Here is a 922746-nt window from a genome sequence, read left to right as displayed (position 1 = left end):
TTGTCCGACTCTTACATTGCCCTTCAATAAATCTCTCGAAATAATCAGTCTTTGGATCTCGTCAGTACCATCATAAATTCTCCACAGTCGTGCTTCACGGTACCATCTTTCAATCGGCAGTTCTCTTGTATACCCCATTCCGCCGTGGATTTGAAGAACTCTATCAACGACGCGGTTCCCCATATTGGCGCCGTACAGTTTCGCCATTGCCGCTAGATGACGGTTATCTTCTTCTTGATCGAGCGTAAACGCCGCATTCAGGACAAGCCATCTAGCTGCTTCAATCTCAACCGCTGAATCTGCAATTGGCCACTGGATCGCTTGTCTATCTGCGATTGGTTTTCCAAAAGTCTCTCTTTCTTTTGAATAATCTATTGCCATTTGAAGCAGTCGCTCTGCCATTCCGACAGCACGTGCACCGACTACCCATCTCGCAAAACCGATCCACTCTAGCCCCAGATTGTAACCACCGTGCAACTCACCTAAAATATTTTCTTCCGGAACACGGACATTATCGAATACTAAGCCAGCTGGTCCCCATTCGCCCATCGTATCGATAAATTCAGATTTCCATCCCATATCTCGATCGACGATGAAACAAGTGACACCTTTTCTACCTTTTGATTTGGCATGCATTTCTTTATCTGTGATCGCAATCGCCATGGTGAAATCCGCTTCATTACCGCCTGTGATAAATGTTTTCTCCCCATTTAAAACCCATTCATTGCCGTCTTTCACTGCAGTCATTCGAATATTTCTCGTGTCTGATCCTGCACCTGGTTCTGTAATCGCAAAGCAAGACTTCTTTTCTCCATTTATCGTTGGAATTAAGTATTTTTTCTTTTGTTCTTCATTTCCATAGTAGAGAATATTGTCTGCTGAACCGCCAAATGTGAAAGGGACAAACGTTTTAGATACTTCCATTAACACAATCGCCAACATCATTTGACCTAAGTCCGCTCCGCCGTATTTCTCTGGTGTATTTATCCCCCAGAATCCGAACTCTTTCGCTTTTAATTGCAGTTCTCTAAGTTTTTCAGGTGAAATGCCCGGCTTTCCTTCACGTTCATTTTTTAACACTTCAAATTCAAGTGGAATTAGCTCTTTTTCTACAAATCTTCTAATTGTTTGTTGAACCATTTTTTGTTCTTCTGATAAACGTAAATGCATATCGGTCACTCCATCTCTTATAATTATATTTATTTAGATTTCGAATTAACGGTTGTATATCGCTCTTGTAGTGTTCTTTTCAAGATTTTCCCTACAGCTGTTTTAGGAAGTTCATCTACGAAGATGACATCTTCAGGTATTTTATATGCCGATAAATTTGAACGACAGTGCTCAAGTAGTTCCTTTTCAGTTATTGTGTGATCATTCTTTAATGCAACAACTGCACGGATTGTTTCTCCTCTATATTTATCAGGTACGCCAAAAACAGCTGCTTCAAGGACCGCTGGATGTGTATAAATGACATTTTCCACCTCGATTGGATAGACATTGTATCCGCTTGCAATAATCATTTCTTTTTTCCTTCCGACAATATAAAAGAAACCGTCAGCATCCATCGTTGCAAGATCACCAGTGTACAACCAGCCATTGCGAATTGTATGTTCCGTTTCCTCTGGTTGATTCCAATAGCCCTTCATAATTTGTGGGCCTTTTATGATAAGTTCTCCAACTTCACCGTATGGAAGTGTTTGTTCCCCAGTAGCTACATCAACAATTTTGGAATCCGTATTTGGAATCGGAATGCCAATACTTCCTTCTTTTTGTAACCCCTTAACTGGATTTCGGTGAGTGACTGGTGAAGCTTCCGAAAGCCCATACCCTTCCGCAACAGTCGTACCACTTATTTCATTAAAACGATTGAGTATTTCAAGAGGCAAAGGTGCTGAACCACTTGAACATAAATTGAGACAGCTTAAATCGAATTTTTTTGTTTTATAATAATTAACGAGTGCGATATACATCGTAGGCACCCCAGGAAACGAAGTAGGTTTCGTCTTTTCAATGATTGAAACAAGTTGCTCTACTTCAAATTTAGGAACCAATATTAAGTTGCCTCCGATATGAAAAGTTACACACATTGCACTTGTCATGCCATAAACGTGAAATAACGGGATTGCTGTTAAAACACGTTCTTGACCGAAATTCGTTTTCGCAAAAGAGGTCGCTGCGCTTTGTAATGTGTTGGCGACGATATTAAAATGGGTTAACATCGCACCTTTTGGCGTACCTGTTGTTCCGCCTGTGTACTGTAGGACAGCAACATCTTCCGTAGGATTTATATCTACTTCCGGCATTACACTTTCTGCATTTGGGACGAGTTCATTCGGCATAGAACTGCTTTCAATAGAGACTGCAATCACCTTTTCAACCGGCGTTTGTTTTTGAATACTTTCAAATAAGGGTAGTAATTTATCCATAATGATCAAGACCTTTGTGCCCGAATCATTTAAAATATGAATGAGCTCAGATGCTTGATACATCGGATTCACTTGAACGATTGTAGCCCCGCAATGAAGTGCCCCGTAAAAGCTAATTGGATATTGGGGACAATTTGGAAGCATCAGTGCAACTCGATCCCCTTTTTCAACACCCATTTCATTCAGTGCACATGCCGTTTGCTTAATCCTTTCATCCAGATCGGTATAGGTATATGTGTTTTTAAAAAATGTCATCGCGGTATGCTTGGGATAAGTTGCGATGGCTTCGCCGAGCAATTGTGTCAGAGATAAGATTGGGATCTCGACGTGCTTCGGGTTTCCTTCTGCTACATGTTGCATCCACGGTCTGTCCATCTTGTTTCCCCCTTTGGATTCTATAGAGAACTTCCGCCGTCTACTGCAATTATTTGTCCAGTGATAAAACTACTTGCGTTACTGGCTAGAAAAAGCGCAATACCTTTCAATGAATCTGGGTCTCCTAATCTCTTCATAGGGTTATTGTTTCGGATTTTATCCCCACTTTTCTCAAGCACACCTCTTGTCATTTTTGTTTCGAAAAATCCTGGTGCAATTGCATTGACATTAATGTCGTGTTCTGCCCATTTCTTCGCCAAATCTCTCGTGAAGTGGTGGACAGCTGCTTTACTTGAGCTATAGCCGATTGCATTCAATACTTCGCCTGATTCTGCCTTCATCCCGGCAACAGAGCCGATATTAATGATTTTTCCAGAACCGTTCGAAATCATATTCTTTCCAACTTCTCTAGACATGAGGAAAGTGCCTGTTACGTTAACATCAAACACTTTGTTCCAAGCTGCTAATGGCATGTCCTCTACTTTTTCACCCCACGTCGCGCCACTGTTGTTAACAAGAATATCGATTTGACCAAAATCAGCAATGACTGATTCTACTATCCGTTTAACATGCTCTTCCTGACTTACATCACATTCGTATGCCATTGTTTTAACGCCATATTCATTTTCAATTTCAGTCGCAGTATCTTGACAGTTTTCTAATTTTCGTGAACAAATTGCGACGTTTGCTCCGTATTCAGCAAATACTTTTGCAATATCCCGCCCTAATCCACTACCGCCCCCTGTCACAATTGCTGTTTTTCCTTTTAAATCAAATAATGATGTTGTCATGTTAGCCCCCTCCTAAGAAATACTATTACAATGAATTTATGAATATACCAATCGGTTAGTATGTTTAGATGAATCAACTCTACTAACCGGATAGTATGTTACTAGTAAAAAAATCCTCTATGCTAAAAATATAATCTGTCACAGTTTATTCACAATTAAAGTCAGTATATATTATATTTTCCGTCAATTCAAGTTGTATTTGCAATAATTTTTATTGAACAAACACACCTTTAAATATTTAAATTGAAAGCCGTCACAAAGAACGGCTTTTGCAATGATCAACATCTTAAAAAAAACATCAAGGATGCAATACTAATTTACCCATCGTTTTTCTTCCTTGAAGTAAGCGATGAACTTCAGCCGCGTCTTCCAATTGATACGTACCGCCTATTGTTAATTGAAGCTTTCCCTCGTCAATAAACTTGAGTAATTCCTCAAAACTTCTTTGATACAGTTCCATGTTTTTCATAATTTGTGGAAGGAAAAAACCGATAACAGATTGATTTCGACGCATCAATTGCCCTGGGTTAAGCGCTGCATGCTCGCCACTTGCCGCCCCGAATATGACTAATCGTCCAAAAGGCGCTAAACATTTAAGGGTCTTGTTGAAAATATCTCCGCCAACCATTTCAAGTGCAACGTCGACACCTTTGCCACCTGTTAATTCTCTGATTTTTAATTCCCAGCCTTCCTCTGTGTAATTAATTAGGTGATCAGCGCCCATTTCTTTTGCGTGCGCTAGTTTTTCATCACTACTTGCCGTTGCGATAATTTTTCCAGCCCCGAAAATTTTAGCAAGTTGAACAGAAATCGCCCCTACACCACCCGCTGCAGCATGAACGAGCACAGTTTCGCCTTTTTCAAGTCGTCCCATCGTCTTTAAAATATGATACGCTGTTTGTCCCTGCAAAGGTAAAGCGACTGCATCCGTAAATGTTACGCCATCTGGAATAGGCGCAGGAACCATTTCATGAACTTTTGCATACTCTGCATATCCGCCTGATTCAATTAGGGATACAACTCGCGCCCCTGGCTTGAAACGAGTGACATCTTTTCCGACCGCCACAATTTCACCCGCAATTTCTGCACCAGGAATGAAAGGTAATTGAGTTGGCACGACATATTTTCCTTCCCGACGTGCTGTGTCCGCATAATTTACGCCGATTGCTTTTACTTTCACTAACACGTCATGGTGACCAATTTCTGGTTGCTCGACGTCTGTAAATTTCAATACTTCCGGACCACCATGTTTTTCAAACTGAATCGCTTTCATTGTTTTTACTTTTGTCGTTTCCACTTGTATGTCCCCCTTATTATTTCAAAGTCATTTCCCCATTTTCAAATTGCGGAACTACGTCAATTCGATCGATTTCACTCGCAAATCGAACATCCTTTACTAATCCCATCTGCACTAGCATTTGACCCGTTTCGGAATTCGTTAATATACGCTCACTCTCCGTTTCATTTCCACGGTAAAACAAAAGTGCCGTATTTGCAGAATCCGTTAATGCCCACGAAGGATTTTGATGCATTAATTTGTCGATAAAGCAGCCCGCACCATAAAAATCTTCCATTGCAAATCGCCGGTTCGATCCGCCTGCACAAACGAGGAGTACTTTTTTATCTGTATGGTTAGTAGCTATCTCCTTTGCGACAGCGGAAGCGTTTACAAGTGATGCCGCATAAATATTCTTCGCCTTTGTCACGTTTCGAATTGCAACGGTTCCATTCGTCGTAGACAATATCATTGTCTTTTCGGCCACTAAATCTCTGAGTATCGTCGGCAACGGCTCGATAAATCCCTCGATTGTCCTCCCGCCGTATTCACCGGTTAGTATCGTGGCTGTTTGTTGCAAACCTTCCGCAACCTTTAATCCTTCCCCTCCATTTACAACTGGAATGACTTCATTCGCACCGTACTGTAGGACTGCTGCTATCGTTGTCGTCGCCAGCAATACATCAAACACAACGACTACTGTTTCCGGGTCGATTTTTTCTGGATTAACTTCCTCTTTAGAAAGTAATACATGTAACTTATGCTTTCCCATTATGATTTCGACGTCTCCATTAGTGAATGGCAAACAAGACTGTATACAAATTTATCCATATTTTTAAAGCGCGGGTCATTTGTTTGCCCTTTTTTATAACGATAATAAATCTGTTGGCAAATAACAGCTAATTTAAAGTAAGCAAATGTTGTGTAATAATGAATGTCCGTCATATCACGACCACTTTTTTCTGCATAACTTGCGATAAATTCATCACGGGTATAGAATCCTTTTTTCGTTGTTAACGGTGGCTTTCCCAGGCCATTCAGTAACATTACAGGATCATCTGCTTGCATCCAATAACTCATCGCCGCCCCAACGTCTGCAAGCGGATCCCCAACCGTCGCCATTTCCCAGTCGAATAAACCATTCATAGACGTGTAGTCATGTGAAAACATTGCATTATTAAATTTATAATCATAATGAATAATCGTTGGTTCTGGCGATTTTGGAATGTGTTGAATCAGCCAAGTGGTCAGTTGCTCAACTTCTGCAATTTCGGATGTTTTCGCTTTTTCATATCGACCGATCCATCCATGTACTTGTCTTTCCAGAAATCCATCTGGCTTTACCATATCCGCTAATGCAGTTTGTTTATAATCAATGGCATGTAACTCAACTAGTTTGTCAACCATTTGTTCAGAAAGATGCTGCCCAAGCGCCTCTTGGTCCTCTGTTCCAACTGGAAATTCACTATCTAACACAATACCATGTCTTCGCTCCATAATGAAAAATGGACTTCCCGTAATCGATAAATCATCCGAAAATACGATTGGTTTAGGTGCAGTGGGAAACACAGGATTGAGTGCAGAGAGAATCGCAAATTCCCTTTTCATGTCATGTGTTTTCGGCGCAATTGGACCTAGCGGTGGACGTCTTAATACTGCTTCCCAACCGTCTATTTCAAGTGCATACGTCAAATTTGAATGCCCCGTGCCGAATTGACGGATGTTTAGTTCCCCTTCTGGTAATCCATCAACTTTATTGTGAAGAAAATGCGCCAATTTTTCCGGATTAAGCTCTTCACCTTTACGAATTGAGATTGTATCATTCAAGATATTTCACCCCTTGAATTTTATTTCAAATGCGTATAAAAACCTTGTTAAACGTGAATCCCGTGTAGTACAAAATCTGCAAACATCTCTGCAACTTCTTCAACTGTCACATCACCTGATGGATCCATCCATTGGTATGTCCAATTTGTTACACCTAAAATTGCAAGTGTAATCATTTTAGCGTTCAAATTATGCCGGAATTCGCCCGATTCCATTCCTTCGACAATGATTCGCTCAAGCTTTTCTCGAAATTCAGATCTTTTCGCTTTGATTATTTCCGCATTATCGGCTTTCAAGTTTCTCATTTCACGGAAATACACCCGTCCATTCGCTCTTTGTGATTTAATATCACCAATAATAAGCCCAACGATTTTTACAACCTTGTCTCTGCAGGTCTGCTCGTTTTCAATAATTTCCTTTTGAAAATCCAGTAATTCATCAATATAGCGTAAATGGATATCCATTAAAAGCTGTTCTTTACTTTTAAAGTAATAATAGAATGTCCCCTTTGTTACGCCAAGCGAGTCGACGATATCTTGGATGGACGTTTCACTAAAACCTTTCTCTTGGAAAAGTTTCACACTATGTTTTGTAATTTCTTGTTTCATCGACCCCACAACCTTTCCTTGTCTTTATTACGATTGTTTCACCATTTCTTTCGAAGCGTATTTTCGAAGTTCCAGACGTGCGATTTGATTGCGATGTACCTCATCCGGTCCATCCGCAAGTCGCAAAGTCCTTGAGCTTGCCCATTGTGCAGCAAGGTTAAAATCTTGGCTTACCCCTGCGCCGCCAAACGCTTGGATTGCTCTGTCAATCACACGTAGTGCCATACCCGGTGCCACTACTTTAATCATAGCAATTTCAGTTTTCGCTTCTTTATTCCCGACGGTATCCATCATGTAGGCGGCTTTTAATGTTAACAGTCTCGCTTGTTCAATGTCGATACGCGATTCCGCAATCCACTCTCTCACGACACCTTGATCTGCTAATACTTTCCCAAAAGTGGTTCGCTCTTGCGCCCGAATACACATTTGTTCAAGTGCACGTTCAGCTGCGCCAATTAATCGCATACAATGATGAATTCTTCCGGGCCCAAGACGACCTTGTGCTATGGCAAATCCTTTTCCTTCTCCCCAAATGATATTTTCCACCGGCACTCGGACATTTTCAAAAGTAATTTCTGCATGTCCGTGTGGTGCATGGTCAAAACCAAATACTGAGAGCATTCGCTCAATTTTAACGCCAGGCGTATCTAGCGGTACGAGAATCATAGACTGCTGTTCATATCGTGGCGCATTCGGATCATTCTTCCCCATAAATATGGCAATCTTACATCGAGGATCCCCTGCTCCTGACGTCCACCATTTCCGACCATTTAGTACATACTCGTCCCCGTCACGAACAATACTGGCTTCTATATTCGTCGCATCACTTGAAGCAACATCAGGCTCAGTCATTGCAAAACAGGACCTGATTTTTCCTTGTAAAAGAGGTTCGAGCCATTGTTTCTTCTGCTTTTCAGTTCCGTAACGAACGAGCACCTCCATATTTCCAGTATCTGGCGCATTGCAATTAAAAATTTCCGGACCAATGGGAGAACGCCCCATAATCTCGCAAAGTGGTGCATACTCCAAATTTGTCAACCCCGCTCCAAGTTCACTGTCGGGAAGAAACAAATTCCATAGCCCTTGTTCTTGGGCTTTTTCTTTTAATTCGTCAATAATTGGAGGAACTTCAGACCACCGATCTTTCTGGGCCGCCAATTGCTCTTCAAATACTTTTTCATTCGGATACACATACGCTTCCATAAACCCCGTAAGTTTTTCAATTAACGCCTTTGTTTTCTCTGAATATGAAAAGTTCATCAACATTCCCATCCCTTCAAATTCATGCACTAACCGGTCAGTATGTTTAGAATAAAAAGAATCAACACCATTTTACACGCATGAATTATATTTATCAAGTTTTCAGGCAATTTTAATAGTTAATTTACGCTTAGGAAGTAGTTTATATGAATACTAGTCATTAATGCCCGTAAAATTCAAATAGACCTTCGCAATAATTGCAAAGATCTACTCAAATCATTAAACACATCTATCTGATTTACCCGCCCTGTCCTAACATCGTTTCATAAACAACCAAATTTTGATATACAGCAAGAAGATAAGGGGTATCCAATTGATATTTTTTTGCTAACTGTAACAAAAATCCTTGCAAATGCTGCCCCTCAATGGATAATCCTTTCTCCATATCTCGCTGCATCGATGATTTCATATCATAATTAGCTAGGCGTATCATTTCAAGTTGCTTATCAACAATATCTTCACGTAATGGGCCACCATGTTTTTTGATAATCGATTCAACTTCTTTAAAAAGCTTTTTGATAAACACTTCGCCCCCAATACTTTCTCGAATGGGACCAATCGGCGCTCTCATTAACGAAGTGCAACCCGACATGACTGTGATAAATAAATACTTCTGCCAAATCTCCTGTTCAATATGAGCGCTTAATGAAAATGTTGCCTTCGTTCCAGAAAACACTTTTTCAATTTCACGAATTCTCTCTGTATCTTTTTGGTCAAATTCCCCGTACACTAAACGATCAATCGCGCTTGTTTGTTCAATAATCCCTTGATGATTTAATGTCGTTTCAATAAAACATAATCCACCAATGACTTTTTCAACACCAAACACCTCTTTGAGCCTGTTAAAGTGAGCTACCCCATTTAAAAGTGGCAAAATCACTGTATGTTCTCCGACATAAGGTTTTAAGTCATTCATCGCGTCTTCCAAATGATAAGCTTTTGTCGAAAACAAAACTAAGTCAAATGGCGCAGCCGCTTCATTAGACGTGATACATTTAGGCTGAAATGAAAAATCACCAAAATAACTTTGTATACGTAATCCATTTTTCTCTAAATGCTCTTTTCTCTTTGGACGAACGAGAAAAGTAACGTCCTCCCCTTTCTCAACTAATCGACCGCCGTAATACCCACCTATCGCTCCTGCTCCAAGCACTAGAATCCGCATTTCTCTCATCCTTTCGATTGAACTAATAAATCATACAATTAAATAGTACAAATTCTCTTAATCTAAAGGATAGATGAGTGCACAAGCTTAATCAAGTTTATTTTCTGAATACTCACTCAGTATACATAGAGTGCCTTTTGACCATTTTTATAGTCGAGGTGAGCTACAAATAGAGCCTTCTTTGTATGTATTTCGTTTTACATTATCCATTGACTTGTCGCGCCGCTTTTTCTTATTGCATAAGCTATAAAGTAAATGGATATAAGGGAGGGAAGGAAAAGATGGGTTTATTTATCAATCATGATAAACATAAAAGTATATATAAAAATCAAGAGGAACTAACAAATACAAATCAGAAACTTTTTAGGAGAGATCATTTATCGGAACTATTAAATGAGCAACAAAAGATCAATCATACATTGCACCAATCCATTTTAGAACTAAAAAAACTAACCCAACAACAAAATAATAAGCAAAAAGCACAAAGGTCTGAAATGAATCATCAATTTAATAAACTGTATGAATATCACGATAAACGAGAAAAACATTTTACACAAAAGCTACTAGATTTAGAGACAGCGAACCGAAAACTACAACAACAATTTACTCATAAAAAACTAATTGAACAAGAGCAAATGGATCAAATACATGCCCTTCAAAAAGCACAAAGCGAAATGATGGAACAACTCAAGCAATATGCACTCAGAAACAAACAAGTCGAAAATAAGGTCAATAAACAAATTTCAGCACACAAGCAAGTAAATGAACAAGTCGCGGAACGATTAGAAATCCAAGAGCAGCTTTCGGCAAAAACTCTAAAACAACTAGACAATATCCGCTCGATTGAAATAAAAAACCAGTTAAACCAACTAAAAGAATTACAAGAAAAGTATGACTCGATAGAGCGAAAGTTACTTGATGTAGACGCAGCCTATCAGGAGTTGCAACTACAATTTAAGCATAAACAGTTGTCTGAACAAGAATGGATGAATCATATAAATGCCCTTCAGAAAACAAAAAATGAACTCATGGAGAAGGTCAATCAATATGCGCTTATAAACGAACAAACAGGAGAAAAAGTAGATGAGCAAATGACAATGCACATGCAACTAAATGAACTAGTCCTAGAGCAAACAAAAAGTCAGGCAGAGTTTTTAACTCGGTTAGAAAATCAAGAAGCTATGTCAGAAAAGGTTTTAAGGCAAGTCAGGCATTTTCATTCTGTTTTATTTGGGCGCACAAGGTCAAATAAAGAAAAGAAAAATAACGTGCAACCTGGAAGTAAAAAACATTCGGAAAATCATTCGACAAAGACGAATAACTATCAACAAAATAGTTCTGAGCATAATGAGCATCAAAAAGCTGAAAGAAATCGAAAGCCTTTGACAAGAAAAAAGGATTTCGGTAAGAAAATCATCAAAGGGTCTGGACAGAAAAAGGTTAGACTCCAGAAACCCTTTAGGAATTACCAGAGGATTGATGAAGCGAAACCAAACGCACCTAGAAAGGATGATATGCGTGACGAAAAATGATAAAGATTTATTAAAAAATGAATTGAAGAAACATTTCCCGGATATGAAACAGTTTAACGAAATACTGGATCAGGTTGAGTTAAATGTTGTCGATAAAAAATCGAATTTTGAAGTAAAAGAAGTGAATATAGATGAATTAGAGGCCATTAAGAGAGCAGCCCTCAGCAAAGATGGAAGATTTGAAAGTGTTGAATCCAATGAGTCTAAAAAGTATATTGAGCTATTAAACGAAGTAAAGAACCAGTTAACCTCATTAGACATGAAACTGGATATAATTATCCAATATTTAGAGGTGAGAGGAAAATAGTTTACCATTAAAATTTTAAAAACAGGCTGTCATATAAAACGACAGCCTGTCTCAATACTGACCTTCATTATGCGTTTAAATCGAGGTCCGCCATAGGAGTTCCCGCTCCATTTTCACATGGTCCAGGTGCCTGGAGAAACTCACTTTCAACTGTTACAGTATCGTTTAATCTAAATGCTGGTGCTAGAATGAGAAGGTTTTCCTTTTTCCAAAGCTTATCGATAATAAAACCTCTTACAATAAGCTCTGTTCCATCATCTGAGACATCACAGTCAAGCCAGACTTGAACACAAGATCCGTCCGCAATTCTTAGAGCCTCAGAAGCAGGTACAAAGCTTCCAAAGTTTGGTTCCGATACACTCACGAAACCGAAACAAGAAAACGTGTGGGTGTCATTGATGACTACCGCACAAGTAGGATCTTCTGGATCACGCACAATTACTTGATAACCAATTGTAACATCCACTGCAGAACAATCTTCTCTTGGCACTTCATCAGCGCATGTTAGAATTACCTCACAGTCTGTTGGATCGATTGGAAGAACAACCCCACGACAATTACTTGCACCGGCAAAATCGCTTAATGGGTAGCTCTGTGAGAACAGGTCTACGCAAATATAACGATCCTGATTTGCACAAATTAATGTGAATGGATCAGCTCCGATGATAGAGCCAATTGAATTTTGAAGCTGTGGTGGAAACGCTCCTGTTTGTTCGTATAATGATTGTAAATCTCTTACCATATATATCACCTCCTTAACTCATTTTGTAAGGCCTTACATACATACTATATGTCCGGCCGTTCAAGGTGCATGGAGGTTTGTCCAAGTTAAATCGCCTGGTTTAGCAGAGAAGAGATCATTAAGAGGATACGCTTGCTATCTATATAAAATCCAAATGGCTGAAGTATAACGAAAATCTCTATTTATGCTAAAATAGTAGGACGAGGAGGGATTTGCTTGGAACAGTTGAAGACCCTAGCAAAAAACGTCACGCTTTTTAAAGATTTATCCGATGAAGAACTCAAACCCTTTCTAAATATCATGAGAAGAAGAGAGTTTCTTGATAAACAAATGATTTTTATGCACGATACACCGATTACCGACATTTATATCGTCGCTTCTGGGAATGTAAAAGTGTTTAGAAATGACCTGTCTGGGAAAGAACAAATTATTTGCGTTAAGCAACTAGGTGATTTGTTTCCAAACGTTGGATTTTTCCGTAAAGAAAATTATCCCGCTCACTCTCAAGCAATGGAAGAGACTGTTTTGTATGCGATTTCCCTTCGAGAGTTTGAAGAAGTACTTTTAGTCAATCCACATATTTCAATTAAATTATTTCGTTTACTGGGAGACTTAATTATTGATTCGCAACAAAGGCTTGAAGAAATGGCATTAAGAAATACGAATGACCGTATTCTGCTGCTTCTTTTGCGATTAAGCGAGTCACATGGCACCCGGCAACCGGATGGGTGGCTAAAACTAAATACGAAGTTTACAAATTCAGATTTGGCCAACATGATTGGTACGACGAGAGAATCGGTGAATCGAATGATTTCTCGTCTGCGTAAAGAAGATAAAGTAAAAATTGTGGAAGGCGATTATTATATTATTCCGGATAAAATTCAAAATGAAATCGCCGAAGCATGAAACCTTTCCAAGCTACCATTGGAAAGGTTTTTTTATGTTCAGTTAGATGTGTACCTTCATGAATTTTTTAAAGATTATACTTTTTTGTGATAAATATCACAGCAGTGAGAATCATTATCAATTATTATGAAAGTAACGAATTATACGGAGGTGCTTGGTCATGGAAAAGGCACAAAAAAACAGCAACGAAAAGCTTTCCCTCGAAGAAAATGAAAGAAAATCGTACAAAGGCACGATGTTTTTTCTAGGTGTTTTACTCGCTGTCATTGTCGCTACGTATCTCGTACTCATGTTCACATTTAACGCAAGAATTTAAGGAGGAAGAGCAATGAAAATTCATCGATATGAAAAGATTTGGCTCGCGCTAAGCTTCGGTATTATTCTAGCTTTCATGTTAATTATCGGCGTTCAAGCTTTCGCTTTTGAACATGCGCCGCCTAGTCACAAAGAAATTATCGATCCGCAAAAAGTTGATGTCACTGCACCATTCGACAATCCAGGTGTCTTTCAAACGGGTGACAATGAATATGAAGTCGTCATGACTTTACAAGCGTTTGGTTTTACGCCGCATGAAGTCGAAGTGCCAGCTGGTGCAAAAGTGACATTCACCTTAACTTCTAAAGACGTAATTCACGGTTTTCAAATTGCACAAACGAATGTGAATGCGATGGTTGTTCCAGGGCATATTCAAAAAGTCACCCAAACATTTAGAAACCCGGGAGAATATTTAGTTTTGTGTAATGAATATTGCGGAATTGGTCACGAAATGATGGGCATGACCATTACGGTTAAATAAAGGAGGGTTTTGATTGGAAACGGTTATGAATCAACCTAACATGAAACAACAAAAACAAGAAACAAAACGGACGTTGAAAGAAAAAGCAACGCAAGCTCTAGGCATTTCGGAAGCAGATGCGAAATTATCAAAATCGTATATGTCCGTTGCATTTCTAGCACTGCTGATAGGTGGTTTTCTAGGATTATTACAAGGCTTAGAGCGTGCAGGACTTGTCCAAATGCCCTCTTGGTTTACCTATTACCAGGTATTAACAGCGCACGGACTCTTATTAGTCCTCGTCTTAACGGCATTTTTTGCAATTGGCTATTTCTATGCGGGATTGTCCCATACGTTGGGCGGTGTTCTTCCCCACGTTAGAACAATGGCATGGATTGGTTTTTGGATGAAAATTGTTGGATTTGTTTTCGCTGTCATCCCAGTATTAATGAACGATGCAACGGTAATGTTTACTTTTTATCCACCAATGGCTGCATCCCCACTATTCTATATTGGTCTGGCATTAATTGTTATAGGCGTTTGGATCTGTGCATTCGGCGCATTTATCAACGTTGCGACTTGGAGAAAGCAAAATCCAGGAAAACACATTCCAATCTTAGCTTTCTTTGCGACTGGCGTTTTCGTTCTATTATTCTTTGGAAGTATTGGCGTTACAATCGAAGTGATCATGCTCATCTTTTGGTCAGCAGGCGTGATGGAAACGATTAACGTCATGCTAAGCCGTACGCTATTTTGGTCTTTCGGGCATACGCTCGTTAACATTTGGTACTTAACAGCGGTTTCAGCTTGGTATGTCATCGTACCAAAAATTATTGGCGGAAAACGATTTAGTGACACGTTAACGCGTGTCGTTGTAGCGATGCTTGTGATTACGAACATCCCAGGCGGTTTTCACCACCAAATCGTTGACCCAGCGATGGGACCAGCGCTGAAATATATGCATGTGTTTATGAGTCTATCCATCGCCTTCCCATCTTTAATGACTGCATTTGCAATGTTTTATGTATTCGAGCGTACTGGAAGAGCGAAAGGCGGAAAAGGTTTATTTGGCTGGCTTAAAAAATTACCATGGAAAGATGTTCGTTTCTTAGCGCCTTTCATCGCGATGGTTGCATTCATTCCAGCGGGTGCAGGCGGTATTGCGCAAACGACGAACCAACTAAACCAAGTCGTTCATAATACGATGTGGGTCGTCGGTCACTTCCACTTAACCGTCGGGACGTCAGTTATACTGACATTTTTCGGTATTAGTTATTGGTTAATCCCTTACTTATCCAAACGTGTGTTAACGCCAGCAATGAACAAAGTCGGGGTCATTCAGACGATTATTTGGACGGTCGGCATGTTCTTCATGGCTGGTTCCATGCACTATGTCGGATTACTAGGTTCACCACGTCGTACATCTTATACAACATACGGTGACCATGCCGTTGCATTAGGTTGGGACCCTTATATGATCCTACTTGCGATTGGCGGAACGCTCTTAATTATCGGCGTCCTCATCCAAGTATACGCGGTCTTCCATCTCATGTTCTTTGCGCCAAAAGGACAAACGGAATTCCCGATTGCTGAATCTGAAGAGCCACAAGAACAATCGCCGCTATGGACAGATCGTTGGGGCGTCATTATTGCACTCATGATTCTCGTCATTGCAATCGGTTATGTCGTACCTCTTACAGATTTAATCGTCAATGCACCTCCAGGTTCTCCGCCAATTCGAACTTGGTAAAAATTAAAAGCTAGAAGAGATCATTCTAACATCTCTTCTAGCTTTTTTATTCGAGAATAAAACCTTACCCCTATTCACGATCTTTCAATCTCTTCTCTACTCTCTTCAAACGTTCATGTACTTCTCTCAATTCATCCGTTAACTCTTGTTGTCTACGAAGAGATTCTCTTTGAAGTTGTTCGCTGTCCGCTAACTTTTGGTATAATAATTCGTTCGATTGTCCTGGATTATTTTTGGTTAATCTGATAATCAAGAGGACAATCAATATAATGATGACAAGCCAAAATAATAAAGGCCAAACTGAAAACATCCCCATACCATGACCATGCATTCTATCTCCCCACATCATCATGCTATTCTCCTCCATTTCTTTTTTCCGAATTACAATATTTGTTAACTCTATTTTATCACATGGCCTAATCCGTTGTGTGAATGTTTAGTGAAACAAAATAGGACTGTCCTCAATCAGTCAATCCTGATTCCTGGACAGCCCCCTTTAATTTACCTTTTGAGCCCTGGTACATCTTTTCTAACAACATCAAACAATCCTGCACCGATAATATCTAATGCCGTTTGCATACGTTCTGCCGAAATATTATCTTCAATTGTATCTTGCGGTGTATGATACACTTTTTCGATATGGTAAATTAATGGATCCCAGCTGTCAATGCCCATCCAAATGAACAATGCAGATGGAATGCCTGCATTATGGAATGGTACGTGGTCACTTGAACCAAATCTACCTGGTAAAATCGCAGAGTTTCCAAGGCGCGCACCTGCTGCTGTCGCAGATTTAGTTACGATATTTTCGTTACCGTCTACAGTCATTGCATAGAGATGCGTGGCAGCTTCGTAATTTGTCGCAACCATGTCTGGATTGAAGACCGCCTCAATCTTGTCACGCTCCGCCTGTGACAACTGGTCTACATAGTAACGCGAACCAAGCAGTCCTCGTTCTTCCGATCCGAATGCGATAAACTTCAAATCTTTATCTGTGTGATAGCCTTTAAAGACACGTGCCAACTCAAGCATTAGTCCCGTTCCAGAAGCATTATCATTCGCGCCTGGTGCGCCTACAACGCTATCCATATGTGCACTCAAAATAACTTCTTTACCGTCAGCGTTATTGCCTTTCGCTTTCTTCGTACCAATTACGTTTACCGATTCTAAATCTGTGTAATGTGTTGCTGTTAATTGAAGCTCAACAGGTCCTTCTTCCAACCGCTCTTGTAGCCATACACCTTGAATATAAGCAGCACCGTAGACTGGCACATCATATTCCTGGGTTAAGCTTGGGTTAAATGTAGATCCATAGTTTCCTCTACCACCTACAACGCTTTGTAAAATAACACCAGCCGCTCCAGCATTCACTGCGTGGTCCACTTGTAAACGATAGTCTGTTGTCGAATTTGCACGAGTTAATAAAACGATTTTTCCTTCAACGTCTTTAGAGAAATCTCCTGCATGGGTTCCTCCTTCTACGTAAACAACTTCTGCAGAAACTGCTTCGTCACTTATTTTCCCATTTGGTGCAGCGCCAAGTTGCCAAGACGTACCATCCGCAAATGTTACATCTGCAATATATTGATCCGCTACTGGAAAGTATTGGTACTCAACATCATACCCGTAACTTTTCAGCTGAGACGCTACGTAATCGGCAGCTTCCTTTTCTGACTCCAGTCCACCAACTCGCGGGCCGATTGTTTCTGATAAATATTTAATATGCTCAATCGCTCTTTCTGCTTCGACTCTTGCAACGACTTTCTGGTCATGGGCAGAATCAGATTTACCATTGTTGACAACAACTGGCGTTTTCGCGTCAACAGGCGTAAACGTTGCCGGTGATGCACTAAATACAAGTGCTCCCGCTAGTGCAATAGATATAAACTTTTTCTTCATCTAGTAAACACCCCTACTCTCTTATTTTCTAATTAATTGATAGACTGAAGCGCCTACCAAATCTCCCGCTTCTTTTAAACGTTCAGTACTAATATGTTCAATCGTATCGAGCGGCGTATGGTAGTAAGGCTCCAAATTCGCCGTTCCAGGTTCCCTGCGAATAAAGTTAACCGCCGGAATGCCTACTTCATGGAACGCAACATGATCCGATGAGCCTCTTTGGTAAAGCACTAATTCTGATGGTGTCCCAATTCTTTCCGCAGTCGCCAGTGCCGTTTCCGATACAATGTTTGCTTTGCCGTCGACTGTGTTCATATAAATTGCCGTTGCATTCTCCCAACTTGTCCCGACCATATCCATGTTAAAGTTACCAATGCTTCGTGAAATTTCATCTTCAGTCAATTGGCTCGCATAATATCTTGAACCTACCAAGCCGATTTCTTCAGCACCGGCAAAGACAAATCGAATTTCTTTATCAATCGGATAGCTCTTTAACACGCGTGCGAGTTCTAACGTAACCGCAGTTCCAGATGCGTTATCATTTGCGCCTGGTGCAAATGGTACGCTGTCAAAATGTGCAGAAACGTGCAAAATCTCATGGTTATTTCCTTTTTTTGGTGCACGTGTCGCGATAATGTTTTGCGATTTCACATCTGTTAATGCATCGACCTTTAAAGTAACTGTGCCATCGTTCCTAACTACATCCGCGATAAGCGCTTCTCCGCTCGCCTTTGAAATGCCTCCTACTGGAATTGATGCTTCACCAATAGATGGATTTAATGGGCCTGGCGATTCGATATTGTTATAAATCAGGACGCCAACCGCCCCTGCCGCGTATGCGTTTTCAACTTTTTCCTGGAACGTAAAGTCGCCTCGCGAAATTAACGCAATCTTACCAGCCGATTCTGCCGTGAAGTCATTTGCATAGCCTAACCCCGCATCATATAATTGCGCTGTTAACCCCTCACTGGCTGTTGAGGCGGATCCAGCAGGAATATTGATGAGTACTTCATCCCCCGCAGAAGTTTGCAAATGTCCAATCATCTTATCCGGAATTCTAAACTCCTGGACTTCAACTTCATATCCATAGGATTGAAGACGGTTTCTAATAAAACTTGCGGCCTCCCTCTCTTCCTCTGTCCCTGTTACACGAGGACCAATCGTTTCCGATAAATGATACACATCCGCGTACATCCGCTTCTCACTAATTGGTGCAATCACTTTCTGATCATGCGCCGCCTCGCTTTGTCCAGGTGCTGCCAATACAGTCGTCGGCTCTAATACTTGTCCTGGAATAATGAAAACCCCTGATGTGGCAATGACTGTCGACATCAGAACCACCTTCATCTTCTTTTTCACTAAAACTCCTCCCTTTCCATGAATTAGTAAATTGTATTAAAAGCTATTCCGGTCCTGTTATCGGAAACCCTTCTTTGTAGACTGAAAAGGGTTCATTCTATTCATGAATATTCAGTCTAATAAACCTTTTGAATTATGAACTTCCTAAACAAATATTAAATTCAACATGTCCCCTATCCCTATTTCACTAATACTATGAAGATATCTTTAAACTTTATTAAAATAGTTTGATAAAATATAGATTTACGTGTATATTTTATACTGGAAAATGTTTGGCGACCTTCAGATACTAACCCAAGGTTTCAATTACAGATTTCCTACAGAGGGTTCGAAACCATCCCCTCTAAAATAAAAACTATGGAGGAATTAACAATGGAAAAAGCAGTAGTTGTATTTAGTGGCGGACAAGATTCTACCACATGCTTATTATGGGCATTGGAAGAATTTGATGAAGTAGAAACCGTCACTTTTTTGTATGGGCAAAGGCATGAATTGGAGGTTGATTGCGCCAAAAAGATTGCGAATGATCTTGGTGTAAAACACAAAATGATTCAAATGGATCTTCTGAATCAATTAACTGAAAATGCCTTAACAAGGAAAGACATGGAGATTGAAGAAGGAAAAGTCCCAAATACATACGTAGAAGGTAGAAATCATATTTTCCTTTCTTTTGCAGCGATTTACGCAAAAACAATCGGGGCAAAAAACATTATAACCGGCGTAAGTGAAACAGAATTTAGCGGATATCCTGATTGTCGAGATGCGTTTATCCAATCATTAAACACCACAGTCAATTTAGCAATGGACGCCGAGTTAAAATTTATCACGCCTCTCATGTGGAAAGACAAAGCAGAAGTTTGGGAAATGGCAGATCAAATGGGACGGCTTGAGTACATTCGGGAAAACACCTTGACTTGCTATAATGGTGTTATCGGGGATGGTTGCGGAAAATGTCCATCTTGCAAGTTAAGAAATGAAGGTTTACAAACCTATTTACAAAAGCGTGCTGTCTTATGATTAGAATCTCAATTTATTTATTATCGATTGTATTAGCTAATGTCATTACTGCTAGATTTGCGCCACTAGATTTAGGGTTGTTTATTATCCCTTATGGTACATTATTTATTGGTTTAACCCTTGTGATGAGAGACATGGTTCAAAATAGATTTGGCAGATTTAACACGTACCTATTAATTGTTTTCGCCCTCATCTTATCGGCGATTTCAAGTTATTTGTTGGGCGATGCATTATGGGTCGTATTTGCAAGTACACTAAGCTTTATTGTTTCTGAAACGGCAGATACTGAAATCTACACACGATTTAAATTACCGTTTGTAAGAAGAGTTTTTTATTCAGGTGTCGTTGCAGGCTTTTTAGATTCAGCATTGTTTGTCATTATTGGAATCGGACCCCTTGGGCTAAATTTTGTTCCTTGGGAATTAGTCCCTTACGCCATACTAGGCCAATGGGTTGCTAAAGTGTTGATGCAGCTAATTGTTGCAGGTGGCATTAGACAAGTGGTTATTAAAATGAATATTTATGAACCGAACATTTCGGACGTAAAATAGGAGGAAAATGAACATGAGAAAAAGCGATACGAAAGACCTTACATTATTAGGCAATCAAGAAACTACTTACAATTACGAATATGATCCAGACATTTTAGAGACATTCAATAATCAACATACGGAAAATGATTATTTTGTTAAATTTAATATTCCAGAGTTTACAAGTCTTTGTCCAATGACGGGGCAACCTGATTTTGCTACGATTTATATCTCGTATATGCCAGATATTAAAATGGTTGAGAGTAAATCTTTAAAACTCTATATAGGAAGTTTTAGAAACCATGATGGGTTCCATGAAGATTGTGCAAATACAATTATGAAAGATTTAATTAAATTGATGGACCCTAAATATATAGAAGTATGGGCTAAATTTACACCACGTGGCGGTATTTCAATCGACCCGTATTGTAACTATGGAAAACCAGGGACGATTTATGAAGATATGGCTCGAGAAAGAATGTTCAAGCATGATATGTATCCAGAGACTGTAGATAATCGATAAATTTATTTACTGGGACAATTAAGAGATGATTTCTGTATTGCGCAGAAGTCATCTTTTTTTAGTGCTTTGCTTTCTTATTATAGTTTTCAGGTATAATTATCACCTAAAATTCCGCCTTCCAATTTCATATCAAAGATTGCTATTGTTAGGTGCTTGTAATTGAAGTAATGATTAGTTGCAGTAGAGGATTATTATCATTACAATAGTTATAAAAATACATGATTGCAATAGAACCATCCCTAATGAAGGCTTCCTATTGCTTGTTTTTATTTTAATAAATGTTTGGGGTTGATCGAATGTCTTTCTCAGAAAAGTTCCTACAGTTGCCCATAAATATTGGAATGGTCGCACTGCTAATTATATTGATCGTTTATTTGATTCGCAAATCCGTCAAGGTTTTCTTAGAAAATATGTTTATCTTCGATGAGAATCGGAAAGAAACTTTAATTCATTTCACTAACCAGGCGACGAAGGTATTAGGATTAGTATTTTTCATTTTTTATATGGTCAATCATTTCTTTCCACTGGAAAATTTTTTCACCGGTTCAGTGGTCGTCGTCGGTGCCCTGGCATTGATTTTCCAACACATCATCCGCGATTACCTAATGGGGATAGCCTACTTATTTGAACGCCAGATTTATCATGGGGATTATGTCATCATCAATGGTAAGCAACAGGGAAAAATTGAGGAAATTAGTATTCGCTATTTGAAGATCCGCCAGAACGATGGCTATCTCTATACGGTTTCCTATAGCAATATCACGGAACTTCAAAACGGAACTCGGGGGATGCGCCGGGTAACCGAAAGCCTTGTTCTCGACTATACACAAAAACCGGAAGAGGCTTTCAAAGTGCTAGAGGAAGTTGCACAAACCTGCAACGAGAAATACGGCGAATACTTGTTGAAAGATCAAAATGGTGTTCCTATGGAAAGTTTCAAATTCAATCAAATTACTGAGCTGAATGTGGATTTCAGAGGTCACCGGTATTCATTGACAGGGATTGTGAAGGAAGACGATTTCGTGGAAGCGGCCAAAAAAGTTAGATATGAACTAGCGAGGGCTGCCTACGAGAATAATTTAATCATGGCAGAAAATAATCACACAAGCCATTGATATTAAAGAGCTGCGTAATCAAATAATGACTTACGTAGTTCTTTTATATTTATACAACTCATTGAAGAGGCTCATAACCCTCATTTACTGCTACATATTTCAAAGATACATGTAAGTAAATCATCATGATTCAATCTCATTCTTTTTAAACCGATTCCCCGTGTTCGCATATATCACCAAAAATAATACAATCCCGAAAAACAAAACGAGGCCAACGATAAACAACCAATTGGCTTGTAATAAATCGCTCAATATCCAAAAAATCATACTAAATGATAGTGCAAACATCATTTTCCCCATAAATTTGCACAACGCAATTGTATCGTATTTACCTTTCTCCTCTTCAGACATCGTATTATAGCCAGCAATTAAAAAAGCGCCTTTTCCCATACTAAACATAATGCCTAACGAGATGAATGACAATAGAATGATTCCAGTAATTAGTACACCCGCCAACTATTTCACCTCATTTTATTCATTTCAATCATCTTTTATAAATTAACTAAACTTTACCACCCACATCCACGTCATACAACTCTTCTACCATGCGCGATTTAGTCAAGTTTTTGTGGGTACTGTTTTAAAGCAGAGGTTTTCTCTTCTTGGATAGTTAATTAATCCGTTTTTAAAAACACCAAATAACCATGTTGATTTCCGTTCCGAGCGGACGCGTTCCGTGGGGCGTGCGGTGAGCCTCCTCGTCGCGAAAACCGCGCTCCTGCGGGGTCTCACCTGTCACGCTAATCCCACTGGAGTCGCCGCTCTGCACTCCAATCAACAGAGATTCCTTATACATAAGTTTTTATAAACGCAAATAACTTATATAACTTTCTTTATTAATAAATTTGTTATTTCAAAATCCCTGTAATCCTTTAAATGCTTTATAAACAGGTTTTCCTGTTGTTTGATGTAAGTAAGACAGATTTTTTCAACTAACAGACTTAATCCCTTTACGCCTTCAAATTGTAAGTGTTAATCTATAAACTTACGTATTTCTCACTTTCCATGTCATAGTAATAATTTCAACTCACTTCGATTGAAGCGAATAAAGAATCCATCGTCATTTTTCGTATGTCCTTCAATTGAAAGCTTGCTTTATCACGGTTTTCGACAATAGATCTAGGCCTACCAAGAGCTGGGTGAACATGTCTGAATTAGTTTGTTGAGATGTTCTAATTAAATCTGTTTCAATTTCAATTAATGTTGGTAAATTCATGTCATTTATAATCATGTGGTTTCCCTCCTGTAGTGTTGTGTAAAAACCTCACTATAGAAGTAGAGAGCCTTTTTTCTGCCTCTAAACCCAAGTAATTTCACGTGGATACCAATTAATCGGAGTGGAAATCGGCGACTCCAGCGGGAACAGCGCGAGCTGAAAGCCCCGCAGGAGCGCAGCGACGAGGAGATTGAAGCCGTGCCCGCGGAAAGCGTCCGATTGGAACGGAGATTAATTGCGTTATGGATTTTTTATTTATCACCCACAAACATTTCACTCATACACTGCACACAACAAATTTCATCAATATTCGAGAGTATATGTCGAAAAAAATAGTTGCCCGGGAAATGTTTCGTATTTCCCTTAGAAAATAATTAATTTCGTTTGTGACGAATATGACAATGAAATGACAATTCAATTTTTTAGAGGGTTATCGGTTTTAATTTCTTTCAATATTCGTTATGATGCTCACTAAGCATATGGAAGGAGACTATCCAACATGAATTTAAAAAAGATATTTTTATCGTTTTTCGCCGGTGCACTTGCACTTAGTTTAGCGGCTTGTAACGGAGACGAGAAGGCCCAAAAAGAAGAGGTTTCTGAAGAACAAGTAAATGTTGAAGAAATCCAAGCAAAGTTAGCCGAACAGCAAGTAGACAAGAATGACATTGTCGCTGTTGTCAATGATGAGGAAATTAACGGCGAACAGTATAACGCTGTATTAATGTCGATTCAAACGCAAATGCAACAATCGGGACAAGATCCATCAAGCGAAGAAGCAGCAGAACAAATCAAAGATCAAACGCTCGATACACTTGTCAACCAAACCTTGCTCCTTCAACAAGCAAAAATTGAGGAGATTAAAGCTTCTCAAGATGAAATTGAAGAGGAATATAAAGCATTTGTCCAACAATTTGGGGATGAAAAGACATTAATTGAAGCATTGAAACAAGAAAATATGGACACAGAAAACTTAAAAGAACAAATTTCGGAATCCATTATTTTCCGTAAGTATCAAGAGCAGGTCACCCCTATCGAAGAGGTTTCAGATGAAACCGTTAAAGAATATTACGAACAAATCGCTGCGCAAACAGAGGATGGCGAACAAGAACTACCTCCACTGGAAGAATTAAGTGAGAATATCAAACAAATCATTCAACAAGAAGAACAACAGAAAAAACTAAGTGCCCATCTTGAAACGTTAAAAGAAGACGCAAAGATTGAATTGAAAATTTAAATGTTAAACTAGCCCCTCATTGTATTGAGGGGTTTTTTTATGCGATCAAAAAACAAAAAAAGAAGTGAACCGCAAGAACGCTGTCCAACTTCTTCATCCTAATTATGTCCCACAAAATGTTTGGTAAGGTTCTTCAAAATCTGGTACTGTCGCAAACGCATGTTGTGCTGATGTATGTGCATAAGGATCGGCTAATGCATCTAATAACTGTTTTACGACACTAAAATCCTCCTGTTCAACAGCGGCCTCAATTGCTTTTTCAACATAATAATTTCTTGGAATAATGGCTGGATTATGTTTTTTCATCAACTGATATCTATCCTCTTCAGATTGTGTCTCAAGGGTGATTCTTTCTTGCCAAGCGTCATGCCAGTGCTTAAATTCGTCTGTCTCAAAGATTTTGGCATCACATAGCTGATTAAAAGTCAAAGCCAGGAATGTATTTGTATAATCGGCTTCGTATTTCTCCATTAAGTCTAGTAGTTGATTAATTAACGATTCGTCATTCGTTTCTTCATTCAATAAACCTAGCTTTTTCCTCATACCTGAAAGCCAATGATTTTCATACAACTGCGGATAATTTGATATCGCATCTTGTGCGATTCGAATCGCTTCCGCCTCATCATCATGTAAAATAGGAATGAGCGACTCGGCAAACCGCGCTAAATTCCAACCACCAATGGGCGGCTGATTTTGGTAAGCATAGCGACCACGTCTATCAATTGAACTGAACACTGTTGCGGGATGGTACGTATCCATAAACGCACACGGTCCATAATCAATCGTCTCACCGCTAATTGTCATATTATCCGTATTCATCACACCGTGAATAAACCCAACAAGTTGCCACTTAGCAATTAACGATGCTTGCCGTTCAATCACTTTCTCAAGTAATGCTAAATAACAATTGTCTGCATCATTCGCCTCTGGATAATGGCGTTCAATTGCGTAATCCGCCAGTTTCTGAAGGTCTTCGTCCGTTCCCCAGTTAATTGCAAATTCAAACGTACCGACGCGTAAATGACTTTTTGCCACACGAGTTAAAATTGCCCCTGGTAGCACCGTTTCTCGCATAATGCCTTCTCCTGTGGTCACAACAGCTAAACTGCGTGTCGTTGGAATGCGAAGTGCATGCATCGCTTCACTAATAATATACTCGCGTAACATCGGTCCAAGTGCAGCCCGTCCATCTCCTCCTCGGGAATACGGCGTTCTTCCTGAACCTTTTAATTGTATATCCACTCTTTCATCTTTTGGCGTCAGTTGTTCACCAATTAACATCGCACGTCCATCGCCAAGCATCGTAAAATTACCAAATTGGTGACCTGCATATGCTTGAGCAAGCGGCATGGCACCTCGAGGCATTTCATTGCCCGCAAAAATAGCAGTCCCGCTGCTCCCTTTAAGCGCCTCAGCGTTTAAACCAAGTTCGTGCGCCAACGCGTCATTGAACAACATCTGCTTTGGTTCCTGTACAGGATTCGGCTCCATTAACGTGAAAAATTTTTCTGGCAGTCGCGCATAACTATGATCAAAACGCCATCCTGCGTCTACATGATTCGATTGATTGTCCATACTCTACTCCTTTTTTTCATCATAGAACTGAAATTAGTTTTTACTGTTCATAATCAAATATACACATTGTACTGCCTGACAGAGGGCGAACAGTTGCGTTCATTTTATGTAATCTTCGAATGATGGAAGTGACGAGCAATTTCTTCAACAACTGGGATGCTGTTTCTTGTTGACGTGTCAAACATTACAAATGTACAGATGGATTTTGTCATTACTTCATTATTCTCATTATAAATGACTTGTTTTAATGAAAAACTTTTCGTCCCCATTTTCATTGGCTTCGTTTTGATGGTTAAACGTTCTCCTAGCTGAGCTTCTTTTACATATTCAACTTCTAACTTCAAAATAACCGCTGCAATATTCCTTGCTACCATTGCAGAAAAAGGGATATTGATGCTGCGAAACCACTCCGCACGCTCGTTTTCCAAATGCTCAATATACCTTTTGTAGTTCATATGATTGAAAATATCAATATCTTCATTCATTACTTGAATTTCTGTAGAGATTTTCACCGGTGTTGTCCCTCCCAAAATCGTTCTAGGTCATAGATTATAAACAAAAAAGCAACGCTTACTCTATTCGTACGTTACTTTTTTTCTACGATATTAAAATGCTTTTTGATATATTCTCTTTCCTCTTCGACAGACATGATTCCATATGCCTTACCAATGGTTCCGTTTTGTAAATTCCAAATCGCATTATGATCAGAATCGACTTGAGAAAAATCATTCTTTTCCCATCTCTTTAGAATACTTAAATAAACATCAGCATGTATATAGTTGTTTTGATTCAATTCCACTACTTCGATTAAACGTAGCACGCGCTCTTGAGTCAGTGGAAGGAATCCCCATTTCTGATCAGCAAGAACTTTTTGATGCGACATATCATGAATCGCTTGTTGCACATTTTCTTCAGCTAGTCCATCTGGAAACTCTTCCTCGATAGGCATATCTCTTATGTCATCAATTTGAATGATTGTCTCCTCTAGTTCTTTACCATCTTGATTCTGCGCTACCGCTGTGTTCTCTGAGACAGTAACATTACTTTTATTCCATTTAATGAAAACGCTATGGCCAATCAAACTAAATAACACAATGCCCAATGTTATAAAGATAACTTTCTTATTTCTCAATGTCTTCACTCCCATACCAATAGTATTATACTAAAAGTTGGAAAGCAATCACCGTTTTATTCACTATCTTCCTAAATTTCAATCTCCAGGTTCTTTTCACCCATTTTCAAATATTCCTTCAAATACGCTTGACTCTTTCAAAAAAGAGAGATAAGCTTCTATCTAATGTTACATCATTAATGACAGGTAATATCATCGGTATTCCATAAATTAATTAAATATTGCTTCTTATCAAGAGAGGTGGAGGGACTGACCCTTTGAAACCTCAGCAACCAGCAAATTCATTGTATGGTGCTAATTTCAGTAGAATACATGCGTATTCTAGAAGATGAGATGGCTGAAACTACTAACCTTTTGGTATTTCACCCTCTTCTCATCTGTGAGAAGAGGGTTTTATTTTTACAAAAGATTTGCATGTCGAAAGAGGTGATATTTTTGACAATTGATGTTCATTTACCTGATCTTTTATTCGTCCGAAAAATTGAAGTATCTTTTCAAATTAACCGGGGCGTTTACAATACGATTGATGCATGGTTTTACGAAAATGGACACATCGATGTTTTGGAAAGACGTCAACATATTCTAACGTTTTTGCAATATATAAAAGCGAAATTGGAAAAAGAACAATCAGGCAAGCGCCTTCATTTCCCAGGCGGTTTAACAAATACGTTGGAAAATTATGTAGCCCTTCAAAAAATCGGATAAAACCATAACAGAAAAATCTTAGGAGGAATTCATAATGACTAAAAAGAGAATTTTATTAAACGCATTTGAAATGAACTGCCCAAGTAACCAATCCCCCGGACTTTGGTCACATCCAGACGGAGAAGCACATCGTTATACAGATATCAACTATTGGATTGAGTTTGCAAAATTATTGGAAGAAGCACAGTTTGACTCGATTTTTTTAGCAGATGTCCTCGGACCATATGATGTATACGAAGGGAAAAGAGATGCAAGTCTTAGGCAAGCAGTCCAGTCCCCCATCAATGACCCGCTACTCATCGTTCCGGCCATGGCAGCCGTAACAAAGAATTTATCCTTTGGAATTACTGCGTCCGTCACACATGAACATCCTTATACATTTGCCCGCCGTATGTCAACGTTAGATCATCTAACAAAAGGTCGGGTTGGTTGGAATGTTGTGACGTCTTATTTGAAAAGCGCAGCACTTAATATGGGACTTGATGAACAAATTGCACACGATGAGCGCTATTCAATCGCTGAAGAATATTTGGAGGTTTGTTATAAATTATGGGAACAAAGCTGGGATGAAGATGCTGTCGTTCGGGACACAAAAAGAATGATGTACGTTGACCCTGATAAAGTCCATGACATTCAACATAAAGGAAAGTATTTCACCGTTCCAGGGGCTCATTTATGTGAACCTTCCCCGCAACGTACACCCGTCATTTATCAAGCTGGTTTATCGCCAAGAGGCAGTGCATTTGCCGCACAACACGCTGAAGGAATTTATGTATCGATGCCAACAACTGATATTGCCCGTAAGTTTGTCGATAAAATACGCGGTCAAGCAGATGAATACGGAAGAAGTGGCAAGGACATTAAAGTATACAGCCTCTTTACACCCATCGTCGGCCGAACGCAAGAAGAGGCAGAGGCTAAGTATGAAGATTACAAACAGCATATTAGTATCGAAGGCGCTTTGAGCTTATTTAGCGGATGGACTGGAATCGATTTATCCGAGTACGATTTGGATGAGGAACTACAATTTATTGAGAATGATTCTATGCGTTCGCGTGTCGAGATTTTCACAAAAGTAGATCCAAACAAAAAGTGGACCATTCGCGAGATTGGTGAGTTTGTAGGCATTGGCGGTATCGGTCCTGTAGTGGTTGGAACCCCTGAAAAAATTGCAGATGAAATGGAACGTTGGGTAAATGAAGCCGATGTGGATGGATTCAATATCACCTATGCAATTAAACCAGGCTCCTTTAAAGACTTTGCAGAACTAGTCGTTCCAGCTTTACAAGCGCGCGGATTAGTTCGTGAAAAAGGCGAAGTCCAAGAAACAACAATGCGTGGAAACTTATTTGGAACGGATCGTTTACCAGAAAATCACCCGGGAAAGAAGTTTTCTAAAGTAACTGTTTAAAAGATATAGGAGGAAAGTAAAATGAGAAAAATCATATTGAATTTGGTAGTATTATCCACATTGCTCATCCTTGCTGCTTGTACGTCCAGTGAGGCGAGTGGCGACAAAAAAGAGTTGAAAATCGGCGCAACGTCAGGACCGTACGCGGATCAATTAAGAGAAAGTATCATTCCATTACTAGAAAAAGACGGTTATACCGTAAAACTCGTTGAATTCAATGACTATATCCAACCAAATCGTGCATTAGATGAAGGCAGTATCGATGCAAACGTCTTTCAAACATCCGTTTATTTAGAAGCTTTTAATAAAGAACATAACACGAATTTAGCAATTGGAGATGCTGTACCTACCGCACCAATCGGTCTTTATTCTGAAAAACATAAAGACGTTTCTGATGTGAAAGAAGGGATGAAGTTAATCTTATCAAACGATCCAGTTAGTATGGCAAGAGCTCTTCAAATGCTAGATCGATTTGGATGGATCACACTTGCTGGTGAAATTGACCAGTCCCGAGCCTCTGAAAACGACATCGTTGAGAACAAGTATAATTTAGAAATTATTGCGATGGATGGTGCACAGCTCCCCCGCTCTTTGGGAGATACTGACTTTGCATTCATTAACGGAAATTTCGCACTTGCTTCGGGCTTAAATTTAGAAGATGCCGTTCTGTTAGAAGATACACCGCCTGAATTTATGAATAACATTGCCTTCCGTGAGGATGATTTAGAGGAATCATTTGCAGAAGCAATTTTAAATGCCTATCACTCTGAGGCATTCTTACAATATACAAATGAACAGAATGCGGGATTTACAAAACCTGATTATCAGAAATAGGAGGTCTTTCTTTGATTGAACTCGTGAATGTTACGAAAACGTATGAAAATGTCACAGCCGTTGACAATGTCAACCTAACAATCCCCAAAGGAGAAATCTTTGGCATCATCGGTTATAGTGGCGCTGGAAAAAGCACGTTACTAAGATGTATTAATTTACTTGAAAAACCGACGGAAGGTCAAGTGCTTATAAATCACACAGATTTAACCGCTTTATCTAAATTAGAAGTACGGAAAGAGCGTTTGAAAATCGGAATGATTTTTCAACACTTTCATTTAATAAGTTCTGCGAAAGTGTATGACAACATTGCCTTTTCGATGTTGGCAGCTGGAAAGACGAAAGATGAAATCAAAGAGCGCGTTCCAGAGTTACTTGAAATGGTTGGTCTTTCCGATCGTGCAGACCATTTCCCCGCTCAATTATCTGGCGGACAGAAACAGCGTGTCGGCATTGCACGCGCACTGGCAAACGACCCAACTGTTCTACTCTGCGATGAAGCAACATCCGCACTGGACCCGAACACTACAGCTTCTATATTGAAACTATTAAAAGAAATCAATGAGAGGCTTGGCATTACCATCGTCCTCATTACACACGAAATGGAAGTTGTCCAACAAATTTGCCATCGAGTTGCTGTTATGGAGGATGGAAAAGTAATCGAAGTAAATGAGGCATACGAGTTGTTTGCTGACCCACAAACGCCACTTGCGAAACAATTTGTGCAAACCGTTCATTCACTAACATTGCCGGATCGTTTATTAGCAGCAAGGACTGGATCGATTGTTCAAATCACATTCCGTGGCCATTCTGCAGAAGATAGTATCATCTCGGAAACGATTAACCGTTTTAAAGTCATCGTCAATATCTTGCATGGCCAAATTAATTATATCCAAGATCGTCCGTTAGGGATTCTTATCGTTGAAATAAAAGGTGATGCGCCCGAAATCAAACGCGCAATTGAGTATATTATAAACAGGACGAATCATTTGGAGGTGATTGCCAATGTCTCCTGAATTATTCAATGAATTTGGGATTGCATTTTTGGAAACAGCCTGGATGCTAGCCATATCCGTCACTTTTTCTGTGCTCATCGGCGTCCCACTCGGCATTGGACTTTTTGTAACTAGTGAAGGAATGTTTTGGCAAAGTCAAGTGCTCCAAAATATATCCGGAACCATCATCAATATTATTCGTTCCATTCCTTTCGTCATACTACTTGTCGTACTGCTACCATTGACAAAACTAATTGTCGGTACGTCAATGGGCCCTACCGCAGCAAGCTTATCGCTAACTGTGGCTGGCATTCCATTTTACGCACGATTAGTGGAAAATTCATTACGAGAAATTGATAAAGGTGTCATTGAAGCAGCTGAATCTTGCGGCGCTTCCCCGTGGTTGATTATTCGAAAAGTATTGCTGCCTGAGTCGAAGTCAGGGCTTATCGGTGGTTTGACAGTAACGGTGATTAGTTTATTAAGTTATTCCGCGATGGCAGGAATGGTTGGTGGCGGCGGTATCGGGGACTTAGCGATACGCTTCGGCTATTATCGTTATCAAAATGAAGTCATGGCCATTACCGTTGTTTTCCTAATCTTCCTCGTTCAATTAATTCAATTTTTGGGTGACCGTGCAGCAAATGCCGCTGATAAAAGGTAAGTCAAAAACCGCCTCCGAAACATTTTTCTAGTTTCTGAAGCGGTTTTAGTTAAATGAAGACCGGCAGGACCAATCAATCTTTCCACTTATTTTCTTTTTCTTTCTCTCTTTCTTTCTTTTTCTCTTGTTTCTTCTTTTCTTTTTCGGCTTTCTTCTCTCGCTTTTCTCTTTCCTTTTTGTCTTTTTCTTCTCTCTTCCGCCTCTCATTCTCTCTTTTTTTCTGTTCTTTCAATTCTTCTTTCTCTTGTTTCTTCCTTTCTTTTTCTTGACGGCGCTCTTTCTTCCTCATTTTCTCTTTTTGTTTCTCTAGTTCTTTTTTAAATTTCCCCATTAATGGTAAGTCAAAATGCTTAGTAGGTAATTCACTAATAGACCTTGATAAAACTTCTTGAAAAATTGGCGGAGCTGTGACACTACTTGTTGATGTTAAGTAATGTTCGGTATCTGTTTTATCATAGCCCAACCAAACAGCACCCACTATATCTGGTGTATACCCAACAAACCAATGATCCTTTGATCCACTAATATCCGGGAATGGTAACTGTGTAGTGCCAGTTTTCCCAGCCACCTCCATCCCTGTAATTTGTGCTTTCTGAGCCGTGCCAACTTCTACAGCACCTTGTAACATATAGGTCATTTGCTGAGCCACTTTTGCATCTGTTACTTGTGTAGACTGTTCATGCCATTGTCCAATGACTACGCCTTCTGAATCTTTTATTTCTAAAATCGCATGGGCTTCCATCATCACCCCATCATTCGCAAATGCCGAGAAAGCTTGGGCCATTCGCAGGGGCGAAGTACCTTGGTCTAGGCCCCCTAGTGCTAAACTAAGATTAAGATCATTTGCTTCCAACGGAATTCCAAATCGTTCAACGGTACGCACACCATTTTCAATTCCTATTTTATCCAAGAGCCAGACAGGGGGAATATTATACGAATGAGCGACTGCATCGTACATTGTCACTTCTCCTCGGTATTGTTTATCAAAATTTTTAGGTGAATAGCCATTTATATTGATTGGTTCATCAACAAGCATATCCGAAATTTGATAATCTCGTTCTAATGCTGAAGTGTAGACGGCAATTGGTTTCAAAATTGATCCCGGTTGTCTAATCAGTTTGGTCGCATTATTAAATCTCCCATGCGTATATTCTCCTCTCCCCCCAACCAATGCACTAATTCCGCCCGTTTTAGGGTTGAGGAAAACTGAAGCGCTTTGAATGAGTTGATTGGGCTTACTCTCCGGAAAATAACGATCATCCTCATACACATCTTCAAGAGCATCTTGGATGACTGGATTTAATTCCGTATAAATATGTAATCCACCAGATAAAACCTCGTTTTTCGTTAACCCGTACTTGTCGACGGCCTCGTCAATGATCAGGTCGATATAATAAGGATATTTCCCTTTATAATCCATCGTTGTTTGATCGGCTAACACAATTTCTTGGCCGATTGCTTCATCAAACTCCGCTTGACTAATATACCCTTCACTTTTCATTAATGATAAAACAATGTTGCGTCGTTTAACCGATTTCTCTAAGTCTTTATAAGGAGATAAATAGGATGGTGCTTTAATTAATCCTGCTAATGTCGCGGACTCGTTTAACGTTAATTCACTTATATCTTTACCAAAATAGATTTGCGCGGCACGTTGAACACCCCATGCGCCTTCACCTAAATAAATTTGATTTAAGTAACGTTCCATAATGTCTCTTTTAGAATACGTTCTCTCAATTTTCTTCGTAAGAATCAACTCTTTAAATTTACGCGAGTACGTACGTTCATGTGTTAAAAACACATTTTTGGAAAGCTGTTGCGTAATTGTACTACCGCCAGCAACCACTTCCCCTTTTCGCAAGTTTTGTGTAAATGCCCGTGCAATCCCGATATAATTAATCCCATTATGTTTATAAAATCGTTGATCCTCAACAGAGATGACTGCTTCAATTAGCTCTTGTGGAATCTGTTCAAGCCGAACTCCCTCAATGTTTGAATTAGAAATCTTACTAGCGATTTCTCCGTTTTGATCGTAAATAAATGTCGGTCTCGGTTCAGGTTCATCTAGTATACTTACATCACTTGATGCAATTAATAGATTCACAACGATCAATCCACAAATGATTACACTTAGCATTCCGATAATTAATATTCGAGTATTTTTTTTATAGTTAGACCATTTCTTGCTTGCATTCAATTGTTTTTCTTGTTGCCTTCGTTCCATCCTTCTCATATAAATTCCACCTTCATCATTGCCTTTCGAACATTCAAATTTTAGCATATAGGAAAGAAGAAACCTAACTTAATTATAGGCTAAAAATAAAGATGTACTTACCTCAACATTGAGAAGGATTTGAATTTCCTTTAAATGCAAAAGCATACCCTAAACTTATGATGCCTTATCAGATTCCCCGGCCCTTATTTGGTGCCGATTTTCGCAACTTTCAACAAAGTTTTCGATGAAATACGGCCACTGAAAGCAATCACTTTATCACGGACGGAAATATTATTTCTTAAACAGTATCCGTTAATTTTATGAAGTGCGTTGTGTCGACCGATATCCATTCTTGCCAGCACAACGCCATTTTGATCACATAAGGCAGCATTATGGACACCCCCCCGTATTGTGAAGTGTCGCCGCCGTTTTCTCCATTTCTTCCATCAAATAAAAACATTCCTCGGGACTCAGCGTGATGTGTGTCTCGATCATTTGTTTTGCAGTTCCTTGTAATGCATTAATGGAAAAATCTATGCTCGGTAGAACTTGGCATTACTACAGTTGGATTTATCCGCGGGGAATCATATAATTTATATACCCATCCGGAAAGGATTGTTTTTTAACTAACAATTACAATCACTATGGGTTTATTTCTACGTTAATAAGTTCCCCAAAGTAAACGATAAAAAAACGTAATCTAATTATTATTTGTGGATTGCGTTTTATTATGACGCCCCAGAGAATTCCCAAATATCAATAACTGGACGGACACCATGAAAACACCCCATCGTATTGCGATAGGGTGTCGATTCCTTACGAAGGTCAGTCAATCCGATGAACACCAGTTTCCTTTGCTGCTTTACTGACTGCTGTCGCAACTGCTTTCGTAATGCGGCTGTCGAATGGTGCTGGGATGATATAATCTGCTGTCAATTCTTCTCTCTCTATTAAAGAAGCAAGCGCATAAGTGGCAGCCAACTTCATTTGTTCATTAATATCGCTTGCTCGAACATCAAGTGCACCGCGGAAAATGCCTGGAAACGCTAGCACGTTATTCACCTGGTTAGGGTAATCCGAACGACCGGTTGCAATGACGCGAGCACCGAATTTCTTAGCTCTTTCCGGTGAAATTTCCGGCACAGGATTGGCTAGCGCAAACAGAATTGATTCATCATTCATACTTTTAACCATCTCTTCCGTTATTAGATTGGCAACTGACACGCCCACGAAGATATCGGCTTCCTTCAAAGCATCTTGTATAGATCCTATTATCCGATTTTCATTTGTCAATTTAGCGATTTCCTCTTTTACTGAGTTCATTCCTTCGCGGCGCCCTTCATAAATAACCCCTTTGGAATCGCACACAACAATATGTTGAAAGCCCATTTCTATCAAATGCTTGATAATGGCAACACCTGCCGCACCAGCGCCGTTAACGACGATTTTGACTTCATCTATTCTTTTGTTTGTCAGTCTTAATGCATTCAGCAGGCCAGCGCCGACAACGATAGCGGTGCCATGTTGATCATCATGGAAAACTGGGATATCGCATTCTTCGCGAAGGCGTTTTTCAATTTCAAAACATCTAGGTGCTGAAATATCCTCTAAATTTATACCTCCGAATGTAGGACTCATCGCTTTCACAGTTCGGACAATCTCATCCGAATCTTTCGTGTCCAAGCAAATTGGAAACGCATCAATATTGGCAAACTTCTTTAGAAGTAAGGCTTTTCCTTCCATTACGGGAAGAGATGCTTCCGGACCGATATCTCCTAGCCCTAAAACCGCGGACCCGTCTGTGACAACGGCTACCAAATTTCCTTTGATGGTATATTCATATACCCTGGAAACATCTTTTGCAATCTCGAAACATGGATCTGCGACACCAGGTGAGTATGCCAAGCTTAGATCAATTGTGTTTTCCATAGGAACTTTAGATAAGATTTCCATTTTCCCGCTGTTGTTTCGGTGCAAATCCAAAGCTGTCTCTACTACTTTTGTCATTATTAAAACCCTCCCATCTTACTTCTAAATTGGCGACTGTCCTTTCAACTTATACTGAAATGAAGCTTTGCTTGTTCTAATATCTGCATCTCTTCTGCAGGCAGATCGTCTTCATGATAAATTGCTTCCGCCGGGCAAGATTCCACACAAGCGCCACACTCTATACAAGTGTCAGGATTAATAAAATACTGATTCTCGCCTTCTTCAATACAGTCCACTGGACAAACCATCACACAATCTGTCGCTTTCTCCGTCATACATGCTGTTGTAATTACATAGGCCATATTAGTTCCTCCTTCAAAACCAATTACATAAAAAGTCTGATTCCATTCAAATCATTTGAAATAAGCAATTATGAAATCGGCACTTTTCCCTATCAATCTTTACTTGGCTGCCAAGATGAAAAACGTCTTTCTAGCATTCCCAAGATTCCAGTCAACAAAATCCCTGTCAAAGTTATGACTAACACTCCTACAAACATTCGATCCGTCATCAGGTTTTGACCATCAGTCGTTAATTGGAAACCGATACCTGCTGAAGAAGCAAACAACTCCCCAACTACCACACCAATCAAACCTTGTCCAATGCCTAGTCGAATACCTGTTAAAAGAAATGGTACCGTTGAGGGAAGGGCTATCGTTTTAAAAATTTGCCATTCACTAGCTGTAAAGGTCCGCGCGGCTTTGATTAAATCTTGATCAAGTGTATTCATCGCTTTTTGAGCGCTCATTACAATTGGAAAGAATGCCATCAGAAATACAATTACAATCTTGGACTCAGGACCAATTCCAAAAGCAATAATGATGACCGGTAATAATGTTACTTTGGGTGTTACATAGAGACCCGATATAAAAGGATTAACAATTGCATTGAAAGTCTTGTTCCATCCTGATAGAACCCCCATTGGAATTCCAATCAGCATGGCCAATAAAAATCCAATCCCAAACTCATAGCCACTGACCCCTAGGTTGTTCCAGAAGCTAGGCTCTTGTACCATGACGCCCCCTGCCTTTATGATTGCCAGAGGGGAACTGATAAATAATGGATCAACCCACTCATATCTTGAAACAACTTCCCAACCAATAAAAAATAAAGCAACAGTTGTTACACTAAGCCAGAATCTAAAATCTACTTTTTGTTTTTTTTGTCGGTAACTTTTTATTAAATTCGGTTGAAGTTGAAAGGCTTCATTTTTTTGCACGTTATCCCCCCGTTATATCTTGTTGCAATCCTTGCTTGGATGACTCTTTTTCAATGATCCCCCAAATATAATCCATTAACTTTAAAAACTCTGGATCACGTTTAGTATGAAGATTTCTTGGACGTGGAATATTTACCTCTACAATCTCTACAACTCTTCCTGGTCTTGCGCCAAATACAAATACGCGGTCTGCCAAATAAATTGCCTCATCTATTTGGTGGGTTATAAAGATACTTGTTTTCTTAGTTTCCTCCCATATTCTTAAAATCTCTTCTTGCATAAACTCTCTTGTTTGTGCATCCAATGCTGATAATGGTTCATCCAACAATAAGAGTGATGGCTCTACTGTCAGTGCACGAGCTAAATTCACTCGTTGTTGCATTCCCCCAGAGAGCTCGTGTGGATAATGATTTTCATAACCTTTTAAACCGACCATTTCGATATACCCTTCGGCAAGCTTTCTGGTTTGATCGGTTATTCGCTTTTGAATTTCCAAACCATACAAGACATTATCGAGCACTGTCCGCCAAGGAAAAAGACTAGGACTTTGAAAAACAACTGACCGATCCCTGCCTGGTCCTAAAATTTCTTCTTCGTCTAACAATATCGACCCTCTACTTGGCTTAATAAGTCCTGCTACAGTGTTTAAAAATGTACTTTTTCCACATCCACTAGGCCCAACGATACAAATGAATTCCCCGTCTTCTATTTCCAAATTTATATCGCTTAGCGCCATCACTTCTGCCCCTGTTTTGCTATTCGTATAAGAGACATCTAAAGACCTAGTACGAAGTTTTAGATCAGTATCAACTTCGGTTTTATTCATCCTTCTCCCCCTTTGAAATACTATTTATTTTTCGGAGAACACCTTTTCAACATAGTCATTGGTCCAAATTGCTCCAGGTTTAGTATCATGTTCAATTCCAACACCTGACATTTCCGAAAACTCAATCAAAGGATCTTGGGCATTGCCCCAAGCTTCTTGGTTCATTTCTCCATACCCTTGGAAAGTATCTACCATACCAATCAAGGAATCTTCAAGGATCTGTACCTCAATTCCATCAAAGTAAGAAATAATAGATTTTGCTGTCTTTTTAGGTTCTTCCCTTGCAAACTCTATTCCTTTTCCAATTGCCCTCACTACTTTTTCCGTTAGCTCAGGGTTTTCCTCCATGTATTTCTTTTCTGCAAAAACTACTTCCCAAACCATATTTGCATATTTAGGTTCCTCACTAGCTTTTAACAAAAGGCTACCAACTTCTTGATCTTTTGCCTGTAAAGAAAATGGCGCAGAATTAATACCACCGTCTACAATTCCTTCTTTCATTCCTCCTATTTTGGGACCTACACCGGATAATTTAACTGTCTCAACCGATAATGGATCTTGACCGTGTAATTTCATTAGATAACGCATATAAACATCACCAGAATCCCCCACTAAATTGGTTCCAATTTTCGCCCCATTTAAAACCGCAACCCTATCCGCTAATGATGAATTAGCCGTGACTCCTTTGTCTTTCAAGTATTCATCTGCGACCGCTATTTCAAAAGTGAGGGCTGAATTCAACGATTGAATTGCCAATAATTCTTTATCTGCTTCTAGAGCTGAGAACATACTACGAGGACCAGATATTGCAAATTGCGCTTCACCGGATAGCAATGTAGCAATCACTTGTGCCCCTCCTCCGCCTGAAGCGATATTAGCTTCGATCCCTTCTTCTTCAAAGAATCCTTGTTCAATTGCCACATAAAAAGGGGCTAAAGATAAAATCCGGGACGGTTCCGTAAATGTTATCTTCGTTAACCCACCTGCTTCTGTTTCGTCATTATTACAACCAGCTAAAATTATGAATAAGCAACTTATCATTAGTGCAACAACTATTCTTTTATGCATGTCCATGAATCTCTCCCTTAACTTTAATTTGTAAAATCAATTACACCAACAGAACAAGGAAACTAAATCATATTCGGTTGTCCACCTAGAGAAGTTGAAAGTTTTCTGTAGCCAATGCTTAGTTTACGCTGCAATAAACATTACTGAAAGAAGATGCAGTGATTAAATCGTCTGTATCTCAGATTGATTTTGAAGTTCTTTCCTAGCTTCTTGAACTTCTTTGTTTTCTGTTTTTAGCGTAAACAAGTATGCAATGAATCCTAAAGCAGTAATTGCAATCAACATGATAAGTGAAGGACCGAAGTCTCCCCCGTTAACATCGCGCATCCAACCCATCACATAGCTGGAAAACCCGCCGAATATGTTCGTGAAGCCCATGAGGCCTGCTGCACGACCAGCCGTTTCTGGTGTCGAGAACTTTATAATAAACAAGTTACTTAAGTGAAAGATACCTCCCAATGTTCCCATCGCAAGGCCTAGTGCCAAAGCGGATATGATGGCGACTGAAGTTTGTGTGGAAACCGTCAACAGGATTGCGCAGGAAGCAAACAAGATTGTTGCTATGAAACTAGGACGCTTCGTTTTATCCGCTAAATAACCACAAATAAGAACGAAACTAAGTGCAAATAACCAAGACAAAGAAGTAATCCCTGTCATTGCATCTACATCAAAATTTCTCGCTTGAATCAAGTACGTCGGCAGCCAAATACTTATTCCAAAAAATAAGAAAGAAGTAACAACCATCCCAAACCAAACAATCCAGTAGCGAGAATCTTGAACATAACTTTTCTTCTCTTCTTTAACAGCTGAACTATCAGCTTGTCTTATGTATTCCAATTCTTGCTTACTGATGCCTGGGTGATTTTCTGGTTCATTTCTTGTCAAGAAGATAAACATTGGAATGACAAGAAGTAAATTCAATGCAGCCAATATAAAGAACGTTGCATGCCAGCTGAGGGTGGCAATGATTAATGAAATGAAAACTGCACCGATAGCAGGTCCTGCATAGTTCCCAGATATCCAGGAAGACTGCGCGCGACCCAACTCATTTTTATTGAACCAAGTGGCGATAAATTTTCCACAGACCGGAATCATCATCCCCTCTCCGATTCCTAAGACAATCCGTGTCACCATGAACATTCCATAAGTAGTGGAAAGTCCACCTAATAACATCGTCACTGTCCAGATTGAAACTCCAATGATTGCTGTTTTACGAGCTCCAAACTTGTCGATGAAGAACCCCCAAAAAAAGTTGGAAATCGCATATGCTACCATAAAGATAAAAGTTAAAAAGCCAATCTTCGCGTTCGCATTTGCCCCTGTCATACCAAGATCACTCAAAAATTGCGGATCTGTCTGGACAATTGAAATTCCTAATTTATCGATTTGCCCAAAAAACCAAAGAAAAAAAATGGGTGTCGCGATATAAAGCCACCGTTTGTTGTTTTTCATTTTCATCCCTCCCGTACTCCCTTTAGGAAAACTGCGCTACAGATCTACTAAGCTAAGAATACTTCCTTATCCGCAGCGCTCCCATTTCACCAATAAACATAGCGATTTCTTACAAATAATAATAATCGGTCTAGACCATATCCGAAGAGAGAAATAAAGATCACGACTGCCAAAACTTTGCTTTGGGATAATGAGGCCGATAAATAAATAAGGAAATAACCAATGCCATTATTTGAACTGATCATTTCTGTAAGCACTGCAATAACAACCCCTATTGGAAGCGCGATTCGAAAACCTGTGAAAATCGACGGCATCGTCCCTGGCAAAAACACTTTCCAGAAGAGCTTGCGATCATTCGCTCCCATATTTTGTCCTGACCAAATAAATAAAGGATTTACACTTTTGGCCCCGTAGTATGTGCTCACTACTATTGGAAAAATGCATTCAAGAAAAATAGTGAATATTTTCGAACCCGAACCTAACCCGAATAGAAGTACAAATATGGGATATAAAGCCACTCTTGGTATAGGATAACCAGCCGTAAAAATTGGTTGCATGAGGTCGTCAATGATTGATGACCGGCTCATTTGTATCCCGATTGGAATTCCAATAACCGCTGCCAAGAAAAAACCTGCTAAAATACGATAAAGTGTCACCCCCATATTCGTCCATAACTCACTTGTGACCAGCAGTTCACCGAATACAAGTGAGATTTCTCCAAGACCTGGGAATAATTGTTTCGGAAAAAGACCCGCCAACACGAGTCCCTGCCAGAATAGTGCCATAAGTATTAATGCCAAATACTTCATAATTAAATTTTTTATCGTTTTCATGTGCGTCCCCCCCCTACGTACTGATGTCTACAGTGCTACAATATTTCGAAATAGCAATCGTCATCTCCTATCGATTTTGCCACCATAAGACCCGCTGCCTCAGAGCGATTAACAATCTATCAAAGAGAAAACCTAAGGCTGCGATTACAGTAACCGCGGCGAGGACTATATCCGTTCGGCCATACGCATCAGCGTTCAAAATCATAAACCCCAATCCTTTACCAGTCGACGAGCCAATCATTTCCGATGAAAACATCATGACAAAAGTTAATGCAAGAGCAACACGCCAACCGTCGAATATTTTAGGAAGTGATGCAGGAAGTATAACTCTGTATAACATTTTAAACCTAGAGGCTCCCATATTTTCTGCTGACCACAGATAAAGTTTATTGATTCCTCTGACCCCATCCAAAGTCGCTATAAAACAAGGGAAGAAAGCACTTGTGAAAATAATCAGAATTCTCGTTGTGTCTGTCACACCAAACCAAACTAAGAACACAGGAAGCAGAGCAATCTTTGGGATTGGATTAAAAAATGACACAACTGGATCAAAAAACCTTCCAATCGGCTGAAAAAAACCAGCCAAAATCCCTAGACCAGTCCCAAACAAAACAACTAACAAAAACCCGATAATTGACCTATATAAACTGACTCCTATGTGAGGAAATACTTCGCCGGTCATAAACATTTCACCAATAATCCCAAAGACAACTGCTGGACTGGAGATGTAGGTAGGAAACCAATCTGTCATCGCCAATAGTTGCCATAACGATAAGAAAAGTAGTAGCTCAGCTAAAGAAAAAACTATAAATCGGCTTTTCTTCAAGCTATTTTGCATTGTATCGGCCTCCAATACTTTTCACGTTTTCCTCCTCATGCAAAAGATCCCATATATGATTCCGGTAATCTATAAACTCATAAGACTTCCGAATTGAGACATCACGCCTTCTAGGAAGATCGATTTCCACAATCTCTTTCACGACTGCAGGCCGTTTTGTCAAAACAACGACATAATCACTTAAATAGACCGCCTCTTCAATATCATGTGTCACAAAAATCACGCTTTTCTTCGATTCCGACCAAATTCTTCGAAGCTCCACTTGCATCGTCTCTCTTGTTTGTGAATCAAGTGCCCCGAATGGTTCGTCCATTAGTAGTACTTTAGGTTCGAAAGCGAGCACCCTTGCAAGTGACACCCTTTGCCTCATACCTCCTGATAATTCGGACGGCAGATTGTTTTTGAATTCCCATAGCCCTACAAGTTTCAAAAAGTATTTAACCCGCCTCTGGATTTCATCTTTCGGAAATTTTTGGACCTCCAAGCCCCACGCCACATTGTCATAAACTTTGCGCCAAGGGAAAAGTGTTGACTCTTGGAACATCATCCCACGATCCGGTGCAGGCTTTCCAACTTCTTCTCCGCGAACATTTATTGTTCCAGAAGTTTGTTCGATAAAACCTCCAACAATATGCAGGAACGTGCTTTTGCCACAACCGCTCGGACCGACTACACTTACGAACTCCCCTTCTTTTATATCCAAATTAATTCCTTTAATCGCTTCGACTTCTTCACCTTTACGTTCGAACACCTTACGCAAATTAGATATTTTAATAGCACTTTCTTTAAAGCTTTCTTCACTAGCCGGTCGCTCTTCCTTCATAGTTGCACTTAAGTTCATCTGCGGCACCCCCATAAGTATTTCAAATAACTGGATTCGTTACTTTATTTAATTTGCTAAAAAAGATTCGTCAATCAATGAATCCAAATCAACTTTTTCCTCAATCCATCCTTCTTCCAAAAGTAGATTCTGTACAAAATCCCAACCTTCCCGATCAAAGGAAACATCCGCTGCACGGTGGTAATCTGTCAAGTTGAGATATATTTCCGGTTCCGCTAGCACAAATTCTGCATCCAGTAATGTTTGACGAGCTTCAACTGTGTTTTCAAGATAATACTTTGTCATGAACTGTAAATCTTCTACAAGCGCTTGTACAGCTTCTTTGTTCTCTTCAATAAATGTAGGGTTTAAAAATAGATTAAGAAAATCCTCCTCTACCGGAACACCGTCCTTAGAATTGAATATCGAAGCTAAATCCCCTGAACTTTCCGCCATATCATAAAAAGGTTGCGGGAACATACCAACATCAATTTTCCCACTTCTTACAGCTTCCTCCATTGCAGGAATCGGTAGGACTGCATAGTCTGCATCTTTATCTGGGTTTAAACCGGCTGCCCTGACTCCTGAGCGGACCCACATGTCGCTTGGAGATTTAAAATCCGGAATTCCAATCGTTTTCCCTTTTAAATCTGCCGCTGATTTATATCCCGCTTCTTCTAATCCCATGAAAGTTGAATTAAACCCTTCTGCCATGCTTTCTTTAGCTATATTAGCAACAACTTGCATCTCAACGCCTTGCGCGACTGACATTATTGAAGCGCCCTGTCCCAAAGTTCCACCGTCTATTTGATTGGCACGATAAGCATTCAAACGATCCGTATTCGCCCGGAATTGTTGAAGATCCAGTGTATATTTCTCCCCATAATTCGGTGCTAGATCGGATGCCACTTTGATTAGCCATAAGTTTTCTTCCGTCGCATAGCCAACACCCAATTTTATTTCAACCGGACCGACTTCATTTTCTCCTTTAGCCGAAGCCGTTCCACTCCCTTGATCGTCAGAGCCACATGCCGCCAATAATCCAATCATCAAGACAAAGACAAGTACAGCAATAATTCTTTTCATTCTTATCCCTCCAATTTTCATAGTCAACCTGTGAAATAACTACAAGCATTTTCCTAACTTTTCATTCTCCGATGAATGTCCACTCCCTTGGAGATTAATAACTCAAATCATTTGATCTATCACTAAGACTAGTAATCTGCTAATCGGTTATTAAAATGAGGCGAGTCTTTCAGAAAAATAATCATGTAGAACGATTAACGAATTCCTTAACCATCGACAAAATAAAGTACAGTCTCCATTAGTTCGGCATCTTGAGCCGCACTTATTTATCAAGTACAAATTTTGTATTTTTTATCTTTATGTCATCGCCTATTTCAAAAGACATAAGATCTTCACCAATGATAACTTGGCCATCATATACTTTGCTCGTTCTAACAGCCAAATTGGCCTCTGTGTCAGTTAGACCATCCAGTAACACAATATGCGAATAGACAGCTAGCTTTGGACTTACTTTGCTAAACACCTGTCCAGCTTCTTCAGGCGTGGTATGGAGGTCAAGGATTTTTTGAATGGCCGGCGATTTATTATCCGGTCTGGCTGCCGCGACTTCATGTATGAGCAGGTCTGTCCCCTTGGCAAATTCAATTAGATTTTCGTTATATCGAGTATCGCCAGATATTACTACAGAGCGGCCTTGATAATTTATCCTGTATCCATAACTCGGTTCCATCGGTCCATGATCAACTAGAAATGCAACTACTTCCACCCCATTTGTCTCAAAGACTGTTCCTTGTTCAATATCATGTCCTACTGCATTCAGCCCATTTAGTGGTTTATTCTGATTCTTTTTACGGACTTCGATGTCGGCAATAAAAGCTTCTTCCATCTTTTCCATCATATCCTTAGTTCCTTTAGGCCCCCACACCTCAAATGACATTTCTCTTTTCCCAGCAGTAGGTAATGAACCAGTTAGCCAAACATCCGGAATTCCAATCGTATGGTCGGAATGCAGGTGGGTAACAAACAACTTGTTAACTTTTCCTGGCTGCGTACCTGTTTGACTTAGGCGCAAAGCTGCTCCTCTTCCTGCGTCAAACAACAATTTTTCCTCTCCGACTTCAACCAGCGTCGCCGGTCCAAACCGTTCCATACTCAAAAGAGGTGAGCCAGTTCCAAGAAGGGTAACTTTAAATTTATTCGTCTTTTTTTCCTCTTCCCGCGCTATCTGTTTCTCTTCAGTTAGGTAATTTGTATCGGGTTTCATTTTAGTAGAATCAGTGCCAGGGTCACCACATGCCCCTAACATCCCGATTATTAATCCTAAGAATAGGCCCCCAATAAGTCGCCTCATTTATTCCCCCCTTATATTCTTTTATTGGTTGGATTTATAAGATGCATGCCACTGTCGTGGTCTGAGTAACAATTAATTCCTTTTGTTGGATTTCACAACATTCATTTTCTTAAACTAAACACTCATTTGTAACCGTTTTCACCGCAGTTTATTTAGCTGTCAGAAGAAAGAATCACTCCCAATCCCGCTCTATGTTTTATATACAAAACAACATTTCATCTGTCTTCCTTAAGTAAACTTTACACTTTTCTGAATTTAAAGTCAACAGGGATTTATGAGATTGTAATATAGTATCCTCTATACAACTATCGTATGGATTATCTAATAATTAGCCGGTTTTATAGCCAGACAATGTATTTTTTTCCTAGATTAAGCCATGCACATTGGCCCATCTGGGAAAGTGTAGATAGAAAAAGACGTCATTCCGTTCGTTTTAAATCGAAATGTCGTCTTTTTACAATTGAATTCACTTAGATGTACGATGCCTTAGAACGTCATACCAGGCATCCCTCTCACGCCAAGACCTCCGTCACTTTCTATAACTGTCCCTGTAATCGCTTTAGCGTTATCAGATGCCAATAAGACGTAAGCACCGTTGTGGTCGCTTGCTTCTTGAGCAATTTGCAGTGGGTTTCTGCTCGCAATGTTTTTCTTTCTCGTTTCCGGGTCAATCTTTTTCACGCTATCTTGCAAACACGAGATTGCAGTGATTTCTGTAATCGTTCCTCCAGGTGATACGCCATTCACTCTAATTTCAGGAGCCAACTCATAAGCCAACTCACGTATAAGCCCCACAATCGCATGCTTACTTGCCGTGTAAATAGGTCCTCCGCCATTCGGATAAAACCCGGAATTAGAAACAGTGAAGATGATATTCCCTTTTGTTTTCTTCAGCTCTTCAGCAGCAGCTTTTGCCGCCATGAGGCCGCCTTTCACATTAATATCGAATATGGTTGAAAAAGCTTCATCCAGATGCTCTTCAGGCAGTCGTTCCAATGTAACAAAGCCATCGAACACACCTGCATTCGAAACTAATATATCCAGCTTGCCGAACCTTTTCAGCGTTTTTTGGACAGCTTCTTGATGGCTTGAATATTTTGTGACGTCACCTTTCACCGTTAATATATTGTCTTTAAATTCTTCTTGTAACGCATTCAACTTCTCCTCTGACCTTCCCAAAATACAAACTTTAGCGCCTTGCTGTATATACTCTCTGGCTACTGCTTCTCCAATCCCGTTCGTTCCGCCTGTCACAATTGCAACTTTTCCATCCAATGATTGCGCCACTTTCACACTTCCCTACTATATAAGTAATCTTTCATATAACAACTGAAGCTACCCTAATTTTACGGGTAGCTACATAATTGAATCGTCGTCAAACAAAAATCGCCAAGTTTCTCGTAGCTAAAGAAGTCTGATCCGCTAAGAACCAGCGTGACACTAACTTCCATTTACCGTTTTCATTACGAAGCACATCTTCACGCTCTCCTGAGATTAGGTCAGCAGTCGTATCCGTACTTCTACTTCTATACAACAGCAAATTACTACGTACAGTTACCTCATTTCCCGACACTTCTTTAATCTTCACATTCGACACATTTCTTCTTGTGCGTGACGGCGGCAATTCAGCCCACGCCATATCTGTTTTCAACCGGTCAATCCGGAGTCTCAAAGTTGTTGAATCATCGTCAAAGAGTAATGTCGCTTCTGAGTAATCAGGTTTTGACTCTTCCATTTGGTTAATTCTTAAAGGCATTATATACTTGATTTCTTCATCCAACAGTTCATACCAAGCATCAAAATTCAATTCATCCAAAAGCTCTGCTTCTTTATAGAGCCATTGTTCTATTTCATATTGCAGAATAATTTTTTCCTGCATCCTATTCACCTCTTATTCAGCCGTTATTTGGTCAAGCCAGTTTCTAAAAAATGCTCTTGAGTTCGCCTCATTAAACTTGTCTTTATAGACGATACCTGGACCAACGAAGTTTTCAACTGGCTCTTGGTGCATACCCATCGTATAGTTGTAGACAATGTTCTCTTGCAAGTGATACGGACTCTTACTATTTTGCGTAATATCCGTGAAATTCTCTGTATCATCTTGTTCGAAGATTCCAGAAGAGCCGAATGTTAATGTATTCGCTTGCTCAGACAATCTCTTCCATTCTTCTGGCGCATCTTTTTCAACGAGCACCCAAGCAGAAATCTCCATGGAGTCCGGACCTGTCGGCTTCCAAATCCGAAGGGATGTGTGGGAGACTTGCTGTCCTTTTAATTCCATCGAAGAAATGAGGATCATGATATTCGGGGAAACACACACAATCATGTTCTTCATCTGCTTCAAAATATCGTATTGGTCTTCATGGAGCCGTTCTTTATATTCGTTGATCAGGTTTTCCGGGAACGCAAAACCATCAGGGTTCGGCATACCTAAGTTCAGCCCATGCCCATTTCCTGTATAAATTTGATAACCATATTTCGAGTAATCTCCTGTTGGCACAAGGCCTAATTTTGCAATCGATCCATGAGACACCAATGTATGATAAGAGTCTGAAATTGTATTATCTGACCCCAGCTTCCATGTTCCATCCACATTCCATTTTTGCGGAAGTCCCACAACTTCCATTTCTGCACGGTTAAATGCAAGGTCGAGGTACCATTTAATATCTCCTAAAAACTCATCAAGGGAAACTGCATCATCGTCAAGCGTCGCAAAAATCAAATCAGCATAGACATCATGACGGATTTCCTTCAAGCCCATTGTACTTTTATCCATCGTATCGCCGTAAACAACTTTCTGGAACGGAATTCCAATTAGCTCGCCAGTGTTTTTAAAATTGAACCCATGATACGGACAAGTGAAGTTCTTTTGATTTCCGTTATCCATCCGGCAAAGTTTCATGCCGCGGTGTGTACAAACATTCAGTAACACACGAATTTCACCATCTGCACCATGTGTCACAATGACGCTTTGCCCGCCAAGTTCACGTGTTACAAAATCTCCTTTGTTCGGAATCTCCGACTTATGCGCGATAAATAACCAATCCTTTAAGAAGATTTTCTCCATTTCCAGCTCATAGACTTTTGGATGGGAGAAAATATAAGATGGAATGAGTCCTTCTTCTGGCTTCACTGTGTCTTTTAAGTATTGAATCAGTTCGCTTCTTGTCATTTCATCCAGTCGCGGAACTTGTTTAGTTCTCGTTGTAGTCATTTGAACGACCTCCTTATTTTTATAAGCCAATCTTTATATTCGTTTGTAATTTTTTCAAAGTGCCTAACACACTTAAAGCAGCTAACATACTCGTGTTTGCATTCGTAGGCATCGGCTCGTTTTCTATTTGAAACGTCATAGAGCCAAATGTCCCTTCCGCTTGAATTTGATGATGATTTTTCGTCACCGTTGAATCGGCAATAATGTCAACTTTTGTATTTTCCACTCCAATTCCAGCGAGCGATAGTATAATAGAAACATTAATGTTTTTAGGAAATTTTTCAATCGCTTCCGCAGCGGAACCTTGGAAAATCACTTTTTCCCCTACTATGTTCTCTCCAAATGAATGTGCGGGTTTCCTCGTTGTTAATAAGACACTTTTCAACTCTCCTAATCCATTTGCATTTTGGATAGCATCTATTCCGCCAATTGCACCAGATGGTAGATAAATTGAATGATTGTATTGCTTACCCACTTGTCGCACTTCTTCCAAAAATGCTTCATCAGCGAGTGCTCCGATACTAATGATGATGACTTCTTTTTTCTCAAGCACCTTCGGAACAAACTGCTGAGCTGCCGCTACATTGGCTGCTTCCACTACGATGTCGATACCGGAATCTAGAAATTGATCGATGTCATCAAATAACTCGACACCGTAATCAGCGGCGAGCTGCTCATATTTTTTTAAGTTTCGGACAAATAAGCTTTTCACTGTCAATTCGTCTTTCTGCTTTTGTTGCGTTTCTTCCATGATGAATGTCGCAATGGAACCTGCTCCAATAATACCTATCTTCATTCAGACAACTCCTTAATCAGCGAATCCATATGAGTCCGTGAAATGTTCAAAACCGCCAAATTCGGTCACGCTCGATAGACCACTTTCTTTGATTCCAGGGAAGTCGAGGCGTAAATCTTTGAATATCGTATGATTGTTAAAGAATATAGCACCGGCTTCAATACGATCGGCCAACCTTTTCGCTTCTTCGATATTGGTTGTCAAAATAGATGCCCGTAAACCATATTCGGAATCATTAGCGTAATTGATTACTTGGTCTACATCACTGAACGGCATTACCGGGATGACAGGACCAAATTGTTCTGCTTTCATGATTTCGCTATCCTGATTCACATTTGTAATGATGGCAGGAAGCATGAAGTACCCGTCATCCCATGTGTCTTCGTTCAACTTTCTGCCAAAATAATGTACTTTGGCCCCTTCTTTTTCCGCACGATCAATCAAACCTTGCACGAAACGGTATTGGGACTCATTATTCAATGGACCCATTTTGACATCCGGCTGGATTCCGTTTCCGACAATTGTTTTGTTGAATTCATCGCTTAGTTTATCTAGCAATTCTTCGTATCGTGATTCGTGGACATAAATGCGCTTGATTGCGGAACATACTTGCCCAGCGCCCTTCAATACGCCGTTTCTTATTTTGAGGATTGTTTCCTTATCCAATTTGGCATCGGCCAATATAATGGCGGGGTCATTACCACCCAGTTCCATATTCAGTTTCTTCAACGTAGACGAGGACTTCTCCATCAATACTTTTCCTGTATTCGTGCCACCTACAAACGCGATTGTCTTAATCCTTTCGTCTTTCGCGATGCAATCGCCGATGAGAGCACCTGAACCTGTGACAACGTTCAATACCCCCGGTGGCAGGCAGTTAGCCAACTCTTTCATAAACACCATAATTGTTAATGGACAATCTGTCGCAGGTTTGAAAACGACTGTGTTGCCTGTCAAGATAGCCGGTATGACGCGCTTGAACGTTAAGATCATCGGAGAATTCCATGGGGTGATGATTGCCGTTACACCTCTTGGACGTCGTCGGACTTCGACGTGTTGAGCCGGTCCTGACAAATCTTTCGGCTCATACCAGTTTTTTAAGTTTTCTGGCATCTCTTTTAAAATCTGCACACATCTTTGAATATCTAACTTGCCTTCTTGCAATGTTTTTCCATTTTCTCTCACAAATAAAGTTGTATATTCATTGACACGGTCCTTCACACGTTCCCATACTTGGTGAATACGCTCAATGCGCTTATCCAATGATGTTTGTGACCATGTTGAGTACGCATCCGCCGCAGCCGTAATGGCCTGATCTACATCTTCCTCGGATGCCATTCCGATAAAGCCGACGACATCGCTTTTGACGGCAGGGTTGATGACGTCTTTTTGCTCAGTTAACGTCCACCATTCCCCATTCACCAATATTTTTCCTGAAATCTGCAAAATCGCTTCCGTCTTAGAGACCAAATTTTCTCCCTCATTTCCATTGAACAATCTTATTTTATTTTCTTCGGTTTGAATGATGAAGCAACACCTGGTGGTCCACCGAACGGCTTAGCCATCGGCCCGACCGCTTCCATATCGATGACGATCATCGTCATCTCATCTGACTCTGTTGCCTTCTCTAGCGCTTTGTCAAATGCATCGGTGGAACCTACTCTTGAAGACTCTATCCCCATCGAATGTGCCAACTGTACGAAATCAGGACTGACCAAATCGACACCGATTTGCCGGCCATATGCTGCGTCTTGAATATTTCGAAGTACTCCGTAACCGCTGTCATCAAAGACAAGGATGATCATCGGAAGATTCTCTTGGACAGCTGTCGCAAGCTCACCAATATTGACCATGAAGCCTCCATCCCCCGCTAATACAACGATCCGTTTGTCAGGGTTCGCTTTTTGAGCACCAATTCCTGTCGGTAAAGCTTGGCCGATTCCACCGCCTGAAGCATGAATCGAATGGCGCGGTTTATAAATTTCGAACAGTCGGCTTCCCCAAACGTTTGCTGGAATGGTAACGTCTCTTACAAAAATCGTATCTTCATTCAGTCTGTTTCTCATACTGTCCAAAATATTTTCATAAGGTCCTAATGTTTCACGAAGTGTGGCCCTGAGTGTCTCGCGCAATTGTTGAACTTCTTCGCTATATTCACCGCTCGGCTTCATGTAATCGCTTCCTTCGATTTGGGAAGCAAGACTTTCCACGACTATTTTTATATCTCCGACCAATCCATACTTCGCATCATAATTTCGGCTGACAGCCAAATAATCGGCATCGATTGTAATATGGTTTTCCGGCACTTCCACTGACCAGCCAGAAGTTTCATTACTCCGGAATCGAACACCGACGCTAATGAGTAAGTCCGCATTTGCCATAAACTGTTTCGTTTCTGGGTATGCGCCGAAATGTCCGATGCACTGCGGATGATCTTCCGGGATAATCCCTTTTGCGGATTGACTCGTAATGACAGGTGCACCGGTCATTTCCGCCAACCGTTTGATTTGTTCGGAGGCACCCGACAAAATCGCTCCGTTTCCGACCCATAAAACCGGACGTTTTGCTTCTTTAATCGTCTTCACGACAGCTTCAGGAACATTGAACTCCCCTTGTGCTGACTGACCGAAAGCCGCTTCATCATAAATCAGTGTATCCGGAATGATGGCTGATTGATAATCAATCGGAATTTCAACACTTATTGGCCCTGATGGTGCTTGGAATGCTTCCTTGATCGCTTTGCGGATAAATCCTGTCGCCTGCTCCGGCACTTTTAATTGGAACGCTTTTTTACAAGCCCCCTCCATCATTTGGAGCTGATTTTTACACTCGTGGATATAACCTCTACCCGTCCCAATCTGCTCAGAAGAAACTTCACCGGTTATATGTAATAGTGGGACGCCGGCACTCCATGCTTCCACTAATGAACCTGCCGCATTTCCCGCTCCTGTGCCTGTGCTCGTAATCGCCACACCTAGCTTTCCGGTTGATCTTGCATGCCCATCAGCCATGTTCACTGCACCACTTTCTCCGCGGGCACAAACTAAGTCGATACTTCCTTCACGTAAAATTGCATCGTAAATTGGCATATTATGAATACTCACAATACCGTAAGCGGTTTCAACCCCTGCCTTGACTAATTCTTTTACGATTGCATCCGCTACCGTAAATTGCTCTTGTGTACTCCCCATCCCAAGTCCCCCTTGTCCTATAAGACTTTACTTAACCCACCCGATACTTCTATATTTGCACCTGTAACATAGCTGGCCCGTTCCGAGGCTAAGAATAGTACGACATTTCCGACTTCTCCAGGCATACCTACTCTGCCTAGCGGAATTTTCCGGCTTTCCGCTAATTCTTGATAGTAAACTTCCGGATTCTCATCAGGTGCCCGTTCCAATCTTCTTCGTTCCCATTGATCGGTTTTGATGACTCCTAGACTAATTGTATTGACTAGTATATTATCCTTTGCCAACTCTCGGGATAAATTTTTCGTCAGGTTCAGCAGGCCTGCACGGGTTGCAGCTGTTGCGACCATATGCGGTTCCGGCTCTTTCGAAAGTGTCGCATTCATATTAATGATTCTTCCTGCTCCCTGTGCTTTCATGAACGGGACGACCGCTTGGATTGCATAAATAATCGCAAAATATTTCAAGTTGATTTGTTCCTGCCATTGTTCGTCGGTAAGGTCGAAGAAGTGGGACATAATACTCCGGCCTGCATTATTAACTAGCACATCGATTCTGTCAAAATGTTCGCCCGTCGCCTTGATGAATGCTTCTACGTCTTCACGCTTGGATACATCGCATGTCATGCCAAATATATTCTTACGGGTCGAATCATCCGTCAACTTTTCGACTGCTTGATCTAAGCGATCTTGGCTGCGTCCGCAAATGGCGACTTTCGCCCCCTCTTCCAACAGTAATCTCGTTGTTTCAAACCCGATGCCTGCCGTGCCGCCCATGACGACGACGACTTTATCTTTTAAATGTAAATCCATCTTTCCAAGCCACCCCTTTTTTCCTTTACTTCGTATTCACTAAAGCCCAACCGGGATCTGGCTCTCCCGCCATCTTCGCTCTCGTCTCCGGTGTAGGTGGTCCTGCGATTCCCCATCTATCCGATAAATGCGGCACACGCTTCCATACTTGTGCACGCCACGTCTTTTTATCTTCAATCACATCTACATAGCATGTGTACTCCATGACAAATCCGCCTGGATCTTGGAAATAACAGAAAATGTTATTACCTGGTCCGTGTCTTCCCGGTCCCCAGATTTCTTTGTATCCTTTTTTCCGGACGTGGCTGATGCCGCGCATCACTTCATCCACACCTTCCACTTCATAGGCGATGTGGTTGACCGATGCATGTTCCGCCCGGTTGAATGAAATTTCATGGTGATTTTTACTACAACGCAGGAACACCATCTGATCCTCGCTCCAGTCAGAAACCATGAAACCAAGCACTTCGGTAAAGAAATCCGTGGACCGTTGAATATCAGTCGTATTCAAGACAACATGGTTTAAGTAAAGCGGGTTTGAATCAACTTTTCTTTGCCACGGTTCTGTATGGATGTCCACCCATGTGGAAAGTTCAAAGCAACGGTTTTCATAGTCTACGAAACGAAGACCATAACCGCCGCCTACTTCATCCAGATAGCCCGGCTGTTGGATGATCTCAATACCTTTTTCTTCCAATAAGACCGCAGCTTTGTCTACTGCTATCTTGTCCACCATCCCAAATGCGATATGATGAAGTCCCCTTCTCTCCCCTCGTAGCAAATGGAGAATATGATGTTCAGGGCTTGAACCACGGAAATAGACATTGTTGTCATCTTGAGAGACGACGTCCAATCCCCATACATCCCTGTAAAATTCAATTTGTTCTTCCAAGTTAGGCGTAATTAAGCTTATGTGACGTAAGTGTGTTATTTCAAGCATTGAGTTTCCCCACCTCTCTCATCTTCTTAACTAGATTCATAAATTTTTACTCTAGTGATTTTTACAACCCAGCATTGTTTTACATAAAAAACAATGTTTCTATTACTAGCCTTTAGATTATCTTACTCTTGCATCTTTGTCAACCGAATTTTCAGATTTGTCTATAATTAAATCGAACGCAAAAACACAGTCATAATTTGCGGAAGGACACAAGTGATTTCTATACTTTGTCATCAAAATACATATGAAGGCAATCTATAAGGATAAAGCGTACTATCGTTGCATCCTGTAATTTACTAGCTTGGACTAGCTTGGACTGTCTTCAGCCAAATCCATCGTCCTCTTTTACTGAGTTGAAAAACATAGTACTTGGGGTATCTAGACTTTTTAGGATTTATATTAAATAGTCAGTACCATAAATGAGGATATTTCTTTAGCTGTTTGACAAACGGCGGGGATAATCTTTTCTTTCATCAGCTTTTCATTGGCCATATGTTGGGTAGTCGCTATGTTTATGGCAGCAACTACTTTATTGTCTTTCCCGAAGACCGGGCAAGCGATAGACCAAACCCCAGTTTCAAACTCTCCTTTATGAAAGACGTAACCTTTCTCTTTAATGGATTGTAACTCATTACGCAATTCTTGAATGTCGATTTTCGGTGCTTCCGGATTCTGCGATGCTCTAAGCTCCGACAACAACTCCTCCTTCTTCTCTTCAGGTAAATGTGCCATGAGACATTTCCCCATCGCCGTAGCATGTACAGGCAGATGTGATCCGATATTAATTGTTATCGTAGCAACACTTCTCGCCGGATACCTAGCGATATAAACGATTTCGTTCCCGTCCAAGATTCCCATATGGGAAGACATGCCTGTTTCGTCTCTTAACCTCTCCAAATAAGGTGCTGCCAGTTCAGGTAGTTGAAGACTGTTCAAATAAGTGAAACCTAGTTCAAGCACTTTCGGCCTAAGTCCATAGCGCTTCGTATGGCTATCCTGATAAATATATCCGCACTCTTCCAGTGTATATAGAATGCGATAAGGTGTTGTTCGGCTGACACCTAAATTACTCGCTATTTCCGCCAAAGAATAAGTCTGATTTTCTACACTGAACATCTTTAAAACTTCTAATCCCCGTATAATGGAATTTGAAAGATATTTTTCGTTATCACTTTTTTTCTTTTCGGCTTTCTTTTTTGCGGTCACCACTATCTATTCCTCCTCATTTAAAAAGCCTAGTACATATTTATTGAACACTTCCGGTTTTTCCAAGTAACTGAGATGACCTGCATCCGCTATTGTCTTCAAACACCCGTCTTGAAGCTTTTCAACGATGATTTCCGACTCACTGACAGGCGTCACCCGGTCCTCTTCTCCGCATATGACAAGTGTAGGGACCGGAATTTTGGAATACTCGTCCATTTGATTCAAGTTATACAAACTGTTGGCAACTGATTTATATCCTGCCGGTCGGACTTCAGCCATAATTTTTTGCGCATATTCCAATATTCCAGGATCAACATTTGCGGCGAGCAGTGCCGGCGTTCTTTGTCTTGCCAATTCTTCCGGTGGAGTATTTTCCACTAGATCATGCCTTGCTTTTCTTTTCTTTATATTTTCTTCTACATTGAGCCCAGCTGCTCCCCGGGTTGGTGCAGCGATTATCAATTTTTCAACCATCTTGGGAAATCTTATCGCAAAATCAATCGCAATCGCGGAGCCCATCGAATGCCCTAACAAACAGACTTTCTCTAATGCAAGGCCATCAAGAAACTTCTTTAAATAATCCGCGAACTGAGAAAAATGTTGTAGTTCCGGGACAGGATCCAAGCTTTGACCGTAACCTGGGGCATCCCAAGCAATGACCGTATACTCTTTCTTTAGCCCTTTCAATTGATGAATCCATGACTTCGAGTTATTTCCTAAGCCATGCAATAAGACAAGCGGGGGTCCACTTCCTTCACTTAAATAATGAATAGACAAATCTTCCAACCCCATTTTCAACATATAACCCCTCCTCAAGCATTTTTATCATTTCTTCCATGTTTTAGAGGCGAAACAAAGTTCCCACACTTAATATCGATTGTACGTACTTATTCTTCGCAAAGTCAAGCAACTTCTAAATGTTATGCCTGACTATTCCCAATATACAAGGACTTCCAATTGCATTCCAAGACAATCAAAAAAGGAAATAAGAGCGATTACTTATTTCCCTCAGTTAAGGCGTTTAATTTGCATGCGTGTATCTGTTTCAAGTCACTTCAACTAAACTTTATCCAAAGATTGCCGTACTATGTTTCGGTTGTAAACGCACTTTCGGGTCAATGTACTGTTTTGCATTGCTTACTGCGACCGGTGCCTCACCGAATCCGGTAGCAATCAATTTTACTTTCCCTTCATACGTGGCGATGTCCCCGACAGCATAAATGCCAGAAATATTCGTTTCCATTTTATTGTTAACGACTATGGAATTTTTCTCGATCTCCAATCCCCAATCTTTAATCGGACCGAGTGCGGAAACGAATCCATAGTTGACGATAAAGTCATCGACATTTAGCACTTCCCGATTTTCAGTTTTAGGCTCTTCGATGACGATTTCTTTGATACCATTTCCATCCCCAATCAGTTCAGACGGTACATAAGGAGTTTTGATTGCCACACTGGATTTTTTCAAATTTTCCACACTATGTTCATGTGCACGGAATTTATCGCGGCGATGGATGATGGAAACTTTTTTCGCAATGGGTTCGAGCATCAATGCCCAATCGACCGCTGAGTCTCCTCCGCCACATACTGCCACTTCTTTATCCGCAAACCTATTCAAGTCGTCAATGAAATAATGAAGGTTTTTCCCTTCGAATTGCTCCGCACCTTCAATCCCTAACCGACGGGGTTCAAATGCTCCGTTCCCTGCCGTAATAATAATCGTTTTTGAAAAATGAATTTCTTGATTTGTTTGGAGTTTGAAAATACCGTCTTCCTGCTTATCCACTGTTTGCACAGCTTGCTCTAAACAGATTGTCGTCGGGAACACATTCACTTGTTCCTTTAAATTATCAATCAATTCTTGTGCACGAACTTTCGGTAAGCCGGCAATATCGTAAATATACTTTTCCGGATAGAGTGCAGACAACTGGCCACCTAACTGAGGTAAGCTTTCTATAATCTTAACACTGGCCTCCCGCATTCCTCCATAGAATGCAGTAAACAAACCAGCAGGACCTCCACCGATTATTGTGATGTCGTATACTTTCTCATCTATTTTCAATTTCAAATCCCTCACTTTTCTCCTGTTCATGCCAATGCACCTCTCCCGTTGAGTAAAATAGGAAACTATGTAATCTACTACGCCAAGGCGTAATTGCATCCAGATTAATTTCATGAGTGAACCTAAACGTCGCATCTTTGTGACAACGGTTAACGAACTGCGTCGTGTTAGTCGAAGTTCAAGCTAAAAAAGTGACCTTGCAACCTTTGCCAACAATACGTAAATAAGGCTGCCTCTCCTTATTTCTTCCAGCGGGAATTAAACGCATTAAAAACGAATAACTTCTGCCTAGATGTGGATGACACAAGTCAATCTACGACACAATTGCTTTGTCGCTTGGAATGACTTGTGATCCGAACATCTGGCATCTGAGTTTGGATGACCCGCTGAACAGGATAATTAATCCAGTTCACATCTTGCATATAGAGGTAAAAGTCTTCTACAGCCGACGTTTCCCCTGTAGCACAAAAAGATTTGCTGAATGAGAATTATTTACCCACAGAAACATTAGCGGTCTGCTTGCGCAACAATTGCATCCCTTTCTTTTGCACGCTCAATGCGTATCTTTTCAAGTTCGCTACCTTCTGGATAAGTCGGTAGTTGTGGCTTTGCCGCACCTAGCATAACAAGCATCATCGCATCTTCTTCTCCATCGTTGCGGATTCCACGTTGAATGCCCGGTGGTACGCTGACACAGTCACGCTTATTCATTTTTATCTCATACTCTTTTCCTTCATGCTCTAAAAGGACTGTCATTTCACCTTCCAAAATGAAGAACACTTCTTCAACGTCTGAATGTAAGTGCAATGGACCAACTGAACCCGCCGGTAAAACCATTGTACTTAATGTAAAGTTGTTTGCTTCAATTACATTTGAATCTTTGTTTGCAGTTGCACCACGGCCAATATAGCGCATTTGTGCACGGCGATATCTTGGATCTACTTCTTCTTGGAACTTTAGAACGTTCCAATCCAACTTTCTGTCTTCCAATCTCGCAATATATTTCTTTTCAAAATCTTCTACTGTCGTGAACTCCATGTTCTCTTCCTCCCTATTTTTTAGACCTCTTGACGAAAACGCAGCTCCGAAGAAGTCCGGTGTTTTATATAGAAAACACTGTTTCTATATGTAGTTGTATCATACTTCTAAACGAATTCATTGTCAACACAAAGTTTCAAATTTTCTAATAAATAATTCGCAGATTGACGAGAAGTTATGAAAGGATTAGACGGCCATGGAGCAAGTATGCCCAGATAGATATAAATCGAGTAGGGGGGCGCGATTAACTCCCGACCTCTCACACCACCGTACGTACCATTCGTTATACAGCGGTTCAATTAAGATAGCTGACGCTAAGTTTCGTAACGTGATAACAGACTTTTAAGCCTTAGGGAAATCCAGTAGGAGTTTCCTAGGGTTCTGAGTAGTATTGAGCTTTTGGAAATTCTCCAGTATCCCTTACGCGAGTTCCGGGCCGAATGGTCAATGCAGTATCCTTTTCGTGAATATTAGGAATGGCAAGCTGTAAATTTTGCGCACCACTTTTGGGTTCCTACATTCATGCTAGACGGCTTAGATGTGAGGCAGTATGGCTAATTGCTAGTCTTTTCAATGTTGAAACTACCTTTGCAAACGATAGATTAGAAAAATGGTTACAGAATAGGGCAGCGTGTTATTTGGCTGATTTTTATACAGTCTATTCGTGTTGTTAAAATGGATCAAAAAACCATGTCAGTCTTTAAAATGTTATTTGAAGAAACACCAGAAAATGATTGTATGAATGTGTATAATTTAGTGTAACGGTTCCGTTTCCAATCGTTTTCTAACGTATACTAAAAAATAAAAAAGCTCTACAAACACTGATATCACAACGTTTGTAGAACTTTTTAAACTTCTTAACCTCTTCAAAAAAGTCTTAAATACGTCCCAGAAGGACGTTGATAACGGTATTAAAAAGCCTTCCTATCAAGCTTTTTAAGAATCCTTATGTGAAATGTGTGAAAAAAAATTTATAACCCAACTTTCGCATAGAGTGAGGCAAATAAGCCTTGATATAACTGGGCAGAACAACCATCCATTGCTCCAGTTGACTGTGCATCATTCTCTTAAATAATCGGCTTTCCTTTTTATGACATCTTGAACAAGCTCGATACACACTTCATCGCATCCGTGCATCATTCCAAATGTCAAAAAATCAAACTATCTTGTTTATTTTCAATTTCAATATCCACCAAAATTCTATGGCTTTCTAATAATGTGCAAAAACAAACACATCCCCAATGACCGCGCTAGATTCCTCCAACGTTGGTGCAGAAAATGGTGCAATGCCTTGTCGAATCACCGGCCCTAATTTGGTACTACTAGAAAAGTTCTAATCATATTCTTAAAAAATAAAACAATTTAAGAAGGGGTGTAAAGTTAGTTGATAAAAGTTAAGGTTAGGTTACAACCCATTGTAAGTCAGATAAATTTGCCCACTGTATTGAAAACAACTATCCTTCCAGGTGACTCCATTGAAAGATTATTTATTGCAACGCAGGTAGGAGAAATCTTTTACATAGGAAACGGAGCTGTAAATACTTTTTTAGATATTCGCTCGCGTATCATAAACTAGGAGTTTCTAGTGGAGGATATGATGAACGAGGATTGCTTGGTCTAGCATTTCATCCTAACTTTTATTATAACGGCCTTTTTTATCTTCATTATTCAGTAGTTGGAACACAAGGTCCAGGTGCTCTTCCCGACTCTTTTAAGCCAAATCCGTGTGATTCCAGCACTTTAAACCTAAGGTGGATAAATAGAGAAACTCAATATATTCATATTGATACAGTTGAAGAGTGGAGTTTACAAACTAATGGTCAACCTCAAAGACGACGAACATTACTTAATCTACGAAGACCATTTGCCAATCATAATGGTGTCAATAGCTTAAATTTTTCACCTGAATCGGGAAAACTTGTTTTAACAATCGGAAATGGTGGATTAGGCTATGATCCATTTAATTTGAGTCAGGACGATATGGAAATCGCCGGTAAAATAATTGAGATTGATGTAGGTAAGAATACATTTATCAATAATCCGCCCGTAGTGACACGTTTTAATGAACTACCCGCACCTATTCAAGAAACGCTTACGGTAATTGCCAAAGGGGTTCATAATATACCAGGCATTTCATTTCAAAGGTTTTATAATCAATTTATCAAATATACCGGACAAGTCGGACAGGATTTGGCAGAGTTGTTGTCTATTTTTTCATTCGTTCATTATAAACCAATACCAGTGACTCAGCTTGTTCAAGCTTCTTTAATGAAAACTAAAACTGACCTATAAGGACTGATTAACTTTGGTTGATGAGAGTGGGAAGGCGATTTTCCTATTTCGATTATAAGAGGCTGCCTAGCAAATCCAACGTTAGAGGAGAAAACAGTTGCGTATTACAAAGAGGCAGTAGCAACTTCATCCGGGCATCTTCAGCCTTTAACTAGTTATTTTAATAAAGATTCCCGACCAGATAAGTTTGGAGGAACTGCACTTACAGGAGTCCAGCCATATACGGGGAATGATATCCCCGATTTAACGGGAAGCGTTGTGTTTACCGAACTTGTCCGGGATGAAGAATCTCAACCTCCCGGAAGAGGGAGGTTAGTTTGTACCAGGGTAAGAGCAGATGGTAAACCAAATAATTCTAGTGTTATTGAAACCGATTATAATTTTGAAACTCAATCAGCATATTACTTCACACGCTTAGAAGAGAGAGTTTTCTCTCGGTGAATTAATTAAAAAGACACCTAAATAATATTAGATGTCATTCCGATCGATATTAGGTAAGCTTGGAAGTGGCATTTCCACTAAGAATAAAGAATGTTTATTTTTGGTGTAGTTTCACTCTACTGATAAAACAGTAAGCAACCATTCATACTTCTCCGTTTTAATGTCCATGAACAGATACAAACTGCGTAATAAAATTGTTCACCGCTACAGCCGCCTTTGTAGGAAGCTGATGTTTTACGTCTCCTATAAGTATGCACTCGTTGACAGGGAGCTTTTCCTGCAATAAATAGGCATAGCGATGAAAAGCTTTATCCTTTTCCCCATACAGCAACAAAACCGGTAACTTAATTTGCTCTAAACGGTCTGTACAATTATAGGACAAACTATATCGATAATATTGTTCAACATTTTGTGTTTTTCCTCTTTTGGCATGGATATACAAGTCTTTAAACAATCGTCTCGTATTGGCGTTCGTAAAGGATACAGATAACGCAAGCGCTTTTAGGGCCTTCCATTCTGTTAATTTTACACCTAGAGTAATTTTAGTTTTTAATAATGGATCCATTACTTCAGACATGGCCCCTGTAAGAATGCCGCCTAAAGAACGCTTGGGGTATGTTAACAAAAAGTCAAGAGCAATTGATCCTCCTGTTGAATAGCCACATATGAAAGCTTTATCTATTTTTAAATGGTCCAATAGTTGCTTGATATCATGTGAAATTAATGGATAAGTCAATGCCTTTTCTGAGTAGGAGCTGTTTCCATGGCCGCGAACATCAAAGACAATCACTTTGAAGCGTTGTGATAATTCATTCACTTGGTAAATAAAATTCATACTCGTGAGTAAGGGTGGATGAATAAACACGATGGGTATTCCTTTACCTTGAACGTGATAATACACGTCTACCCCATCTATATTTATAACTGGCAAGCATGACACCTCCATTATCAAGCTTTATTTCTGAAGTTTTTCTAGTTCCAAATTCTCCTGACTTCATAGTCATCCTTTTTCACTTTCACTTCGTAGACATCCGGGTGCGAAAAGCCTGCCCATTCTTTGAGCCCCTGCATGCCATCAAGATGCAACAATAAAAGCCCCATCGTATTACGATGCGTGGCTAGCACGGTACCGTCGGTTGCTGCTTCAAGCACTTCCATTGCTCTTTTCGTTACTTCACGACTTGACTCTCCTTCTGCCATTTTCAACTCCTTGTCCCTAATGGAATCTTCGAGACGTTCTATCCAGTCATTTAAGTTTTTGGAAATCAGCCTGTGCTCAGAAAGCCTACTGTCAATCTCCACCTGCAGTCCTAGGCGATCAGCAGCTGGCAGAATGGATTGTTTTGCTCTCATGTAAGGACTGGAAATGATATGCTTGATATTCCGCTTCTCAAAAAAGTGCATCAGCTCTATCGCTTGTACTTCTCCCTTTTCAGTTAGTTCTGCTTCAAGCTCTTGTCCTTCAGCTTGACAATGCCTGACCAGATATACAGTTTTGACCATTTGATTCGCTCCTAGCTTCCTTGTTATACGAAAAACCCTTTGGTTTAAAGCATTTACTTTTGAAGTTCCTCTTAGACATTTTTGAAATCTATAAGCCATATAGGGATCCTACCGTACTCTCTCCATCATCAATTAAATCTATACCTTTCACTTTAGTCGCCTATCATATGCTATAGTAAGCAAGCCCAATTTTACGAAACAACATCCAAAAACCATGATGTTTTCCCTGTTTATTCCCACCCTCTTCCAGAAAAAACCATGGAAGGGTTTACAATTATGGAATAATTGTTTATAATGTGATTTGGATACATAAGATAATTACTTTTTCATTAAGGATTCAGCCATAACGTTTGGGAATAAATCCGCTAGTCAAAGTAAGACAAAAAAAGCCGAATTCCCTTACTCGAAGGAAATTCGGCTTTTAATTTAATGTAATTTATAATTGGAACAATTATGTAGTTCCTGGAGATTCTGCCTTAGGCTTCTTTTTACCAAATATACTCTTATGCAAGTTATTCTGGTAAGCAACTGCCGCAAGTACTAGAATCACACCTAGAATTTGGATAGTTGACGGAATTTCACCGAATAGAAGAACGGCAATAATCGCAACAGTAGAAATTGGACTTAATAACAAGAGTCCTGCAACAATCGTAGGGTTCAAACGAACAGCACCATACTGAACGAACGTCCATGCAATCGCTTGACCTAATGATGCTAAAACAATCATCCAAAACCAGTTCATAGCTGTGATAGGATCACCAACTGTAGTTTCTGGATTCATTGGTAGCTGACCATTTACAAGTACACCGTGCGTAAGGTCGAATCCGCGACCAGAGATAAACAAGAAAATGATTGGTGCCACTAACTGAGCAAGTGATGCCCATGCCATAGGCTGTACGATTTGCCCTGCATTTACGCGAGACGCCTTACGGCTAGTGTATAGATAGATACCGTAACAAACACCGGAAATAGAACCAGCAATCGTCCCTAGCACGGCAATGTTCATACCGTAAACAGTAAGGGGTCCTCCCGCTGTTTCATCAGCGCTGTCGAAAATACCACCTGTCATAAGAACACCTAGTATCATGATTGGCGCAACAATAAAGAAACTCTTTGGAATTCTTTCCTTATCAAAAAGGAAAGCAAGTGCCGGTAAAATGATAATCTGTAAGTTTAATAGAATTGAAGCAATACCTGAACCAACATAATAGATGGAATAATTCCAAGCCGTGAAGTCAATTCCAAGAAACAGACCCGCGAACAAGGATAGAGTTACACCAGTTTTATTAAGTTTACCAATTTTCTTTACTTCCCTAATTGCAAATGGAAGTAAGAACAATAATCCAATACCTACGCGAAGAATAACAGACGTTGCAGGTTCAAAGTTCGATTGTTTTACCCAAGGGGCAGTAAATGCGAGAGCAATGATACCGATAATTAGAATTATGTACGCCTTGCTATTTGATCCATTCGTAGTAGCACTATTATTAGCCATAACTTTCACTCCAAGCCATAGAAATTCTATGTTATTTTTTTAAAAACTTAAGAGATTTTTCTGCTGGTTATGGAAACATAAAAAAAGAATTGTGTACGCCAATTTAACTTGTACGAATTCACGCCGTAACGAGCAAATTCATCCCAGGAACTGTCCAATTACTTTTTAAAAAACACTAAATTTAATCTAAGCATATCTGTCTAGCATTGATGCCATTTATGTAATAAAGGTTTAGCTCTTCTGCAGACAGAAGGAAATGGAAGGGGGATATAGTAAACACTCCCCTTCCGTTAAGACTTAAAAAATTCGTTTTCTCAGTAGATGAGGCAATTAAGAAGATGCCCCTGGCGTCTTATCGCCTTTTGATTTTTTCCCTAAGAGAACTTTGTGCAAATTATTCTGGTAGGCAACGGCCAACAGAATCAGAATAACACCAGCAATCTGGATAGTTGACGGAATCTCACCGAATAGAATAACGGCAATAACCGCAACAGTTGAGATAGGGCTAAGTAATAATAGTCCAGCTACAATTGTAGGGTCTAAACGAATAGCACCGTACTGAATGAACGTCCATGCAACAGCTTGTCCGATTGACGCTAGAACAATCATCCAGAACCAGTTCATGCCAGTAATCGGGTCACCTAATGCAGTTTCCGGATTATGTGGAAGCATACCATTTACTAATACTCCGTGCGTAAGATCGAAGCCACGACCTGAGAACATCATTACAATTAGTGGAGCAATTAGCTGAGTTAATCCAGCGAAAAACATTGGTTGAACGATTTGAATTCCATTTACACGGGATGCTTTACGGCTCGTATAAAGGTAAGCACCGTAACAAACTCCCGAAATAGATCCAGCAATCGTTCCAAGAACGGCAAGGTTCATACCCCATGCAGTCGTTGGTCCTTCAGTCGCTTCAGCACTGTCGAAAATACCACCTGTCATGAGTACACCAAGAATCATGATTGGCGCAACGATGAAGAAACTTTTTGGAATACGCTCTCTATCGAATAGGAAAGCAAGTGCCGGTAAAATGATGATTTGTAGGTTCAGTAAGATTGATGCAATCCCTGATCCTACGAAATAGATTGAATAATTCCAAGCTGTAAAGTCAATTCCAAGAAACAAACCTGCAACAAGAGATAAAATAACACCGGTTTTGTTTATTTTACCGATTTTTTTAATTTCTCTTATAAAGAAAGGTAGCAAGAACAACAATCCAAAACCAACACGAAGAACAACAGAAGTTGCTGGTTCAAAGTTCGATTGCTTTACCCAAGGTGCTGAAAACGCAACTGCCATAATACCAATGATTAGGATTAGATACGCCTTGCCATTTGATCCACCTTGTTGTGCTGTTTGAGCATTATTAGACATATTTTTCACTCCAAGTATTTTAAAATTGTATAAATAATATTAAATCTTAAATATATTGCAAAAGGTTGTTGTAAATACTATAGATTTGTATGCTCATCGTTTTGGTTAATAATCATATCCGAACATCTCCCCAGATGAACGTTATTTCAATGTGAATACTTTCACAATGAAACACGATAATTTCGAACTCGATTGAACGGCAAACTATAGTTACACAATTTTCCATAACTTCTATAAACAACCTATCCCACTCAAGGAGAATTAGGTATGTAGGCTTTCTTTTAGTGTGAAGTATCATGTTTTGCGCATAAAATCATTCACTAACTAGCTGTTCATATGCGCATAACAAATTTTACAATTATCGTTTGAAAGCCAATGCCTCTCCGTGGATAGAGTGTTGTTTATAATTTGTATTTTACAATAGGTGCACCATTATAAAATCTCATCTCATTGTAAGACAGTGACCGTCCCCAATGAGACTCGTTATTTTATAATGGACATTTTCATCAAGTTTATACGGATTAATTAATAAATTAATAAATCAATTAACCGATTGAAAGGAATAGTGAATGCGCAACAAATTGCTTACATAATCTTAAACGATATAGTTAGCAAATTCATCCCAAATACGATTCATTTCCTTCTTCAAGTCAACTAAGTCTGATGCTAACCATCTGACATTCACAGCTTTTCCTTCGAGCATTGAAGCACTGGCTTTTGAATGTGGAGATTCTTGAAGTCGTTCATTCAGCTCCCTAATATCGAATTCCTCAATTGTAGGGGTAACGAACCACATGGATCCGATGAATAAATGATCTTCAAGCATACCCATTTTTTTAAGACCCATGTTGTCCTTAGAAATAAGAAGTGGATCGTATATCAAACACTCGTCGTCCATCCAGACTTGAAAATTTGTTCTGACATCAGTGTATTCAAACACTTCACCGCGTGCAACACGTCCTGGGGATAGGATATCTCCCCATAAAAAAGTGGAATCACTTGTCATTTGAATAACAGTTTTACTGTTAAATCTTGCCTGCTCAAATGGAATAACGGCTTCCGTTTTAAAGGAAAGACTCGCCTTTGGACCGATAGTTATGTCCATGTCTTGCGAACTCCATATCCCATTATAAGAAGGGTAGATTTTTGTTGCAGATTGCGGAATGAGACATACATCCGCTCCCTCTTTGATATCGATATCAAAGACGTTGTGGTCTCCTTCAACGATTCCGCCTGATGTTTCCACCAGATATACCGTCGCTTCAGATCGATTAGCGGGATTAATATACAATGGTCGGCTAGCTCTTAGCGGAGGGTTTTGGTAACAATTTGATAATACCGTTTTGTTCCCTCGATATTGAAATTCCATTGATAAACGGCCGTCATGCTTTGGTCGTTTATTTAGACTCGCTTGCAGACTCATTGGTTTTCCCTTCTAATAACAAATCAGATTTGATCCATGCAATGATCTCATCTAGACCTTTTTTCGTTTTAATATTAGCAAATGTAAACGGTCTTCCGTTTCTTGCTTTGATTGTATCATTCTTCATTGTATCTAGGTCTACGCCGACGTATGGAGCAAGTTCAGTTTTATTTACCATCAGGAAATCAGAGCGAGTAACGCCTGGACCACCTTTTCTAGGAATGTCGCCGCCTTCGGAAACATCAATTACATAAATAAATGCATCGACCAATTCAGGACTAAATGTTGCCGATAAATTGTCGCCACCGCTCTCTAGAAGAATGATTTCAAGATCATCAAAACGATTTTTTAGTTCTTCAATCGCTTCAAAGTTCATTGACGCATCTTCACGAATTGCTGTGTGAGGACAACCTCCTGTTTCAACACCGATAATACGGTCTTTTTCAAGAATGTTCTCATTAATCAGAAAGTTCGCATCTTCACGCGTGTAAATATCGTTTGTAATAACTGCAATGCTATATTCTTCTTTAAGTGCTTCTGAAAGTGTTTTAACAAGCGTAGTTTTACCGGAACCAACAGGTCCGCCAATGCCAAGGTGTATTGTTTTCATAATCACAATCTCCTAGTATATTATTATGGTTGAAATAGTTATTTACGCCTATAGATATCTCAAAAACGTCAAACAATTGATTGCTTTTAGATTACCTTATATGCGTGACCTCTACAAAAACTGTATTTCCAAACGTCCAACCCTCGTAAAATTTGCCAGCGTTCGAAGCAAGGAAATACTTATCCATAAACCCTTTTTCACGTCAATTTGTTATGAAATAAATAAGCGTGAATGAAGGAATTCATGTTTCATTGATGCAATTTCAAGGCCAATTGAATTGTTATCAAGATGTTCCAAGTCTAAAGTCATCACACGACTTGTTGTTTCTTGAATGACAGGCAACAAGGAAAAGATCGTTTGCACTCCGCTATTTTGACCAAGCGGAATTGCACGAACACCGTTTTGAACAAGAGATGTTATTGATGAATATAGGAATGTTTCAAGCGATGTTCTCAGATCTACACCTAACATTGCGGTATAGATACCATATACAACAGGATAATGGCTCTTAATTTCTTTGTTTTTTAATTTTTCACACCAAATCGTAAATAACTCGCTATTATTTAGCGGTTGTACAGTTTGCAAGAACTGACGTCCCATCATCATGCTTCCCTTTCTTGTTTCTGGGGATAGCTTGATGGCATGACATATATTTTCCAATCGAATCAAGCCTTGCAAATCATTTTCTTTTGCAAGCCGATAAGCTTCTTGTGCGATAATTGCATCTGTTGAAGCTAGATTTTGACGGAGATACATATCACAGAACGCCTTCAAATCATCTTCATTACTAATATCACTTTCCTGAATATACGTTTCCATTCCGAAAGAATGTGCAAAACTTCCAGTTGGGAACGCCGTATCATGAATTTGAATTAGATGTAGGAGCCAAGGATTAGTGTTGGTGGCCTCTATATTTGAATGGTTCTTTGAACCTTCTCTCTGATTGTTCATAAGAAACCCCCACTTCATCAATCAATTTCTCAAGCGTTTTATCATAACGGACGAGTATTTCATCATCTTCAATAATACACATCGTGTGACGATTACCGATTTCAAATGCCATTTTCCCCATTTCTTGCATCGTCTGTGGTTTAATGACATAAACTTTTTCCAGCTTTGTTCGAATGGCAATCAGCGTATCATCACTTTCATACAATACGTCTCCATAACGAAGGGTACCGCTGTTTTCTAATTTAATCGCGATATCCGTACCGTTTTCAGTTTCTTTACGCAAGATTCTTTTGTTTAAGTCTTCCCATTCTACTTCAAGCCAGTCAACTTTTTTATCTGATGACTCATAATCGTCGATATGTCCGACTATTTTCGTAATTAGCAAGTCCCGATCCTCCTTTTCATTTGTGAATCGTTGCACAAACCAATTGTGCAACAATTCACATAGAAACATTCTATTTTAGAACAAGAAATATCTTTGGGCCATAGGTAGTTCTTTTACTGGTTCACATGTAAGTACTTCACCGTCAACCTTAACTTCGTATGTCTCCGGATTAATATCGATATCCGTTGTCACGTCATTCCATTTCATGTCTTTCTTCCCGATGTTACGGCAGTTTTTCACTGTACCGATACGGCGCTTCAAGCCAAGTTTAGCAGGTACACCTTGCTGAATTGAGCTCTTAGACATAAATGTGATGTTTGTATCATGAATTAGGTCTCCAACTGTACCGTACATACGACGTCCCATAACTGGTTGTGGCGTCGGAATGGATGCACTTGGGTCACCAATTTGTGCATAAGCGATGATACCGCCTTTAATTACACGATCTGCTTTTACGCCAAAGAACTTCGGCTCCCATAGAACTAGGTCAGCAAATTTACCTTCTTCGATTGAACCTACTTCATGAGCGATACCTTGTGCAATCGCAGGGTTAATTGTGTATTTCGATACATAACGCTTAGCACGGAAGTTATCTGAACCGTTCTTTTCCTCAGCTAATGGACCGCGTTGTTTTTTCATTTTATCAGCAGTTTGCCATGTTCTGAGTACCATTTCTCCAGCACGTCCCATTGCAAGCGCATCTGTTGACATCATACTGATAATACCTAGGTCATGTAGAATGTCTTCTGCAGCGATTGTTTCAGGACGAATTCTTGAGTCTGCAAATGCAACGTCCTCAGGAATGTTTTGCTTTAAGTGGTGACAAACCATAAGCATATCAAGGTGCTCATCGATTGTATTTACCGTAAATGGTCTTGTCGGGTTCGTTGATGAAGGCAATACGTTTGGATGACCAGCCATTGCCATAATGTCAGGAGCGTGACCGCCACCTGCACCTTCAACGTGGAATGAGTGAATTACACGGCCGTTAATTGCACGAAGTGTATCTTCAAGGAATCCTGCTTCGTTCAATGTATCGGAGTGAATCGCAACTTGAACGTCAGCTTCGTCAGCCACTGTCAAGCTACGGTCGATGGATGCTGGTGTTGCACCCCAGTCTTCGTGAATTTTCAGACCAGCTGCACCTGCATCGATTTGTTCCATAATTGGAGCGATAGAAGAACCATGTCCTTTTCCTAGGATACCAACGTTGATTGGAAGTCCTTCTGTAGACTTAAGCATCTTCTCGATATTCCATGGTCCAGGTGTAACTGTTGTTGCTTTAGAACCTTCTGCTGGTCCAGTACCGCCACCGAATAAAGTTGTGATTCCGTTAGCTAGTGCTACATCAACTTGATCTGGGTTGATGAAGTGAACGTGTGTGTCAATTCCACCAGCTGTTACAATCTTACCTTCTGCAGCAATAACTTCTGTAGCTGTACCAACAATCATGTTTGGCGTAACGCCATCCATAATGTCTGGGTTACCGCCTTTACCGATACCTACGATGTAGCCATCTTTTACACCGATGTCTGCCTTGTAAATTCCTGTATAGTCAAGGATAAGTGCATTTGTAAGAAGAAGGTCAAGAACATTTTCAGTACGAGTGTATGTACCGTTTTCTCCCATACCTTCACGTAATACTTTACCGCCACCGAAGTTCGCTTCATCTCCGTAGGTAGTATAATCTTTCTCTACTTCAATCCAAAGATCCGTATCCGCGAGGCGAACTTGGTCACCAACAGTTGGACCGTAACTTTCAGCATACTGCTGTCTATTGATTTTCACTTATCATTCAACTCCTTTATAGCCTAATTCTTTTGCTCTCTGAAGAATTAACTCTTTATTATCAACAGAGCCGTTTGTTAGGTCTGAAATACCAAATACTTCACGATTTCCACCGAGTTCAGTTAATTCAACTTCCATCTCTTCACCTGGCTCAAAACGAGCTGCAGTACCTGATGGAATGTTCAATCTTCTACCGATACCTTCTGCACGGTCAAATAAAAGTTCTTTATTCACTTCAACAAAGTGAATGTGTGAGCCGACTTGGATTGGACGGTCTCCAGTATTAGATACGCGAATCGTTGTTTTCTCACGACCAGCGTTAATTTCGATTTCGCCTTCGGCTACTCGGTATTCACCGGGTACGATATAATTATTATTACTCACTTTTGCTTCCCTCCTATTATCAATGCCTTCTTAAATTCTTGTGATATTTATTTAAGAAATTGGATTGTGAACAGTTACGAGTTTAGTTCCATCCGGGAAAGTAGCCTCTGCTTGAATATCATCAATCATTTCTGGTACACCTTCCATAACATCGTCCCTCGTAAGAACGTGTTTTCCTTCTTCCATTAGCATCGCTACCGTCTTTCCGTCACGCGCACCCTCCATAATGAAACTTGTGATGATCGCAACTGCTTCCGGATAGTTCAACTTAAGACCTCTTGCTTTACGCTTAAGAGCTAATTCGCTCGCTAGAAAAATTTGTAATTTTTCTTTCTCTGCTGGATTTAAATGCAATGTTTTTTCCTCCTTTACACTTAACTCGAATGATGTCGTAAAAAGTCGAATGTCATCATTCCAAAACTGATTGTACTACATAAGTTTCATTTCATGCAATGATTTGCTTTTGACTTCACTATTTTGTCAAACTGTGCCCTTTTCACGCTGATAAACGACTAATTTCCACTCATCATTATTCTGTCAGAAACCTCTCTACCACCGTGTTTTAAACACGATTTAGATTTTTACATTTTCTGTCTCCTACGCTAAGAAGGCTTCGTTTTTTTCGCGGCACTTGCTACCCATCACCTTCCTTTTATTTCTCCTAACTTCTAAAGCGCTTTGAACATACCTTCCCCAAACCACCTTAAATCAAACCTATTTTCAATAAAATTAAGCGAGACTTTTTTAGTACGATGATCAATTTGAAAATAGGTAATCGTATATATCAAATTAAGGAATAGACGTTCCGAAATTCAGGCTAATTCACGATTTTTGACGGAATGATTTAAATTTAGGTTGCTATACTCATTATGGTTGCTTTATCAAAATTAGCCATAATGATAACAAATAAATTAAAATCACTTTATCGTCAGGCTAGAGAGTAATCATACGGATAACCATTTTGACATCATACATGATCAGTAAAATGGTTATTGGCGATTTAGATAGCATCCGAATTCATTTAATGAACTAGAAGCCAAACGAATGCACGATAGATTCATAAACATGAAAATGGGATCTTTTCTTGTCTAGTGGATTTGGTAAACTAAACACTATAGAAAAGACCCGGCGAATATATGTATAACATAAATCTAAATTCTTTAAAAGGATTCCACTAAAAAATGTTCAAAACAAAATTCTTCCGAATACTTTCACTAGACTGCCTTTCGAAAATTCCTAAACACACTCCATTAAAAACCTTAGAAAGTGAGTGATATTTATGATTTATAACCGAATTACAAAGGAAGTTTACGGGTTTGAAAAACCTGTAAAAAGAGAGCGCAAAGGTGTGAAGACCTAGTTTCGCTTCCGCATTTTGACTATAAACTGAACAAACTACACGAAAAAGTTTAGGCGTCACCTTCTATATAAACTTAATTGCATAGATTTCTTGCTAAATCAGTTTATTTATTATGCCCAAAAACTAAAAAAACATCAAGATTTTTGCCATAATCGGCTAAAACCTTGATGCCTCTCCATCTACACTGTTACAAAACAAGTGTTGCCTCATTTTTATGTATAAAATATGCGATTTTACACGCACTACCAACCTTGATTAACAAAAAAGATGAAGCCCGTACATATATACGAATGATTATTATGCTATCGGTGGAGTTCCTTCAGCGTTTGATACAATTGCATCGATTTGGATTAACGCATCTCCAGGTAAAGCAGATACGCCAACTGTACTTCGTGCAGGAATACCGCCAGGGAAGAATGTTGTGTAAATTTCGTCTACAGCATCAATATCTAGGATGTTTTTAACGAAGATATTTACTTTAACAACATCGGTCATAACGTGTTCGATACTTTCTATAATTGACTTAATATTTTTTAAGCACTGTCTAGCCTGCTCCTGTATATCACCAGCTACCATTTCTCCAGTTTTTGGATCAATCGGTAATTGAGCTGAAATGTGATTATAATGAGAAAACGCTACAGTCTGAGTAGATAGCGGACACTTAGGTGCATTTTTAGTATTGTTCGCCTCTATGATAATTCCATGCCTATCTTCAATAGCTTGCGGAGGTGTACCATCTCCGTGTGACACTACCGCTTCAATTTGTACCAAAGCATCTATAGGTAAAGCTAAAACTTCAACTGTTGTTCGTGCCGGGAAATAGGCTACGGCTCTCGCGATCGCCGAGTCCGGGAAAAATGTTGTGTACACTTCGTTTACAGCTTCAATATCCGAGAGGTTCTTAAGGTGAATATTAATTTTAACAATATCGTCAAAAGGAACGTCGATACTTTCTAAAATTGCCTTAATATTTTTTAAACACTGTCCTGTCTGTTCTTTTACACCACCAACTACCAATCTACCTGTCTTCGGATCAATCGGTAATTGAGCTGAAAGATTATTGTAATGAGAGAAAGACACAGTTTGTGTAGACAAGAGACTTGTTGGTGCATTTTCTGTGTTATTTGTCAGCTTGATAAGGTCGCCTGCTTGCGGTGCGTCCGGAATTGTACCTTCACCATTTGAAACAAGTGCTTCAATTTGCACTAAAGCATCCATTGGTAACGCTGCAACTGCGACTATCGTCCGTGCAGGAACATAAGTTGGGAAAAATGTTTTATAAACTTCGTCTACCTCATCGACATCTTTAATATCTTTAACAAATACAGTGATTTTAACAACATCGCTCATAACATGATCGATGCCATTTACAATCGCCTTAATATTCTTAAAACACTGATCAGCTTGCTCTTTTATGCCGCCACCTACCAATTTACCAGTTTCAGGTTCGATAGGTAATTGAGCTGATACATGATTGTAATGAGAGTAAGCCACAGTTTGTGAATATGAACCGATACTGTTTGGAGCATTTTCCGTATTTCTTGCTAATACTGCGTTATATTCGCACATGAATAGTAATCCCCTTTTAGATAAATAATTTAATAGATATTTTTATTAACTAAAGTTTCGCACCGAAAACCTGACTAACCATAGTTCCGTGATTGCATAGACTAAAAGCGGATGACTGTGCTCAGAACAGATACGCCCCTATCCGACGCCAAAATCATTAAAAATTATGGCATCGACTGAAGCTTGAAGATTATCTTCAACTCAACCATGTCGCTGCTTTACCTTGCAAAAGAGTTCCATCGCAATAGTTACATGCGCGCATTACCCATACACTCCATCAGCTTTCACGGCACTTGTTGATGGAGGTGGTAAGGCCACCTAATTTAGATTTATCAGATTTCCGCGGATTTACACCAGCAACCATGCACCGAGGTTAGTGTTGGATTTATTAACCGCATTGGCTCAATCTTTGGCACGCTTCATGCATGTAACTTCTCGAGTGGATACTCTGAATGCTATTATAGCAGTCTTTCTTAAAATTGCTCATATTAAGCTCCTTCAATAGCCCCACATATCTTCTTCGGAATAATCCCCAGTGTTTTCATTCGTTTTCATTCGCCATTAACATTATGATACCCGTCGTTTTTTCATTTATTTTCGATCCACTGTCCTGCATGTCAGTCGATGGAGGATTCGTTGAATGAATAGCAAAAGATTTCATAATTAAAGTAAATCTATTTTCACGACCGCCGATATTCTCCATTAATTTTTCAAATAGAAAAACTTTCGTGCAAGAGCTGAACAGATGGAAGATATAATACAGAAGATTATTTGGAATAAGTATGCTTATCATTGATTAAAATGAACTCAACCTCCCTAAGTTCCTACCTAGTTAATTATAATAAATTAGAAAAAAAGCCTATGAACATAATGTTCATAGGCTTTCGGTTAGCGTCCCAGAAGGGATTCGAACCCCTGACCCACAGCTTAGAAGGCTGTTGCTCTATCCAGCTGAGCTACTGGGACACGTTTATGTATCGCGTTCGTCATTTCGAATTAACTTCAATGACCTCAACGACAAATACTATTATACGATAATCATCTAGAGGATGTCAACACTTTTTTTATAAAAAATAAAAATGTTTTTTAGAATCATTTTTTGACTATAAAAAGCGCCTGTCTTTGCAGTAACTTCTGCCATCTATTTGATAACCATGAATAACTATAACATCTTTTCATCAAAATGGAAACAAAATGTAGCAATAAATTTAATTTCTTTGTATTTCAATTCATCTAAACAATCGAACACGCACCTGGAAGCTCTTTTTATTATATGATTTTAATTTCACGATGAGCGCTAGTCTTCCTAAAAACTCACTTCTACCATGTTGTATTTAGAAGGATTCCCCACTTCTATGGTTAATCCCTCACACACCTTCTTCTCACCGCTAGAACAGAACAAGCATACAAACCAGATTAGTAATAAGGTCTAATCAACAAATAAACTAACACTCCAGAAAGACTAACGTACAACCAAATTGGCATCGTCCAACGAGATAACTTCTTATGAAACGCATATTTCCGATTCCAAGCACTCGTCACACTCGTTAACATTAAAGGAATATTTGCGATGGCAAAAACAATATGGGTAACGAGTATGAAATAATAAAATATCTTCATAAATCCGTCTCCGCCAAAGGATGTTGCTGAAGCGATAAAGTGAAAGATTACGTATATGATTAAAAATAATAATGTTGAAAACAGCGCCGCATAAACAAATCGTTGATGTACTTTAATATTCCCTTTTAATATCGCAACCAATGCTGCAAGTAGAAAGATAAATGAACTTGCGTTAAGGATTGCATTCATTAAAGGTAAAATTGTCACATCGAAAGCATCGAAATCTTTAACACCGGGCATCCTCAGTAAAATGATGATAGCACTGATTAAAACAATCGTTAAAATAATGATGGCAGGTTTATAATTACGGGGTTTAAAATTTTCTTCAGTTATCGAATTCATATAACTTACCTCTATTTCTTATAATCATCTTTATTTAATTTTAACATATTTGAACACAACCCAACAAAACAATTCTGACAGTTTAATGAAGTATCATTAACTTTGTGACTGATTCGAAAACATTAGAATACTACTTGAATTGCTTTACATGCTCCCGCACTTTTAGCAAGACAACAGCTTAACACCTCGGAATAATTTAGTTAATTCCGCAAACACTATGTCCGCATTACCAGAAACAATACTAATGAGTCGACCTTTTAATAGAATCGCAATTGTAATATTGTGTATATCATCCGAAATGATTTCGACCGATAACTCGGCGCTCACCTTCTTGACCTCCCTAACATTTACTCTTAATAATTTATGTATAAATCAAGTAATTGAGCACCATACGTTAGTTAGGCTTTATACCGTTATATTTACTTATAAAAAAGGCCCTTCCCCGAAAAGTCGGGTTTGGACCTAATTTTTGTTATCACGATTACACTATGACACGACATCTTACTTTATGCTTTTTAGAATTCTACCGAATCCACAATTTCATGATTTAAATCCTTAAATGTCACAACTACTTTCTCGCCCAACTCGATTACCGCATAAGTGGCAGGATTTCCGCCTCTCGGAAGCATTGTACTGCCCGGATTGACAAATAAAATGCCGTCCTTCATCTCTGCACCATATATATGTGAATGTCCAAATAAGGCGATGTCTACTGCTTTCTCTTTCGCGCTATAATACATCCCCATCATGGAACCTTTCACATCATGACGGTGACCATGTACCATAAAAATTTTCTTTCCGCCTATCGTCGTTGTTACTTCATCTGGATATTCATCGTCTATATCACAGTTTCCAGCCACTTTGTACATAGATTGAAATACCGGATCATGATAGGCTATTTCGCTATCACCGCAGTGAAAGTAGGCATCCGCTTGTTGTGTCGCTACTTTTTCTATCGTTGTTTTATCTCCATGTGAATCACTCAGTACAATTATCTTCAATTTGTTCTCCTACCTTTTGAATCATTGTCGAAAGTTCAGCTTGCAGTTTTTTTAATGCCGCACCTCGATGAGATATCTTGCTCTTTTCCTCTGCAGTTAATTCAGCCATCGTTCGGTCTTTTGATGGCACATAAAAAACCGGGTCGTAGCCGAAGCCGTTTGTTCCTTTTCGTTCTTCGGTAATGAGCCCTTCACAACTTCCCGAGAACACTGTTGTTTCCATCTTCGGACCCGCGACAGCTAATACACATCGAAAGCGCGCAGTACGTTTATCACTTGGGACACCGCGGAGCTCCTCTAACGCTTTATCAATATTCTTTTCATCATCACATTCAATCCCGGCATAACGTGCTGAATAAACGCCAGGTGCGCCGTTTAGGGCATCTATTTCGAGCCCACTATCGTCAGCAATTACCGTTTTTCCAAGTAAGTTCGCAACAGTTTCAGCTTTTAAAATGGCATTTTCTTCAAAGGTCGCCCCTGTTTCCTCTACATCAATCGTTTTTTCAACATCCTGTAACGTTAACACATTGATGCCAAGCGGATGAAATAACGCTTCAAAATCTTTGCGCTTTCCTTTATTATTCGTCGCAATTAATACCTCTTTCACCCTTCTTCGCCTACCTCTTTACCGATACGCTCTGCAATGGATCCAAGCGCTTCTTTTTGGTGTAAAAATAATTGTTCGATGCCTGCCTCCGCAAGTGAAACGAGGCCATTCATTTCATCACGTGTAAACGTCGCCTCTTCCCCTGTACCTTGCAATTCTACAAAGGCACCTTGGCCAGTCATGACGACGTTCATATCAACAGCCGCAGCGGAGTCTTCAATATAGTTCAAGTCAAGTACAAGTTTATCTTCTTCAATTACACCTACACTCGTCGCAGCTAAGAAGTCTGTGATCGGAAACTTTTTCAAATCATGTTGCTGTACCATCTTGTCTGCAGCCATCGCCATCGCAACGAAAGCCCCAGTAATGGAGGCAGTACGTGTTCCCCCATCCGCTTGGATAACATCGCAGTCCACCCAAATCGTACGCTCACCGAGAGCTTCCAAGTCAGTTACCGCACGTAAGGCTCGTCCAATCAATCGTTGAATCTCCATCGTACGGCCGCCAAGCTTTCCTCTCGTCGCTTCACGCTGCGTACGCTGCCCCGTAGCACGTGGCAGCATCGAGTACTCAGCTGTCACCCATCCTTTCCCGCTTCCTCTTAAAAAAGGCGGGACACGGTCTTCAATCGTTGCCGTACAAATGACTTTCGTATTTCCAACTGAAATGAGTACAGAACCTTCTGGGTGAATTAAGTACTCTGTTTCAATCTTGACAGGTCTCAATTCATTTCCCAATCGGTTATCATGTCTTGTCATATAAATTCCTCCATTATTTTGATTTCCTTTTCGTTAGGGAAACTTTTAATTAAAAATGACTGGTAATATTTCTATAACGAACAACTACTATTCATTACACACTTTGTTCTATAGGGTACTACTTTATCATACAGTCTTTTACGAAAGCAAAAAACCGGCCGCCCACTAGTAGGCGTACCGGATTTTACGGTAAAGTAATCGTCCTGACATCAGGACTTTCTAACCGAAGCCAATCTGTCACGATTGACTTGAAATTTTCTCGAGGGCCTGTCGTATAAAATAAAACATTTCCTTCGGTAAACTTCTCACTTTTTATTCCTTTTTCGTCTAATTCTTTTTCGACGTCTCTAACGGTCTCCACTGCAGATGAAATAATTTGTACATGTTCTGGGAGACAACTTTTAATATGCCCTTCTAAAAGGGGATAATGCGTACACCCTAAAATTGCTACATCGAAATCTTTCTCCGCTAAATTTTGCAACGTTCGATCTATAGTAAACCTTGCATTTTCTGATTTGTATTGACCACTTTCAACAATCGGGACAAAATCAGGACAAGCAAGTGGATAAACGACCGCGTCAGGTAATTGACGTACGATTTCATCACTGTACGCACCACTTTTGATTGTACGAGTCGTGCCGAGCACTGCTATTTGTTTTGTCGTTGAATTTGTCACAGCTGCACGAGCGCCAGGAACTACGACGCCAATGACAGGAAAACTAAACAGTTGACGAATCGTATCTAACGCGACTGCAGTTGCTGTATTGCAGGCAATAACAAGCATTTTAATGTCCATCTCCGAAAGCCTTTCAACCATTTCAAGCGTAAACTTTCGAACCTCTTCAACTGAACGTGAACCATATGGACAGCGTTTGTCGTCCCCTAAATAAATAATCGATTCATTTGGCAAGATGTTTAGCATTTCTTTGACTACAGTAAGCCCTCCGACTCCCGAGTCAATAACTCCGATTGGTTTAACCATTATGAATCCCTCAATCCTCTTTCCAATCTTTCTTCATCTCTTGATGAAGTTTTGACAGCAATTGAGAGAGTTGTTGAACTTCTGCCTCGTCGAAATCGGACAACACCGAATTTAAATAATGGCGCCGCTTATCGATTACTTCTTCAATAACACGCTCTCCTTCTGCAAGGAGTTGAATTCTTACAACACGTCGATCTTTATTGTCGCGTACCCGCTTCACCAAATGATTATTCTCCATTCTGTCAACTAAATCTGTCGTTGTACTGAATGCGAGGAACATTTTATTAGATAAATCACCAATTGTCATATCCCCGTGTTCAAATAACCATTGCAGCGCAACGAATTGAGGAGGTGTGATGGTATAATTTTTTAAGATTTTTCGTCCATTATGTTTGATAATCGCAGCAACGTATCTTAACTCTTTTTCCATGCGTGCCACTTCTTTTTCATCATGATTTGCCGATGCTATCCGTTCCGTCAAGTTAACCAACTCCCTGAAAACCGATTACTGTAACTCTATTCTCTCTTTTTTTGCTCCTGAAGGCAACAAATTTCATCGCAAATGTAATTCTTCAAGCCGCAATAACTCAATTATTGCTTGCGCTCTACCTGAAACTCCAAGCTTTTGAATTGTATTTGAAATGTGATTTCGAACAGTTTTTTCACTGATACCTAGTTGACTTGCAATTTCTTTTGTTGTCTGGTCTTCAATAAGCAAGTTAAAAATTTCACGCTCTCTCCCCGTCAGCAACGATCGATGTTTCGGTCCATCTTTCAAGACACGCCCCTCCTATCCACTTTCACCTTAAAATATGTGAAAGCTTCACAGGTCGTGACGGCTTTCCCCTATTCAATTATCAAAAAGCAATCTCTCTTCTCTAGACCACGGGAAACCTTTACCGCTTCTCTTATCAATTTGAACCATTGTACTTCTTCCTGTAAAAACAACTTCCCCATTGTCATTTTTCCCAAGATAGTGAATATCGATAGAAGATGTACCGATTGTATCGACTTTAACATAAATAGCAAGATTTTCATCATATTGAATTGGCTTTACATAATCACATTGTATGTCAGCTACGACAGGAACGATCGTTGCTTCGGAATTCATCCAACTATCCATCAACCCGATCACCTTAAAATATTCAATTCTCGCATACTCTAAATAAGAGATGATTACTGCATTATTGACAATTCCATACATATCGACATCTGAAAATCGTACTGTTAATGGGATTGCATAGGTAAATTCTGAGGACCATATGTCAAAATCATTAATATAAGATGCTTTCATTTCTCAACCCTTCTTCCCTATCAGTTTAGTGAATACTCATTCATTATACTACAATGCCAGATTATTCTATATACCTTCAGGGAAAACAGAGATTTAAAAAAACTAAAAAAATCCTACCCCAACATTACGTTGAGATAGGATTTTATTTATTATTAATCTACCATATGGTCGCTTCCGAAGAAGTCTTTGAACATTTGGATAGACGTTGCACGGTTAAGTGCTGCGATTGATGTCGTCAGTGGAATCCCTTTTGGACAGGCAACTACACAGTTTTGTGAGTTCCCACACTCAGCAATCCCGCCATCCGTCATTAACGTACGTAGTCTTTCGTCTTTGTTCATTGCACCTGTTGGGTGTGTGTTAAACAGACGTACTTGCGATAAAATTGCTGGACCAACAAAGTCTGTTTTGTCGTTAACGTTTGGACATGCTTCCAAGCATACACCGCACGTCATACATTTTGACAATTCGTATGCCCATTGACGTTTACGCTCTGGCATTCGTGGTCCTTCACCTAAAGAGTATGTACCATCGATTGGTACCCATGCTTTAACTTTCTTCAATGAATCAAACATTACGTTACGGTCAACGACTAAGTCACGAACAACCGGGAACGTAGCCATTGGTTCTAGTTTAATTGGCTGTGTTAATTGGTCAATAAGCGCCGTACACGATTGACGTGGACGTCCGTTAATGACCATTGAACATGCACCACAAACTTCTTCAAGACATGACATTTCCCAAGTTACAGGTGACGTCTTTTTGCCAGCTGCGTTGACAGGGTTACGTTGGATTTCCATTAGTGCAGAAATTACGTTCATATTTGGTCTGTATTCTAATTCGAACTCTTCCCAATACGGAGTTGAGTTCGCTGTATCTTGACGACGAATTTCAAATTTAATTGTTTTTTGTGCTGTAGCAGTTTGCTCGCTCATTTACGTTAATCTCCTTTCTTTGTGGAGTAATCGCGTTTACGTGGCGGGATGAGTGACACATCGATGTCTTCGTAATGGAAAATCGGTGCAGATTGCCCGTCAAATTTCGCCATCGTCGTTTTCATAAAGTTCTCGTCATCACGCTCAGGGAAGTCTGGCTTGTAATGCGCCCCACGACTCTCGTCACGTTGAAGTGCACCGATTGTAATGACTCTCGCTAAGTACAACATATTTTTCAACTGACGTGTAAACGTTGCGCCTTGGTTAGACCATTGTTGCGTGTCCGTCATATTAATATTTTCATATCTTTCTAGAAGCTCTTGAATCTTTGCATCAGTTTGTTTTAGCTTATCATTGTAACGAACAACAGTTACGTTGTTTGTCATCCACTCACCAAGTTCTTTGTGGAGTAAGTAAGCGTTTTCCGTTCCGTCCATCTTAAGCGTCGCATCCCATTTCGCTTGCTCTTCTTTGACCGCGGAATCGAACACAGATGAAGAAATGTCTTCTGCTGTTTTCTTCAAGCCTTTCATATATTCAACAGCTTTCGGTCCTGCCACCATTCCGCCGTAAACAGCAGATAATAAGGAGTTAGCACCTAAACGGTTTGCACCGTGCTGTGAATAATCAACTTCACCCGCGGCAAATAAACCTGGGATATTTGTGTGCTGGTCGTAATCAACCCATAGACCACCCATTGAATAGTGAACCGCCGGGAAGATTTTCATCGGTACTTTACGTGGATCGTCACCCATGAACTTTTCATAGATTTCGATAATTCCACCTAGCTTAATATCAAGTTCTTTCGGGTCTTTATGAGAGAGGTCTAAGTAAACCATGTTCTCACCGTTAATGCCTAGCTTTTGGTTGACACACACATCAAAGATTTCACGTGTTGCAATATCACGTGGAACTAGGTTACCGTAATCTGGATACTTCTCTTCTAGGAAGTACCAAGGTTTCCCGTCTTTGTATGTCCATACTCGTCCACCTTCACCACGTGCTGACTCACTCATGAGACGTAGTTTATCATCTCCAGGAATCGCTGTTGGGTGAATTTGGATGAACTCCCCATTTGCATAATAAGCACCTTGTTGGTAAACGATAGACGCCGCTGAACCTGTGTTAATCACAGAGTTCGTGGATTTCCCGAAAATAATTCCAGGGCCACCTGTAGCCATAATGACTGCATCACCTTTAAAGGATTCGATTTCCATCGTGTACATATTTTGCGCTTTAATTCCACGACAAATTCCTTCGTCGTCAAGAATTGCACCTAGGAACTCCCAATGCTCGTACTTTTGTACAAGACCTTCTACTTCATAACGACGCACTTGCTCGTCTAGCGCGTATAGAAGTTGTTGTCCAGTTGTCGCACCAGCAAATGCAGTACGGTGATGAAGCGTTCCACCGAAACGTCTAAAATCTAGTAAGCCTTCTGGCGTACGGTTAAACATAACGCCCATACGATCAAATAAGTGAATAATTTCTGGAGCTGCTTCTGTCATTGCTTTTACTGGAGGTTGGTTCGCTAAAAAGTCTCCACCGTATACAGTATCGTCGAAATGGATCGCAGGCGAGTCGCCTTCCCCTTTCGTGTTTACCGCACCGTTAATACCGCCTTGGGCACATACGGAGTGGGAACGTTTAACCGGGACAATTGAGAACAGGTCAACCGGTACACCTTCCTCTGCTGCTTTGATGACCGCCATCAGTCCTGCGAGACCGCCGCCGACAACAATCATTCTGCTTTTTGTCATGAATGTTTCACTCCTCAAAAATTTAAGTAGACTAATAAATTCATAGTTTATACATCAATTAAGTAAATGCAAATAATGCTTGAACACCAATGATTGAAAGGATTACGAATGCTGCCATCGTGATATACGTAACGATTTGCTGTGAACGTGGTGACTGTGCAATTCCCCAAGTCACAAGAACACCCCATACTCCGTTAAACAAGTGGAACGCAGCTGCAACTACACCCGCAATATAAAATACAAGCATGAACGGATTCGCTAAAATATCCGCCATCATGTCGTAGTTCACTTCTGCTCCTAAAGCCTTTTGAATTCTTGTTTCCCAGATGTGCCATGCGATAAAGATTACTAGGAATACCCCTGTAATTCTTTGTAACATAAACATCCAGTTACGGAACGTACCGTAGCGCTTAACATTATTCTTTGCCGTGAAAGCTATGTATACACCATAAAACGCGTGGAACATTAATGGGATATAAATAATAAACCATTCTAAAAATAGAACGAATGGCAAATTCCCCATAAAGTCTGAAGCTTGATTGAATGCTTCTGGTCCTCGTGTCGCAAAATGGTTAATGACTAAGTGTTGAACTAGAAAAAGTCCAACTGGAATAATCCCTAGCAAAGAATGAAGGCGGCGCACAAAAAAATCAGATTCTCTCGTCAATTCTTTTACCCTCCCTTATTACTGAAGAAATCGGTTTCATAGTTCGTCATTGAAAAAACCTGAAGAAATATTGACCGAATCCCTCTTCATGGTACAATGTTATAGCATATACTATTGTACTCGTACGTTTTAAAGAGGTCAAGGTGCTGAATTGTTTAATAACACAAAAAAGTTAGTAGTTTACCATAATTCGACTATTTAAATTGCGGATTTCTTTAAAATTTACGATCTATTTATACGCTATTTTTAAAAACATTGTACAACCTCTTTATTTGAAAAATTAAAAGTCGATAACCATTCTACTGTGAAATTGATCATTAACCTCATAATGGAATGACAGATAGGACAATTTAGAAAGGTGCAATAAAACGTGGAGAATCATACATACGGGGAACCGACCCAATTCGGTTATGAATTAATACGAGACCATGTATTGCCAAGTATTCTTGGTAAACATGAAGGCGATATTCTTTACTGGGCCGGTAAAGAAATTGCTCGTAAGTTTCCAGTTTTCAGCATGGAAGAAATCCCTTCTTTTTTCCTTGAAGCTGGTTGGGGACAGCTTCAACTTGAAAAAAAGTCAAAAAAAGAAGCCTTTTACAAATTAATTAGCCCTGGTGAAAATCTAAAAGTAAGCGAGCGAAACTTCCAATTAGAAGCGGGATTTCTTGCAGAGCAATACCAAAAACTGAATGGCGTGCTTACAGAGTGTTATGCGGCCCCTGAGCGTAATGAACAATCAATTACTTTCCATATTGCGTGGGATAAAAAAGAAACCGTTTAAATTCCCCATATTAAAAATCGTTGAAAAAGGTGATATTTTGTACCTTTTTCAACGATTTATTTAATTACCCTACATGCCCAAGTTCAAATGTTTTATGTAACACGGCGACTGCCTCTTTCATATACATACTAGGAATAACGACTGAGACTTTAATTTCAGATGTGCTGACCATCTTAATGGGAATTGACGCATCGCGTAATGCATCAAACATGTGCGCCGCCACGCCAGGATTCGAAACCATTCCACTGCCTACGATAGAGACTTTAGCCAGTCCCACTTCGAAATCTGCTCGTTTATAGCCAAGTTCTTCTTTATTCATCTCTAGCACGTTCATCGCTTTTGCAAAGTCTTCATTTTTAATTGAAAATGAAACAGACGGTTGTTCTCCATCCATGATTGTTTGAACAATTATGTCTACGTTTACTTGCTGTTCAGCGAGCACAGTAAATATATTCGCAAGCGAACCATTGTAAGGGGTGTCGTACATAATTGTAATGCGTACGATGTCTTCTTCAAAAGCAACTCCACGTACGATAAGATTATTTTCCATTTCAATTTCCTCCTTAATCATCGTGCCTTCGCCGTTTATATGAGCTGGTCTTACACGAAGCGGCATTTGATGATTTTTAGCAAACTCAATTGCACGCGGGTGAAGTACGCCCGCACCTAAATTTGCCAATTCAAGCATTTCATCATAAGAGATTTCATTTAATTTTGCTGCCTCTTCTATCATTCTCGGATCTGTCGTAAAAACCCCTTCAACGTCCGTATAAATATCGCATGCGGAGGCATTAATTGCAATCGCAACCGCAACTGCACTCGTGTCCGAGCCACCCCGGCCAAGCGTCGTGACTTCAGCATCGTGATCAATACCTTGAAAACCTGCGATGACCGCCACCGCGCCTGATTCTAGTGTATCTACTACTCTTTTCGAATCGACGTCTTCAATGCGTGCGTTGCTGTGGATTGATTCCGTTCTAATGCCTGCTTGCCACCCGGTAAATGATTTCGATGGGATCCCTTTCGCGGAAATTGCCATTGCCAGTAAGGAAGCAGTCACTTGTTCACCCGTTGCAAGCAACATATCCAATTCACGTTTTTCCGCATCAGGATGAATATCTGCTGCAAGCGCTAGTAATTTATCTGTCGTTTTTCCCATTGCAGACACAACAACAGCCACTTGTTTCCCTGTATTTACTTCATCAATAATTAAAGAAGCTGCCCTTTCAATTCTTTCTTCATTGGCAACCGATGTTCCACCAAACTTCATTACAATCTTCTCCAAAATCTCCACCCACTTTCCCCTGAAACGCAAAAACAGCCCTCATTTAATAAATGAGAGCTGGTCCGATTAGAGTGTACACAAAAAACAGTGTCTCCTACGGGATAGCTCTCCAGGTAAAATATCCTGACAGACTCCCGCTTATTCAACGGAAATCCAGCAAGTACTCGATAACAGTTCGATTACTCGCTTCGGCAAATACCCCTTTCTTCTTCAATCGCTAGGCTGTTCCCTTCTTGAAGAATACTTTTAATATTTGCGCCTCTATCCTCACTAAGTATGATTATCTATCATATAGTGAAATAATTCAGTGTCTTCACTCTAACATATTACTTATTTTCTGGCAATTCTTTTTGGAAATATGCTTCCACAGACTCTGCTAGTTTTTCCGGCAATCCAGCTTTTTGAAGTTCTTCAGCTGTTGCTTCCCGAATCTTTTTCACAGAGCCGAAATGTTTAAGCAGGGCCGTTTTTCTTTTCGGTCCAATGCCTGGAATGTTGTCCAGAGAAGAAGTTATCGTATTTGCCCCTCTTCGTTGACGGTGGAATGTAATCGCAAATCTATGCACTTCGTCTTGAATTCGTTGCAACAAATAAAAGGCTTCACTTGTTCTCTTTAATGGAATTAGTTCGACTGGATCGCCGTAAAGAAGTTGTGACGTTTGGTGCTTCTCATCTTTTGCCAATCCAGCAATCGGAATCGATAAGCCTAATTCATCTTCAATGACTTCCCGTGCCACTTCCATTTGACCTTTTCCGCCATCAATTATTACCAAATCAGGCAACGGTAAATCTTCTTTTAAAACACGCACATATCGCCTTCTCACAACTTCACGCATCGCACCATAATCATCGTGCATCGCGGCGGTTTTCGTTTTATACTTACGGTAATCTTTACGATTCGGCTTACCGTCAATAAAAGAAACCATTGCCGAAACAGGATCCACACCGTGCGTATGAGAGTTGTCAAATGCCTCAATACGATGCGGAACAGCAATGTTCATCGCTTCGCCAAGTTCCTCACAAGCACCAACTGTTCGCTGTTCTTGCCGTTCGATTAGTTGGAACTTCTCAGACAATGAAATTCGTGCATTTTTCATCGCCAACTGTACGAGGTCTTTCTTTTTCCCTCTTTGTGGAATAAATACTTGTACGCTTAATAATTGCTTTACAACTTCTGCATCCACATCGGGAGGTAATAATATTTCTTTCGGAATTAAGTGGTCTGACTTACCATAAAACTGTCCGATAAACGTTAATAATTCTTCTTCTGGATCTTTATATAAAGGAAAAATTGAGACATCTCGCTCAATCAGCTTACCTTGACGGACAAAAAATACTTGGACACACATCCAGCCCTTATCGACCGCATAGCCAAAAATATCTCGGTCAGTAAAGTCATTCATCGTCATCGTTTGTTTTTCCATTACCATTTCGATATTCGTGATTTGGTCACGGTACTCTTTTGCCCGTTCGAACTCTAATGATTCCGCTGCCTCATTCATTTTTTCCGTCAATTCTTTTTTCACGCTTTTATACCCGCCGTTTAAAAAACGAGTGATGTTTGCAATCATTTCTTTGTACGTCTCTTCCTCTACCTCATGAATACAAGGTGCTAAACATTGTCCTAGGTGATAGTACAGACATGACCTGGTCGGTAATGTTTGGCATTTACGATATGGGTAAATTCGGTCCAATAACTTCTTCGTCTCACCCGCCGCATATGCGTTTGGATAAGGACCAAAGTATTTTCCTTTGTCATTTTTCACACGTCTCGTAATGATTAATCTTGGATGACGTTCAGCTGTAATCTTTAAGTAAGGATACGATTTATCATCCTTCAACATGACGTTATATTTCGGATCATATTGTTTAATTAAATTTAATTCTAAAATAAGCGCTTCAATATCTGAAGACGTAATAATCGTTTCAAAATCAACAATTTCACTTACGAGTCTTTGCGTTTTCCCATCATGGCTGCCTGTAAAGTAGCTGCGAACGCGCTGCCTCAACACTTTCGCTTTCCCGACGTAAATGACAGTCCCTTGACGGTCTTTCATTAAGTAGCATCCGGGATGATCGGGTAAAATCGCTAACTTCTCTTTTATTAAATCATTCATTTTTATCACCTACTCATTCAAGCATAGAGCACATGCTTCGATGTGACTAGCATAAGCCAATCAAACGAGAAAATCCATTTAAAAAGGCGACTTCCTAAGGAAAAGTGCGCCTTCGTTCATCTGATGCTCGAAACTAGATATAAAAAGCCGGGGTCCTTAAAATGGCCCCGGCGACTTGAAAAAACAGACATTTAATGTATCTTTATTGCTAGCAACGCATTCTCTTACCGCTGAAATTATGCGTGCTTTTCAATTAATTGTGCGAGTGCATCTTTAGGTTGGAAACCAACAACTTTTTCAACCATTTCGCCATCTTTGAAAAGAACAAGTGTAGGAATTGACATAATTCCGAATTTACCAGCAGTTTCTTGGTTATCGTCTACGTCAACTTTTACAATTTTCGCTTTCCCTTCGATTTCACCGTCAAGCTCCTCTAATACTGGAGCAATCATTTTACAAGGTCCGCACCAAGGTGCCCAAAAATCAACAAGTACAACACCTTCTGCAATGTGTTCTGCAAAGTCTTTGTCTGTCGCATTAATAATTGCCATTTCAAATCTTCCTCCTTTGATTTACAACTCTTCTGTATTGTAACATGCTCAAAAATAAGCCGCGAAAAATATGCCTATTCACTAATCCTGTCCCTACTATATTCGAATCATCATGCTTTACGTGACAAAAGCAGCTCTATCAATCCCCCAGTATGCCAAGTACACAGTTGAATCACACCTCCGCAATATGATAATAAAAAAGAAAGTCCTCTACATAGAAGACTCCCCTTTTCGATTAATGATTTATGCATGAACCTTTAATTTCTTAACTTCTTCAATCATCATTGGAATGACTTCGAATAAGTCCCCTACGATGCCGTAATCCGCAACTTTGAAGATTTCCGCTTCTGGGTCTTTGTTTATGGCGACAATCACTTTGGAGTTTGACATCCCTGCCATATGTTGGATAGCACCAGAAATTCCAGCACCGATGTAAAGATCTGGCGTAATAACTTTACCTGTTTGACCGATTTGTAGTGAATAGTCACAGTAATCTGCGTCACATGCACCACGTGATGCACCAATTGCACCACCTAATAGGTCCGCAAGTTCTTGTAGTGGCTTAAAGCCATCTGCACTTCGCACACCACGCCCACCAGCAACAACGACTTTCGCTTCTGACATGTCAACGCCTTCAGTGGCTTTACGAACAACTTCAGAAATAATTGTACGTAAATCTTTTACATCCACATCAACAGAAGTAACGTCACCGCTACGACTTTCATCTTTTTCCAAGGCCGCAATGTTATTCGGACGTACTGTTATGAACAGAAGCCCTTCTTTATGCTTTACTTTTTCAAATGCTTTCCCGGAATAAATTGGACGGATGAATAAAGCATCATCGTCTTCTCCTTCAATTTCAGTTACATCTGAAATGAGGCCAGCTGCTAGTTTACTAGCAATTTTAGGAGATAAATCTTTTCCTAATGCTGTATGACCAAAAACAATTGCTTCTGGATTCTCTTGTTCGCAAACCGCCATGAATCCTTGGCTGTAGCCATCTGAAGTATATTGTTTCAATTTTTCATGCTCAACCGTTACAACACGGTCTGCACCGTATTGAATCATTTCTGCCCCAAGTGATTGAACGGAATCGCCTAGTAGTACCCCAACAACTTCTCCGCCTGCTGAAACTTTTTTTGCAGCTGCAATTGCTTCAAATGAAACGTTACGTAAGACACCATCACGAGTTTCTCCAAGTACTAATACTTTTTTTGACATTCCCTGTCCCTCCTATATCCGATATAAAAGAAGAAGAACTTCTCGCTCTACCTCTTAATACTCGTCCAATTAAATATCAATATATACATCTAGTTTTCTATGATTAATAGCTAAATTCTTGAACAATCAAGTGAAAATTTAAATGACTTTCGCTTCATCTTTCAGTAACTGAACAAGTTCTTTCACTTGATCTGCTATTTCACCTTCAAGGATTCGTCCCGCTTCTTTTGCAGGTGGTAAGAACACATTAACCGTTTCAGTTTTTGCTTCTACGTCGTCCTCATCAAGATCCAGGTCATCGAGCTCCAACTCTTCTAGCGGCTTTCTTTTCGCTTTCATAATCCCAGGCAATGAAGGATAACGTGGCTCGTTTAACCCTTGTTGCGCCGTCACTAATAATGGCAGTGCTGTTTCGAGTACTTCAGAATCTCCTTCAACGTCACGAACAATCTTCACGTCTGTACCGTCAATTTCTAGCTTTGTAATCGTAGTTACATAGTTTATGCCAAGCATTTCTGCAACACGTGGGCCAACTTGACCTGAACCGCCGTCAATTGCAACGTTTCCTGCAAGGATCAAATCTGCATCTTTATCACTTAAGTACTCAGAAATAATCTTCGCAACTGTAAATTCATCCATTTCATCTAAATCATCTTCTGTATTAATTAAAACTGCTTTATCTGCACCCATTGCTAAAGCTGTGCGTAGCTGTTTTTCTGCTTCTTCATCCCCGATTGTAATAACAGTTACTTCTCCGCCATGTTCATCGCGAACTGTAATTGCTTCTTCAATTGCATATTCGTCATATGGATTAATGATGAATTCCGCCCCATCTTCAACAATTGCACCATTATTAACTGTAATTTTTTCCTCAGTATCAAAAGTACGTTTTACCAAAACATAAATATTCATTAATAACACCCTCCTCAGCTATTTTCGTCATTTCCCTTGAAATACAGGTTCTCGCTTTTCAATAAATGCTTGAATTCCTTCTTTAGCATCTTCAGAAACAAATACTTCACCAAAAGAATTCGCCTCGGCTTGAACGCCTTCATAATAAGTGGAAGTTTTAGTAAATTGCAACATTTCTAAAGCTGCTTTCACTGCAATCGGGCTCTTCTTAGCAATTTTCTGTGCGATTTCCGCAGTCTTATTGAACAGCTCTTCCTCTGAAAAAGCTTTATTCGCAAGCCCATAATCAACTGCTTCTTTACCAGAAATTGGGTCACTCGTTAACAGCATTTCAGCGGCTTTTGGCACCCCCACATAACGCGGCAGTCGCTGTGTTCCCGCGAAGCCAGGAATTAACCCTAGTTGTAATTCCGGCAGGCCAAGTTTTGCATTATCCGATACGAAACGCATATGACAGGCCATCGCCAGTTCTAATCCACCACCCAGCGCCGCTCCATGAATGGCTGCAATAACAGGTTTATGGAAAGATTCAAGTCGCTCAAAAACTTCTTGTCCATTCGACGCGAGTTTTGTAAACTCTTCGCCTGATGTAACGTCTGTGAATTCTTTAATGTCCGCGCCTGCTGAGAAAAACCTTCCTTCACCGCGAAGAACAACAACACGTACGTTATCATCCTCTTCAACCTGGTCGAGCAATGCGTTAATCTCAAGAATTAACGCACGCGCTAATGCGTTGGCAGGTGGTCTATTAATGGTTACTGTTGCAACACCTTGTTCTTGTTCGATTGACAAAAACTCCATTTCATCCCATCCCCTTTTCCAAATCTGTATCACCATTTCAACGAATCACGTACTAGTTAGTGAGTCATTCTGAAAGCGCTTTACACAGTTCGCAGAAAAACTCAAACACGATTAAGCTTTTATCGCATTCATGATAAGCTTATGTACATTTGGTGATAATTCTATTAAATCATACTTTTGCTCATTCATCACCCATGAAGTGATTGTTTCGTCAATTGTTCCGAAAATCATTTGACGCGCTAGACGGATATCCAGCGTTTGATCTAGGTCATTGCGTTCTATACCATCCTTTAAAATCACGTCTAATAAATCCAGATATTCTTTTAACACTTCATTAATCCGTAAACGTAGTTTCTTCCCGGATTGTCGCAATTCTAACTGAGTGACAATGGCAAGATGGCGGTCTTCATGAAGTACGCGAAAATGATTGTCGATCATTTTGAATAATCGTTTGGATGTATCTATATCTTCTTCCAGAATTACACGTAAATTGTGTGTAAAAATCGCCATTTTTTCTCTAAATACCGACACCAAAATATCTTCTTTATTTTTAAAGTAAAGATAGATTGTCCCATCGGCAACCCCTGCTTCTTTAGCGATTTTTGAAACTTGTGCTTGATGATAGCCATTTTGTGCAATAGCGATAACGGCTGCATCTATGATTTGTTTGTATTTCGGTTTATCGCGTTTCATTTTTCTTAATCACCACCATCAAAAAAAGAATATGAATGACTATTCATTCACATTCTAATAATAAGCTTTATTTTATTTCAAGTCAAGGAACAACTTTATGAATTTACTAAATCTTGATTCATTTTCTTCTTCTCTTCTTCAATAAGCGTTCTCCGTAAAATTTTGCCAACCGCAGTTTTCGGAAGTTCATCACGGAATTCATAGAAACGTGGTGCTTTGTAAGCAGCTAGTTGTTCTCTACAGTATTTATCTAACGCTTCTTCCGTAACTGAAGCGCCCTCTTTTAACACGATATACGCTTTTACGGTCTCGCCACGATATGCATCCGGGACACCTGCGACGACGCATTCTAAAATTGCGTCATGCTCATAAAGTACTTCCTCAACTTCCCGAGGATAAATATTAAAGCCACTGGCAATAATCATATCTTTTTTCCGATCAGCAATATAAAAACGTTCTTTTTCATCCATATAGCCTAAATCACCCGTTAACAGCCAGCCATCGCGAAATGTTGCTGCTGTCTCTTCAGGCATTTGCCAATACCCCTTCATTACTTGGGGACCTTTTACCGCAATTTCTCCAATTTCTCCAATTGCTAATGGTTTAGATGTTTCAGGACCAAGAATACAAGCCTCTGTACCCGGCCATGGAACGCCAACGGAACCTTTTTCATTATGTTCAGCGCCTGCCCAAACAAAATTCGCATGGGTCACTGGAGATGTTTCGGTTAACCCGTATCCTTCGACTAATTTTCCGCCTGTAACTTTCTCAAATTTATCTTTCACTTCAATGGGGAGTGTTGCGGAACCACTAATACATGCTGAGATAGATGATAAATCATATTTCCCGATCTTAGGATGATTCAAAAGACCGATATACATCGTTGGGGCGCCTGGAAATAACGTCGGTTTTTGTTTGTCAATCATTTTTAATGCTAAATCCATATCAGGTTTCGGCATCAGCACCATTTTATTATTCATCATCACCGTTAAAATTAGTACAGTCGTCATCCCATATACATGGAAAAACGGCAACATGCCTAGAACAACTCCTTCACCGCGTTTCGACTTATAAAGCCATTGTTCACACATCGCTGTGTTAGACACTAAGTTTTTATGGGTTAACATAACGCCTTTTGGCGGTCCTGTTGTGCCTCCTGTATATTGAAGCAATGCGATATCTTCTTCAAAATCAAACACTGTACGAATCGGTTCCTCCTTTGCGATTTTCATCATTTCAGTGTACAAATGGTTTATTCCGCGATGTTCTACTTTAATTGAAATGCCATGTTCCTTTTTTTGAATAAAAGGGTAGATCACGTTTTTAGGAAATGGCAAATAATCCTTAATACCAGTAATGATTACGTGCTCTAACGATGTTTCCTTCACAATATTCGTTACGCGCGGATACAATAAATCGAGTGCGATAATTGCTTTTGCACCCGAATTGACCATTTGATACTTTAATTCGCGTTCGGTATAGAGAGGGTTCGTCTGGACAACGATGGCACCGCTGTACAATATTCCAAAATATGCTATCGCACTTTGCGGACAGTTTGGCAACATGATTGCAACTCTATCACCTTTTTCGATCCCTAGTGAACGTAAATAGTTTGCGAACTTTAATGTAGATTGATAGAACTCTCGATACGTAATATTTTTCCCCATAAAATGAATTGCAATTTTGTCCGGTGAAGCTTTATACGCACGCGTTAAATACTCGTGAATCGGGATTTTCTCATAGCTCACCTTTGCAGATATTTCAGGTGGATACAAACTTAACCAAGGTTTATTTATCATAGCTCTGCTCCTTTCGCTTTCATATTGGCCAGAATATTCCTACATTTTATTATAAGACTAAATGATTACGCTTTCAATTACAATATTCTTAAAAACGTAAAAAAATACGTGAACACTCGTAAAAAAACACCTTCATCATCCGCTTATCGAACGATGAAGGTGTTACTTTATTTTTAATTAGATAGCCAATAAATGCCTACGACGATAAACACGACACATAAAATCATTAAGATTTTAGAAAGTCTTTCCATTTATCTCTCTCCTATGAAATACTTGCTCCAATGACAAATGACAAGCCTACTGAAATCGTAAGTGAAATAAAACCAACTGAACGATTATCTGCCTCTATTTCCTTATCCACATTAAATTTAGGCGTCATAAACTCAAACAAGATATATGCAAATACAAGTAATATAAAACCATAAAATCCCCAACCAATCATCTCAGGCAACGTATTATGCCTTTCAATTGAAAATCGGAAGATATTGGCGACGCCAAAAATTTTACCGCCTGTAGCCATTGCGACGGCGAAATTCCCTTTTTTTATTTGTTCCCAGTTTTGATATTTCGTCACAAGTTCAAATAATACCATTGATACGAGTAAACATAGGACAACAACACTAAAATACCCTGCTGTTTCTACTAATGGATGGGACCAAAAACCGGATTTTATCACAAAGAATTTGCCTCCTTTTGAAATACGTGATAACAATCCTTTACGAACGTTACACAATAAAGTTTCAATTCGTTTTACTACGTAATTATTTTAATTCCACGACAGTAACGCCGTGGCCCCCTTCACTTGCTTCACCAAATCGATAGCTCTTAACACGGGAATGAGTTTTTAAATATTGTTGTACCCCTTGTCGCAAAGCGCCTGTTCCTTTTCCGTGAATAATGGATACTTGATGATAGTTTGATAACAACGCATCGTCGATATATTTTTCTGTGCGTTGAATTGCATCCTCATAACGTTCTCCTCGGAGATCAAGGTCCAATTTCACATGGCTTGACCTGTTTCGAACAGAAGTTGTGACAACAGGCGCCTTTTCCTTTTTAGGCTTCACATATTCTAGTCCCGATTCTTTAATATTCATTTTTAAGATGCCAATTTGTACAATCCAATCGTCAGAAGAAGTTTTCTCAAGCAAAGTCCCTTTTTGTCCATATTGAAGGACCTGTACTTCATCTCCTACTTGGAGGGGTCTTGGTGCGGCTTTCGCTTGGACAGGAGCTGGTTTCTCCCCTGCTGGTGTGGCTTCATCTAAACGTTTCCGCGCATCAATCAGTTCATGTTCTTTTACATTCGCTCCGGCGTTTAACCGCATGGCTCGTAAATCAGAAATGACTGCTTCCGCTTCACGTTTTGCATCTTCTACAATTGTTTTTGCCTTTTCTTTTGCTTTTGTTTCTAATTTTTCTTTTTGTTGATTAAACTCTTGCCATTCCGCTTCTAGTTCACGTTTTAAGCGTTCTGTCTCAAGTAAAATAGCATGTGTTTCATCCGCATCTTTTTCAGAACGTAGACGGCTATCTTCAAGAGAAGCAATCATAGATTCAACTTCTCCGCGATCTGTTCCTGTAAATGATTTTGCACGGTCTATAATTTGGTTATCTAACCCTAAACGCTCAGAAATTTCAAAAGCATTACTCCGTCCAGGAACGCCGATAAGTAAGCGATACGTAGGACTTAATGTATCAATATCAAATTCTACACTTGCATTCGTCATGCCAGGACGATTGTAGCCGTATGCTTTGAGTTCTGGATAGTGAGTTGTGGCCAACACACGTGCACCTTTGCCGTGTACTTCATCCAAAATCGCAATCGCAAGTGCAGCACCTTCTTGCGGGTCAGTCCCTGAGCCAAGTTCGTCGAATAATAACAAGGAATGTTCATCGTACTTTTGTAATATGTCTACAATGTTTACCATTCTCGATGAAAATGTACTTAGACTTTGCTCAATGGATTGTTCATCGCCAATGTCTGCGTAAACCGCGTTAAATATTGCTAATTCTGAACCGTCTAACGCCGGGATTGGAATCCCTGATTGCGCCATTAATGTACAAAGTCCAACGGTTTTCAATGTAACCGTTTTTCCACCTGTATTCGGTCCGGTAATAACGATTGTCGTCACATCTTTTCCGAACTAAATATCATTTGCAATGGCCTCTTGAACTGGGATTAATGGGTGTGTAGCTTGCGAAAGACGAATATACCCTTTGTCGTTCACGTTCGGTTTCGTATATTTATGTGCCGTACCATATTTAGCCTTTGCAAGGATCGCATCGACTTCAGCTAATAAATTGACGAGTACAAATAAATCATGTGCAACGACTTGAACAGACTGCGACAACTCGATTAAAATTCGTTCAACTTCTTCCTGCTCTTTCACTTTTAAGTTCCGAATTTCATTGTTCGCTTGTACAACCGCATCAGGTTCAATAAACAAGGTTTGACCGGATGAAGACATATCATGAATCACACCCCCGTAATGGGAACGGTATTCGGCTTTCACCGGAATGACGTATCGATCGTTTCGAATGGTTACAATCGCATCTGACAACATCTTCGCAGCATTTCGCCCACGCGTGTAACTTTCTAACCTTTCACGCACGCGACTCTCTTGTGTACGAAGTCCTTGGCGAATAGAACGAAGCTTTTCAGATGCACCATCCATGACATGTCCATTTTCATCTATTGAATGATTAATTTCCCTTTCTAGATCCGTTAAAATCGGGAACGATTCTTTAATCGCGGTAAAATGAGGAATCGACACATCCTCATCCTCGATAACCCCTTCAATAAACTGACGTAAAATCCGACTTGCTCGAATTGTACTAGATATTTCCATTAACTCTACACTACTGAGCATCCCATCCATTTGTGCTCTTTTCGCATGTGGACGAATATCTTTCATCCCGCCCATTGGCACATTGCCACGTAATCGTAAAATGGCGAGCGCTTCATCCGTCTCTTCTAAGAGTCGAACAACGTCCGAGTAGTTACTCTCTGGTGTTAATTGTTCAATAAGTGTCTGTCCCGCAGAAAATGTACTATGTTCTGCGACAAGTTCTATAATTTTATTATATTCAAGTGTTTGTAAGACACGGGATTCCAATGTCTGTACACTTCCTTTCATTTTTTCACAACTTCAGCGATAAACTTTTCAAGCGACCATGTATTGACGATATTTTCCTTTTTCAACCATGCTTTTTTCGCGTAATTTACACCTGTTGGCATGAAGTCTAACTGATCTATCGCATGGGCATCTGTATTAATTGCAATTGGGATACCTGCATTTTGCGCTTCAATTAAATACTCTTTATTCAAATCAAGTCGACGCGGATTCGCGTTTAACTCTAGTATTTTCCCATATTTTTTCGCCCATTTAATGAGCTGAGAAACATCCACACTATATCCTTCACGTTGTCCAATAATACGGCCTGTTGGATGGGCAATCATATTCACGTAAGGATTTTCCATTGCTGCATGCAGCCTCTCCATAATTTGCGCCTGTGGTTGATTAAAACTTGAGTGAATTGCCGCGATGACAAAGTCGAGTTCTTGAAGTAATTCATTATCAAAATCGAGCGTCGCATCGGGTAATATATCCATTTCGGTGCCACAGAATATTTCAATATCATCATATTGGTCATTTAAGTCTCGGATTTCGGCGATTTGCTGACGTAGGCGATCTGGTGTTAAACCATTTGCCACGCGTAAAAACTGAGAATGGTCCGTAATCACAATATGTGAATACCCTTTCCCACGTGCTGCCTCTATCATTTCTCGTATCGAATAGCCACCATCCGACCAAGTTGTGTGCATGTGTAAATCCGCGCGTATGTCTTTTATATCTACAAGTGTTTCAATCTCATCGACTCGGTCTAATTCACGTCCATCTTGTCTTAATACTGGCGGAATAAACGGTAAATCGAAGTGATTGAAAAACGCTTTTTCCGATTCAAATGTATGGACTTCACCATGTTCATCTTCCACCCCGTATTCACTAATACTCCAGCCTTTTGACTTTGCAAGTTGACGCAATCGTACATTATGATTTTTCGAACCTGTAAAATGATGGATGGCTGTCGCAAATTGCTCATCTTTTACGAATCGAAAATCTGCATCAATTGGGTCGTCTATATCGAGTGTAATCGATAATTTTGCATCGCCAGCCGCAATCGTTTCAAGTACGGGTAACTGCGTCAATATTTTTTCTCGAACGGTAGCCGGATTTTCAGTGACCACGATAAAATCGACGTCGCTGCTCTCTTCTTCTGTTCTACGGTAACTACCTGCTACAGAAAAACGTGCCACTTCGGAAATATTTGTTAACGTATTCTCAATGATTGAAACGGTTGATTTGACTTTCCAAATTGGAAATTTTTCACTTCTCGTTTCAAATGCTTCGATTGCTGCTAGAATATTTTCTTCCGTCTTTTTACCAAACCCAGCCACTTTTCGAACTGCACCATCTGCACAAGCTTGTCGTAAAGTTTCAACTGAATCAATACCGAGTTCTTGACGTAATTTGGCAATACGTTTTCCGCCAAGACCAGGGATTTTCAGTAATGGAATGAGGCCTTTCGGAACAGTTTCTTCTAATTCTAAAACCAAATCAGACTCGCCTTTCTCCATTAAATCTGTAATCACAGCGCCTGTTCCTTTTCCGATGCCTTTTAAACTTAAAATATCATCCATTTCCGCTAAGCTACGCGGATCTAATTCGAGTACATTTGCTGCTCTTCTAAATGCCGCAACCTTAAAATGATTTTCCCCAAGTAACTCCATATATAATGCTATCTTTTCAAATGTCCGGATAATAGTTTTTTTATTCAATGAAAAACCTCCTACTTGACCTTTAAAAAACTTCCCTCCTTATGAAGGGGGAAGCTGTTAATTCTTATAAATGTACCACCAATTTTTCACTTTTTCGGATAATAGTGGTGTGTGTTCAAACATCGCACTTGCAATTATAGATTTCTGAATGATCGCTTGTATAAAATCGATTGGTAATAAATAGGCTACATAAAGAATCAGGAAAATGGCTATGTAAAATTCAACCAATCCTAAAACTGCTCCCGACAAACGGGCTAAGAAACCTAACACTGGTAAATACTTTAAAAAATCAAACATGGATGCAATCAGTTGTAAACCAAATTTCACCACAATAAATATTAATACAAATGCGAGTAAGCGATAAAATGTAATATCCAAGTCAAGTTCTCCTACAGAAAACGATAATTTCGAATCTGCAGTCACGCCTGGATAAGGAATCCAAAGGACAAATTTTTCCGAAAGATCCTTATAGTATAAGTAAGCTATAATTAACGCTATAATAAAACCTGTCATATGTATCGCTTGTACGATTAGTCCTCTTCTGAAACCGGTGATTAATCCGCCCAAGAAAAGGAGGAGAATGAGTAAATCTAGCATGTAAGACCGTCAACCCTTCAAATTTTTTAATTCTTCTTCCATTTGTTCAACTTGCTCTTTTAATTTAAGATAATCATGTACACTATTCACCGCAGCTAGAACTGCAATTTTCGCAGTGTCGAGACTTGGGTTACGTTCGCTAATCTCTCTCATTTTATCATCAACCATAGATGCAACTTGACGCATATAACTGCTTGTTTCTGTACCAACCATGTTATACGTTTGACCATATATTTCAACCGCTATACGTGTTTTCTGCTCATCTGCCAAGGACTAGACACCCCCTGTAAAACTCTGTGTCCTATCATACCATGAAAACGAGTCGTTTGTGAATAAAGTAGACGAAAGGAAGTTGTAATTGAATGTCCAACCAAGTGTTAAAATTAAATGATGAAAAAATCACTGAATTAATCACAGCTTATACAAATGTGAAAGTTGTCCGAAATGCACCTGGTGTAAGATTTGCTGCTAAAACTTCAGACACATCTATTACGGTGTATAACTCTGGAAAAGTATTATTTCAAGGAGGAGGGGCAAACCGCGAAGCAAGTCGTTGGGGAAATGTTGAAATTAAAAAATCAGCCGGAAAAACGAATACAAAAGGCGATACATTGCCGCCTAATTTAAGCATGCTTTCTGTTGTAGGATCCGATGAAACGGGTACAGGTGATTTTTTTGGCCCAGTGACAGTTGCAGCTTGTTATGTGCCGGCGGACAAAATTGAACTTGTTCGTGAGCTAGGCGTGAAAGATTCCAAGCAATTAACCGACGACCTGATGCGCCAAATTGCGCCTGACCTAGAAGCGACACTCACCCACAGCGTCCTAACCGTGTCCAATCCGAAATATAATGATATTCAACAACAAGGTAATTCTCAAGGAAAAATCAAAGCGCTCTTACATAACCAAGCATTAAAGCATGTGCTTCGGAAAATGGCAGTTGAAAAACCTGACTATATTTTAGTAGATCAATTTGCACAGCGCGGGGTTTACTACAATTATCTAAGGGATGAACCTGAAATCATTCGAGAAAATCTCATTCTCTCGACGAAAGCTGAAGGTCTTCATGTTTCCGTTGCAGCGGCCTCTATTTTAGCGCGTGTCGCCTTTCTAAAAGAGATGGATAGATTGAGCGAACTTTCCGGCTTTCAACTTCCAAAAGGAGCAGGTCCAAAAGTCGATCAAGTCGCTGCCAAAATTCTATTAAAACACGGAGAAGCCACTTTAAAAACAATGACAAAATGGCATTTTGCCAATCGAGAAAAAGCGATGAAACTTGTTTCAAGTAAAAAAAGATAAACGAATACACTGGTAAATTCATCCGCCTTTCGTAACAAAAAAGCACGGCTGTCTAGTTAAATTCTAGGCGGCCGTGCTATTCAATAAATGTTAGTGGAACACAATCGTTTTATTATCTTGAACAATAATCCGGTCCTCAAGATGCCATTTTACTGCTTTCACAAGAACACTTCGCTCAACTTGACTTCCGATTTTCTTCAAATCAGCCACATGGTCCCGATGATCTACACGTACTACATCCTGCTCAATAATTGGACCTTCATCAAGGTCATTCGTTACATAATGAGACGTAGCACCAATTAGTTTCACACCTCGGTCATACGCACGCTCGTATGGACCCGCTCCGATAAATGCCGGTAAGAAAGAGTGGTGAATATTAATAATCCGATTTGCAAAACGACTCACAAAATTAGGCGTTAGAATTTGCATATACCGGGCAAGAATTAATAAATCAACGTCATATTTTTCCATCAGTTGGATTTGTTCTGCCTCGACTTGTTGGCGGATATCTTTGTTTGCAGGAATGTAATGAAAAGGAATCCCTAAAGCTTCTACCATAGGTCGTGCTTCCTCGTGGTTACTAATGACAACAACAATATCCGTATCCAAGTCTCCGCTTTGCCATTCCCATAATAATTCCATCAAACAATGCGTTTCTCTAGAAACATAAATCGCCGAACGCTTTCGTTCACTCCCATAGGCAAGCCGAAAACCCATTCCATGAATCTTAGCAATTTCTTCAAAGTCTTTTTCAAGGCGTGCTGATTTTGTCACTAAATCCTCGCAGACAAACTCGATACGTATGAAAAACATCCCATTCTCTGGATCACTTGTGTACTGACTCGACTCAATAATATTCGCCCCTTGCTGATACAAAAATGTCGACAATACAGATACAATACCTGGTTTGTCTGGACAACTGACCAATAATCGGCCTTGATTTTCATTTCTTCTTTTTTGCCGGAATTTTATATGATCTATTTCTCGATTTAACATATATACTCTTCTCCTGTTTAACTATAATAGCCTCCTATTATCGGATATTCCGAGCACGTTCTCAAGGATTTACCTCTGTAAAGCGGATAACAGTTAATTTGCTATATTTCGGGATGAAAAACTTCTCACTCTCGGAAAAAAATCATTCGTTAGCGCAAAAATAACCTCTTTCTTTCGTTCTAAAGAAATCACTTTTCCGTATTGTATTCCATAAATCAGGACATACTTGAAGTAAGCAATTTTCCCCGGAGGTTTTACCATGTCTTTCTTTAAGAATAAACAAAATAAGAACGAAGAAAATGAATCTGAAGCAAATCAACAAACGAATGAAGAACCTTTATCAGATGAGGTTATGCTAAATCTTACTAAGCTACAAACCATTTTTTCCTATCCAACAAATAATGCTTTACAAATACGCAATCTTTTTCTTCCAATATACGACAAAAGCATCGTCGTCTTATCAATAGAAGGAACTGTTGATGTTAATCTTATCGATACGACAATCTTACAACCCTTATTAAGAAAATCGGATGGTTCACTTCCAAACATCGACTTTGTATCTTTGCTATTGACAACGATATTACCAACAGCAGATGCAAAACTAATTACAACAGTAAATGAAGTTCAACAGAGCTTAGTGAATGGTAGCACAGTTATCCTGGTAGACAATGAAGCTTGTGCCGTTTCAATTGACACCGTTAAATTTGAAAATCGTTCAGTTTCAGAACCAACAACTGAAACGACAATCATCGGACCAAAAGCTGCATTTAACGAATCAGCTGCGGTGAATCGTTCTTTATTACGTAAGCAGATTAGAAATCCAAATTTTTTTTGTGATCCAGTTACGATTGGGCAACATTCAGAACAAGAAGTTTCTGTGATGTATATAAAAAACATTGCGGATAATGGCATTGTTGAAGAAGTTATAAAAAGATTAAAAGCGATTGAAACAGATGCAATTTTGACTCTCTCTCAAGTTGAACAATATATAGAAGAACGGCCTTATTCCATTTTCCCAACAACCTTAATGACTGAACGGCCTGACCGTGCTGCATCCTTTATATTAGAAGGGCATGTCGTTTTAATAATGGAGAACTCACCGACTGCACTTATTGTACCGACCACGTTTTGGTCATTTATCCATACGGTAGAAGATCAATATTTACGTATGCCGTATGGAAATTTTCTCCGTACAATACGATTAATTGCACTCTTTATTGCTCTTTTAACACCAGCCTTATATATAGCGGTTACAACCTTTCATACTGGAATGATTCCGACCGATTTAATGCTTGCCATTGCAGCAACGAGGGAAAGAATTCCTTTTCCTGTTATCGCAGAGATTATTATTATGGAAGTAGCATTTGAAATTTTACGCGAAGCAGGCGTCCGTGTCCCAACTACGCTTGGTCCCACCATCGGAATAGTCGGTGCACTTATTCTCGGACAAGCCGCAGTAGAAGCGAATCTCATCAGTCCAATTCTTGTCGTGATTGTAGCAATTACCGGGCTGTCCTCTTTTACAATCCCTGACGTAAGCTTTAACATTTCTATAAGAATGTTACGTTTTGTTTTTCTATTTTCTGCTTACTTATTTGGTTTTTTCGGCATTGCAATTGTTGGCGCTTTTCTTTTAGCTTATCTCGTTTCAATGAAATCATTTGGCGTTTCTTTTTTCGAACCACTCTCGCCACATTATCCATCCTCAAAAGATTTACTGGCACGCCCACCTATTTGGAAGCAATGGATTAGGCCGATGTCCATGTCACCAAAACAAAAGGCAAGGGCGCCAAAACCGAAAGGCGATGGCAACAATGAATAAAAATGAAGATGGAAAAATAGGAACACGAGAGTTTTTTTCAATTGTTTTGCTTATTATTGGTGTTAAAGTCACGGACGAAACACCCGGCTATCTTTTTCAACTTGGCGGCAATGCTACTTGGCTGATTCCTTTTTTTCAGTTGGTCATAATTAGTATTCCCTTCATGTTATTGTTAGCCTTAATAAAAAAATATGAAAAGGGATTAATAGAACTGATTTTTCATCTTTCAGGAAAATTTTTGGGTTCAGTAATTTGTTTCACGCTATTTTTTATCATGTTCTTCTCAATAACAAATAGGAGCAAAAGTTCTGCATCGATTATAAGTACACTATTTTACCAAAAAACGTCGGTTTCATTGTTAACTTTGGCTCTATTACTCACCAGTTTCTTTATTGCAAAACGCGGATTAAAAGCGATTAGCAGCGGGACTTGGCTATTGATACCAGTTTTGGAAATTACATTGATTCTTTTGCTTTTCATTGTGTGGAAAGAGGTTAGTTGGTTAAGGTTATTTCCATTAGCAGGGCCTGGGTTAGGAACATTACTAACCCAAAGTTTTAATCACAGTTTTATACTTGGCGAAGTGATTCTACTTGCGGCTTTTTTTCCGTATACACGTACTTTTAAAAATTATCAACTTGCCTCCCTTTTAGGTTTAGGGGTTGCAGCATTCAAATTAATGCTGTTTCTGGCCATTTACGTGGCGGTCTTTGATTATCCTTCTACTAAACGCATGGCCTATCCACATCAAGAACTAACGAGAATAGCCGAGTTTGGTACAAGCATCTCCCACGTAGAAGGCTTCTTCCTCTATTTTTGGCTCTTTGCAATACTTTTCAGATTCGCCATTTGCTTATATTTATTGGCATTCTTTTTAGGCAGTGCTTTACGTTTGAAAAATTTCGAGAAGTTGCTTGTTCCTTTAGCCGGACTGATTGCGTTGAGCAGTTTACTTCCGGCAAACACCTATATTCTCATTCCTTATAGAGAAGTTATGTTTAAAATTGGTTCGTGGCTGCTAATCACTCTCCCTTTCTTCCTTTGGGCTTTAAGCAAGTTGAGAGGAGGCCGTCAAGACAATGAAACGAATAATTCTGCCGCTTAGTTTAGCATCTGTTCTCCTCCTATCTGCCTGTGGAGATAAACTTGAGTTGGAGCAAAATGCTTATGTAGTTGTTATAGGGATCGATTTAAATGAGGTTGACGAACACTTAATTGACGTCACCTTTCAAATTGCGAATCCGCAAGTTGGTTCATCTGCCGCAGGAGAAGCCCCCAACGAGTCTCCTAGTGATATTGTAACTTTTACAACAACAGATATATTTTCTGCGAAAGAGTTGGCAAACAGTGTAATTACAAGAGAATTAAGCTTTGACCATCTAAAAACGATTATCGTAGGCGAAGAGTTTGCAAAAAATGAACTGTTTCATCATACAATTGCTTCTGCGTTGATGGAGCCGCAAATGAGGCTGGAAAACACACTGATTGTAAGTAAAGAAAAGGCACGAGAATTTATCCAAAAAAATAAACCCGAGCTCGAAACTCGTCCCCACAAATATTATTTTTATATGGAACAAAGATGGAAGGACACTGGGCTAGTCCCTCATTCTGATTTAAATCGATATTTTCAACGAACGTCTGGTGAATTATTTTTGGCAAATTACGCAACAACAAAAAAAGAAGAGCAGATAAAGCCGAACGAAGATGATTACCGTGCAGGTGAGATTCCTCAAAAATCTGGAGATCCCGTACAAATGATGGGAGCAGCTGTTTTCAAAAATGGGAAGATGATCGGCACTTTAACTGGAGAAGAAACGCGAATGGCATTGTTGCTTAGAACAAAATCCCTGACTCACTATACCATTCAATCACTCCCTGACCCGATCAATGACGACTATCGAATCTCTATCCAACTTACAAATGGGAATACGAAAGTGAAAGTCGATGTTAAGACTGACACGCCCAAAGTGAATGTAACAGTTCCAGTTAATGTACAAGTTTTTTCAAATAATAGCTTAGCAAATTATACAACAAACTTATCAAATCACCAAAAGCTAAAACAATCCATTGAAGCGCATTTAGAACAAATGGCAATGAAACTTGTGAAAAAAACGCAAGAAGAATTTCGCAGTGAACCTTTTTGGTGGTATTTAAACGCACGTCAACAATTTTGGACGATTGACGAATACAACAAGTACGATTGGGAAGAAAAATATGCAAATGCAAACGTAGATGTGAAATTTAAAGTAACAATCGAGAGTCTAGGTCCTCAAATAAAACCTGAAGTAATCAATGACAAATGAAAGGACTGATTAGATTGAATTTAGTTCTGATCGGTATTGCCTTATATTTAATGTACTTCACTTTTGACCTAGCACACTCGACTTGGCAAGAGAAGAATAAATTCGCAAGTGTTTTCATTGCAATGATGGCGTTCTGTTTTCCAGTGTTGCTCGTTTTGTTATTAAGGTGACAGTCACTCAAACAAACATGAATACTTAATCATTCACGTTTGTTCCAATTAACATGAAAGTTTGAGTGACTGGCACGCCATAAGCATGCCATTTAGAACGCCATTAAAAAAACGAACCGCCCCTACTGGGACGGTTCGTTTTAATTTTATCCTCTTAATAAAGCGCCTGCTTCGGACGTTAATGCAGCGAGTACTTTATCATGTGCTTTCACAACTTCATCATCTGTTAGCGTGCGTTCAGGGTCTTGGTACGTTAAGGAGAATGCAATAGACTTCTTACCACTCTCTACATTATCCCCTTCATATAAATCAAACAGCTTCACGTTTTTCAGTAATTTACCACCTGCACGTTGAATGACTCTTTCAAGTGTACTTGCTGATGTTTCACTTGAAACGACTAATGCAATATCTCTCGTAATAGATGGGAAACGCGGAACTGGCGTATATAAAAGTTCCCCCACATCCAACGATAAAATCTTATCAAGATTCATTTCCATGACATACGTATCTTTTAAATCACGCTCGTTTTGCACGGTTGGGTGAATTTGACCGACAAAACCGATGCGTTTGTTATTCAAGTAAATATTCGCTGTTCGGCCAGGATGCATCCCATCAAGTACAGCTGCTTCAAATGATATGCCTGCTGTTAAGCCAAGCTTTTCCATCATGCCTTCGACAATTCCTTTTAGCACGAAGAAGTCCACTTTTTTCGTTTCAGCTTGCCAAGCATGGTCTACCCACTTACCAGTCACGACCGCTGCGACATGGGCAACTTCTTTCGGTAATCCGTCTTCCTCTTCATCAAGGAATACAGAACTAATTTCATATAGTGCTACAGAATCATTTCGGCGTGCGACATTGTATGTTGCAACTTCTAATAAATGTGGAATAATACTTTGTCGTAAAACACTACGCTCTTCACTAATTGGCATTAAAAGTTTAGTTGTCGGCGCAGTTTCCAGTGCGTATTTATGCGCAGACTTCTCTGATGTCAATGAATACGTCAGAGACTCATAAAGGCCAGCACCTTCTAGGAATGCTTTGACCGTTCTGCGTTTCTCTTGATAAGGCGTCAGTCCGCCCGGTTTAGATTCTGTTACCGGCAATGTCATCGGAATATGATCATAGCCATACATTCTTGCAATTTCTTCAATAATGTCTTCTTTAATACGGATATCTTGTCTTCGTGTCGGCGCATCAATCACAAGTTTTCCATTGATGGCTTCTACACCAAACTTTAGGCGATTCAAAATTGATAGCATCTCTTCAAGGGAAATTTTCATCCCAAGTCGGTTGTTAATATAGTCAGGTGATATCGTAATTTGAACTGGTGTTTTATCCAGTTCATCAATCACTACTGAACCTTCTAGTACGTCTCCACCAGCTAATTCAGCAATCAGTTGTGCAGCACGTTCTGCCGCCGCTTCTACACGTTCTGGGTCAACGCCCTTTTCAAATCGTGTACTTGCATCACTGTGTAAACCGTGTTCTTTCGAAGTACGACGGACAGTCGCCGGTTGGAAGTAAGCTGATTCAATGACTACTGTTGTCGTTCCGTCATGTACTTCTGAATTTGCGCCACCCATGACACCAGCAATTGCAACAGGTTCTTGTCCATTCGTAATGACAAGTTGATGAGATTTTAATGTACGTTCTGCTTCATCAAGCGTCGTAATTTTTTCTCCTTCATTTGCAAGTCGAACGACGATTTCTCCCGTCTCTAAACGGTCATAGTCAAACGCGTGAAGTGGTTGTCCATATTCTAATAAAATATAGTTCGTGACATCGACTACGTTATTATGTGGACGGATGCCTGACGCGATAAGACGATTTTGAAGCCATAATGGTGATTCAGCAATCTTGACATTCTTAATGACCTTTGCAACATACATTGGATTTTCTTCTTTTGCATCAATACGTAGCTTTAATAGCTCCTCTGCTTTTTCAGAAGAAGTTTCGTAATTAATTTCCGGAAGCTTCACTTCTTGAGATAAAATTGCTGCCACTTCATATGCAACACCTAGCATACTGAGTGCATCAGAACGATTTGGTGTTAAATCAAACTCAAGCACCGTATCATTTAGATCTAATAATTCTAACGCATTTGATCCAACAACCGCATCTTCAGGTAACACGTAAATTCCTTCCGCATACTCTTTAGGCACAAGTTTGCCTTCAATCGCTAGTTCTTGAAGTGAACAAATCATTCCGTTCGATTCTTCTCCGCGAAGTTTTGCTTTTTTAATCTTAAAATCACCTGGTAAGACAGCACCTGGACGAGCTACGATTACTTTTTGTCCTGCTGCAACGTTTGGTGCTCCACAAATAATTTGTGTTGTTTCTTCTCCTACATCCACTTGACAAATGCTTAATTTATCTGCTTCAGGATGTTTTGAACATTCTAACACATGGCCCACAACTACATTTGTCATGCCTTGTGAACGGTCTATTAGCCCATCTACTTCGATTCCTGAGCGCGTAATTGTTTCTGCCAGTTCTTCAACTGGAATTTCATCTATATTGACATACTCTTTTAGCCATTTTGTTGAAACTAACATTTAACTTCCTCCTTATGCTTCTGTCCGGTGAAATTGTGAAATAAACCTTACGTCATTCGTGTAGAAATGACGAATGTCTTCCACACCGTATTTCAACATCGCAATTCGTTCAGGTCCCATCCCAAATGCAAAGCCAGTCATGACTGAAGAATCATAGCCAGCCATTTCTAAAACATTCGGATGAACCATACCAGCACCTAAAATTTCAATCCAGCCTGTTTTCTTACAAACATTACATCCATCTCCACCACATTTAAAGCAAGATATATCCATTTCAACAGACGGTTCTGTGAACGGGAAGAAACTTGGACGAAGACGAATTTCACGGTCATTGCCAAACATTTCTTTAGCAAATAAAGAAAGGGTTCCTTTCAAATCACTCATGCGAATATTTTCACCAACAACGAGTCCTTCGATTTGCGTGAACTGGTGAGAGTGCGTCGCGTCATCACTATCCCGGCGATAGACTTTTCCTGGACAAATGACTTTAATCGGCTCTCCTTTTTTCTCTTCCATCGTGCGTGCTTGAACAGGTGATGTATGTGTACGCAAAAGAATCTCTTCAGAAATATAGAAGGAGTCTTGCATGTCGCGAGCTGGATGCCCTTTCGGTAAATTAAGTGCTTCAAAGTTATAATAATCTTTTTCAACTTCTGGTCCCTCTGCAATTTCATAACCCATGCTTAAAAAGAAATCTTCAATTTCTTCTACAACACGAGTAAGCGGGTGATGATTACCTGTTTTTATAGGACGCCCTGGTAGTGTCACATCAATGGACTCTTTTTCTAGCTGTGCATTAATTGCTTCTTCTTCGAGCTTAGCCATGCGCGCTTCTAAAACTTCTGTTACTGACTCACGAATGACATTCACAAGTGCGCCCATTTTTGGACGTTCTTCAGGTGGTAATTTCCCCATTCCCTTTAACAAGTCCGTAATCGGACCTTTACGCCCTAGATAAGCAACACGGACATCATTTAATGCTTTTATATTGCTAGCCTCTTGAATTTTGGCAAGTACTTCTTCTTTTAGTTCTTTTAATCGTTCTTCCATTTCTTATTCTCCTTTCGAATTTAACAATAGTAAGAGTGGTTGATTAATGAATCCGGACAAGGTTGATTTGCGTTCCGGGCGGACGCTTTTCCAGCTTCAGGAGGCAGATGCTCGAGGCATAAGCCAAATTAACTGCGTGACACAAAACGTCACTCCGTTAATGCGTCTTATGCTTGTCGCATCTAAGCGCCTCCTTTAGCTTTCATTATTTCCGTGGGGCGGGCGGTAAGCCAATCGCAAAGCGTAGATTGCGATTGGCCTTAATTTCTGCGTTTTTTGCAGAAATTAAGGCATCCTGTTGCTTATTCCCCCTCAGAACGCTTCGCTTTTGCTTATCCCACAGGAAGAGCCGTCACGAAGAACGGCTTTTGCGATCAAAAAGCGAAGCGTTTGAGAGCACGCACTCGCCGCCCTCCACTACAATCAACGAAAGCACTGACATTCGTGATTCCATCCATATAATCACTTCAGATAATAACTCATCAAAAAAGACCATAAAAAAATCGCCCCTATAAAAAAGGGACGAGGATATTTTCTTCGCGGTACCACCCTGATTATTACACAGACGACAATTCATTAGTCATACATCGTGTAATCACTCAAAACTCGGTATAACGGTCCGGTGCCGGCGCGCCTTTATAGAATTCATTCTAGTCCTGGCGGCAGCTCATGGGGTGAACATTAATAAACAAAATCGATTTGCACTTTCAGTCAAGGTGCAAACTTCCTGGCGACTTTTCTATCATCAACTTTTCCCAATCATTGCTTTTACATACAATATATCATTAGTATACCCGATAATGTTTTGTCCTTCAACATTCTGTCCATTTATTCTTCAGAATATGCATATAAAAGAACGCCTGTCGCGACCGCAACGTTTAATGATTCTGCTTTTCCGTAGATTGGAATTCTGACATTTGTATCTGTTTGTGCGAGCAGTTCTGGACTCATCCCACTGCCTTCATTTCCAACAATCAGTGCAAATTTTTCACTCGGTTGTACCTCTTTATATAAAACAGATTCTTCCAAGCTTGTGCCAATGACTTTAATATCACTGTCTTTTGCTTTTTGAATCCATTCCGTTAAATCGCCTCTCACTACCGGAATGTTAAAATGAGAACCTTGCGCTGAACGAACTGTCTTCGGATTAAATGGATCCGCTGAGCCTTTTCCAATAATCACAGCCGACATTCCAGCAGCATCAGCTGTTCGAATCATTGTACCTACATTTCCTGGATCTTGCACTGCATCGATAAACAGAAGCTTTTTCCAATTTCCGTAAGAGGCTTCTGTATATTCCGGTTGACGACAATGCGCATAAAAGCCTTGAGATTGCTCCGTTTCAGAAATCTCCTTCGCAACCGCCCTTGTGATTTCATTCACAACAATATTTTCGAGATTCCAGTTTTCCGGGAGTTCTACGTCTTCTCGTTTCATTAAAGTCAAGACAGCATTTTCAGCTTTTAACGCTTCTTCTACTAAATGAAAACCTTCCACGAGAAATTCCTTTGATTTATCACGTTCTTTTCGAGTCTGGACAAGTTTTTTCCAATGCTTCACAAGTGCATTTTGTATGGATTCAATTCGTTTCATGTATAGCGTACCGCCTTTTTCTTTTTAGTGTACCAAAAGGCGGTATAGTTGGCGATAAATCTGTCCAAAATGGTAGTAGGAGGATGATAAAAATGAATTTTCAAATACGAGACGCCATTACTGCAAATATGACAAATAACTCAGCAGATGATGTTCGTAATGTCGTCGAAGATGCAATTCAACGTGGAGAAGAACATTTACTTCCAGGATTAGGCGTGTTCTTTGAGAAACTTTGGAATTCAGCCGGAGAGCAGGAAAAAGCAAAAATGGCCAATGAATTAGCCCAAGTTTTTGCAGCAAGCTAAATATAGTCCAAAGAAGAATTCCTTGTAAATTAGTGAGCCCCATCACGATAAGGCCGCCCCATACAGGGCGGCTTTTATAATTCTAATCGCTTCTACTAATTTGGCACTTTTGCGTTAAATGTTCCTAACAACAAAGAAATCGAAACCCATGGCTGTGAGAATACCAAAGACTAGCGTCCAAAGCGCGATGCTGATGACCATCCAAAATGTAACGTTTGCTTTTTTTGCACCGAATAATAATCCGATAAACGCGGATATATGCGTTCCGATAACAAACGGGCCGAGAAGCGCTACGCCCGGCATTCCATACTTATTCCAAATTCGTTTGCCTCGCTCTGTTCTTTTAGACGGTTCTTTTTTACTTTTCTGTCTTCTATTCTCAACCCACTCTTTCACTTTTTGAAAACCGATAATGACCAGCAATACGGTCAGTAAATTCCCCGTAAAGGCGGTAACCATTACCCAAAATGGTGAAAGGCCGCTGACAATCCCCAAAGGAATCACAAGTGCAATTTCCAACCATGGAATCGCTGCTCCTAAAAAAACTAGTAAATATTCAATCATACTTCTTCCTCCGCACTCTTTAACATTTTCCTCATCGTTGAGTAATAAATCCAATATTGTCCCATTGCGATTAGCAAGATTCCAACTAATATGACTGTCCTTCCCAAAAATCCAACTAAGGAGAACCCGACAAGCAATGGCAATGTCCATGCATAATACGAATATACTTTCTTCGTTGCACGCTTCGTCATTTCTTCGAATAACTCATCATCTTCGATATATTCTTGAGGTTTAAGTGTAAATGCTTTTATTTTTTTATCAGGAAACCGTTTGTTATGTTTTCGAATGTTGATGATAAACAACGTCAAGAAAATAACGAAAGCGAACATTGCAATCAAGAAAATACCTGCGACATAATTTTCAAATGTCATTTCAAATTCGAAACCAGTGCTCGTAATGTTAGTCACTTTTGTTGCTAAACCGGTCACAATCGTTATAATTATCAACAAGAAAATAGCTCCCATTTGCCAAAGCGGCATTGTGACACGCATATCATTTTTCATCTTCTTCCTCCCCCTCTAACCAAAATAATTCATTTATATCGCACTCCAAAGCCCGGGCAAGTTTTAATGCTAATGTAACGGATGGTGAAAACTCCCCTTTTTCAATAAAACCAATCGTCTGCCGTGTAACCCCAACGATTTTTGCCAATTCGACTTGTGTGAAATGATGTCGTGCTCTTAATTCTCTCAATCGATTTCTTAGCACCTTGCCACCTCCTACTCTCAATGTACAATAAACTTAACTTCATGTATAGTATTCTTAACATTATGTTATGTTTAATAAACAAAAAAAGACTAGGCATTTTCCCAGTCCATTCGTATATATCAAAAAATCTACAAAGCTAAGCACACAAAAGTCCTCGATGCACTCACCTGCCCGAGGACTTTGTTTCACGACTATTTAAAAGCAATTGCAGCCTTCACTGCTTTTTGCCAACCTTCGTAAAGCTTTTCACGTTGTTCTGGCTCCATCTTAGGTGTAAATCTATGATCGAGATGCCAATGCTTTGTGATTTCATCCTTATCCTTCCAAAAACCAACTGCTAGTCCTGCTAAATATGCTGCGCCAAGTGCAGTTGTTTCATTCGTAAGCGGACGCTCGGCAGGTACATTTAATAAATCTGCCTGAAATTGCATTAAGAAATGATTCGCAACCGCACCACCATCAACACGTAACGTTTTCAATGCAATTTCTGAATCTGCTTCCATAGCATCCAATACATCTTTCGTTTGATAAGCAAGTGACTCTAGCGTTGCACGAATAAAATGTTCTTTTTTTGTTCCACGCGTTAAGCCGAATACGGCTCCTCGCACATCGCTATCCCAATAAGGCGCACCAAGTCCAACAAAAGCAGGAACAACGTATACACCTTCAGTAGATGCTACTTTTTTTGCGTATTTTTCGCTTTCAGCAGAGTTGCGGAACATTCGAAGACCGTCACGCAACCATTGGATAGATGCCCCCGCGACAAAAATACTCCCTTCCAGCGCATATTCAACTTTTCCATCTATGCCCCACGCAATTGTTGTCAGAAGTCCATTATCCGATTTCACGGCTTTTTCTCCTGTATTCATCAGCATAAAACAACCTGTACCATACGTGTTCTTCACCATGCCACTTTCGAAACAAGCTTGTCCGAATAAAGCTGCTTGCTGATCCCCTGCGATCCCTGCAATTGGCGTAGCTTCCCCAAAGAAGTGAACCTCATCTGTATATCCATAAATCTCTGATGATGATTTTACTTCTGGTAGCATGGATACTGGAACCCCTAAGGTATCAAGTAATTCCTCATCCCATTTCAATTCGTATATATTATACATAAGTGTTCTAGATGCGTTTGAATAATCCGTAACATGTTTTTTCCCGCCTGACAACTTCCAAATTAACCACGTATCAATTGTGCCGAATAAAAGTTCTCCACGTTCGGCCTTTTCTCTTGCACCTTCAACATGATCTAATATCCACTTGACTTTTGTCCCTGAAAAGTAAGCATCTATTAGTAAACCTGTTTTGTCACGAAACAACTCATTGTAACCGCTTTCTCTTAATTCATCACAAATTTCCGCTGTTTGACGAGATTGCCATACAATTGCGTTGTAAACGGGATTTCCTGTTGTTTTATCCCAAACGACAGTTGTCTCTCGCTGATTTGTAATTCCAATGCCTTTTATTTGATCAACAGTAAGATTTTTTTAGATAGTACACGTGCAAGCACCGCTAATACCGAGCTCCAAATCTCATGTGCGTTATGTTCTACCCAACCAGGTTTTGGGAAATACTGAGGAAACTCTTGCTGTGCTGTATGAAAAATTTTTCCTTCTTGATCAAATAAAATTGCCCGCGAACTAGTGGTTCCTTGATCTATCGATAAAATATATTTTTCAGTCATATTATCTCCTTCCTACTCCATGTTAGTTTCATTATAACTAAAACTTATCAAAGATAAATGCTAATGAACTTGAACCTCTCATGACTAAAGTCACGAGATTCTTGGGAAGTGAGCATACTTGATGGATAGCCATGACGCTATCATCAGCGGTTTCTCTTATTTACCAAGCTAACCCCGTAGTTCCTACGGTTATTAAGTTTAACCCTATACGGGAATCTGAATTCTAAGCCCTTCGTTCAAAATGTTTCGACTCGCATTGATATCACGGTCGTGTTCAGTTTCGCATCCTGAACACGTCCATTTTCGAATATTCAGTGGCTTCTTGCCATCTTGCACACCGCATTCTGAACAAATTTGACTGGATGGAAACCATCTATCCACTTTGATAATCTTTCGACCATACCAGTTAGCTTTATATACTAATTTAGTGATAAAGTTGGACCAGGAAACGTCAGAAATACTTTTAGCCAGTTTTTTATTGCGTAGCATGCCTTTTGTGTTTAAGTCTTCGATACAGATTACATCGTGGTTTTTGATGATTTCTGTACTTAACTTATTTAAAAAATCGGTACGCTGATTCATTACTTTTTCATGTAGTTTTGCGACTTTACGCTTTTGTTTTTGGTAGTTCTTTGCGTCCGCAAGTTTGATTCCATTTTGCTTGGCAACAAGTGCTCGTTTTGACAACTTCTGTCGTTCGCGCTTCAATTTCTTTTCCATTTTCGACGTGAACCGATTGTTGTCAATCCTGCGCTCGTCAGAAAGGATTGCAAAGTCAGTGATTCCTAAATCAATGCCAATAGCGGCATTCGTTTTTGACAGTTCGTAAATTTCCTCTTCACACAAAATAGAAACAAAATATTTCCCGCTGGCATATTTGCGAATCGTCGCATTGAGAATACGGCCTTTCGGTTCCCGGCTTTTTGCGAACTTAACCAACCCTAGTTTTGGAAGCTGAATGTTTTTTCCTTTTAACTCAATATTGTTGTTTACATTTTTCGTTGTATAGCTTTGGACAGGATTGACCTTACTTTTGAATTGAGGTTTTTTATTTTGCTTTTTGAAAAATCGAGAAAAAGCATCAGCAAGATTTTTAAGTGAGGATTGAAGCGCGATATTATCGACTTCTTGTAGCCAAATTGTTTCCTCTTCCTTTTTCATTTTAGGAAGCATGGCAGAACACGCTTGATACGATAACCCTTTGCCAGTTTCCGTGTAGGATTTGTTCCATAGATTCAAAAAATGATTGAATACAAATCTTGAACAGCCAATTGTTTTGACGATTAAAATTTCTTGTTTTTTATTCGGATAGAGACGAAACTGATAAGCTCTATGTCGAAGCATTCATCCTCACCTCCTAGACTTTTTTCTGGCTTTGTATATACTTTCGTATTTGTTCTTCAGTATTTTCACTCACGGTCGCTACAAAGTAACTGGGGTTCCACAGATGCCCACCCCACTATTGTTTTTTTAGTTCAGGGTGTTTCTTAAATCTGGCTGATCCCCCTTTAAATGCTTTAACAAAGTTCGGGATATAATGTTGCGGCTTACATTCAATGAGTAAATGGATATGATCTTTGTCGGATTCTATTTCAACGATTCTTATGTCATTGTCAAATGCGAATTTTTAAAGTACCTTTACGTCTGCATCTACTTGCCCGATTAAAATATCATGTCGGTATTTCACACACACTAAACGGGATGGTATTGAATGGAATAGACATATCCGTGTCCATAATGAATTTCAGGCATAGAAAGCCCCTCGTTATTTGATTTACATATGTATTGATGGATACCCTTTGGCAACGGATTTTAAACGCTTATACAATGCAATGTCGGTTGATTAACATAGCTAAAGCTATGCCTCAACCGAAGCCGATTCATCCCACGACTGAAGTCACGGGTGTTCTCGGCTTATCCATAAAATTACTTGAGGGAGCAACGCAACAAAAAAAGACCTCCTAGGATTATGCAACACACCTAAGGGGTCTCTAAATATTTCTATCCACTTATAATAAAGTCGCCAAAACAGCTTTTTGTGCATGCAGTCGATTCCCCGCTTGGTGGAAAACATAAGAGTTTGGACCATCAATTACAGACGTCGCAACTTCTTCTTCACGATTAGCAGGTAAACAATGTAAAAACATATAATCACTTTTCGCATGAGCGATAAGTGCATCGTTAATTTGAAAATCATTAAAGTCTTTCAGTCGCTTTGCAGTTTCTTCTTCCTGTCCCATACTTGTCCAGACGTCTGTATAAATCGCATCGGCATCGGTCACCGCTTTCACCGGATCATTCGTTAGCTCAAAAAGACTACCATTTTGTTCTGCAATTTTCTTTGCTTCTTGAATAATCGCATCGTCACATTCATACCCTTTCGGTGTAGCCACGACCACGTCTAACCCTACATGCGCCGCAGCAACAACTAGTGAGTGCGCAACATTATTTCCATCCCCTACATAAGCAAGCTTTTTACCTGCAAAAGTTCCCTTCACTTCAAATATAGTTAGTAAATCCGCCAACGCTTGACACGGATGATAAATATCTGTCAATCCATTAATAATTGGAATGGATGAATACTTCGCTAACTCTTTTACTTCTTCATGTGAATTGGCACGTATCATGACACCATCCACAAATTCAGAGAGCACTTTCGCTGTATCATGAATCGATTCCCCACGGCCAAGTTGTAAGTCTTTTGCATTCATATAAATTGCATGACCGCCTAGATGAATCATCCCCACTTCAAATGATATTCTAGTTCGCGTCGAATTTTTCTCGAAAATCATACCGAGTGTCTTCCCCGAGAGTGGAAGATTTGCCTTCCCTGCTTCCTTCGCTTTCTTCATTTCAACGGCTTTCTGAATGAAAAAAACGACTTCTTCACTCGTAAAATCTAGCAAACTTAATAAATCCCGACCTTTTAAATTCGCTTCAATATCATTCTCCAGTAAGTTTAATTGCACCATTATCGATCATCCTCTGCTCATTTTTTTGATTGTATAAACTAGTATATGTATGTATATTTATAAAGTCAAGTGAATTTTTATGATTTAACCGATAATTTTAAATCTTAGAAAACACAAAGAAAAAATGTCCAAACAATGACTGTTTGGACATTTTTATTAGGCAATCTATTCAAATGTAATGGAATTAACTGTGTCGCGGTCTAATTTTTTAATGACCTCAATGAGAAGCTTCACTGTATTTTCATAATCATCACGGTGTAAAATTCCGGCATGGCTGTGAATGTAACGTGTTGGAATACAAATTGCTAATGAAGGGACGCCGTTATTCGAAATATGGATTGCACCTGCATCTGTTCCGCCACCAGGCATTGAACCAAATTGGTAAGGTATGCCCTTTTCTTCAGCCGTATCAATGACTAAGTCGCGTAAACCTTTATGAGATACCATGGACGCGTCAACTAATAAAATTTGTGGACCGTCTCCCATATTTCCTGTCGCTTCTTTCTCTGATATTCCAGGTGTGTCACCAGCAACGCCAACGTCTACTGCAAAACCGATATCAGGTTGAATTTTCGTTGCGGCTGTTTTCGCACCGCGAAGTCCTACTTCTTCTTGTGCAGCACCTACGCTATATACAACGTTCGGATGTTTCTCCTCTTTCAAGCCTTTTAGTACGTCAATCGCAATTGCTACGCCAATTCGGTTATCCCATGCTTTCGCAAGAAGGTGCTTGTCATTATTCATCACTGTAAATTCAAAATAAGGAACAACCATATCGCCTGGTAAAATCCCCCATTCCATCGCCTCTTCTTTAGAAGTAGCACCGATGTCAATGAACATATCTTTAATGTCAACTGGCTTCTTGCGTGCTTCAGGCGATAAAATATGGGGTGGCTTTGAACCGATAACGCCTGTTACTGTGTCACCTTTACGCGTAACAATTGTTACACGTTGGGCAAGCATTACTTGAGACCACCAGCCGCCAACTGTTTGAAATGAAAGAAATCCTTTATCGTCTATTTTCGTGACCATAAAGCCAACTTCGTCAAGATGTCCTGTGACCATCACTTTCGGTCCGTTCTCTTCGCCTGTTTTCTTGGCGATTAATGAGCCGAGTCCATCTTGTTCAATTTCATCAGCAAATGGTGCGATATATTTTTTCATGACATCACGGGGTTCGCGCTCATTTCCCGGGATTCCTTTTGCATCTGTTAATTCTTTTAACATCATTAATGTTTCGTCTAGTTTCGTCAATTTTTCGACCCCCTAAATAGTTAACGTTATTTAGTATATTCTAATTGGAGTTCATTTTCAAAACATTTACTATTCACTTTCCCCTTATAGCAATTCCTTCCGTAGTGTTGCCGCACTTTTCGGTGATAGTAATCCAGGCGCCACGTCAAATACTGTTTTAGCGCCGTAGTCTCCATTTTGATTTAAACGGTACGCTGCTCTTGCATAAGCGACCAAGACGCTCGCTGTAAACTCTGGATTGCTCTCAAGTTTTAATGCATATTCAATCACTTGATTATTTCCATCTCCTGTTTTTCCACTACGAATCACAAATCCACCGTGTGGCATTGCAGCGTGGTCTCGCTTTAGTTCTTCTTCAGAAATAAAATGGACCGTTGTGTCGTGGTTGGTGAAGTAATTTGGCATCGTAACGATTGCTTGCTCAACTTCTTTAGCATCTGCACCTTCTTCAAGAACAACGTAACATTCCCGCGTATGTTGTTCACGCGTCGTTAATTCAGGCAAGGACCCACTTCGCACTTGTTCAACCGCTTCTGGGTTCGGGATTGTATACTGAACTGCTCCTTTAACACCCGGAACTCTTCTAACCGCATCAGAATGTCCTTGGCTTAACCCTTTACCCCAAAATGTATATGTAGTGCCATCCGCTAACACCGATTCCCCGAATAATCTGTTCATTGAAAATAAACCTGGGTCCCATCCAACTGAAATAATCGCTGTCTTTTCATTTGGCTTGGCGACTTGATCAACGGCATCAAAATATTTTGGGATGTCCGCATGTGTATCAAAGCTATCAATCGTTGTAAAATGCTTAGCTAACATTGGTCCTTGTTCTGGCAAATCATTTTTAGAACCACCACATAAAATTAGTACATCGATTTCCTCTTTAAAGTCTTCTACACGAGCTAGTGCATAAACAGGAACTGATTCGTTTAATAGGTTTACATCTTCTGGATTTCTTCTTGTAAATGCGCCAACCAGTTCCATATCTCCATTCTGATAAATTGCAGACTCAACGCCCCGACCTAAATTTCCGTATCCTGCAATACCAATTCGTATTTTCTTTGTCATGTCTCATTCTCCTTTTTACTTATTCATAATCAGTTGATCACGAATTCTTTTTCCTTCTAACTCAAGCATAAACAATATTTAAGTAAAAGTAATGTATTTCATATAAAAATTCTTAATATATTGCTCTATTAAGGTTACCCATTTATGAATCCATTCGCTGTTTCACTAAAGTTTCCCCACGTGGCAGCATTCCGGTTAAATACATTGGGAACTTCTAAAAGCGCATATCTTAAAATAAAAAAACCGTCAGCATCCAAATTCATAGAATGCAAACGGATTTTTATTATAGTCACTTCACTTTTTTCCTTCTATCAACTAGTTGACACAGTCTCTTTTTGATAGGCTTGAATTTCCTTCAAAAAGGGCTCACCGTATCTTTCCAATTTCGTAAGCCCCACACCATTCACTTCTAAAAATGCCTCTTCAGTCGTTGGCATACGGCTGACCATATCATGTAACGATTTATCTGAGAAGACAACAAATGGAGGAACCCCAGCATCTTGCGCTAATTGACGACGTAAATCACGGAGTTTTTCAAATAATGGGTTATCAACCGTAATTTGTTTCGTGACAACAGATACTTTGCGGAACACTTTTTGCTTCCCCATTAAAACATCTTTGCCAGCCTCCGCCACGTAAATAATCGGAAATTGTCCGTGCTCAACACCCAAATAGTTTTCCGAAATAATAAATTCAATAAAATCAGAGACGTCTTTTGCACTTCTACCTTTTAAAATGCCATACGTTGTTAATTTATCAAAACCGAAATCTTTCACTTTTTTATTCCGTGATCCTGTTAATACTTGTGCAATCATCGTTTTACCGAAGCGTTGGCCCATCCGAATTACGCAAGATAATACTTTCTGTACGTCTTCGGTTACATCTAAACTTTCTCGCGTATCTGTACAGTTAGCACATCTACCACAATCAGATACATTTTCTTCGCCAAAGTATTGAATGATAAACTTTTGTAAACAAGCTTCCGTATGACAATAATCGACCATTGACTGTAACTTCTGTAACTCCATCGGAATTCTCGTTTCATCTAATGATTGGTCGATTAAAAAGCGTTGCGTTTGTACGTCTTGTGATGAAAATAACAGTGTACAATCACTTTTTAACCCATCACGTCCAGCACGTCCAGCTTCTTGATAATAACTTTCCATATTACGTGGCATTTGGTAATGAATTACATACCGGATATTGGATTTATCGATTCCCATTCCAAACGCATTCGTCGCAATCATGACGGACGTTTCATCATTTAAAAACTGTTCTTGACCTTCCTGACGTGTTATATCAGATAGACCCGCATGATACTTTCCTACAGGTACACCACGTTTTGATAGCACATCATACAGATGATCGACTGCTTTTCTTGTTGCCGCATAGATAATTCCCGCTTCGCCTTCATTTTTCTTTACATAATCAATGACAAACTTTTCTCTGTCCTGACCTTTAATGACCGAAAAAGTTAAGTTTTCTCTCTCAAATCCTGTCACGACTGTATTTTCTTCGTTAATTTTCAGTTGTGTACAAATATCTTCTCGAACGGCTGGTGTTGCTGTTGCCGTTAATGCGAGAACAACCGGCTTTTCGTGAAAAAGAGAAACCATTTTACGGATATTTCGGTAGCTCGGCCTAAAATCATGGCCCCATTGAGAAATACAATGGGCTTCATCAATGGCCACAATTGGCACGTTCATAAGTTGCAAACGATTTGTAAAAGAAGGAGAATCAAGTCGCTCAGGCGCAATGTATAATAAACGATACTCTCCTCGAATCGTCGCTTCCATTGTCTCGTGGTATTCTTCTGAAGTCATTGTACTATTAATATAAGCCGCTGAAATCCCTGCTTCTTTCAGTGCATCTACTTGGTCTTTCATCAATGAAATCAGCGGTGAAATGACAAGTACAGTTCCTTCCATCACAAGTGCTGGTACTTGATAACAAAGTGATTTTCCACCGCCAGTCGGCATCACACATAGCGTGTCCTTCCCTTGCAATACACTTTCAATGACTTGCTCTTGTCCCGTTCTAAACGAGTCATACCCAAAATAATCCCGTAAAACCTCTGTTGCTTTAGTTAGCAAAGTCCACTTCTCCCCTTTCCTGTATAACATTTATCGCGATTTATCATTCTTTTTTTACGAAATTCATAACTTCAGTGTAGCATAAATCCCCACTTAATTTCTCAACCATCTTTATTCAACCAATTTAAAAAACGCCTACTCGTTGAACTAGGCGTTTTTCATACATTAACTATTCATTCTCATTGAATAAATAACGTTCTTCATCTCTACTGTGAATTTCATTCACAATTTGAAGCGCATAAAACTTTTGAAGAACTGCAGGACTTAATCCTTCCTTCTCGCGCAATTCTTCAATATCTTTCACAATTACACGTAGTAAATCGTGGTCACGCGTTAACTTTGTAATTGTCTCTTGCAGTTCTGGCTTTTTATTTGCAACTTCTAAGTAAAAACCTTCCTCTTCCGCATCTGCATGGCTAATAATTCTTGTTTGCCAATAGCTAAGTAAATCATCAGCCGCTAAGTCAGCAGCCTCTGTTTCCCCTTCGCGTAAATGTTTGATTAACTCTTCCGTTTTAGTTACTGCTCCAGAAAGCCCACCTTCATGAATTGCACGGTGCGCATGTAATTGACGTAATGCTGGTCCTGACATTTCAATCATCCTTTCCAGTAATTCTATAAGGCAATCAAATCTATTTTTTAAAATTATAGCGAAGATTTATTATCGAATGAGCTAAATAAACTTGCCACGAGTAAGCCAATAAAAAATGTAAGCAAACTCATCATTAAAAATGTGCCGTCCTCTGGTAATCCTGGGTAAATCACAAATACCGATCCAATGATAAGTCCTATCACGACTGCAAAAGTTACATACTTGAAACGATCCAGTAAATAACGTATCACTTTACTGCTGACAATAAATCCAACAACTACACCCGAACCAATCACTGCAATAATTGGTAGATTTAAATTCGATAACGCACTAATTGCAGTCGAATAGACACCGAGTAATAACAAGACAAATGAACCACTAATCCCCGGCAATAACATCGCCATACTGCCAGCCCAACCCGCTAGGAATAAACCAAGCGCATTAGAAGATGTGAGTTTCGTAATTGTTCCATAGTTTTGTGGACTTACAAACGCAAGTGATGCAAGCGCAGCCCCTACAATGAGGACAAGTAAAAAATGTCCAATCTTAAAATTCTTTTTGACATTGACTTGTTTTGAAATAAATGGCACTACACCAATGATAAGCCCAAGAAAGAAAAATTGTGTTTGTGCATGATAATTTTTCAATAAATATTCAATCAGCCGACTAAAAATCAACAGGGTGCCACCCATCCCAATGGCAAGGGGCAGTAAAAATCCGATATGCTTTTTCCAGTCCCGACTAAAGAAACCGCTAATTGCAGTTAATAATTGTTCATAAATTCCTAGGATGAATGCGATGGTTCCACCACTCACACCTGGAATGAGATCGCTTATTCCGATAAAGAAACCGCGATATATATTTCTCCATTGCATAAACAAAAATCCTCCATTTTTACATTTGAATGCAACTAGTATAACATTTTTGCACGACGATTGAGAATGAAAATATGACAACATAAGGAATTAAAAATAGCAATATATATGAATCTATTATATTTCGCCTTATGTTATTCAAAAAGAAATCGTTTAGACGGAATATATTCCATCCAAACGACCTTATCTATTTCTATCAAATTTACGAAGAATAAACACCGTCTTTGATAGAAGGATTGTTTTATTCCTCAGTTGAAATAAGTTCTTCTCCACGGCGTCGTTCAATTTCTGCAAGACGTGCATTAAATTCCTCTACAGTCATATTATGTTCTATGAAGTAGCGGTTACGAGAATGTTCGCGGCACGCATCTGAACAACTGCGCATGTATAAATGTTCATTTTCTTCTGAGCACAAAATCTGAGCATTACAAACAGGGTTTGCACAGTTTACATAACGCTCGCATGGCTCACCGTCGAAGTGGTCACGACCCACAATTACATGTTCTACTTGGTTAACTGGGACAGCGATTCGCTCATCAAATACATAGCATTGTCCATCCCAGAGTTGACCTTTTGCAACAGGATCTTTACCGTAAGAAACAATTCCACCTTCAAGTTGGCCAACATCTTCAAAACCTTCTCGTACGAGCCAACCTGAGAATTTCTCACATCGAATACCGCCCGTGCAATACGTTAAAATCTTCTTACCTTCAAATTTTTCTTTATTTTCTTTCACCCAGTCTGGAAGTTCTCTAAATGTGCGTATATCTGGGCGAATCGCTCCACGGAAATGGCCTAAGTCGTATTCATAATCATTTCGAGCATCGAGAATGATGGTATTCTCATCCTGCATTTTCTCTAAAAATTCTGCTGGGCTTAAATAATTCCCTGTTAATTTATTTGGATTTATATCGTCTTCTAAGCTTAGATTAACAATTTGTTCACGAACACGTACATGCATTTTTTTAAATGTGTGCCCATCTGCTTCATCAATTTTATATTCAATGCCTTGAAATCGCTCATCGGCATTCATCATGTTCATATACGCGTCTGTTTGCTCAATTGTTCCCGAACAAGTCCCGTTTATTCCTTCTGTTCCAATAAAGATACGGCCTTTTAACCCAATTTCCTTACATGCTTCTAAATGCTCAGCAACAACTGTTTCAGGATCTTCAATTGCTACATATTTATAAAATAAAAGAACCCGATATGTGCCTTTTTCCATTTTTCAAACCACCTTGTTATATTTGTCACAAATTTTTTTCATAAATTGAGATGTTGACATTATACCATAATTATTTTGTCAAAAAAAGTGTTACTTCATTAATATTCTCTACCAATAATGATTGGAATGATTATATTTATCTAGTATACTTCAGTAAGAGACAGGCGCTAAAATTCGACATAAACATAAACATAAACATAAACATAAACATAAACACTACTATTTTATCAGTCAAAAACACCCACCTGATAGAAAGGATAAAAAAAGGAGTTCATTATGAAAAGCAAAAAGTTCAGAGAGCGTTTTCCTTTGCTCGATATCATCCTCACTTGCACAACCATTTTGTTAGTCCTCGGCTACAGTTATTTATTATTTATTTTTCAAAATAACAGTACATCTGCAACATCTAAAAAGGACTTTGGTAACACGATGCCCTCAACAATCGATGAGATTGAATCAAATTTTTCCGGCATTAAAATCGTTACAGAAATATCAAATGACCTAAGTGCTCCTTTTGCCATCCAGTATCCACAAAGCAAACATATTCAATTCAATGACGAAGTAAAAAAATACATAAAAACGATAAAATACAATTACTTAACCGATATTGCAACATACAAAAAAAGTCAGAAAGAATTTACCAGTGAATTGAATATCTCATTTGAAACTTTTGAACATAATGGCATTTATTCTTTTGTCATGGTGAAAAATGAATACGTCGGCGACAACGAAGGCCAAATCAACATTCAAACTTTCCGGTTAAACCCCGAAACTGGGGAACGTATTACAATTGAAAATGTATTCGATTTTCGTTTACAGCATCTAAAGGAACTCTCTAAGCACATAGAAGAACGCCTCTATGAAGATGAAACACTTATCAATCATTTATTACCAGAACAAGTAGCTATTCACACAGAACCGGTTTGGGAGAACTTTCAAAACTTCGCATTAGCAGAAGATGAAATTATTTTTTATTTTGAATACAATAAAATCGCAAACAGGGATGCAGGGGTTCCAATTGTCTCCATTCCCTATCAAACGATCAATTCTTTACTAACAGAATCTCTTCAAGCTTCATTCGTAAATGAAATGACAGAAAAACCGGACACATCTCAGCCCGTTAATGGAGAACATGATGCTATTGAGAAAGAAGAGATTCCAACCGACAAAGAGAATGTGGAAAATAAAGATGTCCCCAAGCAGAAAAGAGTTGCTCTGACATTTGACGATGGTCCGGATCCGAAAGTAACAACACGGATCTTAGATACATTAGAAAAATATGATGCAAAAGCTACTTTCTTCATGCTGGGTAGCCGAGTTGAATATTATCCTGAAATTGCCAAAAGCGTTTACGAAGCCGGACACGAACTCGGTAATCACTCTTGGACGCATCCCGACTTAACAAAAGCTAAAAATGATAAAATTCAGAAAGAAATTGATAGAACTTCTACGATTATTGAAGAAGTAACAGGTCAAAAACCAGAAATTTTTCGCCCCCCATACGGCGCTTTTAATGACAACGTTTTAAATCTAACAGACTTATCAATGATTTTATGGGACGTTGATACACTTGATTGGAAACACAGAAATGCGAGTCAACTCCTTTCATACGTAAAACAAAACACGATAGATGGTAGCATTATTCTCATGCATGATATTCACACATCGACTGCGGATGGCCTTGATGCCGTTCTCGCTTATTTAGCGGAAAACGACTATCAATTCGTCACAATTTCCGAATTAAGCGAATAATAAGAGCGCCCTCATTTTTTGACTGATTATCAAAAATTGAGGGCGCTTTTCCAATAGAAAAAACTTCATACAGGTGTTATAATAAACATAGAACAGAGAGACGTATAGAAGACTAAACGAAAATGATTGCTTGTCGTCCGAAGGAGGTATTTAATGTTTATTGAAATAGATATGGATTCGGAAGTACCCATTTATATCCAATTAATGAATGGTTTAATCGAAGCAATTGCAAATGGCTCTCTCCAAACGGGTGATACTTTACCTTCCGTCCGTTCTCTTGCTTCTGATCTTGGGATAAATATGCATACGGTAAATAAAACATATCGTGAACTCGAAAAAAAAGGCCTTGTACAAATTATTCCAAAGTCAGGGACCATTGTTCAACAGCAAACTGTAGACGAAGCGAAACTACAACAATTTGCTCTTCTAATTCGTCCGATTATGGCGGAATTACTCGCAAATGGTTTAACAGAAAAACAAATTCAACAACTTTCTTCAAATATGATAACAAGCATCGAGGAGGGAGAACAATGACAATCGCGCTATTACTTGCAATGACTCTTTTTATAATCATCATCCAAGCCGCGATTCCTTTTTTACTAAAATCAACAGTCGTTTTTGGCGTCACCGTCCCAAATGGGGATACCAAAAATGAAAAACTTCTTTTTTATAAAAAAATGTACGCTTCCATCATTCTAGCTAGCGGTGCAGTTACTGTGACTGCTTTTATGACTTGGTTCACACGTACAAGCCCGATCGAAGATAAATTATTGATAGTTGGCATTGCTATTCAATTTGCAATTTTACTTTTAAGTATGGCCTTATACTTTGTCTTCCACGCAAAAACAACAAAGTTAAAGACGGAAAATCAATGGGGAGCAAAATTAAAACAAGTTCGATTAGTAGATTTAGCCGCAAGAACTGCAGATGAAATGTTACCTTTTACATTTTTTCTATTACCGATGGTCATCACAATCGGGCTTATCATTTACACAACTATACAGTATCCACAGTTACCGGAATTAATCCCAACGCATTGGGGAATCGATGGTCAGCCAGATGCATTTACTGAGAAAACGCCTTTTTCAGCCATTGCTCTCCTATTAATTTTGTTGATCATGCAAGGGATGATGGCTGGAATTAATGAATTTACCAAAAGATCCGGGATTAAAATCCAGGCGAATCGTAAAAAGAAATCACGTGCCCAGCAATTAGCATTTAGGAAGTATTCCAGTTGGCTATTATTTGCGACAGTCCTGCTCTTAACAATCTTATTTGCTTTTTTACAATTAATGACGATACATGAGCATATTGGCGGGACGGCAATCGCACTCGCTCTACCAATTGCATTTATCATCATTATTTTTGGGATGACTGCAGTGTATGCTTTTAAAGTAGGTCAAGGTGGTGCGCGTCTTGATGTACAAATTACAGATGAAGAAGTCGAAGGGATTACAAATTATGATGATGATCAGCATTGGAAGCTTGGTGTGATTTATGTGAACAAAGACGATCCTTCCATTTTTGTAGAAAAACGATTCGGCGTTGGATGGACAGTAAATTTTGGTAATCCAATCGGTTACTTAATTATCTTTGGGCCACTCTTATTAATAGTAGGTATTTCATTGTATCTGTAATTTTTTCATAAATCTTCCGAGACTCAGTCAATTTAATAAATAACCTTCCTACAAAAAATCCCGAAAAATGTTGATTTCCGTTCCAGGCGCACGCTTTCCGTGGGGCGGGCGGTGAGCCAATCGCAAAACGTAGATTGCGATTTGCCTTAATTTCTGCGATTTTCGCAGAAATTAAGGCATCCCGTTAGATATTCCTGCTCATAACGCTTCGCTTTTACTCGCAAAAGCCGTTCTTCGTTACGGCTTAAGACAAAGACGTGCTCCCAAACGCTTCGCTTTTCGGTCGCAAAAGCCGTTCTTCGTTACGGCTTTCGCTAATCCCACAGGAGTCGGCGCCTTCCACTTCAATCAACGGATCATCCCCATAACAATATCTCACGTTAAAAGGAGAAACGTTAATAATATTCGACTGTATTACGGAAATAAGCAATTATGAAATTGACACTATTAACTCATTTTTAAGATAGAGAATAAAAAAATTAGACCACCCATCTTTTATGGGTGGTCCTTTAAAGGTTGACTCATTCACATCATTACAAATGAGCATCACATATCATTAACTAAAAACGCTAGTGCTGTGTAATGGTTGTAGTCTTGCTTTTGGATCAATGTATGCTTTGGCATGGTTGACAGCAATTGGGGCTTCACCAAGTCCAACTGCAATTAACTTTACTTTACCGTCAAACGTTGTAACGTCTCCGGCAGCGTAAATTCCTTCCATATTTGTTTCCATTTTCGTATTGACCAAGATGGAGTTACGTTCCATTTCAAGGCCCCATTCTTTCAAAGGTCCTAATGAAGAAATATTACCGTAATTAACAATGACGTGATCTGTTGAAATTCTTTCTTCATTGCCGTCCCTAGATGCGACCAGAAGTTCGTTGACTTCACCATTTTCTCCAATGATTTCTTTAATTGAAAGTGAAGTTTTCACTTCTACTTTAGAGTCCATTAACTGGTTGACACTTGTTTCATGTGCAGTGAAACGTTCGCGGCGGTGAATTAATGTCACTGAAGATGCAATATCCTCAAGCATTAACGCCCAGTCTACTGCTGAATCTCCACCACCACAGACGACAATATTTTTATCTTTAAAAACTGTTAAATCCTTAATGCCGTAGTGTAATGTTTTCCCTTCAAATTGCGCCTCTTCTTTCAAACCAATTTTACGCGGTTGGAATGCACCAATCCCAACTGTGAGTAAAATCGTTCTCGTTAAATGGACACCTTTATCTGTCTTTAGCTCGTAGTAATCGTCGTGCTTTACAACCGATAGCGCTGTTTCTCCAAGTAAAATTTCTGGGTTGGCATAATGTGCTTGTGTGACAAGATTTGCAACAAAATCTTTCGCTAGTATTTTTGGAAAACCACCAACATCATATATATATTTATCTGGATAAAGCTCAATCAGTTGACCGCCCAATTGTGGAAGACTATCGATGATTTTAACCGACATTTCTCTCATTCCTGCATAAAATGATGCGAATAAGCCGGTCGGTCCTCCCCCGATAATTGTAATATCAACAATTTCTCTCTCCATATATAACACTCCAGTTATTATAAAATTTTCATCGTGTTCCGTAAAAGGGGTAAATAAAAAATAACCTTTCGAAACAATCATAAGTCTATTATCTACTAGTTGGACAAAAAAGACACTTATTCTGATTTGAAAAGGATTATTTTATTTTCTATTCTTCTAATTTGACGACAGACACTTTCGAATTTTTTTATTCTGCTTCATGATAATGCACTTTACAAAATGATTGGATTGTTGAAAGTTCTTCATCTTCTAACTCAAAATCAAACGCTTCATCTGTAGCCCTGTCAAAAAAATGAGCAACAACCAGTCGGTCTTCTCCTTCATCCACTGCTAAAATTGCCCTAACGCCAACTCCATTTTCAGAATAAAGCTCATCCTCTTCATTCAACATCACGAATAAACGAAATTCGTAACGCTCCCCACTAATAAGTCCCGTAGGATCCACAATCTTTTCCACTATATATTCTTTTATTTCCATAAATCTCACCTTTCGTTCCAATGTACAGTTTCAATTAAGCTATTGTATCATGAGTATCCTAAAAAGTATCATACCTTGTTTTAAATAAAATAATTGAGTTAACTTCAATTAGGACCAATTTCAAAAAATATTAATTGGAATTGCCGTTCCACAAGACTCACCCGAATGGATAATGGAAAACGGAAAGAAAATGTATAAAGAATTGTCTCCAGAAACCGATGTATTTATCCAATTTAGGATTGTACACTTATTGAAAACTGTGGATCCCCATTTGTTGGAATCATTTTAATTTGTGAATGATAAAGTGTTGTAATTAAAAAAGCGGAATTACTTTGTGAATCAACAAAGTAATTCCGCTTATTTTTCATCATTCACTCTACATTCCGTGCACTCTTAGTATCTCTCACATTTTTCTGGACTGTAATGGCCGCAAAAATGCTTAGCACAAATGCCATTGCAAAAAAACCTTTTTCACTGAACATTATACTCCCCGCATTGTATAACCCAATCGCCATTAAGACTATGGCAACCATCAATGCAAACCAGCTAATTCCATAGTAAATATACGTCACGGGGATTCCCTCTTCTTTATCTCTTACTGCCTTTTGCAGAGATACGGAAGCATAGAGTCCAAATAGGAGCACTGCAAAATAATACCCTTTTTCATTCAGTTCCATTGTCGCATTAAACAAACCTACTAAATAAGCTGATATCCCAATAATAAGTGCTGCTATAGCGGCCCCTTTGAAGGCTTGGGTCGGCTCTCCTTCTCTTCTTTCCATATTCGGTTCTTGTTGTTTCTCCCTATCAAAAATATCATCATGTTCCTTTTCCATCCCCATCCCCTTTCGTTTACGTACACATCCGATTACCCTATCCAACAATACCTTGCATCTCACATTATTCTATAAGTACTCCATACGTGTTGATTTCATTCTTTTATTATTTGATTTCTCTTCTACTATCCTAACTATTTTTGGGCGTGAAAAAACAAACTAACGATTTACACGCTAGTATGTATTCATATTCGTCACTTCCCCCTATTTTTTACAACATCCTTAGTTACCAATCACTAAGTCCTTTGCATAGATATTTTATTCCCATTGCCCCCGAACTTGAACATTTCTCTAAAAAACAGGTAGCATTTATCGCTACCTGCTTCTTTCAAGATTTATCCAACTGTTTCGTGAAATTAAATCAATCCAATTGCATTGCCTTTATGATCTACGTCCATATTCAATGCAGCAGGCTGTGCGGGTAAACCAGGCATTGTCATAATATCACCTGTTAAACATACTAGAAAACCTGCACCTAACTTCGGCATTATTTTTCTTATCGTAATTGTAAATGCCTCGGGTCTGCCCAATATTTTCGGGTCGTCGGAAAAAGAATATTGAGTTTTCGCCATACAAATCGGTAACATATCCCATCCGTTCTGTTCAATCATTTGTAAATCGCGCATGGCTTCATCAGTGAAAATGACATCTTTTCCGCCATATACTTGTTGAACGATTTTACCTATTTTTGTTCTGACAGATTCCTCTTCATCATATAAATAAGCAAAATTGTTTTCTTTCTCTACGACCTTTAGAACTTCCTTGGCTAGCGCTAAACCGCCCGCTCCACCGTTTTCCCATACATCCGTTACAGCGACTCGAACGTTATGTTGTTGACACCACGTTAAGATTGTTTCAATCTCCGCTTTCGTATCCGTAATAAATCGGTTTATGGAAACAACTGGTTCAACCCCAAATGTCCGTACAGTTTCAATATGCTTTGCTAAATTAACGAGTCCACTTAATACAGCTTCTTCATTTTCCGTTTTCAAGTCATCTCTTGAAATTCCACCATGCATTTTCAGTGCACGAACAGTCGCTACAACGACAACAGCTTCTGGTGAAAATGCCCCTTGTCTTGCTTTTATATTCATAAACTTTTCCGCACCTAAGTCAGAACCAAATCCTGCTTCCGTCACAACGTAGTCAGCTAAGTTACGTGCCATATTCGTTGCAACTAAGGAGTTACACCCGTGTGCAATATTCGCAAACGGTCCACCGTGAATTAGCGCTGGTGTGCCTTCAATCGTTTGCACTAAATTCGGTTTAAACGCTTCTTTCAATAACAACGTAAGTGCCCCTTCGACACCTAAATCGCGAACAGTCACTGGTTCTTTGTCATACGTATAACCGATAACAATACGTGATAACCGTTCTTTTAGATCTGACAAATCTTTCGCCAAACAGAATATCGCCATAATTTCTGAAGCAACTGTAATATCAAATCCATCTTCTCGGGGAACACCTTGTGCCGGACCACCTAATCCAACGGTAACTTGTCTCAAAGCGCGGTCATTCATATCTAACACACGTTTCCATGTAATTCTACGTGGATCGATACGAAGGTCATTGCCTCTATGAATATGATTATCAATAAATGCACTTAATGCGTTATTTGCGGTTGTAATCGCATGTATATCGCCAGTAAAGTGAAGGTTGATATCTTCCATTGGTACAACTTGTGCATATCCGCCCCCTGTTGCACCGCCTTTAATTCCCATAACTGGACCTAATGATGGCTCACGTAAAGCAATTATCGTATTTTTATTAAGTTGTGTCAGGGCATCTGCCAAACCGACAGTGACCGTCGACTTCCCTTCTCCAGCAGGCGTTGGACTAATGGCCGTAACGAGAATGACTTTTCCTAAATTTGTTTTTCCTTTAATTTTCGTTGGATCAATTTTTGCCTTATATTTACCGTAAGGTTCGATTGCATCTTCTGGAATATTCACCCGTTTTGCAATGTCCCAAATTGGTCTCATATCTACTTGCTTAGCAATTTCTAAATCTGTCAACGGTATTACCTTCTCAGTCACGAATATCGTCCCCTACCTTTTTACTTTTATTATACAGTATTTCATTGAGAATTCCGTGAACTTTATAAATTAATGCAAATAATCCTCTAGAAGTCAGACAAGTTAAATAAACACACTAACATATATATTAATAGAGACGGAACCATTATAAAAAAGGGGTTGAACGAATTGGTAAGAAGAACAGCTGAACCTTATAAGATTAAAAGCGTAGAAACACTTGCGATGTTATCTTACGACGAAAGAAAAGAAGCATTAATTAAGGCTGGCTATAACACTTTCCTCATTGACTCCGCTGATGTGTACATCGATTTATTAACCGATAGTGGAACGACTGCGATGAGTGATGCACAATGGGGAGCCCTCATGACCGGCGACGAGGCTTATGCTGGCAGTAAAAGTTGGAAGAAACTTGAGGAAACAGTCCGTGAAGTATATGGTTATCGTTACGTATTGCCAACCCATCAAGGTCGTGGGGCAGAGAACATTTTATCCCAATTGAAAATAAAAGATGGTGATTTTATTCCAGGCAATATGTATTTTACAACGACTCGCGCACATCAAGAAATGAACGGCGCAAAGTTTGTGGATGTCATTATTGATGAAGCGCATGATCCAAACGTAAATCATCCATTTAAAGGTAATATTGATTTAACAAAACTTCAAAAGGTAATCGATGATGTTGGTGCTGAAAATATTCCTTACGTTTGTTTAGCTGTGACTGTCAATCTTGCCGGCGGGCAGCCTGTCAGTATGGAAAATATGAAAGACGTCTATTCACTATGTAAATCTAATGGTATAGATGTTTTCCTAGATGCTACGCGTTGCGTCGAAAATGCTTATTTTATTAAGGAGCGGGAAGATGGATTTGCCGATAAAAAAATTGCAGCTATTTTAAAAGAAATGCTATCCTATTCCGATGGATGTACGATGAGCGGTAAGAAAGATTGTCTTGTAAATATCGGCGGTTTTCTTGCGATGAATGATGAAGAACTTTATATTCGCTCGCGTGAACTTGTTGTTGTGTATGAAGGAATGCCTTCCTATGGTGGGATGGCTGGGCGAGATATGGAAGCGATGGCCATCGGGATTCGAGAAGCAGTAGATGACCATTATATAGAACATCGGATCCAGCAAGTGCGTCATTTAGGTGATCAATTAATTGACGCAGGCATTCCAATCGTCTTGCCAATTGGCGGCCATGCAGTCTTTTTAGATGCTCGTAAATTTCTCCCACATTTGAAACAGGAAGACTTCCCTGCTCAAGCACTGGCAGCCGCATTATACCTCGATTCCGGCGTACGCAGTATGGAGCGTGGTATTATTTCTGCTGGCCGCAATATTGAAACAGGTGAAAACAATACACCAAAATTAGAACTAGTTAGATTAACGATTCCGCGGAGAGTGTATACAAATAACCATATGAATGTTGTCGTTGATTCGATTATTGATTTATTTAACAAACGCGATGAGATTTGTGGGTTACAAATGGATTATGAACCGCCGACATTACGTTTCTTTAATGCACGATTCTCACCACTTTCGAAGAGTGGTAAACTGATTAGTAAAGAAAACAAAACAATGAATTAGAGATAATTGAAAGGACTTCACAAAATGGAGAATCACAATACAGTTCTGCCTAATAAGCTACAAGGGTTAACAGTGGATGATGTTGCAATTACTCCACATGCAGTAGTAATCAAATTTACTGATGGTACATTTTTTGACATCTATCTTGACGCTGCGCAAATATTAAAAACGTCAACAAATAAACTGGACGTTTAAAGATTTTCGTACAAAATGAGGATAGGTTATGCAGTTAAACTGCTTACCTATCCTCTTTTTAGAGTCTATTTAATGTGTAGCGCCTGTAAACAATTCTATTAGTTTTAATTTCACGTTCAAGAGATTGTTTTGCTATTAATTTGCAACGCAATCTTCCCGAAATTCTTGCTCTCTTCTAAATCACGAAACGCTTCAGCCGCGTCTCGAAGATCGAATACTTTATCAAGGACTGGACGTGTTTCGTATTTTTCAATATGTGCAATCATCTCACGTAATTCCTCGCGGCTTCCCATTGTTGAACCGAGTAATTGAAACTGGCTATAAAAGAAATTGCGTAAATCTAAATCCACCGTATCTTCTGTCGTGGCACCAAAGACGACAATTCGTCCGCCTTTTTTCAAGATTTCTAAAGAACGGTTAAATGTTGCACGTCCCACACTATCGATTACGAGATCTACAGTTTCATCCGCTAACGCTAGTTCCCAATCTTCGTTCGTATCGAGCGCAATGTCGGCGCCTAATGCTAATGCTTGTTTACGCTTTTCCTCGCTACGCGACGTCACGATAACGCGTGCGCCAATATTTTTAGCGAATGAAATTAAGTATGTTGCAACACCGCTTCCTGCCCCCGGTATAAATACAGTTTCTCCCGCCTGTAAATTTCCTTTTGTAAATAGCGCACGGTACCCTGTCAAACCGGCAAGCGCCACTACACCCGCCTCTTCCCAAGTAAGATACGCTGGTTTTCTTTCAACTTGTTCTGCCGAAAGTACAATTTTCTCAGCAAATGTCCCATTATCAGGCATCCCTAAAATATCAAACTCTTTTGGCGGTGCTTCACTATTTTCATCCCAACGTAGGGCCGGATTGATCATCACTTCATCACCAACAGAAACGTTTGTAACACCTTCACCAACCGCCTCAATGACTCCTGCCCCATCAGAGCCTAAAACTAGGGCTTCTGCGTCATCTCCACGACGATTTGGGATATATAAGTCCCGACGATTTAAGCCAGCAGCCTTAAGTGCGACAACGACTTCTCCGTCACTTGCAGTCGGAACTTCCATTTCCTTAATTTTCAATTGACCAAACTCATGTACAAAAGCTTTCACTTGCCTCATCCTTCCTCAAAATAATGACTATAAAGCGTTAATTGCTCTCTACTCACAATATCTTTAGAAAATAATGGTACATACAGCAACTTTTGCTGAGAAAATGTTTCTTCTATTTTATCAATATATTGTTTCTCATGTTTTTTACGCTCTGTCATGAAGTTTCCATCCACATTTTCGGGTAGAACTTTATTCACGATGAGTGTAGACACATGTAAATCATAATTATTTAGTAGTTCAATTGCTTTTTTAGTTTCTATAATAGGTAAGCGCTCCGGATTGAGGACGAATATAAAACCAGTTTTCAATTCATCTAGCAATATTTCACGTGCTTTCGAAAAACGGGCTTGTCTCACGCGCAATACATCGTAAATGGGATCCTCCACAGGATCGCCGTCATTAATTAATCTCGAATAATTTTCATTCGTTGTTCTTCGTTTATCTAGCAGTCCTTTAATCCATACCCCCATTAATTCAGGTAAAGATAAGAGACGGATTGTGTGACCCGTGGGCGCTGTATCGAAGATCAGTTTATCAAATTGCGTACGTTCTTCTAAGATAATACTTATTAATCTATCGAATAACGCTGCTTCATCTGCTCCTGGCGATGCTTTTGCTGTATCCAACTGACGATGCACTTCTTCCATCATAGCAGATTTAACGACGCCTTTAATGTTTTCCTTCACACTTTTTATATAATTTTCAGTTTCTAATTCCGGATCAATTTCAAGTGCATATAAGTTCTTTGTGACTTCTGTCGTTTTACCACCGATTTTAGTCTCAAAAATATCTCCGACGTTATGGGCTGGATCTGTAGATATTAATAATGTTTTATAACCATCTTGGGCACTTTTTAATGCGATTGCTGCAGCTGAAGTTGATTTTCCAACGCCACCCTTTCCCCCGACAAACAGAATATCTTTCTTTAATATCTCCATTTAATCAGCTCCTTTATTAACAACAACGAAATCCTGACAACGGTGATTTCTCCATTCCCATTCGTAAATGCCAATCATGAAATTTTTCAATCATATATGGATACAGTTCTAATGTGTAGTAATATACCGGGTTTGGAATGCCGATCATCTCTGAATAAAGGAGAAGCATAAATAAATCATCTTCATCTCTAAGTTCACTCGCTACTTCACGCCGATGCGGCATGCTTAGCACTTCTTCATACCAATGAATCAGTGCTTTCATTTTATCGAGCATATGAATCCTCCCTTTCACAATATGTAAAGAAGGGATAAGACTATAGCGTCATCCCTTCAACCTTCGTTAATCTTCTTCTTGACTAGAAATTTTATGGTCGTACTTCCCTGACAGGGCCGAGATTGCGGTTAGCATAATCCAAACCGCAAAGACGAAGATAATTGCTCCGAAGATAAACAACAACATATTTGAACTCGTGCCAATGAATGACCACTCAAAAATGACTTGCTGGAACATCGCCCAAAGTGTCATAAACATAACAAAGGCCATCGGAATAATGGTGACCAAGTAGTTCCGGCCAAGCCGCTTCAACCATATGGAAATTAAGAGTAAACTAATTCCAGCTAACAGTTGGTTTGCGGTTCCAAATAGCGGCCATAGTAAATATCCACCAGAACCAAATCCTTGAGGACCCTTCGGTAATAGAACCAATGCTGCACTTGAAACGACGGCAACTGAAGTAGCTACATGCTTTTTTTCTAGCACTGGAATTTTATATTCAACACCAAGCTCTGAGATAATATATCGCATCAATCGTAAAGACGAGTCGAGTGTCGTCGCTGCAAAACTGACGACAATGATCGATACGATTGTCGTAGAGATACTTGTTGGAATCCCAAGGCCCATCGCAAGATTACTAGCCCCTTTGACAAAGTTCCCTAGTCCTCCAGAGCTAGCAGCAGCAAAACTTGAATAGGAAGCTGAAAACGCCTCTTTATTCGGGAAAAATGTAATGACTGCAATAATAGATATTAACGCTAAAACACCTTCTCCAACTGCCCCTAGATAACCAACAAACCGAGCGTCTGTTTCTTTATTCAATTGTTTTGATGAGGTTCCTGAAGAAACGAGCCCATGAAAACCGGAGATTGCTCCACACGCGATGGTGATGAAAAGTAAAGGAAACCAAGATACATCGCTTACTGCATTTGTCGCAGGTGCCGTAATTGTTGGGTTCACAAATAATAGGCCAATATACAAAATACCAAGGCCTACTACAAGTTGATGTGAGTTAATAAAGTCACGGGGTTGCAACAACTTCCATACTGGGAGAATTGAAGCGATATACACATAAATCATTAAAACAACAATCCATATGAAGAATGCAGTTGAAACAGCGCCTAGCCCAAACAAACCAGCCCCATTTTCACCGCCCATATACCTCACAAGATCGATTTGTAGAAAACTGAACTCACTGGAGAATACAGCTGTAATATACATGACTGCAAGTGCAATAAGCGACGGAACAAGCATTTTTTGTTTTCTTTTATAAACGGCATGCCCAATCCAAACCGCAAGCGGTATTTGAATAAACACCGGAAGTACACTCGCCGGAAACTGAATAAATAAATTTGAAATTACCCACGCAAATACGGCGTTTACCATTAAAACCAAAATAAGAATGATGAATAGGAATAATATTTTTGCACGTTGACCAATTAGCCGGTGCGCTAGTGTACCGACAGATTGTCCTTTATGACGCACAGAAAGTACAAGCGTTCCAAAGTCATGTACGCCTGCCGCAAAAACTGTTCCGAGAATGACCCATAAGAAGGCAGGCAACCATCCCCAGTAAACTGCAATTGCTGGTCCAACAATCGGTGCTGCACCTGCAACAGACGTAAAATGATGTCCCCATAAAACGAATTTGTTCGTAGGCACGAAATCGACATCGTCTTTATATCTATGAGCAGGTGTTACATAATTTGGATCGAGGCGAAATATTTTTTCTGCAACAATTTTTGAATAATAACGATAACCTAACGCCAAAATCAACATACCAATTAATGCTAATACGATTGCATTCATTCGTTCTACTCCCCCCTAGTTTCAGTATTCTGTCGAACAACCGTTACAATCGCCACCCCTCCGCACTTAATATTTTCCTGTATCTCACTCTATGATGAATGGTAGGAAATTAGTAGCTGATAATAAAGATATGCTTAAACATTTTGGGAACGCAAAAAAGAGAAAAGTTGATTTTCTTATTCTAGAAAATCAACTTTTCTCTTTATGTCTCTTTAATTATTTTCCTGAAGACCCGAATCCGCCTTGCCCTCTATCCGAATTGGTTAGTGTGTTTGTTTGTTCCAACGTCACTTGCAACACAGGAGCAATGACCATTTGTGCGATTCTCATATGTTTTTCCACTTTAAAGTCTTCTTTTCCATGGTTGATTAATATAATTTTCAACTCTCCTCTATAGCCTTCATCAATTGTTCCTGGGCTATTTAAAACCGTAACTGCGTGTTTTAATGCTAAACCACTTCTTGGCCTAATTTGCGCTTCCGTTCCTTTCGGCAATTCCATTTGAATCCCCGTACTGATTAAAGCTGTCTCTCCTGCTTTCACGATTTTCTCTTCAACAGAAAAGATATCGAGTCCTGCATCTCCTTCATTTGCTCGATTCGGCATTTTCGCATCTTCATGTATTAAATTAATTTTTAATGTAAATTCCAATGTTTATCCCTCATTATAGTTTATTTAGCATAGTGAATTGAACTTTTAAAAATAATCTTTAATTCATACTTTTTAATTGAAACCTTTTTGATTGCCATCCGTATAAGAGATGACTATATTTTTCTAAAAAGGGGGAACCTTTATGGGACTCTTAATTCGTATCGCCATCATCGTATTAATTATTTATTTGTTTTACCGTGGGATTCGTTATCTGACTGACCCTAAACGGAAACTAGATGATGCATATGAAGCTGAACGATATTATTTTTACGATGATGTAAAAAATGTACGCAAAAACTTTTTTATTACGTATAAAGGCGCCATGTTCGAAGGGGAAAAGTATTTGGGCACGACTGAAAATTCTTTTGATGTAGTCACCATCTTCGTTTGGGTTAAAAATGAAGCAAAATTACAAGGCTTTACTAAGGATGACTTCCTTTTTCTACAATCGGAAATCCAATCCAATTATCCGACCGCTGAAATTAATTGGAAAAATCCTATCGAAAAGCTTATGAAGAATTAATGTTATTTTATATTAATTTCGAGTCTATCCTAATCAGCCAAACTAAGACTGTTTGGCTGATTTTTCATCTTCTTATAGATATGTACATTTTATACGGTTGATTGAGTAGGTACCGCGACGCCAAGCAAATAAAGAATCAGTGCGCCATATGCAAGTGCTAACATTAAAAAGCCAACGCGGAATGAAGTATATCTTGATTTATGGCGAAATATTTGCATACCTAAATAAGCGCCAATGCCGCCACCGATAATTGCAAGTAACCAGAGATTTTTTTCTGGAATTCTTTTTGCCTTTTTCTTTGATTGCCGTTTATCGTAACCCATTGCCGAAAAAGCCCATAGTGACATAATCCCTATCCACATGAGAATGACTTCTTGCATACATCTCGCCCCTTTCTTTCCTAGTATAGTACAAAATCATTTCCACCTGTCAATTTAACGAAAATACTTTCGGTGTGAAAAGAAAAAGCCATCCCTTCTCAATTATCGAGAAAAGAACGGCTTTTACTAATCTAAATTATTTTGCAACTGCTTTTTTTGCAGTTTCCGCAAGTTGCGCGAATGCTTGTGCATCAGTTACTGCAAGGTCAGCAAGCATTTTACGGTTAATGTCGATACCTGCGACTTTAAGACCGTGCATCATTTGGCTATATGAAAGATCATTGATACGTGCTGCTGCATTAATACGTGTGATCCATAGTTTACGGAATTCACGTTTCTTTTGACGACGATCCCGGTATGCATAGTTAAATGATTTCATTACTTGTTGGTTTGCAACTTTATAAAGTCTATGTTTTGAGCCATAGTAACCTTTAGCTAATTTTAATACGCGATTACGACGTTTGCGTCTTTCTACTCCACTTTTTACACGTGGCATAGTAATTACCTCCTGCTATTCTATCCGAATATAAATTTTCTAATGAATTGTTGTTAATGAGTTGAAATGATATTGGTTTAAATAAACCAATATTATTTCATGTTAGTGATCATTTCGCGAATACGCTTGTAGTCGCCTGAAGAAACAAGTGAAGCTTTACGCAGGTGACGTTTTGCTTTAGTCGTTTTGTTTGCGAAAAGGTGACTTGTGTATGCACGGCCACGTTTTACTTTACCTGTACCTGTTTTTTTGAAACGCTTCGCTGATCCTTTATGAGTCTTCATCTTAGACATAAATGGTTCCTCCTAAATCTTCGTTGTAGATTATTTCTCAACAGTTGGCGCTAGGACTAAGAACATGCTGCGACCTTCCATTTTCGGTCGTTGTTCAATCGTAGCTAGCTCTTTACACTCTTCGGCGAAACGGTCTAAGACACGTTGTCCGATTTCTTTATGTGTAATTGCACGGCCTCTGAAACGAATTGACGCTTTTACTTTGTCACCGTTTTGCAAAAACCGAATTGCGTTACGAAGTTTTGTTTGAAAATCATGTTCATCAATAGTCGGGCTTAAACGCACTTCTTTTAAATTGATAACTTTTTGATTTCTACGTACTTCACGTTCTCTTTTCTGTTGCTCAAACTTGAACTTTCCATAGTCCATGACACGAGCAACTGGGGGTTTTGCTTTTGGTGCGACAAGAACAAGATCTAAATTAACACGAGATGCAATTTCAAGTGCTTCATTTCGGGATTTAATTCCCAACTGTTCACCGTTTTGATCAATTAAGCGAACCTCACGGGCACGGATCCCCTGATTTACGTTCATGTCTTTACTAATAGTAATCCACCTCCGGATAATGTCTCGAGAATACATGGTTTGGGTACGTCATCGTATGCTGACGACCTCCACGGGTCCATTCAATAAAAAACGGGTAGACATTTAAGAAAATGTCTACCCGCGTATGAATACGTACAAATGTACGATAAAGTCATTCATGTGTTGACCTGCCAACAACGTTTACGCGTCAATCAGGTGAGAAGCGGGTAGCTCCTTCTTATACCACAAACTGTATTCAGCTATTTCCTTAACCTTTATAATCATATCACGCTGTTTTCTATGTGTCAACAGGTTAATTCCAATTAATGTTGATTTCCGCTACAGGCGGACGCTTTCCGCGGGGCGCGGGAGTCGCCGCCTTACGCTCCAATCAACGGAGACACATAAATTTAAACGATCGATTAAATAGAATCAAACCTCAACAGTTAATACGAGCAATTATGAAATCCTCGTTTACTTATTTTTTCACTTCAGCATTCAACAGTTCAATAAACGATTCAAATGGAATGCTTTCTGACTTTTTCTCGCCATATTTACGGACGTTGACTTCGCCAGATTCGATTTCTTTATCGCCTAGAACAAGCATGTAAGGGATTTTTTGCATTTGTGCTTCACGGATTTTATAGCCAATTTTTTCGTCACGTTCGTCTAGTTCAACGCGGAATCCGGCTGCTACAAGTTTTTCACGCACATCATTCGCATAGTCGAAATGTACGTCTGGTGATACCGGAATTACTTGTACTTGGACTGGTGCTAACCATGTTGGGAATGCACCTTTATATTCTTCAATTAAGTATGCAACAAAGCGTTCCATCGTGCTGACAACACCACGGTGAATAACGACTGGACGATGGTGCTTACCATCTTCTCCTACATACGTTAAGTCGAAGCGCTCTGGTAATAAGAAGTCAAGTTGTACAGTTGATAATGTTTCTTCCACACCAAGTGCTGTTTTTACTTGAACGTCTAATTTAGGTCCGTAAAACGCTGCTTCGCCTTCTGCTTCAACATAATCTAAACCGAGATCATCCATCGCTTCTTTTAACATGCTTTGTGCGCGGTCCCACATCGCATCGTCGTCAAAGTACTTTTCTTTATCTTCTGGATCGCGATAAGAGACACGGAATGAGTAATCTGTAATATCAAAGTCTTTATAGACATCAATGATTAACTGAACGACACGTTTAAATTCCTCTTGAATTTGGTCTGGTCTTACAAAGATGTGCGCATCGTTTAATGTCATGCCACGAACACGTTGTAATCCTGATAATGCACCTGACATTTCATAACGATGCATTGTGCCTAGTTCCGCAATTCTTAACGGTAAATTTCTGTATGAGTGAATGCCATTTTTATAAATCATCATATGGTGTGGACAGTTCATTGGACGAAGCACTAGATCTTCATTGTCCATGCTCATCACTGGGAACATATCGTCTTGGTAATGGTCCCAATGGCCACTTGTCTTATATAACTCAGAGCTGCCAAGAACCGGTGTATATACGTGATGGTAGCCTAGTTTTTCTTCTTTATCAACAATATAACGCTCAACGATACGGCGAACTGTTGCCCCTTTTGGCAGCCACATTGGAAGTCCTTGTCCAACTTTTTGAGAGTTCATAAATAAGTCTAACTCACGCCCAATTTTACGGTGGTCACGCTCTTTCGCTTCTTCAAGCATTTTCAAATGTTTTTTCAGTTCATCTTTTTTGAAAAATGCCGTTCCATAGATACGCTGTAACATTTTATTGTTTGAATCTCCGCGCCAATACGCGCCCGCAACACTTAATAATTTAAATTCGCGTAATTTTGATGTGGATGGAACGTGAACGCCGCGACATAGGTCAACAAATTCACCTTGTTCATAAAGCGTTACTTGTTCTCCTTCAGGAATCGCATCGATTAACTCCAATTTGTATTCATCGCCAATTTCTTCAAAAAGCTTTTTCGCTTCTTCGCGTGATACTTCGATTCGTTTGATCTCAAAGTTTTCATTAATAATTTGTTTCATTTCTTTTTCGATCGCCGGTAAATCTTCAGCTGTAATTGGCTCAGACGAATCTACATCGTAGTAAAAACCGTTTTCAATGACTGGCCCAACGCCAAACTTCGCATCTTTGAATAGTCGCTTAACGGCTTGTGCAAGCACGTGTGCTGAACTATGACGTAAAATTTCAAGTGCTTCCGGTGAGTCTGGTGTGATAATGGAAATTTTTCCATCTGACTCAATCGGTGTTTTGAAATCAATTAATGTTTCATCTAGCTTTCCTGCAATTGCATTTCTTCTTAATCCAGGACTAATCGATGCTGCAACATCTTCAGTCGTCGTACCACTCGGAAATTCCTTTATCGTACCGTCTGGAAATTGTAATTTAATCATTTCAGCCATTTTTAAAACACTCCTTATTTTATGAAAATAAAAAAAGCCCCATCCCTGGAAAAGGGACGAAGCGTTAGCTCGTGGTTCCACCCTTCTTCTATTAACCCAACATAAATAAGATTAACGAAGCTTTACTTCGGCTAACGGGCCGGGACCGTCATTGGCTAATGAATAAATGTTCACCAATGCTGCTTAAAGGTGGTAAACTGATTGTTTAACCTACAGGGCTTCCAGCCGATGACCCTATTCTCTGGCGGTAAATCTAATCAATTGTTGTCCTTATCGATGCATTTCATCATGATATTAATGAAGATTATACAATGCTTATTTTACAATTGCAAGTTTTATTGAAAATTTCGGGGATTCTAATAATCTTATTTTAATCGCCTATTTTCACCACTCAATTCCACAGGCCGTGCAACAGTTTGAATACGCTCCATAATTCTGGCAGCTTTCACAACATCTTTTTCACCACGTTGCGTATAAGTTAAGTGATGTTCCAATTCTTTAAAACTTAGGTTTGACGTGAAAAATGTCGGCAATTGTTCTGCCATTCGATATTGTAATATTGCCCCAAGAATTTCATCTCTCGTCCAAGAAGTCATCGCTTCCGCACCAAAATCATCTAAAATTAACACTGGTGCTTTTTTTACATAGTCTACTTTTTCATTTAACGTTTGATCTTGAATAGATTGTTTGATTTCCCGTAAAAACTCCGGCACATACACAGCAACGGTTCTAATTCGACGCTGAGCAAGCTCATTCGCAAGCGCTCCGAGAATAAATGATTTCCCAATCCCGAAAGGACCATGAATATATAGACCACGTCTTGGCAACTTTCCAGTTTCATCTAATTCGTATAAAAACTTCTCCGCTTTCTCTATAACTGTTAAACGACTTTTGTGTGCATTGCCTTCAAAATCTATGTCTTCTAGCTTTGCCTCCATGACATCTTTTGGCATATACATACTTTCAATCATTTTAGAGATGTTACGGCGGTCCTCGTCAATGAGTTTTAATTGACATTTCACATATTCAATATCAATTAAGTTGCTCTTCAACACTAATTTGGGCTCAAAGCCTTTCATAATATTGGTACATTCTGTTAAAGAATTACATTTATCACAACCAATTGATGCCGTCGTGTACTCATATAGTTTACCTAAACTACGGTCAACAATATCTTTATTTAATTCATCCGCATGATCAGATAAAAACTTTTGGACGTTGGCATTTTCCAATATTTCCCGTCGCATTTCATCATAGCGTGTTGCAAAGCTTGGTGCATTCACAACTCTTTTTAATGTTTCTTTAATCGGCTCGATATTAGTTCACACCTTTACTTCTTCGGCTTAATCTTTCACGTAACTTTCTGCGGCGTTCTTCGATATCCGCATTATCTTCAGTAGATTCTTTTTGCTTTTTCTCTGTTTCAGGTGCTACATGTTCCTCTGATTTTTCCTGTTGCTCTTTTTTATAAAACCATTCAGGCACCATGCCTTCACGAACTGGTTTCCGATTATACGTAGCAGGCTTCTTCTCTTCATTTTTCCACTGCATATATTTATCATGTTCTTTACGCGAAAATTCCAATGCTTCTCTTGCATTGGAAACTTTTTTATTCATCCAATGAGAAGCAATTCGCTCGACATAATTATTCGTAATTTTGCCGTCGTTACGAATAAATACAAATTGCAACAGTACATTGACAACCCCAACTGGCAATTCATGCGTATTGACCAGTCTTTCCGCAAGTTGTACATCGACAGGCAACGGTTCTTTACCATTTAAATCCCGTAACATATCGATAGGGGCTGTATTTTCTAGATAATAAATCAATTCTTCTTCTCTCGTCATTTCCTTTTGTTCGACAGTCGGCGTCGGTGGTTGTGTGAATGTCTTTTGTAAAACTGGTGGCGTTTTTGATGTGTTCATTTTATAAAAATCAGCAGCCGCTTTTCGAAGTCTCGCTTCTGGTAGCTCTAATTTCTCATCAAGTGCCATCATCACAACTTTTTGCATATCTAAAGGGGTTAATGAATACAGAAATGCCAACTTTGAAATAAGCTCCTTCGATACAGAAGCTAATGCCGCTTGTGGAACCATTTGTTCAGACAAACCTGAACGTAATAAGTTAAAATCGAATTCATCTTGCTCAAAAGGAACCCCTTCCGCATTTCTACGCCCAATCACTGCATGCTTGTCCCCTTCATCTATATCAATTCGATGAGTGACCGGCTTGTACACGTCAAGAAAAGTTCTCGAAACCTCTTTAAATTCATCTAGTTCTGCATTCGCAATTGTGAATCGACTTCTTAAATTACGATAGGCCTGTTCACCAATTTTACTAAAAAGAAAAGTTGATAACAATGGATCTTCAAAAAAAGCTTTTGCATCGAGCGGTGGAGACAACTCATATAAAAACGTTCGCACATCTCCTTCAGTTTTCACATACGTACGCATTAAACCGATGGCTTCAAGTGAAATCCGTGCTTCAAAAATCGGTGCGAGCGGCATTGTCAATAAATTCATTAAATGATAATGATTATATTCGCGTTCCTCCACTTGTTCAGCATCCGCCCAAAGCGTCATAAACAAACTCATCGCCTCAGAACCGATAAGCGGTTGATAGAATAATGTGAGGAGTTGCCGATCGTAATTGGAAAATGGTTGCGACAATCTTATTCTGTATCCATCGATTGGCTGTAATTCCCTAAAAAGCGCGACCATTTATCCCACTCCATTCGTTAATCTCTTGCAGTCCGCGTTTGTAAATTTTTCAATTCTTCAATAAACACACTTACGTCTTGATACTCGCGATAAACGGAGGCAAACCTGACATATGCCACTTCATCTACATCTGCCAATTTCTCCATGACCATTTCGCCTAAATCTTTAGAATCAATTTCAACAACGCCAGAACTTCTCAACTCTTTTTCGATAATATAAACGATGTTCTCTAAATTCTCAAGCGAAATTGGTCGTTTTTCACAAGCTCGAATTAACCCACGTAAAATTTTTCTTCCAACAAACTCATCCCGTGAACCATCTTTTTTCACGACAATTAACGGGGTATCTTCTATTTTTTCGAATGTTGTAAAACGAAATCCGCATGACTCACATTCTCTACGTCTACGGATGGATTTATTTGCATCTGCTGGTCTAGAATCGACGACCTTAGAGCCGTTATATTGACAGGCTGGGCATTTCATAAAAAGTCCTCCACTTTATCTTTCATAATATATTATCATTATAGCAGAAAAAGCCAAAACTTAAAAAGAGTAGGGAATCTTGCCCCTACTCTTACCTCTTATTATGCATTAACTTTTTTCTTTAAAGACTTTCCAACTTTTTTGGCTAAACCTACAACACGTGCTGAGTAACCCCATTCGTTGTCATACCATGCAAGTACTTTTACTTTGCGGTCTCCCATCACAATCGTAGATAAACCGTCTATAATTGCTGATTCCGTTGATGTATTAAAATCTACAGAAACTAGCGGCTCCTTTGTGAAGCGTAAAATACCCGCCAGTTCTCCTTCAGCTTTATCAATAAATGCTTGATTGACCATGTCAACAGTTACATCTTGCTTTAAATCAACGACTAAATCAACGAGTGAAACATTCGGGGTTGGAACACGTAGTGCCATTCCATGAATTTTCCCTTCTAACTCTGGAAGGACTAGCGAAAGCGCTTTCGCAGCACCCGTTGAAGTAGGGATAATCGATTGTGCACATCCACGCGCACGTCGCATATCACTGTGCGGATTATCCAAATTGTTTTGGTCAGTTGTAAAGGCATGAACTGTTGTCATAAGCCCATTTTCAATGCCAAATGTATCATTTAAAACTTTTGCTACAGGAGCTAGACAATTCGTTGTACAACTCGCATTCGAAATTACTTCATGCTTATCTAAATCAAGTTTATCGTCGTTTACCCCAAGTACAACTGTAATATCTTCATTTGTACCAGGCGCTGTTAAGATAACTTTTTTTGCACCAGCCTCAAGATGATAGGCTGCTTTATCACGTGAATTAAATTTGCCTGTCGCTTCTATCACGATATCCACATCTAAATCTTTCCACGGTAGATTACGTGGGTCGCGATCTGATACGAGTTGAACGCGCTTACCATCTACAATTAAAGCATTTTCTTCGGCTACTACACTACCATCAAAAATTCCGTGATTTGTGTCATACTTAAGTAAATGTGCAAGAGTTTCTGATGAATAGGATGCATTCACCGCTACGACCTCTACATCATCTTCCTTAATCATTTGACGAAAAACCATTCGCCCTATTCGTCCAAAACCGTTAATCGCAATAGAAGTAGTCATTATAAATCCCCCTGTAACTATGTTATACTCATTTCGTTCTTTTCGTGTATTAGTATAACACAATCATTTTAGAAAAACATACTAAATTACAACTATTATATTTTTCTATTATTCCGAACTAGCAGAACGATTTACATTCCACTTTTTAAGGATAGCCTCTAGTTGTATTTCACTCTCTTCTATCGTGCCATTATTGTTAATAACAGCATCTGCCCCCGCCTCTTTTATTTCTAGTGAGAACTGAGCGTTTATGCGGTCATTCGCTTCTTTTTCAGTCAAACCGTTTCTAGCAATGAGCCGTTCTTTTTGAACTTCAGGTGTAACGGTCACGACAAGTATTTTGTCCACGAACGATTGAAGTTTACTTTCAAATAAGAGAGGGATATCCATAATAATTGTGTTTGCCCCATTCGATATATGTTTGTCTCTTTGACGCAACATTTCCGTACGAATCGCAGGGTGAATAATCGTGTTTAGTTTTTTACGATTTTTTCCATTCCCAAAAACTAATTGCCCTAATCTTTCACGATGAAGTGATCCATCTGCTCGGATCACCTCTTGCCCAAATGTTCTACGAATCTCCTCGATGACAGCCGTACCTGGTTCAACGACAAGTCTTGCGATTTCGTCGGCATCTACAATCGGGTATCCTTTTTTACGCAACAAGGAAGAAATTGTACTCTTTCCACTGGCAATACTACCTGTTAATCCGATTATCATTTTTATCTCCTTAATTTGATGGTATTTTATTATGTTCTACTAATCAACTTCGACATTTGGGAGCCCATCGCACAATGAAGGGTTCGATTTGTATAATTTCACAATATTATACAAAACCGTAACCCCACTTTGGATATCTCTACTGACTGAATTAATTATCGTTGACACTTTGGACAATACACAGATGTCCTTCCACCTATTTGCATACTTTTAGTTTCTGCCTCACATGTCGGACATTCTTTCTGACCGTACATTTTCAGCCTATCTTGCATGGATCCAGCTTCACCGTTTATATTTCGGTAATCTGAAATTGTACTCCCTCCGGCATCGATACTCTCTTGTAGTATATCCACAATCACTCGAAACAGCTCTTGCTTTCTTTTTAAGCTAATTCTCTCTGCTTTCCTAGCTGGATGAATATTCATTTTAAATAATGCTTCCGTTGCGTAAATATTTCCGCAACCTGAAATAACTTGTCCATCCATGATCACTTCTTTAATAGGTTTTCTAGCATATCTAGGGAGCAGTGTGCAATCGATAAAATGCGTACATGCATCGTTATCGAATGGTTCAGGCGCCATTTTCAATAAAGGTGGATGGTCTGCTTCAATATTTAATAAGCGCAATTCCCCAAATCTTCGAATGTCCGAGTAAACAAGGAGTCCCCCGTCTTTCATCGTAAAGATCACATGGATATGCCTCCGGAATTTTTCTTCTGTTACTTCTTCAATCGAATTGACGGTAAACCATGCCCCCGTCATGCCTAAATGGCTGACGAGGAGATAGGATTGACCGTTTCGTTCTAAATCCATATAAATATATTTACTGCGGCGTTTTACATTTACAATGGTCATGTCTTTCATATTTTGAATAAACTGTTCGGTTGATATCCCTTTAATAATCGCTTCTCTGCCGCGTTCTTTTGATTCAACAACAATTGGTGAAATAGAAACGTCTTGAATCACTCTGCCAACTGCTTCAGGAGCCAGTGCACGTACGAGACCTTCTACTTCTGGTAGTTCTGGCATCTATTTCCCTCACTTCATATCATACCAAGATTTTCCGTGTGAAGACTCCACTTTTAATGGAACATTTAACGCAATTGCTGCCTCCATCACTTCTGGTACAATTTTTTCTAGTATTTCAATTTCCTCTTCAGGCGTTTCAAAAATGAGTTCGTCATGAACTTGAAGAAGCATTCTTGCTTGCAATCCTTCTTTTTCAAGTCGAGCATCCATATCAATCATCGCCTGCTTAATGATATCCGCGGCACTTCCCTGGATAGGTGTATTCATCGCCGTACGCTCAGCGAAGCTTCGTAAATTAAAATTGGAACTCTTAATCTCCGGTAAGTAGCGTCTTCTATTCAATAAAGTCGTTACATACCCTTGTTCCTTCGCCGTTTGAACAATATCATCCATATACTTTTTTACACCTGGGAAGCTTGCTAAATAGGTCTCAATAAACTGCGCAGCTTCTTTTCTCGTAATATTTAAGTTTTGGGATAATCCATAATCGCTAATTCCATAAATAATCCCAAAGTTTACTGCTTTTGCAGCATCTCGCATTTCAGCGGTGACTTCGTCTACCTCTACACCAAACACATCTGCCGCTGTACTTCTATGAATGTCAGCATTGTCTTTAAACGCTTGTATTAACTTTTCGTCTTCCGACATATGCGCTAGTACGCGCAATTCGATTTGCGAGTAATCCGCAGCAAATAGCGACCAACTTTCCTCTGAAGGAACGAATGCCGCTCTAATTTTCCGACCTTCTTCCAAACGAACAGGGATATTTTGTAAGTTTGGGTTGATTGAACTGAGTCGACCAGTCGTTGTTAGGGCTTGTTGAAAACGTGTATGAATCTTACCGTCTTCATGAATTTCTTTTAATAACCCTTCAATATACGTTGAATTTAATTTTGTTAGTTGACGGTACAGTAAAATGTGAGAAATGATCTCATGTTCGCTTGCTAACTTTTCAAGCACATCAGCCGCAGTTGAATAACCGGTCTTCGTCTTTTTAATCGGTGTAAGCCCAATCTTTTCAAATAAAATGACACCTAATTGTTTCGGAGAATTAATATTAAATTTCTCGCCAGCAATTTCATAAATTAACGTTTCTAAGTCCGTAATTCTTGCTGAAAGTTCCGTCCCTATTTTCGCTAATGCTTCCTTATCAGTTGCTACCCCAGTAGACTCCATTTTTCCTAGGATGAGTGCAAGCGGCAATTCCAACTCATGATATAGATCAAATTGTTCGTTCTCTTTAAGCTGTTCTTCAATTGTCGAGCGAAGATTCCAAACCGCCAGTGCTTTTCGCCCAGCATGTTCTGCAAGTACGTCGCTTTCTGGTAATGCTTTTCGAGCACCTTTTCCATAAACCGTTTCGTCTTGTTGCACATTCGTATAGCCAAATTGTTTGGCAATCGATGCGACATCTGACGATGAAGTTGATGGGTTAACAATATAAGACCCTAGAAGTAAATCAAAATCAATCCCATTTACTTCTACTCCATGGCGAGCTAGCGAGGCACGTGCAGCTTTGGAATCCGTACATAGCTTCTTTTTCGTATCATCTTTTAACCAAGCCTGAAATGAGTCAGATTTTTGGACAACTTCAAACGGCAAATACAGCGTCTTCGTATCGTCTGTAAGTGACACACCTTCGATATTCGCCCGCAAATAGTTTTCATCCATCATTTCTATATGAAGTGCCATTTCATTTGAAAGTTGACTGACATCTATCTCTGATACAGTTGTCACTTCAACATCTTCCTGCTTCTCCTCAATTGGATTTCCACCAAGCTTTTCAAGTAATGTATTGAATTTCAACTCTTGATAAATGTTAATGAGCTCGTCCATATTTGGACCGCTATAAGATAAATCATCGATTGAAATCGTAATTGGAGCATCTACAACAATCGTTGCTAAATCGCGACTCATAAAAGCCGTTTCTTTATTTTGTGTTAAATTTTCATTTAATCTTTTAGCCGTAATTTTATCGAGTGAAGCATAGATTTCCTCAATGGATCCATATTCCTTCAATAGTTTTAAGGCTGTCTTCTCACCAACTCCTGGAACCCCCGGAATATTGTCTGAAGAATCACCCATCAATCCTTTCATATCAATAATTTGGTGGGGTTGTATCCCATACTTTTCCATCACATGTTCTGGCGTATATTTTTCAGTATCGGTAATCCCTCTTCTAGTGATGAATACTGTTGTATGCTCCGTCGTCAATTGTGTTAAGTCTTTATCGCCAGAAATCACAACGACTTCAGCATCTTTTTTGTCCCCTTGATGACTTAATGTTCCAATAATGTCATCTGCCTCATATTGGTCAAGTTCATATTGGGGTATATTATACGCCTTCAACATTTTTCTTAAATAAGGGAATTGCTCGGAAAGTTCGGATGGTGTCTTTTGTCTACCACCTTTATATTCATCAAATGTTTTATGACGAAACGTTGTTTTACCAGCGTCCCAAGCAACGAGCATATGCGTTGGCTTTTCTTCTTCTAAAATATTTTGCAGCATCATTGTAAAACCATAAACTGCATTTGTATGAATGCCTTGATCGTTTGTTAATAACGGTAAGGCAAAAAACGCCCTATACGCGAGACTGTTTCCATCAAGCAGTACGATTTTCTTTTTTGTCAAAAATATTCCACTCCTCATTATCAGTCAATACACCACTCTAAGTGAAAGTAAAAACCGTCATCTTCTCTCCATTCTACCATGTACGATAGTGGAAATGAAAATGACGGCCTTGCCTTCAAGTTATTCGATATAGCCTGTTAAAATTTTTGCATACGGTGAATCCGCCGGAAGGATAATCATAGTATCTTCACCAATCGTCTTACTATACGATTGTAACGTTCGATATAATTGATAAAATTCCGGGTCTATAGAAAAAGCTTCGTTATAAATTTTTGCCGCTTCTGCTTCGCCTTCCGCATGGATAAGTGCTGCTTCCTTCTCTGCAGTGGCAAGCATTTCTTGTACTTCTCGATCTGTTTCCGCTTCAATTCGACGCTTATCCGCGTCTCCTTCTGATAAATACTTCTGTGCAATTGATTGTCTTTCGGAAACCATTCTCGTATAAATTGATTGTTCGTTTTCCTCAGGTAAGTCAATACGCTTGATCCGAACGTCTACCAATTCAATTCCAAAATTCCCTCTTTCCAGTAATTCGTTGACTCGTTCCGTAACACGATCATTTAAACTACCACGAGAAGAGTTTTCATCATTGACAACGTCTACATAATCGAGTTGACCGAGTTCTGTTCGGACGACAGAATAAATAAATTCATTCATACGCCCTTCTGCATTGACAATATTTCTGGCATTCGAAATCATTTTAACTGGATCATTAATTTTCCATACTGCATAATTATCAATAATAATTCTCTTTTTATCTTTTGTATTAATTTCTGATTCTGAAACATTATACGTCATTTGACTTTTGGGCAAGGTCATGACACTTTGAATAAACGGTATTTTCATGTTAAGCCCCGGCTTATCAACAATCCGTGTAATTTCCCCGAACTGACGAACGACACGATACTCATTTTCTTTGACGACAAAAACATTCGCCATAAGAATAACGAGCACTGCAAATACGGCAGTAAGACCAATTGTTAGCTTCACATATTTTTTAATCTGAACAGGACCGTTAAATTTAACTGTGTTATCAGGGTCATTCGGACTCTTTCTCCTTTGTTTTGCCCGTTGTTTTTCCATAAATTTTTCTTCTATACTTTTAAATGGATTTTTATCTTTAGTCATTTTGATCCTCCTTCTCTTCACTTTTTTCTAGTGGTGGTGGAGTTTGTAATTGACTTTGAAGTTGTTGTAAGGGTAAATATTTCACGGTTTCACCATTATCATTCATAATATAAATTTTTGCATTCGGTAGCACTTTTTCTAGCGTTTCAAGAACGAGACGTTGACGGGTAATATCTTTGTTTTTTTCATACTCCGCATGTAAGTCTTTAAAAAGCGCTACGTCCCCATGTGCTTGTTCTATTCGAGCAGTTTTTTGTCCTATTGCCCTCGATTTGATCGCATCCCGTTCTCCTGCTGCTTCGTTTTGCTTTTGATTTTCATATTTTTTTGCTTCATTAATTTTTGTGTTTTTAGTTTCTCTTGCATCCGTTACTGAGGTAAATGCAGCTCGTACGTCCGCATTCGGTAGCTCTACATCTTGTAGATTCACACCTTGAATAATGACACCGATATCATACTTATCCATTAAAGTAGCAAGTAAATCTCTTGTTTTTGCTTCAATCTCAGCTTTTCCATCTGTTAAAGCCGCATCGATTGTTGAACTACCAATGACCGAGCGAATTGAGGCAGAAGTTGCATCATGTAAAATCTCTTCCGGACTTTCTGAATGAAATAAAAACTTTTCTGGCTCTGTGATTTTCCATTGTACGACTAGATCAGTAAGGACGATATACTCGTCACCGGTAATCATTTTCGTCTCTTTGTCATAAGAAACAAGATCGCCACTTTCATCTTGCTTATAACCAAACTTAAGACTATATGTCTCCTTTGATAAAACTTCTACATGTTGAATCGGCCATGGTAACTTAAAATGTAAACCTGAATCGGTAACAATCGAATTCGCCTGACCGAATGTAATAACAACTGCTTGTTCCGATTCATCTACAGTGTACCAAGTAGTAAAACCAATTACGATAAGAATGAGCCCTGTTAGCGCCATTCCAATAATCGTTAATATACGTTTAACACTCATTACGCTTCTCCCCCTTAATTAACACCCATTCTTATACGGTTCATCATTCCAAAAGTTTCATATTTTTCTATAACTTATTATATCTAACTGTTTTAAAAACTTTTCAACTTGAACGCAACGTAAATTTCACTCTTTAAACGAAATAGGTTAATCCTAAAAAAAGAAGAGAAGATTTTACTTTCCTTCTTCTCTCCTTTCGTAAGAATCACGACATTGTATTCACTTATTCTTGCTTAATGGGTAATTTCACGTAAAAGGCCGTACCGACGGAAGGTTTACTATATACTTCAACTGAACCGTTATGTGCTTCTATCAGATGCTTGACGATTGCAAGTCCTAAACCAGTTCCACCAGATTCTCTACTTCTGGCTTGGTCTACCCGGTAGAATCGTTCAAACAACCTTGGTAATTGTGATGGCTCAATCCCAATCCCTTCGTCTTCTACTATGATAATAACTTGTTCGCTAGTTTTTTCGATGTATACTTTAACTTCTTTACCATCTTGGGAATACGCGAGCGCATTTGACAATAAATTTACAAGTACTTGTATAAGGCGGCCGGCATCTCCCTCTACAACAATTTCTGAAGATGGTTGAAAGATAATCTTCATTTTCTTCTCTTTTACTTTTACTGAAACAAGTTGTATCGCTTCTTCAATCACTTTATTTACATGAACATCGGTAAATTCTAACTTAAACTCGGCTCTTTCAACACCAGATAGTATGAGTAAATCGTCAATCAATGAATGTAATCGTTCACTTTCTTTATGAATTATTTCAAGAAAGTTCTTTCGGACTTCCCGATCTTCCATCGCTCCACTTAGTAATGTTTCGGCAAACCCTTTAATGGATGTTACAGGCGTCCTTAATTCATGGGAAACGTTTGCAACAAAATCTTTTCTAATCTCCTCCAAACGGATGAGTTCCGTTATATCATGAATCACAACTACGATTCCAAGCCAGTTCCCATGATTCCCAATTACTGGAGCACCATATACACTATAGGTGGCTGATTTCCCCTCAATCTCTATCGAAAATCGAGTTTCTTGCCCTTGTTCCGTCATAAAGACTTCCTCAATTAACTTTTCAATTTCAGTAGGTAATCCGATTGAATAAACCGTTCGACCAATCACCTCTTTATCTTCAAAGCCAAAAGTTTTTCTGAACATACCATTCACGAGGCTAACAGTCCCACCTCTTCCAAACATGAGTAAACCGCTGCCCATACTCTCAATAAGCGTTTTTAATCGGTCTTTTTCTACGATACGTTTCGTAGACATTTTCTCCATAGTCTCAGAAATTTCTTTGACTGCAATTGAAAGTTCGTCTTCATAAAAATGTAGATACGGATGATTCGCCCAATCGACCGTCTGCCCTTTTGAAATTTTAGTCACAACCGATGTAATATCATCCACTGGTTTCGCATAATTTAATAATAGCCTCATTGAAATGATCATCGAAAGAATAAAAGCAATGAAAAGAATAATGATTAAATACAGCATGTATTGATTGAATGTTGGGTTCTCTAAATTCTTATAAAACAATGGAAAAAACTGGCCTAGTACAATGCCTAGACCAGTTAAAAGCATTCCAATAAGAATCGCATATGCACCTACAAGACGGCTATATAACCCTTTCACTAGAAGTCACTCCTCAAATTTATATCCAATTCCCCTTACCGTTTTTATATAGATCGGCTTTCTAGTATTTTCTTCTATTTTATCCCTCAAATGACTTACATGCACATCTACAATCCGTGTATCACCTGCAAAATCATAGTTCCAAACAGCGCTCAACAGTGTATCACGCGAAAGAACTCTATTTTTATTACGGATAAAGTAAACAAGCAATTCGAACTCTTTTGGTGTGAACTCTAGTTTTTCTTCAGATAAGTACGCTTCATATTGCTCTAAGTATACCGTTATGGGACCTGAGGTTAGAACTTCTTCATGATTAATCGAATCCGTAACGGTCGTCGTTCTCCGTAATACGGCTTTAACGCGAGCCATGACTTCTCTAGGACTAAATGGTTTTGTCATATAGTCGTCAGCCCCAATTTCTAACCCCAATACTTTATCTAATTCTTCACTTTTTGCTGTAAGCATGATAATCGGAATATTAATATGACGTTTTCGTAACGTTTTACAAACTTCTATCCCATCTACTTTAGGAAGCATTAAATCTAATAAAATAAGATCCGGCTTTTCATCCTCAGCTTTGCGTATTGCTTCCTCGCCCTCAGTAGCTACTAATGTTTCATAACCTGCTTGCGTTAAGTTATAATCGAGCAATGTACGAATTGATTGCTCGTCATCCACAATTAGTATTTTGAGTTTATCAACAGACACCCACTATCCCTACCTTCAATCAATTATCTTTTCTTATTTGTATGACGTTTTAAAAATTATCTAACGCATCTGCTGTTAATCGATTAATCACTTTTGGTGGAGTGACTTTTATGTAGCCTGTTATCACCACTTCGCCTTCTTCATTACAAGCCTCGATTTGTATGACAATAGTATTTTCATTTTTTTGCACTTCAGATACTTCCATTAGAAAGTCGATTGTTTCATAATGGTAAACTGGTATTGGAAATTTCAGATGTTCCTCTATGACATGAGAACCTGGTCCTGGTAAATATTTAGAGGCAGCAGACGTAACGATACCAGTTAACATAATTGTTGGCACAATAGGTTTTTCATAAGTTGTTTGTGAAGCAAAATCATGTTGAATATACAAAGGATTACTATCATTTGTTAATCCTAAGTACAACATCAAGTCTTTATCCTCTATCTTTTCCGTTAATTTTAATTTTTCTCCTACGGATATATCCTCAATTTTTCTACCTAGACGTCTTTTTTTGCCAAGTATCAACTGAATTCCTCCTCTAGAAACTTTTATGAATCCTAATGTTCTAATTTTATCAACTGTTTTATATAAGTATCGCCATTCAATTCTATACTTTTACTTATTATAACAAAAAATCGAGTAGCCTAGCTACCCGATTCCTGAAACATGTTCATGCTCAATGTTAAGCAAAAAACATATTATTGATTAAGCAAGAACGTTCATCACTGCTTTTACAGAATCTGCAGATTTTGACAAAGCTTCTTTTTCAGCTTCTGTCAGTTCAAGCTCAATGACTTTTTCAATTCCACCTGCTCCAAGCACTGTTGGAACACCTAAATAGATACCATTCATTCCATATTCGCCTTCTAAATATGCGATGGATGGTAACACTCGCTTTTGATCTTTTAGAATGGCTTCTGCCATCTCAACAAGGGATGCTGCAGGCGCATAATAAGCGGAACCATTTCCAAGCAAGTTCACAATTTCTGCTCCACCTTTACGTGTTCGGTCTACAATTTCTTCTAATCTTTCAGGCGCAATTAATGTTTCCAAAGGGATCCCACCTGCATAGGAATAGCGCACTAGAGGAACCATATCATCGCCATGTCCACCTAGTACGAACCCTGTGACATCTTTAACGGAAAGATTTAGTTCCTGGGCAACGAACGTACGGAAACGTGCTGTATCAAGTACGCCAGATTGACCAATCACGCGCTCTTTAGGGAATCCAGATTCCTTATATACCGTATATGTCATTGCGTCTACTGGGTTTGTTAATACAATGATTGTTGCATTAGGAGAATATTTTACAACTTCACCTGTTACAGCTTTCATGACTTTCTGGTTTGTCTGAACGAGGTCATCACGGCTCATGCCAGGTTTACGCGCAATTCCAGCAGTGATGATGACAATATCAGAATCCTTAGTATCCTCATAATTTGAAGTACCAATAATGTTTGCATCAAATCCTAGGACAGGACCTGCTTCAAGCATATCTAGTGCCTTTCCTTTAGTTGGATTCTCCATTTGCGGAATATCTACGAGTACAATATCGCCTAGCTCTTTTTGTGCCAGTAAAAACGCAGTCGTTGCACCTGTAAATCCAGAACCGATTACTGAGACTTTTTTACGTTTCATCGTCATGACGGATACTCTCCTTTTTTTCTTCATATGTAGGAAGACGTGAGGGGGTAAACCTCACGTCTTCTTTGTGTATAGCTTATCGTAAATGGCAATTTTTCGCCACTCTTTTATCGTATTAAGAAACTATTAAATCATGACCACATGGAAATTTTACTTGTTTACAAGTTTTCCATATAGGCCAAATCAACTGCGTGGCAAAGAGCGCCACTCCGTTGATTCGTCTTTTATAGATTTTCGATTAATGCATCTGCAAATTCAGAAGTTTTCACTTCAGTTGCACCATCCATTAAGCGTGCAAAGTCGTAGGTAACAACTTTAGATGCGATTGTTTTCTCGATGGAGTCTTCAATCATCTTCGCTGCTTCGTTCCAACCTAGGTGTTCAAGCATTAATACACCTGAAAGTAGAACTGAAGATGGGTTTACAACGTCAAGACCTGCATATTTTGGAGCTGTTCCATGTGTCGCTTCGAAAATTGCATGTCCAGTATCATAGTTAATGTTTGCTCCTGGTGCAATTCCAATTCCACCTACTTGAGCAGCAAGCGCGTCAGAGATATAGTCTCCATTCAGGTTCATTGTTGCAACAACATCATATTCTTTTGGACGCGTTAAAATTAACTGCAAGAAAATGTCTGCAATTGCTTCTTTGATAATTATTTTACCAGCTGCTTCAGCTTCCTCTTGCGCTTTGTTTGCAGCGTCAGTACCTTCTGCATCTTTAATTTTGTCGTACTGTCTCCAAGTAAATACTTTGTCCGCGAATTCTTCTTCAGCAACCTCATAGCCCCAAGTTGCGAAGGCACCTTCAGTAAATTTCATAATGTTTCCTTTATGAACAAGTGTAACTGATTTGCGGCCTTCTCTTAATGCATAGTTAATTGCTCCGCGAACTAGTCGTTTAGTTCCTTCTTCTGAAACTGGTTTAATCCCAATTCCTGAAGTTTCTGGGAAGCGGATGTTTTTAACGCCCATTTCATCTTGTAGGAAGTTTACTAGTTTTTCAACTTCATCTGTACCTTTTTCATATTCAATACCGGCATAAATGTCTTCTGTGTTTTCACGGAAAATAACCATGTCACAGTCTTCCGGACGTTTAACAGGTGAAGGTACACCATCAAAATAACGTACAGGACGTAGGCAAGTATATAAATCTAGCTCTTGACGAAGCGCAACGTTCAATGAACGGAATCCGCCACCAATTGGTGTTGTAAGAGGTCCTTTAATCGCAATTAAGTATTCCTCAATTGTGTCTAAAGTTTCCTGTGGAAGCCATTCGCCTGTCTCATTAAATGCCTTTTCCCCAGCAAGTACTTCTTTCCAAACTAGCTTCTTTTTTCCGTCGTATGCCTTTTCAACAGCCGCTTCTAAAACACGTGAAGCTGCATTCCAAATATCTGGTCCTGTACCATCACCAATGATATAAGGAATTGTTACGTGATCTGGAACATTTAAAACGCCATTATTTACTGTAACTTTTTCGCCGATAGTCATGAAGATTTCCTCCTAAATTCAAATCAGAGGGCTGTCCTATCTGGACTGCCCCTATTGTATAATAAATTAAATTAGCGGTCTTCGATTGGAATATATTTCTGCATTCCCGGTCCAGTGTATTCCGCACGTGGACGGATTAATCTGTTGTTCTCGTATTGCTCTAGAATGTGGGCAATCCAACCTGATACGCGGGAAACCGCAAAGATTGGTGTGAATAAATCATGTTCTATACCCAGTGAATGATAAACAGATGCCGAGTAGAAGTCTACGTTCGGCGGTAAGTTTTTCTGAGCCGTAAACGCCGCTTCAACTCTGATAGACATATTATACCACTTTTCTTCGCCACGCAGTTTTGTTAATTGCTTCGACATTTCGCGTAGATGTTTCGCACGCGGGTCTCCTTGACGGTAAACTCGGTGTCCGAAACCCATAATTTTCTCTTTATTGGCCAATTTTTCTTGAATGTAAGCTTCAGCGTTTTCTTCTGAACCTATTTCAGAAAGCATTTTCATTACCTGTTCGTTTGCACCGCCATGAAGTGGTCCTTTTAGTGCGCCGATGGCTGATGTTACACCTGAATACATATCTGATAGTGTTGCTACGCATACACGTGCAGTGAATGTTGATGCATTCAATTCGTGGTCAGCATGTAAAACAAGTGCTTTATCAAATGCCTCGATTTCGATTTCTTCTGGCTCTTTACCGGATAGCATATAAAGGAAGTTTGCTGCATACCCAAGATCCGCACGTGGCGCAACCGGCTCAAGACCTTTACGCACTCTAGCAAACGCAGTCACAATTGTGGCAATTTTCGCTTGCAAGTTGATTGCTTTTGCGTAATTTGCCTCGTCAGACATATCTTCCGATTTATCATCGTATAATCCAAGTAAAGATACAGCTGAACGTAATGCTGACATTGGATGTACTTTGTCGATTGGATACGTCTTAAAATGGTTAAGAAATTCTTGAGGGAGTGACATATTAGCTGTAAGCTGTTGTTTCAGCTCAGTAAGCTCGTCCATTTTCGGTAGTCGCTTATGCCAGAGTAGATAAATTACTTCTTCAAAACTAGCATTGTCTGCGAGTTCGTCAATGTTATAGCCGACATATGTAAGTGTATCGTCAATAATTGAACTGATTGACGACTGTGTCGCTACAACTCCCTCTAATCCACGGGTAGATGTCATGTAAATCGCTCCTTCTTTTTAGCTTGAACAACTATTTTCTACGAATATATGAAAATAGTTGATCAGCAACTTTTATGTTATACCGCCTTTAAAAACGCTTACATATTTCATTATAGTCAACTTTGGCATCTTTGTGAATGGAAACGCATGTTTTTGTTTAAAAAGTCTTAAAAAGGAGACTTAAATGTCTAATTTAAAAAAGAATGAAAAGCTGATAAAGACGGCATTCAGCAAATGGTTTCCGATAATTTTCACATTACTAATTATTTATTTATTTCCGCCTGTAGCGATAGCCGTTATTGCTGCTTTTTTTACTGCACCGCTCTTGCAAGCCGTACACGCTGTTACTAGATTACCACTTACACTTTCAACACTCTTTGTCATTAGTTCTATTTTTTTGGTCACAGGGTCATTTTTTTATATAGGTCTTCATGGGATGATTGAAATATTTCCTGTTGTAGAAAATCATTTAGCATCCCTTCAATTAGATACTGACATCTTAGGTCAAGGGTTAGCTTTTCTTGAGGAGAAGGTCGTTGAGTACGGACAGGCAGTATTAGATTATGCCATCACAATGATACAAATGTTATTTCAACAACTGATGAGTTTGTTTATTTTCTTAGTTGCTTATTTTTTTGCTTTACGCGAATCAGGAAAAGAACGCTTTTGGTTTTTAATTTATTTTCCTGTCCGTTTTCGGAAACAAGCGAAACATACATTGTCAAAAGCGAGTAAGTTAATTGGCACATTTATATTCGTAGAAGCAAGGCTGATTTTTATCACCTTTATTATTTTATCTATCGGTTTTGCATTATTACGCTTCACTTCGCCGATCGGAATTGCGCTTTTAATCTCACTCGCTGACAGTTTGCCATTCCTAGGAATTGGTATTTTCTTAATTCCTATGATTGTTTTTTTCTTTTACTCTGGTGATTTATTTATCGGGACCGCACTTGTTTTACTCTATTTAGTAACGATCACCACTCGACAATTTGCCGAATCTTATATGTGGGCGTCTACATTTCAATTAAAACCCATTCATGCATTTTTCATATTAGCTTGTGCAGTTTATACCTTTGGATTAGCAGGGATATTACTTTCACCATTTTTACTTTTCGCCGCACTTAAAATAAAACAACACCCTTTGTTTAACGAATAATAATTTGCTTGTTTTTCATTTTTTTATAGAGCCATTTGTGAATCGCCGGACGGATTAAATTTCTAGGTCCTTTAAAAAGGAGCAAAAAACCAATGATATCTGTCACAAATCCAGGCATGAGCAATAATAACCCGCCGATAAAAATACAGACACTGTCGATGAGCGCATCTCCAGGCGTTTCCATATTTTTTAGACGCTTGTTAAAATCCATCCAAGCTTTTGCTCCTTGTTTTTTTGCCAAAAAAGCCCCTAAAAAACCTGTTAAAATAATTAAACTTATTGTAGGGAATAACCCAAGTTGCTGCCCTGAATATATTAAGAGAGCAAGTTCGGCAGTTGGTATAAGAATAAACGCTAAGACTAACCATTTCATTTGAAGAACCTCCTAAAAAGACTACTTGCATCTCGGGGGCAAGTAGTCTTTTTGTTTTACAATCATATACTTTATAAATTGTTGTGCAATATTTGATTACACGTTTACCTGTCCATTATAAATTACGCCGGATTCAGCATCCATCGTAACTTTACTACCATGCTGAATCACCTTTGTTGCATTTTTAACGCCAACAATAACAGGGATTCCAAGACTTAATCCTACTACAGCCGCGTGACTTGTTAATCCGCCTTCTTCAGTAATGAGTCCTGCACATTTCTCGATAGCAGGCATCATGTCACGGTCAGAACCTTTTGTAACTAAGATGGCATCGGTCGTATTGTATGATAAAGCCTCATCCGCATTATTTGCAACAACTGCTTTTCCGATTGCTACTGTTTTACCAATTCCTTGGCCACGAACGAGCAAGTCTCCAACAACATGAATTTTCATTAAGTTCGTTGTGCCCACCTCACCTACTGGTACACCAGCTGTAATAATCACCGCATCGCCATGACTTACGTATTTATGTTTAACACTTTCTTCTACTGAATTTTGTATCAAATTGTCAATTGTTTTTACATTTTTACCAATTATCGGATATACGCCCCACACAAGAGATAACTTACGAGAAAACTTTTCAGATGCTGTCAGTGCAATAATTGGACATCCAGGACGATATTTTGCGATCATTTTAGCAGTTTGACCACTGCGGGTTGGTGCAAGAACTGCTTTAACCTTCAAGTTAAGTGCAGTATAAGCCGCTGATTGACCAATCGCTTCTGTCATATTCCCATGTTTTTCACGACGCCTTGTGGATACAAGTGAACGGTAATCAAAGGATTCTTCCGCACGTCTTGCAATTTTATCCATTGTTTCGACAGACTCTACTGGATATTGTCCGGCAGCTGTTTCTCCAGAGAGCATAATCGCATCTGAACCATCCAAGATTGCATTCGCAACGTCACTTGCTTCAGCACGAGTTGGACGAGGATTTTGTTGCATGGAGTCTAACATTTGCGTCGCGGTAATCACTGGCTTTCCAGCTTGATTACATTTCTCAATTAATTGCTTCTGAATATGCGGAACTTCTTCAGCTGGAATTTCAACACCTAAGTCGCCACGTGCAACCATCAATCCGTCTGATAAGGTTAAAATCTCATCGATGTTATCGACACCTTGTTCATTTTCGATTTTAGGAATAATTTGGATCTCTTCTCCGCCATTTCCTTCGAGTAAACTTCGGATTTCCATAACATCTGACGCTCTTTGGACAAATGACGCAGCAATGAAGTCTACATTTTCTTGAATTCCAAAAAGAATATCTTCTGCATCCTTCTCGGTCATACCTGGCAACTGAACCTGTACGCCTGGTACGTTAACACCTTTCCTATCTTTCAAGACACCTGAATTCACAGCAAGCGTATGTATTAAACCACGTGAATGATCAGTTCCAGTTATCTCTAATTGAATCAGTCCATCGTCTAATAAAATCATTGAACCTACATTTACGTCTTCAATCAGTTTATTATACGTAATTGAAAAAACATCTTCTGTACCTTCAACTTCATTCATGGAGACATCAATTTTTTGTCCAGCATGAATTTCGACTCGGCCATTTTTCATAGAATGTGTTCGTATTTCTGGACCTCGCGTATCGAGTAAAATACCAACCACTTTTCCTTTTTTACGTGCTACTTCATTAATTCGATCAATACGTACCTTATGTTCTGCATGGTTACCATGTGAAAAATTCAGTCGCGCCACGTTCATCCCTGCATCAATTAATTTTTCTAGCACTTCTACGGATTCACTTGCTGGTCCTATTGTACATACTATTTTTGTCTTTCTCATCAGTATATCCCCTCTTCGCTATGTAATAGCATTTCCATTTAAATTGACAGTTGTTTTGATAAATGATACATGCTAACGTCTAGTTTTTCGGAGCCCTCAAAAACACATTGTAAGTCGTAGTCTACTAGTTTGTGATTTTGTATACCAATCGCAACGCCTCCACGACCTTCCTTTAATACTTCTACGGCCCTTGCGCCAAATTGACTTGCAATGACACGGTCGCGTCCTGACGGTGATCCACCGCGCTGAATATGTCCTAGCACGGATACCCGTGTCTCGATATTCGCTTGTATTTCTAATACTGTCGCTAAGTCATTGGCAGACATGACTCCTTCGGCAACAATAATAATACTATGTTTTTTTCCACGAACCGCACCGCTTTCAAGTCGTTCGATGATATCCGGTATTTCAGATTTCTCTTCAGGAATTAAAATTGTTTCTGCTCCACCTGCTAACCCTGCCCAAAGCGCAAGATCTCCAGCGTCGCGTCCCATTACTTCAATGATAAATGTTCTTTCATGGGAACTCGCAGTATCTCTAATTTTGTCAATTGCATCGATGACTGTATTTAACGCCGTATCAAAGCCAATCGTGAAATCCGTTCCTTTAATATCATTATCAATTGTCGCCGGAACACAAACACATGGAATTCCAAGTTTAGTTAATTCATGGGCACCTCTAAATGATCCATCGCCGCCTATGACGACTATGCCTTCAATCTGATGCTTTTTTAATTGCTCTACTGCCTTCTTACGTCCTTCAGGTACGAGAAATTCAGGACATCGAGCAGAACGTAACATCGTCCCACCCCGATGAATAATATCACCGACTGTGCCGAGCTCCATTTTCTCGATTTTCCCATCAATTAACCCTTGGTAACCGTTATAAATCCCAGCTACCTCAAACCCTTCATAAATCGCTTTTCGGACAACTGCGCGCACCGCTGCATTCATTCCTGGTGCGTCGCCGCCACTTGTTAATACAGCTATCTTCACAATGATCTCTCCAATTCGCATATATTCAACCGCAAACTGAATTTCCGCAAAAACTATTCAGTAAACACACCAATTTTCCGAAATTTATCATATCGGTTTTGTACGATTTCTTCGTTGGATAATTTTCCAAGTTCGTCCAAAGAACGGCGAATAGTTTGACCGATTTTAACAGCTTGCGTTTTTGGATCGCGATGAGCTCCGCCGAGGATTTCTGGTATCATCTCATCAATAATCCCCATTTCCTTCAAATGTGGCGCAGTAATCCTCATCGCTTCTGCAGCTTGTTTTGATAAGCTTGCGTCTTTCCACAAAATAGAGGCCGCTCCTTCAGGAGATATGACGGAATAAGTAGAATGCTCTAGCATATGAATGTGGTTCGCAACACCTAATGCTAGTGCGCCGCCACTACCGCCTTCACCGATGACAATTGAAATTACAGGAACTGTTAATCCTGCCATCTCAATAAGGTTCCGTGCAATTGCTTCACTCTGCCCTCTTTCTTCAGCTGCTTTTCCTGGATAGGCTCCTTTTGTATCGATGAAACAAATAATAGGGCGGTTAAATTTCTCCGCCTGTTTCATAAGCCTTAACGCTTTACGATAACCTTCCGGATGAGGCATTCCAAAATTTCGTTTCACATTCTCTTTCGTATCTTTCCCTCTTTGGTGCCCAATAATCGTCACGGGTATAGAATTAAATGATGCAATTCCACCAACAATCGCTTCGTCATCACCAAAATTTCTATCACCATGGAGTTGAATAAAATCTGCAAATAGTTCTTCAATGTAATCTAACGTTGTTGGTCTTTGTTGGTGTCTTGCTACTTGAACGCGATCCCAAGTTTCCATATTGCCATAAATATCTTCTTCTAAGTTTTTCAAACGACTTTTTAACGTCTCGATTTCATCAGATAAATCTACAGATGATTCCGCAGTAAACTGTTCAAGTTCATTAATTTTTTCACGAAGCCTTACAATCGGCTCTTCAAATGACAGAGTTTTACTCATTTTACTTAGCCTCCTTTACATGAAGTCGAATAACCTTTGATAAAGTTTCCTTCATATCTTCACGATGAACTACCGCATCAAGTTGACCATGTTCAAGTAGAAACTCGGCCGTTTGAAAATCATCCGGCAGTTTCTCTCTAACCGTCTGTTCGATCACGCGTCTTCCGGCAAACCCAATAAGTGCTTTCGGTTCAGCAAGGTTAATATCCCCGACAGATGCAAAACTTGCCGATACCCCACCGGTCGTCGGGTATGTCATAATCGATACGAATAATAGTCCTTTTTCAGCATGCCGATTAAGTGCAACACTGGTTTTTGCCATTTGCATCAGTGATAAAACACCTTCTTGCATCCTTGCTCCACCACTAGCCGTAAAGATTAGGATTGGAACACCTAATTCAGTAGCCTTTTCTACAGCACGGGTAATTTTCTCACCGACAACTGAACCCATAGAACCCATTCTGAAATGTGAGTCCATAATCGCAACAGCCACTTGTTGTCCATCGATTTCACCAGTACCAGTTAATACCGCTTCATTTAGTCCCGTTTTCACAGCATCCTTTTCCACTTTTTCAGTATAACTTGGAAAGTCTAGTGGGTTTTCCGTTTTCAAATGATCATCCAGGGAATGAAAAGTCCCCTCATCAAATAACATTTGTGCACGCTCATTAGCTGTCATGCGCATATGATGATCACAAGTTGGACAAACTTTTAACATTTGTATTAAATCTTTAGTTAAAACTATATTTTTACACTCTGGACATTTCGTCATAATTCCTTCTGGTACATCATTCTTAGCCTGTTTGGAAGGTATTTTTGCTTCTTTTTGTTTACGATTTCTCTTAAAGATATCACGAATCATCTCATTACTCCCCTCTTTCATCCTCTACTAATTTTATCCAATTATTGTATTCTTTAAGCGTCTTTGCTTCATCCCCGTCTACTATCCCGACAAGTAACTCTTTCACGTATTGCTTCTCAACTGGTGTCATATCCATATCGTACGGCACTTGACTGAATTGTTTTAATAGCCTCCAGATTTTCAATGAGAGACGATTTCCTGTTGATACAATCATTTCCCGTATTAAATCTATTCTTTTCATACTTTCATCGTATTCAACTTTTGCTAACAAACTCTCCCAGACTGGAAGCTTACGTAATTCCACACGTTGACAAACAGTTTGAATCGCAGCAATCTCATGTATTCTTCTTGTTTCCTGCACATCTCGAATTGAAGTCGATTGCTGTAAAATAAAACCAGATAACACATCGACGAATTGATTTTTTTGAAGGTCAGCTAAAAACGTACCTTCCCCTCGTCTTGTTTCAATAACACCTAATAATTCAAGACTTCGTAATGCTTCTCGGACAGTTGAACGGCCTGCTTGCATACGTTCAGCCAATACACGTTCAGATGGAAGTTTCCCACCAGTCTTAATATTTTCTTCTTCAATTAGATTTCTTAACTCACGTACAATTTCTAGGTACATTTTTGAATGCTCTTTTTGACTTTCCATTGCTGAACTCCTCTGGAAGTAACGATTGTACTTAGTGGTCAGACCACTCTGTTACCCATCATACAGAAGCGATTGCATTACGTAAAGTAAAAATAAAAAACACTTAAATACATCGAGGATAATTTTAAATTAGTTCGTTCATTTTACAACCATGATTAAAAAATGAAATAAACAAATGAGATGATTCCTATCTTCGAGATGCCTATACTTTATACTGTTTCTACCACAACTTTCATATTTTGAACAATCACTTGTGGCGTTCCTCTTCTTCTCTCAACCGTACCCATTACATGTAAAATATTCATTTCTCTTAATTGCACACTGAATGCTGCATATTGTCTCGGAAAGAACGTACAGGAAATTACGCCTGTCTCATCTTGTACTTTGACAAATGCCATCGATTCACCTTTTTTTGTCCGAATCCTTTTGATTTCAGTAACTAATCCTATGATGGTTACATTGGAACGCTCACGCATTTCATCGATGGCGATTACATCAGCAAACGATTCATTCAACATTTTTTTCACTTCAACTGCAGGGTGTTCCGATAAATAAAAACCTAACGCCTCGCGTTCATATTCCAACATTTTCATCCGTGGTATGTCACTACTCGGTGAATACTTAGGGTTAGCAATCGATTGCATAACAGAGGATAATAAATCTTCTTCATTTGGACCGATAAACAAGGCATGTGATATCGCGGCGTCGATAGAGGCTAATAGAACCCCCCTCGACTGACCAAACTCATCAAAGGCCCCTGCTTTAATTAGTTGCGTTGCCGTTTTTTCAGTGAAATTTTCACTACCAAGTGCTGCTGCACAATCAAACATCGTCTTCCATTTCAGTGATGTTTCTCTTGCTTTTTTCACTTGTTCATAAAAACTTGCCGTAATCCCCTGAATGGTTCTTAGCCCAATTCGGACTGCCCCTTTTTCAACTGTGAAATTAAATTTACTCTTATTAATCGATGGTGCTAAAAATTTTATCCCGCGCGCTGTAGCCTCTCTCATCACTTCTATGATCTTCTCGTGATTACCTGCCAATGACGTGAGGAATGCTGCATAAAAATAAGCAGGCTCGTTCGCCTTTAAATAGGCAAGGCGATAGGAGATTAAAGAATAAGCGACAGCATGGCTTTTTGGAAATCCATAATCCGCAAACTTTACGATTAATTCATAAATGTCTAGGGCACTTTGTTTTGGGATACCATTCGCTATCGCCCGTTCCGTAAATTTTAATTGCTCATTATTTAACACGTCACGATTCTTCTTACTAATCGCTCGGCGTAGTAAATCCGCTTCTCCCATTGTATACCCAGCAACTTGTACTGCTATTTGCATAATTTGCTCCTGGTAGACTATAATCCCGTATGTTTCTCTCAATATAGGTTCCAAGGAAGGATGCAGGTATCTAATTTGTTCTTGGCCATTTTTACGTCTATGATAACTTGTGATATGATCCATCGGGCCAGGTCGATATAAGGCATTTATCGCGAATATATCTTCAAAGCGGTTTGGCTGAATTAATTTCAAGGTGTCTCTCATCCCTGGCGACTCAAATTGAAAAACGCCTATTGTATCGCCATTTTGAAAGATCTTATAGGTCAACTCATCGTCTAAAGGGATCTGTTCAAAATTCAAATAGATGCCTTTATCGAATCGAATCATTGCACGTATCCGATCAAGCAACGTTAAGTTTCGGAGTCCGAGAAAGTCCATTTTTAGTAGTCCACTTTCTTCTACATCTCCCATTGGCCATTGCGTTAAATACAACCCGTCCTCGCCGTCTTGTAAAGGCACCGTATTCACGAGAGGATGAGGTGCTAACACAACTCCTGCAGCATGTGTAGATGCGTTCCGCGGGAGACCTTCCAATGTCAAAGCTGTTTCAAACCATTTTCGACGAATCGGCTCCATTTGAATCCATTCACGTAACTCTGTAGATTCGTCATACGCTTTCTGTAACGTCATTCGAGAGCGGCTTGAGATCAGACCTGCTACATAATTCATTTCTTCTGTTGTAAATCCGAATACTCTTGCTACGTTTCTCGCAACTGCTCGAGTAGAAAGTGTACCGAATGTAATAATTTGTGCAACATGTGCTTTCCCATATTTTCCGGCTACATATTCAATCACTTCTAAACGCCGATTATCAGCGAAGTCTATATCAATATCAGGCATGGTCACACGCTCTGGATTTAGAAAGCGTTCAAATATGAGACCATATTTTATAGGATCTACATCTGTAATTCCTAACGCATAGGCGACAAGTGATCCCGCTGAAGAACCTCGACCTGGTCCTGTTAAGATGCCTGCATTCGTAGCAAAGCGTATAAAATCCTCAACAATTAGGAAGTAGTCTGTGAATTCCATCTGTTGAATCATCGTTAACTCGTAATCAAGTCTTTCTTTGTATATAGGATTAATTGTTTCTATACGCCCTAATAATCCTTCCGTACACTTTTTCATCAAATAAGAAGCGGCATCCTCACCTTCTGGCAACGGATACTTTGGCATTAGAAACCCATTTTTCTTCAATTCAACATGACAAGACAAGAGAATCGTTTGCATTGTTTCAAGCCATTGCGGACGGTCTTTAAACCATTCTTGTATTTCACCTAGTTCAGGAAGGTACGCAAATTGGTGAACGTCCAATTGGTCGTCCAGTTCATTTATCTTTTCTCCAGAACGAATCGCTTGAGCCGCTTTAAAAGCAAAAAAATCCTCCTTAAACACATAACGTGATTCATAAATAGCAGCAATTTGTAGAGAAGTTGCTTCTGCTAGTATTTCAATATGAGACTCCTCCGCATGACCTCCGCCACCCGGACGCGATATACCGATATACGTTTCTTGTCCCTGATGATGTCGGATAATTAGATTAAGCGTGTCTTCATCTCTGCACCCATCCCATGTAGCATCTGTCATTGGACAAAGAACAATACAACCTGTACTGTAGGCCTGCAGCCAGTGTAACGGCAAAGTTTCTTCAGTTGTAATTGAGATCGCACTGCTCATTTTTAGCAAATTGTGAAAGCCTTCATTCGTTTTTGCATAAACATAAACAAGTACAGCTTGTTCCTCTCCTACATCAAGCATGACAGATAAACCTATAATTGGTTTAATTCCATATTTATTCATCGTTTTGTAAAAGGACGGGACGCCATACATTTTTTTATTCATTATAGCGGCGGCAGTAGCCCCTCTCCTGGATAGAAGTGGGGCTACATAGTTAAGTTTATTAATTCCGCGCAAAAGATCTGCGCCGGTTACTATTTGCGGATAGATAAGCTCCATTAATCTCCCTCCGCTCTCGATTTATCGACATAATTGTTGTAGTTTAGAAATAAGCTCATCAGCTTCTTCCCAAGAATAAACGGAAGCACCTGCAGCGAGAGGATGTCCCCCACCCCCATATTCAGCAGCAAGTTCATTGATAACTGTTTCTTTAGAACGCAGTCGAACCCGAATCAGGTCTTCTTCTTCAATCAGAATTACCCAAGCACAGATTCCTTTCACGTCGCCTAATGAACTAACGAGCTGCGATGCCTCTGACGGACTTACATCAAATTGTTTTAATATTTCCCGATCAATCTTGATATATGCAGCTCCGTATTCATCCATTTTAAAGTTTTGATATAAATAACCTTGCAAGTTCAATACATTCCGATTTACTTCATACATACTATTAAAAAGCTTTGAGCGATCAAAGTTGTACTTTAGTAGTTCACTCGCACGTTGAAAAGTTTTTACTGTCGTACTTGGATACATAAATCGCCCCGTATCGCCAACGATACCAGCAAATAGAAGACGTGCTGCAGCATCTGGCATATGCCAATCATAATGTTTCTTTCCATATTCAAACAGATCTATAATCATTTCTGATGTAGAACTTGCACTCGTATCGACCCATTTCACATCACCGTATGGATCTGCGTCGGGATGATGATCGATTTTCATAAGTAAAGCGCCTTCTGTATAGTGTTTTCCATCTATTCTTTCGGTATTCCCAGTATCGGTTACAATAACAAGGGCGTCTTTATATTTCTCAAGGCCTATATCTTCTGGAATCGCTAAATAAGTTAAGGCATCATCATGTTCGCCGGCCGCATACACTTTTTTTTGCGGATAGTTCTTCAAAATAATTTCTTTCAACCCCATTTGTGAACCGTAAGCATCTGGATCCGGTCTCACATGTCGAAGGATAATAATCTTATCGTATTTTTCAATCGTATCTATAATTTGTTTTTTCATCAACAGCCCTCCAGCCGAGTATATTTCTTGTGCAATTTGGTGAAAGAACCGCTACAATAAAGGAAGTCTAGTAATTAATGGAGGGTTCTTATGCTTTTTTTAGTTTTTCTCATTATCGCTAGTATAGTATTTTACCTTTATTTTAAAATGAGACAATTTAGAACGACATACATGCTGCCTATCCGGAAAAAGTTATTCGCAAGTATGGCAGGTGCAGCTCTAGGTCTTTTCCTCATAACTTTTGGCTTGAATCAGATTTTATTATTCAATAAGCTTGTCATTTATATTGTCTCCGCTGTTTTCATTATACTTGGTTCATATGTACTCATTTATAATTTCCGTGCAGCGAAACATTACCGACAATTCATTGAGGAAGAGGCAGAAATTAATGAATACTGATGCAAATAAATGCATCAGTTTTTTCTTATTTAAAATTCATCTATAGTAGACATTTGTATTAGAATTCGTTTTTGCAATCAATCATTTTTCAAACAACTGGTACATCACCATTGCTTTTGCAACAAGTTCATTGCCCGCATGTAAATCAAAATCCACTTTCACGAAACGCCTGCTCATTTGCAAAATTCTTGGTTCTACTCGTACTACAGCACCAAGTTGGACGGGTTGTAACATATACATAGAAATGTTTTCAGCAACAGCCTCGCCACGTTTTCTCGTTTTTATAGCCCTGTTTCCAGACTCTGTTAACAACGTCGTCATAGCCCCATGCGATAAGGTTCCATATTGGTTTGTTAATTGAGGTGTCACTGTAAATTCAATCGCTTGGGAATCACTCGTAACAACATCCATTTGCTTTTTAATAATATCGTCAATTGTTTCCCCTTGATGTGGCTGTCGTTGTGCAGTTTGAAAAGCTCTTAGCACATCTTCCCTACTGACGACTCCAGTAAACTTACTCGAATCGGCGACAACTGGCAAGAGGTCAATCCCTTCCCAAATCATACTATGGGCTGCAGATGCAACACTTGTATTTTCAGTTACCGTTATCGGATTACGTGTCATCACTTTTTCTATTTTCTCATCTTCCGGTTTTCCTATGGTGTCTCGTGATGTAACAATTCCCACTAACCTTCCTGTAAGGTCCGTGACCGGGTAACCTAAATGCCCTGTTTTTTTATTATTCATATTAAAATCAGCAATTGTATCTTCTACGGTTAAGACGATTGTTTGATCTATTGGCGTTAAAATATCAGCCACTAATAAGATTTCTTTTTCAATCATTTGGTCATATATTGCCCGGTTTAACATCGTTGCAACCGTAAACGTATCATAACTCGTTGAAATAATCGGTAATTCTAATTCATCGGCTATTTTCTTCGCTTCGTCCGTTGCATCGAAACCTCCAGTAATTAATACGGCTGCATTCGCAAGTAACGCTGTTTCCTGCGCTTTCACCCTGTTCCCAACAATCAATAGGCTACCAGCGTCAACATAGCGCATCATATCTCCTAATTGCATTGCGCCAATGACGAATTTCGTTAATGTTTTATGCAAGCCTGTTCGACCACCTAGTACTTGACCGTCAACAATATTAAGTACTTCGGCGAACGTTAATCTTTCGATACTTTCTCTTTTCTTCTTTTCTATACGAATGGTGCCAACACGTTCTATCGTATTGACTAACTTTCGGTTTTCCGCTTCTTTAATTGCTCGATAAGCAGTTCCGTCACTTACCGAAAGTTCTTTAGCTACTTGTCGGACAGATATTTTTTCTCCGACCTGCAATCCTTTTATATAACGAATAATTTGTTCATGTTTAGTCGCCATCTCTTCACCTTCTCTATACACTTACCTAATGCTTATTCTACCACACATAGCGAGGATTTACGCTTTATTACATCCTATGTCAGGACACGACATTCACATTGGCAAGCGTTTTATGATTGCTTTCTCATAATCAGGCTCTCTACTCCATTTACTCGCTATCGATTTAAATTAAAAAAATATCCGGAATGGCATTCCTACCATTCCGGATATCGTTAACATTCAAATACTTCCCCAGCTTCCATTATTTTTACATCATGATTTTTCACAAGCGCTTTAAATTTTAACGGATCCTGTTCTATCGGCGGGAATGTATTGTAATGAACTGGAATCGTTAACTTCGGATTCAATAGTTCTACAGCATATGCGGCGTCTTCAGGTCCCATTGTAAAGTTATCGCCAATCGGCAAAAACGCTACATCAATCGGATGTCTATTTCCTATCATTTCCATATCTCCGAATAGAGATGTGTCCCCTGCATGATAGATTGTTTTTCCTTCTACTGTAAATAAAATTCCGGCTGGCATTCCGGTATAAATAAACTCATTCGTTTCTGTTTGATAAGAGGAACTATGGAATGCTTTCGTAAATTTGACAGTTCCAAAGTCAAACTCCTTCGCACCGCCAATATTCATCCCATGCGTTTTTAATCCTTGTAAACCTAAATATACTGCAAGTTCATTTGGAGCTACGACAAGCGAATCATTAGCTTTTGCAATTTCCATCGTGTCCCCAACGTGGTCATTATGACCGTGAGTTAATAAAATCACATCGGGCTTCTCGTTTTCAGCAATGAGGTCCGTTAATGGATTCCCAGTAATAAAAGGATCAATTAGTATTGTATGTTTGTCCGTTTGAATTTTAACAACTGAATGACCATGATAAGAAATTTCCAACTGTATCTCCTCCTATGTATTACTTTAATACACATTCGATAGATTGTCGAAAAACCCTCCTTTTGATATGATTAAACCATTCTTCAGGGAGGTTTTTATATTGAAAAAAGTAAATGAAATCCAACATTTTTTACAAGAGCAACAAGTCGATGCCGCTTTTATTACAACACCTGATAATGTATTTTATTTATCTGGTTTCGCAAGTGAACCTCACGAACGCTTACTTGGTGTCATGGTATTTAAAGAGGCAGAACCCTTTGTAATCTGTCCACTTATGGAAGTACCTGATGTAAAAGCAGTAGGATGGTCTTACGAAGTAGTTGGCCATGAAGATACAGAGGATGCTTGGGAAGTCGTATTAAGTACAGTGAAAAAGCGCGAAGTACCCCTTAACTCGATTGCAATTGAAAAATCTCATTTAACAGTAGAACGTTTAGAACGTATGGATGAAATTTTTGACAAGGTTCAATTTACGAACTTGGATGACCAATTAAATCGCATGAGAGTGATAAAAGATGAAGAAGAACTCAACAACTTACGTAAAGCAGCCGAGTTAGCTGACTATGCTGTTGAAGTCGGGTGCAGAGAAATCGCAGAAGGTAAAACTGAGCTTGAAATATTAATGGCGATTGAATTTGAAATGAAGAAAAAAGGCGTTCAAAAAATGGCGTTTGATACGATGGTTCTTTCAGGGCCTAAAACAGCCTCACCACATGGTATCCCTGGTGACCGCAAAGTCCAAAAAGGCGATTTCATTCTATTTGATCTCGGGGTTGTTTATAATGGCTACTGCTCTGACATTACAAGAACTGTCGCTTTCGGTGAACCATCAGATGAACAACGTAAAATTTATGAGACGGTGAAGCTTGCCGAACAAACAGCGGTTGACAAAGTTCGCCCAGGCATTCAAGCAAAAGAGCTAGACAAAGCTGCCCGTGATGTCATTTCAGATGCTGGTTACGGTGAGTACTTTACACATCGCCTAGGTCATGGCCTTGGAATTTCTGTTCATGAATACCCTTCTGTCACTGGAACAAATGACCTCGTTTTAGAAGAAGGAATGGTTTTCACTATCGAACCAGGTATTTATAACCCTGACGTTACAGGTGTTCGGATTGAAGACGATGTCGTTGTCACAGCAGATGGCGTCGAAGTCCTAACAAAATTCCCGAAAGAATTGAAGATCATCGAGGCGTAAACTCTATCTATATCGTAATACGATAAGCCTTGATTCACTCAGTTTTTAATCTAAAAATGGGCTATTCCACTAAAAAGTGAATAGCCCATGTTTTATTGTTCCAAAGCGATTGATGCGGCAATATACTCTAGGTTTTGTGCTTCCGCGACAGCTTCGTAAGTTACGTGCCCACCAAAAGTATTGAGTCCTTTTAGTAGTGCCTCATTTTTCATTAATGCTTCCTTCACACCTAACTGAGCAATTTGTATGGCATAAGGAACTGTATTATTTGTTAGACCATCCGTCGAAACACGCGGCACCGCTCCCGGCATATTCGCAACTGCATAATGGACTACGCCGTGCTTTGTAAATGTAGGATTATCATGTGTTGTAACACGATCAGATGTTTCAAATATGCCTCCTTGGTCAATTGCAATATCGACTAGAACAGAACCTGGATTCATCGATTTCACCATTTCTTCCGTTACTAGTTTGGGTGCTTTAGCGCCAGGGATAAGAACTGCTCCAACGACTAAATCAGCGTCTTTTACAGCCTTTGCAATATTAAATGGATTGGACATAACCGTTTGAACATCATTGCCAAATATCTCTTCCAATTGACGAAGGCGATCTGTTGATACGTCAATAATCGTCACTTGTGCTCCTAAACCAATCGCAATGCGCGCTGCATTCGTACCGGCCATGCCCCCGCCGATAATCGTCACTTTTCCACGTGCAACTCCAGGGATTCCCCCAAGTAAAATACCACGTCCACCATTCGTTTTTTGCAAAAATTGAGCACCGATTTGAATTGCCATTCGACCAGCGACTTCACTCATAGGTGCTAAAAGTGGTAATGAACCATTTGGTAATTGCACTGTTTCATAAGCAATCGCCGTCACTTTATTTTTCAATAAAGCTTGGGTTAAATTTGGTTCATGAGCAAGGTGGAAATAAGTAAATATAATTAAGCCTTTTCGAAAATAATCATATTCTGAGGCTTGTGGTTCTTTCACTTTCATAACCATTTCTGCTTCCCACGCTTCTCTGGCGGTTGGTACAATTTGTGCACCGGCTTCTTTATAAGCCTCATCCGTAAAGCTTGAACCTAATCCAGCTCCCGACTCAATGATGACTTGATGACCGGCATCTACTAACGTATACGCGCCTGCCGGTGTTATTGCAACACGATTTTCGTTGTTTAAAATTTCTTTTGGCACACCTATTCGCATTTTATTCCTCCTTATGTAAATTACTGTTTCGACAAAATAAATAAACTCCCTCTATTTATTTTAACAGATTACTTTTATAATTACTCATTTTACCCAAGGAATTGTAACACAATTGCCAAAGTTCCAAGAAAAAATTAAAAACTTTATGAAAAAAGGTTTCTATTTATCATATTAGAGGTATATTAAGAGTAAAGTAGATAGGAATGGAATGGAGGAATTATGATGACATTACAATATAATCAAATTCTTGTTGCTGTGGATGGATCTAAGGAATCAGAATGGGCTTTTAAAAAGGCGGTAGCCATAGCTGGTCGAAATGATGCAAATTTAAACTTAGTAAACATTATCGATACACGTTCTTATGCAGCGGTTGAAGCATATGACCGTTCAATTGCAGAACGTGCACACAATTTTGCAACTGAGCTTCTTGAGGAGTATAAACAAAAAGCGTTAGACAACGGCTTATCCAATGTAAACGTTCTCGTTGAATACGGTTCGGCAAAAACAATGATTTCTAAGGACCTAGCTCCTAAAATCGTTGCGGATTTAATCATTTGTGGTGCAACTGGTCTAAATGCAGTTGAACGCTTTTTAATTGGAAGCGTTTCAGAAAATATCGTTCGTTCAGCAAAATGTGATGTCCTAGTTGTAAGAACTCCGGAACTCGATAAATAAGCAAGCATGACGGATCGCCGCCATATTACACCAGCGGGTAATCATTTTCTTAACAATGTAAATAACCTTTCCTAGCGTAATTGATACACCGGAAAGGTTATTTGTATTTATTTAACGTCATTTTTATTCAATCTTACAATCCCGCAACCCGCACTGTATCACGGGCTAACATGACCTCTTCATTTGTTGGGATCACTAACACTTTTACAGGGGAATGAGGGAAGCTAATATACACTTCTTGTCCCCTAACATGGTTTAAATCCGGATCGAAATAAACGCCCATAAACTCCAAGCCTTCTAATACTTTTTCACGAATCGTATCAGAGTTTTCCCCGATACCTGCCGTGAAAATAATCGCATCAACGCCACCCATTCTCGCTGCATACGAACCGATATATTTATGAATACGGTCTGCGAATACATCGAGTGCAAGTTGCGCACGCTTATTTCCTTCTGATGCTCTAATTTCAATATCCCGTAAATCACTAGAGAAACCCGACATAGCAAGCATTCCTGATTGTTTATTTAATACATCGAGCACTTCTTCTACAGATTTCCCTGTTTGTTCCATGATATAAGGAATCAGTGCCGGATCAATATTCCCTGAACGCGTCCCCATCGTTACGCCAGCTAGCGGCGTAAAACCCATAGAAGTATCGATTGACTCCCCGCCTTGCACAGCAGCAATACTTGCACCGTTGCCTAGGTGGCATGAAATCAATTTTGTCGTCTCTAATGGTCTGTTTAATAGTTCTGCAGCACGTTCAGTTACATATTTATGGCTTGTTCCGTGGAACCCATATTTACGAATTCCATATTTTTCATAATACTCAATCGGCAATGGATAGAGGAATGAACTTTCAGGCATCGTTTGGTGAAATGCTGTGTCAAAAATCGCAACAGCTGGTGCGTTAGGCAAAGCTTTATTAAACTCTTTAATGCCAATAATATTTGCTGGATTATGCAGTGGAGCAAGACCTGATAGCTTTTCTAATTGTTGAAGTGTTTCATCTTCAATTAAGACAGAGTCGCTAAACACTTCTCCTCCGTGTACAACACGATGCCCTACGCCGTCAATTTCGTCATATGAGCTTACGGCACCTTCACGGATTAACATATCTAAAAGCAAATTAGCCGCTTCCGCATGATCTTTTATATCGCGCTTTTTCTCAGTCTTTCCATGTTTTGATTTAATTGTAAAGATCGAGTCGGCCAAACCAATCCGTTCAATTTGACCTTTTGCCGTTACTTTTTCACTTGGCATATCAAGAAGTTGAAATTTCAAAGATGAACTTCCTGCATTTATCGCTAGAATAATCGGCATATCAATCATCCCTTTCCCTGTACAGTATCCGTTACTTATTTTTTTACATTAATTTAACTTTCTTTTTCTGCCCACTCATCAATGTCTTGTAAAAAACGCGCCATTGCATGCTTATTTTTCATATCTGGGACTTTCGCAAGCAAAACCTCTGGTATTGCAATTATTTCTTCGGATGGTTTTTGTAAAATTAAGATACTTTTCTCGTGGACTTCACTTTTAAATAGAGTACTCGGCAACTGAATAACTGCACGGATGATTGCTTTATTTTTCAAGAATCCATGTAATTGCGAAGCCTGTTCAGATTCAAATAGATTTGAGGGAATAACGAACAATGCATAGCCGCCATCTTTTGTATGATTCAATGACTGTTCGATAAATAAATGATGGGCATACGCATGTCCTTCTGGTGGCATCAATTCATAGTTCAAACCATTTTCGTCGTCTGGATAATAACCTACTGGTAAATCACTAATGACCATATCGACAGGATCGATAAACAATGGTCGCAATGCATCTTGCACTAAAAATGTCACACGTTGTTCAAGAATTTCTGCAACCACCGCAGATAATCTCACAAGAACTTCATCTATTTCAACTGCATAAGCAGTTACGTTCCCATTCATCATATTCATGACCGTGTAAAGCAAGTTACCAGTTCCAACGGTTGGATCTAATAACGATGTTTCTCCATTCTCGCTGACTAATTTACTTGCAATATGCCCTAGCAACATTCCGATTGAGTCGGGTGTCATTTGATGATTAGGCTGGGCACTCTCTTTCATTCCTTTTAAAATGGCAAGTTGAATACCGCGCCTTATCTCCTCATGGGTGGCTGGGGTTGATAAATCAGGCGTACTACTACCAGTAAGCCACTCATTACATGCGTCAATAACCGCTTCTAGATAAAGAGCATTAGAAGACTGTGCATATGTATCAATAAACGAAAAAATCTTTTCAGTGTTTGTCATATTTTCATTCCTTTACTCACAAAACCCACCCGTCTCCAGGTGGGTATTTCTAAATTATTATTAAACCGCTTCTTTTACTGCTTCAATTGCTTTTTCATAATTTGGGTGGTCCGTGACTTCAGATACATATTCTACATATGCAACTTTGTCATTTTTATCTACTACAAAAATGGAACGTGCGAGTAATCTTAATTCTTCAATGACAACTCCGTATGCTTTTCCAAAAGAGAGCTCTTTATGATCGGATAATGTTTGTACCGCGTCAATTCCCTCGGCACCACACCAACGTGCTTGTGCAAATGGTAGGTCAACTGAAATCGTCAATACTTCTACATCATCACTTAGAGCCGTTGCTTCTTCATTAAATCTTCTCGTTTGCTCTGCACACACGCCCGTATCTAATGATGGAACGACACTGATAAGTCGAACTTTCCCTTTCGTATCAGCTAATGTAACTGGAGATAAATCATTCGCTAGAACTGTAAAGTCTGGTGCAACATTTCCTACTCTTACTTCTTCACCAACTAAGGTAACAGGATTGTTCTGAAATGTAACTTGTGACATAACTACACGCCTCCCTTTCTACCAACTATCTTACTAAAGATTCGGGCTTTCTTGCAACTTTTCATGCTTAACGTTTTTCAAGTATTCGAAACGGCTTCTTTTCTCATAAACATCTTCATGGATGACGTATGTGTCTGCAAAAATATCATGAAGCGCTTCTTTTTTAGGCATAAAGACAACCAGTAAATATGGGATGACTAACGTTTTTGAAATAAACCTTCCAATCACTTCACGAAAAAACAAAGTTCCCCATGTTAGGTTTTTTTCATTTTTGGCCGTTACTTTAATCCCTAAGATAATCTTTCCTACCGTCTGTTGCAAATACTTCGTCATGAATAGAAAGTACAGTAGTGTCACAATTAAAATTGTGATTTTATAAGGTGTGAAAAATAAAAACGACGGATTGGTCACTGGAATCTCTAGCACCCTAAATATCGGTTTAATAAACAGTCCGCTAATCGCAAATAATACGATTATGTCGATACAATACGCCCAAAATCGTGTCCAAAAACCCGCCAATTTAGGTGTAAAGCAATCCATTTCACCAGTCACATCTTGCTTATGCACAATCGTTTCATTTCTTGAAGAGGACATTTGAACATCCATCTCGTGACGATCTTGTTCTGTCATGATTTCCCCTCCTTAATGATTTCCATATAAGTACATCATTCTAGGTGCACTATAATCTGATAATAATTTCCCTAATAGTTCATTTTCAATTCTTTGGTTGGCGAACATCGAAGTTAATTTCATGCCAAAGAGAGAACTTAAACTCTCATTCATCGTATATTCAAATACCGTTGCATTTTGCAATTCATGATCTTCTTGTATCGCACTAATGACGTCTCCAACCTTGCCATAGTCATCCGCCAACCCAGCCTCAATAGCCTGACGACCGTTCATAATTCGACCATCCGCCACCTTTCTCACTGCTGCATCCGACATTCCTCTGCCCTCTACGATAATATCAACAAATCGTTCATAAGAATCATTGATCATTTCTTGAAGCATCTCACGCTCTTCAGCCGTCATTTCACGTGAACTACTCATAATATCTTTATAAGGTCCTGTTTTAATCGTATTAAAGTCTACACCATATTTTTCTGCTAACTTTGCAAAATTAATGCTTTCCATAATTACTCCGATTGAACCTGTAATCGTTTCATGATTTACAAATATCTTCTCAGCAGGTGCTGATACATAGTAACCGCCAGATGCAGCCATACCACCCATGGAAACATACACAGGAATTTCCTTGTCTTCTTGGATCATTCGAATCGCATCATAAATGTCCGCTGACTCGACAACTCCCCCACCTGGGGAATTCACTGACAGAACAACCCCTTTGACGAACGGGTCTTCATAAATTTCATGTAACTGATTCATAAAAAAGCCGTGGTTATAGCCTACTGGTAAAAAAGGAGATACATTTCCTAAATCTTGTATGACACCATCCAGTGTCAATACAGCAATTTTATCTTTTCCTCTTCCTGCTTCAATAATATTTTCACTATATCCGTCTGTTGCCGCCATTTCATCTAAAAATCCAGAGAAATCCCTTGTGAAAAAATAAGATAATGTGTTAACTCCAATCGATACAATTAATAATATCGATGCGGCAATGATGGCAATCCATCGTTTTGCAGTCATTTTAAATTTCCTCCCTTTTGTTTTACAATCAAGTATACGGTAAATAACCCAAAATGTTTCAGAACGTGCTAAAGTAATATTAATTAGTTTAAAGGAGTGCTATATATGGAAAAAAGAATGAATGTATATATTTATAGCAAACATGATGAAGAATCGCTGAGAAAAAAAGCAACTGTCGAAGAGGCTTTAACATCCGAAGGATTTACAACGTTAGAGAATCACGAAGACGCTAACATCATTATTAGCCTTGGAAGTGATGGCACATTTTTACAAGCAGTTCGCAAGACTGACTTTAGACAAGACTGTTTATATGCAGGGATATCCGTCACAGGTGATCATAGTTTATACTGCGATTTCCATTATAACAATCTTTCTGATATGGTGCAGATAATTCAACACGCTGAACTCGAAGTCAGACGCTATCCACTGATTGAAGTGACTATTGACGAACACAAACCATTTTATTGTTTAAACGAATTTAGTATTCGTTCTAATATTATTCGTACGTTCGTATTAGATGTTATGATTAATGATAAACATTTTGAAACGTTCCTCGGAGATGGTCTCATCGCATCAACACCAACAGGAAGTACCGCCTATAACAAATCTATGCATGGCGCAGTAGTCGATCCTTTATTAAATTGCTTTCAAGTTACTGAGTTAGCTTCAGTTAACAATAATCAGTATCGTACACTTGGTTCATCGTTCATATTAAGTGGTGAACGCTCATTAAAATTAAGGGTTCATCAAGACGGAAATGACTTCCCTATAATGGCCGCCGATAACGAGGCATTACCAGTTAGAAAAGTAGAAAATGTACATATAGTACTAAGCGACAAAATGATTAAAACAGTGAAATTAAAAAATAATTCGTTTTGGGAAAAGGTTCAACGGATGTTTTTATGAAAACTTGAAAAAGGGTGAATCTCTACTTATGTAGGGATTCACCTTTTTACTGTACTGACCATAGAAATTGCCCTTGCCCTCACCGTTTCAAATAACGTTGACACAGTAAATAAGAGCAATGCTAACCAAATGAAAGCAAAGGATAACAGTTCGATTTTACCGAACGTCTCACCGTATACGATTACACCTAGAAATAACATCATTGTCGGCGCTATATACTGCAAAAATCCTACCATATATAAAGGCATCCGCTGCGCACCTTTCGCAAATAATACGAGTGGCAATGCTGTTACAACGCCTGTCAAAATAAGCAATATACTCGTTTTGAAGTTTGTCTGTAGAAAGGCAGCCTCACCTTGGATAAATAACCAAATATAATAAGCAAGCGCAATTGGTGTAATAAAAAACGTTTCGATTGTTAATCCTCTTAAAGCATCAAGCTTTATTGTTTTCTTTACCAAGCCGTAAACCGCAAATGTAACAGCAAGCACAAAAGCGATCCACGGAAACGCTCCGTATGAAATTGTTAAAATCGTGACCCCTATCACCGCGAGTAAAAACGCAGTTTTCTGAGAAGCATTCAATCGCTCTTTTAAAAATACGACCCCAAGCAAAACCGATACAAGCGGGTTCATATAGTAACCTAAACTTGTTTGCACAAGATGATCATGATTGACCGCCCAAATATAAATAAACCAATTTGCGGAAATTAATACAGAGGCACTAAATAAAGACCAGAATTTTTTCTGCGATTGCCAGAGTGTCTTTAGGTCTTCGATTAACTTACGGCCACTTTTCATGAAGAGAACTAATAATAACGTTAGTAAAAATGCCCAGACGATTCGACTCGTTAAGATTTCAGCACTCGATACATGATGTAAAGTTTTCCAGTAAACCGGTAAGATTCCCCAAATTATATAGGCAGAAATCGCCCAGAGGACGCCACTTTTTTCGATATTCATGATTGATGTCCCCTTTCGGACGAGCGCGTCACCTTTGTTATCTCAAATACGAAAACTGCTTTTATACGCTTTATCCTCCAAACGTATAAAAGCAGAATAGATTTTGCAAATGTTTAAATCGACATCCTGCCTACTTAGACAGCGTTAATTCTTTAGCAAGTTTACATTTTCCTGTTTCCGTAGTTCAACGCGCATAATTTTACCTGAAATTGTTTTCGGCATGTCCTCAATAAATTCTATTTTTCTTGGGTACTTATATGGCGCCGTTAATGCTTTCACATGGTCTTGAATTTCCTTGACAAGACCTTCCTCATCTTTTCTTGATGGATCCCGAAGTACAATAAATGCCTTTACGACATTTCCACGAACTTGGTCTGGACTAGCTACAACCGCACATTCACGAACTGCCGGGTGTTGTAAAACCGCACTTTCAACTTCAAATGGTCCAATTGTATAGCCAGAACTAATAATAATATCGTCCCCACGGCCTTCAAACCAGAAATATCCATCTTCATCCATTCTAGCTAAATCGCCGGTCACATAATAATCCCCTCGGAACTGCATACTTGTTCGTTCAGGGTCATTTAAATACTCCTTAAATAAAGCAGGCGTTGAAACATGGACAGCAATATCTCCAGTCTCCCCTGCAGGTACTGGCTGACCACTTTCATCAATAATTTCAACTCGATTCCCCGGTGTGGGTTTCCCCATAGAACCAAGACGCGGTTCCATACCAAGCATTGTACCAACGAGTAAAGTATTCTCAGTCTGCCCGTAGCCATCCCGAACATCAAGGGAAAACACATCTTTAAAAGTTGTAATGACTTCCGAATTTAAAGGCTCTCCAGCAGATACAGCACTGCGGATTGAGGATAGATCGTTTTCCGCTAAGTTTTCTGATATTGCCATGAATCTATATTCTGTCGGCGTGCAACAAATTACATTCACAGCATTTTCTTCAATTAACTTAAAATACGTTTCGACATCAAATTTCCCATCATAGACTAACCCTGTAGCACCACTTCCCAATACAGATAAAAATGGTGTCCAAATCCATTTCTGCCACCCCGGTGCCGCAGTTGCCCAGACAATATCTCCCTCTTGAATACCGAGCCAGTTTGGTGCAGCTGTTCGTAAATGTGCATATCCCCAAGCATGCGTATGAACAACACCTTTAGGCGAACCGGTTGTACCTGATGTATAGGATAAAAATGCATGATCTGAGCTTTTTGTGTTGGTTATATCAAATTCTTTGGATGCTGTTTCCATTAAGTCTGTTAATGACTTTTGATTTCCCTTTGCTTTACCAACGATAAAGAGATCAATCGCCTCAATGTTTTTAACGTCATCAAATTGATCGGCAAATTCCTCATAAGATACGATAGCTTTTGCCCCGCTATGTTGTAAACGATATTCAATGTCTGAAGGTCTTAACATTTCTGAACTAGGGATCACAACGAGCCCAGCTTTTAACGCACCAATATATGTACTATATGATTCAATAAGGCGCGGCATCATAACTAAAATCACATCGCCTTTTTCTAAACCGCTCTCACGAAAAACATTTGCAGTCTGATTGGCCTTTTCAATCAGTGCATCATATGTCATTTCACGCTTTTCTCCCGCGGCATTTATATGAATAAGTGCTTTTTTGCCATTTCCTGTTGCATATTTTTCAAATTCACTAACGATATTATATCGTTCAGGTGCAATTAATTGTTCTCTATTCATAATCATTCCTCCTCAGTCCATACTTTCATTATACTGACAACAATCCGAAAATTCAAATTGATTTTACTGTTTTCACTATAATCAGAAAGCAATGAAACCTTTCTATTTAAAATAATTAAAACTTATTTTCGCATTAAAATAAACATTAATCAAATAAAAGATGTTTATGCAAATAGAAAAGCTGCCCCGGAATTAAGTCCGGAACAGCCTTTCATTGTTTACTTATTGTTGTTGGTTTCCATTCATTTGCTGTTGAGCCTGACGCACTAATCGCTTAGTAATTTCTCCGCCTACGGATCCGTTGGCACGCGATGAAGCATCTGGTCCCATTTGAACGCCAAACTCTTGAGCAATTTCATATTTCATTTGGTCAAGAGCTTGTCTGACACCCGGAACTAAAAGTTGGTTTGAATTGTTGCTGTTGTTGTTTGGCATCTGATTAACACCTCCTTGTGAAATATAGAATGCACCGTATTCAAAAAATCATGCCCCTAATTTAAAAAAGTTTTTTCATTTTTAAGGGATAAGAAAAGCTGTTCCGAATAACTTCGAAACAGCCTTTCATTAATTACTTATTGTTGTTGGTTTCCGTTCATTTGTTGTTGAGCCTGACGCACTAATCGCTTAGTAATTTCTCCGCCTACGGATCCGTTGGCACGCGATGAAGCATCTGGTCCCATTTGAACGCCAAATTCTTGAGCAATTTCATATTTCATTTGGTCAAGAGCTTGTCTTACTCCTGGAACTAACAGTTGGTTTGAGTTGTTGCTGTTATTGTTTTGCATCTCACTAACACCTCCTTGTGAAATTTAGAATGCACCGTATTCAAAAAATCATGCAGGAGGAATTAGTGGTAATTTCTTCATATTTTTTATAATAAATCAGTAAACATATCTTCTTCTATACGAGGCAACTTATAAATACGCCTTTCTTGAATCGCCTCTTCAATCATTGGTTCAAAATCGGTAAAGCTTTCAAAATGTTTTACCCTTTTAAGCTTCGGCTTCGTTTTAGGACGCGCCGGCGTAAATATTGTACAACAATCCTCATAAGGTCTGATTGAAATCTCATACGTATCAATTTGTTTAGCAATCTCGATAATTTCTATTTTATCTAATGCAATGAGCGGACGTAATACAGGCGTTGACGTTACTTCATTAATGGCAGTTAAACTTTGTAATGTCTGACTCGCTACTTGACCGAGACTTTCCCCAGAGACAATTCCAAGAGCGCCTATTTCCTCACGTACTCTGTCTGCAATTTGCATCATGAGTCTTCGAGTTGTCGTCATCGACTCTCCGTCAGGAATTTTATTTGCAATGACTTGCTGAATTTCCGTAAATGGAATAACATGCAAACGCACTGATGTGCCAAATGCACTTAGCTTTTCTGCTAAGTCCATCACTTTTTGTTTTGCAAGTTCACTTGTAAATGGTGGGCTTTCAAAATGAATGGCATGAATTTCTACGCCACGTTTCATCATCATATAGCCTGCAACTGGGCTGTCGATACCGCCAGATAACATAAGTAGCGATTTTCCACTCGAACCTACAGGCATTCCTCCTGCACCTGGATATACTTTAGATGTAAGCAACGCTACATGTCTTCTAATATCTACATGAAGTAAAATATCAGGTTTCTTCATTTTAACGTGTAATTCAGGATAATTTTTTAGCACATGCGCACCAATTTTTTGTTGCAATTCATTTGTAACATAAGGAAATGACTTATCCGTTCGTCTAATTTCAACTTTAAATGATTTTCCTTCTGTTTCTTCTAATCCGACTGCTTCTAACGCCGTTTCGTAAATCGCTTCAAGTGTTGGCTCACATTTTACGACTGGACTAAATGAATGTATCCCGAAAATTTTTGGTAAACGTTCCATCACTTCAGCCATGTCTTTCGGATTATCAGCCGTTAAAAACATTCTATCTCGCTCATCTTTTATGATCACTGAGTCAAGGCCGTGTAAGGCGCTCTTCATATTTTTTTTCAATCTGCGTATAAAAACGTTTCGATTTCGACCTTTTAACGATAACTCACCATATCTTATTAATAATTCATTCCACATCATGCGATCTTCCCCTTTTAAGCAAATTCACGAAATTAGTAAATACTTTTTCAAATCGAACAACTTCATCATTCGTATTATTTTCTGCAAAACTCACGCGAATTACACCATGTTTATATTTATCTTCTAATTGAATTGCCTCAATAACATGACTAACCTCTTCACTTTTCGATGAACATGCACTGGAAGTTGAGACTAAGATTCCATTTTTTTGAAAATAATTAATCGCTACTTCGCCTTTAATATGAGCAAAAGCGATGGACAATATATGCGGAGCTGCTGTTTCTTTCGCTAATACGAGCACGTCAGACGACTGCTCAATATGCTCAATTAAGCGCTGGCGCCACCTTTCAAAAATAACAGTTTTTCTATTTTCTGTCGCAAGTCTCACCGCACGTGCTAAAGCTACAGCATTTGGAACTGAGACTGTCCCATTTCTTAATCCTTGTTCTTGGCCACCACCATAATTAATGGATGAAGGATTCACCAGTTTTTTAGTAATTAATGCGCCAGAACCCTTTAGTCCGTGAATTTTATGTCCAGAAATTGTAATTGCATCCGGTCCATTTCCACTTAATATAAGCGGTAATTTCCCAAAACTTTGTACAGCGTCAACATGAAAAATTGCACGTGATTTTTTTCGAATCACTTTTCCACAATCCTCAATTGGCTGTATTGCACCAATTTCATTGTTTACATGCATAATACTTACAACGACAGTGTCTTCTCTAAGCTTTTCTTTCAATTCATCGATTGAAATAACGCCATCTTTATTAACTGATAAGTATTCGACTATAAATCCTTCTCGTTCCAATTGTTTAACTGCCTCTAAAACAGAAGGGTGTTCGATTTTAGTTGTTAAAATATGATTGCCGCGGTTTTGATATTTTCGAGCAAATCCAATCACCGCTAAATTATTCGCCTCAGTTCCACCTGATGTATAAATGACCGTGCCAACAGAAACCTGAGTTAAATTTAATATTTGTTCTCGTGATTTTTCAAGAAGCGTTTCCGCTTCTCTTCCAGCAACATGAAGGGAAGCGGGATTTGCAAAAAATCTTTTATTAACTTCTACAAAAGAATTTAGAACTTCTTCTTTTGGTGCAGTCGTTGCACTATTATCTAGATAAATCATTAATTTCATTCCATTCTTTATTTTGAATTCATTCAATTATAAGCGTGACAAAGCCACCTGCACGACTATGTGCGGGTGGCTCGAAATAATTAAAAGCGAAAGATTAACATAAATAAGCTCAATCTGCAGTATCGCTAACATTAAAAACAATTAAATCGTTAAATCGTCTTTTTCTTGCAACAATTCCTCAATCCGCTTCATTGCCCCTGGTTCAACTTCCTCTACTGCTGTTGCTGCTTCCTCCAAAGCCTTGGCATAGCGAAATTGCCTGAACGACTCCTCAGCTTCTTGCAATTGTGCATGGACGCGCTCATTAGATGCTCGATAACGATTTCCATATTGAATAATCCATTCGACTAGCATCACATTTTCGAGTAATTCTTCTGTCTTTCCTCTTACTTCCTGAACAGATTGTTTAGCATTTTCTAAGTAAGAATTAACAAGCGTCATATTTAAAGGAACTTCCTCCAAGCTCTGTCTAACAATATATAGTTGTTCTTCCGCTTCTTCTAGTCTGGCATCAATATCGTCAGGTATGCCCGGAATATTTCCTCTATGTAATGAACGATCAGCATCTTGTAATTCTTTTGAAAGTCCTTTAAGCTCAGCGCGCACTTTATTTTCATCGTTTCGTAATTTTTTTAAGCGCTCTGCAAAATCTTTTCGTTCTTCGTCTATATAGCCAACCTTCTCTGTAATCATTTGTATGGTTTCTTGCATACTAGAATAGGCAGAAGTATTATTTTCAATTTGCTCTACAATGACAGCAAATTGTTTATTTAATAATTCAATTTCCTCTGAGGCACTCTGCGGAATTTTCGCCTCATCCTCGTTTATTCTGTAACTTTGTTGGACGAATGTAATTTCTGTTAATGTTTCATTCACAAGTCCAGTCACCCTTAATAGTTCATCGTATACAGTTTGATAATTCTCTTCAACATAATGTTTTGCGACTACTTCTTTCTCTAGTGCATCATACAATCCATCTAATTGACTGTGTATCTCTTCAACTTCTTCTGGTATACCATCCATCTCTAACTGAGCTATTTCTTCCGCCATTCGCTCAAGCTTCTCTTCTATATCTACCAGTATTTTCTCGATTTCTAAGTGTTGTAAGTTATAAGCTTGCTCTTCCATTTCCCTTACACCATTACGCAATTCTCGTATAGAGGTTGGAATTGAATTTTGAATATCAGCTAACAGAGCAGGTATCTGTTCAATAATTTGAAACAAATAGTCACCTTTCTCAGTTAATGCGATGACAATTTCTCGGGCTTGTAAATAATTCCCGTTTTCTGTCAATGTCTCATACTCGGCAAATTTAGGTCTAAATGTTTCCAATTCCTTTTCAAGCGGGTTCACCGTTTCTCCAAACGCTGGTTGATGTGCTAAAATTTTCTTTCGAGCACTACGATGCCTTTCTTGTAACAATTCCATTTCGACTCGATTTTTCTCTTCACTTCCAACGAGTTCATCTAAACCACTAAGGATTTCAGTCATTTTCTGCTGACTAAATTGAATTTTCTCTTCGATTAGCATGACAGTCTCTTTTAGTTTTTTAAAACTAAAACGGTCGATGTACTCTTCAGCATCGAATAATAAATTATCAAGTTCAGGCATACGTACATCAATTACTTCCGTCCAAGTTGCACGCCAAGTTTCAAATTTTTCTTCTGTCTCGCCTGTCATATTTAGTTGCTTTATTTTCGTCATTTCTTCAAATATTGGCTTATGTTGTATTTGTAGTTTTCTATGCTCAAGTTTTTTTATTTGATTCGTATGTTTACGCCTATATGAAATGGCGAGAATGGTTAAAATGATAATGAGTACTATAATTGCAATGATTACAATCTTCATCGCGATCCTCCTGTCCCAATGACTATACACTACATATTATCCTATATCGTACCATGTTTAAATACTTTTGGTTGGAAAAATGAAAATTAATAAGGGAAAAGTTCATATTTTGTCGAATGAACAGACTTACTTTTGTAAAAACGTTCGAATAACTGTATACTAACATATTACAAATTACATATGAATGAGGTGTTCAAATGTCTACAACTGTTAATGTTAACGAAGACTTAGATAAGAAATATGAATTGCTTAGCAAACAACTTGATGCACTATTGTCGGGCGAACCAAATTTATACGCAAACTTAAGTAATGCTTCGGCATTGCTTAATCAATTTTTCGATCGGATCAATTGGGTTGGGTTTTATCTAATGGAAGATGGCGAATTGGTATTAGGCCCTTTCCAAGGCTTACCGGCATGCGTCCGCATCCAAGTTGGTAAAGGTGTTTGTGGAACTGCAGTAGAACGGAAGGAATCCATTATTGTCCCGGACGTTGAAGCATTCCCTGGTCATATCGTTTGTGATGCAGCTTCCCGCTCAGAAATTGTCGTACCAATCATTAAAAACGACGAGGTTATTGGTGTGCTTGATATCGATAGTCCTGAACTAGACCGTTTTTCGGAAACTGATCGTATCGGGCTTGAAAAAGTTGTTGAAACACTAATTCAACATCTATAAAACGACGTAAAAACCCCTTCATATCAACAATGAGTTGATATGAAGGGGTTTTTTATTTGGCATTTTCTTTACTCAATGATTGTTCAACTTTTTCAAAAGCACGATTCAAATCTGCGATTAAGTCATCTGTATGTTCGAGGCCTACTGAAAGTCGAAGTAATGAATCTATGATTCCCATGGAAATTCTTTCATCATAAGGGACTACAGAATGCGTCATCGTTGCTGGATGCTGGATAAGCGTTTCTGCATCCCCTAAACTGACAGCTATTTTAATGAGCGACAAACTATTTAAAAATTGTTGCGCGCCTTCCTTACCGCCTTTCATCGTAAATGAAATAAGTCCTCCGCCGGCACGCATTTGCTTTTTTGCAATTGCATACTGTGGATTATCCACATCAAAAGGATAATATATTTTTTCTACGAGCGGTTGTTTCTTTAGGAATGTAATAATTTTCTCGGCATTTGACGTATGTCGTTCCATACGAACTGGTAATGTTTTTATTCCCCGTAATAGTAACCATGCATCGAACGGAGAGATAATGCCGCCGTAATCTTTTTGAACCGACATGCGAATCTTTTCCATCTCGTCTTCATCATTTCCTACGAGTAGACCAGCAATAACATCTCCATGTCCGTTAATATATTTCGTTGCACTATGCAAAACGAAATCGACACCTAAGGTAATTGGTTTTTGCAGATAAGGAGAAGAGAACGTATTATCTACTACAACACGAAGGCCATGACGTTTTGCGACATTTACGACTGCTTGTAAGTCGACAAGCTCCATCGTTGGATTAATTGGCGTTTCTACATAAATACAAACTGTTTCTGGCTTAATCGCACGTTCAATCTGTTCTTCAGTGCCCATCTGTACTAAATCATGCGTAATGTTATATTTATCTTCTAACATGCCTAATAATCCAAATGTACAACCGTAGATTCCTCTAGAACACAGGATATGGTCACCTGTCTTCGTTAAATGAACAAGAATGGAACTCACTGCCGCCATTCCTGATCCAAATGCTAATGCACCTTTTCCTTCTTCCAAAGCGGTTATACGTTCTTCCAACAACTGCACTGTTGGGTTCCCAAGGCGCGAATAAATCAGACCTGCTTCGTCCCCAGCAAATCTACTTTCTCCCTGTTCCGCAGTCTCAAATGAAAAAGTAGATGTTTGATAAAGAGGTACACTTAAACTTCCATGATGCAGCTTTGCATCATAACCTGTATGCACGACAACTGTGTCTTCATGTAAAGATTCTTCTTTCATCGTCATAGCCTCCCGCTTCCCCATATTTCAACACATTTTTTAAATGTGGAAGTATGGTTCCTTCTTTTAACCTTATACTATACTTTATTCTACCGAAAGAAAAGAGTTAATAATCACATTATTCTACTCTTTCGACATATTTTTCGAGATGATATGTTTTTTCTTCTATTCGGCTAGGTAAATTGCAATTTGTATGGGCTCTACTTTTCCTCAGAAGCTTAGCTTGTATCAGCAGGAAGCTTGCATTTCCTCTGATTTTAATGTCTTTTGGCATCCATCCCACCATTTATTTAGGAGTGAGGAATTCTACTGATTCAAAGTTAATTGATTTACACTTGACTATCTCTTTAAAAGTTGGTATGATTACGAACGTGTAAAATATACGCAGCAGTTATGTGTTTCAGTCTGCTCAGTTTATTCCTTTTAATGAGGTGTAACGCGTAACCTTCTGGCTGCGAAGGCGAAGTTACAAGATAATAGAATGACTACTGAATTGAACATATCTGGTCTTATTTTACAACAAAGTTTTTCCAAAACGTACTTCGTTTTGGAAATAAGTTACCATAAAATAAAACCAATTTAGAGGAGGAGTCTATTATGGCTCGTTATACAGGTCCAGCATGGAAACTATCACGTCGTCTCGGAGTATCACTTTCCGGTACGGGAAAAGAAATTGAAAAGCGTCCTTACGCTCCAGGACAACATGGTCCAACTCAACGCGTAAAACTTTCTGAATACGGATTACAGTTACAAGAAAAACAAAAACTTCGTTTCATGTTCGGTGTAAACGAACGTCAATTCAGAACTTTATTTAATAAAGCAGGTAAAATGCCTGGTAAACACGGTGAAAACTTCATGATTCTTCTTGAAACTCGCCTAGACAACGTTGTTTACCGTATGGGTCTTGCACGTACTCGTCGTGCTGCTCGTCAATTAGTTAACCACGGTCACATTTTAGTCGATGGTAAACGTCTTGACATCCCATCATACAGCGTTAAACCAGGACAAGAAATTTCTCTTCGTGAGAAGTCTCAAAACCTTGACGTTATTAATGAAGCACTAGAAGTGAACAACTTCGTACCTGAATATGTTTCATTTAACACTGAAACAAAAACAGGTCAATTCGTTCGTTTCCCAGAGCGTAGCGAACTACCAGCAGAAATTAACGAAGCACTTATCGTTGAATTCTACTCACGTAAATAATAATAAAGCAATCTATAAAACCCTTGACGTTTGGAATTTCCAACTTCAGGGGTTTTTATTTCCCTATAGAAATTTACAATGAATTAATAATCTCAGGCACATCATTCTTAGGCGAATTTACCAAAGTAGATACTTGAAAGGCCGTCATCTCTTCTGGCTGATAGGGTTTCAAAAGTTTTTTTAGATAACTTGAATCCTGAACTGTTGAGTTTAACCAAATGTCTTGTTTTTCTTCCGGAAGTATCACGGGCATTCTATCATGGATACCGCTTACCACATCATTCGCTTCGGTTGTAATTATGGTGCATGAATGAATCGTTTCACCATCTTTTTGCCACCGATCCCATAAACCCGCAAACGTAAAGACGCGATCATCCTTCATTTTGATGCGAAATGGTTGTTTTTGGCCACCATCATTTTTCCACTCGTAAAAACCATCCGCAACAATTAGGCATCTTCTTCTTTTCAATAAATTTTTGAAGCTCGGTTTTGTGTCTACCGTTTCCGAACGTGCATTAATCATTTTATAACCAATTCTCGAGTCTTTCGCCCACGAAGGAACTAACCCCCATTTTAGGAAGCCGCCCCTTTTATTTTCTCCATCACTTACAATCGAAAATACTTGTTGACTCGGTGCTACGTTATATCTTGGTGTAATATTCAGTTCACTCATATTCGATAACTCAAAAGCAAGTTGAATTTGTTCGATTGGACTTGTCATACTAAAACGTCCACACATATATGTTCACATCCTTATTTTCTACTTAATCTTTTCCCCTTCATTTTCTCACATTCGATAACCGTTATTCAAATAGTATCTATCATCTATGTTACACTAATTATCTGACATTACTATAAAGGAGGGATAACTGTACATCGAGCGAATGTCGGTTACAGTACAACTATGAGAATTATTTCTATTTGCCCAAGTAACACAGAATTAGTAGCTTATCTTGGTTTATTAGATAATCTTGTTGCAATTGATGACTATTCTGACTGGCCAAGTGAGGTTCAATCACTTCCTAAATTAGGCCCTGATTTATCAATTGATATGGACAAACTCGAAACATTTAAGCCAGATCTAGTGTTAGCTTCATTAAGCGTGCCAGGTATGGAAAAAAATGTAGAAGAATTACAAAGACGTGAAATCCCCCACATTGTCCTCAATCCGCAAAGTTTAAACGACATTGCAGACGACCTGTTAACTGTAGGTATACAGTGCGGAATTGAGCATAAAGCACTTAAACGCCAACGACAATATTTAGCTTTTATTGATGAAATGAAAAGTCGTGCCGTAACTGCACATACCTTCCCTACACTTTATTGGGAATGGTGGCCAAAACCTATTTTTACACCCGGAAAGACAAATTGGCTCACCGAAATAAGTGCGATTGCTGGTGGATTGAACGAATTCCGGGATAAAACCGAAGCAAATGTACAGACGGATTGGAATGATTTATTGGATAGAAATCCCGATTACATTCTTCTCGCTTGGGTAGGCGTTCGAACTGAGAAGGTAAATAAAGAAGTTGTTTTAAAACGACCTGGTTGGAAAAATCTTTCCGCGATTCAAAACAATTATTTTACAATTATGGAAGAAGAACTTTATTGTCGCCCTTCTCCGCGTTTATTAGAAGGCGCTTTAAAACTTGGGAAATACATACATCCAGAAATATACGCAGATTTGGAGCTTCCAGCTTGGGTAACAACCGTTGAATGAAAAAACCAGAAAAAAAACGGAGGAGAATGCTTACGCACTCTCCTCCGTTTCGTGTTTATGAAAACTTCACCATCGTGTAATTTCTTCTACCACGACGAACAATTGTAAATTGGTCCTCTAGACGGTCCTCAGCACTAATTATATATTGAGTATCTTTAATACGCTCTCCATTCACTGAAATTGCACCGTTGTTTACATCTTCTCTTCCTTGACGTTTGGAAGAGGAAATTCCTGCTTCTACGATAAAATCAACAATGTTTTTATCTTCTTTCGGCATTTCAGCAGATGGAACGTCCTTAAATGCATCGCGCATTTCATTTACAGAAAGGGCTTTTAAATCCCCACTAAATAAGGCTTGTGAAATACGAATCGCTTGGTCTAATGCTTCCTGACCATGAATAAGTCGTGTCATTTCCTCGGCAAGCGTTCTTTGCGCTTTTCTTAAATGCGCTTCTTCTTGAACAGACACTTCCAATGCTTCGATTTCTGCACGTTCTATAAATGTAAATATTTTCAAGTATTTAATCACATCGGCATCCGCCGTGTTAACCCAGAACTGGTAAAACTCATATGGTGATGTTTTTTCAGCATCTAGCCACACTGCACCACCTGCTGTTTTCCCAAACTTCGTACCATCCGCTTTTGTCACGAGTGGAATTGTAATCCCGAATGCTTTTGCTTCGTCATCTTCTTGAACTTTACGAATCACTTCAAGGCCAGTTGTAATATTGCCCCACTGGTCAGATCCGCCAATTTGCACGCGACAACCGTAATTTGTATAAAGATGGTTAAAGTCTATTCCTTGAATAAGCATATACGAAAACTCAGTAAATGAAATACCGCTTTCTAAACGTGATGCTACATTATCTTTAGCAAGCATATAATTGACACCTAAAAGTTTGCCGTAATCACGTAAAAACTCAATCGTTGACATGCCGCCAATCCAATCATTGTTATTCACCATTAATGCGCCGTTTTCCGTTTCGAAATCAAATATTCTTTGCATTTGTTTTGTAATACCTTCAACGTTTTTCGCAATTTGCTCTGTTGTCTGCAATTGTCTTTCTTCAGAACGTCCTGAAGGGTCTCCAATCATACCTGTTGCACCACCAACTAATAAAATCGGACGGTGACCGTGATTTTGGAAACGACGTAATGTTAATAATGGAACGATATGTCCGATATGCATACTGTCTGCTGTCGGATCAACTCCACAGTATAAGGATATTTTTTCATCGTTCACTACCTTCGTTAGACCTTCTTCATCAGTTTGTTGGTATAACAAACCACGCCATTTTAAATCTCCCATTAATGAGTTACTCACATAAATCCCTCCTATTTTTTTAAAAAAACAAGTATCTGTTCGAATATTAATCGTAATAAGAAAAAATAAAAAGCCCCTACACGATTAATAAATCATGCAGGGGCGCTATGTATGTAATAACGCGGTACCACCCAGCTTGAGAGAATACTCTCCACTCAATACGCCTTAACGTTGCGCACACGTCACACTCCAGAACTGTAATTCATGTATAACATACCGAGCAACTTTCACCACCCGTTGCCTCTCTATACGGTTCTGTTACCACTACTTCGGCTCTCTCAACATGCGAATAAATGTTATACTTTTATATATTATCTTATTTGGTGAATATGTCAATGAAAAATGATTTCATTTTGTCGGAATGTGCTATAATAAAAAAGATTTAAGGAGGTAGAAATACTTGAGTGATAAAATTAAGAGTTATCTCAAATACATAGAAGACAAAATCAATAACTTTACCGAAAAAAGTTGGGCTAAAAAACTCAGAATTACTTCCGGCGTTGCTTGGAACCTATTTCTTCTTTTCATTGTAAGCTGTATTACCCTATTTGTTTTCGCAGCATCAGTTGGTGCAGGCTATTTCGCATCACTTGTAGCCGAAGAACCTTTGCGATCGAAAGAAGAAATGCGAGATGATATTTTAACATATGAGGAATCATCTGAAATTTTCTTGGCGAATAATGTTTATCTCGGAAAAGTAAACGCAGATATTGAACGTAAAGAAATAAAGCTTGAAGATGTCTCGCCTTACGTTATCGATGCAGTACTTGCTACAGAAGACGAGTATTTCGAGACACATCCAGGTATTGTGCCAAAAGCGGTTTTCCGAGGAATTTTCCAAGACGTTACGAACTCCGCGAGCCAAACTGGGGGTTCAACACTTACACAGCAGTTAATAAAACTTCAAATCTTAACAAATGAAGTTTCTTATGAAAGAAAAGCAAAAGAAATTTTGCTTGCATTACGCCTCGAAAAATTTATGGACAAGCATGAAATTTTAGAAGCTTATTTAAATGTCATACCCTATGGCAGAAATGCGAATGGAGATAACATTGCAGGAGTAGAGGCTGCTGCGGAAGGGATTTTCAACGTAAATGCGAAAGATTTAAATCTTCCACAGGCAGCATTTATCGCTGGAATTCCGCAGGCGCCCTACGCACATACACCATTTTATAATCAAGGTCGTGGACTTAAAGAACCAGATCATCTAAAACCTGGGATCGACCGGATGAAGACAGTTCTTTTCCGAATGAAAGAGACTGGGTATATTACCGAAAAGCAATATGAAGAAGCAATCGCTTATGACATCACGAGAGATTTTAGAGAAAAAGAGTTACGCGCGAACGAGCGATACCCTTATTTAACACAGGAAATTCAAAGACAAACAGTAGAAGTTCTATCAAAAATGCTTGCCGAAGAAGAAGGAATCGATCCAAATCGTTTAGACGTCGAGAGTAAGCTAAAAGACAAGTATAATATTTTAGCAAGACGTGCGATGACTACAAATGGTTATCGAATTCACTCGACTATAAATAAAGATATTTTTGATCGTATGAATGAGGCGGCCAAAAGCTTTGAACATTATGGATATACGTACACTTCTAAAAGTATAGATCCGGATACCGGAGAAGAAATTATTACTCAAGATCCAGTACAAGTAGGAAGTGTAATGATTGAAAATCGTACAGGGAAGATTTTATCCTTCGTTGGCGGTCGTGATTTTAATATTAGAAACTTTAACTTTGCGACACAGGGCTTTAGACAAAATGGTTCGGCTATGAAGCCGCTGCTTGTTTATGCACCAGCAATAGAATTAGGTTACATCGGGGCGGGTAGCCCAGTCGTAGACGTTAAGTTTTCAGCAGGTGGTTGGTCACCGAGTAACTTCCAAGCAACACAAGAACTCGGTATCATACCAGCTAGACAAGCACTTGCAACTTCTCAAAACCTTGCAACCGTAAGATTGTTTAACGCCATTAAGGAGCGGGATCCTGCACAGTTCTTGAAGTTAATGGGATTTTCAAGATTATCGGATGCTGAATCCCAAAATCTCTCCCTATCTCTTGGCGCAATGACAGATGGTACGAGTGTTGAGGAAATGGTAAATGCTTATGCAACATTCGCCAATGCGGGTCAATTTATTGATGCCTATATGATTGAAAAAATAGAAGATATGGAAGGCAATATCGTATATGAACATAAAGTTGAACCTGTAGAAGTCTTTAGTCCGGAAACAGCTTATATCATCTCAGATATGCTTAGAGACGTTGCAAAACATGGAACAGCAACAACAATGAGAAACAACTTAAATTTTAGTATGGATATTGCTGCGAAAACAGGAACTACTGATAAATATATAGACAATTGGCTTGTCGGCTATAACCCGAATGTTTCACTTGGCGTATGGCTCGGTTATCGGGATCACAAAAAAGGTTTATATCCAAATAGTCTCAGGAATTCCTACTTACCGCCAAGTAGACGGACTAACCTATTATTCGCTCGCTTAATGAATGCGGCGAATGCAGCTGCTCCAGATATTGTTGGCGCGAACAGTACATTTACGCGACCTGAAGGGGTTGTTTCTAGATCATTTTGCGGAATTTCTGGTCTAGCACCTTCGAAAATTTGTTCAGACGCTGGACTTGTTAAAACAGACTTGTTTAATGCTAAAGTATTTGTCCCAAGTAAGGCTGATGACAGCATCATTTCATCGTCGTATGTTTCTGTGAAAGGCAAAAAATATTTAGCGTTACCGAATACGCCAAGCGAGTTTATCGTTCAAGGCGGTACCGGAGTAAACGAAGAATTTATTAGTAGAATGTTCGGCTCATTGAAAGGTGATGCTTCAAAATTATTCCCAGCAAACTCACCTTTTGCCTCAAGTGTTGTATCTGGCGCTAAATTTAATGCTGACAGCGCTAATCCTGCAGCGGTTAATGCGAAAGTAGACGGAACATCCATGTCCTGGACAGAGTCTTCTTCTAATGATGTCATTGGCTATTATGTGTATCGAAACGACTCTAAAGTTGCGACAGTACGAGACGGTGAGAAAAAGTCATATACAATATCCGACGGCACATATACAGTTCGAGCTGTCGATATTACTGGTCGATTATCCGAACCTTCAAATGCAATTAAGATAAAAGAAGCCGAGGATAAAGAGAAGAAGGAAAAAGAGGAGAAAGAGAAAGAAAAAGTAAACGAGAAGGATAAGACTCCACCAAAAGAAGATAAGCCTAAAGATGAGGGGAAACCGGACAACGGAAATGCAGACAAAGACAGAGATGAAGGTAAAGATGAGGATAAAGGCAAGGATGACGACAAGGAAACACCGCCTGAAGAAGATCAAGATAATTAACCTCGATTAAATTTATAATAAAAGGCTTGTTGCAAATTTTAAATTGCAGCAAGCCCTTTTTGATTTAGCTTTCTATCGTTGATAAGTCTCCAGTGGGTAAATCTAATTCCCAAGACTTAAGGACACGACGCATTATTTTACCGCTTCTTGTTTTTGGTAGTTTATCTTTAAATTCAATTTCTCGTGGCGCAGCATGGGCTGCTAACTCTCTTTTAACAAATTGACGAATGCCCTCTTTTAACTCTTCTGATGGCTCATAGCCTTCATGTAATACAACAAATGCCTTAATCATTTCACCACGAACAGGGTCTGGTTTACCTATAACGCCTGCTTCAACAATGGCTTCATGTTCTAGCAACTTACTTTCTACTTCAAATGGTCCAACACGCTCTCCACTCGTCATAATGACGTCATCAATGCGTCCCTGAAACCAAAAATAACCATCTTCATCCATATATGCAGAATCTCCAGAGATATACCATTCATCATTCATAAAGTACGTATCATAAACTTCCTCGCGATTCCAAATCGCTCTCATCATGGATGGCCATCCTTTTTTAATTGCCAAGTTCCCCATTTCGTAAGGTCGCAATTTGTTTCCTTGATTATCAATTATGGCTGCTTCAATGCCTGGTATCGCTTTCCCCATAGAACCTAGCTTGATTGGCAAACACCTAAAATTAGAAATGGTATGTGCACCTGTTTCGGTCATCCACCACGTATCATGTATTCTTAAATTAAACGTATCCATCCCCCAACGAACAATTTCGGGATTAAGTGGCTCCCCTACAGACAAAATATGTCTCAGTGTCGATAAATCATATTTCTTAACTTCTTTTTCCCCTGCGCTCATCAGCATACGAAATGCTGTCGGTGCACTGTACCACACAGTAACACCGTATTCCTCTATCGCTCCGTACCAATTTTCAATTGAAAATCGGCCACCTAAAATAAGGGTCGTCGCACCTACAAGCATTGGACCAAAAACACCATACACTGTCCCTGTGACCCATCCTGGATCTGCAGTGCACCAGTAAATATCTTCGTCCGTTAAATCGAGTACCCAGCGAGTGGTTTGAAGTTGTTGTACCATCGCTTCTTGAACAAGTACAACTCCTTTTGGTTTTCCAGCTGAACCAGATGTATAGTGAATGAGTGTCGGATCATCTTTTTCCATCCACGCTATCTGAAAGTATTTGGATGCCTTATTTAACTGTGCATTGAAATCAATGAATGTATTCGTTTCTTCAATATCGTCTCCTACTAAAAAGACAGTTTCTAAATTTGGTAGTTTTTCGAGTGGAATACGCGTTAATAATTGAGGTGTTGTAACAATCGCTTTCGCTTCACTATCAAGTAGTCTTTCGTAAATCGCCTCTTCCATGAACGCTTCAAAAAGCGGTCCTACGATAACCCCTATTTTCAATGCGCCAAGCAAAGAAAAGTACAATTCTGGAGAGCGTGGCATAAAAACAAAAAGTCTATCTCCTTTTTCTAATGAGGAGTGATTTAGTAAAACATTTGCAGCTTTATTTGTCATGATTTTCATATCGTTATATGTGTATGCTTCTTTTCGATTCGCATCTTTATAAAATAATGCGACTTTATTTTTACGAAACGAATTTGCATGTCTATCAACAGCTTCATATGCAACATTCACTTTTCCACTTTCAAACCAACTAAACTCTTTCTCAGCATCTGTCCAATTAAATGTAGCTGCTTCTGTTTCATAGTTCTCTAGTTGATAATCCCCTTTTATTACTGGTAACGTTTCTACTTTCATCTCTCTCACCCTTTCAAAAACCATACACTTGTTATTCTACATGAATTTAAACGAAATGTATAAATAATTTATCTTTTCGAACAATACTATATTTTGTCCATAATTATTAACTTATTATGCGTTCTTTTATTGTATACTAGTAACTAGAGGTATTGAAAAATGAGGTGGAGTCAAAGTGAAGCATGAAAAAACATATAATGCGATGGAAATCAAACATAAAAATGGCGATATCATTATTGAAGGTCCTATTTCTGCCGAGGAACTTGCGAGCCTCGATTTTCATAAAGATTTAGTATCTTTTCGACCAGCGCCACAGCAACATAAAGCACTGATAGGGATTGCTGGCCTTCCCGAAGGCAGAATTATTATCGTTCGCGAATTAAATGAAGTTGTGGGCTATGCCACGTATGTTTATCCAGACCCGTTAGAACGATGGTCTGAAGGGAATATCGAAAGACTTATCGAACTCGGTGCAATTGAAGTGATTCCAAAGTTTCGCGGAGGTGGTGTCGGAAAAGCCTTATTAAAAGTATCCATGATGGACGATGCGATGGAGGATTATATTGTCATTACAACGGAATATTACTGGCATTGGGACTTGAAAGGCACAGGTCTAAATGTTTGGGAATACCGAAAAGTAATGGAAAAAATGATGCAAGCGGGGGGACTTGAATATTATGCTACAGATGACCCTGAAATCAGTTCACACCCTGCAAACTGTTTAATGGCCCGGATTGGTAAACGAGTAGACAAAGAAACAATCCAACGATTTGATAATTTACGTTTTCAAAATCGTTTTATGTATTAACTTTATGCTATTTAATTATGAATAGAGTAATAGAACTACACTATCCCAAAGAATCATCATAGTATTTAACCTAGACTTGCAAAATAGATCTTGAATTTTCTTACTCAAGATAAAAAGAAGGTGTAATCATGTTAATCGAAGAAATTATGGTTCGAGATGTGCAAACTTTATTAACGACAAACACGGTGAAAGAAGCCATCGATCTCATGCGCGAAAAAAAGATTCGTCATGTGCCAATCTTAGATGAATCGAACACACTTGTTGGAATTGTTACAGATCGCGATTTGAAAGAAGCTGTTCCTTCGTCTTTAACAAACGAAAAAGATACAGCGATTTATCAAACCCAATTGGCTAAAATTATGACACGAAATCCAATTACTGGCCATCCAATGGATTTCGTAGAAGAATCTGCACTCCTCTTTTACGACAAGCAAATTGGTTGTTTACCAATCGTCTCCAATCATGAAGTCGTAGGGATTATAACTGAAACCGATTTACTTTATAAGTATATCGAATTGACAGGTGCTAATCAGCCCGGGTCTCAAATTGAAGTACGTGTACCAAACGTTCCCGGGATTCTGTATGAAGTTTCGAAAGTCTTTTATGAACAAAAAACGAATGTTTTAAGCGTTCTCGTTTATCCTGATAAAGAAAATACTGAAACCAAAATTCTTGTTATCCGTGTCAAGACGATGAACCCTCTTACTATTATTGAAGGATTAAGAGCAGAAGGCTTTGAAGTATTGTGGCCTAATGTTCCTGGGATTAATCTATGAAGAAAAATGCTGTTTTCATTTTCTCAGAAGATCAACTCAGTTATTCATTTTCGGACGAGCATCCTTTTAATCAGAAGCGAATACTATTAACGCTTGATTTACTGAAAAATATCAACGCGATTCAAGCTGAGGATATTATTCCTCCTCGCATTGCGACTGACGAGGAAATCTTATTAGTCCATGATGAAAAGTTTGTTGAAATTGTAAAAAAAGCTGGGAAAGGTGAACTGTCTCCTGCAGCGGGAGAAATATATGGTATAGGAACGGAAGATACACCTATATTTCCAAATATGCATGAAGCAAGTGCACTACTTGTAGGTGGAACATTAACAGCTGTAGATGAAGTAATGGAGGGACGGTCAAGGCACGCACTAAATCTTGGCGGCGGATTACATCATGGATTCAAGGGGCGTGCATCAGGATTTTGTGTGTATAATGACAGTTCTGTCGCAATTAAGTATATGCAACAAAAATACGGTGCCAGAGTCCTTTATATCGATACAGATGCACATCACGGGGACGGCGTTCAATGGGCATTTTACGATGACCCTAATGTTTGTACATTATCTATTCATGAAACTGGACGCTATTTATTCCCTGGTACTGGGAAAATAACCGAGCGCGGGAATGGGCCTGGTTACGGCACTTCATTTAATTTTCCCATCGATGCCTTTACAGAGGATGATTCCTTTTTAGCCATTTATCGAGCAGCTATGATGGAAGTCACCGAATATTTTAAGCCCGATGTGATCCTTACTCAAAACGGTGCGGATGCCCATTATTTTGATCCTTTAACGCACTTATATGGAACCATGAATATTTATAAAGAAATCCCACGTATTGCCCAGGAAATTGCAGATGAATACTGCGATGGTCGCTGGATAGCAGTTGGTGGTGGTGGGTACGACATTTGGCGTGTAGTTCCCCGTGCTTGGGCACATTTATGGATTGCGATGAGTGGTCAGGAGCAACCGACTGGCCCATTACCGCAAAAATGGTTAGATAGATGGCAGAAAGAAGCGCCAATCACACTTATTCAGACTTGGGAAGACCCGGAACCATTATATAAACCGATTCCTAGAAAAAAAGAAATCGAAGAGAAAAATGCACATATGCTTGAACAAGCCCTTCATACAATACGTACGAATAACTAAAGTAGCTAAAAGCATTCTGAAAGACATTTTCATATATTTGAATAAAAAAAGACTCTCCCATGACCGATTGTTTTAGTACCGGTTATAGGGAAGTCTCTTTCATTTCAATGAATCGCGATCAACGAAATGATAAGGTAAGTTAATTTGTAGGTTTTCTACTTCTTCTTTGTCCATCAATTTCGTGAGTAATCGCATGGATACCGCTCCAATGTCGTATAATGGCACAACAACTGAAGTTAATTGAGGTCTTACAATTCGCGTCAGATTCGAATGCTCGTAACAAATAATTTCATAATCTTCCGGTACAGAGTAACCCGCATCTCGAATACCATTTAAAATACCTACCGCAAGCGTACTATTACTTGCGAAAAATGCAGTTGGCTGTTGCTCGAGCTTCTCAATCTCTTGCCATCTTTCATAAGAATCGTCATATGTACCATCTACTTCAAATACATACTCTTCTTTTAGTTCAATACCCGCCTCTTTTAATGCGCGTTCATAGCCGGCTTTTTTATGCACGCGATTAATATCCCTGCTTAATGGGCCAGTTACAAAAGCAATTTCTTTATGTCCATTGTCAATCAGCTTTACGACTGATTCATAGGCAGCTTGTTCATAATCAATGTTAACAGTTGGAAATTGTTCTTCAGTGTCTATCGTTCCCGCTAGCACGATTGGCACAGGGGACCTAGACATCTCTTGTCGCACTTCAGCAGAAACTGAGTCACTCATAAAAATGACTCCGTCTACTTGCTTACCAAGATGGTCAACCAGTAGTTCAAGTTCACGTTCAGAACGTTCATCCGAATTGGATAAGATAATATTGTATTCATACATCGTCGCAATATCAGCAATCCCTCGGGACACCTCTCCATAGAAACTCGTGGAAATATCCGGGATGATTACACCAACTGTTGTCGTCTTCTTACTCGCCAATCCTCTTGCAACTGCATTTGGCCGATATCCTAAGCGTTCTATACTTTCTAGGACTTTCCTTCTTGTTGAAGGTTTTACGTTTTGATTTCCGTTTACGACACGTGATACCGTTGCCATTGAGACATTAGCATCTCGCGCTACATCATATATTGTAATTGCCATCGACATGTCTCCTTTTTGAAGTAATTTTTAATTATTAGTCAGTTCATTGTTATTGAGTATAGACATCCTATCAGCTATTTAACATTTATAGACAACCGAGTTAGTTGGCTTATAGTATTTATTCCAATCAAACTTCAACGATTCATAGTCAGATAATGCTTACTGTCAATAATACCCTAATTTATCCTTCTACGTCATTAAAACATAATTTCGCCTTACTTTCCACTGTTAGTATGCGATTTAAAAATAAAAACGCCGAACCCAAAAGGTCCGGCATTAAATGATTATGCATGAATTTTTAAATAGTCCAGGATTGAATTGTAGAATTCATCAAACTGGGCAAGATCCATTTGTTGAGCCGAATCTGAAAGCGCAACTGCAGGATCTGGATGGACTTCCGCCATTACGCCATCTGCTCCTACAGCGATTGCTGCTTTAGCAGTTGGCAAGAGCAAATCACGCCTTCCAGTTGAATGTGTGACATCCACAAATACTGGTAAATGAGTCTCTTGTTTTAAAATTGGAACCGCTGAAATGTCAAGCGTATTTCGTGTAGCGCGCTCGTAAGTCCGAATTCCTCTCTCACAAAGAATAATTTGATCGTTTCCTTGGGAGATAATATATTCAGCCGCATTGATAAACTCGTCAAGCGTAGCAGATAGTCCTCGCTTAAGTAAAACAGGCTTATTAACAGATCCTGCTTCCTTTAACAATTCAAAGTTATGCATGTTTCTGGCACCGATTTGAATGACATCGATATAGTCCAAAGCTTCTTCAAGATGTGAAGGTGTAACAATTTCACTCACAACTGCGAGTCCGGTTTCATCAGCGACTCTCTTTAAAATTTTCAAGCCTTCTAGTCCTAGACCTTGGAAATCATATGGTGATGTACGTGGTTTGTAAGCACCACCCCTTAATAGTCTTTGACCTTTTGCTTTTAACGCTTGCGCAACCGTAGAAACTTGTTCATATGATTCTACTGCACACGGTCCGAAGATAAATGACGGTACGCCATTACCGACCTCTTCTCCGTTAATTGTCACGATTGTATCTTCAGCTTTCTTCTTACGAGAAACGAGCAGTGTATTGCGTTGCTCATCTTCTTGAATTTCAAGCGCAGACATGAAAATCCCTTTGAAAATATGTTCCATTACACCGTTTGGAAGCGGCCCCTTATTATATTCCTTCAGGAAATTTAACATTTCGCGTTCGCGGATTGGGTCATAACGATTGACACCTTGCTTTTCTTTTACTTTACCAATCTCTTGGACAATTTCAGTTCTCTCGTTAATTAAATCTAATATTTTTGTATTCAAGCCATCAACTTTATCTCTCAACTCGTCTAAATTATGGTGTCCCATCTCTGTCCTTCTCCCCCCTGCACATACCTTCTCTTTTTCGTCTAAAGAGGAATATGCTACATTTTTGATAATAGATTTATTATAGTCAATCATTTTAGAAAAGTCACGCTATACGCTATTATTTTTACGAAAATCGACATTATCTATAAAAATCATAAATGACATGTCATCAAATAGATTTTAAATCAATATTTACATCGATATATTATTAACTTCAACAAATTTTGTAGGGATCTGCCCAATTGAATGCTGATACAAAGAAGCACAAACCGTATTAGGTTTGTGCTTCTTTTTTATTTCTCAGATGTATTTTTTGCAACAGCCTCTTTTAACGCTTCAGCAGTTTGAGTTGTTTTTTCTTCAACAGTTTCGAGTGCTTCTTGCACTTTTTCATTTGTTTTATCAATAAAATCTATTGTCTCTTCCCCTTCGAATGATACGGTTCCATCATCCATTGGGATATTTGCATTATTTTTAACAGATTTTACTTTATCAACTAGTTGTCCAGATTGTTTTTGAATCGTTTTGGTAACGCCGTCAGTTTTCTCTTTTGCTGTCGATGCAAATTCCGTCGCTTTATCTTTTGCAATTGTACCGTATACAGTTGCCTTTTCTTTTGCAACTGAGCCATATTCAGACGCTTTGTCTTTTGCAATGGCACTTAGTTCAATACTTTTGTCTTTAAACTGGACCGCTTGCGTCGAAAATTCACTACGCATTTCTTTGCCTGTTTTCGGTGCCAGGAATAATGCGGTTGCTGCTCCTATTACACCACCGATGACAGCGCCTAATAAAAAGCTTCCTGCACCTGTCTCCTCATTCTCATCGTAAAAAGTGTCGGTATAGCCTCTTTGTGAATATTGACTTGGCAGATACGTCGGTTCACCTGTCACATTTTCATACTGATTGTTCTCCGAATCATATTCATGATTGAAACGATTTTCATTGTAACTTGGCTTTTTTGTATTAATTTCACTCATCGTCTAATCTCCTCACTTTTAGTTTTGTAATAAATGAATAGCTAAAAAGATACAGTTTCATATAACAGCTTTTCTTATTATATCCATAACATTGGTATTCCCTATTTAGAGGAAATTTAAACGTTACGTTTAATATTCAAATTCGACATTGAATTCAATAATCCTTCTTTTCAATACAAATTATTTCTCCGAATATTTAAAGGATAAAAAAGACGAGCGCTAAAATATAGCCACCCGTCTCATTCATTGCTTCTAAAGTCTGACAGTTTAGGAAGCAGTTTCATTTTTATGGATATGCAGCTTAAAATTATTTAAATATTTTTGAATATCCCCTGCACCCATAAACAAATATACCGACTTGCCATGCTTATCTAATTGTGCCGTATCTTCAAGTGCTAAATACTGTGCATCCGGAACTCTGGCAATCAATTCCTCGATTGTCAAACTACCTTCTTGTTCTCTGGCAGAACTAAAAATATCACATAAATAAACATGATCTGCTTCAGATAAACTTTTTGCAAATTCATCTAGTAATGCCGCTGTCCTAGTAAATGTATGCGGTTGGAATACCGCGATAATATCTTTGTCTGGATACTTTTGTTTCGCTGATTGTAATGTAGCCTTAATTTCAGTCGGATGATGTGCATAATCATCGATAATAATATGTCCTTTACATTCCGCAACAGAAAATCTTCGTTTTACCCCATGGAAACTAGATAACCTTTCTTGCACATGTGTCGCTGGAATTCCTTCGTAGTGACAAAGTGCAATGACTCCTAATGCATTTAAAATCGCATGATCGCCCGTTAGAGGAATCGTAAAGGTGAAATAATATTCATTTCTAACATAAACATCAAATGTTGACCCTGTTGATGTCTTATGAATGTTTTTTGCAGCAAAATCATTGGATTCTTCAAATCCGTAATATACAACTGGTACATTCGCTTGAATTTCTTGCAAATGAGGATCATCCCCACATGCAATTAACCCTTTTTTCACCCGCAATGCCATTTCACCAAATGCATTTAAAACATCATTTAAATCCTTGAAATAATCAGGATGATCGAAATCAATATTTGTCATAATCGCATAATCTGGTTCATATGCAAGAAAATGTCTCTTATATTCACAAGCCTCAAATGCGAAATATTGACTATCCTGAACACCTTTTCCAGTTCCATCTCCGATAAGATAGGAAGTCGGCGCATAGCCTGAAATCACATGAGCAAGAAGTCCTGTCGTTGATGTTTTCCCATGAGAACCTGTGACGCCAATGGAAATAAATCTTTCCATATAGTTCCCTAAAAATTCATGATAACGAACAACTTCTACACCCAATTCTTTTGCTTTTACAATTTCAGGATGATCGTCTGAAAAAGCATTTCCCGCAATGACGACCATTCCTTCTTTAATATTTTCCGCACTGAAAGGATAAATCAAAATTCCTCTTTCACGTAACGGATCTTCAGTAAAAAAATATTTCCCTACATCTGAACCTTGTACTTGGTAGTTGGAATCATGTAAAATCTGCGCAAGCGAACTCATCCCAGACCCTTTAATTCCTGTAAAATGAAACAATGTCATATTGCAACCTCCCGGGACCTTTTGGCATCCCTTATCCTCATCTATCTATTTCCAATTTTCTTTTCAATTATGCATTTTCTAATCTATAGAATTGTCTCTTTAAGTTCATTTAAATCACTTTCAGTTAAGTAAACATCACGTGCTCGACTACCTTGTTGTGGCGATATAAAATCTAGTTTTTCTAGCCGATCCATCAATTTAGCCGCGCGATTGTAACCGATGCTAAAATTTCTTTGTAACATTGAAGTCGATGCACTATCTTGTTCGTAAATAAACTGACAAGCTTCTAAAAACAGTGGATCTTCTTCTTCATCTACCGCACTTTTCAACAATTCTTCTTGCCCAAACAAGTAAGTCGGAGATGCTTCATTTTGAACATGCTCTATTATACGTTCAATTTCGTCATCCGTGACAAATGTCCCTTGCAGGCGCACAGGGGAAGACTCTCCATTCCCTACGTACAACATATCACCTCTTCCGAGTAATCTTTCAGCACCATTTGTGTCAATCATTGTACGTGAATCGACTTGTGAGGAAACTGAAAAAGCGATACGTGTTGGAATATTTGCTTTGATAATCCCCGTAATCACATCAACTGAAGGACGTTGTGTTGCAATAATTAAATGGATACCACAAGCGCGCGCTTTTTGTGCAATTCGACTAATTGAAACTTCAACATCGCTCGGTGCCATCATCATTAAATCAGCGAGCTCATCAATAACGATCAATAAATAAGGCATTTTCAATGAAAACTGTCGATTATCCAAAACTTGCTTATTATATCTTTCAATATCTCTTACGCCCGCATGCGCCAATAGTTCATAGCGACGTTCCATTTCAGTGACGGCCCATTTTAACGCAGCAGTTGCCGCTTTAACATCTGTAATGACTGGGCTAATTAAATGTGGAATCCCATTAAATGGCGCTAATTCAACCATTTTCGGATCGATTAACATCATTTTCAATTCAGCTGGAGATGCCTTGTAAAGCAAACTGATTAAAATCGAATTGATACAAACAGATTTACCAGAGCCTGTCGCTCCAGCAATCATCCCATGCGGCATTTTCCTAAGATCCAAAGTTACAGGTTCTCCTGTTAGTCCTAGGCCTAATACAGCCTCTAGTGGAGAATCAGAGTCTCTAAATGAGTCTGTTTGAATCACTTCTGAAATACGTACAGCACGTGCATTCCGATTTGGAATTTCAATGCCGATTGAACTTTTCCCCGGAATTGGTGCTTGGATTCGAATATCTCGCGCCGCCAGTGTTAGTTTTAAATCATCTGTTAAGTTTCGAACACGACTCACTTTCGTCCCTTGACCGACTGTTAATTCGAATCGTGTGACAGTAGGTCCTTGCACAGCATCAATGACATTTGCTTGCACGCCAAAATGCGACAAAGACTCTTCTAGTTTTTCGGATTGAGAAGTTAACCATTCCGTATCTTCAATTTGCGATTCTGGCGGAACTAGATACTCGATGGATGGAAATACATAATGTTCAAATTCCGGAGTTTCTTCCGCTTTGTCTTCGACGACCACTTCTGTTTTTTCGATTGTTTGATTGTCTTGCACACTCGGCTGCACTGGTATTACTCTTGGTGTTTCTTTTTCCTTTGATTTTAATTTCTCTTTATCTGATTTTAGCATTAAGACATTAAAAGGAACGATTCTCTCTCTTTTTTGCTCAGCTACTTGTTCTGTTTCAATTGTTGCGGCACCTTCGCTCTTGTGATCTTCGTTATTTTGAAGAAGGCTCTTTTCAGTTTCCGCTTGCTCTTCAAGACAAGTCATTGCGGGCTCTTCAATTCGTTCTTTTTTCTCCGGATGTACTTTATCATTTATTTGATGCGATGCCTGTTCTTCCACAACTGTTTCTGCTTCTACCATAGGTGAAACAGCATTCTCTAGGGAACTTACTGAACCGGCTTGATTGGAAACTGTCACATCTTGATGTTGCTCTTCAATCTGAGTTGATTGTTCTTCCATTTGAAGCATTTCATCTTCGTGATTTAGTTCTAACTCTTTTTGTTGGTTGATTAACTCATCTTGAATGGACTCTCCTGGATGCGATTGAATTTCATTTCTCGGTGAATCTTCGAGTTTTGGATACTGACTTAATTCCTCGTTCACCTGAGGTGCTTCACTCTCTTCAATAGCGAGATTTACATTTACTTGAGGATCTTCCGGTTCCTCTTCCACTACACCTAATCGTGTAGTTTCTTGAATAAAACCTCTTTCCTCTGTTTTATTATCCTGTAAAATTTCTTTTTTCGATTCTTTCTCCTGTGCACTTTGCTCTTGATGAAGTGTATATTGTTCCGTCTTTTTCTCATCTTCATCAACGCTGTGTTGCTCCTTAGGAGGTGAGAAACCGTATATCGGAGAAGGTACCTTCGTCGGCACGAAACGATCTGACGTTTTTCTTCTGCTAGCAGTATCAGTTGTATCGCTAGAAGGACTTTCTACTTGTTCCGGTACTACTTCTTCTTTTTCAATTACTTTTTCTCTTGGTGACTGACTAGCTCTATGTACGTTTACTTGGACATTCTGGGATGGCCATCTCTCATTTTTATATAGAGGAATAGGTTCATAATCATCTAGTTCCTGATTGGAAGAAGATGGGGCAACTTGTCGTGGATAATCATCCAGATCGTCCTCATCCCAACCATAAATTTCTGCATCCGTAATTATCGGGAAGCGGAATGCCGGCCTTGTCTTTTGTTCGCTTGGATTGTTCTCGTTTTTATATTGATCATCCATATTTTCTACATGTTGTTTTTCTTCAACTTCTTCGCCAAACAGGCGATTTGTCAACGTTTTAAACCATTTCAACATAATCACTCTTTCCATGTCGATTAGTCTATTTTAGCAGTTTATTCACATTGAAATCAAATTATATCTCAAAATAAGAGGAACGTACCAGCCAATCCATTTCTTTACTCACAAGAAAAGGAGGGCTACTAAAGTAATTTTATACTAGAGAAATAACGCTAGTATTCAACCTGTTCTTTTAAAAAACAAATTTGCTTTCAGTAAATCATCAAAAAGCAGGTGAAGAAGAAAACTTCTTTACCTGCTTCTTTGAGGCTCGACAACTCTTATGCACGAAACGCTTCGCCTACAATCGCATTATCGTCTAATACGAGAATTCCTACATTTTCCTCAGCATTCGGGATAGCTAACTCGGAAGCTGAGCAAATCATCCCCGTAGATGGAACACCACGTAATTCAGCATCACGAATAATCATTCCTGATGGCATGACCGCACCTACTTTTGCAACAACAACTTTTTGGTCTTCCGCAACGTTTGCTGCACCGCAAACAATTTGCAGTTCCTCATCCCCTACATCTACTGTACAAACACTTAATTTATCAGCATTTGGATGCTTCTCTTTTCGCATAACCTGTCCAATCACAAATTTAGGCGAAAGATCTACATCTAACACTAATTCAGCGCCATTTTTAGTTAAGGCAAGTTGTATTTTCTCAACAATCTCTTCTGTTAACTCAATCTGCCCATTACCTTCTATTTCTACGTAAGAAGTTGCTTTGAATAAATTGAAACCAACAACTTCATTTGTTTCTGCGTTTTGAATGAGGACAACATCATTGTGAGAAGTAATGTTTACGTTTTTTGGATTGTTTGTTGTTAATTGAACAAGTAGTACATCGCCTACACCGTTCGCATTATAAAATAAATTCATATCATTCTTTTCCTTTCTTCCGTGCAACACGATTTTTTGCCATAATAAATATTGGTTCTAATTGCTCGTCTTCATAAACGAAGGACAATGACGTGACTGGAACAATTCCATTCGTAAAGAACTGCAACGTCATTTGTGCTAACACATCATACCCTGTTTTATTACGAATGTCACCGATGATTAACACATCTTGGTGTGGAACCGAAACAGTCATATCCCCTTCTATTTTAGCTGCCATATCCGCTAGAAATGCCCGATTTAATATGCGGCTAGCGTCGTATCCATCATTATTATTTACAAAATAGAAAATGTTTCCGGCAACTTCATCTGTTTTCATTTTAGTCGACAAACTGCGTACATTGAACAAAGCAATTTCTATAATTTCTTCTCTCGATTTCCCTAATTCTTCAAGCATACTTTCGTCAATAAGGCGATACGTTTCACCTAAGTCTAATGCATAATATATCCGCGTTTCAGCTGTATGATCTTTCATAACAAAACGATGACCAGCGGAAGTCTGTTCTGCAAATGAAGTGGAACGAATGACTGGGTAAATTGTGCTCTGGTCTTTAAAACCCTTCACTTTTTCTATTTCCATCGCTCGAAATGTTGCGTTAATCGTATAAACCACTTCATCTATCGCTGCTTCTTTTTTTTGGTTATATTTGCGGATGATTTCAGGAAGTGATATTTCCATTCCTTTATTTAGACCGATATGATCTAATCTTAATTTATCTGCTTTTTGTTCATATTGCCATTCATAATGCTCGTTTGGTAATCTTTTCTTAAGTATTTCCACAAGTTCTTTAGATTTCACCATTCCAACTCCTTCATTCATAAAAATGAACGGCCACTACCCTGAATTCAAAGGCGACCGTTCGTTAAATTATTATTTCATCTCACACTTAGCGAATCGATCGAACAATTTGCATCATCGCTTCTAAATTTCGAACGACATTCTTCTCGTTTGTGAGCGTTGAGATTTTTGCGCCTCCAACACTGGCAATTAATTCAATCGTTCCATTCCCATGATTGACGATTGCGGCAAAACCAAAAGTATCTCCATCACTAAACTTCTCCTCAGCAACAATATGCGCCTCTTCATTGGCATGCAACAATTCATAAAATAGCTGACTGTCTTTCGTTTCATTTGGATTAACAAATAATATAAAGGTTTCTTTTCCTTTATTAAGTACGATATTTTGCGCATCCGATTCGTCACTTATATTGAATCCTACTGGTTTATAAAGTTTAGTTCCCTCAATTTCTTCATTTTGTTCTTTATTATTCGTATGAAAAGCTTCCCTTGCAGCTTTTATACCTTCACTAGCTTGGTCTTCCAGCGATTTACCACAACCCGTAAGTAAAAAAACCGCAACCGATACTAGGAATATATATTTCCACGTTTGGAACATTTGGTATTTCCTCCAATCATGATGTTCGCATGCAAGCATACAATGTTAATTCTAAATCTTTTGTATACCGCTTTTACACATTCAATTCCTCTATTTAAAACTCCTTCTCTATTTTAAAGATGTTCCCCAGTACTTGCAACCGTTGCGTACTTTTTTACTATGGCTCGCTTGGAATTTTTTAAAAATCATCAAAAGTCATGGTTCATCTTGTATTGAAGTTGTCCAATCAATAGGTGCATAATATGCGTGAACAATTCAACTCTGGAAACAGTACCAGCAGTGAACATACCCATTGCTCCCTCTTTTTGTCTTAGACCTTTTGCTTTAAAATATCTGTCAATTACAGGGCCTAATTCTTTGCCTAGATGGATTTCACTTGCAATTTCGTTAGGTAGCGGAATTTGTGCACCACCAGCTGTAATTACTTGTTCAGTAGGTAATACGAGTGCACCCCAATTACAAATATACATCGTTTCCCCTAACAAACGTACGCCGCCCTCCAACCCAATACCGATGACATTTTTCTCTTTCGAATACACTTGTTGCGCTCGGTTCATCGCTCCCATGATTGCTTCTTCATCCCCAAATGGCTGAGCAGCAACGCCAGAATTCGCTTCTATCGCTGTTACTTCCGCATTAGGAAAGTAGTGCCGGATCACATTTTTAACCGCCTGTACTTTTGCTTGATTCGTTGAACCTATTATAAATTCCATCTACTCACTCCTGATGTTAACAAATGCTAAATATACTATTTAAGACCTAAGGAAATAAGGAACGCGCCTATACTGTACCATTAACTCCTTAATGAACCCAAAAAACCGCCCTTCCCAAATTGCGAAAGGACGGCTTTACATTAGACGTTTCGTTTGATTGTTTCTACAGTTGTCTTATCACATGATTGCACAAGTTTCACGAGTAATTCTTTTGCGGCAGCATAATCATCTGTATGAATGATAGATGCAGCAGTGTGAATATAACGTGAACATATACCGATGACTGCGCTTGGCACTCCTTCATTGGCAGTATGCACTCGTCCCGCATCTGTCCCACCTTGTGACACAAAATATTGATATGGAATATCGTTTGTTTCGGCTGTGTCTAAAATAAATTCGCGCATGCCACGATGAGTCACCATCGAACGGTCGACAATACGCAGAAGCGTTCCCTTCCCAAGTTGTCCAAATTCGTTTTTATTCCCTGAAGCATCGTTTGCTGGACTTGCATCGAGTGCAAAAAACAAGTCCGGATCAATCATCGTTGCAGAAGCTTGTGCACCACGAAGCCCAACTTCTTCCATAACGTTGGCGCCTGAATACAAAGTGTTCGGGAGTGTTTGTCCATGTACTTCTTTTAATAGTTCAATCGCCAATCCACATCCATAACGATTGTCCCAAGCCTTCGCTAAAATCTTCTTATTATTTGCCATTGGCGTGAATGGGCATACCGGTACAATTTGCTGTCCTGGGCGAATGCCAATTCTCTTTGCATCTTCTCTATCATCTGCACCAATGTCAATCAACATATTTTTTATATCCATCGGTTTTCTCCTCACTTCATCACTCAATAGATGAGGTGGAATAGAACCGATAACACCAATGACTGGACCCTTATCTGTAATAATTTCTACACGTTGTGCTAATAAGACCTGGCTCCACCAGCCCCCTAATGGTTGAAAACGGATCATTCCATTTGCAGTGATGGAAGTTACCATAAATCCTACCTCGTCCATATGACCAGCAACTAAAATTCGTGGGCCGTCCTCTGGTCCTTTTCTAACACCAAAAATGCCACCCAGATTATCTTGAACCACTTCATCACTATACTTTTCTAATTCTCCGCGCATATAATTACGAACTGCGTGCTCATTGCCAGGTGCTCCTGGTAATTCTGTTAACGTTTTAAACATGTCCAAAGTATCTTTTTTCACGAATACGGCCTCCCAAATCATTCATATACGCCCTTTAGTGTAAACGATTATTCTGAAAGTTTCCATCTTATTTTGTAAATCGAAATACTTTTCGCCCATATGAGTAAAATGTTTGTGAGGGATAGGTGAAAATCCATAACACAATTAATCTCCGTTCCAATCGGACGCTTTCCGCGGGCACGGCTTCAATCTCCTCGTCGCTGCGCTCCTGCGGGGCTTTCAGCTCGCGCTGTTCCCGCAGGAGTCGCCGATTTCCACTCCGATTAATTGGTATATACATAGAATAATTTTGATTTTTAGGCATAAAAAAGGGTTCTCTTAGTGAAGTTTGCTGAAAAACACTACAGGGAGAACCCACATGATTAAAAACAACTAGAAACCACCAACATTGTAAGAGATTGAAACAGATTTATTTAGAACGCTTCAATAAACTTATTTAGACGCGTTAATCCAGCTTTTAAAAGCTAGATTAGTTAGCCGAGAACCGTAATCAAAGTGAGTCGAAATTATTACTGAACGAGGCATTCAGGCATTAATTCAGTTTATGGTTGCCTTAAATGATGGGTTAGTTATAAAAACATTAGTGGAACAATGAAAGTTAAACTTGAAACACAGATTGAAGGTAAACCGCCTAAATGTTACAAAGAAATGCTTGAAAATAGTGCTGAAAAAGCGATAAGAAATATATAAGTTATATGCGTTAGAAATTTATATTTAAGGTAATCTCTGTTGATTGGAGTGCAGAGCGGCGACTCCGGTGGGATTTAGCGGGACAGGTGAGACCCCGCAGGAGCGAAGCGACGAGGAGGCTCACCTCCCGCCCCACGGAACGCGTCCGCTCGGAACGGAAATCAACATAGTTTATTTGGCATTATTAAAACTGGAATACCTAACTATTCAAGAAGAGAAAGCCTCCGCTTAAAATAGTACCCACAAAAACATGACTCAATCTTTTCGTTCATTCAACTATCAGACGTTCTGATTTTTATGGTACACTATGGAAAAGACTACATAGGAGGTTTTGATTTTGAAACTGAAAGATTTCCTTGCCGGTATTCTCACAGGTGTAGCGGTTGGAGTTGTTGTAAAAGAAGCGATAGATCGTACGAATCCATACATTTCTGCAGATTCTGTATTAAACAATATTAAAGATGAGTTTAAAAAAGAAGGACCCATTGATGGATCTTGGATTGTTATGAAAACCGAACCTTTCGAAAATAAAATGATTACAATGGATGTTTATCGCGGCGGAATTTCTCGTATCCATAACGGCGACCTAGAACAATTTGAGTTTGCAGCAAATGCCAAGACTGGAACAGTTGTCGAGCTAACGAAATTATAAACCTTTTTAAGGCAACTATACTCAAACAAGTGAAGGAATGATTAACGATTCCCTCACTTGTCTATTTTTGTCAGCTTTTGTTATATAGCTTGATATATCCACAGGAATTCTTTTTACTCATCATACTCAAGGTCAAGATCAAACCTTTTCATGAGAATACTTGGAACGGTTCACTTTCTCTACAATATTCTTTCCTGACACATCCCACTTTACAAGGCGATAGATGGCATCATGGTAAAAGCTAAACCAATAATTACCTTCTAACCCTTCTTCCATTAACTTTTCTTTCGCTGCGATTGAGTCCATCGGATAATCGTCATAAGCAAGCACCCATAATGGGTTACTATGAGCATGGGTCGGCATTAAATCTCCCATATGTAAAATCGTTTCCCCATTTTGCGTTAATTTCACAACACAATGTCCATTACTATGACCACCTGTATGAATCATTTCGATACCCGGTATAATTGTCATTCGTTTTTGGAAAGGTTTCACTTGATGTTGAATTGGCGCCCAATTCTCTTTCCAATACGTATTCTTAGAACGGATATTAGGTGCGCGCATTTCATCCCACTCTACTTGCGATGCATATATTTCAGCATTTGGAAAAACAGAAACAAGCTGCTCTCCTTCCCATTTCGTGAGTCCCGCTGCATGATCATTATGCATATGTGTCATTAAAATGATATCAATATCCGCTGGTTGTAACTCGAGTTCATTTAATCCTTTAACCACACTTGACTCATTCGCAATGCCTAAATTCCGTTTCATTTTATCGCTAAGTTTGTCATTACCAAGACCCGTATCAATTAAAATATTTTTATTTTGATATTGAATCAAGATTGGATGAGCCGTTAATTCAATTAAATTATTTTCGTTAACATCATATTTTTTAGACCAAAGAATCTTCGGGACTGGCCCAAACATTGTCCCACCGTCTAAGTAGTTTAAGCCCCCATCCAACCAAGTTAATGTCATATCGTGAAATGTAAATTGATCCATTTACAAACTCCCCTTTTACTATTGTCATTCCGCTATATCATCATCTTCGATTAATAATCGATTAATTGCAGTTGTTTGCCCTACATCTAAAATGGCTTGAGCCGCTCGAAACTGAGCATATTTCAAAGGTGTGGAGAGCTTACCAATCGAATCGAACCACTCCCCATAATAGCGTCTATCAATGACCTCTAAATCAAAGCCGCCCATTGGATAATCAATATAACCATTCCTTGATATTAAATACCTTTTTATCGGAAAGTCTATCTCTTGCTCTTTAAACAGCTGAGCAATAATCTTCGTCATTCGATTTAACGAAAGAAGTGGATTTAATACTTTCACTTCTTCCGCCCCGTGTCTTTTGGTCCAAAAGCGACTGCCACTTCCACTGAATGCAGCCAAATCTTCCTCTTCTAACACTGTAATACACATGCATTCAACGGGCGTAATTAGGATAATATCTAATTCTACAGGTGCTTTTTGTAGTTTAATGATTGGTTCGTAAAACAATAAATAACTGTCTGGTAAACTTTGGAGAAATGAGCGTAATAACGAATCTCTCATATATTTTGGCGCCACACGCGACTGTTCCATTAACGTGGAACTCGCCCATTTTATTTGAAAATTAAAAAGTTGATCTAAATAATGCTGGCGTAGTTGCTCAATCGATCCGGGGTTATATATAACGTTGGGATTAAAATGTAAACTCTCGTCTTCTTCGATTATTTCATGACTATCCTTTTCACTCTCTTCTTTGCTTCCCTTAAAAAGCCTAAAAAGTGAAGCGAATAGATTTTGACGGTTTTCTTCTCCCTCATCCATCTCTCGTTCTTTTTCAGACCCAGACGACGTATGCTCTGCACCTGTTTCCCACTGAATCTTCATCCGGTTCCATTGATACTGTTTGAGTCGGAGAAATTGGGTTGGATAACGCGTTAAGTCATTTTCATATCTAGAAACATAATCGAGCAACTTGACGAGTTGTGCCATATTCATCTACTCCGATCTAATTGCATTCTTCGCATTCATTACTGTTTGCAAAGAGATGGGATTTTTGTCGCAAAAGCTTTTTGTAGCTTTTCTGTAACTTCCCCTCTTTGACCATCGCCAATTGTCTGTCCGTCTATCGTAATTACCGGCATCACTTCTGCTGTTGTTGATGTATAAAAAACTTCATCCATTTGAAAAGCTTCTGCTAATGTAAATGCTTTTTCTTCTACTGGGATATTTAATTCATCACAAAGCTGCAAGACAACTTGTCTAGTAATGCCTTCCAATATTAAATTCGAAACAGGATGTGTCCTGACGACGCCATCTTTTACCCCAAACATGTTCGTTGAAGAACCTTCTGTAACGATGCCATCACGATGAAGAATCGCTTCTTCACACCCAGCAGCTTTTGCCTCTTCTTTCGCCAATACACTGCCAAGTAAATTTAAACTTTTAATATCACATCGTAGCCAACGGATATCTTCGACGGATTTAACTGCCACACCGTTTTTCATATTTTCTTTTGGTCTACTACCTTCCATTGTATAAGCTGTCACAACCGCCGGAACAGCAGGTACTGGAAAATGATGTTGTCTTGCCGCAGCACCCCTCGTCACTTGCATATACACATGCCCATCAAGCAAATTATTTCTTTCAATTAATTCGCGTGCAACACCAATTAATTGTTCTTCAGAATAAGGCATCGCTAAGTTGATTTTAGCAGCACTTGTAAACAAACGACTAATATGTTCTTCCGCAGTAAATAATTCACCGCCGTACACTTTGATAACTTCATATACGCCGTCTCCAAAATAATACCCACGATCATCAATTGAAATTTTTATCTCGTCTTGCTTGGTAAATTGTCCATCAATAAAGTAATATGCCATTTCAATACTCCTCTCATTTATACCCCAAAGAATTGTTTTATGTTTTTTTAACATAAATATAGTTCGTATCCTTCCTTTATTCTCACACGTTTTTAACATAAAAGAAAGAGATACATAGATTTTTTTCTCTATGTATTGAATTTTCACTCAAAACTCACTATAATAAAATAGAGTCAAATTGTCAGTTGACTTTCGAAAGGATACTCGCTAATCATAGGAAGGATGTGCGGCTCTTAAAATTTTCAACATGTTTAACAGACCATTCACTAGTCTCATGCTTTTCGCTTTGGAAATATGATGATAAAGGAGTGATTTAACAGTTGAAAGAAGCTACAGAACGTATGCTTACCCGCATTAAAGACGTCTACATGTATATCCTTGACAATGGCACAGTAACGACACAAAATGTAGTCGACGAATTTGACATCACTCCTCGCACGGCACAACGGGATTTAAACGTTTTAGAATACAATGAACTAATTACCAGCCCCGTGCGCGGTAAATGGACAACGACATCAAAAAAAGTAATTTCATAGTTTATCTATAAAAACAAGGCTGAATCTACTTAGAGATTCAGCCTTGTTTCTACTCTTCTGCAATATCCTCAAGCAATTGAAGTTCCTCTGCTGTTAATTCACGGTAACCGCCTAGTGGGATCGTTTCATCTAAGTGTAAAGGACCCATAGATAGCCTTTTTAAATAAATGACCCTTTTACCGACTGCTTCAAACATCCGCTTCACTTGATGAAATTTACCTTCCGTAATCGTCAACTCAATTTCTGATACTGCATCTGATTTCAATATTTTTAATTTGCCTGGTTTAGTTTCATAACCATCATCCAATGTTACGCCTTCTGAAAAGGCTTGAATATCTTCTTCAGTTACAATACCTTGTACGTGCGCGTAATACGTTTTAGGTACATTTTTTCTCGGGGACAATAAATTATGTGCCAATTTACCGTTATTAGATAGTAATAAAAATCCTTCAGTATCTTTATCAAGGCGTCCAACCGGAAAGGGGTTGAAATGTCGATGTTCATCACTGAGTAAATCGATCACTGTTTTCTCTCTCAAGTCTTCCGTTGCTGAAAGTACGCCTGGCTTTTTATTCATCATTAAATAAATAAACTCCCGATAAATCACTCGTTCCCCGTAACAAGTGACGATATCTTCAGTTGTATCAATATGAACATTTGGCTTTTTTGCCACTAGGTCATTGACACGGACTGCACCATTTTTCAATAACTGCTTCACTTCTTTCCGTGACCCAAATCCCATATTTGCTAATAATTTATCTAACCGCAATGCAATCACCTCCTACAATCCGAGTTTATTTGTAATTCTCGTTAATCGCTCACCAAAGAGCTTTTGAGCTAAACCTGTTTTGAGTGATAAATATCCGTAAACGACGACGCCTACCCCCGCACAAATGAGGATGTACAACAACGCATGCATTTTTCCATCTACAGGGTTTACCGCATTTAATCCTTTTAACGTAAAGAAAACAGCGATAAACATGACGACATTCAAAATTCCGATGAGAATTAATCTTCTAAACACCAATTTTGAATGATAGTGAAGCGTCTTTGTAATAATAAGTATGTTTAGGCCAACTGCAGCTGAATAGCCAATCGCTGTCGCAATAATTGCTCCATTCGTTTCAAATAGTTTTATAAGAGGAATGTTTAACATTAATTTCAATAATAAGCCGAATAAAGAGGTAAATACAATCCACTTATGTCGGTCAATTCCTTGTAAAATAGCGGCAGTTACGGTATATAATCCGAAAAGCACTGCAACAGGTGCATAACTGGCAAGTATTGCGGCTCCGACATCACTTTTACTGTATAAAAACTGATACAATTCATCAGATAGTAGAACTAATCCAATCACCATAGGAACCGTTAAATACAACATAATTTGGTACGTTTGGTCAAGTGAACGAGTAATTCCAACTTGGTTTTTCTTCGTATAATCCCCTGTAATCACTGGGATTAATGTCATAGAAAACCCAGTCGCAACCATCACGGGTATCATCACAAACTTATGCGTCAACAAGTTCAACATCCCTAAGTATGTATCAGACACTGCTGCAAGTCCTATCGATTTCATCGCACTATTAAATGTAATCATATCTACAAATTGATAAAGCGGATTAATCACACCGACTAATATAAATGGAATAATATACGTAATAACTTCTGCATACATGTCTTTAATGGTAACGTCACTTGCCGGTGGACTTTTGGCCAATAGATAATCTAATTCCGGTTTATATTTTCTCCAATAATAATACAAAACCCCAAGACTAGCAACAGCACCAATCGCCGCAGCAAAAACTGCAAAATTCACAGCCACTTTAGGAGATTCATGTAAAAAATTCACAACGATAAATCCACCGATTAAGACAACCGCAATACGGACGATTTGCTCGACGAGTTGCGAGACAGCTGTCGGTTCCATTTTATTATAGCCTTGCAAAAATCCGCGAATAATGCTCATCATTGGAACAACTAGTAGTGCATAGCTGACCCAACGGATAACGCCGGCAATTTCTTCCACTGTAAAAATTTGTTCATCGTCTGTTCGAACAAGATGTGCGATTGGCTCGGCTAAAAAAAATAAAATTAAAAAAGATGCAATCCCCGAAAATACCATGATCCCCATACTGCCTCTTAATATTTTACGTCCCGTCGCATAATCGCCCAGCGCATTGTATTTTGACACGAATTTAGAAATCGCGAGCGGCGCACCGGAAATCGCAACAGACAATGCAATGTTATAAGGGATATAAGCATATTGGTACAACCCAATATTTTCTTCCCCTACGATGGCATAAAAAGGAATGAGGTAAAATAGACCGAGTGCTTTCGAAAGAAACAGCCCGATTGTTAAAATGGCGGTTCCTTTAAGAAGTTTTGACGACATAATTAATCCTTCCATTCTCTAAAATCTATATAATAGTTTACCCTTGACGACCACATTACACAATCATTAACATTGAATGATGTATAATAAGACATGCTGAAGGAAGCGCTTTGGTGCAACAACCGTTCGGAAAATATCCAACGCTTTCTAGCGACAACCTATTCTAGGTGATTGTTTATTAAAAATATGAAATCTACTCAAACTATAAATTATACAACATTCAACGAAAGTGTGGTTCTTTATTAATGTATGACGTAATTATTATTGGTGCGGGTCCATCTGGTTTGATGGCTTCCATTGCAGCTGCCGAAAACGGAAGCAAAGTCCTTCTTCTTGAAAAAGGAAAAAAGCCAGGAAATAAACTGGCGATTTCTGGTGGAGGCCGCTGTAACGTAACAAATCGTCTTCCACAAGAAGAAATCATTAAGAACATCCCGGGAAATGGTCGTTTTTTGTATGGACCGTTTTCCGTGTTTAACAACGAAGATATTATTCATTTCTTTGAAAACTTAGGCGTTCCCCTTAAAGAAGAGGACCATGGAAGAATGTTTCCGGTTTCGAATAAAGCAAAAGATGTTGTGAATGCATTATTAGATGAAATGAAAAGACTAGATGTAGACTTAAAATTAGAAACAAAAGTTGCAAAACTGTTAATGGATGACGAAAAGATTCTCGGTGTCCGTCTCGATAACGGAGAAGAAATTCGTGCGCATGCAGTTGTATTAGCGGTCGGTGGGAAAGCTGTTCCCCAAACCGGAAGCACTGGGGATGGTTATCCATGGGCAGAACGAGCGGGTCATACCATTACGACAATATATCCAACAGAAGTTCCTTTATTATCAAGCGAACCATTTATCGTTTCTAAAGAGCTACAAGGACTTGCACTTCGAGATGCTGCCGTATCCGTATTAAATGCGAAAGGAAAAACACTCGTTACGCATACGATGGACATGCTTTTCACGCACTTCGGTTTAAGTGGTCCCGCAATTTTACGGTGCAGTCAATTTGTCGTCAAAGAACGAATGAAAAACGGCAACAAGCCAGTCACCATGAAAATTGACACACTTCCTTTACAAAATGAAGAAGAAATCTTTCAACAAATTAACAAAATTGTTAAAGAGGATGCAAAAAAACAAGTCAATAATTCTTTAAAAGGCATTGCGCCTGAAAAATGGCTACATTTTTTACTAGAGCGCGCTACAATTGATCCAACTGAAATTGGGGCCGCCTTATCTTCTGAAAAATTACGGGCACTCGCTCGTTTACTTAAATCTTTTACTTTAGAAGTAAATGGTACGCAACCTATTGAAAGGGCCTTCGTGACAGGAGGCGGTGTTTCAACCAAAGAAATCGTTCCAAAAACGATGGCTTCCAAAAAGAAAGATGGCCTCTACTTTTGTGGTGAAATCTTAGATATCCACGGCTATACAGGCGGGTATAATATAACATCTGCACTTGTCACCGGGAGAATTGCAGGTATGAACGCAGGTCAATATGCTGCGCTTCTCTAACTACTTATCAATAAAAAACGCGTACCCTACTCAGGATACGCGTTTTTTGATTAGAGAATTATGGTGCGACGATATTCACAAGTCTTCCTGGAATACCGATAATTTTCTTCACTTCTTTACCAGCTATAAACTCTTTTACTTTCTCATCTTCTAACGCAATTTGTTCAAGCTCTTCTTTCGTGCTGTCTTTCGCAACTTCAATGCGTGCACGAACTTTCCCGTTAATTTGAACGGCAATTTCAACTGTATCATCTACTAATCTTGACTCGTCATACGTAGGCCATGCTTCATACGTAATTGTATCCGTATGACCGAGTTTCTCCCATAACTCTTCCGCAAGATGTGGTGTGATTGGAGAAATTAACTTCACAAACCCTTCCGCATATGCAGTCGGCACTTGATCAACTTTATAACATTCATTTATAAACACCATCATTTGGGAAATGGCAGTATTATTGTGCATCACTTCATAATCATCCGTTACTTTTTTCACCGTCTGATGATACACTTTTTCAAGTGCACCGCCCGGCTCACCGCTAATTTTTTCGCTAAGCGTACCGTCTTCATTCATAAATAGACGCCAAATACGGTCTAGGAAACGTCTTGCACCGTCAAGTCCATTTGTTGACCATGCTTTTGATGCGTCAAGCGGACCCATAAACATTTCGTACAGGCGAAGTGTATCCGCACCGTGTGAATGAACGATGTCATCCGGGTTAATCACATTTCCGATTGATTTAGACATTTTCTCGTTACCTTCACCTAAAATCATTCCTTGGTTAAATAATTTTTGGAAAGGTTCTTTCGTTTTCACTACGCCGATATCGTATAACACTTTATGCCAGAATCGTGCGTACAATAAGTGAAGTACAGCATGTTCTGCCCCACCGACATAAATGTCTACCGGCAACCAACGTTCAGCCAGTTCTGGGTCAATGATCATCTCATCATTATTTGGATCGATATAACGTAAGTAGTACCAGCAGCTACCTGCCCATTGTGGCATCGTATTCGTTTCACGACGGCCTTTCATGCCTGTTTCAGGATCTACAACATTTACCCAGTCGTCAATATTTGCAAGCGGTGATTCACCCGTTCCGCTCGGTTTGATATTTGACGTTTTCGGTAATTCTAATGGTAATTCAGACTCGTCCAATGCCGTCATTGTGCCATCTTCCCAATGAATAATTGGGATAGGTTCTCCCCAATATCGCTGTCTGGAAAATAGCCAGTCACGTAAACGATAAGAAATTTTCTTTTCGCCTTTACCTTGTTCAACAAACCAAGCAATTGCTTTTTCAATCGCTTCTTCTTTCTGAAGTCCGTTTAAGAAATCCGAATTGACATGCGGTCCATCTCCAACATACGCTTCTTTTGAAATATCTCCGCCTTCAACAACTTCAACAATCGGCAAATCGAACTTCGTTGCAAATTCAAAGTCACGCTCGTCATGTGCAGGAACTGCCATAATTGCGCCCGTCCCGTAAGACACAAGAACATAGTCAGCAATCCAAATTGGCATCCTTTCGCCACTTGCCGGATTGATCGCATAAGCGCCTGTAAATACACCTGTCTTTTCATCCGCTAAATCTGTACGTTCTAAGTCACTCTTTAGTTTCACTTCTTGCAAATAAGCTTCTACCGCTTCTTTTTGCATTTCTGTCGTAATTTCTTTGACCAATTTATGTTCAGGTGCTAATACCGCGTACGTTGCACCAAAGATTGTATCTGGACGCGTTGTAAATGCTTTGAAACTTTTATCCGTTCCCTCAATTTCAAATGTTAATTCAGCACCTTCTGAACGCCCAATCCAGTTACGCTGCATATCTTTCAAACTTTCAGGCCAATCTAGGTCATCTAGATCCTCAAGAAGTCTATCGGCATACTCTGTTATGCGAAGTACCCACTGACGCATTGGACGACGTTCTACTGGGTGTCCGCCACGTTCAGATAGTCCATCGATAATTTCTTCATTCGCAAGAACCGTACCTAATGCTGGGCACCAGTTTACATCGACTTCATCAACATATGCTAAACCTTTTTTATACAATTGAATAAAAATCCATTGTGTCCATTTATAATAAGACGGATCTGTTGTATTAATTTCACGATCCCAGTCATATGAAAAGCCAAGATCTTTCATTTGACGCTTAAACGTTGCAATGTTCTTCGCTGTAAATTCAGCAGGGTCATTACCGGTATCGAGTGCATATTGCTCGGCAGGCAAACCAAAAGCATCCCAGCCCATTGGATGGAGCACGTTATACCCTTGTTTCCGTTTGAATGAACTTAAAATATCTGTCGCAATATAACCAAGCGGATGACCAACATGAAGTCCAGCACCCGATGGATATGGGAACATATCAAGCGCATAAAACTTTGGTTTCGACGGATCGTTCGTCATTTTATACGTTTTATTTTCCTCCCAATACTGTTGCCACTTTTTCTCAATTTGACCGTGATTGTAACTCATGATTCATTAATTCCTCCTTAAAAATAAAAAATCCCGTCCCTAAAAAAAGAAGGGACGAGATTTTTTGCAAACTCCCGCGGTACCACCCAAATTGACGACGAATCGTCCAACTTGTCTCCTTAACGCGGATAACGGCATAAGTTACTAATTTTCACTCATGCATGCTCTAAGGCGAGTTCGTCTATTTGTCCACTACCGGCTTCCACCAACCGCCGACTCTCTGAAAGTGTTCGTTACAGATTACTATTCCTCTTCAAAGCAAACTTATACATTTGCTCCTATCTTACCCGAATTAACGAAATTTAACAACTACAACTGAACATTTTCGACAACATTTTCAATATTTAACTTTGCATCTGTCGAATCTATAATATCTTGTACGGTAAACCCTTCAAAAACTTCTTTTAAAACTAGTCCCTCAGAAGTGACTTCTATTAACGCCCGTTCCGTAATGATTTTATGAACGACTTCTTTTCCTGTTAACGGTAACGTACATTCTTTTTTTATCTTTGCTGAACCATCTTTAGCAACATGATCCATAATAACAATGATTTTTTTAGCCCCGTGCACAAGGTCCATTGCGCCGCCCATTCCTTTAATCATCTTTCCAGGAATCATCCAGTTCGCCAAGTCACCTTTTTCAGAAACTTCCATTCCACCTAAAATCGCCACGTCAATATGTCCGCCGCGAATCATACCAAATGATTCTGCACTTGTAAAATAAGCAGATCCTGGAATTGCAGTAACCGTTTCTTTTCCTGCATTAATTAAATCTGGATCAACAGTTTCTTCCGTTGGATAAGGTCCAATCCCTAACAGGCCGTTTTCAGATTGTAGAACGACTGTTTTATCCTCAGAAATAAAGTTGGCAACAAGCGTTGGCATACCGATTCCAAGGTTAACATAATCGCCATCTGCAATTTCTTTTTCTGCCCGCTTCGCAATACGCTCTCGATAATTCACTTTCCCCATACTTTCCAATCCCCTTCCCCTCACTTATTGTGTCGTAAGACGTTCGATACGTTTTTCTGCCTTTGCCTGTAAAAGCCCTTGTACATAAATGCTTGGCGTATGAATTGTTGCAGGGTCCAAATCACCCGTTTCAACAATTTCTTCTACTTCTGCAATTGTTACTTTCCCCGCAGCTGCCATCATCGGATTGAAGTTTTGCGCCGTTTTATTGTAAATTAAATTACCAAATTTATCGGCTATTTCCGCTTTCACTAGAGAGAAATCCGCATGTAGAGCTTCCTCTAACACATACTCTCTTCCGTCAAACTCTCGTACTTCTTTCCCTTCCGCAACCGTTGTCCCAACACCAGCTGGCGTGAAAAATGCAGGAATGCCCGCGCCACCCGCACGGATTTTCTCCGCGAGCGTTCCTTGCGGCGTCAACTCTACTTCGATTTCCCCAGAAAGCACTTGACGTTCAAATTCCTTATTTTCTCCAACGTATGAACCAATCATTTTTTTAATTTGTTTATTTTTAAGTAATAGACCAAGTCCCCACTCGTCAACACCACAGTTATTCGAAATAATGGTTAAGTCTTTTACCCCTTTTTCGACTAGCGCTAAGATTAGTTGTTCTGGGATTCCTACGAGTCCAAACCCACCAACCATAAGTGTCGCACCATCTTGTATATTAGCAACCGCTTCCTTAGCTGAACTATAAATAGGTTTCATGCTTCTTCCCCCTTTAAAAATTAACCCTCTCCCTTTCATTAAATCAAAATTATCTCAATCTTGCAATCAAACAATAGGAAATGACCAATAATTACAGAGGAATACTCATTCACTTTTCAATGAGTACCCCGCCTTCTTAATGGGCCTATCATATACAAGCGTTGTAATAATCGCCAAACTCATTAACGTTATAAGAATGAAAATCATTACCCGCATGTCGTATAGGTCGACTAAAATCCCACCAGCTACAGGTCCAATCATACGGCCAATTGTCGCGGTTGAGTTCACGATTCCTTGGTAAAAACCTTCCCTGCCCCGTGGTGCTAACTGATTTGCAATCGTTGGAATTGCAGGCCAGATTAACATTTCACCAAACGTAACAATCACCATCGCAGCCACAAACATTTTAAATGATCCAGCATATGCAACGACTGTAAATGAGATAATAAAGATAAAAATTCCGATTAACATCTGTGTTTTAATTTTGTGTTCCAATCGTTTAATAATTGGCCTAATCAGCGGTTGTCCTAGAACAATGAGTAATCCATTTATCGTCCAAATTAAACTATATTGTCTTAATGAGACGCCAAGATCTAAAGCAAATGTCGATATTGTTGTTGACCACTGCGAATAAATAATCCAAGTAAGTAAATATCCGCCTGTAATAATAAGCAACGCATAGAATGGTGCTTTGTCCGTAATTTTTTCCTGTTCTTTTAGTACATTCGTATGTAATTCCGGTGCTGTTTCCATATTTTTATAACCGAAGAAAGCAATAAAAAAGAAAATCGCGTAGAAAAACAAGTTCGCTGTAAAGATATAATGAATATTAATAGAAGCGACAAGCCCTGCCAAAGAAGGTCCGATGGCAACACCAACATTTTGTGATAAATACAATGTATTAAACGCTTTTCGCCCACCATCAGGCCATACGGAACCGATCATCGCATACATACTCGGAAAAATGATTCCGCCGCTAAATCCTAATACCATTAACAACCAAACATAAGTTGGCCAATCATTCCAAAAAACAAGACAAATTAAGGCTAGTATAGATAGACCAATGCCCCCTAAAATGGATTTATAGGCGCCAATACGGTCGAACAAAAAACCACCCAGTAAATTTCCAATAACTCCTGCTCCTTGGTTAGCCATAAGAACAAATCCGGCTACAGTGAGCGATTTCCCTAAATAATCATGAATATATATTGTGTTTAAAGGCCACAGAAATGAATTTCCCGTAACATTAACGAGCATTCCTATCACTAGAAGCCAAACTGCTCTTGGCATTTTCATCCCCCTTTTGCAATCATATAATATATAAATTTTAATCTTAACTTGCCAAATGAACAAGCACTATTTACATTGGTTCGCAATCGTAATTTAATCCTCAAACATGCTATACTTTGATGGTAGAGGAGTGAAGAAAGTGGATAATAATAATTTCCCTTTTCCGACAGAAGGAAAACGATACTATACATGGTCACGTCATTTAAAAGATCAATTTGGTTTTAAAGTATTTAAAGTCGCCCTGGATGCTGGGTTCGATTGCCCCAATCGTGATGGCACCATAGCGTACGGGGGCTGTACATTTTGCAGTGTAGCCGGCTCCGGGGATTTCGCTGGAGATCGGGTCGACCCAATTGACGTGCAATTTGCTGAGATTAAAGCGAAGATGCACCGTAAATGGAAAGATGGTAAACCAATGGCCTATTTCCAAGCTTATACAAATACTCATGCCCCGTTACATGTTTTAAAAGAAAAGTTCGAGGCCGCCCTAGCTCAAGAAGGCGTTATCGGACTTTCTATTGCAACGCGTCCAGATTGTTTGCCTGATGATGTTGTTGAGTATTTAGCCGAATTAAACGAGCGAACTTATTTATGGGTGGAGCTAGGTCTTCAAACAGTCCATGAAAAAACGGCCCAACTTGTTAATCGAGCCCATGATTATGCAACCTATGTAGAAGGTGTTAATAAACTTCGCAAGCACAATATTCGTGTCTGCACACACATTATTAACGGGATGCCCGGGGAAGATTATGACATGATGATGGAAACCGCACGTGAGGTTGCAAAGCTAGACGTACAAGGTATTAAAATCCATCTCCTACATTTACTAAAAGGTACACCAATGGTTAAACAATATGAAAAAGGAAAACTACGCTTTTTAGATAAGGATGAGTACATCAGCCTCGTCGTCGACCAACTAGAAATTTTGCCGCCTCATATGATTATCCACCGAATTACAGGAGATGGCCCAATCGAATTAATGATTGGCCCGATGTGGAGCGTTACAAAGTGGGAAGTATTGAACGGCATCGACAAAGAATTAAAACGCCGTAACAGTTGGCAAGGAAAGTATTACGAGAAAGTAGTTGAGACAACTTGAGTCAAATTATTCTTCCCCGTGTTCTACCGCTTTCAAAAAGGCTGATTGAACAAACTGTGTTGCAAGGCGAAGTCGTTGTCGATGCAACAGCAGGAAATGGAAACGACACTAAATTTTTAGCTGAGCATGTAGGCGAAGAAGGTCATGTATTTGCCTTTGACATTCAACAGCAAGCACTTGATTCGACAGCGGAACGTTTACAAGCGCTAACTGAACGCGTGACACTTGTTTTGGATAGTCATGCGCACGTTGATAAATATGTACAAGCCCCGATTGGTGGTGCGATGTTTAACTTAGGCTACTTGCCATATAGTGATGATTTATCTATCATCACAAAACCTGATACTACAATCGAAGCGATTCATAAATTACTCGGTCTTTTGAAAAAGGACGGGATGATTACAATTGCTGTTTACGATGGACACGAAGGTGGAAAAGAAGAACGAGAGGCACTCCTTCAATATGTCACAAAACTTCATCAGGTAGATGTTCACGTCGCAAAATACGAATTGCTTAATCAACTAAATAAGCCGCCGTTTTTATTGGCGATTGAAAAATTACGTGATTTTGATGAACCAAGAATGATTGAAGGATAACTGTTAATAAAAACGAGTCTTCCAGATTAAATATCGGAAAGACTCGTTTCTTCTCTTATAAATGTCGAATATCCGCTATTGGTCCAGCTGTCTTAAAATCAGCTGTTTCCAAAAAGCTGATTAAGTTATGCGCTGTTTCCTCCGCACTACTTAACAACCCATGCTCTTTATATTCAACAAACCTATTTAGTAACGGAAATGATGCCTCACTGCTATGTCGAATCGTCTCTTGCATACCTGTATCAATAATCCCCGGTGCGATAGACACGACTTCAACAGGATTAGACGCACGCTCTTGCTCGACAGCTATAATACGGGAAAAATGATCGAGCCCCGCCTTTGACGTACAATAAGATCCCCATCCTTCATACGGTTTCCGACCAGCACCCGAAGAAATATTCATGATCTTTTTGGATCCACTAAATGCTTCTAATTCTCGAATAAAGGTATTACATAAAATCATAGGTGCAGTTAAATTAATGGATAAAGCATTTGACACTTTTGCGCTTTCTACTGTTCCAATTAATCCAATTGGTTCTACAGTTCCAGCATTATTAATTAGCGTAAACGATGTGGCTTCCGCAATATGCTCATGAATAACCGCTGATAAAATCCCATCTAACTTTTCGGTTTCTGCAAGGTCGACCGTTACAAAATGCTTTGCTTCACTCGGCCTTGACCTCGCTAAGCCAATTACTTTCTTCTCTTTTTCCTGTAATTGTTTTAATAACGATAAACCGATTCCCTTCGATGCGCCTGTTACAATAACAATTTCTATTATTCTCACTCCTCTTCCGTATAGGCATCAAACCATGCTGAGAAGTCTTCATTCAACGGATTTTGTACCTTCTCTTTAAATACCTTAGGGTCCTTAAAATCTACTAAAGTAGTCCCGAACCACTTTTCCACACGGTCTCTTGAAACACTATACGTTTTATCTTTAAACTTCATATTGATTTGTTGAATGTTTTCAATAAGCGCAAACATTGCTGTAGAATTATATATCACACCTTGTTTTGCTTGGTGCTCAATTTCTGTTGAGTGAATATCATAATTCACTAGAAGAGATAATGTATCTGGATCTAGTTCTATCTTGCCTTTATATTGATTGAGTGGTAATTCATTCAATAAATTGATGACATTCGATGCATCCCCCATATACGGTGATTCATATTGGGTCACCTTTTCAAATTCATGTGTGGTAGAATCTTGCTGTAATTTCTCTTCCCCAATTTTCACTTTGCTTGGCACTTCAAAAAATTGAATCCAAATGAACAAAGGAATCCCGATAATTAAAAACGCTATCATAACTTTCCTTCGATTATCCATCTGTTCCCCCACTCTCATGTCAAATAACATCACTCTAGATTTCTAGCTTCTAATTATTGTAACATTTCGATTACGGGAATGAAATCATATTTTTGTTACATTTTTAATTTTAGTCCCTCTATTTTTTCAACATATACGGACTTTAGTCACTCCCCTTATACAACACCTCCCTTAAATCGATTCAAAAACGTAATAAAAAACCCGCCAATCATGAAGATTAGCAGGTAGTTTATACATTCAATCTAATACTTGTACTTTCACTTCTTTACGTCCCCACTCCAAAGCTTCTCTTCTCGTTGGGAAAAATACATCGATTGTATTTCCTTTTATTGCGCTCCCAATATCTCCAGCAACCGCATATCCATAACCTTCAACAAAGCCCTTCGTGCCAAGTGGAATCACTTTCGGATCAACCGCGATAACTTTTTGATTTGGATTTTTTCGCAGGTCAATTCCTGTTTTCGTAATGCCAATGCATCCATTACAATAAGCTGTATAGGCTGTTGATTTCATCGTAAATTCACTCTTCACTTGCTTGGAAGACTTTTCTTGGCTTCCAACGATTAGTTTTTGATTTGGAAAGATTAAATCACTTCTTAAATTGTTCCAAGTTTTTAAGTTTGATACACTAGTGTTATAGAGTAAGGAAATACGATATAAGTTATCTCCTGATTTCACATTATATGTCGGCGATGAAGCAAGGCTCTCCTTCATGCCAAATCCAAATACACAAAGACTAACTAAAAATGCAATACTAATTTTTTTCAACTTCTCATCCCCTTATTCTTTAGTGCGCTTGGCAATTTAGAGTACTTAGCATTAACAAACTTGGTCCTAGTCATTGTGCACTAGAGTTTTTATTGACGACCAATGTTAATCGTTTGCCTATGAGAACTGCGCTAAACTATCACTAGCTTATCTGTTGAACATTACAGATAAGTGACAAATAAAATTCGATTGGATAACAAATTGATGCCATATTATTACAAACGAGGTGCTTATTTTGGATGCTCTTGTCATTCGTCAAGCTACTAAAAAAGATATCCACAATGTACAAGACGTTCTTATTACAAGTCAGCAGTTTACATACAAAAATATATTTTCTGAATCGAATATCCAGACAATCATCCATCGATATTACAATTTGGATAGACTTTCCGAAGAGATTGCGTGCATTAACGCCAAATGGCACGGCTACATCGTCGCTGAAGAAAAAGGTAATATTATTGGTGTGATTGGCGGTGGGATGAGGGATGAAACAGATGGAGAGGTCTATGTGTTGTACTTACATCCTGAGGAGCGCGGTAAAGGGGTTGGCACGCGTCTGCTCAATCACTTTACCAAAATTCAAAAATATAACTATGGAGCTGAAGAACAATGGGTGGCGGTCGCAAAAGGGAATGAATACGGGATTCCTTTTTACGAAGCACGAGGATTTATACTTCAATACGAAAGCCAATCGTATGCGGCATTAGATAAGAATGATATCTCTTTATGGTATAAGAGAACAATTTAAAAAGGAGCATGAATTTTGATAGAAATTAAAGGTCGTTATAATGAAGCAATTGTATTTACAGATGTGATTGAGGATACTGCAAAACAGCAAGTATACGATTTATGTAATCTTGAATTTCTCCAAGACTCTAAAATTCGAATGATGCCTGATTTACATGCCGGTAAAGGGTGCACCGTTGGGACGACTATGACAATTACAGACAAAATAGTCCCTAACTTTGTCGGTGTTGATTTAGGCTGTGGAATGATATGCGTGAATATTGACGTTAAGAAAAAAGATATCGATTTTCATAAACTCGATCAAGTCATTCGCAGAAATGTGCCAAGCGGCATGAAGATTCGTAGAAAGGCTCATCGCAATGCTAACCAGATACCCTTCACTGAAATTCTTGCGCCTATTAATGAAGGAAGAGCGAGAAATAGTGTTGGTACGCTAGGCGGCGGAAACCACTTCATTGAGATAAATGAAGATTCTAAAGGCAAGATTTATCTCGTGATTCATTCAGGAAGTCGTAATCCTGGAAAACAAATTTCGGACCATTATCAAGAGTTAGCGATTCAGCAATTAGATTCGCGACCAGACCGTGAAAATTTGGATAGGAATACCGCCTATTTAGAAGGCGAGCAAATGCAAGATTATTTACACGATGTTGGAATTGCCCAGCAGTATGCTGCTGTTAATCGGCAAACGATGGCAGAAGTAATTATGAGGGGCATGGGATGGAATGATATCAATACATTTGACACGATTCACAACTACGTTGACTTGGACAATATGATTTTAAGAAAAGGTGCAATTTCTGCTCAGAAAGATGAAATCGTGATCATTCCGATGAATATGCGTGATGGTTCCCTCATTTGTCGCGGAAAAGGAAACCCTGATTGGAATTTCTCTGGTCCTCACGGTGCAGGTCGAACGATGAGCCGTACGCAAGCAAGAAGACATGTAAAGCTTGCGGAATTTGAAGATGCCATGCAAGATGTCTGGAGTACTTCTGTGACAAAATCAACCATCGATGAATCCCCTTTCGCTTATAAGAAGATGGAAGATATCATCCGTCACATTGGTGATTCTGTAGAAATTGTAGAAATTATTAAACCTTTATACAATTATAAAGCCTAACAGCGAGTTTTTTTCGTACTAGGAAATCGCCCCTCACTTTTCAACATAGTGAGGGGAATTCGATTTATCACACTAGAATTCAACCTGTTGGAAAGTATCTTTACAAGTAATTTAGGAATTTCATTAATAAAAACGACAACTGAAAGTTAAATAATTTATTGAAACGCAATATATTGTATACCGTTTAAATCATTCTTGTTGTATAATAGATAAAATGGTTCTGTGAGGAGGATTGGTCAGCAATGCCCATACCAACGAATTTCGAGAGGCCAAGACGCTTAACCGCGAAAGAAAATGCATTTCAGCAAATACAGGAGTGGATCATAGATGGAACATTAAAACCTTCTGAAAAGCTCAATGACGTTGAACTCGCAAAAGCGCTAGGTGTAAGCCGGACGCCGATTCGCGAATCTCTTCAACTATTAGAAGTTCAAGGATTCGTTGAAATGTTTCCCGGGAAAGCAACACAAGTGACAGAGGTCGAAGCAGATTCAATTATCGATTTACTTCCACCGCTCGCCGTTCTGCAAGCGCTATCAGCAGAACTCGCGATTCCTAATTTGACTGATGAAACGATACAGCTGCTAGAAGAAACAAATGAACAATTTGCTGAAGCAATTCATGATAAGCAGTTTTTCAAAGCATTAAAAATCGATGAAGCATTTCATCAAATTATTGGGGATACAGCGAATAATCCATATATCACTTCACTTGTATCCAACTTACAAGCTCATGTAAGAAGACTATTTTTCCATAACTCTATCGTCTTAACAGAAAGTTCCATTCAAGACCACACTGATATCATTAATCTTATGAAAAAACGCGAAGGTGAAACTGCCTCGAAAATTATGCGTGAAAACTGGTTACGCGCAATCGAAGAATTTCGCTCATTAAAAAACTGATTTCCAATATGGAAATCAGTTTTTTATTTAAATATTATTCTAATACTAGATTTTTAGCTGCAATTTCTTTGTGACGGATAATTTGTCTAACGTAAAGCAGGAATACGCCAAATGTTAAAGCTCCGCCAATGATTAGCGAAATCGTATAGTCTAAATTTAGGCCTTCCGGTGCAAATACGAAGTACGTCGTAACAACACCAGTCATAAATAAGGCAGGAATCCCTGCAATATAATGGGCGTGGGCTCTTCCTTCTTTTAATAAATAGGAAACAACAACCCACAACATAATTGTTGCAGTGATTTGGTTAGTCCCACCTACATATCTCCATAAAAATGTATAATCAATCATCGACAATAAAAATGCTGGTGTCCCTAATAAGACCGTTGCCATAATGACAGTACCCTTTTTATCGGGGTCAATCCATTTTGAAACAGCATCCATGACAATCATCCTTGAAGAACGGAGAGCTGTATCACCAGTGGTAATTGGTAGAATTATAATTGCAAGAATCGCTAAAACACCGCCGACCGTTCCTAACATTGTGGTAGACATTTCATTAATAACGCCTGCTGGACCGCCCGCTGCTAGTGCGGATTGTAACCCACCAGTTCCTCCGAAAAATGTCATTCCAGCTGCTGCCCAAATTAATGCAATAACACCTTCTCCAATCATTGCACCGTAAAAAATTTTACGTCCTTCCGATTCTTTTTTCATCGTTCTAGACACGATTGGACTTTGTGTCGAGTGAAACCCAGAAATGGCTCCGCAAGAAATTGTAACCATTAGAAGGGGCCAAACAGGTAACTCCCCCGGATGCATATTACTTAATGTTAAGTTAGGAATTGTATAATTGCCAAAAACAAGAACTGCTCCAATTGCGACCGCCATAATAATAATAACCGCTCCGAATATCGGGTAAATTCTGCCTATTATTTTATTAATCGGTAAGATTGCAGAGATAAAGAAATACGCGAAAACAACGAAAATCGCGCCGATAAAGGAAAGAGGTGTGACTTGTGCAAGTAACTGTGCCGGACCTGCAGTAAACGCTGCGGTAACTAAGATCATTAAGATAAGCGAAACACCAATAATCGATTTCTTTGCAAATGGACCTAAGTATTTTCCAACAATTTCTGGAAATTGTGCCCCCTTATGTTTTAATGACAGCATCCCAGAAAAATAATCATGAACACCGCCTGCAAAAATTGCTCCAACCACTATCCAAATAAAGGCGACCGGCCCATATAAAGCACCAGCAACCGCTCCGAAGATAGGTCCTAATCCAGCAATGTTTAATAACTGTATGAGCCAACCTTTCCACCAACTCATTGGTACATAGTCCATCCCATCATTGACTGTATATGCAGGCGTTTGACGTGAATCGTCTATACTAAATGCCTTTTCTACTACCTTCGAATAAATCATATACCCAACGATTAGCAATACGATTGACGCTATAAATGTAACCATTTCCACCCCTCCTAATAAGTAAGAATATATCGATGATTATAAATATTAACTCTTTTAAGTTAAGTACTAATTTCATTTCACGTAAAGATTTATATATATTAAAACTCCCCCCTCTATCATTTTCACCTGATAAAGAGAGGGAGATTTTATGCACGAACCGTTGCTAGTTGTTGCAATCGAACGATAATTCCTGTCACCACCATCGTTGTAACAACTGGAAGTAACCATCCGAGCCCGTCATTATAAAACGGCAATGACTGTTCGTAAAACTTAACGATTGGCGCTAACCATTCGAAGTATTCAATACCAATGATCTCACAGAACGTTTTGAAGCCATCGATTGTACTAATCATAAACGCAACAGTTGTTGCTGCTACATACACGATTCTAGAATGATTAAATAATGATGACGTAAATGTTAATAGGATCAATACAATCGCAAGTGGATATATAAACATTAATAGCGGAATTGAATAGGTAATAATATTCGATAATCCAAAGTTTGCAACAACAAAACAAAATGTTGTGAAAATTACTACGAACATTTTGTAACTAACTTTCGGCATTAATGTATGGAAATATTCTCCGCAAGCCGTCATAAGACCGATCGCCGTCGTTAAGCATGCAAGTATAATAACAACACCTAATAACACCAATCCAAACGTTCCAAAATAATAAGTAGAGGCTTGACTTAGTACTGGACCACCTGTATCAAATAGCCCAAACCTCTCTGTGCTTGTCGCGCCTAAATAGCCAATTCCTACATAAATGATGGCTAAGAACGCTGTTGCAACCACACCTGTTTTAGCAGTTGCAGCTAAAATACCTCGTTTACTTGTCACACCCATAGAACGGATTGCATTAATGACGATAATTCCAAAAACAAGTGATGCAAGTGCATCCATCGTGTTATACCCTTCTGTAAACCCTGTTACAAATGCCCCTGTACTATAGGAATCTTGTGGACTTTCAATAGCGCCCATCGGTTTGATTACGACCATCGCAAGTAAAGCGATTAGTAAGATGATTATCCCCGGCGATAATACTTTTCCAACCCGATCTACAATTTTCGCTGGATTTAAAGAAAGCCAAAGTGTAATTCCGAAGAAAACTAATGTGAAAATCAGTAATGCAATCTGTGCATTACCATCACCAACAAATGGCATAATCGCTATATCAAATGCAACGGCTCCCGTACGCGGCGCTGCAAAGAAAGGTCCAATTGTTAAATAAAGTAATGATGTAAAAATGACCGCGTATAGCGGATGAATACGGCTAGCAAGTTCTTGTAAGTTCCGGCTTCCTGAATACCCCATAGCAAGGATTCCTAAAAACGGTAGTCCGACTCCTGTAATTAAAAACCCAAAAATTGCTGGCCATAAATTTGTTCCCGCATTTTGTCCTAACTGTGCTGGAAAAATTAAATTTCCTGCCCCGAAAAATAACGCGAATAACATGACGCCAATGACTAGATACGACGAAGATGATAGTTTCTTTTCCATAAGCCCGTTCCCCCTAAGTTGCGACTCACTTATATGCGATATATCGCTGAAGTAAATCTATCATACAACGCCCTGTCGAATAATGCAATATATTACAGAAAAATTAAACTTCCATTTTTCAATTGTTTTTAGAAGATAGTAAATCTATCAAATCATCTAATGATGCCAAGCTTTCTGTCTAGCGTAAAAAACTCCACGTTAAAGTGGAGTTGTACTACTTATTTAATTAAAAATGACGTTTGACTATGCCCCTCTTTCGATTTCTTTACTTCTAGAATCGCTGGAAAGGCTGCTTTTAATTCTTCTACGTGTGAAATAACACCAATCATGCGCCCAGCTCTTTGTAAATCAATTAATGTATCAATCGCTTTTGTTAATGATTCCTCATCCAAAGTACCAAAGCCTTCATCAATAAACATCGTATCTATCGAAACAGCCCCTTGGAAACTTTGTATTATATCCGCCATGCCTAATGCCAATGAAAGGGATGCATTAAATTTCTCTCCGCCTGATAACGTTTTAACATCACGGGTTTGTCCCGTATAAGCATCATATACATCAAGTCCTAATCCACTTTGACGTCCTCGGACTTCTTGTCGATCGCTTCGTATCAATTCAAACTGGCCATTCGAGACATCTCGAAGACGTTCATTTGCAGATTGGATCATCTGCTCGAGATATTCTATCTGAATATAACGTTCAAAGGACAATTTCAAATGATTATGCCCTCTAATCACATCATATAAATCTTCAACTTGTCCGAACTTCTTTTCTAAAACTGATAACTGCTCAGTCACTCGTATCATTTGTTCTTTCAACTGCTCAACTGATTTGTAATAGGAACTTGATTGATTAAACGCCTGTAAAGCGAATTCGTATGCAGTTTTCAATTCAGTTAGTAGGACTTCTACTTTTTCTAAGTCTAGTTTTTGTTTCCCTTCTAGAAAAGATGATAATTCTTTAACAGCTTTTCGAACAGAATAAAACTGTTGTTTAAAGTCGTCAATTTTTGTTCGTAAAACTTGACGTGAATCTTCATCCATTTTTGCTTCTTGATAAGCTTGTTTTGTTGCAAATGTTGATTTTTCTAATGCTTCCTTGAATCTTTTCTCTGCCTGTTCTTTTTTCAGCTTTGTATCATCGCGTGATGCAATTGCATGTACTCGCGCTGCTGTAGTAGACGTGACAAGTTCCCGACTTTCTTCTAGTTGCTTTTGAATTTCTTTCCAAGCATGCTCTAACGTGTTTCTTTGCTTTGTAAGTTCACTAATTTTTTGCTCTAATACAGTGAGTTCTCTTAATTCTTCTGGGATTTCTCGTATAATTTGTTCAAAAAGAGCTTGCTCTTTTTCGATTGTAGCATTGCTTTCATACACTTTTCTTTCCATGGCTAGTTTACGGTCTGCAGCTTCGTCTGCCACTTTCCTTTGATTCGTTAACTGTTCTTTCAGTTGGACTAGTTCTTGTCTAATTGCCCGAAGCGCAGCCACTTCTTTTTCAACAAGGGATTTTTCTTCATGTAGCTTTTGACTTTCGTCATCGATTTGCTCAAGATGAACATCTATGTCTGCAAACCTTTGTGCTTTACTTTGTAACTGTTTAAATGAACTTTGGAAATCTGCATCCGCTATGCGATAGGCCCTTTCCACATTCACAAGTTGCTTCTTTCTCTCTTCAAGCTCTTCTTTTGATACGGTAGTATCAGTTTCATGAGCCTTCTGCGGATGGTCAGCGCTTCCGCAAACTGGGCAAGCTTCACCTTCATGCAGCTTTGCGGCTAGAGTAGCAGCTTCATTCATTAACCAGTCGCTCGTTAATTGATCATATGCCGATTGAGCATTTTCATAAAGTTGTGCTTGAGCATTTTTGGTTTGCTCATACATCTCTGTTTGCTTTCGTAGCGCGATGTATTCATCAACAAGGGTACATTTTTCATTGATACTCGTTAAAAGTTCAGCCTTCTCGTCTAATGAAATAATCGCTTCTTCCTTCTTGTTAATTCGTTCAGTAAGTTGGGTAACTTTCTCGCGCTCTTGAGCCGACTGTTCCGTTAACATTGTCAGGTTTTGGTCATTATTTTTCCGTTCAGTTTCGAGCATATAAAGTCGTTGTTGTTTAGATGCTAAATCCTTCACTTTGGGTAAGGCGTCTTGAAGTCGGACTAGTTGTTCTTTTACTTCTTCCAACTGTTGCTGCTTTTCCTCTTCTATTTTATATTGAACTTTCACTTTCTCTAGCTTTTCTTCAGCTACTTGAACGGCATGAATCGATTTCGTAACAGTCTCTTCTCTGGCAGCGAGTTCTTTTGTTAATTCTTCAAACTGATATTCAATTTGTTCGATTGCGACTGCACGTTCCGCGTTTTCAAGACGTTTAGCTTCCTGTTCGAATAAAGGAATTTGCTCTACTAATTGTTGGTACGTATTTTGTCTCTGTTCTAACTCAGTAAAACGCTCATTAATAGATTTGGCAGCATGATAACGGTCCACCATTTCCCCATGTTTTTTATAAGCCTTCTCATACGCTTCCTTGTCCTTACGAATTTTCTCTTCATAAAATAACTGCTCTTCATTCAAACCTTCAATAATTTGTTGCGCATTATAATGCTCACTGGCTAGTAAGTGAAATATTGCGGACTCCCTGTTTGGCAATGAAGCAGAAATCTGCTCAACTAGTGCTCTTTCTTGTTGCCTTTCTTGATCCAACTTAGCTTTTGCCTCATCCCTCTGTTTTTGTAGCCGTTTGACAATTTCACGATACTGATCTGTCTTAAATATTTTTCTCATGATGAGTTCTTTATTTTCAGTATCAGATGTCAAGAACTTACGAAATTCTCCTTGCGGCAACATGACAATCTGACTAAATTGCGCTTGTGTAAAGCCAATTAATGACTCTATTTTTTTATTAATCTCAGATACCATTTGTCTATCTACCACTGGAACTTCTCCGTCTGCTGTTAATTCATAAAGCTCACAGCGCGCAGATGTTTCAGTTTTATTACCAATTTTCGTATAAGGAACTTGACGCATAATTCGGTATGTACGACGATGAATTTCAAAAACAAGTTCGACTGAAGTTTGCACATCATTTTCCGCAAAATCACTTCGCAATGCTCGGATATCCGTTCTATCTTCGCCACTCGCTTCCCCGTAGAGCGCGAAACAAATCCCGTCAAATATGGTTGTCTTACCTGATCCTGTTGCCCCTGAAATGACGAATAAAAGGTGTTCTTGTAAATCCTGAAAATCAATAACTTCTGTTTCTTTATACGGACCAAATGCTGTCATTTTTAACTTTACTGGTTTCATTGTTCAGCTCCCTCCTCATTCATCACTTCGTGAAGAACTTCTGCAAACAGCTTTTTCGTTTCCTCGTCCAATTCTTCACCTTTCATTTCTTTATAAAAGGATTGGAATAACTCCATATCAGTTTGTTGGCTACTGTTCTTTCTTTCCGTACCGATCGTTTTTGATTCAGACGCGTAAATTTTACGTTCTACATGCATGGCATTCGGGTAAATCGCCCGCACTTTTTCCATTGGGTATAATACCGGTGTTTTATCTAGTAATTTTACAAACACATAATCTTCACTTACGGGATGGGTTTCTATTTCTTCAATTGTTCCCTCTACTGTACGCATATCTCTTCTAGGAATTAAATCTCTCTTTTCAATCGTCGTGTTACCTTCCCCGTCGAGGCTCACGATGAAAAATCCTTTATTATGATGTTCTTCTGAAATTGAATATTTTAGAGGCGAACCTGCATACCGAATGTTTTCATTCAACACATAATGCGCCTGATGTAAATGCCCTAATGCCGTATAATGAAATGGTTGAAATAAACGAGCAGAAACATATTCTGCCCCACCAATCGCAATTGGTCTTTCTGAATCACTCGTATTCTCTTCACTTTCACCATGCGGCGTCACAAAAGCATGTCCTACAAATACATGTCTTGCTTTATGATCTATTTTCGCGGAAATCGATTCCATTATTTTTGCCATGGCACTTTGATGATTCGTAATCTCGGCGTCATCATAAAGGTTCCGAACGACTGAAGGATCAGCAAAAGGCACAAGATGAAAATGAACTTCACCAAATTCATCGTTTAAAATCACCGGTTTAATTTCTTTCGTCATCTTTCCGGCAATGTAATACCCATTTTCTCGCATAAATTGGCTACCGAACTGAAGTCTACCAGGACTGTCATGGTTGCCAGCAACTGCGATCACTGGTACATCTAAGTCTACTACTATACTTTTAAGGACATTGTCAAACAAGGCTACCGCTTCTGTTGGCGGCACTGCCCGATCATATAAGTCACCTGCAATAATGACTGCATCAGGTTGCTCCTCTTCAATCGCTTCGATAAACTGCTCTAATATATATGATTGTTCTTCCGTCATATAAACACCTTGAACAAGTTTCCCTAAATGCCAATCCGCTGTATGAAAGATTTTCAAGTTGCTCTCTCCTTTTTTAATACACACTTACTCCTACTTTACAGCACTTTACAACTAAAGTGAAAGCACCACTAGATAAGTCAAAAAATGAATTCAACTTATAATTCCTGAGATAGAGTTACTGGTTAAAACATTGACTTCCGTTCCGAGCGGACGCTTTCCACTCCAGTCAATTAAGTGTCACTTTTTTTATTTAAACTTCTATACCTGCTATTCTAATATTTAGCATTTGTTGCTGGTCAACTCCCATACAACAATCCAATAGGAAAAGCGCAGAAATGTTCTGAGTCAACATTGCTACGCTTTTAAAGCTGAGGTAATCTATTTTATAGATTTTTTAAGTATAACTGAAGTTTACGCACTACCTTTTCAGTTCGTATATCTTCTTTTAAATTTGAAATCATACCTAATATAACAGGTTTTCGAACGGTCTCCGATAACAGTTCTTCTTCAATCACATCCAAACTGATTTGTATATCTTCCTCGAGACGTTCTTGTTTTAACGTTCGAATTTCTTCTATTATTTCTGAAGTTGACAGGAGTAGCTCATTCATATCGATTTCAAAACCAATTAATTGCTCCTGACGTAAAAGTGGTTCGGTTAATCCAGCCACGATTGAATCGGTTCTTGCTACTAAAAACTTTGCTAACGCCTCATAATTCAAAGAATCTTTATTAAAAATAATGATTTCAATATATCCTGTCAGTATTCCGTGTAATAGCACATGAAGATCAGGCAGATGACGCTCAACTTTTTCTCCATAGACATCAAGGAGTACATCCTCTTGTAACTGATAGGTTCTTCTTCTCATATTGTTCATAAGCTGTAACATTTCTTCATTAATTGGATTTGTTTGCTCTCTCATTTGCATTAAAATAAAATCCGAATAACGTGCGATTTCTTCGAATTGAACCTTAAAAAACAACTTCAGTCGTTCACGTGCTTCAATATTGATATCTTTTAGTTCGGCCATTCTTTTCATTAATTTATTTGTAAAGTATTCAAAGATCGAGAACAATAAATTATCTTTCGATTTGAATGAAAGGTAGAATGAACCTTTTGAGATCCCACAAGCATCTGTTATATCTTGCACGGACGTTGCATCAAAACCTTTTTCCGCAAATAATTCTGCTGCCTTTTCAATAATTAATATTTTTCTATCTGTCAAATTTACAACCCCTCAGCCTTTCAATGATTGTAAGTACCGTTATGCCTGACCTTTGACTGACCGGTCACTTCTAGTTTGCATTCACTTTCATTGTCAGTACTATTACTATCTCCATAGTTGTATAATGGTATTCGTTGACTTCTGACCAAGCAGTCATTAATATGAATCTATAGTCTAGCTCATTCTACTTAATAGAGGTAATTTACATTTACTTAGAGCTACATAAGTTCTATGACTGACTAGTTAGTTCTATCATAATGCACACGTTGCAAATGGTCAAAATTATTCCTTGGAGGTACTTATGAAATCAATTGTCAATTTTGTAATGAGAAATAAACTCGCGGTTTGGCTCCTGACAATTATTATTACAGTAGCCGGACTTTATTCAGGCACACGTATGAAACTGGAAACGATTCCTGATATTACGATCCCAGTCGTTAGCGTAACGACAATTTATCCAGGGGCTACCCCAGATCAAGTAGCTGATGAGATCTCGGATCCTTTAGAAAAGGCAGTCGCGAATGTAAGCGGTGTGTCTTCTGTTAATTCAACCTCTTATCAGAATGCTTCTTCCCTGCAAATCGAATTTAGCTTTGGGACAGATATGGAGAAAGCAGAAAGCGAAGTAGAAGAGGCATTAAAAAATATTCAGCTTCCTGAAAATGCGATGGAACCTGACGTTGGAAGGATTAGCATTAACGCCTTCCCTGTTTTAGCAGTAAGTGTTTCTGATAGTGATGCTAGTTTAGAAGAGTTAACGAGAAAAGTAGAAGACTCCTTAGTCCCTAGCCTAGAATCAATCGAAGGTGTTTCGAGTGCATCCATCTCAGGACAGCAAATCGAAGAAATCCGTCTAACATTTGATAAAGAAAAAATGGCTTCTCTTCATTTAGATGAAGAAACGGTTAAAATGATCATTAAAGGCTCCGATATCAAAATGCCATTAGGTTTATTCCAGTTCGGAGACGAGGAACAATCTGTGATTGTAGATGGAAAAGTAACGACAGTGGATGACTTTAAAGAAATTTTAATCCCTGTAATGCCAGCTGGAGTAGGCAACCAAGGTGATATGGAAGGAACAGTTCCACCCTCCGGACAGAAGACTGGATTGCCAACTGTTACATTAGGTGAAATCGCAAAAATTGAGCTTGTCGGAAAAGCTGAATCGATTTCCAGAACGAATGGTAAAGAAGCCATTGCCGTTCAAATTATCAAAGCACAACAATCGAATACTGTTGATGTTGTCAATAAAGTAAAAGACGAAATCAAGCAGTTCGAAAAAGAACATAAAGGTGTAACAATTGCCACAACGCTTGACCAAGGTGAACCAATTGAAGAATCCGTTGATACTATGCTCAATAAAGCATTATTTGGTGCACTTTTTGCGGTCCTAATTATCATGCTTTTCTTACGTAATTTCAGATCAACAATTATTTCAATCGTGTCCATTCCGATGTCACTCCTAATCGCGGTTATCTTCCTAAATTTAATGGATATTACCTTAAATATGATGACACTCGGTGCAATGACTGTAGCAATTGGCCGTGTCATAGATGACTCGATTGTCGTTGTAGAAAATATTTATCGAAGAATGCACTTACCGAATGAAAAATTAACAGGCAGAGCACTAGTCCGTGAAGCAACGCTACAAATGTTTAAACCCATTACTTCATCGACGCTTGTAACAGTGGCCGTTTTCCTTCCAATCGGTTTAGTTGGCGGGATGGTCGGAGAGTTATTTATGCCTTTTGCATTAACGATTGTCTTTGCGTTACTCGCTTCTTTGATTGTTGCAGTTACGATTGTCCCTATGCTCGCTCATTCTTTATTCAAGAAAGAGCTATATACAGATAGTGGCGTTCACAAAGAACATAAAGGTAAAATGGCAACTGCTTACGAGAAAATGTTGAACTGGACATTGAATCATAAAGTCATCACGTCCATTATTTCTATTGCATTGCTCGTCGGAAGTTTATTTTTAGTGCCCGTTATCGGCGTAAGTTTCCTCCCTGACGATGAACAAAAGATGATGTATATTACGTACACGCCTGAACCAGGGGAAACTTTAGAGACAGTCAACAAAAACGTCCAAAAAGCTGAAAAGTATTTAGCAGATTTAAAAGACGTTGAAACAATTCAAGTTTCTGTTGGCGGAGAAAATCCAATGTCACCCGGCGCATCAAACGGTGCATTGATGTTCGTTATATTTGATAATGACACGAAAAACTTTACGAAGGTCACCGAAGATACGATGGAAGAACTTCAATCTTTAGACACACAAGGCGAATTTAAACCACAAGACTTCGGTATGGGTGGTGCAAGTAATGCACTAAGCTATTACGTTTATGGCAATCACATTGATGATATTGAACCAGTTATTAAGGAGATTGAATCCATCTTAAATGACGAAGCTGATTTAGCAGACGTTAAAACAAGTTTGGCAAAATCCTATAAAGAATACAAACTCGTTGCCGATCAAGAAAAACTAACTCAATTTGGATTAACGACAGCCCAAATCGGGATGGAATTAAACCCAATGAAGCAACGTGAAGTATTAACGAAAATTACAAATGGGAACAATACCATAGATGTAGTTGTGGCCACGGAAGAAAAAGAACATCAAACAATTGATGATTTATTGAAAGAAACAGTCCAATCTCCTTTCGGAATGGAAATCCCAATTTCTGAATTTGTTGAAGTACAAGAAGGAACAACTTCAGATACGGTTTCTCGCCGAAACGGAAAGATATTCGCAAGCGTTTCAGCAACGATTACTGAAAAAGACATTGCTAAAGTTTCAATGAATGTGCAGAGCAAAATTGATGAATTATCACTACCTGATGGTGTAGAAATCAATACAGCCGGTGTGACGGAAGATATCGCGGAAGCATTTACACAGCTTGGCTTAGCCATTCTAGCGGCGATTGCCATTGTATATCTCATTTTAGTCATTACATTTGGTGGCGGACTTGCACCATTTGCCGTTCTCTTCTCCTTACCATTCACGGTTATTGGAGCACTCGTCGGATTATTAATTGCTGGTGAGACGATTAGTGTATCTTCCATGATTGGCGTATTGATGCTAATCGGAATCGTTGTTACAAACGCTATTGTTCTCATCGACCGCGTCATTAACATGGAACAACAAGGGTTGTCTACGCGTGAAGCGATTCTTGAGGCAGGAACAACCAGATTACGTCCTATCTTAATGACAGCCATCGCAACAATCGGTGCGCTCGTTCCACTTGCAATTGGTGCAGAAGGTAGCGGTCTAATTTCAAAAGGACTCGGAATTACTGTCATTGGCGGTCTCACAAGTTCAACACTTCTCACGTTGATTTTCGTACCACTTGTTTATGAACTGTTTAGCAGATTCCGTAAAAAGAAAAAAGCATATGAAAATGATTGATATAAATATTTAAGTATCAGCTTTAATATGGAATATGTGTCCAGGATATAAAATTCTGGACACGGCTTTTTATTTTGACTAACTTTTTTAGGATTCTAGTATCGTTTATTTGGATTTGTGCGGATTGATTAATCCCAGTGATATATTATTTTTGTTCAGTCTACTTCAGACTTAACGAAGTTTTTTGATTTATCTACTAAAAGGGTTGACTATTATTTCCTAATCGTGTAAATTATTAATAAATACTTACAGGCGTTGAAGAGAAAAGTAAAATGTTCGATTTTTTACCAGAAAGCTTCGGTAGCTGAGAAGAAGCAAAAAATCTTTCATTTGAAATATGGCCTCTGAGCTCTGGATTGAACGTGCATACTCATGCATCAGTAGCTACCAGCGGGAGTTGGTCCCCGTTACCAAAGCCACAGTCTAGAATTCATCGTCACAGAATTCTGTACTAGCTGAGGTTGCTTATGCGAATAAGCGACGAATTAAGGTGGTAACACGAGAGATAATTCTCGTCCTTTTCAATCGTAAGGTTGATTTGGGCGGGTTTTTTTATTCCATTTTTACTGTACATAGCTTGTTCATCGGTACTTTAGTAAATAACGATTAGGAGTGTTAGTCAATGACAAAAGGATTACTAGTTTTTCAATCGGATTTCGGGAATAGTGATGGTGCAGTCAGTGCCATGCATGGTGTTGCAAACTCAGTGAAATTAGGGATTCCAATTTTTGAAGTTACACATCAAATTCCTCAATATAATCTATGGGAAGCTTCTTATCGTCTTCTTCAAGCAATCGGTTATTGGCCAGAAGAAACTGTTTTCGTTTCAATTGTAGATCCTGGGGTTGGATCGGATCGTCGTGCGGTCGTTGCAAAAACCGTTAACAATCATTATATCGTTACACCTGATAACGGAACGTTAACGCATGTCAACGCATCCATTGGCATTACAGAAATTCGAGAAATTGACGAATCTATTAACCGCCTTCCGAATTCTGGAGAATCACATACTTTCCATGGTCGTGATATTTTTGCTTATACAGCAGCACGCCTTGCAGCAGATGTGATTCAATTTGAAGAAGTAGGGCCATCATTCAATACGGATGAGATTATTTCATTGCCGCTTAAAAATGCTACGATCGAAAATGAAATTATTTCGGGGAACATCGATATTATAGATCGACCATTCGGGAACTTATGGACGAATATCAGTCGTGAACTATTCAGGAAAATCGCAAAACAACATGGAGATTCATTTGAAGTTACTATTATTACGGACGGGAGAACGATTTACAATAATATTATGACCTATGGCCGTTCGTTTGCAGATTTGCATATTGGGGAACCGCTTGTTTATGTAAATTCATTAGACAATATCGGAATCGCCATTAACCAAGGTTCTTTCGCAGATGCTTATCGAATTGGGACAGGAACAAATTGGGAAGTTTTCATTCGCAAAGCACCACGTATTATATACGAATGATGTTTTCCATACAAAAAAGTAGAAGGTAGTTGATACTTCCCTTCTACTTTTATTAATTAAAAATCAACTATCCGAGGTTTCTCCAAAAATCGTAGTTAATTTTTCTTTCGCTTGATTTTTTATAGAATCATCAATATGAGAAAACACCTTATACACAGCTGCCGCAATGACGGCACTATCATCAGCAAGTCCTACAACGGGGATAAAGTCGGGGATGACGTCTACTGGAAATATTAAATAACTAAGCGCGCCGACAATAATCATTTTCGAAGACTTAGGTACTGATGGACTTTTCGCAGTATAATATAAAAGTAAGCTGTAATAAACTGTTTTCTCCCCTATTCGTTTTCCAAATTTCATTAATTTATCCCAAAACTGTTCATCTGTTGCCTGATCTTCTTTATGTTTAATCCACGAATCCTTTTTCATCGTATAACTCACTCCAATTTCTTATCAATAGCACTTTTCACTTTCCTAACATTTGATTATCCAACATAATTAAAAGACGACTTGAGATTCCATTCGTGCACCTATTCATTCGCCTAACATAGTATAAGGTGATACTTAGGTAGAAAGGAAGAGATGTATGGATTTTCCCGTTTCGATCCGCATCGAAAAATTGCCGAATACGCCCCCTCATGTTAATGTCTATTATCCACTTGTCCATAACTTAGAGAATCAACAGGCCCAACATGCAATTAATACAGCCATCGTCACTTTATTAAATAATTTGCTAGTAGAACAAAGTTATTATGCCCCAAATCTTGTGGAACTCATCGCAAATTTTGAAATCAAAAACAATCAAAGAGGGATTTTAAGCTTAAATTTAATCGTCTATTCTTTTACGGGCGGCGCGCATGGGATGACTATCGTAAAATCACTCACTTTTGATACGAAAACCGGTAAACAATACACACTAAAAGAACTGTTTAAATCAAATAGCGATTATGTAAAGAAATTATCCACGATCATAGACAAAGATATAAAAAAATGGCAGGTCGATTTATTAGAACCTTTTAAAAGCATCCGACCTGACCAAGATTTCTATATCGCAGATACTTCACTTGTTGTGTATTTTCAATTATATGAAATTACTCCTTATTATTGGGGATTCCCATACTTCCCAATCCCAATACTAGATGTACAAGATATTATCCAACCAAATGCACCATTAGATACAATGATGTCATTCACATAACCTTTACAGACGACGATCAACATCAGCTAATAATTGACCAATTTTTTTATCGTTTATCACAAGGTCTGCATGATGATCAAAATGAGTCGGTTCTAGATTCACAATCACTAATTTCGCGCCTGAATCTTTTGCAATTAATGGAAATTGGTTGGCAGGGGTTACAGTTAAAGATGACCCTAGTACGATAAACAAATCAGCTTTTTCACTTTCTTCGGCAGCTTTCATAAAAGGACCTTCTGGCAATGCTTCACCAAATAAAACGACGGAAGGTCTTAGCTTGCCACCGCAATCACAGTAAAAATCTTCCTTTTCATACATTGAACTATCATATTCTTTTTTACACGTTTGACAATGTACTTTTTGCAATGTTCCATGTAATTCCAGTACATTTTCTGATCCTGACTCTGTATGAAAGCCATCCACATTTTGAGTAATCACTGATTGGATTGTTCCATTTTTCTCCCATTTAGATAAAATGTCATAGCCAGCATGCGGTAGACAATCTTTAACGCCTATCACCCGCTGTCTGTAAAATTGAAAGAACTTCTCAACGTCTCGATTTAAAGCTTCTGTACTTGCAACACGAGCCGGATCTTCTTGTTCCCAAAGCCCTTTTTTGGCTGAACGAAAATCTGGTAAACCACTTTCCGTAGACATCCCTGCACCAGAATAAATAACCGTGTACGTTGATTCCTTCAATAAATTTGCTAACAATCTTATCCCTACTTTCTTAATTAGTAAAGAAATATCCTTTTTTTAACAAATGGTGCTTGTACCCTCACTATATTTCCTGGGAAATACAGTTTTTTCTCTGTCAATTGGTTTAATACAAGCGCCCTTTACCATATTCCTTTTTATGGAAACGATGCATCGACTGACTAATAAAATGTCCTTACATTCTATTTTAACAAAATCATACTGGAAATTCTTCCCCTAGCATTTACCTTCGATCATTGTAGTAGTCAATTGACCTCCATCTAAATCTGTAACAACTAATTTCCCTACTCTTTCCATCGAATAAATGTTACGATATATTCAACATAACTGTTTATTCTAAAACTAAACTGCTTACAACTACCCGAATTGAAAGTGTATGCGGTGGAGAAAAAAAGATAATACATAGTGGAGGTTTGAATTATTGACTAACAATAAGTACGAGGAACTTGTACCTGGAAGAATTTTCATAGGCGGCATTGAAGCTATCGATGATCTTTTACAAGATGAAAAAGTAGACGTAATATACGATTTACGCGCAGAAGTAAAAGGACCACTAGCAAGCGGCATAAGCGTTCATACACCAATTGTGGATGAAGCCGAGAATCAGGATGAATCTATTAAAGCAGCAGTTAAATCTGTGATGGATGCATACGAATCAGGACAAAATGTATACTTCCATTGCAATACGGGCCGCGGACGTGCAGGTACAGTTGCAGCAGCAACACTGCTTGAATTAAACCTCGCCCAATCCGTAGAAGAGGCCGAACAAAAAGCAACCGATATCCGTTCCCAAATTAAAATACGTCCACAATTTAAGGATGCTTTAAAACGTATTTATGAATAAAACACAAAAACGCTAAGTTCAGTTCAATGGAATCTTAGCGTTTTTGGCATCTAAAAAGATGAAATAACATATTAACTGAGACCTTTAGGATTGGTTGTTTGCTCTTCGATTCTTTTGTAGCCGAAAAAATAAAAAGTAAAGAAAAACTACAAAAACCAGAAGCGATGCCGATAAGTACATACTTTTATATCCAAAATAAATTGCAACAAGCCCCAATACGTATGAACCAACTGCAATGCCACCATCAAAAAATGTGAAGAATGTAGCGGTTGCATAACCGCTTCTTTTATGGCTAGTCGCTTGAACAGCTAGCGTTTGTAGACTCGGTACCAATGAGCCGTAGCCAAATCCAATTAATCCGCCTGAGATTAAAAACTGAATTGGCCCTGTCATATAACCTAATAAAAAAAGTCCAACAATAAATGAAATAAAACCGGGAATCAATACATACTGTGGACCTTTTTCGTCAAATAACTTACCTGTAAACGGACGAGTGACTAACATGACCACTGCAAAAACCATAAAAAACGTACTTGCTAACGGAAGAACATTCTTTTCCTGTGCATAAATTGATAAAAAAGCCAATACACTTGCATAAGAAAAGGCGATAAAAAGACCTATAAGTGCGACAGGTATCGCACCTTTCTCAAACAAATCCCCGACTGTAATGGTAAGCTTTACTTTACTATGTTGCGGATTCGTATCAGGCTGTACGGCAAGCGAGAACACACCACCTATTAGCATAAGCACACTTAAAATAATAAACAATATATCAAATGAATACGACTGAATAATTGATAAGGCTATGAGTGGACCTAGAACAACTGCTAAATTGGTTGACATATTAAAGTACCCAAGCCCTGCTCCTCTTCTAGTCATTGGAACAATATCTGCTGCAATAGCTACGGCGGCTGTCGTAATGACACTAAACCAAATCCCCTGTACAAAACGTAATGCCAATAAAACTCCAAATGGTTGCACAAAATAATAAAGTATCGTACAAACGAAATAAAATACCAAACTTATCCATAACATTTTCCGCTTTCCAACAACCTCTAATACTTTCCCAGTAAATGGACGAACGAAAATCGCAGATAATAAGAAACTACTCATCAGTAGCCCTGCATCTTCATCCGTCCGATTTAACACGCCTGTTGCATAGAGCGGTAATGCAGCAACAAGCCCGTAAAAAACGATAAATACGGCGATATTTGTTATAAATAAACTTAGAAAAGCTTTTGTCCAAATGCGTTCTTTATTCATCAAACTTCACTAATCCTTCCACATCAAACTTCATGTAACTAATTAAGGGTATCATATTTTTTTGAGTAGCAATGTGAATGATGCTTGAGAATAAATTATAAACTTATGTAAATTCCACTTCGATACTAAAGATGGCTTTTCATTTAAAAACAGGCTACCCAATTAAGGATAGCCTGTTAAAAGTATTTCAGTACAGTTACACTTTTTTGCGAATCTTATGATGCAACTATCTTCTGATCTCGCGGCAGCCATAAACCAACTAACCCAATAATTGGTAGTAGCGATATAACAATCATCGTCTGATAAATGCCGATAGAATCCATCAATATGCCAATGACTACGGAGCCAATTGCGCCCATGCCAAATGCAAGCCCAACCGTGAGACCTGCCATCGTGCCAATCTTACTCGGGACAAGTTCTTGTGCATAAACAACTGTTACCGAGAAACTCAGCATAATAATAAATCCAATCGCACCTAATAATACAATAACCGCCCAAAGGGGCACGTACGGTAATAAAGCACATAGCGGAATAGGTAATGCAATCGAAAGAACAATGACATTTTTCCTGCCAATTTTATCAGCCATTGGACCACCAAAAAACGTCCCTGTCGCTCCTAATGCTAAGAATAAAAAGATACATAATTGCCCTTTAGAAATGGATAACCCGTAAGATTCCATTAAATGAAAGATATAAAAGTTCGTAATACTAATTACGTAGAAGGAACGCGCAAAAATAATTACGAGCAAAAGGCCAAGTGCAACGCCGATTTGCTTTTTCGTTAAATTGCCAATCGATGATAAAAGTACTTTTTTGCGATTATTTTTCTTTTCTTGAATAAGCTGTTCTTTATACCAAGCCGAGATTTTCATTAAGATAAATATTGCCAAAGCCGCTACAAAAATAAAAAAAGCCGCACCTCTTTGTCCGAATGGAACTAATATGTATGCACTAATTAACGGAGCGAGTGCCTGCCCAGAATTACCACCGACTTGATAAATGGATTGCGACAATCCCCTTTTAGAACCGGCAGACATAAAAGATACCCGAGAGCCTTCGGGATGAAAAACAGCTGACCCAAAGCCTAAGCAAATAACAAATACTAAGATCATCCAATACTGCGGGGCAAATGCGAGTCCTGCGATGCCAACCAATGAAAAGGTCATTCCGATGGGCAATGCATAAGGCATCGGCTTGCGATCACTAAAATACCCAACAACAGGTTGCAAAACTGAAGCAACCATATTTAAAGCAAAAGCAATCAGTCCTAATTGCGTAAACGTCAGTCCCATACTATCTTCCAATATTGGAAACATTGCAGGAATAACCGCCTGTAAAGAATCATTTAATAAATGAACACCACCAATTGCAAACATAACTGGGTAGACTGGATTCCCTGTAAATGGTGAACTTTTTGTAGCCATTACAATTATTCACTCTCCTTTTATTTCTCATATCGCACTAGTATAGCCTATTTCCATGTTCTATTGTGTTATTTTGTTTCTAAAATCAGTTTACATGTTTTATTCTGAAATTATCGATATAATAGAATGGATAATTGATAGAAAGAGGTTATTTAATTGAACGTACATGAAGCAATTCAGACTAGAAGAAGTAAAGCGCTGATTGAAGATAAGGCTGTGCCGAAAGAATTAATCGAACAAATTATTGAAGCTGGCACTTATGCGCCAAACCATCATCGTACTGAACCTTGGCGCTTTTTTGTATTAACAGGTGAAGGCCGTAATCAACTGGGAGAAGTTTTTGGCGAGATTATAGCCGAGAGACAAGACGATCCAGATTCAGAAGAAAGTAAGAAAAAAATCGAACGCGTTAAAAACAATCCACTTCGCTCCCCTGTTATGATTGCAGTTGGTGTAGAACCAAGTGATCTAAAAAACGTTATTTTAAAAGAAGAATTTGCTGCGGTAAATGCGGCCGTTCAAAATATGTTATTAACCGCACATGCACTCGGGCTTGGCGCAATTTGGCGTACAGGTTCAATTTGTTATGATCCAAGAGTAACTAAGTTTTTCGGTCTATCTGAACAAGGTGAAATGACAGCATTCATTTATCTAGGCTATTCAGATATGGAGCCAGCACCACTACAAAAAACTGACGCAAAAGAACTGACTACGTGGATTAACAAATAACTTACTAAAACGAACCATCCATCGCAATAGGATGGTTTAATAGAAAAAAGATTGTCCATGTTCAAAATAGGACAATCTTTTTTCACTTATTCTTTATGATGCTTCATACAATTATACACACTACAATGATTGACTTCTTTTAAAGTCACAATACTGATAGATGTATTTTCAGGTTCTTCATCAAATTCATCGTACGGGACTAAGCGTTGAAGCATCTTTTTAATAAAGCTGCCATGAGTAATAACGAGTACATTCTCATTCGGATAGTTTTTCTTAATGGCTTCTATAAAGGAGATACCTCTAGCAATGACATCTATTTCATTTTCAGTTCCCAGTGCTAACGTGCTCCATGATTTCCCCCACTTCTTAATCCGCTCCTCTTCTGTTGTTCCTTCAAATTTGCCTTCATGAATCTCTCGTATGCGACTATCCTCAATGACATGAGTCAATTGTAATTCTGAAGCGATAATAGTTGCAGTCATTTTAGCACGCCTCATAGGGCTTGTATAAATGGCATGCCACTTTTTAAATCCTAGTCGTTTGCTAAGATCTTTAGACATCTGAATGCCCTCTTCACATAATGGAATATCGATACTTCCTTGTATCCTTCCTTCTTTATTCCATTCAGTAATCCCGTGTCGAATAAAACCAATCGTCGTCAATATGTCACGTCCTTAAGAGACATCAAGTTTCGAGTACTTCGAATTACGTGAATATCTCCCTTGTTTCTGTTTTCGTGTTAAGACTATTAAACTTGTTGTTACACCGATTGAAAAGACGGTTATAAATGATAATAGCAAATGTGCAGAATGAATAATAAAACTTCCAACCGTCACAATGACAATATCAAAACAAAAAATCACAATTCCTGAATTGACATTTAATTTCCGGGCTAACATTTGTGCTAATAAATCAGTACCGCCGATACTAATATCTGAACGCAACATGATGCCTGCCCCAATTCCAATCATAATTCCCCCATATGCTGCGCTCATTAGTGGATATGTTACCAATCGTCCTCCTAATATATCAGCAAATACATCGATAATGATAGATGACAATAGCATACCATGAAGGCCATTATAAAAAAATGAACGATAAAAAAACCAAGCTAATATAAAAATCGGAATGCTAATGAGTAAAAATGTAAGCCCCACTTTTACATTCATGACATAGTGAAAAATTAAACTAATGCCTAAAGCCCCACCCTCCAATAATCCAAATGGAACGAGAAATCCATTTATCCCAATCGCGATAAACGTACAGCCAATTAAGATAATAATTCCTTTTTTCAAGAACTCCATTTTAAACACCTATTTCTCCATTTTTTAAACTATATGATTGAACTCCACAATTCTTCACTATTTTAGTAAAAGGGTTGGCTTTCTCAGGGGACCGCCTTTCTCATATGACGAATATGAATGAAAATAGAGGTGTGAATTTTTTTGCACTAAGTTGACTATAGATGACGCTGACTTCAAAACGATCTGTATTACCTCCACGAAAAGATTAATGCCAGATTATGAATAAAAATCCAAAAAGAAACAGCTCATTCTATTGGTTAAATACCAATAAAATAAGCTGTTTACCTTACAGTCATTACAATCCTAAATTCTTCGCAATAATGACTTTCATAATTTCATTTGTGCCCGCATAAATCGAAGCAACTGGAATGTCACGGTACCGTCTCGCAATCTTATATTCTTCCATATAACCATAGCCGCCGTGCAACTGCATACATTCTATTGAAATTTCTCTCGCAGTCTCTGTCAGCCAAGATTTGGCCATGGACACTTTCGTAACAACATCTTTTCCAGCGATATGATCTTCAATCAGCGATTCTAAAAACGTTTTACCAAGTTCAACTTTCGTTGCCATTTCAGCAACTTTGAATTGCGTATTTTGGAAAGCAGAAATTGGTTTGCCAAACGCTCTACGTGACTTAATATAATCGATTGTCGTCTCTAACATATCTTCTGATGCAATTTGAGCTGCGATCGCAACGACTAATCTTTCTTGTTGGAGTTTATCCATCATATACAGGAAACCTTTTCCTTCATCGCCAATTAAATTTTCAACCGGCACTCTGCAGTCTTCAAAATAAAGTTCCGCTGTATCTTGCGCGTGAAGGCCAACTTTATTCAACTTCTGCCCTTTCGTAAAACCTTCTGTACCTTCTTCAATAATTAATAAGCTAACTCCTTTATGTTTCGGGTCCGCTTTAGGATCTGTTTTTACCGCAACAAGAAATACATTTCCATTAATCCCATTTGTAATGAATGTTTTTTGTCCGTTCACAATGTAATGGTCGCCATCCCGAATCGCTGTCGTTTTAATATTGGCAAGGTCAGAGCCGGCACCTGGTTCAGTCATCGCAATGGCTGTAATTGCGTCCCCGGTCACACAATTCGGAAGCCATTTTTTCTTTTGCTCATGCGTTCCATAAGATTCAATATATGGAACTACGATGTCATTATGCAGCCCTACTCCTACTAAGCTCGAGCCGACCCTTTCCAATTCCTCCGAAATGACAACGCCAAAACTGAAATCTAAGCCGAGTCCGCCGTATTGTTCTTCTACTTGCGGACATAGATACCCCATCTCCCCTAACTGTTTCCAAAATGATTTTGGTATTAATCGATTATTTTCCCACTGGTCATAATTAGGCACCGCTTCCTTTTCAAGATACTTCCGTAAAGAGTCACGGAAAATTTGATGTTCTTCCGTTTCAAATCTATATCTAGTCATGCATACACCCCGATTTTCTACCTACTTTTTTATATCAAATCTTGGAACATATCCCCCCTTTTTTATAATTTAGAAAAGGAGGGTGTTAATATTAATTTAAATCCTCTCTATAATCGTCGCATTCGCCATCCCCATACCTTCACAGATTGCGAGAAGCCCGTATTTTCCGCCTGTACGCTCTAAACGATTCATCATCGTAACGAGAAGTTTTGTTCCAGTTGCACCTAACGGGTGACCTAATGCGATAGCACCACCATCTGGATTTAGTTTTTCAGGGTCAGCACCGATGTCATTTAACCAAGCTAATGGAACTTGTGCGAATGCCTCGTTTACTTCATACGTATCAATATCTTCAATTTTTAAACCGGCTTTTTCCAACACGCTTCTCGTTGCCTCAATTGGACCTGTTAACATAAGTGTAGGGTCCGAACCTACAACGCTTCTCGCAACGATACGCGCTTTTGGTTTTAGTCCTAACTCATCTGCTTTTTCACGGGACATTAATAATACTGCCGATGCACCATCACTCATCTGGCTTGCATTTCCTGCTGTAATGACACCATTTTCATCAAATACCGTTTTTAATCCGCCTAATACTTCCGGAGTTGACCCTGCTCGAGGCCCTTCGTCTACTGAGAAGCTCTCTACAGTGCCGTCTTCTCTTTCCACTTGCACCGGAACGATTTCTTTTTCGAAATGACCATTCGAAATTGCAGAGATGGCTCTTTTATGACTTTCGGATGCATACTGATCAAGTTCCTCTCGCGTTAGCTCCCATTTTTTCACCATACGTTCAGAAGATAAACCTTGATTAATAATCTCATATTTCTCAGTTAGTTTTGGACTTGGCTTCACCTCGCCAACATTCGAAAACATTGGCTCCCTCGTCATACTCTCAACGCCTCCGGCAATCACGATATCCATGTCTCCTGAAGCGATTGCTTGTGATGCAAAATGGACCGCTTGTTGACTTGCCCCGCATTGTCTATCGATTGTGACACCCGGCACGTGAATTGGGAAACCAGCAATAAGCGCTGCTGTTCGAGCCACGTTGCCAGCCTGCTCACCTTTTTGAGTGACGCATCCAAGGATAACATCCTCCACATCTTCTTTATTTACGTTCGCACGCTTCACTAATTCATCGAGCACAACTGCCGCCAACTCGTCTGAACGCACATTAGATAGTGCTCCTTTTCTTCGTCCAACTGCCGTTCTAACCCCTTCAATTAATACAACTTCTGTCATTTTAAAATCCCCCATCATTTTATAATTAAGTCCCCTCTAAACCTTGCAATATCTCATTTTGGTAAGTTTCGCGGAGCTGATATTTTAAAATCTTCCCCGATGTATTACGTGGTAGTTGATCAATATAAACAAATTTCCTAGGAATCTTATAACCAGCTAGACGTTCTCTACAAAACGTAATTATTTCATCTTCATTTACCGTCTCGCCTTCTTTTAATACAAGGACTGCGCCGACAGCTTCTCCCCATCTTTCATCTGGAAATCCGATTGTTGCGGCTTCTAAAATTTTGGGATGGCTGTTCAGTACTTGTTCGACTTCAACTGAATATACATTTTCCCCGCCGGAAATAATCATATCCTTCTTCCGGTCAACAATCGTGATATATCCTTCAGCGTCAATCGTTGCGAGGTCCCCCGTGAACAACCAGCCGCCTTTTAATGCTTGGCTCGTTTCTTCAGGCTTTTTATAGTACTCTTTCATGACTGTTCCACCTCTAATGATGAACTCCCCAGTCTCTCCACTTTGTACGTCCTCCATATTGTCATTTACAACTCGGACGTTCGTTAAAAACATCGCTTTACCGCCAGCACCTAATTTTGTCTTATGTTCATCTGGATATAAGATGACGCCACCTGGTCCAGCTTCAGTTAAGCCGCATAAATTGTAAAATTGATCTGTACCAAATAATTCGATTGCTTGATCGATTAATCCCGGTGCCATTGGGGCTGCCCCGTACAAGCACTTCTGAACAGTAGACAAATTATATTTTTCCCTTTCAGGCACTTGCAACAATGCGTTGTACATCGCTGGCACACCAAAGAAGTAAGTAATCTTGTATTCCTCAATTGCTTTCAATACTTCAACTGGATTAAAATCTCGATGAATAATATTTGTCGTGCCAACCATGATTCCTGTTAGGAAAAACAAATTTAATTGAGCTGAATGAAATAACGGCGCAAGATGAATTAATCGGTCATGCTGATTAATTTCAGTACCCATAATAAATGCCGTGTTTACATTCACAATACGCTGATGATCAAAAAGTGCACCTTTCGGTTGTCCAGTTGTACCTGAAGTATATAAAATTTCAGCATCGTCAGTAGCTACTACTTCTACAGGTGGTTCTTGTACATTGTTGCTTCTCACTTCATCCCAGTTAAGGTTTTCTGACTCGCTAGCCTGTGGGTGAACAATTGTGTGCTTTACATCCGTTTCATTTTTAGACGCTTCTGAAATAATTTCTTCATATTCTGCATCACAAATGACCGCGATACAATCGGATTGAGCCAAAATATAACTTGTCTCAGTGGCGGTCAACCTAAAATTGACCGGAACAATAACCAGTCCAGCCTTTGCAAGTGCATAAAAGGTGATAATGAAATGATCGGAGTTTTTCATAAACATACCAACTTTATCGCCTTTTTTATACCCCAACTGCAAGAATCCATTAGCCATCCGATTCACTTCATCGTTTAATTCCTTGTACGTATAACTTCTTCCTTCACAAATGACTGCAATTTTATCCGGATGACGATTTGCATTTAATGTTAGTGATGTGCTGAGGTTCATACTAAAACACTCCTTGTAGTTTGCACTGACTTAAGAAAATGAGACAAATAAAAGCACCTTTCGTTGAAAAACGGGTATACCATACCTAAATACAACGTGGAGGTGCTTTTTGTATGGGAACAAGAGTGAGTTATCCTTATGAGGTGAAAATGAAGGCGATTGAAATGCGTTTAGCAGGAGTACCAGTAAAACAAGTATTAGAAGAGCTGAACATCAAAAATCATTCACAGTTAAAAGTTTGGATGAAATGGTATCGAGAGGGCGAAATTCACCGACTTTATCAACCAGTTGGCAAGCAATATAGTTTTGGAAAGGGACCAGAATATGGGTCAAACGAACAACGTTTAGCAGCCGAAAATCGTTATTTGAAGCAACAAATCGAAGTTTTAAAAAAGTACAAAGAGTTGGAGAGGAAGTGGTTGGACAAGCATTTGTAGAACTGGTTGAAGAACTTAAAGATAAGATGCCAATTAAGGAAATTTGTATACACATGGGAGTCGCTCGATCAACTTATTATCGTTGGAAAAAAGAGAGTAGAAAAGAAAATAGTAAGGCAAAGCGTGATGAAGAGATTGGAAAGCTATGCACGGAACATAAATTCAGATATGGATACAGAAAAATCGCTGCATTAATGCCTGGAATCAGCGAGAGAACCGTCCAGAAAGTGATGCAAAAATATGGTTGGTCATGTCGTGTTAAGGTGAAAAAACGTAAGGTTACAGGTCAGCCTGCTTATGTAGCGGATAATATACTACATCGGGATTTTCACGCCACAGCACCTTTACAGAAATTAGTGACTGACATTACTTACTTGCCTTTTGGACAATCGATGTTATATCTTTCAAGTATTATGGATTTATACAATGGAGAAATTATTGCTTATACGATTGATGGTAAACAGAATTTATCATGTGTTTTAGACACACTTAATCAACTTGATTCACTACCAGAAGATATTATATTACATAGTGATCAAGGAGCTGTTTATACTTCTTATGAGTATCAAAAACAGATAAAAGAAAAAGGAATTACCATGAGCATGTCCCGCAAAGGCACGCCTGTTGATAATTCCCCAATCGAAGCGTTTCATTCCACCCTAAAGTCTGAAACGTTCTATCTCGACGACATACATAGCACAACCAATGCCTGTGTTATTCAAATCGTCGAAGATTACATTAACTATTATAACAATATCCGAATTCAAACGAAACTAAACAACCAATCGCCGGTAGATTACCGACAATTGGTTGCCTAAAAAGGTGTTTTCTTTGTGTCTCATAAACGGTCCCCAGTGCCATGTCATCGTAGCTTTTTGATTTATCTACTTTCTAAGGCGGCCCGTTCTACTGCCGCTGCAACATTTTCATGGACAGATGGATCTAGCGGATGTGGCACGAGATCTCCTGATTTCGTACTATCAACAATCGCAAGGGCAGCTGCAATTAGCATAGGATATGTAATTTCCTTCGCTTGTGCATTGAGTGCACCGCGAAAAATTCCTGGAAAACCAAGGATGTTATTCACGAGTCGACCGTCTGCAGCAAATGCAGCGCCCGCTTTTAAAGCAACTGCTGGTTCAATTTCTGCATTGGGGTTTGAAAGAGCTAAAATCACTTGTCCTTTTCGCACCATTTCAGGCTTAATCAATCCAGCTACCCCAGTAGTTGCAACGATAATATCACATGTCTCCATAAGTTCTTCCAATGACTTTGCTGTCGTACCTCCGTGTTCCACAAGCCGTTGGCAAGCAGCTTCATCTCTGTCAATGCCAAGTACCCCCTTCACACCAAAGGCCATGAGCATTCGGCTAATCGCTAATCCTGCTGCCCCTAAACCTATTTGGCCAACGACTGAGTCCGATAATTTAACACCGGCTTGTCTACAGGCAGAAATGATAGATGCGAGCGTGACAACCGCTGTTCCATGTTGGTCATCATGCATGACTGGGATTGGCAGTTCTTTTTTCAATCGATCTTCAACTTCAAAACAGTGAGGAGATCCGATATCTTCCAATAAAATGCCACCGAAACCTTGATAAATATTTTTCACCGTTTCAACAATTTCATCTGGATCCGTCGTGCTTAATAAAATGGGTACACCGCTAATGTTTGCGAACTGATCAAATAATACGGACTTTCCTTCCATCACAGGCATTCCAGCAACAGGCCCAATATCACCAAGGCCTAAAATAGCCGTTCCATCTGTTACAATCGCAACTGAATTGGAGATACCAGTGAAATAATTCGCTTGTTCGGGATCTTTTTTAATCCGCTCACATACGTTCGCGACCCCCGGCGTATAGACTCGACGCAAATCGCCTAGAGAACGAATTTCCATACGACTCTTCATATGAACCTTTCCACCCTCGTGTGCTTGCAATACATCGTCTGTCACGGCATGGACAGAAATGCCATCTCCTATGTGATTGATCGCCTCCACGATAGAAAGTAGATGATCTTCATCCTTACAATGAATTGAAACATCACGGATTGTAGACACTGTTCCAATTTTTATTGTTTGAATGTCGCCAATATCACCTTCAAGTGAGCCGATCGCTAAAGCAACTTTAGCAAAATTACCGGGCGAAGAAGGCGTTTCGATGATAAGATTACGCATGAATTCCGCTGATTCCATTTTAATAACCCCCTATGAAAACGCTATTATTTATAGTTTACACTCCATATTGTCAACCGTAAATTAAAGCGCATTTCAGAATATTAGAAACCGTCTCCCGAGTGCTTTCTTGCAAAATTCGACATTTATTTAATTTATCTTCGTTTTTTGTCGAAAGTTTTGTTATACTAGTCATTGGTTTAAATTAAAAGATTCATAAATTCAAGGAGCTGCAAATATTGTGACACTTCGAAAGAACTTTATCATTGGGCTAATGCTTTTCGCTCTATTTTTAGGCGCTGGAAATATCATATTTCCACCGGCTCTTGGTCAAATGGCAGGGGATAACCTAGTTATCGCGATGCTCGGATTTTTAATTACAGGAGTTGGCCTACCGCTAGTAGCCGTACTAGCTATTGCGAATTCGAACACCGGAGAAAGTGGAGGACTTCAGTCAATTGCGAGTCGTGTACATCCAGCTTTTGGTGTCATTTTCACAATGATTATCTATATGGCAATTGGTCCGTTTTTTGGCATTCCGAGGACTGCAACGGTATCTTATGAAATTGGAATAGTTCCCTTTTTAACAAAAGAAGTAGCTCAGTCAAACTGGCCACTCCTAGTATTTACAATTGTATTCTTTACAATTACCGTTGTACTTGCGTTAAACCCTGCAAAATTAGTGGACAGAATTGGCAAAATCTTAACACCAATCTTATTTGTCATTATTGGTGCGCTAGTCATAAAAAGTTTAATCACTCCAATGGGGAACATCCAAGAAGCACATGGAGATTACGCTAGCCAACCATTCTTCCGAAGCTTTGTAGAAGGCTATTTGACAATGGATGTAATCGCGGCACTTGTTTTCGGAATAATTATAATAAATGCGCTGAAAGTAGAGGGCATAACAAAAAAAGAGCCTGCTTTTAAAGCAACCATTATTGCTGGGATTATCGCCGCAATTGGATTAACACTTGTTTATGTTTCCTTAGGATATATTGGCGCAACAAGCGTCGAAGCCATTGGATTACAAGATAATGGGGGAGCGATTTTAGCACTTGCTTCCAAATTCTTATACGGAGGCGCTGGCAGTACGATTCTAGCTTTAACAATTATATTCGCTTGTCTAACAACTTCAATTGGACTTGTATCAGCATGCGCTCAATTCTTTGAAGAAACATTTCCACAACTGCCATATAAAGTATATGTATTCCTGTTTGCTGGGTTCAGTACGATCATTGGAAATTTCGGTTTAACCCAACTGATTAAAATTTCTATCCCAGTCTTAATGATGGTCTATCCATTGGCGATTGTTTTAATGCTGATGTCATTCATCGACAAATCATTTGGCAGATAACCAATCGTCTACATATTAGCATTATTAGGTACAGCAGTGATTAGTGTTTTCGACGGATTGAAAGTAGCAAATATTGATGTGAAACCTGTAACATCTATACTTTCACACTTACCCCTTTATGAACAACAAATCGGTTGGTTAATTCCAGCGATTGTTGGTGCAATTATCGGGGTTATCATTAGTCGTGTCATTCCAGAACGACAACGTGGATGATCGTTGTAAGGGTTTTACAAGTGTCGTTAAAAATGATGCTCAACAATTTAAAGCGATATTGTCTACTAAGAAAGTAGCAATATCGTTTTTTGATTCCAAAATTCATTTTGCTAGACTTTATAAAGATAATCGTCTCAACAATACTAGATTACCCTTACAATTCCTTGCAGTGACAGCATTCTTTCGCTACACTTAATAATAGAGTGAATTTTTCATTTAAAATAACTTGAACGGAGTGAACTAAATTGTTCAAGGATAATCGCTTTCAGCATTACGATGCAGCAAGTTTTCGCAAAGATTTAATTGCGGGTATTACGGTCGGGATTGTGGCGATTCCACTCGGGATGGCTTTTGCCATTGCATCAGGCGTAAAACCTGAATATGGAATTTACACGACCATCATCGCAGGATTTCTCGTAGCCCTTCTTGGCGGTTCACGTTATCAAATTGCCGGACCAACAGGCGCATTTATCCCGATCTTACTTGCCATCGTACTACAATACGGATATGAAGAACTGTTAATTGCAGGATTTCTTGCCGGAATATTCCTTGTCATCATGAGTTTTGTCGGCGTTAGTAATTTAATCCACTTTGTTCCAAAGTCTGTGACCATTGGCTTTACAACTGGAATTGCTGTGATTATATTTACCGGACAGTTCGGAAACTTCTTTGGTTTAACAGGACTTGAGCAGAATGAATTTTTTCACGAAGATATGATTGGCATTGTTAAACAGTTCCACACTGTAAATGTGTATAGTATTTTAATTGCGCTCATTGGACTGGCGGTCATTTTTATTTTACCTAAAATTGCACCTCGAGTTCCCGTACTACTTGTTGCGCTTCTTATTCCAACGCTTGTATCTATCGCTATATTCCCCGGAAAAGTCGAAACGATTGGCACTACTTTTGGAGGTATTCCTAATTCCCTTCCTCCATTTCGCTTTCCAGAAATAACATTATCTAAAGTTGTTACATTATGGACACCAGCGCTTGTGATTGCAGCATTAGGGGCAATTGAATCCCTTTTATCTGCCGTTGTTGCGGACAGCATGAGAGCTGAGGGAACCGAAAACCATAGTTCTAAACGAGAACTCTTTGGGCAAGGTATCGCAAATATTGTCACACCATTATTTGGAGGTATTCCCGCTACGGGAGCAATCGCACGTACAGCAACGAATATTCGTTCAGGTGCAGTCAGCCCTATTTCCGGAGTTATACAAAGTCTTTTTGTACTTGCGTTTCTTCTTCTTTTCGCTCCTTACGCGTCTTATATTCCCCTTGCAGCAATGGCGCCTATTTTAATGTTCGTCGCCTGGAATATGAGCGCACGAAAGGCATTTTCACACATTCTTTCATTAAGAACTGGCGATACCATCGTCTTGTTAACTACTTTCCTATTAACGATTTTTGTGAATTTAACAGTCGCGGTTCAAGTAGGGATTTTAATTGCAGTGATTTCATTCATTCGAAAAATGATTAACAAGCTTCACATAAAAGTAGAAAAACTTTCCGATGTTGAAGTTGTCAAATACGGTCATGGCGATGCTGCATCTATTAAAAAATATAGCCTCGATGGGCCACTATTTTTCGGTACTGCAAAATCTTTCGAAGATGATTATCCAGTTATTTTGTCAGATGATATAAAAAGTATCATCATCGACATGGCGCACGTATCTGTTATTGACGCAACCGGAGAAGCTGTCCTTTCCGATTTAATCGATGATGCAAAAGATTCGGGCATTCGAATTATTATTAAACGCCTACCGAAAGATAAAATGATTTTATTCAAGAAAAGTGGACTTTACGAGAAGATTGGAAAAGACAATTTCTTTATGTAAATATACAAAGAAGCCGAACATGCCCAAAATACATGTCGGCTTCTTTTTTTATATAATTTTCCAGGACGATTAACGAAATAAAAGTTTGTTAGTTCATTTCATCCGTTAACTTTCGAATCGTGTGCGCCAATAATAGGGCTCGTTCTGTTAAGCTTGCAATTTCTAAATATTCATCTTCACTATGTGCATGCCCGCCGATTGGTCCAAGCCCATCAATTGTGGCAACCCCTTTGGCAGACGTAAATGAAGCATCAGAACCGCCGCCGGTTGCCATATCTTTCACTTCGATGCCGAGATCACGCCCTACTTCCTGAATTTTTTCTAGCAGTGCGATTGTTTGTTCATTTTTAACCATCGGTTGTCTTTCGATTCCACCTTTCAACTCGATTGTTGTGCCTTCAACATCTGGCGTTGCGCAAATAGATTCGATTTGGCGCTCAATCCAGTCGGCTTGTTCAATTTTATCAATGCGTACATCTACACGAGCAACTGCGGAAGGGGCAACCGTATTTACTGTAGTCCCACCTTCTATCACACCCACATTTACCGTAATGCCTTCGTCGTGGTTTGTGAGCTTATGTAATTTTATGGTTTTTTGGGCCAATTCCTCGATTGCACTGCTGCCTGCTTGTGGTTGCACACCTGAATGTGCGGCTTTCCCAGTAACATATAACGAATATTCACCGACTCCCCGACGAGCTGTAACAAGGGAACCATCTTGTCTCGCAGGCTCCATAATTAACGCATATTTTTTGTGCTCAGTTTGACTTTCAATCAGTTCTCTTGACGTATGCGAACCGATTTCTTCATCACTTGTTAAAATGACTTCTATATTTTCTAGGGCTTTACTGTTGTTTTCACGTAATGCTTTTAATGCAAATAACAGCACTACATGGCTTCCTTTCATATCAATCACCCCGGGACCATAAGCCCGTCCATCACGAATCGTAAAAGGTCGTTCCGCTACTGTGCCTTCCTTAAAGACAGTATCCATATGAGCTACTGCCATAATTTTAGGTGTTGTAGCATGTTGATGACGGATAACTAAGTGATTGCCTTGAATTTCTTGCGGAATGACATCAACTTGGAATCCCAATTTTTCAAATTCTTCAAATAAAACTTGGCCAACTTTATCGACGCCCGCCTTATTCATTGAGCCACTATCGATATTTACTAGTTTCTCAAGCAACGTCAACATTTCTTTTTCATGACATTCCAGATATTTTTTCATTCTCCACACTCCTAAATCAAATTCTAGCAATCTATTACTAGTATATCATGTAGGAATATAGTGAGGGTCCTCCCTTTCATTAAGGATTTGTTTCATCTTTCTTTATCCTGTTTTTTGCCCCCGGAGGAATATACATGAATAGATGATGTACCTTCCCAGGACTATCCTTCATCAATAATGGTGCAAATTTCAATGAAAAATAAACGACATCATTCTCTTCTTTTAAAATTGAAGATTGCTCCTTATCCAAAACAAATATTTCTTCCATACCATTCATTTTCAATAAATTGATCCTGTTTTTACTTAAGGAAGAATCTCCCCAGATAATGTGTGTTTTTTTCTCCATTTGCATTCCCTCTTTTCTGAATAAATAGTAACTCCTATTTGGATTCAAGACACCGATCATTCAGCGTTAAAAACTCTATTAGATAAATGGCAATACCGATTTTCTCCTTTATATATTTCAATCGACTCATTCATGTTTGTCGCGTCAAAAACCGTTAGTTTCTTTCAGTCACCCCCTATTCGGGCTTAACTACACCAATCAACCTCGTGATTAATTAGTAATTTCCTAATATTGTAACACACCCTTCTAAATAGTTCTACTTTCACATAAAACAAACTTCAACACCTAACAAACACCCCTTAAGACCCACATCACACAAAAAAATAAACTAAACTTCAAATCATTTTTACCGACAATTAAGTGACATAGGACAATCCTCGTATCCATATAGTAGATAAAAGCTTTTACAGATAGCTCTCAAAGGCTTAAATAGAAATTAATAGGGAGGAAATACACTATGGAATGTAGTCATTGTGGACATAAGCAAAATCACGGGTATTATTGCGGAATGTGCGGCGTGCAGCTTAATACGACGGGTTACGTTAATCACACACCTTCCTCAGTAACTGCCTCTAACGAACAAACTAATCATCTTCCTGCCACAATGGAGTCAAATGTACAATTTGATCAGTTAAAAGAGAAGGTAATTCATTTTCTACAATACTTTTTGAGTTATTTTAAAAACCCTACACATATCTTTAAGCATAAACATGAGGAATATAAAAACGGCATCATCAGTATTTTACTTTTTACAATGATCGTTGGGCTAAGTTTTTATAACCTTGCGTTAAACAACATGTACCTTACAAGCGAACCTTCCTTCACCTCCTATTTTGGTTCTTTTTTTGTAATTATCTTAGGTTTCATGATGATTGGTTTATTAGCGGTTATTATAATCAATCATATCTTCGGCCCTCAATTCTCATATAACTCAATTATCAGTATATACGGTGCTCACCTCCCCTTATTCACTTTACTTACTTTACTCTCATTCATCTTAAAGTCCTTTTCACTCGGAAGTACGCTACTCGTTATGTCTGTACTCTTTGCGATATTCGTTTTACCATTTTATATAATGATTTATTTACTTACTAATCAATCAGTGGGACTTGATTCTTTTTATGCGTGTATCATTTACCTCTTTACTTTCTCAATTTTACTACTTCTATTTCTATCATTTTTTGGAGATTCAACAAAACTTCAACTATTTATTCGAACGGTCATCACATACTAATACCAAGAATACTACAATCCTTATCTCAACAGCCATTTTCAATTGGCTGTTTTTTATTTATTAGGGATATTCTTCAAATTCACAAAAACCTTTCGACAAATTTCGCGTCGCTTTTCACCTGTGGATAACCTTGTACACACTAACCCCAAGTGGTATGAGCATGTTTACCACCTTTATGAACAAGTTAACCACAACTTATCCACTCTGAATGTGGATAAAGGAACAGTTGTTCCAAGATTATATATTTGGTAAGTTAAACATACAGCAAAGTTAGCTACATAATATAAAGGTCCAATTTAATAGACGAAGTATTATTTACAGAAAAGTTGGAGGTGAACTTTTAATGAAGAACATGTCAGATGAATTATTAATCGACACATACTTCAAAGCGATAGAATTAAATTTACACCCTTATTTTATTAATTTATTAAAAGCCGAAATTCATTTTCGATCATTAGTGCATAAAATAGATGGCTCACAGCCTTTAAAACAGACTGCCCTATAATAAATAAAAGGACGTTAGAGAGAATAACGTCCTTTTAAATAGTCATGTATAATTCCGCCAAAGAAAGGGTATACTAATTACCACAGAGACGCGGCACATCTTTGTCCCGCCCTGGGGCACTTTCGACGGAAAGTGGAAAAGAATACATCGCCTATCCAACTAGGGATTCTCCTAGTAGTGCCGCAAAAGCTCATTTCTATTATTCAAGAGGAATGAGCTTTTTACATGTTATGATTCAATTAAAGTAATCCGACCATTTCCAAACCATGTGCGATCCCATCGTCACCTACATCTTTCGTAACATATCTTGCAACCTGCTTCACTTGCTCTGGGGCATTCCCCATTGCCACGCCATGGCCGACAAATTGAAGCATTTCTACGTCGTTGAAATTATCTCCAAATGCATAGACATTTTCTTTTGAAAACCCTGTATGCTCCATAAACCTTTCAATCCCCATTGCCTTTGAACCGCCCATCGGAAGGACATCTACTGAATTTTGGTGCCAGCGGATAAAGTTCAAATCTTTCATAGACTTCCGATATGCCGCTTCTTCGTGTTCTTGACAAAACAACAGTGTTTGATAAATTTCTATTTCATTAAAATAGCTGCTATTCACATGGATATGGCTCGTGTCAATATTGATGGACGCAAAGGAACCTTCCATGACATGATTCATTTCTACAGTTGACTTCATTTTCTCAGCACTCATATAAACAAGTGGATGTTCTTTTTCAGATGAGAAATCAAAAAGTTCCTTTAAATATTCTTTTGAAGTTGGATTCTTGTAAATGACTTCATTATCTATTTCAACATATTGACCATTAAAACAAACAAAAGAATCGATTTCTAATAACGCTCTTAATTCGCTTATGAAATAAGGGGATCGCCCCGTCGCAATGGCTACTTCATGACCATTTTCTTTTAATAATTGTATCGCTTCCTTCGTTGACGCTGGCACTTTACTTTCATGGTCTAAAATGGTCCCATCAATATCAAACATAATTAATTTTCTAGTCATTTTATCTTCTCCTTTATGTATTCACTCTCAAACGAGAGTGTTTCTTTATATAAAAAAACAGCAACTCGAAACGACTCGACTCGTTCGAAGATGCTGCTCTTCAGATAAGTGTAGCGACACTTATTTACTGGGTGATGAATGATAGTTTTTCTTTCACTGCTTGAACGACTTCTTCGGCAGTTCCCATTTGGAGTGCTTCTTCGGCAAGTGCTGCCATATCACTCTTCTTCAACCCGCGAATTTGAGAACGCGCTTGCAAGATAGATGTTGCGCTCATTGAAAACTCGTCTAATCCCATTCCGAGAAGTAGTGGAATTGCGAGTTCATCGCCAGCCATCTCTCCGCACATGCCTGTCCATTTTCCTTCACGGTGTGAAGCGTCGATTACCATCTTCACAAGTCGTAAAATCGCTGGGTTATACGGTTGGTATAAATAAGAAACGCGCTCGTTCATTCGATCTGCTGCCATTGTGTATTGGATTAAATCATTCGTTCCAATACTGAAAAAGTCAACTTCTTTTGCGAACAGTTCAGCTTGAATTGCAGTTGAAGGAATTTCAACCATAATGCCTACTTCGATATCTTCAGAAACTTTTTCACCGGCTGATACTAGTGCTTCTTTTTCTTCTGCTAACATTGCTTTTGCTTGTCTGAATTCATCTAGCGTTGCAATCATCGGGAACATAATCTTCAAGTTTCCAAATATACTCGCGCGAAGAAGTGCACGTAATTGCGTACGGAAAATCTCTTGTTCTTCTAAACAAAGACGAATTGCACGGAATCCTAAGAATGGATTCATTTCTTCCGGAAGTTGTAAGTAAGGAAGTTCTTTATCGCCACCGATATCCAATGTTCTTACGACAACCGGCTTCCCTTCCATACCTTCTAATACTTTTTTATACGCTTCAAATTGCTCATCTTCAGTCGGCAATTGGTCGCGTCCCATGTATAAAAACTCTGTACGGTAAAGGCCAATGCCTTCTCCGCCATTATTCATAACGCCTACTAAGTCTTCAGGTGTACCAATGTTGGCAGCTAACTCAACATGTTCGCCGTCAACTGTCATTGTTTTTTCATTCACAAGCTTTGCCCACTCTGCTTTTTGTGCTTCAAACTTTTGTTGCTCCGCCTCGTACTCAGCGATCAATTCTTCAGTTGGGTTAATATGTAATTTTCCTGTTAATCCGTCAACAATCAAAATATCCCCGTCTTGAATTTGCCTTGTCGCCTCCTGTGTCCCAACGACAGCAGGAATCTCTAAAGAACGTGCCATAATTGCTGAGTGAGATGTACGTCCGCCGATATCTGTTGCAAAACCTTTAACGAAATTACGGTTTAGCTGTGCTGTATCAGACGGTGTTAAATCTTCAGCAATAATAATCACTTCTTCAGATATCGTACTAGGATTCACGATTTTCACACCGAGCAGATGTGACAAGATTCGCTTTGTGACGTCACGAATATCCGCTGCACGCTCCTGCATGTACTCATTCTCCATTGCTTCAAACATGGAAATAAACATGTCGGTTGTTTCTTGTAATGCGTGCTCTGCATTTACCTTCTCCGTGTTAATTTTGTCTTTAATTGGATTAATTAGTTCCGGATCATTTAATACTAAAATATGGGCTGTGAAGATTGCAGCTTCTTCGGCACCTAGCTCCCTTTCAGCAACTTTTTGAATTGCTTCCAATTCACTAATTGAAGTTGCCATAGCAGCTTCAAATCTTGCTGTTTCTGCGGCCACATCTTCAATCGTTTGTTTTGTAAAAGATAAATCTGGCTCTACTAGACGGTATGCTTTAGCAATCGCTATACCGCTTGAGGCAGCAATCCCTTGTAATAAGCTCATTATTTTGCCAATCCTTCATTTTGCAATGTTTTTTCAAGCTCAACTAATGCGTCTTCTGCGTCTGTCCCTTCCGCGCGAATTGCAAACTCTTCACCTGAACCAATTCCAAGTGACATAACGCCTAGGATAGATTTCAAGTTTACGTCTCTTCCTTTATGAATTAAAAAGATATCTGATTGGAATTTGTTAGCTGTGCTGACTAAAACAGATGCCGGTCTTGCGTGGATTCCTGCCTCATCGATTACTGTAAATTGTTTTTCTGCCATGATCATCATTCTCCTTTAAGATTTTCGAGTAATCGATTTTGGAATCTTTACTACCTTAACCTGTTCAAGGTAAAAATAGGACTTTCCAAAAGTCTAAACTCGATTACCGTTTACTTAAATGTATCTTGTCCACGTGACAATTGCAAACGATTGCAAAATAATAGCGTGCCTATTGATTTGGCCAGTGTTTATTCATGAACTGTAATTGTCCATTGCTTCGAAAAACGGCATAGCTCATGCACCTTCCTTTTGATAAAAATAACCTAGCTTTTATGTTAATTTTTTTCTATACAATCGACTTGGACCGTGGTACGATTTTTATATGAGAAAATTTATTATCTTACTTTTATTACTAACCGTTTTGTTTATTTCATCCGGTCAAACTTACGAACAACAATCCATTATCCCGAACCTTCAAAAATTACTTCCTGGAAAACCCTTTGAAACGGTGCTTTCTAAGTTAGAGATTCCCTATTGGGGCATCACCGTATCAGTTGAAGAAAGAGGCTATTACTACTTCATAGAATTTCTACTTAGAAAAAGTGCACATTTTTTCATCTTCGGTTTTATTGCCGCTTCAATTTACACATTGTTACCTAAAATGTCCTTTCGTTTCCTACTTGCAGCGCTATTTACGTTATTTATCGCAATTGGTGATGAATATCGCCAGTCACTTACTGGTGGGAGAACGCCGTCCATCCAAGACGTCATGCTTGATATGGCGGGTGCACTCACTACACTGATCATCGTACGTCTCATCATGAATATTATAAATCGTTTAAAAGGACGAAAGCGTCGTCGCAAAATTAGCACCTAATTGGGACAAAATGAAAAAGATCCGTCTTGCTTCATTTGCAATGACGGATCTTTATTCGTGTTGGACAAGCGTTTCGTTAACTTTCTTCACCATTTAATATTAGTTTGAATTCAACTTCAGCTTTTAATGAATCAGAAACAGAACAATACTTATCTTTTCCGAGACGAATGGCTCTCCAAACCTTCTTACTATCTATATCACCTTCTATATCGAAAGTGATCTCCATGGTAGTAAATCCTTTTGGCGGTTCTTCTTTTCTCGTGCCATCTGTAATAATTTCGATTTTATTAATCTTATCCAAATGTGGTCGCAATATCATCGTAATATCAATCCCGATACAGCCGGCTAAAGCGCCTAAAAGCATTTCAGTAGGGGTCGCTCCTTTTCCTAAACCGCCATACGCCTCCGTTGCATCCATATTGATTTCATAACCGGAGTCTCCTACTGCAGTAAAAGCACGTCCTCCAGTCCATACTGTCGTCACTCTCATTTTCCTTCACCCTTTCTAATAATTTAGGGTTGTTCCGGGTCCAACCGGAATCCCCAACACGTACCAAATAATAAAAAAGATTACCCAGCTAATTAAAATAATAATCGAATAAGGCAACATTAAGGATATAACTGTGCCTACGCCATTTTCTTTACCGTACCGCTGTGCAAAAGCTACGACTAACGGGAAAAAGGGCATTAATGGCGAAATAATATTGGTCGAGGAATCTCCTACACGATAAGCAACTTGTGTCACTTCAGGCGAAATTCCCATTTGCATAAACATCGGCACAAATACTGGCGCCATAATTGCCCATTTCGCAGAATCTGCAGCGATAAATAAATTAATCATGGCAGTAATGAAAATTAATGCGACAAGTAGTGGCGCACCGTCTAAATGAATCGCTTGTAAAAACTTTGCACCATTTACGGCAATAATTGTACCTAGGTTCGTATAATTAAATAATGCGACAAACTGTGCAGCAAAAAAGATTAAAACAATAAAACCAGACATTGTTTCTAATGAAGATGCCATTAGCCTCGCAATATCTTTATCATTTTTAATTGTTTTCGTAAAAAAACCAAAGACAATCCCGGGTACTAAAAAGACAAGCATCATAATAAAAATAATACTGCTCATAAACGGGGATTGAATAACACTTCCGCCTGCTCCACGTAACACACCATTTTCTGGAATGACGAGGAGTGCAATGAGGACAACTGTGAGCAAAATAGAGATATTCGCCCAGAAGAGTCCTTTTTTTTCACGTGCTGAAATTTTATTTACTTCATCGACTTGATCGACTTGTTTATAGGGGCCTAATTTTGGTTCGATAAGCTTATCCGTGACAAGCGTGCCTATAATGACAATAAGAAATGTTGAGACGAACATGAAAAACCAGTTATCAGTAGGATTCACAACATAATTAGCATTTAATATATTCGCTGCTTCTGTCGTAATTCCGCTTAATAAAGGGTCGTTTGTTCCTAACAAAAGGTTAGCTGAGTACCCACCTGCTACACCTGCAAACGCTGCAGATAACCCTGCGAGTGGATGCCGATTAAATCCTAAAAAAATAATCGCGCCAAGCGGCACCAAAACAACATACCCAACTGATGCAGCGACGTTTGATAACACACCCATTAATACGACGATTGGCGTTACAAACCTTCTCGGTGCTTTCGTAACTGTATTCGTCATGAGTGCGCTAATATAGCCGCTTTTCTCAGCCACGCCAACACCAAGCATGGCAACAAGTACAGGACCGAGTGCCACAAATGATGTAAAGTTCGAAACGACATTTGAAAACATATACGCGATCCCGTCCGGAACGAGCAAGCTGACCGCTTTCACAGTAAGCGTTTCAATTTTCCCCGTCTCATGATTAACCCCTTCAAAGCTGACACTGGTCCCCATAACATATAATAGATGGGACACCCCGATGACAAGCAAAGTAAAGGCAATGAAGATTGTAATTGGATCAGGTAATTTATTTCCTTTTTCCTCAATAAAGTTTAAAAAACGAATCGACTTGGATTGTTTTGGTTGATTCATCCTATTCATCCTCTGCGACCTATTTATTGACAAGTATACCCTTCGTTTAAAATCTGAATCATGAATGGATGTCATCTAATTGCTGTGCAAGTTAACATTTCTTTCAATTGACGATAAACACTTTCAAAATTTTGCTTTTCCCCTGCATCAAAAAAGTCCCCAAATGGATCACTTTGCCGTTTTATACGCTCTAAAACGGCCGGAATCGGAAATTGATCAGGCTTTAATGATGAATTTACTTCATTCCATAATAAAGGCGTAGCGACTAGTCCTCGTTCATTCCCCCTCGGTGAATAAGGCGCAATGATCGTTTTCCCTTCTTGATGTTGTACATAATCTAAATATAATTTATTGTTACGGTTTTTCTTCAAACGTTCTGTCGTAAACCAATTAGGTTCTTGCTCGCACAAAAAATCACAAACGAACTTTGTAAATAGACGGGTATCCTCGTAGGTATATCGATTAAAAGGTAAGGGGATATAAACTTGTAATCCCTTTCCCCCGGATGTTTTCACGAAGGATTCAAGTTCAAATTTGTCGAAAATCAATTTCATCCGTATCGCTGCTTCGACTGCTAAAGAGAACTCTTCCACTGAAGGTGGATCTAAATCAAAAACAATTTCAGTCGGCTTTTTCGTTTCTATCGTTTGAAAAGGGATATGAAATTCGAGGGCAAGTTGATTACCAAGCCATAACAATGCTTCAATGTCATTACACAAAATATAATTGATATCATCGACCCTTGAGGTTGAGATAAAATCAGGTGTATAATCCGGTGCGTTTTTTTGATAAAACATTTCACCTGGCACACCGTGAGGAAAGCGAATGACCGTCAAGTGGCGATTACGCAAAAATGGCAACATGAGAGATGCAACGTTTTGTAAGTAATACAAGTAACTCTCTTTTTGAATGTCCATTTCAGGCCAAACTGGCTTATCAGGATGTGTAATTGCTATGGATTTTGGAATCGGTAGCAACTGTCGAAGCATTTGATTCCAGTCACACTTATGGGCATTCATTTCTAAATCAAACTTATGAAATCTAGGTTCACGTAAATGTTTCCCATCAAAGCCAATACAAGCAATTTGGACGCAAATGGAAGGCGGTAATTGCCAGATATTACGTGATGTTTGCTGGCCATTTGATAGAAATAAATTTTGTAATGTCTGAACTTCATCTGCATCAAGTCCGTGAAGAAATGTGACAACTTCTTTTAGTGCATCTTCTTTGTACACTGCACCCGTGAAAAAGCCATTTTTCTTATCATATTTCGTTAACATCACATGAACGTAACGCCAATTTTTAACTTTTACCCACTGCTTTGACCGCGTATCTTCCACCCAGGTACTCGCTTTCTTTTTTGCAATCATGCCTTCACCATTATGTACAATCATTTTATGCCACAATAATTCGTTATCTGTAAAAGACTCAATTGCTTGGAGGCGAGTTTTACTTTTGTACTGAACCGCTGTTGAAATTCCTGCGGCTGTAAATAGTTTCAGTAACTCCTTTTTTCTATCTGTTAAAGGCATGTTGGTAAGATCTTCATTTTTTACTGACAATAAATCGAAGCAAATATAATGACAAGGAAATTGTTTAGCATGTTCTGCAATATTTGTTTCACTCCGCATCCGCCCTCGTGTCTGAACAATTGGAAATTCACTTTGAAAATCATTCCGTAAATAAACAAGTTCTCCGTCCAATGTTAATGGTAAATAGGGCTGAATCCGTTTATAAATAGTTGTGCAAAATTGAATGATTTCTGGAAACAAGTGCGTCAGTTCCTTATTGTTGCGACTTTTTAATGTAGGTGTTTCTCCATCCCATATCAATAGACATCGAAATCCATCATACTTCGTTTCATATATCCATTCTTTCCCTTGAGGTACCTTATTTGCATCCGTTAATCGCATTGGCTTCATTGTTAAAATGCGCTCCTTTTTCAAATTAGCCTTTGATTCCTTCCATCTTCTATACATAGAACCATGAAAAACTTCCATAATAAGAAAAAGATGAAGCAGGTGAGCGCAGTGCATACGGTTTGAAAAGGTAGTATTAGCTTTGGCCTCGTAAATATTCCGGTGAAACTTCATACCGCAACAGAAAATAAAGACATCAAATTACGCCAATTGCATAAAGAATGTCATTCCCCAATTAATTATCAAAAAACTTGTCCCGTTTGTGAGAAGGAAGTCCAAAACGAGGAAATTGTCAAAGCGTATGAATATACGAAAAATAAATTTGTTGTACTGGATGAAGAGGACTTAGAGAAGTTAAAAAAAGAAAATGAAGACAAATCGGTCGAAATTATCGACTTTGTAAAATTAGAAGAAATCGACCCGATTTATTTTGAACGCAGTTATTTTATGGCCCCCGATAGCGGTGGTGGAAAAGCATACACCCTATTAAGAAAAGCTTTAGAAGACTCCGGCAAAATTGGTGTGGCCAAAATCATTATCCGGTCAAAAGAACAGCTGGCGGTTATCCGGGTCTATCAAGATACATTATTAATGGAAACCATTCACTTTCCTGACGAAGTACGTCTCGTAAAAGACGTTCCAAATATCCCGAGTAATGAAAAAGTGGTCAAAAAAGAACTGGATACGGCACTCATGTTAATCGACCAACTTACGACGGCATTTGATCCAGAAAAATATAAGGATGATTATCGTACAGCCCTTATGGAATTAATTGAAGAGAAAAAATCAGAAAATGCAACAGTCATCGCAAATGACAAACAAGCTCCAGCACCGGCCAACGTGATGGATTTAATGACAGCACTGCAGGCATCACTGGATAAAACTACCCCGAAGAAAACTACAAAGAAAAAACCAGCTACACGAAAACGTACGACAAAGAAACATGCTTGACTTTTAGCACCGCTAATAAAAGAGAGACAGCTTGATTTCGCTGTCTCTCTTATTGTATTTAAATTTAAAGTTCTTCATTCATAGTTACTATTCCGAATTAAACTTATAATTGAAAGCGTTCGCATAACACGATGATTGATATATATTGAACTGTCACCAATTCATTACAAGTGTGTGTTTACACTTTTATTTTCAATCGTCACGACTGGTTCTTTCGCATTCTTACTGTTTTTCGGAATCGATAGGATTGATTCTTGTCTTTCAGCATTACTCATCTTATTGATTGGACCTTTGGGCTCCTCACTTGAAGTTAATGCGAGCTCATCTTTCAATCCTTTATATGTGGAATAACACATAACTAGCAATAATATGGCCAACGGAATGGATGTTGCCACGAGGATGGATTGTAAACCTGACAAACCGCCGGTCATAATTAATACAGCGGAAATAATCGCAATAATAATCCCCCAAACGATTTTAGTGAAATGAGACGGATTCGGTTCTCCGTTTTCACTAATCATTCCTAATACAAAAACCGCCGAGTTTGCTGAAGTGATAAAGAAAACGAGTACTAGAACCATTGCTAATACGCTCAAAAATGCACCCATTGGGAAGTAATCAAAAAACAAGAATAACGCAGAGGTAACATCCGCAGAAACAGCTGTTGCGAGCGCTGTATGACCTACATTCTGTATAAGATCGATTGCTGAACCACCCATAACCGCAAACCAAAAGAATGAACCAAGGACAGGTATAAAGATTGCACCTATCATAAACTCTTTAATCGTTCTCCCCTTTGAAATTCGAGCTACAAAACTTCCCACAAGTGGTGACCAGGCAATCCACCAGCCAAAATAGAACAATGTCCAACTTGCTATCCACGTCCCATCACTATACGGTTCTGTTCGAAAGGACATACTCACAAAGTTTTGTGTATAATCACTAATGCCTTGTAGAAATATTTTCATAATCATTTGGGTAGGACCCAGAAAGAACACAAACGCCAACAGTACAAAAGCCAACAACATATTTAGATTGGATAAATGTTTCATTGCTCCCTGAAGTCCCGAAACAGTAGATCCTATATAAATCAAACTAACGATGAGTATAATCATTGCTTGGGCAGAATAACTTATTGGAATTCCCCAAAGGTAATTCAGGCCACTATTTACTTGCAATGTTCCAAAGCCAAGGGATGTTGCAATTCCAATAACAATCGAAAGAATCACAATGACATCAATAAACTTTCCGAAAGATCCTCTAATTTTATCTCCCAGTATAGGATAAAAGACAGAACTCAAAGAAGTTGGAAGCTTTTTTCTGAATTGAAAAAACGCCAATGAAACGCCTACAACTGCATAGCAAGCCCAGGCAGACACTCCCCAATGTAGATAAACAAACTGCATGGCCAGTTTCGCTGAGTCTTCTGAGTATCCTTTGCCGTACGGAGGCGTAATATAGTAAGAGACTGGTTCTGCTACCCCCCAAAATACCAGGCTAATCCCAATAGATGCACTAAATAGCATTCCAATCCAAGTACCGGTTTTATATTCTGGACGATCATCATCGTCGCCTAATCGTATATGTCCAAACTTTGAAAGTCCGAGATATATACTAAAAGCAAAGAAAATAAAAACGCTCCCTAGAATAAACCACCCTAAATTATTATAGATAAAACTAAGAGAAGACTCAGAAAAATTCTCTAGTTGCTTTGGAGCAAAAACTCCAACACTTATTAAGGCTAAACTAACAGCCAGCGAGGAATAAAACACCGTTTTTTTTCCTTTCATGCAAACACTCCTTTAGTTAGAATATTGCTCTTGGCTGCCTCTCCCACGCTACGATAGCGATTTTTTCCAGCAAGTACGCTATAAAAATATAATCGGTGTTAGTATGAATAACACCGATTATATTTCCTTATACATTCACTGTTCGGGAGTTAGTCGTGATCATCTCAATCAGCCTATCCCCCACTTCAGATGTTGAAGCCGATCCTTTCATATCAGGTGTCAATGTTTGCCCTTCTATCAGAAGCTGCTCAATCGCATCAATAATTAATTTTCCATACTGCTCATAGCCAAAATGATCAAGCATTTGACTTGCTGACCAAATGGATGCAAGCGGATTCCCTATCCCTTGTCCAGCAATGTCAGGTGCAGAGCCGTGCACAGGCTCAAACATTGAAGGATACTTTCGTTCAGGGTTTACATTTGCGCCTGCAGCTAAGCCAATGCCCCCCGCAAGTGCTGCGCCTACGTCTGTTAATATATCTCCGAATAAATTAGACGTCACGACAACTTCAAAACGCTTGGGATCCGTAATCATTAGCATCGCAGCTGCGTCAACGAGATAAGAAGCTGTCTCCACTTCAGGATACTCTTCACTAACCTCTTCAAATACTTGATCCCAGAAAACCATCGAATAGTTTAATGCATTTGCTTTACTAATACTTGTTAAGCTACGTCCTTGCTTTTTCGCTGTTTCGAATGCATAACGGATAATTCTTTCCGTTCCTTTTCTAGAGAATACTCCATTCTGTAGCACGACTTCATTTTCTTTTCCTTTGAACAACCAGTCCCCTGCACCGGAATATTCTCCTTCTGTATTTTCCCGGATAAACAACATATCAATGTCTTCGCGCTTTACATCTGATAATGGACAATGGGCGCCTTCAAGTAACTTGACTGGACGGATATTGACATATTGGTCGAATTCTTTTCGGATAATTAATAATAAATCCCATAATGAGATATGGTCCGGAACACCTGGAAAACCTACAGCTCCTAAATAAATAGCGTCAAATTCTTTTAACTTTTCTATCCCGTCTTCTGCCATCATTTTTCCATGCTCGCTATAATATTCACACCCCCATGGAAAATACGTGAAATCAAATTCAAAATGCTGATCTAATTCGGCGATTTTATTTAGTACCTTAACTCCTTCATCAATCACTTCAGGCCCAATACCATCACCTGCGATAACCGCAACTTTATATGTTTTCATAATAATCCCCTTTACCCTTGATTCCAGACGACGAGCTTTAATTCTGTCATGTCTTCGACAGCATATTTTATACCTTCCCTGCCTGTTCCGCTGTCCTTAACACCGCCGTATGGCATTTGATCAACCCTGAATGTTGGAACATCATTAATAATCACGCCACCAACTTGGAGATTTTTTGCCGCATACAAAGCGTTTTTAACGTGATTTGTGTAAATACCAGCTTGAAGCCCAAATTGCGAGTCATTCACTTGCTCTATCGCTTCCTCAACCGATGTCACTTGGTTTACAGCAACTATTGGCGCGAAAACTTCTTGGCATGAAACTTTCAGCTCAGAATCCACATTTGTAATAATTGTAGGCTCCAGAATATTCCCCTGTACCTTACCGCCTGCTAGAATTTCTGCTTGGCCTCTCTTTGCTTCTTCAATCCAGCTAAGTGTTCTATCTAACTCTTCTTTAGTAATAAGGGAAGATACGTAGGTGTCTGGATTAAGTGGGTCACCTAACTTTAACTGTTTAGCCGCTTCTACAAATTTCTTGATAAACTCTTCATACACATCTTCATGGACATAGACCCGTTGCAAAGAAATACATACTTGTCCTTGGTTAGAAAATGCGCCCATTATACAACGTTCAATGATCTCATCAACGTCCACATCTTTGTCAATAATGAGCGCCGAATTCGACCCTAATTCTAATGTTGTCTTTTTCAATCCTGCTTTGTTGTTAATGCCAATCCCAACGCTCGGACTTCCTGTAAATGTAATCATGTTAACTCGGTCATCGGCTACAATCGTTTCCCCAACAATACGACCAGATCCTGTGACAATATTCAAAACACCTGCTGGAAGCCCCGCTTCCTCAAAAATCTCCGCAATAAAGAGAGCTGAAAGAGGTGTCTGAGATGCAGGCTTTAATACAATCGTATTCCCTGCCGCTATTGCAGGACCGACTTTATGTGCAACAAGGTTTAATGGAAAGTTAAATGGAGTAATGGCTCCAATAATGCCAATTGGTTCCCTTACTGTATATCCAATTCGACCGACACCACCAGTTGCGGCATCAAAAGGAATCATTTCACCGTGTATTCTCTTAGCCTCTTCAGCCGCAAACTTATACGTTTCAATTGTTCTTGCAACTTCCGCTTTCGCGAACATAAGAGGTTTAGCAGATTCAAGTGAAATAATCTTAGCTGCCTCATCCGCTTTCGCTTTTAACAATGCGACGACCTTTTCTAAAATCTCCGCTCGCTCATACGCTGGCATACTGGCAATTCGCTCCCTCGCTTCGTCGGCAGCCTGAATTGCTTGTTTCGTTAATTCTTCATCCGCCATTGCTATCTCTGCAATTTTCTCTTCCGAATACGGAGAGTACAGGGGGGCATAATGATTTGCCCCTACCCGTTCCCCATTAATGATTAAATACTTTTTTTCTACCTTTACTTCATCCGCTAATTTATTCATCGAGAGCCTCCAATACCATTTCATGAAATTGTACAATCGCCTGTTCTGAAGAAGCATAACGTCCTTTGTTAAATGCACGGGAACGGAACCCAATTTGCTCGAGTTCAACAAGTTCTATATCCTCCGCTCGAACTTCTTCTGCAAACGTCATTAAATCTTTTTCCTCTTGACTTAATTTCTCTAGACTATCCTCACGGAAATAGTAAGTATAAACAGCTAACGTCGTTTCGTGATCGATTGGAATCATTTCGATGGACGCCATATTCCCTGGCCCCGGATAAATCGTCAACATTAGATTCGGCCAGAGCCAAAAGAAGGTTCCACCTTGCATTTCCGCTTCATTTAAGTCTACTTCTCCATATTGTTTGTCAGGTTTAACAACTGTTCCTTGGATTGAATAATTTTCGCACATCGTAATTTGATAATCTTTCATATCAAGCGTATCTATAAAACTCGGATGTGCGATATGGCAATGGTCACATTCTAAATAGTTATCAATAAACGCTTTCCAGTTTGCCTTAATAATACGTGTCTTTCTGTGTGTTCGTTTCAATTCACTTAAAAACTCAAATTTGCTTAATTGGTCAAAGAAATCGCCATACGACTCAGCTAATGGTGTCGCATTATCATCCAAGTTAACGAAAATCAAGGATTCTAATACTTCCATTCGCACAGGTCTTAGACAAGCATCTTGTACGCAAGCTGCATCTTCACCACGAAAGTTTGGTGCTCTGTTCAAACTGCCATCTGTTTTAAATGTCCAACCATGATACATACATTGTAAAATCTTCTTTTTACCAGCTTCATTCTTTTCAAGCTTTGTTGCCCGGTGCGGACACACATTATAAAATGCACGAAGTACCTCATCCGTACCTCTAATTACAATAATTGGCTCGCCCATTACATCAGCTGTGAAGAAAGCACCTGCTTTTTCTACCTGACTTACATGACCTACGAGTTGCCAAGACTTCGAGAAAATTAAGTCCATTTCTTTTTCTAATACTTTTGGATCCGTGTACATGTCATACGTCATCGTTCTTTCAAATGTTCTCTGCGTTGCATTTATCACTTTATTATAAGCCATTTTTCATTCTCCTCCAAATTATCTTTATTTTTAGACCAATGAATACCCTATCTGATTTTGAATTCTAGTTAACTAGCAGCGGATTTCCCACAGCTAAATGGCTGATCTGCCACCTTAATTGATTCAGTTGGACAGCTTTCAAAGGCATCTTCCAAATCATCTATTAAATCTTCCGTAACCGCTGTAACACCTTCATTGTCATCAAGGATTGCAAAGGCTATTCCATCATCGTCATAATCAAACAGATCAGGTGCTGTCACTCCACAAGTGCCACAAGCGATACATGTCTCCTGATCAACCATCGTGTATTTTTCCATCTTGACTCCCCCTTTAAGTTTTATTTCGCTTTTTCTCAACTAAGTGAGTTATTTCGCACCTGCAGTTTCTTTTACTTTTGCTTTCTCCTGCTCTTTCTCCCTATCACCCATTACAGTTGTACTATGTGGAGCTTGCACTCTTGCAGTGGGATCGATATATACTTTCGCATTACTAACTGCGATCGGTGACTCGCCGAATCCAGTAGCAATTAACTTCACTTTCCCCTCATATGTGCAAATGTCTCCTGTTGCATAAATTCCTTTAATATTTGTTTCCATTTTAGAATTAACGACAATCGAATTTCTTTCAATCTCAAGTCCCCAATTATTAATAGGACCAAGGGAAGATACAAATCCATAATTGACAAGTACATCGTCTACTTCAAGTTCAAGTAATTCGTCACCCTTTGTTTCCTTAACAATGACTTTTTCAATTTTTTCATCCCCAACTAATTCAACGGGTACATACGGTGTTAACACCTCGACTGTTGACTGCTTTAACAGCTCAACACTATGCTCATGCGCACGGAATTTGTCCCTGCGATGAATGAGTGTTACTTTCTTTGCAATCGGCTCAAGCATTAACGCCCAATCAACTGCTGAATCACCGCCGCCAAATAACACTACATTTTTACCCGCAAATTCATGTAAATTTGTAACGAAATAATGAAGGTTTTTATCTGTATACTTTTCTTCTCCTTCAATATTCATTTTTCGTGGCTGGAAAGCTCCATTGCCTGCGGTAATAATGATTGTTTTTGTGTAGTGTACATCTTTATTTGTTGTTAATTTAAATATACCGTCTTCTCCTTTTTCAACAGTCTCTACTGACTCTCCAAGACAGATGGTGGATTCAAATTGATTCATTTGTTCCATTAAATTATCAACGAGCTCTTGTGCCCCAATTTTAGGAAAGCCAGCAATATCGTAAATATATTTTTCAGGATACAGCGCCGATAATTGCCCACCTAATTGAGGAAGGCTTTCGATGATTTTCACCGATGCCTGGCGCATACCGGCATAAAAAGCGGTAAATAATCCTACCGGTCCTCCACCAATAACCGTTATATCAAATATTTCAGTTGATTTATCCATATTCATTCCTCCTGAATACTTTTGTATGTACTACTTGATGCTACGAATTCACATGTGTTCAGAATGAATTATTCCTCTTCTCCCATTCTTACCACTACCAACGCTCACCTCCTTCTTTGTAATCAAAAGGACAGATGTCATAATTCAGTGGACTATCTGAATGCCCATCAAACCTGCTAGTCTTAGTTGAATAAGCGCTAGACGGTAGTCTCACTTTCCTCTCGTCACTTAAATACAATGCAAGACCCGTGCCAACTTTAAAAAACATTGAGTTATAGGCAATTTTCAAATAATTGATTATCCCACGAGGTAGTCCTGAGTCATAATTGCCTCGTAATAATAGTCACTCTATTCAAAATGCACTCACTACTCAAAAATCAAGGGTGATTCGTCGGAAACAATCTAAAGAAGAAAAGAGTGAAATAATCTAAGAATTGATGTTGAAGATTTTAGACTACATTTCTGATGAGCTTTATGTTTTTAACACTCAGCACTTTCTTAAGAATCAGGACAGATTTCTTGACCTTAGTGACCTTAGTGACCTTATAAAAACGGATAAGCTTGCTAGTCTAAATTTCCTTAGTCATGCCATTCATGCTAGAATAAGTACTAGACATATTTTTGTTTCCGCATCGTCACTGACTTATGTTGCAAGTCCCGTGCCAACATTAAAAACATTGATTTAAAAGCAAGTTTTTAATCACTCACTAAAAAACGAGATTGACCTGAATCATAATTGCATAAAACGAAGGTTGTTTTTATTCAAAATAAACTCACTACTCCGAATAGAAGGGAAGGTTGGTCATTGAGAAACAATTCAATGGAAAAGAAAGTGGATGTAACATTAGAATCGATGTTGAAGATTTTAGACTACTCTTCAGATGAAATCTTTGTTCTAAACAGCGAAAAGCAGATTGTTTATGTTAACCGAAATTGTGAAAAACATTACGGCTTGAAGCAAGATGAGATTTTGGGAAAATATAATCACGAGCTGTATGAGCAAGGATATTGGAAACCATCAATTGTTCCGGATGTGTTTGAACGGAAAGAACCCGTTCATTTAAAACAGCAAACTTATATCGGCGCTGAATTATTAACTACAGCCATCCCGATTCTCAACGACGATCATGAAATTGAATATGTATTCATTACTTCGACTGAACTCAATAATTTCAAGAGGCTCATCGAGAAAAAAAGCCTCATAGAAGAAATTACAGAGAAAGAGGAGTCGCACAGTAACTTCATTACGAATAGTCCGAAGGTTGGTAAAATCATAGAATTTAGCAATAAGGTAGCCCCTACTGATTCTACAATCCTTATTCAGGGAGAATCAGGAACCGGCAAAGGTGTACTCGCTTATTACTTACACCAGATTAGCCACAGAAAGAGTGGCCCTTTCTTAACTGTCAATTGCGCTGCAATTCCTGAAGACTTATTAGAATCAGAACTGTTTGGTTACACAGGTGGCGCATTTACAGGCGCAAATAAAGAAGGAAAAACAGGATTGTTCGAAGCCGCAAATAATGGAACAATTTTTCTAGATGAGATTGGAGAGTTGGCATTATCCCTACAAGCGAAAGTGTTAGGAGTTATTCAGGATAAGCAATTTATCCCGATTGGTAGCAGTGAAAGTAAAAAAGTAGACATCCGTATTATCGCAGCCACGAATCAGAATTTACTTGAAATGGTTAGAAATAAACGGTTCCGAGAGGATTTATTTTATCGATTAAACGTAATTGATGTCCATATGCCTCCACTGCGGGAGCGAAGTGAAGACATCATTCCGCTCACCTACAGCTTTTTAAATAAGTTTAATGAAAAATACAATACTAATAAAGTCATCTCCCCGAGTTGTTTAGATGTACTGTATTACTATTCTTGGCCCGGCAATATTCGTCAACTTGAAAACTTAATTGAACGGCTAGTCATCGTGGGCGGTTCCATTATTCAAATCGATGACTTACCTCAAGTAATCCAAGACCAAGTTAAAGATATTCCTCAATTGATTCATCCAAATTCCTTGGATTGCGCTTTAGAAGAAACCACCCGGACGCTGGTCAGAAGATCTTATGATAAAAACCAATCTTCCCGAGCAGTCGCAAAAGACCTTGACATTAGCCAATCCAGGGCATCTAGGTTGATTCGGGAGCATTGCCAAGATCTCCTTCCAGAAAAATAAGAGAACGAAGAATTACATAAAACGAAGAAAGTTCAGTCAAGAAATATTGGCTGAACTTTTTTAAGTTTATTTATGATTGGCGTGTTCGTATTAAATAACCTCACTCATCTATCTTTACTCGACAAGTTCGGTTTCAGAATCATACCTCCGTTGAACTTAAAGCTTTTCCTTCATAATAAGCTTACCTCTCCCCTATCGAATTAATTTTCACACTGTAACTTCCATGCCAAATTTGCACTTGAGCCTCAAACTTGCAACAATAGATATAGTAACTAATTAAACATATATGGAGGAGTTTCACCATGAGCACGATTTATGAACATAGAAGAACCGCTTTAGCCCAGTATCTTTCTGAACAAGAAATTGAAATTGCAATGATTACGGACCCGGCAAACGTCTTTTATTATTCTGGATTTAATTCAGAACCACACGAACGTTTTATGTCCTTAATGATTGATACAAGAGTAGAGCAAACAATTTTATTCGTGCCTGCTTTAGATAAAAGTGCTGCAGAAGCAGTTACGGATGTCACTACTATTATTCCTATTTCCGATGAACAAGTGCCATTTGAGGTTGTTTCGAATGCACTAAGTAACGATGCTAAACTTTTTGGTGTGGAAAAGAAATCATTAAATTTATTCCGCTATGACAGCTTGCGAGCATTTTTCCCACAAGCAGAAGTGGTTGATATTCAACCATTTACGGACGAATTAAGAATGAGGAAATCACGAGAAGAAATCGAACTAATGCAAAATGCGATCAATATTATTGAGAAAGTATTAGCTGAAGGAATTAAAAAAGTGAAAGTTGGTATGACTGAACTTGAACTGACTGCGGAATTCGAAACACTAATGAGAGAGCTCGGTGCAGACGGCCCTTCATTCTCAACAATTGTGTTATCTGGCGAGAAAGCTGCCCTTCCGCACGGAACACCTGGTGATCGCCAATTCCAAGAAGGGGATTTCTTATTGATCGATATGGGCGTTGTAAAAGATGGGTATTGCTCTGACACGACACGTACTTTCATTATCGGAGAACCAACTGAAAAGCAAAAAGAAATTTACGATATTGTCTTAAAATCCAACCAAGCTGGTATCAACGCAGTCAAAGCAGGGGTTGCTTTAAAAACATTCGACATTGCTGCTAGAGATGTTATTGCCAATGAAGGATATGATGAATACTTCAATAACCGTGTTGGACATGGGTTAGGTATCGAAGTTCATGAAGAACCGTCTGTCCATAAAAATAACGAAAATATCGCAAATGAAGGCCTTGTTTTTACTATTGAACCTGGAATTTATATTCCTGAATATGGCGGCGTAAGAATTGAAGACACCGTCTATATAAATGAAAAAGGCGAAGCAGAAGTCCTTACTTCATTCCCAAGAGAATTACAAACTTTATAATCATAATTGAGAGCCCTGAAACATTATTTAAATAATAATCGTTTTAGGGCTTCTCTTCTTTAAAAAGTGATTCGAATTTCACTTTTTTTCTATTTTCCCCTCGAAAATCAAAATAGGATATACTATAATGAATATAATGTATTTTTAGATGATTCATTCTATAACAGGTAAATTTGATTAACATAAAGAGGGGGGACAGGTATGCAAATTATACTTCAACCAAAACAAGTTCAAGAGTTAAATTTGGTCATGACGCCAGCGCTTAGACAAGCGATAGAGCTTTTACAATATTCAACGTATGGACTCTATGAATATATGAAAGAACAAGCTTTGGATAACCCTTTAATTGAACTAAAAGAAAAACAAGATATCACTTCGGAATATCGTCCGACGCGACGTATTCGCAGTTCATCAGATGCTTCTAATCTATCATTAGACTGGATACCTTGCGATGGGAACGATATGCGTAAAGAATTAGTTCAACAGGCTAAACTTGAATTTCGACAGATGCAAGACATCCGATTGCTAGAATACCTTATTAACAACCTAGACGATAACGGTTATTTACAATTACCTGGGAATTGTACTCACTATGATGAAAGCGTTATCACACATGGCGTTCAACTGTTACAACAAATTGGTCCTATCGGGATCGGTGCAAGAAACTTGCAGGAATGCTTACTCTTACAACTAACTTACAACTATCCAGACGAAAAGTTGGCATTTACTTTAATTGAAAGTTATTTTGATTTATTGGCCGAACGGAAATGGAATGTCATTGCTACACGAATGGAGATTACGTTAGCGGAAGTAAAAACGCTCCATGATTTCATTAAAACATTAAATCCAAAACCTTGTGCCAATATAACCGATTTTACGACTGAATATGTAACTCCAGACATTATTATTGAAGAAACTGATCATGGACTCTCTTACTTTTTAAATGATCGATACTTACCATCTATTCAAATAAATCGTGAGTATTTAACGATGCGCAATCAAAGTCAAGACATGTCAAAATATATTAATGAACAATATAATCAGGTTCAGTGGTTATTAAACAGTATCGAACAGCGCCGTGTCACAATCTCCAAAATAACTGAGGTTGTACTTCAAAAACAACAAGATTTTTTCAAAGAAGGCTTTCTCGCCCTTCAACCTTTAACCTTAAAAGATGTCGCTGATGAAATCGATATGCACGAATCAACTGTGAGTAGAGCCACCGCAAATAAAACGATTCAAACACCAAAAGGCACTTTCGATTTTCGGACGCTATTTACATCCAAATTAGAAACGAGTGATGGAGAGGCTATTTCTCAAACGAGAGTGAAAAAATTATTAGAAAGTTTTATCGCCGATGAGAATAAACAAAAACCTGCTTCCGATCAAAAAATTGCTAATTACTTTAACACCGAAAAAGGAATTTCAATTTCAAGGAGAACAATCAGTAAATATCGTGAAGAATTAAACATTCCTTCTTCTAGAATGAGGAAAGAAATTTCAACATAAAAAGAAGGCAGTCGATTTGACTGACCTCCTTTTCATGTGTAGGCCATATAATCAGGCTAATACCGTCATACTCCTACAAGAAAACCGCCAAAGTGTCTCCTTGGCGGTTTTACGATATTTATTTAATTCGCTCTTCCGTCTCCACATCAAAGAAGTGCGCTTTGCTTAAGTTGAAAGCTAATTTTATGGAGTCGCCCGCTTCAATATTGAAACGCGAGTCAACACGTGCAACAAAGTCTTGATCTGCTAGTTTAGAGTAAAGTACAATTTCAGCACCCATTAACTCAGCTACTTCAATTTCCGCCTCAATCGTTGAGTCTGGTGAAGCATCAATCACTAATGGCTCATCATGAATATCCTCAGGACGGATGCCTAAAATTACTTCTTTCCCTTCATAACCTTGGTCACGAAGCATTTTCATTTTGCCTTCTGGAACGTGTAATTTCACATTCCCTAAAACAATATGTTCTCCTTCAAGCTTACCCGTTAAAAAGTTCATTGCTGGAGAGCCAATAAACCCGCCAACGAAAACGTTATTTGGATAATCATAAACTTCTTTTGGTTCCCCTACTTGTTGGATAATACCATCTTTCATAACAACTAGGCGTGTCGCCATCGTCATTGCTTCCGTTTGGTCATGCGTGACATAAATTGTCGTCGTTTGTAGACGATTATGCAACTTTTGTATTTCTGCACGCATTTGAACGCGTAGCTTTGCATCTAAGTTAGATAGAGGCTCATCCATCAAGAATACTTCTGCATCTCGAACAATTGCACGACCTAATGCAACACGCTGACGCTGTCCACCTGAAAGTGCTTTCGGTTTACGATCCAACATCTCTCCTAATCCTAGGATTTGAGCAGCATTTTCAACACGCTGTTTGATTTCATCTTTTTTAAATTTACGAAGCTTTAAACCAAACGCCATATTGTCATATACGTTCATATGCGGATACAACGCATAGTTTTGGAATACCATTGCAATGTCACGGTCTTTTGGAGCAACATCATTTACTCGTTTATCACCAATATATAGGTCTCCCTCTGTAATTTCTTCTAGTCCAGCAATCATACGTAATGTCGTAGATTTACCGCATCCAGAAGGACCAACTAAAACTAAAAATTCTTTGTCTCTAATTTCCAAGTTGAAATCTTTTACGACGACAACATCTTTATCATAAACTTTTTTAATTCCCTTTAATGTTAAACCTGCCATTCCTATTCCCTCCAATATGTAAGTGCTTTCATCTATATCATTAGCTTACCTTTTTTCGATTTCTTACGTAATGGGGAATGTGCACAAAGTTTAGTCACTGTTTTGTGCACCATGTATATTTTTTGATAATGAACCTCCCACATTTAAAATCGTGAGTTTCAGGGTTAGTGCTACCGCACATTGACCACTCGTGGCTGGGAACACACAGCCGCTATGCCGTTCGCGAATGCATTCGGCACTACTTTTCTTAAAATATTTGCTGCCGCATTTATATCGGCATTAATACGCATTTTACTTTTTGTCTGGTAAAGCCCGCGCTTGATCCGTTTTCCGCTGAATTGATGGTGCGTCTGATTCCCCAATTTGTAGGTCGGAATAAGATCGCCATCTGGAAAACTGGCTTGAGACGTGTAGCTTTCTTCCGTTAAGATAACAGCTATTCCTTTTGCATTGGCTTTATAAGTAATCAATTCTATTAAAAGCGCATGCGGGATTTGAACAAAACGCTGGTTATTGCGTTTGCCGATATTACTCTTTTGCTTCCAATCTTTATTTTTCCCAATAATTATAGTGTCCACATTGGTTTCGATGGCTATTTTCACGATATTGTGACTTACTTTATGGAAAAAATCTTTCATTTTCCGATGCCTTTTAGCGTCTAACTTTATTAATATTTTGGAACGGAATTGCCCTTCTTTTGGTTTCTTCCCATTGCGAAGCGCCGCATAATAAAATCCACGCATTTTGTTATACCGTTGGTTGATTGATTTAATGACACCACCTTTGAATAGCATTGATGAATGTCCAGTATTAAAGGCAATTGCGGCAATGTTATCAATGCCTAAATCGATGCCCATACAACGTTCTTTTTGCGCAGGAATTTCTTTCTTTACTCCGACTAGAAAGATGACTTCAACTGTAAAACCATTATATTTCGGAATGATTCGAACCTGTTGAAATTCGCCTGGAAAGGTCGCTAATTTCCCAATATTTAACCTGCCTTTTGTTTTTGGAAAGCGCAGAAATTTTTTGTCTTGTATTTTACAAATCTGATTTGAAAAGATAGTTTCTTTTTTTCGGTCTCTTGACAAGTAGCCTGGAATAGAAGGTTTCCCTTTAAAGTTCTTAGGATTTGTTTTGTACGTTTTTATACTTTTGAAAAAGCCATTCCAGTTTTGAATGACATTTCGAATGACTTGTTGGTTGATTTGACCCGGGAGAGAATAGTAATCTTGTTGCTTGATGACCTTAAATAAGCAATCTAGAAAATTGTAACTTAAAAAAGATTTGTCTTTGGAAGGGAGTCCAAATAAGTTGGGTTTTAATTCTTTTCGTTCTGCCATAGGCTTTAATTTTTCTTTGGTAAGTCTTTTTTGGTGTGAATAGTATTGAATTTCATTCATCTTTTCAATATTATCTTGAAGCGTGTCCATTACTTCTTGTTGCAAGGGTTGAAGTTTTTTATCACTATGCAGCGCTGTGTACACTTGCCTAATGTAAAAATTGGTGACATTGTATAATTTACTGCTGTTTAAACAAAGTTCATTGAAATAATCGTATAATCGATGACCTTTCTTAATATTGATTTGATAGGTTCTATAGTCTTTTTTAAGATTTTGAACTTCCATTTAACTATTCACCTCCATTCAAGAATATTCTAACAAAAGAACATTCGTTTGTCTAGGGGAGTATTTCCCTAGTGGAATAAGCCGATTCATCCCACAACTGAAGTCACGAGTGTTCTCGGCTTATTAATAAAGCTAAATACGCCGTCATTGCATGATGAAATTGGCGGATATCCAAGTCCGTATTTTCATAAAAACGTTCTAAACGATATTGCAAACTATTTCGGTGCATGTGAAGTTTTTTTGCGGTTTCAGAAACGTTTAAATTACAAGACACAAATGCTTTAATCATCTTCGTTGTTTCTTCGTCATCTATATAATTTTGTAGAATAGATTCACTAATAGAGCGACTTTGTTCTTGTGATGTTTGGTGAACAAAAACATAGGGAATAGCATTAATATAGGTCAGCACATCTTTAGTAGCGTACTTAAAAACATTTTTAGCAGCGTATAATAAAGTATTATAATATTGATGAACATCTTGCCAATTATTTTTAAATGTACCCACAAGGAATTTAATCTTCACATATAAGTCGCTCATTAATACATCAATAATCTGCTCATAAGAAGTGATATCTTCATGGATTATTTTCTCTTCGATAATAATCCCTTCAAACTCATTTTCCCATAAAATTGGAACCTCTCTACCAAATAATTCACAGATCGCACTTTTAAATTGAATCGGACTGATTTGATTTCGATCAATGGAGAAATAAACAAAACGATAAGCATACTTATTTTCCTCATCCTTATATTCATTCTCATGGATAAGTGCTGCCCACTTCCTCTCCTCGTTCGTCATTAGAGGAAGTTGAATTTGGTACGGTGTTAAAAATGTTTCTAGCAATGAAATTTCTTTGGACGATAACTCCTCCTCATGTATGCCGATAATTTCATGATTTTCTGTTATAAACCATTTATAATCTGGGGGGAACGGTTCATTCGTATTTTTGTATAATAAAAAGGAAGAATACATCGTACGTAATTGATTAATCAAAAGAATCCCTCTTTCATTTGGGTACGTTTCTTTCATTATATTATAGAAGCTTTATTTGGTCATCTGCTAATTCTTTCTTGCATTGACTTTCACATTAACAACTACACAAAAAGCTGGACCTAATAAGTCCAGCTTTCTTGTTAAGACGAATATTCAGTTTCGACTTTTGCTTCCACACCATTTTCTAGATGAATCGATTGACCATGATGAGAAATTGTTAGCTCCTCACCTTCTACAATCGTATACGTTACGGCATCTCTTTCTAAATGTACATTTAGAATTCGCCCTTGGTAGCGTATGTTAAATGAAAGTGAATTCCATGCTTCCGGCAAGGTTGGCGCAAAATACAGGCCTGTTTCTTTCACCCGTAAGCCAGCGAATCCATAGACAAGTGCAAGCCATGTACCGCCCATATTCGCCATATGGAGTCCGTCTTTCGTATTGCCTTGTGTATTATCTAAATCCAGTCTCGCAGTTTCAATGAAATAGTTATACGCTTTCTCATCGTATCCTAACTTTGAAGCCATAATCCCGTAGATTGAACAAGATAATGATGAATCATGCGTTGTTAATTCTTCATAATAATCATATGAATTTTTGATCGTTTCCAAGTCTTGTTCATCTTCCAATAGAAAATGAGCAAGCACGGTATCTGCTTGTTTAATGACTTGATAGCGATAAAGTGTTAACGGATGATAATTTAAGAGAAGTGGAAACTTATCTTCCGGGGTATTTTCTAAATCCCAACGGTCTTTTTGTAAGAAACTATCATCTTGCGCATTAATCTTAAGTTCCTCATCATACGGCAAATACATATTTTCTGCGGCTGTCAGCCATTCTGATACTTCACCTTCTGATAAACTCAGTCTAGCCATTAGATCGTTTAGTTTATTTTGCTCTTTTTCCTTCAAGAGATGAAACACTTTTACAGCCCATGACAGATTATGTTTAGCCATTACGTTTGTATAATAGTTATTGTTTACAACACATGTATACTCGTCCGGTCCTGTGACACTGTCGATTCTAAATTCGCCATTTTGCATATGACCCGTGTCATTCCATAAACGAGCTGTTTCAAATAACATTTCAGCCATATACTCTTTCAAAAAGTCTTCATCTTGTGTCACTAAATAATATTGAATATAACTATAAGCAATATCTGCACTTATATGATATTGGGCAGTACCTGCTGGGAAAAATGCGGAGCTTTCCTGACCCGTAATCGTTCTCCATGGAAATAATGCGCCCTTTTTATGGCCCATTTCTTTCGCTCGTTTTCTTGCACTATCTAATAGTGAATAGCGATGGACTAATAGGTTTTTTGCAATTTCAGGATGCGTCATTAAAAACACCGGGAACATGTATATTTCTGTATCCCAGAAGTAATGTCCCTCATACCCTTCACCAGATAAGCCTTTTGCTGCGATATTACTCACTGGATCTTTCCCGACCGATTGCAACAGTTGATATAAATTAAAACGAATTCCCTCTTGCAACTGTTCATCTCCATCAATCTTCACGTCAGATTGACGCCAATAATTGTCTAAGTATTCTTGTTGCTCTTGTAAAAGAGTAGAAAACGATGTCTCGTTAAGTTTACGTTGAATTTCAAGCCCTTTTTCAATCACATTTTCACCGTGTCTTAACGTATCTGTGTACACGTTATATTTTGTAAAATGAACAGGCCCAGTTGCCTCAAATTCATATATTTCTTCGATATGGCTTTCAGTGACTTGACTGTCATAACCATAATTCTCTGCATGCATCGTAGACGACGTGACGCAAGCTACATCTAACTTCGTTTCGTATGTACGATTCTTTATGACACTATATTTTTCATTTTGTGAAACGTTTAAAATATGTAGGCGTTTCGCATTTCCAGCGGCAACACGAGGATCACTTGGATCAACAAAGTTTGTTACGTCACCGTTCACAGTGGATATAATTTTTACTTGTTGAACGCCACTGATTGGCTCAACTTCAACGTCTATTGCAAAAAGTTCTTTCGTTTTAAAAGAGACAAGTCTTTTAAATGTAAGTTTAACTTCTTTCCCCGTAGGTGATTTCCAATGAACGATTCTTTCAGCAAAACCTGAATCCATATGTAAAGTTCTTTCAAAATGAATCACTTCCCCTTCAAATAAAGAGAAGCGCTCATCGTCAAGATAAATTTGTATCCCTTGACTATCGATTACATTCAATAGTTTTTGCTGGATGTCAGGGAATGCATGTAATTTCTCGCCATATTTAATTTCAATTTCATCATGGTAAGCATTGATGTAAGTACCTCGGATTGAGTTAAATTCATCTTGATAACCTTCCTCAAAATTCCCTCTCACACCTAAATAGCCATTCCCCAAGGATAAAAGACTTTCATTTAATAATAAGTTCTCATTATCTAATTCTGATTTTGTTATTTTCCACGTCACTCAGCACACACTCCCTCTTCATATCGTCTTAAGTCGTCGTACTTTTCCCGGCTTCACGTTGCTTCTGATACTGTTTAATAATGTCTTCAAAAATTAATTCAGAAGTATCCTCTACAACATAGTCAGCATGATGTAAATGTTCAAAAGAACCTACACCGACTGAAAACATTTGCGCGCTATTCACTGCCTCTACCCCTGCAACCGCGTCTTCTAGTCCAATACAATCTGAATAGGGTACACCTAAGTAATCTGCTGCAGTCGTAAATGTTTCAGGATCTGGCTTTCCTTTTTCGACTTTACCCGCATCCACGATATAATCGAAGTACTCGATTAAGCCAAGCTTTTCTACGATGGTTTGCGCATTTTTACTAGCAGAACCGAGGGCAATTTTCACTTTCTGTTCAACACATTTCTTCAATAACTGTTCAATCCCAGGTAAAATGGCATCCGGCTGAAGTTGGTCAATTAACGTTAAATAGTACTCATTCTTCTCCGTAGCCAATCTTTCCTTTTCTTCATTCGACATAGCCGATAAGGATGGATCCAACGCTAAAATTTTCTCCAGCGATTCCATACGACTAATGCCTTTTAATTGTTCATTAAACTGCCGATCGATTGATAGTCCAAGCTCTTTAGCAAGTTTTTTCCATGCTAAATAATGAAATTCAGCTGTATCGGTAATGACACCGTCAAGGTCAAATATAAATGCTTTAGGAAAATGTGACATATTTTGATTCCCTTTCATTCGTTAATTTGAAGTTTTATTTAATGTTCCTACACTTTCTCGCTCAATTAATTCGTAGGCGACATCGACATGTTTTTCACATGTTTTATTTTCCATTAAACTTTGCAGTAATTGCGCTGCGACTTTCCCCATTTTCGTAAAGTCCTGACGAATTGTTGTCAGTTGCGGTTGGATATATCCGCTTAGGACTACATCATCAAACCCAGTCACAGACATATCTTCAGGAATTCGTAGTCCTGCTTCCTTCGCTGCTTTCATAACACCGAAGCCCATTAAATCACTAAAGCAAAGAAATGCAGAGGGGCTATTCGTCTTCAAATACGCCTTCGCTAATTGATAGGCTTTTTCTTCAGAAAAATCGGCGTACAGCACTTTATTTGGATCCACTTCTAAGCCATATTCATGAAAAGCTTGTTGAACGCCTTTAAGCCTTTCCGAATTGACATGCGTTTCTTTAATGCCTGCCATCACGACAATGTCACGATGATGCCGTTCTAGTAAGTGTTCCGCAATTTGTTTAGTCGCACCTACATTATCAATCGATACACTCCCAATTAGCTCATTGTTCTTTTCTGGAATGATATCGAAGAGCACACAGGGGATATTCGTGTTCATCAGTTCCTTAAAATAGGGATCATCCGTACGAATTCCTTGTAATATTGCACCACCAATATTGCGTTCCCGACAAAACTGTACGTAACTTTTCTGCTTTTGCTTCATTGAATCAATGAGAAAAATCGACAGTTCATATTCATTTTCCTCAACATTTGTATAAACGCCTTTGAATATATCAAATGCGTTATTATCTTTTTCATTTTGATTTAGCACACCAGAAGAGATTAAGCCAATCGTCATTTGCTTTTTGGATGATAAATTTTTGGCTACTATATTCGGTGAATAATTCAATTCTTTAGCGATGTCGAAAATTCTTTGCTTCGTTTTTTCATTCACATCTGCATAATTATTAAACGCTTTTGACACGACACTAATCGATACACCAGCTTTTTTAGCAACATCTCTTATAGTAGTCACAATAAATACACATCCCCTATTCATTTATAGTCACAAAAAGGCTACTCTTAGCAAGCTGCTTGAATGAAGACTTATTTAACAGCTCCGTCTCCAATTCCTTTAATGATATGTTTTTGAGCAAGTGCATAGAAAATAACAACAGGAATAATCGTTAACATTAAACCGGCCATCGCTAAATTCCATTGAATCGTAAACTCGCCGAAGAAATAGAATGTTGATAACGGAATCGTTCTAAGTCCTCTATCTGTTAACGTCAATGATGGTAATAAATAGTCATTCCAAATACTAATGACGTTTAATATCATAACCGTTACTGTAATTGGCTTTAACATTGGAAAAATTACTTTCCAAAACACACCAAACTTTGAAGCACCATCGATTGTTGCAGCTTCTTCTAACGTTCTAGGAATTGATTTCACAAAGCCATGATATAGAAATACCGAAAGACTTGAGTGAAATCCGATATGCATAAAAATTAATCCTTCACGCGTATTAAACATTGGAATTCCTAAATCATTCGTAATGGTCCCCATCAATTGCATTAAAGGCATCATGATCGTCTGAAAAGGAATTAACATCGTTGCAATGAAAGTCATAAAAATAATATTGCTCAGCCTATTATTCGTTCTAGCTAACATCCACGCTGTCATTGAAGATAAAATAACGATAAAAAAGACTGACACAATCGTTATATATAAGGAGTTGCCAATCGCACTCATAAAATTCATTTTTTGAATTGCTTCTGAATAATATTGAAAACTAAAACTTTCTGGTAGCGCTAATACATTTGTATATAGTTCTTGCCGATTTTTAAATGAGTTCGTAATGATAATATAAATGGGAGATAAAAAAAGTAACGCTACTAAAAAAAGTAAAATGTTTTTAATGATAGTAGTTGTTTTTTTCATTACATTTCGACCTCCCGTTTCTTCGTTAAATAAACTTGCGTTAAAGTGATTGCTGCTACAATTAAGAAGAAAACAATTGCTTTCGCTTGACCAAATCCATAGTTTCCATAGCCAAAGATTTCATTGTAAATATTCATCGCAAACAATTCAGTAGCGTTTGCCGGGCCTCCGCCTGTTAATGATAAGTTAACATCATACACTTTAAATGCTGAAGAAAGTGTTAAAAATAAACTGATTGTAAATGCAGGCATTAATAGTGGGAAGATAATTTTCCGCAATCTTTGCCAACCATTCGCACCGTCTATTTTTGATGCTTCTATCACGTCTTCTGGAATGCCTTGTATGCCTGCGATATAGATAATCATGACGTAACCCGCCATCTGCCAAGTAAAGACAAAAACCATTGCATACAATGCATATTGCGGATCCATCAGCCAGTTAAAAAACACATTGTCAAAACCAGTTAGTTCACCGAGTCTTTTAAATACGTCCGTAAAAATAAATTGCCAAATGTATCCTAAAATTAAACCACCGATTAAATAAGGCATAAAAATCATTGTACGAGCAGCATTCGCAGTTCGTAGTTTAGAAGTAACCAATAAAGCAAAGAATAACCCGACAATATTAACAGAAGCAACGGCTAAAATTGTAAACAATGTTGTTAACCATGCCGACTTGAAAAAGCGTGTATCCGTTAGTAAATGCTTGAAGTTATCGAAACCGACAAACACCTTAGGATTGGCTCCAATACCGTCCCATTGAAAAAATGCATAATAAATTCCCATTAAAAACGGGATCACGACGACTGTCGCAAATATTAACACTAGTGGCGCGACAAATAGGATATACCACAGCCTATTTTTACTATTTTTCATGTCAACCCCCTCTTTCTTTTCTAATCACTTTAGAATGAAGGAAATGCTGAACTTGCCATTGTAGACATGTTCAGCAAATCCTTTAGGTTAGAGATACAATCTCCTTTATTTCACAGCATTTTTCCAAGCTGCGTCTAGTTTCTCGATAAATTCCTGTCCAGTCATATCTTTTGATAAGAAGAACTCCTGTGCAGCAGGTGTGAAATCATTTGGTACGATACCTGCTGGGAAATAACTTTGAGACCATGCAATTGTTTCACCGCTATTCGATGCATCTAAAACATCTTGTGAAAGTGGGTCTAATTCGCCAGCTTCAATGTTCGTAAGTGCTGGAACGAAGCCAAACTCTTCAACAATGTACTTGTGGCCCGTTTCACTTGTATTCAACCAGTTTAAGAAATCTACAGCTGCTTGAACTTCAGCTTCATCTTTTTCACTGTTAATTGCCCAGTTGCTACCTACACCTACCGCTAACTTATCGTTGCCTTGTAATGGCAATGGCAACATACCAATTTCAAAGTCAACATCGAAATCAGAAATCATCCCGTATGCCCAGTTACCTTGGTGAATCATTGCAGACTTTCCTGCCGCAAAGTCACCGATTTCCTCATCGTATGAAACGTCTAGTGGACTTGGCGTATTTTCTTTAATTGCTTCCATGAATTTACCAAACTCTTGGAACGTCTCAGTTTCTGCCATTGTCACATCTCCAGCAGTTAACTGATCAATATACGAATAGAAATCATCTTGTAACGAGAATGGATGGTTAATAATATGACCAATTAAGAAATAAGCATCTTTCGCTAATCCCAAACCGTTAATATCTTCTGCTTTAAACTTTTCTAACGTTTTCACGAAAGATTCATAGTCTGCTACATCTTCAGGACTTACTAAATCTTTGTTATACACTAATCCAAATCCTTCAACACCGTAAGGAATTCCAACAACTTTCCCATCTAACTCTAAAGCCATACCAGGTGCAATATGCTCTACGTAATCTTCATCACTTAAATCATGTACATACGATTTTAGACGCTCAGCTTCTGTTACGTTTTGTAGACTAAAGATTGATGGTCCTTGATCACTATTCAGACGAATTTGTAACTGTTGGAAATAGTCATCACCCGTTGTACCCCAAACTTCAACTTCGACGCCCGTTTCTTCTTCATACTCTTTCGCAAGTGCTTCTAATTGATCAGAAATTTCTACTTTACTTTGGAAAATCGTGATTTTTTGGTCTGATGATTTTCCAGACTCTCCGTCGTTAGATTTTCCTCCTTCACCGCCGCTGTCACCACTACAAGCAGCTAAAATTAGCATTAAGACACCAATGAAAAGACTACTTAACAATCTTTTACGGAATTTCATTTGAACTCCTCCTATTACTTTTTAATATTTATAGTAAATAAAATGAAAAACATTTTACTAACTAACAATAAATCAGCTATTTTTTATAACATCCTCTGAAAGGTCGACCTCTATAAAGTCACCACATTCATACGTTTTGCCATAAGATTCAAATACAAATTTCTCTTTGTATACTGCTTCTACAGTTAGGGTAGTAGGTGTGATACAAAAGTTAATCGGTTGGCCTTGCCAATGAATCGTGAATTTAATTTCTTTCCAATGCTTCGGCAGTCTAGGCTGAATTGTTAGTTTGCCATTCACAAGTCTGATACCAGCAAATCCAAAAATTGCTGTTTTCCATATGCCGCCGATTGATGCTGCATGGATTCCTTCATCGGATGTGTGCATCATTGGACCAAGGTCCGTTTCGCATGATTTCTCGAACAAACGATAAGCCAATGCTTCTTCTCCAATGTCATTTGCGACAATTGCATATGTCACTAAACTTAAAGAAGAATCATGCAAGGTTCTTGGCTCGTAATAATGAAAATTAGCGCGTTTAACTGCTTCTGAAATTCTTTCATCGTCAGCTAAAAAAGTTTGTTCTAATAAATAAAATAAAATTAACGTATCGGCCTGTTTCGTCACTTGAATTTCGTTGATTTGTTCCGGATTATAATCTCTGTAGATTGTCCTAACCGTGTCTTGCTCTTTATATTTCGTCAAATCAATTTGCTTCAATTGTAAATAAGTATCATCTTGCGGAATGACTGAATCTTCTTCACGTGGATTTGGTAAATACAGTCGTTTTGCTTTCTTCTCCCAAAGTGAGTACATTTCATCTAAATCTAGTTTTCTACCTAAACTTTGAAGGAGTAATGGGTTTTCCTTTTTTAATTGATCATAGTAACGCATGGCTAGCTTCATATTGAAATAGGCCATATAATTCGTGAAAGCATTATTATGAATATGTTCTTTATACTCATCAGGACCAATGACATTGTTAATTTCATAACGATGTTTTTCCTCGTTCCACTCAAGACGACTTGCCCAAAACTTTGCTGTATCGAAAACAATTTCATAACCGTATTCATCCATAAACTGCTTGTCACCGGTTACATTTTCATATTGATAAACCCCAAATGCGATGTCGCTCGTAATATGTTGCTCAATGAAGCCAGTCCAGATTTTCGTTTGTTCACCCGTTACAATATCAATGTCTCCAAATTCTGGTGTCACTTCGCCATCTGTCGGCCAAGCCATCTCCCAAGGGTACATCGCACCTTCGTAACCGTTTTCAAGCGCTTTTCTCCTCGCGCCTTCCAATCCATGATAACGATACATTAATAATGATTTAGCTACTTCAGGATTCGAGAAAATAAAAAATGGTAAAATAAATATTTCTGTATCCCAAAACGAATGACCTTTATAACCTTCTCCACTTAATGCCTTCGCACCGATTCCCATTCTTTCATCATGCGCTGGCGTCATTACGGTTAAATGATAGAGCGAAAAGCGGAGTGCAAGTTCATCGAAATCGTTGTCGCTAACCAATTCAAAATTGTATTTGTCCCATATTTTTCGCTGCCACGCATCTTTATGGCGTTGGAAAAGTGTGTCGTATCCTTTCTCAACGTGACTTTGTAATGCTCGTAATGAATCATCACGTAGCTTTTGAAGGTCATAGCCTTCTTGCGGGATTTCTTTATCTCGACTTGTATGAACCGTAGTTAACTTCTCCATTTCCAATTTATCATTCGGCTTAAGGTTAAATTGATAAGTTTGCCATACCTTCCTGCGCGCCATATGCATCTCTGAATCGTTTGAAGCTTCCTTACCATTTACTTTCATTTTATGAGTCGTATTCAAGACCACATCGATATTCGATTCCGTTGTCGTTTGAATGAGCTGAATGAACTCGTTATTATAAATTCTTCTTTCACCTTCAAGAAAGTGTTGACAACCCGAATTGCTCATTTGTGCATTAATCCCCGTGTCTATTGAAATCTCAACGGGATCTGTTAAACTTTCAATCTCCATTTTCATACCGATTAAATGCAAGTTATCAAGCGAAACGAATCGGCTAAAAAGGAATCTTAATTCCTTTCCTTTCGGCGAGGTCCATTCAAAACTTCTTATCAATTCTGCGGTCTTTAGATTCAATTGACGTACATAATTGTTAGTTTGACCTAATTCAAGGCTAAACCGCTCCCCATCAATGCGAATATCAAGTCTTGTCACATCCGCTAAATTAGGTAACTCTGTTACTTCATTTTCCGCTGCTTTGTTAAATGTTCCACTGACAAATAAATTTCTCGTTTCATGTATATAGGGTTCCTCCGTCACTGAGCGCAATCCCATGTAACCGTTTCCGAGAGACATAATCGCTTCACATTTTCCTAATGCATTGGAGGAAAAATCAACTTCTGATATAATCCAGTTTTTAAATTCTCCCTTACCTTGAGAATAGTCGAGCAAAACTACACCTCCCTGGTAACGCTTTCAGTTTTACGAAAACGTTTTTGTAAATATTAAAATAGATACGTTTTCGCAGTGAGATAAATCAACTACCGAAAACGTTTTTGGTACATCGAGTATAGTATGCCATTTTTCGATTGTCAATGAATTACATCTGACTTTCATATGCCTTTCGCTCTATAATTAATCATCACACACAAACTTATTACCCAACTAAGTATTGAAAAGGCCCTCAAACAGGCATTTTGAACCTTTATCGTTGTGAACTTTACGAGATTCGTTAAGTTCTTTCGGTGAAACGTTGCATACTTTGATAGCGTTGTGAACTTTTTGGGAGACGTTGCGTTCTTTTTTGTATTCATGGATTTCTTTCGGTAAAACATTGCATACTTTATAAATAAAAAACTATGCCGATTAACTCTTCAGTTAATCAGACATAGTTTTTAATATAGCGATTTACTTTTCTTCAACGAACCCTGGCTTTTCTAACATTCTAAAGATGTTTTTCTTATACTCTTCTACACCTGGTTGGTCAAACGGGTTTACGCCTAATAAGTAAGCACTCATTGCACAAGCCATTTCAAAGAAGTAAATGATGTAGCCGATGTGATACGCATCTTTTTTACCGACTGTCAGGTGAATTAATGGAACACCGCCGTCTTGATGCGCTTGCATTGTTGCTTGTAATGTGACGTCGTTAATTTCATTCATCGTTTTATCGGATAGATAGTTTAATCCATCTAAATTATCCTCTGTTGTTGGAATCGCGCAATTTGCCGTTGTTTCTTTGAACTGGACGAACGTTTCAAAAATCTCGCGGCGGCCATCTTGAACGTATTGACCTAAAGAATGCAAGTCTGTTGGATAAGCGACAGAAGCTGGGTAAATTCCTTTTCCGTCTTTTCCTTCACTTTCGCCAAATAACTGTTTCCACCATTCGTGGAATGTCGCAAAGTTTGGTGTGAAGCTTGCTAAAATTTCTATATTGTACCCTTCATTTAACAGGTGATTTCTGAGCGCAGCGTATTGATAAGCACTGTTTGTACTTAATTCCGAGGAAGTGTATTCTTTGACTGCATCTTTGGCGCCTTCTAATAGCTGTAAAATATCGATGCCTGCAACAGCAATCGGTAGTAATCCTACAGGCGTTAAAACGGAGAATCTGCCACCAACATCGTCTGGAACGACAAAAGTTGTAAAACCAGAACGATTCGCCAATTCTCTTAGTGCGCCTTTCGATTTATCAGTGATTGCAACAACTCTGTCTTTCATAGCTGCACCGTATCGATTTTCCATATATTCAAGTAAAATACGGAAGGCAATCGCTGGTTCTGTTGTCGTACCCGATTTAGAGATCACGATAACGGCTACTTCTTTGCCGTCAATATGTTGAAGTAATTGCTTCATATACGTGCCACTTAAGTTTTGTCCTGCAAAAATAACCTCTGGATTGTCTTCATGCTTGCCGAAGTACGGTGATAGTGCGTCTTGAACTGCTTTCGCACCTAAATAAGATCCGCCTACGCCGATGACAACAACGACGTCTGCCGATTTCCGTAATTTCTCTGCAGTTGCTAATACTTGGTTTAATTCTTCTTGATCAATTTCATTCGGCAGTTGTTTCCAGCCAAGAAACTCTGCACCTACAGACGTACCTTCTATCATCTGCTTGTGAATGTGTTGAACTTTTTCCCCGAACTGCTTTTCAAGTTCTTCTTGTGCTATATGTGTTTGGTTGAATGTAATTGCATTTACCATAATTGTAACCTCTTTCCTTATATGTCATATAAAATAGTTGGCTTCTGTTTCACCATGAATTAAGGTTAAAACCATTTATACTATACTACACCCAGTTCTATCTAGCTAATATGATGCAGTTTAGATTGAATCAAGTTTTTGTCGGTGCTATTTGAAGTAGGAATTTTCTCTTCTTGAATAGTTAGGTATCCCATTTTTAATAATGTCAAATAAACTATGTTGATTTCCGTTCCGAGCGGACGCTTTCGGTGGGGCGTGCGGTGAGCCAATCGCAAACCGCAGATTGCGATTGGCCGTATTTCTGCGCTTTTTGCAGAAATTAAGGCATCCTCTTGTATATCCCTGCTCATAACGCTTCGCTTTTACTCGCAAAAAGCCGTTCTACGTAACGGCTTTCGCTCTGCACTCCAATCAACAGAGATTCCTTATATATAAATTAATAAGAGCATATAATTTACATAGATTTTGTTTATAAATAACTTCGCTAACTCAATATCCCTGAAGTCCTTTTAAGCTTGATAAACAGGTTTTTCAGTTGCTTGGTGTAAGTAAGAAACGTTGTCTTTGGCCGCCTCCGATACACCCATTGGACTCATATCGCTACTATCTATTATATGTTCAATAAGCCATTTCCTATATCCAAGTGCTTAAAGAGCCCTTTTTCTATGCCTGCAAATCCCAATAATTCAACTTGCACACCAATTAATCGGAGTGGAAATCGGCGACTCCAGCGGGAACAGCGCGAGCCGAAGACCCTGGACTGAGCGAAGCGAGGGAAGCGGCTGAGGCCGTGCCCGCGGAAAGCGTCCGATTGGAACGGAGATTAATTGCGCTATGGATTTATATTTATCACCCACAAACATTTTCTTTAGTTCATTTTCACTCCATTAATACATGTGAGTTGATATTCTAGTTAAACATTGATATTATCAGGTTCCAAGCTGAATGGAGGACTGAGTTTTTCATGATACGCCTTATTGCAATAGATATGGATGGGACGCTGTTAAGCCCCGATCACACGATCAGTGAAATGAATAAAAAAACGATTCGTGAAGCGCAAGCACAAGGGATTGAAGTCGTAATTGCTACAGGAAGAAGCTATTTAGAAGCTTATGAACCTGTTCACGAAGAAGGTCTCGACCTTTCCTATATTTGTATTAATGGTGCCGAAGTAAGAGACAATACTGGTAACCTCATTACAGGAACGCATTTATTAGATGAAGACATTCATAAAGTGATGGCTATTTTAGAGTCATATGAAATCGATTGCCAACTATTTATCGATAAAACCGTTTATGCTAAAAGTATCCAAGTACAAGTTGATACATTTATTCAACTTGCTGAAGCTGCAAATTTAACGCCAAACGTTGAAGATATTCGTAAAGAAATCGAAAGTCGTGTCGAACTAGGAATTGTTCAAATTGTAGACTCATTTGATCCGGTACTAAAAGATCATCAGAGTGAGATTTACAAAATACTAGGCACTTCGTTTAATCGTGATAATTTAGATGTTGCTCGCGCAGCACTAAACAATATCCCAAGCCTTGCGATTAGCTCATCTGGTGCAGGGAACCTTGAAATCACAAACGTGAACGCTCAAAAAGGGATTGCGTTAACAGCGTTAGCAAGAGCGCGAAACATCCCAATGGAACAAGTAATGGCGATTGGTGATAACTATAATGATTTATCAATGATGGAACGCGTTGGACGCTCAGTCGCGATGGGCAATGCGCCAGAAGCAATTCAAGAAGCATGTGATCATATTACTGAAACTAACAGCAATAATGGCGTTAGCGTTGCGATCCAAAAGGTATTGCAAGCACAAATGTCTCGTTGATTTTTCAAAATAAATACCGTCCACTTCCTTTATGAGAATGGACGGTTTTTTTTATGCTTATACCTCTCAATAGCACCTAAGGAAAAGTGTTATTGAGAGAATTATCGAACATATCAATATATATAAAACATATGAATAGAAGCGCTATATTATTTATAGCTTCTGGGAACGTATGTGTGATAGAATAAAAAAGTAATAGAATAGGTTTTCAAGGGTGGTCAGCATCCCGTTTTCAATCCTAGTCACGGTATATTCCATGACGGAAGGGGGTGCTGCAAGTGACCATATTCCAGACGCTTGTAATCATGATTAGCTTTTCTTGTCTAGTCGTGTCGATCATTGCGTTGGCGTATTTTAAAGGTACGCATCCTACAAGCGCCGCGTCCTGCGGCAACGGATGCATGACCGACATCCTGTCGGCCTCAAAATAAAATAATCCACCCTTGAGTTTCGCCGCTCTGGTGGATTATTTCGCCAAGTGATGCTGTCCCCTCAAAGGGAACCTGCTATTACATTGGTCGTTCGATGCACAAACATCGGGCGACCTTTTTTTATTCTATTCAATCTATATCTTTATTATACTTTTGAGTGGATTCTTTGACAACTATTTTATCTTAATTTCTTTTTTTACTGGATCTTAACGATAAAAACTTTATCGTCTAAAACAACAACCTAGCCATAAAAATCACAATCGAAACCGTCACCGCACTGATTAACGTTGAAAACAAAACGATTTGCGCAGCCAGGTCCGGATGATTATCGTATTCCTGCGCGATTACAGCACTATTCACTGAAGTTGGCATGGCTGATCCAATTAACAATGCTTGTGCGACGATGCCTTCTACTTGAAATATGTATATGATCGCTAATGCAATGAGTGGGCCAATTGCTAGCCTAATCGTCAAACTATAATACAATGTGGAAAGTGCAGAAGTGAATTTAATTTGAGCGACCTGTGCCCCTAATGTAAAGAGGGCTAACGCAATCATCGCATCTGCAACATAGTTTGCCGGTACCCAAATAAATGATGGAATCGCAACGTCGAAGTAATTTAGCGATACCCCTGCCAACATCGCATACAGTACAGGCATTTTAAAATAACCAAGTGCTGCTTGTAATTTCCCTACCCGGACGGACTGCAACGAAAAAATCCCATAGGAAAATAAGAAGATATTTTGCAATGTTAGTATAATCACTTGAATTGACATTGCAAATGGGTCACTTCTAAACACTAAATCATTGACCGGTACACCATAGTTTCCAGAATTGAAAAACATAACGCTATTCGAAAAGGTCGTTTTTTCACCTTTCTCCAACCGAATCATCTTGCCAATAAAATGCGAAATGATATATAAAATCACGACATAGAGAATGAAAAACAAGAATACCTGTCCAAATAAATTCACAGATATCTTTGTACTATATAATTTCACAAAAATAAATGCAGGTACAAGAAAATAAATATTTAATCGAGCCAATGTTTGTACATTTAACAGAAACTTTTTTTGCATCCAATAACCAATCAACATGATGACGAAAATCGGCAGTAGAATATCTTTTAATATAATCCCCAGTTCTAGCAAGTTCCCCCATCTCCCCTAGCCGTGAGCATTTATGAATAAACTCGGATAACCCATTTGTCGATATTGCAATTACAGGATTCAAAACAAGTCAGCTGTCTGCACCCGAAAGCGTATCTCCCATTCCTGCTACAGTAATCGACACCATTGCTTCATGAACTTTTTCAATATTATCAAGTTAGCAATGAATATCAGTTTCCCGGTGGAAAAATTCAATACTTTCTTCAATTTCAAGCGATTGCTTGAAAATACATATTCCTAAGCTATTTTACAACTAAGAGCTCACAAAAGGAAGTCGACAGATTGATAAATCGTCAACTTCCTTTATTAATCTCTGAGAAAAGATTTCCAAAAGGGGCTTCATTTATAGTTATCCTAGCACCTTCCGACAACGTTTCTGCCCCCATCGTCTTTAACGATTACTTCACTAAAAACTCTAATGGTACTAAAACAATAGATGGGAACAATATTAATATAATTACAAGGATTCCATATACGAGCAGGAATGGCCATGTACCTCTAACAAACTGGGTAATCGTAATTTTCCCCACTCCCGCAGCCACGTTCATAACTGTTCCAACCGGTGGCGTTATGAGACCAATCGTCGCCGTTAATACAAAGATAATACCGAAATATACTTCATTAATACCAGCCATCTTTACTAAAGGCATCAAAATTGGTACTAGAATTAAAATGGCCGGCGTAATATCCATCGCTGTACCGACAATAAATAAGATAATAACAATCACAAACATTAGCAAAGTTGGACTTCCAGCAAAAGGTCCTAAGAAATCACTAATCAGTGTTGGGATGTCCGATACTGTAATTAACCAAGCTGAGACCATTGCTGCAGCAATTAAAAACATTACCGTACTCGTGGTCTTAGCAGTTGAAATAAGCACTTGGTATAACGATGAAATTTTCATTTCACGATAAATTAATAGACTTACTAATAGCGCATAAAATGCAGCAACTGCCCCCGCTTCAGTTGGGGTAAATATGCCGCCACGTAAACCTACAATAATTATGACCGGTAATAATAGCGCCCAGAATGAACTAAGAAAGCCTTTCCAAACATCTTTGGCACCTTTTCTAGGAAGCGTTTGAATCATATCTTTACCCATCAGAATTCTCCAAACAATCACTAGACAAATCGCCATCAAAATCCCTGGAACAATTCCAGCCATGAATAAACTCGTAATTGAAACACCACTCGTCACACCGAAAACAATTAAGGGAATACTAGGTGGTAAAATTGGTGCAATGATACCACTTGAAGCAATTAAACCCGTTGATTTTTCCCTGCTATAACCCGCTTGTACCATCATAGGGATTAATATTGCTCCAAGTGCAGCCGTATCCGCAACCGCCGAACCGGATAACCCTGCAAATAGAAGCCCCGCAAATATTGCTACATAACCTAATCCACCGCGAATATGTCCGAAAAGTGACATGGCAAATTCAACGATTCGTTTTGACATGCCTCCCGCATTCATAATTTCCCCTGCAAGGATAAAAAACGGAATCGCCATGAGTGGGAAGTTATTGGCACCACTAATCAGGTTCGTTGCCATAATCTGCGTATCAAAAACATCTAGGTAAAACATGAGAGACACTGAGGTCGCTAAGAGGGCAAATGCAATCGGCATCCCAATTAGAATTAATCCAAAAAGTACAACTACGAAAATCAGTAAAGTCATAATTTGTTCCCCTCTTCCGCATTGACTAATTCTTCTACTTCCGATTTGGGCAACATATATTTATCGACATCATCTTTGAAAAATAAAACCGTGATTAAGCGAGTGATCACAATTATAGCCATTCCAACACTTAAAATAATGCCCATTCCATTCATAAATGAAAATGGGATACCTGTTGCAGGCGCTGGACTATTTATACTTAACTGTGTAATTTTTATACTTCCATCAAAAATCATATAAAGTAAAAATAATATTACTAAATTAATAAAAACAAATGAGATTTTTCTAACCACTTTAGGTAATTTCCCAACCAATAAATCTACAGCCATATGTTCATTACTTTTTAGGGCCTCAATCGCTCCAAAGAAGACTAACCACACAAAAAAGAATCGAGACATCTCATTCGCCCACGGAATACTTGAGTCAAATATGTATCTAGAAACAACATTTGAGAATACTAATAGACTCATAGCAACGACGCAAATAACCGCAAACAATTTCAATAGCTTATCGGAATATGTTGCAAACCGCTTCATATTATTCCCCCTACACTTTTATTTCTTTAAATAAGCACTCATTACCGTGGCATTCGTATCCAGTAAATGGTCTTCCAGCCATTTTTCAATTTTGTTCTGATCCTTCTCCACTAACGCATCTATAAGTATTCTATGTCGGAATATCAGGTTATCTAATTCCTCTTTAACTTCCTTAAATCGTTTCTCTGTAGCAACTACCAGTAAACAGAGGATAATATTTCGGATATTTCTCCAAAAATAAGAGACCCTTTTATGATTTGCACGCATGATTAATGTTTCATGAAAAAGTAAGTCCTGAAAGGCGAATTCCATGAAATCATTATGGTCAGCATGTAATTTCATAAGATCGACAATTTTATAAAATTCAGATGCCTCTTCCGAATCAAAACCCTCAAATATTTTCCGGATGGAAAAACCCTCCAATAAGAACCTAACATCATAGATTTCTTTAATATCCTCTTCATTTAAGCCTTGCACAGTAATACCCATTCGTCCCGGGGTCACAAGGCCTTCTAATTCTAACGTTTTAAATGCTTCCCTAACTGGAGATCTGCTCGTTTCAAATGATTTTGAAATCATATTTTCACTTAAAACAGCCCCATCTTCAATCTCTCCATTTATGATTTGAAATCTTAACTCACTCGAAATAAGCTCGCCCAAGGAGTCACTCGTTAACCAATTGGCAGGAAACTTCATTTTCATTCTCGTCCTTTACTATTCATACTTCTTACATAAGCACCTTCTGATTTGGCGGTTCTAAAAATCAAGGTGGTTTTTCAAGTCAATTATTCAAATGAAATAACCGCTTTTCTAACTTTATCAGGATTTTCCTTGATAAACTTAAACGCTTCCTTCACGTCGTCAACATGGAATTTATGTGTGACTAGACCATTATGTGTTAATTTCCTTTCATTAATTAGCTTTACTACCTTTTCAAATTGATTCGTTTGTAGTCTAGAACCCGCAATTGTTAATTCCTTTTTCGTAATGAGCATTTGAGCGATTGCAGATGGTGTTGCATTAAAACCTAGCGTCACAACATAACCTGCCGGAGAAGCTATCTGAACACTTAATTCAAATGTTTGTGGCGTCCCTACCGCGTCAATTACAACATTGGCCCCTTCACCATTTGTAATTTCATTTATTTTTTCCGTTGTGTCTATCTCAAATGGATTAATTGTATAGTCTGCGCCGTTTTCTTTCGCAAAAGCCAATCTTTCATTTGTTAAATCAGAAATAATGGTCGTTGCACCAAGAATCTTTGCCATTTTTAAAACCGTAATGCCAATTGGACCAGCCCCTTGAATGAAAACTGTTTGTTCATCTTGCACATTACCTCTCCATACGGCTTGTGCACCAATTGTATAAGGTTCTGCCATGACCGCTTCATCCCACTCAATATCTGAATCCATTTTATGCACTTGTTTTTCAGAAAGGATTATAAATTCTTGCATTCCGCCATCTTCGTGAACACCAAGTACTGCTACATCTTTGCATACATTGGGTCTACCAGATTTACATGCATAGCATTCCCCACAATAATGAATTGGTTCAATCACAACATGATCGCCAACGGATACTTTATTCACATCTCTACCTAACTCTACAATTACTCCGGTTATTTCATGCCCAATTATTCTCGGATAAGTTGCAAGTGGATTAGTGCCATGGTAAATATGCATATCTGATCCGCAAATACCGACCCTTTTCACCTTAACTTTTACCTGATTATCTTTTTCTATCACTGGTTCCTCAATATCTAATAGTTCAATTGTATGTGCTTTAGGTATTCGAATTGCTTTCATGTATATCCCCCTCTGTTCGTAAGGCAATGGGGCAGCACCCCCGTCCAATAAGGACGAGGTGTCCCCCCTATATATCCCACAACAACTTATTACATAGATTTAATTTTATTCCAGACTCCCTCATCGACAGGTATTCCCAGTTTCAAATTTTCCTCGCGCGTGTTCATCGTTCGCTCCCCAGGATAATATACTTCGCCTTCACTTGAGGCTGGAACAGAGTCTTTAATATATTGAATTGATTCGTTAATTTTCTCTTCCGTCTCCGACATATCCCCCAGTTTCTCCGGTGATATAGCCATAAACACTTGCGATAATGCGTATTCATCATCGCCTAATTTTCCAATACCATGTGTCGTATTTCCACCCGATAACATGGAAGCTAGGAGATCGAGTACGATGGATAAGCCCGAACCTTTCCAAAAGCCTACCGGCAATACGCGCCATGTTTCTTCTATTTCCTTCGGATTTTTTGATAAATTCCCCGCATTATCAAAACCTCCTGGTACTGGTAACTCTTTTCCTTCCAACCGATATTCTTCTATTTTACCGTAAGAAAATTGCGACATCGCCATATCTACAACTACCGGTCCTTCTTCTCTTGGCAATGCTAAAATGATAGGATTATTCCCAATCCTTCTATCTATAGCTCCCCAGGCAGGCATATTCGGCTGCGTGTTAGTCCACAGAATTCCAACATATCCCTTTTCCGCTGCTTGCCAGCCATACTCGCCACCCCTCATCCAATGATTTGTATTTTGTAGAGCAACACACCCAATACCAAATTCAGATGCTATTTCCATTGCCCGATCCATACAGTGTTTTGCTGTTAAGTTTCCTAATGCTAAGTTTCCGTTCCATCTTTCAATTGCACCAAAAGAACTGATTTTTTCCGGTACTGCATTTGGCTTTATGTAACCCTTCTCTATATATTCAATCACTCTTGGAAATCTATTCACACCGTGTGAATAAACCCCATCGCGGCTATTATTTGTAAAAGACGTGGCTGCTTCTTCAGCTGCTTGTTCAGTAAAACCTTTTTTAATAAATACTCTTCTAAATTCGTTTTTCATGTCTTCATATTTTATTCTCATATTCTCAACTCCATAAAAGTAATGTCATATGTGTTTATCAACACTTCATACAAAAAATTTATCCATCACCATATTAGTCCTGGCACCTGAAGTACCATTACTTTGACACACTCCACCCGTGCCGGTTAATTCTTCCACGATTGTTTCAACAAGAGGCTGATGGACATGCTCTGGCATTTCATAGGTAAATTCGGTTATTCCATCGGAGTTTGTTAACAAAACTGGCTCATTTCCTAGAGTGGAGAAGGTTAACTTTCCTTCACTTCCGATGATTTCATTTACATCTACATCTTCATAGGCAGAAAAACACCAATTTCCTGTACCATGGATTCCAGATTCAAATACATATGCACCTGTTACGATATCTTCCGCCCGATAATTCCCTGCTTGGTTGGCAGTAAAACCTTTCACTTCCCGAATAGGTCCGAGTAGAAAATCTAAAATATCTAACGTATGACTGCCCATATCAAAAAACAATCCGCCACCGGATATCTCAGGCTGAACCCTCCATGCATCCTGTAAGTCTTCCGAAGGTCTTTGATATTGCGTTGTTATAACAAAGCGAATTTCCCCAATTGCATTATTGTCCAGCAATTCTTTTATCTTCAAAAATCTAGGCATTGCCCGGCGGTAGTACGCAACATATAAAGGAACACCTGCCTCTTTACAGGCAACAATCATTTCGTTACATTCGTCAAAATTAAGCGCCATCGGCTTTTCAACATAAATGGGTTTCCCTGCTTTTGCAGCCTTTATTGCATACTCTTTATGGGAACTTGGCGGTGTTGCAATATAGATTGCATCGACTTCCGGATCATTTATTAAATTATCAGCATCATCGTACCATTTCGGCACACCATGTCTTTCTGCATAATCCTTAGCCAAATGACCAGTTCTACGCATTACTGCAACTAATTCTGAATTCTCGACTTTTTGGAATGCGGGGCCACTTTTCACTTCAGTCACATCACCGCACCCAATAATTCCCCAACGAACTTTTTTCATTTTCATTGGACGATTCCCCTCTCAACTACAACGATTTGTTATTCAAGCGTGAAATATATTTAAAAATCCAAACGAAATATTGGTTTAAATACAGGGGAATGCCTCTGTAGGACATTCCCCTTTGAGAATTATTTTAGATCTTTAATTTTCTGTAACATTTCTTCTGCCCAAGTATATTTTTCTTTACGCTCTGCAAAGAACGGCTCCATCGCATCAACCATATCCTGTCTGAACTCTTTACTAGGTTCAGTGACAGTTAAACCTTCTTCTTTTAAGAATGCAATATCATTTTCAACGCTTTCACCATATAACTGCCATTGGTATTCGGTAGAAGCTTGAGCTGCTTTTTCAATTGCATTTCTTTGTTCATCTGTTAATTTATTTTCCCACAAGTCTCCATTAATCACATATAGGTTAGGACTGAAAACATGGTTGGAAAGTAAAACGTTTTCTTGAACCTCATAGAAACCATTTGCCACTAAAGTAGATATTGGGTTATCCTGTCCATCCGCAACTTTTTGTTCCAATGCAGTAAATATTTCTGAAAACGGTAAAGAAATTACATTCGCGTTTAAACTTTCTCCAATAGCAATATATTCTGGTAAATCTGGCATTCTTAATCTATAAGTTTTAAAGTCCTCCATACTTTCAACTGGCTCATGGCTACTAAATGCACGGAAACCATTTGCGGCCCAACCTAATACTTTCACGCCTGTTTTCTCTTCTAATTCCTCAGCGACTTCCGCGCCAACTTCCCCAGTATAAGCTGCCTTGGCATGATCTAAATTTTCAAATAAGAAAGGCCAGTCACCAACCTTTAGTTTTTCCGGATTACCTGATACAGTTGTACCGGCGATAGCCATTTCAATTGTTCCATTTCTTACGCCATCAAATGTTTCTAATTCCGCGCCTAATTTATTATTTTCGAAAATTTGAATTTCTAATGTTCCATTAGATTCTTTCTCAGCAATCGGCTTAAACTTTTCTAGTATCGCAACATTATGTGGATGATCGATTCCAAAGTTATTTGCAACTTTAATAACAACTTTTTTTCCACCAGAATCAGATCCAGTATCTGAGTCCACATCTCCACAAGCAACAATTAATAAACTAGTTAAAATAAATAGTACAGCAATCCACAAATTTCTCTTCACTTCAAAATCCTCCCCTTTTCTATAATTTTCAAATACAAATATTTTTACTGAAAACTCCCTAAACGGAAAGCGCTTTCAATATACCTAACATACTAGTCGACAAGTATACGTTTGTCAATATGCTTTTAATATATATTACGTACAAAAAGCATTACGTATTGATAATAATATTCGCAACCTACCATTTTCAAAATTCATCAAATTGATTTTCAAATGGTAAGTAGCTATAATATTGGTGCAATCAATATGCATAACTACTTGTAACATTTTACATGACACATGAAAGACTTATAAAGGAGATCGATAGATATGATCAAAATCGAAACGTCCTCATTAACAAAACAAGTTTACGATATTCTTCGTAAAAGTATTATTAGCAGAGAGTATTTACCCGGTGATAAATTAGATATCCTAACTTTAGCAGATACTTTCGGAGTAAGCCGATCCCCTGTTAAAGATGCGATTAACCAATTGGTACATGAAGGGCTCATTGAAGTGATTCCACGCAAAGGAACATACGTCTCACAATTAAGTTTTAATGAATTTACTGACATTCTCGATGCACGTTTAATGATTGAAAAATGGGCAGCTGAGCAAATAATTGAAAGCGCTGCCAAAAGACAAATCGACGAATGCACTGAAATTGTAGTTAATATGGATAATTTGCTTGATTTAAGCCCATTTCCCTTTGAAGAGTATTTGGAATTAGATATTCGATTGCATAAAACATTAGTTGAATTAGCAAACAATGCAAATGTAAAACAGATTTACAATTCCTTAAATACGCATGTTTCCTTATCTCGTATTGTTTACTCAACATCGTTAGAAAGCACAATTGCCAGACATAAGGATCATTGGAATTTAATAAAAGCATTAAAAGACCGTAATTTAAACGCCTTTACAGATACGATAACCATGCATATTCATAGCTTGAAAAAAGAAGCAAAATCACGGTGGGACGAAGTGATGGACAGTAATTTTTAATGAGTCTTGCCTAAACAAAGACGGATAGATCGGTTGCCGCCCTATTTAATGGTCATCTATAAAACAGTGCAATGTCGTTGATTAATGTGAAAGCCGTTACGGAGAACGGCTTTTACGACTAAAAAGCGTATCGTTAATGATGAAATCACTCCGATAACTTTTTCCAAACTTCTTCATAAACATGTTTAAGTGGAACATGATTGGCTTCGGCAATTTCTTTGCATTCCTCAAATTCTGGAGAACTCTTAATCACTTGCCCATCCAATATCCCTTCTTTAACAGTAACCTCTCCCCATTTGGTCGAAACTTTTCGAAAGCTTCTTTCCATTCGATGGACTGTTAAAGGATAATACCGTACACCCAGGGTAGTCGTTTCCTGGAAGAGGATTTCCTTCATTTTATTCAATTTGGATTTTGAACAAAGAAGTTGTAACAATATCGCTGGCCGATTTTTTTTCATATAAATCGGTGTATAATAAACATCATTTGCCCCGGCATCGATTAATAAATCCATCACATACCCTAAAATCTCACCGGAAATATCATCTAAATTGACTTCAACTTTAAACATGGCATCATCAATATGCGCATGATTTGGCGGATGAATGACTGACATTATGACTGCCCCTCTTCTGTTGGTTGTGCCAATCGATGAATCAACGCAGCACTGTACGCTGCCCCGTATCCATTGTCGATATTTACAACGCTAATGCCTGATGCACAAGAATTAAGCATCGTGAGTAATGCCGATAAACCATTAAAATTCGCACCGTAACCCACACTTGTCGGGACGGCAATCACTGGATGTGAAACAAGTCCACCGACGACGCTCGGTAGTGCTCCTTCCATCCCTGCCACTGTTATTGAAACCGTCGCTTGCTGAATTTCTTCGATATTATCTAGTAATCGATGAATTCCAGCTACTCCAACATCATAAAATCGACGAACTTCACAACCAAATGCCTCAGCAGTAACAGCCGCTTCTTCAGCAACTCTTAAATCTGACGTGCCTGCACATAATACTGCAATAAAACCATTTGCAAAACGATTTTTCCGTTCATTACGTGTATATAAAATTTCAGCAATCTCATTGTAAATTAATTCAGGATGTGTACTTCTTACTTCTGTCGCTTTCTCGCCTGAAATCCTTGTGACTAATATGTCATCCCCATGCGCTTGAATTGCAGTGATGATGGTAGTAATTTGCTCAGCTGTCTTACCCTCACCGTATATCGTCTCTGGAAAGCCTTGACGTTTTTTACGATGATGGTCCACTTTTGCAAATCCTAAATTTTCATACGTTGCGAGCTTTCCTTTTGCTTCTTCTATACTTAAAGTACCTAATTGAACTTGCTTTAAAATTTCTTCCATTGATCTCACTCACCTTATTTATAAATGATGATAAAAAACGGGATAGCTGATGGTAAAGTAAAACAATATCAGCATCCCGTACGCTCGTACTAAATTAGTTTTTCATAAAAGTTAAGGGTATTCTCACGTAACAGTTACAATCATCATAACAAATAAGGGCCCAAGAAGAATCAAAAATACTTCTTTAAATCATTGGCAATGTTGATATATTTATCGAAGTTCTCTTTGTAGAATGTATGATTGTCCATATTCGGCTGAATGATTGCTTCAATCGGGATATTTTGCTTAATATCTTCTAAAGATGCAACTTTCCCAGTTGCGTATAATGCTGTCCACGCAGCACCCCAAGCGGCACTATGATGACTTTCCGATAAATAAACTTCTTTCCCAAAGACATCCGCCAGCATCTGTACCCAAAGAGGTGATCTTGCAAGTCCACCATTGACATAAATCTTCTTCGTTTCGCCCGCCTGCTTTTCTAACGCAATGCCGATGTGGAATAAATTATACGTAATGCCTTCCAACACTGCACGGACTAAATGTTCTTTTTTATGCGTAATGGACAGTCCGAAGAAATTTCCTTTCGCTTCTTGACGCCATACCGGTGCTCTTTCTCCGTTAATATAAGGTAGGAATAATACCCCTTCCGCCCCCGGTGCAACCTTTTCCGCTTCGGCAGTTAATTGCTCAAAACTGCCTTCATACTCAATCAATTCTTTTAACCATTGGAGTGCGATACCGCCGTTATTTGTTGGCCCACCAATAATCGATAATTCATCCGTAAATGCATAGCAAAATACTTCTTGGTCTTCGCTTACTTTAAAACCTTTCATCATTTGGCGAATTGCACCGCTCGTTCCTGCTGAAATCGCTACTTCACCAGGTGAAATAGCACCACTACCTAAGTTTGCTAACTGCCCATCAGCAGCGCCAATGACAAATGGAAGATCTGCTGGAATACCCATTTCCTTCGCAATTGCTTCATCGAGTCCTGTTAATTTTTCTGTTGGCGCTACAATTTTAGAAAGTTGTTCGGCATTTACGCCACTCAATGCTAGCGCTTGTTTGTCCCAATCGAATTCCTTCACATTAAACATGCCTGTTGCTGACGCCATAGAATAATCAATGACACGAACGCCAAACCATTTTTGGATGACATATTCCTTTGCAGACATAAAGTAAGCTGCCTGCTGGTAAGGTTCGAAATTCGTCTCCTTCATCCATAGCAATTTACTAAACGGGGACATCGGATGGTTCGGCAATCCTGTATTTGCGTAAACTTCATCTCCGACTGTTTCACGCAGTGCACGCGCTTGTTCACTGCTTCGACCATCCGCCCAAATCATTACTGGCGATAAAGGTTCAAATTGTTCATTGATGCAAATAAGAGAATGCATTGCCGCACATAGGCCAACCGAGACTAAATGATTTGCATCCACATTCCCTTTTTCCAAGACATCCTTAATAGCGCCCCTAGAGGCAGCTTCTATTTCCACCGGATCCTGTTCTACCCAATCCGGTTGCGGATAATGAGAAGTTATCATTCTTTCAGCTTCTGCAACAAGTTTACCATTTTGTTCAAATATAACTGCTTTCGCACTCGTCGTACCGATATCCAGTGCAAGTACAAGTTCTTTCGACATTACTTTTCACCTTACTCTCATTGTATTGAAAAGAAAAAGCTTTGGAATGTTCTCCAAAGCTTTTGATTAACGTTCCTGCGTCCAATTCATTTAAATTGTCATCGCACCGAAACCACCGTCTACACGGATTAGCGTTCCTGTAACGAAGCCAGATGCTTCGTCTGAAGCAAGCCAAACAGCTGTACCTGCAAGCTCCTCTGGTTTTCCAAAACGATCCATTGGCGTATGGCCCATGATTGATGCAATACGTTCTTCACTTAAAATTTTACGGTTTTGTTCCGCCGGGAAGAATCCTGGAATAATTGCGTTTACACGGATGCCGTGCGGTGCAAATTCACGCGCTAAAAACTGTGTCATATTGTTTACGCCAGCTTTAGATACGGAGTATGTAAAGACTCTTGATAATGGCGTTGTTGATGATACGGATGAAATATTAATAATGCTACCTTTTCTTTCTTGTTCAATCATTCTTTCAGCGAACACTTGCGTTGTCAACATAATGCCTTTTAAGTTCACGTCTAAAATATGGTCCCACTCGTCTTCTTCTATTTCAAAAAATGGTGTCGGACTATTTGTTCCAGGTGCGTTTAATAAAATATCCCAGCCGCCTGACCAAGCTTCAATTTCTTTTGCAACGTTCTTTAGAGATTCTTTTGAAATCACGTCAGCTTGGAACGCTTTCGCTTTACCGCCTTTTGCGATAATATCTTGTACAACTTCTTCTGCTGTTTCTAAATTCCGGCCAACGACAGCTACTTGTGCACCTTGGTCTGCTAACCCTTTAACCATTGCTGAACCTAATACACTATTTCCGCCAATCGCGACAGCTGTTTTTCCGGTCAAATCGAATAAATTGCTCATGTGAAAATCCTCCTAAAATGTTTACGCTAAATTTCCTTCATCATCAAATGACAGTTCATATAAATCCGTGATTTGTTCCATATATTGATGGGCCTTCACGTCTTCGAGATACGCTTCCGAAACTTCAATTTCACCAATTTCTAACGTATTTTTGATACGTACCATTCTAACTTGTGTAAAGTCTAAAATATTACATGTTTTAATCGCAGCCTTAATTGCAAGTTTATCGTTTGCCAATGTCGTCGCTGCTTTCGTAGGAGCTACAACCGTTGAAGTAAGGCCGTTTGCATACGTTGCATCCCAATCTGTTTTATCAACAAGGCGTCTTGTCGTAAAGTCAGCTGTTCCAACACCGTTCGCATTTCCTTCTGTTTCTGGTGTCAAATCAAGCACTACCATTTTATTAACTTCCGGTCCACCGTGCGCGTAAGGCGTTGGATAGCGTCCAGTAATATTCGGATCCATTCCGTCGCCGCTAATATTTTTACCAATTTCATCAATCACAAGTACATCAATTTTCTCGAAATTAATTTTAGGTAATAATTGTTTCGCCATTTTTTGAAGCTCTGTTTCACGCGTTTCGATTTCATCTGGTAATAAAACCTCAACATGCGCAACTTTATCAAAAGCATTTTCAACTGTCGCAACGCCAAATAATACAGGCATTTTTTCCAGGATCATCGAAGCCATTAAAATAATATGTTTGCCCATATGTTCGAAACCGAGCTGGTGGCATGTTTCTGCCCCTCTTTGTTTCCCTAAACCGATAGCAATCATTTTCATAATACCGCTTTCAACAGTTCCTCTAAATGCTGTGTGTGGTTTCACGCGGTTAATTACAACGATACCATCTGCCTGTGAAGCGAGTTTATCCACGTAAACTGGCAGTCCGTTCTCTAATTTTCCGATCTCCACAACTTCCATAGATGAACGAATCTCAGCACCAACCGACTCTTCCGTTACACCTAAATGTGCAAGAACTGCCGTTTGTCCTTCCGCAGTTGCACCGCCGTGACTTCCCATACTTGGAACGATAAAAGGCTTTGCCCCAAGTTCTTTTAAATATGTAATTGTTCTTCTGGTCACCTCGACGATTTGGTCCACGCCGCGGCTACCAACAGCTACTGCAATCTCCATGCCTGGTTTTACGGTCCTGCGAATTTCTTCTTTTTGTAATGCTTCATTCAACGCGCCATCTACATCGTCTAATTTTGTATCATCAAATGATTGACGTACTTTCAACATTTTAGGTACTGGTATATCTTTTAGTAGTTCGTTGAGAATGCTCATGTGAATTTCCTCCTTAATCATTGCATCTGTCTCGGCCTGCTGCATGTTTTATTCTTCTTATTATACGGTATTTGATTGCCAATACTCACAAAAAACAATTCGTTTATCCAGCAAACTAATTAACCAGATAAAGGTCCCATTCTCGATTTATTCGATTCAGAATGGGACCCAATAACAAACTAACTATTTGATGCTTTTTCTAAAATCGTTGCTGGCAATTCCTCGTTCATGCTTCCTGTACGATATCCAAGTAAATCAATCGAAACATATGCAAATCCAAGTGAAGTCAGTTTCATTTGAATTTGTTCACGCTTTTCAACCATAGACGGAATTTGTTCAGGTGTTACTTCGATTCGTGCTACATTTCCATGATGACGGACTCTCGTTTGAGGGAAGCCTAATTTATCTAAAAATATTTCAGCCTCATTTACTTGCTCGATTTTTTTCTTATCAAGTTGAACGCCATATGGAATTCTTGACGCTAAACTACATGATGCCGGCTTATCCCAGACTGGCAGCTCAAGCTGATTCGCAAGTTCTCTCACTTCATGTTTATAAATGTTAGCTTCCTGTAAAACGCTTCGTGCACCCGCCTCAGTTCTTGCTTTCAAGCCTGGACGGAAATCATCCAAGTCATCCATAATCATGCCGTCCAAAACATACGAATAACCTAATTCTTCCGCAATGTCATTCAAGTGGCTATACAACATTTTTTTACTGTGGTACCAGCTGTCTGGATTGTTTGCCACAATATGCGGATTCTCAAGTTCTTTAATTTCCGTCTTATAAACGTTCACACCCATTTTTTCAGCTAATTGTACCGCACCTTCAAATTCTTCTTTACGGAATAATTCAGATGCAACGACAACTGCTAACACTTGGTCGCCAAGTTCTTCTTGTGCGCGCTTTAGGACAAGCGTGCTATCCACACCGCCTGAAAATGCTACAAGGACACGTTCCATGCCTGACAGGATTTCTCCTAAGTGACGATTTTTTTCTTCCAAAGTTTTGTTCATCTTGAATCGCCTCACTTTTATTCATTTTCTAATGATTACTATGCCACCGATTTGTTCAAGTGTTAGTGATGCCCAAATCCCTTATTTTCTTGTATGGAAGTAAGCTTTAACCGCTTTCACAAATCATAAAACTTTAGTTTGTTTGTCAACTAAACCAATTTATTTCAATTAAAGATTATCATTTTCATAAGTAAGCGTCAAATACTATTAACTATTGATGAATCGTCTTGCACAGCTACTTACGCCCTCTGCAACATTCCTTATGTTCTATTTCGCCAGAAGCTGTGGCAGATACATGACAATACTTGGGACAAATGAAATTAATAACAACACGAATATTAATACGCCATAGAACGGTAACATGGACCTTGCAGCCCTTTCAATAGGTATTCGTCCGATTGCTGCTCCGACAAATAACACAGAACCTACTGGCGGTGTAACCAAACCAATTGCTAAGTTAAGGACTAATACAACTCCAAAATGAACTGGGTCCATTCCAATCTCTATCGCAATAGGCAATAAAACTGGTGTTGCAATTAATATAAGTGGGGCCATATCCATCACCATGCCCAGTAACAATAAGATTAAATTAATTAAAAGCAACGTCGTAATGTCGTTTGGTGAAATGGTTAAAATAAAGTCTGTTGCCATTGCTGGAACCTTTAATAACGCCAACATCCAACCAAAAGCTGAAGAAGCTGCAATTAAAAACATAACCATTGAAAGTGTTCTAAATGCACGATATAAGATTACTTTGAAACGGCTAAGCGGAATATCTTTATACACAAAGAACGTGATAATGAACGCGTAAAGTGCACCTATAGCCGCTGATTCAGTAGCCGTGAAAAAGCCGCTAATGATTCCGCCCATAATAATGACGGCTGTCAGTAGCCCTAATAAGCCTTCTCGTACAATTTTAGGAACTTCTTCTTTTTTAATTGGTTCGCCTTTAGGATAATTTCTTTTCACTGCAATGATATAAGTTAGCACTAATAATGCAAATCCAAGTAATAATCCCGGTATTAATCCACCCATAAACAAGGCCCCAACAGATACCCCACCCGCTGCGGTTGAGTAAATAATCATATTATGACTAGGGGGAATGATAACACCTTGTGTAGCGGATGCTGTAGTAACACTTACCGCATAATCATTATCGTACCCTTGCTTTCTCATCATTGGAATTAACACCGATCCCAAAGAGGATACGTCTGCCAAAGCAGAACCGGATATCCCGCCAAACAAGGTACTTGTAATAACGTTTACGAGCGCTAATCCACCTCTAATTCTTCCAATAATTACGTTCGCAAGATTAATTAAGCGGCGGGAGATTCCACCTTCATTCATAATTTCTCCGGCTAATATAAAGAACGGAATTGCAATTAATGAAAAAGAGTTAACGCCACTAACCATACGTTGCATAATCGCCGCTAAATCAATATGCAAATAAACGCCAGTTGCAATTGAAGATATAGCCAAAGTAAGCGCAATTGGAACCCTTAATAATAAGAGTAAAATAAAAACACCTAGTAGTATTAATATTGCCATTCTTTAAGCCCTCCTATCTTCGACTGCATCTAGTGCATCAACATCAATCTCATCGTTATATTCTTGGTGTAACCCTTTAGAAAACAGCAATTCAATTCCGTATAGTAACACGAATATGCCCGTAACAGGAATAGCCGCATATAAATAACTAGATTGAAGACCTGTTCCAGCAAGAGTTGAACCGCCCATTATAACTGTAAATTTCCATCCATAAACGACTAAAACAATACCGAAGATAATAATTAATATCTTTGCTAGAAAATCCATTGCATCCTGCAATTTAGTTGGAAACATATCAACTAAAAAACTGACCCCAATATGAAGTCTTGCTTTAAACCCATAAGCAATTCCTAAAAAGCTCGTCCACACAAAAAGAATAATGGAAAGTTCTTCTGCCCAAGACGGCGTATGTTGGAATAGTTGTCTTGAAAAAACTTGATATATAATGATTAAAATCATCGCCAGTAAAGCCGTCATAGATACGCCTACAAGCAGACGATCTAAAATATTTTTGATCCACTTAATCGCTTTCATAAGTATTTCCCCCTTTGTCCAAAAAAACTGTCATTTTCACCGAATTTAAAATAGACGAAAACATCATCATTCTTACTTACTACTTTGAATTTTATCAATCCATTTTTTATAGGGTCCGCCATATTTTTCATATACCGGCTCAACAGCTTCTCTCCAAGGTGTAAAGTCTTTTATTTCAATTACTTCATTTCCTCTTTCAATCACGGCTTCTCTAGATTTCTCAGTTAATTCAGCCCATGCCTCACGCTGTACAGCTACAGATTCTAATGCTGCTTCTCTAAATATTTCCCTATCTTCTTCACTTAACCGATCCCATAACTTTTGTGAACCTAGTAAAATTTCAGGCGGTCCAGAATAGTTATTTTCAGTAAAATATCCTGCCACTTCATAATGATTGGATGTGTAATAACTTGGCCAGTTATTCTCTCCGCCATCTATAACTCCTGTTTGAATGGCCGAATACACTTCACTGTATGCCATTGGTGTTGCTGAAGCGCCAAAAGATTTAAAGACATCAATCGCTAGTTCCGATGGTTGCACCCGAATTTTTAATCCTTTTAAATCTGCCGGCGTTTCAATTGGTTTTTTGGAATTATAAATACTTCGCTCACCCGAGTCATAAAAAGCAAGACCAATTAAATTCGTACCTTCAAAAGTATCAAGTAGCTCTCTTCCTAATTCTCCATTTAAATGTTCCCATTTCGAATCCTCGTCTTCAAAAAGATAAGGTAAAGATAAAACACCAACGTCTTTGGAGAATTCTGTCAGCGGCATTGTATTCACTCGCGTTAAATCGATTGCACCGAGTTGAAGTAATTCTACAATGCTTTTCTCACTTCCTAGCTGCCCTCCAGCATAAACGTCAATTTTATAACGACCTTCTGTTTTTTCTTCAACTAACTCAGCAAATTTCTTATCGCCAATCACTGTTGGATAGTCTTCGGGGTGATTGTCAGCCAAACGTAATACAATTGCTTTATCTGAAGATCCAGAAGCTCCACATGCTGCTAACATAATTGTTGCTATGAAAACGCTTAATAGCAATGAGATAAACTTTTTATTCACATGAACCTCTCCTTAACTAAATATTATGCACCGTAAATTCTCCTGATATGCTACCGCTTTCATAAAAATTTCACTCGAATTAATTTAGCCGATAAACAAACTAATTAAAATTTATTATAGATGCAGGCGCTTTTATTTTCAAGGTTTTTTTGTTCTTATTTTCTTCACAAAAAGGTTGTTTAAAAACTGAAGATTCCATTTTTAAACAACCTTTTATTTACTAACAGGGGCAATTTCATAATTGCCCAAACTATATATTGACCGTTATTGGATTACGAAATAATTGACTAAACCTTGTAATAAAGGCACTTAAAGTGGTCGTGAATATTTAATTTACTTTTTTACAACTTTTCACCAATCATTACCCTTAAAATATTCGGATGGCTTGAAAATGTTTTTGTCCCCGCCCCGTAACCAATTTGTTCGACCGTCATACTCGGCATCGTCCCAAAACTATTCGCTAATGCAGCAACAATCGCCGCGCCTGTTGGGGTTGCGAGCTCTCCTTTTACATCGCTCGCAGCAATGGGCACACCACGTAAGATTTCTAATGTTGCTGGTGCCGGAACTGGATAAATTCCATGTTCAATACGAATCTTGCCGGAACCGACTGGAACCGAAGATGATTGGATACTGTCGGGATTTAATAAGTCCAATAAAATCGCCGCGCCGACAATGTCAATGATTGAATCAACCGCGCCTACTTCATGAAAATGGACGTCCTCAAGTGGAACACCGTGAATCTTACCTTCAGCAACACCTATCTTCTCGAAAATTTTCAATGCAATTTTCTCTGCACGCTCCGAAAACTTAGCCTTTTGAATCATCTCGACAATATGCTTATAGGAACGATGATGATGGTCATGGTGATTTCCATCCGTTAATAAAACATCGAACTTTGTACTTGTGATGCCATTTTTTACAACTTTGGCAACCTTCAACTCATATTCATCTTCCATCTTTAGTTTCTTTAATTCATTTTCTAAATGAACGATGTCGCCACCGGCATCAATTAACGCTCCTATTACCATGTCACCGCTAATGCCTGAAAAACAGTCGAAATAGAGAACTTTCATTTTTAACGCGCCTTTCTTTGCTATACTAGAAATAAGTATACAGATTTAAATATCCTAAACCAACAAAGGTAAACTCAGTTTAACAAAGGTAAACTAAGTTTAACTAAGAGAGGCTATGTTCAACTAATTAATTGGTGCGATAAACAATTGATGTAGAATCAGGGGGATTTATATGATTACAGGCGACGGCGCATACATAAAAAAAATAAACAGAGGATTAATATTAAGAAAAATTATCGAAGAACAATCGGTTTCAAGGGCAGATCTCTCTAAAATAACTGGACTTAATAAAGCAACGGTTTCTGTCCAAGTTGCGGATTTATTAAATGAACATTTAATTTTTGAATCGCAGCAAGAGCACAACACTGTTGGTAGAAGACCCATTATGCTTTCTATCAACCGAAAAGCCGGGTACGTGTTAGGAGTCGACTTAGATTACAAGCAAATTCAATATATCGTTACCGATTTAGGCGGGCAACCTGTCCACTACAAATCCGTTAAGTTGGATACTGTCGATTATGATGAGATTGTTGCGATGCTCATTCAGGATATTCAACACTATCAATCCGAATGGGCTTCGAGTGAATACGGATTAATTAGCGCCATTATTGGTGTGCACGGAACTGTAAGTAATGACGAAAAGATTCACTTTGTACCTGCCTATCAATGGGAAAATAAATCGTTAAAAGAAGACTTAGAAAATGTACTGGAAATTGACATTTCGATTCAAAACAATGCCAATTTATCAGCCTATGCCGAGCGTGTGTATGCATACCACGATAGCGACAACTTACTTTGTATTATGCTTTCCTCAGGGATTGGCGTAGGTTTAATGGTAGACGGGAATTTGCAAACTGGCTTTCACGGATTTTCCGGTGAAATGGGCCATATGATTATTAAACAAAATGGTGAATTATGTAATTGCGGGAATCGTGGATGTTGGGAATTATATTCATCAGAAAAAAGTTTGTTTATTAAATTGATGAAGCACATGCAAGTAGATTATCTAACATATGATGAACTTGAACAATTAATTGAACAAAAAGATTCTGATACGATGGCAATCCTCGAGGAGTATATCGTTGACCTTTCCACAGGATTGAATAACATTATTAATTTGTACAATCCTGAAACAGTTGTATTAACGAGTCGTGTATTAAAAATGTACCCAAATGCAATCGAGAAGATTAAGCGCAATTTCCATTCAACGATGAGTCAATATGGCTCCCTTGTGCTTTCTGGACTTGGCTATAAGTCTTGTTCGCTGGGTGCTTGTGCACTTGGCATTCAACGTTTTCTAGAAGTGTCGGAAGTTGTGTTAACACTTGATGCTCCGCTAGTGGCAACGTCACATAAGAAGGATGGATTCGCAATTCATTGACATAAAGTAGAGAAAAAAAGGTCGTCCGGCGATGGACGACCTTTTTCGATTAGAACCAATTCGTATGGAATGTACCTTCTTTATCTTTACGCTCATATGTGTGCGCGCCGAAATAGTCGCGCTGTGCTTGAATAAGGTTTGCGGATAAGTTTTCAGAACGATAGCTGTCGTAATAAGCAATCGCACTTGAGAAACATGGCACTGCAATTCCTTGTTGTACCGCGACAGATACAACTTTACGTAATGCTGATTGGTACTCTCCAACAATATCCTTGAAATAAGGATCTAATAATAAGTTTTCAAGTTCTGGATTACGGTCATATGCATCTTTAATGTTTTGTAAGAATTGTGCACGGATAATACAGCCACCGCGCCAAATCATTGCGATTTCACCGTAATTTAAATTCCAGTTGTTTTCTTCTGAATGTGCACGCATTTGCGCAAATCCTTGTGCGTATGAACAAATTTTACTCATAAATAATGCTTTTCGAACAGCTTCAATCAGCTCTTCACGATCGCCTTCGTACTTTGGTACTTCAGGTGCAACTAATAATTTACTTGCACGGACACGCTCATCTTTCATCGATGAAATTGTACGAGCGAAGACAGATTCTGTAATAAGTGGAAGTGGAACACCGATATCTAATGCATTTTTACTTGTCCATGCACCCGTTCCTTTTTGACCTGCTTTATCTAAAATGACTTCAACTAATGGTTGGCCAGTTTCATCGTCTACTTTTGTGAATATTTCAGATGTAATTTCGATTAAGTAACTGTCTAATTCGCCTTTATTCCACTCAGTAAATACTTCATGGAGTTCTTGTGCATCTAGACCTAGTACGTGCTTTAGAATAAAGTATGACTCACCAATCAGTTGCATATCTCCGTATTCAATGCCGTTATGCACCATTTTCACATAATGCCCCGCACCTTCTGGACCGATATACGTACTGCATGAATCGCCGTCAACTTTTGCAGCAATCGCTTCAAAAATAGGCGCAACTAAGTCATACGCTTCTTTTTGTCCGCCAGGCATAAGTGAAGGACCATTCAGCGCACCCTCTTCTCCACCGGAAACGCCTGTCCCGATAAAGTGAATGCCTGTTTTTTCAAGTTCTTTATTACGACGGTTCGTATCTTCGAATAATGTGTTTCCACCGTCGATTAAAATATCGCCTTTTTCAAGGTATGGCTGTAGAGATGCAATCGTTGCATCAGTAGCAGGTCCAGCTTGAACCATTAACATAATTTTACGCGGAACTTCTAAAGAATTAACGAACTCCTCAATGCTTTTTGCACCAAAAAAGTTTTTCCCTTTTGCTTCATTCTCCAAAAATTCCTCGGTTCTGGATGTCGTACGGTTATATACTGAAACTGAATAACCTCTGCTTTCAATATTCATTGCCAAGTTTTTACCCATAACCGCTAAACCGATGACTCCGATTTGTTGTTTTGACATGTTGTTCCCTCGTTTCAAAGTAATTATTGTTTATTCATTCAAGCCGAAATAGCGCTTTGCATTGCCATAGCAAATATTGTATACATATTGTTTTAATAATGGTATATCTTTCGGCACTTTTCCTTCCTCAACCCAAGTACCGAGTAAATTACATAGGATTCTTCTAAAATACTCATGACGCGGGAATGAAAGGAAACTTCTTGAATCTGTCAACATTCCGATGAAGTTGCTAATTAAGCCAAAGTTGGCTAGCGTCTTCATCTGGTCTTCCATACCCTCGATTGTATCATTAAACCACCATGCCGTCCCGAATTGAACCTTGCCAGGAATCTCGGAATTTTGATAATTTCCTGCCATCGCGGCTAAAATATTATTGTCACTTGCATTTAGACTATACAAAATTGTTTTCGGCAGTTTATCATTTTTATCGAGCTCATCTAAAAATCCTGATAACTTATCAGCAATTAAATAATCACCCATTGAATCAAAGCCAGCGTCCGCCCCTAATCGTTTAAACATTCTCGTACTATTATTTCTTAACGGACTTAAGTGAAGTTGCATCGCCCAGCCCTTTTCCGCATACCATTCGCCCAATGTGACTAATGTATATGTTTTATACTTTTCAACTTCATCGGCAGTCAATGGTTGACCTTGCAGACGTTTTGAGAAAATCGCGTCCACTTCTTCTTTTGTTGCTTCCGCGTAAAACATTCTTTCAATCCCATGGTCCGAACTGCGACAACCGTGCGCGTCAAAGAAATCGATGCGCTCTTTTAATGCATCTAAAAGTGCACTGTAGTTCTCAATGGACGTATTTGTAACTTCTTCTAATTTATCTACCCATGCTAAATAATCGTTTCTTTCGATATTGAGCCCTTTGTCAGGTCGGAATGAAGGCGATACATTGATGTCAAAACCTTCCTTATGCAATTCAATATGGCTCGCCAAATCGTCTGTTGGATCATCCGTTGTCCCAACAAACTCTACCTTTTTATTTGTCAGTAACGTTCTAGCTGTCATATCAGCAGATTGTAACTTCGCATTTGCTTCTTCCCAAATTGCCGGCGCTGATTGTTCATTTAATAATTCATCGATATCGAAATATCTTAGCAGCTCGAGATGCGTCCAGTGATATAACGGATTTCCAAATGTATTCGGAACAGTTTTTGACCAAGCTAGAAACTTGTCATAATCACTTTTATCTCCTGTAATATAAGCCTCTTCAATGCCGTTTGCACGCATCGCACGCCATTTATAGTGATCTCCGCCTAACCATACTTCTGCTAAGTTGTTAAAACGTTTATTTTCTAAAATTTCGTGTTGATTTAAATGGTTATGATAATCAAGAATTGGTAGGTCTTTTGCTGTTTCGTGATAAAGAATTTTAGCTGTCTCATTGTATAAAAGAAAATCATCGGTAATAAAAGTCTTCAAAGTGAACCGCCCTCTCTTTTGTAAGTCGCCTTAATTAGTTTGCCCAGTAAACAAACTCCTTATGTAACATAATAGGTGTAAGCGTTTTTCTTTTCAAGTGTTACTTTGGGATAAAAGAAAATCATAGAAAGAACCTTAACAATCATCGTGAAGGTTCCCCAAAGTTATCCTTTTATTTTCTCACTCTTACCCGACGCAATCGACGCATAACACGCATCAATAACCGCCATATTATCCAACGTATTTTCAAAAGTATGATGAACCGTTTTCTCACCGTCTAAAATAGCTTGGGACAAATGTTCAACTTGTAAACAATATTGATCGCCTCGAACAATCTCTGTCGTTGTGACGTCCCCTTTTTCAATTTGAATAAGTCCTTCACCGCCGTAATTATCAGGTCTAAAAGCACGTGGAACTGTAATGCTCCCTTTCGTACCGTGTACTTTATACTCGTGTCGCATCGCTAAATTAAAACTGGAATCAAATGATGCACGTATTCCGTTCGGGAAATTCAAATACCCCACTGCATCCGTATCAATTCCGTAGTCTGGATCCATTACGGCATGAACATGCACCGATTCGGGCTCTGCTCGAAGAATATTTCTTATCGTGTGGATGGCATAGCTTCCAATATCATAAATACTGCCGCCGCCCTTCTCTTGACTCATGCGAATATTATTCCCCCTACGCTCTTCCGGCATATAAAATGAAAATCCGGCTTGCATAAACGTCACTTCACCGATTTCACCACGATCGATGATTTCTTTAACACGAGCATGCTGCGGATGGAAATAATACATAAATGCTTCCATAAATAAGACGTTATTCTCTTCGCATGCTGCCTTCATTTCTAGAACTTCTTCTCTTGCAATGGCAGCCGGCTTTTCGCATAAAATATGCTTCCCTTTTTTCGCTGCTTTGATGACCCACTGTTTATGTAAATGATTTGGTAAAGGAATATAAACCGCATCAATCGTTGGATCGTCTAGAAGCTTCTCATAACTATCATATACATGCTCAATCTCGAATTTGTTTGCGATTTCTTGCGCTTTTTCAACATCGCTCCCAGTTGCAATTGCTGTTACAACCGCGTTTTCGGCACGCATAAATGCCGGAAGCAATTGTTTTTGTGCGATGCCTGCAGTGCTTAGTACGCCCCAGTTTACTTTTTTCATTGGTATCCTCCTAGAGTTTTTATTTCATCTCTATTTTAACAATCATTCTATCAAATACTTCTAAAATGCCTTTTCATTGTTCAAACATTCAACTTTCAAGTAATTTACTCAACCAATTTTTCAGTTCAAAACAATCTTCACTGCCTATTCAAATGTATACGCAATGAATATTGTGACAGATACGACTCAATAACAGCTATTAGGCAAGTTTTGTTCCTCTCATCATCGTCCCCCTCCCCCTCCAAGGTATTCAGTTTATTGTTAAATTAAAAATACCATAAAAATATATTGAAAATTCTATTGTATTGGCGTAAACTTAACTTTATAAATTAATTTAATTAAGTTTTCATGACCCTATCGTTAATGATAAAAGGAGGATAATTAAATTGAACATAAACGACTTGCAAGAGAAATTTAAGGGGATTTTTCCAGATGCCGGACTGCCGGCAGTTTACTTTTCACCCGGCCGGATTAATTTAATTGGCGAACATACGGATTATAATGGGGGGTATGTTTTTCCCGCCGCGATTTCATTGGGGACGTATGCACTTGCTTTCAAGCGGCAAGACAGGAAATTGCGTTTTTATTCCTTAAACTTCCCTAGCAGTGGGATTATCGAGTGCAGTTTAGATAATTTGGCGTATAAAGCTGAAGACGACTGGGCGAATTATCCAAAAGGGATGATTCAATATATAATCGATACGAAATCCAACATTGAAGAAGGACTTGATATTTTATTTTACGGGGAGATTCCAAACGGGGCAGGTTTATCCTCTTCCGCCTCGATAGAGTTGGCAACAGGTGTGTTGCTGGATAATTTATTTGATTTGTCGTTAGAGCGTCTGCAAATTATTCAGCTAGGACAAAAAGTAGAAAATGAATACATTGGAGTAAATAGTGGGATTATGGATCAGTTTGCTGTTGGACAGGGCAAGAAAGACTATGCCCTTCTATTAAACTGCCAAACTTTGGAATACCAATATGCCCCGCTTCATTTGGAAGATTATACAATCGTTATTATGAACACGAACAAACGGCGCACATTGGCGACTTCCAAGTATAATGAACGCAGCCAAGAATGCCGGACAGCGCTAAGTGACTTGCAATTACACTTATCTATCCAGCATTTAGGAGATTTAACAACTGAAGAGTTTGATTTAAATGCTCACCTTATTGAGAATTCGACAGTCCGCAGAAGGGCAAAACATGTTGTTTATGAGAATAACCGCACATTGCAAGCTTATGAAGCACTGGAACAAAATGACTTAAAGCAATTCGGCTTATTAATGAATGAGTCACACCTTTCATTGCAATATGATTATGAAGTGACTGGAATTGAACTAGACACGCTCGTTGAAACGGCATGGGAACAACCTGGAGTAATCGGTGCAAGGATGACCGGAGCAGGTTTTGGCGGATGTGCAATTGCGATTGTTGAGAAAAACAGCATCTCTTCATTTACAGAAGCTGTCAATGATGTTTACCTTGATAAAATCGGCTATGATGCAAGCTTCTACATGCCGACAATTGTGGATGGCGCGAAAAAAATAACGAAGGAGGCCGCACAATGAGTATTTTAGTATTAGGAGGAGCCGGTTATATAGGCTCCCATGCTGTTTACCAATTAATTGAACAAAACAAAAAGGTAGTTGTTGTTGATAATTTACAAACCGGCCATAAAGATGCCATCCACCCGGATGCTGTTTTTTATGAAGGAGATATTCGGGATATCGATTTTTTACGAACTGTTTTCAAAGAGCAATCAATCGATGCAATCCTTCATTTTGCCGCAAATTCTTTAGTTGGCGAATCAATGGAAAAACCGATTCAATACTTCGATAACAATGTGTATGGCACGCAAGTTTTACTGCAAGCAATGGCTGAGCATAACGTGAATAAAATCATTTTCTCCTCTACAGCGGCAACGTACGGGGATGTTGAAAAGATGCCAATTACAGAGGATACGCCGACACAACCGCAAAATGCTTATGGCGAAACAAAGCTTGTTATGGAAAAGCTGATGAAATGGTGCGAACATGCTCATGATATCCGCTACGTATCTCTGCGTTATTTTAATGTAGCAGGCGCAAAGGAAACCGGAGTTATCGGCGAGGACCATCATCCGGAAACTCACTTAGTGCCGATTGTATTGCAAACTGCGCTCGGCCAGCGTGAATTCATTACGGTTTTTGGCGATGATTACGATACTGAAGACGGCACTTGCATTCGCGATTATATTCACGTTGAAGATTTGATTGAAGCGCACTTACTCGCTTTAGAATATTTAAACGAAGGCGGAGAATCCGATATTTTTAACCTCGGGAGCAGTCAAGGTTTTTCCGTAAAAGAGATTATTCAAGAGGCCCGAAAGGTAACCGGCAATGAAATTCCGACAGTCATCGGGGAACGCCGTGCGGGCGATCCAGCAAGACTTATTGCCAGTTCGCAAAAAGCAGAGAACATACTTGGATGGCAGCCTTCGCGGAATTCAATTGCAAAAATCATTGAAGATGCATGGAATTGGCATGTCGCACATCCAAATGGCTATGTAAAGGACGGGATTAAAAAATGATTGCTGAACGTCTAGAAGGGTTGATTAAGCAAGCCTTAAAAACTGAGCTGATAGAGCCGGCTGATGAAATTTATACCCGGAATCGCATCCTTGCCTTATTGAAATTTGATTCAATAGATTCAACCGGGTCATATACAGATGACTCAATTCCAAACTTACTTGAAAAAATCATTGAAGATGCGATTGAACGCCAAGTCATTGAGGATGTTTTTGATGATAAAGAAATTTTTAGCGCAGAAATAATGGATTGTTTTATTGCAAGACCGTCGGTAATTAACGCTAAATTTCAGCAAAAATATAAAGCGAATCCAAAAGATGCAACCGACTATTTTTATGAACTGAGCAAAAACAGCAACTATATTCAAATGAACCGCATTCGAAAAAACATCCAATTTAAAGCCGAAACAAAATACGGCGAAATGGATATTACGATAAATATGTCTAAACCCGAAAAAGACCCTAAACAAATTAAGCGAGAAAAGGTTGCCAAAAAGGATATTAATTATCCGGCATGTGTCCTTTGTATTGAAAACGAAGGATATGCTGGCAGAACTGCCTATCCGGCACGAGCAAACCACCGGGTTATTCAGATTCCACTTGAAGGTGAAAACTGGTATTTCCAGTATTCCCCGTATGTTTATTACAATGAACATAGCATTCTGTTGTCAGAAAAACATCGCGATATGAAAATTAATCCACATACTTTTCAAAGATTGCTTTCGTTCATTGAACAATTCCCGCATTATTTTATCGGTTCAAATGCCGACTTGCCTATCGTAGGCGGATCTATTTTAAGCCACGACCATTATCAAGCAGGAAATTATGCTTTTCCAATGACTAATGCGTCTACGAAATTTCAATTTTCATTGGAAAATTTTTCAAATGTTTCTATGCAGGCATTAGAATGGCCACTAGCTACTATTCGGCTGCGAAGTTCTGATAAAGAAGCGGTTTCAGAGGCCGCGGCTTATATTTTAAATGAATGGAAAAATTACTCAGACGTTGATGCAAATATCATCGCATTTACAGATGATACACCTCATAACACTGTGACGCCTATCGCAAGAATGAGAGGCAATGAATTTGAACTGGACATCGTGCTGCGCAATAACCGCACATCAAAGGAGCATCCGCTCGGTATTTTCCATCCGCATGCAGATGTGCATCATATTAAAAGAGAAAATATCGGACTCATAGAAGTTATGGGACTCGCTGTTTTACCGGCACGCCTGAATGAAGAACTGGAAGAAATCAGTCATTACTTAAGGAACAAGCAAAGCGGGATTGCTGACTACCACTTGGAGTGGGCTCAAGAGCTGCTGGAAAAACACGGGGAAATTAACAATAAAAATGAGGCAAATGAAATCCTTAAACGGGAACTTGGATATAAATTTGCTAGAGTTCTAGGCGATGCCGGAGTCTTTAAAAACAATGGGGCCTGGCAGCGATTTCTAGCGGCAATTTCTGCGAAAGTTAGTGATTAATATGAATATTACAAGTGAAAAACTGGATAATAGATGGACTTTATATACACTGAAAAATGACCAGAAAATGAGTGTCAGTATTTTAAATTTTGGCGGCATTATCACTGAAATCCTCGTACCTAACCGCGAAGGTATCGTTGAAAATGTCGTTCTTAAATATAATAATATTGCTGATTATGAGCAAAACCCTTCTTATTTCGGCTCGATTATCGGTCGTGTTGCCGGAAGAATTGCCAATGGGGTATTTTCACTGAATGACAAATTAATTAATCTGCCCGCCAATGATGGAAAACATCATTTACACGGCGGTCCTTCCGGATTTCATAACGTTATTTGGAATGCGGAGACGTTTGAATCAAATCACTCGGTCGGATTGCGACTTCAGCATACAAGTCCGCATATGTCTTCCGGCTATCCCGGCAATCTGGATGTATCTGTCATATATACACTAACGAATGATAACGAATTAATCATCGACTACGAAGGAATTTCAGATCAAGATACGATTTTAACGATGACCAATCATTCTTATTTTAATTTAAGCGGGAACGCAAAACAGACGATTCACCATCATGGAGTAACAATGGATGCCAGGGAAATCGCCGAACTTGATACCGAATTAATACCGACTGGGAAAAAGTTAGACGTTAGCAGTACCCCGTTTGATTTCAGAGAAGGATTGGAACTTCAACATGGCATCCAATCCGACTATAATCAAAACACAATAGCTTCTAATGGCTATGATCATTACTTTATATTCGAGAATCAAGAACCGATTTTTGTGAGGGAAAAAACCAGCGGAAGAAAAATGACGATTCAAACCAATCAGCCGGGTGTCGTCATGTACACAGCGAATACGATGACCGATGAAATTGCATTTGCCGAAGGAGACGCTGGCCCGTATAAAGGCGTTTGCTTTGAAACCCAAGGCTCGCCGGCTTCCCTCGAACATCCCGAATTTCCTTCTATTTTGTTAAAAGCCGGTGAAAAGTATATGAAACAAACTTCTTTTAAGTTTGATGTGGAAGAGGATTGAAATGACAGATAGTTGAATTTAAATGAATGAAGTTGCTTCCTGTTTACAAAAAATGAGAGTCAATCGCTTACTTGGATTGACTCTCTTTCTATTATGGCTGTTCAAAAAAACTATTACGCAGTTGGTTCAAAAATAGTTACTAACACTAACGCCACTGCTCCGATAATTGTCGCATCATCGCCTAATTTTGTAATCTCGACTTCAGTTTGCTTAGCTTCCGGCGTTAACGCATGTTTTTCGATAGCTTTCTGAATCGCAGGTAAAATAAATTTACCCGATTTCATAACACCGCCGCCGATTACTATTTTTGCAGGGTTTATTATATGAATTAAATTCATTAATCCCACGCCTATAATCGAGCCGGTCTCCTCCAAAATCTCCCGGCAGTCGTGGTCGCCGGAAAGTGCAAGCTCATATACTTTTTCAGCAGTAATAGCATTATTATGCTGCATACGTAAATTTGCCCGTTTCGCAATCGCCGCCCCTGTAGCAAACGTTTGCAAGCAACCTCTGTTTCCGCATTCACAGACTTCTCCATGAATGTCAATCGTCATATGGCCTATTTCCCCGGCAATATTATTAGCCCCATGGAAAAGCTTACCGCCTACAACTATTCCTGCTCCGACGCCGCGGCCAACGTTTACTGCCAGCATATTATCCATCACTTCATGATTGCCAAACCATGCTTCGCCCAACGCCATCACTCTTGCGTCATTTTCCACTTTCACCGGCAGTCTAAATTCCTCTTCCATTACTGCTTTAATGGGAATATTTGTTAACCCTAAATTCGGTGCAATTAAAGATGTTCCTGTTTCAACATCTACAACACCATGCATCGCTACGCCAATACCAATTAATTTATCTGTATCAATTGTTGCAGCCGCAATTAATTCGCGAATGCATTTAGTCAGTTTAATTAGAAATTCATCATTCGTAATAGGCACTGTCAAAGCAATAGAATTACGCGTATGTATATTCCCGGCTAAATCGGCGATGACACATTCAATTTTCGTAGGACCCGCATCTGTCCCGATTACGTAAAATGCCTCGTCATTAATGAGCAGCATCGTCGGCTTTCTTCCGCCTTGCGATTCGCCTAATTCACTTTCCACAACAACGCCTTCTTCGATTAACGATTTAACATTACTGCTGACAGTCGGTGGTGTAAGCTTCGTTTCCTTTGCGATTTGAGCTCGTGAAATCGGTGCATCTGTACGGATTTTATTTAATATGATTGAACGGTTTACTGATTTCATCCATTGGAAAGTACCTTCGCGCATAGTATTCCTCCTTTCTCAATAAGTAAAGCAATCTTTTTCTGATGTTTCCATTTTAACATAGATTATTTTTTCACCGAATTAAGTTGTTTTATTGCATTGGGACTGAATCTCTGCCTGAATTCTGAATTCTCCTCTTCATCACTTGAATTCCGCCCCCCGCCAGCTGAATTCCCGATTTCATAACCCAATCGCAAAGCGTAAAAAGTCCGCCCATGAAACCGCCTTGATTAGTCATTTAAAACACGCCACTTCTTGTTCACTTAACCGATAAATGCAGTGCCGCAGCACCAAGCAGTCCGGCTTTATTACCAAGCGATGCTTTCATAATTTGCACACCTTTGAAACTATCAATAATCAGTTCTTGTACTTTGTCGCGAACCATATTAATTAATTTTTTAATCTATCAGTTTACATGAAAAACAAGCCTTCGAATGAAGACTTGTTTTTTCATAAATTTATCCTGTTTCGACACTTACAGATTAAGCGATTCTATCCTAAACTCAAATTCCAGTTCTTCCTCAGCATTAATTCTATACTCCTCATGTACCGGCGCTCCCCAGCTATCATCTCCGCCAACCCCCATTTGTCTGCCAGCAACAGTTACAACGGTATGGTGAATCTGTGGCAATTCATAATGATGAGATGCGTTCTCCAATTCATGTGCTGTATACGGAGAAATATTACATTCAATCGGTTCATCAACGGATGAGATTCTTATCCCGAGTCCATCGCTGTTTGCTATATCAACGCTTCGAACGCCCGTCCTGTTTCCAGATTCTTGCGGAATTACATAAGCAGCGACATTGTCTTTCACCGTATTCTCAAAAATCCCCAGTCTTGCACCATGTGCCCGGTCAATGTAATTCTCTTTCGGCCCTTTTGCATACCATTTAAGCTCGTCATAATCAGCAGACAATTTAAATGTTATGCCAAAGATTGGCATTTCCGGCAGTCCGGCAACTCCTTTATAGTGTGAATGCACTTTAATGTTCCATTTGCATAGACAGTATAAGTGATTTGCAGCTTTACTTCAGGATGGATTGCCAAACAATAATCGAATGTAACAATCGCATGCGTTTTTTCATCCTGAATCGTAAAGCCGGTGCATTGATAACCTAAACTCGCCGCATACCACGCGCTCTTTTCAAACCCAGATTGATTTCCCCGGTCATTATCAGTGAGCGCTCTCCAAAACTGTGGTACAGGCGCTTTTTCCATCATTTCTTTCCCCGCATAATTTAATGAAATTAACGTACCGGATTCCAAAGAAAATAACGTACTGAATTTTTTACCGTGAACACCGACATTGAAATCACCTTTGACAACGTTAACGCTTCCCGCTGGTATAGCCCAGCTTTGCTTGCCTTCTTGGAAAATATACTCGCCAAAGGAAACTTCATAACCTTTATTCGCCCAAATCGCATCATCTTTTAATAGTAATGCAGTTTGAATAGCATATTCTCCTTTAGTAATTAATTCAGAAGGAATAGCTAAACTAACATATGCTTCGCTGCCCGCCTGAACATGAATTTCAGTTTGTCCAATATATACTGGCTCGCCTTCAGACAATAAGCGATACTCCAACACTACGTCATCAGTACCTTCAAACAACCGGTCATTCATGATTTTGACGCCGTTACGGTCTGGATACAATTTTATATCTTGATATAAAAAGCGAATATCCTGCATTTTAGGAGACAGTTTGCGGTCTGCGTAAATAATGCCGTTTATACAGAAGTTCGTATCATTTGGCCGATCGCCGAAATCTCCGCCATATGCTAGAAATTCATTGCCGTACCGGTCCTTTTTCATAAGTCCTTGGTCAATGTAATCCCAAATAAAGCCGCCTTGATACATAAGATATTTTCGTTCAAGGTCTGTATATTTCTTCATGCCTCCGACCGAATTCCCCATTGCATGCATATATTCACAAGCAATAAACGGCTTCTCTGGATCATTCTTTAAATACGCTTCAATGTCGGCTGGTTTCGTATACATTTGACTTTCCATATCGCTTGTATCATTGTAGTTTCTGTCATAAAACACACCTTCATAATGTACGAGACGGCTTGGATCCGCTTCTTTAAAATAACGCGATACATTTAATAAAACTTCACCAGCATGGGACTCGTTTCCGCATGACCAAATTAAAATTGATGGATGGTTTTTATCGCGTTCGAACATTGAATTTGCTCGATCCATAACAATATTTTCCCATTCCGGCAAGCTTCCCGGAATTGCCGTTGCAGCATCAACGGCCTCCCCCATCTTTTGCCAAGTACCGTGTGTTTCTAAGTTCATTTCATCCATTACGTAAATTCCATATTGATCGCAAAGATCATACCAATAACTTTGGTTAGGATAATGCGCTGTTCTGACTGCGTTAATGTTATTCTGTTTTAAAGTTTTAATATCCCACAGCATATCTTCTTTTGTAACCGCTCTGCCTCTGCGGCAATTAAAGTCATGCCGGTTGACGCCTTTAAAAACAATGCGTTTTCCGTTTAAATGCATCATTTTGTTTTTCATTTCAAAACGGCGGAAACCGACATTTTGCGGAACAACTTCTATTAACTTTCCTTCTTTGTTGTAAATCTTAATAAAAGCTTGATATAAATATGGGCTTTCTGCACTCCATAGTTCCGGCTTTGTCACAGTCAGCTTTAAGCTGTCTTCTGAATTGAATTGTTCTTCAGTAACCTCTCCAACCAGCTTGCCATCTCTATCTTCCAATATAAGAGATACTTTTACAGATTCGTCTGTATTCAATTTAAGTTGGACTTCTAAATCAGCATTTTCATATAAATCATCTAAATTGGTGTGTACATGTATATCTTCCGCATGGATAGCTGGTTTGCTATATAAATACACATCTCTAAAAATTCCTGAGAAACGCCAGAAGTCTTGATCCTCTAGCCAGCTTCCAGTACTTCTTTGATAAACTTCAACGGCTAATTTATTTTCGCCTTCCACCAGATAAGGTGTCAGTTCAAAGTCTGACGGGGTAAAACTATCCTCGCTGTAGCCAACAAACTTGCCGTTTAACCATACATAAAATGCTGTTTCCACGCCCTGAAAGGATATGTTTACAGGTTTATTCTCCATATTTTCAGGCACTGTAAATTCTTTAATATAACTGCCAACCGGATTATCATTCAAGGGGATTTCAGGTGGACGAATATCATCATGGCCATCCCATGGATACATTTTATTTACGTAATGAGGCTGCCCGAATCCTTGTAATTGAATATGACCGGGAACTTGAATTGTCTCCCATCCAGCAGCATCATAGTCAATCTCATAAAAATTTTCGATACGGCTCATAGCGTTTACCGAATAGCTGAATTTCCATGTGCCGTTTAAACTGTGGCGCAAATTCATTTCGCCCTTTTCTCTCGCTTCTTCGATTGTTTCATAATATAAATGATCTGAATAGGCAGGTAAACGATTCACAGCAAATACATCTGTATCTGTAAGCCAGTCTAAACTAGGCTGTTTCATTATTTCCCTCTCCTTATATAATAAATAGACGGCTATTTGTCATACGGGCCAAAATAGATAAACCTTTTTATAATTTCAGTACATTTCCAGTACTTTGGTTTTATCTTATTGTTTTCATTTAAATTCTGGCAACCAATCCCCATGTGCTTCGATTAGATCATCACATAATGAAACAATATCATCTATTGATAATTCCGCTGAGGTATGGGGGTCTAGCATTGCCGCGTGATATATATGCTCTTTTTTTCTTGTTACAGCAGCTTCAATTGTTAATAACTGTGTATTAATATTCGTTCTGTTTAAAGCCGCCAATTGCTCTGGTAAGTCACCTATATACGTTGGAGTCACACCACTCGCATCGACAAGACAAGGTACTTCTACACAAGCTTTTTTAGGTAAATTACTAATTAAACCACCAGTATTTAACACATTTCCACCAATTTTAATAGGGTTATCCGTTTCCATCGCTTCAATAATATAAGAACCATATTCATGTGAACGAGTATGTATTAAGCCTGGGTTATTTACTAAATCATCACGCATTTGCTTCCACTCTTCAATCTGAGTCACACAACGTCTTGGATATTCGTCTAGTGGAATATTAAAACGTTCAATTAACTCTGGATACTGGCTTTTAATAAAATATGGATGGTACTCTGCATTATGTTCAGACGACTCCGTCACATAGTAGCCAAAACGGTTCATTAATTCGTAACGAATCATATCATGATGCTTCGTCTTCTGCTTTTCTTGTGCTCTTCTTTTTATTTCTGGATATAAGTCTTCCCCGTTACGTGTAATCTCTAATAACCATGCTAAGTGGTTAATTCCTGCAATTTTCCATTGAACATTATCTGTCGGCATATCTAAATCTTTTAATAAATCATTTGCACATACTTGAACACTATGACACAATCCAACCGTTTTAATATTCGTGTATCTTTGCATATAACCTGTTAATGTCGCCATCGGGTTTGTATAATTCAAGAACCACGCATCTGGACAAACTTCTTCCATATCATTTGCAAATTCTTGCATGACAGGGATTGTTCTTAGTGTACGGAAAATCCCACCAATTCCTATCGTATCGGCAATCGTTTGACGAAGTCCGTATTTCTTCGGGATTTCAAAGTCAATGACTGTACTTGGCTCATAACCGCCTACTTGAATTGCGTTAATGACATATTTAGAATCTCTTAATGCTTCTTTACGATTTGTATAAGAGACAATTTTAACTGTAGAGCCGAGATTCTTTTTAATATTTTTCAACATTTGTTCAGAGTCTTTTAAACGCTCATGATCGATATCAAATAAAGCAAACTCAAAATCTTGTAGTGCATCGACTGTCATACAATCCCCGAGTACGTTTTTTGCAAAAACTGTACTTCCAGCACCTAGAAAAGTAATTTTCGACATGTAAAACCCTCCAACTCAAAATTCAAGTATATAAAGATGTGAAATTTTTATTCAATTTAATCTGTACGAAGATCTAGCCACTTCACTTCATCTTCTGTTAACTTAATCTCTGTTGCAGCTTTACACGAAAGCATTTCTTTTTCATTTCTTGGACCGATAATCGCAGCAGTAGGGAATGACTGGTTTAATACATAAGCCAAACTAATTTGGATTGTTTCTACACCTTTTTCATTCGCTAATTTCTCTGCTCGACGATAACGCTCCCAGTTTTCATCATTATAAAATACGCGGACTAAGTCCTTGTCCGATTTGTCTTCAGGTGTAAATCTGCCAGTAAAAAATCCACGTGCTTGCGCTGACCAAGAGAAAATCGGTAATTTTGTTTTTTCATGCCATGCAAGCGTCGAATCATCAACAGATACACAATCTGGCCAATAAGGTTCTTGTGCTTTAGCTAGACTCAAATTTGGACTGCTAAAAGAAAAACCAATTAGGTTATTTTTCTCGGCGTAGTCATTCGCTTCTTGAAGTCGTTGAAAAGACCAGTTTGACCCGCCAAATGCTCCAATTCTCCCTGCTTCAACATGCTCATTTAAGATTTCTAGTATTTCTCCTACCGGCACAGATGGATCATCTCGATGGAGCGCATAAAGTTCTACATAATCTGTTCGAAGTCTATCTAAACTAATTTTCAATTCTTCATCAATCGCCTGCTTATTAACTTGTGGCCCTTCTGTATTTGGATGTCCGCCTTTTGTCAGTAAGATTACGTCATTTCGACGGTTATTTTCTTCCATCCACATGCCAATTGCTTCTTCACTTTTCCCGCCTGCATAAACATAGGCAGTATCAAGTATATTGCCCCCAATTTTAATATAGTTTTCTAGTACATCCGAAACTTGATCAATGATTTCCGGAGCAAAATAGTCAGTTCCCATCATTAAGCTTGTTGCTTCTTTTTCTAAATTCGCTATTTTGATTTTATGCATGTTGATTCCCCCGAGTCTTATAAGATAATTCTTTCTTGTTTCTCAGCCGAAGTTAGTGCGCCTTTAATAGCTTTTATATTGTTAACCATATCGTCTGATGAGAATTTAACTGGTTTTCCATCTAATACACTTTCTGCAAAATGATCAGCTTGTAATTTATATGGGTTAATATTTTCATCATGTATTTCATTTGTTTTTCCATCTTTAATAATCCTATAAGACTGATCTCCGATAAAAGCAGACCCCATAATGATTCTTCCCTTAGTGCCCAGAATCTCTAGTTCGTTTCTAAATTCTGCCCACATTCCACAGTCAAATGTTAAAGCTACACCATTAGAAAACTCCATTATCCCTGATGCCATCATGTCCACATTTCCATGTTCTGGAGAGAAAAAGGCATGCGTAGTTACCGCAGTAGGCTCTTCATTTAACAAATATCTTGCAGCACTAATTGGATAACACCCCACATCATAAATCGAGCCGCCACCCCATTCTTTTGTAAAACGGATATTCCCTTTGTCTTCAGCGCCATCAAACGTGAATACCCCATGAATGCCGCGAACTTCTCCAATTTCTCCGTTATGAATCGCATGTTTAATCGCTTCATATCTTTGTTGATGAAGATACATATAGGCTTCTACGAAAATAACGCCTGCTTCTTCACAAGCTTCAATCATTTCGAGCGCTTCTTGTTCATTCAATGCCATCGGTTTTTCACATAAAACATGTTTTCCTGCTTTAGCAGCTTTTATTGTCCATTTTTTATGTAAATGATTTGGCAGTGGAATATAGACTGCATCAATGTCCGGATCTGCTAATAACTCCTCATAACTTCCATAAGCTTTTGGAATACCTAATTCATCTGCATATTTTTGTGCACTATCCAGATGCCTACTTGCAACCGCCTTTACGATGTTTCTATCTGATTCTTGTATGCCTGGAATTACTGAGCGTTTCCCAATACTAGCTGTTCCTATGATTCCCCAGCGTACTTTCTTTTCTGTCATGATTTTTGTCCTCCCTTTGTTTTTAAAAAACACTTTTTATAAATGTTAAAATAAACATCATTTAGGTTTTGGAATTGACTTAAATCTTTTCGTTATTTTTGGTAATAAAACTTTTTGAATCACTCGTAGTCTAGAAACCTATACAATCGAAATATGAAGATATCCTACCTCTTTTGTAAAAACGATAAACTTTCACTTCATTTAAAAGTTTATCGCTTTGCCTGTTTCAGCTGATTCATAAAGTGCATTAATAATCTTTTGAATAATAACCCCTTGTTCGGGTGTACTTGAAGGCAACTTTCCACCTAAACAACTCTCCACAAATTGACTAATTTCTCGCTCGTGCCCGTTTACTTCAGGTGCATACGCAGGGGTGATGTCGATTAATGTTCCATGTTTTTCTTGAAAAAACTTCAACGGAAAAATATCTGCACCGCCCTTTTCACCCATTAAGGAAACTTGCATTGTTTCGGCTTTTTCAACGTTTGCAGCAAATGCTGTTTCCACCGTAATTGAAGCGCCATTTTTAAATGTAATCATGCCAATAGCCATATCTTCAATTGTGTAATTTTCATAGTCCCAGTCGCCAAGCAGGCCTACACCTTTTTTATTGCCAATTCTTTGATGGATTTGTCCAAGAACGACAGCCGGCTCCGGATAATCCATTAAATATAAAGCAGTATCTAACATATGTATCCCTATATCAATTAACGGTCCTCCGCCTTGTAACTCCTTATTTGTAAAGACTCCCCAGCCTGGAATTCCTCTACGTCTAATTGCTTGCACACGTGCCGAGTAAATGTCGCCCATTTCTCCAGCTTTTATAAAAGACTTCGCAATTTCAACATCAGTTTGGTATCGATAATGGAATCCATATGTTAAAATTTTCCCCGTTTTCTCAGCCACTTCAGCCATCTGTTCAGCTTCTTCTACGGTCATAGCAGGCGGCTTTTCACATAGCACATGACAGCCTGCTTCAAGTGCTGCAATTGTTGCTTCTTTATGAAACTTGTTTGGAATACAAATACTGACCGCATCTAATTGAGATTGAATAAACATTTCTTGTAATTCACCAAATGCATAGGGAATACCAAATTCAGCAGCGACTGACTTCGCCCGCTTCTCGTCAATATCCATAATCGCAATAATTTCTACCCGATCTTTATTTGCTAAATAAAAAGGAATGTGAACATCTTTTGCAATTGCACCCGCACCAATTAGACCAACCCTTAGTTTATTCATTTGGAACACTCTTTTCTCTATGTAAATTAAATTTCGATTAACTTATTGAAATTTAACAAGTGATAGTTGTGATGAAGGTTACTTATTAGCTCCACCACAACTACTTTTAAAAAATTACACCCACCACATCTCCGTAGGTTGTTCATTAATTAACACAGACTGTAAATTCGTAACAGCACGTGAAAACCCTTCTTCAACAGACATGAGCGGATCTTCATGCTCAATACTCACAACGTAATCATAACCGTATGTCCGAAGTGCACTCATCATATCCGACCATTCTTGGATGCTGTGACCACAGCCGACCGAGCGGAATGTCCAAGCTCTCGTTTGTACGTCGCCATAAGGCTGCATATCTGTCAATCCATGCATATTGACGTTATCCTGATCAATATACGTATCTTTCGCATGGAAATGATGGATTGCATTTTCTTTCCCCAGAATTTTAATTGCCGCTACTGGATCAATACCTTGCCACCATAAATGGCTCGGGTCTAAGTTTGCGCCAATCGCAGGAGATGTTGCTTCACGTAGCTTCAGCAGTGTATAAGGTGAATGAACCGAAAAGCCCCCATGTAATTCAACGCCAATTTTCACGCCGTGATCTTCGGCAAACTTTGCCTGTTCTTTCCAATAAGGAATTAATTTCTTTTCCCATTGCCAATTATAAATATCCGTATATTCCGTTGGCCAAGGGGAAATCGGCCAGTTCGAATGTTTCGAGTCTTCGTTGGCACCTGGCGTCCCAGAAAATGTATTCACGACCGGAACATTCATCAGCTCTGCTAATTGAACAGTTTTCACGAACGTTTCATGTGCATTTTTAGCAATTATCGGGTTTGGTGAAACGGGATTATCATGACAGCTGAATGCGCTAATTGTTAAGCCGCGTGAGTGAATGGCTTCTAAATATGCTTTACGTTTTTCTTCACTAGCAAGTAATGCATCTACATCACAGTGGGCATTTCCTGGATTTCCACCTGTCCCAATTTCAACTGCTTGAAGTCCTGACTTTTGAACATAATCTAGCATTTCTTCAAATTTAATATGTGAAAATAATACTGTAAATACACCTAGTTTCATGGATACTTCCCCCTACTAAACAGTCATTCTAGTAAATTTCTTTGTTTTCATAGATTCTAAAGATGCCAAAATAATTTCTAATGATTTCTTACCTTCTTCACCGTCAATGAGTGGCTCTTTATTTTCTAGGACAGCCTCCACAAAATGGTCGATTGTATGGGAAGTTGTTTGCCCGCCTTCATCATTCGATTGAATTGCCCCTAGCCCATATTTAACGACTTCACCGTTTGCATACTGGACAATTAAGGAATAAATCGGGTCATCTTCTAGACGTAAAATGGCCTTCTCTCCGTAAATAATTGTTGAGTTATCTTCTTTCGCTGTATAAGCCCAGCTTGCTGTGAGTGTGCCGATGATTCCACTTTCTGACTTCAAAATACAAACCGCATTGTCATCTACTTCTGCAAAGTCTTTCGCACTTGTTTCAATCATACTTGCAACTTCTACAAATTCTTCGCCTAAAAGATAACGGAGTAAATCTGCTTTATGTACACCTAGATCTCCCATTGCCCCAATAAATGCCTCTTCTTTTCTAAAGAACCAGCTGTCTTTGCCGTCAGCACTCCAGCCTTCTGGACCGCCATGACCAAAAGTCGATCTAAAACTATGAATTTTTCCGATTTCACCACTTTCAATGATCGCTCTCGCTTTCTGGTGAGATGGGACAAAACGCTGATTATGCGCAATCATAAGCTTTTTATCATTTTTCTCCGCTGCCGCTATCATTTCTTCGGCTTCTTCTCTTGACGTTGCCATCGGCTTTTCACAAAGTACATGTTTTCCAGCATGTAACGCTGCAATAGAAACAGGTGCATGTAAATAGTTTGGTAAGCAAACGCTTACAGCATCCACGTTGGCTAGCATCAATACGTCTTCATAATTCGTATACGCTTCCACATTGTATTCATTGGCTATTTCTTTCACTCGCTCTTCCACAATGTCACAAACTGCGACAAGTTCTACATTTGGATTCTGGTTATATTCAATTAAATGTCTATGTTGCGCGATACTTCCACAACCGATTACAGCTACTTTTAACTTTTTCATCGCTTTAATGCCCCCATTATTGTCGTTTGTATCATAAAAGCCTACATAACTTTTTGGTCAATTTAGATTGCTTTTACTCAAAATTTAACGTTATGCACTACCGATTTTTTGCTAGCTTCTAGCTTCTTATACTTTAAAATTTGCTTTTAAATAATCAAGACTCATTTGAACGCTTTGTAACGGGTCAACTTTACTTTGATCCTGCTCTACAACCCACCACTCAACATTTGATGTACTCGCTTGTTCGATAACTCTTGAAAGATCAACCCCGCCGGTTCCTAGCTCCGCAAAAAACTGTTCTTCATCAGTCGTCATATCTTTTAAATGTACTAATGGCGTTCGATTATGGTAACGCTTTAACCATTCAACAGGATTTTCATTCGCTTTCGTTAACCAGTAGACGTCTAATTCTGTTTGCACCCACTCAGGATTTGTTTCATTTAAAAGTAATTCGAGTGGAATTTCTCCATTGTCTAATGCCACTAATTCAAAATCATGGTTATGATACGAAAAATTGATGCCTTCTTTAAAGCACTGTTCTCCCACTCTATTTAAAATCGGAATTAGATTATAATAATCTTCCTTCGACCTTCTTTCCGGTGGAAGATATGGGCATACGATATTATTACTACCAATTACATGTTGATAACGAATTATTTCAGCCAACTCATCGGCATTTTCTAATGAATTGATTGGGATATGACTGGAAGCAGCTTTTAATCCTAAATCATCTAACGCACTTTTTAACGCCTCCGCTGATAAACCACCATATCCAGCAAACTCAATCCCGTCATACCCCATTTCGGCAACCTTCGCCAAAGTTCCTAGAAAATCTTTTTCTGTTGCTTCTCTTAGTGAATACAATTGTAAAGCAATTGGTCTATTTTTCATTTTCTTCTCTCCTCAAAATCTACTTTTGTAATCGATTACATTCTTAATGAATGTTTATATGGACAATCCTCTCGAAGTGTAAATACTCGCAAACGCTAATAACGCTCAAATTTACTTTACCGATCCCATCATCCCTGCAACAAAATGTCTTTGCATTAAGAAAAACACAAGTGCAGTAGGAATAGTCGCAATTACAATCGCTAAAAAACTCACGCCGTAGTCTGGAGAATAACTGGATCCCAAATTTGAAATTAATAAAGGAATAGTCTGTTTTTCTGGTGATTGTAAAACAACTAATGGCCATAAATAGTTATTCCAACTATTCATAAATGTAATGATTGCCGCAGCTGCATAGGCTGTTTTCATAGATGGCATAAAAATTTTAAAAAAGATGCCAAGTTCTGATAAACCGTCTATTCGACCTGCTTCAATTAATTCCTTTGCAAACATTTTTGTATTTTGTCGAAAGAAAAAGATTAAAAATGCTGTCGTAATCGTTGGTAATAATGCTGCCGCCAATGTGTCTATTCCGATAATCGGTAATGTTTGTGAAATGCCACCAAACATCCGATATAACGGTACCATTAATGCAGCAAATGGAATCATCATGGATAATAAAAGAATATTAAATAGAATATCTTTTTTTCTACTACGATAAATCTCAAAACCGTATCCTGCTAAGGAAGCGATAATTAATGCTAAAACTGTTGTTGCAATCGCAATCATCGCTGAATTTAATAATGCCTGTCCCATATTCACTGTCTCGAACAGGTTTTTCATATTTTCAAATAAATGACTGCCAGGCAACAAACGTCCTTTTGTGACATCAACTGATTTGTTTGTCGAACTGACGACCATCCAAAAAAATGGGAATATGGAAAAAAACGCCGCAACCGATAGGAAAATATATGTAAATGCTCTTTTGAAAACCTTCATTTTCGATCACCCGCCACCCTAAACTGTATTAATGAAAATAACACGATGAGTATCACAATAACGAATGATACTGCAGCTGCATATCCAAAATCAGGGGTATATTTAAACGACAAATTATAAATATATTGTGATATGGAAACTGTCCCATTTCCTGGTCCGCCGTTTGTAATATTCATAGTTTCATCGAATATTTGTAAAGTTCCTATCGTCGATGTAATCGAAGTGAATAGAATAATAGGTTTCAACATTGGAATCGTTATTTTAGTAAAGATTTGAAACGCATTCGCGCCATCCATTCTTGCTGCTTCATAAATAGATGCATCGATATTTTGCAAACCAGATAAATAGAAAATCATATTATAGCCCGTCCAACGCCATGTAATCGCCATAATAATAACGATTTTCGCTAAGATTGGATTGGTCAGCCATTGAATCGGCTCTGATATTAGCGAGATATCGATTAAAAATTTGTTAATAATCCCATTTTGGGCAAATATATTTTTAAAAATCACCGAGTATGCGACCAATGAGGTTACAGCTGGTAAAAAGATTGCGATTCTAAAAAAACCTTTAAATCTTAATTTGGGATCATTTAACAACACCGAAAAAACCAAGGCCAATATAATCATAATTGGCACTTGAAAAATCAAATAAATAAATGTGTTTTTCAAGGCCGCGATAAAGGTCGGATCTCCGAATAAACGTTTATAGTTGCTAAACCCCACATTTTCCAGGTTATTTCCCATTCCCGACTTAAAGGATAAAAGTAACGCTTGGAACATTGGATAAAAATAAAATATCGTAATAAATACTGTCGATATTAATACAAACACCCAGCCAATTGTTTGGCTTTTTCTTTTATGATTCAATATGTATCACTCCCAACATGGCAGTTTGAACTAAAGTGAAACGAAAGCCTATGATTTTTCTTAACTAAAAGATAAAGAGGCTTTCGTTCTTGTTATTTTTTATCTCGACTCAACTTGCTTTTGTGCACTTTCCAATACTTTATCTACATCTTGTCCGTTAAAATAATTTTGCATTTCAACGATTAAAATATCTTCAATTGAATACGTATGAATCCCGTAATTAATCGGTGGCACTTGCTCCATCCAACTCGCTAAATCTGCATAGATTTTTTGTCCACTGAAAAACGCATCTTCTGTTTGATAGGCTTCACCTTCTGCTGCTGGTAAAAATGTTCCAACGGCGCCGACTTCTCTCATAAGGTCTTGATAGAATTCTACATTGGAACCAAATGTATTTTTGAGAAATTCAGCTGCTTTTTCTTTTCCATCAATATTCAATACGTAAAATGATGAGCCACCCAAGTTCGATGCACTAACACTTTCTTTAAGATTTAAACGTGGAATCGGAACGACTTCCCATTTACCCGACTGAGATTCTTCCGCTTTAATGCTCGGAATAATCCAACTACCTTGAACGGCCGAAACGACATCCCCGCTGTTAAAGCCTGCTAAAAGTTGACTCCAGTCTGTATGAATACCAGCTACGTCTTCGTCAATTAACGTTTTAAAAATACGGAACGATTCTTTTAACGCTTCATTATTTGCTAAATCTGGTGTGACGCCATCCTCTTCTAAATACCATTTACCAGCACTTTGTGCCATGACACGAATGATGCCTAAATCATTAAAATCGAGCGTTAACATATGCTTGCCAGTTTTTTCTCGAATATCTTTTCCCATTTCGATATACTCATCCCAAGTAATATCTTTAAAATCCTCCACCGTATAGCCAGCTTCTTCAAGAATATCTGTTCTTATAAACAATCCTGTTACCCCTGTATCAAAAGGTAATCCGTACATTTTTCCGTCTAAACTAGTTGGTTCAATTTTATAGTCTGCGAAATCTTCCGCATTCAAGTAGTCTGATAGGTCATAAAAGACATCCGGATAGGATTGTAAAAAACTTTGTGCACGATAATCCTCAATGAGCACGATATTAGGCATTCCTTTCATAGTTCCAGAGCCCAATCCCGTGTTTAACTTTGAGATAATGTCATCTTGTGCATTTTCAATGATTTTCAGTTCTACTTCTTCTTCACCGTCATACGATTTTTCAGCTAATTCAAGTGCTGCAATATTAAATTTTGGATCCCATGCCCAAGCTGTAATTTCATTACTGTCATTATTCCCCTTAGTATCCGATGTTTCAGAACAAGCGACCAATAATATACTAATTAACAGCAGTAAACCAATTCTTCTCATTCTCTTACCTCCTCAATTCAACTTAATGAAAACGCTTACTATAAATAATTTAACATCTTAATTAAGCGGATGTTAGGATATTTTCTACATGAAATTGGACTTCCTTTACCTTCTCTGAATAGTCTTATTATTCACTAGGATTTTATTTAGATAATAGAACTTTTTATCGTTAATAAAACAAAAAACATTCTGCGTGCGAAAGTAAACGAGCACACAAGAATGTTTTTTACTGTTTTTAATCACAAATTTGATTTAATTATCGGTAGACGTATTTTCACCTTTGTCCCTTCGCCTAATGAACTTGAAAATTCTACACCATACGCTTTACCATACATAATTTCAATCCGTTCATGTACGTTACGAACCCCTATCCCACTACGTAATTGTTCATTTCTTTGACGAGTAGGCAATCGTTTACCACTTGGAATAACCATTCCGTCCCCATTATCAACAATTTCACAAATTAATGTATCTCCTTGCGTTCCAATCATAATATGAATAAAACCTGAAGTCTTTTTATTAAACGCATGGAAAAATGCATTTTCAATAAATGGCTGAATCATCAATTTTGGCAGTTCATAAGTTAAACTTTCAGGCGTCACAAAAAAATTCACGCGAATTTGTGAACCATAACGGGCTTGGTTAATATAAACATAATCTTTCATATTACTAATTTCTTGTTCGACTGTATTCGTTTCACTCATATGACCAATCGTGTTTTGGAGTAATGAAATAAGCTTATTAATCAGTTTCGTCGCTTTCTCAATATCGCCTTGCGCCGCGATGATTTTTATTGACGCTAACGTATTGTATAAAAAATGTGGATTAATTTGTTGTTGCAATGCTGTTAATTCAGCATGACGCTGCTTTTCTTGTGTAATCATTAATTCATCCACGTATTCTCGGAGCTCATCTAACATCGTATTAAAAGCGGTTGCTACTTGTCTCGTCTCATAACTACCTGGCACATCGATATAATAATTAAAACGATCCTTCGCACTATTATTAATTTGAAAAACAAGGTGTGTTAATGATTTTGTTAAACGCCTTGAAATTAAATAAATAAACAAAGTTGCAATTGCGATTATGAGTAAACTAATCAGGACGATGGATTTTTTATTAATAATATTATCAACGACGATTTTTTGGTCAATTAAATTAACGACATATAAGTCCAAGGCCGATAAATACTCTGCCAGAACAATTTTTTCTCTGTCAAAAAAGCCTATCGATTTGTAACTTAAACCACGCGCTTCGATTTCCTTTGCAACTTTGAATAGTTCAAGTTCCTTCTGCCCGATCAATTCAGCTTGATTGCTAGATACTATGATGCCATCACCATTTATAAGCACAACATCATTTCCCTCACTCGTATAACTTGCATAAAATTGTTGAAATTGGGGTTCTTGCATCGTAATATACAGAACTCCATATACATCTTCATTTTTTCGATCGATGAGTGCTCTGGATGCGACGATTGCTGACTTCTCCATGTTATCCACTTGAAAAGTATCATAATGATAAATGAGCCTTTTAGGATTTTGAAGTGAGCTTTTCGTAATTGAATGCCTTTCCAAAAGATCTTCTGAAATCGGCCAATAAACTCGATTCGTCGAAAAGCTTTGAACGTTTTTGCCAGCCACTGTAATTCCAGTATCATAGCCATCCAAATGTCTACTAATATCCTCTATTTTAAAACGCATATCATAATACGAATTGATCATTTCTAAATGTGTTTTATCAGTTTTCATCAAATAGTTCATTACTGTTGGACTTTGCTCAAGATCATTAACTGCATTTACAATAGAATAATTAAATTCTTCAATCTGAGTTTTAATTTGCTTTAACACTTTAGCATTTGTAATACTAAAGGTTTCTATAAATAAATTCTCAGACATTTTATAAGTACTCAATGTAATTAGAGAGGTAATTGCACTAATACTAAAAAACATAACCAAAAATATTTTTGTCATTAAACCAATATCCTTGATACTTTTAAATGGGTTTCTCATATTTAAATCTACCTTTTGTGAACATGTTTTCTTCGATAACTGCTTGGTGAATACCCAGTGAAATTTTTAAACACTCTACAAAAATAACTATGATCAGAGTAGCCGACGCGCATACTAATTTTAGCAATCGGGTCCTTGCCTTCCCTCAATAATTCCATCGATTTTTTTATTCGCATCTGATTTAAATATTCGCTAAAACCTTGATGATGATTATCGCTAAAGTATTTTGATAAGTATGATGGATTATAATGAAATTTCTCACCCATTTCAGCTAAGGTCAATGGCTCTGCATAATATTGGTCAATATAATCTAATAACTTCTGCATATTGGATTGATTTGATTTTTCTTCTACATTTTCAACGATAAATATCACTTCTTGTAAGAATTGAGTCAATACCGCAACCGTTGTTGGAGCACTTTTTCCTTCTTCAATCAAAGCGATATAATGATATTTTTCTCTGTCTAGTCGTTTATTATCGTATCCCATATTGCCTAATAAAATCACAATATTAAACACAATATTTCCTAGTAACGATTTAAACGTGAATTCATCCTGCGTGTATTGTTGCATTAACTTCTCTGTAAAAGATTCAATATATGAAAATGCTTCTTCGAATTGGCGACGTTGAAAAAGCTCCGTGAATTTGGCTAGTTGGAAAGACGCTTCGACTGTTGGTAAGTTTGGTAATGCATCGTAAATGAAAATCTTCTCATCCACTAAATAAAAATGATAATTTAATAGCTTCATTAAATCGATTTGATAGGCTCGTTTTATTTGAAAGAAATCCTCAAATGGCTCTGCTAATCCCCATACAATTTTTTCATCTGTAAATGTTAAAGATGTAGCGGTCATCCTAATAGATTCTTTAATTGCTTGCGCTTGACCTTGCTCAAAATTAAATAGAAATGCAGATATATTTTGTTTTTTAGGAAGTCTTTTTATATAAATTTGTGTAAAACTTTTCTTCAACTGTTCTTCAATCTTTTTAATTAATGAATCATTTTCATTGTGAAAAGTGAGACCAAGTAGACAATAATATTTATGCGGGAAATAATCTTCAACAAATGACTGATTTTCTTCTATTTCTTCTCCTGCCATAACGCGATTTATTACATCATCTATTGAATTTACCGTTGCATTGTCAGCTTTTTCTTGCAATATAAGACCTGGAATTTTTTTGGCTGTTTTTTGAAGCGAGGTTAGGAGGCTAGTGCCCTCCAGTTGCGGTTTCAAAATATAATCAGAAACGCCCAGTTGGAAAGTATTACGTACATAATCAAACTCTCCAAAACTACTTAAAATAATGATTTCAATTTCTGGATACTTATCTTTGATTTCTTTCGTTAACATTTCCCCATCCATCACAGGCATAACCATATCTGTGATGACAATATGCGGTTGATTTTTGTCAATTGATGCTAATGCCTCTTCACCATTTGTCGCTTCATCAATGATTTGAAATCCTTCTTTTTCCCAGTCGATTGAATGTTTAATCCCCTGCCTGATAAGTAACTCGTCATCTACAATTAGCACTTTACAAAATTGATTATTTGCCATTGCTGTTCCTCCGACTTCATGATAATTTTGCGAGTCCTAATCTTCCTACTATTATAACAGGATTACTTACTAATAATATTAAAATAGAGCTTCTATTCGAAGTATATGGTTTTTCTTTACAATTAAAAATAAGCCTCTTCAGTGACTAGAGACTTACTTTTATTTTTAAAAAATAATCGCCTTTCCGGTCCCAGCTGACTCATAAAGTGCATTCACGATTTTTTGAATAATAACACCTTGTTCTGGTGTACTGTAAGGAAGTTTTCCGCCCAAACATCCTTCCACAAATTGACTGATTTCACGTTGGTGACCATTCACTTCGGGCGCATAAGCAGGTGTAATGTCAACTAATGTGCCATGCTTTTCCTGGTAAAACTTTAACGGAAATATATCTGCGCCACCCTCATCGCCCATTAATGACACTTGCATGGTTTCGTCTTTTTCAACATTTGCTGCAAACGCTGATTCTACGATAATCGAAGCACCATTTTTAAAAGTAATCATCCCAACCGCCATATCTTCAATTGAATAATTTTCGTAATCCCAATCCCCAAATAGGCCGACACCTTTTTTATTGCCAATTCTTTGATGCGTTTGTCCAAGTACAACAGCAGGCTCAGGATAATCCATTAAATACAATGCTGTATCCAACATATGAATCCCTATATCGATTAATGGACCGCCGCCTTGGAGTTCTTTATTAGTGAAAACGCCCCATCCGGGGATGCCTCTTCTACGTATTGCTTGGACTCGGGCTGCGTAAATCTCTCCCATTTCTCCAGCTTCAATAAACGATTTTGCGATTTCTACATCAGATTGATACCTGTAATGAAAGCCGTACGTTAAAATTTTTCCAGTCTTTTCCGCTGTGGCAGCCATTTGTTCTGATTCTTTCACTGTCATGGCAGGGGGCTTTTCACATAACACATGGCAGCCTGCTTCAAGTGCTGCGATTGTCGCTTCTTTATGAAATTTATTCGGTATACATATACTAACTGCATCTAGTTTGACGCGGGTAAACATTTCTTGATAAGAGCTATACGTTTGCGGAATCCCATAAATTTCTGCAACCTCTTCTGCCCGCGCCTCATTGACATCTGCAATCGCAACGACTTCTACCCGGTCACATAGTCCTAAATAGTGGGGAATATGTACTTCTTTTGCGATTAACCCGGCGCCAACAATTCCAACCCGTAACCTTTTCATTTGAAACACTCTTTTCTTTTATGTAGGTTCATTAAATTTCAACTTTCCCGTTAAATGGAAAAAAGTTGTGACGCAGGCATTCGCATTACTTACGTCACAACTATCATCTAACAGCTGCGTATAGCCGTCAAGCCCACCACATCTCCGCAGGTTTTTCATTAATTAACACCGACTTTAAATTCGTCACCGCACGCGTCAATCCTTCTTCTACGGACATGAGTGGATCTTCATGTTCAATACTGACTACATAATCATAGCCGTAAGTACGAAGCGCACTCATCATATCCGACCACTCTTGAATGCTATGGCCACAGCCTACAGAACGGAATGTCCAAGCACGCGATTGAACGTCTCCATATGGTTGCATATCCGTTAACCCATGCATATTGACATTGTCTTGGTCAATATAGGTGTCTTTTGCATGGAAATGGTGAATTGCATTTTCTTTCCCAAGAATTTTAATCGCAGCAACAGGATCAATGCCTTGCCACCATAAGTGACTCGGGTCAAAGTTCGCACCAATCGCCTCAGAAGTAGCTTCACGTAATTTCAACATCGTATACGGTGTATGCACTGAAAAACCGCCGTGTAATTCAATTCCAACCTTCACGCCGTGATCTTCAGCAAGCTTTCCCGCCTCTTTCCAGTAAGGAATTAACTTCTTCTCCCATTGCCAATTGTAAATATCGGAGTACTCTGTTGGCCATGGTGAAACTGGCCAGTTTGGAATCTGAGAGTGTTCACCTGACCCTGGCGTACCCGAAAATGTGTTGACAACGGGAACATCCATCAACTCTGCTAATTTCACTGTTTTAACAAATGTATCATGCGCTTCTTTTGCAACTGCTTCATTTGGTGATACTGGGTTGGCATGACAGCTAAATGCGCTAATTGTTAATCCTCTAGAATGCACTTGCTCTAAGTACTCTTTTCTTTTATCAGCGCTGGCAAGCAGCTCATCAACATTACAATGCGCATTGCCCGGATATCCACCAGTTCCAATTTCAACTGCTTGGATCCCTGCTTGTTGTACATAATCTAACATTTCTTCAAATGGTTTATGAGAAAACAATACTGTAAATACGCCTAGTTTCATGGGATACATCCTCCTGTTAATTTTATTTCACCCAAACATCCTAACATTTCGAAGAAGGTTGATTTCCGCTCCAGGCGGACGCTTTCCGCGGGCACGGCTTCAATCTCCTCGTCACTTCGTTCCTGCGGGGCTTTCAGCTCGCGCTGTTTCCGCCGGAGTCGCCGCCTTCCGCTCCAATCAACACGATTAGAACGCTTCATTGAAGTGTCTTATACTTCCTTTGTTATTAAATCAAATTAGTTAATCTGACTAAACTTCTTCGTTTCCATCGACTCTAATGCCGCTAAAATAACTTCTAACGATTTCTTTCCTTCTTCGCCGTCAATAAGCGGTTCCTTATTTTCAAGAATTGCCTCAACGAAATGGTCAATCGTATGAGACGTCGTTTGGCCGCCTTCCTCATTTGATTGAATCGCGCCTAATTCGTAATTCACAACTTCCCCATTTCTATATTGAACAATTAAGGAATAATTTGGGTCATCTTCAAGTCGTAATGTTGCATTTTCTCCGTAAATAATTGTTGAATTATCTTCCCCAGCCGTATACGCCCAGCTTGCCGCGAGTGTACCGATAATGCCGCTTTCCGATTTCAAAATACATACTGCATTATCATCTACATCTGCAAATTCTTTCGAGCTCGTCTCAATAAAACTAGCCACTTCAACAAATTCCTCGCCTAGTAAATAGCGAAGCAAATCCGTTTTATGTACGCCAAGGTCACCCATTGCGCCAATAAACGCCTCATCTTTTTTAAAGAACCAACTCTCTTTTCCATCTGCACTCCAATTTTCTGGACCGCCGTGGCCGAAAGCACTTCTAAAGCTAAAGATTTTCCCAACTTCACCGCTCTCAATTAACGCTCTTGCTTTCTGGTGAGATGTCACAAAGCGCTGGTTGTGTGCAATCATTAATTTTTTATCATTCTTTTTGGCTGCTTCAATCATTGCGTCCGCTTCCTCTATCGAAGTTGCCATTGGCTTTTCACATAGCACATGCTTCCCAGCTTCTAAAGCAGCAATTGAAACTGGTGCGTGGAGATAGTTTGGAAGACATACGCTTACAGCATCTATCTCTTCAATCTTCAATACATCTTCATAGTTTGTGAAAGCTTCCGTTCCATATTGTTCAGCAACTTCCTGTACTCTTTCTTCAACAATGTCACAAACTGCGACTATTTCTACGTTTGGATTGCTATTAAATTCTCCTAAATGACGGTTTTTCGCGATACTTCCGCAACCAATCACAGCTACTTTCAACGTTGTCAATGAACCCATCTCCTTAAATTTATTTGATTTCTTCTAAAGGTTGTGCATTTCCATAAACTGGCGTAGGCGTATTTGTATTTGCCGCCCATTTTACTCCGTTACGAATTACTTTTTGAATATCTTTGTTATAGTAAGTTGGATATGTTTCATGGCCTGGACGGAAATAAAAGATTTTCCCTCTGCCTCGTTTAAAAGTTGCTCCACTTCGGAACACTTCTCCGCCCTCAAACCAGCTTACAAAGACTAACTCATCCGGCGTTGGAATATCAAAGTGTTCTCCGTACATTTCCTCTTTTTCCAGCTCAATAAATTCGCCAATGCCTTCTGTAATTGGATGCGTTGGATCTACTACCCAAAGACGTTCTTTTTCATCGGCCTCACGCCATTTTAAATCGCAAGTTGTACCCATTAATGTCTTAAAAATTTTCGAGAAATGTCCAGAATGTAAAACGATTAGCCCCATCCCTTCAAGGACTCTTTGTTTTACCTTCTCAACAATTTCATCTTTCACTTCGTCATGTGCCATATGCCCCCACCAAACTAGGACATCTGTCTCTTTAAGTACCTCATCTGTTAAGCCATGCTCAGGTTCATCTAACGTAGCAGTTTTCACATGTTCAAATTCTTCACCAAGAAAATTTGCAATAGCCCCATGAATACCTTCTGGGTAAATCGCGGAAACCTCGGGATTCTCATTCTCATGGCGATTTTCATTCCAAACGACTATCTTCATAAATAATGCCTCCTATTTCAATCTGTTGCACGATTAATGCAACCGGTTGCAATTTTGTTTCAAAACAATCCATTACATTTGCTTACAGGATTGTCTTTCAATCATTAATGTTGGAACAATGATACTTTTATTGAATGTAGACGGTTCGTTAATTAATTCAATTAAACAACTTGCCGACTCATGACCTAACTGAAAAATATGTGTGTCCATTGTCGTTAATGGCGGATTAGATACTTGTGTAAGCACTGAATTATTAAAGCAAATGATACTCATATCATAAGGAACTCTAATATTTTTCTCACTTAATGCCGTTAACATAACGAGTGCATTTAAGTCATTCGCAACAACTAGTGCAGTCGGCGGTTCGACTAAATCGAGCAACTCTCCTGCAATCTTTCTTCCTTCCTCTGCATCGAATTTAAGATTTTTAATATATTCTTCTTTGATGGGGATGTTTTTTTCATTTAAAGCCGATAAGTAGCCATTTAACCTTGCTTCATCTACTTCAAACTGATTATCCTCACCAATAAAAGCAATGTCCTTATGCCCTAAATCAAATAAATAAGTCGTCGCCTCTTTAGCTGCCTGTACGTTGTCATTATCGACATACGTAATTTGACCTTGCGAATGAACCGGCTTTCCAATGACGACAAATGGAATGTTAGACTCAACTAAGTAAGGAACAACTTTGTCGTCTTCCTTTGAATAAAGCACAATCATGCCATCTACTTTTTTTCCTCGTACCATTTTCACTGTATCGTTATAAATCTCTTCCTCAGATTCTCCTGTCGTTAAGCTAATGCTGAAGTCGAACTTACTGCATAATGCACTAATTCCTGCAATAACTTCTGGAAAGAACGTATTATACATTGACGCTTGAGTAGAATGCTTCACGACGATACCAATTGTTTTGGTAGATTGCTGTGCTAAATTTCGAGCATTATAATTTAAATGATAACCTAGTTCTTCCATTACTTTTTGTACTTTTCTTTTTGTTTTATCGCTAATATGCGGGCTGTCAGAAATCACACGTGATACAGTAGAAGGTGCTACATTTGCGGCTTTCGCAACATCCCGAATCGTTACTGACATTTTCTTCACCTCATCTACTACTATTTGACAGCGCCTTCAGAAACACCTTCAATAATTTGCTTTTGGGCAAAGAAATAACCAACAATCACAGGAATAATTGCGATTGTTAATCCAGCTAGCGCTAAATGCCATTGCTTCGTGTACTGGCCAAAGAACAAAAACATTTTCAAAGGAATTGTGGCACTTGAATCAGGCAAGATTAATGATGGCAGTAAATAGTCATTCCAAATCCAAATGACATTTAATATGCCAACTGTCACTGAAATAGGTTTTAACAATGGAAATACGACATGCCAAAACACTTGAAACTTATTGGCGCCGTCAATTATTGCCGCTTCATCCAATGACTTTGATATTCCAGTCATCGCTCCGTGATATAAAAAGATCGATAAACTACAACCAAATCCTAAATACATAAAAATCAAACCTGTTTTATTTAACATATCTGCTTTTCCAAATAACGATACGAGTGGAATCATCACTGACTGGAACGGAATTAACATCGCAGCTACGAAAACTAAGAGCAGCATGCCGCTCAACCTACTTTTATTGCGGGCTAGCGCATATCCAGCCATGGCTGAGAAAAGTATTATTATGCCAACACTCAAAATCGTAATGAATAATGAGTTAAACAAGGACTTTGTGAAATCCAAATCTATATAAGCTTTGACGAAATTCTCTGTCACAAACTCGCTTGGGAATCCAAGTACATCAGTAAAAATATCTCGTTTGGATTTAAATGCATTCACAATCATTAAATAGAACGGAGAGAGCCATAACAAAGCTAGTAATAACCCGAAAATCTCGATTAAAAAGGACTTTCGTTTACGTTTCTTCATTACATGTCAACCTCCCGTTTTTTATTGTAGTAAACATTTGTAACGGCAACTGCTGCTACAATGATAAAGAAAATAACAGCTTGCGATTGTGCATAGGCCATTTTATTTTCAGTGAATGCCGTTTTAACAATACTCATAGCGACCATTTGCGTTGAATTATAAGGTCCGCCGTTTGTTAATGACAAGTTCTGATCATATATTTGAAATGAATTAGAGAGCGTTAAAAACATGCTCACTGTAAATGCGGGCGCAACTAATGGAAAGATAATATTCTTGAACTTTTGGAAACTAGATGCACCATCTATTTCCGCAGCTTCGAGCAAGTCCTTTGGTATATTTTCCAAATAAGCGATGTAAATGACCATGATATATCCTGCCATTTGCCAAGACGTTAAAATAACAAGTCCCCAAAATCCAGTTGCAGTTGTTGATAACCAACCCGTTAATGCTTCAATTCCCAACAATTCTCCTATGCTACCAAAAACACTAATAAAGATAAACTGCCAAATAAACCCTAAAATGAGTCCGCCAATTAAGTTTGGCATGAAAAAGATTGTTCTCATAAAGTTACTCGTACGCATTCTCTGTGTAACAAGTAACGCTAATCCTAAACCAAGGAAATTCAGCAAAATTACGGAAACAATTGCAAATTTCGTTGTGAACCAAATGGATGCTCTAAATTCCGCGTCTTTAAATAAGTTTATGTAATTTTTAAATCCCAGAAACTCAGTCGCGTTGATTCCATTCCAATTTGTAAAAGAATATACAAATCCGTAAAGAAAAGGAATCATAATTACAAGGCTTAAACTCAAAATAACAGGGGCCAAAAATAACCAAAATGAAATATCGCGATTACGCATGAAGCACCTCCATCTATTAATTTTGAAAAAAAGCAGCGAACAAATTGAATATGTATTTGTTCGCTGCAATGTTTAAGCACTACCCCTCAGTCATTTTTCAGATTAAATAATGTCAACGAGCTGGTAACGCTTTCAACTTTTCTTTAACATGGGCTCATACTTATTGTCTTTCCGCTTCCCACTTTTCGATTGACTTGGAAATCACTTCATCCCATTCCATATCGCCACTTAAATACTTTTGAATGTTTACCCCAAGTGTTTCTTGGTTCCATCCAGTTGGTGTTGCTTGGTAAACCCATCCTTCGATTGTTTTTCCAACCTCAGCAAACTCATAAATTTGCTTTGAAAGTGGATCAGAAATTTTTTCCGCATCGTAATCTTTGTAAGCTGGAATAAACTTAAAGTCTTCTAATACAGCATTTTTCCCTGTTTCAGATGTATACAACCAATCTAAGAAATCCTTACTTGCTTGAACTACTTTGTCATCTTTTTTATCATTTACTGCCCAAAACATTGGAACGCCCGCTGGAATATGTCCTTCAAATCCTTCAACTGGTACTGATAAAATTCCAATGCCATTTTCCGCAAAATCCGGATCCATATCATAAACTGAATTGTACACCCAGTTTCCTTGTTGGATCATTGCAACTTTTTCTAAAGAAAATAATTGCTCCACTTGTTGTGAGTAATCCAAACTTAAAATTGGTTGAACTGAATATTTATTTTGTAAGTCTAAATATCTTTTCAGCTCGTCGCCTTTTTCCAAAGCAATTGTTTCTGCATGATAAGCTTCTTGAATATCATTGTTAAACTCCGGTGCGATAAACATATTTGAAATATGGTCACCTAATACCCAAAGTTCTTTTGCCGGCAAAGCAAATACCGCATCTAGGCCTAGCTCTTCTTTCTGTTTATCTAATGTTTCTACAACATTTTGCAAATCTTCGAATGTAACGATGTCCTCTACGTTAATGCCTGCTTCTTCAAATACATTCTTGTTATAAATTAAACCATACCCTTCTTGGTTGAAAGGTAAGCCTAAAACTTTAGCGTCCTCTTGAACGGCTGTTAATGTTCCGTCTAGTGCAGCCTCCGCAGCGGCCGTATCAGCTAAATCCGCTAAGTACGCTCTGTATTCTTCAACATCGGAAGGACCGCCTACGTTAAAAATTGCCGGCTCATCGCCTGAAGCAAATGCTGCTTTCAAAGTACCACCATAATCATTTCCGCCGCCAACTGTTTTAACGTTGATTTTCACACCTGGATTTTCATCCTCGTACACTTTGACTAAGTCTTCAAATTGATCTTTAATTTCTACCTTGAATTGAAAGATATCGACTGTAACTTGATCCTCCGATGATTTTTCTTTGTCATTGCCACTGTCATTAGAAGATGAACAACCAACTAATGCAAGCACAGCAACTAACATTATCGAAACAATACGAAAAAATGATTTTCTGTTTTTCAAATTAACCTTCCCCTTTCTTATTAGTGCAAACGGTTGCACAAGACAGTATAGAGAGTTAGCATCCTAATAATTTAGGTATCTACCACTCTATGAAACCGCTTGCATGGTAATTCCTCTATAGAGTATCACGACTTTTTATTTTCTGCAACTATAGATTCATCTCAACTTCCAGAATCACTGCCTGCCTGTGTAATCTTCAAATACCGACTATAAAATGCAGCAAACGATAAAAATGCAATAAGGGAACCCGTAAAGAACGGCAGCAAAAATAAGAAAACATTGAAACTCATATAGATAATTATGCCACTACTTATCGCGATTGCTACAAATAAAATCGGACTACCTACAGTAATCAAGCATGCATTTTTTATCGATTCTCGAAATGTCATATCGTAGTGAACTGTGATGGAAAATAGATTAATCGTCAAGACAAACAACACAATGCCCATCGTTAAAAAGAAAATAAATAAGTAAAAATTATTTTCAAAGAAATAATAAACATCTACGACCCAAACCACCCAAATCGCGGTCATTACGAGACCATTCACGATACTTCTTTTATAATTTTCTTTGTAGTATTGCCAATAAGTTTTTATTAACGAACTGCCATCACGATCTTTAATGACCCAATCCCTTGCCATCCCAAACATTGCAGTCGTCGCGGGAAAAAATACAAATGGAAGTAGGGCAATCATCGGTACAAGGAACACCATCATTGTCTCTACCCTACCAAGTACAAGCATATTTAATCCTAAAAATACGATAGGGAAGCTAAAAAGCAACCATAATACATTGGCCGCTGAAAATCTCATAAACCATACACAAAGTGTAAATAGACCGCCCATCAACCCGCTTTGATTGGTCATCCAAAAACTCCTTTCCTCTTTACCAACTTACATGTGAAGCGCTGCCGCCCCAAGTAATCCCGCTTTATTGCCTAGTGAAGCTCTCATAATTTGTACGTCTTTAAAACTATCAATAATAAGTTCCAGCACTTTCTCTCTCACCATTTTAATAAGCACATCTTGTTCCATAATACCACCGCCAATAATAATCGCAGGTGGATTGAAAATATGTGTTAATGAAACTAATCCCGTTGCAATTTCAAGCACCCAATTTTCTAGTACAGTCTCTAATCGCTTGTCGCCTTCATCTAGCCCCTCAAAAATTTTACGGCCGTTCGTATATTTCGGATCAATCTTCATCGCCTGTTTCACTAAAGCTGTTGTAGAACCGTACATTTCATAACAACCATAACATCCGCAATTACACTTCACCCCTCCAGGATGCAAAACTAGATGGCCCACTTCTGCAGCGATACCATTCAGACCTTTATAAACGGTCGAATTCATAACGATTGCGCCACCAACTCCCGTACCATAGGTTAAACATAGAAAATCTTCGAAGTCTTTCCCCGCACCAAAGAACTTTTCCCCAAGCGCTGCCGCATTCACATCGTTTTCTACTTTTACCCGCACGTTGAAACGTTCTTCAAAAAGCGCTTTCAAATTCATCCCTTTGTAACCCGGAAAATTTTCGTTCGCATAAACGATTATCCCTTTATCACTATCGACCTGACTCGCTGTACTAATCCCAATCGCCTCAAAACCAGAATAATGCGCCTCGATTACTTTCATCAGATTTTCAACTAAATACGGGCCGCCTTTCATCGCTTCCGAATCAATCTCCCGAAAATTTGATGTAAGCCCTTTCTCATCTACAAGACAAATTTTAATAGAAGTCCCGCCAATATCGACTGCCAATATGTTCATAGAAGTCTCCCCCTGTATGTTTCTCACTTTTTGAATTAACTGTAGCATAGGATGGATATTCTGGCTACTTTCATTTCATCAACACAATGTTCGCTCACAATAACATGAATTTGTTAAATAGATTGTTAATCAAACATATTCCCTTTTCCATATCATCATTCATTCTCCCAAAAAAGCTTTGCTATGGAATAAATCAACCTACCATAGCAAAGCTTCCATTCATTTATTTAACTTCTTGCAACCGAGTCGTTTTCAAATCCCGCTCTTTCGACAATTTAATTGGTGCATAAATTAATGCAGCCATTAAGAACAGGCCTAGATAGCCAATTAAGTTGTAGAAGAAAGCAACTAACTCTGTGAATCCAACAAAACTTAATACGAACCCGACGATACATACAACAAAAACTGCAACATTCGATGTTTTTTTATTCATATCAAAAAATCTTGCTACGAACGCATAGAACATACTTACACCCGTATTAAAAATCATTCCGAATAAAATGAACGACATAAAGATTGCTAGTCCTGGTGAGATATCGTTCACAATTTTTAACATCGGCATTTGATAAGATGCAACAACATCGACTTTTGAGAAGATCGCAAGGTGACTCAAAATGATCAAAATTCCAAGCCCAAGTCCGCCGATTAATCCACCCAAAGCTGCTGTTCTTTCATCTTTCTCAGCGCCCCCCATGACAAGCGACATCGCAGCACCTACTGCAATATTAAAGGATACATAGTTTAGTGCTGAAATAAACCAGTTCGGTAAAGTTGTTTCATGTTTTAAAGCGATTGGATTTAGTTCACTGAATGATAAATCCATTGTTAACAAACAATAGACGCTAATCCCGATGACTGTTAACACGAGAAAAGGTGTAATACTTCCAATCACGCCAACTACTTTCTCAACATTCATCAACATTGTGAAAATTAGTAAGACAACAAGCAGTGCACTACCAAAATAGGCAGGTAGGCCAAACTGTTGATTTCCGATAGACCCCGCTCCTGCAATCATTACGACTCCTACTCCGAATAGTGTGAAAACTATTATCGCATCAACGAGCACCCCAAGGTATCTACCACTAATTTTATAAATTGCATCTTTATGATTTGTCGTTCGCATTCTACTTCCTAAACGTGTGAGCGTCATGCCCATATATGCAAATAACGCAGTACTTAAAATCGCTGCTAACGTCCCTAAATGTCCGAAACTCGTGAAATATTGCAAAATCTCTTGTCCTGAAGCAAAGCCCGCTCCTACGATAATACCAATAAAAGCGCTTCCAATTTTTAGTATTCTAAACATATTTTTCCCCCAATGTACTGTAGTTAATACCCTAACCCCTTTTAGAGATAAACGAAGTGCCTACTCCGTTATCGAATAAGGCACTTCATATTGATACTCATCAACTAACTTTTAACAACTTCTTTAAAACGCTCAAACTTTAAAGGATCCGTTGGGATAATTGTATCTACCCCGCGGATTAACTCATCTATTATTTTTCCAGTAACTGTTGCTAAACTAATTCCGTCACCCTCATGTCCTGCGGCAATATAATACCCAGGAATTTCTTCAACTTCTGAAACAATTGGTAAGTGGTCCGACGTCCAAGGTCTGAAACCTGTGTATGTACGGATGATGTTGAAATCGTTCATCTGCGGATAGAATCTAAGCACTCTTCTTGCCATCGTTTCAACAACGTTAATATCGATTCTTCCATCATAGCCAACAAATTGTCTACTACTTCCAATTAAGAAGTTTTGACTCTCGAGTGGTTCCAAAACGAGTGCAACACCGTGTTTTTCTGTACGCTCATCCGTAATTCTCTCACGGCCAAATTTGTTCATTAAGTAACCAAACTCCATTACATTTCGCATCATGACAGGCTCTTGACGTGAACCTACAAGAATATGTCCTTTTCTTGGAATAATAGGAATATCCAACTCTAGCATTTTTCCTAGGAACGGAGCCCAGACGCCCGCCGCATTCACTACTTTTTTCGCAGTAAACGTACCGTTTGTTGTTTCAATGATAAAGTCGTCCTTCTTCTTCATGCCCGTAACTTCCGTTTGTGTATGTAGTTTAAGTCCGTACTGCTTTGCTTTATCAATTAAGGAATAACAAAATAAATATGGGTTAATGAGCGAATCGGTTTCACATTCCAATCCACCTGGAATATCATCCGCAAAATAAGGAGATTCCTGTCGAAGATCTGAACGATCCAATAAGTTAAACTTTAATCCAGCCTTATTTTGGATATCTACCCACTCTTTTGCAGCTTCCATCTCAGTGTCATTATCACAAACGAGCAGGCTACCTAGTGGACGATACTCAAACGGCAAGTCAAGCTCTTCATGTAAATCAACAGTTAATTCCTGACTTTTCAACGACATAAGACTATCGAATCCAGGATCTTTATCAACAATTGTTACGTTGCCATCGCAGCGTGAAGATGTCCCACTCGCAATGTCGTTTTTCTCAATTAATACGCAATCGATTCCAGACTTGGCAACATAGTAAGCGATTGCACATCCGACAATCCCACCGCCAATAATCGCAACTTCTGCATGATTCGTTGACATATTTTTTCCTCCTTTGACATAGAAAGAGCATTTATACTACATTATAGTACAGATAGTATTATAAATATAGATAGTATTAAAAAAACCTTCAATTTTTATAGAAAGTTTATTCTATTCTACATATCTATGTTAAAATAGGAATAGACAACCTGTCAAATTTATTTTGCAATTATGTAAAAGGAGGAGTTGGCCCCGTGGATAAAACAATTATTTGTAGATGTGAGGAAGTTTCATTAGAAGACATCGAAAATACCGCCAACACATATAACTGCTCAGCTCGTGAAGTTAAATTACGTACGAGAGCAGGAATGGGCTATTGCGGTGGACGCACGTGCCGACCAGCAGTCGATGCTGTCTTAGAACATGTTACAGGAGAAAAAGCAGGACATGCGATACCGTTAAAAGTGCAACCTCCCGTCCGTCCTGTTACATTATCTGTTTTAGGAGGTAATCTAAATGACGACTAATCGTATTATGAATCATCCAGTTTTAGGTAAGTTAGAAAATAGAAAAACTGTCACTTTTACTTTTGACGGCCAAACATTTGAAGGCTTTGAAGGAGATACGATTGCTTCTGCCCTTCTTGCAAACGGGATTCGACAATTACGTGTGCATGAAGAAACAGGTGCGCCGCGTGCAATTTATTGTAACATCGGGCATTGCTTTGAATGTCGGGTAACAGTAAACGAAACAGACACTGTTCGTGCATGCATGACCCCAATTCAAAATGATTTGAAAGTTGAAAGCGGTAAAATGCAACCTGCACCTTTCAATACGTCTCCAGAAAATTGGCCACGTACATATGCAGAATATGAAGAAAGAAATAAAGCGAATAAGGACGGTGATTCGAATGTTTGATGTCGTAATCATCGGCGCTGGGCCAGCTGGTTTATCAGCCGCAATTGCTTGTCGGGAATCGAATTTAGATGTACTCGTTATTGATGAATTTACGCAACCTGGCGGAAGACTACTCGGCCAACTTCACCAAGAACCAACAGGTGAATGGTGGAACGGGATTAAAGAAACACAAATTTTACTCGATAAAGCAAACGCTCTCAATACAAATATTAAATGTGGCATTTCCTGTCACCATATTGAGAAAATTGATGAAGGTTATATTGTCCATACAAACGACGGCCTTCTAAAGACAAAAAAATTACTGATTGCATCAGGCGCTGCCGAAACTGCTGTTCCAATTCCTGGTTGGACACTTCCAGGCGTTATGTCGATTGGGGCTGCACAAGTGATGACAAACGTTCATCGCGTAGAAGTCGGAAAGAAAGGCATTGTGGTCGGTGTAAACGTTCTATCTGCAGCCATCGCACGTGAACTTCAAATTGCAGGTATCGATCTACATAGTATGGCATTACCAGTCAGTAATCCGGTGACGAAAGACCATGCACATCCAGGGAAAGTAATGGATGGCTTAGTTCGCATCGCACATTTAGCGCCTTCTGCATTTTTACGTTTCGGAAGTAAATTTGCACAGAACGCTAAAGTACGTGAACTAGCTGTTAAGTTTTATCCAAAAGGCGGCGTCAAAATGTGGGGCATGCCAATCCATATCCGCAAAGCGATTTCGCAAATTAACGGAACGGATAAAGTAGAATCCGTGACTATGGTTGACGTCACCCCTGAAGGCAAAATCATCCCAGGCACAGAAGAAATCATTAAAGTCGATTTCGTTTGTATCGCCGGCGGATTGTATCCATTAAGTGAACTAGCATCTGTTGTAGGTTGTCCATTCCGTTACATTGAAGAACTTGGTGGACATGTTCCGGTTCACAATGAACAAATGGAAACGCCATTAGATGGCTTATATGTTGCTGGAAATATTACGGGTATCGAAAGTGCAAAAGTAGCCCGTGCACAAGGAACTGTTGCCGGCTACGCAATTGCCGAGCAACAAGACAAAGTTGAAAAAGCGAAGGAAGAAGTAAAAGCAATTCGTGAAGCCGCTTCTATCCAATTCCACCCGCAAATTAAAGCAGGGCGCGCTAAGATCCATAGAGCATTTCAGGAGTATGCATAAGTTAGAAATCTAGAAGAGAAAGTGCTTTTACTTTCTCTTCTTTTATTTTGCTTTCTTGAACGTTGCTTACTTTTATGAAAACGTTGCGTTCTTTCGTAGATGCGTTGTATCCTTTTATCGAAACGTTGAGTACTTTCGTCAGCGTTGCTTACTTTTATCGAAACGTTGCGTACTTTTGGAGATGCGTTGTATCCTTTTATCGATACGTTGAGTACTTTCGTCAGCGTGGCATACTTTTATCAAAACGTTGCGTTCTTTTGGAGATGCGTTGTATCCTTTTATCGATACGTTGAGTACTTTCGTCAGCGTTGCATACTCTTATCAAAACGTTGCTTACTTTCGTAGATGCGTTGTATCCTTTTATCGAAACGTTGAGTACTTTCGTCAGCGTTGCTTACTTTTATCGAAACGTTGCGTTCTTTCGTCAGCGTTGCTTACTTTTATCGAAACGTTGCGTACTTTGCTCTTAGATGTAAAATAAAGTCATCTCCTATAATTTTGAATGACAATAGCCGCCCAATAAAATGGTCGGCTATCTTGTGTTACTTCCTATATAGTTGTTCTTTATCAGCATAAAAATAATAAGTTTTCGGCGGTTTTCCTTTCCTACTTAATTTTGAATGACGCAGAATAATGCTTGCTGCATATTTGGAATTTAAATTTAGAAATGCTCGACATTCAGCATTAGAAATCGTTGGCTTTATTAGTAAAAACCAATCTTCTAATGCTTTATAAAGTTCTTGAGTAGCATATTTCCCGCAATTGAGACAACGCCATTTTTGTCCTCTTTTCCTATTCATTAATCCATTACAATCTGAACATAATACCCCACTTTTCAATTCGGAAGGCTGAAAGTTAAACCTTTCGCAAGCTAACCGGTAATTTTCTTGTGAACTGTCCTCTATCTTTTGGGCAACTCTAGTAATCTCTTCGCACGATAAAATCGTTGGGATTTTTGGTAACCCTGATATATACCGCGGCAGCTGTTTTCGATATTTGACAGGTACAGTTTTTGGGATTTCACTGATAATTGTTTGTTGATTTGCCATCACAAGGATACTTTCTATTGGAATGGTAATATTCCGTTTGTCGAACCATCGACTCAGTGCTGCCTCTGTTCTAATAAGTTGATGAATGGCACAATCAAAATAATCCTTCTTGCCTGTCGGTGAAACTCTAATTGTCTTGCCTAATTCTTCATCAAAATAAACAGTACCATAATAATTTTTTACTTCTAATAGGATAATACGAGAAGGGGAAAGGATAAGTGTGTCAATTTCAAACAAGTAATGGGGATTTACCTGTAACTTAATATTTTTCAAGATTTTTGTGTTTGGGGGAAAAATAATTTCATGCATAACACGATCGACATTAAGTTCTCCTGAATAACCGGCTTCAATTCGATTCTTTCTGTCTAAAATTTCATCGTAACGCTGATGCTGGGTGGGTAGTCTAGTTAATAGACGATTGATTATTTTTAATTCAAATGGTGGTTGACGTGGTGGGCTTATTTGAACCCCTCCTATTCTGATTATTTAGTTTAAATGTTAACGCTTTTCATCATAAAACGCAAGCACTAATTAGTTACTTTTCAAAATTGCTCGATATTTCAACTGCGTGAATATCAATAACTTCTTATTGATAAGCCTTATTTTTCTTGCAATGGCGTTGCATACTTTTCTTGAAACGTTGAATACTTTAGCACCAACGTTGTATTCTTTTACAGATTCGTTGCTTACTTTCGCAAACGTTGCATACTTTTCTTGAAACGTTGAGTTCTTTGGCACCAGCGTTGTATTCTTTTACAGATTCGTTGCTTACTTCACCGACGTTGCATACTTTTCATGAAACGTTGAGTACTTTGGCATGAATGTTGTATTCTTTTACCTTTTCGTTGCGTACTCCCGAATTATACTGTTCATCAACGAGTAATGAAATTTCGAGAAATATTACACTGATAGAAATCTAAAAACTGTTCAATTCACATATTAATCGAATTGAACAGTTTTTAATAACTCATTTAATAATCATCTCGCTCATCAATAAATAATGAACCATCCGTTTGAATTTGTGCGTAAAAAACATCTTCAACATTCAATATGTTCTTCTTTCGCAATTTCTTCATGACCCACTCCTCTGTTAAGTTTAGTTCCTCCAGATTCTGATGAAGCAACTTTCCATCGGATATAATATCTGTCGGAAAATACTTCGGTTGCGTTGTTGCAGCTTTTACATCTTGTCTTGTCGCTTCAAGTTGTTCGGATTTTTTTAGCACACTAAGTTCTCCATTATTTTCTAAAATCGCCCAATCCACATCTTGAATCGAAAAAATACTTTGCTCCCGTAACAACATCATCACATCATCCATATGCAACCGCAATGACTTTAAAGAACGCTCCAATATCTTTCCTTCTCGAATAATCACTGTCGGTTCATCATCAAGAATTTTTCGAGCCTTTTTCCATTTTAATAGGATAAAACTCACTAAGATTGTTAAAACAAACCACCAGAAGAGTGCGATATAGCCGTTTATAAAATGTGTCTTCTCCTGCACACTAATCTCTCCAGCAATCGATCCAATCGTAATTCCGTTAATATAATGAAAATAAGAGAGCTGACTTAACTGCTTTTTCCCCATAATTCGTGTGAGTATAAGCAATGTAATAAAAGTAACGACAGCTCTGAACGTCATTTCCCAAAAAGCAATTTCTGAAATAGCTTTTGTAACATCCATCTACAATCGTCCCTTCTGATTTATCCATCTCAATATAGCTTGGTATAAACGGGAATGAATTATTCAAGAATGCTGGCGGAATGACAAAACCACTATATTTCAAGTTTCCGTTTAACACTAGGTGGAATTCCCACCTCCTTTTAGCATAATATGTAAATAATATCTCCTCACTTATTAAGAATGTAGGATTGTAGCCGATATATAAAATAGAAAACAGCAAATATGATTATAAATAAGAATTTTGCTCATAAATTAGTTGTCCTTGGAAAGAAAATTTCGATTACACCAGATCACTTCGATTTTGTATAGAGGAGGATTGCTAATTTTCGTGGATAAATTAACGAAAAACCAAAAGATTAGCCAAGCTATGAAAGGAAGGACCCTTTCAACAGAACACAAACAAAACATATCCAAAGCGAGAAAAGGTCAAGTTCATTCTGACAAGACGAAAGAAAAGATAAAGAATACATTATTGGGCGAAAATAGAAAAGATAAAAGCACGCATCGACTTGTCCCTAAATCGACAATGAGTCGTTCGCACTTAACCGCGGAAGACGTTAAAGAAATTCGGGATCGATATAGCAATGAAAAAGGCGCTTCTATTCGCCTATTAGCAAAAGATTATTCGGTTAGTAGACATACGATTCACAGCATTATAAACTACAAAATATGGAAATAATTTCTGTGCAGTTTGCAAGCGATTTACCGACTTGCAAACTTTTTTATAATTAATAATGCGTGTCCAACTGAAATCTTTAAAAACTGATTCTCACAAAATATTTCCCGAGAAATAAAAAATAGGTATATCTCTTAAAATTCTATTTTTTTCGACCCTATGATAGACTAAATGGAGATGACGAAAGAAAGGATGGAGTCAATGTATACGAAAACACTTAATAACGGAATTTCGATTCCGCAACTTGGATTCGGCGTTTGGAAAGTCCCAGACGAAGAGGCTGTAGGTACAGTCGACGAAGCAATCCAAGCCGGATACAGACTAATTGACACGGCTAAAATTTACGGTAATGAAGTAGGCGTTGGTAAAGCGATTGCAAATAGTTCCATTCCACGCGAAGATTTATTCATTACAACGAAACTTTGGAATGCCGACCAAGGTTATGAATCGACTTTAAAAGCGTTTGATGAAAGTTTGGAGAAACTTGGGTTAGATTATGTCGATTTATATTTAATTCATTGGCCAACACCGATGTATGACACATACGTAGAATCCTACAAAGCAATGGAAAAGATTTACAAAGAAGGCCGTGCAAAGGCAATTGGCGTGTGTAACTTCGATATTGAACATTTACAACGGATTATCGATGAATGTGAAATTATTCCAGCGATTAATCAAGTCGAATGCCATCCTTATTTACAGCAAACAGCACTAAAGGCTTTTTGCGAACAACACGGAATCCTGGTAGAAGCATATAGCCCTCTTATGAATGGCAAAAACGTCTTAGAGAATGCGACGATCCAAGAAATTGCAAAACAACACGGTAAAACACCAGCACAAATTATTTTACGCTGGCACTTGCAAAAGGATACAGTCGTCATACCGAAAACAATTACACCATCCCGAATGGTTGAAAACCTTGACGTATTCAATTTCGAATTAAGTGCGGCCGATATGGATGAAATCGCTACACTGGACCGTAATGAAAGAATCAATGCGGTACCAAGCGAAATGAATAGAAGATAGCGCTGATTTCCTTCCAAACTATGTTTGGGAGGATTTTTATTTTAACCATAAGCAACCCTCCAACAAAAGAAAAAAGTGACTACCCACACGGCAATCACTTCTCCACTACAATCCTTCCATTATCCGTTTGTAGTTTCATCAAATTTTTTCCTTCCCCGAAAGTAGCGGTTCTTTCTTTTGCACCGAAAATAGTGACAATGCCGTTATCGGTGTCCGCCTTAATTCTAGCATTCGCCGGTTCTTCACCTAATTTCACATAAATTGCACCATTATCTGTGCGTATGTCGACATCATGGGTCAACGTATCGGCTTCATAAGTAATTCGTCCATTATCTGTTCGGGCAACGACATTCGCACTGACGTCACGAATGGAAATTTGCCCGTTGTCAGTTTGAAGTTTCACAACGTCCCCCTCACTATTTCCCAGTTTTACGAAACCGTTATCCGTCTCCAACTCAATCAATTTCGCCTGTAAATGACTCGCTTCTATTAACCCATTATCCGTTACAACCTTAATCTCCTCATAGGTTCTTTCAGGCACATGTACTGTTAAAACCAACCCTTTCATGGAAAAACTCAAGACATTGAACCACTTTTCTTTCAATTGAATGGACAATGTGTCCCCTTTAACACTCGCTTTAAAATGAACACCGAACTTTTTCTTACCTCCATAAGTAATTGTTGTTTCTTCAGCTTTCGTTGGGATTAACTCTACTTTTGCATTCGTTGTCAATAAATCGATTTTTTCATAGGGTTGATTAATTATTATTTCATCTTCAATGTTTACCGATTGATTAAACGAAAAACCATTTACTTGATTTATAACATGGCGGGTTCCCAAAAACAGTAAAACCAATAGACCGATTATACCAATGACTACTACTTTATTGCGCATCTTCTAACGCCCCTCTCTCTTGTCTTTAGTATACGATACATGCTCTCCTTTCATCATAGGCGCGAGAATGAAATTGCCGTACAACTTTAGACTGAGTTCCGTAGCTGCACGGATTCTGTCAGTGATAATTGCCTTGACACTACCTGAAGGAGAAGGACATACAGTATAAAGAAGGAGGTGTATAGGATGAGCAAAATATATAGCAGCAGTGTTTCTCTTTATTTAGCTGGAATTTTGGCCGCAATTGTTCTACTGGGATTAATTTACTTTGTCCCTGGTTTAATTGCTGGAGTATCGACACTTCTATTAGTGGGAATTGTCGCGCTTGTTATTGTGATTGTTTTATTCGCAGTAGCAATTATTTTAAGAGGGCTTTCCCGCTTACTAGCCTCACTACGGCTTTAAGTACTCCAAACCCACTCCTCTCTTTTAACAAACAACTGTCAGGGATAGTCTCCCTGACAGTTGTTAATTTTTATTAGTTTTGCGGCTTGCTTCACTAAATTCATTCCACCCAATTTTCACAATAACTCTCTAAATAACCTTCTTGCTTCTCAATCTTCTTTTTCTTGCGCTGTATCCACTGCCTGGTCTTCGTAAATCGTACTTCAAAATCATTTAGGGAAGATTTCATCGTTCCCGGGGCAGGGCCTCCCTTAATTTTCCTCACTTGAATAAAATTTCGCGGACATATAGCCTGTTCAAATTGCTTTTGGCTCAATTCAAGAGGACGTTTCATGAATCGCATAAATTCTTCTTGAAGGATTTCGTATGTGAAGTTGGAAAGCTTTTGATTCGGAGATATTTTTTGAATGCATAGGCTTACAAGATGATGGGCTTGCCGGAAAGATAGTTTCTCCACCCGAACTAACGTATCCGCTAATTCTGTTACATTCGCAAAACTTTCTTTTGCACGTTTTTCTAGCACTGCTTGATTCACCTTCATTGTAGTAAATACGGCCGTTAACAATTCATAAATATCGGTCAGTTTATCAATCGATCGCCACAGATAAGGTTGTAAATCATCTTCTGTATCATTGACATCACCAAAAGGCGTATTATGAATCATTGTCAACACGGTATTCGTATCGCCTACAATTGCTGACAATAAAGCACGACTATGTTCGAGTGCAACCGGATTTCTCTTTTGCGGCATAATCGAACTCACTTGTACATAAGGGTCTGCGATTTCAATGGCATCGTATTCCTGTGTACCCCAAGTAAGAAAATCTTGAATGGACCGCCCTAAATTTAAACTGGCAACTTGGATTGCCGTTGCAACTTCCATTAAATAATCAGCGCCCGCCACACTATCCCACGCATTTTCAATGACATCGTCAAATGCTAATAATTCACACATTCTGTTTCGATTAATTGAAAAACCTGAAGTCGTCAACGCAGCCGCTCCCATACTACTTCGATTAACCGTCTCAAAAGCAGCGCGTAGCCTTTTAGTATCTCGCTCCAATTTATCCATTAATCCTTTTATATAATGTGCAAATGTTGTCGGTTGCGCTTGTTGGGTATGTGTATACCCAATCATGATCGTGTCTAGATGTTCATTTGCCAAAAGGTGTAAGGCACTTTGGAATGTTAAAAGTCGCTCCATCATCGTCAGTAATTTTTTCCGAATCGTCATCCGATAAATTGCAATCCCCATATCATTTCGGCTTCTCGCAATATGTAAATTCCCCCCAATATCCCCCGCCTTTTTAATTAATTCATTCTCTATCCTAAAAAACAAATCCTCATAGTAATCGTCATACGTGCTTGTTTTATAAAATTCTTTATCGATTTCAGCAATCGCTTTTCCGATTTTTTGCGCTTCTAATTGCGTCACCAAACCTTGCTCTTCTAACATCATCAAGTGCGCAATATTGATTTGCATCATATAATCGACAAAGTTCTCTTTCGCGCCGTCGTAAGCCGGTTCGAGAATAACTTTTTTATACGTAAAAGAAGGGAATTTTGTCCCTTCTTGCATGTCAACCAATTTTCTGAAGTGAGACATCGTCATGTTGTATGCTCCTTTTTCAGCATGATGAATTTCTTAATTGTTTCATTTAAATAGCTTATGCAAGCTAAATCTAGCAAGTGAATGAATCAGCAACTAGCACATAGTTTGAAAAATAATTTGTCAGAAAAGTAGGTTTATATTTTCCGAGGCGGGGAACATAAAAAAACACGTGCGAAATGACAAGAATGAAGGAGGATTTTGGTACCGCAAATAAAGCGCCTGACAATGAAAAAAACGATATTTAACCATACAATTTTTATTCAAGGAGGAGATAAGCGTGGCAGTTGATAAACGAAGTAAAAAGTATCATGCAAGAATGAGCGTACAGGAAGCAGGACGTTTAGGTGGAGAAGCTGTAATGGAAAAGTATGATCATGAAGAAATTGGTCGTAAAAGTGGAAAGGTCGACGCAAAACAAAGGAAATACAAAGGATAAAATACAGATTGAAAAGTTGTTTAGTGGGTTCTTCCTTTTATAACAGATTTTGTAATTGGTTCGATACACGGTGAATTTTTCTTTAATTGAACGTTCAGTTGATATTTTTCATCCATTTGGGAATAATAATTTCAATTCTAAATGGAGGTAAAAATATGCCAAAAAATTTTCCAAGACCTAATGACACGGATGCGAATCATGAAGAGCGAGTGGAAAAAACAATTCGTAATATGGAAGCCGCAGAATTTGCAGCTGAGTTTGCTGAAGGTAAAGAACTAAAGGCAATCAAAGCGAAAAATAAACGTCGTGAAAACGCCTTGCGTGGCACACATCCTGAGACAGACAGGAAATAACTTTAAAAAGGCAGTTTGATTGCCATCACTATTTAAGGATGGAGTCAAACTGCTTGTTTTCTCTAACTAAATCAATCAAACAAAGAGCACATACGGATTAAGAAAAGTTCGCTTATAAACGATAATCATAATAAACGTCCATCTACACTCATAGTAGATGGACGTTTTTATATTAATTCATAAAGAATACTAAATTTCTAGGCATTAATTGGATTAATCCGGCATATACCAATTTCTTGTACATATATATTATACAAACACGTTTTATTATATTCCTCATTTTGAAGACTTGTTACTAAAATGGTCGACGGTTTGTAAGGCACTTCTATTTGAAAGGAGGTGAATTCAAATGACAACGTACGAAACGCTTAGCTTGCTTCTGCAACTATCTGGCGGATGGATTGCTGCGACGTCGGTTTTGTTGTCAGTCATCTTTTTCTTATCTAGAAAGAAGTAACTGTCTTCCTTCGGCAAAAGTGTCGACAATTACTTCTTTTCCTAGGGTAAACGTTTTTCATTCACCTAAACGTATTACCGTCGTGTAAGGAACGAGTCAAAAGAGGAATAGGGACTGCTGTAGGACTGAATACTCAATGACAAACGCCCAATCCCTTCTTATTGTATGTTAACTTTTCTAGTATATGAACATTTTTTTAATAGATTTACAAATTTAAAACGCACCATTTATTTACAACGGCGCGGTCCAACCCTAGTTTTCATTTGGGCATCCGCCTAAAATGACTAGTTAACTAGACTTATGCAGAAACCATGACTTTTGGCACCCTTCCTACAGCAGTTTTAACGTGTTTTAACTCTAAACCTAAAGGAGGATGTATTTTGGAAAATTATGTTCACGTGATTCCTCATAAAGTGATTGTCAATGTAGCAGAGGCGAATGAAGTACCCACAGGTGTTGACCTGATACAGGCACCGAAAATTTGGCCGACAACTAAAGGAAAAGGGATTACCGTAGCCATTCTAGACACAGGTTGCGATAATCATCCAGAATTAACAGAACGAATTATCGGGGGGCGAAATTTTACCGATGACGATGGAGGCAATCCAGATATTTTCCTAGATTACAATGGGCACGGCACGCATGTCGCAGGCACAATCGCCGCCCAGGAGAATAAACAAGGGGTCGTCGGTGTCGCCCCCGAAGCAAACTTGCTCATTGTAAAGGTGTTAAATAAAAAAGGGGCCGGACAATATGATTGGATTATTCAAGGGATTCATTATGCAATCGAACAAAAAGTAGATATTATATCCATGTCTTTAGGCGGCCCCCAAGATGTTCCTGAACTACACGAAGCGATTAAAAAGGCAATTGCGCACCATATTCTAGTAGTATGCGCAGCTGGCAACGAAGGTGATGGCGATGAAAATACCGATGAATACGCCTATCCTGGCCATTACAATGAAGTCATTTGCGTAGGCGCAATTAATCACGAACGCAATCCGACTGACTTCACCAATTCGCATAATGAAATCGACTTAGTCGCGCCAGGCGAAGAGATTCTATCAACCCATTTAAACGGAAAATATGCAACATTAAGCGGTACTTCAATGGCCGCCCCCCATGTATCCGGTGCATTAGCGCTAATCAAAAATATAGTGAACGACCTTTTCGAACGCGAACTGACTGAACCTGAACTGTACGCACAACTGATTAAAAGAACCGTTCCTTTAGGCTTCTCACCAAAACTGGAAGGTAGCGGGCTCGTGTATTTAACGGTTCTTGACCATTTGCAAAATATATTTGAAGCGGAAAAGAAATCGCTCGTGTTAAACCCTCGCGTTCCGCTCTAAAGCTAGAAAAACTAAAAAAGGAAGCTGACAATTCTTTCTCGTCAGCTTCCTTCATGTCTTGATAAATTATTTCACCAACATCTTTTCTTTAATAAAGCTTTCTAAAACGCCCTTCAAATTAGGACTACTCACTTCATCCAATTCATAATGCACACGTGTATAAGGTTTATTAATCGAAATGACGCGAGATAAATCCATTGGCGTACCAATAATCACGGCATCGCAGTCGGCATTATTAATCGTTTCTTCAAGATCTTTCAGTTGTTCTTCCCCGTACCCCATCGCTGGAAGGACGTTGCCAATATGGCCGAATTTATTAAACGTATCAACTAAAGATCCTGCCGCAAAAGGACGTGGGTCAATAATTTCCTTTACACCTAGACGTTCAGCAGCAACTGAACCCGCGCCGATTTGCATTTCACCATGCGTTAGCGTCGGACCGTCTTCAACAATTAAGACACGCTTGCCAACAATACTTTCTGGCGCATCCACTGTAATGGTTGACTCAGCTTTAATGATCGTACTCTCAGGACTTGCAAATTTAATATTATTCTCTACAATTTCCACCGCTTCAGCGGATGCACTGTCTACTTTATTAATTATCGCAACATCTGTCGTTCTTAAACAAACTTCCCCTGGATAGTATTTTAATTCATGACCTGGGCGATGCGGATCCAACACAGTGATGGCTAGGTCAGGCTCGTAGAATGAAAAATCATTGTTGCCGCCGTCCCATAAAATCACATCACATCCATCAGGATCATTTTCCGCTGCCTCTAAAATTTCCGCATAATCCACACCGGCGTAAATAATATTTCCGCGCGCTACATGCGGCTCATACTCTTCCATTTCTTCAATCGTACAATTGTGTTCTTTCAAATCCTCAACCGTCGCAAAACGTTGAACACGTTGCGCATTTAAATCTCCATAAGGCATCGGATGTCTCACGGCGACAACTTTTAAATCATGCTCAAGTAGCGTTTCGATAACTTTTCTTGCCGTTTGACTCTTCCCCGTCCCCGTTCGCACGGCACAAACAGAAATGACTGGTTTATTACTTTTTAACATCGTACTTTTTGGTCCAAGCAATGTGAAGTTTGCTCCTGCAGCATTCACAACTGCACTCACACCCATGACCTCGTCATAACTAACATCACTATAAGCAAATACACACTCGTCTACTGCTAGTTTTTGAATTAATGCAGGCAACTCATCTTGTGAATAAATTGGAATCCCCTCTGGATACAATTCCCCCGCTAATTCACTCGGATATTTACGCCCATCTATATCAGGTATTTGAGCTGCCGTAAAAGCAACAACCTCATATTCCTTGTTATTACGATAATATGTATTAAAATTATGGAAATCTCTTCCTGCCGCGCCGATGATAATCACTTTTTTACGATTCATAGCATTCCCTCCCGAAACTGTAACAACTAATTATAATTATAACTGTTTATGCATAATAATACAACCAATTATTTTATAAATATTTCAGTATCTACCAGTTCTTCATGTCACATTAATAGAATATTCCTAAACATCTGGTAAGATAGAGTATACTAGTTTATTAATGTATTGTATAGGAGCGATAGTAATGGATCTTGGATTAACAAATAAAAATGTAATTGTCATGGCATCGAGTAAAGGACTTGGAAGAGCGACGGCTTTAGAATTTGCCAAAGCAGGGGCAAATGTATTCCTGACAAGTCGAAGTGAAGCATCATTGGATGAAACAGCCGATGAGCTCAAACAACTTACGGGAAATGAAAAAATCTACTACCAACCATGTGATATGTCATCCGCTGACGATATTGAAAACCTTTTTCAAGAAGTCAATCAGAAACTAGGTTCAGTTGATATTCTTATTAACAATACAGGTGGCCCTAAAGCGGGTGGGTTTGAAGCAGTCACTGACGAAGACTGGTATGAATCCTTCGAGAAAAACTTGCTTAGTTATATCCGGACAACTCGGGCTGTGATTCCACATATGAAAGAGAAACAATTCGGACGAATTATCAACGTCTCCTCTTCTTCTACCAAAGAAGTGATTGATCACTTAATTCTTTCAAACACATTCCGTTCTGGCATGGTGGGACTTACAAAATCACTTGCCCGTGAATTGGCACCATACAATATACTCGTCAATACTGTAGGACCTGGGCGCATCGAGACAGACCGAATTATTGAACTTGATACGATTACAGCGGATAAAGAAGGGATTTCTATGGAGGAAGTCATCGACAAGAACAATCAACATATTCCGTTAGGCCGCTACGGTAAGCCGGAGGAATTCGCCAAAATAGTCGTGTTTCTTGCATCCAGTGCGAATACTTACCTTACTGGACAATCGCTTGTTGTTGATGGTGGGATGTTGAAGGCGTTGTAATCGTTTGATACACCTGCGAATAGAAAAACGTAAGCCCGTCAAATCAGCATTTGACGGGCTCTTATCGTTGGGTCGTTCTAAATTTATAAAAAATCCACTAACCAAATGTCGATTAGTGGATTACTGTACATTACTCAATAATGATCATATTCACTTTAAGATTCAAATCTTTGCGAACTGCTTCTTTAAATGTTGCTAACCACTTGATTATTAACGGAGAGATAAGTGATTCATTTACATTAAAAGTAAATCCTTCTTCTTTTAATGTAGCAATTAAATCCCCAACGGACACACGCCAAGTAATCTCTTTAAACCTTTCATTCATCCAAGAAAGTATTGTCCTTTTCCACTCGGAGGCAGGTCCATTAATATATTCTTCATTTTGAATGAAAACAGTCAACATTTTTTCTTCAAATTTTCCGTATTCTTCAAACGAAATCATTGAATCCAATGGTTTAATCGATTTACCTGTTTTAGAATCAAGTCCATATTTCTCGATTTGATCCTCTATTTTTATGAAGAATGAATTCATGTGCACTTCTTCATTTTTAATGTATCCAGAAGTTTTATTTTCGCATTCTGCCATTTTCATTTTCCTGTCAGCCCCCAGTTCCAATTAATCACATCAGCAACAATTAGCCACTCTATTTTGACTCCTATACTAGGATATATCTATCTTTTTTTATTTTAATAGCATTTCACCTATTCAGTAGTTCATTATACCAATCCTTGTCAATTCAATCAACAGCAAAGTTTGTTACGATAAGAGATAATACTCACAAACAACTCCACTCAACTAAGCACCACTATAATTACATAAGCCAAAAGAACTACTTCAATCTCGACAGGACTTCTATTTCCCCATCACATACGTTTTGTATAAATATCCCTACAAAAAAAGCCGACAACTTAACAATTGTCGACTTTCTCCACTTCAATATTCATTTTTATTCTCCAACGTATTTCCAAACAACATGTGCAACAGACTTCGCTGCGACGAGCAATGCATCCTCGTCGATATCAAATTTAGGATGATGATTAAAGTAGGCGTTTTCAACACCCTTAGGCTTACAGCCGATATAATAGAAGGTGCCTGGTACTTTTTCTAAGTAATAAGAAAAATCTTCTGAGCCTGATAACATTGGGTACTCAGCTACTTTCGTAATTGCTGGGTCGTTGGCGTTTTCTAGAATAGACGCGACTTCCGAAGTAATTTCAGGGTCATTATATAACGGCGGATAATCCGGGATGTATGTTAATTCACATGTAACCCCAAATTCCTCTTGTATCCCGTTCGTAATTCGGTGCATTTGTTGATCGATGATTTGTGCTGTTTTGTCGTTCATATAGCGGACATCACCTTCAATTTCAATGCTGTCTTTAATGACATTAAATGTTCCTTTTCCGTCAAATGAACCAATTGTGACAACACCCATCTCAAACGGATTTATCCGTCGACTGACAATCGTTTGCACGGCGGTTACAAAATGCGCACCTGCAACGATTGGGTCATTCGCATTTTGCGGCGAGGAACCATGTCCACCTACCCCTTGAATCACCAACTTAAAATACGCCCTTCCAGACATCGCATAACCACTGCGATAACCGATTTCGCCAGCTGGGTTTGTTGGGAATAAATGTGTGCCAAAAACAGCATCTAAATCGTCTAAAATACCCGATTCTACAATACTTTTTGCACCGCCCGGAGGTGTTTCTTCCGCATGTTGGTGAATAATTTTAATGGTACCTGCAATTGATGATTTAAATTGAATCAAACAATCCGCAAGAATCATCATATAGGCCGTATGCCCGTCATGACCACACGCGTGCATCACGCCTTCGTTTTTCGATTTGTACGGGGCATCCGTTTCTTCTTGAATCGGCAATGCATCGAAATCTGCACGTAAGCCAATGACTTTTCCAGGTTTATCCCCTTTAATTGTGACGATAATTCCGTAACCGTTCCCGACATTCGTTTGAACCTCTACATCTTTCCCTTTATAAAAATCCGCAATATATTGTGCAGTTTTTTCTTCTTTAAAAGAAAGTTCAGGGTATTGATGTAGGTGACGCCGGATTTGAATCATTTCATCTTTTCGACTTTCAAGCATGTCTAATAATTTTTGTTTCATTACGCGTTCCTCCCTCTATGTAAGCATAACCTAGTCGGTCCACTTTATTGATTCATTTAATAAAAACTTAATCTATATCGCTTCTTTGACAGAACCGAGTGTAACGGATAGCTGTTTGCGATCAGGCAGCATCGATAAATCTTCCTTAAGAATGCATCAACATCAGATATGCTTCATCTTAGACTTCATCCCGAATTCCGATTCTTCTTTAATTAAAACCATTTCTAATAATCAAGTCTACTATAAAAAAAGACGCGTCATTTACTTATTGATCCTCGAAGGCTTTGAACACTCTTTATACAAGGATTTCAGCCCTTTTGCGTAGTATGTCCTCACAAATCGGGATGTCCGCTGAATCCGACAGAATGTACGAGCAATCTTGAAGTATGTACGTTCTCTATACAGGGATGTCAGCCCTTTTGCATAGCATGTCCTCCCTATTAGGGATGTCACGAGTTATTCCCTCAAAAAAAAACGAAAGATCAATTGACCTTTCGTTTTAACATGCTATTCAATTAAATAAACATCCCCGCAATCGCCGCACTCAGTAACGATGCAAGCATTCCCCCTGCAACCGCACGAATCCCTAATCGTGCAATATCCGGACGTCTACTTGGCGCCATTTCGCCCAAGCCGCCTAACAGAATGGCGAGTGAACTTAAGTTGGCAAATCCACAAAGCGCAAAACTGACGACAATAACCGTCTTAGGAGAAAGCGCTGGAATTTCAGGCGCAAATGCCGCATACGCAACAAATTCGTTTAAGACGAGTTTTTGGCCAATGAAACTACCTGCAGTCACCGCTTCAGCCCACGGAACACCAATTGCGAAAGCTAGCGGTGAGAATATAACGCCTAAAATGCCTTCAAGTGTGAGGTTTTCAAACCCAAACCATGCACCAATGCCGCCTAGCATGCCGTTGATTAAAGCAATTAATGCAATAAATGCAAGTAACATTGCCCCAACATTTAAAGCGAGCTTCAAACCATCGCCCGCCCCGCGCGCAGCAGCGTCGATAACGTTAACCGAACTACCATCTTTCTCCATATCAAATTCAGTAACAGCCGATTCGTCACGTTCAGGGATCATAATTTTCGCCATAATCAATCCCGCCGGCGCTGCCATAAAACTTGCGGCAAGTAAGTATTCAAGTGGAACACCTAATAAGGCATAGCCTGCAAGAACTGAACCTGCAATTGAAGCAAGACCACCTGTCATCACCGCGAACAATTCAGATCTCGTCATATTTGCTAAAAATGGTCTAATGACTAACGGCGCTTCCGTTTGACCAACGAATATATTGGCAGCTGCAGACATCGACTCAGGACGACTTGTTCCAAGAAGTTTCGACAGTCCTCCGCCAATTAGCTTAATCATCCATTGCATGATTCCGAGATAGTACAATACTGAAATTAATGATGAAAAGAAAATAATAATCGTTAATACTTGAAACGCAAACACAAAACCAAACTCATTCGTATCAGCAGCAGGTCCAAAGACAAACCCAATTCCCTCTCCCGCATAATCAATAACATTTTGCACTTTCCCGGAAAGCCATTCTAGCCCAGCTCTCCCTGTTTTCCACTTCAAAACAATAAATGCAAAAAGGATTTGGATCGCCAATCCAATTGAAATCGTTCTTAAATTAATCGATTTCTTTCCATCCGACAATAAAAAGGCAATACAAAGTACAACAAGTATGCCGAAAATACCCCATAATAAATTCACAAATTCCACCTCTATTTAATTCATTATTTCCATACGGTAAATCATTCTGAAAATGCATAACACTGCGTCATTATCAGCCATATCCCAGTTTGGACATCCGAAATTTTATCAAATTATTTCATCAAAGTAAAAGGACTGAATACTACCAATAATGGATGGAATTAATAATAATGCCAACAATAAAAAGAAGTAAATCCATGATAATGACTAGGATAAACTTCTTTTCCTTTTTAATACTGTCTATAAACATAATTTAAGGAATTAAAATATAGAGGACATGCGATGAATTAACATGACAAAACAAAAAAGACAATCAAATCGTTCATCTTATTGTCTTCTTTGCAGTACAATGGACAGTTTTTTCCTACCCATCTAATTTACAGCCAAATACGCTACCATCTGCTCAGCTGCACGTTTACCTTGCCCAACACAGTCCGGAATCCCAACACCTTCATATCCCGCACCGCAGAGGAATAGGCCAGGTTTTTGTGCTTTAAGATTCTCCCTAACTTTCTTCAATTGTTCAAGATGATGAAGTGGATACTGAGGCATCGAGTGCATCGCCCGAGTGATTGTATAGGAATTTGGTGTGGCGGTAATTCCCATAATATCTTTAAGGTCTTTTTGAACTTTTGCCAATATCTCTTCATCTGACCACTTCACCCATTGTTGGTCCTTTTCACGTCCTACATAACATCGTAGTAAATACTTGTTTTCTGGAGCCGCATGTAGCCATTTAGACGATGACCATGTACACGCAGTGAGGATAGTTCCTTCATTCGCAGGAATTAAGAAGCCTGTTCCATTCATTGGATAAGAAATATCTTCTTTATCGAATGTTAAAGAGACGTTGGCAACGGAAACGTAATTGACTTTTTCCAACAAATGAATAGATTCCACGTCTGACAACAACGACGCTGCATGGTGATTGGGCAATGCAAAGACAATTCCATCTGCGTGAAGTTTAGTTTGATCATCCAAATGGACTTGATAGCCGTTATCCCTTTGGTCGACTTTAGTTACACCTTTCCCTTTGATGATTCGAATCGATTTCAACGCTTCTTTCAACGCTTCTATTAATGTTGACATGCCGTTTTTATAAGTCAAAAACATACTTTTCTTTGCAGCATCAGGTAAGTCCCCTGAAGTAGGGCGATTTTTCATTCCAGCAGCCATCCCTAAAATTAGGCTGCGATATTTTTGTTCCATTTCAACTAAATTCGGGAACGTCGCTTGAAGACTAAGCGTATCGGTATCCCCAGCATAAATCCCGCCAAGAAGAGGTTCTGTGATATTTTCCAAAACTTCTTTTCCTAATCGACGTTGGATGAAGTGCCCAAGCGATTCGTCTTCTAAATTTTTCTTCTTAGGAAGCAATAAATCAAGAGATGCCCGTAACTTTCCTATAGGAGAGATTAATCCCGTTTTCATGAACGGTGTTAATTTTGTCGGAATGCCTAGCACAAGTCCAAGCGGCATTTGATGTAATTTATTTTTATGATATATATAATTCGTCCTTGCATTTGGATTCGTACCGATCAATTCATCCTCAAGCCCAAGCTCTTTTGTCAACGTTATGATCGGTAATTTACGAGCAAGAAATGCATCAGGTCCTCTTTCAATGAGAAATCCATCCTTACGAAGCGTTTGAATTTTTCCGCCCAATTCCTCACTTTTTTCAATTAACGTAATGTCGACCGGAATCTGCTGCTCATCAAATTGTTTTTTCGTATAAAATGCAGCACTTAACCCTGTGATGCCTCCACCAATGATGATTACTTTCTTACAAGGTTTCCCCAAAACTACTACTTCCTTTCTACTATCGAATTGTCAATTATACTCTCAATGCTTTTGGAATATAGGCGCAATATGGATCGCTTTCAAGGTAGTCGCCCGTCACCGCGTAAGCACGTGATCTGGAACCGCCACATATATTTTTAAACTCACAAACACCGCATTTCCCTTTCAATTTGGACTTGTCACGTAAGTCCTTCATAACAGGAGAATTTTGATAAATATCTGCAAGGGATTGTTCGCGTATATTCCCACACGCGATTGGTAAAAATCCACTTGGGTAGACCGCACCTGTATGGCTAATAAAAACAAACCCATCACCATCATTTACTGGCTGTGGTGCACGGCCTAGAATATCTGGACGCTTCAATATTTCTTCCTCACCTAATCGTTTTCTTTCTTGCAAATAAACCCTTCGATAATGAGGTGCTTCGGTCGTTTTCACACCATAAGGCATTCTTTGTTGAACTTGATAGAGCCACTTCATCACTTCTTCATGTTCCTCGGCACTTACCATGTCCTTTTGCATCCCTCTACCTGTTGGGACAAGGAAGAATGTGCTCCATAACACCGCACCCATTTCTTTCACTTTTTCAGCAATCGCTTCAAGATCATGAAGATTATATTTGGAAATCGTTGTGTTCACTTGAATCGGAATGCCGGCCTCTTTCAAATACTCGATACCTTTCATTGTCCGATCAAATGACCCTCTTGTGCCACGGAAATGATCATGAATTTCTGCACAAGAACCATCCAGACTGAATGCCCAGCGTGACAATCCAACTTCTTTCGCTTTTAGAATTGCGTTACGCGTAACCTTTGGCGTAGCGCTTGGCGTCATCGAGACAGGAAGACCTTTCTCTTCAATGGAATACTTGGCAAGCTCGAACAAATCCGGACGCATTAAAGGATCTCCACCTGTAAAGACAAAAAGAGGGTTATCCATTTCCGCAATTTGATCAATTAGATGCTTGCCTTCCTCAAAAGATAGCTGATACGGATCGGCTTCATATTGCGCCTCTGCTCGACAGTGCAAACATTTCAACGCACATGCGCGGGTTACTTCCCAGATCACAATAAATGGATGCACATTAAAATCTCTTTCCTTATTCAAATTAAACATGGTTTACACTCCTTTAATTTTGCGGCAACAGTAATAACGAATTGTTTAATTAAGAATAAAGAATTTTCGTTTTTGTATATGTGATTTAAATCACAATATACATTAACATTGTGTCGAAAATACGAATTTTCTTTCAAATAAGGCTGTGCGTTGTTCAATTAGACTACTTCTCTTGTATTTGCCTCTCTATGAAAATAGTCTATAGATCATAACCGACCTTAATGATCAAATACTCGACGCTATTGACAATTTTCTGAACAGTCATTATAATTAGTCGCATTATCATCTAGAATGGAGCTTGGTAGAATGAAGGATTTTTTCAGTAAGTTATTAACGGGAATGAGTATTGGCATTGTTGTTGCTTTAATTCCAAACGCGTTATTGGGAGAGATTTTGAAACTACTAATTCCACATTTTCCAGCATTACAGCACTTATTTGATATTACTTTTTTTGTAATGAGCTTGCTGCCAATCCTTATCGGTGTCATGGTTGGGGTTTCATTTAAACTGTCACCGATTCAAATTGCGAGTGTCGGCATTGCATCAATGGTTGGAAGTGGGGCTGTTGAAAAAACGGCAGAAGGATTATTTGTATTAAATGGCATTGGCATTGTTGTGAACACTGGCCTAACAGCTGCTTTGGCTGTATTGTTCGTCCAATTTCTTGGCAATCGTTTGAAAGCCTATTCCATCTTACTGATGCCTACATTGGGGATTTTAATCCCTGGAATGATTGGTTATTCCATACTTCCTTATGTGAAAAGTTCTACTGGCATCATTGGCACTGGCATCGAACATGTCACAACCTTACAACCGGTTTTGATGGGCGCCATTATCGCAGTTATTTTCTGTCTCATTATCTTATCGCCAATTTCGACAGTAGGTGTGGCGACAGTAATTATGCTATCTGGAATTGGATCTGGCGCAGCGAACTTAGGGATTGTCGCAACTGGGGTAGGATTTGCCATTGCCAGTTATAAAGCAAATAACCTGGGAACCGCACTCGCTCACGTATTAGGTTCGCCAAAAATTCAAATGAAAAACTTTTTAATGAAACCGAAAATCGCTTTACCAATGCTCATCACTGCTGCCATTCTAGGTGCACTAGCAGGCGTATTAAATATTCAAGGAACACCTTACAGTGCTGGATTTGGTTTATCTGGTTTAGTCGGACCATTAAATTACATAACTTTTGCAGAAGGTGGATGGACGCTGCAAAACATTACCATTATGCTCACCACTTTCTTCATTCTGCCACTCTTGTTGAATCTTGGTCTCATCTATGTATTTTCTAGGCAATTAAAGATGATTCAAGCTGGGGACTACAAACTGGATTTTGATTGATGATAAAAAAGAAGTCGACCATTAACCGACTTCCTCATAAGTATTTCAGCAACTAGTTTAAAAAAGCGCGTGCCACACAACTGTGACACGCGCTTTTTATTAAACTAAAACAGGCTGCTTTCTATACTGATTCGCCGTATGATGTTCTGGTAAGCGGTCATTGCCGAATAGTTTCTTTCGGAACGTCCCCTCTTCGTATTCTTTCTGTACGAGACCACGTTCTTGTAAAACGGGTACGACATGGTCAACAAACTCTTCAAATGTTCCAGGAGAAATGACGTAAGAAATATTAAAGCCGTCAATTCCGATAGCGACCAATGCTTCCATCGCGTCCGCAATGCTTTCTGGCGTTCCTACTTCAACGTGACCTAGTCCGCCAATGCCCACAAATTCCGCCGCCTCCCGAACTGTCCATTCTTTCGTTGGGTCTGCATTGGTGAAGTTTTCCACAACGGATTGAATGGCTTCGCTTTTTACGTATTCAAGTTTATCGTCTGGGTCGTACCCGGAAAAGTCGATTCCCGTCCACCCGCCGAATAATGCCAAGGCACCTTCATAACTAATATGTTTTTTATATTCTTCAAACTTCCGATCCGCAGCTTCTTGTGTTTCACCAATAATGGGTGTGAAGGACGCAATAATTTTTACATCCTCAGGATTTCGTCCCGCTGCCTCGGCTTCTTGTCGCAAGGATTGGATTGTTTGCTTTGTCGTTTGTGGCGTTGGGGTACTTATAAAGACAAGTTCCGCATGTTTCGCCGCAAATTTCTGTCCTGTATTGGAAGCACCGGCTTGGAAAATGACAGGCGTTCGTTGTGGGGAAGGTTCACTTAAATGTGCACCTGGCACTTTGAAATATTTCCCTTCATGCTCGATATCATGAACTTTATCTGGATCCGCATAGATGCCTTTTTCTTTATCGACCACAACGGCGTCCTCTTCCCAGCTGCCTTCCCACAGTTTATAAACGACTTCCATATATTCATCCGCAACTGCATAACGTTCCGAGTGACCGATTTGATTTTCTTTTCCAATATTTTTAGAGGCACTCTTCAAATAAGAGGTTACGACATTCCAGCCAATTCGGCCTTTCGTTAAATGATCCAACGTTGACATGCGCCTCGCAAAAATATAGGGATGCTCGTGACTTGTGGAAGCTGTTAATCCAAAACCTAAATGCTTTGTTGCTTGCGCCATAATCGGAACGACGAACGCTGGATCGTTTAGTGGCGCTTGAACGCCATGCCGAATCGCTGCATCACGCGATCCTTCATATACGTCATACACCCCTAATACATCCGCTATAAAAATCGCATCAAAACGACCTCTTTCCAATACTTGCGCCACATGCGTCCAATATTCTGCATCCTTATAAGTGGAAGCTTGATCGTCCGGATGTGTCCATAATCCCGCCGAATAATGTCCTGCACAATTCATGTCAAATGCGTTTAAATAAATTCTCTTTTTTGTCATGTGAATAAACTCCTGTCCATTTATTTTATTAAACTATATTTAACCAATAAACAAACTAGGTTTAATGGTTGATAACGACCTGATAACATCTTGAACCATACAAAAAAACCTCTTCTACAAAGGAAGAGGTTTATCTATTACACGCTCTTCCTCATCTCTCAAATGTTGAACATTTGCTGGAATTAGCACCTTTTCGCATTTGTTTATCACAAATAGGATGGTTGCCGCAGGATCGTAGGACCAGTTCCTCCCCTGACTCTTGATAAGGAATAATATTAAGTTTATTAAGAATATTTACATCATACCTAACTTCTAGTAAACTGTCAAGGTCGGAATTGTTTCATGTTTTTATGGTCAGCAGAGACTGATAGAAATGGATTCCTTTATTTATCGACCAAAACTGACAAACTCTCACTTTATTTCACAAAAGTAAGATTTGTGGTAAAATTATGGTAATCACATCATAGTAGATCACTGGGGGCGCCTTTTGGCTGAGAAGAGTTACTCTGACCCTTAGAACCTGATCCGGTTGATACCGGCGGAGGGAAGTGAATTTTTTCTGTATGCAGATCACTCCTCCAGTGGTCTTTTTTTGTGGCTATACAAAACAATGAAGGCTGAAGGAGGCGGGTAGATGCGACAAGCATAAGACGAATTAACGGAGTAGCGTTTTTTGCTACGCAGTTAATTTGGCTTATGACTCGAGCATCTGCCTCCTGAAGCTAGAATGGAGCTGTAGAAAGTGGAGCTAAAAGATCAAGTAGTACTCGTAACAGGAAGTAGCCGTGGACTTGGAGCGGCCGTTGCTAAAGCATTCGGAAGGGTTGGCGCGAAAGTAGTTGTCAATTATGTTTCACGAGAAGCGCAAGCAAATGCGGTTGTGGATGAAATCGGACGCGAGCAGGCCATTGCGATTCAAGCGGACGTTAGAAATCGCGAAGAAGTAAAGGCAATGTTTGAGGAAGCAAAAGCACATTTTGGTCAATCCATTACAACAATCGTCAACAATGCACTGATCGATTTTTCATTCAATGGCGACGCAAGAAAACAATTAGATACGATTGAATGGGAAGATTATAATCAACAGTTTGAAGGCAGTGTCAAAGCAACACTCAACACATTGCAGGCAGGTAGGCCAGATATGGCGGCAGCAAAGTTTGGACGCATTATCACAATCGGAACCAATTTGGTCCAACACCCTGTCGTTCCTTACCACGACTACAATACTAGTAAAGCCGCGCTACTCGGGATGACGCGCAATATCGCAAAAGAGCTCGGTCCAGATGGCATCACGGCGAATATGGTATCAGGTGGGCTGTTACTTAAAACGGATGCAAGTGCCGCTACGCCAGATGTGGTGTTTGATATCATTAAAGAAAACACCCCGATTGGAAGCGTAACCACACCAGAAGAAATGGCAGATGCCATTCTATTCTTCGCATCACCGTGGAGCCGGGCTGTGACGGGGCAGAATCTAATTGTAGACGGCGGGCTTGTGATGAATTAATCGCGACAATTAATTCGTAAATCAACATAAAAAAAGAAGCATGCTTTCATGTAGCGTGCTTCTTGTTTTCTCAATGAATCATCCCAAAACAATCCTCAATAAATTCCCAATATCGCAAGCCCAATTGCTGGGATCAAAGAAAGCATTGGGAAGACAATCGCAATTACAGCCATTTCTTTATAAGATTGTTTATGCGTCATCCCAGTCACGAGTAAAATCGTCAAGATGGCTCCGTTATGCGGTAACGAATCCAAACCACCAGATGCAATCGAGGCAATTCTATGGAAAGCTTCTGGAGACGGACCGACCGTCGTAGCGATTTCATAATAATGGCTCCCTAAAGCTTCAAGCGTAATTCCCAATCCGCCAGATGCTGAACCCGTTGCCCCAGCTAACACGTTGACAGCAATCGCCTCAGATATTAATGGGTTTGCCTTAATGCCTAAAATCATCTCACTCAACTTTTCGAACCCAGGAACTGACCTAACAACCGTCCCGAATCCAACAGCGGCACTTGTGTTAATCATCGCCATAACGGAGTCACCCGCCCCGCCATTGATCGCTTTCGTAAAGCCTTTAAACTCTTTAATAGAAATGAGTAAAATGAGTAATATACCTGCGCCAAGTGCGACAACGATATTCCACTTCAACAAATTTAACGTAATTACGACCACAGCTAATGGCAGTAAAGATAGAAGAATAGGTGGATAGTTTTTTCTTTCTTCTTGCTTATGTTTTGTATCCGGTTCGATAAATACCTCGCCCGCTGCTCTCAACACTTTTTCACGGTGTTTTAAATAAAGGATTGATCCAACTGCCATCACCGCAGATGCAACCAAGCCGATAATCGGTGCTGCCGCTGGCGTTGTATTAAAGTACGCCGTCGGAATTAAGTTTTGTATTTGCGGCGTTCCAGGCATGGCCGTCATCGCAAATGTCATCATCCCCGCAACAATCGTTCCAGGTAACAACCTTCTTGAAATATTCGCTTCTCTAAACATATTCAGCGCGAGCGGATAGACAGCAAAAACAACAACGAAAACGCTTACACCGCCATACGCAAGCACACTAGATGCGATAATCACACCAAGAATGGCACGCTTTTCACCAAATACTCGCGCAATTCCAAGCGCAACGGAATGCGCCATCCCACTGAACTCCATTAATTTCCCGAAAATCGCACCAAGCATAAAAATCGGGAACCAATCTTTTGCGAAATTAACAAAACCACTCATATATGTATTCGTATACGCATCCAATAAGTCAAGACCGCCAGACCAAGCGACAATTCCTGCACAAATCGGTGCAATCCAAATGATAGACCAACCAAAATACGCCAAGACCATTAACAGGACTAATCCTATAAAAATCCCTAGCATATTCCCACCCCCTGTGGTATTTTTTCATAAAAACAGGATCGCAGTTAAGCGATCCTGTCATTCATGACTTAACTGCTTGGGAAATTAAAGTCTGTTTTACTTTCATTGTACGCAGTGTCAAACCATCTCTCAGAAACTGTCTTTCTCTTCGTAAAGAAACGAACTAAGTCTGGCCCAAACATCTGGCCTTCACCGAAGCTTGAACGTTTCCATCCGCCAAAGTTATGGTAGCCAACTGGAATTGGAATTGGAACGTTTACGCCGACCATTCCTACTTCAATGTTTTCTGTGAACTTCCTTGCCGCGCTTCCGCTATCCGTAAAGATTGTGACACCATTTCCAAATTCGTGTTCGTTAATTAAGTCAATCGCCTCTTCCAGCGTATTAACACGAACAACAATACGTGCTGGTCCAAATACTTCTTCTTTATAAATTTTCATATCCGGCGTCACATGGTCTAGCAATGTCGCGCCTAAGTAAAAACCTTCTTCATGTGGAACTTCAGGATGACGGCCGTCTGCTGCAAGGACCGCACCTTCTTCGATGGCTTCTTCAATTGCATTCAGCACATTCGCTTTCGCTTCCGCACTAATTAATGCACCAAAGTCCGCACTTTCATCGTCATACGTTCCTACTTTTAGTTCGTTAATTTTTTCTTTTAATCTCGCTACAAACGCATCAGCTGTTTTTTCGCCAATTGGCATTGCCGTTGAAATCGCCATACAACGCTGGGACGTTCCACCGTATGCCGCGCCGATAAAGGAATTAACAGCTGTATCAATATCCGCATCTGGCATAATAATCATATTGTTCTTTCCGCCACCAAACGCTTGAACACGCTTATGATGCTTCGTTCCTTTTTCATAAATCGCTTCCGCAATTGGTGTCGAACCAACGAAACTAACAGCCTTTACGTCCTTATGTTCAAGCAGTGCATCTACTGCCTCTTTATCACCATTCACAACGTTCCACACACCTGCAGGTAATCCCGCTTCAGCCCATAGTTCTGCAACGAATAGTGCTGAGAATGGAACTTTTTCTGAAGGCTTCAAAATCATCGCATTTCCAACTGCAACGGCCATGACGCTCATCGCAACTGGCACCATGACTGGGAAGTTAAACGGTGCAATACTCGTCACAACACCTAGCGGTTTCTTCATATAATAAGCATTGATTTCTCCGCCAACGTTTACTGAATGATCCCCTTTCAATAAATGCGGCGCACCCAATGCAAAGTCTACAGATTCGAGGCCTCTTGAAATTTCACCTTTTGCATCATCAATTGTTTTACCATTTTCTTTACCAATTAACGCTGCCAATTTATCCGTATTCTCAACGAGCAAAGCACGGAAATTATGGAAGACTTCCATTCTTCTTGCAACAGAAAGCTTCGACCATTTTTCAAATCCCTTTTGCGCCAAAGCGACAACTTCGTTTACTTCTTCAGCAGAAGCTAATGGCACTTCAGCAATCTTCACGCCAAGGGATGGGTTGTACACATCGCCGTATCGTCCACTCTTTCCTTCTACTGTTTCACCGTTAATATAATGACCTAACTTTACGATTTGTTCTGTTTTCATTGATCCTTCTCCTCCTTATGATGGTGCCAGTCACTCATACATTCACGTTTGTTTAAACAAACGTGTTTATTGAAACATTCATGTTTGTTTGGGTGACTGATACTTAAGCTTCTTGAAGTTGTTTGTTGATTTCTTCTTGAATCATGACATACACAGAAGACATATCTTTATCTGCATAGCCCTCTTCAACAGCCGACTCATAAAATTCGATTAGTTTCTCTGAAAGAGGGAGCTTTCCATGAACCGAATCTGCATAGTCCTTTGCAAGCTTTAAATCTTTTAACAGTAAAGCAGTTGCAAAAGCGCCATCTATATACTCATCTTGCGAGATGAAAGTTTTGTAGTTTCGTGTGAATAAAGTACTTTGACCAGAACTCACATTGACGATATCATAAACAATATCCTTATCGAGTCCAGCTCTTTCTGCAATTGTCAGTGCTTCTGCTACAGCTTGGTTATGGAAACCTGCCATTAAGTTATTAATTAACTTTACGATTGTCCCCGCTCCTGGGTCATCCCCAACATGGAAAACATTCGCCCCTAGCACTTCTAAATAAGGAAGCACTGCATCGTAAGTTGTTTTGTTTCCACCAACCATGATCGCGAGTGTAGCATTGACTGCCCCACTTACACTGCCACTGACGGGTGCGCCGAGATAGTCAAGATTATTCTCTTCAGCCGCTTTCGCAACTTTCCTATTTACATCAGGTGAAATTGTACTTAAATCTACTAAAGTAGTAGGCTTTTTACAGTGCTGAATAATGCCATCTTCCCCTAAAAATACAGCTTCTGCAATTTGCGGTGTTGGCAAACTAGTAAAGATTAAGTCTACTTCGTTGACGAGTGAAGCAGTCGTCAAACCTGTTTTGCCCCCCAACGCTGCCAATCTGTGTTCGCTATCTTTATTCAAATCTAGCCCATAAACTGTATAGCCTTTAGCAAGTAGGTTTTTCGCCATCGGAAAACCCATATTTCCAAGACCAATAAAACCAATCTTCTTTTCGTTAGTCATACTAATTCCTCCCTATGTATGGAAATTAACGCACACTGCTGAAAGCGCTTTCTCTTCGGTGCCAGTCACTAATACATTCATGTTTGTTTGAGTAACTGGCACTCGATTGAATTCACATACCCTAGTCACATACTAGAGTCACATACCATGGTATTTACATAATAACCTTTAATTTCTGACATGTCAAATTAATTTTAATAAACTATTTTTATGGTATTATCAGTTGTAAGGGAGGACAAAGCATGTCAAAACTTACACCAAGGCAAGTAAAAGCACAAGAAACGAAAGAAAAACTATTAGAAACTGGCTTAAAACTCTTTCATGAAAAAGGCTTTGATCATGTAACCGTTGATAGCATCGCCAAAGCCTGCAACGTATCTAAAGGTGCATTTTATACACATTTCGACTCTAAATACGACATCTTTCTAGAAAAATTTAAAGACATCGATAACTTTTATCTATCATTCGTCCCTTCGATTCCGAAAGATATAACTGCAAGTGAAAAAATACTACTTTTTTATGAAGGCCAATTAACTTACTTAAGAGATGAGTTAGGAAAAGACTTAATCCGGACCGTTTACGCAAGCCCCCTCTCGCTAACCATTACGGAAGATCACTATTTAGCCAGTCCACAGCGAAATCTTTACAAAATTATTCACGCATTTGTGGAAGAGGGAGTGGAGTCAGGCGAGTTTAAAAAAGACTTCCCCGCGGAGTACATCTCCATGCTCGTCACACGTTGCATGAGAGGAACGATTTATGACTGGATTATTTTTGGAGACAAATTGGACCCGGTGGAAGAGATTGAGCGGTTTACTTCGACGTTTTTGGATGGGGTGCGGAAATAAAAGAACCAGGTTCCAACACGATTCAGAATCGTGTTGGAACCTGGTACATTACAATGTTATTGCCAGAACCTGTCACCCATTATGTTTTTCTTCAAAAATAACTTCCTGTTCTCTTAAACTCGCTATTTTCTCCACGCTGTATTGCAATAACTCTTTTAACACTTCGTCATTATGAAAACCTAGCTGCGGTCCGACCCAGTCCATGTCTCCCGGAGTTTCACTTAATTTGGGCACAATTCCCGGAAATTTTACTGTACCTAAATCTTCTATTTCCATCGTTTTGATAAGATTTCGACTCTGTACATGTTCATCTTCAATAATATCTTTAACGTTATATATCGGACCAGCCGGCACTCTCGCTTGATCCAGAATAGTGATTGCCTCTTTCAACTCATGTTGGCTCGTCCAAAGCTCAATCACTTCATCCAAATAATCAGCTTCTGCCACTCGCCCATCATTCGTTTCAAATTTAGGGTCTTCTGCGAGGTTCGGCTTTCCGATGGCGTACATGAGTCGCTTGAAAATCGCATCCCCATTCGCGCCAATCACAATATATTTTTCATCCTTGCATCGGTATGTATTCGATGGTGCAATGCCTGGTAAAGTACTGCCTGATCTTTCGCGAATATAATTAAATACATCGTACTCTGGCACCATACTCTCCATCAAACTAAATACGGCTTCGTACAAGGCAACATCAATGTATTGACCTTCTCCGGTACCTTTCACATCACGATGATATACAGCAAACATTGCCCCGATGACACCGTATAAGGCCGCAATAGAATCACCAATACTAATGCCGATACGGGTTGTTGGACGATCAGGATAACCCGTCAAATAGCGAAGTCCACCCATTGCCTCTGCGATACTTCCAAATCCAGCCTTGTCACGATATGGGCCATCCTGTCCATAACCAGAAATACGAACCATAATAATGCCCGGATTAATCTTCTTTAGATCCTCATAACCAAGCCCCCACTTCTCCATGACACCCGGTCTAAAATTTTCTACAACAATATCTACTTCTCTTACTAAGTCTTGAATAATTTCGATGCCTTCTTCTATTTTCAAGTTTACGGAAACGGACTTTTTATTCCTTGATTGAATATACCACCACAAAGAAGTTCCATTATGAAGCTTACGCCATTTTCGAAGCGGATCACCATTTCCCGGCGACTCAATTTTAATCACTTCAGCGCCAAATTCAGCAAACAACTTCCCCGCAAACGGACCGGCGATTAAACTTCCCATCTCGAGAACTTTCAACCCTTCCAGTGGCTTCTTTTTCAGTTGCATTTTAATACCCCTTCCCAAAACCTTAATGTCTTCTAACAATAAGTGGGGATTTCTGTGAGATTAATAATCCTTCAATTTTGATAACGCTTGTGAATGAAGAGACCTATACTGTTCTCACAGTCCCCCTCAACATTTCAATTAGTATTCAAACTTGTTTTTACTTAACATTGTCAACCAGCACAGTCGCGATTTGCGGAAAGAACGATAAGATAACCATGAATACTAGCATAATAACGGCGTAAGGAACGACACCTTTTACAATTTCACTAATTGTATTCTCCTTATTCAGTCCTTTCAAAACGAATAAGTTCAGCCCAACCGGAGGAGAAATTAATGCCAATTCCATATTAATCACCATAATAATTGCAAACCAAATTGGATCAAAGCCGAGTGCAATAATAATTGGGTATAAGATTGGTAATGTAATGACAAGAATAGAAACTGTCTCCAAAAACATCCCCAAAATGAGCAGGACGATGTTAATCAAAATGAAAATCACCCACGGAGAAATATCTTGTGTTGTTGCTACATTTACAATCGTTTGCGGGATCTGAAGAATTGTTAAAATAAACCCTAACAACATCGCACCAATAATAATGAATAAAATCATTGTATTTGTTTTCACAGTTTGAAAAATGATGTTCTTTAAGTTAGGCAATGTTAAGTTCCGATATACGAATGCCGCTATCGCAAAACTGAGCACGACCCCGATCGCAGCCGCTTCGGTCGGTGTAAAAATACCTGTATAAATTCCACCAATAATGATGATGGGTAATAACAAACCCCATATGGCTTGCCTCGATGCTTCAACTCGCTCTTTCCATGTTGCCGGGATATCTTTAATATGTCGAGTTTGATAAGCTGAAAAAATCATAAACGACAGTGTCAACACAATTCCAGGAATAATTCCCGCAACAAAAAGTTTACCAACTGATTCTCCTGTAACCGAACCATAAATAATCATTGGAATACTTGGTGGGATTAAAATCCCTAGTGTACCGCCTGCCGCAAGTAATCCCAGTACATGCCGTCTATTGTATCCCCGTTTCACCATTTCCGGAAGCGCAACAGCACCGACTGTGACAGCTGTCGCTACACTGGAACCTGAAATTGCTGAAAAGATTGTACAACAAAAAATCGTAGCGATTGCCAATCCCCCCGGAAAGTGGCGGAACCATCTGCTTGCCATCTCATACAAATCCCGTCCAACGCCACTAACCACTAGTACTTGGCTCATCAATACATACATTGGGAGAGCAGTCAATGAAAAGTCATCTAATGATTTATAAGAAATGATGGGGATTTGCATAAATGCAGTCGTGCCGCCGTTAAAAAAATACATACCAGCAATGGCTAGCAAACCTAAAGTGAATGCGACAGGAAGCCCGAGCAGTAAAAGGGCACCCATTCCCCCTGCAAAAAAGATGTTCAAATGTGCTCCCCCCCTTCATGTATGCCGCCGTCTATCAACTGCATGATAAATGCGATACATAATAATCCTCCGCCAATCGGGAGGAATGACTCCGGAATATACATTGGAATTCTCAATAAAGAGGACGATGTTACACCTAAAGCAAATGTCTTCATGACATGTAAATAACTGTAAACCGTTAAAATGATACTAAATAGTAAACCGAGCGAATTCGTCAAATAAGCTAGTATTGTTTTCACCCGATCATTTACAGCATTAATTAATAAATCAACAGTAATATGTGAATAAGTTCTGACCGCATAAGCACTTCCTAAAAAACAACTACCAATAACCGCGTAGATTGATAACTCTGTCGCCCATGAAGTCGGCTTATGAAAAAAAGAACGCGAAACAACTTCATAGAAAACCATCAATGTTGTAAGCATGATTAAAGAACCTGCAACATATGCACCTAATTTAATCAATAAATCAAAAAAATGATATACTTTTTTCATTAGCACTTTCCTCCATCCACTGCACTTTCGCATATTTTCGTACTTTGTATGTAGGTTGAAAGATTGACCGAGAAATTAATAGATATTAGCCTTCAGTCCCTCTTTCATAAGCTTTGATTACCAATCGATTAGAAAATAGTCCGCCTTCAAATAAAAAACATAGAAGTGGCGGACTACTCTCCAATATAATTCAACTGCTAATATGAATGAATGACGTTTTACATTTACAACGTCTTAAAATACTGCCCCTACTGATTGCATGTGCTAGAACATTATGAATATTAAAGATTCACATTACTCATTATCAATAATATCAAGTAGCTCTTGTCCTAGGTCGCCAGCCGTTTTCAAGTATGCTTCTCGAACAGGCGCCGCTGCTTCAACCCACTCTGGTAAATCTTCTTCCGGAACCACATATACATCCATTCCATTCTCTTCTAATGCTTTAGCAGACTCGCTATCTTCCTTTTCTGCTTGTTCACGAATCCATTCCTCTGTTTCTTTAGCCGTCTCTTCAATTAATGCTTGTGTTTTCTCTGGCAAGCCATCCCAGAAGTCCTTATTGACTGCTAATAAAAACTCAAGATATGCGTAGTTATTAATCGTCAAATATTTTGTCACTTCATCATATTTTCGTTGAAGCATCGCTGTCGTACCAGATGTTGCGCCGTCTACTGTATCTCTTTGCAATGCCATGTATACTTCGCCCCCTCCCATAAATACTGGAGAAGCGCCATACGCTTGTATAAGTTCAGATGGTAAATCACCAATACTTCTTATCTTTAAACCTTTAAAGTCTTCAGGGGATTTTAATTGACGTTTATTGTTCGCAAATTGCACGTAACCATAATCGGCAAAAAGGAGTACCTTTGCCCCTTTTTCTTCCATAGCACCGCGTAACTTGTCACCAAATTCACCATTTACTGCTTTCCCTACTGCGGAATAGTCATTGAAGATATAAGGAACATCAAATATTCCCATGGCTGGAACTGTCGATGCCCATAACGTCGAAGAGTTTACGCCCATTTCTACGCCGCCCGTCAATATAGATTGGTTCATATCTTTATCACTCAGCAATTGGCCAGCTGGGTACACTTGCATATCCACTTTCCCACCAGACTTTTCTTTAATATCTTCAGCAAACTGTTCAATTCCAACTGATATGTGGTGGTCTTGAGGTAAATTGTAGGCAAGCCTAATTGTTGTAGCTTCGTATTCCTCAGTACTTCCTCCAGCGTCACCTGAATCACCTTTTGATTCAGTCGTTTCTCCCTCCGCGTCACTACATGCCGCCAACACTAAGATGGCCATCATAGAAACAACCAGTCCTAACAACCATTTTCTCATTTAATAATCCCCTCTCTTTTCTCTACATGCCGAATACGTCCCAACGGGTTATTCGTTGATAAGCTAGCGGCATAGTCGGCAACATCCAATATCTTCTCGAAATGTATACCAGTATCAATGTCCATTTGTTCAAATAGATAGACTAAGTCTTCAGTAGCTAAATTTCCTGCTGCACCTGGTGCGAATGGGCATCCACCAATTCCACTCACTGCGGTTTCAAATATTCGAATCCCCGCCTTGTAAGCTGAATAAGCATTCGCCAAGCCAAGCCCTCTCGTATCATGCAAATGAATGGCTACCGGTATCTCTTGTGCAATTTCTAAAACTTTCGGCATTAGTCGTTCTACTTGGAGTGGCGTCGCAATACCGATTGTATCCGCAATTCCAATTCGGTCAGCACCTGCTTCTATGGCTTTTCCCACGATCTCTACTACTCGTTCTTCTGGTACATCACCTTCATAGGGACATCCAAAACTAACTGCAATGGCGAAACAAGTTGAGATACCGTCTGCTTTTGCTTGTGTCGTAACCTTATTAAATTGGACCAGGTTTTCTTCAATCGATAGGCCGATATTGTTCTGATTGAACAATTCAGATGCCGCACTTACCCAAGTAATTTCGTCGGGTTTATAGATCTTGGCTCGATCATATCCTTTCAGATTAGGAACGAGTGCAATCCCTTCTAACTTCGGTATTTGAACGGCAGCCGAAAGAACTTCATCCGCATCTGCCATCTGCGGAACCCTATCTGGTCGAACAAAAGAGGTGACCTCGACTTTAGAAACACCCGCTGCAACTAACTGTTCGACAAGCTTCAGTTTTTGCTTCGTAGCAATCAATCTAGCGTCATTTTGCAAACCATCCCGCGGGCTAACATCAATAATTGAGACCGATGCCATTCATACGACCCCTTTTTCTTTCAATTTTCGGAAATCTTCAAACGTGAAATCCAAGTACTCTGAATATAATTCCTCATTGTGTTCACCTAGTGTTGGCCCATTAGATTCAATCTTTCCTGGTGTCTCAGATAACTTCGGAACGATTCCCGGAACTAATATCTTTTTGCCATCCGGTAACACAACTTCTTGCAACATGCCTCGCGCTTTATAATGAGGGTCTTTCACAATGTCTTGAATATTGTAAATCGGACCTACTGGAACAGAGGCTTGGTCTAAAACTTGTTGAACTTCTGCTAATGTATGTTTCTTTGTCCATGCTTCAATTGCTGCATCAATGATATTTACATCATCCGCTCTGCCCTGATTGTCTGCGTACTTCGGTTCATCGGCCAGATCCTCTCGATTAATCGCCCTCATCAGTCTTTGGAAAATTTGATCGCCATTTCCACCAATGACAACGTGTTTTCCGTCTGCACATTCGTATGTATTAGATGGTGCAACCCCCGGAAGTGTACTCCCCGTCCGTTCTCTTATCTGACCAGACAAATCATATTCTGGCAACACCCCTTCAAGCAGACTAAAAACAGCTTCATAGAGTGCAACATCAATCACTTGCCCTTTCTTTTCGGGGTGCTCATCTCGAACCCGAAGCGCCATAAGCGTCCCAATGACAGCATACAAACCCGCTACCATATCACCAATGGCAATTCCCATCCGTACTGGCGGTAAATCTGGATAACCCGTTAAATAACGCAAGCCCCCAATCGCTTCTGCTACACTACCGAATCCCGGTTTTTCTTTGTATGGACCAGTTTGGCCATAACCTGAAATGCGGGTCAAAATAATGGAAGGATTTATTTTTTTCAGCTCTTCATACCCAAGTTTCCATTTTTCTAAAGTGCCCGGCTTGAAGTTCTCCAGAACAACATCGACTTTACTTACAAGTTTTTTGACAATCTCTTGTCCATGCGGTTCTCGTAAATTAGCTGTAACGGACTTCTTATTCCTACTTTGTACGGACCACCATACAGATGTCCCATTATGCATGACGCGCCATTGCCGCAGTGGGTCACCACTGGTCGGTTCCTCAACTTTAATCACCTCTGCGCCAAACTCCGCAAGTATTTTTCCAGCGAATGGGGCAGCGACGATATTCCCTAACTCCAAAACTTTGATACCTTCTAACGGCCTCTTCATAACCTCCCCCCTTTCTAATTAAACTAGTTTTCAGAATGATTAACTTATTTTCTGAAAGGACTTAATTGAAAGAATATAACAATAATACTAATTAGTCAATGTCACATATTTGAAATATATTTTTAAACTTTTTTATTTTATTCATTTCTATAGAGTTATGCGTAATTAAACCTAACAAATGGATATAAACAAAACTTTTCCTAAAAGACATTTCTGAAACTTCATTATCCACTCCAAATAACAGCAACAAAAAACACAGCAATAAATGTTTAGTTAATACTGTGGTATATCAACAACTCTTCATAATTCACTTTTAAAATCTGCTAATTAATATGAGAAATAGTGAGTTTCCCAGAATTTTTTGACACTCCAACTTATTCACCCCACCTACGATTTAAACAAATAAAAACTCTCTAAACATAAATTTCAAACTTCATCTTGAAAACCAACAAAATAAAGTTTATACTTTATTCCAACTATTAAGTTTGGTTTTACTTTATTGCCTATTCTAAAAAATAATTAGACTTAATATTGAATAACTAATAAATAGAAGTAAATACGAGGTGATAAGATATTTTCGACAAAAAAATAGAGTAGACCGGGTAGGTGCATATGCCACTCACTATAAGAAGCTTGGATTCTCAAATTCATAAATTAAAGCGGATTCACGCAGAAAACATTTACTAACTAGTTTCATAGACAATGTATTATTTTCAAAATATTTAATCAGTAAAAGGAGGATATTGTAAATGAACACAACAACAAAAAAGAAATTTAAATTTTCGATGCCCGATGCATTCATCATTATTTTCAGCATTGTTGCTTTGGCGTCAATTGCAACATACATTATTCCATCAGGAGCTTATGATCGTGAAACAATTGACGGTGTTACGAGAGTTGTTCCTGATAGTTATGCGAAAACTGAAGCGAACCCTACAAATTTATTAGATTTATTTACATCTATTCAAATTGGGATGGTTCAATCCGCGAATATTATCTTTTTAATATTTATTATTGGTGGGATTGTAAGAGTAATTGAATCGACAGGCGCGATTGACTCTGGGATTAATTCGCTCATCCAAAAGACAAAAGGTCGTTATATGCTGCTTATTACTTCAGTAGCAGGGATTTTTGGTTTACTGGCTTCGATGGGATTGGCAGCAAATGCTGTAATTGCCTTCATACCGATAGGAATTGCATTAGCAAGGTCATTAAAGCTCGATGCAATTGTAGGAATCTCAACAATTTATCTTGGGTATTATGCGGGGATGATTGCAGGTATTTTTGATCCGACGATTCTAGGACTTGCTCAAACGATTGCAGAATTACCACTGTTTTCGGGTATGCCGTTACGTATCGTTATTTTTATTGCGTTAATTACGATTACGATTACATATACAAACCTTTACGCTAAAAAGATTAAACATAATCCAGAAAGATCGATTATGGGGAATAAACCATTCGGAGATCACGAAGAAGTGGAAGTTTCAACTCAAGAAAACGTTCAAAATACAACTTTTTCAGCCGTCCAAAAATCAGTTTTACTAACTTTTATTGGTGCTATCGGTATTTTTATTTTCGGTGCGTTTACACGTGGTTGGGGACTAAATGAATTAGTTGGAATTTTCTTAATTATGGGTGTCGTGATTGCAATTATCGCACGCATTACCCCAAATAACTTTGTTAAAACGTTTATCGAAGGTGCGCAAGCCATTACGTACGGCGCACTTGTCGTCGGTCTGGCCCGTGCAGTCATCGTCGTTTTAGAGGATGGAAAAATTATCGATACAATTGTAAATGCTGCGTTAGGGCCTTTACAATCAATGCCTGTATTATTAGGCGGACAACTCTTATTTATTTTCAACCTGCTATTTAATTTACTCGTTACATCAGGAACAGGTCAAGCTGCAATCGTTATGCCGATCATGGTTCCACTCGTTGATATGTTAGGGATTACAAGACAAACTGGAACACTAGCCTTTATGCTCGGCGACGGGATTACAAATATTATTACACCGACTTCTGGTGTGTTAATGGCCGTACTCGCAGTGGGCGGCGTTAAATGGACACAATGGGTTCGTTTTGCGTTTCCAATCATGCTCATGTGGGTAATTGTAGGGATCATTTCTATCACATATGCCATTTACACGGGATATGGACCGTTTTAATGAATCATCAAAAAAGATTCTAATGAGCATATCATTAGAATCTTTTTTCTTACTTATTTATTCATCTCATACGTTTGAATCACTGCCTCATGTAAAATATCGACACCATTCATCAGTGCTTCCGTATTAAATCTCATGTTCGGATGATGAAGTCCTGGTGCCAAATCGCATCCGAGTCCTAGCATCGTCGCTTTTAAGCTCGGCTTCTTAATGGTATAAAAGTGGAAGTCATCTCCGCCAGGCGTGACCAATGGCTTGTCTACTTGATCGACACCTAAAACATTTTCAATCGCTTTACTCATAATCGAGATGGCTTCATCGTTTGTTTTAGCTGCCGCAATTCCACTCTCTTTTGTCACTTCCAATTGGATATTATACAAGTTACGTACCGCATCAAATATTGCGTGAACCTTTTCTACAAGTTCCTTCATAACTTCATTGTTTTGAGCACGTAAGTCAAAAGAAAACGATGCACTGCCTGGAATAATATTGGCGCTTTTCCCACCCGCTTCGAATTTTGTCATTTTTGCAGAATGAGGAATTCGCGGATCTAGGTGAATTTTACTCAATAAATTTACAATTTCCGTCCCGACCTCGATTGCATTCGTATTTAAATGCGGTCTTGCGCCATGTGCATCTGTACCAGTTACTTGTACTTGAATTGTCTTCGTCGCACCATGAACAATGACTGGTGCGGCACTTCCCATAGGAGTTTCTTCAATTGGTCTCAAATGAACGCCGTATAAATAATCTACATCTTCAACAGCGCCTTTCTCTACCATTTTAAGCGCCCCTTCTCCAACTTCTTCGGCAGGTTGGAAAATGAATTTAATCGCTACATGATCTTTTAGTTCAGGCGTTTCTTTTAATTTCCATAAAACACCAAATACCATCGACATATGTGCATCATGGCCGCAAGAATGGTTCGGTTGGAATTTCCCGTCTACTTCTTGCCAAAGTGCGTCAATGTCAGCTCGAATGGCAACGACTGGCAATCCCTTTGAAAAGTTACCGTATTTCCCAACCACACCCGTTGCATCCACATATGTAATCGTTTCACAACCGTACTTCTCTAAAGTTTCCTTTATATACTTAGTCGTATTTACTTCTTCCCAGCTGATTTCCGCATTTTCATGTAAATAATGAAATGTACTCAGTACTTTTTCCTCGATTGTATTCCCCATTTTTATTTCCCCTCATTTATATAATATTTATAATCCTGTCCCGAAATAGACTTCCTTTTCCCTTCTCTTTCCAGAACATTCATCACTTCAAATAAAAGAACATTTAAGAAAGACATTGTAATTGGCGATTTATGAATCAACACGCGATTTCTAGTAAAAACTAATGGAATTACAACATCAGCAAACTCAACAATCGGTGAAGCATTCGTATCCGTAATCGCAATTACTTTTAATCCTCTATTCTTTGCTTTTTCTGCTAATCTTAATGTATCCGTCGCGTACCTAAAGAAAGAAAAGGCAATGACAATCGACTCTTCAGGTAACTGCTCAACCAACTGAAAATCTTCTTCGGCTCGATATAAAATGGTATCCCCTACAAGGTACTGCAAATTAATTGATAACCAATGTGCGAAAGTGAAAGATTGATAGTGTCCGACAATGAGTCTTTTTTTACTAGACATAATCATATTGACGGCTTGTTCAATAAGATTCACATCGAGTTGCTCTATATTTCTATTTAAATGCGCAATATCTGTCAACATACTATCAAATAGTGGATGATCATTTTTCACCGAAGTCGTTTCTTGCATATGATTTAATAAATATTCTCTTACATCAAACTGAAAATCTTTAAATCCTTTGTAACCAATTTCATGACAGAATCGAATAATCATTGTCTCAGAAACACCAATGATTTCACCCGACTTCTTCGCCGGATGAATCGCAAATGTCATTGGGTCCGCAAATAAATTATCCGCTACTTTCTTTAATCCTTTTGTTAGCGAATCATATTTCTTCTTCGACTCAACTAAATATTTAGGCTCCATAAAAGTACCTCATCTTATTTAATTTTGAACCAAAAACTTTATTTCCGCTTGAAACAAAGTATATACGCTAATATAACCGTTTTCAAGTTATAATATTTTGTCAATTCGTACTTTTTTTTGGTGGTGCCCACTCTTTTGGATGGTGCCAGTCACTCATACTTTCATGTTTATTATGTTTATCTAAACAAACGTGTTTATTGAAACTTTCGTGTTTGTTTAAGTGACTGGCACGAGATACACCCACCACTAGTCACACCCATAATTTAATATTTCACCCTTGTTTTAATATACAGAATAAATTACACTATATTAAAACCTATCTAGAATCAAAGGAGGGATAGATTTGAAAGTGTTCGATATCCATTCAGATCTTTTAACGGATATTGCTTGGAGGCGGAGTCGAGGAGAAACGAATGTATTTGATCGCATTCATTACCCTAGATTAAAACAAGGCGGCATCGATTCAATGATTTGCGTGATTTGGGTTGAACCGGCATTTCGCAACAATCCACTTGCACGATTCCAGGAAGTACTACAACATGCAATAGATGACTTACGCACTTCCAAACATGCAAACATTTGTCTGACGACCAAAGATATGAATCTAACGAACTCAGATACCATCAACCTATTTTTAGGGATTGAAGGAATGACTTTTATCGAAGAGTGGCTAAAAGACTTTTCAGACGACAACGTTGGAAGCGCCTTCAAACATCTACATCAACAACAATTTAGACACGCCATCTTTGTTTGGAATGAATGGAATGCATTCGCAAGTGGTACAGGAGCAATTGATACACCTCCAAAGAGAGGCATTACACATTTTGGAGAATTAGCAGTTCAGCAGTTAAATGCTATGAATTGGATTCTAGATGTTTCCCATTTGGATGAAGCTTCCTTTTGGGATATGTATCGCCTAACTGAACAGCCATTGATGGCCTCCCACAGTAATGCATATACACTCTGTACGCATGAACGAAATTTAAAGGATGAACAAATTAAAGCGATTGCTGCACGTGACGGACTCATCGGATTGAATGCATTCAATGGGTTTATCGATAAAAGTAATCCTACACTAGAAAGTTTTATCGACCACGCGGTATATATCGCAGAACTTGTAGGTCCTGAATACATAGCTTTCGGTTTTGACTTTATCGATTACTTAGCCCCATATGATATAGGGGCTTCTTTCACTGGCAGTACTTTGGGACTTGAAAACGTAACAAAAGTTCCAACTTTATTAGACGCCATGGAAAAAAGAGGATTTACTCCCAAAGAAATCAAAGGGATCCGTTTTCATAATGCGTTTCAATTCATGAAAAAACATATAAAAAATTAGGGGGAGTCAAATGGAAACTTCACTTATCAAATCAGATGACATGATCACCCTTTGGGGAATTATTGTCATATGGGCAGCGGCTAGTATTTATTTAGAACAAAAATATAAGTGGGCAGGAAAAATATCCGGAGCGATTATCGCGTTAATTGGCGCCATCGTCTTATCCAATACTGGCATCATTCCACTTGAATCACCTGTCTATGATGCAGTTTGGACGTTCATTATTCCACTTGCCATACCACTTCTATTATTCCACGTGAACTTTAAAAAGATCTGGCAAGAAAGTGGTAAGTTATTAATTATTTTCTTACTTAGCTCTATCGGTACAGTTGCAGGTACCATCCTCAGTTTCTTCTTATTGAAAGAGCATATCCCATACCTCGACACAATTGGAGCGATGATGAGTGCTTCGTATGTTGGTGGGGGTGTGAATTTTGCGGCGATGGCGGCTAAATTTGAAACGCCTGGGGAAATGGTATCTTCAACGATTGTCGCGGATAATTTAATGATGGCTCTTTATTTTATTGTTTTAATGATCATTCCAACAATGAATTTTTTCAGAAAGCGTTATTCTCACCCGCACGTTTTGGAAGTTGAACTTGCTAATAAAAATGGGCAAGGAGAAACGCAAGCTGAAAACTTTTGGAAACGTAAAGATATCTCATTAAAAGATATTGCCTTATCTGTTGGAACTGCATTTTTCTTAGTGGTGATTTCTTTTAAGTTAGCTGAACTATTTGGAAGTTGGATTCCAAGCGGTGATGGTGCTTCATTTGGGATCAATTTATTAGCTGGACTTTTTGGTGATAAATACTTAGTGTTAACAACCATTACATTTTTGTCACTTGCTATTTTCCCAAATTATTTCGCAAGCATCAACGGAAGCCAAGAGATTGGTACATTTTTAATCTACTTATTTTTTGTCGTCATTGGGATACCTGCTTCTATTCCACTTATCATTCAAAATGCACCGCTACTACTTATCTTTGTAGCAATTATCGTCTCAATCAATATGCTTATTTCACTCACGGCCGGAAGACTATTCAAGTTCGACCTAGAGGAAATCTTGCTTGTGAGTAACGCTAATATCGGTGGCCCAACAACAGCAGCAGCCATGGCAATTGCGAAAGGCTGGACAAACTTAATCGGGCCCATATTGGTCGTCGGAACAATTGGTTATATTATCGGTAACTATATTGGAACGACATTAGGTCTCTGGTTTGGAACGATGATGTAATGCTAAACAACCTGGCAGTCTCTGGACTTCCAGGTTTTATTTATTGAGAGGAGATATGCACATGTTCGATGGACGTAAAATTCGACAACTGCGCGCAGAACTGAAACTTTCATTAAAAGAGCTATCCGAAAAGTCCGATGTCAGTGTTAGTATGATTAGCCAAATTGAACGTCGAAATGCAGACCCGACACTCACAACTTTGTATAAAATATGTAAAGGATTGGATGTTTCGATTTCTACGCTGTTAGGAACGGATAAAGAGACGACCCAGATTGTTCGAAAAAATGAACGCAAAACCGATAACTTTCCCAAATTCACACGCAAAATATGAATTACTGACGCCTATTAATGAAGGAACCATCGAAATGATTATGATTCACCTAGAACCTGGACAAGAAGATCAACAACTTGTCGAGCATTCAGGTGAAGAATCTGGCCTTGTTTTGAAAGGCGAAATGACGATTATCCTAGAAGACGAAGAATTTCTTTTAAAAGAAGGCGATAGCATTCGTTTCAAAAGTTCAATACCACACCGTTTTTTTAATCATACCAACGAAACCGCGATCTCTGTCTGGGGCATGACTGGGCGAGTTTTATAATTGATAATGGTGCTAGTCGCTCATACATTCCATGGTAGGAACATAAACACGCAAAAAAAGTACCAGCTCCAACGTTGGAACTCCTACCCCTCCCCCTAAGGAGTTTCCGGCAATGGAATCTATTTTACCGAATTTCTTTTCCATATCATTTAAGTATTCTTCACCCGCTTCTAATTGAGGAGGAGCTGTAGTATTCACCAAATGTAAATCGGTAATTATATCTTCCTTACTCTTGGGGTTTGTACCTGTATAGACAACAGTATAACCACCATTGGCTGTATTTTGAACTGTGAATGCATTGAGTCCAGTTTCTGGGTCAGCTATGACATCGACTACTTTGACTTTTTTATCGTTTACAGTGATATATTTATTTTCTCTGACCGTTTTATAGGCGTGAAATCCTGCAAGCTCGACAAGATCTAAATCATTTAGTTGTCGAGAATTTATTCTGCCATCCTGTTTAATAGAGACCAAACTAGCTCACACCTTAATAATTTGTTCAGGAAAGCCACGACTAAGTGAATTCTTCTTATTTCCCACTCCAGAAGTTTTATCAACGTAGTTGTCATGTAAATCGATTGCATACTCTGCACGGGGTAATCCTTCCATACGAATAATATCGTTCGAAACTAGGTCTATTATTTCATCATCGGGTTCACTATTTTGATCATCCATAAATAATTCAATTGCTATAATCAAATCTTCAGGTTTATAAGATAATTTATCTCCGAATGACTTCCATTCTTCCTTTGAACGATTCGAATTTTCCAAGTAAGCGTTTATCAGTTCTTCAAAATAATGTGTATTTACGCTCAAGCGATAATAAGGCGTAGAGAAGTTGTTTGCACCGACATTTGCTAATGCTTCTACTTTTTGTCCAGTAACAGGATGTTTATTTATAAATTCCGTAAAATACTTGTCTAACTTCTCGAATTCTTTATCATAAATCATTGCAAGCAATCCTGTGACGATACCCTGTTCCACTTCGTCTTCTAATGACCAAACATCTTCAAATTTCACTTTATTATTTTTCACATCTACTGGAATAATTGCTGAGGTGTAGAAGTGTGGTTCGCCAATTGATTCTACAAAAATCGATGCAGCGCCTGTTGTTCCAACGATGTTATGCACTTTTACTTCCGTTTTATATTTATCTTGAAAAAAATTTTTTACAGCTTGTTCAACTTCATCTTTATGTTTCTCTGCCAACGCGTCAGTTCCTTCATCCGGCTCTAACATGTATCCTTCACCGATATACTCCTGAACTGGTACATAGTTCTCTTTCCTGTACTCTTCTCCCTTTTTCTCCAATCGTTCTCTTTCTTCATCTGTCAATTTAATTCTTTTAGATCCATTTTTCCCATCAACCAATTCATAACCTTTTTCCTCTTCAGCAGAATTCAACATTGAACAACCTCCCCCGATTAATGAAGCACAAATTACCAACGCGGCTAATCGCTTTAAACGGTTCATAATACACCTCCGAAAAATAAAAAGCCCTCGATTTTATATGATTATGGTTAATTATAACAAAGCCGTTAGTAGTTTAATGGTACTAATAATGTTCCTTGTAAAAATAAACCAATTAACCCATTCAAAAAGATCAAATTTTATGAAAATAGATTATTTAGGTGGGCTCAAATGCCCTAAATTTGAGAATAAAAAAACTCATTAATGATTTATCATTTTAATGAGGTTTATTTTTAAGAGGTTGGACAAATTGCAGCCCCCTTTAGTATGTCATGTAATATTCTAGGAAACTAGGTTGAGTTTGTGTTATGAAGTGGCCATTGGGCTGTTTGGGGTGAATCTGTTACCAAGTTAAACAACCTTCCATAATAAAGGTACCAGTTCCCAACACGATTCAGAGTTGTGTCGGAACCTGGTACCTTATGCATAAACGTTGGTACTCCTCACTTATAGTGTAATTTCTTTTGGCTCTTCACCTTTTTTATTCATCAGACGCATTGCATCGGGTGAAATTTTCAAAATGACGAGGTTTGGATCCTCTGGCCCACTAAACCATGGTTTCATATGTTTATTCCATACCTTCTCCTTTATACTTTCATCGTCAGAGATGGAGACTGTCCCTTCGATTTCAAGGTATTCGTCACCCATCCCTTTTCCTTCGTACCCGATTAAGATATGCGTATGTGGATTGGCATTTAGTTCATCCACCTTTTCGGTTTGTTTCGATGTTGCTGTGTACAGCGTAAACTCATCATTAAAAAAGGTCATATAACGAGTGTGTGGCTTGTTTTGTCGAACAGTCGCCATCGTTCCAACATAGCTCTCTTTCAGGATCTTCAGTGCTTCTTTTTTCGAATTCATCACGATCTACTCCTTTTTTATCCTGGTTGAAGTTTGCCACGAGAAATAAGGAACTATACATTCTTTACTTCCACCAAAAAAGAGTTTGAAACATGATGATCTCACACGAACAAACGAAAGATAGAACTTAGAAGGATGACTGGCAGTAGCCCTTTGATTAAAAACTCAATCAGCAACGGCTTCTGTTCATCGTTCATTTGAACGCGTACCATCCCTGCCCCTTTTGTTACATTTGTGTCGTAGAGCACGATTTGCGATGCATGTTTATGGCAATGAGGGCAAGTGAACCGATAAGCCGTGCTTTGACTTCTAGGTGTCCTTTTTTCAACGCGGGGTGCCCAACGTAATTTCTTTGCTTCTGGTCCTGTTATCGTATGAATTTCCTCACATTTGCTACACTGAAGCCGATGTACGGCGTTTTCATTATATATTTGGCGGGTCATACTCCTAAACATGCGAATTCCATGATAGAAAAAGTTAAGTGCAACGATTAACATTAGCAATTGACCGATTATTAGCATACCATCACCTCTCCATTTACTTATTTAGCTAAATAGACAGCTCTTTTAAAGCGATTCCCGTGCCTAACTTTTTCTAATGTTTTATTTCACTTCTTCAAATGTGAAGTTATCTATTGCCATCACTTTATTCTTTCCATTTAGCGTTTTTAATAATTCTTCTTGCTCGGGTGTTAGTGATAAGATAACCGGAACTGCGCTGTTCGGTTGTAAAACACCCGTTTCTTCTTCGGGCATTGACACACGTTGTTTCTCCCAAACGAATTCATTGTCTTTATTTCCTAATGTGTAATCAAACGAAAAGTTTTTAATCGCCACTGGCAATTTGTTGATGCCAAAAAGGACTATTTTTGGATTTCCTTCATGATCATGAACGATATTCACAACATAAATACTAAAATCTTTCTCTATACCAATGTCCGGATTTTCTTGAATGATTTTGTTTAAGCCTATGTATAAATCATTATTGTCTACAGTCGCACCTGCTTCTGCGTCACCTTTTAAAACCTGTAATTTTAGGCTTTGTTCGCTACTATCTGTTTTACTGCTACCTTCTTCAACTGGTTGGTTCGTCTCGTTACTATCTGTTTCCTCTGTTTGGTTCGTCATGCTATCAACAGTTTTTTCAGTATTTCCGACTGTTTTACCGCATGCGGCTAATGCAAGGACCATTACGATTATTAATAAAAATAAATACTTTCTCATTTTAAATGCTCCTAACTTTGTATAATCGGAACTTCTGCATAGAATGACCATGTTAAGGTTAAGTAAATCTAAGCTAATTAATGAATAAATAGACATATCTCTTTTCAAGCGACTCCTCAGGCCCCGTATTATCCGCTATATAAAAATAACCACGCCAACGAATTTGGTAGCGTGGTTATTTTATCCGTCGTTAATAATTTATTTTACTTCATCATATACGAAGCCATCTATTGACATCACTGTATTGCCTGCTTCTAAATTTCTTAATGTTTCTACCTGCTCTTCAGTTATCGGCAATACGATAGGAAGTGCACTGTTCGGTTGTAAAATTCCTGCCGTTTCCTCTTTCATTTCAACTGGTTGTCTTTCCCAGACATATTCATGATCTTTGCTACCTAACGTATAAGTAAATGTAATGTTTTTAATCGCTACTGGTAAACGGTTGATCCCTAGGAGAACTAATTTTGAATTCCCTTCATCGTCTCCGTATGTATCCACAACATAAACACTGAAATCATTGTCTGCACCAATATCCGGGTTTTCTTGAATAACTTTTTCTAGCTCGTTGTAAAGCGGACTATTTTCTAAAGTGACGCCGGCCTCTTTATCGCCTTTTAAAACTTGTAATTTCAAGCTTTGTTCGCCCCCGTTTGTCTTATTACTATTTTCCTCAACCCCCGCATTGTCTACAACAGGTTTCTCTGTAGGATTATCTGTCTTCCCACATGCTGCCAATGCAAGTATAGATAAAATCGTTAATAATGCCAAATACTTTCTCATTTAGATATCTCCTAACTTAAACAATAATTATTTTTGATAAGCGAGTTCAATATTTCTTAATTCGCCTGAAAGTTCAGTTGCCTGGAAGATTTCTTTTTCCTTTGTCAACCCTTTCGTCATAACTTTTATATGCAGGACGAATCCCTCGTTCGGTTTTAATTCCCCTAAAAAGGATTCTGGCAGGTCTAATCTTACGCCACTTAACTTCGCTTCAGGATTATCATTCACGCGAAATGCAAGTTCTGTTTTTAAACCGTTAATTGTTTTTTCCGTTTTGTTTACGAATACACCTACAACAGTGAGCATCCGATCAACATGCGCGTATAGCCCTCTCAATATTACAAAGTTAAGCGAATTTAATTCGAAATCGAATTCTTTTTCAACAAAAAATGTTTGAATATCTGATAATTCTCTTTGTACCTCTGGATTATTTTTTTGGTTTTCATGTGCTTTTGCTAATACGATTTTTATGACCACAAATTAAATCTCCCTTAATTTACTAGATTATCCAACTTTGTCGCAATCCAATTCAATGATGATTTGATTTTTCCAATCAGACCTTCTGTACTGTAAACTTCATTCTGCAATCTCATTAATTCATTATTTAAATCGTCTAAATTACGATCAACGTTTTTTATATACGTCGATAAACTACCATTGACTAACGAGCTTTTAAATAAGTCATTGTGATCTTGTAGTAGCTGACCTTTCCAATACTTATGACTTTCTCTAGACTCTTCGTTTAACTTGCTTTTCAAATCTAGTAAATCATTTTTCAGGTCAATAAATTTACCCTTTAATATTTTGATAGATTCAATCTTATCATTCAGAGAAACAAGTTGCCAACTGCATTGATTTAACTGAGTTTGCTGTGAATTGTATTGATTTTGAAGTGCGATTCTTTCGTTCACATCATTCACCACCTATTGTCTTCTACCATGGCCGCTTCAAATGAATTGTTGGAAGTTGTACTGCTAAATCAAGTCCAGCAAGTAACTTTAATTTGACGTCAAGCTCATTTGCTCGAATATAAAAATAGTCCGTTGAATAAATCGTTTCACTTTGAAACAATAGTCCTCCACCAGCTTGAAATCCAATACTCACTTCTGCATCAAGTCCTAAAGGAGATTTTACACTTTCACCTTGTATCCCAGATTCCTCCATCCCAAATAGAGTTATGCCCACCTGTCCTTTTGCAGTTGCTCCACTTGCCTCCCCAAATGCCCCTACTTCAATTGGGGCCTCCGGATCTAATGGTACTATAAAGGCAGTATGCCCATCCGCTGTTAATACTTCCCCTTTAGCAGATGCATAGCCATGGAAATTCTCACTACCGAGCATGACTTTCGCATCTCCTTTAGCGTAAGCAACATTTCCTTTAGCTGACTCCCCATCTGAAGTGCGCTTTATGCTTCCAGCTGCCGATAAAACTTCTGCACTTAATTGGCCCCTAACTAACTCATGAAATGTTTGAGCTTCAATGGATCCTTTGGCCATAGCTGCTTCTCCTTCAGCTATCACATCTTCTCCGTCTTGGGTATATTGCCCGGATGCGCCTGCTAAATAGCCGGTTCCTGTCGCATAATTTGTATCACTCGTACCAAAAACCCATTGCCCTTCATCACCTCTCACAGCACCTGCATGATGTATAAACGGATCGGCTTCCGCCTTGGACGCAAAAGCCCCATTATTTTCAGTCGAATACCAAGGCTGCTCAGGAATTTTATTCAGTTGGCTATAATGAATACCATTTTTATCACGAAAATTTTCGGACAGCTCAAAAATCTGCGTTTGTAAATGTGACACACGTGTGATTAAATTACTTAAATTACTGGAGACACTAGCATCGATTTCGGAAAGTTCTTCACGTCTTCTATTTAAGTTTTTCACAACTTCATCAAAGGAATGAAAAACATCATCCCCTGACAATTTTGTCGTTACAATAAATTGAGATGCCTGCTGAAGCAATTGGTTGGCATTCCCGTCGATTGCTAAAAACTGTCCGCTTTTCCCATTAATGCGATTCTTAACGCCTTCCATCGTTGTTGAACCGACGATCCCGCGACCGCTTTGTTCATACTTCAAAAATTCGGTTTGAACTTTTTTCGCTTCTTCCAATAGTTCAGCTGCAATATTAATAATCTTTTGGGATAAATTAATATGGGAAACGTTCATATACTGTTTAAATGCGTCCCCAGCTTTCCCGCGAAAGTGATTCGTTTTTGAGAGAATAACGGCGTTCTTGTATTGCTCATATAATTTTGTTGAAACATCTTCCCCATATTTGCTTAATTTATCAACAATATCATTAAGTTCCTCATTCACTAGTCTAGGCATAGCATTCAGTTCCCATCCATTTCATTCGCAAGTTGCAGGTCCTTCTGTACCCATTTCTCTTTTAAAGATTCCATTTCAGCAACATCCTTATTTGACAATGCCATATATTGTTCAACGCATTCACTAAAAAGGTTCACAATTGCAATTAACTCACTTACTGAATCTAGAATTGTTTCTTGATTCGCATCTACGGTATTTTTCGCCGAAAGACCTGCTAACTCGCTAGTTGTCCTTTTAAAGCTATCAACCTCTCCTTTAAAGCCATTTGGATTTAAATAAACCTCCATATTTTACCCCTCCCGATAATAGCGTAAATGCCCTTCTCTAATTTTATAATCTCTCTCTTTTATAAATTTCATGATGTCATCATAGTTAATTTTCTCCAAAATAGACATTGCTTCAAAATAATTAATGCCATTGAAGTGGAGTCTGCCAACCTTTTCAACCAACTGAAAAGGATAAAGAACTAATTCTTGATAGAGTGATTGATAGATATTTTTCTTGGCCTGTTCTACTTGTTCATCCGTCAGGGCTTCGTAAATATCATGCTTATATTGTTCTAATTTATCGCTATAAGTGAGACTCGCATCTAATGGGTCTACTTCAATTAAATAAGCGCCTTTAAATAGGATTTGACCAATGAGCATAAGCGTAACGTATTCATACGCCAAATCAGATAATGTGGGACTCCGATCGAATTTAATACTTCCACATGTATAGTTTCCATGCGTTGATTTCACTTCATATTTTTCGTCATGCAGATTATAAATATCAACCGGCTCATAAAGTTGTATGACCTTTTTTTTAACCGACTTTTCTACCCGTAAATCCTTCACAGAATCTACATCTACATTCCCGTGAATAAAAAGAAAACAATTTTTAGGGTAAACAAGAGATTCCCTCATCGTATGTACATCATTTGGTTTTACTACTAATAGATCCTTTGTTAGTTCTTCAAATTGGAATGATTTATTCGCATGCGTGAACTCCAACATTCTCATACGACCACGGAAATTTAAGTCTATAAAATGTTCTTTAAATCGGTTCAGCGTATTCTCCTTTTCAACGAGCCATTTTCCGTCATCAATCTCAATTGTGAATAGATTATCTAAAACTGTTTGTACGTCTTTATAAAAATTTGTTTTGGATGTTTTTAAAAGAAGGCTAGATGATGTCATTGAAACAATGGGCTTTGTTTCTATAGAATGATTCGTTTTGATTGATTCACTTAAATAATTAAGGAACATCTTTGCAGAAGCTGTTCCAATAAAGTTCGTTTTCTCGTTAGATGATATTCGTCTCGGTAAAAAGCCAATACCGATTGATAATGACACGTATACATCATCTTTTAATTCAGCGGGATTTAAACATATTTTCAACTCATTTATGTCAAACAAATGCATCGATAAGGCTCCTTTCATTTATTTACAGATAAGTAAAATTAAGGGTTCCAAACAGATTGATTCTAGTTTCAATCAACAACACCTTTTAACTTATGAACTAGAAAAAAATTCTTTCCTAACTAGTAATTAAATATGATATTTGATTCATTTACTATAAAATATCGAACGTTATCCTCAAGAACTTGACTTAAAATGGCCAATATAATTGAATTATTATGGTTAATTATAACAAAGCGCATTATCCATTACTCGCTCTAACGAATTTACTTGTAAAATAAACCAATCAGCCCATAACTAAAGTTTTAAATTAACAGAATTACTTATATACAGGTAGTTTCAAATACCCCAACTGGAGATAAAGCCCTCCTTCGGGATCTCGTCATAGAATGAACACTATCATAAAACCTCATAACGTTTCCAACAACTAAAAAACCACTTCGGAATTCGCTCCCGAAGTGGTTCTCACCTTATTACCTATTAATCACTTGTTGAAGTTTGCTCGATAGATCAGGAACTATACATGCTTTACTTCGACCTATGAAAAGAGTTTCACTGTAAAATTAGCATACTCAAGGCTTAGCGCAATGATAAAAAAAGAAGGCCCAAGTGTCTTTTGACTTTAGGACCTTCCATCTTTTTGACAACATTCTATAAAACTAGGCGATTCTTCAATGGCGTGTCTCGATAAACTGAGCATCATTCTTTGTCGCAATAAAAGAATGAGACACGATTCGTCCATCGCTAAGCCTTTCAACGCCTTTTAAAAGTGGACCGTTCGTAATACCAGTTCCAACAAAGAAGCAATTGTCTGTTTTGACCAGATCATCTATCGATAACTTTGCAGTTGGATGAGTAATTCCCATTTGATGACAACGCGTTACTTCTTCAGCATTTGCGGGGAGTAGACGACCTTGAAAATCTCCCCCTAAACATTTCAAGGCAACAGCTGCAATGACACCTTCAGGGGCTCCTCCTGTTCCAACTAGCATATCAATGTCCAGCTCATCAATTGCCGTTGCGATGGCGCCCGTAATGTCGACATCCGAAAACATTTGCACCTTTGCGCCGGCAGCAAAGACTTGCTTGAATAAATGATTGTGTCGCGGTCTATCTTGAATCATCACTGTCAATTCAGAAACGTCTTTTCCAAGTGCTTGGGCGACTGCTTTCATATTTTCAGATAACGGTAGGTTTAAATCAATACATCCTTTTGCCTTTGGACCTACAGCAATTTTTTCCATATACATATCTGGTGCATGCAGAAGAGTCCCACGCTCAGCAACTGCAATCACAGCTAATGAATGATCCATTCCTTTAGCAACTAGGTTCGTTCCCTCCACTGGATCGACTGCAATATCAACAGGAGCCCCGTCTCCAGTTCCAAGCTTCTCCCCTATATATAACATCGGCGCTTCATCCATTTCTCCTTCACCGATTACGATTCGTGCATCCATAGTTAGGTGATTCATATGCGCTCTCATTGCTTTTGTTGCCGCTCCGTCTGCCATCTCTTTATTTCCTCTGCCAATCCAAGGATACACAGCAGTCGCAGCTTTTTGCGCAACAGTGACAAACTCCCTTGATAATGCCTGAATATCTGATGTTTTACACTCCACTATTGACAATCCATTCACCCTTTTCTGATTTCTCCGGATTAAAAGTATCCATATATAAAAATCACTTGACCACCAAACTTTTGTTAACTTTGGATGATCAAGTGATTTTACGCTGTTACGCAGTTTGGACAGACTCTATGGTCTTTAAAAATGTTTCTAAAATCATGAAAGAGGATGCAGCGCCTGGATCGATTGTTCCGAGAGAACGTTCGCCTAGGCGGCTAGATCTTCCGCGTTTAGACAAGATATCTTTTGTAGATTCCATGCCTTCATTTGCAGCAGCAACCGCTTCTTTAAAAGACTCACCGAAGTTTTCGGTTTTCTCAAAATTAGCTTGTAAGCTTTCTAACGCTGGTTGAAGTGTGTCTACCATTGTTTTGTCTCCAACTTCAGCTTGTCCTCGTTCTTTAATGCCTTCTACAAATGCAACCCAAAAGTCTTTCAATTCTTCGTCGTTGACCTCTGACTTTCCTTGGAAAGATTTTGCACCTCTCATGAAGCCTGTTGCATAAAGCGGACCAACGGATGATCCAACTGCACTTAAAAATGTTCGTCCTGCCATAATGGCAATTTTTCCGCAGTCTTCTTCATCTTTCAGTTCGCCGTTCAGTTTCTCATTCACTGCTTGCCAGCCGATTGACATTGTAACGCCGTGATCTCCATCACCAAGTTTACGATCTAACTCACATAAATAGTCTTTTTGTTCTTCAATCATCGTTACGACATTGTGTAAAAAGTTTTTGAATTGATCTGCTGTCATGGTCATTTGTTGCTCCCCCTTATTTCTGCACGTACATTGGGCAGTCTGCCGGGTAATCAACCAACTCTGCCAACTCTTCGTCCAAGTTCATAATTGATACAGATGCCCCGCCCATTTCAAGTGAAGTACTGTAATCTCCCACGTATGAACGGTGAATCTCGATGCCTTTTTCAGTCAATAGTTGCTCGACACGTCTATACATAATATATAGTTCCATTCTTGTCGTTGAACCTAGGCCGTTCACAAGAACCGCTACCTTTGCTCCTGATTCAATCGGCATATCTTCTAAAATATCGTTTACAAGGCGATCTACAACTTGGTCAGCAGGTTGTAATTCTCCTTTTTCAATTCCCGGTTCACCATGATGACCTAGACCGATTTCCATTTCATTTTCCTCAAGTTCAAAACTTGGCTTTCCTGTTTGAGGAAGTGAACATGGAGAAAGACCTACACCCATTGTTCGCGTATAATCATTCGCTTTTTGCGCGATGCGAACAACATCATCAAAACTAAATCCTTTATCAGCTGCTGCACCCGCTGCTTTCGTGACAAAAAATTCACCAGCGATGCCGCGACGCTTTTCTTTTTCTTCTTTCGGTGCAGATGCAACATCATCCGTTACAATAACAGATCCGACCTTAATACCGCTTTCAAGATCTGCAAGTTCCGCAGCCATCCCGAAATTCATAAGATCTCCTGCATAGTTTCCGTAAATATAGACGACACCTTCACCTTTATCAATTGCTTTTGTCGCTTCCAAAATTGGATCTGGTGGCGGAGAAGCAAAAATGTTTCCAACAGCTACGCCATCTGCCATTCCTTCTCCTACATAGCCCATGAATGCCGGCTCATGTCCTGAACCGCCTCCAATTAAAACACCAACTTTTCCATCACGCGTCACTTTAGCCGTAACAATTGAACGAGCATTTTCAGCCAATAATTTTACGTGGTGCGGATGCGCTTTTACATAACCTTCAATCATTTCCTCAACAACATACGTCGGATTATTTATTAGTTTTTTCACGCGTTACTCCCCGTTCCTTGTAAGTACTCTAGTTCTTTATCCATAATTTGTTGCACTTTTCTTGCTGAATTTCCTCCCGGGAAGTCCGACTGCAAATACATTTCCACAACCTTCATCGCAGCTTCAATCCCAATGACTTTGGCGCCCATCGTCAACACTTGCGCATTGTTACTTTTCCGTGCACGTTCTGCAGAATATGTATCATGTGCTGTAACTGCACGAATTCCTGGAACCTTACATGCAGCGATTGCCATACCAAGTCCCGTTCCGCATACTAGAATTGCACGGTCTAATGTTCCACGATTAATTCCATCAGAAACCTCAAACGCAACTTCAGGATAATCCACTTCTGTACAGTTATCTTGTGAACCGTAATCTACTACCTCATGTCCTAGATCTTCTATATATCTCTTCAAATCTTCTTTCATTTCATAAGCATTATGGTCAGAACCTAAACCTATTTTCATACATGTATCGCCCTTTCACTCTATTCAATAAACTTTATCTTCAGACGTATCTTTTCACTTATTAGCGATAATGTCAACTATCGGCTATCGATTACTTTCGCTTTCTTTCGTTTAATTAAAACACTATAACTATTGAACCGCTGGTATTTTTACAGCTTTCACCTTTTCCTTGCTCTCTTTTGGCAAAGTAACAAAAACCATTAAGATCGCACTAACAACATAGAGACTTGAATAAATCCAAAGAATACCGACTGTTCCAACTGTACCGATAAACAACCCAACAATTGCCGGACCAACAAACGTACTTAGACCTGCACCTAAATTCAAGACGGACATAGCCGCTCCTCTGTTTTCCGGAGCAAGTGACGGCATTAGCGCGGACAGCGGGACGAATGCTGCAACACATGCACCAAAAATAATTGCCATGATCGTCGTTGCAATATAATTTGGTCCTAGGAAGAACGGAACATAGTAAAGCCCCAAGATTGTGACGGCACAACCAACTCCACCAAACCACATAACGGTATTTCGCCAACCAAATCGATCGCCAACCATTCCCCAAATTAAGTTAAAAACAACATTACTTGTCCACAGTGCACCATAGATTTGGAGCCATTCTGTTCGCGTGAAGCCAACATCCATCATAAATGCAGGTAAGAATACAACTAAGCCATATGCACCTGCAGTATTAATCGTTCGCACAATTCCACCCAAGCCTACTTTAGGTCGCTCAAATGCAATCGTAATTCCTTTAGAAATGTATTTGAACATGTCCAATTTCGATTCAAATGTTCTTCTATTGCTACCATCGTCTTTATTTAAATAAATCGCCAAGAAAGCACCAATTGCTACAAAAATCAATGCACTCCAAAGTGTTTTCATCTCACCTAAATATGGGAGAGCAAAACTTGAATAGTAAGCACCTAGTACATTTAATCCAGCCGCAAACGAAACCCAAAACCATCCGACAGCTGTTCCAAGTCTTTCCTGCGGTGCATAGTAAGACAGCCAAACAAGGAACGAATAAGCAAATAAAGGATAGCCTAGTCCACGTAAAGAATATGTTGGAATCATGATCGCAAGGTTCATTGTTGGTATCCCGACAAGTAGAAAAATCAACGTGCCGACCACAAATAAAATCAGTCCAATTGTCATAACCTTTTTGGGCCCCATCACTTCTGCGAGTACACCTGAAAACCATGCCGCAATTGCAACGGCAAAACCGTAAACACTAAACAACAGCGCTGACTGTTGCATCGATAAGCCATTATCAATCAGATAGGAGGACAGCCAACCTAACTCTAGTCCATCACCCATCATAAAGAGCAAAACACCTAAAAATCCAACTGCCATTTTGGTATCCAAACCGAGTTTTCCTAATAAACCCTGATTCATCTTACTTTCCCCCTGCCTTTTTTAAGGAAAGGAGCTCCCACATAATCATCGGAACTCCTTTTGTATTTTTGTTTACATGTTCGGGTTTAGGATTACTTTCAATGAATCCGCGCCGCTTCTTACTAAATCGAATCCTTTTTTGAAATCTTCTAGTGGAAATTCATGTGTAACGACGCCTTCAGTTGGCAAGTCTCCATTAGAAATTCCTTTAATCACCGGCTCATAACAATAAGGGCCAAGGTGAGAACCGAGTACATCTAATTCTTTCCGGTCACTAATAATGCTCCAGTCAACTGTTACAGGGTCCTTAAATACACTGAACTCTACAAATATTCCTAATTTACGAATCATGTTTAAACCTTGTTCTACTGACTTTTGTGCACCAGTTGCTTCAATATAAACGTCGCAACCGTACCCATCCGTCAATTCTTTTACAATCGCGTCAACATCATCACGTAATGGGTTTAACACCATATCCGCACCGAATTCCTTCGCTTTTTCGAGACGATCATCAAATAAATCAAGGACAATCAGTTTCTCAGGACCTGATTTTTTAATCGCACCAATCATACCGAGGCCAAGCGTCCCAGCTCCAGCAAGCACTACTACATCACCAAGTTTAATTTGTGCACGTTCTACTGCATGATAAGAACATGCATAAGGCTCGATTAAAATCGCCTTTTCAATTGGAAGATCCTCAGGAACTTTATAGTTAATCGCTTCTTTTGTAAATTTCATATACTCGGCCATCGCACCGTTTACGTTACTTTGGAATCCATAAAGGTCATGTTTTTGACACATCCAGTATTCGCCGCGTTTACAAAAACGGCAATCCCAGCAAGGTACAATCTGTTCAGAAATGACGCGATCGCCAATTTCAAAATCACCTTTAACTCCTTCTCCAAGTGCAACAACATGTCCAATGAATTCATGTCCTGGAATCATTGGTGCTTTTATGTATGCGGGTTGCGTTTCGTCTCCCCAAAAACTTGGTGCGCCGTCAAAAGCTTTCAAGTCTCCAGCACAAATTCCACAAGCTTCTACTTTAACTAAAATTTCTCCTTCGCCGATTTCAGGGACTGCGACTTCTTCAAGACGATAATCGCCTGGCTCATACGCAACAACCGCCTTCATCGTTTTAGGAATGTTCAATTCTGCTTCTTTTATTTTTGTCGCTTGATTTGTTGTACACATTTGACATTCTCCTTTTCTACTCCGGTAGATTTTTATTGTAAGTCCTCTATTTTCGATTCAAAAACTCATCGAATTCTCATTATTTTTCCACTTAACCTTGTAATCGTTTTCATTATAATGTTTTTTCTGTTGTTTAGTCAACATATTTTTTCATTTTCTTTTGTTTGCTTTCTATTTCTTCTTTTCAAAGCTATACTTTTCAAGTGTACGCTCATATAATAATCGCTTAAAACAATACAACCGCACACTTTCACGTAATATTTATCACCTATATTCAACAAATCGATTTCACAATTGATGGGTTTTAAGATAAGATTGGGTAAAGTGAAGGACCGTGACAAGTGAAACAACGGAACTAACGGTAAATAATAAAAAGTCGACGACTATTGAAATTTAACGTTACTTCCGATAGACTTTTCATTAATAAGCTATTATTATGTTTTTCTTTTTTTTATTTTTTTATTTCCTTGCACTTGTAAATGTCTTCATGAATAAAAAATTGGATATGCAGGTGATTTTATGCAAAAGATGTTTGCTCCAGAAAGACGGAATATCATTTTAGATAAACTGACAGAACAAAAACGTGTCACCATTAAAGAACTGTCAAAACTTATCAAAGTATCTGAAGCAACTTTACGGACAGATTTAACGAAGATGGAAGAAGAAGGTCTCTTAAAAAGAACTCACGGTGGCGCAATTTTAGAAGAACAATTGGATAACGACACAAGCTTCTCTATTCGCCAACAAAAAAATCGTACAGAAAAATCCGCCATTGCGAAAGAAGCATTGTCGCTTCTATCTAGCGGTCAATGCATTATGCTTGACGCAAGTTCAACAGCTTTGGAGTTGGCCAGATTATTAAATGGCGAGAACTTACGCTTAACCGTTGTAACAAACGGAATTAATACCGCACTTGAATTGAACAATCATCCCAATATTACAGTAATTCTACTAGGCGGCATTGTTAAGAAAGGTTCCTATGCATTGGAAGGAAATCTTGGACTCAGTATTCTTAATCAAATCCATATTGATATCATGTTTACTTCCGCGAGTGGATTTTCGATTGAATCAGGTCTTACCGACTTCAGTATGTATGAAGTTGAACTAAAAAAATCAGTCGTAGAAGCTTCCAATAAAATTGTCGCTTTACTGGATCATACAAAGTTAGATAAGAATTCCATTGCTTCATTTGCGACAACAGATGAAATCGATATGATTATTACAGACGCAGAAATGTCAGCAGAATACGTGGAAACACTAACTAATCGACAAATTGAAATTATGACCACTAATATTCAAAGCGTATAAAAAAAGTAGCTGGCAACAGCTACTTTTTTTATTTTCTACCAAATTGTATAACCGCCATCAACAACAAAAGACGATCCTGTAACGAAAGAAGACGCTTCGGAAGCGAGATAAATTGCCAATCCGCCAAGTTCATGCGGTTCCCCTAATCGTTTCATCGGAACCATATCAAGTACATGTGCAAGCTCGCCCCCTGGTGCAAATATTGGTTTTGTCATATCGGTTTTCATATAACCTGGCGCAATGGCATTTACACGAATATTGTCATTGACCCATTCGGAAGCCATGCATTTCGTCATCATTGCAACCGCTGCTTTCGACGCATTATATGCACATTGCGCTTCTGTATTCGCAATAAAACTGGACATGGAAGCAATGTTGATGATTGATCCACCGCCCTGCACTTTCATTTGTTTCCCTGCGTATTTGGAGATTAGAAAAACACCATTCACGTTCACATCCATTGTTTTCTTCCAGTCTTCCAAACTTTGATCTTCTATGCTGATTTTTTGGCAAATCCCCGCATTGTTGATTACGATATTCAGTTCATTGAAATCGCTTACTACTCGATCAATCGCTTTATGTACTTGCAATTCATTTGTAACATCTACTTCAAGGCCAAGCGTTTTCGTACCGAAAGATGCCAATTCTTTCGCTGCTTTTTCTGCGCTTGCAGCTTCCATATCCACAATCACAATATTCGCGCCAGCTTGCGCTAATGCCTCGGCCATTGCTTTCCCTAGCCCTCTAGCACCGCCAGTTATGAGTGCTGTTTTTCCTTCTAAACTAAATAATTTCTGATAATCCATTTTCATCCCTCCATTTTTCTGTATTCAATGGTTATACTATCAATTACTTTCACTTTGTCAATTTTATTTTTACTTTCTTTCAATTACCTTCATTTTAAATGCATAGACCTTCCTCCTTTATAAATAAAAAGAATCCCACCAATAGTAATATGGCAGGATTCTCACTTTCATTTTATAAAATTGTAGCGAAGTGCACAGGGTGCATCTTAATTGACTGCAACAAATACACCTGGTCCATCAGCCTTGAACGTTGCTACGCCATCTTTATATTCCAATTTGTACGTGCGATTATTCTCAAGGTCTAGGACTGTCAGTTTGTTTGTTTTCTCAACATTTGAAACGTCGACTGGGATGCTTACATCAATCTTTTCTTTGCCGATGTCAATAACAGAACCTTCACCAGTGACAAAGTTGAATGCGTAAACATCGGAAATTGCTCCTTCTTCCGTCGCATCTTCTTTTGTAAGCGCAATTGTTAATGTACCATCTGTTCCTTTCAACAGTTTCTCAATCACTTTTTTATCAAGGTCGAATGAGAATCCATTACCGCTTTCAACGACTAGATCCGCTTTTGATTTCACAATCGTATCGACAATTGCTTCGTTGATTTCAATGTTCAGCGCATCGTCAAATGCTGGAACAGCAATTACGATTTCTTCTGTATCATTTCCAATTTGACTTTCGATTTCATCTGGGGAAACAACGTATTTGTTATACGCAACGACAAAGCTAGCTTCAGCACTGTTGCCTGCCGCGTCGTCAACGAAAATTGTCACTGTGTTATCACCGTTAACAAGTCCAGTTACGTCGAAAGCGAATGAACCATCTTGTGCAAGATTCACAGGTCCGCTTGAGATGACGTTACCTGCAGCATCTTTTGCTTCGAATGTTGTCGATAGTTTTGTATTGACATCATAGCCAAATCCATCGCGTGAGTATTTGATATAGTTGTCAATGACTGTTCCTGTAAATGCGTAAGTTGATTCTTCCGCAATATGTGCTTCGGCTGATTCAATCTTAGATTGGGTACTCTTTACAAAGAACGGTCCATCCCAATCAAAAATTATCTCATCTCCATGCTCGTCAATATTTAGCCCAGTAAAGTCTACTGTGTATGCACCGTCTGGAATCGTTTCTAAACCATTACCTCCCCAAGGCGCATATTGACCATCAATATCCAAGTAATAACTACCAGCTGCTAAGAAATCGCCGGCATGTAGATACCCGATATACCCATCGCCATAGTAACCGCCGGATGGATCAAAGAAATCCCATAGCTCAATGTAGTTGAATAAAACATTATTGTGCAAATCGAATGATAATCGAACTGGGTCTCCTTTGCTATCTGGATGGAAGGATACATCGTAACCCGAAAGTTCGAAGTTTTCGATGCCAGATTTCGCTTCCGCGACCGGTGAAAAATCAGCTGCAAATGGCAATGATAAATTCGTTTCGCCGTCAGTAATGTGAATATACCCAAGAAGTTCACTTCCTGCTGGCGCCTCCGATTTTGGCGCATCAAGCGTGACGTTTAGCAGCTGTTCACCGTTTAGCGTAAATGTTGATTGATCAACCGTAACTTTCGCATCGCCAAATGCTTTCGTTACTTCTACAGATACCTCGTAATCACTTGCGTTACCGGATAGTTTTTTCACATGAATTTGTTTCGTTACTGAAACATCCTCTTCCGACACTTGAGGAAGATGTCCAAATGTGACTGTTCCTTTTGTGTTGTCCACTTCTTCGCCGTCAGATACGACCGTATCTAGCGCATAAGCAAGCGCATTCGGGAATGCCGCCTCATATGGCTGAACACGTCCAGGTCCTTGTGCGAATACATCATATTTATCAGTATCTAATACTTTTGCTGTATTAGATAGCGCGACTTTTACATCAAATGCATTCCAGTCTGGATTTGCATTTAAAATTAGTGCTGCAACCCCTGCAACATGTGGTGTTGCCATCGACGTTCCTGTTTTACGCGTAAAGGCTTTAGCATAATCTGCATCTGGATTTTCTTTTCCATACATCGGAATGGTCGACATAATGTTTGTCCCTGGTGCAGATACGTCAGGTTTAATATCAAAATGTGGTGTTGTGGGACCACGTGAACTTGAATTATTTACTTCATCGCCCGTTGTATAATCTACGTTAAAATCTGAAAATGTAACTGTTCCTCTGTTTGATGCAAGTGCTTCACGTAATGCATCCCCTTCTGTTTGAGACATATCGAAGGATGGGATAAATTCGAAATCATCCCCTAGGAAAACATCAGATGGTCCAGGTGCGCCCGTACCACCGCCGAAGTTGTGGATAAACGTTGCCACAGCGCCCGCTTCTTTTGCTGCAGCAATCTTATCAACAAATGGAATTTCTCCACGGGAAATAAGTGCTACTTTTCCATCTACGTCAAGCCCCTCAAAATCAGAAGGCTGTCCAACTCCTGGAACTGCAACGACTTCAAACTCTCCCGCAAGTTGTTTTTCAAGATCAACGCCGTACGTAGTTCCCATTAAGCTAATGTTAGATATGTTTGTATAATCACCTGCTGTAATAGATACATTTGCATCGTACATGGCTTCAGGATTTGTTGTGTTTCCAACAGCAATCCCAAGCGCCGCCGCTGCTGGCGTTCCAATTGTACCGCGGTTCGGACCAGAGTTTCCTGTTGCGGAAATTGCTACAGTTCCTGCTAGCATCGCGTTGTTAATCGCAATCGTATCTGCAGTCGTAGAAGAGTTATTTCCACCGCCTAAAGATAAGTTAATGACGTCCATTCCATCTTCTACTGATTTATTAATTCCTGCAATGACGCCGGCATTCGTACCACTGCCGTAAGCACCAAGTACACGGTATGCGTATAGTTCAACTGCTGGTGCTAGTCCCGAAATACCGTATTCATTGTTCCCAAGGGCCGCAATCGTACCCGCTACGTGCGTTCCGTGAGATGTGTAAAACGAGCTGCCATTTGCGTTAAATTCAGACCTATCACTTGGACGCTCAGATGGCGTTGTTTCATAAGGATCGTCATCAGCACGTGGTTTTGCATAACCCGAATCATGGGGAATAAAGTTCCATCCCCCTTTGTAGATGCCTTCAAACTCAGGGTGATGATAGTCGATTCCTGTATCTAGAACCCCTACTTTAATGCCTTCCCCTTTAAATCCTTTGTTCCAAATTTTTTCAATCCCTAAGAATGATTGACTTGTATCCATTGCCGGACTTACTTGTCCATTTTCATTTACGGAAGTGCCTTCGAAAGCATGAACTTCCACAACCGGCTCGACAAGGGTTACCCCTTTAATGTCTAACAGTTTCTTAAGGTCGTCTGCTTTGACGGTTGCGGAAAAACCATTTAGAACCGTTTCAAAAGTATATCCTTCTTTAATAAGCAGTTTCTTTAATTTCATTTCTTGCTTAACTTGCTTTTGTTGCGCATTTACTTTTTGTTGCGCTTTTGCCCGTTCGGATGCAGTAAACGGAAGATCCTTCACTTTCTTTTTCCCTTCCGATAAAGCAATCGATTCTTCCGAAAGTTGAATGATGACTTCTACATCATGCTGCCCCTTTTCCTTTTCTAAATCACGATGTAGTCTAGGCTCCTGTTGCAGTAATTGATCTTGCTCAACAATCGCCTGTTTCATCTGCATAATACTTTCATTCGGTACAGATGACTTTTTCAGCGTAGTTTCTGTTTTTGCTGAAGCAAATCCTGGCGTTAGAAGCGTAAACACCATGAAGAAAGCTAATAAACTACTAAAGAACCTGATCGATTTGTCTCTCCCCAATGTCATTCCTCCCCAAGTTAGTAGTTGTCCGAATTGCTCGACAATACCAACTTACCACAAGTTGAATAGCGGAGAATGTTGGATTTTGTCACTCATCAAAAATCGTGCGAAAGTATGAGCATATTTTATGATTCATTAGTCGTTTAAATCCATTATATTTAAATAATTAAAGGTGTGAATAGGTTGGGGGTACTAGGTAACGGTGCCAATCACTCAAAATAATAATATTCCTACCACCAAATACATAGATTAGTGACATCAAAGGGGGTTTACTATGCATTGTACGAATTGCTCTGAGGCTATTTCAGATTTAGCCGAAGTCTGTCCGAAGTGTGGCGTAAGACAGTATTCTGTAAAGAAATATTGCTACGGCTGCGGAGAACCTGTTAAAGAAATTCAAGAAATGTGTACGTCGTGCGGCGTAAGTATTAAGAAGACAAACAAGTCGTCTGGCACGGGAGAAGCGATGCATCCAGCGATTCCAGCATTATTGTCATTCTTAATAGCAGGTTTAGGCCAACTTGTGAACGGACAAGTGGCAAAGGGGATTGTATGTTTTATCGGTTCTATTATTTTAGCTTTTATTACAGTAGGTCTTTCAGCGATTATCACAATGCCAATGTTGATTATTGATGCATATTTAATTGGTAAAAAACGACAAGAGGGTAAGCAAGTAGGGGATTGGGAATTTTTCTAACCTACCCCGTTTAATAAAATGATGTATGAATAAAAATACCAGGTTCCAACACGATTCAAAATTGTGTCGGAATCCTGGTACTTTATTAGACTAGTAGACTTTTGTTTCCCTCTTCAACATCCCAACCAACAACGCCGTCACAATCGCCCCGGCAACAATCGCCAAAGCATAGAGTAAAACTTTTCCAATGCCGCCTTCAACAAGGCCCATTACAAAGATTCCGCCATGTGGGGCACGTAGACCGATATCAAATAACATCGTCAATCCACCCGTTACTGCCGCCCCCGCTACGGAAGCTGGGATAATCCGTGCTGGATCCGCTGCTGCAAATGGAATCACACCCTCTGTAATAAAGCATGCACCGAGCACATACGCTGTTTTTCCTGCTTCTCTTTCCTGCTTCGAAAAACGTTTCTTAAATAATGTAGTTGCAAGTGCAACACCAAGTGGCGGAACCATTCCTGCCGCCATCACTGTTGCGATAAATGTAAAGTTTTGCGCATCAAGCATCGCAATTCCGAATGTGTAGGCCGCTTTATTAATTGGGCCCCCCATATCAATTGCCATCATTGCACCTAAAACAATACCAACTAACACAACATTCGTGCCGCCTAACCCTTCCAAAAACGCTGTAATGCCTGTATAAATCTTCGTTAATGGCGGATTTATGACCATCATCGCAATCCCTGTAATCGCAATACTAAACACTGGGAAAAACAACACCGGCTTTAATCCTTCAAGTGCTTCTGGTAATCTAGTAAAAGCCTTTTTAACTAATAACGTTACGTATCCTGCCAAGAATCCTGCAATTAATCCGCCCAGAAAACCAGATCCTCCGGCAGCCCCTTCAACACCCGTCACAGTGATTGCAATTAATCCGCCAACCATACCCGGCGCAAATCCTGGACGATCTGCAATGCTCGATGCGATAAAACCAGCAAGCACTGGCACCATTAGGAAGAACGCTTTTCCACCGCCAATTGTCCCTAACATCGCGGCAAAGGCATTGTACTCCGGACTATCTGGATTCCCCGATTCGATTCCCCAGAAAAATGACAGCGCAATTAAAATTCCGCCCCCAACAACAAATGGAAGCATATTGGAAACACCATTCATTAAATGCTTATAAAATCCGCTGCGTGATTCTGTTTGTACCGCATCCTCTTTGGACACGTCATGCGAATAAATCGGAGCTTCTTTCTTAATCGCACGATTGAGGATCGCCTCTGTTTCATAAATCGCTTTTCCGACAGGAATTTGAATGACCGGTTTCCCGTTAAAACGCGCCATTTCTACTTTTGTATCCGCCGCAACGATAATCGCATCTGCTTCTGCAATGTCTGCATCCGTTAGGCGATTTTTCACACCACTTGAACCGTTCGTCTCAACTTTAATAGAAACGCCCATTTCTTTTGCAGTTTCATTTAATTTCTCCGCGGCCATAAATGTATGGGCAATGCCTGTTGGACAAGCTGTCACCGCTACTATTTTTCTCGAAACTGTTTCCGGTGCCATCTCTTCCTCATTCGGTCCATCCAACTCGGCTTCTTTCGCGTTAACTGCTTCAATAACCGCTTCTTTTGTTTTAGCATTGAATACTGCATTTCTAAATTTCTCATCCATTAAAAATGTTGCAAGTCTCGACAACGCTTCCAAATGGGCATCATTTGCACCATCTGTTGCCGCAATCATGAAAAATAAATTCGCCGGTTGACCGTCAAGCGACGCATAGTCAATCCCTTCTACTGAACGCCCAAATACAATCGCCGGTTCTTTTACAGCCGCCGATTTCGCATGCGGAATCGCAATCCCATCGCCAATGCCCGTCGTACTTTGCTCCTCACGCGCTAAAATAGCTTGCATAAAAGCTTCTTTATCATCCAATTTCCCCGCGTCATTCAGTTGTTCAATTAACTCCGATAAAACAGCTTGTTTATTAGTAGCTTCCACATCCAAAATAATCGTCTCTTCTGTTAACAGTTCTACAATTTTCATAGTTTCACATCCGTTTCATCCACGATTTTCACTTCGTCAATTAATTCCAGAACCCCTGACTTTTCACATAAATCCGACTGAAAAGCCGTCGCACTTCCACTTGCAACTGCGTAACGGAACGCATCATGTACAATTTCCGACGCAACATACGCCGCGATAAACCCTGCAACAAGCGAATCCCCCGCACCTACTGTATTGACAACTTTTCCTTTCGGCGCTTTTGCTGATAGAGCGAGATTTTTTGTCACGAGTAAAGCACCTTCGCCGCCCATCGACACGACAACATGCTGAACGCCTTGCGCGACAAGCTTTTTCGCATAATAAAATGCTTCCTCTTTCGTTGTAATCGTCGTATTAAATAACTCGCCAAGCTCATCAGCATTCGGCTTCACTAAAAAAGGTTTCGTCTGAATTAATGTTTTCAATGCTGGACCAGATGTATCGAGTACAAAGTGGACCCCGTTTCTTTCACAAGTCTCAGCAATTTCTTTGAAAAATGACAGGGGAATCGATGTTGGTAAACGTCCAGCTAAAACGAACCAATCTTCCTCTTTCATTGCTTGCACTTTATTGAATAAAATCTGCTGTTGGTCCTTAGTAATCGTAGGACCCGGTCCATTCAATTCCGAAGCTTCCTCAGCTTTGATCTTCACATTAATACGCGTGATTTCCGTTGTTTCAATAAAATCAGTTTGAATCCCTTCATCTCGCAAAAATGCTTGGATGTAATCGCCTACAAATCCACCCGCATAACCAATGGCCACACTGTCAACATCTAAACGTTTTAAAACGCGCGACACATTGATCCCTTTTCCGCCCGGATAATAGTGAACATCTTTCGCGCGGTTTAATTCCCCTGTTTTAAAGGAAGATAAATACGTTGTATAGTCTAAACTTGGGGTAATTGTGCAAGTATAAATCATGTAGACACCACCTCTACAGTCGTGTGTTCTCTTAATAATCGAAGCGTTTCTTCCGGAAGTTTACTTGTAATTAAAGTCGCTTTACTTAACGCATCGATGCTAGAAAAACTGACTTCTCCATATTTTGTATGGTCTGTGACAACATACGTATGTTTCGCGCATGCACTCGCTTGGCGTTTCACAGCCGCCTCTTCTGGGTCAGGTGTCGTGTAACCGAATGTAACGTCAAAACCATTTACTCCCAAAAAGCATTGATCAAAACGATAATTTTGCAATGACTGAATCGTTTGCGGTCCGACAAGCGCTCGCGTTTTCCCCTTTACATAACCGCCCACCAAATAAGTCGTCACACCATGCTCAATTAACGCCTCAACATGCGTCAGTCCATTAGTTACTACAACGACCTTTTTATTGCGCAAGTGTGGAATCATTTGAAAAGTCGTCGTGCCCGCATCCAAAAATAGACAATCACCTTCTTGGATCAATGAAGCCGCAAACTCCGCAATTCGCTTTTTCTCTTGAAGGTTTTTGGCTGTTTTGTCAAGCATGCTCGGTTCATGTAATTTACGTCCACGAATCGTCGCACCGCCATGAATTCTTGCTAATTTATGTTCATGCTCTAATTCAGTTAAATCTCGTCGAATGGTTGATTCTGAAGCATTTGTCAACTCAATAATCTCTTGTATTTTAATTGTTTGCTTTTCCGCTAATAAATCTAGTATCACTTGTTGCCTTTCATTCGTTAACATCCAAGCACCTCCTAGTTACTCAACTTACTTTTATCTTAAATGAAAACGCATTCAAAATCAATCACATTCAGTCAAAAACACTCACAAGCAACCATAATGGTGCCAGTTACTCAAACAAACGCGTTATTTTAAACTTTCGTGTTTGTTTGAGTGACTGGTACCCGAAGGAATCTGGAGCACACAAGCCTCAACTTCCTCATAATATTTTCAAATATACATATAGTGATAGCGTCACTCCAACTAGTAGACAAGCAGTACTTCTGTTGCATTAAAATCAGCAGACATTAATTTGCTTAAACGGACGAGCAATCCCTGCATCAGACAAAATATACAAGTTAATTAGGAGGAAAAATAATGAAAACACTAGCAGCAGTGATCAACGGCATAAATGAAGAGTATGAGTTTGAACAACTAACACTTGGCGAACTTCAGCCTGATGAAGTCGTTGTAAGAATAGTTGCAACGGGGATTTGCCATTCAGATGAAGCGCTTCGGATTGGGGATGCCCCGTTTCCGATGCCTGTCGTTCTTGGACATGAAGGCGCGGGCATTATTGAGAAGATTGGCAGTGCGGTGAAAGATTTCAATGTGGGCGATCAAGTTGTCATGGCCTACAACTATTGCGGTATGTGTCCGAGTTGCCGAACGGGACATCCTTCCTCGTGTAACAATTGGGCTCCTTTAAATATGGGGGGTGGTCGTCCAGACGGCAGTTATACTTTCTTTAAAGAAGATGGAACACCTGTATCGAACTTCTTTTCACAGAGTTCTTTTGCAACGCATACAATCACAAACGTCAATAACTTAATTAAAGTTGATGCAGAAGAAGATTTACGTTTAATTGGTCCCCTTGGTTGCGGATTGTTAACTGGTTTTGGGACTGTTGTGAATGGTTTAAAAGCAAAGAGCGGTTCATCGATTGCTGTATTTGGGACAGGTGCAGTTGGGCTTGGTGCACTGATGACGGCAAATATTGTAGGGTGCTCAACGATTATCGCGATTGATATTCATGACTCCCGTTTGGAAACAGCAAAAGAACTTGGTGCAACCCATACAATTAATAGTAATACGGAGAATTTGGCAGAACGTATCGCTGAAATCACTGATGAACTTGGCGTAGACTATTCGATCGATACAACAGGCCTTCCTGCTGTTATGAAGGCTTCTATTAAAGTACTTGGAATCGGCGGCATTAGCGCTCCAGTTGCGGTAACACCACACTCGGTAGAATTTAATACTTTTCTAGACTTAGTACTCGCAAACCGAAAACTTGCCGGGGTCTTAATGGGCGATGTAGTCCCTCAACTTGCAATTCCCGAGCTGATCAAGTTTCATAAAGAGGGTAAATTCCCGTTTGAGAGATTACTAAAGTTTTATAAGTTTAGTGAGATTAATCAAGCTGTTGCTGATTCTAATAGTGGGGAGACGATTAAGCCGATCTTGATTGTTGATGAGGAATATCGGAGAGACGAGCCGTTAGCATAATGGTGCCAGTCACTCATACATTCATGTTTATTTAAACAAACACGTTTATTAAAACTTTCGTGTTTGTTTGAGTGACTGGCACCTAAAGCGAAAAAGTCATCCAAAATTCTGGATGACTTTCGCATTTAGATAATTGTAATGTATTTTTATCTTATCCAGTACCTACTAACTCTGAACTCTCCCCATCACATCAACCATCATCTCTTCCAACGCCTGCCTACTTCCCTCCAACGTCTCTTCCTTCACGCCAAAGTAAAACTTAATTTTCGGCTCCGTCCCTGAAGGCCTTAAGCAGAACCAAGCGCCGTTTTCTAGTTTATACTTCAAAACATTGGATTTAGGTAAATGGATTTCCTCTTGTTCGCCAGACTCAACGTACACTCGCGTACTACTGTCATAATCTTCAATAACAACAATAGCCTGCCCAGCAATTTCCTTAGGCGGGTTCGCACGGAATTCGCTAAGAATGGCTTGGATTTTAGCCGCGCCGTCTTTCCCTTTTAACGTTAATGACTCAATATCTTCCAGATAATAACCGTATTCTTCATAAAGTGCCATTAACCCTTCATATAACGACATTTGCTTCGTTTTATAATAAGCCGCTACTTCTGCGATCAGTAGGCATGTTTGAACCGCATCCTTATCACGCGCAAAGTCCTTGATTAGATATCCATAACTTTCTTCGTATCCGAATAAAAAGCTTCTGTCTCCTTTTTGTTCAAATGTTTCAATCCACTCGCTTATGTATTTAAAACCGGTGAGTGTGTCGATTGTTTCTAAGTTATGAGTAGCCGCAATATCTCGTCCCATTTCCGATGTGACGATTGTTTTTAAAACGGTTGCGTTCTCTGGTAGTTCGTTTTGCTTTTTCTTTTGGGTAATTAAGTAGTGTAATAATAATGCGCCGGTTTGATTACCAGTTAATACTTGGTATTTCCCTTCTTCATTTCTAACAGCAACACCGACCCTATCTGCATCAGGATCTGTTGCGAGCAAGATGTCTGCATTCGATTGCTCACCGTACTTCATTGCGAGTGAGAATGCAGCGGCTTCCTCTGGATTTGGCGAATCAACTGTTGAGAAGTTGGCATCCGGCAATTCTTGCTCTTTTACCACTTCTACATGTTTAAAGCCAACTGCATCTAGCCCCTTACGTACAGGCATATTTCCTGTTCCATGTAACGGCGTGTAAACAATTCTAAAATCATCAGCGACCTCATCAATTACATCTTGATTGACAACAATTGTTTCTAATTGCTTTAAATAAGCTTGATCAACAGTTTCGCCAATTATCGTTAGTAATCCAGCAGCTTTTAATCCTTCCTCTGTGCCAACTGCTACCGCTAATTCATCTTCTACACTGTTTACTTTTGCGATAATTTGTTCAGCTGCCTCTGAAGAAAGCTGCCCACCATCTGGCCCATAAACTTTAAAACCGTTATACTCCGGTGGATTATGACTTGCCGTAATGACAACGCCACTGAATGCATGCAAATACCTCACTGCAAAGGATAGTTCCGGTGTAGTTCTTAAGGAATCAAATACATAAGTCTGAATACCATGATTTCCAAGTGTTTTTGCAGTTTCCATCGCAAATTCCGGTGATTTAAAACGCGAATCATAAGCAATCACCACACCGCGTACTTTTGCTTCCTCGCCGTGATGTTCAATATAACGCGCCAATCCTTCAGCCGTTTTACGAATCATGTAGATGTTCATACGATTTGTCCCAGGTCCAAGCACACCACGCATACCGCCAGTCCCAAATTCAAGGTTTTTATAAAAGCAATCTTCCAATTGCATTGGTTGATTTTTTAATTCGTGTAATTGACCTGCCAATTCCTCATCCAAATCTGTATAACTGGTCCATTTCGCATAACTCGTTTCCCAATTCATGTAGATAACTCACTTCTTTACTGTTATTTTAAATACGAATCCTTATCCCTATTTTACAATTGGGGTTGAGCGCTTTGCAATGGAAAGGTTCGACAAGGTGCCAGTCACTCAAACTTTCCTGTTAAATGAAATATTCATGAATAATGTAATAATCATGTTTGTTTGAGTGACTGGCACCGCCGCAGCACCACCACACCAAACACATAAATCCACTTCCAAGTGGAAGACTAGGTTTATGTGGAGGTGTATCAATGGGGAAAAAAACATCGGGTGACAAGGAGAAAGCAAATCTTACTTGGTGGCAATTATCTCTCATTGGGATAGGTAGCATTATTGGTACAGGTTTTTTCCTAGCATCCAGTATTGCGATCCAAATGACAGGTCCTTCAGTCGTACTGGCTTTTATCATGGCTGGAATTGCTACGTATATCGTATTTGAAGCACTCGCAAAAATGTCTGCAAAAGATCCGCAGAAAGGAACTTTTCGTACCTACGCCAAAAAAGCGTATGGGCGTTGGGCTGGTTTTAGTAGTGGTTGGGTCTACTGGTGTTCAGAAATCTTAATCATCGGTAGCCAACTTACCGCCATTTCGCTCCTATCTAGATTTTGGTTCCCTAACATTAAATTATGGATATTCGCATGTATTTATGCGGTTTGCGGCCTCATTGTTCTCTTTATTGGTGCGAAAGCATTTGGGAAATTAGAAAGCGTTTTTGCTGTGATGAAAATTGCCGCGATTTTTATGTTTATTGTCATTGCCGTCTTAGCACTTACAGGGGTACTTGAAGGAAATCCAAACGAAGGTATTCCTCAATCTGTCGGTGAATTTTTCCCTAAAGGGCTCTTTGGGTTTTGGAGCGCCCTCGCCTTTGCCTTTTATGCACATGGTGGAATCGAAGTAATGGGCGTAATGGCCATCTATCTTAAAAATAAAGAGGATGCGCCTAAGTCTGGAAAAGTCATGTTAGGGCTGCTTGGTGTCATTTACGTTGCTGCCCTTTCGTTAGCACTATTACTGCTGCCATACAATAAGTTTAAGGAAAATAAAAGTCCTTTTGTTGAAGCATTGTCAGGTGTGAGTCACATCGAGTTTTTCCCGCATGTGTTTACGGCTGCCATTATTATTGCAGGGTTTTCAGCGATGTCAGCATCCCTATTCGCGGTAACAACGATCCTTCAAACAATATCAGAAGATGGAGATGCCCCAAAAATATTCAGCAAACAAACGAAAATGAAATTAGAAATGCCGCTGCCTGCGATTGCTTTAACATCTTCCGGGCTTGTTCTTTCAATCGTTACCTCTTTATTGTTGCCGGATAAAGTGTATGAATATATCACGACCGCAGCAGCATTATTGCTGCTTTATAATTGGCTTTTTATTTTAGTGATGTATCACAAATTAATTGAGCCGACTAAAATGGATAAAGTAAAGAGAGTGATTGGCATGATTTTAGTCGCTTCGGCCGTTAGTGGTACACTCTTTCATCAAACAAGTCGACCTGGTTTCTTTATCAGTTTAGTATTCCTTACAGTGATTGGAGTAATCGTCTTGTTTTTACGTAAAAAATGGAAAAAAGAAGAGGCTCAAAATAACGCATGATAAGCTTGAAACCCAAAGTATATGCCAAATCCAATCATGAATAAGGAAGATATAATGGAGATCACCTTCAATAGTCGAGTCGATAATAATCTGCGGGCCCCACTAGAGAGCGTGGCCATGAATGTATCCCATAAGAGGACACCCGCGATAATGGCCACGCTATTGATGATTAATTGATGGCCTGCAAAATTCCCAGCATTCTCTGCTAGAATTGAACCGTATATCCCTAGCCAAAAAAGAATGGTTAGCGGATTTAACAAGGACATAAAAAAACCTGATAATATAGAACGTCTAAGACGAACTTTCTTACCGAATTTTAGCGACACATCAATTTTATGTAGCGAAAGTAAACTCTCTATCCCCGTATAGGTAAGAACAAAGCAACCAAACGACCAAAGTATGATTTTCACAAGCGGAAACTCAATGATTTGACCAATCCCGAAATAAACCATAATCATATATAGAACGTCGGCCGTTAAAGCGCCAATACCAAAAATCCAAGCATGAAAAAATCCGTTTTTAATCCCTGTATCCAGCAGCCCGGCATTGACAGGACCGACTGGCGCAGCTAAAGATACACCTAAAATGATATAGGCAGCGATAGAGTTCAATGAATAGGCCTCCCTAAAAATGATTTCTATGCATCTTATTCATAGGGAGGAACTTGTACAACTTGAAAAAACAAAATATTTTTTATACCAGTCGCATAGAGTAGGCATGAATACTACTGGGGGATGTGAGGACTGTTATAGAAAGAGCGCTTCTTTTCATCATTCTATTAAGACTTCTTTCTGGAAGTATAGAAATTACAGCTGCCGCACTCATGTTCAAGTTCAATGATTTAGAGAAAGCCTTTTACATTAATACGCTGCTTGCCTTAGTAGGCCCTGTTATTTTAATTGTTACAACAGCACTCGCGTTAATCGGCCTGGCAGATCGAATCTCATTGACTCGGATCATCTGTCTTTTCTGCGGTATTTTTCTAATTCTTTTTAGTTTGAAAGCTGATTAATCCTATAGACAAGTGTTTTACATACTTCCAGAATAAAAAGGACCCATTAGGGTCCTTGTTTTCATGCTTTTTCAGTTTGGTTTCCAATTTCATTCTCTTTGATAAATTTAAAAACAATAAACAATAAAATGACGCCCAGTACTCCTGCAACAATATAACTGCCATTTAAAAAGTTTTTCATGACGATTGACATGATGGGTGGCCCCGCCGCAACACCGATAAATCTTGCTGAACTATAAAAAGAAGTGACTGTTCCTCTCAGCTCTTTTTCGATATTCTCCGTAATAATGGCGTCAAGTGCAGGCAACAATGCACCAATTGCGATCCCCACGATACTCGTCACGGCTAACAGAAGGATGATTTTTTTGTTGGTAAACCCAACGAATGCGACAGCAATAGACATGACAGCTAAACAACTGAGCATGACTAATCGTATCGTTTTAATATCCCCTTTAATTTTTCTGCCTGAAATAAACGAGGCTGTACATAATAATAGAAGAGGGATTGCCAGTACAAAACCTTTCTTAATGCCCTTAATATCATGAACCTTTTCAAGGTTTTCCGATAGAAAAAATAACATACTAAATAATATCAACATAACAAGGACGCCATTTAGAAATACTGTGTACAACCATTTTCCTTCTGCCTTGAATACCTTCTTCGTGTTATTGAAAAACTCCTTGAACTTTACTGGTTCATCTTTTTCTTTCGGAACCTTTACGAAGAAAAAAATGAGGACGATGGAAATTAAACTGAGCGCTGAAATGGAGAAGAATGGCAAAAACCATAAAAAAGCAGCAAAAATTGAACCTAGGATGGGACTTAACACTTTGCCAAACGTATTTGACGTTTCAATAATTCCTAAACAGGAACTTGCCTTTTCTTCGTCATCTTGGTAAAGGTCTCCCACGAGTGGCAAAACAATTGGCATAGCTCCAGCTGCCCCGATTCCTTGTATGACTCTACCAATAATAATCATTGTAAAAGGGTCGTCCATTTTCCATGAAGCAAATCCAGCAATCAGACCCCCGATTAAAGCGAGAATTAAACTTGGTAATATAACCTTTTTCCTGCCAAAACGGTCTGATAAGTACCCTGCTACTGGAATTAAAAAAATGGCGGCAACTGAATAACTTGTGATAATCATGCTCGATTGAAATGATGAAATCCCTACCTTGTCTTCCAGTATCGGGAGGACTGGAATCAGCATAGAGTTTCCCAGTGTCATGACCAAAGGAATTGAGGCCATGCTGACAATACACCATACACTTACCTGATCCGCTTTTTTCTCCATCACCACACCTCAACTCTTCCTATTGTGTTAAAGGTATGGTTGCCTACCGCGTTCTTTTTATGCGTGCACCGCGTTTTATCGAAATGAACGAAATATGTAACTCATTGAAATGTTGCTTGGGGAACGTCTTAAAATAAAGCGTGAAAAGCCTGAATGCCAAAATAAATCCCAAATCCAATCATAGATAAAGACGTAAATATCGAAACAATCGTTAACAGTCTGACGGATAACAATCTACGTGCGCCGCTGGATAAAAAAGACATAGAGATATCCACTATGGCAATCCCTGCCAAAATCGCGAAACTATTAAGTACGATTTGTAATTCTGAAGTGGTTCCAGCTGCCTTCGCAAGAATCGAACCGTAGATTCCCAACCAAAAAAGAATTGTAAGCGGATTCAATAAAGCCATTAGAAAACCGGCAAGCATGGACTTTCTAAGACGAACATAACGACCCGACTTTAAATTTTGCTCAATTTTGTGTACCGAGAGTAAATTTTCAATACCTGTATACAATAGGACAAAACAGCCAAATGACCAGAGAATTGTTTTGACTAAAGGCGAATCAATAAATTGACCTACTCCAAAATAAACAATCGTCATATACATCAGATCGGTTGCCAAAGTGCCTAAAGCAAAAAGCCAGGCATGGAAAAAGCCATGTCTAATACCCATATTTAATAAGACAGTCTTAACAGGGCCAATTGGCGCAGCTAAAGACGCTCCTAAAAAGAAAAAAGTAAATATTGAATTCATATAAATCCCCCCTGTTAAAAGATGTCGTTGTATTTTATTCATCTGCAACGACGTTTACGACCTTTTTAAGGAGAATTTAATTTGCCTGATTTTCGAATGTTCAATGGTGCCAGTCACTCATACATTCATGTTTATTCAAACTTTCGCGTTTTGAGTGACTGGCACCACAAATAAAAATATGCACGAATGATTTGTTCGGTACTTTTCTCTAATAATCGATTTGCATTTGCCATAGACGCTTGCAGTGTCATTGGCTGATCTACAATACTGTGTACACTGACAATTCCATAATCATACAACACCTCGATGCCCTCACCGACTGCACCTGCTAAAATAATTGTAGGAACTTGGCGCTTTTGCGCAGCTTGCGCAACCCCGAGCGGCGTCTTTCCAGAAGCCGTTTGAAAATCCACTTGCCCTTCTCCCGTAATGACTAAATCAGCATCTTTTACATAATCATCGAAGTTCACATATTTCAGAACGACATCCACCCCACGTTCCATCTTCGCCGGGAAGAAGGCGAGAAATGCGCCACCTATCCCTCCAGCAGCACCCGCACCTGGCTGATTATGAAGAGAAATACCGGTTACTTTCTCAATCTGATTCGCCCAATGGACCATATTTTCATCCAATAATTTCACATCTTCCGGCGTTGCTCCTTTTTGCGGACCAAACACGTGTGAAGCACCATTCAAACCGACTAAAGGATTTTGTACATCTGATGCAATTAAAAATGAGCTTTCTTTTATTCGTGAATCGAATTGAGTTATGTCAATGTCTGCAATATTTGCCAGATTTCCGCCCCCGAAACTGACCTCATTTCCCTCACGGTCAAGTAACTTTGCACCTAAAGCTTGCAGCATGCCAGCGCCGCCGTCATTTGTTGCCGAACCTCCTAAAGCAATAATAAAAGATGAAAATCCATCATCTAAAGCTTGCTTAATTAATTGACCCATCCCATACGTAGTTGCCTGTAATGGCGCAAGTTTTCCTTCAGGCACACGGGCTAAACCGGAAGCGCTTGCAATTTCGATAACACATGTTTTTCCATTACCTAAAATGCCATAAGCCGCCTCCACCTTACCGCCTAACGGGCCGGTAACGAATACCGCTTTCATCTTGCCATCTGTTGCAGAAACTAATGTTTCCATCGTTCCCTCCCCGCCATCTGCAACGGGAAGTAAGTGCGTTTTTGCATGCGGATATGCTTTTTGAACGCCTTGATTAATGGCATTCGCTACTTCAACAGCACTTAAACTACCTTTAAATGAATCTGGTGCAATGACTATTTTCATAATAACCTCCTAAGGAAATGCTCTCAGTACTTTGATTTAATTATACGAGCTTTTGTGATGCCGGTCACTCATTCGATTTTAAAACTATTCAGACAACCGAGGATGCTAGTTACCTCCACCATGTGAATAGGAGACAACAAAAAGCTCCTTGCGTCGTATAGAACGTAAGGAGCTTTTGGTTTTCGGGTGCCAGTCACCCATTCAATTCGAAAACTATTCCGACAACCAAAGCAAGCATGGTAAAGAGGGTGCTAGTTACCTAACCCCCTCTGAAATCGCGGACAACAAAAGCTCCTTGCGATTAAAATAACTGGAGGGGCTTTTGAGTGCAAGTATTTGCCGTTTCAATGACTGGTACAGATATCAATTTCAATCCAAAATCACCAATTCACGTATATCCTTCAAATTCGTCACACCCGATAAAGAAAGGGTAACCGACATTTCCTGATAAAGGTTTTCCAACACCTGTTCAACGCCTTTTTGGCCGCCTGCTGCTAAACCATACACGAAAGGTCTACCGATGCACACAGCATCTGCCCCAAGCGCAATTGCTTTCACAATATCAGAGCCGCGACGAATCCCACTGTCAAATAGAATTGGAATTGCCCCGTCGACCGCTTCCGCAATAACTGGAAGTGCGTCAATACTCGAAATGACGCCATCCAATTGACGTCCACCATGATTCGACACGATAATGCCGTCGATGCCATTCGCAACGGCCAGTTTCGCGTCTTCTGGATGTAAAATACCTTTTAACAAGACTGGCAGCGATGTTCTTTTCTTCAGCTCCGCCACTTTCGCCCAATCAAGCTGAGGATGATAGACGTTATCCACAATCGCTTGAATTACGCTATCAAAATCATTAGCCGGGAGCGTTGACTGAAAAACCGGGTCCGTTTCATAGTTTGCTTTTCCAAAACCTTGCATTAAAGGTGAATATTGATTGCGCACGTCTTCTTCGCGCCATCCAAGCATGACGGTGTCAACCGTTAACACAATCGCCTCGTATCCGGCATCTTCCGCCCTCTTCACCATGCTGAATGAAATTTCGTCATTTTGACTTGTCCAGTACACTTGAAACCATTTCGGACTATCGCCTGTTGCTTCCGCAATTTCTTCAATAGAATAACTAGACACTGTACTTTGAATGAAAGGCATCCCAAACTTCGCCGCCGCTTTTGCAGTCGCAATGTCCCCGTCTTCATGTGCAATTTTCTGCATCCCGACTGGCGCAATCATGAGTGGCGTTTTGTATGTACGACCGAATAACCTGATGGACGTATCAAGTGCTGACACATCATTTAAAAAGCGTGGTACAATGGCATACTTTGAAAACGAAGATTCATTTTTAACCAATGTCTCTTCTCCGCCAGCCCCCGATTGAACATATCCGAATGCACCCGTGGACATTTTCTCCTTCGCGACCGCTTCCAGTTCTTGATAGGAAGTTGGAAAAGTTTCGTCCGGGTCAATGTTTTGCAGTAATAAATCATTATTTTTGATAGACGTCAATTTCACCAAAACCTTTCTTTTAATCGTGCCTTTCGCAAGCACCCGTTCTAAAACCTGAATGAAGTCCGCGCTAAGCGCTCTAAATCCCCCACCCCGACGATTGAACTCCGCAGAATCAACCACGAATTCCGCGCAACGTCCTGCATAGGCACTTATTCGTACGCCTTGCAGTTAATCAATCCTTCTTCAACCGTGCCGCAAGTCGGTTTCCAATCGTTTGGATACTTTGAATAAGAATAATTAAAATAAAGATCGTCACATACATGACGTCCACTTCATATCGTAAATGTCCGAAACGATAAGCTAAATCACCAAGACCCCCGGCACCAACAAGCCCCGCCATCGCAGTTGCCCCTACTAACGAGACAGTCGCAATCGTCAAGCCTAGCACTATCGAAGAACGCGCCTCTCGCAACATGACATGCCAAATAATATGGCGTGTTTTAATGCCCATCGCGGTATACGCTTCGATGACGCCACTTTCCACTTCTAATAAAGCCGTTTCCATCAAACGCGATATGTACGGGGCCGTATAAAGGACAAGCGGAACGATAACCCCTTTAACCCCGATCGTCGTTCCAACGAGAAACTTTGTAAAAGGCAATATGAAAAACAATAAAATAATGAACGGGACAGACCTGACAATGTTCACGACTAAATTTAAAATTTGATGTAACCATTTATTTTCCAATGATTGTCCAGGTCGAGAAAGGACTAATAAAATCCCTAATGGAATCCCGATAAGGACTGAATAGAATAGCGAGATGCCAACCATTTGAAACGTTTCAATCGTTGCTTGTTGGTATTGCGGTAACCACTTTTCAATAAAATCTCCAAATCCGTTCAATTGTCATCCCTCAATTCTTCTACGCCGACACCGTGTTCTTTCAAGTACCGTAAGGCGTGATCGACTTCACTAGGCTTACCTGTAAAATGAACGACTAGATTTCCAATCACACCATTTTTCAACTCCATGATATTTGCGGCTAATATATTAGATTTGATCGTATATTTTTGATTGACTTCGGCTAGCATTGGCTCGCCTGTCACATCACCAGTGAACGTTAAACGGATCACAGGACCCGATAAATGTAACTGTTCAATCAATGAAGCAGACAAGTTACGTTGAGCAATCGCGCTCAAAAACTTCTTCGTTGTTTCATGTTTCGGACTTGTAAATAAGTCAATTGCTGTACCATCCTCTACGATTTTCCCACTTTCAAGCACGTACACATAATCACATATTTTTTGGATCACATCCATTTCATGTGTAATGAGTAAAATCGTAATGCCGAACTCTTCATTGATTTTCAATAATAATTCAAGAATCGATTCCGTCGTTTCAGGATCAAGCGCACTTGTCGCTTCATCACTCAGCAATATTTCAGGTTCTAGCGATAATGCCCTTGCAATGGCGACACGTTGTTTTTGACCACCTGATAATTGCGAAGGATAATGATGATGTTTATCCGCCAAACCAACGATTTCCAAATACTTAACTGTTCGTACCTTCACTTCTTCTTTACTGACGCCATGAAGTTTCAAAGGAATCGCGATATTGTCATACACCGTCGCAGTTTTCAATAAGTTGAACCCTTGAAAGATGATGCCGACTTTTTGACGGGCTTCTCGTAGTTTGTTTTTGGAGAGCGTTGTAATATCATCCCCATCAATGACCACTTTTCCACCTGAGGGTCTTTCCAACAGATTCACACAACGGATTAATGTACTTTTTCCCGCACCACTATAGCCAATGACCCCGTGAATTTCACCTTTTTTCACGTGCATATTTGCTTGATCAACAGCTTTGACTTCTTTATTTTTTATCTTAAATACTTTCGAGACGTTTTCTAATACAATCACGAACTTCACTCCTTCCTAAAGAGAAAAAAGGTGCCCTTGCATCATATCGATGCAAACACCCTTCCCCTCACATTCCAATTGTTTATACACCCACATATCGCGCGCTCTAAGCATGTATTTTTCACGCCCAAAGCGCCCTAACCGACATGTTTATGTGCTTTATATCAATTACGCCTCGGCGTAATTGCGTCGGGATTTTGAATTGCGCTTGCGCAATTAACTCCTTTCAAAATCCCTGACATCCGCCGGAGGCTTAACTTGAATCAGCAAATTCATTTGTACCGAAAGCGAAGCGACAGGTACAGGGCGTTGGAACTCCCTCTGATTTGAAATACTTTTTAACATCCAAACCGCCACTGATAGAGTTTGGCGACTTCTGCTGAATCAAGTTTTTTACCAAGAAGGAATGATCGAGCCATCGAAATTTTCTTCGATAAACTTTTTCACTTCTTCTGAACGGTAGATATCGATAAATTGTTGAACGACCTCATCATCTTTTGATTCAGCACGAACCGCAATTAAGTTCACATATGGCGAATCAGATGTCTCGCTGAAAATAGAATCTTCAGATGGCGATAGGCCATATTCGATTGCAAAGTTTGTATTAATTGCCGCCGCATCTAGCTCGTCCAATTGACGTGCAATTTGTGCAGAGTCCAGTTCTATGAAATCATAGTTCTTCGGGTTTTCCACAATGTCGTGGATTGTCCCATTCATCCCCATGCCTTCTTCCAATTTAAGTAAACCTGCTGCCTCAAAGAGCATTAATGCACGCGCACTGTTTGTCGGGTCACCAGGCAATCCGATTTTCGCGCCTTCTTCCAAATCAGCAAGATCCGTCACTTTTGACGAATAAATCCCCATTGGGAATGTCACTGTATCTGCTACTTTTAGAAGATCCAAATTACGGTCTTCTTTCATCGCTTCGAAAAACGGTTCAGTTTGGAAACTATTAATGTCAATTTCTTTTTCCGCAAGCGCAACGTTCGGCATTACATAATCCGTAAATGGCCTAACTTCAATCTCCAATCCTTCTTCAGCTGCAAGCTCTTTTACTTTTCCAAGAATTTCTTCATGTGGCCCCGCTGTAACACCAACTACTAATTTACCATCACTCAACAAGCCTTCTCCTGCATCGCCGGACTTTTCTTTGCCACCGCAAGCAGCTAACACGCCGATAACTAACACGAGGACACTTGCTAACAACCACTTTTTCATATTATTTCTCCTATTCTATGTATGTATTAATTTATTATCCTTCTGAAGCACTTCAACTTTTCGCATGGCAGACAGTACCGCTTCTTCTGTCACTTTTTGATTCATAAAATGAATCGTTTCATTAGGAAGTGTTGCTTTTTCAACAACTCTTTTTAATAGCTGTTCATTCTCAGAATTAACTCCCATATCTCCCAAACTTATCGGCAATCCCCACTCACGGTAATAATCCATTAGCTTCACAACTTCATCATCTTTTTCCTCTAAAGCTAATTGAACGAGGATTCCATAAGCAACGAGTTTGCCGTGCAGAACATCCTTCACTTCTTCAGCCTCAGTAAGTCCATTATGGATGGAATGTGCACCTGCGCTTCTGCCTAATTTCCCGCCAAATCCACCGACCATTCCGCCTGTCATGATAACGGCCTCAATGACATTCACTAGTTCTTGTGTCACAGTTCCTGTCGTCACAGCTGCAATGGCATCTTGTCCATTCTCCAACAAAATATCTTTACAAATCTTCGCGGATAACTGGGAAACTTGTAGCCAAACTGGGATTGCACGATCTTTGTAAAATGAATCGACGAGTGCATCTGCCTCATAAAACTTTGCGAGCGTATCTCCAATTCCGGCTCTTAAATACTGTACCGGGGATTCCGCGATTATCTTAGGCTCAATCAGCACAAGCGTATTCGCCAATGGAAACTCGGTAAAATGCGTAAACGTGCCATTTTCATCATAAAAAACACTGATTGGCGTCCATGCAGCACAAGTGGCAGCAATCGTCGGGATTAAGACCGATTTAACGTCCGCTTTGATTGCCGCAGCCTTCGCAATATCAAGAACAGTCCCACCGCCGATTCCGATAACCGCATCTGTACTCGACAACTTGCTCGCAATCTCATCAACGGTTTGCAACGTACAGAACCCTTCTATATATGTAAATCCAAGATTGCTATTTTCTATTAGTTGATTAGGCAAGTAAGGCCGTGCCGCATGCCAAGCACGTTTCCCAGTAACAATATGAATCTTTTCAACACCCAACTCAGCGAGCAACTCTTCCATGTCATCAAGAACGCCTTCCGCCATCCGGTAGTGTCCAGGTGCCCCTTTCACAATAGAAATCGTCATATGCATCTCTCCTTTCCATTTATAATCAACAAAGACTCCCCTTCACATCGATATCTTTCGACAAAAAATTATTATTTACGACATTCATAATTGTATTATTATTCTACCTAAAGGTCAATCGAATATTCACAAAATACTAGAAGATTTAGTCGCTCGTTTCTAAAGAAATTAAAAACTTTACGATTTTTGTATCCTTTTCCCCTCGTTTCTTCTATATAGAGGGTGAAAGGTGGTGATAACATGGCAGCAACAATCGATTTTAAAGATGCAGTTGGAAAGGTTTATTTCAACGCCGGGATGACGGAAGACGGAAAATTAATCCGTAAGGCAAAGACCTACCGCAACATTGCAAAAGACGCCAGCGCGGATAACTTGTACAGCGCACTAGAGCAACTCGCACAGCTTTCGGAGTACCCATTCATCGGTGCAGAGAAAGTGGAAACATCTTTTGTATGGAATTAACAAAATAGGATCTGAAAATTAAGGGGGATAAAAAATGGCAAAGACACTCCAATTGAACTTTACTACAGAAAACGGCAAAAACGTTACGCTGACAGTGGACGAGCCGCGTGCTGATTTGACAGCACCGGCTGTGGAAGCAGCGATGCAAGCAATCATCGCTTCAGGCATATTCGAAGTGGATGACTATCCACTAGAAGCAATAAAAAGCGCCCGCATTATCGAGCGCGATGTCACTGAACTACTCATCATGGAATAACAAAGTCTAACCGGTTCACCAGTTTTCGGTGAACCGGTTTTTATGAATGCGAAGGAAGGAGGAAACGAGATGGAACAATGGTTGCAATTAATACAGGATATCGGTTTTCCGATTTTCGTATCGTTCTACCTATTACACCGGATCGAAACCAAACTTGGCGCGATTCATGATGCGTTGATTGGGTTGAAAAGTGAGTAGGGGTGTGGAAGTTCAAGGAATTCCGTAAGTACGGGGTTCCTTTTTTATTACATACGATTGTAATGCATAGTCAAACTACGGTATCGTCCTCCCTTTCAATGTCTTTGCCACAGGGGGGGCGGAGTTCGGGAACATTTGCGGGGAGTTCAAAATCAAATGCGCGGAATTCACAAGGCAATAAGAGGGATTCGCGCACTAACGCGGGGTTCAGGTTCAATTACGCGGACTTTAAACTTAAATGCGGGGAGTTCAATAGTCAAAGAGAGGAATTCGAGCCCCCCCTAAACTCCCCCTCCACATTCTCACCCATCTATGCTATTATGAACAACAATCTACTGAAATTTCAAAAGAATGAAGGCGAGTTTGAATGAGATCAACTTTGTATTTATTATTTCTTAGTTTACTATGGGGCTCTTCATTTCTATGGACGAAGCAACTCCTAGATTATTTCCAGCCAACAACCATTGTATTTTTACGTTGTCTGTTTGGCATGATTGCTCTTTTACCATTTTTATTCTTTTCAAAAGTAAAAATCGATTTTAAAGTTCAACCAAAATTTCTGCTCGTCGTCGCCTTGGCCGCAGCAATTCCGTGGAACTTTATGGGTTTCGCATTACAAGGGATTGATTCAGGACTAAGTGGGATTTTAAACGCAACCACCCCCTTATTCGCTGTTTTATTTTCTATCGTTCTACTGAAAATAAAACCATTGCGCAATCAAATTTTCAGCCTACTCATCGGTTTTTTCGCAGTCGTCGTGCTGATGTTTTTTTCCGGACAAGCGATCGGTAGTCAATTTTCAATCGTCCATGCGTTGCTCATGTTCGGCGTTACATCTTGTTATGCACTCAACTCTATTTTTGTGAATAAATACTACACGACAGTTCCGCCCATGCATCTAAGTTTTTGGACGCTAGCAATCGCAATCCTAATCAATGGTCCCATCAGTTTATTAATGGAACCAAAAGCAATGCTAACAGTCGGCACACCAAGCGTTTTCTTATCATTACTCGTTTTAGGCAGTTTAAGCTCGGGCCTCGGCTATGTGATTTTCTATATCATCAACTCAGCCAGCGGTCCAATTTTCGCAGTGATGGTAACTTTTATCGTGCCTTTTGTATCGATCCTACTTGGTATCATTTTTCTAAATGAACCATTTCATATCGGCATCGCAATTGGGCTACCTTTAATGGTAATAAGTCTATTCTTAATGAACTTCCATTCAATAAAGTTCCGAAAAGTAATGGAAAGTGCCCCTGATAAAAACGCTTAATTCAAATTAAAAGAATCCCGCCAATATTAATATGGTGGGATTCTTGCTTGATTGAAATCAACGATTAAATAATTCCCTGCATTCTAAGAATAATCTCAGCAATGACAGCAGAACCGAGATAAGTACCTAACAGGACGAGCGACCCGACAACTAGGCTTCTCCAACCTAACTTTGCGAAATCTGCCCACGAGCGGCCAATGGCAATGCCCGCATAGGCTAAAATAGGTGTCGTAATGGCCAATAAATTAACCTCTGACGTCCATTTTACAACAGTTTCCGAACCCGGTACTCCTGGGATGGAAAGAACAATTGCGATAAGCGAGATGTAGGCGATTGCTGGGATATTGAAAGGAAGTAGCTTATCAAGCGCTAATCCTGCGATGCTAATCACGATAAGCAAAATCATACCTGGTAGCGCTTGAGTGGGCATGACATTATAGCCAATCCAGTTTCCAACGAGCGTGATGAGCCCGATAATTGCGAGTACCATCGTCCATTCTTGAATATTTCGTAACATGCGTCAGCCCTCCGCCTTCGTCTTTTTATTTCGTAACTTCATAAAAAATGCATACATTTTCTCCGTTAAAGGGAGTGCAACAAAAATACTTACATATAAACCGGTCGCCGCTGAAATCAAGTTACTTGCACCGGCTAAAGCAATAATGTCCTGTTCAAGATGTGGGAATGCGGATACCAATGACCCACTCGCCGCAGCCATCATACTGCCGCTTCCTACACCTGAAGCCATCGCAAAGGATAACGGGTGAATCGGTAACATCGTTGCGAGGACTCCAGAAATCAACCCTAAAAACACAGCCCCAAAAATCGTACCAAAAATATAAATCGACATGACGCCTCGCCCTTCAGGAGAGTTGAGTCCAAACTTGTCCATAATTAAAGCGACGTTTGGCTCTCTTCCAACAGAGTGCGTCATTCCAATACTTTCCCGCTTCATTCCGAGCAATATCGCTACTGGTAAAGCGATTAAAAGTGTCGCTAAGTGACCCAGTTCTTGTAAAATCAATGCTGGCCCAACTTCTAAAATTGTGTTAATAGAAGGTCCAATTGTGACCCCGAATTTCGCAATTAACAAACTAACCGCTAAGAAAACCAGATTCTCAGCATTTTTCGATTGTTTTTCCTTCACGAGTGGCGTGAAATAAAGGCCTAGACCAACGATGATTGCATATAACATCGGTAACAATAAAACAACCCCGCCACCAATGGATATCTTGTGTGTACCTATTAATTCAGTGACCATAACAATTCCTAAAATGATGGCATGCAAGCGCCAATCTTTCCACAAGTTCATTTGTATTCATCTCCCAATTGCCAGATTAGTTATTCTAGGTGTTGTTCAATGCATATGTTCCGAGAACGTATGCCGCAGTTCGTCATGCTTTTTACTGGATGATGATACAGTTACAAATTGAAAATCGTAAGTAAAGTTTTCTCCATCCATTTTCGATTCATACCAACAGAATATTCCGACGTTTCTATTAAAAAACAGATTCAATTGGCACTAATTCAGATGAGAATTGTACTACAACATTGGTCAACTGTTTTTTATAATACGAATATATTATCTAATAAATAGTAATTTGTCTATCTTTTTTTGCATATTTTTCAATTTCTTAATTAACCTTACTACATAATATCACGAACAATGTACATTTCCGTTTCGGGTGGTCGAATTCTTAAGTTTGAAGATAAGGCATATAAAGTCATACCCTCTACTCAAACCGCCGAAAACAAACACGAACATTTAACCATAAATTAATTATAACATCCGCATAAGTAAAAATCACCTGTACAATAACAGGTTTATAATAATTTGTATTAATGTATAAAAACACAAAAGGAAATTCAGCCAAATGTTATCTTGGACGAATTTCTTTATTTGTTCATGCAATTGTAGTGTATTGACTGAATCGTTTCTTGCACAAGTTCTATTCAAATTTCCTCTTTCTTAGCTTCTTCCTGCTCTTCCACTGCTTTGGAGCGAAGGTATTGGCGATAGCCGTATGTACTTTTACGGACTTCTTCTTGGTCTTCCAAACCTGCGCCAATTGCCCCCGCAACTGTGGCAGCAGAAGAAACAAGCCAAGCCAGCTTTAGATAATCAACGAGGTCAACTGAATGCCCAATGACCTCTTCAAAAAGATTTGCAGGCACAAATATAGCGACCGCAAAAAGGAACAGAATGAACATCGCGATATAGAAAATAACAACAGAAATCCCTAAAGTCGTGACGGTTGTCATATTATACAATCCCCGTAAACGCATGGAGTTGAAATTTGTTCTTTTTTCCCAGAGATTATGAGCAAGAATAATCCAAGCAACCATCCCAATCATCGCCAGTGACGTCAACGCGATAAATCTGGGGATTTCATAAATATTGCTCAGTTTCCAAAGTGTATTGAAAATTAGCATGTACGAACCTGTCGCAAATGCCAAACCAACTACCTTTTTAAATGAAGGCAAGATTGACCAGGGACGATTGGCAATTGTCATGCCTAAAATCACTTTTAAACGGCCTTTCACTTTGGGATTCGTAAAAAAACGGACGGTTCTCTCATTATTTTCACCCTGCTCTTCACATCTTTCCACTTCTGTGAATTTGAAAATGCGTGGCACTCTGTTCATTAATCGGCTTTTCTTATCATTCGCTAAAAAACCAGGCCCTTTTTTATTGAGAGGAACACTAAGTTCTCTATTGAAACCGCGGTAATAAAGTTCTTTCACAATTTGAATCATTGTTTTCTCAATCTTTTTTGGCGTAGAAAATAGTCCGAAGGCAGGTAAAGATACTTGGGCAATACATGCGTCAACATCCGCATCTGACAGAACGATGAGACCATCAACAAAAATCGGTAAATCCGTTAAAGAAATGACATAATCCCAATCATTCGCTTCTTTTCGGCTACCCGCTTGCTTCATAATCTCCTCCACTTTATCTACTGCCCCGGTCAGCCGATCAACTTCGACCTCCACTTCCCATTCTTTTTCACTTTCGATTTCTTTAGAAAGGATGTCTCCTAATTCCTCGCTAATTTTATGACAAATGGTCGCCGGTAAGCCGGGGGCTGAAACTAGACCAAGACGCAGCCTGTTCGGTTCTTTCCGATTTTCTATCAAAGAACCCCCTCCTTTGTTGTCATCTATCCCCCTTTTACTTTCAAATAAACTAATGGAATTCGCCTTTTGAACGGCACCTGCGTAATAACCTATAAACTCCATATTCATTTAATCCATTATCTGAATAGTGTCCGAATTGCATGGGTGACTGGCACCATATATTTTCTCCCACATATCACTCGTGAAGAATAGTAATTTCCTATAGAATAGGAGAGTCTAGTGATCAAAAAATATATTTAAAATTTGTAGGTGAAGGTTTTTTGAACGATATTGTAATTACAGGTTACGGGATAAAAGCCCCTGGTGTGCATGACAAATCAAGTTTTTTACAGGTATTAAAAAAAGGAATTTGTACACAGGGCATTGTAAAAAGTGATACGCCGCCTCATACGAATGTGGTTGCGGGAGTCATAGAAGACGAATTTCTAGAAATCAATGGGAGAAATTTCAAACGGTATCCACGGTTTGTTAGATTGGCAATCGCCGCTGCAATAGATGCTGCTAAGATGGCAAATTTGGAGGATATCAAACCACACCGTATTGCTGTTATTCTAGGAACTGCTGCGGGTGCAATTCTTGAAATTGAACAATATGCTCCCCAGTTTCACGATTTGAAAACAACTCCGATTCAAGGTGTTTCCTATGCCGATTCGCACACGGCGTCAGGTTCTGTCGCAGAAGTGATTGGTGCTTGCGGGCCTGCCTTCACATTATCGACTGGATGCACCGCTAGTTTGGATGCGGTAGCTATGGGCAAGCTTCTCCTTGAGAATGGCAGTGTCGACGCTTGCATTGTGGGAGGAACAGATGCCCCTTTAGGCCAATGGACACTCAATGGCTTTAAGAAAGTTAGAATACTCTCCACTGAAACGGCTATTCATCATGCGGGCGTCCCCTTTTCGAAAAAACATCAGGGGTTTGTTTTATCCGAAGGCGCTGGATTAATTGTGTTAGAGCGCAAACAATCCGCCGAGGTACGTGGTCAAAAGATATATGGGAAGGTTGAACGCGTTATCTCAAGAAATGAAGGACAAAAATTATTACGTTCGGATCATACAGGGAAGCATATGCTGGATGTCTTTCAAGAAACTGTCGGCAATACGACGCCGACTTATGTAAACAGTCAGGCCCTTGGTGTCGACACAAATGATCAGATCGAACGATACATCCTTTTGAAAACATTTGAATCGAAGGTACCGATTACTTCTATAAAAGGAATGATTGGACATAGCTTTGGTGCGATGGGGGCAATGCAAATCATAGCATCCCTTCTATCAATGGAATACGGGTTTATCCGACCTACAACAAAGACAAAAGGGGATGGATTTCAAGACGTACCGATTGTTTTTGAAACGAGGCCTCAAGCTGTTCATTCCGTAGCCATCACAACTCACGGGAGCAGTGGGAATTACGCTTGTCTATTATTGACACATACTTAGGAGGTGGCCTCTATGTTTTATATTTTTCTAATTTTATTATCTTGTATTCCCATCGGTGTGGGAATTACGCTATTGGTTTTATTTGAGAAAAACAGACTCTCAAAAATTATATTTCTGCTACTTATCATGGTTACGCTCTGGCAATTGGACATTGCTTTTTTGTATGCTCATCGTTCACTAGAAAAAGAGACCATTCTTTTTTTATTTAATCTCTTTCGCTTTGGTTCCATCATGATTACACCAACGTTTTTTTATTTAGGCTATACAATTGTGCAAGAAATGTTGCCAAAAGATTTAGCTAAGAAGTGGCAGTTGTTCATCAATCGATCGACCGTACTTTTATTCTACGGAATTGCCTTCTTCGTTTACATCATTAGTTGGAGCGATAAGGCAATTCAACGAATTGAACTAATGAACATTGGTTCTAGTATCTTTTACTTTCCTGTTTACGGAGAATTGTCATGGATTTATATTTTCAATATTATGCTTTCTATTGTGAACATGACGATTTGTTTGTTCATTAGTCTACATGTACCAAATAAGAGTATACAATCATTTTTAGTTTATTTTATGATTTTTTCTGCCTTTGGATTTGCAATTGGCTCTTTAAATATGTTCCCATCGGCAAGATTGTACCCAAGTTCGATTGCATTACTCGTTTATGCATTATCAATTTTAATTCTCACGAGTCGAATGCATCTTGATATCGTAAATAATATGAATAGGAAACTTTCAGAACAAAAGAAGTTTCTATTCCAAGTGATTGATTTAAACCCAAACTACATTTATGCCAAAGATGAGTTTGACCGTTATACACTTGTCAATCAATCCTATGCCCAGTTAATGGGAAAAGACACTCAAGAAATGATCGGAAAAACGTATGATGAATTGCAAAAAGACAACGATACAGAGCCTCACTCCATGCAAAAGAGTGATGAATTCAAGCAAACTGACCAACTGTTGGTTAAAGAAGAATCCATTAAAGCTGCCTCTGGTGAAGAGAGATGGGTTCAAACCGTCAAAATCCCAATTCATATACATGACAGCTCAGCGCTACTTGCTGTATCCACTGACATTACAGAGCGAAAGCAATTTGAAGATGAAATTCAATTCCAAGCTAATCATGATACATTAACAGGATTGCCGAATCGAAGAAAGTTCAATAAGGATTTGTCGAGCCTTCTAGAAAAAGCCAAATCCGAAGACAGTCAAAATGCAATTGTGTTTCTTGATTTGGACCGATTTAAATACATCAATGACACACTCGGACATGATGCTGGTGACCTCTTATTAAAAGAGGTGTCAAGTCGGATTAAAAACTTACTCAAGAGAAAGTATCCGAGTGCCGAAATTTATCGGATCGGTGGGGATGAATTCACCATCTTACTTCCACACGCCACTGCAACAGATAGTGAAGGATTCGCCAAAGATGTATTAAACGAATTTAAAGAGAGCTTTGTACTAGAGGGCAGCAATTACTTTATTTCACTCAGTATTGGCATTAGCCTCTTTCCAAATGACGGGTATGACGTGAATACATTAATAAAACATGCAGATATCGCAATGTACTATGTAAAAGGAAGAGGAAAAAATGACTTCCAACTGTTCACTCCACAAATGCAGCAAGAATTCGAAAGAAAAGTAATGATTGAAAAACAATTACAAACAGCACTTGTGAATGAAGAAATTGAACTGTTTTATCAGCCGATTATGGATTTGAAAACAAATGAAATTGTAGGAATGGAATCTCTTATACGTTGGAATAATAAAGTGCTTGGTCAAGTACCACCAGATGAGTTTATTTCAATTGCGGAAGAAACTGGCGTGATTATTCCAATCGGCCACTGGGTATTAAATACAGCTATCGAACAACATGCACGTTGGCAAAAAACAACCAATCAACCGATATATGTAAGCATTAATGTATCAGTGAGACAGTTACTCGATCCAACTTTTTTAGAGAAGTTGAAAAATGCGATAGAGAACAATTTGCTAGATCCATCCCAGATTGTATTAGAAATTACGGAGAGTATTGCGATGTATGCAGAGTCGATGAGTGAAAAGCTAGCTGAATTAAAAAAACTAGGGATTTCGCTCTCCATGGATGACTTTGGAACTGGTTACTCATCACTTAGCTATTTAACTAAATACCCACTCGATTCATTGAAAATCGATAAATCATTTGTGATTAACATGCATCGAAACGATGAAAACAAAGCCATTATTCAAACGATTACCGCAATCGCTAAAGAATTCGATTTAAAAGTCATCGCTGAAGGTGTAGAAGGACAAGAAGCTCATCATTTCTTAAAGGAGATTGGCTGTGATTACGCACAAGGCTATCATTTCAGCCCTCCAGTGCCTGCAAGTGAATTTCAAGAAAGATGGCTTTGAGGTTGAATCTTTGAAAGGTACCTATATAGGGTGCAATTAAGGTAATTTAAAGTGATTGAATAAATATAAATAGGAACCCCGTCGAAGGTACCGCCCCCCGAAAGTTAGATTTATTACTCTAACTTTCGGGGGGCGGTACCACGAACCTTCATTCGGCAGCGTTCCTTTTTATATTTAATACCATGATCTGAATAGTGTCCGAATTGAGTGAGTGACTGGCACCACTAAAACTATCGAGTAGTCCCTCGCTCAATAATCGTCGCAGGCATTTCATATAAGTACTTTTCCGGTTTTTCACCTTGAATGATTTTGATTAATAATCGAGTAGCGACTGCGCCCATGTCATAGATCGGCTGAGATACAGTTGTTAATTCTGGATAAATAAACTCGCCAAAAAACGAGCCATCGAATCCAATAATTTGAAGCTCCTCAGGCACTTTAATCCCTCTTTTTAAAGCTACTTTTAAAAAACCAGCTGCAATTGTATCATTACTACAAAAAATGCCATCAATCCCTGTATGTATGTCAAAGAATTGTTCGGCTTGTCTTTCAGCATCTTCTAGCTGAAATTCTGCCTCACCGATCGTATAGTTCACTCGCTGTTCTTCCACAGCATCGATAAAGCCATGATATCGCGCATCTGATGGAGCGATATTTTTGGGACCTCTAATGTGCGCAATATTTTTTACCCCTTTTGCCATTAATAATTCAGTCGCTTTCTTAGCGCCATGATAATTATTTGAAACGACAGAAGGAAAGGATGCATCTCCAATACGGTCCAGCGCAACGATAGGTACATTTAAATCTGAATAAACTTTTGATTCCTGGGATTGCGTGGTCAAAATAATGCCATCTACATATCTTTCTTTAAACAAATCCAGATAATTCATTTCTTTTTCTGGATCTTTGTCAGAATTACAAAGCACAACTTTGTATCCACACTTCATGGCAATATCTTCAACTGCCCTTGCTAATTCCGGAAAAAAAGGGTTCGTAATGTCCGGAATAATTAAACCGATCATATTTGATGTTTTATGATAAAGAGATCTTGCAATCGAATTCGGCGTATAATTTAACTCTTTAATTACACTTTTTACTTTTTTCAACGTTCCTTCACTCACATAACCATTTTGATTAATCACGCGGGAAACAGTTGCTACCGAAACCCCTGCTTCTTCTGCCACTTTTTTTATAGTAACCATCTACCCCTCCACCCCCACCTAGTTAGGCCCTATGTAAAACTACAAATGATAGGATTATCATTTATTCTATATGATATGTGAAATTTTGTCATAAAACAGTATGGCAATAAATGATATCTCCCTATCACTTAAATCGTGATAGGGAGTTGTCACCACCGTATAACGAATCACAATGACGATTGCCTAGAAAAGAAACATTCCTGCAATCGCACCGTTTAAACAAGTTGCTAAACTACCTGCGATCATCGCTCTCAAACCTAGCATCGAAGCATCTTTTCTACGTTCCTTAGCAAGTCCGCCAATCGTTCCAATCTGTATAGCGATCGATCCAAAGTTACCGTAACCAGCAATTGCGAAACTTAGAATCATGCCAGTTTTGAGTGACAGCTCATCAAACATTGGACCTAATCCAGCAAATGCAACAAATTCATTAATCACGATTTTTTGCCCAATAAATTGTCCCGCTTGAAATGCTTCATCCCACGGCACACCTAATAGAAAAGCAAAAGGAGCAAGAATAAACCCTAAAATATAATCCATCGTTAAATCTTCAAAACCGAATAAACCTCCAACAAATCCAAATCCTGCATTTACTAAAGCAATGAGGGAGATAAACGCTAACAACATGGCTGTAACAGAGATAATAATATTCATTCCTGTCGCAGCACCATTCGCAGCAGCATCAATAATGTTGGATGGTTTTTCATCTCCAAATAGCTCGTCCCCTGCTTTTACATCTTTAGCATCTGATCCATTTAAGATTTCTTCCATCTTTTCTTTTGTATGTGGAAACATGATTTTTGACATGACCAATCCAGAAGGAGCTGCCATAAAACTTGCCGCTAATAAGTATTCGAGTGGAATACCTAATAAGGAATAGCCAACTAACACTGCACCTGAAGTAGATGCCATACCCCCGACCATGACCGCAAATATTTCTGAGTTACTCATCTTATTAATAAATGGTCTGATCAATAACGGTGCTTCCGTATGCCCAATAAAGATATTCCCTGCAGCTGAGATCGACTCTGGCTTCGATGTATGTAAAAGCTTTGATAAAAAGCCACCAATTACATTAATTATCCACTGCATAATTCCTAAATAATACAAAATAGAAATTAAGGAAGAGAAGAATACAATAACTGTTAATACTTCCAGAACAAAAATCATACCCGAAGCATCTCGAACGAGTGGACCAAATAAGAAATCAATTCCTTCATTTACAAACGAAATAATCCCTTGAACACCTAATGATAATTCAACTAAAATCGTCCGACCAAGCGTTGACTTCAATACAATGTAAGCGAATACAAATTGTATAATAAGACCGACTACAATCGTCCTTGTATGAATGTTTTTTCTATCTTTACTTAAAATAAACCCTAGACCTAAAATGCTAATTACACCAAGTAAACCCCATAGTATATTTATCATTTTTTCACCTCTATTTTCTTATTTTTATCAATCAAATTCACCTAAAAATTACTAGGTTTCTATTACTACTTCTTCATCTCAATCGACAGTTAAAAGTCGCTTCAATATAGGTAACCGCTTACATGATGTGTAAAAAAGGTTGTACGCAATCTTACTAAATGATCGCCTTGAGAAACGCTAGAATGATAAGTCTTATGTATACACCACAATGAACTAGTCAATCTTTAATCGTTTGTGAGAGGTCTTAAAGCCCATGGTTCAGAGACCTCTCACGCCGATACGCGCTAACTTATAAAGTGCTTAAATTACTTGGCATCCGCCACATACTTAAGGATATTAATCCATAAGTCTTGATAATGTTCCCAGTTTAACGATTGTTTTGGCCACCAATGAGGCGCACAATCACTTGCAAAACAAGCAGTTTTACCGCCCTTATATTCGCCTAAAACTAAAAACGGATCCCGCTCTGTTTCCACTAAGACTGTTGCGTCTGGCTTTGCCTTAAATCGGTTGTAACCTAGGTAAGCTGGCCACTGGTCGATATTTTCCGTGATAAAATGTTTCGTTTCTGTATTACGAGGACGGACTCCCTCTGGTGCTTCAAAGCGGTCGTCTCCCTCTTTCATAATGACAGGTAGAACGTCTGCGATGACCGTGTTGCTATAGTTGGCTTTCCCTTCGATTCCACTAAAAGATAGATAGCCTCCAACCATCAACAGGCCGCCACCATTTTCAACATACTCTTTGATCATGGACAGCGCATTTGGAACGGACTCCATGTCATAAAACGTCGCATTTTGAAGTAAAAATGTATTCGCGCCAATATCACTAATCACAATCGCATCGTAAATTTCTAACTCACTAACACTTTTTGGGAAGCGTACTTGGACTTCATGCGCAGGCATGTAGTCAACATCAACGCCACCTTCGCGTAAACAATTCAGCAGGTGTGTCGCGCCCTCCTCATATTTTGTGCTCTCGAAACTGTCAAATCCCTTCGTATGAATCATATGAATTGTCCAGGAATCTCCAATAAAAAGTACTCTCAATGATTTCAGCTCCATTTCTATTTGTGTAACCCGTTCCACATCTATCATAAATTACTGTTAAATTATCAAACACTCAATATCTTCAGTATGTAAAGGGTTACATAATTCAAGTTAATTTATTCTCCCAAATATATCAAATGGGGATACTATGTTTTTATTTGTAAAATGTCATGTTCTCATGTTCCAATCTTGCTAGCTCTGTGTCAATCTTGCGGAAGAAGATCGACGATTACTTCATCTTTACGGAATGAATAATATTGAACTTCTTTGTGATTAACATCTTGTAGATTAAATTCTAACTTTTGTAAGTTCGTATTTTCATACAATCTAATATAAAGCGTCATTTTATTGACATCATAATAAGATGTATATTGCGTATAAGGCAATACGAATTTATTTTCTTTTATCAAACGTAAAGAACCTTTAGGGTTTGTGACGGCGCCAAGCAAATGTATCAGTTGATGAAGCGCATCCTCACGTGTTACATCGACAGATAATAGCTTATGATAAGCTGCCCTTAAAAACCTTGCGTCAGGGCTCAAGCCAGATGGAATCCCTGCCAAACCTGTATTAAACTCATCGATTTCAAACGGTTCGATCGGCTCCTCCATCGCATAAGTATATTTTCTACGTGTACTTCGCTCTAAATGTGTTTTTAAATTGGTTACATGCCAATCAAAATTAGGTTCATTGGTAAAGACGCCAATCTTGTTTTCGTAGATATCAAAACCATTTTCACGAGTCGGCTCAACTACGATCGAGCGTCCAGACTTATCTTGAAAGACAGCGTGTTGGGGAACTGACTTCCCCATCATTGGCCCCGCCTCAGAAACAACGCCAATGTCTTTATTCAAGTTTTCTTTAATCTCGTCTAGGTCTTTATAGTTCGTTAAAATCCAAGTGACAACTTCTTCGCCTCGTAAACCGATCTTTCCGGATGCTTCTACTTCGGCTGCTGGAACATACTTATAAAAATGGTCGAAATAGAAGGAACCTCCACATAAACCATGTTCATTCATTCCATCTAAAACGACAGGGTTTTCCTCCACATCATGCTCTGCCCATACGATGCCCATTACCGCATATTTCGTTCTAAAAGGCGTAAAGGTAGAATGATAATCCCAATTCCTAGGGATTGTTATCCCAGCATAATCAAAGTCCTGATCAAAGTCTTGTGTTCTTCCCCAGAAAACTTCATTTTCATCTGTCATCAACTTTATTCCCGTGCACATTTTTATCCCTCCAATTCGACTAATCCTAACAAAGGATTCTGTTTTTAAAGTAATCTACCTTTATGTAAACGGTTACCTAAATTTGAAATTCTATGTAAGCGATTACTTGTTTCACAGTTTAGCAAGCCTTTTTATGTATGTCAATGATTAATTTTATTATATAAATAATAATATTTAAGAGGCCTGTGTGCGGTACAATTATGACAATTCGGCATTTCGAATAAATAAAGAAATAGAATCCTACCAACTGTTGATGTGGTAGGATTCTTACTTTTCTTTTATACAATTGTCGTGTATTGTCGGAATTTTGCCTTGCACAGATGTCCTATTTTATTTCGGCAACACCGTTTTTGCAATCTGCTCATCCAACGCCTCATAGTCATGCAACCCAATCTCATCATAAAGCTCTTGTCTTGTCTGCATCATATGCAACACATCTTTCTGTGTTCCCTTTTCAAATATCTCTTTGAAAACAATTTCATATGCTTTCGCAGCAACACGTAGAGAAGTAACTGGATAAATCACCATCGAGTAGCCGAAAGTTTCGAATTCATCTGCTGTGAAATAATCCGTTCTTCCAAATTCCGTCATATTTGCAAGTAACGGAACGTCGAACGTTTCACTCGCCTGTCTAAATTCATCTTCTGTTGTGAAGGCTTCTGGGAATAAAGCATCCGCACCAGCTTCCACATACATTTTCATTCGATCGATTGCAGCATCCATCCCTTCAACAGATAGTGCATCTGTACGTGCAACAATCACTAAGGAAGGTGCGACTTCTTTAATGATTTTAATCTTTTGTGCCATTTCTTCAGCAGAAATTAATTTTTTCCCATTCAGATGGCCGCACTTTTTCGGTAAGTCTTGGTCTTCTATTTGAATCGCAGCAACATTCGCTTCAACCATTTCTTTCGCTGTTCTTGCGACATTCAAAATCCCCCCAAAACCTGTATCGATATCTACAAGCATCGGCAAATCAGTCGCACGAATAATTTCTCTCGCACGCTCTGCCACTTCTTGTGAATGAAGGATGCCCAAGTCTGGGAGTCCCTTGCTTGCAGTAAACGCGCCGCCCGATAAATATAGTGATTTGAAACCGGTAGACTTTGCAACAAGACCTGCCATGCCATCGTGTGCGCCAATAATTTTTAATATTGGCCCATCTGTCATCAGACGTCTAAACTCATCAGCCAACTCAATTTGTGTTCGCTGCTTCTCAATTAACCATGTCATTTCAAAAACCTCCTGCCTTTATTGCCCCATACTTCTTTCTAGTTTTCTCTTTTTCAACCATGATGTTAAGAGTGGATAGCCTAGAGAAATAATTGTCAGAATCACAAGGCCAATTGTGATTGGCGATGCTGTCATCAATCCCCAAGCACTGTCATGTGTAACCAAGCTCTTTCTTAAGTTTTGTTCCATCTCGGAACCGACAATAACTGCCAAAATCAACGGCGCTACTGGGAACTGAAGGATTTTCATGACAAGGCCAATCAAACCGAAAACAATCAAAATAACAAAATCCGTCATACTGAAATTCAACGTGTATGTACCCATAAATGCTAGTAATAGAATGATTGGATACAATGTTTTCGGCGGTGTATCTAGAATTCTAACAAGCAATGCAACGAGTGCGATGTTCAGAATGACTAGGAAAATATTCCCGATAAACATACTGTTAATGAACGTCCAAACCATATCCGGATTATTTTCAAATAACAGCGGCCCTGGCTTCAAACCGAGCATCACAATCGCACCAAGAATAACTGCTGTCGTTCCTGATCCTGGAATACCCATTGTTAACATTGGAATAAATGCCCCGACAGAAGCGGCGTTGTTAGACGATTCTGGTGCTGCTAATCCTTCAATTGCACCTTCTCCGAATTCTTCTGGTTTTTTGGAAACTTGTTTTTCAAGAGAATAACTGATCATCGATGCAATCGCACCGCCCGCACCCGGTAAAACACCTACAAGGAAACCGATTGGACCGTTACGAAGCATCGGCCATTTTGTACGATTCCATTGTTCTTTCGTAATCCAAATTTTCCCGATATTTTTCTTTTCACCAAGAGGACGGTCAATGGTTAAGTAGTTATACATCACTTCACCAACGGCATAAATACCGATTATGACAACTAGAAAATCGACGCCATCTGCAAGGTGAACGTTTCCTCCTGTAAAACGATAAACGCCGGTCTGTAAATCAATTCCTATCGTACTAAGTAAAAGCCCTACGCCCATTGCGATGAATCCCTTCACCATCGCCCCTTGTGCCAATGCAACAATGGCTGAAAGTGTGAAAATCATCAGCATAAAATATTCAGCCGGACCAAACTTTAATGCGAATTGAGCGAGTGGCTGTGATAATAAAATAAAACCGACGACTGCAACGAGTCCGCCAATTAGTGAAGCAATTGCTGAAATGGCCAACGCTTGACCTGCTTGTCCTTTTTGTGCCATCGGATATCCATCGAATGTCGCTGCAATGGCTGATCCATCTCCCGGTACATTCAATAATATTGAACTTCGGGACCCGCCGTACATGGCTCCATAGTAAATTGCCGCCATAAGGATTAATGCACTAGTTGGATCCATTCCAAAAGTGATTGGGATAAGTAAAGCGATTGCCGTTGCAGGTCCAAGACCCGGAAGCATTCCAACAATCGTTCCTAAGAATCCTCCTAAAGCGATCCAAAATAAGTTTTGAGGCTGTATTGCAACCATAAAACCTTCAATAACGTATTGCATATCGATTCCCATTTTCGAGACTCCTTTCCTACGGTAAACTTACTTGCAATAATTCTGCGAATGCATACCATGTAATAAACGAAAATGCCACAGCAATGATGATGTTGTAAATCCATCTCTTTCTTCCATTTAAGAGAAACATTAATCCGCCAAGGAATAGCATTGTAGCGTATAAGAATCCTATTCTTTCAAATAGGAACGTGTAAATAAGCATTAATACAATCGTGGCAATTAAGTAAAGCGGCGCTCTGCCCTCTTTTATTAATTGGAACTCCTTAAATTCTTCCTTTCGAAGCTTCCATTCTTGAAAGAAATAGACCGCACTGGACACGATGATCAGCACAGCGATAATAATTGGGAAATACATAGGACCGTTCGGGTCGCCAAGTCTTGCCTTTGGTAGATTCAAAGTCGCAATTAAATAGATAAAACCGACAATCATGAAAAATATCGGCGTTGCAAACCTTAACATATGCTTTCTCCTTTCCCACTAGGTCTCAAATTCTAGCAACAATTAAAAAGGAGGGGTCCAAGAACGAACCCGACCTTTGAAATTTCTCAATATTAATCAATTAACCCAGAGTCTTTAATAAGCACTTCATACTTCTCTTGCTGCTCTTTCAAGAACTCAATCGTTTCTTTGCTATCTTTATAGTACGGCTCCCACTCGTTGTTCTTTAAAAGTGTCTGCCATGCTTCTGTTTCTACTAACTTACTGATTACGTCATCCCAATAAGCAATTTCTTCATCTGACATATCTGCTGGACCAACAATCCCTCTCCAGTGAGGGAATACCATGTCAACGCCTTGCTCTTTCCATGTGCCAACATCCTCTAAGCCTTCAATACGCTCTTCGGAAGAAACTGCAACAATTCTAAATTTCTCAGCTTCATGCTGATCTTTAAACTCTGATAATGAAGAGATACCAAAATCAACGTGACCGCCAAGTAATGCCGTCACAACGTCTCCGCCCCCATCATAAACAAGGAAGTTTAGTTTCGTAACATCCACTCCGTATGTTTTTGCAGCCTCTACAAATGATAGATGGTCATTGTTACCCAGTCCTGGTGCGACCGCAATTTTCAAGGACGCAGGATCTTCTTTTAATTGCTCCATAAATTCTTGTGCATCTTTAAATGGCGAATCAGGTGGAACTGCATAGGAAATCCACTCAGTCGTTAACGTTGCAAGCGGTGTGACATCTTCAAATGTCATGTCGCTCGTGCCTAAGATGTTATTCGTTACAATCAGACTTGAATCGATTGCGATGCTATGTCCATCTTTCGGCTGTAAGTACTTCCAGCCAACTTCTCCATTACCGCCCGGTTTATTCACAACCGTAATGTTTTGTTCGACCAGTTTTTCATCCGTCATGATTTTCTGAATCGCTCTTGATGTCGCATCATATCCACCGCCTGGTGATGCTGGTGCAACAATTTCAATTGTTTTGGATGGGAATTCACCATCGCCTGCACCTTCAGAAGAACATGCAGCTAATACGAGCACTATGGATAAAGCTAGAAATAACAGTAATCTTCTCATTTTCCTATTCACTCCTAAAATGGTAATATCATTTCTTAAGATTAATAATACATGAAGTTTTCAGTTTGTAACCGTTTTCAATTTTAAGGTTTTTAAAAAACTTAATTGCATTTTGTTCATTAAGTTCAAAAAAGAGTATTCCATAATAGAATACTCACCGGTTAAAATATTTTCTTTCGGGTCTACCTACAATTCCATACTCTAGCTCTGCTTTCATCTTGCCAGTAGATACGAGATGCTCCATATATCTTCGCGCAGTTGTTCGGGAAGCACCTAGCCTTTCTCCCATTTCTTCAGCGGTCACCCCATCGGGTAAACTTTTCATAATTTCAAGTACTTTAGATAGGGTAAGTTCGTTGATTCCCTTTGGAAGGGAAACATTAGGTCTATTTTCTGGCGACGGCATTCTAAAAATACGATCCAGCATTGCTTGGTCGACAACATCGGTCGATGCAAGAATCTCTTTTTTATCTTTATAAACCTCAATCACTTTTTTCAACTTTTCAAATTGAACAGGCTTGATTAGATAATAAAAAATACCGGCATTGATACTTTTTTTAAGTAAATGGGTATCTCTTGCAGCGGTAATCATGATGACATCCAAATGAGGATACTTCTGCTTTAACTCAATGACTAAATCGATGCCTAATTGATCTGGCATGTATACGTCGACTAGCAGAAGATCCACCCTGTTGGTTTCAATAAACTGCCAGCTTCCTTCCGCTCGCAACGCCTTTCCCACCACATTAATGCCATCAATACCTGCCAAAATACTTTCATGAATATCTGCAATCCTAAAATCATCTTCTACAATTAAAACATTAATCATCAAAATCCCCTTCCGACTTTTCCTCTTTCGGAATATAAACAGAAAAAGTAGTGCCTGTCCCGTCACTCGTCACTTGTATATCTCCACCTAGACCTCGGACAATCTTCTGAACATTCGCCAAACCAAATCCATGACCTGATTCTTCTTTCGTCGTAAATCCTTGGTTAAATACTTCATATAATGCATCGGACGGTATTCCCGGCCCATTGTCCGTCACCTCGATGATGATATCGTCGCCTATATCCAGCGCAAAAAAATTAACTTCTCCTTGATTTTGAGCAGAAACTGCATCAAGCGCGTTATCGATGAGATTGCCAATAATAATCGTTAAATCTCCGGTGCGGATAAAAGAAGGTAATTTCTGTAAACTGCTATTTTCATCCACAATAAAGGATACTTTCATTTCCGATGCCATGCCCATTTTACCTAGTAGAATGGCTTGAACATTCGCATCTTTTATCTGTTCAAATATAAGGCGGTTTGTATATTCATTAACATCGATTTCTTCTTGAATCATGTGGATGGCTTGGTCATAATTCCCTAATTGAAGAAGACCCGAGATCCTATACAACTTATTCGTGAATTCATGCGTTTGAGCCCGCAGACTTTCCGAGTACTTGCTCACTTCAAACAATCGATTCACCATCTCGACCATTTCCGTCCGGTCTTTAAAAGTGATGACAGCGCCTTTTGGATTCATCCCATTGCGTAATGGGACGGTTGTCACAATTAAAATTTTATCTTTTACGTTCAACTCAAACGAGGGACGGATTTCTTGATGCATCAATTGTTCAGTCAGCTCGAAGCTTGGAATAACTGATTGAATCGGCTCGGAAATATGTCTATGTGCCAATCCTAATATATCTCTCGCTGCTGTATTCATTAGCGTAATATGCCCCGTAGCGTCAATCGCAATAATGCCTTCACTAATAGAAGAAAGAATTGCTTTCCGCTCACTATAAAAAGAAGCAATTTGTTGCGGCTCTAAGCCGAGTGTATCTTTACGGATAATTCTCGCAAGCCAAACACTTGAAAGAATCGCAACAAGAAAAATGACGAGGGAAAATTGAAACAATCTTTTAGCTCTCTCCATAATTCCTTCAGTTAACTTTTCAGTTAAAAACCCGACTTTCACTGTACCGACTAATTGATTGTCATCATTATAAACAGGGGATACCCCAATAATTGCGTTTCCCATTGTCACCGCCGAGACTTCTGAATAATAACCGCCAAACACAATCGCAGTGTATTCATCTTTAAAATCAGTTACTTCACCGATTCTCTCCGGATTCGGGTGCGCTAAAATCTGACCGCTCTTATCTTTCACCACAATAAAAGACGCGCCCGACTGGGATTGATAATAATCAACAAATGGCGTTAAGTCCGTGTGATTTTGCATCGTAATCGACTCCTGCACTGGATCCATATAAGACAGCATCTTGGCAGTTTGTAAACTGTTATCTCTCGTCCTGTCAAAAGTACGGCTGTAGTCTAAATAAATAAAGAGTCCTAACATAAGCATCATCACAAGCGTGATGAGAGAAACGACGACGACAAGTATTTTTCGTTGAAGTGTCCCTGTAAACATGTCATCACCATTTTTTCATTTTTTATCGTATTCCTTCATTCTAACATCCTTCAAAACCAGTAAAGAGGTGAAACCTTTTACGTTTTCACCGGTTCTTTATGAATCGTCTTAAAAATTTTAATAAATAGCGGCAACGCAAGAAATAACAATATGACGCGAACAATATGTAAACTTGCCACGACTGATGGGCTTAAATCTAATGCGATGGCTGTCGCTGACATTTCAGCAGCTCCCGCGGGAACAATTCCAATTAAACTAGTGGAAAATGAGAGCTTCGTCATATAATGGAACAACACACTTGTTAAAAGACTGACACCAAAGAAAATACTCATGATCCCAACTGTTATTTTCCCTACTTTTAATAATTGATAGAGTACGAGTCTATCAAATCGGATGCCGACCAGCCCACCAATAAATGCTTGTCCTATTCCGGATAGATACGCGGGAGGATCTGGGATTTCTAGGACAAATGAAGAAAGTATAAAACCAATGATAATCGAAAATAGCAGGGTACCGCCTGGTATACGCAGTTTTTTATCTAGGAACAATGTCAGCACAGCTACGATTGGGAAAAATAATAAATGCGATAAGGCGAGTTGTTTCGTTTCAAGCACTGCCCCAGCAGTAGATCCGGCATTTAAAGTGACCACAATCAACGGAATGACGAGGACAAAAAAGGTCATACGCACTGTATGGAATGCGGCAACAATCCGGTCATCCGCACCGAAATCTCTACTGATTCCAATAATCTCAGAAGCGCCCCCTGGAATACAACAAAAAAACGCTGTCATCGGATCTAAATTGGATTTTTTATACAACAAGACGCTTAAAAAATAGCCTGCCATAAGCGTTAAAGAAATAGTAAAAAACAACGGAAGAAGTAAAGACTTCATGTGAATAAGAATATTCGGATCTAGCCTTAATCCAATGCTCGCAGCGACAAAAGCTAACGCAATTTTAAATAGCTTTCGATCAAACTGTATGCCGCCAATCAATACCCCCCATAAAATCCCTGTCACAATTGAACCAAGCAACCATCCTGCCGGAATACCAAGCCATGATGCCGTAAACCCTACAAGGATACAAACAGATAAGTACGTGATTTTTTTAATAAGTCATCCCACCCTGTTGTCTGATCAGTTGAACAAGAGGTCTCCTAGTACAAAGAATAGAGATGTCGTTTAATCCAACGCCCCTTCATCCAACTCTAATGTTTTCTTTGCAATCTCTAAACTTCGCTTAATATGCCTTCTCATTTCTACTTCAACTTTTTCAGGGTCGCCTTCTTTGATAAGACGTAATATTTCCTTATGCTCTTGGACAGGAACTGTGTGGATATAGGCCGGATTTTTATAACTACTAATTCTTCGATACCGTTCGATTTGGGCATTTAACTGACCTACAAACCGTTTTGCCAACTCATTTGTGCTTAGTGAATAAAGGACATTATGAAATTGGCGGCCATACCGCACCGTATGTTCATTTCGATTTTGTTCTGCCGACAACTTCATTAAGTGAAGTAAATCCTCCAGCTCTTGTAGCTTTTCATCGGTCATATTTATTGTCGCTTCTTTTGCTAAAAGCCCTTCCATCACTTCCCGAACCTTATAGGTTTCTTCTACTTCTTTTAACGTGATGGGCGCAACATAGATTCTGCCGTTCGGCTTTTTTACAATCAGCCCCTCTAACGTAAGCCGATACAGCGCTTGCCTCAATGGCGTCCGACTTACTTCAATTTCTTCTGCTAACTGCTCTTCTCTAAGTTGTGCATCCGGCTCATAGTCCAACTCGATAATTCTTTTCTTTATTTCGTAATAAGCAACATCACTCGTTGATATTCTTTTTTGGTTTGATAAGCTTTCCATGTAAGTTCCTTTCGAATCAGGTTATTGGGTAAATTGCTTCATGACAGAAGGCAAGATGCCCCCATTCATGTACTGTTCCACTTCAACAATACTATCTAGCCGCAAGACTGCCTGAAATGTTTTCTTTACGCCTTTGCATTCAGTTACTTCAATGGTCACTTGTTGCCCAGGGGAAGGCGTTCCATCTAGCCCAATGACATCATACTGTTCTGTCCCAACCAACTTATGGGTCTCGGCACTTTCTCCTTCTAAAAACTGAAGAGGCAGCACCCCCATACCGACAAGATTACTTCTATGAATTCTTTCAAAACTTTCCGCAAGGACAGCTTTGACACCAAGTAATGCTGTTCCTTTTGCCGCCCAATCCCGAGAACTTCCAGTCCCATAATCAGCGCCCGCAAGGACAAGTAAATTTCTATTCATTTTTTGATAGTTCATCGCAGCATCGAATACCGTCAGAATTTCGCCAGTTGGCAAGAATTTTGTAAAGCCACCTTCTTTGCCATCCGCCAACTCATTTCGCAGACGAATATTCGCGAAAGTACCTCTCATCATGACGTGATGATTGCCGCGCCGTGAACCGTAGGAGTTAAACTGTCTCGGAGTAACGCCCTGTTCAGTTAAATAAATACCAGCCGGAGAAGTAAGTGCAATATGGCCTACTGGAGAAATATGATCAGTCGTAATCGAATCGCCCAGCTTCAGCAACACATTCATTGCCTGCAAGTTTTCCTCAATACTCTCTGTCTTCACCGTGCTTTTAAAGAAGGGCGCTTCCTGGATATAGGTTGATTTTTCATCCCACTCAAATAAGGGACCTGTCGGCGCAGGTATTGCGTCCCAACGCTCATTTTCAAAGATACTTCCATATTGCTTTTCAAAAAGTGCAGCTTGTACAGTTGATGCAGTAATCTCTTCGACTTCTGTTGAAGTTGGCCAAATAGCTTTTAAATAGACAGGCTCTCCGTTACGGCCTTCTCCTAACGGTTCATTCAGCAAGTCTTTTCGAACAGTTCCTGCCAAGGCATAAGCGACGACTAATGGAGGGGATGCTAAATAATTCGCCTTGATAAGCGGATGAACTCTGCCTTCGAAGTTCCGGTTCCCACTTAAAACAGATGACACGATTAAATCATGCGCTTGAATGCCTTCCTCAATTTCTAGATTGAGGGGTCCTGTATTTCCGCAGCATGCACCACATCCATAGCCATCAACATAAAATCCAAGTTGTTCCAAATAGCTAAGAAGGCCAGAGTGTTCCAAGTATTTCGTGACAACAGTAGAACCTGGCGTTAAGCTTGTTTTGACATGCGTCGCTGTGACAAGCCCTTTTTCCACTGCTTTTTTAGCAAGCAATCCAGCCGCAATCATGACTGTTGGATTCGATGTATTTGTACAGCTCGTGATTGCTGCAAGTACAACATCTCCTGTCTGCAGTGCAGTTTGCGATTGGTCTAACATCACCTTTTTGTTAACTTCTTCAGGCAGCAGTCCGTAGCCTAATTCCGCAACTGGTTTAGAAAGTGACTGGATAAATTCATCTCGCATCTCATCTAGCACAACTTTATCTTGCGGTCTTTTCGGTCCAGCCAGACTTGGAACGATTTGAGAAAGGTCCAGTTCAATGACCTCTGTAAAGATTGGATCTTTCGTTGTTTTTTTACGGAATAATCCTTGGGCTTTATGATACGCTTTGGCTATTTCTACAAATTCTCCTCTTCCAGTTAACTTCAAATAATCCATCGTCACATCATCTGTCGGGAAGAAAGACATCGTTGCCCCATATTCTGGTGCCATATTAGCGATAGTCGCTCGGTCTGCAAGGGAGATCTGTTCAAGTGACGAACCAAAAAACTCGACAATCTTTCCTACGACACCCTTTGCCCGCAGCAAACTTGTAATCGTTAAGGCTAAATCAGTTGCAGTTGACCCTTCCGGCATTTCCCCCACGATTTTCACCCCAACAACTTCCGGGATGACGAAATAAAGGGGCTGTCCTAACATCGCCGCCTCCGCTTCAATGCCACCAACACCCCACCCAATTGTTCCGAGTCCATTAATCATTGGCGTGTGAGAATCCGTGCCAACAAGCGTATCCAAATAAATTTCGGTTCTCCCGTTCCTTTCTGCGGTTTGCACTGATGTGGCAAGATGCTCTAAATTCACTTGATGTACGATACCAGATGCAGGCGGCACAACTCTGAAATTATCAAAAGCTTGCTGTGCCCATTTAATAAACCTGTACCGTTCTGCGTTTCGTTCATATTCTAATTCTAGATTGTAATCAAATGCTTCCCTGTTCCCTGATGCATCCACAATGACCGAATGATCAACAACTAAATCTACGGGAATTCGTGGATTAATCTGTTCACTGTTCGCAACTGCATTTCTCATGGCCGCCAAATCGACCATTGCAGGAACACCCGTGAAATCCTGTAAAATAATTCGTGCGGGTTTAAAAGGAACTTCTTTATTATTTTTTTGCGCCGTGTGCCAATTCGCTAACAGCGAAATGTGGTCCGCTGTAATATATTTCCCGTCAAATTGCCTAAGTGCACTCTCCAGCAAAGCTTTAATAGAAAATGGCAACGAAGAGATTTCTCCAGTACCTTGATTTTCTAATTTCTCTAAACTGTAGTAGTGATAGGTATTTCCATTTACGTCAAGATTGGTTAAAACTTCGCTATGTACGTTCATTTTCACCTTATTCATGGGGGATATAAAGCTCTCCTTTCATGACTCTTCTTGCAGTACGATCGAGCCCCACATAATCAACATCACGCTGATTTTTAGTTAGCCCGACTCTTACCTCAGCGATGCCATCTGGATGTCCTATTCTGACAATGCTTTTATCGTCAACCAGCTCCCTATTCGTACAGCGGTTTGGAATGGTTCCGGGTAATAAAGCAGCTGCGGCTAAGTTATATAAACCGCTTCCTGCGAATGTGCGGTGAAATCTTCCCATCGACACCATTTTGGCAACGATATCCACTTCTTCTTTCTTGATGGCGGTTCCTGACGTCGTGATATAATCTATCGGTTCGGAGACAATCGCAATTTTAGGGATTGCCGGTGCGGCCGCTGCTTCTTCAATAGAATTCGTCAATCCCATATGCACGGACATTTCGCATCTGATGGATTCCAATTGATTGAGCAAAGCTTCATCACTCGACAAATCTGTAAATAAATCACTTTCCGATAATCCAAGTGATTCAGCCGATAAGTAAACAAATGGATTCACAATGTCTACGACTGAAACCGGTATTTGTTTCTCTTTGAGGCTTAATTCAAATTTAGGTCCTAATGGGAAAGTGCTTCCTAACTTCCCACCGCCTGGAGATAAAATATCCACTGCGTACTTCGCCCCTGGTAATTGGAGGCCAGCCATTTGATAGGTACCCGAAACTTTTGCTTTCCCGTCAACAGTAGGGACAATTAATCGAATCATCTTTTGAATGTTTGTATTGAATGCATAAACAATCATCGATTCCTCTACTGTATCGGATGAAACGAATCCTTCATCAACTGCATAAGCCCCTACCGCAGCCATCAGATTCCCACATGTTCCTTTCGCGTCGACAACCTTCTCACCAATCCCGATTTGATAAAACGTATAATCGACATCTGCCCCCTCAACTGAAGGAGGACCAATGACAACAACTTTACTCGTATGAGAAGTTCCACTTCCCAAACCATTGACTTGAGATAGATTATAAGCATCTATCCCGTCCAAAAATATTTTCTCTCTACATGTCGATTCCTTCGGTAAATCACTTTCATTAAAAAATAATCCTCTACTCGTTCCCCCTCGGTACACAACACAAGGTACTGAAAACTGACTCATCGGCTAAGCCACCTCCACTTTGAATAATTGTATACAATTATTCTTTTTCTTTCAACTTAGTTTTCTAAACCTAATGAATCGTTAGACTAATTCTTCATCAAAACAACACATTTGTAGGCCATTGTCAGAACAGTGTCCGAATTGAGTGGGTGACTGGCACCAGCACGTTCATTTCTACTAACCGCTTCTGAATATCTGCATTTATCCATTCATATATGAATATGATGGCGTTTATCTAGGCTTGTTCCTCTAATGCAATGAAAGGAGGATTTATTCGGGCCGTTTCATACAAAATGAAAGGGGTTTTAAATTTGAAGAGAAGTTTCACGTTATTGATTGCTGTCCTGCTTATTTTAACACCGGTATCCTTTTCTGGATTCGCCCAGAAAGAGACCGAACATGATGTGGATTTATGGAATGTCGTTAAACCGCTAAGTACGACAGTGACCTTTTTAAATACGGGTGCACATCCCGATGACGAACGCAGTGATTTTCTAGCGTACTTATCGAGAGGACTTGGTGTAAAAACCTCAAGCTTGATTGCGAACCGTGGCGAAGGCGGTCAAAATGAAATTGGTACGGAACTTGGCAATCCGCTTGGCATTATCCGTTCTAATGAAATGATAGAAGCTGCAGAAATCACAGGTGTGAAAGCTTATCATTTAAGTGAAACTACATCTGATTCTATTTATGACTTCGGCTTTTCAAAATCTCCTGAAGAAACATTGGAAAAATGGGATGAAGAACTCACTTATGAACGTCTCATCCGCTTTATCCGGACATATCAGCCGGATATTGTCATGCCCTCTTTTAGAGATGTTGTCAGTCAGCATGGCCATCACCGTGCAATGACCATTTTAAGTGAAAGAGCTTATGCTGATGCTGCCGATCCTGACGTATTTCCCAATCAGCTTGAAGAAGGATTAGAGGTTTGGCAGACGAAAAAACTCTACTTGCCCGCAGCTTCAAAAGAATCAGCCACATTATCAATTGAAATCGGCGATTATGATCCCGTATACGAGATGACTTACCCGCAACTGGGAGAAGCATCGAGATACCTGCATAAAAGCCAAGGGATGGGAAGAGATATTCCAGCTGAACCAAGACAAACGCATTTAGAATTGGTTAACAGCACTGTGCCTACTGAAGAAAATGATTTATTTGAAGGGATTCCTTATGATTTGAATGAATGGGCTGATATTGTTGCACAGCCTGGACTGAGCAATCAATTAAGAAAATTACAAGGCAGTTTGGATGAAATTATCGACCTATACCCAAACCGCACAGCAATCTTTCCGGAGTCCCAACAGGCTTTAAAAGAAACACATCAGTTAATTCAAAAAATAAAAAAGGCTAAGCTTTCCCAGGACGTAAAGAATGATTTACTTCATAAACTCGAGTTGAAAGTTGATCAACTCACACAAGTTAGCTTTGTCTCGTCAAATCTACAGGTCGAAACAGATATTAGTTCTCATGTGTTAACACAAGGACAAGAAGTGAAATTAACGATGACAATCGCTAACGATGGTGGTCATAAAATCAACCACGTGCAGGCAGCATTAGATATACCTGAAAACTGGGAATCTAATGGCCCTATCAATCTAAAACATTTAAAACCAGGCGAAGCGAAGACAGCTGAATTTCATCTGAAAGTTCCTGAAGATGCAGCGTATTACCATCCATATGATGAACCTGCTATTCAGCCAATCGTATCGTACAAAGAAAAAGGTACAGAGACAACGACTACCGTAGCACTCGACAATACAGTAGCTGTTCTTCCAGAACTTGGTGTAAGCATTGACCCGGAAAATGTCATGGTAAACACTTCGGATGTGCAAGAAAATATACCGCTCACAGTCAAAGTTAAAAACTATGCGGCAAACAATCAAGATGCAAAAGTGTCATTAAAGCTGCCAAAAGGATGGAGCAGTGAACCGGAAATAACAGAACTTACCTTTACAGAACGCTTTGTAGAAAAGGAAGTAGCCTTTACTGTGACGCCACCTGCAGATATTGAGGAAGGTAATTTCGAAATAGGCGCCATCGTAGAATCTAACGGTAAGAAATTTAATACAACCGTCCAAGAGATCCAATATGACCATATAAATGATGAATACTTCCTTTATTCATCTGTTGCAAACGGAATAGCCTTTGAATTACTCATTCCGGACAATCTCAACATAGGCTATATCGAAAGCGGATTTGACAATACAGCAAATCACTTAATGAATGCTGGTTTTAAGATTACAAAACTAACGGAAGCAGACATCGAATCGAGTGATTTATCTCAATACGATTCAATCGTAACTGGAATTCGAGCAAACTTGTCTCGACCAGATTTAGTTAAAAATAACGATAGACTGCTTCAATATGTTGAAGACGGCGGACATCTCGTTGTTCAATACCATAAACCTAATGATAATTGGGATCCACATACCTCAGCTCCTTATCATCTGCAAATTGGCTCTCCATCGATTCAATGGCGAGTAACAGATGAGGAAGCAGAAGTGACGATGACGCAGCCTAATCACAAATTATTCAATTACCCGAACCAAATCACAAGTAACGACTGGGACAACTGGGTACAAGAACGCGGTCTATACTTCCCGATGAACTGGGATAACCGTTACGAAACATTCGTAGAAATGGCAGACCCGGATGAAGAACCATTTGACGGCGGCATTTTATTGGCGGAGTATGGCGAAGGAACCTATCTGTATTCCAACTTGGTCTTCTATCGTCAAATAGATGGCCAGGTGCCGGGTGGGTATCGAATTTTTACGAATTTGATTAGTTATGGTGTGGAGGAATAGCTGTGCACGGTTCAATGATTACAATTTATGGCTTTAAATGAATAATAAAAAGGAATCTCATCGACTGTTGATCTGGTGAGATTCCTCTTTTTCTATGCAATTGTATTGGTTAGTCTGAATAGCGCCTTGCGCAGGTAACCTATTTTATTTCGGCAACACCGTTTTAGCTATCTGTTCATCTACTCCTCATAGGCATGCAACCCAATCTCATCATAAAGCTCTTGCCTCGTCTGCATCATATGCAACATATCTTTCTGTGTTCCCTTTTCAAATATCCCTTTGAAACAATTTCATATGCTTTCGCAGCAACACGTAGAGAAGTAACTGGATAAATCAACAATGAATAGCCGAAGGATTCGAATTCATCTGCTGCGAAATAATCCGTTCTCCCAAATTCGGTCATATTCGCAAGTTGTGCTTGGGACGTTCCCCCCTCGAAAACCTGTATCGATATCTACAAGCATCGGTAAATCAGTCGCACGAATTTCTCTTGCACGCTCCGCAACTTCTTGTAAATTGGTCGAATTCATAAGGCTCCCTACATTTTTTTAAACGTCAAGCATGATAATGATTCATATACATAAATAAATAGCATACATTAAAATATCACTGCTAATATTTAATTCACCAAACATTATCTGGATTTATTGAGGAGGTATCACCTTTAATGTAAATAAAAAATCATAAGCATCTGTAAATTCAATACAGAACCCCCTACTTATATGCCTTTACTTCTATTGGACAAGCATTACAAATATTTCTTCAAAAATATCTACATTAATTAAAGGAGGAAACTAATATGACAAAAAAATATGAACCTATTGATTCACAAAAATCTCCACGCTTTGGTGGAATAAAAACATTTATGCGCCTTCCATATATTAAAACGGAAGAAGGTATAGACTTCGCAATTATCGGGGTACCATTCGATACTGGCGGAAGCTTTGCCGTTGGGACTCGATTTGGACCTGAAGCGGTTCGATCAATGTCCTCTCTTCTCCGTCCGTATAATCCAGGTCTTAAGGTTGATATATTTAACTATTGTTCAGGTATCGACTACGGTGACATCGACGTTAATCCGGGCTATATAGAAGAATCCTATCAGTTAATTGAAGAACAACTGGAACCCCTGCTTAGAAATAGGGTTGTTCCAATTTTAATTGGCGGAGATCACTCAGTTTCTTTGCCTCATTTAAGGGCTGTGGCCAAACAATATGGAAAGATAAGCTTAATTCATTTCGATTCACATGGAGATACTTGGGACTCTTATTTCGGGAAGAAATATAACCATGGAACTGTTTTCCGTCGCGCTGCTGAAGAAGGAATTGTCGATCCACAACGTTCTATTCAGATAGGTATGAGAGGCAGTCTGTACAGTCCTAAAGATATACAAGATGGAGAAGATTTAGGCTATCAAGTAATTACGACAGATAAATTAAAAAATTTAACCCCTGATAATTTACGCGAGATTATCGATAACCGTGTTGGTAATGGACCAATTTTCCTTTCTTTTGATATTGATTTTCTTGATCCTGTTTATGCTCCTGGAACAGGCACACCCGAAATTGGCGGGTTTACCACTTACGAAGCCCTACAGTTTATTAGAGCACTAAAAGGCTTAAACTTTGTTGGATTTGATCTTGTCGAAGTACTTCCTGACAGAGACCCAACACGGGTGACAAGCCTCGCAGCCGCTAACATTGCATATGAATTCATTTCCCTTGTTGCATGGAAAAAGAGCACAAGAGGCGATATAGAAATCCCACAATTTTCTATCTAAAAGGAGGGAAAATGATGGTAACAACAGTAGATGTTTTAGTCATGATCTTATATTTGATCACACTAATCTCAATAGGCGCTATAACTGTACGGAAGATAAAAAGCCAAAAAGATTTCCTCGTTGCCGGTAGTCGATTAGGGTATGGATTGTATGTGCCTGCAATGGCTGCAGTTGTGTTAGGTGGGGCATCGACACTAGGAGGTTCAAGTCTAGGTTATAAATACGGTATATCAGGCATGTGGTTAGTTGTGATGATTGGGCTTGGTATTCTAGGCATGGGTTTCTTATTTTCAAAGGTACTAAGTAAATTAGATGTATTTAGTGTTAGCGAACTACTAGGTAAAAGATTTGATAAAAATAGTCGTGTTCTCAGCGCAATCATAATGACTGTTTATGATCTAATGGTAGCAGTTACAGGAGTTATAGCAATGGGTGTTATACTGTCAGCCTTGCTCGGATGGAATTCAACAATAGCTATTATTGTTGGGGGCGCTATTGTTCTTTTATATACAACTTTAGGAGGAATGTGGGCAGTAACCTTAACAGATGTTATACAATTTTGGATCATGACAATTGGTTTCATTTTTATACTCTTACCAGCTGGACTTTATAAAGTTGGAGGTGTTAGTAGTCTTGTTTCACAAGTAGACCCCTCTTTCTTAAGTTTAAGTCATATTGGGATGACTCAAATTTTTTCTTATTTTTTATTATATTTCTTCGGTATGATGATCGGTCAGGATATTTGGCAACGGGCATTTACTGCAAAAAACGAAAAAACTTTAAGAAGAGGTACACTTTTCGCTGGATTTTATTGTATTATATATGCGATTGTCGGAGCCACAATTGGAATGATAGCCAGTGTTTTATTACCTGGACTTGCAGATCCACAACAAGCGATTCCTCAATTAGCGACAGCTATTTTACCTATTGGTCTTGTAGGTCTCATTTTGGCAGCAGTCGCTTCAGCAATCATGTCAACTGCCTCTGGAACGATTATGGCTTCTGCAACCATTCTTGTTAATGATTTAATATTGCCTTTCTATAAAGAGGAACGTACTGAAAAATTTAAACTTAGATTAACACGTTTTGTTATAATGTTAGTCGGGATTGCCGCAATTATGATTAGTGCTTGGTTAAAAAATATAATAGTAGCTTTAGATATAGCTTACGCTTTACTATCTGGTTGTATATTCTTCCCTGTTGTAGCCGCATTTTTTTGGAAAAGAGTTTCAGCAAAAGTTGTATTAATCTCAATAATAATAAGTTCTATTGTTGTTATTTCAGATTTATTAATTGAAGGCATCGACTCCTTAAACGCGATAATCTATGGAATCATCGCGAGCGGGCTAACTCTCTTAATTGGAACTGTATTTTTCACTCCAAAAGCTACAAAGCTTGAAACGTCTTAATAACCGGCAATTTACCTGAGGCATTCTAGGCAGATGCTGTATCTACCTAAAGTTCAAATGAAAACCGCTTGCTATCCTTTCTCTGAAAGATTAGTAAGCGATTTTTTCATTTCAATCTTATACGTTGACCCACGCTGCTTTTCCAATCTCTTGCGCAAGGTCTGAAGTGCTCTCCTCTATCGGGCTACTCCTCCAAGGGTTGAAGGCACCAAAACCGAACCTATATTTTTATTAAACTAATATCTTTGTGTTTATAATACTTATTCATGTATTACCTTCACCACTTCCACGAAAATGTATGTGTTTATTTTTCATGAAAGCGTCTAACACAGGTAACTGTTCCTTCCCTCCCTCCACCAACAAACCAAATACGCCAAACCAACCCCAATCATATCAATCCCCACATCATACAGCCTGCCATTACGTCCAAAATAGAGTTGTATAATTTCCGTACTTAACGCAAACAGAGTGCAAATCACAAAGGCTTTATTGGGCTTACGAATCCATAGATATAGTAAAAAATAGAGGAATCCGAAGGCAGATATATGCCCAAGCTTTTGGGTTAAATAAAATTTGCTATTCAAATGGATATCGCTAGTAATTAGTAGATCCGAAAATATAGGCGATGCATTCAATTTAAAACTAACTTTTTGATAATACAAAAAAGCATGCGCATCGGATGTAAGTGCCGCTACTAGAATGAATGCTGCGCATAGTAACGTGAAGTAGGGAGTGGATTTCAAATTGCTGCACCCTTTCCATGACCTTAAACTTTAACCCTTCTCTTCCGCATGATTCTCCACCTTAATAAATAACCATACATTAAACAGGCGTCAAAGACATAGTAATAAAAAGTAATCCCATAGCCCCAGGTTCATTTGAATTCTGTTTTACTACTTCTACAAAGTCATGAATTTGTCTTAATCAAGCCAAGCAAAGATACCCTTTTTTTGACTTAACTAGTCTAAATGAACTACAATACAGTTAATAGTAAATAAATACCAGAAAACAGCGATATATGCGGAGGAAGGAGTCTATTGATCACTGCTATGGATAAAAAGCTATCTAAAAACGAAAAAATAAGCCGTGCAATGACCGGCAGGAAACTTTCGCCTGAGCACAGAGAGAGGTTATCATTAGTTAAGATTGGGACCGTACGAACGATTGAGACAAGGGCCAAAATTAAAGAGACTTTATTGGGGGAAAATAAAAAGCACCTCAAAAAAGTGCACCCGCTAATTCCTAAAACTTCTAAAAGTCGCTCACATTTAACAGCGATAGACGTGAAAAATATTCGAAATCGCTATAGTAATGAAAAAGGAGCTTCTATTAGAAAGCTTGCAGAAGATTATAATGTCAGCAGGCATACCATTCATTCCATTGTTACCTATAAAACATGGAAATAGATACCCGATTTTCTATTTATCAATACTCATTCTATCCGCTCTCCTTGAATGAGCAGTCTTTGGTAATTATGACGATATGGATGACAAGTTAATAAAGTCGCCAAATCTTTCCCTTGCTCAATCTCAAGGGAATCCGTTTCATAAGGATAAATCACCTTTTGTTTATACACCTTATACGTTAATGTTTCCTTCATTGTATGAACATAAAAAACATCCCCACTGAATAACTGATCAATATCGCGAAACATCGCCTTCGTCCCCATCCCACGATGACCTGCTAAAACAGTGTGTGTATTTTGTCCACCAACGGGTATCGAAGAACCTTCTACCTGACCCACACCCTTATTTAATATCTCCTGTGTTGCACCTAAATATAGGGGAATAACCAACTTTAACTTAGGAATCTCAATCGCCGCAAACATATCCCCCTCCGGTAACTCTAAACATTGTTGAAGATGCTTAAGTTTCCCTTCATCGTCCAAAAAAGGGTCATAAAATTCACTACTGGCATCGTAGAGCTCTTCGTTACATCTATTTGCCTCTTCTATAATCCCATCAACTTTTACTTTTTCATTCGAAACTTCAAGGTGTCGAAAATCACCTAAAAAAGTTTCTACTTGTTTTTTTTGCTTCTGTGAATTGATGAACTGTGCAACATGCGGATAAAGTAAAATCGCAGCCCCTAGTAAAAACACAATTAAAATTGTTGAGTTTTTTTTCATTGGATTTCACCTGATTTTCTTCTTAAATCGTAAAAAGTAAAGAACGAGCAGTACCAATAGTGTTACCATTGCACCTAATATATATAGTTTTTTATTATCCCTACTTTGCTGCTCTTGTTCCATTTCATCGAGCACGTACGGAATCTGATGGCCTGTCACTAACATTCGATGGGTGTTGATCATATATGGATCACAGGTTAACAGAGTCATTTTATTTTGATCCTCGTCCATCGTTAGCCAATCTGTTTCATGAGGCAATACGATATCAACACTTTCAATTTCATAAGCAAGTGTTTCATCTAAAACTTGTACAAAAAACTGATCCCCTACTTCTAACTGATCTAAATTACGAAATAATTTTGAGCTAGGCAGCCCCCGATGTGCCGTAATCACACTATGCGTACCTAGTTGACTTGATGGTAGGGAGGAATTTTCCAAATGGCCTGCGCCTTTTGATAAAACATCGTCTGAAGTCCCATGATAGATTGGGATTTCAACATTAATTTTTGGGATCATCACACTACCAATTGAAGTACCCACATTAAGTGCGTCGTAATAACTTGTCGCACCTTGTTCACTTGGACGATTTTCAGCAAATGGATCGACAAACTCCAAGCCCGATTGTACCAGCATTTCGTTATGCGTATCCCTTTTCTCTTTTTCTATTTGTATATCTTCTTTCTCCATCTCCCTGATTGTTTGATTGTAGTCATGAATAACCGAACGATGTACTTTGGTTGTCGCCATATTGCTTATTATTGGATAGAAAAAGATACCAAGTCCTATAATAAATACAATCAAAAACAAAGCCTTTTTCACCTTAGATCATCCTACTCTTTGCGCTGATAATGAAAATATGGAAGGGAATCCCCTTCCATATTTCTTAGAACTGAATGATTACTCTGCTACTTTATTACGTCGGAAATAGGCAATTGTCGCACTTGACATTAACACTAGCCCAACAGTTGTAAATAGAATTGTACCTATTCCTCCAGTTGTCGGAAGTTCCCAACCAGATTTTGAGTTATCTACAGTTAATGTCACAAACTGATTTTCAGCATCAATTTTGACGTCAATTGGTCTTGTTAATTTACGATAATCCCCCGGAGCCTTCGTTTCATATAACTCATAGTCTCCGAAGTCTAATTCAGTAAAAATAAGCTCACCATTCTCGTCTGTTGTCATTCCTTCTCTAACTACATTGCCATGCAAATCACGAAGCTCAAATTCTGCTCCTGCTAACCTTTCCCGAGTTGTTTGATCTTGCTTAATCACTGTCAATGATCCAGCTGTGGCCGTTACAGGTACATCATCTGTTTCTTTTTCCCCAGTTGCATCGTGTTTATTTGTATAATTAATGATTGCTTTGTTGTTAATCACTTCATTCGCCCCTGCATCTTCAGAAACTTTTGCTTGGAATGTAAATTCAACGGTTCCTTTTTTTAACGCAGCAGGCTCTCCCGTCCAAGTTAATGTACGGCTATCCGTATCATAATTAAATGTAAATCCAGTTGGACTATTTGCACTATCATCGACATATGCCAAGTTTTTATGTAACGCATCCGTTACAATAAAGTTTTTGTACTCACCAATATCTCCTGGTAAGTCTACTGAAATCTTATAAGTAACGATTTCACCACGGTTTACCGCCCCAAAATCTATTTCTTTTTCAACGTCTGGATGGATATAGTTTAGAACATCTACTTCAACAGTTGTCCCACTTTCTACAATTGAAAACTCAATCCTTTGATCTCCTAATAAATAACCATCGATTGTTTTAACTTCTTTAAAATAGTAATCACCATATGCTAGATTCGAAACAGTGATTTTTCCGTTTTCATCCGTCGCATAGACTGTCGGCCCGTCAGCTTTTATACCGTCTTCATGGTAAAGTTCAAATTGAACCCCTGCTAAAACTTTATCTTTATCGTCGCCATCTCTTTTCGTTAACTCAACATCTCCACGAATTGTTTCGTTTTTCGGGTAAATATGAACGTCATAATTTAGTGTTGAACCGTCCTTACTTGTCATTGGAATGTCTACAGAGAATTTCTCTTTATTTAAATTCACATGTTTTGGGCCATCAATTTCTTCAACTGAATAACTTCCCAATGGTAAAATTTCCGAAGCCTGTCCCTTGTCATCCGTTGTTAATGTATACTCTTTCCCATCAGTTACTTCTGTCCAATTCTGTCCATCATATTTATGCGTTTGTATTACTTTATACGTAACACCCTCTAACGGAGTTCCTTCAACTCTATCCTTTTGCTCTTCTGTTCCATCTCCATCTTCACCTCCATCTTTATATTTCTCTGGTTCTTGCTCATATTTATGAATGGTTAATGTTCCAGTTGTCGCTTCTTCCGCACTTGTTGTAACAGGTAGAATAAAACTTAATAACAAGACGGAAATAACAATCCTATAAAGTAAAGTTTTCAACATCTCTATTGCTCCCCTTTTACAATCTTAAATTAAGTTTATTTTTTCTAACAATCGCCCATAAACCAAACACCATCAACATGAAGCCCACTACATAAAACCCAATGGTCCCGACCCCTCCAGTACTTGGAAGAATCCACCCAGTTGTTGTATTCACAACCTCCTGTGTGACATGTAAATTTTCTCCATCTATCGTAATCTCAATCGGTTTTGCTAGTTTGTTATATCCTTCAGGTGCTTTCGTTTCAATTAACGAATAAATGCCCCACTCAAGATCCTCAAACTTAATCTTTCTGTTCTCATCGGTCGTAAGTGTATCAACGACATTGCCATCTGAATCTCTCAATTCAAACGTCGCGCCAGCCAATGGTTTACCTGCTGCATCTACTTTTTCTACCGTTAGTGAGCCGTAACGCGCTTGATTCGTGACGATGAATTTCCCGTCTTCCTTAGTGATAGAAACATCGTAATTTTGCGGGCCATTAATCTCTTTCACGCTATAAGAAATTTCTTCACCAGTCTCCGCATCGTACTTTCTTAAGTCATTAAAAGCGCCTGTCCAATCGTTGCTTTCACTTAAGATAAGTTCGTTTTGCGTTTCTTCACCATTCACAAGCAGTATAATTTGAACGGATTCTGCTGCCGGACCAATCCACCTTTTCTCCACGCCGACATTTATTGTTTCATCGTTTCGGTTCGTAAAGACAAAACCTTCCGCAGCTGACCCGGTCAGTTGACTTGTATAACCTTCAACTTCAAGTTCTGCCACCATATAATGAATTGAGTCGCCCGTTTTATCATGTAACTTATTTAATCCCGTAAATGAACCAACCCATCCACTATCTTCGTCTAATTTGATGGATTTACCTGTATGCACGCCATCCGCATATAGTTGTACAGTTACTGATTCAGCGGCAGGTCCAATCCACCTTTTCTCTACATCAATATCCATTTTCTCGGGTTTGTACGTGTTTGTTACTGTTAGTCCATCAATACTTTTCTCATAATTTGCTGGTACATTTTTCTCGTCTGCGGTAAAACTATACTTTCTTCCGTAAGGGTCATATGCCGGTACATCCTTCCATTCGTACGTCCATTCAGGTGTTTCAGCACCAGTCACTTCTCCTGTTCGTAATGCTCTTTTCTCCTCATCACCCACTTGGGCCATTAACTTTAAAGTAATCGCTGGTCGCTCTGTTCCGTCTACCCATACTTTTTTTGCTGTGACATCTGTTTTTGGAAGGAAAAATCCAATTGTTCCACCAACATCGTGTCCACCACCGATTCCTTTGACAAAGAACGGATATGTCTCGTCATCCTTAAGGTTTAAATCTGACAACTTAAATGTAAATACAGTCCAGCGCGCATCTTTTGTATTCCCTTGCAAGCCGTCGTCAGGAGCGTATATAACATCATCCACATGGATAGCGATAGGCTTATGTATTGCATGCTCTTCAATACTAATGGATACTTCTTGATTAAGTGTCATATACTGTAATTTATGGGTAGACTTTACAGCCACCAGAATCTTCTCGCCTTTTGCCCATAACATGTGTGGCTTTGTATGACTATTTGTTGATTGTCCATGCAATTGGGTCGTTACGACAATGGCGTTTGGATCCATCTCATAATAAGCAGGTGTTCCGGTTACAGTTGGTTCGACAGTCATGTCTACCACGTGCATTTCTTTCTGTTCATCTTCTTGGGGTAATTCCTCTGTAACTGCATGGTCCAACTCATTTTGTTCTAAGTTTGAGTCTTCGAGATGCCCCCCCACTTCAAGCTCAGTGGATTTCTCAGATTCGGAAGCACCGTTTACATATTCCACTTCTTCTGGTTTCCCGTCGACACCTTGCCCTTCCGTTAATGCGTTCATTTTTAATGAGCTAAAGGGAATAGAAATTAGTAACGTAATCAGTAATAAGACAAGTAATCTCTTCATGATTGTTTGTTTCCTCCTTTCTAATTAGACCATGATTAAAATCTTCATAAAACGGAAGGTAAAATCATCTACGGTTCCAAAAGCAAAGCATACAATAGTCTCCATCCAGCTAAGGAGCCCCTAACCGTTACAATCAACCAACTTACCTATCACCTCCATGCTAAAGAACCTTTAAATATTTCACTTTATTCAATTGAATAAAGGTAGAACTGATAGAAATCATTAAAATAGCTTCTAAAACGCCTTACATAAAATCCTGACCATCATTTTCTCTAACCGTCATACCAAAGATAATTAGTTCTATTCTCACACACTTAATATTACGAACTTTAATATTGGGTTATGATTATGTAGTAATGCCTATAACTAAACGAAAAAACACTTAGAATTATTATGACCGTTAGAATATACCTATACCATACATCTTTGCACTTGTTTCCACAACACCACCTTAATGCTTTTGACCCTTTACCTCATTTCATTTATTCTAGTGTTTTTATTAGAATAATAATAAAGACCTAATATTGAGAGGGTTTTCATTTCAAAACTTAACTGTGAGTAATAAAAAAAACTTCCAACCAAATTGGTTAGAAGTCTTTAAACATTATACTATTAATGTTTTTAGGATCTGCGCAAGAAAATGTTCCACAAGGAAACAATCGTTAGACGCACTTTCAAACAGAAATCATGTATTTTAAAAAACGTTATTCTTTTCATAATGAATAAATTCACAATTCAGACACAATTAATCCGCTCTTTCCAAGAGCCATTCACTATTTGTTTCATCAAAAATTATGTACGATGATTATTCCGTTCAATTATCGTCTTATCAAGTCTGTGAGGTCAACTAAACTAGTACATGCTTATAAGCACTACAATTGAATTTCTTTCTAGCTCACCCACTACTTATCACCTATCACAATAGTACCATACACTATTAAATAATGATAGCATTTATGTGGGATTATTGACAGAAGTAAGAAGATTTTGTCTGATTAGCTTAATTAAAAAGTTATCATGTAAAGGCCTGCTAAAAATTAGTTTCTCTCACAGGTTCTCCCCTCCAATTCCCCCTACTATGACCGCCCGGACATGTCCACCCGCCCCCTCTCAATCAACCCTACTCCCTCAAGGCTTGAAGCCATCAAATCCAATCCCGAACCTATCTTTTTATTAAACTACTATCTTTGTATTTATAATACGTATTCAGCATCTATTAAAAATTTAAAATTTATTTTTCAAAAAATGTATCCCTTTTCCTGATTTCAATCTATATAGAGGGTGACAGGAACATAAAGGGGCCGATCATCCATGAACTATTTAACGGAGTACCAATCATTCGCAAATAAATATGAACTCAATGAGGCAATCGCATCGCATTTAAATGACCACAGACACCAATTGAACGATACGGATCACAACGTACTGACAATGTTAAGCCGTTATGCAGTAAAATTTCCAGGCGTTGCGCACTTAAAAGTAGGCACGATTGCGAAGGCACTTAATAAATCAGACCGCACTGTTCGCCGCTCCGTCGAGAAATTGGAGCAATTACAGATGCTTAAAAGACAGGCATTTTCACGCGAGAAAACAGGTGGACAAGGGGCCAATCTTTATATTTTTTTACCTTACAAACAAACAGGTCTTCCTGATACGAAGGTAGAGCAAGCGGAAATAACCGAACAGAATCATGAAGAAAATCATACTTTCGTTGAAGAGCCAATGATTCCAATTACACTTTACACAAGGTTCAAGAATTTGATAAAATCCTACGCGGGAGAAAATAATGAAGGCCTTGCCAGCAAACTTTACGGCATTTATCGTGTACACACCTCAAGACTAATGAAATTTGAGATTCACGCGAATAAAGGTGAACTTTTAAAAACAATTGCGATCCAAGCAATTCGTGTCTTGTTCCAAGCGACCAAGAGAAAAAATATCCATAACTTAATTGGCTATTACGATGGCATCTTCCGTGAATTAACCGACAAAGCTTTATTTGCGGAGGCTTTTATGGATTATGAGGAGCCGATGGAAGTGAAAATCCCATAAGGTGCCTGTCCCCCAAACAAACACGAAAGCTTAAACAATCATGTTTGTTCGAATTAACATGAAAGTTTGAGTGACTGGTACTCGTAAAGCAAATCGCTCTCATCATTTTCTAATAATCCTCACAGGATACTCACATAATGAAATCCTATGATAATAGTGAACCAACCAAATGGCTGTTAAAAATAGATAGAGGTGATGACGTGGCCATTGAAATTTTCAGTCGCCGGGAACAGAAATATTTAATTACAAGGTGGCAGTATGAACAACTCGTTGAAAGAATGATGCCGCATATGCGGTATGACAAATATGGGATAAACGGAAAATATACCGTAACGAGTTTGTATTTCGAAAATGATGAACGGGACATCTACTTTGAAACGAAGAACAAATTGAAATATCGTCAAAAACTGAGGCTTCGTGTCTACGATGAGACAGATATTAACGGAACTGCGTTTTTTGAAGTGAAGCAAAAGCATAACAACGTCGTCAATAAGAGACGGGTTGTCATGCCGTTAGCGGAAGCCTATCGATTCTTAGAGAATGGATTGGATGAAGAACTAGCTTCCTATCAATCAACAAATGAACAAGTGCTACGAGAGATTGAATATTTTAAGCAGTTTTATCAGTTACACCCCGAAATGATCGTCAGCTATTATCGACAAGCATTTCACGGCGTGACCGACCCCGAACTACGTGTCACTTTCGACATGGATTTAAAGTGTAGGAATGGTGATTTGGCCGTTGAACATGGTGCATATGGGGAACGATTTATTGATGAAGACCTTGTCGTACTTGAAGTTAAAGTAAATGACAGTGTTCCATTATGGCTTACCCGCCATTTACAAGACTTAAATTGCGAACAAAGAAGTGCTTCAAAGTTTTGCACGAGTACGGAATTATTAAGCGGACATCACTTACCACAAAATGAGTGGATGGAAACAACAACAATTGGAGGCAGGAAAAGTGGAAATGATCAACAACTTATTTCAATTTAATGGATTAGAGGGGCAACCCACAATTTGGATGAGCGTAGGCGCGATGGCGCTTGCAGCATTGCTTAGCTTAATTATTACGAAGGTGTACCAAATCACATTTACTGGAGAACGGTATTCACAAGCTTTTGTACATACAATTATGATGATGAGTATCATTGTATCTGTCGTCATGAACGTCGTCAGCGGGAATGCAGGTGTTGCGTTCGGTTTATTCGCAGTCTTCTCCCTTATTCGCTTTAGAAGTGCAGTGACGAATGCCAAAGATATTGCGTATATTTTCTTTGGGCTATGTGTGGGAATGACAGCTGGTTTATTTCAATTTGAACTCGCAATCGTTCTAACTTTATTCGCGAGTCTTATCTTCTATATTTTGTATAAAGTCGATTACGGTGTAGGAAAAGATACACAAATCTTAAGAATTACGGTTCCAGAAAACTTAAACGACGAAAATTTATTTGACGATATTCTTGCTGATAAAACAGAGAGCTATCAACTTCGCCAAGTTGAAACAACAAATCTTGGAACAATGACCTTATACACATTCGCAATCCGCAGCAAAGTTGACACGAAAGACCGTGAGCTGCTCAACGTCATTCGTGAGCGTAACGCCAATTTGAAAGTATCTCTATCTTATTTGGAAACGAGAGATTGACCTTTCACTGCTATACATATAGATGAATAATAGTAATTCGGGTAGTTGACATCATGAGATGCTCGACTTCCCTTTTTACTTATTACGAAAGAAAAATAAAAAACTTTTCAATAAATGTATCCTTTTGTCCTGTATTTCTCTATATAAAGGGTGAGAGGGAGGTGAGGAACATGGCTACAATCGACTTTAAAGATGCAGTTGGTAAGGTGTATTTTAACGCCGGGATGACGGAGGATGGCAAGCTGATCCGTAAATCAAAGACATACCGCAACATTGCGAAAGATGCCAGCGCAGATAACTTGTACAACGCGCTTGAGCAACTTGCACAGCTTTCGGAATTACCGTTTATCGGTGCAGAGAAAGTAGAAACATCATTTGTGTGGAATTAACAGCAACAGGTACGGAAATTGGACAAATAAGGGGGGGATAAAAAATGGCAAAGACTCTTCAATTGATTTTTAACACGGAAAACGGCAAGAGCGTCACACTGACTGTGGACGAGCCGCGTGCAGATTTGACGGCACCTGAAGTAGAGGCTGCGATGCAGGCAATCATTGCTTCTAGCGTGTTTGAAGTGAATGATTATCCGCTTGAATCTATTAAAAGCGCGCGTGTTGTTGAGCGTGATGTGACTGATTTGTTGAGTGAGTAATGGGAATGTAAGATAGCCGGTTCTCCAGTTTTTTGCTGAGGAACCGGTTTTTTGGATGCTACCCCAGAAGGATATGAAATAGAACACGGAGATAGGTTACTTTTTTCTATTGATGACAATCGCGATAATTGCCACTAATGCCGTTAAGCTTGTGGCTAAATACCAAAAAGCATATCCATTGCATCGTATGTCATTATATGAATGTAAAGAAATCGTATCAAAAAGTACAGGTTTCCAGTATTTCCCGGAAAACGTCCGCCTCCTCTAATTCTTCCCTCTTCAATACACAACATTTCCTACCCGGATTATCTCCACAAACACCATTATCAAAGTTGTTACACAACCTGGCACCCTAGACTTATATGCTCAAAATCTTGGTCAATGTATCTTTTCCTGCCTCAGTAATTTCATAATACGGTCTGTTATTATTTGTTTCGTCTTCCTTTCTTATTACTAACTCGGTAACAATAAGGCCTCTCGCTATCCTTGAAACAAGTTGATACGAAATATCCAATTCCTGCCCAATTTCCAATGGATAAGCTTTTAAATTCGTAGTGGTATTCGTGTACATTTCTAAAACCTGTAGAATATCTAGTTCTTCCTTGGTGAATTGTGCTTTACTCAAATTTTCTTTTACTAATTCGGTTATACTCTCATCATAATCAACTTCACAAGTCTTCTGAAAACAACGTCTACACATCATATCAAACTGTTCAATCATAGGTAACTCATTTATATCATATTGCGTCTCACAATCAGGATTTTTGCAAACAATTTTTTTATTACTAGATAATGTATTAATCAATGTCTCACTTAAATCAAACCTTCTTTGTTGGTAGTACTTTGAATATTTTGAGGTTCTCTCAGGTCTCCCGTACAAAATCTTATTAAACTGACATAATCCATAATCAAAGGCGTAAACAAATACGTCTACATTAGCTTTTTTATTTTTCGTTGATTTTGGTGCTATTGTACTTACCTTATGAACTAGACCATTAAATTCTAGAGATTCGAGGAAAGACACCAACTCAGGTTTAATCTGAAAATGACTTGAATGGGCATACTCCAAATTACTAAAATGCTGATTATTTGTTTTCGGTAATTCAACCTTCAAATCTAATGCTTTTTCACAAAGGGCTTCAATTAAATTATGCTGGGTAAATATGTCTAATTTCTCCTTATAAACTCCATAACTTTTATGTTCTTTGTCGAAATATGTTTTAGTTATTTTTCTGTAAACCATTTCCACTGCATTAAGAATATCAGATTTGGTGATTTTTTTATCATAGGATACTACATTATCATAACAGTGACTAAGTATATGTCCCAAGGTCCTCGGAATATTCATAGAGGCTTCAAATAACAACAAATAATATTCTTCAATAGTTTGTTCACTTGTATCAAAAAATGTTTCTGGGGTTGTCTTACAATAAAAACTTATTCTATTCTCAATTAACCTTCTTATGAAATCACTCGATTTCCTTTCCAGTTCAGCAATATTCAGACCATATAATTCGAATGCATCAATTTGGATAGAATCATATTTACCTGCTTCTAGATCTCCATAAGTTATTCTCCCTGGGTAAGCTGCTATTTTCAAAACAACTTCATCTCTGGCAGAATTATAAATTGGATTTAGTAATGTTTGATAGAACAGCTCCATATCACCTTCTGTAAGTTCAGAAAAGTCATCAATGAAAATAAATAGTTTTTCTCGATTAGCAATGATCAATAATCTTTTAATATCATTTATAATATCTCCAACATTAAAAAGCTTAGCAAAAATATTTAATGAATCGTTTTCTACTTCACTGGCTACTTCTTTCTTGTACCCAACCTTTGCATATATTTTTACCAATGCTTCTTTAATACTATTTATATTAGATGTCCCTGACACTCCCATCTCACCTGTGCTAGTCCTATTAGTGGTCTCAGTTTCCCTAGTCTGTTTAGACACCACACTGTTTATATTAAGAATATCAGGGTTATCAATTTTATCCTTAATATTTTTTATTAGCGAGTCCATTCTAGTATCCCTAAACCTATTATTTATTCTCTCAAAAAGATTTTGTTCTTCTCTTTTTAATTCAACTACAATACTATCAAATAGGTCGTTTAAAAATTTCTTTACCAGTAATAACCTTCCAATTTGTTCGGATTCTAAAACACCCTCTAAATCAGGTATATTCAAACTGCTATTCTGAAACTTCATATCATCTACAACAGATTTTGCATTTACATATGCTGACAGTTTCTTCTTACGAGTTATAATATCATATTGGGCTCGTGCAAAAAGTGTAGATTTCCCGGTTCCTTTTCGTCCTAATAATATAAAAGTTTCATCAGACAATAATTTTCTAATGATACCGTTATTAGGCAATAAATCTACGTATAAATCCTTGATAATATTTTGTTTATCAATTGTCTCTTCTCCGTTAAGCTTCTTAGGCGTAATTCGTTTATACAGTCTTAAAGTTTCATATACTCTTATAAAACCATCTCTTTGTTCTTCCGTATACATTGTCATCCCCCTAAATTAAATAGGTTTAATAAAATTCCCGAAATTCTTGCTTGTCCCTCTATCATAGTGCAAATGATAATTTAAGTAAATGAGCTAATATACAACGGATTCCAAACAATTTGATCGGACTCTTAATTTTTCTTATGCAATTGATAGCAATAGGTAAGGCTTTGAAATTATCTCTACCTTTTCCCCTGCTCCACACCGTACGTGAGACTTTCACCTCATACGGCGTTCCATCTTAATCTGATTAGATAATTTCAGTTAAATTACACTTCTTACGATATTTATTTAGTTTCTCAAGCTGTTTTCCGTTCAACTTCAGTATTTGCATATATCGTTCAATCGTTTTATCGGTTACCGCATGAATCAACTTGTGAACCGTTCGGTTCACTATTACTAGGTTTCTATATTCATCCGTCCCGCCTAATGACTTTGGCAGTATATGGTGGCAGTGCACATCATAGCTATAAATGAATTCTCCAGTGATTGCACAGATTCCCTTCTGCATTGAATACCTTGAAAGCCTATTATCTGTATATTCTACAGTTTGTCCTTCATGTGTATTCATAAGCATTAGTTGCAGTTCCAGAGCTATACTACCTTTAATTATTTGTTTATCATTTCGACCTTCTGATGTGTAATTACAGATACTTTGCTTAAAGTTTCTATTATCCAAAGTTCTGACATCCGCAATAGGATGCAGATGTACACCCAGTACTTCAAAGGTTTTATAGTTGTTTTTGTTAAATAATTTATAAGTTTCTGATGGTTTTCTTGGAACACCATACTTACCAATAGATTTCAAACGATTGTACAAGGTGCGGAATAGGCGATAGGCAATTTTAGCGAAGTCAATGCTAACATGCGTTGCTGATTTATAATAATTCTTAATCCCCATTACGTAGCTGTTATAATGGTTAACCGATTTTACGCTAGTGTCTTTCTGTATGTTCTTGATTAGCTCCCTAGCCTTATTCACTATTTCGTTTTTCTTGTTGGGGGCTACGTGCGTTATTGCTACATACTTTTTCGTCTTTCTTTTCGCTTCTAGCGTGAAACCAAGAAATTCAGATTTATTTTTCCTAAGGTTTGTAATCTTAGATTTCTCAGGCGAAATTTCCAGGTCTAAATTGTTTTTCAGATACTTTTTGACTCCATGATAAATTTTATAAGCTGATTTGTGATTCCTTGCGAATATCTTAAAGTCGTCTGCATAACGGACAATGAACATTTCTTTTAGATTCGTTTTCTTGAGCGACCTATATTTACATCCATTGTCACTATACTTGTGATTCGTGTTCAATGATTCCCATTGGTTTGATATCCAGTGGTCCAAATCATTCAGTACCACGTTCGATAAAAGGGGCGACAATATCCCACCTTGCGGTGTGCCTTTTGTTGGAACCCCTGTTATTTCAATAGGTGCTTTCAACATTTTATTTATTACCGCTAACACTCTTCTATCCTTTATCCCCATATTGTATAATTGTTTCACCAGCTTATTGTGATTGACATTATCAAAAAATCCTTTTATATCTATATCTACAACATAGTGCAGACCATTCCTGTTGATTAAATGTTGGCAACGAGCCATTGCATGTTTTGTAGCTCTATTTGGTCTAAAGCCATAAGAATGATTGTAGAATTTCGCTTCGCAGATAGGCTCTAGGATTTGCTTAAACATTTGTTGTATCAGCCTGTCGCGCATCGTCGGAATTCCCAGAGGTCTTGTTTTACCATTCGGTTTTGGTATCTCGACTCTCCTCACACCATTTGGTTCATAGTTGTCTAGGCAGTTCACGATTTCGTTGACTAAACTATCTTCAGACTCTATCTTGAAATCAGCTATCGTTTTTCCGTCAACACCAGCAGTTTTGGAACCGGTATTGCTTTTAATGTTCCTATACGCAAGTAAGATGTTATGTTTTTCAGTAATTTTTCCATATAAGTCGTATCCCTCTAGCCCGTTATTCTTACTTCTTTCATAGAGTTCATCCAACTTGGTTTGCATATTGTAGTATTCATTATGACGTAATTGTGTACTCACCGATGGATTGCTTCCCTTTCCTTTCGAAAAGTCCCATCATCCTACACGACCTTGTGAGTTGCATTTAAGTTGTAATTATTTTCGAGAATTAAGACTTGGGGCTATCTCTCCGCAGTTTATTATCACTGTTTCATAAATACTGTGCCCCTACTCTCACAAGAATAAAGTCATTTCGGTTGGTTTTTAACCTTATAAACATCGACCCGATTATAGTCGTTTTTGTGGTCGTTTCTTGCTTTCCACGTTCCAATTAACCTAGCTGTGCATATATCTTTAGGTGGTTGCTCTGAGCCTGTGAAGTTATAGATTCATCGTTACCTATTCCGAATTTCATAACGCCAGTCTTACTTTTCGGTACTTCACCCCACGGAGTGGGCTACATCTTTCGCGTGTAGTGACAATCTAGACCCTTTAATCCACAACTTTGTCAGTTCTTATAGAACATTCTCACCATTGATATTTTATAGCATCCCGACCTATCTATATCCTTGTCATTATAGTGGCTTGATTTAGGTTATATTCAGTCGACTTCACCTGGCTTCGTACGATTCAGAACTATATTTCTTAGTCGCACGCAGGAGTATTAGACAGTTCGTTTCGGCTCAACATGACGGCTTTCATTCCGAACTACAGTTAATTAGTTATATTTCTTTTGGTTCAAGAAATCTCGCATTTCATGCCGTAGGCATTTATAGCGAAACGTGTCGCGCTAGCGTACTGTCTGAATAGTGTCTGACAATAAATGTGTTCTACTGCACGAATTGATTGTTATTGAGATGAAGGATGAACCGGTACTGATCCAGTTTTTTCTTTTAGTTTCGAAATGAATGTAGTCTATTTCCAAAACCTTCTGGTAATATGGTATAATTATCCTACTGACTCCCTGATTACTTTATTCTTGTGGTGCTTGAAAATCGTTTCATAAAAATATAAGTGCATGCCATAGAAGAAAGTAAATTAGGATGTGGAGGTGGTTAAGGATATAATCCGAAGTATAAAATTTAGATTCATCATTAGATTACACTAACTAAACAATAAAATTAGTGAATTAACTAAGTAAAGGAGTAGCTCTATGAAGCCCAAAGAATTTATAGAAACATATTCTGATGATATCCTGTATTTATATGACATGAGAGAGGCGATGTTGACTCATCCTTTCAAGGAGACAACCCACCACCTATTCTCTGCATCTTTTAGTAGAATTTACTGTGTGTTCATTATAGGTAATATTGAATCTATGATTAAGCAATGGTCTAAATACATTGACAATAACATTCTAAGTGGATTCTTTGACAAGAATAAAAGTAACTTTTCAAAGATTAATAATCTTTACGAAGCCTTTATAAAAAATGGCATAAATGCGGATAAAGAAATATTAAATGATTATCTTGCAATAAAATATTTAAGGAACACAATTATTCACAGTGATTGGAAGGAAAATCACAAAAGCTTTATACTAGAACGCGGTTTTCCCCTAGACTCTAGAGACTTAAATGATACTCACTTGCAAAAAATGAAAAATGTAAATGAAAATATGATGTTTTATATTGCTATGCTATCTTTTTTTGATAGTAAAAGTAAGTCTTTTTCAAACAATGACAGTATTATACGTACTAATGTTGCTTTACCTGAAGCAGATGGAATTATTCGCAAGGAGCAGTTGCCGCAATTAATTTGGAACAATCTTAAAAGAATCATAGATCGTTTCGACATATTATTTGAAGATATACAAAATCCAACAAATGATGAATTATTGTATCTTGCAGAAGAATCACTATTCTTCTGGGAGGAATATAAAAGATACAGAACGATTGGGGAAAGCATTTCAAAAAAATCAATAATATCAAGCTTAGATATACTAAAAGACTTACTTCAATCTCAATGCTTTATGAAGTTCCCAATCGGAACCATTAACCTTGAGACATTGCATGATAACTGTGTGGAGAAGAATATATCGGATGAAGAATTTTTTACATTGTTCAATGCTGCTGTTAAATATTCAGCAAAAGACGTCCTTAAAGCAATAATAAACGGTAAGAACATCTACAATAATTTACCTAGTCTATCTATTTTTAAATTATTTGTCCATTACTTACCACGAATAGTACCAGAAAGAAACGACTACTTTATTAAAGAAGCAAAAGAGATACTAACCCTATTTGAAATTTCTAGGTACTACTATCATTATATTGAACAAGATACTAATATACTAAATCTAAATAAAACTATTGAATCTTACAAGGACAAAATAAAAATAATAGAGACTCCTTACGTCAGTAATGAGTAATAAATGAATAGATATAAAAACATTGTAAATAAAGTTTTTAGCGAAGATTGAATTATTTAATTACACAAATTGGTATAATAATATTCTAATTCATGGGTCGCCGGATTATCTTACTTCAACATCCAAGTGAGTATAAGCGCAAGAACCAAATAGCAATGAACAATTTGCAGTAGTAAACCAGATTTTCATCCAAATATTAACCTAGATGAATTCTATATTTGTTCATGCAATTTTAGTGTATTGTCTGAATGGTGTCTAGTACAGGTACCCTACACTTATTTAATGACTATATAACCATTGATTTCAGCTCCTCTTTTATAGTGGTGAGGGTTTGGAAGTTCTATGATTGTTACTTCTCTATACCCTGAAAACAATGGTTATTTGCGTTATTCTCTATCTACTTTTCATAATAGGTACCCAATTTTTAACGTACTCCAACCTTAACAACTAACTCTGAGCATTATATGATATACAAGATACGACTACCCTCATCACAAAAAAGGCACAGACAAAAAATATCCATGCCTTCGAAAAACACCCCCACTATTAACCTTCCACTCTTCAACCTCAATAAATCCCCACCGCATCAAACCCTGCATGAACTGCAGCCTCTTCCGCGCTACCCTCACCATAAATATCAATTGCAGACTGCACGATTGCCTGACGCGCATCACTAAACTCAGAATATGGTGTTAAGTAAACCGTTAATGCGCGGTAATAAATTTGTCCTAATTTCTCTCTTCCAATTTCTTGCCCGATCAGGTATGCAGCATGGTTCGGGATAGAAGAGTTCACATGGACACCGCCGTTATCTACGTTACGTGGCATATGATAATATTCATCCATATGGGCTGGATAAACCCCACTACCATAAGCTGCTCTTTGTGGATTAGTCACGACAACACTATTTGGATCGCTCAAACTGCGTAGTCTCCAGTTACCTTCCGCAATTGCTGCTGGTGCCATAATGTCCTCGCCGATTTCCCAATCTTTCTCATCAATGATTGCGCCAAAGACGTCAGCGAATGATTCATTTAATGCACCAGGCTGGTCCCGGTATACTAAATTGGCTGTGTGGGAGATAATCCCATGCGTCATTTCATGAGCCGTAACGTCAAGCGCAGCTGAAAGTGAAATAAAGAACTCTCCGTCACCATCACCATACGTCATCCAACGTCCATTCCAGAAGGCATTATTATAATTGTTACCATAGTGGACGTAGGAAGTAATTTCCATCCCCTCATCATCAAGTGAATTTCGGCCATGTTCATTTAGAAAGTATTCATATACTTTTTCAGAATTATAGTGTGCATCGACAGCAGCTCGGTCATAATCACTTTTGAATGAAGCGGAATTCCCCATATAGAGCGTATCATTCCGGGTATCCGTATCGTTTTTGGAATCATATGTGAATATCCCTTTAAGATCCTCATGCGCATAATCTGCTAAGGCAAACTGAGTGCCAGATTTCGGTTCCTTCACTTGGCTAATATGCAATTTCCGTTGATCGCCATGTACGCCTATTCCAACCCCATTTTGTGTTTTCATTTCATCTGCATGCATGATGCCATTATACTGATCAATCACTTCTCCACTTTTTGCATCGACAAAGACAAACCAGTTACCAGGCTCGTCCCCCATAAAGTTCACATTCACCTTATAAGCCGTATGGTTTTCATCTTCAAAAGGGTAAACAACTAGCTCAGTCGTCGGCTCATAAGTCAGCTCTTGCGGGGCGTTAACAGATGACAGCGCTTTCTTAACTGCAGCATCACTGCTTATCGCGGCAGTTGTATCCACGGCCTCATCGTCAATGGTCTCATTCACTCTTCCGTTGACAGCTACGACTTCATGATCCTCATTGAAATGAACAATGACTTCGGATCCTTCCACGTTTACGCCATTAATTGACTGATTAAAACGTACGTGCGTCATACCCAGATCATCTTTTTCCGTCTTTTTTACTTTTAGCTTTTTATCTGGATTTTTAATTCCAGTTTTCCCCTGGTTCTTCTTTAAATAATTAAGTGCATTAGAAGAGTTGCTAGAAGAGAATTTCTCCGCATGTCGCTCCTTCACAAAAACAGGAACGCTTGCCCGCTCGTTCCACTTCTTAGAAGCTTGTACACTACTAAGTTCAGTAGAATCAACCGGCTGTGCAAATACACTACTTACTGAGGTAGAACCGACCAATAACGCAGACGATAAAACCAATGGAACGATAAACCTTTTCTTTTTCACCAATGTTTCATGCCCCCTATTCATCTTTATCATCTTTAGTATAGATGATTGAAGATTGATTTGCATGAATAATTAGAATCATTACGGTATTGTCTAAAGATTCATTCATAGCCTGCATAATAGGTGTAACTAACCATTGAAAAAAGAGTGAAGGAGCACCAAGGTGCTAGTCAACAATACAGATTTTAAACCCTCATATTAAATTCCATACGCTTACCTAGATTCACAGAATTCATTTCAAATGCATATTCTCTTCTCTTTTCATTCAAATAAAGAAGCTGTTGCTGATCAACAGTTAGGTATTCTAACGCTTTCGTTCTGCTTTCAATTTTCCCTTTTAACTCATACGCTCGCTGCACTCTTTGATTGAATGAATAAATACTTATGTCAAAAACAATTGAACGGCCATTGGTAAATACCACCATCGTCTTCCCTTTTTCCAATCCTGTATATTCTTTAACATGATGTAAGGCAATCCATACGCAGTCTTCCTTGTTAGGCGACTTAGTGGGGAACCAATAGATTCCGAGTGTTTCGTTTACGACAATTGGACATCTTTTGATTTTTCCTAGAACCGCTTTAGCGCCAGCATTAGCCCCTTCTAAGCTAGAACCATAGTAGTTCAAATTATAATTAATTAACTTTGAAGGTGGCATGTCTACCAAAAGTGGCTCCTGATTTCCGATAACCACTGTCATTAAATTTCCAAACTCATCGTACTGAGGATGAAATAAAATCGTTTCGTACCTCAATACAAATTCACTCAAAATCTCCACATTGTTTCCCCCTTTTGTATGTATCCTTACTATCTTTTATCAACAGAAGTACACTAAGTCTATGTTGGAATACTCCTACTTGGTTGTGTCCCCCACTATCTGTCCCAAATCCAAGTAGATTTGAATCGCAACTGAATAATCGGAAAGATCATCTATGTATGATTGCACTTGTCATGCATCATGATCTATTAGAAACTTCATACGCTTCCTTCTCTGATTTCAAATGACTCATGGCTGATGAAAGTGCGGCACTTCCATCCAATATGTATAGCTTATTTCCCGACTCTCGTTCGAATCCGTCGGACACCTTGCGACTTAAAATCCCCCCCTTATTTCAGCACTGCATCCCATTTCTAGATGCCTTTGTCAGGACCTCTTCCCCGAATTGTCCATAGGTTATTTCTCGAAAAGTAGCCAATAAGTCACTGTTTGATAAAACCCCCTCCCTCCTTGTACCTCTTATTATACCTGTTTATTCCGATAAGTCTAACACTTTCGAACTAATATCTACTTAAATTAAGTGATTTAGTTTCGAGTTTCATGTTTATCTCATTAAATATACTCATTCTTAACGTATCCCCCTGCCATTTATCACTTATGGCGTTACCATTCATCACTTACCGCCCGTGGATAGTTCAAAAATAGTCGTTCGCTCCTTCAAGTTAATTCTCCTACGATAAGTGTACCCGGGAATAAAACGTATCGTGCACGATCAGAAGGGCCATGAATTGACAGATTTTGAAAAAGTATTAACGCAATTTGAACCGATGATTTACGCTACAATTCGCAAGTTAAATATTTACCGTAATCAAGAACATTTTATACAAGTTGGACGAGTTGCTTTATGGCAAGCCTGGACACGCTTTGAAGAAGGTAAAGGAAACTTTGCGGGTTATGCAGCAAGAAGTATACGCGGCGCAATGCTTGATTTGTTAACACGAGAAAACCAGTTTGAAGAAAATATGATGCAAGCAGAGGATGCTTTTTTAGTTGGATTAATTGATCAAGAAGTAGGACTTACTCTATTCAATGGAAGGTCAGACAAACTTGGCGAGGCACTTGAACAATTAAAGAAAAATGAGAAAGAGATTATCCAGTGGATTTTTGTCGAGAGACTGACGCAAGCAGAATGCGCGGAACGAGCAAACGTTACCGTGGCGGCAATTAAAAAAAGAAGAGAGCGCGTGATTGTTAAATTGAGGAAGTTAATGGGGGGATATGGTTTAGATTTATCAGAATAGCGTCCAAATTGTGTGGGTGACTGGCACCAAGTTCCACATGTTTCAGAATAGTGTCCGAATTGAGTGAGTGACTGGCACCATAAAAATACCAGGTTCCAACACGATTTAAAAATTGTGTCGGAACCTGGTACCCTAGTCACCCATTGTAATTGTTTACCGCTTATTGTTCACCGCTTAATTTCACAAGTATTTTTGCTTGCGACTTATCGCTTGTTAACGCTTTAAACCCTTTTTCAATAATGTCTTCCAATTCGATTCGGCTTGTTATAATTTCTTTTACATCTATATCGCCAGAAGCCATTAGGTCAATCGTTTTCTGAAACACTTCACGTTCATACGCCAGCGTCGATGTAATTTTAACTCCGGTAGTGGTTAAGTCCATAGGATCGAAAGAAACCGTCTTCGGAAAAATCGATACGATAACGACTGTTCCGCGTGATTTTGTAATTTTAATTGCTTGATTTAACGTGATTTCTACCCCTGCTACTTCAAATGCAACGTCATAGCCTTCAGGTTCGATCTCTTTTGCAGCTTCTAACGGATCTACTTTTCCTGAATTAATAATATGAGTTGCACCGATTGCTTTTGCTTTTTCTAGGCGCTCTTCTGACAAATCAAATACAACGATTTTCGAAGCTCCTTGCGCCTTCGCAGCAGCAATTGTAACGAGTCCAATTGGTCCTGCGCCAAAAATCGCCACTGTTTGTCCCGATTGCAAGCCGCCTTCTTTTATTGCTTGAACTGCTACAGCCGTTGGTTCAACAAGTGCACCTTCTTCCAGCGACATACCTTCCGGCAGCTTGTAAACATTCTTTTCATTTACGACTGCGTAGTCCGCAAACCCACCGTCTGAACCGAGGCCTACAAATGTAAATCCATCGTAAATGTCATATGCGGATGGTTTTTTACCGTATGTGATTAATGGGTTGATTGCAACCCGATCCCCTGCTTTAACCCCAGTCACATCTGAACCAACTGCTTCAACTACACCTGAAAACTCATGTCCAAGCGTTAAGGGTGCTTCTTGATTCGTCAAAGGATCAGGACCATTTGAAGGGATGAGGACCGGTCCTTCTTCATATTCATGCAAGTCGCTTCCACAAATACCGGTCCACGCAACCCGCACCAATACATCACTCACGCCAACGTCTTTCACTTCTTTTTCTTCAACTCGTATATCATTTGCATGATGCCAAACTGCTGCTCTCATCAATTATTCACTCTCCTAAAATCTTTAATTATTTCAACCTAAAAACAAGACTACCCCCATGGGTATATTAGTAGTCAAAAAAAGAGAGGTCAACCCCTTTTAATATCCTTCCTACTCTGCTTGTTTCACACAAACTATTTCCTTACGCAACCAATTATATACCTGTGGGGGTATAATGTCAAATATGCAAAACCAACTATGGCAATCAGCTTTACGAATACATACACAAAACAAATTCATCCAGGATGAATTTCTATTTTAGCGCATGCAATTGTATCGTATTGTTTATAGTGTCTTACGTATAAACAAGTGGTTGAGGAGGAATAACTGTGGTGGGTTAATTTTTAAAGAGAATATCCGCTAGTTCTCCTTCGTGATTTACACTAAACCATGCTACAATTACAAAATGTACACTATGTACAATAGAACCTATACATAAATGAGGAGGAATATTTTCTATGATAAATTCTGAAATATTTTCAAAGAAATTAATGGAAGATGACATTTTAATGGAACGAACTCAAGATGAGGATGGCGTGTACTTTCGTGTTCGACAAACACTCGATTATGGAAATGACGTAGTCGTTGCAGTTTTTTTCACAAACAGCGAATCCATCGTTGACATCAATATCTTTAACATCGTTCAAATCAACAATCCAGCAAAAAAAGCAGAACTTCACAGCCTGCTCAATGAATTCAACGAGAAGTTCAGATATATTAAATTTATTGATTTTGATGGACATGTTGCAGCTCAATACTCATACAATATAGAGGATCATTTTAATCCTCAAGCTGTCATAAACTACATCGGCCTGTTTTTAAACGCAGCTGAAAAAGTTTATCCTGCATTAATTGAGTTAAAAAAAGCATAGACAACAAATGAAAAGAGCTATCGAGTGCATTCCTTGCATTCTCGATAGCTCTTGTTCTAACCAAATTCAATCAACATCATCCGTCATATCATACATCTTCAGCTTAAACTGAAAACCTTCATACGTCATCAGCATCTTACCAACTTCTTCCCACGTATATGGCTTTCCATCGATTATAACAAGTGGTAGCCCATCAGAAGCTTCATCAAATTCAACACGACCGACTACTTGATCATGAATCATCGAATGGAATACTTGTCCATTCTGAAAAGTACCCGTTTCTATCTGCTTCTCCTGGATGCCGTTTCTCACCTTTTCTATAAGCCGCTTCAACAGGTCACTTTGGCTATCATCTAGTTCACCATGAATCGCAAATTGATAGCCAAGACCTTTATTTTCCTTGGCTTCTAGGCAGATCCCAATCGGCTGGATTCGCATTTCCACATGGAAGGTTCGGAGATTGCCCTCATCATCCTTCATCGTAAAAGATTCCATCAACTGCTCAACCTCTATGCCTAATTCCTCCGACATCAGAGCATTGTAACAATGATTACAAACGTTACTGCTTGTCTCGCCAGTTAAATGAATTTTCGCCTCACCAGTCCCGCACCACTCACATTGGTTCATATTTCTCACCTAAATTCAGTTTTCTTCTATTTTACCATAATGTGGGTGTATTACGAAAAAGGTCCCTATGCGTGAACCAACTACGATAATTCAACTGTACGAATAAATACACAAAAGAAATTCATCCAAACCTAAATGAATTTTAATATTTGAGTCAATCCAATTCCACTAATGGATTCTTCGTTACACAATCGATATGCACATTTGTTTTGATCATGCCACCAAATGTGTGATTAGAACCGAACGCTACATGAATCGTATTATAGGCTTTTTCATCCTCCAGTATATTACCTGTTAAACGGGCAGCGTGATTTGTACCAATTCCAAGTTCGCACAGGAATCTTCCGTCGCCTTCACCTAGGAGTCCTAGCAACTTCTCCCCGTCTTTTCCACTAGCTGTCACTAACCGACCGTTTTCAATCGTTAACATGACTGGTTCCTCTAACAAACCAATTCCCGCAATGGAACCGTTTATTTCAATTGTTCCTTCAGCTGCTCCTTCAACTGGTGCAATATATGCTTCACCTGACGGCAAGTTTCCAGATGCCGCCTTTGTCCGGAATACACCCGTACTTGGAACACCATCCCTACCTTCGACGGGAATAATCAATTCATGCCTACCGCCTGTGTGGACCGTAATTTCTTTCGCCTCCGTAAGTTTGGCAGTCATTTTATGCGTTTCTTTTTCCACAATGCTATAATCGGCAGCCATCGCACCGTTTAGGAACATATCCTCGGTAATCCCTGGCATGGTAATTACGCTGATCCCTTTAGCGTTGGCACTTTTTCGCGCGACAGTATGTGTCAGCGAGTGTTTCGTCAAACAAAATACGAGGTCATAATTCAACATTTCCCCCGCCGTTTCTGCCGGTGGTTCTTCACCCGATTTCGCTCTATCTTCCATTATGTGTGTACTTACTCGCCATCCGTTTTGCGCCAACGCATCTCCGAATTTCCTGCCTAGTTTTTCAGTGCTGACATCTGCGACAACGAGGATATTGACGGTTTTATCGACAGAAAAGTTATTCACCATTAATGATGCTACTATTTGTTGAAAGTCTTTCAATTTTTCTCCACCCTTTCCTTTCGATAAATAAACACTTAGTAATACAAAACTAATGCAATGATTGTACCAATCTCTAAAGAATCATCAAGCAGCGGAATTTGCTGTTAAATGTGGTACCTTTTTCGATATTAGTTGACCTATTTCCCCAAAAATTAAAAGTCGAACCCTGTAATAAGCTTAAACTAAATAAAGCAACAATCGGCATTAAACTACCCTCAATTCAAAAACAGACCCGGTTTCCCGGATCTATGAAGAAATATATTCAGATATAATACGGGCAACTAGCGTCCGAGGTAGTAAAACAGGCAATCCACTCACCCTTACCGCTTCCGTTTTATGACGTTCATCGTATCCCATACAATCCAAAACAATTATATCGGCACCTTGTTCTTTTAAGGCATGTGCAGCCCCCGCAACGTCACTTTTCTCGTATGGCGAAGCAACTTCAACCAAAAGTTGCAAATTCGATTGTTCCCACTTTTTCTCAAGTTGTTCCCGTTGCTCCACCAGAGGAATAATAAGCCCTAGTGATCCCGATGCAAGGATTGCACTCACTGTATGATTTAAAACCCTATCAGGATAAATAATTGGCTTCGTCGTTTCCAGCATAGGAAAGTCCCCCGTGCAAAGCATTAGTACAATATCCGTCTCCTTTTCAAGCTGAGACAACTCGTTTTGCAAATATGGAAGAAGCTTTTTCTTGCCAATCCTTACCGACTTTCCATTTCTTAACCTCGATATATACGTCGTATCTGATGCATCCGGGGCAATCAACTGAAGATTTTCCTCCGTCAAACTGTCCAATCCCCCACGTTCTACGATGGTTACATCAGGTCCAACTATTGCGGAAATCGACGGTGTAACATCCGTACGTGGAGACTGTCCGATCGTCAATACACCAACTATACCAGCTGGCATTACTGCTCATTTCCCAATGTTTGTAAGTGCTTCATTGAGCCATACAATTTTTCCAAACGCTTAAATTCTGCTACATCGTAAAATTCGAATTGATTTTGCGTGTATTCTTTTGCTACTTCAATACAGAAGCGAACCGCTTGTGCTATGTCAACCTCATGACTTGCTCCAGTCCCACATCCTGGCACTGCCGTTTTTGCCGTAATCGCAACACCAACAACAGGTGCATCTGTCGCGACAGCTGGCTGAAGAATACTGTTAATATGATAAATATCATTACCATATGGTGTTATATCTTGTGTCGTAACTGCAAATGTAACCGGCAAGTCACCTGTCGTCATTTCCATAATACGCAGTAGATCATCACAGAATTTTAGAACATAACCAGATTTAACTGTCGGAGAGAGAGCAATTCCACGATGATTGATTACACGATTTCCTTTTGTCGTGTCTATTGAAAGTACAGCATCCATTTCCTGAACGACTTCGTATTGATTCATCGTTAAAATATCAACGGGTGACCCCATAAAATCAACGGGCTCATGTGGCTGCGTTGGCGCAGATGGACATATATGGGTTGTCACATAAACATCTCCCGGTAACCTGTCACCTTTTATCGACATATTCGCCATTTTCAAGGCAATTGTCACTGCAGCTGCAGCACCATCACCATCTGAAACAAATCCGATTCGATTCGGGCGTGCGCCCAAACCGCCCAATCTGCCAACAATTCCAAGCGAAGGAGCATTGCCTCCGCTTAGTTTCCCATTTGTTCCCTTAATAATAATTTTTACGAAATCCGTTGATCCACTATGTCCTTCTACCGTTTCATAAGTTGCTTCACAATGCTCGAACCCTTCGAACAATTGAATAACCATTTCACCATTTGCATTTGCATCATCTAGTAGTTCCATTATCTCCATCGTGTATTTTAAAGACAATTTTTCGACATTCCCTTCAGACAATAGTTTTTTGTATAATAGGTTCAATTGCACGTAATAACTTTTCATTAAACATTGTAGAACTTAGTTTCAAATTTTCTTTCGGTACAGAAATCACCGCAATCTTTATACCCTCTTTGATTTCCGCACTAACAAGCGGCATACCTGTTTCAGCATCAAAAGTCATAATTAGATCAGGAAACGTTCCTTTTCTTTCTCCATTCATTTCAGCGGTCATGTATTCATTCCAAAAGGTAAGTTCCAAATCGTCCACTTGTACGATTCCTACGTCAAATCCGCCTGTTTCCTCCAATTTAAAATTGCTAACTGTTCCGGAATGGATAACCCTTCCCTTTAAATAAGAAGCAACAGCTTCAATACGTTCGGGGCCTTCCGGTACAGAAAAGAACACTTCTCCTAACTCAATCGCTTGTGTAATTCCGCCGACAGCCGCATGTTCTTTCACATAACCGATATCCACAGGGTTTCTGCAAACACCAACCATGCCTCCCGCTTGAATTGAAACCGCACGGACGGCGCTTGAAGAAAGATCAAGAGTAGAAGACACAACGCCTTCAACTTTTTTCAATCCTTTCCCCCCGGCAAAAGCTTGAATAGATACATAATCCTCAACTTCCGATAAATTCAAAGAGCCCATGGAGCCAGTCGGATGGGCTCTTCCATTACATGGTGCATCCAAGAACGGGAGTCCCGTAGCAGCTGCTTGAAGCCACCCATTGATTGTTGTGGCCGCACCATTTTCATTCGTCATCAAGGCCTTAATCGGTTTTTCAAATTCCTTTTGCATCCTTTCCACAGTCGCAATAAGCTGCTCGGAATCAATATATAATTCCTTTGCGGAAGGAGCTCCTACCAAAGATACGCATGCTACATAATCAGAGTCTTGCAATTCATCAACTGTAATTAGTTCGGGCGAACCTATTTTAAACGCAAGCTTAGTTTTTTCGAGCCCGTCGTTAATCCAACCTCCACCCCCACCGCCTAATATACAGCCTCCATAAACTGCATTTTTCGCATCTCTTCTAGTCAATATTTTCCTAGTCATGTAATACCCTCCGTTACTTTACTTTGCTTTCCATAATGAAGTGAAAAAGCTATAGATTGCATCCCCAGCTATAAATCCAGCGGCGGTTGTATACATAGCGCCTTCCGCTTCTGGTCCTTTTACTTTCAGGATGATAATCCGTATTAAAATACCCGCAACTACCGCCCAACCGGCAATTGGATTGATAATTAACAAACCGGTTGCGAATAAAATCCCCATCTGCCGTGATGGTCCACCTATTAATTGGATGATCGCACCAGGAATCGCCCACAAGAAGAGAAGCATTCCTACATTTCCAGCGAGTCCTGACTCAATTGTCGTTGCGTATACACGGTCAACTGGAGGTACAAGATCTTGGGCAAAGAAAGTGTCATGGAAAAGGGACACCATCACAATCGCGACACCGAAACCAATCAATGAGCTTTTAAGTTGTTGCCTACGACCAAACAGTTCCTGTGCCGTATTCTGACCTTTTCGTAAGATTACGCCTGTCTTAAAGTCGTAACCTAAATCTGCAAACGCAGGTCCCGTCGCGGCAGTGAATCCTGTCAGTAACGCAAGAGCAATCGGCGGAAATCCAAGCATCATTCCTATTAAAAGCGCAATTAAGGTAACTGCAAATGCAGGAAACCAGCCCGAGTGCATCGCTGCAATCCCGACAATAATTTCACTCGCAAGTGCTGCAAAACCCGCAAAAACTACAAATAGGATAAGCATCGGCACAGACATCTCTCCGATAATTCCACCTAAAACAGCCAGTAGCATCGCCGCCCCGATATAAAGAACGAATCCTAAGCCGAATCCTTTCTTAACGTCACGATCCGTCCGAGTATACTCATGTCCTTCAACCTGTAGTTCTTTGGATTTCTCTTTTTTTGCCTTCAGTAGTGTAAAGACAAACTGCAGTAACGCTACAGACCCTGCCCCAATCATCATGCCGTGCGGAATATAGTATTCGTTTAAGTCGACACCGAACAATTGAACAGAATAGCCCCGCAGTAGTAATCCAATACCAAACATCGAAAGTGCCCAAATATTTCCGATAAATGCTACTCCGAAAGCAGACATCGCGATTCCGAAATGAGAACCAATTATCCCACCAAAAATTCCGAGACCTAAGTACTTAGCCTTCGAGCCCCCTTCGTCACCGGCTTTTAACGCTTCAGCCGTCGCTACTCCAGGCGGCCACGTCTCATTTGAGCCGAACAACTTTGAATCAAAAACTTTATAAAGAATGAAAACATCAATTAACAATGCAAGACCTGAACCAATTAGCATAGGAATTATCAGCTCAGGCATCCCCATTACAAATGGAAGTCCGATTGGAATAAGCAAACTATTAGCAGCACCGAATGTTGCAGCTGAAATTGTCGTTTGTATCAGATTTTGATTTTCTAAAGATCGATATTTGTAAAACATTTGCATTGGAATCCGTGCGATTAGCATTGCAATTAACGCACCAATAATGGATGTATTCGGTGTAATTCCAAGCGATGTGATAAGTTGCATCCCAATAATGGCACCGAATACCGCAACAAAAATCGAAAATACTATAAATGGTATGTCAAACGTCTTTTTCTTCATCCTAATTTCTCCCCATTGATTAATTGGTAAGCAATAGCTTGGGCTTCGACTAAGTCAATCACTGGAACATCTATATGTTGCACTAAGTAATCTTTTAGACGAATTGTCGAAAAACCTGTACATGCAAACAAAATAACATCTGCGCCTGATTGGATTACATTGTTTACGACATTCAATAACTCTTCCTTCGCATCAGTTGAAAACAAATCTGTGGTCTTTCGAATTTTCGGTGAGTAAGAAAACGAATGAAATTTCTCACTTAACTCTTCCTTCATCCTAATCGGTGGCTCTTCCGTAATTCCAATGATCCCCACTCGTTGTCCGACCATACTTGCAGCGTGTGCACCGCATACTCCGGCACCCAATACGGGAAGTGACACGGCAACTCTCGATTCTTCCAAAGCGGGATCAGCTGCACAACTAATCGTAATTGCATCTACACCGTCTTCCTCTGCCATTTGTTTTGCAAGAGCAACAATTTTCGGTATAGCGATTTCTTCCGTCTCCTTGTTGTAAATACCGTGAGGCTGATCTTGTATACATTTTGTTAGTGAGTCGACTTGAAAAATAGACTTCATTCTGTTCCCATGTTCTTGCAATACTTCGTGATTATCTGTCGTTAACACTCGAATGATTCCCAACATTACACTCACCTCTTTTTTATGATTATAAATACTTTGACTATTTACCGTAATGTAAAAAATGAGAAATAATTATCGTGAATAATTTCTCACTTTTCCCAATAAAAAAAGACGGTGTATACCGCCTACTTGGATAACCCTCTGATATTCATGCAAAACCTTAAGATAAACCGGCTTTCAGCATCGTCTACATTCATATTTAATAATTCTTGTATTCTTTGAATTCGATAGGTCAGTGTTCTTCTATGAATGAATAATTTCTCTGAAGCCTTCGAAACATTTCCGTTCTCATGCAAATAAACTTCTAGGGTTACCAACAATTCTTTGTTCTGACTCTTTAGCAATGGACCCAGTACATCTTGGATATATGTCTGAACAAGCGTATCCGATGTTAAATTGATGAGAATCTCGTAGATACCTAATTTATCATACGTATATAAACTTTCTTCCGGCCTAATTTTCCGTCCAATTTCCATCGTTTTATCAACGGAACGTATGCAATCATCAAAATGACTAATGTCTTTTATAGCAGGACCCACAGCAACCCACATCGGATTAATACCAGCTTCGACCTCAATGTTTTCCTTTATCTGCTTTAATATATCTGAATGGCTGTCTTTTTCATATATTAAAAGCACATAAAAGTTATGATATTTTTCAAAAATAATAGCTGTACAACCTGAAATCTCACCAACAAGTCCATGGAGTCTTTTTCGAATTAAACAGGATTGATCAATTAAATAAAATGATGGAAAGTGAGGTTTTCCAATCCAATCCGCTTGAATGTTGATTACTAAAAATTCTCTTTTAGTTGATCCCCTATTTCCATTGTTTAAATAACCTTCTAGTAGCTCTATGTCCTCAATTCTTTTTTTCTGCAAGAATAGTTGTTCGTTCATAAATAATTCGCTTATTTTAACACTTAATTTTTTCATATCTAGTGCAGAAATTAAATTTCTCTCCATTTTTTCAGAGTAAAGTATATGAAGAAATGCGAATGCATTCTTATTTGAAAGGAGCGGAACAACGATACGATTACGGTAACCTTGCATTTTGAATACTTGATACGTTTGTAAAGTAAATGTAGAATGCCAATCTTCAAGTACTTCTTGGTAATCACTATATTCCGGCTCTGAAAACAATGTACTCGACTTTCTCCATCCATCTGGAAGGAACTCTTCGGATACATATAATAAACTGCCTTGGGTATCTTCGATATAGACTGGGCTTTTCACAATTTCATAAATAATCTCGATAGCATCTGACAGCGACTTGAATTTCATTGTCTCAAATTCAAAAAATGGATTTTGGACACTTTCCACTTCCAGCTGTTTTTCTTCGTACAACGCCTCGTATAGAGGGGTTAGAACATTAATATAGGAAATGTCTTTGGGTATTGTAATAATAGGAAATGCATTTTCATCTGCTATTTTTAGCATGTTTTTTGGAATTTCTTCGATAAAACGTCCCAGCTTAATAACAATTCCAGCAGCTTTTTTATCTATCAAGGATTGAACAATTTCTACTTGCCTCTCCGGATCGTCTTTGATTGAATAAAAAGTGGTCATTACTAATAGCCCCGATGTCACCCAACTAATAACCTCGGGAACCTCCATTACTTCTATAGAGGTAATTTCTCGATTAATCCCTGTATGCCCTCCTACAAGTTGTCCCTTCGTCAAATCACCTATTTGTAAAGCTCCTTTGACATCCATAAAATCGCCCCACCTTCCTGTAGTGAAAAACTTATTTCTACTAATTTAGTATTAAATTTAACTTTCGCTGTACTGACCATTTCGTTTTAGAGAAAACATTTAAAAACCAACTTGTTTAAAAAACGTTTACAACGCAACTATTCTTTTATTTTTAACTATACTATCATATCTTACCCGGTAATTTAATCCGATAGTTCAGAATGTTAATGAACCTCTCTTTTTTTGACGAAAAAGGAAGGCACAAAAGATATCACTCGTGGTACATTTCATTGGCGGTAATCATTTTTCACTGTCTATTTAACATAATAGATACTTGAAATTTAATTTTATACGTCTTTTGTATTGTCTGAGTACCGTCTTGCATAGGTACCCGACACTAAATCAAATGATATTCCCCACAAAATATAGTATAGTAAAATAGTATGATTTTTATGGAGAAGCGTATGGACCCTGCTCCATTTAGGCGTGAAATTGAAATAACATTAATACTACATAAGGAGTAAGTTAATTGATCATTAATAAGACTAATAAAGATTCTGCTATCATTCGTCCTTTCCTAATTCTATTTTTATCTTTAAGTTTTATATTAACAGGGTGCGCTGGTGATGTAAGCGACAGCATGCAAAATGATGAACTTGCTATTGAGAATGAAAATCCATCACAGAAAGAAGAACAGCTGCATAAAGAAGAGTTCTCACCTGAATTAACAGTGAATCATAAGATTGAAAACAATTCATTGCTAATTACAGGAAAAACGAATCTGCCTGATGAAACAATTTTATTAGTTACCCTTTTAAATAATAAATCTGCAGAAATCGAAAAAAATCTCACAGTGAAAAACGGTGAGTTTTCTGCGGATGCAATTCCAATTGAAGAATTAAAATCAGGCGAGCAATCAATTAAAGTATCGTTGGCTGACAATCAACCGGAAGCAGTCGTAGGAATTATCGGGGATTCTCGTGAATTGTTAGTTGGTGATTATGTTGATGCAAACAAACAATTAACCACGTCAGCCAAGATTGATGTTCCAAGCGAACGCGCACCTCCGAGTGATGTACAAGGCATAAAAACTAAAGTTACGAGGGTTGTCGACGGGGATACATTCATTGTTCATCTAGATGGTAAAGAAGAAAGAGTAAGACTTATTTTAGTTGATACCCCGGAAACAAAGCATCCTCAAATGGGGGTCCAACCTTTCGGACCAGAAGCATCCGCATTCACAACTGAACAACTTGAAGGAAAAGAAATTACATTGGAAGTCGGGGTCCAAGAGCGCGATAGATATGGTAGAATACTTGCCTATGCGTGGATCGGTGATAAGCTTTTTAACCAAACGTTACTAGAGAAAGGTCTTGCACGAGTTGCTGTCTACCCGCCTAATACAAAGTATTTGGATGATTTTAATGCCGCACAGAATACTGCGAAGAAAAAGGCGATCGGGATTTGGTCGATTGAAGATTATGTTTCGGATAAAGGGTTTAACGGCCAACCAGTTACAACTACCTCTACGACTAAGAAAAACACAGATAATCATATAGTTGCTGCACCAAAAACCAATCACGAAACTACAAACAAACCAAAGGTAGAAAGTAAGCCTATAACGGAAACTCAGCAAGTAAAGAAAGTAGATACGCAACCAAAACAAGTACAAAAGGCTGAACCAGAAAAAACAGGTGAATGTAACATCAAAGGAAGTAGTAGCGGCATTTACCATGTTCCAGGGAGTACTTATTATGAACGAACAACAAACCCCGCTAGATGGTTCTGTTCGGTTGAGGAAGCACAGAACGCAGGATTTAGAGCACCCAAACGGTAATTAGATAGACGCCTCTGCATGTTCCACTTACGCAATTTAAGTTTCTGAAAACGAAAAAGTCGACTTAATGTCGACTTTCTCTTTTATACATAGATCCCCCATTATTATTTTGGAGTTCTGATTTCCACTTGCTTCTTACGATAAAAAATCTTACCAACCATCAGTGAAGAATAATACCAATCCAACACAATAAACCCACTTCTCACTCAATATAACGATTTAGCAACTTTTAAATTTTAATCAAACCATCTCCAAATAAATATCCACCACGTCTTCCAACTTACAATCTTTACATTGAATATTCCCTTCAATTGGATTTCCAAATTTGATACTTAGTAAGTCAACTTTTCTAGATTCACAACTTCCACAGACCCCTTTAGTCGGTACAACCTTCTTCAAATAATCAAGCAAGTCATTTTCTCCATCGTATTTTACATGGATTTCTACTGTAGCCACTGCACAATCATCACAAATCGGAGTATCGCTATCCCTTATTATCATTTCAGTATCATCCGCGCTAAAAGGTGTGTCACAAACCATGCAATTCATTTTTTCTTCCCCCTTTAGAATATTGTTAACATTACTTATTAACTAAATAAAGTATACATCCTTTGGACCTAATCCGATAGCTATTTTTTCTCAATAATAAGGTTTATTTGAAATTGATAGGATATAATGGAATAAATCCAGCTAGTAATCAATCTATTTTATAAAAAAAGTCATTTAGAAAGAAGAAATTCTCTCTAAATGACTTTTTAATTGCTATATTATTATATCAGTAATGACAGTAACATCTTCATGACCAATCAATGCAGTTACCGGATAACCAGTAGTTACTTTACCTTCTATTAGCTTTTCAAGCGCAAAACTTATATGTTCACTAAATGCAAGGTGAATAATTTTTCTTCTGTTCGATTGATATTTCTACTTAAACCTTTTGGACCTAGGGCGAGAATATCAGAAGGGTGTGGATAATGCACCCGAAATTACATTTCTTCATTATAACTTTTTTCGAATCGCCATGCATCCCGACACATTGCAATAATATCACGTTTAACTGACCAATTCAATTCTCTTTTTGCTTTTGTAACGTCAGCATAGCAAGAAGAAATATCACCTGGTCTTCGGGCTACTATTTCATACGGTACTTCAATACCATTTGCCTTTTCAAAAGCTTTGACTAATTCTAGTACACTAGTACCTCGACCTGTACCAAGATTATAGATATGAACGCCTTCTGTTTGATTGTCAAGCGCTGCAACATGCCCTTCAGCGAGATCCATTACATGAATGTAATCCCTGACACCCGTACCATCTACTGTTTGATAGTCATTACCAAAAACTCTTAATTTATCAAGTTTACCCTTGGCAACTTGCGTTATATAAGGCATTAGATTATTTGGGACTCCATTAGGAACTTCTCCAATTAGTCCGCTATCATGCGCTCCTACAGGATTGAAATAACGAAGAAGAGAAATTGATAATGTTGGATTCGCTTTTGCTATATCACTTAATAACCTTTCACTCATAGCTTTCGATTCGCCATATGGATTAGTTGTTGGCAAAAGGTCCATAGTTTCTACAAATGGAACCTCGTTAGCCCCATATACCGTTGCAGATGAACTAAAGACAAGCCGTTTCACATTATATTTCAAACAAGCCTTTGCTAGAACCATAGTACTAACTAAATTGTTAAAATAGTAGACCAGTGGATTTTCTACTGACTCGCTGACCGATTTCAGCCCAGCAAAATGAATAACACCATCTATACTATTTTTACGAAAAATAGTATCCACCGATTCCTCATCACTTATATCTATTTGATAAAACTTAATATCTTTATTTGTTAGTTTCTTTAATTTACCTAAGATTGCATATCGACTATTACATAAATTATCTGCGATAATCACTGTATGACCAGCTTCTAATAAGGCTATACAGGTATGTGAGCCTATGTATCCAGTGCCACCTGTCACTAGTATGTTCATTTTTCGCGGTCACCTCATTTTAATAAAAACCAATCTATTATTTAAATGATTTCTTGTTTTTACTTTCACGTAATTTATAGTGTCCCTTTTTTAATAATATTCTCCATTAACTCCAAGTTGGGATACTCATTTTCATATAGCTGCTTTATCACTTTTTCAACATCATATTTGACCCTTTGAATGCTTATATTGAAATTATCCCCTTCTCCCTCGACGATTATATAGGAGGACTGGTTAATTCCATCAAACGGAAGTCCTACACTCCCTAAATTGGCTATACATTTACCATTAATAAAACGTACAAATGGTAAATGGATATGCCCGTAGAGGAAAATATCCGCTGACTGATGACACATTAACTTTGTTATAAGTGTCTCGTCAGAGTCACTTGGTTTCACAACTTCAAAAAGGCTATCCGGGGTGGCGTGAAAAGCATGGATTTTCAACTTATTTGTTAAATCAGTAGTTATTTGTTTTGGAAGTGCACCAAGATACTCAACATCATCAATTGTTAATTGCTTTAAAGCCCATTTTTTCTCTAGTCGCATGATATCCAATGCCTTATCAGGAACTTCTCCAGGCTTAATCCCACGATAAATCCACTCATCTGCATTCCCTTTAATTACATAAGTGTCCAATGATCGTACTAGATCCAGTGATCGTTTAGGTTCTGGTCCCCGAAAACATATATCGCCTAAAACAATAATTCTATCAACATTTTTTTTGTCTATGTCCTCAAGAACCGACTCTAGAGCTACTGCGTTACCATGAATGTCAGAGATAAATGCTATCTTCAAAATAATAACCTCCTAATATTTTTATATTGGTTGTTTTATTTTATTTAATACATCTGTTAACTGTGTTGATGAGGTTCCTTTGGTATATGGGAAATAGACAATATCCACACCAAACTTTGCAAATTCCTGTTCAATTTCATTATATTTTAATGATCCCTTCCAATCATCTCCATGAAACATTACATCAAAACTTAATTTTTTTAGAGCATCCATTTTATCCATTCTTACTTGTGGAACAACACGATCAGTGTATTTAATAGATTCCACAATTTTCATTCGTTCTTCAAAAGGAATAACTGGTGTTTTATTTTTATAACTTTCAACCAGTTCATCCGTACTAACACCAACAATTAAGTATTCACATTGTTCCTTTGCCTTTTCCAAAATATTCAAATGACCAATGTGAAAAAGATCAAATACCCCTGTAGTATAGCCAACCTTGTATTTTTTTTTCATAATTTATTCATTACCTCCGCTACGCCCTAATCTAAATATAAAGAATTAAATTTAGGCGAATTTGTATTTAAATAGTATTAGAAGTCTGCCCAATGTTTGTTTCCAAGAATTGAAATTAATAAAGCTAAAAAAGTCAAGAATTTAAAAAATGAATATATTAGCAATCCCAATGCGGCGCCAATTAACCCATATGCAGTTATAAAATAAAATGAAATTATTATAGAACTAACAAGCCATAACAATCCAATGAATGGTTGTATTTTAAATTTCCTTGCGGCGTTTATTCCGGAATCCAAAATTAGTGTTCCATATATAAATCCACTTGCCAAAATCATGATAATAAACATATCATTAAATTCAGCGTAATCGGCTGAATATGCAATTGTTAGTAATGTTTCTCCAAAAATATATGCCGTGATTAATCCTATAAAGGATATTATAAAACAAAGGAGTAATACTCCTGCAATTATTTTAATGAAATTTTTTCTGTTTTTATTTCTGTAATTCCTAACCAAGATTGGGATTATTGGTTGTCTTAATGAATCTATTAAGATATTCCCCGCAAAGATTAAGTGTAGAAGTGCGGAGAAATAACCTAAACTCGACAAATCTAACCGCATCTCTATTATATACCTTGGTACGTTTGTAGCCAACGAATTAAGTAAAGTCATAATACTTAAGGGTAAACTAAGAAGTAAAATATCCTTAATTGTAATAAAGTTTATCTTAAATCTTATACCAACGAACCTTTTCGCAAATTTCAAATCATATATTAAAAGTATTAATAGAGAAACGATAACAATTGATAAAACTGCCAGAATTAAGCTGTTACTATAATAAAGAGTAATTGTAAATAACACTATCATCATTAAAGCTTTAATAATTTTTGAAATACCAATAAACTTCATTTTTAGTTGTTTTTGAAAAACGCCATATAATAATTCACTTATATCTTGATGAATCTTAAACAAACCTATCAATAAAATTATCATTACAACAGAATAATTATAAGATGTAAATCCTACAATTATAATTATTAATAGGATAGCGAGTAAACTTGATAAATATTTATAATTTAAATAGTCAGCAAAACTGAATTCCGAGTGGTCTGTTACATAGATTAACCTTAATTTCCCACCGAGAAACATCGTAATAGGCGCTGTTATCGCAAGTGCAAGAGAATATTCTCCTACCATTTCCGGGGTACCAATCTTAGCAATTACAACTATTATTAACCATTGTGATAATGCATAGGTTAGACTTCCCGTTGTATTCCATATTGCATTATTTTTAAAAGTGTCAGTTTGCATCAAATTTAACCTCATTTAATGAAATTTCTGTATTGATTTCCCGGCCCTCAATTATTTTAAACTTTCTTAAACCCCTCTTTTACTGGCGTCATATAATCTCCATACATATTAGTTAAGTATTCATCCCAATATTTGGGGATTGGCAACATTAGGTTTTCGAAAGGAAATTTTTCAGTTTCCATAATGATTTCCTTTTGCATACTACCTTTAAAACCGTATCCGGTTCCAATTGTGTAGTAGTACTTAGCTTTTTTAAAATCAAAAAGGTTGCTAAGTATATAAAAAGTGTTTTTGAAAATAAAACCGGGGATAAATCTCAATATCTTTTTTAATCTAAGAATACTGCCTATATTTTTAGGATTTGCATATTTTATATCTACGTATTTACAATGATTAGCCTTATAAGTTAAAAAGCAAATCTTTGTAAAAATCTTCCTAACAACCTTATTTGTGGGAGCCCCTATAATAGGAAAAATATCCATATGTAATTTTTGATGTGGGATTTCCTTATAACCCAATCTATCGAAGGGAAGTGAATATCCTTCCTCTTTATCCCATTCTATATAATTATAATATTGTGGAAGCTCTTCTTTCAATATAGATCTTATTTTTTTTAAATCCTTATTTTTAACAAACACATCTATATCCGGATCCCATGGTATAAAGCCTTCATGACGCACGGCTCCTAAAACACTTCCTCCAACTAACATATACCAAATATTGTGTTTTGAACAAATTTTGTCAAAGTCATTAATTATTTTTAATAATTCTTTTTGAGTATTTTCAATATCCATATAGATTACTCCTTTTTTAAAAACTCCAATAATATCATTTAGTATGATATATCTTTTTAGATTCGCCAGTAGCATATCGCAGCGATTTCAGATCCTTTTCACCTATATTACTACAACTTAACGCTCCAATAAAAAACCAAAACATCCTTGCATTATTAAGTGATAAAGATATAGATCCTATTAAAAGAATTAATAAAATATCCCTGACAACAACGCTTTCCACTTGGTATTTATTATTTAAGATAAGATGCTTTATCACCAGATGCAATAAAAATAAAAATAATATTAGTGATAGTGGAACCCCCCATTCTGAAATAATCTGTAAATAGGTATTATGGGCAAGTCCACCACCACCGTGTAAGCTAGTTCTTACATTTAAATAAGATCCTATTCCAACGCCAAAAGGCGACTCTTTAATTATGTCAATTGCGCTGGACCAAGTTCTATCTCTCCCCGATCCATCTCCCGATACAGCCGCACCAAAATCATAAAACAATACTAAAACCCTTTTGAAAATAGGATGTTGGGTTTCAATTCCCTGTATTATTTTCATAAAATAATTTGATAACAGTGGTAGTGAGCCTACAAACAATAAAAGTATTGTAATGTTTTTTATTAATTGCCCCTTTGTTTTAGTTGAAATTGTAGCTTGAAATAAAATAACCATTGTATAGGTTATGAATATAATCATACCTGTCTTTGATCCGGATATTGCAACCGATAAAAATATAATTACATAACAGATAGCCTTTAAAATTTTATTTATATTTCTTTTTCTTAAAAAATATACCAAAGATGTACACATTATTACAGCATAATAATTAGGATCACTCATTAACCCTATATATCTAGGTCCTTCAAAAAAATAATCTCTACTGAAAATGTTAACATTAAAAAAAACGATTATTATACCTATAAAGCCTATCATAACTGCTCCGTACGAGTACCATTTATACGCTATAGTAATATCTTGATTTTTAAACAGGTTATAGCCCAAAATAAAATATAGAAACGATGAAATAAGCTTAATGTAGCTATTAAATATTTCATTCGGCTCTGGAATATAATTAAATTTATATGGGGAAATAAAAAAAGCAGTAATTAATGTAGCTACTGATAACAATATAAAAAAGGCTAAAATATTTTTAGGTATTACTATTTTTTCTTTATAAGTAAAAAGTATTATTAATAATACTGCTGCAAAATCTGAAATCGATAAATTAAAACCGAACATAGGCTTTTGTTGATTTAAAAATACTGATAGAATAATTATTAAAAATATCAATATATATTCTGATTTATTTTTTTGGTTATTAGAGTTTATTTTTTCAACCAAATTGAACCCTCCGTTGAAAATGTAACCTTATTCGACTTATTTTATATCACTTAAAACCTCGCTGTAAGTGTCTAAAATACATTTTTTTACATTCTCAATATTAAATGCTTCAACTTTTCTCATGTTATTAGCACTCATTCTTTCTCTCAATTCATTATTTGTCACAAGAATATCTATGGCCTTAGCAAAACAATCAATATCATCAGGTTCACACAGGTAGCCATTCTCATGCTCTTCAACCAAATCCACATTACCTCTGATATTTGAAACTATACAAGGAAGCCCCGCACTCATGGCTTCCATAATTGAGCGTGATAGTCCTTCTCTATATGATGGCATTACAAAGATATCGCTTGAATTGAGTAATTGGTAAACGTCTGTACGATAACCGAGAAAATGAATATTCTGTTCTATATTATATTTCTTTGCAATATTATATAATTCATCTTTTTTTTCACCTTCACCACACAAAATATAATGAAGGTTTGGGTTCTGTAACTTTCCTAAAGCCTTAATTATAACTTTATTATTTTTGTTATCGTTCAATTCTCCAACTGAAATTATTAATACTGTATCAGAATTTATCCCAATCTCATTTGAGATTTCTTGTCTATTTGACTTTGCTTCCTTTATTAATAAATTATCTATTCCTACTCCTGGTATATAATACACATTACCATTGTCACGTAACTTGAATTCTTGAGCGGCTTTAAAATCTTCTTGGTTAATCGTGATTATCGCATCTGTATAATGAGCTAACCACATTTCAGCAGTCTTATATAGTATATTTTTTAATAATGGTGCTCCTTTATAAAAATGGAAACCATGTGCAGTATATATAATTTTGGGTACACCTTGTTTCTTACCACACAGTCGCCCCAGAAGCCCACCAATTGGAGTATTACAATGAATAAAATCGAAATTTTCCTCTTTTAGTAGGGCTAGCATTTGTTTATATGCCTTAACATTTTTTAGACTAAAAGGGTTTCTGACAAGATCTATATGGTGAATTTTCACATTGTACATTGATGTATCGTCAGTGAAACCTGAGCAATTCGCAGCTAAATGAAATTCATAACCTAACGTTTGACTAGCTTCTATAGATGGAAGTGAAAAATTTGTTATCCTATTGGTGATATTACTTATAAACAACATTTTTTTCATAATAAACTCCTATGATTTATATTACTTTTGGTTAATGTCTTTACTAATACCATCATTAGTATAAAGTCCCTTTCGCTTCAATACAGTTAGTATTGTCATAAATAAAATTTTCACATCTAACCATAAGGAAACGTTATTTGCATACCAAGCATCCTTGAGACGTTTCTCTCTATTAGTTATATCGTTTCTATAATAAGCCTGGGTATAACCTGTAATACCAGGTCTAACTCTTAATTTGGAAATTTCATCTTGACTATAACTACTAAGCAGGTCTGGTAGCCCTGGTCTTGGACCTATTAAACTCATATCACCTTTCAGCATGTTTATTATTTGTGGAACTTCGTCTATACTAGTTTCCCTTAATATTCTACCAACCCTAGTAACTCTAGTATCAATGCTTGAATTATAGGTACTTCCGTCTTCATTTCTAATATCCGGAGCATTAACGGTCATCGATCTGAACTTATACATAATGAATTCTTTACCATCTTTCCCCACTCTTGTACCTCCATAAAATATTGGGCCTCTGTCTTCTATTTTGATTGCAATAGATATCGGGATTAAGAGTAAAAGAAAAAATGGCATTAGTAGGAATGAACAAACTAAATCTAAACATCTTTTTATGCGTAACCTATACACTTGCAAACCACCTTTGTACAAAGTCTAATTATTAATTCTATTATAGGTTCAAGCAATATTATGGTGAAAGGTGAAAAGTGAAATACGAATGAATTGGTTTTAAACCACATTTATAAAATGTTCTTTGTGAAGCCATATTATATACTTGCGTACCAACCTCGTAATAATCAGCTTGTCTAGATGCTATTTTCAATCGTTTCATCAGCATTTGGGTATTTATTCCCTGGCCCCTAAATACATTTGATACACCCGATAACTGTCCTTCGGCAATAGTTAGTCTTTCGTTATATATTAGGGGTTTATATTTAACTGTAGAAAAGCCATTAATTTTCTTATCTTTTTCAGAAACAATTGTTATATCCGCGAAACCTTTTAATGAATTCTTAGTCCATTCTATATACATTTCACTACATTCTTCATTGGTAAAATGTCCATCATTAAGAAACCTATTTGGATAATAATTAAAAACACTACTTGCGAGTTCTACTACCTCATGATAATCTCCTGTCTTATATTCTCTGATTATAATATCGTCTTCTATAAATTCATTTTTATTTAATGAATTTCCATCTAATTCTGTACCGAACCTTATTATTGAATCAACAATCATGAATCCTAATTTTTCCAATACAGAAGTACTATTATAGTCATTTGAATCTACTTGACATGATATATGTTCGATGTCATATTTAGAGCAATCTTCAAGGAATACAGATTTAATATGATCTATATCCTCTAACATACTGGTATTAACTACTAATCCAAGCCTCCACATATTTCTATTAAATAATTGTGAATCCCAATCTAACTTTTCTAGTTTATAGTACCCTTTCAATTCATCCTCTTTAATAAAATATCTAATGACCCCGCCCTTATTACAGTTCTGACTTTCTATTTGAGACAGAATGAATTTTTCTTTATCTGTTACATTATTATAATGTGTTTTTAGTAAAAAATTATTTTCATTAAGAAGTTTGTATAATTTATCTTCATCAATAATATTATTCATCTTAAAGCCCATTTTATTTCAACCTTCTTTTATGTTAATTTAACTTAATAATATTCTTAAAAGATTCTATAACATATTCTACGTCGTCATTACTTAACAAAGTATGCAGAGGTAGAGTAATTAAATTTTCATATTGATTAAATGCATTAGGAAAATCTTTGATATCGAATCCTAAATTCTTATAAGCTGTAAACATTGGTAATGGCATATAATGGACATTACACGCTATCCCTACATCTGCCATCTTTAGAATAATTTCATTTCTTTTTTCTTCGCTTGTGTTGGGAATCCTCACCAGGTATAGATGAGCAGTAGATGAAAAATCTTCACCGAAATGCTGTAAACTTTGAATACCCAAAGGCAGCAAGGCTTTGTCATACGTATTAACAATCTCTTTACGTTTTTTCAATAGTTCCTCATATCTTTCTAACTGAACCAATCCAATACTAGCCATGATATCCGTCATATTACACTTATAGCCTGGATATACAATATCATACTCCCAAGCACCTTTTTGATTTTTAGCTAGAGCATCCTTTGACTGACCATGAAGGCTATACAGCATGAATTGATTATAAACCCACTCATCATCTAAGCCTCGGTCATTACGCCATACAACAGCACCACCTTCTGCCGTTGTCAAATTTTTCACTGCATGAAAAGAGAAGCAGGTAAAGTCTGCAACTTGTCCACATCGCTTCCCTTTTCTTTCAGCACCAAAAGCATGTGCGGCATCAGCCATAATTATCACTCTATTGAATAAACTTTGGATTTCACTATTAGGTTTAAATAAGCTCTTTTTACTATCTACTATTTTATAAATAGCATCATAATCACACATTTTCCCAGCGATATCTACAGGTATAATTGCCTTTGTCTTATCTGTAATTGCGTCTGCTAGTTTTGAATAATCCATTTCAAAAGAATTTGGAGCTGTATCAACGAGTATAATTTTTGCTCCAACATGCTCAATAATTGATGCAGACGCCGTGTAGGTGTAGGCTGAAGTGATAACCTCGTCACCAGGACCAATTCCTAAAATTCGTAGTGTAAGTTCCATTGATGCAGTTGCAGAGTTTAAGCAAGCAGCCTTATTTACACCTATATATTTGGCAATTTTTCTTTCCAATTCTTTTGTTCGTGGCCCAGTTGTAATCCAACCAGACTTCATAGTTCTAATCACTTCTTCAATCTCCGGATCTGTAATATCCGGAGGAGAAAATGGTATATTTCTTAATTCTATAGTCATTATAATTGCCCTCACTTTAATTTAATAATCTGACCTGTACTAATGATTTGTTTTTTTATTGCGGCTATCAAATTTAGTAAACATATTTATCAAATTGCAGTAACTTTCTTCTGACCTTCAATAACCTTCCGATTAGCCAACCCAACCAATGTTTCCTTCACTTCCACACTGCTCATCTCCGGAAGCCTCTCAATCACATACTCCATCTCAGTCTCACTAATCGGCGCTGCCTTCCCAATATGTATCTTCGGAAATACATCCTCACTCTGAATCTCATCTTCATTCAACAGTTCCTCAAACAACTTCTCCCCAGGACGAATCCCCGAGTACCTAATCCCAATCTCATCCACATCATAACCTGATAGTTTAATAAGATTTTTCGCAAGGTCAACAATCCTTACAGGTTCGCCCATATCCAACACGAATACTTCTCCACCTGCCGCAAGTGTTCCTGCTTGGATCACAAGTCTTGAAGCTTCTGGGATCGTCATGAAATATCTCGTCATCTCAGGATCCGTCACCGTAACTGGTCCGCCTTTAGCAATTTGCTCCTTAAACAAAGGCACCACACTACCACGCGATCCAAGCACATTCCCAAAACGTACCGCAGCAAATTTTGTCGTGCTTTCTTTCGCCAGGTTTTGCACAATCATTTCCGCAAAACGTTTCGTTGCACCCATTACATTCGGTGGATTGACTGCTTTATCTGTTGAAACTAGTACAAAATAAGGAACACCAAACATATCCGCAGCTTCCGCAACATTTTTCGTTCCAAAAATATTATTTTTAACAGCTTCCATCGGATTTGCTTCCATTAAAGGTACATGTTTATGCGCAGCCGCATGATAAATTACATCTGGTTTTTCCGCACTGACAATGTCAAAGATTCGATTTCGATCTTTAATGTCTGCGATGATCGGAAGTATTTCTATATCTCGTGCAACCTTTTGCCGCAATTCCATGTCTATACTGTAGATAGAACTTTCACCATGTCCTAATAGAATGAGTCTCTTTGGTCGGAACTCACTCACTTGTCGACAGATTTCAGAACCAATCGAACCGCCAGCACCTGTGACAAGAATCGTTTTATTCGTCAATTTATCAGCGATTGCTTTTAAGTCTAGTTGGACTTCATCACGTCCCAATAAGTCTTCGATTCGCACATCTTGCATATCGTTGACGGATACTTTCCCCGTCATTAAATCTTCAATGCGTGGAATGGTTTGCGTTCGAACTCCTGTTTCAAGACAAATTTCTGTTAAACTCGCCATCTCTTGTTTATCCAATGAAGGAATGGCGATGACAATTTTTTCGATGTCATTGTCTTTGACTAAGTCTGGGATGTTCTTCATCCCACCGAACACTTTAATGCCGAAAATTTCTAAGCCTGATTTCGTCTCATCGTCATCTACAAACAAGACTGGCTTCATAGTAGATTCATGGTTTCCAAGTAACTGACGAGCAACCATGGTCCCTGCAGCACCCGCTCCTACAATCATCGTCCTCGTCGCTCCTTTACCAGTACGTCGAAGGATTGTATCCCGTGTAATTCGCCACGACATCCGTGAACCGCCAATTAGTAGAATATGTAACATCCATGTGAGGAAAAGTGCACGCACATAGACATGTTGAACTACGATCGATTGAACAATCGCGACGACAAGTATCGTCAGTGTCACAGCTTTAAAGATAGACTTTAATTCGCCAATCGAAGCATAGGACCATGCTTTACGATACAACCCGTAATACCAAGCCAGAATATGATGCGCCACTTGAATCGTGATCGCACTCATGAGTACGGTTTTACTTGTCAATATATTCGTATCCGGATGCAAGATAAAGTACCCTAAGTATATAGAAAATAAGACGATCAAGGAGTCGACAATAAACAGCAGGGTCATTCTCTTTTTAATTGTCATCATAGGTCTCCTTTCACTTAAACTTATATTTATAGTATAACATTATAACTAGAACATCCAATTAAAGCATATTTAGTATTGATTTGCAACGGGACTTTTCACCTTCTATCCGATGAATTGCCACCATTTCTTCTTTTCGATCGCTTGCGGCTCCAATAAGATAAAATCTTCATTCGTCAGAATTCTTGCGTTATTTTCGAGTAAAATATCTGCAAAATCATGATGACCATGTTTATCTAACTGATCTAACCCTTCTTCAAAAAACGCTGGACGCGTTTCAAGATTATGTACGTCAGTTCCATACGCATGAACTAAATTCGCTTCCACGAGTTGCATCGATAAACGTTGAACGTTTTTTCCAAAATGCCCCACTAAACTGCCCGATGTAATTTGAGCAAGTGCCCCGTGCGTAATAAGTCGCCCTAATCGACTGGGCTTTTCTGCAATAGCCCGGTTTCTTTCTGGATGTGCGATGATCGGTACTTTATTTAAATTTAACATCCCTTGAATCACGGATACTGTGTAAGCCGGTATTCCAGAAGAAGGGAGTTCGATTAATACATACTTTGAATTCGCTAACGTCAATGCTTCTCCACTTTCAATACGCTCGACGACTTTGTCGTGAATGCGAATTTCTTGCCCCGTTTGGAGTTGAAGATTGAGCTTCTCTTTTTGCATTTCAGCCTTCAGTTGTTCAAGTCCTTGGAGCACTTGTTGTTTAGGAACATCGTAATGCGGACTATAGGCATGTGATGTTGCAATGATATCTGTAATTCCTTCTGATTCCGCCTTTTCAAGTAATGCCAACGACTCAGCTACTGTTTCTGGGCCATCGTCTACACCCGGAAGTATATGCGCGTGCATGTCAAGCATGAAACCAACACCTTTACTAATTATTCAACAACAGAAAAGAGTAAAACGGTCTCTCACCTCTTTACTCTTCTGTCCCATAATATTGATAGTAATAATGATCTTTATCCATAATATAGTTATTTAAAACAGCGCCAATCAATTTTCCTTGTGAGGCAACAAGTGCTTCTTTCGTGCGCACAATGCTTTCTTTCTCGGTTTGCCCCGCATATAACACAAGAATTGTCCCGTCTGCTTTATTCGCTAAAATTTGCGCATCCGTCACAGATAACACTGGCGGTGCATCAAAAATGACAATGTCATAAGTTTGTTTGACTTCCTGTAAAATCGTATCCATCGTTTTAGAACCCAAAAGTTCCGCAGGATTCGGCGGGATGGGTCCACATGTAATGACGTCTAAGTTATCGATATCACTCATTTTCGTGACATCGGCTAAGGATGCTTGGCGTGTTAATAAATTCGATAACCCAAGTGTGTTTGTCATATGAAACGTATAATGTACAGTCGGTTTACGCATATCTGCATCGATGAGTAATACTTTCTTTCCTTCTTGTGCAAAAACAACCGCAGTGTTCGCTGCGACCGTCGACTTTCCTTCACTTGGTGACGCGGAAGTAATCAGAAGGGATTGTAAGGATTCATCAGGCATAGAGAAATTTACATTCGTTCTCAGCGTACGAAATTGCTCTGAAATAACCGATTTCGGATTCGCTCTCGTAATGAGCTTTCTTGCAACTGCTTGCATCACTTGCTTCTTTTTCTTATTAAAAAACATCTTACTTCCCCCTCCTTCTTCTATTCTTAATATTCATCGTCGCATTTTTCAAATCTTCGTCAGGAATTGGACTGATTAATCCTAATACAGGTAGTCCTAGTACTTCTTCTATATCTTGCTCTGTTTTCATTGTCGTATCTAAGTATTCAAGTAAGAACGCAATCCCGACACCTAACATGAGTCCAATGACAGCTGCAATCGCCATGTTCAGTTTCGGGTTCGGTTTAATCGGTGACGGCTTTTCCGCCATCTCTGCAGGTGCCAACACATTCACGTTGTCTACATTCATCAGCGTGACAATTTCTGCTTGGAAGACCGATGCAGTTGCATTCGCAATGCGGACAGCTTGTGCCGGATCCTCGTCCTGTACACTGATCGTGACGACTTGTGAGTTTTGAGCACTATTCACTGTAATTTTTCCATTCAAACTTCCAACAGATTCATCAAGATCAAGTTCATCGATCACTTTTGTTAAGATTGCTGAACTTTTAATAATGACGTTATATGTATTAATTAATTGTAAGTTCGTTTGAATGTCTTGAGAATTTAATGATGAGTTTTCTTGGTTGGTTTGATTGACAAGGATTTGAGTAGACGCTTGATATATTGGAGTTAAAAATGAAAAACTAATAATGCCGGCTAACGCAACAGCGATGATTGTCATAAAAGAAATTAAAGATGCTCTTTTACGAAGCGTTTTAAACAAATCTTGTAAACTAATAGTTTCTTCCATAATCTATAAAGACCCCTTTTAATAGTCGATAATTTATATACTGAGACAGTATAACATATCCCGACACAATTAAACATATGAATTCAGTCCAATTTGTGAGATAATCTATTTACATACACGAAAAACTATTCATTATTGTAGCATAAAGGAGTAGAATATGACTAAAAAAACAATATTTGCTTACATAGTACTAATCGGCTGTATCGTATTATTAGCCGGCAGTTATTTACAATGGAAAGAGAAACTGTCTTCATTCCATGGAGACACTGCTAAGACGGCAGCATCGAATGACAATAAAAAGACTGCGTCAGATGATAGCGATAAATCGAAATCAATCGATGAACGTGAACGTCTTCTATCATTGATCAAGCATCAAGATGAAGCCGTACAAGCCGTTTTTCTAAATCGCTTCGATGATGGTGAACCGGTAAAGTTTTTACTCGTTGGATCGAATGTCATGGAAGATGGGAATCCAGGCTATGCGGAGCGCCTTGATAATGCCCTTAAGAAAATTTATGGCACTTCCATCGAAACGACAATTATTTCTTATAATGGAACATCAGACAAATTTATGAATGATGCAGAAATCGATTTCGCGGAAGGCTACGACGTAATTTTATTCGAACCGTTTACGTTAAAAAATAATGGCAACGTAACGATTGAAGATGAACGTGCCCACATTCTCCAGTTTCATGAACAACTCGTTTCAGCCGTAGAGGATGCGGTCCTAATCTTACATCCCCCGCAACCTGTTCATAACGCAAGGTATTACCCGACGCAAATCGATTCTTTACAAGCATTCGCGAAAGAAAATAACTTTCCTTACATTAACCACTGGGCAGATTGGCCGGACTTCGATTCTGACGAATTTCTAGACTATGTCAATGAAGACGGTGCCCCGAATAATGAAGGTGCCGATATTTGGGCAAATGCATTAATCGAGTACTTTATCGCTGAAAAGATGGAGGAAGAATAAATGGGTAGAATGAATCGTAAAAAGAAGAAAAAATGGCCGTGGATCGTCGGCATACCAGCCGTCCTACTACTTGCAATTGCCGCGTATGTATTGATGGTTTATCTGGACTTCACAAAAACAGTAAAAGATATTTACGAGCCGATTGATCGAGATGTATCCGGAAAGCGTGATGTACCAGTTGTTTTCGATAAAGCAGATCCGTTTTCCGTACTCGTCTTAGGGGTCGACGAACGCGAAGGCGACTCCGGACGATCCGATACGATGATCGTATTAACCGTGAACCCAGAAACAAACTCAACAAAAATGGTCAGCATCCCACGTGACACATACACCGAAATGGTCGGTCGCGGATTCAAAGACAAACTGAACCACGCATACGCATTCGGTGGCATCGAAATGGCAATGGAGTCAGTTGAGAATTTACTAGATATCCCGATTGACTACGTCGTACAAGTCAATATGGAAAGTTTTAAAGATATCGTTGATGCAGTTGGTGGTGTAAATATCAATAATTCGCTAGACTTTAAACAAGGAAAACACATATTTCCAAAAGGGAATATTCATCTAAATGGTGATGAAGCGTTAGCGTTTATACGCATGCGCTACGAAGACCCACGCGGTGACTTCGGCCGTCAAGACCGTCAAAAACAAATTATCGAAGCCGTTCTGCGTGAAGGTGCATCCGTAAGTAGTATTTTAAACTACAAGAGTATTTTCGGCGCAATCAGCAACAACATCCGGACAAACATGACCTTCGACGAAATGGTCGACGTCCAGAAAAACTACCGAAAAGCTGCTGGGAATGTGGAACAGCTATACATTAAAGATGGCCAAGGCCAGAAGATGAATGGCATTTGGTATTACATTATGAACGATAATGAATTGGATCAGATTCAAGGTGAATTGAGAACGCATTTAGGTCTTTGAGCTTGATAGGGAGTCCCTCATCCGGTTGGTTGACTGGATGGGGGATTTTTTTGTTTTTTTGAGGGATGTGTGGCTGGATTGGGCGGAGATAATGAGGGATTCGGGGGACATATGAAAATTGAGGGAACATAATGGGGCTTGGCGCGGACATAGCTTAGCCGCGGGCGGACAAAACTAGAGTTTCAAGAGGACATCCGGGGATTGCGGGGACATAACGTGGTAAGGGTCGGACATATGAAGCGATTCAGAGGACATAAAAGGATTGCACGGACATCTTGTGGAATTGCTCGGACATAACACTACGGATAGCGGACATACAAAGAGATTCGACGGACATAGAGAAATTGGGAGGACATACCTTGACATTGCTCGGACATAAGACCGCGAAGAACGGACATCCGCATAGGTCCGAAGGACCTTCCAAGCGCGAAGCAACATTTTGCATGATTGCACTGAGCATCCTTGCAAAATACAACGGAAATCGCGTAGTTCAAAGTAAATTGAGTTACCTGTCAAAGCCTCCCCTTCCACTTCACAAAAACCTATTGATTCCTCGAACTCCCCTCACTTCAAAATTAAAAGGGATGCCGCGGCACCCCTTCCCCATTCAATTATTTTATTATCTTAAAAGGCCTCCCTTTCGGCCAGTAGTATTTAGTTGCTACGGACTTCCCTACTTTATTGAGCTGCATAGATTTTATTGCATAATAAGCATCGTCTCTATTTTTTAATTGTAAAAAATATTTACATTGGCGATTTGAAAGTGAAGGACTAATGAGCATGAACCAATCTTGAATGGATTGGCGGTAATTATTTGGCTCTGACATGTTGCAGTGACGACAATAACGCTGCTTGTGACTTTGATAGTCCATCGAATTGTTGCAGCGTGAGCAGAGCTGACCTCTCTTCAGTATATTTGGATTGATTTTGAAATAATCGCATAGTGGATACGTTTGATAGTTTGATTGATTTCGCACAATTAATTCTTTCATTCTGCTTAATTCAACCGTAGTGAAAATAGGCGATTTCTCTGCTTGTTCGCGCAAATAAATTGAAAGTCTTTTCAAGTGAAGAATCGGTGCATTGGATGGTGCTACTTTAACGGCAGCTTTTCGATTTGCCAGTACGATTTGCCCGAAAATTTCATAATTAAAGCCTTTCTTGGCTAACCAGACCTTTAAACTTTCTATCGCGGCCAGTAGTTGTGTAATCGGACATTCCATAATTGCTTCATCACCATTTAATTTGATTTGTCTCAATTGGTGTGGGTCTGTTTCAAAATATAGTTCACCTGTGATGTTTTTAATTTCCAGTATTAATATAAATTGCTTTGCCAATATCAAAGTATCTATTTGAAATGAATGCCCGGGGGCTAGGGAAAGTTGAACATTTGTGAGTACTATCGACGATTCGGGGAGCTCGATTAATTCGAGGTATCGGTCGACTTTTGTTTCTCCTGAAAAACCTGCTTCAATGTTGTATAGCTGCTGCGTCAAACCTAACTCATCTTTTCGGGGATAATTTTCAGGCAGACGAGCAATTAACCTGGGTAATGCATCGATCAGTATTGGTTTTTCTCTAGTAATCTTTATTGACACTCTTCCCCTTTCTAAATTTCAGTTTATTCTAACTACAGAATACCAAATTCAACATACAGCGACAAGGGGGAAAATTATTGGTTCTAGTGGGAGATTGAGAGGACATCTTTCGACTTTGCTCGCACATACGACGGCGAGGAGCGGATATTCCCAGGCTTTAAGCAGACATTAAGAGATTGAGAGAACATCATTCGAATTTACTCGGACATACGACGGCGGAGAGCGGACATCACCAGGCTTTCGGTGGACATTAGATGATTGAGAGGACATCATTCGACTTTGCTCGGACATACGACCGCGGAGAGCGGACACCACCAGGCTTTTAGCGGACATTAGGAGATTGAGAGGACATCATTCGACATCGCTCGGACATTCGACGGCGGGGAGCGGAAATCCCCAGGCTTTTAGCGGACATTAGAAGATTAAGAGGACATCTTTCGACTTTGCTAGGACATTCGACGGCGAGAAGCGGATATTACGAATCTTTCAGAGGACATTCCAATCCCATTAAACCTTTCATACTTCTGCGTAATTAGACAGCCTTCCCCCCTTTGTAACACAACTGTAATATATCTGTAATCTAAACAACGTTGTGTTTTAGTTCTATTCCCATTAAAGTGATACATAGGTCAAATTTAACATTTTAGTATTTTAATATAAAAAAATCATTTTTAGGGGAGAATATTTTGAGGAAAATTATATTTTCAATTGTTGCTGCAGGTTCATTGCTATTATCTAGCGCTACGATGAATGTTAATGCAAGCACAATAAATGGACAAGCTAGTCAAAATGAAGTTTCTACAACAAATGATCGTACTGCTATTGTGAAAGTATCCGGTACTAAAGCTACAGCTAAAACAGGAACTTTCAAAATGAAATACAACACAAACGTCCGCAGAGATGCAGGTACTAAACACGGGATTATCATTACAGCCAAAAAAGGCGCTGTAGCAAAAGCGACTCACCAAAAGAAAGTCGGGAAACAAGTTTGGTATAAAGTAAACGTAAGTGGTAAATCTGGTTGGGTTTTAAGTACATTACTATCACCACATAATGTAAAAACGACAGCTAAGAAAACAACTACTAAAAAGAAAGCCGCTGCACCTAAAACAACTGCAGCAAGCGGAACATACAAAACAAAGTACAATTCAAACATTCGAGCAAACGCAGGAACAAACCATAAAATTGTAACACTTGCAAAAAAAGGCGCGACTGTGAAAGTGACTGCACAGAAAAAAGTCGGGAAAACAACTTGGTACAAAGTTAGCGCAAACGGCAAAACTGGATGGATTTCTGGTACATTATTAACAAAAGCAACTGCTCAAAAAGCACCGGCTAAAAAGACAACAGTTAAGAAGGTATCTAACAGCGTAGCTTCATCTTCATTAATTAACAATGCGAGAGCACTATTAGGAACACCTTACCGTTTCGGTGGAGCATCTTTGAGCGGTTTCGACTGCAGCGGATTTACACAATATGTATTTAGACAATCTGGTAAAAATATTTCTCGTACGACACTAGGTCAGTACGCAGAAACTAAAAAAGTAAGTAATCCGCAACCTGGAGATTTAGTATTCTTCGCTGGGACATACCGTGCAGGTATTTCTCATGTTGGGATTTACTTAGGCAACGGCCAATTTATTCACGCAGCTGGAAAAAATGTACGTATTAACAATGTAAATGAAGCTTACTGGAAAAAATATTTCCATAGTTATAGACGATAATTATAAAAAAGCACAGTCGACTTCAATGTCGGCTGTGCTTTTACTTTGTAACGATATTTGTAATTTGATAGTCTCCATACTCATCAATGATGACCGTATACATTGCTTCATGGGTAATTTCATATACTTCATCACTTACTTCATTATGATAAACAAATGTCGCATTCGCAATAATCTCCGCCTCATCATCACCAATTTCTACCGTTTCAACAGAGGCTTTCACTGCATCAAATACCCGTTCATCTGCTGCATATTCATTAATGAGTTTAATCCCTTCACCTTCCGCTTGACTGCCAGGTCGTAAATAACTACGATAATACGTTAACGTACGATCATTTAATGAGTACGGAAGCAATTCATAATAGTTCTCGATAAAGCTTGTTAATAATGCTTCATCAAAATACGCGGCATCCAAATGATTCCACTCTTCTTCCACGACTTCGATTTCAAGCTTCGCGTTCGCAGCCCATTCATTTAACTGATTCATGACTGTATAAATAGGAATTGCATAGCCAATTTTCGGATTATCTTCTAGAATAATTGAATTAATCCCCAAAATCCGTTCCGTTTCTGCATCAATCAATGGCCCACCACTTGATCCTCTTTTAATTAAGGCATCCATTTCATATAAGTCCGTATACGCATACTCATCGAAAAAACTTTTACCGACACTTAAAATTTTCCCTTCGGATGAAGTGTTCGCGATATTCTCCGGACTTCCTAAAGCAAATACACTTCTTCCCGATTCAACTTTTGACAGTTCCATCTCCATCGGCTCTTTCCCCGCCAGCTCAGGAACGCGAATTAACGCAATATCGACACGGTCAGAGATCCCAACGACATGTCCAGTAAATTGCTGTCCATCACTATTCGTCACAACGACATAAGTCGCATCTTTCGCAACATGGGCATTCGTGACAATATCCCCCTGATTGTTAAATAAAAAGCCAGACCCTTGCTCCAAGTCCGTATCGATTGTATACACATACATCTTCGCATTCGCGATCGCCATCGCAATGTCTTTTTCTGGCGCTATCGGGACTTCCGATTTCTCGACAATCTGGACTATCGTGCCAATCTCTTCCTCTTCGGCAGGAGGTTCTTCTACCTCGGTTTCCTCGACTTCTTCAACTTCTTTAACTTCTTTAACCTCTTCAGGTAAAACAATCGCCACTGACATATCATTAGAAGATTTTGTTGCAAATTGCACTCGGTTTAATTGCGCCTCAAATACACTAGGTTTCTTAAACTGAAAATAAAGAACGACAAAAATAATGACTACAGCGATAAGAAAAAAACTAGATAACAGTAAACGTTTACGGTTACTAGCCACATCCCCACCCCATTTACACTTAATTCAATTACTAGATATAACGGATTCCCAGCCCGATTTGTTTCACGATTATTGCTTTATTATAGCAGATTGTGAAGTTTTATTAGCTAATTTCTTGATTTAAATAAAGAAGTTTCGAGCGCGTTTTTACATTTCAGACAAATATTACTGTTTGATTACAAACCACTTGCTTTACAAAAGCTATCTACCCAATTTTGTGGTATAACTAACAATAGACGACACGTAATCAAGGAGCTTTGCAATGGTTGAAAAAATCAATATATTAAATATTCCAATTTCAAATATACGTAAAGAAAAGTTTCTACATAAAATTGAGGAACACTTTAAAGATTCAACAGGAAATTTATTTATCGTAACGGCAAATCCAGAAATCATTATGTTGACGAAGGAATCGAAGGACTATCAAGCCGCTGTATTAAATGCGGATTATGTCTTACCCGATGGCATTGGTGTCATCATTGCATCCAAGCTATTAAAACAGCCACTAGAGGAAAAAATACCGGGATATGAGCTATTACATGATTTATTAGCATATGCACGCGCTGCTGAGAAGCGTGTGTACTTCTACGGGGCTAAACCGGGAATTGCAGGGAAAGCTGCCGAAAAAGCTTTTTCACAGTACCCAGGCTTACAAATGGCCGGTACGATGGATGGGTATTCCTCGAAAGGACAGGAAGCTGCTGATAAGATTGCCGCCACTAATCCAGATTTTATATTCGTTGCAATGGGGGCCCCATTACAAGAGCAATGGATTGCTACTTATAGGGCTCAATTTCCAAATGCAGTTCTTGTAGGGGTGGGCGGGAGTTTTGACGTCCTTTCTGGGACCCTCAAACGTGCACCGAAGTTTTGGACGAACAATAACCTTGAATGGTTATACCGCCTTATTACGCAACCTACGCGGGCGAAGCGGATGATGAAGATTCCGGTGTTTTTGGTAGAGGTGTTAAAAACACGAGCTAGAAAGAAATAAAAAAGCAGGTTCGGAATTTTTCCGAACCTGCTTTTTTATTTAACATTTCTTCTATCCATCGCTTCATCACGATACTTCTTTTTCTCCGCTTTACTCATCTTCGAATATTTCTTCAAAAAATCATCGTAGTTTTTTAGAACTGTAGCGGCTTCACCAAATTCTTTTACTTCACCATACTCAAGCCATAAGACCTTATCACAAAACTGCTTCATTTGTGATAACGAGTGGCTGACGAAAAACATCGTCTTCCCACGCTCTTTAAACTCGTGCATTTTCGCCAAGCTTTTTTCAGCGAAAGCTTTATCCCCAACGGATAGCGCTTCGTCAATAATTAAAATATCTGGATCTACTCTAACCGAAATGGAAAATCCAAGTCTCGACCGCATTCCGCTTGAGTAGGACTTTACTGGCTGGTCGATAAACTTTTCAAGTTCCGCAAACTCAATAATTTCATCTTCCATTAATAAAATTTCTTTTTTAGAAAAGCCGAGCATTAATAGTTTAAGTTCAATATTTTCACGGCCTGTGAGCTTATTATCAAGCCCTGCGTTTACTGCAATTAACGCGACATCGCCATTGGTTTTTACTGAACCAGAAGTCGATGGAACGATACCAGCGATAATGTTTGCAAGCGTTGACTTTCCTGACCCGTTTACGCCTACAAAACCGACGATATCCCCTTCTTTAACTTCTATTGAAACATCTTTTAATGCGTAAAAAGCTTCTCCATACTCTTTATGCGGAAGAAGTAAGTCGAGAATGCGCTCCGACTTACCTTTGAATAATTTATATTTTTTATAAACATTTTGTACTTCAACTGAATTCGACATAAATTTTCACTTCCATACTTACAGAAAGTCGATAAACTGACTTCTGAACTTTACATGCAAATAAGCACCTATCATAAACAACACAATTACTAATCCACAGAAGTAAAGTGTGTACATTGGATTTTCAAGGAAATACCAGCCTTGTCCCAACAATGTGTTTCGATATCCTTCTACAATGTAATAGAAAGGATTTAACTTCAACCATGTTTGCCAACTTTCGGGCAACAATGTGGGCGGCCATAAAATCGGCGATAAATATAACAACATTCTCATCATCGCTTGCAGCATCATTTGCACGTCGCGCACAATCGTTGCGAGCGTTGAAGTTATTAGTGTAATGCTAAATAATAACGCAATTGTCGCTGCCATGTAAAGCGGCAATTGTAAATAATAAATCGAAACGGGATACCCCATAAATTGTAAGATAATAATTCCTATCCCCAACAAAATAAGGTGCGGGTAAAATTGTGAGATGACGACATAATTAGGAATGACGCTCATCGGGAAATTCATCTTCGCCAGCATTCTAATTTTTGTATAGATAGAGCGTGTCGCTTTCATGACACCTTGGTTAATAAAAAACCAGACAAGGATTCCAGCAAATAACCATTGGAAATATTCAACATCCCCAATCGGTGCACGTTGCCGGATTCCAAAGCCGAAAACGAACCAATAAATCATAATTTGGATAGCTGGATTTATGATTTCCCAAGCTGCCCCTAGATAGTTTCCACTCGTTTGACTTTTAATTTCATAAACAGAAAGTCTGCGAACGAGATGAAATTGTTTTATTTGTTCTTTCAATACAACGATTGAAGATCTCATATATGTTCCTCACTTGCTTTTTATTCTTTTAAAATTTTATTGATAAGCCTCTCAGTCGAATGGCCATCTTCAATATAACAGAAACGTTGATAAAAATCTTGAAACGCAGCGGTTGACCCATGCCCATTTCTTAAAGCTTGTTCAATTGCATTAAAAAGTGATGCCTCGTCCATTACAATTGGTCCCGGCGCCTCTTGCTCGATGTCAAAATAAAAACCTCTGAGTCGATCACGGTAATCTTCTAGGTCATACATATAGAAAATAATAGGACGTTCTAAATTTGCATAATCAAAAAAGACTGATGAATAATCCGTGATGAGCAGATCGCTTATTAAATAGAGTTCTGCGATATCCGGATATACGGATACATCTTTCACAAATCCTTCATACGCTGTGAAATCAAAACTTTCCGCAACTAAATAATGCATCCTTGTTAATAGAACGAATTCGTCGCCAAATTGTTCTTTCATTCTTTCCAAATCAAATTGAAAACTAAATTTATATTGCCCTTTCGCATAAAAATCATCGTCTCTCCATGTTGGTGCATATAAAACGACTTTTTTATCTAAAGGAATTTCTAATTTACTTTTAACCGCCTTCACTTTTTCAGGTGTTGCATTGTAAAGAATATCGTTTCTTGGATAGCCGCTTTCAACGATATCACCTTTATATCCGAAAGCACTTTTGAATATTTCTGTTGAGTATTGATTGGGAGAAACTAAATAAGACCAATTTGCGGATTCCGTTAAAATATTATTGCGATACGTATTTGTTTCCGTTCCCGGCATATGCACTTCTTCAATATCAAGTCCCAATTTTTTCAAAGGTGTGCCATGCCACGTTTGGACATAAACAGTGCCTCTTGGTTTAGGCATCCACCCGGGCGTTCTAACATTATTAATCCAATATTTCGCTCTCGGCTTCATTAAAAACCAAACAGGCGTAAATCGTTGGATATGAGGTACTTTGAAGTCTTGGAAAAGTGGGGTGCTTCTTTTGTCAATGCTCCAAAGCAACTCGTAATCGGGATAATGCTTTTTCATATACTCATAAATCGCCCGCGGACTGTCGCTATATTGCTTGCCGTGAAAGCTTTCAAAAATCATTAACTTTTTCTTTTTAGGCAGAAGGCCAATTACTGTGAATACTACTTTAAAAATCACTAAAAATAATTTATGTGATTTGATCTTCGCCAACATGCACGTCCCCTCGATTCAATCAAAATCTTACTTGACTCTTTCAAAGTATATCACATTCTACTTTATACAAAACAAATAGCCCGTACCTTTAACGGAATAGGTACGGGAATATACATGCTTTTTATTTAGCCAAAACTTCTTTTAAGTCTTCTTTGATTTTTGTAGTGGAGATCCCCACAGTTCTTGGCAGATAGACAACTTCACAGTAGTCTGATAAGAAATCAAATTTACCTTCCCAGTCATCGCCCATCACAAATACATCTACGTCATGATTTTGAACGTCTTGCACCTTTTGTTCCCAAGTATGCTCCGGAATCACTTCATCCACATATCGAATTGCTTCTAAAATCAACTTGCGTTGTTCGAAACTATAGTAAGCCTGCTTTCCTTTTAGCGCATTAAATTCGTCAGATGAAATTGCAACAATTAGATAATCTCCTAAATCCTTTGCACGTCTTAAAATATTTATATGTCCTGAGTGCAGCAAATCAAACGTACCGTACGTGATTACCTTTCTCATAAAGAATACCTCCAATAATAGTATATATTTTAATTTAATATTTATTTTATCCAGTGTTCAATAAGTTAACGTAATTGTTACCGAGTTTCATTATATACTATTTCGAGAGATTTTTAAACTGGTAATCATTTCGCGCATCCCTAAAAAGGTTAATGTTTCTTTTTTCTCTAGCCGATAACGTGATGCTCTCCTTTAATATTAATCACTAATAAACTATCAGTTTGTATAGATATCGTAAGTAAATAATAAGAAGCATACCATTTCCTCCGAGCGAGTAGGTATGCTTCTTGTCATATATTTATTAAGCATGATATATTTCAAGTATGATTTATGAATCCACACTGTTTTACCATTCAAAGTTCCACGATACCAAATATTATTTCCAACTTTTTCTGTTAAGTGAACATTAATGCTTGATTTTTTGGCTCCACCCCATGCACCAAACTCTGGCGGATGAATTTCAATAATTTGAGAATGATCTACAAATGCATGTACAAATGCGTTTGTGTGATTTCTTGACATATACGCAATTTCACCAGAAATATTCGAGTTATTATAAGCTGTCTCGTGTGCTACAACGCCCTCAACGTTTCCAAATCCACCACGGTAATTGAATTTCGTGAAAATATTTTCATGATTGTACTTCACGTTTACAACTGAAAATCCATTTGAGTGTATGTAATTATTTACATTAGGATAACTTCTTGGTGTTCCCATCAATGATTGGCGTGGTGTAATTTCTTTTATGTTCAGAGTGAATTCACCATTTCTCCAAGCTTCCAACTGCGTATGCCGATGTTGATAAAATTACAGAAAAAATAACTAAAGCCCCTAACTTAAATCACTTTCAACAATATTCGCTTTATACTTAATATAAACCATAGTTCACTAGATCTGTATTTTCCATCATACTATGTCAACCTATTTCTTAACGCCTGCAAATATTTTAAAAAGAAGAATCCTCTTCACTATTGTGAATACAAAAAAACCTTAGTTATATAGGAGTAATTCCTAAATAACTAAGGTATAAAAGTATGATTTTATTTATATACTGGTATGTCAAATACAATATTAGGGTTTGTTAATTGATCATACATTGTTTTTATTTGATATGTTTGCTTCGCAGCCCAACCAATATCAGTTGCATATTGTTTAGGTGGATAAATAACATTCCACCTCATTTTATATATGGTGTTTTGCCCCCATTGATTATGGATGTAATCTTCAGCGATGAATTTAGAACCGCCAATAATCGCTTTATCTACTGTATCCCATCCTTGATTATATGCATGGATAGCACCACATGATAGAGCACAAGAATCGTAAGCTCTAATGCCAAACATATTATATACTTTTTTAATATCTGTTAAACTAGCCCTGTTACTAGCTGTAACAAGCACTGGATTACCGCTGGAATTTTTACCAACTTCTACTCCTGTTGCCAATTGCGATTTTCCATGTCCTGTTTCCAGTAATGCGTGTGATATTAGGTAAACCTCATTCACTAAGTTTGCTTGCCCACCCTTAATAAATGCCTCACCTTTACCTTCCAATACGCCTTTGCCTACTAAAACTTTATTAAGCTCAGATGCCGAAACTCCTACATTAGATGATAATAATAAATGTTGAAACTGATTATTATTGTCAGGATTTAGGAACTCCGCAACATCTTCCCTCTTAGCATTTCTCCAAGCACCTAATCTTATTTCGTACCAACCATTACTAAGGTTTACTACATTTACCGAAGCCCCTCTAGCTAGAGTCGTATAAATATGGCTATTTGTATCGGCTTCTTCACGTACATTAACTGCTCCGATAGTTTTGTACGTAGTTGTATTTAAGTTTACTAAAGAAGAATGTACGTACAAAGTTGAATTATTATAAGTAACTTTATACCACTTTGTACTTCCAGCATATAAATCTCCGGTGACTTCTTCTGAAACAACTACCTTTGTCCCACTATTTACAGTAACTGAAATATTATCTGCGAAAAGTGGAGCAGTTCGCAATCTAACTCCATTACTTGTTATCGCTGCAGATTGTTCAGACGTCACATAGGTAGCATGGACATATCCATTCTTGTTTCGGTATCTATCAGTTTGAGGGGACCTAGTCATTTGTACATCTAACGCTGTGTTTAAAGTCATATCATAAACAGTATAGTAAGTATTTGTTACCGTAACAAAAGCTTCATGTATCCATGCACGTTTACCATTCAATACTCCACGGTACCAAGTATTATTACCAACCTTTTCAGTTAAGTCGATTTCGAATGGTTGGTTAGCGAATTGTGACAAGTTCTCATAGACTAAATCTTTAGATCCGCCCCATGCTCTACTATAAGCACTACCTGTTCCTTTAATGTAATAAGTTTCCGGTTTCTTGCTTACACCTACATGTGCATGGGTAGATAAATCAGATGCTTTCGCCCAACCTAATACACCATTTACACTACTTGGCAGGTCGCTTAATAAGTAATAAGTTTGTCCGTTAATAATTGCTTGCCTTTTAATATAATAGACCGCATTCGTATATTGTGTACCTGCAGAGAATGCTGTAGAACTATTACCAAGGGTTTTATAAATTTTTACAGATGAACTTCTTACATGGCCCAGTCTACTTGTAGAACTCTCTGTTATCGTCGTTACATAGCTTGAATGTAGCCACGCTGTTTTTCCATTTAGTGTTCCTCGATACCAAATGTTATTTCCAACACGTTCTGTAAGATTCACTTTAAATTCTTCGTTTTTCAGCTTGGACAAGTCATCATAAACGATATTTTTATTACCCCCCCAAGCCTTGTCATATGCAATACCCGTGCCTTTCACATAAAATGTTTTAGAAGTACGATCGACACCTGTATGTGCATGGGTACTTATATCGGCTGATTTCACCCATCCAATAACGCCTTGGGTGGCGCTGGGCATTCTACTAATTAAATAATAGGTTTCTCCATTGTACTTGGCTTCCCTCTTAATATAGTAGACTTCATGCGTGTAAGTTGTACCTGCTGTAACGTACTTTTCGGATGTCAAATAACTATCATAAATACGCGCATCTGTACTTCTTAAATGGCCTAATCGGCTTGTCGCACTTCCAATCGATTGGGTAAGGTATGCCTCATGAATCCATGCAGTTTTTCCATTCAAAATACCTCTATGCCAAATATTGTTTCCAACACGTTCGGTTAGATTGATTTTGAATTGTTGTCCTGCTAGATCAGATAGATTTTTGTATACTAAATCCTTACTACCTCCCCATGCCTTTGCATATGCACTGCCCGTACCTTTAATATAATACGTTTTTGCGGTTCGATCGACGCCGACATGAGCATGTGTGGACATGTCTTTAGCATTTACCCATCCAATCACGCCTACAGTGCTGCTTGGATTTAAGCTAATTAAATAATAGAGATTGCCATTATGATTAGCTTGTCTCTTAATATAATAGACTGTATTAGTATATGTAGAACCCGCTTGGAAATAGTTAGATTGATCTTCAAGGTTTTTATAGATTCGAGCAGTAGAACTTCTAAAATGTCCTAAACGACTTGTTGCGCTGCCCGATATTGTACTACTAACACTCATCAGTACATTTTCCGCCTCTAGTTCATCTTCGGATTGCTCTTCGACTTCGATTTCCTCTTTATCCTTATTCTCCACATCTTCATCGACTACTATTTCCTCATCGAATAGCTCCTCTTTCGGCTTTTCGGATTCGATATTATTTTCGTTATTCAACTGTTCTTCTATCGAATCGTCTATTACTTCTTTATCGAGAGGTTTGCTATCTTTTTCCACTTCTTCCTCAAGAAGTTCTTCGTTTTCTATCAGGTCATCTCCATTGGATTCTTCCATAATAGAATGTTCCGTCCCATCTTCACTCTCTAGTTCGACATTCTTTTCAATATCTATTTCATCAGATTTTATTTCATCCGCAAAAGTTACTGATGGTAAAATCATTGATACGAAAAGAAGTAAAGCAACAAACATTCGAATATTTTTCAAATATACACCCTCCTTTTTTCTGCAAATTCTATCATACTATATTTCTTGTAAGTTTAACAATACGAACAGAAAAAAACCTCATCAATATTGATGAGGGGGACAGATTTTCTTCTTTAAACCAATTAATTATTTAAAAAAACTACTAAAAAAACCCTTCTTTTCCCGACCCGATAATAAATTTACCCAACTATCAACAAAGTACTGATCACTGAACTTATTTGGTAATTGATCCACATTATAATTTACTTTAGTTACTTTAACCATTGCTCTTGCGAGTTCTTGGACATTGTTTCTTTCGACAATCAGGCCATTTTTCTCATGCTCAATTAAGTCACTTGGTCCATATTTCATATCATATGCAACTACAGGACATCCGTTATTTAAACTTTCCATAATCACTAAACCAAAACCTTCATATTTGCTTGTAATAAATGAGGCCTTTGCCGATGAAAATGCTTTTTCTGGATTATTAGTACGACCTTTGAGCGTCACCTTATTTTGTAAGTTATAACGATTAATAAGTTGACTTAAATTATCCTTTTCATTTCCGTCGCCGTAAATGTCCAAGGTATAGTCCCCTATGTCTCTTCTTGCAATATTATATGCTTCTATAAGATGGTCTATTTGTTTTTCAGGAGTTAGCCGTCCCATATAAACAAACTTATTTTCCCGATTTATTTCAAAGGATGTATTGATAGGCGTTGAATGAGGAATAACTTTTATTTTCCTGTCATCATTTATGATTTGTACAAGATCATTCTTCTGTTGTTCAGTTAATGTAACAATGGCGTCAAGGTTGTCATACTGATTAATTAAATACTTGTAAGATGGTTTCAACTCATTAATGTCTTCACCAGTTAAATGTGAGCTATGCAATACAAAAACCTTTTTTACATCTGCCTTCATTTCAATTAATGGTCGATCAAGTAGTCTAGCATCACAAATAACAGTAGAATTATTTTCTATCATCAATTCAAAACAATATTTAAACAACTCTTTTTCCGAAGTAAACTCAAGTATTTCATTTTCATTAAAATAATATATTCTTACCAATTTTTCTTCGGATGTCCCATTATAATTTTTATTTAGATATGCCTTCCCATGCTCATCATAAAAAATTTCTTCAATCTTATTTGTTGTCCCCTGTTTATAGATGATTTTTTTATGACACAACCCATTATAGTTGAATTCTTTTCTCACTTTACGCATTCGATTTGCTGGATCCATCTCATCTATAAACTTTATCCCATTATTCGGATGTGTAAAGTTCTTATATAGCACATATTCACCGTTGTCAAAAAAACGATAGACTTTCTCTTTTTCAACTTCAAAGGATTGTAAACCTTCCTCTTCGACTGGAAGGTTTTCTTTTTTAACTGTATATGATCTTTTAGCGAGGTAATCGTAGATATTTATCATCTTTACATCTTCCGGTAAATAACCCTCTTTATAATAACTTTTATATACACGGTTATAGTTGGGGTTGTAGTTTGTTGTAATGATTGTAAATGGCAGGTTCCCATCGATACATAAGTTTTTCGTTCTCCTTAGTAACGACTTCGTACGGCCCCCAAAACTTGATGATAAGATAGAAGTAATCACATAGTTCATATTTTCACCTTCAGTTCTTTAATAGTATTATTGCCTTGACAATGTTTTTCATGATTTATTTTCTACTTATAATATACAAGATAAACTAACGCTTTTCCTTCTTTAATTTACATTACGTTGTTTAATCGCTTTATAAATAAACGCCTCCCGGAATCAGACACGGAAGGCGCTTTGTTGTTTCTATTACTATTCAGGCGACGACAACATTGTTTCAACCACTTTTCTTGAGGCATGTCCATCTTCCCAATTCGTAAATTTCTCTTGAAATCTCCTAAAGTTTTTGGGGGTACTCCATGAAGGACTTATCGTTGCATCAATTGCAGCAAATAACTCATCCTCAGTTTCAGCGATAGGGCCTGGGGCATCTTTTTCAATATCAAAGTAGAACCCTCTTAACTGGTCCCTATACTTTTCCAAATCATACATATAAAAGATGATTGGACGATTTAATATACTATAATCAAAGAAAACCGATGAATAATCCGTAATTAATATATCGGAAATGCGGTATAAATCTTTTATATCCGGATAGCTCGATACATCAAATATGAATCCTTCATAACGCGAAAAATCAAAGTTCTCTGCTACGAGATAATGCATTCTCGTAAGCAGTACAAAGTCGTCTCCATATCTTTCTTTAAAGCGCCGTAAGTCAAATTGAAACTCAAACTTATATTTCCCTCTGCCGTAAAAATCATCATCTCGCCATGTAGGGGCATATAGAACGATTTTCTTACCTTCGGGAATTCCAATTGTTTGCCTGATTTTATTTATCGACTCTTCATCAGTGTTTTGTAAGGCATCGTTTCTCGGATAACCTGATTCAATCACTTTACCGCTGTAGCGGAATGCCCGTCTAAATATCTCCGTTGAATAGGCATTTGGAGATACTAGGTAGTCCCAGTTTTTTGCTTCATTCGCGAAGTTATTTTGATAAGTCATAGTATTCGTTCCTGGCATATAAACTTCCTCAATATCAAAACCCAATTTCTTCAAAGGCGTTCCATGCCAGGTTTGTAAATAAACAGTACCTTTTGGCTTTTTTATCCAGTTGGGTAAGCGAGCATTATTCACCCAATACTTGGCCCTAGGAAAAGTTAAAAGCCATTTAAATGAGCCGCGTTTAATGTAAGGAACATTAAATGATTTAAATAAGTTTTCACTGCTAGGATCAATACTCCATAATAAATTAAATTCCGGTTTTTCTACTTTCATGTACTCGTAGATGGCTCGAGGGCTATCACTATATTGTTTACCATGAAAACTTTCGAAGACGACGAGCTTCTTTTTGGGTAAACTACCTAGAAAATTAAACATCATTTTCTCAATTTCTAAACGGCAGCGTTTTTTAACTCCATCTAACTTAGACATTAACTTAGACGGAACGAGTTGTTCGACAATTAAACTAATCCTTTTAAATAAATTGAATTTACTTTGTTGTAGAGTAGTATCCACCACAAGATTTCTACGAGCATCAACCCCTAATGTGATAGCTTTTTCATCTGTATTTTTTACATCTAATGAGATGTTTTTCCGCCCGCTTCTTGTTTTTATTTTAACTGGATGAAGCGGGAAACTCCCACCTTGATGCAAATCGACAGTAGATTGCTTCGGCTCTACGATTTTATTAATAGGCACTTTAAAATAGCCAAAACGTCGGAAAAGCTTAATTTTTAGCGGTCTAACAAATGTACTAACTTGTTCATCTTCTAAAAATAAGTTTTCATATTTTTCATTTGCCTGAAAAGCATAATGTGTATTCCTGCCGACTAAATAGAGGTTTTTAAATCCGAAAAATCCAATCATAGACGATCTAAAGCCACTAACCCTAGTTGGATATCCTCTTGTTAAATATATTCCCGCTAATCGATTGTGTAGATGATATACTTCTCCATCGATATCAAAAATTGAATGAATGTGCTGATTTTTATCCATGAGTACTTTAATCGGATGAAAAACCCTAACTGCCCTTCCTGAAGGAAATCTTATCGTACTTTGAGAACTCGATTTTCCAGCGGCTTTAAATTTAATTGTTTCATATTCACTAAAATCCAAATCCACCTGTGAACTGTTATAAAGAACTTTAATCATTTTTTTAGTTAAAATAAATTCTTTTCTAAATAAATCATAGCTAATATATTGATGGTGGTTTTGATAGCGTACATGACCGACTTGTAAATATCGATATTCAACAGTTGTAAGTCCTAAATCATATGGCATGATAATTGGTTCCAAATCCTCGGAAATAAGTTCGTTAATCGTAAATGCTAATTCGCCGTCTTTGGTGTAGAAAGAATACCCTAGTGGCGATGTTTGTTTAATGGAAACAACCTTAGATTCCCTGTTTATTTCTAAAGGAAAACTTCCAGTTACAGACTGAGCATCAAATTCATTTGCTACACTAATATTCACACCATATATTCCAGTATCCTTAACATAAATATAAAATGTTTGGTCTTCATCAAGCTTTTTATATAATAGTTGATCTTCCAGATTAATATCGCCAAGATATATAGGCGAGTTTATTTGTGAAAGTTCTGTAGTTGCTGTGAAGACTTCTGGATGCCCTATGATATTAAATTCGATTTTATTATTATCAGTGTGCAGTATATTAAAATTTCCGTAATATACATCCATTTCTTTATCCCTCTTACATTCATTTGATTACAAAGTGTTACGGATTACTCCACAATACTTTGCTGATGATTTCTTGACGAAAAATGCTACAAACGAGAACTTATCTCGATTCATTTATTATAGAATAACTTTTCAACAAAGTAAAAAATAGTATCTTTAGAAACCCTCTGAAATACTTTTTCAAAAAAATATCCGAATGTCGGTATTATTCCTCAAGTATCGACATCCGGATATTGCAAAATATAGCAAAAGACTTATTTTTCTACAATGAAGTTATTTTTATTTTTTAACATAACTGCTATGGATCCATGTTTGTTTGCCATTCAACATGCCACGGTACCAAATGTTATTTCCAACTTTTTCGGTTAAATTCACATGGAAGATTGCATTCTTTAACGGTATCAGGTCAGCATAGACACTGTTATTACTGCCTCCCCATGCAGTGTCGAATCCAGCACCGCCGTTGCCTTTAACAATAAATGTCTTTTGTTTCCTGTCATGTCCTTTATGAACGTGACTGGATACATCCAATGCTTTCATCCAACCAATGGTTCCTGTTGTTGCACTTGGCCTTGTGCTTAATAAGTAGTACAACGTACCATTGAAATTCGCTTGTTTCTTAATGTAATACACACTATTTTTATAGCTTTCGGATGACTTTGCTGATTCCTGATTATAAGGTGTCGTAAAAAGGAATGATTCACCAGCTTTAATATGGCCTAAGCGGCTCGTTGACTGTTCCTTATAAATCTTATCAAGTTCTGTTACGTAGCTGTTGTGGATCCAAGTTTGTTTACCGTTTAACATGCCGCGGTACCAGATGTTATTTCCAACTTTTTCTGTTAGATTAACATTGAATTCGGCTCCTTTTAGCTGTTTCAAATCCGAATATACATGGTTTTCATTGCCACCCCAAGCACGCGTGAATCCAGCTCCGCCTGTCCCCTTAATATATAAAGTTCTCTGTTTCCTATCTACGCCAACGTGTGGATGACTGGATACGTCTGAAGCTTTCATCCAACCAATAGTACGGCTAGTTGAACTCGGATTATTACTTAGTAAATAATAAAGTTCTTTATTATAAGTTGCTTGTTTTTTAATGTAGTAAACACTATTTGTATAACTATCAGATGACTTCTTGTCCGCCGTATTAAATGGTGATGAGTAGATTGGTAAATTACCTGCTTTAATATGGCCAAGTCGGCTTGTTGAAAGTTCGACATAGGAATCAGTGAATTCTGATACAAAGCTGCTGTGGATCCAAGTTTGTTTTCCTTTTAACATTCCCCGATACCAAATATTGTTTCCTACTTTTTCAGTTAGGTTAACTGTAAATAGTTCATTTTTGTACGGTTTTAAATCAGGGTAAACATGGTTTTCGCTTCCGCCCCAAGCAGTATCAAATCCTGCTCCACCAGTACCTTTCACATAAAAGGTTTTTCTATGCCTATCAACACCAGCATGTACATGACTAGATACATCTGATGCTTTCATCCAACCTATTGTTCCATTCACAGCGCTTGGCAATGTGCTTAATAAGTAATAACGTTCGCCTTTATAAGTCGCTTCTTTTTTAATATAGTAAACAGCGTTCTTATATTCTTCTGATGATTTTTTATTCACTTCGCCTGGTGGATTTGGATAAATAAATGATTCACCTGCTTTAATATGACCGAGACGACTTGTGGATTTCTCTGTTATTGTACCGTCTATAACAGTTACTTTTGTAACTTCACTTATATTTCCCGCTTGATCAATAGCAGTAAGCGTTAAGACGGTGCCCGCTTTTTGTGCAGGGATATCAACTTCAAATGTTCCATCTTCTTTTACAGTTCCGCTACCAATTTCTTGCCCACCAACAGTAATTTTAATAATTGATTTTAAATCAGCTTTTCCTGTAACTATCGTAGTAGTATTTGTAACTTCATTGATAATTGGTTTTGATGGAGGAGTGCTGTTGTCTACGGTAATGATTGCTGCTACACTCTCGTTTCCAGATACACTGTCTTTTGCAGTAATGTATAAAATTGTACCCGGCAATTGTTTACCGACGAAAATCTCGAATCTACCATTTTCATCGGTAATTGTTGTATCAACAATTTCCTCATCCTTGTAAACAGTGATGATGCTCCCTGGCACTGCATATCCTCGAATTGTATCATCATTCTCAGTAAATGGGTCTAACTCTGGTGTCTCTGGAATATTTTCATCTGTCCCCTTCTGGTTGATTAAACGGAAACTGATTGATTCGCCCACATCTTTCGGTCTTTCAAATTGTTCGACATCCTCGAACGGCACAACTACCGAACCGCCACCACGTAACTGTATTGGCAACTTTCCAGAATATATCGGGGTTTGGAAAGCCGTTAAGCCTCTCTCCCCTTTAAATCCAAATAACCCCTCATCCTCATTAACTAGTAAGGCTTGTCTAAAATCAGAAAGAAATTCTTCTATACTTTTATTATTGTCAAAGTTTTCATTTAAAACGGCTTGCAACGCCTCTTTCGTAGGCATATCCTTTTTAAGAATCTCTTTAAATATTTTATCCCCCTGATTTAACTGAACACGTAAATATTGGCCAAATAAATAGGATAAAGAATAGTTTGCTAATACATCGCCGTGTTCATCCCAATATAACAAAGAGTGACCATTTGCAATGGAATTAGAGGTTTCATAATAATATACACGGTTTCTTATGGAATCAATTGAATACATTCTCTCTGCAGCAAGTGACATCGCTTCATCTAGCCATTCATCCATTGCTTTTCCTTGTTCTACTATTACATTTTGATTGTAATTGACCATATGTTGGAATTCGTGAGCTAACGTTGAAAATGCTTTGGAAACATCAAAATTCGACTTATCCATTCCCATTGTTGGGTATGTATCAATATAGAATATTTCGGCATTATTTGAGTGCTCTGTTTTATATAAATCACGATTGTAGAAATATCCGCTGACATATGTCCCAAAACCATTAAAATTATCTTGTATGTCGTAAGCAAGAATAGAGACCTTTCCGTTTCCATCGACATCTGATTCTTCTGCAAAATTTTGGGTGATGAGTGGGTAGATTTTATTATCAAACTCTTCACCCATTCGTTTTGCTTGTTCAGAAGATATTTCATTATTATGTACCCATACTTCAGATTTCTTGCCTCTATAAAGCAGTTCCGCTTCTATTGAAACGTTCTTGTTTGTTCTAAAGTCGACAACCCAAAAGTTTTTAGTTGAGCCTTCCACTGCTGCAATTCGCATTAAACTTTTAACCGGTTTATGAATTGTTGCTTTAGTTTCTTCCGGATCAAACTGTAAATTCATATCAATTTTATAGGTCTCTAGTGGAAGCTTCTCATCGTATGTAATATTTTCGTTTATTTTCCCTAAATCAAACCTACCTGATGATTCAGTTTTGTATGCATCATAGGATTCGTTGGTTATAATAACCCGATCGATTTCAGATTCTGGTAGATTTGCCTTCGTTTCAATTGCAAAAGGTATGACAAGACTCAGTACCCCCAAAAAAGATACTACAAGCCTAATATTTATCTTCATTACTATTCCTACTTTCTAGCGTTTATCTTTTCTCTATTAAATCTGATACATAAAACAAAAATTATTACTGAACCAATAGCACGTTACTTGCTAGTCTCTAATATCTCCATTTACTCGTAAAAATACATTAGGTGCGATATACAAGTCGCCTATTTAAAATCGCAGAAAATTCCATCTCTATTATACTATAAAAAACAAAAAACGCATCGAAAGCCACACAGAGGCTGATTATTTTATTATAGTGACAATTTCCATCAAAGATAACCCCAGAACTTCCACAGTCTTATAATAATTAGAAAAGGAACTTAAATAATACAGTTACAACGTTTAAAAGCTATGATATAATTATAAATTGGATATCAATATTATACAAAAACCGACAAATTTCTACATTTTTTTAAGGGGGGGTGGGGTCACAATTGAAGAAGCGTTATTTGTATGAAATCACTTTTGTACGTGCGATTGCTTGTTTATTGGTAGTAATGGTCCACGTAGGAGTCCGATTTTATTATGCATACGATGGAAATCATACAGTTTTGACTAACTTTCTAAACCAAATTTCGAGGGTTGGTACTCCACTTTTTGCTGTGCTCAGTGGGTTTTTATTATACAATCAAGCATTAAATAGAGGTTTTAACTTAAGTACATTTATTAAAAGTAGACTCGTTAAAATCCTTCTACCTTTTATTTTCTGGAGCTTTTTTTACTTAATTTATAAATCTTATTTTCGAAATTATAGCTTTCCTAACTTTTCTTCCAAAAAAGAACTGTTAGATTTCATGTATATGTTTTTAACAGGCGGATCACATTACCATCTGTACTTTATTGTTTTAGTGATTCAATTTTATTTATTATTTTTAGTCATTCGAAATGTAAGTAAATTAAAAACCATAATTATTATGATGATTTGCTCTCTATATCTAAATTACACATTTGTGACGAACAAATTCATACTAGGAAATAGTTATTTAACTAAATTCATTAACAGCAGGGCGTTTTTATTAGAATGGATTTACTATTTCATGCTTGGTATTTTATTTGTAAAACTTTGGCCCAAAATACATGAATACCTTATCAGAAATAATAATAGTAGATATATGATATTAGTAGGCGGAATTATTTTATTCCTTACTATATTTGATTATCAGACACACCAAATGATTATTAATTCAAACCAGAACCTCTTATATTTTATCAATGTACCAATTGTTTTTTTAGTTCTGGTAAGTCTGTACTATCAGTTGATACAAATTAATGTAGCCATCGTAAAAGCATTAATTTATGCTGGGAATTTTTCTATGGGAATATACTTCCTTCACCCATTCGTTATCTATTTATATCAAGATACATTACCTTTTGATGTAACGGCTCAATCTTGGTTAATATTTCCTTATTTTATAGCAGTAGTAGCGATTTGCATGTTCATTTTAAAAGCAATGTCCTATATTCCTTTTTATGAATATATCATTACAATTGTTAAGACTAGAAAAGAGCACCTCGATGCTTCTATGAGTAGTACTTATAGATTACTAAAAGATAATAATGCTCAGACTTCACAACCTCTTGTTAATAAGCATATAGAAAATATATATCGGTCAAAGTAGACACCTCTACTTTGACCTTTTTTATCTGTAAGAAAAATGATTTGATTGGACACCTTTATATAATATCAGGCGACTTCTGATATAATTAAGTACACTCTATTAGTATTGAGGATTAGTGATACTACCTATATTATTAGAAGTGCTGTATTCAGTTTTTTATTTTATTTAAGTAGGTGCACACCATTGATCAAAGAACTGCTAATCGCAATTTATTTAACCATAACCAAAATTCTTTTCAACATATCCAAACGCTTCCCCACCCAAAACAAATACGTCTTCGTATCCAGCTTCGGTGACAACATAGAACACGTTGCCCAGGAAATAATTCGTCAAAAAAAGGGGAAAGTTGTCATCTTGCAGTCGAATAAGAGAAGCTATGTATTCGACAAGTTGAAGTCAAGTGAGCGAACGATTATTCCTTACGATAGTTTGAATTTCATTCAATATATTCGGAGTATGTACCATCTAGCAACAGCGAAGGTTGTATTTGTTGATAACTACTTCGCGTTTTTAAGTGTGATGAATTTCAAACCAGGCGTTGAATGTATTCAGCTTTGGCATGCTGCTGGCGCCGTGAAGAAGTTTGGGCTAGAAGATCCGGCTGTTTCTGAGCGTTCGGCTGCTGCCCACAAGCGTTTTTTGAGTGTTTATCGTCGATTCGACAAAGTTGTTGTCGGTTCGGATGAGATGATTCCGATTTTTAAAGCTGCGTTTAATTTAACTGAACAGCGATTTCTAAAGACTGGCATTCCAAGAACTGATTTTTTCTTTGATCAAACTGCAGTTAAGGAAGCGAAGCAAGCTGTATTAGCCGAACATCCGGAAATTAAAGGGAGAAAAGTCATTTTATATGCGCCCACTTTCCGCCGAGATCAGTTGAATGGACAATCGATTGCACTTGATGTCGAAAAGTTAACAACTGCACTTGGCGATGAGTATGTTTTACTCGTCCGGATGCATCCTGCGGTAAAAATGAATAATCTTCCGTGTTCTGGGAAAAGGTTAATCAATGTATCAAGCTATCCAAATATCAATCATTTACTTGTTGTCACAGATTACTTAATATCGGACTACTCTTCCCTCCCGTATGAATTTGCTTTGCTGAATCGGCCACAAATCTTTTTTCCGTATGATCTTGAAGCATATGAAAAAGAGAGCGGGTTTTGGGATGAGTATGACAATGTCGTACCAGGACCAGTCGTTTATTCAACTGACGACATCATTAAGTTAATTCATGCTAACAACTTTAATTTACAAAACATCCGAGCTTTTTCCGATAAATGGAATATGTATTCTACTGGGCAAGCTGCACAAGCGCTCGTTCGCTATTTGGATAAATAGTTCACCCCTGAAAGGATTTAATCATCATGACAAGAAAATTCGGCCTCATCATGCTTGTTGCATTACTTGGCAGTTGTTCATTTGCACAAAATGAACAACGACATGTTCCTCCTAATTTCCAACAAAAGGATGCCTCATTCGACGATTTCAACTATCCGAAAGTTGAGATGACAATCGGAATGATTGGCGATATTTTATTACACCATCCGTTGTATACGTATGAGGATTACACTGATTCTTTTGCAGAAGTGAAAGATATCATGACAGATATTGATTTTTTATTGGCCAATCAGGAGTCAATGCCTGGTGGAAAGGATTTTGGTTATAGTGGGTACCCCGCTTTTAATAGCCCGGCACATATTATTGACGGGTTGAAAAATGTGGGTGTCGATATGGTGTCCATTGCCAACAACCATACGCTCGATTACGGAGAAAAAGGGATACGCGCTGCGATTCATAACATCAAAACATACGACATGCCCTATGTGGGTGCCTACTTGTCCGATGAAGACCAAAATGAAGCGAGGATTTTCACGATTAATCAAATCTCACTTGGCTTTTTGGCGTATACATACGGGACAAATGGCATTCCTACCCCAAAAGGAAAAGATTATTTAGTCGCAAGAATTGACCCGGATCGAATCGCGCGTGAGGTCGAGGAATTAAAGAAACGCGTAGACGTTGTCGTTGTTTCCATGCATTGGGGCAACGAATACGAACTTACGGCGAATGAAACCCAGGTCAAGCTCGCCCAAGTCATTGCGGATGCAGGTGGGGATATCATTTTCGGTCACCATCCGCATGTGTTGCAGCAAGTGGAGCGTCTACAAGGCGTCCATGGAAACGACACAATCGTCTATTATTCCCTGGGAAATTTTTATTCCGGACAAAAATTCAAGTATACCGACATTGGTGGAATTGCGCATTTGACCATTGTCAAAGACCGTAATCAAAGCAGTCCGATTACATTGGAGGCACCTACTTTTTATCCAACAGCGGTAACCAAAGACGAACGCGGTGTCTTTAAGGTAGTCCCACTAGAAATTGTCGAACAAGAAAAGAATGTGACGCATGATTGGGTACTTGAGCATATGCAAGTTAAAAATTAATTTTCAACCTAAAATATCCTAAGGGAGCGTCACTTTCTCTTAGGGTATTTTTTCATGCTTTTGGTTTTAATTCCAGCTCAAACTGTGGAATTATTTGAGAAGTCCTCCGCATTATGTCATATAAGGTAATTTGTAATCAATTTGTAATGTGATTCGGCTTGTTAATATTTTTTTATAAGCTAGAATAGTAGAAAGGTAGTTTTATCTAATTAAGGAGGCATTTACAAATTGAAAAAGACGGTCTTTTCGGTTTTAGCCACTACGACGTTAGCAACAATGATTGCTGTTGGCGATGCAGAAGCATCTTCAGATACATATAATGTAAAATCTGGTGATTCACTATGGAAGATTGCCACATCACATAATATTTCAGTTAGTAATTTAAAAGCATGGAATAACTTAAGTTCAGATTTAATCTTCCCTAACCAAAGGCTTGTAGTTTCTGCTGGTGGTTCAACAACTACAAACAATTCAACTGCTACAAGTCAACCAGCTACGACACCTTCACAATCAACTAGTACATACACTGTAAAACGTGGAGATACACTTGGCGGGATTGCCGCTGCTCATAGAACAACGGTTGCCAATTTAGCTTCGTTGAATGGAATTAGTAATGTGAACGTGATTAGTGTTGGACAAGTATTAAAAGTGAATGGAACAACAACTTCTAACTCAAACACTGGAACAAGTTCAAATACGACAACATCTCGTCCAAGCACACAGACAAACTCAAGTGCTTCGACATCAACTTACACAGTTGTACGTGGAGATACGCTCTCCCATATTGGTCGCAAATTTGGTTTGAGTGTAAATTCACTTATGAGTATGAACGGCCTTAATTCCCATATGATCTACGTCGGACAAAAGCTGAAAGTAAGTGGCACAGCAAGTTCAAATACGAGCTCAAATTCTAGCTCAGTCGTAGGCACATCAAACCCTAAACCTGCAGTTTCTGGAATCAGCGCGTATAGTTCTGTTATTAGTCAAGCACTTTCACATCGTGGTGTTCCATACGTATGGGGCGGTTCATCCCCACGCGGCTTTGATTGCAGTGGGTTTATTTACTACGTATTCAATCAGTCAGGGATTTCAGTTCCAAGAACAAATACGGAAGGCTTCTATAGCCGTTCATTTGAAATTAGCAATCCAATTCCTGGTGACCTTGTATTCTTCGACAATACATACAAAAGAGGACTTTCTCATATGGGAATTTACCTCGGTAACGGACAATTTGTTCACGCAGGTTCAAAAGGCATTGTCATTGCAAACGTGAACGACAGTTACTGGAAACCAAGATTTAATAGCTACAAACGTTTATATGAAGTAATCGATTGATTCATTGATAAGGTTCATGGGCATAAATTCCCCATGAACCTTTTTATTTGGCAAAATTTCATATAAGCGATGAATCCGGCACGATATGCCTTTCATTCTCACGCCAATTCTTGATCCACTTTTCTAGACGGTTCATCGCAATTTCAAGTTGGTCATCGGACGCGGCGTACGAAATACGGATATAGCCTTCGCCAAGCGGTGTGAAGGCACTCCCCGGAACGAAAGCAACATCAGCTTCTTGTAGTACAGTGAGGACAAATTGTTCGGACGTCATATTGAATTCTAGAATCGAAGGAAACATGTAGAATGCACCGCCGGGTTTGATGGTTGGTAAGCCCATTTCCGTAAGTCGATGATAGACAAGGTTGCGGCGCCGGATGTATTGCTCGTTCATTTCTTTTGGGATTTCCGTGCAATCGTTCAGTGCACAAATCGCTGCGTGTTGAGCGGGTTGATTGGCACAAAGCGTATTGTGTGCATGTGCTTTTAGGACATGTTTCGCCCACTTTTCGGCCGCGAATAAAAACCCGAGTCGCCAACCGGTCATCGCATGGGATTTAGAAAGGCCATGAATCAGAAAAAGTTTATCTCTTATTTCGGGATATTGGGCGAATGAACGATGTGTACCTTCAAAGGTATTCTCGCTGTATATTTCGTCTGAAATGATGAAGAGCTCGTGTTTCGTTAACACTTTGACGAGCCCATCCATCGTTTCGTTGGGGATGACAGCGCCAGTTGGATTGGACGGGTTATTGAAAACAACTGCTTTTGTTTTTGGTGTGATGAGTGCTTCAAGTTTTTGGGGATCTGGAATGAAGTTCGTTTTTGTTGTATCTAAGTGGATGGCTGTTGCCCCAGTTAATTTAATGAGTGCATCATAGCCTGTGTAAATCGGTGACGGGATAATAATTTCGTCCCCTTCTTCGAGGATTGTGCGAAACGTCGCATCCATTGCCCCGCTCGCCCCCGCCGTCACGATAATTTCAGTTTGAGGATTGTAAGTGAAGCCGTATTGATTCGCAAAAAAATCACTGGCAGCTTGTCGTAGTTCAAGTAACCCCGCGTTCGTCGTGTAACTCGTATGATTTGAATGAATCGCGTGAATGGCTGCTTCTTTAATTTTTGTCGGTGTCGGAAAATCGGGTTGACCGACTGTTAAGTTGATGGCATTTGGGTAATGATCGAGCAGATTGGAGATTTTTCGGATTCCAGAAAGTTCGGCAGCTTGCATGCGGGAGTTCAAGGAAAGTGCCATTTCAATAATTCCTCCTCTTGGTAGATGGTGAGACTGCTTTCTTTATTATAGTTTATTGAAATTTTTGTGTGAATATTTGTGGGCGTTGGTGTGGTTATTAATTCCATCTAAAAAAACCTCTCCAACTAAGAAGAGGTTTTACTACGACGCTGTTTCCACAATTCCTCCGCCGCCCCAGACCCCAGGACGACACCCGCAATAATCAGCACAAAGCCAATTAAGTGACGAGCGGTAAGCACTTCACCAAGAAACAGCACTGATCCTAGTAAAGCAAACATCGTATTAAAATTTATAAAGATGGCCGCTTTAGAAGGACCTACCTCGCCGACGGAATAGTTGTAAAGTAAATGGCCAACCGCTGTTCCGATAACTGCACTCGCGGCAAAGGCTAGCCAGAAATTAGTCGGCACCTCAAGAAATGTGCGAATTTCACCAGGTTCTTGGATTAGGCTGATCACGATTAATAGAAGACTCCCTATGACCATCATATAAGCTGTCATAAGGCGTGGGTCAAGGGTTTTCGCCGCTTTGGCGATAATTAAAAATGACAATACTTGTGTCGCAATCGAAATGAAAACAAACACATCGCCGACTGCTAGCCCTGCCATCCCGCCGCCAGCAAGAACGACTGAACTGACGCCGCCAAGCCCTAGGATAAAGCCAATCCACTGCATGTTGGATGGGTAATTTCTAAAAATCAGCGAAACGGAAATCGCCGTTAACACGGGGCCAGTACCAAGAATTAGACTGGCGTTCGAACCCGAAGTTCTTTCAAGCCCCATATTGAGGAAATAGTGATGACTTACGACGTTTAGGAGAGCTCCACCGAGTATGTATGGCCATTCTTTTTTCGTAGGAAGGCGAATTAATTTCAGTGCGGCTAGGATTATAAAAACGACTGCACCTGCAAGTAATAAACGAAAAGCCGTCATCGTAACGGGTCCAACGTAAAGTAATAAGTATTTGAGGAGCGGTAAGTTAAACCCCCATACGAACATCGCCAACGTCAAAGTTGCGTAGATTTTCCACATGAGCACCCCTCCTTTTTTAATCAAAAAGTAAAAGAGAGTCACCGTACTCCGATGACTTCTCTTTTTTCAAAACCGATAAACTTCTCTTTTCACCGTCAAACTAAAGACGACATAAGCAATGAACGACAATAGGATCGGAAATGTCACGGTATGCACACCGAATAAATTTCCGAATGCTTGGTTATAAAAATGTAAACCGATATACGAAAGCATGCCCGTAATCATCGAAGCGATGGCTCCGTATTTATTGCCGTATTTCCAGTAAAGTCCAAGGACGACTGGCCAAATGAAGGCAGCTTCAAGTCCTCCAAATGAGAATAAATTTAAAAATATGAGTAGCTCTGGTGGCTTGAGCGCAAGTAAAAAGACAATAATGCCCAAAATGGCTGTCACACCAAAACTAACGATTTTAATGCGTCTTTCTTCCGCATCAGGTCGAATAAAGTTTATGTAGACGTCTTTTACGATCGCCGAGCTAACGAGCAATAATAATGAATCAACCGTTGACATGATCGCCGCCATTGGAGCTGCGAGCACAATTCCAGCAAGCCATGCAGGTAACACTTCAAGCGCAACGAGCGGAATCACTTTGTCGCCGATTTCAATGCCTGGCATAACAGGTCTTGCGAAAATGCCGATTAAATGCATGTTCAGCATAATAAAACCCGTAACAATTGTACCAATCACAAGCGCGCGGTGCATCGAGCGTGAATTTTTATAACTCATTGCACGAACGGCCATTTGAGGCAACGCAACGACACCTACACCGACGAGTATCCAAAAGGACGATACGTATGCGGCAGATAAAGAACCATCTGCACCAAATGGTGTGACAAGGCGCGGGTTTTCATTCAGCAAATCTTGCATAATTGCCGGAACGCCGCCTCCTGCGATAATCACGCCGATTAGTAGAACGAGTGTGCCGATAACCATAATCGCCCCTTGTACCGCATCGGTTACCGCTACGGCACGGAATCCCCCAATCACGACGTACACAAGAACCGAAACTGCGAAAATAAAGAGTGCCGTCGTATATTGAAGTCCGGTGAGCGACTCGATTAGGCGAGCCCCCCCAACCCACTGTGCAGTCATCGCTGAGAATAAAAAGACAATAATGGCAATGGCAGATAAAATTGCGACTGCTGGGCTATTATACCGCGCCTTTAGAAAGTCAATCATCGTCACCGCATTGTATCTACGTGCCAAGATCGCGAACTTTTTCCCGAGAATGAGCAACACAAAATAGCCAGTAACGACTTGTGCCATCGCGAGCAATATCCAGCCAAATCCAACCGTGTAGGCTGTTCCAGGTCCCCCAAGGAAACTCGATGCACTGCCATAGGTCGCAACCATCGTCATCGCAAGAACAAATCCTCCGAGTTCACGCCCACCTAAAAAGTAGTCACTCAGAAAACTTTTTCCAGGGGCCATGCGCTTCGATGAAATTAACCCGATTGCGAAAATCAAAACGAGAAAAAAGACGAGTGGTAGGATTACATCAATATTCATCATTTTTCAACCTCCTCGTCAAATGACACTTCGGTTAAGAAATACTTCGTCACGACAATAACGAGTGCCGACATGAGGAGAAAACCGACGACGCAACTATAAAAAAACCAATCCGGCAAACCGAATATATATGTATAGTCTTCAACAGGTCTTGACCCAAGTCCATACGCAAAACCGAACCACCAAATAAAGTTAAAAATCGCAAGACCAACGCCAAGCCGTGCTTCTCTATGTGCAATCTTGAAACGAGGGTCCGTTTGAGATGTTTTCGTATTCATGTGGAGAATCGCTCCTTTAATTCCAAACTAATCAGTCCAGCTTCAACCGCCAGAGACTCGAGTCAGCTTTTTTAAACTATTTTACCATAAAGCAATGGCTCCGTCTGTCCTAGATTCTGTTCCACCTGATAGGACACCGGTTTTTGGGTCTCGCCAAATGATTTGACCACGGCCGAACGAGCCAGCATCGACGGTTGCTTGAATGTCATGTCCACGTCTAGCAAGGGCTTGTGCTAAATGATTTGGAAATTCCGGTTCCACGAGCACTTTATTCCCCTCCACCCATTGCCAACGCGGTGCATCGAGCGCTGCTTGTGGATTTAATTGGTAATCAATCGTATTGATTGCCAGTTGAAGATGCCCTTGTGGCTGCATAAATCCGCCCATGACACCGAATGGACCAACTGCTTGTCCCTCTTTCGTGATAAATCCAGGAATAATGGTATTGTACGATCTTTTCCCAGGTTTCAAAGCGTTCGGATGTGTCGCTTCTAAAATAAAGTCGGCGCCGCGGTTTTGTAGTGCAATGCCCGTTCCCGGTACAACAACACCCGAACCAAAGCCCATGTAATTGGATTGAATAAACGATACCATATTGCCTTCTCCGTCCGCAGCCGCTAAATAAATGGTACCGCCTGTTGGCAATTCCAGCGGTTCAGGAATTGTCGCATGTTCCCCGATTTTTTTAACGCGTTTTTCTGCATATGCTTTAGACAGCAATTCACGATAATCAATTGGCATATCTGCTTGTTCTGTAATAAACGCTTTTCCGTCGATAAATGCGAGTTTCATTGCTTCAATTTGATTGTGTAACGATTGTACGTCATGTGGGATTGGTGTTGGCAATTCGGATAAAATGTTTAGTCCCATTAACGTAATCATCCCTTGACCATTCGGCGGGATTTCCCAAATATCGTACCCTCTGTAATTCGTTGATATTGGCGTCACCCATTCAAGTTTGTAGCTTTCTAAATCTGATTTTCGTAAATAGCCGCCGTGCTTTTCCATGAACGCATCGATTTTATCAGCAAGTTCCCCGTGATAAAATGCTTCGGCGTTTGATTCGCCAATGAGACGCAATGTTTCTGCATGGTCCGGCGAGCGCCACATTTCTCCGATTTCCGGTGCCCTGCCGTTCGGTGCAAAAGTTTCAAACCATGCATGGAATTCTTCAGAAGTACCTATCTCTTTAAATCGATTGTATGCGATTTTCCAATACTTACCGAGAATTGGTGTAAGTGGATAGCCTTCTTCTGCGTAGCGAATGGCAGGTGCTAGCGATTTAATTAGCGGTAATTTACCGAATTTCTTGGCCAGTTCTGCCCATGCAGCTGGGACGCCAGGAACTGTGATGGGTGTTAATCCGTGAACCGGCATTTTTTCATGCCCCGCTGCTTTCACTTGTTCGATTGTCAAGGATTGCGGTGCAGGGCCAGATGCGTTTAAACCATGCAATTTATGATCCACCCAGACAAGTGCAAATGCATCTCCGCCGATTCCGTTCGATGTCGGTTCCACTACGGTTAAAGCCGCCGCAGTCGCAATTGCTGTATCGATGGCATTCCCGCCTTGTTGCATAATTTCAATCCCCGCTTGAGCAGCAAGTGGTTGCGAAGTCGCGACCATTCCGTTTTTCGCGAATGCTGTATGTCTTTTTGTAGCATATGGATTGTATAAATAGTCCATTGTCATAATCCCCTTTTATGTAAAATGATTTCTATGAACGTGAAAAATTAATTCCATCAACAAAGCCCCGATAATTCCAACAAGCATGCCATTTGAAAGAATCGGCCGTACCAGTTCTGGCAACGTTTGAAACGCAACTGGCGGCAGCGTCATAATCGACAATCCGAGTAACGAAGGCAGTGCGATTCGATAAACGGTTTTCGGTTCGAATGTGAGCCCTTCAATATTTCGAAGCGCTGACCTAAATAATTGTATATAAGCAACGAATAATACCGTATTGCCGACGCTATGTGGAATCGTTGAGAAAAAAGCACTGAATGTCGGCACCAGCCCAAGTAAAACAAATAAGAGTGAACCGAGAATAAATGGTGCGCGTTCACGGATTCCTGTTGATTGCAAAAAACCTAATGACGATGCATATGGCGCATTTGGCACGAGTCCGATTGCGCCCGTCACAGCCGATAAAGATCCAGTTATAAAAAAGGAAGCGCGATATTGTTTCGTGGTTGTTTCTTTTTCGAAAATATCCTCCGCACCTTTTAACGTCGCGATGGTATTCGTCGTATTTAATAAACCAGTAATGACAACCGTAATGATGATCCCCCACTCAAACGCTGGTTGCCCCCAAGGAAACCAAGTCAGAAGCGGCGTCGTTAAAATCGTTTCCGTTGCTTCTTGAGGAAATAATTGAACGGCTAAAATCCATCCGACCATCATACCGATTAATAAATTTAAGCTACTTATAACGCCTGTTCCTTTGACATGAATGAGAATCGTAAATGCCGCAAGTAGGAATGAAAATACCGCAAGCTTCCCATCGATGGTGTCGCCTGTATTTAAACCGACCATTCCTTTTAAGAAAATGGTAATGAGTTGATTCGCTAGTAATAATAAAAACACAAACATGACAACCGGCGTGAACCATTTTTTTAACAGCTCGCCCATCCCTAAAAGTCCGAACAGCGCAACAAGGACCCCGGAGATAATAACGCCCACCGCGATACTTCCGCCTACGGTCAATAAATCCAAATTCATTGCACTAGCCGTTCCCGCTAAACTTAAAATCACGCCCCACCATAAACCGGATTGCCCTTCCATCAAAGCTAAACGATGACCGAAAAATCCTTGCAATAAACAAGCAATCCCCGTAAATATAAACGATCGCTGAATCGCCGAAACGATTTCAACTTGCTCTAATTGAAAAGCGCCACCTATCGAAATCGGGATGACGACCGTGTTTGCAAACATAAAAAACAACCATTGAAAACCTGCCAGTACAGTGACCGATGCTGATAATCGCTTCATTTCCCCCCTCCATTCTTTGGTGCCTGGCCCCTAAACAAACATGTTTGTTTGAACATTCACGACTATTTCATTTAACGTGAATGTTTCGGTGACTGGCACCCATGCACCTATTCATTTCATTATACAGAATATTAAACTATTTAGGGAATCGAAGTGTTATCCTGCACAGAAAAAAGCGCCCTATTTTACTAGGACGCTTCCCATCATTCTTTTCATTTGGTTGTACAAAGTTGATAGATGTTATGAATGGCTTCGCAGTTACTAATCGTATCTTGCGCTTCGTATTCTAACTGTAAGTACGTTGTTAATTGCTCAAGTTTTTGATGCGTAAATCCCGAGAGGCTTTTTCTTGCCAATCGCGCTGTGTCAATCACCTTGAAAGCTGGAATTTCAACGCCCTCCATATGTTCAATCGCATATAAAAAATTCATATGCAGCGAAGCGTTATGAGTGACAATTGGTAACCCTTCTATAAAATCAATTAATTCATTTATTTTATCCTCGATAAATGGTGCATCTTCTACCAAGTAGTTTGTGATCGTCGTACGCTTTGTCACATCATGGGGGATATATCTACGAGGATTAATCAATGTATAATAAACTTCTGTCTTTTCGTTATTGATATATTTAATCGCACCGATTTGTATAATTCTATCCGCACCAGGTCTTGGCCCAGTCGTTTCAAAATCTAGTACAATATAATCTTCCGGAATTTGTCTAGCCATTTTATATTTTCGAATACCCATTGACGTACTTCTTACGCTTCGAGTCCGACGTCGGTTTTCCTTTAACAGCTGCTCTGCTGTAAATACCATGACAGCACCTCCTAGTTTAGTTGCAAGTCTAATAATTAGTTTACCCAATTTCATAGAGTTTAGTCCTAGTTTCAAGACTTTTTTCATAGGAATAAACATGTATATTAGGAATAAAGCGGATAGATTGGAACAAAGTCCCCATAATCCTTGGATGGCGTGGAAGGTTTACTTGAAATTTACGATTCTGGGCACTTGAACACCTCTTAATCACTAGCGAACTCCCTTCAATGAACGAACTACGCCACAGAGCACCCGAACCCCTCATAACCAATACTGAACTCCCCGCAATCAACGAATCACGCCGAATGCACTCTGAATTCCTCGCAAATGCTAATGAATTACGCGACAGAGCACTCCAATTCCTCTCAAACACAACCGAATTCCCCACAACCAAAAAAGCCACTCAAAATAGGCAGTCCGCTATTTCAAGCAGCTTGTATTCTCTAATTACAACTATTTAATCAACATCGCTTCCAAATAATTTCGCCAACCATATGCTTTCCATTCTTCTTTCTTCGGCTTATACGTCGGGAAAGTAAGAAATATTTTAGGAGCGTATTCAAATTGACGTAAAGTGGGTTCGTGCATAACGATATCCCCATAGTTTAATCCTTCTGTAATAATGGTACGCCCATTTAGATCAAAAGGTGTCGTTGCCGTAATGACTACCGGTTTACCATTATCTTCAAGTCTCGTTACTAGAACTTCACCTTCTTCAGATGGTCGAGTCCAATCTTTCTGTATCGCGACTGCATCCGTTGCGTCGTTTACAGTGACCGTCGCATTCAAATTCGCTGCAAATGGGATATTTTCTAGTGGTTCATCCGGTAACACACGAACTTCATAGTAAGCTAGTGGATTTCTTGCTTCAATACTATCTAATTCCTTGTATGCCTCAAATAGATTGTTCTCTTTTGCAGGGACTTTAGAAACGGCTAAAACATTTCCATCTAATACCTTTCCTAAAGAGCCACCTTGTATTTGAGCTTGCTGTCCCTCTTCTACTTTCTGCCACTCTTCGTCTTTTACATAAGTGACTAGCACCTGTTCTTGACTATAAATATCTACAGCCAATGAGGTACCGTGTCGCGTTACTTTAGAAACTGTTCCTGTTACAGGACTAATAAGTGCGGGTCTTGAGTCATCTTGTGCCAACTGTGCTTCGACTACAGCAAGTTGACGCGAAACATCCGTCAATTGTTGTTCAATCGCTGCAATCGCTTGGCTATATGCGCCTTCTTGGGTAACATCAACAACAAACCCTATATTTAAACCGAGTTCAATTGTTGTTCTCCCTTCAACTTCAGTTACATTTTCATTTCTGTCCACGTTGGAAGCATTATTCGAGGTCGCATTAGCACGCATTGAAGCAAGTTCATCTATCATGCCTTGCAACTCTCGTTCTTGTTGAAGTAGTACAGCACGCTCTGTTTCCCATAAATCTCGCTCCCCGTCCGCACGATCCGTGTTTAACAAGGCAAGTTCTTGTCCAACTGCAACACTGTCTCCCTCCATAACCAACCAAAGTTCAACAGCATCTTCATCATTCACATACACCGTATGGGTTTCCAACGGGGCTACTAAAGTTTCTTTAAATAATTTTTCTTCATAGTCTTTCGTTGTCATACGTTCATATTCTTTTACATAGAGTAATTTTGGTATGACACTTTTCTCGCTATAAAGTAAATAGAAGTTCGTCGCCAAAAAAGCACTCACCGCAAGCGCTATGGCGATATTTCTAAACTTAATCATGGACTACACCCCCTCCAATTAGATGATTAAACAAATCTTCAATGGGTATAAGTCCAATACTTGCCGTGAAAATCGCCATAAAGATATGGATGCCTATCAATACGAATAACAAACGCATCTTCTTCGCCATGTTCGCTGACGTTTGAATAAAATGATACTGGTATCCAATAATTATCACTGTAGTAAGCGTCAATTGATTAAAAAAGAAAATAGTAAAAGGTAATTCTAAAAATGTAGCTGCCAATGGACCAAATGATAGAAATGAAACATATGTAGCCGTCCCAGTCATATAAAAGACTAGCAAGATTAATCCTTTTTCAAGAAGCAATAAACTTGTCATTAAAAGTTGCATCGGTAAAAGCTTTCTGAACGATATGCCAAAAATAAAACTTAGCAGATAAGCTACACCAAATAAATGAAATGCTACGTACACGAATGACCAAAGCATTGAACCGAAAAGTGACGCATATCGGGCCAGCGTATAATCTGCTGTCGACATCGTTGTGAGTAAAGGCGTTAAACGTTCCGTGTTGACTCCCCATAAACTACGAAGGCTAAATAACAACACGCTTGCTAAAAAGACAACTAGAACTCGTTTCCAAAACCCTCTCATCGTTGAATGATCTAATTCAATCGCTAACTGGCGTGGGTTCGTTAAAAAGTGTCGAAATGTAAAATTAAAGAACATATCCGAAATCATTCCTATCATTCTATACTTTATTGATTTTACAACACCCATGTTTCTTAATTTTACCAAATATTTGACGTATTGTAACCTTCTATTAGAAATGGAGATACTTTAGCTGCTATCTATCTTTTTTAAGTTTAAACATTGCATATTTTGGTCATCCTACTACTAGAACTATATTCTTGGGACATATTCATCTTCATTTCCCGGGAAATCGACAAAGGGGCGAATTTTTATGAAAGACAACGAAACATACGAACTCAACTGGAAAGATGTAATTTTTGGATTAACAGGATCCACTATTTTCATTGTCTTTTTGCAATTTTTCATAAGTATGTAGCACCTATACAAGCAAACTCGCGGCAACAAAAAAACACCTATCGACTATATATTACGATAGGTGTTTTTATAATCCGCTATTCAAATTTCTTGCAGTCCTTCCGTGAGTTTATGAAATAATGATAAATCGTCCGTTTCTAGTGCGTAGTCAATCATCCGAATACGGTTCTCATTTTCTAAGGTGGCTATAATATGCTCTGACTCAATGATGACATCTTCCGACACATTCGTATCTTTGTTTGGATTCACATGCCCTTCTAATATCGTGTTTAAGTGTATGTGCAAATCTGAGATGAGTAACAACTGATACAGTGGTAAACGCAGGAATCGGCTTCCTCGTTGGAATACAAAAATTTCACCGAGATTTTCTACTTGTAAGCTTTTTAAATTAATCACAATTTCTTTACCTTCTGTCGGTACAAATTGAAATACTTCCCCTCCTTTAATAATAGAAAAGTACTGATAAGCAAACACTAACCGTAACCGAAAATCTTCTTGTTTAGTGAAAAATGGCGTCATCCTTTGAACTGAAAGCATTTAATCCCTCCTCAAGATGAAGATTCTGATTATTACTATCATTCTATCATATAAGTCTATAAAATGTGAATTATTTTTTACTATTTAGCAAATTCTATAGCTAAACTCCTGCATTAAGGTTACTTTTGCTAATCCCAATTAATGAACATGATGTACAAAAACTATTTACTATCACATCAATCATTGTGTGTAGAGATATTTTGGTTGATTGGAGTGGAGGGCGGCGACTCCTGTGGGATTAGCGGGACAGGTGAGACCCCGCAGTGGAGCAAAGCGACCGAGGAGGCTCACCGCCCGCCCCACGGAAAGCGTCCGCCCGGAACGGAAATCAACATCGTTCCCAGCAACTGGCTCACATACCATAGCAATCTTTCATATTCCTTCCTATGCATTCAAAAACTGAAATCGATTTAATTACTTACGTAATACCGCCAAAAGCGGTATACTAAAAGGAATGCTTTTTTAAGGAGTGTGAGCATGTGCACATGACCGTAGAACGAGTTTCTTATATGCATGAAAATGAACTAATGGAATTCATGAATGAAATCAAGCATTCATTGCGCCCGAACATAAAAGATGAAGCGCAAGTAGTTCAAATGGCCATCACCCTTGTTCGACGAGGAGCGGCTGATTCCTATTTATACGATTCCGCTAATCGAATGGTGATCGCAACGATACAGGGCGTTGATGAATTTACAGTGCGTTTATCATTCGATAAAAAAGATGTAAACTGTTCCTGTAATCAACCTGGATGGTGCGCCCACCGCGTAGCCGTTATTTTTCATTTATATTTACAATTTCATTCTTTAACAGATTGGACGGGTGAATGGAGACGTATGGAAACAGAGCAAATGGCATTAAAAGTGGCTGACCGCACGCCAAGCGCTTGGAATGACACGCTTGCACAACTGATGAATCCGATTCGTATTATCGGGTTAAATGAAAATCCAGCGGTCTTTATCCATAAATTTTCATTAATTGAACAAAAAGCTTCACCACTTTATCCTTTTGAATGGGAATGGAAACCACTTTTTGACATTTATTATAGATTACATGCCCTTGAAGCGGCATGGCCATATATTCACTATCACCTTGGTGAAAATGCGAATTCATTTTCTTACGGAAAGTGGTATGTTAAAAATTGGTTAACTGAACAGTTCGGGAAAATCGATGATGCTGTTACATCAATTTCCTCTAAACCGCGACTATTTGAAACGGATCCATTTTACGATGAACTTAAAAAAATGGTACGTACTTTAACACTTGAACAACCGGGACTGTATGAAGAACGTTTCCGGTTATATCGGACGTTTTGGCAACGTTTATTTTCGCAAAAATCGATGCGTGAAGAAGAACAAACAATCCTTGAAAAATCGGATGCACAAACCATTTATCCTTTACTTGCCTTCTTCTATATTATCGAAGGCCAGTATGACAAATTAGAAACAGTCAATGAGTTTGTTACACTCGATAATTTCTCAGAGTGGCTTCCTCTAGCGGATGTCGCTGATTACGAAGATGATGTCGATGCTTTAGCGATCATTATGCAAGCACTGTTACCATTTATTCACGATTATTTAATGCAATCCGTCACGCGTTCACAGCGTGCTCATTTCGTCAGAAGAATTGATGGATTGTTTGAAGCAGCTCACTTCCCTGAAGATGTACGTGAAAAAATGTTTTCTTATTACGGTGAAATTGGCGTTGACGTATACACTGATTTCCTCGTGGAACGAGAACGTTTTGAAGAGTGGGCAGCGTTAATGCACAGATACCGCGTTCCTTATGAAATAGCGGAGGCTGGCGGTTTAAACATTGCTTTAAAAAAGAACCCAGCAGCAATTCTTCCGCTTCTACACTTATATGCAATGAATTTTATTGAAGAACGTAATCGACAAAGTTATCGAAGAGCCGTCAATGTATTTAGAAAGATGAAAGCTGGTTCTAAAAAATCTGGTAAACACGACTTCTGGAATCAATATATCGACACAGTTCGAGAAAAGAATCGTCGTCTTCGTGCACTAATAGAAGAAATGGAGAAAGGGAACTTAAACTTATGACCGAACAATTTACATTGGAAAAGCATTTGCAACTATCCATTGAACAATCAGATACCGACACTTATATTGTTCGTGCGAATGAGGAGAATGGGAATTCAGTCTCTCCAAGTGAACTTGTGTCCTATCTTTTCTTCAACGATGAGCAAACATTTTTTGGACTTCTTACTGAAACAAATGAGGACCACCTTATTTTAAAAGCAGACCAACTGCTTCAGTCATTTCCTGAAAGCCATCCGTATGTAAAATTTACAGGTTTAACTGAAGAAGACACCAAACAATTACAGGCAGTACGGGAAGCAGCTGATGGATGGAGAAAACCAGAATTATGGAAGCATGCTCAAGCCGATGATAACGGCATTCACTTTGATACGGAAAAACTAGAAGTATCAACTGAAGCAGCCCAAGTTTTACAATCGGCCGTCTATAGTAAACTTGCGAATGCCATGATTCGTCCAGAACAATTAACCTTTCTCCTTCCCCATATTCAGAAGTACGGGTGGCCTGGAGAATCTCAAACGACAATTCCAGTTCGTACCGCTTTACGGTTAACTGAGCCAGAAGAAGAATCCGATTCGACTGAATGGCTACTTGAAACGGTTATCATTAATGAACGTGGTCGCCACTGGACGCCTGCGATTCGCAAAAAACATTTACCGATTGAAGAAGCATTAACCGAACGGTGGAAACCTTACGCCAAAGAGATTTTGAAACGTCAATCTGAAATGCTGTCATTTCTACATTCTTTACAACCTGAATGGCAAGACCAATTTCTTTCTATACCGATGGCTGACGCAGAAGTCCGTATTTTCCTTCAGGAAGACCTACCACTTCTTCAATCATTCGGCTTTCCGGTAATTTTACCAGCTTGGTTAAAATCAATTACTGAATCTAAAATGCGTGTGCGTACAAGTGCAAGTGTGCAATCTTACCAATCGGCCACAGGATTAGATGAAGTACTCGCCTTCGATTGGAGTTTTTCACTAGCTGGAAATGAAATTGATCAACAAAGCTTCCGACGACTTGTGGAAGAGAATCGTGAATATATTCGTTCGGGTGACGAGTGGTTCCATATTGACCCGGTTTGGTTACAAAAAATCCGTGACTTAATGGAACGGGCTGACGCGGGCGAATGGACTGTAAAAGACTTGTTATTTCAAGACGTCCCTGAAGAAATTGCACCGTTAGCGGACGATGAAGAGGAGTTTGAATCCGATCCACTTCTAGAGTTTTCCATGCAGAAATCACTACGTACCTATATGGAAACTTTAGCTGAGAAGAAAGGGCTCCCATCCGCTGGCATTCCTGCCGAGCTGAACGCAACATTACGTCCGTATCAAGAAGACGGTTATAACTGGCTTGTCTTTATGCGTGACAATCAATTCGGTGCTTGTTTAGCGGATGATATGGGGCTCGGAAAAACCGTACAACTCATCGCTTATTTATTAAATGTGCATAATAGGCCTGAAACGACTGGCCCGTCTTTAATCGTTTGTCCGACAAGTGTTCTTGGGAATTGGCAAAAAGAACTTGAACGATTTGCACCATCATTATCTGTCCATTTGCATTATGGACCCTCACGTGAAAAAGATGAAGACTTCAAGACGTTCGTACAAACTAAAAGACCAGATGTTATTTTAACAACATATGGGACAGCCTCACAAGATGGTGAGATGCTTGCTGAAACCGAATTTACAGCGATTACGTTAGATGAAGCGCAAAACATTAAAAATATGCAAACAAAACAGTCGCGCGCGATTCGTAAATTACATGGTCAGCATCATATCGCTTTAACAGGAACCCCTATCGAAAACCGTCTTTCAGAACTATGGGCGATCTTTGACTTTATTCATAGAGGTTATTTCGGTAATTTCCGTACCTTTACGGATCAGTTTATTATTCCGATCGAACGCGATGATTCAGAGAGAGACAAAAGAAAATTGCGTGCTAAAATTCGACCGTTTCTATTGAGACGTACGAAAAACGACCCTGATTTACTGCTCAATTTGCCGAAAAAACTTGAACAAAATGAGTATTGTCCACTCACTACAGAACAAGCCGCATTATACGAAAGCTTTTTGGATGAAACAAAATTCAAACTGGAAACACTGACTGGTTTTGAAAAGAAAGGCCTCGTGTTAACGATGCTGAATCGACTCAAACAATTGTGTAACCATCCAGCATTATTCTTAAAAGAGCCAAACCGCCCTGCTGCAGAAATGGTGGCTCGCTCTGAAAAATTAAAGAGCATCGTCTCGATGTCTGCTAACATTGCAGCTAATGGTGAACAATGTATTATTTTCACGCAATACATTGGGATGGGTAGACTACTTCAACATTGTCTCTCTGAACTGCATAATATTGACGCACCATTTTTAACTGGTAGTATGCCAAAAACACAACGTGACAGCCTTGTAGATGACTTCCAAAAAGGGAACTTCCCTATTTTCATCTTATCATTACGGGCTGGTGGAACTGGATTGAATTTAACGGCCGCAAACCACGTGCTTCACGCTGATCGTTGGTGGAACCCTGCAGTTGAAAATCAAGCAACAGACCGCGCTTACCGTATTGGACAAACGAAATTTGTCCATGTGCATAAGTTTGTGACAATCGGTACAATCGAAGAAAAAATTGATAAAATGCTTGAAGAAAAAGCCGCACTTTCTGCTGATCTCATTTTATCTAATCAGTGGTTGGCCGAGCTTTCCGATGATGATCTCGACGATTTATTATCATTTGGTTAATCCGAATCTCAAAGAAGTCTTCTTCTTTGGGATTTTTTTAATTAAATGAATGCAACTTGAGTTGGGTAATTCTTTATCTCACCTTATCAAATGAACGGTGCATCTTTAAATACATTCTTCTTTCTTGAACATCTTCTAATTCTCTAAGTCTTTCGTTTAAATTTGCTACCATTCGGATTAACTCGCTAATTTGCAATTCCATTCGAAGAATTTCTTTATTAATACGGTGCATGTCTACCGACACTCCTTTTTAGTACCGCTTGTACGACACTTAAAAGTAGAAGCAGTCTCTACTTATAAGTGTCCTATGCGGTTTTCTTCTTAGATAATTGGCTGGTCAGCTTCCCCAAACCGACCATTGTTTTCCCTGCCTCGTAGCATTTTTTCACAAAATGAATGTTCATTAAATCCCTATTAAGTCTCCACTTAAAATTTCCTAACGCTATTTTCTTTTTGATCAAGCCGCCGGTCTGTGAACCGTCCAATCTCCTCCTTTTCTTCAATTACATAATTGGTAAATCATTACTTTCCCTCTTCGGTAACTGAAAGTGCTCTTCCTCTGTTGACTGTGCCGCTTGTACTGTTTCAAACACCGTAGGTTCAGCATACAATTCTGCTGTCGCCCTACTTTTTGTCGCGATAAATTGTACTTTATCGCCAATCACTTCCGTCACATAAACCCGACTTTTATCTTCACGTTCATATGACCTAGATTGAATTCGACCCGATACACTAATAAGCGAGCCTTTCCCACAATGCTTTGCAGTGTTCTCCGCTAATTTGCCCCATAAAGAACAAAGAATAAAATCAGCTTCAATCTCCCCTCGTGTGTTTTTAAAATTGCGATTCACTGCAAGTACAAAATTTGTTTGGACCCGATCTCTCGCAATCTCGCGGAGTATTGGATCTTTCGTAATGCGTCCTACCAGTGCTACTTGATTCAATCGCCTACCTCCCTTCTCCATTAAAGTAAGCCTATCGTACCTCGTTAAACAATATTTTGACAATGTTGAATTAGGGAGTTTCCAGTCATATTTTGCATTGAATTTTAAGTTTTCTATCGGCCACATTATTTATTTCGCAAATATATTTAGGGTTACTCGTTTCTTTACGGATTTCTGCGGATTACGATAATACTAATTTGGTTGATTTTAAATTATTTTTGTAGGTCCTAAGAAGATGTACAGTTCTAAGAGATTGGCACTCTATTTTCAAAAGGAAAAACCGCACTTGAATCGATTTCATATTTTCTTTTTTATGTAATAAAGTTGAATGATATTTTTATTTATCCATTAGTTGTTCGTCATTAGTATAAGGGGTGTCTGTTGATTGGAGTGGAAGGCGGCGACTCCTGTGGGATTAGCGAAAGCCGTCACGAAGAACGGCTTTTGCGAGTAAAAGCGAAGCGTTATGAGCAGGAATATCCAAAAGGATGCCTTAATTTCTGCAAAAAACCGCAGAAATACGGCAAACCGCAATCTGCGTTTTGCGATTGGCTCACCGCCCGCCCCACGGAAAGCGTCCGCCTGGAACGGAAATCTACATCGTTCGGTATTTATTATAGTAAGGTTGGTTATAAAATCAATTCACTTCATAACTATTTACACATACTCACAAGCGATACTAGAATACTTTTCTTTTTACCCGTATGGTATACTCAAACTATATTTAAGGGGGATGGTGCGATTGAAAACATTTAAAATGATTTCTATCAACATTTTTCATGAAGGAAAATTTCATGACTACCCGCTCATTGACGGCATTATTATTAACCAAGAGAATAGTCATCGAATGTGGATTCTTGAAATGTTTATCGAAGGAAAGCATAAAAGTTTTTTTGAAGCCAAAATGAGCAAAGATGAATTAATTGAAACAAAAGTCGTTATATCTTATCCAGAAAATGAACCAGCAGCTTTTCATGTAGCCATTATGAACGTAAAACAAATTGGCGAAAATATTTCTGTTTTAATGAAAGGTCGTTTAAAACGAGCTCGTTCCCAATATGCAGAACAGCTTTTAGAACAACTAATTGATGAAGGTTTGAGTGGTCAAGAACTTCTTGGAAAATTCGAGTCAGACATGCGCTCTCGCCCCCGTTTAAAAAAAGACCGTCAAAATGAAGAACTAACAAAAAAATAAATCTCACAACAGATCATTCATCAATGATCTGTTTTTTTATGATTTCAAATAAAACATTCACATAATTGTTTATAAATTCACAGTTATCCATAATCTATCAACACCATCCACAACTTATCCACAAATGATTGTGATTTGCACACACTTTCTCTATTTTATAAACAATTCTATTAATAGTTATCCACAAGTGAACAGCATTTGGTTTCAAACACCAGAATTTTTTTATGTATAAAAAAAGTGTAGACAAAGTCACAAAAGACTTTATCTACACTTTAACCGCTATACACGGTTTTGCGCGGCTTGCGGTCAGCGGTTATTATTGTTGTTACCATCTAAATTCTCATCGAGAAGTGGCGCGTTATCATCGCCGAACATGTTACCATCGTTCATTCCATCATCATTTATGACGCCGCCGTTATTTCCGTTATTGTTATCGATGCCGTCTAAATCTGAACCGCCACGACGTTCATCTTGTACATCGGGTGTCCAATTTTGTTCACGGTTGTCTAAGTTGTCTTCCATCGGTGTCTCATTGTTCTCAGGAAGCGCACCGTTATTCATACAAGCACCTAAAGCTAATGTCGACATAAGAATGAACGGAAATGCTTTTTTCAACATGAAAAATTCCCTCCTTTCCACAAGCCGTCTATCATACATCGTTGCATGATACTATCTAGGTTGGTCGAAAAGTTGGGAACTATCCGTAATTATTACTGTTATTTTATTGTAAATATTTATGTTTTATTCTTCAGATGCTGGACTCACAGGACCTAGCGCAAACATGATTTCTGTTTCACAAACGATTTCACCGTCTACTGTAGCCTTTGCTTGTCCTTTCCCCATCGGTCCACGTAAACGTGTAATTTCTACTTCTAATCGCAGTGTATCCCCAGGTGTGACTTGCTTCTTAAATCGACATTTGTCAATGCCAGTAAAAAATGCAAGACGTCCTTTATTTTCTTCTTTTTGTAATAAAGCAACAGCTCCAACTTGTGCTAATGCCTCTACAATGAGTACGCCAGGCATAACTGGGTATCCTGGAAAGTGACCGTTAAAAAACTCTTCATTGATTGTCACATTTTTTAATCCGACTGCTCTTTTTCCTTCTTCAACTTCAAGAATTCTGTCAATCATTAAAAAAGGATAACGATGCGGTAAAATTGCTTGAATTTGCTCTGCTGTTAGCATGGTTCTTCCTCCTGTTTCTTATGTATCTTTATTCTTTCCCTTTAATAATGTCCGTAATATGCGTCCATGTTGCCTTTTTGAATACATCACCCGGATCACCATCACCTATGACACTATATCCCGTATAGAGTCCTATTGTCGCAACGACAACAAGCAATAAGAGCACGAGAATCGTTCGTAACCAAATCGGGATTAACCGAATTTGTACCCACTTTACATTCTTCTCATTGTCTTCATGCTCTTCATTTCGTTTCTGTTTTTTTAGTTTTAGGCGTTCTAAACGTGATCCTATTTTGGATTTTTGCTTTTCCTCTGTTGTTGAAACCTGTTTAGACACTGCATCTTGCTTATTTTCTTCATTCATTGTTCAATACTCCCTATGAAGCTTATCTAATGCCGTTAATAAGACCTAGCATTTGATCAGCCAGCGTGACAGCACGCGCATTAAATTGATAATTTCGCTGAACATTGATAAGATCTGTCATTTCTTTTTCATAATGAACGTTAGACGTTTCGAGGACTCCGTTCTGTAAACCAATTATATTTCGATCAGCACCTTGGAGGTTCGTGAAAATCTCCTCTTCTGTCACGCCTAATTCCGCCATATTTCGCGGTAAACCGATATAGGTTCCTGATAAATGTTCCATAAAGTTGGGGCGCTCAATGACAGTTATACCTAGCTCAATGCTAGTTACAGTACCGTTGTTACCCGTCACTTCTAGTATACCACCAGGTTGAACACTATAATGGGCAACATCATCATTAAAAACGATTGGCATACCTTGTGCATTTGCAATCGGATTTCCATCATCATTTACTAACATCAACTGCCCACCTTCAATCGGCGTGATGTAAAAGGAACCTTGACGTGTATAAACAGTTTCTTCTCCGCCTTCTGTCGGCATAATGACATTAAAATATTGCTTTGGCGTCGTCAATGCAAAGTCTAACTGCCGTTCGGTCGCTTGCAGTGACCCCAATTTCCAATTCATTTGCGTCTGTGCAATTTTTGCCCCAGTTCCGTACCGAATCCCTACCGGAGATTGACGCGGTGCGCGGTCCGCTTTGTCGTTTGTAAATTGTTCATATAGCATTTCTTGAAAGCTTGCTTGACTTGCTTTGAACCCATGCGTTGAAGCGTTGGCAAGGTTATTTCCAATAATATCAAATTGATGTTGGAGTTGATTCATTGTATTCGTTGCTGTAATCATCGTCCGTATCATTCACTTATAGTCTCCTTATTTCTCGCGAATCATGCTTTGATTTATACTTTTCCAACTTCATTTACTGCTTTTTCCATACTACGATCATAAGCTTGCAAAACTTTTTGATTCGCTTCAAAGGCACGATAAGCAGTGAGTAAATCCGTCATTGTGCGACCAGCATCGACGTTCGACCTTTCGACAAACCCTTGTTGAATGGAATATGTCACATCGGGTATATTATTCACTGTCATTAAGTTGTCCCCGTTTTCCGTCACGAATAAACCTTCGCCCTGCTTCATCAGCGTATCTGGTCTTGCTGCGAATGAAATACCAAGTGTTGCAACTACGTTATCATTTTCCATAATAACACCAGATTCGGTAACACGAAAGTCATCGCCTTGAAGTGTGATGCGGTTGCCATTCGAATCCAACACATAATACCCTGCAGGAGACGTTAATAAACCGTTTGCATCAAGGGCAAAATTTCCGTTTCGCGTATAGTATGTCCCGCCCTCGTCATTTTCCAACGTAAAGAATATCGTACCTTGAATGCCAGTTTCTTCGTCTGTCGGCAAAAATCCATCAACGAGCGCAACATCTGTTGTTAATTCCGTTTCTTGCAGTTGACCTTGAATAAACAACGGCAATGTTTCTTGCATATATACACCAGTTGAAAGCGGTCCAATCGGTGCAACACCTTTCAAGTTGAACCCATTTTCTGTTGGAATACGGGTTGATTGCACACTTGACAGAAGCATTTCAGGAAAGGAACGGATGGAAGACTGTTCAGCCTTAAAACCTGGTGTATTCACATTTGCCATATTGTTTGTTAACATTTCTGTCCTGCGCTGTTGGGCAATCATACCAGAGGCAACTGTATAGAAACCGCGAAACATAATTTCAACTCCATATTGTTATTTTTTGCTTGTCTTATTAATATTTTCTAAAAGTAAGCTCGTTCCAATTGCAACACAATCAAGCGGATTTTCTGCAATAAATACAGGTACTTTTAATTCTTCCGCTAGCAATTGATCAATGCCATGCATCATAGCGCCTCCGCCTGACAAAAAGATGCCTCGATCAATAATATCAGCTGAAAGTTCAGGTGGCGTTTTTTCAAGCACATTTCTTGCAGCTTGTACAATCATATAAGCTGATTCTTGTAAGGCTCCTTCAATTTCTGCTGACTTGACTGTTATCGTTCGCGGAAGACCAGAAACCATGTCACGGCCCCGAATATCCAATTGTTCATTACGAGAACCTGGGAAAACAGTACTTACTTCAACTTTAATTTTCTCGGCAGTACGTTCACCGATGAGCAATTTATACGAGCGTTTAATATATTGAACGATTTCATTATCGAATGTATCACCAGCTACATTTATCGATTGTGAGGTCACAATGTCACCCATGGATAATACTGCTACATCCGTTGTTCCACCACCAATATCAATGACCATATTACCGCTCGGTTGAAAAATATCCATGCCCGCACCGATTGCAGCCACTTTCGGTTCTTCTTCTAAATAAATCTTTTTTCCTCCCGCTTTTTCCGCTGCTTCACGAATCGCTTTCTGCTCAACACTTGTAATATTCGTCGGGCAACAGACGAGTATGCGAGGTTTAGAGAAAAATCCTTTTACATTTATTTTATTAATAAAATGACTTAACATTGCTTCAGTTATATGAAAATCAGCAATAACGCCGTCTTTCATCGGTCGGATTGCAACAATATTTCCTGGTGTTCTACCTACCATTTTCCAAGCTTCTTCACCGACAGCGAGCACTTTATTTGTTTGTTTTTCAATTGCAACGACTGATGGTTCGTTAAGCACAATTCCTTTTCCTTTTACGTGCATTAAAACGTTTGCCGTGCCAAGGTCTATTCCGATATCTTTTGCAAACATGATTCCTGTTTCCCCTTCCATCTAATCAATGGCCTATTATCAATTAATACATAGATGCGACAGGCGAGTTGACTATTAAAGCCCTATTTCGCACTGTGTTTACCTAGGTCTAAAAACACAATCATCAGGCGCGCTACTAGGTATATTACTCCAACCGATTTACGCCACTTTTTAACTATATCATCTCAAAATTCGTATTAAATCCGTTCGAGTTTTATCATTCTACAAGAAAAAAATAAACACTCTTAATATTTAATTTTACCATAGTTTCTGGTAAAAGAATATCCGAAAGAACTATTATTTAGCTATCATTTTAGCTTTGATAGACCTATTCCGTTACTATTTCAGCAGACAGATTTTCTTAAAAAATGATTCCGCTCACACATTGACTTCCATTTGAAGCTAACGTTTTTCACTTCAGCCAATTATGCGTTAAATAAACATAAAAAAACGACCCGCAATATGCGAAGTCGCTTTCATTACTTACTTGCCTCTTCTTCTTGTTTTTTCGATTCATTGATCCACTTAATCCTTGTTGCTTCGCCACCTCGTAAATGTCGAACTGATTTATGGTAGGCGAGTATTTTTGCAACCTCTTCTGACAGTGATGCATCTACATTCGGCAAACGTTCTGTCAGGTCTTTGTGTACTGTGCTTTTTGAATAGCCTGTCGCCTTCGCCAATGCTCGTACCGTAACTTCAGTTTCAAGCAGCAGTTCTCCGAGGCGCACGCATCGCCTCCGTATTTGCTCGTGCACGCCCTCTTCCTTTCCTGTCAGCTTTAAGTCTTCTTCTAATATATGCAACAGGAAAGGCCGGTATGCGCGCAATTGATATCATTCTTATACTTTGGCGGTGCGTATTAACAGTTATGGGTAAACAATACAACGAACCATTTTGCACAAGAGTCAGTAAGCGTTAAAAACTCTTCAAGATAAGTTCTAGAAACCTAGGTAAGATCCTGGATTAACAGGTTCATCATTGACAAGTACTTGGAAGTGAAGATGTGTGCCAGCATTCGGGTTCCATTCATTAGCCGAAGCATTTCCGAGTGGTTCCCCTTGTGTTACTTCTTCACCTTTTTTCACGAGAACACCAGATAGAGAGCTGTAAACTGTTTTCATTCCATCAGCGTGAGAAATGATTACTTCATCGCCTTGGAAGACATCTGTAACAACTTCTTCAACGACACCCGTTGCCGCAGCAACTACTTCAAAAGGTTGGTCGTCTATCGAAATGGAGACACCTGTGCTTGTTTCGTATGTTTGATTAAATACAAGTAATGAGTTCTCCTGTACGGACTCTTCTGCTTCCAAATCATAATAGTTTTGCAAGATTGCGACGTCGTCTAGCAACTCTTCTGAGAATGGATACTTAAGTACTTCCTTTGATGCGTTTGTTTCTACAACCAATTCACCGTTGTCGGAATCACCGCCCATTGTACCGTCCGTTAATTCTGGAGCATCATTTTTTACTAGTGCACTATACCCCCAGACCATCCCTACGAATACAATTGCGATTCCCGAATAAACGGCAGGCCAAAGCCAATTTTTCTTCTTTGTTTGTTTGTCCTTTTGAGAAGGAGATTTTTTTTCTTCTCTCATAATCATCACCTCACTTGCATTCTTTGCAAGTTAAGGTGTTTTTAAACATTCAGGATCATTTATTAATATTTTTTTTATTTCTGTGTCTAAATAATAGTGTGCAATGATTTCATTTGCCGTTAAACCTTGCTGGGCAAGTGCCTCAGCTCCGTATTGACTCATCCCAACTCCATGTCCATAACCGACTGTATCAATGAGTACAAGGTTATTAGTAACGTCGAAGGCAATATCAAAGTCCGTTGATCGGAGGCCAAGAAGCTCTCGAATCTCTCTACCTTCTTTTTCAAAACCGTCCGTGACCATCTTTTGAACGCGTCCCGATGAGTTACGAATGAGTTGGAGGGACTCAAACATCGTCGCATCCCAGTTCATACCGAGTGCTTCATTCCATTTGGCTAGAGGAATTTTGTTTTCTTCTTTATAAACTGGCGTTAACGCTTCTTCTCCTGCGCTGTCAACACTTTGTAAATAAGGAACATCTGCGCCACTGTAATTTTGAGCTGTTTCCGTTTTTCCATTTGAAGTTGAAAAGAACATTGCCGAAATAATCTCATCTTCATAGACGATGATTTCGCCTGCAGTTGCACGAACAGCTGCGTCAATTTTCTTTTCATTTTTCTTGAATTCTTTTCCCCAGTTTTTCTTGCGCTCTGCTTCTGTATAAAAAACTTGAGCAGAAACGTCTTTAGCGATTGGCTTTACTCCTTTCTCCGTTGTTCTAAGGGCGTATGTACGTGCTGCAAGCGCTTGGGCTTTCAAAGCTTCCTCATGGAAGGCTATTGGCATTTCAGCAGCAACGACTCCTTTTACGTATTCTTCTAGCGCGAAAGGCTTGTCCACCCCTTGAACGGTAATTTCAAATGGACAGTATCCCCCCTCCTTTTTTGTTTGCTCAGCTTGGGGTTTTGGAGATTCTTTAATGATGAGTAACGGAAAGAAAAACAATAATAGAACAAATATTGAAAGTGCTATCCATAATTTTCTCATAGTAGATTATATGAAAATGAAGAAACTTTATTCATTTATAATGGGTCAATTTATACTCTTGAATGTTTTGGTATATGGTATGTTCGTTGATTGGAGTGGAGAGCGGTGACTCCGGTGGGACTAGCGAAAGCCGTCACGAAGAACGGCTTTTGCGAGTAAAAGCGAAGCGTTATGAGCAGGAATATCCAACAGGATGCCTTAATTTCAGCAAAAACCGCAGAAATTAAGGCAAATCGCAATCTGTGTTTTGCGATTGGCTCACCGCCCGCCCCACGGAAATAATAAAAGCTGAAGGAGGCGGTTAGATGCGATAAGCATAAGACGAATTAACGGAGTGACGCTTTTTGTCACGCAGTTAATTTGGCTTATGACTCGAGCATCTGCCTCCTGAAGCTGGAATAGCGTCCGCCCGGAACGGAAATCAATATTATTCGGAGATTATTGTAGGTTTTAATGTATAAAAACAAAATTATTGTACAGACTTATAAAGTAGTTTTTTCAGAAGTAAAGTTTTCCTATCAATTAAAAAAGCTATCGTACAAGACGATAGCTTTATCATGCATAGACTATAGAAGAAGCCCACCTTCTCCTATAGTATTTACGATATTTTCTCTGGTAGGATAAGACACAATAAATGTATAAATCAATTGCTTCAATTATGATATTGAATCATTTTATATACAATAAGTGCTTGTTACAAAAGAAAAAAGGATTATTCATATTAGTTGGAAAGTGTGAATTTTTTTCCTTCTTTTACTTCTGAAGAAACACGTTCAATGTCTGCGCCAAGTGCTTCTAATTTCTGATGGAAATTAACGTAACCGCGATCTAAATGGGATAGTTCCGTTACACGCGTTACACCTTCTGCAGCTAATCCAGCAAGAATTAACGCAGCAGCAGCGCGCAGATCCGTTGCAGCAACTTCTGCACCTTGTAATTTGGATGGTCCTTCTAACACTACGGAACGTCCTTCAATTTTCACGGAGCCGTTCATGCGACGGAATTCTTCTACGTGCATAAAACGGTTTTCAAATACGGTTTCAGTAATGACACCTGTACCAGTGGCTGTTAACATCAGTGCCATCATTTGTGATTGCATATCTGTTGGGAAGCCTGGATGCGGCATTGTTTTTAAGTCTACGGATTTAAGTGGATATTCCGCATAAACACGAACACCTTCATCAACTTCGACAATATTCACGCCCATTTCGCCCATTTTCGAAATAAGCGCAGCATTATGCTCAGGAACTGCGTTTTCAATGATGATGTCTCCGCCTGTAATCGCGGCTGCCACCATGAATGTTCCTGTTTCAATACGGTCAGGTATAATATGATGTGTCGTACCATATAGTTTAGATACTCCTTCTATACGGATGGAGTCCGTACCAGCACCAATAACTTTACCGCCCATTTCATTAATAAAGTTTGCCAAGTTTACAATTTCAGGCTCTTTTGCTGCGTTTTCAATAATGGTTGTGCCCTTTGCGAGTGCAGCTGCTGTCATAATGTTTTCCGTTGCACCAACACTTGGGAAATCTAAATAGATTTTTGCACCTTTTAATCCATTTTCAGCTTTCGCTTCTACAAAACCGTGCCCGAATGTAATTTCTGCGCCCATTGCTTCGAACCCTTTTAAATGTTGGTCAATCGGACGTGAACCAATTGCACATCCGCCCGGTAACGCAACACGTGCAAAGCCATTACGGGCAAGTAGTGGACCCATTACAAGAATGGATGCTCTCATTTTACGTACATACTCAAATTGCGCTTCGCTAAACAATGTGCTTTCCGAATCAATGGTTACTTCATTATTGTCTGCATCCGTTTCTACTTTTGCATTCAAACTTTTCAATACTGCGCTAATTGTCGTCACATCTGAAAGGTTGGGTACGTCACGAATAACGTTCTTCCCTTCAGAAGCGAGTAAAGCAGCTGCCAATACCGGCAACACAGCATTTTTTGCCCCTTCAACGCGGACATTACCCGATAGCTTACGTCCGCCCTTAATAATAATTTTATCCATTTCATAGTCCCTCCGACTCTAAGTTGTAACTCCATAAAGTATATTTAAATGTGCATTTAAGTTGATTTTCTTTTATTAAATCCCTCTTATTGTACAGCTTTTTTATACACTTCACAAGAATTTTAAGACCTATGTTTGACTTACGTAAGATGTACTATAAGGTATGTAATCTTTTAGCAATTCGTGTCAATATTCGTCATTCTTGCACGGTTTATACTGTTTATTCCCTAAAGGATTCACAGTAAACTTTATTTTGCCGGTTACCTGTCATCGCCACGTGTATAGTTCCTGCAAGTTTGCCCATTATACATGTGGCGATAACAAGTAATGCAATAAACTGTACTTGTTCATATCTCTTATTGAAAAAGTGTTGGCAACCTTCCTGACCAATAGGATATCTCAAGAAAGAAATTTGATACGCTCCAACCCATCATAATACTTAAAAAAATAAATAAAATTTGTGCTTGAAATACTCGATTCTTACGTATAATTTTTTCTGGCATAATCGCTTGAAGCGCATAAAACGAAACACCAATAAAAAAGATATGTGAAAAAATTGCTAATAGGGGTTGGAACCCAAACATACTGCTCATTCATTTATCACCTTCTATGTTTTCAATGCCCACACTTTCATAATATATCACAATTTCATGCCTAATAGGACATGAACTTTTTTCCTTAAAAAAAACGGACAGAAGATAATATGTCCCCCTGTCCGTAGAAATGAATTGTTTATCATGCACCATGCATGATCCCGACAATTTAACTTTAATTAGCTATGGCTGTGTGCCTTGCTAAATGAGTTAAAACTTACCTTCGCCTACTCTAATTCTGTTGATAGCACGTTGCAATTCTAGTTCAGCCAGACGCAATTCTTTCTCGTCTTTCTCCGCTTGCAATTTTGCCTTCGCTCGATTTTCTGCGATTTTAGCACGCGCTACATCAATCGTATCAGCAGTCTCTGCAGCTGACGCAAGAACAGTGACAACTTCTGGACGAACTTCGATGAAACCACCGTGAACTGCTACAACATCAGTTGAGTCACCTTTTTGAACACGAAGCCCACCGATTTTAAGCGGTGCAACCATCGCAATATGGTCGGGAAGAATACCTAGTTCTCCAGTTTCAGTCGTTGCGATAACCATATCTGCTTCAGTTTCAAGAACAGGGCCGTCGGGAGTGACGATATTGACTTGTAATGTCTTCATATTAATTTCCCCTCCTGGTCCCTTCTAATCAAATAGGCTTCGGCAGCTGGAATGTACCATTTTGATACTGCCTGAAGCCTTTATTTGATTCGGCAGGGATTGAGTCCTGCTGTGTTAGTTAGGCTTCTACACCCATTTGTTTTGCTTTTTCGATTACTTCTTCGATGCGTCCAACTAGACGGAATGCATCTTCTGGAAGATGGTCGTATTTACCTTCGAGAATTTCTTTAAATCCTTTTACTGTTTCCGCTACTGGAACGTATGAACCTTTTTGTCCAGTGAACTGTTCAGCTACGTGGAAGTTTTGGGATAAGAAGAACTGAATACGACGTGCGCGTCCAACGACAAGTTTATCTTCATCGCTTAGCTCATCCATACCTAGGATTGCGATAATATCTTGAAGTTCTGCATAACGTTGTAGTGTACCTTGTACTTCACGTGCAACATTGTAATGTTCTTCTCCAACGATTTCGGCACTTAGTGCACGTGATGAAGAAGCGAGCGGGTCAACTGCTGGGTAAATCCCCATTTCAGAAAGTTTACGCTCTAGGTTTGTTGTTGCATCTAAGTGAGCGAATGTTGTTGCTGGCGCTGGGTCAGTGTAGTCATCCGCTGGTACGTAGATTGCTTGAATTGATGTTACAGAACCTTTATTTGTTGATGTAATACGCTCTTGTAACTGTCCCATTTCAGTAGCAAGTGTCGGCTGGTAACCAACCGCTGAAGGCATACGGCCAAGTAGTGCCGAAACTTCAGAACCTGCTTGTGTATAACGGTAAATGTTGTCAATGAATAGAAGTACGTCTTGACCTTGTTCGTCACGGAAGTATTCTGCCATTGTCAAACCTGATAATGCTACACGCATACGTGCACCTGGTGGTTCGTTCATTTGACCGAAGACCATTGCCGTTTTCTCAATAACGCCTGAATCTGTCATTTCGTAGAAAAGGTCGTTACCTTCACGTGTACGCTCTCCAACACCTGCGAATACCGAAATACCACCGTGTTCTTGAGCAATGTTGTTAATTAATTCTTGGATTAGAACTGTTTTACCTACACCGGCACCACCGAAGAGACCGATTTTACCACCTTTAATATAAGGAGCTAGTAAGTCTACAACTTTAATACCTGTTTCTAATATTTCAACTTCTGTTGAAAGGTCTTCGAATTGCGGTGCTTCACGGTGAATTGGATCACGACGTTCTGATGCCGGAATTTCATCGGCTAGGTCAATCGTGTCACCGAGTACGTTAAATACGCGTCCTAATGTAATGTCGCCAACTGGTACAGAAATTGCAGCACCTTTGTCTGTTACTTCAGAACCACGTTGTAATCCGTCTGTTGAAGACATTGCAATTGTACGAACTGCATCGTCACCTAAGTGAATTGCAACTTCAAGTGTCAACAGTTCAGGTTCTGCACCTGGACGTTCAATTTCAACAGTCAGTGCGTTGTAAATTTCAGGCAACTGGCCGTTATCGAACTTAACGTCTACAACCGGACCCATTACTTGAAGAACATGTCCTTTGTTCATGTTTTTTCCTCCTGTCTTACTATATAAGTTGAAACATTGACTTCCTTTCCGAGCGGACGCTTTCCCAGCTTCAGGAGGCAGATGCTCGAGTCATAAGCCAAATTAAATGTTACTTTTTTATTTCCACCTATATATCCCGTTTTACAAGTCTCTATCTAAGAGTACTTTATTTGTAAATGGGGGCGTCTCGCTTTATTCGAGCGCCGCTACCCCACCGATAATTTCAGTAATTTCTTGTGTAATTGCTGCTTGACGTGCACGGTTGAATTGAAGCGTTAAGTCATCAATTAACTCGCCTGCGTTGTCAGTTGCGTTTTTCATTGCTGTCATACTTGAAGCATGTTCACTTGCTTTACTATCGAGTAATGCCCCAAAGATAAGGCTTTCTGCGTATTGCGGTAACAATACTTCCAGAATTGCTTCGCCTGATGGCTCGAATTCATAAGAAGAAATCACCGTATCTTCAGTTGCAATATCCGTTAGTGGTAGCACTTTTTCCTCCGTAACTTCGTGGGAAATCGCACTAACATAGTGCGTATAGTACATATAAAGTTCATCATATGTACCGTCTGTGAACATACCAACAGCTTTATTAGCGATATCTTTAATTTCCGCAAAGGACGGGTGATCGGAAACACCGAGAACACTGTCAATTACGTTATAACCACGCTTCGAGAAGAACTCATACCCTTTTCGGCCAATTGCAAAAATGACTACATCGTCTAATGATGTATGACGTTCTGCAATGACGTTCACTACTTTTCGAATCATATTGCTGTTGTAGCCTCCGCAAAGACCACGGTCAGCAGTAATGACGATATAGGCAGTCTTTTTTACAGGACGACTCTTTAACATTGGATGTTCTGAGTCTGTTCCAGCAGCGATGGAAGCTGCTACTTCTTGTACCTTTTCCATATACGGAACGAAAGCTTTCGCATTCAGTTCTGCACGGTTCAGTTTAGAAGCAGAAACCATTTGCATCGCACGTGTAATTTGACTCGTTTTCTTTGTCGAATTTATGCGCGTTTCAATTTCGCGTAATGATCCCATTGGTTATTCACCACCTTTTTTGTTTTAGAATAAACAATATGTTTCGTATAGATTAACTTGATTCAGTAGGGAGATTGAACTCCCTATGATCGCCACTACTAAAAACGAGCATTTCTACCGTCAAAATGTTGAATTACTCAGATTTAGCGAAAGTCTTTTTGAAATCGTTAATCGCCGCTGCCATCTCTTCATCAGAAGGAAGGTCTTTTGTCGTACGAATCGTTTCTAAAACATTTGTGTGGTTTGATTCTAACCAAGTTGCAATTTCTGATTCGAAACGTAGAATATCTGCAACAGGAACATCATCTAAGAATCCACGAGTTAATGCATAAAGTGCAGTAACTTGAATTTCAACTGGAACTGGTTTATTTAGGTCTTGCTTTAGAATTTCAACTGTACGCACACCACGGTCTAATTTTGCTTGCGTAGCCGCATCTAAGTCAGAACCGAACTGTGAGAAAGCTTCAAGTTCACGGAATGCAGCTAGGTCAAGACGTAGCGTACCCGCAACTTTCTTCATCGCTTTAATTTGAGCTGATCCACCAACACGAGAAACTGATAGTCCCGGGTTAATTGCTGGGCGAACACCAGAGAAGAATAGATCAGATTGTAAGAAGATTTGTCCATCCGTAATCGAGATTACGTTTGTTGGAATATAAGCAGAAATATCCCCTGCTTGTGTTTCAACGAATGGTAGTGCAGTAATAGAACCGCCACCTAAATCGTCATTTAGTTTAGCTGCACGCTCAAGTAAACGGGAGTGCAAGTAGAAAACGTCACCTGGGTATGCTTCACGACCTGGTGGACGACGAAGTAATAGTGAAAGTTCACGGTATGACGCCGCTTGTTTAGATAAGTCATCATAAACAATAAGAACGTGTTTACCGTCGAACATAAATTCCTCAGCCATTGTAATACCTGCATATGGCGCTAAGTATAGTAATGGTGCTGGCTCAGATGCCGAAGCTGTCACAACGATTGTGTAGTCTAGTGCTCCGTTTCTACGAAGTGTTTCAACAACACCACGAACCGTTGACTCTTTTTGACCGATTGCAACGTAGATACAAATCATATCTTCGTTTGCTTGGTTCAAAATCGCGTCAATTGCAACTGTTGTTTTACCAGTTTGACGGTCTCCGATAATTAACTCACGTTGTCCACGTCCGATTGGAACAAGTGCGTCAATTGCTTTAATACCTGTTTGAAGTGGTTCGTGAACTGATTTACGTGCCATAACCCCTTGTGCTGGGCTTTCAATTGGACGTGATTTTGTTGTTTCAATTGGTCCAAGTCCATCCACTGGTTGTCCTAGTGGATTCACAACACGACCAATCAATTGTTCACCAACTGGTACTTCCATAATACGGCCTGTACGACGTACTTCATCGCCTTCTTTAATGTCTGTGAATGGTCCAAGGATAACGATACCTACGTTGTTCGCTTCCAAGTTTTGAGCCATACCCATAACACCGTTAGAGAACTCTAATAGTTCTCCAGCCATGACATTGTCAAGACCATGAGCACGAGCGATACCGTCACCAACTGTGATAACTGTACCAACGTCGCTAACTTCCATCTCAGACTGATAATTTTCAATCTGTTGTTTTAAAAGAACGCTGATTTCTTCAGCTTTAATGCTCATGAATAGGTCACCTCTCAAATTTCAAATTTAAGATCTAATTAGATCTCTTTGCAAACGATTTAGTTTGCCGCTTAAACTACTATCATAAATCCTGTTTCCAATTTGGAGGCGAATGCCACCAATTAGGCTTGAATCGATGATATTTTCAATACGCAATGACTGCTTGCCGATTTTCGCAGCAAATGTAGATGAAATTGCTTGAACTTCTTTTTTAGTTAATTCACGCGTTGAATAAACTTTTGCATCAGCTACACCAGCTGCATCGTTTGCAATCTTAATGAATTCGTCAACAAAGTTGATAATGTCATCGATGCGTTTCTTTTCAAGCAACAAGAATAATGTATTTTGAACATATTGGTTTGCTTTTTTAAATAGCTGTGCGAGTAGTTCTTTCTTTTCCGCGATTGATAATCTAGGGTTATGGAGTAATTCTTCAAGTTCTTGATTTGTTTGAAAGACTTCTTTTATCTCAAGTAATTCTTGTTGAATTTTATCAACTTTTCCCTTTTCTTGCGCTGTATTAAAAAGAGCGAGCGCATAGCGATTTGCTACGATTGATTTACTCATTGCCCATCGCCCGCTTTCGCAATCGTCTCCTCGATCAATGCGCGGTTTTCTTCCTCGGAAACTTCTTTTCCAAGTACTTTAGACGCCGCAAGAACGGAAAGTGATACGAATTCTTCTCGTACTGCTTGTACAGCTTTTTCTCTTTCAGAAGCAATTTCAAGTGAAGCTTCTTCTTTAAGACGAGATACTTCATTACGTGCTGCTTTAACGATTTCCTCGCGTTGGCTCTCACCTTGTTCACGAGCGTTTTCAACAATCGCTTGCGCATCTGTACGTGCGTCATTTAATAACTTACGTTGCTCTTCAAGAAGTTGTTGCGATTCAACTCGACTTTTTTCAGCCTGTTCAATTTCATTTGCAATCATTTCTGCACGTTGATCCATAACACCCATAAGTGGACCCCATGCATATTTCTTTAATAGCACCAAGAGAATCGTGAATAACGCGACCGTTACAATGATATCCCCAAGGTTTAATCTACCGTTAAGTTTTTCCAAAAAACCTGCATCAGCTGCATTTGCGGCTAAGAGGTGGAAGGTATCCAAAAACACGATTGTTTCACTCCCTTCAAGAGCTTATTACTCTTTAACATATGGATTATATAATGTTTTAAACTTTTACTGTCCAACTTTAGCTTTTCTTGTCATAAAGCAATGGCGAAGGAATACTGTTTCATTTCTTCGCCATTTTGAAAAGAGGATTATAAAGACAAATCCCCTAGTCTTTTCATTTAATTATCGGTTCATTACGATGAACGCAACAACAGCTGCGAAAATCGGAACAACTTCAACTAATGCTACCCCAATGAACATGTTCGTTTGTAGGAAACCACGTGCTTCTGGTTGACGTGCGATTCCTTCCTGTGTTTTTGCTACAACTTGAGCTGCACCTAGACCTGCTCCTAGTGCACCAAGACCAATTGCGATTGCTGCTGCTATTAGACCCATAATAATACTTCCTCCTAAAATTTCTTGTTTTTTTTTGATTCCCTTGATTCGGGTTATATGTTGACTAGTCCATTCTAACTTTGTTAGTCATATAGACCATCGTTAACATAACGAAAATAAATGACTGGATTCCACCTACGAATATAGAGAAGCCCATCCAGGCAACTCCTGGTACAATCGCTCCGATAAATCCAAAGATGCTTGAAGCACCTAAACCAGCGATTAGCGCGATAAGCACTTCACCAGCGTAAATGTTTCCATAAAGACGTAAACCAAGTGTTAATGTACTTGCAAATTCTGCAATGATGTTAAGTAGAAATAAGAATGGTAGTGGTTTAAGAAAATCTTTACCGTATCCACCTATACCTTTCATCTTAATACCATAATAGTGGGTTAAGATAATAACCATTGCTGCGAGTGTCATCGTAATCATTGGATCGGCTGTCGGTGATTTCCACCATAGTTCGTTGTCGACGATAACTGCTAGTGGCAAACCGAGTACGTTTGAGACAAATAGGAAAAGAATGAGTGTAATTCCAAGTATATGGAATCTTCCACCTGTTTTCCAGTCCATGTTACTCTTGATAATCCCTTTAACGAAATCCATGATCCATTCAAAGAAGTTTTGCATTCCTGTTGGCTTAACCTGTAGATTACGTGTTGCCATGATTCCAATTAGAAATACAATGATACAAGTTATGAGAAGCATCATGATGTTCGATAGATTGAATGTCATCCCCATAAACTCTCGCATTGGATGTCCATGGTCCATGATTCATTCACCTCCCTCATTCATTCGGAATTCGACTTTTCAATCAATAGTAAGATTATCTCTCAATCATTTAATTTAATGTAATGTATTATTTGAAAGCCTTTATTCTTACTTTGAAAAATCTTTACTGCTGTCTTACGTGGTAAATGATCCGCTCAACTACTAGAAGAGCATACGGAATGGCAAAGCCGATTACCGTACTGATCAGGTCGAACTGCTCCGGCATCGCAGTTGCAATTGCCGCTGCCGCAATACCAGATGCGAAACGCAACGCACTTCCAATTGAAATTCGACTTTTCCCTTCCGCGAACGCACGTTCAAATCGCTCTGATTTGCGAACGAGTATCCAGAAATTATACAAGCCAAACAATGTCCCTAAAATGAGTCCAGCAAAAACTGTGTTCCATCCAGTAATCACCCAACCGAGGGCGAATAAAGCAATTGTAAAAAAGGTTAATTTACGCTGTCTACTATGAATTTCCTGCAAATTTTGCATAATGCTGGATTCTCCTGCTTCTCGTTTCTGGATTTGGGTAAAGTGTTAAATTCAAGGATGTACGGGGTGGTTCCCGTTTCGCTGTCCAGCCTTATAACCGGCGAAGACTCCGAAAAGGGTGGAACCTGTCTAAGTTGCGAATGGACGGCCGTTTTTGATATGTATACTAGGCTTAATATCCCTATGCACATCAAGCGTTCGGTGAAATAATAGGTATTCTATGCAACAATTTTTTTGAAGTTTCATATGCATCGAACCCTATCAAGATTACCCTTTGTAATCATACAGTAGGCGAAAAATGATGTCAATTGATTCTCTGCTTTTTTTTATGATTCATCGATTTTTGTCAAACATCCGACAAAATTCAAATTGAATGTCTCCTATTGTAACCATTCATTTACTGTTTTATACAATTTTATACAATTTAATGTTTCTTCATATAAGAAACAAAACTGATTGATTTTCCATTAGACCAGCTAGTGAACAAATCGAACTTCCGAGCGTTCGGTTTGTATCACTTTTGCCCCTTAGGACAAGCCGTTTTAAGATTGTGCTGTAAACGACAGATATTCTTTTAAGGCCTCTACAATTCGTTCAGATGCATGTCCATCGCCGTATGGATTTGAAGCTTGGGCCATTTTATTGTAAGCATCTTCATCTGTAAGAAGTTCATCTGTTAAAGAAAAGATCACATCTTCATCTGTGCCAGCTAATTTAAGCGTCCCTGCTTCGATTCCTTCCGGGCGTTCCGTCGTGTCACGCAACACAATGACTGGTTTACCAAGAGATGGTGCTTCTTCTTGGATGCCACCTGAATCTGTCAATATAATATGAGATGCTGCCGCAAAGTTATGAAAATCGACGACTTCCAATGGTTCGATAAGTTTAACGCGGTGATTGTCTCCTAATATTTCATTCGCAAGTTCACGCACAACCGGATTCATATGTACGGGGTAGACCACTTGAATATCATTATGTTTCTCAAGCAATCTGTTAATCGCATTAAACATATTGCGCATCGGTTCGCCAAGGTTTTCACGGCGATGTGCTGTTAATAAAATTAACTTATCATTGCCTAGTTCTTCTAAAACTGGGTGCGAATACTCTTCACGAACAGTTGTATGAAGTGCGTCAATTGCCGTATTGCCTGTAATATGGATCGAGTCTTTGTCTTTTCCTTCATTCAATAAGTTCTGTGCTGATTTTTCAGTCGGCGAAAAATGAAGATCTGCAAGGACACCCGTTAATTGACGATTCATCTCTTCCGGATAAGGCGAGTATTTATCCCAAGTACGTAAACCAGCCTCGACATGCCCAACTGCAATTTTATTATAAAATGCAGCCAGGCTTCCGATAAATGTTGTAGCTGTGTCGCCGTGCACAAGCACAATATCAGGCTGCGCCTCTTTCATGATTGCATCGAGCCCTTCTAGTCCTCTTGTTGCAACATCGACTAAGGTTTGTCTGTCTTTCATAATGTTTAAATCGTAGTCTGGTGTAATGTCGAATGTTGCGAGCACTTGGTCTAGCATTTCGCGGTGTTGAGCCGTAACCGTTACAATCGATTCAATGTCTTCGCGATGCTTGTTTAACTCAAGTACGAGGGGCGCCATTTTAATCGCTTCTGGTCGAGTGCCAAATATCGTCATTACTTTCCACTTTTTTGACAACGATATCTCTCCTCTTATTTTGTTCCAAACAGTCTATCGCCTGCGTCACCAAGGCCTGGAACGATATAGCCTTTTTCATCAAGCTTTTCGTCGAGTGCAGCAATGTAAATATCCACATCAGGATGAGCGTCTGTCATTGCTTTAACCCCTTCAGGCGCTGCAATTAAACACATAAAACGAATACTTTTTGCTCCGCGTTTCTTCAATGAATTTACAGCTTCAATAGCTGATCCACCTGTCGCAAGCATTGGGTCAACGAGAATTAAGTCACGCTCTGACACGTCTTTTGGCAATTTCACATAGTATTCAACTGGCTCAAACGTCTCTGGATCACGATACAGCCCGACGTGTCCAACTTTCGCCGCTGGAATTAAATTTAGAATTCCTTCTACCATGCCGAGTCCCGCACGTAAAATAGGAATAATTCCTAGTTTCTTTCCTGCAAGAACATCGGACTTTCCTTTACCAATCGGCGTTTCAATTTCTTTTTCCGTTAAAGGTAGGTCACGTGTAATCTCATACGCCATTAATGTTGCAACTTCATCAACCAGTTCACGAAACTCTTTCGTCCCTGTATTTATATCACGTATGTAAGTCAATTTGTGTTGAATTAATGGGTGGTCTAGCACTTGAATTTTTGGCATATTCTTTCACTCCTTTTAAAATATCCAGTTTAGTATAGCAGAATGAAACTAATCTGGCACCAAGAAAGTTATCTGTTTCAAAAAAGACATATTTAACAATTTTACAATTAACGAACTATGTTGATTTCCGTTCCGGTCGGACGCTTTCCGTGGGGCTGGCGGTGAGCCTCCTCAGTCGCTTCACTCCCTGCGGGGTCTCACCTGTCCAGCTAATCCCACTGGAAGAGCCGTCACGAAGAACGGCTTTTGCGACCAAAAAGCGAAGCGTTTGAGAGCACGCCCTCCACTTCAATCAACGAAAACACACATACTAAATTGCCGAATACTAACAATAACAATTATGAAATTGATCCTTTAATACGTCTCAATCTTTCCTCGCCCCGACAACATTACATCGTTATCTAGTCCATCAACAACCTTATCTTTTCCTCTTCTCCGATTTTCAAACGTGTACAGACGCAATAGGCAAATCCTACCAACAACTTTCAAACAAAAAACAAGCCACTTTCAAATTGAAAGTGGCTTCGCATTCATTATTGATAAAGTGGGAATTTGTTTGTGATTGCTTGTACGCGTTCGAGTGCTTCTTTTTTAACATTTTCATCTTCATGGTTTTTAAGAAGGAATGCCATAATTGAAGCAATTTCTTTCATTTCTTCTTCTTTAAAGCCTCTTGATGTAACTGCTGGCGTTCCAATTCGAATACCTGATGTCACAAATGGACTTTCTGTATCAAATGGAATTGTATTTTTATTTACTGTAATGCCAACTTCATCCAAGACTTCTTCAGCGATTTTCCCAGTAATGCCCAGGGATTTAAGGTTTAGAAGTAGAAGGTGATTGTCCGTTCCGCCTGAAACGATATCAATTCCTTCTGCTACAAGTGCTTCTCCTAATACTTTCGCATTTTTCTTCACTTGTTGGATATATGCTTTGAACTCAGGCTTTTGCGCTTCACCAAAAGCAACTGCTTTCGCTGCAATGACATGCATAAGTGGACCACCTTGAATACCCGGGAAAATTGACTTATCAATTTTACGACCGAACTCTTCTGTCGTTAAAATCAGTCCGCCGCGTGGGCCACGTAACGTTTTATGTGTTGTTGACGTTACGAAGTGTGCATGTGGAACTGGATTCGAATGTTCTCCAACTGCAACTAGACCAGCAATATGCGCCATATCTACGAATAAATAAGCGCCGACTTCATCTGCAATTTCACGGAATTTAGCAAAGTCAATTTCACGTGGATACGCACTTGCTCCTGCAACAATCATTTTCGGCTTATGCTCAAGCGCTTTTTGACGTACATCTTCATAATCGATTTTCTCGTTTTCTTTACTCACACCGTATTCAACAAAGTTGTATAGTTCTCCAGAGAAGTTAACTGGACTACCGTGTGTTAAGTGACCACCATGTGATAGGTTCATTCCGAGTACTGTGTCGCCTGGCTTAAGTACTGTGAAATAAACAGCCATGTTTGCTTGTGCACCTGAGTGTGGTTGAACGTTCGCGTATTCTGCACCGAAGATTTCTTTCAGACGATCGCGTGCGATATTTTCTACAACATCCACATGTTCACATCCGCCGTAATAACGTCTGCCAGGATATCCTTCTGCATATTTATTCGTCAATACTGAACCTTGTGCTTCCATAACTGCCTCTGTTACAAAGTTCTCAGATGCGATTAGTTCAATATTCGCTTGTTGACGCTTTTTTTCCGCCATAATTGCTTCGTAAACTGCTTCATCTCCAACTTTCACATGATTCAGTTCTGCTGAAAGTTCTTTAATCTTTACATGGTCCATCAGTGATTCCCCTTTATCAACTTTATTTTTTCTAACTTCAACACCTAGATGCGACAGGCGTTTCAGTTTTTATTATCTATTTCGTAAACTGCGCGGACGCCGCCGATAAGTTTCGGACGTGTCGTCGCAATTGTAACGACAGCTTCACCAATTTTTTCAATAGAAGTTCGTAACGGTACTGCAACTTTTTTCAAATGCATGCCAATCAGTGTTTGTCCAATATCGATCCCCGCTTGCGCTTGAATTTCTTCAACCACGATAGGATCTGTCATTTGCGCATAAGCATACGCTGACATAGAACCACCTGCATCAACAGTTGGAATGACTGTAACTGGTTCTAACTGATGATGTTTTGCAGCAACTCGTTCAATCGTGAGCGCTCGATTAATATGTTCACAACCCTGAAATGCAAGATAGAGTCCGTGCTCGTCCGCAAATTTCTTTAAAGGTCCATACAACATTTCACCGATTTCGAAAGCACCTGATGTACCCATTCGTTTTCCTGCAACTTCGGAAGTTGAACAACCGACGACGAAAAAGCCCCCGCGTTCGAATTCTGTTTGCTCAGCGATTTCGGATAACAGCTCTTCCAGCTGAAGTTTCCATAAATTTTGAGCTTCCACTTTTTCCCCTCCAACCGTTTCAGTTTTCTAGTTCATGTAGTTTCTCAAGACGACGAGCATGGCGGCCGCCTTCAAATTCTGTATTTAACCAAGTAGCTACAATTTCTCGCGCAAGTCCAGCACCAATGACACGTTCACCCATTGCAAGTACATTCGTATCATTATGTTCTCTTGTTGCTTTAGCAGTAAAGACATCATGCACGAGCGCACAGCGAACGCCTTTTACTTTATTTGCTGCGATGGACATACCAATACCCGTTCCGCAAATTAAAATGCCACGCTCAAATTGGCCAGATGCCACACCTTCACTAACAGGCGAAGCATAATCAGGATAGTCTACCGATTCATCTGTTTTGGGTCCAAAATCTTCATATTCTACTCCACGTTCTTCTAGTAACTGAATTATTTCTTGGCGCAATTTATTGCCGCCGTGATCTGAAGATATTGCAATTTTCATTGAGCTACCTTCTTTCTAATTTATTCATAATTGAGTCAATTCCACAATGAAGAGAATAGCCTTGAAACCCGAACAAAGTCATTCAACACGCTAAGAAGACGCTTTATGCGAACAATTGGCATCTAGATGCAACTTATTGACGCGCAAAAGGTATGAACCATGTTTAACTTGACTTCAATCATCAAATAAAAACACAACGCCAACGAACGATTGATTCAACTTAATAATAAACGTTCGGATTTAAATATGCAATCATGAAATTGATTAAATTCATTTTACCACTTACATCGTTAAAAAAACAGCCAGGGCTATTCTTGCTAATTGTACGCTTAGTGTATGTCTATTGTGCACTTAAATTTACGAGTGACTCGAGTCTTCATCCCCTTGTCAATTTACGTTCGAGGACCTCCATGAGTTTTGATAGTTCAGTAAACGTTTGATCATATGTATCAAGATTTCCACCAAACGGATCATAAACATCTTCATTTCCACCAAGCTCTAAAAAACCTTTTAACGTGTGGATTTTATTTATTTCGTCTGGAAAAAAAGTGCGCAGCATCCGTTTATGAGCGTCAGTCATTGTCAATATAAAATCCGCCCATGCAACATCATCCGCTGTAACGGATTTTGAAGTTGCAGTATAAGGCATGTCCGCTCTTTCAATCAGGGTTTTCGCATTTTCCGCAATCGGGATTCCATCCATCGCATGGATTCCAGCAGAACGTACATGGACATTTTTCATATTTTTTGACCGTAATATCGCTTCCGCCATCGGACTTCTACAAGTATTTCCAGTACAAATTAAATAAATATTCATATATATCCCCTTCTTTACTAGAATAACTGATTTTTATGAACATAGGCATTGTTAAATTCAACGAATGCACGACAAAATCCCCATGATAAGCAACGACACCCCTGCGAATTGCCTAATCCTATTCCCATTTTTAACCCCCAGTTTCTTTTGAAAATAAAGGGCTACAAGCGAGAAAACGAAAGCGAAAATTCCAGAGGCCATAATATATAGTAATTTATTTAACTGTAACATTCCGAATGTCACACTTACAGAAAAGGCATCTATACTGACAACAAGCGCAATAAACGCAGGGTGTAGCTTGATTATCGTCGATTGTTCATTATTATCTTGCAATAGCATATGTAGCCCAATAAGACTTAAAATTACGCCTGACAAGAGTACGCTCCAATCCGCAAAGATCGTTGCCGATAATTCTCCCATCATAAAACCAAGTAACGGGAGCATGATATTGAGAAATCCAGTCCACAAAGCAAGTACGAGTCTTCTCCCCTTCACGCGAAGCAAAACATAAACTACGATAATATCAAGCGTAGTAACACTCGCTGCAAACAACTCTTCCACAGTAAAACCTCCCTGCATAACGTCCATCTATCGTATGCAGAGAATTTTTCACATATTCTAGTTACACATCATATCGTCTACCATCCGCGGCTTTTAGTAGCCGGTTCATAAACGCTTCTCCGACCCCTTCCAAATTCGTCTCTACCGCAAGGATAAGATCCGCTTCCGTTGTATCGCACTGTCTAAGCGCTTTGTATAAATTCGCAGCCATCTCTTCTACATTCGTATTGGCGCCAATCGCGAAATACCAATCGGCTGCTGTCATGTTTAAATCATTCGGACCGATAACCGCCACTTTCTGACCTTCTTTTTGGATAGCCGTTACTGCTTCTTTAATTTTCTCCTGATTTGCTTCGATAATAAAAAGCGGTGCCTCTGGTGCATAGTGGGCATATTTCATCCCCGGCGAACGCGGAGCCTCTGCCGTTTTAAGTCCATGCGCAGTTTCAACAGGACCAATGACAGCTTCAATCATATCTTTGGTAATGCCACCGGGTCTTAAAATAACAGGAGGCGTTGAAGTCATATCGATTACCGTAGATTCAAGCCCTACCCCAGTTTGTCCACCATCCAAAATGAGTGGAATGCGTCCATTTAAATCTTTTTTAACATGCAGCGCTTCGGTCGGACTCGGCTTTCCACTCCGATTCGCACTTGGTGCAGCAAGCGGCAATTTCAATGTTTGAAGTAAACGAAGTGCCACTGGGTGGTCCGGCATACGAATACCAACCGTTGTTACACCTGGCGTAACGTTTGGCGCAACGATATGCGGAATTTGCTCGAACACCAATGTTAATGGACCTGGCCAGAAAGCTTTCATAAGCTGCTTTGCTTCTAATGAAATGCTTTTCGCATAATGCGCAACTTCTCCTTGCGTGCCGATATGTACAATCAATGGATTGTCTGAAGGTCGACCTTTCGCTTGAAATATTTTCTCAACCGCTTTTTCGTTGGTCGCTACCGCTCCCAAGCCATAGACAGTTTCAGTTGGAAAGGCAACAACTTCCCCGGCACTCAACATATCCACAGCTTGTTGATATTCTCGTTCGTTATCCATAGAGTTATCCACTATTGTGACGATCGTTTTCATTTAATAAATCCCCTTTATACACAATTCATGCGACTTATCCACAATTACCTGTGAGTAACTTTTATGAAAAGAGCCCTTTTATCCACTCCCATACAAAGAAAGTTACTTTTTCTTCCTCTTTTTCATTCTTCTCTTCTTTTTCCGGAAAACAGACATTTGGGAATAATGAACACCAGAAATTATCTCCACGCCCACTTCCAATTGTTAATATATATGCATCATACGACGCTTGTGGTTGAATATAAAACCCCGATCTTTTCGGCGGAATGATTGCATCTTTTCTTTCTAATGAAACCGTTTTATTTTGTACAATGTTATTCGCAATCGCAATAATTTCTGGTTCCAATTGCTTAAAGTTATCCACAAGCTCATCATTCGAATCTGATGTTGCGATTGCATTTTGAATAAGTGGTGCAATTTCTTGTTGAATTTCCTGCTTTTCTAATTGATCTTTTTCTGTATTTGAATGCGCTAAAATCCTAAATTGAATTGCTTCTTCACTAGGTCCACCAGTTAATAACATAATGGCGGATTGAAAAATAATCAGAATAAGTACAAATTCAAGGAATGCAATTATTTTATGTTTTGGTCGGTTGTTTTTTATAATCTCGTAATCTGGTAACATGTCTATCTCCTCCTACAAACATTGTTACCACCGATTACGAGTTTTATTCACGAATCTCACAAAATAGCATTCGATCTTTTCCATTAATATCTTTAACCGTCTCTATCACAGCATTTGGAAATGATTCGCTAAACAAATGATAAACAGCCCGTCCTTGCGCATGTCCAAATTCAACACCGATCAGACCAGGCTTGTTCATCAGTTTCGGAAGTTGCTCAGCTAGCTTCCGATAGCAATAAAGCCCATCTTCCTCCGCAAATAAAGCGCGATGTGGTTCATAGTCTAAAACTGTGTCCGTCATTTCAGAGGCTTCACTTCGCGCGATATAAGGTGGATTCGATAACACAACATCCCAAGTTTTATGTGCAAGTGGTTCAGTTAAATCACCTTGCTTAAAATCGATGGCCGCACCGAGTTCGGTTGCATTTTGCTTTGCCACTCGCAATGCTGATTCACTAATATCTGTTGCAGTTACTTCCAGCTGAGGGCTTTCCAATTTCATCGTAATTGCGATTGCTCCACTCCCAGTACCAATATCGGCAACAGTGGGGTTTGATTCTCCGAATAGCTTTTTCATTCGCTTTAGCGCTTCTACAATTAACTCTTCCGTTTCCGGACGTGGAATCAATACATTTTCATTAACCTGAAACGTTCTTCCGTAGAAAACTTCATGACCGATTACATATTGAACAGGTTTCCCTTCTAGCAACTCATCAACTTTCTGCCAAAAGCGATGATGTTGCTCCTCAGTAAGATATGTTCTCATATTGGCTAAAAGCGATGCGTGGGAGAATCCTGTGATATGTTCCATTAAAAATCTGATTGCTCCTGCATCTAACCCTTTTTCCTCCAATAAAGAAAAAGCCCTATGTTGGGCCTCATAAATACGTTCAGTCATTTGTGTTCAAACTTTCCAAACGATGTGCTTGATCTTCAATAATGAGCGCATCAATGATTTCATCGAGACTACCGTCAATTATTTGATCAAGCTTTTGAATGGTTAATCCGATGCGGTGATCTGTAACACGGTTTTGCGGGTAGTTATACGTTCGAATTCTTTCCGAGCGATCCCCTGTTCCAACCGCAGACTTACGGGTCGCGGCATATTCTGCTTGCGCCTCTTGTTGTGCTGCATCATAGACACGCGCTTTTAAGACTTTCATCGCTTTTTCACGATTTTTAATTTGTGATTTCTCATCCTGCATGGAGACAACAATTCCCGTTGGCAAGTGGGTAATACGAACAGCAGAGTCTGTTGTGTTTACGTGCTGACCACCTGCACCACTTGAACGATACGTATCAATTTTTAAATCTTCTCGAAGAATTTCAATGTCGACATCTTCCGCTTCCGGTAAACAAGCCACCGTAGCCGTTGACGTATGCGTTCTGCCACCTGACTCAGTTTCAGGAACTCTTTGAACACGGTGCGCGCCGTTTTCAAATTTTAATCTTGAATAAGCACCATTCCCGGTAATCATGAAAATAATTTCTTTAAAACCGCCTAATTCAGTCGGCGATGAATCAATGACTTCTATCTTCCAGTTGTTCATTTCCGCATAGCGACTGTACATTCTATAGAGATTCCCCGCAAATAAAGCCGCTTCATCTCCTCCGGCAGCACCCCGAACTTCCATGATGACGTTTTTATCATCATTCGGGTCTTTCGGAATGAGTAAAATTCTGAGCTTTTCTTCTAACGGTTCAATTTGTTCTTCGAGTTCTGAAATCTCAAGCGTCACAAGTTCTTTCATTTCATCATCCAGTGACTCTTCAAGTAAACTTTTTGCACTATCTCGCTCTTCAATCACTCTTTTATATTCACGGAATACATCAACCGTCTCCTGTAAACCTGATTGTTCCTTTGAATAATCGCGAAGTTTTGTTGCATCACTCACGACATCCGGATCACTCAACAATTCATTCAATTGTTCATATCGATCTTCTACAATTTGAAGTCGTTCAAACATAGTAGGCACCTCATTCTAACACTGATTTGTATGTTTATTGTACGGTAATTTCACGAGTAAATACAGTTTTTTCTCTGTTATGACGGAAATGATGGATTTCCGCTGTAGATTTTTCTGGGTAGGTTGTGTACTTTTGCGAAAGCGTTGCATTCTTTCGAATTAACGTGACTTAACTTCCAAGTTCGCGCATTGCCACTAAAAATCAAAAACCCATTCACTTAATCGAATGGGCGGCATGCGTTTATTTATTTAGCGTAGCTGCGACGGATACGCCATTTGGGACTTCGTGATGTTTGCGGCATCTTGCTTCGTATGCCTCGGAAGCGCCAACTAGGATGACTGGGTCATCATAACCAGCTGGAACACCATTAATCAGTCGCTGGGTTCGACTTGCGGGCGACCCGCAGACTGTGCATACGGCTTGTAATTTCGTGACGAGTTCGGCGACTGCCATGAGTCGAGGCATCGGACCAAATGGTTCTCCGCGGAAATCTTGATCGAGCCCCGCGAGGATGACACGGTATCCTTCATCGGCAAGTTCCATGACCGTTTCAACGATTTCATCATCAAAAAATTGCGCTTCATCTATCGCGATGATGTCATATCCTTCTTTGTTGAATTCTTTAATATGGGCTGAACTTGCAACAGGAATGGCGATCACTTTCGTTCCATTATGGCTCACTACCGCTTCATTGCTATATCGATTATCGATTTCTGGTTTAAATACGGCAATTTGTTGTTTGGCAAATTGCGCGCGCTTAATTCGACGGATAAGTTCTTCTGACTTCCCAGAAAACATACTTCCGCAAATAACTTCAATCCATCCTCCTTGAACTGTTGCGTACATCCTGCTCTCACCTTTCCTAAAAATAATATGTAAATGCATATTTGCATAATAAAATCCAATTAATATTGTAAGCGAATGGGTGACATGGCATAGTTTTTCGGGCATCAATTTACATGCGTACCAAAAACGCTACCTATTCTTTGCAATAAAACGACACTAAACATCTACTTCGGTTAATCCTCACAAAGAAAGGATGTGTAAGCAGCACAATTCTACACACTCTATTTCCCATTTTGACAATGAACAGAAAATACCCGCCTGGTGCTCTTCACACCTAGACGGGTATTTTCATTGAAGCTATTATTCTTCGTCGCGTCCTTCTTCTTTGAGGCCATATTTTTTGTTGAAACGGTCGACACGGCCGTCCGCTGCAGCAAATTTTTGGCGTCCAGTGTAGAATGGGTGACATTCTGAACAAACTTCAACACGGATGTCCTCTTTTACAGAACCTGTTTCAAATGTGTTTCCACATGAACAAGATACTGTTGCTTGTTTGTAATCTGGATGAATTCCTGCCTTCATCAATCTCGCTCCTCTCGCTCTGAACCATCTGGAACAGAATTTTTTATAAGACTGATGCCTTACACGACCCGAATAAGCCAGCCGTATATGCAGCAGATCGTTTTTACGATACCTCAAAAATTATAACAAATTCGCCTCTAATGTGCAACCTTTGGATTGGATTTGGTTTATCCATTTCATGTTAGTTCACTCATTCCACGCGTTTCTAACCTAAAAAAAGCGCAACTAACTCAAATTAGAGTAATCGCGCTTTTCTTTTATAATAAACCTTTACCGTTACGATGTGCTTTCATTTCGGAATTTAGTTTTTCGAAAAACTCTTCATTCGTTTTAGCTTGGCGTAACTTCTTCAAGAAACGCTCCACAAAGTCAGGTGCGTCGGAAAATGTTTTTCGAATGGCCCATAGTTTATCAAGCTGTTCTTTCGGAAGGAGTAACTCTTCTTTTCTTGTACCAGATCGACGGATATCGAGTGCTGGGAATATACGGCGCTCAGAAAGATGACGGTCTAAGTGAAGTTCTTGGTTTCCAGTCCCCTTAAACTCTTCATAAATGACTTCATCCATTCGAGATCCCGTTTCAACGAGTGCTGTCGCTAAGATTGTTAAACTTCCACCCTCTTCTAAATTACGTGCTGCACCGAAGAATCGTTTAGGTCGGTGGAATGCAGCTGGGTCAATTCCCCCTGATAACGTTCGACCACTTGGAGGAATGACAAGGTTGTAAGCACGCGCAAGCCTCGTAATGGAATCCATTAAAATGACGACATCTTTTTTATGTTCAACGAGTCGCATCGCACGTTCCAAAACAAGTTCAGCTACTTTAATATGATTTTCTGGTAGTTCATCAAATGTTGAACTGACGACATCCGCTTTAACTGACCTTTCGATATCAGTCACTTCTTCAGGTCGTTCATCAATAAGTAATACGATAAGTTCTGTTTCAGGATGGTTGGTTGTAATTGAGTTGGCAATTTCTTTTAATAGCATTGTTTTACCTGCTTTAGGCGGGGCAACAATTAGTCCACGTTGGCCGAAACCAACTGGAGCAACGAGGTCCATAATTCTAGTAGATAGTTTTGTTGGACTTGTTTCTAATTTAATTTGACGGTCCGGATAAAGCGGTGTTAGCGCTGGGAAATGAACTCGATTTCGCGCATCATCGGGGTTCTCTCCGTTGACTGCTTCAACTTGTAATAAACCGTAGTAACGTTCCGATTCTTTTGGAGGTCTTACTTTCCCTGCAACCCTGTCCCCATTTCTTAAGTCAAAACGGCGGATTTGAGATGCGGAAATATAAATGTCCTCGGAACTCGAAGAATAATTGATTGGACGTAAAAATCCGTATCCTTCTGATTGAATAATTTCTAGCACGCCGTCCATAAAGAAGAATCCTTCTTGTTCAGCGCGCTGTTTCAAAATTGCAAATATAAGCTCTTTCTTCGTCATTTTAGCATAATAGGATATTTTAAATTGTCGCGCATGCTCATATAACTCCTTTAAAGTCATATTTTCTAGCGCTGACATTGTTAATGTTGTCATTTTTTGGCACCACTCTTTTATTTTATGAGGTAATACATCTGTGAATCAATTTCAAATTATATTCATTGTACGAAACAACTTCACGCTTCATGCTTCGTATCTTCTTAGTAGCATCCTCTTCACAAAGACAAGATAAATGAAACTTGTACATTCTTACTAGAAAATAAACATCTAATTGTAATTAATGATCGTCCCAACACGAAAAACGCGTTTGAATCATTAATTATAATCTCTCTATGTGAATGTTCGGATATTTTTAATATGACTAGCCATAATGAAATGAACTCACGAGGTTTTGTTGAATAGTTAAGGGTAAGCAACGTAGCAATGCACAGATACCTTCTGTCACAAAAAGATTTCATAACAGAAGGCTGTGCAGGATTATTTTTATTCTTGCATAACAAGTAGAGGTTTTTTCTTCATACTGTGGCGCCCTTCCACAAATCGAATTGTACCTGATTTGGAACGCATTACGAGCGAGTGTGTTTCACTGTATGCGCCTGTGAATCTCACGCCTCGAAGTAATTCTCCGTCTGTTACACCAGTTGCGGCGAATATGGCGTCGTCGCCTTTTACAAAGTCATCCATGTATAGCACTTGATTCACATCAATGCCCATCTTCTTACATCTTTCTACTTCAGCATCATTTGACGGTACAAGTCTTCCTTGAATTTCTCCGCCAAGACATTTTAATCCAACCGCAGAGATAACGCCTTCCGGTGCCCCGCCAAGTCCGAATAAAATATCGACACCCGTTTCACCAAATGCCGTGTTTATCGCACCGGCAACATCACCGTCGTTAATTAATTTAATACGCGCACCAGTCTGACGAATTTCTTCGATGATTTTTTCATGACGCGGACGATTCAATACAGTAGCGACAACGTCTTCAATATCTTTGTTTTTCGCTTTGGCAACCGCTTGTAAATTTTCTTTAATCGATGCATCGATGTGTACTTTCCCGACGGCTTCAGGGCCGACCGCGATTTTATCCATATACATATCCGGAGCATGAAGCAAATTCCCTCGGTCTGCAATTGCTAGCACAGCCAATGCGTTCCACCCGCCGGAAGCAACAATACTTGTTCCCTCTAATGGATCTACCGCAACGTCAACTGCTGGGCCATTTCCCATGCCGAGTTCTTCTCCGATGTACAACATTGGCGCTTCATCCATTTCCCCTTCACCAATGACAACGGTTCCTTCCATCGGAATTGTATCAAAAACCATCCGCATTGCTGCAGTCGCTGCTCCGTCCGCTTCATTTTTCAATCCGCGTCCCATCCATCTCGCAGCCGCAACACCTGCCGCTTCGGTAACTCGGACTAATTCCATCGATAAACTGCGTTCCATGTATATGTTCCTCCCGTATTTTGGATACATTCACAAACTATGACTTTCTATATTTTGTCATAGATATTTAATGGGGGATAGTAGTCTATTCCCTAACTGTTGCTTCTTCTGTAATAATTTCTTTACGGATATCTGCACCAATACCACGTAATTTCTTGATTAATGAGCTATAGCCTCGCTCAATGTGTTGAATTTCCCTAATTTCAGTCTCACCGTCTGCTAGCAACCCAGCTAGAACAAGCGCTGCACCTGCACGCAAATCAGTTGCCCGAACACTTGCAGCTTGTAACTCACTAGGGCCCGTAATGATTCCCGTTTGCCCTTCAACCCGAGCCGTTGCATTCATTCTACCGATTTCGTCAATTTGTTTAAATCTTGCAGAATAAATTGTATCCGTAATGACGGACGTGCCAGTCGCTTGCGTTAATAACACCGAAAAAGGTTGCTGTAAGTCGGTCGGAAAACCAGGGTATACAAGAGTTTTCACATCCACGCTATGTAACGCTTCTGCTTTCGGGATAATCACACGCTCGTCTTCTTCAATTACTTCTACACCCATTTCTCGAAGCTTAGCCGTCAGCGTCTCAACGTGAAAAGGGATTACATTATCTATCGTTACGCCATCGCCAACAGCAGCGGCCATAATCATAAACGTGCCCGCTTCAATACGGTCAGGAATAATCGTATGTCGGGTGCCATGTAATTCTTCTACACCTTCAATCCGAATGATGTTGGTGCCAGCACCTTTAATATTCGCGCCCATATTGGACAATAAAGTAGCTACATCAATAATTTCTGGTTCTTTTGCCGCATTTTCAATCGTTGTTGTTCCTTTGGCTAAAACAGCGGCGAGCATAATATTAATTGTTGCACCAACACTTGCAAAGTCTAAATAAATTTTTGCACCGCGCAATTCTTTCGCACGTAAATAAATTGCACCGTGCTCATTCGTTACTTTTGCACCAAGTGCTTCAAATCCTTTTATATGCTGATCAATCGGTCGCGGTCCTAAATGACAGCCGCCCGGAAGTCCGATAACAGCATTTTTAAATCTCCCAAGCATTGCACCCATTAAATAATAAGATGCGCGCAGTTTCTTCACATTTCCATTTGGCATCGGCATAGAGACAATATTGGATGGATCAATTGTCATTTCCCCGTTTTCAAATGTAACAATCCCACCTACATCTTCAAGTAGCGATTGTAAAGTTAGGACATCTGAAATCTCAGGCAAACCTTCAATTGTCACTGGAGTATTTGCCAAAATCGAAGCAGGAATTAAAGCCACTGCACTATTTTTAGCACCACTCACTTTAACAGTCCCTTGTAACCGTTTTCCACCTTTGATTTTATAGACTTCCATGTCCTTTAAACTCACTTGCTTTTTCTACCTTCCCAATCCGCAAGGAATGCTTCGATCCCTTTATCTGTTAATGGATGGTTAAATAATTGTTTTAATACATTAAAAGGTGTCGTTGCGATATGCGCTCCGTGAAGTGCCGCATCCGTAATATGAAGTGGATTACGAATTGAAGCTGCAATAATTTCAGTTTTAATATTATGATGAACAAAGATGTCCGCAATTGTGCTCACTAGCGTCATGCCATCTTGTCCAATATCATCTAATCTTCCAAGGAATGGAGAGACGTATGTAGCGCCTGCACGTGCAGCCAATAGTGCTTGGTTTGCACTGAAAATTAACGTAACATTTGTTTTAATGCCTTCTTTTGAAAATACCGAACAAGCCTTTAACCCTTCTGGCGTCATTGGTAATTTAACCGTAATATTCGGTGCGATTGCCGCAAGTTCGCGACCTTCTTTAATCATACCTTCTGCGTCTAATGCGATAACCTCCGCACTCACTGAACCGTCTACAAGCTCCGTAATTTCACGCAATCTATCATGAAAAGGAACATCTTCTTTTGCAACTAACGAAGGATTCGTTGTCACACCTGAGATTACTCCCCAACTGTGCGCCTCTTTAATTTCTTCAAAATTAGCCGTATCTATAAAAAACTTCATACCTTTTTCCTCCTAATTAATAAAAAATAGCCTAGCCGTCAAATCAAGATGCTTGCCTAATAAACTTGGGCGCCACCTTAACTTGTAAAACTGGATCACACCTGAAATACTGCTTCAGGAATATTCTTGAAATAAAAACAAAAGGAAAGAGGTTATTCCATCCCAATGATTATTCTTTTCTATATCTCAAAATTTATGCTTTTTGCGAACTACCAAATTCGCGCATTTTACCAATTACTGTTGCTTTAATTGCCTCTCTCATCGGCGCTAAGTATTTACGTGGGTCATAAACCTCAGTATCTTCAGCTAAAACTTGACGAACTGCTTTAGTTCCTTCGATTTGGTTTTCAGTATTTACGTTAATTTTTGCTGTCCCAAGAGAAATGGCACGTTGAATATCTTTTAATGGAATACCTGTCCCACCATGCAAAACAAGCGGAAGATCTGATTGACTTGAAATGATTTCCATTTCCTCAAATCCAAGATTCGGTTCGCCTTTATAAGGACCGTGAACTGAACCTAGTGCTGGTGCAAGACAGTCGATGTTTGTTTGTTCAACTAACACTTTACACTCAGCTGGGTCTGCGTAAATCACTTTATCCGCAATCACGTCGTCTTCTTGTCCACCAACAACACCTAATTCAGCTTCAACAGAAACACCGTGCGCATGTGCATATTCTACAACTTTTTTGGTAATTTCAATGTTTTCTTCTAATGGCTTTGAAGAAGCGTCAATCATGACTGAAGAGAAACCTGCATCAATTGCTTCTTTACATTTTTCAAAGCTTGAACCGTGGTCTAAGTGAATCGCTACAGGAACTGTTGTCCCGAAATCATGCATTAAACCTTTTACCATATTGACAACTGTTGTAAAGCCACCCATGTAGCGGGCTGCTCCCTCGGAAACGCCTAAAATTACAGGGGATTTCTCTTCTTCAGCCGCTTGTAAAATCGCTTGTGTATACTCCAAGTTATTTAAGTTGAATTGACCGATTGCATAGCCTTCTTTTTTCCCTTTAATCATCATTTCTTTCATTGAGACAAGTGACATATCGTATTCCTCCTCTGAGTGGTATACATATAGTATAATTCCTACACGAGATATTATAAAACAAAAAGTATTTTTCGCATTATTATTTCTCTTATTATCATAACAAAACTAGGCAGTGTTTACCACTGCCTCCCCATCAGCTTGCCAATAATAAATTAACCGCATCTCTCACTTCAAAAATGTCAAATGGTTTAGTGAAATATTTTTCAGCACCGATTTCAAGAGCATGCTCGACCAACTTCAATTCTTCGTAGGCCGTCATCATAATCACAGGGATTTCTGGCCACTCTTTTTTAAGTTGTCTCAAAACATCAATCCCGTCCATTCCAGGCATTTTCATGTCCAACAATATACAATCGGGTTGTTCATTTTTCACTTGCTGAAGTGCTTCTCCACCATTTGCTGCTGATTTCGTCCCATACCCCTCTTTTTTAAACACTTCTTCCAACAAGAGCCGTATACCCTGTTGATCATCTACAATTAGTACATTTCTCACCCAAACCACCCCCCATTCATCATCCCATTTTACACTAATTTGACATCCAAAGCGATTTCCCTTTATTTTTGTGAAATTAGTCAATTTCATAATCCAATCTTTTCGCTGCGCCGATACAAAATATAGTTTGGGCAATTATAAAAGTTGTCTCTGTTGAGTTAAACCGTTCTCAACTATATTTTGTACCAGCTTAGCGGTTTTAGGTAATTATGAAATTGACTCAAATGAATTTTCCTTTTTGCATTTAAGGCGCACTCATTTATAATAAACTCGAGGTGTTTTTCATGAAAATGTTGACGACACAGCTTAGCGGATTATTAGACCGCATAGCGAAAAATAATGAAGAAGCAATTGAAGAGACTGCACGGCTACTCGCCCAAGCGACGGTTGGTGAAGGTCGCGTCATTATCGCCGGTTTAGATGAACTAGATACAGTTTGCCAAGTCGCAATGCATAGTGCAGAACCTTTCATCGGTGCCGTCCAATACAACCCTGAGATGACTATTGGACATGCGGACCGCGTGTGGGTTTTCACTCGTTCAGCAGAACATCCACAAGCACTTGAGCTTGCCTGTTCTTTAGCAGCTGAATTTATTCCTTTTGCCGTTGTAACACCGGAGAAAACAGAGGAAAACAAACTATTCGATTTAGCAACAACTTATATTTCAACTAGCTTAACGCGTGGCCTTTTACCAGGCGAAAATGGCGAGCGGATTGTGCAACCTCATGCGTTGGCAGCTTTGTTTATTTATGAAGCCGTTAAAATTGCTTATGATGAAATGTTATCAGATGAATAGTTCCGTATACGTAAAACAGCCATCGCTTAATGATACGATGGCTGTTTTTATTATTGATTTAAACTATTTTCTAAAGAGGTTTTTACGAACTCACTAAACAATGCTTGTGGGCGAGTTGGTCTTGAAGCAAATTCTGGATGGAATTGACAACCCATGAAAAATGGATGATCTTTCAGTTCAATCATTTCGACCAACAAACCATCTGGGCTCATTCCCGAAAATACCATGCCCGCTTTTTCCAATTGCTCGCGGTATTCATTATTAAACTCATAACGATGACGGTGACGCTCATAAATTAATGGTTCGCCGTACGCTTCATAAGCTCTTGTCCCATCTTGCACTTTACAAGGGAACAGACCAAGACGCATCGGTACACCATTCCCATCGATGTCTTTTTGCGCAAGTGATAAGTCGATAATGGCATGCGGTGTTTGTTCATCAAACTCCGTTGAATGAGCTTTCGTTAATCCTAATACGTTACGTGCATATTCAACTGCCGCCAATTGCATACCAAGTGAGATACCGAAGAAAGGAATATTATTTTCACGCGCGTACGTGATTGCTTCAATCTTCCCTTCAATCCCACGATCACCAAATCCACCCGGTACAACAATGCCGCCAAGGCCTTTTAATAATTCAGCCGCATTTTCAGCAGTGACCTCTTCCGAATCAATCCATCTCACTTTGACTTCAGTATCATGTCGATATCCTGCATGAGAAAGTGCTTCAACAGCTGAAATATAAGCATCTGGAAGTTCCACGTATTTCCCAACAAGGCCAATTTCCACCGTATGCTTCAACGCCCCTACAAGATTCGCAAGATTTTCCAACTCTGTTACATCCGCTTCTTCTACATCTAGTCGAAGATGATCGACAACAATTTCGTCCATCCTTTGTTCTTTAAGCAAGAGCGGAATTTTGTATAGTGTGTCAGCATCAACCGCTTCAATCACTTCTTCTGCTCTTACACTACAAAATAGCGCAATTTTTTCTTTCATTTCTTGTGGCACAGATTGTTCCGAACGTACGACGATAATGTCTGGTTGAATACCAAGTCCACGTAATTCTTTTACGCTATGTTGCGTTGGTTTTGTTTTTAATTCGCCCGCAGCTTTCATATATGGGATGAGTGTACAGTGAACATACATGACATCGTGTTTATCATAATCTGTTTTCATTTGACGAATCGCTTCTAAAATCGGTAAAGATTCAATATCTCCAACACTTCCTCCGATTTCAGTAATGACTACATCGGCATTCGTCTCTTTCCCAGAAGCAATAATGCGTTCTTTTATTTCGTTTGTAATATGAGGAATAACTTGTACCGTTGCTCCATTATAATCGCCGCGACGTTCTTTTTTCAAAACGGCAGAATATACTCTACCCATCGTTACGTTTGAGTATTTATTTAATTTAATATCGATAAAGCGTTCGTAATGGCCCACATCTAAGTCTGTTTCCGCACCGTCTTCTGTTACGAAAACTTCACCATGTTGATAAGGACTCATTGTTCCAGGATCGACGTTAATATAAGGGTCAAACTTTTGAATCGTTACTTGTAAACCACGATTTTTCAATAAACGTCCGAGTGATGCCGCTGTAATTCCTTTTCCGAGCGATGATACAACGCCACCAGTTACAAAAATATACTTTGTCATGTTAATTCCTCCGTTTTTACTATTATTAAATAAAAAAAACGCCCCACCTGCAACAATTAGCAGTAGGAGCGGATATGCAAAATTCATATGTCCTTGTTTAAGGAGCCCAGTAGAATCTTATATTGAAAAATCTTTGATGTCAAGTATTAATACTCACTTTTCATCTTCGTACTCATCGTAATCTTCGTCCTCGTCCTCGTCTTCTTCCTCATCATCTAAGACGATATCTTCCGGTATCACTTCGTCTTCATCATCTTCTTCTAGAAGTTCAACATCGATGTCTTCTTCCTCTTCTTCAATATCCTCATCGACATCATCTTCTTCTTCATCGTCAATAATGTCGAAGCCATCCTCGTCTACTTCTACGTAATCTTCATCTTCATCTTCATCATCGGATGATTTTTTCTTTCTACGCGCTCGTACAACAGGTGCGGATTCAGCCTCAAGCTGATCGACTGGATACCATTCACGGAGTCCCCAACGAATATCGTCAATCGAAAGGAAGCGTCCGTCAATATTAATGTCCGTATTGACTCTTGGTAATTTTTCGTTCATGGCACGAACTGTCACGCCGTTTAGTTTACGTACCTCATCCATTAATTGCCTTAATGTTAAATGTTCTCCATGTTCTGCCAGTACTGCGTAGGCAATGTCAATCATTGATTCTTCCGCTAATTGTTCTTTTGTCATATTACGGATATCCATTTAAACATGCACGTCCTCTCTCACTAACCTACTATAGTCAACATTATATACAATTCATTCATCTATAAGCTAGCTTTTTTCATGATTTTATCTTTCTTTTAAAAAACTACAAAAAAAAGACCAGTGCCAACTAGTCCACATCATTATAATTAAATTGCCGTAGTATCCATCAGTGTACTATACCATAAGCGATATTATACGTAAAGTTTACAGCATACGGTCTCTTCATAAAACGAGGTAATTTCCGTTTCAATCAACGATGCACACTATGTATATTAATATTTTAAAGAATCATCACTGGATTTTACTATTTTTTTTTAATCGCTTCACTTCTTTGTAAAAAATGACTGCCAAATAAGCTGCAGCGATTAGAAATGAAATTGAACCAAACCCGTCTTGGTAAAAAAACACAGTAAAAAGGACGAGTGCAAGGATAATTATTGAGTGATGATACCATTTCATATTCGCATCTCTTCCCTTCTGTTATACGATATGTTTTCTACCGACGTATTATTCATTCTCCCATACAAATTGCAAAAAAGCCACAAACAACAAACATTTCTTAGTCATAAATTATCGACATAATACGCAGTGGTACGGACTTTTGCAGAAAAACTCCTTTCAAAAAACAACTGTAGACAAAGTTTACGCAAACTTTGTCTACAGTACGATTTTTTTACATATTCCGTCGGTACTGTCCACCTACCTCATAGAGGGCGTTCGTAATTTGACCGAGACTTGCGACTTTTACCGTTTCCATTAATTCCTCAAAAATATTACCATTGGATACTGCGACTTCTTTCAGACGTTGTAATGCTTCGTCTGTTTTGTCAGCATGTGTTTGTTGGAACTTTCGTAGATTAATAATTTGCGATTCTTTCTCTTCTTTCGTTGCTCTTGCCAACTCCATATTGTCAATATCCTCTTCAGAAGGCGGGTTCGGATTCAAGTAAGTATTGACCCCGATAATTGGCAGTTCTCCGGAATGCTTCTTCATTTCGTAGTACATCGATTCTTCTTGAATTTTTCCGCGCTGGTACTGTGTTTCCATGGAACCAAGGACGCCGCCGCGATCATTGAGACGATCAAACTCTTGAAGAACAGCTTCTTCAACGAGGTCTGTCAGTTCTTCTATAATAAATGAACCTTGTAATGGATTTTCATTTTTTGCTAACCCATATTCTTTGGTAATAATCATTTGAATCGCCATCGCACGACGAACAGATTCTTCTGTTGGCGTTGTAATTGCTTCATCATAAGCATTTGTGTGCAATGAATTACAGTTATCTTGCAGTGCGAGTAATGCTTGTAAAGTTGTACGAATATCATTAAAGTCGATTTCTTGCGCATGCAGGCTTCGACCTGATGTTTGAACGTGGTATTTTAATTTTTGACTGCGCTCATTTGCACCGTATTTTTCTCTCATTGCAACTGCCCAAATCCGACGCGCCACACGGCCAATTACTGTATATTCTGGGTCCAATCCATTTGAGAAGAAGAATGATAAGTTTGGTGCAAAGTCATCAATATGCATGCCGCGGCTTAAATAGTATTCTACATACGTAAAGCCATTTGCGAGTGTAAAAGCAAGTTGAGAAATTGGGTTCGCGCCTGCTTCTGCAATATGATAACCAGAAATTGAGACAGAATAATAGTTTCGTACTTTCTGATCAATAAAGTATTGCTGAATATCTCCCATTAGGCGAAGCGCAAACTCTGTTGAGAAAATACATGTATTTTGTCCTTGGTCTTCTTTCAAAATATCAGCTTGAACAGTTCCTCGAACAACTTGCAATGTACCTTCTTTCACTTCTGTGAATTCTTCCACTGTCAGCGCGCGACCGAGTTCTTCTTCTTTTATACGGATTTGTTGGTCAATCGCGGTATTCATGAACATCGCTAAAATAATCGGCGCAGGTCCATTTATGGTCATGGATACGGACGTAGCGGGCGCACATAAATCGAACCCGTCATATAATTTCTTCATGTCGTCTAGCGTACAAACGCTTACGCCGGACTCTCCAATCTTTCCGAAAATATCCGGTCTTTCGTCTGGATCTTCACCGTAAAGCGTCACTGAGTCAAACGCAGTTGAAAGTCGTTTTGCATCATCGTCTTTTGACAAATAGTGGAAACGGCGATTCGTTCTTTCCGGCGTCCCCTCCCCAGCAAATTGTCGCTTCGGATCTTCGTCTTCTCGTTTGAACGGAAACACGCCTGCTGTATATGGGAATGAACCTGGAACGTTTTCGCGGTAAACCCAACGTAAAATCTCCCCGTAATCTTTAAATTTTGGTAGCGCAATTTTCGGGATTTTTAAGCCGGATAATGATGTTGTCTGAAGTAGCGTTTTGATTTCACGGTCTCTAATTTTCGTAACAAATTCATCGCCAGCATAGTTTTCTTTTAACGTTTCCCAGTTTTTCAGAATACGTTTTGATTCTGCTGTTAATTCCTCATAAACGCTGTCTGCAAGTGACTGCAATGTTGTAACTAACGCATCATCTGATGATTGTTCTTTTAGAGCTTGGATAGAACCTTCCAGTTGGAAATACTTTCGGGCAAGCTCTTCTTGAACTTTGGATTTCTTATGATATTCACGAACAACCATTGTAATTTCACGTAAATAATGTGTTCGTTCAGTAGGTATAATGACATTTTGTTTTTCTGTTTTCACAAGTTGATCGTATGAAGTCGTCCAATCGAGATTACATTTTTCATTTAACACACGAACGATTGCTGCGAAAAGTGCATTCGTTCCTTTGTCGTTAAACTGACTTGCAATTGTGCCGTAAACAGGCATTGAACTTAAATCTTCATCCCATAGAAGACGACTACGCTGGTATTGTTTCTGTACTTGACTCATCGCATCTTCCGAACCTTTTCGTTCAAATTTATTAATCGCAATTAAGTCTGCGTAATCAATCATATCGATTTTCTCAAGCTGTGTCGGAGCTCCAAATTCACTCGTCATCACGTACATGGAAGCATCCGCAATGTCCGTAATATCCGCATCACCTTGACCGATACCACTTGTTTCAACAATGATTAAGTCGAAACCTGCTACTTTTACAATATCCAATACATCGTTCATTGCACCGGAAAGTTCAGAACGAGAACCTCGTGTTGCTAAACTTCGCATAAAGACACGCTCATTGAAAATGGAGTTCATGCGAATTCGGTCACCGAGTAAAGCTCCCCCAGTCTTTTGTTTCGTTGGATCAATGGAGAGAATCGCAACTCTCTTATCAGGTAACTCATGAAGAAATCTGCGGATCAATTCATCTGTCAATGAACTCTTTCCTGCTCCGCCCGTACCTGTAATTCCAAAGATTGGTGTGCCTTTTGCTAGTTCGCGCGCTTTTTCAAGAATTGCTTTTGTTTCATCATTTTTCTTGTCGTAATTTTCTTCTACGTACGTAATTAATTGCGCAAGTATTTTAGGTGAAGTCGCACTTACTTTCTCAACGTCTTCTACCTTAAATTGTTGAGCTGGATCAAAATCGCATTCTTCCATCATTTGGTTGATCATCCCTTGAAGACCCAATTTACGACCGTCTTCAGGTGAGAATACCCAAGCAATGCCGTAATCATGGAGCTCCTTAATTTCCCTCGGAATGATCACACCGCCGCCTCCCGCATAGATGCGGATATGTGACGCCCCTTTTTCTTTTAGTAAATCATACATATATTTGAAGTATTCGACGTGTCCGCCTTGGTAGGAAGACATCGCGATTGCTTGAACGTTTTCTTGGATGGCCGCGTTGACGACTTCTTCTACTGAGCGGTTATGTCCAAGGTGAATGATTTCTGCACCGCTTGCTTGTAAAATACGGCGCATAATATTGATAGATGCATCGTGTCCGTCAAACAGGCTCGATGCGGTGACCATACGAATATGATGTTTCGGTTTGTAAATTTCTACTGTTGCCATTTTATATATAAACACCCCTTTGTTTATAGTCATTAACAATTGCCGTTGATTTCCGCTACAGGCGGACGCTTTCCGCGGGCACGGCTTCAATCTCCTCGTCACTGCGTTCCTGCGGGGCTTTCAGCTCGTGCTGTTCCCGCTGGAGTCGCCGCCTTTCGCTACAATCAACTAATTCTACTAATACTGCAGTTCTCTTATTTATAAAAGTTCTCTTCTTTCAAGGCTCCAAAACAGTTTATAAATATCTTACGCAGTTCCCCCAACAATCCCTCTTAACAACTGATTTTGCTGTATCTCAATATACTTTTCGATTGTATAGTGTTTGTTCAAGGCCCATCTGCGGAATGCCCACATTTGGCCTTGAACGACTATATGGTGTGCAGCTATTGTTGCTTCTTCTTGAGTCATGCGAAGTTCCCCCGACTTTATGCATGCTTGTAGAATACCTTCAAAAAGTGCAACCATTTCGAGTTCTTTTTTTAATACATATTGCAGTGCATCTTTTGGCAATGATTTGGATTCTTGGTACATGACGACATATTCATCCGTCATATCGTCGATGAGTTGATAGTATTGATGAATGGCAGATTTCAAGCCTGCGACGGTGCCTTCTTCCATCGCAAGCGTTGATAATCGATTTTGCACTTCATCATAGATACTGTCACATACGAGAAATAAAACATCTTCCTTTGTGCGAATATATTCATATAGCGTCCCGATGCTAAACCCAGCTTCTTTTGCAATTTCCCTCGTCGTTGTTCTATGGAAACCTTTTTCCTTAAATAGCTTTATCGCACCTTGAACCATCTGTTGCCGTCTCATTTCAATAAGGCTTTCATCTTTCACAGATGATTCTACTTCTCGCTTTTTAGTCATAGGACATCCCCCTTATTTCGTAAGCATTCGGGAGATCACAAGCCTTTGAATTTCTTGCGTTCCTTCGTAGATTTGTGTGATTTTCGCATCGCGCATAAAGCGTTCAACTGGATAATCTTTTGTATATCCATAGCCACCAAACACTTGAACTGCCTCCGTTGTTACTTTCATTGCTGTATCTCCTGCCATTAACTTAGCCATTGCAGATGCTTTACCATAAGGTTGATTATGCGATTCTAACCAAGCCGCTTTGTAAGTTAATAATCTCGAAGCTTCCGTTGCCGTTGCCATGTCGGCAAGTTTAAAGCCAATTCCTTGGTTGGCTGCAATCGGTTTTCCGAACTGCTCACGTTCTTTTGCATATTCAACTGATGCATCAAGTGCGCCTTGTGCGATGCCTACTGCTTGGGCTGCAATGCCGTTTCTTCCGCCGTCCAATGTTTGCATCGCAATTTTAAAGCCTTCTCCCAATTCGCCAAGCATGTTTTCTTTTGGCACGCGGCAATTTTCAAACATAATCTCTGTCGTAGGAGATGAACGAATGCCTAGTTTCTTTTCTTTCTTCCCTACAGAGAATCCTGGGAAGTCCTTTTCGATAATAAATGCAGTCGTTTCCGGACGTTTTCCGCTTTGATCTGTTACAGCAAAGACAATATAAATGTCCGCAATTCCGCCGTTTGTAATGAAGATTTTTGAACCATTTAAAACGTACTCATCACCATCAAGCTTAGCAGTCGCTCTCATCGCACCTGCATCTGAACCTGAAGCTGGTTCTGTTAATCCATATGCACCAATCTTTGTCCCTTCAGCCATCGGACGTAAATACTTTTGCTTCTGCTCTTCTGTCCCAAACTTATATACAGGCCATCCTGCTAGTGATGTATGTGCGGATAACGTAACACCTATGGACGCACAAACACGTGAAAGTTCTTCCACAGCAATCACATACGCTAAGTAATCACTGCCAATCCCACCGTACTCTTCAGGCCATGGAATCCCCGTTAATCCAAGCTCCGCCATCTTCTCGAATAACTCCATATCGAAACGTTCTTCTTCATCACGTTCCGCTGCAGTAGGCCCCACTTCGTTTTCTGCAAAATCGCGTACCATTTTACGAATCATTTCATGTTCTTCGGATAAATTAAAATTCATTTCTTCCCCCACCTTATGATTGTTTTGGCGCCAGTCACTCACACGACCTCTAAACAATTTTAAATATTATGAATTAATAACGAATTGTGTGGGTGACTATCACCTTAGCAAGTTTTTAGAAATCACAATACGTTGAATTTCGCTCGTACCCTCATAGATTTCAGTCACTTTCGCATCACGGAAATATCGTTCAACTGGATAATCCTCTGTATAGCCATAACCACCAAACACTTGAATGGCTTCGATGGAATTATCAACGGCTGTTTTCGAAGCAAATAGTTTGGCCATCGAAGCTTGTTGTCCACATGGTTTTCCTTCTTCCTTGAGTAGAGCAGCGCGGTAAACGAGGAGTTTGGCTGCCTCAACCCCAGTTGCCATATCTGCCAATTTAAAGCCAATCCCCTGTTGCGCTGAAATTGGTTTGCCAAATTGCTCTCGTTCTTTTGCATACGCAGTCGCTGCTTCAAGGGATGCACCCGCGATTCCAAGCGCTTGCGCGGCAATGCCAATTCGCCCGACATCTAAGTTGGCCATCGCGATTTTGAAGCCTTCTCCCTCTTCTCCTAAGCGATTCTCTGCCGGCACACGCATATTCTCAAATGCGAGTTCTACTGTCCGTGAACCGTGTAAACCCATTTTCTGTTCATCTTTTCCGATGATTAAACCAGGCGTATCTTTATCGACAATGAATGCTGTGATGCCATATGTTTTTTTAGCACTATCTGTAGAAGCAAAAACGATATAAACGTCTGCTTCCCCTCCATTTGTAATAAACATCTTCGAACCATTTAATATGTAAGCATCGTCTTCTTTAACTGCTCGTGTTCTTAAAGAACCCGCATCAGATCCCGATGTGGACTCTGTTAGACAAAAAGCACCTAAATACTCTCCGCTAGCCATTTTCGGTAAATAGCGATTCTTTTGTTCTTCATTCCCAAATTGCATAATGGGATTGATTGCTACTGAAGTGTGAACTGATAAAATCACACCCATAACCGCGCTCACTTTAGACAATTCTTCAATTGCTAAAATATACGATAAGAAATCCATATTTGCGCCGCCGTACGCTTCTGGAACTGTCATCCCCATCAGTCCAAGCTCCCCCATTTTCTTTAAAATGTCATGCGGGAACTCGCCTGCTTCCATTTGTGGAATAAATGGCTCGATTTCTGCTTTCGCAAAGTCTCGAACCATTTGTCGCATCATTTGTTGTTCTCCCGTAAGTTGTAAGTCCATTTCACTCGAACCCCTTTTACATTCCAGATTGGTCTTAGTTGTATTCGTAAAAACCACGCCCAGATTTCTTGCCGAGCCAGCCTGCTTTCACATATTTTCTGAGTAGTGGACATGGACGATATTTCGAGTCGCCAAATCCTTCATGTAATGTTTCCATAATATAAAGGCATGTATCGAGTCCGATAAAGTCTGCCAGTTGAAGAGGTCCCATCGGATGATTCATCCCCAACTTCATCACTTCATCAATTGCTTCCTTCGTTGCTACCCCTTCGTAAAGTGTATATACTGCCTCATTAATCATCGGCATTAATACGCGGTTTGCTACGAATCCAGGAAAGTCATTTACCTCGACAGGTACTTTTGATAAAGCATTCGTCATATCCTCGACCGCTTGATACACTTCATCTGCCGTTGCGAGTCCGCGAATAATTTCTACCAGTTTCATCACTGGAACAGGATTCATAAAGTGCATGCCTATCACTTTTTCAGGTCGATTCGTTGCCGCAGCAATTTCAGTAATCGGCAATGAAGATGTGTTCGTTGCGAGAATTGTATGTGCTGGCGCAATTTCATCTAGCTGCGCAAAGATTGAACGTTTTATTTCCATATTTTCAACCGCTGCTTCGATCACAATATCTGCATTTTTCGCATCTGATAAATCAAGCGACATTGTAATCCGATTGAGAACGGCTTCCTTGTCATCTTCAGACATACGGCCTCGTTCAACATTTCGGGCAAGATTTTTCGTCATAACCGCTAATCCTTTGTTGAAAGATTCTTCTTGAATATCATTTAAAATGACATCATAACCAGCCTGGGCACATACTTGTGCAATTCCCCCGCCCATTTGTCCGGCACCGATCACCATTACTTTTTTAATTTCCATTGTGTTCGCCCCCATCTCACACTTGTTGTCTAGCTTCCATGCCTAGCTGCTCGATGCGCTTCAACTTTAAGAGAAAAGCAAAAGACGCTTTCTCTTAAAGTCACCAGCGCTGGTCAGGCATTTCAGCTTTTAATTTTTTGGTACTTCAATCATAATCGCATCGCCTTGGCCGCCCCCGGAGCAAATCGACGCAATGCCAATGCCCCCACCACGACGTTTTAACTCATACGCGAGTGTTAAAATAATTCGGGCACCACTTGCACCGATTGGATGACCAAGTGCAACCGCACCACCGTTAACATTCACTTTATTTGCGTCTAATTTCGCAATTTGAGAGCTGGCAAGAGCAACTGCCGCAAATGCTTCGTTAATTTCGAATAAATCTATTTCCTCTAATGATTTCCCAGTTTTCTCAAGAAGTTTATTAATGACTAATCCAGGTGTTTGTGGGAAGTTTTTAGGTTCGATTGCCACTTCCGCATGCCCAACAATGTAAGCGAGTGGTGTCTTACCTTCTTTCTTAGCGCGCTCTTCATTCATCAAAACAAGTGCACACGCTCCGTCATTGACACCCGGCGCATTTCCAGCTGTAATCGTGCCGTCTTTTCCAAAAGCCGGACGTAGCTTAGCGAGTACTTCAAGAGAGGTATCCCGTCTAGGCGCTTCGTCAACATCCACTACGACTGGATCGCCTTTACGCTGTGGAATTTCAACTGCGACAATTTCTTGTTCAATCAGTCCTTCATCAATCGCTGCAACTGCAAGTTTGTGACTACGTAAAGCCCATTCATCTTGCTGCTCACGTGTTAATGTATACGCATCTGCCGTTTCGTTTCCGTACGTCCCCATATGGACACGGTCCGGCGAAAATGCACAAGATAAGCCATCGTAAATCATCCCGTCAACTAATGGCGCATCCCCCATCTTCAAACCAAATCGGCCTTTCGGTAAATAATAAGGCGCATTTGACATGGACTCCATTCCGCCCGCAACGATGACTTCTTCATCCCCAAGACGAATCAATTGATCGCCCAGCGTAACGCTCCGCATGCCTGAAGCACAAACCTTATTAATCGTTTCCGTTTTTACGTTCCAAGGAAGACCCGCTTTCGTTGCGGCTTGTCGCGAAGGAATTTGTCCTTGCCCGGCTTGTAAAACAGTACCGATAATGACTTCATCGACCTCGTCATTTTTGACGCTAGCTCGGGATAATGCTTCTTTAATTGCTACGCCCCCCAAATCACTAGCGGAAAGTGTTGATAATGCACCTCCAAAACGTCCAAACGGTGTACGTGCCCCATCTACTATGACTGTTCTATTCATGTGTTTCTCTCCCTTCACCTTGATAGCGTTTTCATTTATAAGTTACGATATGCGACTGAACGCTCGCTCAATACCCATTGTAGGAAAAAGGGAGTTGCAGGCTCCCTTTTCTACCAATCTTTCTTTTCTCATTAAATTCAGTATATATTATATTAAAAATTGTCGCAATACATTTTACATCTGGTTTTTATTGTGAAACTGTTTCAACCTCTTCTACCGCCGGCTCGAAGTCTTCTCCAAAAATCGAACGTTCAAGTAATTCCGCGATATCATATGTTCCGACTTTGTCTTCAACTTCAACTGCTTTCGTTCCATCTGACAACATCGTTAAACAATATGGACATCCCGAAGAAATAATGCCTGGACTTACTTCGAGTGCCTGTTCTGTACGTGCAACGTTGACGCGGTGACCTGTATCTTCTTCCATCCACATGAGTCCTCCGCCCGCTCCACAGCACATGCCATCTTCGCGGTTTCGCTTCATCTCGATTAATTCCACGCCCGGAATCGCTTTCAAAATTTCACGCGGCGGGTCATAAACTTCGTTGTAACGACCTAAGTAACAAGAGTCATGGAATGTAATCGTTTCGTTAATTTCATGTTCTGGTTTTAATACGCCATCTTTCACTAGGTCATACAACATTTCCGTGTGGTGAATGACTTCTGCTTCAAAACCAAAATCAGGGTATTCATTTTTGAAGATATTGTATGCATGCGGGTCAACAGTAACAATCTTCGTGACTCCTGCTTTTTCAAACTCTTTAATATTTGATTCCGCCAGTTCTTGGAATAAAAACTCGTTTCCAAGTCTTCTCGGTGTATCTCCAGAGTTTTTCTCTTTATTTCCTAAAATCGCGAATTTGATGCCCGCTTCATTCATTAGATGCGCAAATGATAATGCGATTTTTTGTGAGCGATTATCAAAAGCACCCATTGAACCGACCCAAAATAGGTATTCGAATTCTTCGCCAGCTTTTTTCACTTCTTTAACCGTTGGAATATGTAAATCCGGACGTGCATCTCTCCAGTTTTCCTTTTCCCTACGGTTGAGTCCCCATGGATTTCCTTGACGCTCAATATTTGTCATTGCGCGCTGTGCATCTGGATCCATCTTTCCTTCCGTCATAACGAGATGACGACGAAGATCAATAATTTTATCAACATGTTCGTTCATAACCGGACATTGGTCTTCACAGTTACGACATGTCGTACAAGCCCAAATCTCTTCTTCTGTAATGACATCACCGATAAGGGATGGGCTATAAATATCCTCTATCACTGCACCTTCAGCACCAGCTGCTAAGGCAATTTGGTTTCCTGGTGATTGCTTAAACATTGGTGTAGGCACCCAAGGTTGTTGCTTTGTGACAAGTGCACCATGATTTGTTAAATGGTCACGAAGTTTTGTAATTAAGTCCATCGGTGACAGCATTTTTCCTGTCCCTGCTGCTGGACACATATTCGTACAACGCCCGCATTCAACACAAGCGTAAAAATCAATCATTTGAAGTTGTGTAAAATCTGTAATCTTCCCAACACCAAGCGCTGGCATTTCATCGTCTTCATCCATCTCTTCCATTACCGAGAAATCGATTGGCTTCAATGTCCCCGCATTGTCCAGACGGTGAAAATACGTATTGACAGGCCCTGCAATTAAGTGCGCATGTTTAGACTGCGGCACGTAAATGAGGAATGTGAGTAGGATGAGTAAGTGTACCCACCAGCCTACGAAAAATATTGTCGCTGCGCCTACTTCAGGTAAAAAGCTGAAAACGGCTGCGATGGTTGATGCGACTGGCTCCGTCCAAGTTAAGCCATTGCCTTGCCAGATTAGATTCATCCCGTTAGATAAAAGTGTTGATAACATTAATCCACCAATGAAAATCAGCACAAGTCCCGACTGCCAACCCCTTTTGAGTCGGACAAGCTTCTCAACATAGCGACGATGGAACGCCCAGACGGCCGCCACCAAAATTGTGAGTACGACGATTTCTTGGAAAAACGTAAATGCTCCGTATACTGGTCCAAACGGTAAGTGGGAACCCGGTTTTAACCCTTTCCAGATTAAATCAATTGCCCCAAATTGAACGAGAATAAAACCGTAGAAAAATAGGACGTGAATGATTCCACTTTTCTTATCTTTTAATAGCTTCTTTTGCCCGAACACATACACCCAAATGTTGCGCAGACGTTCCTTTACGCTTTCATCAAACTCTTCTTTTCGACCTAGTTTAATAAATTGTATTCTTGTCCTTATCAAATAGGTAAAAAGCGCAAGGGCGTACGCCGTCACTCCTAGAAACAAAATCCAGTTAACGACTAGTAATGGATTCAATTTCCTCTCCCCTTCCTTGTTTTAACGTTACGAATAGTTTATTAGATAAAAACTCTTCTGTCGATACTCTATTTTCAGTATATTTATGAATGAGCATTCAGTCAACTAGTTTTTTGTTTTTTCTTTATTATTCATTTAATTCAGAGGTTTTAAATGGGTTAATTGGGGGGCGGGATTCAAATCTGAAAGAGCGGAGTTCAACACGGCGGGATTGGAATTCGAATGACCGAGAGAGAGGAGTTCGCGCATGGGAGCAATTCCCCCCATACCAAAAAGCCGTTTTCATCCGCAATCATGAAAACGACTTTCTCATTTATTCAAAATCAATTTCTCGTAATAAATTCCCAAATAACTTTTCCGCGGCCACTCTTTTCTCCAATGGAAGTTCAACTAGGACAACCGTAGACGGACCTGCCGTTTTGCGTATATCCAATTCAGACTCAACTTTCAAGTCATCATCGTTCATCACGCGACGTACTTCATACAAAATTCCCTGGGACCCTACCGGCCATACTCGATTAATTATTTGATGATCCAACGCTTGCCTAATTCGGCGTATCGACGCGACTTCATCTGCATTGGCAAGGACTTCTTCGCCGACAAGTGGTGTTCCATAAGTAAACCATTGTCCATCTGGCATCGAAACACGCTCTTCCCGCTTCCCAATCATCGTCACAGCAATCGCCGATTGAACGAGTTCCATGTTCGTTTCCGTACTGCCGCTAATTTGCGGGCATGGTACCCCCGCTTCTTGAAATAAATCCTCTACACCTTGAACATACTTTGCCCAACTTGCATGGCCACTAAAATTATGAATGAGCGTCGTAAACGGTTCCGCTCTTGCCGCCCACTGTTCAAGTAGCGTAACACGGGCCGAATAATACGCAGTTAATCGATCCGTTGCCGAGACAATATCTTGTTCTTTCTCACCAATTCCGCCTGAATTATCCGTTGTGACAATGATGTTATCATCCACCAACAACGCATTCCTCATCGCAAAACACCGAGACGTTCGCGCCAAACATTTTGTACAACCGGCAGGACAACTGCTGCAATCACTGCATTAAAAATCGTGGCGATCAAAATTCCTGGCACAATCCCAACATAAAAACTCGGTGAAATGAGAAAGTAAAACGGTAACGGCGCAAGCAAACCGTTCGCGACGATGAAAAACACCCATTTACTAACTTGATACTTCGCCTGATGCAAACGTGCAAAAACATAAATAATCGCTAACATTTCAAGCGCAATCAGCAGATGAAAAGGACCTAACGGAAAACCTGCGTATAAAGCCGATGCACTATGCCCGATTAAAGCCGTCATTCCTGCATAGATTGGCGGTAAAAATGCCGATGCCACTAATGCCGGAGTTGAATCTAACGCAGTCGATCCAATGCCAAGTGGGATTTTCAGTAGTCCACCAATTGCACATAAAGCCGCAAACATCGCCGCTAACGTAAGTTGTTTCAGCCTCACGAATTATTCACCTTTTTTCTTATCATTTGTACGAAACACTTTGGCACTTCGAACATATTCATTATCTGGGACTTGTAAACGGGCATTCACAATACGTGCCGCGACGAATAAATAATCGGATAAGCGGTTTAAATAACGAACGACAACTGTTGGTACATCTTCTTCCTCATTCATTAACGTGACTGTTCGACGTTCCGCACGTCTCGCCACTGTTCTCGCAATATGCAATGTCGCCGATGCTGGTGAACCTCCAGGTAAAATAAACTTTTCAAGCGGCGGCGCTTCATCCATCAACTCGTCGATACGCTTTTCCAATACTTCAATTGACGCTTCTGTTAGTTTATAATGACGCTCTTTCATCACGTTCGATAAATCCCCGCCACCGTCGAATAATTCATTTTGTATCGCTTCGAGATCTTCTAGCATGTCTTTAAAAGTCTCTGTATCCAGTTCTGTCATTGCTTTTCCGACAAATGAATTCAGTTCATCCATCGTGCCGTAAGCTTCTACGCGTAAACTATCTTTGCTAACGCGCCCCCCTATTAAACTTGTCTTTCCTTTATCCCCTGTTTTCGTATAAATTTTCATCTTCCATTTCCCCTTCCTTTTATCTTTTTTGGAATCCCATACCAAACTTGTATGACTTCTTCTGCTTCCACAACGAGTTTCTGATACAATCGCCCGCAACTGTCTCGTAGTTGCCGCTCCTTCTTATCGATTGGCACAATCCCGCGGCCAATATCTGTTAAAATGACGATTGCCGAACGGTTTTCTAATGAATTCATCACAACTTGAATTGCTTCTTCCTCACCTAAACCAGCACACCGCAACCAGTCTTCTATACCTGAAACGACGACAGGACTGCTGCCAATCGGCGGAATTGCACCTTCATACCATTTAAAATCACTTAACTTTTGCGCTTCTAAATAACTTTTTACGTAAGCTCGTTTCCCGTTATGGGCACCGCCGATAACGACGCGCATCGTTTCCCCTCCCTAAAATCTTTTTCACAATCCCATTGAAGTTGCCAAACCGATTGATGTGGAATTGTCCATGACCAAAAATCACGTTTTTCCGGGTCAAATTCTGTCAATAAAATCCGAATCGGTCCGCCGTGCGTCACGATAAAATATTCCTCTTCCCCGCAAGGCAAATCATAAATTGCTTGTAAAACACGCGCTTTCACGTCTGCTAAACTTTCACCATTTGGCGGTTGGCATCGATATGGGGAATTTATCCAAGAACGATATGCACTATCCCTTTTCAACAATTCATACGTTTTCCCTTCCCAATCACCAAAATTACTTTCTCGAAAACGATTATCACTTTGATAAATCGCCTTTGGAAAATATAGACCGGCACTTTCCTGGCAACGTCGTAAATCGCTTCCATACACGACGGAGGGTTGCCACGGTAACTCATTAGACTCACTTTTCACAATCGATTCATCTGTCCATCCGATATATTGACGCTTTATATTACCAGCCGTCGGTAAGTGGCGAATTAAAGTAAGCACAACACGATGAGCCATAATAACGCCTCCATTCCTTCGATAAAAGCACCTGCTAAATCACCCGTCATGCCGTTGAAATGCTTGATTGACCAGCGGCGGAATAAAAAAATTGCTGCTGCAATGCTACCAGCAATCATAACAGGCGGAAGCCATTGATTAGTTACATAATAACAAGCGAATAGAATCAGCATGCTACTCATTACCGTAACGATTATCACAACATTTGGCGCAAGTTTTTCTCGAAAGAAATGCGCAATACCTGTACTTTTAGCAGGCCTAAGCGTTGAAAAGCAAATATTCAATCCCGCTCTCGCTAAAAAAGGAATCATCATAAAAAGATACACCGCGCCCATATCCTGCAGGATCACTTCATGAATCAAAGCAATTTTCATGATCATTAACAAAACAAGTGCCATTGCCCCGAACGCGCCGAGACGCGGGTCTTCTAATATTTCCAGACGCTTTTCCCTTTTCCGATAAGAGAAAAATGCATCCGCCGTATCTGCCCAGCCATCTACATGGAGACCGCCTGTCAAACCAATCCACGTCAGAACAACGAGAACCGCTGTTAACAATGGGCCGAACTGTAAAATATTCGCTGCTAATTCATAAACACCATACACTGTTAAACCAATTGCCCCGCCAATAAACGGAAGTGCGCAATACATCGTCGTGACTTCTTTCCGATTTAGTGGGATTTCTTTATGAATTGGGAGCACCGTGAAAAATTGTAATGCCAATAAAATACCGTTCATCGCGAGACTCCTTGCGCAATGATTTCTTTCACCAATGGCCAGTTCAAATAATTTTTCACATGTTCTGCCCATGCATCGTACCTATCAAGATGTGCAGGTGCCTTTGAAATGGGTCTATCCATATCTTCCTCTTCAATTCCGTGGTCCTCTTTAAAAGGAATGACTCCAACGACCGGAATCCCTGTATACGATTCAATAAATTCAATGCCATCACGAAAAAATGCAATGTCTCCGTGAAATTTATTCACAATAATGCCTTTCACTCGCGCGCGATGCTCAGGTTCTAAAAGTTGAAGCGTACCAACAATAGACGCAATGGCACCACCGCGGTCAATATCCGCCACTAACAACGCAGGCACATCTGCCATTTCCGCAACACGCATATTAACGATTTCCCGGTCATTTAAATTTACTTCCGCTGGACTTCCAGCACCTTCAATGATGACGGACTCGTACTTTTCGGATAACTTCTTAAGCGAATGACGAATTGCGCCGACTGCTTGATCAAAAAACATATCCCGAAAGGCAAATCCATCTCTTATACCGAAGTGGCCCCCTAATATACTTACTTCCGTATGCATTGGAGAACTTGGCTTTACCATAATTGGATTCATATAGAGAGTTGGTTTTGTTCTGGCCGCCAAAGCTTGAATATACTGCGCTCGGCTTATTTCAATCCCATTTTCAAGCGTGACAGTAAAAGGAGATAAATTTTGAGATTTGAATGGTGCGACTTGTACTTGTTCGTCTGCCAAAATACGGCAGAGCGCTGTACAAATCATCGACTTTCCTGAGTCTGAAGCAGTTCCTAAGATGATTAAGCCACTCATTAAGCTCTCTCTCCTTTCCAAAAGATGGGTATCCCACTGTCCATTTCGATCGCGGTTTGTGCTTTTGCTACAATTTTTTGGTGGATTTCGCCAATCCAAGCACGATACTTTTCCGTCTCCCCTTCATTTGGCGCAACATCATGAAGGACTTCATTGGAAACAATGACAAGATTCGATGCTTTTTTTAATATGGCATCGATACTATCAATGAGGTCCTCAACTTTCTGTTCCATGCAATCAAGTCGATTTACACAAGGGGTCCCTGTTTCATATCCTACATACAATTCATTCGCCAACCAAGTCGTCAAGCAATCCCATAATATGTAATCGCCTGTTTGAATAAGCGGCAAGACTTGTTCAAAATCGACCGGCTGTTCAATCGTTGTCCAATTAAAATTAGCACGGTCCTCTTGATGCTTTTGAATCCGCTCACTCATTTCTTCATCCGTTGGCAAACCAGACGCAATATACACAAGTCGCCCCTGTTTCCCCTGACTTGCATCGGTCAATAGCTTTTCCGCATAAGCACTTTTCCCACTCCGGACACCGCCGCTAATAAATGTTAATTGTCCGCGAACCATTTGGCTAACTCCTCTTTTAACACATGCATATCCGCTTCACTTTTCACGCCAACCCGCAACCAGTTCCCGTCCATTCCTAGAAAATTTTCTGAATGGCGTAACACAATGCCGCGTTTCAATAAATATTCGTAAAGCTGACGTGTGCTTCTATTGCGATTTAATTTAAACGATAAAAAATTCGCAACAGATTCCGTCACAAAACATTCATGTGCCAGTAAAAAATCAACTAACTTTTCCCTTTCACGTGCACTATGCTCCACTGAGTTCTCAACAAAAGCTTTTTCTTTCAAACAAGTTTCTCCAATCGAAGCGGCGATCCCATTGACATTCCAGTGGGGCGCAAATTTCTTAATTTGCTCAATGACGGAAGGATGTGCAACGACATAACCAAGCCGGATACCCGGAATGGCATACATTTTCGTCATCGAACGAACAACGATGAGATTTGCGTACAATTTGATTTCTGGAATGAATGACAATGCTTCATCGACAAAATCAATAAAGGCTTCATCTAAAACGATCTCACAACCGACTGTTTTACCGTGGCGAATGAGCTCGGTGATTTCATCGCGCGTAGGCAATATGCCTGTTGGATTATTCGGTGTACATAAATAAAGGACATCTGCGTTTTCCATTGCGTGCTGGATAGCTTCTATCGGCAGTTGAAAGCCATTTTCTTCAGACAGTACAATGCGCTTAATTTGAACATCCTTTACACGCAAAGTTGATTCGTATTCAGAAAACGTTGGATGAACAACAATCGCCTTTTTCCCGCGATATCTTTCAGCAAGCAGCGTAAGTAGTTCTGCTGCGCCATTCCCAACGAAAACACAATCCTTTTTCACTTGATGAAAACGAGCGGTTGCCGACAAAAAAGGTTCTCCTGTCGGGTCTGGATAAGCCGTCATTTTCGACAGTAACGTCGGCCATTCATTCACAACACGCTCCGGCATCCCGAACGGATTAACATTCTCACTAAAATCTAGCACCGTTTTAGGTTGTGGCATGCCTAATCTTTCGTAGAGGTGATGCGGATTTGCCCCATGTTCAGGTAATTGCATGAATTAACACCCCAATCGTCGTGATCGTTAACCAAAATAAAAAGGAGATAAAATGCATTTCAAAAACCGCTTCTTTAATATGTTTTGCGTTTAAGCTCACCTCGCTTGGTCCAATCGTTGGACGTTCTGACTTTACGCCCCGATACGTGGATGCACCGCCCAATTGAATCCCTAATTGCCAAGCCGTTGCAGCTTCCATATAACCGCTATTCGGACTCGCATGACGACGCGCATCGCGTATCCAGCCAGTCAACCTTTTTAAAAATGGAATGCCCCCACGATTTGGCGCGTAACAAATGATGAGTAATCCTGTGATGCGGGCAGGGATAAAATTCAATACATCATCAGTTTTTGCGGAAAACTTTCCAAACGCCTTGTACCGTTCATCCCGGTACCCAATCATCGAATCTAATGTATTTACCGCTTTATACAGCCATAATCCAGGCGCACCAAACAAGAACGCCCAAAATAGCGGAGAAGTAATCCCGTCAGCCGTATTTTCTGAGACTGTTTCTACCGTCGCGCGCGTAATTTCTCGTTCATTTAATCGGTCCGTATCCCGTCCGACAATCCATGAAAGTTTATGTCGCGCTTCTTGCAAATCACCATTCACAAGCGGTTCATACACATCCAATGCAGCATCACGCAAGCTTTTTTGAGCAAGTCCAATGGCCACCAATACGCCTTCCACAGCAATCCCAACAAATATATGTATTTCATAACTTAAAATAACAATCATAAAAACAACAATAAAGACAAGTGAAACAGTAACTAACAATAAAAATGCACCTTTTAGTGTACGGAAACGCCCCTTATTTAAAATATCGGTCATATATGAAATAAACTGGCCTATCCAACGCACTGGATGTGGCCAATTAGGCGGGTCACCAATGAGTCTATCGAGGAAAAAGCCGATGGCAATGGCTAAAAAATGAGCTGGGATCACATTGAAACACCTTTTTCTTTTTTATAGGCTCGAATGGCGCGGACCGTACATTCGAACACGCCTTTTGCGATTAATTTCCCAAGCGGCGTAATCGGCCCCGCATACGGAAGTGTTTCTCCTTCTTGGGTGGCCGCAATGAGCAAGCTATCCGTCGAAGTGCCTGTCGCAATGGTTTTGGATACAGGATCTTGAACTTCTTCAACTTGTAGTGCTTTTGCTTTCGCCTCAGTTGCTGTCATTAACGCTTGAATAAATGCCTCATCTGATAAACAACCATTCACAATGACCCATGTATTTATCGTGCCCACCGCTTTATCTTCATCGCGGTGATACACTTCTGACACGTCAACCGCGTTCCCAAGTCCCGCCGTTACTGCAACGAGCACTGTACCGAAGTCTCCTTCATACGATTCAATTTCTACAAATTCGGTCTTCGCTGCTGTCATCATGCCGACCGTTTCAGTTAATGAGAAATGTTGTGATTGGAGATACATTTCCATTTCATTTTGCACATCATCCACATTGTAATTTTTATCAACACGACGATTCACAAACGTTCGATACCACCCCATTCCTGCATTGTGGACTGCGGAGGACAATGTTTTTAGCGCAGTTGTCGATTGCAGCACGACTTGTTCAGAAGAAATGATAAAATTATCTTTCGTGATTTTAAGGGTAGAGAACTCCCCGGTTAAGGTAGGAAGCATTGTAATTTGTGGTTTTGGGCGTTCAGGATGTGGTTGTGTCGTCACACGTGCTTGATAAACCGTGTCGATTGCTTCTTCCTTCACAACATCTTGCGGTAAACCGATATGCGCAATTTCACCATCATCCATTAATACCAACCGATCGCAGTATAAGGACGCTAAATTAATATCATGAAAAACGGAAATAACCGTTAATCCTTTTTCAACTGCTTGGGTGCGAATCGTATCTAGCAATTGTTGCTGATGTGCGATATCTAAATGGTTTGTTGGTTCATCTAGTAATAAAATTGGTGCTTCTTGTGCCAATGCTTGTGCGACGAAAACACGCTGTTGTTCTCCGCCAGAAAGCAGTTCAATCGATTGATGTTCATAACGCGTAATCGTTGTACTTTTCATTGCTTCTTGAACAGCTCGTTCATCATCTTCTGACCAAGCCGAGAAAAATCCGGACTGGTGTGGATATCTTCCGAGTTCCACCGTTTCGCGCACTGTATGTGAAAAGGCATGTGCATGAAGTTGTGGTAAAACGGCGACTTTCCGTGCAAATTCTTTTTGGGAATAGTTTGAAGTTAATTTTCCATCAACTTTAACAGTTCCACTCGTAGCTGGTAAAATGCCGGAAATTAATTTTAAAAGCGTCGATTTTCCACTTCCATTCGGACCTAAAATGCCGACGATTTCTCCTTTATCGACATGAAATGAAACAGACTTAACGACTTGTTTCTCATCATAACCGCCTGACAGTTGATTCACTTGCAACATCTTACATTGCCCCTTTCCTTCTTTGTCTGTAGAAGATGTATGCAAAGACCGGTGCCCCGATAAATGCAGTAATTACGCCAACCGGTAGCTCTGACGGCGAAATAATTGTCCGTGCAACGAGGTCACAAATGATCAGTAAAGAGGCGCCATTCATAAATGATAATGTTAATAAATGGCGATGGTCTGCTCCCCACATGAGTCTCGTCATATGCGGTACGACTAAACCGACAAATCCGATTGTGCCTGAAACTGCCACAGCGGAGCCTGTTAAAATAGATCCACCAATTAATATCATAAATTTACGACGTTTCACGTTCACACCTAAATGGTGGGCGCGCTCCTCGCCGAATAACATCGCATTTAATTCACGGCGATTAAGCCATAGTAATAAGGAACCGACAAAGACAAATGGCAAAATCATCATCGTATATTGCCATCCTCTCATTGACACGCTTCCAAGGAGCCAACTGATAATTTGCCTCAGCTCTTCACCTGTTAGTGCAATCATTAGGGATAAAACTGATCCGAGAAATGAACCAAAAATAATCCCTGTTAGTATAATCGTTTCCATTTTCATTGCGCGGTCTACGAGACGGGCAAAACCAAGTACTAAAAACATCGTGAGCGCCGCGCCTATCATACTAAACGTTGGTAATGTATACGTACCGAGAATTGGTAAGGACAAACCGAAAAAAAGTGTCATAACCGCACCTACAGAGGCACCGGATGACACTCCGAGGGTATATGGGTCGGCCAGTGGATTTTTTAGTAAGCCTTGAAAAGCAGCTCCTGCAATGGCTAATGAAGCACCAACAAGACCTGCTAGTACAACACGCGGCATTCTAATTTTCCACAAAATATTTGAAGCTTTTGTATCTGTCCCATCCCAAAATGTTTGAATCGGTATTTTCACCGTTCCGATAGATACACCGAGCCATACCGCTACTAGTAATGTAGCGGCAGACACAATGTAGGCGACGCTTGACTTACTCACTAAAAACCTCAGGGTAAATCGCCTTTGCAATGGCTTCAAGTCCTTCTGCTAAACGTGGACCTGTACGACTCGTAATATTTTCATCTACTTGAATGACTTGTTCTTCTTTAATTGCAGTAATGGTGTCAAAACCGTCACGTGCATAAACATCTTCCACAGCCGTATCAATGTAATCGTACATCACAATAATGACGTCTGGATTTCTATCGACGAGCTCTTCAGGTTCCATTACGAACCAACCTTCTTGGTCATCCGCAATGTTTTTTGCGCCTACCATATCAAGCATTTCTTGCATGAATGTGTTTTGACCAGGTGTGTAAATTTCTGGAGCTGGGGATGTTTCAACAAAGACAGTCTTCTCTTCTTCAACATTCTCAAGCTTCGTCAGTACTTCTTCGACTTTCTCTTTCATCGTTGAAATAATTTGTTCAGCCTCTTCTTGTTTATCAGTTAGTAGGCCAATCGTTTCAATCGTCTTATATGTTTCATCAAAATCAGCTGCGTTTTTGACAACGAAAACTGGAATTCCAGCATCACTAATTTGTTGATAACCTTCTTCGGATAATCCAAATGCCGATTCATGTCCAAATACAATATCTGGGTCTAACGCGATAATGGCTTCTACGTTAAACTCTTGTCCACCGATTCTTTCTTTCTCAGCTGCTTCTGCAGGATAATCATCAAAATCGCTGACCCCTACAATTTCATCTGCTAAATCTAGCGCAAATAGAATCTCTGTGTTACTCGGCATCATAGAAACGATTTTTTCTGGTGCCTTCTCTAACGTAATTTCATTCCCAACAGCATCCGTTAACGTGATCGGATAGGCCTCTTCTGCTCCTGCGTCCTTATTTTCTTCTTGAGACGTTTCCGTTTCATCTACTTTTGGCTTCTCTTCTGTTGCATTTCCACCGCAAGCAGCAAGTAAAAATACGGCAACAATCGATAGTAGCCATAACTTCCAAATCTTCTTCATCATTTCTCTCCCTTTCTACCAAACAAAAAATCCCCCGTATCGCTACGGAGGAGTTGTCGTGAAAGTCAAAGCATATAAAAATACGCCGATTTCCACCACTCCTATTCCTCGTAGGTTGCTAGGTGATTCATAAAGGCAGGTTTCCTGGCTTATGGTCATCGCTTGTCGCGCCTTCCCAGAATACATCTAGTGACAATTGGCGACTTGCTCTCATTTACAGTGGCGGGACCGCGTCGGAATTAAACCGACTTCCCTTTTAACTCAACCCGGCGTTGAGCACCTTTATGTTTGGTATGTAATTTGTTTTCATTTAACAGTATACTACAAATTTTGAGATTGTCGATAGAGGTCGAATTAAGCTGAGAAAAAGATTTCAAAATTTGTGGGAAATATTTTTTTGAAATTACTATGAATGTGTAATTGAGGGTACATCTTTTGGTAATGGGCGGACATCTTTCCAGATTGCACGGACATCCCAAGCGATTCAGCGGACATTTTAATTTTGAGAGGAAATTGCACACGAATAAGCGGACATCCCATGCGATTGGGAGGACATCCTTATAGATTGAGAGGACATTCTAATTTGCGCTTTAGTCATAAAAAAAACTGCACCTCCAACTGTTAGAGGATGTCTAACAATCAGGGTACAGTTATTAAAAACATTACATTTTTTCCGGAGCGGAAACGCCGATGAGTTTTAATGCATTGGCAATTGTTGTGCGCGTTGCTGTAATGAGTGCAAGGCGCGCTTCGGATAACTCACGGTTGTCAACATCCAATACTTTTTCAGCATTGTAGAATGAATGGAATGTTGCAGCGAGTTCTTGGATGTAATTCGCGATACGGTGAGGCGCACGTGTTCTTGCAGCATCTGCAACAACTTGCGGGAAATCACCAATCTTTTTCAATAAATCAATTTCATGTTCTGCTATTAATAAATGAGCGCCTTCTGCAGAAGCTGACATATTTAATTCTGCCGACTGACGTAAAATCGAAGAAATACGAGCATGCGCATATTGTGCATAGTATACAGGGTTTTCATTCGACTCAGAAACAGCAAGGTCTAAGTCAAAGTCCATTTGTGTGTCTCCAGAACGCATCACGAAGAAATAACGTACTGCGTCAAGGCCGACATCCTCTACTAATTCGCGTAAGGTCACTGCTTTTCCTGTCCGCTTACTCATCATCATTCTTTCGCCGTCTTTGTAAAGATGAACCATTTGCGCAACGATGACTTCAAGCGTATCTTTTTCATACCCTAACGCTTCAATCGCAGCTTTCATACGCGGAATATATCCGTGGTGGTCTGCCCCCCAAATGTTGATGAGCTTATCGAATCCACGTTGAATTTTATCTTCATGATAAGCAATATCTGGCGTGATATATGTGAATGAACCGTCTTGTTTAATTAACACACGGTCTTTGTCATCACCATATGTCGTAGAACGGAACCATGTTGCACCATCTTCTTCAAAGATATGTCCGTTTTCACGCAGTTTTTCAAGCGCATTTTCAATTTTCCCACTACCGTATAATGTCGATTCAGAAAACCAATTGTCGAAAGTGACGCGGAAGTTTTTGAGATCTGTTTTTAACTTCTCAAGTTCAAACTCTAGACCGTAAGAACGGAAAAAGGCATAGCGTTCTTCATCTGAAACTTGTTTATATTTATCTCCATATTCTTCAGCAAGCTTTTTACCAATATCGATAATATCTTGTCCATGATACCCATCTTCCGGCATCTCGCGCTCTTCACCAAGTGCTTGGAAATAACGGGCTTCTACAGAACGGGCAAGGTTGTCAATTTGATTTCCCGCATCGTTAATGTAATATTCACGTTCAACATCATAACCTGCAAAATCTAGTACGTTACAAAGTGAATCCCCGACGGAAGCACCGCGCGCATGGCCGAGATGTAAGTCTCCAGTTGGATTTGCAGAAACAAATTCCACTTGAATTCTTTCGTTTTGTCCAGCATTCGAACGTCCGTAATTTTCGCCAGCATCAAGTACGGTGTAGACAACTTCTTGTAAATAATCTTTCTTTAATGTGATATTAATAAAACCAGGTCCCGCAACCTCAATCTTTTCAATTGAAGCACTTTCTTTATCAATCTTTTCGACAATGGCATCTGCAATTGCACGTGGCGGTTTTTTAGCGAGTTTTGTCAGTTGCATGGCGATGTTTGTTGCATAATCTCCGTTTTCTTTATGTCTTGGCGTTTCTAATTTCACTTCTGGAAGGGCTTCTTCCGTAAGGTTTGCCTCAACAACAGCTTGCTCTAGTGCTGTGATTACTTTTTGTTGAATTTGTTCAACGATATTCATTTTATTCCCTCCGCATATGTAATAGTTAGTTCGTATGTGCCTAGCAATGAACCTTCTGCATATAATTCATACGCTACAGCAAATTTCCCACTCATCTCTTCTTCAATGAAACGTAACGTTTTTGTTTTGACTTGCAATTTAAATGCAACGTGGTTATTCCGATATTCCCCTTGTCGGTCTTCATCTACCGAGAAAGGCAGCCGCATTTTGATTGCACCCGAACGCATAATGAGGGCGTCATCATTTCCCAACTTGACCGTCGATTGGATTTTCTGTCCATCTTGTTCTTCCTCGTATTGTAAATAGGATGAACCCAATTTCTCAACATATCGACCTAACGCTTCAATATGATGCGTTTCCTTTTCTTGCCCCGGGTGCTGGATTGACGAATGGAGCCGGATTTGTACAGTCTGACCTGCTGTTTTCGAGCCCATTTCGTTCACCGTCCTCTTCTTGAAAATATCCATCTATTATAACCTTCTTTTCTGTGACATTCCAATATCCATGTTCATTTCGAATAAATCTTTCAAAAAAGACCGTTTAATCTCGTGGATTGCGTTACATACTGTCAATATAAAGATGGACAGGACGGGATCTTATGCAGCGGACAGTTTATGTAAAACAGAAAAAAAGACGGCTTTTTTTGCGTCGCATCATTTTATTAACCGTTACTGCACTTACCGCAATGATTACCATGTATGGCGGACTCTTACTCTATGCTCAAATTACAGGTGCTCCTTCCCTTAGCGTTCCCAAAGCGTCCGTCTTTCTAGACCAAGACGGAAAAGTTATTGGGGATCACTTCGCAGCAGAACGGCGGTATTGGGTGGAGTTGGATGAAATATCACCTTTTCTCATCGATGCCGTTGTTGCAACTGAAGATAGACATTTTCATAGTCACCATGGCTTTGATTATAAGCGAATTGCTGGTGCTTTGTTAAAAGATATTAAGAACCGTAAAAAAGTGGAAGGTGCGAGTACGATTACACAGCAGTATGCACGGAATCTTCATTTAACACACGCAAAAACGTGGAAACGGAAAATAAATGAAGCATTAATCGCTTTTCGTTTAGAACGATTCTACGATAAAGAGGTTATTTTAGAAGGTTATTTAAATACGGTTTACTTTGGACATGGTATGTACGGCGTAGAAGCAGCAAGTAATTTTTATTTCGGGAAATCCGCAAAAGAATTAACGTTAGAAGAATCTGCAGTCATAACAGCAATCGCAAAGGGGCCATCGATTTATTCGCCTGTCAATTACCCTGAAAATTCAACGCGTCGAAAAGAACTAATCATTTCTTTAATGGAAGCACAAGGCGTGATTTCAACAGAGCAAGCAACGCGTGCGATGGAGACGGATATTGTTTTAAAAGCAGATGAATGGAGAAACAAGAAAAAAATCGCTCCTTATTTTCTCGATGAAGTATGGCGAGAAGCGGAAAAAGTGCTTGCTGCAAAAGGTCGATACCCTGCAGAAGGCGGTTGGACAATCCGCACAACTTTAAACGCACATCACCAACAGATTGCGGAAGAGGTCATCGAGAAATGGATGCCGGATAACGGCCTCCAAATCGGATTTACATCGATAGACCCAGCAACTGGCGGGATTACATCGCTTGTTGGCGGAACTGATTACACCGAGAGCCCTTTTAATCGTGCTACGCAAGCTAGACGTCAGCCTGGATCAGTCATCAAACCCGTACTGTATGCCGCGGCACTTGAGAATGGCTTTAATCCATTAACCTTCTTAATGCCTGAAAAGACAATTTTCACATACGATAACGGTGAGACTTACGAACCCAAAAATGTAAATGGCAAGTTTGCATCGCAGCCTATTTCACTCGCTCAAGCATTAGCCATTTCGGATAATATTTACGCTGTAAAAACGCTGGAAGACGTTGGTTATAAAAACTTTCAAGGTATGGCGGAACGCCTAGGGATAGACGTCAACTTCCCTACTACTCCAGCCACCGCACTTGGCACAACTGAAGTTACCTTAATGGACATGACAAATGCCTATAATCGCGTAGCAGCAGGCGGCGTCGATATTACGCCAAATACAATCATTTCAATCACGGATGCTGAAGGGAAAACTATATATGAACGTCCGAAACAAAAAAAGAAACAAATTATGTCCGAACAGGATGCTTTCGTGCTTACGCATCTCATGACAGGCATGTTCGATCCAGTATTCAATGACTATTCTGCCGCAACTGGACTTTCAATGCGTCAAAAGCAAACGAGACCGTATGCGGCAAAATCAGGCACAACGATTACTGACCAATATTTAATTGGCTTCACACCATCATTAACAGCTGGAGTTTGGAACGGCTTTGACGTTGACAAACAACTCGAAACAATTGAGGACAAAGCGGCTACGAAGAAAATCTGGATTGAGTTTATGGAAGAAGTTCACAGCGGAAAGACGCCTGAACCATTTATTCCTCCGAAAGGCGTTAGTAGTGTGATTGTCGACGTTGAAACGGGCGGACTAGCCGTTGCAGAATGTGAGCGCCAACGCCTTGTCTATGTCAAAGAGAAAGATGTCCCACAAAAATTATGCACAGATCAATCTCTCCAGCAAATGAAGTCTTCTAATAAGGATGAAAAAGGATTTAATTTATTCCCATTTTCATTTTTTGATTGAATTGGAATAGGATTGAGTTGTGAGAGGAATCCGCGTTGCGCAGAGTTCAGAGATTAAGAGGAGTTCGCACATATTTGAGTGGAGTTCACACTCTTCTCTTCTACAAATATATTTTACAGAAAAAAATTTAAAAGCCTCTTTCCTTTGAAAACGGAAAGAGGCTTTTTACCATTTCAGCAAAGTTAAGAAGCATAGTTATCGTGCTTGGGTTAGGTTGATAATTATGCGTTGTCAACTTTACATGCCATGGTAGTCCTAGCTTTACAAGTGCAAGCTATACTATTAGTGTACTTCGTTTGTAGTGGACATTCAACTTAACAGACCAAAATGTTCAGCGAATTATGAACTTATTGTCAATGCTTCGTGTAATTCAGCTGAACTGCGATCCCAAATTTCTTTATTATGTCCTTCTAAAAATTCAGCAAGCACTCTTTTTGATGGTTCATCCATTTCATCAACGATAATTCGTCCCTTCATAGAACGGTCCATTTTATTCATATGTTCTACGAAGTTTTTGTATCCGCGGCGAATCGATCGATCAACAACCATTTCACAAGCAGTTACGCCGGCATAATACGGTCCTTCTTCTTTATATTCAATTGTTACCCAGATTAGCCAATATTTTTTTCCGTTTGCAGATTCCTCACGTGTCGGTAGAAATTTAATCCCACGCTCAATCGGGCTTCTTGCATGCATAGCACCGATTTCTATCGTAGCCACTTCCTCTTCTACATCAATGATGACGGGCGTCACGTTTTCCAAAGATAATGACCCGATACCAAAACCTTTATGGCCATCAGTCGGATCGTTTTTAATAATGGTGAATCCCATTTTAGGTTGCTTTTTTTGCTCATTCCCCATTTAGTTACCCCTCCAACTTTGATAATATCATTAGTATACTGGATATTGAGGAGGTGTGGAAAGAAAATGCCATATGTTACTGTGAAAATGTTTGAAGGACGAACCGATGAACAGAAAAAAGCACTTTGTGAAAAAGTAACAGAAGCGGTTGTTGAAACGACTGGGGCACCCGCTGAGAACGTTGTTGTTTTTATTGAAGAAATGAAAAAAAGCGACTATGCCGTTGCTGGAAAACGACTGAGTGATCAGTAAGTATACGAAGTTCGTTTAATTGTCATACAAAAAAACTTGGTCTCTATCGACTATTTCTGTCAATTGAGACCAAATTTTTAGTTTGCCGCCAGTTCTTCTAGTTGATGAATAAAATCAAATGCAGTGTTCATCTCTATTTCAGTAAATTTTAATTTATTTTTCACGATATGTACTTTTTCAATTTGCTCCTGCTTTGCAAGATTGTCAAAGTATAATAAAGTCGAGACGAGCTCCAGAAAACGTGATGTCTTACTTTGCATTTCTTGAATAAATACTTCTAATTTATGCGATGCCTGATTTGTCGTTTCAAGAAAACGTACACCTTCATCCGAGACTTTGTATTTGTATTGTACGTAAGAGCCTTTATCCATGCATTCTTCGTTTAAAAAGCCCATCTCACATAATTCCTCCACACGCAAAGTTAATTCCTCCGAATATGGTCCATACATATGTAATTGGAATTTCTCTGCGAATGGGAATTGCATCTTCTTCGCAATAAAAATCATTTTTTGCAACTTTTTTCGCCCAGTTACTTCTTCTGCTAGCGAAATAAACTGAACAATTTTCGCATGTTCTTGCAGCAAAATGTCCACCCTTTCTAATTTTTCAACATCTGTAAAATCTGTTTGTATACAGGATTCCTTTCTTTACCTTCTTCTAATAAATCCGCTGGAAAGTAAAGTTTATGGTCCGTCCGTCTCTTTCCAGATACCGCATCAACAATATCGGACGATCGGGAGATTTCTCTTAATTCGGCATTAGGCATTTTTAAAAAGATAGGCAGCCGTTCATTTTCCTCCCCTGGTCTATAAAAGTCATACGGCAAGTCCGACGACGAATCAACGACAAGGTAATATTCCGGCTCGATGCCAGCTTCCTTAAATAATTTTTCAAGCTCATGTAACTTTCTATATTCAGCGGCAGGGTTAAATTCAACGTATTGAAATAGTTTTCGATTTAAAAACCGATAACTTAAATCTCTTAAAATCCAATCCGACTCTTTTGTCCACATTTGGAAATACGTTGTAATGACACCTTCGTCTAGTGCAATATAATCTTCTAAATCAATGTCTTTATTAAAAAACGTGAGAAAATGAACAGGTTCTTGTCCAAATCTATAGCCCGATTCAAATAAATGCTTGGCTCGATGTAAGATTTTCGTCAATATGACTTCTGCGCTACGGGATACTGGATGAAAATAAACTTGCCAGTACATTTGATAGCGACTCATAATATAATCTTCGACTGCATGCATGCCACTGGATTTGACAACAGCTTGGTCTTCCGATGGTCGCATGACCCGTAAAATACGTTCCATATCAAAATGACCGTAAGAAACGCCTGTATAATAAGCATCGCGTTGTAAATAATCCATCCGGTCTGCATCAATCTGGCTCGAAATTAGGCTAACGACTAATTTGTCAGGATACGTTTTCCCAATGACATCTGCAACTTTCTGTGGAAACTTTTCTGAAACGCGTCGAAGTACTTGATTCACTTCCGTGTCCCCGAGAAGGATTTTCTGCGTAAACAGTTCGTGGTCTAGATTGAATACATTTTCAAATGCATGTGAGTAAGGGCCATGGCCTAGATCGTGAAGCAATGCTGCACAAAGCGTGACAAGCCTCTCTTCCTCGTCCCATTCAGGCCTTCCACTAAAACCATCATCAATAATTCTCCGCACGATTTCATATACACCGAGCGAGTGTTGAAAACGACTATGCTCAGCACCGTGGAAAACGAGATACGTAGTGCCCAGTTGCTTAATGCGTCGCAGCCTTTGAAATTCACGTGTGCCAATAATATCCCAAATCACTCTATCTCGTACATGGATATAGCGGTGTACGGGATCTTTAAAAACTTTTTCTTCTTTTAGCTTTTCATTTTTATAGCCCATTTCACACCTCCGTAAACTGCTTCTATCTATTGTACTCAAAAAATGTGTATCTCGAAAGCCACAGAGCAAAGAAATTCTAGAAAAAGAGTAAACAATGAGTTTAACGAATGAATAAAATAATGATTGACTGTACACACTGTCAATAGAAAGAGATTATCATGGCTAGGAGGCAAGACAATGGTAAAAATTAGACAGGATGCTTGGTTGGAAGAAAATGATATTTTATTAGCAGAGACAGTGCTCAGGCACGTTCGTGAAGGTAGTACTCAATTAAGTGCGTTTGAAGAAGTTGGTGATGCACTTAATCGTACAGCGGCCGCTTGTGGATTTAGATGGAACGCCGTCGTTCGCAGAGAGTATGAAGAAGAACTTGAAGAAGCGAAAAAAGAGCGTAAACAAGCGATGCGTATGCTCGGAAATGATTTTAAGAGACGCGGACAACAACTGTATACACCTACACAAGGAAGTCACGAAGAAAACAAGATTGCAATTCCTTTATCGGCACTATCCTTAGATACAGTGATTGCTTATCTCGTTCGACTCCATCATAGCGGAGGTGGCGACGTTGAATCGCTTCGTTGGAGACAAACAGCAAAGGCAGCCACTGAAACTATCGAAAAACTAGAAAAAGAAATTGCTAATTTAAAAGAAGAGAATGCTACACTACGTTCCGATTACGAACAATTTGTCCAGATTATGAATCGTGCTCGTCGTCTCGTCACATTAGACGATGATGTTCGCAGCGCACCAACATTTACAATGGAGCAAAACGGGAACTTAGTCGCAAAAGAACCGCCGATTCATTAAGTATCGGCGGTTTTTTCTTGTTTTAATCTTTAAAAGCTCATCTAAGCGGCGCATTTTACTTTTGAAGACATCTAGTAAAAAGCACCAGCTCCTCGGGTCATAAGTCAATCCAACTATGCGGCCAAGTGCGCCGCGTCGTCGGATTGGCTTACGCCTGTCGGAGCTAAGCGGTGCTTTTTACTTTTGCAATAACATTTTCTGGTTGCGTTCGAAAACCCGATGTAAGTAAAATGAGTATAGTTCCATTTCATCAGGTTGTAGGCCACTAAACGTTACGCCGTCCGCAAATTTATTTAATAAATTTTGCGTACGGATGACGACGTCGCTTACCGTTAATGAAATACCTAACAATTCCTCCAAAGAAGCCATTACTTCAGGGCGGATGTCTGGATACACGAACTTTGTCGTTTCTCCCTGTAAACCTATCTTATACAAATCTCGAATTAAAGTTGCTCGTTCTGCACCGCTTCCCTCGACACACAGATACACTTGCACAGCGATTCCATGGCGAAGTCTTCGCTGTGAAATGCCTGCAAATTTTCGACCATCAATACTTAAATCATAAGATCCCGGACAATAAGAGCCTATAATTTCATAAGCTTTGATGCGCTCCCCTGCTTCTGGAAATAAAAGTCGGACAAACGCTAACATCACTTCATACCCCGTCGGAATGTCAATTGCCGTATCTTTTTCCGAAAGTATAATAGAAATGTTTAAAATGCCCCGGTCAAGTACAACTGCTAATCCACCAGAATTTCTTACGATAGATTGGTAGCCAACTTTTTCCAACTGACGCATAGCTTCCGAAATATACGGCAGCCGATGATCTTGAATGCCGAGAACGATTGTCTCATCATGGACCCAAGTACGTACAGTTGGCGCGCTCATTTGTTGGCCAACAAGATGACAAAGCGCGTCATCTGCAGCAAATGATTCGAGTGCTGAGCGACTGCGTGCACTCATAGATTCGTCTACGAATCGCCACTCGGGGATTCGTAATAATGATTCATACGCTGACATAAACATAATCTCCTGTTTTATAAACTTTGAGCAGCAGTCATTAAACTTAATTTATATACATCATCTGCTGAACAGCCGCGTGACAAGTCATTTACAGGCATGTTCAACCCTTGTAAGATTGGCCCAATTGCTTCGTATCCACCGAGACGTTCTGTTAATTTATAGCCAATATTTCCTGCTTCAAGCGATGGAAACACAAATACGTTGGCATCTCCTTGAATTTCTGACTCAGGTGCTTTCGTTTTCGCAACCTCGGGAACGTAAGCTGCGTCGAATTGAAACTCGCCGTCAAGTGTCAGCTCAGGCGCTAACTCTTTTGCGATTTTCACTGCGTCAGCCACTTTTGTTGTTTCTTCTGTCACTGCTGAACCTTTTGTAGAAAACGACAACATTGCAACACGAGGATCAATGCCAAAAGATTGAGCTGTTTTTGCACTTTCAATTGCAATTTCAGCAAGTTCTTGGGATGTTGGTGCTACTGTAATTGCACAATCAGCAAATACAAGCTTTTCTTCGCCTTTCATCATAATAAACGCACCACTTGTCTTCGATACGCCAGGTTTCGTACGAATAATTTGCAATGCAGGGCGAACTGTATCTGCTGTTGAATGGATTGCGCCACTGACCAAACCATCTGCACGCCCTGTGTAGACAAGCATCGTACCAAAGTAATTGACATTTTTCAGAAGTTCACGTGCTTGCTCAACCGTATTTCTTCCTGCACGGCGCTCCACAAAACTTTCTACTAGCTCATCAAAATATGTAACCTTCAAAGGATTAATTATCTCAATATCTTTTAAGTCAATAGATGCCTCAACTGCAGCATCTCTAACATCCTCTTCATTTCCAAGAAGAATTGGTTTTACAATTCCCTCTTCTGCTAGACGAACCGCAGCGTGTAGAACTCTTGCATCCGTTCCTTCTGGCAATACAATTGTTTTATCGTGTCCTTGTAAATTTGCTTTCACTTTATTGAATAAATCCATCCTAAATCCCTACCTTCCGGTTATTCCATACTTCTAGCATACACCAATCCGATGGCCGGTAAAAGAAACATACTTCATGTCAAATTAGTGACAACGACGCATCTTAAAGGTCTTTATATTCGGAATATGCTACACTGTTTCGTGATGAAATAAATCTTGAAAAGGAGCGTCTTACAAATGAATGAAGCAGCTATCACACTAGATGGTTGGTATGCATTGCATGACCTTCGTACAATGGATTGGACATCTTGGAAAATGATTTCCAAAGAAGAGCGTCAAACGATTATTGAGGAGTTCCATCAGTACCTCGATAAACTTCAACATGCCCATGATGAAAATAATGGTAGCCATGCCTTTTATACAGTGGTCGGGCAAAAAGCCGATTTTATGCTTATGATTCTACGTCCGACAATGGATGAATTACAAGAACTTGAAACGGAGTTTAACAAACTTGCGATTGCAGATTTTACTATTCCTGCCTACTCATACGTTTCTGTTGTAGAATTATCGAACTACTTAGCTGGCGAATCTGATGAAGACCCGTATCAAAACCCTTACGTTCGCGGACGTTTATATCCAGAACTACCACGCAGTCAATATATTTGTTTCTACCCAATGGATAAAAAACGCGACGGCGAGGACAACTGGTACTTGCTCAATATGGAGAAACGAAAAAAGTTAATGTATGACCACGGAATGATTGGCCGTAGTTATGCTGGAAAAATCCGTCAAATTATAACAGGGTCTGTTGGATTCGACGATTACGAATGGGGCGTCACATTATTCTCAGACGACGTACTTCAGTTCAAGAAAATTATTTATGAAATGCGTTTTGACGAAGTAAGTGCCCGCTATGCTGAATTTGGATCATTCTTTGTTGGTACACGATTAGATAATGAAAAAGTAGCTAAGTTCTTAGAAGTTTAATAATGATTTTTATAAAAGCAGGCAGGAAGAAATTTTCCTGCCTGCTTTTGGTTTTTCTCAGCTGGTCATCTTAAAGAAAGAATCAATTCCTTGTCATGAAACTTAAATTACACTCAGACATCGATGTACTACGCTCCCCAGTTTAAAACACTATCGGATATTTTTTATGATAAACATCTAACTCAGTCATTCTAAAATATCGTTTTGATTCATACAATACCATGAAGTCTGAAATGATATTGACGATCCATAATCATAGCCCTCCTTTTCCATTTGTCTATCAAAATCACAGTTCATTTCGGACATTTTTTAAAAGGATTTCGCATACAGTCCTCTTGAGGAGGTTTTTCTTTGGCAGTGATTGCGTACAATCAGGCAGAAATCGAGCTGCTTGCCCGATTAATGCGTGCTGAAGCGGAGGGGGATGGAGCTGAAGGCATGCTCATGGTTGGCAATGTAGGTGTCAATCGGGTACTTGGAGATTGCTTAGACTTTAGAGACATCCGTACATTGGAACAAATGGTCTTCCAACGACCGGGGGGATTTGAAGCAACGACGAAAGGTTACTTTTACCAACGAGCGCGTCCAGAAGACATCCTCCTTGCTCGTCGTGCTATAGCTGGAGAACGTTTCTCTCCTGCTAGCCGTGCATTATGGTTTTTCATGCCTACAGGTGCTTGTCCTGCCCAGTGGTACGGTCAGTGGAATACAGGCCGTTATAAGTCACATTGTTTTTTCGCGCCTCTCGTGAGTGTATGTCCTACGGTTTAATAGTTCTTCAAGTGCCTTCTCCGTCTTTACGAAGCGAATGGCATTATAAAAAACGTAATTGATAAGTGAAAGGATGAAAACATGGTCCAATATTACTGGAATCCAAATTTCCAACAACCTAATTTTTTCAATCAAAATCCACAACAAATGGTGCCACCGCCTGTCACAATACCAACCGGTAGGCCAACTGGATTGCCACAAGGTGAACAATCTTACATTGAAAACATTTTACGGCTAAACATCGGAAAGCCAGGCACTTTTCATTTCTCTTTCGCACACACACTTGAACAAACGTTGAACGTAAGAAATGTTGATGGTGTAGTGAAGGCAGCCGGGCGGGATCACGTCATCATTACAGAGACGTCTAGTGGGCACGATTTCCTTTTCCCGATGATTTACTTTGATTACGCTGAATTCTATGAAGAGATGGAATATTTCCCACAAACAATTGGAGAAAGAGAAATTTAAGTAGCCTCGTATAAACAAAAAGTACCCCTAATCGTTAACGATAACGATTGAGGGGTACTTTTTAGCGTGTAAGGTATGTAATTGCCGCTTTTAAGCGTTTTGCAGTTATATTTTACCCTTTTACCGCAGCAATAATTAACAAAATCCAACCGGCAATAAATAACACACCGCCAATTGGGGTAATGGCACCAAGCACGCCAACTCCTGACAAACTTAACGCATATAAACTTCCCGAGAAGATAATAATGCCCGCAAGCAGTAAATAACCTGCCCAATTTAGTTGTGGACTTGCTCCCCAAATAGAACTACTCGCTAAAATCCCAATCGCTAATAATCCAAGCGCATGAAACATTTGATATTGTACTGCCGTTTCCCAAATCTCCAAATATCTCTCTGACAATTTGTCCTTTAATCCGTGCGCACCGAATGCCCCGAGCATAACAGCAATGGCTGCATTGACCGCACCAGCGACAATAAAAAATGGCATCATAAAACCTACTTTCATATCATTGCTTTTATTTTCCCACTAAAAATCGAACAGTGAACTTCCATTTGCACCGTCTTCTTCAAGCGGCGCAGCCTCAAGCGAATTTAATGATTGCACTGGCTGCGCTTGTGGCGTTGCAATTTGGTTTGTGGCCATTTCATCATGAATTTCGTTTTTTCCGCCAAGTGCCACTTCAGTTAATGAACGAATTGCAGCAAGTGCTTCACGCATATCATTCGGATTATCTGCATGTTTTGCTTTCATTAATTGACGTTCCATCTCCTCGAATACACGATTATAGGAAATCATTTTTTTACATTCCCTTTCTTTCGCCTAAATTTTAAACAGTTCATTCCAGACGATCTTTTCACAACATTCGATGGCAATTCTCGCGTTTTAAAACCATACGCTTTACAACCGCGAGGATTTTGACGATCCCATGTGACGAAAAAAGATTCACATTGAAAACAATTGACCATCTTCTAACACCTCGTTTTCTCACACTCTACCACGACTCGTTCGAGAATTACAGAACATCACTTGTCTGACACCAGTTAATCGGCTTCTCACCCCAAGCTGTTAGCAGCTGATTTGTTTTTGAATACGGTTGACTCCCAAAAAATCCCCTGTGTGCACTTAAAGGGCTCGGATGAACCGACTCCACAACGGCATGTTTAGATAGGTTGATTAATTTCTTCTTCTCCCCAGCCGGTCTCCCCCATAAAATAAAAACTACTGGCTTTTCTCTTGCTGATAAATGTCGAATTACTGCGTCCGTAAACTGTTCCCATCCTTGTCTTCGGTGAGAATGCGCCTCTCCTTTACGAACGGTCAAGACTGTGTTTAACATCAGCACACCTTGTTTCGCCCAACCAGTTAGCGTTCCTGTTGTCGGTAATTCACACTTCATATCTGAAGCCAATTCTTTAAACATATTGCGTAAACTTGGCGGAATCCGAACGTCTGCGTTAACGGAAAAACTCAATCCGTGCGCTTGCCCTGGACCATGGTAGGGATCTTGTCCGAGTATGACAACTTTCACTTGATTAAAAGGCGTTAATTTAAAAGCAGTCCATATGTTGTCCATCGGTGGATACACAGTTTTTTCAGCATACTCTTTCTTTAAAAACTGTCTTAACAATTGATAATAAGGCTGTTCAAATTCAGCTTGAAGTAACGCGTCCCAATCATTGTTAAATATATTCCTTTGCACGTTGTATCACTCCTTAAATTGGATTGTCACATCGTACCCTGCCAAAGAAAACATTTCCTTTAGCGTCTTCTCAGCATTCCGTTCGGCCATTTGAAGCACACCTTGTCCAGTCGTTTCTTCTATAATTAGCCGCTTCGCTTCCTCGGCAAGTTCATAAGCTTCTTTAATATTGGCCTTCTCTCTAAATAACCCTTCATAAGAAAAAACCTCAACTTCATCAAAATAAATCTCCGCCCCACCTAAAAACTTAGCTCGTGGCAAGGTTAACGTTGCCGTTTTCTCTTTTTCATCAATAACAATATCCTTTTTGCTTAACTGACCTAAATGAACACCTGCTTTAACTGAACCAGGTATGACGACGAGCAATTGGCGTTTCGTGCCCGGCAAATTCAGCCCGATACTTTGACCAAAGACCGCATTATCCTGTCTTTCAATAATCACTTTCGTATAAGCCTCGGCAGTGGCCAGCTCATTTAAATTTTGAACCCTTTCCAGAAAGGCTCCTTTTTCTTCCGTAAAAGTACTGCCATTCTTTATAAAATAAAACGCTGCAATTGGCAACGTAATGACCATTAACAAAACGAGTACAGCAACAAGAAGAGCAGACTTTTTCCATGATGATAAAAAAAGCTTGCCGACACGCCAAAAGTTTGAAGGACGTTTCGGACGTTCCTTAGTTTCTTCCACAGTGACAGCTGTTTCTTCTTCGCTTGCTTTCAACTCTTTTAATAAACGTTCAATCTCGTCAATTTTTTCTTTATCTCGCATAATTCGACCTCCCTTACAGATAAAACAACTCTTTCCTATTTCTACAGTATAGCAAATTGATAGTTCCAACAACAAGAGAGTCATGATAAGATTGGGTTTAGGAGGGATGTCCGGCTATGAATATGCAAATGCGAGAAAAACTTAGAAACCTAACAACTGCTGCGAAAAATAGCGAACAAATCCCTGAACCCTCCAAAAAGTTCGGGATGTTCATTTTCTATCTATCTGCTGCCATTGGTGTCCTCGCAATTTTCGTCTTTGCGATCGCTTTATTCATTTACGGTCATCCAATCGGTGCATTTATCACCATTGCGATTGCACTATCTGTTACATATATGTTATACAAAATCCAATCTGCGGATGAACTCCCTTTAGATTGAATTGACCTACTATTCCATCTATACAGAACATGTTTTTCTAACTTATGATATCTTAGAAGTAGGTTGTATGATAAATTGAAGCCAAATTAAACAAAGGAGTTTTCTTCATGACATTAAAGAAAATCTTAACAATTGCTGGTTCAGACACATCAGGCGGCGCAGGCATTCAAGCTGACCTGAAAACTTTCCAAGAACATGGCACGTACGGCATGACTGCGTTAACAGTTGTTGTTACGATGGATCCGGCAACTTGGAGCCACAGTGTTTATTCACTTCCGATAGACGTCTTAAAATCTCAAATTAAAACAGCTGTTTCAACTGGCATCGACGCGATTAAAACAGGCATGTTGAGCACTGAAGAAGTAATTGCAACGGCGGGTAATGCCATCCGAGAATCAGAACTTTCAACGGTCGTGATTGACCCAGTGATGGTTTGTAAAGGGGAAGATGAAGTCCTCAATCCAGGAACGGTTGATGCGATGATCGAGCACCTCTTACCTCGTGCACTTGTTGTAACCCCTAATTTATTCGAAGCGGGTCAACTGGCAGGTACAGGAACGCCGAAATCTTTGGATGAAATGAAAGAAGCTGCGAAGAAAATTCACGCACATGGTGCCAAAAATGTATTCATTAAAGGCGGCAAAGGGTTAAAATCTGATACTGCTGCTGATTTATTATATGATGGACAGGCTTTCACGCTATATGAAGCAGAAAAAAGCGAAAACCATTATAACCACGGCGCAGGCTGCACAGTTGCAGCTGCAATTACAGCAAACCTTGCAAATGGCCTTGATGTCAAAGATGCTGTCGGCGAAGCCAAGAAATTCGTCACAGCAGCGATTGCCAACGGTTGGCAACTGAATGATTTCGTTGGCCCCGTCTACCACGGCGCAAAAAATAAATTCGGTGCCCCTGAAGTTACGTTGACTGAAGTTTAATGTAAAGCGTCTAGAACGGTTGGAGAAATCTTCAACCGTTTTTTTGCATATACTAATTCATCCATTCAAGCAGACGAATCGCAAAACCAAGCCCACATGGATATACTAAAGTATAATTGCTATTCTATTAGGAGGATTTTGCATGGACATTGTAAAAACGGAACATGTACAGGAAGTTATTTCATCCTTTGCAAATAAAGACGTATACATCCATTTGGAAACGACAAATGGTTCATACGCTAGTCATTTTAAAGAAGGATTTTTAAACGCAGGCGCGTTTATTCGTAACGTTGTCGTCAATTTTGAACTTGGTAAAATTGTGGGCGAATCCCCTCACCGTGTTGGCTTAAAGCTGCCGTCGGGTTGGGTGTATGCACAAGGCATTACACACTACCAAGTTGACGACTTAGGACGACTCTTATTAGCAGGTCTTGACGCGGATGGGAAACTTTCTGTTGCCTTGCACATTAGTGAAACACCTTTTACATATTAAGGAGGAAAAGACATGATTGAAAAAGAACGCCACGTGCTCATCATCCTGCCTCACCCAGACGATGAAGCGTTCGGCATTTCCGGTTCTATTGCAGCCTATCGTAAAATGGGTGTTCCTGTGACGTATGCATGTCTCACATTAGGAGAGATGGGCCGTAATCTAGGAAATCCACAGTTTGCCACCCGCGAAACGTTACCGGAAATTCGTAAAACCGAGCTACTCAAAGCTTGTGAAGCAATGGGACTAGACGACTTACGTATGATGGGACTTCGCGATAAAACACTTGAATTCGAAGATGACGAAGACATGGTTAAACTTGTTGAATCGTTAATTGAGGAGACAAACCCTTCCCTTGTCATTTCATTTTATCCCGGATTCTCTGTTCATCCAGATCACGAAGCAACTGCTCGCGCTGTCGTTCGTGCGATTCGACGAATGAAAGAAGAAGAAAGACCAAAGCTTTATGCGGTCGCCTTCGCAAATAATACGAAAGAAATTCTTGGCACGCCAGACATCATTCATGACGTAGAAGAAACGGTGGACCAGAAATTAGCCGCATTAAAAGCCCACATTTCTCAAACCGTTTGGATGATGAAAGAAACTGAAGCGAAACTTGCACAAAACGATCCTGAAATGATTAAATGGTTACGTTATGAGCGTTTCTATTCCTATAAATGGCATGCAGACTTTGAATAACTAACCGAAATGACTTATACGTTAGACCGTCCTATCGACTGTTTTTTTACAATCGATAGGACTTTTTTATTTTATCGTATGACATAAATACCCGTCATGAACCCGTATAGCCTGGCATATAACTATTATTATAGTCAGAACAGAGGAGCTTTCTATTCATTCATTATTCATCTTGGATATTATTCATTCATTTTCTCACTGTAAATTTGATTGAAAGATGTAAATCCTTGTTTACAAAGACATTAAAATAAGTTAATATGTATAAATATACATCCAGTTCATCATTTAGGAGAGAGAAAAATTGAAAAAACATAGTCTATCAACTTGGTTATCGTTTATCATCCCCTCTTTAATCGGGGTTATCTTATTTATGGTTCCTTTAAAGCTCACAGGCGATTGGAAAGTACCTATTGCAACGCTAGCAGACATCTTATCCAGTTTTGTCGCTCCAATCATGCCATGGACAGCAACAATTGCGTTAATCATTGCTGCGATTGGTTCTATCCTGTTTTTATTTATCAATACAGATGGAAAAGAGACAAATTTCTGGGTGAACTTATTCAACGTTTCCCTGTTTTGGGTAATTACACGTGTTATTGGCGCCATTTTCGCTATACTGGTTGTCCTTCAAATTGGACCAGAAGCAATTTGGAATGAAAATACAGGAGGTCTCCTACTTAGCGAAGACGGTCTTGTTACATTCCTCTTTACGATCTTCTTATTTGCAGGTTTATTATTACCACTTCTATTAAACTTTGGATTACTTGAGTTTTTTGGAACGATGATGGTAAAAGTCATGCGTCCGCTGTTCAAACTGCCAGGTCGTTCTGCGATCGACGCGTTAACTTCTTGGATTGGCGACGGAACAATTGGGGTTTTATTAACAAGTAAACAATATGAAGAAGGTCATTACACGAAAAAAGAAGCCGCTATTATTGGAACAACATTTTCAGTAGTTTCTATCACATTTTCTATTGTAATTATTGAAGAAGTAGGGCTCGGATCCTATTTCCTACCTTTCTACGGAACAGTCATTTTTACCGGGCTAATTCTAGCATTCATCATGCCAAGAATTTACCCACTTGGAAATAAAGAAGATGAATACATCGATGGACGCCCTTTTACTGGCGATGAAGAAAAGCTTCCTGAAGGGTATAGTTCAATTTCACACGGATTAGAAAATGCTTTGACGAAAGCAGAAGCAAACCGTTCATTCACTCGAACGGTTTCAGAAGGATTTAAAAACGTACTTGATATGTGGCTAGGGGTTATTCCAGTCGTTATGGCTTTTGGTACCATCGCACTTGTGTTAGCTGAATATACTTCCGTATTTACGTTTTTAGGTAAACCTTTTGAGCCGATTCTTGCGGTGTTGAATATTCCACAAGCTGCAGATGCAGCACAACTGATGGTTGTTGGATTTACGGATATGTTCCTCCCTGCGATTTTGGCAAATGGACTGATTACGTCTGAATTAACACTATTCGTTGTCGCAACTATTTCAGTTACCCAATTAATATTCATGGCTGAAGTCGGTGGACTCCTATTAGGCTCTAAAATCCCGGTGAATTTCCTTGATTTAGTGATCATTTTCCTATTACGTACACTAATCGCTTTACCGATTGTTGCCGGTATTGCCCATTTATTATTCTAAATTCAATTGACTCGACCTTATTTTTATACGGTCGAGTTTTTTGTTTTTAATTAAGGTATAAATCATTAAGTACTAACGAATAATCTAATATGACAATTAATTAAAACAAGTACTCAAAAATCCTAATACTGCCTTCACGACACACATTATTCACAGTTTACTAAAATAACACACGCGAATATTCTTATTGTGTGCACAATGAGATAATTTGATGTATACTATGTATAGATTCGTTAAGCGATGGAATAGATGAATCACGAAAGTAAACATATTAATAAATCTCACGTAACCCGAGTACTAGCAATCACCATGATTGTTACTACGATATTATATATAATCATTCGCTCACTACTCCCCCTTATGATGTAAATGACGCGAATAAAAAAGACTGAATCACTAGGATTCAGTCTTTTTATTAATTTAAAGCAAAATCTTACCGCATTGCGTTGAGTGTCGGTGCGTTTATTTGCCCAATTTTACTTTTAATTTTTCTAACATATCGACCGTCATCTTATCGAGGTCATATTTTGCTTTAAATCCCCATTCTTCAATAGCTGCCGATGGGTCGATGGCGTCTGGCCAACTATCTGCAATCGCTTGGCGAACTGGATCGACTTCATAAGCGATTTCAAAAGTCGGAATTTCTTTCTGAATAGCAGCTGCAATTTGGCTCGGTTCGAAACTCATTGCTGTAACGTTAAATGCGTTTCGATGCTTCAGTTTAGCAGGATCTGCTTCCAATAAATCGACGATTGCTTGTAAAGCATCTGGCATATACATCATATCCATGTAGGTACCTTCCGCAATATAAGAAGTATACTTTCCTTCTTCAAGCGCTTTATAATAAATATCTACAGCATAATCTGTCGTTCCGCCACCTGGTTTCGCAACATTTGAAATCAGCCCTGGGAAACGAACCCCACGCGTATCCAAACCAAATCTTTCGTAGTAATAATCACAGAGTAACTCACCAGATACTTTATTCACGCCGTACATTGTCGTTGGACGCTGTAAGGTATCTTGAGGTGTATTCTTTTTCGGCGTAGATGGACCAAATGCGCCAATTGAGCTAGGCGTGAAAAATTGTAAATTTAATTCGCGGGAGACTTCTAAAGCATTCAAGAGTCCACCCATATTTAAATTCCACGCAAATACTGGGTTTTTCTCGGCGGTCGCAGATAATAGTGCCGCCATATGCATCATTGTATCAGCACCGAAGTCCTGCGCTATTTTATGCATGCCCTTCGCATCCGTTACGTCTAAAATTTCAAAAGGACCTGATTCCGTTACATTTGATGCTACATGTCGAATATCCGTCGCTAAAACATTGTCAGCACCGTATTCAGAACGCAATTTCATTATTAACTCCGAACCAATTTGCCCAAGTGCACCTGTCACCATTATTTTCTTCATTGTACGACTCCTCACTTCACGGTCATTTGTCTATTTGGAGAGAACATTACTTTTTCAAGATTAACATAATCCTTCATTAACAACCTTCACTTATTATAAAATGTTCGTTCTAAAAACACAATTAGAACTTCCTCACCAAATTAATATCTATAATTGTCTATGAATCAATGTGATAATCCCTTTCCTACGATGCCGAAGTGGGTTACTTTTAATATTATTATCGTCCTCTATCTTATCTATACGGCTGGATGATCTGCCCCTATTATCTATAGAACAAAATTAGGTATCCACACCGATTGATTTAAAAAACAACGCGCAACAAACGACCTTTGGATATGCTTATGCTCTCGGTCACGGAAATGACCAGGATATTGACATTGCATTATAAAATTATGTATGTATTTGCCGATATTCGTGCGATTGTGTTGAGTACTTTAGCATGGGCGTTGCATTCTTCTCTGATAACGTTGAGTACTTTCCCATATGTGTTAATTACGGTAGTAACAGCCATCAAACTTTACCAACAAAAAAGCAGATGGAGAGAATCAATCATTCTCCATCTGCTTTATTTAAAGAGCAAATTGAATCGCCCTTTTTTATTTACTTAAGGATCCCTAGTTCTTTCCCTACTTTTTCATAAATCGCTAATGCTTCATCTAGCATTTCTTTCGTATGCGCAGCAGTTGGCATATTTCGTACGCGCCCAGTTCCTCTTGGGACGGTTGGGAATACGATTGCCTTTGCATAAACGCCTTCTTCCATGAGACGTTTTGAGAATTTCTGTGCCAACTTTTCTTCACCAATGATACATGGTGTAATTGGTGTTTCTGATTGACCAATATCAAAGCCTAGTTTTTTCAGACCTGCTTTTAAGTAGTCGCCGTTTTCCCAAAGTTTGTCATGGAGTTCTGTAGAATCCATAATCTTTTGGAGCGCACCTTGCGTAGCTGCAACGTCCGCTGGTGTTACTGCCGTTGAGAATAGGAATGGACGAGAACGTACTTTCAACCAGTCAATTAGGTTTTGTTTACCAGCTACATAGCCGCCAACAACCCCAACTGCTTTTGAAAGTGTCCCCATTTGCATATCGATTTCTTTTTCAAGCCCAAAATGCTTTACAGTTCCCTTTCCTTTCCCCATAACCCCCGAACCGTGTGCATCGTCTACATAGGTGATAAGGTCAAATTCTTTTGCAATTTCTACGATTTCTGGTAGGTTTGCGACGTTTCCATCCATTGAAAACACGCCATCTGTAATGTACATTACTTTTCCATACTCGCCAGATTCAGTTGCTTCTTTCGCTTTTGCACGTAAATCATCCATATCTTGATGCTTCACACGGATAATTTTTGCACCGGATAGCCGGCAACCGTCGATGATTGATGCGTGATTAAGTTCATCAGAAAGAATTGCATCTTGTTTATTCATCACCGCAGAAATGGCAGCCATATTACAGTTAAAACCTGATTGGTAAGAAATTGCCGCTTCCGTTCCTTTAAATTCTGCAATTTTCTTTTCAAGTTCAACGTGAATATCAAGCGTTCCGTTAATTGTTCGAACCGCGCCAGCGCCGACGCCGTATTTATCTGTTGCTTCTTTTGCGAGCACTTTCAAATCTTCGTCCGTTGCAAGACCTAAATAGTTATTTGAAGATAAGTTAATTAACTCTTTTCCACCAATTTTAATCGTTGGACCATTTGGACCTTCAACTGGATCGATTTCATTGTAAAGGCCTGCATTACGCAGTTCTTCTAAATTTTCATTTAAAAATTTATCTAGAATTTTTGACAAGGTAATCTTCCTTTCAAGCAATATGAGACTTCATTTTAACATATTGCCCATGTACCTGTCAGTTTATGTCATCGATCAGTCGTTTTGACTTTTCTTGAAAAACAATATCGTTAATCGCTGTATCCATTGCAGCCCTTGCTTGCTTTTCCGCTCGCGCATAAGCTTGCATATAACCGTTTGCATCGAGTATTTTTTCTCGATACTTTTTACTAATAAATTCAACCGCCTCTTCTGCTTCCTCGCTTTCCTCACACATCGATAGCAAGTCCAGAATTTCATCGCCATCTCGTTCCGGATCATATTCATGCGGTTTCGTCGCATCAAATATACAAACAGATAACTCCGGAATCTGAACCAGATCGACGCCTTCTGGATCCAACCCACACCAACCGTATAATACGTCAAACCCTCTACGTTCTGCTTCTTGCCCTATCGCCTTCATAATTGTTGACTTTCCTGTACCCGGTAGACCTTTAATGAGCATCCGTCGCTGGATGCGATTGGTAATAGACGGTATAAAATCGCAAGCCCCTGCAGAAGTTAGGGAACCAATTAACCGATGAGATACAGCTGATTGCTTATTTAACGTGATTGTACTAAATAACTCTTCTTTCAAATTTTCGATTAATGCTTCGTGCACACTCCACATCATACGCCCAATATTAACCGCTTCCCATTCGTCATGGATCACCTTAGCGTCTGCTAACGCATGTAAAGCTTTTTTTAAGGATGCTTCCGCTTCTCCAAGACTATTAACAATGGTTTCATTTTGATTACGCAGTTTATTTTCATCATAGATATCGTAAAAACTAATCACGCGATGACGTCCCCCGATATCTGAAGGTTCAAGTGCAATCGGATGGGATGCTTGAATAAAGAACAGATCTAGTCCTTTTATAAAGATTGCATCTGTTTTATCAGTTTGTATTGGACTTACAAATTTATCCACATCAAAACCACGTTTAATATAATACATCGCCGTATCGTTTAATAGCGCGGACAGCGCTGTCGTCGGCGGGCACTTCAAAAACACCGTTTCCGTCGCGGAAGCTATTAAATTATCATATTTATGCGCAATTCCTAGCCCTGTATAAGCTGTGCCCATATACTTCGTTATCGTTCCATACATACCGCTCACCCTCTCTATGTCATACAAATAACATATGCGAGCAGTGTTTAAAAAAACACAATTTCAATGATGAACCATAAAACCGGAAAATTTTGATGAATCATTACCTAGCAGTATAAGGACAAGCTATTCTTAAGAAGGGAGATTTATATCATTACCTGGATTGCGCTTGAATTAACCGGAGGAGCTTTGGGTTTTACTATACAACAAATGGAGAAATGTCAGGAACTTGAGAAACGGATCAAAAAAATCAGAAGAAAAAATTCAATAAAAAAACGGGAAATCATCGACGTAAATGACTTCCCGCAGTAGTTAATCAAGATAACTCACTTTTGTTACCACAAAATCTCTTCTTCCGTTTGTCCTGTAATTTTTAACAATAAAGCTTTTGCTTGAGGCAATGTATAATGAACGAATTGACCAATTAAAAACGCAATGATTACCGTTCCAACCCCAACTGGTCCGCCTAGAAGCCAACCGATTGCAGCAACAGCAACTTCAATGATTGTTCGAATTCTTTTAATACTGCCACCAAACTTCTCAACGAAAACGAGCATTAGGGAGTCTCGGGGACCTGCACCAATATTTGGTGACATATAAGCGCCGGCACCATAACCCATTACCACCACACCTACTACAAAGAGAATCGTTTGTGCAATCAGTGATTCATAATCCGGAATTAACCAATTAAAGACATCAATAAAGATTCCGAGCAGAAGCATGTTTAACCACGTGCCAATTTTAGGCCATTCTCTTAAAAAGATCGCAGTACCGCCTATGATTGCGAGTCCTGTTAAAATACTCCAGGTCCCGATAGTTAACCCAAAATTTTTATATAAACCAACGTGGAACACATCCCAAGGACCAATTCCCAGTTTATACCCTTTAATCGTCATCGAAATTCCAAGGGCGACGATAATTAATCCGCCGAGATAAAAAATCCATCTCCACATTTCTGTTTTCCGCATAGTAATCCTTCTTTCTAGTATGCCTTTCATTGATGCAAACTCAAATTTAAAAGCCATTCACACAATCAAGTGAACGACTTTTCCATTACTCCATTCTATCATGCTTTTAAGAATCATGCCGTTTGATATAGCTAGAATTTCATTTTCTTTAATTAGTTTCAAATCGTATTGATTATCCCCATCAAGAGCACCAATCTACTCGAAAAGTTCACAACGCAAAAAACCGCGCTGTGTTTTACGAGCAATTCGTAAACAGCGCGGTTTAAACTCAATGATTGCGATCACTATTATTTACAGACATCAAAAACTTTCGCTTGAGTCATGGCTACTAGATCGGTTGGACAGAGAGTCATTTGCAATCCCGGTTTACCAGCACTCACTACAATTTTATTCAGCGAAGTAGCGGACTCATCAATAATTGTTGGAAAGTCTCGCTTCATGCCTACAGGTGAGCAACCTCCTCTAATATAGCCCGTTTCTTTTGTTAAATCTTTTAACGGTAGCATATCCAGTTTTTTCACTCCAGCTGCCTTTGCCGCTTTTTTCAAATCAAGTTCTAATGCAACTGGAATTAAAAATACATACAAACTTTTGTCTGCAGCCTTCGTAACGAGTGTTTTATAAACGGTTTCCACCGCTTGCCCAGTTTTTTCCGCAACGGAAACACCATCAATTAAATCATCACTAATGTCATATGCAATTAACGTAAAGTCAATCCCTTCTCGTTCAAGAATTCGAACAGCATTCGTTTTAACCGTTTTATTAGATTTCCCCATATATTTCCCCTTCCTTTCAATAGCGAAAAGGACTACCAACTAAAACAATGGTAGCCCTCCCTATGCATCAAGCAATTTTAAAGAAACTTGGTTTTTCTATCTGAAAGCCATTCATTTTCATTTGCACTTGATAAGAATAGGATTCAATGGCACGTTCGTATTTCTTTTCTAGCTCAAATAATTCCCGTTCAATTGCCGTAGGGAATTCCATCGCAGATTGGACGACAGCCGTTTCTTTCTCATTTTGGACCGCTGAATTAATTTCGGTTTGCGCTTTCTGATGCAAGCCTATTTGTGCTTCTGCATGTCGAATTTGCGAAGATGCTTTCACCGCTAATTGATAATCCGCCGTTGTAGGTTCAGGAACAGATAACGCTTCTGAACGAACATCTCGCCAAAGCGCGATTGTTTCCTCCAACGTTTTACCGATTGGCAAATGAACTTGCTTCACTTGTCCAGCACCGAGTTCTGACTTTCTAGCCGGCTTCTCAGTAAGAAATTGCTGAACTTCCATTTGCTTTTGCCCGCTATACTTTTCAAAGCTTTGATAAGCCGTTTCCGCATTTCGTTTCCTCAACTGTATATGAAGTGGTGATTCATTAAAAACCACTTGCCCTAATCCAATCCGCATGGAACTCCCCTCCAATCTACCTATACTTTATCAAATAATCATCTTGTCGATAATCCATCTAAAGATTTATTTTTCAAATAACTTTTTTAGCGCATCCGCCATCGCTGTATTTTCGGGCTCTTCTTGTTTCTTCATATATTTTTGAACATCTCGCTTATTTGCACGCTTGCCACCAGAGGCTTTTCGGCGTTTTTCAAATGCAGATAGTCGCTCACGATGCCCACACGAACAAACAAAGATTTGCCCTTCTCCTTCTCCGCGTAGCTCCAGACGTTTTTTACATTGCGGACATCTCGCATTGGTTTGTCGCGAAATACTGCGTCGGTAACCACATTCTCTATCTTGACAAACATGCATTTTACCGCGCTTTCCGTTTACTTCTAACAATAGTTTTCCACAATCCGGACATGCGCGCCCTGTCACGTTATCATGCCTAAACTTTTGATCATCATTTTTTATTTCACTAACAGCATCTCTCGCAAATTGAATCATATCTTTCATGAAAACGGATTTTTTCATTTGACCATTCGCGATTTTCGTTAATTTTTGTTCCCATTCAGCCGTCAGTGCAGGTGACTTCAAGTCTTCGGGTACAAGTTTTAACAGTTGGCGACCTTTGGAAGTGGTATAGATATCATTGCCTTTTTTCTCAATGACAAATGTTTTAAACAGCCTTTCAATGACATCGGCACGTGTTGCAACTGTGCCAAGTCCGCCAGTTTCGCCAATCGTTTGAATTAACGCCTTCGACTCACCTTGCATAAATTGCGTTGGGTTTTCCATTGCCGCTAAAAGCGTTCCTTCGTTAAATCGAGCCGGGGGATTTGTCTTTCCTTCCGTCATCGTTACTGCTCGGACTTTTACTTCTTGCCCCTTTGTAAATGAAGGCAATGTTGAAGTATCTTCTTCATCAAAGTCATATACTTTTTTCCATCCTTCATCTGTTACAGTACGACCTCTCGCCTTAAACGTTTCACTACCAACAGCAAGGTCAACTGTTACTTGGTCATAACGAAACGGACCAAGAAAGACAGCAAGAAATCGGTTGACAATTAACTCATATAAACGTTGTTCTTTATCAGATAAATTTTGTAAAATCGGTGTTTCCTCAGTCGGAATAATTGCATGGTGATCCGACACACGCTTATCATCAATCACACCTTTTTGCGGTCTTGGCGTTCCTTTACGAAGGATCATATTCGTCGCTTTTCTAAACAGCGCAATATCGACTGCTTTAATACGGTCAATTAACGTATCCCTCATATCGGATGATAAGTGCTTTGAATCAGTACGCGGATACGTCACAACTTTATGTCGTTCATATAGATTTTGAAGTGTTGATAATGTTTCCTTTGCCGACCATGACCAACGGCGATGGGCTTCTTGTTGAAGTGCCGTTAAATCAAATAGTTGTGGAGCAGGTTGTGACTTCGGTGCTGTTTTCACTTCTGTTACTTCCCCGTTGTGAATCGCATCCAATTTCGTCAGTTTATTCTCAATGAAAGTTTTGTCAAAAGAGCGCGTTTGACCTGATGAATCCGCCCATGTAAATGTTGCGCCTTCGGTAATCGCTTGTAAACCGTAATAAGCTTTCGGTTTAAATTCATTAATTTGCTGTTCACGTTCTGCAATCATTGCAAGTGTCGGTGTTTGCACACGTCCTGTTGATAATTGTGCATTATATTTCACCGTAAGCGCGCGTGTCGCATTAATCCCAACAACCCAGTCCGCTTCTGCACGGGCAACCGCTGCTTCATATAGATGTTCATATTGACGACCTGGCTTTAAACTTTTGAATCCATCTTTAATCGCTTTATCTGTCACGGATGAAATCCATAAACGTTTCACAGGCTTACGACTTTTCGCTTGTTCTAAAATCCAGCGGGCGACTAGTTCCCCTTCCCGTCCGGCGTCCGTTGCGATAATAATTTCATTTACATCATTTCTACGCAACTGCGCTTTTACCGCATTTAATTGTTTTGTCGTTTGACGGATTGGCACAATTTTAAATGGGTCCGGCACAATTGGTAAATGCTCCAGTTTCCATTCTTTATATTGTTTCCCGTACCCTTCCGGATCTGCATGTGTCACAAGATGCCCAAGTGCCCATGTGACAATATATTTTGTTCCTTCAATAAATCCATTACCATTTTTATGACAACCGAGCACACGCGCAATATCCCGTGCCACGGATGGTTTTTCAGCTAATACAAGTGATTTTGACATCTAAATGTCCCCTTTCCTCATGACGCTATTATAAAGGAAAAAACTAATCATTGCATAAGTAAGTGGCTTCTTATATCACATGGCATCGGAACGCCTTACATTCAATTCCCCTTAGTAGGAAGTTTAATGTGAAGTATAAACCAATACTCACTCAATTCGGCATCCATTGTTCCGCCCATCTTTTCAACTAACTTTTTAGATAAATACAGGCCTAATCCACTCGTTTCGGTGTTCGTTCTACTCGTCACTTCTGTATAGAAACGCATAAAAACCTTTTCCGCTTCCACTTGACTATCCGGTTTTATATCGTTTTTCGCTGTGAGAAGTATGTAATTCCCTTCTTGCTCATAACAAATCAATGCTTTGCTTTTCGCATAACGCAAAATGTTTTGGACAACATTTTGTACGACCCGTGCTAACAAGAATTCGTCAGCAATCACTTGACGGTCTCCCGGTTGCTCAGGAAATTGAAGTTCAATATGCTGTTCTGCAATTTGTTCATAGTAAGATAAAAAGATTTCTTCTACTAAATTCGGAAGAGAAACGGAAGATAACTTCATCTCTTTTTCATTCGCTTCGATGCGCGCTAAATCATAGAAGTAATCCGTCATTACGATTAAACGTTCCACTGAGTGTTCAATGATTTGGATGTAATGCTTTCTTTTCGTCTCATCTGTCGTGTCATTTAAAAGTTGAACATAACCATTAATTGACGTGAGGGGCGTCCTTAAATCATGTGACAGCCCAGCGATTGATAATTTCACATTCTCTTCCATCTGTTTCGCTCGTAAATTTTTTTCCTCAAAAGCATCAATCATTTGATTTAATTCATCAACTAATTCCATTAATGCTTTCTCCCGAAAATCTAATGATAACCTTCCGCCATAACTTGAACGAATAGGTATTTCTTTCATTTTGCTCGTCAACTTCCGCAGTTCTCGTTTTAAAAAATAAATATAAAAAAGGAGCGCTAACGTTAGGAAACCAAATAGCCATCCCCACATCACGTTCACACTCCTTCCTTTAATCAAATTTGAAGCCTATGCCCCAGATTGTTTTAATATAGTTTGCACCTTGTACATTCATTTTACGTCGTAAATTACTAATATGCATATTGATGGTTTGGTCACTATCAAAAAACGGTTCATTCCAAACACTTTCATAAATATTCGCACGGCTGAATACTTTTTGAGGATTCTCTAGAAACAAGAGAAGAATCGCATATTCCCGCCCAGTTAGATGAATGATCTCATCATTTACTTTCACTTCTCTTGTATCCAAGTTTACCCGAATATCCTTATAGGATATCTCTTCAAGCTCACTATGGACTGCCTTCGCAGCATGGCGCAGCTGTATATTGATTCTTGCTATGAGTTCTTTAATATCAAATGGTTTTGTAACGTAATCATCTGCCCCATTCATCAAAAGTTCCAATTTAGACGCTTGATCATTTTTCGCGGAAATTACGATGACTGGAATCGCTGAGTGATTACGAATTTCGCGCAATAATTCTTCTCCGTCCATTCCCGGCAACATTAAATCTAACAAGATAATATCGACCTGATTTTGTTCGAATAATAATTGCCCTTCAGTTCCGGAGTATGCGCTGACTGTTTGAAAGCCTTGTATCGTTAACGCTTCTTTAATCAGCGAATGAATTGCGCCATCGTCTTCTATAATTAATATCGTTGACATATTTATCGACCTACTTTATCCCGCATTTACTGGCAGTTTGCCCTTCAATTCAATACTTAGAGGAAAACCAAAATGAGCGGGGGGCAACTGCCAGTACATGCCCGATTGGTTCAACTAACAAGGAAAGATTGAACTGCATCTTTCCCTAGTGGGGATAGCCCCCCACTGAGTGAAGTTTCACTTAATATCTGTTCGATTAAACATCCAGATTCCTACTGCAGATGATAGCACAATTGTGACGAGGCTAACGACAATCATCTCAGGAAACCTTGCGACATCTTCTGGTGTAGCAAAATTAAAATAAAACATAAATGTTTCCGTAAACCAAAACATAACTTGTTTTAAATGTGTCGTATGCTGAAATATCCCAGGTAGAAACCCTGTTGCAATCGTGTAAATAAAGCTCCAGATTAACGTGAAGCTGCTATTTTTGGTTATAAAACCGATTGCTACATATACAGAGACGTTAGCCAAAACCAACGTATAAAGCGTACTAAATGCTTTTAGCGCATAACTGACATAGTGATTCATTTCATCAACACCGCCAAAGCCAAATGCAATTGTAAAGCCAACCATTCCAAGAATCGTCATAACAATTACGCCAGCCAAAGAGACTAAAGCAGCGACAATTAGTTTTGAAACATAATAATGTGTACGACTGCGACCTAGGGACAATGCGTTTCGGATCGTTCCGTGTTGAAATTCTTCTCCAATAAAGAAGCTGATAAAAGCACTCATGACAAGTAATACTGTTAATCCGTTTTTCTTAATCATAAGAATACCTGTTGCGCCATTTACTACAGTATCAATTTTTTGAATGAGTTCGTCTCCATAACTTACGCTCCAGTAACTATTCACGACTTGTATGATTGGAAGTACGCATAAAATAATTAAGGCAATCATTAGTTTTTTGCTACGTCTTAATTTAATTTTTTCCGCTGTAAGTAGATTAAGCATGCGTCGCACCTCCTGTTAACTGTAAGAAATAGTCTTCAAGTCTTTGTCTAGTCGTCCCAATTCGTGAAACTTTTACACCTGCTAGGACGAGCGAATGGTTAATAGTAGCAACATCATCTAACTTTTCATAGATATTTATTTCATTTCCTGTGATGACTTCGAAGTCTTGTATCTCCATTTCTTCCAGCACGACGACTGCTTTTTGGACGTCGTTCGTTTCCAATTCAATATATTGACGAGCTTCGCGTGCAAGCTCTTCTTTTGATAGTTCCTTAATAATTTTTCCCTCATGTAAAATGCCATAGTGTGTCGCGATTTGGGAAAGTTCATCCAATAAGTGACTAGACAGTAAAACCGTAATGCCATGCTCACTCACAAGTCGTTGAATAATTTCACGCATCTCGACAATCCCTGATGGATCGAGACCATTTGTCGGCTCGTCTAAAATTAAGAACTCAGGGTTGGTCATCAATGTAGAAGCAATCGCCAAACGTTGACGCATACCTAAAGAAAAATTCTTCGCTTTCTTTTTGCCTGTATGATTCAAGTTCATTAACTGTAATAATTCTTCAATCTTTCTTTCACTAACCCCGCCATTTGCTGCTTGTACTTGTAAATTTTCTCGAGCTGTTAATTCAGGATAGAGTGCCGGCGTTTCAATGGATTGCCCCATTCTTCTTCTGGCATTTTGCAGACCTTTAGAGCCAGTTGCTCCGAACAATTCAATATCTCCGCCATCAGTCGTGATTAATCCCATAACAGCACGCATAAACGTTGATTTACCCGCACCATTTTGACCTATTAGTCCGTAAATCATCCCTCTTTTAATTTCTATTGATACTTTATCAAGTACTTGATGTTTACCATATATTTTTGAAACATTTGTCGCTTTTAAAACGGTTTCTAACATACATCATCACCCTTTCCTTACTACTACATATAGCATAAGGAATATGTATCAATAATTAGACTAGAAAAGTATAAAGAAAGTATAAAGAATGAGGTTTAGGAGGGCATTAACAATAAAACCTAAAAAAGATTAATAAAAAACCCCCAATCTGAAACCAACAGTTGGGAGCCTTTCTATACAATTATTTTTCCGATCCAGCAATCCAAATCTACTTTCTAAGCATTCCTTTTACGAGATGAATACAATAAATAAAAACCAATCAATAACATGATTGTTGCGCTCGATGAAAATGGAAGACCTGTAATTTCTACAGCAAGTCCAGACATAAACGAACCAATTACCGCACCTAGCGAGAAAAATGCATAAAATATACCATACGCTTTTCCGCGGTCTACTTTAGAGGATGCTTCTGAAACAATTCGGTTCATCGATGGGAAAACCAATGCAAAACCTACTCCGTAAATCGTCATTAACGCAAAGCCACCTGTCGTAGACACTGTAAAGTTCAGTAGAATATGGACACTTGCAATAATAGATAACCCAATGACAACCAATTTAACTGGTGAAAAAAGATCATACATTTTATTCATCGGTGTTAAGAATACAATCAATGCCACAATCCCAAATGTACTGAGTAAAAGTCCAGTCGTTGAGGACGTCGCACCCATATCGGCTACCTTTAAAGGAAGTGCAAACGACAACGTACCGTTACTGACCATCAATGCAAAAGCAGCTAATGATGCTTGTAGCAACAACTTGTTTTTCAATAAAGGTAAAAAATGCGCAACGGATACACCGCTTCTATCACTCGCTTTAAAAGATTCTTTAATAAAGAATAAACCTAATAGAATGATTGGAATAAATAAAAATGCAACAAGGTAGAAGACATATTCCACTTGTGATTTTGAAGCCATAATGCCCCCTATCGCAGGACCAACAATCGCAGCGACGCCAATACATGCACCTGTTAAAGCCATTGCTCTTCCGCGATTTTTCTTACTCGTTTGATCCCCGACATACGCGAAAGCGGCTGGGATTAGAACGCCGCCTGCCAGACCATGTAAAAGCCTAACAATAAAAAGTTGCTCACCGGACTGGGCCAGTGGATATAAAAGCAAAATGAATGTGACGAGACTCATACCGGTCAATAACATTCTTTTACGACCAAATCGGTCAATCCAATGTCCGCCAATTATGTTCCCAAGCATATTTGTTAACGAATAGATGGCCACAATACCAGCCGCTAACACATGCGATGCCCCTAAACTCAATGCATAAGGTGTAATAATGGGAAGTTGAATAAATGTATCAAGAAATGAAATGATAATAATTAAATATAGTATTCTAGTCATGCATAGTAATTCCTTCCTATCTTTAACTGTACCTCTATTATACTTGTTTTTTATATAGAAGGAACTAAACAGCTATCGCCCCTTTCGTTCCCCTACACGAGAACATTCACATAAGAAAATACATCTAACGTTCATCTAATCTAATTCCTTCCTATTGCTACTCACAACCTTGCATAACAATGTTTTCTTACAATGATTATGAGGAAAAAATTTTAGTGAAATAATAGCTACACGAATTCTCCTAATCACGCATAAAATACTGGGCAATTCCCCATATCTTTTCCCGCACTAAGTTGTAGCAATTTTGCGTCCCAAGTGATATACTTTACAATAATTATAAAGTAATAGTTATTATAATCTAATCGATAAACATTTTCAATTAGAAATTTACTCGGATAAAAAGAGTGACGTTATTAAAAGTAATTAGGAGGGATAACGGTGACAACCTTATTAGCAGAAAAAAGAAGGTTTTTATTCAAATGGACTGAACACCTCGAGTTAATCGCCGCTGTGTTATCGGGAATTCTAATTGTATCTGCATGGACGATTGGCAAATCTGGACATGAAAGTATATCTATAAGCTTTTATATAATTGCTTTCTTAATTGGCGGATATGCAAAAGCAAAAGAAGGCATCGAGGATACAATTCAGGATAAACAATTAAATGTCGAGATGTTAATGATATTTGCGGCGATTGGTTCTGCCATTATTGGTTATTGGGCAGAAGGTGCGATTCTCATTTTTATTTTTGCAATAAGCGGTGCGCTCGAAACGTATACGTTAAATAAAAGCCATAAAGAAATTTCCTCACTGATGGCTTTACAACCTGAAGAAGCGTGGCTTTTGCAACCAGACGGAACCACAACAAGCGTGAAAATTGAAACGTTGAAAGTAGGCGCCAAACTTCTTGTCAGGCCAGGTGAACGAATACCAGCGGACGGTCAGATTTTAAGAGGAACCACTTCTGTTGATATGTCCGCAATTAACGGCGAATCGGTACCCGTTACGAAAGAAATTGGCGATGAGTTGTTTGCAGGGACAGTGAATTTAAGCGGCGCGGTACAAATGGAAATGACGAAGCCGAGTTCCGAAACTTTATTTCAAAAAATTATTACGCTCGTCCAAACCGCTCAAAGTGAAAAGTCACCTTCCCAGCAATTTATTGAAAAATTCGAAGGGACTTACGTTCGAATTGTACTAATTGTTGTTGGGATTATGATGTTTTTACCACACTTTGCACTTGGTTGGGACTGGACAACGACTTTTTACCGAGCCATTGTATTACTTGTTGTTGCTTCCCCTTGTGCGCTTGTCGCCTCCATCATGCCTGCAACGTTAGCGGCCATTTCCAATGGAGCGAAAAATGGCGTGTTAGTAAAAGGTGGGATACACCTCGAACATTTGGCTTCCTTAAAAGCGATTGCTTTTGATAAAACAGGTACATTGACAACTGGAAAACCCGTTGTCACTGATTTTATCGTTCGAGATGATGTTATGGAAAATGAAGCATTACAATTACTAGCATCGATTGAAAGTCAATCGAATCACCCACTGGCTCTTTCAATCGTTCGGTTTGCACAAGAACAAAACGCGATTACAAATGATCGGCCAATGATTGAAGACATTCCAGGACATGGCATTAAAGCATTTACTAACCAAGGTGAAATTCTAGTCGGAAGTCCAAAGTTTGTTGGTAGAGAGGATAGCCAAAGTTTCCAAAACGGAATTAGTCAATCCCTTGCCGCGGAAGGAAAAACAGTGATTTTTATGAAAGATGCTCAAGGCATTGCCGCGGTGGTCGCCTTAAAAGATACATTGCGCGAAGAAGCCGTCTCTGCACTTTACCAATTGCATAAAGTCGGCATTCGTACCATTATGTTAACGGGAGATAATGAGCGTACTGCTGAAACGATTGCAATGGAAGCGGGCATGGACCGTTATGTTGCGGAATGCTTGCCGGAAATGAAAGTCGAACATGTGAAGCAGTTAATTCAAGAAGAAGGTTCAGTCGGCATGATTGGTGACGGGATAAATGATGCGCCTGCCCTCGCAACTGCCACAACAGGCATTGCTATGGGGCAAGGAACTGACGTCGCCCTTGAAACCGCTGATGTCGTATTAATGAAAAGTGATTTAACAAAAATCGCCTATTCCATAAAGTTATCCCGAAAAATGCGGCGCATCGTGAAACAAAACATTTTCTTTTCTGTCGCTGTTATCGCGCTGCTAATCGTGTCGAACTTCATGCAAGTCATTGACTTACCGCTTGGTGTTATCGGTCATGAAGGAAGTACGATTCTTGTCATCTTGAACGGTTTAAGGATGTTGAACAAAGTAAGTTAACGTTGGACACTATCCAGGAAGCGAAATTTAAAACTTCTATATCTTAAAAAGCAGTACAAACAATTCACTTGTTTGTACTGCTTCTTTTTACAATATTTTATGAAACGCGTCTTCTAATTCCTTCATTTCAATTTGAGTGCCTTTATTCCCTTCCTCTAACCGTTCTTTTACACGCTCGATTGTTTTGGCAGGTGAAGCTAATGTGACAACTGTATCGCCAGCTACTGCTTGTAATTCAACATCCGGCGAGAAGAACTCAATCGATTTGTCAGCACGTAAAATGTAAAGCAAGATAGATTTATCATCCCGTTCCCGTAAATATTGCGTATAGCTATACTGTTTCGTAATGATTGTTTTTCGGATGACATGACCTGAATTCACTCGTTCTTCAAGCGCACGAAGCGAAATCGCTGGCGTGAAAAGTACATGCCCACCGACTCCACTAATAGACGCAGCGTTCTCTTCTCTCGGATGAATTGCTGTTTGATAGAGATGTTCGCGTCCAAGACTCGGTACGAAGTCTTCGCAAACATGTGCATTATACGAGTCATTACGGGTCATGGCCAACATAAATCGGTACGGAGTCAAATCTAAATCATAATCTTGCTGTTCCGTTAATATATTCCCGACATGACTCTCTAATCCATACTTTCGTGCATGTGCTAAACTCGCCCATGTTCGGTCGATAATGAGTACATGATTCCCCGTCTCTTTCACGGATTTAGCTAACTTTCCTGAAAATCGGCTTCCTCCAACAATGAGTACGCCCGACTCCTCCGTCGTTGTTAAATTAAGTTTTTTCGCAAGTGGGCCGATTGTAAATCCATGAAGAACAACAGTCGAAAAGACAAGTGCAAAGGTTATCGCCGTTAAAATATCGGCATCTCGATATCCTTGATCGCCTAGTACCGAAGCAAAGTAGCCAGATACAGTTAGCGCAACAATTCCCCGAGGCGCAATCCAACCGATGAGAAATTTCTCTTTCACTGATAAATCCGTTCCAATCGTCGATAACCAAACCGACAGCGGACGAACAACAATTAACATAGCCAATACGTACAACATGATTTTCCAGTTAAAGATTGCAAGCAAAACTTTTGAGCTTAATGAAGCTGTCAACATGACGAAAATACTCGAAATTAATAAAACAGAAATGTTTTCTTTAAAATGACGAATTTCTTTAATTGAATTTAAATTCATATTCGCCATCGTCATACCCATTGCCGTTACAGCGAGCAGACCGGTTTGTTGCATAATTTCATCTGCCAAAACAAATGTAAAGATTACGACCGCAAACAATACCGGGGATTTTAAGAATTCTGGAACTCCTCCCCTATCAAATGCACGACCGAAAAACCATGCCACTCCGCACCCTAATATCACCGCAAAAATAGATGCTGCGAAGAATAGTAAAAATGAATTTGGCGTGACTTCACTTTTTAAAAATCGAATAAATTCGAAAGCAAAAACAGCTAATAGTGCACCAAATGGATCAACAACAATCCCTTCCCACTTTAGAATAGCGGCAGGGCGCGGCTTTAATCTTGCCTGACGCAAAAGCGGTAAAATGACTGTCGGTCCTGTTACGATAAATAAACCACCGATCACAAAAGCGACAGAAAGCGATAATCCTGCAACATAGTGAGCCGCAAGTGAGCCCGCAATCCATGCGATAAATGCTCCGATTGTAACAATGCGTAATACCGGCTTGTTAAAACCCCGAATTTCTTTAAAATCGAGCAATAAACTACCTTCAAATAATATTAGCGCTACTGCAATTGTAATAAAGGGACTAAACAAATCCCCCATACTTTCTTCTGGATTAATCATTCCTAAAAATGGGCCTACGAGTAACCCAGCAACAGACATAACTACAATTGCTGGCATACGAAATCTCCAAGCCATCCATTGGGACAAAATCCCGATAAGCACGACGAGCATTAAATCGAACAGTAATGAATTAAACAACGGGGATTATCCTCCAATCCTAAAACTCAAAGTGTCTTGGCATGATACATTTGTTCATCAACGAATTTTCCTGTAATGGCTAAGAAACAGATAACATCCTGTCAACTTTCTATCCAATCGCAAAATAATTCACTGGCTTTTTAACAGAACGATTCTTTTGAATAAATTAAATACAGATAGTTTAACATACTATTTTTTTCAATCAACCCAAAAAACACATATTTATATTATCCTTGCCATACGATGAAGAGATAGGCATGAGCGGAGGTTCCTTATAACCCAAAAATTGAAGGTACTCCGCTTATTTTCATTAACTAATAAACCGACAAGACGAGGAAGGATGATTCCAATAAACGTAAACTTAAAAAAGAAACTAGCCATTTATGTTTGTGACACGGACGGAAAAGGGACATACCCTTTACGTAGAGCGAAAACCATTGCACAATCTTTACCCAAAGCAATTGAAATCATTTTTATTTCACATCAAAAGTTTGATTTATCTTTAAAAGATTCTCAATTTATCTCAATAAAAAATCATGCTGAGCTCATTAAGGCCTTACAAAAAATTAAACCTGACCTTCTTTTACGGGATAGTGGTTCGACTTCAAAAGAGGAAGTTGAAAAAATTTCGGAAATCGTACCAGCCGTTATCCACTTTGATGATTTCGGCGAAGGAGGCAGATTGGCTGACCTCGTTATCCAAACACTTTACACAGAAACGAATGAAAAACCACTCGAGCACTACGTTGTTGGGGCTGAGAGCTTTATTGCTGACGAACAAATTGCGTCATTTAAACATATTGGATTGAACAAACAAGAAACAGATCCCATTCCCCACTTGATTGTTACATTTGGGGATGAAGATTCTAGCAACTTATCGTATCGTGCACTTCGCCACTTATCACAACTTCAAATCCCACTGAAAGTCACTGTTTTGATTGGGGAGAATTACAAGCACGATAAAACTGAATTGCGTATGATGGCACTTGGCAGAAGAAATACATTTATTAAACAGAAACCAGAAAATGTAGCCGAATTCCTTTCAACCGCGGATATTGTCCTTTGCGCATCAGGCTACATGCCTTATGAAATTGGCGTAATGGGGATTCCTTGTATTGTACTCGCGCAAAACGAATTCGAGACGGCGCTTGATTTCCCAAAAGAACAGCATGGATTTGTACATCTCGGTCCAGGAAGAAAAGTAAAGCAATCCACCCTACTCAACGCTGTGATGGAACCTTTGCTGCATGACTCTTTACGGAAAAAAGCGATTGAGCGACAAGTAGCCCTTAACCTCGGGGAAGGTAAAGAAATGGTTCGCGAAGCCATTTTATATTATCTAGAATATCCGAAACGGGAAACACACGATGGTTCAGGAAAAGAAACCTCTGATATGGTATAGTGGGGAAAAAGAGATAGGGGTTTTTCGCATGGATAAAAAACAAATCGAACGAGAAATCGCAGAACTTAAAATGGAGTACGTCAATTTGCAAGGGGATATTGAAAAGCTCGAGTCTGTTGGTCAAAATCGTCAAGTTACTAAAGCAGAAGAACGTTTAGGTTTAATGGAAGAAAAACTGTCCAAGCTCAATGAAAAGCTTTTTCAATTTGATTAACATCAGGCAGAATGTATTCATATATTCATAGGTTCCCTCCTGAATGCTATTTAGCAATTAGGAGGGGCTTTTATTATATCGGAAAAAGAGCCCAGAATTATCCTCTGAGCTCTTTTCTTATCTAATTATGCGGTCACATAATCGTATGTTGCATGGTCATCCACTAGCATTTCTTTCAAGTAATTTCTCGCACGAAACAGCCTCGACTTCACTGTTCCAATCGAAACTTTCATCACTTCTGCGATTTCATTCAATGAATATTGATAGACGTAAAAGTACTCAATCGTATTTTTATAAATTGCATCTAACTGTCCAATTTTTTCACTTACAAGAGATTGAATATCGTTTCTTTCAGCGATTTCACTAGGTGTCAGTGAGTTACTTGGAACCAAATCTAGAATTGGAACGTCTAGTGTATGTGGTTGTTGAATTACGTGTTCATTTTTTCGCACCGTTTTACGGTAACGATCACGGAAAGTATTCATGCAAATGGTTGTCAGCCATCCTTTTATATTGTCGATTTCATCTAATTTATCATTATAGCGGATGACTTTTACCCAGACGTCCTGCATAACGTCCTCCGCTTCTTCTTTATTTCGCGTTAATTTTAAGCATAGGTGATAGATGTAACGACCGTATTCTTCATACAAGTCATCTAATTTGATAGTCATCTGTTCATGCCTCCGTCTTTTTGCTGTTAACTCTATTATCAGCAATCGAGACATTACATACCATCGCATTCTCTTTCAACTACCTTACAAATGTGTAAGGTTGAACATTACTTTTCTTGAACTTGAATCGTCATACGTAAAATACGTGTGCGGTCCATTTCCTCAATTGTAAATTGCAGACTGTCATAGGAAAAACGTTCTCCAGGTTCGGGTATATGCCCCAATTGTTCTAAGACAAACCCTCCGACAGTTTCATGTTCTGTTGGAATTTCTACACCGAGAAGTTCAACCGCATCCTCAATTTCAAGTCGCCCGTGGCACGTAATTGAATGATCTTGTTTTTCATAAATTAACACTTCATCATCCACATCTGACTCATCTTCGATATCTTGCCCAATCATTTCTTCTATAATATCTTCTTGCGTAATGATACCAAGCGTTCCTCCGTATTCATCCAACACAACTGCCAAATGCTTTTTCTGCATGAGCATCATTTTGAATACCCGCTCAACACTAGATGATTGTAAAACGTACAACATATCACGGTCTATGTATGCTTCTAATGACTTTTCGGGTTCTAATGTCCATTCGATAAATTTTTTCGAATAAAATATCCCGACAATCTCATCCATGCTTTCTTCATAAACAGGATACCTTGTATAGAAATACTCTAAAATTGTATCTCTTACTTCATCATAGGTCGCTGTAATTGGTAAACCAATTACGTCTGTACGGTGTGTATCTAACACATCTGATACATCTTTGTCAGGAAAATCTAACATTCCTTTTATACGTAACGTTTCATCTTGTTCAAATGTTCCCTCTACGGTTGCGAGGTCAACCATCGATTTTAAATCCTCTTTTGTTAAAGTTGCTTCTGTAACAGTCCCTTTAGAAATAATGCGGATAAATATATTTGTAAACAAAGCAAGTACCGCTGTAAAAGGTGTTAATACTTTCACAATAATCCTTATTACTGGCGCTACTACATATGCAATTGAATCGGCAAATGTAGCGGCTATCGTCTTCGGCAACACTTCACCAAAGACAATCAAGATGACCGTCAAAATCCCTGTCGCCAAACCAACTTTCCAACCATTTTCTATCGCAATCATTGTGACAAGCGTTGGCAACATAATGTTTGCGATATTATTACCGATTAGTATAGCGGTTATCATTCGGTCCGGCTTCGAGATTAAGTCAAGCAATTTGGCAGATGCCACATCCCCTTGATCAGCCCGAAGCTGGACCTTCATCCTGTTTACTGCGGTAAGTGCCGTTTCGCTCCCTGATAAGAAAAACGACATCACTAGAAAAAATCCGAGTGCAATAAACAAACGGCAGACCTCCTATTTTCTTTATCGTTCCTATAATCTGTTAATAAGTTCTTATAGCATACCATATTTTAGTTATATATTACTAAATCGACGCCTAAAATAATTATTCTTTGCTATACTATTTCTTGAGTCGAAACTTATAAAAGTGAGGGAATTTAATGGCACATTTAGAACAACTTGATCAATATTTTAAAGAACAACGTGATACGCACCTTGAAGAATTAAATGAATTTTTACGTATCCCAAGCATTAGTGCCCTTTCAGAACATAAAGCGGATATGCAAAAAGCTGCTGAGTGGTTAGTTCAGTCATTTGACGCTGCAGGTCTCGAAAATGTTTCCATCGATGAAACAGATGGTCATCCTGTTGTGTATGGAGATTGGTTACACGCAGAAGGTAAACCAACAATTCTTGTTTACGGGCATTACGATGTCCAACCGGTTGATCCACTTGAATTATGGGATAGCCCTCCATTTGAACCTGAAGTTCGTGACAATAAATTGTTTGCCCGTGGTGCAAGCGACGACAAAGGACAAGTGTTTATGCATATTAAAGCTGTTGAGGCTTTAATGAAACAATCCGGCAAGCTTCCGGTTAACGTAAAGTTTTTAATCGAAGGTGAAGAAGAAGTCGGGAGCCCAAACTTAGAAAAATATATTCGCGAAAACAAAGACAAACTTGCAGCGGATATTATTGTCATTTCGGATACAGGCATGCAAGGGCCTGGACAACCAGCAGTTTGCTATGGTTTACGTGGCCTTACCGGCGTGCAAATTGACGTAAAAGGTGCAAAAGGCGATTTACATTCTGGCCTTTACGGCGGCGGCGTTCAAAATCCACTCCATGCAATTGTTGAATTACTTGCTTCATTTAGAGATAAAGAAGGCACAATTGCGGTTGAAGGCTTTTATGACAACGTCCGTGAATTAACAGAAGAAGAAAGAGCAGCATACGAAGCACTTGGCTTTGATGAAGAAGCATTAAAAGAAGAAATCGACGTACCAGCATTATTCGGAGAAAAAGGATTTTCTTATTTAGAGCAAACTTGGGCACGTCCAACGTTAGAAATTAACGGCTTATTCGGCGGTTTCTCCGGTGAAGGTATTAAAACGGTTCTACCATCCGAAGCGGGCGCCAAAATCACATGCCGCCTCGTACCTGACCAAGATCCGGATGAAATCGTTGAAAAACTCAAAGCTCATATCGAAAAACATAAGCCAGCGGGCGTGACTGTGACAGTAACTGAATTCGATAAAGGGAAACCTTTCATTACGCCTTTCGATCATCCAGCAATTCAAGCGGCGGGTCGTTCATACGAAAAAGTGTATCACGTACCAACAGCTTATACACGTGGTGGCGGTTCAATTCCAATCGTTGCGGCTTTCGATGAGATTTTGGAGTTACCTGTCGTGTTAATGGGCTTCGGACTTTCAACAGAAAACTTCCATGCACCAAACGAACACTTCCATTTAGAAAACTTTGACCAAGGTTTACGTGTAATCGGTGATTATTATTATGAAATAGAAAGCTTTTCGAAAGAAGAATTAAAGAAATAACTTTTCAACGGACCCTCTACAAAGGGTCCGTTTCATTATGTTATTCCACCAAAACATCTTATCTCCGCACATAGATAATACGTTATCCCCTACTTTAAATATACGTATATTACTTTTCATGGTATAGTATTAGAAAATATAAAAGTAAAGGATGAGACTACCTGTGACGAAAAAACCTTTGGCATGGATTGTCGATAGTACAGCATACGTTTCAAATAAACTCCAAAGCCATCCTGACTTTTTCTCTGTCCCATTAAATATTCATTTCGGAGAAGAACAATTTATTGATGGTGTAGATTTAACTTCAACTCAGTTGTACGATAAGATAAAGAATGCTGAACATCTCCCAAAAACCTCACAACCTTCAGCAGGAGAGTTTGCGGAAAAGTTCGAAGAAATCGCAAATAATTACGAACAAGCGATTGCGATTCACCTTTCCGATAAGTTAAGTGGGACATTAGCTTCGTCAAAAGGCGGCGCCGAAATTGCAAAGTTTCCTGTTACTTTTGTCGACTCTCTTTCTCTTTCATATGGAACTACTGCATTAGTAGAACACGGAATGGATATGTATGAAAAGGGCGCATCTGTACAAGAAATTCAAGATACATTAACTAAAATGGCTGGGACTATTCAAAACTATATTTTAATTGGTAATCTCGATCAATTGTATAAAGGTGGCCGGATGAGCGGCGTCCAATTTTTCCTTGGCAGTTTATTGAAAGTAAAACCAATTATCCAAATCTCGGAACAAGGTGAACTCGGAGTTATCGATAAGGTTCGTTCGGAAAGAAGAGCTTTCCAATACTTAATGAATAAAGTGAAGGATGCACATTCACGTGGCCTCCATAAAGTTTACATTATGCACGGAAATGTGCTTGACCAAGCGAAAGAGTTAGAAAACGCCATTTCCGAGCAAGCTCCAGATTTAGAAGTTGAAATTGGTGAGCTTAGTTCTGTGCTTGCAGTTCATGCAGGAGAAGGAACTCTAGCTGTTATGTGGCTTGAAAAAGAATAAGAGACTAATATGCAGTCCACTTCTATAGTGGACTGCATTTTTCATGAAAAGTTATCGTTAATTTTAAAGAAAATATAGCGGGCATTGGGTGTGCTTGCATAGGAATCTTTATAATCCCAAAGACGTTGACGTACATTATACGTATGGGCATTCACAAGCGGTACATCTCCGTCTTTTGCCGTCACGATTGTTGAATGGTCAAAACGTCCATCACCTTGAAAGTCATATACGATAACGTCGCCTAAATCTAATTGTTCTGCTGACTGAGCGATTGTAGCCGTCATTCCTCTTTTGGACCCTGCCAAATACCAGCGTAATGAGTGAGACGTTGACCAACTTAAACTCCAAGTCCCCCCTCCTATCCACCATCCTTGAAGCCGATCTGGGTACCCCCACATCGGGGCCCCTCCTGCTCGCAAACATTGCGATATATAATTCGTACAATCTACATCGAACCGTGGATACGCTGGATTATAACTATCCCACCAAGTATTCGCATAATGAACTGCCGCTTCTCGGTCGTACATCCTTTATCCCTCCCCTGCCATTGTATGAACAGTTAGAAAATGACATACATTTTTGATGTACAATACGACTTCCTTATTTGATGACTGAATAAGGTGATATCATGCATCAGTTACATACCTGCAGGATTCATCAAAATAAAAACGTCTTAACCTTGAGCAATCAAAGTTAAGACGTTTTTACAATAAAGTATGGAGCCACGGAGAATCGAACTCCGATATTTTGCATGCCATGCAAATGTAATCCCATTATACTATGGCCCCCGTTTTTGAGGTCTCAGTGGAATAATACCATGCAAGCGCTCTCCCAGCTGAGCTAAGTCCCCATAATCACTATCTATGTTAGCAACATTAATAGTACAATAGTTGTGAAAAATAGTCAAGTGGCTAACTAATTATGGTAAACGATGTAGATTCATTTGCACTTCAAGTTAATAAAGAGTCCCCAAACCTTTCTCCATTCTTTGTTTAGGAAAGCAAAATGAAGGCAAAATACTAATATGAAGAAAAACTGAAAGGTTGTGGATTCGTTGAGGAAGTGGAGTTTTTTAAGTTTAATTTTAGTCATAAGTGTATTGGTCATGGGTGCGTGCGGGAAAAAACCTGCAGACGACACACAAAATGATCCAGCACTTACTACAGAACTAGAAAATGAAGGCGGTTCTATTGAATCTGGGGATGGATTTGGCTTCACGATTTTCGATCTTGAAATTGATATCAACGGAGAAGATGCAATTGATGTGAGCTATGATGTAACCGAACAGGCCGATGCGGATTATACAAATAGATTGAATGAGATTGATGTAGAAGGCGCCAAAGCAATGGACGTATTAGACATTTTATTTAAGGAGATACGTCTAACGAAAGACACCCCCGAGGACCAAGCCATGAACGAAATTCTTAAGTTCTTTGAAATCGATGATTACTCCAAGTTTGAACTTAACGTTCATTTTGACGAAGGAACTGAACTTCGCATTCATCAAACAAAATAGTGACAAACCAAAAGCTACGCTGACAACAATGCGTAGCTTTTGCTTATGTGTTAAAACTTAAATTTCCGAATCAACGAGCATATTGTAATAAACCCCTTTGCGTTCAATCAGTTCCTCCTGACTTCCTGACTCAATGAGTTTTCCTTGTTCCATCACAAAAACAGTATCCGCTTTCCGAACCGTATTCAACCTATGTGCTATGACAAAACTTGTGCGCCCTTTCATTAATCGCTCTAGCGCTTCTTGAATCTCTAACTCTGTCACCGTATCAATACTACTCGTCGCTTCATCAAGCAAAAGGAGCACGGGGTCCGCAACGAGTGCCCTTGCAATTGAAAGAAGTTGTTTCTGACCTTGTGAGATTTCCCCACCATCTGCAGTTAATACCGTATCGTACCCATTTTCCAATCGGCTAATAAATTGATGAGCATTGGCCTGTTTCGCTGCCTCAATGACTTCTTCATCCGTCGCATCCAGACGACCATAGCGGATATTCTCAAACACAGTCGCTTCGAATAAAAATGGATCTTGTAAGACAAAAGCCATTTGACTACGAAGTGTTTGACGTGGCAATTCTCGAATTGGGATTTCATCAATTAGAATTTCACCTTTATTCGCCTCATAAAAACGAGCAAGCAATTGCATAATCGTCGTTTTCCCCGCACCTGTTGCGCCAACTAAGGCAGCTGTTTCTCCCGGCTTTACGTGAAATGACACATCGTTCACCGTATAGCCATCTGTCTCAACGGCATAACCAAATGAGACATTGCGAAATTCAACACCTCCTTTTAATACGGTATCATGATGATCTTTTGCATCATCTTCCTCAATGGCTTCATCGATAATCCCAAAAACCCGCTCTGCCCCTGCAATGGCAGATAGGACCGTATTAAATTGGTTGGCTAAGTCATTCAGTGGACGTGTAAATTGACGAGCCAATTCCGAGAAAACAACTATCGTCCCAATCGTCACGAGCCCATCGCCTTTTAAGGCCAGCAAGCCACCAACTCCTGCGACAACCGCAAAACTCGCGTTATTGAGCATGTTCATGACTTTAGGAATAAATCCTGAGTAGGTCATTGCCCAAAAGCCTGTCCGCCGTAAACGATCGCTTTTCTCTTCAAACTCTTCCATGACGCGCACCTCTTGAGAGAAAGCTTTCACAATACGCTGTCCAGAAATCGTTTCCTCGATCATTCCATTCAATTCACCGACCGCTTTTTGTTGCTCCTTATACAACTTTCCAGTTCTTCGTGTAATCCAGCGAATAGCGACAAACATAATTGGAATAATGATCATCGTTAATAAAGTAAGTAACGGACTTAAATACAGCATGATCGCCACCGTACCCGTTAGCGTTAAAATGCTCGAAAAGACTTGGATAAACGATGTATTCAACGTTTGGCTTACGTTTTCAATATCGTTCGTTACACGACTCATTAACTCACCATGCTGTCGTTTATCAAAGAACGTCACAGGAAGTTTTTGTAAATGTGTAAATAAATTTGTCCTTAACCGATAAATCGTTTGTTGGGCAATCCCTACCATCCAATAGTTTTGTAAATACATGGCAGTTGATAGGCCAATATAAATAAAAATTAGGATACCGATTTTAACCCCTAGCCCATCAAACTGGGCGATAACAATATGATGATCAATAATTCTACCAACCATAAAAGGACCGAGTAAAGTGAGTCCAGATGATACGAATACAAGTGCCAATACGGTTATCAGTAATGCTCGCTGTTCATCTACGAGCTGCCAAATACGATACAGGACCGATTTCCAGTTACTTGCTCTCTCTCCTTTAAAGCGCTTATCCCCTTTTATATCCTCTTTCTTCAAAATCGGCTCATAGCCAAAAGGTTTACGAAGTATGCGTATCATTGAATCCCACCTCCCCTTCCTCTGACTGTGATTGTTGAATTTTACGATATAATTCAGATTGCCTCATTAGATCCTGATGGGTTCCATAACCGACAACACGCCCATCGTCCAACAAAAGGATCTTATCAGCACCTTGAGCTGTCGAGATTTTCTGTGTCACAACGAGCATCGTTGCACTTTCTTTTTCAAGAGCGGTCCAAAGCGCAGTTTCCGTTTTGACATCAAGTGCACTCGTACTGTCATCTAAAATTAAGATGGATGGTTCCCTAACAAGCGCCCGTGCAATTGACAATCTTTGTTTTTGTCCACCTGATAAATTGACCCCTTTTTGGCCAACACGGGTTTCATACTTATTGGGGAATAAATCGATGGATTCATGAATTTGCGCTTTTTTTGCGGCATTTTCTAATTCCACTGTAGAGGCATCCGAATCTCCCCAAGACAAATTATCAGAAATGGAGCCCGTAAACAAAATAGACTGTTGCGGAACGAGTCCAATTGTGTCTCGTAAATCTTTGAGCGGCCAGTCATGCACTTCTTTTCCGTCAACATACACTTCTCCCCCTGTAGCCTCGTAAATACGCGGAATCAAATTAAGCAATGTTGATTTCCCTGAACCAGTCGCCCCCATAATCGCTAATTTTTCACCGGGCTTCACATGGAAGGACACGCTATTGAGAATCGGATCATCTTTTCCTGGATAATGGAAGGACACATTGTCAAAACGTAAATCCCCTTTTAGTTTTCGAGGGGCTCTTCCTTCCGTGTCATATTCTTCAAGGTCTTCATTCGCAAGTAAAACTTCTTCCATTCTTTCAGCCGAAGCTTTCGCACGAGAAAATGCACTAATAATAAAGGCAAACATGGAAAATGCCCCTGTCATTCTCATCGCATAGTTCACAACAGCGACAAGTTCCCCTACTTTTGCACCCTCATTTTGCACTTCAATCGCGCCGAACCAAAGAACCGCCATTAAACTTCCATTCATGATTAATAATAGAACCGGGAGAATGAGCTCCATTAATCGCATTGCTCGGACTGTATCTGAACGTAACATATCCGCTACTTTAGAAAAACGGCTCGCTTCGTACATTCCCCTTAAGTACGCTTTTATCAGCCGAACCGCTTGTAAATTCTCTTGAATAATCCCATTAACTCCATCTAATCTTCTTTGAATACGCGCAAAATATCGCACGCCTTTTCTTGACATATAGACTAGAAAAACAAGTAAAATGGGTGCACCAATGACTAGATAAAGGGCTAATTTCACATTCACAATAAACGCCATGACTAAACTTCCAATCACCAGAAGCGGTGCACGCATCATAATCCGTAAAGACATAAATAATACATTCTGCACCATTGTTACATCACTTGTTAAACGTGTAATCAGACCTGCAGTTGGAAAACGAAGAAATGTAGCCATCGAAAAGTTTTGTACTTGTGTAAATAACGCTTTTCGTAAATCAAACGCAAAACTTTGTGCGGCATGTGCGGCAAAGTAGGAGTTGATTGTACCTGAGAAAAAGGCTGTCAATGCAAGCCCCATCATTCCAGCACCCCATACGATAATGACATTCATGTCACGTGCTACAATTCCGTCATCAATAATTTTTGCAATAAAAAGCGGTTGAATTAATTCAACACTTAATTCAATAAGCATGAGACTAAAAGCAATGATGATTGGCCATTTGTATGGCAACGCACGCGAAAAAACTGTTTTCATATCCAGAGACCCCCAAAACTCTTTCGTATGCCGAATTATTCACTGTAGTCTTATTATGCCACAAAGACATTCGATTTGTATACCAAGCAAACTGAATTTACCCACTTTTCAAAATCATAATTTTGTAAGCAGCGACTTATTTGCAAATTCTTCACTAGATAAATAAAATAGTGGAATCCGTCACTCTGAAATCCCACCTCATGCATGCACCCGTTCGCCCCTTTTCATATCATCTTAACGCAAATATACTCCAACGAATAACTGCCACAAAAGTAGCGTTAAACTCATCTTTTGAACCACTTTTAACCATAACAAGTAAGAATGAAACGAAATGGATTCTTTCATAGGACTTGTGATATATTTAATGTACTTTTCATCTTTTAGGTATATAATCATAGTAAGTCAACCTAGGGAGTGTAAATGAATGTTGTCACGATATGAACAATTTAAACCTGAATTACTGGATATTATCGAGAGTCTCGAACAATTTTACATGGTCACTCATATAGATCACAACGGTTCTATTACTTATACAAATAAAGCGTTTTTAGAAACGAGTAAATGGACACCCAAACGTGTACTCGGGAAAACCCTTTGGCAAATGTTCCCGAATACGGAAATAGGTCAACAGGAAGCGACAGAAATCTGGGAACATGTATCAAACGGTAAACCTTGGTCAGGAACCGTCGAAAAAGTGAGCAGGGTTGGGGATCCTTATTATGTAAAAATGACAGCCATTCCCATCATTCGTTCTACTGATGAATTGGTTTCTGTGATTACCTTTGAATTAGATATGACAAAGGATGTCCAGCTCCATCAACGCCTTGAGCAAATCGCATTCTTTGATTATGAAACGGGACTTATGAGTCGCCATAACTTAGAAACTACTGTCAACAAATCTATTGCACAGAAAAGTAGTTTCGCTTTTGTTTACCTGGCTATCGATCATTTTTATGCAATACAAGACTTTCACTCTAATGAATCTCGGAAAGAAATTATTCAATCCTTTACAAATCGTATAAAACGCTTTTTCCAAAACAGCCAAATTGCACGTGTCGGCGTCAATGAATTTGTCGTGTTGACACAATATGCAGACTGGTTCATCGAAGGTTTCAACGACTTTTTAGACCGCCATCCTATCTACATAGAGAATGATCCTTTATCCGTAACAGTTAGTGGCGGAATTATTCGATATCCTGAAGATCAAGAAACATATACGAACATGATGAAAGCGGCTATATCCGCTACACAAGATGTGATGAATCAAGGAGGCGGAAAGATTACAACACTTTCTACTGCTTCCCATAAAGCATTAAATCGGAAATCTTTGATTCATAAAAAACTAATTTCTGCACTACAAGATCATAAATTGCAAGTTGCCTATCAACCTCAAATTGATAGTCAAACAGGAGATGTTTTATTATACGAAGCGTTAGTTCGCTGGTATGATGACGAGCTCGGGCACATTTCCCCCGATGAACTCATTCCCATTGCAGAGGAACATGGGCTCATTCAGAAAATCGGTGAATTTGTTTTAACAGAAGCAGCCCAACTAGCAGCGACCTTACATCACGCAAATCAACCAACAAACATCTCTGTGAACACATCCGTTCGAGAATTTAAAGACCCTAAACATAACAAGCAAATTATGAGTATCCTTCAGAAGGCATCTTGTCCTCCTGAACTAATTCAACTTGAAATAACTGAAACTTTTGCTTTTAAAGCAGAGGAAGAAAATTCGATTTCAAGTCAAATGAAAGTGTTAAAAGATGCGGGAGTAGAATTTGCGCTAGATGATTTCGGAACAGGGTTTGCATCTTTCCGGTATATGCAGTCTCTGCCAATTACGAAAATTAAAATCGATAAATTGTTTATCAACTCTTTAACGACCCATGAACAAACGAAAAAGCTTGTAAACGGCATGATACAATTCGCAAAGTCAATGGATATGTACGTTGTCGCTGAAGGCGTTGAAACAGAAGAACAACTAACCCTTCTAAAACAACTCGAAGTTGATGCCTTACAAGGATATTTTATTGGTCATCCAATGACGAAAAAAGAGATTACATCTACCCTTCATTCATAAAAACGGAGTCGTTCCTACGTGGACGCTCCGTTTTTCATTTCCTTTCTTAAACTGACGAAAATTAGTATCTGTGAAGTTAGTCAATTACTATTCTTTTAATAGTATTTATGAATCGTAAATAATATATCGATATTATTTACAGAATAGTGTAAAGTATTAAGGGGGTTTAAATTATTATACGAGGGGGATGGCTGATGAAGGTATTAACACGTTGGTCAAATAATATTATGGAACGGTATTTACCTGATCCATATGTGTTCGTCGCAATTTTAACATTGCTCGTATTTGTCCTGGGACTGATATTCACAGATTCAGGTCCGCTTGACATGGTCGTTCATTGGGGGGACGGCTTTTGGGGATTATTGTCATTTACGATGCAAATGGTCGTTGTTCTTGTTGCTGGTTATGTATTAGCGATTAGCCCGGTATTTAAGAAATTACTTAGTACCCTTGCGAATATGGCAAAATCACCAGGCACGGCTATTTTACTAGTTACGATTGTTTCATTAATCGCATGCTGGATTAACTGGGGATTCGGACTTGTCATCGGGGCACTTTTTGCGAAAGAGATTGCAAAGAAAGTGACGACAGTAGATTACCGCCTTTTAATCGCAAGTGCTTACTCAGGATTTATTATCTGGCACGGTGGACTCGCCGGCTCGATCCCGCTGTCTATTGCCACTGCAGATCATCCTTTTGCTGACATAATGGGCGTTGTGCCAACAGTTGAAACAATTTTTTCAACCTATAATTTGGTGATTGTCATTGTATTGTTCATTTCCGTTCCATTACTGAATCGTTTTATGATGCCGAAACCAGAAGATACTTTTTCGATAGACCCAAAACTATTAGAAGATGAAGTTGAGGTCGAGGAAAAGAAAGAAATGATTACACCAGCTGACAAACTGGAAAATAGCGTTTTACTATCGATGCTTATCGGAGCACTTGGACTCGTCTATTTGATTAATCATTTTTCTACAAATGGCTTTGACTTGAACTTAAATATTGTTAATTTAATTTTCTTTATTCTAGGTATAATTTTTCACGGAACTCCGAAACGCTTTCTGGCTGCAATTGCCACAGCAGTCAAAACTGCCGGCGGGATTATTTTCCAGTTCCCTTTTTACGCGGGGATTATGGGAATGATGGTTGCATCTGGATTAGCTGGCGTGATATCTGAAGGATTTGTTGCAATTTCAACGGAAGCAACATTTCCTCTCTTTAGTTTTTACGCGGCAGGGATTGTGAACTTTTTTGTACCTTCGGGAGGCGGTCAATGGGCCGTGCAAGCGCCTATTATGCTTGAGGCTGCTCAATCCCTCGGCGTCAGTTATTCTAAAACAGCAATGGCAATAGCTTGGGGCGATGCTTGGACAAACATGATTCAACCATTCTGGGCACTGCCTGCACTTGCCATCGCAGGTTTACGCGCCAAAGATATTATGGGGTATTGTGTATTTGTTCTAATATTAAGTGGCATCGTCATTAGTTTAGGATTGTTTTTCTTTTAATAATTCTACTAATCCGAAGGGACATCTGTCTCCCTTCGGATTTTTTTACTTTTAATCTCTAAAAGTTTATTCCTCTCATTTCGGGGAACAATTTATTACGAGAACATTGATGAATATTGGAGGGATTTCATTGTCAAAAGATCAATATGAAAAAGTTGATAAGCAAGTACCTGCACAAACGCAAAACCAACAACCCGGCATCGAATCAGAAATGACGCCTGCACCTATTTATGATGATGAAAACTACAAAGGTTCCGGAAAATTAAAAGGTAAAAACGTGCTCATTACCGGCGGGGACAGTGGGATTGGAAGAGCAGTTGCTGTTGCCTATGCTAAAGAAGGTGCCAATGTTGCCATCGCTTATCTCGCCGAACAAGAAGATGCAGATGCCGATAAAACAGTTGAACTCATAGAAAAATATGGCGTGAAATCTTATAAGATTAGGATTGATATTAGCGAGGAAGAACATTGTGAACAGTTGGTTGATAAAGTGATAGACGAGTTTGGCAGCTTGGACATTTTAGTCAACAATGCCGGCAAACAATTTCCACAAAAAGAGATTGCAGCCATTTCAGAAGACCAATTACGAGATACTTTTGAAACAAACTTTTTCGGTCTTTTTTACCTATCAAAAGCTGCATTGAAACATATGAAAAAAGGAGATGCAATCATCAATACCTCCTCCGTGACAGCTTATAATGGCTCGGCCAATTTGCTCGATTATTCCGCTACCAAAGGCGCCATCACTTCATTTACACGTTCACTTGCACTGAATGTAGCGGAAAAAGGCATTCGAGTAAACGCGGTAGCGCCTGGTCCAATTTGGACGCCATTAATCCCTGCAACCTTTGACGGTCAAAAGGTCAAACAACACGGTGCAGACACACCTATGAAGCGACGTGGGCAACCAGCAGAAAATGCACCTGCGTACGTATTTTTAGCCTCGTCCGACGCCACTTATATAACCGGTCAAACAATCCACGTAGATGGTGGGGGCTTTGTTGGTTCTTAGACTTTAAAAACGTTGCATTCTTTTCAGGAAACGTTGTGTACTTTGGATAACGTTGCGAACTTTTTTTCTCATTCACATTGGAAATCTTCCACCTTCAAATAAACAATGTTAAAATGCTTTCAAAATGGACATATGCGCCATTTTGAAAGCATTTCCTCATTCTTCTGCGAGCACTCGAATACATGTTAGAACGCCATTTTTCAAATCTTCTTCTGACCAGCTTGGAATAGCACCCTGCTCGATCGCAAGTTCATGAGAGGCTGGGATATGAATAAATCCAGCTTTAATAGGTGTTTGCTGTTTATTCGCGTAATGCAGTGCCCGATACATGACATTGTTACATAAATAAGCGCCTGCTGTATTAGAAATCTTGGCCGGTAATCTTGCATCATTGAGGGTTTCAACCATTTCACGAATTGGCAATGTTGAAAAATAACCGTCTGCCCCTCCTTCAATAATCACCTCATCGACTGGTGCGTAGCCGCTGTTATCTTTTGGACCATCGTTAACGTTGATCGCAATACGCTCGGGTGTTATTTTAGAACGGCCCCCAGCAAGTCCAAGCGAAATAATCGCATCGGGCTGTATTTTTTCAATATGGTTCATAAGCGTTGGACCCGATTTTTCAAATTCCACAGGTAGCACTTCACTATGTATGACGTATTGACCAATTTCCATTCCATGTAAAGCTTCTACAATTTTCATCGTTGGATTTAAGGAAAACTTTAGAAACGGTTCAAATCCGGTAAGCAGTAGTTTTTTCATTGAACATCCTCCTCTTTTGTAATAATTATATATGAATTTAGATTGATTGACATAATTCGCCCACCAATGTTGCAAACTATGATGAGGAGCGTGAAGTGAATGAATTCATTTTGTCCGATAGCATGGCCGGAAGATCCGACACCGGAAAGCGTAAAAAACTGCGAAGAATGTGGTCTTTATAAACAAGGTACTAGAATGATCTGGGGTGAAGGAAATCCAAATGCACCAATTATGATCCTCCTTGATAATCCCGGCGCTAGAGAAAATCGTGAGGGTCAACCATTTGTTTGCGGCACACGAGATACATTGCAACGAGCAATCCATGAAGTTGGACTACACCAAGATGACGTGTACGCTACGTATATTTTAAAAAGAAGACCCATTCGTGCCTATGATAAAGAGAAAACACGACAAATTTGCATGCAGACACATTTAGATGGACAATTGCAAAAACAAAACCCTTCCTACGTGTTATGCCTTGGAAACGTTGCGGTTCAACATTTCTTTCAAAATCCGGATGTCGATGTCAAAAGTTTAAGAGGCAGGTTTCATCATGTAAATGGATTTCAGACCACTGTTGCTTATCATCCGCTTGCCGTCCGACGCCGCCCTAACTTATACCAACTATTCGTTGAAGATTTACAACTGATTGCCTCACATATTACCCGACTTAAATAAAAAACTCGACCCAACCGGATCGAGTTTTAAAAATTATGCTTCCGCCACTTCTTCTCTAGAATGTCTTCTTTTGAATACAAGTGCAAAATAACCGAAAGTAATCGCTAAACATACAACTGTAAATCCGATTAAAATGCCGTTGTTCGCCCACAAGAATGATATATCTCCTGTTGAAATCGCCGCTTTAAACGCAAAGACTGAATACGTCATCGGCAATAAGACGTTGAAAATCTGAAGTGGTGCTGGAATGAGTTCGAGTGGGAATGTCCCTGCACTTGTTGTTAATTGTAAGATTAATATTAAAATCGCTATGAAGCGGCCTGTGTCACCAAAGATTGAGACAAGCATCTGAACAATCGAAATGAATGTGTAACTTGTCAAAATTGCAGTGACCACAAATAATGGCGTATTCGTTGTTTCCATGCCTAGCGCAAATTTCACGATGCCTACCGCAATAAGCGCCTGAATTAACCCAACAATCGCTAATACAGATACCTTACTCAAAAACCATGCAAATGGACCAGTCGGCTTGACTGCTGGTTCAACTAGTGGGAATACGATAGACAACAGTAATGCCCCGACAAATAATCCTAATGACAAGAAATAAGGCGCAAATCCGGTTCCGTAATTCGGTACGTGGTTAATACCATTTTGTTCAACATCTACTGGTGATGCTGCCATTTCATATGTCTTTTCCGTTGGTTTCACATCATTCGCTTCCGCATTCGCCTCAGCTAATTTTTCCTGTAGCGTTAAGACGCCTTCGTCCAACGCTGCTGTGCCATCCACTAACACTTTAGATCCATCCGCCAACTCTCTAGATTTCGATGCTAATGTTCCTGTTCCATCGTTAAGCGTGTCGGTTCCTTCCGTCAATGCCGTTAAGCCTGACGATAAAGAAGCAGAACCTGCCTTTGCTGAACCAATTCCTTCAGATAATTGGCCGAGACCCGCGGCAATTTCACGATTTCCGCTTGCTAACTCATTCACGCCGCTTTTTAACGTTGGGGTAGCATCATTTAGCTCTAACAATCCAGCAAGTGCTTGACTATGCGCACCAGCAAGTTGATCCGATGCAGTTACCAATTCCCCTGCCCCTTCGGATAGCGCAGACGTTCCAGCCGATAGACCTTGTAAACCTGTGGATAAATTAGCGCTGCCGCCTTGTAATTGTTCGAGCGCCGCGTGTAATGCTGTTTGCTGTTCTTCTGGAAGTGCCGCAAGCAATGGACCTAACTGAGCAGATAAGCTATTGATACCCGCCGTTAGTTCATTTGCACCGGCAGCTAATTGACTGGCTGCCGTATTCAGCTCTTTCGTTTTTCCATATAAAGTGCCAACCGCTCCGTTAAATTCACTTTCTTTTTGCCCAATTTGTCCATAACTGTCCGCCAATTTCTGCACGCCATCCGTATAGGTTGCCACACCTTCTTGTAATTGAGAGGCACCACTGGCAGCATTCTCTGCGCCAGATAAAATCGTCGAAGAACCGTTCGCCAATTCTTCGAGTCCAGCAGTTAATTCCTTAGCACCTTTTGCAGCCTCTCTTGCACCATTGGCAAGTTCAGCCGTACCATCAGCTAACGTAACTGTACTGCTTGCTAAGGTTTCAAGATAGCCTTTTAATTCGTCTGCTCCGTCTTTTAACTTCGCAGCTCCAATATGGATTTCGCCAGCGCCATCAGCTGCTTCACCAAATCCATCACCCATTTTCACAATAGAATCGAATAACTTCTCTGCATATGTGGAAGCCACTTTTTCATTCACTTCCGCACGAATTCGATCCATTGCCGTTTCACCAATTTGGGCTGATAAAAAGTTAAATCCTTCGTTCGGCTTATAAATAATCGTAAGTTTTTCAGGATTTTCATCTAGTAAAGTTGTTGCATGTTCTGAGAAATTTTCTGGGATTTCAATGACAACGTAATAATCTTGTTTTTGAAGCCCTTTTTCAGCCTCCTCTTTGGGCACAGCCATAAATTTGAAGGTCTGGTCCTTGATTAACGTATCTGACAATTCTTTACCAAGTTGTAGCGCTTCTCCGTCCAACTCTGCCCCTTCATCTAAATTTACAATTGCAACAGGCAAGTCCTCCATATTCGCGTACGGGTCCCAAAACGCCCATAAAAACATACCTGCATATAAAACAGGGATAAATAAAATTGCAATCATCGGAACGATTAATTTACGCGTTCGGAAAAGTTGGAGCCACTCCGCTTTTGTCATTGATTCTTTCACTCATTTCATCTCCCCATAAACTGACTGACCACTTTCCTCATTCGGTCATTTTGTAATAAAAAAACAAGTCTCATGAAAAGAGACTTTTAAAAATGGTCTCACTAATAAGCGTTACAATACGCTCTTCTTCCAGTTCCTCATCATGTGTTTTATTCCAATCTATAACGAGTGCAAGATAAGATTTAAACAACAGATACGCAACTAATTTCGTGTCACACTGCTTCACTTCTCCATTCGCAATTGCTTTCTTAATTTTCTCTTCGATGTAGGAAACAATTGCTTCCTCAATTTCTTGAAGGACTTCTGCGACAGCAGGTGTTCGTAATTCTTTTTCTTCATCAATTAGTTTTGCATATAATAAATGAGTTTCACGGAACTTCAACATATGCATTAACCTTGCATGTGCCTTTTCTTCAAATGAATCGCCTTCTAATGCTGCCTTATCAGCTTCAACACGCATTTCATCAATCATTTTCACGACAATCGCATTAAAAAGCTCTTCTTTATTCGCAAAAAAAGTATAAATCGTACCTTTTCCGACGTTCGCAATTTTGGCAACCTGATCCATCGTCGTTGCTTTATAACCAAAAAGCGAAAATGACTTTGCCGCGGCTTCTAGGATTTCCTGTCTGCGGTCCATCTCCCCACCTCAATTCTCAAACAACCATAATGACTATAACACGTTTTCAGTCACATGGTCAAGAGGGTTATTTCATTCGCCTATTAAACTATCATTTTTCAAGTCAATCATGCTCTTTAGAAACAAAAAACTGTCCTAAACTAGGACAGTCATTTTTTCATGAAGATGGTTCTCCTGTGGACACTCCCTCTTCAAATGGCTGTACGATAACAAAACCATCGCCTGAAAATTCCATTTGGATGGATTCGCCACTGCCTCTTCCTAGGAGGGTTCTAAAACTAATATCTGTACGGAATTCAGGTTCAAGATGTCCTGACCAAGCAACCGTCGCGTTTGGATCGGTTATAACAGGTTGACCTGGCTTTACAAGTAAAGTAAGTGGTTCATAGTGAGAAGTAATGGCAACCATTCCACGCCCTCTTAAGTTCACGTTGAATAAGCCTCCTGACATCATGCCGGCCATTTTACGCATTAAGTTAATATCCCATTCAATGCTCGGCTCAAAGGCGAGTAAATCATTCCCATTCACCGTGATGGATTCATTATTTAAATCAAAAATTGTAATTTTCTTCCCTTGGTCCGCCAAATACAATCGACCATTTCCCGCAGCTTTCATTAGGGCCGTCCCTTCACCGGTCAATGCTTTTTTGAACATTTTACCAAGTCCATGTTCTAACACTCGTTCACGTTCGAACTTAATGTTTCCCGTATAGGAAATCATCGATCCCATTTTAGCCCATACAAGATCTTGTAAATTCACCTCTAAGATTCGTGGTGTTTCTAATTCAAAAAACTCATTACTTTGTTCATCTTGTTTTGTACTTTGAATAAATTCGTTTAATGAATACTTACTCATCCACACACTTTCCTTCCTATCAGCTATACTATTTGTTATACGAAATAGGTGTAAGAAAGATTCATTTATTTTCCTTCTTGAGGATTAGCGATGATCCCCATGAAAATGATTGCATCTGTTTCTACATCCGTAATTGCAATGAAAAATGGACGATTTACTTTCATGGTAAAAGGTTCTTCAAGCGGCAAGGAAGTCGTTTCAAATTCAATTCCTGTAACAGCCGCAGCTTCTGTACCTTTTTCATTCACATCGAGAAATGTTTTTTGTTTCACCAGACTAATCCAAACCGGTCTATTTTCTTGAATCATCTTAGAGAAGTCTGCGTCTTTTTCAAATGCTGATATCATCCCTAATTGACGTAAAGCATCATTCAATAAAACCTCATAGTCCAATTGGAACCTTGGCAATTGAACCGTCCCTTTCTTCATTTCGAATGATTCATGCCACGTTCTCCAGTTTTCTATTGTCAATTCATTTTGAAATGCCTTTATATCTGTATGCGCTTTTGGTAAAAACACTTTCATATTCATTTCCCCGTCACCATAAGGCAACTCGACAGCTTGGAACATGTCATTCTCCATATAAGCCAATTCTTCAGTGAGTGCCATAAGCGGGACATCTTTGGTCGTTCCATCATCTAAATAAAATGGCTCATTCTTTGTCATTTCTTCGTCAAATTCGTATGACCAATCTCCTTTGAAATAAACCGCATTTAGTAAATAGGTGACCATATTTGGATTTAGCGGAGATGTTACCATTTCTGTGATTTTATCGTTCGTTGCATCTGCCACCCATTGATTGATTTTATCGGCAGATGCAGCATCCCCAATATCAATTTCTTCAATCTCGGCATTAAAATATTTTTGATTGTTTGCAGAGAAAGCTTCTCGGAAATTAAATTCCTTATTTAACCAAATCGAATTGGCAATGTCCAGCTGAATTGACTCCGAATCTTTTTGAAGTCGATTCATTAAAGATGCATTCGCTTTATTTAATGCTTCTGCATCAATTCCAACCATTTGAAGCGTTTCTGCAATCTCTTCTTTCGTACTCCCCTCCGCCCCATTGTATATCATGGACAACGCCATAAATAAACTGGTCGGCGAAATAAACAAATTACCATCTTTATCCGCTTCAATCTCTGTGAGTAATTTAAACCCGATGTCATTATTGGGCGCTATCATTTGCTTATAGTCATCCTCTCCAAACACTACACTCTTCATTTTTCCAGGATCTTTTGATTGCTCGTTCGTTCCACACGCTGCCATCATGAGTAGCAATGGTATGACTAGTATCATCCTGTTTTTCATTTTTTCGCTTCCCTTCTTCAATAGTTAGACCCTTAGGATTGGAAAAAGTTACATCGCGGTCACTATAGACAATTCCGAAGCGTTAAATACGTTAGAAAGTGGATAAGTAAGTAAATCAAAATGAATCATATTACAGCTTAACTTAAGAATTAAAAAGCATTGAGAGAAAGTACAAGACTTATCGCCCAATGCTTTTATTTACTTAAGAATCAGAGCTATTTTTTATGCTTTCTCTAATTACTACCCCACGTTTTTTCAATTCTTTAATATATTCTTCTCCTGGTACGATGTTTTCTGGTGGATAAACTCCCCGTTTTGAAATTGTTCCTCTGCCAACCATCTGGGCTACAATAGACATCGTACTCGCCGTCGCACGAGCCATCGCGGTAATATTCTTGGTTGTATCTTTTTCTGTCACCATATCATATTCATACGTATGTCGTGCACCGTCTTTTTCTCCGCTCACAATGACGCGTAAAAGCACAGCGTCTGATTTCTCGCCTAAATAAAGTTTCGGCGACAGGTGCTCTCTCATTACATCACGGATTTTAACAGCTTGCCCCTCGACTGTCACTTTTGTATCCCGTGATAACAATCCTAATTCGACAAGTAGTTGGAACTTTTCTGCATGACCCGGATAGCGGATTGTTTTGTACTCGAGCGTTTGTACATTCGAGAAAGAAGACGTTAATGTCGATGTGCCGCCCGAGGTATGGAATGCTTCTAGTTCTCCGTATTCATCAAAATGAATTACTTCAATTTCCGATAAAGAAGGGATTTCTTTTAATTTTCCATTCCGAATCACATGGGAAGGATCGGTATAATGATCGAACACCCCTTCAAGAGAAAAAACGACATTATAATTTAATGGCGGCTCTGGCTTCACCGGTATGCCGCCGACATATAATTTAATCGTCTCAACTTCGTCTAACTTTTGGGCACCGTATCCGGTAAGAATATTAATCATTCCTGGTGCCACGCCAAGATCCGGGATCAGTGTAACACCGTTCGCTTTCGCCTGTTCCGTTAGTCTAAGAACAGCCTCCGTTGCTCCGCCGATATGCCCGCCTAGGTCGATGGAATGTACTCTTTTTTCAATCGCAATACGAGCTACTTTTTCATTAAATGTATAAAAGAGTGCATTTACTACGACATCCCCTAATGCGATGACATCCCCCAATTGCTCATCATTGTTAGCGTTTAGTAATAACACATCTAACTTGTCAGACATCAGTTCTTCAGCAAAGTCTTCAGCCTGACGAACATTAATATCAGCTAAATATACTCGATCGACATCATCGCTTTTTACTAAATCACGCGCTGTCTCTTTTCCCATTAAGCCAGCTCCGAGTACGACAACCTTCATATTTCCATCTCCCCTTTTAGCGTTAATGTAACGGTCCGATGGCATTTTCTATTTCATTTATCTTTACGAATTATCGATTTGTGCCCTTTGTAAAGTCCCACTAAAATCTACATAGACACTTTTCCACTCTGTAAAAACATCTAATGCTGCAACACCTGAATCTCGATGCCCGTTTCCTGTTCCTTTCGTTCCGCCAAATGGGAGATGAATTTCCGCGCCTGTCGTTCCAGCATTGACATATACAATACCAGTATCTAAATCGCGCTGCGCTTGGAACACTTTATTCACATCTTGTGAAAAAATCGAACTGGACAGTCCATATTTCACACTGTTATTCACTTCAATGGCTTCTTCCAAACTAGTTACCTCGATTAGCGACACAACCGGCCCAAAAATTTCTTCTTGCGCTAAACGACTATCCCATTTAACATTCGTAAACAATGTAGGCTCAAAATAATGCCCGTTTCCTAACTCACCATCTTTAAGAATATGCCCGCCAGCTAATAGTTTTGCGCCTTCTTCTATTCCTATCTCAATATAGTTAGAAATCTTTTCGAGCGCTTTTTCATTGATGACAGGACCAATTTTTACAGTCTCATCTAAACCATTTCCGATTGTTAAATCCGCCATTTGTGCCACTAACTTTCGCTCAAGCTCTTCTTTCACTTCTTTATGCACGATGACTCGACTACACGCTGTACAACGTTGGCCAGCAGTTCCAAATGCACTCCAAAGAATCCCCTCTACCGCGAGATCAATATCAGCATCGTCCATAACAATCACTGCATTTTTCCCGCCCATTTCAAGGGATACCTTTTTCAAATGACGGCCACCGATTTCCGCTACATGACGGCCCGTTTCTGTAGAACCTGTAAATGAAATGACCCGAATATCCGGATGCTCAATCATTGCCGTCCCGACATCTGCACCTGATCCAAAAACAATGTTTGCTACTCCCTCAAGCAAACCAACTTTTTCAAATATTAAAGCCATTTCATAAGCCATCATGGGCGTTTCCGTTGCAGGTTTCCAAATAAACGTATTGCCCGCCACAATTGCAGGGAACGACTTCCACGTTGCGATTGCGACCGGAAAATTCCAAGGTGTAATGAGTCCAACAACACCTATTGGCGCTCGAACACTCATGGCAAATTTATTTTGTAATTCAGACGGCACCGTTTCTCCGACTAAGCGACGTCCTTCGCCCGCCATATAAAATGCCATATCAATTCCTTCTTGAACTTCTCCGCGTGCCTCTTCGATGACCTTCCCCATTTCGGTCGTTAACACTTGCGAGAGATGTTCTTTTCGTTCTTTCATAAGACGACCAATTTCGTATAAATAATCCGCACGTTTCGGTGCAGGAACGAGCGCCCATTCTTTTTGTGCTTTTTTTGCTGCTTCTACTGCAAGAGCGACATCTTCTTTTGTAGACAATCTAACTTGAGCAATTTCATCACCAGTTGCTGGATTCGTCACCGCTGTGTAGGTGGCAACATCCGCCTCTTGCCATGCTCCACCAATATAGTTGTTTAAGCGCATGTAAATCATTCCCCTTTCCATCAATCAACCCGAAAACATTCCCATTACTCAATGTAATTCTATAAATAATCGATAAACCCTTTTTAAGATAAAAAAACCCAGACACATTAGTATATGTCTAGGAATAGGGATAACATGTTATTTTTCTTTCGTTTTGTCTTGCATTTCAACGACAAACGTGTGAATTCGTTCTGCATGTGTCTTAATCGATGACGTAGAAACGTCAAATCGTTTTGCCACTTCACTATTGGTCATCGTCAATTCACCTAGAATTTTCAAGTCAAGTGCAACATTGAATACAGCTGCCGCGATGACATTCGGTTTTCTAAATCTAGGCTGTTCTTTTAAGAAGTACGTAATGCTAATATTTTGCAACAGCTCTTTAGCCTCTGGAACCGCATCGACATCGTCTAATACTTCTTGAACCATGTCAAGCGCTTCTTGTTGGTCTTCTGTTAGCTTTGTATTAATTAAATCATCAATGGATTTGTCTTCACGATTTAACATTAATTCATAAATATCTAGCATATGTTCATTATAAAACTCAATATCATTGTCTAGTTTACTTGTTTTTGCCAATTCAACAACATCATTTTCAAATGCTTGATTGACATCTTTTACGAACATAAAGGAAGTGACAGCAGAAAGTCCATTTGGATGTTTACGAGGGTTTCGAAGGCCAACACCAAAAATAATAAGCCCTTTCTCCTCTTCCAAATCTTGTTCCGCTTCTAAATAAAATGTTTCTTCGCCAAGTATTTCTTTCACTTGAATCAAACCGTCTTGTACATCAACTACTGTACCAAATAATATTACAGGATCTTGCCATTTTTCTACAATCGAACGGACAGTATCTCTAAGGGAACCATTTAATACGTTGTCCAAGTATTGTTTCCATATGTCTTGTCTTGCAACATATAGAAAGTATTCAGTGGCTGCCACTTCAATACTTTTCTCATTCCAGTAGTCTCCAAGCGTATCCATCCAACGTTTTCGGTGTCTTTCAAACAAAGTGATATCAAAACGTTCTCTAGATTGCTCATAAATGCCACCCAGTACACGCTCTAGTTCTTCCTCAATTAACGTATCAACATTGGCTTCGTTTTTACCTAAACAACATCTTTTATATTTTTTCCCACTACCGCATAAGCATGGGTCGTTTCTTCCTATCATCTAGCTCACACCTTTTCCTTCCCTAACACAAAGAATTCAAATAGCTCCGTGTAAGTAATATAGACCTACACGAAGCCGCTCCTTATATAATAAGAACACACTTATGATGATAAAATCAAGTTTTTTTGTTTTTATGTGAATTTACTGTGGATATATTTCCCACTTATAGAACAAAATAGGTTGATTTTCGCTTCAAACGGACACTTTCCGCTCCAATCAACGGAGTACATTAAACAGGCATAATACTTTAACTAGAATAATACTAATTTTGTATTTCAAATTTAAATCAGTAAATTCATTTTACCGAATTGGTTTTAACCTTATCCACACCTAAGTCACTCTTGGGCGGTTCAACTCGTTTTATGAAGAACGTTAAGATTAAAGCGAGTGCTGCAACAATTGTTGAAATTAAAAACGCAAAGTTAATGCCTTCTAACATTGCTTGTGTACCAATTTGTTTCTCAAACACTGCCAATTTCTCAGCACTTGCAGGAATCATTCCGTTCGCTTGCGCTTCCATAAATAAATCTTTTCCTCTCGATTCCATTCGGTTCGTCATAACCGTTAAGAGAACTGCGGAACCGATTGCCCCAGATACTTGTTGTAATGTGTTGTTCATTGCCGTTCCGTGTGGATTTGAAACCATTGGCAATTGGTTTAATCCATTTGTCATAACAGGCATCATGACCATTGAAATCCCAAACATCCGAACAGTGTATAACATCATAATGTAGTAGTAACCTGAATCCATACCTAACTTGCTCAAGTAATAAGTTGTAATAATCGTGATGGATAATCCAATGATTGCCATCGCTCGAGCACCATATTTATCGAATAACTTACCTGTAATCGGGGACATCAATCCCATGACGATTGCACCTGGCAGCATTAATATTCCTGCATCGAATGGTGAAATTCCACGTACACTTTGAACGTACAGCGGCGTTAAAATCATCGCAGAGAACATCGCAATTGATAAAACAATTGAGATCGCAGACGATAATGCAAACATCGGATGCTTATAAATTCTAAAATCCAACATCGGATCGTTCATTTTTAATTGGCGAACGATAAATAATAGTAACGCCAAAGCACCTACTATAATTGTACCGTAGACGAATGGTGATGACCACCCTTTATCGCCTGCTGTACTAAATCCGTAAAGAAGTCCTCCGAAACCGATAGACGATAAAACTAGTGAGAATAGATCGAGCGATACCTCTCGATTTGGCGTGATATTGCGAAGTTTAAAAGTCGCGTAAATTAATGTGAAAACCGCAAATGGCAACACAAGCCCAAATAATGTCCGCCATGAATAATGTTCAATTATCCAACCTGATAATGTTGGTCCAATTGCCGGTGCCGTAAACATGACAAGCCCGAAAATACCCATTGCAGACCCTCTTCGTTCAACTGGAAATGCCACTAACATAATGTTCATTAAAAGAGGCATCATCATCGCGGAACCGGAAGCTTGAATCATTCTCGCAACGATTAATAATGTGAAATTCGGCGTGACAACCGCCAATAACGTACCTATTGAAAATAAAGTCATCGCCGCAATAAATAGGCGTCTGTTCGTAAATTTTGTAACGAAAAATGCACTTGCTGGAATTAAAATACCATTCACAAGCATATATCCAGTTGTCAACCATTGTACTTCAGAAGGCTTAACAGCAAATTCATCCATAATGGTCGGCAATGCAATATTTAGTAATGTATTATTTAAGAAAGCTATGAAAGCACCAATAAATAAAATCGCAATCATTCCATATGGTGGCTTTTCATGCATTTGTTTAATATCCATATAACCCCTCCATATTATACAGCGTGTATAAAATTTATCCCTGTAGTTTTTCCACCTCAAATAGTTTATACTCACAGTACAAAAAATGCAACAAAATTTTATTTCCAATTCACATCTATTGATTTGTCGATGTTTAACGTCTAAAGTTTTGTTATACCAATAGTCCAAGGAAGGTGTAAACTTGAATATCCGAAAAAGACAAGTACTCGAACATGCTCAACAACTATTCGTTGAAAAAGGAGTCATGGCCACCTCTGTTCAAGATATTTTAACAAAATCCCAAATTTCAAAAGGAACATTTTATAATTATTTCCCTTCTAAAAATGATTGTCTAAAAGCAATTTTAGAGCTAGGATATGAAGAAACGAAAATCAGGCGACAAGAACTACTAATTGGACAAGACCGTGCGGACAAATCCATTCTCACGAAACAAATCGCCATCCGCCTTCAAGTGAACGTTGATCATAATTTATTACCAATCATTGAAGCCATTTTCCATTCAGGGGATGCAGAATTAAGTGCATTCGCCAAAAAACATCATCTCGCTGAATTGCAATGGCTTTCTAATAGATTAGTTGATGTTTACGGGAAAGATACCCTTCCCTATGCGGCTGATTGTGCGGTTTTACTGGCAGGCATGTTACAACATATGTTTCATTTCATTACAGCAAGTTCATATGGAAATATAGATCCGACAAAACTGATTCAATTCATTATGAGAAGAGTTGATGAAATGATGCCCTCGATGATCAGGACAAATGATGTCTTATTGGGAGAAGAATTGTTTCATTTTATCTCCATGAATCAGAAGGAAGGAAATCAAACAAAACATCAGTTACTAGAAGACTTGGCGACCTTCAAAGAACAACTAGACAATGAAGAGCAAGCGACAAGTGAGGAATATATAGATTTTCTGATTGATGAATTAAAAAAAGAATCCCCTCGAACCCATTTGCTCGAGGCAATTGCGCGTTCATTTAGGGAATCTTTCAGCGGAACGGTCCATGAGCATGCCGCCCGAAAATTGGCTTCTGAAATTTGGATTTTCGTCGAATCCTGTTCATCATAGAAAAACTAGGTGAAGAAAACCATTCAGTTTCCTTCACCTAGTTTATTTTAGAAGAGTTGAATATCCAATTGTTGTAATACCCATTTCGGCACGACAAATCTTGCTGTCATCAATGGATCGACAATTTGACAAATTTCTGTTTGCCCAACCGCACTCATAAGCATTGTCGCTTCACTTATGGACATACTGGATTTTGCAACGATTCGTTCTATCATTTCGGAAGTTGCCAACTTTGCAGCCTCGTCCAATGTTTCCGCAGATACGATTTGTGTAAAGACCTCTTTATTTTCAAGCATCGGATGTTCGAGTGTTTCTCCTTTTACTACTTCTAGCGTAACAGTTGCTGCGCCAGGAACTTCCACGCCTGTTACGCTCACTTCTCCGTCTCCCATCGCTGCATGAAAATCACCTAAACTAAATAGCGCCCCTTCAACGAATACAGGAAAATATAGAGTCGCACCTTCCGCAACCATTTTATTGTCCATGTTACCACCGTGCGCTCCTGGCGTTCCGCAATTAACCCCTTCACCTGCTGGCGCAACGCCTATTACACCAATCATTTTATTGACCGGTATTTCAAGCCCGTTAAACATCACTTTATGATTATGTATAGGCAATATTTTTGACTCCATATTCTCAATACGATGCCCCATGACCCCTAAATCTGGGCCGACGACCATAACACCTTGCTCGCCGATTTCAATCTCTTCAATCTTAACTTTTAACACATCCCCCGGCATCGCACCTTCTACGTAGACTGGCCCTGTTGCAGGGTTGATTTTATTCCAATCGATTGCGGTTACTTCTGTGTCCTGGGATTTAATTTGGTTTTGAAAGCAATCATACGTCTCAATCGTCAACGTAGTCCCTGATTCGACTTTTTTCGTATAAGGATTTTCTTTATTAAACTCATATATAATGCCCTCTTCATAACTTAATGTCTGCACGTTTACCCCCCCTTACTTTCTATCGTGGATTAATAACCAAATATAGCGAGCTTCTTCCACGCTTCCCGGTTCGATATCTTGAAATTTCGGATATGGAATTGGCTTAACACGGAATGTTTGTAAGTGCATCACATGTCCATTCGCTTGTTGCGCGGCGACTAACATCTCTTCCGCATTTAACGATTGCCCTTTTGACCCTTCGTATTCAAGTTTCCAATCTAAATATAAATAGGTCGCATCATTGCTAGACCCTTTCTCATACCGTATCAGAATCTCTGCCGCTTCTTCATATCGCTCTGCGTGAATTAGAGATGCAGCGGCTTCGTATCGGGCCCCTTGATTGTCTACTGGATTCATCTTTAGTAAGTCCATAAATAACGAGGCTGCATCATTAAATTGACCGTTCTCAAATAAATAAATACCGTATGTAAAAGCCGCGCGCATAAAAGGTCGATTCGGGATATTTTGCCAAGGATTCTCGCCTGCTTCAAACGTTCGGCTTGCTTCACGTATCGCTTTTTCATATAAAGCATTTGCTTTTTCACCATCATGCTCAATTTCTGCTTGTAATAAAATCGCATCTGGATTCATAGCATCTATTTCATACGCACGTTTCGCTAATTTTCTACGTTCTTCAACCGTTTCGGCTAAATACGCCTCGTAGGCTAATAATTGCGCACGCCCCCCTGCAACAGTCGGTTTTCTTTCGGGTAACACAACCCCACCTGTTGTCATCGACGTCTCCCATAATGATTTTTCAGATGGACGCGAATCAGTACCTATCGCATAAATCTCTGCAGCGGCTGGTTCATCCCCACTTCGCATCATATCTTCATAAAGCGATGCCAAATCTTCCCGGTAACTTTCCATCCCTGTTTTAGATGCGCCAAACTTCTCTAACAGTGTGGATTCATCTAAGCCAGTTCCCTGCATAACACCAATGTCGATGCCGACTTTTACCAGTGCTGCGAGAAAATCCTCAACTGATGCAACATCTGGTTGTTCATTTAAAAAATAGGCAACGGCGAGCTTGTGCAAAATCTCCCGTGCGTTTGCCGTTTGCCCTAATTCACGGAATACATTTTCCACTGAAGAAAGCGCATTCACCTGTTTCTCTGATAACACTTCTTCCACTAATTCACTCATCGTTGCCATACTTCTTTTAATAAATAACTCATAAATGAATAATGCCTTCTTTTCTACAAACTGCTGTGCCTCTTTCTCGGAATATGTGTTTCGCAGTTCAATTAGCGACTTTTTCGTTTGTTTGCTCCATTTCGCTAAAAATAACATAGAGGATACTGGCGCGATTGCGCTTTGCCCTTTCCTCGGATCTTTGAGGACGACACCAAATAGCAAAGTTCCTATGTCTGCGGGCATTCCGTCATTTCTAGTAACCTTGAATTGCTTGTCACCAAACAGTTCTTCCACATGAAGAAAATGCTGATCAATATGTATGATTTCTCCCAACAATAGTAGCGGCTCATCCCATTCTTTCAATACATTTAAAACTGCTGCACGTTTCACAATGGCTTGTTGCCGCTTTACATAGGAGCGCCAACTTTTATTATTTTTTATAAAGAGGTAATACTCACTAGACGCTTCTTCAATGTGCTCTTTGTCCCAACTATCCGATAAATGGCTAATCCATTCTCTCATAACAACAAGCATTTCTTCTTTATCTTTCCCTTGTGGATAAGTCTCAAAGAAATTTGTTAAAATAAGATCAAGCTCTTCATTAACAATAATATCCATCAAGTTAGTTCCGGACGAATCACAACATCTTTTATACTTTTTTCCACTCCCACAACTACATGGATCATTACGTCCTATCATTTTTTCTGCCTCCATTGGTTGTTATCTGGTGCTCATATTCGATTCATTTATTGCAACAAATGTCAATTACACTCCCTATGTCATTTACCTTTAAATGTTTGATCAACGACATTCACGACGTGCTTGACAGATTCTGCCACCATACTGCCGATTAACCGACTCGCCTCTCCCCAAAAACTTTGATGATTATGCATTAAATCATGAATCGCTTGTTCACACAGTCGTTTTTCATCATCTAACTTCCTTATTTTATTGAGACAAGATTGCTCAATTTTGTCGAGATAATTTATGCGTTCCTCATATAATTGCGGGAAAAAAGACGTGAACGTTTCGGTCGATATTTTTTGTCTTGTCACTTGTGCTTTTTTTAATACTTTGTCGTAATAAGCGATTTGCTCTTCGACAATATACTGCAAATTTAGATATTCTTCGATTTTAATAAGCTCTTTTCTACGTACTTTTTGTGATTTACATAACTTTATCGCCCGTTGAACTTCGTACTGTTTTTTATGTGAACGAGGTTGATAGTCTAATATAGGTTGAGAATTCTCATGTAGCTTCTCTGGATAGGCTGCGTAAAACATATCGTTGAATTGAGTTAGAATTGCCTTCATTTCACGCCTAGCAAGCGGCTCGTAGATTTGTTTCGGATAATAAATCGCTAACTGAAGCTGCCGCTTACGCATTTTCATAAACATCGTCTTTAGATTGAATAAACCGAGCATTCGCTTTCTCACCTCTACACCATTTCGATTCATATACTCTTATTATACCGAATATAGGCCAATTTGCTTGGAATAGCTATATAAAAAACGTCTTCACAATGGGTTTCATTGCAAAGACGTTTTTTGAAGTTTTAACGATTAATTTATTTTGTTGCGCTTGTCCGATTAAGCCACTTATATTTAATAGCCATGCCATAAATAAGCAAGGAAAAACCAAACACTAGCGAGACGAAAATCCAACTTTGTGAATTCAACACAAACAAAGGTGCAAACGTAACTAATAAAATTTCTACCGGCGCAATTGGAATATACGCCAATCCATAATCATCAAGCGTTTTACTTTCAGAATCAGGGTCTACAATTCTTAATAAAGCCATGCCCATTGCGACAGTACCTGTTGTCCAGCCCCAAGTGAAAATTCCTTTTTCAAACCAATACTGTTCAAAAAACCTTTTCGATAGGATTGAGAAAAATAGGTAAGCAAAGAGTAAGCCGAATACAAATAAAATAAGTAGCGGAACAGCATAATCAAGTACCACTGAAATACTAATAGACCCGATTCCAAATGCAACAAGAATGTCTGTTGCACTTCCGCTAATGCGGTCCACCACAGCCGTACTCACATATTTCTCTGTATTAGTTGAATTTAAAATCTTCTTCACGAGAAGGCCTACAAGGAAGGCCAGTGAAAATGCTGGAATGACCACACTCGGGATTAACATCGCACCAAGTTGGCTTAAGTAATATCCGCCCATCGCAATAATCGTAACAATTGCAAAATGAAATACATACGGATCAATAGATATAGAGGATACTGTATCTGTTTCTGACTTAACTCGTGACCCTGGTGGAATCAACCCAGTTCGTAGTTCATTCGGCAAGTCGGAAAAGGAAGCCAGAAATGATGTCTGTCCCTTTGTAGAACCCCGTTTAATAAATAAAATGCCAATCAAGATTGCACTAATAATTCCAACAGTTGCAGAAGTCATTGCCAAAGACGTCGCTTCTTCCCAACCGTTCTGCGCGAATGTTGCACCTATTGCGGCAGCAGTCCCGTGGCCCCCTACAAAACCAGCAGCAAGCAATAAGCCAAATCCATCATGTAGCCCGTCCCAAAATGGATTTAAAAATAACATTGCAAATAATAAACCGCCGCCCCACATGAGAACCATTGCAAGTTGAGAATAGGCCCACATACTTCCCACTCTCGTTTTAATTGCCTTCCAATCAATTCTTGGCGACAGCAGAGGAAGCGTCCCGAAAATGACTGCAATTAAAATTCCGGGATACGTCTTCATTTGGTCGGAAAATGGTAGGAGTCCAAAGCCATTTGGACCGAATGTTAACGCAAGAATCCCAGCAATAATACTCGCCGGCAAAAACATTTTTTGTACAAATTTAACTTTCGCTCGAATAATTGTGCCTACAAGCAAAAGTAATGATATCAAACCGATATCTGTAAATAATACCCAAGGTGAAAAATCCATATATATATCCTCCTTCAATAAAACAGTATTATACTAAAATTGCTTCAAAGCGCTCAAAAACAGTTAATTCTTATTCACAATAGAAAAAAACTTCACTGAAAGTAAACAGGAAGCGTTATCGTGGCCGTTAGTTGATATTTTTTCGGACCCTATCAAGATAACACTTTTAAAGACAGGAGTAAACCCTTTCAAGAAGTCACGCAAAATTCAAAACGGGTCGAGTAATTGTACATCGATATTCTCATTTCTAACTTTGAACTAAAAAAAGCAGTGGAGTAGAATGTTTACCATTCATCCACTGCTTTTATATACTAGTAAAAAAATCATTGCGCATTGTAGTTCACTTCATATATTTGATAATAGAGTTCGATATTGGTTTTCGCGCGCTCAAATCGACGATAGCCATACAAACCAAAATCATCACCTTTTTCTTCTTTAAATACCGTCCATAGGCTCCATAAATAATCTTGGAAAATTTTATGAAGCAAAATCCTCTCTTGCTCTTTTGCTGTTACTTCTCTTTGAAAATAATAACTGTGGAATTTGGCTTCCTCACTCTTCGAGAGCCCTGACTCCAATGCGAATGCTGCCACATCCCACATCGGATCGAACATGCCACCATATTCCCAATCAATTAAATACACCCTACCTTCATCATCGAGTATAAAATTCGAGCAAGCCGGATCAATGTGGCATGGCGTTTCTACAATTAAAAATGCATTAAATTTATATTGTAATTCCTTAATCTGCTCTTTCACTTTTTCAAATCCGCTATAAAAATCTCCATCCGCTCTTAAAGCAAGCGTTTCATAATGCGCCATCATCTCAAATAGCTTAAACTGATTGCCCATCTTTTTAGTTGAGTGATGAAGCTTCTTAAAGATTTCCGCCGCTTTCACCAACATCTCTTCACCTTTAGCAGTATCTTGTGTCAATGTCTGTGCATTTTCAATTTTCCTTGTAATTTTCAACCCACTACTCGCATTAAAATAAACAAGTTCCGGATTAATCCCAAGGTCGGAACCTAACTTTAAATTTTCCTCTTCTTCAACTCTATTAATTAATGCTTTTGTTCCATTTCCAGGAATCCTGACGATATATGGCTCTGAATTTATTTCAACCAAATAATTTAAATTCGTCATTCCTCCAACTCTTCCCAAATTCTTTACAGTTGCCTTTGGTAATTGTAAAGCTTCCCTTACCATACCGGTTAACTTTTCTACTTTCATCTTAACTCCCCCTTCCACCGATTTAAACTAAATAGTGCAAAACAAGGAGCCGAAAACTCGCTCCTTAAAAACACTACATTTAAAACAACTGCATTTAACATACTATTTGGACTTTAGTGGCTGTATGTTTATACGGTTAACATAATTATACATTAATCTAATGGAAAGCGCTTACATTTATGCTTGAATAACTGTTATCTTAAGATATAGCCCTTTATCTAATTTATGCAGATTTTTTTACCTTGTGCAGATACAACATAAATTCTTTCACTTTAACCGATTGAAATTTGTTGTTCCAATGATTGTAACGCAGATAATATACTCAAAGATGTTAAATAACTCGTTTTTGGATTTGCCGGCGATGGGTTGTTTGAAATTGTGATTTCCGTTTGTCCAAATTCACCCTTCGCCTGGATTGTATGAATATTTTTATCGACATTTGGATCGGCTATAATTGTAACGGAGGTCTTTTCAATCCCAATTCCGGCTAGCGACAAAGCGATGGCCACATTGGCATTCTTAGGAAACTTTTCAATCGCATCTCTAGCTGTGCCTTCAAATAAAATCGTTTCATTTGCAATTAATTCGCCTGATAAAGCTTCTGAAGGTTTACGTGAAATAAGGCTTACAGTATGCAGCCCCCCCATAACATTCGCTGCTTTCACAATATCTAATCCACCAATAGCACCCGCTGGTAAATAAACTTTGTTTCCATTCACCTTGGCAATAGACGCTATTTCATCGTATAAATATGTATTCGCTAACGCCCCGATACTAATGAGCAGTAAATCTTTTCGCGCAACAATCTTCGTTGCGTATTCATTTACAAATTGAATGTTCGCACATTCAACCACAACATCAATATCTGAATCTAAAAATGTATCTAAGTCTTGAAAGCTTTCAAACTGATACCGCTCGGCGAGTTCCTGTAATTTTCCTACAGACTTCTCGCGTGCATCGAAAACAGCGCTAACTTTATAATGAGGAAATAATTTCTCTTTATTCATCTTCTCTAATAAAAATTGACCAATTGAACCACAACCGATTAAACCAATCTTCAATTTTCATCACCTCTTAAACTCTTGGAATCCTTCTTAATTAATTTAGTCCGTCCATTTGATTATACCATCCTATTAATTTTTTTAAATGAACCTCGGCCTGAACTCAGGATAGGTCCGAACGGAGGTGCAGCGCAGCCATAAAAAGGCGACCTTTCATCGAAAATGAGGGTCGCCTTAATATTAAGATTAAAGTTAATCTATCAAACGATATGCGCTAACTTTTCCTCGTATGCACGAATTTTATCTTCGTATTGGAATGTCAGTTCAATTTCATCCCAACCATTTAATAGCATCTTTTTATAATACGGATCGATCGAAAACGCATACGTATCGCCATCTTCGGTTATTACTGTTTGTTCTTCTAAATTCACTTCAACAGAATATGCTGCCTCTTGGCCTTTTTCTAGCAGTTGTTCTACTTCTGAAACAGCTAAACGAATTGGAAGGAGGCCATTTTTCATACAGTTATTATAAAAAATATCTGCAAAACTTGGCGCAATGACTACTTTAAATCCATAATCTAAAATAGACCAAGGTGCGTGTTCCCTTGACGAACCACAACCAAAATTTTCGTGCGCAACTAGTATACTTGCTTCTTTATAGCGCTCATCATTTAAAACAAAATCTTTCTTTTCTTTACCTTCCGCATCGAAGCGCCAATGGTAAAATAAATACCGCCCAAATCCAGTCCTTTCAATTCTCTTTAAAAACTCTTTGGAAATAATTTGGTCTGTATCGACATTCGTTCTGTTTAACGGTGCAATAACACTTTTCACTTTATTAATTGGTTCCAATGAAATGCCCTCCCTTCTTAAGCGTGTGCCACGTTTAGTTCTCTGACATCAACAAAGTGTCCTGCAATTGCTGCCGCTGCTGCCATTGCTGGGCTCATGAGGTGTGTTCTTGATCCTGCCCCTTGTCGACCTTCGAAGTTTCGGTTTGACGTTGAGGCACATCTTTCGCCAGCTGGAACGACGTCATCGTTCATTGCTAAACACATACTGCATCCTGATTCGCGCCATTCAAATCCAGCTTCAAGAAATACTTTATCAAGCCCTTCCGCTTCAGCCTGCTTCTTCACAGTACGTGATCCTGGGACGACAATCGCTGTCACTGATTCATGGACTTTTTTACCTTCTACCACTTTTGCAGCTGCACGTAAATCGCTAAGTCGCGCATTTGTACACGAGCCGATAAATACGTGTTGAATGTCAATCGATGTAAGCGGCATGCCTTCTTCTAACCCCATATAGTCAAGCGCTTTTGTTAATGCTTCTTTATCGGATGCTGAAGTATAATCGTCTACTGACGGAACACGATTTGAGATACCAGATCCCATGGATGGGTTCGTTCCCCATGTAACAAATGGTTCGATTTCATTCGCGTCAATTTCCACAACCGTATCGTACGTGGCCCCTTCGTCTGTTGCCAAAGCCAGCCACTCTGCCTTCGCTTTTTCAAATGCTTCACCGGTCGGTACATGTCGACGGCCTTTCAAATACGAAATGGTTGTTTCATCCGGGCTAATTAATCCTGCTTTTGCCCCTGCTTCAATCGACATATTACAAACTGTCATTCTTTCTTCCATTGATAAATTACGAATTGCTTCACCCGTATATTCGATAATATGACCGGTCCCCATATCGATGCCAAACTTGGCGATGATTGCTAAAATAATATCTTTTGCAGTTACACCGAAACCGAGTTCTCCATTTATGCGAACTTCCATTGTTTTAGGACGAGCTTGCCATAATGTTTGTGTAGAAAGCACGTGTTCTACTTCACTCGTACCAATCCCGAATGCAATTGCACCAAATGCACCGTGCGTTGAAGTGTGACTGTCTCCACATACAATCGTTTTACCTGGCTGTGTAAGTCCAAGTTCAGGTCCAATAATATGAACAATTCCTTGGTCAGGATGCTCCATATTGGCAAGTGGAATTCCAAACTCATCACAGTTCTTTTGCAAAGTTGTCACTTGTTTCTTCGCAATAGGATCTGAAATGAATGGTAAATTTCGTGTCGGAACATTATGATCCATTGTTGCAAAACATAAATCTGGGCGACGCACTTTACGGTTAGCCAGTCGTAATCCTTCAAATGCTTGTGGCGACGTTACTTCATGCAAAAGGTGAAGGTCAATATAGAGTAAGTCAGGCTTTCCCTGTTCTTCGTGTACAATATGTTTATTCCAGATTTTTTCAATAATTGTTTTCGGCATTAAACCCTTCTCCTTTTATTTAGATATACGCATGCATAATGTCATTACAAACCGATTGAAGGTCCAGTTCATCTACTACTTTGTCTGTCCACTCGTTTGTAGAAAGGACACGGTCAGCCGGAGATGCTAAGTCTGCTGTATAAAATCCATCTTCAAAAACAGCATTAACTGCTTCTTCTATTGCAGCACACTCTTCCTCTAAGCCAAATGAATATTTTAACATCATCGCAACTGATAAAATCGTTGCAGCTGGATTCGCTTTCCCTTGCCCAGCAATGTCTGGAGCCGTTCCGTGAATCGGTTCATACATGCCAAATCCGTCCGCTCGAATGCTCGCTGATGGCAGAACGCCGAGTGATCCAGTAATGACTGATGCTTCATCACTTAAAATATCACCAAACATATTTTCCGTAACGACCACATCGAATGCACACGGATTTGTGACAAGTTGCATCGCTGCTGAGTCGACTAACATATGTTCAACTTCCACATCTGGGTATCCTTTTTTCTTCTCTTCAACGACTTCTCGCCAAAGTTTACTAGACTGAAGAACGTTTTCCTTGTCGACTGAAGTCACTTTTCCTTTACGTAAACGCGCTAGTTCAAAAGCTTTTTCAACAATACGTTCAATTTCTTTTTTAGTATAAACTAATGTATCGAAGGCAGCTTTTTCTGTTCGTTTACTCGGTTCTCCGAAATAAAGTCCACCTGTTAACTCACGAACAATCATTAAATCTACATCTTTCACAACTTCTTCTTTTAGAGGAGATGCTTTCAGCAAAGATGGTACCGCAATGACAGGTCTTAAATTCGCAAATAAGTCGAAGTGTTTACGAATTGCAAGCAAGCCTTTCTCAGGCCTTAATTCTGCTGGATTCTTATCCCATTTCGGTCCACCGACTGCCCCGAGAAGAATAGCATCACTCTGTTGGCAAAGCTCAATTGTTTCATCCGGTAGTGGCGTTTTATATTTATCAATCGCCTCGCCGCCAATAGAACCATATTCCACATCAAATGTATGTTTAAATCTTCTTCCAATGACTTGAAGCACCTTTACCGCTGCTTCCGTTACTTCCGGTCCAATCCCATCGCCTGGTAATACTGCTATTCTTTTTCTCATAATAAGCACTCCTCCTTAGTTTTGTTGCGTTTCACTTTATCCTATATGCAATATATCACAAATAGTTGGGCATCATTACAAGATTCTGATTATTAAACCCCTTATGAGGGTGATCACTTATTCATTTACGATGTGACAGATGCTTCTTTGACACGTACATCTGCTTTAATTAATTGACGGTTAATTGCATTTAAATAGGCTTTCGCTGATGCTTCAAGTACATCTTGTGCGACGTCTCGACCCGTTGAAACTTGGCCGTTATAACTTAAGTTTACCAGTGCTTCTCCAAGTGCATCGCGCCCTTTTCCAATCGAAGTCACACGATAATCAAGAATATGAACCTTCCCTTGGACAAGTTCTTCTAACGTATTGAAGATCGCCTCTACTGAACCGGAGCCTGTTGCCGCTTTACTAATCGTCTCTCCATTCGGTGCAATTGCGGAAACTGTGGCAGTTGGAATATTCGCCGTTCCGTATTGGACTTGCACATTCGTTAACTCGTAAATAGGTGTATCTCCGCTATCGATTTGTTGATCAGTAAAGAGAACAAATAAATCATCTTCTGTAATTTCTTTCTTCCGGTCTGCAAGCTCTTTAAACGCTACGAAAGCTTCGTTTAGTTTCTCTTCGCTCAAATCAAAGCCCATGGATATCGCACGATCTTTAAACGCATGGCGGCCCGAGTGCTTCCCTAGTGCGAGTGGAACAGCTTTCTCTCCAATTAATTCTGGTGTAATGATTTCGTATGTTTCAGGATTTTTCAACATGCCGTCTTGGTGAATACCAGATTCATGCGCAAAAGCATTTTTTCCAACAATCGCTTTATTTGGCTGAATAACGACGCCTGTTAACTGACTGACGAGCTGGCTCGTTCGTTTAATTTCTTGTAAATTAACATCCGTGTCAAAACCGTAAATGTCTTTTCGAATATGAAGCGCAACAGCAATTTCCTCTAGCGCAACGTTTCCAGCTCTTTCACCTATGCCGTTAATCGTTCCTTCAATTTGGTCCGCGCCATTTTCAATTGCAGCGATTGTATTCGCAGTCGCCATTCCTAAGTCGTTATGACAATGAGCTGATAGTTTCACTTTATCTATACCTGTTACATTTTCTTTTAAGTATTTAAACAATGCACCGTATTCAACCGGTGTTGCGTAACCAACTGTGTCCGGGATATTGATTGTCGTAGCACCTGCAGCAATGACTTTATTGACGATGTGAACGAGGAAGTCGGGATCAGAACGAAATGCATCTTCAGCCGACCATTGTACCAATGGGAATTTCTTACGCGCATATTTAACAGCATCAACTGCAAGTTCGACCACTTCTTCTGGAGATTTTTTAAGTTTATAATTCATATGAATCGGCGATGTCGCTAAGAATATATGAATATGTGGCTGTTCAGCGCCTTTTAGCGCTTCCCAGGATGTATCGATATCTTTTGTCACAGTACGTGCAAGCCCTGTTACTGTTGAGTTTTTCACTGTATTTGCAATACGTTGAACAGCTTCGAAATCTCCGGGGGACGAAGCAGGAAATCCTGCTTCGATAATTGTTGCCCCGAATCTTTCTAGTTGACGTGCGATTTCTAACTTTTCAGCTGTATTTAAGTTAATTCCTGCAGCCTGTTCACCGTCACGTAGCGTCGTATCGAATATGTCAATTTTTCGCACTAGCCACCACTTCTTTCTCTTCTTGTTTTTTCGATGCGTTCACAAACGGCATCATATCACGTAGTTTTTCACCGACTTGTTCGATGCTGTGCTGCTCTTCTTTTTCTGTAATTGCGTTGAAGTTAGGACGTCCTTCTGCGTTTTCTTTAATCCAACCTTTTGCGAATTCACCTGATTGAATTTCCGCAAGTAATTCTTTCATTCTATCTTTCGTACCCGCATCGATAATGCGATCTCCCGCTACATAATCGCCCCACTGTGCTGTATCTGAAATGGAGTAGCGCATTCCGGATAATCCGCCTTCGTACATAAGGTCAACAATTAATTTCAACTCGTGTAGAGTTTCAAAGTATGCGAGTTCAGGCTGGTAACCAGCTTCTACAAGCGTTTCATAACCTGCTTTTACAAGTGCAGTTGTGCCACCGCAAAGTACTGCTTGCTCTCCGAATAGATCTGTTTCTGTTTCTTCTTTGAACGTCGTCTCTAGAACACCCGCACGTGCAGAACCAATGCCTTTTGCGTAAGCAAGTGCAACGTCTTTCGCTTGACCTGATGCGTCTTGATAAACTGCAAAGAGTGCTGGAACACCTGCGCCTGCTTCGTACGTTCTGCGAACTAGATGACCCGGTCCTTTTGGTGCAACTAGGAATACGTCAACGTTTGCAGGTGGTTTAATTTCTCCGAAGTGAACGTTAAAGCCGTGTGCAAACACAAGTGATTTTCCTTCAGTGAGAACTGGCTCGATTTCTTCCTCGTAAACTTTCTTTTGTCTTTCATCTGGCAGGAGAACCATTACAAGATCTGCTTGTTCAGCTGCTTCTTTCACTGTCGCTACTTGTAAACCATCTTCTTTTGCTGCATCGAATGATTTTCCTGGACGAACACCTACGACTACGTCAAATCCTGAGTCCTTTAAGTTTTGTGCATGTGCATGACCTTGTGAACCGTATCCAATGATTGCAACTTTTTTATCTTGTAAAACACCTTCGTTAATATTATCGTTATAGTACATTTTAGCCATTATAAATTCCTCCTAATAGTTTGTTTTTTATATTTGAATTGTTAAATATCCGCTGTTGATTGCCTTTACTGAACCAACAATATATTTTAGTCAATTTCATAATCCAACCTTTTCGCTAAGCTGATACAATATATAGTTGAGTTAAACCGTTCTCCACTATATATTGTATCAGCTTAGCGGTTTTGGGTAATTATGAATTTGACTCATTTGACAAAGTCATTTATTTTAAAATGGATAACTGTGGTATATGTGTTTTTTGTGTTTCCCGAACAAATGCCGTGGCCCCTGTTCGAGTGAGTTCTTTAATGCCATATGGCTTGATTAAATCGATAAATGCTTCAATTTTTTCTGGATTACCGGTTACTTGATACGTAATCACGTTTTTCCCTGTATCGATCACTGTTGCTCGAAATGGTTCAACGATACTATTCATCTCGCTTCGCATATGAGGCGGTGAAACGACCTTGATGAGTGCAAGCTCACGCATCACGATTGCTTTGTCGGTAATGTCATCAACTTTAATGACATCAATTTGTTTTTGTAATTGCTTCACGAGCTGTTCAATTTTCCGCTCATCTTCCACATGAACGATAAATGTCATTTTTGACATCCCGTATTGCTCGGTATGCCCGACTGTAATGCTTTCGATATTGAACTGCCGTTTCATTAGTAGCCCAGTCACGCGGTTAAGTACACCACTTTGATTAATCACTGTTACCGTGATGACTCTTCTCATTCTTCCCTCACCCCAATCATTTCACTTAATCCTTTACCTGGTGCAACCATTGGATAGACGTTTTCAAGTTGCTTAACGCGACAGTCAATGACAACCGGTTCATCAGATAAGAGTGCTTCTTCAAAAATGGCTTCTGCTTCTTCTGCTGAATTAATTCGGTAACCTTTTAAGTCGTATGCTTCGGCTAGCTTTACGAAATCAGGTTGAACAGGAATTAACGACTCTGAATACCTTTCTTCATAAAATGTTTCTTGCCACTGACGGACCATTCCGAGGCTTTCATTATTCAATATTACGACTTTTACAGGTATTCTTAATTCTTGAAGCAAAGAGAGCTCTTGTGCTGTCATTTGGAAACCAGCATCCCCGACGATTGACACGACTCTCGCATTCGGCTTGGCTAGTTGAGCACCAATTGCCGCTGGAAATCCGAAGCCCATCGTACCGAGTCCGCCTGACGTTACCCAATGGTCTGGATTATTTAAAGAATAATATTGTGCAGCCCACATTTGGTGTTGCCCTACATCAGTTGTGACAATCGCGTCTCCCTTTGTAATTCGGTGGATAAGCTGAACAGCTTGTTGCGGCAATAAGCACGAGTCATCTTCTTTGTACCAGAGTGGATATTCTTCGGCTGACTTTTTCAAGTGCGCCACCCATTCCCTAGTATTCGGAGAAGAAACCTCTTGTTTCAACAACTCACTTAAAGCCTCTTTTGCATCTGCAACGATTGGAATTTCCGTTGGGACGTTTTTGCCGATTTCAGCAGGGTCAATATCGATGTGTATCACTTTCGCATTCGGTGCAAATTTCTGTAAATTACCGGTAAGCCTGTCGTCAAATCTTGCGCCGATATTCACGAGTAAATCGCAATCGTTTATTGCCATGTTGGCAGTGTACGTTCCATGCATCCCAGCCATGCCTAGAAATAATTCATGCTCGCCATGAATACTGCCTAATCCAAGCAATGTATTGACAACCGGAATACGGTGTCGTTCAACAAATGTTTTGAATTCTTCCATCGCTTGTGCATGCAGGATTCCTGCTCCGCCAAGAAGTAACGGCTTCTTTGCTTCGGAAATTGCTGAAGCGGCTTTTTGAATTTGTAAAAAGTTTGGCTTTGTTGTTGGCTGATAGCCTGGCAAATTCACCTCTACAGCTTTACTTTCAACATCAACTGGTTCAAATAAATCAGTTGCAATATTTTTAGGAATATCAACGAGTACAGGCCCTCTTCTTCCTGTTGAAGCAATATGAAAGGCCTCTTTAATAATTCTAGGTAAATCATTTATGTCATTTACTTGGTAATTATGCTTTGTGATTGGTTGTGTAATGCCGATAATATCAGCTTCTTGGAAAGCATCCGTTCCAATGACTTCTTGTGCAACTTGACCTGTGAAAACAACGAGTGGTAAAGAGTCCATCATTGCATCTGTTATTCCTGTTACTAAGTTCGTAGCACCTGGTCCAGATGTTGCAATGACCACACCAGGCTTTCCTGAGACACGTGCATACCCTTCAGCTGCATGTATCGCACCTTGTTCATGACGAGCAAGCACATGTGAAATTGGATTTTTATATAACGCATCATAAATTGGTAGAACTGCACCGCCAGGGTAACCAAAAATGATTTCTACTTCTTGATCCTTTAAAGCTTGAATGAGTACTGCAGACCCATCATTCAATTGCTTTAATTCATCATTTTTCATTGGCTTTTCTGTAAAAACTTCCACTGCTTGACCTCCAGTATTCATTGCAAAACTCCTCCTGACGTATTTTTTCAAAAACAAAAAGCCTCTTCATCCCACACAAAGAAACATCGTTCTTCATATAGGGATGAAAAAGCTTTCATGGTACCACCCTGTTTCGTGGCAATAAGCCACCTCACGAATAGACAAGTCTATTCATTCATAACGAGCGTAGCTAGATACGCCCGGAATGACCTAATTGGTTTCCCGTTTAGTCACTCACTCCGAGGGGATGTCGCAAATAGTTGCACTGCCGGCTTCCACCAATACCGGCTCTCTGTAAATACAAGACTCTATTTACTTTTTCCTCATCAACGATTTTATTTTTTATTTTAAAGGAATGCGGTTTTCTTATCGCTCCTTCAATTTCATTTCGAATGATTTCAATCACCAACTCGATTGGATTGATGCTATCTTACCGCGTATTTTTTAATCCGTCAACTGATTTTTTAAAATTAACTGCTAATTTAGAATAATACACCAAGGTGTATCCGCTTTCATTATCATCATATCAACGAAACCTATCTGTCACATTTTTTTCACAAATATTATTCTTTATCTCAAATCATCAGAATCCATATCCTATTCTGAATTAGTGGTATGCCAGGAGATTTGCTATGGTCGCTTTCTCGGGAGCTAAAGAATGCAATAGGAGCGACTCTTCGTCTATTTCTGCAATAAAAGGAATCTGCAATAAAAGGAATCCGCAATCAAAGAAATCGAAGAAGGTCAAAACTTTATAAATCATCTTGCCAAGCAGGTAGCATTTTATTTAATCGCTTATCTTCTCTGTATCCTAATACATATTCCGCTTGCATGACCGTGTGAATCTCTCGTGTCCCTTCATAAATGACAGGCGCTTTAGAATTTCGTAAATACCGCTCTACCGGATATTCATCCGAATAACCGTATGCACCATGAATTTGAACAGCGTCATCCGCAGCTTTATTCGCAAAATCACAAGCTTGCCACTTTGCGAGAGATGTTTCTCTTGTATTTCGCTCGCCTGCATTTTTTAATTCGCCCGCGCGGTAAACGAGTAGGCGACTCATTTGATAGCCTGCCTCCATATTGGCAATCATTTGTTGAACGAGTTGATGTCGTCCAATATCCTTGCCGAAAGTTTTACGTTCATGGCAATATTTTACGCTCGCTTCCATACAAGCCATAATTTGTCCGACCGCCCCAGCTGCAACGGTAAATCGACCATTATCTAGCGCAGACATCGCAATTTTAAAGCCTTCTCCTTCTTCGCCTAATAAATTCTCTTTTGGTACTTTGACATCCTCAAAGAAGAGCTCTCCTGTATTACCCGCACGAATGCCTAACTTCCCCTTTGTGGCAACCGAAGAAAAACCTTCCCAAGTTCTCTCAACAATGAATGCTGAGATTGCTTTATGTTTATCCGATCGGTCGCCTGTATAGGCAAACACGAGGAAGTGATCGGCAACATCACATAAGGAAATCCACGTTTTTTGACCATTTAATATATAATTATCGCCATCTTTTACGGCGGTTGTTTGTAATGCAACAACATCCGAACCAGCCGCAGGTTCAGTTAAACCAAACGCGCCAATCTTCTTTCCACTCGCCTGTGGAACAAGATATTTTTGCTTTTGCGCTTCATTACCCCATTGCAGGATTGTCAGGCTATTTAATCCTGTGTGGACAGAAACTGCAGTCCGAAATGCAGTATCCCCCCTCTCCAATTCCTCACAAACAATTGCTAGAGAATTATAGTCCATACCACTGCCGCCGTACTCTGTAGGAATGCAAACACCCATTAAACCAAGATCGGCTAGTTTTGTATAAATCGTAGGATCTGATTGCCCTTTTCGATCCCATTCTGCAATATGAGGCATAATTTCTTTATCAACAAATGCCCTAACCGTACTGCGCAGCATTTTCTGTTCTTCTGTGAATGAAAAATTCATACCTATTCTCTCCCTTTTAACACTATTAATCTTTGTTATTACACTAAAACTGTTAAAACAGTTGATTAAAAATAGGTCCTATCTGAACATCAAGCGATTCCTCGTCATAACTGAATACGCTACAGTTTGGTGATGATCGAAAATATCCTTCCTAATCTATTCCACACTATGCAAAACTTTTCATTTTTAATTCAATTGAGTCAATTTCATAATTACCTAAAACCGCTAAGCCGATACGATATATAGTTGAGAAAGGTTTAACTCAACTGAGTCAATTTCATAATTACCTTAACTTGCAAAACTTAATTATGAAATTGATTGAACTATATATTGTATCCGCGCAGCGAAAAGATTGAATTATGAAATTGACTAAACGAAAAAGCCAATTCAAAAATCTGCATGACTGCAGTCCATTTGAATTGGCTATTTTTACGAATAATTCCACCCATGAGTCTGAACTAATTGGTTATGTATACCCTCTAAGTTTTTTTAAATAACAACATTCTTCGGAACGCGTCCCTCTAGCACATCCATAATCGCTTTCTGGTTCATCTTCATCATCGCAAGTCGCGTCTGGATGCTCGCACTTCCGATATGTGGCAGGACGGTTACATTAGGTAACGTTAATAAAGGATGGTTTAATGGGACTGGTTCTGTTTCGAATACATCCAGGCCTGCACCCCAAATATCACCATTTTTTAATGCATCGTAAAGGTCTTGTTCATTCACAATGCCGCCGCGCGCAACGTTTAACAGAATCGCGGTTTTCTTCATTAACCCGAGTTCTCGTTTGGCAATCATATTTTTCGTTTCTTCCGTCAACGGGGCAAAAATAAGTACGAAATCGGACTGTTGTAATAAACTGTCGAGTTCTGCATAGCTAAACCCGTACTTTTCTTCTGCTTCGAGTTTACGCGTACGATTGTAATATAAGACATTCATATCGAATCCTTTCGCTCGCTTTGCAGCTGCTTCACCGATTCTTCCCATGCCAATAATACCTAGAGTAGCGCCAAACACATCCATCCCTGTCAGTTGCATCGGCGCCCAAGACGTCCATTTACCGTCACGTAAGACACGTTCTGCTTCTGTAATACGTCGTGCTGAAGCGAGAAGTAAGGCAAAGGCAAGGTCTGCCGTTGTTTCTGTTAGCACATCCGGCGTATTTGTTACAGTGATACCTAGCTCCTTTGCCGCTTCAACATCGATATTATTAAAGCCAACCGCAAGATTCGCGATTACTTTTAAGTTTGGGGCACTAGTCATGATTTCTTTCGTAATCTGATCAGATATTGTCGTCCAAAGTGCATCCGCCTGTTGCACTTCTTTTTTTAGTACATCAACAGGCACCTCAATCTCTTCTTCCTCCCACATACGTACCGTAAACTTTTCACGTAACGGTTGGATAACCTCTTCAGGTAATTTTCTTGTAATAAATATCGTTTGCTTCAATTAAGTTTCGCCCTTTCCTTAAAAAACGTCAGCCGCCAATATACCCCATGCCAATTTTTTTACGGTTTTTTGCAGTTTGTTCTGTCCGTTCATCTGAATAACGATCCGCCCTGCGTTCCCAAACCTTTCGAATCGATTCCACAAGTGCTTCATCTGTTTTATTACTACGAATTAAAGCCTTTAAGTCAAATCCATCAGAGGCAAATAAACAAGTGAACAGTTTCCCATCAGAAGACAATCTTGCTCGTGTGCAAGTTGAGCAAAATGACTCTGATACGGATGTGATAAATCCAACTTCTGCACCGTTGTCTTGATAACGATAGCGCTTGGCTACCTCTCCGTAGTAATGCTGTTCGGCCGGTTCAATGTTATAAATTTCTTTTAACATATGGTAAATTTCTTTTTTCGTAATGACTTTTTCAAAGCTCCACCCATTGTCATTTCCGACATCCATAAACTCGATGAAGCGAAGCATGATCCCGCGCTCTTTAAAGTAGGTCGCCATTGGAATAATTTCACTTTCATTGACCCCTTTTTCAACGACCATATTGACTTTAATTTCAAAACCAATTTTTTGAGCGAAATCAATATTAGACAGGATAAAATCTGGTTTTACGCCTCGACCGTTTATTGCGCCAAAAACCTCGGGATTCAGAGCGTCTAAACTTATATTTAAGCGACGGAGTCCCACATCGTAAAGTGCTTGTGCATGTTGGCGCAGTAATACTGCATTCGTTGTAAGCCCTACGTCTTCAATGCCATCAATCTTAAGCAGCTTGCCCACCAATATTGAAATGTCTTTTCGCATCAGTGGCTCTCCACCCGTAACCCGAAGTTTTTTCACCCCAAGATCTGCAAATATTTGGGCAAACCGCTCAATCTCCTCAAATGATAAGAGCTCGTCTTTCGGTAAAAATGCATAATCGTCGCCAAATATCTCTTTCGGCATGCAATACGTACACCTAAAATTACAACGATCCGTCACTGATATTCTTAAATCACGAATCGGTCGGCCTAATTGATCAACCATTGCACTCATTTTCTTCACCTCTTTCTAATTCAGTTTCATAATTTATATTTTTAAATACTTTGTTTGCATGCTTCGTGAAACGATCGCCGTCTATCCACAATGTTTCGACTTCATTTAACAATTGCATCACTCTCAACCGCCTCTGTTCTAGCGACTGTCGTAACTGTTCTTTTACACGCCGATGCCAACTCGACACGAGCGGATGATAATTATCATCCGTTTTAACAGCAATTACAGATTCTTTTTGATAGAGCATTAGCCCTCCAATGACGCTCTCCGTTATATAAGGCATATCACAAGGCAAGACCAGATAGCGTTCGGCTTCAATCACACTCATCACTGAATAAATCCCAGCCAGTGGACCGAGGCCAACAAACGATTCATCGTCCGTAATGACATTCAGCTCATTTGGGAAACGTTCAACAAGTTCAGGTCTTGTGACAATCACAATCTGATCGCAATGCGGTGCTAAAGCAGCAACTGCGTATTCATAGAAGTACTTGTTTCCCATCCGCGCGAATGCTTTCGGGGAACCAAACCTTCTAGATAAACCACCGGCTAGTACAACGCCAACGGTTTTCATCCACCACTCACAGGCGGAATAAATGCGCACACATCGCCCGTTTGAATCGTATCATCCTTTAAAGCGTACTCCTCATTAATTGCAACATGAATCATATCCTTACCAAATCCGGGATACTTTTCTTCAGCCCAATCGAGTAATTGCTGAACCGTCATGTAATCTTTATCGATAAATTCTTCGGATTTCCCAGTTAATTCCCGAAGACGAGCAAAATAATGCACTTTAATCATTCAATTTTCTCCCTTTCGTCGGATATTTTTTCTGCGCACCAATCCATTCTTCTCCGTCTTCCCAAATTTCTTTTTTCCAAATCGGGACAACTTCTTTAATTCGTTCGATAGCATACTCATTTGCGGCGTAGGCTGCCTCTCTATGAGGTGAGGAGACGGCGATTAGGACGGCAATATCTGATATATGTAGTTCACCGATACGATGAACGATTGCGACTTTAATTCCTGGCCATTTCTCTTCCATTTCCGCCCCGATTTCCGCCATTTTTTTCTCGGCCATTGGGACATACGCTTCATAAGACAAATATAACGTCCGAACGCCGTGTGTCCATTCACGCACATTCCCGGTGAAAATCGTCACTGCCCCCGCACTTGCATGGAGAACATAATCTGCGTATTTTTGTATGTCAATTGGCTCTTCTACGATTTCAAATGGCTTCATGGCCATCCTCCTTTACCCATTGTAAAAACCAATCATCAACTTGGCTTTTTTCGGCCCGGTCAATTACATCTACATGTAAGTTCATTTTACCATGTCCAATAACGAATTGAATGCCTGACAATTGTTGTAACGCTTGCCAGTCCTTTTCGTCACGTACTATAACCACTTTATTTCCTTGTTCACTTTTATACCCTTCGATGAGTAAAACATCGGGATTGTTTAAAGTCGCCATGTGCACTAATTGCGCAAAACTCGGTTCTTCATTTAATAATAGTTGAGCAGTTCCAGCGCCAGCGACGAGAGACATATCCGCTCCATTATTTAAAAATTGCATTCCGTCCGTATTTTCGTTAGGCATATCAAGAGATGAAGCATGCCCGTGATGCTTCAACACGGAAACCGTCAGACCTTCACTTTTCAACAAGCGCACCCAGCGTGAGATCAGCGTTGTCTTCCCACTATCCTTAAAACCAACGACATGTAAGATCTTCACAGCTCCCACTTGGCAACGCCTTCTTCTACCCCTAGTAAAAGAACGTCTACTTCCATGCCTTTTGTATAGCCTCTCGTTCCATTTGGGAGAACAATGATACAATTTCCTCTTGCAATGGACGATACCGCGGCCGATTTATTAAAGCCCGCTGGTGTTGCAACCGGACCTTCTTCAGTCATTTCCCAAACGGCACGCACGAAGCGTAAGAAAGGGTTCGGCTTTGGGAAGTCTTCGCCAAGCGTGGCTTTCATTCGAGGTAAATAGGGCTTTGTTCCGCCCATCATTTTCAATAACGCGGGACGTGTAAATAATTCAAAGCCTGTAAAACATGCCGATGGATTGCCAGATAATCCAAATAATAAATGACTCCCTAACGTGGCAACAGTCGTCACACTTCCAGGACGCATGGCAACTTTATTGAACAATACTTCAGCACCTAATTTTTCGTAAATGACAGGTAAATAATCATAATCTCCTACCGACACGCCGCCTGTTGTAATGAGGACATCTGTTTCAGCCAATGCTTTTTCAACCATTTCCATACAAGCATCGAGATTATCTCCAAGCAGGCCATAGGATTTATATTCAATGTCCATGCGCGATAATTGTGCAGCGATCATTGGACCATTGGAATTTCGAATTTTTCCAGGTGTCAATTCTTCATGGACTTGTAAAAGCTCTGTACCTGTTGCGAGTATGCCGACGACCGGCTTTTTCGCGACTTCTACTTCCGCGTAACCAAAAGTTGCTAGGAGCGCTATCGTTCCTGGGTGAATCAATGCCCCCGCTTCAATTAACACTTTTCCTTCTTTTGCGTCTTCACCTTGAACGGCTATATTCTCGCCAGTGTCAAAAGGTTTCCGCAGGGAAAATGTGTCCTCTTGCTCAATTGTTTGTTCCAGCATAACAACAGCATCTGCATTTTCCGGAATTGGCGCACCTGTCATAATTCGAACAGCTTCACCTTTTTCTATGCCGCGTTTCGCTAAATGACCTGCCCCAATTTCATCAATCACTTGAAAATGAATTCGATTCTCTCCAGATGCACCTTTCGAATCTTCTGCACGAATCGCAAAACCATCGTACGGTGATCGATCGAACGGAGGTACATCATGCTTCGCAATAATTGGCTCTTTTAACACACGACCATATGCTTGGTCTAGCGGAACTTTTTCACTGCTTCCTATTTGTGTATGATTCATGACAAGTTGAACAGCCTCTTTCACTGGAATTGGTTTTCTCATTAGTGACATAATCGTAAAACCTCACATTTCTGCTATACTTTAAGTAAATCATCCCGAAAGGATTGAATTGTTTTGTCTAAATTAACGCATTTCAATGAACAAGGACGCGCCAAAATGGTTGACGTCTCACATAAAACTGAAACAGTACGGGTTGCCATCGCAAAGTCATCCATTATCGTGAACGAAGAAATTCACGCCCAAATTGCAGAAGGAACAAATAAAAAAGGAGATGTTTTTGCTGTTGCGCAAATCGCTGCTGTAATGGCTGCGAAAAACACTGCAAACATCATTCCAATGTGTCACCCGCTTCCACTCACTGGAATTGACGTGCAGTTCGACTGGGCAATTGACCATGAGAATAACCATTTCGAAATACTCATTCATGCCGAAGTTAAAACAAAAGGTCTTACTGGCGTCGAAATGGAAGCTTTAACTGCTGCCACGTCCGCTGCGCTAACCATTTATGACATGTGTAAAGCGGTTGGAAAGGATATGGTTATCGGTCCAACTATGCTTATGAAAAAAACGGGTGGAAAAAACGGAGACTTTGAGCGACAACTTTAAAACGTATTAATAGAGATGGGCAGCTTGAGTTTGAAACACTTTCAAACTAGTTGCCCATTTCTTTTATTCACTTTTATGTTTCGTAATTTCATGCACGATGTGGTGTAGTTCAGGTAGAACGAGCTTTTTCATCGCCAGTTCTACAGCCTTTACTGACCCTGGCAATATGTAAATGACTTTATCTTCAACAATGCCTGCCTCTGCTCGACTTAACAACGATTTCGACCCGACATCTTCCGTATAACTAAGCATTCTAAACAATTCTCCAAAACCCTTTATATGCTTTGTAAAATACGGCTCAATTGTTTCAGGTGTAATATCTCTGAATCCTAAACCGGTACCTCCTGTTGTAACAATCCCCTGTATATTTGGGTTTTCTAACCATTTTTTTATTGATTCCTCAATTTCTTGTTTTTCATCTTTACAAATAGATGACGCTACAATTTGATGCCCTTCACTTTCAAGCATTTGACGGATTGTATCGCCACCACGGTCATTTTCTAAGTGACGTGTATCACTCACTGTGAGTACAGCCAATGCTAATGATTGATCCTTGCTATATTCATGTTCTTTTGCCATAGTATGTCCTCCTCTATTAACCAAAAAATTGATGATACATCTTCCGTCCTTGTTGAATATCTTTTAATCCATGTATGAGTAAGCGCCCATTCGCAAAAATAACACATCGGTAATCATTTACCTTCATTTCTACAAAGTAAGGCGTTTTTTTATATGGCTGATTCAGACGCTTGGCGACTGCTTCCACTTCATCTAAAGTCAGTAAGCGGTCTTTATCTGGAATCACTTGCACGGTTTTTCGCCCGCAAAGAACACCGAAACTTGTTCCTGTTTCTTTTTGTAAAGCCGGAAAACTAGGATTGGGTCCGCATGTTTCGCATAGATCTCTTTTTAAGCGAGTCATTCCCGCTTCGACACTCGTATTATGCCAACAGTCATACGTCAGCATTTTCGTCCGCATTGCCCCTCTATTCCCCGATAGCCATTTAAGCGCTTCTGCACTTTGATGGGCGGCCGTTATTTGGACGGCTGGTGCAATGATGCCCGCAGTGTCACAAGTTTCATTAACGGCCGGGAGAGCTGGTAGTAAGCATCGAAAACAAGGAGTTTCCCCTGGTATAAAAGAAAAAACTGTACTTAAACTCCCAACACAAGCCCCGTAAACCCATGGAATCTCTCTTTTCCATGCAATATCATTGATTGCTAATCTCGTCTCAAAGTTATCAGTCGCATCAAGAATAAGATGAACATCTTTACTGAGTCGTTCGATTAATGGACCATCAATATGATCCAAGACCGTCTCAATTTCAATATCGGAGCGAATTTTTGTTAAACGACGTTTTGCTGCAATGACTTTTGGCATCCCATCAATCGCATCTTGTTCAGTAAATAATTGTTGCCTTTGTAAATTAGACGGTTCAACGTAATCTCTATCCGCAATGATTAATTTCTTAACACCTGCTCGGACTAGCGTTTCAGACGTTGCCGTACCGAGCGCTCCACAACCGATGATTAGGACAGTCGATTCGGTAAGTTGTCGTTGCCCTTCATCACCAATCGGCGTAAATAAAGTTTGTCTCGAATAACGTTTTTCCAACTCAAGTGCCTCTCTTCATTGTAGAATAGAGCAAGGGCAGCCGGTAGATGTACCGAATGCCCCTACTTTTACTCAGGTGTAATGTCTGTAAATGTCCCGACATATCTGAGCACTTCACCAGTTGAATCAGTAACTGTATGGATAGAAAGAAGCTCCAAATACTCTTCACCATCTTTCTTTTTATTCCATAGCTTTCCTGTCCATTCACCTTCCTGTCCAATTTGCCCCCACATCGTCGTATAAAATTCAGATGATTGTCTTCCTGAACTTAAAATATTTGGATTTCGGCCAATGACCTCTTCTTCGGAATAACCCGTCAATTCGGTAAAAGCTGGGTTTACACTTTCAATTGTCCCTGCCGCATTTGTGACAAGTATCCCTTGTCCCGTTGATTCAAATACGTCCGAAGCGAGTTTTAATCGGTCCATATAATACAACCAGATCACAAGAATTAAACTAACGAGTGCGACTTGGGAAAAAGCCATAAAGCCAATTGAATAAGATCCTGTCATTGAATAGACGACAGACAGCAATAGCGGTGGAAAAAAACCTCCTAAACCGCCCATCATAGAAACGATTCCGTTCACAATTCCTGCTTGTTTATTGAAGAATGTCGGAACAAGTTTGAAAATCAATCCATTTCCAGCGCCAGCACAGACCGCGATAATTAAGGATCCGACTGTGTATAGTCCAATTGATGGTGAAAAAGCTAGAACGACGGCTGCTCCTGTTAGCCCCGCAAAACAAACCATGAGCAAATTTAGAGGAGGAAATTTATCTCCAAGCCATCCGCCGATTGGACGAAATGCGGTTGCTAGGACAATAAAACCTGCTGTTCTCATACCGGCATCCACTTTTTCGATGCCAAAATACGATACTAGGAAATTAGGTAAAAATACGGTGAACGCTACGAATGAACCGAATGTAATAAAGTAAAACAATGAAAAAAACCATAGTTTCTCATCTTTATATACGCTCTTAATTTGATCCATAATTGGCGCTTTCACTTTTGGTTCTGCCTTATCTCCTAAGAAAAAGTTAAGTGCTGCGAAAATGACTAGTACAATAAGATATAATTTTACAGTCGCTGTCCAACCAATTTGTGTTGCAATGATTGGCGCGGTAAATGTCGATACAGCCGTTCCTAAGTTACCAATCCCGTATACCCCATTCACTAAGCCATGCTTTTCTTTTGGATAATACTTTGGCAGTGACGTGACACCGACGGAAAAGACTGCTCCGCCTATCCCTAAAAATGTTCCGCCAATAATTAAATCCATAAAAGATGAAGCGGCGCTAATGTAAAACACAGGGAACAACAGTATAATAAAACTAATTAAAAATACTAATCTAGCACCAATCATGTTGGCATAGTATCCAAATGGAATACGTAGAACCGAGCCAAGCACAATCGGTACAGCTGTCACGATTGCTAACCTTTCCGGGGGAATCGAAATATCTTCTACGATAAAAGGAATTAGAGAAGAGATTAACACCCATACCGCGAACCCTACTGTTAAGTTTAACGTTTGTAACGGCAATTGCACTTTCTTAATCAAGCAAACCACCTACTTTTTATAGTCATAAATGATTTTTGTTATCTCTTTAAATAATCGGTGTATACAATTGCTCATAAAGTTTGTCTTGTTCTTCTATACGTAAAATATTATCTACCATTGGAAATAGAATAGATTCTTCTTTAACAAAGTGCACGGCCAGTACTTCAAATGCCTCTGCAGCATCATTTACTACTTTTTGCATATCTTCCATCGTAAAATGACCGACATCTCCTAAAGTATGATGGAGAAAGTGCCCAATATATGCATCGATTTCTTCATGCTCTTCTTCGGTTGCCTGCACGGGTCCTTGCTCATCTCCGACGTACTGGGCTAGCATTGGGAATAAAAATGCTTCTTCTTTTTCAGTGTGATTTTTTAACGGTTCGATAAACTCAACAATTAATTTTCTAAGAGCTTGTATTGCTTCATGACCTTCTTCAACCGTATAAATATTCCGCTCAAAAGCAAGGACAATTATATGCCACTCTTCCATTAAATAGGACAAATACTGATGTTCATTTTCCAATACCCTTAGGGCAGGTAGCGAAAATTTAAATTTAGCTGTTTCAGCCATTAGGTACGCACCTTCCTTTTAAAAATTTAATAACTTTTTTCGAAGTGCATATTCAATCAGTTCAGGTCGATTTTTCAAGTTTAATTTCTCCATAATACGCGCTTTGTGCGCTTCGACTGTTTTGACCGAGATAAATAGTTTCTCAGCTATTTCTTTATTGCCGTATCCTTTCGCAGCAAGTGGCAACACTTCTATTTCGCGTTTCGTTAAAATTTTAAATGGGTCATCTTCCGGGCCATCTATATCTTGTTTGACGAACTCACGGACGAGTGACGTTGCCATCGTTGGATGAATATACGTATCGCCTTTATGTACTGTACGTATCGCAGACAATAGTTCTTCATCAGGTGCATTTTTCAATACATATCCGGATGCACCATTTCTCAATACATGAAATAAATACTCTTCATCATCATGCATCGTTAAGATTAAAATTTTTGTCTTTGGAAAATCCTCATGAATTTTTCCAGTTGCGATCAAGCCACTTTCACCTGGCGGCATACTTAAATCCATCAATATAACATCAGGTCGATGCTTCGCAACCAGGGCGTACGCTTCGAGTCCGTCAGCAGCTGTTGCCACCACTTCCATATCCTCTTGAAAATTTAAAATATGCATAAAACCACTCCGTACAACAGCATGGTCATCCGCAATAATGATTTTCAATTCATTCACCCCTTTCACAGGCTAGTGAAGCGGAACTTTTAAGCAAATTCGTGTTCCTTCGTCAACATTCGTTTGAATGATTAACTGCCCGCCAACAAGTTCTGCACGTTCTCTCATCCCATATAAACCAAGGCCAGTTCCTTTTGAATGACCTTCATTAATATCGAATCCAATTCCTTCATCTTCTACATGCAGTTCAAGGTTGCCCGCATGTTCGAATAGACTTACTGCAATCAAATCTGTGCCAGCATATTTTACCGCATTGAAAACAGCCTCTTGACACACACGGTAAACGACAGTTTCAATTTCCTCTTCATAACGTTTTGCTTTTAAATCCGCGGAGAAATTAATCACTAACCCATAATTTTTTTCAATCCATTTAAAATGAGTGCGAAAAGCTGCTTCTAACCCTAAATCATCTAATGTAGCGGGCCTTAGTTCTACAGAAAGATGACGAATATCTTCAAGTAGACGCATCAGTGAGCCTTCCGTTTGCTGAATTTTCTTCAATGCTTCATCGTCAATGTTCATATATTTTAATACACGCAAATCAACGACTGCGCTTAACATTTCTTGCGCAACACTATCATGGAGTTCACGAGAAATACGTTTTCTCTCATCTTCTTGTGCCTTAATAATTCTCTTCGTCATGGTACTTTGATATAACGCCTCTTGTGTTGCAAGTTGCTTAGTAGAATCCCGAAGCATAAGCAAGCGTATGCCATTTTCCTCGTCAATCGTTTGGTAACTTGCCATATACGGAATGATGCCTTTCCCTTTTGTATCCAAATACACTTGGAAGGAACTAAAGTCAACCGACGGATTCGATAAATAACAAGAAACGCAAGTTCGTAATTCTTGTTCACTTGTATACCCCTTACAAGATAGACAAATTGCTTTCCTTTCTCCATCGATCATGCGTTTCACAACATCAGTGTCTAATATGAGTTCGGCTGCTCGGTTCATCGCAATGACTCTCTTCGAACAATCAAAAAATAAAAGGGCCTCACCTGAGTTGTCATACATTTTCATTAATAAATTTGTCAATTGTTCATTCTGAAGCGCTCTCATTCCTCCACCATCTCCAAATGGTAATATGGACTGAATGTTGGAATCGCTTCATTTTTAAATTGCTCAAAAAGGTCAGGCGTTACTTCCTGGTCATCTCGGAAAGCAACGAGAAGTACACCTTTTACACGATTTTCTTTATATAGTGGAATTGCTCCAAAGCTAGTCAGCGATTCAGCACCGAGAATCGGATAGTTAAATAAGTCAGTTTTCCCTATTTCACGTTCTACGTTCTCGACTAAGAAAGGCTTTCCCGTTTTAAATACATTACCTGCGATTCCTTTGCCCGATTGTAAAACAATTCTTCGATACCGGTCACTTTTGTTTCCAAGAACATGTTCCCACTTTAATACGTATCGAAGTTCTGCTGATTGTACGAGTGCTAGGGCGATAAAATCAAAATGAAATTTATCTTTTATTTTTTTAAGTGCTTGTTCATAGTTGAACGGTGTTTGATCACACATATTTATTCTCCCATTCTTGAAAAAGCACGTACGCATTTTTCAATTATTATTCTGACGATGTCTTCTGTATATAATATAACTTCTTTCCAGATAATTTAATGGTACACTCCAAACGTGAACTAATCTTGTAAATGGCCACATCGCTGTAATTAAAAAACCAGATAAGATATGAAGTTGAAAGGCTAGTGGAACACTCGACATAAAGCTAGCTTCTGGTTGAAAGATTAATAACTTACGAAACCAAATCGAAATTGAATCACGATAATCAAAATCTGGTTGGGTGATGCTTGTACCAATCACACTGTACATCCCAATGAACACGATAAACAATAAAAGCGCATTCACAATCAAATCTGAAGCAGACGATAATTCACGCACACTTTTTATCGTAAATCGACGTGACGTTAATATTAGCATACCTAAAAATGTCACAACGCCAAAGAATCCACCTACCCAAAAGGCACCCATATGGTAGAGTTCGTCACTTATTCCAACGGCCTGTGTCCATTCTTTTGGGACCCCCAAACCCACGACATGCCCAGCGATAACGGGAATAATTCCAATGTGGAATAGTAAACTCCCAATCATCAATTGTTTCTTTTCAATAAACTCGCTAGATTTTGCTGTCCATCCAAATTGATCAGTTCGCCATCTAAATATATGACCGACAATAAATATTGCAATACATAAGTAAGGAAAAATAACCCATAAAAATTGTTCAATCATGGCCGATGCGCCTCCTGACGTATACAAGACTTAAACGTTTCTCTTAATCCTTTGATTAAATAAAAATAGGGGCTATTATATTTTTCGAGCGCTTTTAATAAATGATACGAACCATCTTCCATTACTGCTAAAAGCATCCCGAAGCTCCTCGGGGCCCTGTCATCCCCTATCCATTCAGCCGCGTAAATAAACTCGCACATTAATGGAAGATAGTCAGATAGCTCACTATCGGGCATACTAAGGCCGAACATTTCGTATAAAACTTTTAATCTCGCAAGCATTTGACCGCGGTCCTTTGCATCTTCATACTTCACATAGGTCATAAACAAAGTCGTTTCTTTTTGAAAATCAAATGTATTTGTATACATCTCTTGAATTTTTTCTAGACTGTGTCCAAACATTTTATCCCAATACTTTTTTAGGTCTTCATACGCCGGGTGAGAAGAGTCCACGGACTCTTCAAATACCGACGGATGATACGTAAGTTTTTCGGGGTACGTAAGTTGATTTGCAAAGAAGCCAAAGATATGTTTTTCTTCATATAACTTCTCTAAATCAATCACGCCAAATCCCCCCATAGAAGTTCTCTTCATAAATTTGTTTTCCTGTCTTCTTTGGCGCAACTGGTCCACAGCCATCACAACTGCCATCTTCCATTGGGATCGTGCCCGCATAACTGTATGGACTTTCAGACATACCCATACTATAATCGCCCATTTCATCGTATCCAGTTGAACCTTGCGCGCGATAAGCGTTCATATGCTTTGATCTTGTGGATGTTGGAATGACAAAACGATCTTCATATTTTGCAATTGCAAGGAGACGATACATTTTTCGGGTTTGATGGGCTGTTAATCCAACTCTCTCAAGACGCGACTCATCAAATTCCTTACCGGATGACAAGGCTCTCATATAAGACCGCATCATCGCCATACGTTGTAATGCTTCTTTCACAGTTTTCGTGTCTCCAGCTGTCAACATGTTCGCTAAGTATTGAACAGGAATACGCATTTCTTCAATGGCCGGGAAAATCGCATCTGGATTTTTTATGGAATCTTTACCTTCAAAGTAGTTCATGATTGGGCTTAACGGCGGTACATACCAGACCATCGGAAGTGTACGGTACTCCGGATGTAGTGGGAATGCCAGCTTATACTCTATTGCTAATTTGTAAACAGGCGAATTTTGTGCTGCCTCAAGCCATTCCTCGGAAATCCCATCTTTACGAGCCTGTTCAATTACTTCAGGGTCATGCGGATCAAGAAACAAGTCACATTGTGCTTGATATAAATCTTGTTCGTTAGGTGTAGATGCTGCTTCCAATACGCGGTCTGCATCATAAAGTAAAACACCTAAATAGCGTATACGTCCTGTACATGTCTCTGAACAAACTGTTGGTAATCCTGACTCAACACGCGGGAAACAAAATGTACATTTTTCCGCTTTATTTGTTTTCCAGTTAAAGTAGACCTTCTTATATGGACACCCCGTCATACAATAGCGCCAACCACGACAAGCTTCTTGGTCAACAAGGACAATTCCGTCCTCATCGCGTTTATACATTGCACCAGATGGGCAAGAAGCGACGCACGATGGATTTAAACAATGTTCACAGAGTCTCGGCAAATACATCATAAATGCTTTTTCAAAATTAAATTTGATTTCCTCTTCGATTTTTTCGATGTTCGGATCTTGTGGCCCTGTAATATGAGCACCTGCTAACTGGTCTTCCCAGTTCGGTCCCCACTCTAAGTCCATATACTCTCCAGTGACAACAGATTTAGCACGTGCTACAGGCGTGTGCTCACTTTCCCCTGCCATCGTTAACTTCTCATAGTCATATGTCCACGGTTCATAGTAATCTTGCATTTCAGGCATGTCAGGGTTATAGAATATTTTACCTAATGCAATTTTCGATAATTTCGAACCTGACTTTAATTCTAGCTTACCTTTTTTATTCAGGTGCCACCCACCTTTGTAAAGTTCTTGATCTTCCCAACGTTTCGGGTAACCAATACCCGGCTTTGTTTCAACGTTATTAAACCACATATATTCGGCGCCTTCACGATTTGTCCATGTTGATTTACACGTTACACTACATGTATGACATCCAATACATTTATCTAAATTCATTACCATTGCAACTTGTGCTTTAATCTTCAAGCCAATTTACCTCCTTCATCTTGCGGACTGCGACATAAACGTCCCGCTGATTTCCGATTGGTCCGTAATAGTTAAACCCATAACTTAATTGCGCATAACCACCAACCATTTGCGTTGGTTTCATATGAATCCGCGTCGGTGCGTTATGACTTCCACCGCGTGTTTCTGTAATTTCAGAACCTGGAACTTGAATATGTTTATCCTGAGCATGATACATAAACATTGTTCCTTTCGGCATTCTGTGACTCACAACAGCCCGCGCAGTTACGACCCCATTGCGGTTATAAACTTCAAGCCATTGGTTATCATCTATATCATGTTCCTTAGCATCTTCATCAGAAATCCAAACGGTTGGTCCACCACGGAAAAGCGTCAACATATGTTGATTATCCTGGTAAGTCGAGTGAATATTCCACTTACCGTGCGGTGTTAAGTATCTTAGAACTAGAGAATCTTGCCCTCCGATAATTTGTTTATCACGCGGCCCAAATACCATTGGTGGCAATGTTGGTTTAAAGACAGGTAATGCTTCACCAAAGTCTAAGAATAATTCATGGTCAATATAGAAATGTTGCCTTCCTGTCAATGTTCTAAAGGGTACCAGCCTTTCGATATTCGTTGTGAACGGCGAATAGCGTCTGCCCAATTTATTTGACCCTGAAAACACAGGCGTTGGAATTACTTCACGCGGTTGTGCTGTAATGTCAGCAAATGTAAATCTCTCGGCTGCTCTATCCGCAGAAATATCTTTCAACTTTACCCCAGTCATTTCTTCCGCCACTTCGAATGCTTTTTGCGAAACTTTTCCATTTGTCGCGGATGATAACGTTAAAATTACCTCAGCTGCTTGTTTGGCAGTATGCAATTTAGGCAGTCCATTTTTAATTGACTCGTCAAAATAAGTTCCATTTATGCTCTTCATCAATTCATATTCTTCTGCCACGGAGAAACTCACTCCGTGTGCGCCTACTTTTCCTGTTGCAAGCAGTGGCCCCAGCGTGACGTATTTGTCATATACTTGCGTATAATCTCGCTCGACAACCGTCATCGCAGGCATCGTTTTACCCGGAATCGCCTCAACTTCGCCCTTTTTCCAATCTCTTACTTCCCCGTAAGGTTGTGCAATTTCTTGTGTAGAATCATGTGCAAGCGGCGTTGTGACAAGATCTTTATACACACCAGGCAAATGCGTTTTAGCCATGGTAGAAAATGCTTCTGCGATTGAGCGATAAATATCCCAGTCAGAACGCGCTTCCCACAGCGGATCTACAGCAGGATTGAACGGATGAACAAACGGATGCATATCCGTCGATGACAAGTCATGCTTTTCATACCAAGTCGCTGCCGGTAGCACAATATCGGCGTACATTGGTGTGGCCGTCATACGGAAGTCAATCGCGACAAGCAAATCTAGTTTTCCTTCAACATCATCTCGCCAAGCCATTTCTTCAGGTTTCAAGTCATCATTTGGTGTTGCAAGCAACCCATCCGATGTACCGAATAAATGCTTCATGAAATACTCTTGCCCCTTTGCAGAACTGGAAACTAGATTCGAACGCCAGACAAATAATGAACGCGGGAAGTTTTCTGGTGCCCCCGGGTCTTCCGCGGCAAATTTAGTTTTACCAGATGTTAATTGTTCAACTGTGTAATCAACAATTTCTTCGGTCGTTACTTTTCCTTCTTTCGCCGCATCCTCTGCGAATGTTAAACTATTTTTATTAAACTGCGGGTAGGATGGTAACCAACCTAATCTAGCTGCTAGCACATTATAGTCGGCTGGATGTTCGTAACGCGCCTTGCCAGCAGTCGGTGACATGAGCAAATCTGCACCCATTTCTTCGTATTTCCATTGGTCAGTCGCGAAATAGAAGAAGGATGTTGCATTTTGTAATCGAGGCGGCGCTTGCCAATCACGTGCAAAAGCAACCGTAGCCCATCCTTCAATCGGACGACATTTCTCCTGCCCAACATAATGCGCCCAACCACCACCATTGACACCTTGTGATGCAGTTAGCGTAACAAGGTTTAAAATCGATCTGTAAATCGTATCACTGTTAAACCAGTGGTTAATCCCTGCCCCCATAATAATCATGGAACGTCCACCTGTATCAATCGCGTTTTGAGCAAATTCATGCGCTATTTGGGTGACTAGCTCTGGTTTTACACCTGTAATCTTCTCTTGCCAAGCAGGCGTGTAAAATGACTCCGCGTCATCATACCCAGACGCTTCAAGCTCACTGCCAATTCGATTAATTCCGTACTGGCTAAGCATTAAATCGTACACAGTTGCCACAAGTCGCTCTTGACCATCTCCGCATTTGATTTTTTTTACTGGGATTGGTCTATTGAATGTACCGTTTGAAACGTTATCGAAATAAGGGAAAACAATATCCTTCCACTCCGCGTCATGGTCAGCAATGGATAATGCAGGTTCAACTTTTGTACCGTCTTCGTTTTCTAATATTAAATTCCATTTTGCATCATCTTCCCAACGTTGACCCATTGTGCCGTTTGGAACGATGATTTCATTTGTCACCTCGTCAAAAATGACCGGCTTCCATTCCGCATTTTGCGACTCCTTCCCTAAGTCACTTGCACGTAGAAAACGCCCCGCCTTGTAAGCGCCCTGATGTTCTTCCATTAGAATTAAAAAAGGCATATCTGTATATTGTTTCGCGTAATTCATGAATAGCGGCTCTTGTCGTTTTTGATAAAACTCATCTAAAATTACATGCGTCATCGCCTGTGCCACAGCCGCATCTGTACCTGGGTGCGCTGCAATCCAATCGTCAGCATGCACAACGCTTTCCGCATAATCTGGTGCTACGGAAACGACTTTCGTTCCTTTATAACGGACTTCTGTTAAGAAGTGAGCGTCTGGTGTTCTCGTAAGCGGTACGTTTGAACCCCACATAATGATATAACCAGAGTTATACCAATCACTTGATTCTGGTACGTCCGTCTGCTCTCCCCAAATTTGTGGGGAAGAAGGTGGTAAATCCGCATACCAGTCGTAAAAACTAAGCATTTCTCCGCCAAGCAACGATATGAAACGCGCGCCTGAAGCATAACTAACCATGGACATAGCAGGAATTGGCGTAAAACCAGCTATGCGGTCAGGTCCATATTGTTGAATTGTATAAATTAGTTGAGCCGCAATCATAATTGTTGCATCACGCCAATCTACACGAACATGGCCACCTTTTCCACGCGCTCTTTTATATTCATCAGCTTTTTTCGGATCTTCTACGATACTTGCCCATGCTTTTACAGGATCTTTTAATTCTGAAACAGCTTTTGTCCATAAACGCCACAACTTTCCTCGTATGTATGGATGCTTTACTCTGAGTGGACTGTATTCATACCAAGAAAACGATGCCCCACGTGGACAGCCGCGCGGTTCAAACTCTGGCATGTCAGGACCACATGATGGATAATCAATTTGCTGATTTTCCCACGTAATAATCCCGTTTTTCACGAACACCTTCCAACTACAAGAACCCGTACAGTTTACCCCGTGCGTTGTTCGGACAACTTTATCGTGCGACCAACGTTTTCGATACATATCTTCCCATTCTCTACTTTTTTCATCTAATATCGACCAATTTCCCGAAAACTTTTCTATCGGTTTGAAGTATTTGAAATCAAACTTTCTACGCTTCTGTTTTTGCATTCGAATGAACAGCTCCTTCTCGTATGAATAACCTCTCACAATAACCTTCCGAACTATTCCAACATTTCAATACATATCGTTCCTGCTATTATTAATTGTATGTAAGACTATAGATACTTCCTATTAGGGAAAGTCCTATTTCCCTCTGTGTTTACCCTGATTAGTAGAATTTTATCCTGAAAAACCCTATTTAATTGATAGGTCTATTAAATATTATTTACTTTCCGATAATTCTTAGTGTGCGCTAGCGATCTATAAATAAAAAAACATGCACCCAGCCTACGGGTACATGTTTTTAGTTTCACAGGTCATCAAAACCATTTAAATCACTTGTTTTTACATATTGCCTCGAAGCTTGTTCAAAGAAATCTGTTTTCGTATCATCAAAACTATCGACATATGCTTTGATCCAACGCATTGGATTTTTAGTGTACTCCGGATACATCTCACTTAATCCGAGCATACGTAACATTTTATTGGCACGATATTTAATGTAACCTGCCATCTCCTCCATATCGATGCCATCAATCTCTCCAAGCACGTAACGGCTCCAAATAATCTCTTGTTCTACGGAATGGTCAAATTGGTCGTACACCCAAGCAGTAAAGCCTTCCGTATTATAACTTGGATTTTCAGCCAACGTTGCACGGAAAATGTCACTAATGGCCCGTCCATGTTGCAACTCATCACGATTAATATAAGAAATCATCGTGGATGTCCCGACCATTTTTTGATTGCGCGCCAAATTGTAGAAAAATGCAAAGCCGCTGTAGAAAAACAAACCTTCTAATAATGTCGTATAAACCATTGCCTTTAATGCAGAACCAATCGATGGTCTTTCCGCGAACTCATTATAAACTTCAACAATTCTTTTATTCCTGCGCATTAGCACTTCATCCGTACGGCCCATCTCAAACGATTCGACTTGTTTATCGTATGTCGTTACTGACGAAAGGACATACGCATAACTGTGATTATGCTCGCTTTCTTGGTCTGCTATCGTTGCCATTAGAGACTTTACAGATGGGTCCGTTGATAAATGGGATAATCTTGCCGCAATATCCGTTTGCGGTCCATCCAAGGTTGCTAACAAGCCAATTATCTTCAGAAACGCATCCTGCTCCGCTATTGTTAATGTTGGGAACTGCTTAACGTCTTGCGTCATATCTACCTCATTGGCTGTCCAAAATAAGGAGCGAATCTGTTGTCGTAACGTGTAAAAATGTGGATATTTCAACTCATTCCAATTTAAGATGCCACTCGCCTTCCCACCAAAAATTGCCGTCGATTTATTTGGATTTGCTGGATCTAAAACTTTTACGCGTGTAAGTGTAACCAATGTGCCATAACCCCTTTCGCCCATTCCATAACTTGCTGTTCCTGTGTACCTCTTGGGCTCTGTTCTATTTTAAGCGGAGGGTACGTTGAATGATAAAATTTTGCTAACTTTGCTGCCGCCTTGCAAAACAAAGCGTCCCCTCCAAACTGTGTATCTCCTGTTCCAAATACATAAACATGCGCAGGTTTATAACCTACATCTAATACGAAATCTTTCACTTCATCAGGCGTTGCACCTTTTTCCCATGTAAAAGAACCAATAATCATCCCATCGAAATCAGCAAGATTCGGGACTGGGCCACAGCCGATTCGATATAACTTGACCTCTACTTGATGGTTCACAAATGTTTTATGAATGAGTCCTGCAACTTCCTGCGTATTTCCACTATACGTTGCGTAAGCGATTAAGAATGACACCATTCGCACTCTTCAATATCCGCCGCACTTGAGCGTGTATAATAAGTCGTTTTTAATCCCGATTGCCAAGCTTGTAAATGTAAGTCAAGCAACACAGAAGCGCGAATCGTATTTGGAACGTATAAATTAAACGAAATCGACTGATCGATATGTTTTTGCCTTGCCGCATTTTGGCGAACTGACCATCTTTGATCCACGATATAAGCCGAACGACGATAAACATCGTACGTATGATGATCAAGATCCGGTGCAACGACCGGTAACTTAAAGTCCTTCTTCTCTTCGTGATAAAACGGTTTAAATATTGGGTCAATGGAAGCGGTAGAGCCCGCAATTACAGATGTTGATGAATTCGGTGCTACTGCCATTAAATAACCATTTCTTATGCCATGAACCGCTACATCCATCCGCAGTTCATTCCATGCAGTTGAGTCATACCCTCTACGCTCAAAATAGGCACCAGTATGCCAATCCGAATCTTGATAGAGTGGGTAGGCCCCTTTTTCTTTCGCCAATTCCGTCGATGCCACGATTGTGTGATAGGCTATTTTTTCATATAACTTATCTGCATATTGCACTGCCTCTTCAGACTCCCACTGAATATTTTCTTGCGCTAATAAATGATGCCAACCAAATGTCCCGAGACCAATCCCGCGGTACCTTGCATTCGTCCGTGCTGCTTGAACTACCGGTATCTTATTTAAATCAATCACATTATCAAGCATGCGAACTTGAATCGATATCAGTCGTTCTAATACATTTTCCGGCACTGCCCGACCTAGATTAATAGAAGATAAATTGCACACAACGAAATCTCCAGGCTTTGCTCGTGTGACGATGACGTCATCTTCCAAAGTTACTGACTCAAATTTTGTTGGACTCATATTTTGCGCAATTTCCGAACATAAATTAGAGGAATAAATCATGCCTTTATGTTTATTTGCATTTGTACGATTCACTTCATCGCGATAAAACATAAATGGCACCCCGGTTTCAAGTTGACTGCGCAAAATACGTTTCATTAACTCAATCGCAGGAATCGTTTCACGACTTAACGCAGGATGCGCAACACATTCCGCATACTTCTCGCGGAATGAACCGCTTCCACGCGTTTCATCGTAAAAATCTTCCAACGAGTACCCCATTACATCACGGACTTCATGCGGATCAAACAGATGCCACTCACCACGTGCGTCCACTTGTTCCATAAAAATATCCGGCAAGCAAATGCCCGTAAAAATATCATGTGCACGCATTCTTTCATCGCCGTTATTCAACTTCAAATCCAGAAACGTCAAAATATCTTTATGCCAAGCATCCAAATAAACTGCAATCGCACCTTGCCTTTGTCCTAATTGATCTACACTAACTGCCGTATTATTCAATTGTTTAATCCAAGGCAAAACCCCACTTGAAGCACCTTTGAATCCGCGAATTGAAGAACCACGACTTCTCACTTTCCCCATGTAAACGCCAATCCCACCGCCATATTTCGACAAATTGGCAATGTCTGTGTTACTGTCGTAAATACCTTGTAATGAATCGTCGACCGTATCAATAAAACAACTCGACAATTGACCGTGTGGCTTTCCCGCATTCGCCAATGTTGGCGTTGCTACTGTCATATATAAATTGCTCATCGCCCAGTAAGCTTCTTCAATTTTCTCAAGCCGATTTTCGCTCTCATCTTGCATTAATGTCATGGCGATAACAAGCCATCGCTCTTGTGGAAGTTCAACAGGATTATTCGTAAAATCAACAGCTACATAACGGTCCATTAATGTTTTCAAACCAATATACGTAAATAGAAAATCTCTATTTGGATTAAGTATTTGGCCTAGGTGCACCAACTCTTCCTCGGAATACTTCGTAATTAATACGGAACTATATAGTCCTTTTTCGACAAGTTCCTTTACATGATGATGGAAATGACTATAAACCGCGCACCCTCTTCGTTGTTCATCTTGTGCATAAATTGCATGTAAATAAATTCTAGAGGCAACGAACGTCCAATATGGCTCATCCTCTGCCACAAAGCTAATCGCTTCTAAAATCAGTGTTCTTGTCCATTCTTCTGAAGATCCATGAACATATCTTTCTTTCCAACGGTCACTCAACTTTATTAGAGGTGCAATTTTCTCCTTTCCAAATTCTAGTTGTAAATCATTTAAAACCTTTTCAATTATTGGCGTCTGAATCATCATTGTCATTGATAAAACTCCTTTCAGTTATGTATCGCACTCGGTGGGTAGTGAATCGTAACGACGTGTTAAAAGCATCTGGACGCAAAAAAGCGATAACTCCGCCTCTTCGGCAGAGCTATCGCTCATCATTTGTAAAGTTGGAAACTGAAAGGATTTATTTTAAAACGAAACAGTAAAAATCCGTTCGCTTCCACCTCTCAACCCCCGAAGAAAGTGTCGCTTGACGAAGACATGGCAGGTCTCCTGGCTTACGCTTCTTCCTCCTGCTTACCCCTTCCCATAGACTAACTACAGTGGTTTTGATGGCAGTCGTCAGCGATTACAGTTGCGGGGACAGCTCCGGATTTCCGGATTCCCTTTTAAACCGATCTCGGCACCATTTCTTCGTTCAATACTATATATTGTATGTCGTCACTACAACTACCCTAACATATTGTGTGATAAACGTAAATAGAGAAACTGACATACGATTAGGTTGATTACTACCCAAATTGGGTTCATGCTTAAATTAAGTCAATATAATTGATAGCATCTAGGGAGTGACATGATGGGGTAAATTGATGTAATACCGTTCACTAGAATGAATAGGAGCCTCTACTAATACGGATTTTTCTTATTTCGTTTTCTTGGCCTGTGAGGCACATATCTTTTCTTATGAACAGTCGGTTTATGATCCGTTTTTTCGAAGTCCGGTTCAGAGCCAAATTCTGTTTGTAACTTGTCTCTTTCTAAAGCAGGTAATTCCGGTTCAGCAGATATATCTTCTTCATTAAAAACATTCTTCTGTATATACTTGTGTAAAAATGATTCGCCCAAGGCAATAATTAAGGCAGGTAAAAAAGCTCCCAAACCGATCCGTCCCTCATTACCCATTAGGTACGCACTGCCAAATAAAACAATAAAAAATACAATACCGAAATCACCGATTGTTGCCGCAAGGTTTCCATATCTAGGTAATATAATCATGTCTCCAACAAATGATATCCCCGTCACCAACATACTTAAAAATAAAATGTTTATGAAAGACATGCCGTACATCCCTAGCGTAATTCCTAAAATAAACATAATCATGATAAACTTCACCAATATTGTCCCTAAATATTTCATTTCACATGCACCTCCACTTCTACACTAACTTCCCTTCATTTGTATTGGCGAATAAATTTTCTATAGGATAGGTAAACTAAAATCAAGTTGGTTAATTGACATACTTCCCGTAACTTGGAATAGCAATTTCATCAAATTTCTCAGCCAATGTCTGTAAACTCTCTGTTAATAATTGACCTTCCATTGGCAATCCATGCCCTGTAATCGCAAAGGCAGGTTTTAAAGCCTCTAGCTTTTTGACGGAATTCCAGGCTGCAGCCCAGTCCGTTGTCAAATATCGAGGAGGACCACTTATTTCTTGTTCTTGCGTCAATACTTTGTACAGATATTCTTGTTTAACTGCAACAAAAGCATCCCCTGCAATTAGCACCCCGTCCTCCTCTCTAAAGAAAGAGACGTGCCCAGGTGAATGTCCAGGCGTGTGAATCCAACGAAACTTAGGCAAACCCGGAACGCTCCCGTCACCAGGTAGCGCTTGAACACGGTTGCCAAGCTCTATTGGGTCTACCGGAAAAATCGGCGACATCTTTGAAACCATTCCACCTTCCACAGTCGGGTCAGGGTCAGGATAAGGTGTTTTTCCCGTTAAATAAGGAAGCTCTAATTCATGTGCATAAACCGGAACATCCCAATGCTTAATTAACTCAATAATTGCACCTACATGATCAAAGTGGCCATGCGTTAAAATAATTGCCTTTGGACGCTTGTTCATGCCAAAACGTTCTTCAATTACTGAAATAATTTTGTTCGCTGAGTAAGGCATGCCCGCATCCACTAAAACAAATTCTCCCGTGCCTGGGTTGCCAATCAAAACAATATTGACAATCTGAACAGTATAACAATACAAATCCGGTAAAACTTCGATCCCTGAACCACTTTCTATCGAGGTCGCAGGGATGTATTTATAATCGTCTCCATATGCTAAAATTTCGCCCAAAAGTTCTCCTCCTCACTCGTTCGTGACACCATTAATTTGTACGTAAACAAGTTTCTTATACAAGGAGCATGTTCTCAGTAAACAATAAGAATTACATCTCAAAGCAAACATAGAATTCCGAGGAACTGTTCCGATAAATCCGCATACAAAAACGTTGGCATCCCATGAGATACCAACGTTTATCATTTCATTTAATTTTTTCGCTCTTCTTCCCAGCACTCTGCGCCTTTCAATCCTGGAATGGATTTCGCTTTAAACACTGGATTTAATCCCTGTTTACGTTGCATAGAGAAATCGTCTAACACTTTAAATGCCACTTTACCGAGAATTAGAATAACAATTAAGTTCAATATAGCCATCAAGCCCATGAATAAATCGGCCATATTCCAAACAACACTGAGTTTTGCCATCGCACCAAACATGACCATGCCAAGTACTAACAAACGGTAAATTGTTATCCATGATTTATTTGTTTTGATAAACTCAATATTTGTTTCTCCGTAATAGTAATTCCCAATAATTGAACTAAATGCGAAAAACAAGATTGCAATCGCAACAAAATACGGTGCCCACGAACCGACATGTACCGCCATCGAGGATTGCGTTAAAATAATCCCGTTCTGTTCACCTGTCGTATAAAGTCCGCCTAAAATAATAATAAAAGCCGTTGCCGAACAAATCATAATCGTATCAAAGAACACACCTAAACTTTGTACAAGGCCTTGTTTCGCTGGGTGAGATACATTTGCCGTCGCTGCTGCGTTCGGTACACTCCCCATTCCCGCTTCGTTGGAAAATAGTCCACGGCGAATTCCTTGCATCATTGCTGCGCCAATCCCGCCGCCAACTACTTCTGAAATACCAAACGCATTTTCAACAATTAGTTTAAATACGGCTGGTACTTCCGATATATTTGTGATGACAACATAGAAAGCAATAATCAAATAGAATGTTGCCATAATTGGCACTATTAATTCTGTAGCCCTTACAATTCTTTTAACTCCACCGAAAATAATGATCGCGGTGATGAATACTAAAATAAGACCGACAACCCAATCTTTAATACCGAAAACATCCACAAATGACTGGCTAATGGTATTTGCTTGAACTGCATTGAAAATAAAACCGAAACACAGTGTTAATAATATTGCAAAAACAATCCCTAATTTACGGAATCCGAGTGCTTTTTCCATATAATAAGCAGGTCCACCCCGAAAAGTGTCGCCATCTTTTACTTTGTATACTTGTGCTAGTGTACTTTCAATAAAGGCTGTCGCCATCCCAATAATTGCGATAAGCCACATCCAAAATATAGCACCAGGACCACCGATTCCAATTGCAAGTGCAACACCCGCGACATTCCCCGTTCCAACTCTAGAAGCCGCACTAATCGTAAATGCTTGGAAAGGTGATACCCCATCATTACTATCTTTCTTCTCAAAAATGAGTCGAAACATCTCTTTAAATAACCTTACTTGAACAAATTTTGTACGCACCGTAAAATAAGCACCCACTAATAAAAGCAAGCCAATTAATATATACGTCCAAATAAAATTATTCAACAGGTCGACTAACCAATTAAGTCCATCCATAATCATATAAAAACTCCTTCCAAACATCTTAAATCTATTTACTTAGACTAGTCCAAAGTAACGTAAAAATTCTCGATAATTAATCATACAAGGAAATAGAGCCTAGGACAACCCTAGTTGGAAAATTTGTTTTGCCAATACTTTACGTCATCAGACAACTACAGCCTCAACGTACAACTAGTGTAAATATATGCTTTTACATGCCCCTACATGCTTGGCGATTTTTTTCGAACTAAAAAAAGCGAAGGACGATGGGAATTTTCTCCACCTGTACCTTCGCTTATATTAATGGGTTAATTAACCCCAAATCTCCTTCGAAATATCAACGATAAACTTTAGTTTCTCCCACTGTTCCTCTTCTGTCAGCTTATTTCCATGGTGCGTTGAAGCAAACCCACATTGTGGACTTAAGCAAATTTGCTCGAGTGGAACATACTTAGAAGCTTCCTGAACCCGAGATTTAATTAGCGCTTTATCTTCTAGCTCTCCTCTCTTAGAGGTGATGACACCTAATACGACTTTTGCTCCGCCTCGTGGAATATGTTTTAGAGGTTCAAAGCCTCCTGAACGCTCATCATCATACTCAAGGAAAAATCCGTCTACTTTTTCCTTTGCTAAGAACTTTTCAGCAATTAAATCATAACTTCCTTCAAATGCCCAGTTTGAGCGATAATTTCCACGGCATAAATGTGTAGTAACAAATAAATCTTCAGGTTTCCCTTCTAACACACCGTTTGCCACACGAAGCGCTAAGTCAATTAAGTACTCTCTCGAATATTCTCCATCATTCCAAGGAATGTCAGGTGATGATAATCCTGCAATATAGACGTCATCCAACTGTAAATAACGAACACCTGCATCATAAAAAGCTTTGATTGCATCGCGGTAAGCTTGAATGATATCTTTTGCATATTCCTCGATATCCGGATAGATATTTTCATCTCTAATTCCGATATTAAATAGTTGGTTTGGGCTTGGAATTGTTTGTTTCGCAACTGCACGGCCACCAACGATTTCATTGAATTCAATAAAATCTTTTACATGTGGATGGTCAGGATTGAATGAGATTTTTCCAATGTTACGGATATTATATCTTTCTGTTTCTTCATTCCCGTTAAAAATATAGCCTTGTTCAGGAACATAGCCTTCGATACCATTCAAGTGTTCTAAAAAGTCCGTATGCCAAAATCTACGTCTAAACTCTCCATCCGTTACTAATTCCAAACCGACTTCAATTTGCTTATCTACAACTCTTTTGATCTCTTCTGTTTCTACTTTACGAAGTTGTTCAGCTGTAATTTCCTCTTCTTTGAATAACCTTCTTGCCTCGTGCAAATTCTCCGGTCTTAATAAACTTCCTACGTGATCCGCTCTAAAAGGTGCCTTCGTCAATGTTTTTGCGTTTGTCATTGCTCATTCCCTCTTTCTACATGTTTTTTAACATTAATAAGGAAAAAACCCTTCTTATAAATAAGAAGAGTTCGGCAATTTTGGGCGTCTACTCTTCTCATCTCCAAGCTTTTCGCTACTGGAATTAGCACAGTTCTTCATAAGTCTGTTGCTGAGGCTTCAAAGGGCCAGTCCCTCCACCTCTCTGGATAAGAAAGTCGCTTATTAAGTTATTGACTATTACTTTACACACCATCTAATTGAATGTCAAGGTTATTTTGATTTTTCTTTATTCACCACGACAATTAAATCAATTATATTTCTTTCTTTGGTGTCATATGTCAATTTAACAAACAACCCTATCACAAACAATGTTGATTTCCGTTCCGGGCGGACGCTTTCCGTGGGGCCGGCGGTGAGCCTCCTCAGTCGCCTTGCTCCCTCCGGGGTCTCACCTGTCCGGCTAATCCCACAGGAGTCGCCGCCCTCCACTCCAATCAACGAAGCCACATAAACGAACACTTATACGCGTCTCCACCTTGTCATTACACACACTGTAAAATCGATTCGCTTCCTAGTATAATGATTTAAAATGGAGGGATTTTTATATGCTGAACAAAGCCTTAACTAAAATTTCAAATTATTACGAAGAGATGGTTGCAGATCGACGTTTTCTACATATGCATCCTGAATTATCACATCAGGAAGTTCATACACCTGCATTTATAGCTGATCGCTTAGAATCTTTAGGCATTGAAGTACAAAGAAATGTTGGGGGGCGTGGAGTCGTAGGGATGATTCGCGGTGGTCAACCTGGAAAAACAGTTGCATTTCGTGCGGACTTTGACGCGTTACCCATTACCGACCAAAAAGATGTTTCTTACAAATCAACTATCCCCGGTGTCATGCATGCATGCGGACATGATGGCCATACAGCAGCTTTATTAGGATTCGCCAAAGCTATGAATGAAATCAAAGAATCATTACCCGGTAACATTGTCCTAATCCACCAGTTTGGAGAAGAATTATCTCCAGGCGGTGCACGTGGGATGATTGAAGATGGCTGTCTTGACGGCGTTGACCTTGTATTCGGCGCACATTTACAATCGCAAATGCCTGCTAATAAAGTGTATGTGCGCGACGGTTTCCTTCAAGCTTCTGAAGATTCCTTTAAAATTACGGTAACCGGATTCGGAACACATGGTGCGGAACCGCATACAGGTGTGGATCCAATCCTAGCTGCCAGTCACATTATGATTGCACTTCAATCAATTGCTAGTCGAAATGCAGATCCATTGAAAGAACTCGTTGTTTCAGTCGGAAGTTTTCACGCTGGACATGCAGACAATGTGATTCCTAACGAGGCTGTTATGGAAGGCACCATTCGCGTATTCGACCCTGAACTTCGTATCATTGCGGGCCGCCGTGTGATTGAAATTGCAAAATCGGTTGGTGCCGGACTTGGCTGCGATGTACATGTTGATATCATTAAAGGCTACGATTCAGTAAATAATGACCCCGACGCTATGAACCTCGTTCGTCGCGGTGTTGCAGAAGCTTTCAGTGAAGAGAACATAATCGAAACGAATCCAATTATGCCTGTTGAGGATTTCTCATATTATTTACAGCATCGACCAGGTGCGTACTTTTTTGTTGGTGCTCAAATGGATAATAAGGAAAACGTCTTCCCGCACCATCATGAAAAGTTTGATTTTTACGAACCAGCGATGGAAATGACCGCTAAAGTTTTTGCATCAACATTTTTTGAAGCGCAAAAATAAGCTCTAAAAAGCCTTGCACCTTCACAGTGAACTGCGAAGGTGCAAGGCTTTAACTTATTCATGCCGAGTAAGTGCTTTTTTCAATGTAGCCGCAAGTACACGTGCACCAATATCTAGCGCTTCTGTATTAAATGTCATATTCGGATGGTGGAGTCCCGGCTGAAGATCCGCACCAATGCCAAGCATCGCTGCTTTCAATTTTGGCCTATGAATTGTATAAAAATGAAAATCATCACTACCTGCCGTAACGACCGCAGGCGCATACCCCACTTCTCCTACAGTTTCCAAAATCGCAGCTGTGGCAATTTCAGTAGCTTCTTCAGATACTTCTGCAGCAGGTGTATAATCATTCCATTCAGTTTGAATTTCTACCCCATACAACTTACCAATGGCTTGAATTCCTTCTGTAACTTTCTCCATTAATTCATCCAGAACTACATTGGATTGCGCTCGGGTATCAATTGCAAAGGTTGCAGATCCCGGAATAATATTGACGTTATTTCCCCCTGCTTGCATTTTCGTCATTTTCACAGAGTACGTCTCAAACGGTGAGAAATAAATTGTTTTAATAAACTGATGGATTGCAAATAGCGGATCAACGACATTCTTCCCCTGATGTGGGCGTGCGCCATGTGCGTCTACTCCGATTATTTTCCCTTCAAGAAATGCCGCCGCACCATGATGGATAGCCGGTAACACTTTACCATGTGGAATTTCCTCAATCGGACGCAAATGGACGCCGAATAAATAAGAAACATCATCGACCACACCACGCTCGACCATTGCTACTGCGCCGTTCCCTTGCTCTTCAGCTGGTTGAAAAATAAAGCGAATTTTCCCATCTAATTGCTCATCTTTTAAATAAGAAAGTGCACCTAACACCATTGCAATATTCGCATCATGCCCACAGGAATGATTCGCTTGATAAACCCCATCGACCTCTTGCCAAAGTGCGTCTATATCGGCTCGAATTGCGATGATTTCTTTTCCTTCACCGATTTCTGCCACGACACCTGTTACATCATCAAAAGTTTTATACGTTACACCCATATCCGCTAATATTTCCGTTAATTTCTTCGTTGTCTTTACTTCTTGATAACTAATCTCTGGATGCGCATGAAAGTGCTCAAACCATGCTTCTATTTTCTTTTTTATTTCCAACTTAACTCACTCCAATCATTACAGCCACAACAAGTGCCAGCAGTGCAATCAGTAACCAACCTAACACTAGTTTCCAAACAAACTTTACCCAACGCTCATAAGGGATTCCTGCAACCGCCAAATAGGCCATCAGTGATGCGGAAGTAGGAATAATTGAATTTGTAATCGCGTCACCATACTGAAATGCCAGAACAGCGATTTGACGTTCCATTCCTAGTAAATCTGCTAGCGGCGTCATAATAGGCATCGTTGTCGCTGCCTGTCCACTGCCAGAGGGGATAAAAAAGTTCATAATAATTTGTGTAAAATACATACCTACAGCGTTTAAAGAAGGCGGTAAGCTTGATATTAAATTCGATAAGGCATAGATAACTGTATCTATAATATAACCTTGCTCCATCACAATCAAAATTGCTCTAGCAAAACCGACAATGAGCGCTCCAAAAGCGATGACTTTCATACCATCAACAAAAGCATCAAATGTCCCATTAATGCCGAGATTTCCGACAATCCCCGATAACAAACCAATAATAATGAACGACGCTGTCAACTCTGTTAAAAACCAATCCCATTTAAAGACACCGTAAACGTTCATTGCCAACCCACCAGCTAGAAACGACAAAACAAGCCCATGACGCCAATTAAAGTCCGGAAATTCCTTCGCATACTCCCCAACTTGTTTCTCCTGAACCTTTTGCTCAATATCAAACACGATACTTTTAGTTGGATCATTTTTCACCTTACTAGAATAACGCATTACATAGAAGATTGCTGCAGATAAAACGAATAAATATACAACAAACCGGAACCCAAATCCTGAAAAAATTTGTACTTCAGCAATTGACTGTGCAACACCTACTGTAAACGGATTAAGCATACCACCTATAAAGCCAGATGCGGCTCCAAGACTTACCATCGCCGTTCCAGTTATTGCATCGAATCCGAGCGCACGTGCAACAGCAATGCCAATTGGTACAAAAATAATTGATTCCTCTGACATCCCAATTGTCGCACCAAGAACTGAAAATAGAATCATAATCACTGGGATTAATAATCTCTCTTTATTCTCAAGTCTATGTACAGCCTTTCCTATTCCTGCTTCTATTGTGCCAGTAGCCTGAATAATTCCGAAGGCACCACCAACTAAAAATATGTAAAATATAATTTGCGAAGCTGCCGACATCCCCATTGGAATTGCCTTGAACAATTCGAAGGGTTTAACTGGACTCTGCTCAATCTCTGTATAACTGCCTTCCACAACGATTGTACGTCCATCGACTTCTAATCGTTCAAACTCCCCTGCTGGAATTAAATATGATGCAACTGCAGCAAGAATCATGATTGCAAATAATATCGCATATGTATGTGGAATCCATCTCTTCTTTTCTTTCTCGGGTACCATTTGCTCTTCAACTCTAGTTGTCATTTCACTTCTCCCCTTAATTCATAAACTTACTCCGATTAATTGTTTATAATAATATATGCATAAACATTCATAGTCAATAGCAATTAACAAAAAAGTATCGTAGTCTCTCAATACTAAATACTCGTCTTCAAAATTAAACTACTAGTTACTTTGGTTCGGTTTTAAATATTCGGGTTAAGTGGTATGACGCTTTTATAATGTGAGTCCTCTACATTAATTCACATTACAATTTATCCAACAAAAAAACCGTTCTGAATGAGTAGTTTCATTCAAAACGGTTTTACAATTACTTCGTATAATAAATTCCTGATCCTGGGCCTAAGTCGATACCGAATAGCATCCATACAACAAGTGTAATTGTCCAGAAGACTAGGAAGAACATGCTGTACGGGAACATAACAGAAACAAGTGTTCCGATACCCATTTTTCTATCATACTTCTGAGCAAACGCAATGATAATTGCGAAATAGGTCATAAGTGGTGAAATGATATTTGTTGCAGAGTCAGCAACACGGTACGCCATTTGTGTTAATTCTGGCGAGTACCCAAGGTTCATCATAATTGGAACGAAAACAGGTGCCATCATTGCCCATTTCGCGGACGCACTACCGATGAATAGGTTAATAAATGCCGCAATTAAAATGAACAGTATTAAGAGTGGAATTCCCGTTAGGTTAATACTTTGTAGGAACTCTGCTCCATATACACCAATAATTAGCCCCATATTGGATTCCGAGAAAAATGCTACGAATTGTCCTGCTGTGAAGGACAATACGATAAACATTCCCATGGAAGCCATTGTTGCTGACATCATTGCCGCAACATCTTTGTCGTCACGAATTTCTTTCGTAACACGTCCATAAACAAGACCTGGAATGAAGAATAGTAATGCAATAATTGGTACTAATGAACTCATAAATGGTGAACGGATAATTGGCATATCGCCGTCTCCGCGTAATGGTCCCCACTCCGGTAAAATTAATAAAGCTACTAAAACACTCGTAACAGCAAGAGATACGCCAGCCCATACAAGACCTTTCTTCTCCACACCGTTTAATTTTTCAATCTTTTCACGGAACTCGCCTTTATATTCGCCAAGTCGTGGTTCAACAATTTTTTCTGTTACCCAAGCACCCACAACTGTGAGTACCAATACTGAAATTGCGATGAAGTAATAGTTCATGGCGATGTTCATACCTTCAGCATAAGCTGGGTCGATAATCGCTGCTGCTGAAATTGTTAATTCACCAAGTAATGCATCTGTTCCCGACAAGAAGAGGTTGGCACTGAATCCACCAGAAACCCCAGCAAATGCAGCTGCTAAACCTGCAAGCGGATGGCGTCCAATTGCGGCGAAAATAACTGCTCCAAGTGGAGGTAGGACAACGTAACCAGCATCAGAAGCAACACTTGACATAACCCCTGCAAAAACAAGGCCTAATGTAATGAGTCGTTTCGGTACTGACAAAACAAACCCACGTAGTAATGCACTGATTAAGCCCGTTCCTTCTGCTAAACCAATCCCTAACATTGTTACAAGAACAACGCCTAAAGGTGCGAAGCCGACGAAATTACTCGTCATTTGAGTAAAAATATATTTAATACCTTCTCCACTCATCAAGTTTTTAACTTCTATAATTTCTCCAGGTTTACCCGGATGTTCTGCACTAACGCCGAAGTGGGAAACAATTCCAGAAACAATAATAACTAAAAGTGCAAGACCTGCAAATAATGTTACCGGGTGCGGTAATTTGTTTCCGGCTGTTTCCACGACATTCAGAAATCTTTGGAAAAAACCTACTCTTTGTTTCTTCATAATATACTCCTTCCAATCCACAAACCATTAAAATATTCAGAAATTAAATTGTTTGTTTTTTTGTATGCTTCACAGTATATAAGACTTTCAATATAAAATAAATAGTAAATCGATAAGACTAACTATGGTAAACTGTCGCGACCTTCCTACTTTTCAAAGTAGTACTTATAAGTTACAATTTTGGTAAAATAAAGACTATACTTGGAGGGCATTTTATGAAAGTAATACCTATCGGGATTTGGGGTGGTTATCCGAAAGCGAATGAGGCAACTTCTGCCTTCTTGCTTGAACACGAAGGATTTCACTGTTTGATCGACTGTGGCAGTGGTGTATTGTCATCACTTCAAAACTTTTTACCTCTTGAACAATTAGACGCTGTCGTCCTAACACACTATCACGCAGACCATATTGCGGATGTTGGCAGTTTACAATATAGCCGCCTGATTCAATACTACTTAAACCAATCACCCCAGGTTTTACCAATATACGGGCATACTGAAGATAAGGAGCAATTTGCGAAGCTATCATACAAAAGAATGACTGTTGGAATGGCAATCCATGAAGAGGATGAGATGAACATCGGACCTTTTACAGTTAGATTTTGTAGGACAAAACATCCTGTGTACTGCCTTGCCCTAAAATTTTCAGTAGATGAACGTTCCGTGGTATTCACAGCAGATACGGAATGGCATGACGACCTTATTGATTTTGCGAGAGGGACAAATCTATTGGTGAGCGAAGCGAATTTATATGAAGAGCATATCGGGGTTGCGCCGGGGCATATGGGTGGCAGTGAAGCAGGTAAATTAGCACAACTTGCTGAGGCGCATCAACTTTTACTCACACACTTACCCTTACATGGAGACGTAAAAGAAATCTTACACGCCGCTCAAGAACAATTTGGCGGAAAGACTGAAATCGCTAAAGTCGGAAAAACTTATACCATTCTAGCAGATTAAGAACTATCCCATGAATTCAAAAAAATCGTTGGAACAGATTTACTACCTGTTCCAACGATTTTTTAAATTAAGAACAAAACCTCTACTGAATCAATCCTCAAGGTCCTTTTCAAAATCCAGTACATCGCCTGTATATGCATCAATTTCAAGTTCGTATTCGTATTTTCCATCTTTCATTTCAATCTCATAATAGAGTCGGCCATCGTCGTTATCCAGCTCTACTTCCTTTACCGTTCCAGATGCATGTTGTCTAGCAATGGCAATCGCTTCTTCAACTGTCAACTTGCTTTTCGATTGTGTTTTTTCAACAGTTGACTCTGCTTTTTGTTTCGTTGGTACAACTTGCAGTTCGTTCACCTTTTCTGTAACACCTAGCACGCCCTCTTCAACGACGTTGTTTGAACTTGCATTTGCAAACATTGCTGCACCTGCAAACACAATCACTACTGAAAGACCTAAAACAGAGATTAACTTCTTCATTTAAATCATCCTCTCTTTATTGTTACCTTTATCTTACCTGGCCTAGATGAGAGGACTTTTAAAGAAAGATTAGAATTTGATTAGAAATCAATCATCCCACTTAACTGACATAATTTTTCCTGTAATTGCATGGATTTGAAAGACCGCTTCAATATCATCATCGTCGTTATCTTGTTCAATTTCTATTAAATAGTAGCCGCCGTCTTCTTTATCATGAAACTCTACATATTCAACTTCGCCACGCAATTGTTTAAGCGCAATATCAATTGCCTCTTCCCTTGTAATTAACGTGTTAGCAGTTGCAGTAGGATGTTCCTTTTCGGAAATAATTTCTCCAGACTTTGCATCCACAACCACTTCCAATAGCACTTGATCTTTCGCTATTTCAACGTTATAAACAGGGATTCCTCCAGTATCATCGTGGGACAACCGTTCAATGTCGTTATTATATTTCTTAACGACAATCTCGCGAACTTCCTGTACAGATAACAATTCAGGTTCCTTGACTTCAATCTTATTAATCAGCGCCATCGAAAGAACTTGGCCGTTTTCAGCATTTATCTTTGTCTCATAAACGCCGCCTGACCGTGTAATTTCTGTAGAATAAACACCATCTTGAAACGTTAACTCTCCGACAGTGCCTTCATACATCGTCTCTAATTGTTGTTGAATTTCTTCCTGCGTCATATGTTCTTCATTAGTAAATAATCCTTGTATATAAATCACACCAAACACCAAGAGAAGTATCGTGACCAAAAGCGGGAGCAACCATTGTTTTTTTAGTACCTTCATGTGAATTACCTCCTACTTAGCATTTTACATACTCAACATTAAGATTTAATGAGAATCTAATCGTTTTGGGATCGTAATTCTAACTGTCGTCCCCATCCCGCTAATACTCTCCATCTTTAACCCCGCGCCGAGTCCATCAGCAAGTTGTTTGGCGATTGCTAATCCAAGGCCTGTTCCGCCTGTTTTACGATTTCGGTCTTCTTCGACTCGGTAAAATCGATTAAAAACATGCGGTAATGCTTCTTGAGGTATACCATTCCCATAGTCTGTAATCGCAATCGAGTAACCGTCTCCTTCGTCTTGCATGGCGACCTTAACTAAATCCTCACTATATTTGCGTGCATTGTCGAGAAAAATATAAAGCAATTGCCTAAATTTTTCGCTGTCTGTTAGGACAATCGCGTTTTTAATACCTTCAAAGTCAAACTGCCGGGCGTATGCTTGACGCATCGGCTTCACTGTTTTTTCAATCTGGTCAAATAAATCCGTTTCTTCAAATTGAAACGTAGCTTGCTCATCGTTTTTCGCTAACTGCAATAGTTGTTCAATCATCGACTTCATACGAACGGATTCACTAAGAATTGCACCAACCGCTTCTTCTGCAACGTCACGATTATCAAATCCGCGTCTCGTTAGAAGCCTGGCATAACTTTCGATGACGGTGAGCGGCGTTTTTAATTCGTGTGAAGCATTTGAAACGAATTGTTCCTGCTGCTTATAGTTTTGTTCTAGTTGTTCCATCATTTCATTGAATGTTAAAGCCATTTGTGCCATTTCATCTTTTCGGTCCACAGACATTTGGATTTTCTCGTAAGTTCCTGATTTTCGACTTTGAGACATCGTTGCAATCAGCTTTTCAATTGGATTGATAACAATTCGGCTTAACCCAATGCTTGAAAAAACAACCGGCAACATCGCTAACAATGTAACACCTGCAAGCACAAGCTTTAATGCCATTAAGTTACGATCCACATTTACAAGCAATTGCATCATATCCAGTTGAACGACATCACCATTATTCCAAATAACAGGAGAACTAACGGATAATACAGACGTTCCATTAATTTTTTCAACGGTATAGGAATCATTTGTAAAAGTAGGGGTGTAGTCTTTTAACAACGTAGTCGCCTCACCTGAACCGAGCCGCTGACCAGCAACACTTATCACACCATTGTCCGGAAGATGAGCACGAATAATCACTGCCGGGTCATTCTGCGCTGTCATTTTACTAAAGGATGCTGTTATTTCTTTCACTTGACTTTGAAGTTGCTTGCGTTCCGTGTCGTATGCCATTTTTTCGAATAAAAAATAAACACCCGTATTCGTCAAAATTAAAATAACAAACATAAGTAGTGTTGAAAACAGATGGATTTTCGTTCTAATTTTCATCGTTTTCTTTGAGCACGTATCCAACTCCTCGAACCGTTTGAATGAGCGTGCTCTCTCCTGGCTTCTCGATTTTCTTCCTGACATAACGAATATAGACATCGACCACATTCGTATCGCCGTAATAGTCAAAGCCCCATACAGCATCTAATAACTGTTCCCGAGACAGTACTTGGTTAGGATGTTTTAATAAATGAAGAAGTAAGTCAAATTCCCTTGGCGTAAGTTCAATTTGACGATCCTCACGTTTCACCTCACGTGTTTGTTCATGAAGAGATAATCCGCAAAACTCATATAAATGTTCGTCTTTTTTTGCTTGCCCTCCATTTGAAAAGCGTAATGCAGCACGTATTCGGGCCAGTAGTTCTTCAATTTCAAATGGTTTGGTTACATAATCATTCGCACCTAAATCAAGCCCTGCCACTTTGTCTTCCACTTCGTTTTTCGCGGTTAATAAAATAACAGGCGTATGATTTTCTGTTGCCCGAATCCGTCGCAATACGTCCAATCCATTTAAACCAGGCAACATTAAATCCAATAAAATTAAATCCCATTTATGCTCTCGGTATTGAATAAGCCCATCTGGCCCCGTATGCGCTATTCCTATTTCATATCCCTCGAATTCAAGTTCAAGTTGCAATACGCGAGCAATGTTTTCCTCATCTTCTATAATTAAAATTCGTTCTTTCATCGTTTCAACCACCCTATCTGTTAGTACTCATTTTGTATAGTAAACCGTTATTTATTAATTACACATACTAAACAGGCTATTAAAAATCGTTTTGCCATTAATCCTCCGACATTCCAGAGAATAAATCATCAATCCCACTTTATCAGCTTTTTACTTGAATGAGAAACTAGACAGTTTAAAATAAATTTGGATTTACTTACAAATTAACTGATTTTAGTTATAGTTTCAAAATTAATGTTGCATAAGGGAAACTTTTATTTTATACTTGTATTAATAATAACTTGGTCGAAGGAAACTTTTATTTTTTAATTTCAAGTTGCACAAGGGAAACTTTCTGCATACGATAGTAATATTCAAAGAGAAATAAATATTGAAAAGGTGATTTTATGAAAAATAGTATAGAGGTAAAACATTTATCTACCTCTTATTACGGTCAAGAAGCATTGCAGGATATAAACTTCTCCGCAGGGACCGGGAAACTTATCGGCATTATCGGTCCGAATGGAGCTGGTAAATCAACACTAATGAAATCAATGCTCGGGTTAATTCCTATAGATGAAGGTCAAATCTCTTTTGCTGGCATGACTTTAAAAGAAGCAAGAAACAAAATTGCTTACGTTCCACAAAGAGCTGCGATTGACTGGGATTTCCCAATTATCGTCTTGGATGCTGTTTTACTCGGAACGTATCCCAACTTAGGTGTATTCCGCCGCCCTAAAAAAGCGGACCGTGAATGGGCCTATGAATGCTTGAAAAAAGTTGGTATGGAAGATTACAGTAAAAGACAGATTGGAGAATTATCCGGCGGGCAGCAACAACGAGTTTTCCTCGCAAGAGCACTCGCCCAAAAAGCAAATTTCTTTTTTCTCGATGAACCGCTTGTCGGCATCGATGTAACAAGTGAAGAATTGATCATGAATATTTTAAAAAGCTTGAGAGATGAAGGTAAATCAATCTTTGTTGTCCATCATGACTTGGCAAAGGTAGAAGAATATTTCGAAGACCTCGTGTTGCTAAATAAAAAACTGATAAAATCAGGAACGGTGAAAAACGTACTTCGCCCTGAGCTCATGCGGGAAGCCTATAAAGCACAATTTTCTCTACTCGATTCAATGGGGGTCTTCTCATGATTTCCTTTTATCAAGACTTATTGAACTATGAATTTTTACAGAAAGCATTGTTTACTTCCATAATGGTGGGCATTATTTGCGGCGTAATCGGCAGTTTTATCGTATTACGTGGTATGGCCCTTATCGGCGATGCAATATCACATGCTGTGCTGCCTGGTGTAGCGATTTCCTATATGCTTGGTATTAATTTTTTCTACGGTGCAGTTGTGACCGGCATGTTAACAGCAATTGGAATCGGTTATATTAATCAAAATAGCCGCATCAAAAACGACTCAGCGATTGGTATTGTATTTTCCGCAGCCTTTGCGCTTGGTGTCATTTTAATCGGAAAAGCAAATTCAAGTATTGATTTAAATCGAATTTTATTTGGAAATGTCCTATCGGTTCGAACTTCTGACATGTGGATGACACTCATTATCGGGGCTATCGTCTTGCTTACGGTCATCTTTTTTTATAAAGAATTACTTGTCAGCACGTTCGATCCAACGTTCGCCGCCGCTTACGGTTTGCCGAACAAGTTCATTCATTATGTCATTATGATTTTATTGACGATGGTAACCGTAGCTTCCCTGCAAACGGTTGGGATTATTCTTGTGGTGGCGATGTTAATCACACCCGCTTCTACGGCTTACCTTTTAACAAATAGGCTCTGGGTTATGATTTTATTGGCGGCGATCTTTGGCGCGATTTCATCTATCATCGGTTTATATTTTAGCTTCATCTATAATCTATCTTCCGGTGCGGTTATCGTTTTAGTTTCTACGGCTTTCTTCTTAATTGCTTTCTTCCTATCGCCAAAACAAGGGATGCTTTGGCGCTCACTACGAACGAAGAAGAAAAAAATCATTATCCAAGATTAATTTATAATTCGTAACTATAAAGGAGATTTTTACAGATGATGAAAAAACTTTTCAAGGCAGGGATTGTCACAATCCTAGCAACGTTTTTACTCGTTGCGTGTGGCAATCAAGCTGAAAAGACAGCAGGCGGATCTGATAAAATTCAGGCAATCGCAACCTTTTCGATTATCCATGATATCGTTTCTGAAGTCGGCGGCGAACATGTGGATGTGCACAGTATGGTACCTATCGGAACTGACCCGCATGAATATGAACCATTACCGGTAGATATTAAAAAAGCCACTGACGCAGATGCATTGTTTTACAACGGATTCAATCTAGAAGGTGAAGAACATGGTTGGTTTTTTAAACTTGTTGACTCTGTTGGTGCAGACAAAAACAAAGTTTTCGAACTGATGGAAGGTGTCGAACCACTCTACCTAACATCTGATGACGGTTCTGAAAAAGAAGTAAACCCTCATGCGTTTCTTGACCCAGTCGTAGCGATTAAAATGACTGAGAATACAAGAGATGCACTGATTAAAGTCGATGAACAACATAAGGAAGATTATGAAAAAAACGCTGAACAATTATTAGAAAAACTACGTGCACTGGATGAAGAATACAAAACCAAAATTGATGAAATACCAGAAGAACGCAGAGTCCTTGTAACGAGCGAACGTGCTTATCAATATATGGCAGAGCGTTATGGATTAAAAGAAGGCTATATTTGGGAAGTGGACACTGAAGAAAACGGATCCCCTACCCAGATTAAATCTCTAGTTACGTTCGTAAAAGAGACAAATGTTCCAGCTTTATTCGTCGAAACAAATGTCGACCCTCGTCCGATGGAGACTGTTTCCAATGAAACCGGCGTGCCTATCGCAGCTAAACTCTTTTCAGATGAACTTGGCCGTCAAGGTGCTGACGGTGGGACAGTTGTTAGCTTTCTACAATATAATATCGATACGATTTATGAGCATTTAAAGGAGTAAACCTTTATTGATCATGTAAGTCATTTTCTACACAAAAACAGCACTCTCCATTGCTTTTCTTCCAAGCAACGGAAAGTGCTGTTTTAATTTCATATTATAAAAATACGATAATCGCTAAGATTACTGCTAAAACAATACGATAAATCGCAAACGGCATTAGCTTCACTTTTGAAATTAATGCTAAGAAAAAACGAATGGAAATGAGTGCAAATATAAATGCACTAATAAATCCTACAACATAAAAAGATAGATAGTCCATCTCCATATGTTCCCAGTTTTTTAATACAGAAACGAGACTTGCGCCCATCATAATCGGAACTGCCATGATGAATGTAAAATCTGCGGCTGTCCGGTGATTCATTCCGAATAATACCCCGCCTGAAATCGTTGCTCCTGAACGTGAAAACCCTGGCCATAATGATAAACATTGTACAAGCCCAACTGTAAATGCTTGTTTATAAGTAATTTGATCCAACGTCTTCACTTTTGGATATTTCGGACCCAGTTTATCCGCAGCAATCATCAATAGTGCCCCAACAATTAACGCTGCAATGACCGTTTCTACGCGGAATAAGTAATCATCAATTAAATCTTTAAACGCAAATCCTAATACAACTGCTGGTAACATCCCAACGATAACATGCATTAAATTGAATCGTTTATTCATCTTCTTGCCGTCGATTTTATACAAACCAACTAAACTAAATAATCGCTTCCAAAATACGACTACGACGGCTAAAATTGAACCTAATTGAATGACGATTTTAAATGTATTCGCTGGATATTTTCCTAGAAACTCTTGGGATTTCAACCACATATCATCCACAATAATGAGGTGACCTGTTGATGAAACCGGCGCAAACTCCGTCATTCCCTCTACAAACCCTAAAATTAACGCCTTAATTAATTCGAATAAGTCCATAACTCAATTAAGCTCTCTTTCTGCGGAATCGTACATACCACAATATAACCAACAATCCGCTTATTCCTATCAATACGTAAACAACATTTGAAAAAATATCCATATATTCTACAATCGACTGCCAATTTTCTCCGACAGAAACACCTACCATCACGAGAATTCCATTCCATAACAAACTACCAAGAGTCGTCAATAAAATAAATAACGGGAAATTCATATTTGACATTCCCGCAGGTATCGAAATTAAGCTGCGGATAAGTGGGATCAGTCTGCAAAAAAAGACAGTCCACGGTCCATATTTATCAAACCATGCATCCGCACGATGTATATCTTTGCGTGTCAGGCGTAAATACTTTCCCCATCGATCCACGATTTTTTCGAGTCGATGTACGTCAATCAGCAATCCGATGCTATATAAAAGCATCGCGCCTACGACGGAACCTATTGTTGCGGCAATAATCACGCCAATAACCGTCATATTTGAATAGGTCGTCATAAAACCACCAAAAGTTAAAATGACCTCTGAGGGAATTGGCGGAAAAATATTTTCTAACATAATTAATAATAAAACACCAATATAGCCAAATTCACTCATAAATTCAGTAATCCAATTTTCCACCTTACGCCTCCGCTGCTATTCAGTTTACTAGACATAGAGTCCGTGTGCAAATCTATTTCGACATCGCACATAGGACGTTCTTTAGTTGAAAAAGTTTCTCATAATTAACGATATTTAACAAGACAATGGAATATGAGTGAACTTTTTATGTTTTTTCTGTGGATAAGTATAGATAGAGTAGAGTTATCCACATAAAAAGTGTATAACTCAAAAAAGATGTGTATAATTTCAGAAAAATCTAGCATTTGATAGTAGATTATTGTGAATAACTGTTTTCATAGACCGAATCGAATTCAATAACCTTCTGCCCCCAAATATTTATCCACAAAAAACACCTTGGACAAAAGGCACTGGGGACCGTTTATGAGACACAAAGAAAACACCTTTTTAGGCAACCAATTGTCGGTAATCTACCGGCGATTGGTTGTTTAGTTTCGTTTGAATTCGGATATTGTTATAATAGTTAATGTAATCTTCGACGATTTGAATAACACAGGCATTGGTTGTGCTATGTATGTCGTCGAGATAGAACGTTTCAGACTTTAGGGTGGAATGAAACGCTTCGATTGGGGAATTATCAACAGGCGTGCCTTTGCGGGACATGCTCATGGTAATTCCTTTTTCTTTTATCTGTTTTTGATACTCATAAGAAGTATAAACAGCTCCTTGATCACTATGTAATATAATATCTTCTGGTAGTGAATCAAGTTGATTAAGTGTGTCTAAAACACATGATAAATTCTGTTTACCATCAATCGTATAAGCAATAATTTCTCCATTGTATAAATCCATAATACTTGAAAGATATAACATCGATTGTCCAAAAGGCAAGTAAGTAATGTCAGTCACTAATTTCTGTAAAGGTGCTGTGGCGTGAAAATCCCGATGTAGTATATTATCCGCTACATAAGCAGGCTGACCTGTAACCTTACGTTTTTTCACCTTAACACGACATGACCAACCATATTTTTGCATCACTTTCTGGACGGTTCTCTCGCTGATTCCAGGCATTAATGCAGCGATTTTTCTGTATCCATATCTGAATTTATGTTCCGTGCATAGCTTTCCAATCTCTTCATCACGCTTTGCCTTACTATTTTCTTTTCTACTCTCTTTTTTCCAACGATAATAAGTTGATCGAGCGACTCCCATGTGTATACAAATTTCCTTAATTGGCATCTTATCTTTAAGTTCTTCAACCAGTTCTACAAATGCTTGTCCAACCACTTCCTCTCCAACTCTTTGTACTTTTTTAAAACTTCGATTTGTTGCTTCAAATAACGATTTTCGGCTGCTAAACGTTGTTCGTTTGACCCATATTCTGGTCCCTTTCCAAAACTATATTGCTTGCCAACTGGTTGATAAAGTCGGTGAATTTCGCCCTCTCGATACCATTTCATCCAAACTTTTAACTGTGAATGATTTTTGATGTTCAGCTCTTCTAATACTTGTTTTACTGGTACTCCTGCTAAACGCATTTCAATCGCCTTCATTTTCACCTCATAAGGATAACTCACTCTTGTTCCCATACAAAAAGCACCTCCACGTTGTATTTAGGTATGGTATACCCGTTTTTCAACGAAAGGTGCTTTTATTTGTCTCATTTTCTTAAGTCAGTGCAAAAATACTATCCAAGGTGTTTACTTATGCATCTATTCATAGATTGTTATCTATTCATACCCCTTCAACACTTGTAGCAAGCTGCTCACGAAGTGCTCTCTTCAAAAACTTCCCTACCGATGTTTTTGGAATTTCATCTAAAAAGACGATGTCATCTGGCACCCACCATTTTGCAAACTGCCCTTCTATATAAGTAAGCAATTCTTTTTTCATGTTATCATCCGCAGTTTGTCCTCCATGCAGAACGACGCATGCGAGTGGGCGTTCTAACCATTTTTCATGAGGCACTGCGATAACTGCCGCTTCAAATACCGCATCATGCGTCATGAAGGCATTTTCTAGATCAACGGAAGATATCCATTCCCCACCACTTTTAATCAGGTCCGCAGTTCTATCTGTTAATTTTAAATAACCATCTTCAGTCATCACTGCAATATCTCCAGTGTAGAACCAACCGTCTTTAAATGCTTTCGCTGTGCGTTCGTCTTTATAATACTCATCTGCAATCCAAGGACCGCGGATGAGTAACTCGCCCATCGTTTTACCGTCCCAAGGGACTTCTCCATCTTCGTTAATCAGTTTAACTTCTAGCCCTGGTACCGTTAACCCTTGCATAGCACGGATATCAATCTGTTCCTCGACAGATAGTTGGTCCATTTTTGAAGTGAAGACGGATAGGCTAACTAGTGGAGAAGTTTCAGTTAAACCGTATCCAACGTAAAACGGTACCTTATATTTCTCCTGAAATGCTCGAATAAGTCCTTTTGGCGCCGCTGATCCGCCACAAACAATTGAACGCAGTGAAGAAATATCTCTAGGATTTGCTTCAAGCTCTTTGAGTACAGCTAACCAAATAGTAGGAACACCAGCTGTTAGGGTGACTTTCTCTTTTTCGATCAAGTCCAGAATGAGGGCTGGATCAAAACCTGGTCCTGGATACACTTGCGTTGCTCCGAAAAACACAGCAGCAAACGGCATCCCCCACGCATTTGCATGGAACATTGGAACGATTGGCAAGACAGTATCCCGTTCTTTTATCCCCATTGAGTCTGCTAGTCCAAGCGCAAAACTATGCAGAACGATACCGCGATGTGAATAAACAACGCCTTTTGGATTCCCTGTTGTTGCAGAGGTATAACACATTCCTGCGGCAGTATTTTCATCTAAGTCTTCAGGGAACTCAAATGTATCGGATGCTTTTTCCAGCAAATCTTCATATAAGTGAACGTTTTCTAAAGAAGTTTCCGGCAGTTCCTTATTGTCTCCCATAATGACGTAATGTTTTACCGTTTTTAAATGCGGAGCTAGATTTTCTAAATGCGGAAACAGATCTTCATCTACTAATAAGATTTCATCTTCTGCGTGATTTATGACATAAGCAATGTGTTCTGGAGACAATCGGATATTAATCATATGAAGAACTGCCCCTGTACTCGGAACACCGAAATACGCTTCTAAATGACGATGGTGGTTCCAAGCGAATGAACCAACTTTTGTACCGTGCTTCATGCCAAGTTTTGTAAGTGCATCTGCAAGTTTGCGTGTTCGTTTAGCAAATTCACGATACGTAATGTGATGAATATGGTCATCACTAGTACGTGAAATAATTAGCTTGTCCGGGAAAAATTGTTCGGCACGTTTAACGAATGACGACAATAATAATGGTGTTTGCATCATAATCGATCGGTCCCCTTTTAATGGATAATGGATAAATCCTTTTGCCTGTCCCTTCCCAAGATGCTATGCGTTCTGCTACTCATTTATTCTAGAAAACTTGTCCACACTGAAAGACCTGAGCTTATCCCCCCCTTACATTCAACTCTTTCTGACTTCACCTCACAGGTGACTGACTCTTCTAATAATTAAGTCTAATTGAAAGCGGTTTCATAGTCAATCCTTTGCTGAGATGAATTCAGCCTAAAGTCTTAGCCATAAATCGACACAGCGCCCGTTTGGACAAGTCGAATTTGACGGTAAGATTAAGTTACAAATTGAAAGGAGGAACAACAAATGAAAAAATTCGGTTTAGTCGTTTTAGGAATTATCGCAGGAATCGTTGCAGTAGCAAATCTAGGTTCCCTTCTCGCGCTCGCAATCTCCGCTTTAATAACCTATGCAGGTTTACATTACTATAAAAAAAGTGATTCAACGTTACTTAAATTGTTCTGGGGAGGCGTACTCGTAATTGGCCTCATCACAGCAATCTCAAATGTTCCAGCATTCATCGGAATCATCGCATTGATTGGTGTGTATTATGTTTGGAATAAATGGAACAAACAAACAGATGACAATATCATTGAGCATCAACCATCTAGCGATCCATTCGTAAACTTTGAAAGACAATGGGATGAAATTACGAAAAACAATCGTTAAGGATATTAAAAGGCAACGTTACTTAAACAATGTTGATTTCCGTTCCGGGTGGACGCTTTCCGTGGGGCGGGCGGTGAGCCAATCGCAAAACGAAGATTGCGATTTGCCGTATTTCTGCGGTTTTTGCAGAAATTAAGGCATCCTGTCATACAATCTCTGCTCCCAAACGCTTCGCTTTTCGGTCACAAAAGCCGTTCTTCGTTACGGCTTTCACTCCAATCAACGGAGACATCATTGAATCATTAATCCAAAACATGATATTAGACTACAAAACATTAGGAGGAACCCACTATGAACTCACTTTGGAACAGATTTAAATACTCAGTACAAGCTGATTTACACACAATGCTCGATAAAAAAGAAAGTAAAAATCCAATTGCGATGTTGAATCAATATATTCGCGAAGCAGAAAAACAAACGGAATCTGTTGGAAAGTTATTAGAGCGACAAGGTAAATTAAAAGGTGAATTGGACAAAGAGCTTAAGGAAGCGCAAGCAATGGCTGAGAAACGCCGCGACCAACTTGAATTAGCGAAAAAGACGGGCGAAGAAGATTTGGTTGAGTTTGCTGAAGCTGAAATTAATGCTTACGACACACGCGCAAATCAATTAATAGAAAGCATTCGCGAAACAGCATATGAGCTGATGTCACTTGAACGTAAATTTGAAGAAATGAAACATAAAGTGAAAGACATGAAAGTTCGTCAGCTGCAGCTGATGGGTAAAGAAAATGTTTTGCGCGCAAATCACCGGATGGATCAAGTCATCTCACCGGAACAATCAGAGCGTAAAATGTCGACACTGAACGAAATGCAGCAGTACATCGAAAATCTTGGTGTGAAAATCGACCGTGATTACGAAGTTTCCTCAATGGAACGTCGACTTGAATCATTGGAAACAAATGCTGAAAAAGAAACAAAAATTGTGTAAACTATAACATAGGAAATCAGGAAGGCAACTGCCTTCCTGACATTATTTTCGCTAGACAGATGTCCGGCAAGAAGAAGGGAGTTTATTGAAATGAGACAACTCGACACAAACAAAGTCACTTTTTGGGTATTGGCATTTTTACTGCTTGTTTTTGTCGAATCTTTTTTCTTCAGAAATGGTAGTTTTATACACGTCCTTCTTGGTGCCGGACTCATCTACTTTGGGGTACGAAGACGCTCTAAGTGGGTTTTTATTTTAGGCTTATTTTTCGTATTCATTGCCCTTTTCAACTTATGGAGTTTGCGACTCCTTATTTTCGGGGCGATTGCATATATTTTAGTCAAGCTTTGGAAAGGCGTACCGACAGAAGAAATTATGCGCCCTATTCGAGAATTTACGAAAGAAACGCCAAATGGAATTTGGAAAAATAAATTGTTTTCAATTCAAACGACCCCGTTCTCTTCTTATGAATGGGAAGATGTTCACATTCAAGGACTCTTTGGCGACATCCAAATTGATGTAACCGATACGGTCTTACCAAAAGGGACGTCACTCATTTCAGTTCGGCAAGGGATTGGCAAAATCAAAATCGAATTGCCTTATGAAATTCCAGTTCGGATTCATTACACAACATTATTTGGCGAAGCGAGACTGTTCGGCGTACACCGAAAAAGGCTCATTAATGAATTTCTTCATTTAAAAGACGGCTACCCTAATCCATCCGAATATGGCCCCGAACTGATTATTACGATCGCTACATGGGCTGGAGATGTGGAGGTCGTGCGAAAATGAAGTCGATTATTAGCAGAGGTTTCTTTTTAACTTTTTTATTTTTAGCAATCGCTGCAGTATACGCTTATTTTTTACTAGCACTTCCTTTAAGAGAAAGCTGGTTCGCTTTTTACCAATTACAATTCGCAGATATTCCGCTCGGCCTATGGATACTAACAACAACAATCATCCTCAGCTGGAGCATTGCTATTTGGACGCATACAATGGGACGCGCCAAAGAAAAAGCAATTGAACGTAAAGTTGCGGAGCTTGTAGATACTGAGAAAGCCTTCACGCAAAACGAAGATTTACCTCATCGTATCGACAGAGCGCTTCATGAAGTGTCCAATGTGCTCGTAACACAACGTAATAGTTTAAAAAGAATTACAGATGAGCGCGCAGAAGCACAAGATAAACTTATTCAAGAGCGTGTTGTAGAAGAACGGCAACGGCTCGCACGCGAACTGCATGACTCCGTTTCTCAACAGTTATTTGCCGCTTCAATGTTACTTTCTGCTATTACGGAAAGTGAAGATTCCGAAGAAGAACAAAACCCTTTATTACAACAAGTTGAAAGAATTGTGCAGCAAGCCCAGCTTGAAATGCGCGCCCTTCTTCTCCATCTACGCCCTGCAGCGTTGAATAATAAATCGATTGCAGAAGGACTTGAAGACTTACTTGTAGAATTAAAAGAAAAAGTGTTTTTCGATATTCATTACCGTTTGGAAGAAGTTTCTCTTTCTAAAGGTGCAGAAGATCATCTATTCCGCATAGCGCAAGAAACGCTATCGAATACGTTGCGGCATGCGCAAGCAACGGAAGTCAATGTGCTATTCGTCGAACGTGATGACCTCGCCATTTTACGCATTCAAGATAATGGCGTTGGTTTTAAACAAACCGATGAAAAGGCAATTTCTTACGGACTGCAAAATGTAAAAGAACGAGCGATTGAAATCGGGGCGACTTGTAAAATTGTTTCTGTTCCTTCACAAGGGACAATCGTTGAAGTGAAACTTCCAGTGCAGAAAGGAGAAGATGAAATTGATTAAAATCCTATTAGTGGATGACCATGAAATGGTCCGTATTGGCGTTTCCGCTTATTTACAAACACAAGCCGATATGGAAGTGATTGGGGAAGCAACTAATGGACATGAGGCCGTCGAAAAAGCACTAGAACTGCGGCCTGACATTATTTTAATGGACATGGTCATGCCCGAAATGAATGGTGCCGAAGCAACTAAAGCAATCATCGAACAGTGGCCGGAAGCCAAAATTGTCATCGTTACAAGCTTTTTAGACGACGACAAAGTCTACCCTGCCCTCGAAGCAGGCGCTATCAGCTACATACTGAAAACATCCAATGCAAAACGTATCGCCGAAGCAATACGTGAAACATTCAAAGGCCAAACCGTCTTAGAACCAGAAGTTACAAATAAAATGATGCAGCGAATGCGAACAGGCAATGAAACTTTCCCTCACGATGAGCTAACGGAACGTGAACTGGAAGTCCTTCTCCTTATTGCCAAAGGTAAATCGAACCAAGAAATTGCTGACGATTTATTTATAGCGCTCAAAACAGTGAAGACCCACGTTAGCAACCTGCTCTCAAAATTAGAAGTCCAAGATCGAACACAAGCTGTTATTTATGCGTTTAAGCATGAGTTGGCGGAATAAGAAATCGCCTGAAAGTGACAAAGAAAAGGAGTCAGAATTCAAAGGACATTTAATACAGCCAGTAGAATTCAAATCCTTCAAAGTGAAATTACCATAACAATAGATTCTAGTTTTAAATATTTTTAGTGTGAAATTTGAAATAAAAAAGCTATTGAACATCTCAACTTCGATGTTCAATAGCTTTACGTTCTTCTGGATTAGTTCCTATTACGAATCATACGCATTCAACGCGTTCACACTATGCGCCAAAGCTGAACCTGCTTTTAATGCCGTCGCGACAAAAATCGACTCTGTCAGTTCTTCTTTCGTAACGCCCGCCTTCTTTGCAGCCTTTGTATGAATGTCGATACAATACGCGCATCCCGTTGTATGCGCAACAGCGACTGCAATGAGTTCCTTTTCTTTCACACTTAGTACGCTTTCTTTCAATGACTGACCGTCAAAATCAACAAATGCTTTAAATGCATCTCCATTTAGCGCTGAGAATTCTTTTAATCTGTTGAAGTAAGATGCTTTGTATAATTCCTCATTTTCAATTTCATCGTATGCATTTAGTGCGTTTACTCCGTGCGCAAGTGCTGATCCTGCTTTTAATGCAGTTGCCACTAGGATTGCTTCCGACAGTTCTTCTTTTGTTACGCCTGCTGCTTTCCCTGCATTCACGTGCACATCAATGCAGTATGGGCAGCCTGTCGTATGCGCTACTGCAATGGCAATTAATTCTTTCAGCTTAACCGATAGCTTCCCTTCAGCTAATGCAGCCTTGTCAAACTGTACAAAAGCTTTGAAAGCATCTGGCGCCAATCCACTTAACTCACCAAGACGGTTAAAATATGATTTTTGATACAATGCCTCTTTACTCGCTACTAATACTTCTTTACTCATGATCATTTCCCCCTAATAGTTTTTAATTTGTTTGTTATATAATAGAATTACATTATTACTTAATTATTACTTAATTATTACTTAATTTTCACTAACTATTGGAATGCTGATTTTAAATATGTCTACTACTCAACAATTTTAAAGTGTTAATTTTGTTGATTGTAGTGGAAAGCGTCCGCCTGGAACGGAAATCAACTTTGTCCCGGTATCATTCATTCAACCACTATTCAAACCCCAACTTTTTCAAGTTCCCTCGCCTTTAATTCACGTCGAAGGATTTTCCCGCTAATCGGTGTTTTAGGCAACTCATCCAAAAATTCAATTTCTCTTGGTGCAGCATGCGCTGCGAGCCCGCTTCGGACAAATTGGCGAAGTTCTTGCAGTAATGCATCATTTGCCTCGTAACCATTTCTTAGGACAATAAACGCCTTCACGATTTCGCCTCTTACAGCGTCCGGTTTTCCAATGACGCCGACTTCCGCGACAGCTGGATGCTCGATGAGTTTACTTTCCACTTCAAATGGACCGATTCGTTCACCTGAAGAGTTAATCATATCGTCACTTCTTCCTTGGAAGAAGATGTAACCATTTTCGTCGATTGTTGCCAAATCCCCTGATACATACCATCCTTCAAATGGGAAATACGTTGAATATTTAGCAGGGTCTTTCCATACTTCACGCATAATGCCAGGCCAATTTGCTTTTAGCGCTAAATGTCCTACTTCACCAGATGGCAGCTCTTGACCGTCATCGTCTAAAATCGCCGCTTCGATTCCTGGAAAAGGTCTCCCCATCGATCCCGGGATAATTTTCTCCGATGGCAAATTAACAATGAGTTGCGCCCCTGTTTCTGTCATCCACCAAGTATCATGAATTCGATTGGATAATGCTTTAATTCCCCAACGAATCACTTCAGGATTTAACGGTTCACCGACACTTAAAATGTGGCGGACTTTAGATAAATCATAGTCCGCTAACTTTTCGTCGCCTTCCGCCATCAACATTCTGAATGCAGTCGGCGCGCTATACCAAACTGTGACGCCTGACTTTTCCAATACGGAATACCATTCGTCAGCATTGAATCGTCCGCCATGAATGACGATAGTTGCACGGTTGAGCAGCGGCGCGAAAACACCGTATACCGTTCCCGTCACCCAACCAGGATGAGCTGTGCACCAATAGATATCGTCTTCTTTTAAATCCAACACCCATCTACCCGTAATGTATTGCTGAATCATTGCCCGATGCGCGTGGATGATGCCTTTCGGACGGCCTGTTGAACCGCTCGTATAATGAACATTTAGCCCATGCTCTAGATCCACCCACTCGATAATGTCTTCTTCAGCTTCAATCGCTCGGGCTTCTGCGTACAATGAAATCTCATCGCCTTTGCATTGTTCAGGCTCCGCTGTAATCCAAACCGTTTGTAATGAAGGCAATTCCGCACGCGGTACACGCTTAATTAGTTCCGGCGAAGCAATTAAATAAGTTCCTTCACAGTCAGCAATCCGCTCTTTTACTGCGTCTTCCATAAATGCTTCGAAAAGCGGTCCGACAACAGCACCTAGTTTAATAGCAGCAAGCATTGCGATGTGACAATCAGGATGTTTTGATAAAAAGACGAAGACAAAATCCCCTTTTTTAACTCCGCGCTTTTTCAAAACAGTCGCCCAAAGATCCGATTTCTCTTTCAACTCACGGTACGTTAATGTATATTCTTCCTCTTCCCCGAAGTAATGGAGCGCAACTTTGTCTCCAAAACCATCCGCAACATGGCGATCCACACATTCATAAGCCATATTTACTTTTCCAGTTTCGGACCAGCTAAAATTTGATTCAATTGCTTTCCACGAGAAATCTTCTCGTACAGGCAGTTCCGCCGTTATATTGTAATTACCTTCATATGGATAAATGACCTCTTCGATTGCCATGTTCACTCAACCTCCTTATCGATATGTAAAACGTCCAAAATTTCCGCCTTTTTTGATGCTAAGAATGAATCTCCTCTATCTCGGGGTTTTGCTGTCTCAATAGACATTTGTGCTTGTAAGGTTCCAGGCTGCCCGCCTAGGATGAAAATCCGATCACATAAGTAAAGTGCTTCATCAATATCATGCGTGACAATAATCATTGTTGTAGAACGGCTCTTCTGTATTTTTAACAATAAATCTTGCAATTGCATTTTAGTGAAAGCGTCAAGTGCGCTAAATGGTTCGTCAAGAAGTAAGACACCCGGCTGGCCAATAAGCGCACGTGCGATTGCAGTTCTTTGTGCCATGCCGCCTGATAAATCTTTTGGATAATGGTCTCCGAAATCAGATAAACCAACAAGATTCAAATACTCTTGAACATCTACTTTCTTCGCGTCCTTCGCACCGAATAGAATATTTTCTTTGACTGTGAGCCATGGCATTAATCTTGGCTCTTGAAAAATCATTCCGATAGGTTGCTCGCCTAACCCTGCAAGTTCGATGTCCCCTTCAAAGTCCTGATCTAGCCCCGATAGAACCCGCAACAGCGTACTCTTCCCACATCCGCTCGTTCCCAAAATCCCTACTGTTTCGCCTTCTTGGATGGAAAATGATATATTTTTAAATCCTGCAAGTCCGTCATTGAATGTTCTCGATGCCTGTTTTACTTTCAACATCATAATCCCTCCGTCATAGTTGATTTTGTAGATTGTCTTGCCACTTTAAAGCGCGGGCTTCCAAGGATTTCAATAAGTAATCGGTCGTTTTCCCGATGATTGCAAATAAAATAATGCTGGCAATGATGAGTTCTGGTGAATACGTATTTTGACCAAGAACGAGTAAATAGCCGAGCCCTTGACTCGCTCCCATTAATTCAGCAGCGACAACGAACATCCATCCTAACCCGACTCCGCTACGTAAACCGACTAGAAACGACGGAAGTGAAGCTGGAAAAATAATTCGGCGAACCGTTTGTAACGGTGTGAAATGATAAATCTTCCCCACTTCGATTAATTTGCGGTCGACCCCTTGAATACCTGAAACGATATTCAAATAGATTGGGAAAAACACACCTACTGCAATTAACATCACTTTCGAAGCCTCTCCAATTCCCATCCACAAGATGAACAATGGGACCCAGGCCAAAGATGGAATCGAACGAAATGCTTGAATTAACGGGTCCATCAGCTGCTCAAACCATTTAAAGTAGCCGACAACAGACCCCAATACTACCGCGGCTACCGTTCCTGCTAGAAAACCAATCAATACGCGGAAGAAAGTAATTCCTACATGCCCCCAAAGCGTACCTTCTTTCGCTAATTCAATAATCTTTTGTAAAATCGTTGTCGGAGCGGGAAAGACATAGGCGTCGAGTAAGTTGAAACGTACAGCTGCTTCCCATACGACTAAAAGAACAACCGGAATAATGAAGCCAAGTGCGAAACCCCTCACCTTTTTTAATTCAGCACCGACTTTAACCGACTTCTCTTTCGCTTCAAGCAATTCATTTTCATCTATTTTGACCGTCATGTCTTTTCCCCCTATTTCATTCGATTGCCTTTTTTGAATACCGATCAATAATTAATTCATTAACAATTTTTTCAACATCAACATTTTCTTTAATGACATTTTCAGCCTGCAACACATCACCAGCTGCATTCAGTGCTTCAATTTGCTTCGCGCCTGGGATCGGGTCCGAAAAGTCGTTTCGTTCTAGACTCTTTTGTGCAACTTCAAGTGCCATATCCGCCTCTTTTGCTAGGATTTCAGCGGCTTCCTCTGGATTTTCTACAACCCATTTTCTTGCCTTTTCATATACTTCAATTACTCTTTCAACAACTTCTGGATGTTGTTCCGCAAATTCGGATCGTACATTCAACGTTCCGTATGTGTTTTTATCATGATCGCGTAAAAATAATGCCGCACCAGAATCAATTTCAACTTTTGCCATATGCGGGTCCAACCCGGCCCATGCATCGACTTGATTTGTTAAAAGTGCATTCGCTCCATCTGAGTGCTGTAAATTCACGATTTCCAAATCCTTTGATGACAATCCTGCCTCCTCCAATGAACGAAGTAGGAAAATATATGGGTCGGTACCTAATGTTGCAGCTACTTTCTTTCCTTTTAAATCTTCTACTGATGCGATGTTTGAATCGCCCGTTGTCACAAGCGCTGTCCATTCAGGTTTTGAAAAAATATAAACAGACTCAATTGGAGAACCGTTTGACTTCGCAATTAATGCTGCTGCGCCTGCCGTTGAACCAAAGTCGACACTTTTAGAGTTTAAAAACTCAAGCGCCTTATTGCTTCCTTGACTCAGCACCCATTCCACTTCAATGCCTTCTTCATTAAATACTTCTTCTGCCCAGCCAAACTCTTTAAGCGCAAGGCTTGTCGGCGAGTAATATGCATAATCCAAAACAACTTTTTTCGGTTTATTCTTTTCCTCTCCCCCCGCGGATGAACAAGCCGCGAAGATGAACGTTACGCTAACAATGACTGTTAATAATTTAATCCATTTTTTCATTATCATTTCCTCCTACTAATTTATATTAACCAAATATGTATACTCGGTTTTATTGTGATCTAAATCTATGGTTTATCCCTTAATAAAATAAAGAAAAGCCCTCTTCATAAGAAGAGGGCCGAAAAATTCCTCCTCTTATTTTCCAGGTTTGGTAAACCTGTAGGATGTAGCACCTTTTCAGATAGATATCTGCTGGTTGCCGGGCTTCATAGGGCCTATTCCCTCCGCCGCTCTTAATAAGAGATCTATGTAGTTGTAAAAAAATCATTTATAAATTTAATTGATTGAAAATTATTATAGTCTGAAAAAATGTAATTGTCAACACTACATTTCGATTTTAGGTGATTAGTCATAGAAAAAATACTTTTATTTACAGATTTTAACTAATATCAGACAAACTTAAGATTGAACAAGGAAGATTAACACCAAGGAATAGCCAATCAAAAAAACCGCCAAACAACGTCACATATAATGTTCAGCGGCGATACGATTAAGAATTTCTATTCTTATTTTGACCAAATGCAGACTGTACTTGCCCTTCTTCAGTTTTCGCCTCATTCTTTCGAAACACTTCTGTAGCATTCGATTCGGCTGGATCAGAAAGCGGCAATTCGCCAGTGTCTACTGTATATTTGTCCACGTTTGGTTCGTAATCAGCTTTGTTCGGATAATTTTTATGCCTCATTGACATTTCTCATCACTCCTTTTACAAAGATAATGGAAACTTTTCTCTACGAGTACTAGAGATTTCTTACATTACAAAAACAATCGCTCCTATGTGCTATAGTTTAGCCGTTTTTATGTAAAGCTAATCTAAGTAAAAATGACCATCTGCTGTCTTTACTTTGCAAGACTTTATGAAAAGTTATAATTCCCACCAGCAGAAAAAACGCCTAAGCTTAGCTTAGACGTTTTTAAAATCAACCTATATCTACCAGTAAAGGTTCATTCCACCGGTATTTCCACAGTTACTTTAAATAGATCACCATCTATATCGATTTGCATGTCACCTTCGTGCATTTCGACAATGGATTGTGCGATAGCAAGCCCGAGTCCTGAGCCATCTGTATGACGAGAGGTGTCTGCTCGTTTAAATCGTTCAAACAGTTCATCACTATTTTCACTTAATTCATACTTAGAAATATTTTTCACAACAAATTGAGCACGGTCACCAACACGATCAAGATAAAGATAAACCCTCGTACCGGACATCGAATATTTCAACGCGTTGACAATTAAATTGTCCAACACGCGCCACCATCTTTGCCCATCCACATCTGCAACGAGAGCGGATTCTGGTAATTGTACCCGAAAGTCTAGTGATGAATTTGAAATCTCTTCCTCATTTTCTGCCAATGCTTGTTGCAATAACTGCGTTAAATCAACCTTTTGTTTATGGAGTTCTAAGTTTCCGCTCGCCATTTTCGACACTTCAAATAAATCCTCAATGAGCGTTTTTAAACGTGCTGATTTTTTATCGATAATGTCGACATATTTTAAACGATCCTCTTCCGTTAAGTTCGTTGATTTTAATAAGTCTGTATACGTAATGATAGAAGTTAACGGCGTTCTTAAATCATGACTCACATTCGTGATCAATTCTGTTTTTAACCGTTCACTTTTCGCTTGTTCGCTAATTGAAATTTGTACCCCTTCACGCAGTTGGTTTAAATGACGCGCGTGATTTGCAAGCGGTGACTTCCCTTTCACTTTAATTTCTTCATGCAATGTGCCGTTTGCCATTTTTTCAGTCGAAGAAAATATTCGGTTTAAGTAAGCCGAACGCTTCACAAAAATATAGAGGACCGGCAATCCCAAAAAGAATACAGCAGGCAAATAGGCAAGTATCAAAAACGGTTGAATCGCTACTATTGCAAAACCGAAACCAGCTAAGAAAAAACCAATGAGCAGAATAAACATTTGTACGCCTAACGTTCGATTTAAGAACATCGTTTGGAATGATTTTAAGAAACTCACTACATAACTCTCTGCAAAATCCCGTTCAAACACGCCCGCTTGTTTCCAACGCTCAATACTATTCACAAGTTGGAAGGCTAAAAATAATATACTCATAGCTAAAGCAATCAACCAAAATAACTGGTCCATCCATGCCCCCGAATAATAATCATTATAAAAGAAAGCCCCAGTCGCATCTCGGTGGATAAACTCAAATGTTAGTAAGAGTGAAAACATGAAGATAAATACTTTCACATCAATTTTTAATCCATTATAAGATCGCACAAATCGATTTTCCGTTACCCATTTTTTCTTAAACTTTATTTTTGTCAATAATAGATAGAGTGCACCAATAGAAAGAATCCATAAAGTATAGTTTCTATATTTCTTCTTATTAAAACTTGCAAGATGATCTTTTAAATAACTTCCTTGTAACGCTTTTTCTGAGACGACGATAACGCCTTCAAATTGTCGAACTGGTTGCTGGATATTCGCAAAATCAGCAGCGGTTAGTTCATAACCATCATCATAATAGGATACCGAATAATGATTATACTCACTTTCACTTATTACAGTATTCGCCTTAAAATAATCGTCTACTTCTCCAAACGTTTTTTTATAAATTGCAGGAACGTCAACATCCCCCTGCGTAAAAACTTCCCCAGTTTTTACATCTGTTAAATGATAGGCAATCGGAAAAGCGCTTCTAGCTGATTGTTGATTTTCCGCTAAAAATTGTTTCAGCGCAGAAACTTTTCCTGCCAATACTTTCTTCTCAACATGTTCATCACTTTCAAAGTTTAGCTCTATATCGGCAATTTTCGTATCGCGTTCTTTAATCAGCGTTTCTTTTAATTGTTCATTTCCCGATTCTTCCGCTTCTGTAATACGACCTTCATATTGCTCTTGTATATTCATCACTTGGTCAGAAAGATTACCGTAGCGCATTCGATGTTCTTCAATCTCTTCATCTGTGACAATGATTTTTCCCTTTGCTTCATCGAACTGGATAGGATTTAATACGGTCGTGCTAAGCGTATAATAAAAACCTTCCATTTCACCTTGGAACTCGTGTGAATCAATAAACTTTTTCCCTATCATTTCGGGGCCCAATCGAATCGCAGTTGGAATCGACATGATAATTAATGCAACGAGGGCTGCCCATACGAACACCATATAATTTTTGTTTTTCATGAACCAAGGCCCCCTCCTATAATGCGGGCAATATAGCTAATCATTTGTGTTGTTCTTCCCCAACCATGTTCGACTACTGCAACAACCGCCGAAAAACAATAGGCTATGCTGGCCACCGCAATAAGTATTGCGATAACTGACCAAACAACGGAATAATCATTTCTCGATTTTGTATCCAATGCCCCACACCACCTTTACATATCGAGGATTTTTCGGGTCTGCTTCAATTTTTTCTCTAATTTTCCGTATATGCACCGCAACGATATTTTCCGCGTTATACGCTTCTTCATTCCAGACACGCTCGTAAATTTCATGGATTGAAAATACTCGTCCCGCGTGCTTCATCAGTAATTCTGTAATTTTATATTCAATCGGTGTAAATTTCACGACTTCACCATCAACAGTAATCGCCTTTGCCTCTTCGTCAAGTTCCAATCCATCCACAACAATCTTCTGCTGCGGCCCTTCATATGTGCCGAATTGAACATAACGGCGCAATTGTGATTTCACCCTCGCCATCAGTTCCATCGGATGAAACGGCTTTGTGACATAATCATCCGCGCCGACCGATAAACCGTGAATTTTATCGGAATCCTCGGCTTTAGCGCTTAACATAATGATAGGAATGTTCTGGGCCTCACGAATTTTAAAAGTCGCCGTGATTCCATCCATGTTCGGCATCATAATATCTAATATAAGGAGATGAACATCATGATCTTCAAGCAACGTCAGCGCTTCTTGCCCATCTGCAGCCTTTAATACGTTGTATCCTTCATTTTTCAAATAAATTTCAATCCCATCGCGGATATCTTGGTCATCATCCGCAACAAGTACTGTGAAAGCAGCCATTGTACCCACCTCAGTTCTTTTCCAATTTTGAAGAAATCAATTTCTATCTCTCGTATCTACATGATCTATTGTACTGCTCAAATCTTAACATTCGTTCACCTTAATTATGAAGAAATTCTTAAGAAATGCATAGTTGTTATGAAGGGAACTTGTTATAATGGGGTAATTCACTTAAAAAAGGAGGGTCTGTATGAACGGTCGATTATTTTGGGTTGCTTTATTATTCATTAGCGGAAGTTGGATTGTGAATACATTATATGCCCAATCCAAACAACTTCAAGAACCCATCTTTTTGGAACATGCAATCGACACCGTTGTATATGAAGGTAGTACTTTAACTTTTTATTATTTAACAAACACCAATGATACTTCAGTTGTTTCTTCAATCAATTTAAATGGTATGCGTGGATATGCACTAGAAAATGAGTCGGCAGAACCTATTCAAACGTTTCCTCACCATTCTTTACGGCAAGTTCATATCCAAATGGATCCTTTTGATATCGAAACTAACTTAGATGAACCTTTAACATCAGATACAGCTGTTGTGTTATTTGATGACGGCAAAATGCTTACCCCCTCTATAGGAGAGGTAACACTTCGCCCTAACAGGCTGGTCAATCATGTACTTACTCCTTTAGGCGGTTCAGGCGGAAATGACTGGTCAATGAACTGGTATGAAGCTGAAGAGGACCTTACAATTGAGTCAATTTCAATAGATGTCAATGAGTCATTCCAAAAATATATTACAGTTAAAATCGATTCTGCTACTGTAACAAATCAGCATGGCGCATCTTCGATGAAAAGTGATCAAGACATGCCGGGTATCCATTTAGATGAACTAGAACTCCCAATTGAGATGAATAAAGGCGACAATCTATATATTTACTGGGCTATTTCGCCACGCTTTTTCGGTTCTATCCAGTCATCTCTTACACTTTCCGGCACGACAGCATCTGGAATTTCATTCACAGAAGACAGTCCGTTATATAGTCAGCCACTTTATTTGGAGAAAAAAGACGTTCGTGAAATCATTCAACGGTGGGAGGAAGCCAATTGAAAAAAGCAATGAACTTAATATTTTGGGGCTATTTATTCGTGTTCATACGAATTGAATTTGGCATCGACATTCTTCCAGAGCCGCTTGGTTATTTCATGATCGCGGCTGGGTGTAATAAATTGTATAAACGTTATCCTACCGCACAAAAAGCACATGCTTTTGCAACAGCGATGATTTTTATTACGTTTCCTACGATTTTTGTGAACGTTCATGAGCAAACCCATATTTTAATGAATGCCTATTCGATATTACTCATGATGCTTCAACTGATTGTTGTCTATTTCATTTTTCAGTTGTTAACGGAAATTGTTGCGGAATACGGCAGTCCAATGTTGATCAAACGAACACACAATACTTTTAAGATTTATATCATCCTTCATCTGGTTTTTCTCGCGGCTTCAACCTTCACTCCAAATCTAGCGGAAGAAAATTGGATGATGTTTATATTGATTTTCATGTTCATTACACTCATCATGGATGTTATTTTCCTTATTTTGCTGCGTGCTGTTAGGCGTGAGGTTCCTGAGACACTTTCTCATAAGGATCAAGTGAATGAAGAAAATCTAGCCTAAAGTTTTGCAGTCAATTGAGTCGGAGGCTAATTAGGCAGTGAACAATGCTACCGGTTTAAACAAAACGATGTTGAGGATTTCTAAGCCTACAACATCGTTTTTACGTACAACTAGACTGTATCATTAACTTTTGTTTCTCAACCAAATGAAAACGGATAGAAAAACAATATAAATAAATACAAAGCGACTATCCAAACAGCCTGATTGTATTCTAGAATCCATATTTTTTCTAGCCGATTATATATTCTTTGAAAGATGCCGCGAATCAGTGTGACGGCAAGCAAAAACGGCAGGACAATCAGAAGTGTATTGAATTCTTCCAGCACGATAATCATATAAATTGCGGTGACAATATACACTACGAAAACAATGGACAATAAAGTAAATTGTAAATACCTTGGTTTCTTATCCAGCGTATTCTTCTTTCGATCAATTTGATAAGTTTTCTTCAAATAATAATCAGTACCCAAAACGAGGACTAAATAGATAACTCCAAGGACGATAAGCGTTTGCATCATATCTCCCCTTCTTATTAATCAGACTCAGCTGACTCATCATATAGTGGATTTTCCAGTTCATCATCAATGTGGCGAATATAAATCAAATTCTTCTACCTTATAGATTCGCGATAAAAGAAAGAGTTCCTTTATTCACCTGCAAACTCGCTAAATTTAACCTCTTTCCGCCTTCCGCTAAGCGTAAGTACAAGAATGCCGCCAAGTAATAACCCAACCCCTGTCCATGAAGTAGCGGATAACCTTTCCCCAACAACGATGACACTAAATAATGCAGCTGTAAGTGGCTCTGCAAGCGACAAAGTGACCGCTGAGGAAGATGGAATATACTTCAGTCCTGTTGAAAATAAAATATAAGCAATACTCGTAGTCGCAAATCCTAGAAATAAAACAACAGCAATGCCTCTGCCTGTAAACAGCCCTTCCGTTTCAAAAATAAATAAAAATGGAAAAAGCATCAATGCACTTATTGAAAAAATCACCGCAACTGCGGGAACGGCTGGAACAGAGTCAAGTACTTCCTTATTCACAAGAGTGTAGATCGCGAATAAAGAACCCGCGCAAAGTGACATGATAACGCCAATCGGGTTGACGACGATCCCTTCTTTATTTATAAACAATAATCCACAACCGATAATCGCTAGAAAAGTAGCTGAAGCCCAAACACGTGTCGGGCGACGTTTCGCAATCACCCATTCAATCACGCCAGAAAACACCGGCGCGCTGCCAATTGTGACAACCGTCCCAATCGCAACGCCAGTTAATCTGACGGAGGTGAAAAATAAGTACTGGAACACCGCCATTGAAATGGCGGCGTAAATTGTCGGCCTCCATGGCCATTTATGAAAAGTAATCTTACGCATAATAAGTAAAACAATTAGTAATGTAAATCCGCCAACTGCTAAACGAGACGCCCCTACGCCTAACGGGTGAATCGTTTGCGGCATAAACGTTTGCGCCGTTCCCGTCGTCCCCCAAAGAATCGCGCCAAACAGTACAAATAAAAATGCAACGCGCTGCGACAATGCCATCCCCCTCTTTTCTCTATATGGTAAAGATACCATATTTCTAACGAGGGAATGTCGGCACCTTCGAATATTGTTGATAAGTATAGACGATAGAATCCATGACTTGAACATATGTGAGTAACCCTGTGGAAATTAACAAAGAATTGCCGTCCAACAATCCATTTGTTAATAAAAATGGGGAGTATGTGAATGAATTCAATATTTATTTAAAAAGATATTCAGACTGCTAACAATTTACCGATTTTATAAACAAGAAGTGTTGATGAAATCGGAATTAATCTGGATAGAATTTCTTGAACGTAGATATTCACAAATAAAACGTTGATAACTTATTTGCAAATGAAAGTTGCCTTCCTAAAATGTGGATAAAAAAATCGCTCTACAGAAATATTTCCGTAAAGCGATTTTCATGTTACTCAGTCAACTGCTGTGCTGCAAATTCACGGTAGAGCGGATGTGATTGCGTTAGTTCTTCATGCGTGCCTCTTCCCGTAATCCGGCCTTTTTCAATAAAAATAATTTGGTCAGCATGCACAATTGTCGATAAACGGTGTGCAATGACAAATGTTGTACGGCCTTCCATAAGGCGACCCAACGCTCGCTGAACGACACTCTCAGATTGACTGTCCAAACTTGCGGTCGCTTCGTCCATCATTAAAAGTTTTGGATCTCTTAAAAACGCCCGAGCAATAGCAATTCTTTGTCTTTGCCCACCTGAAAGTTTCACGCCTCGTTCGCCAACTTCTGTATCTAAACCATTCGAAAACTCTTTAATAAACTGATCCGCGTAAGCCATTTCAGCAACTTCCCATAGTCGTTCATCTGAAATCGCGTCACGATTTTCCAAACCATACGTTAAATTTTCACGAATTGTTCCCGCCATCATCGCACTTTCCTGCGCGACATATCCGATTTGACTTCGCCATGACTGGATTGAAATATCTGGAATCGGCGTATCGCCCACTTTAATTTCCCCAGCTGATGGTTCATAAAAGCGTTCCAGTAAACCAAATACAGTCGTTTTTCCTCCCCCACTCGGTCCGGCAAAAGCAATCATTTCCCCAGGATTTGCGCGGAATGAAATCCCATCAATCACTGGTTCGTCTTCTGTGTATGAAAAAGAAATATTCGATACTTCAATTGGCTGATTCGCAATATCTATTTCATTGCCATTTTGTCCACTCTCTAAAGGAACATTCAATACGTCAATAATACGCTCCGTTGCCCCTTTCGCTTTTTGCAATTGCGTAAAGAACATCGCAAACGTCGTAATTGGCATAATGATTTGGAATAAATATAACAGAAATGCGACTAGTGTTCCTGTTGACATCTCTCCGCTTGCGACACGCATGCCGCCGTACGCAATAATCACAACAATGACGAGCATAATAACAAACTGCATTAACGGGGCAATCAGTGCAAAAACACGCGCCTCTTTTAATCCAAATCCTAAAAGCTTCTCAATGCCTGACAACCCTTTTGCTTCTTCATCTTTTTCCGCTGTAGATGCTTTCATCAAACGAATTTCACTAAGCGTTTGTTGAACGTTTCCAGTAAACGTTGCAGTCTCATCTTGCAGCCCTCTAGAAATTTTCGCCATGCGCTTGCCAAGCGGAATCATAATCGCTAAAGTGACTGGCACTGCGATGAGCATGAGTAGTGTCATCTTCCAATCCATAATTAACAGCAACGTGACAGCACCAATAATCGAAATAATGCCTGCAATAAACTGCGGGAAATGGTCAGTAATTAAATCTTTCACGACACTCGTATCATTGACAACACGGCTTACTGTTTCACCACTTGAATTTTGGTCATAATAACCGACGGGTAAACGAACGAGTTTTAACCACATTCTTTCCCGCAGACTTGCGACGATTTTCTGGCCAACCGCCGCGAGTAAATAAATTGAGATTCCACTAATGATTGCTTGAACAACAAAGGCAATCCCAATCGCGATAAGCAAAGGGAAGCTTATAGAGGCTACGGAAAAACCATCCACCAAGTTTTTCGTAAGAATTGGAACCACTAATCCCGCAAGTGTCGTTAATATACTTCCAACCATCCCGATAATTAATGCGTTTTTCGGTATTTTCGTCGATAAAATCAACTTAATAAAAGGCTTTAAACCCGTTTGTGTATTCTCCATATAACTAATCTCCTCACGCTTACATTCGATTTTACAATATCCCTATTTTACCACAGTGAAATACTACATTTAAAAAGATCGAGACATAATAAAAAGAGCTAAAATGGTCGTCTACAAACAAACCATTTTGGCTCTCCTTTAATTAATCTCCACGGTCAAGCTTATACAATTGTTGATAACGTTCATTTGTACGCATCAATTCTTCATGCGTGCCTTGTATCGCAATCTGCCCTTTATCTAAAAATAACACTTGATCCATTCGTTCGATACCTGTTAAATGATGCGTAATCCAAATAACAGTTTTGTCTTGTAAACTCGTCATAATCGTCTCAACCAATTCATTTTCGATAAATGGATCTAATCCGATTGTCGGTTCATCTAAGATCACAATCGGCGTGTCCTTTAATAAGATTCTTGCAAGTGCAATTCGCTGACGTTCACCGCCAGAAAAACGTTGCCCTGTTTCTTCCATTTGTGTTTGTAAACCATTAGGCAGGGAGTTAATATATTCGTCCAATCTTACTTGCTTAACCACTGCTTCTATTTCTTCTTTTGTCGCTTGTTGATTGCCTAAACGAATATTGTTTTCCACTGTCGTCGCAAATAAATACGGTTTTTGATTTAAGACGCCAACTACGTCGTAAATTTGTTCACCATATTCGACTGGCGCATGTTCATTAATGCGCACATGACCTGAGGTTGGCTGTATGGCGCTTTGCAGTAATTGAATTAAAGTTGATTTTCCAGCACCGCTTTTTCCAAGTAAAGCAAGTTTTCGACCATGAGGAATCGCTAACGAAATTTGGTGAAGTGCATTGGCTTGCTCACCTTCATAGCGATAAGATAAGTTCTGAAGCGATATATCCGCTTCCCTAGTTGTCTGCACATTTCCTCGACTGATTTCCTCTTTTGGCACAAACTGTTGAATCGATTCAATTCGTTGCAAGGATTCTCCGTAAGCTGGAATCCGTTCAATCGCATGCGAAAGTGGGATAAGCCCTTCTAAAATCGGCAACGTAACTAATGTAAACGCCGCAATATAAGCAGGAACAACTTCCCCTTGAACAGCCATATTCCCTGCCCAAATACCAACCATTAATAAAATTACCCCTGATATGACTTGCAATTGGAAACCGCGCGATTGATTCCAGTAAGCTAATTTACTTTCCATTTTATGACTGGATACACTATCTTTCATAAAACCATCAATAAAACGCTCTTTCCTTCCACTAATTAACCAGTCACTAATTCCAAATACAGCGTCTGTCAAAGTCCGATATAAATGGCCGCGCTTCCTTTTCGCATCGCGCTGATGTTTTTTTAATGTATATAAGGAAATCATCGGATAAAAGAATACAATAACACTTAAACAAAACGCGATCCAAATTGCAAAAAGCCAATCAAAAAGCGCTAACATCACGGTGGCATAAACGAATAAACAGAGCCCCACAACCGTTGGGAATATTGTCCGAATATAAACGTCTTGTAAATGTTCAATATCATCCGCTAATGTCCCAAGTAAATCTCCCGTTTGAAAGCGAGCACGTATCAATAACGCTTGCGGTTCAAGCATGCCGTATAATTTTACGCGCATTTCCGATAAGATTTTAAGGACAGCGTTATGACCTGCCAACCGCTCCAAATAGTGACTGACCGCACGGGATAAACCAAACGTACGAACCAAAACGATAGGAATATAAAGAAGTAAGATTGTCTCCGGCATTTCAGAAGCTCTTGATATCAAATATCCCGAAGAAAATGTTAACATGGCACCCGATAAGACAGCTAATGCACCTAAAAGAATGGTCGCGATCATCGCCTTCTTATATTTTTTAAGATACGGGACGATATACGTTTGAAATAATTTCATCCTATCATTCCCCTTCTATGTGCCTGAATTAACTTGTCATATGCACCAGATTTATTCTCGAGTTCTTCATGTGTCCCCGTTTCAATAATTTGACCATCCTCAATGACAAAAATAAGATCCATATCTTTCATCCAATGTAAACGGTGCGTAGCAAAAAACACTAATTTATTTTCTAATAACGGTAACATCGTCTCTTTAATTTCATGTTCCGTCTCAATATCTAAATGGGCTGTCGGTTCATCGAGCAAAAGAATCGAGCGGTTTTGCAATAACGACCGTGCAAGTGCAATACGTTGCTCTTCCCCGCCACTTAATGTTCGACCTGCTTGCCCAATTTTCTCGTCAAAACCATTCGGGAAATGACTAACTAATACTTCAAGGCCTGCTAATTTTGCCGCGCGGACTACTTCTTCACGCGTCGCACCTGGTTCATAAAAACGAATATTGTCTGCAACTGTTCCCGAAAAAATCGTAGGATGCTGTGGAATATACGTCAATTGGTCTTGCCAATCTGGTAACGTAAGATGGTTGTATTCAGCGTCATCTATCGAAATCTTTCCCGATGTCGGTTGCGTAAATCCGGACAATAAATCAATCAAAGAAGATTTTCCTGCACCCGACATGCCGACGATGCCAATCTTCTGATAACCTTTAACCGTAAAATTAATATTTCGTAAAATGTCTCGTTCTTCTGATTTCATTCCGATTTCATGGAAAGTTAACTGACGATCTTCTGTCCATGTCGATGTAGATGGCAAATTCTTTTGAGCGATTGCTTTTTCCGCTAACAAACCACGAATTTGTTCGCCCGCTTCTTTACCATCCATCGTCGCGTGATAGTCATTCCCGAGCTCGCGGACAGGTGAGAAATAATCCGGCGCTAATATAAGAATGGCGAGCGCTGCCTCCAGCCCAATATTCCCATTAATTAAACGTACACCAAGCTCTACTGCAATAATCGCAATCGACATACTCGTAAAGAAATCGAGTGCAAATGTAGATAAAAATGCAACGCGCAACGTTCGATTTGTTGCAATCCGGTATTTGTTGCTCACATTTTCAATCGCTTTTTGGTGTGATTTACTCTGCCCTAAATATTTCAAAGTGACAAGACCCCGTAGTGAATCAACAAAATGACGTGATAACAGTCTGTACGTATCCATTTGAGCGTCCATTTGCTTTTGTGCCGCAAAACCAAGCAAGATTAAAAAGGCAATGAGAATCGGCAATACAACTGCCAGAATGATACCTGACAGTCGATCTACTGTAAAAATATAGATAAATATCACAAACGGAATAATTCCCATAGACATTAATCGAGGAATAAACAACTGTAAATATGTTTTAAATTGAGGAATTCCTTCTAACACTAAGGTGATAATATTGCCCGAACCATGTCGACCAACACTTCTTGGTCCTAGGTCAAATACCTTCTTCATTAGCGACTCTTGCAATGTTAGCGCTGTACGATCCGCAAATCGGTAAGCAATTCGTTCTCTTCCCCATTGCAAAAAGTGGCGCAAAATATGCGCCACAAGAAAGATTAAAAGCGAGGGAAAGACTGCCGACCAAGCAGCCCCTTGAAACATCCCTGTAATTGCTTTCGATAAATATAATGCTTGAAAGATAATCGCAACTGCCTGACCGAACGTTAAAAGTCCAATCAGCGCCATCACTGGTTTACTACCTTTATAATGAAACAGATTTTTATCCATTAGTAGTTGAGATTCTCCTTTTTAGACACACGTTTACGGAATACGTAATAGGTCCAAAATGTATACCCGAGAACAACTGGAATCATCGTCGCTGCGACAATTGTCATAATCCGAAGAGAATAATCCCCAGACACCGCCTCGTAAATTGTTATATTGTGAGCAATGTCTAACGAACTAATCATCACATTTGGAAATAGCGCGATAAAAAATGATGCAGTGATCATAATCAGAATAATTCCTGTAACTGTAAAACTAAATCCTTCTTTCTTATTGCGTAATAGAAGCATTAGGGCACCATATAGTATTCCAACTAAAATATATAATGGAATTAAAATAGGTCCTTTTGCAGAGAATGCCTCTGTATAAAAAACGGTTAAGATGACAAACCAAAAGACAAGTCCACCAGTAATCGCATACCATTTCTGCGCTTCTTTACGAGCTCTCGTACGAAGGCTCCCATCTGTCTTTAATGAAATAAACGTTAAACCATGCAAATAAGATAATGCGACAAAAGTAAGCCCGCCTACCACTGTATAGGTGTTCACAATATCAAAGAACCCTGCATACATATTCATATCTGCATCAATTGGTAACCCTTTAATTAAACTCGCAAATGTCAAACCTAGTATAAACGGAGGGAAAATGCTGCCGATAAAAATCGACCAATCCCATGTTTTCACCCATTTTTCTGATTCAACTCTATCCCTAAATTCAAAAGACACGCCTCTTGCAATTAACGCTAGCAACAAGACAATCACAGGCATATAATAGCCGCTTAATAAAGTAGCATACCAGTGAGGAAAAGCCGCAAACATCGCCCCTACAGCCGTAACAAGCCATACTTCGTTCGCTGCCCAAGTTGGCCCAATCGTTTGAATGAGCATCCGTCGATCCAAGTCATTCTTCGCCAGAAACCTTGTACTCATACCAACGCCAAAGTCAAACCCTTCTAGAAACATGAACCCAACGAAGAGGACACCAATTAATAGAAACCAAAGCTCACTTAGTAGCATTTTGCATCTCTCCTGTCTCAAAAGGATCGGAAGTCGATACGTCCTCTTTTACTTTTTCATGAGGTCCTTGTTTTATCACCCTAACGAACAAGTAGACCATCACGAGGCCAAGAATTAAATAAATGGTCGAAAAAGTAATTAATGAGAATAAAACTTTCCCAGCCGATACGTTTGGCGAAACGGCATCCGCTGTTTTCATTAAACCGTTTACCACCCATGGCTGACGCCCAATTTCAGACATGATCCAACCAAAAGAATTCCCGATAAAAGGTAGAAATATGACAGGAACCATGAACTTTAAATACTTAGTACTGGTTTCCAATTTCTTTCTAAACGATAAAAATAACCCGATTGCACTTAATACAATTAAAACGCCGCCAGTTCCAGCCATAATTCGGAAACTCCAAAAAGTTGTTTTAACCGGTGGAACGTAATTACCGTCCCCGTATTTCAATACATACTTTTCTTGTAAAGTGTTCATCCCTTCGACTTTTCCACTAAATTTTCCATAAGCTAAATAACTTAATAAGTAAGGAATATCAATTCGATTTGAACTCGTTTTATTTTCTACATCTATGCTTGTAACCAAAGTCCAGGCCGCTGGGTCTCCACTGTCTTCCCATAAACCTTCAGCTGCCGCCATTTTCATTGGTTGAGCATGCATTAAGTACGTTGCCTGCGCATGACCTGTAAAAGCAATGCCTAGTCCAGAAAGTAATCCGACAACCAAAGCAATATTGATGGACCGTTTAAAGAAATCAACGTCTCTTTTTTTGTAAATGTACCAGGCACTTACACCAATCACAAAGAACGCACCCGTTGCAAAACTGCCTAAAACAGTATGAGGGAATGCAACCCATAGCTTTTCATTTTTCAGCAGGGCTAGAAAGTCATTCATTTCTGCACGCCCATTTTGCAAAACAAACCCAACAGGGTTGTGCATAAACGAGTTTGCGGCCATTATCCAGAAAGCCGAGAGCATCGTTCCAATTGAAACGAGCCAAATACAAGCTAAATGAACTTTCTCCGGCAGCTTATCACGTCCAAAAATCCATAAACCAATAAATGTCGCTTCTAAAAAGAAAGCTAATAGTGCTTCCAATGCTAGTGGCGCACCAAATATATCACCGACAAAGCGAGAATAAGTTGACCAGTTCATACCAAACTGAAACTCTTGAAAAATTCCAGTTACGACACCGATAGCAAAATTAATTAGAAAGAAGATACTCCAGAACTTCGTCATCTTTAAATAGATTTCATCTTTTTTAAAGACATACATCGTCTGCATAATCGCAATTAATAAAGCTAGCCCAATAGATAAAGGAACAAATATAAAGTGAAACAATGTTGTGGAAGCAAATTGAATCCGTGCCAGCATTAATGCATCCATAAAGAGCACCCCTCCAAGTTTCTATGTCTCTATAGTATATCGAGGGAACAAGAAATCTTTGTGAACAAACGAACACAGTTTTGTTACAATATTATTAACGCTGTATGATGACAATTTTGTTACCGTTTCATTTTCTTCACAAAATATACACATTGTATCCATTATATTCCTCGCAGTTATTTTCCGAAAAATCATTCTGTTATAGTAGCTCCAGGCGTAATAATGATACAGATTTCAGCACCCTTTATTTACAAAGATTCGCCGATAAACCTGCAAATGACAGCACAAAAAGAAGCATTGTGATTATCACAATGCTTCTTGCAAAATATCAATTACCCTTAATTACGGATGTAAACTTGAGATTTCTTCAATCGCATCTTTTATAATTGAAAGCATCTCGTCTAGCTCACTATAGGACGCAGCAAGCGGCGGCATAAAGACAATGACATCACCTAGTGGACGAGTGAGCAACCCTTTTTCTCTCATGCGAATTGTCGCTTGATAAGCCACTCGTTTTTCTGCAGGAAATGCTTTTTTCGTTGCTTTTTCCTCTACCAGTTCAATCCCACAAATTAGACCCAGTTGCCGTACGTCACCAACATGTGGAAGCGCAATAATTTGTTCTAGCTTTTCACTTATATAGGAAGACTTTTGGGAAGCTTCATCTACTAAGTTTTCACGTTCAAAAATATCTAAGTTTGCGAGTGCCGCAGCACAACCTAGTTGATTTCCAGTATATGAATGCCCATGGAAGAATGTTTTCATCTCCGAATAATCGGCGTAGAAAGCATTATAAATACGTTCACTTGTCAATGTTGCCGCAATTGGTAAGTACCCACCTGTAATTCCTTTGGCAATTGTCATAATATCTGGTTGTACGCCTTCATGTTCAACTGCGAACATTTTTCCGGTACGGCCAAAACCTGTGGCCACCTCATCTACAATAAGAAAAACATCAAATTCCCGGCAAAGTTTTTCCAGTCCTTTTAAATAGCCCGGAGGCATCAAGTTCATACCACCAGCACCTTGTACCATGGACTCGACAAATACGCCTGCAATTTCATCACTTTTCTCTTCAAATAATTCTCGTACTGCTTGCAAAGATTCCTCTTTCGCAATGTCTCCATTTCCTGTTGGATGATGATAAGCAGAAGGAAAAGGAATTGTATAAGATGCAAACATTAATTTACTGTACATTCGGTGATACAAGTCTATTGCGCCGACACTCATGGCTCCAACCGTATCGCCATGGTATCCATTACTAAGTGCCACAAATTTTGTTTTCTTTTTATTTCCTTCGTTTTGCCAATATTGATAAGCCATTTTAATGGCAATTTCGACTGATGTTGCACCACTGTCGGAATAAAATACACGTGATAACGATTTTGGAGCAATTTCAATTAACCTTGCTGCAAGTTTAATAGAAGGAATATTCATTGCACCGAGTAAAGTCGAATGGGCGATTGAGTCAAGCTGATTCTTAATTGCTTCGTTAATTTCCTCTTTACGATGACCATGCACGTTCAACCAGAGAGAAGAATATGCATCCAAATATTCTTTCTCGTGGATGTCCTTCACTCTAACGCCTTCACCACTCGCAATGATCAGTGGGTTTTCTTCATAATCTTTCATCTGTGTAAAAGGTAGCCACATATGTTTATTGCCTAATTCGTATAACTGTTCCGCTTGCAATTCATCCAACTGTACTGTTTGCATATTTATCCCCCTCTTTCAAACTTTCAATGTTCCATTTGCTAACGATTGATGACCGAAAACTTTGATCTAAAAGTTTCTCTTCCATATGTTCTGTAAAAGGAATGGTCCCGATAATCGGTAAGTTCGTAAGTTTTTTGATCATCTTGATATTATCTTCCTTAATTGCTTTTTCGTCGTTATTCGTATTTGAAAATACAATCCCCGCAATGGTAATCCCGCGACTTCTTAATGCTTCTATCGTTAAAATCGTATGGTTGATGGTTCCAACGCCTGTCCTCGCAACGATAACTGCCGGTAATTGACCCGCTTGTATGAGATCAAGCACACAATACCCTTCATTGTTTAACGGAACGTATAACCCTCCCGCTCCCTCAACTAATAAATGCTTCGTGCTAGAAGCTCTTCGTTTTAATTGCCTTTCAAGTTCAACTACATCAATCGATTTCCCTTCAATCGCCGCTGCATAATGTGGAGAACTTGGTTTTTCGAATAAATATGTATATCTTTTCTCTGTCTCTGTTTCAAGAACAGCCTTATACCGTTCGACATCTGGTGCGATGAGTTGTCCATCGATAGACTCCCCTCCACTTTGGACTGGTTTGTAAAAGTCGATTGTTAACCCGTTGTCAATTAATGCTTGACCAAGTAAGACCGTTGCCACAGTCTTTCCAACATCGGTATCCGTACCGCAAATAAAAAAGCCAGCCATTCTATCCCTCCACTTACGTTAACCACATTTACATTTAAGTTAACACAACTTCAGCTAGATTACAATCCAATTCTGAAGAGTGCGATAAGTGTGGAACTAGAAGTTTAAGTATGGCTTTATATGCATCATTAGCTGCATGAATGCGGTTTGAAACATATATTGAAATGCTGAAATCTAGTGACTCTAGGCATTTCCTTCTGCGGGCGAATAGAGCATGTACTTATAACTTTTGCAAAAGTATAACTTCACGATTTCATATTACAAAAGCCGTGCAAATAAGCTATAATAGTCCATGCAAATCCCACAAAACACGGGTTTGCTTTACGTGGTTCGAAACCATCCCACGATAAAAAACTAAGGAGATAGGAATATGAGAGGTAAATCTTTAGCAATAAACGGTATTATTGCCGCTTTATATGTCGCAGTGTCCTTATTAATTGCGCCACTAGCATTTTCGAGTATCCAATTTCGGATCTCAGAAATATTTAATCATCTTGTTGTGTTCAACAAGAAATACTTTTTCGGCGTTGTGGTTGGCGTTTTCGTTGCCAATTTATTTTCGCCACTTGGTATGATTGACCTCGTTTTCGGGGTTGGTATGTCTGTACTTGCGCTACTCGCAACCATTCTTTCTGCCAAGTTTATTACAGACATTACACAACGCATGATTTTTAACATTGCGATGTTTGCAATTTTTTCTTTCTTAATTGCAATTGAGTTACAAATCGTATTCGGCGTACCATTTTGGATTGGCTGGCTAACAGTCGCGATTGGCGAAATTGTTGTTATGACCATCGGAATTCCGATTATGATTTCATTAAATAAGCGCTTGAATTTTAAAGAACTCGTTTAACTTAATTAAGCACCCTGTCTAGTTGAAGTGCTCAACTAAACAAGGTGCTTTTTATAATAAAAATATTGAATGAATGTAATTAAACATTCCTCAAAGCTACTTTAATGCGATACAAATATTTTTAGCTTCAGTGAAAAACTCAATACTGTTGCTTCCACCCTCACGACCAACACCGCTCTTTTTAAATCCGCCGAATGGAACGCGGAGATCCCGGACAAACCAGCAATTGACCCAAATTGTTCCCGCACGAACATGATGCGAAACACGATGTGCTCTTTGGAGGTTATCTGTCCAAATCACGCCATTTAAACCGTAATCAGTATTGTTTGCAATTTCAAGCGCTTCTTCTTCCGTATCAAAAGGAATTAATGTAACGATCGGTCCGAATATTTCTTCTTGGCTAATTCGTGCATTCGGATTTTCTTGGATATAAATCGTTGGTTCTAAATAGTATCCATTCTTTAAGTGTTCTGGAAGATTTGGTCGCTTTCCGCCATATACCAACGTCGAGTTTTCTTCTTCAGCAATTTTCAAGTAACTTGTCACTTTTTTATAATGCTCTTCACTTACAACAGGCCCCATATCTGTGCCCGCTTCCTGTGGATCCCCTACCTTCAACTCTGAGGCAGCTTGTTTAAATTTGTCAACAAACTCATCGAAAATTGAACGTTGCACTAAAATTCTTGATCCCGCTAGACAAACTTGACCGGAGTTCATGAAAGCGGCTTGGATAGAGATGGGGATTGCCTTCTCTAAATTGGCATCCTCAAAAACAATATTTGCTGCTTTACCGCCTAATTCAAATGAAACTTTCTTTAATGTTGCGGCCCCATTTTTCATAATGGCTTTCCCTGTTGAAGTTTCACCTGTAAAGGAAATTAAATCTACTTCCGGGTGAGTCGTCATATATTCTCCTGCAGACCCAGGACCAAACCCATGTATTACGTTTACGACACCGTCCGGAATACCGGCTTCCTTTGCTATTTCACCAAGTAAGGATACTGTGAGCGGCGTCGTTTCCGCAGGCTTAATGACCGCTGTATTTCCGGCAGCTAAACACGGACCTAATTTCCAAGTCGTCAGCATGAATGGCAAATTCCATGGCGTAATTAATGAAGCAACGCCTAGCGGTTCATAACGTGTGTAATTTAAGTATTCATCGTCCATAGGATAAGACTCGTTCGCTTTTTGCTCCATAAAATCTGCAAAGAACTTTAAATTATGTGCTGCACGCGGGATTTCCCTTTCTAGCGCAACTGGATACGGTTTTCCAACGTCTTCTGCTTCCAATCGGGCTATTTCTTCTTTCCGTTCCAGAATAATTTCTGCCATTCTACGTATCTTAGCAGAACGCTCACTAAGCGTCATCGTGCGCCATGGCCCTTCTTCAAAAGCACGTCTTGCAGCATTACATGCGCGGTCGACATCCTCATAGGAAGCCTCATGTACTTTCGCAATAACCTCTTGAGTTGCTGGATTTTTCACTTCGAATAAAGAATTACTGCTTGATTCCACATATTCTCCATCGATATATAGTTTTACTTCTTTTAATTTTGTACTTGTAGTGCTCATCATTTCATCCCTCAACTTTCAGTTGACTTCTTTTTTTCACAGATTCACCAGCAATACCCCAATGTTCAGCTTTCATTTCTTGAATCATAATACGAACATTTTCTTCCGGTGCCTCTAAGACTTCCGCTACAACATCCGTAACCTCTCGTATAAGACGCTCTTTTTTATCGGCAGAACGCCCTTCTAACATATTAATTTGAATAAAAGGCATCGTCTATTCCCCCTTCTTGTATCGATTTATTCAGTAAATGATGCTTCCAATGAGCCAATCCCATCAAAAGATACTGAAAAATGATCACCTGGTTCAATCGTAAATGCTTCAGATAACGCACCGCTTAATACGATTTCACCGGGCTTTATCGTTTGCCCTCTTTCGACTAATTTATTTGCCATCCAAGCTACTGCTCTTGCAGGGTGTCCCATTACAGCTGCCCCAGCGCTTGTTGCAATAATTTCTCCGTTTTTCTTAAAGACCATCCCCATTAAACGCAAATCTACATCTTCGACCTTGTATAACTTCTCACCAAAAATGTATCTGGACGATGATGAGTTATCCGCGATGACATCTGGCAATGTAAAGTTAAAATTACGATATCGGCTATCGATAATTTCCATCGCAGGTGCAATGTATGCAGTTGCATCTAAAATATCAGTTACTGAGATGCTTGGTCCTTTTACTTCTTTATTAAAGATAAATGCAATTTCCGGTTCGATTTTCGGATGAATAAGCGGCGCTATTGAAATTGGCTCTCCTTCATTTAACTGCATATTTTCAAGTAGTACGCCGTAGGAAGGTTCGTGAACACCCATCATTTCTTGCTTTGCTTTACTCGTTAATCCCAATTTACGTCCTGAAATCTTGGTGTTTTCTTCTTTGCATTTTTTCTCAATTAGAGCTTCTTGAATGTCATAGCCTAGTTCCACGTCTAACTCTGGATATTGATCGACAAATTTATCTACTTCTGTTGCATTTCTTTCTGCTTCGAATAAGTCCGTTGCAATCTTTTGAATTACATCCACTTCTACAGCCTTCAAGATATATCACCTTCTCGTATTATTAGTTAAACTGTCAGTTGTTGATTTGCTAGTTCTCTTGCCACTTCAGTAATTAAATCTTCTTGGCCACCAACTGCTTGCATTTTGCCAAGTTCAACCAATATGTCGCGTTCATCGACATTGAATTTCTTGGCAGCTTCTTGCGCAAATAATAAGAAGCTTGAATACACGCCTGAATACCCCATAATTAAACTTGCTTTTGTTACTTCTTGAGGTCTTGGCATTAACTTTGCAACAACGTCGTTTGCGACATCCATAATTGGATAAAGGTCTACGCCAGTCTTATAGCCAAGTCGATCAAAGACTGCAGTCAGCACTTCCGTTTGTGCATTCCCGCTGCCAGCACCTAAGCAGCGTAAACTGCCGTCAATATAAGTTGCGCCTGCTTCGACCGCCGCCATCGTGTTTGCGGTCGCGAGTGATAAGTTATTATGCGCATGGAACCCGATTTCACAGGATAAGTTTTCTTTAAGTGCTGATACACGTTCTGTTACTTCATGCGGTAAAAGCGCACCTGCCGAATCAGTTACATAAACAATTTCAGCTCCGTAACTTTCAAACAATTTTGCCTGTTCTACAATTTTTTCAGGCGGTGCCATATGCGCCATCATTAGAAAGCCGACCGTTTTTAAGCCAAGGTTTCTTCCGAGTTCAATATGTTGTTTTGCAACGTCTGCTTCTGTGACATGTGTCGCAACCCGAACCATTTTCGCACCGGCTTTTACTGCATCTTCAAGGTCATCTTTCGTTCCGATTCCCGGCACCAAAAGGACAGCTGCTTTTGCTTGACTGCAAACATCTGACGCTGCCTCAATTAACTTCAATTCATTCACTGCTGAAAAACCATATTGTAAAGAAGAACCGCCCAGTCCATCGCCGTGCGATACTTCGAAATATTCAATGCCAGCTTGATCTAATCCTTTTGCTACATCACGCACTTGCTGTTCTGTAAATGAGTGCCTGACAGCGTGACTTCCATCTCTTAACGTAACGTCCACAATATGTAGATCCCGTTTCATAACTAGCACCCCGCCTCTAAATTTTTATACTAAAGCTAACTGCTTTTTAGCAATTTCATCCGCAACTTTTGTCGCCGCAGCGGTCATAATATCTAGATTTCCTGAGTACTTCGGGAAATAATCTCCCGCTCCTTCAACTTCAATAAAAACAGTTACTTGTTTACCATTAAAAATTGGCTCTCCGCGTAAACGATAGCCCGGTACATAAGTTTGAACGGCTTCAACTGTTTCTTTAATAGAGGCAATAATTGCTTCTTCTTTTCCTTCTTCATCAACGAGCACATTGATTGTGTCACGCATAATAATCGGCGGTTCAGCCGGGTTTAAAATAATAATAGCTTTTCCTTTTTTCGCACGGCCAATTACCTCAATCGCATTTGACGTCGTCCGTGTAAATTCATCAATATTGGCGCGTGTACCTGGTCCAGCACTTTTACTTGAAACGGTGGCGACAATTTCAGCGTACTCTACGGAAGCCACTTTGCTAATCGCGTGAACGATTGGAATCGTCGCTTGTCCACCGCAAGTGACCATATTAATGTTGACAGCATTTAAGTGTTCATCGAGGTTTGCAGTTGGCACAACAAATGGTCCAATTGCTGCAGGCGTTAAATCAATCAACTTTTTATCAATTGATTGTAATAACTCGGCATGACGTAAATGCGCTTTCGCACTTGTTGCATCAAAAACAATATCAAATAGATTTGGATTTTCCATAAGTCCATCTATACCATTATCAAAAGTTTGATAACCACGCTCTTTTGCAAGCTTGAGCCCTTCAGATGCCGGGTCAATTCCGACCATGACACTCATTTCTAAATAAGGGCTTCGTTCGATTTTATACATTAAATCAGTGCCAATATTTCCTGAGCCGATAATACCAACTTTGTATTTTTTCATTCTTCAACCCCCTCTTTCTTATTGAAACGTTGCAGAAACTGAACCAATATGCGCGAACTCAGCTGTAAAGGTATCTCCTTTTTCGATTGGCACTGCCGCTGAAAGTGCGCCGGATAATACCATTTCTCCTGCATACAAAGAAATATCATATTTGCCCAATGCATTTGCCAACCATGCAACCGCGCGTGCAGGGTTCCCTAACACAGCTGCACCTGCGGCACTATCCAAAAACTTTCCATTTCGGTAAACAACCATGCCGATATGCGCTAAATCGACATCCTCAATATTTGTTGGTTTACCGCCCAATATTGCTCTTGCAGAAGAGCCGTTATCCGCAACCGTATCTTCAAATTTAATTTCCCAATCGCGTATGCGGCTGTCGATGATTTCAAATGCCGGGGCGATATAATCCGTCGCTTCAAGCACGTCTATCACTGTGACACCAGGACCTTTTAAATCTTTCTTCAGTACAAAAGCAATTTCGAACTCCAACTTAGGCTGGATAAAGTCTTCTAGTGATACGGTTTCACCATCAAGTAAAATCATGTCATCTAATAAATGTCCGTAATCCGGTTCATTTACTTGAAACATATTTTGCATCACTTTACTTGTTAAACCAATTTTCTTTCCAACAATGACGGAGCCCTTTTCAACTTTTTCACGAATTTGTTCTAATTGAATCGCGTAAGCTTCATCAACTGTGAGCGTTGCATAATCATCTGTCAGCGGCGAAATTGCCCGCTTACTTTTTTCAGCTTTTAATAAACGTTCGGCACTTAATTGAACAACCATACTAATTCCTCCTGTACCTTCACCCTGCTTTTGCTAGACTTATCAAAAGTAGAGGACATGCGTCACTTTTCAAGCTGTACAAGCCAACTACGCGGTCCTCTACTCGTTTATAGAACCCTCTTCTAGCTATTGTGCTTAAGAGATTGGTAAAATAATTTTTGATTCCTTATTAGGTGTTCCATATGTGAAGTATTGCTCCGGAAGGTCCCCTCCGTACCACACAATCGCTTCAGCAAGACTATCTTCCGTCCATTTAACCGGTTTCCAGTCTGGATCTTGAATTAAGTAACCCGAATCACCGAACAACTCAACTCTATTTCCGCCTGGCTCATACACATACATAAAGTACGCTTGGCTGACTCCATGCTTCGCAGGACCAGATTCAATTTCAATGCCATTTTCTGCAAATAAATCCGCTAAATCCATAAGATGTTGTGGATAACCATACCAGTAAGCAATATGGTGGAAACGGCCTTTATGTCCGCCCTGGTCAGCCATTACTGCAATTTCATGTACAAGTGGACTTACACTTAGCCAAGCCCCCAATTCAGCGCCATTATCCAAAACAACATGTTCACGTAATTTAAAGCCCAACTCATCGATCATGAAGTTTTTATTTTTCGTCACGTCGCTTGTCATCAGGTTGACATGATCCAAACGTCTTGCCGGAACCCCAATATTCGGTCTCTTCTGCGGACGGCTTTTAAGTTTTGTTTTCTGATCTTCAGGCGCCTCGTAATACTCAACATCCCAAAGCAATTCCATATTATGTCCGTCCGGTGTTTGGAATTCGTAAGCTGGACCATGGCCTAAATCTCCCTTATTCCAGCCCTTTCCATAACCGCTTTTTTCAAGTGATTGTACTCTGCGTTCTAACGCTTCTTTTGAACTTGCCCGCCACGCAGTATGTGCCATTCCTGCTTCTTTCGCTTCCGTGATTTTTAATGTATGGTGGTAAAAATCTTCATATGCTCTTAAATAGACGGATTGTCCTTGTTTTTCCGTTACTTGCAAGCCCATTAAATCTGTAAAAAACTTAACCGTTTCTTCTGGTTTTGGAGAGAATAGTTCCACGTGCGCTAACTGCGCTACATCAAAATTTGCCATTAAAAATACCCCCTAATTTTCCTTGTATATTGTCTTGCTTTTACCCCAGAGTTTGATAGTCTTGCCTACAACTTAGCACTCAAGAAACTGGCACTAAGCACCTCTTCCACTCAAGCCTTACATTTGTAAAGTCGTGTAAGAAATGTTGCTGACTGTCATATTTTTGCAAGATTACTTTTCCATCTACCACAGTGGCTGTTTGAACCCATTCTGCAACTCCCATTTTGACAAGTACCTCGTATTCACCAGAAGCCGGCAGCAAATAATAAGGGTCAATGACTATATTAAATACATCATTATTAACCCGGATTTTCCCCGCCAACTCATAAGATCTACCCAAATATTCTTCAATCAAATCCATTCTTCCAGAACAAATCAGCTTTCTAATTAATGTCGAACTGATTTTCTGGCCCTTACATCCAACTTCCTCAACTTTCAAAACATCTAATTTCCCGTCCGCATCTTCTGCCAATCTCCCCATATGCCCTTCTCCACGGTAACCATAGGTGAAATCAAAACCGGCCACGACATGTTCGACACCATATTGAAGAAGATATTCATAGACAAATTGCTTTGGCGATAGTGAGGCAAATCGCCTGTTAAATTCAACAATATAAAACTTTTCGACGCCCTTTTCATGGAGAACTTTTTGTTTCTCAGCCATTGGCATCAAATACTGGACCTTTTCACTGCCACTTAAAAGCACTTCCTTCGGATGAGGAAAAAAACTCATGCACGCGAATGTAAGTTGACGTTCTTCAGCAATTCTCTTAGCTGACTCAATTACTTCTTGGTGGCCTAAATGCATGCCATCAAAAAAGCCAAGAGCAATGACACATGATTCTGCTTTAGACGGTACAATGTTTTGCGTTGAATGATTTAAATAAATCGTTTCCAAGTATTTCTCCCCCCCGTTCAGAAATGCCTAGACAGTTTCAACTACCTTTTCTTCTTTTAAGGATCGATATTTCCCATTATAGAAAAGCAAAGGCTCGCGATCTTCTATATGAATATCTGTCACCTTTCCAATAAAGAGCGTATGATCGCCTTCTACATGTTCATTAACAACTTCGCAAGTCACTTGTGCAACTGCACCCTCTAAAACGGACTGTCCACTTAAGGTGGCAAATGAAATGTCGATGTTCTCTTTTAACTGACCCGCAAAGTTCATAGATAGAATCTGCTGATCCTCAGCTAAAATATTCACTGCGTACTTTTTACTGCTTCTAATTTTCTCCAACATATGTGCCCGATTATCTATAGACACAACGACTAATTTAGGATGAAGGGAAAGTGACATGAAAGCGTTTGCAGTCATACCGTGAACATCATCTTCCAAATCTGTCGTAATTACCGTGACACCTGAAGCAAATTTACCCATCGCTTTTCGAAATTTAAGGTCATCCATCGTAAAACCTCCTATATTCTTTAAAGTTTGACTGCTTCTTTCTCAGCTGTACTTTTCCAAGTCTCATTTGTCCAACCGTTTAAGTCATAATCACTTAACGCACTATCAACAAATGACTTATACTGATCTGCCGCACCTGTTCCTAACGCGTGGAAATAAGTTTCCAATCGAATATTTTCATGGTTTCCTCCGTAATTGACTTCATATAGTTCATGCCTTCCACCGAACTCTGTGCCAATTGCATCCCATACCATTTTCATTAACTTCACCCGATCTACTGCTTCAATATTCGTCCCGCCATAATATTTATCGAGGTATGGTCGAATATCTGGATTCAAGAAATCATTTGCACTGGATGGCAGTTGAATTAATCCGCCTGCAATGACTTGTTCAAAAATCTGTTTAACTTTTACCCAAGTCATAGGTGCTAATACACGATACGAATTTGCATAAAATCCATTAGGTACCGCTAATCCGTTTTCCTTAAATTCCGGCTCAGTCGCCATTGCTGTCGATAAGCCCCAGAACATATTTCGAAGCGCCAGTACTTCTCCAATATTCGCCTGCACACCTCTGAAATTATGCGTTCCTGCAGCCTCTGTCGCTTTTAATAGAAGACCCGACATAAAGTCTAATTTCACTGCAAGTCGTGTACATCCATGGAATGTGAAGCGATTTACAAAGCCAGACTGACTTAAGAAATTATTAGAAACTTCTACATTTCTATAAGCAAGCACATTTTCCCAAGGAATAAACACATTATCCAAAACAATAACTGCATCGTTTTCATCAAAACGGCTAGATAATGGAAAATCATATGGCGAGCCGTTCTTCATCGCATTTAACTCATAGGACTGTCTGCTAATCATTTTGACGCCTTCTGCATTCATCGGAACAAAGAAAATTAACGCATGACTTTGATCACCGCCGCCTAAATCAGTCGGGCCATAATTGGCTACAAAGTTATAATTTGTCAAAGCTGCCGCTGTCCCAACCATTTTGGCACCGCTTACAATTATTCCGTCATCTCTTTCTTTCACCGCACGAACGAACACATCTTTATTTTCGTGAAGAGGTTTTGAGCGATCCATTTGCGGATTAATAATCGTATGGTTAATAAACGGAACTTCTTTAGTCGCTTTTTTATACCATGCCCTTGCATTGTCTTCAAAGCCCTCGTAGTAATCCGCATACCCTTCCAAATGACCTGTAAAAGATGCTTTATAATCTGGGGTTCTCCCCATAAAACCAAAGTTCATTTTTGACCATTCTGCAATCGCATCTCTTGCCTCTACTAAGTCTTGTGCACTTTTAGGTGTTTTAAAAAACTTATGTGTTCGATCCCCAAATTCCGTTTCAGCAGTTAAAATCTCACTCTTTTCAGGATCATGCAAAGCATCATACATTCTTGCATAGGATTGTGCTGAATTTCGATAAGCAGGGTGTGTTGTGACGTCGTCAATCTTTTCACCATTTAGATAAACTACTCTTCCGTCTTGTAAACTTTCTAAGTACTCTTTTCCAGTTTGCATAAGTAAACTCCCCTCCATTTTATTTATTCTGAAAATTGCTACTAACCAAATAATACAAACTCTAAAAGGATAAAACAATGACAAAAACCTTCTAATAAAAATTGTTTTTCCAAACCTTTTTGTTTGTTTTCAATATTTAAATCAAAAAAATAAACCTTCATTCCTCTAGGAATGAAGGTTTATTCTTTAATATATTTAGTTAATAGGTGCGGGGCTTTATACGAAAAAAAGATTAATCCTTAACCCACTACCTGCAAATCTATACCATCTATTAATATGATAATTTGTAAGGCAAGTAATAGTTGATGCATATAGATGGGGTTACGTAAATCCTTATCAAGCATTTCCTCGATTTTAGAAATCCTATATCTTAAACCACTAAGAGAAAGACCAATATTTAATGCGGTTTGTTCTAAATTCCCGCCATTTGATAGGAAAGTATATAGTGTTTTTAATAAGTCTATTTTCTTTTCATCTAAATCTTTCAAAAGGGGTCCTAACGCATGTTCAGCAATTTGTTTAACTTCTTTTTCATTGTTTTGATTAATAAGCGGCCCTATTATGCCTAACGATTCGAATGTCACGATTTGGTTGCTACTCGTGGTCATACGAAGGGCCGTTAATGCTTCACGATAACGATCTTTTATTTTTCCGATATGTGACGAAGATTTACTAATCCCAGCAAAAAAGCGAGCCACTGTAAAATTTTCCGACAAAAATCGTAAAAAATCCTCTCTGCAGACCCGCTTGTCCATTATATTTTTTTCGGGAATTAATAGTACGACGCCATTTGCTTTATGTGTAATTAATATTCCGATATTTTTTTCGGTGAAATACTTATACGTTAATTCCAACACATTTCCGTGAAAGGCTAACTCATTTTTCAGATCTTTTTCTTTAAACTGATATTGAACTGCAATAATGCGAAATGGCTCTGACAGATCAAGGTGAATTAAGTTCCCTTTTCGTAAAATCTCTTTTTCATCCAAATATTCGCCGCGTAAAATATCTTCAAAAAAGTGTTCACGCAAACGCTGATCCGCACCAAACTTTGTTTTTTCATTTAATAGAAATAAAGAGCTTATTGAAGCAACCCTTTCTAAAAGCATTTTATGGATTTTAAGTTCTATTTTTTTATTCCCGGGATATACAAAGGAACAGTATCCTATAACTCGGTTCTGAAGAATGATAGGGGTAACAAGCCGGCTATGCTGATTTAATTTTACAAGTTCCGTATTTTGAATGAGCCGCTCTTTTTTATCAATAGCAAAATCTGTTCGTGTATTCATCAAGTAGTTCTTAAAGTCCCTATTCAGTTCATCAAGGTCCGCTTCGGGAATCCCTTTATAAGCGAGTACTTGGTGACGTTTATCCGTAATAATACCTGGTATTCCCGTTTCTTCATGGACTATATTTGCAATCGACTCCAAATTATTACCTAGCAGAATCTCCTGTGTCAACTTTTCGTGAATCAGGATACTTGTATTTAAATTCTCTCTCTCTTCTACTAGTTGTTCATATGTTTTTTCCAATTCTTGCACAATGGGCGTGTATTTATAGAAATCAAGTTCTGATTTTATTTCCTCCCCCCACCGATCCAATGATTTAGCAATCCACCGACATTCGGAATGCCCTTGCACCTCGCACGTTAATTCTTTAAATATTACCGTCTGGTTGCATATTTTCGATAAAAAGCCGCTCCCATAACCAGTGAGCGTATAACAATTTTGGTCTTTCACTATGCCAAATTGGGCAATATGTTCAACTGCCTCATAAGAATTTCTCCAAATTCCTTCCATGGAAATTGAATATTGAGCACTTTTTTCACAAACCCTGTTAACCTCTAGTTTTGTTGCTTCTACCCTCGCATTCCCTTGCATTTTGTGAAATTTTGGTCCATATAAAACTCTTTCTTCTATTGTATTTAAGTTCATCTTTAATACTTTCTCTGCATCTTTCTCACCTAACTTCCATCCATAGCGCAACAAAAAGCCTTTCACTCTATCATTCCCGATATTTTCAATCAATTCTTTCCTAAGTGTCCCAAATGCTGCTATTGAAATAATAAGTGAACGATCCTCCTGTATGAAAATAGACCCATTTTCTTTTACTTGAAGATTGTTAGTTAAAGTCAATTTATTCATAAAAACCTCCACATCCTCTAAATACTTGGGCTATTCCCCCACTTACAAGAAATAATAATCCACATTGCTATAGTTCAATACCAATAGATAGACTCTTCCGATTTAACTGAATATAATTATACAGTAAGATGATTCATTTAAACAGTATCTCTTAAATTTGTGTATTATGTACTATACTTACCAATGAGTAAAACGAGAAATACTGCGGTATACCAACTAGCAAACTTCGCTAAAAATAGCCGTAGATTCTAGACGCTACAATCAAACTTTTCATCATCTCAACAATCCTCAACAATATCTCAGAATTCCCTACTTTGTTTCTAAGTTTTTATGTCAATATTTTCGTTTAATCATTTATTCTTTTCTTCTCATTTAGTACTATTAACAGATAGGATGTTTTTTACTAAAGGGGAGAATCTAAATGTACTTAACCGTTCCCGAAACAGCTGAATATTTAGGTATGCCCGTCAGTCAAGTAACGAAGTATGTATTGGATGGTCGTATTCGTGCAGTGGATGACGGAGAGCAGTTTATGATCAATAAAGAGCAATTCAAAAATTATCACGACCACCTTGAAATCGCAAAGCAACAAATAGATGAATGGCGTAAAAACATTCTCTTGCCTGACCGCGATGTCCGGGATGAAGATTAATAAAGGGCGAAAGGCTTTACCCTTTCGCCTTGTCATTTAGTTTACCGGCATTTTGACTAACTCCTCTTAAGTAGACCTAAATGCCTACCAGACACCTCAAACCATGACTTTGCCCCCCTTTTTTGTGTTTCTATGTATAAAAATCAACTTATTTCAAATGATAAACTAGACAAGCTCAATCCTATTTTAATCACATCCATGCCTCTGTATACGCATACATAAACTATCCAAAAGTCTACTTACGACACGTAAAAATTCCAGTTGCCTATAAATATGATTGTGGTATAGTTGACAACTATGTATAGAACACCAACTATTAACAGGGGGAATTATGAAGAAAATATCAAAGGTTTTTTATATTACAATCGCGCTCATTATAGTAGCGGTCAGCTATGGTGCTATGGCGCCAGAAAGTTTTGAAGCTGTCACAACAAAAGCGAAAGATTTTGTTGCGTCAACATTCGGTTGGTACTATATGTTGCTTATGTCGTTTATGGTCGCACTCGCTATATTTTTTGTACTTAGTCCTTATGGGAAAATTCGTTTAGGAAAAGACCACGATCGTCCACAGTTTTCAACAGCCACTTGGATTGCAATGCTCTTCTCAGCAGGTATGGGAATTGGCCTTGTTTTTTACGGTGCTGCCGAACCACTATCCCACTTCGCCATTAGCCCTGCTACAGAGGCGCCAAACACAGCCGCTGCTTTTAAAGAAGGTTTAAGGCAATCGTATTTACACTGGGGACTTCATGTTTGGGCAATGTACGGTGTGATTGCGCTATCTTTAGCTTTCTTTCAATTTAGGAAAGGAGAGCCTGGTTTAATTTCAGCAACATTGAAGCCGATTTTCGGTAAAAAAATGGAGGGGCCATGGGGCATTCTCGTTGACGTATTAGCCGTCTTTGCCACATCTTTTGGTGTTGCAACATCTCTCGGCTTCGGTGCTGTTCAAATTAACGCAGGACTCAATCATCTGTTTGGGATTGAAATTGGCATTCAATCACAATTTATCATTATTGCAGTTGTCACTGTCCTTTTCATTGCATCCGCATGGTCAGGACTTAGTAGAGGAATTAAGTATTTATCTAATACAAACTTAGTTGTTGGGCTCGTTCTACTTGTCATTGTTGTCATTCTTGGGCCAACATTACTCATCTTTAATATGTTCACCGAATCTTTCGGTAGTTACGTTGCGAATTTAGTCGAAATGAGTATGCGTACTGCACCTTTGTATGAAGATAGACGCGATTGGTTAGATGGCTGGACCATCTTTTACTGGGCATGGTGGATTTCATGGGCGCCATTCGTTAGTATGTTTATCGCTCGGGTATCAAAAGGTCGAACAATTCAAGAGTTTTTAATTGGCGTACTTGTGGTACCTACTATTTTAGGTGCTTTCTGGTTTGCTGCATTTGGCTCGACTGCAATTGATATTCAAATGAATAGTCTTATTGATCTAACACAATCTAGTACGGAGTTAACGATTTTTGAGATGTTTGATGCAATGCCTTGGTCATTGTTCTTATCCATCGCAGCAATTACTTTGATCGCTTCATTCTTTATCACATCTGCGGATTCGGCAACATTCGTACTCGGTATGCAGTCGACAAATGGCTCTTTAACACCGCCAAATAACGTTAAACTTATTTGGGGACTGATCCAGTCAACCATTGCAGTTATTTTACTATCTGTTAACGGATTAACCGCATTACAAAACACAATTATTATCGCAGCATTGCCATTCTCTTTCGTATTGTTACTTATGGTCGTCTCCCTGATTAAGGCGCTTAGGGCCGAACTGTTGTTAATAAAAAGGAAAAAATGACAATCACATCTTTTCACATTGCATAAACACATAAAAACGCTTTTCATCTCAATTAATAATAGATGAAAAGCGTTTTTTCTTAACTAGTAATCAGTTCTTTTTTGCGTACACCAGCGATTCGGATAAAGTCATTGACCATTGCACTGCCTGTTGGATACATGCCAGCCCCAGGACCGACAAGCGTCAATGCACCTAAATATTCGGTTTCGACAATGATCGCATTATCCACACCGTCTATTCCATAAAAAGGATGATCAGGTCCGATTAATACTGGCGCAACACTTCCTGAAAGGTTTCCATTTTCATCAATCTCAATATCCGCAATATGACGATAATGCAAATTGGTAGCTTCTAATACATCTTCCAGCTTTATTTTATCAATGCCTTGTATGTCGATTGTCTTCCATTCAGGTTGTTTGCCAAATGCAAGTTGACTTAAGATCATTAATTTACGAAATGCATCTTTCCCACTAATATCATCCGTAGGGTCTGCTTCCGCATAGCCAAGATTTTGTGCTTCTTGAAGCGCGGCCTTAAACGATAATCCTTCTTTTCTCATTTTCGTTAAAATAAAGTTCGATGTCCCGTTTAAAATTCCTTGGATTCGATGCACACGGTCACCTGTTAACAAGTTTTTTACCGTTTGTATGATGGGAACGCCTCCAGCAGTTGTGGCTTCAAAACCGATGTGTCCCCCTTTTTCTTCTGCTTGCTGCAATAATGCAGGACCATGAGTCGCGAACATTGTTTTGTTTGCTGTAATGACGTCATACCCTTTGGCAATTGCTTCAGATAAATACGTATACGCCGGTTCTTCTCCAACAATTGCTTCGAAAACTATATCAAGTTGTGGCTGACCAAAGACCTCCCGAATATCATCTGTTACTTGAACACCAGGTGTTGAAATTCTTTTTTTGGCTATATCTCGTACCAAAATCGTAGCAATTTCAATTGTAAAACCTGTCTGTTGTTCAATTTCTTTCTTTTTTTCATTAATAATTCGGTAAATGCCTTCACCTACCGTACCGAAGCCAAGTATTGCGGCTTTGATTGTCGGCATGTTGCCACCTCCATAGATTGCCTAATAAAAATTCCCCACTTGTTAAATTCCGTTAAAAATCCGTCATGACCAAACTCAGAATTAATGAGACAAAACGATGCATCTGGCAGTAGATGCGAAAATGAACGAATCGTTTCAGGTGGGTAAATTAAATCATGTGTAAAACCAATCAACACGGTTTTCGCTTGAATCAATTTAGCACTTGCAGCGATACCGCCGCGCCCTCTTCCAATATCATGCGTATTTAATGCACGCAATAACGTACAGTAACTATTCGGATCAAAATGTCCTGTAATCTTTTTGCCTACATGATGCAAATAAGATTCTACTTCATATCCGCCTTGCTCTGATGCCTTACGTGCAAATCGTTCATTAAATAAATGATCTGAACGGTACGTTACCATTCCTGCCATTCGAGCTGTTTCAAAACCTTTTACTTTCGTCGCATCTTTATAATAACCGCCCGCATATTCTTCATCACTTTCAATGGCATGTAAGCCAATGCAATTAAAGGCAATGCCATATGCGCTTAAGGACGGTGTGACAGCAATTGGAATGAGTAAATCCATATCATCAGGGTACATAACGCCCCATTCGAGTACGCGCATCCCGCCTAAAGAACCGCCTATTACGGTATGCAACCGTTCAATTCCTAGAATAGTAAGGGCTTTTCTTTCTGCATGGACCATATCCCGTATTGTAATATCTGGGAAATTGGCCCGGTAAGGTTCTTTCGTATGCGGATGAAGCGTTAAAGGTCCCGTTGACCCATTACATCCACCAAGCACATTGAAAGAAATGACTGAATACGTATCTGTATCAATGCTTTTCCCCTTACCAATTAACCCATTCCACCAACCAGGGCGTACTTCATCCCCGATGGTGCGATGGTTCCCTGTTAAAGCATGACAAGCTAGTACGATTGGGGAATTATCTTTTCGAGCCCATTCATAAGCGAGATGGACTTGGTCGAGAACAATCCCAGACTCTAACGTTAATCTCCCGATGTTTACAGTTCCCGTCTCTACCAAAGTCCTCATCTCCTGTTTTCTCATTTCCTTACTTTGCACCCACTGGCACTGCTTTTTCAATTGCTTGTGCAAGGTCAGCAATAATATCTTCTGTCGACTCTAAACCTACAGCTAGACGGATTAACTCTTCAGAAACGCCTGATTTTTTCAAATCCTCAGGACCTAACTGCTGGTGGGTTGTCGAAGCCGGGTGGATAATAAGTGACTTCGCATCTCCAACGTTTGCAACGTGAGACCAAATTTTCACATTATCAATGACTTTACGTCCCGCTTCACGTCCGCCTTTAATACCGAAGTTTACAATTGAGCCAACACCATTTTTCAAGTATTTCTTGCTCGCTTCATAGGACGGATGATCTTCCAGTCCATTGTAAGTAACCCATTCAACAGATGGATGGCTTTGTAGGTACTTTGCAATTTCAAGTGCATTCTCACAATGTTTTGGATAGCGTAAATGCAATGTTTCTAAACCTTGTAAGAAATTAAATGCATTGTCCGGGCTTAAGCAAGGTCCGAAATCACGTAATAGTTGAACACGTAACTTTGTTGCAAATGCTGCATTAGGTACATCAATACCGTAACGGAGTCCATGATATGTCTCGTCTGGCTCCGTAAATCCAGGGAACTTCCCTTTTGTCCAGTCAAACTTACCGCCATCAACTACAACACCGCCGATTGACGTACCATGGCCGCCAATCCACTTTGTTGCCGAATGAATAACAACGTCTGCGCCAAATTCAATTGGATTGCTGCCGTATGGCGTTGAAAATGTACTGTCAATGAGAAGCGGAATATCGTTGTCATGTGCAACTTCAGCAACTGCTTCAATATCTAAAACGTGCAGACTTGGATTCGCAATCGACTCTGCAAAAATAGCTTTCGTTTTGTCTGTAATTGCCTTGCGGAAGTTTTCCGGGTCTGTTGCATCAACAAATTTTACATCGATACCGTAGCGGGGCAATGTCACTGCGAATAAATTGTACGTTCCGCCATATAAATTTTCAGCTGCAAGAATCTCATCGCCAGCCTCTGCAATGTTCATAATTGCAAAAGCAATTGCTGCCATTCCGGAAGATAGTGCAACTGCAGCAGTTCCCTTTTCTAGTTGTGCAACTCGCTGTTCGAATGCATCAACTGTAGGGTTTGTAATACGTGTATAAATATTGCCAGCTTCTTTTAAGCCGAATAAGTTTTGTGCGTGTTCTGTATTTTTGAAAACAAAAGAAGTCGTGCGATGTATTGGCAATGCGCGTGATCCTGTGATTGGGTCAGGTTCTTGACCACCGTGTAATAGTAGTGTTTCAGGTTGATAGTTTGTCATGATTCATTACCTCCAGAATTTTATTGATGGAAGTGCATGGACGATGGGGGGAATTTTATGTATAAAAAAGAACCCCCTTCATAAAGAAGAGGGTTCCGCTTTCGCTTAATTCCTCCTCTCATCTCTCAGACCGTTTGCACGAATCTGTAGGAATTAGCACCTTTGCAAGTAGGTCACTTGCTGGTTGCCGGGCATCGTAGGGCCTATTCCCTCCGCCGCTCTTGATAAGAGTTAAATGATTCTGATTTCCATCTTGTTAAACAGTATAAGACTGATTAGATAGAAAAGTCAAGCGTTTTTTTAAATTAAAAATCTAACCAAATTTTAATTGCGGTAGATAATATTAATATCGCAAGAATCCATTGTAAAATCTTCGTATTCATTTTTTGGCCAACTTTCGCTCCTAATGGAGAAGCAATGATACTCGCAACGATCATAATTGCTGCCGGTACATATAAGACTTGGCCTGTTGCAACTTTTCCAATCGTTGAGCCAATCGACGAAATAAATGTGATGCCAAGTGAAGTAGCAATCGTCATACGCGTTGGAATCTTTAAAACGACCAACATTATTGGCACTAGAATAAATGCGCCTGCTGCCCCAACAATTCCCGCGCCAATCCCAACTATAAAGGCTAATGAAGAAGCTAACCATTTGTTGAATGTTATTTCGCCGTCCGGATGCTGATCAACATCCTTCTTAGGAATAAACATCATAATCGCAGCAATTGTCGCCAACACACCATATACGGAATTAATGGCTCCTTCAGAAAGGAGGTTTGAACCGTATCCTCCGATAAAACTACCAACTAAAATACTGCCGCCCATATAGAGAATAAGGCGCATATTAATATAACCACTTTTACGGTATGCCCAAACACCAGCAATCGTTGCAAAGAACACTTGAATTGCACTAATTCCTGCAACTTCATGGGATGTAAATGCGGCAAAGCCAAGAAGTGGCGGGATATAAAGCAGCATCGGATATTTAATAATCGAGCCGCCAATCCCGACCATTCCTGAAATAAAGGACCCAATAAAGCCAATTAGAAAGACAACGATAATTAACGTAATGTCCATGGCATTATCCCTTCTTAATCCAAAATGTGAATACGCCGTCCTCTTCCTTTTGTTCTAATAGTTCATGCCCGCCAGATTTCGACCATGCAGCTAAATCCGCCACTGAGCCCTTATCCGTTGTATAGATTTCTAACACTTCACCTTCTGCCATTTCTTTCATCGTATTTCTTGCTCTTACGACCGGCATTGGACAAGCTAACCCTTTTGCATCTAATTTCTTTGTAACGTTCATTTATATCTACTCCTTTATGAATTAAAATTTTCGATTATTATGGGGGAAAATTGAACTTAAATGCTTACCTAATCGCACAACGATTCGGGCCAATTTCCATTTCACGCTGCGTTGCTTCGTCTGGATTAATCAATCCCATATTGGTTTTTCGAATATCTTCGTATGCATTCGGTTGAGGTGGTAAATTACCTGTCACAATCTGTCTAAATTCAGCCTCATCCTCAATCTGCAATCCATGGTTTTCTTCAAATAATGTCCCTAATTTTTCTTCTACACTACCGTCATCATTAAGTTCTTCTATAATCATAAAGTGCGCTGGTAATACGATTAGGTCATCCGCTAGTTTTGTATAGCGTTCGTATAATGTTTCTCGTAAATCGCTGACCCAATCTTCCGCCAATCCTGCAAGGTCTGGTCTACCAATGGAATCGATAAATAAAATGTCACCAGTCAATAAATACTGATCGTCGATAATGAAAGATGTTGACCCAATCGTATGTCCTGGAGAGTAGATTGGTTGAATCGTAATTTTCGTATGGCCAATCGTAATATCCGTATTTTCTAGCAATGCTTCATAAGAAAAAGTGACTTGCTCTGCATCTTTTGGAGGTAACCAATAGTTACCGTTTACGGCTTCTGCAATTGCCCTTCCACCTGAAATATGGTCAGCATGCAAATGCGAATCAATGGCATTCGTGATTTTCACATTTAGATTTTCGGCGAAATCCAGAAAGACATCTGTCATTCTCGTTGCGTCAATGACTGCAGCTTCCCCGTTTGAAACGACCATATAAGATAAGCAACCTTTACCGATCCGAACGAATTGATACAATTCACCGCCGCCATTTAAATCACCAATCTTCACTGGCTCTAAGTGCTCACTCCAAGTTCCCATTCCGCCAGAAAGATAACGAGCCTTCTTACCTGCCTCCGCTAGCATCTCCGCGATCATAATAGAGGATTGCTCTTTTGCACAAACAACAACCACTTCATTGCTTGGCAATTGATCGATAATTTCTTCAACACCGTCCAGCAAATCGAAATACGGAATGTTAAGCGAGACAACATTTTCGCCTTCGATTTTCCAATCAGCAAATGCATCTTCATTTCTAACGTCTAAAATAAATACATTTTCTTTTTGAATTACTTTTTTCGCCATTTCAGCAGCTGTCATTGATTGAACTGTCATTGAATAAATCCTCCTATTCGTTTTTTTCTATCGTCCCGTTCCATTCACTCATACCAGGAACGACATTATAAACATTTGAAAATCCTGCTTCTGTTAACTTCTTCGCAACAAGGTCACTGCGATTTCCTGTTCGACAAATGACGTAAACATCACTTGATTGATCCACTTGGTTCATTTGCTCATCTACTGTATTGAGCGGCATTGACTTTGCGCTTGGAATATGGCCAAATGCGTATTCTGCCTCTTCTCGAACGTCAAGCAGTACGATATTTTGTTCGGATTCTAACAAAGATGCCAATTGTTCGTTTGACACGACATGCGGAAATCTCTCTTCCTTTTCCTCGGCTTCATTCGCTTTTCGTAAATAGTGTCTAAGCACTCCGCCTTCCTCAACGGTGCCGATATATTCATGCCCTGCACTTTTTGCCCAAGCTTTTAAATCAGCTGTTGACCCTTTATCTGTTGCAGCGACTTCAACCACGCTTCCTGGCGTTACATCATTCAACGCTTTTCTCGTTTTAACGATTGGCATAGGACACGCTAATCCCTTTGCATCAATTTGGTAATCTGAATGAATCAACTTAACCTCTCCTTTACGTATACTAGTACGGGTATAATAATGAGTAAAAAAATTAGATAAATAAGTTTACATTTCCATCTTCGGCTTCACCTAAATAAGCGGCGACACCTGCATATTCAATTTTCTCTAGCAACTCTTCCTGTTGAAGACCTAGTAAATCCATTGTCATCGTACATGCAACAAGATTCACTTCTAATTCTTGTGCCATGTCAATTAATTGTGGAAGAGTCATCGCATTATGCTTGTTAATCACATGTTTAATCATTTTCGGACCCATCCCGGCAAAGTTCATTTTAGAAATGCCCATTTTGTCAGCACCACGCGGCATCATTTTGCCAAACATTTTTTCCAAAAATCCTTTTTTCACAGGAACTTGCTGATCTTTTCTAAGCGCATTTAATCCCCAAAATGTATGAAAAATCGTTACTTCATGATCATACGCAGCAGCACCGTTCGCGATAATATATGCCGCCATTGCTTTATCATAGTCGCCGCTAAATAACACAATGGTTGTTTTTTTCTTTTCCGTCACTGTTCATCTTCTCCTTTACCCACAAGGGTATAATAGTAAATAAAACACCGTCACGTTACACCTACCCCTATAGGTATATTATAGGGTAAAAAAATATACCAATTTAATTGAGATCATTATCAAGGTTTTGTACTAGTAAAACGAGTACAAAACCTAAGTTATTTATCGACTTTTCACTAATAAATCGACCGCTTCTTTGACAATGTCTTCTTGCGTTCTAGTTTCTGAATCCTCCATTTGGCGAATACATTCAACTAAATTGGCACTCACTATGACGCCTATTGTACGGTCAATCGCCGTTCTTGACGCAGATAATTGAGTAATTACATCTTTACAGTCTTTATTTTCTTCCATCATACGCAAAATCCCTTTGATTTGGCCTTCAATTCTCTTTAATCGATTTTTTACTTTGTCATCGTATTCCATCATTATTCCTCCCTCCAGTAAAACTTGTACCCTTATCATATACCCCCTATAGTATATTGTCAAATAATAAAGTTGTGTTTCTTTTATTTTTCACATTTAAGTGGTATATGATGCAGGTGCAAACCATTTTAATATAATAAAAAGGCATCCAATTAGCCGATTGGATGCCTTTAGTTTAATTACTTATTTTCATTAAATACCTTTTTTATAACGTTAACGATAAAATCTACATCTTCATCTGTACATGAAAGAGGCGGACTTAGGGCGATAACATTATTAAAACCTGCAACTGTATCGCCGTTCCTACCAACAATTAACCCATTCGCCTTACAATCTCCCATAAGCTTTGCAATGCGTTCATTTGATGCTGGTTCACGGGTCTCTTTGTTTTCGACAACTTCAATCCCAAGTAAAAATCCGAGTCCACGGATTTCCCCAACGTTAGGGTGATCCTTCAATTCAGCCAATTCATTTTGCAATCGATTCCCGAGCTCAACTGAACGATCAAATAAATTTTCTCGCTCCATAATTTCGATATTTTTCAGTGCTAGGGCACAAGCTGCGGGGTTTCCACCAAATGTATTAATATGGCGAAGGTGACTATTTTCTTCCCCTGTATCAAACTTTTCATAAATTTCTTTTCGTACCGCCGTCACCGATAGTGGTAAATAAGCGCTCGTAAGCCCTTTTGCCATTGTAACGATATCTGGTTTTAATTTGTAGTGTTGGTGACCAAAAGCTTTCCCTGTTCGTCCGAATCCGCAGATCACTTCATCGATAATGAGTAGAACACCGTGACGATTACAAATCTCTTGTACTTTTTCTAGATAAATAGGATGTGGAACAAGAACCCCACCACCTGTAATTATTGGTTCCATAATAATGCCGGCAATTGTCTCTTTTTGTTCCCAAATAATTTTCTGTTCAAATTCCTCGGCACGTTGAATATTATACTCTTCTACAGATTGACCTGCAGGGCGACGATAATTATCCGGCGGTGCAACATGTAAAAAGCCCGGCGCAAGCGGTTCATATTTATATTTGCGTAATGCTTGACCAGTCGCCGCTAATGCCCCCATAGAACTTCCATGGTATGCACGATAACGAGAGATAAACTTATAGCGCGATGGCTCACCATTTTGTTGATGATATTGTCTCGCTAGTTTAAAGGCAACCTCATTCGCATCCGACCCACTATTGGAGTAAATGATTTTATAATCATCCCCAAGTAATTCATTTAACTTTTCCGCCAACAAAATTGCAGGCTCATGACTTTGTGTCATCGGTACGTAGGGCATTTTCTTTAACTGTTCATAGGCAACCTCCGCCAATTCCTCTCGTCCATAGCCAACATTAACCGCCCAGAGACCTGACATTCCGTCCAGATAACGATTTCCTTCATGGTCTGTAATCCATGCCCCTTCTGCACTTTCCCAAACCATTGGAGGATTCTTTTCGTTATAAGCAGAAATATGGTGCCAAACGTTTTCACGGTCTTTCTTAACCAACGATTCTGTTCCAGTTTCTACAATTGTCATTTTATAATCTCCCTTCTTTTAATGGCGTGCTGTTAACATTTTCTTTCTTGTGTAGAACTCAATGCCGTCTTTTCCATTTGCATGGAGGTCACCATAAAAAGATTTTTTATACCCAGAGAATGGGAAAAATGCCATCGGCGCAGGAACCCCTAGGTTGACTCCAAGCATACCCGCATCAATTTCTTCTCTAAATTGGCGAATCGCCTTTGCACTGTCTGTATATAAACAAGCGCCATTTGCAAATTCTGACTGATTGGCCAAGATAATCGCTTCGTCCAATGTTTCAACTCTTACAACCGATAAAACCGGTGCAAAAATCTCCTCTTTCCATATCTTCATTTCCTTCGTAACATGATCGAAAATCGTGGGCCCGACGAAATATCCGCCTTCCGAAGAAGATTCATCTTTACGTCCGTCGCGTAATAGTTTTGCACCTTCTTCTACTCCAGACTCGATATACCCTATCGTTTTATCCTTATGGGAATCTCTAATAACAGGACCAAGGAATATGCCTTTCTCTAGCCCATTTCCAATCGTCATTTGATTCGCCTCTTCTACTAATCTATCGACGAGTTCATCTGCAATATCACCAACCGCAACAACTACCGCACAAGCCATACATCTTTCACCTGCAGAACCAAATGCTGCGTTAATGATATTCGTTACTGTTAAATCCATATCCGCGTCAGGCATAACAATTGAATGATTTTTTGCCCCCGCGAGTGCTTGCACCCGTTTACCATGTGATGTACCCGTTTTATAAACATATTCTGCAACAGGCTGTGAGCCGACAAAAGATACCGCCGGGATATCCGGATGACTTAAAATCCCGTTAACGATATCATGTGCACCATGCACAATGTTAAATACCCCTTCTGGTAATCCAGCTTCTTGCAACAGCTCAGCCAATCGATTCGCCAAAAGCGGTGTTCTTTCTGATGGCTTCAATATAAATGTATTTCCACTTGCAATTGCGAGTGGGAACATCCAACAAGGAACCATCATTGGGAAGTTAAATGGTGTAATTCCACCGACTACCCCTAACGGATAACGATACATCCCTGATTCGATATCAGTCGCAATATCTGGCAGTTGTTGTCCCATTAGGAGAGATGGTGTACCTGTTGCAAATTCAACACATTCAATGCCTCTAAGCACTTCACCGTATGCTTCATTATAATTTTTACCATTTTCTATTGTAATGAGCTTCGCAAGCTCATCCCAGTTCTCTGTTAATAATTGATGATATTTATATAGAATTCTTGAACGTTGCGGAGACGGAACCTTTTTCCACTTAGCAAATGCTTTTTTCGCCGCCGCCACCGCTTTCTCTAAATCTTCGCTCGTTGAAATTGGTACTTCTGCTATTATTTCTCCTGTTGCCGGATTAGGAACCTCTTCATACTTAGTTGTCGTTGACTTTACCCATTGTCCACCAATAAAATTTGAAAGTGTTTGCTTTTCAGTCGCTAAAATACTCAATGCAATTCCTCCTTTATTCATACCCTTGCCAACGAATTCGATATTCGATATACTTCACTTTATATAATACAAATATTTTAAATATTTTTCATTTTACATAATGTGAAATCATTTGCTCGATAGTTTAACGTTTTGAAGGAGGCACCGCTGTGAATGAGTTAAAGTTAACCGTACAAGATGTACTACAACGTAAATCGTTTCAATGTGCAAAAGTTATCGCTGGAAAAGCCGGTTTAAATCGGCAAGTGAAATGGTCACATATATTAGAAACAAAAGATTTCGAATCACTTATTAACGGTGGGGAACTTATTTTAACAACTGGAGTGGGGCTGCAACTTGACCGTTCCTCTCAACTACTCTACGTGAAAAAACTCATCGAAAAAGAAGTAGCTGCAATTTGTATAGAAATAGGTCCTCATTTTTCAGAAATCCCAACTGAAATTATTAAACTAGCAAATGAACATGATTTTCCGATTATTGCTTTCGAAGAAATTGTTAAATTTGTCGACATTACACAAGATTTGCATACACATATCATCAATCAACACCATGAAATGCTCTCACAACTTGATACACTATCCCGTAAATTTATTTCACTGTCATTGACGCACAATGGGATTTTGAAAATACTTCAAGAACTCCATAAACTTTTCCAACAAAATGCCTTTTTTATTGATAAACACTTAAAACCTTATTATTATCCTTCGGAAAGTAAAGAAATGGTAGGGTCTGTTCACAAACTTATCGAACATGAGCTTATCTATACGAACACACAAAAAATTATCTCGATGCATGGGTATTCCTATGCTTTTATGCCAGTCCGAGGTCTTGGACAAACATGGGGATATTTATGTTTGCGGTTTTCTGAACCTTATGCTGAAGACTTTTTATTTCTTTTATTGGATCGTGCTGCACTTAGCATTGCTCAAATTTTGCTTCGTAATCGTACAATAGAAGAGCGTAAACAAAACATGGAAGATGAACTAGTTCGAAATTTACTAAATGGACGATCCTGTGATGAAGCTGACTTACACACGTATTTGCCTACACCCAGCAAAAATATGTATTATCGTATCTTTGTCATTCAGTTAAACACGCATGATATGAACATCAACGAAGAAGACTGGGAGGAAATAAAACTCCAAAGATCTATGACGATACGCGCGCTCTTTAAACAAAATGGATTTTTCCCGGCAGTTTCAGTTAGAAAAAATGAAACTGCAGTGATTGCGTCATTTCTTTCAACTGAACAGTTATGCGGGGAAACAGATAGGTTTACGCAAATTATTAAAGAGATTAATCGCGTAGCCAAAAACAATTTTTCCGATGAAAATATATGCACTTTTGGAATTAGCGCTGTTTATCAAAACAACTCAGATGTGATGACAGGTTATGATGAAGCAAGGAAAGTAATAGCACTGCAAGAAACAGAAATTACGAATACCTATTTTTATGAAAGTCTTGGTGTCTATAGACTGCTACTCATATTAAAAGAAAGTAATCACCTTGAGACATACGTTAAAGAATACCTATCACCCGTTATCGATTACGACCGCGAGACAGATAGCAATTTATTCGAAACGCTTGCTGTTTACCTTGAATGCAGTGGTTCAAAGAAAGAAACATCAGAGCGGTTATTTATCGTCAGGCAAACCTTGTACCATCGATTGGAAAGATTAGAGACACTTATTGGAAAAGACTTTATGAAACCGCCGAACCGGTTGGCATATGAAGTTGCGATAAAAGCGCACGAACTATTGAAGAATGATTCTAAACCGAATTAATCAACAATAAATCCGTCATCGCCCACAAAAGGGATGACGGATTTCTATTAACGAATAATCATTCTAATTCAATAAAGGTAATGACATCACAATGGATGATAACTTCCACTCACTGCATCGACAATTAACTGTTGCCCCTCACTATTTCGCCTATATTCCGCTATCCAAAAAGGCCGATAAAACAATTGACTGCTAGTTTGCTTTATTTTCGGCGTTGTAATAAACTTCGCTTTTGTTGAAGCATGTTCAAAGACAAATTCTTCCGCTATTTTACTAGCTTCTTCTTGTACTATGACTATTGATGGAATGGCTACGTGTTCAACTTGGCTTGCAAAGAACTCAGGTTGTACGTCTACAATTGCCCCCCGACCGCCGAGCGCATCGACGGTACACCCTACCTTCCCGTTAAATTTCAATAGACTTTTCGCATGTACTTCAAATTCAAAGAAATAATAGGGGTAATAAATCAACCGATTAATTTGAACTTCGGCCTCCTTATCAAATTGGTGTAATCCCTTTAACACATCTTTCTCAACAAAAACCGTCTCCTGCATCAATAACGTTTTCATGAGTAATTGTCCTTATAAGAGCTACTTTCTTCCGCTAAAAGTTTAGAAATCTGACTTGCTTCCGGTGCAAGATCGCGCGCAATGTTTTTGTCAAAGCCACTTGAAAATGTACGTTTCTTTCTGGATTCCTCAAAGATTTCTTGAATATCTTGAGACGGTTCACTGCCAAATTGACTGCCTATAATCATCCCCGCAATCGATACGAGTAAACCTGCCAAAAATGGATGAAAACCAGTTGGGCCTTCTAAACTCATCGATGTCCAAACAATATTGGTCGTTGCTCCGCCTATCATTGCAAATAAACAACCCATCGCATTTGCTTTTTTAGAATAAACAGAGGCAACGTAAGGAACGAGAAACGTATTTCCTAATGTTCCAAAAGCAAAAACGACTAGTGCAAAAATTGAAGGTGGCTCATAAATAGCAACGATTACGCCCACAATCCCACCCGCTAAAATACAAAGTCTCGATACGAGTACCATTGTTTTTTGACTCGCATCTTTATTAATAAACCGTTGGTAAATATCTCTAGATAAAATAGAGCCCGCTTGCATTAATATCGAATCTGCAGTAGACATAACCGCAGACATAATTGCAGATAATAGAAGTGCCGCAAAAATCCCTGGGAACAGTGTATAGGCTAACTCTGTAATCACCATTTCTGGGTCTGCAATTGTCGGTAGTAATATAATTCCAATCAGCCCTAAAATATACGGCACGAAAATAAAGAACTGGTTCCAAATCGCACCGATTAGGACGGCACCTTTAACCGTCTTTGTACTTTTCATAGACATATGTCTAACAACAACGTGAGGCAACCCCATGTAGCCGATGGAATAAATCAAAATCGCACCTAACACAACTCCCCATTGACCATAGAAAGCTAAATCCTTCCCCCAAATACTTAAGTACGATGTATCAATTGCCGCTAAAGAAGCGTTTAGTCCTGATAATCCGCCTACATGAAAATAGGCTAGTATTCCAATACCCACAACACCTAAAACCATGATCATCCCTTGGACAAAAGACGTGTAAGCAACAGCTAAATAACCGCCTGCTACTGTATAGATTAAAATTACGCTTATCCCAATAATCAACGACGCTTCATATGGAAAACCAGTGAGCGTCGACATCGCTTTACCTGCAGCAATAAACTGAGCACAAACATAGCCGAATAGAAAAACGATAGAAATAACGGATCCAACGACGCGAACGCTCGCACTTTCAAATCTTTTTTCTAAGTATTCTATCGGTGAAAGCGCTCCCAACTTTTCAGACATGCGTCTCATCCGCTTCCCTAACACAGAAAGATTGACGATTGAACCCCCTGCATCTCCAATGGCGTACCAAACAGCATACCAACCATATTGAAAAGCCATCGCTGGTGCACCCATAAACATAAATCCACTCATTGCTGTTGTTTGCATCGTCATGGCGGTTACCGCTGGACCAAGTGATCTGCCCCCGAGTAGATATTGCTCAGTTGACTCAGATGATTTACGTGAAAACCAAAGACCAATACTTAAGAGAACCCCTAAATAGACGATAAAAATGATTCCATCCAAGCTCATAGTTTCCCCTCCAAGACACTACTCTTGTATTTTCTCTTCATTTAGTTCTTCGTCGTCTTCTCTTTTCATTTTGAAATACATCACAAGCGCAAATCCAACCCAAATAAACGGCCAAGGTACGATTAACCAAAACGTTTCTGCAGGTAAGTTGAACAATTTTTCACCTCATTTCTAGTCAGTTTCGTACAAATACATAAGGCACATCTTTCATTTTCGGTCCAAGCTGATTATGTTTAGAATAAACTCTATTTATGAAGTAGCATTTATCTACCAATCTGATAAACTTTTAATACACGCATTCTCCAATCACTTAATATAGAGTCTATTCTAATAATTTAAATTAGTCATTTCACATAATGTAAAATGAATGACTGATTTTCTATACTTTTCGTTCATTCATTTCAAGGTAGGTAGTCAAAACAACAATTTTAAAGACCTTTTTTCTAATCAATCTCAGATCGATATTCTACAAGGGATTCCCCATAACTCTACTAAATATGGTATACTAGTATGTACAAGTCTTATTGATTTGTATCAGTAACTTGTTTTCTTGTCTTCGACGACTGATATGCTTAGGCATAGCCTAGGCCTTTTTACATTCACGTCTAAGATAAATAGATACCATTTGGGAGGGATTCGAATGGCTTTTCCACGTAAGGAAAGACCAATATCGGATTTTGTTGCAGCACGCAAAGTCGATGAAAAAATTTCATTTGTTCGTAATAACCATGAAGTCAGTGGAATAATTTACAAGATTCTAGAAAACTCTGTAATTGTTCAACTATCTAATGAGGATGCTGATTTAATTGGAGCTGCCTCAAATCTTACAGTTGTATCCCATAAGAATTATTCAGTAGTCGAGTAATCGCTATTTTATCGTCTTGTTCTCCGGTAATTGTCGGAAAACAAGACGTTTTTTCTTTTTTAAGAGATGATTACCCTATCCATCTCCTCAATTCCTCGCGAATGCTTCCACTTAATCAAAAAAATCTGATAAGATAAACACATCGTCAATGAGGAGGCTATTATATTATGAAAGAAAAATTAATTGAAAGACTTGTCCGTTACGCAAAAATAGATACACAATCAGACTTTAATAGTACGGAGTGTCCAACAACGCCAGGACAATGGGATTTGCTTCATGTTTTACAAAAGGAACTTGAAGAGGTTGGATTAGAAGAAATTACGCTTGATGAAAATGGGTATTTATTCGCAACACTCCCTGCCAATACAGACAAAGAAGTTCCAACGATTGGATTTCTTGCACATGTAGATACAGCAACGGATTACACAGGGAAAAACGTGAAACCACAACGGATTGATAACTACGATGGGAAAGATGTTCAGTTGAATGAAGACACAGTGATGGCTGTCAGTGAGTTTCCTGAATTAAAGAACTATGTAGGACATACATTAATTACAACTGACGGGACGACACTTCTTGGTGCGGATAATAAAGCGGGGATTGCGGAAATTGTTACAGCAATGGAATATTTACTTGCAAATCCTGAGATTAAACACGGGAAAATTCGCATTGCCTTTACACCAGATGAGGAGATTGGTCGCGGCCCTCATAAATTTGACGTTGAACAATTTGGTGCCAAGTTTGCTTACACGATGGACGGAGGCCCGTTAGGTGAGCTGCAATATGAAAGCTTCAATGCGGCTGGCGCCGAAGTGAAATTCCACGGAACAAGTGTGCATCCAGGTTCTGCAAAAGACAAAATGGTCAACTCAATCTTACTTGCGAATGAGTTCCAAAACGCGATGCCTGCGGATGAAATTCCACAAAAGACGGATGGCTATGAAGGTTTTGTGCATTTAATGCAGTTCGAAGGTGACGTTGAGGAATCAACACTTCGATATATTATTCGTTATTTTGACCACGAGACTTTTAAAAATCGAAAACAACTTATGCTCGATACGGCAGCAACTTTACAGGATAAATACGGTAAGCATACATTAGAAATCAAAGTTGAAGACCAATATTATAATATGCGAGAAAAAATTGAACCTGTCATGGAAATTGTCGACATTGTTTCAGATGCGTTCAAAAAACTAGCTATTGAACCAAATATCGTACCAATTCGAGGTGGAACAGACGGCTCACAGCTTTCTTACATGGGCATGCCAACACCAAATATCTTTACGGGTGGCGAAAATTACCACGGCAAATATGAATATATTTCGGCCGATAACATGGTACTTGCGACGAAAGTCATTATCGAAACTGTACAGCTTTTTGAAGGACGTGCGTAAAAGGAGACGATTACTTTGAGGGAAATCGGTATTGGGGTCCTTTCTTCTATCTTTTTTGCAGTCACGTTTATTTTAAATCGATCTATGGAATTATCAGGAGGGAGCTGGTTATGGAGCTCCTCCCTCCGCTTCTTTTTTATGTTGCCATTTTTATTGGCGATTGTTTATTATCGAAAAGGTTTCCAACCAATAAAAAAGGAAGTGCGTCAACAAACAGTACCCATTTTTCTTTGGAGCATTGTTGCTTTTGTATTATTTTATGCACCGCTAACGTATGCCGCCGCTTTCAGTCCCGGATGGTTAGTAGCCGGAACGTGGCAATTAACGATTGTCGCTGGTGTGCTCCTGACACCATTTTTTATGTTAATTATCCAAACTGAACATGGCATACGGAAAGTCCGTCATAAAATACCGCTTGTTTCTTTAAGTATTACGTTCATTATTCTAATTGGCGTCGTGCTCATTCAAATTCCACACGCTCAAACCGTGACCGGCAAGACGTTGCTATTTGGTGTATTGCCGATAGTATTTGCAGCATTTGCTTATCCTTTAGGCAATCGTAAGATGATGGAATTGCTAGGCGGTCGGCTCGATACATTTCAGCGTGTACTTATGATGACGATGATGACAATTCCTATTTGGGTGGTCATAGCCGTAATTGCATTAATCACAGTTGGTCCACCTTCTTTGAGCCAACTTATTCAATCGTTTATCGTCGGAGTTAGTTCAGGCGTTATTGCGACAACCTTATTTTTTATGGCCACCGACCGTGTACGCAATGACCAAGGAAAGTTAGCCGCAGTGGAGGCAACACAGTCCACGCAGTTAATTTTTGTTATTCTCGGCGAAATGTCCATTCTTGGGATTGCCCTTCCAACACCTATTGCCTTAATCGGTATAGTTATCATTATTATTGGCATGTCCTTACATAGCTTTCATGCCGCGTATGGTCATTCCAATATGATATTCAACAAGCAAAAAAGCTAGTGCCCCAAAAGCACTAGCTCACAAAATTAATTAATGTTCATATTCCCCTATTATTTCAACTGCTTCTTCAGTAATCGATGTATCGATTGCTTTGTCAAAGTCAACATCTCCACGAATTGCGCCATTTTCCTTATACGCATCGTATTGTCTAATAATATCATCTATAAACATTTTTCCATCAGGATCTAATCCTGTCACATGCACCTTTTCCCACAACTCAGGATCCTTCATAGCTGTATGTTTAGTCATAATTTCTATAATCTCATCTTTGTTTATATCTTTGATAAAGGCATCGTTATAATCGCGAACACCCTTTAAGTAGGCTGCCATAAAACGAAGCGAAACGTCTTTTTCTACATTCATAAAGTTAGGCGAACCTAGCACCAATGCAATTTGTGATTCAGGTGCATAATCTGTTGCATCTCCAAATCGAACATGAAAGCCGTTTTCAATACCTTGCGTAATAAGTGGTTCAATATTCAGCGCGGCATCAATCGTCTCCCCATCAATTGCACCAAGCATACTACCAAAATCACTCATGAGGACAAATTCAACATCATCTTTTGTAAGCCCCGCATGTTTAATCATCTCTTCAAAAATGTATTCATCGATTGAATTATGAGAAGAAACGGCAATTCTCTTACCCCTAAAATCTGCATAGTCTTTTATTTCATCAACCATATGATTACCGATCACGAAAGTAAAATAAGATTTTCCTGGAACATTATGACCTTTATCTGCAATAATTTTGACGTCAATCCCTTGCGCAATCGCATTAAAGAAAGAAGCTGTTGATACGCCACCTGCAATATCCACTTCACCTGCTGCAAGCGCTGGTAACATTTCATCACTGTTGCTAAACTGTGCAAACTCCACTTCAATATTATAGTCTTCGAAATATCCCTTCTCAGTAGCGATATAGAAGCCTGCTCCTGAGGCCGCTCCATCTTCAGCAATGACAACCTTTTCACGCTTCTCAAGTGGCGCTAAATCTCCGGAGGGATGCGCTGCTTCTGAGGTATCTTGTGGGTCATTGTTCACCGGCGACTTCCCGGTTTCCTTTGAAGAACAAGCGCCTAATACGAGGACTAACGCGAAAAGTGGAATGAGCCATCCGCTTTTAAACCACTTCGTCATAAACCTCTTCCTTTCAATCCTTTTCTTTTCTTGAGTTCTGAACTTCTTCTTGTAAATGCTGCCATATTTCAACAAATTTTGCGGCCATTTCAGGATTTTCTCGAATATCCTCCACTTTTCTCGGACGTGGTAAATCAATTCTAATCTCATGAATTATTTTTCCAGGCTGTGCACTCATTAATAATATCCGATCACTGAGTAGTAACGCTTCATCGATACTATGCGTGATAAATAGCACCGTTTTCCCAGTCTCTTCCCAAATCGATAGTAACTCCTCTTGTAAAATAAATTTATTTTGCTCATCCAACGCGGCAAACGGTTCATCCATGAGTAAAATCTCCGGATCATTTGCGAATGCACGGGCAATACTTACCCTTTGTTTCATTCCGCCGGAGAGTTCTTTTGGATAAAGCGTTGAAAATTTATCAAGACCTGTTTTCTTTAAATAATACGCTGTCCTTTCACGAATCACATCTTTCGGGAGATGACGCATTTTCAGCCCGAATTCAACATTTTCCTCAACAGTTAACCAAGGAATAATGCCTCTTTCTTGAAAAACCATCGATTGCAGAGGGCGTCCTTCATTTTCAGTCATAATCGTAAATTTGCCTACACTTGGCGTTTCAAGTTCAGCAAGTATTCTTAAAAGCGTCGTTTTTCCACAGCCGCTTGGACCGACAAGACAAATAAACTCCCCGTCTTCAATGGTCAATGAAATATCATCCAATGCAGTGACACTGTTTTGTTTTTTATAAAATGCTTTCGTTAAGTTCGTAATTTCAATCTTTGCTTTTTTACCCACCTATATATTCACCTCCACGGCAACATTTTTTTCTGTAATCCACGAAGCATTATCGAAAAAAGGTAGCCGAAAAATGAAATAAGAATCAGTCCTACGTACATTTCTTTGAGTAAAAAAGCTTTGTAGGAGGTCCAGATTAAAAATCCGATTCCCGATGTGGCTCCCATCATTTCAGCTGCCACGATCGTTAACAGTGCAATCGCCTGCCCCATTTGGATGCCTTCTAACATGACGGGCAATGCACCTGGCAATGCGATTTTCAGGAAAAAGTTCACTTTCCCTGCCCCATAGTTTTTCGCAACGTCTAAGTAAATGGAGTCAATATTAATGACACCCGCTACCGTATTAATCACGACTGGGAAAAACACACTTCCAGCAATCGTAATCACCTTCGACAAATCCCCAATTCCGAATAAAATAATAATGATTGGAAGTAACGCTAACGTAGGAATCGGCATGAGCGCCATGACAATGGGTGAAATAAAATGTCGAATTGGCGAATAAAGCCCCATTAATAAACCGATGACGACACCAGGAATGACACCGAGGAGAAACCCTAAAATAATTCGATACAAGGAGATTCCAATATGTTCAAAAAGCGTACCATTTGAAATCATTTCCCAAAATGTTCCCATAATGGCGGTTGGTGGCGGGAAAAATCGAATATCCATTAATCCTGTCCTCGATAGAAACTCCCATAACATTAATAGTAATATTGGTGATGCGATTGTTAACATCTGCTTCCAGCGTTCGTTCTTCTGCCTTCTTTTCCATTCACGTTGTTCAATTTCAAACGGATTTCCTTGAAGCTCCGTCTCTTTTATACTCAACGTTCACCACCTCTTCATAACAATTGTATGTAAACCCATGGGTAGATGTGCTGGGCACACGTCTAGAAACGATTAATTCAATCAATTTTCACGGGATTTCAACAATTGAGATGCACCTAGATCTGTAAATGAAAAAAATTCACAGTCCCCATTGACTGTGAATTTTCTTCTTTAAATTAGACAAATAAACCTATTTTTTTAGCTTCAAATGAAAGTTCTTCTCTGAATTTTGGATGTGCAATGTCAATTAGCGCTTCTGCACGCTGGGAAAGGGATTTTCCGTACAAATGAGCAATCCCGTATTCAGTCACAATGTAATCAACGTCATTCTTAGAAGTAGTGACGACGGATCCTGGCGTTAACTGTAACTTAATTCTAGAAATGGTATCGTTTCTAGCCGTAGAGTGCATACAAATAAATCCTTTTCCATATTCTGAAAAACGAACGCCGCGAGCAAAATCAGCTTGCCCACCCGTCGAAGAATAGTATTGGCCAGCGACAGTTTCCGATGCACATTGACCGTATAAATCGACCTCGGTCGTCGCATTAATAGAGACAAGATTTTGCTCTTTTGCCAGTTCACGAGGATCATTTACGATACTGACAGGCAACATTTCAATAGAAGGATTTTTATGAACAAAATCATAGAGCCTCTTACTGCCATAAATAAAGGAAGCCACTACTTTTCCTTGATTGGTGAACTTGCGTGTACCGTCTACTGCCCCCGCTTCGATAAGATCCACGACACTATCCGGCAACATTTCGGTATGGATGCCAAGATGTTTATGGTTCTTTAACATCCCCATAACCGCGTTTGGAATTGCCCCAATCCCTATTTGAAGCGTATCTCCATCACGAATTTCATTTGCTACATATTGTGCAATCTTCATGTCTTTTTCACTGATAGGCGGTGCCTGTATTTCCGATAAAGGAACATGATTCACAACATAACCAGCCACTTGGCTAATATGAATTTGATTTTCCCCAAATGTACGAGGCATGTGCTCATTCACTTCTAAGACAAATGGAACTTTTCCAATAAATTCCGCTACATAATCCGCTTGTGTACCTAATGAAAAATATCCATGCTCATCCATCGGTGATGCGACCGCCAACACCATTGACAGATTCGTTGTCTTTCTTAATATTCTTGGCACCTCGTGAAAAACGTTTGGAACAAGTTCAACAGTTCCGTTTGCAAATGCCTTCCTCGTTGCGCCGCTTAAAAAGTAGGAAGTATGGGAAAGATGTCCAGGCATTTTTCCTTCTATATAAGCTCGTTCTTTCAAAGCTAATAATTGATGAATTTTCACGTTTTGTAAACGAGTATAGTTTTCTTCTAGTATATTTAATAAACGAATGGGTTCACCGTTCGCAATTGGTAAAATAAGATCCGCGTCTTGTTCAACTAATGCAATAAAATCATTGTTTGATAGCATTCTAGACAAATTATTTCCCTCCTTACTCATAGTATATAACAGACTGAGCGCTCGCTCAACATTTAAAAGAGTGATTGTATTCTGATAACGATTCGTTATAATCAAAGTATGACAAAACTAACAACTGACCAAATTAGACAATTAAATATGTATAGCGTATATGTCGAACAACCTGAGCAGCCGCTATTCACATTAAAAGATTTGTTACATGCCCATAAAATAGATTCTGTTTTGCACGCCATCCAAACGGTTAGCCAAAGCCCAAATCAAACTGTTGCTGCTTCCTATTTTCTGCGCCGTTTTGGGATGTTTATTTCCATGCAATTTTATCAATTAGCAGCCTATGATGAAATATGGAGCGGGAACCTTGACCAGTTTATTTTCGGTGCAAAAACTGAATACGGAAACCCATCGATTAGTATGTTTGTGAATAAAGGGGATTTTGTCGATGTACCGGAAATTGAACGCAAAAAAATGATACGTCACATTTTACACGATGAATGCCACGCGATTATTCAACAAGTTCGATCCGTAGCGAATATTTCATCACTCACTTTGTGGGAAAATATCTTCGGGTTCTTATTATGGCATTACCACGTCTTATTAGAAAACCCCGCAACTTCTGAGGAAGCAAGAATGGACTTAACCCTATTAAAAGAAGATAATTTATGGAAAGGAATTGCAAAGGAATCTCTTTTCGCGAGGTATTTAAAAGGTCATGAACCAAGTGCATTACTCAACACGAAAGTCAGAAAAACATGTTGCTTATCCAAAGATGTCCCAGGCCTTATGCAATGTGGATTTTGTCCATTGAAATAATCTCCATAATAAAAAGGAAGTTTCGTTTAAGAAACTTCCTTTTTATCTACAATTAACTTTTTATGCAACACCGATTATCATTAGCTGTGTTTTTTTATTCAGAAACCCGAATCTACCTATACACTCTTTGTGGCAGCAAGCTTGATTTCTTTTCTTCTTTCGTAAATATTACTGATAATCACTTTACCTACCGCATATCCAGGAATCGCAAGTAAGATGCCAAAGAAACCAGCAATATTTCCAGCTGCCAAAATGATTGTAATCACTGTAAGTGGATGAATGTCTAACGTTTTTCCCATAACATTCGGTGTAATTAAATTACTATCAGTCTGTTGTGCAATCAAAGTCACGAGGCTCACCCAAATAACCATCATAGGATCTTGTAAGAAACCAATAATTAAAGCCGGGATAAATGCAATCCAAGGACCGATAAACGGTATCACATTCATAAAGAAGGCAAAGATAACAAGTAACAGCGCATATTCTAGTCCTATAATTAAGTAGCCAATATACATAATCACTGCCAATAAAAAGCTAATTAACAATTGACCTTGAATATAAGTCCGGAGTACCGTATTCATATCTCCGAGCGTCTTTTGAACCCAAGCTTTCTTTTCGCCTGTAAAGAACTTACAAACAAAAGGCGACAATTTTTCATGATCTTTCAACATAAAAATAAAGAAGAATGGCACAAGAATTAATGTAAATGTTGCTTGTAAAACGGACTGGAAGAAAGAGACAATTAATTTACCAAAAACAACTGCAATTGACTGTACTGAATTTGCAGCTTTGTCAATCGCTTCATTCACTTGAGGCGGTAAATCTTCTCTGTGTTGCAAAATATACTCTGTTCGATTCGTGATCTCTTTTGCAATCGTAGGCGTATTTTTCGCTAGTTTATCTACTTGGTGCCCAACAGGCGGTCCAATAAATGATAAGAAGAGCCATATAGCGCCCACAGCACTTATTAATATCAACAAAATACTTCCCCAACGTGGCACCCTATATTTTTCTAAAACTCGTTGAATTGGCTCTGTAATATAAAAAAGAACAGCTCCTAATAATAAAGGTACAAAGATCGTTTTTGCAATTATGAGAAGCGGCTCTAAAATCCAATTGATTTCAATAAAGTATTTTATAATCAGCAATGTTAATAAGATCCCAACACCGAATTGAAACCACACTTTTCTTGTCACTATATTCTCCACTCCTTTCCAATAACCTTAGTTATGTAGGCTTTCTATAAAGTATACGTTGTTTTACGTGAAAATTCGATGAAAGTTTCACATTTTTCGACAATAGAAGAGCCATTAACTTTTCTGTTAATGACTCTGTCCATTTTTTCTTTATTCAACGTGAAGGAAAATTCGGTTGCCCGATGGATCTTCTACAATAAAACGGTTAACGTCAGAGGTCACTTTACTTCCTAAAGCTTGCACTTCTCCAATCGCATCCTTCAATACGGATTCAGTTGGGTAGATTAGTGTGTACGCTTGTAGCCCTACACTGTTTTCTGACGGACGGGCATCTCCCCCGCCGTGCCAAGTATTCAATCCGATATGATGGTGATACTTTCCGTTTGCCATAAATAATGCTTGCGGATAATGTGCAACAACTTCAAACCCAAGTGCATTATAGAACGTTTCTGCTTCCGCTAAATTGGCAACGTGTAAATGGATATGTCCCATTAGCGTGCCCATAGGAAGTCCACTCCATTCTTGCCCTTCACTTTCAGCCACAACACTTTCTGCATCTAGTGGATCTGTGCTCATCGCAACTTTCCCATTGTCCCAATTCCAAACGTCCGGATGACGGTCTGTATAAATCTCAATTCCGTTACCGTCTGGATCTGATAAATAAAGGGCTTCACTCACTTTATGATCAGATGCTCCCAGTGCAACATTATGTTTTACAAAGTGCTTAATAAGCATGCCTAAATCTGCTCTATTTGGTAATAAGAGTGCGAAGTGATATAAACCGGTTCTTCTCGGTTCTTTTGGAATAACGTTGTCAGGTTGCTCAACTATTAAGAGCGGCATCCTACCGTCTGCTGTAAATACAACCTTATTTTTCTCTTCGTCAAGAATTTTTAATCCAATGACTTCTGTGTAAAATTGCTTACTTCTATCTAAGTTCATCACATTTAAATAAACTTCTCCAGTATATGTGCAAGGTGATTTATGATAATTCATTTATATTCCCTCCCGAATAGTAACTTACTTACTTTATGTAACTAACTTTATATGTTACAATGTTAATTGTCAACTACTATTTATTTCAATGAAAGGTGCTTTATCTATGAACGAATTTGAACTCTGTCCTCGTTTCGAAAAAACAGTATCCATCTTAAGCCAACGCTGGACTGCACTTATTTTGTATCAATTAATGGCTGGTCCACAACGCTTTTGCACCATGACCGATAAGCTTGGTATCAGTGGAAAGACATTATCGGAGCGCCTGAAGGATTTAGAACAACAAGATTTTGTCATCCGAAACGTTTATCCAGAAACCCCTGTACGAATTGAATATTCATTAACCGAAAAAGGCATGGCACTATTGCCGATTATGAATGAGATTGAGAATTGGTCGAAGAAATGGGTAACAAGAGAAGAGATTATTACTTAACACCACCCTATTTTATTTCATAAATGCCTAGAGGTTTGATAACAAGATGTCGCCCACCGCCACCAACAATAAAAAAATGCCTTTTGCAACTGGCAAAAGGCATGTGTTTTTGAATTCAATTGGTTCACCGCAAATGAGTGCTAACTCTTTTTGTCTTCCAATGTTTACAACTATCAACCTTATTGGTGAACGATAGGCGACGGCTTTATTGGCATAGAATTTCCTACCTTCAGCTTTTATTTTAAAAGATAAATAGCCATCTACTTTATTTTTAGTAGACGGCTATTTATTAGACGGCTATCTTTTTATCCCTTGCAAGCCAAATATATGAAAGGACCGCAATTAAAGCTGATGAAAAGATAATTGCACCCATTGGAACTGCCGTTTCTTCTCCTGCTATTCCTACTAACGGTGCTGTAATCGCCCCTAACACGAAAGGAAGCAAACCCAATAAAGCCGAGGCACTGCCCGCAATATGGCCTTGGGATTCCATGGCCAATGAAAATGAAGATGTCGCAATGACGCCAATTGAAGCGACAAAAAAGAAGATTGGTATGACAATTGTAATGAGCGGTCCATTAAATAATACCGCCAGGAGCAGAAGTGTCCCTGAACTAATAGACATAGTTAAACCAATTTCTAAAAAACGTCTTTCCGATAAAACACCAGTGAGACGTCCTACTGTTTGTGTTCCCATAATAAGCCCCAAGCCATTCATGCCAAACAACAAGCTAAACGTTTGTGGTGATACACCATAAATATTTTGATAAACAAATGGTGTTCCAGCGACGTAGGCAAATATCCCTGCCATAATAAACCCCTGGGCAAGTGCATACCCCATAAATTCTCGGTTTTTTAATAATGAAACAAAGTTTTTAATCGTATCAGATAGATTGCTAGGCACACGCATTTCTTCCGGTAACGATTCTTCCAGTCGCCACAACACAATGGCAAATAATAAAAATCCAATTGCGCTTAGGACCGCAAATACTCCTGTCCAATCAGTAAAAGCAAGAATTCCGCCCCCTAGTACGGGCGCAAGAATAGGTGCTAAATTATTAATGAGCATGAGCAGAGCAAAAAACTTTGTTAATGCACTTCCGCTGTATACGTCTCGGACAATGGCTCTTGAAATCACAATTCCTGCTGAAGCAGCAAATCCTTGCATGAAGCGTGCTGCAATGAAAAAACCGATGCTTGGTGAAAACGCACATAGAGCAGAAGCAATAAAATAAACAATAAGTGCAATAAGTAGCGGCTTCTTCCGTCCATGGACATCGCTCATCGGACCAAGTATAAGCTGTCCAATTCCGATGCCTAAAAGACAAGCGGTTAAGCTTACTTGAACAAAAGAAGCCGTCGTGTCAAAAGACGCAACAATTGTAGGAAATGAAGGCAAGTACATATCAATTGTCAATGGTCCCATTGCCGCCAATGCACCAAGAAGCAACGCAAATCGTAACCGTTTAATCCCATTTATTGTAGTCAAATTTTTAAACAACCTTTCTTTTCAAAGAAATAATTCTCAATATAACGTTTGAATTATTCGCTATATGTTATCGTATAATTCTAGCATTGTACATCTTGTTGTCTCTTGAAAAGAAAGTTTACTTATTCCTTAAAACGATTCGATGAATTCGATTCAGACTCACAATTCCCCTAACCTCAATTTAAAATTGTTTACCTTTTGAATGAAGATACGATTACCTTTCTTGATATAATTCCCTTTGAAACTGTATGGATTTCGTAATAAGTTTCTTCAAGACATATACATTTACATCATATTCCTTCCTTTTCCACATTGCGTCTAAAATCCCTTCTTTTTTAACTTCTAACTAAATAGGCCGTTAAAATTCTTCACAATGGGTAAGCTAATGATTGATCGAAATATTACCTTGAGGAGGAAGACATTGTGAATAAAATGGCTTTAGCAGCACTTGGAATCGGTGCAGCGTACTTAATGCAAAACAAGAACGCGCGGAATAAACTGATGAAACAAGTTGAGACATTCACAGGGATGTCCATGGGAATGAATAAAAATTCAGGAACAGGAACATCGTCATAAGACTTCTTCATTTTTCGATCAAACAGAAAGAGCTACCGTTTTCGGTAGCTCTTTTCTTATGTTGGTTAAAAGTTATTCGTACCTATAGCAATATCGCTTATTATTGAAGTGTTGACAGCCATTCATTAATTCGCCTTTTTACTTCATCTTCTAGTTGCTCCAACGGCATCGCATGATTATCTTGGTCTGGCTGCATTTGAAACCAATCAACGTCGTCGTCTTTATAATAGCCCTCATATTTCTTGTCGTCGAGGATAACTTCGAAATGCCATCTTTGATGTGAACTATTTTCAAGAACATCTTCAACTATCCTGAGGCTTTGAATCATTTGAATTCCTCCTTCTGCTTTACTGAATAACCGATTTCAATCCTTATTCTATCCAATAAATCTTAATTCATTACTAATTAAAGTTTTTAAATCTGCCCGAATGGCACAGCGTGAATATTTTCGAAGCCGAGAATAGGAATTCTTTCTTCTTTAATGATTATGTCTTTTAGAGGCAGTTCAACTATATATTCACCGCTACGATAAGATTTAACGCTAATCTTTTTTTGCACAAAAGGATTACTCGTTACTAACGTTACCTTCCCTGTCTTTGCATTAATCCCTTCTATAGAGAAACGATAACTTTTAAGTATTGCATAAGGAAAAACTTCATAAGCATGATCTAAATCTGTTAAACATATTTTTTTTATAAACTCATTTTTAAACCCATTAAACACCGTGAAACCACTTTCTAAGTCGAGGATATCTTTTGATTTTAAATAGTATTGTCGGCGGTAAGAGATCAATTCATACTCTTTGCTATTCGTAATTGCAAAACGCCCTTTCCTAATCATATTATCTCCTCCTGTTAACGGTTTATTTAAAGCTCTTTAAATATTATTTTCCCATGTTCACCAGAATAAATGACAGAATATTTATAAAATTATTACAATCAAGTATACTGTCTCTATAACCAAAAAGATACAATTACTTTGTCTTATCTTGCAAATTACATTATAGTACTTTACTACTTATTTTAGCGGATATTGTTGTAAATAAGCGAATTGAGGTGAAACTAGGTCGGTATGCCATGTTTAATCATTTGATTCTCAGGGAATTTACGAATTAACTACGAATTGGAGGTTTTTCATATGAACGGAAAAGGGTTTTCTGATAAAATCAAGGGCTTTGTTAACGAAACAAAAGGCGAGTTGAAAGAACAAGTCGGGAACGCTACTGATAATGCAAAACTAGAAGCAAAAGGAAAATTGGACAAACTTAAAGGCGAAGCGCAAAAAAAGACTGGAGAATTGAAAGATAAATTTAACAAGCAATAATCATGATAAAAGAGCTGTTCAGTAATGTGAATCAGCTCTTTTTATAATAAATCTTCGGTTTGCTCCTAGAGTTACATTAATAATTAGAATTAAATGCTTGCCATTTATATACTCATCTCCTTGCAAAAAAACAAACGAGCTTTAAACATGTTTAGCTTCGCAATGACAAGTGAATGATATAAGAAAGGAATTTACCTAGAAAGGAGCGTGAATGAGTTGGATAAAAAGAGACCATTTACTGAACGAGATCGAAAAGATGCGGAAGGTCCTTTTATGGATAACCCCGAACATTTAAAAACTGATAAAGAAAGTATTTACGATATGCATGAAGATATGAAGACCGTGGACCCAATTCCGCTTGAGGATTTAAAAATGGAAGAAAGGGAAGAAAAAGTTCATCGTGATTCTAAAAATAGATCTTCTAGTCAAGATAAATTTCCTGGTTCATAACAAAACAGCGCCTCTCTATTACTGAGAAGCGCTGTTTTTCCTGAAAGTATGACAATTCGCGAAGTTTGTCGTTATTTCCGGGGAAATTAATTTAGTATAAATTTAAGTGTCAAATTGTTACGTTAGATGCGTTTTTCTTTAACATATAAATACCGAGGACAATTAGTACGAAGATGAGGATGGCCGTTACAAACACACTCCACCAGAAGCTTGAGTTTTCTATTGTACCGTTTAACGTATGCGTTGCATACGTCGATAATTTCCAAGGAGAAACCGACCAATATGCGCCTAGGATGCTATCAATCACTTGAAACACTAAAGTAATTGTTAATGAAAGCGTTGCTGCGATACCCGTTGAAAATGCCGCACTGCAAGTGAGTGTAACTGTAACGACAAATAGCATCCATAAGCTATAAACAGCAAAAAACTCAAGAAATTGCATGAAGGTCACGTGACTAAAAAGTATTTCAATATAATACCAAGCACTCAAGAAACCGAGGAAAAGGCTAATGATGACAAGTCCACTAATGACAATCCATTTACTTAAATAGTACTGTCCAAATGAAATCGGACGAACGTATAGTAGTGTTGCTGTACCATTTTTACGCTCACCTGAAATACTGCCCATAAATGCGAGGACGATGACAAGAATACCTATCATTTGATATTGTCCTAGTAAAGAAATAAATATTTCTTCACCGGTAAATTCAGGCCAAACGAACTCCATTCCTTCTGGAAGATTCCCGACGCTTTTCATAATTTCGGGTAAATAATAATTTGTTAAAGGTTCCATTACGCCAAAGATGATAAAAAATAACGGGATCCATAAAACTTTAAAATTACGGCTATTCTCGCGCCATACTTTTTGAAGAAGTACATGAAATTTCCCCATTACATCACCGCTACTTTCATAAAGATTTCCTCTAAGCTCGCCGTTTGTTGTTCGACTTTGCGAATTTGAAAGTCTCCTCCATATAATGCAGATAACACCCCGGACATATTGATTGATTCTTTTTCTATATCAATTGAAAGCTTAGGACCTTTAATCGTTGTGTACCATAATGTTTGATTGACAAAACGTTGTAATTCGCTGTCATTTATAAACTCTATTACAATGCGCGGATTAGCATGCCGGTTTCTGACGTCTTCCAACGTACCTTGTTCAACAAGTTCGCCTTCTCTTAAAAACAGAAGTTTATCAGTCATTTCTTCCGCATCATTCAAAATATGAGTCGAGTATAAAATCGTCACTTCTTGCTGTAATTCTTTTAATAAATTCATAATCTCCCTTCTTCCGACAGGATCAAGGGCAGAGACAGGTTCATCTAACAACAATAATTTAGGTTTATGCACAATTGCCTGCGCCAGCCCAAGACGTTGCTTCATACCTCCTGAAAATGTCATCGTTTTCTTACTCAACGCATTCCCAAGTCCAACAAATTCAAGTGTTTTTTGTGCCTCAACTTTTGATTTTCTTGCAGGAATCCCACTTAATCTCGCGGCCATTTCAGTAAATTCAAGTGCTGTCATCCAAGGAAAAAACTTCGGATATTGCGGTAAAAAACCTATTAACTCCCTATTATCTTGGCGCTTCTCCTCTTGAAACGTAATCTTTCCGCCTGTTGGTGTAACCAACCCCGCCAGCATCGATAATGTTGTTGTTTTCCCTGCACCATTTGGACCAATGAGTGCCGTTGATGTATGTTTCGTTAGTTCAAATGATAGTTGGTTCGCTGCTTTTTCATCTCCGAAAGCTTTTGTTAATTGTTCAACGTGAAGTAACATAATTATCCATTCCTCCTTCCAAAAATGAAATAAAGAATAGGGCCAAGTAAATTGATAAAAATTATGATAAGCACCCACATCACAACGGGTCCGTTTGTTCTTCTATGTCGGCTAATATCAATAAGCGCAATCGCCATTAAGATGAATTGTAGTGCAATCAGCGGCCATATTAAATTCCACGGAATGCTAGCAAGCTCAGTCATTGTTGACACATCCTTTCCCTGATTGTTATTTAAGTTTATTATACCACCTCTGATATACTATGTATATAACAGAACCATTGTTAAAATGAGGCATAAGTGATTGCTTTTATGGTTATGTCATCAGATTTAAGCCCATTCACTTTGATACGATAATTTTGCGATCCGTGGTATAATGGCGTGATGAAATAGGAGGCTCTAGTTTATGAAACAATGGATTTATCCTCTCATGATTATATTCGCGGCAAGTTGCTACGGTATTTTATCAACAATTATAAAACTTGCAATTATAGATGGATTTACTGCTTCAGAAGCGGTCACAGCACAATACTTTACTGGCTTTGTGCTCGCACTTATTATTTTCGCTATTGTCCGTCGCAAACTGCCTAAATTTGGCGGCGGTGTCACACTTGTATTGGCAGGCCTTTTCACGGCTACTACAGGAACGGTTTATGGACAAGCCGTTACGTATATGCCTGCTTCCATTGCAGTCGTTATGCTCTTCCAATTCACTTGGATAGGCATGTTGTTTGATTGTATTGCAAGAAGACGTTTGCCAAAGCGCATTGAAATCATTTCACTTATTTTATTATTTGCTGGGACAATTTTAGCCGCAGGCGTTATTGGCGCGGATATTAGCGGAATTCCATGGCAAGGTTGGGCATGGGGATTGGCTTCGGCTGTCAGTTTTGCTTCATTTGTTATGGTGAACTCTAAACAAGTTGAAGGAATGGACACGGAAACCCGCCTCTTGTTTACTTCATTTTTTGCTGTCATTGCCATTACTTTCTTCCAATCACCGGAAATTGTTTGGAATGGCATATTATTCGGCGAAGGCTTATGGATTTATGGTCTGATTCTCGGTCTATTTGGGATTGTGATTCCGATTTATTTATTCTCGATTGCAGTCCCAAAGGTCGGCGCAGCGACATCTTCCATTTTAAGTGCGATGGAATTACCTGTTGCCGTCACTGTATCGGTCATTTTATTACGTGAAAACCTAACATTTTTACAAGTCATTGGCATCCTTGTCATACTTTTTGGGATGACTTTGCCAACAGTAGAACATAGGCTTCTTGCTAGAAAAGAAAAGTAGATTGACGTACATGAATAAAACCACTTTCTCATTGAAGAAGTTGTCCTTTAAACGACAACTTCTATATATGAGAAAGTGGTTTTTTACTGGTCTTGTTCCTTCTTAACAAATTCCAAAAATCGTTCCATCACTTCGTCAATATACTGCAAAGTAACTTCATGAGTAAGTTCACCGTTTTCAAACTTTTGTCCGGCACCACCAATAAGAATTTCATTACTTACAGCCGGCATCATAACCGCACCGACACTCGTTAATATTTGTCTTGCGTGCAATTGCGCTCTAATCGTTCCCAATCCTCCTTGCGAGACGCCCATTAAAAGAACCGGTTTTTTCGCAATCGGTTTCTCTACTCGCGATAGCCAATCTAATGCATTTTTTAACACCCCTGATATCGACCAATTAAACTCAGGCGTGCTAATAAAAACAGCATCAGCGTCTTCAATCATTTTCTTAAATTTTTCAACTTCCTTTGGCGGATACATTTCTTCATCTTCATTGTAAAACGGAAGCTTTCCAATCGGTGCCACTTCAAGATTAAACATCGTATGATACCGCTTTTCAATCGTTTCAATTAACTGCCGATTGTAAGAATCCTCCCGCAAACTCCCAATAAGAGCTATAACTTTCATTTTCCATTCTCCTCTACACATATTGAAGCATCAAATTTTAGTATGAACAATAATTCTTGAATTTAGAAAACATTTATTTTCGGTAATTTGTGGGTAAATGTAAATATAGTAAAACAACTTCTTTAAAAACCGAATCTATTTAAGTTTAATTTTCCATTCACATGGGGACTGTTAGGAATGACATTCCCACCATTAATTATGATAAGATAAACCCAACTTAATGAAGTAGGAGTCGATTTTATGCTAAAAAATCGTTTGTATTATGCCGAGCCCGAGTGTCAATCTTTTACGGCGCAAGTAGTGAAAACGGAAAGAGATGAGAATGAAAAACCTTACGTTGTGTTGGATCAAACGGCCTTTTATCCAACCGGCGGCGGTCAGCCACACGATACCGGTACAATTAATGGAGTACCCATAATTGATGTTGTTGAAATTGATGGTGAAATTCGTCATTATTTGTCGGGAGAGATGGATGCCTCAGGCGAACTCGATTGTAATATCAATTGGGAACGTCGCTTTGACCACATGCAGCAACATGCCGGACAACACATATTATCCGCTGCATTTGTTGAGTTATTTGAATTTCCAACTGTCAGTTTCCATTTAGGGACAAATTTGGTCTCCATTGATATCGAGGCTGATGACATTACAGACGAACAACTTAAAGCAGCAGAAGAGCTGGCAAATAAAGTGATTCTTGAAAACCGTCCAATCGAAGTGAAGTGGGTAACGGAAGACGAACTCTATCAATATCCACTGCGAAAGCAAATTCAAGCAACCGAGGAGATACGTCTTGTCATTATTCCAGATTTTGACTATAACGGATGTGGCGGAACTCATCCTGAATATACCGGACAAGTGAGTTCGTTAAAAATCGTATCTGCTGAGAAGCATCGAGGAAACACAAGGGTTCATTTCGTTTGTGGAAAGCGCGTACTCAATCTGTTACATGATAAAACAAATGTAGTTGCGAAAGCTTCAAAATTATTAAGTGCCCCTGAAGATGGGATTGGCAAGGCTATCGAGAAGCTATTAGAGACAAATCACTCACTTGAAAAATCATTGAAGGAAACACAAGATGCAATATTATCATTCGAGTCCAAAGAATTATTGAGTCAACAGCGTAACGGCTTAGTTACCGCTACATTCCAAGGCCGTTCCATTCAGCAATTACAAAAACTAGCTCGATTCATTGTGGCGGAATCAGACGAAACAATTGTACTTCTCGTTGCTCGTAATGATGATAAGCTTCAATTTGTTGCAGCTAGAGGCAGTTTATCTACTGCAAGTATGAAGGACGTTTCAGCTGCTGTGTTGCCACTCATAGACGGTAAAGGTGGAGGAAATGACGCTTTCGTTCAAGGCGGCGGTGATTATAAACTGACAGAAGAAGAATTGTTAAAAATGATGGAAAATAGTTTAACTGCCTCGATTAATTAACTTTGAAACTTCTTGATTTGAGCAATAAAAAAATAAGGCGATTCTCTATGTTAAAAATAGATATCGCCTTATTTCCTATCAAATTAATGGTAAAATCACGCCAACAAGCGCACCAGTTACAACAACAATCCAAGGTGGAAGCTTCCAATAAGCAAGCATGCTAAATAGAATCGCTGCTAACGCAAAATCAACAGGCGCTAAGATAGAACTTGTCCAAATCGGTGTATAAAAAGCTGAAATTAAAATCCCAACAACGGCTGCATTGACTCCCATAATTGCCCCTTTAATCTTTGGGGTGTTTCGTAAACTATCCCAAAATGGCAACGCACCGAGAATCAGAAGGAAAGCAGGTAAAAACACTGCAGCTGTTGCAATTAATCCGCCTTGCCATCCTTTCAGGACAGCTCCTAAATAAGCAGCAAATGTAAATAAAGGTCCTGGTACTGCTTGCGTGGCACCATACCCCGCTAAAAATGCCTCTTCCGTTATCCATCCAGTTGGTACAAATTCTTGTTCCAATAATGGCAACACGACGTGTCCCCCGCCGAAAACTAATGACCCAGAACGATAAAAACTGTCGAACATAGCAATCCAATATGAGCCTGTTATTCCCTTAATGACAGGTAATAGAAATAACAAAGCGAAAAACAACGATAAGCAAATTACTGAAACTCGTTTAGTAATTGGAAATTGAGAATTTGCCTCTGCACTTTTCTCATGTTTTTTAAATAATAAAAAGCCCAAAAATGCCGCAATCAAAATGACCCCTACTTGCGTAAAAGCCGTCTGCCAAATGAGCGTGCCAACTAAAGCAAATAAAGCAATCGCTTTCCTTTTTAAATCAGGCGTTAATTTATTAGCCATGCCTAAAATCGCTTGGGCAACTACTGCTACTGCAACGATTTTCAACCCATGTATCCAACCAGCATCTCCAACATCAAAACTACTGAGCAACAAAGCAAAAATGATAAGGGCAATGACTGAAGGCAATGTGAATCCTATAAAAGAAATAATTCCACCTAATACTCCGGCTCGCATCACGCCAATCCCAATTCCAACCTGGCTACTCGCAGGTCCGGGTAAAAATTGAGCTAACGCTACTAAATCCGCATAGCTTTTTTCATCCATCCACTTTCTTCTTCGAACATATTCCTCGTGAAAATAACCTAAATGAGCTGTTGGCCCACCAAATGATGTCAAGCCCAGTCTGGTTGATATAATCAAAATTTCTAAGAGATTTTTCAACCGATTATTACTATTATTTTGTCCCATTTGCTCCTCCTTTTTTCTCTTTCCCATCAAATTTGTGTATGGTCAAAAGATAACATCTACATAAGTGATCTTCCATTTAAAAATAGAATTTTTACAAATTTTTAACATACTAGCACCTGATTAATACTCCAAAGTATACAAACTTTCCACTTGTATGTATAAGCATATGCTTATATACTAATCGTTGGAGGAGATAAAATGAATGATTCATTACCCATTGATTTACAACGAGCATCACAACTTTTAAAGTTACTTGGTGATCCGACTCGTTTAACAATGATGAAATTGCTTAAATCACACGAATGTTGTGTATGTGAATTTGTTGAAATATTTCAGATGAGTCAACCTGCAATCAGTCAACACTTGCGCAGGCTTCGGGACATTGAATTAGTACAGGAAGAACGCCGCGGGCAATGGGTTTTTTACTCTATTAATAAAGAACACACAGATTATCCGTTTATCGAAGGCATTTTAAAACATCTTGCTGACCAAGATGAATCTATTACAGAGTTGGAAGCAAAAGGGCTTCGCATTTGCTGTGAATAAGGAGGAGAAAAGAACATGATTTCAGTTATTACCGCATCAGCCATCTTCCTCATCACACTAATTTTTGTTATTTGGCAACCGAGAAACCTCTCAATTGGCTGGTCTGCTTGTATCGGGGCACTTATTGCGCTGCTCATAGGGGTTGTCAACTTTCAAGATGTGTTAGATGTTACAGGAATTGTTTGGAATGCAACACTTGCTTTTATCGCAATTATTATTATTTCACTCATTTTAGATGAGATTGGATTTTTTGAGTGGGCTGCCCTCCATATGGCTAGATTAGCCCAAGGCAGCGGTGTCCGCATGTTTGTGTATGTTACCATCTTAGGCGCAGTCGTTGCGGCCCTTTTCGCAAATGATGGTGCTGCACTTATTTTGACGCCTATCGTATTGGCGATGGTACGAAATTTAAATTTCAATGAAAAAATGGTTTTCCCATTTATCATTGCCAGTGGATTTATTGCAGACACGACTTCTTTACCGTTAGTTGTCAGTAACTTAGTCAATATTGTTTCTGCAGACTATTTCGGAATAGGCTTTGCCGAATATGCATCACGTATGATTGTACCGAATTTATTTGCATTAGTCGCCAGTATTTTAGTATTGTATTTATTTTTCCGGAAAAGTATCCCTGAAAATTATCAAGTGTCGGATCTGAAACAACCAAAAGACGCAATTAAAGATTTAAAGATGTTTCGCCTATCTTGGATTGTCTTAACAGTATTACTCATTGGCTACTTCAGCAGCGAATTTACGGGGCTACCTGTTTCTATTGTCGCTGGCATCGTTGCGATTTTTTACACGATTATGGCTCAAAGAAGTACTGCCGTTCAAACGAAACAGGTCATTAAAGGTGCACCATGGGCCATCGTTTTCTTTTCCATTGGCATGTACGTCGTTGTTTATGGCTTGCGAAATGTTGGACTTACAAGCATACTCGCAGATGTCATCCAACTGGCTGCTGACCAAGGGTTATTTGTAGGAACGATTTCGATGGGCTTTATTGCCGCAATCTTGTCATCAGTGATGAATAACATGCCTACCGTTATGATCAACGCTTTGGCGATATCTGAAACAACTACAACAGGACCCATCCGGGAGGCTTTAATTTATGCCAATGTGATTGGGTCAGATTTAGGACCAAAAATCACGCCAATCGGTTCTTTAGCTACGTTATTATGGTTGCACGTTCTTTCGCAAAAAGGCGTGAAAATTAAGTGGGGAACGTATTTTAAGATTGGAATCATTTTAACAATTCCTACGCTACTTTTTACACTTATCGGGCTTTATTTATGGTTATTAATTATCTAATAGAGGAGATTTTATCATGACTAAAAAGACACTTTATTTCTTATGTACAGGAAATTCTTGCCGTAGCCAAATGGCTGAAGGTTGGGGAAAAGAATATTTAGGAGATAACTGGGAAGTTTTCAGTGCGGGTATTGAAGCGCACGGCGTCAACCCAAAAGCGGTTCAAGCAATGAAGGAAGTAGATGTAGATATCACCAATCAATCTTCAGATTTAATTGATAGGAACATTTTAAATACTGCTGATTTAGTTGTTACATTATGCGGTGACGCGATAGATAATTGCCCAACGATTCCTCCTCACGTTCGTCATGAGCACTGGGGTTTTGATGACCCTGCAAAGGCTGAAGGAACAGATGAAGAGGTTTGGGCTGTTTTCCAACGGGTTCGTGATGAGATTGGGGAAAAGATCAATGCTTTTTCTAAGGAAAACGCAATTTAAGTTACTCTAGTAAATCATAAAAAGAGACCAACAAATGTAATGCACCTGTTGGTCTCTTTTATTTTTTATATTAGTAAGCGCGGCCAAACCATACCGTATGCTTTGCGTCTTTTCCGCAGTTAATACATGTATCTTTCGTTGCCGGCGGGTTGAACGGAATGTTGCGCGTCGTGAACTTTGTTTCTTCTTGAACATGAGATTCACAATCATCGTCACCACACCATCCTGCTAGTACCCAGCCTGGAATGTCGTCGTTTTTCTCTGAATCTGCAATATGTTGTTCTAATTGCTCGAGTGTGTCGACGTGTGTATGAGAATGCTTTTCACGGAATGCTTTCGCCTTTTCGAATAGGCGTGTTTGCATCGTCGTTAATTCTTCTTCAATACGTGCAACTAGGTCGTTCAAATTAACTTCCACTTTTTCATCTTCATCACGTGCTTTTAATAATGCCTGGTCTTTTGCCAAGTCACGTGGTCCTAACTCAACGCGTACTGGAACCCCTTTTAATTCCCACTCGTTAAACTTGAAGCCTGGTGATTGGTCAGAATCATCAAGACGAACGCGGATACCTTTTGCTTTTAATTCAGCAAAAACAGCATCTAACTTCTCGATAATTTCAGGATTCTTCTTCCACGGTCCAACTGGAATTAACACCACTTGTGTCGGCGCGATACGTGGCGGTAAAACAAGACCTTGTTCATCGCCGTGAACCATAATGACAGAACCGATAAGACGTGTTGACGTTCCCCATGAAGTTGTATGAACGTATTCATGTTTATTTTCACGCGTTAAATATTTAATATCGAATGCTTCCGCAAATTTCGTGCCTAAATAATGAGATGTTCCCGCTTGAACTGCTTTTCCATCTTGCATCATCGCTTCGATTGAATAAGTATCAACCGCACCGGCAAAACGTTCAGAAGGCGTTTTTTCACCGTCATAAACTGGAATCGCAAGCAAGTCTTCTACAACTTCTTTGTAAATGCCAAGCATTTGCATCGTTTCTTCACGTGCTTCTTCCTCGTCTACATGCGCAGTATGCCCTTCTTGCCATAAAAACTCAGAAGTACGAATAAACGGTAACGTTCTCTTTTCCCAACGGAAAACATTCGCCCATTGGTTAATTAACACTGGAAGATCGCGGTAACTGTTGATCCAATCTGAATATAGGTGACCAATCATTGTTTCTGAAGTTGGACGAAGTGCTAAACGCTCTTCTAACTTTTCCCCCGCTGCTTCAGTAACCCACGGCAATTCAGGTGAAAATCCTTCAATATGGTCTTTTTCTTTTTGGAAAAAGTTCTCTGGAATTAACATTGGGAAATATGCGTTACGGTGCCCAGTTTCTTTAAAACGCTTGTCCATTTCCGCTTGGATATGCTCCCAAATTTCATAGCCGTCTGGTTTAAAAGCGATACAGCCACGAACTGGCGTATAGTCCATTAAATCAGCTTTTTGAATGGTATCGATATACCAACTTGTAAATTCGTTTTCTCTCTTGCTCGTCATTCTTGTTCCTCCTTAAGTATTGTTTGACGAAAATAAAAAAACACAAAGCTGCCCTCTAATAAGGACGTCTTTGCGCGATTGACGTGGTACCACCTTCATTTAGCTTACTTCACGTAAGCCCTCTTGAAACGTTTGATAACGAAAACGACTCGGTTATGTTTACATAACATCTCAGCGGTAGGTTTCAATAAAAAGCGGTGCGATAACTCTCAGCAGTTGTTACCATTTCTGTCTCACATTTTTATTTACTTGGCCACGTCACGGATTTTATATCTACAATAGCATAGCAAATATTTAGAACTTAGACAACTGAATGAGCGCTGATGATTGAGTCAATTTTTTATGGGTACCATTGCAAAGGTTTTCTCTTCTCGGATAGTTAAGTATTCCATTTATAAAAACACCAAATAAAACTATGTTGATTTCCGTTCCGAGCGGACGCGTTCCGTGGGGCGTGCGGTGAGCCTCCTCGTCGCGAAAACCGCGCTCCTGTGGGGTCTCACCTGTCACGCTAATCCCACCGGAGTCGCCGCTCTGCACTCCAATCAACAGAGATTTCTTATACATAAGTTTTTATAAACGCAAATAACTTACATAACTTTCTTTATTAATAACTTTGTTATCTCAAAATCACTGTAATCCTTTTAAAGCTCGATAAACAGGCTTTCCAGTTGTCTAATGTAAGAAAGAAAGATTTCTTGTACTAACGGACTTAATCCTTTTGCAACTTCAAATTGTAAGTGTTGATCTAATAAATTTACGTATTTTCTCTATTTCCCTATCTTAGTATTAAATTCGACTCACTTGGATTGAACCGAATAACGAGTCCATTGTCGTTTGTCCATCAATTGAAAGTGTGCTTTACTACGGTCTCGACTATTACTTCTAGCTTTGCGAAGAGCTGGGTGAACGTGTCTGACTAAGTTCGTTGAAGTATTCTAAACAAACCTGTTTAAATATTGGTGAGCTTGTAATCACTTTAATCATGTGGGTCCTCTCCTGTAGCGTTTGTCTGCAAACTCTACTATACAAGAAGAGAGCTCCTTTTTTCATGCCTTCAAATCTAATTATTCCATGTGCACACCAATTAATCGGAGTGGAAATCGGCGACTCCTGCGGGAACAGCGCGAGCCGAAGACCCTGGACTGAGCGAAGCGAGGGAAGCGGCTGAGGCCGTGCCCGCGGAAAGCGTCCGATTGGAACGGAGATTAATTGTGTTATGGATTTTCATTTATCCCCCACAAACATTTTACTCATACAGCGCCGATGATTGATACCTCTCACTATAAAAGTGGATTTGTTTTTTTAAGATTTGCAATGTAATCACTAGAAAAATAAAGCTTTTAAGCCCGAAATGATTAATGTCCAATCATATTCTTATCGCCAAAAAACCGTGTCATTTTTGGCGAAAAAATTTGTACCATTTCAATAAAATGTCACTTCCCTTTTATCCTGTTTCCCCTTATAATTGCATTACAATTGATAAAAAAAGCAATTTGACATAGAGAAAATTGTAAAAAAATATACCTTAAAAGGGGTTCTGTGATGGAAAATATTGTGTTAGTAAACGACATTGTTACTTTAAGAACGATGGAGCTTACAGATATAGATGCGATTTTTGAAGCCGGTAATTATAATGAGATTTGGACACATTTAGCAATAACAATACAAAGCCGCGAAGATGCAGCAAACTTTGTTAAGGAATCACTACTCAATCAATCGTTAGGCAAAGAACATTCTTTTGTTATTATTGATAATAAAACAAACCGTATTATCGGCGGAACAAAATTGAAGAACCTAGATCATACGCATATGCGGATTGAACTTGGCTATTCATGGCTTTCACCTTCCTATTGGCGAAGCCCTATAAACACGAATTGTAAGTATTTACTAATGCAATATTGCTTTGAAGTACTTCATCTAAATCGCGTTCAAATTCAAGCTGATGAACGAAACGTTCGTTCAAGAAATGCAATTGCTCGTATCGGAGCTACCCAGGAAGGTATCTTCCGTGATCACATGATTCGAAAAGACGGTACACCAAGAAACACTGTGATTTTTAGTGTAATTCGTCCGGAATGGCCCATTGTTAAAATGCACATGGAACAGTTAATGAATCGACGAATTGAACAACCCGTGTCCTAAATTTAATTCAAAAAGGCATTTCTTCTTCCAACCGGAGAGAGAAATGCCTTTTTATTTATAACTTCACTTTTTGCAAGCGAAGCGCGTTCAATACGACGGATACCGAACTGAAAGCCATCGCCGCACCAGCTACCCAAGGTGCTAATAAACCAATCGCGGCAATTGGAATTCCAACAGTGTTATAGAAAAAAGCAAAAAACAAGTTTTGCTTAATATTACGCATCGTTTTTCTACTCATCATGATCGCATCCGCTACACTATTTAAATCCCCACGCATTAGCGTAATATCTGCAGCTTCAATCGCAATATCTGTACCTGTTCCTACAGCCATTCCGATATTAGCCGTTGCTAGTGCTGGTGCGTCGTTAATACCGTCTCCAACCATGGCAACATTTTTACTAGTAGCTTGTAGCTTTTGAATTTCATCACTTTTTTGCTCTGGTAATACTTCAGCAATGACATGTGAAATGCCTACTTCTTTTGCAATCGCATCAGCTGTTCTTGTATTGTCACCCGTTAACATAATGACATCCAATCCAAGCTCATGCATCCTTGCAATTGCTTCTTTAGACGTTTCCTTCACCGTATCAGCAACCGCAATAACACCTGCAATTTTACTTTCAATCGCGACGAGCATCGCTGTTTTACCTTCATTCTCAAGATTTTCCATCGACACTTCATAATCTAGTAGGTCAATCTGATGCTCTCTCATTAGTTTTCTTGTCCCAACGAGAATCGTTTTTTCATTCACAACTGCTTGGATTCCATAACCAGGCAATGCTTCAAAACTTTCGACATTTCCTAAATCGACGCCTTTTTCTCGAACGCCTCTAACGATCGCTTGTGCAAGTGGGTGTTCAGATTGGTTTTCAGCCGTTGCAACCAGTTGCAGAACGTCTTCCTCCACAAATCCATCAGCAATCATCACGTCAGTTAGTGCCGGTTCTCCCTTTGTCACCGTACCCGTTTTATCCAACACGACTGTATCAATCGCTTGTGTATGCTCTAAATGTTCGCCGCCTTTAAAAAGCACGCCAATTTCAGCCGCCCTTCCAGATCCAGCCATAATCGATGTCGGAGTGGCTAAACCGAGTGCACACGGACAAGCGATAACTAAAATAGAAATTGTCGGAATTAAAGCAGAACGAAAATCGCCTGGAGTTACGGCGAAATACCAAATGAGAAACGTAACAATCGCAATGCCTACAACGACAGGTACGAAAATACCCGATATTCTATCCGCTAATCGCTGAATATCGGCTTTAGAACCTTGCGCCTCTTCCACTACTTTTACAATTTGAGCAAGCGCCGTATCTTTCCCAACTTTTGTTGCTTTAATTTGAAGGGAGCCATTTTTATTAATTGTTGCCCCAATCACCGTATCGCCGACAGCTTTATCCATGGGAATACTTTCACCAGTTAGCATGGATTCATCAACCGCTGAATTCCCTTCAATGATTTCCCCGTCTACTGGGATCTTTTCCCCAGGCCTAACGAGAATTACATCGCCGGCAATTACTTCCTCGATAGGAATCTCTGTTTCAATACCGCCCCTAACGACCCTTGCCGTTTTTGCTTGTAATCCAAGGAGCTTTTGAATCGCCTGACTCGTTTTTCCTTTCGCGCGAACTTCAAATAGTTTTCCAAGAACAATAAGTGTAATAATCACTGCCGATGCTTCAAAATAAAGTTCGGGATGACCTACCTTTCCGCCATTCACCCACTCAATCGCTAAATACAAACTGTAGAAATATGCCGCACTTGTTCCGAGGGCCACCAGGACATCCATATTGGCACTTTTATTTCTAAGGGAATTAACAGCCCCTCTATAAAACTGCGCGCCAATGATAAATTGAACCGGCGTTGCAAGGATTAACTGTAACCATGGATTCATTAAAATTTCAGGCATATAAATGAACGACAGAAATTCAAAATGGGCAACCATCGTCCAAAACAATGGAAACGTTAAAATTGCCGAAATGATAAATTTATGTTTTTGCTTCTTGATTTCCGTTTCTTTGTGATCGATTTTGTCTTCAGCATCTTTTTCAGGTAATAATTCAAAACCCATCTTCTCAATTGCTGTCATCATATCTTGCGGACTCACTTGACTACTATTATAATCGACCGATAGCTTTTCCAGAGCAAAGTTAAGCGTTGCATTAGAGACGCCATCGATTCTATTTATTCGTTTCTCAATCCTGTTTGCACAAGCCGAACAAGTCATTCCAGACACATCAAAATTGACATGCTCTTGAACGACATGAAATCCGAGTTTTTCAATCTTCTCTTCAAAATCATGGACGGTCACTTTTTCTGGATCATATTTAATGGTTGATCTTTCTAGCGCGAAATTAACATTTGCCTGTTCAACGCCATCCATCTTAGCTATTGTTCTCTCAATCCGACTCGCACAAGAAGAACAAGTCATCCCTTGAATTTGTAGAGTTTTTTCCGATATTGTCATTGGTCCTCCCCCTATACGTAGTAGGGGTATATAGTTTTGAAAAACAAAGATTATACCTACATGGTACAATCTTTGTTTCCGCTTATACCCCCACTCCGTAGTTTAAGTGGAAATTTTTATCGCACTGCACAATTAAGCCTGTACATCGAAACCTTGGTCTTCAATCGTTTCTTTAATCTTGTCGAGTGTTGTTTTCGCTTTGTCAAAATCAATTGTTACATTATTTTCCTCTAAACTAACTTTTACATTATTGACGCCGTTTAATTCACCGACATTCGTTTCAATTGCATTCACACAATGATTACATGACATACCTTCAACTTTTAATACTTCTTTCATTTAAAACGCCTCCCATTAAAGTTTGTATTCAATATAACATACCCTCACCAGGTACCTAAATAACTTGGTTATTACTTCGTCATTGTTTTCATGACACTCATCAGCTCTTTGATCGCTTCTTCGCCGTTTTCATCTTTAATCGCTTTAATCACGCAATGATTTGTATGGTCTTCTAGTAGCGCTAAAGAAACTTTATTCATCGCCGATTGAATCGCACTAATTTGATGCAAAACGTCTACGCAATACCTGTCATTTTCAATCATTTGATGCACGCCGCGAACCTGGCCTTCAATACGTTTTAAACGATTTAAAAGCTGTTGTTTATTTGGTTGGACTGTCGTTTTCGACATTTCCCTCACTCCCGTCGTATACCCTATACCCCTATTATACATTATTATTTGAAGATTAGTCAATCAAATGAATGATAAAAAAGCGTCTTGCACCCAAAGCTAGACGCCATTTTTGGCGAACACAAAAAAGCCAATCCTTTTGAAATCGGCTTTTTGAGAAATAACCCTTCATCAATTAGTTATTTTCCTTTATTGTTTTCGCTTGGTGAGTCGTTCATTTTTTGAGAATCCGGATTTTTTTCCTTCTGTTTAGAAGAAGGATTTTCATTAACCTTCCCAGGGTTATTATTCGATGCGTTTGAATCCTGCTGAGATTCTCTAACAGGTGCAGGTTTAGGTTTCAGCTCTCGATTTTCAAGCTGTTCGTTCCGCTTCTGTTCTCCTCGATTTTCTCGCTGGTCCGATTTTTCTTTGTTTTTCTGGGCAGGATGAGCAGATGGACCGGAGTGTTTATTAAATTGTGCCTCATTCTCTATTTCATTCGTAGGCACTGCCGGAACCACTTTCTGGGAATCATCTATATTTGAAGGCAGATTTTTTTCTTTCGTCGGCGCTTCTTCATTCATCTTCTTAAGTTCATGGATAGAGATTTTATGTTCATTCGCGGTTTTTCTTTCTTTTTCCGTGCTTTTAGAAATACGCCAATCAAACTCTTTATATTCGCCCCGTACATTGTGTACAGCATCTCTGACTATCTCTTGAACCTTAGCCGCATTTTTTGAATCTGAAAATACTGTTGTTATCATTACTTGTTTGTTGCTGTCTCCGGTTATCGTTTCCTTTACTATAGAATCCAAAACAGCTTCAAGTTTATGGCCTTTCCACTTCGTTAAGTAATAGTTAGATTCAGTTGTTTTCTTCAAATCTCGCACAGCAATTACTTTTCCATTCCGATTGACCTCCAGCTCTACTGCTGTATCAGTTTCAAGCTGGACATATGCCATCACATGATTGTTTTTGATAAACAAAGTTGCACTAATAAATAAAAGAAGCATAGCTGCAGCAACAACTGCTCCAATAAATCGGAATTTTGCTTTCTCTCTAAAAGGAACAAGTTGGAAGTTAGTTTCGTCACCGATATCCGGTGTTTTACCAATCGGGATCCCTCTTAGGAACTCTCCCTCACTCGTGAGAAATATCATATATTTTTTTTTCTTTTCGCAAACAACGCCTTTATAAGTTCGCATCATATGAATTCCCCTTTTAGATATTCCTTTATATAAACGAAATTGCTGTTTATAAGTAATGTGACAGCGATGATATATTTCCTTTGTCGTTCAATCGTCTTTCTAGAAACTTCGACAAGTTCTTCTAAATCTTTCATCGGCAATCTTTTCTGTTCCATTAGATATGTATAAAACCCGGGTGTTGTCGCTATAATTTGTGCAATTTGAAAAGCTGTCTTTCTTGAATCGGCATGTTTCGGAGAGGACTTCACAAGATCTTGGAATGTCATGTTAAATTTTTTGAGGAGCTGATTGTATTCCATTATTTCCTCGCGCCGTTTCAATGCTTGCTGCTCTTTAGAATAAGACGTAATCGATACTTGATTAAATAGGTAATGCTCTAACTCTTTATCTTCATCGTCATCTTTTACTAAATGCGCCGCATCATTTCTTGCTGATTCTTTTCGGATATAATCAATCAGTCTTCTTTTTATAATCAGATGAGAAAAAGTTGTTAATGATGAATTCTCTTTTAAATTATAATTTAATATCGCCTCATAAAAACCACTCATCGCTACACTAAACTCATCGTCATGCTCATCAATGAATCTTTTGCAAACGAATGAAGCCGTTTTTTTCATAAACGGAGTGTACGCGATGAGAAGGTCGTTCATTACTTTCTCATCGCCATTCTTTGCCTTTAATACAAGCTCATCTAATGCCGTATTCGACTTTATATTGAATAATCCTTGTACAATAGATAAAAGCATAAGTACTCCTCCGTTTCCATTTAAACCGAATGCAATTGATTTTAATAGATGCACCGGAAAATGAAAAGCAGTTGATTAGTTTTTATTGTCCTCTTTGTTTTGCTTTTGTTGTTTTCTTTCTTCTTTTAGTGCTTCACGCTCTGCTTTTTGAGCCTCTTTTAATTCCTGTCTTTCTTCTCTATGCTGTGCATTTAACTGAGCTTGCGGTGCTTTTTTTGCTTGTGCAGCAGGTTGTTTTGTAACTTCCTCTTTAGCCGGCTGCTTTTCTTCAACTAGTTCAGCAGTTTCTTGTTCAACTGGATTCTCCACAGGCTCTTCAGACGTTTCATTAACTGCCTGCTTGCTTTCCCACTTTTCAATTGAACGCTCCATGTTTTTTTGAATAGCTGCTTTCGCTGTTGGATTTGGTACTTGATTGTAAGCTTTTTCAAGTGCAGCTAGATTACCAGCTGTATAACCTTCTGGAATTTCCGGTAAGTTGTTTTCTTCTGAATCTACATTCTGTTGAGTGCCCTCTTCATCCTCTTTCGCCTCTTCAGAACTTTGCTCATCAGAATCAGTACTCTCTTCATCTACTTCCACGTCATCGTTTTCCACTACCGTATCCTCTGCCACTTCCGTTGACTCATCCGCTGGTGTCGCTTCTTCTTCTAGTAATTGACTAAGACTAATCGGCTCTTTTTCGTCCGCCAATGCATAACTAGTCCCAGTTATTGTAAGTCCTGCAATTAGTAATGCTGCTCCAGTTTGCTTCCATTTCTTATACATAATCCATTCACCTCATTATTTTTTTACCCTGAAATTTGGGTATACCAGTTATTCGAACAGTCATCGCTTTTTGTGGGGGTCGACAAAAACTTTTTGATCTATAGCAAATTAATTATGTATAAGGAAAATTCAATAAGGGTCGACCACAGTCACTCAAGCAATCGTGAAAGTTTAAACATTCTTGATTGTTTCAATTAACATGTTTGTTTCGGTGACTGGCGCCTAATCTATGCTATAGCCTATATAATGAAAAATTTTCGTTTCTTTCTGAAGAATAAGTGTTAATATAGAAAACAAATACGATTGGAGGAATACTTCTTAGTTACCTTTATAGCCCTTTACATAAACGAGGAGGAATACATATGTTTAAAGTTTTAGTATCAGATCCGATTAGTGATTTTGGATTACAACAGTTAATGGATGCTGATGACGTGGAAGTTATTAAGCAGACAGGATTAAGTGAATCGGAACTTATTTCGATAATTGGTGAATTTGATGCGCTGCTTGTCCGTTCTCAGACAACAGTAACCGAACGTATTATGGAAGCTGGCGTTAAATTGAAAGTAATCGGTCGCGCGGGAGTTGGTGTTGACAACATTGATTTAGAAGCCGCAACGAACCGAGGAATTATTGTCATTAACGCTCCTGATGGGAACACAATTACTACATGTGAACACACATTTGCAATGATGATGGCATTAGCAAGACATATCCCACAGGCATACGCGAAAACAGTTGATGGACAGTGGGACCGTAAATCGTTTCTTGGTGTTGAATTACGAAACAAGAAACTTGGTGTGTTTGGTTTAGGTCGTATTGGGCTTGAGGTTTCTAAACGGGCAATCGCGTTTGGCATGACGGTTCTCGGCTATGATCCTTTCATGCCGGAAGAACGTGCGAAGCAACTAGGTATTCAACTGGCCACACTAGACGAAATCGTGCGTACGGCAGATTTTATGACTGTTCATACGCCACTTACAAATGAAACCCATCATATGATTAGCAAACCACAATTCGAAGTGATGAAACCAGGCATGCGAATTATTAACTGTGCACGCGGAGGTATTATTGACGAATTAGCCCTAATCGATGCACTTGATGAAGGAATTGTAGCAGGAGCTGCTTTTGATGTGTTTGAAAATGAGCCGCCAGCGCCAGATCATCCTTTCTTTACACATCCAAAGATGATTGTGACACCGCACTTGGGTGCATCTACTATGGAGGCACAAGAAAACGTAGCGATTGACGTATCCGAGCAAGTCATGCATATTTTGCGCAATGAACCATTCAAAAATGCGGTGAATATACCTTCTATTCCACCCGAGTTACTGAATAAACTGCAACCGTACTTCAAATTATGTGAACATCTAGGAAATTCACTTGCGCAGATGACTGACGGTGCAGTACGTGAAATTACAATCGAATGTGCAGGCGAATTGGCTGATTTAGATACCACTCCATTGAGTCCCTATGTGCTTAAAGGTGTCCTAACGCATCATCTCGGTGCAGAGCAAGTGAATATCGTGAATGCACTCCACTTGGCTAAGCAGCGCGATATCCAACTTGTCTTCCAGAAGTCGCTTTTCTCACAAAATGCTTCTAGCGAAATTACGATTCGTTTAAAAACTACAGAAGAAGAACGCTGGGTGACTGGTTCTTCAGTTGCCGGCATAGGCGATCGACTGATTAAAATTGGACCTTATCCTGTAGACCTCTCTCCACAGGGTCATTTATTGTTAATTTCGCAGCAGGACGAGCCGGGAATCATTGGCCAGGTTGGAACAGTACTAGGTGCTAACGGAATTAATATTGCTAGTATGCAAGTAGGGCGCCAAGAAGTCGGCGGTTCTGCGGTTATGATTTTAGAGATCGATCATCAAGCATCTAAAACCGTTATCGAGGAATTAAAGGCAATTCCAGATATCAAAAGAGTTCGTGAAGTTAATTTCGACTGAAACAATAACAAGTCTTAAGGAGTGGTTATGTTGAAACAAAGTATTCGAACTGTCTATAATTTTAACGCTGGCCCATCCGCACTACCTTTGCCAGTTTTGGAAAAAGCACAACAAGAGCTTGTCAACTTTCGTGGTACTGGTATGTCGATTATGGAACTGAGTCATCGCAGTAAAGCTTATGATGAAGTACATAATGATGCGATTGCACGTTTAAGAAAACTATTTTCAATTCCTGAAAACTATGAAGTGCTTTTCCTACAAGGCGGGGCAAGTCTTCAATTTTCTATGATTCCTATGAACTTTTTAAAGCCTACACAAAAAGCGGGCTATCTAATGACGGGTGTTTGGGCGGAAAAAGCATTTGATGAAGCGAAATTATTCGGGGAACCTTATGAGATCGCTAGCACGAAAGAGCGTAACCATAACACAATCCCAAATATAAAAGACCTACAGTATAACGAAGATGACGCTTATGTCCATCTAACATCTAATAACACCATTTATGGTACTCAGTGGAAAGAGTTCCCGAATACAGGAAATGTTCCACTTGTTGCAGATATGTCCAGTGACATTATGTCTAAACCAATTGACGTGAGTAAATTTGGTCTAATATATGCTGGGGCACAAAAGAATCTTGGACCTTCAGGAGTAACAGTCGTCATTATTCGTAAAGATTTGCTCGAGGAAGCAAATTCAGAAATACCGACGATGTTAAAGTATAATACGCATGCAAAAAGCAATTCACTTTATCATACGCCGCCAACTTTCGGCATCTATATGCTCGGTGAGGTGCTCCGTTGGATAGAAGAATTAGGTGGATTAGAAGTAGTGGCTAAACAAAACGAAACAAAGGCTAAGTATATTTACGATGTGATTGATGGCAGTAACGGCTTCTATATAGGGCATGCAGAACCTGCCAGTCGCTCTTACATGAATATTACGTTCCGACTTGCTGATGAGGAGCTAGAAAAGAAATTCTTAGCGGAAGCACAGGAAGCAGGTTTTGTCGGCTTAAATGGACACCGTTCTGTTGGTGGATGCCGCGCATCAGCTTATAACTCCGTCCCTGTGGAAGCATGTATTGCGCTAAGTGAGTTTATGACTCAATTTCAAGAGAACAACAGGTAAAACTGCACCACGTTTGCTTTGAATAAAGTAAAAACGGATTAAACATTGGGGAATTTCTCCAAGTTTAATCCGTTTTTTTCTAAAAATCTTTATCGTGTATAACGAAATCTAATGGTTACTATTTCTCATTTTACTTGAATATATTTTTCGCCAAGGATGCTATCTACTGTATAAGCATCTCGAGGCAATTGCTGCTCAATAAATGCCTCTATTTCATTTTGTTCAATGGAGTAATATGCTTCAATTTCACGTGAGAATAATAATTTTTCTCGTTGCAATAATGTTTGTAAATTAGAAAGCTGTTCCGCGCGTAACGTTTCATTCGGCAATAACTTTTGGAGTGCATTCGTATAGTCTTCTAGCGTACGTGCACCAACGATTCGCACACCATGTTGTTCTTCATTGACCATGACAATTGTCGGGAAGCCGCGGACGCCTAACTGACGGACGAGTTGAAAATCTTCTTGTAATGAAGTGTTTGCTTCCGGAAGCTTTGACTCCTGAACAATTTCTTCTCCGTTAAGACCTATTTGGTTGACGAGTTTAATTAAAGTTTCATCTTGTGCAATGTTTTGATTAAAAGCGAAAAGTTCCTCTCGTGCACGACGTAAAAATGGATTCGCTAACGCTGGATTCTTTTCTTGAATGACTTTGTATACGCGAGATGGGATAAATGACGATTCGATTGGATTGTCGTACCAAACTGTTCCGTCAATCGGCATACGTGAATGTTCGCCAACTTCTCTCCAGTGTCCTGCAACATCTGCAGGACTAGAAATGCCGTTGCTCACGTCTGCAAACCCTTCCCACTTTTCAAGCAATCCCCCCATGACTGTATGCATATTGAAATAGTGATTGTACTGATCTACAAACCTACGCAGGACTGGCTCTAATGCCCAACAATGAGAGCAGATTGGATCCGTTACATAGTATAGTTCAATCGTTTTTTTCTGTGCTGATAAATCGATAAACTCCATTGCTCCGGAGTCTTCACCGGTTGGACCACAAATTCCCGTTTCCATATCACACATCATATTATTTTTCTGATCCATTGAAACGCCTCTTTTCTTTAAGTTTTTTCCTCAAGCTTGATATGTTGTTGTGCCCATTCATGAACTGGCTGCAGGGCGATTGCCAATTGCTGACCTTTTTCAGTCAGATGATACGTAATGACGACGGGTGTTCCTGTTGTTACTTCCTTTTCGACCAAGCCAAAATCCATTAGTTCTGTCAATTTCAATGAAAGCGATCGAGGGGTAATATCACTCAAATCACGTCTAATTTCAGAAAAATGCGCTGTAAACTCCGGACAATTTGACAAGTAATGAATAATAAGCCCATTCCAACGTCTTCCTAAAATCTCAAAGCATGATTCTAAGTAAGGACAGACTTCCAAAATACCACCTCCTGCAATTAATATTAGTATATGCTAGTATACTAATTATATCAACTATAAAAATTAATAAACCAAATCCTTTTTAATTAAAATAAAACCCCTCCGCTTCATTAATTTCAAGCACTAAAAAGAGAGAGAAAAGAATCCATCGAATTCTTTTCTCTCTCGTTTATATATCGTAATTTATCTTAATCCTTCAAACAATAGCACTCGTGCAGGTGATGCATCTGTACCTTCTATTTTGAGTGGCGCAGCGACCATGAAATATTCACCTTGCGCTACTTCCTTGAATCGAAGTCCTTCTATAATAATAATCTTATCGCCAAATAACGTTTTATGTGTCGGATGGCCTTCTTGGTCTCTCTCAATTCCAAGTGTATCAATCCCTACACCACGAACACCAATCTCAGAAAGATATTCCGCACCGTCTTTCGTTAGATAAATAAAATCGAAGTTAAATTCTTCTTCAAAAGAATTCTTCGTTTTTAGTAAAACGAAATCACCTTTTTCAATGTCGAACTTCTCTAAATCCGCCTTCGTAATACCATCTTCCACATCTGTCAGGTCAAACAACTTCGCCTGCCCAACAAGATCTTCTAATGGTACTGACTCAAACGTGTCACCATCTACAACCATATGTAAAGGTGCATCAACATGGGTACCTGTATGTACATCTAATTCCATTCGCGTTTCAGTAACATACCCGTTTGTGACAGTATTAAACTTGGGCTGTTTCTCCGGTTTATTTTTATAGACCGTCATTCCCTCATAAATTGTTGCAGTTACATCGTACATTTTCATATTACTCACCTATTCTTCATGTATTTTGAATTCTTCCTATATAAATAGGTTCGCATGGCCATCATAATTTTGTCCACTAAAACAACTTTTCAGGACAACCGTTTATTTCCAAAAGCAAAAGTGCAAGCGCCTTAATTATCCCCAATGATTGACGAAAATATTCAATCATACTTGAAAAACAACGCTATTTCATGAATAACATTGAATTACAAAAGCACATACTTACATTTACAGTTGGAAATCAGTATACTTAAGACTTACCTTTATTATTACCCTTACAAATAGGAGAGAAACTAGATGAAAAACGAAGATCTGTTGACCAAATTTATTGAGGTGGATGCCTTACACGAAGTTGAAAGCAACCAAGATATACAGGCCCTAACTTTTGTTTTATTTGGAGCAACGGGCGACTTAGCGAAACGTAAATTATACCCCGCTTTATATAATTTATTTCTAGCTGGAAAAATGCCGAACTCATTTTCAGTTATTGGCTTGGGGAGAAGAGAGTGGTCTCACGAATTCTTCCAAACAAAAATTGAAGAATCACTTAGAACCTATGCAAGAAGAGACGTTCAAGACGACAGCTTACAAGACTTTCTAAACCATTTTCAATACAGCCCATTAGACGTTACTGATAAGACTGCCTATAAACGTTTACAAACCCATATAGAAGACAGGGAGATTGAACTCAATATAACAGGTAACCGGCTGTTCTATTTAGCTGTGGACCCGAACTTAGTTGAAGTCATTACAGAGAACCTTCATGCAAGTGGTCTTAACCAGACAGACGGTTGGAGGAGACTTGTTGTTGAGAAGCCATTCGGGACTGATTTAAAATCTGCCCAAGAATTAAACAAAAAGTTAAGCGAAGCTTTCGATGAAGTAGAAATTTATAGAATCGATCATTATCTAGGGAAACCAATGGTACAAAACCTTGCATCACTCGTATTTGCGAACCCTGCATTGGCCTCATTATTAGACCTTAAACAAATCGCCAACGTCCAAATTACGGCAAGTGAAACGGTCGGGGTTGAGACACGTGCCGCCTATTACGACAATGCAGGCGCAATCCGTGATATGGTACAAAACCATCTCCTTCAACTAGTGATGATGACAGCTTTACATTTACCTGAAAATATTACGGCGGAAGAAATTGGAAACAAAAAAATTGAAGTGATTGAATCACTTAAACCAATTAGAAAAGAAGATGCCCATAAACATGTGATTCGTGGTCAATATCGTGCCGGGGAAGTGTTGAACACCCCTGTCATTAGTTATTTGGATGAGCCAGGTGTTCCTGAAAACTCAATGAATGACACGTATTTCGCTGCACGCTTACATATCGATAATCCGGTATGGGGGGAAATTCCTTTTTATATACGAACTGGAAAGCGGTTGAACCAAAAGTCTACACGCATTGTTTTCGAATTTAAAAAACAACAAAGAGCTTCAATTCCTGCTGAAGAACTCGTGCCTAATCTACTGACACTTGAAATTAACCCAAGTGAAGGGATTTCTTTAAAACTTAATATTAAAGAACCTTCAAGTGAACGGTTTAAACCTACTTGTATTAATTTCAAAACAAATACAGATGATCAATCTGATGCTTATGAGTTGCTATTGTTTGATGCAATGCTTGGTAATTCAACATTTTTTGCGCATTGGGATGAAGTTGAATTATCTTGGAAATGGATTCAACCATTATTGGAAGCGTTTGAAAACGACCTATTACCCCTTCACACTTATCCAGCAGGTTCAACAGGTCCAGAAGCTGCAGATGAATTGCTCAAAACAAACAACTTTAAATGGTGGTAACACTAAAAACCCAATCCCCGAAAATCATGAATGTTTAAACATTCATGATTTTTTTGCGTCTGCTAGCTAGACAACAAAGAAAGTATCTTTTCCTTCGTGGCTCCTACACTCGTAAAAATTAAGTAGTCTTTCTTTGCTGTTTGAATGGATATTCTATCGGTCGTCCCATAAGGATACCCAATCCTTACCGCTGTCTTACTCTCTCCTGCGTAGGTGTGATCGTATGTTACCTTAATAATCTCGGAAATAGGTATTTTAGTTTTGCTAAATTGCCACTTTATTACAATGTGGTCATCATGTTTCTCTACTTTCACTTCAAACATCTATATCCCCCTATCTTAAACCCTCAATCAAACTTCTATACTTACGATAATTTATATTAATCTCTGAAACTTTATCAAAACCATTGAATTAATCTGAAAAATCATTACAATAGTAACAACAACCGATTGTACCAAATATTAACATAGATTCAACAAATCTAAAAATGGTCCAACCACTTATTTGCTTGGGGGAATCATAAAATGGAATTAGTAATTCATGCATTAAAAGAAAAATTGTCTGATGAACAAATCTCAACAAATGAAACAATTAGGGAATTACATAGTAAAGATGAAACTCATCATCAAACAAGCCTGCCCGATATTGTTGTATTTCCAAAGTCAACTGAGGAAGTCAGCCATATTATGAAAGTAGCGCAAGAGTTTAAGACACCAATTACGCCGTTTGGAGTGGGTTCTAGCTTAGAAGGACATGTCATTCCTTATGAAAATGGCATTACCGTTGATTTTTCATTAATGAATCAAATTCTAGAGATTAAAGAAAGTGATTTACTTGTAAAAGTTCAACCTGGTGTTACAAGAGAACAGCTCAATCAAGAACTTAAAAAGTATGGTTTATTTTTCACTGTTGACCCTGGGGCGAATGCAACGATTGGGGGGATGGCTGCAACAAATGCAAGCGGAACGACAACAGTGAAATATGGCGTCATGCGTGATCAAGTGCGAGATATGGAAGTTGTGCTTGCGGATGGCAGTGTGATACATACAGGAAGCTTAGCAGCAAAATCTGCTTCGGGCTATCATTTAAACGGACTATTTATCGGTTCTGAAGGGACACTTGGGTGCTTCACTGAATTAACACTTCAAGTACATGGCATACCGGAACATATTGCCGCAGCGCGTGCAACTTTCCCAACCATCAACAACGCAATTGAATCAGTGACATCAATCCTACAAGCGGGCATTCCGATTGCAAGGGTTGAATTTGTCGATGAAGCATCTATTATCCAAATTAATAAATTCAGCGAAACAGACTACCCAATCAAACCAACGCTCTTCATGGAGTTTCATGGCAATGAAGCAGGGCTACAGGAGGACGTTGAATTTACGAAAGAGATTATGGCCCATCATGGTTGTGAGGACTTCTTATCAGAAACGAATAATGCGGCTAGAAACCAACTATGGGATGCACGTCATAATTTAGCCTACGCTTATGTCCATGACTATGTCGGTAAAAAAATGATGCTTACAGATGTTGCGGTGCCTATTTCGGAATTAGCAAATGCAGTCATTTACACGCGGAAAGAGTTAGATAAATTAGGGATTCCAGGCGGAATCGTCGGCCATGTAGGCGATGGGAATTTTCATACGATCGTTATGATAGATATGGATAATGCTGAAGAAGTCGAGAAAGCAACGCAATTTAATGAAAATGTGGTGCTTTATGCTTTAGAACGTGGCGGAACTTGTACCGGGGAACATGGTGTTGGGATTGGTAAAAAAGCATACCAGCGCAAAGAACACGGTGCTGCACTTGATATTATGATACAAATTAAAACAGTTTTGGACCCAAATAATCTACTAAATCCAAATAAAATTATAGATGTTGAGTAGAGAGGACACTATGAAGATATTAGAGAAATTAAGTGCACTTGCTGGAAAATACTTTGCGATTTTAGTCATTTTTGCAGCAGTTATTGCTTTCATCTTCCCATCGACTTTTACCGTGTTCGGGAGCTATATTACGATTTTACTTGGCGTCGTCATGTTTGGAATGGGGCTTACATTAAAGCCAGTGGATTTTAAATTGGTTTTTACAAATCCTATGCCTGTTATTGCTGGAATAGGCACACAATACACGATCATGCCACTCATTGCTTTTGGTCTCGCTTATTTACTTAAATTACCGCCAGAACTTGCTGCTGGACTTGTCTTATTAGGATCTGTTCCTGGAGGGACTGCATCTAACGTAATGGTTTATTTAGCGAAAGGTAACGTTGCATTATCTGTAGCAATGACTTCTCTTTCAACGATGTTAGCCCCTATTATGACACCATTGCTCCTTTATTTATTAGCCGGACAATGGTTGCCAGTGAATCCACTAGCCATGTTTATGTCAATTTTACAAGTCATTATTATCCCAATCATTTTGGGACTTGTTGTACAGAGATTTTTCCCTACCGTTGTTGATAAAGGGGTTTCAGTTATCCCCCTCATATCGGTTGCTGCAATTTTGATCATCGTCTCAGCAGTGACTGCGGCCAACGCTAACAATGTCGTATCGGCTGGATTCCTCGTATTTATCGCCGTATTCTTGCATAATGGCTTCGGTTTATTACTTGGCTATTTAACCGCCTTAGCAATGGGATTAAACGAGAACGATCGCAGAGCAATCTCCATCGAAGTTGGCATGCAAAACTCTGGATTAGGTGTTGCCTTGGCGACAGCCCACTTCAGTCCACTTGCCGCCTTACCTAGTGTTTGGGGGGCAATCTGGCATAATATCTCCGGGCCTATCCTGGCCACGTTTTGGGCAAATAAATCGATTGATGAAACGAAAGTGAAAGTAGAAAAACTAGTCGAGCATTAATTTTTCAAACGTAAATAGACAGGTATCCAATAACTTAAAAACGGATACCTGTCATTTATTTATTTGCTTAAAACGCTTTCGATATATTCATGGATCGCATCAATATTATGAGAAACTCTACTTTCTCTCTCCTCATCCTGCTGGAGTTTCTTTTTTGCTTTCTCTAATGTCTCCGCTTCTATTTCTTTTGGCACAACGATGACTCCGTCTTGGTCTCCTACGATTATATCACCGTGATTCACCACAACACCGCCACAACTAATTGGTCGTTTGGAATAACCATCGTCCGACTTACTCCCCGAACTTATCGTTGTACCTTTGCAAAATACAGGGAAGTCTAAGTTAATAACATCTTCTATATCTCGAATGACCCCATTCGTTACAACGCCTTTAATCCCTAACGTTTTAGCCATGCCTAGAACAAAATCACCTGCAATCGCTTTTGAAGTATCATCTTCTGCGTCAATAACAAGCACATCTTCTTCACTTGCTTCTTTGATCGCCCTCAATAGCTCTTTGTTCTGCCCTTTTGGAATTTTTACAGTGTAGGCCCTCCCAGCAACCTTATAGTTTGCCAAGGGTTTAATCGAAACATCCATTGCATTTTCACCATTTAATGCATCTGAAACACACGTCGTAGGAAGCTTTGAATATTCTTCAATATAATCCATCGTCATCATACTACCCCTTTCTTTATAATCGTGAATCCCCATACCAACGGCTTCCCCTCTTCGCCACCGAGGAGTCTGACTTTAAGGAATAGTCTATATGTTATTCATCTAAGTGTCTACCCCTTCAGCAAATCTAAAAAGCCTGTGCAATACATATTCATGTATGTTTCGCACAGGCTTTTCTTGGTTCATTATCTATCTTGTTTTATGAGGTCTACTTACAATATTTTTGGTTAGTCATCTAATTTACCTTTATCTCTAATCGCCGTGAAGCTTTCTCTTTTTCTGCTTCAGGATTTTTTCTTCTCGACGACGAATATGAATCATCGGGGAATCATAATCTTTTGATGCTAATATATCCTCATTCGAAGCTTTCATAAATGACCAAGCAAGTAAGAACATAATGAATATAACTGGAAAACCAGCTACAATACTTGCCGTTTGAAGCGTCTCAAGCCCACCAATAAACATTAAAACCAGTGGAAGTAATGTTAATGTAAATGCCCAGAATAGTCGGTTCCATCTTAAAGGTTCTGACTCCACTCTCTTCTGTACGACTGCCGCTAAAATAAAGGACGCTGAATCAAATGTCGTCGAAAGGAAAATAATCGCCAAAACCGTAAAGATTGGCACGATAATTTTTGTAAGTGGGAGCTGATGAAGAATCGCAATGATTGTCGCTGGCGCACCCGCTTCGTTCATGTATCCGATTACATCAAAAGAACCAGTCAATTGAAGATAAAGTCCGAAGTTACCAAGTATACCAAAGAACAACATACAACCAACAGTTCCATAAATCATCGTACCGAGTATCATTTCTTGAATCGTTCTACCACGGGATATACGCGCAACGAATAAACCTACAAATGGCGCATACACCACCCACCATGCCCAGTAGAAAATTGTCCATTTCTGTGGGAAATTCGTTTTTTCGAAACCTGCTAAATTTCCAAATGGTTCTAGCCATGTAGCCATTTTAAAGAAGTTGTCTAAGATAATCCCAATACTTGTGAACGTTGTATTACTAATAAATAATGTCGGTCCCATAACAAAAACAAAAGTCAGAAGAAAAATTGTTAGCCAAAGGTTAATATCGCTTAGTATTTTTATTCCTTTTTTGAGACCGAAATAAGCACTTGTCGCAAAGATAGCTGTACAAAGCATCATAATGACGACCTGCATACCGAGAGTAGCTGGAATTCCCGTAATATCTTCAACACCAGCCGCAATCATCGGCGTACCGAGTGCAAGGGTTGTCCCCGCTCCCCCCATTAGTCCAAACATGAACAGAACATCAATAACAACTCCAATTGGCGTATCAACTAGCTTTCCTAGTACTGGCCTCACAGCCTCACTAATTTTCAAAACCGGTTGTTTACGAACATAGTAAAAGTAAGCTATTGGAAGTGCGGGCAATGTATAAATTGCCCAAGCCATTGGACCCCAGTGGAAAATACCATAAGCAGTGGACCAAGAAATTGCTTCTGGAGATTCTGGCGTAAGGCCAAATGGAGGCCCTTGATAATAATAAGCCCACTCAATCATTCCCCAATATAGGATACTTGAACCAATTCCTGCCGAGAACATCATGGCTGCCCAGGAAAATGTGTTAAACTCTTTTTTTTCTCCTTCATAACCGAGTTTTACTTTTCCGTTTTTACTAAATGCAACATACATTAAAAATACAAATGCCGCCAATCCAACAAATAAATAAACAACCCCGAATGTTTCCGTCATAAATTCATTTGCCATATTTACAACGACTGCACCAGCTTCAGGAAATAATATTAGCGGTATAGATACAGCGAGAATTAAAAATAATGCCCCTATAAAAGTAGGCCAATCAATTATTTTCATTGAACGAATCCTTTCATGTTTTTTTATAAAAACTGTACAGACCCAACTCTGATTAGTGTTAGATTTACTAAGAAATATAACCTCATAAACACAAAAAACACCGTTTTTAGGGTATATAAGAAGCACCAATCACAGAACTCCCCTTACCCACATTACCCCAAAAAGAAGGACTGAAAACGATGACCATAAAACTATTTAATCATAACCAAAGGAAGAATGAAAGTCATTGGGTGGACTTGACGGGATATGACAGAAGTATTTCAACTCCAGTTTTCGTACTACGTTGAAAAATAAATACTTAAACCGTTAATGATAAATATGTTCTGAAGGCGCAGCTACGCCTTTGAAAATAGACGGTTTCCACTTTTAATATTTTAATTAATTACATTAGAACGTTCGTTATTCCCTTATATACATAGTAAGTTGCCCCATACCCAACTTTTATACCGACAGCTATACATACGGAGGCAAAAATGCAGGTAAAAAAACAGGACTTCGTACTCGAAGCCCTGTTTTTATTGTTTTATTTAAATGGTTCTTTCCTGAACCTGTTTCGCTGTTACTGTTGTAGAATTAAAATGTTTTTTGTTTAACTTTGACAGTACTTGAATGGTTTTGAACTGTACGATTGTGAACGGTGCAAGAAAAATAAAGTATGCAATAGAGAATTTGTCAACTACTCCATTTTGTACTAATCCCCAATGGATGAAGAACATACCTAAAACAGAGAAGGCAACACCCGGACAAATTAATCCGTAACTACCGGCGCTATTCTGGCTTCCTTTAGTGAACGTATTAAAATAACTAATTTTTGTTAAAACAGAATAACCTAAAATACCAACTACGATTTGGGCTGTAATAATTGCACCTAAACCTACAAAAGAGATTAATGGATTTGGATCTATCCCTAAAAAGTTATGCGCTAAACCAGAAGTAACACGTACGCCAGTTATGCCGATGAGCGTCAGAATTGGAATGAGCATCCATATACTTGGGCCAGCTTCTAGTGCAAAACCACTTTTAAAGATTGATTGTAATCCTAAAGCAATCCAAACAGTGATTAAAACTAAACTAACTAAAGTAAACAAGATTGCAAATAAAATACCAACAGACGACACGATGATATTATGGCTCATCGCTCCAGGTGCCGCGAATCCTACAGCAACCATGGTAAATGCAAATGCAGATAACAATTGACTAAAGTGATTGTTTGCCTCTTCTTTGAATGAAGATGTCGTCATAAAACGAGTCATCATTCTAACAAATAAGTTTAATGCATAATACCCAACTACCATAAAGCCTAATAAAGCAAATGGAAGTAATAACTGTACGTAATTCCATAAACCAGGAATGAATACAGCCCCTAAGATAAACAGGACATTAATCATCATTGCGAACGTTAATGGAATCGCCATTAAACTAACCTCTCCATTGGATGAACGTAACGCTTGATATGCTTCTGTCTTTTTAAACTTGTTGAACTCTTTCACATTCCAAATAATTTTCTCAAAATGCTTAACTGCAAAGTAAATGATTGCTAGTAAAGCTACGACTATTGAAATTGAAACAAATGGACTGCCTCCTGTAATGTACGGATAAATATCATTGAACGTTGCCATAGGCGTGTTTGGATGCGGTACCATAAACATTAAATACATGAAAAATGATACGGCAAGCCCTCCATTTCCAAGTGCCGCTAAAAAGTATAGTGGATTGTAATTGCTTTTCATATTAATTTTCCTCCTACCTTTATACCCCCAGGGGTATCTTGTTGTGTAAACTTAATATAGCAAATAACTTTAACACTGTAAACATTTTTGTATTGGTATATTTTTACAGAGTCAATTAACGACATATAGCGCTATTCTCGACACACTCCTGAATCAGCAATTAAACGACTTTGGATTAGTTCTCTGGCAAGCAATGAGATTCGAAAATGATTTATGAAATTATAGGAGAATCGAAAAGATCTGTTTCTGTACGAAAGCGTGGAAAAATAGTTAGTGGCTCGTTGAGATGAAGATTCTGGGGCTAGAAAGCAGTTAAGGATTAAAAATCGTTTTAATGAAACATGATGTAGATAAAATTATTTCAGCCTGTGATTTTGATAGAGAAGGTCAAATCATAGGAGATTCAATTATCTACAGTCTTTAACCTCAGAAAAAAGTACATCGTCTCCTGCTAAATGAACGGACCCCTATTGAGGTATTGAAAGGACTTCAGAACAATTAAGCCAAATACTAAAATGAGCTCCTTCCAGATTCCAGTGTAGGTGATTAGTATAAACAACAGCCCGATTCCTTTATCTTTTGACTGGAATCAGGCTGATAATCTTCTACAAGTGCGACTTTTTATTAAGCAATATCATCTTCAAATGTAAGTTTACTTGAAGGGAATTGTATTATATTAATTCTTAAGCTTAGATCCCACTTTCATAACCCGGTTCAATCTTAAGCTTCTTTCTAAACAGTCCCATCTCATAACAAAAACACAAAAACTTAATTGCTAACTTCAGGTACTCCAATGGCAATCTCTTTTCTTACGCCTTTACTTCTTAAAGCAGCAATCGCAATTAGACTGACAAATGCAGTGAAAATCATGTAAATTGCAACAGGGACGTAAGAATTATTAAATTTAGCCAATAACAAGGTTGCTACAAGTGGTGCGGTCCCCCCCGCAACTGCCGCACCTAGCTGGTAGCCAAGTGAAATTCCAGTGTTACGAATTCTAGCCGGGAATAACTCTGCCAACATCGTTCCTTGAACAGCATTGAGAGAGCCCCAGATGAGTCCGAGACCAATAACCGTTGCTAGCGTTAGTAAAAATACCGACCCTTGATGCAACATCCAGAAATATGGAAATGCATAAAATACAGTCGCCACAATACCAAATAGGTAAACCTTTCTTCTGCCAATTCGATCTGATAAGTGCCCAATAATTGGAATAGTTATTGTCGCAATGGCAGCGCCAATCACAACAGCATTCAGCGCATCTGACTTCCCGAATGACAAATTAGATGTTGCATAGGCAACGATAAATGTTCCGTATATGTAAAACGGTGCCGTTTCAACTGCTTTGATTCCCATCGCAATTAACACTGCTCTCCAGTGGTAGCGTAATGTATCGGCAATCGGAAGTCTTGCAATTTCACCCGACTCTTGTGCTTTTCTAAATTCAGGGGTTTCATCAATCCCTTTACGAATCCATAAGCCAAATAAAACTAGAAAGGCACTTAAGATGAATGGTACGCGCCATCCCCAAGACATGAACTGATCGTTCGGTAAAAGAGTCATTACCGAGATTGCTAAAGAACCTAAAATTAAGCCAATAGAAATCCCCATTTGCGGGACACTTCCAAATAATCCTTTTCTATTACTTGGTGCATATTCAACCGCTAACAATAATGCGCCTCCCCATTCTCCACCAAGAGCAAGTCCTTGAAGGAAACGTAAACAAGTAAGGAATATTGGTGCCCAAATACCAATGACTTGATAAGTTGGCAAAAACCCCATTCCGGCAGTAGCCAATCCCATTATACTGAGCGTGAGTACTAACGTCTTTTTTCTGCCTAAGCGATCTCCAATATGACTAAAAACAATCCCACCGACAGGCCGTAAGAAAAAGGCAATTGAAAAAGATGAATAGGCAAGAATTAAACCTAATGTTGGATCCACATCACCGAAGAATAACTGATTAAAAACTAAGGCTGAAACTGTTCCATATAAAAAATAATCAAACCATTCAATCGCACTGCCTATTAAACTAGCAGCTAATACCCTTGCATTCCCCTTTAACATTGGTGTTCCCCCTCATATTTTGATTTCACATGAATGTAAAGTGCTCTAAAACGACTTTTAATTCTGGAACTCAAGATTCATCAGGTCATCTGATGACCCGATGAAATCACATACCATATGACGCTGCTTTCGTGTCGGACGAACCTTTCTATTTCATTATGAAAAGAAAGAGCGAATAGCTTACTTATCCTCCACAACAATATACGTCGCCTCTACCGGACCGTGTACGCCGACGATTAAATTCATCTCAATATCCGCACTATTACTTGGACCTGAAATAAAACTAACACAAGAAGCCACGTCATTTCCTCCTTGATTCGCTTCATGAATCTGCTTCACAGCTTGTGTCATGCGTGGGACTATCGTACTTTTTGGAATGATAACAACATGGACACGCGGCAATAAACTAATCGTTCGTCCATTATTTTTATCATTAAATAATGTAACCGTTCCCGATTCTGCTAGTGTAACTTCACTAAACGTAATCCCTATATCCGCCTTTTCAGCAAACTCTTGATTTTCCTTGCCGGTTGTTTCATCCCAAAGACGAACGTCGATTTTGTCTTCACGCCATTTCGCATAAATTTCGTCCATGCCGTATTCATTATTACGGGGATCATTTGATGCAATGATACGTTTTCCATCATGCCCTTGTATCGTTTCTGTTAACACAGTTGAGAGTTCTGTAAAAGTCGTCCGTTTAAAATTCGTATGGATTACTTTACATTGTCCCTCCAATACATCCACAAGTTCATCATGCGTATAATCTTTATACAGCTCTAACTGCGGTCTTAAACTCCACTTCGGACGTTCAACACTTTCCATTCGGCGCGGTCTGTCTAAGTTTCTCGCCAAGTTATTTAAAAAATGATTTCGATTATCAATGTCCATCATTTATTTCTTACCTCCTTTTTCACGCTCTTTAAACCAAGAACGAAATGTTTCCCTTCCAGGCGCCGGAAAATCGCGCTGCTTGGTCCAATTATTAAGTGGGCCGGGTCCTTTTGAAATCTTTTCATCTTTTGTCCACGGTTTCAGCGCTGTACGCGCAAATTTTGCACTCATTTTATAAGCCGCTGGATGCGTTGACCATTTCACAAAACCATTCATTGCGATTTTTTCTGCCTTTGGTGCCATCCCGTTTTCTACCATAATTTCGCGGTGACGAATTAGATGTTCATGAAGTGGGATTTTCACCGGACAAGCCTCTGTACAAGCAGCGCATAAAGTAGATGCATGTGGCAGTTCCTTATGATTTTCATAACCATCCAATAATGGTGTCAATACAGCACCAATCGGTCCTGGATAAATTGAACCGTACGCATGTCCACCAATATGACGATAAACCGGGCAAACGTTAATACAAGCTGCACAACGAATACAATGTAAGGCCGACTGGAATTCGGTCCCTAAAATTTTCGAACGACCATTGTCTACAATGACTAAATGAAACTCTTCCGGTCCATCGATTTCACCCGCTAAACGCGTACCTGTAATTCCCGTTATGTAACTCGTCAACTTTTGTCCGACCGCTGAACGTGTCAGCAAACTAACTAAAATGTCTAGTTCTTCCCAAGTCGGTACAATACGCTCCAGCCCCATCACTGTAATTTGCGTATCTGGGAGCGACGTTGCAAGTCTTGCATTCCCTTCATTCGTCACAAATGTAACCGTACCCGACTCAGCTACAGCAAAATTACACCCCGTAATTCCAATATCCGCAGATAAAAAATCTTTCCGCAATTCCTGACGCGCAAATAAACCGAGTTCTTCAGGTGTATTTGACTTTTCGTAGCCTCTTTTCTCCGTAAAGGTCTCTTTAATTTGGTCGCGGTTTAAATGTAATGCCGGTGTAACAATATGAGAAGGGACATCCCCATCAAGTTGTAGAATCCATTCCCCCAAGTCTGTTTCAACAACTTCTGCACCAACTTCTTCAATTGCTTTATTTAAACCAATTTCTTCTGTTACCATCGATTTCGACTTCACAATTTTTTTCGCGTCTTTCTTTTTCACGATATTTTGGATATATTCATTCGCTTCTTTAGCCGTCTCGGCAAAATAAACATGCCCACCGCGTTTCACAACGTTATCGCTTAATTGTTGTAAGTAATAGTCAATATTATCCAATGTATGTGCTCGAATCTCTTCACCTAGCGCACGCCATTCTTCCCAGTTACCAAGTTCATCTGATGCAGTTGCTTTTCGGCTTCTAAAACGTCCTTGTGCAGAGGACACCGAATTTAACATGAACTCATTTTCAATGCCTTCATGAACCCGTTTATCAAATGAAGGGTCTCCAATACGTATTCCCACTTCTTTCACTCCTCCTATCCAGTATGATTTAAAATTTCAGCAAGATGGACGACTTTTACATTGCGTCCCTCTCTTGATAAACGACCACCAATATTTAATAAACAAGCCATATCGCCACCGACTAAATATTCAGCTTCTGTTTCAACGACATGATTTGCCTTTTCTTGTACCATTTCAGCAGAAATTGTCGATTGTTTGACAGCAAATGTGCCGCCGAATCCACAGCAATCTTCACCTTGCGGCAACTCAATCAGCTCGACACCAGTCACTTTTCGAAGCAATTGTAATGGCGCTGCTTTTACGCCCAAAATTCTCGTCATATGACAAGACGGATGATACGTCACTTTTCCTTTAAACGTCGAACCTACATCGGTTACACCGAGTACATCTACGAGAAACTGGGACAATTCAAATGTTTTTGAGGCGAACTTTTTTGCCTCATCTTCCCAATTTGGATCCCCTTTAAAGATGCTCTCATAACTGCGTAACATCGCCACACAAGAACCAGATGGGCCAACAACATACTCTGAATCTCGGAAAACCTTCATCATATGTTTCATTGTTTCTTTCGTATTTTTTAAATACCCGCTATTATAAGCAGGCTGTCCACAGCAAGTTTGCGCCTCCGGAAAATCAACCTCACATCCGAAACGCTCTAAAATTTCAACCGTATCCTTCCCTACATTAGAAGTAAAAATATCTGCCATACACGTTATAAATAGAGAAACTTTCATTTTATTCACCTCAATTACTCTCTAAATTTCATATATTTTTCTAATGACTTTTCGACATTTGTTAAATGAGACAACATATGATCGTAAGCCTTTTCCGGTACACGTTCTTTAATTGCATCATAAATTGCCTGGTGCTCCGCAATTAAAGTAGAGGTTTTTTTCTCTGTATGAATTAACACTTGGCGCGTTTCTTCCAAGACACTTAACATAATTTCAGATACTGAGCTCATTAAATGGATTAGAATGTCATTGTGTGATGATTTTGCTACAGCCATATGGAATTGCATATCTGCTTCTGCCCCCACTTCACCATTGTTAATAGCCCTCTCCATAGCCTCGAGCGCCGCTCGTATAGGAATTAAATCCTCTGGTTGATGGTGAAGCGCAGCTGATCTTGCAGCACCCACTTCAAGTATTTTACGCACTTCATAAATTTCTCGAATATCTTCTTTGTTCATTAACAACCCTGTATTGATTGGCAATTTGATACTAGATGCATCAAAATTTGTAACAAATGTTCCTTCTCCTTGACGCATTACAATTAATCCCATCGCACGCATACCGCTTAACGCTTCTCTAACTGCCGATCGACTAACATCGAAAGTTTTCGCCAGTTGCTCCACTGAGTCTAATCGGTCACCTGATTTTAATTCCCCGCTTTTAATCATATTGACTAGTGAATCTGCCACTTCCTCATAAATCTTTTTCGTTTGTATACGTCTAGATGTCATTTCATCTCACACCTCATTCAACAATGTCATAAGGTCATCTGATGACCAGTAGATAATTAATCCTTGTTATAAAAATACTAAAACTTATCTCAATGAGGAAACGCTTACAATACATTGCGCACTCATTAATATTCTAAAGATTCTGCATGCGTTTACATTATCAGTCTATTAAGTTAATTGCAAGTCCTTATTTTCTCCTTTCGCATAATCCTATTAGAAAACCTTCCTAGTCTGTGCGATAATAAAAGAACGAATGTTTCACTAAAAAGGAAAGAGGTGTCCTTATGCAACCAGTCATTTTGGCCGAAAAACCTTCTCAAGCGAAAGCCTATGCAGAGGCCTTTACCGTAAAAAGTCGACATAAAACCCATATTGAGCTTGCGCGCAGCCAACTATTTCCCCAAGGTGCCATCATCACATGGGGCATTGGGCATCTTGTCGAATTAAAAGAACCGAAAGCATATGATGCGCGTTGGAATCGATGGACGCTTGGGAGTTTACCAATATTACCAGACCGCTATGAATTTCAAATTGCGAAAGGTAAATACGCGCAGTTTCAAGCGGTGAAAAAGTTCATTCTAGGGGCGAATGTCGTTATTAACGCATGCGATATAGATCGCGAAGGATCGAATATTTTCTATAGCATTTTCAACCAGACAGGCGCACGTAATAAAACAATTAAACGACTTTGGATTAATTCTCTGGAAATCGACGAGATTCGAAAAGGATTTATGAACTTACAGGATAATCGAAAAGATCTGCTTTTATATGAAGAAGCGAAAGCGAGGCAAATTAGTGATTGGCTCGTTGGGATGAACGGTTCGAGACTGTATACACTCCTACTGAAAGCGAAAGGATACGAACAAGTCTTTCCGATTGGACGTGTGCAGTCTCCGACGGTTTATCTTGTTTATGAAAGGCAAAAAGAAATTGAGACGTTTGTGTCCGAACCGTTTTTCGAAGCAGAAGCCCAGTTTAAAGCGGAAAACGGGATTTATAAAGGAAAAGCAAAAGTGAGAATGAACAAGCGCGAGGAACTCGTTGAATTACTGAATAAACATGCGATTCGACCAGACTCCCCTGGTGTTATCAATTCCGTACAACAAAAAGATAAACGGATTCCGCCGCCACAACTACATTCATTGTCATCTTTACAAGCAACCGCTAACCGATTGTGGAAAATGAGCCCTGCAAATGCGTTAAAAACGGCACAAAAATTATATGAAAAAAAGCTCGTCACCTATCCTAGAACTGATTCACGACATATTACGACAAGTGAGTTTGCTTATTTAGTTGAGCAAGTAGCAGACTACCAACAACTCATTCAACAACCGTTTCCGATTCACTCTAGTCAACCGAAAAAGCGCTATGTTGATAACGCAAAAGTCCAAGAGCATTATGCCATCATTCCGACGAAAAAAGTACCGACAGAAGCAGCCCTTGCGAAGTTACCGCCAAATGAACGGAAACTTTACGAAGAAATTTTGCGGACAACGCTAGCGATGTTTCATACAGATTATTTATACACTGAGACGAAAGTGACGACTGAAGTCAATCATTTACCGTTTTTTACAACTGGCAAAACGGAACGAGACATCGGTTGGAAAGCATTATTTCCGAAAGCTAAGAAAGAAAAAGATGATTCATTGCCCCCTCTTAGGCAAAATGAACAAGTACAAAGTAAAATTGGGATCCATGAAGGGAAAACAACACCGCCAAAACCATATACAGAAGGTCAGCTGATCACACTTATGAAGACTTGCGGAAAGTTTGTTGAAGCTCAAGAGGAGACAGAAATTTTAAAAGAAGTAGAAGGTCTTGGTACAGAAGCGACACGAAGTGGCATTATTGAAACGATAAAAAAGCACGGGTATATTCAAGTAAACAAAAACATCGTTTCAATTACCGATAAAGGACGGATTTTATGTGAGGCCATTGAAGGCAGCTTACTAGCAAGTCCATCGATGACTGCAAAATGGGAAACATACCTGCGGAAAATTGGAAATGGTGACGGAGCTGCCGATTATTTTTTAAATAACATCGCAAAGTTTATCGATTCACTAATTCAAAACGTTCCGAAGCAAATTGAGGCTGCTTCTTTCCAAGTACAATCGATTCCGTCAACAGCTAAAGCACCCAAAAGAAACGTTGCCGTTGCAACTTGTCCAGCTTGCCAAAAAGGGTCAATTGTCACGCGCAAAGGCTTTTACGGATGCACGGCTTACAAAGATGGATGCAAGCAAACGTTTCCCGGTATTTTTCTTAAAAAGAAAGTTACACCTACACAAGTAAAACTGCTTTGTACAAAAGGTCAAACAAATATCATTAAAGGTTTTGTTGCAAAAAGCGGAAAGAAATTCAATGCTGCTTTAAAGCTAGAGGCTGGAAAACTCGTTCTAGACTTTGCAAATAGCGCGCAGGAGAGCCCTACGAAATAAACTTAAAGGGACATGTGAATGTGAGGAGTCCCTATGCTTAGTTAAAATAAGCGTAAAAGGGGATGTTAACTATACTAAGTTAACATCCCCTTTTGGTATCTCAATCCATGATGATACAACTAACACAAATTAAGAATTATAGACTTTCACTCGCAGACTTAATCATTTCTTCAATCATTTTACTAGCGTTTTCTGCTGCTACTTTAACGAAATCTTCATACTTTACATCTGCCTCACCGCCGGCGTCATCCGAAATTGCGCGAATAATTACAAACGGTACTTCATTTAAGAAGGCAACATGAGCGATTGCTGCACCCTCCATTTCTACAGCATATGGAGAGAAGTTCTCTGTAATCCACTCTTTTCGTTCCGGACTTGCAATGAATTGGTCACCACTTGCGATTCTTCCTTGGTACACGTTGATATCATCAGTTAATCCCTCAGCTGCAGACTGTGCGAGCTGAATTAACTTTTCATCGGCCTCGAAATAACTTGTGTCCATGCGAGCAATGATACCAGGTTTTTCTCCAAATGCCGTAATATCGAAATCATGTTGAACCGCATCTGTTGAAATAACGATATCTCCAATGGTAACGTCGGGGCTTAGACCACCAGCTACGCCAGAGTTAATGAGATAGTCAGCTCCAAAATGATCGACTAGCGCTTGAGCACAAGCAGCTGCATTCACTTTTCCAACACCTGATTGAACTAATACAATATTTTCTCCACCTAATGTTCCTTGATAAAATTCCATTCCAGCGATTGTTTCAGTATTTTCGATTTCCATTTTATCGCGAAGGATTTCAACTTCTTCAATCATAGCACCAATAATCCCAATCACTCGTTCATTTGATTGTTCGGTATTCGATTGTTCTTCTGGTTGTTCTGATGAAGTGGCCGTTGAACCATCTTGTTTTGTAGAACAACCGAATAATGCAAACACGGCAAGTATAATAAGCGTAAAGAATTTAATATTCATTCTGTTTTTCATAGTTGTAAATTCCTCCTAGTCATCAATAAAAACGAACCTTAATTAATGAAATTCATTTATCGTTCGCCTTTTCACTTGGCTAGTATATAACGGTAAATAAAAAAATGCAATACATTTTCCATATTAAAATATATAAAAACAGATAAAGGAAAACGTATTGTTTTCTTTACCTGTTTTCAAAAATTGCTATGAATTTTCACTTTACATTTATATGTAATTCTAGCTGTGAAAGATGATCCTGATACAATTCTTCATAAAATTCTTTTACTAGAAAATTAATTTCTTGATTGCTCGCATCAGGATTTTTCTCCCCGACTTCCTTTTCAATATCGCCGATAATTCGATCGCGTAGCATACTTTCTTCCAAATAAAGTCTTATATTGGATTTATAATTCTTTTCTCCGTATTGCTGGATCATTTCCTGAACAGTAGGCAAATCTGCGATTACCGCATTGAAACGTTTTACTTCAGCTTCTAATTTCTCCACAGGGATAAAATAGTTCTTTTCTTTTGCAAGAAGGGACATCGCATGCATGTCAATCATCTTTTGAAGTTGTACATTGATATTATCGTATTGTTTATTTTGCGCTTCCCAAAACTGATCGTTATCTTCAAGTTCCTTCCCTATTAGCCCTTCTGCATCGTTTATACGATTCACTTCATTTTTCAATTTTTGCATGAATGTGTAAAAATCCATGTCATTTTCAAAAAACTGATGTCCTTCGATTGATACAATGTAATCCGATTTAGTTTCAACTGCATCATTCGAATCATCTTGAATGATGCTTTCTTCTTTTTCAACACACCCGAACAGCGCACCAACTAACATCAGGATCATAAAAGCCCGCTGATAATTTTTCATTTGCCATCATCTCTCTTTTACATCGAAAGTTAATACGTCCTCTATCATTTTCCCATCTTTCTCTGCTCGTATATCAGCAATCCATTCGCCGCCCATTGGTAATTCTACATTGCCTGTATAAGTTCCATCTCCACTATCATTGAAAAACACTTCAATTACACCATGGTCCATTTTCGCCATTTCAAGCGTCGCTTCGATTGATAATCCCGTCACCTCTTCCGCAGAATCGGTTACTTTCAAAACAAATTCAGAGGCAACTTCCTCTTCATAAACAGGTGCTTTTTCAACTATAAAATCCAACTTGCTTGCTCCACAACCAGCCAAAATCATGATTGTCGCAATCATAAGTAGCAAAACTCTTCTCATGCCTGTTGTCTCTCCTTCAAATCGACTGAAAGAAACGCTTCAATCGAGTATTTTGTAATCTTTCCTTTTTCTAAATATGCTACATGGGTACAAACTTCTTCAATTTCATTCAGATGATGGGAGGCCATCATAATTGTTTTATTCGTTAGCGACTTAATGATGGCTAATATTTCTTTTCGCCCAACTGGATCTAATCCACTTGTCGGTTCATCCAAAATGATAATGTCCGAATCATAATACAACATCACCGCAAGCCCTAACCGCTGAAGCATCCCTTTCGAATAGGTCGTGATTTGATCATTTCGGGCTTCATAAAGTGAAACGAGTTTTAGTTTTTCATCAATGCTTTCATCGTCAATCCTTTTTGATGCAAGTGAAGCGAAAAAGCGAATATTCTCTTCTCCCGTTAAATGTGGATACAGATTAAACTTCTCAGGTAGATAAGAAACCACTCTCTTCCAGTCCTGCTTTTTATTCGAAAATCCGCCTAGTGTAATAGAGCCAATCTGAAGGGGAATTAACCCTAGCATTGTATGAATCATTGTTGATTTACCCGCACCATTTCGACCAACAAGAGCACAACGTTCGTTTTTCAGAATATGTAAGTTAACGTCATCTAAAACTTGATGTTTTGCATATGAATGCGTTAAGTTTTCAATTTTAATCATCAACAGTCCCCCCGTTTCTAAACAATGTTGTAAGTCCAAAAAACAGTGACGGCCACAAAGTGACATTAATTAACAAGAAGATCCAACTGTCCATAAACACAAATTTCTCCATTAAACGAGACATATGTGATAGGGAAAAGAGTCCAAGATTCGCTTCTAAATAAAATCGTAATGTATGAATCGGGTCAAGGAAGTAAATCCATGAAAAAATTCGTAAATTATCAAATGTGACGGCAGGTAAGAAATACAAGAACATTAAGTCCGTTAGAAATACGATAAAAAACCAAGTTAAAATATTCGCGCCGACTAATTGCATTTTTGTATTACAGGCAACACCAAGGAAGAGCCCGACTTGGTTAAATATAAAGAGGAAAATCATGATTACGATAATAAAATGCAAGAAACTCATAAGATGAAAAGCTAAAAAAGCTTTCATGAAGAGCGCCAATACAAAATATGCAGAAACAAATGCCGTAATAATTACAAGTTGTATGGCAATCGACTTTTTAAAAATCAACGTGAAAGTCGACTCTTTTTTCGTCAATAAAATCATCGATGTTTTTAATTCTTTCTCTTGGAAAATTGAAAACGATGTTAAAAACATCGCAAATAATGGGATTAGGTAAATGTTCATATCGAATATGGATAGCAGTAATGCCTCAAATCCAAGATCCGCCGGAAACTGACGCGCTTCTGCGATTAGGAATATCGATGTGATCATCAGCATACCAAGTCCAAACCACAATCCTTTTCCACGCGTTTGCTCAAGAAATTCCTTCCAAATGTACATCATCGCAATGCTCTCCTTCTATACACGTAAACGACTGCACTGACTAGGATAATTCCTACACCGACTCCAGTCATATTTATAGGTTTACGTTCCGACATGATGGGGTACTTATCGAATGCCATCACCTTCTGATGCGTTAATAAATCATTCGCTTTTTCATATATCGTAATAGCTGGGCTCGATAAAAATAAATAAGCCAGTTCATTTTCCTCGACTAATTCACTTAAAGATGATGAATATTCAAGCGGGTCATCTCCAATACCATTTTGATTTAAATCGAGCAGCGGCATGTTCCAGTAATTCCCTACTCCATTTTCAAACCAATCATTATTCGACTCTCCCCCGACCGTTAATGCATGCACCTTGTTGTTGTTAAATTGATTTTTAATAAATACATGCGAGGTTGAAGATGTCCACAATTCAATGCCGATTTCATTTTGGAAAAAATCGTTCCCTTCTATTCTGTTACTCGTTGATTGTTCTAAATAGAGTCCCCGCTGATTTAAGTGAAACTCATTATTTAAAACGTGAATATCACGACTTGTTTGGATAAGTAAGCCGAATGATCGGGAACCTTGGTTAAACGAGAACTTATTGTTTTCCAAATGAATATGGTCGGAATGCATAATGGCTGCACCGCCGACATTTTTGATAAAATCATTTTCCTTAAAAGAGTTATAGTTAGAATACATATAATGAAGGCCGTATCTCGTATCCGTCATCGTATTATTATCAATGAAGTTATTATGCGAGTACTCCACGTAGATTCCATCACGTGTTTTCTCTAAGTAACTATTATCAATATAGTTTTCACTAGAACGCATAATATGAATGCCATTTCCTTGCGTGCCAAGCTGATCAGCCCCGTGACCAACGACAGTGATATTAGACATTCTTGTGTTTTTGGATTTATTTAGAAAGATACCGTGGAAACTATTCGTAATTGTTAAGTTTGTTAAAATCGCATCGTTTGCCATCACCCTAACGCCAGAGTGTTCTTCTTGAGAACTTCTACTCATGCCACTTCCTGAAATCGCCAACGTATCAAGGGTAACCCCATCACTTCTAATCTCAATGACATTTCCCGTTCCATCACCTTCAATGGATGTTCCTTCTTTACCAATGACAGTAATCGGTTTTGATATTACAATATTGCCTGTATACGGTTTACCTTCCAGCTCAAGAGTACCACCGGTCGGCACTTCTTCAATTAATTGTTGCAATAAAGCCTCTTCCTTAGCACTTGCAACACTTGCAAACAGGAAGCTACAAATGACTAAAGTTAACATGAGCAATCGTTTTTTCATTTTGCACGATCCTTCCATAACGGGAAAACCAACAAGATAAACACAAGAACTAACAGATAGCCGCCAAACAAGAAGTAGCTATGTGTCACAAAGTTCGCGATTGTGTTTTCTCCAATAATTGGTGGAATGAATGGCTCCAGTTCAATAGGCGCCATTGGATCCAAGTTTGTACCAAATTCTTTTAACCAACGATACATATCCCAAATTCCAATGATGCCTCCGATAACAAATAAAGCAATTAAGCCATAAAGAAAGGATTTCCTACGCAATAGCGCAACAATTAAAATTAGCACAAAAAACGCAATGACAATATAAGGCATCCATTGTAATTCCGGAAACGACTCATTGCTGAATATAGCCATACCAATATAATGATTTAACGAATTTACAATGTCGATGTCTCCGGCGAGCGTTGATGGATAAACGATAATATCAAGTCCCTCTGGATATTGAGGCGCATAAAACTTCATGCCCCACCACGGGACAAAAAGAGTCGACACTGTGATGATTGCCGCAGTTATAAGGCTAATCACTGAAGCGTTTGAAAGATTTCTCTTCATTGGAGATCACCTCCGATTTTATAAAAAGTAAAGGGCCCATCGATGCGCCCTTTACTATGTCGAAATATCATTACTTAGGTTCTACGAGTAAATAACCGCTCATTTCTTGGTGAAGTGCTGAACAGAAGTTTGTACAGTAAATCGGATAAACGCCTGCTTTATCGGCAACAAATTCCAATGTACTTGTTTGTCCTGGTTGCACTTCAAAATTTAAGTCATATTCATTAATTCCAAATCCGTGTGTAATATCTTGGTCAAGGTCAATGTTCGTTAAGTGGAAGAAGACACGATCTCCTTCTTTAACAGTGACGGCATCAGGTCTGTCTGATTGTGCATCGAAAATAAATCTTGACCTCATGGCAATTCCGTAAACATGTACTTCATCACCTTTACGTTCAACCCGTGCATCCTCTTGCTTCCAAACGGAGTTTTCTCTGTTTTCGTCTTTTTCATAAACGGTTACTGTTTTGATTTTGTCTCGGTGTACAATTTGTGCATAGTGCGGCTCAGGATCTACCGGAACAGCCATAATATGCTCCATTTTTTCTCCCGAAATATCAATTAAATCCATAGATTCGGGATGAGATGGGCCAACGGATAAGAAATTATCCTTTGATATTTTATTTAAAGAAACGAGCCACTTGCCATCTGGAGATACAGTATCTCCTTCTGCTGCTGCCGCGTGTCCTGGCGAGAAGTAAGAAGGTGTTCGGTCGATTACTTCGCCTGTTTCTATATTCCATTTCACAATTTCAGAGGAAATGAACATCGTATTATAGGCATTCCCTTTATCGTCAAACTGTGTGTGTAACGGTCCTAATGCACCAGGAGGGTCAACTTCACGTTCCATGACACTTTCATAAGAAAGAACAGGAATCCCAAATTTCTCATCCGTAAAGTCTTCTTTTTCAATTGCTTCAAACGTCTTTTCAAATGAGAAAACAGTCATCATCGGAGCGAGTTTACCTGCAGCAATATAACGAGTTCCATCTGGCGTAACATCAACACCATGTGGTGATTTCGCTACAGGAACGGCATAAATCGCACCTTTATGGTCTCGTGGGTCAATCATTTTAGCGCCATTTACGTCATGATAATTTCCTGCCGCTACTTCTTCCTCAAGTTTCTTCCAATTAACAAGTACAATATAATCTCTGTCATTTTGAGAGGCATTTATTTCAAGATTTGTTGTTGCAAATTCCGAGTTATAGGTTGTCATAACGATCCAATCACCAGACATTTTCTTACCAGCATCTGATAAATCGTATGACCAAGGCGGCAGAACGATTTGATAAGCAAGGTCAAATTTCTTTGTTTCCTTATCAAAAGTCGTCATTGAAACAACGCCTTTATATTCTTCCTCATACTTATCCAAGTCTGCATACTTATTATCTAATGGACGAGCAAACCGAGTGGGAAGTGCAATGTATTCCGTATTCTCAGTGACAAAAACACCCGCATGGGGCCCCCCCATATTTGGCAGCGACATGATATCGACTGTAGTAAATGTGCTTAAATCAACTGCTGCAACACGGTTGTTGCCTACGTCATTTGCAAATAAAAACTCACCATCATAGTCCCCTGCCGTTTCAGATATTGCTGGGTGATGAAAATCTCCCCATGTAAAACCGCCAAGCATTTCTTTTGTTTCCTTTGAATATCCATAGCCCGTAGCAGGGTCAGGCGTAAAGATAGGTACCGTTCGGATTTTACGCATGGATGGAATTCCATAAACAAACAACTGACCTGAATGTCCTCCGGATGACATCATGTAATATTCATCGAGCTCTCCATATGGCACATAAACCTTTTCAGCCTTGGATTTTAAATCACCAGAAGCATTTTCACTTGCTTGATTAAAGTCAGCGAAAAACACAACCGCAACCAATAAACCAGCGACAATCCCTAAGACTGCCGATATAATTCGTTTCGTCGTCAATTCAATTCACCTCATTTTTTATTCTTCTGAAGCCTTTTTCAACAAATCAACAATCTCTGCACGGTCTTCATCTGAAAGCGGATTTCCCTCTATTACACCGGTCATTACCGCTGACGTAGGTTCTTTTAAAAATGAATCTAAGTCTACGCCGTGTTTACCTTCTATATCTGTGTATGAATTCGACAAATCTGGTCCTGTTATTCCGCCTTCGAGCCCTAAAGAACTAACTGCATGACAAGATAGACAACTATTCGTATTAAAGATTTCAAACTCTGCAGAAGCTTGCTCCTCTGATTGACTCTCTTCCTCTTCAACTACCTCTTTTTTCGTACTTTGCTCATTTGTTACCGCTTGCATAACTTCCGTCTTACCGCTATTAAAAAAGAAATATCCACCTGCAAAAGCTAAGACAAATGCCAACAAAAAGATCATTCCATTCGTTTTCAATTGCATACGACCTCCCTTTTCTTTAAATATGTATTTATAATACAACTTTAACATGTGGAGGTAACCATTACTATTTATCCTCAGTTGTATTCACAATTACTTCACAACTACCGGGACACATTTGTAACATTTCGGAAATATTGCAAACGATAAAAAATAGAAGTATGACGTAAATGAAGAAAGGCGAGTTTATCGACAAATGTGTGAATAACGATACAAAATAAAAAAGAGCGCTACGTACCCGCTTATCAATGGCATATTAGTAGATGATTACCATCCACTTTTCCGGTTCTGTACATGACAACATCCAAAATATACAATTACATACAATAAAAAAAGAGAATATCGACTGCATAATACTTTGTCGACACCCTCCCCTTTTATCCACTTCGTAAATTGTCATAACTATATCTCACACATTTACCTGCCACTATATAAGTAACGTCTCAGGGTTCATAATTGCATCCCTGTCCACTGCCAATAAGAAAAATAGAAAAACATGACGATTATTATATATATAGGCATTAATATCGCGCTAACCCTTAATAAATCTCTAGCATCATATGAAATTTCACCTTCCTCATAAAAGAGAAGTAATGCTTTCGAGCTGACCGGAACTGTAACACAATAGTTCATCCCTATTAAACTTAGAAAAACAACTGTTGCAGGATTAACCCCTATCGTTTCGCTAAATAATAATAAACCTGGGATAAAAACAATCGCACGTGTTGTATGTGAAGTGATATATAAATGGCTTGTCACAGTTACAAGCAAAATAATCAATACAATCAGCCATTCCGGAGCGCCTGTAAACAAATACAGTACATTGAGCATTTCTTCTTCAATCCATTTGACGATGCCTGTTTCTACTAGTACCTTTCCAAGTGCTGTTGCCGCAGCAACAAATACAATCAAATTCCAGGAGACTGAACTTATCCCTTGTTTCCAGCTAATGATTCCGAATTTCGGCATCATAATCAGGATTGCACCTATCATCGCTATAAACGCTATATCATATCCATGTATGTTTTCTGTCATCCAACCAAGAATTAAAAATAGAATTAAAATGATTGTCTTTTTCTCTTTTCCGTTCATCGACTTTTTACACTGGATTTCTTCTTCTGATTGTCTGTTTTCAACTTCCTTTAATCCGTCCTTTGGCCATAACTTCCACTTTATTACAAGAATCGAAAACAGTGTAACGACGATTGCAAATGGCACTCCCCATATAAACCACTGAATATAAGAGATGGTTTGATTAACCGTACTCTCCAGTAAACCGATTCCAATTAAATGAGAACCTGCGCCAATTAAGGTTGCTGACGTACTCATTAATATAATCACAGGTGCTATGATAGCTAACACACTTCGTTCTTTATACGAAAAACCTTGACTCAACTGATTAATAATTGGCATTGATAAAGCTGCTCGTCCAGATGTTGAGGGAACGAAAAATGCAGAAGTAAATAACACTGAACTTAATCCAAAAAGTAAATTGTTTTTCTTATTCGACCCCCTCAATATTGAGTGTGTTAATCGTTCTGCCAATCCGGACATTTTAACTGCTTCTCCAATAACAAAAGACCCTATCATAAGCCATACAACTTCTTCAGATAGTGAATCGTATAACAATTCCGGTTCTGCCGCATTCATTAAAATGATAAACACAATGAGACCAATTGCTACAAAACCCGCAGGAATTTTGGTTGCAATCCATAACGTCATAGCCGATAAAAAAGCAAATAAAGAAACTTTTGCACGGTAATCCAACGCACCAATTAGTAAGACTGCAGTCATAAATAGAAGGTGTAAACTAATAATCACTTTTGATCTTACCGTTAATTGTTGAATCCTAGTCTGAATACGAGTTTGCTTTTCCATTTTTCTTTTCATTCTCGTTTTCATTTTTATTACACGCTTTCTTTAAGTTTCATTTTTTGTGCAACATCTAAGCCAATCAAAACTTGTCGGAATACGGACTCCGTGCTTTCTTCTATCCATTTTGGTGCATTTTGTATGGCCTCTTCCAAAGAAGTCGGTTTTTGAATAATGCTGCAATATGCATCTATCCCTGCACGATAGTTTAAATCTGCCCCTTTCCCAATCGTTCCGGTAATCGCAATGACTGGGATGTTATTTTTTTTCGCAATACGCGCGACCTCCGCCGGGATTTTTCCATTTGGCGTTTGAAAATCCAAACTCCCTTCCGCAGTAAATACAAGATCTGCTGTTGAAATTTTTTCTTCAATATTTATGTAGTCCATAATAATATCGAATCGTGGATGTAACATGGCTCCCGTAAAAGCAATGAGTCCTGCACCTAATCCACCAGATGCCCCGCTTCCTGGCAATGAACGAACGTCTATCCCTAATGCCTCTTGAATTAAAGCTGCATAACGTTCTAATGCTGAAGATAGACGTTCAACTTGTTTTGGAGTTGCTCCTTTTTGAGGTCCAAATACTCGGGCAACCCCGCTTTCCCCACATAAAATATTCTTCCAGTTACACGCAACATTAATGGACACATCCTGTAGTCTTTTATCTAAATGAGTCGTTACGATTGAACTCACCTTCATCAAATCTTCCCCGCCATGGATATCGACGAGCTGTCTTTTCTTATCTAAAAACTGAACGCCCAGCGCTTGCGCCATTCCTGCTCCGCCGTCTGACGTGCCTGAATCACCGCAGCCGATCAGTATATTGTCGACACCTAAATCTAGTGCTGCAACAATTAACTCTCCTATACCATAGGTTGTTGTTTTCAAAGGGTTTCTTTGATTTCTCGGCACGAGTTTTAGTCCAGCTACCGCTGCCATTTCAATAACGGCAGTCCGTTTACCATTCTCCACAATAATCCCGAAGTGACTCTCAATCATCTCGCCGATTGGTCCCGTCACTTCTTTATAAATCAATTCCCCACCTTTTATGTTAACAATTGTCTTTGCAAATCCTTCTCCCCCATCAATCATCGGTATAACTTCCATATCGATAGATTGCTCAACACGTCTCACGCCACGTTCCATCGCCAAAGCTACTTCCTCGGCTTCTAAACACTCTTTAAATCCTGACGGCACAATTACAATTTTCATTTTTAACATTCCTCCAACATTAATTTGATTAGTTTCTAATTTAATATCCAAAAATTAGAAATCAGTGAGAAAACCATTAAAAATTAAATTCAAAACCATTAAGGATTATGAGAGGGTTTATTAACATTCACAATTCCGGTTCTCATTTTTTCAACTGAACCGCCCCTCAACTGCATGCCGATGTGCAAGAAGCTTTATTAGAGATGGTATCAGTCTCCGAAACTGCACCATTTCATGTAGGCTGAAGTTAGATGAGAGGAATTTTATTCACTCCTTGACTGATAGATGTTTTTTAGTTAATTTTCATATACTTTATGTTGACTTTATCGCTGTCAAACTTTATATTTGTAATGAGATTGAGAATCGTTATCAATATAAAATTAGACGTTTGGAGATGAAAGTACATGAAGAGAAGTTTTGTGCTGGTGCTTGTCTCTCTGCTACTAATCCTCGCGGCATGCGGGAATAAGAAAAGCACTGATACAACAGGTAGCGAGAAGAAAAACGAAAAAGCTGAAGTAAATTTGTATACGAGCAGACACTATGATGTCGATAACGAGCTGTACAAAAAGTTTGAGGATGAAACAGGAATTAAAGTGAACGTCATCAAAGGAGAAGCTGACGAGTTAATCGAGCGTATTAAACGTGAAGGGACAGCTACACAAGCGGACCTTTTCCTAACTGCCGATGTTGGAAGATTATATCGTGCAAAAGAACAAGGATTACTTCAAGAAGTGTCAAGTGACAAGTTATCGAAACAAATTCCTGAAAAGTTCCGTGATTCTGACGATATGTGGGTAGGTTTAACGAAACGCGCGCGGGTTTTGGTGTATAATAAAGATAAGGTGAAACCTGAAGAGTTATCCACTTATGAAGCACTTGTTGATAATAAATGGAAAGGACGTTTCCTCGTTCGTTCCTCCGAAAGTGTTTACAATCAATCTCTTTTAGCTTCATTCATCGAAATTGACGGTGAAGAAAAAGCGAAAGAATGGGCACAAGGCATTGTCGACAATATGGCACGCAGTCCAGAAGGCGGAGATCGTGACCAAGCAAAGGGCATTGCGGCAGGCATTGGTGACGTTGCAATTATGAACACATATTACTTAGGACAAATGCTAAACTCCCAGGATTCTGAAGAAGTAAAAGTAGCAGAGCAACTAGGCATTTTCTTCCCGAACCAAGAAACAACAGGTACACACGTCAACATTAGTGGAGCCGGTGTTGTAAATGGTTCAAAAAATGCGGATAATGCTTTGAAACTTCTTGAATTCCTAACTGGCGAGGAAGCACAATTTACATTTGCGGAAGCAAACTACGAATATCCAGTTAATCCAGACGTCGAACCAGCGGAACTACTAAAGTCTTGGGGCGAGTTTAAGGAACAGGAAATTCCACTCGAAGTACTTGGAGAAAATAATGCAAAAGCGATCATGCTTTTTAACGAAGTAGGTTGGAAATAGTATCGTGCCCCCTGTCGCTTTTGCGGTAGGGGGTTATTGCGGAACAGGTAAAGGATGGATTTGATCATGAAGAGGCGAATTGCAAACGTGAATGGCTGGACGATTGGTGCATTACTCATTATTATTCTATTGTTTATACCGAACTTATCAATTGTTACAGGAATTTTCGCACCAAACAATGAAAATTGGGAGCATATACGGGAATTCATGCTTCTTAATTATATTAAGTCTTCACTGACACTTGTATTCTTCACGGCCATTCTAACCATTGCAATTGGTCTTAGTCTGGCTTGGCTTATTGCACAATATGACTTTCCACTTCGTAATTTCATGAAATGGTCACTCATCCTACCGTTATCAATACCGCCATTCATTGGCGCCTATACGTATCACGGTATCCTTAATTATACAGGCATCATTCAAAAGACCCTTCGAAATCATTTTGATGTCACTGTAAATCAATCCTATTTCGATATTATGAATGTCCCGGGTGCTATTTTTATATATACATTATTTCTTTATCCATATGTTTACATGATTACTAGAATATTTTTGTCCAATCAAGCTGCATCTCTTATTGAAAGTGCGCGGACACTCGGGAAAGGCTCTATAGAAATCTTTCTGAAAGTCGTACTCCCTATCTCACGTGTATCAATCGTTGGTGGGGTAAGTCTCGTCATACTAGAAGTGTTAAATGACTATGGGGTTGTTAAGTATTTTGGTATTCAAACGTTCAGTACAGCAATTTTCCAGACGTGGTTCGGTTTAGGTGACTTGAATTCATCCATCAAGCTCGCAGCTTGCCTGATGGGGATCGTCATATTCATACTACTTATCGAGTGGGCACTCCGTGGCGGGAAAAAGTATAGTTTTGCATCAACAAAAGTTAGACCGCTGCCGCTTGTTAAATTAACCGGAAAAAAGGCAGCAATGGCGACAGGGTATACGCTTATTATTTTCACGATTGCCTTTCTAATTCCAGTTCTCCAGTTATTGGATTGGGTTATTCTCACATTCGGCAAAGTTCCAATGGAGGAAGTATTGACATACGCGAAAAACTCAATCATTGTTGCAGGCACTGCTGCATTACTTATTATTTTATTCTCCCTTATCATTGGAAACTTTAGTCGTATTACAAAGCATAAATTCGCAAAAGTATTACCCAAATTAACAATTCTTGGGTACTCTATTCCTGGTGCAGTTATCGCAGTTGCAGTCGTTACAACATTTATTGCCATTGACCGATATCTTGCACCTGTCTATATATGGTTAGGCGTAGACTCCGCACTCGTCTTAAGTGTTAGTCTAGTCATGCTAATTAGCGCATATATTATACGTTTTTTCGCAATCGGGTACAATTCGATTGAATCAGGATACACGAAGATCGGTACAGATTTTCGTGATGCCTCACGCATGCTAGGCGTAAGTAGTTTGCGAACTTTTTTCAAAATCGATATTCCGATGATGAAAGGTGCAATTATAAGCGGATTCATTCTTACTTTTGTCGATATATTAAAAGAAATTCCATTGACGCTCATTTTACGACCGTTCAACTATGATACACTAGCGACAAAAGCGTTCCAATATGCAAGTGATGAAAAAATTATGGAAGCATCACAAGCTTCCTTACTCATAGTCGGTGTAAGCGCGATTGCAATATTCATATTTAACAAGTTGCTTAGAGAGGGGCCAAAATAATATGTTTATAGATATTCAAAATATGAGTTTCGCCTATTCGAATTCGTCGACAAATGCGATCGAAAACTTCACACTTACGGTTAACAAAGGTGAAATAATCTCTATACTTGGACGTAGTGGTAGCGGAAAAAGTACAATTCTTCGACTGATTGCTGGACTTGAAATGCCAAAAGGTGGTTCATTTACATTAGGGGATAAGAAAGTGTTTGACGACTATACATTTGTCCAACCTGAAAAACGTGGCATTGGTATGGTATTTCAAGATTATGCGCTTTTCCCGCACATGTCTGTCACGGATAACGTATTATTCGGACTCCCTAAAATGAGCCGTAACGATAAACTAAAACGAGTAAAAGAAGTTTTGGAACTCGTCGAACTAGATGGCTATGAAAAACGCTATCCGCATCAGTTAAGCGGCGGTCAGCAACAACGTGTGGCACTTGCTCGTGCAATCGCTCCACAGCCAGAGCTTATTCTATTGGATGAACCTTTCAGCAACCTAGATACCGATCTTCTCGTTAAAATCCGAGAAGATCTTCGCCGGATTTTAAAGAAAGCCAATGCAACTGCAATATTCGTAACACATAATCAAAACGATGCTCACGCACTTGCGGATCGGATTGTTAAAATTAAAGATGGCCTAATCGATCAAGTCGGACGTCCTTGCGACCTATTAGGCAGTCCAACAGATGAACAAGGCAATATCAGGCTATTACCCGAAGAAGAATTATCTAGTAAAGAACCCGTAAGTGTATAAATAACAATAGTTAGCAGGCCAACATTTTGTTCAAGCTTTTAGTATCGTGACCCATAATGTAGAGATATTTCATTTATCCCTACATTATGGTTTTTTTGTGTTATAGATTGATGAATAATTACACTACGAGATATCACTTCAAAGAATTCTCCAGATTAATTTTGTAGTCATGGTGGAACAATACATATCGTTACTCATTTAAGACTAATTAGTTGTATCTCACCCCATTCTGCATACAATGATAGCGCAGGTATATTAGAAGGAGTGAATTTCTATTTCGCCATTTGTAACGCAATCATTGGAGGAGATTCGTTTTTGGTCACGTATTATGAAGGAACACGCTTTCTTTTTAACTCTTGGATTTACTGCTGATGATACAGAACTCATCCAAGAAGCTAAGGAATACATTGTGATTTTTGAACGGATTGAAGAGCAAATTGCAGATTATAATGAGAAAACAGATCCTGAAGTGATTAGACGACTAAATATACAAGTCTATCAAGCGGCAGCTTCCATTTGGGCATACAAACGAAAAATTCTCGGATTAATCTTGCATTGTAAAATTGGAGGAAACAATTTCCCACTTTTGGTGGATCATATTAGCCGTGAGGCTGCTTATTTTGCTAATCGATTAAAAGACTTAAATGAAGGAAAGCTGCAACCTTTAGCCGACGCAATTGTTAAAGAGAACGTTTTTTTCTTGAAAATCATGGCGGACCATTCAAAGTTTATTGGCCATTTGTTAGATCCTTCCGAGAGAAAACTTGTTGATCAAGCTCAGGAGTTCAGCCATGATTTCGATCAACTTCTTTATCAAGCTATAGATTTAGATTCCATGCGGCCTCAATCAGAAACAAAACCGCTTTTAGGACAATTTCTGGATCAGAACCGCGTTTCTGTCGTTTCATTGCGGGATTTTAAGAAAACGGCTCGAGAATTAATTGAAGAATGCAGAATAAAAAGCATCATACACCCTCTTCTCGCAGACCATGTATTTCGTGAAGCAGACCACTTCCTTACTATTATTGATGCATTTGATGCACATCTCACTGCAGATAAGATGTTATAAAAGGGCGTAAAATTGCTCGCAATCCTTTTCCCCAGAATTATAGACCTTTTTCGAAATTAAAACCTAAAATAAATAAATTAAAGCTTGCATATTGTCTGATAGATTGGTATTTTAGAGTCTATCAGACGTTTTTATATTCTTCTTTTAATTCATTCAATTCAAAGGAGAACTAATCATGAAAGAGGCTAGAAACTATTTTTACTTGTTCGCTAGCCAACCCCACATTTATTCAAAGGAGATGAAATAATGAACCAGGGTCAAAATGAAAAAACAGTAGATTACGCAAAAATTATTCAAACAGATGAATTCAAAAGTTTAGTAAAACGTAAAAAGAAATTTGCTATACCTTATGTTATTTTCTTTTTTGTCGTCTTTTTCACGCTGCCTATCTTAACAAGCTATACATCTATTCTTGAAGCGCGTGCAATTGGTTGGATGACATGGACATGGGTTTATGCATTTGGCATTTTTATTATGGTTTGGGTGCTTACTTCAATTTATATGAATAAAGCAAAAGAGTTCGATGAAAATGTAGAAGAAATCATCAAAAAATACGTTGTAAAGTAAAGGGGGAACTTATGAGTGAGTAGCATATCGATTATCATTTTTATTGGGGTTATAGGACTTACACTTGGCATTACATATTGGGCTGCTAAACAAACTACTACTGCTAGTGATTTTTATACCGCGGGTTCATCTTTAACTGGTTGGCAAAACGGTATGGCGATTGCTGGAGATTATTTATCCGCAGCGTCCTTCCTCGGGATTGCAGGGGCTATTTCTTTAAATGGATTTGATGGGTTCTATTATAGTGTTGGTTGGTTAACCGCTTACTTAGTTGTATTATTTTTAGTTGCCGAGCCGCTTCGTAACTTAGGGAAGTTTACGATGGCAGATATGATTGGTGCTCGCTTTCATGCTAGAAAAGTGCGCGGTGCTGCCGCTTTAAATACCATTACAATTGTTCTATTTTATATGCTTGCACAACTTGTCGGTGCAGGCGCGCTCATTAAACTTCTTTTCGGACTAGAGTATTGGCTTTCTGTGCTCCTAGTCGGTTTCATGATGACGGTTTATGTTTTATTTGGCGGAATGACTGCAACGAGTTGGGTACAAATTGTTAAAGCAGTTTTACTCATGGCAGGTACCATTATTATTTCATTCCTTGTTTTATTAAAATTCAACTTTAACTTTGTAGGTATGTTTGATGCGATGAGAAATGCAACACCACACGGGGAAGCTTTCCTTCATTCTGGTGTTGTTTATAAAGATCCGATTGGTCTCATATCCGTTCTAATTGCGCTCGTATTAGGAACAGCGGGCCTTCCACATATTTTAATGCGCTTCTTTACGGTGAAAGATGCAAAAACAGCACGTTCATCCGTTATTTATGCAGTTTGGATTATTGGACTATTTTATATTCTTACGATTTTCCTAGGCTTTGGCGCTGCAAAGTTCGTTGGCGTAGATGCGATTGTTGCTGAAAATGCCGCGGGGAATATGGCCGCACCGATGCTCGCTGGTGTATTAGGTGGAGAAGCATTAGAGTCATTTGTTGCAGCCGTTGCATTTGCTACCATTCTTGCTGTTGTTGCGGGTCTAGTGTTGTCAGGAGCATCCGCTATTGCACACGACCTTTATGGTGAAATTATTAAAAAAGGAAAAGTGACTGAGAAGCAACAAGTAAATGCCGCTCGAATTGCTTCACTTGGTGTTTCATTCATCTCAATTCTTTTAGCACTCGGTGCTGAAAAGATGAACGTTGCATTCCTAGTTTCACTTGCTTTCTGTATTGCAGCTTCCGCAAACGTGCCAACCATTCTATTTACAATCTATTGGAAGCGCTTTAATACAACAGGCGCAATAGCTTCTATGCTCACTGGTTTATTTACGGCACTCATTCTCGTAGCAATGAGTCCTAACGTTATCAACCCTGTAGAAGGGGCTGCCTTTTTCGTTGGAAATCCAATTTTCCCTTTTGAAAATCCAGCTATAATTTCTGTTCCAGCCGGATTTTTAGCTGCAATTATTGGAACACTCGTATCTTCTAAAGCTAAGGATGAAATTAGCTATGAAGAAGTCAAATTTAAAGCCGAAACTGGCTATAAAGAGCTTGAAAACTAAATTACTTTAAACCGCTCCCCTTCCCTACTACTCTATAATTGGGAGGGGGAGTTAACTATTTTGAAAGTGAGCGATTACACTATGAGGGAAAATGAACGTGTTGCACTCTATCAAAAAATCCATGACCATCCCCTCTTTAAAGGAACATCGGAAAGTGAATTCATAACATTCATGACAGATTGTCAGTTGAAGCATTATCAACAATCCGAAAAAATCGTTTACTTTAAAACGCCTAACGAAGGACTTTTTTTAGTATTAGAAGGAAAAGCAGAGGTCTTTATTGAAAGTGAGAAAGGATTATCTGTGCTACTCGAGGTGTTGCAGGAGGATGAAATCATTGGGTTTTCCCATATTGCACATTATTTAAATCAGTCGGTGTACCCGATTTTAAAACATCGTCTTGACCTAGAGATTGTGGAAAATTCCTATTGCTTACAAATCCCTGCTTCCGTTGTAAAAGCCAGGTTAAAAGATGACGCTGTCCGAGAATATGTATTAAAAGAAATAGCCCTACGCCTGGGTAGTGTTTATGCTTCTCTAGGTGAACAAGTGAAACTCGGGGATGAGTGGGGAAAAAGTGAGCCATTTGTCCGCAGAGCAATAGACTTAATGAGTTCACCTGCCATCACAGTTCAGCTAACCGATTCAGTTAAAGATATTGCCAACGTCATGATTAAGAATTCTATTAGCTCGGTCATGGTTGTTGATCAAAATGAACAATTAGTTGGAATTATTACTGAAAAAGACCTTGTAGAAAGAGTTTTAGGTCAAGGCCTCCCCAACTCACTATGTGCCGTGGATATTATGACATTAAAACCTTTTATCGCCTCTCCCCATGACCATTATTATGAAATTTTATCAATCTTTTATAAAAACGGTATTAAACACTTACCGGTTGTAGACGGGCATGCATTGATAGGCGTGATCACCTTTCAAAATTTAATTTCTAAAAGAGACCGGGGTGCAATGGGGATATTAAAAACGATAGAAGAATCTTCCTTTGATAATTTACCCGTTGTAAAAGAGGCCATCTATGACGTTTTAACAAGCTTAATAGGCGATGAAATTTCGACCATTCATACGTTAGAAATCATTACGAAACTATATGATCGTCTCGCACGGCATTGTGTAAAATTAGCTGTCCAGTCACTAGATAAAAAAGGTTTTGGATTACCACCTGTTGCATTCTCTTGGTATCAAATGGGCAGCGGTGCTCGTGGTGAACAATTTATGCTGACCGATCAAGATCATTTTCTCGTCTATGCCGATATAACTGATGTGCAAAAAAAGACATTAGTAGAGGATTACTTTTCGTTACTTGGTGAAGAAATTGTTCAGCATTTAGAGCAAGTTGGCTATGCAAGGTGCGAAGGAAAAATGATGGCGAATGAAGAGATATGGCGAGGATCCATTTCAGAATGGCAACAACGTCTACAAGAATGGTCAATAAAAGCGACTGACGAACATATATTATTAGGTTATAATTTTTTATCGTTTCGATTTTTATTTGGGAATGTATCGCTAAATAAGGCTTTTATAACGATGGTACAAAGCCAGTTGAAAAATGCGCAAACGTTTCTCTATTACATGGCACAACAAGAACAAAATAAGCCGATACCACAATTCGAACAATCTTTATTCTCCCTCTTTAAAACTAGAGGTAGGCTTGATAGGATTGACATTAAGCTACATGCTTTATTTCCAATGCACCACTGCTTACAAATTTTAGGTGTCCTAAAAAACCTCACTAATCAAACACCCTTACAATTACTAGATGGATTGGTACAAACAGGCGAATTTTCAGTTGGATTTGCGAATGATATACGTCATGCCTATGAAGTTGCCCTTAAAGCGAGAATTCAATTATCATGGAAGAAACATCTTCGTGGAGAAATGAGTTCAACTGAAATAAAGTTTGACTCAATCCGACGATGGGAACGAGATGAACTAAAAACGATGTTAAAAACTGTTCAATCTTTACAAGCGCATTTATTAGCAAAGTTATAATAAAGACGTTGAATAAATGGAAAAACAACTTGGGGGAAGTTAGATGTTTGGAAGAAAAAAAAGACTACCATATACATTAAGTGAATCATTACAGTTGAGTACTAAATTAACAGACATGTCCTTTACTGTTTTTGATACCGAAACAACGGGATTTGCAATTGAAACACATGATCGGCTGATTGAGATTGGCGCTGTTCATGTTGAACAAATGGAAGTGACAGATAAAACCTTCCAAACATTTGCGAATCCGTCTCGTGAAATCCCTGCACATATTACAACACTCACTTCTATTGAACAACATCATGTTAAAGACGCACCGAATTCCCTTGAGGCAATTAAAAATTACTTTCAGTTTGTTGAAGACAATAATAGTAATTGTTGGGTGGGTCACCATTTGACTTTCGATACAATGGTCATTAAAAAAGAACTCCACCGGGCAAAACATTCGGTTGAATTGCCTTCAACTTTTGATACTTATGAGTTAATTGAGCATATCATGCCAAAATTAAAAGCCCTCGACTTAGAAGAATATGCAAAGCTTTTCGGAACTAAAATATTTGAACGCCACCGCGCACTTGGCGATGCGTTAACAACCGCTCATTTGTTTGTTGAAATTATCAAACGGTTAGAACGAAAAGGGATTACAACCCTTGCCGACTTACTACGTATAAAAAATAAGCGTTTGATTTTATTGTGAAGCAATACAATCGCTTAAAAAAATAACAAGAGGCAGAGCTTGCATCACTCTCCTCTTGTTACTATTCATGACTATTTTATTTTCTTCGGCCAAAAACTCCATTTACCTAGCTTGACTAGAATTGTCGGAATAAGGAGTGGCCGAACAATAAACGTATCTATCAATATTCCCAGAGCCATAATGAACCCGAATAATTTAAGTTCATATAGGGGCATGGTCGCCAATACGAGGAATGTTGCAGCGAGAATCAGTCCCGCAGAACTAATGACGCCACCTGTTCTTTCCAACCCTCGGCGAACCGCATTTTCAAATGGCATCACTTTCATTTCTTCACGGATTCTTGCGATGAGCATAATCGAGTAATCGACCCCAAGCGCAATTAAGAATACGAATGTATATAACGGAATTCGATAACTAACTGCTTCAAGTCCTAAAAATTGTTCAAACAAGAAGATGGATAACCCAAGTGTTGCCGCATACGACAATAATATTGTCCCCATCATATAAATGGGCGCTACAATTGATCGCGTTTGTAATCCTAACATAATCGTAATAAGAATTGTCATCATGACCATCACTAGCGTTGTATCACGTTTATCAATATCTCTCAAATCCGCATACTTCGCACTTTCCCCTGCGACATATAACTCTGCGTCTGTTAATCCGGCATCTTTTAACATGTCCTGGCTCTCATCGCGAATTTCAAGGACAGTATCAAAAGCTTTTACATCATATGGATTCCCCGCAAATGTAATAGAGAACTTAGCACTTTTACCGTCCTCCGATAACGGATTGCCAAAAACAGATACATTTTCAATGCCAGATTTCTCTTTGATTTTATCCACGATCGTTTGTAAGCCTTTCGCTTCTAATTCTTGATCAGAAACAAATAATAATGTCCCAGGAGCAAGACTTCCCGGTGAAAACGACTCTGATAATCGTTCATAACCGACACGCGAAGATAAGTCCGCTGGGAATGAATCGATTAAATCGTATGATTCCTTCATATTTGTGACATTCCAAGCACCTAGTAGGAGTAGAAGTGTAATGGGAATCATAAAGAGCACAGGGCGTTTCGTTACTGTATTTGCAACTTTACCCCAAATCGTTTTCTTTTCCTTCGTTTCCTCGCCGTATTTCGGAATAACAGGCCAGAATGCTTTTCTTCCGATAACTGCAAATAGAGCCGGCAATAATGTTAGTCCTGCAATGAGCATGGCTGCAGCCGCAATGACAAAGGCTGGTGCAAAATTACGGTATGGTTCGTAAATCGCAAAAAATAACGTTGCAACGCCAAGAACTATCGTACTTCCGCTAAAGAAAATCGGCTCCCTGATATGACGCATCGTCTCTCGCATAGCCTCATGGACAGATTCATGTCGCTTTAATTCTTCACGGTAACGTGAAAAAATGAGCAATGAGTAATCCGTTACTACCGCAAATAATAAAATTGTCATAATTGAAAGAGCCTGACTTTCAACCGTAAATAACCCCGCAGAAGCGAATATTCCAATGACTCGATCTACTACTGCGTACACAATCGCCGCTGCAACAAGCGGAATTAGTGTAAGAAGCGGTGAGCGATAGATAACGAGTAATAAAATCAAAATGATACCAATCGTTGATAGTAAGAGCACAACGTCTGCACGGCTAAATAACTCAACCGCGTCTGCTGCAATTGCCGCGGGTCCCGTCCATGATAACTCAACATCCGCATCAACATGCTTTGCCACGTCTTCCTTTATGGAATTCATTAATTCGTGTATATCACTGCCCTCTAATCCTTCAGGCAATGTAATTGATGAAAAAAATGTTTTTTTATTATCTGATAGAAACGCTACGCGTTGTTCAGGCGCTAATTCCACCAACGAAGGGACAACGATTTTACCAAATGAAGTAGTTGTTTCAAGTGCCTCAAGTGCTTGAGCAAACTCTAAAATATCCTCGTCTGTCAAACCTTCTTCTTTATGAAGAACTGAGAATAACGGCATGCCGCCATCTTGTGGAAAGTATTTCTCTAGTTGCCGATCCGCAATGATTGCTTCAGCATCAGCTGGTAATCCAGCATCTTTATTCGCTTCTGCAAACTCCTTTGCGCCTGGTGCTAATCCTGACAAAGCAACAGTTAAAGAAACCCAAAGGACAATAGATAGCCACCAAAATCGCTGACCTTTTAACATGATCGTTTGCCTTCTCTATCAGTAAGGAATGTGACGATAACAAATAAGGCAAAACTTACAAGTAAAATTGTCCCTCCAACAATATAGAGAATTAGAGAAAACACTTCATTCACATTAAATGGCTTTAAAAATTGCAGCCACATACCAAGCGTTAAACCAATGGAACCAATGATTGCTGTCCAACCTTGAAAATTGATAAGTTTGTTAGCTCGTACTGAGTAAACTTTATAAAAGATTCCCCAAGCAAACATAGACAACCAGCCAACTAATAAAATATGCGCATGGATTGGACGAAATGCGTATGAGCCCGCTCCTGCCATATGAGATCCTAACACTGTCCCAATCAACCCAAAAATCGCTGACAGACGAATTAGACGTAAACTCCATGTTCTTTGCATCCTAAATTCCTCCCGTGTTGTTGTTATATATTTATCATAAACAACCAACATGAACGGAAGATTAACTTAACATTACATCTTGGGAAGTGTAACAATACAAGCCGTGCCATCCCCGCGCTTGCTATCTATGACAACCTCTCCACCATGTAAAAGAACGACTTCTTGAACAATTGACAAGCCAAGTCCGGTTCCACTAATCTCTTGTGTTCTAGAGTCATCTGCACGATAAAAACGATCAAAAATCCGGTGAAGTTCATTTTCATCTATCCCAATACCGTTATCCCGAATTGTCACAACAATCTTCCCCGAAATTTCCGTTAAACCGATGTCTATCGTGCCTTCTTTCGGAGTATACTTTAACGCATTAGATAACAAATTCTCCCATATCTTTTCAAGAAAACCAGGATCTCCTGTAAATTGAACTCGTTCAAGATTCATCGACAAAGTCATATCTTTCTCTTCTAATAACCATCGATATTTACGAACCGCTTCCTTAAGTTGTTCATCCAACTGAACTGTTTTTAATTCTAGTGGTGCTGATAATTGATCAATGGAAGTTAAGAGGAGTAGCTGTTTAGTAAGGCTGGACAATCGATCCGTTTCTGATTGAATCACTTTTGCATATGCAATTCTTTCTTTTTCCGGTAAATTCTCGCCAAGTAATAGATCAGAATAACCTTTAATATTTAATAAGGGAGATTGAAAGTCATGAGAAACATCACTAATAAACTCTTTGCGAATACGATTATTCTCACTTAACTTTTCCGTCATCTGCTGAAAACTTTGTGCGAGTTGACCAATTTCATCACGCCTATGAATATGTAAATCTCCCGTAAACCGTTCTTCACCGACTTTTTTTGTCGCTTCGGTTAACTCTGTAATTGGATCAATAAGCTTTTTCGCAACAATGAGCATAGCCAGTAAACTGATAATCCCCATCAAGGTGAATAATCCTGCGATAATATAATGCATTTCATTAAACAACATTTTAATATCGGGGCGGATAAACAGCGCATACTTTGTTCCTTTATGAATAAAAGGTAGTCCAACTGTATTCACTAGTTCATTAGAAAAAAATCCGGTTACAAAAGTCTCGCTCGGTAGGTTTGCCATTCCATGATAAGCTTGTCCATCCAATACTTTATCCACGGATTCTTTAGGAAGATTTTCAACACGAAATGGCTCGCCATAAAATGTAGCAGTCCCCGATTCATCGACTACGTATAGCTTATAGCCCGTAGCTGCCTGCGTTTCTAAAAATTCTTCAAGAGATACCCCTTCGTTTGTTTCAATGAACATTACGAGGCTTTGAGCAATGCTCATATTTTTTTCATCATTTTGCACTTTCAACACTTGATGATAATATGTATTAATCCCTAAAAAAGCCAATAACCCACTAGTTATCATAATCGCGGCTGTCATCAACACGAGTTTACTGTAAAGAGACCTCATCATTCCAATACCTCTAGTTTATAACCAACACCTCGTACAGTAGCGATTTTTACATTAGGTGTTAACTTCTGCAATTTTTCACGAACACGTTTAATATGTACATTGAGCGTTTGCTCATCGCCTTCATAGTCATAGCCCCAAACACGTTCCAACAAAATATCTCTTGTAAATACCGTGTTTAAACGCGAAGCCAACACGGATAATAATTCAAATTCCTTTAAGGGTAGCAATAAAATTTTATTTCCAACTAAAACTTCATAACTTTGCCGATTAATATTCAATGGCCCTGCTTGAATAAAAGCGTCAACTGCTTTGTCGTACCTGCGCAAAATAGCATTTATCCTAAATTGTAATTCTTTCGGTTCAAATGGTTTTACAACGTAATCATCTGAACCAGAAAGAAATCCTTTCTCCTTGTCTGCTAGCTCCCCTTTTGCTGTTAACAATAAAACGGGAATATCTGTCGTCGAACGAATTTTTCGGGTCAATGTATAACCGTCCATGCCAGGCATCATTACGTCTACAACAACTAAATCAGGATAATCCATCTCAATGATTTCAAGTGCTTCAAATCCATTTGACGCTTTTTGAACGGCATATCCCGCTTGGGTTAATTGAATACTTACAAGCTCCAAAATATTGGGATCGTCATCAACGACTAATATTTTTAACATATTTACCTTCTCCTTTTCCTAGAAGATCTTCGAAATTCAGCATTTAACAATCCAGACAATAAAATAATTATAGCTGTTGAATAAAACCAAAGTACAAGTAAAATGATACCAGACAATTGTCCATACAAGAGGGTATAGTCAACATTTGATACATATTTGCCAAATGATAGCGAAAACAACTGCCAACCGATTGTTGTAAATAAAGCCCCCGGTAACACGGTTTTGATTGCCATTTTACCAGTCGGGACAATCTTATAAAACAGTAGAAAAAAAGCTAACAAAAACAACGAGCCCATCCCCCATCGAATCGCGGGGCGAATATATAACCAGCTATGCCATGCATGCACTGAATCAGCATGCGTCATCATTCGATGTAACGCCTCATCAATTATCGGTAAAAATAAAGACAATGGGATGACAAGCATAAACAATAAGGTTATGCCTAGATCTCGTATGAGTACTTGCCAAAAGGGGTACTGGCGCTTATGTCCATTTGCTAAGTCTAACGAGCGTGCAAGTGATTGTACCGCCATAGACGACAACCAGAACGCTCCTGCCAAGCTCATATAAACAACATTTCCTTGGTTTTTATTCAAAATTACATGTAAGTTTTTTTCAATTAACAGGAAAGCTTCAACAGGGGTAAAGGGTTCTAGAAAATTTAACAATACTTCTTCGTTAACTGTAAAGAAACTAAGTAAGGAAAATAGAAAGATAAGAAATGGTAACATCGATAGTAATAAATAGTAAGCAGTTTGCGCGGCTTGATCAAAAAATCGTTCTTTGAAGAAACGACTGATTACGCGTTTGACAGTTTTCATCGCTTCACCTCTTCTTTTAATATACCCTTTATCATCTCAAGTCATGAAGGTTTATAGAGAAATTATCAAAAGAAGGAGGGGTGAAAAGATTGTATCGTTAATAAATAAACATCTATGGGCGTTAAGCACTTTTTACTTTGTTTAAAGCTGAATTTCGTTAACTATTGATAATCAAGACACGCCTAGTTAAGTTATAAATTGAGGGAAATGTAAATATAGCACTTGAATTCATGGAACAACAAAAAGAGCCACTACCATAAGGTAATGACTCTTTTAGTGCTTGGCAACGTCCTACTCTTGCAGGGGCTAACCCCAACTACCATCGGCGCTGAAGAGCTTAACTTCCGTGTTCGGTATGGGAACGGGTGTGACCTCTTCGCTATCGCCACCAAACTATTGAGCTTGTTCACTCAAAACTGGATAAACAAAACATTGAATACAACAAACTGCAATGTATTTAAGGATAAGTCCTCAATCGATTAGTATCCGTCAGCTGCACATGTCGCCATGCTTCCACCTCGGACCTATCAACCTCATCATCTTTGAGGGATTTTACTTACTTGCGTAATGGGAAATCTCATCTTGAGGGGGGCTTCATGCTTAGATGCTTTCAGCATTTATCCCGTCCATACGTAGCTACCCAGCTATGCCTTTGGCAAGACAACTGGTACACCAGCGGTATGTCCATCCCGGTCCTCTCGTACTAAGGACAGCTCCTCTCAAATTTCCTGCGCCCGCGACGGATAGGGACCGAACTGTCTCACGACGTTCTGAACCCAGCTCGCGTACCGCTTTAATGGGCGAACAGCCCAACCCTTGGGACCGACTACAGCCCCAGGATGCGATGAGCCGACATCGAGGTGCCAAACCTCCCCGTCGATGTGAACTCTTGGGAGAGATAAGCCTGTTATCCCCGGGGTAGCTTTTATCCGTTGAGCGATGGCCCTTCCATGCGGAACCACCGGATCACTAAGCCCGTCTTTCGACCCTGCTCGACTTGTAGGTCTCGCAGTCAAGCTCCCTTATGCCTTTGCACTCTACGAATGATGTCCAACCATTCTGAGGGAACCTTTGGGCGCCTCCGTTACTCTTTAGGAGGCGACCGCCCCAGTCAAACTGCCCGCCTGACACTGTCTCCTACCCCGCTAAGGGGCATGGGTTAGAATTCCAATACAGTCAGGGTAGTATCCCACCGATGCCTCCACCGAAGCTGGCGCTCCGGTTTCAAAGGCTCCTACCTATCCTGTACAGACTGCATCAGAATTCAATATCAGGTTGCAGTAAAGCTCCACGGGGTCTTTCCGTCCTGTCGCGGGTAACCTGCATCTTCACAGGTACTATAATTTCACCGAGTCTCTCGTTGAGACAGTGCCCAGATCGTTACGCCTTTCGTGCGGGTCGGAGCTTACCCGACAAGGAATTTCGCTACCTTAGGACCGTTATAGTTACGGCCGCCGTTTACTGGGGCTTCGGTTCAAAGCTTCGCTTGCGCTAACCTCTCCCCTTAACCTTCCAGCACCGGGCAGGCGTCAGCCCCTATACGTCACCTTACGGTTTTGCAGAGACCTGTGTTTTTGCTAAACAGTCGCCTGGGCCTATTCACTGCGGCTCTCTCGGGCTTTAACACCCTATCAGAGCACCCCTTCTCCCGAAGTTACGGGGTCATTTTGCCGAGTTCCTTAACGAGAGTTCTCTCGATCACCTTAGGATTCTCTCCTCGCCTACCTGTGTCGGTTTGCGGTACGGGCACCTCCCGCCTCGTTAGAGGCTTTTCTTGGCAGCGTGAAATCAGGGACTCCGGGGAAAATTCCCCTTGCTATCACAGCTCAATGTTATAGAAACGGGATTTGCCTCGTTTCACACCTTACTGCTTAGACGCACATTACCAACCGTGCGCTCACCCTATCCTACTGCGTCCCCCCATTACTCAAACGGCGGGGAGGTGGTACAGGAATATCAACCTGTTGTCCATCGTCTACGCCTTTCGGCCTCGACTTAGGTCCCGACTAACCCTGAGCGGACGAGCCTTCCTCAGGAAACCTTAGGCATTCGGTGGAAGGGATTCTCACCCTTCTTTCGCTACTCATACCGGCATTCTCACTTCTAGGCGCTCCACTAGTCCTTACAGTCTAGCTTCGACGCCCCTAGAACGCTCTCCTACCACTGACACCAAAGGTGTCAATCCACAGTTTCGGTGATTCGTTTAGCCCCGGTACATTTTCGGCGCAGCGCCACTCGACCAGTGAGCTATTACGCACTCTTTAAATGGTGGCTGCTTCTAAGCCAACATCCTGGTTGTCTGGGCAACGCCACATCCTTTTCCACTTAACGAATACTTGGGGACCTTAACTGGTGGTCTGGGTTGTTTCCCTCTCGACTACGAATCTTATCACCCGCAGTCTGACTCCCAAACAAAAATCATCGGCATTCGGAGTTTGTCTGAATTCGGTAACCCGGGATGGGCCCCTAGTCCAAACAGTGCTCTACCTCCGAGATTCTAACGTTTGAGGCTAGCCCTAAAGCTATTTCGGAGAGAACCAGCTATCTCCAGGTTCGATTGGAATTTCACCGCTACCCACACCTCATCCCCGCATTTTTCAACATACGTGGGTTCGGGCCTCCAGTAAGTGTTACCTTACCTTCACCCTGGACATGGGTAGATCACCTGGTTTCGGGTCTACGACTACATACTAAAACGCCCTATTCAGACTCGCTTTCGCTGCGGCTCCGCATTCTCTGCTTAACCTTGCATGTAATCAGTAACTCGCCGGTTCATTCTACAAAAGGCACGCCATCACTCAGCTTGTTTCCGAAGAAACAGCATCGAGCTCTGACTACTTGTAGGCACACGGTTTCAGGATCTATTTCACTCCCCTTCCGGGGTGCTTTTCACCTTTCCCTCACGGTACTGGTTCACTATCGGTCACTAGGAAGTATTTAGCCTTGGGAGATGGTCCTCCCGGATTCCAACGGAATTTCACGTGTTCCGTCGTACTCAGGATCCACTCTGGAGAGAATACACTTTTGATTACGGGGCTATTACCCACTATGGCAGACCTTTCCAGGTCGCTTCATCTAATGCATTCCTTTGTAACTCCGTATAGAGTGTCCTACAACCCCAGGAAGCAAGCTTCCTGGTTTGGGCTGTTCCCGTTTCGCTCGCCGCTACTCAGGGAATCGATTTTCTTTCTCTTCCTCCGGGTACTTAGATGTTTCAGTTCTCCGGGTGTGCCTCATATACGCTATGTATTCACGTATATGTACTGTTCCATTACGAACAGTGGGTTTCCCCATTCGGAAATCTCTGGATCAAAGCTTACTTACAGCTCCCCAGAGCATATCGGTGTTAGTGCCGTCCTTCATAGGCTCCTAGTGCCAAGGCATCCGCCGTGCGCCCTTTCTAACTTAACCTTAAAACCAACGTTGTATAGCGATATACAACAATTGATTTATACATTACTACATTTGTGTTTATTTCAATGTCGTTTTATCCAGTTTTCAAAGAACAAAAAAACTCTTTATTAGAGTGTTTGGTGGAGCCTAGCGGGATCGAACCGCTGACCTCCTGCGTGCAAGGCAGGCGCTCTCCCAGCTGAGCTAAGGCCCCCGAAAGTGTTTTAAAATGGTGGGCCTAAGTGGACTCGAACCACCGACCTCACGCTTATCAGGCGTGCGCTCTAACCAGCTGAGCTATAGGCCCCTTTCGGGAAAGTTATGAAGTTACTAATTGAATTAGCTATCCTTATAAACCTTCAAAACTGAACGCAAAACGTCAAGTTGAAGAGAACTTTCTCTTCATTCCGTTAAATATCCTTAGAAAGGAGGTGATCCAGCCGCACCTTCCGATACGGCTACCTTGTTACGACTTCACCCCAATCATCTGTCCCACCTTCGGCGGCTGGCTCCCAAAAGGGTTACCCCACCGACTTCGGGTGTTACAAACTCTCGTGGTGTGACGGGCGGTGTGTACAAGACCCGGGAACGTATTCACCGTGGCATGCTGATCCACGATTACTAGCGATTCCTGCTTCATGCAGGCGAGTTGCAGCCTGCAATCCGAACTGGGAACGGTTTTATGGGATTAGCTCCCCCTCGCGGGTTGGCAACCCTCTGTACCGTCCATTGTAGCACGTGTGTAGCCCAGGTCATAAGGGGCATGATGATTTGACGTCATCCCCACCTTCCTCCGGTTTGTCACCGGCAGTCACCTTAGAGTGCCCAACTGAATGCTGGCAACTAAGGTCAAGGGTTGCGCTCGTTACGGGACTTAACCCAACATCTCACGACACGAGCTGACGACAACCATGCACCACCTGTCACCGCTGTCCCCGAAGGGAAAGGTATATCTCTATACCGGTCAGCGGGATGTCAAGACCTGGTAAGGTTCTTCGCGTAGCTTCGAATTAAACCACATGCTCCACCGCTTGTGCGGGTCCCCGTCAATTCCTTTGAGTTTCAGCCTTGCGGCCGTACTCCCCAGGCGGAGTGCTTAATGCGTTTGCTCCAGCACTAAGGGGCGGAAACCCCCTAACACTTAGCACTCATCGTTTACGGCATGGACTACCAGGGTATCTAATCCTGTTTGCTCCCCATGCTTTCGCGCCTCAGCGTCAGTTACAGACCAGAAAGCCGCCTTCGCCACTGGTGTTCCTCCACATCTCTACGCATTTCACCGCTACACGTGGAATTCCGCTTTCCTCTTCTGTACTCAAGCCTTCCAGTTTCCAATGACCTTCCACGGTTAAGCCGTGGGCTTTCACATCAGACTTAAAAGGCCGCCTGCGCGCGCTTTACGCCCAATAATTCCGGACAACGCTTGCCACCTACGTATTACCGCGGCTGCTGGCACGTAGTTAGCCGTGGCTTTCTAATGAGGTACCGTCAAGGTACAGGCAGTTACTCCTGTACTTGTTCTTCCCTCACAACAGAGCTTTACGATCCGAAAACCTTCTTCGCTCACGCGGCGTTGCTCCATCAGACTTTCGTCCATTGTGGAAGATTCCCTACTGCTGCCTCCCGTAGGAGTCTGGGCCGTGTCTCAGTCCCAGTGTGGCCGATCACCCTCTCAGGTCGGCTACGCATCGTCGCCTTGGTAAGCCGTTACCTCACCAACTAGCTAATGCGCCGCGGGCCCATCCTGCAGTGACAGCATAGCCGTCTTTCAGAGTTCCTTCATGCGAAGGAACTGATTATTCGGTATTAGCCCCGGTTTCCCGGAGTTATCCCCAACTGCAGGGCAGGTTGCCCACGTGTTACTCACCCATCCGCCGCTAACAAAGGAAGAAACAAGTTTCTTCCTTGTTCGCTCGACTTGCATGTATTAGGCACGCCGCCAGCGTTCGTCCTGAGCCAGGATCAAACTCTCCATAATAGAGAAATTCGATTAGCTCGATTTCTTTGCTGGCATCATTAAGATGTCCAATTTTGAATCCGAAGATTCTTTTCCTACAAACCAACAAGTTGATTTATAGTTGTTATATCTTGACGTTTTGCTGTTCAGTTTTCAAGGTTCATATGGTGGAGCCTAGCGGGATCGAACCGCTGACCTCCTGCGTGCAAGGCAGGCGCTCTCCCAGCTGAGCTAAGGCCCCAGAAAATGGTCGGGAAGACAGGATTCGAACCTGCGACCCCTTGGTCCCAAACCAAGTGCTCTACCAAGCTGAGCTACTTCCCGAGTTTAATAGTTATTATAAGTTGGCGCGCCCGACAGGAGTCGAACCCATAACCTTCTGATCCGTAGTCAGACGCTCTATCCAATTGAGCTACGGGCGCACTTAAAACATTATTATCTAATTGGTGCCGAGGACCGGAATCGAACCGGTACGGTAGAAACCTACCGCAGGATTTTAAGTCCTGTGCGTCTGCCAGTTCCGCCACCCCGGCTTAATCAATGGAGCGGAAGACGGGATTCGAACCCGCGACCTCCACCTTGGCAAGGTGATATTCTACCACTGAACTACTTCCGCATATAAAGTGCGGGTGAAGGGAGTCGAACCCCCACGCCCGAAGGCACTAGATCCTA

At 39.3% G+C, this 922746-nt stretch carries 818 protein-coding genes, 10 tRNA genes, 3 rRNA genes, 9 pseudogenes, 10 riboswitches and 5 other annotated features (2 of these 855 only partly in view); of the genes and pseudogenes, 193 read left to right on the top strand and 647 right to left on the bottom strand.

Annotated elements, in window-relative coordinates:
* From AB1H92_RS04740 to AB1H92_RS04700, 9 genes are all read right to left on the bottom strand, one after another.
* Window positions 1-1170 carry the 5' portion of an acyl-CoA dehydrogenase family protein gene (locus AB1H92_RS04740; protein WP_115361967.1) on the bottom strand. Its footprint begins 9 nt before the window's first position, so 1170 of the gene's 1179 nt are visible here — the first part of the coding sequence; it begins with the start codon at window positions 1168-1170; the stop codon falls past the left edge of the window.
* Window positions 1171-1199: 29 nt separating this feature from the next.
* Complete coding sequence (locus AB1H92_RS04735; RefSeq protein WP_115361969.1) at window positions 1200-2801, bottom strand: long-chain fatty acid--CoA ligase; 1602 nt, start codon at window positions 2799-2801, stop codon at window positions 1200-1202.
* A gap of 20 nt (window positions 2802-2821) precedes the next feature.
* On the bottom strand, window positions 2822-3592 hold the full coding sequence (locus tag AB1H92_RS04730; protein ID WP_115361971.1) for an SDR family oxidoreductase: 771 nt from the start codon (window positions 3590-3592) through the stop codon (window positions 2822-2824).
* 298 nt (window positions 3593-3890) lie between these two features.
* On the bottom strand, window positions 3891-4865 hold the full coding sequence (locus AB1H92_RS04725; protein WP_115364110.1) for a quinone oxidoreductase: 975 nt from the start codon (window positions 4863-4865) through the stop codon (window positions 3891-3893).
* A 40-nt stretch (window positions 4866-4905) separates the two neighbouring features.
* Window positions 4906-5640, bottom strand: a complete 735-nt coding sequence (locus tag AB1H92_RS04720; RefSeq protein ID WP_115361973.1) for a 2-phosphosulfolactate phosphatase — start codon at window positions 5638-5640, stop codon at window positions 4906-4908.
* Window positions 5640-6695, bottom strand: coding sequence for a phosphotransferase family protein (locus tag AB1H92_RS04715; protein WP_115361974.1), 1056 nt, complete (start codon window positions 6693-6695; stop codon window positions 5640-5642). Before AB1H92_RS04715 ends, AB1H92_RS04720 begins: the two co-directional genes overlap by 1 nt.
* A 47-nt stretch (window positions 6696-6742) precedes the next feature.
* Window positions 6743-7303, bottom strand: coding sequence for a TetR/AcrR family transcriptional regulator (locus AB1H92_RS04710; RefSeq protein WP_115361976.1), 561 nt, complete (start codon window positions 7301-7303; stop codon window positions 6743-6745).
* Between the two features lie 27 nt (window positions 7304-7330).
* On the bottom strand, window positions 7331-8563 hold the full coding sequence (locus AB1H92_RS04705) for an acyl-CoA dehydrogenase (protein WP_115364111.1): 1233 nt from the start codon (window positions 8561-8563) through the stop codon (window positions 7331-7333).
* Window positions 8564-8801: 238 nt separating this feature from the next.
* On the bottom strand, window positions 8802-9728 hold the full coding sequence (locus tag AB1H92_RS04700; RefSeq protein ID WP_115361978.1) for a ketopantoate reductase family protein: 927 nt from the start codon (window positions 9726-9728) through the stop codon (window positions 8802-8804).
* Window positions 9729-10009: 281 nt separating this feature from the next.
* On the opposite strand from AB1H92_RS04700, the gene AB1H92_RS04695 reads away from it, so the two are divergent.
* Together AB1H92_RS04695 and AB1H92_RS04690 are read left to right on the top strand one after the other, a co-directional pair.
* A complete protein-coding gene (locus tag AB1H92_RS04695) occupies window positions 10010-11260 on the top strand; it encodes a hypothetical protein (RefSeq protein ID WP_115361980.1) in 1251 nt (416 codons plus the stop codon).
* Complete coding sequence (locus AB1H92_RS04690) at window positions 11247-11567, top strand: hypothetical protein (protein ID WP_115361982.1); 321 nt, start codon at window positions 11247-11249, stop codon at window positions 11565-11567. Before AB1H92_RS04695 ends, AB1H92_RS04690 begins: the two co-directional genes overlap by 14 nt.
* 67 nt (window positions 11568-11634) lie before the next feature.
* Here AB1H92_RS04690 and AB1H92_RS04685 read toward each other — a convergent pair whose 3' ends face one another.
* Window positions 11635-12318 (bottom strand): hypothetical protein, encoded by a 684-nt coding sequence (locus AB1H92_RS04685; RefSeq protein WP_218564924.1) that lies wholly within the window; start codon window positions 12316-12318, stop codon window positions 11635-11637.
* A 207-nt stretch (window positions 12319-12525) separates the two neighbouring features.
* On the opposite strand from AB1H92_RS04685, the gene AB1H92_RS04680 reads away from it, so the two are divergent.
* The 4 genes from AB1H92_RS04680 (at window position 12526) to AB1H92_RS04665 (ending at window position 15740) form a co-directional block, all read left to right on the top strand.
* Complete coding sequence (locus AB1H92_RS04680) at window positions 12526-13215, top strand: Crp/Fnr family transcriptional regulator (RefSeq protein WP_115361986.1); 690 nt, start codon at window positions 12526-12528, stop codon at window positions 13213-13215.
* Window positions 13216-13375: 160 nt separating this feature from the next.
* Window positions 13376-13531: a hypothetical protein gene (locus AB1H92_RS04675; protein ID WP_166739475.1), complete on the top strand. Its 156-nt coding sequence runs from the start codon at window positions 13376-13378 to the stop codon at window positions 13529-13531.
* 12 nt (window positions 13532-13543) lie between these two features.
* On the top strand, window positions 13544-14011 hold the full coding sequence (locus AB1H92_RS04670) for a cytochrome c oxidase subunit II (RefSeq protein ID WP_115361988.1): 468 nt from the start codon (window positions 13544-13546) through the stop codon (window positions 14009-14011).
* 40 nt (window positions 14012-14051) lie between these two features.
* Window positions 14052-15740 carry a cbb3-type cytochrome c oxidase subunit I gene (locus AB1H92_RS04665; protein ID WP_115364112.1) on the top strand — a complete coding sequence of 563 codons (1689 nt, stop codon included), beginning with the start codon at window positions 14052-14054 and terminating at the stop codon, window positions 15738-15740.
* Window positions 15741-15810: 70 nt separating this feature from the next.
* Here the strand turns inward: AB1H92_RS04665 and AB1H92_RS04660 are convergent, their stop codons facing one another.
* The 3 genes from AB1H92_RS04660 to AB1H92_RS04650 form a co-directional block, all read right to left on the bottom strand.
* Window positions 15811-16092, bottom strand: coding sequence for a hypothetical protein (locus AB1H92_RS04660; RefSeq protein ID WP_115361990.1), 282 nt, complete (start codon window positions 16090-16092; stop codon window positions 15811-15813).
* Between the two features lie 149 nt (window positions 16093-16241).
* Window positions 16242-17639: a M20/M25/M40 family metallo-hydrolase gene (locus AB1H92_RS04655; RefSeq protein WP_115361992.1), complete on the bottom strand. Its 1398-nt coding sequence runs from the start codon at window positions 17637-17639 to the stop codon at window positions 16242-16244.
* A gap of 21 nt (window positions 17640-17660) precedes the next feature.
* On the bottom strand, window positions 17661-18986 hold the full coding sequence (locus tag AB1H92_RS04650; protein ID WP_115364113.1) for a DUF4910 domain-containing protein: 1326 nt from the start codon (window positions 18984-18986) through the stop codon (window positions 17661-17663).
* A 369-nt stretch (window positions 18987-19355) separates the two neighbouring features.
* On the opposite strand from AB1H92_RS04650, the gene queC reads away from it, so the two are divergent.
* The 4 genes from queC to AB1H92_RS04630 all read left to right on the top strand — a co-directional run bounded on the left by queC (window position 19356) and on the right by AB1H92_RS04630 (window position 22183).
* Window positions 19356-20015 carry a 7-cyano-7-deazaguanine synthase QueC gene (gene queC, locus AB1H92_RS04645; protein WP_115361994.1) on the top strand — a complete coding sequence of 220 codons (660 nt, stop codon included), beginning with the start codon at window positions 19356-19358 and terminating at the stop codon, window positions 20013-20015.
* Window positions 20015-20566, top strand: a complete 552-nt coding sequence (locus AB1H92_RS04640) for a VUT family protein (RefSeq protein ID WP_115364114.1) — start codon at window positions 20015-20017, stop codon at window positions 20564-20566. The genes queC and AB1H92_RS04640 overlap by 1 nt, the downstream gene beginning before the upstream one ends.
* Window positions 20567-20579: 13 nt before the next feature.
* On the top strand, window positions 20580-21068 hold the full coding sequence (queF, locus tag AB1H92_RS04635; RefSeq protein ID WP_370475392.1) for a preQ(1) synthase: 489 nt from the start codon (window positions 20580-20582) through the stop codon (window positions 21066-21068).
* A 296-nt stretch (window positions 21069-21364) separates the two neighbouring features.
* Window positions 21365-22183, top strand: coding sequence for a mechanosensitive ion channel family protein (locus tag AB1H92_RS04630; protein ID WP_115361998.1), 819 nt, complete (start codon window positions 21365-21367; stop codon window positions 22181-22183).
* A gap of 123 nt (window positions 22184-22306) precedes the next feature.
* Here the strand turns inward: AB1H92_RS04630 and AB1H92_RS04625 are convergent, their stop codons facing one another.
* Entirely contained in the window at window positions 22307-22639 is a 333-nt protein-coding gene (locus AB1H92_RS04625; RefSeq protein ID WP_115362015.1) for a DUF3784 domain-containing protein, read from the bottom strand.
* A gap of 1259 nt (window positions 22640-23898) precedes the next feature.
* On the opposite strand from AB1H92_RS04625, the gene AB1H92_RS04620 reads away from it, so the two are divergent.
* Window positions 23899-24636: a SurA N-terminal domain-containing protein gene (locus tag AB1H92_RS04620; RefSeq protein WP_115362016.1), complete on the top strand. Its 738-nt coding sequence runs from the start codon at window positions 23899-23901 to the stop codon at window positions 24634-24636.
* Window positions 24637-24738: 102 nt separating this feature from the next.
* Here AB1H92_RS04620 and AB1H92_RS04615 read toward each other — a convergent pair whose 3' ends face one another.
* The 3 genes from AB1H92_RS04615 to AB1H92_RS04605 form a co-directional block, all read right to left on the bottom strand.
* Window positions 24739-26211, bottom strand: a complete 1473-nt coding sequence (locus AB1H92_RS04615; RefSeq protein WP_115362018.1) for a YdiU family protein — start codon at window positions 26209-26211, stop codon at window positions 24739-24741.
* Window positions 26212-26315: 104 nt separating this feature from the next.
* A complete protein-coding gene (locus tag AB1H92_RS04610) occupies window positions 26316-26723 on the bottom strand; it encodes a thioesterase family protein (protein WP_115362020.1) in 408 nt (135 codons plus the stop codon).
* A 74-nt stretch (window positions 26724-26797) separates the two neighbouring features.
* Complete coding sequence (locus AB1H92_RS04605) at window positions 26798-27343, bottom strand: DUF6241 domain-containing protein (RefSeq protein WP_115362022.1); 546 nt, start codon at window positions 27341-27343, stop codon at window positions 26798-26800.
* Window positions 27344-27568: 225 nt separating this feature from the next.
* Window positions 27569-27678: riboswitch (SAM riboswitch) on the top strand.
* Between the two features lie 100 nt (window positions 27679-27778).
* Between AB1H92_RS04605 and AB1H92_RS04600 the strand changes: the two genes are divergently transcribed.
* Genes AB1H92_RS04600 through AB1H92_RS04580 form a run of 5 tightly spaced genes read left to right on the top strand, consistent with a single transcriptional unit; the run spans window position 27779 to window position 31949 of the window.
* The gene (locus AB1H92_RS04600) at window positions 27779-28048 is read left to right on the top strand and encodes a hypothetical protein (RefSeq protein ID WP_115362024.1); all 270 of its coding nucleotides are present in this window, start codon (window positions 27779-27781) and stop codon (window positions 28046-28048) included.
* Window positions 28049-28082: 34 nt separating this feature from the next.
* Window positions 28083-29459, top strand: a complete 1377-nt coding sequence (locus AB1H92_RS04595; protein ID WP_115362026.1) for an LLM class flavin-dependent oxidoreductase — start codon at window positions 28083-28085, stop codon at window positions 29457-29459.
* A gap of 21 nt (window positions 29460-29480) precedes the next feature.
* Window positions 29481-30293 carry a MetQ/NlpA family ABC transporter substrate-binding protein gene (locus tag AB1H92_RS04590; protein ID WP_115362028.1) on the top strand — a complete coding sequence of 271 codons (813 nt, stop codon included), beginning with the start codon at window positions 29481-29483 and terminating at the stop codon, window positions 30291-30293.
* Between the two features lie 11 nt (window positions 30294-30304).
* Window positions 30305-31306 (top strand): methionine ABC transporter ATP-binding protein, encoded by a 1002-nt coding sequence (locus AB1H92_RS04585; RefSeq protein ID WP_115362030.1) that lies wholly within the window; start codon window positions 30305-30307, stop codon window positions 31304-31306.
* Complete coding sequence (locus tag AB1H92_RS04580) at window positions 31296-31949, top strand: methionine ABC transporter permease (RefSeq protein ID WP_115362032.1); 654 nt, start codon at window positions 31296-31298, stop codon at window positions 31947-31949. The genes AB1H92_RS04585 and AB1H92_RS04580 overlap by 11 nt, the downstream gene beginning before the upstream one ends.
* A gap of 73 nt (window positions 31950-32022) precedes the next feature.
* Here AB1H92_RS04580 and AB1H92_RS04575 read toward each other — a convergent pair whose 3' ends face one another.
* The 25 genes and pseudogenes from AB1H92_RS04575 to AB1H92_RS04455 all read right to left on the bottom strand — a co-directional run bounded on the left by AB1H92_RS04575 (window position 32023) and on the right by AB1H92_RS04455 (window position 58842).
* Entirely contained in the window at window positions 32023-34182 is a 2160-nt protein-coding gene (locus tag AB1H92_RS04575) for a transglycosylase domain-containing protein (RefSeq protein ID WP_208407980.1), read from the bottom strand.
* 194 nt (window positions 34183-34376) lie between these two features.
* A pseudogene (locus AB1H92_RS04570) lies at window positions 34377-34671 on the bottom strand (formate dehydrogenase accessory sulfurtransferase FdhD); the annotation flags it as partial.
* A gap of 318 nt (window positions 34672-34989) precedes the next feature.
* Window positions 34990-36171 (bottom strand): NADP-dependent malic enzyme, encoded by a 1182-nt coding sequence (locus tag AB1H92_RS04565; RefSeq protein ID WP_115362036.1) that lies wholly within the window; start codon window positions 36169-36171, stop codon window positions 34990-34992.
* A 44-nt stretch (window positions 36172-36215) separates the two neighbouring features.
* The gene (locus AB1H92_RS04560) at window positions 36216-36455 is read right to left on the bottom strand and encodes a 4Fe-4S dicluster domain-containing protein (protein WP_115362038.1); all 240 of its coding nucleotides are present in this window, start codon (window positions 36453-36455) and stop codon (window positions 36216-36218) included.
* Between the two features lie 92 nt (window positions 36456-36547).
* Window positions 36548-37372: an ABC transporter permease gene (locus tag AB1H92_RS04555; RefSeq protein ID WP_115362040.1), complete on the bottom strand. Its 825-nt coding sequence runs from the start codon at window positions 37370-37372 to the stop codon at window positions 36548-36550.
* 1 nt (window position 37373) lies between these two features.
* Window positions 37374-38198: an ABC transporter ATP-binding protein gene (locus tag AB1H92_RS04550; RefSeq protein WP_115362042.1), complete on the bottom strand. Its 825-nt coding sequence runs from the start codon at window positions 38196-38198 to the stop codon at window positions 37374-37376.
* Window positions 38199-38222: 24 nt separating this feature from the next.
* Window positions 38223-39266, bottom strand: a complete 1044-nt coding sequence (locus tag AB1H92_RS04545) for an ABC transporter substrate-binding protein (protein WP_166739474.1) — start codon at window positions 39264-39266, stop codon at window positions 38223-38225.
* A gap of 162 nt (window positions 39267-39428) precedes the next feature.
* Window positions 39429-40718, bottom strand: coding sequence for an MFS transporter (locus tag AB1H92_RS04540; protein WP_115362047.1), 1290 nt, complete (start codon window positions 40716-40718; stop codon window positions 39429-39431).
* Window positions 40719-40804: 86 nt separating this feature from the next.
* On the bottom strand, window positions 40805-41551 hold the full coding sequence (locus AB1H92_RS04535) for an ABC transporter permease (RefSeq protein WP_115362050.1): 747 nt from the start codon (window positions 41549-41551) through the stop codon (window positions 40805-40807).
* Between the two features lie 67 nt (window positions 41552-41618).
* A complete protein-coding gene (locus tag AB1H92_RS04530; protein WP_115362052.1) occupies window positions 41619-42389 on the bottom strand; it encodes an ABC transporter permease in 771 nt (256 codons plus the stop codon).
* Window positions 42379-43230 carry an ABC transporter ATP-binding protein gene (locus AB1H92_RS04525; protein ID WP_243835706.1) on the bottom strand — a complete coding sequence of 284 codons (852 nt, stop codon included), beginning with the start codon at window positions 43228-43230 and terminating at the stop codon, window positions 42379-42381. The genes AB1H92_RS04530 and AB1H92_RS04525 overlap by 11 nt, the downstream gene beginning before the upstream one ends.
* Before the next feature lie 48 nt (window positions 43231-43278).
* A complete protein-coding gene (locus AB1H92_RS04520) occupies window positions 43279-44295 on the bottom strand; it encodes an ABC transporter substrate-binding protein (RefSeq protein ID WP_166739473.1) in 1017 nt (338 codons plus the stop codon).
* A 262-nt stretch (window positions 44296-44557) separates the two neighbouring features.
* On the bottom strand, window positions 44558-45586 hold the full coding sequence (locus AB1H92_RS04515) for an MBL fold metallo-hydrolase (protein WP_166739472.1): 1029 nt from the start codon (window positions 45584-45586) through the stop codon (window positions 44558-44560).
* Window positions 45587-46072: 486 nt separating this feature from the next.
* Window positions 46073-46873 (bottom strand): 3-(cis-5,6-dihydroxycyclohexa-1,3-dien-1-yl)propanoate dehydrogenase, encoded by an 801-nt coding sequence (hcaB, locus tag AB1H92_RS04510; protein ID WP_115362056.1) that lies wholly within the window; start codon window positions 46871-46873, stop codon window positions 46073-46075.
* A gap of 88 nt (window positions 46874-46961) precedes the next feature.
* Entirely contained in the window at window positions 46962-47465 is a 504-nt protein-coding gene (locus AB1H92_RS04505; RefSeq protein WP_115362058.1) for an aromatic-ring-hydroxylating dioxygenase subunit beta, read from the bottom strand.
* A gap of 12 nt (window positions 47466-47477) precedes the next feature.
* On the bottom strand, window positions 47478-48800 hold the full coding sequence (locus tag AB1H92_RS04500) for an aromatic ring-hydroxylating dioxygenase subunit alpha (protein WP_115362060.1): 1323 nt from the start codon (window positions 48798-48800) through the stop codon (window positions 47478-47480).
* A 19-nt stretch (window positions 48801-48819) separates the two neighbouring features.
* On the bottom strand, window positions 48820-49596 hold the full coding sequence (nadX, locus tag AB1H92_RS04495) for an aspartate dehydrogenase (RefSeq protein WP_115362062.1): 777 nt from the start codon (window positions 49594-49596) through the stop codon (window positions 48820-48822).
* 12 nt (window positions 49597-49608) lie between these two features.
* Complete coding sequence (locus AB1H92_RS04490) at window positions 49609-51066, bottom strand: aldehyde dehydrogenase (RefSeq protein WP_243835705.1); 1458 nt, start codon at window positions 51064-51066, stop codon at window positions 49609-49611.
* Between the two features lie 29 nt (window positions 51067-51095).
* Window positions 51096-52787: a thiamine pyrophosphate-binding protein gene (locus AB1H92_RS04485; RefSeq protein WP_115362064.1), complete on the bottom strand. Its 1692-nt coding sequence runs from the start codon at window positions 52785-52787 to the stop codon at window positions 51096-51098.
* Between the two features lie 17 nt (window positions 52788-52804).
* On the bottom strand, window positions 52805-53596 hold the full coding sequence (locus tag AB1H92_RS04480; RefSeq protein WP_115362066.1) for an SDR family oxidoreductase: 792 nt from the start codon (window positions 53594-53596) through the stop codon (window positions 52805-52807).
* A 25-nt stretch (window positions 53597-53621) separates the two neighbouring features.
* Window positions 53622-54536: a VOC family protein gene (locus tag AB1H92_RS04475; protein ID WP_115362068.1), complete on the bottom strand. Its 915-nt coding sequence runs from the start codon at window positions 54534-54536 to the stop codon at window positions 53622-53624.
* 399 nt (window positions 54537-54935) lie between these two features.
* Window positions 54936-55745: an IclR family transcriptional regulator gene (locus AB1H92_RS04470; RefSeq protein WP_243835703.1), complete on the bottom strand. Its 810-nt coding sequence runs from the start codon at window positions 55743-55745 to the stop codon at window positions 54936-54938.
* 3 nt (window positions 55746-55748) lie between these two features.
* Window positions 55749-56543 (bottom strand): alpha/beta fold hydrolase, encoded by a 795-nt coding sequence (locus tag AB1H92_RS04465; protein WP_115362071.1) that lies wholly within the window; start codon window positions 56541-56543, stop codon window positions 55749-55751.
* Between the two features lie 265 nt (window positions 56544-56808).
* A complete protein-coding gene (locus AB1H92_RS04460; protein ID WP_115364119.1) occupies window positions 56809-57804 on the bottom strand; it encodes an NAD(P)/FAD-dependent oxidoreductase in 996 nt (331 codons plus the stop codon).
* A 507-nt stretch (window positions 57805-58311) separates the two neighbouring features.
* The gene (locus AB1H92_RS04455) at window positions 58312-58842 is read right to left on the bottom strand and encodes a cupin domain-containing protein (RefSeq protein WP_115362073.1); all 531 of its coding nucleotides are present in this window, start codon (window positions 58840-58842) and stop codon (window positions 58312-58314) included.
* A 1384-nt stretch (window positions 58843-60226) separates the two neighbouring features.
* Between AB1H92_RS04455 and AB1H92_RS04450 the strand changes: the two are divergent.
* A pseudogene (locus tag AB1H92_RS04450) lies at window positions 60227-61539 on the top strand (PQQ-dependent sugar dehydrogenase); the annotation flags it as partial.
* Between the two features lie 193 nt (window positions 61540-61732).
* On the opposite strand, the gene AB1H92_RS04445 reads toward AB1H92_RS04450, so the two are convergent.
* The 25 genes from AB1H92_RS04445 to AB1H92_RS04325 all read right to left on the bottom strand — a co-directional run bounded on the left by AB1H92_RS04445 (window position 61733) and on the right by AB1H92_RS04325 (window position 84392).
* A complete protein-coding gene (locus tag AB1H92_RS04445; protein WP_115362075.1) occupies window positions 61733-62506 on the bottom strand; it encodes an alpha/beta fold hydrolase in 774 nt (257 codons plus the stop codon).
* A gap of 41 nt (window positions 62507-62547) precedes the next feature.
* Complete coding sequence (locus tag AB1H92_RS04440; RefSeq protein ID WP_115362077.1) at window positions 62548-63078, bottom strand: histidine phosphatase family protein; 531 nt, start codon at window positions 63076-63078, stop codon at window positions 62548-62550.
* Between the two features lie 451 nt (window positions 63079-63529).
* Complete coding sequence (locus AB1H92_RS04435; protein WP_115362079.1) at window positions 63530-64573, bottom strand: DMT family transporter; 1044 nt, start codon at window positions 64571-64573, stop codon at window positions 63530-63532.
* A 330-nt stretch (window positions 64574-64903) separates the two neighbouring features.
* Window positions 64904-65953, bottom strand: a complete 1050-nt coding sequence (locus AB1H92_RS04430; RefSeq protein WP_115362081.1) for a DMT family transporter — start codon at window positions 65951-65953, stop codon at window positions 64904-64906.
* 595 nt (window positions 65954-66548) lie between these two features.
* Entirely contained in the window at window positions 66549-67376 is an 828-nt protein-coding gene (locus AB1H92_RS04425; protein ID WP_115362083.1) for an urease accessory protein UreD, read from the bottom strand.
* A complete protein-coding gene (gene ureG, locus AB1H92_RS04420) occupies window positions 67351-67986 on the bottom strand; it encodes an urease accessory protein UreG (protein WP_115362085.1) in 636 nt (211 codons plus the stop codon). The genes AB1H92_RS04425 and ureG overlap by 26 nt, the downstream gene beginning before the upstream one ends.
* A gap of 210 nt (window positions 67987-68196) precedes the next feature.
* Window positions 68197-68937: an urease accessory protein UreF gene (locus tag AB1H92_RS04415; RefSeq protein WP_243835700.1), complete on the bottom strand. Its 741-nt coding sequence runs from the start codon at window positions 68935-68937 to the stop codon at window positions 68197-68199.
* Complete coding sequence (locus tag AB1H92_RS04410; RefSeq protein WP_115362088.1) at window positions 68879-69322, bottom strand: urease accessory protein UreE; 444 nt, start codon at window positions 69320-69322, stop codon at window positions 68879-68881. The genes AB1H92_RS04415 and AB1H92_RS04410 overlap by 59 nt, the downstream gene beginning before the upstream one ends.
* A 75-nt stretch (window positions 69323-69397) precedes the next feature.
* Window positions 69398-71110 (bottom strand): urease subunit alpha, encoded by a 1713-nt coding sequence (gene ureC, locus AB1H92_RS04405; RefSeq protein ID WP_115362090.1) that lies wholly within the window; start codon window positions 71108-71110, stop codon window positions 69398-69400.
* Between the two features lie 3 nt (window positions 71111-71113).
* Window positions 71114-71476 (bottom strand): urease subunit beta, encoded by a 363-nt coding sequence (locus AB1H92_RS04400; RefSeq protein WP_115364121.1) that lies wholly within the window; start codon window positions 71474-71476, stop codon window positions 71114-71116.
* A 69-nt stretch (window positions 71477-71545) separates the two neighbouring features.
* Window positions 71546-71848, bottom strand: a complete 303-nt coding sequence (gene ureA, locus AB1H92_RS04395) for an urease subunit gamma (RefSeq protein ID WP_115362093.1) — start codon at window positions 71846-71848, stop codon at window positions 71546-71548.
* A 1303-nt stretch (window positions 71849-73151) separates the two neighbouring features.
* Complete coding sequence (locus tag AB1H92_RS04390) at window positions 73152-74423, bottom strand: RidA family protein (protein WP_115362095.1); 1272 nt, start codon at window positions 74421-74423, stop codon at window positions 73152-73154.
* Window positions 74424-75315: 892 nt separating this feature from the next.
* Window positions 75316-75389: transfer RNA gene (locus AB1H92_RS04385), tRNA-Arg, on the bottom strand.
* 450 nt (window positions 75390-75839) lie between these two features.
* A complete protein-coding gene (locus tag AB1H92_RS04380) occupies window positions 75840-76385 on the bottom strand; it encodes a DUF420 domain-containing protein (protein WP_115362099.1) in 546 nt (181 codons plus the stop codon).
* A 162-nt stretch (window positions 76386-76547) separates the two neighbouring features.
* Window positions 76548-76712, bottom strand: coding sequence for a hypothetical protein (locus tag AB1H92_RS04375; RefSeq protein WP_166739471.1), 165 nt, complete (start codon window positions 76710-76712; stop codon window positions 76548-76550).
* 188 nt (window positions 76713-76900) lie between these two features.
* On the bottom strand, window positions 76901-77386 hold the full coding sequence (locus tag AB1H92_RS04370) for a metallophosphoesterase (protein WP_115362101.1): 486 nt from the start codon (window positions 77384-77386) through the stop codon (window positions 76901-76903).
* Complete coding sequence (locus tag AB1H92_RS04365) at window positions 77364-77996, bottom strand: XTP/dITP diphosphatase (protein WP_115362103.1); 633 nt, start codon at window positions 77994-77996, stop codon at window positions 77364-77366. The genes AB1H92_RS04370 and AB1H92_RS04365 overlap by 23 nt, the downstream gene beginning before the upstream one ends.
* Window positions 77993-78754 carry a ribonuclease PH gene (gene rph, locus AB1H92_RS04360; RefSeq protein WP_115362105.1) on the bottom strand — a complete coding sequence of 254 codons (762 nt, stop codon included), beginning with the start codon at window positions 78752-78754 and terminating at the stop codon, window positions 77993-77995. Before rph ends, AB1H92_RS04365 begins: the two co-directional genes overlap by 4 nt.
* A 184-nt stretch (window positions 78755-78938) precedes the next feature.
* Complete coding sequence (racE, locus tag AB1H92_RS04355) at window positions 78939-79736, bottom strand: glutamate racemase (protein ID WP_115362107.1); 798 nt, start codon at window positions 79734-79736, stop codon at window positions 78939-78941.
* 10 nt (window positions 79737-79746) lie between these two features.
* Window positions 79747-80166 (bottom strand): MarR family winged helix-turn-helix transcriptional regulator, encoded by a 420-nt coding sequence (locus AB1H92_RS04350; protein ID WP_115364122.1) that lies wholly within the window; start codon window positions 80164-80166, stop codon window positions 79747-79749.
* 123 nt (window positions 80167-80289) lie between these two features.
* Complete coding sequence (locus AB1H92_RS04345) at window positions 80290-80514, bottom strand: helix-turn-helix transcriptional regulator (protein ID WP_115362109.1); 225 nt, start codon at window positions 80512-80514, stop codon at window positions 80290-80292.
* 72 nt (window positions 80515-80586) lie between these two features.
* Window positions 80587-81030, bottom strand: a complete 444-nt coding sequence (locus AB1H92_RS04340; protein ID WP_115362111.1) for a thioesterase family protein — start codon at window positions 81028-81030, stop codon at window positions 80587-80589.
* Between the two features lie 152 nt (window positions 81031-81182).
* Window positions 81183-81965, bottom strand: coding sequence for a succinate dehydrogenase iron-sulfur subunit (gene sdhB, locus AB1H92_RS04335; RefSeq protein ID WP_115362113.1), 783 nt, complete (start codon window positions 81963-81965; stop codon window positions 81183-81185).
* Between the two features lie 5 nt (window positions 81966-81970).
* On the bottom strand, window positions 81971-83725 hold the full coding sequence (gene sdhA / locus AB1H92_RS04330; protein WP_115362115.1) for a succinate dehydrogenase flavoprotein subunit: 1755 nt from the start codon (window positions 83723-83725) through the stop codon (window positions 81971-81973).
* A 58-nt stretch (window positions 83726-83783) separates the two neighbouring features.
* Window positions 83784-84392, bottom strand: coding sequence for a succinate dehydrogenase cytochrome b558 subunit (locus AB1H92_RS04325; RefSeq protein ID WP_115362117.1), 609 nt, complete (start codon window positions 84390-84392; stop codon window positions 83784-83786).
* Window positions 84393-84762: 370 nt separating this feature from the next.
* On the opposite strand from AB1H92_RS04325, the gene AB1H92_RS04320 reads away from it, so the two are divergent.
* Window positions 84763-85176, top strand: coding sequence for a YslB family protein (locus AB1H92_RS04320; RefSeq protein ID WP_115362119.1), 414 nt, complete (start codon window positions 84763-84765; stop codon window positions 85174-85176).
* A gap of 64 nt (window positions 85177-85240) precedes the next feature.
* On the opposite strand, the gene AB1H92_RS04315 is transcribed toward AB1H92_RS04320, so the two are convergent.
* From AB1H92_RS04315 to zapA, 13 genes and pseudogenes are all read right to left on the bottom strand, one after another.
* Window positions 85241-86461 carry an aspartate kinase gene (locus AB1H92_RS04315; RefSeq protein WP_115364123.1) on the bottom strand — a complete coding sequence of 407 codons (1221 nt, stop codon included), beginning with the start codon at window positions 86459-86461 and terminating at the stop codon, window positions 85241-85243.
* Window positions 86462-86555: 94 nt separating this feature from the next.
* A riboswitch (Lysine riboswitch) is annotated at window positions 86556-86733 on the bottom strand.
* A 54-nt stretch (window positions 86734-86787) separates the two neighbouring features.
* A complete protein-coding gene (uvrC, locus tag AB1H92_RS04310; RefSeq protein ID WP_115362121.1) occupies window positions 86788-88578 on the bottom strand; it encodes an excinuclease ABC subunit UvrC in 1791 nt (596 codons plus the stop codon).
* A gap of 236 nt (window positions 88579-88814) precedes the next feature.
* The gene (gene trxA / locus AB1H92_RS04305) at window positions 88815-89129 is read right to left on the bottom strand and encodes a thioredoxin (protein ID WP_115362123.1); all 315 of its coding nucleotides are present in this window, start codon (window positions 89127-89129) and stop codon (window positions 88815-88817) included.
* A 243-nt stretch (window positions 89130-89372) separates the two neighbouring features.
* Window positions 89373-90350, bottom strand: a complete 978-nt coding sequence (locus tag AB1H92_RS04300) for an electron transfer flavoprotein subunit alpha/FixB family protein (protein WP_115362125.1) — start codon at window positions 90348-90350, stop codon at window positions 89373-89375.
* Window positions 90351-90488: 138 nt separating this feature from the next.
* Window positions 90489-91262 (bottom strand): electron transfer flavoprotein subunit beta/FixA family protein, encoded by a 774-nt coding sequence (locus AB1H92_RS04295; RefSeq protein ID WP_115362127.1) that lies wholly within the window; start codon window positions 91260-91262, stop codon window positions 90489-90491.
* Window positions 91263-91289: 27 nt separating this feature from the next.
* Window positions 91290-92063 carry an enoyl-CoA hydratase gene (locus tag AB1H92_RS04290; RefSeq protein WP_115362129.1) on the bottom strand — a complete coding sequence of 258 codons (774 nt, stop codon included), beginning with the start codon at window positions 92061-92063 and terminating at the stop codon, window positions 91290-91292.
* A 111-nt stretch (window positions 92064-92174) separates the two neighbouring features.
* Entirely contained in the window at window positions 92175-92756 is a 582-nt protein-coding gene (locus AB1H92_RS04285; RefSeq protein ID WP_115362131.1) for a TetR/AcrR family transcriptional regulator, read from the bottom strand.
* A 95-nt stretch (window positions 92757-92851) separates the two neighbouring features.
* A complete protein-coding gene (locus AB1H92_RS04280) occupies window positions 92852-94555 on the bottom strand; it encodes an AMP-binding protein (RefSeq protein ID WP_115362133.1) in 1704 nt (567 codons plus the stop codon).
* A 262-nt stretch (window positions 94556-94817) separates the two neighbouring features.
* Window positions 94818-95231 carry a DUF350 domain-containing protein gene (locus AB1H92_RS04275; RefSeq protein ID WP_115362135.1) on the bottom strand — a complete coding sequence of 138 codons (414 nt, stop codon included), beginning with the start codon at window positions 95229-95231 and terminating at the stop codon, window positions 94818-94820.
* Between the two features lie 85 nt (window positions 95232-95316).
* A pseudogene (locus AB1H92_RS04270) lies at window positions 95317-97695 on the bottom strand (endonuclease MutS2).
* Window positions 97692-99398, bottom strand: coding sequence for a DNA polymerase/3'-5' exonuclease PolX (polX, locus tag AB1H92_RS04265; protein WP_115362137.1), 1707 nt, complete (start codon window positions 99396-99398; stop codon window positions 97692-97694). The pseudogene AB1H92_RS04270 and the gene polX overlap by 4 nt, the downstream one beginning before the upstream one ends.
* A 57-nt stretch (window positions 99399-99455) precedes the next feature.
* Window positions 99456-99995, bottom strand: a complete 540-nt coding sequence (locus AB1H92_RS04260; RefSeq protein ID WP_115362139.1) for a CvpA family protein — start codon at window positions 99993-99995, stop codon at window positions 99456-99458.
* 9 nt (window positions 99996-100004) lie between these two features.
* Window positions 100005-100265 carry a cell division protein ZapA gene (zapA, locus tag AB1H92_RS04255; RefSeq protein ID WP_115362141.1) on the bottom strand — a complete coding sequence of 87 codons (261 nt, stop codon included), beginning with the start codon at window positions 100263-100265 and terminating at the stop codon, window positions 100005-100007.
* Window positions 100266-100357: 92 nt separating this feature from the next.
* Between zapA and rnhC the strand changes: the two genes are divergently transcribed.
* A complete protein-coding gene (gene rnhC, locus AB1H92_RS04250) occupies window positions 100358-101293 on the top strand; it encodes a ribonuclease HIII (protein WP_115362143.1) in 936 nt (311 codons plus the stop codon).
* 90 nt (window positions 101294-101383) lie between these two features.
* Here the strand turns inward: rnhC and purU are convergent, their stop codons facing one another.
* Window positions 101384-102289: a formyltetrahydrofolate deformylase gene (purU, locus tag AB1H92_RS04245; RefSeq protein ID WP_115362145.1), complete on the bottom strand. Its 906-nt coding sequence runs from the start codon at window positions 102287-102289 to the stop codon at window positions 101384-101386.
* 259 nt (window positions 102290-102548) lie between these two features.
* Between purU and AB1H92_RS04240 the strand changes: the two genes are divergently transcribed.
* From AB1H92_RS04240 to AB1H92_RS04230, 3 genes are read left to right on the top strand one after another with little or no spacing between them, the layout of a single operon-like run.
* Window positions 102549-104111, top strand: a complete 1563-nt coding sequence (locus AB1H92_RS04240) for a spore germination protein (protein WP_115362148.1) — start codon at window positions 102549-102551, stop codon at window positions 104109-104111.
* Window positions 104104-105216 carry a GerAB/ArcD/ProY family transporter gene (locus tag AB1H92_RS04235; RefSeq protein WP_166739470.1) on the top strand — a complete coding sequence of 371 codons (1113 nt, stop codon included), beginning with the start codon at window positions 104104-104106 and terminating at the stop codon, window positions 105214-105216. Before AB1H92_RS04240 ends, AB1H92_RS04235 begins: the two co-directional genes overlap by 8 nt.
* Window positions 105191-106414 carry a Ger(x)C family spore germination protein gene (locus AB1H92_RS04230; RefSeq protein ID WP_115362153.1) on the top strand — a complete coding sequence of 408 codons (1224 nt, stop codon included), beginning with the start codon at window positions 105191-105193 and terminating at the stop codon, window positions 106412-106414. Before AB1H92_RS04235 ends, AB1H92_RS04230 begins: the two co-directional genes overlap by 26 nt.
* A 316-nt stretch (window positions 106415-106730) precedes the next feature.
* On the opposite strand, the gene pheT is transcribed toward AB1H92_RS04230, so the two are convergent.
* The 3 genes from pheT to AB1H92_RS04215 all read right to left on the bottom strand — a co-directional run bounded on the left by pheT (window position 106731) and on the right by AB1H92_RS04215 (window position 111785).
* Window positions 106731-109142, bottom strand: a complete 2412-nt coding sequence (pheT, locus tag AB1H92_RS04225) for a phenylalanine--tRNA ligase subunit beta (protein WP_115362155.1) — start codon at window positions 109140-109142, stop codon at window positions 106731-106733.
* A 12-nt stretch (window positions 109143-109154) separates the two neighbouring features.
* Window positions 109155-110192: a phenylalanine--tRNA ligase subunit alpha gene (gene pheS, locus AB1H92_RS04220; RefSeq protein ID WP_115362157.1), complete on the bottom strand. Its 1038-nt coding sequence runs from the start codon at window positions 110190-110192 to the stop codon at window positions 109155-109157.
* An 828-nt stretch (window positions 110193-111020) separates the two neighbouring features.
* The gene (locus tag AB1H92_RS04215) at window positions 111021-111785 is read right to left on the bottom strand and encodes an RNA methyltransferase (RefSeq protein WP_115362159.1); all 765 of its coding nucleotides are present in this window, start codon (window positions 111783-111785) and stop codon (window positions 111021-111023) included.
* 92 nt (window positions 111786-111877) lie between these two features.
* On the opposite strand from AB1H92_RS04215, the gene sspI reads away from it, so the two are divergent.
* Window positions 111878-112090: a small acid-soluble spore protein SspI gene (gene sspI / locus AB1H92_RS04210; protein WP_115362161.1), complete on the top strand. Its 213-nt coding sequence runs from the start codon at window positions 111878-111880 to the stop codon at window positions 112088-112090.
* Window positions 112091-112204: 114 nt separating this feature from the next.
* On the opposite strand, the gene AB1H92_RS04205 is transcribed toward sspI, so the two are convergent.
* The 13 genes and pseudogenes from AB1H92_RS04205 to AB1H92_RS04145 all read right to left on the bottom strand — a co-directional run bounded on the left by AB1H92_RS04205 (window position 112205) and on the right by AB1H92_RS04145 (window position 125128).
* A complete protein-coding gene (locus tag AB1H92_RS04205) occupies window positions 112205-112654 on the bottom strand; it encodes a small multi-drug export protein (protein ID WP_115362163.1) in 450 nt (149 codons plus the stop codon).
* Entirely contained in the window at window positions 112651-113157 is a 507-nt protein-coding gene (locus AB1H92_RS04200) for a hypothetical protein (protein WP_115362165.1), read from the bottom strand. Before AB1H92_RS04200 ends, AB1H92_RS04205 begins: the two co-directional genes overlap by 4 nt.
* Window positions 113147-113362 carry a helix-turn-helix transcriptional regulator gene (locus AB1H92_RS04195; protein ID WP_115362167.1) on the bottom strand — a complete coding sequence of 72 codons (216 nt, stop codon included), beginning with the start codon at window positions 113360-113362 and terminating at the stop codon, window positions 113147-113149. Before AB1H92_RS04195 ends, AB1H92_RS04200 begins: the two co-directional genes overlap by 11 nt.
* A 191-nt stretch (window positions 113363-113553) precedes the next feature.
* Window positions 113554-115046: pseudogene (gene glpK / locus AB1H92_RS04190) on the bottom strand (glycerol kinase GlpK).
* A 204-nt stretch (window positions 115047-115250) separates the two neighbouring features.
* Window positions 115251-116390: an IS200/IS605 family element RNA-guided endonuclease TnpB gene (gene tnpB, locus AB1H92_RS04185; RefSeq protein ID WP_115362169.1), complete on the bottom strand. Its 1140-nt coding sequence runs from the start codon at window positions 116388-116390 to the stop codon at window positions 115251-115253.
* A 13-nt stretch (window positions 116391-116403) separates the two neighbouring features.
* Window positions 116404-116798: pseudogene (tnpA, locus tag AB1H92_RS04180) on the bottom strand (IS200/IS605 family transposase).
* Window positions 116799-117055: 257 nt separating this feature from the next.
* Complete coding sequence (gene argF / locus AB1H92_RS04175; RefSeq protein ID WP_115362171.1) at window positions 117056-118018, bottom strand: ornithine carbamoyltransferase; 963 nt, start codon at window positions 118016-118018, stop codon at window positions 117056-117058.
* A gap of 165 nt (window positions 118019-118183) precedes the next feature.
* Complete coding sequence (locus AB1H92_RS04170; protein WP_115362173.1) at window positions 118184-119272, bottom strand: M42 family metallopeptidase; 1089 nt, start codon at window positions 119270-119272, stop codon at window positions 118184-118186.
* 84 nt (window positions 119273-119356) lie between these two features.
* Window positions 119357-120343: a diaminopimelate dehydrogenase gene (locus AB1H92_RS04165; RefSeq protein ID WP_115362175.1), complete on the bottom strand. Its 987-nt coding sequence runs from the start codon at window positions 120341-120343 to the stop codon at window positions 119357-119359.
* Between the two features lie 311 nt (window positions 120344-120654).
* Window positions 120655-122436, bottom strand: coding sequence for a DNA helicase RecQ (gene recQ / locus AB1H92_RS04160; protein ID WP_115362177.1), 1782 nt, complete (start codon window positions 122434-122436; stop codon window positions 120655-120657).
* Between the two features lie 169 nt (window positions 122437-122605).
* Window positions 122606-123028, bottom strand: coding sequence for a hemerythrin domain-containing protein (locus AB1H92_RS04155; RefSeq protein WP_115362179.1), 423 nt, complete (start codon window positions 123026-123028; stop codon window positions 122606-122608).
* Window positions 123029-123081: 53 nt separating this feature from the next.
* Window positions 123082-123903 (bottom strand): DUF368 domain-containing protein, encoded by an 822-nt coding sequence (locus AB1H92_RS04150; RefSeq protein WP_115362181.1) that lies wholly within the window; start codon window positions 123901-123903, stop codon window positions 123082-123084.
* Window positions 123904-124144: 241 nt separating this feature from the next.
* The gene (locus tag AB1H92_RS04145; RefSeq protein ID WP_115362183.1) at window positions 124145-125128 is read right to left on the bottom strand and encodes a rhodanese-related sulfurtransferase; all 984 of its coding nucleotides are present in this window, start codon (window positions 125126-125128) and stop codon (window positions 124145-124147) included.
* Window positions 125129-125404: 276 nt separating this feature from the next.
* Here AB1H92_RS04145 and AB1H92_RS04140 point away from each other — a divergent pair, with 276 nt between their 5' ends.
* The 3 genes from AB1H92_RS04140 (at window position 125405) to AB1H92_RS04130 (ending at window position 128517) form a co-directional block, all read left to right on the top strand.
* Complete coding sequence (locus AB1H92_RS04140) at window positions 125405-126880, top strand: polysaccharide deacetylase family protein (protein ID WP_115362185.1); 1476 nt, start codon at window positions 125405-125407, stop codon at window positions 126878-126880.
* 153 nt (window positions 126881-127033) lie between these two features.
* Window positions 127034-127414 (top strand): GntR family transcriptional regulator, encoded by a 381-nt coding sequence (locus AB1H92_RS04135; RefSeq protein WP_115362186.1) that lies wholly within the window; start codon window positions 127034-127036, stop codon window positions 127412-127414.
* Window positions 127411-128517: a DUF1648 domain-containing protein gene (locus AB1H92_RS04130; protein ID WP_115362188.1), complete on the top strand. Its 1107-nt coding sequence runs from the start codon at window positions 127411-127413 to the stop codon at window positions 128515-128517. The genes AB1H92_RS04135 and AB1H92_RS04130 overlap by 4 nt, the downstream gene beginning before the upstream one ends.
* 556 nt (window positions 128518-129073) lie before the next feature.
* Here AB1H92_RS04130 and AB1H92_RS04125 read toward each other — a convergent pair.
* From AB1H92_RS04125 to AB1H92_RS04110, 4 genes are all read right to left on the bottom strand, one after another.
* Window positions 129074-130057 carry an NAD(P)/FAD-dependent oxidoreductase gene (locus AB1H92_RS04125; protein ID WP_115362190.1) on the bottom strand — a complete coding sequence of 328 codons (984 nt, stop codon included), beginning with the start codon at window positions 130055-130057 and terminating at the stop codon, window positions 129074-129076.
* A gap of 187 nt (window positions 130058-130244) precedes the next feature.
* Window positions 130245-130535: a DUF6509 family protein gene (locus tag AB1H92_RS04120; protein WP_115362192.1), complete on the bottom strand. Its 291-nt coding sequence runs from the start codon at window positions 130533-130535 to the stop codon at window positions 130245-130247.
* Between the two features lie 371 nt (window positions 130536-130906).
* Window positions 130907-131371, bottom strand: a complete 465-nt coding sequence (gene yiaA / locus AB1H92_RS04115) for an inner membrane protein YiaA (protein WP_115362194.1) — start codon at window positions 131369-131371, stop codon at window positions 130907-130909.
* 356 nt (window positions 131372-131727) lie between these two features.
* Window positions 131728-133407, bottom strand: a complete 1680-nt coding sequence (locus AB1H92_RS04110) for a formate--tetrahydrofolate ligase (RefSeq protein WP_256594312.1) — start codon at window positions 133405-133407, stop codon at window positions 131728-131730.
* Window positions 133408-133575: 168 nt separating this feature from the next.
* Between AB1H92_RS04110 and AB1H92_RS04105 the strand changes: the two genes are divergently transcribed.
* The gene (locus tag AB1H92_RS04105) at window positions 133576-134994 is read left to right on the top strand and encodes a tyrosine phenol-lyase (protein WP_115362196.1); all 1419 of its coding nucleotides are present in this window, start codon (window positions 133576-133578) and stop codon (window positions 134992-134994) included.
* A 24-nt stretch (window positions 134995-135018) separates the two neighbouring features.
* Window positions 135019-135189: a hypothetical protein gene (locus AB1H92_RS04100; protein ID WP_166739469.1), complete on the top strand. Its 171-nt coding sequence runs from the start codon at window positions 135019-135021 to the stop codon at window positions 135187-135189.
* Window positions 135190-135305: 116 nt separating this feature from the next.
* On the opposite strand, the gene AB1H92_RS04095 is transcribed toward AB1H92_RS04100, so the two are convergent.
* The 5 genes from AB1H92_RS04095 to dut all read right to left on the bottom strand — a co-directional run bounded on the left by AB1H92_RS04095 (window position 135306) and on the right by dut (window position 139973).
* Window positions 135306-136301 carry a zinc-binding dehydrogenase gene (locus tag AB1H92_RS04095; protein ID WP_115364125.1) on the bottom strand — a complete coding sequence of 332 codons (996 nt, stop codon included), beginning with the start codon at window positions 136299-136301 and terminating at the stop codon, window positions 135306-135308.
* A 5-nt stretch (window positions 136302-136306) separates the two neighbouring features.
* Window positions 136307-137239, bottom strand: coding sequence for an ArsA family ATPase (locus AB1H92_RS04090; RefSeq protein WP_115362199.1), 933 nt, complete (start codon window positions 137237-137239; stop codon window positions 136307-136309).
* 16 nt (window positions 137240-137255) lie between these two features.
* Entirely contained in the window at window positions 137256-137513 is a 258-nt protein-coding gene (locus tag AB1H92_RS04085) for a cory-CC-star protein (protein ID WP_115362200.1), read from the bottom strand.
* 66 nt (window positions 137514-137579) lie between these two features.
* Window positions 137580-139322, bottom strand: a complete 1743-nt coding sequence (locus AB1H92_RS04080; protein ID WP_115362202.1) for a carbon starvation protein A — start codon at window positions 139320-139322, stop codon at window positions 137580-137582.
* Window positions 139323-139538: 216 nt separating this feature from the next.
* Window positions 139539-139973: a dUTP diphosphatase gene (dut, locus tag AB1H92_RS04075; RefSeq protein ID WP_115362204.1), complete on the bottom strand. Its 435-nt coding sequence runs from the start codon at window positions 139971-139973 to the stop codon at window positions 139539-139541.
* Between the two features lie 142 nt (window positions 139974-140115).
* On the opposite strand from dut, the gene AB1H92_RS04070 reads away from it, so the two are divergent.
* Complete coding sequence (locus tag AB1H92_RS04070) at window positions 140116-140496, top strand: sigma-w pathway protein ysdB (RefSeq protein WP_115362206.1); 381 nt, start codon at window positions 140116-140118, stop codon at window positions 140494-140496.
* 89 nt (window positions 140497-140585) lie between these two features.
* On the opposite strand, the gene AB1H92_RS04065 is transcribed toward AB1H92_RS04070, so the two are convergent.
* The 20 genes from AB1H92_RS04065 to citZ all read right to left on the bottom strand — a co-directional run bounded on the left by AB1H92_RS04065 (window position 140586) and on the right by citZ (window position 162082).
* Window positions 140586-140876, bottom strand: a complete 291-nt coding sequence (locus AB1H92_RS04065) for a DUF1294 domain-containing protein (protein WP_115362208.1) — start codon at window positions 140874-140876, stop codon at window positions 140586-140588.
* A 136-nt stretch (window positions 140877-141012) separates the two neighbouring features.
* On the bottom strand, window positions 141013-141372 hold the full coding sequence (rplT, locus tag AB1H92_RS04060) for a 50S ribosomal protein L20 (RefSeq protein WP_075527383.1): 360 nt from the start codon (window positions 141370-141372) through the stop codon (window positions 141013-141015).
* 92 nt (window positions 141373-141464) lie between these two features.
* On the bottom strand, window positions 141465-141665 hold the full coding sequence (gene rpmI / locus AB1H92_RS04055; RefSeq protein ID WP_115362210.1) for a 50S ribosomal protein L35: 201 nt from the start codon (window positions 141663-141665) through the stop codon (window positions 141465-141467).
* Between the two features lie 30 nt (window positions 141666-141695).
* The gene (infC, locus tag AB1H92_RS04050; protein WP_075527381.1) at window positions 141696-142199 is read right to left on the bottom strand and encodes a translation initiation factor IF-3; all 504 of its coding nucleotides are present in this window, start codon (window positions 142197-142199) and stop codon (window positions 141696-141698) included.
* Between the two features lie 92 nt (window positions 142200-142291).
* Window positions 142292-142436 (bottom strand) — a sequence feature (ribosomal protein L20 leader region).
* Between the two features lie 232 nt (window positions 142437-142668).
* Entirely contained in the window at window positions 142669-144600 is a 1932-nt protein-coding gene (gene thrS / locus AB1H92_RS04045) for a threonine--tRNA ligase (protein ID WP_115362212.1), read from the bottom strand.
* Between the two features lie 365 nt (window positions 144601-144965).
* Window positions 144966-145916 (bottom strand): primosomal protein DnaI, encoded by a 951-nt coding sequence (dnaI, locus tag AB1H92_RS04040; protein WP_115362214.1) that lies wholly within the window; start codon window positions 145914-145916, stop codon window positions 144966-144968.
* 1 nt (window position 145917) lies between these two features.
* Window positions 145918-147321 (bottom strand): replication initiation and membrane attachment family protein, encoded by a 1404-nt coding sequence (locus tag AB1H92_RS04035; protein ID WP_115362216.1) that lies wholly within the window; start codon window positions 147319-147321, stop codon window positions 145918-145920.
* Between the two features lie 17 nt (window positions 147322-147338).
* Entirely contained in the window at window positions 147339-147803 is a 465-nt protein-coding gene (gene nrdR / locus AB1H92_RS04030) for a transcriptional regulator NrdR (RefSeq protein ID WP_115362218.1), read from the bottom strand.
* 101 nt (window positions 147804-147904) lie between these two features.
* Window positions 147905-148927 (bottom strand): glyceraldehyde-3-phosphate dehydrogenase, encoded by a 1023-nt coding sequence (locus AB1H92_RS04025; RefSeq protein ID WP_115362220.1) that lies wholly within the window; start codon window positions 148925-148927, stop codon window positions 147905-147907.
* Window positions 148928-149035: 108 nt separating this feature from the next.
* A complete protein-coding gene (gene coaE / locus AB1H92_RS04020; protein ID WP_115362222.1) occupies window positions 149036-149647 on the bottom strand; it encodes a dephospho-CoA kinase in 612 nt (203 codons plus the stop codon).
* A 155-nt stretch (window positions 149648-149802) separates the two neighbouring features.
* Entirely contained in the window at window positions 149803-150675 is an 873-nt protein-coding gene (gene mutM / locus AB1H92_RS04015; protein WP_115362223.1) for a bifunctional DNA-formamidopyrimidine glycosylase/DNA-(apurinic or apyrimidinic site) lyase, read from the bottom strand.
* Between the two features lie 9 nt (window positions 150676-150684).
* Entirely contained in the window at window positions 150685-153309 is a 2625-nt protein-coding gene (polA, locus tag AB1H92_RS04010; protein ID WP_115362225.1) for a DNA polymerase I, read from the bottom strand.
* A 120-nt stretch (window positions 153310-153429) separates the two neighbouring features.
* Window positions 153430-154437 carry a protease modulator HflC gene (gene hflC / locus AB1H92_RS04005; protein WP_115362227.1) on the bottom strand — a complete coding sequence of 336 codons (1008 nt, stop codon included), beginning with the start codon at window positions 154435-154437 and terminating at the stop codon, window positions 153430-153432.
* Window positions 154430-155410, bottom strand: coding sequence for an FtsH protease activity modulator HflK (gene hflK / locus AB1H92_RS04000; RefSeq protein WP_115362229.1), 981 nt, complete (start codon window positions 155408-155410; stop codon window positions 154430-154432). The genes hflC and hflK overlap by 8 nt, the downstream gene beginning before the upstream one ends.
* Before the next feature lie 223 nt (window positions 155411-155633).
* The gene (pnpS, locus tag AB1H92_RS03995) at window positions 155634-156854 is read right to left on the bottom strand and encodes a two-component system histidine kinase PnpS (protein ID WP_370475558.1); all 1221 of its coding nucleotides are present in this window, start codon (window positions 156852-156854) and stop codon (window positions 155634-155636) included.
* 201 nt (window positions 156855-157055) lie between these two features.
* Window positions 157056-157757: a response regulator transcription factor gene (locus tag AB1H92_RS03990; RefSeq protein ID WP_115362233.1), complete on the bottom strand. Its 702-nt coding sequence runs from the start codon at window positions 157755-157757 to the stop codon at window positions 157056-157058.
* A 49-nt stretch (window positions 157758-157806) separates the two neighbouring features.
* Window positions 157807-158283 carry a MaoC/PaaZ C-terminal domain-containing protein gene (locus AB1H92_RS03985; protein ID WP_115362235.1) on the bottom strand — a complete coding sequence of 159 codons (477 nt, stop codon included), beginning with the start codon at window positions 158281-158283 and terminating at the stop codon, window positions 157807-157809.
* A gap of 180 nt (window positions 158284-158463) precedes the next feature.
* Window positions 158464-159402 carry a malate dehydrogenase gene (mdh, locus tag AB1H92_RS03980; RefSeq protein ID WP_115362237.1) on the bottom strand — a complete coding sequence of 313 codons (939 nt, stop codon included), beginning with the start codon at window positions 159400-159402 and terminating at the stop codon, window positions 158464-158466.
* A 224-nt stretch (window positions 159403-159626) separates the two neighbouring features.
* Window positions 159627-160895 (bottom strand): NADP-dependent isocitrate dehydrogenase, encoded by a 1269-nt coding sequence (icd, locus tag AB1H92_RS03975; protein WP_115362239.1) that lies wholly within the window; start codon window positions 160893-160895, stop codon window positions 159627-159629.
* Window positions 160896-160966: 71 nt separating this feature from the next.
* Window positions 160967-162082, bottom strand: a complete 1116-nt coding sequence (gene citZ / locus AB1H92_RS03970) for a citrate synthase (protein ID WP_115362241.1) — start codon at window positions 162080-162082, stop codon at window positions 160967-160969.
* Between the two features lie 184 nt (window positions 162083-162266).
* On the opposite strand from citZ, the gene AB1H92_RS03965 reads away from it, so the two are divergent.
* Window positions 162267-163241, top strand: coding sequence for an AI-2E family transporter (locus AB1H92_RS03965; RefSeq protein ID WP_115362243.1), 975 nt, complete (start codon window positions 162267-162269; stop codon window positions 163239-163241).
* On the opposite strand, the gene AB1H92_RS03960 is transcribed toward AB1H92_RS03965, so the two are convergent.
* From AB1H92_RS03960 to AB1H92_RS03925, 8 genes are all read right to left on the bottom strand, one after another.
* A complete protein-coding gene (locus AB1H92_RS03960; RefSeq protein WP_115362245.1) occupies window positions 163231-163614 on the bottom strand; it encodes an FxsA family protein in 384 nt (127 codons plus the stop codon). The genes AB1H92_RS03965 and AB1H92_RS03960 overlap by 11 nt on opposite strands.
* A gap of 96 nt (window positions 163615-163710) precedes the next feature.
* Window positions 163711-165468, bottom strand: coding sequence for a pyruvate kinase (gene pyk / locus AB1H92_RS03955; protein WP_115362247.1), 1758 nt, complete (start codon window positions 165466-165468; stop codon window positions 163711-163713).
* A gap of 38 nt (window positions 165469-165506) precedes the next feature.
* Window positions 165507-166466, bottom strand: a complete 960-nt coding sequence (pfkA, locus tag AB1H92_RS03950; protein WP_115364126.1) for a 6-phosphofructokinase — start codon at window positions 166464-166466, stop codon at window positions 165507-165509.
* 50 nt (window positions 166467-166516) lie between these two features.
* Window positions 166517-167470: an acetyl-CoA carboxylase carboxyl transferase subunit alpha gene (gene accA / locus AB1H92_RS03945; RefSeq protein WP_115362249.1), complete on the bottom strand. Its 954-nt coding sequence runs from the start codon at window positions 167468-167470 to the stop codon at window positions 166517-166519.
* 1 nt (window position 167471) lies between these two features.
* Complete coding sequence (gene accD, locus AB1H92_RS03940; RefSeq protein WP_115362251.1) at window positions 167472-168332, bottom strand: acetyl-CoA carboxylase, carboxyltransferase subunit beta; 861 nt, start codon at window positions 168330-168332, stop codon at window positions 167472-167474.
* Window positions 168333-168336: 4 nt separating this feature from the next.
* Entirely contained in the window at window positions 168337-168987 is a 651-nt protein-coding gene (locus AB1H92_RS03935; protein ID WP_115362253.1) for a FadR/GntR family transcriptional regulator, read from the bottom strand.
* A gap of 209 nt (window positions 168988-169196) precedes the next feature.
* Window positions 169197-172283 (bottom strand): DNA polymerase III subunit alpha, encoded by a 3087-nt coding sequence (dnaE, locus tag AB1H92_RS03930; RefSeq protein WP_115362255.1) that lies wholly within the window; start codon window positions 172281-172283, stop codon window positions 169197-169199.
* A gap of 21 nt (window positions 172284-172304) precedes the next feature.
* A complete protein-coding gene (locus tag AB1H92_RS03925; RefSeq protein WP_115362257.1) occupies window positions 172305-173240 on the bottom strand; it encodes a bifunctional oligoribonuclease/PAP phosphatase NrnA in 936 nt (311 codons plus the stop codon).
* 90 nt (window positions 173241-173330) lie between these two features.
* Between AB1H92_RS03925 and AB1H92_RS03920 the strand changes: the two genes are divergently transcribed.
* Window positions 173331-173639, top strand: a complete 309-nt coding sequence (locus tag AB1H92_RS03920) for a YtpI family protein (protein WP_115362259.1) — start codon at window positions 173331-173333, stop codon at window positions 173637-173639.
* A gap of 81 nt (window positions 173640-173720) precedes the next feature.
* Here AB1H92_RS03920 and AB1H92_RS03915 read toward each other — a convergent pair whose 3' ends face one another.
* On the bottom strand, window positions 173721-175028 hold the full coding sequence (locus AB1H92_RS03915) for a DRTGG domain-containing protein (protein ID WP_115362261.1): 1308 nt from the start codon (window positions 175026-175028) through the stop codon (window positions 173721-173723).
* A gap of 212 nt (window positions 175029-175240) precedes the next feature.
* Window positions 175241-175921: a metal-dependent hydrolase gene (locus tag AB1H92_RS03910; protein ID WP_115362263.1), complete on the bottom strand. Its 681-nt coding sequence runs from the start codon at window positions 175919-175921 to the stop codon at window positions 175241-175243.
* Between the two features lie 100 nt (window positions 175922-176021).
* Here AB1H92_RS03910 and AB1H92_RS03905 point away from each other — a divergent pair, with 100 nt between their 5' ends.
* On the top strand, window positions 176022-177119 hold the full coding sequence (locus AB1H92_RS03905) for a Xaa-Pro peptidase family protein (RefSeq protein ID WP_115362265.1): 1098 nt from the start codon (window positions 176022-176024) through the stop codon (window positions 177117-177119).
* 92 nt (window positions 177120-177211) lie between these two features.
* On the opposite strand, the gene ald is transcribed toward AB1H92_RS03905, so the two are convergent.
* On the bottom strand, window positions 177212-178330 hold the full coding sequence (ald, locus tag AB1H92_RS03900; RefSeq protein WP_115362267.1) for an alanine dehydrogenase: 1119 nt from the start codon (window positions 178328-178330) through the stop codon (window positions 177212-177214).
* Between the two features lie 222 nt (window positions 178331-178552).
* On the opposite strand from ald, the gene AB1H92_RS03895 reads away from it, so the two are divergent.
* Window positions 178553-179005, top strand: a complete 453-nt coding sequence (locus AB1H92_RS03895; RefSeq protein WP_115362269.1) for a universal stress protein — start codon at window positions 178553-178555, stop codon at window positions 179003-179005.
* A gap of 133 nt (window positions 179006-179138) precedes the next feature.
* Here AB1H92_RS03895 and AB1H92_RS03890 read toward each other — a convergent pair whose 3' ends face one another.
* From AB1H92_RS03890 to sppA, 5 genes are read right to left on the bottom strand one after another with little or no spacing between them, the layout of a single operon-like run.
* On the bottom strand, window positions 179139-180329 hold the full coding sequence (locus tag AB1H92_RS03890) for an acetate kinase (protein ID WP_115362271.1): 1191 nt from the start codon (window positions 180327-180329) through the stop codon (window positions 179139-179141).
* 53 nt (window positions 180330-180382) lie between these two features.
* Window positions 180383-181297, bottom strand: coding sequence for a class I SAM-dependent methyltransferase (locus tag AB1H92_RS03885; RefSeq protein WP_115362272.1), 915 nt, complete (start codon window positions 181295-181297; stop codon window positions 180383-180385).
* 60 nt (window positions 181298-181357) lie between these two features.
* The gene (gene tpx, locus AB1H92_RS03880) at window positions 181358-181861 is read right to left on the bottom strand and encodes a thiol peroxidase (RefSeq protein ID WP_115362274.1); all 504 of its coding nucleotides are present in this window, start codon (window positions 181859-181861) and stop codon (window positions 181358-181360) included.
* Window positions 181862-181894: 33 nt separating this feature from the next.
* Window positions 181895-182491 (bottom strand): RDD family protein, encoded by a 597-nt coding sequence (locus tag AB1H92_RS03875; protein ID WP_243835698.1) that lies wholly within the window; start codon window positions 182489-182491, stop codon window positions 181895-181897.
* 12 nt (window positions 182492-182503) lie between these two features.
* The gene (gene sppA, locus AB1H92_RS03870) at window positions 182504-183511 is read right to left on the bottom strand and encodes a signal peptide peptidase SppA (protein WP_115362276.1); all 1008 of its coding nucleotides are present in this window, start codon (window positions 183509-183511) and stop codon (window positions 182504-182506) included.
* A gap of 105 nt (window positions 183512-183616) precedes the next feature.
* Between sppA and AB1H92_RS03865 the strand changes: the two genes are divergently transcribed.
* Window positions 183617-184417, top strand: a complete 801-nt coding sequence (locus tag AB1H92_RS03865; protein ID WP_115362278.1) for an NAD kinase — start codon at window positions 183617-183619, stop codon at window positions 184415-184417.
* Between the two features lie 38 nt (window positions 184418-184455).
* Here the strand turns inward: AB1H92_RS03865 and rarD are convergent, their stop codons facing one another.
* The 7 genes from rarD to ezrA all read right to left on the bottom strand — a co-directional run bounded on the left by rarD (window position 184456) and on the right by ezrA (window position 192173).
* Window positions 184456-185379, bottom strand: coding sequence for an EamA family transporter RarD (gene rarD, locus AB1H92_RS03860; RefSeq protein ID WP_115362280.1), 924 nt, complete (start codon window positions 185377-185379; stop codon window positions 184456-184458).
* A gap of 144 nt (window positions 185380-185523) precedes the next feature.
* Window positions 185524-187110: an acyl-CoA synthetase MbcS gene (gene mbcS, locus AB1H92_RS03855; protein WP_115362282.1), complete on the bottom strand. Its 1587-nt coding sequence runs from the start codon at window positions 187108-187110 to the stop codon at window positions 185524-185526.
* 222 nt (window positions 187111-187332) lie between these two features.
* Window positions 187333-187545 (bottom strand): alpha/beta-type small acid-soluble spore protein, encoded by a 213-nt coding sequence (locus AB1H92_RS03850; RefSeq protein ID WP_115362284.1) that lies wholly within the window; start codon window positions 187543-187545, stop codon window positions 187333-187335.
* Window positions 187546-187682: 137 nt separating this feature from the next.
* The gene (locus AB1H92_RS03845; RefSeq protein WP_115362286.1) at window positions 187683-187895 is read right to left on the bottom strand and encodes an alpha/beta-type small acid-soluble spore protein; all 213 of its coding nucleotides are present in this window, start codon (window positions 187893-187895) and stop codon (window positions 187683-187685) included.
* Between the two features lie 86 nt (window positions 187896-187981).
* Window positions 187982-189184, bottom strand: a complete 1203-nt coding sequence (gene thiI / locus AB1H92_RS03840) for a tRNA uracil 4-sulfurtransferase ThiI (RefSeq protein WP_115362288.1) — start codon at window positions 189182-189184, stop codon at window positions 187982-187984.
* Complete coding sequence (locus AB1H92_RS03835) at window positions 189171-190316, bottom strand: cysteine desulfurase family protein (protein WP_115364128.1); 1146 nt, start codon at window positions 190314-190316, stop codon at window positions 189171-189173. The genes thiI and AB1H92_RS03835 overlap by 14 nt, the downstream gene beginning before the upstream one ends.
* A gap of 150 nt (window positions 190317-190466) precedes the next feature.
* Window positions 190467-192173, bottom strand: a complete 1707-nt coding sequence (gene ezrA / locus AB1H92_RS03830; protein ID WP_115362290.1) for a septation ring formation regulator EzrA — start codon at window positions 192171-192173, stop codon at window positions 190467-190469.
* A 197-nt stretch (window positions 192174-192370) separates the two neighbouring features.
* Between ezrA and AB1H92_RS03825 the strand changes: the two genes are divergently transcribed.
* On the top strand, window positions 192371-192850 hold the full coding sequence (locus AB1H92_RS03825; RefSeq protein ID WP_115362292.1) for a GAF domain-containing protein: 480 nt from the start codon (window positions 192371-192373) through the stop codon (window positions 192848-192850).
* Between the two features lie 52 nt (window positions 192851-192902).
* Here the strand turns inward: AB1H92_RS03825 and megL are convergent, their stop codons facing one another.
* The gene (gene megL / locus AB1H92_RS03820) at window positions 192903-194120 is read right to left on the bottom strand and encodes a methionine gamma-lyase (protein ID WP_115362294.1); all 1218 of its coding nucleotides are present in this window, start codon (window positions 194118-194120) and stop codon (window positions 192903-192905) included.
* Between the two features lie 597 nt (window positions 194121-194717).
* Between megL and rpsD the strand changes: the two genes are divergently transcribed.
* Window positions 194718-195323, top strand: a complete 606-nt coding sequence (rpsD, locus tag AB1H92_RS03815) for a 30S ribosomal protein S4 (RefSeq protein WP_115362296.1) — start codon at window positions 194718-194720, stop codon at window positions 195321-195323.
* Between the two features lie 73 nt (window positions 195324-195396).
* On the opposite strand, the gene AB1H92_RS03810 is transcribed toward rpsD, so the two are convergent.
* Complete coding sequence (locus AB1H92_RS03810) at window positions 195397-196062, bottom strand: SOS response-associated peptidase (protein WP_115362298.1); 666 nt, start codon at window positions 196060-196062, stop codon at window positions 195397-195399.
* 165 nt (window positions 196063-196227) lie between these two features.
* Between AB1H92_RS03810 and AB1H92_RS03805 the strand changes: the two genes are divergently transcribed.
* Window positions 196228-197043: a cobalamin-binding protein gene (locus AB1H92_RS03805; protein WP_115362300.1), complete on the top strand. Its 816-nt coding sequence runs from the start codon at window positions 196228-196230 to the stop codon at window positions 197041-197043.
* 55 nt (window positions 197044-197098) lie between these two features.
* On the opposite strand, the gene tyrS is transcribed toward AB1H92_RS03805, so the two are convergent.
* On the bottom strand, window positions 197099-198352 hold the full coding sequence (tyrS, locus tag AB1H92_RS03800; RefSeq protein WP_172481078.1) for a tyrosine--tRNA ligase: 1254 nt from the start codon (window positions 198350-198352) through the stop codon (window positions 197099-197101).
* Between the two features lie 415 nt (window positions 198353-198767).
* Here tyrS and AB1H92_RS03795 point away from each other — a divergent pair, with 415 nt between their 5' ends.
* Window positions 198768-201725, top strand: a complete 2958-nt coding sequence (locus AB1H92_RS03795) for a transglycosylase domain-containing protein (protein WP_256594313.1) — start codon at window positions 198768-198770, stop codon at window positions 201723-201725.
* 64 nt (window positions 201726-201789) lie between these two features.
* Here AB1H92_RS03795 and acsA (AB1H92_RS03790) read toward each other — a convergent pair whose 3' ends face one another.
* Window positions 201790-203508, bottom strand: coding sequence for an acetate--CoA ligase (acsA, locus tag AB1H92_RS03790; RefSeq protein ID WP_115362304.1), 1719 nt, complete (start codon window positions 203506-203508; stop codon window positions 201790-201792).
* A gap of 175 nt (window positions 203509-203683) precedes the next feature.
* Between acsA (AB1H92_RS03790) and AB1H92_RS03785 the strand changes: the two genes are divergently transcribed.
* The 3 genes from AB1H92_RS03785 (at window position 203684) to AB1H92_RS03775 (ending at window position 206246) form a co-directional block, all read left to right on the top strand.
* Window positions 203684-204316 carry a GNAT family N-acetyltransferase gene (locus tag AB1H92_RS03785; protein WP_115362306.1) on the top strand — a complete coding sequence of 211 codons (633 nt, stop codon included), beginning with the start codon at window positions 203684-203686 and terminating at the stop codon, window positions 204314-204316.
* Window positions 204317-204444: 128 nt separating this feature from the next.
* Window positions 204445-205092 carry an acetoin utilization AcuB family protein gene (locus AB1H92_RS03780; RefSeq protein ID WP_115362308.1) on the top strand — a complete coding sequence of 216 codons (648 nt, stop codon included), beginning with the start codon at window positions 204445-204447 and terminating at the stop codon, window positions 205090-205092.
* Window positions 205089-206246, top strand: a complete 1158-nt coding sequence (locus tag AB1H92_RS03775; RefSeq protein ID WP_115362310.1) for an acetoin utilization protein AcuC — start codon at window positions 205089-205091, stop codon at window positions 206244-206246. The genes AB1H92_RS03780 and AB1H92_RS03775 overlap by 4 nt, the downstream gene beginning before the upstream one ends.
* Window positions 206247-206345: 99 nt before the next feature.
* Here AB1H92_RS03775 and ccpA read toward each other — a convergent pair whose 3' ends face one another.
* From ccpA to AB1H92_RS03725, 10 genes are all read right to left on the bottom strand, one after another.
* Window positions 206346-207344, bottom strand: a complete 999-nt coding sequence (gene ccpA, locus AB1H92_RS03770) for a catabolite control protein A (RefSeq protein ID WP_115362311.1) — start codon at window positions 207342-207344, stop codon at window positions 206346-206348.
* 284 nt (window positions 207345-207628) lie between these two features.
* Complete coding sequence (locus AB1H92_RS03765; protein WP_115362312.1) at window positions 207629-208705, bottom strand: bifunctional 3-deoxy-7-phosphoheptulonate synthase/chorismate mutase; 1077 nt, start codon at window positions 208703-208705, stop codon at window positions 207629-207631.
* 293 nt (window positions 208706-208998) lie between these two features.
* Window positions 208999-209685 carry a YtxH domain-containing protein gene (locus tag AB1H92_RS03760; protein WP_243835695.1) on the bottom strand — a complete coding sequence of 229 codons (687 nt, stop codon included), beginning with the start codon at window positions 209683-209685 and terminating at the stop codon, window positions 208999-209001.
* Between the two features lie 267 nt (window positions 209686-209952).
* Window positions 209953-211269 carry a UDP-N-acetylmuramate--L-alanine ligase gene (gene murC / locus AB1H92_RS03755; protein ID WP_115362313.1) on the bottom strand — a complete coding sequence of 439 codons (1317 nt, stop codon included), beginning with the start codon at window positions 211267-211269 and terminating at the stop codon, window positions 209953-209955.
* Between the two features lie 83 nt (window positions 211270-211352).
* Window positions 211353-214106: a DNA translocase FtsK gene (locus AB1H92_RS03750; protein WP_243835694.1), complete on the bottom strand. Its 2754-nt coding sequence runs from the start codon at window positions 214104-214106 to the stop codon at window positions 211353-211355.
* 263 nt (window positions 214107-214369) lie between these two features.
* Complete coding sequence (gene ytpR / locus AB1H92_RS03745; protein ID WP_115362316.1) at window positions 214370-214975, bottom strand: YtpR family tRNA-binding protein; 606 nt, start codon at window positions 214973-214975, stop codon at window positions 214370-214372.
* 1 nt (window position 214976) lies between these two features.
* The gene (locus AB1H92_RS03740; protein WP_172481048.1) at window positions 214977-215795 is read right to left on the bottom strand and encodes a DUF1444 domain-containing protein; all 819 of its coding nucleotides are present in this window, start codon (window positions 215793-215795) and stop codon (window positions 214977-214979) included.
* 85 nt (window positions 215796-215880) lie between these two features.
* Entirely contained in the window at window positions 215881-216390 is a 510-nt protein-coding gene (locus tag AB1H92_RS03735) for a hypothetical protein (protein WP_115362320.1), read from the bottom strand.
* A 188-nt stretch (window positions 216391-216578) separates the two neighbouring features.
* Window positions 216579-217103 carry a DUF84 family protein gene (locus tag AB1H92_RS03730; RefSeq protein ID WP_115362323.1) on the bottom strand — a complete coding sequence of 175 codons (525 nt, stop codon included), beginning with the start codon at window positions 217101-217103 and terminating at the stop codon, window positions 216579-216581.
* 140 nt (window positions 217104-217243) lie between these two features.
* Window positions 217244-218296: a M42 family metallopeptidase gene (locus tag AB1H92_RS03725; RefSeq protein WP_370475555.1), complete on the bottom strand. Its 1053-nt coding sequence runs from the start codon at window positions 218294-218296 to the stop codon at window positions 217244-217246.
* Window positions 218297-219344: 1048 nt separating this feature from the next.
* On the opposite strand from AB1H92_RS03725, the gene AB1H92_RS03720 reads away from it, so the two are divergent.
* The gene (locus tag AB1H92_RS03720; protein ID WP_115362325.1) at window positions 219345-219659 is read left to right on the top strand and encodes a hypothetical protein; all 315 of its coding nucleotides are present in this window, start codon (window positions 219345-219347) and stop codon (window positions 219657-219659) included.
* Window positions 219660-219797: 138 nt separating this feature from the next.
* Here AB1H92_RS03720 and AB1H92_RS03715 read toward each other — a convergent pair whose 3' ends face one another.
* The 3 genes from AB1H92_RS03715 to dat are packed head-to-tail and all read right to left on the bottom strand — an operon-like array spanning window position 219798 to window position 222538.
* Entirely contained in the window at window positions 219798-220661 is an 864-nt protein-coding gene (locus tag AB1H92_RS03715; RefSeq protein ID WP_115362327.1) for an MBL fold metallo-hydrolase, read from the bottom strand.
* A 24-nt stretch (window positions 220662-220685) separates the two neighbouring features.
* Window positions 220686-221648, bottom strand: coding sequence for a nuclease-related domain-containing protein (locus AB1H92_RS03710; RefSeq protein WP_115362329.1), 963 nt, complete (start codon window positions 221646-221648; stop codon window positions 220686-220688).
* A gap of 38 nt (window positions 221649-221686) precedes the next feature.
* Complete coding sequence (dat, locus tag AB1H92_RS03705) at window positions 221687-222538, bottom strand: D-amino-acid transaminase (RefSeq protein WP_115362331.1); 852 nt, start codon at window positions 222536-222538, stop codon at window positions 221687-221689.
* 320 nt (window positions 222539-222858) lie between these two features.
* On the opposite strand from dat, the gene AB1H92_RS03700 reads away from it, so the two are divergent.
* Window positions 222859-223074, top strand: coding sequence for a DeoR family transcriptional regulator (locus AB1H92_RS03700; RefSeq protein WP_115362333.1), 216 nt, complete (start codon window positions 222859-222861; stop codon window positions 223072-223074).
* A gap of 49 nt (window positions 223075-223123) precedes the next feature.
* Here AB1H92_RS03700 and AB1H92_RS03695 read toward each other — a convergent pair whose 3' ends face one another.
* Together AB1H92_RS03695 and AB1H92_RS03690 are read right to left on the bottom strand one after the other, a co-directional pair.
* On the bottom strand, window positions 223124-223843 hold the full coding sequence (locus tag AB1H92_RS03695) for a pseudouridine synthase (protein ID WP_115362334.1): 720 nt from the start codon (window positions 223841-223843) through the stop codon (window positions 223124-223126).
* A 12-nt stretch (window positions 223844-223855) separates the two neighbouring features.
* Entirely contained in the window at window positions 223856-225466 is a 1611-nt protein-coding gene (locus tag AB1H92_RS03690; protein WP_115362336.1) for a polysaccharide biosynthesis protein, read from the bottom strand.
* Window positions 225467-225711: 245 nt separating this feature from the next.
* Here AB1H92_RS03690 and AB1H92_RS03685 point away from each other — a divergent pair, with 245 nt between their 5' ends.
* Complete coding sequence (locus AB1H92_RS03685) at window positions 225712-226977, top strand: NAD(P)/FAD-dependent oxidoreductase (RefSeq protein WP_115362338.1); 1266 nt, start codon at window positions 225712-225714, stop codon at window positions 226975-226977.
* 58 nt (window positions 226978-227035) lie between these two features.
* Here AB1H92_RS03685 and leuS read toward each other — a convergent pair whose 3' ends face one another.
* From leuS to AB1H92_RS03665, 4 genes are all read right to left on the bottom strand, one after another.
* The gene (gene leuS, locus AB1H92_RS03680; RefSeq protein WP_115362340.1) at window positions 227036-229450 is read right to left on the bottom strand and encodes a leucine--tRNA ligase; all 2415 of its coding nucleotides are present in this window, start codon (window positions 229448-229450) and stop codon (window positions 227036-227038) included.
* Between the two features lie 47 nt (window positions 229451-229497).
* Window positions 229498-229716: a binding site (T-box leader), on the bottom strand.
* 43 nt (window positions 229717-229759) lie between these two features.
* Window positions 229760-230422, bottom strand: a complete 663-nt coding sequence (locus tag AB1H92_RS03675; protein WP_115362342.1) for a 3-oxoacid CoA-transferase subunit B — start codon at window positions 230420-230422, stop codon at window positions 229760-229762.
* 24 nt (window positions 230423-230446) lie between these two features.
* Window positions 230447-231133 carry a CoA transferase subunit A gene (locus tag AB1H92_RS03670; RefSeq protein WP_115362345.1) on the bottom strand — a complete coding sequence of 229 codons (687 nt, stop codon included), beginning with the start codon at window positions 231131-231133 and terminating at the stop codon, window positions 230447-230449.
* Window positions 231134-231238: 105 nt separating this feature from the next.
* A complete protein-coding gene (locus tag AB1H92_RS03665) occupies window positions 231239-232423 on the bottom strand; it encodes an MFS transporter (protein ID WP_115362347.1) in 1185 nt (394 codons plus the stop codon).
* Window positions 232424-232562: 139 nt separating this feature from the next.
* On the opposite strand from AB1H92_RS03665, the gene AB1H92_RS03660 reads away from it, so the two are divergent.
* Window positions 232563-233522: a TIGR01212 family radical SAM protein gene (locus AB1H92_RS03660; protein WP_115362349.1), complete on the top strand. Its 960-nt coding sequence runs from the start codon at window positions 232563-232565 to the stop codon at window positions 233520-233522.
* The gene (locus AB1H92_RS03655) at window positions 233519-234118 is read left to right on the top strand and encodes a class I SAM-dependent methyltransferase (RefSeq protein WP_115362351.1); all 600 of its coding nucleotides are present in this window, start codon (window positions 233519-233521) and stop codon (window positions 234116-234118) included. Before AB1H92_RS03660 ends, AB1H92_RS03655 begins: the two co-directional genes overlap by 4 nt.
* Before the next feature lie 55 nt (window positions 234119-234173).
* On the opposite strand, the gene AB1H92_RS03650 is transcribed toward AB1H92_RS03655, so the two are convergent.
* From AB1H92_RS03650 to AB1H92_RS03640, 3 genes are all read right to left on the bottom strand, one after another.
* Window positions 234174-234905, bottom strand: a complete 732-nt coding sequence (locus tag AB1H92_RS03650; protein WP_243835693.1) for an SDR family NAD(P)-dependent oxidoreductase — start codon at window positions 234903-234905, stop codon at window positions 234174-234176.
* Window positions 234902-235447, bottom strand: coding sequence for a DUF4825 domain-containing protein (locus tag AB1H92_RS03645; protein WP_166739468.1), 546 nt, complete (start codon window positions 235445-235447; stop codon window positions 234902-234904). The genes AB1H92_RS03650 and AB1H92_RS03645 overlap by 4 nt, the downstream gene beginning before the upstream one ends.
* Before the next feature lie 237 nt (window positions 235448-235684).
* Window positions 235685-236215, bottom strand: a complete 531-nt coding sequence (locus tag AB1H92_RS03640) for a 3D domain-containing protein (RefSeq protein WP_115362355.1) — start codon at window positions 236213-236215, stop codon at window positions 235685-235687.
* Between the two features lie 235 nt (window positions 236216-236450).
* On the opposite strand from AB1H92_RS03640, the gene AB1H92_RS03635 reads away from it, so the two are divergent.
* The 3 genes from AB1H92_RS03635 to AB1H92_RS03625 all read left to right on the top strand — a co-directional run bounded on the left by AB1H92_RS03635 (window position 236451) and on the right by AB1H92_RS03625 (window position 238987).
* A complete protein-coding gene (locus tag AB1H92_RS03635; protein ID WP_166739467.1) occupies window positions 236451-236963 on the top strand; it encodes a GNAT family N-acetyltransferase in 513 nt (170 codons plus the stop codon).
* A 15-nt stretch (window positions 236964-236978) separates the two neighbouring features.
* Window positions 236979-238085, top strand: a complete 1107-nt coding sequence (locus AB1H92_RS03630) for an RtcB family protein (RefSeq protein ID WP_172481050.1) — start codon at window positions 236979-236981, stop codon at window positions 238083-238085.
* Window positions 238086-238327: 242 nt separating this feature from the next.
* Window positions 238328-238987 (top strand): GntR family transcriptional regulator, encoded by a 660-nt coding sequence (locus AB1H92_RS03625; RefSeq protein ID WP_115362359.1) that lies wholly within the window; start codon window positions 238328-238330, stop codon window positions 238985-238987.
* Between the two features lie 34 nt (window positions 238988-239021).
* On the opposite strand, the gene AB1H92_RS03620 is transcribed toward AB1H92_RS03625, so the two are convergent.
* From AB1H92_RS03620 to AB1H92_RS03600, 5 genes are all read right to left on the bottom strand, one after another.
* Window positions 239022-240458, bottom strand: coding sequence for a carbon starvation protein A (locus AB1H92_RS03620; protein WP_115362360.1), 1437 nt, complete (start codon window positions 240456-240458; stop codon window positions 239022-239024).
* Between the two features lie 146 nt (window positions 240459-240604).
* On the bottom strand, window positions 240605-241960 hold the full coding sequence (brnQ, locus tag AB1H92_RS03615; RefSeq protein WP_115362362.1) for a branched-chain amino acid transport system II carrier protein: 1356 nt from the start codon (window positions 241958-241960) through the stop codon (window positions 240605-240607).
* Window positions 241961-242178: 218 nt separating this feature from the next.
* Complete coding sequence (locus AB1H92_RS03610; RefSeq protein WP_115362364.1) at window positions 242179-245268, bottom strand: AAA family ATPase; 3090 nt, start codon at window positions 245266-245268, stop codon at window positions 242179-242181.
* Window positions 245265-246422: an exonuclease SbcCD subunit D gene (locus AB1H92_RS03605; protein ID WP_115362366.1), complete on the bottom strand. Its 1158-nt coding sequence runs from the start codon at window positions 246420-246422 to the stop codon at window positions 245265-245267. Before AB1H92_RS03605 ends, AB1H92_RS03610 begins: the two co-directional genes overlap by 4 nt.
* 326 nt (window positions 246423-246748) lie before the next feature.
* Complete coding sequence (locus AB1H92_RS03600; protein ID WP_115362367.1) at window positions 246749-247591, bottom strand: TetR/AcrR family transcriptional regulator; 843 nt, start codon at window positions 247589-247591, stop codon at window positions 246749-246751.
* Between the two features lie 301 nt (window positions 247592-247892).
* Here AB1H92_RS03600 and AB1H92_RS03595 point away from each other — a divergent pair, with 301 nt between their 5' ends.
* Window positions 247893-251000, top strand: a complete 3108-nt coding sequence (locus AB1H92_RS03595; RefSeq protein WP_115362369.1) for an efflux RND transporter permease subunit — start codon at window positions 247893-247895, stop codon at window positions 250998-251000.
* Window positions 251001-251246: 246 nt separating this feature from the next.
* Window positions 251247-251523, top strand: a binding site (T-box leader).
* 99 nt (window positions 251524-251622) lie between these two features.
* A complete protein-coding gene (locus tag AB1H92_RS03590; protein WP_115362371.1) occupies window positions 251623-252483 on the top strand; it encodes an S-adenosyl-l-methionine hydroxide adenosyltransferase family protein in 861 nt (286 codons plus the stop codon).
* 63 nt (window positions 252484-252546) lie between these two features.
* Here the strand turns inward: AB1H92_RS03590 and AB1H92_RS03585 are convergent, their stop codons facing one another.
* Window positions 252547-252912, bottom strand: a complete 366-nt coding sequence (locus AB1H92_RS03585) for a YkvA family protein (RefSeq protein WP_115362373.1) — start codon at window positions 252910-252912, stop codon at window positions 252547-252549.
* Window positions 252913-253069: 157 nt separating this feature from the next.
* Between AB1H92_RS03585 and AB1H92_RS03580 the strand changes: the two genes are divergently transcribed.
* Entirely contained in the window at window positions 253070-253681 is a 612-nt protein-coding gene (locus AB1H92_RS03580) for a DUF3298 and DUF4163 domain-containing protein (RefSeq protein ID WP_115362375.1), read from the top strand.
* A gap of 3 nt (window positions 253682-253684) precedes the next feature.
* Here AB1H92_RS03580 and AB1H92_RS03575 read toward each other — a convergent pair whose 3' ends face one another.
* Window positions 253685-254395: an NAD-dependent deacylase gene (locus AB1H92_RS03575; protein ID WP_115362378.1), complete on the bottom strand. Its 711-nt coding sequence runs from the start codon at window positions 254393-254395 to the stop codon at window positions 253685-253687.
* 424 nt (window positions 254396-254819) lie between these two features.
* On the opposite strand from AB1H92_RS03575, the gene AB1H92_RS03570 reads away from it, so the two are divergent.
* Complete coding sequence (locus AB1H92_RS03570) at window positions 254820-255242, top strand: dual specificity protein phosphatase family protein (protein ID WP_115362380.1); 423 nt, start codon at window positions 254820-254822, stop codon at window positions 255240-255242.
* 84 nt (window positions 255243-255326) lie between these two features.
* Here AB1H92_RS03570 and AB1H92_RS03565 read toward each other — a convergent pair whose 3' ends face one another.
* Both AB1H92_RS03565 and AB1H92_RS03560 read right to left on the bottom strand, forming a co-directional pair.
* Entirely contained in the window at window positions 255327-256505 is a 1179-nt protein-coding gene (locus AB1H92_RS03565; protein ID WP_115364135.1) for an MFS transporter, read from the bottom strand.
* Between the two features lie 215 nt (window positions 256506-256720).
* On the bottom strand, window positions 256721-257929 hold the full coding sequence (locus tag AB1H92_RS03560; protein ID WP_115362382.1) for an MFS transporter: 1209 nt from the start codon (window positions 257927-257929) through the stop codon (window positions 256721-256723).
* A gap of 156 nt (window positions 257930-258085) precedes the next feature.
* Here AB1H92_RS03560 and AB1H92_RS03555 point away from each other — a divergent pair, with 156 nt between their 5' ends.
* Window positions 258086-258658, top strand: a complete 573-nt coding sequence (locus AB1H92_RS03555; protein ID WP_115362384.1) for a nitroreductase — start codon at window positions 258086-258088, stop codon at window positions 258656-258658.
* Between the two features lie 86 nt (window positions 258659-258744).
* Here AB1H92_RS03555 and AB1H92_RS03550 read toward each other — a convergent pair whose 3' ends face one another.
* The 5 genes from AB1H92_RS03550 to AB1H92_RS03530 form a co-directional block, all read right to left on the bottom strand.
* Entirely contained in the window at window positions 258745-259320 is a 576-nt protein-coding gene (locus AB1H92_RS03550; protein WP_166739466.1) for a histidine phosphatase family protein, read from the bottom strand.
* 12 nt (window positions 259321-259332) lie between these two features.
* Window positions 259333-259962 carry a YitT family protein gene (locus tag AB1H92_RS03545; RefSeq protein ID WP_115362387.1) on the bottom strand — a complete coding sequence of 210 codons (630 nt, stop codon included), beginning with the start codon at window positions 259960-259962 and terminating at the stop codon, window positions 259333-259335.
* A gap of 295 nt (window positions 259963-260257) precedes the next feature.
* The gene (locus AB1H92_RS03540) at window positions 260258-261406 is read right to left on the bottom strand and encodes an acyl-CoA dehydrogenase family protein (protein WP_115362389.1); all 1149 of its coding nucleotides are present in this window, start codon (window positions 261404-261406) and stop codon (window positions 260258-260260) included.
* A gap of 96 nt (window positions 261407-261502) precedes the next feature.
* Complete coding sequence (locus tag AB1H92_RS03535) at window positions 261503-262651, bottom strand: thiolase family protein (RefSeq protein WP_115362391.1); 1149 nt, start codon at window positions 262649-262651, stop codon at window positions 261503-261505.
* A gap of 25 nt (window positions 262652-262676) precedes the next feature.
* Window positions 262677-264221: a class I adenylate-forming enzyme family protein gene (locus AB1H92_RS03530; protein ID WP_115362393.1), complete on the bottom strand. Its 1545-nt coding sequence runs from the start codon at window positions 264219-264221 to the stop codon at window positions 262677-262679.
* A 113-nt stretch (window positions 264222-264334) separates the two neighbouring features.
* Here AB1H92_RS03530 and AB1H92_RS03525 point away from each other — a divergent pair.
* Window positions 264335-265476, top strand: a protein-coding gene (locus AB1H92_RS03525) for an IS3 family transposase (RefSeq protein WP_370475002.1) whose coding sequence is annotated in 2 segments (ribosomal slippage) — window positions 264335-264608 and window positions 264608-265476 — 1143 coding nt in all. Because the reading frame shifts where the segments join, the coding sequence is not laid out codon by codon here.
* A 62-nt stretch (window positions 265477-265538) separates the two neighbouring features.
* Here the strand turns inward: AB1H92_RS03525 and AB1H92_RS03520 are convergent.
* Complete coding sequence (locus AB1H92_RS03520) at window positions 265539-266855, bottom strand: NAD-dependent malic enzyme (protein ID WP_115360199.1); 1317 nt, start codon at window positions 266853-266855, stop codon at window positions 265539-265541.
* Between the two features lie 199 nt (window positions 266856-267054).
* Between AB1H92_RS03520 and brnQ (AB1H92_RS03515) the strand changes: the two are divergent.
* Both brnQ (AB1H92_RS03515) and AB1H92_RS03510 read left to right on the top strand, forming a co-directional pair.
* A pseudogene (gene brnQ / locus AB1H92_RS03515) lies at window positions 267055-268404 on the top strand (branched-chain amino acid transport system II carrier protein).
* Window positions 268405-268649: 245 nt separating this feature from the next.
* A complete protein-coding gene (locus tag AB1H92_RS03510; protein ID WP_115360198.1) occupies window positions 268650-270242 on the top strand; it encodes a SulP family inorganic anion transporter in 1593 nt (530 codons plus the stop codon).
* Window positions 270243-270330: 88 nt separating this feature from the next.
* On the opposite strand, the gene AB1H92_RS03505 is transcribed toward AB1H92_RS03510, so the two are convergent.
* A complete protein-coding gene (locus AB1H92_RS03505) occupies window positions 270331-271473 on the bottom strand; it encodes a M20 family metallopeptidase (protein ID WP_115360197.1) in 1143 nt (380 codons plus the stop codon).
* A 79-nt stretch (window positions 271474-271552) separates the two neighbouring features.
* Complete coding sequence (locus tag AB1H92_RS03500; protein WP_115360196.1) at window positions 271553-271819, bottom strand: hypothetical protein; 267 nt, start codon at window positions 271817-271819, stop codon at window positions 271553-271555.
* 457 nt (window positions 271820-272276) lie between these two features.
* Here AB1H92_RS03500 and AB1H92_RS03495 point away from each other — a divergent pair, with 457 nt between their 5' ends.
* The gene (locus AB1H92_RS03495) at window positions 272277-273053 is read left to right on the top strand and encodes a hypothetical protein (RefSeq protein WP_115360195.1); all 777 of its coding nucleotides are present in this window, start codon (window positions 272277-272279) and stop codon (window positions 273051-273053) included.
* 343 nt (window positions 273054-273396) lie between these two features.
* On the top strand, window positions 273397-273558 hold the full coding sequence (locus AB1H92_RS03490; protein WP_115360194.1) for a sporulation histidine kinase inhibitor Sda: 162 nt from the start codon (window positions 273397-273399) through the stop codon (window positions 273556-273558).
* 239 nt (window positions 273559-273797) lie between these two features.
* Here the strand turns inward: AB1H92_RS03490 and AB1H92_RS03485 are convergent, their stop codons facing one another.
* The 3 genes from AB1H92_RS03485 to AB1H92_RS03475 form a co-directional block, all read right to left on the bottom strand.
* Window positions 273798-274577 carry a Cof-type HAD-IIB family hydrolase gene (locus AB1H92_RS03485; RefSeq protein WP_115360193.1) on the bottom strand — a complete coding sequence of 260 codons (780 nt, stop codon included), beginning with the start codon at window positions 274575-274577 and terminating at the stop codon, window positions 273798-273800.
* A gap of 124 nt (window positions 274578-274701) precedes the next feature.
* The gene (ptsP, locus tag AB1H92_RS03480; RefSeq protein WP_115360192.1) at window positions 274702-276426 is read right to left on the bottom strand and encodes a phosphoenolpyruvate--protein phosphotransferase; all 1725 of its coding nucleotides are present in this window, start codon (window positions 276424-276426) and stop codon (window positions 274702-274704) included.
* A complete protein-coding gene (locus AB1H92_RS03475) occupies window positions 276426-276692 on the bottom strand; it encodes a phosphocarrier protein HPr (protein ID WP_115360191.1) in 267 nt (88 codons plus the stop codon). Before AB1H92_RS03475 ends, ptsP begins: the two co-directional genes overlap by 1 nt.
* 322 nt (window positions 276693-277014) lie before the next feature.
* Here AB1H92_RS03475 and AB1H92_RS03470 point away from each other — a divergent pair, with 322 nt between their 5' ends.
* Entirely contained in the window at window positions 277015-277509 is a 495-nt protein-coding gene (locus tag AB1H92_RS03470) for a VanZ family protein (protein ID WP_115360190.1), read from the top strand.
* A 76-nt stretch (window positions 277510-277585) separates the two neighbouring features.
* Here the strand turns inward: AB1H92_RS03470 and AB1H92_RS03465 are convergent, their stop codons facing one another.
* The 3 genes from AB1H92_RS03465 to AB1H92_RS03455 form a co-directional block, all read right to left on the bottom strand.
* Window positions 277586-277999 carry an OsmC family protein gene (locus tag AB1H92_RS03465; RefSeq protein ID WP_115360189.1) on the bottom strand — a complete coding sequence of 138 codons (414 nt, stop codon included), beginning with the start codon at window positions 277997-277999 and terminating at the stop codon, window positions 277586-277588.
* Window positions 278000-278014: 15 nt separating this feature from the next.
* Window positions 278015-279553, bottom strand: coding sequence for an AbgT family transporter (locus AB1H92_RS03460; RefSeq protein ID WP_115360188.1), 1539 nt, complete (start codon window positions 279551-279553; stop codon window positions 278015-278017).
* Between the two features lie 71 nt (window positions 279554-279624).
* Window positions 279625-281475, bottom strand: coding sequence for a DNA ligase D (locus tag AB1H92_RS03455; protein ID WP_115360187.1), 1851 nt, complete (start codon window positions 281473-281475; stop codon window positions 279625-279627).
* 132 nt (window positions 281476-281607) lie between these two features.
* On the opposite strand from AB1H92_RS03455, the gene AB1H92_RS03450 reads away from it, so the two are divergent.
* Window positions 281608-282423 carry a Ku protein gene (locus tag AB1H92_RS03450; protein WP_243835815.1) on the top strand — a complete coding sequence of 272 codons (816 nt, stop codon included), beginning with the start codon at window positions 281608-281610 and terminating at the stop codon, window positions 282421-282423.
* A gap of 164 nt (window positions 282424-282587) precedes the next feature.
* Here AB1H92_RS03450 and AB1H92_RS03445 read toward each other — a convergent pair whose 3' ends face one another.
* The 6 genes from AB1H92_RS03445 to AB1H92_RS03420 all read right to left on the bottom strand — a co-directional run bounded on the left by AB1H92_RS03445 (window position 282588) and on the right by AB1H92_RS03420 (window position 289385).
* A complete protein-coding gene (locus AB1H92_RS03445; RefSeq protein ID WP_115360186.1) occupies window positions 282588-284213 on the bottom strand; it encodes a BCCT family transporter in 1626 nt (541 codons plus the stop codon).
* 127 nt (window positions 284214-284340) lie between these two features.
* Window positions 284341-285426, bottom strand: coding sequence for a tartrate dehydrogenase (locus AB1H92_RS03440; protein WP_115360185.1), 1086 nt, complete (start codon window positions 285424-285426; stop codon window positions 284341-284343).
* An 11-nt stretch (window positions 285427-285437) separates the two neighbouring features.
* Window positions 285438-286889, bottom strand: coding sequence for an aldehyde dehydrogenase family protein (locus tag AB1H92_RS03435; protein WP_115360184.1), 1452 nt, complete (start codon window positions 286887-286889; stop codon window positions 285438-285440).
* The gene (locus AB1H92_RS03430) at window positions 286882-287973 is read right to left on the bottom strand and encodes an aromatic ring-hydroxylating dioxygenase subunit alpha (RefSeq protein WP_115360183.1); all 1092 of its coding nucleotides are present in this window, start codon (window positions 287971-287973) and stop codon (window positions 286882-286884) included. Before AB1H92_RS03430 ends, AB1H92_RS03435 begins: the two co-directional genes overlap by 8 nt.
* Before the next feature lie 68 nt (window positions 287974-288041).
* Window positions 288042-288290, bottom strand: coding sequence for a ferredoxin (locus AB1H92_RS03425; protein ID WP_115360182.1), 249 nt, complete (start codon window positions 288288-288290; stop codon window positions 288042-288044).
* Window positions 288291-288338: 48 nt separating this feature from the next.
* Entirely contained in the window at window positions 288339-289385 is a 1047-nt protein-coding gene (locus AB1H92_RS03420) for an NAD(P)/FAD-dependent oxidoreductase (RefSeq protein ID WP_115360181.1), read from the bottom strand.
* Between the two features lie 820 nt (window positions 289386-290205).
* On the opposite strand from AB1H92_RS03420, the gene AB1H92_RS03415 reads away from it, so the two are divergent.
* The 3 genes from AB1H92_RS03415 (at window position 290206) to rpoN (ending at window position 294479) form a co-directional block, all read left to right on the top strand.
* The gene (locus AB1H92_RS03415) at window positions 290206-291564 is read left to right on the top strand and encodes a sigma-54-dependent Fis family transcriptional regulator (RefSeq protein WP_115364028.1); all 1359 of its coding nucleotides are present in this window, start codon (window positions 290206-290208) and stop codon (window positions 291562-291564) included.
* Between the two features lie 302 nt (window positions 291565-291866).
* Window positions 291867-292970 carry a Xaa-Pro peptidase family protein gene (locus AB1H92_RS03410; protein ID WP_115360180.1) on the top strand — a complete coding sequence of 368 codons (1104 nt, stop codon included), beginning with the start codon at window positions 291867-291869 and terminating at the stop codon, window positions 292968-292970.
* Between the two features lie 201 nt (window positions 292971-293171).
* Window positions 293172-294479 carry an RNA polymerase factor sigma-54 gene (gene rpoN / locus AB1H92_RS03405; RefSeq protein WP_115360179.1) on the top strand — a complete coding sequence of 436 codons (1308 nt, stop codon included), beginning with the start codon at window positions 293172-293174 and terminating at the stop codon, window positions 294477-294479.
* 118 nt (window positions 294480-294597) lie between these two features.
* On the opposite strand, the gene AB1H92_RS03400 is transcribed toward rpoN, so the two are convergent.
* The 11 genes from AB1H92_RS03400 to AB1H92_RS03350 all read right to left on the bottom strand — a co-directional run bounded on the left by AB1H92_RS03400 (window position 294598) and on the right by AB1H92_RS03350 (window position 309889).
* Window positions 294598-295695, bottom strand: coding sequence for an ABC transporter ATP-binding protein (locus AB1H92_RS03400; protein WP_115360178.1), 1098 nt, complete (start codon window positions 295693-295695; stop codon window positions 294598-294600).
* 170 nt (window positions 295696-295865) lie between these two features.
* The gene (locus AB1H92_RS03395) at window positions 295866-297323 is read right to left on the bottom strand and encodes an RNA-guided endonuclease TnpB family protein (protein WP_115360177.1); all 1458 of its coding nucleotides are present in this window, start codon (window positions 297321-297323) and stop codon (window positions 295866-295868) included.
* 103 nt (window positions 297324-297426) lie between these two features.
* Window positions 297427-298317 (bottom strand): CdaR family transcriptional regulator, encoded by an 891-nt coding sequence (locus AB1H92_RS03390; protein ID WP_166739541.1) that lies wholly within the window; start codon window positions 298315-298317, stop codon window positions 297427-297429.
* Between the two features lie 140 nt (window positions 298318-298457).
* On the bottom strand, window positions 298458-300746 hold the full coding sequence (locus AB1H92_RS03385) for a glycoside hydrolase family 65 protein (RefSeq protein WP_115360175.1): 2289 nt from the start codon (window positions 300744-300746) through the stop codon (window positions 298458-298460).
* 28 nt (window positions 300747-300774) lie between these two features.
* The gene (gene pgmB, locus AB1H92_RS03380; protein ID WP_115360174.1) at window positions 300775-301473 is read right to left on the bottom strand and encodes a beta-phosphoglucomutase; all 699 of its coding nucleotides are present in this window, start codon (window positions 301471-301473) and stop codon (window positions 300775-300777) included.
* 21 nt (window positions 301474-301494) lie between these two features.
* On the bottom strand, window positions 301495-302523 hold the full coding sequence (locus AB1H92_RS03375; protein ID WP_115360173.1) for a LacI family DNA-binding transcriptional regulator: 1029 nt from the start codon (window positions 302521-302523) through the stop codon (window positions 301495-301497).
* A 71-nt stretch (window positions 302524-302594) separates the two neighbouring features.
* Complete coding sequence (locus tag AB1H92_RS03370) at window positions 302595-303431, bottom strand: carbohydrate ABC transporter permease (RefSeq protein WP_115360172.1); 837 nt, start codon at window positions 303429-303431, stop codon at window positions 302595-302597.
* Entirely contained in the window at window positions 303431-304306 is an 876-nt protein-coding gene (locus AB1H92_RS03365; protein WP_115360171.1) for a carbohydrate ABC transporter permease, read from the bottom strand. Before AB1H92_RS03365 ends, AB1H92_RS03370 begins: the two co-directional genes overlap by 1 nt.
* 105 nt (window positions 304307-304411) lie before the next feature.
* On the bottom strand, window positions 304412-305674 hold the full coding sequence (locus AB1H92_RS03360) for an ABC transporter substrate-binding protein (RefSeq protein ID WP_115360170.1): 1263 nt from the start codon (window positions 305672-305674) through the stop codon (window positions 304412-304414).
* A gap of 72 nt (window positions 305675-305746) precedes the next feature.
* A complete protein-coding gene (locus AB1H92_RS03355; protein WP_115360169.1) occupies window positions 305747-308131 on the bottom strand; it encodes a glycoside hydrolase family 65 protein in 2385 nt (794 codons plus the stop codon).
* Between the two features lie 456 nt (window positions 308132-308587).
* Entirely contained in the window at window positions 308588-309889 is a 1302-nt protein-coding gene (locus AB1H92_RS03350; RefSeq protein ID WP_115360168.1) for a glucose-6-phosphate isomerase, read from the bottom strand.
* 964 nt (window positions 309890-310853) lie between these two features.
* On the opposite strand from AB1H92_RS03350, the gene AB1H92_RS03345 reads away from it, so the two are divergent.
* Window positions 310854-311726, top strand: a complete 873-nt coding sequence (locus AB1H92_RS03345) for a Cof-type HAD-IIB family hydrolase (protein ID WP_115360167.1) — start codon at window positions 310854-310856, stop codon at window positions 311724-311726.
* A 659-nt stretch (window positions 311727-312385) separates the two neighbouring features.
* On the opposite strand, the gene AB1H92_RS03340 is transcribed toward AB1H92_RS03345, so the two are convergent.
* The 8 genes from AB1H92_RS03340 to AB1H92_RS03305 form a co-directional block, all read right to left on the bottom strand.
* Complete coding sequence (locus tag AB1H92_RS03340) at window positions 312386-313309, bottom strand: AEC family transporter (RefSeq protein WP_115360166.1); 924 nt, start codon at window positions 313307-313309, stop codon at window positions 312386-312388.
* A gap of 416 nt (window positions 313310-313725) precedes the next feature.
* Window positions 313726-315006: a TRAP transporter large permease gene (locus tag AB1H92_RS03335; RefSeq protein ID WP_115360165.1), complete on the bottom strand. Its 1281-nt coding sequence runs from the start codon at window positions 315004-315006 to the stop codon at window positions 313726-313728.
* Window positions 315003-315542, bottom strand: coding sequence for a TRAP transporter small permease (locus AB1H92_RS03330; RefSeq protein ID WP_115360164.1), 540 nt, complete (start codon window positions 315540-315542; stop codon window positions 315003-315005). Before AB1H92_RS03330 ends, AB1H92_RS03335 begins: the two co-directional genes overlap by 4 nt.
* A gap of 18 nt (window positions 315543-315560) precedes the next feature.
* The gene (locus AB1H92_RS03325) at window positions 315561-316238 is read right to left on the bottom strand and encodes a GntR family transcriptional regulator (protein WP_166739542.1); all 678 of its coding nucleotides are present in this window, start codon (window positions 316236-316238) and stop codon (window positions 315561-315563) included.
* An 89-nt stretch (window positions 316239-316327) separates the two neighbouring features.
* Window positions 316328-317347: a zinc-binding alcohol dehydrogenase family protein gene (locus tag AB1H92_RS03320; protein ID WP_115360162.1), complete on the bottom strand. Its 1020-nt coding sequence runs from the start codon at window positions 317345-317347 to the stop codon at window positions 316328-316330.
* Between the two features lie 89 nt (window positions 317348-317436).
* On the bottom strand, window positions 317437-318438 hold the full coding sequence (gene yiaK / locus AB1H92_RS03315; protein WP_115360161.1) for a 3-dehydro-L-gulonate 2-dehydrogenase: 1002 nt from the start codon (window positions 318436-318438) through the stop codon (window positions 317437-317439).
* 45 nt (window positions 318439-318483) lie between these two features.
* Window positions 318484-319449, bottom strand: coding sequence for a Gfo/Idh/MocA family protein (locus tag AB1H92_RS03310; protein WP_115360160.1), 966 nt, complete (start codon window positions 319447-319449; stop codon window positions 318484-318486).
* 122 nt (window positions 319450-319571) lie between these two features.
* Window positions 319572-320597: a TRAP transporter substrate-binding protein gene (locus AB1H92_RS03305; protein ID WP_115360159.1), complete on the bottom strand. Its 1026-nt coding sequence runs from the start codon at window positions 320595-320597 to the stop codon at window positions 319572-319574.
* A 309-nt stretch (window positions 320598-320906) separates the two neighbouring features.
* Between AB1H92_RS03305 and AB1H92_RS03300 the strand changes: the two genes are divergently transcribed.
* Window positions 320907-321581, top strand: a complete 675-nt coding sequence (locus AB1H92_RS03300) for a GntR family transcriptional regulator (protein WP_115360158.1) — start codon at window positions 320907-320909, stop codon at window positions 321579-321581.
* A 145-nt stretch (window positions 321582-321726) separates the two neighbouring features.
* On the opposite strand, the gene larC (AB1H92_RS03295) is transcribed toward AB1H92_RS03300, so the two are convergent.
* From larC (AB1H92_RS03295) to larC (AB1H92_RS03250), 10 genes are all read right to left on the bottom strand, one after another.
* Entirely contained in the window at window positions 321727-322197 is a 471-nt protein-coding gene (gene larC / locus AB1H92_RS03295; RefSeq protein WP_115360157.1) for a nickel insertion protein, read from the bottom strand.
* Window positions 322197-322952 (bottom strand): nickel pincer cofactor biosynthesis protein LarB, encoded by a 756-nt coding sequence (larB, locus tag AB1H92_RS03290; protein ID WP_115360156.1) that lies wholly within the window; start codon window positions 322950-322952, stop codon window positions 322197-322199. The genes larC (AB1H92_RS03295) and larB overlap by 1 nt, the downstream gene beginning before the upstream one ends.
* Window positions 322953-323122: 170 nt before the next feature.
* Window positions 323123-324595, bottom strand: coding sequence for a gluconokinase (locus AB1H92_RS03285; RefSeq protein ID WP_115360155.1), 1473 nt, complete (start codon window positions 324593-324595; stop codon window positions 323123-323125).
* Between the two features lie 90 nt (window positions 324596-324685).
* On the bottom strand, window positions 324686-325456 hold the full coding sequence (locus tag AB1H92_RS03280) for an SDR family oxidoreductase (protein ID WP_115360154.1): 771 nt from the start codon (window positions 325454-325456) through the stop codon (window positions 324686-324688).
* Window positions 325457-325477: 21 nt separating this feature from the next.
* Complete coding sequence (locus tag AB1H92_RS03275; RefSeq protein WP_115360153.1) at window positions 325478-326746, bottom strand: lactate racemase domain-containing protein; 1269 nt, start codon at window positions 326744-326746, stop codon at window positions 325478-325480.
* 179 nt (window positions 326747-326925) lie between these two features.
* Complete coding sequence (gene larE / locus AB1H92_RS03270; protein ID WP_115360152.1) at window positions 326926-327762, bottom strand: ATP-dependent sacrificial sulfur transferase LarE; 837 nt, start codon at window positions 327760-327762, stop codon at window positions 326926-326928.
* A 267-nt stretch (window positions 327763-328029) separates the two neighbouring features.
* Window positions 328030-329310, bottom strand: coding sequence for a TRAP transporter large permease (locus AB1H92_RS03265; protein WP_115360151.1), 1281 nt, complete (start codon window positions 329308-329310; stop codon window positions 328030-328032).
* A gap of 3 nt (window positions 329311-329313) precedes the next feature.
* Window positions 329314-329844, bottom strand: coding sequence for a TRAP transporter small permease (locus AB1H92_RS03260; protein WP_115360150.1), 531 nt, complete (start codon window positions 329842-329844; stop codon window positions 329314-329316).
* A 72-nt stretch (window positions 329845-329916) separates the two neighbouring features.
* Window positions 329917-330909: a TRAP transporter substrate-binding protein gene (locus tag AB1H92_RS03255; protein ID WP_243835606.1), complete on the bottom strand. Its 993-nt coding sequence runs from the start codon at window positions 330907-330909 to the stop codon at window positions 329917-329919.
* 341 nt (window positions 330910-331250) lie between these two features.
* Complete coding sequence (larC, locus tag AB1H92_RS03250; protein ID WP_115360149.1) at window positions 331251-331985, bottom strand: nickel pincer cofactor biosynthesis protein LarC; 735 nt, start codon at window positions 331983-331985, stop codon at window positions 331251-331253.
* 172 nt (window positions 331986-332157) lie between these two features.
* On the opposite strand from larC (AB1H92_RS03250), the gene AB1H92_RS03245 reads away from it, so the two are divergent.
* A complete protein-coding gene (locus AB1H92_RS03245; protein WP_115360148.1) occupies window positions 332158-333366 on the top strand; it encodes an ROK family transcriptional regulator in 1209 nt (402 codons plus the stop codon).
* 49 nt (window positions 333367-333415) lie between these two features.
* Here AB1H92_RS03245 and gndA read toward each other — a convergent pair whose 3' ends face one another.
* The 3 genes from gndA to AB1H92_RS03230 form a co-directional block, all read right to left on the bottom strand.
* Window positions 333416-334825 (bottom strand): NADP-dependent phosphogluconate dehydrogenase, encoded by a 1410-nt coding sequence (gene gndA / locus AB1H92_RS03240; protein WP_115360147.1) that lies wholly within the window; start codon window positions 334823-334825, stop codon window positions 333416-333418.
* A 30-nt stretch (window positions 334826-334855) separates the two neighbouring features.
* The gene (gene uxaC / locus AB1H92_RS03235) at window positions 334856-336259 is read right to left on the bottom strand and encodes a glucuronate isomerase (RefSeq protein WP_115360146.1); all 1404 of its coding nucleotides are present in this window, start codon (window positions 336257-336259) and stop codon (window positions 334856-334858) included.
* A 164-nt stretch (window positions 336260-336423) separates the two neighbouring features.
* Window positions 336424-337434 (bottom strand): Gfo/Idh/MocA family protein, encoded by a 1011-nt coding sequence (locus AB1H92_RS03230; protein ID WP_115360145.1) that lies wholly within the window; start codon window positions 337432-337434, stop codon window positions 336424-336426.
* Between the two features lie 386 nt (window positions 337435-337820).
* Here AB1H92_RS03230 and AB1H92_RS03225 point away from each other — a divergent pair, with 386 nt between their 5' ends.
* Genes AB1H92_RS03225 through AB1H92_RS03210 form a run of 4 tightly spaced genes read left to right on the top strand, consistent with a single transcriptional unit; the run spans window position 337821 to window position 342526 of the window.
* Window positions 337821-339005: a galactokinase gene (locus tag AB1H92_RS03225; protein WP_115360144.1), complete on the top strand. Its 1185-nt coding sequence runs from the start codon at window positions 337821-337823 to the stop codon at window positions 339003-339005.
* On the top strand, window positions 339002-340006 hold the full coding sequence (gene galE / locus AB1H92_RS03220) for a UDP-glucose 4-epimerase GalE (RefSeq protein WP_115360143.1): 1005 nt from the start codon (window positions 339002-339004) through the stop codon (window positions 340004-340006). The genes AB1H92_RS03225 and galE (AB1H92_RS03220) overlap by 4 nt, the downstream gene beginning before the upstream one ends.
* Window positions 340003-341490 carry a UDP-glucose--hexose-1-phosphate uridylyltransferase gene (gene galT, locus AB1H92_RS03215; protein WP_115360142.1) on the top strand — a complete coding sequence of 496 codons (1488 nt, stop codon included), beginning with the start codon at window positions 340003-340005 and terminating at the stop codon, window positions 341488-341490. Before galE (AB1H92_RS03220) ends, galT begins: the two co-directional genes overlap by 4 nt.
* Before the next feature lies 1 nt (window position 341491).
* Window positions 341492-342526: an aldose epimerase family protein gene (locus tag AB1H92_RS03210; RefSeq protein WP_115360141.1), complete on the top strand. Its 1035-nt coding sequence runs from the start codon at window positions 341492-341494 to the stop codon at window positions 342524-342526.
* A 113-nt stretch (window positions 342527-342639) separates the two neighbouring features.
* On the opposite strand, the gene AB1H92_RS03205 is transcribed toward AB1H92_RS03210, so the two are convergent.
* The 28 genes and pseudogenes from AB1H92_RS03205 to AB1H92_RS03070 form a co-directional block, all read right to left on the bottom strand.
* Entirely contained in the window at window positions 342640-343806 is a 1167-nt protein-coding gene (locus AB1H92_RS03205; protein WP_115360140.1) for an ROK family transcriptional regulator, read from the bottom strand.
* Window positions 343807-343894: 88 nt separating this feature from the next.
* Window positions 343895-344041 (bottom strand): hypothetical protein, encoded by a 147-nt coding sequence (locus AB1H92_RS03200; RefSeq protein ID WP_166739543.1) that lies wholly within the window; start codon window positions 344039-344041, stop codon window positions 343895-343897.
* 21 nt (window positions 344042-344062) lie between these two features.
* Window positions 344063-344188 carry a hypothetical protein gene (locus AB1H92_RS03195; RefSeq protein WP_115360139.1) on the bottom strand — a complete coding sequence of 42 codons (126 nt, stop codon included), beginning with the start codon at window positions 344186-344188 and terminating at the stop codon, window positions 344063-344065.
* A gap of 90 nt (window positions 344189-344278) precedes the next feature.
* Window positions 344279-347307, bottom strand: a pseudogene (locus tag AB1H92_RS03190) (glycoside hydrolase family 2 TIM barrel-domain containing protein).
* Between the two features lie 114 nt (window positions 347308-347421).
* On the bottom strand, window positions 347422-348723 hold the full coding sequence (locus tag AB1H92_RS03185; protein WP_115360138.1) for an alpha-glucosidase/alpha-galactosidase: 1302 nt from the start codon (window positions 348721-348723) through the stop codon (window positions 347422-347424).
* Window positions 348724-348779: 56 nt separating this feature from the next.
* The gene (locus AB1H92_RS03180; protein WP_115360137.1) at window positions 348780-349712 is read right to left on the bottom strand and encodes an aldo/keto reductase; all 933 of its coding nucleotides are present in this window, start codon (window positions 349710-349712) and stop codon (window positions 348780-348782) included.
* Between the two features lie 17 nt (window positions 349713-349729).
* Window positions 349730-350719, bottom strand: a complete 990-nt coding sequence (locus AB1H92_RS03175) for a Gfo/Idh/MocA family protein (protein WP_115360136.1) — start codon at window positions 350717-350719, stop codon at window positions 349730-349732.
* A 201-nt stretch (window positions 350720-350920) separates the two neighbouring features.
* Window positions 350921-351961, bottom strand: a complete 1041-nt coding sequence (locus tag AB1H92_RS03170) for a Gfo/Idh/MocA family protein (protein ID WP_115360135.1) — start codon at window positions 351959-351961, stop codon at window positions 350921-350923.
* A 114-nt stretch (window positions 351962-352075) separates the two neighbouring features.
* Window positions 352076-353044: a sugar phosphate isomerase/epimerase gene (locus tag AB1H92_RS03165; RefSeq protein WP_115360134.1), complete on the bottom strand. Its 969-nt coding sequence runs from the start codon at window positions 353042-353044 to the stop codon at window positions 352076-352078.
* A 15-nt stretch (window positions 353045-353059) separates the two neighbouring features.
* Entirely contained in the window at window positions 353060-354091 is a 1032-nt protein-coding gene (locus AB1H92_RS03160; RefSeq protein WP_115360133.1) for a Gfo/Idh/MocA family protein, read from the bottom strand.
* A gap of 126 nt (window positions 354092-354217) precedes the next feature.
* Complete coding sequence (locus AB1H92_RS03155) at window positions 354218-354982, bottom strand: sugar phosphate isomerase/epimerase (protein ID WP_115360132.1); 765 nt, start codon at window positions 354980-354982, stop codon at window positions 354218-354220.
* 111 nt (window positions 354983-355093) lie between these two features.
* On the bottom strand, window positions 355094-355918 hold the full coding sequence (locus tag AB1H92_RS03150; RefSeq protein ID WP_115360131.1) for a carbohydrate ABC transporter permease: 825 nt from the start codon (window positions 355916-355918) through the stop codon (window positions 355094-355096).
* Window positions 355915-356787: a carbohydrate ABC transporter permease gene (locus AB1H92_RS03145; protein ID WP_243835607.1), complete on the bottom strand. Its 873-nt coding sequence runs from the start codon at window positions 356785-356787 to the stop codon at window positions 355915-355917. The genes AB1H92_RS03150 and AB1H92_RS03145 overlap by 4 nt, the downstream gene beginning before the upstream one ends.
* A gap of 99 nt (window positions 356788-356886) precedes the next feature.
* The gene (locus tag AB1H92_RS03140) at window positions 356887-358149 is read right to left on the bottom strand and encodes an ABC transporter substrate-binding protein (RefSeq protein WP_115360130.1); all 1263 of its coding nucleotides are present in this window, start codon (window positions 358147-358149) and stop codon (window positions 356887-356889) included.
* A gap of 239 nt (window positions 358150-358388) precedes the next feature.
* Window positions 358389-360122, bottom strand: a complete 1734-nt coding sequence (locus AB1H92_RS03135) for a sensor histidine kinase (protein WP_243835608.1) — start codon at window positions 360120-360122, stop codon at window positions 358389-358391.
* 47 nt (window positions 360123-360169) lie between these two features.
* A complete protein-coding gene (locus AB1H92_RS03130; protein ID WP_115360128.1) occupies window positions 360170-361720 on the bottom strand; it encodes a response regulator transcription factor in 1551 nt (516 codons plus the stop codon).
* Window positions 361721-361885: 165 nt separating this feature from the next.
* A complete protein-coding gene (locus AB1H92_RS03125) occupies window positions 361886-362926 on the bottom strand; it encodes a Gfo/Idh/MocA family protein (RefSeq protein ID WP_115360127.1) in 1041 nt (346 codons plus the stop codon).
* 127 nt (window positions 362927-363053) lie between these two features.
* Complete coding sequence (locus AB1H92_RS03120) at window positions 363054-364022, bottom strand: sugar phosphate isomerase/epimerase (RefSeq protein WP_115360126.1); 969 nt, start codon at window positions 364020-364022, stop codon at window positions 363054-363056.
* A gap of 236 nt (window positions 364023-364258) precedes the next feature.
* Window positions 364259-365287, bottom strand: a complete 1029-nt coding sequence (locus AB1H92_RS03115; RefSeq protein ID WP_115360124.1) for a Gfo/Idh/MocA family protein — start codon at window positions 365285-365287, stop codon at window positions 364259-364261.
* A 19-nt stretch (window positions 365288-365306) separates the two neighbouring features.
* Window positions 365307-366020 carry a ThuA domain-containing protein gene (locus AB1H92_RS03110; RefSeq protein ID WP_115360123.1) on the bottom strand — a complete coding sequence of 238 codons (714 nt, stop codon included), beginning with the start codon at window positions 366018-366020 and terminating at the stop codon, window positions 365307-365309.
* 72 nt (window positions 366021-366092) lie between these two features.
* Window positions 366093-367112 carry a LacI family DNA-binding transcriptional regulator gene (locus tag AB1H92_RS03105; protein ID WP_115360122.1) on the bottom strand — a complete coding sequence of 340 codons (1020 nt, stop codon included), beginning with the start codon at window positions 367110-367112 and terminating at the stop codon, window positions 366093-366095.
* Window positions 367113-367132: 20 nt separating this feature from the next.
* Window positions 367133-367951, bottom strand: a complete 819-nt coding sequence (locus AB1H92_RS03100; RefSeq protein WP_115360121.1) for a carbohydrate ABC transporter permease — start codon at window positions 367949-367951, stop codon at window positions 367133-367135.
* Entirely contained in the window at window positions 367951-368811 is an 861-nt protein-coding gene (locus tag AB1H92_RS03095) for a carbohydrate ABC transporter permease (RefSeq protein ID WP_115360120.1), read from the bottom strand. Before AB1H92_RS03095 ends, AB1H92_RS03100 begins: the two co-directional genes overlap by 1 nt.
* Window positions 368812-368971: 160 nt before the next feature.
* Window positions 368972-370279 carry an ABC transporter substrate-binding protein gene (locus AB1H92_RS03090; protein ID WP_243835609.1) on the bottom strand — a complete coding sequence of 436 codons (1308 nt, stop codon included), beginning with the start codon at window positions 370277-370279 and terminating at the stop codon, window positions 368972-368974.
* Window positions 370280-370440: 161 nt separating this feature from the next.
* Window positions 370441-371145: a YesL family protein gene (locus AB1H92_RS03085; RefSeq protein ID WP_115360119.1), complete on the bottom strand. Its 705-nt coding sequence runs from the start codon at window positions 371143-371145 to the stop codon at window positions 370441-370443.
* Between the two features lie 27 nt (window positions 371146-371172).
* Window positions 371173-372051: an ROK family protein gene (locus AB1H92_RS03080; protein ID WP_115360118.1), complete on the bottom strand. Its 879-nt coding sequence runs from the start codon at window positions 372049-372051 to the stop codon at window positions 371173-371175.
* 223 nt (window positions 372052-372274) lie between these two features.
* A complete protein-coding gene (locus tag AB1H92_RS03075; RefSeq protein ID WP_115360117.1) occupies window positions 372275-373357 on the bottom strand; it encodes a hypothetical protein in 1083 nt (360 codons plus the stop codon).
* A 104-nt stretch (window positions 373358-373461) separates the two neighbouring features.
* The gene (locus tag AB1H92_RS03070) at window positions 373462-374634 is read right to left on the bottom strand and encodes an FAD-binding oxidoreductase (protein ID WP_115360116.1); all 1173 of its coding nucleotides are present in this window, start codon (window positions 374632-374634) and stop codon (window positions 373462-373464) included.
* 194 nt (window positions 374635-374828) lie between these two features.
* Here AB1H92_RS03070 and AB1H92_RS03065 point away from each other — a divergent pair, with 194 nt between their 5' ends.
* Genes AB1H92_RS03065 through AB1H92_RS03055 form a run of 3 tightly spaced genes read left to right on the top strand, consistent with a single transcriptional unit; the run spans window position 374829 to window position 376666 of the window.
* Entirely contained in the window at window positions 374829-375101 is a 273-nt protein-coding gene (locus AB1H92_RS03065; protein ID WP_115360115.1) for a (2Fe-2S)-binding protein, read from the top strand.
* Complete coding sequence (locus AB1H92_RS03060) at window positions 375091-375492, top strand: (2Fe-2S)-binding protein (RefSeq protein ID WP_115360114.1); 402 nt, start codon at window positions 375091-375093, stop codon at window positions 375490-375492. Before AB1H92_RS03065 ends, AB1H92_RS03060 begins: the two co-directional genes overlap by 11 nt.
* Window positions 375485-376666 (top strand): NAD(P)/FAD-dependent oxidoreductase, encoded by a 1182-nt coding sequence (locus tag AB1H92_RS03055; protein ID WP_115360113.1) that lies wholly within the window; start codon window positions 375485-375487, stop codon window positions 376664-376666. The genes AB1H92_RS03060 and AB1H92_RS03055 overlap by 8 nt, the downstream gene beginning before the upstream one ends.
* A gap of 542 nt (window positions 376667-377208) precedes the next feature.
* On the opposite strand, the gene AB1H92_RS03050 is transcribed toward AB1H92_RS03055, so the two are convergent.
* Together AB1H92_RS03050 and AB1H92_RS03045 are read right to left on the bottom strand one after the other, a co-directional pair.
* Window positions 377209-378066 carry a nuclease-related domain-containing protein gene (locus AB1H92_RS03050; RefSeq protein WP_256594321.1) on the bottom strand — a complete coding sequence of 286 codons (858 nt, stop codon included), beginning with the start codon at window positions 378064-378066 and terminating at the stop codon, window positions 377209-377211.
* 620 nt (window positions 378067-378686) lie between these two features.
* On the bottom strand, window positions 378687-379400 hold the full coding sequence (locus AB1H92_RS03045) for a DUF421 domain-containing protein (protein WP_115360111.1): 714 nt from the start codon (window positions 379398-379400) through the stop codon (window positions 378687-378689).
* 316 nt (window positions 379401-379716) lie between these two features.
* On the opposite strand from AB1H92_RS03045, the gene AB1H92_RS03040 reads away from it, so the two are divergent.
* Both AB1H92_RS03040 and AB1H92_RS03035 read left to right on the top strand, forming a co-directional pair.
* The gene (locus AB1H92_RS03040; RefSeq protein WP_134268506.1) at window positions 379717-380079 is read left to right on the top strand and encodes an NUMOD3 domain-containing DNA-binding protein; all 363 of its coding nucleotides are present in this window, start codon (window positions 379717-379719) and stop codon (window positions 380077-380079) included.
* A gap of 198 nt (window positions 380080-380277) precedes the next feature.
* A complete protein-coding gene (locus AB1H92_RS03035; RefSeq protein WP_115360109.1) occupies window positions 380278-381102 on the top strand; it encodes an aldo/keto reductase in 825 nt (274 codons plus the stop codon).
* Window positions 381103-381196: 94 nt separating this feature from the next.
* Here AB1H92_RS03035 and AB1H92_RS03030 read toward each other — a convergent pair whose 3' ends face one another.
* Window positions 381197-381997, bottom strand: coding sequence for a DUF4097 family beta strand repeat-containing protein (locus AB1H92_RS03030; protein WP_115360108.1), 801 nt, complete (start codon window positions 381995-381997; stop codon window positions 381197-381199).
* A 186-nt stretch (window positions 381998-382183) separates the two neighbouring features.
* On the opposite strand from AB1H92_RS03030, the gene AB1H92_RS03025 reads away from it, so the two are divergent.
* Entirely contained in the window at window positions 382184-382402 is a 219-nt protein-coding gene (locus tag AB1H92_RS03025; protein WP_115360107.1) for a hypothetical protein, read from the top strand.
* A 100-nt stretch (window positions 382403-382502) separates the two neighbouring features.
* Here AB1H92_RS03025 and argH read toward each other — a convergent pair whose 3' ends face one another.
* Complete coding sequence (gene argH, locus AB1H92_RS03020; protein WP_115360106.1) at window positions 382503-384014, bottom strand: argininosuccinate lyase; 1512 nt, start codon at window positions 384012-384014, stop codon at window positions 382503-382505.
* Window positions 384015-384291: 277 nt separating this feature from the next.
* Here argH and AB1H92_RS03015 point away from each other — a divergent pair, with 277 nt between their 5' ends.
* The 3 genes from AB1H92_RS03015 to AB1H92_RS03005 all read left to right on the top strand — a co-directional run bounded on the left by AB1H92_RS03015 (window position 384292) and on the right by AB1H92_RS03005 (window position 386612).
* Window positions 384292-384450 carry a hypothetical protein gene (locus tag AB1H92_RS03015; protein WP_166739452.1) on the top strand — a complete coding sequence of 53 codons (159 nt, stop codon included), beginning with the start codon at window positions 384292-384294 and terminating at the stop codon, window positions 384448-384450.
* A gap of 155 nt (window positions 384451-384605) precedes the next feature.
* Window positions 384606-384803, top strand: a complete 198-nt coding sequence (locus AB1H92_RS03010) for a small, acid-soluble spore protein tlp (protein ID WP_115360105.1) — start codon at window positions 384606-384608, stop codon at window positions 384801-384803.
* Window positions 384804-385640: 837 nt separating this feature from the next.
* Window positions 385641-386612 (top strand): S8 family peptidase, encoded by a 972-nt coding sequence (locus AB1H92_RS03005; protein ID WP_115360104.1) that lies wholly within the window; start codon window positions 385641-385643, stop codon window positions 386610-386612.
* A gap of 66 nt (window positions 386613-386678) precedes the next feature.
* Here the strand turns inward: AB1H92_RS03005 and AB1H92_RS03000 are convergent, their stop codons facing one another.
* Window positions 386679-388022 carry a cyclic 2,3-diphosphoglycerate synthase gene (locus AB1H92_RS03000; protein ID WP_115360103.1) on the bottom strand — a complete coding sequence of 448 codons (1344 nt, stop codon included), beginning with the start codon at window positions 388020-388022 and terminating at the stop codon, window positions 386679-386681.
* Window positions 388023-388209: 187 nt separating this feature from the next.
* Here AB1H92_RS03000 and AB1H92_RS02995 point away from each other — a divergent pair, with 187 nt between their 5' ends.
* Window positions 388210-389001 (top strand): SDR family oxidoreductase, encoded by a 792-nt coding sequence (locus AB1H92_RS02995; RefSeq protein WP_115360102.1) that lies wholly within the window; start codon window positions 388210-388212, stop codon window positions 388999-389001.
* A 130-nt stretch (window positions 389002-389131) separates the two neighbouring features.
* Here AB1H92_RS02995 and AB1H92_RS02990 read toward each other — a convergent pair whose 3' ends face one another.
* The 5 genes from AB1H92_RS02990 to AB1H92_RS02970 form a co-directional block, all read right to left on the bottom strand.
* A complete protein-coding gene (locus tag AB1H92_RS02990; RefSeq protein WP_115360101.1) occupies window positions 389132-389593 on the bottom strand; it encodes a hypothetical protein in 462 nt (153 codons plus the stop codon).
* Between the two features lie 355 nt (window positions 389594-389948).
* The gene (locus AB1H92_RS02985; RefSeq protein WP_115360100.1) at window positions 389949-391133 is read right to left on the bottom strand and encodes a M20 family metallopeptidase; all 1185 of its coding nucleotides are present in this window, start codon (window positions 391131-391133) and stop codon (window positions 389949-389951) included.
* A 515-nt stretch (window positions 391134-391648) separates the two neighbouring features.
* Window positions 391649-392860 carry a NupC/NupG family nucleoside CNT transporter gene (locus tag AB1H92_RS02980; RefSeq protein WP_115360099.1) on the bottom strand — a complete coding sequence of 404 codons (1212 nt, stop codon included), beginning with the start codon at window positions 392858-392860 and terminating at the stop codon, window positions 391649-391651.
* A gap of 372 nt (window positions 392861-393232) precedes the next feature.
* Window positions 393233-394660: a protoporphyrinogen oxidase gene (hemY, locus tag AB1H92_RS02975; RefSeq protein ID WP_115360098.1), complete on the bottom strand. Its 1428-nt coding sequence runs from the start codon at window positions 394658-394660 to the stop codon at window positions 393233-393235.
* A 34-nt stretch (window positions 394661-394694) separates the two neighbouring features.
* The gene (locus tag AB1H92_RS02970) at window positions 394695-395777 is read right to left on the bottom strand and encodes a TIGR04053 family radical SAM/SPASM domain-containing protein (RefSeq protein ID WP_115360097.1); all 1083 of its coding nucleotides are present in this window, start codon (window positions 395775-395777) and stop codon (window positions 394695-394697) included.
* A gap of 306 nt (window positions 395778-396083) precedes the next feature.
* Between AB1H92_RS02970 and AB1H92_RS02965 the strand changes: the two genes are divergently transcribed.
* A complete protein-coding gene (locus tag AB1H92_RS02965; protein WP_115360096.1) occupies window positions 396084-397121 on the top strand; it encodes a PTS transporter subunit IIC in 1038 nt (345 codons plus the stop codon).
* 99 nt (window positions 397122-397220) lie between these two features.
* Here AB1H92_RS02965 and AB1H92_RS02960 read toward each other — a convergent pair whose 3' ends face one another.
* Window positions 397221-398594, bottom strand: a complete 1374-nt coding sequence (locus AB1H92_RS02960; RefSeq protein WP_115360095.1) for an LLM class flavin-dependent oxidoreductase — start codon at window positions 398592-398594, stop codon at window positions 397221-397223.
* A 148-nt stretch (window positions 398595-398742) separates the two neighbouring features.
* A riboswitch (SAM riboswitch) is annotated at window positions 398743-398863 on the bottom strand.
* Window positions 398864-399060: 197 nt separating this feature from the next.
* Window positions 399061-399158, top strand: a riboswitch (TPP riboswitch).
* Between the two features lie 178 nt (window positions 399159-399336).
* Here AB1H92_RS02960 and AB1H92_RS02955 point away from each other — a divergent pair.
* A complete protein-coding gene (locus tag AB1H92_RS02955; RefSeq protein WP_115360094.1) occupies window positions 399337-400101 on the top strand; it encodes a 3-oxoacyl-ACP reductase in 765 nt (254 codons plus the stop codon).
* Window positions 400102-400196: 95 nt separating this feature from the next.
* Here the strand turns inward: AB1H92_RS02955 and AB1H92_RS02950 are convergent, their stop codons facing one another.
* The 3 genes from AB1H92_RS02950 to AB1H92_RS02940 all read right to left on the bottom strand — a co-directional run bounded on the left by AB1H92_RS02950 (window position 400197) and on the right by AB1H92_RS02940 (window position 404072).
* Entirely contained in the window at window positions 400197-401480 is a 1284-nt protein-coding gene (locus AB1H92_RS02950; protein WP_115360093.1) for a GntP family permease, read from the bottom strand.
* A 68-nt stretch (window positions 401481-401548) separates the two neighbouring features.
* Entirely contained in the window at window positions 401549-403060 is a 1512-nt protein-coding gene (locus AB1H92_RS02945; RefSeq protein WP_115360092.1) for a CoA-acylating methylmalonate-semialdehyde dehydrogenase, read from the bottom strand.
* Window positions 403061-403163: 103 nt separating this feature from the next.
* Window positions 403164-404072, bottom strand: coding sequence for an NAD(P)-dependent oxidoreductase (locus AB1H92_RS02940; protein WP_115360091.1), 909 nt, complete (start codon window positions 404070-404072; stop codon window positions 403164-403166).
* Window positions 404073-404314: 242 nt separating this feature from the next.
* Between AB1H92_RS02940 and AB1H92_RS02935 the strand changes: the two genes are divergently transcribed.
* Entirely contained in the window at window positions 404315-404920 is a 606-nt protein-coding gene (locus AB1H92_RS02935; RefSeq protein ID WP_115360090.1) for a TetR/AcrR family transcriptional regulator, read from the top strand.
* A gap of 72 nt (window positions 404921-404992) precedes the next feature.
* Here AB1H92_RS02935 and AB1H92_RS02930 read toward each other — a convergent pair whose 3' ends face one another.
* The 6 genes from AB1H92_RS02930 to AB1H92_RS02905 form a co-directional block, all read right to left on the bottom strand.
* Entirely contained in the window at window positions 404993-406219 is a 1227-nt protein-coding gene (locus tag AB1H92_RS02930; protein ID WP_115360089.1) for a CaiB/BaiF CoA-transferase family protein, read from the bottom strand.
* Window positions 406220-406376: 157 nt separating this feature from the next.
* Window positions 406377-407651: a TRAP transporter large permease gene (locus AB1H92_RS02925; RefSeq protein ID WP_115360088.1), complete on the bottom strand. Its 1275-nt coding sequence runs from the start codon at window positions 407649-407651 to the stop codon at window positions 406377-406379.
* A complete protein-coding gene (locus tag AB1H92_RS02920; RefSeq protein ID WP_115360087.1) occupies window positions 407648-408145 on the bottom strand; it encodes a TRAP transporter small permease in 498 nt (165 codons plus the stop codon). The genes AB1H92_RS02925 and AB1H92_RS02920 overlap by 4 nt, the downstream gene beginning before the upstream one ends.
* 294 nt (window positions 408146-408439) lie before the next feature.
* On the bottom strand, window positions 408440-409492 hold the full coding sequence (locus AB1H92_RS02915) for a DctP family TRAP transporter solute-binding subunit (RefSeq protein WP_115360086.1): 1053 nt from the start codon (window positions 409490-409492) through the stop codon (window positions 408440-408442).
* Entirely contained in the window at window positions 409489-410391 is a 903-nt protein-coding gene (locus AB1H92_RS02910; protein ID WP_115360085.1) for a hydroxymethylglutaryl-CoA lyase, read from the bottom strand. Before AB1H92_RS02910 ends, AB1H92_RS02915 begins: the two co-directional genes overlap by 4 nt.
* The gene (locus AB1H92_RS02905) at window positions 410392-411588 is read right to left on the bottom strand and encodes a CaiB/BaiF CoA-transferase family protein (RefSeq protein ID WP_115360084.1); all 1197 of its coding nucleotides are present in this window, start codon (window positions 411586-411588) and stop codon (window positions 410392-410394) included.
* Between the two features lie 749 nt (window positions 411589-412337).
* On the opposite strand from AB1H92_RS02905, the gene AB1H92_RS02900 reads away from it, so the two are divergent.
* A complete protein-coding gene (locus tag AB1H92_RS02900; protein WP_115360083.1) occupies window positions 412338-413756 on the top strand; it encodes a YfcC family protein in 1419 nt (472 codons plus the stop codon).
* Window positions 413757-413809: 53 nt separating this feature from the next.
* On the opposite strand, the gene AB1H92_RS02895 is transcribed toward AB1H92_RS02900, so the two are convergent.
* Together AB1H92_RS02895 and AB1H92_RS02890 are read right to left on the bottom strand one after the other, a co-directional pair.
* Window positions 413810-414940, bottom strand: a complete 1131-nt coding sequence (locus tag AB1H92_RS02895; protein WP_115360082.1) for a M20 peptidase aminoacylase family protein — start codon at window positions 414938-414940, stop codon at window positions 413810-413812.
* A gap of 2 nt (window positions 414941-414942) precedes the next feature.
* Complete coding sequence (locus AB1H92_RS02890; protein WP_115360081.1) at window positions 414943-415767, bottom strand: MurR/RpiR family transcriptional regulator; 825 nt, start codon at window positions 415765-415767, stop codon at window positions 414943-414945.
* A 349-nt stretch (window positions 415768-416116) separates the two neighbouring features.
* On the opposite strand from AB1H92_RS02890, the gene AB1H92_RS02885 reads away from it, so the two are divergent.
* The 4 genes from AB1H92_RS02885 (at window position 416117) to AB1H92_RS02870 (ending at window position 418942) form a co-directional block, all read left to right on the top strand.
* The gene (locus AB1H92_RS02885) at window positions 416117-417106 is read left to right on the top strand and encodes a dipeptidase (RefSeq protein WP_243835817.1); all 990 of its coding nucleotides are present in this window, start codon (window positions 416117-416119) and stop codon (window positions 417104-417106) included.
* A 10-nt stretch (window positions 417107-417116) separates the two neighbouring features.
* A complete protein-coding gene (locus tag AB1H92_RS02880) occupies window positions 417117-418343 on the top strand; it encodes a DUF819 domain-containing protein (RefSeq protein WP_115360079.1) in 1227 nt (408 codons plus the stop codon).
* 61 nt (window positions 418344-418404) lie between these two features.
* Window positions 418405-418674 carry a helix-turn-helix domain-containing protein gene (locus AB1H92_RS02875; RefSeq protein WP_166739545.1) on the top strand — a complete coding sequence of 90 codons (270 nt, stop codon included), beginning with the start codon at window positions 418405-418407 and terminating at the stop codon, window positions 418672-418674.
* A gap of 34 nt (window positions 418675-418708) precedes the next feature.
* On the top strand, window positions 418709-418942 hold the full coding sequence (locus AB1H92_RS02870; RefSeq protein ID WP_166739546.1) for a cupin domain-containing protein: 234 nt from the start codon (window positions 418709-418711) through the stop codon (window positions 418940-418942).
* A gap of 12 nt (window positions 418943-418954) precedes the next feature.
* Here the strand turns inward: AB1H92_RS02870 and AB1H92_RS02865 are convergent, their stop codons facing one another.
* From AB1H92_RS02865 to AB1H92_RS02785, 17 genes are all read right to left on the bottom strand, one after another.
* On the bottom strand, window positions 418955-419416 hold the full coding sequence (locus tag AB1H92_RS02865) for a hypothetical protein (protein ID WP_115360076.1): 462 nt from the start codon (window positions 419414-419416) through the stop codon (window positions 418955-418957).
* Between the two features lie 6 nt (window positions 419417-419422).
* On the bottom strand, window positions 419423-420349 hold the full coding sequence (locus AB1H92_RS02860; RefSeq protein WP_166739547.1) for a DUF1672 family protein: 927 nt from the start codon (window positions 420347-420349) through the stop codon (window positions 419423-419425).
* A 510-nt stretch (window positions 420350-420859) separates the two neighbouring features.
* The gene (locus tag AB1H92_RS02855; RefSeq protein ID WP_115360074.1) at window positions 420860-421273 is read right to left on the bottom strand and encodes a pyridoxamine 5'-phosphate oxidase family protein; all 414 of its coding nucleotides are present in this window, start codon (window positions 421271-421273) and stop codon (window positions 420860-420862) included.
* A 101-nt stretch (window positions 421274-421374) separates the two neighbouring features.
* Window positions 421375-421794: a hypothetical protein gene (locus AB1H92_RS02850; RefSeq protein ID WP_115360073.1), complete on the bottom strand. Its 420-nt coding sequence runs from the start codon at window positions 421792-421794 to the stop codon at window positions 421375-421377.
* 81 nt (window positions 421795-421875) lie between these two features.
* Window positions 421876-422496, bottom strand: a complete 621-nt coding sequence (locus AB1H92_RS02845) for a hypothetical protein (protein WP_115360072.1) — start codon at window positions 422494-422496, stop codon at window positions 421876-421878.
* A 198-nt stretch (window positions 422497-422694) separates the two neighbouring features.
* On the bottom strand, window positions 422695-423276 hold the full coding sequence (locus tag AB1H92_RS02840) for a hypothetical protein (RefSeq protein ID WP_115360071.1): 582 nt from the start codon (window positions 423274-423276) through the stop codon (window positions 422695-422697).
* Between the two features lie 27 nt (window positions 423277-423303).
* Complete coding sequence (locus tag AB1H92_RS02835; RefSeq protein ID WP_115360070.1) at window positions 423304-423753, bottom strand: hypothetical protein; 450 nt, start codon at window positions 423751-423753, stop codon at window positions 423304-423306.
* Window positions 423754-423767: 14 nt separating this feature from the next.
* Window positions 423768-424187, bottom strand: a complete 420-nt coding sequence (locus AB1H92_RS02830) for a DUF5082 family protein (RefSeq protein ID WP_166739548.1) — start codon at window positions 424185-424187, stop codon at window positions 423768-423770.
* A 22-nt stretch (window positions 424188-424209) separates the two neighbouring features.
* Window positions 424210-425613: a T7SS effector LXG polymorphic toxin gene (locus AB1H92_RS02825; RefSeq protein WP_115360068.1), complete on the bottom strand. Its 1404-nt coding sequence runs from the start codon at window positions 425611-425613 to the stop codon at window positions 424210-424212.
* A gap of 5 nt (window positions 425614-425618) precedes the next feature.
* On the bottom strand, window positions 425619-425900 hold the full coding sequence (locus AB1H92_RS02820; RefSeq protein ID WP_115360067.1) for a hypothetical protein: 282 nt from the start codon (window positions 425898-425900) through the stop codon (window positions 425619-425621).
* Window positions 425901-425903: 3 nt separating this feature from the next.
* Window positions 425904-427016, bottom strand: coding sequence for a hypothetical protein (locus AB1H92_RS02815; RefSeq protein ID WP_115360066.1), 1113 nt, complete (start codon window positions 427014-427016; stop codon window positions 425904-425906).
* A 668-nt stretch (window positions 427017-427684) separates the two neighbouring features.
* Window positions 427685-428635: a class II fructose-bisphosphatase gene (gene glpX / locus AB1H92_RS02810; protein WP_370475551.1), complete on the bottom strand. Its 951-nt coding sequence runs from the start codon at window positions 428633-428635 to the stop codon at window positions 427685-427687.
* A gap of 112 nt (window positions 428636-428747) precedes the next feature.
* Entirely contained in the window at window positions 428748-429398 is a 651-nt protein-coding gene (dhaL, locus tag AB1H92_RS02805) for a dihydroxyacetone kinase subunit DhaL (RefSeq protein WP_115360065.1), read from the bottom strand.
* Between the two features lie 13 nt (window positions 429399-429411).
* A complete protein-coding gene (locus tag AB1H92_RS02800) occupies window positions 429412-430416 on the bottom strand; it encodes a dihydroxyacetone kinase subunit DhaK (RefSeq protein WP_115360064.1) in 1005 nt (334 codons plus the stop codon).
* Window positions 430413-430883 carry an RpiB/LacA/LacB family sugar-phosphate isomerase gene (locus tag AB1H92_RS02795; RefSeq protein WP_115360063.1) on the bottom strand — a complete coding sequence of 157 codons (471 nt, stop codon included), beginning with the start codon at window positions 430881-430883 and terminating at the stop codon, window positions 430413-430415. Before AB1H92_RS02795 ends, AB1H92_RS02800 begins: the two co-directional genes overlap by 4 nt.
* A gap of 129 nt (window positions 430884-431012) precedes the next feature.
* Window positions 431013-432278, bottom strand: coding sequence for an MFS transporter (locus tag AB1H92_RS02790; RefSeq protein ID WP_115360062.1), 1266 nt, complete (start codon window positions 432276-432278; stop codon window positions 431013-431015).
* Window positions 432279-432350: 72 nt separating this feature from the next.
* Window positions 432351-433472 carry an alcohol dehydrogenase catalytic domain-containing protein gene (locus AB1H92_RS02785; protein ID WP_115360061.1) on the bottom strand — a complete coding sequence of 374 codons (1122 nt, stop codon included), beginning with the start codon at window positions 433470-433472 and terminating at the stop codon, window positions 432351-432353.
* Window positions 433473-433991: 519 nt separating this feature from the next.
* On the opposite strand from AB1H92_RS02785, the gene AB1H92_RS02780 reads away from it, so the two are divergent.
* Window positions 433992-434780, top strand: a complete 789-nt coding sequence (locus AB1H92_RS02780; RefSeq protein ID WP_115360060.1) for a DeoR/GlpR family DNA-binding transcription regulator — start codon at window positions 433992-433994, stop codon at window positions 434778-434780.
* A gap of 35 nt (window positions 434781-434815) precedes the next feature.
* On the opposite strand, the gene AB1H92_RS02775 is transcribed toward AB1H92_RS02780, so the two are convergent.
* Entirely contained in the window at window positions 434816-435586 is a 771-nt protein-coding gene (locus tag AB1H92_RS02775) for an SDR family NAD(P)-dependent oxidoreductase (protein ID WP_115360059.1), read from the bottom strand.
* A gap of 206 nt (window positions 435587-435792) precedes the next feature.
* A complete protein-coding gene (locus AB1H92_RS02770; protein ID WP_279587535.1) occupies window positions 435793-439374 on the bottom strand; it encodes a S8 family serine peptidase in 3582 nt (1193 codons plus the stop codon).
* Window positions 439375-439648: 274 nt separating this feature from the next.
* Here AB1H92_RS02770 and AB1H92_RS02765 point away from each other — a divergent pair, with 274 nt between their 5' ends.
* Window positions 439649-440071, top strand: coding sequence for a zinc ribbon domain-containing protein (locus AB1H92_RS02765; protein WP_115360058.1), 423 nt, complete (start codon window positions 439649-439651; stop codon window positions 440069-440071).
* 90 nt (window positions 440072-440161) lie between these two features.
* Here the strand turns inward: AB1H92_RS02765 and AB1H92_RS02760 are convergent, their stop codons facing one another.
* Genes AB1H92_RS02760 through AB1H92_RS02750 form a run of 3 tightly spaced genes read right to left on the bottom strand, consistent with a single transcriptional unit; the run spans window position 440162 to window position 443738 of the window.
* Window positions 440162-442066, bottom strand: coding sequence for a fructose-specific PTS transporter subunit EIIC (locus AB1H92_RS02760; protein WP_115360057.1), 1905 nt, complete (start codon window positions 442064-442066; stop codon window positions 440162-440164).
* The gene (pfkB, locus tag AB1H92_RS02755) at window positions 442063-442989 is read right to left on the bottom strand and encodes a 1-phosphofructokinase (protein ID WP_115360056.1); all 927 of its coding nucleotides are present in this window, start codon (window positions 442987-442989) and stop codon (window positions 442063-442065) included. The genes AB1H92_RS02760 and pfkB overlap by 4 nt, the downstream gene beginning before the upstream one ends.
* Window positions 442986-443738 (bottom strand): DeoR/GlpR family DNA-binding transcription regulator, encoded by a 753-nt coding sequence (locus tag AB1H92_RS02750; RefSeq protein WP_115360055.1) that lies wholly within the window; start codon window positions 443736-443738, stop codon window positions 442986-442988. The genes pfkB and AB1H92_RS02750 overlap by 4 nt, the downstream gene beginning before the upstream one ends.
* A 354-nt stretch (window positions 443739-444092) precedes the next feature.
* On the opposite strand from AB1H92_RS02750, the gene AB1H92_RS02745 reads away from it, so the two are divergent.
* Complete coding sequence (locus AB1H92_RS02745; RefSeq protein ID WP_115360054.1) at window positions 444093-445223, top strand: NAD(P)-dependent alcohol dehydrogenase; 1131 nt, start codon at window positions 444093-444095, stop codon at window positions 445221-445223.
* A 165-nt stretch (window positions 445224-445388) separates the two neighbouring features.
* On the opposite strand, the gene AB1H92_RS02740 is transcribed toward AB1H92_RS02745, so the two are convergent.
* Window positions 445389-447119, bottom strand: a complete 1731-nt coding sequence (locus tag AB1H92_RS02740; protein ID WP_115360053.1) for a phospho-sugar mutase — start codon at window positions 447117-447119, stop codon at window positions 445389-445391.
* A 251-nt stretch (window positions 447120-447370) separates the two neighbouring features.
* Here AB1H92_RS02740 and AB1H92_RS02735 point away from each other — a divergent pair, with 251 nt between their 5' ends.
* Window positions 447371-448720, top strand: coding sequence for an amino acid permease (locus tag AB1H92_RS02735; protein ID WP_115360052.1), 1350 nt, complete (start codon window positions 447371-447373; stop codon window positions 448718-448720).
* Here AB1H92_RS02735 and AB1H92_RS02730 read toward each other — a convergent pair.
* Window positions 448705-449331 carry a LysE family transporter gene (locus AB1H92_RS02730; protein ID WP_115360051.1) on the bottom strand — a complete coding sequence of 209 codons (627 nt, stop codon included), beginning with the start codon at window positions 449329-449331 and terminating at the stop codon, window positions 448705-448707. The two genes, AB1H92_RS02735 and AB1H92_RS02730, sit on opposite strands and share 16 nt — an antisense overlap.
* 125 nt (window positions 449332-449456) lie before the next feature.
* Here AB1H92_RS02730 and AB1H92_RS02725 point away from each other — a divergent pair, with 125 nt between their 5' ends.
* Entirely contained in the window at window positions 449457-449732 is a 276-nt protein-coding gene (locus AB1H92_RS02725) for a YqhV family protein (RefSeq protein WP_115360050.1), read from the top strand.
* Between the two features lie 61 nt (window positions 449733-449793).
* Here the strand turns inward: AB1H92_RS02725 and AB1H92_RS02720 are convergent, their stop codons facing one another.
* The 8 genes from AB1H92_RS02720 to AB1H92_RS02685 all read right to left on the bottom strand — a co-directional run bounded on the left by AB1H92_RS02720 (window position 449794) and on the right by AB1H92_RS02685 (window position 458797).
* The gene (locus tag AB1H92_RS02720; RefSeq protein ID WP_115364022.1) at window positions 449794-451026 is read right to left on the bottom strand and encodes an MFS transporter; all 1233 of its coding nucleotides are present in this window, start codon (window positions 451024-451026) and stop codon (window positions 449794-449796) included.
* 128 nt (window positions 451027-451154) lie between these two features.
* Window positions 451155-451781 (bottom strand): LysE family transporter, encoded by a 627-nt coding sequence (locus AB1H92_RS02715; RefSeq protein WP_115360049.1) that lies wholly within the window; start codon window positions 451779-451781, stop codon window positions 451155-451157.
* A gap of 131 nt (window positions 451782-451912) precedes the next feature.
* The gene (locus AB1H92_RS02710) at window positions 451913-453076 is read right to left on the bottom strand and encodes a glycerate kinase (RefSeq protein WP_115360048.1); all 1164 of its coding nucleotides are present in this window, start codon (window positions 453074-453076) and stop codon (window positions 451913-451915) included.
* 369 nt (window positions 453077-453445) lie between these two features.
* A complete protein-coding gene (locus tag AB1H92_RS02705; RefSeq protein WP_172481068.1) occupies window positions 453446-454588 on the bottom strand; it encodes an alpha-hydroxy-acid oxidizing protein in 1143 nt (380 codons plus the stop codon).
* Between the two features lie 175 nt (window positions 454589-454763).
* Window positions 454764-455435 (bottom strand): methionine ABC transporter permease, encoded by a 672-nt coding sequence (locus AB1H92_RS02700; RefSeq protein ID WP_243835611.1) that lies wholly within the window; start codon window positions 455433-455435, stop codon window positions 454764-454766.
* Complete coding sequence (locus AB1H92_RS02695) at window positions 455432-456451, bottom strand: methionine ABC transporter ATP-binding protein (RefSeq protein ID WP_115360047.1); 1020 nt, start codon at window positions 456449-456451, stop codon at window positions 455432-455434. The genes AB1H92_RS02700 and AB1H92_RS02695 overlap by 4 nt, the downstream gene beginning before the upstream one ends.
* Before the next feature lie 393 nt (window positions 456452-456844).
* Complete coding sequence (locus tag AB1H92_RS02690) at window positions 456845-457669, bottom strand: MetQ/NlpA family ABC transporter substrate-binding protein (RefSeq protein ID WP_115360046.1); 825 nt, start codon at window positions 457667-457669, stop codon at window positions 456845-456847.
* 15 nt (window positions 457670-457684) lie between these two features.
* Entirely contained in the window at window positions 457685-458797 is a 1113-nt protein-coding gene (locus AB1H92_RS02685; RefSeq protein ID WP_115360045.1) for an iron-containing alcohol dehydrogenase family protein, read from the bottom strand.
* Between the two features lie 240 nt (window positions 458798-459037).
* Here AB1H92_RS02685 and AB1H92_RS02680 point away from each other — a divergent pair, with 240 nt between their 5' ends.
* From AB1H92_RS02680 to AB1H92_RS02665, 4 genes are all read left to right on the top strand, one after another.
* Window positions 459038-459259, top strand: coding sequence for a DUF1659 domain-containing protein (locus AB1H92_RS02680; RefSeq protein ID WP_115360044.1), 222 nt, complete (start codon window positions 459038-459040; stop codon window positions 459257-459259).
* A gap of 34 nt (window positions 459260-459293) precedes the next feature.
* On the top strand, window positions 459294-459515 hold the full coding sequence (locus AB1H92_RS02675) for a DUF2922 domain-containing protein (protein ID WP_115360043.1): 222 nt from the start codon (window positions 459294-459296) through the stop codon (window positions 459513-459515).
* A gap of 69 nt (window positions 459516-459584) precedes the next feature.
* The gene (locus AB1H92_RS02670) at window positions 459585-459713 is read left to right on the top strand and encodes a YvrJ family protein (protein ID WP_082295113.1); all 129 of its coding nucleotides are present in this window, start codon (window positions 459585-459587) and stop codon (window positions 459711-459713) included.
* A 367-nt stretch (window positions 459714-460080) separates the two neighbouring features.
* Window positions 460081-460986: a DMT family transporter gene (locus AB1H92_RS02665; RefSeq protein WP_115360041.1), complete on the top strand. Its 906-nt coding sequence runs from the start codon at window positions 460081-460083 to the stop codon at window positions 460984-460986.
* A 64-nt stretch (window positions 460987-461050) separates the two neighbouring features.
* Here the strand turns inward: AB1H92_RS02665 and AB1H92_RS02660 are convergent, their stop codons facing one another.
* The 3 genes from AB1H92_RS02660 to AB1H92_RS02650 all read right to left on the bottom strand — a co-directional run bounded on the left by AB1H92_RS02660 (window position 461051) and on the right by AB1H92_RS02650 (window position 464124).
* Window positions 461051-461503, bottom strand: a complete 453-nt coding sequence (locus AB1H92_RS02660; RefSeq protein ID WP_115360040.1) for a hypothetical protein — start codon at window positions 461501-461503, stop codon at window positions 461051-461053.
* Between the two features lie 3 nt (window positions 461504-461506).
* Window positions 461507-462298, bottom strand: a complete 792-nt coding sequence (locus tag AB1H92_RS02655; protein ID WP_115360039.1) for a DUF3100 domain-containing protein — start codon at window positions 462296-462298, stop codon at window positions 461507-461509.
* A 641-nt stretch (window positions 462299-462939) separates the two neighbouring features.
* Complete coding sequence (locus AB1H92_RS02650; RefSeq protein ID WP_115360038.1) at window positions 462940-464124, bottom strand: hypothetical protein; 1185 nt, start codon at window positions 464122-464124, stop codon at window positions 462940-462942.
* A 260-nt stretch (window positions 464125-464384) separates the two neighbouring features.
* On the opposite strand from AB1H92_RS02650, the gene AB1H92_RS02645 reads away from it, so the two are divergent.
* Together AB1H92_RS02645 and AB1H92_RS02640 are read left to right on the top strand one after the other, a co-directional pair.
* Complete coding sequence (locus AB1H92_RS02645) at window positions 464385-465563, top strand: beta-ketoacyl synthase N-terminal-like domain-containing protein (RefSeq protein WP_115360037.1); 1179 nt, start codon at window positions 464385-464387, stop codon at window positions 465561-465563.
* Window positions 465564-465575: 12 nt separating this feature from the next.
* Entirely contained in the window at window positions 465576-467957 is a 2382-nt protein-coding gene (locus tag AB1H92_RS02640) for an EAL domain-containing protein (RefSeq protein ID WP_115360036.1), read from the top strand.
* Window positions 467958-468187: 230 nt separating this feature from the next.
* Here the strand turns inward: AB1H92_RS02640 and AB1H92_RS02635 are convergent, their stop codons facing one another.
* From AB1H92_RS02635 to AB1H92_RS02570, 14 genes are all read right to left on the bottom strand, one after another.
* A complete protein-coding gene (locus tag AB1H92_RS02635; RefSeq protein WP_115360035.1) occupies window positions 468188-469159 on the bottom strand; it encodes a LacI family DNA-binding transcriptional regulator in 972 nt (323 codons plus the stop codon).
* Window positions 469160-469342: 183 nt separating this feature from the next.
* The gene (locus AB1H92_RS02630) at window positions 469343-470590 is read right to left on the bottom strand and encodes a NupC/NupG family nucleoside CNT transporter (RefSeq protein ID WP_115364019.1); all 1248 of its coding nucleotides are present in this window, start codon (window positions 470588-470590) and stop codon (window positions 469343-469345) included.
* Window positions 470591-470898: 308 nt separating this feature from the next.
* Complete coding sequence (locus AB1H92_RS02625) at window positions 470899-471642, bottom strand: glutamine amidotransferase (protein ID WP_256594298.1); 744 nt, start codon at window positions 471640-471642, stop codon at window positions 470899-470901.
* A 203-nt stretch (window positions 471643-471845) separates the two neighbouring features.
* Window positions 471846-472874 carry a linear amide C-N hydrolase gene (locus tag AB1H92_RS02620; protein WP_115360034.1) on the bottom strand — a complete coding sequence of 343 codons (1029 nt, stop codon included), beginning with the start codon at window positions 472872-472874 and terminating at the stop codon, window positions 471846-471848.
* Between the two features lie 330 nt (window positions 472875-473204).
* Window positions 473205-474107, bottom strand: a complete 903-nt coding sequence (gene prpB / locus AB1H92_RS02615; protein WP_115360033.1) for a methylisocitrate lyase — start codon at window positions 474105-474107, stop codon at window positions 473205-473207.
* Window positions 474108-474125: 18 nt separating this feature from the next.
* On the bottom strand, window positions 474126-475634 hold the full coding sequence (locus AB1H92_RS02610; protein ID WP_243835612.1) for a tripartite tricarboxylate transporter permease: 1509 nt from the start codon (window positions 475632-475634) through the stop codon (window positions 474126-474128).
* Between the two features lie 16 nt (window positions 475635-475650).
* Window positions 475651-476094 (bottom strand): tripartite tricarboxylate transporter TctB family protein, encoded by a 444-nt coding sequence (locus AB1H92_RS02605; RefSeq protein ID WP_115360032.1) that lies wholly within the window; start codon window positions 476092-476094, stop codon window positions 475651-475653.
* Between the two features lie 92 nt (window positions 476095-476186).
* Window positions 476187-477164: a tripartite tricarboxylate transporter substrate binding protein gene (locus AB1H92_RS02600; RefSeq protein ID WP_115360031.1), complete on the bottom strand. Its 978-nt coding sequence runs from the start codon at window positions 477162-477164 to the stop codon at window positions 476187-476189.
* Window positions 477165-477318: 154 nt separating this feature from the next.
* On the bottom strand, window positions 477319-477993 hold the full coding sequence (locus AB1H92_RS02595; RefSeq protein WP_115360030.1) for a response regulator: 675 nt from the start codon (window positions 477991-477993) through the stop codon (window positions 477319-477321).
* The gene (locus tag AB1H92_RS02590) at window positions 477986-479581 is read right to left on the bottom strand and encodes a sensor histidine kinase (protein ID WP_115360029.1); all 1596 of its coding nucleotides are present in this window, start codon (window positions 479579-479581) and stop codon (window positions 477986-477988) included. Before AB1H92_RS02590 ends, AB1H92_RS02595 begins: the two co-directional genes overlap by 8 nt.
* A gap of 77 nt (window positions 479582-479658) precedes the next feature.
* The gene (locus AB1H92_RS02585; RefSeq protein ID WP_256594320.1) at window positions 479659-480684 is read right to left on the bottom strand and encodes an AbrB family transcriptional regulator; all 1026 of its coding nucleotides are present in this window, start codon (window positions 480682-480684) and stop codon (window positions 479659-479661) included.
* 78 nt (window positions 480685-480762) lie between these two features.
* Window positions 480763-481446, bottom strand: a complete 684-nt coding sequence (locus tag AB1H92_RS02580; protein WP_115360027.1) for a GntR family transcriptional regulator — start codon at window positions 481444-481446, stop codon at window positions 480763-480765.
* Between the two features lie 21 nt (window positions 481447-481467).
* On the bottom strand, window positions 481468-484158 hold the full coding sequence (gene acnA, locus AB1H92_RS02575; protein ID WP_208407971.1) for an aconitate hydratase AcnA: 2691 nt from the start codon (window positions 484156-484158) through the stop codon (window positions 481468-481470).
* Window positions 484151-485290, bottom strand: a complete 1140-nt coding sequence (locus AB1H92_RS02570; RefSeq protein ID WP_115360026.1) for a PrpF domain-containing protein — start codon at window positions 485288-485290, stop codon at window positions 484151-484153. The genes acnA and AB1H92_RS02570 overlap by 8 nt, the downstream gene beginning before the upstream one ends.
* A 311-nt stretch (window positions 485291-485601) precedes the next feature.
* Between AB1H92_RS02570 and AB1H92_RS02565 the strand changes: the two genes are divergently transcribed.
* Entirely contained in the window at window positions 485602-488103 is a 2502-nt protein-coding gene (locus AB1H92_RS02565) for an NEW3 domain-containing protein (protein ID WP_166739550.1), read from the top strand.
* A gap of 144 nt (window positions 488104-488247) precedes the next feature.
* Here AB1H92_RS02565 and AB1H92_RS02560 read toward each other — a convergent pair.
* Window positions 488248-488518: pseudogene (locus tag AB1H92_RS02560) on the bottom strand (methylisocitrate lyase); the annotation flags it as partial.
* A complete protein-coding gene (locus AB1H92_RS02555; protein ID WP_166739551.1) occupies window positions 488466-488633 on the bottom strand; it encodes a hypothetical protein in 168 nt (55 codons plus the stop codon). The pseudogene AB1H92_RS02560 and the gene AB1H92_RS02555, both read right to left, overlap by 53 nt.
* A 269-nt stretch (window positions 488634-488902) precedes the next feature.
* Here AB1H92_RS02555 and speB point away from each other — a divergent pair, with 269 nt between their 5' ends.
* Both speB and AB1H92_RS02545 read left to right on the top strand, forming a co-directional pair.
* A complete protein-coding gene (gene speB / locus AB1H92_RS02550) occupies window positions 488903-489883 on the top strand; it encodes an agmatinase (RefSeq protein WP_115360024.1) in 981 nt (326 codons plus the stop codon).
* 11 nt (window positions 489884-489894) lie between these two features.
* On the top strand, window positions 489895-491292 hold the full coding sequence (locus tag AB1H92_RS02545) for a sodium:solute symporter (protein WP_243835613.1): 1398 nt from the start codon (window positions 489895-489897) through the stop codon (window positions 491290-491292).
* 323 nt (window positions 491293-491615) lie between these two features.
* Here AB1H92_RS02545 and AB1H92_RS02540 read toward each other — a convergent pair whose 3' ends face one another.
* Window positions 491616-492035 (bottom strand): VanZ family protein, encoded by a 420-nt coding sequence (locus tag AB1H92_RS02540; RefSeq protein WP_115360022.1) that lies wholly within the window; start codon window positions 492033-492035, stop codon window positions 491616-491618.
* A 294-nt stretch (window positions 492036-492329) separates the two neighbouring features.
* Between AB1H92_RS02540 and AB1H92_RS02535 the strand changes: the two genes are divergently transcribed.
* Complete coding sequence (locus AB1H92_RS02535) at window positions 492330-492698, top strand: hypothetical protein (RefSeq protein WP_115360021.1); 369 nt, start codon at window positions 492330-492332, stop codon at window positions 492696-492698.
* A gap of 26 nt (window positions 492699-492724) precedes the next feature.
* Here the strand turns inward: AB1H92_RS02535 and AB1H92_RS02530 are convergent, their stop codons facing one another.
* From AB1H92_RS02530 to AB1H92_RS02515, 4 genes are all read right to left on the bottom strand, one after another.
* On the bottom strand, window positions 492725-493420 hold the full coding sequence (locus AB1H92_RS02530) for a class C sortase (protein WP_115360020.1): 696 nt from the start codon (window positions 493418-493420) through the stop codon (window positions 492725-492727).
* A 6-nt stretch (window positions 493421-493426) separates the two neighbouring features.
* Complete coding sequence (locus AB1H92_RS02525) at window positions 493427-494239, bottom strand: class C sortase (protein WP_115360019.1); 813 nt, start codon at window positions 494237-494239, stop codon at window positions 493427-493429.
* A gap of 78 nt (window positions 494240-494317) precedes the next feature.
* Window positions 494318-495862, bottom strand: coding sequence for a SpaA isopeptide-forming pilin-related protein (locus AB1H92_RS02520; protein WP_115360018.1), 1545 nt, complete (start codon window positions 495860-495862; stop codon window positions 494318-494320).
* 16 nt (window positions 495863-495878) lie between these two features.
* Window positions 495879-497801, bottom strand: a complete 1923-nt coding sequence (locus tag AB1H92_RS02515) for a Cna B-type domain-containing protein (RefSeq protein WP_115360017.1) — start codon at window positions 497799-497801, stop codon at window positions 495879-495881.
* A 1311-nt stretch (window positions 497802-499112) separates the two neighbouring features.
* Here AB1H92_RS02515 and AB1H92_RS02510 point away from each other — a divergent pair.
* From AB1H92_RS02510 to AB1H92_RS02490, 5 genes are all read left to right on the top strand, one after another.
* Window positions 499113-499853 carry a helix-turn-helix domain-containing protein gene (locus tag AB1H92_RS02510; RefSeq protein WP_115360016.1) on the top strand — a complete coding sequence of 247 codons (741 nt, stop codon included), beginning with the start codon at window positions 499113-499115 and terminating at the stop codon, window positions 499851-499853.
* 137 nt (window positions 499854-499990) lie between these two features.
* On the top strand, window positions 499991-500848 hold the full coding sequence (locus AB1H92_RS02505; RefSeq protein WP_243835614.1) for a polyphosphate polymerase domain-containing protein: 858 nt from the start codon (window positions 499991-499993) through the stop codon (window positions 500846-500848).
* Window positions 500823-501500 (top strand): DUF4956 domain-containing protein, encoded by a 678-nt coding sequence (locus AB1H92_RS02500; RefSeq protein WP_115364014.1) that lies wholly within the window; start codon window positions 500823-500825, stop codon window positions 501498-501500. Before AB1H92_RS02505 ends, AB1H92_RS02500 begins: the two co-directional genes overlap by 26 nt.
* 170 nt (window positions 501501-501670) lie before the next feature.
* On the top strand, window positions 501671-501889 hold the full coding sequence (locus AB1H92_RS02495; protein WP_166739552.1) for a DUF1659 domain-containing protein: 219 nt from the start codon (window positions 501671-501673) through the stop codon (window positions 501887-501889).
* Between the two features lie 44 nt (window positions 501890-501933).
* On the top strand, window positions 501934-502152 hold the full coding sequence (locus AB1H92_RS02490) for a DUF2922 domain-containing protein (protein WP_115360014.1): 219 nt from the start codon (window positions 501934-501936) through the stop codon (window positions 502150-502152).
* A gap of 358 nt (window positions 502153-502510) precedes the next feature.
* On the opposite strand, the gene AB1H92_RS02485 is transcribed toward AB1H92_RS02490, so the two are convergent.
* On the bottom strand, window positions 502511-504673 hold the full coding sequence (locus AB1H92_RS02485) for a MarR family winged helix-turn-helix transcriptional regulator (RefSeq protein ID WP_115360013.1): 2163 nt from the start codon (window positions 504671-504673) through the stop codon (window positions 502511-502513).
* 250 nt (window positions 504674-504923) lie between these two features.
* Window positions 504924-506723 (bottom strand): group II intron reverse transcriptase/maturase, encoded by a 1800-nt coding sequence (gene ltrA, locus AB1H92_RS02480; RefSeq protein WP_115360012.1) that lies wholly within the window; start codon window positions 506721-506723, stop codon window positions 504924-504926.
* 1072 nt (window positions 506724-507795) lie between these two features.
* Between ltrA and AB1H92_RS02475 the strand changes: the two genes are divergently transcribed.
* Window positions 507796-509010, top strand: a complete 1215-nt coding sequence (locus AB1H92_RS02475; protein ID WP_115360011.1) for a hypothetical protein — start codon at window positions 507796-507798, stop codon at window positions 509008-509010.
* A 567-nt stretch (window positions 509011-509577) separates the two neighbouring features.
* On the opposite strand, the gene AB1H92_RS02470 is transcribed toward AB1H92_RS02475, so the two are convergent.
* Window positions 509578-511275 (bottom strand): M4 family metallopeptidase, encoded by a 1698-nt coding sequence (locus tag AB1H92_RS02470; RefSeq protein WP_115360010.1) that lies wholly within the window; start codon window positions 511273-511275, stop codon window positions 509578-509580.
* A gap of 161 nt (window positions 511276-511436) precedes the next feature.
* Window positions 511437-512027, bottom strand: coding sequence for a competence protein ComK (locus AB1H92_RS02465; RefSeq protein ID WP_166739553.1), 591 nt, complete (start codon window positions 512025-512027; stop codon window positions 511437-511439).
* A 728-nt stretch (window positions 512028-512755) separates the two neighbouring features.
* Here AB1H92_RS02465 and AB1H92_RS02460 point away from each other — a divergent pair.
* On the top strand, window positions 512756-513268 hold the full coding sequence (locus tag AB1H92_RS02460; protein WP_115360008.1) for a sigma-70 family RNA polymerase sigma factor: 513 nt from the start codon (window positions 512756-512758) through the stop codon (window positions 513266-513268).
* Between the two features lie 160 nt (window positions 513269-513428).
* Here AB1H92_RS02460 and AB1H92_RS02455 read toward each other — a convergent pair whose 3' ends face one another.
* The gene (locus AB1H92_RS02455; RefSeq protein ID WP_115364013.1) at window positions 513429-514478 is read right to left on the bottom strand and encodes a 2,3-butanediol dehydrogenase; all 1050 of its coding nucleotides are present in this window, start codon (window positions 514476-514478) and stop codon (window positions 513429-513431) included.
* 458 nt (window positions 514479-514936) lie between these two features.
* Here AB1H92_RS02455 and AB1H92_RS02450 point away from each other — a divergent pair, with 458 nt between their 5' ends.
* Window positions 514937-515350: a YbjN domain-containing protein gene (locus tag AB1H92_RS02450; RefSeq protein ID WP_115360007.1), complete on the top strand. Its 414-nt coding sequence runs from the start codon at window positions 514937-514939 to the stop codon at window positions 515348-515350.
* A 66-nt stretch (window positions 515351-515416) separates the two neighbouring features.
* Here the strand turns inward: AB1H92_RS02450 and AB1H92_RS02445 are convergent, their stop codons facing one another.
* From AB1H92_RS02445 to AB1H92_RS02410, 8 genes are all read right to left on the bottom strand, one after another.
* Window positions 515417-515977, bottom strand: a complete 561-nt coding sequence (locus AB1H92_RS02445; protein WP_115360006.1) for a hypothetical protein — start codon at window positions 515975-515977, stop codon at window positions 515417-515419.
* Window positions 515978-516131: 154 nt separating this feature from the next.
* The gene (locus AB1H92_RS02440) at window positions 516132-517043 is read right to left on the bottom strand and encodes an aminopeptidase (RefSeq protein ID WP_243835615.1); all 912 of its coding nucleotides are present in this window, start codon (window positions 517041-517043) and stop codon (window positions 516132-516134) included.
* Between the two features lie 246 nt (window positions 517044-517289).
* Complete coding sequence (locus AB1H92_RS02435; protein ID WP_115360005.1) at window positions 517290-517961, bottom strand: AroM family protein; 672 nt, start codon at window positions 517959-517961, stop codon at window positions 517290-517292.
* Window positions 517961-518899: a DUF1177 domain-containing protein gene (locus tag AB1H92_RS02430; RefSeq protein ID WP_115364011.1), complete on the bottom strand. Its 939-nt coding sequence runs from the start codon at window positions 518897-518899 to the stop codon at window positions 517961-517963. The genes AB1H92_RS02435 and AB1H92_RS02430 overlap by 1 nt, the downstream gene beginning before the upstream one ends.
* Before the next feature lie 16 nt (window positions 518900-518915).
* The gene (locus AB1H92_RS02425; RefSeq protein WP_115360004.1) at window positions 518916-519965 is read right to left on the bottom strand and encodes a DUF917 family protein; all 1050 of its coding nucleotides are present in this window, start codon (window positions 519963-519965) and stop codon (window positions 518916-518918) included.
* Window positions 519966-519983: 18 nt separating this feature from the next.
* Window positions 519984-521549, bottom strand: coding sequence for an OPT/YSL family transporter (locus tag AB1H92_RS02420; RefSeq protein WP_115360003.1), 1566 nt, complete (start codon window positions 521547-521549; stop codon window positions 519984-519986).
* Complete coding sequence (locus tag AB1H92_RS02415; protein WP_115360002.1) at window positions 521546-522193, bottom strand: aspartate/glutamate racemase family protein; 648 nt, start codon at window positions 522191-522193, stop codon at window positions 521546-521548. Before AB1H92_RS02415 ends, AB1H92_RS02420 begins: the two co-directional genes overlap by 4 nt.
* Before the next feature lie 122 nt (window positions 522194-522315).
* A complete protein-coding gene (locus tag AB1H92_RS02410; protein ID WP_115360001.1) occupies window positions 522316-523905 on the bottom strand; it encodes a PucR family transcriptional regulator in 1590 nt (529 codons plus the stop codon).
* A gap of 508 nt (window positions 523906-524413) precedes the next feature.
* Between AB1H92_RS02410 and AB1H92_RS02405 the strand changes: the two genes are divergently transcribed.
* Entirely contained in the window at window positions 524414-525721 is a 1308-nt protein-coding gene (locus AB1H92_RS02405; protein ID WP_243835616.1) for a thermonuclease family protein, read from the top strand.
* Window positions 525722-525961: 240 nt separating this feature from the next.
* Here AB1H92_RS02405 and AB1H92_RS02400 read toward each other — a convergent pair whose 3' ends face one another.
* From AB1H92_RS02400 to AB1H92_RS02330, 15 genes are all read right to left on the bottom strand, one after another.
* Complete coding sequence (locus AB1H92_RS02400; RefSeq protein ID WP_115360000.1) at window positions 525962-526270, bottom strand: hypothetical protein; 309 nt, start codon at window positions 526268-526270, stop codon at window positions 525962-525964.
* 437 nt (window positions 526271-526707) lie between these two features.
* Window positions 526708-527709, bottom strand: coding sequence for a UDP-glucose 4-epimerase GalE (gene galE / locus AB1H92_RS02395; RefSeq protein ID WP_115359999.1), 1002 nt, complete (start codon window positions 527707-527709; stop codon window positions 526708-526710).
* A 74-nt stretch (window positions 527710-527783) separates the two neighbouring features.
* Window positions 527784-528506 (bottom strand): metallophosphoesterase, encoded by a 723-nt coding sequence (locus AB1H92_RS02390; RefSeq protein ID WP_115359998.1) that lies wholly within the window; start codon window positions 528504-528506, stop codon window positions 527784-527786.
* A gap of 21 nt (window positions 528507-528527) precedes the next feature.
* Window positions 528528-528962, bottom strand: a complete 435-nt coding sequence (locus AB1H92_RS02385; protein ID WP_115359997.1) for an adenylyltransferase/cytidyltransferase family protein — start codon at window positions 528960-528962, stop codon at window positions 528528-528530.
* 77 nt (window positions 528963-529039) lie between these two features.
* Window positions 529040-530272, bottom strand: coding sequence for an oligosaccharide flippase family protein (locus AB1H92_RS02380; RefSeq protein WP_243835825.1), 1233 nt, complete (start codon window positions 530270-530272; stop codon window positions 529040-529042).
* 56 nt (window positions 530273-530328) lie between these two features.
* The gene (locus AB1H92_RS02375) at window positions 530329-531066 is read right to left on the bottom strand and encodes a phosphorylcholine transferase LicD (RefSeq protein ID WP_172481034.1); all 738 of its coding nucleotides are present in this window, start codon (window positions 531064-531066) and stop codon (window positions 530329-530331) included.
* Window positions 531067-531100: 34 nt separating this feature from the next.
* Complete coding sequence (locus AB1H92_RS02370) at window positions 531101-532402, bottom strand: O-antigen ligase (RefSeq protein WP_115359994.1); 1302 nt, start codon at window positions 532400-532402, stop codon at window positions 531101-531103.
* A 36-nt stretch (window positions 532403-532438) separates the two neighbouring features.
* A complete protein-coding gene (locus AB1H92_RS02365) occupies window positions 532439-533566 on the bottom strand; it encodes a glycosyltransferase family 4 protein (RefSeq protein ID WP_115359993.1) in 1128 nt (375 codons plus the stop codon).
* Window positions 533567-533587: 21 nt separating this feature from the next.
* Complete coding sequence (locus AB1H92_RS02360) at window positions 533588-534205, bottom strand: sugar transferase (protein ID WP_115359992.1); 618 nt, start codon at window positions 534203-534205, stop codon at window positions 533588-533590.
* 58 nt (window positions 534206-534263) lie between these two features.
* A complete protein-coding gene (locus tag AB1H92_RS02355; protein WP_115359991.1) occupies window positions 534264-535226 on the bottom strand; it encodes a hypothetical protein in 963 nt (320 codons plus the stop codon).
* Window positions 535227-535248: 22 nt separating this feature from the next.
* Window positions 535249-536463: a DegT/DnrJ/EryC1/StrS aminotransferase family protein gene (locus AB1H92_RS02350; RefSeq protein WP_370475286.1), complete on the bottom strand. Its 1215-nt coding sequence runs from the start codon at window positions 536461-536463 to the stop codon at window positions 535249-535251.
* A gap of 89 nt (window positions 536464-536552) precedes the next feature.
* Window positions 536553-538382, bottom strand: coding sequence for a nucleoside-diphosphate sugar epimerase/dehydratase (locus AB1H92_RS02345; RefSeq protein WP_115359990.1), 1830 nt, complete (start codon window positions 538380-538382; stop codon window positions 536553-536555).
* Between the two features lie 105 nt (window positions 538383-538487).
* Entirely contained in the window at window positions 538488-539255 is a 768-nt protein-coding gene (locus tag AB1H92_RS02340; protein ID WP_115359989.1) for a tyrosine-protein phosphatase, read from the bottom strand.
* A gap of 61 nt (window positions 539256-539316) precedes the next feature.
* Window positions 539317-540027 carry a CpsD/CapB family tyrosine-protein kinase gene (locus AB1H92_RS02335; protein ID WP_115359988.1) on the bottom strand — a complete coding sequence of 237 codons (711 nt, stop codon included), beginning with the start codon at window positions 540025-540027 and terminating at the stop codon, window positions 539317-539319.
* A gap of 1 nt (window position 540028) precedes the next feature.
* Window positions 540029-540760, bottom strand: coding sequence for a YveK family protein (locus tag AB1H92_RS02330; protein ID WP_115359987.1), 732 nt, complete (start codon window positions 540758-540760; stop codon window positions 540029-540031).
* A gap of 157 nt (window positions 540761-540917) precedes the next feature.
* On the opposite strand from AB1H92_RS02330, the gene AB1H92_RS02325 reads away from it, so the two are divergent.
* Window positions 540918-541736: an SGNH/GDSL hydrolase family protein gene (locus tag AB1H92_RS02325; protein WP_115359986.1), complete on the top strand. Its 819-nt coding sequence runs from the start codon at window positions 540918-540920 to the stop codon at window positions 541734-541736.
* Window positions 541737-542663 (top strand): LytR family transcriptional regulator, encoded by a 927-nt coding sequence (locus AB1H92_RS02320; RefSeq protein ID WP_115359985.1) that lies wholly within the window; start codon window positions 541737-541739, stop codon window positions 542661-542663. It abuts the gene before it with no gap.
* A gap of 611 nt (window positions 542664-543274) precedes the next feature.
* Here AB1H92_RS02320 and AB1H92_RS02315 read toward each other — a convergent pair.
* Complete coding sequence (locus AB1H92_RS02315) at window positions 543275-544261, bottom strand: nuclease-related domain-containing protein (protein WP_115359984.1); 987 nt, start codon at window positions 544259-544261, stop codon at window positions 543275-543277.
* Window positions 544262-544947: 686 nt separating this feature from the next.
* Between AB1H92_RS02315 and AB1H92_RS02310 the strand changes: the two genes are divergently transcribed.
* Complete coding sequence (locus AB1H92_RS02310) at window positions 544948-545985, top strand: C40 family peptidase (RefSeq protein ID WP_115359983.1); 1038 nt, start codon at window positions 544948-544950, stop codon at window positions 545983-545985.
* A 40-nt stretch (window positions 545986-546025) separates the two neighbouring features.
* Here the strand turns inward: AB1H92_RS02310 and AB1H92_RS02305 are convergent, their stop codons facing one another.
* Window positions 546026-547318, bottom strand: a complete 1293-nt coding sequence (locus AB1H92_RS02305) for a S1C family serine protease (protein ID WP_115359982.1) — start codon at window positions 547316-547318, stop codon at window positions 546026-546028.
* Window positions 547319-547580: 262 nt separating this feature from the next.
* Between AB1H92_RS02305 and AB1H92_RS02300 the strand changes: the two genes are divergently transcribed.
* Window positions 547581-548312 carry a WecB/TagA/CpsF family glycosyltransferase gene (locus AB1H92_RS02300; RefSeq protein WP_115359981.1) on the top strand — a complete coding sequence of 244 codons (732 nt, stop codon included), beginning with the start codon at window positions 547581-547583 and terminating at the stop codon, window positions 548310-548312.
* 35 nt (window positions 548313-548347) lie between these two features.
* Here AB1H92_RS02300 and tagH read toward each other — a convergent pair whose 3' ends face one another.
* The 9 genes from tagH to AB1H92_RS02255 all read right to left on the bottom strand — a co-directional run bounded on the left by tagH (window position 548348) and on the right by AB1H92_RS02255 (window position 563496).
* Window positions 548348-549142, bottom strand: coding sequence for a teichoic acids export ABC transporter ATP-binding subunit TagH (gene tagH, locus AB1H92_RS02295; RefSeq protein ID WP_115359980.1), 795 nt, complete (start codon window positions 549140-549142; stop codon window positions 548348-548350).
* A gap of 18 nt (window positions 549143-549160) precedes the next feature.
* Window positions 549161-549967, bottom strand: a complete 807-nt coding sequence (locus tag AB1H92_RS02290; RefSeq protein WP_115359979.1) for an ABC transporter permease — start codon at window positions 549965-549967, stop codon at window positions 549161-549163.
* Between the two features lie 20 nt (window positions 549968-549987).
* Window positions 549988-551166: a CDP-glycerol glycerophosphotransferase family protein gene (locus tag AB1H92_RS02285; protein ID WP_115359978.1), complete on the bottom strand. Its 1179-nt coding sequence runs from the start codon at window positions 551164-551166 to the stop codon at window positions 549988-549990.
* 121 nt (window positions 551167-551287) lie between these two features.
* Complete coding sequence (gene tagD / locus AB1H92_RS02280) at window positions 551288-551686, bottom strand: glycerol-3-phosphate cytidylyltransferase (RefSeq protein WP_115359977.1); 399 nt, start codon at window positions 551684-551686, stop codon at window positions 551288-551290.
* A gap of 216 nt (window positions 551687-551902) precedes the next feature.
* A complete protein-coding gene (locus tag AB1H92_RS02275) occupies window positions 551903-552469 on the bottom strand; it encodes a hypothetical protein (protein WP_134268508.1) in 567 nt (188 codons plus the stop codon).
* Between the two features lie 257 nt (window positions 552470-552726).
* On the bottom strand, window positions 552727-555693 hold the full coding sequence (locus AB1H92_RS02270; protein WP_115359975.1) for an SH3 domain-containing protein: 2967 nt from the start codon (window positions 555691-555693) through the stop codon (window positions 552727-552729).
* 126 nt (window positions 555694-555819) lie between these two features.
* Window positions 555820-557304, bottom strand: a complete 1485-nt coding sequence (locus tag AB1H92_RS02265; RefSeq protein ID WP_115359974.1) for a glycosyltransferase — start codon at window positions 557302-557304, stop codon at window positions 555820-555822.
* A 186-nt stretch (window positions 557305-557490) separates the two neighbouring features.
* Complete coding sequence (locus AB1H92_RS02260; RefSeq protein ID WP_243835617.1) at window positions 557491-559941, bottom strand: CDP-glycerol glycerophosphotransferase family protein; 2451 nt, start codon at window positions 559939-559941, stop codon at window positions 557491-557493.
* A gap of 279 nt (window positions 559942-560220) precedes the next feature.
* Window positions 560221-563496: an Ig-like domain-containing protein gene (locus AB1H92_RS02255; protein WP_115359973.1), complete on the bottom strand. Its 3276-nt coding sequence runs from the start codon at window positions 563494-563496 to the stop codon at window positions 560221-560223.
* Window positions 563497-563915: 419 nt separating this feature from the next.
* Here AB1H92_RS02255 and AB1H92_RS02250 point away from each other — a divergent pair, with 419 nt between their 5' ends.
* The 4 genes from AB1H92_RS02250 (at window position 563916) to AB1H92_RS02235 (ending at window position 568885) form a co-directional block, all read left to right on the top strand.
* Complete coding sequence (locus tag AB1H92_RS02250; RefSeq protein ID WP_115359972.1) at window positions 563916-565100, top strand: acyltransferase; 1185 nt, start codon at window positions 563916-563918, stop codon at window positions 565098-565100.
* A 183-nt stretch (window positions 565101-565283) separates the two neighbouring features.
* Window positions 565284-566441 (top strand): CDP-glycerol glycerophosphotransferase family protein, encoded by a 1158-nt coding sequence (locus AB1H92_RS02245; protein ID WP_115359971.1) that lies wholly within the window; start codon window positions 565284-565286, stop codon window positions 566439-566441.
* Window positions 566442-566467: 26 nt separating this feature from the next.
* Window positions 566468-567550 carry a CapA family protein gene (locus AB1H92_RS02240; RefSeq protein ID WP_115359970.1) on the top strand — a complete coding sequence of 361 codons (1083 nt, stop codon included), beginning with the start codon at window positions 566468-566470 and terminating at the stop codon, window positions 567548-567550.
* Between the two features lie 228 nt (window positions 567551-567778).
* Window positions 567779-568885: a LysM peptidoglycan-binding domain-containing protein gene (locus tag AB1H92_RS02235; RefSeq protein WP_172481033.1), complete on the top strand. Its 1107-nt coding sequence runs from the start codon at window positions 567779-567781 to the stop codon at window positions 568883-568885.
* 58 nt (window positions 568886-568943) lie between these two features.
* Here the strand turns inward: AB1H92_RS02235 and AB1H92_RS02230 are convergent, their stop codons facing one another.
* The 10 genes from AB1H92_RS02230 to AB1H92_RS02185 form a co-directional block, all read right to left on the bottom strand.
* Complete coding sequence (locus AB1H92_RS02230; RefSeq protein ID WP_115359969.1) at window positions 568944-570140, bottom strand: aminotransferase class I/II-fold pyridoxal phosphate-dependent enzyme; 1197 nt, start codon at window positions 570138-570140, stop codon at window positions 568944-568946.
* A 125-nt stretch (window positions 570141-570265) separates the two neighbouring features.
* Complete coding sequence (locus AB1H92_RS02225; protein ID WP_311157241.1) at window positions 570266-571171, bottom strand: DMT family transporter; 906 nt, start codon at window positions 571169-571171, stop codon at window positions 570266-570268.
* A gap of 66 nt (window positions 571172-571237) precedes the next feature.
* Window positions 571238-572680, bottom strand: coding sequence for a sodium/pantothenate symporter (panF, locus tag AB1H92_RS02220; RefSeq protein ID WP_115364007.1), 1443 nt, complete (start codon window positions 572678-572680; stop codon window positions 571238-571240).
* Window positions 572680-572958, bottom strand: a complete 279-nt coding sequence (locus AB1H92_RS02215; protein WP_115359967.1) for a YhdT family protein — start codon at window positions 572956-572958, stop codon at window positions 572680-572682. Before AB1H92_RS02215 ends, panF begins: the two co-directional genes overlap by 1 nt.
* An 81-nt stretch (window positions 572959-573039) precedes the next feature.
* Window positions 573040-574644 carry a gamma-glutamyltransferase family protein gene (locus AB1H92_RS02210; protein WP_115359966.1) on the bottom strand — a complete coding sequence of 535 codons (1605 nt, stop codon included), beginning with the start codon at window positions 574642-574644 and terminating at the stop codon, window positions 573040-573042.
* 15 nt (window positions 574645-574659) lie between these two features.
* Window positions 574660-575949 carry a uracil/xanthine transporter gene (locus AB1H92_RS02205; protein WP_115359965.1) on the bottom strand — a complete coding sequence of 430 codons (1290 nt, stop codon included), beginning with the start codon at window positions 575947-575949 and terminating at the stop codon, window positions 574660-574662.
* Window positions 575950-576161: 212 nt separating this feature from the next.
* A complete protein-coding gene (locus tag AB1H92_RS02200; RefSeq protein ID WP_166739556.1) occupies window positions 576162-576764 on the bottom strand; it encodes a PolC-type DNA polymerase III in 603 nt (200 codons plus the stop codon).
* Window positions 576765-577217: 453 nt separating this feature from the next.
* Window positions 577218-578516, bottom strand: coding sequence for an efflux RND transporter periplasmic adaptor subunit (locus AB1H92_RS02195; RefSeq protein ID WP_115359963.1), 1299 nt, complete (start codon window positions 578514-578516; stop codon window positions 577218-577220).
* Complete coding sequence (locus AB1H92_RS02190) at window positions 578509-579216, bottom strand: hypothetical protein (RefSeq protein WP_134268509.1); 708 nt, start codon at window positions 579214-579216, stop codon at window positions 578509-578511. Before AB1H92_RS02190 ends, AB1H92_RS02195 begins: the two co-directional genes overlap by 8 nt.
* Window positions 579217-579624: 408 nt before the next feature.
* Entirely contained in the window at window positions 579625-580080 is a 456-nt protein-coding gene (locus AB1H92_RS02185) for a transcriptional regulator (protein WP_115359961.1), read from the bottom strand.
* A gap of 479 nt (window positions 580081-580559) precedes the next feature.
* Here AB1H92_RS02185 and AB1H92_RS02180 point away from each other — a divergent pair, with 479 nt between their 5' ends.
* Window positions 580560-582140, top strand: a complete 1581-nt coding sequence (locus tag AB1H92_RS02180) for a hypothetical protein (protein ID WP_115359959.1) — start codon at window positions 580560-580562, stop codon at window positions 582138-582140.
* The gene (locus AB1H92_RS02175; RefSeq protein ID WP_115359958.1) at window positions 582137-584884 is read left to right on the top strand and encodes a DEAD/DEAH box helicase; all 2748 of its coding nucleotides are present in this window, start codon (window positions 582137-582139) and stop codon (window positions 584882-584884) included. Before AB1H92_RS02180 ends, AB1H92_RS02175 begins: the two co-directional genes overlap by 4 nt.
* 73 nt (window positions 584885-584957) lie before the next feature.
* Here the strand turns inward: AB1H92_RS02175 and AB1H92_RS02170 are convergent, their stop codons facing one another.
* Entirely contained in the window at window positions 584958-585116 is a 159-nt protein-coding gene (locus tag AB1H92_RS02170) for a hypothetical protein (protein ID WP_166739557.1), read from the bottom strand.
* A 271-nt stretch (window positions 585117-585387) separates the two neighbouring features.
* Window positions 585388-585828 carry a single-stranded DNA-binding protein gene (locus AB1H92_RS02165; protein ID WP_115359956.1) on the bottom strand — a complete coding sequence of 147 codons (441 nt, stop codon included), beginning with the start codon at window positions 585826-585828 and terminating at the stop codon, window positions 585388-585390.
* A gap of 381 nt (window positions 585829-586209) precedes the next feature.
* On the opposite strand from AB1H92_RS02165, the gene AB1H92_RS02160 reads away from it, so the two are divergent.
* Together AB1H92_RS02160 and AB1H92_RS02155 are read left to right on the top strand one after the other, a co-directional pair.
* A complete protein-coding gene (locus AB1H92_RS02160; protein ID WP_115359955.1) occupies window positions 586210-586584 on the top strand; it encodes a hypothetical protein in 375 nt (124 codons plus the stop codon).
* A complete protein-coding gene (locus AB1H92_RS02155) occupies window positions 586571-587023 on the top strand; it encodes a YwpF family protein (protein WP_115359954.1) in 453 nt (150 codons plus the stop codon). The genes AB1H92_RS02160 and AB1H92_RS02155 overlap by 14 nt, the downstream gene beginning before the upstream one ends.
* A gap of 306 nt (window positions 587024-587329) precedes the next feature.
* Here the strand turns inward: AB1H92_RS02155 and AB1H92_RS02150 are convergent, their stop codons facing one another.
* The 39 genes from AB1H92_RS02150 to AB1H92_RS01960 form a co-directional block, all read right to left on the bottom strand.
* Complete coding sequence (locus tag AB1H92_RS02150) at window positions 587330-587641, bottom strand: hypothetical protein (RefSeq protein WP_115359953.1); 312 nt, start codon at window positions 587639-587641, stop codon at window positions 587330-587332.
* Window positions 587642-587764: 123 nt separating this feature from the next.
* Window positions 587765-588211, bottom strand: coding sequence for a 3-hydroxyacyl-ACP dehydratase FabZ (gene fabZ / locus AB1H92_RS02145; protein ID WP_115359952.1), 447 nt, complete (start codon window positions 588209-588211; stop codon window positions 587765-587767).
* A 28-nt stretch (window positions 588212-588239) separates the two neighbouring features.
* Window positions 588240-588575: a DNA-directed RNA polymerase subunit beta gene (locus AB1H92_RS02140; protein WP_115359951.1), complete on the bottom strand. Its 336-nt coding sequence runs from the start codon at window positions 588573-588575 to the stop codon at window positions 588240-588242.
* A 22-nt stretch (window positions 588576-588597) separates the two neighbouring features.
* Window positions 588598-589434 carry a flagellar hook-basal body protein gene (locus AB1H92_RS02135; RefSeq protein ID WP_115359950.1) on the bottom strand — a complete coding sequence of 279 codons (837 nt, stop codon included), beginning with the start codon at window positions 589432-589434 and terminating at the stop codon, window positions 588598-588600.
* Window positions 589435-589475: 41 nt separating this feature from the next.
* Window positions 589476-590312, bottom strand: a complete 837-nt coding sequence (locus AB1H92_RS02130) for a flagellar hook-basal body protein (protein ID WP_115359949.1) — start codon at window positions 590310-590312, stop codon at window positions 589476-589478.
* An 18-nt stretch (window positions 590313-590330) separates the two neighbouring features.
* Window positions 590331-591323: a rod shape-determining protein gene (locus tag AB1H92_RS02125; RefSeq protein WP_115359948.1), complete on the bottom strand. Its 993-nt coding sequence runs from the start codon at window positions 591321-591323 to the stop codon at window positions 590331-590333.
* A gap of 479 nt (window positions 591324-591802) precedes the next feature.
* Complete coding sequence (locus tag AB1H92_RS02120) at window positions 591803-592081, bottom strand: sporulation transcriptional regulator SpoIIID (protein ID WP_115364006.1); 279 nt, start codon at window positions 592079-592081, stop codon at window positions 591803-591805.
* 183 nt (window positions 592082-592264) lie between these two features.
* Window positions 592265-592927 carry a M23 family metallopeptidase gene (locus AB1H92_RS02115; protein ID WP_115359947.1) on the bottom strand — a complete coding sequence of 221 codons (663 nt, stop codon included), beginning with the start codon at window positions 592925-592927 and terminating at the stop codon, window positions 592265-592267.
* A 30-nt stretch (window positions 592928-592957) separates the two neighbouring features.
* Window positions 592958-593914 (bottom strand): stage II sporulation protein D, encoded by a 957-nt coding sequence (gene spoIID, locus AB1H92_RS02110; RefSeq protein ID WP_115359946.1) that lies wholly within the window; start codon window positions 593912-593914, stop codon window positions 592958-592960.
* A 721-nt stretch (window positions 593915-594635) separates the two neighbouring features.
* Window positions 594636-595937, bottom strand: a complete 1302-nt coding sequence (murA, locus tag AB1H92_RS02105) for a UDP-N-acetylglucosamine 1-carboxyvinyltransferase (RefSeq protein ID WP_115359945.1) — start codon at window positions 595935-595937, stop codon at window positions 594636-594638.
* 356 nt (window positions 595938-596293) lie between these two features.
* The gene (locus AB1H92_RS02100; protein WP_115359944.1) at window positions 596294-596530 is read right to left on the bottom strand and encodes a DUF1146 family protein; all 237 of its coding nucleotides are present in this window, start codon (window positions 596528-596530) and stop codon (window positions 596294-596296) included.
* Window positions 596531-596740: 210 nt separating this feature from the next.
* Complete coding sequence (locus AB1H92_RS02095) at window positions 596741-597145, bottom strand: F0F1 ATP synthase subunit epsilon (RefSeq protein WP_115359943.1); 405 nt, start codon at window positions 597143-597145, stop codon at window positions 596741-596743.
* A 118-nt stretch (window positions 597146-597263) separates the two neighbouring features.
* Window positions 597264-598679, bottom strand: coding sequence for a F0F1 ATP synthase subunit beta (gene atpD / locus AB1H92_RS02090; protein WP_115359942.1), 1416 nt, complete (start codon window positions 598677-598679; stop codon window positions 597264-597266).
* Window positions 598680-598871: 192 nt separating this feature from the next.
* Window positions 598872-599729, bottom strand: a complete 858-nt coding sequence (atpG, locus tag AB1H92_RS02085) for an ATP synthase F1 subunit gamma (protein WP_115359941.1) — start codon at window positions 599727-599729, stop codon at window positions 598872-598874.
* A gap of 133 nt (window positions 599730-599862) precedes the next feature.
* Window positions 599863-601371, bottom strand: coding sequence for a F0F1 ATP synthase subunit alpha (gene atpA / locus AB1H92_RS02080; RefSeq protein ID WP_115359940.1), 1509 nt, complete (start codon window positions 601369-601371; stop codon window positions 599863-599865).
* Between the two features lie 27 nt (window positions 601372-601398).
* Entirely contained in the window at window positions 601399-601938 is a 540-nt protein-coding gene (locus AB1H92_RS02075) for a F0F1 ATP synthase subunit delta (protein ID WP_115359939.1), read from the bottom strand.
* Window positions 601935-602489 (bottom strand): F0F1 ATP synthase subunit B, encoded by a 555-nt coding sequence (atpF, locus tag AB1H92_RS02070; RefSeq protein ID WP_115359938.1) that lies wholly within the window; start codon window positions 602487-602489, stop codon window positions 601935-601937. Before atpF ends, AB1H92_RS02075 begins: the two co-directional genes overlap by 4 nt.
* A 183-nt stretch (window positions 602490-602672) precedes the next feature.
* A complete protein-coding gene (atpE, locus tag AB1H92_RS02065) occupies window positions 602673-602885 on the bottom strand; it encodes a F0F1 ATP synthase subunit C (RefSeq protein WP_075528993.1) in 213 nt (70 codons plus the stop codon).
* Between the two features lie 64 nt (window positions 602886-602949).
* Window positions 602950-603657 carry a F0F1 ATP synthase subunit A gene (atpB, locus tag AB1H92_RS02060; RefSeq protein WP_115359937.1) on the bottom strand — a complete coding sequence of 236 codons (708 nt, stop codon included), beginning with the start codon at window positions 603655-603657 and terminating at the stop codon, window positions 602950-602952.
* Between the two features lie 124 nt (window positions 603658-603781).
* Window positions 603782-604153 carry an ATP synthase subunit I gene (locus tag AB1H92_RS02055; RefSeq protein WP_115359936.1) on the bottom strand — a complete coding sequence of 124 codons (372 nt, stop codon included), beginning with the start codon at window positions 604151-604153 and terminating at the stop codon, window positions 603782-603784.
* A 542-nt stretch (window positions 604154-604695) separates the two neighbouring features.
* Window positions 604696-605802, bottom strand: a complete 1107-nt coding sequence (wecB, locus tag AB1H92_RS02050) for a non-hydrolyzing UDP-N-acetylglucosamine 2-epimerase (protein ID WP_370475547.1) — start codon at window positions 605800-605802, stop codon at window positions 604696-604698.
* Between the two features lie 35 nt (window positions 605803-605837).
* Window positions 605838-606467: a uracil phosphoribosyltransferase gene (upp, locus tag AB1H92_RS02045; protein ID WP_115359934.1), complete on the bottom strand. Its 630-nt coding sequence runs from the start codon at window positions 606465-606467 to the stop codon at window positions 605838-605840.
* A 533-nt stretch (window positions 606468-607000) separates the two neighbouring features.
* Window positions 607001-608272: a serine hydroxymethyltransferase gene (gene glyA / locus AB1H92_RS02040; protein ID WP_115359933.1), complete on the bottom strand. Its 1272-nt coding sequence runs from the start codon at window positions 608270-608272 to the stop codon at window positions 607001-607003.
* Between the two features lie 62 nt (window positions 608273-608334).
* Complete coding sequence (locus AB1H92_RS02035; protein WP_115359932.1) at window positions 608335-608895, bottom strand: TIGR01440 family protein; 561 nt, start codon at window positions 608893-608895, stop codon at window positions 608335-608337.
* A 19-nt stretch (window positions 608896-608914) separates the two neighbouring features.
* Window positions 608915-609352: a ribose 5-phosphate isomerase B gene (gene rpiB / locus AB1H92_RS02030; RefSeq protein WP_115359931.1), complete on the bottom strand. Its 438-nt coding sequence runs from the start codon at window positions 609350-609352 to the stop codon at window positions 608915-608917.
* Window positions 609353-609728: 376 nt separating this feature from the next.
* Window positions 609729-610169 carry a low molecular weight protein arginine phosphatase gene (locus AB1H92_RS02025; protein WP_115359930.1) on the bottom strand — a complete coding sequence of 147 codons (441 nt, stop codon included), beginning with the start codon at window positions 610167-610169 and terminating at the stop codon, window positions 609729-609731.
* A gap of 57 nt (window positions 610170-610226) precedes the next feature.
* A complete protein-coding gene (locus tag AB1H92_RS02020) occupies window positions 610227-610730 on the bottom strand; it encodes a manganese efflux pump (protein WP_166739558.1) in 504 nt (167 codons plus the stop codon).
* Between the two features lie 61 nt (window positions 610731-610791).
* Window positions 610792-611820 carry an L-threonylcarbamoyladenylate synthase gene (locus tag AB1H92_RS02015; RefSeq protein WP_115359928.1) on the bottom strand — a complete coding sequence of 343 codons (1029 nt, stop codon included), beginning with the start codon at window positions 611818-611820 and terminating at the stop codon, window positions 610792-610794.
* Window positions 611821-611881: 61 nt separating this feature from the next.
* Window positions 611882-612445, bottom strand: a complete 564-nt coding sequence (locus AB1H92_RS02010) for a stage II sporulation protein R (RefSeq protein ID WP_115359927.1) — start codon at window positions 612443-612445, stop codon at window positions 611882-611884.
* 43 nt (window positions 612446-612488) lie between these two features.
* Window positions 612489-613343 carry a peptide chain release factor N(5)-glutamine methyltransferase gene (gene prmC, locus AB1H92_RS02005; protein ID WP_115359926.1) on the bottom strand — a complete coding sequence of 285 codons (855 nt, stop codon included), beginning with the start codon at window positions 613341-613343 and terminating at the stop codon, window positions 612489-612491.
* Entirely contained in the window at window positions 613336-614412 is a 1077-nt protein-coding gene (gene prfA, locus AB1H92_RS02000; RefSeq protein WP_115359925.1) for a peptide chain release factor 1, read from the bottom strand. The genes prmC and prfA overlap by 8 nt, the downstream gene beginning before the upstream one ends.
* Before the next feature lie 241 nt (window positions 614413-614653).
* Window positions 614654-615259 carry a thymidine kinase gene (locus AB1H92_RS01995; protein WP_115359924.1) on the bottom strand — a complete coding sequence of 202 codons (606 nt, stop codon included), beginning with the start codon at window positions 615257-615259 and terminating at the stop codon, window positions 614654-614656.
* Between the two features lie 300 nt (window positions 615260-615559).
* Window positions 615560-615781: a 50S ribosomal protein L31 gene (gene rpmE, locus AB1H92_RS01990; protein WP_115359923.1), complete on the bottom strand. Its 222-nt coding sequence runs from the start codon at window positions 615779-615781 to the stop codon at window positions 615560-615562.
* 257 nt (window positions 615782-616038) lie between these two features.
* A complete protein-coding gene (gene rho / locus AB1H92_RS01985; RefSeq protein ID WP_115359922.1) occupies window positions 616039-617322 on the bottom strand; it encodes a transcription termination factor Rho in 1284 nt (427 codons plus the stop codon).
* A 387-nt stretch (window positions 617323-617709) separates the two neighbouring features.
* The gene (gene glpX, locus AB1H92_RS01980; RefSeq protein WP_115359921.1) at window positions 617710-618675 is read right to left on the bottom strand and encodes a class II fructose-bisphosphatase; all 966 of its coding nucleotides are present in this window, start codon (window positions 618673-618675) and stop codon (window positions 617710-617712) included.
* Window positions 618676-618760: 85 nt separating this feature from the next.
* Entirely contained in the window at window positions 618761-620038 is a 1278-nt protein-coding gene (locus AB1H92_RS01975) for a UDP-N-acetylglucosamine 1-carboxyvinyltransferase (RefSeq protein WP_115364005.1), read from the bottom strand.
* 11 nt (window positions 620039-620049) lie between these two features.
* Window positions 620050-620697, bottom strand: a complete 648-nt coding sequence (gene fsa, locus AB1H92_RS01970; protein WP_115359920.1) for a fructose-6-phosphate aldolase — start codon at window positions 620695-620697, stop codon at window positions 620050-620052.
* 193 nt (window positions 620698-620890) lie between these two features.
* On the bottom strand, window positions 620891-621748 hold the full coding sequence (locus AB1H92_RS01965) for a class II fructose-bisphosphate aldolase (RefSeq protein WP_115359919.1): 858 nt from the start codon (window positions 621746-621748) through the stop codon (window positions 620891-620893).
* 136 nt (window positions 621749-621884) lie between these two features.
* Window positions 621885-622244 carry a response regulator gene (locus AB1H92_RS01960; protein ID WP_115359918.1) on the bottom strand — a complete coding sequence of 120 codons (360 nt, stop codon included), beginning with the start codon at window positions 622242-622244 and terminating at the stop codon, window positions 621885-621887.
* Window positions 622245-622528: 284 nt separating this feature from the next.
* Here AB1H92_RS01960 and AB1H92_RS01955 point away from each other — a divergent pair, with 284 nt between their 5' ends.
* Window positions 622529-623041: a DUF2529 family protein gene (locus tag AB1H92_RS01955; protein WP_115359917.1), complete on the top strand. Its 513-nt coding sequence runs from the start codon at window positions 622529-622531 to the stop codon at window positions 623039-623041.
* Window positions 623042-623091: 50 nt separating this feature from the next.
* On the opposite strand, the gene AB1H92_RS01950 is transcribed toward AB1H92_RS01955, so the two are convergent.
* From AB1H92_RS01950 to AB1H92_RS01830, 25 genes are all read right to left on the bottom strand, one after another.
* Window positions 623092-624699 (bottom strand): CTP synthase, encoded by a 1608-nt coding sequence (locus AB1H92_RS01950; RefSeq protein WP_115359916.1) that lies wholly within the window; start codon window positions 624697-624699, stop codon window positions 623092-623094.
* Window positions 624700-624852: 153 nt separating this feature from the next.
* Window positions 624853-625404 carry a DNA-directed RNA polymerase subunit delta gene (rpoE, locus tag AB1H92_RS01945; protein ID WP_115359915.1) on the bottom strand — a complete coding sequence of 184 codons (552 nt, stop codon included), beginning with the start codon at window positions 625402-625404 and terminating at the stop codon, window positions 624853-624855.
* Between the two features lie 294 nt (window positions 625405-625698).
* Window positions 625699-625866, bottom strand: coding sequence for a hypothetical protein (locus tag AB1H92_RS01940; RefSeq protein WP_166739559.1), 168 nt, complete (start codon window positions 625864-625866; stop codon window positions 625699-625701).
* Between the two features lie 214 nt (window positions 625867-626080).
* Entirely contained in the window at window positions 626081-629338 is a 3258-nt protein-coding gene (gene icmF, locus AB1H92_RS01935) for a fused isobutyryl-CoA mutase/GTPase IcmF (protein ID WP_115359914.1), read from the bottom strand.
* A gap of 246 nt (window positions 629339-629584) precedes the next feature.
* Complete coding sequence (locus AB1H92_RS01930; protein WP_115359913.1) at window positions 629585-630214, bottom strand: TetR/AcrR family transcriptional regulator; 630 nt, start codon at window positions 630212-630214, stop codon at window positions 629585-629587.
* Between the two features lie 12 nt (window positions 630215-630226).
* Window positions 630227-631366 carry an acyl-CoA dehydrogenase gene (locus AB1H92_RS01925; RefSeq protein ID WP_115359912.1) on the bottom strand — a complete coding sequence of 380 codons (1140 nt, stop codon included), beginning with the start codon at window positions 631364-631366 and terminating at the stop codon, window positions 630227-630229.
* 99 nt (window positions 631367-631465) lie between these two features.
* Complete coding sequence (locus AB1H92_RS01920) at window positions 631466-632602, bottom strand: acyl-CoA dehydrogenase (RefSeq protein WP_115359911.1); 1137 nt, start codon at window positions 632600-632602, stop codon at window positions 631466-631468.
* Between the two features lie 34 nt (window positions 632603-632636).
* Complete coding sequence (locus AB1H92_RS01915; protein ID WP_115359910.1) at window positions 632637-633488, bottom strand: 3-hydroxybutyryl-CoA dehydrogenase; 852 nt, start codon at window positions 633486-633488, stop codon at window positions 632637-632639.
* Between the two features lie 129 nt (window positions 633489-633617).
* Window positions 633618-634811: an acetyl-CoA C-acetyltransferase gene (locus tag AB1H92_RS01910; protein ID WP_115359909.1), complete on the bottom strand. Its 1194-nt coding sequence runs from the start codon at window positions 634809-634811 to the stop codon at window positions 633618-633620.
* A 187-nt stretch (window positions 634812-634998) separates the two neighbouring features.
* Complete coding sequence (locus AB1H92_RS01905; RefSeq protein WP_115359908.1) at window positions 634999-637146, bottom strand: (Fe-S)-binding protein; 2148 nt, start codon at window positions 637144-637146, stop codon at window positions 634999-635001.
* Window positions 637147-637459: 313 nt separating this feature from the next.
* Window positions 637460-638122 carry an alpha-ribazole-5-phosphate synthase gene (locus AB1H92_RS01900; protein WP_243835830.1) on the bottom strand — a complete coding sequence of 221 codons (663 nt, stop codon included), beginning with the start codon at window positions 638120-638122 and terminating at the stop codon, window positions 637460-637462.
* Between the two features lie 14 nt (window positions 638123-638136).
* A complete protein-coding gene (locus AB1H92_RS01895; protein WP_115359906.1) occupies window positions 638137-638622 on the bottom strand; it encodes an ECF transporter S component in 486 nt (161 codons plus the stop codon).
* A gap of 3 nt (window positions 638623-638625) precedes the next feature.
* Window positions 638626-639210, bottom strand: coding sequence for a cob(I)yrinic acid a,c-diamide adenosyltransferase (locus AB1H92_RS01890; protein ID WP_115359905.1), 585 nt, complete (start codon window positions 639208-639210; stop codon window positions 638626-638628).
* Window positions 639207-639605 carry a bifunctional adenosylcobinamide kinase/adenosylcobinamide-phosphate guanylyltransferase gene (locus AB1H92_RS01885; RefSeq protein WP_115359904.1) on the bottom strand — a complete coding sequence of 133 codons (399 nt, stop codon included), beginning with the start codon at window positions 639603-639605 and terminating at the stop codon, window positions 639207-639209. Before AB1H92_RS01885 ends, AB1H92_RS01890 begins: the two co-directional genes overlap by 4 nt.
* Window positions 639557-640153, bottom strand: a complete 597-nt coding sequence (locus AB1H92_RS01880) for a histidine phosphatase family protein (RefSeq protein WP_115364004.1) — start codon at window positions 640151-640153, stop codon at window positions 639557-639559. Before AB1H92_RS01880 ends, AB1H92_RS01885 begins: the two co-directional genes overlap by 49 nt.
* Complete coding sequence (gene cobS, locus AB1H92_RS01875) at window positions 640126-640890, bottom strand: adenosylcobinamide-GDP ribazoletransferase (protein WP_166739560.1); 765 nt, start codon at window positions 640888-640890, stop codon at window positions 640126-640128. Before cobS ends, AB1H92_RS01880 begins: the two co-directional genes overlap by 28 nt.
* Window positions 640887-641720, bottom strand: coding sequence for a cobyric acid synthase (locus AB1H92_RS01870; RefSeq protein ID WP_115359903.1), 834 nt, complete (start codon window positions 641718-641720; stop codon window positions 640887-640889). The genes cobS and AB1H92_RS01870 overlap by 4 nt, the downstream gene beginning before the upstream one ends.
* Window positions 641720-642301, bottom strand: coding sequence for a bifunctional adenosylcobinamide kinase/adenosylcobinamide-phosphate guanylyltransferase (locus AB1H92_RS01865; RefSeq protein ID WP_115359902.1), 582 nt, complete (start codon window positions 642299-642301; stop codon window positions 641720-641722). Before AB1H92_RS01865 ends, AB1H92_RS01870 begins: the two co-directional genes overlap by 1 nt.
* Window positions 642283-643362 (bottom strand): threonine-phosphate decarboxylase CobD, encoded by a 1080-nt coding sequence (gene cobD / locus AB1H92_RS01860; RefSeq protein WP_115359901.1) that lies wholly within the window; start codon window positions 643360-643362, stop codon window positions 642283-642285. The genes AB1H92_RS01865 and cobD overlap by 19 nt, the downstream gene beginning before the upstream one ends.
* Window positions 643349-644305, bottom strand: coding sequence for an adenosylcobinamide-phosphate synthase CbiB (cbiB, locus tag AB1H92_RS01855; protein ID WP_115364002.1), 957 nt, complete (start codon window positions 644303-644305; stop codon window positions 643349-643351). Before cbiB ends, cobD begins: the two co-directional genes overlap by 14 nt.
* Entirely contained in the window at window positions 644305-645777 is a 1473-nt protein-coding gene (locus tag AB1H92_RS01850; RefSeq protein ID WP_115359900.1) for a heme ABC transporter ATP-binding protein, read from the bottom strand. Before AB1H92_RS01850 ends, cbiB begins: the two co-directional genes overlap by 1 nt.
* Before the next feature lies 1 nt (window position 645778).
* Window positions 645779-646771, bottom strand: a complete 993-nt coding sequence (locus AB1H92_RS01845) for an iron ABC transporter permease (protein ID WP_115359899.1) — start codon at window positions 646769-646771, stop codon at window positions 645779-645781.
* Entirely contained in the window at window positions 646764-647747 is a 984-nt protein-coding gene (locus AB1H92_RS01840; RefSeq protein WP_115359898.1) for an ABC transporter substrate-binding protein, read from the bottom strand. The genes AB1H92_RS01845 and AB1H92_RS01840 overlap by 8 nt, the downstream gene beginning before the upstream one ends.
* A gap of 116 nt (window positions 647748-647863) precedes the next feature.
* Window positions 647864-648046: riboswitch (cobalamin riboswitch) on the bottom strand.
* A gap of 363 nt (window positions 648047-648409) precedes the next feature.
* Entirely contained in the window at window positions 648410-650074 is a 1665-nt protein-coding gene (gene argS / locus AB1H92_RS01835; protein ID WP_115359897.1) for an arginine--tRNA ligase, read from the bottom strand.
* Entirely contained in the window at window positions 650071-650508 is a 438-nt protein-coding gene (locus AB1H92_RS01830) for a DUF1934 domain-containing protein (RefSeq protein ID WP_166739561.1), read from the bottom strand. The genes argS and AB1H92_RS01830 overlap by 4 nt, the downstream gene beginning before the upstream one ends.
* Before the next feature lie 164 nt (window positions 650509-650672).
* Here AB1H92_RS01830 and AB1H92_RS01825 point away from each other — a divergent pair, with 164 nt between their 5' ends.
* On the top strand, window positions 650673-652724 hold the full coding sequence (locus tag AB1H92_RS01825; RefSeq protein WP_115359895.1) for a transglycosylase domain-containing protein: 2052 nt from the start codon (window positions 650673-650675) through the stop codon (window positions 652722-652724).
* A 339-nt stretch (window positions 652725-653063) separates the two neighbouring features.
* Here the strand turns inward: AB1H92_RS01825 and AB1H92_RS01820 are convergent, their stop codons facing one another.
* On the bottom strand, window positions 653064-653585 hold the full coding sequence (locus AB1H92_RS01820; RefSeq protein ID WP_115359894.1) for a YwhD family protein: 522 nt from the start codon (window positions 653583-653585) through the stop codon (window positions 653064-653066).
* 66 nt (window positions 653586-653651) lie between these two features.
* On the opposite strand from AB1H92_RS01820, the gene AB1H92_RS01815 reads away from it, so the two are divergent.
* The gene (locus tag AB1H92_RS01815; protein WP_115359893.1) at window positions 653652-653837 is read left to right on the top strand and encodes a 2-hydroxymuconate tautomerase; all 186 of its coding nucleotides are present in this window, start codon (window positions 653652-653654) and stop codon (window positions 653835-653837) included.
* Window positions 653838-653914: 77 nt separating this feature from the next.
* Here AB1H92_RS01815 and AB1H92_RS01810 read toward each other — a convergent pair whose 3' ends face one another.
* On the bottom strand, window positions 653915-654421 hold the full coding sequence (locus AB1H92_RS01810) for a YwgA family protein (RefSeq protein WP_115359892.1): 507 nt from the start codon (window positions 654419-654421) through the stop codon (window positions 653915-653917).
* A gap of 14 nt (window positions 654422-654435) precedes the next feature.
* A complete protein-coding gene (locus tag AB1H92_RS01805) occupies window positions 654436-655734 on the bottom strand; it encodes an HD domain-containing protein (protein WP_115359891.1) in 1299 nt (432 codons plus the stop codon).
* A 177-nt stretch (window positions 655735-655911) separates the two neighbouring features.
* Between AB1H92_RS01805 and AB1H92_RS01800 the strand changes: the two genes are divergently transcribed.
* Window positions 655912-656541 (top strand): RsfA family transcriptional regulator, encoded by a 630-nt coding sequence (locus AB1H92_RS01800; protein WP_075529044.1) that lies wholly within the window; start codon window positions 655912-655914, stop codon window positions 656539-656541.
* Window positions 656542-656718: 177 nt separating this feature from the next.
* Here AB1H92_RS01800 and AB1H92_RS01795 read toward each other — a convergent pair whose 3' ends face one another.
* The gene (locus tag AB1H92_RS01795) at window positions 656719-657561 is read right to left on the bottom strand and encodes a lipoate--protein ligase family protein (protein ID WP_115359890.1); all 843 of its coding nucleotides are present in this window, start codon (window positions 657559-657561) and stop codon (window positions 656719-656721) included.
* 17 nt (window positions 657562-657578) lie between these two features.
* Window positions 657579-658547: a phosphate acetyltransferase gene (gene pta, locus AB1H92_RS01790; RefSeq protein ID WP_115359889.1), complete on the bottom strand. Its 969-nt coding sequence runs from the start codon at window positions 658545-658547 to the stop codon at window positions 657579-657581.
* A gap of 177 nt (window positions 658548-658724) precedes the next feature.
* Between pta and hemQ the strand changes: the two genes are divergently transcribed.
* The 3 genes from hemQ to AB1H92_RS01775 all read left to right on the top strand — a co-directional run bounded on the left by hemQ (window position 658725) and on the right by AB1H92_RS01775 (window position 660713).
* Complete coding sequence (gene hemQ, locus AB1H92_RS01785; RefSeq protein WP_115359888.1) at window positions 658725-659474, top strand: hydrogen peroxide-dependent heme synthase; 750 nt, start codon at window positions 658725-658727, stop codon at window positions 659472-659474.
* 351 nt (window positions 659475-659825) lie between these two features.
* Window positions 659826-660245, top strand: coding sequence for a cell wall hydrolase (locus AB1H92_RS01780; RefSeq protein WP_115359887.1), 420 nt, complete (start codon window positions 659826-659828; stop codon window positions 660243-660245).
* An 81-nt stretch (window positions 660246-660326) separates the two neighbouring features.
* Complete coding sequence (locus AB1H92_RS01775) at window positions 660327-660713, top strand: spore coat protein GerQ (RefSeq protein ID WP_075529049.1); 387 nt, start codon at window positions 660327-660329, stop codon at window positions 660711-660713.
* 112 nt (window positions 660714-660825) lie between these two features.
* On the opposite strand, the gene AB1H92_RS01770 is transcribed toward AB1H92_RS01775, so the two are convergent.
* From AB1H92_RS01770 to AB1H92_RS01755, 4 genes are all read right to left on the bottom strand, one after another.
* Window positions 660826-661200 carry a DUF423 domain-containing protein gene (locus AB1H92_RS01770; RefSeq protein ID WP_115359886.1) on the bottom strand — a complete coding sequence of 125 codons (375 nt, stop codon included), beginning with the start codon at window positions 661198-661200 and terminating at the stop codon, window positions 660826-660828.
* 39 nt (window positions 661201-661239) lie between these two features.
* Window positions 661240-661509, bottom strand: a complete 270-nt coding sequence (locus AB1H92_RS01765) for a YwdI family protein (protein WP_115359885.1) — start codon at window positions 661507-661509, stop codon at window positions 661240-661242.
* Between the two features lie 217 nt (window positions 661510-661726).
* Window positions 661727-662413 (bottom strand): uracil-DNA glycosylase, encoded by a 687-nt coding sequence (locus AB1H92_RS01760; RefSeq protein ID WP_115359883.1) that lies wholly within the window; start codon window positions 662411-662413, stop codon window positions 661727-661729.
* A 6-nt stretch (window positions 662414-662419) separates the two neighbouring features.
* Window positions 662420-663181, bottom strand: a complete 762-nt coding sequence (locus AB1H92_RS01755; RefSeq protein WP_115359882.1) for a DUF4230 domain-containing protein — start codon at window positions 663179-663181, stop codon at window positions 662420-662422.
* Between the two features lie 116 nt (window positions 663182-663297).
* On the opposite strand from AB1H92_RS01755, the gene AB1H92_RS01750 reads away from it, so the two are divergent.
* The 5 genes from AB1H92_RS01750 (at window position 663298) to AB1H92_RS01730 (ending at window position 667342) form a co-directional block, all read left to right on the top strand.
* Window positions 663298-663561: a hypothetical protein gene (locus AB1H92_RS01750; RefSeq protein WP_115359881.1), complete on the top strand. Its 264-nt coding sequence runs from the start codon at window positions 663298-663300 to the stop codon at window positions 663559-663561.
* Between the two features lie 107 nt (window positions 663562-663668).
* A complete protein-coding gene (gene thiD, locus AB1H92_RS01745) occupies window positions 663669-664499 on the top strand; it encodes a bifunctional hydroxymethylpyrimidine kinase/phosphomethylpyrimidine kinase (protein WP_115359880.1) in 831 nt (276 codons plus the stop codon).
* 142 nt (window positions 664500-664641) lie between these two features.
* A complete protein-coding gene (locus AB1H92_RS01740; RefSeq protein ID WP_075529056.1) occupies window positions 664642-664992 on the top strand; it encodes a YojF family protein in 351 nt (116 codons plus the stop codon).
* Between the two features lie 12 nt (window positions 664993-665004).
* Entirely contained in the window at window positions 665005-665688 is a 684-nt protein-coding gene (bshB2, locus tag AB1H92_RS01735) for a bacillithiol biosynthesis deacetylase BshB2 (protein WP_115359879.1), read from the top strand.
* A gap of 301 nt (window positions 665689-665989) precedes the next feature.
* Window positions 665990-667342 (top strand): YjiH family protein, encoded by a 1353-nt coding sequence (locus tag AB1H92_RS01730; protein ID WP_115359878.1) that lies wholly within the window; start codon window positions 665990-665992, stop codon window positions 667340-667342.
* 462 nt (window positions 667343-667804) lie between these two features.
* On the opposite strand, the gene AB1H92_RS01725 is transcribed toward AB1H92_RS01730, so the two are convergent.
* The 12 genes from AB1H92_RS01725 to AB1H92_RS01670 form a co-directional block, all read right to left on the bottom strand.
* Entirely contained in the window at window positions 667805-668755 is a 951-nt protein-coding gene (locus AB1H92_RS01725; protein WP_115359877.1) for an L-threonine 3-dehydrogenase, read from the bottom strand.
* A 600-nt stretch (window positions 668756-669355) separates the two neighbouring features.
* On the bottom strand, window positions 669356-670546 hold the full coding sequence (locus AB1H92_RS01720; RefSeq protein ID WP_115359876.1) for a glycine C-acetyltransferase: 1191 nt from the start codon (window positions 670544-670546) through the stop codon (window positions 669356-669358).
* Between the two features lie 58 nt (window positions 670547-670604).
* Window positions 670605-671675 carry a hypothetical protein gene (locus AB1H92_RS01715; protein WP_115359875.1) on the bottom strand — a complete coding sequence of 357 codons (1071 nt, stop codon included), beginning with the start codon at window positions 671673-671675 and terminating at the stop codon, window positions 670605-670607.
* Window positions 671676-672010: 335 nt separating this feature from the next.
* Window positions 672011-672643: a YitT family protein gene (locus AB1H92_RS01710; RefSeq protein WP_115364001.1), complete on the bottom strand. Its 633-nt coding sequence runs from the start codon at window positions 672641-672643 to the stop codon at window positions 672011-672013.
* 287 nt (window positions 672644-672930) lie between these two features.
* Window positions 672931-673419, bottom strand: a complete 489-nt coding sequence (gene ybaK, locus AB1H92_RS01705) for a Cys-tRNA(Pro) deacylase (RefSeq protein WP_115359874.1) — start codon at window positions 673417-673419, stop codon at window positions 672931-672933.
* Between the two features lie 67 nt (window positions 673420-673486).
* Window positions 673487-674050: a hypothetical protein gene (locus AB1H92_RS01700; protein WP_115359873.1), complete on the bottom strand. Its 564-nt coding sequence runs from the start codon at window positions 674048-674050 to the stop codon at window positions 673487-673489.
* Between the two features lie 66 nt (window positions 674051-674116).
* Window positions 674117-676276 (bottom strand): DNA topoisomerase III, encoded by a 2160-nt coding sequence (locus AB1H92_RS01695; RefSeq protein WP_115359872.1) that lies wholly within the window; start codon window positions 676274-676276, stop codon window positions 674117-674119.
* A gap of 101 nt (window positions 676277-676377) precedes the next feature.
* Window positions 676378-677280 (bottom strand): sensor histidine kinase KdpD, encoded by a 903-nt coding sequence (locus tag AB1H92_RS01690; protein ID WP_115359871.1) that lies wholly within the window; start codon window positions 677278-677280, stop codon window positions 676378-676380.
* Window positions 677281-677299: 19 nt separating this feature from the next.
* Window positions 677300-677971, bottom strand: coding sequence for a response regulator transcription factor (locus tag AB1H92_RS01685; RefSeq protein WP_115359870.1), 672 nt, complete (start codon window positions 677969-677971; stop codon window positions 677300-677302).
* 177 nt (window positions 677972-678148) lie between these two features.
* Window positions 678149-678928, bottom strand: a complete 780-nt coding sequence (locus AB1H92_RS01680; RefSeq protein ID WP_115359869.1) for an ABC transporter permease — start codon at window positions 678926-678928, stop codon at window positions 678149-678151.
* The gene (locus AB1H92_RS01675) at window positions 678921-679838 is read right to left on the bottom strand and encodes an ATP-binding cassette domain-containing protein (RefSeq protein WP_115359868.1); all 918 of its coding nucleotides are present in this window, start codon (window positions 679836-679838) and stop codon (window positions 678921-678923) included. The genes AB1H92_RS01680 and AB1H92_RS01675 overlap by 8 nt, the downstream gene beginning before the upstream one ends.
* A gap of 215 nt (window positions 679839-680053) precedes the next feature.
* Window positions 680054-681244: an MFS transporter gene (locus AB1H92_RS01670; RefSeq protein ID WP_256594318.1), complete on the bottom strand. Its 1191-nt coding sequence runs from the start codon at window positions 681242-681244 to the stop codon at window positions 680054-680056.
* Window positions 681245-681628: 384 nt separating this feature from the next.
* Between AB1H92_RS01670 and AB1H92_RS01665 the strand changes: the two genes are divergently transcribed.
* A complete protein-coding gene (locus AB1H92_RS01665) occupies window positions 681629-683533 on the top strand; it encodes a heavy metal translocating P-type ATPase (RefSeq protein ID WP_115359866.1) in 1905 nt (634 codons plus the stop codon).
* Between the two features lie 87 nt (window positions 683534-683620).
* Here the strand turns inward: AB1H92_RS01665 and AB1H92_RS01660 are convergent, their stop codons facing one another.
* Complete coding sequence (locus AB1H92_RS01660; RefSeq protein ID WP_115359865.1) at window positions 683621-685501, bottom strand: sodium:proton antiporter; 1881 nt, start codon at window positions 685499-685501, stop codon at window positions 683621-683623.
* Between the two features lie 340 nt (window positions 685502-685841).
* On the opposite strand from AB1H92_RS01660, the gene AB1H92_RS01655 reads away from it, so the two are divergent.
* Window positions 685842-686903, top strand: coding sequence for a PseG/SpsG family protein (locus AB1H92_RS01655; protein ID WP_115359864.1), 1062 nt, complete (start codon window positions 685842-685844; stop codon window positions 686901-686903).
* 28 nt (window positions 686904-686931) lie between these two features.
* Window positions 686932-687117, top strand: coding sequence for an SE1832 family protein (locus AB1H92_RS01650; protein WP_115359863.1), 186 nt, complete (start codon window positions 686932-686934; stop codon window positions 687115-687117).
* A 125-nt stretch (window positions 687118-687242) separates the two neighbouring features.
* Here the strand turns inward: AB1H92_RS01650 and AB1H92_RS01645 are convergent, their stop codons facing one another.
* The gene (locus tag AB1H92_RS01645; protein WP_115359862.1) at window positions 687243-687788 is read right to left on the bottom strand and encodes an RNA polymerase sigma factor; all 546 of its coding nucleotides are present in this window, start codon (window positions 687786-687788) and stop codon (window positions 687243-687245) included.
* Window positions 687789-687895: 107 nt separating this feature from the next.
* Entirely contained in the window at window positions 687896-689125 is a 1230-nt protein-coding gene (locus AB1H92_RS01640; RefSeq protein WP_115359861.1) for a hemolysin family protein, read from the bottom strand.
* Between the two features lie 158 nt (window positions 689126-689283).
* Here AB1H92_RS01640 and AB1H92_RS01635 point away from each other — a divergent pair, with 158 nt between their 5' ends.
* Together AB1H92_RS01635 and AB1H92_RS01630 are read left to right on the top strand one after the other, a co-directional pair.
* Window positions 689284-690681 (top strand): dipeptidase, encoded by a 1398-nt coding sequence (locus AB1H92_RS01635; protein WP_115359860.1) that lies wholly within the window; start codon window positions 689284-689286, stop codon window positions 690679-690681.
* A gap of 163 nt (window positions 690682-690844) precedes the next feature.
* Window positions 690845-691696 (top strand): DegV family protein, encoded by an 852-nt coding sequence (locus AB1H92_RS01630; RefSeq protein WP_172481032.1) that lies wholly within the window; start codon window positions 690845-690847, stop codon window positions 691694-691696.
* A gap of 41 nt (window positions 691697-691737) precedes the next feature.
* Here the strand turns inward: AB1H92_RS01630 and AB1H92_RS01625 are convergent, their stop codons facing one another.
* Both AB1H92_RS01625 and AB1H92_RS01620 read right to left on the bottom strand, forming a co-directional pair.
* The gene (locus tag AB1H92_RS01625; protein ID WP_115359858.1) at window positions 691738-692223 is read right to left on the bottom strand and encodes an amidase domain-containing protein; all 486 of its coding nucleotides are present in this window, start codon (window positions 692221-692223) and stop codon (window positions 691738-691740) included.
* A 190-nt stretch (window positions 692224-692413) separates the two neighbouring features.
* Window positions 692414-692484, bottom strand: a tRNA-Ala gene (locus tag AB1H92_RS01620).
* 266 nt (window positions 692485-692750) lie between these two features.
* Between AB1H92_RS01620 and AB1H92_RS01615 the strand changes: the two genes are divergently transcribed.
* A complete protein-coding gene (locus tag AB1H92_RS01615; protein WP_134268511.1) occupies window positions 692751-693212 on the top strand; it encodes a YusW family protein in 462 nt (153 codons plus the stop codon).
* A 57-nt stretch (window positions 693213-693269) separates the two neighbouring features.
* On the opposite strand, the gene AB1H92_RS01610 is transcribed toward AB1H92_RS01615, so the two are convergent.
* Together AB1H92_RS01610 and AB1H92_RS01605 are read right to left on the bottom strand one after the other, a co-directional pair.
* Window positions 693270-695099: an ABC transporter ATP-binding protein gene (locus tag AB1H92_RS01610; protein WP_172481031.1), complete on the bottom strand. Its 1830-nt coding sequence runs from the start codon at window positions 695097-695099 to the stop codon at window positions 693270-693272.
* Window positions 695080-696825, bottom strand: a complete 1746-nt coding sequence (locus AB1H92_RS01605; RefSeq protein ID WP_115359856.1) for an ABC transporter ATP-binding protein — start codon at window positions 696823-696825, stop codon at window positions 695080-695082. Before AB1H92_RS01605 ends, AB1H92_RS01610 begins: the two co-directional genes overlap by 20 nt.
* A 424-nt stretch (window positions 696826-697249) precedes the next feature.
* Here AB1H92_RS01605 and AB1H92_RS01600 point away from each other — a divergent pair, with 424 nt between their 5' ends.
* From AB1H92_RS01600 to AB1H92_RS01590, 3 genes are all read left to right on the top strand, one after another.
* Window positions 697250-698911: an EAL domain-containing protein gene (locus AB1H92_RS01600; RefSeq protein ID WP_115359855.1), complete on the top strand. Its 1662-nt coding sequence runs from the start codon at window positions 697250-697252 to the stop codon at window positions 698909-698911.
* 194 nt (window positions 698912-699105) lie between these two features.
* The gene (locus AB1H92_RS01595; RefSeq protein ID WP_115359854.1) at window positions 699106-700422 is read left to right on the top strand and encodes a short-chain fatty acid transporter; all 1317 of its coding nucleotides are present in this window, start codon (window positions 699106-699108) and stop codon (window positions 700420-700422) included.
* A gap of 130 nt (window positions 700423-700552) precedes the next feature.
* Window positions 700553-701434, top strand: a complete 882-nt coding sequence (locus tag AB1H92_RS01590; protein ID WP_115359853.1) for an SDR family oxidoreductase — start codon at window positions 700553-700555, stop codon at window positions 701432-701434.
* Window positions 701435-701590: 156 nt separating this feature from the next.
* Here AB1H92_RS01590 and AB1H92_RS01585 read toward each other — a convergent pair whose 3' ends face one another.
* A complete protein-coding gene (locus AB1H92_RS01585) occupies window positions 701591-702199 on the bottom strand; it encodes a pyroglutamyl-peptidase I (protein WP_115359852.1) in 609 nt (202 codons plus the stop codon).
* Between the two features lie 99 nt (window positions 702200-702298).
* Here AB1H92_RS01585 and AB1H92_RS01580 point away from each other — a divergent pair, with 99 nt between their 5' ends.
* Window positions 702299-702877, top strand: coding sequence for a uracil-DNA glycosylase (locus AB1H92_RS01580; RefSeq protein ID WP_115359851.1), 579 nt, complete (start codon window positions 702299-702301; stop codon window positions 702875-702877).
* A gap of 33 nt (window positions 702878-702910) precedes the next feature.
* Here the strand turns inward: AB1H92_RS01580 and AB1H92_RS01575 are convergent, their stop codons facing one another.
* From AB1H92_RS01575 to AB1H92_RS01540, 8 genes are all read right to left on the bottom strand, one after another.
* Entirely contained in the window at window positions 702911-705115 is a 2205-nt protein-coding gene (locus tag AB1H92_RS01575; RefSeq protein ID WP_243835618.1) for a YhgE/Pip domain-containing protein, read from the bottom strand.
* A 70-nt stretch (window positions 705116-705185) separates the two neighbouring features.
* Window positions 705186-705755 (bottom strand): TetR/AcrR family transcriptional regulator, encoded by a 570-nt coding sequence (locus AB1H92_RS01570; RefSeq protein WP_115359850.1) that lies wholly within the window; start codon window positions 705753-705755, stop codon window positions 705186-705188.
* Window positions 705756-705912: 157 nt separating this feature from the next.
* Entirely contained in the window at window positions 705913-706611 is a 699-nt protein-coding gene (locus AB1H92_RS01565) for an AIM24 family protein (RefSeq protein ID WP_115363998.1), read from the bottom strand.
* Between the two features lie 65 nt (window positions 706612-706676).
* The gene (locus AB1H92_RS01560; protein WP_115359849.1) at window positions 706677-707921 is read right to left on the bottom strand and encodes a serpin family protein; all 1245 of its coding nucleotides are present in this window, start codon (window positions 707919-707921) and stop codon (window positions 706677-706679) included.
* 202 nt (window positions 707922-708123) lie between these two features.
* On the bottom strand, window positions 708124-709287 hold the full coding sequence (locus AB1H92_RS01555; RefSeq protein ID WP_115359848.1) for a saccharopine dehydrogenase family protein: 1164 nt from the start codon (window positions 709285-709287) through the stop codon (window positions 708124-708126).
* A gap of 63 nt (window positions 709288-709350) precedes the next feature.
* Window positions 709351-710829, bottom strand: coding sequence for an aldehyde dehydrogenase family protein (locus AB1H92_RS01550; protein WP_115359847.1), 1479 nt, complete (start codon window positions 710827-710829; stop codon window positions 709351-709353).
* A 138-nt stretch (window positions 710830-710967) separates the two neighbouring features.
* Window positions 710968-712002 (bottom strand): YecA family protein, encoded by a 1035-nt coding sequence (locus tag AB1H92_RS01545; RefSeq protein ID WP_115359846.1) that lies wholly within the window; start codon window positions 712000-712002, stop codon window positions 710968-710970.
* Between the two features lie 295 nt (window positions 712003-712297).
* Window positions 712298-713809, bottom strand: coding sequence for a DHA2 family efflux MFS transporter permease subunit (locus AB1H92_RS01540; RefSeq protein ID WP_115359845.1), 1512 nt, complete (start codon window positions 713807-713809; stop codon window positions 712298-712300).
* Between the two features lie 181 nt (window positions 713810-713990).
* Between AB1H92_RS01540 and AB1H92_RS01535 the strand changes: the two genes are divergently transcribed.
* A complete protein-coding gene (locus AB1H92_RS01535; RefSeq protein WP_115359844.1) occupies window positions 713991-714878 on the top strand; it encodes a TetR/AcrR family transcriptional regulator in 888 nt (295 codons plus the stop codon).
* Between the two features lie 47 nt (window positions 714879-714925).
* Here the strand turns inward: AB1H92_RS01535 and AB1H92_RS01530 are convergent, their stop codons facing one another.
* From AB1H92_RS01530 to glp, 21 genes are all read right to left on the bottom strand, one after another.
* Window positions 714926-715825: an acetamidase/formamidase family protein gene (locus AB1H92_RS01530; protein ID WP_115359843.1), complete on the bottom strand. Its 900-nt coding sequence runs from the start codon at window positions 715823-715825 to the stop codon at window positions 714926-714928.
* A gap of 12 nt (window positions 715826-715837) precedes the next feature.
* Window positions 715838-717661: an SEC-C metal-binding domain-containing protein gene (locus tag AB1H92_RS01525; RefSeq protein ID WP_166739562.1), complete on the bottom strand. Its 1824-nt coding sequence runs from the start codon at window positions 717659-717661 to the stop codon at window positions 715838-715840.
* An 80-nt stretch (window positions 717662-717741) separates the two neighbouring features.
* Window positions 717742-718386 (bottom strand): hypothetical protein, encoded by a 645-nt coding sequence (locus tag AB1H92_RS01520; RefSeq protein WP_115359841.1) that lies wholly within the window; start codon window positions 718384-718386, stop codon window positions 717742-717744.
* Window positions 718387-718529: 143 nt separating this feature from the next.
* Complete coding sequence (locus AB1H92_RS01515; protein ID WP_115359840.1) at window positions 718530-719873, bottom strand: sodium/glutamate symporter; 1344 nt, start codon at window positions 719871-719873, stop codon at window positions 718530-718532.
* Window positions 719874-720196: 323 nt separating this feature from the next.
* Window positions 720197-721102, bottom strand: a complete 906-nt coding sequence (locus AB1H92_RS01510) for a choline/ethanolamine kinase family protein (RefSeq protein ID WP_115359839.1) — start codon at window positions 721100-721102, stop codon at window positions 720197-720199.
* Between the two features lie 272 nt (window positions 721103-721374).
* Window positions 721375-722163, bottom strand: coding sequence for an aspartate dehydrogenase (gene nadX / locus AB1H92_RS01505; protein ID WP_115359838.1), 789 nt, complete (start codon window positions 722161-722163; stop codon window positions 721375-721377).
* A 200-nt stretch (window positions 722164-722363) separates the two neighbouring features.
* Window positions 722364-722957 carry a 3-isopropylmalate dehydratase small subunit gene (leuD, locus tag AB1H92_RS01500; protein WP_115359837.1) on the bottom strand — a complete coding sequence of 198 codons (594 nt, stop codon included), beginning with the start codon at window positions 722955-722957 and terminating at the stop codon, window positions 722364-722366.
* Window positions 722958-722974: 17 nt separating this feature from the next.
* Entirely contained in the window at window positions 722975-724384 is a 1410-nt protein-coding gene (leuC, locus tag AB1H92_RS01495; protein WP_115359836.1) for a 3-isopropylmalate dehydratase large subunit, read from the bottom strand.
* Between the two features lie 19 nt (window positions 724385-724403).
* Window positions 724404-725504 (bottom strand): 3-isopropylmalate dehydrogenase, encoded by a 1101-nt coding sequence (leuB, locus tag AB1H92_RS01490; RefSeq protein ID WP_115359835.1) that lies wholly within the window; start codon window positions 725502-725504, stop codon window positions 724404-724406.
* Window positions 725505-725629: 125 nt separating this feature from the next.
* Window positions 725630-727177 (bottom strand): 2-isopropylmalate synthase, encoded by a 1548-nt coding sequence (locus tag AB1H92_RS01485; RefSeq protein ID WP_115359834.1) that lies wholly within the window; start codon window positions 727175-727177, stop codon window positions 725630-725632.
* Window positions 727164-728198: a ketol-acid reductoisomerase gene (gene ilvC, locus AB1H92_RS01480; protein WP_115359833.1), complete on the bottom strand. Its 1035-nt coding sequence runs from the start codon at window positions 728196-728198 to the stop codon at window positions 727164-727166. Before ilvC ends, AB1H92_RS01485 begins: the two co-directional genes overlap by 14 nt.
* A 220-nt stretch (window positions 728199-728418) precedes the next feature.
* A complete protein-coding gene (gene ilvN / locus AB1H92_RS01475) occupies window positions 728419-728934 on the bottom strand; it encodes an acetolactate synthase small subunit (RefSeq protein ID WP_115359832.1) in 516 nt (171 codons plus the stop codon).
* On the bottom strand, window positions 728931-730643 hold the full coding sequence (gene ilvB, locus AB1H92_RS01470) for an acetolactate synthase large subunit (protein ID WP_115363997.1): 1713 nt from the start codon (window positions 730641-730643) through the stop codon (window positions 728931-728933). The genes ilvN and ilvB overlap by 4 nt, the downstream gene beginning before the upstream one ends.
* Before the next feature lie 120 nt (window positions 730644-730763).
* Window positions 730764-731006, bottom strand: a binding site (T-box leader).
* Between the two features lie 413 nt (window positions 731007-731419).
* Complete coding sequence (locus AB1H92_RS01465; RefSeq protein WP_115359831.1) at window positions 731420-732616, bottom strand: acyl-CoA dehydrogenase family protein; 1197 nt, start codon at window positions 732614-732616, stop codon at window positions 731420-731422.
* Window positions 732617-733105: 489 nt separating this feature from the next.
* Window positions 733106-734068 (bottom strand): D-glycerate dehydrogenase, encoded by a 963-nt coding sequence (locus AB1H92_RS01460; RefSeq protein ID WP_115359830.1) that lies wholly within the window; start codon window positions 734066-734068, stop codon window positions 733106-733108.
* Between the two features lie 28 nt (window positions 734069-734096).
* Complete coding sequence (gene moaA / locus AB1H92_RS01455; RefSeq protein ID WP_115359829.1) at window positions 734097-735107, bottom strand: GTP 3',8-cyclase MoaA; 1011 nt, start codon at window positions 735105-735107, stop codon at window positions 734097-734099.
* Window positions 735091-735681, bottom strand: coding sequence for a molybdenum cofactor guanylyltransferase (locus AB1H92_RS01450; RefSeq protein ID WP_115359828.1), 591 nt, complete (start codon window positions 735679-735681; stop codon window positions 735091-735093). Before AB1H92_RS01450 ends, moaA begins: the two co-directional genes overlap by 17 nt.
* Window positions 735678-735911 carry a molybdopterin converting factor subunit 1 gene (gene moaD / locus AB1H92_RS01445; protein ID WP_115359827.1) on the bottom strand — a complete coding sequence of 78 codons (234 nt, stop codon included), beginning with the start codon at window positions 735909-735911 and terminating at the stop codon, window positions 735678-735680. The genes AB1H92_RS01450 and moaD overlap by 4 nt, the downstream gene beginning before the upstream one ends.
* On the bottom strand, window positions 735904-736353 hold the full coding sequence (locus tag AB1H92_RS01440) for a molybdenum cofactor biosynthesis protein MoaE (protein ID WP_115359826.1): 450 nt from the start codon (window positions 736351-736353) through the stop codon (window positions 735904-735906). Before AB1H92_RS01440 ends, moaD begins: the two co-directional genes overlap by 8 nt.
* Window positions 736340-736855, bottom strand: a complete 516-nt coding sequence (mobB, locus tag AB1H92_RS01435; protein ID WP_172481029.1) for a molybdopterin-guanine dinucleotide biosynthesis protein B — start codon at window positions 736853-736855, stop codon at window positions 736340-736342. The genes AB1H92_RS01440 and mobB overlap by 14 nt, the downstream gene beginning before the upstream one ends.
* Entirely contained in the window at window positions 736843-738099 is a 1257-nt protein-coding gene (glp, locus tag AB1H92_RS01430; RefSeq protein ID WP_115359825.1) for a gephyrin-like molybdotransferase Glp, read from the bottom strand. Before glp ends, mobB begins: the two co-directional genes overlap by 13 nt.
* 63 nt (window positions 738100-738162) lie before the next feature.
* Between glp and moaC the strand changes: the two genes are divergently transcribed.
* Window positions 738163-738654 carry a cyclic pyranopterin monophosphate synthase MoaC gene (gene moaC, locus AB1H92_RS01425; protein WP_115359824.1) on the top strand — a complete coding sequence of 164 codons (492 nt, stop codon included), beginning with the start codon at window positions 738163-738165 and terminating at the stop codon, window positions 738652-738654.
* Between the two features lie 63 nt (window positions 738655-738717).
* On the opposite strand, the gene AB1H92_RS01420 is transcribed toward moaC, so the two are convergent.
* The 18 genes from AB1H92_RS01420 to AB1H92_RS01335 form a co-directional block, all read right to left on the bottom strand.
* A complete protein-coding gene (locus tag AB1H92_RS01420; protein WP_115359823.1) occupies window positions 738718-739233 on the bottom strand; it encodes a molybdenum cofactor biosynthesis protein B in 516 nt (171 codons plus the stop codon).
* 16 nt (window positions 739234-739249) lie between these two features.
* A complete protein-coding gene (locus AB1H92_RS01415) occupies window positions 739250-740269 on the bottom strand; it encodes a ThiF family adenylyltransferase (RefSeq protein ID WP_115359822.1) in 1020 nt (339 codons plus the stop codon).
* Window positions 740270-740337: 68 nt separating this feature from the next.
* The gene (locus tag AB1H92_RS01410) at window positions 740338-741828 is read right to left on the bottom strand and encodes a nitrate/nitrite transporter (protein WP_115359821.1); all 1491 of its coding nucleotides are present in this window, start codon (window positions 741826-741828) and stop codon (window positions 740338-740340) included.
* A 46-nt stretch (window positions 741829-741874) separates the two neighbouring features.
* On the bottom strand, window positions 741875-742402 hold the full coding sequence (locus AB1H92_RS01405) for a hemerythrin domain-containing protein (RefSeq protein ID WP_115359820.1): 528 nt from the start codon (window positions 742400-742402) through the stop codon (window positions 741875-741877).
* An 18-nt stretch (window positions 742403-742420) separates the two neighbouring features.
* The gene (locus AB1H92_RS01400) at window positions 742421-743068 is read right to left on the bottom strand and encodes a response regulator transcription factor (protein ID WP_115359819.1); all 648 of its coding nucleotides are present in this window, start codon (window positions 743066-743068) and stop codon (window positions 742421-742423) included.
* A 21-nt stretch (window positions 743069-743089) separates the two neighbouring features.
* Window positions 743090-744139 (bottom strand): sensor histidine kinase, encoded by a 1050-nt coding sequence (locus AB1H92_RS01395; protein WP_115359818.1) that lies wholly within the window; start codon window positions 744137-744139, stop codon window positions 743090-743092.
* Complete coding sequence (locus tag AB1H92_RS01390) at window positions 744136-744600, bottom strand: GAF domain-containing protein (RefSeq protein WP_256594297.1); 465 nt, start codon at window positions 744598-744600, stop codon at window positions 744136-744138. The genes AB1H92_RS01395 and AB1H92_RS01390 overlap by 4 nt, the downstream gene beginning before the upstream one ends.
* A gap of 39 nt (window positions 744601-744639) precedes the next feature.
* Window positions 744640-745326, bottom strand: coding sequence for a respiratory nitrate reductase subunit gamma (gene narI / locus AB1H92_RS01385; RefSeq protein ID WP_115359816.1), 687 nt, complete (start codon window positions 745324-745326; stop codon window positions 744640-744642).
* Window positions 745323-745889 (bottom strand): nitrate reductase molybdenum cofactor assembly chaperone, encoded by a 567-nt coding sequence (narJ, locus tag AB1H92_RS01380; protein ID WP_115359815.1) that lies wholly within the window; start codon window positions 745887-745889, stop codon window positions 745323-745325. Before narJ ends, narI begins: the two co-directional genes overlap by 4 nt.
* Complete coding sequence (narH, locus tag AB1H92_RS01375) at window positions 745882-747489, bottom strand: nitrate reductase subunit beta (protein WP_115359814.1); 1608 nt, start codon at window positions 747487-747489, stop codon at window positions 745882-745884. Before narH ends, narJ begins: the two co-directional genes overlap by 8 nt.
* A complete protein-coding gene (locus AB1H92_RS01370; RefSeq protein ID WP_115359813.1) occupies window positions 747479-751165 on the bottom strand; it encodes a nitrate reductase subunit alpha in 3687 nt (1228 codons plus the stop codon). The genes narH and AB1H92_RS01370 overlap by 11 nt, the downstream gene beginning before the upstream one ends.
* A 301-nt stretch (window positions 751166-751466) precedes the next feature.
* The gene (locus AB1H92_RS01365; protein ID WP_115359812.1) at window positions 751467-752528 is read right to left on the bottom strand and encodes a ribonucleotide-diphosphate reductase subunit beta; all 1062 of its coding nucleotides are present in this window, start codon (window positions 752526-752528) and stop codon (window positions 751467-751469) included.
* The gene (locus tag AB1H92_RS01360) at window positions 752483-752923 is read right to left on the bottom strand and encodes a flavodoxin (RefSeq protein ID WP_115359811.1); all 441 of its coding nucleotides are present in this window, start codon (window positions 752921-752923) and stop codon (window positions 752483-752485) included. The genes AB1H92_RS01365 and AB1H92_RS01360 overlap by 46 nt, the downstream gene beginning before the upstream one ends.
* Window positions 752908-755130 carry a ribonucleoside-diphosphate reductase subunit alpha gene (locus tag AB1H92_RS01355; protein ID WP_256594296.1) on the bottom strand — a complete coding sequence of 741 codons (2223 nt, stop codon included), beginning with the start codon at window positions 755128-755130 and terminating at the stop codon, window positions 752908-752910. Before AB1H92_RS01355 ends, AB1H92_RS01360 begins: the two co-directional genes overlap by 16 nt.
* 209 nt (window positions 755131-755339) lie before the next feature.
* A riboswitch (cobalamin riboswitch) is annotated at window positions 755340-755520 on the bottom strand.
* A gap of 201 nt (window positions 755521-755721) precedes the next feature.
* Window positions 755722-756231 (bottom strand): YndM family protein, encoded by a 510-nt coding sequence (locus tag AB1H92_RS01350; RefSeq protein WP_115359810.1) that lies wholly within the window; start codon window positions 756229-756231, stop codon window positions 755722-755724.
* A 91-nt stretch (window positions 756232-756322) separates the two neighbouring features.
* A complete protein-coding gene (locus AB1H92_RS01345; RefSeq protein ID WP_115359809.1) occupies window positions 756323-757168 on the bottom strand; it encodes an MBL fold metallo-hydrolase in 846 nt (281 codons plus the stop codon).
* Between the two features lie 191 nt (window positions 757169-757359).
* Window positions 757360-758760, bottom strand: coding sequence for a sodium:alanine symporter family protein (locus tag AB1H92_RS01340; protein ID WP_115363994.1), 1401 nt, complete (start codon window positions 758758-758760; stop codon window positions 757360-757362).
* Between the two features lie 297 nt (window positions 758761-759057).
* Window positions 759058-760170 (bottom strand): 5-methyltetrahydropteroyltriglutamate--homocysteine S-methyltransferase, encoded by a 1113-nt coding sequence (locus tag AB1H92_RS01335; protein WP_115359808.1) that lies wholly within the window; start codon window positions 760168-760170, stop codon window positions 759058-759060.
* Between the two features lie 94 nt (window positions 760171-760264).
* A riboswitch (SAM riboswitch) is annotated at window positions 760265-760365 on the bottom strand.
* A gap of 392 nt (window positions 760366-760757) precedes the next feature.
* Between AB1H92_RS01335 and AB1H92_RS01330 the strand changes: the two genes are divergently transcribed.
* Window positions 760758-761930, top strand: a complete 1173-nt coding sequence (locus AB1H92_RS01330) for a M20 family metallopeptidase (protein ID WP_115359807.1) — start codon at window positions 760758-760760, stop codon at window positions 761928-761930.
* Window positions 761931-761984: 54 nt separating this feature from the next.
* On the opposite strand, the gene AB1H92_RS01325 is transcribed toward AB1H92_RS01330, so the two are convergent.
* From AB1H92_RS01325 to AB1H92_RS01315, 3 genes are all read right to left on the bottom strand, one after another.
* Window positions 761985-763091, bottom strand: coding sequence for an amidohydrolase (locus AB1H92_RS01325; RefSeq protein WP_115359806.1), 1107 nt, complete (start codon window positions 763089-763091; stop codon window positions 761985-761987).
* Between the two features lies 1 nt (window position 763092).
* Window positions 763093-764517, bottom strand: coding sequence for a YfcC family protein (locus AB1H92_RS01320; protein WP_370475240.1), 1425 nt, complete (start codon window positions 764515-764517; stop codon window positions 763093-763095).
* A 286-nt stretch (window positions 764518-764803) separates the two neighbouring features.
* The gene (locus tag AB1H92_RS01315; RefSeq protein WP_115359805.1) at window positions 764804-766333 is read right to left on the bottom strand and encodes an AbgT family transporter; all 1530 of its coding nucleotides are present in this window, start codon (window positions 766331-766333) and stop codon (window positions 764804-764806) included.
* 215 nt (window positions 766334-766548) lie between these two features.
* Here AB1H92_RS01315 and AB1H92_RS01310 point away from each other — a divergent pair, with 215 nt between their 5' ends.
* Window positions 766549-767292 carry an MBL fold metallo-hydrolase gene (locus tag AB1H92_RS01310; RefSeq protein ID WP_115359804.1) on the top strand — a complete coding sequence of 248 codons (744 nt, stop codon included), beginning with the start codon at window positions 766549-766551 and terminating at the stop codon, window positions 767290-767292.
* 90 nt (window positions 767293-767382) lie between these two features.
* Here the strand turns inward: AB1H92_RS01310 and AB1H92_RS01305 are convergent, their stop codons facing one another.
* From AB1H92_RS01305 to AB1H92_RS01290, 4 genes are all read right to left on the bottom strand, one after another.
* Window positions 767383-767772: a PepSY domain-containing protein gene (locus tag AB1H92_RS01305; protein ID WP_115359803.1), complete on the bottom strand. Its 390-nt coding sequence runs from the start codon at window positions 767770-767772 to the stop codon at window positions 767383-767385.
* A gap of 87 nt (window positions 767773-767859) precedes the next feature.
* Window positions 767860-768564 (bottom strand): PepSY domain-containing protein, encoded by a 705-nt coding sequence (locus tag AB1H92_RS01300; protein ID WP_115359802.1) that lies wholly within the window; start codon window positions 768562-768564, stop codon window positions 767860-767862.
* 45 nt (window positions 768565-768609) lie between these two features.
* Window positions 768610-769953: a cell wall metabolism sensor histidine kinase WalK gene (locus AB1H92_RS01295; RefSeq protein ID WP_172481028.1), complete on the bottom strand. Its 1344-nt coding sequence runs from the start codon at window positions 769951-769953 to the stop codon at window positions 768610-768612.
* Complete coding sequence (locus AB1H92_RS01290) at window positions 769943-770641, bottom strand: response regulator transcription factor (protein ID WP_115359800.1); 699 nt, start codon at window positions 770639-770641, stop codon at window positions 769943-769945. Before AB1H92_RS01290 ends, AB1H92_RS01295 begins: the two co-directional genes overlap by 11 nt.
* A gap of 386 nt (window positions 770642-771027) precedes the next feature.
* On the opposite strand from AB1H92_RS01290, the gene AB1H92_RS01285 reads away from it, so the two are divergent.
* From AB1H92_RS01285 to AB1H92_RS01275, 3 genes are read left to right on the top strand one after another with little or no spacing between them, the layout of a single operon-like run.
* Window positions 771028-771771 carry a metal ABC transporter ATP-binding protein gene (locus AB1H92_RS01285; protein ID WP_115359600.1) on the top strand — a complete coding sequence of 248 codons (744 nt, stop codon included), beginning with the start codon at window positions 771028-771030 and terminating at the stop codon, window positions 771769-771771.
* On the top strand, window positions 771768-772631 hold the full coding sequence (locus tag AB1H92_RS01280; protein WP_115359799.1) for a metal ABC transporter permease: 864 nt from the start codon (window positions 771768-771770) through the stop codon (window positions 772629-772631). Before AB1H92_RS01285 ends, AB1H92_RS01280 begins: the two co-directional genes overlap by 4 nt.
* A 35-nt stretch (window positions 772632-772666) precedes the next feature.
* A complete protein-coding gene (locus AB1H92_RS01275; protein WP_256594293.1) occupies window positions 772667-773605 on the top strand; it encodes a metal ABC transporter substrate-binding protein in 939 nt (312 codons plus the stop codon).
* 94 nt (window positions 773606-773699) lie between these two features.
* Here AB1H92_RS01275 and AB1H92_RS01270 read toward each other — a convergent pair whose 3' ends face one another.
* The 4 genes from AB1H92_RS01270 to AB1H92_RS01255 all read right to left on the bottom strand — a co-directional run bounded on the left by AB1H92_RS01270 (window position 773700) and on the right by AB1H92_RS01255 (window position 778443).
* Window positions 773700-774527, bottom strand: coding sequence for an undecaprenyl-diphosphate phosphatase (locus AB1H92_RS01270; protein WP_115359798.1), 828 nt, complete (start codon window positions 774525-774527; stop codon window positions 773700-773702).
* Window positions 774528-774534: 7 nt separating this feature from the next.
* Window positions 774535-775146 carry a DedA family protein gene (locus AB1H92_RS01265; RefSeq protein ID WP_115359797.1) on the bottom strand — a complete coding sequence of 204 codons (612 nt, stop codon included), beginning with the start codon at window positions 775144-775146 and terminating at the stop codon, window positions 774535-774537.
* A gap of 387 nt (window positions 775147-775533) precedes the next feature.
* A protein-coding gene (locus AB1H92_RS01260) for an IS3 family transposase (RefSeq protein WP_370475002.1) occupies window positions 775534-776675 on the bottom strand; the annotation gives its coding sequence in 2 pieces (ribosomal slippage) (window positions 775534-776402 and window positions 776402-776675; 1143 coding nt in all).
* A 145-nt stretch (window positions 776676-776820) separates the two neighbouring features.
* Entirely contained in the window at window positions 776821-778443 is a 1623-nt protein-coding gene (locus tag AB1H92_RS01255) for a long-chain fatty acid--CoA ligase (RefSeq protein ID WP_115359796.1), read from the bottom strand.
* 333 nt (window positions 778444-778776) lie between these two features.
* Between AB1H92_RS01255 and AB1H92_RS01250 the strand changes: the two genes are divergently transcribed.
* The 5 genes from AB1H92_RS01250 (at window position 778777) to AB1H92_RS01230 (ending at window position 782514) form a co-directional block, all read left to right on the top strand.
* Window positions 778777-779139: an ABC transporter permease gene (locus AB1H92_RS01250; RefSeq protein ID WP_115359795.1), complete on the top strand. Its 363-nt coding sequence runs from the start codon at window positions 778777-778779 to the stop codon at window positions 779137-779139.
* Between the two features lie 291 nt (window positions 779140-779430).
* Window positions 779431-780069 carry a PspA/IM30 family protein gene (locus AB1H92_RS01245; protein WP_115359794.1) on the top strand — a complete coding sequence of 213 codons (639 nt, stop codon included), beginning with the start codon at window positions 779431-779433 and terminating at the stop codon, window positions 780067-780069.
* 90 nt (window positions 780070-780159) lie between these two features.
* Entirely contained in the window at window positions 780160-780861 is a 702-nt protein-coding gene (gene liaF / locus AB1H92_RS01240; protein WP_115359793.1) for a cell wall-active antibiotics response protein LiaF, read from the top strand.
* A complete protein-coding gene (locus AB1H92_RS01235) occupies window positions 780858-781889 on the top strand; it encodes a sensor histidine kinase (protein WP_115359792.1) in 1032 nt (343 codons plus the stop codon). The genes liaF and AB1H92_RS01235 overlap by 4 nt, the downstream gene beginning before the upstream one ends.
* Complete coding sequence (locus AB1H92_RS01230) at window positions 781882-782514, top strand: response regulator transcription factor (protein WP_115359791.1); 633 nt, start codon at window positions 781882-781884, stop codon at window positions 782512-782514. The genes AB1H92_RS01235 and AB1H92_RS01230 overlap by 8 nt, the downstream gene beginning before the upstream one ends.
* Before the next feature lie 207 nt (window positions 782515-782721).
* On the opposite strand, the gene AB1H92_RS01225 is transcribed toward AB1H92_RS01230, so the two are convergent.
* The 9 genes from AB1H92_RS01225 to AB1H92_RS01185 form a co-directional block, all read right to left on the bottom strand.
* Complete coding sequence (locus tag AB1H92_RS01225) at window positions 782722-783399, bottom strand: carboxymuconolactone decarboxylase family protein (protein ID WP_115359790.1); 678 nt, start codon at window positions 783397-783399, stop codon at window positions 782722-782724.
* 227 nt (window positions 783400-783626) lie between these two features.
* The gene (acsA, locus tag AB1H92_RS01220; RefSeq protein ID WP_115359789.1) at window positions 783627-785330 is read right to left on the bottom strand and encodes an acetate--CoA ligase; all 1704 of its coding nucleotides are present in this window, start codon (window positions 785328-785330) and stop codon (window positions 783627-783629) included.
* A gap of 2 nt (window positions 785331-785332) precedes the next feature.
* Window positions 785333-786046 (bottom strand): ABC transporter ATP-binding protein, encoded by a 714-nt coding sequence (locus tag AB1H92_RS01215; protein ID WP_115359788.1) that lies wholly within the window; start codon window positions 786044-786046, stop codon window positions 785333-785335.
* A gap of 13 nt (window positions 786047-786059) precedes the next feature.
* Window positions 786060-786899 carry an ABC transporter permease gene (locus AB1H92_RS01210; protein ID WP_115359787.1) on the bottom strand — a complete coding sequence of 280 codons (840 nt, stop codon included), beginning with the start codon at window positions 786897-786899 and terminating at the stop codon, window positions 786060-786062.
* Window positions 786900-786915: 16 nt separating this feature from the next.
* On the bottom strand, window positions 786916-787899 hold the full coding sequence (locus AB1H92_RS01205; protein WP_115359786.1) for an aliphatic sulfonate ABC transporter substrate-binding protein: 984 nt from the start codon (window positions 787897-787899) through the stop codon (window positions 786916-786918).
* A gap of 132 nt (window positions 787900-788031) precedes the next feature.
* Window positions 788032-788142: riboswitch (SAM riboswitch) on the bottom strand.
* A 247-nt stretch (window positions 788143-788389) separates the two neighbouring features.
* Window positions 788390-788590 carry a hypothetical protein gene (locus tag AB1H92_RS01200; RefSeq protein WP_115359785.1) on the bottom strand — a complete coding sequence of 67 codons (201 nt, stop codon included), beginning with the start codon at window positions 788588-788590 and terminating at the stop codon, window positions 788390-788392.
* 254 nt (window positions 788591-788844) lie between these two features.
* On the bottom strand, window positions 788845-791049 hold the full coding sequence (locus AB1H92_RS01195) for an MFS domain-containing histidine kinase (RefSeq protein WP_115359784.1): 2205 nt from the start codon (window positions 791047-791049) through the stop codon (window positions 788845-788847).
* On the bottom strand, window positions 791046-791228 hold the full coding sequence (locus AB1H92_RS01190) for a hypothetical protein (protein ID WP_115359783.1): 183 nt from the start codon (window positions 791226-791228) through the stop codon (window positions 791046-791048). Before AB1H92_RS01190 ends, AB1H92_RS01195 begins: the two co-directional genes overlap by 4 nt.
* Window positions 791206-791898 (bottom strand): response regulator transcription factor, encoded by a 693-nt coding sequence (locus tag AB1H92_RS01185; RefSeq protein ID WP_115359782.1) that lies wholly within the window; start codon window positions 791896-791898, stop codon window positions 791206-791208. Before AB1H92_RS01185 ends, AB1H92_RS01190 begins: the two co-directional genes overlap by 23 nt.
* Window positions 791899-792088: 190 nt before the next feature.
* Here AB1H92_RS01185 and AB1H92_RS01180 point away from each other — a divergent pair, with 190 nt between their 5' ends.
* Together AB1H92_RS01180 and AB1H92_RS01175 are read left to right on the top strand one after the other, a co-directional pair.
* Window positions 792089-792955, top strand: a complete 867-nt coding sequence (locus AB1H92_RS01180) for a hypothetical protein (RefSeq protein ID WP_115359781.1) — start codon at window positions 792089-792091, stop codon at window positions 792953-792955.
* Window positions 792952-793527, top strand: coding sequence for a hypothetical protein (locus AB1H92_RS01175; RefSeq protein WP_115359780.1), 576 nt, complete (start codon window positions 792952-792954; stop codon window positions 793525-793527). The genes AB1H92_RS01180 and AB1H92_RS01175 overlap by 4 nt, the downstream gene beginning before the upstream one ends.
* A gap of 137 nt (window positions 793528-793664) precedes the next feature.
* Here AB1H92_RS01175 and AB1H92_RS01170 read toward each other — a convergent pair whose 3' ends face one another.
* The 9 genes from AB1H92_RS01170 to bioD all read right to left on the bottom strand — a co-directional run bounded on the left by AB1H92_RS01170 (window position 793665) and on the right by bioD (window position 805632).
* A complete protein-coding gene (locus tag AB1H92_RS01170) occupies window positions 793665-794045 on the bottom strand; it encodes a DUF4181 domain-containing protein (protein WP_115359779.1) in 381 nt (126 codons plus the stop codon).
* 128 nt (window positions 794046-794173) lie between these two features.
* Window positions 794174-795073, bottom strand: a complete 900-nt coding sequence (locus tag AB1H92_RS01165; RefSeq protein WP_243835619.1) for a DMT family transporter — start codon at window positions 795071-795073, stop codon at window positions 794174-794176.
* Window positions 795074-795482: 409 nt separating this feature from the next.
* Window positions 795483-797219 carry an ABC transporter ATP-binding protein gene (locus AB1H92_RS01160; protein ID WP_115359777.1) on the bottom strand — a complete coding sequence of 579 codons (1737 nt, stop codon included), beginning with the start codon at window positions 797217-797219 and terminating at the stop codon, window positions 795483-795485.
* A gap of 142 nt (window positions 797220-797361) precedes the next feature.
* Window positions 797362-799089, bottom strand: a complete 1728-nt coding sequence (cydC, locus tag AB1H92_RS01155; protein WP_115359776.1) for a thiol reductant ABC exporter subunit CydC — start codon at window positions 799087-799089, stop codon at window positions 797362-797364.
* Window positions 799086-800804, bottom strand: coding sequence for a thiol reductant ABC exporter subunit CydD (cydD, locus tag AB1H92_RS01150; protein ID WP_115359775.1), 1719 nt, complete (start codon window positions 800802-800804; stop codon window positions 799086-799088). Before cydD ends, cydC begins: the two co-directional genes overlap by 4 nt.
* On the bottom strand, window positions 800804-801817 hold the full coding sequence (gene cydB / locus AB1H92_RS01145; RefSeq protein WP_115359774.1) for a cytochrome d ubiquinol oxidase subunit II: 1014 nt from the start codon (window positions 801815-801817) through the stop codon (window positions 800804-800806). Before cydB ends, cydD begins: the two co-directional genes overlap by 1 nt.
* Window positions 801804-803207, bottom strand: coding sequence for a cytochrome ubiquinol oxidase subunit I (locus tag AB1H92_RS01140; RefSeq protein WP_115359773.1), 1404 nt, complete (start codon window positions 803205-803207; stop codon window positions 801804-801806). The genes cydB and AB1H92_RS01140 overlap by 14 nt, the downstream gene beginning before the upstream one ends.
* Before the next feature lie 342 nt (window positions 803208-803549).
* Window positions 803550-804923, bottom strand: a complete 1374-nt coding sequence (gene bioA, locus AB1H92_RS01135) for an adenosylmethionine--8-amino-7-oxononanoate transaminase (protein ID WP_115359772.1) — start codon at window positions 804921-804923, stop codon at window positions 803550-803552.
* Window positions 804901-805632, bottom strand: coding sequence for a dethiobiotin synthase (bioD, locus tag AB1H92_RS01130; protein WP_115359771.1), 732 nt, complete (start codon window positions 805630-805632; stop codon window positions 804901-804903). The genes bioA and bioD overlap by 23 nt, the downstream gene beginning before the upstream one ends.
* A gap of 319 nt (window positions 805633-805951) precedes the next feature.
* Window positions 805952-805996, top strand: a riboswitch (PreQ1 riboswitch).
* 6 nt (window positions 805997-806002) lie between these two features.
* Between bioD and AB1H92_RS01125 the strand changes: the two genes are divergently transcribed.
* Complete coding sequence (locus AB1H92_RS01125; RefSeq protein ID WP_115359770.1) at window positions 806003-806485, top strand: QueT transporter family protein; 483 nt, start codon at window positions 806003-806005, stop codon at window positions 806483-806485.
* 96 nt (window positions 806486-806581) lie between these two features.
* Here AB1H92_RS01125 and AB1H92_RS01120 read toward each other — a convergent pair whose 3' ends face one another.
* The 11 genes from AB1H92_RS01120 to AB1H92_RS01070 form a co-directional block, all read right to left on the bottom strand.
* Complete coding sequence (locus AB1H92_RS01120; protein ID WP_370475229.1) at window positions 806582-808060, bottom strand: aldehyde dehydrogenase; 1479 nt, start codon at window positions 808058-808060, stop codon at window positions 806582-806584.
* Window position 808061: 1 nt separating this feature from the next.
* Window positions 808062-808268 carry a 2-hydroxymuconate tautomerase gene (locus AB1H92_RS01115; protein ID WP_115359769.1) on the bottom strand — a complete coding sequence of 69 codons (207 nt, stop codon included), beginning with the start codon at window positions 808266-808268 and terminating at the stop codon, window positions 808062-808064.
* Window positions 808269-808294: 26 nt separating this feature from the next.
* Window positions 808295-809092: a 2-keto-4-pentenoate hydratase gene (locus AB1H92_RS01110; RefSeq protein WP_115359768.1), complete on the bottom strand. Its 798-nt coding sequence runs from the start codon at window positions 809090-809092 to the stop codon at window positions 808295-808297.
* A 26-nt stretch (window positions 809093-809118) separates the two neighbouring features.
* Entirely contained in the window at window positions 809119-810132 is a 1014-nt protein-coding gene (dmpG, locus tag AB1H92_RS01105) for a 4-hydroxy-2-oxovalerate aldolase (RefSeq protein WP_115359767.1), read from the bottom strand.
* Between the two features lie 24 nt (window positions 810133-810156).
* Window positions 810157-811032 (bottom strand): acetaldehyde dehydrogenase (acetylating), encoded by an 876-nt coding sequence (locus tag AB1H92_RS01100; RefSeq protein ID WP_115359766.1) that lies wholly within the window; start codon window positions 811030-811032, stop codon window positions 810157-810159.
* Between the two features lie 18 nt (window positions 811033-811050).
* A complete protein-coding gene (locus tag AB1H92_RS01095; RefSeq protein WP_115359765.1) occupies window positions 811051-811824 on the bottom strand; it encodes a 2-keto-4-pentenoate hydratase in 774 nt (257 codons plus the stop codon).
* Window positions 811825-811959: 135 nt separating this feature from the next.
* Window positions 811960-812931 (bottom strand): catechol 2,3-dioxygenase, encoded by a 972-nt coding sequence (locus AB1H92_RS01090; RefSeq protein WP_075526296.1) that lies wholly within the window; start codon window positions 812929-812931, stop codon window positions 811960-811962.
* 79 nt (window positions 812932-813010) lie between these two features.
* Window positions 813011-813829 carry an FAD synthetase family protein gene (locus tag AB1H92_RS01085; RefSeq protein ID WP_115359764.1) on the bottom strand — a complete coding sequence of 273 codons (819 nt, stop codon included), beginning with the start codon at window positions 813827-813829 and terminating at the stop codon, window positions 813011-813013.
* 27 nt (window positions 813830-813856) lie between these two features.
* Window positions 813857-814339 (bottom strand): flavin reductase family protein, encoded by a 483-nt coding sequence (locus AB1H92_RS01080; protein ID WP_115359763.1) that lies wholly within the window; start codon window positions 814337-814339, stop codon window positions 813857-813859.
* A 20-nt stretch (window positions 814340-814359) separates the two neighbouring features.
* A complete protein-coding gene (locus AB1H92_RS01075; protein WP_115359762.1) occupies window positions 814360-815871 on the bottom strand; it encodes a 4-hydroxyphenylacetate 3-hydroxylase family protein in 1512 nt (503 codons plus the stop codon).
* Between the two features lie 239 nt (window positions 815872-816110).
* Window positions 816111-818015: a XylR N-terminal domain-containing protein gene (locus AB1H92_RS01070; protein WP_115359761.1), complete on the bottom strand. Its 1905-nt coding sequence runs from the start codon at window positions 818013-818015 to the stop codon at window positions 816111-816113.
* A 421-nt stretch (window positions 818016-818436) separates the two neighbouring features.
* Between AB1H92_RS01070 and AB1H92_RS01065 the strand changes: the two genes are divergently transcribed.
* Both AB1H92_RS01065 and AB1H92_RS01060 read left to right on the top strand, forming a co-directional pair.
* Entirely contained in the window at window positions 818437-818667 is a 231-nt protein-coding gene (locus AB1H92_RS01065; RefSeq protein ID WP_115359760.1) for an excisionase family DNA-binding protein, read from the top strand.
* A gap of 331 nt (window positions 818668-818998) precedes the next feature.
* On the top strand, window positions 818999-820492 hold the full coding sequence (locus tag AB1H92_RS01060) for a BCCT family transporter (protein WP_115359759.1): 1494 nt from the start codon (window positions 818999-819001) through the stop codon (window positions 820490-820492).
* 79 nt (window positions 820493-820571) lie between these two features.
* Here AB1H92_RS01060 and AB1H92_RS01055 read toward each other — a convergent pair whose 3' ends face one another.
* From AB1H92_RS01055 to AB1H92_RS01005, 11 genes are all read right to left on the bottom strand, one after another.
* Window positions 820572-821552: a homoserine dehydrogenase gene (locus AB1H92_RS01055; RefSeq protein ID WP_115359758.1), complete on the bottom strand. Its 981-nt coding sequence runs from the start codon at window positions 821550-821552 to the stop codon at window positions 820572-820574.
* Entirely contained in the window at window positions 821510-822583 is a 1074-nt protein-coding gene (locus AB1H92_RS01050) for a homoserine O-acetyltransferase (RefSeq protein ID WP_243835620.1), read from the bottom strand. Before AB1H92_RS01050 ends, AB1H92_RS01055 begins: the two co-directional genes overlap by 43 nt.
* 28 nt (window positions 822584-822611) lie before the next feature.
* Window positions 822612-823904 (bottom strand): O-acetylhomoserine aminocarboxypropyltransferase/cysteine synthase family protein, encoded by a 1293-nt coding sequence (locus tag AB1H92_RS01045; RefSeq protein WP_115359756.1) that lies wholly within the window; start codon window positions 823902-823904, stop codon window positions 822612-822614.
* Between the two features lie 115 nt (window positions 823905-824019).
* Window positions 824020-824135: riboswitch (SAM riboswitch) on the bottom strand.
* Between the two features lie 74 nt (window positions 824136-824209).
* The gene (locus AB1H92_RS01040; RefSeq protein WP_115359755.1) at window positions 824210-824983 is read right to left on the bottom strand and encodes a sulfite exporter TauE/SafE family protein; all 774 of its coding nucleotides are present in this window, start codon (window positions 824981-824983) and stop codon (window positions 824210-824212) included.
* Window positions 824984-824987: 4 nt separating this feature from the next.
* Window positions 824988-825215: a sulfurtransferase TusA family protein gene (locus tag AB1H92_RS01035; protein ID WP_115359754.1), complete on the bottom strand. Its 228-nt coding sequence runs from the start codon at window positions 825213-825215 to the stop codon at window positions 824988-824990.
* 64 nt (window positions 825216-825279) lie between these two features.
* Window positions 825280-826404 (bottom strand): MBL fold metallo-hydrolase, encoded by a 1125-nt coding sequence (locus AB1H92_RS01030; protein WP_115359753.1) that lies wholly within the window; start codon window positions 826402-826404, stop codon window positions 825280-825282.
* A gap of 13 nt (window positions 826405-826417) precedes the next feature.
* A complete protein-coding gene (locus tag AB1H92_RS01025) occupies window positions 826418-826984 on the bottom strand; it encodes a sulfurtransferase TusA family protein (protein WP_370475224.1) in 567 nt (188 codons plus the stop codon).
* A gap of 52 nt (window positions 826985-827036) precedes the next feature.
* Window positions 827037-827516 carry a DsrE/DsrF/DrsH-like family protein gene (locus AB1H92_RS01020; RefSeq protein ID WP_115359752.1) on the bottom strand — a complete coding sequence of 160 codons (480 nt, stop codon included), beginning with the start codon at window positions 827514-827516 and terminating at the stop codon, window positions 827037-827039.
* Between the two features lie 162 nt (window positions 827517-827678).
* On the bottom strand, window positions 827679-827942 hold the full coding sequence (locus AB1H92_RS01015; RefSeq protein ID WP_115363990.1) for a metal-sensitive transcriptional regulator: 264 nt from the start codon (window positions 827940-827942) through the stop codon (window positions 827679-827681).
* Window positions 827943-828121: 179 nt separating this feature from the next.
* On the bottom strand, window positions 828122-829480 hold the full coding sequence (locus AB1H92_RS01010) for an aspartate aminotransferase family protein (protein WP_115359751.1): 1359 nt from the start codon (window positions 829478-829480) through the stop codon (window positions 828122-828124).
* Between the two features lie 18 nt (window positions 829481-829498).
* Entirely contained in the window at window positions 829499-830962 is a 1464-nt protein-coding gene (locus AB1H92_RS01005; protein WP_311157248.1) for a CoA-acylating methylmalonate-semialdehyde dehydrogenase, read from the bottom strand.
* A gap of 149 nt (window positions 830963-831111) precedes the next feature.
* On the opposite strand from AB1H92_RS01005, the gene AB1H92_RS01000 reads away from it, so the two are divergent.
* Window positions 831112-832746 carry a PucR family transcriptional regulator gene (locus tag AB1H92_RS01000; RefSeq protein ID WP_115359749.1) on the top strand — a complete coding sequence of 545 codons (1635 nt, stop codon included), beginning with the start codon at window positions 831112-831114 and terminating at the stop codon, window positions 832744-832746.
* Between the two features lie 86 nt (window positions 832747-832832).
* Here the strand turns inward: AB1H92_RS01000 and AB1H92_RS00995 are convergent, their stop codons facing one another.
* Genes AB1H92_RS00995 through AB1H92_RS00985 form a run of 3 tightly spaced genes read right to left on the bottom strand, consistent with a single transcriptional unit; the run spans window position 832833 to window position 835042 of the window.
* Window positions 832833-833315, bottom strand: a complete 483-nt coding sequence (locus AB1H92_RS00995; protein WP_115359748.1) for a hypothetical protein — start codon at window positions 833313-833315, stop codon at window positions 832833-832835.
* Entirely contained in the window at window positions 833312-834886 is a 1575-nt protein-coding gene (locus AB1H92_RS00990; RefSeq protein ID WP_115359747.1) for a sodium/proline symporter, read from the bottom strand. The genes AB1H92_RS00995 and AB1H92_RS00990 overlap by 4 nt, the downstream gene beginning before the upstream one ends.
* An 18-nt stretch (window positions 834887-834904) precedes the next feature.
* The gene (locus AB1H92_RS00985) at window positions 834905-835042 is read right to left on the bottom strand and encodes a hypothetical protein (RefSeq protein ID WP_166739563.1); all 138 of its coding nucleotides are present in this window, start codon (window positions 835040-835042) and stop codon (window positions 834905-834907) included.
* 484 nt (window positions 835043-835526) lie between these two features.
* Here AB1H92_RS00985 and AB1H92_RS00980 point away from each other — a divergent pair, with 484 nt between their 5' ends.
* The 3 genes from AB1H92_RS00980 (at window position 835527) to AB1H92_RS00970 (ending at window position 838132) form a co-directional block, all read left to right on the top strand.
* Entirely contained in the window at window positions 835527-835751 is a 225-nt protein-coding gene (locus AB1H92_RS00980; RefSeq protein ID WP_115359746.1) for a DUF2187 family protein, read from the top strand.
* Between the two features lie 167 nt (window positions 835752-835918).
* Entirely contained in the window at window positions 835919-837145 is a 1227-nt protein-coding gene (gene pepT, locus AB1H92_RS00975; RefSeq protein ID WP_115359745.1) for a peptidase T, read from the top strand.
* A gap of 15 nt (window positions 837146-837160) precedes the next feature.
* Complete coding sequence (locus AB1H92_RS00970; RefSeq protein ID WP_115359744.1) at window positions 837161-838132, top strand: multidrug resistance efflux transporter family protein; 972 nt, start codon at window positions 837161-837163, stop codon at window positions 838130-838132.
* 30 nt (window positions 838133-838162) lie between these two features.
* Here AB1H92_RS00970 and AB1H92_RS00965 read toward each other — a convergent pair whose 3' ends face one another.
* The 4 genes and pseudogenes from AB1H92_RS00965 to AB1H92_RS00950 form a co-directional block, all read right to left on the bottom strand.
* Window positions 838163-839269 (bottom strand): ABC transporter substrate-binding protein, encoded by a 1107-nt coding sequence (locus AB1H92_RS00965; RefSeq protein ID WP_115359743.1) that lies wholly within the window; start codon window positions 839267-839269, stop codon window positions 838163-838165.
* Window positions 839270-839282: 13 nt separating this feature from the next.
* Window positions 839283-839984: pseudogene (locus AB1H92_RS00960) on the bottom strand (ABC transporter ATP-binding protein); the annotation flags it as partial.
* Window positions 839985-840079: 95 nt separating this feature from the next.
* The gene (locus tag AB1H92_RS00955; protein ID WP_115363989.1) at window positions 840080-840895 is read right to left on the bottom strand and encodes an ABC transporter permease; all 816 of its coding nucleotides are present in this window, start codon (window positions 840893-840895) and stop codon (window positions 840080-840082) included.
* Between the two features lie 182 nt (window positions 840896-841077).
* Window positions 841078-842340, bottom strand: coding sequence for an acetyl-CoA hydrolase/transferase family protein (locus AB1H92_RS00950; protein ID WP_370475544.1), 1263 nt, complete (start codon window positions 842338-842340; stop codon window positions 841078-841080).
* A 108-nt stretch (window positions 842341-842448) separates the two neighbouring features.
* Between AB1H92_RS00950 and AB1H92_RS00945 the strand changes: the two genes are divergently transcribed.
* Entirely contained in the window at window positions 842449-843159 is a 711-nt protein-coding gene (locus AB1H92_RS00945) for a hypothetical protein (protein WP_115359740.1), read from the top strand.
* A 116-nt stretch (window positions 843160-843275) separates the two neighbouring features.
* Here AB1H92_RS00945 and AB1H92_RS00940 read toward each other — a convergent pair whose 3' ends face one another.
* Together AB1H92_RS00940 and AB1H92_RS00935 are read right to left on the bottom strand one after the other, a co-directional pair.
* Window positions 843276-844355, bottom strand: coding sequence for an AI-2E family transporter (locus tag AB1H92_RS00940; RefSeq protein ID WP_115359739.1), 1080 nt, complete (start codon window positions 844353-844355; stop codon window positions 843276-843278).
* Window positions 844356-844505: 150 nt separating this feature from the next.
* Window positions 844506-845351 (bottom strand): VOC family protein, encoded by an 846-nt coding sequence (locus AB1H92_RS00935; protein WP_115359738.1) that lies wholly within the window; start codon window positions 845349-845351, stop codon window positions 844506-844508.
* A 106-nt stretch (window positions 845352-845457) separates the two neighbouring features.
* On the opposite strand from AB1H92_RS00935, the gene AB1H92_RS00930 reads away from it, so the two are divergent.
* A complete protein-coding gene (locus AB1H92_RS00930; protein WP_115359737.1) occupies window positions 845458-845784 on the top strand; it encodes a helix-turn-helix domain-containing protein in 327 nt (108 codons plus the stop codon).
* Window positions 845785-846073: 289 nt separating this feature from the next.
* Here AB1H92_RS00930 and AB1H92_RS00925 read toward each other — a convergent pair whose 3' ends face one another.
* Window positions 846074-847273, bottom strand: coding sequence for a Bcr/CflA family efflux MFS transporter (locus tag AB1H92_RS00925; protein ID WP_115359736.1), 1200 nt, complete (start codon window positions 847271-847273; stop codon window positions 846074-846076).
* Window positions 847274-847696: 423 nt separating this feature from the next.
* Between AB1H92_RS00925 and AB1H92_RS00920 the strand changes: the two genes are divergently transcribed.
* Window positions 847697-847849, top strand: a complete 153-nt coding sequence (locus tag AB1H92_RS00920) for a hypothetical protein (RefSeq protein ID WP_166739453.1) — start codon at window positions 847697-847699, stop codon at window positions 847847-847849.
* Window positions 847850-847949: 100 nt separating this feature from the next.
* Here AB1H92_RS00920 and AB1H92_RS00915 read toward each other — a convergent pair whose 3' ends face one another.
* Window positions 847950-848177 (bottom strand): hypothetical protein, encoded by a 228-nt coding sequence (locus AB1H92_RS00915; protein ID WP_115359735.1) that lies wholly within the window; start codon window positions 848175-848177, stop codon window positions 847950-847952.
* A gap of 86 nt (window positions 848178-848263) precedes the next feature.
* Entirely contained in the window at window positions 848264-848689 is a 426-nt protein-coding gene (locus tag AB1H92_RS00910; protein WP_115359734.1) for a hypothetical protein, read from the bottom strand.
* Between the two features lie 297 nt (window positions 848690-848986).
* On the opposite strand from AB1H92_RS00910, the gene AB1H92_RS00905 reads away from it, so the two are divergent.
* The gene (locus AB1H92_RS00905; RefSeq protein WP_115359733.1) at window positions 848987-849172 is read left to right on the top strand and encodes a CsbD family protein; all 186 of its coding nucleotides are present in this window, start codon (window positions 848987-848989) and stop codon (window positions 849170-849172) included.
* Window positions 849173-849388: 216 nt separating this feature from the next.
* On the top strand, window positions 849389-849622 hold the full coding sequence (locus tag AB1H92_RS00900) for a hypothetical protein (RefSeq protein ID WP_115359732.1): 234 nt from the start codon (window positions 849389-849391) through the stop codon (window positions 849620-849622).
* Window positions 849623-849731: 109 nt separating this feature from the next.
* Here the strand turns inward: AB1H92_RS00900 and AB1H92_RS00895 are convergent, their stop codons facing one another.
* Genes AB1H92_RS00895 through AB1H92_RS00885 form a run of 3 tightly spaced genes read right to left on the bottom strand, consistent with a single transcriptional unit; the run spans window position 849732 to window position 851610 of the window.
* On the bottom strand, window positions 849732-850514 hold the full coding sequence (locus AB1H92_RS00895) for an ABC transporter permease (protein WP_115359731.1): 783 nt from the start codon (window positions 850512-850514) through the stop codon (window positions 849732-849734).
* Window positions 850514-851407, bottom strand: coding sequence for an ABC transporter ATP-binding protein (locus AB1H92_RS00890; protein WP_115359730.1), 894 nt, complete (start codon window positions 851405-851407; stop codon window positions 850514-850516). Before AB1H92_RS00890 ends, AB1H92_RS00895 begins: the two co-directional genes overlap by 1 nt.
* A 2-nt stretch (window positions 851408-851409) precedes the next feature.
* A complete protein-coding gene (locus AB1H92_RS00885) occupies window positions 851410-851610 on the bottom strand; it encodes a PLDc N-terminal domain-containing protein (protein ID WP_115359729.1) in 201 nt (66 codons plus the stop codon).
* A 202-nt stretch (window positions 851611-851812) separates the two neighbouring features.
* On the opposite strand from AB1H92_RS00885, the gene AB1H92_RS00880 reads away from it, so the two are divergent.
* The gene (locus AB1H92_RS00880) at window positions 851813-852703 is read left to right on the top strand and encodes a DMT family transporter (RefSeq protein WP_115359728.1); all 891 of its coding nucleotides are present in this window, start codon (window positions 851813-851815) and stop codon (window positions 852701-852703) included.
* Window positions 852704-852786: 83 nt separating this feature from the next.
* Here AB1H92_RS00880 and AB1H92_RS00875 read toward each other — a convergent pair whose 3' ends face one another.
* Complete coding sequence (locus AB1H92_RS00875; protein WP_115359727.1) at window positions 852787-853332, bottom strand: NADPH-dependent FMN reductase; 546 nt, start codon at window positions 853330-853332, stop codon at window positions 852787-852789.
* Between the two features lie 240 nt (window positions 853333-853572).
* Between AB1H92_RS00875 and AB1H92_RS00870 the strand changes: the two genes are divergently transcribed.
* Entirely contained in the window at window positions 853573-854772 is a 1200-nt protein-coding gene (locus tag AB1H92_RS00870; RefSeq protein WP_115359726.1) for an alanine--tRNA ligase-related protein, read from the top strand.
* Between the two features lie 78 nt (window positions 854773-854850).
* Here the strand turns inward: AB1H92_RS00870 and AB1H92_RS00865 are convergent, their stop codons facing one another.
* Window positions 854851-856044 (bottom strand): chromate transporter, encoded by a 1194-nt coding sequence (locus AB1H92_RS00865; RefSeq protein ID WP_115359725.1) that lies wholly within the window; start codon window positions 856042-856044, stop codon window positions 854851-854853.
* Window positions 856045-856242: 198 nt separating this feature from the next.
* Here AB1H92_RS00865 and AB1H92_RS00860 point away from each other — a divergent pair, with 198 nt between their 5' ends.
* The 3 genes from AB1H92_RS00860 to arsC are packed head-to-tail and all read left to right on the top strand — an operon-like array spanning window position 856243 to window position 858340.
* On the top strand, window positions 856243-856590 hold the full coding sequence (locus tag AB1H92_RS00860) for a metalloregulator ArsR/SmtB family transcription factor (RefSeq protein WP_115359724.1): 348 nt from the start codon (window positions 856243-856245) through the stop codon (window positions 856588-856590).
* Window positions 856591-856605: 15 nt separating this feature from the next.
* On the top strand, window positions 856606-857901 hold the full coding sequence (locus AB1H92_RS00855; RefSeq protein ID WP_115359723.1) for an arsenic transporter: 1296 nt from the start codon (window positions 856606-856608) through the stop codon (window positions 857899-857901).
* Window positions 857902-857917: 16 nt separating this feature from the next.
* On the top strand, window positions 857918-858340 hold the full coding sequence (gene arsC, locus AB1H92_RS00850; RefSeq protein WP_115359722.1) for an arsenate reductase (thioredoxin): 423 nt from the start codon (window positions 857918-857920) through the stop codon (window positions 858338-858340).
* Window positions 858341-858410: 70 nt separating this feature from the next.
* On the opposite strand, the gene proS is transcribed toward arsC, so the two are convergent.
* Complete coding sequence (proS, locus tag AB1H92_RS00845) at window positions 858411-859850, bottom strand: proline--tRNA ligase (protein ID WP_115359721.1); 1440 nt, start codon at window positions 859848-859850, stop codon at window positions 858411-858413.
* Window positions 859851-859907: 57 nt separating this feature from the next.
* Window positions 859908-860121: a binding site (T-box leader), on the bottom strand.
* Between the two features lie 1274 nt (window positions 860122-861395).
* Between proS and AB1H92_RS00840 the strand changes: the two genes are divergently transcribed.
* Entirely contained in the window at window positions 861396-861995 is a 600-nt protein-coding gene (locus tag AB1H92_RS00840) for a GNAT family N-acetyltransferase (protein ID WP_115359720.1), read from the top strand.
* Between the two features lie 55 nt (window positions 861996-862050).
* Here the strand turns inward: AB1H92_RS00840 and AB1H92_RS00835 are convergent, their stop codons facing one another.
* From AB1H92_RS00835 to AB1H92_RS00810, 6 genes are all read right to left on the bottom strand, one after another.
* Window positions 862051-864462, bottom strand: a complete 2412-nt coding sequence (locus AB1H92_RS00835) for a heavy metal translocating P-type ATPase (RefSeq protein ID WP_370475217.1) — start codon at window positions 864460-864462, stop codon at window positions 862051-862053.
* 132 nt (window positions 864463-864594) lie between these two features.
* Window positions 864595-864801, bottom strand: coding sequence for a copper chaperone CopZ (gene copZ / locus AB1H92_RS00830; protein WP_115359719.1), 207 nt, complete (start codon window positions 864799-864801; stop codon window positions 864595-864597).
* Between the two features lie 71 nt (window positions 864802-864872).
* A complete protein-coding gene (locus AB1H92_RS00825; protein ID WP_115359718.1) occupies window positions 864873-865151 on the bottom strand; it encodes a metal-sensitive transcriptional regulator in 279 nt (92 codons plus the stop codon).
* A gap of 179 nt (window positions 865152-865330) precedes the next feature.
* Window positions 865331-866341, bottom strand: a complete 1011-nt coding sequence (locus AB1H92_RS00820) for an anti-sigma factor domain-containing protein (protein WP_115359717.1) — start codon at window positions 866339-866341, stop codon at window positions 865331-865333.
* Window positions 866338-867087 carry an RNA polymerase sigma-I factor gene (gene sigI, locus AB1H92_RS00815; protein WP_115359716.1) on the bottom strand — a complete coding sequence of 250 codons (750 nt, stop codon included), beginning with the start codon at window positions 867085-867087 and terminating at the stop codon, window positions 866338-866340. Before sigI ends, AB1H92_RS00820 begins: the two co-directional genes overlap by 4 nt.
* A 75-nt stretch (window positions 867088-867162) precedes the next feature.
* Window positions 867163-867855, bottom strand: coding sequence for a hypothetical protein (locus tag AB1H92_RS00810; protein WP_115359715.1), 693 nt, complete (start codon window positions 867853-867855; stop codon window positions 867163-867165).
* A 362-nt stretch (window positions 867856-868217) separates the two neighbouring features.
* On the opposite strand from AB1H92_RS00810, the gene serA reads away from it, so the two are divergent.
* On the top strand, window positions 868218-869810 hold the full coding sequence (gene serA / locus AB1H92_RS00805; RefSeq protein ID WP_115359714.1) for a phosphoglycerate dehydrogenase: 1593 nt from the start codon (window positions 868218-868220) through the stop codon (window positions 869808-869810).
* A gap of 27 nt (window positions 869811-869837) precedes the next feature.
* Window positions 869838-870938, top strand: coding sequence for a 3-phosphoserine/phosphohydroxythreonine transaminase (serC, locus tag AB1H92_RS00800; RefSeq protein ID WP_115359713.1), 1101 nt, complete (start codon window positions 869838-869840; stop codon window positions 870936-870938).
* A gap of 125 nt (window positions 870939-871063) precedes the next feature.
* Here serC and AB1H92_RS00795 read toward each other — a convergent pair whose 3' ends face one another.
* From AB1H92_RS00795 to AB1H92_RS00785, 3 genes are all read right to left on the bottom strand, one after another.
* Complete coding sequence (locus AB1H92_RS00795; RefSeq protein ID WP_115359712.1) at window positions 871064-871990, bottom strand: DsbA family protein; 927 nt, start codon at window positions 871988-871990, stop codon at window positions 871064-871066.
* Window positions 871991-872007: 17 nt separating this feature from the next.
* Window positions 872008-872334, bottom strand: a complete 327-nt coding sequence (locus AB1H92_RS00790) for a helix-turn-helix domain-containing protein (protein ID WP_115359711.1) — start codon at window positions 872332-872334, stop codon at window positions 872008-872010.
* Between the two features lie 183 nt (window positions 872335-872517).
* Window positions 872518-873135, bottom strand: coding sequence for a cyclase family protein (locus tag AB1H92_RS00785; protein ID WP_115359710.1), 618 nt, complete (start codon window positions 873133-873135; stop codon window positions 872518-872520).
* 369 nt (window positions 873136-873504) lie between these two features.
* On the opposite strand from AB1H92_RS00785, the gene zwf reads away from it, so the two are divergent.
* Complete coding sequence (gene zwf / locus AB1H92_RS00780; RefSeq protein WP_115363987.1) at window positions 873505-874950, top strand: glucose-6-phosphate dehydrogenase; 1446 nt, start codon at window positions 873505-873507, stop codon at window positions 874948-874950.
* Window positions 874951-875012: 62 nt separating this feature from the next.
* Here the strand turns inward: zwf and AB1H92_RS00775 are convergent, their stop codons facing one another.
* Window positions 875013-875273: a hypothetical protein gene (locus tag AB1H92_RS00775; protein ID WP_115359709.1), complete on the bottom strand. Its 261-nt coding sequence runs from the start codon at window positions 875271-875273 to the stop codon at window positions 875013-875015.
* 201 nt (window positions 875274-875474) lie between these two features.
* On the opposite strand from AB1H92_RS00775, the gene AB1H92_RS00770 reads away from it, so the two are divergent.
* Both AB1H92_RS00770 and AB1H92_RS00765 read left to right on the top strand, forming a co-directional pair.
* The gene (locus AB1H92_RS00770) at window positions 875475-876845 is read left to right on the top strand and encodes an FAD-binding oxidoreductase (protein WP_115359708.1); all 1371 of its coding nucleotides are present in this window, start codon (window positions 875475-875477) and stop codon (window positions 876843-876845) included.
* A 10-nt stretch (window positions 876846-876855) separates the two neighbouring features.
* On the top strand, window positions 876856-877821 hold the full coding sequence (locus AB1H92_RS00765) for a bile acid:sodium symporter family protein (RefSeq protein WP_115359707.1): 966 nt from the start codon (window positions 876856-876858) through the stop codon (window positions 877819-877821).
* 59 nt (window positions 877822-877880) lie between these two features.
* On the opposite strand, the gene AB1H92_RS00760 is transcribed toward AB1H92_RS00765, so the two are convergent.
* From AB1H92_RS00760 to AB1H92_RS00725, 8 genes are all read right to left on the bottom strand, one after another.
* The gene (locus AB1H92_RS00760) at window positions 877881-878534 is read right to left on the bottom strand and encodes an RraA family protein (RefSeq protein WP_370475214.1); all 654 of its coding nucleotides are present in this window, start codon (window positions 878532-878534) and stop codon (window positions 877881-877883) included.
* Window positions 878535-878750: 216 nt separating this feature from the next.
* A complete protein-coding gene (locus AB1H92_RS00755) occupies window positions 878751-880349 on the bottom strand; it encodes a BCCT family transporter (RefSeq protein WP_115359706.1) in 1599 nt (532 codons plus the stop codon).
* A 527-nt stretch (window positions 880350-880876) separates the two neighbouring features.
* On the bottom strand, window positions 880877-882079 hold the full coding sequence (locus AB1H92_RS00750) for a TsoY family (seleno)protein (protein ID WP_172481027.1): 1203 nt from the start codon (window positions 882077-882079) through the stop codon (window positions 880877-880879).
* A 768-nt stretch (window positions 882080-882847) separates the two neighbouring features.
* Window positions 882848-884146 (bottom strand): MFS transporter, encoded by a 1299-nt coding sequence (locus tag AB1H92_RS00745; protein WP_115359704.1) that lies wholly within the window; start codon window positions 884144-884146, stop codon window positions 882848-882850.
* A gap of 180 nt (window positions 884147-884326) precedes the next feature.
* A complete protein-coding gene (locus tag AB1H92_RS00740) occupies window positions 884327-885040 on the bottom strand; it encodes a lactate utilization protein C (RefSeq protein ID WP_311157249.1) in 714 nt (237 codons plus the stop codon).
* On the bottom strand, window positions 885041-886462 hold the full coding sequence (locus AB1H92_RS00735) for a LutB/LldF family L-lactate oxidation iron-sulfur protein (RefSeq protein ID WP_115359703.1): 1422 nt from the start codon (window positions 886460-886462) through the stop codon (window positions 885041-885043).
* A gap of 14 nt (window positions 886463-886476) precedes the next feature.
* Window positions 886477-887196, bottom strand: coding sequence for a (Fe-S)-binding protein (locus tag AB1H92_RS00730; protein ID WP_115359702.1), 720 nt, complete (start codon window positions 887194-887196; stop codon window positions 886477-886479).
* Between the two features lie 14 nt (window positions 887197-887210).
* Entirely contained in the window at window positions 887211-887927 is a 717-nt protein-coding gene (locus AB1H92_RS00725; RefSeq protein ID WP_115359701.1) for a FadR/GntR family transcriptional regulator, read from the bottom strand.
* 284 nt (window positions 887928-888211) lie between these two features.
* On the opposite strand from AB1H92_RS00725, the gene topB reads away from it, so the two are divergent.
* Window positions 888212-890365, top strand: coding sequence for a type IA DNA topoisomerase (topB, locus tag AB1H92_RS00720; protein WP_115359700.1), 2154 nt, complete (start codon window positions 888212-888214; stop codon window positions 890363-890365).
* A gap of 136 nt (window positions 890366-890501) precedes the next feature.
* Here the strand turns inward: topB and AB1H92_RS00715 are convergent, their stop codons facing one another.
* From AB1H92_RS00715 to AB1H92_RS00665, 11 genes are all read right to left on the bottom strand, one after another.
* Window positions 890502-891356 carry a 5'-methylthioadenosine/adenosylhomocysteine nucleosidase gene (locus AB1H92_RS00715; protein ID WP_115359699.1) on the bottom strand — a complete coding sequence of 285 codons (855 nt, stop codon included), beginning with the start codon at window positions 891354-891356 and terminating at the stop codon, window positions 890502-890504.
* Window positions 891357-891552: 196 nt separating this feature from the next.
* Window positions 891553-892218, bottom strand: coding sequence for a hypothetical protein (locus AB1H92_RS00710; protein ID WP_115359698.1), 666 nt, complete (start codon window positions 892216-892218; stop codon window positions 891553-891555).
* 6 nt (window positions 892219-892224) lie between these two features.
* Entirely contained in the window at window positions 892225-892584 is a 360-nt protein-coding gene (locus tag AB1H92_RS00705) for a FixH family protein (RefSeq protein ID WP_115359697.1), read from the bottom strand.
* Window positions 892581-893252 carry an ABC transporter ATP-binding protein gene (locus AB1H92_RS00700; protein ID WP_115359696.1) on the bottom strand — a complete coding sequence of 224 codons (672 nt, stop codon included), beginning with the start codon at window positions 893250-893252 and terminating at the stop codon, window positions 892581-892583. The genes AB1H92_RS00705 and AB1H92_RS00700 overlap by 4 nt, the downstream gene beginning before the upstream one ends.
* Window positions 893245-894045: an ABC transporter permease subunit gene (locus AB1H92_RS00695; protein WP_115359695.1), complete on the bottom strand. Its 801-nt coding sequence runs from the start codon at window positions 894043-894045 to the stop codon at window positions 893245-893247. Before AB1H92_RS00695 ends, AB1H92_RS00700 begins: the two co-directional genes overlap by 8 nt.
* The gene (nosD, locus tag AB1H92_RS00690) at window positions 894042-895349 is read right to left on the bottom strand and encodes a nitrous oxide reductase family maturation protein NosD (protein WP_166739564.1); all 1308 of its coding nucleotides are present in this window, start codon (window positions 895347-895349) and stop codon (window positions 894042-894044) included. Before nosD ends, AB1H92_RS00695 begins: the two co-directional genes overlap by 4 nt.
* Window positions 895346-895909, bottom strand: coding sequence for a hypothetical protein (locus tag AB1H92_RS00685; protein WP_115359693.1), 564 nt, complete (start codon window positions 895907-895909; stop codon window positions 895346-895348). The genes nosD and AB1H92_RS00685 overlap by 4 nt, the downstream gene beginning before the upstream one ends.
* A 70-nt stretch (window positions 895910-895979) precedes the next feature.
* Window positions 895980-897848, bottom strand: coding sequence for a Sec-dependent nitrous-oxide reductase (gene nosZ / locus AB1H92_RS00680; protein ID WP_115359692.1), 1869 nt, complete (start codon window positions 897846-897848; stop codon window positions 895980-895982).
* 18 nt (window positions 897849-897866) lie between these two features.
* Window positions 897867-898301: a cytochrome C gene (locus AB1H92_RS00675; RefSeq protein WP_243835622.1), complete on the bottom strand. Its 435-nt coding sequence runs from the start codon at window positions 898299-898301 to the stop codon at window positions 897867-897869.
* A 447-nt stretch (window positions 898302-898748) separates the two neighbouring features.
* On the bottom strand, window positions 898749-900200 hold the full coding sequence (locus AB1H92_RS00670; RefSeq protein ID WP_243835623.1) for an SLC13 family permease: 1452 nt from the start codon (window positions 900198-900200) through the stop codon (window positions 898749-898751).
* 5 nt (window positions 900201-900205) lie between these two features.
* Window positions 900206-901384 (bottom strand): glycerate kinase, encoded by a 1179-nt coding sequence (locus tag AB1H92_RS00665; protein ID WP_115359691.1) that lies wholly within the window; start codon window positions 901382-901384, stop codon window positions 900206-900208.
* A 404-nt stretch (window positions 901385-901788) separates the two neighbouring features.
* Here AB1H92_RS00665 and AB1H92_RS00660 point away from each other — a divergent pair, with 404 nt between their 5' ends.
* From AB1H92_RS00660 to AB1H92_RS00625, 8 genes are all read left to right on the top strand, one after another.
* Window positions 901789-902847 (top strand): Fe(3+) ABC transporter substrate-binding protein, encoded by a 1059-nt coding sequence (locus tag AB1H92_RS00660; RefSeq protein ID WP_115359690.1) that lies wholly within the window; start codon window positions 901789-901791, stop codon window positions 902845-902847.
* A gap of 66 nt (window positions 902848-902913) precedes the next feature.
* On the top strand, window positions 902914-904545 hold the full coding sequence (locus tag AB1H92_RS00655) for an iron ABC transporter permease (protein ID WP_115363982.1): 1632 nt from the start codon (window positions 902914-902916) through the stop codon (window positions 904543-904545).
* Window position 904546: 1 nt separating this feature from the next.
* Window positions 904547-905302, top strand: coding sequence for an ABC transporter ATP-binding protein (locus tag AB1H92_RS00650; RefSeq protein ID WP_115359689.1), 756 nt, complete (start codon window positions 904547-904549; stop codon window positions 905300-905302).
* Window positions 905303-905630: 328 nt separating this feature from the next.
* Window positions 905631-906371 carry a DUF2935 domain-containing protein gene (locus tag AB1H92_RS00645; protein ID WP_115363980.1) on the top strand — a complete coding sequence of 247 codons (741 nt, stop codon included), beginning with the start codon at window positions 905631-905633 and terminating at the stop codon, window positions 906369-906371.
* 246 nt (window positions 906372-906617) lie between these two features.
* A complete protein-coding gene (locus AB1H92_RS00640; protein ID WP_115359688.1) occupies window positions 906618-906938 on the top strand; it encodes a DUF485 domain-containing protein in 321 nt (106 codons plus the stop codon).
* Between the two features lie 15 nt (window positions 906939-906953).
* Window positions 906954-908495 (top strand): cation acetate symporter, encoded by a 1542-nt coding sequence (locus tag AB1H92_RS00635; RefSeq protein ID WP_115359687.1) that lies wholly within the window; start codon window positions 906954-906956, stop codon window positions 908493-908495.
* Window positions 908496-908561: 66 nt separating this feature from the next.
* Window positions 908562-910502 (top strand): DUF294 nucleotidyltransferase-like domain-containing protein, encoded by a 1941-nt coding sequence (locus AB1H92_RS00630; protein ID WP_243835832.1) that lies wholly within the window; start codon window positions 908562-908564, stop codon window positions 910500-910502.
* Window positions 910503-910545: 43 nt separating this feature from the next.
* Window positions 910546-911199 carry a PolC-type DNA polymerase III gene (locus tag AB1H92_RS00625; RefSeq protein WP_115359685.1) on the top strand — a complete coding sequence of 218 codons (654 nt, stop codon included), beginning with the start codon at window positions 910546-910548 and terminating at the stop codon, window positions 911197-911199.
* Between the two features lie 71 nt (window positions 911200-911270).
* Here the strand turns inward: AB1H92_RS00625 and AB1H92_RS00620 are convergent, their stop codons facing one another.
* From AB1H92_RS00620 to AB1H92_RS00545, 16 genes are all read right to left on the bottom strand, one after another.
* Window positions 911271-913379, bottom strand: a complete 2109-nt coding sequence (locus AB1H92_RS00620; RefSeq protein WP_115359684.1) for an MMPL family transporter — start codon at window positions 913377-913379, stop codon at window positions 911271-911273.
* On the bottom strand, window positions 913373-913777 hold the full coding sequence (locus AB1H92_RS00615; protein WP_115359683.1) for a hypothetical protein: 405 nt from the start codon (window positions 913775-913777) through the stop codon (window positions 913373-913375). Before AB1H92_RS00615 ends, AB1H92_RS00620 begins: the two co-directional genes overlap by 7 nt.
* Before the next feature lie 72 nt (window positions 913778-913849).
* On the bottom strand, window positions 913850-915232 hold the full coding sequence (locus AB1H92_RS00610; RefSeq protein WP_243835624.1) for a HAMP domain-containing sensor histidine kinase: 1383 nt from the start codon (window positions 915230-915232) through the stop codon (window positions 913850-913852).
* Window positions 915229-915903 carry a response regulator transcription factor gene (locus AB1H92_RS00605; protein WP_115359682.1) on the bottom strand — a complete coding sequence of 225 codons (675 nt, stop codon included), beginning with the start codon at window positions 915901-915903 and terminating at the stop codon, window positions 915229-915231. Before AB1H92_RS00605 ends, AB1H92_RS00610 begins: the two co-directional genes overlap by 4 nt.
* A 2-nt stretch (window positions 915904-915905) precedes the next feature.
* Window positions 915906-916724 (bottom strand): YihY/virulence factor BrkB family protein, encoded by an 819-nt coding sequence (locus tag AB1H92_RS00600; RefSeq protein WP_115359681.1) that lies wholly within the window; start codon window positions 916722-916724, stop codon window positions 915906-915908.
* Window positions 916725-917002: 278 nt separating this feature from the next.
* Window positions 917003-917117 (bottom strand): 5S ribosomal RNA (gene rrf / locus AB1H92_RS00595).
* A gap of 66 nt (window positions 917118-917183) precedes the next feature.
* A 23S ribosomal RNA gene (locus AB1H92_RS00590) occupies window positions 917184-920135 on the bottom strand.
* Between the two features lie 120 nt (window positions 920136-920255).
* A tRNA-Ala gene (locus tag AB1H92_RS00585) sits at window positions 920256-920331 on the bottom strand.
* A 16-nt stretch (window positions 920332-920347) separates the two neighbouring features.
* Window positions 920348-920424, bottom strand: a tRNA-Ile gene (locus AB1H92_RS00580).
* Window positions 920425-920541: 117 nt separating this feature from the next.
* Window positions 920542-922095 (bottom strand): 16S ribosomal RNA (locus AB1H92_RS00575).
* Together the 16S, 23S and 5S rRNA genes with 8 tRNA genes alongside form the textbook arrangement of a ribosomal RNA operon.
* Before the next feature lie 144 nt (window positions 922096-922239).
* A tRNA-Ala gene (locus AB1H92_RS00570) sits at window positions 922240-922315 on the bottom strand.
* 6 nt (window positions 922316-922321) lie between these two features.
* Window positions 922322-922398: transfer RNA gene (locus tag AB1H92_RS00565), tRNA-Pro, on the bottom strand.
* A gap of 21 nt (window positions 922399-922419) precedes the next feature.
* Window positions 922420-922496, bottom strand: a tRNA-Arg gene (locus tag AB1H92_RS00560).
* 22 nt (window positions 922497-922518) lie between these two features.
* Window positions 922519-922607 (bottom strand) — tRNA-Leu (locus AB1H92_RS00555).
* Window positions 922608-922615: 8 nt separating this feature from the next.
* Window positions 922616-922690 (bottom strand) — tRNA-Gly (locus tag AB1H92_RS00550).
* 8 nt (window positions 922691-922698) lie between these two features.
* A tRNA-Leu gene (locus AB1H92_RS00545) sits at window positions 922699-922746 on the bottom strand; it runs 34 nt beyond the window's last position.

It is taken from the genome of Sporosarcina pasteurii, assembly GCF_041295575.1.
Lineage (GTDB): Bacteria > Bacillota > Bacilli > Bacillales_A > Planococcaceae > Sporosarcina > Sporosarcina pasteurii.
This window is presented reverse-complemented; position numbering and strand designations above follow the sequence as displayed.

Excerpts from the sequence above, each read along its gene's own strand:
- AB1H92_RS04735 (WP_115361969.1), bottom strand. The coding sequence starts at position 2,801 with ATGGACAGACCGTGGATGCAACATGTAGCAGAAGGAAACCCGAAGCAC.
- AB1H92_RS04730 (WP_115361971.1), bottom strand. The coding sequence starts at position 3,592 with ATGACAACATCATTATTTGATTTAAAAGGAAAAACAGCAATTGTGACA.
- AB1H92_RS04725 (WP_115364110.1), bottom strand. The coding sequence starts at position 4,865 with ATGAAAGCGATTCAGTTTGAAAAACATGGTGGTCCGGAAGTATTGAAA.
- AB1H92_RS04720 (WP_115361973.1), bottom strand. The coding sequence starts at position 5,640 with ATGGGAAAGCATAAGTTACATGTATTACTTTCTAAAGAGGAAGTTAAT.
- AB1H92_RS04710 (WP_115361976.1), bottom strand. The coding sequence starts at position 7,303 with ATGAAACAAGAAATTACAAAACATAGTGTGAAACTTTTCCAAGAGAAA.
- AB1H92_RS04705 (WP_115364111.1), bottom strand. The coding sequence starts at position 8,563 with ATGAACTTTTCATATTCAGAGAAAACAAAGGCGTTAATTGAAAAACTT.
- AB1H92_RS04700 (WP_115361978.1), bottom strand. The coding sequence starts at position 9,728 with ATGCGGATTCTAGTGCTTGGAGCAGGAGCGATAGGTGGGTATTACGGC.
- AB1H92_RS04695 (WP_115361980.1), top strand. The coding sequence starts at position 10,010 with ATGGGTTTATTTATCAATCATGATAAACATAAAAGTATATATAAAAAT.
- AB1H92_RS04675 (WP_166739475.1), top strand. The coding sequence starts at position 13,376 with ATGGAAAAGGCACAAAAAAACAGCAACGAAAAGCTTTCCCTCGAAGAA.
- AB1H92_RS04670 (WP_115361988.1), top strand. The coding sequence starts at position 13,544 with ATGAAAATTCATCGATATGAAAAGATTTGGCTCGCGCTAAGCTTCGGT.
- AB1H92_RS04665 (WP_115364112.1), top strand. The coding sequence starts at position 14,052 with ATGAAACAACAAAAACAAGAAACAAAACGGACGTTGAAAGAAAAAGCA.
- AB1H92_RS04660 (WP_115361990.1), bottom strand. The coding sequence starts at position 16,092 with ATGATGATGTGGGGAGATAGAATGCATGGTCATGGTATGGGGATGTTT.
- AB1H92_RS04655 (WP_115361992.1), bottom strand. The coding sequence starts at position 17,639 with ATGAAGAAAAAGTTTATATCTATTGCACTAGCGGGAGCACTTGTATTT.
- AB1H92_RS04650 (WP_115364113.1), bottom strand. The coding sequence starts at position 18,986 with ATGAAGGTGGTTCTGATGTCGACAGTCATTGCCACATCAGGGGTTTTC.
- queC (WP_115361994.1), top strand. The coding sequence starts at position 19,356 with ATGGAGGAATTAACAATGGAAAAAGCAGTAGTTGTATTTAGTGGCGGA.
- queF (WP_370475392.1), top strand. The coding sequence starts at position 20,580 with ATGAGAAAAAGCGATACGAAAGACCTTACATTATTAGGCAATCAAGAA.
- AB1H92_RS04630 (WP_115361998.1), top strand. The coding sequence starts at position 21,365 with ATGTCTTTCTCAGAAAAGTTCCTACAGTTGCCCATAAATATTGGAATG.
- AB1H92_RS04620 (WP_115362016.1), top strand. The coding sequence starts at position 23,899 with ATGAATTTAAAAAAGATATTTTTATCGTTTTTCGCCGGTGCACTTGCA.
- AB1H92_RS04615 (WP_115362018.1), bottom strand. The coding sequence starts at position 26,211 with ATGGACAATCAATCGAATCATGTAGACGCAGGATGGCGTTTTGATCAT.
- AB1H92_RS04595 (WP_115362026.1), top strand. The coding sequence starts at position 28,083 with ATGACTAAAAAGAGAATTTTATTAAACGCATTTGAAATGAACTGCCCA.
- AB1H92_RS04590 (WP_115362028.1), top strand. The coding sequence starts at position 29,481 with ATGAGAAAAATCATATTGAATTTGGTAGTATTATCCACATTGCTCATC.
- AB1H92_RS04580 (WP_115362032.1), top strand. The coding sequence starts at position 31,296 with ATGTCTCCTGAATTATTCAATGAATTTGGGATTGCATTTTTGGAAACA.
- AB1H92_RS04575 (WP_208407980.1), bottom strand. The coding sequence starts at position 34,182 with ATGAGAAGGATGGAACGAAGGCAACAAGAAAAACAATTGAATGCAAGC.
- AB1H92_RS04565 (WP_115362036.1), bottom strand. The coding sequence starts at position 36,171 with ATGACAAAAGTAGTAGAGACAGCTTTGGATTTGCACCGAAACAACAGC.
- AB1H92_RS04560 (WP_115362038.1), bottom strand. The coding sequence starts at position 36,455 with ATGGCCTATGTAATTACAACAGCATGTATGACGGAGAAAGCGACAGAT.
- AB1H92_RS04550 (WP_115362042.1), bottom strand. The coding sequence starts at position 38,198 with ATGAATAAAACCGAAGTTGATACTGATCTAAAACTTCGTACTAGGTCT.
- AB1H92_RS04545 (WP_166739474.1), bottom strand. The coding sequence starts at position 39,266 with ATGCATAAAAGAATAGTTGTTGCACTAATGATAAGTTGCTTATTCATA.
- AB1H92_RS04540 (WP_115362047.1), bottom strand. The coding sequence starts at position 40,718 with ATGAAAAACAACAAACGGTGGCTTTATATCGCGACACCCATTTTTTTT.
- AB1H92_RS04535 (WP_115362050.1), bottom strand. The coding sequence starts at position 41,551 with ATGAAAACGATAAAAAATTTAATTATGAAGTATTTGGCATTAATACTT.
- AB1H92_RS04530 (WP_115362052.1), bottom strand. The coding sequence starts at position 42,389 with ATGCAAAATAGCTTGAAGAAAAGCCGATTTATAGTTTTTTCTTTAGCT.
- AB1H92_RS04525 (WP_243835706.1), bottom strand. The coding sequence starts at position 43,230 with ATGAACTTAAGTGCAACTATGAAGGAAGAGCGACCGGCTAGTGAAGAA.
- AB1H92_RS04520 (WP_166739473.1), bottom strand. The coding sequence starts at position 44,295 with ATGAAAAGAATTATTGCTGTACTTGTCTTTGTCTTGATGATTGGATTA.
- AB1H92_RS04515 (WP_166739472.1), bottom strand. The coding sequence starts at position 45,586 with ATGAGGCGACTTATTGGGGGCCTATTCTTAGGATTAATAATCGGGATG.
- AB1H92_RS04505 (WP_115362058.1), bottom strand. The coding sequence starts at position 47,465 with ATGCAGGAAAAAATTATTCTGCAATATGAAATAGAACAATGGCTCTAT.
- AB1H92_RS04500 (WP_115362060.1), bottom strand. The coding sequence starts at position 48,800 with ATGACTACAACGAGAACTAAACAAGTTCCGCGACTGGATGAAATGACA.
- nadX (WP_115362062.1), bottom strand. The coding sequence starts at position 49,596 with ATGAAGATAGGTATTATTGGAGCAGGTTCCATTGCGACATTCATCATG.
- AB1H92_RS04485 (WP_115362064.1), bottom strand. The coding sequence starts at position 52,787 with ATGGGGAGTACACAAGAGCAATTTACGGTAGCGGATGCAATCGTAAAA.
- AB1H92_RS04480 (WP_115362066.1), bottom strand. The coding sequence starts at position 53,596 with ATGGATTTACATTTAAAAGATAAAGTCGTCGTCGTCATGGGCGGCACG.
- AB1H92_RS04475 (WP_115362068.1), bottom strand. The coding sequence starts at position 54,536 with ATGCTTGAAATAACACACTTACGTCACATAAGCTTAATTACGCCTAAC.
- AB1H92_RS04465 (WP_115362071.1), bottom strand. The coding sequence starts at position 56,543 with ATGTTGAAAATGGGGTTGGAAGATTTGTCTATTCATTATTTAAGTGAA.
- AB1H92_RS04455 (WP_115362073.1), bottom strand. The coding sequence starts at position 58,842 with ATGGAGTTCACGACAGTAGAAGATTTTGAAAAGAAATATATTGCGAGA.
- AB1H92_RS04440 (WP_115362077.1), bottom strand. The coding sequence starts at position 63,078 with ATGGTCAAAACTGTATATCTGGTCAGGCATTGTCAAGCTGAAGGACAA.
- AB1H92_RS04435 (WP_115362079.1), bottom strand. The coding sequence starts at position 64,573 with ATGGCTAATAATAGTGCTACTACGAATGGATCAAATAGCAAGGCGTAC.
- AB1H92_RS04430 (WP_115362081.1), bottom strand. The coding sequence starts at position 65,953 with ATGTCTAATAATGCTCAAACAGCACAACAAGGTGGATCAAATGGCAAG.
- AB1H92_RS04425 (WP_115362083.1), bottom strand. The coding sequence starts at position 67,376 with ATGAGTCTGCAAGCGAGTCTAAATAAACGACCAAAGCATGACGGCCGT.
- ureG (WP_115362085.1), bottom strand. The coding sequence starts at position 67,986 with ATGAAAACAATACACCTTGGCATTGGCGGACCTGTTGGTTCCGGTAAA.
- AB1H92_RS04415 (WP_243835700.1), bottom strand. The coding sequence starts at position 68,937 with ATGAACAATCAGAGAGAAGGTTCAAAGAACCATTCAAATATAGAGGCC.
- AB1H92_RS04390 (WP_115362095.1), bottom strand. The coding sequence starts at position 74,423 with ATGTGCGAATATAACGCAGTATTAGCAAGAAATACGGAAAATGCTCCA.
- AB1H92_RS04380 (WP_115362099.1), bottom strand. The coding sequence starts at position 76,385 with ATGAATTCGATAACTGAAGAAAATTTTAAACCCCGTAATTATAAACCT.
- rph (WP_115362105.1), bottom strand. The coding sequence starts at position 78,754 with ATGACAAGACATGATAACCGATTGGGAAATGAATTGAGACCTGTCAAG.
- racE (WP_115362107.1), bottom strand. The coding sequence starts at position 79,736 with ATGGTTAAACCAATCGGAGTTATTGACTCGGGAGTCGGAGGGCTTACT.
- AB1H92_RS04350 (WP_115364122.1), bottom strand. The coding sequence starts at position 80,166 with ATGGAAAAAGAGTTAAGATACGTTGCTGCGATTATCAAACATAATGGA.
- AB1H92_RS04340 (WP_115362111.1), bottom strand. The coding sequence starts at position 81,030 with ATGAAAGCATCTTATATTAATGATTTTGACATATGGTCCTCAGAATTT.
- sdhB (WP_115362113.1), bottom strand. The coding sequence starts at position 81,965 with ATGAGCGAGCAAACTGCTACAGCACAAAAAACAATTAAATTTGAAATT.
- sdhA (WP_115362115.1), bottom strand. The coding sequence starts at position 83,725 with ATGACAAAAAGCAGAATGATTGTTGTCGGCGGCGGTCTCGCAGGACTG.
- uvrC (WP_115362121.1), bottom strand. The coding sequence starts at position 88,578 with ATGAATGATTTAATAAAAGAGAAGTTAGCGATTTTACCCGATCATCCC.
- trxA (WP_115362123.1), bottom strand. The coding sequence starts at position 89,129 with ATGGCAATTATTAATGCGACAGACAAAGACTTTGCAGAACACATTGCA.
- AB1H92_RS04300 (WP_115362125.1), bottom strand. The coding sequence starts at position 90,350 with ATGTCAAAAAAAGTATTAGTACTTGGAGAAACTCGTGATGGTGTCTTA.
- AB1H92_RS04295 (WP_115362127.1), bottom strand. The coding sequence starts at position 91,262 with ATGAATATTTATGTTTTGGTAAAACGTACTTTTGATACTGAGGAAAAA.
- AB1H92_RS04290 (WP_115362129.1), bottom strand. The coding sequence starts at position 92,063 with ATGGAGTTTTTGTCAATCGAACAAGAACAAGGTGTTGCAACAGTAACC.
- AB1H92_RS04285 (WP_115362131.1), bottom strand. The coding sequence starts at position 92,756 with ATGAAACGCGATAAACCGAAATACAAACAAATCATAGATGCAGCCGTT.
- AB1H92_RS04280 (WP_115362133.1), bottom strand. The coding sequence starts at position 94,555 with ATGATAAATAAACCTTGGTTAAGTTTGTATCCACCTGAAATATCTGCA.
- AB1H92_RS04260 (WP_115362139.1), bottom strand. The coding sequence starts at position 99,995 with ATGCTAGATTTACTCATTCTCCTCCTTTTCTTGGGCGGATTAATCACC.
- rnhC (WP_115362143.1), top strand. The coding sequence starts at position 100,358 with ATGTCCAACCAAGTGTTAAAATTAAATGATGAAAAAATCACTGAATTA.
- purU (WP_115362145.1), bottom strand. The coding sequence starts at position 102,289 with ATGTTAAATCGAGAAATAGATCATATAAAATTCCGGCAAAAAAGAAGA.
- AB1H92_RS04240 (WP_115362148.1), top strand. The coding sequence starts at position 102,549 with ATGTCTTTCTTTAAGAATAAACAAAATAAGAACGAAGAAAATGAATCT.
- AB1H92_RS04235 (WP_166739470.1), top strand. The coding sequence starts at position 104,104 with ATGAATAAAAATGAAGATGGAAAAATAGGAACACGAGAGTTTTTTTCA.
- AB1H92_RS04230 (WP_115362153.1), top strand. The coding sequence starts at position 105,191 with ATGAAACGAATAATTCTGCCGCTTAGTTTAGCATCTGTTCTCCTCCTA.
- pheT (WP_115362155.1), bottom strand. The coding sequence starts at position 109,142 with ATGTTAGTTTCAACAAAATGGCTAAAAGAGTATGTCAATATAGATGAA.
- pheS (WP_115362157.1), bottom strand. The coding sequence starts at position 110,192 with ATGGAAGAACGATTAAAAGAACTAAAAGAAGAAGTACTTGCCAAAATT.
- AB1H92_RS04215 (WP_115362159.1), bottom strand. The coding sequence starts at position 111,785 with ATGAAACGAATTGAATCCATACAAAATGCACTTGTGAAGCATTGGAAA.
- sspI (WP_115362161.1), top strand. The coding sequence starts at position 111,878 with ATGAATTTTCAAATACGAGACGCCATTACTGCAAATATGACAAATAAC.
- AB1H92_RS04205 (WP_115362163.1), bottom strand. The coding sequence starts at position 112,654 with ATGATTGAATATTTACTAGTTTTTTTAGGAGCAGCGATTCCATGGTTG.
- AB1H92_RS04200 (WP_115362165.1), bottom strand. The coding sequence starts at position 113,157 with ATGAAAAATGATATGCGTGTCACAATGCCGCTTTGGCAAATGGGAGCT.
- tnpB (WP_115362169.1), bottom strand. The coding sequence starts at position 116,390 with ATGCTTCGACATAGAGCTTATCAGTTTCGTCTCTATCCGAATAAAAAA.
- argF (WP_115362171.1), bottom strand. The coding sequence starts at position 118,018 with ATGGTGCAATTAAACTTACTGGAGAATGATATTGAAGCGAATTTAAAA.
- AB1H92_RS04165 (WP_115362175.1), bottom strand. The coding sequence starts at position 120,343 with ATGACAAAGAAAATACGAATTGGTATTGCAGGATACGGAAATTTAGGT.
- AB1H92_RS04155 (WP_115362179.1), bottom strand. The coding sequence starts at position 123,028 with ATGTCAGGACCAGCATTACGTCAATTACATGCGCACCGTGCAATTCAT.
- AB1H92_RS04150 (WP_115362181.1), bottom strand. The coding sequence starts at position 123,903 with ATGCAATGGAGAAATATATATCGCGGTTTCTTTATCGGAATAAGCGAT.
- AB1H92_RS04145 (WP_115362183.1), bottom strand. The coding sequence starts at position 125,128 with ATGGAAAAAGGCACATATCGGGTTCTTTTATTTTATAAATATGTAGCA.
- AB1H92_RS04140 (WP_115362185.1), top strand. The coding sequence starts at position 125,405 with ATGAAAAGCAAAAAGTTCAGAGAGCGTTTTCCTTTGCTCGATATCATC.
- AB1H92_RS04135 (WP_115362186.1), top strand. The coding sequence starts at position 127,034 with ATGTTTATTGAAATAGATATGGATTCGGAAGTACCCATTTATATCCAA.
- AB1H92_RS04130 (WP_115362188.1), top strand. The coding sequence starts at position 127,411 with ATGACAATCGCGCTATTACTTGCAATGACTCTTTTTATAATCATCATC.
- AB1H92_RS04125 (WP_115362190.1), bottom strand. The coding sequence starts at position 130,057 with ATGGAGAGAGAAATTGTTGATATTACAATTATCGGGGGAGGACCGACC.
- AB1H92_RS04120 (WP_115362192.1), bottom strand. The coding sequence starts at position 130,535 with ATGGAAATAAAAGAATATATAGTGGAAAAGATTGTGGATCCTACGGGA.
- yiaA (WP_115362194.1), bottom strand. The coding sequence starts at position 131,371 with ATGGAAAAGGAACATGATGATATTTTTGATAGGGAGAAACAACAAGAA.
- AB1H92_RS04100 (WP_166739469.1), top strand. The coding sequence starts at position 135,019 with ATGGAGAATCACAATACAGTTCTGCCTAATAAGCTACAAGGGTTAACA.
- AB1H92_RS04090 (WP_115362199.1), bottom strand. The coding sequence starts at position 137,239 with ATGGAGATATTAAAGAAAGATATTCTGTTTGTCGGGGGAAAGGGTGGC.
- AB1H92_RS04085 (WP_115362200.1), bottom strand. The coding sequence starts at position 137,513 with ATGCTCGATAAAATGAAAGCACTGATTCATTGGTATGAAGAAGTGCTA.
- AB1H92_RS04080 (WP_115362202.1), bottom strand. The coding sequence starts at position 139,322 with ATGAATGCAATCGTATTAGCATTAATTGGTATGTTGATTTTGGCGTTA.
- AB1H92_RS04070 (WP_115362206.1), top strand. The coding sequence starts at position 140,116 with ATGGGACTCTTAATTCGTATCGCCATCATCGTATTAATTATTTATTTG.
- AB1H92_RS04065 (WP_115362208.1), bottom strand. The coding sequence starts at position 140,876 with ATGCAAGAAGTCATTCTCATGTGGATAGGGATTATGTCACTATGGGCT.
- rplT (WP_075527383.1), bottom strand. The coding sequence starts at position 141,372 with ATGCCACGTGTAAAAAGTGGAGTAGAAAGACGCAAACGTCGTAATCGC.
- rpmI (WP_115362210.1), bottom strand. The coding sequence starts at position 141,665 with ATGTCTAAGATGAAGACTCATAAAGGATCAGCGAAGCGTTTCAAAAAA.
- infC (WP_075527381.1), bottom strand. The coding sequence starts at position 142,199 with ATGAACGTAAATCAGGGGATCCGTGCCCGTGAGGTTCGCTTAATTGAT.
- thrS (WP_115362212.1), bottom strand. The coding sequence starts at position 144,600 with ATGGCTGAAATGATTAAATTACAATTTCCAGACGGTACGATAAAGGAA.
- AB1H92_RS04035 (WP_115362216.1), bottom strand. The coding sequence starts at position 147,321 with ATGGTCGCGCTTTTTAGGGAATTACAGCCAATCGATGGATACAGAATA.
- nrdR (WP_115362218.1), bottom strand. The coding sequence starts at position 147,803 with ATGAAATGCCCAGCCTGTCAATATAACGGCTCTAAGGTCGTCGATTCT.
- AB1H92_RS04025 (WP_115362220.1), bottom strand. The coding sequence starts at position 148,927 with ATGACTACTTCTATTGCGATTAACGGTTTTGGACGAATAGGGCGAATG.
- coaE (WP_115362222.1), bottom strand. The coding sequence starts at position 149,647 with ATGATAATCGGATTAACAGGTAGTATTGCCAGTGGAAAGAGTACAATT.
- mutM (WP_115362223.1), bottom strand. The coding sequence starts at position 150,675 with ATGCCAGAACTACCAGAAGTAGAAGGTCTCGTACGTGCACTGGCTCCT.
- hflC (WP_115362227.1), bottom strand. The coding sequence starts at position 154,437 with ATGACTAAAGATAAAAATCCATTTAAAAGTATAGAAGAAAAATTTATG.
- hflK (WP_115362229.1), bottom strand. The coding sequence starts at position 155,410 with ATGAGTGTTAAACGTATATTAACGATTATTGGAATGGCGCTAACAGGG.
- pnpS (WP_370475558.1), bottom strand. The coding sequence starts at position 156,854 with ATGAGGCTATTATTAAATTATGCGAAACCAGTGGATGATATTACATCG.
- mdh (WP_115362237.1), bottom strand. The coding sequence starts at position 159,402 with ATGACGATGAAACGTAAAAAAGTCTCAGTAATCGGTTCTGGATTTACA.
- icd (WP_115362239.1), bottom strand. The coding sequence starts at position 160,895 with ATGACTATCGGCGAAAAAGTTACAGTAAATAATGGCGTTTTAAATGTT.
- citZ (WP_115362241.1), bottom strand. The coding sequence starts at position 162,082 with ATGACATCTACCCGTGGATTAGAGGGAGTTGTAGCGACACAGTCGTCA.
- AB1H92_RS03965 (WP_115362243.1), top strand. The coding sequence starts at position 162,267 with ATGTCTAATTTAAAAAAGAATGAAAAGCTGATAAAGACGGCATTCAGC.
- AB1H92_RS03960 (WP_115362245.1), bottom strand. The coding sequence starts at position 163,614 with ATGAAATGGTTAGTCTTAGCGTTTATTCTTATACCAACTGCCGAACTT.
- pyk (WP_115362247.1), bottom strand. The coding sequence starts at position 165,468 with ATGAGAAAGACAAAAATAGTATGTACAATAGGACCAGCAAGTGAATCC.
- accA (WP_115362249.1), bottom strand. The coding sequence starts at position 167,470 with ATGAGTAAAACTCTGTCATTTGAAGAGCCGATTGTAAGGCTTCGTGAA.
- accD (WP_115362251.1), bottom strand. The coding sequence starts at position 168,332 with ATGATTCGTGATATCTTTAAGAGAAATCGTAAACAAAAAGAAGCAAAA.
- AB1H92_RS03935 (WP_115362253.1), bottom strand. The coding sequence starts at position 168,987 with ATGGAAAGTCAAAAAGAGCATTCAAAAATGTACCTAGAAATTGTACGT.
- dnaE (WP_115362255.1), bottom strand. The coding sequence starts at position 172,283 with ATGGAGCTTATCTATCCGCAAATAGTAACCGGCGCAGATCTTTTGCGC.
- AB1H92_RS03925 (WP_115362257.1), bottom strand. The coding sequence starts at position 173,240 with ATGAAAAAACAAATTATAGATACGATTGAAAAATACGATAAGATTATT.
- AB1H92_RS03920 (WP_115362259.1), top strand. The coding sequence starts at position 173,331 with ATGCTTTTTTTAGTTTTTCTCATTATCGCTAGTATAGTATTTTACCTT.
- AB1H92_RS03915 (WP_115362261.1), bottom strand. The coding sequence starts at position 175,028 with ATGGCGACTAAACATGAACAAATTATTCGTTATATAAAAGGATTGCAG.
- ald (WP_115362267.1), bottom strand. The coding sequence starts at position 178,330 with ATGCGAATAGGTGTGCCAAAAGAAATTTTAAACAACGAAAATCGTGTT.
- AB1H92_RS03895 (WP_115362269.1), top strand. The coding sequence starts at position 178,553 with ATGACATTACAATATAATCAAATTCTTGTTGCTGTGGATGGATCTAAG.
- AB1H92_RS03890 (WP_115362271.1), bottom strand. The coding sequence starts at position 180,329 with ATGCCGATTATTCTAGCGATAAATGCAGGAAGTTCATCTTTGAAATTT.
- AB1H92_RS03885 (WP_115362272.1), bottom strand. The coding sequence starts at position 181,297 with ATGACAAACACTGAAAAGATTTTTTCGTTTATTGATACATATGCACAG.
- tpx (WP_115362274.1), bottom strand. The coding sequence starts at position 181,861 with ATGTCACAAGTTACATTTCAGAACAATCCTGTTACCTTAGTTGGTGAA.
- AB1H92_RS03875 (WP_243835698.1), bottom strand. The coding sequence starts at position 182,491 with ATGACAGAACAAGATCGTCACGAGATGGATGTTCAAATGTCCTCTTCA.
- sppA (WP_115362276.1), bottom strand. The coding sequence starts at position 183,511 with ATGACTGCAAAACGATGGATTGCCATCATTGCCGCATCGATATTATTA.
- AB1H92_RS03865 (WP_115362278.1), top strand. The coding sequence starts at position 183,617 with ATGGAAAAAAGAATGAATGTATATATTTATAGCAAACATGATGAAGAA.
- rarD (WP_115362280.1), bottom strand. The coding sequence starts at position 185,379 with ATGAATATCGAAAAAAGTGGCGTCCTCTGGGCGATTTCTGCCTATATA.
- mbcS (WP_115362282.1), bottom strand. The coding sequence starts at position 187,110 with ATGAATAGAGAACAATTAATTGCACCTGAACGATATAATATCGTTAGT.
- AB1H92_RS03850 (WP_115362284.1), bottom strand. The coding sequence starts at position 187,545 with ATGCCAAACAACAACAGCAACAATTCAAACCAACTTTTAGTTCCGGGT.
- AB1H92_RS03845 (WP_115362286.1), bottom strand. The coding sequence starts at position 187,895 with ATGCAAAACAATAACAGCAACAACTCAAACCAACTGTTAGTTCCAGGA.
- thiI (WP_115362288.1), bottom strand. The coding sequence starts at position 189,184 with ATGATGTGGAATGAATTATTAATAAGATATGGTGAGTTATCGTTAAAA.
- AB1H92_RS03835 (WP_115364128.1), bottom strand. The coding sequence starts at position 190,316 with ATGATTTATCTAGATAATAGTGCAACGACTGCACCAAAAGAAGAAGTT.
- ezrA (WP_115362290.1), bottom strand. The coding sequence starts at position 192,173 with ATGAAGATTGTAATCATTGCAATTATAGTACTCATTATCATTTTAACC.
- AB1H92_RS03825 (WP_115362292.1), top strand. The coding sequence starts at position 192,371 with ATGTCTACAACTGTTAATGTTAACGAAGACTTAGATAAGAAATATGAA.
- megL (WP_115362294.1), bottom strand. The coding sequence starts at position 194,120 with ATGAAAGAAGAATCTTTACATGAAGACACAGTTGTCGTGCATACAGGT.
- rpsD (WP_115362296.1), top strand. The coding sequence starts at position 194,718 with ATGGCTCGTTATACAGGTCCAGCATGGAAACTATCACGTCGTCTCGGA.
- AB1H92_RS03810 (WP_115362298.1), bottom strand. The coding sequence starts at position 196,062 with ATGTGTGGACGTTTTAGTATGACAAGTCCAATCGAACAAATTCAACTT.
- AB1H92_RS03805 (WP_115362300.1), top strand. The coding sequence starts at position 196,228 with ATGAGAATTATTTCTATTTGCCCAAGTAACACAGAATTAGTAGCTTAT.
- tyrS (WP_172481078.1), bottom strand. The coding sequence starts at position 198,352 with ATGGGAGATTTAAAATGGCGTGGTTTGTTATACCAACAAACTGATGAA.
- acsA (WP_115362304.1), bottom strand. The coding sequence starts at position 203,508 with ATGAAAGTAGAAACGTTACCAGTAATAAAAGGGGATTATCAACTAGAG.
- AB1H92_RS03780 (WP_115362308.1), top strand. The coding sequence starts at position 204,445 with ATGTTAATCGAAGAAATTATGGTTCGAGATGTGCAAACTTTATTAACG.
- AB1H92_RS03775 (WP_115362310.1), top strand. The coding sequence starts at position 205,089 with ATGAAGAAAAATGCTGTTTTCATTTTCTCAGAAGATCAACTCAGTTAT.
- ccpA (WP_115362311.1), bottom strand. The coding sequence starts at position 207,344 with ATGGCAATTACAATATATGATGTAGCGCGAGATGCTAATGTCTCAATG.
- AB1H92_RS03765 (WP_115362312.1), bottom strand. The coding sequence starts at position 208,705 with ATGGGACACCATAATTTAGACGAGTTGAGAGATAAAGTTGATGGCTTG.
- AB1H92_RS03760 (WP_243835695.1), bottom strand. The coding sequence starts at position 209,685 with ATGAGTGAAATTAATACAAAAAAGCCAAGTTACAATGAAAATCGTTTC.
- murC (WP_115362313.1), bottom strand. The coding sequence starts at position 211,269 with ATGACATTGTTTCATTTTACAGGAATTAAAGGGTCTGGGATGAGTTCG.
- AB1H92_RS03750 (WP_243835694.1), bottom strand. The coding sequence starts at position 214,106 with ATGTTGAAATGGTTTAAAACGTTGACAAATCGCCTGTTTGGCGAAGAA.
- ytpR (WP_115362316.1), bottom strand. The coding sequence starts at position 214,975 with ATGAATTTATTTTATAATGCGAACGGTGTAGGCGATGTACTACTTGTT.
- AB1H92_RS03740 (WP_172481048.1), bottom strand. The coding sequence starts at position 215,795 with ATGGTGAAATCTAAAGAACTTGTGGAAATACTTAAGAAAAGATTACCA.
- AB1H92_RS03735 (WP_115362320.1), bottom strand. The coding sequence starts at position 216,390 with ATGTTCCAAACGTGGAAATATATATTCCTAGTATCGGTTGCGGTTTTT.
- AB1H92_RS03730 (WP_115362323.1), bottom strand. The coding sequence starts at position 217,103 with ATGGAATTTATAATAGGTTCAACGAATCAAGCAAAAGTACAGGCGGTT.
- AB1H92_RS03725 (WP_370475555.1), bottom strand. The coding sequence starts at position 218,296 with ATGTTTAAAACGTTAACAGAATTACCAGGAGCACCTGGCAATGAGCAC.
- AB1H92_RS03715 (WP_115362327.1), bottom strand. The coding sequence starts at position 220,661 with ATGGATCAATTTACATTTCACGATATGACATTAACTTGGTTGGATGGG.
- AB1H92_RS03710 (WP_115362329.1), bottom strand. The coding sequence starts at position 221,648 with ATGGCACAACTCGTCAAGTTGCTCGATTATGTTTCTAGATATGAAAAT.
- dat (WP_115362331.1), bottom strand. The coding sequence starts at position 222,538 with ATGGCATATTACTTTATTGATGGACAATTTACCAAGCAAGACGAGATA.
- AB1H92_RS03690 (WP_115362336.1), bottom strand. The coding sequence starts at position 225,466 with ATGTCGTCAAAACTTCTTAAAGGAACCGCCATTTTAACAATCGGGCTG.
- AB1H92_RS03685 (WP_115362338.1), top strand. The coding sequence starts at position 225,712 with ATGTATGACGTAATTATTATTGGTGCGGGTCCATCTGGTTTGATGGCT.
- leuS (WP_115362340.1), bottom strand. The coding sequence starts at position 229,450 with ATGAGTTACAATCACGGTCAAATTGAGAAAAAGTGGCAACAGTATTGG.
- AB1H92_RS03675 (WP_115362342.1), bottom strand. The coding sequence starts at position 230,422 with ATGGGGAAAGTGAATTATCGAGAGCGTATTGCGAAGCGGGCAGAAAAA.
- AB1H92_RS03670 (WP_115362345.1), bottom strand. The coding sequence starts at position 231,133 with ATGAAACCTATTTATAGTTCAGCTAAGGAAGCGGTTGCTAATATACAA.
- AB1H92_RS03665 (WP_115362347.1), bottom strand. The coding sequence starts at position 232,423 with ATGCCAAGAGCAGTTTGGCTTCTAGTGATAGGAATGCTCGTTAATGTT.
- AB1H92_RS03645 (WP_166739468.1), bottom strand. The coding sequence starts at position 235,447 with ATGGATAATCGAAGGAAAGTTATGATAGCGTTTTTAATTATCGGGATT.
- AB1H92_RS03625 (WP_115362359.1), top strand. The coding sequence starts at position 238,328 with ATGCCCATACCAACGAATTTCGAGAGGCCAAGACGCTTAACCGCGAAA.
- AB1H92_RS03620 (WP_115362360.1), bottom strand. The coding sequence starts at position 240,458 with ATGGTTACATTTATAGCGTCAATCGTATTGCTAATCGTTGGGTATATG.
- brnQ (WP_115362362.1), bottom strand. The coding sequence starts at position 241,960 with ATGGAAAAGAAACTATCATCTTCGTCGTATCTAGTCATTGGCGTCATG.
- AB1H92_RS03610 (WP_115362364.1), bottom strand. The coding sequence starts at position 245,268 with ATGAAACCAGTAAAGTTAAAAATGACAGCATTTGGTCCGTATAAAGAA.
- AB1H92_RS03595 (WP_115362369.1), top strand. The coding sequence starts at position 247,893 with ATGAAATCAATTGTCAATTTTGTAATGAGAAATAAACTCGCGGTTTGG.
- AB1H92_RS03590 (WP_115362371.1), top strand. The coding sequence starts at position 251,623 with ATGACAAAAGGATTACTAGTTTTTCAATCGGATTTCGGGAATAGTGAT.
- AB1H92_RS03585 (WP_115362373.1), bottom strand. The coding sequence starts at position 252,912 with ATGAAAAAGGATTCGTGGATTAAACATAAAGAAGATCAGGCAACAGAT.
- AB1H92_RS03580 (WP_115362375.1), top strand. The coding sequence starts at position 253,070 with ATGGATTTTCCCGTTTCGATCCGCATCGAAAAATTGCCGAATACGCCC.
- AB1H92_RS03565 (WP_115364135.1), bottom strand. The coding sequence starts at position 256,505 with ATGAATAAAGAACGCATTTGGACAAAAGCTTTTCTAAGTTTATTTATA.
- AB1H92_RS03560 (WP_115362382.1), bottom strand. The coding sequence starts at position 257,929 with ATGGCTACAAAAAGTTCACCATTTACAGGGAATCCAGTCTACCCAGTT.
- AB1H92_RS03545 (WP_115362387.1), bottom strand. The coding sequence starts at position 259,962 with ATGGAGTTCTTGAAAAAAGGAATTATTATCTTAATTGGCTGTACGTTT.
- AB1H92_RS03540 (WP_115362389.1), bottom strand. The coding sequence starts at position 261,406 with ATGACTAGATATAGATTTGAAACGGAAGAACATCAAATTTTCCGTGAC.
- AB1H92_RS03535 (WP_115362391.1), bottom strand. The coding sequence starts at position 262,651 with ATGACAGAAGTTGTATTAATTGAAGGGGTTAGAACGGCAGTTGGACGA.
- AB1H92_RS03530 (WP_115362393.1), bottom strand. The coding sequence starts at position 264,221 with ATGAACCTCAGCACATCACTAACATTAAATGCAAATCGTCATCCGGAT.
- AB1H92_RS03520 (WP_115360199.1), bottom strand. The coding sequence starts at position 266,855 with ATGGAATCAGCGGAATTCATGCGTAATCTTATCATCGAAACGCCTTCT.
- AB1H92_RS03505 (WP_115360197.1), bottom strand. The coding sequence starts at position 271,473 with ATGAAAAAATATCTGGAATGTCATGAAAAAGAAATGTTGACGTTGCTT.
- AB1H92_RS03500 (WP_115360196.1), bottom strand. The coding sequence starts at position 271,819 with ATGGAGAAAAAAACACACATTATCTGGGGAGATTCTTCCTTAAGTAAA.
- AB1H92_RS03495 (WP_115360195.1), top strand. The coding sequence starts at position 272,277 with ATGGAATGTAGTCATTGTGGACATAAGCAAAATCACGGGTATTATTGC.
- AB1H92_RS03490 (WP_115360194.1), top strand. The coding sequence starts at position 273,397 with ATGAAGAACATGTCAGATGAATTATTAATCGACACATACTTCAAAGCG.
- AB1H92_RS03485 (WP_115360193.1), bottom strand. The coding sequence starts at position 274,577 with ATGACTAGAAAATTAATTATGTTTGATATTGATGGGACCATTTTAGAC.
- ptsP (WP_115360192.1), bottom strand. The coding sequence starts at position 276,426 with ATGAGCTTATTACAAGGGATTGCTGCCTCAAGCGGTATAGCGATTGCT.
- AB1H92_RS03475 (WP_115360191.1), bottom strand. The coding sequence starts at position 276,692 with ATGGCAGAAAAACAATTTACAGTAATCGATGAGGCAGGAATCCACGCA.
- AB1H92_RS03470 (WP_115360190.1), top strand. The coding sequence starts at position 277,015 with ATGAGAAAATTTATTATCTTACTTTTATTACTAACCGTTTTGTTTATT.
- AB1H92_RS03465 (WP_115360189.1), bottom strand. The coding sequence starts at position 277,999 with ATGAGAGTGACGACAGTATGGACTGGAGGACGTGCTTTTACTGCAGTA.
- AB1H92_RS03460 (WP_115360188.1), bottom strand. The coding sequence starts at position 279,553 with ATGAATCAACCAAAACAATCCAAGTCGATTCGTTTTTTAAACTTTATT.
- AB1H92_RS03455 (WP_115360187.1), bottom strand. The coding sequence starts at position 281,475 with ATGAAGCCAATGCGATTAACGGATGCAAATAAGGTACCTCAAGGGAAA.
- AB1H92_RS03445 (WP_115360186.1), bottom strand. The coding sequence starts at position 284,213 with ATGAAAGGAAAAAAAACGGTGTTTTATTCCTCGCTGGCTGTTAGTTTA.
- AB1H92_RS03440 (WP_115360185.1), bottom strand. The coding sequence starts at position 285,426 with ATGAAAACATATAAAGTTGCGGTTATCGCAGGTGATGGTATTGGGCCT.
- AB1H92_RS03435 (WP_115360184.1), bottom strand. The coding sequence starts at position 286,889 with ATGAATAAATTAGCGGATGAAGTAAAGGTAGAAAAAAAGTATTTAATC.
- AB1H92_RS03430 (WP_115360183.1), bottom strand. The coding sequence starts at position 287,973 with ATGGCTTATAATAAAGTGATAAATGCAACGCAGAGAACATTTGAAAGA.
- AB1H92_RS03425 (WP_115360182.1), bottom strand. The coding sequence starts at position 288,290 with ATGGAAAAATACACGATGGTTGATCAGGAGACATGTATCGCTTGTGGC.
- AB1H92_RS03420 (WP_115360181.1), bottom strand. The coding sequence starts at position 289,385 with ATGGATAAATCAACTGAAATATTTGATATAACGGTTATTGGTGGAGGA.
- AB1H92_RS03415 (WP_115364028.1), top strand. The coding sequence starts at position 290,206 with ATGGAAAAGAAAGTGGATGTAACATTAGAATCGATGTTGAAGATTTTA.
- AB1H92_RS03410 (WP_115360180.1), top strand. The coding sequence starts at position 291,867 with ATGAGCACGATTTATGAACATAGAAGAACCGCTTTAGCCCAGTATCTT.
- rpoN (WP_115360179.1), top strand. The coding sequence starts at position 293,172 with ATGCAAATTATACTTCAACCAAAACAAGTTCAAGAGTTAAATTTGGTC.
- AB1H92_RS03400 (WP_115360178.1), bottom strand. The coding sequence starts at position 295,695 with ATGGCAGGTTTAACATTAAAGGGAATTAAAAAAGTTTATGATAAAGAT.
- AB1H92_RS03395 (WP_115360177.1), bottom strand. The coding sequence starts at position 297,323 with ATGGAAGTTCAAAATCTTAAAAAAGACTATAGAACCTATCAAATCAAT.
- pgmB (WP_115360174.1), bottom strand. The coding sequence starts at position 301,473 with ATGTCACATTTTCCTAAAGCATTTATATTTGACCTTGACGGTGTCATT.
- AB1H92_RS03370 (WP_115360172.1), bottom strand. The coding sequence starts at position 303,431 with ATGAAAAAAACAACTACTATCATTAAAAACATTTTACTTTTTTTAGTA.
- AB1H92_RS03365 (WP_115360171.1), bottom strand. The coding sequence starts at position 304,306 with ATGAAAAATAGTAAAAATAGGCTGTGGTATATCCTATTTGTCGCGCCA.
- AB1H92_RS03360 (WP_115360170.1), bottom strand. The coding sequence starts at position 305,674 with ATGAAATTCCGTAAAAGATTGTTAAGTAGTCTTTTCATTGGTGTCTTA.
- AB1H92_RS03350 (WP_115360168.1), bottom strand. The coding sequence starts at position 309,889 with ATGGTAAATGCAATTACATTCAACCAAACACATATAGCACAAGAAGAA.
- AB1H92_RS03345 (WP_115360167.1), top strand. The coding sequence starts at position 310,854 with ATGATACGCCTTATTGCAATAGATATGGATGGGACGCTGTTAAGCCCC.
- AB1H92_RS03335 (WP_115360165.1), bottom strand. The coding sequence starts at position 315,006 with ATGACTTTACTGATTTTCGTAGTTGTACTTTTTGGATTAATTCTAATT.
- AB1H92_RS03330 (WP_115360164.1), bottom strand. The coding sequence starts at position 315,542 with ATGAAGCGGTTTGCAACATATTCCGATAAGCTATTGAAATTGTTTGCG.
- AB1H92_RS03325 (WP_166739542.1), bottom strand. The coding sequence starts at position 316,238 with ATGAAGTTTCCTGCCAATTGGTTAACGAGTGACTCCTTGGGCGAGCTT.
- AB1H92_RS03320 (WP_115360162.1), bottom strand. The coding sequence starts at position 317,347 with ATGAAAGCAATTCGAATACCTAAAGCACATACAATTGAACTATTAGAT.
- yiaK (WP_115360161.1), bottom strand. The coding sequence starts at position 318,438 with ATGAGAATAAAATATGAAGACATGAAAAACGAATTTAGAAGAGTATTT.
- AB1H92_RS03310 (WP_115360160.1), bottom strand. The coding sequence starts at position 319,449 with ATGAAAATGAAAAAAGTTCGTTGGGGAATTATTGGGTGCGGTGATGTG.
- AB1H92_RS03300 (WP_115360158.1), top strand. The coding sequence starts at position 320,907 with ATGATCAAAATCGAAACGTCCTCATTAACAAAACAAGTTTACGATATT.
- larC (WP_115360157.1), bottom strand. The coding sequence starts at position 322,197 with ATGTCAGTCATTCATCCGCCAAATCATGCGCATATTGATGATGCCATG.
- larB (WP_115360156.1), bottom strand. The coding sequence starts at position 322,952 with ATGGAAGAAATTTTAAAGCAAGTTCAATTAGGTACTTTAAGTATAGAA.
- AB1H92_RS03285 (WP_115360155.1), bottom strand. The coding sequence starts at position 324,595 with ATGTCGAAAGAACTTGTACTTGCACTGGATATCGGTACGACGAGTGCG.
- AB1H92_RS03280 (WP_115360154.1), bottom strand. The coding sequence starts at position 325,456 with ATGAGCAATTTATTCGATTTGACCGGAAAAACAGCTGTCGCGATTGGC.
- AB1H92_RS03275 (WP_115360153.1), bottom strand. The coding sequence starts at position 326,746 with ATGAGCATTCTCAACGAACTACTAAAAGATATACCAGTACCTAAAATG.
- larE (WP_115360152.1), bottom strand. The coding sequence starts at position 327,762 with ATGAACAAAACTTTGGAAGAAAAAAATCGTCACTTAGGAGAAATCCTG.
- AB1H92_RS03265 (WP_115360151.1), bottom strand. The coding sequence starts at position 329,310 with ATGGCAATATTAATACTACTAGGTGTTTTTATTTTACTCTTATTATTA.
- AB1H92_RS03260 (WP_115360150.1), bottom strand. The coding sequence starts at position 329,844 with ATGAAAGCGATTAAGTGGATCAAAAATATTTTAGATCGTCTGCTTGTA.
- larC (WP_115360149.1), bottom strand. The coding sequence starts at position 331,985 with ATGAAAGTTCTCTATTTCGACTGTTTTTCAGGCATTAGCGGTGACATG.
- AB1H92_RS03245 (WP_115360148.1), top strand. The coding sequence starts at position 332,158 with ATGATTACAGGCGACGGCGCATACATAAAAAAAATAAACAGAGGATTA.
- gndA (WP_115360147.1), bottom strand. The coding sequence starts at position 334,825 with ATGTCAAAACAACAAATCGGAGTCATCGGTTTAGCGGTTATGGGTAAA.
- AB1H92_RS03230 (WP_115360145.1), bottom strand. The coding sequence starts at position 337,434 with ATGAAAAAAGTAAACTGGGGCGTACTAAGCACTGCAGGCATCGCACAA.
- galE (WP_115360143.1), top strand. The coding sequence starts at position 339,002 with ATGAGTATTTTAGTATTAGGAGGAGCCGGTTATATAGGCTCCCATGCT.
- galT (WP_115360142.1), top strand. The coding sequence starts at position 340,003 with ATGATTGCTGAACGTCTAGAAGGGTTGATTAAGCAAGCCTTAAAAACT.
- AB1H92_RS03210 (WP_115360141.1), top strand. The coding sequence starts at position 341,492 with ATGAATATTACAAGTGAAAAACTGGATAATAGATGGACTTTATATACA.
- AB1H92_RS03205 (WP_115360140.1), bottom strand. The coding sequence starts at position 343,806 with ATGCGCGAAGGTACTTTCCAATGGATGAAATCAGTAAACCGTTCAATC.
- AB1H92_RS03200 (WP_166739543.1), bottom strand. The coding sequence starts at position 344,041 with ATGACTAATCAAGGCGGTTTCATGGGCGGACTTTTTACGCTTTGCGAT.
- AB1H92_RS03195 (WP_115360139.1), bottom strand. The coding sequence starts at position 344,188 with ATGGTTCGCGACAAAGTACAAGAACTGATTATTGATAGTTTCAAAGGT.
- AB1H92_RS03185 (WP_115360138.1), bottom strand. The coding sequence starts at position 348,723 with ATGTCGAAAATTACTTTTCTAGGTGCTGGAAGTACAGTTTTTGCAAAA.
- AB1H92_RS03180 (WP_115360137.1), bottom strand. The coding sequence starts at position 349,712 with ATGCATAAAATCAAAATAGCGAATTTAGAAAAAGAAGCAACAAGCTTA.
- AB1H92_RS03175 (WP_115360136.1), bottom strand. The coding sequence starts at position 350,719 with ATGACAGAAAAGAAAGTACGCTGGGGAATCATAGGAACAGCTAGTATT.
- AB1H92_RS03170 (WP_115360135.1), bottom strand. The coding sequence starts at position 351,961 with ATGAATAAACTAAGGGTTGGTCTAATTGGTGCGGGTGCAATTGCAAAA.
- AB1H92_RS03165 (WP_115360134.1), bottom strand. The coding sequence starts at position 353,044 with ATGAAACTAGGTGTATTTACAGTATTATTTTCACATATTAAATTTGAA.
- AB1H92_RS03160 (WP_115360133.1), bottom strand. The coding sequence starts at position 354,091 with ATGAAAAAGTTAAAAGTAGCTGTAATCGGTTGTGGAAGTATCGCGCAA.
- AB1H92_RS03155 (WP_115360132.1), bottom strand. The coding sequence starts at position 354,982 with ATGAAAAATAGACCAATTGCTTTACAATTGTATTCACTAAGAGAAGCA.
- AB1H92_RS03150 (WP_115360131.1), bottom strand. The coding sequence starts at position 355,918 with ATGAAGGTTTTCAAAAGAGCATTTACATATATTTTCCTATCGGTTGCG.
- AB1H92_RS03140 (WP_115360130.1), bottom strand. The coding sequence starts at position 358,149 with ATGAGAAGAATTGGTTTACTGCTGTTAATTAGTATATTATTGGTCGCT.
- AB1H92_RS03135 (WP_243835608.1), bottom strand. The coding sequence starts at position 360,122 with ATGACAAAAATATTTTTGGTTATGTTTTTTAGTATTAGTGCAATTACC.
- AB1H92_RS03130 (WP_115360128.1), bottom strand. The coding sequence starts at position 361,720 with ATGGCAAATAATCAATTTTGTAAAGTGCTAATTGTAGATGACGAGTTA.
- AB1H92_RS03125 (WP_115360127.1), bottom strand. The coding sequence starts at position 362,926 with ATGAAAAGGTTACGGGTTGGAATTGTTGGCGCCGGGTTAATCGCAAAA.
- AB1H92_RS03120 (WP_115360126.1), bottom strand. The coding sequence starts at position 364,022 with ATGAAACTAGGCGTATTTACAGTATTGTTTTCTCATAAACCATTTGAA.
- AB1H92_RS03110 (WP_115360123.1), bottom strand. The coding sequence starts at position 366,020 with ATGAAGATAGTCGTTTGGAATGAAAATCGCCATGAGAATGAGAATCCC.
- AB1H92_RS03105 (WP_115360122.1), bottom strand. The coding sequence starts at position 367,112 with ATGTCAGTAACGATTCGGGATGTTGCGAAAGCCGCAAATGTAGCACCT.
- AB1H92_RS03100 (WP_115360121.1), bottom strand. The coding sequence starts at position 367,951 with ATGAAGAAACGTAAACGAAAGTCCTTTTTAATCGAGATTTTCGGGTTA.
- AB1H92_RS03095 (WP_115360120.1), bottom strand. The coding sequence starts at position 368,811 with ATGCGTAATCGCGATATTTCATTTTGGTTATTTTTGGCCCCTGTTATT.
- AB1H92_RS03085 (WP_115360119.1), bottom strand. The coding sequence starts at position 371,145 with ATGACCAATCAAAGCGGGTTGATGGGCGGTCTATTTACACTTTGTGTA.
- AB1H92_RS03080 (WP_115360118.1), bottom strand. The coding sequence starts at position 372,051 with ATGAACATATTGGCAGTCGATATTGGCGGGACTTCTATTAAAATTTGT.
- AB1H92_RS03075 (WP_115360117.1), bottom strand. The coding sequence starts at position 373,357 with ATGTTTAGAATACTAAAAATTGGAAGCGCTTTTATTGGTATTATCGTA.
- AB1H92_RS03070 (WP_115360116.1), bottom strand. The coding sequence starts at position 374,634 with ATGTCAACGAATCATGCAGAAGTTGCGATTATTGGCGGTGGGATTGTC.
- AB1H92_RS03060 (WP_115360114.1), top strand. The coding sequence starts at position 375,091 with ATGACGACTAATCGTATTATGAATCATCCAGTTTTAGGTAAGTTAGAA.
- AB1H92_RS03055 (WP_115360113.1), top strand. The coding sequence starts at position 375,485 with ATGTTTGATGTCGTAATCATCGGCGCTGGGCCAGCTGGTTTATCAGCC.
- AB1H92_RS03045 (WP_115360111.1), bottom strand. The coding sequence starts at position 379,400 with ATGGATGTTACAAAAGCTATTTCAGAAATTGCTTTTTGGGAAATGACG.
- AB1H92_RS03035 (WP_115360109.1), top strand. The coding sequence starts at position 380,278 with ATGTATACGAAAACACTTAATAACGGAATTTCGATTCCGCAACTTGGA.
- AB1H92_RS03030 (WP_115360108.1), bottom strand. The coding sequence starts at position 381,997 with ATGCGCAATAAAGTAGTAGTCATTGGTATAATCGGTCTATTGGTTTTA.
- AB1H92_RS03025 (WP_115360107.1), top strand. The coding sequence starts at position 382,184 with ATGAGCAAAATATATAGCAGCAGTGTTTCTCTTTATTTAGCTGGAATT.
- argH (WP_115360106.1), bottom strand. The coding sequence starts at position 384,014 with ATGACGATGTCTCACTTCAGAAAATTGGTTGACATGCAAGAAGGGACA.
- AB1H92_RS03010 (WP_115360105.1), top strand. The coding sequence starts at position 384,606 with ATGCCAAAAAATTTTCCAAGACCTAATGACACGGATGCGAATCATGAA.
- AB1H92_RS03000 (WP_115360103.1), bottom strand. The coding sequence starts at position 388,022 with ATGAATCGTAAAAAAGTGATTATCATCGGCGCGGCAGGAAGAGATTTC.
- AB1H92_RS02995 (WP_115360102.1), top strand. The coding sequence starts at position 388,210 with ATGGATCTTGGATTAACAAATAAAAATGTAATTGTCATGGCATCGAGT.
- AB1H92_RS02990 (WP_115360101.1), bottom strand. The coding sequence starts at position 389,593 with ATGAAAATGGCAGAATGCGAAAATAAAACTTCTGGATACATTAAAAAT.
- AB1H92_RS02985 (WP_115360100.1), bottom strand. The coding sequence starts at position 391,133 with ATGAAACAAAAATTATTAGACATGCTTGAAAGTCGAAAAGATGAAATG.
- AB1H92_RS02970 (WP_115360097.1), bottom strand. The coding sequence starts at position 395,777 with ATGTTTAATTTGAATAAGGAAAGAGATTTTAATGTGCATCCATTTATT.
- AB1H92_RS02965 (WP_115360096.1), top strand. The coding sequence starts at position 396,084 with ATGAAGGATTTTTTCAGTAAGTTATTAACGGGAATGAGTATTGGCATT.
- AB1H92_RS02960 (WP_115360095.1), bottom strand. The coding sequence starts at position 398,594 with ATGACAAAAAAGAGAATTTATTTAAACGCATTTGACATGAATTGTGCA.
- AB1H92_RS02950 (WP_115360093.1), bottom strand. The coding sequence starts at position 401,480 with ATGCTAGGGATTTTTATAGGATTAGTCCTGTTAATGGTCTTGGCGTAT.
- AB1H92_RS02945 (WP_115360092.1), bottom strand. The coding sequence starts at position 403,060 with ATGAAAACAGAACAAATCGTAAAGTTAGGTCATTATATTAACGGTGAA.
- AB1H92_RS02940 (WP_115360091.1), bottom strand. The coding sequence starts at position 404,072 with ATGACTAACGAAAAGAAGATTGGTTTTATTGGTCTTGGAAATATGGGT.
- AB1H92_RS02935 (WP_115360090.1), top strand. The coding sequence starts at position 404,315 with ATGTCAAAACTTACACCAAGGCAAGTAAAAGCACAAGAAACGAAAGAA.
- AB1H92_RS02930 (WP_115360089.1), bottom strand. The coding sequence starts at position 406,219 with ATGCAACTGAAAAAGAAGCCACTGGAAGGGTTGAAAGTTCTCGAGATG.
- AB1H92_RS02920 (WP_115360087.1), bottom strand. The coding sequence starts at position 408,145 with ATGAAAAAAGTATATCATTTTTTTGATTTATTGATTAAATTAGGTGCA.
- AB1H92_RS02915 (WP_115360086.1), bottom strand. The coding sequence starts at position 409,492 with ATGAGAAAATGGTTGTTAGGACTGGTTGTTTCTATGATGGCCATCTTA.
- AB1H92_RS02910 (WP_115360085.1), bottom strand. The coding sequence starts at position 410,391 with ATGGCATCGGTCTCAATTATTGATGTTAGCCCGCGGGATGGTTTGCAA.
- AB1H92_RS02905 (WP_115360084.1), bottom strand. The coding sequence starts at position 411,588 with ATGAAGAGGCCGTTAGAAGGTATCAAAGTTTTGGAGTTAGGGAATATC.
- AB1H92_RS02900 (WP_115360083.1), top strand. The coding sequence starts at position 412,338 with ATGAACACAACAACAAAAAAGAAATTTAAATTTTCGATGCCCGATGCA.
- AB1H92_RS02895 (WP_115360082.1), bottom strand. The coding sequence starts at position 414,940 with ATGGGGAATACAATCGAGGAAAAAGTACTGAGTACATTTCATTATTTA.
- AB1H92_RS02890 (WP_115360081.1), bottom strand. The coding sequence starts at position 415,767 with ATGGAGCCTAAATATTTAGTTGAGTCGAAGAAGAAATATGATTCGCTA.
- AB1H92_RS02880 (WP_115360079.1), top strand. The coding sequence starts at position 417,117 with ATGGAAACTTCACTTATCAAATCAGATGACATGATCACCCTTTGGGGA.
- AB1H92_RS02875 (WP_166739545.1), top strand. The coding sequence starts at position 418,405 with ATGTTCGATGGACGTAAAATTCGACAACTGCGCGCAGAACTGAAACTT.
- AB1H92_RS02870 (WP_166739546.1), top strand. The coding sequence starts at position 418,709 with ATGATTATGATTCACCTAGAACCTGGACAAGAAGATCAACAACTTGTC.
- AB1H92_RS02860 (WP_166739547.1), bottom strand. The coding sequence starts at position 420,349 with ATGTTGAATTCTGCTGAAGAGGAAAAAGGTTATGAATTGGTTGATGGG.
- AB1H92_RS02855 (WP_115360074.1), bottom strand. The coding sequence starts at position 421,273 with ATGAATTCGAAAAAAGAAGCACTGAAGATCCTGAAAGAGAGCTATGTT.
- AB1H92_RS02850 (WP_115360073.1), bottom strand. The coding sequence starts at position 421,794 with ATGCTAATAATCGGTCAATTGCTAATGTTAATCGTTGCACTTAACTTT.
- AB1H92_RS02845 (WP_115360072.1), bottom strand. The coding sequence starts at position 422,496 with ATGAGAAAGTATTTATTTTTATTAATAATCGTAATGGTCCTTGCATTA.
- AB1H92_RS02840 (WP_115360071.1), bottom strand. The coding sequence starts at position 423,276 with ATGAGAAAGTATTTGGCATTATTAACGATTTTATCTATACTTGCATTG.
- AB1H92_RS02825 (WP_115360068.1), bottom strand. The coding sequence starts at position 425,613 with ATGCCTAGACTAGTGAATGAGGAACTTAATGATATTGTTGATAAATTA.
- AB1H92_RS02820 (WP_115360067.1), bottom strand. The coding sequence starts at position 425,900 with ATGGAGGTTTATTTAAATCCAAATGGCTTTAAAGGAGAGGTTGATAGC.
- AB1H92_RS02815 (WP_115360066.1), bottom strand. The coding sequence starts at position 427,016 with ATGCATTTGTTTGACATAAATGAGTTGAAAATATGTTTAAATCCCGCT.
- dhaL (WP_115360065.1), bottom strand. The coding sequence starts at position 429,398 with ATGACCATGACAGCAGATCAATTCAAAAACTTTTTACACAATGTCGTA.
- AB1H92_RS02795 (WP_115360063.1), bottom strand. The coding sequence starts at position 430,883 with ATGAAAATAGGTTTAGGTTCTGACCATAATGCTTATGAAATGAAAGAA.
- AB1H92_RS02790 (WP_115360062.1), bottom strand. The coding sequence starts at position 432,278 with ATGAATCAGGGTTTATTAGGAAAACTCGGTTTGGATACCAAAATGGCA.
- AB1H92_RS02785 (WP_115360061.1), bottom strand. The coding sequence starts at position 433,472 with ATGTGTACAACAAATCAAGCGACAAAAATAAAAGAAGCAGAATTGAAC.
- AB1H92_RS02780 (WP_115360060.1), top strand. The coding sequence starts at position 433,992 with ATGCAAAAGATGTTTGCTCCAGAAAGACGGAATATCATTTTAGATAAA.
- AB1H92_RS02775 (WP_115360059.1), bottom strand. The coding sequence starts at position 435,586 with ATGGATTATCAGAAATTATTTAGTTTAGAAGGAAAAACAGCACTCATA.
- AB1H92_RS02765 (WP_115360058.1), top strand. The coding sequence starts at position 439,649 with ATGCATTGTACGAATTGCTCTGAGGCTATTTCAGATTTAGCCGAAGTC.
- AB1H92_RS02760 (WP_115360057.1), bottom strand. The coding sequence starts at position 442,066 with ATGAAAATTGTAGAACTGTTAACAGAAGAGACGATTATTTTGGATGTG.
- pfkB (WP_115360056.1), bottom strand. The coding sequence starts at position 442,989 with ATGATTTATACTTGCACAATTACCCCAAGTTTAGACTATACAACGTAT.
- AB1H92_RS02750 (WP_115360055.1), bottom strand. The coding sequence starts at position 443,738 with ATGTTAACGAATGAAAGGCAACAAGTGATACTAGATTTATTAGCGGAA.
- AB1H92_RS02745 (WP_115360054.1), top strand. The coding sequence starts at position 444,093 with ATGAAAACACTAGCAGCAGTGATCAACGGCATAAATGAAGAGTATGAG.
- AB1H92_RS02740 (WP_115360053.1), bottom strand. The coding sequence starts at position 447,119 with ATGAATTGGGAAACGAGTTATGCGAAATGGACCAGTTATACAGATTTG.
- AB1H92_RS02735 (WP_115360052.1), top strand. The coding sequence starts at position 447,371 with ATGGGGAAAAAAACATCGGGTGACAAGGAGAAAGCAAATCTTACTTGG.
- AB1H92_RS02720 (WP_115364022.1), bottom strand. The coding sequence starts at position 451,026 with ATGGAGAAAAAAGCGGATCAGGTAAGTGTATGGTGTATTGTCAGCATG.
- AB1H92_RS02715 (WP_115360049.1), bottom strand. The coding sequence starts at position 451,781 with ATGAATTCAATATTTACTTTTTTCTTTTTAGGAGCGTCTTTAGCTGCG.
- AB1H92_RS02710 (WP_115360048.1), bottom strand. The coding sequence starts at position 453,076 with ATGAAAATAGTCATTGCACCAGATTCATTTAAAGGTAGTTTAAGTGCT.
- AB1H92_RS02690 (WP_115360046.1), bottom strand. The coding sequence starts at position 457,669 with ATGAAAAAGTGGTTGTTAGCAAGTGTCCTCGTGTTAGTTATCGGCGTG.
- AB1H92_RS02685 (WP_115360045.1), bottom strand. The coding sequence starts at position 458,797 with ATGACGATTTCTATTGTGAAAGGGGCACCTGGACACTACCGGATGGCG.
- AB1H92_RS02680 (WP_115360044.1), top strand. The coding sequence starts at position 459,038 with ATGGCAGCAACAATCGATTTTAAAGATGCAGTTGGAAAGGTTTATTTC.
- AB1H92_RS02675 (WP_115360043.1), top strand. The coding sequence starts at position 459,294 with ATGGCAAAGACACTCCAATTGAACTTTACTACAGAAAACGGCAAAAAC.
- AB1H92_RS02670 (WP_082295113.1), top strand. The coding sequence starts at position 459,585 with ATGGAACAATGGTTGCAATTAATACAGGATATCGGTTTTCCGATTTTC.
- AB1H92_RS02665 (WP_115360041.1), top strand. The coding sequence starts at position 460,081 with ATGAGATCAACTTTGTATTTATTATTTCTTAGTTTACTATGGGGCTCT.
- AB1H92_RS02660 (WP_115360040.1), bottom strand. The coding sequence starts at position 461,503 with ATGTTACGAAATATTCAAGAATGGACGATGGTACTCGCAATTATCGGG.
- AB1H92_RS02655 (WP_115360039.1), bottom strand. The coding sequence starts at position 462,298 with ATGAACTTGTGGAAAGATTGGCGCTTGCATGCCATCATTTTAGGAATT.
- AB1H92_RS02640 (WP_115360036.1), top strand. The coding sequence starts at position 465,576 with ATGTTTTATATTTTTCTAATTTTATTATCTTGTATTCCCATCGGTGTG.
- AB1H92_RS02635 (WP_115360035.1), bottom strand. The coding sequence starts at position 469,159 with ATGGTTACTATAAAAAAAGTGGCAGAAGAAGCAGGGGTTTCGGTAGCA.
- AB1H92_RS02620 (WP_115360034.1), bottom strand. The coding sequence starts at position 472,874 with ATGTGCACGGGAATAAAGTTGATGACAGATGAAAATGAAGTTTTCTGG.
- prpB (WP_115360033.1), bottom strand. The coding sequence starts at position 474,107 with ATGACATGGTTAATTGAGAAGCAGCGAACACAAATTGAGTTGGCTGAT.
- AB1H92_RS02610 (WP_243835612.1), bottom strand. The coding sequence starts at position 475,634 with ATGGGAATCGATATGCAATACGTTATTGAAGGTTTTATGGTTGCAATA.
- AB1H92_RS02605 (WP_115360032.1), bottom strand. The coding sequence starts at position 476,094 with ATGTTAAGGTTTGCAACGCCGATATTTTTCATGATTGTCGGTTTTATC.
- AB1H92_RS02600 (WP_115360031.1), bottom strand. The coding sequence starts at position 477,164 with ATGAGAAGATTACTGTTATTTCTAGCTTTATCCATAGTGCTCGTATTA.
- AB1H92_RS02595 (WP_115360030.1), bottom strand. The coding sequence starts at position 477,993 with ATGATTAATGTTTTAATTGTAGAAGATGATTTTAGGATTGCAGATATT.
- AB1H92_RS02590 (WP_115360029.1), bottom strand. The coding sequence starts at position 479,581 with ATGTTTACAGGGACACTTCAACGAAAAATACTTGTCGTCGTCGTTTCT.
- AB1H92_RS02580 (WP_115360027.1), bottom strand. The coding sequence starts at position 481,446 with ATGGAAAGCTTATCAAACCAAAAAAGAATATCAACGAGTGATGTTGCT.
- acnA (WP_208407971.1), bottom strand. The coding sequence starts at position 484,158 with ATGAATAAGGTGAAAATGAACGTACATAGCGAAGTTTTAACCAATCTT.
- AB1H92_RS02570 (WP_115360026.1), bottom strand. The coding sequence starts at position 485,290 with ATGAGTCAGTTTTCAGTACCTTGTGTTGTGTACCGAGGGGGAACGAGT.
- AB1H92_RS02555 (WP_166739551.1), bottom strand. The coding sequence starts at position 488,633 with ATGAATTCGACCAATTTACAAGAAGTTGCGGAGCGTGCAAGAGAAATT.
- speB (WP_115360024.1), top strand. The coding sequence starts at position 488,903 with ATGACAAAAAAATATGAACCTATTGATTCACAAAAATCTCCACGCTTT.
- AB1H92_RS02545 (WP_243835613.1), top strand. The coding sequence starts at position 489,895 with ATGATGGTAACAACAGTAGATGTTTTAGTCATGATCTTATATTTGATC.
- AB1H92_RS02530 (WP_115360020.1), bottom strand. The coding sequence starts at position 493,420 with ATGAAAAAAAACTCAACAATTTTAATTGTGTTTTTACTAGGGGCTGCG.
- AB1H92_RS02520 (WP_115360018.1), bottom strand. The coding sequence starts at position 495,862 with ATGTTGAAAACTTTACTTTATAGGATTGTTATTTCCGTCTTGTTATTA.
- AB1H92_RS02515 (WP_115360017.1), bottom strand. The coding sequence starts at position 497,801 with ATGAAGAGATTACTTGTCTTATTACTGATTACGTTACTAATTTCTATT.
- AB1H92_RS02510 (WP_115360016.1), top strand. The coding sequence starts at position 499,113 with ATGAACTATTTAACGGAGTACCAATCATTCGCAAATAAATATGAACTC.
- AB1H92_RS02505 (WP_243835614.1), top strand. The coding sequence starts at position 499,991 with ATGAAATCCTATGATAATAGTGAACCAACCAAATGGCTGTTAAAAATA.
- AB1H92_RS02500 (WP_115364014.1), top strand. The coding sequence starts at position 500,823 with ATGATCAACAACTTATTTCAATTTAATGGATTAGAGGGGCAACCCACA.
- AB1H92_RS02495 (WP_166739552.1), top strand. The coding sequence starts at position 501,671 with ATGGCTACAATCGACTTTAAAGATGCAGTTGGTAAGGTGTATTTTAAC.
- AB1H92_RS02490 (WP_115360014.1), top strand. The coding sequence starts at position 501,934 with ATGGCAAAGACTCTTCAATTGATTTTTAACACGGAAAACGGCAAGAGC.
- AB1H92_RS02485 (WP_115360013.1), bottom strand. The coding sequence starts at position 504,673 with ATGTATACGGAAGAACAAAGAGATGGTTTTATAAGAGTATATGAAACT.
- AB1H92_RS02475 (WP_115360011.1), top strand. The coding sequence starts at position 507,796 with ATGAAGCCCAAAGAATTTATAGAAACATATTCTGATGATATCCTGTAT.
- AB1H92_RS02470 (WP_115360010.1), bottom strand. The coding sequence starts at position 511,275 with ATGAATAGGGGGCATGAAACATTGGTGAAAAAGAAAAGGTTTATCGTT.
- AB1H92_RS02455 (WP_115364013.1), bottom strand. The coding sequence starts at position 514,478 with ATGAGAGCAGCAGTTTGGCATCATGCAAATGATATACGAGTTGAAGAA.
- AB1H92_RS02450 (WP_115360007.1), top strand. The coding sequence starts at position 514,937 with ATGATAAATTCTGAAATATTTTCAAAGAAATTAATGGAAGATGACATT.
- AB1H92_RS02445 (WP_115360006.1), bottom strand. The coding sequence starts at position 515,977 with ATGAACCAATGTGAGTGGTGCGGGACTGGTGAGGCGAAAATTCATTTA.
- AB1H92_RS02435 (WP_115360005.1), bottom strand. The coding sequence starts at position 517,961 with ATGCCAGCTGGTATAGTTGGTGTATTGACGATCGGACAGTCTCCACGT.
- AB1H92_RS02425 (WP_115360004.1), bottom strand. The coding sequence starts at position 519,965 with ATGACTAGGAAAATATTGACTAGAAGAGATGCGAAAAATGCAGTTTAT.
- AB1H92_RS02420 (WP_115360003.1), bottom strand. The coding sequence starts at position 521,549 with ATGAAGAAAAAGACGTTTGACATACCATTTATAGTATTTTCGATTTTT.
- AB1H92_RS02415 (WP_115360002.1), bottom strand. The coding sequence starts at position 522,193 with ATGTTGGGAATCATTCGAGTGTTAACGACAGATAATCACGAAGTATTG.
- AB1H92_RS02410 (WP_115360001.1), bottom strand. The coding sequence starts at position 523,905 with ATGGATGTCAAAGGAGCTTTACAAATAGGTGATTTGACGAAGGGACAA.
- AB1H92_RS02400 (WP_115360000.1), bottom strand. The coding sequence starts at position 526,270 with ATGAATTGCATGGTTTGTGACACACCTTTTAGCGCGGATGATACTGAA.
- galE (WP_115359999.1), bottom strand. The coding sequence starts at position 527,709 with ATGAACATACTAGTGACAGGTGGCACTGGATACATAGGCTCACATACC.
- AB1H92_RS02385 (WP_115359997.1), bottom strand. The coding sequence starts at position 528,962 with ATGAAAAAAAAATACAAGGTTGGCTATACTACAGGGGTATTTGATCTT.
- AB1H92_RS02380 (WP_243835825.1), bottom strand. The coding sequence starts at position 530,272 with ATGCAAACTGACACTTTTAAAAATAATGCAATATGGAATACAACGGGA.
- AB1H92_RS02375 (WP_172481034.1), bottom strand. The coding sequence starts at position 531,066 with ATGGATATTGAAAATACTCAAAAAGAATTATTAAAAATAATTAATGAC.
- AB1H92_RS02365 (WP_115359993.1), bottom strand. The coding sequence starts at position 533,566 with ATGAAAAAAATGTTGTTTATAAGTAATATCACCAATAGGATAACAAAT.
- AB1H92_RS02355 (WP_115359991.1), bottom strand. The coding sequence starts at position 535,226 with ATGGGCTTTAAGATGAATAATATTATTGATGAAGATAAATTATACAAA.
- AB1H92_RS02350 (WP_370475286.1), bottom strand. The coding sequence starts at position 536,463 with ATGACTATAGAATTAAGAAATATACCATTTTCTCCTCCGGATATTACA.
- AB1H92_RS02345 (WP_115359990.1), bottom strand. The coding sequence starts at position 538,382 with ATGACAATTAAAAAGAGAATGACCCTGCTGTTTATTGTCGACTCCTTG.
- AB1H92_RS02340 (WP_115359989.1), bottom strand. The coding sequence starts at position 539,255 with ATGCTTGACATGCACGCGCATATACTTCCGGGTGTAGACGATGGCCCA.
- AB1H92_RS02335 (WP_115359988.1), bottom strand. The coding sequence starts at position 540,027 with ATGTTTTTTAATAAGAAAAAGAAGCAAGTGATGCAAGCAGTTGCAAGA.
- AB1H92_RS02330 (WP_115359987.1), bottom strand. The coding sequence starts at position 540,760 with ATGGAAGAAACTATTAGTTTACAAGATTTGTTTAAAACGCTTCGTAAA.
- AB1H92_RS02325 (WP_115359986.1), top strand. The coding sequence starts at position 540,918 with ATGACTAAAAAAACAATATTTGCTTACATAGTACTAATCGGCTGTATC.
- AB1H92_RS02320 (WP_115359985.1), top strand. The coding sequence starts at position 541,737 with ATGGGTAGAATGAATCGTAAAAAGAAGAAAAAATGGCCGTGGATCGTC.
- AB1H92_RS02300 (WP_115359981.1), top strand. The coding sequence starts at position 547,581 with ATGGTTGAAAAAATCAATATATTAAATATTCCAATTTCAAATATACGT.
- tagH (WP_115359980.1), bottom strand. The coding sequence starts at position 549,142 with ATGTCGAATTCAGTTGAAGTACAAAATGTTTATAAAAAATATAAATTA.
- AB1H92_RS02290 (WP_115359979.1), bottom strand. The coding sequence starts at position 549,967 with ATGAGATCTTCAATCGTTGTATTGAAAGAACAAATAAAACAATTTCAT.
- AB1H92_RS02285 (WP_115359978.1), bottom strand. The coding sequence starts at position 551,166 with ATGTTGGCGAAGATCAAATCACATAAATTATTTTTAGTGATTTTTAAA.
- tagD (WP_115359977.1), bottom strand. The coding sequence starts at position 551,686 with ATGAGAAAGGTAATCACGTACGGTACGTTTGATTTGCTGCACTCAGGA.
- AB1H92_RS02265 (WP_115359974.1), bottom strand. The coding sequence starts at position 557,304 with ATGAACTATGTGATTACTTCTATCTTATCATCAAGTTTTGGGGGCCGT.
- AB1H92_RS02260 (WP_243835617.1), bottom strand. The coding sequence starts at position 559,941 with ATGGATGTATATTACGGAAATTTTAATATACTGCACACTGATAATAAT.
- AB1H92_RS02255 (WP_115359973.1), bottom strand. The coding sequence starts at position 563,496 with ATGAAGATAAATATTAGGCTTGTAGTATCTTTTTTGGGGGTACTGAGT.
- AB1H92_RS02240 (WP_115359970.1), top strand. The coding sequence starts at position 566,468 with ATGACAAGAAAATTCGGCCTCATCATGCTTGTTGCATTACTTGGCAGT.
- AB1H92_RS02230 (WP_115359969.1), bottom strand. The coding sequence starts at position 570,140 with ATGGCACTTTCCTTGAACTCCCGCATGCAAGCTGCCGAACTTTCTGGA.
- AB1H92_RS02225 (WP_311157241.1), bottom strand. The coding sequence starts at position 571,171 with ATGTGGAAAATCTACGCAACTTTGACGTTGGCGATGTTCGTATGGGGG.
- panF (WP_115364007.1), bottom strand. The coding sequence starts at position 572,680 with ATGAATATTGATGTAATCCTACCACTCGTCTTTTTTCTCGTTTTGATT.
- AB1H92_RS02215 (WP_115359967.1), bottom strand. The coding sequence starts at position 572,958 with ATGAATACGAAAACATCTCAAACGGACCCTCGTTTCAAGATTGCACAT.
- AB1H92_RS02210 (WP_115359966.1), bottom strand. The coding sequence starts at position 574,644 with ATGGACTATTTATACAATCCATATGCTACAAAAAGACATACAGCATTC.
- AB1H92_RS02205 (WP_115359965.1), bottom strand. The coding sequence starts at position 575,949 with ATGAAGCGATTATCAGCATCGGTCACTGTACTGGCAGGTTTTCAATGG.
- AB1H92_RS02200 (WP_166739556.1), bottom strand. The coding sequence starts at position 576,764 with ATGGTATTTACAGCAGAGCAGCTGTTAAAGGAAAACCGACGTCGGACT.
- AB1H92_RS02195 (WP_115359963.1), bottom strand. The coding sequence starts at position 578,516 with ATGATTAAGTTTAGAAATATCGCCATAGCGCTTGCGGTGAGTGCTTTT.
- AB1H92_RS02190 (WP_134268509.1), bottom strand. The coding sequence starts at position 579,216 with ATGATTTCGGATATGTTCTTTAATTTTACATTTCGACACTTTTTAACG.
- AB1H92_RS02185 (WP_115359961.1), bottom strand. The coding sequence starts at position 580,080 with ATGCTTTCAGTTCAAAGGATGACGCCATTTTTCACTAAACAAGAAGAT.
- AB1H92_RS02175 (WP_115359958.1), top strand. The coding sequence starts at position 582,137 with ATGACCGAACAATTTACATTGGAAAAGCATTTGCAACTATCCATTGAA.
- AB1H92_RS02170 (WP_166739557.1), bottom strand. The coding sequence starts at position 585,116 with ATGCACCGTATTAATAAAGAAATTCTTCGAATGGAATTGCAAATTAGC.
- AB1H92_RS02150 (WP_115359953.1), bottom strand. The coding sequence starts at position 587,641 with ATGTTGAAAAAAGCATTTCCGTTCATTCTTATGTCGACATTAGCTTTA.
- fabZ (WP_115359952.1), bottom strand. The coding sequence starts at position 588,211 with ATGCTAACAGCAGAGCAAATTCAAGCAATTTTACCGCATCGTTATCCT.
- AB1H92_RS02140 (WP_115359951.1), bottom strand. The coding sequence starts at position 588,575 with ATGAATGAAGAAAATAAGCAAGATGCAGTGTCTAAACAGGTTTCAACA.
- AB1H92_RS02135 (WP_115359950.1), bottom strand. The coding sequence starts at position 589,434 with ATGATACGGACGATGATTACAGCAACGAATACAATGAATCAACTCCAA.
- AB1H92_RS02130 (WP_115359949.1), bottom strand. The coding sequence starts at position 590,312 with ATGTTTCGCGGTTTCTATACAGTTGCCTCTGGTATGATTGCCCAACAG.
- AB1H92_RS02125 (WP_115359948.1), bottom strand. The coding sequence starts at position 591,323 with ATGTTTGCAAAAGATATCGGAATAGACCTTGGCACGGCAAACGTTTTA.
- AB1H92_RS02115 (WP_115359947.1), bottom strand. The coding sequence starts at position 592,927 with ATGAGAGAAGAAAAAAAATCTCCTTCTCAAAAGGACAAACAAACAAAG.
- spoIID (WP_115359946.1), bottom strand. The coding sequence starts at position 593,914 with ATGAGAAAATTATGGATAGCACTTTCAATATTTGTTCTATTATTGTTT.
- murA (WP_115359945.1), bottom strand. The coding sequence starts at position 595,937 with ATGGATAAAATTATTATTAAGGGCGGACGTAAGCTATCGGGTAATGTC.
- AB1H92_RS02100 (WP_115359944.1), bottom strand. The coding sequence starts at position 596,530 with ATGAGCAGTATGTTTGGGTTCCAACCCCTATTAGCAATTTTTTCACAT.
- AB1H92_RS02095 (WP_115359943.1), bottom strand. The coding sequence starts at position 597,145 with ATGAAGACATTACAAGTCAATATCGTCACTCCCGACGGCCCTGTTCTT.
- atpD (WP_115359942.1), bottom strand. The coding sequence starts at position 598,679 with ATGAACAAAGGACATGTTCTTCAAGTAATGGGTCCGGTTGTAGACGTT.
- atpG (WP_115359941.1), bottom strand. The coding sequence starts at position 599,729 with ATGGGATCATTACGCGAAATTGAAACGCGCATAAATTCGACAAAGAAA.
- atpA (WP_115359940.1), bottom strand. The coding sequence starts at position 601,371 with ATGAGCATTAAAGCTGAAGAAATCAGCGTTCTTTTAAAACAACAGATT.
- AB1H92_RS02075 (WP_115359939.1), bottom strand. The coding sequence starts at position 601,938 with ATGAGTAAATCAATCGTAGCAAATCGCTATGCGCTCGCTCTTTTTAAT.
- atpE (WP_075528993.1), bottom strand. The coding sequence starts at position 602,885 with ATGGGTCTAATAGCAGCAGCAATCGCAATTGGTCTTGGTGCACTAGGA.
- atpB (WP_115359937.1), bottom strand. The coding sequence starts at position 603,657 with ATGGACCATGGACATCCAATGCGAGAGTTTATGGGGATGACATTCAAT.
- AB1H92_RS02055 (WP_115359936.1), bottom strand. The coding sequence starts at position 604,153 with ATGCAAAATTTGCAGGAAATTCATAGTAGACAGCGTAAATTAACCTTT.
- wecB (WP_370475547.1), bottom strand. The coding sequence starts at position 605,802 with ATGACGATATTTGGCACTCGACCAGAAGCGATTAAAATGGCGCCCCTC.
- upp (WP_115359934.1), bottom strand. The coding sequence starts at position 606,467 with ATGCCAAAAATTCAAGTGCTAGACCACCCATTAATTCAACACAAATTG.
- glyA (WP_115359933.1), bottom strand. The coding sequence starts at position 608,272 with ATGGACCATGTAAAGATTAAAGAACTTTCAGCAGAACTGAATCATGTG.
- rpiB (WP_115359931.1), bottom strand. The coding sequence starts at position 609,352 with ATGAAAATTGCAATATCTTCAGATCACGGCGGCAATAAATTGCGCCAA.
- AB1H92_RS02025 (WP_115359930.1), bottom strand. The coding sequence starts at position 610,169 with ATGAATATTTATTTAATTTGTACTGGAAATACTTGTAGAAGTCCGATG.
- AB1H92_RS02015 (WP_115359928.1), bottom strand. The coding sequence starts at position 611,820 with ATGAAAACGATCGTCACAATAGTGGATAACTCTATGGATAACGAACGA.
- AB1H92_RS02010 (WP_115359927.1), bottom strand. The coding sequence starts at position 612,445 with ATGTTACCAGATTACGAGATTATAAAAAACAACCGACCAAAACATAAA.
- prmC (WP_115359926.1), bottom strand. The coding sequence starts at position 613,343 with ATGACTGAACGTATTTATGAGGCCCAACATAGGGCTTTTTCTTTATTG.
- prfA (WP_115359925.1), bottom strand. The coding sequence starts at position 614,412 with ATGTTTGAACGACTTCAAATTGTAGAAGATCGATATGAACAATTGAAT.
- AB1H92_RS01995 (WP_115359924.1), bottom strand. The coding sequence starts at position 615,259 with ATGTACGCAACAGTTCAAGGAGGATGGATTGAAGTTATTTGCGGAAGT.
- rpmE (WP_115359923.1), bottom strand. The coding sequence starts at position 615,781 with ATGAAGGCAGGAATTCATCCAGATTACAAACAAGCAACAGTATCTTGT.
- rho (WP_115359922.1), bottom strand. The coding sequence starts at position 617,322 with ATGACAACATTAACAATGTCAGCGCTAGAAAATATGACTTTAAAGGAG.
- glpX (WP_115359921.1), bottom strand. The coding sequence starts at position 618,675 with ATGGAACGCAGTTTATCGATGGAATTAGTCCGAGTTACCGAAGCGGCA.
- AB1H92_RS01975 (WP_115364005.1), bottom strand. The coding sequence starts at position 620,038 with ATGGAAGTCTATAAAATCAAAGGTGGAAAACGGTTACAAGGGACTGTT.
- fsa (WP_115359920.1), bottom strand. The coding sequence starts at position 620,697 with ATGAAGTTTTTTATAGATACGGCTAATTTTGAAGAAATTAAAGAGGCG.
- AB1H92_RS01965 (WP_115359919.1), bottom strand. The coding sequence starts at position 621,748 with ATGTCACTTGTCTCAATGAAAGAAATGATGATTAAAGGGAAAAAAGAA.
- AB1H92_RS01955 (WP_115359917.1), top strand. The coding sequence starts at position 622,529 with ATGAAAATGTTGACGACACAGCTTAGCGGATTATTAGACCGCATAGCG.
- AB1H92_RS01950 (WP_115359916.1), bottom strand. The coding sequence starts at position 624,699 with ATGACAAAGTATATTTTTGTAACTGGTGGCGTTGTATCATCGCTCGGA.
- rpoE (WP_115359915.1), bottom strand. The coding sequence starts at position 625,404 with ATGGATATCCGTAATATGACAAAAGAACAATTAGCGGAAGAATCAATG.
- AB1H92_RS01940 (WP_166739559.1), bottom strand. The coding sequence starts at position 625,866 with ATGAAATGGTATCATCACTCAATAATTATCCTTGCACTCGTCCTTTTT.
- icmF (WP_115359914.1), bottom strand. The coding sequence starts at position 629,338 with ATGGCAACAGTAGAAATTTACAAACCGAAACATCATATTCGTATGGTC.
- AB1H92_RS01930 (WP_115359913.1), bottom strand. The coding sequence starts at position 630,214 with ATGACTAAAAAGCGAGAAGTAGAATCATCTGTGAAAGATGAAAGCCTT.
- AB1H92_RS01925 (WP_115359912.1), bottom strand. The coding sequence starts at position 631,366 with ATGAATTTTAATTTATCCGAAGAACATGAAATGATTCGTAAAATGGTA.
- AB1H92_RS01920 (WP_115359911.1), bottom strand. The coding sequence starts at position 632,602 with ATGGACTTACAACTTACGGGAGAACAACAAATGATGCGACAAATGGTT.
- AB1H92_RS01915 (WP_115359910.1), bottom strand. The coding sequence starts at position 633,488 with ATGGAAATTAAAAAAGTAATGGTGATCGGTGCCGGACAAATGGGCGGG.
- AB1H92_RS01910 (WP_115359909.1), bottom strand. The coding sequence starts at position 634,811 with ATGAATAGAACAGTCATAGTAGATGGGGCACGTACACCGTTTGGACGT.
- AB1H92_RS01890 (WP_115359905.1), bottom strand. The coding sequence starts at position 639,210 with ATGAAAATTTATACGAAAACAGGGGATAAAGGAAAGACAAGTTTAATA.
- AB1H92_RS01885 (WP_115359904.1), bottom strand. The coding sequence starts at position 639,605 with ATGCGCGTCGTTATCGGCGGTGCCCATAACGGGAAACGAGCTTACGTA.
- AB1H92_RS01880 (WP_115364004.1), bottom strand. The coding sequence starts at position 640,153 with ATGGCTCATCGTGTTGTGCTTACTTTAATTCGCCACTTACCGACGGCT.
- cobS (WP_166739560.1), bottom strand. The coding sequence starts at position 640,890 with ATGAACGGTATTTTATTGGCATTACAATTTTTCACGGTGCTCCCAATT.
- AB1H92_RS01870 (WP_115359903.1), bottom strand. The coding sequence starts at position 641,720 with ATGAGTGGCTTAATCATCTTAGGAACTGCTTCAGACTCAGGAAAGTCG.
- AB1H92_RS01865 (WP_115359902.1), bottom strand. The coding sequence starts at position 642,301 with ATGGTTCGCGGACAATTAACATTTATTAGCGGCGGTGTCCGGAGTGGG.
- cobD (WP_115359901.1), bottom strand. The coding sequence starts at position 643,362 with ATGCAATTACCTGAACATGGGGCAAATCCGCATCACCTCTACGAAAGA.
- AB1H92_RS01850 (WP_115359900.1), bottom strand. The coding sequence starts at position 645,777 with ATGTTGCAAGTGAATCAACTGTCAGGCGGTTATGATGAGAAACAAGTC.
- AB1H92_RS01840 (WP_115359898.1), bottom strand. The coding sequence starts at position 647,747 with ATGAAGAAGATTTGGAAGTTATGGCTACTATCGATTGTTGCCGTATTT.
- argS (WP_115359897.1), bottom strand. The coding sequence starts at position 650,074 with ATGAATATCGTTGAACAAATTCAACAAAAAGTAATCACAGCACTAGAG.
- AB1H92_RS01830 (WP_166739561.1), bottom strand. The coding sequence starts at position 650,508 with ATGGGCTCGAAAACAGCAGGTCAGACTGTACAAATCCGGCTCCATTCG.
- AB1H92_RS01825 (WP_115359895.1), top strand. The coding sequence starts at position 650,673 with ATGCAGCGGACAGTTTATGTAAAACAGAAAAAAAGACGGCTTTTTTTG.
- AB1H92_RS01820 (WP_115359894.1), bottom strand. The coding sequence starts at position 653,585 with ATGGGGAATGAGCAAAAAAAGCAACCTAAAATGGGATTCACCATTATT.
- AB1H92_RS01815 (WP_115359893.1), top strand. The coding sequence starts at position 653,652 with ATGCCATATGTTACTGTGAAAATGTTTGAAGGACGAACCGATGAACAG.
- AB1H92_RS01805 (WP_115359891.1), bottom strand. The coding sequence starts at position 655,734 with ATGGGCTATAAAAATGAAAAGCTAAAAGAAGAAAAAGTTTTTAAAGAT.
- AB1H92_RS01800 (WP_075529044.1), top strand. The coding sequence starts at position 655,912 with ATGGTAAAAATTAGACAGGATGCTTGGTTGGAAGAAAATGATATTTTA.
- AB1H92_RS01795 (WP_115359890.1), bottom strand. The coding sequence starts at position 657,561 with ATGTCAGCGTATGAATCATTATTACGAATCCCCGAGTGGCGATTCGTA.
- pta (WP_115359889.1), bottom strand. The coding sequence starts at position 658,547 with ATGGATTTATTCAATAAAGTGAAAGCAAATTTACAAGGACACGATAAA.
- hemQ (WP_115359888.1), top strand. The coding sequence starts at position 658,725 with ATGAATGAAGCAGCTATCACACTAGATGGTTGGTATGCATTGCATGAC.
- AB1H92_RS01775 (WP_075529049.1), top strand. The coding sequence starts at position 660,327 with ATGGTCCAATATTACTGGAATCCAAATTTCCAACAACCTAATTTTTTC.
- AB1H92_RS01770 (WP_115359886.1), bottom strand. The coding sequence starts at position 661,200 with ATGCCATTTTTTATTGTCGCTGGTGCGGTCAATGCAGCCATTGCTGTT.
- AB1H92_RS01765 (WP_115359885.1), bottom strand. The coding sequence starts at position 661,509 with ATGATTTCCTATAATCGTGTATTCGAGGAGATGGAACGTCAATTAATG.
- AB1H92_RS01755 (WP_115359882.1), bottom strand. The coding sequence starts at position 663,181 with ATGCGAGATAAAGAAAAAATTGACGAGATTGAACGTTTATTAAAAGAG.
- AB1H92_RS01750 (WP_115359881.1), top strand. The coding sequence starts at position 663,298 with ATGAATATGCAAATGCGAGAAAAACTTAGAAACCTAACAACTGCTGCG.
- thiD (WP_115359880.1), top strand. The coding sequence starts at position 663,669 with ATGACATTAAAGAAAATCTTAACAATTGCTGGTTCAGACACATCAGGC.
- AB1H92_RS01740 (WP_075529056.1), top strand. The coding sequence starts at position 664,642 with ATGGACATTGTAAAAACGGAACATGTACAGGAAGTTATTTCATCCTTT.
- bshB2 (WP_115359879.1), top strand. The coding sequence starts at position 665,005 with ATGATTGAAAAAGAACGCCACGTGCTCATCATCCTGCCTCACCCAGAC.
- AB1H92_RS01725 (WP_115359877.1), bottom strand. The coding sequence starts at position 668,755 with ATGAAGAAAATAATGGTGACAGGTGCACTTGGGCAAATTGGTTCGGAG.
- AB1H92_RS01715 (WP_115359875.1), bottom strand. The coding sequence starts at position 671,675 with ATGTATGGAACGATAACGAAGTATATGGGCACAGCTTATACAGGGCTA.
- AB1H92_RS01710 (WP_115364001.1), bottom strand. The coding sequence starts at position 672,643 with ATGCGGAAAACAGAAATGTGGAGATGGATTTTTTATCTCGGCGGATTA.
- ybaK (WP_115359874.1), bottom strand. The coding sequence starts at position 673,419 with ATGGGGAAATCTAATAAAACGGTTAAAACGAATGCTGTTCGAATTCTT.
- AB1H92_RS01700 (WP_115359873.1), bottom strand. The coding sequence starts at position 674,050 with ATGCGGATTGGATTAGGGCAAGTGGTTTTTAATGAATCACCACTTCAT.
- AB1H92_RS01695 (WP_115359872.1), bottom strand. The coding sequence starts at position 676,276 with ATGTCAAAATCACTTGTATTAGCTGAAAAACCATCCGTGGCACGGGAT.
- AB1H92_RS01690 (WP_115359871.1), bottom strand. The coding sequence starts at position 677,280 with ATGTGGGGATGGCTATTTGGTTTCCTAACGTTAGCGCTCCTTTTTTAT.
- AB1H92_RS01685 (WP_115359870.1), bottom strand. The coding sequence starts at position 677,971 with ATGTCAACGATATTAATTATAGAAGACGATGGCGCAATTCATTCGCTG.
- AB1H92_RS01680 (WP_115359869.1), bottom strand. The coding sequence starts at position 678,928 with ATGCTTAATCTACTTACAGCGGAAAAAATTAAATTAAGACGTAGCAAA.
- AB1H92_RS01675 (WP_115359868.1), bottom strand. The coding sequence starts at position 679,838 with ATGTTAGAAACCGTTTTAAAAGCGACAAATGTTTCAAAAATATATGGT.
- AB1H92_RS01655 (WP_115359864.1), top strand. The coding sequence starts at position 685,842 with ATGATTCCAATAAACGTAAACTTAAAAAAGAAACTAGCCATTTATGTT.
- AB1H92_RS01650 (WP_115359863.1), top strand. The coding sequence starts at position 686,932 with ATGGATAAAAAACAAATCGAACGAGAAATCGCAGAACTTAAAATGGAG.
- AB1H92_RS01645 (WP_115359862.1), bottom strand. The coding sequence starts at position 687,788 with ATGACTATCAAATTAGATGACTTGTATGAAGAATACGGTCGTTACATC.
- AB1H92_RS01635 (WP_115359860.1), top strand. The coding sequence starts at position 689,284 with ATGGCACATTTAGAACAACTTGATCAATATTTTAAAGAACAACGTGAT.
- AB1H92_RS01625 (WP_115359858.1), bottom strand. The coding sequence starts at position 692,223 with ATGTACGACCGAGAAGCGGCAGTTCATTATGCGAATACTTGGTGGGAT.
- AB1H92_RS01610 (WP_172481031.1), bottom strand. The coding sequence starts at position 695,099 with ATGATACGCATACTTCGTAAACCTTTTGGCTATGAGCCGATTTTGAAG.
- AB1H92_RS01605 (WP_115359856.1), bottom strand. The coding sequence starts at position 696,825 with ATGAAAACAGTTTTTTCGCGTGCGTTGCCATACAAATGGCCAATCATC.
- AB1H92_RS01600 (WP_115359855.1), top strand. The coding sequence starts at position 697,250 with ATGTTGTCACGATATGAACAATTTAAACCTGAATTACTGGATATTATC.
- AB1H92_RS01595 (WP_115359854.1), top strand. The coding sequence starts at position 699,106 with ATGAAGGTATTAACACGTTGGTCAAATAATATTATGGAACGGTATTTA.
- AB1H92_RS01585 (WP_115359852.1), bottom strand. The coding sequence starts at position 702,199 with ATGAAAAAACTACTGCTTACCGGATTTGAACCGTTTCTAAAGTTTTCC.
- AB1H92_RS01580 (WP_115359851.1), top strand. The coding sequence starts at position 702,299 with ATGAATTCATTTTGTCCGATAGCATGGCCGGAAGATCCGACACCGGAA.
- AB1H92_RS01570 (WP_115359850.1), bottom strand. The coding sequence starts at position 705,755 with ATGGACCGCAGACAGGAAATCCTAGAAGCCGCGGCAAAGTCATTTTCG.
- AB1H92_RS01565 (WP_115363998.1), bottom strand. The coding sequence starts at position 706,611 with ATGAGTAAGTATTCATTAAACGAATTTATTCAAAGTACAAAACAAGAT.
- AB1H92_RS01560 (WP_115359849.1), bottom strand. The coding sequence starts at position 707,921 with ATGAAAAACAGGATGATACTAGTCATACCATTGCTACTCATGATGGCA.
- AB1H92_RS01555 (WP_115359848.1), bottom strand. The coding sequence starts at position 709,287 with ATGAAGGTTGTCGTACTCGGAGCTGGCTTAATGGGAAAAGAGACAGCG.
- AB1H92_RS01550 (WP_115359847.1), bottom strand. The coding sequence starts at position 710,829 with ATGCGCTTAAACAACTATATTGGTGGAGCATGGCAAGAGGCGGATGTT.
- AB1H92_RS01545 (WP_115359846.1), bottom strand. The coding sequence starts at position 712,002 with ATGATAGGAAGAAACGACCCATGCTTATGCGGTAGTGGGAAAAAATAT.
- AB1H92_RS01540 (WP_115359845.1), bottom strand. The coding sequence starts at position 713,809 with ATGGATATTAAACAAATGCATGAAAAGCCACCATATGGAATGATTGCG.
- AB1H92_RS01525 (WP_166739562.1), bottom strand. The coding sequence starts at position 717,661 with ATGATAGGACGTAATGATCCATGTAGTTGTGGGAGTGGAAAAAAGTAT.
- AB1H92_RS01520 (WP_115359841.1), bottom strand. The coding sequence starts at position 718,386 with ATGCTCGGTTTATTCAATCTAAAGACGATGTTTATGAAAATGCGTAAG.
- AB1H92_RS01515 (WP_115359840.1), bottom strand. The coding sequence starts at position 719,873 with ATGGATTTTTCACCTTGGGTATTATTTACAGATATCGGTTTGATATCA.
- AB1H92_RS01510 (WP_115359839.1), bottom strand. The coding sequence starts at position 721,102 with ATGAAAGTAGAAAAGTTAACCGGTATGGTAAGGGAAGCTTTACAATTA.
- leuC (WP_115359836.1), bottom strand. The coding sequence starts at position 724,384 with ATGCCGAAAACAATTATTGAAAAAATCTGGAATAAACATATTGTACAC.
- leuB (WP_115359835.1), bottom strand. The coding sequence starts at position 725,504 with ATGAGAAAAAGAATAGCAGTATTACCAGGCGATGGGATTGGACCGGAA.
- ilvC (WP_115359833.1), bottom strand. The coding sequence starts at position 728,198 with ATGGCTAAAATGTACTATAACGATAATATTAACGAAGGTGTTTTACAA.
- ilvN (WP_115359832.1), bottom strand. The coding sequence starts at position 728,934 with ATGAGAAGAGTCATCACGGTAACAGTGATTAATCAAAGTGGTGTACTT.
- ilvB (WP_115363997.1), bottom strand. The coding sequence starts at position 730,643 with ATGAAAAATGATGAATTAAAGCAATTGAATGATGGGTCTGCAGTACTC.
- AB1H92_RS01465 (WP_115359831.1), bottom strand. The coding sequence starts at position 732,616 with ATGAATTTTTCATTCACAGAAGAACAGAAAATGCTGCGCAGTACGGTT.
- moaA (WP_115359829.1), bottom strand. The coding sequence starts at position 735,107 with ATGAGTGCAATGGTTGATCAATTAGGCCGACCGATTCGTGATTTAAGA.
- AB1H92_RS01450 (WP_115359828.1), bottom strand. The coding sequence starts at position 735,681 with ATGAAAACCGTTGGCGTTGTACTAGCCGGTGGTTTATCTAGAAGGTTT.
- moaD (WP_115359827.1), bottom strand. The coding sequence starts at position 735,911 with ATGATTAAAGTGCATTATTTTGCTCGTCTTCGGGAATTAACTGGGAAA.
- AB1H92_RS01440 (WP_115359826.1), bottom strand. The coding sequence starts at position 736,353 with ATGAAGCCATTTGAAATCGTAGAAGAGCCAATTGACATACAAAAATAC.
- glp (WP_115359825.1), bottom strand. The coding sequence starts at position 738,099 with ATGTCACTAATGAGAAAACCAATTCCAGTGAAAGAGGCTGTTCAACTT.
- AB1H92_RS01420 (WP_115359823.1), bottom strand. The coding sequence starts at position 739,233 with ATGGCAAAAGAACATGAATATAGCAAGGATCAATCATTAGCATTGGCT.
- AB1H92_RS01405 (WP_115359820.1), bottom strand. The coding sequence starts at position 742,402 with ATGGCTGAAACAGCTAAATTTAAATTTTCGCTACCTGCCCTAAGGGTA.
- AB1H92_RS01395 (WP_115359818.1), bottom strand. The coding sequence starts at position 744,139 with ATGAGAGCGCTTCAGAATGAACAATTGACAAATTTATTAATGAAAATG.
- AB1H92_RS01390 (WP_256594297.1), bottom strand. The coding sequence starts at position 744,600 with ATGTGTGATCAAACACCGTTCAACTATGAACAAGCACTTAAAAAAATA.
- narI (WP_115359816.1), bottom strand. The coding sequence starts at position 745,326 with ATGATTGAACAATTTTTATGGGTTATTTTTCCTTACTTATGTATTGCA.
- AB1H92_RS01370 (WP_115359813.1), bottom strand. The coding sequence starts at position 751,165 with ATGCAAAAACAGAAGCGTAGAAAGTTTGATTTCAAATACTTCAAACCG.
- AB1H92_RS01365 (WP_115359812.1), bottom strand. The coding sequence starts at position 752,528 with ATGGGCGAAAGGGGTTATGGCACATTGGTTACACTTACACGCGTAAAA.
- AB1H92_RS01360 (WP_115359811.1), bottom strand. The coding sequence starts at position 752,923 with ATGGTGTCATTCTTAATCGCTTACGCAACGTATAGTGGAAATACGCAG.
- AB1H92_RS01355 (WP_256594296.1), bottom strand. The coding sequence starts at position 755,130 with ATGACAATGATGATTCAGACGCCAATAATTGAAAAGGTTTTAAATGAT.
- AB1H92_RS01350 (WP_115359810.1), bottom strand. The coding sequence starts at position 756,231 with ATGAAATATTTAGGGACAATATTGGTGAAGTTTATCATGATTATGTTT.
- AB1H92_RS01340 (WP_115363994.1), bottom strand. The coding sequence starts at position 758,760 with ATGGATGGACTTAATTGGTTAGTCGACCTGTTGAATAATTTTATTTGG.
- AB1H92_RS01335 (WP_115359808.1), bottom strand. The coding sequence starts at position 760,170 with ATGACAAACGCAAAAACATTGACGAAGGCACCTTTTAGAGCGGATCAC.
- AB1H92_RS01330 (WP_115359807.1), top strand. The coding sequence starts at position 760,758 with ATGCTGAACAAAGCCTTAACTAAAATTTCAAATTATTACGAAGAGATG.
- AB1H92_RS01320 (WP_370475240.1), bottom strand. The coding sequence starts at position 764,517 with ATGACAACTAGAGTTGAAGAGCAAATGGTACCCGAGAAAGAAAAGAAG.
- AB1H92_RS01315 (WP_115359805.1), bottom strand. The coding sequence starts at position 766,333 with ATGAAGAAACAAAGAGTAGGTTTTTTCCAAAGATTTCTGAATGTCGTG.
- AB1H92_RS01310 (WP_115359804.1), top strand. The coding sequence starts at position 766,549 with ATGAAAGTAATACCTATCGGGATTTGGGGTGGTTATCCGAAAGCGAAT.
- AB1H92_RS01305 (WP_115359803.1), bottom strand. The coding sequence starts at position 767,772 with ATGAAGAAGTTAATCTCTGTTTTAGGTCTTTCAGTAGTGATTGTGTTT.
- AB1H92_RS01300 (WP_115359802.1), bottom strand. The coding sequence starts at position 768,564 with ATGAAGGTACTAAAAAAACAATGGTTGCTCCCGCTTTTGGTCACGATA.
- AB1H92_RS01295 (WP_172481028.1), bottom strand. The coding sequence starts at position 769,953 with ATGAAAATTAGAACGAAAATCCATCTGTTTTCAACACTACTTATGTTT.
- AB1H92_RS01290 (WP_115359800.1), bottom strand. The coding sequence starts at position 770,641 with ATGAAAGAACGAATTTTAATTATAGAAGATGAGGAAAACATTGCTCGC.
- AB1H92_RS01285 (WP_115359600.1), top strand. The coding sequence starts at position 771,028 with ATGAAAAATAGTATAGAGGTAAAACATTTATCTACCTCTTATTACGGT.
- AB1H92_RS01280 (WP_115359799.1), top strand. The coding sequence starts at position 771,768 with ATGATTTCCTTTTATCAAGACTTATTGAACTATGAATTTTTACAGAAA.
- AB1H92_RS01275 (WP_256594293.1), top strand. The coding sequence starts at position 772,667 with ATGATGAAAAAACTTTTCAAGGCAGGGATTGTCACAATCCTAGCAACG.
- AB1H92_RS01270 (WP_115359798.1), bottom strand. The coding sequence starts at position 774,527 with ATGGACTTATTCGAATTAATTAAGGCGTTAATTTTAGGGTTTGTAGAG.
- AB1H92_RS01255 (WP_115359796.1), bottom strand. The coding sequence starts at position 778,443 with ATGATGCAAACACCATTATTATTGTCGTCATTCGTTAAACGTGCCGAA.
- AB1H92_RS01250 (WP_115359795.1), top strand. The coding sequence starts at position 778,777 with ATGAAAAAATTCGGTTTAGTCGTTTTAGGAATTATCGCAGGAATCGTT.
- AB1H92_RS01245 (WP_115359794.1), top strand. The coding sequence starts at position 779,431 with ATGAACTCACTTTGGAACAGATTTAAATACTCAGTACAAGCTGATTTA.
- liaF (WP_115359793.1), top strand. The coding sequence starts at position 780,160 with ATGAGACAACTCGACACAAACAAAGTCACTTTTTGGGTATTGGCATTT.
- AB1H92_RS01235 (WP_115359792.1), top strand. The coding sequence starts at position 780,858 with ATGAAGTCGATTATTAGCAGAGGTTTCTTTTTAACTTTTTTATTTTTA.
- AB1H92_RS01225 (WP_115359790.1), bottom strand. The coding sequence starts at position 783,399 with ATGAGTAAAGAAGTATTAGTAGCGAGTAAAGAGGCATTGTATCAAAAA.
- acsA (WP_115359789.1), bottom strand. The coding sequence starts at position 785,330 with ATGGCAATCGAAGAGGTCATTTATCCATATGAAGGTAATTACAATATA.
- AB1H92_RS01215 (WP_115359788.1), bottom strand. The coding sequence starts at position 786,046 with ATGTTGAAAGTAAAACAGGCATCGAGAACATTCAATGACGGACTTGCA.
- AB1H92_RS01210 (WP_115359787.1), bottom strand. The coding sequence starts at position 786,899 with ATGACGGTCAAAATAGATGAAAATGAATTGCTTGAAGCGAAAGAGAAG.
- AB1H92_RS01205 (WP_115359786.1), bottom strand. The coding sequence starts at position 787,899 with ATGAAAAAATGGATTAAATTATTAACAGTCATTGTTAGCGTAACGTTC.
- AB1H92_RS01200 (WP_115359785.1), bottom strand. The coding sequence starts at position 788,590 with ATGTCAATGAGGCATAAAAATTATCCGAACAAAGCTGATTACGAACCA.
- AB1H92_RS01195 (WP_115359784.1), bottom strand. The coding sequence starts at position 791,049 with ATGAAAAACAAAAATTATATGGTGTTCGTATGGGCAGCCCTCGTTGCA.
- AB1H92_RS01185 (WP_115359782.1), bottom strand. The coding sequence starts at position 791,898 with ATGGCTGCTTTCACAGTACTTGTTGCGGATGATGACCAAGATATCCGC.
- AB1H92_RS01180 (WP_115359781.1), top strand. The coding sequence starts at position 792,089 with ATGAACGGTCGATTATTTTGGGTTGCTTTATTATTCATTAGCGGAAGT.
- AB1H92_RS01170 (WP_115359779.1), bottom strand. The coding sequence starts at position 794,045 with ATGATGCAAACGCTTATCGTCCTTGGAGTTATCTATTTAGTCCTCGTT.
- AB1H92_RS01165 (WP_243835619.1), bottom strand. The coding sequence starts at position 795,073 with ATGGCATTGTCGCAGCGCGTTGCATTTTTATTTGTACTGTTTGGCGCG.
- AB1H92_RS01160 (WP_115359777.1), bottom strand. The coding sequence starts at position 797,219 with ATGGAGAATACACAAACGGGTTTAAAGCCTTTTATTAAGTTGATTTTA.
- cydC (WP_115359776.1), bottom strand. The coding sequence starts at position 799,089 with ATGAAATTATTTCAAACGTATATCGTCCCGTATCTTAAAAAATATAAG.
- cydD (WP_115359775.1), bottom strand. The coding sequence starts at position 800,804 with ATGGATAAAAATCTGTTTCATTATAAAGGTAGTAAACCAGTGATGGCG.
- cydB (WP_115359774.1), bottom strand. The coding sequence starts at position 801,817 with ATGCTACTAAGTGAGCTTTGGTTTCTATTAATTGGTGTCCTCTTCGTT.
- AB1H92_RS01140 (WP_115359773.1), bottom strand. The coding sequence starts at position 803,207 with ATGGATGCATTAATGCTGGCACGGATTCAATTTGCTTCCACAACATTG.
- bioA (WP_115359772.1), bottom strand. The coding sequence starts at position 804,923 with ATGCAAACAGTACAGTTGGATGAATTGCAAGCGGAACAGTTATACGAA.
- bioD (WP_115359771.1), bottom strand. The coding sequence starts at position 805,632 with ATGGCTGGCTTTTTTATTTGCGGTACGGATACCGATGTTGGAAAGACT.
- AB1H92_RS01125 (WP_115359770.1), top strand. The coding sequence starts at position 806,003 with ATGAGAGGTAAATCTTTAGCAATAAACGGTATTATTGCCGCTTTATAT.
- AB1H92_RS01120 (WP_370475229.1), bottom strand. The coding sequence starts at position 808,060 with ATGATGAGCACTACAAGTACAAAATTAAAAGAAGTAAAACTATATATC.
- AB1H92_RS01115 (WP_115359769.1), bottom strand. The coding sequence starts at position 808,268 with ATGCCTTTTATTCAAATTAATATGTTAGAAGGGCGTTCTGCCGATAAA.
- dmpG (WP_115359767.1), bottom strand. The coding sequence starts at position 810,132 with ATGAAACGGGATCTACATATTGTGGACGTTACGTTAAGAGATGGAAGT.
- AB1H92_RS01100 (WP_115359766.1), bottom strand. The coding sequence starts at position 811,032 with ATGAAAAAATACAAAGTTGGTATTATCGGCTCAGGAAATATTGGCACT.
- AB1H92_RS01095 (WP_115359765.1), bottom strand. The coding sequence starts at position 811,824 with ATGGTTGTTCAATTAAGTGCCGAACGTTTATTAAAAGCTGAAAAAAGT.
- AB1H92_RS01090 (WP_075526296.1), bottom strand. The coding sequence starts at position 812,931 with ATGGCAAATTTTGATGTAGCGCAGTTAGCGCACGTGGAACTATTCTCT.
- AB1H92_RS01080 (WP_115359763.1), bottom strand. The coding sequence starts at position 814,339 with ATGGATGACCTTAAATTTCGAAAAGCGATGGGTAAATTTGCTTCAGGT.
- AB1H92_RS01075 (WP_115359762.1), bottom strand. The coding sequence starts at position 815,871 with ATGCAAACTGGAAAAGAGTACTTAGAAAGTTTACAAGACGGAAGAGTA.
- AB1H92_RS01070 (WP_115359761.1), bottom strand. The coding sequence starts at position 818,015 with ATGAATAAATTGACTTTAACTAACAATCTTCAAGTAAAAGAAAATGGG.
- AB1H92_RS01065 (WP_115359760.1), top strand. The coding sequence starts at position 818,437 with ATGTACTTAACCGTTCCCGAAACAGCTGAATATTTAGGTATGCCCGTC.
- AB1H92_RS01060 (WP_115359759.1), top strand. The coding sequence starts at position 818,999 with ATGAAGAAAATATCAAAGGTTTTTTATATTACAATCGCGCTCATTATA.
- AB1H92_RS01055 (WP_115359758.1), bottom strand. The coding sequence starts at position 821,552 with ATGCCGACAATCAAAGCCGCAATACTTGGCTTCGGTACGGTAGGTGAA.
- AB1H92_RS01045 (WP_115359756.1), bottom strand. The coding sequence starts at position 823,904 with ATGACAAACTATCAACCTGAAACACTACTATTACACGGTGGTCAAGAA.
- AB1H92_RS01040 (WP_115359755.1), bottom strand. The coding sequence starts at position 824,983 with ATGGACATTACGTTAATTATCGTTGTCTTTCTAATTGGCTTTATTGGG.
- AB1H92_RS01035 (WP_115359754.1), bottom strand. The coding sequence starts at position 825,215 with ATGAACGTTACAAAGAAATTAGATGCAAAAGGGTTAGCTTGTCCAATG.
- AB1H92_RS01030 (WP_115359753.1), bottom strand. The coding sequence starts at position 826,404 with ATGACAGTTCAATCAATGACAGCTGCTGAAATGGCGAAAAAAGTAATT.
- AB1H92_RS01015 (WP_115363990.1), bottom strand. The coding sequence starts at position 827,942 with ATGGAATACGATGACAAAGTAAAAAATCGATTAAAGAGAATTGAAGGC.
- AB1H92_RS01010 (WP_115359751.1), bottom strand. The coding sequence starts at position 829,480 with ATGACAATTGTAGAAACTGGAACAGAATCGTTGGTTAAGAAAGACCGT.
- AB1H92_RS00995 (WP_115359748.1), bottom strand. The coding sequence starts at position 833,315 with ATGAAAACGTTATTGATGCAGGAGACGGTTTTTGTTGAGAAAGATGTG.
- AB1H92_RS00990 (WP_115359747.1), bottom strand. The coding sequence starts at position 834,886 with ATGAGCTTGGATGGAATCATTTTTATCGTCTATTTAGGGGTTCTCTTA.
- AB1H92_RS00980 (WP_115359746.1), top strand. The coding sequence starts at position 835,527 with ATGGCTTTTCCACGTAAGGAAAGACCAATATCGGATTTTGTTGCAGCA.
- pepT (WP_115359745.1), top strand. The coding sequence starts at position 835,919 with ATGAAAGAAAAATTAATTGAAAGACTTGTCCGTTACGCAAAAATAGAT.
- AB1H92_RS00965 (WP_115359743.1), bottom strand. The coding sequence starts at position 839,269 with ATGACGAAGTGGTTTAAAAGCGGATGGCTCATTCCACTTTTCGCGTTA.
- AB1H92_RS00950 (WP_370475544.1), bottom strand. The coding sequence starts at position 842,340 with ATGCTATCAAACAATGATTTTATTGCATTAGTTGAACAAGACGCGGAT.
- AB1H92_RS00945 (WP_115359740.1), top strand. The coding sequence starts at position 842,449 with ATGACAAAACTAACAACTGACCAAATTAGACAATTAAATATGTATAGC.
- AB1H92_RS00935 (WP_115359738.1), bottom strand. The coding sequence starts at position 845,351 with ATGAATTATCATAAATCACCTTGCACATATACTGGAGAAGTTTATTTA.
- AB1H92_RS00930 (WP_115359737.1), top strand. The coding sequence starts at position 845,458 with ATGAACGAATTTGAACTCTGTCCTCGTTTCGAAAAAACAGTATCCATC.
- AB1H92_RS00915 (WP_115359735.1), bottom strand. The coding sequence starts at position 848,177 with ATGATTCAAAGCCTCAGGATAGTTGAAGATGTTCTTGAAAATAGTTCA.
- AB1H92_RS00910 (WP_115359734.1), bottom strand. The coding sequence starts at position 848,689 with ATGATTAGGAAAGGGCGTTTTGCAATTACGAATAGCAAAGAGTATGAA.
- AB1H92_RS00905 (WP_115359733.1), top strand. The coding sequence starts at position 848,987 with ATGAACGGAAAAGGGTTTTCTGATAAAATCAAGGGCTTTGTTAACGAA.
- AB1H92_RS00895 (WP_115359731.1), bottom strand. The coding sequence starts at position 850,514 with ATGGGGAAATTTCATGTACTTCTTCAAAAAGTATGGCGCGAGAATAGC.
- AB1H92_RS00890 (WP_115359730.1), bottom strand. The coding sequence starts at position 851,407 with ATGTTACTTCACGTTGAACAATTAACAAAAGCTTTCGGAGATGAAAAA.
- AB1H92_RS00885 (WP_115359729.1), bottom strand. The coding sequence starts at position 851,610 with ATGACTGAGCTTGCTAGCATTCCGTGGAATTTAATATGGCCGCTGATT.
- AB1H92_RS00880 (WP_115359728.1), top strand. The coding sequence starts at position 851,813 with ATGAAACAATGGATTTATCCTCTCATGATTATATTCGCGGCAAGTTGC.
- AB1H92_RS00875 (WP_115359727.1), bottom strand. The coding sequence starts at position 853,332 with ATGAAAGTTATAGCTCTTATTGGGAGTTTGCGGGAGGATTCTTACAAT.
- AB1H92_RS00870 (WP_115359726.1), top strand. The coding sequence starts at position 853,573 with ATGCTAAAAAATCGTTTGTATTATGCCGAGCCCGAGTGTCAATCTTTT.
- AB1H92_RS00865 (WP_115359725.1), bottom strand. The coding sequence starts at position 856,044 with ATGGGACAAAATAATAGTAATAATCGGTTGAAAAATCTCTTAGAAATT.
- AB1H92_RS00860 (WP_115359724.1), top strand. The coding sequence starts at position 856,243 with ATGAATGATTCATTACCCATTGATTTACAACGAGCATCACAACTTTTA.
- AB1H92_RS00855 (WP_115359723.1), top strand. The coding sequence starts at position 856,606 with ATGATTTCAGTTATTACCGCATCAGCCATCTTCCTCATCACACTAATT.
- arsC (WP_115359722.1), top strand. The coding sequence starts at position 857,918 with ATGACTAAAAAGACACTTTATTTCTTATGTACAGGAAATTCTTGCCGT.
- proS (WP_115359721.1), bottom strand. The coding sequence starts at position 859,850 with ATGACGAGCAAGAGAGAAAACGAATTTACAAGTTGGTATATCGATACC.
- AB1H92_RS00840 (WP_115359720.1), top strand. The coding sequence starts at position 861,396 with ATGGAAAATATTGTGTTAGTAAACGACATTGTTACTTTAAGAACGATG.
- AB1H92_RS00835 (WP_370475217.1), bottom strand. The coding sequence starts at position 864,462 with ATGACAATATCGGAAAAAACTCTACAAATTCAAGGGATGACTTGTTCT.
- copZ (WP_115359719.1), bottom strand. The coding sequence starts at position 864,801 with ATGAAAGAAGTATTAAAAGTTGAAGGTATGTCATGTAATCATTGTGTG.
- AB1H92_RS00825 (WP_115359718.1), bottom strand. The coding sequence starts at position 865,151 with ATGTCGAAAACGACAGTCCAACCAAATAAACAACAGCTTTTAAATCGT.
- AB1H92_RS00820 (WP_115359717.1), bottom strand. The coding sequence starts at position 866,341 with ATGATGCGAACTTATAAAGGCGTTGTTTGCGAAAAGAAAAAAAAATAT.
- sigI (WP_115359716.1), bottom strand. The coding sequence starts at position 867,087 with ATGCTTTTATCTATTGTACAAGGATTATTCAATATAAAGTCGAATACG.
- AB1H92_RS00810 (WP_115359715.1), bottom strand. The coding sequence starts at position 867,855 with ATGTATAAGAAATGGAAGCAAACTGGAGCAGCATTACTAATTGCAGGA.
- serA (WP_115359714.1), top strand. The coding sequence starts at position 868,218 with ATGTTTAAAGTTTTAGTATCAGATCCGATTAGTGATTTTGGATTACAA.
- serC (WP_115359713.1), top strand. The coding sequence starts at position 869,838 with ATGTTGAAACAAAGTATTCGAACTGTCTATAATTTTAACGCTGGCCCA.
- AB1H92_RS00795 (WP_115359712.1), bottom strand. The coding sequence starts at position 871,990 with ATGGATCAGAAAAATAATATGATGTGTGATATGGAAACGGGAATTTGT.
- AB1H92_RS00785 (WP_115359710.1), bottom strand. The coding sequence starts at position 873,135 with ATGAAAATGTACGATGTAACTGCAACAATTTATGAGGGAATGACGGTC.
- AB1H92_RS00775 (WP_115359709.1), bottom strand. The coding sequence starts at position 875,273 with ATGTTTGAAGTGAAAGTAGAGAAACATGATGACCACATTGTAATAAAG.
- AB1H92_RS00770 (WP_115359708.1), top strand. The coding sequence starts at position 875,475 with ATGGAATTAGTAATTCATGCATTAAAAGAAAAATTGTCTGATGAACAA.
- AB1H92_RS00765 (WP_115359707.1), top strand. The coding sequence starts at position 876,856 with ATGAAGATATTAGAGAAATTAAGTGCACTTGCTGGAAAATACTTTGCG.
- AB1H92_RS00760 (WP_370475214.1), bottom strand. The coding sequence starts at position 878,534 with ATGGGGATTCACGATTATAAAGAAAGGGGTAGTATGATGACGATGGAT.
- AB1H92_RS00755 (WP_115359706.1), bottom strand. The coding sequence starts at position 880,349 with ATGAAAATAATTGATTGGCCTACTTTTATAGGGGCATTATTTTTAATT.
- AB1H92_RS00750 (WP_172481027.1), bottom strand. The coding sequence starts at position 882,079 with ATGAAAAGCAATTACAATCCACTATACTTTTTAGCGGCACTTGGAAAT.
- AB1H92_RS00745 (WP_115359704.1), bottom strand. The coding sequence starts at position 884,146 with ATGTTAAAGGGGAATGCAAGGGTATTAGCTGCTAGTTTAATAGGCAGT.
- AB1H92_RS00740 (WP_311157249.1), bottom strand. The coding sequence starts at position 885,040 with ATGATGGACATTGATAATCGAAATCATTTTTTAAATAACTTGGCGAGA.
- AB1H92_RS00730 (WP_115359702.1), bottom strand. The coding sequence starts at position 887,196 with ATGAAAGTTTCTCTATTTATAACGTGTATGGCAGATATTTTTACTTCT.
- AB1H92_RS00725 (WP_115359701.1), bottom strand. The coding sequence starts at position 887,927 with ATGACATCTAGACGTATACAAACGAAAAAGATTTATGAGGAAGTGGCA.
- topB (WP_115359700.1), top strand. The coding sequence starts at position 888,212 with ATGCAACCAGTCATTTTGGCCGAAAAACCTTCTCAAGCGAAAGCCTAT.
- AB1H92_RS00715 (WP_115359699.1), bottom strand. The coding sequence starts at position 891,356 with ATGAAAAACAGAATGAATATTAAATTCTTTACGCTTATTATACTTGCC.
- AB1H92_RS00710 (WP_115359698.1), bottom strand. The coding sequence starts at position 892,218 with ATGAAAAATTATCAGCGGGCTTTTATGATCCTGATGTTAGTTGGTGCG.
- AB1H92_RS00705 (WP_115359697.1), bottom strand. The coding sequence starts at position 892,584 with ATGAGAAGAGTTTTGCTACTTATGATTGCGACAATCATGATTTTGGCT.
- AB1H92_RS00700 (WP_115359696.1), bottom strand. The coding sequence starts at position 893,252 with ATGATTAAAATTGAAAACTTAACGCATTCATATGCAAAACATCAAGTT.
- AB1H92_RS00695 (WP_115359695.1), bottom strand. The coding sequence starts at position 894,045 with ATGATGTACATTTGGAAGGAATTTCTTGAGCAAACGCGTGGAAAAGGA.
- nosD (WP_166739564.1), bottom strand. The coding sequence starts at position 895,349 with ATGAAAAAACGATTGCTCATGTTAACTTTAGTCATTTGTAGCTTCCTG.
- AB1H92_RS00685 (WP_115359693.1), bottom strand. The coding sequence starts at position 895,909 with ATGAAGAGAAATCTTTCAAACGCTTCAGTGATTAGCCTTATAACTGCG.
- AB1H92_RS00675 (WP_243835622.1), bottom strand. The coding sequence starts at position 898,301 with ATGCAATTGAAAACGAATGGAATGATCTTTTTGTTGGCATTTGTCTTA.
- AB1H92_RS00670 (WP_243835623.1), bottom strand. The coding sequence starts at position 900,200 with ATGAAAACGAGAATGAAAAGAAAAATGGAAAAGCAAACTCGTATTCAG.
- AB1H92_RS00665 (WP_115359691.1), bottom strand. The coding sequence starts at position 901,384 with ATGAAAATTGTAATTGTGCCGTCAGGATTTAAAGAGTGTTTAGAAGCC.
- AB1H92_RS00660 (WP_115359690.1), top strand. The coding sequence starts at position 901,789 with ATGAAGAGAAGTTTTGTGCTGGTGCTTGTCTCTCTGCTACTAATCCTC.
- AB1H92_RS00655 (WP_115363982.1), top strand. The coding sequence starts at position 902,914 with ATGAAGAGGCGAATTGCAAACGTGAATGGCTGGACGATTGGTGCATTA.
- AB1H92_RS00650 (WP_115359689.1), top strand. The coding sequence starts at position 904,547 with ATGTTTATAGATATTCAAAATATGAGTTTCGCCTATTCGAATTCGTCG.
- AB1H92_RS00645 (WP_115363980.1), top strand. The coding sequence starts at position 905,631 with ATGAAGGAACACGCTTTCTTTTTAACTCTTGGATTTACTGCTGATGAT.
- AB1H92_RS00640 (WP_115359688.1), top strand. The coding sequence starts at position 906,618 with ATGAACCAGGGTCAAAATGAAAAAACAGTAGATTACGCAAAAATTATT.
- AB1H92_RS00625 (WP_115359685.1), top strand. The coding sequence starts at position 910,546 with ATGTTTGGAAGAAAAAAAAGACTACCATATACATTAAGTGAATCATTA.
- AB1H92_RS00620 (WP_115359684.1), bottom strand. The coding sequence starts at position 913,379 with ATGTTAAAAGGTCAGCGATTTTGGTGGCTATCTATTGTCCTTTGGGTT.
- AB1H92_RS00615 (WP_115359683.1), bottom strand. The coding sequence starts at position 913,777 with ATGCAAAGAACATGGAGTTTACGTCTAATTCGTCTGTCAGCGATTTTT.
- AB1H92_RS00610 (WP_243835624.1), bottom strand. The coding sequence starts at position 915,232 with ATGATGAGGTCTCTTTACAGTAAACTCGTGTTGATGACAGCCGCGATT.
- AB1H92_RS00605 (WP_115359682.1), bottom strand. The coding sequence starts at position 915,903 with ATGTTAAAAATATTAGTCGTTGATGACGATCCCAATATTTTGGAGCTT.
- AB1H92_RS00600 (WP_115359681.1), bottom strand. The coding sequence starts at position 916,724 with ATGAAAACTGTCAAACGCGTAATCAGTCGTTTCTTCAAAGAACGATTT.